Source organism: Pseudomonas sp. PDM16 (genome assembly GCF_014851865.1).
Taxonomy (GTDB): Bacteria; Pseudomonadota; Gammaproteobacteria; order Pseudomonadales; family Pseudomonadaceae; genus Aquipseudomonas.
The window spans coordinates 57,672-966,608 of the sequence record NZ_JACVAM010000001.1; the positions used below are offsets into that span (position 1 = coordinate 57,672).

849 protein-coding genes, 1 tRNA gene, 1 other RNA gene, 10 pseudogenes, 1 CRISPR repeat array and 3 riboswitches (2 of these 865 running past the window's edge) are annotated in these 908,937 nt (G+C 64.1%); of the genes and pseudogenes, 443 read left to right on the forward strand and 418 right to left on the reverse strand.

Annotated features, from left to right (window positions below):
* From IB234_RS00260 to IB234_RS00305, 10 genes and pseudogenes are all read left to right on the forward strand, one after another.
* Nucleotides 1-636, forward strand: the final stretch of a protein-coding gene (locus tag IB234_RS00260) for a DUF4041 domain-containing protein (RefSeq protein ID WP_192312236.1). The gene continues 1,050 nt to the left of window position 1, outside the view; the window shows 636 of its 1,686 coding nt (coding positions 1,051-1,686); the start codon falls outside the window, past its left edge; its stop codon occupies nt 634-636.
* Between the two features lie 66 nt (nt 637-702).
* Nucleotides 703-1,474: pseudogene (locus tag IB234_RS00265) on the forward strand (NERD domain-containing protein).
* 91 nt (nt 1,475-1,565) lie between these two features.
* Nucleotides 1,566-3,605 (forward strand): translation initiation factor IF-2 N-terminal domain-containing protein, encoded by a 2,040-nt coding sequence (locus IB234_RS00270; protein WP_318651962.1) that lies wholly within the window; start codon nt 1,566-1,568, stop codon nt 3,603-3,605.
* Between the two features lie 643 nt (nt 3,606-4,248).
* Nucleotides 4,249-4,629: a MerR family transcriptional regulator gene (locus IB234_RS00275; protein WP_192312241.1), complete on the forward strand. Its 381-nt coding sequence runs from the start codon at nt 4,249-4,251 to the stop codon at nt 4,627-4,629.
* A 59-nt stretch (nt 4,630-4,688) separates the two neighbouring features.
* Complete coding sequence (locus IB234_RS00280; protein ID WP_192312243.1) at nt 4,689-5,852, forward strand: isovaleryl-CoA dehydrogenase; 1,164 nt, start codon at nt 4,689-4,691, stop codon at nt 5,850-5,852.
* 138 nt (nt 5,853-5,990) lie between these two features.
* Entirely contained in the window at nt 5,991-7,598 is a 1,608-nt protein-coding gene (locus IB234_RS00285) for a carboxyl transferase domain-containing protein (RefSeq protein WP_192312245.1), read from the forward strand.
* 3 nt (nt 7,599-7,601) lie between these two features.
* Nucleotides 7,602-8,402: a gamma-carboxygeranoyl-CoA hydratase gene (locus IB234_RS00290; protein WP_192312247.1), complete on the forward strand. Its 801-nt coding sequence runs from the start codon at nt 7,602-7,604 to the stop codon at nt 8,400-8,402.
* Nucleotides 8,399-10,348, forward strand: a complete 1,950-nt coding sequence (locus IB234_RS00295; protein ID WP_192312249.1) for an acetyl/propionyl/methylcrotonyl-CoA carboxylase subunit alpha — start codon at nt 8,399-8,401, stop codon at nt 10,346-10,348. Before IB234_RS00290 ends, IB234_RS00295 begins: the two co-directional genes overlap by 4 nt.
* 62 nt (nt 10,349-10,410) lie before the next feature.
* A complete protein-coding gene (locus tag IB234_RS00300) occupies nt 10,411-11,316 on the forward strand; it encodes a hydroxymethylglutaryl-CoA lyase (RefSeq protein ID WP_192312251.1) in 906 nt (301 codons plus the stop codon).
* Between the two features lie 238 nt (nt 11,317-11,554).
* Nucleotides 11,555-12,832: a bifunctional O-acetylhomoserine aminocarboxypropyltransferase/cysteine synthase gene (locus IB234_RS00305; protein WP_192312253.1), complete on the forward strand. Its 1,278-nt coding sequence runs from the start codon at nt 11,555-11,557 to the stop codon at nt 12,830-12,832.
* Here the strand turns inward: IB234_RS00305 and IB234_RS00310 are convergent, their stop codons facing one another.
* Nucleotides 12,833-13,705, reverse strand: a complete 873-nt coding sequence (locus tag IB234_RS00310) for a serine aminopeptidase domain-containing protein (RefSeq protein ID WP_192312256.1) — start codon at nt 13,703-13,705, stop codon at nt 12,833-12,835.
* A gap of 62 nt (nt 13,706-13,767) precedes the next feature.
* Nucleotides 13,768-14,664, reverse strand: a complete 897-nt coding sequence (locus IB234_RS00315; RefSeq protein WP_192312258.1) for a LysR family transcriptional regulator — start codon at nt 14,662-14,664, stop codon at nt 13,768-13,770.
* 79 nt (nt 14,665-14,743) lie between these two features.
* Here IB234_RS00315 and trxC point away from each other — a divergent pair, with 79 nt between their 5' ends.
* The 3 genes from trxC to IB234_RS00330 all read left to right on the forward strand — a co-directional run bounded on the left by trxC (nt 14,744) and on the right by IB234_RS00330 (nt 16,643).
* Nucleotides 14,744-15,181, forward strand: coding sequence for a thioredoxin TrxC (trxC, locus tag IB234_RS00320; protein WP_192312260.1), 438 nt, complete (start codon nt 14,744-14,746; stop codon nt 15,179-15,181).
* 114 nt (nt 15,182-15,295) lie between these two features.
* Complete coding sequence (locus IB234_RS00325; RefSeq protein ID WP_192312262.1) at nt 15,296-15,739, forward strand: YiiD C-terminal domain-containing protein; 444 nt, start codon at nt 15,296-15,298, stop codon at nt 15,737-15,739.
* A gap of 112 nt (nt 15,740-15,851) precedes the next feature.
* Nucleotides 15,852-16,643, forward strand: coding sequence for a universal stress protein (locus IB234_RS00330; protein WP_192312264.1), 792 nt, complete (start codon nt 15,852-15,854; stop codon nt 16,641-16,643).
* A gap of 59 nt (nt 16,644-16,702) precedes the next feature.
* Here the strand turns inward: IB234_RS00330 and IB234_RS00335 are convergent, their stop codons facing one another.
* Nucleotides 16,703-17,467 carry a ParA family protein gene (locus tag IB234_RS00335; RefSeq protein ID WP_192312266.1) on the reverse strand — a complete coding sequence of 255 codons (765 nt, stop codon included), beginning with the start codon at nt 17,465-17,467 and terminating at the stop codon, nt 16,703-16,705.
* A 234-nt stretch (nt 17,468-17,701) separates the two neighbouring features.
* Between IB234_RS00335 and IB234_RS00340 the strand changes: the two genes are divergently transcribed.
* From IB234_RS00340 to IB234_RS00450, 23 genes are all read left to right on the forward strand, one after another.
* Entirely contained in the window at nt 17,702-18,418 is a 717-nt protein-coding gene (locus IB234_RS00340) for a beta-ketoacyl synthase chain length factor (protein WP_318651963.1), read from the forward strand.
* Nucleotides 18,391-19,200: a lysophospholipid acyltransferase family protein gene (locus IB234_RS00345; protein ID WP_192312270.1), complete on the forward strand. Its 810-nt coding sequence runs from the start codon at nt 18,391-18,393 to the stop codon at nt 19,198-19,200. The genes IB234_RS00340 and IB234_RS00345 overlap by 28 nt, the downstream gene beginning before the upstream one ends.
* Nucleotides 19,181-19,441 carry a phosphopantetheine-binding protein gene (locus IB234_RS00350; RefSeq protein WP_192312272.1) on the forward strand — a complete coding sequence of 87 codons (261 nt, stop codon included), beginning with the start codon at nt 19,181-19,183 and terminating at the stop codon, nt 19,439-19,441. The genes IB234_RS00345 and IB234_RS00350 overlap by 20 nt, the downstream gene beginning before the upstream one ends.
* Before the next feature lie 11 nt (nt 19,442-19,452).
* Nucleotides 19,453-19,716: an acyl carrier protein gene (locus IB234_RS00355; protein WP_192312274.1), complete on the forward strand. Its 264-nt coding sequence runs from the start codon at nt 19,453-19,455 to the stop codon at nt 19,714-19,716.
* 3 nt (nt 19,717-19,719) lie between these two features.
* Nucleotides 19,720-20,265, forward strand: coding sequence for a hypothetical protein (locus tag IB234_RS00360; protein WP_192312276.1), 546 nt, complete (start codon nt 19,720-19,722; stop codon nt 20,263-20,265).
* A complete protein-coding gene (locus IB234_RS00365; protein WP_192312277.1) occupies nt 20,262-21,923 on the forward strand; it encodes an AMP-binding protein in 1,662 nt (553 codons plus the stop codon). Before IB234_RS00360 ends, IB234_RS00365 begins: the two co-directional genes overlap by 4 nt.
* Nucleotides 21,924-22,049: 126 nt before the next feature.
* Nucleotides 22,050-22,784: a glycosyltransferase family 2 protein gene (locus IB234_RS00370; RefSeq protein WP_192312279.1), complete on the forward strand. Its 735-nt coding sequence runs from the start codon at nt 22,050-22,052 to the stop codon at nt 22,782-22,784.
* Nucleotides 22,781-23,725 (forward strand): glycosyl transferase, encoded by a 945-nt coding sequence (locus IB234_RS00375; protein ID WP_192312281.1) that lies wholly within the window; start codon nt 22,781-22,783, stop codon nt 23,723-23,725. The genes IB234_RS00370 and IB234_RS00375 overlap by 4 nt, the downstream gene beginning before the upstream one ends.
* Before the next feature lie 111 nt (nt 23,726-23,836).
* The gene (locus IB234_RS00380) at nt 23,837-25,390 is read left to right on the forward strand and encodes an HAL/PAL/TAL family ammonia-lyase (RefSeq protein WP_192312283.1); all 1,554 of its coding nucleotides are present in this window, start codon (nt 23,837-23,839) and stop codon (nt 25,388-25,390) included.
* Nucleotides 25,383-25,808, forward strand: coding sequence for an acyl-CoA thioesterase (locus IB234_RS00385; protein WP_043310255.1), 426 nt, complete (start codon nt 25,383-25,385; stop codon nt 25,806-25,808). The genes IB234_RS00380 and IB234_RS00385 overlap by 8 nt, the downstream gene beginning before the upstream one ends.
* A 38-nt stretch (nt 25,809-25,846) precedes the next feature.
* Nucleotides 25,847-26,401 carry an outer membrane lipoprotein carrier protein LolA gene (locus IB234_RS00390; RefSeq protein ID WP_192315503.1) on the forward strand — a complete coding sequence of 185 codons (555 nt, stop codon included), beginning with the start codon at nt 25,847-25,849 and terminating at the stop codon, nt 26,399-26,401.
* A gap of 43 nt (nt 26,402-26,444) precedes the next feature.
* Nucleotides 26,445-28,718: an MMPL family transporter gene (locus tag IB234_RS00395; RefSeq protein WP_192315505.1), complete on the forward strand. Its 2,274-nt coding sequence runs from the start codon at nt 26,445-26,447 to the stop codon at nt 28,716-28,718.
* Nucleotides 28,715-29,863: a sodium:proton antiporter gene (locus IB234_RS00400; protein ID WP_192312285.1), complete on the forward strand. Its 1,149-nt coding sequence runs from the start codon at nt 28,715-28,717 to the stop codon at nt 29,861-29,863. Before IB234_RS00395 ends, IB234_RS00400 begins: the two co-directional genes overlap by 4 nt.
* Nucleotides 29,850-31,097: an NAD(P)/FAD-dependent oxidoreductase gene (locus tag IB234_RS00405; RefSeq protein ID WP_192312287.1), complete on the forward strand. Its 1,248-nt coding sequence runs from the start codon at nt 29,850-29,852 to the stop codon at nt 31,095-31,097. The genes IB234_RS00400 and IB234_RS00405 overlap by 14 nt, the downstream gene beginning before the upstream one ends.
* Before the next feature lie 13 nt (nt 31,098-31,110).
* Complete coding sequence (locus IB234_RS00410) at nt 31,111-31,821, forward strand: class I SAM-dependent methyltransferase (protein ID WP_192312289.1); 711 nt, start codon at nt 31,111-31,113, stop codon at nt 31,819-31,821.
* Nucleotides 31,821-32,315, forward strand: a complete 495-nt coding sequence (locus IB234_RS00415) for a hypothetical protein (RefSeq protein ID WP_192312290.1) — start codon at nt 31,821-31,823, stop codon at nt 32,313-32,315. The genes IB234_RS00410 and IB234_RS00415 overlap by 1 nt, the downstream gene beginning before the upstream one ends.
* Complete coding sequence (locus IB234_RS00420) at nt 32,315-33,517, forward strand: beta-ketoacyl-[acyl-carrier-protein] synthase family protein (protein WP_192312292.1); 1,203 nt, start codon at nt 32,315-32,317, stop codon at nt 33,515-33,517. Before IB234_RS00415 ends, IB234_RS00420 begins: the two co-directional genes overlap by 1 nt.
* Nucleotides 33,514-33,966, forward strand: coding sequence for a hotdog family protein (locus IB234_RS00425; protein ID WP_043310247.1), 453 nt, complete (start codon nt 33,514-33,516; stop codon nt 33,964-33,966). Before IB234_RS00420 ends, IB234_RS00425 begins: the two co-directional genes overlap by 4 nt.
* A complete protein-coding gene (gene fabG / locus IB234_RS00430) occupies nt 33,963-34,691 on the forward strand; it encodes a 3-oxoacyl-ACP reductase FabG (RefSeq protein WP_192312294.1) in 729 nt (242 codons plus the stop codon). The genes IB234_RS00425 and fabG overlap by 4 nt, the downstream gene beginning before the upstream one ends.
* On the forward strand, nt 34,691-35,917 hold the full coding sequence (locus tag IB234_RS00435) for a beta-ketoacyl-ACP synthase (RefSeq protein WP_192312296.1): 1,227 nt from the start codon (nt 34,691-34,693) through the stop codon (nt 35,915-35,917). The genes fabG and IB234_RS00435 overlap by 1 nt, the downstream gene beginning before the upstream one ends.
* A 205-nt stretch (nt 35,918-36,122) precedes the next feature.
* On the forward strand, nt 36,123-36,326 hold the full coding sequence (locus IB234_RS00440; protein WP_192312298.1) for a hypothetical protein: 204 nt from the start codon (nt 36,123-36,125) through the stop codon (nt 36,324-36,326).
* A 25-nt stretch (nt 36,327-36,351) separates the two neighbouring features.
* Entirely contained in the window at nt 36,352-36,795 is a 444-nt protein-coding gene (locus tag IB234_RS00445; RefSeq protein WP_192312300.1) for an excinuclease, read from the forward strand.
* Nucleotides 36,796-36,884: 89 nt separating this feature from the next.
* Nucleotides 36,885-37,316 carry an Sbal_3080 family lipoprotein gene (locus IB234_RS00450; RefSeq protein WP_192312302.1) on the forward strand — a complete coding sequence of 144 codons (432 nt, stop codon included), beginning with the start codon at nt 36,885-36,887 and terminating at the stop codon, nt 37,314-37,316.
* Nucleotides 37,317-37,394: 78 nt separating this feature from the next.
* Here the strand turns inward: IB234_RS00450 and IB234_RS00455 are convergent, their stop codons facing one another.
* The 12 genes from IB234_RS00455 to IB234_RS00510 all read right to left on the reverse strand — a co-directional run bounded on the left by IB234_RS00455 (nt 37,395) and on the right by IB234_RS00510 (nt 53,740).
* A complete protein-coding gene (locus IB234_RS00455) occupies nt 37,395-37,739 on the reverse strand; it encodes a YgiW/YdeI family stress tolerance OB fold protein (protein ID WP_192312304.1) in 345 nt (114 codons plus the stop codon).
* 122 nt (nt 37,740-37,861) lie between these two features.
* Complete coding sequence (gene hemE, locus IB234_RS00460) at nt 37,862-38,929, reverse strand: uroporphyrinogen decarboxylase (RefSeq protein WP_192312306.1); 1,068 nt, start codon at nt 38,927-38,929, stop codon at nt 37,862-37,864.
* Nucleotides 38,930-39,289: 360 nt separating this feature from the next.
* Complete coding sequence (locus tag IB234_RS00465) at nt 39,290-40,708, reverse strand: FAD-dependent oxidoreductase (RefSeq protein WP_192312308.1); 1,419 nt, start codon at nt 40,706-40,708, stop codon at nt 39,290-39,292.
* A gap of 33 nt (nt 40,709-40,741) precedes the next feature.
* Nucleotides 40,742-45,190, reverse strand: coding sequence for a glutamate synthase large subunit (gene gltB, locus IB234_RS00470; RefSeq protein WP_192312310.1), 4,449 nt, complete (start codon nt 45,188-45,190; stop codon nt 40,742-40,744).
* A 247-nt stretch (nt 45,191-45,437) separates the two neighbouring features.
* Nucleotides 45,438-47,090 (reverse strand): AAA family ATPase, encoded by a 1,653-nt coding sequence (locus IB234_RS00475; protein WP_192312312.1) that lies wholly within the window; start codon nt 47,088-47,090, stop codon nt 45,438-45,440.
* Between the two features lie 9 nt (nt 47,091-47,099).
* Entirely contained in the window at nt 47,100-48,203 is a 1,104-nt protein-coding gene (gene aroB, locus IB234_RS00480) for a 3-dehydroquinate synthase (RefSeq protein WP_192312314.1), read from the reverse strand.
* A gap of 50 nt (nt 48,204-48,253) precedes the next feature.
* Nucleotides 48,254-48,772, reverse strand: a complete 519-nt coding sequence (gene aroK / locus IB234_RS00485) for a shikimate kinase AroK (RefSeq protein WP_192312316.1) — start codon at nt 48,770-48,772, stop codon at nt 48,254-48,256.
* 2 nt (nt 48,773-48,774) lie between these two features.
* Nucleotides 48,775-50,868 (reverse strand): type IV pilus secretin PilQ, encoded by a 2,094-nt coding sequence (gene pilQ, locus IB234_RS00490; protein WP_192312318.1) that lies wholly within the window; start codon nt 50,866-50,868, stop codon nt 48,775-48,777.
* 52 nt (nt 50,869-50,920) lie between these two features.
* Complete coding sequence (gene pilP / locus IB234_RS00495) at nt 50,921-51,445, reverse strand: type 4a pilus biogenesis lipoprotein PilP (protein ID WP_192312320.1); 525 nt, start codon at nt 51,443-51,445, stop codon at nt 50,921-50,923.
* Nucleotides 51,442-52,074 carry a type 4a pilus biogenesis protein PilO gene (gene pilO / locus IB234_RS00500; RefSeq protein ID WP_192312322.1) on the reverse strand — a complete coding sequence of 211 codons (633 nt, stop codon included), beginning with the start codon at nt 52,072-52,074 and terminating at the stop codon, nt 51,442-51,444. The genes pilP and pilO overlap by 4 nt, the downstream gene beginning before the upstream one ends.
* Entirely contained in the window at nt 52,071-52,676 is a 606-nt protein-coding gene (locus tag IB234_RS00505; RefSeq protein WP_192312324.1) for a PilN domain-containing protein, read from the reverse strand. Before IB234_RS00505 ends, pilO begins: the two co-directional genes overlap by 4 nt.
* Entirely contained in the window at nt 52,676-53,740 is a 1,065-nt protein-coding gene (locus IB234_RS00510) for a pilus assembly protein PilM (RefSeq protein ID WP_192312326.1), read from the reverse strand. Before IB234_RS00510 ends, IB234_RS00505 begins: the two co-directional genes overlap by 1 nt.
* A 181-nt stretch (nt 53,741-53,921) precedes the next feature.
* On the opposite strand from IB234_RS00510, the gene IB234_RS00515 reads away from it, so the two are divergent.
* Entirely contained in the window at nt 53,922-56,339 is a 2,418-nt protein-coding gene (locus IB234_RS00515) for a penicillin-binding protein 1A (protein ID WP_192312328.1), read from the forward strand.
* Between the two features lie 59 nt (nt 56,340-56,398).
* On the opposite strand, the gene IB234_RS00520 is transcribed toward IB234_RS00515, so the two are convergent.
* The 4 genes from IB234_RS00520 to rpmE all read right to left on the reverse strand — a co-directional run bounded on the left by IB234_RS00520 (nt 56,399) and on the right by rpmE (nt 60,212).
* Nucleotides 56,399-57,667, reverse strand: coding sequence for a malic enzyme-like NAD(P)-binding protein (locus IB234_RS00520; protein WP_192312330.1), 1,269 nt, complete (start codon nt 57,665-57,667; stop codon nt 56,399-56,401).
* A gap of 87 nt (nt 57,668-57,754) precedes the next feature.
* Nucleotides 57,755-59,194 (reverse strand): M48 family metalloprotease, encoded by a 1,440-nt coding sequence (locus IB234_RS00525; protein ID WP_192312332.1) that lies wholly within the window; start codon nt 59,192-59,194, stop codon nt 57,755-57,757.
* Complete coding sequence (locus IB234_RS00530; protein ID WP_192312334.1) at nt 59,191-59,991, reverse strand: thermonuclease family protein; 801 nt, start codon at nt 59,989-59,991, stop codon at nt 59,191-59,193. The genes IB234_RS00525 and IB234_RS00530 overlap by 4 nt, the downstream gene beginning before the upstream one ends.
* Nucleotides 59,992-59,993: 2 nt before the next feature.
* Nucleotides 59,994-60,212, reverse strand: a complete 219-nt coding sequence (gene rpmE, locus IB234_RS00535) for a 50S ribosomal protein L31 (RefSeq protein ID WP_192312336.1) — start codon at nt 60,210-60,212, stop codon at nt 59,994-59,996.
* Between the two features lie 232 nt (nt 60,213-60,444).
* On the opposite strand from rpmE, the gene IB234_RS00540 reads away from it, so the two are divergent.
* The 10 genes from IB234_RS00540 (at nt 60,445) to IB234_RS00585 (ending at nt 73,128) form a co-directional block, all read left to right on the forward strand.
* Nucleotides 60,445-62,664 (forward strand): primosomal protein N', encoded by a 2,220-nt coding sequence (locus IB234_RS00540; RefSeq protein WP_192312338.1) that lies wholly within the window; start codon nt 60,445-60,447, stop codon nt 62,662-62,664.
* A gap of 79 nt (nt 62,665-62,743) precedes the next feature.
* On the forward strand, nt 62,744-64,483 hold the full coding sequence (gene argS, locus IB234_RS00545; protein WP_192312340.1) for an arginine--tRNA ligase: 1,740 nt from the start codon (nt 62,744-62,746) through the stop codon (nt 64,481-64,483).
* Complete coding sequence (locus IB234_RS00550) at nt 64,484-65,170, forward strand: SPOR domain-containing protein (RefSeq protein ID WP_192312342.1); 687 nt, start codon at nt 64,484-64,486, stop codon at nt 65,168-65,170.
* 96 nt (nt 65,171-65,266) lie between these two features.
* The gene (gene hslV, locus IB234_RS00555) at nt 65,267-65,797 is read left to right on the forward strand and encodes an ATP-dependent protease subunit HslV (protein ID WP_192312344.1); all 531 of its coding nucleotides are present in this window, start codon (nt 65,267-65,269) and stop codon (nt 65,795-65,797) included.
* A gap of 27 nt (nt 65,798-65,824) precedes the next feature.
* Nucleotides 65,825-67,165, forward strand: a complete 1,341-nt coding sequence (gene hslU, locus IB234_RS00560; protein ID WP_192312346.1) for an ATP-dependent protease ATPase subunit HslU — start codon at nt 65,825-65,827, stop codon at nt 67,163-67,165.
* A 50-nt stretch (nt 67,166-67,215) separates the two neighbouring features.
* Nucleotides 67,216-67,587, forward strand: coding sequence for a gamma-butyrobetaine hydroxylase-like domain-containing protein (locus IB234_RS00565; protein ID WP_192312348.1), 372 nt, complete (start codon nt 67,216-67,218; stop codon nt 67,585-67,587).
* A 312-nt stretch (nt 67,588-67,899) separates the two neighbouring features.
* On the forward strand, nt 67,900-69,579 hold the full coding sequence (gene phaC, locus IB234_RS00570) for a class II poly(R)-hydroxyalkanoic acid synthase (protein WP_192312350.1): 1,680 nt from the start codon (nt 67,900-67,902) through the stop codon (nt 69,577-69,579).
* A 157-nt stretch (nt 69,580-69,736) separates the two neighbouring features.
* On the forward strand, nt 69,737-70,594 hold the full coding sequence (gene phaZ / locus IB234_RS00575) for a poly(3-hydroxyalkanoate) depolymerase (RefSeq protein WP_192312353.1): 858 nt from the start codon (nt 69,737-69,739) through the stop codon (nt 70,592-70,594).
* Nucleotides 70,595-70,752: 158 nt separating this feature from the next.
* Entirely contained in the window at nt 70,753-72,435 is a 1,683-nt protein-coding gene (phaC, locus tag IB234_RS00580; RefSeq protein ID WP_192312355.1) for a class II poly(R)-hydroxyalkanoic acid synthase, read from the forward strand.
* A gap of 78 nt (nt 72,436-72,513) precedes the next feature.
* The gene (locus IB234_RS00585; protein ID WP_192312357.1) at nt 72,514-73,128 is read left to right on the forward strand and encodes a TetR/AcrR family transcriptional regulator; all 615 of its coding nucleotides are present in this window, start codon (nt 72,514-72,516) and stop codon (nt 73,126-73,128) included.
* Nucleotides 73,129-73,213: 85 nt separating this feature from the next.
* Here IB234_RS00585 and IB234_RS00590 read toward each other — a convergent pair whose 3' ends face one another.
* From IB234_RS00590 to IB234_RS00600, 3 genes are all read right to left on the reverse strand, one after another.
* Complete coding sequence (locus tag IB234_RS00590; protein ID WP_192312359.1) at nt 73,214-74,038, reverse strand: phasin family protein; 825 nt, start codon at nt 74,036-74,038, stop codon at nt 73,214-73,216.
* Nucleotides 74,039-74,052: 14 nt separating this feature from the next.
* The gene (locus tag IB234_RS00595; RefSeq protein WP_192312361.1) at nt 74,053-74,502 is read right to left on the reverse strand and encodes a phasin family protein; all 450 of its coding nucleotides are present in this window, start codon (nt 74,500-74,502) and stop codon (nt 74,053-74,055) included.
* Between the two features lie 117 nt (nt 74,503-74,619).
* On the reverse strand, nt 74,620-74,898 hold the full coding sequence (locus IB234_RS00600; RefSeq protein WP_192312363.1) for a polyhydroxyalkanoic acid system family protein: 279 nt from the start codon (nt 74,896-74,898) through the stop codon (nt 74,620-74,622).
* Nucleotides 74,899-75,013: 115 nt separating this feature from the next.
* Here IB234_RS00600 and ubiE point away from each other — a divergent pair, with 115 nt between their 5' ends.
* The 12 genes from ubiE (at nt 75,014) to IB234_RS00660 (ending at nt 83,786) form a co-directional block, all read left to right on the forward strand.
* Complete coding sequence (ubiE, locus tag IB234_RS00605; RefSeq protein WP_192312365.1) at nt 75,014-75,784, forward strand: bifunctional demethylmenaquinone methyltransferase/2-methoxy-6-polyprenyl-1,4-benzoquinol methylase UbiE; 771 nt, start codon at nt 75,014-75,016, stop codon at nt 75,782-75,784.
* Nucleotides 75,784-76,398: an SCP2 domain-containing protein gene (locus tag IB234_RS00610; RefSeq protein ID WP_192312367.1), complete on the forward strand. Its 615-nt coding sequence runs from the start codon at nt 75,784-75,786 to the stop codon at nt 76,396-76,398. Before ubiE ends, IB234_RS00610 begins: the two co-directional genes overlap by 1 nt.
* Nucleotides 76,395-77,984 carry a ubiquinone biosynthesis regulatory protein kinase UbiB gene (gene ubiB, locus IB234_RS00615; RefSeq protein ID WP_192312369.1) on the forward strand — a complete coding sequence of 530 codons (1,590 nt, stop codon included), beginning with the start codon at nt 76,395-76,397 and terminating at the stop codon, nt 77,982-77,984. The genes IB234_RS00610 and ubiB overlap by 4 nt, the downstream gene beginning before the upstream one ends.
* A gap of 81 nt (nt 77,985-78,065) precedes the next feature.
* The gene (gene hisI, locus IB234_RS00620) at nt 78,066-78,464 is read left to right on the forward strand and encodes a phosphoribosyl-AMP cyclohydrolase (RefSeq protein ID WP_192312371.1); all 399 of its coding nucleotides are present in this window, start codon (nt 78,066-78,068) and stop codon (nt 78,462-78,464) included.
* Nucleotides 78,457-78,789 (forward strand): phosphoribosyl-ATP diphosphatase, encoded by a 333-nt coding sequence (locus tag IB234_RS00625; protein WP_043311115.1) that lies wholly within the window; start codon nt 78,457-78,459, stop codon nt 78,787-78,789. The genes hisI and IB234_RS00625 overlap by 8 nt, the downstream gene beginning before the upstream one ends.
* Nucleotides 78,790-78,811: 22 nt before the next feature.
* Nucleotides 78,812-79,078 (forward strand): twin-arginine translocase TatA/TatE family subunit, encoded by a 267-nt coding sequence (locus IB234_RS00630; protein WP_043311114.1) that lies wholly within the window; start codon nt 78,812-78,814, stop codon nt 79,076-79,078.
* A gap of 3 nt (nt 79,079-79,081) precedes the next feature.
* Nucleotides 79,082-79,462: a Sec-independent protein translocase protein TatB gene (gene tatB / locus IB234_RS00635; RefSeq protein ID WP_192312373.1), complete on the forward strand. Its 381-nt coding sequence runs from the start codon at nt 79,082-79,084 to the stop codon at nt 79,460-79,462.
* Nucleotides 79,459-80,235, forward strand: coding sequence for a twin-arginine translocase subunit TatC (tatC, locus tag IB234_RS00640; protein ID WP_192312374.1), 777 nt, complete (start codon nt 79,459-79,461; stop codon nt 80,233-80,235). Before tatB ends, tatC begins: the two co-directional genes overlap by 4 nt.
* The gene (locus tag IB234_RS00645) at nt 80,232-80,939 is read left to right on the forward strand and encodes a 16S rRNA (uracil(1498)-N(3))-methyltransferase (RefSeq protein WP_192312375.1); all 708 of its coding nucleotides are present in this window, start codon (nt 80,232-80,234) and stop codon (nt 80,937-80,939) included. The genes tatC and IB234_RS00645 overlap by 4 nt, the downstream gene beginning before the upstream one ends.
* A gap of 254 nt (nt 80,940-81,193) precedes the next feature.
* The gene (locus tag IB234_RS00650) at nt 81,194-82,054 is read left to right on the forward strand and encodes a hypothetical protein (RefSeq protein ID WP_192312376.1); all 861 of its coding nucleotides are present in this window, start codon (nt 81,194-81,196) and stop codon (nt 82,052-82,054) included.
* Nucleotides 82,055-82,074: 20 nt separating this feature from the next.
* The gene (locus tag IB234_RS00655; RefSeq protein WP_192312377.1) at nt 82,075-83,220 is read left to right on the forward strand and encodes a hypothetical protein; all 1,146 of its coding nucleotides are present in this window, start codon (nt 82,075-82,077) and stop codon (nt 83,218-83,220) included.
* A 5-nt stretch (nt 83,221-83,225) separates the two neighbouring features.
* Complete coding sequence (locus IB234_RS00660) at nt 83,226-83,786, forward strand: hypothetical protein (RefSeq protein WP_192312378.1); 561 nt, start codon at nt 83,226-83,228, stop codon at nt 83,784-83,786.
* A gap of 21 nt (nt 83,787-83,807) precedes the next feature.
* Here IB234_RS00660 and IB234_RS00665 read toward each other — a convergent pair whose 3' ends face one another.
* The 5 genes from IB234_RS00665 to pip all read right to left on the reverse strand — a co-directional run bounded on the left by IB234_RS00665 (nt 83,808) and on the right by pip (nt 87,936).
* Nucleotides 83,808-84,542 carry an amino acid ABC transporter ATP-binding protein gene (locus tag IB234_RS00665; protein ID WP_043311109.1) on the reverse strand — a complete coding sequence of 245 codons (735 nt, stop codon included), beginning with the start codon at nt 84,540-84,542 and terminating at the stop codon, nt 83,808-83,810.
* Nucleotides 84,535-85,497, reverse strand: coding sequence for an amino acid ABC transporter permease (locus IB234_RS00670; protein WP_192312379.1), 963 nt, complete (start codon nt 85,495-85,497; stop codon nt 84,535-84,537). Before IB234_RS00670 ends, IB234_RS00665 begins: the two co-directional genes overlap by 8 nt.
* A gap of 93 nt (nt 85,498-85,590) precedes the next feature.
* Complete coding sequence (locus tag IB234_RS00675; RefSeq protein WP_192312380.1) at nt 85,591-86,382, reverse strand: transporter substrate-binding domain-containing protein; 792 nt, start codon at nt 86,380-86,382, stop codon at nt 85,591-85,593.
* 148 nt (nt 86,383-86,530) lie between these two features.
* Nucleotides 86,531-86,968: a D-aminoacyl-tRNA deacylase gene (gene dtd, locus IB234_RS00680; RefSeq protein WP_192312381.1), complete on the reverse strand. Its 438-nt coding sequence runs from the start codon at nt 86,966-86,968 to the stop codon at nt 86,531-86,533.
* On the reverse strand, nt 86,965-87,936 hold the full coding sequence (pip, locus tag IB234_RS00685) for a prolyl aminopeptidase (protein WP_192312383.1): 972 nt from the start codon (nt 87,934-87,936) through the stop codon (nt 86,965-86,967). Before pip ends, dtd begins: the two co-directional genes overlap by 4 nt.
* 91 nt (nt 87,937-88,027) lie before the next feature.
* Here pip and IB234_RS00690 point away from each other — a divergent pair, with 91 nt between their 5' ends.
* On the forward strand, nt 88,028-88,459 hold the full coding sequence (locus tag IB234_RS00690; RefSeq protein WP_192312385.1) for a hypothetical protein: 432 nt from the start codon (nt 88,028-88,030) through the stop codon (nt 88,457-88,459).
* Between the two features lie 20 nt (nt 88,460-88,479).
* Here IB234_RS00690 and IB234_RS00695 read toward each other — a convergent pair whose 3' ends face one another.
* Nucleotides 88,480-89,034 carry a methyltransferase family protein gene (locus IB234_RS00695; RefSeq protein WP_192312387.1) on the reverse strand — a complete coding sequence of 185 codons (555 nt, stop codon included), beginning with the start codon at nt 89,032-89,034 and terminating at the stop codon, nt 88,480-88,482.
* Nucleotides 89,035-89,116: 82 nt separating this feature from the next.
* On the opposite strand from IB234_RS00695, the gene IB234_RS00700 reads away from it, so the two are divergent.
* Genes IB234_RS00700 through IB234_RS00725 form a run of 6 tightly spaced genes read left to right on the forward strand, consistent with a single transcriptional unit; the run spans nt 89,117 to nt 93,502 of the window.
* On the forward strand, nt 89,117-89,524 hold the full coding sequence (locus tag IB234_RS00700) for a beta-hydroxyacyl-ACP dehydratase (protein ID WP_192312389.1): 408 nt from the start codon (nt 89,117-89,119) through the stop codon (nt 89,522-89,524).
* Entirely contained in the window at nt 89,517-90,401 is an 885-nt protein-coding gene (locus IB234_RS00705) for an ABC transporter ATP-binding protein (RefSeq protein ID WP_192312391.1), read from the forward strand. Before IB234_RS00700 ends, IB234_RS00705 begins: the two co-directional genes overlap by 8 nt.
* Nucleotides 90,398-91,582 carry an ABC transporter permease gene (locus tag IB234_RS00710; RefSeq protein ID WP_192312393.1) on the forward strand — a complete coding sequence of 395 codons (1,185 nt, stop codon included), beginning with the start codon at nt 90,398-90,400 and terminating at the stop codon, nt 91,580-91,582. Before IB234_RS00705 ends, IB234_RS00710 begins: the two co-directional genes overlap by 4 nt.
* Nucleotides 91,567-91,830, forward strand: a complete 264-nt coding sequence (locus tag IB234_RS00715; protein WP_192312395.1) for an acyl carrier protein — start codon at nt 91,567-91,569, stop codon at nt 91,828-91,830. Before IB234_RS00710 ends, IB234_RS00715 begins: the two co-directional genes overlap by 16 nt.
* Entirely contained in the window at nt 91,827-92,936 is a 1,110-nt protein-coding gene (locus IB234_RS00720) for a beta-ketoacyl synthase N-terminal-like domain-containing protein (protein WP_192312397.1), read from the forward strand. The genes IB234_RS00715 and IB234_RS00720 overlap by 4 nt, the downstream gene beginning before the upstream one ends.
* Complete coding sequence (locus IB234_RS00725) at nt 92,933-93,502, forward strand: hypothetical protein (protein ID WP_192312399.1); 570 nt, start codon at nt 92,933-92,935, stop codon at nt 93,500-93,502. The genes IB234_RS00720 and IB234_RS00725 overlap by 4 nt, the downstream gene beginning before the upstream one ends.
* A gap of 22 nt (nt 93,503-93,524) precedes the next feature.
* On the opposite strand, the gene IB234_RS00730 is transcribed toward IB234_RS00725, so the two are convergent.
* Nucleotides 93,525-94,886: a sigma-54-dependent transcriptional regulator gene (locus IB234_RS00730; protein ID WP_192312401.1), complete on the reverse strand. Its 1,362-nt coding sequence runs from the start codon at nt 94,884-94,886 to the stop codon at nt 93,525-93,527.
* Nucleotides 94,883-96,685 carry a sensor histidine kinase gene (locus tag IB234_RS00735; protein WP_192312403.1) on the reverse strand — a complete coding sequence of 601 codons (1,803 nt, stop codon included), beginning with the start codon at nt 96,683-96,685 and terminating at the stop codon, nt 94,883-94,885. The genes IB234_RS00730 and IB234_RS00735 overlap by 4 nt, the downstream gene beginning before the upstream one ends.
* A gap of 480 nt (nt 96,686-97,165) precedes the next feature.
* Here IB234_RS00735 and IB234_RS00740 point away from each other — a divergent pair, with 480 nt between their 5' ends.
* From IB234_RS00740 to IB234_RS23865, 5 genes are read left to right on the forward strand one after another with little or no spacing between them, the layout of a single operon-like run.
* A complete protein-coding gene (locus IB234_RS00740; protein WP_192312405.1) occupies nt 97,166-99,262 on the forward strand; it encodes a hypothetical protein in 2,097 nt (698 codons plus the stop codon).
* Complete coding sequence (locus IB234_RS00745) at nt 99,259-100,200, forward strand: NAD-dependent epimerase/dehydratase family protein (RefSeq protein ID WP_192312407.1); 942 nt, start codon at nt 99,259-99,261, stop codon at nt 100,198-100,200. The genes IB234_RS00740 and IB234_RS00745 overlap by 4 nt, the downstream gene beginning before the upstream one ends.
* A 2-nt stretch (nt 100,201-100,202) precedes the next feature.
* Nucleotides 100,203-101,492 (forward strand): NAD(P)/FAD-dependent oxidoreductase, encoded by a 1,290-nt coding sequence (locus IB234_RS00750; protein WP_192312409.1) that lies wholly within the window; start codon nt 100,203-100,205, stop codon nt 101,490-101,492.
* Entirely contained in the window at nt 101,489-101,893 is a 405-nt protein-coding gene (locus tag IB234_RS23860; RefSeq protein ID WP_225580191.1) for a GtrA family protein, read from the forward strand. Before IB234_RS00750 ends, IB234_RS23860 begins: the two co-directional genes overlap by 4 nt.
* On the forward strand, nt 101,890-102,555 hold the full coding sequence (locus tag IB234_RS23865; protein ID WP_318651964.1) for a class I SAM-dependent methyltransferase: 666 nt from the start codon (nt 101,890-101,892) through the stop codon (nt 102,553-102,555). The genes IB234_RS23860 and IB234_RS23865 overlap by 4 nt, the downstream gene beginning before the upstream one ends.
* Before the next feature lie 6 nt (nt 102,556-102,561).
* Here the strand turns inward: IB234_RS23865 and rfbD are convergent, their stop codons facing one another.
* The 6 genes from rfbD to nirK (IB234_RS00785) form a co-directional block, all read right to left on the reverse strand.
* Entirely contained in the window at nt 102,562-103,431 is an 870-nt protein-coding gene (gene rfbD, locus IB234_RS00760) for a dTDP-4-dehydrorhamnose reductase (RefSeq protein ID WP_192312413.1), read from the reverse strand.
* A complete protein-coding gene (gene rfbC, locus IB234_RS00765) occupies nt 103,428-103,973 on the reverse strand; it encodes a dTDP-4-dehydrorhamnose 3,5-epimerase (protein WP_192312415.1) in 546 nt (181 codons plus the stop codon). The genes rfbD and rfbC overlap by 4 nt, the downstream gene beginning before the upstream one ends.
* Nucleotides 103,970-104,842 (reverse strand): glucose-1-phosphate thymidylyltransferase RfbA, encoded by an 873-nt coding sequence (gene rfbA, locus IB234_RS00770; protein ID WP_192312417.1) that lies wholly within the window; start codon nt 104,840-104,842, stop codon nt 103,970-103,972. Before rfbA ends, rfbC begins: the two co-directional genes overlap by 4 nt.
* Entirely contained in the window at nt 104,839-105,903 is a 1,065-nt protein-coding gene (rfbB, locus tag IB234_RS00775; RefSeq protein ID WP_192312419.1) for a dTDP-glucose 4,6-dehydratase, read from the reverse strand. Before rfbB ends, rfbA begins: the two co-directional genes overlap by 4 nt.
* 145 nt (nt 105,904-106,048) lie before the next feature.
* Nucleotides 106,049-106,795: a formylglycine-generating enzyme family protein gene (locus tag IB234_RS00780; RefSeq protein WP_192312428.1), complete on the reverse strand. Its 747-nt coding sequence runs from the start codon at nt 106,793-106,795 to the stop codon at nt 106,049-106,051.
* A 10-nt stretch (nt 106,796-106,805) separates the two neighbouring features.
* Nucleotides 106,806-107,882: a copper-containing nitrite reductase gene (gene nirK, locus IB234_RS00785; protein WP_192312430.1), complete on the reverse strand. Its 1,077-nt coding sequence runs from the start codon at nt 107,880-107,882 to the stop codon at nt 106,806-106,808.
* Nucleotides 107,883-108,092: 210 nt separating this feature from the next.
* Between nirK (IB234_RS00785) and rarD the strand changes: the two genes are divergently transcribed.
* Nucleotides 108,093-108,989: an EamA family transporter RarD gene (gene rarD / locus IB234_RS00790; protein ID WP_192312432.1), complete on the forward strand. Its 897-nt coding sequence runs from the start codon at nt 108,093-108,095 to the stop codon at nt 108,987-108,989.
* Between the two features lie 699 nt (nt 108,990-109,688).
* On the opposite strand, the gene IB234_RS00795 is transcribed toward rarD, so the two are convergent.
* Nucleotides 109,689-110,210, reverse strand: a complete 522-nt coding sequence (locus IB234_RS00795; protein WP_192312434.1) for a glycine cleavage system protein R — start codon at nt 110,208-110,210, stop codon at nt 109,689-109,691.
* Nucleotides 110,211-110,231: 21 nt separating this feature from the next.
* Complete coding sequence (locus IB234_RS00800) at nt 110,232-110,687, reverse strand: GNAT family N-acetyltransferase (RefSeq protein WP_192312436.1); 456 nt, start codon at nt 110,685-110,687, stop codon at nt 110,232-110,234.
* A gap of 170 nt (nt 110,688-110,857) precedes the next feature.
* Here IB234_RS00800 and IB234_RS00805 point away from each other — a divergent pair, with 170 nt between their 5' ends.
* The 4 genes from IB234_RS00805 (at nt 110,858) to IB234_RS00820 (ending at nt 117,613) form a co-directional block, all read left to right on the forward strand.
* Complete coding sequence (locus tag IB234_RS00805) at nt 110,858-113,035, forward strand: malate synthase G (RefSeq protein ID WP_192312438.1); 2,178 nt, start codon at nt 110,858-110,860, stop codon at nt 113,033-113,035.
* Nucleotides 113,036-113,398: 363 nt separating this feature from the next.
* Nucleotides 113,399-115,183 carry a DUF1302 domain-containing protein gene (locus IB234_RS00810; protein ID WP_225580192.1) on the forward strand — a complete coding sequence of 595 codons (1,785 nt, stop codon included), beginning with the start codon at nt 113,399-113,401 and terminating at the stop codon, nt 115,181-115,183.
* A gap of 5 nt (nt 115,184-115,188) precedes the next feature.
* Nucleotides 115,189-116,571: a DUF1329 domain-containing protein gene (locus IB234_RS00815; protein WP_225580194.1), complete on the forward strand. Its 1,383-nt coding sequence runs from the start codon at nt 115,189-115,191 to the stop codon at nt 116,569-116,571.
* A gap of 130 nt (nt 116,572-116,701) precedes the next feature.
* The gene (locus IB234_RS00820) at nt 116,702-117,613 is read left to right on the forward strand and encodes a LysR family transcriptional regulator (RefSeq protein ID WP_192312444.1); all 912 of its coding nucleotides are present in this window, start codon (nt 116,702-116,704) and stop codon (nt 117,611-117,613) included.
* Nucleotides 117,614-117,620: 7 nt separating this feature from the next.
* On the opposite strand, the gene IB234_RS00825 is transcribed toward IB234_RS00820, so the two are convergent.
* Complete coding sequence (locus IB234_RS00825; RefSeq protein WP_192312446.1) at nt 117,621-118,085, reverse strand: OsmC family protein; 465 nt, start codon at nt 118,083-118,085, stop codon at nt 117,621-117,623.
* Nucleotides 118,086-118,217: 132 nt separating this feature from the next.
* Here IB234_RS00825 and IB234_RS00830 point away from each other — a divergent pair, with 132 nt between their 5' ends.
* The 4 genes from IB234_RS00830 to IB234_RS00845 all read left to right on the forward strand — a co-directional run bounded on the left by IB234_RS00830 (nt 118,218) and on the right by IB234_RS00845 (nt 123,436).
* A complete protein-coding gene (locus tag IB234_RS00830) occupies nt 118,218-119,393 on the forward strand; it encodes a M20 aminoacylase family protein (RefSeq protein ID WP_192312448.1) in 1,176 nt (391 codons plus the stop codon).
* Between the two features lie 3 nt (nt 119,394-119,396).
* The gene (locus tag IB234_RS00835) at nt 119,397-120,698 is read left to right on the forward strand and encodes an MFS transporter (RefSeq protein WP_192312450.1); all 1,302 of its coding nucleotides are present in this window, start codon (nt 119,397-119,399) and stop codon (nt 120,696-120,698) included.
* Nucleotides 120,699-120,715: 17 nt separating this feature from the next.
* The gene (locus IB234_RS00840; RefSeq protein WP_192312452.1) at nt 120,716-122,182 is read left to right on the forward strand and encodes a CapA family protein; all 1,467 of its coding nucleotides are present in this window, start codon (nt 120,716-120,718) and stop codon (nt 122,180-122,182) included.
* A gap of 159 nt (nt 122,183-122,341) precedes the next feature.
* Complete coding sequence (locus IB234_RS00845; RefSeq protein ID WP_192312454.1) at nt 122,342-123,436, forward strand: M14 family metallopeptidase; 1,095 nt, start codon at nt 122,342-122,344, stop codon at nt 123,434-123,436.
* Here the strand turns inward: IB234_RS00845 and IB234_RS00850 are convergent.
* Genes IB234_RS00850 through IB234_RS00860 form a run of 3 tightly spaced genes read right to left on the reverse strand, consistent with a single transcriptional unit; the run spans nt 123,433 to nt 126,572 of the window.
* Complete coding sequence (locus IB234_RS00850) at nt 123,433-124,185, reverse strand: glutathione S-transferase family protein (protein ID WP_192312456.1); 753 nt, start codon at nt 124,183-124,185, stop codon at nt 123,433-123,435. The two genes, IB234_RS00845 and IB234_RS00850, sit on opposite strands and share 4 nt — an antisense overlap.
* A 10-nt stretch (nt 124,186-124,195) precedes the next feature.
* Complete coding sequence (locus IB234_RS00855; RefSeq protein ID WP_192312458.1) at nt 124,196-124,906, reverse strand: substrate-binding periplasmic protein; 711 nt, start codon at nt 124,904-124,906, stop codon at nt 124,196-124,198.
* Nucleotides 124,893-126,572, reverse strand: a complete 1,680-nt coding sequence (locus IB234_RS00860; RefSeq protein ID WP_192312460.1) for an ABC transporter substrate-binding protein — start codon at nt 126,570-126,572, stop codon at nt 124,893-124,895. The genes IB234_RS00855 and IB234_RS00860 overlap by 14 nt, the downstream gene beginning before the upstream one ends.
* Before the next feature lie 236 nt (nt 126,573-126,808).
* Between IB234_RS00860 and IB234_RS00865 the strand changes: the two genes are divergently transcribed.
* Genes IB234_RS00865 through IB234_RS00875 form a run of 3 tightly spaced genes read left to right on the forward strand, consistent with a single transcriptional unit; the run spans nt 126,809 to nt 130,042 of the window.
* On the forward strand, nt 126,809-128,431 hold the full coding sequence (locus tag IB234_RS00865; protein WP_192312462.1) for a methyl-accepting chemotaxis protein: 1,623 nt from the start codon (nt 126,809-126,811) through the stop codon (nt 128,429-128,431).
* A 22-nt stretch (nt 128,432-128,453) separates the two neighbouring features.
* Nucleotides 128,454-129,611, forward strand: coding sequence for a hypothetical protein (locus IB234_RS00870; protein ID WP_192312464.1), 1,158 nt, complete (start codon nt 128,454-128,456; stop codon nt 129,609-129,611).
* Nucleotides 129,612-129,622: 11 nt separating this feature from the next.
* Complete coding sequence (locus IB234_RS00875; RefSeq protein ID WP_192312466.1) at nt 129,623-130,042, forward strand: phosphate ABC transporter substrate-binding protein; 420 nt, start codon at nt 129,623-129,625, stop codon at nt 130,040-130,042.
* A 51-nt stretch (nt 130,043-130,093) separates the two neighbouring features.
* Here IB234_RS00875 and IB234_RS00880 read toward each other — a convergent pair whose 3' ends face one another.
* Nucleotides 130,094-131,137 carry an NAD(P)H-dependent flavin oxidoreductase gene (locus IB234_RS00880; RefSeq protein ID WP_192312476.1) on the reverse strand — a complete coding sequence of 348 codons (1,044 nt, stop codon included), beginning with the start codon at nt 131,135-131,137 and terminating at the stop codon, nt 130,094-130,096.
* 86 nt (nt 131,138-131,223) lie between these two features.
* On the opposite strand from IB234_RS00880, the gene IB234_RS00885 reads away from it, so the two are divergent.
* The 7 genes from IB234_RS00885 to IB234_RS00915 all read left to right on the forward strand — a co-directional run bounded on the left by IB234_RS00885 (nt 131,224) and on the right by IB234_RS00915 (nt 138,427).
* Complete coding sequence (locus tag IB234_RS00885) at nt 131,224-132,102, forward strand: LysR substrate-binding domain-containing protein (RefSeq protein WP_192312478.1); 879 nt, start codon at nt 131,224-131,226, stop codon at nt 132,100-132,102.
* Nucleotides 132,099-133,226, forward strand: a complete 1,128-nt coding sequence (locus tag IB234_RS00890; protein WP_192312480.1) for a YbfB/YjiJ family MFS transporter — start codon at nt 132,099-132,101, stop codon at nt 133,224-133,226. Before IB234_RS00885 ends, IB234_RS00890 begins: the two co-directional genes overlap by 4 nt.
* Before the next feature lie 62 nt (nt 133,227-133,288).
* Nucleotides 133,289-135,208 carry a putative nucleotidyltransferase substrate binding domain-containing protein gene (locus IB234_RS00895; protein ID WP_192312482.1) on the forward strand — a complete coding sequence of 640 codons (1,920 nt, stop codon included), beginning with the start codon at nt 133,289-133,291 and terminating at the stop codon, nt 135,206-135,208.
* A complete protein-coding gene (locus IB234_RS00900; RefSeq protein WP_192312484.1) occupies nt 135,205-135,900 on the forward strand; it encodes a 3'-5' exonuclease in 696 nt (231 codons plus the stop codon). Before IB234_RS00895 ends, IB234_RS00900 begins: the two co-directional genes overlap by 4 nt.
* A gap of 102 nt (nt 135,901-136,002) precedes the next feature.
* Complete coding sequence (locus IB234_RS00905) at nt 136,003-137,130, forward strand: PepSY-associated TM helix domain-containing protein (RefSeq protein WP_192312486.1); 1,128 nt, start codon at nt 136,003-136,005, stop codon at nt 137,128-137,130.
* Nucleotides 137,127-137,294 (forward strand): hypothetical protein, encoded by a 168-nt coding sequence (locus tag IB234_RS00910; protein WP_192312488.1) that lies wholly within the window; start codon nt 137,127-137,129, stop codon nt 137,292-137,294. Before IB234_RS00905 ends, IB234_RS00910 begins: the two co-directional genes overlap by 4 nt.
* A 152-nt stretch (nt 137,295-137,446) precedes the next feature.
* A complete protein-coding gene (locus IB234_RS00915) occupies nt 137,447-138,427 on the forward strand; it encodes an alpha/beta hydrolase (RefSeq protein WP_192312490.1) in 981 nt (326 codons plus the stop codon).
* 57 nt (nt 138,428-138,484) lie between these two features.
* On the opposite strand, the gene IB234_RS00920 is transcribed toward IB234_RS00915, so the two are convergent.
* Genes IB234_RS00920 through IB234_RS00935 form a run of 4 tightly spaced genes read right to left on the reverse strand, consistent with a single transcriptional unit; the run spans nt 138,485 to nt 141,312 of the window.
* Nucleotides 138,485-139,192 (reverse strand): type 1 glutamine amidotransferase, encoded by a 708-nt coding sequence (locus IB234_RS00920; RefSeq protein WP_192312492.1) that lies wholly within the window; start codon nt 139,190-139,192, stop codon nt 138,485-138,487.
* Complete coding sequence (locus tag IB234_RS00925) at nt 139,192-140,388, reverse strand: aminotransferase class III-fold pyridoxal phosphate-dependent enzyme (RefSeq protein ID WP_192312493.1); 1,197 nt, start codon at nt 140,386-140,388, stop codon at nt 139,192-139,194. Before IB234_RS00925 ends, IB234_RS00920 begins: the two co-directional genes overlap by 1 nt.
* A complete protein-coding gene (locus IB234_RS00930; RefSeq protein ID WP_192312494.1) occupies nt 140,381-140,617 on the reverse strand; it encodes a hypothetical protein in 237 nt (78 codons plus the stop codon). Before IB234_RS00930 ends, IB234_RS00925 begins: the two co-directional genes overlap by 8 nt.
* On the reverse strand, nt 140,614-141,312 hold the full coding sequence (locus IB234_RS00935; RefSeq protein WP_192312495.1) for an MOSC domain-containing protein: 699 nt from the start codon (nt 141,310-141,312) through the stop codon (nt 140,614-140,616). Before IB234_RS00935 ends, IB234_RS00930 begins: the two co-directional genes overlap by 4 nt.
* 123 nt (nt 141,313-141,435) lie before the next feature.
* On the opposite strand from IB234_RS00935, the gene IB234_RS00940 reads away from it, so the two are divergent.
* Nucleotides 141,436-142,329, forward strand: a complete 894-nt coding sequence (locus IB234_RS00940; RefSeq protein ID WP_192312496.1) for a LysR family transcriptional regulator — start codon at nt 141,436-141,438, stop codon at nt 142,327-142,329.
* 297 nt (nt 142,330-142,626) lie between these two features.
* On the forward strand, nt 142,627-143,025 hold the full coding sequence (locus tag IB234_RS00945) for a YkgJ family cysteine cluster protein (protein WP_192312497.1): 399 nt from the start codon (nt 142,627-142,629) through the stop codon (nt 143,023-143,025).
* Nucleotides 143,026-143,067: 42 nt separating this feature from the next.
* Here the strand turns inward: IB234_RS00945 and IB234_RS24285 are convergent, their stop codons facing one another.
* From IB234_RS24285 to cptA, 11 genes and pseudogenes are all read right to left on the reverse strand, one after another.
* Complete coding sequence (locus tag IB234_RS24285; protein ID WP_412547895.1) at nt 143,068-143,922, reverse strand: methyl-accepting chemotaxis protein; 855 nt, start codon at nt 143,920-143,922, stop codon at nt 143,068-143,070.
* Between the two features lie 6 nt (nt 143,923-143,928).
* A pseudogene (locus IB234_RS24290) lies at nt 143,929-145,128 on the reverse strand (HAMP domain-containing protein); the annotation flags it as partial.
* A gap of 194 nt (nt 145,129-145,322) precedes the next feature.
* The gene (locus IB234_RS00955; protein WP_192312500.1) at nt 145,323-146,972 is read right to left on the reverse strand and encodes an alpha/beta hydrolase family protein; all 1,650 of its coding nucleotides are present in this window, start codon (nt 146,970-146,972) and stop codon (nt 145,323-145,325) included.
* Entirely contained in the window at nt 146,969-148,186 is a 1,218-nt protein-coding gene (locus IB234_RS00960; protein WP_225580197.1) for an MFS transporter, read from the reverse strand. Before IB234_RS00960 ends, IB234_RS00955 begins: the two co-directional genes overlap by 4 nt.
* A 1-nt stretch (nt 148,187) precedes the next feature.
* Nucleotides 148,188-148,376 carry a hypothetical protein gene (locus IB234_RS00965; protein ID WP_192312502.1) on the reverse strand — a complete coding sequence of 63 codons (189 nt, stop codon included), beginning with the start codon at nt 148,374-148,376 and terminating at the stop codon, nt 148,188-148,190.
* On the reverse strand, nt 148,373-149,524 hold the full coding sequence (locus IB234_RS00970) for a PepSY-associated TM helix domain-containing protein (protein WP_192312504.1): 1,152 nt from the start codon (nt 149,522-149,524) through the stop codon (nt 148,373-148,375). The genes IB234_RS00965 and IB234_RS00970 overlap by 4 nt, the downstream gene beginning before the upstream one ends.
* Nucleotides 149,525-149,539: 15 nt before the next feature.
* Entirely contained in the window at nt 149,540-151,966 is a 2,427-nt protein-coding gene (locus tag IB234_RS00975; RefSeq protein ID WP_192312506.1) for a TonB-dependent receptor, read from the reverse strand.
* Nucleotides 151,967-152,064: 98 nt separating this feature from the next.
* Nucleotides 152,065-153,015: a FecR domain-containing protein gene (locus IB234_RS00980; protein ID WP_192312508.1), complete on the reverse strand. Its 951-nt coding sequence runs from the start codon at nt 153,013-153,015 to the stop codon at nt 152,065-152,067.
* Entirely contained in the window at nt 153,012-153,518 is a 507-nt protein-coding gene (locus IB234_RS00985) for a sigma-70 family RNA polymerase sigma factor (protein WP_192312509.1), read from the reverse strand. Before IB234_RS00985 ends, IB234_RS00980 begins: the two co-directional genes overlap by 4 nt.
* 133 nt (nt 153,519-153,651) lie before the next feature.
* Nucleotides 153,652-155,589, reverse strand: a complete 1,938-nt coding sequence (locus tag IB234_RS00990) for an autotransporter domain-containing SGNH/GDSL hydrolase family protein (protein ID WP_225580199.1) — start codon at nt 155,587-155,589, stop codon at nt 153,652-153,654.
* A gap of 169 nt (nt 155,590-155,758) precedes the next feature.
* The gene (gene cptA, locus IB234_RS00995) at nt 155,759-157,531 is read right to left on the reverse strand and encodes a phosphoethanolamine transferase CptA (RefSeq protein WP_192312511.1); all 1,773 of its coding nucleotides are present in this window, start codon (nt 157,529-157,531) and stop codon (nt 155,759-155,761) included.
* A 194-nt stretch (nt 157,532-157,725) separates the two neighbouring features.
* Here cptA and IB234_RS01000 point away from each other — a divergent pair, with 194 nt between their 5' ends.
* Nucleotides 157,726-158,721, forward strand: a complete 996-nt coding sequence (locus IB234_RS01000; RefSeq protein ID WP_192312513.1) for an ArsR/SmtB family transcription factor — start codon at nt 157,726-157,728, stop codon at nt 158,719-158,721.
* A gap of 13 nt (nt 158,722-158,734) precedes the next feature.
* Complete coding sequence (gene metK, locus IB234_RS01005; RefSeq protein WP_192312515.1) at nt 158,735-159,925, forward strand: methionine adenosyltransferase; 1,191 nt, start codon at nt 158,735-158,737, stop codon at nt 159,923-159,925.
* A gap of 53 nt (nt 159,926-159,978) precedes the next feature.
* On the opposite strand, the gene IB234_RS01010 is transcribed toward metK, so the two are convergent.
* Nucleotides 159,979-160,227: a hypothetical protein gene (locus tag IB234_RS01010; RefSeq protein WP_192312516.1), complete on the reverse strand. Its 249-nt coding sequence runs from the start codon at nt 160,225-160,227 to the stop codon at nt 159,979-159,981.
* A gap of 125 nt (nt 160,228-160,352) precedes the next feature.
* On the opposite strand from IB234_RS01010, the gene IB234_RS01015 reads away from it, so the two are divergent.
* A complete protein-coding gene (locus IB234_RS01015) occupies nt 160,353-160,742 on the forward strand; it encodes a DUF1090 domain-containing protein (RefSeq protein ID WP_192312517.1) in 390 nt (129 codons plus the stop codon).
* A gap of 107 nt (nt 160,743-160,849) precedes the next feature.
* On the opposite strand, the gene IB234_RS01020 is transcribed toward IB234_RS01015, so the two are convergent.
* Nucleotides 160,850-161,413 (reverse strand): ankyrin repeat domain-containing protein, encoded by a 564-nt coding sequence (locus IB234_RS01020; protein ID WP_412547890.1) that lies wholly within the window; start codon nt 161,411-161,413, stop codon nt 160,850-160,852.
* 174 nt (nt 161,414-161,587) lie between these two features.
* Here IB234_RS01020 and ligB point away from each other — a divergent pair, with 174 nt between their 5' ends.
* The gene (gene ligB / locus IB234_RS01025) at nt 161,588-163,249 is read left to right on the forward strand and encodes an NAD-dependent DNA ligase LigB (RefSeq protein ID WP_192312519.1); all 1,662 of its coding nucleotides are present in this window, start codon (nt 161,588-161,590) and stop codon (nt 163,247-163,249) included.
* 51 nt (nt 163,250-163,300) lie between these two features.
* Here ligB and IB234_RS01030 read toward each other — a convergent pair whose 3' ends face one another.
* The 4 genes and pseudogenes from IB234_RS01030 to IB234_RS24300 all read right to left on the reverse strand — a co-directional run.
* Nucleotides 163,301-163,750 carry a c-type cytochrome gene (locus tag IB234_RS01030; RefSeq protein WP_192312520.1) on the reverse strand — a complete coding sequence of 150 codons (450 nt, stop codon included), beginning with the start codon at nt 163,748-163,750 and terminating at the stop codon, nt 163,301-163,303.
* A gap of 65 nt (nt 163,751-163,815) precedes the next feature.
* Nucleotides 163,816-164,220: an acyl-CoA thioesterase gene (locus IB234_RS01035; protein ID WP_043311002.1), complete on the reverse strand. Its 405-nt coding sequence runs from the start codon at nt 164,218-164,220 to the stop codon at nt 163,816-163,818.
* A 239-nt stretch (nt 164,221-164,459) separates the two neighbouring features.
* Complete coding sequence (locus IB234_RS24295; protein ID WP_412547896.1) at nt 164,460-165,323, reverse strand: methyl-accepting chemotaxis protein; 864 nt, start codon at nt 165,321-165,323, stop codon at nt 164,460-164,462.
* Nucleotides 165,318-166,193: pseudogene (locus IB234_RS24300) on the reverse strand (type IV pili methyl-accepting chemotaxis transducer N-terminal domain-containing protein); the annotation flags it as partial. The gene IB234_RS24295 and the pseudogene IB234_RS24300, both read right to left, overlap by 6 nt.
* Nucleotides 166,194-166,285: 92 nt before the next feature.
* A riboswitch (S-adenosyl-L-homocysteine riboswitch) is annotated at nt 166,286-166,437 on the forward strand.
* A 23-nt stretch (nt 166,438-166,460) separates the two neighbouring features.
* Here IB234_RS24300 and ahcY point away from each other — a divergent pair.
* The 4 genes from ahcY to IB234_RS01060 all read left to right on the forward strand — a co-directional run bounded on the left by ahcY (nt 166,461) and on the right by IB234_RS01060 (nt 172,566).
* On the forward strand, nt 166,461-167,849 hold the full coding sequence (ahcY, locus tag IB234_RS01045) for an adenosylhomocysteinase (protein WP_225580200.1): 1,389 nt from the start codon (nt 166,461-166,463) through the stop codon (nt 167,847-167,849).
* Between the two features lie 60 nt (nt 167,850-167,909).
* Nucleotides 167,910-168,755 carry a methylenetetrahydrofolate reductase [NAD(P)H] gene (gene metF / locus IB234_RS01050; RefSeq protein ID WP_192312523.1) on the forward strand — a complete coding sequence of 282 codons (846 nt, stop codon included), beginning with the start codon at nt 167,910-167,912 and terminating at the stop codon, nt 168,753-168,755.
* A gap of 108 nt (nt 168,756-168,863) precedes the next feature.
* Nucleotides 168,864-170,240: a nucleotide 5'-monophosphate nucleosidase PpnN gene (gene ppnN, locus IB234_RS01055; RefSeq protein WP_192312525.1), complete on the forward strand. Its 1,377-nt coding sequence runs from the start codon at nt 168,864-168,866 to the stop codon at nt 170,238-170,240.
* 442 nt (nt 170,241-170,682) lie between these two features.
* Nucleotides 170,683-172,566 (forward strand): DEAD/DEAH box helicase, encoded by a 1,884-nt coding sequence (locus IB234_RS01060; protein ID WP_192312527.1) that lies wholly within the window; start codon nt 170,683-170,685, stop codon nt 172,564-172,566.
* Between the two features lie 143 nt (nt 172,567-172,709).
* Here IB234_RS01060 and IB234_RS01065 read toward each other — a convergent pair whose 3' ends face one another.
* On the reverse strand, nt 172,710-173,285 hold the full coding sequence (locus IB234_RS01065; protein WP_192312529.1) for a YceI family protein: 576 nt from the start codon (nt 173,283-173,285) through the stop codon (nt 172,710-172,712).
* Nucleotides 173,286-173,303: 18 nt separating this feature from the next.
* Nucleotides 173,304-173,858, reverse strand: coding sequence for a cytochrome b (locus IB234_RS01070; protein ID WP_192312531.1), 555 nt, complete (start codon nt 173,856-173,858; stop codon nt 173,304-173,306).
* A 239-nt stretch (nt 173,859-174,097) separates the two neighbouring features.
* On the opposite strand from IB234_RS01070, the gene IB234_RS01075 reads away from it, so the two are divergent.
* From IB234_RS01075 to IB234_RS01085, 3 genes are all read left to right on the forward strand, one after another.
* Complete coding sequence (locus tag IB234_RS01075; protein WP_192312533.1) at nt 174,098-175,504, forward strand: adenosylmethionine--8-amino-7-oxononanoate transaminase; 1,407 nt, start codon at nt 174,098-174,100, stop codon at nt 175,502-175,504.
* A 44-nt stretch (nt 175,505-175,548) separates the two neighbouring features.
* Nucleotides 175,549-176,268: a 16S rRNA (uracil(1498)-N(3))-methyltransferase gene (locus IB234_RS01080; protein WP_192312535.1), complete on the forward strand. Its 720-nt coding sequence runs from the start codon at nt 175,549-175,551 to the stop codon at nt 176,266-176,268.
* Nucleotides 176,269-176,514: 246 nt separating this feature from the next.
* Nucleotides 176,515-178,008: an alanine/glycine:cation symporter family protein gene (locus IB234_RS01085; RefSeq protein WP_192312537.1), complete on the forward strand. Its 1,494-nt coding sequence runs from the start codon at nt 176,515-176,517 to the stop codon at nt 178,006-178,008.
* 60 nt (nt 178,009-178,068) lie between these two features.
* On the opposite strand, the gene IB234_RS01090 is transcribed toward IB234_RS01085, so the two are convergent.
* The 10 genes from IB234_RS01090 to pilG form a co-directional block, all read right to left on the reverse strand.
* On the reverse strand, nt 178,069-178,677 hold the full coding sequence (locus IB234_RS01090; RefSeq protein WP_192312539.1) for a LysE family translocator: 609 nt from the start codon (nt 178,675-178,677) through the stop codon (nt 178,069-178,071).
* Between the two features lie 75 nt (nt 178,678-178,752).
* Nucleotides 178,753-179,544: an AraC family transcriptional regulator gene (locus IB234_RS01095; RefSeq protein WP_192312541.1), complete on the reverse strand. Its 792-nt coding sequence runs from the start codon at nt 179,542-179,544 to the stop codon at nt 178,753-178,755.
* Between the two features lies 1 nt (nt 179,545).
* Nucleotides 179,546-180,016, reverse strand: a complete 471-nt coding sequence (locus IB234_RS01100) for a chemotaxis protein CheW (protein ID WP_192312543.1) — start codon at nt 180,014-180,016, stop codon at nt 179,546-179,548.
* A 29-nt stretch (nt 180,017-180,045) separates the two neighbouring features.
* The gene (locus IB234_RS01105; protein WP_192312545.1) at nt 180,046-181,065 is read right to left on the reverse strand and encodes a chemotaxis protein CheB; all 1,020 of its coding nucleotides are present in this window, start codon (nt 181,063-181,065) and stop codon (nt 180,046-180,048) included.
* Complete coding sequence (locus tag IB234_RS01110; protein ID WP_192312548.1) at nt 181,058-188,767, reverse strand: Hpt domain-containing protein; 7,710 nt, start codon at nt 188,765-188,767, stop codon at nt 181,058-181,060. The genes IB234_RS01105 and IB234_RS01110 overlap by 8 nt, the downstream gene beginning before the upstream one ends.
* Before the next feature lie 24 nt (nt 188,768-188,791).
* Complete coding sequence (locus IB234_RS01115; protein ID WP_192315512.1) at nt 188,792-189,655, reverse strand: CheR family methyltransferase; 864 nt, start codon at nt 189,653-189,655, stop codon at nt 188,792-188,794.
* Nucleotides 189,656-189,723: 68 nt separating this feature from the next.
* Nucleotides 189,724-191,766: a methyl-accepting chemotaxis protein gene (locus tag IB234_RS01120; protein ID WP_192312550.1), complete on the reverse strand. Its 2,043-nt coding sequence runs from the start codon at nt 191,764-191,766 to the stop codon at nt 189,724-189,726.
* A gap of 84 nt (nt 191,767-191,850) precedes the next feature.
* On the reverse strand, nt 191,851-192,387 hold the full coding sequence (locus IB234_RS01125; protein ID WP_192312552.1) for a chemotaxis protein CheW: 537 nt from the start codon (nt 192,385-192,387) through the stop codon (nt 191,851-191,853).
* Between the two features lie 47 nt (nt 192,388-192,434).
* Entirely contained in the window at nt 192,435-192,800 is a 366-nt protein-coding gene (gene pilH, locus IB234_RS01130) for a twitching motility response regulator PilH (protein ID WP_043310983.1), read from the reverse strand.
* Between the two features lie 45 nt (nt 192,801-192,845).
* On the reverse strand, nt 192,846-193,253 hold the full coding sequence (gene pilG, locus IB234_RS01135; RefSeq protein ID WP_043310982.1) for a twitching motility response regulator PilG: 408 nt from the start codon (nt 193,251-193,253) through the stop codon (nt 192,846-192,848).
* A 225-nt stretch (nt 193,254-193,478) separates the two neighbouring features.
* Between pilG and gshB the strand changes: the two genes are divergently transcribed.
* The 7 genes from gshB to IB234_RS01170 all read left to right on the forward strand — a co-directional run bounded on the left by gshB (nt 193,479) and on the right by IB234_RS01170 (nt 199,302).
* The gene (gene gshB, locus IB234_RS01140) at nt 193,479-194,438 is read left to right on the forward strand and encodes a glutathione synthase (RefSeq protein WP_192312554.1); all 960 of its coding nucleotides are present in this window, start codon (nt 193,479-193,481) and stop codon (nt 194,436-194,438) included.
* 87 nt (nt 194,439-194,525) lie between these two features.
* Complete coding sequence (locus tag IB234_RS01145; RefSeq protein ID WP_192312556.1) at nt 194,526-195,428, forward strand: energy transducer TonB; 903 nt, start codon at nt 194,526-194,528, stop codon at nt 195,426-195,428.
* A 76-nt stretch (nt 195,429-195,504) separates the two neighbouring features.
* On the forward strand, nt 195,505-196,071 hold the full coding sequence (locus IB234_RS01150; RefSeq protein WP_192312558.1) for a YqgE/AlgH family protein: 567 nt from the start codon (nt 195,505-195,507) through the stop codon (nt 196,069-196,071).
* Entirely contained in the window at nt 196,068-196,499 is a 432-nt protein-coding gene (ruvX, locus tag IB234_RS01155) for a Holliday junction resolvase RuvX (RefSeq protein ID WP_192312560.1), read from the forward strand. Before IB234_RS01150 ends, ruvX begins: the two co-directional genes overlap by 4 nt.
* 14 nt (nt 196,500-196,513) lie before the next feature.
* Nucleotides 196,514-197,020 (forward strand): bifunctional pyr operon transcriptional regulator/uracil phosphoribosyltransferase PyrR, encoded by a 507-nt coding sequence (gene pyrR / locus IB234_RS01160; RefSeq protein ID WP_192312562.1) that lies wholly within the window; start codon nt 196,514-196,516, stop codon nt 197,018-197,020.
* Nucleotides 197,021-197,029: 9 nt separating this feature from the next.
* A complete protein-coding gene (locus tag IB234_RS01165) occupies nt 197,030-198,031 on the forward strand; it encodes an aspartate carbamoyltransferase catalytic subunit (RefSeq protein WP_192312564.1) in 1,002 nt (333 codons plus the stop codon).
* Nucleotides 198,031-199,302 carry a dihydroorotase gene (locus IB234_RS01170; RefSeq protein WP_192312566.1) on the forward strand — a complete coding sequence of 424 codons (1,272 nt, stop codon included), beginning with the start codon at nt 198,031-198,033 and terminating at the stop codon, nt 199,300-199,302. Before IB234_RS01165 ends, IB234_RS01170 begins: the two co-directional genes overlap by 1 nt.
* 61 nt (nt 199,303-199,363) lie before the next feature.
* Here IB234_RS01170 and IB234_RS01175 read toward each other — a convergent pair whose 3' ends face one another.
* The 3 genes from IB234_RS01175 to IB234_RS01185 all read right to left on the reverse strand — a co-directional run bounded on the left by IB234_RS01175 (nt 199,364) and on the right by IB234_RS01185 (nt 202,487).
* Nucleotides 199,364-200,905, reverse strand: coding sequence for a phosphoenolpyruvate carboxykinase (locus IB234_RS01175; protein WP_192312568.1), 1,542 nt, complete (start codon nt 200,903-200,905; stop codon nt 199,364-199,366).
* Nucleotides 200,906-201,064: 159 nt separating this feature from the next.
* Entirely contained in the window at nt 201,065-201,958 is an 894-nt protein-coding gene (gene hslO, locus IB234_RS01180; RefSeq protein WP_192312570.1) for an Hsp33 family molecular chaperone HslO, read from the reverse strand.
* Nucleotides 201,959-202,100: 142 nt separating this feature from the next.
* Entirely contained in the window at nt 202,101-202,487 is a 387-nt protein-coding gene (locus tag IB234_RS01185) for an RNA-binding S4 domain-containing protein (protein WP_192312572.1), read from the reverse strand.
* A gap of 130 nt (nt 202,488-202,617) precedes the next feature.
* Here IB234_RS01185 and IB234_RS01190 point away from each other — a divergent pair, with 130 nt between their 5' ends.
* A complete protein-coding gene (locus IB234_RS01190) occupies nt 202,618-203,052 on the forward strand; it encodes an ATP-dependent zinc protease (RefSeq protein ID WP_263864182.1) in 435 nt (144 codons plus the stop codon).
* Entirely contained in the window at nt 203,049-203,954 is a 906-nt protein-coding gene (rimK, locus tag IB234_RS01195; protein ID WP_192312576.1) for a 30S ribosomal protein S6--L-glutamate ligase, read from the forward strand. The genes IB234_RS01190 and rimK overlap by 4 nt, the downstream gene beginning before the upstream one ends.
* Nucleotides 203,955-204,058: 104 nt before the next feature.
* On the opposite strand, the gene IB234_RS01200 is transcribed toward rimK, so the two are convergent.
* The 3 genes from IB234_RS01200 to ompR form a co-directional block, all read right to left on the reverse strand.
* Nucleotides 204,059-207,817 carry an EAL domain-containing protein gene (locus IB234_RS01200; RefSeq protein ID WP_192312578.1) on the reverse strand — a complete coding sequence of 1,253 codons (3,759 nt, stop codon included), beginning with the start codon at nt 207,815-207,817 and terminating at the stop codon, nt 204,059-204,061.
* Nucleotides 207,818-207,919: 102 nt separating this feature from the next.
* On the reverse strand, nt 207,920-209,233 hold the full coding sequence (locus IB234_RS01205) for an ATP-binding protein (protein ID WP_192312580.1): 1,314 nt from the start codon (nt 209,231-209,233) through the stop codon (nt 207,920-207,922).
* 12 nt (nt 209,234-209,245) lie between these two features.
* Complete coding sequence (gene ompR / locus IB234_RS01210; protein ID WP_192312587.1) at nt 209,246-209,977, reverse strand: two-component system response regulator OmpR; 732 nt, start codon at nt 209,975-209,977, stop codon at nt 209,246-209,248.
* 170 nt (nt 209,978-210,147) lie between these two features.
* Here ompR and IB234_RS01215 point away from each other — a divergent pair, with 170 nt between their 5' ends.
* The 4 genes from IB234_RS01215 (at nt 210,148) to rmf (ending at nt 215,161) form a co-directional block, all read left to right on the forward strand.
* Nucleotides 210,148-212,481 carry a Tex family protein gene (locus IB234_RS01215; RefSeq protein WP_192312588.1) on the forward strand — a complete coding sequence of 778 codons (2,334 nt, stop codon included), beginning with the start codon at nt 210,148-210,150 and terminating at the stop codon, nt 212,479-212,481.
* A 3-nt stretch (nt 212,482-212,484) separates the two neighbouring features.
* Nucleotides 212,485-212,868: a PaaI family thioesterase gene (locus IB234_RS01220; protein WP_192312589.1), complete on the forward strand. Its 384-nt coding sequence runs from the start codon at nt 212,485-212,487 to the stop codon at nt 212,866-212,868.
* A 324-nt stretch (nt 212,869-213,192) separates the two neighbouring features.
* Nucleotides 213,193-214,779, forward strand: a complete 1,587-nt coding sequence (gene gshA / locus IB234_RS01225) for a glutamate--cysteine ligase (RefSeq protein ID WP_192312590.1) — start codon at nt 213,193-213,195, stop codon at nt 214,777-214,779.
* Nucleotides 214,780-214,963: 184 nt separating this feature from the next.
* The gene (rmf, locus tag IB234_RS01230) at nt 214,964-215,161 is read left to right on the forward strand and encodes a ribosome modulation factor (protein WP_192312591.1); all 198 of its coding nucleotides are present in this window, start codon (nt 214,964-214,966) and stop codon (nt 215,159-215,161) included.
* Nucleotides 215,162-215,257: 96 nt separating this feature from the next.
* Here rmf and argA read toward each other — a convergent pair whose 3' ends face one another.
* Together argA and argE are read right to left on the reverse strand one after the other, a co-directional pair.
* Nucleotides 215,258-216,556, reverse strand: a complete 1,299-nt coding sequence (gene argA / locus IB234_RS01235) for an amino-acid N-acetyltransferase (RefSeq protein ID WP_192312592.1) — start codon at nt 216,554-216,556, stop codon at nt 215,258-215,260.
* 113 nt (nt 216,557-216,669) lie between these two features.
* Entirely contained in the window at nt 216,670-217,809 is a 1,140-nt protein-coding gene (gene argE / locus IB234_RS01240; protein WP_192312594.1) for an acetylornithine deacetylase, read from the reverse strand.
* 167 nt (nt 217,810-217,976) lie between these two features.
* On the opposite strand from argE, the gene IB234_RS01245 reads away from it, so the two are divergent.
* The 8 genes from IB234_RS01245 (at nt 217,977) to IB234_RS01280 (ending at nt 226,968) form a co-directional block, all read left to right on the forward strand.
* Nucleotides 217,977-219,449 (forward strand): inorganic phosphate transporter, encoded by a 1,473-nt coding sequence (locus IB234_RS01245; RefSeq protein WP_192312596.1) that lies wholly within the window; start codon nt 217,977-217,979, stop codon nt 219,447-219,449.
* A gap of 73 nt (nt 219,450-219,522) precedes the next feature.
* Entirely contained in the window at nt 219,523-220,887 is a 1,365-nt protein-coding gene (locus IB234_RS01250) for an inorganic triphosphatase (protein WP_192312598.1), read from the forward strand.
* 36 nt (nt 220,888-220,923) lie between these two features.
* Nucleotides 220,924-222,708 (forward strand): GspE/PulE family protein, encoded by a 1,785-nt coding sequence (locus IB234_RS01255; RefSeq protein ID WP_192312600.1) that lies wholly within the window; start codon nt 220,924-220,926, stop codon nt 222,706-222,708.
* Nucleotides 222,709-222,765: 57 nt separating this feature from the next.
* The gene (locus tag IB234_RS01260; RefSeq protein WP_192312602.1) at nt 222,766-223,689 is read left to right on the forward strand and encodes an SPFH domain-containing protein; all 924 of its coding nucleotides are present in this window, start codon (nt 222,766-222,768) and stop codon (nt 223,687-223,689) included.
* Entirely contained in the window at nt 223,686-224,132 is a 447-nt protein-coding gene (locus IB234_RS01265) for an NfeD family protein (protein WP_192312604.1), read from the forward strand. The genes IB234_RS01260 and IB234_RS01265 overlap by 4 nt, the downstream gene beginning before the upstream one ends.
* A 57-nt stretch (nt 224,133-224,189) precedes the next feature.
* Nucleotides 224,190-225,251 (forward strand): GGDEF domain-containing protein, encoded by a 1,062-nt coding sequence (locus IB234_RS01270; RefSeq protein WP_192312605.1) that lies wholly within the window; start codon nt 224,190-224,192, stop codon nt 225,249-225,251.
* Nucleotides 225,252-225,327: 76 nt separating this feature from the next.
* On the forward strand, nt 225,328-225,654 hold the full coding sequence (locus IB234_RS01275) for a DUF2388 domain-containing protein (protein ID WP_192312606.1): 327 nt from the start codon (nt 225,328-225,330) through the stop codon (nt 225,652-225,654).
* 48 nt (nt 225,655-225,702) lie between these two features.
* A complete protein-coding gene (locus IB234_RS01280; protein WP_192312607.1) occupies nt 225,703-226,968 on the forward strand; it encodes an esterase/lipase family protein in 1,266 nt (421 codons plus the stop codon).
* 62 nt (nt 226,969-227,030) lie between these two features.
* Here the strand turns inward: IB234_RS01280 and gcvP are convergent, their stop codons facing one another.
* The 13 genes from gcvP to IB234_RS01340 form a co-directional block, all read right to left on the reverse strand.
* On the reverse strand, nt 227,031-229,904 hold the full coding sequence (gene gcvP, locus IB234_RS01285) for an aminomethyl-transferring glycine dehydrogenase (RefSeq protein ID WP_192312609.1): 2,874 nt from the start codon (nt 229,902-229,904) through the stop codon (nt 227,031-227,033).
* Nucleotides 229,905-230,149: 245 nt separating this feature from the next.
* Entirely contained in the window at nt 230,150-230,539 is a 390-nt protein-coding gene (gene gcvH / locus IB234_RS01290) for a glycine cleavage system protein GcvH (protein ID WP_192312611.1), read from the reverse strand.
* Nucleotides 230,540-230,623: 84 nt separating this feature from the next.
* Nucleotides 230,624-231,706, reverse strand: a complete 1,083-nt coding sequence (gene gcvT, locus IB234_RS01295) for a glycine cleavage system aminomethyltransferase GcvT (RefSeq protein ID WP_192312613.1) — start codon at nt 231,704-231,706, stop codon at nt 230,624-230,626.
* Between the two features lie 109 nt (nt 231,707-231,815).
* The gene (locus tag IB234_RS01300) at nt 231,816-233,435 is read right to left on the reverse strand and encodes an ABC transporter permease (protein ID WP_192312617.1); all 1,620 of its coding nucleotides are present in this window, start codon (nt 233,433-233,435) and stop codon (nt 231,816-231,818) included.
* A 571-nt stretch (nt 233,436-234,006) separates the two neighbouring features.
* Nucleotides 234,007-235,668 carry a hypothetical protein gene (locus IB234_RS01305; RefSeq protein WP_192312619.1) on the reverse strand — a complete coding sequence of 554 codons (1,662 nt, stop codon included), beginning with the start codon at nt 235,666-235,668 and terminating at the stop codon, nt 234,007-234,009.
* Nucleotides 235,665-235,949, reverse strand: a complete 285-nt coding sequence (locus tag IB234_RS23870; protein ID WP_225580202.1) for a hypothetical protein — start codon at nt 235,947-235,949, stop codon at nt 235,665-235,667. Before IB234_RS23870 ends, IB234_RS01305 begins: the two co-directional genes overlap by 4 nt.
* Nucleotides 235,950-236,152: 203 nt before the next feature.
* Nucleotides 236,153-236,338, reverse strand: coding sequence for a hypothetical protein (locus IB234_RS23875; RefSeq protein WP_225580204.1), 186 nt, complete (start codon nt 236,336-236,338; stop codon nt 236,153-236,155).
* A gap of 641 nt (nt 236,339-236,979) precedes the next feature.
* Nucleotides 236,980-237,981: an extracellular solute-binding protein gene (locus IB234_RS01315; RefSeq protein WP_192312622.1), complete on the reverse strand. Its 1,002-nt coding sequence runs from the start codon at nt 237,979-237,981 to the stop codon at nt 236,980-236,982.
* A 118-nt stretch (nt 237,982-238,099) separates the two neighbouring features.
* On the reverse strand, nt 238,100-239,317 hold the full coding sequence (locus tag IB234_RS01320; protein WP_192312625.1) for a 2-octaprenyl-3-methyl-6-methoxy-1,4-benzoquinol hydroxylase: 1,218 nt from the start codon (nt 239,315-239,317) through the stop codon (nt 238,100-238,102).
* A 9-nt stretch (nt 239,318-239,326) separates the two neighbouring features.
* Entirely contained in the window at nt 239,327-239,809 is a 483-nt protein-coding gene (locus IB234_RS01325; protein ID WP_192312628.1) for a DUF4442 domain-containing protein, read from the reverse strand.
* 165 nt (nt 239,810-239,974) lie between these two features.
* Nucleotides 239,975-241,159: a 2-octaprenyl-6-methoxyphenyl hydroxylase gene (ubiH, locus tag IB234_RS01330; protein WP_192312631.1), complete on the reverse strand. Its 1,185-nt coding sequence runs from the start codon at nt 241,157-241,159 to the stop codon at nt 239,975-239,977.
* Nucleotides 241,159-242,490 carry a Xaa-Pro aminopeptidase gene (pepP, locus tag IB234_RS01335; protein ID WP_192312634.1) on the reverse strand — a complete coding sequence of 444 codons (1,332 nt, stop codon included), beginning with the start codon at nt 242,488-242,490 and terminating at the stop codon, nt 241,159-241,161. The genes ubiH and pepP overlap by 1 nt, the downstream gene beginning before the upstream one ends.
* 9 nt (nt 242,491-242,499) lie before the next feature.
* Nucleotides 242,500-243,054, reverse strand: coding sequence for a YecA family protein (locus IB234_RS01340; RefSeq protein ID WP_192312637.1), 555 nt, complete (start codon nt 243,052-243,054; stop codon nt 242,500-242,502).
* Between the two features lie 157 nt (nt 243,055-243,211).
* On the opposite strand from IB234_RS01340, the gene IB234_RS01345 reads away from it, so the two are divergent.
* The 4 genes from IB234_RS01345 (at nt 243,212) to IB234_RS01360 (ending at nt 244,554) form a co-directional block, all read left to right on the forward strand.
* Nucleotides 243,212-243,421, forward strand: a complete 210-nt coding sequence (locus IB234_RS01345; protein ID WP_192312640.1) for a TIGR02449 family protein — start codon at nt 243,212-243,214, stop codon at nt 243,419-243,421.
* Nucleotides 243,418-243,732, forward strand: a complete 315-nt coding sequence (locus tag IB234_RS01350) for a cell division protein ZapA (RefSeq protein ID WP_192312643.1) — start codon at nt 243,418-243,420, stop codon at nt 243,730-243,732. Before IB234_RS01345 ends, IB234_RS01350 begins: the two co-directional genes overlap by 4 nt.
* A 35-nt stretch (nt 243,733-243,767) precedes the next feature.
* Nucleotides 243,768-243,946: non-coding RNA, 6S RNA (gene ssrS / locus IB234_RS01355), on the forward strand.
* Between the two features lie 8 nt (nt 243,947-243,954).
* A complete protein-coding gene (locus tag IB234_RS01360) occupies nt 243,955-244,554 on the forward strand; it encodes a 5-formyltetrahydrofolate cyclo-ligase (RefSeq protein ID WP_192312646.1) in 600 nt (199 codons plus the stop codon).
* A 42-nt stretch (nt 244,555-244,596) separates the two neighbouring features.
* Here IB234_RS01360 and IB234_RS24100 read toward each other — a convergent pair whose 3' ends face one another.
* Nucleotides 244,597-244,725: a hypothetical protein gene (locus IB234_RS24100; RefSeq protein ID WP_263864178.1), complete on the reverse strand. Its 129-nt coding sequence runs from the start codon at nt 244,723-244,725 to the stop codon at nt 244,597-244,599.
* A 201-nt stretch (nt 244,726-244,926) separates the two neighbouring features.
* On the opposite strand from IB234_RS24100, the gene IB234_RS01365 reads away from it, so the two are divergent.
* The 5 genes from IB234_RS01365 (at nt 244,927) to IB234_RS01385 (ending at nt 252,258) form a co-directional block, all read left to right on the forward strand.
* A complete protein-coding gene (locus IB234_RS01365) occupies nt 244,927-245,376 on the forward strand; it encodes an EVE domain-containing protein (protein WP_192312666.1) in 450 nt (149 codons plus the stop codon).
* A gap of 50 nt (nt 245,377-245,426) precedes the next feature.
* Nucleotides 245,427-247,289 carry a diguanylate cyclase gene (locus IB234_RS01370; RefSeq protein ID WP_192312679.1) on the forward strand — a complete coding sequence of 621 codons (1,863 nt, stop codon included), beginning with the start codon at nt 245,427-245,429 and terminating at the stop codon, nt 247,287-247,289.
* Between the two features lie 78 nt (nt 247,290-247,367).
* Nucleotides 247,368-248,432: an HlyD family secretion protein gene (locus tag IB234_RS01375; protein ID WP_192312682.1), complete on the forward strand. Its 1,065-nt coding sequence runs from the start codon at nt 247,368-247,370 to the stop codon at nt 248,430-248,432.
* The gene (rbbA, locus tag IB234_RS01380; RefSeq protein ID WP_192312685.1) at nt 248,429-251,134 is read left to right on the forward strand and encodes a ribosome-associated ATPase/putative transporter RbbA; all 2,706 of its coding nucleotides are present in this window, start codon (nt 248,429-248,431) and stop codon (nt 251,132-251,134) included. Before IB234_RS01375 ends, rbbA begins: the two co-directional genes overlap by 4 nt.
* Entirely contained in the window at nt 251,134-252,258 is a 1,125-nt protein-coding gene (locus tag IB234_RS01385) for an ABC transporter permease (protein ID WP_192312688.1), read from the forward strand. Before rbbA ends, IB234_RS01385 begins: the two co-directional genes overlap by 1 nt.
* Nucleotides 252,259-252,425: 167 nt before the next feature.
* Here the strand turns inward: IB234_RS01385 and IB234_RS01390 are convergent, their stop codons facing one another.
* Nucleotides 252,426-252,836: a flagellar basal body-associated protein FliL gene (locus IB234_RS01390; RefSeq protein ID WP_192312692.1), complete on the reverse strand. Its 411-nt coding sequence runs from the start codon at nt 252,834-252,836 to the stop codon at nt 252,426-252,428.
* Nucleotides 252,837-252,994: 158 nt separating this feature from the next.
* On the opposite strand from IB234_RS01390, the gene IB234_RS01395 reads away from it, so the two are divergent.
* Together IB234_RS01395 and IB234_RS01400 are read left to right on the forward strand one after the other, a co-directional pair.
* The gene (locus IB234_RS01395) at nt 252,995-253,975 is read left to right on the forward strand and encodes an NADPH:quinone oxidoreductase family protein (RefSeq protein WP_192312695.1); all 981 of its coding nucleotides are present in this window, start codon (nt 252,995-252,997) and stop codon (nt 253,973-253,975) included.
* Nucleotides 253,976-254,252: 277 nt separating this feature from the next.
* Nucleotides 254,253-255,026 (forward strand): type IV pili methyl-accepting chemotaxis transducer N-terminal domain-containing protein, encoded by a 774-nt coding sequence (locus tag IB234_RS01400; protein WP_192312698.1) that lies wholly within the window; start codon nt 254,253-254,255, stop codon nt 255,024-255,026.
* Between the two features lie 21 nt (nt 255,027-255,047).
* Here IB234_RS01400 and IB234_RS01405 read toward each other — a convergent pair whose 3' ends face one another.
* The 4 genes from IB234_RS01405 to trxA all read right to left on the reverse strand — a co-directional run bounded on the left by IB234_RS01405 (nt 255,048) and on the right by trxA (nt 259,565).
* Entirely contained in the window at nt 255,048-256,016 is a 969-nt protein-coding gene (locus IB234_RS01405; protein WP_192312701.1) for a CDP-6-deoxy-delta-3,4-glucoseen reductase, read from the reverse strand.
* 145 nt (nt 256,017-256,161) lie between these two features.
* On the reverse strand, nt 256,162-257,628 hold the full coding sequence (ubiD, locus tag IB234_RS01410) for a 4-hydroxy-3-polyprenylbenzoate decarboxylase (RefSeq protein ID WP_192312704.1): 1,467 nt from the start codon (nt 257,626-257,628) through the stop codon (nt 256,162-256,164).
* Nucleotides 257,629-257,739: 111 nt separating this feature from the next.
* The gene (gene rho / locus IB234_RS01415) at nt 257,740-258,999 is read right to left on the reverse strand and encodes a transcription termination factor Rho (protein ID WP_192312707.1); all 1,260 of its coding nucleotides are present in this window, start codon (nt 258,997-258,999) and stop codon (nt 257,740-257,742) included.
* A 239-nt stretch (nt 259,000-259,238) separates the two neighbouring features.
* Nucleotides 259,239-259,565, reverse strand: coding sequence for a thioredoxin TrxA (gene trxA, locus IB234_RS01420; protein WP_043310887.1), 327 nt, complete (start codon nt 259,563-259,565; stop codon nt 259,239-259,241).
* A gap of 214 nt (nt 259,566-259,779) precedes the next feature.
* Between trxA and ppx the strand changes: the two genes are divergently transcribed.
* Nucleotides 259,780-261,279, forward strand: coding sequence for an exopolyphosphatase (ppx, locus tag IB234_RS01425; RefSeq protein ID WP_192312710.1), 1,500 nt, complete (start codon nt 259,780-259,782; stop codon nt 261,277-261,279).
* Between the two features lie 122 nt (nt 261,280-261,401).
* Here the strand turns inward: ppx and serA are convergent, their stop codons facing one another.
* The gene (serA, locus tag IB234_RS01430; protein ID WP_192312713.1) at nt 261,402-262,631 is read right to left on the reverse strand and encodes a phosphoglycerate dehydrogenase; all 1,230 of its coding nucleotides are present in this window, start codon (nt 262,629-262,631) and stop codon (nt 261,402-261,404) included.
* 176 nt (nt 262,632-262,807) lie between these two features.
* Between serA and IB234_RS01435 the strand changes: the two genes are divergently transcribed.
* From IB234_RS01435 to IB234_RS01445, 3 genes are all read left to right on the forward strand, one after another.
* Nucleotides 262,808-264,202, forward strand: a complete 1,395-nt coding sequence (locus tag IB234_RS01435) for an FAD-binding oxidoreductase (RefSeq protein WP_192312716.1) — start codon at nt 262,808-262,810, stop codon at nt 264,200-264,202.
* A gap of 127 nt (nt 264,203-264,329) precedes the next feature.
* Entirely contained in the window at nt 264,330-264,995 is a 666-nt protein-coding gene (locus IB234_RS01440) for a fumarylacetoacetate hydrolase family protein (protein WP_192312720.1), read from the forward strand.
* A 93-nt stretch (nt 264,996-265,088) separates the two neighbouring features.
* The gene (locus IB234_RS01445) at nt 265,089-266,018 is read left to right on the forward strand and encodes an SdiA-regulated domain-containing protein (RefSeq protein WP_192312723.1); all 930 of its coding nucleotides are present in this window, start codon (nt 265,089-265,091) and stop codon (nt 266,016-266,018) included.
* A 179-nt stretch (nt 266,019-266,197) separates the two neighbouring features.
* Here IB234_RS01445 and IB234_RS01450 read toward each other — a convergent pair whose 3' ends face one another.
* The 5 genes from IB234_RS01450 to IB234_RS01470 all read right to left on the reverse strand — a co-directional run bounded on the left by IB234_RS01450 (nt 266,198) and on the right by IB234_RS01470 (nt 271,168).
* Nucleotides 266,198-267,232, reverse strand: a complete 1,035-nt coding sequence (locus IB234_RS01450) for a histone deacetylase family protein (protein WP_192312727.1) — start codon at nt 267,230-267,232, stop codon at nt 266,198-266,200.
* A 142-nt stretch (nt 267,233-267,374) separates the two neighbouring features.
* Nucleotides 267,375-268,418 (reverse strand): extracellular solute-binding protein, encoded by a 1,044-nt coding sequence (locus tag IB234_RS01455; RefSeq protein ID WP_192312730.1) that lies wholly within the window; start codon nt 268,416-268,418, stop codon nt 267,375-267,377.
* Between the two features lie 10 nt (nt 268,419-268,428).
* Nucleotides 268,429-269,217, reverse strand: coding sequence for an ABC transporter permease (locus IB234_RS01460; protein WP_192312734.1), 789 nt, complete (start codon nt 269,215-269,217; stop codon nt 268,429-268,431).
* Nucleotides 269,214-270,122 carry an ABC transporter permease gene (locus IB234_RS01465; RefSeq protein WP_192312737.1) on the reverse strand — a complete coding sequence of 303 codons (909 nt, stop codon included), beginning with the start codon at nt 270,120-270,122 and terminating at the stop codon, nt 269,214-269,216. The genes IB234_RS01460 and IB234_RS01465 overlap by 4 nt, the downstream gene beginning before the upstream one ends.
* A complete protein-coding gene (locus IB234_RS01470; protein ID WP_192312740.1) occupies nt 270,119-271,168 on the reverse strand; it encodes an ABC transporter ATP-binding protein in 1,050 nt (349 codons plus the stop codon). Before IB234_RS01470 ends, IB234_RS01465 begins: the two co-directional genes overlap by 4 nt.
* Nucleotides 271,169-271,456: 288 nt before the next feature.
* Between IB234_RS01470 and IB234_RS01475 the strand changes: the two genes are divergently transcribed.
* Nucleotides 271,457-271,930, forward strand: coding sequence for a hypothetical protein (locus IB234_RS01475; RefSeq protein ID WP_192312743.1), 474 nt, complete (start codon nt 271,457-271,459; stop codon nt 271,928-271,930).
* Between the two features lie 14 nt (nt 271,931-271,944).
* Here the strand turns inward: IB234_RS01475 and ubiM are convergent, their stop codons facing one another.
* On the reverse strand, nt 271,945-273,117 hold the full coding sequence (gene ubiM / locus IB234_RS01480) for a 5-demethoxyubiquinol-8 5-hydroxylase UbiM (RefSeq protein ID WP_192312746.1): 1,173 nt from the start codon (nt 273,115-273,117) through the stop codon (nt 271,945-271,947).
* 83 nt (nt 273,118-273,200) lie between these two features.
* Nucleotides 273,201-274,211, reverse strand: a complete 1,011-nt coding sequence (locus IB234_RS01485; protein ID WP_192312749.1) for an AraC family transcriptional regulator — start codon at nt 274,209-274,211, stop codon at nt 273,201-273,203.
* A gap of 121 nt (nt 274,212-274,332) precedes the next feature.
* Between IB234_RS01485 and IB234_RS01490 the strand changes: the two genes are divergently transcribed.
* Nucleotides 274,333-275,256 carry an SdiA-regulated domain-containing protein gene (locus IB234_RS01490; RefSeq protein ID WP_192312752.1) on the forward strand — a complete coding sequence of 308 codons (924 nt, stop codon included), beginning with the start codon at nt 274,333-274,335 and terminating at the stop codon, nt 275,254-275,256.
* 21 nt (nt 275,257-275,277) lie between these two features.
* On the opposite strand, the gene IB234_RS01495 is transcribed toward IB234_RS01490, so the two are convergent.
* The 4 genes from IB234_RS01495 to IB234_RS01510 all read right to left on the reverse strand — a co-directional run bounded on the left by IB234_RS01495 (nt 275,278) and on the right by IB234_RS01510 (nt 279,849).
* Complete coding sequence (locus IB234_RS01495) at nt 275,278-275,610, reverse strand: YegP family protein (RefSeq protein WP_192312755.1); 333 nt, start codon at nt 275,608-275,610, stop codon at nt 275,278-275,280.
* A 220-nt stretch (nt 275,611-275,830) separates the two neighbouring features.
* Nucleotides 275,831-277,777: an autotransporter outer membrane beta-barrel domain-containing protein gene (locus IB234_RS01500; protein ID WP_192312773.1), complete on the reverse strand. Its 1,947-nt coding sequence runs from the start codon at nt 277,775-277,777 to the stop codon at nt 275,831-275,833.
* 208 nt (nt 277,778-277,985) lie between these two features.
* The gene (rpiA, locus tag IB234_RS01505) at nt 277,986-278,657 is read right to left on the reverse strand and encodes a ribose-5-phosphate isomerase RpiA (RefSeq protein ID WP_192312776.1); all 672 of its coding nucleotides are present in this window, start codon (nt 278,655-278,657) and stop codon (nt 277,986-277,988) included.
* A gap of 64 nt (nt 278,658-278,721) precedes the next feature.
* Entirely contained in the window at nt 278,722-279,849 is a 1,128-nt protein-coding gene (locus tag IB234_RS01510; RefSeq protein WP_192312778.1) for a calcium-binding protein, read from the reverse strand.
* Between the two features lie 194 nt (nt 279,850-280,043).
* Here IB234_RS01510 and ilvA point away from each other — a divergent pair, with 194 nt between their 5' ends.
* The 4 genes from ilvA (at nt 280,044) to IB234_RS01530 (ending at nt 283,900) form a co-directional block, all read left to right on the forward strand.
* Entirely contained in the window at nt 280,044-281,558 is a 1,515-nt protein-coding gene (gene ilvA, locus IB234_RS01515) for a threonine ammonia-lyase, biosynthetic (protein WP_192312781.1), read from the forward strand.
* A 166-nt stretch (nt 281,559-281,724) separates the two neighbouring features.
* Complete coding sequence (locus tag IB234_RS01520; protein ID WP_192312784.1) at nt 281,725-282,168, forward strand: DUF2269 family protein; 444 nt, start codon at nt 281,725-281,727, stop codon at nt 282,166-282,168.
* Nucleotides 282,168-283,436, forward strand: coding sequence for an SDR family oxidoreductase (locus IB234_RS01525; RefSeq protein ID WP_192312787.1), 1,269 nt, complete (start codon nt 282,168-282,170; stop codon nt 283,434-283,436). The genes IB234_RS01520 and IB234_RS01525 overlap by 1 nt, the downstream gene beginning before the upstream one ends.
* Nucleotides 283,433-283,900 carry a DUF2269 family protein gene (locus IB234_RS01530; RefSeq protein WP_192312790.1) on the forward strand — a complete coding sequence of 156 codons (468 nt, stop codon included), beginning with the start codon at nt 283,433-283,435 and terminating at the stop codon, nt 283,898-283,900. The genes IB234_RS01525 and IB234_RS01530 overlap by 4 nt, the downstream gene beginning before the upstream one ends.
* A 152-nt stretch (nt 283,901-284,052) precedes the next feature.
* Here the strand turns inward: IB234_RS01530 and IB234_RS01535 are convergent, their stop codons facing one another.
* Nucleotides 284,053-284,706, reverse strand: coding sequence for an HAD family hydrolase (locus IB234_RS01535; RefSeq protein WP_192312793.1), 654 nt, complete (start codon nt 284,704-284,706; stop codon nt 284,053-284,055).
* A gap of 145 nt (nt 284,707-284,851) precedes the next feature.
* Between IB234_RS01535 and IB234_RS01540 the strand changes: the two genes are divergently transcribed.
* Both IB234_RS01540 and ptsP read left to right on the forward strand, forming a co-directional pair.
* Nucleotides 284,852-285,331, forward strand: coding sequence for an RNA pyrophosphohydrolase (locus IB234_RS01540; protein ID WP_137973730.1), 480 nt, complete (start codon nt 284,852-284,854; stop codon nt 285,329-285,331).
* Between the two features lie 22 nt (nt 285,332-285,353).
* Nucleotides 285,354-287,633, forward strand: a complete 2,280-nt coding sequence (ptsP, locus tag IB234_RS01545) for a phosphoenolpyruvate--protein phosphotransferase (protein ID WP_192312796.1) — start codon at nt 285,354-285,356, stop codon at nt 287,631-287,633.
* Between the two features lie 16 nt (nt 287,634-287,649).
* Here ptsP and IB234_RS01550 read toward each other — a convergent pair whose 3' ends face one another.
* Nucleotides 287,650-288,687 (reverse strand): AraC family transcriptional regulator, encoded by a 1,038-nt coding sequence (locus IB234_RS01550; RefSeq protein WP_192312799.1) that lies wholly within the window; start codon nt 288,685-288,687, stop codon nt 287,650-287,652.
* A 104-nt stretch (nt 288,688-288,791) separates the two neighbouring features.
* On the opposite strand from IB234_RS01550, the gene IB234_RS01555 reads away from it, so the two are divergent.
* On the forward strand, nt 288,792-291,179 hold the full coding sequence (locus IB234_RS01555) for a penicillin acylase family protein (protein ID WP_192312802.1): 2,388 nt from the start codon (nt 288,792-288,794) through the stop codon (nt 291,177-291,179).
* Nucleotides 291,180-291,283: 104 nt separating this feature from the next.
* On the opposite strand, the gene IB234_RS01560 is transcribed toward IB234_RS01555, so the two are convergent.
* The 8 genes from IB234_RS01560 to IB234_RS01595 all read right to left on the reverse strand — a co-directional run bounded on the left by IB234_RS01560 (nt 291,284) and on the right by IB234_RS01595 (nt 300,521).
* Nucleotides 291,284-292,162, reverse strand: a complete 879-nt coding sequence (locus IB234_RS01560; RefSeq protein ID WP_192312806.1) for an ABC transporter permease subunit — start codon at nt 292,160-292,162, stop codon at nt 291,284-291,286.
* A gap of 82 nt (nt 292,163-292,244) precedes the next feature.
* On the reverse strand, nt 292,245-293,126 hold the full coding sequence (locus tag IB234_RS01565) for an ABC transporter permease subunit (protein WP_192315515.1): 882 nt from the start codon (nt 293,124-293,126) through the stop codon (nt 292,245-292,247).
* A gap of 23 nt (nt 293,127-293,149) precedes the next feature.
* Entirely contained in the window at nt 293,150-294,304 is a 1,155-nt protein-coding gene (potA, locus tag IB234_RS01570; protein WP_192312809.1) for a polyamine ABC transporter ATP-binding protein, read from the reverse strand.
* A 54-nt stretch (nt 294,305-294,358) separates the two neighbouring features.
* A complete protein-coding gene (locus IB234_RS01575; protein ID WP_192312811.1) occupies nt 294,359-295,453 on the reverse strand; it encodes a polyamine ABC transporter substrate-binding protein in 1,095 nt (364 codons plus the stop codon).
* 214 nt (nt 295,454-295,667) lie between these two features.
* A complete protein-coding gene (locus IB234_RS01580) occupies nt 295,668-296,768 on the reverse strand; it encodes a polyamine ABC transporter substrate-binding protein (RefSeq protein ID WP_192312814.1) in 1,101 nt (366 codons plus the stop codon).
* A gap of 120 nt (nt 296,769-296,888) precedes the next feature.
* Nucleotides 296,889-298,262, reverse strand: coding sequence for an aspartate aminotransferase family protein (locus tag IB234_RS01585; RefSeq protein WP_192312819.1), 1,374 nt, complete (start codon nt 298,260-298,262; stop codon nt 296,889-296,891).
* Between the two features lie 60 nt (nt 298,263-298,322).
* On the reverse strand, nt 298,323-299,681 hold the full coding sequence (locus IB234_RS01590) for a glutamine synthetase family protein (protein WP_192312822.1): 1,359 nt from the start codon (nt 299,679-299,681) through the stop codon (nt 298,323-298,325).
* A gap of 87 nt (nt 299,682-299,768) precedes the next feature.
* A complete protein-coding gene (locus IB234_RS01595; protein WP_192312826.1) occupies nt 299,769-300,521 on the reverse strand; it encodes a gamma-glutamyl-gamma-aminobutyrate hydrolase family protein in 753 nt (250 codons plus the stop codon).
* 276 nt (nt 300,522-300,797) lie between these two features.
* Between IB234_RS01595 and IB234_RS01600 the strand changes: the two genes are divergently transcribed.
* The 5 genes from IB234_RS01600 (at nt 300,798) to aguA (ending at nt 306,420) form a co-directional block, all read left to right on the forward strand.
* Entirely contained in the window at nt 300,798-302,177 is a 1,380-nt protein-coding gene (locus IB234_RS01600) for a glutamine synthetase family protein (RefSeq protein ID WP_137973747.1), read from the forward strand.
* 122 nt (nt 302,178-302,299) lie between these two features.
* Nucleotides 302,300-303,355, forward strand: a complete 1,056-nt coding sequence (locus IB234_RS01605) for an extracellular solute-binding protein (protein WP_192312829.1) — start codon at nt 302,300-302,302, stop codon at nt 303,353-303,355.
* Nucleotides 303,356-303,420: 65 nt separating this feature from the next.
* Nucleotides 303,421-304,062, forward strand: coding sequence for a TetR/AcrR family transcriptional regulator (locus tag IB234_RS01610; RefSeq protein WP_192312832.1), 642 nt, complete (start codon nt 303,421-303,423; stop codon nt 304,060-304,062).
* Between the two features lie 280 nt (nt 304,063-304,342).
* Nucleotides 304,343-305,224, forward strand: coding sequence for an N-carbamoylputrescine amidase (gene aguB / locus IB234_RS01615; protein ID WP_192312835.1), 882 nt, complete (start codon nt 304,343-304,345; stop codon nt 305,222-305,224).
* Nucleotides 305,225-305,313: 89 nt separating this feature from the next.
* Nucleotides 305,314-306,420, forward strand: coding sequence for an agmatine deiminase (gene aguA / locus IB234_RS01620; protein WP_192312838.1), 1,107 nt, complete (start codon nt 305,314-305,316; stop codon nt 306,418-306,420).
* A 48-nt stretch (nt 306,421-306,468) separates the two neighbouring features.
* Here aguA and IB234_RS01625 read toward each other — a convergent pair whose 3' ends face one another.
* Nucleotides 306,469-307,455, reverse strand: a complete 987-nt coding sequence (locus IB234_RS01625; protein ID WP_192312841.1) for a cytochrome-c peroxidase — start codon at nt 307,453-307,455, stop codon at nt 306,469-306,471.
* A 156-nt stretch (nt 307,456-307,611) separates the two neighbouring features.
* Nucleotides 307,612-308,796 (reverse strand): delta-9 fatty acid desaturase DesA, encoded by a 1,185-nt coding sequence (desA, locus tag IB234_RS01630; RefSeq protein ID WP_192312843.1) that lies wholly within the window; start codon nt 308,794-308,796, stop codon nt 307,612-307,614.
* Nucleotides 308,797-308,959: 163 nt separating this feature from the next.
* Here desA and dibA point away from each other — a divergent pair, with 163 nt between their 5' ends.
* Nucleotides 308,960-311,230: a phosphodiesterase DibA gene (gene dibA / locus IB234_RS01635; protein WP_192312845.1), complete on the forward strand. Its 2,271-nt coding sequence runs from the start codon at nt 308,960-308,962 to the stop codon at nt 311,228-311,230.
* A 53-nt stretch (nt 311,231-311,283) separates the two neighbouring features.
* On the opposite strand, the gene IB234_RS01640 is transcribed toward dibA, so the two are convergent.
* The 7 genes from IB234_RS01640 to IB234_RS01670 form a co-directional block, all read right to left on the reverse strand.
* The gene (locus tag IB234_RS01640) at nt 311,284-311,499 is read right to left on the reverse strand and encodes a TOBE domain-containing protein (protein ID WP_043312198.1); all 216 of its coding nucleotides are present in this window, start codon (nt 311,497-311,499) and stop codon (nt 311,284-311,286) included.
* Between the two features lie 56 nt (nt 311,500-311,555).
* Nucleotides 311,556-312,356, reverse strand: a complete 801-nt coding sequence (ssuB, locus tag IB234_RS01645; RefSeq protein ID WP_043312199.1) for an aliphatic sulfonates ABC transporter ATP-binding protein — start codon at nt 312,354-312,356, stop codon at nt 311,556-311,558.
* Nucleotides 312,353-313,147 carry an aliphatic sulfonate ABC transporter permease SsuC gene (gene ssuC, locus IB234_RS01650; protein ID WP_192312847.1) on the reverse strand — a complete coding sequence of 265 codons (795 nt, stop codon included), beginning with the start codon at nt 313,145-313,147 and terminating at the stop codon, nt 312,353-312,355. The genes ssuB and ssuC overlap by 4 nt, the downstream gene beginning before the upstream one ends.
* A gap of 59 nt (nt 313,148-313,206) precedes the next feature.
* Entirely contained in the window at nt 313,207-314,355 is a 1,149-nt protein-coding gene (ssuD, locus tag IB234_RS01655) for an FMNH2-dependent alkanesulfonate monooxygenase (RefSeq protein WP_192312849.1), read from the reverse strand.
* A gap of 59 nt (nt 314,356-314,414) precedes the next feature.
* Nucleotides 314,415-315,377, reverse strand: coding sequence for a sulfonate ABC transporter substrate-binding protein (locus tag IB234_RS01660; RefSeq protein ID WP_192312851.1), 963 nt, complete (start codon nt 315,375-315,377; stop codon nt 314,415-314,417).
* A gap of 103 nt (nt 315,378-315,480) precedes the next feature.
* A complete protein-coding gene (ssuE, locus tag IB234_RS01665) occupies nt 315,481-316,074 on the reverse strand; it encodes an NADPH-dependent FMN reductase (protein WP_192312853.1) in 594 nt (197 codons plus the stop codon).
* 9 nt (nt 316,075-316,083) lie between these two features.
* A complete protein-coding gene (locus IB234_RS01670) occupies nt 316,084-316,722 on the reverse strand; it encodes a peroxiredoxin (protein WP_192312855.1) in 639 nt (212 codons plus the stop codon).
* 202 nt (nt 316,723-316,924) lie between these two features.
* Between IB234_RS01670 and IB234_RS01675 the strand changes: the two genes are divergently transcribed.
* Nucleotides 316,925-317,920 carry a sulfate ABC transporter substrate-binding protein gene (locus IB234_RS01675; protein WP_192312857.1) on the forward strand — a complete coding sequence of 332 codons (996 nt, stop codon included), beginning with the start codon at nt 316,925-316,927 and terminating at the stop codon, nt 317,918-317,920.
* A gap of 60 nt (nt 317,921-317,980) precedes the next feature.
* On the opposite strand, the gene IB234_RS01680 is transcribed toward IB234_RS01675, so the two are convergent.
* Nucleotides 317,981-318,382: a hypothetical protein gene (locus IB234_RS01680; RefSeq protein ID WP_192312860.1), complete on the reverse strand. Its 402-nt coding sequence runs from the start codon at nt 318,380-318,382 to the stop codon at nt 317,981-317,983.
* 125 nt (nt 318,383-318,507) lie between these two features.
* Between IB234_RS01680 and IB234_RS01685 the strand changes: the two genes are divergently transcribed.
* Nucleotides 318,508-319,293, forward strand: a complete 786-nt coding sequence (locus IB234_RS01685; protein WP_192312864.1) for a helix-turn-helix domain-containing protein — start codon at nt 318,508-318,510, stop codon at nt 319,291-319,293.
* A 66-nt stretch (nt 319,294-319,359) separates the two neighbouring features.
* Nucleotides 319,360-319,980, forward strand: a complete 621-nt coding sequence (locus IB234_RS01690; protein ID WP_192312867.1) for a LysE family transporter — start codon at nt 319,360-319,362, stop codon at nt 319,978-319,980.
* 51 nt (nt 319,981-320,031) lie between these two features.
* Here the strand turns inward: IB234_RS01690 and IB234_RS01695 are convergent, their stop codons facing one another.
* The 4 genes from IB234_RS01695 to IB234_RS01710 all read right to left on the reverse strand — a co-directional run bounded on the left by IB234_RS01695 (nt 320,032) and on the right by IB234_RS01710 (nt 324,010).
* Complete coding sequence (locus tag IB234_RS01695; RefSeq protein WP_192312870.1) at nt 320,032-320,760, reverse strand: ABC transporter ATP-binding protein; 729 nt, start codon at nt 320,758-320,760, stop codon at nt 320,032-320,034.
* A gap of 1 nt (nt 320,761) precedes the next feature.
* A complete protein-coding gene (locus IB234_RS01700; RefSeq protein ID WP_192312873.1) occupies nt 320,762-321,601 on the reverse strand; it encodes an ABC transporter permease in 840 nt (279 codons plus the stop codon).
* A gap of 1 nt (nt 321,602) precedes the next feature.
* Nucleotides 321,603-322,574: an aliphatic sulfonate ABC transporter substrate-binding protein gene (locus IB234_RS01705; protein ID WP_192312876.1), complete on the reverse strand. Its 972-nt coding sequence runs from the start codon at nt 322,572-322,574 to the stop codon at nt 321,603-321,605.
* A gap of 98 nt (nt 322,575-322,672) precedes the next feature.
* The gene (locus IB234_RS01710; protein WP_192312879.1) at nt 322,673-324,010 is read right to left on the reverse strand and encodes an OprD family porin; all 1,338 of its coding nucleotides are present in this window, start codon (nt 324,008-324,010) and stop codon (nt 322,673-322,675) included.
* 347 nt (nt 324,011-324,357) lie between these two features.
* Here IB234_RS01710 and IB234_RS01715 point away from each other — a divergent pair, with 347 nt between their 5' ends.
* Both IB234_RS01715 and IB234_RS01720 read left to right on the forward strand, forming a co-directional pair.
* A complete protein-coding gene (locus IB234_RS01715) occupies nt 324,358-325,338 on the forward strand; it encodes an aliphatic sulfonate ABC transporter substrate-binding protein (protein WP_192312882.1) in 981 nt (326 codons plus the stop codon).
* On the forward strand, nt 325,328-326,554 hold the full coding sequence (locus IB234_RS01720; RefSeq protein WP_192312885.1) for an acyl-CoA dehydrogenase family protein: 1,227 nt from the start codon (nt 325,328-325,330) through the stop codon (nt 326,552-326,554). The genes IB234_RS01715 and IB234_RS01720 overlap by 11 nt, the downstream gene beginning before the upstream one ends.
* A 133-nt stretch (nt 326,555-326,687) precedes the next feature.
* On the opposite strand, the gene IB234_RS01725 is transcribed toward IB234_RS01720, so the two are convergent.
* The 3 genes from IB234_RS01725 to IB234_RS01735 all read right to left on the reverse strand — a co-directional run bounded on the left by IB234_RS01725 (nt 326,688) and on the right by IB234_RS01735 (nt 329,341).
* A complete protein-coding gene (locus IB234_RS01725) occupies nt 326,688-327,593 on the reverse strand; it encodes a sigma 54-interacting transcriptional regulator (RefSeq protein WP_192312888.1) in 906 nt (301 codons plus the stop codon).
* Nucleotides 327,594-327,694: 101 nt separating this feature from the next.
* The gene (locus IB234_RS01730) at nt 327,695-328,276 is read right to left on the reverse strand and encodes an RBBP9/YdeN family alpha/beta hydrolase (RefSeq protein ID WP_192312892.1); all 582 of its coding nucleotides are present in this window, start codon (nt 328,274-328,276) and stop codon (nt 327,695-327,697) included.
* Between the two features lie 96 nt (nt 328,277-328,372).
* Entirely contained in the window at nt 328,373-329,341 is a 969-nt protein-coding gene (locus tag IB234_RS01735) for a sensor domain-containing diguanylate cyclase (protein ID WP_192312895.1), read from the reverse strand.
* Nucleotides 329,342-329,609: 268 nt separating this feature from the next.
* On the opposite strand from IB234_RS01735, the gene oscA reads away from it, so the two are divergent.
* The 6 genes from oscA (at nt 329,610) to IB234_RS01765 (ending at nt 334,882) form a co-directional block, all read left to right on the forward strand.
* Entirely contained in the window at nt 329,610-329,792 is a 183-nt protein-coding gene (gene oscA / locus IB234_RS01740; protein WP_192312898.1) for a sulfur starvation response protein OscA, read from the forward strand.
* Between the two features lie 183 nt (nt 329,793-329,975).
* Nucleotides 329,976-330,974 (forward strand): sulfate ABC transporter substrate-binding protein, encoded by a 999-nt coding sequence (locus IB234_RS01745; RefSeq protein WP_192312901.1) that lies wholly within the window; start codon nt 329,976-329,978, stop codon nt 330,972-330,974.
* A gap of 194 nt (nt 330,975-331,168) precedes the next feature.
* Entirely contained in the window at nt 331,169-331,987 is an 819-nt protein-coding gene (gene cysT, locus IB234_RS01750; protein WP_192312904.1) for a sulfate ABC transporter permease subunit CysT, read from the forward strand.
* A gap of 10 nt (nt 331,988-331,997) precedes the next feature.
* Nucleotides 331,998-332,870: a sulfate ABC transporter permease subunit CysW gene (gene cysW, locus IB234_RS01755; protein WP_192312907.1), complete on the forward strand. Its 873-nt coding sequence runs from the start codon at nt 331,998-332,000 to the stop codon at nt 332,868-332,870.
* A gap of 3 nt (nt 332,871-332,873) precedes the next feature.
* Nucleotides 332,874-333,863 (forward strand): sulfate/molybdate ABC transporter ATP-binding protein, encoded by a 990-nt coding sequence (locus tag IB234_RS01760; RefSeq protein WP_192312910.1) that lies wholly within the window; start codon nt 332,874-332,876, stop codon nt 333,861-333,863.
* A gap of 254 nt (nt 333,864-334,117) precedes the next feature.
* Nucleotides 334,118-334,882, forward strand: a complete 765-nt coding sequence (locus IB234_RS01765; RefSeq protein ID WP_192312913.1) for a hypothetical protein — start codon at nt 334,118-334,120, stop codon at nt 334,880-334,882.
* 45 nt (nt 334,883-334,927) lie between these two features.
* Here the strand turns inward: IB234_RS01765 and IB234_RS01770 are convergent, their stop codons facing one another.
* Nucleotides 334,928-335,836, reverse strand: a complete 909-nt coding sequence (locus IB234_RS01770) for a LysR substrate-binding domain-containing protein (RefSeq protein WP_192312916.1) — start codon at nt 335,834-335,836, stop codon at nt 334,928-334,930.
* A gap of 178 nt (nt 335,837-336,014) precedes the next feature.
* Here IB234_RS01770 and IB234_RS01775 point away from each other — a divergent pair, with 178 nt between their 5' ends.
* From IB234_RS01775 to IB234_RS01800, 6 genes are all read left to right on the forward strand, one after another.
* Nucleotides 336,015-337,196, forward strand: coding sequence for an acyl-CoA dehydrogenase (locus IB234_RS01775; RefSeq protein WP_192312919.1), 1,182 nt, complete (start codon nt 336,015-336,017; stop codon nt 337,194-337,196).
* Nucleotides 337,197-337,352: 156 nt separating this feature from the next.
* Nucleotides 337,353-338,576, forward strand: coding sequence for a CaiB/BaiF CoA transferase family protein (locus tag IB234_RS01780; RefSeq protein ID WP_192312922.1), 1,224 nt, complete (start codon nt 337,353-337,355; stop codon nt 338,574-338,576).
* Nucleotides 338,577-338,851: 275 nt separating this feature from the next.
* Nucleotides 338,852-340,183 carry a spinster family MFS transporter gene (locus IB234_RS01785; RefSeq protein ID WP_192312925.1) on the forward strand — a complete coding sequence of 444 codons (1,332 nt, stop codon included), beginning with the start codon at nt 338,852-338,854 and terminating at the stop codon, nt 340,181-340,183.
* Between the two features lie 230 nt (nt 340,184-340,413).
* Nucleotides 340,414-342,222 carry a DUF1302 domain-containing protein gene (locus IB234_RS01790; RefSeq protein WP_192312928.1) on the forward strand — a complete coding sequence of 603 codons (1,809 nt, stop codon included), beginning with the start codon at nt 340,414-340,416 and terminating at the stop codon, nt 342,220-342,222.
* 26 nt (nt 342,223-342,248) lie between these two features.
* The gene (locus IB234_RS01795) at nt 342,249-343,616 is read left to right on the forward strand and encodes a DUF1329 domain-containing protein (RefSeq protein ID WP_192312930.1); all 1,368 of its coding nucleotides are present in this window, start codon (nt 342,249-342,251) and stop codon (nt 343,614-343,616) included.
* Between the two features lie 133 nt (nt 343,617-343,749).
* Entirely contained in the window at nt 343,750-346,347 is a 2,598-nt protein-coding gene (locus IB234_RS01800; protein ID WP_192312932.1) for a LuxR C-terminal-related transcriptional regulator, read from the forward strand.
* On the opposite strand, the gene IB234_RS01805 is transcribed toward IB234_RS01800, so the two are convergent.
* The 6 genes from IB234_RS01805 to IB234_RS01830 all read right to left on the reverse strand — a co-directional run bounded on the left by IB234_RS01805 (nt 346,348) and on the right by IB234_RS01830 (nt 349,830).
* Nucleotides 346,348-347,109, reverse strand: coding sequence for a hypothetical protein (locus IB234_RS01805; RefSeq protein WP_192312934.1), 762 nt, complete (start codon nt 347,107-347,109; stop codon nt 346,348-346,350).
* A gap of 219 nt (nt 347,110-347,328) precedes the next feature.
* Nucleotides 347,329-347,520 carry a hypothetical protein gene (locus tag IB234_RS01810; protein WP_192312935.1) on the reverse strand — a complete coding sequence of 64 codons (192 nt, stop codon included), beginning with the start codon at nt 347,518-347,520 and terminating at the stop codon, nt 347,329-347,331.
* A 190-nt stretch (nt 347,521-347,710) separates the two neighbouring features.
* Nucleotides 347,711-347,787 (reverse strand) — tRNA-Arg (locus IB234_RS01815).
* Nucleotides 347,788-347,842: 55 nt separating this feature from the next.
* Entirely contained in the window at nt 347,843-348,007 is a 165-nt protein-coding gene (locus IB234_RS01820) for a rubredoxin (RefSeq protein WP_192312937.1), read from the reverse strand.
* On the reverse strand, nt 348,004-348,723 hold the full coding sequence (locus IB234_RS01825) for an NAD(P)H-dependent oxidoreductase (protein WP_192312939.1): 720 nt from the start codon (nt 348,721-348,723) through the stop codon (nt 348,004-348,006). The genes IB234_RS01820 and IB234_RS01825 overlap by 4 nt, the downstream gene beginning before the upstream one ends.
* A 51-nt stretch (nt 348,724-348,774) precedes the next feature.
* Complete coding sequence (locus IB234_RS01830; RefSeq protein WP_192312941.1) at nt 348,775-349,830, reverse strand: fatty acid desaturase; 1,056 nt, start codon at nt 349,828-349,830, stop codon at nt 348,775-348,777.
* Between the two features lie 207 nt (nt 349,831-350,037).
* Here IB234_RS01830 and IB234_RS01835 point away from each other — a divergent pair, with 207 nt between their 5' ends.
* Nucleotides 350,038-350,901 carry a LysR family transcriptional regulator gene (locus IB234_RS01835; RefSeq protein WP_192312943.1) on the forward strand — a complete coding sequence of 288 codons (864 nt, stop codon included), beginning with the start codon at nt 350,038-350,040 and terminating at the stop codon, nt 350,899-350,901.
* Nucleotides 350,902-350,953: 52 nt separating this feature from the next.
* Here the strand turns inward: IB234_RS01835 and IB234_RS01840 are convergent, their stop codons facing one another.
* Nucleotides 350,954-352,078 (reverse strand): HPP family protein, encoded by a 1,125-nt coding sequence (locus tag IB234_RS01840; RefSeq protein ID WP_192312946.1) that lies wholly within the window; start codon nt 352,076-352,078, stop codon nt 350,954-350,956.
* Between the two features lie 458 nt (nt 352,079-352,536).
* On the opposite strand from IB234_RS01840, the gene IB234_RS01845 reads away from it, so the two are divergent.
* From IB234_RS01845 to IB234_RS01860, 4 genes are all read left to right on the forward strand, one after another.
* Nucleotides 352,537-353,565: an AraC family transcriptional regulator gene (locus tag IB234_RS01845; protein WP_192312949.1), complete on the forward strand. Its 1,029-nt coding sequence runs from the start codon at nt 352,537-352,539 to the stop codon at nt 353,563-353,565.
* 325 nt (nt 353,566-353,890) lie between these two features.
* A complete protein-coding gene (gene gabD, locus IB234_RS01850; RefSeq protein ID WP_192312952.1) occupies nt 353,891-355,342 on the forward strand; it encodes an NADP-dependent succinate-semialdehyde dehydrogenase in 1,452 nt (483 codons plus the stop codon).
* A gap of 247 nt (nt 355,343-355,589) precedes the next feature.
* Nucleotides 355,590-356,867, forward strand: coding sequence for a 4-aminobutyrate--2-oxoglutarate transaminase (gabT, locus tag IB234_RS01855; RefSeq protein ID WP_192312953.1), 1,278 nt, complete (start codon nt 355,590-355,592; stop codon nt 356,865-356,867).
* A gap of 174 nt (nt 356,868-357,041) precedes the next feature.
* Complete coding sequence (locus IB234_RS01860) at nt 357,042-358,259, forward strand: HDOD domain-containing protein (protein WP_192312954.1); 1,218 nt, start codon at nt 357,042-357,044, stop codon at nt 358,257-358,259.
* A gap of 1 nt (nt 358,260) precedes the next feature.
* Here IB234_RS01860 and IB234_RS01865 read toward each other — a convergent pair whose 3' ends face one another.
* Together IB234_RS01865 and IB234_RS01870 are read right to left on the reverse strand one after the other, a co-directional pair.
* A complete protein-coding gene (locus IB234_RS01865; protein WP_192312956.1) occupies nt 358,261-358,854 on the reverse strand; it encodes a 2-hydroxychromene-2-carboxylate isomerase in 594 nt (197 codons plus the stop codon).
* A gap of 79 nt (nt 358,855-358,933) precedes the next feature.
* The gene (locus tag IB234_RS01870; protein WP_192312958.1) at nt 358,934-359,671 is read right to left on the reverse strand and encodes an SDR family oxidoreductase; all 738 of its coding nucleotides are present in this window, start codon (nt 359,669-359,671) and stop codon (nt 358,934-358,936) included.
* Nucleotides 359,672-359,753: 82 nt separating this feature from the next.
* Here IB234_RS01870 and IB234_RS01875 point away from each other — a divergent pair, with 82 nt between their 5' ends.
* Nucleotides 359,754-360,341, forward strand: a complete 588-nt coding sequence (locus IB234_RS01875; RefSeq protein WP_192312960.1) for a TetR/AcrR family transcriptional regulator — start codon at nt 359,754-359,756, stop codon at nt 360,339-360,341.
* 160 nt (nt 360,342-360,501) lie between these two features.
* The gene (locus IB234_RS01880) at nt 360,502-361,719 is read left to right on the forward strand and encodes an HDOD domain-containing protein (protein WP_192312962.1); all 1,218 of its coding nucleotides are present in this window, start codon (nt 360,502-360,504) and stop codon (nt 361,717-361,719) included.
* A 55-nt stretch (nt 361,720-361,774) separates the two neighbouring features.
* Here IB234_RS01880 and IB234_RS01885 read toward each other — a convergent pair whose 3' ends face one another.
* Nucleotides 361,775-364,630 carry an EAL domain-containing protein gene (locus IB234_RS01885; RefSeq protein ID WP_192312965.1) on the reverse strand — a complete coding sequence of 952 codons (2,856 nt, stop codon included), beginning with the start codon at nt 364,628-364,630 and terminating at the stop codon, nt 361,775-361,777.
* Nucleotides 364,631-364,693: 63 nt separating this feature from the next.
* Nucleotides 364,694-365,386, reverse strand: a complete 693-nt coding sequence (locus IB234_RS01890; protein WP_192312970.1) for a Crp/Fnr family transcriptional regulator — start codon at nt 365,384-365,386, stop codon at nt 364,694-364,696.
* 81 nt (nt 365,387-365,467) lie between these two features.
* Here IB234_RS01890 and IB234_RS01895 point away from each other — a divergent pair, with 81 nt between their 5' ends.
* The 6 genes from IB234_RS01895 (at nt 365,468) to IB234_RS01920 (ending at nt 371,632) form a co-directional block, all read left to right on the forward strand.
* The gene (locus IB234_RS01895; protein ID WP_192312973.1) at nt 365,468-365,995 is read left to right on the forward strand and encodes a DUF962 domain-containing protein; all 528 of its coding nucleotides are present in this window, start codon (nt 365,468-365,470) and stop codon (nt 365,993-365,995) included.
* Between the two features lie 421 nt (nt 365,996-366,416).
* A complete protein-coding gene (locus tag IB234_RS01900; protein ID WP_192312977.1) occupies nt 366,417-367,538 on the forward strand; it encodes a Re/Si-specific NAD(P)(+) transhydrogenase subunit alpha in 1,122 nt (373 codons plus the stop codon).
* Between the two features lie 11 nt (nt 367,539-367,549).
* Complete coding sequence (locus IB234_RS01905) at nt 367,550-367,864, forward strand: NAD(P) transhydrogenase subunit alpha (protein ID WP_192312981.1); 315 nt, start codon at nt 367,550-367,552, stop codon at nt 367,862-367,864.
* A 1-nt stretch (nt 367,865) separates the two neighbouring features.
* Nucleotides 367,866-369,314 carry an NAD(P)(+) transhydrogenase (Re/Si-specific) subunit beta gene (locus IB234_RS01910; RefSeq protein WP_192312984.1) on the forward strand — a complete coding sequence of 483 codons (1,449 nt, stop codon included), beginning with the start codon at nt 367,866-367,868 and terminating at the stop codon, nt 369,312-369,314.
* Between the two features lie 162 nt (nt 369,315-369,476).
* A complete protein-coding gene (gene yegQ, locus IB234_RS01915; protein WP_192312987.1) occupies nt 369,477-370,781 on the forward strand; it encodes a tRNA 5-hydroxyuridine modification protein YegQ in 1,305 nt (434 codons plus the stop codon).
* Nucleotides 370,782-370,802: 21 nt separating this feature from the next.
* Nucleotides 370,803-370,893: riboswitch (glycine riboswitch) on the forward strand.
* Nucleotides 370,894-370,991, forward strand: a riboswitch (glycine riboswitch).
* 20 nt (nt 370,992-371,011) lie between these two features.
* Complete coding sequence (locus IB234_RS01920; RefSeq protein ID WP_192312990.1) at nt 371,012-371,632, forward strand: trimeric intracellular cation channel family protein; 621 nt, start codon at nt 371,012-371,014, stop codon at nt 371,630-371,632.
* Here the strand turns inward: IB234_RS01920 and IB234_RS01925 are convergent, their stop codons facing one another.
* A complete protein-coding gene (locus IB234_RS01925; protein ID WP_192312995.1) occupies nt 371,633-374,512 on the reverse strand; it encodes a putative bifunctional diguanylate cyclase/phosphodiesterase in 2,880 nt (959 codons plus the stop codon). It lies immediately after the preceding gene.
* A 274-nt stretch (nt 374,513-374,786) separates the two neighbouring features.
* Here IB234_RS01925 and uvrD point away from each other — a divergent pair, with 274 nt between their 5' ends.
* The 6 genes from uvrD to IB234_RS01955 all read left to right on the forward strand — a co-directional run bounded on the left by uvrD (nt 374,787) and on the right by IB234_RS01955 (nt 381,939).
* The gene (uvrD, locus tag IB234_RS01930) at nt 374,787-376,985 is read left to right on the forward strand and encodes a DNA helicase II (RefSeq protein ID WP_192312998.1); all 2,199 of its coding nucleotides are present in this window, start codon (nt 374,787-374,789) and stop codon (nt 376,983-376,985) included.
* Between the two features lie 67 nt (nt 376,986-377,052).
* On the forward strand, nt 377,053-377,631 hold the full coding sequence (locus tag IB234_RS01935; RefSeq protein ID WP_192313002.1) for a TetR/AcrR family transcriptional regulator: 579 nt from the start codon (nt 377,053-377,055) through the stop codon (nt 377,629-377,631).
* A 165-nt stretch (nt 377,632-377,796) separates the two neighbouring features.
* Complete coding sequence (locus IB234_RS01940; RefSeq protein WP_192313006.1) at nt 377,797-378,642, forward strand: Tim44 domain-containing protein; 846 nt, start codon at nt 377,797-377,799, stop codon at nt 378,640-378,642.
* Between the two features lie 93 nt (nt 378,643-378,735).
* Nucleotides 378,736-379,179 carry a hypothetical protein gene (locus IB234_RS01945; RefSeq protein WP_192313009.1) on the forward strand — a complete coding sequence of 148 codons (444 nt, stop codon included), beginning with the start codon at nt 378,736-378,738 and terminating at the stop codon, nt 379,177-379,179.
* Between the two features lie 103 nt (nt 379,180-379,282).
* Nucleotides 379,283-381,271 carry a PhoX family protein gene (locus IB234_RS01950; RefSeq protein WP_192313012.1) on the forward strand — a complete coding sequence of 663 codons (1,989 nt, stop codon included), beginning with the start codon at nt 379,283-379,285 and terminating at the stop codon, nt 381,269-381,271.
* Between the two features lie 260 nt (nt 381,272-381,531).
* Nucleotides 381,532-381,939 carry an SMI1/KNR4 family protein gene (locus tag IB234_RS01955; RefSeq protein WP_192313015.1) on the forward strand — a complete coding sequence of 136 codons (408 nt, stop codon included), beginning with the start codon at nt 381,532-381,534 and terminating at the stop codon, nt 381,937-381,939.
* 88 nt (nt 381,940-382,027) lie between these two features.
* Here the strand turns inward: IB234_RS01955 and IB234_RS01960 are convergent, their stop codons facing one another.
* Complete coding sequence (locus IB234_RS01960) at nt 382,028-382,681, reverse strand: GntR family transcriptional regulator (RefSeq protein ID WP_192313018.1); 654 nt, start codon at nt 382,679-382,681, stop codon at nt 382,028-382,030.
* 190 nt (nt 382,682-382,871) lie between these two features.
* On the opposite strand from IB234_RS01960, the gene IB234_RS01965 reads away from it, so the two are divergent.
* A complete protein-coding gene (locus IB234_RS01965; RefSeq protein ID WP_192313021.1) occupies nt 382,872-384,263 on the forward strand; it encodes an aspartate aminotransferase family protein in 1,392 nt (463 codons plus the stop codon).
* Nucleotides 384,264-384,276: 13 nt separating this feature from the next.
* Complete coding sequence (locus IB234_RS01970; RefSeq protein WP_192313024.1) at nt 384,277-385,644, forward strand: glutamine synthetase family protein; 1,368 nt, start codon at nt 384,277-384,279, stop codon at nt 385,642-385,644.
* A gap of 196 nt (nt 385,645-385,840) precedes the next feature.
* Here IB234_RS01970 and IB234_RS01975 read toward each other — a convergent pair whose 3' ends face one another.
* Entirely contained in the window at nt 385,841-386,545 is a 705-nt protein-coding gene (locus tag IB234_RS01975) for a tetratricopeptide repeat protein (RefSeq protein ID WP_192313027.1), read from the reverse strand.
* Nucleotides 386,546-386,728: 183 nt separating this feature from the next.
* Here IB234_RS01975 and IB234_RS01980 point away from each other — a divergent pair, with 183 nt between their 5' ends.
* Nucleotides 386,729-387,211 (forward strand): acyl-CoA thioesterase, encoded by a 483-nt coding sequence (locus IB234_RS01980; RefSeq protein ID WP_192313031.1) that lies wholly within the window; start codon nt 386,729-386,731, stop codon nt 387,209-387,211.
* Between the two features lie 240 nt (nt 387,212-387,451).
* Here IB234_RS01980 and IB234_RS01985 read toward each other — a convergent pair whose 3' ends face one another.
* A complete protein-coding gene (locus IB234_RS01985; protein WP_192313034.1) occupies nt 387,452-388,696 on the reverse strand; it encodes a hypothetical protein in 1,245 nt (414 codons plus the stop codon).
* 8 nt (nt 388,697-388,704) lie between these two features.
* The gene (locus IB234_RS01990) at nt 388,705-389,238 is read right to left on the reverse strand and encodes a zf-TFIIB domain-containing protein (protein ID WP_192313037.1); all 534 of its coding nucleotides are present in this window, start codon (nt 389,236-389,238) and stop codon (nt 388,705-388,707) included.
* A 126-nt stretch (nt 389,239-389,364) separates the two neighbouring features.
* On the opposite strand from IB234_RS01990, the gene IB234_RS01995 reads away from it, so the two are divergent.
* Complete coding sequence (locus IB234_RS01995; RefSeq protein WP_192313039.1) at nt 389,365-389,766, forward strand: DUF3301 domain-containing protein; 402 nt, start codon at nt 389,365-389,367, stop codon at nt 389,764-389,766.
* A 4-nt stretch (nt 389,767-389,770) separates the two neighbouring features.
* On the opposite strand, the gene IB234_RS02000 is transcribed toward IB234_RS01995, so the two are convergent.
* From IB234_RS02000 to IB234_RS02010, 3 genes are read right to left on the reverse strand one after another with little or no spacing between them, the layout of a single operon-like run.
* Nucleotides 389,771-390,136, reverse strand: a complete 366-nt coding sequence (locus tag IB234_RS02000; RefSeq protein WP_192313042.1) for a hypothetical protein — start codon at nt 390,134-390,136, stop codon at nt 389,771-389,773.
* A 1-nt stretch (nt 390,137) separates the two neighbouring features.
* Nucleotides 390,138-391,019: an alpha/beta fold hydrolase gene (locus IB234_RS02005; RefSeq protein WP_192313045.1), complete on the reverse strand. Its 882-nt coding sequence runs from the start codon at nt 391,017-391,019 to the stop codon at nt 390,138-390,140.
* Nucleotides 391,020-391,076: 57 nt separating this feature from the next.
* Nucleotides 391,077-391,877, reverse strand: a complete 801-nt coding sequence (locus IB234_RS02010; RefSeq protein WP_192313048.1) for an alpha/beta fold hydrolase — start codon at nt 391,875-391,877, stop codon at nt 391,077-391,079.
* Between the two features lie 179 nt (nt 391,878-392,056).
* Here IB234_RS02010 and IB234_RS02015 point away from each other — a divergent pair, with 179 nt between their 5' ends.
* Nucleotides 392,057-392,677 carry a TetR/AcrR family transcriptional regulator gene (locus IB234_RS02015; protein WP_192313052.1) on the forward strand — a complete coding sequence of 207 codons (621 nt, stop codon included), beginning with the start codon at nt 392,057-392,059 and terminating at the stop codon, nt 392,675-392,677.
* A gap of 23 nt (nt 392,678-392,700) precedes the next feature.
* Here the strand turns inward: IB234_RS02015 and IB234_RS02020 are convergent, their stop codons facing one another.
* Nucleotides 392,701-394,053 (reverse strand): DUF1329 domain-containing protein, encoded by a 1,353-nt coding sequence (locus IB234_RS02020; protein ID WP_192313055.1) that lies wholly within the window; start codon nt 394,051-394,053, stop codon nt 392,701-392,703.
* Between the two features lie 11 nt (nt 394,054-394,064).
* Nucleotides 394,065-395,822 carry a DUF1302 domain-containing protein gene (locus tag IB234_RS02025; protein WP_192313058.1) on the reverse strand — a complete coding sequence of 586 codons (1,758 nt, stop codon included), beginning with the start codon at nt 395,820-395,822 and terminating at the stop codon, nt 394,065-394,067.
* A 230-nt stretch (nt 395,823-396,052) separates the two neighbouring features.
* Here IB234_RS02025 and IB234_RS02030 point away from each other — a divergent pair, with 230 nt between their 5' ends.
* Nucleotides 396,053-396,901, forward strand: a complete 849-nt coding sequence (locus IB234_RS02030) for a plasmid partitioning protein (protein ID WP_225580208.1) — start codon at nt 396,053-396,055, stop codon at nt 396,899-396,901.
* Nucleotides 396,902-397,061: 160 nt separating this feature from the next.
* On the forward strand, nt 397,062-397,895 hold the full coding sequence (locus IB234_RS02035; RefSeq protein ID WP_192313061.1) for an alpha/beta hydrolase-fold protein: 834 nt from the start codon (nt 397,062-397,064) through the stop codon (nt 397,893-397,895).
* A gap of 8 nt (nt 397,896-397,903) precedes the next feature.
* Here the strand turns inward: IB234_RS02035 and IB234_RS02040 are convergent, their stop codons facing one another.
* Nucleotides 397,904-398,875: a CobW family GTP-binding protein gene (locus tag IB234_RS02040; RefSeq protein ID WP_192313064.1), complete on the reverse strand. Its 972-nt coding sequence runs from the start codon at nt 398,873-398,875 to the stop codon at nt 397,904-397,906.
* 70 nt (nt 398,876-398,945) lie between these two features.
* On the opposite strand from IB234_RS02040, the gene IB234_RS02045 reads away from it, so the two are divergent.
* Complete coding sequence (locus IB234_RS02045; protein WP_192313067.1) at nt 398,946-399,299, forward strand: NADH:ubiquinone oxidoreductase; 354 nt, start codon at nt 398,946-398,948, stop codon at nt 399,297-399,299.
* A gap of 3 nt (nt 399,300-399,302) precedes the next feature.
* On the opposite strand, the gene zigA is transcribed toward IB234_RS02045, so the two are convergent.
* Complete coding sequence (zigA, locus tag IB234_RS02050) at nt 399,303-400,496, reverse strand: zinc metallochaperone GTPase ZigA (protein WP_192313069.1); 1,194 nt, start codon at nt 400,494-400,496, stop codon at nt 399,303-399,305.
* 353 nt (nt 400,497-400,849) lie between these two features.
* On the opposite strand from zigA, the gene IB234_RS02055 reads away from it, so the two are divergent.
* The gene (locus IB234_RS02055; protein ID WP_192313072.1) at nt 400,850-401,170 is read left to right on the forward strand and encodes a DUF2388 domain-containing protein; all 321 of its coding nucleotides are present in this window, start codon (nt 400,850-400,852) and stop codon (nt 401,168-401,170) included.
* Complete coding sequence (locus IB234_RS02060; protein ID WP_318651982.1) at nt 401,170-403,131, forward strand: DUF4105 domain-containing protein; 1,962 nt, start codon at nt 401,170-401,172, stop codon at nt 403,129-403,131. Before IB234_RS02055 ends, IB234_RS02060 begins: the two co-directional genes overlap by 1 nt.
* 89 nt (nt 403,132-403,220) lie before the next feature.
* Here the strand turns inward: IB234_RS02060 and IB234_RS02065 are convergent, their stop codons facing one another.
* Nucleotides 403,221-403,622 (reverse strand): GFA family protein, encoded by a 402-nt coding sequence (locus tag IB234_RS02065; protein ID WP_192313075.1) that lies wholly within the window; start codon nt 403,620-403,622, stop codon nt 403,221-403,223.
* 57 nt (nt 403,623-403,679) lie between these two features.
* On the opposite strand from IB234_RS02065, the gene IB234_RS02070 reads away from it, so the two are divergent.
* Together IB234_RS02070 and IB234_RS02075 are read left to right on the forward strand one after the other, a co-directional pair.
* A complete protein-coding gene (locus IB234_RS02070) occupies nt 403,680-404,615 on the forward strand; it encodes an AEC family transporter (protein ID WP_192315521.1) in 936 nt (311 codons plus the stop codon).
* 164 nt (nt 404,616-404,779) lie between these two features.
* Nucleotides 404,780-405,538, forward strand: a complete 759-nt coding sequence (locus IB234_RS02075; protein WP_192313078.1) for a TerC family protein — start codon at nt 404,780-404,782, stop codon at nt 405,536-405,538.
* Between the two features lie 49 nt (nt 405,539-405,587).
* On the opposite strand, the gene prfH is transcribed toward IB234_RS02075, so the two are convergent.
* The gene (gene prfH / locus IB234_RS02080; RefSeq protein WP_192313081.1) at nt 405,588-406,199 is read right to left on the reverse strand and encodes a peptide chain release factor H; all 612 of its coding nucleotides are present in this window, start codon (nt 406,197-406,199) and stop codon (nt 405,588-405,590) included.
* Nucleotides 406,199-407,335 carry an RNA ligase RtcB family protein gene (locus tag IB234_RS02085; RefSeq protein ID WP_192313083.1) on the reverse strand — a complete coding sequence of 379 codons (1,137 nt, stop codon included), beginning with the start codon at nt 407,333-407,335 and terminating at the stop codon, nt 406,199-406,201. Before IB234_RS02085 ends, prfH begins: the two co-directional genes overlap by 1 nt.
* A 232-nt stretch (nt 407,336-407,567) precedes the next feature.
* Here IB234_RS02085 and IB234_RS02090 point away from each other — a divergent pair, with 232 nt between their 5' ends.
* Nucleotides 407,568-408,464, forward strand: a complete 897-nt coding sequence (locus tag IB234_RS02090; RefSeq protein WP_192313085.1) for a tetratricopeptide repeat protein — start codon at nt 407,568-407,570, stop codon at nt 408,462-408,464.
* Nucleotides 408,465-408,466: 2 nt separating this feature from the next.
* On the opposite strand, the gene recD is transcribed toward IB234_RS02090, so the two are convergent.
* Genes recD through recC form a run of 3 tightly spaced genes read right to left on the reverse strand, consistent with a single transcriptional unit; the run spans nt 408,467 to nt 417,233 of the window.
* Complete coding sequence (gene recD / locus IB234_RS02095) at nt 408,467-410,296, reverse strand: exodeoxyribonuclease V subunit alpha (protein ID WP_192313087.1); 1,830 nt, start codon at nt 410,294-410,296, stop codon at nt 408,467-408,469.
* Nucleotides 410,293-413,976: a UvrD-helicase domain-containing protein gene (locus IB234_RS02100; protein WP_192313089.1), complete on the reverse strand. Its 3,684-nt coding sequence runs from the start codon at nt 413,974-413,976 to the stop codon at nt 410,293-410,295. The genes recD and IB234_RS02100 overlap by 4 nt, the downstream gene beginning before the upstream one ends.
* Nucleotides 413,973-417,233, reverse strand: a complete 3,261-nt coding sequence (gene recC, locus IB234_RS02105) for an exodeoxyribonuclease V subunit gamma (protein ID WP_192313091.1) — start codon at nt 417,231-417,233, stop codon at nt 413,973-413,975. Before recC ends, IB234_RS02100 begins: the two co-directional genes overlap by 4 nt.
* Before the next feature lie 110 nt (nt 417,234-417,343).
* Between recC and IB234_RS02110 the strand changes: the two genes are divergently transcribed.
* The 12 genes and pseudogenes from IB234_RS02110 (at nt 417,344) to IB234_RS02160 (ending at nt 431,017) form a co-directional block, all read left to right on the forward strand.
* Nucleotides 417,344-418,081 (forward strand): Bax inhibitor-1/YccA family membrane protein, encoded by a 738-nt coding sequence (locus IB234_RS02110; protein ID WP_192313093.1) that lies wholly within the window; start codon nt 417,344-417,346, stop codon nt 418,079-418,081.
* 103 nt (nt 418,082-418,184) lie between these two features.
* Nucleotides 418,185-419,315 (forward strand): PilT/PilU family type 4a pilus ATPase, encoded by a 1,131-nt coding sequence (locus IB234_RS02115; RefSeq protein ID WP_192313096.1) that lies wholly within the window; start codon nt 418,185-418,187, stop codon nt 419,313-419,315.
* Nucleotides 419,316-419,418: 103 nt separating this feature from the next.
* Complete coding sequence (locus tag IB234_RS02120) at nt 419,419-419,712, forward strand: hypothetical protein (RefSeq protein WP_192313099.1); 294 nt, start codon at nt 419,419-419,421, stop codon at nt 419,710-419,712.
* A 163-nt stretch (nt 419,713-419,875) separates the two neighbouring features.
* Nucleotides 419,876-422,131, forward strand: coding sequence for a putative bifunctional diguanylate cyclase/phosphodiesterase (locus tag IB234_RS02125; protein WP_192313102.1), 2,256 nt, complete (start codon nt 419,876-419,878; stop codon nt 422,129-422,131).
* A pseudogene (locus IB234_RS24305) lies at nt 422,128-422,457 on the forward strand (PAS domain-containing protein); the annotation flags it as partial. The gene IB234_RS02125 and the pseudogene IB234_RS24305, both read left to right, overlap by 4 nt.
* 81 nt (nt 422,458-422,538) lie before the next feature.
* On the forward strand, nt 422,539-423,717 hold the full coding sequence (locus IB234_RS02130; RefSeq protein WP_412547897.1) for a methyl-accepting chemotaxis protein: 1,179 nt from the start codon (nt 422,539-422,541) through the stop codon (nt 423,715-423,717).
* A 176-nt stretch (nt 423,718-423,893) separates the two neighbouring features.
* Nucleotides 423,894-425,558 carry a Na/Pi cotransporter family protein gene (locus IB234_RS02135; protein WP_192313105.1) on the forward strand — a complete coding sequence of 555 codons (1,665 nt, stop codon included), beginning with the start codon at nt 423,894-423,896 and terminating at the stop codon, nt 425,556-425,558.
* Nucleotides 425,559-425,912: 354 nt separating this feature from the next.
* A complete protein-coding gene (locus IB234_RS02140; RefSeq protein ID WP_192313108.1) occupies nt 425,913-426,794 on the forward strand; it encodes an SMI1/KNR4 family protein in 882 nt (293 codons plus the stop codon).
* 107 nt (nt 426,795-426,901) lie between these two features.
* A complete protein-coding gene (locus tag IB234_RS02145) occupies nt 426,902-427,126 on the forward strand; it encodes a hypothetical protein (protein ID WP_192313110.1) in 225 nt (74 codons plus the stop codon).
* 37 nt (nt 427,127-427,163) lie between these two features.
* Nucleotides 427,164-429,179 carry a hypothetical protein gene (locus IB234_RS02150; RefSeq protein ID WP_192313111.1) on the forward strand — a complete coding sequence of 672 codons (2,016 nt, stop codon included), beginning with the start codon at nt 427,164-427,166 and terminating at the stop codon, nt 429,177-429,179.
* Nucleotides 429,180-429,351: 172 nt separating this feature from the next.
* Complete coding sequence (locus IB234_RS02155) at nt 429,352-430,359, forward strand: DUF5924 family protein (protein WP_192313114.1); 1,008 nt, start codon at nt 429,352-429,354, stop codon at nt 430,357-430,359.
* A gap of 55 nt (nt 430,360-430,414) precedes the next feature.
* Nucleotides 430,415-431,017, forward strand: a complete 603-nt coding sequence (locus IB234_RS02160; RefSeq protein WP_192313117.1) for a hypothetical protein — start codon at nt 430,415-430,417, stop codon at nt 431,015-431,017.
* 4 nt (nt 431,018-431,021) lie between these two features.
* Here IB234_RS02160 and IB234_RS02165 read toward each other — a convergent pair whose 3' ends face one another.
* Entirely contained in the window at nt 431,022-432,632 is a 1,611-nt protein-coding gene (locus IB234_RS02165) for a methyl-accepting chemotaxis protein (protein WP_192313120.1), read from the reverse strand.
* A gap of 133 nt (nt 432,633-432,765) precedes the next feature.
* Entirely contained in the window at nt 432,766-433,947 is a 1,182-nt protein-coding gene (hmpA, locus tag IB234_RS02170) for an NO-inducible flavohemoprotein (protein ID WP_192313123.1), read from the reverse strand.
* Between the two features lie 150 nt (nt 433,948-434,097).
* On the opposite strand from hmpA, the gene norR reads away from it, so the two are divergent.
* Entirely contained in the window at nt 434,098-435,657 is a 1,560-nt protein-coding gene (gene norR, locus IB234_RS02175; protein WP_192313126.1) for a nitric oxide reductase transcriptional regulator NorR, read from the forward strand.
* A 17-nt stretch (nt 435,658-435,674) separates the two neighbouring features.
* Here norR and IB234_RS02180 read toward each other — a convergent pair whose 3' ends face one another.
* Nucleotides 435,675-436,592 (reverse strand): LysR substrate-binding domain-containing protein, encoded by a 918-nt coding sequence (locus IB234_RS02180; RefSeq protein WP_192313129.1) that lies wholly within the window; start codon nt 436,590-436,592, stop codon nt 435,675-435,677.
* Nucleotides 436,593-436,773: 181 nt separating this feature from the next.
* Here IB234_RS02180 and aspA point away from each other — a divergent pair, with 181 nt between their 5' ends.
* Nucleotides 436,774-438,198: an aspartate ammonia-lyase gene (gene aspA / locus IB234_RS02185; protein ID WP_192313131.1), complete on the forward strand. Its 1,425-nt coding sequence runs from the start codon at nt 436,774-436,776 to the stop codon at nt 438,196-438,198.
* 263 nt (nt 438,199-438,461) lie between these two features.
* On the opposite strand, the gene IB234_RS02190 is transcribed toward aspA, so the two are convergent.
* On the reverse strand, nt 438,462-439,928 hold the full coding sequence (locus IB234_RS02190) for a PLP-dependent aminotransferase family protein (protein ID WP_192313134.1): 1,467 nt from the start codon (nt 439,926-439,928) through the stop codon (nt 438,462-438,464).
* A 90-nt stretch (nt 439,929-440,018) separates the two neighbouring features.
* Here IB234_RS02190 and IB234_RS02195 point away from each other — a divergent pair, with 90 nt between their 5' ends.
* Genes IB234_RS02195 through IB234_RS02205 form a run of 3 tightly spaced genes read left to right on the forward strand, consistent with a single transcriptional unit; the run spans nt 440,019 to nt 441,800 of the window.
* On the forward strand, nt 440,019-440,651 hold the full coding sequence (locus tag IB234_RS02195; protein WP_192313137.1) for an FMN-binding negative transcriptional regulator: 633 nt from the start codon (nt 440,019-440,021) through the stop codon (nt 440,649-440,651).
* 19 nt (nt 440,652-440,670) lie between these two features.
* Nucleotides 440,671-441,126, forward strand: coding sequence for a GNAT family N-acetyltransferase (locus IB234_RS02200; RefSeq protein ID WP_192313140.1), 456 nt, complete (start codon nt 440,671-440,673; stop codon nt 441,124-441,126).
* The gene (locus IB234_RS02205; RefSeq protein ID WP_192313144.1) at nt 441,123-441,800 is read left to right on the forward strand and encodes a GNAT family N-acetyltransferase; all 678 of its coding nucleotides are present in this window, start codon (nt 441,123-441,125) and stop codon (nt 441,798-441,800) included. Before IB234_RS02200 ends, IB234_RS02205 begins: the two co-directional genes overlap by 4 nt.
* Before the next feature lie 38 nt (nt 441,801-441,838).
* Here IB234_RS02205 and IB234_RS02210 read toward each other — a convergent pair whose 3' ends face one another.
* The 6 genes from IB234_RS02210 to IB234_RS02235 all read right to left on the reverse strand — a co-directional run bounded on the left by IB234_RS02210 (nt 441,839) and on the right by IB234_RS02235 (nt 447,296).
* The gene (locus IB234_RS02210) at nt 441,839-443,680 is read right to left on the reverse strand and encodes a nitric oxide reductase activation protein NorD (RefSeq protein ID WP_192313147.1); all 1,842 of its coding nucleotides are present in this window, start codon (nt 443,678-443,680) and stop codon (nt 441,839-441,841) included.
* A 92-nt stretch (nt 443,681-443,772) separates the two neighbouring features.
* Nucleotides 443,773-445,182 carry a cbb3-type cytochrome c oxidase subunit I gene (locus IB234_RS02215; protein WP_192313150.1) on the reverse strand — a complete coding sequence of 470 codons (1,410 nt, stop codon included), beginning with the start codon at nt 445,180-445,182 and terminating at the stop codon, nt 443,773-443,775.
* Nucleotides 445,183-445,185: 3 nt separating this feature from the next.
* Nucleotides 445,186-445,626, reverse strand: coding sequence for a c-type cytochrome (locus IB234_RS02220; protein ID WP_192313153.1), 441 nt, complete (start codon nt 445,624-445,626; stop codon nt 445,186-445,188).
* Nucleotides 445,627-445,694: 68 nt separating this feature from the next.
* A complete protein-coding gene (locus IB234_RS02225) occupies nt 445,695-445,946 on the reverse strand; it encodes a cytochrome C oxidase subunit IV family protein (RefSeq protein ID WP_318651965.1) in 252 nt (83 codons plus the stop codon).
* A 5-nt stretch (nt 445,947-445,951) separates the two neighbouring features.
* Nucleotides 445,952-446,533, reverse strand: a complete 582-nt coding sequence (locus IB234_RS02230) for a cytochrome c oxidase subunit 3 (RefSeq protein WP_192313159.1) — start codon at nt 446,531-446,533, stop codon at nt 445,952-445,954.
* Nucleotides 446,517-447,296, reverse strand: coding sequence for a CbbQ/NirQ/NorQ/GpvN family protein (locus IB234_RS02235; protein ID WP_412547891.1), 780 nt, complete (start codon nt 447,294-447,296; stop codon nt 446,517-446,519). The genes IB234_RS02230 and IB234_RS02235 overlap by 17 nt, the downstream gene beginning before the upstream one ends.
* 189 nt (nt 447,297-447,485) lie before the next feature.
* Here IB234_RS02235 and IB234_RS02240 point away from each other — a divergent pair, with 189 nt between their 5' ends.
* The 8 genes from IB234_RS02240 (at nt 447,486) to tatA (ending at nt 456,120) form a co-directional block, all read left to right on the forward strand.
* The gene (locus tag IB234_RS02240) at nt 447,486-447,800 is read left to right on the forward strand and encodes a c-type cytochrome (RefSeq protein ID WP_192313165.1); all 315 of its coding nucleotides are present in this window, start codon (nt 447,486-447,488) and stop codon (nt 447,798-447,800) included.
* 209 nt (nt 447,801-448,009) lie between these two features.
* Nucleotides 448,010-450,181 carry a transcriptional regulator NosR gene (nosR, locus tag IB234_RS02245; protein WP_192313168.1) on the forward strand — a complete coding sequence of 724 codons (2,172 nt, stop codon included), beginning with the start codon at nt 448,010-448,012 and terminating at the stop codon, nt 450,179-450,181.
* A 58-nt stretch (nt 450,182-450,239) separates the two neighbouring features.
* Nucleotides 450,240-452,144, forward strand: coding sequence for a TAT-dependent nitrous-oxide reductase (gene nosZ / locus IB234_RS02250; protein WP_192313171.1), 1,905 nt, complete (start codon nt 450,240-450,242; stop codon nt 452,142-452,144).
* A 126-nt stretch (nt 452,145-452,270) separates the two neighbouring features.
* Nucleotides 452,271-453,563 carry a nitrous oxide reductase family maturation protein NosD gene (locus IB234_RS02255; protein ID WP_412547898.1) on the forward strand — a complete coding sequence of 431 codons (1,293 nt, stop codon included), beginning with the start codon at nt 452,271-452,273 and terminating at the stop codon, nt 453,561-453,563.
* Nucleotides 453,560-454,486, forward strand: coding sequence for an ABC transporter ATP-binding protein (locus IB234_RS02260; protein ID WP_192313177.1), 927 nt, complete (start codon nt 453,560-453,562; stop codon nt 454,484-454,486). Before IB234_RS02255 ends, IB234_RS02260 begins: the two co-directional genes overlap by 4 nt.
* A complete protein-coding gene (locus tag IB234_RS02265) occupies nt 454,483-455,307 on the forward strand; it encodes an ABC transporter permease (RefSeq protein ID WP_192313180.1) in 825 nt (274 codons plus the stop codon). The genes IB234_RS02260 and IB234_RS02265 overlap by 4 nt, the downstream gene beginning before the upstream one ends.
* Nucleotides 455,308-455,334: 27 nt before the next feature.
* Complete coding sequence (locus IB234_RS02270; protein WP_192313183.1) at nt 455,335-455,907, forward strand: nitrous oxide reductase accessory protein NosL; 573 nt, start codon at nt 455,335-455,337, stop codon at nt 455,905-455,907.
* A gap of 30 nt (nt 455,908-455,937) precedes the next feature.
* Nucleotides 455,938-456,120 carry a twin-arginine translocase TatA/TatE family subunit gene (gene tatA, locus IB234_RS02275; RefSeq protein WP_192313186.1) on the forward strand — a complete coding sequence of 61 codons (183 nt, stop codon included), beginning with the start codon at nt 455,938-455,940 and terminating at the stop codon, nt 456,118-456,120.
* 126 nt (nt 456,121-456,246) lie between these two features.
* On the opposite strand, the gene IB234_RS02280 is transcribed toward tatA, so the two are convergent.
* Both IB234_RS02280 and nirK (IB234_RS02285) read right to left on the reverse strand, forming a co-directional pair.
* Nucleotides 456,247-456,969: a formylglycine-generating enzyme family protein gene (locus tag IB234_RS02280; RefSeq protein ID WP_192313204.1), complete on the reverse strand. Its 723-nt coding sequence runs from the start codon at nt 456,967-456,969 to the stop codon at nt 456,247-456,249.
* A 10-nt stretch (nt 456,970-456,979) separates the two neighbouring features.
* Nucleotides 456,980-458,065 (reverse strand): copper-containing nitrite reductase, encoded by a 1,086-nt coding sequence (nirK, locus tag IB234_RS02285; RefSeq protein ID WP_192313207.1) that lies wholly within the window; start codon nt 458,063-458,065, stop codon nt 456,980-456,982.
* A gap of 167 nt (nt 458,066-458,232) precedes the next feature.
* Between nirK (IB234_RS02285) and IB234_RS02290 the strand changes: the two genes are divergently transcribed.
* Genes IB234_RS02290 through IB234_RS02300 form a run of 3 tightly spaced genes read left to right on the forward strand, consistent with a single transcriptional unit; the run spans nt 458,233 to nt 459,860 of the window.
* Nucleotides 458,233-458,940 (forward strand): Crp/Fnr family transcriptional regulator, encoded by a 708-nt coding sequence (locus IB234_RS02290; RefSeq protein WP_192313210.1) that lies wholly within the window; start codon nt 458,233-458,235, stop codon nt 458,938-458,940.
* 49 nt (nt 458,941-458,989) lie between these two features.
* Complete coding sequence (locus IB234_RS02295; protein WP_192315523.1) at nt 458,990-459,667, forward strand: Crp/Fnr family transcriptional regulator; 678 nt, start codon at nt 458,990-458,992, stop codon at nt 459,665-459,667.
* Nucleotides 459,668-459,671: 4 nt separating this feature from the next.
* Complete coding sequence (locus IB234_RS02300; RefSeq protein ID WP_192313213.1) at nt 459,672-459,860, forward strand: protein DnrP; 189 nt, start codon at nt 459,672-459,674, stop codon at nt 459,858-459,860.
* A 45-nt stretch (nt 459,861-459,905) separates the two neighbouring features.
* On the opposite strand, the gene IB234_RS02305 is transcribed toward IB234_RS02300, so the two are convergent.
* Together IB234_RS02305 and IB234_RS02310 are read right to left on the reverse strand one after the other, a co-directional pair.
* Nucleotides 459,906-460,607 (reverse strand): hypothetical protein, encoded by a 702-nt coding sequence (locus tag IB234_RS02305; RefSeq protein WP_192313216.1) that lies wholly within the window; start codon nt 460,605-460,607, stop codon nt 459,906-459,908.
* 75 nt (nt 460,608-460,682) lie between these two features.
* A complete protein-coding gene (locus tag IB234_RS02310; protein ID WP_192313219.1) occupies nt 460,683-461,498 on the reverse strand; it encodes a helix-turn-helix domain-containing protein in 816 nt (271 codons plus the stop codon).
* Between the two features lie 166 nt (nt 461,499-461,664).
* Between IB234_RS02310 and IB234_RS02315 the strand changes: the two genes are divergently transcribed.
* Together IB234_RS02315 and IB234_RS02320 are read left to right on the forward strand one after the other, a co-directional pair.
* Entirely contained in the window at nt 461,665-463,113 is a 1,449-nt protein-coding gene (locus IB234_RS02315; RefSeq protein ID WP_192313222.1) for an alanine/glycine:cation symporter family protein, read from the forward strand.
* Nucleotides 463,114-463,233: 120 nt separating this feature from the next.
* A complete protein-coding gene (locus IB234_RS02320; protein ID WP_192313225.1) occupies nt 463,234-464,226 on the forward strand; it encodes an asparaginase in 993 nt (330 codons plus the stop codon).
* Here IB234_RS02320 and IB234_RS02325 read toward each other — a convergent pair.
* From IB234_RS02325 to IB234_RS02360, 8 genes are all read right to left on the reverse strand, one after another.
* Nucleotides 464,196-465,338, reverse strand: a complete 1,143-nt coding sequence (locus IB234_RS02325) for an acyltransferase family protein (protein WP_192313228.1) — start codon at nt 465,336-465,338, stop codon at nt 464,196-464,198. The genes IB234_RS02320 and IB234_RS02325 overlap by 31 nt on opposite strands.
* A gap of 88 nt (nt 465,339-465,426) precedes the next feature.
* The gene (locus IB234_RS02330) at nt 465,427-466,854 is read right to left on the reverse strand and encodes a hypothetical protein (protein WP_192313231.1); all 1,428 of its coding nucleotides are present in this window, start codon (nt 466,852-466,854) and stop codon (nt 465,427-465,429) included.
* Nucleotides 466,855-466,862: 8 nt separating this feature from the next.
* Nucleotides 466,863-467,711 carry a class I SAM-dependent methyltransferase gene (locus IB234_RS02335; protein ID WP_192313234.1) on the reverse strand — a complete coding sequence of 283 codons (849 nt, stop codon included), beginning with the start codon at nt 467,709-467,711 and terminating at the stop codon, nt 466,863-466,865.
* Between the two features lie 37 nt (nt 467,712-467,748).
* Complete coding sequence (locus tag IB234_RS02340) at nt 467,749-468,918, reverse strand: acyltransferase family protein (RefSeq protein WP_192313237.1); 1,170 nt, start codon at nt 468,916-468,918, stop codon at nt 467,749-467,751.
* 11 nt (nt 468,919-468,929) lie between these two features.
* Nucleotides 468,930-469,787, reverse strand: coding sequence for a class I SAM-dependent methyltransferase (locus IB234_RS02345; protein ID WP_225580209.1), 858 nt, complete (start codon nt 469,785-469,787; stop codon nt 468,930-468,932).
* Nucleotides 469,784-471,232 (reverse strand): glycosyltransferase, encoded by a 1,449-nt coding sequence (locus tag IB234_RS02350; protein ID WP_192313240.1) that lies wholly within the window; start codon nt 471,230-471,232, stop codon nt 469,784-469,786. Before IB234_RS02350 ends, IB234_RS02345 begins: the two co-directional genes overlap by 4 nt.
* Nucleotides 471,229-472,677, reverse strand: a complete 1,449-nt coding sequence (locus tag IB234_RS02355) for a glycosyltransferase (RefSeq protein ID WP_192313243.1) — start codon at nt 472,675-472,677, stop codon at nt 471,229-471,231. Before IB234_RS02355 ends, IB234_RS02350 begins: the two co-directional genes overlap by 4 nt.
* A 210-nt stretch (nt 472,678-472,887) precedes the next feature.
* Complete coding sequence (locus tag IB234_RS02360) at nt 472,888-473,430, reverse strand: gamma carbonic anhydrase family protein (RefSeq protein ID WP_192313245.1); 543 nt, start codon at nt 473,428-473,430, stop codon at nt 472,888-472,890.
* A gap of 124 nt (nt 473,431-473,554) precedes the next feature.
* Here IB234_RS02360 and prlC point away from each other — a divergent pair, with 124 nt between their 5' ends.
* The 3 genes from prlC to IB234_RS02375 are packed head-to-tail and all read left to right on the forward strand — an operon-like array spanning nt 473,555 to nt 477,114.
* Nucleotides 473,555-475,603 carry an oligopeptidase A gene (gene prlC / locus IB234_RS02365; RefSeq protein ID WP_192313248.1) on the forward strand — a complete coding sequence of 683 codons (2,049 nt, stop codon included), beginning with the start codon at nt 473,555-473,557 and terminating at the stop codon, nt 475,601-475,603.
* Nucleotides 475,603-475,863: a YheV family putative zinc ribbon protein gene (locus IB234_RS02370; protein WP_192313250.1), complete on the forward strand. Its 261-nt coding sequence runs from the start codon at nt 475,603-475,605 to the stop codon at nt 475,861-475,863. Before prlC ends, IB234_RS02370 begins: the two co-directional genes overlap by 1 nt.
* A 48-nt stretch (nt 475,864-475,911) precedes the next feature.
* The gene (locus IB234_RS02375) at nt 475,912-477,114 is read left to right on the forward strand and encodes an acyltransferase family protein (protein WP_192313253.1); all 1,203 of its coding nucleotides are present in this window, start codon (nt 475,912-475,914) and stop codon (nt 477,112-477,114) included.
* 13 nt (nt 477,115-477,127) lie between these two features.
* Here the strand turns inward: IB234_RS02375 and IB234_RS02380 are convergent, their stop codons facing one another.
* Nucleotides 477,128-477,919: an AraC family transcriptional regulator gene (locus tag IB234_RS02380; protein WP_192313256.1), complete on the reverse strand. Its 792-nt coding sequence runs from the start codon at nt 477,917-477,919 to the stop codon at nt 477,128-477,130.
* An 80-nt stretch (nt 477,920-477,999) separates the two neighbouring features.
* Here IB234_RS02380 and IB234_RS02385 point away from each other — a divergent pair, with 80 nt between their 5' ends.
* The 4 genes from IB234_RS02385 to IB234_RS02400 all read left to right on the forward strand — a co-directional run bounded on the left by IB234_RS02385 (nt 478,000) and on the right by IB234_RS02400 (nt 481,507).
* Nucleotides 478,000-478,995 (forward strand): bile acid:sodium symporter family protein, encoded by a 996-nt coding sequence (locus IB234_RS02385; protein ID WP_192313259.1) that lies wholly within the window; start codon nt 478,000-478,002, stop codon nt 478,993-478,995.
* Nucleotides 478,996-479,082: 87 nt separating this feature from the next.
* Nucleotides 479,083-479,556, forward strand: a complete 474-nt coding sequence (locus IB234_RS02390; RefSeq protein ID WP_192313262.1) for a hypothetical protein — start codon at nt 479,083-479,085, stop codon at nt 479,554-479,556.
* Between the two features lie 66 nt (nt 479,557-479,622).
* The gene (locus IB234_RS02395) at nt 479,623-480,684 is read left to right on the forward strand and encodes a PA0069 family radical SAM protein (RefSeq protein ID WP_192313265.1); all 1,062 of its coding nucleotides are present in this window, start codon (nt 479,623-479,625) and stop codon (nt 480,682-480,684) included.
* Nucleotides 480,685-480,781: 97 nt separating this feature from the next.
* Nucleotides 480,782-481,507: a carbonic anhydrase gene (locus IB234_RS02400; protein WP_192313268.1), complete on the forward strand. Its 726-nt coding sequence runs from the start codon at nt 480,782-480,784 to the stop codon at nt 481,505-481,507.
* Between the two features lie 46 nt (nt 481,508-481,553).
* Here IB234_RS02400 and IB234_RS02405 read toward each other — a convergent pair whose 3' ends face one another.
* Nucleotides 481,554-482,195 carry a hypothetical protein gene (locus tag IB234_RS02405; RefSeq protein ID WP_192313271.1) on the reverse strand — a complete coding sequence of 214 codons (642 nt, stop codon included), beginning with the start codon at nt 482,193-482,195 and terminating at the stop codon, nt 481,554-481,556.
* A 373-nt stretch (nt 482,196-482,568) separates the two neighbouring features.
* On the opposite strand from IB234_RS02405, the gene coxB reads away from it, so the two are divergent.
* Genes coxB through IB234_RS02425 form a run of 4 tightly spaced genes read left to right on the forward strand, consistent with a single transcriptional unit; the run spans nt 482,569 to nt 486,790 of the window.
* Nucleotides 482,569-483,696, forward strand: a complete 1,128-nt coding sequence (gene coxB, locus IB234_RS02410; RefSeq protein WP_192313274.1) for a cytochrome c oxidase subunit II — start codon at nt 482,569-482,571, stop codon at nt 483,694-483,696.
* A gap of 1 nt (nt 483,697) precedes the next feature.
* On the forward strand, nt 483,698-485,299 hold the full coding sequence (gene ctaD / locus IB234_RS02415) for a cytochrome c oxidase subunit I (protein ID WP_192313277.1): 1,602 nt from the start codon (nt 483,698-483,700) through the stop codon (nt 485,297-485,299).
* A gap of 10 nt (nt 485,300-485,309) precedes the next feature.
* Complete coding sequence (locus IB234_RS02420; protein WP_192313280.1) at nt 485,310-485,888, forward strand: cytochrome c oxidase assembly protein; 579 nt, start codon at nt 485,310-485,312, stop codon at nt 485,886-485,888.
* 14 nt (nt 485,889-485,902) lie between these two features.
* Nucleotides 485,903-486,790: a cytochrome c oxidase subunit 3 gene (locus tag IB234_RS02425; RefSeq protein WP_192313283.1), complete on the forward strand. Its 888-nt coding sequence runs from the start codon at nt 485,903-485,905 to the stop codon at nt 486,788-486,790.
* A 6-nt stretch (nt 486,791-486,796) separates the two neighbouring features.
* Here IB234_RS02425 and IB234_RS02430 read toward each other — a convergent pair whose 3' ends face one another.
* The gene (locus IB234_RS02430) at nt 486,797-487,000 is read right to left on the reverse strand and encodes a twin transmembrane helix small protein (RefSeq protein ID WP_192313286.1); all 204 of its coding nucleotides are present in this window, start codon (nt 486,998-487,000) and stop codon (nt 486,797-486,799) included.
* A gap of 77 nt (nt 487,001-487,077) precedes the next feature.
* Between IB234_RS02430 and IB234_RS02435 the strand changes: the two genes are divergently transcribed.
* Genes IB234_RS02435 through IB234_RS02455 form a run of 5 tightly spaced genes read left to right on the forward strand, consistent with a single transcriptional unit; the run spans nt 487,078 to nt 491,098 of the window.
* Nucleotides 487,078-487,833 (forward strand): SURF1 family protein, encoded by a 756-nt coding sequence (locus IB234_RS02435; protein WP_192313289.1) that lies wholly within the window; start codon nt 487,078-487,080, stop codon nt 487,831-487,833.
* Nucleotides 487,808-488,389, forward strand: a complete 582-nt coding sequence (locus IB234_RS02440; protein WP_192315528.1) for a hypothetical protein — start codon at nt 487,808-487,810, stop codon at nt 488,387-488,389. The genes IB234_RS02435 and IB234_RS02440 overlap by 26 nt, the downstream gene beginning before the upstream one ends.
* A gap of 42 nt (nt 488,390-488,431) precedes the next feature.
* On the forward strand, nt 488,432-489,490 hold the full coding sequence (locus IB234_RS02445) for a COX15/CtaA family protein (protein WP_192313292.1): 1,059 nt from the start codon (nt 488,432-488,434) through the stop codon (nt 489,488-489,490).
* A gap of 15 nt (nt 489,491-489,505) precedes the next feature.
* Nucleotides 489,506-490,405: a heme o synthase gene (gene cyoE / locus IB234_RS02450; protein ID WP_192313295.1), complete on the forward strand. Its 900-nt coding sequence runs from the start codon at nt 489,506-489,508 to the stop codon at nt 490,403-490,405.
* Nucleotides 490,406-490,462: 57 nt separating this feature from the next.
* Nucleotides 490,463-491,098, forward strand: coding sequence for an SCO family protein (locus IB234_RS02455; protein ID WP_192313299.1), 636 nt, complete (start codon nt 490,463-490,465; stop codon nt 491,096-491,098).
* Between the two features lie 6 nt (nt 491,099-491,104).
* Here the strand turns inward: IB234_RS02455 and IB234_RS02460 are convergent, their stop codons facing one another.
* On the reverse strand, nt 491,105-491,530 hold the full coding sequence (locus tag IB234_RS02460) for a VOC family protein (protein WP_192313302.1): 426 nt from the start codon (nt 491,528-491,530) through the stop codon (nt 491,105-491,107).
* A 108-nt stretch (nt 491,531-491,638) separates the two neighbouring features.
* Here IB234_RS02460 and IB234_RS02465 point away from each other — a divergent pair, with 108 nt between their 5' ends.
* Complete coding sequence (locus IB234_RS02465; RefSeq protein ID WP_192313306.1) at nt 491,639-492,499, forward strand: LysR family transcriptional regulator; 861 nt, start codon at nt 491,639-491,641, stop codon at nt 492,497-492,499.
* Between the two features lie 48 nt (nt 492,500-492,547).
* Here IB234_RS02465 and IB234_RS02470 read toward each other — a convergent pair whose 3' ends face one another.
* The 7 genes from IB234_RS02470 to IB234_RS02500 all read right to left on the reverse strand — a co-directional run bounded on the left by IB234_RS02470 (nt 492,548) and on the right by IB234_RS02500 (nt 498,424).
* Nucleotides 492,548-493,327, reverse strand: coding sequence for a MetQ/NlpA family ABC transporter substrate-binding protein (locus IB234_RS02470; RefSeq protein ID WP_192313309.1), 780 nt, complete (start codon nt 493,325-493,327; stop codon nt 492,548-492,550).
* Nucleotides 493,328-493,403: 76 nt separating this feature from the next.
* Nucleotides 493,404-494,072, reverse strand: coding sequence for a methionine ABC transporter permease (locus IB234_RS02475; protein WP_192313311.1), 669 nt, complete (start codon nt 494,070-494,072; stop codon nt 493,404-493,406).
* Nucleotides 494,072-495,079 carry a methionine ABC transporter ATP-binding protein gene (locus IB234_RS02480; protein ID WP_192313314.1) on the reverse strand — a complete coding sequence of 336 codons (1,008 nt, stop codon included), beginning with the start codon at nt 495,077-495,079 and terminating at the stop codon, nt 494,072-494,074. The genes IB234_RS02475 and IB234_RS02480 overlap by 1 nt, the downstream gene beginning before the upstream one ends.
* Before the next feature lie 210 nt (nt 495,080-495,289).
* A complete protein-coding gene (locus IB234_RS02485; RefSeq protein WP_192313317.1) occupies nt 495,290-496,294 on the reverse strand; it encodes a hypothetical protein in 1,005 nt (334 codons plus the stop codon).
* A 53-nt stretch (nt 496,295-496,347) separates the two neighbouring features.
* Nucleotides 496,348-497,136 (reverse strand): zinc ABC transporter permease subunit ZnuB, encoded by a 789-nt coding sequence (gene znuB, locus IB234_RS02490; protein ID WP_192313320.1) that lies wholly within the window; start codon nt 497,134-497,136, stop codon nt 496,348-496,350.
* Complete coding sequence (gene znuC, locus IB234_RS02495) at nt 497,136-497,927, reverse strand: zinc ABC transporter ATP-binding protein ZnuC (RefSeq protein ID WP_192313322.1); 792 nt, start codon at nt 497,925-497,927, stop codon at nt 497,136-497,138. Before znuC ends, znuB begins: the two co-directional genes overlap by 1 nt.
* A complete protein-coding gene (locus IB234_RS02500; RefSeq protein ID WP_192313325.1) occupies nt 497,927-498,424 on the reverse strand; it encodes a Fur family transcriptional regulator in 498 nt (165 codons plus the stop codon). Before IB234_RS02500 ends, znuC begins: the two co-directional genes overlap by 1 nt.
* A gap of 63 nt (nt 498,425-498,487) precedes the next feature.
* On the opposite strand from IB234_RS02500, the gene IB234_RS02505 reads away from it, so the two are divergent.
* A complete protein-coding gene (locus tag IB234_RS02505; protein ID WP_192313328.1) occupies nt 498,488-499,399 on the forward strand; it encodes a zinc ABC transporter substrate-binding protein in 912 nt (303 codons plus the stop codon).
* Between the two features lie 9 nt (nt 499,400-499,408).
* Nucleotides 499,409-499,747: a hypothetical protein gene (locus tag IB234_RS02510; protein ID WP_192313331.1), complete on the forward strand. Its 339-nt coding sequence runs from the start codon at nt 499,409-499,411 to the stop codon at nt 499,745-499,747.
* Here the strand turns inward: IB234_RS02510 and IB234_RS02515 are convergent.
* A complete protein-coding gene (locus IB234_RS02515; protein ID WP_192313333.1) occupies nt 499,730-500,680 on the reverse strand; it encodes a homoserine kinase in 951 nt (316 codons plus the stop codon). The two genes, IB234_RS02510 and IB234_RS02515, sit on opposite strands and share 18 nt — an antisense overlap.
* 6 nt (nt 500,681-500,686) lie before the next feature.
* The gene (locus tag IB234_RS02520) at nt 500,687-500,971 is read right to left on the reverse strand and encodes a DUF2782 domain-containing protein (RefSeq protein WP_192313336.1); all 285 of its coding nucleotides are present in this window, start codon (nt 500,969-500,971) and stop codon (nt 500,687-500,689) included.
* 74 nt (nt 500,972-501,045) lie between these two features.
* Between IB234_RS02520 and polA the strand changes: the two genes are divergently transcribed.
* Nucleotides 501,046-503,847: a DNA polymerase I gene (gene polA / locus IB234_RS02525; protein ID WP_192313338.1), complete on the forward strand. Its 2,802-nt coding sequence runs from the start codon at nt 501,046-501,048 to the stop codon at nt 503,845-503,847.
* A gap of 256 nt (nt 503,848-504,103) precedes the next feature.
* On the opposite strand, the gene yihA is transcribed toward polA, so the two are convergent.
* Nucleotides 504,104-504,754 carry a ribosome biogenesis GTP-binding protein YihA/YsxC gene (yihA, locus tag IB234_RS02530; protein ID WP_192313340.1) on the reverse strand — a complete coding sequence of 217 codons (651 nt, stop codon included), beginning with the start codon at nt 504,752-504,754 and terminating at the stop codon, nt 504,104-504,106.
* 199 nt (nt 504,755-504,953) lie between these two features.
* Between yihA and IB234_RS02535 the strand changes: the two genes are divergently transcribed.
* The 5 genes from IB234_RS02535 to IB234_RS02555 all read left to right on the forward strand — a co-directional run bounded on the left by IB234_RS02535 (nt 504,954) and on the right by IB234_RS02555 (nt 509,478).
* Nucleotides 504,954-505,247, forward strand: a complete 294-nt coding sequence (locus IB234_RS02535; protein ID WP_192313342.1) for a c-type cytochrome — start codon at nt 504,954-504,956, stop codon at nt 505,245-505,247.
* A 46-nt stretch (nt 505,248-505,293) separates the two neighbouring features.
* Complete coding sequence (locus tag IB234_RS02540; protein ID WP_192313344.1) at nt 505,294-505,917, forward strand: c-type cytochrome; 624 nt, start codon at nt 505,294-505,296, stop codon at nt 505,915-505,917.
* A gap of 146 nt (nt 505,918-506,063) precedes the next feature.
* On the forward strand, nt 506,064-506,693 hold the full coding sequence (locus IB234_RS02545) for a thiol:disulfide interchange protein DsbA/DsbL (RefSeq protein ID WP_192313347.1): 630 nt from the start codon (nt 506,064-506,066) through the stop codon (nt 506,691-506,693).
* A gap of 10 nt (nt 506,694-506,703) precedes the next feature.
* Nucleotides 506,704-507,549: an endonuclease/exonuclease/phosphatase family protein gene (locus IB234_RS02550; protein WP_192313351.1), complete on the forward strand. Its 846-nt coding sequence runs from the start codon at nt 506,704-506,706 to the stop codon at nt 507,547-507,549.
* Nucleotides 507,550-507,573: 24 nt separating this feature from the next.
* Nucleotides 507,574-509,478: a GGDEF domain-containing protein gene (locus tag IB234_RS02555; protein WP_192313369.1), complete on the forward strand. Its 1,905-nt coding sequence runs from the start codon at nt 507,574-507,576 to the stop codon at nt 509,476-509,478.
* A gap of 163 nt (nt 509,479-509,641) precedes the next feature.
* Here the strand turns inward: IB234_RS02555 and glmS are convergent, their stop codons facing one another.
* The 21 genes from glmS to rpmH form a co-directional block, all read right to left on the reverse strand.
* Nucleotides 509,642-511,489 carry a glutamine--fructose-6-phosphate transaminase (isomerizing) gene (gene glmS, locus IB234_RS02560; protein WP_192313372.1) on the reverse strand — a complete coding sequence of 616 codons (1,848 nt, stop codon included), beginning with the start codon at nt 511,487-511,489 and terminating at the stop codon, nt 509,642-509,644.
* Nucleotides 511,490-511,500: 11 nt separating this feature from the next.
* On the reverse strand, nt 511,501-512,268 hold the full coding sequence (locus IB234_RS02565; protein WP_192313375.1) for a DeoR/GlpR family DNA-binding transcription regulator: 768 nt from the start codon (nt 512,266-512,268) through the stop codon (nt 511,501-511,503).
* A 113-nt stretch (nt 512,269-512,381) separates the two neighbouring features.
* Entirely contained in the window at nt 512,382-513,746 is a 1,365-nt protein-coding gene (gene glmU / locus IB234_RS02570) for a bifunctional UDP-N-acetylglucosamine diphosphorylase/glucosamine-1-phosphate N-acetyltransferase GlmU (RefSeq protein ID WP_192313379.1), read from the reverse strand.
* 117 nt (nt 513,747-513,863) lie between these two features.
* A complete protein-coding gene (locus IB234_RS02575) occupies nt 513,864-514,283 on the reverse strand; it encodes a F0F1 ATP synthase subunit epsilon (protein WP_043311985.1) in 420 nt (139 codons plus the stop codon).
* Between the two features lie 41 nt (nt 514,284-514,324).
* Nucleotides 514,325-515,701 carry a F0F1 ATP synthase subunit beta gene (gene atpD, locus IB234_RS02580; RefSeq protein WP_192313382.1) on the reverse strand — a complete coding sequence of 459 codons (1,377 nt, stop codon included), beginning with the start codon at nt 515,699-515,701 and terminating at the stop codon, nt 514,325-514,327.
* Nucleotides 515,702-515,731: 30 nt separating this feature from the next.
* Nucleotides 515,732-516,592, reverse strand: a complete 861-nt coding sequence (gene atpG / locus IB234_RS02585; RefSeq protein ID WP_192313385.1) for a F0F1 ATP synthase subunit gamma — start codon at nt 516,590-516,592, stop codon at nt 515,732-515,734.
* A gap of 50 nt (nt 516,593-516,642) precedes the next feature.
* Nucleotides 516,643-518,187, reverse strand: a complete 1,545-nt coding sequence (gene atpA / locus IB234_RS02590) for a F0F1 ATP synthase subunit alpha (RefSeq protein ID WP_192313388.1) — start codon at nt 518,185-518,187, stop codon at nt 516,643-516,645.
* A 21-nt stretch (nt 518,188-518,208) separates the two neighbouring features.
* Nucleotides 518,209-518,745 carry a F0F1 ATP synthase subunit delta gene (locus tag IB234_RS02595; RefSeq protein ID WP_192313391.1) on the reverse strand — a complete coding sequence of 179 codons (537 nt, stop codon included), beginning with the start codon at nt 518,743-518,745 and terminating at the stop codon, nt 518,209-518,211.
* Nucleotides 518,746-518,757: 12 nt separating this feature from the next.
* Nucleotides 518,758-519,228: a F0F1 ATP synthase subunit B gene (locus IB234_RS02600; RefSeq protein ID WP_137973935.1), complete on the reverse strand. Its 471-nt coding sequence runs from the start codon at nt 519,226-519,228 to the stop codon at nt 518,758-518,760.
* 53 nt (nt 519,229-519,281) lie between these two features.
* Nucleotides 519,282-519,539 (reverse strand): F0F1 ATP synthase subunit C, encoded by a 258-nt coding sequence (atpE, locus tag IB234_RS02605; RefSeq protein ID WP_173210797.1) that lies wholly within the window; start codon nt 519,537-519,539, stop codon nt 519,282-519,284.
* A gap of 88 nt (nt 519,540-519,627) precedes the next feature.
* Nucleotides 519,628-520,497 carry a F0F1 ATP synthase subunit A gene (gene atpB, locus IB234_RS02610; protein WP_192313393.1) on the reverse strand — a complete coding sequence of 290 codons (870 nt, stop codon included), beginning with the start codon at nt 520,495-520,497 and terminating at the stop codon, nt 519,628-519,630.
* Between the two features lie 16 nt (nt 520,498-520,513).
* Nucleotides 520,514-520,921: a F0F1 ATP synthase subunit I gene (locus tag IB234_RS02615; protein WP_192313395.1), complete on the reverse strand. Its 408-nt coding sequence runs from the start codon at nt 520,919-520,921 to the stop codon at nt 520,514-520,516.
* 155 nt (nt 520,922-521,076) lie between these two features.
* Entirely contained in the window at nt 521,077-521,949 is an 873-nt protein-coding gene (locus IB234_RS02620) for a ParB/RepB/Spo0J family partition protein (RefSeq protein WP_192313397.1), read from the reverse strand.
* Nucleotides 521,950-521,957: 8 nt separating this feature from the next.
* Nucleotides 521,958-522,746, reverse strand: coding sequence for a ParA family protein (locus IB234_RS02625; protein WP_192313401.1), 789 nt, complete (start codon nt 522,744-522,746; stop codon nt 521,958-521,960).
* A gap of 11 nt (nt 522,747-522,757) precedes the next feature.
* A complete protein-coding gene (rsmG, locus tag IB234_RS02630; protein ID WP_192313404.1) occupies nt 522,758-523,405 on the reverse strand; it encodes a 16S rRNA (guanine(527)-N(7))-methyltransferase RsmG in 648 nt (215 codons plus the stop codon).
* Nucleotides 523,405-525,297, reverse strand: a complete 1,893-nt coding sequence (gene mnmG / locus IB234_RS02635) for a tRNA uridine-5-carboxymethylaminomethyl(34) synthesis enzyme MnmG (protein WP_192313407.1) — start codon at nt 525,295-525,297, stop codon at nt 523,405-523,407. The genes rsmG and mnmG overlap by 1 nt, the downstream gene beginning before the upstream one ends.
* A gap of 389 nt (nt 525,298-525,686) precedes the next feature.
* On the reverse strand, nt 525,687-527,054 hold the full coding sequence (gene mnmE, locus IB234_RS02640) for a tRNA uridine-5-carboxymethylaminomethyl(34) synthesis GTPase MnmE (RefSeq protein ID WP_192313410.1): 1,368 nt from the start codon (nt 527,052-527,054) through the stop codon (nt 525,687-525,689).
* Nucleotides 527,055-527,132: 78 nt separating this feature from the next.
* On the reverse strand, nt 527,133-528,803 hold the full coding sequence (yidC, locus tag IB234_RS02645) for a membrane protein insertase YidC (protein ID WP_192313413.1): 1,671 nt from the start codon (nt 528,801-528,803) through the stop codon (nt 527,133-527,135).
* A 3-nt stretch (nt 528,804-528,806) separates the two neighbouring features.
* Nucleotides 528,807-529,043 (reverse strand): membrane protein insertion efficiency factor YidD, encoded by a 237-nt coding sequence (gene yidD / locus IB234_RS02650; RefSeq protein ID WP_192313417.1) that lies wholly within the window; start codon nt 529,041-529,043, stop codon nt 528,807-528,809.
* Nucleotides 529,036-529,431, reverse strand: coding sequence for a ribonuclease P protein component (gene rnpA / locus IB234_RS02655; RefSeq protein ID WP_192313420.1), 396 nt, complete (start codon nt 529,429-529,431; stop codon nt 529,036-529,038). The genes yidD and rnpA overlap by 8 nt, the downstream gene beginning before the upstream one ends.
* A 14-nt stretch (nt 529,432-529,445) precedes the next feature.
* The gene (gene rpmH, locus IB234_RS02660) at nt 529,446-529,580 is read right to left on the reverse strand and encodes a 50S ribosomal protein L34 (RefSeq protein WP_021702523.1); all 135 of its coding nucleotides are present in this window, start codon (nt 529,578-529,580) and stop codon (nt 529,446-529,448) included.
* Between the two features lie 525 nt (nt 529,581-530,105).
* Between rpmH and dnaA the strand changes: the two genes are divergently transcribed.
* From dnaA to IB234_RS02685, 5 genes and pseudogenes are all read left to right on the forward strand, one after another.
* Nucleotides 530,106-531,557, forward strand: coding sequence for a chromosomal replication initiator protein DnaA (dnaA, locus tag IB234_RS02665; protein WP_192313423.1), 1,452 nt, complete (start codon nt 530,106-530,108; stop codon nt 531,555-531,557).
* A gap of 31 nt (nt 531,558-531,588) precedes the next feature.
* A complete protein-coding gene (gene dnaN / locus IB234_RS02670; protein ID WP_192313426.1) occupies nt 531,589-532,692 on the forward strand; it encodes a DNA polymerase III subunit beta in 1,104 nt (367 codons plus the stop codon).
* Nucleotides 532,693-532,701: 9 nt separating this feature from the next.
* Nucleotides 532,702-533,803: pseudogene (gene recF / locus IB234_RS02675) on the forward strand (DNA replication/repair protein RecF).
* Between the two features lie 4 nt (nt 533,804-533,807).
* The gene (gene gyrB, locus IB234_RS02680) at nt 533,808-536,228 is read left to right on the forward strand and encodes a DNA topoisomerase (ATP-hydrolyzing) subunit B (protein WP_192313433.1); all 2,421 of its coding nucleotides are present in this window, start codon (nt 533,808-533,810) and stop codon (nt 536,226-536,228) included.
* A 179-nt stretch (nt 536,229-536,407) separates the two neighbouring features.
* Entirely contained in the window at nt 536,408-537,604 is a 1,197-nt protein-coding gene (locus IB234_RS02685) for a GGDEF domain-containing protein (RefSeq protein WP_192313436.1), read from the forward strand.
* A 9-nt stretch (nt 537,605-537,613) separates the two neighbouring features.
* Here the strand turns inward: IB234_RS02685 and IB234_RS02690 are convergent, their stop codons facing one another.
* From IB234_RS02690 to glyQ, 10 genes are all read right to left on the reverse strand, one after another.
* Nucleotides 537,614-538,546: a phosphatidate cytidylyltransferase gene (locus tag IB234_RS02690; RefSeq protein WP_192313439.1), complete on the reverse strand. Its 933-nt coding sequence runs from the start codon at nt 538,544-538,546 to the stop codon at nt 537,614-537,616.
* Nucleotide 538,547: 1 nt separating this feature from the next.
* Nucleotides 538,548-539,171, reverse strand: a complete 624-nt coding sequence (locus IB234_RS02695) for a lysophospholipid acyltransferase family protein (RefSeq protein WP_192313442.1) — start codon at nt 539,169-539,171, stop codon at nt 538,548-538,550.
* Between the two features lie 13 nt (nt 539,172-539,184).
* The gene (locus IB234_RS02700) at nt 539,185-539,640 is read right to left on the reverse strand and encodes a hypothetical protein (RefSeq protein ID WP_192313446.1); all 456 of its coding nucleotides are present in this window, start codon (nt 539,638-539,640) and stop codon (nt 539,185-539,187) included.
* Nucleotides 539,630-540,967, reverse strand: a complete 1,338-nt coding sequence (locus tag IB234_RS02705) for a phosphatase PAP2/dual specificity phosphatase family protein (RefSeq protein ID WP_192313449.1) — start codon at nt 540,965-540,967, stop codon at nt 539,630-539,632. Before IB234_RS02705 ends, IB234_RS02700 begins: the two co-directional genes overlap by 11 nt.
* The gene (locus IB234_RS02710; RefSeq protein ID WP_192313452.1) at nt 540,967-542,721 is read right to left on the reverse strand and encodes a bifunctional alpha/beta hydrolase/class I SAM-dependent methyltransferase; all 1,755 of its coding nucleotides are present in this window, start codon (nt 542,719-542,721) and stop codon (nt 540,967-540,969) included. Before IB234_RS02710 ends, IB234_RS02705 begins: the two co-directional genes overlap by 1 nt.
* Nucleotides 542,722-542,731: 10 nt before the next feature.
* A complete protein-coding gene (locus IB234_RS02715; RefSeq protein ID WP_192313455.1) occupies nt 542,732-543,355 on the reverse strand; it encodes a CDP-alcohol phosphatidyltransferase family protein in 624 nt (207 codons plus the stop codon).
* A gap of 209 nt (nt 543,356-543,564) precedes the next feature.
* Nucleotides 543,565-544,338, reverse strand: a complete 774-nt coding sequence (locus IB234_RS02720) for a lysophospholipid acyltransferase family protein (RefSeq protein WP_192313458.1) — start codon at nt 544,336-544,338, stop codon at nt 543,565-543,567.
* Between the two features lie 15 nt (nt 544,339-544,353).
* Nucleotides 544,354-544,884 (reverse strand): D-glycero-beta-D-manno-heptose 1,7-bisphosphate 7-phosphatase, encoded by a 531-nt coding sequence (gmhB, locus tag IB234_RS02725; protein WP_192313460.1) that lies wholly within the window; start codon nt 544,882-544,884, stop codon nt 544,354-544,356.
* Between the two features lie 46 nt (nt 544,885-544,930).
* A complete protein-coding gene (gene glyS, locus IB234_RS02730) occupies nt 544,931-546,985 on the reverse strand; it encodes a glycine--tRNA ligase subunit beta (RefSeq protein WP_192313462.1) in 2,055 nt (684 codons plus the stop codon).
* The gene (gene glyQ, locus IB234_RS02735) at nt 546,985-547,932 is read right to left on the reverse strand and encodes a glycine--tRNA ligase subunit alpha (protein WP_192313464.1); all 948 of its coding nucleotides are present in this window, start codon (nt 547,930-547,932) and stop codon (nt 546,985-546,987) included. Before glyQ ends, glyS begins: the two co-directional genes overlap by 1 nt.
* 172 nt (nt 547,933-548,104) lie before the next feature.
* Between glyQ and IB234_RS02740 the strand changes: the two genes are divergently transcribed.
* The 4 genes from IB234_RS02740 to IB234_RS02755 all read left to right on the forward strand — a co-directional run bounded on the left by IB234_RS02740 (nt 548,105) and on the right by IB234_RS02755 (nt 551,231).
* Nucleotides 548,105-549,322, forward strand: a complete 1,218-nt coding sequence (locus IB234_RS02740) for a class I SAM-dependent methyltransferase (protein WP_192313466.1) — start codon at nt 548,105-548,107, stop codon at nt 549,320-549,322.
* A 57-nt stretch (nt 549,323-549,379) separates the two neighbouring features.
* A complete protein-coding gene (locus tag IB234_RS02745; RefSeq protein WP_192313469.1) occupies nt 549,380-549,937 on the forward strand; it encodes a DNA-3-methyladenine glycosylase I in 558 nt (185 codons plus the stop codon).
* A 78-nt stretch (nt 549,938-550,015) separates the two neighbouring features.
* Entirely contained in the window at nt 550,016-550,903 is an 888-nt protein-coding gene (locus IB234_RS02750; protein WP_192313471.1) for a lysophospholipid acyltransferase, read from the forward strand.
* 58 nt (nt 550,904-550,961) lie between these two features.
* Nucleotides 550,962-551,231, forward strand: coding sequence for a PilZ domain-containing protein (locus tag IB234_RS02755; RefSeq protein WP_192313473.1), 270 nt, complete (start codon nt 550,962-550,964; stop codon nt 551,229-551,231).
* On the opposite strand, the gene IB234_RS02760 is transcribed toward IB234_RS02755, so the two are convergent.
* The 5 genes from IB234_RS02760 to def form a co-directional block, all read right to left on the reverse strand.
* Entirely contained in the window at nt 551,228-551,560 is a 333-nt protein-coding gene (locus tag IB234_RS02760) for a tetratricopeptide repeat protein (protein ID WP_192313476.1), read from the reverse strand. The two genes, IB234_RS02755 and IB234_RS02760, sit on opposite strands and share 4 nt — an antisense overlap.
* Before the next feature lie 27 nt (nt 551,561-551,587).
* The gene (gene trkA, locus IB234_RS02765; RefSeq protein ID WP_192313478.1) at nt 551,588-552,961 is read right to left on the reverse strand and encodes a Trk system potassium transporter TrkA; all 1,374 of its coding nucleotides are present in this window, start codon (nt 552,959-552,961) and stop codon (nt 551,588-551,590) included.
* Between the two features lie 154 nt (nt 552,962-553,115).
* Nucleotides 553,116-554,429 carry a 16S rRNA (cytosine(967)-C(5))-methyltransferase RsmB gene (gene rsmB / locus IB234_RS02770; RefSeq protein WP_192313482.1) on the reverse strand — a complete coding sequence of 438 codons (1,314 nt, stop codon included), beginning with the start codon at nt 554,427-554,429 and terminating at the stop codon, nt 553,116-553,118.
* The gene (gene fmt, locus IB234_RS02775; protein WP_192313486.1) at nt 554,426-555,358 is read right to left on the reverse strand and encodes a methionyl-tRNA formyltransferase; all 933 of its coding nucleotides are present in this window, start codon (nt 555,356-555,358) and stop codon (nt 554,426-554,428) included. The genes rsmB and fmt overlap by 4 nt, the downstream gene beginning before the upstream one ends.
* 56 nt (nt 555,359-555,414) lie before the next feature.
* Complete coding sequence (gene def, locus IB234_RS02780) at nt 555,415-555,921, reverse strand: peptide deformylase (protein ID WP_192313489.1); 507 nt, start codon at nt 555,919-555,921, stop codon at nt 555,415-555,417.
* A 133-nt stretch (nt 555,922-556,054) separates the two neighbouring features.
* Here def and IB234_RS02785 point away from each other — a divergent pair, with 133 nt between their 5' ends.
* The 11 genes from IB234_RS02785 to cas6f all read left to right on the forward strand — a co-directional run bounded on the left by IB234_RS02785 (nt 556,055) and on the right by cas6f (nt 568,823).
* The gene (locus IB234_RS02785; protein ID WP_192313491.1) at nt 556,055-557,095 is read left to right on the forward strand and encodes a LysM peptidoglycan-binding domain-containing protein; all 1,041 of its coding nucleotides are present in this window, start codon (nt 556,055-556,057) and stop codon (nt 557,093-557,095) included.
* A gap of 58 nt (nt 557,096-557,153) precedes the next feature.
* Nucleotides 557,154-558,245: a DNA-processing protein DprA gene (gene dprA / locus IB234_RS02790; RefSeq protein WP_192313504.1), complete on the forward strand. Its 1,092-nt coding sequence runs from the start codon at nt 557,154-557,156 to the stop codon at nt 558,243-558,245.
* A 41-nt stretch (nt 558,246-558,286) separates the two neighbouring features.
* Nucleotides 558,287-558,844 (forward strand): L-threonylcarbamoyladenylate synthase, encoded by a 558-nt coding sequence (locus tag IB234_RS02795; protein WP_192313525.1) that lies wholly within the window; start codon nt 558,287-558,289, stop codon nt 558,842-558,844.
* Between the two features lie 86 nt (nt 558,845-558,930).
* Nucleotides 558,931-559,884 carry a type I-F CRISPR-associated endonuclease Cas1f gene (gene cas1f / locus IB234_RS02800; protein WP_192313530.1) on the forward strand — a complete coding sequence of 318 codons (954 nt, stop codon included), beginning with the start codon at nt 558,931-558,933 and terminating at the stop codon, nt 559,882-559,884.
* On the forward strand, nt 559,881-563,123 hold the full coding sequence (gene cas3f / locus IB234_RS02805) for a type I-F CRISPR-associated helicase Cas3f (protein ID WP_192313533.1): 3,243 nt from the start codon (nt 559,881-559,883) through the stop codon (nt 563,121-563,123). The genes cas1f and cas3f overlap by 4 nt, the downstream gene beginning before the upstream one ends.
* A 125-nt stretch (nt 563,124-563,248) precedes the next feature.
* The gene (locus tag IB234_RS02810) at nt 563,249-563,500 is read left to right on the forward strand and encodes a helix-turn-helix domain-containing protein (protein WP_192313537.1); all 252 of its coding nucleotides are present in this window, start codon (nt 563,249-563,251) and stop codon (nt 563,498-563,500) included.
* Complete coding sequence (locus tag IB234_RS02815) at nt 563,497-564,786, forward strand: HipA domain-containing protein (RefSeq protein ID WP_192313540.1); 1,290 nt, start codon at nt 563,497-563,499, stop codon at nt 564,784-564,786. Before IB234_RS02810 ends, IB234_RS02815 begins: the two co-directional genes overlap by 4 nt.
* A 162-nt stretch (nt 564,787-564,948) precedes the next feature.
* On the forward strand, nt 564,949-566,265 hold the full coding sequence (gene csy1, locus IB234_RS02820; RefSeq protein ID WP_225580217.1) for a type I-F CRISPR-associated protein Csy1: 1,317 nt from the start codon (nt 564,949-564,951) through the stop codon (nt 566,263-566,265).
* Entirely contained in the window at nt 566,252-567,220 is a 969-nt protein-coding gene (gene csy2 / locus IB234_RS02825) for a type I-F CRISPR-associated protein Csy2 (protein WP_192313546.1), read from the forward strand. Before csy1 ends, csy2 begins: the two co-directional genes overlap by 14 nt.
* Nucleotides 567,221-567,232: 12 nt before the next feature.
* The gene (csy3, locus tag IB234_RS02830; protein ID WP_192313549.1) at nt 567,233-568,258 is read left to right on the forward strand and encodes a type I-F CRISPR-associated protein Csy3; all 1,026 of its coding nucleotides are present in this window, start codon (nt 567,233-567,235) and stop codon (nt 568,256-568,258) included.
* Nucleotide 568,259: 1 nt separating this feature from the next.
* Nucleotides 568,260-568,823: a type I-F CRISPR-associated endoribonuclease Cas6/Csy4 gene (gene cas6f, locus IB234_RS02835; protein ID WP_192313552.1), complete on the forward strand. Its 564-nt coding sequence runs from the start codon at nt 568,260-568,262 to the stop codon at nt 568,821-568,823.
* A 130-nt stretch (nt 568,824-568,953) separates the two neighbouring features.
* Nucleotides 568,954-569,942: direct repeats of the CRISPR family, unit length 28 nt; unit sequence CTGCACTGCCGTATAGGCAGCTCAGAAA.
* 2 nt (nt 569,943-569,944) lie between these two features.
* On the opposite strand, the gene IB234_RS02840 is transcribed toward cas6f, so the two are convergent.
* The 8 genes from IB234_RS02840 to IB234_RS02875 form a co-directional block, all read right to left on the reverse strand.
* Entirely contained in the window at nt 569,945-571,315 is a 1,371-nt protein-coding gene (locus IB234_RS02840; protein WP_192313555.1) for an efflux transporter outer membrane subunit, read from the reverse strand.
* Nucleotides 571,316-571,325: 10 nt separating this feature from the next.
* Complete coding sequence (locus IB234_RS02845; RefSeq protein WP_192313558.1) at nt 571,326-573,290, reverse strand: ABC transporter permease; 1,965 nt, start codon at nt 573,288-573,290, stop codon at nt 571,326-571,328.
* The gene (locus IB234_RS02850) at nt 573,284-574,450 is read right to left on the reverse strand and encodes an efflux RND transporter periplasmic adaptor subunit (RefSeq protein WP_192313561.1); all 1,167 of its coding nucleotides are present in this window, start codon (nt 574,448-574,450) and stop codon (nt 573,284-573,286) included. Before IB234_RS02850 ends, IB234_RS02845 begins: the two co-directional genes overlap by 7 nt.
* A gap of 24 nt (nt 574,451-574,474) precedes the next feature.
* Nucleotides 574,475-574,801 carry a DUF3325 domain-containing protein gene (locus tag IB234_RS02855; RefSeq protein ID WP_192315530.1) on the reverse strand — a complete coding sequence of 109 codons (327 nt, stop codon included), beginning with the start codon at nt 574,799-574,801 and terminating at the stop codon, nt 574,475-574,477.
* Between the two features lie 14 nt (nt 574,802-574,815).
* Entirely contained in the window at nt 574,816-576,459 is a 1,644-nt protein-coding gene (locus IB234_RS02860) for a PepSY-associated TM helix domain-containing protein (RefSeq protein WP_192313565.1), read from the reverse strand.
* The gene (locus tag IB234_RS02865; RefSeq protein WP_192313568.1) at nt 576,456-576,749 is read right to left on the reverse strand and encodes a hypothetical protein; all 294 of its coding nucleotides are present in this window, start codon (nt 576,747-576,749) and stop codon (nt 576,456-576,458) included. Before IB234_RS02865 ends, IB234_RS02860 begins: the two co-directional genes overlap by 4 nt.
* A gap of 249 nt (nt 576,750-576,998) precedes the next feature.
* Entirely contained in the window at nt 576,999-577,229 is a 231-nt protein-coding gene (locus IB234_RS02870) for a DUF1161 domain-containing protein (RefSeq protein WP_192313571.1), read from the reverse strand.
* On the reverse strand, nt 577,226-578,317 hold the full coding sequence (locus IB234_RS02875; RefSeq protein ID WP_192313574.1) for an aminopeptidase: 1,092 nt from the start codon (nt 578,315-578,317) through the stop codon (nt 577,226-577,228). The genes IB234_RS02870 and IB234_RS02875 overlap by 4 nt, the downstream gene beginning before the upstream one ends.
* A 44-nt stretch (nt 578,318-578,361) precedes the next feature.
* Here IB234_RS02875 and IB234_RS02880 point away from each other — a divergent pair, with 44 nt between their 5' ends.
* Together IB234_RS02880 and IB234_RS02885 are read left to right on the forward strand one after the other, a co-directional pair.
* Nucleotides 578,362-578,775, forward strand: coding sequence for a hypothetical protein (locus IB234_RS02880; RefSeq protein WP_192313577.1), 414 nt, complete (start codon nt 578,362-578,364; stop codon nt 578,773-578,775).
* 41 nt (nt 578,776-578,816) lie between these two features.
* Nucleotides 578,817-579,233, forward strand: a complete 417-nt coding sequence (locus IB234_RS02885; protein ID WP_192313579.1) for a hypothetical protein — start codon at nt 578,817-578,819, stop codon at nt 579,231-579,233.
* 36 nt (nt 579,234-579,269) lie between these two features.
* Here the strand turns inward: IB234_RS02885 and IB234_RS02890 are convergent, their stop codons facing one another.
* The 4 genes from IB234_RS02890 to IB234_RS02905 all read right to left on the reverse strand — a co-directional run bounded on the left by IB234_RS02890 (nt 579,270) and on the right by IB234_RS02905 (nt 582,378).
* Complete coding sequence (locus IB234_RS02890; protein WP_318651984.1) at nt 579,270-579,695, reverse strand: OsmC family protein; 426 nt, start codon at nt 579,693-579,695, stop codon at nt 579,270-579,272.
* A gap of 77 nt (nt 579,696-579,772) precedes the next feature.
* Nucleotides 579,773-580,771 (reverse strand): LLM class flavin-dependent oxidoreductase, encoded by a 999-nt coding sequence (locus tag IB234_RS02895; protein ID WP_192313585.1) that lies wholly within the window; start codon nt 580,769-580,771, stop codon nt 579,773-579,775.
* A 60-nt stretch (nt 580,772-580,831) separates the two neighbouring features.
* A complete protein-coding gene (locus IB234_RS02900) occupies nt 580,832-581,524 on the reverse strand; it encodes a DsbA family protein (RefSeq protein WP_192313588.1) in 693 nt (230 codons plus the stop codon).
* Nucleotides 581,521-582,378 carry an MBL fold metallo-hydrolase gene (locus IB234_RS02905; protein WP_192313591.1) on the reverse strand — a complete coding sequence of 286 codons (858 nt, stop codon included), beginning with the start codon at nt 582,376-582,378 and terminating at the stop codon, nt 581,521-581,523. Before IB234_RS02905 ends, IB234_RS02900 begins: the two co-directional genes overlap by 4 nt.
* A gap of 105 nt (nt 582,379-582,483) precedes the next feature.
* Here IB234_RS02905 and IB234_RS02910 point away from each other — a divergent pair, with 105 nt between their 5' ends.
* Nucleotides 582,484-583,398, forward strand: coding sequence for a LysR family transcriptional regulator (locus IB234_RS02910; RefSeq protein ID WP_192313593.1), 915 nt, complete (start codon nt 582,484-582,486; stop codon nt 583,396-583,398).
* Nucleotides 583,399-583,446: 48 nt separating this feature from the next.
* Here the strand turns inward: IB234_RS02910 and IB234_RS02915 are convergent, their stop codons facing one another.
* Nucleotides 583,447-583,671 carry a DUF1161 domain-containing protein gene (locus tag IB234_RS02915; RefSeq protein WP_192313596.1) on the reverse strand — a complete coding sequence of 75 codons (225 nt, stop codon included), beginning with the start codon at nt 583,669-583,671 and terminating at the stop codon, nt 583,447-583,449.
* A 77-nt stretch (nt 583,672-583,748) separates the two neighbouring features.
* Nucleotides 583,749-583,964: a dodecin gene (locus tag IB234_RS02920; RefSeq protein WP_192313599.1), complete on the reverse strand. Its 216-nt coding sequence runs from the start codon at nt 583,962-583,964 to the stop codon at nt 583,749-583,751.
* A gap of 217 nt (nt 583,965-584,181) precedes the next feature.
* Here IB234_RS02920 and IB234_RS02925 point away from each other — a divergent pair, with 217 nt between their 5' ends.
* The 15 genes from IB234_RS02925 to IB234_RS02995 all read left to right on the forward strand — a co-directional run bounded on the left by IB234_RS02925 (nt 584,182) and on the right by IB234_RS02995 (nt 605,088).
* Entirely contained in the window at nt 584,182-584,682 is a 501-nt protein-coding gene (locus tag IB234_RS02925; RefSeq protein WP_318651967.1) for a sigma-70 family RNA polymerase sigma factor, read from the forward strand.
* Entirely contained in the window at nt 584,679-585,626 is a 948-nt protein-coding gene (locus IB234_RS02930) for a FecR domain-containing protein (protein WP_192313605.1), read from the forward strand. Before IB234_RS02925 ends, IB234_RS02930 begins: the two co-directional genes overlap by 4 nt.
* Nucleotides 585,627-585,721: 95 nt before the next feature.
* Complete coding sequence (locus IB234_RS02935) at nt 585,722-588,124, forward strand: TonB-dependent siderophore receptor (protein ID WP_318651968.1); 2,403 nt, start codon at nt 585,722-585,724, stop codon at nt 588,122-588,124.
* A gap of 159 nt (nt 588,125-588,283) precedes the next feature.
* A complete protein-coding gene (locus tag IB234_RS02940) occupies nt 588,284-588,808 on the forward strand; it encodes a sigma-70 family RNA polymerase sigma factor (RefSeq protein ID WP_192313611.1) in 525 nt (174 codons plus the stop codon).
* A complete protein-coding gene (locus IB234_RS02945; protein ID WP_192313614.1) occupies nt 588,805-589,740 on the forward strand; it encodes a FecR domain-containing protein in 936 nt (311 codons plus the stop codon). The genes IB234_RS02940 and IB234_RS02945 overlap by 4 nt, the downstream gene beginning before the upstream one ends.
* A gap of 88 nt (nt 589,741-589,828) precedes the next feature.
* Complete coding sequence (locus tag IB234_RS02950) at nt 589,829-592,294, forward strand: TonB-dependent siderophore receptor (protein WP_192313618.1); 2,466 nt, start codon at nt 589,829-589,831, stop codon at nt 592,292-592,294.
* A gap of 221 nt (nt 592,295-592,515) precedes the next feature.
* Nucleotides 592,516-593,034, forward strand: a complete 519-nt coding sequence (locus tag IB234_RS02955; protein WP_192313622.1) for a sigma-70 family RNA polymerase sigma factor — start codon at nt 592,516-592,518, stop codon at nt 593,032-593,034.
* Nucleotides 593,031-593,987, forward strand: coding sequence for a FecR domain-containing protein (locus IB234_RS02960; RefSeq protein WP_192313625.1), 957 nt, complete (start codon nt 593,031-593,033; stop codon nt 593,985-593,987). The genes IB234_RS02955 and IB234_RS02960 overlap by 4 nt, the downstream gene beginning before the upstream one ends.
* A 285-nt stretch (nt 593,988-594,272) precedes the next feature.
* A complete protein-coding gene (locus IB234_RS02965; RefSeq protein ID WP_412547899.1) occupies nt 594,273-596,684 on the forward strand; it encodes a TonB-dependent siderophore receptor in 2,412 nt (803 codons plus the stop codon).
* Nucleotides 596,685-596,858: 174 nt separating this feature from the next.
* Entirely contained in the window at nt 596,859-597,356 is a 498-nt protein-coding gene (locus IB234_RS02970) for a sigma-70 family RNA polymerase sigma factor (protein ID WP_192313628.1), read from the forward strand.
* Nucleotides 597,353-598,315 carry a FecR domain-containing protein gene (locus IB234_RS02975; RefSeq protein WP_192313631.1) on the forward strand — a complete coding sequence of 321 codons (963 nt, stop codon included), beginning with the start codon at nt 597,353-597,355 and terminating at the stop codon, nt 598,313-598,315. Before IB234_RS02970 ends, IB234_RS02975 begins: the two co-directional genes overlap by 4 nt.
* 142 nt (nt 598,316-598,457) lie before the next feature.
* Nucleotides 598,458-600,899, forward strand: coding sequence for a ferric-rhodotorulic acid/ferric-coprogen receptor FhuE (gene fhuE / locus IB234_RS02980; protein WP_225580223.1), 2,442 nt, complete (start codon nt 598,458-598,460; stop codon nt 600,897-600,899).
* A 156-nt stretch (nt 600,900-601,055) separates the two neighbouring features.
* Entirely contained in the window at nt 601,056-601,562 is a 507-nt protein-coding gene (locus IB234_RS02985; protein WP_192313635.1) for a sigma-70 family RNA polymerase sigma factor, read from the forward strand.
* Entirely contained in the window at nt 601,559-602,479 is a 921-nt protein-coding gene (locus IB234_RS02990) for a FecR domain-containing protein (RefSeq protein WP_192313638.1), read from the forward strand. Before IB234_RS02985 ends, IB234_RS02990 begins: the two co-directional genes overlap by 4 nt.
* Nucleotides 602,480-602,679: 200 nt before the next feature.
* Nucleotides 602,680-605,088, forward strand: a complete 2,409-nt coding sequence (locus IB234_RS02995) for a TonB-dependent siderophore receptor (RefSeq protein WP_192313642.1) — start codon at nt 602,680-602,682, stop codon at nt 605,086-605,088.
* Nucleotides 605,089-605,163: 75 nt separating this feature from the next.
* On the opposite strand, the gene IB234_RS03000 is transcribed toward IB234_RS02995, so the two are convergent.
* Nucleotides 605,164-606,060 carry a LysR family transcriptional regulator gene (locus IB234_RS03000; RefSeq protein ID WP_192313646.1) on the reverse strand — a complete coding sequence of 299 codons (897 nt, stop codon included), beginning with the start codon at nt 606,058-606,060 and terminating at the stop codon, nt 605,164-605,166.
* 74 nt (nt 606,061-606,134) lie between these two features.
* A complete protein-coding gene (locus IB234_RS03005) occupies nt 606,135-606,632 on the reverse strand; it encodes a DUF3060 domain-containing protein (protein ID WP_192313649.1) in 498 nt (165 codons plus the stop codon).
* A 262-nt stretch (nt 606,633-606,894) separates the two neighbouring features.
* On the opposite strand from IB234_RS03005, the gene trpB reads away from it, so the two are divergent.
* Nucleotides 606,895-608,109, forward strand: coding sequence for a tryptophan synthase subunit beta (gene trpB / locus IB234_RS03010; protein ID WP_192313652.1), 1,215 nt, complete (start codon nt 606,895-606,897; stop codon nt 608,107-608,109).
* Nucleotides 608,109-608,918 carry a tryptophan synthase subunit alpha gene (trpA, locus tag IB234_RS03015; RefSeq protein WP_192313656.1) on the forward strand — a complete coding sequence of 270 codons (810 nt, stop codon included), beginning with the start codon at nt 608,109-608,111 and terminating at the stop codon, nt 608,916-608,918. Before trpB ends, trpA begins: the two co-directional genes overlap by 1 nt.
* A 58-nt stretch (nt 608,919-608,976) precedes the next feature.
* On the opposite strand, the gene IB234_RS03020 is transcribed toward trpA, so the two are convergent.
* The 5 genes and pseudogenes from IB234_RS03020 to dkgB form a co-directional block, all read right to left on the reverse strand.
* Nucleotides 608,977-610,101: a M14-type cytosolic carboxypeptidase gene (locus IB234_RS03020; RefSeq protein WP_192313658.1), complete on the reverse strand. Its 1,125-nt coding sequence runs from the start codon at nt 610,099-610,101 to the stop codon at nt 608,977-608,979.
* A 77-nt stretch (nt 610,102-610,178) separates the two neighbouring features.
* Entirely contained in the window at nt 610,179-611,042 is an 864-nt protein-coding gene (locus IB234_RS24310) for a methyl-accepting chemotaxis protein (protein ID WP_412547900.1), read from the reverse strand.
* Nucleotides 611,034-612,206: pseudogene (locus tag IB234_RS24315) on the reverse strand (methyl-accepting chemotaxis protein); the annotation flags it as partial. The pseudogene IB234_RS24315 and the gene IB234_RS24310, both read right to left, overlap by 9 nt.
* Nucleotides 612,207-612,265: 59 nt before the next feature.
* Complete coding sequence (locus tag IB234_RS03030) at nt 612,266-612,601, reverse strand: putative quinol monooxygenase (RefSeq protein ID WP_192313679.1); 336 nt, start codon at nt 612,599-612,601, stop codon at nt 612,266-612,268.
* A 95-nt stretch (nt 612,602-612,696) separates the two neighbouring features.
* Nucleotides 612,697-612,789: pseudogene (gene dkgB / locus IB234_RS23880) on the reverse strand (2,5-didehydrogluconate reductase DkgB); the annotation flags it as partial.
* Nucleotides 612,790-612,898: 109 nt separating this feature from the next.
* Between dkgB and IB234_RS03035 the strand changes: the two are divergent.
* Nucleotides 612,899-613,819, forward strand: a complete 921-nt coding sequence (locus IB234_RS03035) for a LysR family transcriptional regulator (protein ID WP_192313683.1) — start codon at nt 612,899-612,901, stop codon at nt 613,817-613,819.
* Between the two features lie 4 nt (nt 613,820-613,823).
* On the opposite strand, the gene IB234_RS03040 is transcribed toward IB234_RS03035, so the two are convergent.
* The 5 genes from IB234_RS03040 to IB234_RS03060 form a co-directional block, all read right to left on the reverse strand.
* On the reverse strand, nt 613,824-614,195 hold the full coding sequence (locus IB234_RS03040) for a hypothetical protein (RefSeq protein WP_192313686.1): 372 nt from the start codon (nt 614,193-614,195) through the stop codon (nt 613,824-613,826).
* Nucleotides 614,195-614,638 (reverse strand): lysozyme inhibitor LprI family protein, encoded by a 444-nt coding sequence (locus tag IB234_RS03045; protein WP_192313689.1) that lies wholly within the window; start codon nt 614,636-614,638, stop codon nt 614,195-614,197. Before IB234_RS03045 ends, IB234_RS03040 begins: the two co-directional genes overlap by 1 nt.
* A gap of 24 nt (nt 614,639-614,662) precedes the next feature.
* Entirely contained in the window at nt 614,663-615,010 is a 348-nt protein-coding gene (locus IB234_RS03050) for a hypothetical protein (protein ID WP_192313692.1), read from the reverse strand.
* Nucleotides 615,007-616,662: a TPM domain-containing protein gene (locus IB234_RS03055; protein WP_192313695.1), complete on the reverse strand. Its 1,656-nt coding sequence runs from the start codon at nt 616,660-616,662 to the stop codon at nt 615,007-615,009. Before IB234_RS03055 ends, IB234_RS03050 begins: the two co-directional genes overlap by 4 nt.
* 139 nt (nt 616,663-616,801) lie before the next feature.
* Nucleotides 616,802-617,581: a DUF3667 domain-containing protein gene (locus IB234_RS03060; RefSeq protein ID WP_192313698.1), complete on the reverse strand. Its 780-nt coding sequence runs from the start codon at nt 617,579-617,581 to the stop codon at nt 616,802-616,804.
* A gap of 201 nt (nt 617,582-617,782) precedes the next feature.
* Between IB234_RS03060 and IB234_RS03065 the strand changes: the two genes are divergently transcribed.
* From IB234_RS03065 to IB234_RS03095, 7 genes are all read left to right on the forward strand, one after another.
* Nucleotides 617,783-618,994 (forward strand): helix-turn-helix transcriptional regulator, encoded by a 1,212-nt coding sequence (locus IB234_RS03065; RefSeq protein ID WP_225580225.1) that lies wholly within the window; start codon nt 617,783-617,785, stop codon nt 618,992-618,994.
* Between the two features lie 97 nt (nt 618,995-619,091).
* Entirely contained in the window at nt 619,092-620,378 is a 1,287-nt protein-coding gene (locus IB234_RS03070) for an NAD(P)/FAD-dependent oxidoreductase (RefSeq protein ID WP_192315538.1), read from the forward strand.
* A 23-nt stretch (nt 620,379-620,401) separates the two neighbouring features.
* Nucleotides 620,402-620,959 carry a helix-turn-helix domain-containing protein gene (locus tag IB234_RS03075; protein WP_192313701.1) on the forward strand — a complete coding sequence of 186 codons (558 nt, stop codon included), beginning with the start codon at nt 620,402-620,404 and terminating at the stop codon, nt 620,957-620,959.
* An 18-nt stretch (nt 620,960-620,977) separates the two neighbouring features.
* Nucleotides 620,978-622,327: a glutamine synthetase family protein gene (locus tag IB234_RS03080; RefSeq protein WP_192313704.1), complete on the forward strand. Its 1,350-nt coding sequence runs from the start codon at nt 620,978-620,980 to the stop codon at nt 622,325-622,327.
* Between the two features lie 47 nt (nt 622,328-622,374).
* On the forward strand, nt 622,375-622,752 hold the full coding sequence (locus IB234_RS03085; RefSeq protein WP_192313707.1) for a MerR family transcriptional regulator: 378 nt from the start codon (nt 622,375-622,377) through the stop codon (nt 622,750-622,752).
* A 60-nt stretch (nt 622,753-622,812) separates the two neighbouring features.
* Complete coding sequence (locus tag IB234_RS03090) at nt 622,813-623,466, forward strand: NAD(P)H-dependent oxidoreductase (RefSeq protein WP_192313709.1); 654 nt, start codon at nt 622,813-622,815, stop codon at nt 623,464-623,466.
* A 575-nt stretch (nt 623,467-624,041) separates the two neighbouring features.
* Nucleotides 624,042-626,060, forward strand: a complete 2,019-nt coding sequence (locus IB234_RS03095) for an acyltransferase family protein (RefSeq protein ID WP_192313712.1) — start codon at nt 624,042-624,044, stop codon at nt 626,058-626,060.
* Nucleotides 626,061-626,188: 128 nt separating this feature from the next.
* Here the strand turns inward: IB234_RS03095 and pbpG are convergent, their stop codons facing one another.
* Together pbpG and zwf are read right to left on the reverse strand one after the other, a co-directional pair.
* Nucleotides 626,189-627,109 (reverse strand): D-alanyl-D-alanine endopeptidase, encoded by a 921-nt coding sequence (pbpG, locus tag IB234_RS03100; protein ID WP_412547892.1) that lies wholly within the window; start codon nt 627,107-627,109, stop codon nt 626,189-626,191.
* Between the two features lie 173 nt (nt 627,110-627,282).
* Complete coding sequence (gene zwf / locus IB234_RS03105; protein WP_192313714.1) at nt 627,283-628,773, reverse strand: glucose-6-phosphate dehydrogenase; 1,491 nt, start codon at nt 628,771-628,773, stop codon at nt 627,283-627,285.
* Nucleotides 628,774-628,888: 115 nt separating this feature from the next.
* Between zwf and hexR the strand changes: the two genes are divergently transcribed.
* The 3 genes from hexR to IB234_RS03120 all read left to right on the forward strand — a co-directional run bounded on the left by hexR (nt 628,889) and on the right by IB234_RS03120 (nt 631,198).
* Nucleotides 628,889-629,755 (forward strand): transcriptional regulator HexR, encoded by an 867-nt coding sequence (hexR, locus tag IB234_RS03110; RefSeq protein WP_192313716.1) that lies wholly within the window; start codon nt 628,889-628,891, stop codon nt 629,753-629,755.
* Nucleotides 629,756-629,884: 129 nt separating this feature from the next.
* Complete coding sequence (locus IB234_RS03115) at nt 629,885-630,085, forward strand: PA3496 family putative envelope integrity protein (RefSeq protein ID WP_192313718.1); 201 nt, start codon at nt 629,885-629,887, stop codon at nt 630,083-630,085.
* Nucleotides 630,086-630,190: 105 nt separating this feature from the next.
* The gene (locus tag IB234_RS03120) at nt 630,191-631,198 is read left to right on the forward strand and encodes an Ldh family oxidoreductase (protein WP_192313720.1); all 1,008 of its coding nucleotides are present in this window, start codon (nt 630,191-630,193) and stop codon (nt 631,196-631,198) included.
* An 82-nt stretch (nt 631,199-631,280) separates the two neighbouring features.
* Here IB234_RS03120 and IB234_RS03125 read toward each other — a convergent pair whose 3' ends face one another.
* The 23 genes from IB234_RS03125 to IB234_RS03235 form a co-directional block, all read right to left on the reverse strand.
* Complete coding sequence (locus IB234_RS03125) at nt 631,281-632,864, reverse strand: aldehyde dehydrogenase (NADP(+)) (RefSeq protein WP_192313722.1); 1,584 nt, start codon at nt 632,862-632,864, stop codon at nt 631,281-631,283.
* Nucleotides 632,865-632,995: 131 nt separating this feature from the next.
* Nucleotides 632,996-633,943 (reverse strand): dihydrodipicolinate synthase family protein, encoded by a 948-nt coding sequence (locus IB234_RS03130; RefSeq protein ID WP_192313724.1) that lies wholly within the window; start codon nt 633,941-633,943, stop codon nt 632,996-632,998.
* Nucleotides 633,944-634,086: 143 nt separating this feature from the next.
* Nucleotides 634,087-635,124, reverse strand: coding sequence for a trans-3-hydroxy-L-proline dehydratase (locus IB234_RS03135; RefSeq protein WP_192313726.1), 1,038 nt, complete (start codon nt 635,122-635,124; stop codon nt 634,087-634,089).
* A 12-nt stretch (nt 635,125-635,136) separates the two neighbouring features.
* Nucleotides 635,137-635,859, reverse strand: coding sequence for an amino acid ABC transporter ATP-binding protein (locus IB234_RS03140; protein ID WP_192313728.1), 723 nt, complete (start codon nt 635,857-635,859; stop codon nt 635,137-635,139).
* Nucleotides 635,852-636,502: an amino acid ABC transporter permease gene (locus IB234_RS03145; RefSeq protein WP_192313732.1), complete on the reverse strand. Its 651-nt coding sequence runs from the start codon at nt 636,500-636,502 to the stop codon at nt 635,852-635,854. The genes IB234_RS03140 and IB234_RS03145 overlap by 8 nt, the downstream gene beginning before the upstream one ends.
* Before the next feature lie 13 nt (nt 636,503-636,515).
* The gene (locus IB234_RS03150; RefSeq protein WP_192313735.1) at nt 636,516-637,181 is read right to left on the reverse strand and encodes an amino acid ABC transporter permease; all 666 of its coding nucleotides are present in this window, start codon (nt 637,179-637,181) and stop codon (nt 636,516-636,518) included.
* 3 nt (nt 637,182-637,184) lie between these two features.
* Entirely contained in the window at nt 637,185-638,960 is a 1,776-nt protein-coding gene (locus IB234_RS03155) for an aconitase X (protein WP_412547893.1), read from the reverse strand.
* 19 nt (nt 638,961-638,979) lie between these two features.
* A complete protein-coding gene (locus IB234_RS03160) occupies nt 638,980-639,798 on the reverse strand; it encodes a transporter substrate-binding domain-containing protein (RefSeq protein WP_192313741.1) in 819 nt (272 codons plus the stop codon).
* A 272-nt stretch (nt 639,799-640,070) separates the two neighbouring features.
* A complete protein-coding gene (locus tag IB234_RS03165) occupies nt 640,071-640,823 on the reverse strand; it encodes an AraC family transcriptional regulator (protein WP_192315542.1) in 753 nt (250 codons plus the stop codon).
* A 90-nt stretch (nt 640,824-640,913) separates the two neighbouring features.
* Nucleotides 640,914-642,155 (reverse strand): FAD/NAD(P)-binding oxidoreductase, encoded by a 1,242-nt coding sequence (locus IB234_RS03170; RefSeq protein ID WP_192313744.1) that lies wholly within the window; start codon nt 642,153-642,155, stop codon nt 640,914-640,916.
* The gene (locus IB234_RS03175; protein ID WP_192313747.1) at nt 642,152-642,388 is read right to left on the reverse strand and encodes a (2Fe-2S)-binding protein; all 237 of its coding nucleotides are present in this window, start codon (nt 642,386-642,388) and stop codon (nt 642,152-642,154) included. The genes IB234_RS03170 and IB234_RS03175 overlap by 4 nt, the downstream gene beginning before the upstream one ends.
* Nucleotides 642,381-643,490: an NAD(P)/FAD-dependent oxidoreductase gene (locus tag IB234_RS03180; protein WP_192313750.1), complete on the reverse strand. Its 1,110-nt coding sequence runs from the start codon at nt 643,488-643,490 to the stop codon at nt 642,381-642,383. The genes IB234_RS03175 and IB234_RS03180 overlap by 8 nt, the downstream gene beginning before the upstream one ends.
* Nucleotides 643,487-644,422 (reverse strand): 4-hydroxyproline epimerase, encoded by a 936-nt coding sequence (locus tag IB234_RS03185; protein WP_192313753.1) that lies wholly within the window; start codon nt 644,420-644,422, stop codon nt 643,487-643,489. Before IB234_RS03185 ends, IB234_RS03180 begins: the two co-directional genes overlap by 4 nt.
* 106 nt (nt 644,423-644,528) lie before the next feature.
* The gene (locus IB234_RS03190) at nt 644,529-645,644 is read right to left on the reverse strand and encodes a glycosyltransferase family 4 protein (RefSeq protein ID WP_192313756.1); all 1,116 of its coding nucleotides are present in this window, start codon (nt 645,642-645,644) and stop codon (nt 644,529-644,531) included.
* A complete protein-coding gene (locus IB234_RS03195) occupies nt 645,644-646,774 on the reverse strand; it encodes a glycosyltransferase family 4 protein (protein ID WP_192313759.1) in 1,131 nt (376 codons plus the stop codon). Before IB234_RS03195 ends, IB234_RS03190 begins: the two co-directional genes overlap by 1 nt.
* The gene (locus IB234_RS03200; RefSeq protein ID WP_192313762.1) at nt 646,755-648,152 is read right to left on the reverse strand and encodes a glycosyltransferase family 4 protein; all 1,398 of its coding nucleotides are present in this window, start codon (nt 648,150-648,152) and stop codon (nt 646,755-646,757) included. The genes IB234_RS03195 and IB234_RS03200 overlap by 20 nt, the downstream gene beginning before the upstream one ends.
* Nucleotides 648,153-648,170: 18 nt before the next feature.
* Entirely contained in the window at nt 648,171-649,409 is a 1,239-nt protein-coding gene (locus IB234_RS03205; protein WP_192313765.1) for an ABC transporter ATP-binding protein, read from the reverse strand.
* Complete coding sequence (locus tag IB234_RS03210; protein WP_225580227.1) at nt 649,409-650,206, reverse strand: ABC transporter permease; 798 nt, start codon at nt 650,204-650,206, stop codon at nt 649,409-649,411. The genes IB234_RS03205 and IB234_RS03210 overlap by 1 nt, the downstream gene beginning before the upstream one ends.
* Nucleotides 650,206-651,636 carry a mannose-1-phosphate guanylyltransferase/mannose-6-phosphate isomerase gene (locus tag IB234_RS03215; protein ID WP_192313771.1) on the reverse strand — a complete coding sequence of 477 codons (1,431 nt, stop codon included), beginning with the start codon at nt 651,634-651,636 and terminating at the stop codon, nt 650,206-650,208. The genes IB234_RS03210 and IB234_RS03215 overlap by 1 nt, the downstream gene beginning before the upstream one ends.
* 4 nt (nt 651,637-651,640) lie before the next feature.
* Nucleotides 651,641-652,615, reverse strand: coding sequence for a GDP-mannose 4,6-dehydratase (gmd, locus tag IB234_RS03220; RefSeq protein WP_192313774.1), 975 nt, complete (start codon nt 652,613-652,615; stop codon nt 651,641-651,643).
* A complete protein-coding gene (locus IB234_RS03225; protein ID WP_192315544.1) occupies nt 652,612-653,526 on the reverse strand; it encodes a GDP-mannose 4,6-dehydratase in 915 nt (304 codons plus the stop codon). Before IB234_RS03225 ends, gmd begins: the two co-directional genes overlap by 4 nt.
* A 243-nt stretch (nt 653,527-653,769) precedes the next feature.
* On the reverse strand, nt 653,770-654,186 hold the full coding sequence (locus IB234_RS03230; RefSeq protein ID WP_192313777.1) for a divergent PAP2 family protein: 417 nt from the start codon (nt 654,184-654,186) through the stop codon (nt 653,770-653,772).
* Nucleotides 654,187-654,198: 12 nt separating this feature from the next.
* Nucleotides 654,199-655,005 (reverse strand): decaprenyl-phosphate phosphoribosyltransferase, encoded by an 807-nt coding sequence (locus IB234_RS03235; RefSeq protein ID WP_192313780.1) that lies wholly within the window; start codon nt 655,003-655,005, stop codon nt 654,199-654,201.
* 92 nt (nt 655,006-655,097) lie between these two features.
* Between IB234_RS03235 and IB234_RS03240 the strand changes: the two genes are divergently transcribed.
* From IB234_RS03240 to IB234_RS03280, 9 genes are all read left to right on the forward strand, one after another.
* Entirely contained in the window at nt 655,098-655,505 is a 408-nt protein-coding gene (locus IB234_RS03240) for a GtrA family protein (protein WP_192313783.1), read from the forward strand.
* The gene (locus tag IB234_RS03245; protein ID WP_192313785.1) at nt 655,499-656,797 is read left to right on the forward strand and encodes an FAD-binding protein; all 1,299 of its coding nucleotides are present in this window, start codon (nt 655,499-655,501) and stop codon (nt 656,795-656,797) included. The genes IB234_RS03240 and IB234_RS03245 overlap by 7 nt, the downstream gene beginning before the upstream one ends.
* A 5-nt stretch (nt 656,798-656,802) precedes the next feature.
* A complete protein-coding gene (locus IB234_RS03250) occupies nt 656,803-657,540 on the forward strand; it encodes an SDR family oxidoreductase (RefSeq protein WP_192313787.1) in 738 nt (245 codons plus the stop codon).
* A gap of 29 nt (nt 657,541-657,569) precedes the next feature.
* Nucleotides 657,570-658,982 carry a hypothetical protein gene (locus IB234_RS03255; protein WP_192313789.1) on the forward strand — a complete coding sequence of 471 codons (1,413 nt, stop codon included), beginning with the start codon at nt 657,570-657,572 and terminating at the stop codon, nt 658,980-658,982.
* A 76-nt stretch (nt 658,983-659,058) separates the two neighbouring features.
* Nucleotides 659,059-659,979, forward strand: a complete 921-nt coding sequence (gene hemF, locus IB234_RS03260; protein WP_192313792.1) for an oxygen-dependent coproporphyrinogen oxidase — start codon at nt 659,059-659,061, stop codon at nt 659,977-659,979.
* On the forward strand, nt 659,976-660,800 hold the full coding sequence (aroE, locus tag IB234_RS03265) for a shikimate dehydrogenase (RefSeq protein ID WP_192313794.1): 825 nt from the start codon (nt 659,976-659,978) through the stop codon (nt 660,798-660,800). Before hemF ends, aroE begins: the two co-directional genes overlap by 4 nt.
* A 202-nt stretch (nt 660,801-661,002) precedes the next feature.
* Nucleotides 661,003-661,521: a sigma-70 family RNA polymerase sigma factor gene (locus tag IB234_RS03270; protein WP_192313796.1), complete on the forward strand. Its 519-nt coding sequence runs from the start codon at nt 661,003-661,005 to the stop codon at nt 661,519-661,521.
* A 43-nt stretch (nt 661,522-661,564) separates the two neighbouring features.
* Nucleotides 661,565-662,521: a FecR family protein gene (locus IB234_RS03275; RefSeq protein WP_192313799.1), complete on the forward strand. Its 957-nt coding sequence runs from the start codon at nt 661,565-661,567 to the stop codon at nt 662,519-662,521.
* Between the two features lie 151 nt (nt 662,522-662,672).
* Complete coding sequence (locus tag IB234_RS03280; RefSeq protein WP_192313802.1) at nt 662,673-665,111, forward strand: TonB-dependent siderophore receptor; 2,439 nt, start codon at nt 662,673-662,675, stop codon at nt 665,109-665,111.
* A gap of 129 nt (nt 665,112-665,240) precedes the next feature.
* Here the strand turns inward: IB234_RS03280 and IB234_RS03285 are convergent, their stop codons facing one another.
* From IB234_RS03285 to IB234_RS03295, 4 genes are all read right to left on the reverse strand, one after another.
* Nucleotides 665,241-666,467 carry a nucleoside recognition domain-containing protein gene (locus IB234_RS03285; RefSeq protein ID WP_192313805.1) on the reverse strand — a complete coding sequence of 409 codons (1,227 nt, stop codon included), beginning with the start codon at nt 666,465-666,467 and terminating at the stop codon, nt 665,241-665,243.
* A 264-nt stretch (nt 666,468-666,731) separates the two neighbouring features.
* Nucleotides 666,732-666,893, reverse strand: coding sequence for a DUF1328 domain-containing protein (locus IB234_RS03290; protein ID WP_192313808.1), 162 nt, complete (start codon nt 666,891-666,893; stop codon nt 666,732-666,734).
* Between the two features lie 30 nt (nt 666,894-666,923).
* Nucleotides 666,924-667,058, reverse strand: coding sequence for a hypothetical protein (locus IB234_RS24105; protein WP_263864179.1), 135 nt, complete (start codon nt 667,056-667,058; stop codon nt 666,924-666,926).
* A 41-nt stretch (nt 667,059-667,099) separates the two neighbouring features.
* On the reverse strand, nt 667,100-667,534 hold the full coding sequence (locus IB234_RS03295; RefSeq protein WP_192313811.1) for a PA2169 family four-helix-bundle protein: 435 nt from the start codon (nt 667,532-667,534) through the stop codon (nt 667,100-667,102).
* A 225-nt stretch (nt 667,535-667,759) separates the two neighbouring features.
* On the opposite strand from IB234_RS03295, the gene algB reads away from it, so the two are divergent.
* Together algB and IB234_RS03305 are read left to right on the forward strand one after the other, a co-directional pair.
* Nucleotides 667,760-669,115, forward strand: a complete 1,356-nt coding sequence (gene algB / locus IB234_RS03300; protein ID WP_192313815.1) for a sigma-54-dependent response regulator transcription factor AlgB — start codon at nt 667,760-667,762, stop codon at nt 669,113-669,115.
* A gap of 13 nt (nt 669,116-669,128) precedes the next feature.
* Nucleotides 669,129-670,925 carry an ATP-binding protein gene (locus tag IB234_RS03305; protein ID WP_192313818.1) on the forward strand — a complete coding sequence of 599 codons (1,797 nt, stop codon included), beginning with the start codon at nt 669,129-669,131 and terminating at the stop codon, nt 670,923-670,925.
* 48 nt (nt 670,926-670,973) lie between these two features.
* Here the strand turns inward: IB234_RS03305 and IB234_RS03310 are convergent, their stop codons facing one another.
* The 6 genes from IB234_RS03310 to IB234_RS03335 form a co-directional block, all read right to left on the reverse strand.
* Nucleotides 670,974-671,159: a PA3371 family protein gene (locus tag IB234_RS03310; protein ID WP_192313822.1), complete on the reverse strand. Its 186-nt coding sequence runs from the start codon at nt 671,157-671,159 to the stop codon at nt 670,974-670,976.
* Nucleotides 671,160-671,181: 22 nt separating this feature from the next.
* A complete protein-coding gene (locus IB234_RS03315; protein ID WP_192313825.1) occupies nt 671,182-671,490 on the reverse strand; it encodes a hypothetical protein in 309 nt (102 codons plus the stop codon).
* A 172-nt stretch (nt 671,491-671,662) separates the two neighbouring features.
* Nucleotides 671,663-672,850, reverse strand: coding sequence for a hybrid sensor histidine kinase/response regulator (locus IB234_RS03320; protein ID WP_192313828.1), 1,188 nt, complete (start codon nt 672,848-672,850; stop codon nt 671,663-671,665).
* Complete coding sequence (locus IB234_RS03325; RefSeq protein WP_192313831.1) at nt 672,844-673,458, reverse strand: chemotaxis protein CheB; 615 nt, start codon at nt 673,456-673,458, stop codon at nt 672,844-672,846. The genes IB234_RS03320 and IB234_RS03325 overlap by 7 nt, the downstream gene beginning before the upstream one ends.
* Nucleotides 673,455-674,264: a CheR family methyltransferase gene (locus IB234_RS03330; RefSeq protein WP_192313834.1), complete on the reverse strand. Its 810-nt coding sequence runs from the start codon at nt 674,262-674,264 to the stop codon at nt 673,455-673,457. The genes IB234_RS03325 and IB234_RS03330 overlap by 4 nt, the downstream gene beginning before the upstream one ends.
* Nucleotides 674,264-677,746, reverse strand: a complete 3,483-nt coding sequence (locus tag IB234_RS03335; RefSeq protein ID WP_192313837.1) for a response regulator — start codon at nt 677,744-677,746, stop codon at nt 674,264-674,266. The genes IB234_RS03330 and IB234_RS03335 overlap by 1 nt, the downstream gene beginning before the upstream one ends.
* 131 nt (nt 677,747-677,877) lie before the next feature.
* On the opposite strand from IB234_RS03335, the gene IB234_RS03340 reads away from it, so the two are divergent.
* Both IB234_RS03340 and IB234_RS03345 read left to right on the forward strand, forming a co-directional pair.
* Nucleotides 677,878-678,267 (forward strand): response regulator, encoded by a 390-nt coding sequence (locus IB234_RS03340; protein ID WP_192313842.1) that lies wholly within the window; start codon nt 677,878-677,880, stop codon nt 678,265-678,267.
* Between the two features lie 70 nt (nt 678,268-678,337).
* Nucleotides 678,338-678,994, forward strand: coding sequence for a DUF3313 domain-containing protein (locus IB234_RS03345; RefSeq protein ID WP_192313845.1), 657 nt, complete (start codon nt 678,338-678,340; stop codon nt 678,992-678,994).
* 75 nt (nt 678,995-679,069) lie between these two features.
* Here IB234_RS03345 and IB234_RS03350 read toward each other — a convergent pair whose 3' ends face one another.
* The 4 genes from IB234_RS03350 to IB234_RS03365 form a co-directional block, all read right to left on the reverse strand.
* Nucleotides 679,070-679,843 carry an N-acetylmuramoyl-L-alanine amidase gene (locus IB234_RS03350; protein ID WP_192313848.1) on the reverse strand — a complete coding sequence of 258 codons (774 nt, stop codon included), beginning with the start codon at nt 679,841-679,843 and terminating at the stop codon, nt 679,070-679,072.
* Nucleotides 679,844-679,881: 38 nt separating this feature from the next.
* Nucleotides 679,882-680,475 carry a MarC family protein gene (locus IB234_RS03355; protein ID WP_192313851.1) on the reverse strand — a complete coding sequence of 198 codons (594 nt, stop codon included), beginning with the start codon at nt 680,473-680,475 and terminating at the stop codon, nt 679,882-679,884.
* Between the two features lie 125 nt (nt 680,476-680,600).
* Entirely contained in the window at nt 680,601-681,272 is a 672-nt protein-coding gene (locus tag IB234_RS03360) for a GntR family transcriptional regulator (RefSeq protein WP_192313854.1), read from the reverse strand.
* 62 nt (nt 681,273-681,334) lie between these two features.
* On the reverse strand, nt 681,335-682,276 hold the full coding sequence (locus IB234_RS03365) for a LysR family transcriptional regulator (protein WP_192313858.1): 942 nt from the start codon (nt 682,274-682,276) through the stop codon (nt 681,335-681,337).
* 187 nt (nt 682,277-682,463) lie between these two features.
* Between IB234_RS03365 and IB234_RS03370 the strand changes: the two genes are divergently transcribed.
* Together IB234_RS03370 and oadA are read left to right on the forward strand one after the other, a co-directional pair.
* Nucleotides 682,464-683,879, forward strand: a complete 1,416-nt coding sequence (locus tag IB234_RS03370) for an acetyl-CoA carboxylase biotin carboxylase subunit (protein ID WP_192313861.1) — start codon at nt 682,464-682,466, stop codon at nt 683,877-683,879.
* A 10-nt stretch (nt 683,880-683,889) separates the two neighbouring features.
* Entirely contained in the window at nt 683,890-685,698 is a 1,809-nt protein-coding gene (gene oadA, locus IB234_RS03375; RefSeq protein ID WP_192313864.1) for a sodium-extruding oxaloacetate decarboxylase subunit alpha, read from the forward strand.
* 176 nt (nt 685,699-685,874) lie between these two features.
* Here oadA and IB234_RS03380 read toward each other — a convergent pair whose 3' ends face one another.
* Complete coding sequence (locus IB234_RS03380; protein ID WP_192313867.1) at nt 685,875-686,090, reverse strand: DUF1127 domain-containing protein; 216 nt, start codon at nt 686,088-686,090, stop codon at nt 685,875-685,877.
* Nucleotides 686,091-686,458: 368 nt separating this feature from the next.
* On the opposite strand from IB234_RS03380, the gene IB234_RS03385 reads away from it, so the two are divergent.
* From IB234_RS03385 to IB234_RS03395, 3 genes are all read left to right on the forward strand, one after another.
* Nucleotides 686,459-687,496 (forward strand): low specificity L-threonine aldolase, encoded by a 1,038-nt coding sequence (locus IB234_RS03385; protein WP_192313870.1) that lies wholly within the window; start codon nt 686,459-686,461, stop codon nt 687,494-687,496.
* Between the two features lie 93 nt (nt 687,497-687,589).
* On the forward strand, nt 687,590-688,414 hold the full coding sequence (locus tag IB234_RS03390) for an HDOD domain-containing protein (RefSeq protein WP_192313873.1): 825 nt from the start codon (nt 687,590-687,592) through the stop codon (nt 688,412-688,414).
* 120 nt (nt 688,415-688,534) lie between these two features.
* Nucleotides 688,535-688,969 carry a CBS domain-containing protein gene (locus tag IB234_RS03395; RefSeq protein WP_192313876.1) on the forward strand — a complete coding sequence of 145 codons (435 nt, stop codon included), beginning with the start codon at nt 688,535-688,537 and terminating at the stop codon, nt 688,967-688,969.
* 17 nt (nt 688,970-688,986) lie between these two features.
* Here IB234_RS03395 and IB234_RS03400 read toward each other — a convergent pair.
* Both IB234_RS03400 and IB234_RS24320 read right to left on the reverse strand, forming a co-directional pair.
* Nucleotides 688,987-689,223 (reverse strand): annotated as a pseudogene (locus IB234_RS03400) (response regulator transcription factor); the annotation flags it as partial.
* A complete protein-coding gene (locus tag IB234_RS24320; protein WP_192313882.1) occupies nt 689,187-689,459 on the reverse strand; it encodes a LuxR C-terminal-related transcriptional regulator in 273 nt (90 codons plus the stop codon). The gene IB234_RS24320 and the pseudogene IB234_RS03400, both read right to left, overlap by 37 nt.
* Before the next feature lie 270 nt (nt 689,460-689,729).
* On the opposite strand from IB234_RS24320, the gene IB234_RS03410 reads away from it, so the two are divergent.
* The gene (locus IB234_RS03410; protein WP_192313884.1) at nt 689,730-690,791 is read left to right on the forward strand and encodes a hypothetical protein; all 1,062 of its coding nucleotides are present in this window, start codon (nt 689,730-689,732) and stop codon (nt 690,789-690,791) included.
* A 34-nt stretch (nt 690,792-690,825) separates the two neighbouring features.
* Nucleotides 690,826-691,086, forward strand: a complete 261-nt coding sequence (locus IB234_RS03415; RefSeq protein WP_192313886.1) for a hypothetical protein — start codon at nt 690,826-690,828, stop codon at nt 691,084-691,086.
* Between the two features lie 111 nt (nt 691,087-691,197).
* Here IB234_RS03415 and IB234_RS03420 read toward each other — a convergent pair whose 3' ends face one another.
* From IB234_RS03420 to IB234_RS03430, 3 genes are all read right to left on the reverse strand, one after another.
* On the reverse strand, nt 691,198-691,542 hold the full coding sequence (locus IB234_RS03420) for a hypothetical protein (RefSeq protein WP_192313888.1): 345 nt from the start codon (nt 691,540-691,542) through the stop codon (nt 691,198-691,200).
* A 182-nt stretch (nt 691,543-691,724) separates the two neighbouring features.
* Entirely contained in the window at nt 691,725-692,813 is a 1,089-nt protein-coding gene (locus tag IB234_RS03425; RefSeq protein WP_192313890.1) for a polyamine ABC transporter substrate-binding protein, read from the reverse strand.
* A 23-nt stretch (nt 692,814-692,836) separates the two neighbouring features.
* Nucleotides 692,837-693,862 carry a histone deacetylase family protein gene (locus IB234_RS03430; RefSeq protein ID WP_192313892.1) on the reverse strand — a complete coding sequence of 342 codons (1,026 nt, stop codon included), beginning with the start codon at nt 693,860-693,862 and terminating at the stop codon, nt 692,837-692,839.
* Between the two features lie 204 nt (nt 693,863-694,066).
* On the opposite strand from IB234_RS03430, the gene glsB reads away from it, so the two are divergent.
* Nucleotides 694,067-694,987, forward strand: a complete 921-nt coding sequence (glsB, locus tag IB234_RS03435; protein ID WP_192313894.1) for a glutaminase B — start codon at nt 694,067-694,069, stop codon at nt 694,985-694,987.
* Between the two features lie 124 nt (nt 694,988-695,111).
* On the opposite strand, the gene IB234_RS03440 is transcribed toward glsB, so the two are convergent.
* The 10 genes from IB234_RS03440 to IB234_RS03485 form a co-directional block, all read right to left on the reverse strand.
* The gene (locus IB234_RS03440; RefSeq protein ID WP_192313896.1) at nt 695,112-696,437 is read right to left on the reverse strand and encodes a sigma-54-dependent transcriptional regulator; all 1,326 of its coding nucleotides are present in this window, start codon (nt 696,435-696,437) and stop codon (nt 695,112-695,114) included.
* Nucleotides 696,430-698,298 carry a sensor histidine kinase gene (locus IB234_RS03445; protein WP_192313899.1) on the reverse strand — a complete coding sequence of 623 codons (1,869 nt, stop codon included), beginning with the start codon at nt 698,296-698,298 and terminating at the stop codon, nt 696,430-696,432. The genes IB234_RS03440 and IB234_RS03445 overlap by 8 nt, the downstream gene beginning before the upstream one ends.
* Before the next feature lie 88 nt (nt 698,299-698,386).
* A complete protein-coding gene (locus IB234_RS03450; RefSeq protein WP_192313902.1) occupies nt 698,387-699,121 on the reverse strand; it encodes an amino acid ABC transporter ATP-binding protein in 735 nt (244 codons plus the stop codon).
* A complete protein-coding gene (locus tag IB234_RS03455) occupies nt 699,118-699,786 on the reverse strand; it encodes an amino acid ABC transporter permease (RefSeq protein ID WP_192313905.1) in 669 nt (222 codons plus the stop codon). The genes IB234_RS03450 and IB234_RS03455 overlap by 4 nt, the downstream gene beginning before the upstream one ends.
* Entirely contained in the window at nt 699,783-700,529 is a 747-nt protein-coding gene (locus IB234_RS03460; protein ID WP_192313908.1) for an amino acid ABC transporter permease, read from the reverse strand. Before IB234_RS03460 ends, IB234_RS03455 begins: the two co-directional genes overlap by 4 nt.
* Nucleotides 700,530-700,719: 190 nt before the next feature.
* On the reverse strand, nt 700,720-701,631 hold the full coding sequence (locus IB234_RS03465) for a glutamate/aspartate ABC transporter substrate-binding protein (protein WP_192313911.1): 912 nt from the start codon (nt 701,629-701,631) through the stop codon (nt 700,720-700,722).
* A gap of 258 nt (nt 701,632-701,889) precedes the next feature.
* Nucleotides 701,890-702,684 carry a hypothetical protein gene (locus tag IB234_RS03470; protein ID WP_192313914.1) on the reverse strand — a complete coding sequence of 265 codons (795 nt, stop codon included), beginning with the start codon at nt 702,682-702,684 and terminating at the stop codon, nt 701,890-701,892.
* A gap of 74 nt (nt 702,685-702,758) precedes the next feature.
* Complete coding sequence (gene adhP, locus IB234_RS03475; protein WP_192313917.1) at nt 702,759-703,781, reverse strand: alcohol dehydrogenase AdhP; 1,023 nt, start codon at nt 703,779-703,781, stop codon at nt 702,759-702,761.
* 260 nt (nt 703,782-704,041) lie between these two features.
* A complete protein-coding gene (locus tag IB234_RS03480) occupies nt 704,042-704,434 on the reverse strand; it encodes an MAPEG family protein (RefSeq protein ID WP_192313920.1) in 393 nt (130 codons plus the stop codon).
* 22 nt (nt 704,435-704,456) lie between these two features.
* Complete coding sequence (locus IB234_RS03485; RefSeq protein ID WP_192313923.1) at nt 704,457-704,798, reverse strand: VOC family protein; 342 nt, start codon at nt 704,796-704,798, stop codon at nt 704,457-704,459.
* 290 nt (nt 704,799-705,088) lie between these two features.
* Between IB234_RS03485 and purE the strand changes: the two genes are divergently transcribed.
* The 4 genes from purE to IB234_RS03505 all read left to right on the forward strand — a co-directional run bounded on the left by purE (nt 705,089) and on the right by IB234_RS03505 (nt 707,589).
* Complete coding sequence (gene purE, locus IB234_RS03490; RefSeq protein WP_192313926.1) at nt 705,089-705,577, forward strand: 5-(carboxyamino)imidazole ribonucleotide mutase; 489 nt, start codon at nt 705,089-705,091, stop codon at nt 705,575-705,577.
* A gap of 14 nt (nt 705,578-705,591) precedes the next feature.
* Entirely contained in the window at nt 705,592-706,674 is a 1,083-nt protein-coding gene (locus IB234_RS03495) for a 5-(carboxyamino)imidazole ribonucleotide synthase (protein ID WP_192313929.1), read from the forward strand.
* Nucleotides 706,675-706,757: 83 nt separating this feature from the next.
* Nucleotides 706,758-707,003: a GlsB/YeaQ/YmgE family stress response membrane protein gene (locus IB234_RS03500; RefSeq protein WP_192313932.1), complete on the forward strand. Its 246-nt coding sequence runs from the start codon at nt 706,758-706,760 to the stop codon at nt 707,001-707,003.
* A gap of 55 nt (nt 707,004-707,058) precedes the next feature.
* Nucleotides 707,059-707,589: a DUF3299 domain-containing protein gene (locus IB234_RS03505; protein WP_192313935.1), complete on the forward strand. Its 531-nt coding sequence runs from the start codon at nt 707,059-707,061 to the stop codon at nt 707,587-707,589.
* Nucleotides 707,590-707,623: 34 nt separating this feature from the next.
* Here IB234_RS03505 and IB234_RS03510 read toward each other — a convergent pair whose 3' ends face one another.
* The gene (locus tag IB234_RS03510) at nt 707,624-708,523 is read right to left on the reverse strand and encodes a D-hexose-6-phosphate mutarotase (protein WP_192313938.1); all 900 of its coding nucleotides are present in this window, start codon (nt 708,521-708,523) and stop codon (nt 707,624-707,626) included.
* Nucleotides 708,524-708,624: 101 nt separating this feature from the next.
* The gene (locus IB234_RS03515) at nt 708,625-709,029 is read right to left on the reverse strand and encodes an acyl-CoA thioesterase (RefSeq protein ID WP_137974555.1); all 405 of its coding nucleotides are present in this window, start codon (nt 709,027-709,029) and stop codon (nt 708,625-708,627) included.
* Between the two features lie 199 nt (nt 709,030-709,228).
* On the opposite strand from IB234_RS03515, the gene IB234_RS03520 reads away from it, so the two are divergent.
* A complete protein-coding gene (locus tag IB234_RS03520; RefSeq protein ID WP_192313941.1) occupies nt 709,229-710,521 on the forward strand; it encodes an MFS transporter in 1,293 nt (430 codons plus the stop codon).
* A gap of 43 nt (nt 710,522-710,564) precedes the next feature.
* Here the strand turns inward: IB234_RS03520 and IB234_RS03525 are convergent, their stop codons facing one another.
* On the reverse strand, nt 710,565-711,869 hold the full coding sequence (locus IB234_RS03525) for a PQQ-dependent sugar dehydrogenase (protein ID WP_192313944.1): 1,305 nt from the start codon (nt 711,867-711,869) through the stop codon (nt 710,565-710,567).
* 151 nt (nt 711,870-712,020) lie between these two features.
* Here IB234_RS03525 and IB234_RS03530 point away from each other — a divergent pair, with 151 nt between their 5' ends.
* From IB234_RS03530 to IB234_RS03555, 6 genes are all read left to right on the forward strand, one after another.
* Nucleotides 712,021-712,989: a PstS family phosphate ABC transporter substrate-binding protein gene (locus IB234_RS03530; RefSeq protein ID WP_192313947.1), complete on the forward strand. Its 969-nt coding sequence runs from the start codon at nt 712,021-712,023 to the stop codon at nt 712,987-712,989.
* Nucleotides 712,990-713,166: 177 nt separating this feature from the next.
* A complete protein-coding gene (locus tag IB234_RS03535) occupies nt 713,167-715,449 on the forward strand; it encodes an ABC transporter permease subunit (RefSeq protein ID WP_192313950.1) in 2,283 nt (760 codons plus the stop codon).
* Between the two features lie 82 nt (nt 715,450-715,531).
* On the forward strand, nt 715,532-717,148 hold the full coding sequence (gene pstA, locus IB234_RS03540) for a phosphate ABC transporter permease PstA (RefSeq protein WP_225580396.1): 1,617 nt from the start codon (nt 715,532-715,534) through the stop codon (nt 717,146-717,148).
* Between the two features lie 65 nt (nt 717,149-717,213).
* The gene (pstB, locus tag IB234_RS03545; RefSeq protein WP_192313956.1) at nt 717,214-718,047 is read left to right on the forward strand and encodes a phosphate ABC transporter ATP-binding protein PstB; all 834 of its coding nucleotides are present in this window, start codon (nt 717,214-717,216) and stop codon (nt 718,045-718,047) included.
* A gap of 151 nt (nt 718,048-718,198) precedes the next feature.
* The gene (gene phoU, locus IB234_RS03550; RefSeq protein ID WP_192313959.1) at nt 718,199-718,927 is read left to right on the forward strand and encodes a phosphate signaling complex protein PhoU; all 729 of its coding nucleotides are present in this window, start codon (nt 718,199-718,201) and stop codon (nt 718,925-718,927) included.
* Nucleotides 718,928-719,049: 122 nt separating this feature from the next.
* Complete coding sequence (locus IB234_RS03555; RefSeq protein ID WP_192313963.1) at nt 719,050-719,952, forward strand: response regulator; 903 nt, start codon at nt 719,050-719,052, stop codon at nt 719,950-719,952.
* A 27-nt stretch (nt 719,953-719,979) separates the two neighbouring features.
* Here the strand turns inward: IB234_RS03555 and IB234_RS03560 are convergent, their stop codons facing one another.
* From IB234_RS03560 to IB234_RS03575, 4 genes are all read right to left on the reverse strand, one after another.
* Nucleotides 719,980-722,391 (reverse strand): TonB-dependent siderophore receptor, encoded by a 2,412-nt coding sequence (locus IB234_RS03560; RefSeq protein WP_192313966.1) that lies wholly within the window; start codon nt 722,389-722,391, stop codon nt 719,980-719,982.
* A 123-nt stretch (nt 722,392-722,514) separates the two neighbouring features.
* Complete coding sequence (locus tag IB234_RS03565; protein WP_192313969.1) at nt 722,515-723,483, reverse strand: FecR domain-containing protein; 969 nt, start codon at nt 723,481-723,483, stop codon at nt 722,515-722,517.
* Entirely contained in the window at nt 723,480-723,992 is a 513-nt protein-coding gene (locus IB234_RS03570) for a sigma-70 family RNA polymerase sigma factor (RefSeq protein WP_192313973.1), read from the reverse strand. The genes IB234_RS03565 and IB234_RS03570 overlap by 4 nt, the downstream gene beginning before the upstream one ends.
* A gap of 273 nt (nt 723,993-724,265) precedes the next feature.
* Nucleotides 724,266-725,759 carry an acetyl-CoA hydrolase/transferase family protein gene (locus tag IB234_RS03575; RefSeq protein ID WP_192313976.1) on the reverse strand — a complete coding sequence of 498 codons (1,494 nt, stop codon included), beginning with the start codon at nt 725,757-725,759 and terminating at the stop codon, nt 724,266-724,268.
* A 200-nt stretch (nt 725,760-725,959) separates the two neighbouring features.
* Between IB234_RS03575 and IB234_RS03580 the strand changes: the two genes are divergently transcribed.
* Complete coding sequence (locus IB234_RS03580; protein ID WP_192313979.1) at nt 725,960-726,856, forward strand: peptidoglycan DD-metalloendopeptidase family protein; 897 nt, start codon at nt 725,960-725,962, stop codon at nt 726,854-726,856.
* 98 nt (nt 726,857-726,954) lie between these two features.
* Complete coding sequence (locus IB234_RS03585) at nt 726,955-727,227, forward strand: hypothetical protein (protein WP_192313982.1); 273 nt, start codon at nt 726,955-726,957, stop codon at nt 727,225-727,227.
* 54 nt (nt 727,228-727,281) lie between these two features.
* Here the strand turns inward: IB234_RS03585 and IB234_RS03590 are convergent, their stop codons facing one another.
* The 3 genes from IB234_RS03590 to phoB all read right to left on the reverse strand — a co-directional run bounded on the left by IB234_RS03590 (nt 727,282) and on the right by phoB (nt 730,710).
* Nucleotides 727,282-728,622, reverse strand: a complete 1,341-nt coding sequence (locus tag IB234_RS03590) for a hemolysin family protein (protein ID WP_192313985.1) — start codon at nt 728,620-728,622, stop codon at nt 727,282-727,284.
* A gap of 72 nt (nt 728,623-728,694) precedes the next feature.
* Entirely contained in the window at nt 728,695-729,999 is a 1,305-nt protein-coding gene (phoR, locus tag IB234_RS03595; protein ID WP_192313988.1) for a phosphate regulon sensor histidine kinase PhoR, read from the reverse strand.
* Nucleotides 730,000-730,020: 21 nt separating this feature from the next.
* The gene (gene phoB / locus IB234_RS03600) at nt 730,021-730,710 is read right to left on the reverse strand and encodes a phosphate regulon transcriptional regulator PhoB (RefSeq protein ID WP_061902709.1); all 690 of its coding nucleotides are present in this window, start codon (nt 730,708-730,710) and stop codon (nt 730,021-730,023) included.
* A 233-nt stretch (nt 730,711-730,943) separates the two neighbouring features.
* On the opposite strand from phoB, the gene IB234_RS03605 reads away from it, so the two are divergent.
* Nucleotides 730,944-731,567: a tlde1 domain-containing protein gene (locus IB234_RS03605; protein ID WP_192313991.1), complete on the forward strand. Its 624-nt coding sequence runs from the start codon at nt 730,944-730,946 to the stop codon at nt 731,565-731,567.
* Nucleotides 731,564-731,923 (forward strand): hypothetical protein, encoded by a 360-nt coding sequence (locus IB234_RS03610; protein ID WP_192313994.1) that lies wholly within the window; start codon nt 731,564-731,566, stop codon nt 731,921-731,923. The genes IB234_RS03605 and IB234_RS03610 overlap by 4 nt, the downstream gene beginning before the upstream one ends.
* On the opposite strand, the gene ubiA is transcribed toward IB234_RS03610, so the two are convergent.
* Both ubiA and IB234_RS03620 read right to left on the reverse strand, forming a co-directional pair.
* A complete protein-coding gene (ubiA, locus tag IB234_RS03615) occupies nt 731,920-732,813 on the reverse strand; it encodes a 4-hydroxybenzoate octaprenyltransferase (RefSeq protein ID WP_192313997.1) in 894 nt (297 codons plus the stop codon). The genes IB234_RS03610 and ubiA overlap by 4 nt on opposite strands.
* Before the next feature lie 67 nt (nt 732,814-732,880).
* Nucleotides 732,881-733,429: a chorismate--pyruvate lyase family protein gene (locus tag IB234_RS03620; protein ID WP_192314000.1), complete on the reverse strand. Its 549-nt coding sequence runs from the start codon at nt 733,427-733,429 to the stop codon at nt 732,881-732,883.
* A 152-nt stretch (nt 733,430-733,581) separates the two neighbouring features.
* On the opposite strand from IB234_RS03620, the gene IB234_RS03625 reads away from it, so the two are divergent.
* The 4 genes from IB234_RS03625 to IB234_RS03640 all read left to right on the forward strand — a co-directional run bounded on the left by IB234_RS03625 (nt 733,582) and on the right by IB234_RS03640 (nt 735,635).
* The gene (locus IB234_RS03625; protein ID WP_192314003.1) at nt 733,582-733,749 is read left to right on the forward strand and encodes a rubredoxin; all 168 of its coding nucleotides are present in this window, start codon (nt 733,582-733,584) and stop codon (nt 733,747-733,749) included.
* A gap of 280 nt (nt 733,750-734,029) precedes the next feature.
* Nucleotides 734,030-734,302: an HU family DNA-binding protein gene (locus IB234_RS03630; protein ID WP_043307679.1), complete on the forward strand. Its 273-nt coding sequence runs from the start codon at nt 734,030-734,032 to the stop codon at nt 734,300-734,302.
* Nucleotides 734,303-734,438: 136 nt separating this feature from the next.
* Nucleotides 734,439-734,837 carry a helicase gene (locus IB234_RS03635; RefSeq protein WP_192314006.1) on the forward strand — a complete coding sequence of 133 codons (399 nt, stop codon included), beginning with the start codon at nt 734,439-734,441 and terminating at the stop codon, nt 734,835-734,837.
* Between the two features lie 69 nt (nt 734,838-734,906).
* Nucleotides 734,907-735,635 (forward strand): hypothetical protein, encoded by a 729-nt coding sequence (locus IB234_RS03640; RefSeq protein WP_192314009.1) that lies wholly within the window; start codon nt 734,907-734,909, stop codon nt 735,633-735,635.
* Nucleotides 735,636-735,686: 51 nt separating this feature from the next.
* Here the strand turns inward: IB234_RS03640 and IB234_RS03645 are convergent, their stop codons facing one another.
* The 6 genes from IB234_RS03645 to exbB all read right to left on the reverse strand — a co-directional run bounded on the left by IB234_RS03645 (nt 735,687) and on the right by exbB (nt 742,518).
* On the reverse strand, nt 735,687-737,096 hold the full coding sequence (locus IB234_RS03645) for an aminoacyl-tRNA deacylase and HDOD domain-containing protein (RefSeq protein WP_192314011.1): 1,410 nt from the start codon (nt 737,094-737,096) through the stop codon (nt 735,687-735,689).
* 102 nt (nt 737,097-737,198) lie between these two features.
* Nucleotides 737,199-739,274 (reverse strand): ATP-dependent DNA helicase RecG, encoded by a 2,076-nt coding sequence (gene recG, locus IB234_RS03650; RefSeq protein ID WP_192314013.1) that lies wholly within the window; start codon nt 739,272-739,274, stop codon nt 737,199-737,201.
* Complete coding sequence (locus IB234_RS03655) at nt 739,271-740,203, reverse strand: hydrogen peroxide-inducible genes activator (protein ID WP_192314015.1); 933 nt, start codon at nt 740,201-740,203, stop codon at nt 739,271-739,273. The genes recG and IB234_RS03655 overlap by 4 nt, the downstream gene beginning before the upstream one ends.
* 90 nt (nt 740,204-740,293) lie before the next feature.
* Nucleotides 740,294-740,998, reverse strand: a complete 705-nt coding sequence (locus tag IB234_RS03660) for an energy transducer TonB (protein ID WP_192314017.1) — start codon at nt 740,996-740,998, stop codon at nt 740,294-740,296.
* Complete coding sequence (gene exbD, locus IB234_RS03665) at nt 740,995-741,420, reverse strand: TonB system transport protein ExbD (protein ID WP_192314019.1); 426 nt, start codon at nt 741,418-741,420, stop codon at nt 740,995-740,997. The genes IB234_RS03660 and exbD overlap by 4 nt, the downstream gene beginning before the upstream one ends.
* A gap of 3 nt (nt 741,421-741,423) precedes the next feature.
* Nucleotides 741,424-742,518: a tonB-system energizer ExbB gene (gene exbB / locus IB234_RS03670; RefSeq protein ID WP_192314022.1), complete on the reverse strand. Its 1,095-nt coding sequence runs from the start codon at nt 742,516-742,518 to the stop codon at nt 741,424-741,426.
* Nucleotides 742,519-742,707: 189 nt separating this feature from the next.
* Between exbB and IB234_RS03675 the strand changes: the two genes are divergently transcribed.
* The 3 genes from IB234_RS03675 (at nt 742,708) to IB234_RS03685 (ending at nt 745,055) form a co-directional block, all read left to right on the forward strand.
* Nucleotides 742,708-743,562 (forward strand): NAD-dependent epimerase/dehydratase family protein, encoded by an 855-nt coding sequence (locus IB234_RS03675; protein WP_192314024.1) that lies wholly within the window; start codon nt 742,708-742,710, stop codon nt 743,560-743,562.
* On the forward strand, nt 743,563-744,363 hold the full coding sequence (locus IB234_RS03680; RefSeq protein ID WP_192314026.1) for a helix-turn-helix transcriptional regulator: 801 nt from the start codon (nt 743,563-743,565) through the stop codon (nt 744,361-744,363).
* A gap of 68 nt (nt 744,364-744,431) precedes the next feature.
* Nucleotides 744,432-745,055, forward strand: a complete 624-nt coding sequence (locus tag IB234_RS03685) for a LysE family translocator (protein WP_192314029.1) — start codon at nt 744,432-744,434, stop codon at nt 745,053-745,055.
* Nucleotides 745,056-745,072: 17 nt separating this feature from the next.
* On the opposite strand, the gene IB234_RS03690 is transcribed toward IB234_RS03685, so the two are convergent.
* The 6 genes from IB234_RS03690 to IB234_RS03715 all read right to left on the reverse strand — a co-directional run bounded on the left by IB234_RS03690 (nt 745,073) and on the right by IB234_RS03715 (nt 750,298).
* Nucleotides 745,073-745,807 carry a hypothetical protein gene (locus IB234_RS03690; RefSeq protein ID WP_192314032.1) on the reverse strand — a complete coding sequence of 245 codons (735 nt, stop codon included), beginning with the start codon at nt 745,805-745,807 and terminating at the stop codon, nt 745,073-745,075.
* 4 nt (nt 745,808-745,811) lie between these two features.
* Nucleotides 745,812-746,192 carry a RidA family protein gene (locus IB234_RS03695; protein WP_192314035.1) on the reverse strand — a complete coding sequence of 127 codons (381 nt, stop codon included), beginning with the start codon at nt 746,190-746,192 and terminating at the stop codon, nt 745,812-745,814.
* A 48-nt stretch (nt 746,193-746,240) separates the two neighbouring features.
* Nucleotides 746,241-748,349, reverse strand: a complete 2,109-nt coding sequence (gene spoT / locus IB234_RS03700; protein ID WP_192314038.1) for a bifunctional GTP diphosphokinase/guanosine-3',5'-bis pyrophosphate 3'-pyrophosphohydrolase — start codon at nt 748,347-748,349, stop codon at nt 746,241-746,243.
* Between the two features lie 63 nt (nt 748,350-748,412).
* On the reverse strand, nt 748,413-748,679 hold the full coding sequence (gene rpoZ / locus IB234_RS03705) for a DNA-directed RNA polymerase subunit omega (RefSeq protein WP_192314041.1): 267 nt from the start codon (nt 748,677-748,679) through the stop codon (nt 748,413-748,415).
* Nucleotides 748,680-748,774: 95 nt separating this feature from the next.
* On the reverse strand, nt 748,775-749,395 hold the full coding sequence (gene gmk, locus IB234_RS03710) for a guanylate kinase (protein WP_192314043.1): 621 nt from the start codon (nt 749,393-749,395) through the stop codon (nt 748,775-748,777).
* Nucleotides 749,396-749,434: 39 nt separating this feature from the next.
* Nucleotides 749,435-750,298, reverse strand: coding sequence for a YicC/YloC family endoribonuclease (locus IB234_RS03715; RefSeq protein ID WP_192314046.1), 864 nt, complete (start codon nt 750,296-750,298; stop codon nt 749,435-749,437).
* A gap of 157 nt (nt 750,299-750,455) precedes the next feature.
* On the opposite strand from IB234_RS03715, the gene rph reads away from it, so the two are divergent.
* The 3 genes from rph (at nt 750,456) to IB234_RS03730 (ending at nt 752,592) form a co-directional block, all read left to right on the forward strand.
* Entirely contained in the window at nt 750,456-751,175 is a 720-nt protein-coding gene (gene rph, locus IB234_RS03720; protein ID WP_192314049.1) for a ribonuclease PH, read from the forward strand.
* 23 nt (nt 751,176-751,198) lie between these two features.
* Entirely contained in the window at nt 751,199-751,564 is a 366-nt protein-coding gene (locus IB234_RS03725; RefSeq protein ID WP_192314052.1) for a DUF4870 domain-containing protein, read from the forward strand.
* Between the two features lie 92 nt (nt 751,565-751,656).
* Nucleotides 751,657-752,592, forward strand: a complete 936-nt coding sequence (locus IB234_RS03730; protein WP_192314055.1) for a DUF808 domain-containing protein — start codon at nt 751,657-751,659, stop codon at nt 752,590-752,592.
* A gap of 22 nt (nt 752,593-752,614) precedes the next feature.
* Here the strand turns inward: IB234_RS03730 and IB234_RS03735 are convergent, their stop codons facing one another.
* On the reverse strand, nt 752,615-753,394 hold the full coding sequence (locus tag IB234_RS03735) for an exodeoxyribonuclease III (RefSeq protein WP_192314058.1): 780 nt from the start codon (nt 753,392-753,394) through the stop codon (nt 752,615-752,617).
* A 93-nt stretch (nt 753,395-753,487) separates the two neighbouring features.
* Here IB234_RS03735 and pyrE point away from each other — a divergent pair, with 93 nt between their 5' ends.
* On the forward strand, nt 753,488-754,129 hold the full coding sequence (gene pyrE / locus IB234_RS03740) for an orotate phosphoribosyltransferase (protein WP_192314061.1): 642 nt from the start codon (nt 753,488-753,490) through the stop codon (nt 754,127-754,129).
* 25 nt (nt 754,130-754,154) lie between these two features.
* On the forward strand, nt 754,155-754,742 hold the full coding sequence (locus IB234_RS03745; RefSeq protein ID WP_192314064.1) for a DUF4124 domain-containing protein: 588 nt from the start codon (nt 754,155-754,157) through the stop codon (nt 754,740-754,742).
* 20 nt (nt 754,743-754,762) lie between these two features.
* Here the strand turns inward: IB234_RS03745 and argB are convergent, their stop codons facing one another.
* From argB to coaBC, 4 genes are all read right to left on the reverse strand, one after another.
* Nucleotides 754,763-755,671, reverse strand: a complete 909-nt coding sequence (gene argB, locus IB234_RS03750) for an acetylglutamate kinase (protein ID WP_192314067.1) — start codon at nt 755,669-755,671, stop codon at nt 754,763-754,765.
* A gap of 23 nt (nt 755,672-755,694) precedes the next feature.
* The gene (algC, locus tag IB234_RS23885) at nt 755,695-757,101 is read right to left on the reverse strand and encodes a phosphomannomutase/phosphoglucomutase (RefSeq protein WP_225580402.1); all 1,407 of its coding nucleotides are present in this window, start codon (nt 757,099-757,101) and stop codon (nt 755,695-755,697) included.
* Nucleotides 757,102-758,320: 1,219 nt separating this feature from the next.
* Complete coding sequence (gene dut, locus IB234_RS03760; RefSeq protein WP_192314072.1) at nt 758,321-758,776, reverse strand: dUTP diphosphatase; 456 nt, start codon at nt 758,774-758,776, stop codon at nt 758,321-758,323.
* A gap of 24 nt (nt 758,777-758,800) precedes the next feature.
* On the reverse strand, nt 758,801-760,009 hold the full coding sequence (coaBC, locus tag IB234_RS03765) for a bifunctional phosphopantothenoylcysteine decarboxylase/phosphopantothenate--cysteine ligase CoaBC (protein ID WP_192314075.1): 1,209 nt from the start codon (nt 760,007-760,009) through the stop codon (nt 758,801-758,803).
* A gap of 137 nt (nt 760,010-760,146) precedes the next feature.
* Between coaBC and radC the strand changes: the two genes are divergently transcribed.
* Nucleotides 760,147-760,821, forward strand: a complete 675-nt coding sequence (radC, locus tag IB234_RS03770) for a RadC family protein (RefSeq protein WP_192314076.1) — start codon at nt 760,147-760,149, stop codon at nt 760,819-760,821.
* Here the strand turns inward: radC and IB234_RS03775 are convergent.
* Complete coding sequence (locus IB234_RS03775; RefSeq protein WP_192314078.1) at nt 760,818-762,392, reverse strand: ABC transporter substrate-binding protein; 1,575 nt, start codon at nt 762,390-762,392, stop codon at nt 760,818-760,820. The two genes, radC and IB234_RS03775, sit on opposite strands and share 4 nt — an antisense overlap.
* A gap of 321 nt (nt 762,393-762,713) precedes the next feature.
* On the opposite strand from IB234_RS03775, the gene rpmB reads away from it, so the two are divergent.
* Together rpmB and rpmG are read left to right on the forward strand one after the other, a co-directional pair.
* Nucleotides 762,714-762,950: a 50S ribosomal protein L28 gene (rpmB, locus tag IB234_RS03780; RefSeq protein WP_021702024.1), complete on the forward strand. Its 237-nt coding sequence runs from the start codon at nt 762,714-762,716 to the stop codon at nt 762,948-762,950.
* A gap of 10 nt (nt 762,951-762,960) precedes the next feature.
* Nucleotides 762,961-763,116: a 50S ribosomal protein L33 gene (gene rpmG, locus IB234_RS03785; RefSeq protein WP_021702025.1), complete on the forward strand. Its 156-nt coding sequence runs from the start codon at nt 762,961-762,963 to the stop codon at nt 763,114-763,116.
* Nucleotides 763,117-763,269: 153 nt separating this feature from the next.
* Here rpmG and IB234_RS03790 read toward each other — a convergent pair whose 3' ends face one another.
* Nucleotides 763,270-763,632 carry a cupin domain-containing protein gene (locus tag IB234_RS03790; RefSeq protein ID WP_192314081.1) on the reverse strand — a complete coding sequence of 121 codons (363 nt, stop codon included), beginning with the start codon at nt 763,630-763,632 and terminating at the stop codon, nt 763,270-763,272.
* Nucleotides 763,633-763,845: 213 nt separating this feature from the next.
* Here IB234_RS03790 and IB234_RS03795 point away from each other — a divergent pair, with 213 nt between their 5' ends.
* Both IB234_RS03795 and IB234_RS03800 read left to right on the forward strand, forming a co-directional pair.
* Nucleotides 763,846-765,339 (forward strand): aldehyde dehydrogenase, encoded by a 1,494-nt coding sequence (locus IB234_RS03795; RefSeq protein WP_192314084.1) that lies wholly within the window; start codon nt 763,846-763,848, stop codon nt 765,337-765,339.
* Between the two features lie 275 nt (nt 765,340-765,614).
* Complete coding sequence (locus IB234_RS03800) at nt 765,615-766,757, forward strand: MFS transporter (protein ID WP_192314087.1); 1,143 nt, start codon at nt 765,615-765,617, stop codon at nt 766,755-766,757.
* Between the two features lie 42 nt (nt 766,758-766,799).
* Here the strand turns inward: IB234_RS03800 and IB234_RS03805 are convergent, their stop codons facing one another.
* The gene (locus tag IB234_RS03805; RefSeq protein ID WP_192314090.1) at nt 766,800-768,347 is read right to left on the reverse strand and encodes a phospholipase D family protein; all 1,548 of its coding nucleotides are present in this window, start codon (nt 768,345-768,347) and stop codon (nt 766,800-766,802) included.
* 76 nt (nt 768,348-768,423) lie between these two features.
* Nucleotides 768,424-769,845: a PLP-dependent aminotransferase family protein gene (locus IB234_RS03810; RefSeq protein WP_192314093.1), complete on the reverse strand. Its 1,422-nt coding sequence runs from the start codon at nt 769,843-769,845 to the stop codon at nt 768,424-768,426.
* A gap of 175 nt (nt 769,846-770,020) precedes the next feature.
* On the opposite strand from IB234_RS03810, the gene IB234_RS03815 reads away from it, so the two are divergent.
* The gene (locus IB234_RS03815; protein WP_192314096.1) at nt 770,021-770,245 is read left to right on the forward strand and encodes a DUF1127 domain-containing protein; all 225 of its coding nucleotides are present in this window, start codon (nt 770,021-770,023) and stop codon (nt 770,243-770,245) included.
* 36 nt (nt 770,246-770,281) lie between these two features.
* Here the strand turns inward: IB234_RS03815 and IB234_RS03820 are convergent, their stop codons facing one another.
* Nucleotides 770,282-771,604, reverse strand: a complete 1,323-nt coding sequence (locus IB234_RS03820; protein WP_192314099.1) for an NAD(P)/FAD-dependent oxidoreductase — start codon at nt 771,602-771,604, stop codon at nt 770,282-770,284.
* Between the two features lie 163 nt (nt 771,605-771,767).
* On the opposite strand from IB234_RS03820, the gene IB234_RS03825 reads away from it, so the two are divergent.
* The 7 genes from IB234_RS03825 (at nt 771,768) to IB234_RS03855 (ending at nt 780,383) form a co-directional block, all read left to right on the forward strand.
* Nucleotides 771,768-772,121 (forward strand): YkgJ family cysteine cluster protein, encoded by a 354-nt coding sequence (locus tag IB234_RS03825; RefSeq protein ID WP_192314102.1) that lies wholly within the window; start codon nt 771,768-771,770, stop codon nt 772,119-772,121.
* 63 nt (nt 772,122-772,184) lie between these two features.
* Nucleotides 772,185-772,721 carry an RNA polymerase sigma factor gene (locus IB234_RS03830; protein ID WP_192314105.1) on the forward strand — a complete coding sequence of 179 codons (537 nt, stop codon included), beginning with the start codon at nt 772,185-772,187 and terminating at the stop codon, nt 772,719-772,721.
* Between the two features lie 4 nt (nt 772,722-772,725).
* Complete coding sequence (locus tag IB234_RS03835) at nt 772,726-773,568, forward strand: FecR family protein (RefSeq protein ID WP_192314108.1); 843 nt, start codon at nt 772,726-772,728, stop codon at nt 773,566-773,568.
* 113 nt (nt 773,569-773,681) lie between these two features.
* Complete coding sequence (locus tag IB234_RS03840; protein ID WP_192314111.1) at nt 773,682-776,195, forward strand: TonB-dependent siderophore receptor; 2,514 nt, start codon at nt 773,682-773,684, stop codon at nt 776,193-776,195.
* Nucleotides 776,196-776,348: 153 nt separating this feature from the next.
* A complete protein-coding gene (locus IB234_RS03845) occupies nt 776,349-776,861 on the forward strand; it encodes an RNA polymerase sigma factor (RefSeq protein WP_192314114.1) in 513 nt (170 codons plus the stop codon).
* Nucleotides 776,862-777,812 (forward strand): FecR family protein, encoded by a 951-nt coding sequence (locus IB234_RS03850; protein WP_192314117.1) that lies wholly within the window; start codon nt 776,862-776,864, stop codon nt 777,810-777,812.
* 99 nt (nt 777,813-777,911) lie between these two features.
* The gene (locus IB234_RS03855) at nt 777,912-780,383 is read left to right on the forward strand and encodes a TonB-dependent siderophore receptor (RefSeq protein WP_192314120.1); all 2,472 of its coding nucleotides are present in this window, start codon (nt 777,912-777,914) and stop codon (nt 780,381-780,383) included.
* A 233-nt stretch (nt 780,384-780,616) separates the two neighbouring features.
* On the opposite strand, the gene IB234_RS03860 is transcribed toward IB234_RS03855, so the two are convergent.
* A complete protein-coding gene (locus tag IB234_RS03860; RefSeq protein ID WP_192314123.1) occupies nt 780,617-781,105 on the reverse strand; it encodes an Lrp/AsnC ligand binding domain-containing protein in 489 nt (162 codons plus the stop codon).
* 153 nt (nt 781,106-781,258) lie between these two features.
* Between IB234_RS03860 and IB234_RS03865 the strand changes: the two genes are divergently transcribed.
* The 9 genes from IB234_RS03865 to IB234_RS03905 all read left to right on the forward strand — a co-directional run bounded on the left by IB234_RS03865 (nt 781,259) and on the right by IB234_RS03905 (nt 790,499).
* Nucleotides 781,259-783,463, forward strand: a complete 2,205-nt coding sequence (locus IB234_RS03865) for a YdbH domain-containing protein (protein ID WP_192314125.1) — start codon at nt 781,259-781,261, stop codon at nt 783,461-783,463.
* 14 nt (nt 783,464-783,477) lie between these two features.
* The gene (locus tag IB234_RS03870) at nt 783,478-783,669 is read left to right on the forward strand and encodes a YnbE family lipoprotein (protein WP_192314127.1); all 192 of its coding nucleotides are present in this window, start codon (nt 783,478-783,480) and stop codon (nt 783,667-783,669) included.
* A 17-nt stretch (nt 783,670-783,686) separates the two neighbouring features.
* Complete coding sequence (locus IB234_RS03875; RefSeq protein WP_192314129.1) at nt 783,687-784,031, forward strand: YdbL family protein; 345 nt, start codon at nt 783,687-783,689, stop codon at nt 784,029-784,031.
* A gap of 236 nt (nt 784,032-784,267) precedes the next feature.
* Nucleotides 784,268-785,566, forward strand: coding sequence for a D-amino acid dehydrogenase (gene dadA / locus IB234_RS03880; RefSeq protein WP_192314131.1), 1,299 nt, complete (start codon nt 784,268-784,270; stop codon nt 785,564-785,566).
* Complete coding sequence (locus IB234_RS03885) at nt 785,541-785,894, forward strand: RidA family protein (protein WP_192314133.1); 354 nt, start codon at nt 785,541-785,543, stop codon at nt 785,892-785,894. The genes dadA and IB234_RS03885 overlap by 26 nt, the downstream gene beginning before the upstream one ends.
* A 62-nt stretch (nt 785,895-785,956) precedes the next feature.
* Nucleotides 785,957-787,045 (forward strand): alanine racemase, encoded by a 1,089-nt coding sequence (alr, locus tag IB234_RS03890; protein WP_192314135.1) that lies wholly within the window; start codon nt 785,957-785,959, stop codon nt 787,043-787,045.
* Nucleotides 787,046-787,148: 103 nt separating this feature from the next.
* The gene (locus tag IB234_RS03895) at nt 787,149-787,697 is read left to right on the forward strand and encodes a cupin domain-containing protein (RefSeq protein WP_192314137.1); all 549 of its coding nucleotides are present in this window, start codon (nt 787,149-787,151) and stop codon (nt 787,695-787,697) included.
* Nucleotides 787,698-787,825: 128 nt separating this feature from the next.
* A complete protein-coding gene (locus tag IB234_RS03900; RefSeq protein ID WP_192314140.1) occupies nt 787,826-788,248 on the forward strand; it encodes a c-type cytochrome in 423 nt (140 codons plus the stop codon).
* Between the two features lie 115 nt (nt 788,249-788,363).
* Nucleotides 788,364-790,499, forward strand: coding sequence for an acetyl-CoA hydrolase/transferase C-terminal domain-containing protein (locus IB234_RS03905; protein WP_318651969.1), 2,136 nt, complete (start codon nt 788,364-788,366; stop codon nt 790,497-790,499).
* Between the two features lie 39 nt (nt 790,500-790,538).
* Here IB234_RS03905 and rep read toward each other — a convergent pair whose 3' ends face one another.
* Nucleotides 790,539-792,548, reverse strand: coding sequence for a DNA helicase Rep (rep, locus tag IB234_RS03910; RefSeq protein ID WP_192314143.1), 2,010 nt, complete (start codon nt 792,546-792,548; stop codon nt 790,539-790,541).
* Nucleotides 792,549-792,842: 294 nt separating this feature from the next.
* On the opposite strand from rep, the gene IB234_RS03915 reads away from it, so the two are divergent.
* Nucleotides 792,843-794,516 carry a putative bifunctional diguanylate cyclase/phosphodiesterase gene (locus IB234_RS03915; RefSeq protein ID WP_192314146.1) on the forward strand — a complete coding sequence of 558 codons (1,674 nt, stop codon included), beginning with the start codon at nt 792,843-792,845 and terminating at the stop codon, nt 794,514-794,516.
* A 1-nt stretch (nt 794,517) separates the two neighbouring features.
* On the opposite strand, the gene IB234_RS03920 is transcribed toward IB234_RS03915, so the two are convergent.
* Nucleotides 794,518-795,906, reverse strand: a complete 1,389-nt coding sequence (locus tag IB234_RS03920; protein WP_192314148.1) for a NorM family multidrug efflux MATE transporter — start codon at nt 795,904-795,906, stop codon at nt 794,518-794,520.
* Between the two features lie 136 nt (nt 795,907-796,042).
* Here IB234_RS03920 and IB234_RS03925 point away from each other — a divergent pair, with 136 nt between their 5' ends.
* From IB234_RS03925 to IB234_RS24330, 4 genes and pseudogenes are all read left to right on the forward strand, one after another.
* Entirely contained in the window at nt 796,043-796,969 is a 927-nt protein-coding gene (locus IB234_RS03925) for a LysR substrate-binding domain-containing protein (protein ID WP_192314151.1), read from the forward strand.
* A gap of 343 nt (nt 796,970-797,312) precedes the next feature.
* Nucleotides 797,313-798,116 (forward strand): gamma-glutamyl-gamma-aminobutyrate hydrolase family protein, encoded by an 804-nt coding sequence (locus IB234_RS03930; RefSeq protein ID WP_192314154.1) that lies wholly within the window; start codon nt 797,313-797,315, stop codon nt 798,114-798,116.
* Nucleotides 798,117-798,322: 206 nt separating this feature from the next.
* Nucleotides 798,323-799,441, forward strand: a pseudogene (locus IB234_RS24325) (Cache 3/Cache 2 fusion domain-containing protein); the annotation flags it as partial.
* 135 nt (nt 799,442-799,576) lie between these two features.
* Nucleotides 799,577-800,299: a methyl-accepting chemotaxis protein gene (locus IB234_RS24330; protein ID WP_412547901.1), complete on the forward strand. Its 723-nt coding sequence runs from the start codon at nt 799,577-799,579 to the stop codon at nt 800,297-800,299.
* A gap of 52 nt (nt 800,300-800,351) precedes the next feature.
* Here the strand turns inward: IB234_RS24330 and IB234_RS03940 are convergent, their stop codons facing one another.
* From IB234_RS03940 to IB234_RS03950, 3 genes are all read right to left on the reverse strand, one after another.
* Nucleotides 800,352-802,328, reverse strand: coding sequence for a BCCT family transporter (locus IB234_RS03940; RefSeq protein ID WP_192314160.1), 1,977 nt, complete (start codon nt 802,326-802,328; stop codon nt 800,352-800,354).
* A gap of 114 nt (nt 802,329-802,442) precedes the next feature.
* Nucleotides 802,443-803,939 carry a YifB family Mg chelatase-like AAA ATPase gene (locus IB234_RS03945; protein WP_192314163.1) on the reverse strand — a complete coding sequence of 499 codons (1,497 nt, stop codon included), beginning with the start codon at nt 803,937-803,939 and terminating at the stop codon, nt 802,443-802,445.
* 34 nt (nt 803,940-803,973) lie between these two features.
* Nucleotides 803,974-804,234: an accessory factor UbiK family protein gene (locus tag IB234_RS03950; protein WP_192314166.1), complete on the reverse strand. Its 261-nt coding sequence runs from the start codon at nt 804,232-804,234 to the stop codon at nt 803,974-803,976.
* A gap of 415 nt (nt 804,235-804,649) precedes the next feature.
* On the opposite strand from IB234_RS03950, the gene glnK reads away from it, so the two are divergent.
* The 5 genes from glnK to sutA all read left to right on the forward strand — a co-directional run bounded on the left by glnK (nt 804,650) and on the right by sutA (nt 808,681).
* Nucleotides 804,650-804,988 carry a P-II family nitrogen regulator gene (glnK, locus tag IB234_RS03955; protein WP_021700071.1) on the forward strand — a complete coding sequence of 113 codons (339 nt, stop codon included), beginning with the start codon at nt 804,650-804,652 and terminating at the stop codon, nt 804,986-804,988.
* A 35-nt stretch (nt 804,989-805,023) separates the two neighbouring features.
* On the forward strand, nt 805,024-806,340 hold the full coding sequence (locus IB234_RS03960; RefSeq protein ID WP_192314169.1) for an ammonium transporter: 1,317 nt from the start codon (nt 805,024-805,026) through the stop codon (nt 806,338-806,340).
* A gap of 93 nt (nt 806,341-806,433) precedes the next feature.
* Nucleotides 806,434-807,684 carry an ammonium transporter gene (locus tag IB234_RS03965; protein ID WP_192314173.1) on the forward strand — a complete coding sequence of 417 codons (1,251 nt, stop codon included), beginning with the start codon at nt 806,434-806,436 and terminating at the stop codon, nt 807,682-807,684.
* 142 nt (nt 807,685-807,826) lie between these two features.
* Complete coding sequence (locus IB234_RS03970; RefSeq protein ID WP_192315549.1) at nt 807,827-808,252, forward strand: secondary thiamine-phosphate synthase enzyme YjbQ; 426 nt, start codon at nt 807,827-807,829, stop codon at nt 808,250-808,252.
* Between the two features lie 96 nt (nt 808,253-808,348).
* Nucleotides 808,349-808,681 carry a transcriptional regulator SutA gene (gene sutA, locus IB234_RS03975; protein WP_192314176.1) on the forward strand — a complete coding sequence of 111 codons (333 nt, stop codon included), beginning with the start codon at nt 808,349-808,351 and terminating at the stop codon, nt 808,679-808,681.
* Nucleotides 808,682-808,739: 58 nt separating this feature from the next.
* Here sutA and IB234_RS03980 read toward each other — a convergent pair whose 3' ends face one another.
* Genes IB234_RS03980 through lptM form a run of 6 tightly spaced genes read right to left on the reverse strand, consistent with a single transcriptional unit; the run spans nt 808,740 to nt 813,297 of the window.
* Nucleotides 808,740-809,435: an HAD family hydrolase gene (locus IB234_RS03980; RefSeq protein ID WP_192314179.1), complete on the reverse strand. Its 696-nt coding sequence runs from the start codon at nt 809,433-809,435 to the stop codon at nt 808,740-808,742.
* Nucleotides 809,432-810,328 carry a tyrosine recombinase XerC gene (xerC, locus tag IB234_RS03985; RefSeq protein WP_192314182.1) on the reverse strand — a complete coding sequence of 299 codons (897 nt, stop codon included), beginning with the start codon at nt 810,326-810,328 and terminating at the stop codon, nt 809,432-809,434. Before xerC ends, IB234_RS03980 begins: the two co-directional genes overlap by 4 nt.
* Nucleotides 810,329-810,372: 44 nt before the next feature.
* On the reverse strand, nt 810,373-811,065 hold the full coding sequence (locus tag IB234_RS03990; RefSeq protein WP_192314185.1) for a DUF484 family protein: 693 nt from the start codon (nt 811,063-811,065) through the stop codon (nt 810,373-810,375).
* The gene (dapF, locus tag IB234_RS03995; RefSeq protein ID WP_192314188.1) at nt 811,062-811,892 is read right to left on the reverse strand and encodes a diaminopimelate epimerase; all 831 of its coding nucleotides are present in this window, start codon (nt 811,890-811,892) and stop codon (nt 811,062-811,064) included. The genes IB234_RS03990 and dapF overlap by 4 nt, the downstream gene beginning before the upstream one ends.
* 10 nt (nt 811,893-811,902) lie before the next feature.
* Nucleotides 811,903-813,150 carry a diaminopimelate decarboxylase gene (gene lysA, locus IB234_RS04000; RefSeq protein WP_192314191.1) on the reverse strand — a complete coding sequence of 416 codons (1,248 nt, stop codon included), beginning with the start codon at nt 813,148-813,150 and terminating at the stop codon, nt 811,903-811,905.
* A gap of 9 nt (nt 813,151-813,159) precedes the next feature.
* Complete coding sequence (gene lptM / locus IB234_RS04005; protein WP_192314194.1) at nt 813,160-813,297, reverse strand: LPS translocon maturation chaperone LptM; 138 nt, start codon at nt 813,295-813,297, stop codon at nt 813,160-813,162.
* Nucleotides 813,298-813,448: 151 nt separating this feature from the next.
* Between lptM and IB234_RS04010 the strand changes: the two genes are divergently transcribed.
* The 4 genes from IB234_RS04010 (at nt 813,449) to rnk (ending at nt 815,546) form a co-directional block, all read left to right on the forward strand.
* Nucleotides 813,449-814,501, forward strand: a complete 1,053-nt coding sequence (locus IB234_RS04010; RefSeq protein ID WP_192314197.1) for an AraC family transcriptional regulator — start codon at nt 813,449-813,451, stop codon at nt 814,499-814,501.
* Nucleotides 814,502-814,511: 10 nt separating this feature from the next.
* Nucleotides 814,512-814,844, forward strand: coding sequence for an iron donor protein CyaY (cyaY, locus tag IB234_RS04015; protein WP_192314200.1), 333 nt, complete (start codon nt 814,512-814,514; stop codon nt 814,842-814,844).
* Nucleotides 814,816-815,019, forward strand: a complete 204-nt coding sequence (locus tag IB234_RS04020; RefSeq protein WP_192314204.1) for a DUF1289 domain-containing protein — start codon at nt 814,816-814,818, stop codon at nt 815,017-815,019. Before cyaY ends, IB234_RS04020 begins: the two co-directional genes overlap by 29 nt.
* Nucleotides 815,020-815,138: 119 nt before the next feature.
* Entirely contained in the window at nt 815,139-815,546 is a 408-nt protein-coding gene (rnk, locus tag IB234_RS04025; protein WP_192314207.1) for a nucleoside diphosphate kinase regulator, read from the forward strand.
* On the opposite strand, the gene IB234_RS04030 is transcribed toward rnk, so the two are convergent.
* The 6 genes from IB234_RS04030 to IB234_RS04055 all read right to left on the reverse strand — a co-directional run bounded on the left by IB234_RS04030 (nt 815,543) and on the right by IB234_RS04055 (nt 819,707).
* Nucleotides 815,543-815,773, reverse strand: a complete 231-nt coding sequence (locus IB234_RS04030) for a hypothetical protein (protein WP_192314210.1) — start codon at nt 815,771-815,773, stop codon at nt 815,543-815,545. The two genes, rnk and IB234_RS04030, sit on opposite strands and share 4 nt — an antisense overlap.
* Before the next feature lie 2 nt (nt 815,774-815,775).
* Nucleotides 815,776-815,964 carry a hypothetical protein gene (locus tag IB234_RS04035; RefSeq protein ID WP_192314213.1) on the reverse strand — a complete coding sequence of 63 codons (189 nt, stop codon included), beginning with the start codon at nt 815,962-815,964 and terminating at the stop codon, nt 815,776-815,778.
* Nucleotides 815,965-816,096: 132 nt separating this feature from the next.
* Nucleotides 816,097-816,546 (reverse strand): YaiI/YqxD family protein, encoded by a 450-nt coding sequence (locus IB234_RS04040; protein ID WP_192314217.1) that lies wholly within the window; start codon nt 816,544-816,546, stop codon nt 816,097-816,099.
* Between the two features lies 1 nt (nt 816,547).
* The gene (gene rhtB, locus IB234_RS04045; protein ID WP_192314220.1) at nt 816,548-817,180 is read right to left on the reverse strand and encodes a homoserine/homoserine lactone efflux protein; all 633 of its coding nucleotides are present in this window, start codon (nt 817,178-817,180) and stop codon (nt 816,548-816,550) included.
* Between the two features lie 74 nt (nt 817,181-817,254).
* Nucleotides 817,255-817,794 (reverse strand): mechanosensitive ion channel family protein, encoded by a 540-nt coding sequence (locus IB234_RS04050; RefSeq protein WP_192314223.1) that lies wholly within the window; start codon nt 817,792-817,794, stop codon nt 817,255-817,257.
* Nucleotides 817,794-819,707, reverse strand: coding sequence for an ATP-binding cassette domain-containing protein (locus IB234_RS04055; protein ID WP_192314226.1), 1,914 nt, complete (start codon nt 819,705-819,707; stop codon nt 817,794-817,796). The genes IB234_RS04050 and IB234_RS04055 overlap by 1 nt, the downstream gene beginning before the upstream one ends.
* Before the next feature lie 50 nt (nt 819,708-819,757).
* Here IB234_RS04055 and IB234_RS04060 point away from each other — a divergent pair, with 50 nt between their 5' ends.
* Nucleotides 819,758-820,201, forward strand: coding sequence for a TIGR02444 family protein (locus tag IB234_RS04060; protein WP_192314229.1), 444 nt, complete (start codon nt 819,758-819,760; stop codon nt 820,199-820,201).
* Here the strand turns inward: IB234_RS04060 and IB234_RS04065 are convergent.
* Nucleotides 820,198-821,217 (reverse strand): AlgP family protein, encoded by a 1,020-nt coding sequence (locus tag IB234_RS04065; RefSeq protein WP_192314232.1) that lies wholly within the window; start codon nt 821,215-821,217, stop codon nt 820,198-820,200. The two genes, IB234_RS04060 and IB234_RS04065, sit on opposite strands and share 4 nt — an antisense overlap.
* Before the next feature lie 116 nt (nt 821,218-821,333).
* Here IB234_RS04065 and IB234_RS04070 point away from each other — a divergent pair, with 116 nt between their 5' ends.
* Nucleotides 821,334-821,972 carry an FKBP-type peptidyl-prolyl cis-trans isomerase gene (locus IB234_RS04070; protein WP_192314235.1) on the forward strand — a complete coding sequence of 213 codons (639 nt, stop codon included), beginning with the start codon at nt 821,334-821,336 and terminating at the stop codon, nt 821,970-821,972.
* A 64-nt stretch (nt 821,973-822,036) separates the two neighbouring features.
* Here the strand turns inward: IB234_RS04070 and rsd are convergent, their stop codons facing one another.
* The 8 genes from rsd to IB234_RS04110 form a co-directional block, all read right to left on the reverse strand.
* Nucleotides 822,037-822,513 carry a sigma D regulator gene (gene rsd / locus IB234_RS04075; RefSeq protein ID WP_192314239.1) on the reverse strand — a complete coding sequence of 159 codons (477 nt, stop codon included), beginning with the start codon at nt 822,511-822,513 and terminating at the stop codon, nt 822,037-822,039.
* Between the two features lie 179 nt (nt 822,514-822,692).
* Nucleotides 822,693-823,184 (reverse strand): disulfide bond formation protein B, encoded by a 492-nt coding sequence (locus IB234_RS04080; RefSeq protein WP_192314242.1) that lies wholly within the window; start codon nt 823,182-823,184, stop codon nt 822,693-822,695.
* A 121-nt stretch (nt 823,185-823,305) separates the two neighbouring features.
* On the reverse strand, nt 823,306-824,538 hold the full coding sequence (locus IB234_RS04085) for a heme biosynthesis HemY N-terminal domain-containing protein (RefSeq protein WP_192314245.1): 1,233 nt from the start codon (nt 824,536-824,538) through the stop codon (nt 823,306-823,308).
* Nucleotides 824,535-825,671 carry a uroporphyrinogen-III C-methyltransferase gene (locus tag IB234_RS04090; protein WP_192314248.1) on the reverse strand — a complete coding sequence of 379 codons (1,137 nt, stop codon included), beginning with the start codon at nt 825,669-825,671 and terminating at the stop codon, nt 824,535-824,537. Before IB234_RS04090 ends, IB234_RS04085 begins: the two co-directional genes overlap by 4 nt.
* Before the next feature lie 14 nt (nt 825,672-825,685).
* On the reverse strand, nt 825,686-826,468 hold the full coding sequence (locus tag IB234_RS04095) for a uroporphyrinogen-III synthase (protein WP_192314251.1): 783 nt from the start codon (nt 826,466-826,468) through the stop codon (nt 825,686-825,688).
* Entirely contained in the window at nt 826,465-827,397 is a 933-nt protein-coding gene (gene hemC / locus IB234_RS04100) for a hydroxymethylbilane synthase (RefSeq protein ID WP_192314254.1), read from the reverse strand. The genes IB234_RS04095 and hemC overlap by 4 nt, the downstream gene beginning before the upstream one ends.
* Before the next feature lie 95 nt (nt 827,398-827,492).
* Nucleotides 827,493-828,242: a LytR/AlgR family response regulator transcription factor gene (locus IB234_RS04105; protein ID WP_192314256.1), complete on the reverse strand. Its 750-nt coding sequence runs from the start codon at nt 828,240-828,242 to the stop codon at nt 827,493-827,495.
* Complete coding sequence (locus IB234_RS04110; RefSeq protein ID WP_192314258.1) at nt 828,239-829,321, reverse strand: sensor histidine kinase; 1,083 nt, start codon at nt 829,319-829,321, stop codon at nt 828,239-828,241. The genes IB234_RS04105 and IB234_RS04110 overlap by 4 nt, the downstream gene beginning before the upstream one ends.
* A gap of 207 nt (nt 829,322-829,528) precedes the next feature.
* Here IB234_RS04110 and argH point away from each other — a divergent pair, with 207 nt between their 5' ends.
* The 4 genes from argH to IB234_RS04130 all read left to right on the forward strand — a co-directional run bounded on the left by argH (nt 829,529) and on the right by IB234_RS04130 (nt 832,829).
* Complete coding sequence (gene argH, locus IB234_RS04115) at nt 829,529-830,923, forward strand: argininosuccinate lyase (RefSeq protein WP_192314260.1); 1,395 nt, start codon at nt 829,529-829,531, stop codon at nt 830,921-830,923.
* 1 nt (nt 830,924) lies between these two features.
* Nucleotides 830,925-831,479 carry an AAA family ATPase gene (locus IB234_RS04120; protein ID WP_225580230.1) on the forward strand — a complete coding sequence of 185 codons (555 nt, stop codon included), beginning with the start codon at nt 830,925-830,927 and terminating at the stop codon, nt 831,477-831,479.
* A gap of 32 nt (nt 831,480-831,511) precedes the next feature.
* Nucleotides 831,512-831,991: a GNAT family N-acetyltransferase gene (locus IB234_RS04125; RefSeq protein ID WP_192314262.1), complete on the forward strand. Its 480-nt coding sequence runs from the start codon at nt 831,512-831,514 to the stop codon at nt 831,989-831,991.
* Nucleotides 831,992-832,076: 85 nt separating this feature from the next.
* On the forward strand, nt 832,077-832,829 hold the full coding sequence (locus IB234_RS04130) for an endo alpha-1,4 polygalactosaminidase (protein WP_318651970.1): 753 nt from the start codon (nt 832,077-832,079) through the stop codon (nt 832,827-832,829).
* A 3-nt stretch (nt 832,830-832,832) separates the two neighbouring features.
* Here the strand turns inward: IB234_RS04130 and IB234_RS04135 are convergent, their stop codons facing one another.
* Entirely contained in the window at nt 832,833-833,492 is a 660-nt protein-coding gene (locus tag IB234_RS04135; RefSeq protein WP_192314264.1) for a glutathione S-transferase family protein, read from the reverse strand.
* A 130-nt stretch (nt 833,493-833,622) separates the two neighbouring features.
* Here IB234_RS04135 and IB234_RS04140 point away from each other — a divergent pair, with 130 nt between their 5' ends.
* From IB234_RS04140 to IB234_RS04155, 4 genes are all read left to right on the forward strand, one after another.
* Nucleotides 833,623-833,898 carry a hypothetical protein gene (locus IB234_RS04140; RefSeq protein WP_192314267.1) on the forward strand — a complete coding sequence of 92 codons (276 nt, stop codon included), beginning with the start codon at nt 833,623-833,625 and terminating at the stop codon, nt 833,896-833,898.
* 78 nt (nt 833,899-833,976) lie between these two features.
* Nucleotides 833,977-834,750, forward strand: a complete 774-nt coding sequence (locus IB234_RS04145) for a substrate-binding periplasmic protein (protein WP_412547894.1) — start codon at nt 833,977-833,979, stop codon at nt 834,748-834,750.
* 53 nt (nt 834,751-834,803) lie between these two features.
* Nucleotides 834,804-835,046: a TIGR02647 family protein gene (locus tag IB234_RS04150; protein WP_192314270.1), complete on the forward strand. Its 243-nt coding sequence runs from the start codon at nt 834,804-834,806 to the stop codon at nt 835,044-835,046.
* Between the two features lie 135 nt (nt 835,047-835,181).
* Nucleotides 835,182-838,043 carry a class I adenylate cyclase gene (locus IB234_RS04155; protein ID WP_192314273.1) on the forward strand — a complete coding sequence of 954 codons (2,862 nt, stop codon included), beginning with the start codon at nt 835,182-835,184 and terminating at the stop codon, nt 838,041-838,043.
* Between the two features lie 42 nt (nt 838,044-838,085).
* On the opposite strand, the gene elbB is transcribed toward IB234_RS04155, so the two are convergent.
* Nucleotides 838,086-838,757, reverse strand: coding sequence for an isoprenoid biosynthesis glyoxalase ElbB (gene elbB, locus IB234_RS04160; protein WP_192314276.1), 672 nt, complete (start codon nt 838,755-838,757; stop codon nt 838,086-838,088).
* Between the two features lie 172 nt (nt 838,758-838,929).
* Here elbB and IB234_RS04165 point away from each other — a divergent pair, with 172 nt between their 5' ends.
* The 3 genes from IB234_RS04165 to ppk1 all read left to right on the forward strand — a co-directional run bounded on the left by IB234_RS04165 (nt 838,930) and on the right by ppk1 (nt 843,528).
* On the forward strand, nt 838,930-840,159 hold the full coding sequence (locus IB234_RS04165) for a sterol desaturase family protein (protein ID WP_192314279.1): 1,230 nt from the start codon (nt 838,930-838,932) through the stop codon (nt 840,157-840,159).
* Between the two features lie 126 nt (nt 840,160-840,285).
* Entirely contained in the window at nt 840,286-841,299 is a 1,014-nt protein-coding gene (hemB, locus tag IB234_RS04170) for a porphobilinogen synthase (protein ID WP_192314282.1), read from the forward strand.
* A gap of 21 nt (nt 841,300-841,320) precedes the next feature.
* Nucleotides 841,321-843,528, forward strand: a complete 2,208-nt coding sequence (ppk1, locus tag IB234_RS04175; protein ID WP_192314284.1) for a polyphosphate kinase 1 — start codon at nt 841,321-841,323, stop codon at nt 843,526-843,528.
* 132 nt (nt 843,529-843,660) lie between these two features.
* Here the strand turns inward: ppk1 and IB234_RS04180 are convergent, their stop codons facing one another.
* Entirely contained in the window at nt 843,661-844,152 is a 492-nt protein-coding gene (locus IB234_RS04180; RefSeq protein ID WP_192314287.1) for a DUF523 domain-containing protein, read from the reverse strand.
* A 21-nt stretch (nt 844,153-844,173) separates the two neighbouring features.
* On the reverse strand, nt 844,174-844,782 hold the full coding sequence (locus IB234_RS04185; protein WP_192314290.1) for a 2OG-Fe(II) oxygenase: 609 nt from the start codon (nt 844,780-844,782) through the stop codon (nt 844,174-844,176).
* 64 nt (nt 844,783-844,846) lie between these two features.
* Here IB234_RS04185 and IB234_RS04190 point away from each other — a divergent pair, with 64 nt between their 5' ends.
* The gene (locus IB234_RS04190; protein ID WP_192314294.1) at nt 844,847-845,614 is read left to right on the forward strand and encodes a DUF2059 domain-containing protein; all 768 of its coding nucleotides are present in this window, start codon (nt 844,847-844,849) and stop codon (nt 845,612-845,614) included.
* Nucleotides 845,615-845,624: 10 nt separating this feature from the next.
* Here the strand turns inward: IB234_RS04190 and IB234_RS04195 are convergent, their stop codons facing one another.
* Nucleotides 845,625-846,566 (reverse strand): alpha/beta hydrolase, encoded by a 942-nt coding sequence (locus IB234_RS04195; protein ID WP_192315558.1) that lies wholly within the window; start codon nt 846,564-846,566, stop codon nt 845,625-845,627.
* A 110-nt stretch (nt 846,567-846,676) separates the two neighbouring features.
* Here IB234_RS04195 and IB234_RS04200 point away from each other — a divergent pair, with 110 nt between their 5' ends.
* Complete coding sequence (locus IB234_RS04200) at nt 846,677-847,243, forward strand: DUF6436 domain-containing protein (protein ID WP_192314297.1); 567 nt, start codon at nt 846,677-846,679, stop codon at nt 847,241-847,243.
* A 154-nt stretch (nt 847,244-847,397) separates the two neighbouring features.
* Here IB234_RS04200 and IB234_RS04205 read toward each other — a convergent pair whose 3' ends face one another.
* Entirely contained in the window at nt 847,398-848,156 is a 759-nt protein-coding gene (locus IB234_RS04205; RefSeq protein WP_192314300.1) for an NRDE family protein, read from the reverse strand.
* Nucleotides 848,157-848,278: 122 nt separating this feature from the next.
* Between IB234_RS04205 and IB234_RS04210 the strand changes: the two genes are divergently transcribed.
* The 10 genes from IB234_RS04210 (at nt 848,279) to IB234_RS04255 (ending at nt 858,270) form a co-directional block, all read left to right on the forward strand.
* Entirely contained in the window at nt 848,279-849,061 is a 783-nt protein-coding gene (locus IB234_RS04210; protein ID WP_192314303.1) for a sulfite exporter TauE/SafE family protein, read from the forward strand.
* Nucleotides 849,062-849,070: 9 nt separating this feature from the next.
* Nucleotides 849,071-849,871, forward strand: a complete 801-nt coding sequence (lgt, locus tag IB234_RS04215; RefSeq protein ID WP_192314306.1) for a prolipoprotein diacylglyceryl transferase — start codon at nt 849,071-849,073, stop codon at nt 849,869-849,871.
* Complete coding sequence (locus tag IB234_RS04220) at nt 849,868-850,662, forward strand: thymidylate synthase (RefSeq protein WP_192314309.1); 795 nt, start codon at nt 849,868-849,870, stop codon at nt 850,660-850,662. The genes lgt and IB234_RS04220 overlap by 4 nt, the downstream gene beginning before the upstream one ends.
* A gap of 3 nt (nt 850,663-850,665) precedes the next feature.
* The gene (locus IB234_RS04225) at nt 850,666-851,526 is read left to right on the forward strand and encodes a LysR family transcriptional regulator (protein ID WP_192314313.1); all 861 of its coding nucleotides are present in this window, start codon (nt 850,666-850,668) and stop codon (nt 851,524-851,526) included.
* Between the two features lie 113 nt (nt 851,527-851,639).
* Complete coding sequence (locus IB234_RS04230; protein ID WP_192314316.1) at nt 851,640-852,680, forward strand: putative 2-aminoethylphosphonate ABC transporter ATP-binding protein; 1,041 nt, start codon at nt 851,640-851,642, stop codon at nt 852,678-852,680.
* Nucleotides 852,680-854,389 carry a putative 2-aminoethylphosphonate ABC transporter permease subunit gene (locus IB234_RS04235; RefSeq protein ID WP_192314319.1) on the forward strand — a complete coding sequence of 570 codons (1,710 nt, stop codon included), beginning with the start codon at nt 852,680-852,682 and terminating at the stop codon, nt 854,387-854,389. The genes IB234_RS04230 and IB234_RS04235 overlap by 1 nt, the downstream gene beginning before the upstream one ends.
* Before the next feature lie 17 nt (nt 854,390-854,406).
* Complete coding sequence (phnX, locus tag IB234_RS04240; protein ID WP_192314322.1) at nt 854,407-855,234, forward strand: phosphonoacetaldehyde hydrolase; 828 nt, start codon at nt 854,407-854,409, stop codon at nt 855,232-855,234.
* Between the two features lie 177 nt (nt 855,235-855,411).
* Nucleotides 855,412-856,431 carry a putative 2-aminoethylphosphonate ABC transporter substrate-binding protein gene (locus IB234_RS04245; RefSeq protein ID WP_192314325.1) on the forward strand — a complete coding sequence of 340 codons (1,020 nt, stop codon included), beginning with the start codon at nt 855,412-855,414 and terminating at the stop codon, nt 856,429-856,431.
* A 121-nt stretch (nt 856,432-856,552) separates the two neighbouring features.
* Complete coding sequence (locus IB234_RS04250) at nt 856,553-857,710, forward strand: TIGR03364 family FAD-dependent oxidoreductase (RefSeq protein WP_192314328.1); 1,158 nt, start codon at nt 856,553-856,555, stop codon at nt 857,708-857,710.
* Nucleotides 857,707-858,270: an HD domain-containing protein gene (locus IB234_RS04255; RefSeq protein WP_192314331.1), complete on the forward strand. Its 564-nt coding sequence runs from the start codon at nt 857,707-857,709 to the stop codon at nt 858,268-858,270. Before IB234_RS04250 ends, IB234_RS04255 begins: the two co-directional genes overlap by 4 nt.
* Here the strand turns inward: IB234_RS04255 and IB234_RS04260 are convergent.
* Complete coding sequence (locus IB234_RS04260) at nt 858,267-859,169, reverse strand: LysR family transcriptional regulator (protein WP_192314334.1); 903 nt, start codon at nt 859,167-859,169, stop codon at nt 858,267-858,269. The two genes, IB234_RS04255 and IB234_RS04260, sit on opposite strands and share 4 nt — an antisense overlap.
* A gap of 87 nt (nt 859,170-859,256) precedes the next feature.
* Between IB234_RS04260 and IB234_RS04265 the strand changes: the two genes are divergently transcribed.
* Nucleotides 859,257-860,138 carry a DMT family transporter gene (locus tag IB234_RS04265; protein ID WP_192314337.1) on the forward strand — a complete coding sequence of 294 codons (882 nt, stop codon included), beginning with the start codon at nt 859,257-859,259 and terminating at the stop codon, nt 860,136-860,138.
* Between the two features lie 16 nt (nt 860,139-860,154).
* Here the strand turns inward: IB234_RS04265 and IB234_RS04270 are convergent, their stop codons facing one another.
* The 4 genes from IB234_RS04270 to IB234_RS04285 form a co-directional block, all read right to left on the reverse strand.
* Entirely contained in the window at nt 860,155-860,694 is a 540-nt protein-coding gene (locus IB234_RS04270; protein WP_192314340.1) for a hypothetical protein, read from the reverse strand.
* A 159-nt stretch (nt 860,695-860,853) separates the two neighbouring features.
* Nucleotides 860,854-862,227 carry a DUF3482 domain-containing protein gene (locus IB234_RS04275; protein ID WP_192314343.1) on the reverse strand — a complete coding sequence of 458 codons (1,374 nt, stop codon included), beginning with the start codon at nt 862,225-862,227 and terminating at the stop codon, nt 860,854-860,856.
* The gene (locus IB234_RS04280) at nt 862,220-863,605 is read right to left on the reverse strand and encodes a DUF2868 domain-containing protein (protein WP_192314346.1); all 1,386 of its coding nucleotides are present in this window, start codon (nt 863,603-863,605) and stop codon (nt 862,220-862,222) included. Before IB234_RS04280 ends, IB234_RS04275 begins: the two co-directional genes overlap by 8 nt.
* Before the next feature lie 80 nt (nt 863,606-863,685).
* Nucleotides 863,686-864,777 carry a glycerophosphodiester phosphodiesterase gene (locus tag IB234_RS04285; protein WP_192314350.1) on the reverse strand — a complete coding sequence of 364 codons (1,092 nt, stop codon included), beginning with the start codon at nt 864,775-864,777 and terminating at the stop codon, nt 863,686-863,688.
* A gap of 139 nt (nt 864,778-864,916) precedes the next feature.
* Here IB234_RS04285 and IB234_RS04290 point away from each other — a divergent pair, with 139 nt between their 5' ends.
* The 6 genes from IB234_RS04290 (at nt 864,917) to IB234_RS04315 (ending at nt 871,164) form a co-directional block, all read left to right on the forward strand.
* Complete coding sequence (locus IB234_RS04290) at nt 864,917-865,447, forward strand: dihydrofolate reductase (protein ID WP_192315560.1); 531 nt, start codon at nt 864,917-864,919, stop codon at nt 865,445-865,447.
* 13 nt (nt 865,448-865,460) lie between these two features.
* On the forward strand, nt 865,461-866,180 hold the full coding sequence (locus IB234_RS04295) for a TylF/MycF/NovP-related O-methyltransferase (protein ID WP_192314353.1): 720 nt from the start codon (nt 865,461-865,463) through the stop codon (nt 866,178-866,180).
* 23 nt (nt 866,181-866,203) lie between these two features.
* The gene (locus tag IB234_RS04300) at nt 866,204-866,851 is read left to right on the forward strand and encodes a YitT family protein (protein ID WP_192314356.1); all 648 of its coding nucleotides are present in this window, start codon (nt 866,204-866,206) and stop codon (nt 866,849-866,851) included.
* Between the two features lie 223 nt (nt 866,852-867,074).
* Nucleotides 867,075-867,656 carry an RNA polymerase sigma factor gene (locus IB234_RS04305; RefSeq protein WP_318651971.1) on the forward strand — a complete coding sequence of 194 codons (582 nt, stop codon included), beginning with the start codon at nt 867,075-867,077 and terminating at the stop codon, nt 867,654-867,656.
* Nucleotides 867,646-868,572 carry a FecR family protein gene (locus IB234_RS04310; protein WP_192314362.1) on the forward strand — a complete coding sequence of 309 codons (927 nt, stop codon included), beginning with the start codon at nt 867,646-867,648 and terminating at the stop codon, nt 868,570-868,572. Before IB234_RS04305 ends, IB234_RS04310 begins: the two co-directional genes overlap by 11 nt.
* A 150-nt stretch (nt 868,573-868,722) precedes the next feature.
* A complete protein-coding gene (locus IB234_RS04315; RefSeq protein ID WP_192314365.1) occupies nt 868,723-871,164 on the forward strand; it encodes a TonB-dependent siderophore receptor in 2,442 nt (813 codons plus the stop codon).
* A gap of 93 nt (nt 871,165-871,257) precedes the next feature.
* Here IB234_RS04315 and gloA read toward each other — a convergent pair whose 3' ends face one another.
* The 5 genes from gloA to ilvD form a co-directional block, all read right to left on the reverse strand.
* On the reverse strand, nt 871,258-871,785 hold the full coding sequence (gloA, locus tag IB234_RS04320) for a lactoylglutathione lyase (RefSeq protein WP_192314368.1): 528 nt from the start codon (nt 871,783-871,785) through the stop codon (nt 871,258-871,260).
* Nucleotides 871,786-871,915: 130 nt separating this feature from the next.
* Entirely contained in the window at nt 871,916-872,374 is a 459-nt protein-coding gene (locus tag IB234_RS04325) for a metallophosphoesterase family protein (protein WP_192314371.1), read from the reverse strand.
* A gap of 25 nt (nt 872,375-872,399) precedes the next feature.
* A complete protein-coding gene (locus IB234_RS04330; RefSeq protein ID WP_192314374.1) occupies nt 872,400-875,198 on the reverse strand; it encodes a hypothetical protein in 2,799 nt (932 codons plus the stop codon).
* Nucleotides 875,158-876,420, reverse strand: a complete 1,263-nt coding sequence (locus IB234_RS04335) for an NACHT domain-containing protein (protein ID WP_192314377.1) — start codon at nt 876,418-876,420, stop codon at nt 875,158-875,160. Before IB234_RS04335 ends, IB234_RS04330 begins: the two co-directional genes overlap by 41 nt.
* 109 nt (nt 876,421-876,529) lie before the next feature.
* On the reverse strand, nt 876,530-878,368 hold the full coding sequence (ilvD, locus tag IB234_RS04340) for a dihydroxy-acid dehydratase (RefSeq protein ID WP_192314381.1): 1,839 nt from the start codon (nt 878,366-878,368) through the stop codon (nt 876,530-876,532).
* A gap of 283 nt (nt 878,369-878,651) precedes the next feature.
* On the opposite strand from ilvD, the gene IB234_RS04345 reads away from it, so the two are divergent.
* Nucleotides 878,652-878,966, forward strand: a complete 315-nt coding sequence (locus tag IB234_RS04345; RefSeq protein ID WP_192314383.1) for a hypothetical protein — start codon at nt 878,652-878,654, stop codon at nt 878,964-878,966.
* A gap of 19 nt (nt 878,967-878,985) precedes the next feature.
* Here the strand turns inward: IB234_RS04345 and IB234_RS04350 are convergent, their stop codons facing one another.
* Both IB234_RS04350 and IB234_RS04355 read right to left on the reverse strand, forming a co-directional pair.
* Nucleotides 878,986-880,182, reverse strand: a complete 1,197-nt coding sequence (locus tag IB234_RS04350) for a class I SAM-dependent rRNA methyltransferase (protein WP_192314385.1) — start codon at nt 880,180-880,182, stop codon at nt 878,986-878,988.
* A gap of 272 nt (nt 880,183-880,454) precedes the next feature.
* Nucleotides 880,455-880,994: a type 1 glutamine amidotransferase domain-containing protein gene (locus IB234_RS04355; RefSeq protein WP_192314387.1), complete on the reverse strand. Its 540-nt coding sequence runs from the start codon at nt 880,992-880,994 to the stop codon at nt 880,455-880,457.
* 192 nt (nt 880,995-881,186) lie between these two features.
* Here IB234_RS04355 and IB234_RS04360 point away from each other — a divergent pair, with 192 nt between their 5' ends.
* The 5 genes from IB234_RS04360 (at nt 881,187) to IB234_RS04380 (ending at nt 885,846) form a co-directional block, all read left to right on the forward strand.
* Nucleotides 881,187-881,999 (forward strand): HDOD domain-containing protein, encoded by an 813-nt coding sequence (locus IB234_RS04360; protein ID WP_192315562.1) that lies wholly within the window; start codon nt 881,187-881,189, stop codon nt 881,997-881,999.
* A gap of 66 nt (nt 882,000-882,065) precedes the next feature.
* Nucleotides 882,066-882,878 carry a bifunctional DNA-formamidopyrimidine glycosylase/DNA-(apurinic or apyrimidinic site) lyase gene (gene mutM, locus IB234_RS04365; protein ID WP_192314389.1) on the forward strand — a complete coding sequence of 271 codons (813 nt, stop codon included), beginning with the start codon at nt 882,066-882,068 and terminating at the stop codon, nt 882,876-882,878.
* 44 nt (nt 882,879-882,922) lie between these two features.
* On the forward strand, nt 882,923-883,483 hold the full coding sequence (locus IB234_RS04370) for a lysophospholipid acyltransferase family protein (RefSeq protein WP_192314391.1): 561 nt from the start codon (nt 882,923-882,925) through the stop codon (nt 883,481-883,483).
* Between the two features lie 84 nt (nt 883,484-883,567).
* Nucleotides 883,568-883,906, forward strand: a complete 339-nt coding sequence (locus IB234_RS04375; RefSeq protein ID WP_192314393.1) for a multidrug transporter — start codon at nt 883,568-883,570, stop codon at nt 883,904-883,906.
* A gap of 101 nt (nt 883,907-884,007) precedes the next feature.
* Nucleotides 884,008-885,846, forward strand: a complete 1,839-nt coding sequence (locus IB234_RS04380; protein WP_192314395.1) for a Na/Pi cotransporter family protein — start codon at nt 884,008-884,010, stop codon at nt 885,844-885,846.
* Here IB234_RS04380 and ggt read toward each other — a convergent pair whose 3' ends face one another.
* From ggt to IB234_RS04415, 7 genes are all read right to left on the reverse strand, one after another.
* A complete protein-coding gene (ggt, locus tag IB234_RS04385; RefSeq protein WP_192314398.1) occupies nt 885,847-887,529 on the reverse strand; it encodes a gamma-glutamyltransferase in 1,683 nt (560 codons plus the stop codon).
* An 83-nt stretch (nt 887,530-887,612) separates the two neighbouring features.
* Complete coding sequence (locus tag IB234_RS04390; RefSeq protein ID WP_192314401.1) at nt 887,613-887,864, reverse strand: YfhL family 4Fe-4S dicluster ferredoxin; 252 nt, start codon at nt 887,862-887,864, stop codon at nt 887,613-887,615.
* Nucleotides 887,865-888,212: 348 nt separating this feature from the next.
* Nucleotides 888,213-888,692 (reverse strand): pantetheine-phosphate adenylyltransferase, encoded by a 480-nt coding sequence (gene coaD / locus IB234_RS04395; RefSeq protein WP_192314404.1) that lies wholly within the window; start codon nt 888,690-888,692, stop codon nt 888,213-888,215.
* Between the two features lie 67 nt (nt 888,693-888,759).
* Entirely contained in the window at nt 888,760-889,131 is a 372-nt protein-coding gene (locus IB234_RS04400) for a phosphopantetheine adenylyltransferase (protein WP_192314407.1), read from the reverse strand.
* Complete coding sequence (locus IB234_RS04405; RefSeq protein ID WP_192314409.1) at nt 889,128-890,720, reverse strand: GMC family oxidoreductase; 1,593 nt, start codon at nt 890,718-890,720, stop codon at nt 889,128-889,130. The genes IB234_RS04400 and IB234_RS04405 overlap by 4 nt, the downstream gene beginning before the upstream one ends.
* Before the next feature lie 102 nt (nt 890,721-890,822).
* Complete coding sequence (locus tag IB234_RS04410) at nt 890,823-891,368, reverse strand: twin-arginine translocation pathway signal protein (RefSeq protein WP_192314412.1); 546 nt, start codon at nt 891,366-891,368, stop codon at nt 890,823-890,825.
* 9 nt (nt 891,369-891,377) lie between these two features.
* On the reverse strand, nt 891,378-892,808 hold the full coding sequence (locus IB234_RS04415; protein WP_192314415.1) for a coniferyl aldehyde dehydrogenase: 1,431 nt from the start codon (nt 892,806-892,808) through the stop codon (nt 891,378-891,380).
* 143 nt (nt 892,809-892,951) lie between these two features.
* Here IB234_RS04415 and IB234_RS04420 point away from each other — a divergent pair, with 143 nt between their 5' ends.
* Nucleotides 892,952-893,614: a TetR/AcrR family transcriptional regulator gene (locus tag IB234_RS04420; RefSeq protein ID WP_192314418.1), complete on the forward strand. Its 663-nt coding sequence runs from the start codon at nt 892,952-892,954 to the stop codon at nt 893,612-893,614.
* Here IB234_RS04420 and IB234_RS04425 read toward each other — a convergent pair.
* Both IB234_RS04425 and IB234_RS04430 read right to left on the reverse strand, forming a co-directional pair.
* Complete coding sequence (locus IB234_RS04425; protein WP_192314421.1) at nt 893,611-894,594, reverse strand: hydrolase; 984 nt, start codon at nt 894,592-894,594, stop codon at nt 893,611-893,613. The genes IB234_RS04420 and IB234_RS04425 overlap by 4 nt on opposite strands.
* A gap of 60 nt (nt 894,595-894,654) precedes the next feature.
* A complete protein-coding gene (locus IB234_RS04430) occupies nt 894,655-895,821 on the reverse strand; it encodes a nucleotide sugar dehydrogenase (RefSeq protein ID WP_192314438.1) in 1,167 nt (388 codons plus the stop codon).
* Nucleotides 895,822-896,190: 369 nt separating this feature from the next.
* Between IB234_RS04430 and IB234_RS04435 the strand changes: the two genes are divergently transcribed.
* Entirely contained in the window at nt 896,191-897,123 is a 933-nt protein-coding gene (locus IB234_RS04435; RefSeq protein ID WP_192314441.1) for a UDP-glucuronic acid decarboxylase family protein, read from the forward strand.
* Here the strand turns inward: IB234_RS04435 and IB234_RS04440 are convergent.
* The 4 genes and pseudogenes from IB234_RS04440 to IB234_RS04455 all read right to left on the reverse strand — a co-directional run.
* Nucleotides 897,099-897,359, reverse strand: coding sequence for a hypothetical protein (locus IB234_RS04440; RefSeq protein ID WP_192314444.1), 261 nt, complete (start codon nt 897,357-897,359; stop codon nt 897,099-897,101). The genes IB234_RS04435 and IB234_RS04440 overlap by 25 nt on opposite strands.
* A gap of 5 nt (nt 897,360-897,364) precedes the next feature.
* Nucleotides 897,365-897,958: a 16S rRNA (guanine(966)-N(2))-methyltransferase RsmD gene (gene rsmD / locus IB234_RS04445; RefSeq protein ID WP_192314447.1), complete on the reverse strand. Its 594-nt coding sequence runs from the start codon at nt 897,956-897,958 to the stop codon at nt 897,365-897,367.
* The gene (locus IB234_RS04450) at nt 897,958-899,436 is read right to left on the reverse strand and encodes a M16 family metallopeptidase (RefSeq protein WP_192314450.1); all 1,479 of its coding nucleotides are present in this window, start codon (nt 899,434-899,436) and stop codon (nt 897,958-897,960) included. Before IB234_RS04450 ends, rsmD begins: the two co-directional genes overlap by 1 nt.
* Nucleotides 899,432-900,797, reverse strand: a pseudogene (locus IB234_RS04455) (M16 family metallopeptidase); the annotation flags it as partial. The pseudogene IB234_RS04455 and the gene IB234_RS04450, both read right to left, overlap by 5 nt.
* Nucleotides 900,798-900,924: 127 nt before the next feature.
* On the opposite strand from IB234_RS04455, the gene ftsY reads away from it, so the two are divergent.
* From ftsY to IB234_RS04485, 6 genes are all read left to right on the forward strand, one after another.
* Nucleotides 900,925-902,352 carry a signal recognition particle-docking protein FtsY gene (gene ftsY, locus IB234_RS04460; RefSeq protein ID WP_192314456.1) on the forward strand — a complete coding sequence of 476 codons (1,428 nt, stop codon included), beginning with the start codon at nt 900,925-900,927 and terminating at the stop codon, nt 902,350-902,352.
* Nucleotides 902,349-903,017: a cell division ATP-binding protein FtsE gene (ftsE, locus tag IB234_RS04465; protein WP_192314472.1), complete on the forward strand. Its 669-nt coding sequence runs from the start codon at nt 902,349-902,351 to the stop codon at nt 903,015-903,017. The genes ftsY and ftsE overlap by 4 nt, the downstream gene beginning before the upstream one ends.
* Nucleotides 903,017-904,027 carry a permease-like cell division protein FtsX gene (gene ftsX, locus IB234_RS04470; protein ID WP_192314475.1) on the forward strand — a complete coding sequence of 337 codons (1,011 nt, stop codon included), beginning with the start codon at nt 903,017-903,019 and terminating at the stop codon, nt 904,025-904,027. The genes ftsE and ftsX overlap by 1 nt, the downstream gene beginning before the upstream one ends.
* Nucleotides 904,028-904,142: 115 nt before the next feature.
* Complete coding sequence (rpoH, locus tag IB234_RS04475) at nt 904,143-904,997, forward strand: RNA polymerase sigma factor RpoH (protein WP_192314478.1); 855 nt, start codon at nt 904,143-904,145, stop codon at nt 904,995-904,997.
* Nucleotides 904,998-905,056: 59 nt separating this feature from the next.
* Entirely contained in the window at nt 905,057-905,659 is a 603-nt protein-coding gene (locus IB234_RS04480; protein WP_192314481.1) for a hypothetical protein, read from the forward strand.
* Between the two features lie 92 nt (nt 905,660-905,751).
* On the forward strand, nt 905,752-906,444 hold the full coding sequence (locus IB234_RS04485) for a lysoplasmalogenase (protein WP_192314484.1): 693 nt from the start codon (nt 905,752-905,754) through the stop codon (nt 906,442-906,444).
* Here IB234_RS04485 and mtgA read toward each other — a convergent pair.
* The gene (gene mtgA / locus IB234_RS04490; protein ID WP_192314487.1) at nt 906,380-907,123 is read right to left on the reverse strand and encodes a monofunctional biosynthetic peptidoglycan transglycosylase; all 744 of its coding nucleotides are present in this window, start codon (nt 907,121-907,123) and stop codon (nt 906,380-906,382) included. The genes IB234_RS04485 and mtgA overlap by 65 nt on opposite strands.
* A 65-nt stretch (nt 907,124-907,188) precedes the next feature.
* Between mtgA and IB234_RS04495 the strand changes: the two genes are divergently transcribed.
* From IB234_RS04495 to trmB, 4 genes are all read left to right on the forward strand, one after another.
* Nucleotides 907,189-907,566, forward strand: a complete 378-nt coding sequence (locus IB234_RS04495; protein ID WP_192314490.1) for a DUF423 domain-containing protein — start codon at nt 907,189-907,191, stop codon at nt 907,564-907,566.
* Nucleotides 907,567-907,645: 79 nt separating this feature from the next.
* Nucleotides 907,646-907,846, forward strand: a complete 201-nt coding sequence (gene thiS / locus IB234_RS04500; RefSeq protein WP_192314494.1) for a sulfur carrier protein ThiS — start codon at nt 907,646-907,648, stop codon at nt 907,844-907,846.
* 17 nt (nt 907,847-907,863) lie between these two features.
* The gene (locus tag IB234_RS04505; RefSeq protein WP_192314497.1) at nt 907,864-908,655 is read left to right on the forward strand and encodes a thiazole synthase; all 792 of its coding nucleotides are present in this window, start codon (nt 907,864-907,866) and stop codon (nt 908,653-908,655) included.
* 215 nt (nt 908,656-908,870) lie between these two features.
* On the forward strand, nt 908,871-908,937 hold the 5' end (the start) of the coding sequence (trmB, locus tag IB234_RS04510) for a tRNA (guanosine(46)-N7)-methyltransferase TrmB (RefSeq protein WP_225580416.1). The gene runs 605 nt beyond the window's last position; only the first 67 of its 672 coding nucleotides appear in the window; its start codon is at nt 908,871-908,873; its stop codon lies beyond the right edge, outside the window.

The window sequence follows — 908,937 nt, forward strand, 5'->3', positions numbered from 1 at the left end:
AAGGATGCAGCCAAGGAAGAAGACACTCTGCGCAAAGCGATGGACAAGGTGCAGAAGCAAGTAGCCGCTGCCAGCGAAGCACAACGGGCCGAGTTCGAAGCTCGACTGGCAGAGCTCCAATCGAAGCTCCACGCTGCGGAAGAAAAAAATCAACGTGCGCTATCCATGGCACAGCAAACCCGCTCAGGGCACGTCTACGTAATTTCCAACATCGGCTCGTTCGGCGAGGAAGTCTTCAAGATCGGCATGACTAGGAGGCTTGAGCCACAAGACCGAATCCGAGAGCTCGGCGATGCCAGCGTTCCATTCGAATTCGATGTCCACGCGATGATCTTCAGCGACGATGCACCAGGCCTGGAAAAGAGCCTGCATCGCCACTTCCTGCGCCAGCAAATCAACAAGGTTAATCCTCGCAAAGAGTTCTTCCGCCTGGGCCTGGAGGATATTCGCCAGGAGCTTGAAATACTTGGCGTGGAAACGCACTGGACGATGACCGCTCGCGCACACGAGTACCGCGAAAGCATGCGTATTGAGCAACAGATTATCGAGAACCCCGAGATCGAGCGGGAATGGACAAGGCACCAACTGGAAGTCGAAGCGCAAATAGAGGAAGAGGCTGAGGTGGCTCTCAGCTAAAGCAATCCGGCAAGCGCTCTTCTACGCATCGAAGCAAAGTAACCGTAAGTACCGGAGGATCGGAAAATGGATTACCGCCTCATCCTCGCCCCGCTGTTCGACACCATGACCTGGCTGATCCCGGCCATGCTGCTGATCGGCCTGCTCAAGTCGCGTTGGGCCAAGGGGCATATCGGCGAACTTCTGGTGCGGATGTTTGCCCATTGGCAACTGGATAAGCAGACCTACCGCCGCCTGCACAATGTCACGCTGAACACACCAGACGGCACCACGCAGATCGACCACGTATTCCTCGCGCCCTACGGCATCTTCGTGCTGGAAACAAAGAACATGAGCGGCTGGATCTTCGGCAGCGAGACGCAGCCACAGTGGACGCAGAAGCTCTACAAGCGCACATTCAAATTCCAGAACCCGCTACGCCAGAACTACAAGCACCTCAAAGCCCTGGAAGCCACCCTTGGTGTTAACCCCGAGCACCTGCACTCGGTGATCACCTTCGTCGGCGGCAGCACCTTCAAAACCGAAGTGCCGGCCAACGTGACCCAGGGCATTGGTTTTGTCCGCTATATCAAGTCATTCCAGCAACCGGTATTCAGCGAGGCTGAAGTCGACGCCATGCTGCACTCCCTGCAAACCGACCGTCGCGCGCCAACCTTCGCCACCCACCGCGAGCACGTGCAAAACCTTAAACGCCGTAGCGATCCGACAGCCGAACGGCAATGCCCAAAATGCGGCAGTGCGCTGCTGATTCGCACCGCGAAATCAGGGGCAAAAGCAGGGCAGCCGTTTTGGGGATGTTCGGAGTTTCCTAAAATGTAAAACGACACAAAAAATATAAGCCAAACCCAAACTATGCGAAGCCTATCTGCTCATATGCAAAAAACCAAAAGCACTGAGCAGTGCTAAAAACAATTTAGAAGGAACAAAAAGTGTCAGGAATAACAATTTCTCAACTTGCATTAGTTGTCGACACTCCCGTCAAGCGACTACTTGATCAGCTAAAACAGACTGGAATCGACAAAAAATCAGAATCAGATATTATTTCCGACGCAGAAAAGCTCACCATTCTAAAATACCTGAAAGAAACATACTCCAAACCAGAAAAAAGAATCATAACAACAAACGCCGGTGGAAAATCCATCAAGGTAGAGGTTCGAAAAAAGAAAACCTACATCAAAGCTTCCACCACCCCCGAAGCCATACCGGAACTTTCTCCACCACCCACAACCCTTGAAACAGACCCCATAGAAAAACAAATAAAATGGTCGAAAATAAAATCTATCAAAGTCAATAACTTCAAGGCCATTGAAGAAATCAGCCTTGACCTAGCAGATGTAACAATATTGGTAGGCCCCAACGGATCTGGAAAGTCATCTGTTTTGCAGGCCCTCCACTGGGCTGCGCGGGCAGCAAGCTACATTGAGCCTAAAAAACAGTCTGAAGTTATCGCATTCGACAGACTCGACTACTCACCATCAAGTGAACCATTGCGAACCGCGCACAAAGCTGAATTATCTTCAGATCGGGGTAGCGAACCAACGTCGATTGTATTTAATCACGCCAGCAGCAGTAGCGATACTTCGGCATCCGCAACAATAAAAATATGGGCCGCACGCAACAAAAGCGGAATCTCAGTAAATATAGAAGGCGGGCCAGCTGTAACTCCATTTAAACAGAGATCAGAACTTATAACAGCCTATATACCAGGACTGGCTGGCTTATCCGAGAGAGAAACAATATTAGTCAAGCCACTACTTCGAAGGCAAGCAGCGAGCGGCGACGCTGGAAGCGTCCTAAGAAACATCTTATTCAACATTGCTAGCAGACAGCCTTCGGAGACTGACTTTGAGCCCGCGCTTCAAAGGCTATCCCAACTAAATAAGCTCGTCCAGATGGTTCACCCCGGCGTATGGGTAGAAGTTTTTTTTGACGAAAGAGAAGATTTCCACATACAAGCAACTTTCAAAGATAGCAAACTCAACGTAGAAGGCAGACCACTTGAGAGCGCAGCAACCGGCATACTTCAGGTTATCCAAATATTCGCATACCTAATTCTATTCAGACCAAAACTAATACTTATCGACGAGCCAGACGCACATCTTCACCCGGACAAACAAGAACGTCTAATTGAAGCCTTGGAATTTGCCGTTTCAGAATTTGGTGTTCAATCAATACTAACAACCCACAGCCCACATATAGCCAGAGCAGCCTCGCACAACGCTAAAATTGCTTGGGTTAAAGACGGTCGAATCATTGACCAAGATGATGAAACAGTAAAATCTCTACTGGGATGGGGAGGACTAGACAAAAAAATCCTCTTCTTTGTAGAGGATGAGGACTCAATAGCTATTAAAGCAATACTCCGACAGTGGCCAAACCTTTACAGACAGATTGCCATCTGCCGTTGCTTTGGCGTAGAAAATCTCCCAAGAAACAAGATGCTCAAAGGGCTCATTGGAGACAACAACTTCGGCATTGGTATTTTACTTCATCGTGACGGTGATTTCATGACGCCCGAAGACGCTGAAAAATGGAGCGCACGCTATCAAACACCAGGCGTATACACCTGGGTAACCGACCATGTAGATGTGGAAGCCTTTTTCTGCCAACCAGACTATCTGCAAACTCTTTATGAAATCGACAAAAAGGATGCAGAAGAGCTTATATCAATAGCAGTAAAATCCTGCACAAACACAAGAAAGACATTTTTTGAAAAAAGAAAAGTCATCATAAGAACCCTATATGAAAATGGCGGCGGCGCCAGCTCAGAAGAGCTTTGGAAAAGCCTAGAAGAAACACCATCTGCGGTGCTCGGAAAAACACTTCATGCGGCACTAAAAACAGCGGTTAAAGAAAAGGGCCATGATGACAAGCTACTAAATAAATTCCACATACCAAGCAGCATAGAAGTTGCCAAAAGCCTTAGGCTAAAGATAGAAAGCATGCTTGAGGAAACGATACAACGATAAATCGACTCATAACTAACTCGCCTGGTACGTGGCTGCGATAACATACTACATACTTAAATTCCAGCATGGCATCATCGCAGCCCCAAGGGAGCTCTCCGTATCGCGGTCTAGAAAACCCCAGGCAGAAGTCGACTTCTCCGGCCCACTCACATACGAGTTCATAGGCCTCTCTGAGTTTCGGAATAGCCGCGCTGCTGATTGCCGATTTCACAGTACAAAAAACGGTACGCTGACGGTACAGTGCCCAGCTTTTAAAGACTTCGCTCAATTACGCTAAAACCCATCTACGACGCTACTTTCAGCTCACTGTACCTGCGCTAGGCTACGCCCGATTTCACTGGGTTTGCAGCGTTTCTAGGCAACTCATAATCCTTTGGTCCATGGTTCGAGTCCGTGTGGGCCCACCATTCAATCAGCGTCTCAGGTCAGCCCCAGCTGACCTTCCCCGAGGATCCTAGGATCCTCTTCTACAGAGCCTCTCACTTGCTGCTGTCCTCATACTCATCAACGATAGCCATGAGTGCTGATCGGCAAGGCACATCTGGCCTGCCGCCACACATATCCCCGCCCCTAAGCATGTGTGCCGATATTGACCTGAACTCCACACAAGTTTACGTTTACGTAAAGGGCAAAGGAGTCCATCGTGTCTGTCACCTATTCCATTTCCGACCTCGCCCGCGAGCTGGACATTACTACGCGCGCCATTCGCTTCTACGAGGAGCAAGGCATGCTTGCCCCAGAGCGCCGCGGCCAGGAGCGCATCTACCGGCCCAAGGACCTAGTTACCCTCAAGCTGATCCTGCGCGGCAAGCGCATCGGCTTCTCCCTCGCGGAGTGCAAGGAGCTAATCGACCTCTACGACCCCAGCAGCGGCAACCGCAAACAACTCGAGACCTTCATGACCAAGATCGCCGCACGCCGCGCCCAACTCGAGCAGCAGTTGCTGGACATCGAGCAGATGCAGCTGGAGTTGGATACCGCCGAAGAGCGCTGTCTGGCGGCACTGGCAGATACAACCGCATAAATCAGCGTCGCAAACCTATCTGGCGTACAGCGCCCCACAACAACAAGACTAGGTGTCCCATGAGCTACCCGACCCTCAACTTCGGTCTCGGCGAGACCATCGACATGCTGCGTGACTCGGTGCACCAGTTCGCTCAGGCCGAACTGGCCCCGCGTGCGGCGCTGATCGACCGCGACAACGAGTTCCCCATGGACATGTGGCGCAAGTTCGGCGACATGGGCCTGCTCGGCATGACCGTGGAAGAGGAATACGGAGGCACCAACATGGGCTACCTGGCCCACGTGGTGGCGATGGAAGAGATCAGCCGCGCCAGCGCCTCGGTTGGCCTGTCCTACGGCGCCCATTCCAACCTGTGCCTGAACCAGATCCGCAAGAACGGCACCCACGAGCAGAAGGCCAAGTACCTGCCCAAGCTGTGCTCCGGCGAGCACATCGGCGCCCTGGCCATGAGCGAGCCCAATGCCGGTTCCGACGTGGTGTCGATGAAGCTGCGCGCCGAGAAGCGCGGCGACCGCTACGTGCTCAACGGCAACAAGATGTGGATCACCAACGGCCCCGACGCCAACACCTACGTGATCTACGCCAAGACCGACATCAACGCTGGTTCGCGCGGCATGACCGCGTTCATCGTCGAGCGCGACCTCAAGGGCTTCTCCCGCCACCAGAAGCTGGACAAGCTGGGCATGCGCGGCTCGAACACCTGCGAACTGGTGTTCGAGGACGTGGAAGTGCCGGAAGAAAACATCCTCGGCGGCGAAGGACGCGGCGTGGCCGTGCTGATGAGCGGCCTGGACTACGAGCGCACCGTGCTCTCCGGCGGCCCGACCGGGATCATGAGCGCCTGCATGGACGTGGTGCTGCCCTACGTGCACGAGCGCCAGCAGTTCAAGCAGTCGATCGGCGAGTTCCAGCTGGTGCAGGGCAAGCTGGCCGACATGTACGCCGGCATGAACGCCTCCAAGTCCTACCTGTACACCGTGGCCAAGGCCTGCGACCGCGGCGAGGAATCGCGCAAGGACGCCGCCGCGGTGATCCTCTACACCGCCGAAATGGCCACCAAGATGGCCCTCGACACCATCCAGCTGCTCGGCGGCAACGGCTACACCAACGAGTACCCAGCCGGCCGCCTGCTGCGTGACGCCAAGCTGTACGAGATCGGCGCCGGAACCAGCGAGATCCGCCGCATGCTGATCGGCCGCGAGCTGTACAACGAGACCAAGTGATGCACGACCAGTCCCCTCTCCCACTTGTGGGAGAGGGTTAGGGAGAGGGGCTCTGCGTCGCCTGCACAGCCCTCTCCCCCGGCCCCTCTCCCGTGAACGGGAGAGGGGAGCTAAAGCCTGCAACTCGGAGTGCGCCCCATGGCCATCCTGCATACCCAGATCAACACCCGCTCGCCGGAGTTCGCCGCCAACAGCGCGGCCATGCTCGCCCAGGTCAGCGACCTGCGCGCCCTGCTCGCCCGCGTCCACGAGGGCGGCGGTGCCAAGGCCCAGGAACGCCACACCTCGCGCGGCAAGCTGCTGCCGCGCGAACGCATCAACCGCCTGCTGGACCTCGGCTCGCCCTTCCTCGAAGTCGGCCAGCTGGCCGCCCATGAGGTGTACGGCGAAGACGTGCCAGCCGCCGGCGTGGTCGCCGGCATCGGCCGCGTCGAAGGCGTCGAGTGCATGATCATCGCCAACGACGCCACGGTGAAAGGCGGCAGCTACTACCCGCTGACCGTAAAGAAACACCTGCGCGCCCAGACTATCGCCCAGCAGAACCGCCTGCCATGCATCTACCTGGTGGACTCTGGCGGCGCCAACTTGCCGCGCCAGGAAGAAGTGTTCCCGGATCGCGAGCACTTCGGCCGCATCTTCTTCAACCAGGCCAACATGAGCGCCCAGGGCATCCCGCAGATCGCCGTGGTCATGGGTTCCTGCACCGCCGGCGGCGCCTACGTGCCGGCGATGAGCGACGAGACCATCATGGTGCGCAACCAGGCCACCATCTTCCTGGCCGGCCCGCCCCTGGTGAAGGCCGCCACCGGCGAGGTGGTGACTGCCGAGGAACTGGGCGGCGCCGACGTGCACTGCAAAACCAGCGGCGTTGCCGACCACTACGCCGAGAACGACGAGCACGCCCTGGCCCTGGCCCGGCGCTGCATCGCCAACCTCAACTGGCGCAAGCTCGGCCAGCTGCAGGCCCGCACGCCCATCGCCCCGCTGCATGGCAGCGAGGAGCTGTACGGGGTGATCCCGGCGGACGCCAAGCAGCCCTTCGATGTACGCGAAGTGATCGCGCGCATTGTCGACGGCAGCGAACTGGACGAATTCAAGGCGCTATTCGGCACCACCCTGGTCTGTGGCTTCGCCCATATCCACGGCTACCCGGTGGCGATCCTGGCGAACAACGGCATCCTGTTCGCCGAAGCGGCGCAGAAAGGCGCGCACTTCATCGAGCTGGCCTGCCAGCGCGGCATCCCGTTGCTGTTCCTGCAGAACATCACCGGCTTCATGGTCGGCAAGAAGTACGAGGAAGGCGGCATCGCCAAGCACGGCGCCAAACTGGTTACCGCCGTGGCCTGCGCCCGGGTGCCGAAGTTCACCGTGATCATCGGCGGCAGCTTCGGCGCCGGTAACTACGGCATGTGCGGCCGTGCCTACGACCCGCGCTTCCTGTGGATGTGGCCCAACGCGCGCATCGGCGTGATGGGCGCCGAACAGGCCGCCGGCGTCTTGGTGCAGGTCAAGCGCGAGCAGGCCGCTCGCGCCGGCCAGCCGTTCAGTGACGAGGAAGAAACGCGCATCAAGCAGCCCATCGTCGCCCAGTACGAGCAGCAGGCCCACGCCTACTACTCCAGCGCCCGCCTGTGGGACGACGGCGTGATCGACCCGGCGCAGACCCGCGACGTACTTAGCCTGGCCCTGTCCGCCAGCCTCAACGCGCCCATCGAGCCGACCCAGTTCGGCGTGTTCCGGATGTAAGCCATGACCGACTTCACTACCGTACAGCTGGAAAAAGACCCGCGCGGCTTCGCCACCCTGTGGCTGAGCCGCCCGGACAAGAACAACGCCTTCAACGCCGAGATGATCCGCGAGCTGATCCTCGCCATCGACGCCATCGCTGCCGACAAGAGCCTGCGCTTCCTACTGCTGCGCGGCCGTGGCAAGCACTTCTCCGCCGGCGCCGACCTGGCCTGGATGCAGGCCAGCGCCAAGCTCGACTACAACGCAAACCTCAACGATGCCCGCGAGCTGGCCGAGCTGATGTACAACCTCAACGCCCTGAAGATCCCGACCCTGGCCGTGGTCCAGGGCGCAGCCTTCGGCGGCGCGGTGGGCCTGGTCAGTTGCTGCGATATGGCCATCGGCGCGGACGACGCGCTGTTCAGCCTGTCCGAAGTGCGCATCGGCCTGGCCCCGGCGGTGATCAGCCCCTTCGTGGTCCAGGCCCTGGGCGAGCGCGCCGCGCGCCGCTATGCGCTGACCGCCGAACGCTTCTCCGGCAGCCGCGCCCGTGAGCTGGGCCTGCTGGCCGAGGCCTACCCGGCCGTCGAACTGGAGGCCCAGGTCGAGAGCTGGGTCAGCAACCTGCTGCTCAACAGCCCGCAGGCCATGCAGGTGAGCAAGGACCTGTTGCGTGAAGTGGCCAGCGGCGTGCTCAACCCGCCGCTGCGCCGCTACACCGAGAACGCCATCGCCCGCATCCGTGTCAGCCCAGAAGGCCAGGAGGGGCTCAACGCCTTCCTGGAAAAACGCACGCCCGCCTGGCAGGAGCCGCAAGCATGAGCCGCACGCACATCGACACCCTGCTGGTGGCCAACCGCGGCGAGATCGCCTGCCGGGTGATGCGCACCGCCAAGGCCCAGGGCCTGAAGACCGTTGCCGTGCACAGCGCCATCGACGCCAATGCGCGGCATGTGCGCGAGGCCGACCTGGCGGTGAACCTCGGCGGCGCCAAGCCGGCCGAAAGCTACCTGCTGGTCGACAAGATCATCGCCGCGGCCAAAGCCAGCGGCGCCCAGGCCATCCACCCGGGCTACGGCTTCCTCTCCGAGAACGCCGGCTTCGCCCGCGCCATCGAGGCCGCCGGCCTGGTGTTCCTCGGCCCGCCCGCCACCGCCATCGACGCCATGGGCAGCAAGTCCGCAGCCAAGGCACTGATGGAAGACGCCGGCGTGCCGCTGGTGCCCGGCTACCACGGCGAGGCCCAGGACGTGGAGACCTTCCGCGTCGCTGCCGAGCGCATCGGCTACCCGGTGCTGCTCAAGGCCGCCGCGGGTGGCGGTGGCAAGGGCATGAAGGTGGTCGAGCGCGAGGCCGAGCTGGCCGAGACCCTGGAATCCGCCCAGCGTGAAGCCCAGTCGGCTTTCGGCGACTCGCGCATGCTGGTGGAGAAATACGTGCTGCAACCGCGCCACGTGGAGATCCAGGTATTCGCCGACAGCCACGGCAACTGTCTGTACCTAAACGAGCGCGACTGCTCGATCCAGCGCCGCCACCAGAAGGTGGTCGAGGAAGCCCCGGCACCGGGCCTCTCGCCCGAGCTGCGCCGCGCCATGGGCGAGGCGGCGGTCAAGGCCGCCCAGGCCATCGGCTATGTCGGCGCCGGCACCGTGGAATTCCTGCTGGATGCCCGTGGCCAGTTCTTCTTTATGGAGATGAACACGAGGCTCCAAGTTGAGCACCCTGTCACCGAAGCCATCACCGGCCTCGACCTGGTGGCCTGGCAGATCCGCGTCGCCCGTGGCGAGGCGCTGCCGATCACCCAGGAACAGGTGCCGCTCAATGGCCACGCCATCGAAGTTCGCCTGTACGCCGAGGACACCGATAACGATTTCCTGCCCGCCTCCGGCGAGCTGAAGCTGTATCGCGAACCGGCCGCCGGTGAAGGCCGTCGCGTCGACAGTGGCGTAGCCGAAGGTGACACCGTGTCACCCTTCTACGACCCCATGCTCGGCAAGCTGATCGCCTGGGGCGAGGATCGCGAACAGGCCCGCCAACGCCTGCTGGCCATGCTCGAAGAAACGATGGTCGGCGGCTTCGCCAGCAACCTGCCCTTCCTGCGTCGCGTGCTGGCCCATCCGGCCTTCGCCGCTGCCGAGCTGGATACCGGCTTTATCCCCCGCCACCAGGCGCAACTGCTGCCCGCCGTGACCGAACTGCCGAGCGAATTCTGGCAACTGGCCGGCGAAGCCTGGCTGCAGAGCGAGGCGCCGCGCCGCAGCCACGAGGACTATCACTCACCGTGGAGCGGCCACGCCGGTTGGCGCGCCGGCCTGGCCAACGAGACCGATCTGCAGCTGAGCTGTGGCGAGCAACGCCAGACCGTGCACCTGCGCGGCGCGCTGCAGTCGCAGCTGCTGGGCGAGCAACTGTGGCTCGAGCGCGATGGCCTGCGCCGCGCCCACCGCGCCATCCGCCAGGGCAATGCGCTGTATCTGGAGTGGCAGGGCCGCCTGCATGAGGTGCGCAAGGTCGACCCGATCGCCGAGGTCGAGGCCAGCCACGCCCAGCACGGCGGGCTGACGGCGCCCATGAACGGCAGTATCGTGCGCGTGCTGGTCGCACCCGGCGAGCTCGTTGCAGCCGGCACCGCCCTGGTGGTGCTGGAGGCCATGAAGATGGAGCACAGCATCCGCGCGCCCCACGCCGGCACGGTCAAGGCGCTGTACTGCGCCGAGGGCGAGCTGGTGGCCGAAGGCACCGCGCTGGTGGAGCTGACTGAGACCTGAGCAACGCCACTATTCCCTCTCCCTCCGGGAGAGGGAGAACCGCACCAATTACGAGGACATCCATGAACCTGCCGCAACACGTCCGCCTGGTCGAAGTCGGCCCGCGCGACGGCCTGCAGAACGAGAAACAGCCGATCAGCGTGGCCGACAAGGTGCGCCTGACCGATGACCTGAGCGCCGCCGGCCTGAGCTACATCGAGGTGGGTAGCTTCGTCTCGCCCAAGTGGGTGCCGCAGATGGCCGGCAGCGCCGAGGTGTTCGCCGGCATCCAGTACAAACCCGGCGTGGTCTACGGCGCCCTCACCCCCAACCTCAAGGGCTTCGAGGCCGCGGTCGAGGCCGGGGTTGAGGAAGTGGCGGTATTCGCCGCCGCCAGCGAGGCCTTCTCGCAGAAGAACATCAACTGCTCCATCGCCGAGAGCCTGGAGCGCTTCGTGCCGGTGATGGAAGCGGCCAAGGCCCACGGCATCACGGTGCGCGGCTATGTCTCCTGCGTGCTCGGTTGCCCCTACGAGGGCGAAGTGGCGCCCGAGCAGGTCGCCGCCGTGGCCCGCGAGCTGTTCGCCATGGGCTGCTACGAGGTGTCGCTGGGCGACACCATCGGCACCGGCACCGCCGGCAAGACCCGCACGATGTTCGACGTGGTCGGCCGCGACATCCCGCGCGATAAGCTGGCCGGGCACTTCCACGACACCTACGGCCAGGCCCTGGCCAATATCTACGCAAGCCTCTTGGAAGGCATCGCCGTGTTCGACAGCTCGGTCGCAGGCTTAGGCGGCTGCCCCTACGCCAAGGGCGCCACCGGCAACGTCGCCACCGAGGACGTGCTCTACCTGCTGCAGGGCCTGGGCATCCACACCGGCATCGACCTGGACAAGCTGATCGACGCCGGCGCACGCATCTGCCAGGTGCTCGGCAAGGACAACGGCTCGCGCGTCGCCCGCGCACGGAGAGCGCAGGACCGGTAATCAGCTCGGTACTCAACAGCTGCCGAAAGGTTCTACAGACCTACCGTGACCTGACCAGCCGAGCCCATGGAATCCGGCAGAAACGGCTACAAGCCTGGCTACCGGGCGGGCTCCCCGGTTCTATGCATCGATCAAAACGATCTAGCCTGGGCAGTCGTTCATTGACTCAGCGCATTGACCGGCCCTCCACGTTTTTCACATGCTGCGTGCCTTCCAAACCGCCGAAGGACCGCCTTGCATGAAACTGGAAACCCTCGCCATCCACGCCGGCTACAGCCCCGATCCGACCACCAAGGCTGTAGCCGTACCGATCTACCAGACCAGCTCCTACGCTTTCGACGACACCCAGCACGGTGCAGACCTGTTCGATCTCAAGGTCGCTGGCAACATCTACACCCGTATCATGAACCCCACCAACGACGTACTGGAGCAGCGCATCGCCGCGCTCGAGGGCGGTGTCGGCGCCCTGGCCGTGGCCTCCGGCATGGCGGCCATCACCTACGCCATCCAGACCGTGGCCGAGGCTGGCGACAACATCGTCTCGGTGGCCAAGCTGTATGGCGGCACCTACAACCTGCTGGCCCATACCCTGCCCCGCTTCGGCATCCAGACCCGCTTCGCCGCCCACGACGACATCGCCGCCCTGGAAGCGCTGATCGACGACAAGACCAAGGCGGTCTTCTGCGAATCCATCGGCAACCCGGCCGGCAATATTGTCGACCTGCAGGCCCTGGCCGAGGCCGCACACCGTCACGGCGTGCCACTGATCGTCGACAACACCGTGGCCACACCGATTCTCTGCCGCCCGTTCGAGCATGGCGCCGACATCGTCGTGCACTCGCTCACCAAATACATCGGCGGCCACGGCACCAGCATCGGCGGCATCGTGGTCGACTCCGGCAAGTTCCCTTGGGCGGACAACAAAGCGCGCTTCCCGCTGCTCAACACACCAGACCCGTCCTACCACGGCGTGACCTACACCGAAGCCTTTGGCCCCGCCGCCTTCATCGGCCGCTGCCGCGTGGTACCGCTGCGCAACACCGGAGCGGCACTGTCACCGTTCAACGCCTTCCTTATTCTGCAAGGCCTGGAGACCCTAGCGCTGCGCATGGAGCGCCATACCGAGAACGCGCTCAAGGTGGCGCAGTACCTGAGCCAGCACCCGCAAGTGGCCTGGGTGAAATATGCCGGTCTGGACGACCACCCGGAGTATCCGCTGGCCCAACGCTACATGGACGGCAAGCCGGCGGCCATCCTGTCCTTCGGTATCCAGGGTGGGCAGGAGGCTGGGGCGCGCTTCATCGATGCACTGCAACTGGTGGTACGCCTGGTCAACATCGGCGACGCCAAGTCACTGGCCTGTCACCCAGCCTCCACCACCCACCGCCAGCTCAACGACGAAGAGCTGGAGAAGGCCGGCGTGCCGCGCGACATGGTGCGCCTGTCGATCGGCATCGAGCACAGCGACGACATCCTCGCCGACCTGGAGCAGGCCCTGGCCGCCGCTCGCGGCTGATCAGGCCACCGCGCGCGCTGGCTGCAAGCCGAGCGCGCTTTCCAGCCAAGCCAGCTGTTGGTCCCACAGCGCGGCCGGGGTATCGCGGCGAAAGAAGCCGAAATGCCCCAGGCCACGCAGCCCCCAGTCGAGCGGATCGATCACCATCAGCTCGCGCTGCGCCCCGTCATAGAACGTCATCAACGCCTCCACCGCCCGTTGCGGGCCGAAGTCATGGTCATCACTGATCGCCAGGAAGCGTGCCGGCGCGCGCACATCGGCGAAGTGTGGGCGCCACGGCGCCCCTTCCGGCGTACTGATGAAGGCTGGTGTACGGCACCAGCGCGCCCACTCCAGCGCCACCTCGCGCGGCAGCGGCTCACCGCCCATGGCCCAGCTCGGTAGCTGGCCGAACAGGCGAGCGAGCAGCGGGAACAGTACGTACCAGTTGAACGCCAGCCGTGGCTGTCGCGCACCAGGCCACAAACGCCAGTAGCCGGATTGCGCCGCCACGCCAAGCAGTGCCTGGATGCGCCCGGCATTGTCGGCCAACCCAGGTAACTGGCCACCCACTGAATGGCCAAGCACGCCCAAAGGCAAATCCTCGGGCATCTGGTCGATCAGGCTTGCCAGATCCAATCGCCCCCAATCGGACATACGCGGCCGGGCACCTTGCCAGTCCGGCGCCTGACTGGCGCCCATGCCGCGATAGTCATGGGTGAACACCCAGGCGCCACGTTTGGCAGCATGTTCGGCGAAGTGTTTGTAGTAGCGCTGCGGCACCCCGGTGGCGGCATTGACCAGCAACAGATAACGCGGTTGCTCGGGCCGAAAACCGGTGACGGCCAGTGGATAGCCGTCGCGAGCGAATAGACGGTAGTGCTCGGTCTGCATGAAGGATTCCCCTGTGAACTGCGCCAGTCTGGGCAGCGACGCAGCAGGGGAAAAGCGAGATTTCAGCTCTCCAGAGCTGAGAAAAACTCAGCGCAACGTCGCTCCATCTGATCCAGTCTGCGCTCCAGCCAATCCACCACCCGTAGTAGCGCCGGGCTCTCCGCCTCGGCAGGCCACACTGCCCAGAGCGCACCGTTGTCGACCCGTCGCGATGGCCACAGTGGACGCAGGCGCCCGCTCTCCAGTGCATCGATACACAGCGGTAGAAAACCCATGGCCACGCCCAGGCCCTGCTCGGTAGCCGTCAGCACGGCCGCATAGCTGTCCAGCACCAGCCCCTCGGCATCCGGCTGCCAGCCATGTTGCATCGCCCATTGGCGCCAGCTCTGCTGCTCCTTGCTCAAGCGAATCGGCAACAGACTCGACTGCGGCGGCCAGGGCTGTTCGGGAAAATCGCGCGCCACCAGCGGCGACAACACGAAACCGCTGAGGCGCCGCGAACGCAATGCCCCCCAGTCCGTCGTGTCGGCGGCGAGGCGTAGCCCCACGTCGATGCTGTGGCTGGCCAGATCGATGAACTCGCGCCGGGTGTCCAGCGTCAGCAAGCGCTCACCGAGCAGCGCCTGCACTTCACCCAGGGCAGGAAGCATCACAGACTGAGCCAGGTAGGGAAAACTGGACATGCGAAACGGCCGCTGCGCCTGACGCGCGCGGGTAGCACTCTCCAATTGTCGGATCGCCGGGGCGACCTCTGCCCAGTAGCCCTGTCCCGCATCGGTCAGCGCCAGACCACGTGGCAGGCGCTGGAACAGCTTGCAGTCGAGCGCCGTCTCCAGCTCGCGCAACTGGTGGCTCACCGCCGTCGGCGTGACATGCAGGCGCTCGGCAGCGCGCCTGACGTTCAGCGTGTCACCGAGCACGGCGAAGGTACGCAGCAGATTCAGCGATGGCAGCGACATGAGCTCTCCTCGAATGGCGCCACTCTACCCTTGTTTTAACGGCTGTCAGCCACCACCTTGCTTCGAGGAGGAACCCCCTATGAGCCAACCCCTGCTGATTCCCTGCCCGAGCTGTGCCGGCCTCAACCGCATTCCGGCCGAACGCCTGGGCGATGCGCCGCGCTGCGGCCGCTGCAAGAGCGAGGTGCTGCCCGCTGCGCCTTTCGAACTGACCCAGGCAGGTTTCGCCGCGCAGCTCAAAGGCGACCTGCCGCTGCTGGTCGATGTCTGGGCCGACTGGTGCGGGCCATGCAAGGCCTTCGCGCCGGCCTTCCAGCAGGCCGCCAGCCAGCTGCAGGGCCGCTGCCGCCTAGGCAAGCTCGACAGCGAAGCCAACCAGCAGCTCGCCGGCCAGCTCGGTATCCGCTCCATCCCCAGCCTGATCCTGTTCCGCGGCGGCGTCGAAGTTGCCCGCCAGGCCGGCGCCCTGCCGCTGCCGCAACTGCTTGGCTGGCTGCGCAGCCAAGGCATCGCCTAGCAGCCTTTCCATAAACAGGCGCTGAGCGGATCGGTCAGCGGCGGCGAGCACAGCGGTCATTGCCCCGCCGGTGCCAGCGGCTAGTCTCGGAGCTCCCGCATCAGGAGCCTCCCCATGCCGTTACCCGCCGAGATGGCCCGCGTCTTCACCGAAGAGAAGATCGACTTCGTCAAACGCAGCGGCCTCAAAGCCGAGGAGCTGCAGCCCGGCTTTGTCCGCCTGCGCATGCCGCTGGCCGGCAACCAGAACCATATCGGCACCCTCTACGCCGGCGCGCTGTTCACCCTGGCCGAGATGCCCGGTGGCGCCCTGTTCCTGACCAGCTTCGATGTGCAGCGCTTCTATCCGCTGATCAAGGAGATGAACCTGCGCTTCCGTCGTACGGCGACCACCGATATCTCGGTCGAGGCGCGACTGGATGCCGCAGAGATCGAACGCATCCAGGGCGAAGCCGAACGCGAGGGCAAGGCCGACTACCGCCTGGATCTGCAGCTGCGCGACGGTAGCGGCGAAGTGGTGGCCGAAACGAGCGCCCTGTATCAATTGCGCAAACACTGACGTACGGGACTTGTCCCCGGACCAAAGCAGGTCTATTTAGAACTCTTATTCTAAAAACCCGCAGAGGTTTTCACTGGCGCCGCGCATGGACGAGGCGCCCAAGGGGAACGAAATGACAGGACACGTCCTAATCGCGCATGACCTGCGCAGCACCGCAGATCTCGCCCTCCGTCGCGCCGCCCAGCTGGCTCGCCAGCACAATGCCCGGCTAACGCTGTTGCACGTGTTCGACCCGAAGCTGGATCAGGCAGAGCGTGAGCGTATCGAACAGACCCTCGACCGCAGCCTGACCGAGTTCGCCCCGCCGGGCAGCCAGCTGCGCCTGTGCCAGGGCAAGCCCGCCGACGGCGTGCTGGAACAGGTGCAGCAGACCGGAGCGGACCTGCTGGTACTCGGCGCCCATCACCAGCGCCACGAATTCTTCTCCGGCACCACGCTGGACCGCATCGCCCGCCGCTGCCCGGTGCCACTCTTGCTCGCCGCCCAGGACGATGCCACGCCCTATAGCAGTGCGGTGGCGGCCATCGACTTCTCCCTGTGCGCCTGCACCGCCCTGCACCACGCCGGGCTGCTGCTGCCGAGCGAGGCGAATATCCACGCACTGCACGTGTTCGAGCCACAGAAGGGCAATGCCCAGGAAGCAGAACTGCTGACCCAGCGTGCGCTGATCGACCAGTTGATCCACGACGAGGCCCAGCGTCTGCCGGCCAATGCTCCGAAACTTAGCCATGAGGTGCGCACTGGCGGCATCCTGCGCACCCTGCAGGAGCACATTTCCAGCCAGCAGCCGCAACTGCTGGTGCTCGGCAGCCACGGTCGCAGCGCGCTGTCCCAAGCCCTGCTTGGCAGCCTGGCCCAGCATTACCTGCACAAGGCTCCCTGCGATGTGCTGGTAGTTCGCTGATAGCCCTTGCTCGCACATGAAAAAGGCGCCCGAGGGCGCCTTTTCTGTTTCTGCCGTGCTCAGCTTTCCAACAGGTTGTGCAGTTCGACGAACTGCTGGGTCAGCTTGTGGCTGCGATCCAGGTGGATCAGCGGGGTGCAGACCTGATGCGACTCGCGCATCTTCACCGAACTCATCAGGTTCACCGGCAGCACCGGCAGCCCCTCCGCGACCAGTTCGTCGAGCAGCTGCTGCGGCAGGGTGGCACGCGGCTGGAATTGGTTGACCACGATGCCCTCCACCTCCAGCGCTTCGTTATGGTCTTCCTTCAGTTCCTCGATCTCCTGTAGCAGGCCATACAGGGCATTGCGCGAGAAGCTGTCGCAATCGAAGGGGATCAGCACGCGATCGGCGGCGATCAGTGCGGAAACCGTGTAGAAATTCAGTGCCGGGGGCGTATCCAGGTAGATCCGGTCGTAGTCCTCGGCCAAGTCGTCCAGCAGTTTGCGCAGCTTGTTGATCTTGTGCTTCTGCTCCAGCTTGGGCTGCAGCTCGGCCAGCTCGGCCGTGGCGGTGATCACGTGGAGGTTGTCGAACGGCGTCTCGTAGATATCGACCTTGCCCTTCTTGAAGGCGGTGGCCGAGAGCGTCTGCTTGAAGAATTCGGCAATCCCCATGGGAATATCGTCACCGGTCAGACCGGTCAGGTAGTGGGTCGAGTTGGCCTGAGCGTCCAGGTCGATGAGCAGGGTACGAAAGCCCTCGGTAGCGCTGACAGCCGCCAGATTGCAGGCAATGCTGGACTTGCCCACGCCACCCTTCTGATTGAACACCACGCGCCGCATGTGACACCTCCCTGATCGCAGATGGTTGGGGATTCTATGCAAAGCCCGTGTCAAGGGCGAGGAGTTAAGCGCGGTGGCAGCCAACCTCCGGTCAGGGCGTTCGCTCAAAATTTGCACGGGCCGCGTACCGTCTGGATAATGTCGGCACCTCGCCATAATCCCGGCCACCCCTCCTGCGGGCGGGATCGCAGTAGACAAGGACGCCCTCGGAAGGGCCGAGATAGAGCTCTCAGCGTGACAAACTTCAGGATCGAACACTGGCGCGCCTGGGCTCCCGGCCTGGACAGCGCAGCCGACTGGCACGCCTGGCAACAGGCCCCATTCGCCCCGCAGGACGGCGGCGAACAGCCCGATGTCGGCTTTCTCCCGGCCCTGCAGCGCCGCCGCCTGAGCCGCCTCGCACGCATGGCCTTTCACGTCGCCTGGCCGCTGGCCGAAGAGCATGGCCCCATGCCCCTGGTGTTCGCCTCGCGCCACGGCGAGACCCCGCGCACCCTGGCCATCCTCAGCGACCTGGCCCACGACGAGCCGCTCTCGCCCACCCAGTTCAGCCTGTCGGTACACAACGCGATCATCGGCCTGTGGTCGATCCAGCGCGGCGATACCAGCGAGATGACCGCCCTGGCTGCCGAAGGCGACGGTCTGGAGCAGGCCCTGCTGGAGGCTGCCACCCTGCTGGGCGAGGGCTCGCCCAGCGTGCTGCTGATCGTCGCCGAGGAAACACCGCCCGAACTCTATCGCCCCTATATCGACGACGTGCCCTTCCCCTACGCCGTGGCCCTGCTGCTGCGCCCGGGCGCGGAATGGCAGCTGCAACTCGTCGAAGGCTCTGGCCCGCGCGCTGCATGGCCACATGCCCTGGAACTGGTCCGCGCCCTGAGTGGCAATGTGGACTCACTGCAACATCACTGGAAACGCCGGCAATGGAACTGGTCACGCAACAGGGGTTGAGCCCCTACAGCGCCCCGTACTGGTGGCGCCTGATCGCCACCGCGCTGAGCTTCTCGCTGTTCGGCGTCGGCGGCGTATTGCTGCGCATCGTCGTGTTCCCGCTGCTATCCCTGCTGCCGGGCGACGCCCTGGCCCGTCGCACCCGCGCCCGCGCCGTGGTCAGCCGCTCTTTCTACTGGTTCGTCCAGTTCATGTTCCGCACTGGCGTACTGACCTACGAGGTCGAGGGCGCCGAGCGCCTCGGCCGTCCGGGACAGATGGTGATCGCCAACCATCCCTCGCTGATCGACGTAGTGGTACTGATCGCCTTCATCCGCGACGCCAACTGCGTGGTCAAGCAGAGCCTGTGGGACAACCCGTGCATGCGTGGGCCGATCCGCGCTTCCGGCTACATCAGCAACAGCGGCAGCATGGACATGCTCGAAGAGGCCGCCGGCGCCCTGCAGGATGGCCAGACCCTGATCGTGTTCCCCGAAGGCACGCGCACCACGCCAGGGCAAGTACCGGAATTCCACCGCGGCGCCGCCGCCATCGCCGTGCGCGGCGCCAGCATCGTCACCCCGGTGGTGATCAGCGTGACGCCCACCACCCTGACCAAGGCCGAGCCCTGGTACAGCATTCCGTCGCGTCGTTTCCATTTTCGCCTGCGGGTCGGGGAGGATATCGACCCGCGGCAATTCACCGAGCAGGCTCCGCTGCCGATTGCCTCGCGCAAGCTCAATGACCATCTGCATCAACACTTCATGAAGGAGCTCGCAACAGATGAGCGATCTGCAAACTGAGATCAAGCACCTGATCATCGAGGCCCTAGGCCTGGAAGACATGGCCGCCGAAGACATCGCCGCCGACCTGACCCTGTTCGGCGAAGGCCTCGGCCTGGACTCGGTGGACGCCCTGGAGCTGGGCCTGGCCATCCAGAAGCGTTTCGGCATCAAGATCGACGCCGAGGCCAAGGACACCCGTCAGCACTTCGCCAACGTGGCCAGCCTGGCGGCTTTTGTCGCCTCGAAACAGGCCGCCTGAGGACGTTCGCGATGAAAAGCCGTGAAGAGATTTTCGCTACCCTGCGCGATGCCCTGGTGGAGCTGTTCGAGCTGGACGCCGAGCGCGTCACCCTCGAGGCCAACCTCTATCAGGACCTGGAGATCGATAGCATCGACGCCGTCGACCTGATCGACCACATCAAGCGCCAGACCGGCAAGAAGATCGCCGCCGAGGAGTTCAAGGCCGTACGCACCGTTGGTGACGTGGTCGAAGCTGTCTACCAGGTGGTCAACGCCGAAGCGGCCGCCGGCTAAGCCATGGGGCGCTTGTTCGGCCTGCTGCTGGTGGTGGCCGGCCTGCTCTACCCCTTTGCCGTGTACTACGGCATGGAGCACCTGTCGCCACGCCTGTTCGCTGCCCTGCTCGGCGGCCTGTGGCTGGCGCGCGTCCTGACCCAGCGCAACAAGCCTGGTGGCCTATGGATGGCCGGTGCCGCCCTGGCCTTTTGCGTCCTGCTCGGCCTGGCCGGCGAGCCGGCGCTGCTGCGCTGGTACCCGGTGCTGCTCAACCTGATGCTGCTGGCGCTGTTCGGCCTGTCGCTGAAGTTCGGACCGCCCGTGATCGAGCGCCTGGCGCGCCTGCGCGAGCCGGAGCTGCCCGAACACGCGGTGCGCTACACGCGCAAGGTCACGCTGGTCTGGGCCGGCTTCTTCCTGGCCAACGCCCTGCTGATCAGCGCCCTGACCCTGTGGGCGCCGCTGAGCTGGTGGATGCTGTACACCGGGCTGATCGCCTACGCCCTGATGGGCCTGTTGTTCGCCGCTGAGTGGTTGATCCGCCAGCAAGTAAGGAGACATGGATGAGCTGGCTGCCGCTTGCCGATCATCTGCTGCAACCCCTGGCCGGCCGTGCCGTGGCGCTGGAGCCGGCGCTCGACCACGCCCAGCTGCAACAGCGCGCCCTGCGCCTGGCCGGCGCCCTGCAGGCGCGCGGCGCGCAGCGCGTGGCGCTGTATCTGGAGGATGCCGGCGAGCTGACCATTGCCCTGCTCGGTGCCTGGCGCGCCGGCGCTGCCGTGCTGCTGCCGGCCGACGCCCAGGCGCAGAGCCGCCAGCGTCTCGCCGAGCAGGCCGATCTATGGCTGGACTCACTCGACAGCCTGGACGGCGAAGCCCTGGCACCCGTCGCCCTCGATCTCGACGCCTGCCGCCTGACCCTGTGCACCTCCGGCTCCAGCGGCGAGCCCAAGCTGATCGACAAGTCCCTACGTCAGCTGGCCAACGAGGTCGATGCCCTGGAGCAGCTGTGGGGCAGTGACCTGGCCGGCGCGACCATCTTCGGTAGCGTCGCCGCCCAGCATATTTACGGCCTGCTGTTCCGTGTGCTCTGGCCGCTGTGCGCCGGCCGCCCGTTCTGGCGCCGCGCCCTGCCCTTCCCCGAAGACCTGCAGCGCGAGAGCCTGAGCCAACCGGCCTTCGCCTGGGTGGCCAGCCCGGCGCTACTCAAACGCATGGGCGACAATCTCGACTGGAACGCCCTGGGCGCCGGGCGCCGTGTGTTCTCCTCCGGCGGCGCGTTGCCAGCGGAAGTCTCCGTCGAGCTGGGCAGCCAGCTCGGCCAACAGCCGACCGAGATCTACGGCAGCTCCGAGACCGGTGGCATCGCCTGGCGCCAGGGCGGCGAACTGTGGCAGCCGTTCCCCGGCGTGGAGCTGTCCCTGAACGACGAAGGCGCCCTGCGCATCGCCTCGCCCTACCTGCCGGCCGGGCATGTCGAGCAGAGTGCGGACGCCGCCGAACTGCAGGCCGATGGCCGCTTCGCCCTGCGCGGGCGCCTGGACCGCATCGTCAAGCTGGAAGAAAAACGCATCTCCCTGCCCATGCTGGAGCAGGCGCTGAGCCAGCACGAATGGGTCGCTGACGCCCGCCTCGGGGTGATCCAGGAAGGCCGCGCCTTCCTCGGCGCCCTGCTGGCGCTGAGCCCGGCCGGCCTGCACGCCCTGCGCAACCAGGGCCGCAAGACCGTCACCGAGACCCTGCGCAAACATCTGGCCGGCCACTGCGAGGCCATCGCATTGCCGCGCCGCTGGCGCCTGCTGCTGGAGCTGCCCTACAGCAGCCAGGGCAAGCTGGCGCAGAGCACCGTCGACGAGCTGGTCGCCGCGCCACGCGCGACCCGCGTCGAGCCGCGCAAGGCCGAGCTGGTCGACGGCGAATGGCAGCTGGAACTGGACGTACCGCCGGACCTGGCCCATTTCACCGGCCACTTCCCGCAGACCCCGGTACTGCCCGGCGTGGTGCAGATCGACTGGGCCCAACAATTGGCGCGCGGCCTGATCGAAGAGCTGCCGCCGCGCTTCTGCGGCATGGAAGTGCTCAAGTTCCAGCAACTGGTACGCCCCGGCGACCGCATCCAGCTAACCCTGCGTTTCGACACCGAGCGCGGCAAGCTGTACTTCGCCTACCGCAATGGCGAGGCGCCGTGCTCGTCCGGGCGCATCCTGCTGGGGGCGGTGCAGTGAGCCTGTTCGTGCCTGGCAGACCCTCACCCCTAGCCCCTCTCCCAATGGGAGAGGGGAACCCCATGGGTATACCCCGCACGGTCTGCTCCCTCTCCCTCCGGGAGAGGGCTGGGATGAGGGAAAACCATGCATAACCCCTGCGCCGTCATCCCAGTCTACAACCACGAGCACGCACTACCCGTGGTGGTCGCCGCATTGCACGAGGCCGGCCTGCCCTGCGTGCTGGTCGACGACGCTTCCAGCCCGAGCTGCGCGGCGGTGATGGACCAGCTGGCCACCCAGGACAACACCTATCTGGTGCGCCTGCCGCTCAACCAGGGCAAGGGCGGCGCGGTGATGGCCGGTCTGCGCGAGGCGCAGCGCCTGGGCTTCACCCACGCCCTGCAGGTGGACGCCGATGGCCAGCACGACCTGGCCGATATCGCCACCTTCCTCGGTACCTCCCGCGAGCATCCGCAGGCGCTGGTCTGCGGCTACCCGCAGTACGACGCCAGCGTGCCGAAGAGCCGCCTCTATGCGCGCTACCTGACCCACGTGTGGGTGTGGATCAACAGCCTGTCGCTGTCGATTCGCGATGCCATGTGCGGTTTCCGCGTCTACCCGCTGCCGGCCACCGTGGCGCTGCTCGACGCCAGCAACCTGGGCAAGCGCATGGACTTCGACCCGGAGATCCTCGTACGTCTGGCCTGGCGCAACCAGCCGATGCAGTGGCTACCGACCAAGGTGCACTACCCGCTGGATGGCCTGTCGCATTTCCGCCTGTTCCACGACAACGCGCTGATCTCGAAGATGCACGCCAAGCTGTTCTTCGGCATGTTGCTGCGCGCGCCGCTGATCCTCTGGCGCAGGTGGCGCGGATGAACGGGCAGAAGGCTGAACACTGGGCAGGCCAGCGCGAGCGCGGCCACTTCCTGCTGATGAAGTTCACCGCCGGCGCCGTGCGCCTGCTCGGCCGCCGCGCGCTGACGCCCGTGCTGTACGCCATCGTCCTGTACTTCTTCGCCTTCGGCCGCCAGGCGCGGCGCAGCATCCGCCAGTACCAGCACAACCTGGCCAGCTGGAGCGGGCGCAGCGAGCTAGCGCCGCGCTTCGGCTCGGTGTTTGCCCAGTTCATGGCCTTCGCCGATGCCCTACTGGACAAGCTCGACGTGTGGAACGGCCGCCTCGGCCTGGAGCAGATCACCCTGGTCGACCCCGACGGCATCCGCCAGCGCCTGCACAGTGAGCCGCGCGGGCAGATGCTGGTCGGCGCGCACCTGGGCAACCTCGAGGTGTGCCGCGCCCTGGCCGAGCTGGGCGAGAAGGTGCAGATGAACGTGCTGGTGCACACCAAGCACGCCGAACAGTTCAACCGCCTGCTCGGCGAGGCCGGCGCCAGTCACCTGCGCCTGATCCAGGTCAGCGAACTGGACGCAGCGATCATGCTGCAATTGTCCGAGCGCCTGGAGCGCGGCGAGTGGCTGGCGATCGCCGGCGACCGCGTGCCACTGCATGGCGGGCGCAACGTCAGCGTGAATTTCCTCGGCCACTCGGCCGCTTTCCCGCAAGGGCCCTGGCTGCTGGCAGGACTCCTGCAATGCCCGGTCAACCTGATGAGCTGCCTGAAGATCGACGGCCGCTACCAGGTGATCCTCGAACGCTTCGCCGAGCGCGTGCAGTGGACGCGCAAGGAACGCGACGAGGTGATTCGCGGCTGGGTACAACGCTATGCCGAGCGCCTGGGCCAACACTGCCTGAACGCTCCGCGGCAATGGTTCAACTTCTACCCGTTCTGGAACGCCAATGACGACCTTCCCGCTTGACCAGCCGCGACACAAGCGTCGCGAGCGCAGTCAGATTGCCCTGCGCCGGAGCGCAGAAACCGCAGTTTGCATGTCGGCAAATGAGGATTTCGAGCACCGCCGGAGGGCGATATGACTAGCGCAGTAGCTTGTGCCGTGGCTGACCACGTGACCTTCGGCGAACAGCAGCTCACCATCGAGCAGGTGGTCGCCCTGTCCCAACGCAGCGCCCGTGCCCAGTTGCAGAACGATGCCGCCTACCGCGAGAAGATCGCCAAGGGCGCGCGCTTCCTCGACACCCTGCTGGACAAGGAAGGCGTGATCTACGGCGTGACCACCGGCTACGGCGACTCCTGCGTGGTGGCCGTGCCGCTGCACCAGGTCGAGGCGCTGCCCAAGCACCTGTTCACCTTCCACGGCTGCGGCCTGGGCAAGCTGCTCGACGAGGCCAGCACCCGCGCCGTACTGGCTGCGCGCTTGCAGTCGCTGTGCCATGGCGTGTCCGGGGTGCGCGTGGAGCTGCTGGAGCGCCTGCAGGCCTTCCTCGAACATGACGTGCTGCCGCTGATTCCGGAAGAAGGCTCGGTCGGCGCCAGTGGCGATCTGACTCCGCTGTCCTACGTCGCCGCCACCCTTAGCGGCGAGCGCGAGGTGATGTACAAGGGCGAGCGCCGCAGCGCGGCGGACGTGCATAAAGAACTCGGCTGGACGCCACTGACCCTGCGCCCGAAAGAAGCGCTGGCGCTGATGAACGGCACCGCGGTGATGACCGCCCTGGCCTGCCTGGCGTTCTCCAGAGCCGACTACCTGCTGCAGCTGGCCACGCGCATTACCGCGCTCAACGTGGTGGCGCTGGAAGGCAACCCGGAACACTTCGACGAGCGCCTGTTCGCCGCCAAACCGCACCCGGGCCAGACCCAGGTCGCCGCCTGGCTGCGCGAGGACCTGGCCGTGGCCGAACCGCTGCCGCCGCTGCACCGTCTGCAGGACCGCTACTCGCTGCGCTGCGCGCCGCACGTGCTTGGCGTGCTGGCCGACAGCCTGGGTCTGCTGCGCCAGTTCATCGAAATCGAGCTGAACAGCGCCAATGACAACCCGCTGTTCGACGCCGAGACCGAGCGCACCCTGCACGGCGGCCACTTCTACGGCGGACACATCGCCTTCGCCATGGACAGTCTGAAGAACCTGGTCGGCAACGTCGCCGACCTGCTCGACCGCCAGCTCGCCCTGCTGGTCGACACCCGCTACAACCACGGCCTGCCGAGCAACCTGTCCGGCGCCCCGGCGGAAACCGCGATGATCAACCACGGCTTCAAGGCCGTGCAGATCGGCACCAGCGCCTGGACCGCCGAAGCGCTGAAAAACACCATGCCGGCCAGCGTGTTCTCGCGCTCCACCGAGTGCCACAACCAGGACAAGGTGAGCATGGGCACCATCGCCGCGCGCGACGCCCTGCGCAGCCTGGAGCTGACCGAGCAGGTCGCTGCCGCCACCCTGCTGGCCGCCAACCAGGGCGTGTGGCTGCGCGAGCGCGCAGGTAAAACAGACATTCCCGCACCGCTGGCTGCCATGCGCGAGCAGCTGGCCACGGACTTCCCGCCGGTGATCGAGGATCGTGCCCTGGAAGGCGAGCTGCGCCTGTGCCTGGTACGCATCCGCACGCGCCACTGGGGGCTGTATGCGTAAGGAAGGCGTGCTGCAGGCGGACGTTGAAATCCTCGTGCCGTTCTTCGACGTCGACATGATGGAAGTGGTCTGGCACGGCCACTACGTCAAATACTTCGAGGAGGCGCGCTGCGCCCTGCTCGACAAGCTCGGCCACAACTACCGGCAAATGCGCGACGCCGGCTACGCCTGGCCGGTGATCGACCTGCAGCTGCGCTATATCCGCGGCGCCCAGTTCGGCCAACGCATCAAGGTGCGCGCCGACCTGGTCGAGTGGGAGAACCGCCTGAAGATCAACTACCTGATCACCGACGTGGCGACGGGAGAACGCATGACCCGTGGCAGCAGCGTGCAGGTGGCGGTGGAGATCGCCACCCGCGAGATGCTGCTGGCTTCGCCCAAGGTGTTCACCGACGCCGTCGCCAAGGTCGTCGGGTGAAACTGCGCTTCGGTATAGGTCTGTTGCTGCTGGCGCTGATGCCGGCGGCGCAGGCCTTCGACCTGGCCGAGCTCAGCGCTCAGCTGGCCAAGCCGGCGGTGGTGCGTGGGCCGTTCGTGCAGGAGAAACACCTGCGCGCCCTGCCCACGCCGCTGACCAGCCAGGGCCAGTTCACTCTGTCCCGCGAGCATGGTCTGCTCTGGCTGCTGCAGAAGCCGCTGAAGCAGGACTACCGCATCGACGACGCCGGCATCGCCCGCCGTACCGCCGAAGGCTGGCAACAGCAACCGGGCCAGGACGTCGCCGCCCAGCAGAGCCGCCTGTTCCTCGCCGTGCTCAAGGGGGATCGTTCGGGCCTGGAGCGCGACTTCGAGCTCAAGCTCAGCGGCGAACACAACGCCTGGCAGCTCGAACTCACCCCGCACTCGCTGCTGCTCAAACAGATATTCAGCGCCATCCGCATCGACGGCGGCGCGCTGGTCGAGCGCATCGAACTGATCGAGACCCAGGGCGACCGCACCGTCCTGAAACTGCCGCAGAGCCAGGCTGGCGACGCGTTGACTGCGCAGGAGCGCACCGACCTTGTCCATTAGCGTCCAGCGCCTGCTGCCGCGCCTGTTTGGCGCCCTGCTGCTGATGCTGCTGGCGCTGGCCGCCTGGCAATGGCGCGACGGCCCGCCGGTGCAGGCCAGCATGCTCGCCCTGCTGCCCAAGGGCGCCGGCGACGAACTGGTACAGCAGGCCGAGCAACGCATGCAGGAGCCGCTGTCGCGCGAGCTGCTGATCCTTATCGGCCACCCGCAGCGCGAGCGCGCCATCGAACTGGTGCGTCAGGCCGGCGAGCAGTGGCAGGCCAGCGGCCGCTTCGACAAGGTGCAGTGGAGCCTGCAGGCCGACCTCGACGCCATCCGCCAGCAGCTGCGCGGCGAGCGCCTGGCCCTACTGGCGCCGGCCGACCGCCAGCTGCTGATCGAGCAGCCGGACAGTTTTATCGAGCAGCGCACGCAACAACTGTTCGACACCTTCGCCGGCTTCGGCCTGCTGCCCACCGAGCAGGACTGGTTCGGCCTCGGCCTGCGTGCCCAGCAGACGCTGAATCCCGGCAGCCGCATCCAGGCCGACCTTGGCAGCGGTGCCCTACTGCTGCAGGACGACGGCACCACCTGGGCCCTGCTGCGCCTGCGCACCCGTGGCGATGCCTTCGACATGCAGGCGCCGCCGCAGATCGCCGCCGCCGTGGCCGAGCTGCGCCAGCAGGTCGAGAACGCAGGCGGCCAGCTGCTCGCCGCCGGTGGCGCGCTGCACGCCGCGGCCGGCCAGGCCAAGGCCACCCAGGAGATCGCCCTGATCGGTGGCGGCGCCACCCTCGGCACCCTGCTCCTGCTGCTGCTCGCCTTCCGCCGTCCGCGCATCCTGGTCAGCCTGTTGCCGATGGGCGTGGCGCTGCTGGCCGGCTGCACCGCCTGCGTGCTGGTGTTCGGCCAGATCAACGCGCTGACCCTGGTGCTCGGCGCCAGCCTGGTCGGCGTCGCCGCCGACTACCCGCAGCACTACCTGAGCAAGAGCTGGGGCGACGGCCCCTGGTCGAGCTGGGCCGCCCTGCGCGAGACCCTGCCGGGCCTGAGTCTGAGCCTGGGCACCAACCTCGCCGGCTATGTGGCGCTGGCCTTCACCCCTTTCCCGGCGCTGACCCAGATCGCCCTGTTCTCCGCTGCCGGGCTGATCGGCGCCTACCTGTGCTCGGTGTGCCTGCTGCCGGCCTGGCTGAACAACCTGCGCCTGGCACCACCGGCCAGCCTGCGCCGCGCCGCCGAAAATCTGGTCGAGCGGCGTGCACGCCTGCTCGCACGCACCGGCAGCTGGCCATTGTTGCTCGCGCTGCTGGCCTTCTGCGCCGGCGGCCTGTGGCAGCTGACGCCGCAGAACGACCTGCGCCAGTGGCTGGGCCAGGAGCCGCAGCTGATGGCCGAAGCCAAACGCATCGCCGAGCTCACCGGGCAGCAGCCCACCAGCCAGTTCTTCCTGGTACGCGGTGCCGACGAACAACAATTGCTGCAACGCCAGGCCGAGCTGAGCCAACGCCTGGACGCCGCCATCGCCGCCGGCCACCTGCGCGGCTATCGCGCCCTTAGCCAACTGGTCGCCCCCGAAAGCGAGTTGGCGCCGCTGCACACCGCGCTGAACAATCTGCCACAACACTGGCAGCCGCTGCTCGACCTCGGCCTGCCGGAAGCCGCGCTGCGCGCCGAGCTGGACGAGTTGCAGCACGCGCCGCAACCGAGCCTGGAGCAGGCCCTGGCCGGCCCGCTGGGCGAGGCCTGGCGTTCGCTGTGGCTGGGCCGCAGTGAGAGTGGAGTAGCCGGCATTGTCAGCCTGCAGGGCCTGAATGACAGCGCCCTGCTGCAGCAAACGGCCGAGGGTCTGCAGGGCGTACAGCTGATCGACCGCCTGGGCGAGCTGAACCAGCTGTTCGCCGCCACCCAGCTCAGCGCCGCCGAACTCAAGCTGATCTCCAGCGCCGCCATTTTCCTGCTGCTGTGCCTGCCCTTCGGCCTCGGTGGCGCGCTGCGGGTGATCTGCCTGCCGCTACTGTCGGCCTTGGCGGCGCTGGCCTGCCTCGGCTGGCTGGGCCAGCCGCTGACCCTGTTCAGCCTGTTCGGTCTGCTGCTGATCACCGCCATCGGCGTCGACTACGCCATCCTCATGCGCGAGAACATCGGCGGCCCGGCAGTCAGTCTGCTCGGCACCCTGCTCTCGGCGCTTACTGCGTGGATGTCGTTCGGCCTGCTGCTGATCAGCCAGACCCCAGCCATCGCCAACTTCGGCCTGGCCATCAGCCTCGGCCTGCTGTTCTGTTTCCTGCTTTCACCCTGGGCCGCCACACGGCCACACAAGGAGGTTGTCGCGTGACCGTGCTCGGATTCTGGCTGCTGGCCCTGGTGATCTACGCCCTGGTGGCGATCGTCGGCGGGCGCCGGCTGATCCCCATCGTCGGCCAGTTGCTGGTGGCGGCCATCGCCATTCCCGCCCTGCTGCTGTTGTGGGTCGAGCCGCACTGGCAGCTGAGCGCCCAGGACCTGCTGGCGCCGACCTGGCTGAGCATGGCCTACGGCCTGTGCTTCGCCCTGCTGCTCGGCTACATCCTCAGCGACGTGATCGACCTAGACCTGAGCCCGGCCTGCGTGAAGATCGCCCTGCCCAGCTTCCTGGTGCCAATGCTGGCCGGCCTGGCCTGCTCGCTCTGGCTGCTGCCCGGCGACCGTAGCTGGCTGAGTTCGGTGGGCATCGGCCTGCTGTTCTCGATCACCGCCATCCCGGTGCTCTACCTGTTCCTGCAAAGCATCGGCTACCCGGCGGCGGACACCAAGCGCCTGCTGCACGCGGCGATCCTCATGGACTTCCTGTGCTGGAGCCTGTTCGGCCTGGCCCAGGGCAGCAGCCATCCCGCCGCGCTGCTCTGGCCGCTGCTGGCCGCCGCGCTGCCGTTGGCGCTGCGCCTGCTCAAACTGCGCCACCCGCTGTTCTACAGCCTGCCGTTCTTCGCCCTGATGTTGCTGTTCCAGCAACTCAAGCTCAACGCCCTGGTGTTCGGCATTGCCTACATGCTGTGCCTGGCCTGGATCAAGCAGCCGTTCGTACTGCCGCTGCCGGAGCGCGCCTGGAAGCTGCTGATGAATGGCCTGGCCGTGCCGCTGATCCTGACTTTCGGCGTGCTGCGCGTGGACTTCCATGGCATAGGTCAAGACTACTCATGGCTGGCCATCGGTATGCTCATCCTGCTGCCGGTCGTCAGCAAGGTGCTCGGCAGCTGGCTCGGCCTGCACTGGGCGGCCCCAACCGCAGCCGCACGGATCAAGTGGCGGGAAAGCCTGCTGCTGAACATCCGTGGCCTCACCGAAATCGTATTCCTCAACCTGCTCCTGCAGCTGCAGCTGATCGATTCGATGATCTATTTCGGCCTGTTGCTGATGAGCCTGTTCTCTACTCTGCTGCCCGCCCTGCTCGGCCGGCATGCCAACAACCATGAAGCGAGAGGTCGTTATGAAGTCTCCTGAAGTCGAACAACGTCAGATCGTCGTCATCGGCGCCGGCCCTTCGGGGGCCATCGCCGCCGCCATTCTCAAACGCCAGGGCCACGACGTGCTGGTGCTGGAGCGCCAGCGCTTCCCGCGCTTCTCCATTGGCGAGAGCCTGCTGTCGCACTGCCTCGACTTCGTCGAGGAGGCCGGCATGCTCGAAGCAGTCCAGGCCGCCGGCTACCAGACCAAGCATGGCGCCGCATTTGCCTGGGGCGAGCGCTACACCGAGTTCGACTTCCGCGACAAATTCACCGAGGGCAAGGGTTCGACCTACCAGGTGATTCGCGCCGATTTCGACAAGCTGCTGGCCGACCAGGCCGAGCTGCAGGGCGTGGAAATCCGCTACGAGGAAGAGATCTTCGCCGCCGACTTCACCGGCGACTGCCCGCGCCTGTCGGTACGCCGCCTGGCCGATGGCCACGAATACCAGGTCGAATGTGCCTTCGTCCTCGACGGCAGCGGCTATGGCCGCGTGTTGCCGCGCCTGCTCGACCTCGACACGCCGTCATCCTTCCCACTGCGTCGCGCCGTGTTCACCCATATCGAAGACCGTATCGATCCGGCGTCCGGCTTCGACCGCGAGAAGATCCTGATCACCACACACCCGACGCTCAGGGACGTATGGTTCTGGACCATTCCGTTCAGCAACGGCCGCTGCTCGCTGGGCGTGGTTTCTATCGCTGATCACTACGCTAACTACCCGACGGACCTGGACGCCTGTCTCAAGCAGTTCGTCGAAGAAACACCGTCGCTGAGCAAGGTCCTGAAGAACGCCGTGTGGGACACCCCGGCGCGCGAGATCAATGGCTACTCGGCCAACGTCAAGACGCTGCATGGCCCTGGCTTCGCCCTGCTGGGCAACGCCGCCGAGTTCCTCGACCCGGTATTCAGCTCCGGCGTGACCATCGCCATGCGCTCGGCAAGCATGGCCGCCGGCCTGCTGCATCGCCAACTCAGCGGTGAGGCGGTGGATTGGGAGAACGAGTTCGCCATCCCGCTGAAGCGCGGCGTGGATACGTTCCGCGTGTACGTGCAGGGTTGGTACGATGGCAGCTTCCAGGACGTGATCTTCTACGAGAAGGCCACGCCGGAGATCCGCCGCATGATCTGCTCGATCCTTGCCGGCTACGCCTGGGACGAGAAGAACCCCTATGTCGCCGAGCCCAAGCGCCGCCTGGGCGTACTGGCAGAGATCTGCGCCAGTAATTGAGGAACACCTGTCGATGGAACGCGCCGCCCCTACCTATGTCGAGGAAACCCGCTTCGGCTTCTGGTTCCTGCAGAGCCACGTCTGGCAGCACCATGTGCTGCGCGTGGCGATCAACGACCTCAAGCGCCTGGTCGATGCACCGCTACCGCAGGCGCCGGTGCTGCTCGACGCCGGCTGTGGCCAGGGCCGCTCGTTCGGCCTGCTGCAGGAGGCCTTCGCCCCGGCACGGATGATCGGCCTGGATGCCGACCCGCACAGCCTCGACTGCTCGCGCGCCGAGGCCGAGCGCCTGGGCCTCGACGTACAGCTGATCGCCAGCGACTGCGCAGCCATCGACCTGCCGGACGCCTCTGTCGACATCCTGTTCTGCCACCAGACCTTCCACCACCTGGTCGAGCAGGAGCAGGCCCTGGCCGAGTTCTGGCGCGTACTCAAGCCGGGCGGCCTGCTGCTGTTCGCCGAGTCGACCAAGTTCTACATCGACACCTGGGTGATCCGCTGGCTGTTCCGCCACCCGATGCACGTGCAGAAGAGTGCCGAGGAGTACCTGGGCATGCTGCGCCAGCAGGGCTTCCAGTTCGAGGAACGCAACGTCTCCTACCCCTACCTGTGGTGGAGCCGCTCCAAGGACTTCGGCCTGCTCGAACGCTGGGGCATCATGAAGGCAAAGCCGTTCGGCCAGCGCGACGAGACCCTGGTCAACGCGGTGGCGCGCAAGCCGTGATGCTGCGGGTTGTTCTGCTCGCCATGACCTTGCTGCTCGGCGCCTGCGCCGGGCACACGCCCGTGCCGGCGAGCAGCCCTGCATTGACCGCCGCACTGCCGATCAGCCTGCAGATCGAGCGCACACAGAGCGCCGAACAGCGCGACTGGCTGCTGGTGATCCAGGCCGAAGGTGAGGCCCTGCGCTGGTCGCTGTTCGACCCGCTCGGTGTGCCCCTGGCGCGTCAGCTGCTGGAGCACGGCGAGTGGCGCAACGAGGGCCTGCTGCCACCCAATGCCGAGGCCCGCGAGCTGTTCGCCGCCCTGCTGTTCGCCCTCACCACCGATGACGCGCTGGCCGCCTACCCCGCGGGCAGCTGGCAGCGCGGCGCCGATGGTCAGCGCCGGCTTAACCCGGACTGGCGAATCCGCTACCGTTCCGCACTGGACTTCACCCTCGCCGCACCGCAGCTCAGCTATCGGGTGCGCGCGCTGAACCAAGAAGAAGGCAACTGATGCCCAGCTATTTAAATGCCCTTGGCCTGCTGTGCGCCCTGGGCGAAGGCAAGCAGGCGGTGGCCGACGCGCTGCTGGCCGGCGATGCCTCCGGCATGCGCGCCGAGGACGGCTGGGTCACTGACCGCCGCCTCACCGTCGGCGCCGTGCGCGCTGCCCTGCCGGCCATGCCGGCGGGCCTTGAAGCCGCCCATAGCCGCAACAACCAGCTGCTGCTGGCCACCGCGCAACAGATCGAGCCCGAACTGCGCGCCGCCATCGCCCGCTACGGCGCTGCCCGCGTCGGCCTGGTGCTGGGCACCAGCACCTCGGGCATCCGCGAGGCCAGCGACGGCATCGCCCGCTTCCTCCACGAGGGCGAGCTGCCCGCCGCATACGACTACGCCCAGCAGGAGATGGCCGCACCGGCCACCTTCCTCGCCGACTGGCTGCAACTGGCTGGCCCGGTGTACTGCCAGTCCACCGCCTGCACCTCCAGCGCGCGCGCCCTGCTCAGCGCCCATCGCCTGCTGCAACAAGGGCTGTGCGATGCGGTGATCTGTGGCGGCGTGGACAGCCTGTGTCGCCTGACTCTCAACGGCTTCTCGGCCCTCGAAGCGGTATCCGCCGAGCCCTGCAATCCCTTCTCGGTGAATCGCCACGGCATCAATATCGGCGAGGGCGCCGCGTTGTTCCTCATGACTCGCGAGAGTAGCCCGATCGCCTTCCTCGGCGGCGCCGCCACCTCCGATGCCCACCATATTTCCGCACCGCACCCCGAGGGCCTCGGCGCCCGTGCGGCGATGCAGCAGGCCCTGGCCAACGCCGGCCTGGCTGCCACGGATATCGACTACCTCAACCTGCACGGCACCGCCACAGCGCACAACGACGCGATGGAGAGCAAGGCCGTGCGCGGCCTGTTCCCCGCTGGCGTGGCCTGCTCGTCGAGCAAGCCGCTGACCGGCCATACCCTGGGCGCCGCCGGCGCACTGGAAGCGGCCTTCTGCTGGCTGACCCTGAGTGAGTACAACCGCGACGGCCTGCTGCCACCGCACCTGTGGGACGGCCAGGCCGACCCGGCGCTGGAACCGCTGCAACTGGTCGGTGCCGGCGATCAACTTTCACGCAGCAGTGGCCGCCGGCTGATGAGCAACTCCTTCGCCTTCGGCGGCAACAACGTCGCGCTGATCCTGGGTGATGCGCCACAGGGAGACGCATCATGAGCCTGTGGCCCATCGCCGAGCTGGTGCCACACGCCGGCGACATGATCCTGATCGACGAAGTCGTCAGCTTCGGTGACGAAGACATCGAGACCCGTCTCACCGTGCGTCCCGGTGGTCTGTTCAACCAGGCCGACGGCAGCCTGCCGGCCTGGGTCGGCATCGAGCTGATGGCGCAGAGCGTGGCCGCCTACGCCGGCTGCCAGGCGCGCCAGGCCGGCCTGCCGGTGGAGCTGGGCTTCCTCCTCGGCACACGCAAGTTCGAGTGCAACGTCGAGCGCTTCCCGGCCGGTGCCGAGTTGCGCATCAAGGCCCTGCGCTCGCTGCAGGACGACAATGGCATGGGCGTGTTCGAGTGCCATCTCGACGGCCCCGATATCCATGCCGAGGCGCGCCTCAACGTGTTCCGCCCGCCGGAAGTGGCAAGCTATCTACAAGAGCAATCGCAATGACTGAAACCATTCTGGTCACCGGCTCCAGCCGTGGCATCGGCCGCGCCATCGCTCTGCGCCTGGCCCGCTCCGGTTACGACCTCGTCCTGCACTGCCGCTCGCGCCGCGACGAGGCCGAGGCCGTGCAGGCGCAGATCGCCGAGCTCGGCCAGCAGGCGCGCATCCTGCAGTTCGACGTCTCCGACCGCGCCGCCTGCCGCGAGGCGCTGGAAGCCGATGTCGAGCAATACGGTGCCTACTACGGCGTGGTGTGCAACGCCGGCCTGACCCGCGACGGCGCTTTCCCGGCGCTGACCGACGAGGACTGGGACCAGGTGCTGCGCACCAACCTCGATGGTTTCTACAACGTGCTGCACCCGCTGACCATGCCGATGATCCGCCGCCGCAAGGCCGGGCGCATCGTCTGCATCACCTCGGTCTCCGGGCTGATCGGCAACCGTGGCCAGGTCAACTACAGCGCCTCCAAGGCTGGCGTGATCGGCGCGGCCAAGGCCCTGGCCATCGAGCTGGGCAAGCGCAAGATCACGGTCAACTGCGTGGCGCCGGGGTTGATCGACACCGAGATCCTCGACGATCTGGTGCCGGTGGACGAGATACTCAAGATGATTCCGGCCGCGCGCATGGGCACGCCTGAGGAAGTGGCCGGGGCAGTGAATTTCCTGATGTCCGAGGAGGCGGCGTACATTACCCGCCAGGTCCTCGCGGTGAACGGTGGTTTGTGTTGATGAAACGTGTAGTCGTCACCGGCATGGCCGGTATCACCTCGCTGGGCAGTGACTGGCCGACCATCTCGGCCGCCTTCAAGGAAGGCCGCAGCGGTATCCGTCGCATGGACGAATGGGATCGTTTCACCGAGCTGAACACTCGCCTGGGCGGCCCGGTGGACGACTTCGTGCAGCCCAAGCACTGGTCGCGCAAGCAGACCCGCAGCATGGGCCGGGTGTCCAAGCTGGCGGTGTACGCCGCCGAGCGCGCCCTGGAGCATGCCGGCCTGCTCGGCGATGAGCGCATCCAGGACGGGCGCATGGGCGTGGCCTGCGGCTCGTCCACCGGCAGTACCGACGAGATCAAGGCGTTCGGCAATATGCTGCTCAATTCGGTAGCAGACGGCCTTAACGCCAACTCCTATATCCGCATGATGCCGCACACCACCGCGGCCAATATCAGCATCTTCTTCGGCCTCAAGGGTCGCCTGATCCCGACGTCCAGCGCCTGTACCAGCGGCAGCCAGGGCATCGGCTACGCCTACGAGGCGATCAAGTTCGGCCGCCTGAAGATGATGCTGGCCGGCGGCGCCGAAGAGCTGTGCCCGACCGAGGCCATGGTGTTCGACGCGCTCTACGCCACCAGCCTGAAGAACGACACCCCGCACCTGTCGCCGCGCCCCTACGACGCCGGCCGCGACGGCCTGGTGATCGGCGAAGGCGCCGGCATCCTGGTGCTGGAGGAGCTGGAGCACGCGCTGGCGCGCGGCGCGACCATCCATGCCGAGATCGTTGGCTTCGGCTGCAACTCCGACGGCATCCACGCCACCAAGCCGGAGCAGGCGACCATGCGTGGCGCCATGGAGCTGGCCCTGGAAGATGCCGGCCTGGCGCCCGACGCCATCGGCTACGTCAACGGCCACGGCACCGCCACTGCCCAGGGCGATGTGGCCGAGAGCCTGGCCACCAGCAGCCTGTTCGGCCCACGCATGCCGATCAGCTCGCAGAAGAGCTTCTTCGGCCACACCCTGGGCGCCTGTGGCGCGCTGGAGTCCTGGTTCAGCATCGAGATGATGAACAGCGACAGCTATGTCTACACGCTGAACCTGGACAATGTCGACCCGGAATGCGGCGAGCTGGACTACCTGCGCGGCGAGTTCCGCCAGATGAGCCACCAGTACGTGATGAACAACAACTTCGCCTTTGGCGGGGTGAATACCTCGCTGATCTTCAAGCGCTGGCAGTGAGGTAAGTGCCATAAACACTCACCTGAAAGCGATCCTGCTGGCCCTCTCGCTGATCGTCCTGACCGCTTGTTCCACCTCCAAACCCCTGGACAATCCCGCTCTGGGCCTGCCGCCGGAGCGAGAGTTCAGCCAGGTCGAGCTGCAGCAGGCAATCGTCAGTTCGTTGGAGGCTCGCCGATGGCGGGTCGGCCGAGTGGAGCCGGGAATGGTCTACGCCTCCATAAACGTGCGCCAACGCCACCACGCATCAATCGTCGTGGAGTACAGTCCTTTTGACATTCAGATCCGTTACCGCAGCAGCCAGGGGCTGGAGTACAAGAACGGAAAAATCCATCGCAACTACAATCGCTGGGTCAATAGCTTGCGCGCGGACATCCAGCATCGGCTGAATCTCCCGAAAACCCAATGAGTCACTTATCGTCAAGGAGACGACCATGAAATTGAAAACCTGGACCCTGGCAGCACTCTTCCTCGCCACCGTTCCCGGCATCAGCCAGGCGCGTGATACTGCACACTTCCTGCCCTTCGATCAGGCTCTGCAGGAAGCTCTGAACGCTGGCCGCCTGGATGGCAGCGTAAAGTTCCACCTGGCAGGTACCAAGCCGGCTGGTGCGGTCAGCGTGGTGCGCTCGGGCGTGACAACCAGCCAGAAGACCAATGCCTTCAACAAGAGCGATGAAGCTGCCTGCTCCTGGGCCCTGCAATCCGCGCTGATCCGTATGCAGAACGCCGCCAAGCAGGCCGGCGCCAATGCCGTGGTCAACATCGTCAGCAACTACAAGAACGTGGTCTACTCCGACGCGCAGAAGTACGAGTGCCATGCAGGCGCCGTGATGGCGGGCGTCGCCCTGAAAGCCGACCTGGCCAACGTCAAGTAACGGCAATACCCCTGCCGGCCGCGGCTACGCGGCCGGCTTACCCATCCGGGCGCATCCGCTGTTCCCATGCGGCCCATCGAGGACTCCGCATGTCGCTACCGCGCCTGTGCCTACTGTTGCCGCTGATCGCCCTGAGCAGCGCCTGTACCACGATCCGAGTCGATCCTCTGGAGGCTCCCGCCACGGTGGTCTGCATCGAGGAGAACCCCGAGGTCCGGGTGGATGACTTCATCGGTACGCTGCAGCGTGGCTTTAAGCGCCATGGCATAGAAACCCGTCTGCACAAGCAGATACCTAGCGGGAGTTGCCCGCAGATACTGAGCTACACCGCCCGGCGTTCATGGTCGGTCGTCACCTATCTCTCCATGGCCGAGCTGAGAATTCGCGATCCCGAGGGACGCCTGCTGGCTAGCGCCTACTATCGTTTCCGCGGACGCGGTCTTCTCGCCGTCAGGAAATGGCAGAGCACCGAAACCAAGATGACTCCGGTGATCGATCAACTACTGGCCGCGAAGCCCTAGGCATTATTTCTCTTTCGCTCTATGTCGCCTGGCACAATCGGGCAAAAACAGAAACGCCGGCTATCGCCGGCGTTTTGGTTACTGCGCGATCTCGACCAGATCGACGTCTATTTCCCGACTCATCAGCCCCTTGTCAACTTCGCCGCTCAGCTTGACCTGGGTCTTGTCGTCGAAGGCCACTGGCGGCAGGTCTTCATCGTCGATTTCCACGGTGATGGTGCCAGTACTGTCCTTGAACTCGTACTTCTCGTCGCCGAGCTTGCGGGTGATGTGGCCCTGCAGCACCACATGCGCATCGTCACCAGCCTCCTGGGCCGCCGCGACGCTGTTGATGGCCTGGGCACCAGGGCCGGTGTAGCCGGCGGCCAGTACCGCGGTGCTGAACAGGGGAGCGACGAGCAGGGTGAGATAGCGAGCTTTCATGATTCCGATCCTTACCGGGTGGGTGTGGGATCAGACTATCCAGCCCAGCTGAAGCGAAGCTGAATCGGCGACAAAGCAAAACGCCCGGCACAGGCCGGGCGTTGCGGATACCGCGAGAGCGATCAGACGTGGTACTGCGCCGACAGCTCGTGCACTGCCTCGAAGAAGGCCTTGGCGTGCTCCGGCGGCACTTCCGGGGTAATGCCGTGGCCGAGGTTGAACACCTGGCCATTACCCTGGCCGTAAGCGGCGAGGATGCGCGCCACCTCGGCGCGGATGGCTTCCGGCTTGGCATGCAGCACGGCCGGGTCCATGTTGCCCTGCAGAGCCACCTTGCCGCCGACGCGAACACGCGCGCTGCCGATATCACAGGTCCAGTCCAGGCCCAGGGCCTCGGCGCCGGTGTCAGCCATCGACTCCAGCCACAGACCGCCACCCTTGGTGAACAGGATCACCGGGACGCGGCGACCGTCGTGCTCGCGGATCAGACCATCGATGATCTGCTTCATGTAGCGCAGGGAGAACTCCTGGTAGGCCGCCGAGGACAGCGCGCCGCCCCAGGAATCGAAGATCTGCACGGCCTGGGCACCGGCCTTGATCTGGCCGTTGAGGTAGGCGGTGATCGAGCGGGCCAGCTTGTCGAGCAGCGCGTGCATGGCCTGCGGGTTGTCGTAGAGCATCGCCTTGGACTTGCGGAAGTCGCGGCTGGAGCCGCCCTCGACCATGTAGGTGGCCAGGGTCCAGGGGCTGCCGGTGAAGCCGATCAGCGGCACGCGGCCGTTCAGCTCGCGGCGGATGGTGCGCACGGCGTCCATCACGTAGCCCAGGTCCTGCTCGGCATCGGGAATCGGCAGCGCCTCGATATCAGCCATCGAGCTGATGACCTTCTTGAAGCGCGGGCCTTCGCCGGTCTCGAAGTACAGGCCCTGGCCCATGGCGTCGGGGATGGTGAGGATGTCGGAGAAGAGAATCGCGGCGTCGATCTGCGGGTAACGGTCCAGCGGCTGGATGGTGACCTCGCAGGCCAGCTCGGGGTTCTTCATCAGACTGACGAAGTCACCGGCCTTGGCGCGGGTGGCGCGGTACTCCGGCAGGTAACGGCCGGCCTGGCGCATCATCCACACCGGGGTGACGTCGACGGGCTGCTTGAGCAGGGCGCGCAGGAAACGGTCGTTCTTCAGGGCGGACATCGGCAGGGTTCCTGGAAATCGGGGAGCGTTGCGGCGGGAGTATGCGGTGGCCGCTCGGCGGCGGCCCCCTTCCTCCGGGCGGGTTCCCGGATCGCAGGAGCCCGCGCGCCTTGGCGCAGAAAAAGTGCGGGCATTTTCGCAGACCCAAAAACAAAAGGCACGGCGAGTGCCGTGCCTTTTGTCTATCGCGACGATATGCCGCGTGGAGCGTCGACCACTAAGCGTCGCGAGCGATGGTCAAGCTAGGCGCTACGTTAGTAACAGCCTCCGGCTGGTCAAACAGGTGACGAAGCGCAGTTTACGAGTTGTAAATGAGCATTCCGAACCTGTTTTCAACAACGCCTGACCGAGCGCAGCAGCTTAGACCTGCAAGTAGTCGAGGATGCCTTCGGCGGCGTTACGACCTTCGAAGATCGCCGTCACCACCAGGTCGGAACCACGGACCATGTCGCCACCGGCGAAGATCTTCGGGTTGCTGGTCTGGTGCTTGAACTGGTTCTTCTCCGGCGCCACCACACGGCCCTGGCTGTCGGTGTCGATCTTGAAGTCGCTGAACCAGGCAGCCGGGCTCGGACGGAAACCGAAGGCGATCAGCACGGCTTCGGCCGGGATGATTTCCTCGGAGCCCGGGATCGGCTCGGGGCTGCGACGGCCACGGGCGTCCGGCTCGCCGAGACGGGTCTCGACCACCTTCACACCTTCCACCTTGTCCTCGCCGACGATGGCGATGGGCTGGCGGTTGAAGAGGAACTTCACGCCCTCTTCCTTGGCGTTCTTCACTTCCTTGCGCGAGCCCGGCATGTTCTCTTCGTCACGACGGTAGGCGCAGGTCACGGCCTTGGCGCCCTGGCGGATGGAGGTGCGGTTACAGTCCATCGCGGTGTCGCCACCGCCGAGCACGACCACGCGCTTGCCCTTCATGTCGATGAAGTCCTCGGGGGACTTCTCGAAGCCGAGGTTGCGGTTGACGTTGGCGATCAGGAAGTCCAGCGCGTCGGTCACGCCCGGCAGGTCTTCGCCCGGGAAACCGCCCTTCATGTAGGTGTAGGTACCCATGCCCATGAACACGGCGTCGTACTCATCCAGCAGTTGCTGCATGGTGATGTCGACACCGATCTCGGTGTTCAGACGGAACTCGATGCCCATGCCGGTGAAGACTTCGCGACGACGGCTGAGCACGCTCTTCTCGAGCTTGAACTCGGGGATACCGAAGGTCAGCAGGCCACCGATTTCCGGGTTCTTGTCGAACACCACCGGGGTCACGCCGTTGCGCACCAGCACGTCGGCGCAGCCCAGGCCAGCCGGGCCGGCACCGATCACGGCAACACGCTTGCCGGTCGGCTTGACCTTGGACATGTCCGGACGCCAGCCCATGGCGAAGGCGGTGTCGGTGATGTACTTCTCCACCGAACCGATGGTCACCGCGCCGAAACCGTCGTTGAGGGTGCAGGCACCCTCGCACAGACGGTCCTGCGGGCACACGCGGCCGCACACTTCCGGCAGGGTGTTGGTCTGGTGGCTCAGCTCGGCGGCGGCCAGGATGTTGCCTTCCGAGACCAGCTTGAGCCAGTTCGGAATGAAGTTGTGCACAGGGCACTTCCATTCGCAGTACGGGTTACCGCAACCCAGGCAACGGTGTGCCTGGTCGGCCGCCTGGGCCGGCTTGAACGGTTCGTAGATTTCCACGAACTCGCGCTTGCGTTGGCGCAGGAGCTTCTTCTTCGGATCCTTGCGCCCGACCTCGATGAACTGGAAGTCGTTGTTCAGACGTTCAGTCATTTCAAAACCTCATCAAACCACTTCAGGCGCTTGTTATTGCGGATTGGCACGGGTGCTGGAGAGCAGCGAACCGAGGCTTGCGGCCTTCGGTTTGACCAGCCAGAACTTGCGCAGGTAATCGTCCAGGTTCTCCAGCAGGTGAGCACCCCACGGGCTGGCGGTTTCCGCCACGTACTCGGCGAGCACGCCGTGCAGGTGGCTGCGGTACGCCTCCATGGACTCATTGCTGATGCGCTGGATTTCCACCAGCTCGTGGTTGACGCGGTCGACGAAGCCGTTGTCCAGGTCCAGCACGTAGGCGAAGCCGCCGGTCATGCCGGAACCGAAGTTGTAGCCGGTCTTGCCGAGCACGCAGACGAAGCCACCGGTCATGTATTCGCAGCAGTGGTCACCGGTACCTTCAACCACGGCATGCGAGCCGGAGTTACGTACGGCGAAACGCTCACCCGCGGTGCCAGCGGCGAACAGCTTGCCGCCAGTGGCGCCGTACAGGCAGGTGTTGCCGACGATGGCCGATTCCTGGGTCTTGAACGGGCTGCCGGCCGGCGGGGTGATCACCAGCTTGCCGCCGGTCATGCCCTTGCCGACGTAGTCGTTGGCATCGCCTTCCAGGCGCAGGTGCAGGCCGCCGGCGTTCCACACGCCGAAGCTCTGCCCGGCAGTGCCCTTGAAGCGGAAGGTGATCGGCGCGTCCTTCATGCCCTGGTTGCCGTGCTGCTTGGCGATTTCGCCGGAGACACGGGCACCGATGGAGCGGTCGCAGTTGCAGATATCCAGCTCGTACTCGCCACCGGTCTTGCCGGTGATGGCGGCCAGGGACAGCTCGACCATCTTCTCGGCCAGCAGGCCCTGGTCGAACGGCGGGTTCTTCTCGACTTCGCAGAACTGCGGCTTGTCGGCCGGGATATGGTCGCTGCCGAGTAGCGGGGTCAGATCCAGGTTGCCCTGCTTGTCGGTATCGCCCGGCAGCACGTTGAGCAGATCGGTACGACCGATCAGCTCGCCGAGGCTGCGCACGCCCAGCTTGGCCAGCCACTGGCGGGTGTCTTCGGCGACGTAGGTGAAGTAGTTCATCACCATTTCGACAGTGCCGATGAAGTGGTCCTTGCGCAGCTTGTCGTTCTGGGTGGCTACGCCGGTGGCACAGTTGTTCAGATGGCAGATGCGCAGGTATTTGCAGCCCAGGGCGACCATCGGGCCGGTGCCGAAGCCGAAGCTCTCGGCGCCGAGGATGGCGGCCTTGATCACGTCGAGGCCGGTCTTCAGACCACCATCGGTCTGCACACGGACCTTGCCGCGCAGGTCGTTACCGCGCAGGGTCTGGTGGGTTTCGGCCAGGCCGAGCTCCCACGGGCTGCCGGCGTACTTGATCGAGGTCAGCGGCGAGGCGCCGGTGCCACCGTCGTAGCCGGAGATGGTGATCAGGTCAGCGTAGGCCTTGGCCACACCGGCGGCGATGGTGCCGACACCGGCTTCCGCCACCAGCTTGACCGAGACCAGCGCGGCCGGGTTGACCTGCTTGAGGTCGAAGATCAGCTGCGACAGGTCCTCGATCGAGTAGATGTCGTGGTGCGGCGGCGGCGAGATCAGGGTCACGCCAGGCACGGCATAGCGCAGCTTGGCGATCAGGCCGTTGACCTTGCCGCCCGGCAGCTGGCCGCCCTCACCGGGCTTGGCGCCCTGGGCCACCTTGATCTGCAGCACTTCGGCGTTGACCAGGTACTCCGGAGTCACACCGAAGCGGCCGGTCGCAACCTGCTTGATCTTCGAGCTGCGCACGGTGCCGTAGCGGGACGGGTCTTCACCGCCCTCACCGGAGTTAGAGCGCGCGCCCAGGCGGTTCATCGCCTCGGCGATGGCCTCGTGGGCTTCCGGCGACAGGGCGCCGAGGGAGATGCCGGCGGAGTCGAAGCGCTTGAGCACGTCGTTCAGCGGCTCGACCTCGTCCAGGCTCAGCGGCTGCTCGGCCAGCTTGAGCTGGAACAGGTCGCGCAGCATGGACACCGGACGCTGGTCGACCAGCGCGGCGTACTCCTGGTACTTCTCGTAGCTGCCCTGCTGCACGGCGGCCTGCAGGGTGTTGACCACGTCCGGGTTGTAGGCGTGGTACTCGCCGCCGTAGACGAACTTGAGCAGACCGCCCTGCTGGATGGCCTTGCGGTTGTTCCAGGCCTCGAAGGCCAGCAGCTTCTGCTCGCCTTCGATATCGATGAAGCGCGCGCCCTGGATGCGGCTGGCAACGCCACGGAAGCACACCTCGGTGACTTCGTCGGCCAGGCCGACGGCCTCGAACAACTGGGCACCACGGTAGGAGGCGATAGTGGAGATGCCCATCTTCGACAGGATCTTCAGCAGACCCTTGGAGATGCCTTTACGGTAGTACTTGAACACCTCGTAGAGGTCGCCCAGCACTTCGCCAGTGCGGATCAGGTCGCCCAGCACCTCGTAGGCGAGGAACGGGTACACGGCGGAAGCACCGAAACCGAGCAGCACGGCGAAGTGGTGCGGGTCACGGGCAGTCGCGGTCTCGACCAGGATGTTGCAGTCGCAACGCAGGCCCTTCTCGGTCAGGCGGTGGTGCACGGCGCCGGTCACCAGCGCGGCATGCGCCGGCAGCTTGCCCGGAGCGATGTGACGGTCGGAGAGCACCAGCAGCACCTTGCCGGCGCGCACGGCTTCCTCGGCCTGATCGGCCATGTTGCGTACCGCAGCCTCGAGGCCAACGGACTCGTCGTAGTTCATGTCGATGACATGACGCTCGAAGCCCGGAGTGCTCAGGTTCAGCAGCGCGCGCCACTTGGCCGGGGAGATCACCGGACTGCTCAGCATGACGCGGCTGGCGTGGGCCGGGGATTCCTCGAAGATGTTGCGCTCGGCGCCCAGGCAGACTTCCAGGGACATCACGATCGACTCGCGCAGCGGGTCGATCGGCGGGTTGGTCACCTGGGCGAACTGCTGGCGGAAGTAGTCGAACGGCGAGCGGATGCGCTGGCTCAGCACCGCCATCGGCGTGTCGTCGCCCATCGAACCGACCGCTTCCTGGCCCTGCTCACCGAGCGGGCGCAGCACCTGGTCACGCTCCTCGAAGGTGACCTGGAACATCTTCATGTATTGCTTGAGACGGTCGCTGTCGTAGAACGGCGAGCCGTGGTCGCGGTCTTCCAGGCTAGCCTGGATGCGCACCGCGCCCTGACGCAGCCACTGCTTGTAGGGGTGGCGCGACTTCAGGCGGTTGTCGATGGCATCGGTGTCCAGCACCTGGCCGGTCTCGGTGTCCACCGCGAGGATCTGGCCCGGGCCGACACGGCCCTTGGCGATCACGTCTTCCGGCTTGTAGTCCCACACGCCGATTTCCGACGCCAGGGTGATGTAGCCGTTCTTGGTGGTGACCCAGCGCGCCGGGCGCAGGCCGTTACGGTCGAGCAGGCAGACGGCATGGCGACCGTCGGTCAGCACCACGCCGGCAGGGCCGTCCCACGGCTCCATGTGCATGGAGTTGTACTCGTAGAACGCGCGCAGGTCGGCGTCCATGGTCTCGACGTTCTGCCAGGCCGGCGGAATGATCATGCGCACGCCGCGGAACAGGTCGATGCCACCGGTGACCATCAGCTCGAGCATGTTGTCCATGCTCGAGGAGTCGGAGCCGACACGGTTGACCAGCGGGCCCAGCTCTTCCAGATCGGGGATCTGGTCATTGGCGAACTTCAAGCGACGGGCCAGGGCCCAGTTGCGGTTGCCGGTGATGGTGTTGATCTCGCCGTTGTGGGCGAGGAAGCGGAATGGCTGCGCCAGCGGCCACTTCGGCAGGGTGTTGGTCGAGAAGCGCTGGTGGAACACGCAGATCGCGGTCTGCAGGCGCTCGTCGCCGAGGTCCGGATAGAACTGCTGCAGGTCCGCCGGCATCATCAGGCCTTTATAGATGATGGTCTTCGGCGAGAAGCTGCAGATGTAGTGGTCGGTGTCGGCGGCATTGGCTACCGAGGAGCGACGACGGGCGCTGAACAGCTTGATGGCGAACTGCTGGTCATCCAGGCCTTCACCACCGATGAACACCTGCTCGATCTGCGGCAGGCGCTCCAGGGCCAGGCGGCCGAGCACGCTGGTGTCGATCGGCACCTTGCGCCAGCCGATCAGCTGCAGGCCGGCGGCCTCGATTTCGCGATTCATGTTGGCGCGGGCGGCCTCGGCCTTGGCCGAGTCCTGATTGAAGAAGACCATGCCCACCGCATATTGCTGCGGCAGGTCACTGCCGAACTGCTCCTTGGCGACTGCGCGCAGGAACAGATCGGGCTTCTGGATCAGCAGACCACAACCGTCACCGGTCTTACCGTCGGCGTTGATACCACCGCGGTGGGTCATACAGGTCAGGGCTTCAATCGCAGTATTCAGCAAATGATGGCTCGCCTCGCCCTGCATATGGGCGATCAAACCGAAGCCGCAGTTATCCTTGAACTGATCAGGATGGTATAGACCTGCTTTCATAGACACTCTCACCAGGCTGCCTCTAATGGGCAAATTGCTTTCTAATTCATCGACCTAGCTGCCGACCGCGCAGGGAAACACCCCAGCTTGGCGCAGGCAAAGGGGGGTCATTGTACATAGCCACCTAGGTCGTCACAAATCTTCGATGACGACCTGATGAAACCTTCTGTCGCTTGCGCGAAAGGCGATGACCGAAAGGCCGTGCTAGCACCAATCGGTCATCAAATGAAAGGCAATTCACGGGCCATCAGCGAGCCCGCACTGCCTCCTGCTGGATGCTGGCGAAGCTGCGCGGCCAGGGCTTGCCGGCCTGCACGCTGGCCGGCAGCGATTTGATCGCGGCCTGCGCCGCCGCACGACTGGAGAACTGCCCGTAGGTCACCACGTAGAGTGCCTGCCCTTGGTGCAGTTTCTTGAAATAGCGGTACTCGCCGCCATTCTTGCCGACGAACGCCTTGGCACTGCTCTCCGAGCGGGTGCCCAGGATTTGCAGGGCATAGTTGCCGGCCGGACGGCTGGCATACCACTCCGCACCCGGCACAGGCGCGGCACTAGCAACGGTCGGCGCCGCACTAGCCGTCGGCGCAGCTGGCTTGGCAGGAGCCGGCTTCGGCGCCTGAGCAACAGGTGCCTGGACCGGCTTGGCGCTAGCGACAGGTGCAGGCTTCGCCGGAGTCGGAGTCGGAGTCGGAGTCGGAGTCGGCACGATTGGCTGGGCGACCGGACCGCTGGCAACGGTCGGCACCACCGGCACCGCGACAGGTACCGGAGTAACCACCGGCGCTGGCGGCGTGGCAGCCGATGCCGGCGCTTGCGCGCCAGCGGAACCAGCCTCGTCACCCTCATCCATGCCAGAGGCCTGGGCCAGCGGCTCACGAATCACCGGCTGAGCCTCGCCCACCAGCGGCAACGGCAACGGCTGGCTGGCACCATTGAACTCGACAGAGGCCCCCGGGGACGGCGCAGGAGCGGCCGGATTATCCGCAACCGGAGGCGCTGTTTGTGGCACCAACTCGACAGGAGATTCAGTCACCATTGGCGGGGTACTCTCCGTACGCCCCTGCATCAGCCAGGCCGCACCCAGCGCGACAGCCACCACAGCCGCTGCCAGAACGTGCTTTTTGGGCAGGCCCACACCAGACGTCCTTCCACCCGAAGCACGACTCGCCAACATCGCCTCGACCAACACCTCACGTGCCGCCAAATTGATCGTCCCCGGCCAGCCGCCAGAGCTCAGATGAATGTCGGTGATCTGGTCGTCGCTCAACAGATCTATACCCTGTCCTGCACCATCGAGGCGCTGGGCCAGGTATTCGCGAGTCTCATCTTCGCTGTAGGGCAGCAGCTCGACGGCGTGGAAGCGCTCCTCGCCATCAGCCATCAATTCGAGCCGAGACAAAATATCGTTCTCGGCGAACAGGAAGACATGAGGGCGACCATCGGCATTGCCGGCCGCTAACGTGAACAACGCCTCCAATGCTGCATCAGCCAACTGTTCAGCATCATCGATCAGCAGGTAGACCTCTTGCCCGGTCAAGGCCAGCTGCGCAACCTGAGCCAGGATGCTGCGCACATCCATCTGCTGCATACCCAAGCCCTGAGCAACCTGGCGCAGCACACCAGCAACATCTCCCGCGCCGCGGGCGGAGACCACCACGGATTGCACAGCCTGCTTGTTGGTACTGGCCACCAGCGCCTGACGCAACAGCGTCTTGCCACTACCTTGCGGCCCGGTCACGACCAGAAGCAGCTGGCTGTATCGAGCCAGATGGTGAAGCTGCCCCAGCACAGGCTTACGCTGCGCCGGAAAGAAACGGAATCCCGGAACCCGCGCAGCAAAGGGGTCATGACTGAACTGGTAGTGCGCGAGGAAGGCCTCGTCGGCATGCAAACTGGTCATGTAACTCTCTTAATCTCCAAGCTGAGCCAGCAGCACGCGATAATCGGCGCGCAGGGTGGCATCAAGAACTTCCCGCGGGAAGTCGTCGGTAATAACTGCCTCGCCGAGCTGGCGCAGCAACACCAGGCGCAGGCGGCCATCCAGGACCTTCTTGTCAACAGCCATGTGCTCGAGAAAATCCTCAGGCGTCATCTCGTCCGGCGGCATTACAGGCAAGCCGGCTCGCAGGAGCAGACGAATGCCCCGATCGCGATCCGCCCCCGAAATCCAGCCCAGCCGCGAAGACATCTCCAGCGCCATGACGGTACCGGCGGATACCGCCTCACCGTGCAGCCATTCGCCATATCCCATATGGGTCTCGACTGCATGGCCGAAGGTATGACCGAGGTTGAGGATCGCACGCAATCCGGACTCGCGCTCGTCTGCGCCGACCACGCGAGCCTTTGCAGCACAGGAGCGCTCGATAGCCTGAATCAAGACATCCGGCTTCAAATCGCGCAGCTCGTCGATATGCTCCTCCAGCCAACCTAGAAACTCGAGATCACAGATAAGTCCGTACTTGATCACCTCGGCTAACCCAGCCGACAGCTCTCGCGGCGGCAGGGTATTGAGCACCGACGTATCAATGACAACCGCATTGGGCTGGTAGAAAGCTCCTACCATGTTCTTCCCAAGCGGATGGTTGATGCCTGTCTTGCCGCCCACGGACGAGTCCACCTGAGACAACAGAGTGGTCGGCACCTGAATGAAATCGACACCACGCTGGTAACAGGCTGCCGCGAAGCCGGCCATATCTCCAACTACACCACCGCCCAAGGCGATGACCGTAGTCTTGCGATCATGGCGAGCACGCAGCAATCCATCAAAGATCAGTTGCAGGGTTTCCCAGTTCTTGAAGCTCTCGCCATCTGGCAACACCACAATTGCAATATCCTGCCCTGCAAGGCTCTCTCGCAGCGCATCGAGATACAGGGGAGCGACCGTCTCATTGGTGACGATAGCCACCTGGCGCCCGGCAAGATGGGGCTTGAATAGATCCGCGCGAGAAAGTAGCCCACCACCGATATAGATGGGATAGCTGCGGTCACCGAGATCGACAGTAAGAGTCTGCATGAAGCCCCCGAACGGAAAGGGCACTAGGATAACGCAGATGAGTGCGCTCTTTAACGGGGAGGTAAAACACTGAGGTGATCGATGATCTCCTGCACCACCAGGCGCGGAGGGCGCTCATCCGTCTCGATGATCACATCAGCAATTTCCCGATAGAGCGGGTCGCGAATCTCCATCAGATTGCGCAAGACCTTGCCCGGCTCAGCATTGCGCAAGAGAGGCCGGTTTCTGTCGCGAGAGGTGCGCTCCAGCTGCTGCTCCACCGAGGCATGCAGGTAGACAACTCGCCCACCTGCTCGCAGCGCCTGCCGGTTTTCAGGCTTAAGAACAACACCCCCACCGGTGGCGATCACCACTCCACCAAGCTCACAGAGCTCCGCAATCATCGACTGTTCGCGCTCGCGAAAGCCCTGCTCACCCTCCACATCAAAGATCCATGGGATATCGGCACCTGTACGCTGCTCGATTTCCTTGTCCGAATCCTTGAAGTGCAACTTCAGCTCTTTCGCTAACAGACGCCCGATGGTGCTCTTACCAGCGCCCATCGGGCCTACCAGAATTACGCTCTGCACTATTAGTTGCTTACCGCAATGGCCTGGTTGTTCATGATACGCGGAGTGATGAACACCAGTAGCTCATTTTTGGTGTCGGTCACAATATCTCGACGGAAGAGGCGCCCCAGATACGGAACGTCACCCAAGAAAGGCACTTTTTCCACCGATTTATTCTGAGTATTCGAGAACACACCACCAATAACAATCGTCTCTCCATCATTAACCAGAACCTTAGCATTCACCTCATTCTTGTTAATAGGCGGAACACCTCCTACTTGCCGACCAAAGTCAGCCTCATCCTTATTAACCTTTACCTCCATGATAATCCTGTTATCAGGCGTTATCTGAGGGGTCACCTCAAGAGACAAGGCAGCCTCTTTGAATGAAACCGTAGTGGCACCACTGGAACTGGCTTCCTGATAGGGAACTTCTGTGCCCTTCAGAATCTTTGCAGTCTCTTTGTCTGCGGTGACAACCTTGGGCTGGGAGATAACCTCGCCATTCCCGGTACGCTCCATTGCCGAGAGCTGCAAGTCCAATATCGCGTTATTTGTGACGAGGCCGATACCTATACCCGATGTCGCATCGGGAACGCCCATATCTACAAATGGCACAGGGTAGTTATCCCTAGTAGGCAGGGTACATTTCGCCGCGAATGGACCGCAGCTGGAGCCCTCCTCATCCTCCACACCGGTAGCACCATCTTTACCATACGCATGCCATTTGCCGCCGATAGCCCCCCCCCAACGAACACCAAGCTTCTTGTCGTAATTTACGCCAGCCTCGACAATTCTCGCCTCAATCATGACCTGACGAACGGGAATATCCAGCTGAGCAACTATGCGACGGAGCTCATCCAACTTGTCCTGAGTCTGATAAGCAATGATGCTGTTAGTACGATCATCTACCGTAACGGTACCACGATCACTGCTACCCCCCTCGGTTGCAGCTACAGATTGAAACAGCTTCGCAATATCGGATGCCTTTGCATAATTGACCTGAATCAACTCTCGCCGCAACGGGGCTAGCTCAGCAATTTGCTTGCTCGCCTCGAGCTCCTGCCGCTCACGAGCTGCAATCTCATCTGCCGGAGCAATCAATAGAACGTTACCTACTTTTCGCTTATCAAGGCCTCGAGTTTTCAAAACAAGATCTAACGCTTGATCCCAAGGCACATTCTGAAGTCGAAGGGTGATATTACCCTCGACTGTATCGCTAGCCACCAAATTCAAATCAGTAAAGTCTGCAATCAACTGCAGGACAGACCTAACGTCAATATCTTGGAAATTTAGAGACAACTTCTCGCCAGTGTAAGCAAAACGCTCAGCCTTTCGCTTCTCCAAGTCATCCTGGGTTAGCGGTTTAACGCTAACAGTTAGCTTTCCATCAGCCTGGAAAGCCAAATAATCATAAAAACCAGTAGGCTCAATCGAAATATTAACAACACCACTGGATTCGGATGCACTGACAAACTGAACCGGCGTGGCGAAATCCTTAACATCTAGTTTGACGCGTAGATTTTCCGGCAGTTGAGCCTTGGCAAACTTAAGATTAATCTTGCCGCCCTGCTCCTGGATATCCGCATTAAGCGACGGATCGGACAGGTCGATAACGATATTACCCTCCCCTTGCTCCCCGCGCTGGAAATCCAAACCTGTAATAGCCCGCCCCGCAGCAGCAACGCTCTTCACAGGAGCACCAGTAGCAACGGGCACTGCCGAAGCAGAGCGAAGCGCCGAATCACCAACAACCAGATACAGATTATTCCCTTCAGCACGAGTGCTATAGGGCACAAGCGTCGTGAGATTGACAATAAGTCGAGTACGATCTTTCGCCTCAACAACAGTGACACTGCGAGCATTGCCAACACCCAGCTCACGACTCTTCTGCCCGAGCTTGCTGGAAACACCAGGCAAATCCAGCGCTATACGCGCAGGCTGTTCTATTGTATATCCTCGAGGATTAGATACAGGCTGATCGAAGGACAACTTCAGTTCAACCTTGTCTCCCGGCAGAGCTGCGACGTCGATCTTCTGAAGATCCGCAGCCATAAGCACAGGCGCAAAAGTTGCAAGAATAAGCGCCCCGGCAAGGCGAGATAGATAGCTGGTCATTGGCATGTTCCGTTCGACAGATCCAATATTATTCTTCATACAAACCCCGCGACTAAGTGCGCTCTTTAAGAGTTATACTTCGAGGACGCTCTAACCAGCCACCTTCGCCATCGGGGACAATCTCCAAAACGCTGATCACAGCTTCGTCAATCGCAGTCACTCGCCCGTGATTACGCCCGAGGTAATCTCCAACCTTTACTCGATGCACCCCACCAGCTCCACGAACCAAAGCATAAACCCCCCCATCTTTGGCAAGCGTTCCGACCATCTCAAAGACTTCAATATTGAAGCCTTCCAAGAACTGCCGAACTCGAGTCTCATCCGGCTTTACATCTCGAGAACCTTTAGAGGATGCAGTGACGTCAACTTTAATCGGCGGTTGAAACGGGCTACGAAGCCCAGCTGCCGAATATGTAAACGCCTCGTACGGAACGAACTTTGGCAAAGGCTCAATCGCCCCCTTAGGGCGCGCCCTAACCTCATCCATAAAGGCTTGCAGATCCGAAAAATCCCCACCACCACAACCACCAAGCACAAAAGCCACAAAAACCACATATGAAAAGCGGGAAGCTTTCATTTACCGACCCCCTCTTCATTATAACGATACGTTTTTGCCAACACGCTCATTCGCAACTTGCTGCTGCCACCAGCATCTTCTTTCTTAGGTAACTCAACATGGAAATCATGCAGAGTCACAATCCTCGGCAAGCTAGCAACACCGCTGACAAAGGTGGCTAGATCATGGTAGCCACCAACAACAACTATCTGGATCGGCAGCTCTATATAAAACTGCTGAGCAACCTCAGGCTGCAGTTTTATTTCTTCGAACTCCAAGCCACTACCCAAGCCGGTCCTGGTAATATCTTCCAACAACCCCGGGACCTCAGTATCACCTGGCAACTGACGCAACAAAGCCCCGAACGACTCTTCCATCTCCTTCATTTGAGATTTATAAACGTCCAGATTGGCAGCTTGAAATGCTTTTGCAGAAAACTGCTCTTTCAGCGTCTGCTCAGTTGCCCGATTTTGGTCAAGAGTTGACTGGAGGTCTTTAAGATAGAAATTGTACCCCAGCGCTAGCGCTGCAATCAGAGCAAGCACACAAGCTATGACTTTTACAACAGGAGGCCACGAACCAAGGTTATTAAGGTCTAGCTCGGATATATCTACCCGCTTAAGGGAATTCAGAGATTCTGCAACACTCATGGCTTCTGACCACCGTTAATAGATGCTACAGGGCTTCCAGGCTCCCCAGCTGCGACTCCCGGCTGAGTTTGTTGCACCGTCAACTGGAAGGTGTTCGCCTGATCAACTGCACCGGCAGTTGTTGCCTTGACCTCGGTAAGATTGGGAGCCGTAAACCAATCAGAAGCATCCAGATTTCGCATAAGACTCGAAACCCTGTTATTGGACTCCGCAGCCCCGACAATCAAAATACTACTTCCAGTTCTTTTCAGATCTGTAAAATAAACACCATCCGGCAAGGTACGAACCAACTGATCGAAAATCCGACCTATAATTGGACGATTGCCTTGAAGATCCTGGATAATTTTCATTCGTTCAAGAAGCAATTGGCGACGCTGCTTGAGCTCACTAATTTCCTGAATACGCGCATCCAGAACTGCAATCTCTTTTTTAATGAACTCATTGCGGGCGTTTTGCTGATCAATCGCCTGGTGAAGATATTGCCCCCCCAGAAACACCAAACCGCCAGCAACAATTAATGTCCCAAGGATTGTGGCAACGAACCGCTGCTTGCGCTCCTCTCGCAGCTGCTCACGCCATGGGAGTAGGTTAATTTGCGCCATCAGTCAAAACTCCTCATCGCCAGACCACAGGCAATCATCAGGGACGGCGCATCGCTAGCCAGAGCACCAGCGTTGACCTTGCCACCCAGTGCCATATCGGCAAACGGATTGGCTACCAAGGTAGGAGTTCCGATCTTCTGCTGAATCAGCCGATCGAGATCGGGAATCGACGCAGTGCCACCAGCAAGGAGGATGTAATCGACATCATTGAACTGGCCCGCAGCGAAGAAGAACTGAAGCGAACGAGAGACCTGCTGCACAACAGCCTCTTTGAAAGGTTGCAGCACCTCGCTTTCGTAATCATCAGGGAGACCTCCCTGCTTCTTCGCCAGCCCTGCCTCTTCTACGGACAAGCCGTAACGTCGCTGAATTTCCTCAGTCAGCTGGCGACCACCAAAGAGCTGTTCGCGCGTGTAGATTGTGCGCCGATCATGCAAAACGCTCAGCGTCGTCATGGTCGCACCGATATCGACGACCGCAACCGTCAGCTCGTCGGCGTTACCACCCAGCTGCGACTCGAGCAATCCGAAGGCGCGCTCCAGCGCGTACGCCTCGACGTCAACTACCTTGGCGGTCAAACCCGCAAGCCCGAGAGCCGCCTCGCGAACCTCGACATTCTCCTTCCGACAAGCTGCCAGCAGAACCTCAACACGCTCGGAGTTGCGCGCAGAACCCCCCTGTACCTCGAAGTCGATGGCGACCTCTTCGAGCGGATAGGGAATGTATTGATCGGCCTCGATCTTCAGCTGATTTTCCAGCTCGTCGTCATTGAGGCCGGCTTCCATTTCGATGGTCTTGGTGATCACCGCGGAACCGGCCACAGCAACGGCAGCGGTCCGTACACCGGTCTTAGACTTGCTGAGAACGCGCGAGAGGGCCTGACCGACCCCCTCGAGCTCAGCGATGTTTTTCTCGACCACAGCATTTGGGGGGAGCGGCTCGACGGCGTAGGCCTCTACCTTGTAGCGGCTTCCGGAGCGACTCAATTCAAGGAGCTTGACTGAGGTCGAACTGATGTCGATCCCCAGAAGCGTATTCGCTTTCTTATTGAAGAGCCCTAGCACGACCGATTTCCTATCTGCATCCGAGACTTACGGACTATTTATGTTTTTCCACATTAAATAACAGTCTTGACAGAAGCGCAAATGGCTCCCCCGCAAAAAAACCGCTTATAATGTGAACAGTTTTCCCCTTTTCGCACCGCACAACACTTAACCCTTTCTTTTATCTGGAATTCCAAGAACCTTGATGCGTTTGCTGAAGTTTTTCTGGTGGTCCTGCGTCGCCGCTTTTTGCGGGTTAGTGCTCAGTTTCAGCGGAGCCTTTCTCTATCTTAGTCCCGGCTTACCTTCCGTCGAATCGCTGCGCAGCATCCAGCTGCAGATCCCTCTGCGGGTCTATAGCACAGACGGCAAGCTGATCGCTGAATTCGGCGAGATGCGTCGCTCGCCGATCCGCTTCGAGGACATCCCTCCCGACTTCATCCGCGCCCTGCTGGCGGCCGAGGATGACAATTTTGCGAACCATTATGGCGTCGACTTCACCAGCCTGATGCGCGCTGCTACGCAGTTATTGGCAAGCGGCCACATCCAGTCGGGCGGAAGCACGATTACCATGCAGGTCGCGAAGAATTTCTTCCTCACTAGCGAACGCAGCTTCTCACGCAAGATCAATGAAATCCTGCTCGCGTTACAGATAGAGCGTGAGCTCAGCAAGAACGAGATCCTTGAGCTCTACGTCAACAAGATCTATCTAGGCAATCGCGCCTACGGCATCGAAGCCGCCGCACAGGTGTACTACGGCAAGTCCATTCGCGATCTGAGTCTCGGCCAGCTCGCAATGATCGCCGGCCTCCCCAAGGCTCCGTCACGCTACAACCCCCTGGTCAACCCCCAGCGCAGCATGGAACGTCGAGACTGGATTCTCGGGCGCATGCACAAGCTGGGCGCCATCGATCAAGCCAGGTACGAAGCTGCACTGGCGGAGCCGGTTGGGGCTCGTCATCACGTTCAACCAGTAGAGCTCCACGCTCCCTATATTGCCGAGATGGCTCGCGCCGAGATGGTTGGCCGCTACGGCAGCGACGCCTACACCGAAGGTTTTCGTGTCACTACCACGGTACCGTCGACATTGCAGGAGTCTGCCAACGCCGCCCTTCACGATGGCCTCATCGCTTATGATCAGCGCCACGGTTTCCGCGGCCCCGAAACACGCCTGCCGGGCCTGACCCGCGAGGCCTGGCTGCAGGAGCTGGCCAAGTACAAGAGTATCGGGGGCCTGCAGCCTGCCATCGTCACACAAGTGGAGAAGAGCGGCGTCATGGTCCTTCTGCGCAGCGGCGAAGAGCAGCCAGTGGCCTGGGGCAGCATGAAATGGGCTCGCCCCTTCCTCAACACCAACAGCCTGGGGCCGCGCCCTCAGAAGCCGGCTGATGTAGCTCAGATCGGTGACCTCGTCCGTGTTGAGCACGATGCGAAGAATGATTCACTGCTGTTCCGCCAGATACCCTTAGCCCAGAGCGCGCTGGTCTCGCTGGACCCACAGAACGGCGCGATACGCGCCCTGGTCGGGGGCTTCTCCTTCGAGCAGAGCAATTACAACCGTGCTGCCCAGGCCAAGCGCCAACCCGGCTCCAGCTTCAAGCCATTCATTTACAGTGCTGCCCTGGATGCTGGCTTCACAGCCTCCAGCCTGGTCAACGACTCGCCCATCGTCTTCCAGGAAGCCGGCATGGAAGAGGCCTGGCGACCGAAGAATGACAACAATACCTTCCTCGGCCCCATTCGCCTGCGCGAAGCCCTGTACAAGTCACGCAACCTGGTGTCGATTCGCCTATTGCAGACCATCGGCATCGACTACACCCTCGACTACATCAGCACCTTCGGCTTCAACCGCCAGGAGCTGCCGCGCAACCTGTCTCTCGCGCTCGGCACGGCCGGGCTGACCCCCCTGGAAATCGCCAGCGGCTGGAGCGCCTTCGCAAACGGGGGGCGCAAGATCCAGCCCTACCTCATTGAGCGCATCGATAGCCGCGACGGCAAGCCGTTGTTCACCGCCAACCCACCCCGCACACCGGAGAGCGCTCAGTTGGTCGAGGAACAGAATGCTGCCCTGCTGATCGAGGAGCCGAATGCTGAGCTGCAGGAACCGGTACTCGCCGAGCAGATCATTGACGAACGCACCGCCTACATCATGACCAGCATGCTGCAGGACGTGATCAAGCGCGGCACCGGCCGTCGCGCGCTAGCTCTGGGCCGTGGCGACCTGGCAGGCAAGACCGGCACCACCAACGAGTCCAAGGACAGCTGGTTTTCTGGCTACAACGCCGACTACATGACGACAGTCTGGGTCGGTTTCGATCAACCGGAAAGTCTTGGTCGCAATGAATACGGCGGCACCGTGGCCCTGCCGATCTGGATGAGCTACATGGGAGCCGCGCTCAAGGATAAACCCGACCACCTGCCACCCGAGCCAGCCGGCCTGCTCAGCCTGCGAGTCGACCCGGTTAGCGGCCGCGCCGCCTCACCGGGCGCTCCGGACGCTTACTTTGAGCTGTTCAAGAGTGAAGATTCGCCACCGCCAATGAGCGAGCTAGATCCCGGCATGGGCATCCCAGGCAGCCCATTGCCAGCCGACGAATCTGCACCGCTCGATCTGTTCTGACCCGTTAATGTCGACCAATAAAAAGCCCCGCTTTGCGGGGCTTTTTATTGGTCTGGCAATCAGCCGTTGAACACGTCGTCTACCGACTTCAGCGGATAGTGCTTCGGATACGGCAAGGTCGCCACGCCGGTCTCGATCGCGGCCTTGGCCACTGCATCAGCCACCACGGTAATCAGGCGCGCATCCATCGGCTTCGGAATGATGTATTCGCGACCGAAGGACAGCTCGATACCACCGTATGCGTCGCAGACTTCCTTCGGCACCGGCAGTTTGGCCAGATCGCGCAGGGCGTTGGCGGCAGCAATCTTCATCTCCTCGTTGATGCGGGTGGCGCGAACGTCCAGGGCTCCGCGGAAAATGAAGGGGAAGCCAAGCACGTTGTTGACCTGGTTCGGATAGTCCGAACGGCCGGTGGCCATGATCACATCTGGACGCGCCTCGCGAGCCAGCTCCGGCTTGATCTCCGGGTCCGGGTTGGAGCACGCGAACACGATCGGGTTCGGCGCCATGCGCTTGAGGTCGTCCGGGCTCAGCAGGTTGGCACCGGATAGACCGACGAATACATCGGCACCGTCGAGGGCATCGGACAGACTGCGCTTCTCGGTAGAGTGGGCGAAGACCGCCTTGTACTGGTTGAGGTCGTCGCGATCAGCATGGATCACGCCCTTGCGATCAAGCATGAAGATGTTCTCAACCTTGGCGCCCATGCTCACCAGCAGCTTCATGCAGGAGATAGCCGCGGCGCCAGCGCCGAGGCAGACGATCTTCGCTTCCGGCAGGGTCTTACCGGCGATTTCCAGGGCATTGAGCATGCCGGCCGCAGTGACGATAGCGGTGCCATGCTGGTCATCGTGGAACACTGGAATGTCACACTGCTCGATCAGCGCGCGCTCGATCTCGAAACACTCAGGCGCCTTGATGTCTTCCAGATTGATGCCGCCGAAAGTAATGGAGATGCGCTTGACGGTATCGATGAAGGCCTGCGGGCTTTCGGAATCGACCTCGATATCGAACACATCGATACCGGCAAAACGCTTGAACAACACGCCCTTGCCTTCCATCACCGGCTTGGAGGCCAGCGGCCCCAGGTTACCCAGGCCAAGGATCGCGGTGCCATCGGAAATCACTGCCACCAGGTTGCCCTTGCCGGTGTAGCGATAGGCCAGTTCGGCATCGCGGGCAATCTCGCGCACCGGCTCGGCCACGCCCGGGCTGTAGGCCAGGGACAGGTCGCGGGCGGTGGCGGTAGGCTTGGTCAGTTCGACGCTCAATTTGCCCGGACGGGGCTGCGCGTGATACTCGAGAGCGGCAGTTTTCAGATCAGACATTTCGGCTATTTCCGCTTTGCTGTGAAAGGCAGGCGAGCGAGCATACGCAAGATGGCCAAGGCCCACAAGATCGGGCCTCCGAGCGGATCAGCGAACTACCTTGAGCCAATCGCCAGGATGTGGCTGACCGGTCGGATAGAGACCATTCAACAGGCGCAGACGCTTCAACCTGTCACCCTCGCCACCCATCTCCTGGCTCAACGCCTCCAGGCTTTGCCCAGCCTTGAACTGCACCAATCTCAGGCGCCAGGGCTCACCCTGCTGGCGCTCGTTCGCCTGCAGCGGTCGGAAACCATGCACCACCTCCATGAACTGTTCGTCGGCACTCTCCAGCGAGCCGCGACCTTTCACCGCACCGATAAAGAGGAAAGCCTCACTCTCGCGAGCGACCACCGCCACTCGCTTGGCGCCATCGCCGGTCAGCACGCCAGTGGTGACGTCCAGGCCATTCTGCTTGAAGCTCTGTTCGTTGGTCAGGCCACGGCCACCTGTGCGCTCGCGAACGAAGGTGCGCGAGTCCATGCCAGCCTTGAGCGGCTGCATGCTCATGACCATGAAGGCCTGCTGATCGCCGCTGTGGACGATCACCGCATCCGGGCGGTTAATCAGCTCCCAGCCCTGCGGAATGGTCAGGGTGAAATCCAGGCCGACGTGATAGAAGCGCTGGCCACGACGCACGCCCGCTTCCGCCGAATCACCGAAGGGCATGCCCTCGATGCGCTTCAGGTAGCTGTCGCGCCCCACCTCGCCCTGCGCGGTCGCCAGTGGAGTTGCCGAAGCCACCACCTGGCGCAGGCGGGTGTCGTTGTCCGGGTGGGTATCGAACAGGCCGTGATAGCCGGCCGGCGGTACTTCCTGGCCCTTGGCCTGGGCCTCGTCGCGAGCAAAGTCCTCCTGGCTCTTCAGCACCTTGACCACTTCGATCATCGCCTGCGGGTCATAGCCGCTACGCGCCAGGTACTGGGCACCGAAGCCGTCGGCCTCCAGCTCCATGTCGCGGCCGTAACCACTCACGAGGGCGCCGCCCAGCACATTGGTGATATCGCCGGCAGCACCAACGCCGGTGCCGATCGCCACGGCCTGACCGAGGATGTTCCAGGCCGTCGACTGGCTCTGCTGGCGCACGCTATGGCGGGCGGTGACGTGCCCGACTTCATGCCCGAGCACGGCGGCCAACTCCGCTTCGGAGCCGAGATAGGCCATTAGCCCGCGGTGGATATAGATGTGCCCACCCGGAATGGCGAAGGCATTGATGTCCGGCGAGTCGATGACAGTAAAGGTGTAAGCAAGGTTGCTGCGATGACTGGTGCGCGCCACCCGCTCGCCCACCTGCTGTACGTAGGCCTGCAGCTTTTCATCGGCGTAGCGCGGGTACTGTTTGGCGATCTCCTGGGCGTAGTTGCGCCCCAGGTCGATCTCCTGTTGCTCGCTCATCATCACGAAATCGGTGCGCCCGGTAGCCGGATTGACCGCGCAACCGGCGAGTTGGACAAGCAGGGATAGCAGCAGGAACAGACGCAACTTCATGGCAACACCTCTAGCATGGCCGCGTGGCTCAGCGGCAGCATCCAGCGGGCTTGATCCGGTTGTACGCCGCCGCGCCGGGAACGGTCAATCACCCAGCCGCGCACCTCGATCTGCCGCCCCGCCAGGCGCTGCAGCGCCGCCTCGTCGAAGTGGCGCAGCAGCTTGGGCTCGACGCGCAGCACCAGCGGCCCATCCATCTCGAGCCACAGGCCACCACGATTGCGCTGTACCCGCGCAACCTTGCCGCGCACCAGGGCGAAGCCGCCGCTGCGCAGATCGAAAGGAGTGACGATCCGCGTCTGCTGCCAGAGCCCGACGCGCCGCTCGCGTGCCTCATCCTCGGCGCTGCCCTGGCAGTCTTCCAGGCCGCTGGCCGGCTCGAATGCCACGCGGTAGCCCAGACCCTCGGCCAGCAGCTGTGCCTCTAGATTGCGTCCACCACCATCGTAAGCGTGTGCCAGAGTGCGACCGTAATGGTCACGAGCCTTGCTGCCGACACGCAGGCCGATGCGCCCGTCATTAGCCGCCACCAGAGCCTGCAGGCGCTTGGTCGCCGCTTCGGCGAAGGGCTCGGCCGGGCGGCCGTCACGCGCACGCTCCGGCGCGTTGATGCCAATCAACCGCACGCTGCGACCATCGGCCAGGCGCAGCGTATCGCCATCCACCACCTTGACCACGCGCAGCGGCGCCAGGTCGTCGACCAGCGGGCAGAAGGCCTGAGCCGGCAGAACTAGGCAGACAGAAACGAAAAAGGCGCCCACCAGGGACGCCTTTTTCAGCAAAGTGGTTTGAGCCACTATTATTCGGTCTTGGCGCCGAACATGCCGAAACGCTGCTTGAAGCGGTCAACACGACCACCGGTATCCAGCATCTTCTGCTTGCCGGTGTAGAACGGGTGGCATTCGGAGCACACGTCCAGGCTCATCGGCTTGCACAGGGTCGAACGGGTCTTGATCACGTTGCCGCAGCTGCAGGTGGCGACCATTTCTTCGTATTGCGGATGGATATCGGCTTTCATCGTACTTTCCTCGGTTTAAGTGTGCCGCCACTCGGCTCGTTGCCAAGTACCGCACGGAAATAGGCCGCGCACTATACCAGACCATCACCACTGCGCAAGCCGCCGCCGGACCGTGGCGACGTGCGGCCGTGCGAGGGGCTGCTGACGCTTTGGCGCCATTTGACGCTGCAACGCGGCTTGCACCAAAACGTCAGCAGCCCCTAGAGTCGCCGCTTCGATTCCGGAGCCCGCCGTGCCTGACACCATCCTGCGCCTCGCCCTGCCCTCGCCGCTGCGCCGCCTGTTCGACTATCGCGCGCCCGAGGGTGTGTCCCGTTCGATGCTGCAGCCTGGCGTACGCCTGCGCGTATCGTTCGGTCGGCGCGAGGTGATTGGCGTGCTGGTGGAACTGGCGGACAGCACTGACGTGCCGCAGGACAAGCTCAAGCCCGCCCTGCAACTGCTCGACCGCACCCCGCCGCTGCCGGCGCAGCTGTTCAAGCTGTGCCTGTGGACCGCGCAGTACTACCAGCACAGCCTCGGCGACACCCTGAGCTGGGCGCTGCCGGTATTGCTGCGCCAGGGCGAGCCGGCCGAAGTACGCCAGGAACGCTACTGGCACGCGACCGAGGGTGCCAGCGCGGATGACCCGCGCCTGGCCCGTGCGCCGCGCCAGCGCGAGGCGCTGCGCGCCCTGGCCCAGCACCATCACGGCGTACCGCACGGTCTGCTGAGCAAACTGCAGCTGAACAAGGACAGCCTCGACCTGCTGCTGGAAAAGGGGCTGGTCCGTGTCGAGGTGCGCCGCAGCGCACCGCTGCAGCGCCACGGCGGCTGGCTGGCGCAACCGGAGCTACCACTCAACGCGGAGCAGCGCGCCGCCTTCAACGCGATGCAGGCCGGCATGGGCGGCTTCGGCGCCTACCTCTTGTATGGCGTTACCGGCAGCGGCAAGACCGAGGTCTACCTGCAGCTGATCCGCCACTGCCTGGAAGCCGGCAAGCAGGCCCTGGTGCTGATCCCCGAGATCAACCTGGGACCGCAGACCGTCGAGCGCTTCTCCCGGCGCTTCAACGCACGCATCGCCCTGCTGCACTCCGGGGTCAACGACCGCGAGCGCCTGGACGCCTGGCTGGCCGCCCGCGACGGCGAGGCCGACATCATCATCGGCACCCGTTCGGCACTGTTCACCCCGATGAAGAACCCGGGGCTGATCATCATCGATGAAGAACACGACGCCTCCTATAAACAGCAGGAAGGCCTGCGCTACCACGCCCGCGACCTGGCCTTGGTGCGCGCACGCCAGGAAAACCTGCCGATCGTGCTCGGCTCGGCCACGCCGTCACTGGAAAGCCTGCACAACGCCCACGCCGGCCGCTACGCCCTGCTCAAGCTTGGCCAGCGCGCCGGCAACGCCCAGCCGCCGCGCTTCCTGCGCCTGGACGTAAAGAGCCTGCCGCTCGACTCCGGCATCTCCGGCCCGCTGCAACTGGCCATCCGCCAGACGCTCGAAGCCGGCCAGCAGGTACTGGTGTTCCTCAACCGCCGCGGCTTCGCGCCCACCCTGCTGTGCCACGACTGCGGCTGGATCAGCCAGTGCCCGCGCTGCGATGCACGCATGACCCTGCACCAGCGCCACAACGAGCTGCGCTGCCACCACTGCGGCCACGTCGAGCGCACGCCGCGCAACTGCCCGGACTGCCAGAAGGTCGACCTGCGCCCGGTGGGCGCCGGCACCGAGCGCGCCGAGGAGCGCTTGGCCATCCTCTTTCCGCAGTTCCCGGTACTGCGCATCGACCGCGACACCACCTCGCGCAAGGGCGCGATGGACAAGCTGTTCGCCACCATCAACAAGGGCGAGCCATGCATCTTGGTCGGCACGCAGATGCTCGCCAAGGGCCACCACTTCCCGCGCGTCACCCTGGTGGCCATCCTCGATGCCGACGGCGGCCTGTTCTCCGCCGACTTCCGCGCCAGCGAGCGCATGGCCCAGCTGATCGTCCAGGTCGCCGGGCGTGCCGGCCGCGCCGAGGAGCCGGGCAAGGTAATCATCCAGAGCCACCTGGCCGACCATCCCTTGCTGGTCCAGCTCACCGAGCAGGGTTACCCGGCCTTCGCCGAACAGGCTCTGAGCGAACGCCGCGGCGCCGGCCTGCCGCCTTTCGCCCACCTCGCCCTGCTGCGTGGCGAGGCACACAAGCCAGGCCAGGCCGAAGGCTTCCTTGACGAAGCCTGCACCTATGCCGAGCAGTTGCGCGACGAGCTGAAGCTGGCCGGCATCGAGCTGCTCGGCCCGGTGCCGGCACCGATGGAACGCCGCGCCGGGCGCTTCCGCGCGCAACTGCTGCTGATGGCCAGCGCCCGCGCGCCACTGCACAAGCTGCTGGCCCACTGGCTGCCGATACTGGAGGCGATGCCCAGCGGGCGAGCGGTACGCTGGTCGCTGGATGTCGACCCGATCGACCTGTTCTGACCGTCAAAGCTTGAAGCCGCGCCCCTCGGGCGCCGATAATGCACAGTTTTCGACCAGCCGCGGCCGACCCGAGCAGACCATGAAAGACACGATTCGCCACCTGATCCAGCAAGCCCTGACCCGCCTCACCGCCGAGGGCATGCTGCCCGAGGGCCTGAGCCCGGCCATTCAGGTGGAGAACACCAAGGACCGCAGCAACGGCGACTTCGCCAGCAACATCGCCATGATGCTGGCCAAGCCCACCGGCATGAAGCCGCGCGACCTGGCCGAGAAGCTGGTCGCCGCCCTGCCGGCCGACGACGGTATCGCCAAGGTGGAGATCGCCGGCCCCGGCTTCCTCAACTTCTTCCAGAACAGCGACGCCCTGGCCCAACGTCTGGAAGCCGCCCTGGCCGACGACAAGCTCGGCGTGCGCAAGGCCGGTAACCCGCAGCGCGTGGTGGTCGACCTGTCCGCGCCGAACCTGGCCAAGGAGATGCACGTCGGCCACCTGCGCTCGACCATCATCGGTGACGGCGTGGCCCGCGTACTGGAGTTCCTCGGCGACAGCGTGATCCGCCAGAACCACGTGGGCGACTGGGGCACCCAGTTCGGCATGCTGCTGGCCTACATGCAGGAAAACCCGATCTCCGCGGAAAGCGAGCTGTCCGACCTGGAAGGTTTCTACCGCGCCGCCAAGAAGCGCTTCGACGACTCCGCCGAGTTCGCCGATCGTGCTCGTGAGCTGGTGGTCCAGCTGCAGGCCGGCGACGCCGAGTGCCTGCGCCTGTGGAACCGCTTCAACGACAAGTCCCTGTCGCACTGCCAGGCCATCTACGACCGCCTGGGCGTGAAACTCTCCATGGCCGACGTCAAAGGCGAGAGCGCCTACAACGACGACCTGGCCAACGTTATTGCAGACCTGCAGGCCAAGGGTCTGCTGACCGAGGACAACGGCGCCCAGTGCGTCTTCATGGACGAGTTCAAGAACTCGGAAGGCAATCCACTGCCACTGATCGTACAGAAGGCCGGCGGTGGCTATCTGTACGCCACCACCGACCTGGCCGCCACCCGCTACCGCGCCAGCGTGCTCAAGGCCGACCGCGCCCTTTACTTCGTCGACCAGCGCCAGGCCCTGCACTTCCAGATGGTCTTCGCCGCCGCGCGCCTGGCCGGCTTCGTACCGGCCAGCATGGAGCTGGAACACATGGGCTTCGGCACCATGAACGGTCCGGACGGCAAGCCGTTCAAGACCCGCGACGGGGGCACCGTGAAGCTGGTCGAGCTGCTCGACGAAGCCGAGCAGCGCGCCTATGCCCTGGTCAAGGACAAGAACCCGGAACTGGCCGAGGACGAGCTGCGCCAGATCGCCCGCGTGGTCGGCATCGCCTCGGTGAAGTACGCCGACCTGTCCAAGCACCGCACCAGCGATTACCGCTTCAACTTCGAGCTGATGCTCAGCTTCGAGGGCAACACCGCGCCCTACCTGCTGTACGCCTACACCCGCGTCGCCAGCATTTTCCGCAAGCTGGGCAAGGTAGTGGCCGAGATCGGCGGGCAGATCCGCATCGAGGCGCCGCAGGAGCAGGCCCTGGCCGGCAAGCTGGCGCAATTCGCCGACACCCTCAACAACGTTGCCATCAAGGGCGAGCCGCATCTGCTGTGTGCTTACCTCTACGACCTGGCTGGGCTGTTCTCCAGCTTCTACGAGAACTGCCCGATCCTCGCCGCCGAAGACCAGGCCACCCAGCAGAGCCGTCTGCGCCTGGCCGCCCTCACCGGGCGCACCCTCAAGCAGGGCCTGGAACTACTGGGCCTGGAAACCCTGGAGCGCATGTAAGTGGCGGCGAAGAAGAAGCCTGCACCCAAGCGCGGTGCCAGCCGCTACCAAGCGCCGGCGAAGAAACCGGTGCCGGGCTGGGTATGGATGGTCTGCGGCCTGGTGATCGGCGGCTTCTTCATGTTCTTGTTCAGTCTGGAGCCGGGCCGTGATGACGTGAAACGGGCCAAGCCCGAGGAGCAGAAACGCGTCACCGAGCAACAGAAGAAACCGCAGGTGGCGCCGGAGCCGGCCAAGCCGAAGTACGACTTCTACACCCTGCTGCCGGAATCCGAGGTCATCGTGCCGCCGGATGCCCTGCCGCCTGCCGATGCCGTAAAACCACCGGAAAGCAAACCGGTGAGCCCGGAAGAGGCGGCCAAGATTGACGCTGCCCGTGCCGAAGCCGCGCTCAATGGCGAGACCCCACCTCCGCCACCGGTTGTGGTGGCCAAGGCGCCGGTCACTACCCAGTTCTTCCTGCAGGCTGGTTCGTTCCGCAAGCGTGAGGACGCCGACAAGGTACGCGCGCAGATCCTCCTGCTCGGCCAGAACGTACAAGTAGAGTCCGGCAAGGTGCGTGACGAGAACTGGTTCCGCGTGCTGGTCGGCCCCTACGCCAGCCGCGAACAACTGGCCAGTGCGCAGAAACAGCTAGCCGGCAGCGGCTTCAGCAATCTCTTGCTACAACAGCGGCAGAGCCGCTGAGCCATCAAAGTACCCGCTCCGGTTGAAAAACCGGACGGGCCACCCCATCTGATCTCCATTCGGGCACATCTGCCCCGCTGCGTGGAGATCCACCCCTTGACCACCATCGTTTCAGTCCGCCGCAACGGCAAAGTCGTCATGGGCGGCGACGGCCAGGTTTCCCTCGGCAACACCGTGATGAAGGGCAACGCCAAGAAGGTCCGGCGCCTCTACCACGGCCAGGTATTGGCCGGCTTCGCCGGTGCCACCGCCGACGCCTTCACCCTGTTCGAACGCTTCGAGGGTCAGCTGGAAAAACACCAGGGCCACCTGGTGCGCGCCGCCGTCGAGCTGGCCAAGGACTGGCGCACCGACCGCTCGTTGAGCCGCCTGGAAGCCATGCTGGCGGTAGCCAACAAGGACGCCTCGCTGATCATCACCGGCAACGGCGACGTGGTCGAGCCCGAACACGGCCTGATCGCCATGGGCTCCGGCGGCGGTTTCGCCCAGGCTGCGGCCATGGCCCTGCTGCAGAAAACCGAGCTGTCCGCCCGTGAAATCACCGAGGCGGCATTGAACATTGCCGGCTCCATCTGTGTCTTCACTAACCAGAACCTGACTATCGAAGAGGAAGACTGCGCTGAGTAAGCGCGGTTTCTGCTGGAGCCAACCTGCATGTCCATGACGCCCCGCGAAATAGTTTCCGAGCTCAACCGCCACATCATCGGCCAGGACGACGCCAAGCGTGCCGTGGCCATCGCCCTGCGCAACCGCTGGCGGCGCATGCAGCTGCCGGCCGAGCTGCGCCAGGAAGTGACGCCGAAGAACATCCTGATGATCGGCCCTACCGGCGTCGGCAAGACCGAGATCGCCCGCCGTCTGGCCAAGCTGGCCAACGCGCCCTTCATCAAGGTGGAAGCGACCAAGTTCACCGAGGTCGGCTATGTCGGCCGTGACGTCGAATCGATCATCCGCGACCTGGCAGACGCGGCGCTCAAGCTGCTGCGCGAGCAGGAAGTGCAGAAGATGAGCCACCGCGCCGAGGACGCCGCCGAGGAGCGCATTCTCGACGCCCTGCTGCCCCCAGCCCGCGCTGGTTTCAACGAAGACCCGGCGCCGAGCCAGGACTCCAACACTCGCCAGCTGTTCCGCAAGCGCCTGCGCGAAGGCCAGCTGGACGACAAGGAGATCGACATCGAGGTGGCCGAGCAGCCAGCCGGCGTCGAGATCATGACCCCGCCGGGCATGGAAGAGATGACCAGCCAGCTGCAGAACCTGTTCTCGGGCCTGACCAAAGGCAAGAAGAAGTCCCGCAAGCTCAAGGTCAAGGAAGCCTTCAAACTGGTGCGCGACGAGGAAGCCGCGCGCCTGGTCAACGAAGAGGACCTCAAGGCCCGCGCCCTGGAAGCGGTCGAGCAGCACGGTATCGTGTTCATCGACGAGATCGACAAGGTCGCCAAGCGCGCCAACGTCGGCGGTGCCGATGTATCCCGCGAGGGCGTGCAGCGTGACTTGCTGCCGCTGATCGAGGGCTGCACGGTCAACACCAAGCTGGGCATGGTCAAGACCGACCACATCCTGTTCATCGCCTCCGGCGCCTTCCACCTGGCCAAGCCCAGCGACCTGGTGCCCGAACTGCAGGGCCGCCTGCCGATCCGCGTCGAGCTGAAGGCCCTGTCGCCTGAGGACTTCGAGCGCATCCTCACCGAGCCGCACGCGGCACTGACCGAGCAGTACACCGAGCTGCTGAAGACCGAGGGGCTGAACATCGAGTTCGCCGCCGACGGCATCAAGCGCATCGCCGAGATCGCCTGGCAGGTCAACGAGAAGACCGAGAACATCGGCGCCCGCCGCCTGCATACCCTGCTCGAACGCCTGCTGGAGGAGGTCTCCTTCAGCGCCGGCGACCTGGCCAGCCAGCACAACGGCGAGCCGATTCGTATCGATGCCGACTACGTCAACGGTCACCTCGGCGAACTGGCAAAAGACGAAGACCTGTCGCGCTACATTCTCTGATGCGCGCGCGGGGTGGATAATACGTTATCCACCCCGCCAGGACTCCTCCCATGCGCATGCCCACCGCCATCAAACTGCACAAGGCCTCACGCACTCTGGAACTGGTCTACGACGACGAGCGCTATAGCCTCGGTGCCGAGTTCCTGCGCGTGCACTCGCCCTCAGCCGAAGTGCAGGGCCACGGAAATCCCATCCTCCAGCACGGCAAGCAGAACGTGGGGCTGAGCCGCGTCGAGCCGGCCGGTAACTATGCCCTGAAACTGTGCTTCGACGACGGCCATGACAGCGGCCTGTATACCTGGGACTACCTCTACCAGCTCGCCACCCGTCAGGATGAGCTATGGTCCGACTACCTGCAGGAACTGGCGCAAGCCGGCAAATCTCGCGACCCCAGCGAATCAATCGTCCGCCTGATGCTCTAGGCCATTCCAAAGGTGCCCATCGCACCGCTCTACCTCGCACCTTCCGCCACACCAGTGTCATACCTAGGGCGCATTTTCTAATCGCCGTCGGCATACTCCCGCGCGCTGCGCACCACACATTCGTGAACTTGCGCAAAAGTGGAAACTCGGGTAACCAAGGAACTGGCAGGTTCCATGCATTTGCCGACGGTAAATGCGAAGAAAGCGCGGAGTTCACTCCGCACCCGGTAACCCGAGCAGTACCAGCCCTTCGCCCTGTGCCCGCAACACAGCTGCAGTTGGTATTCGTCTCAGGACAATGGAGCGTCGTAGATGACCCAAAAGAATAATGAAGACCTGCATCGCCAAGCCTCGGAAAACACCTTGGGTTTGAACCCGGTGATCGGCTTGCGCAGCAAGGATCTACTCACCTCTGCCCGCATGGTGCTGGCCCAAGCCATCAAGCAGCCCTTGCACAGTGCCAAGCACGTTACCCATTTCGCCTTCGAACTGAAGAACGTGCTGCTCGGCCAGTCCGAACTGGCCCCCGACTCCGATGATCGTCGCTTCGCCGACCCCGCCTGGAGCCAGAACCCGCTCTACCGCCGCTACCTGCAGACCTACCTGGCCTGGCGCAAGGAACTGCACGAATGGATCGAGGACAGCAACCTCTCCGAACAGGACACCAGCCGCGGCCACTTCGTCATCAACCTGATGACCGAAGCCATGGCCCCGACCAACAGCATGGCCCACCCTGCGGCCGTGAAGCGCTTCTTTGAAACCGGCGGCAAGAGCCTGCTAGACGGTCTTTCCCACCTGGCCAAGGACATTGTCAACAACGGCGGCATGCCCAGCCAGGTGAAGATGGATGCCTTCGAGGTCGGCAAGAACCTGGCCACCAGCGAAGGCGCCGTGATCTTCCGCAACGATCTGCTGGAGCTCATCCAGTACAAGCCGACCACCGAGCAGGTACACGAGCGGCCGCTGCTGGTAGTGCCGCCGCAGATCAACAAGTTCTATGTGTTCGACCTGTCGCCCGAGAAGAGCGTCGCCCGCTTCCTGTTGCGCAACGGCGTGCAGACCTTCGTGGTGAGCTGGCGCAATCCGACCAAGGCCCAGCGCGAATGGGGCCTGTCGACCTATATCGAAGCGCTCAAGGAAGCCGTCGACGTCGTCACCGCCATCACCGGCAGCAAGGACATCAACATGCTCGGTGCCTGCTCTGGCGGCATCACCATCTCTTCACTGCTCGGCCACTACGCCGCCCTCGGCGAGAAGAAGGTCAACTCGATGACCCTGCTGGTCAGCGTGCTCGACACCAAACTCGACACCCAGGTCGCCCTGTTCGCCGACGAGAAGACTCTCGAGGCCGCCAAGCGCCGTTCCTACCAATCCGGCGTGCTGGAAGGCAAGGACATGGCCAAGGTGTTCGCCTGGATGCGCCCCAACGACCTGATCTGGAACTACTGGGTCAACAACTACCTGCTGGGCAACGAACCGCCGGTGTTCGACATCCTCTACTGGAACAACGACACCACCCGCCTGCCCGCCGCCCTGCATGGCGACCTGATCGAGCTGTTCAAGACCAACCCGCTGACCCGCGCCGGCGCCCTGGAAGTCTGCGGCACACCGATCGACCTCAAGCAGGTCACCAGCGATATCTACTGCGTGGCGGGCACCACCGACCACATCACCCCGTGGGAGGCCTGCTACAAGTCTTCGTTGCTGTTCGGCGGCAAGGTCGAGTTTGTGCTCTCCAACAGCGGTCACATCCAGAGCATTCTGAACCCACCGGGTAACCCCAAAGCACGCTTCTCCACCAACAGCGAGCAAACCGCCACCTCCAGACAGTGGCTGGAAAACGCGACCAAGCACGCCGACTCCTGGTGGCTGCACTGGCAACAGTGGCTTGGTGAGCGCTCGGGCAAGCTGAAGAAGGCGCCGACCACCCTGGGCAACAAGGTCTACACGCCAGGCGAAGCCTCGCCGGGAACATACGTACACGAACGCTGAGGCAAGCACGCTGCACCTTGCGCAGTACTGCCCGCGGCACCTGGAAGTGCCGCACGCCGCTCGGACCGAAGGTCGGGGCGGTGCCCGCCAGCCGGCGGAGACTGGCGAGCGGCCCCGGAAGGTCGCTCTCCGCTGATCCATGTATAGGGCCTAGCGCATGCCGCAACCTTTTGTATTTCGCACCATCGAGCTGGACGGCCAGACCATCCGCACCGCGGTCCGCCCGGGCAGCAGCAGCCTCACGCCGCTGCTGATCTTCAACGGCATCGGCGCCAACCTGGAGCTGGTGATGCCGTTCGTGCGCGCCCTCGACCCGGACCTGGAAGTGATCGCCTTCGACGTTCCCGGCGTCGGCGGTTCATCTACACCGAGTACCCCCTACCGCTTCCCCGGCCTGGCCAAGCTGGCGGCACGCATGCTCGACTATCTGGACTACGGCCAGGTCAATGCAATCGGTGTGTCCTGGGGCGGGGCGCTGGCACAACAGTTCGCCCACGACTACCCCGAGCGCTGCAAGAAGCTGGTGCTGGCCGCCACCTCGGCGGGCGCGGTGATGGTGCCGGGCAAGCCCAAGGTGCTCTGGCGCATGGCCAGTCCCAAGCGCTACATCCAGCCGTCCTACGGCGTGCATATCGCCCCGGACATCTATGGCGGCGCCTTCCGTCGCGACCCCAAGCTGGCCCTGGCACACGCCAGCAAGGTACGTTCGGGCGGCAAGATGGGCTATTACTGGCAGCTGTTTGCCGGCTTAGGCTGGACCAGCATCCACTGGCTACATCGCATCCGCCAACCTACTCTGGTATTGGCCGGCGACGACGATCCACTCATCCCGCTGGTCAATATGCGCCTGCTTGCCTGGCGCATCCCCAACTCGGAACTTCATGTCATCGACGACGGTCACCTGTTCCTCGTGACACGTGCCGAAGCGGTGGCACCTATCATCATGAAGTTCCTCCAGGAGGAGCGGCAGCGTGCGGTGATGCACCCGCAACCGCAGCCGGCCCGCAGTCACTGACCGCACAACTGTAGTGCTGTTTCTGGCAGGATCGCCCTAAGGCGAACCTGCCAGACAAGGGAGATTTTTTCGCGCGGCAGTCTGGAATGCCCTCCGGCGCGCTTTGGTACAAGCCTTGCTGTCACTGGACGTGACAGTACGATGACGGAGCCAGCCCCATGCGAGACAAGACTGCACCGGGATCCATGCCGGTACCCGCACACTTCATGAACGCGCAGAGCGCGATGGTCGGTCTGCGCGGCCGCGACCTGTTCTCCACATTACGGACGCTAGCCTTCCAGGGCCTACGTCAGCCGATGCACAGCACGCGCCACCTGCTGTCGTTCGGCAAGCAGCTGGGCCGGGTAATGCTCGGCGACACCCCTCACCAACCTCATCCACAGGACAGTCGCTTCGCCGACCCGACCTGGCATCTCAATCCGTTCTACCGCCGTAGCCTGCAGGCCTACCTGGCCTGGCAGAAACAGCTCAAGGCATGGATCGACGAGAGCGATCTGTCGCCAGACGACCGCACCCGTGCGCACTTCCTGTTCTCCCTGCTCAACGACGCCCTGGCCCCCTCCAACACTCTGCTCAACCCGCTGGCAGTCAAGGAGCTGTTCAACAGCGGCGGCAGCAGCGCGTTGCGCGGTGCACGCCAGCTACTCGACGACGTGCTGCACAACAACGGCATGCCGCAGCAGGTCAACAAGCAGGCCTTCGAGGTCGGCCGCAACCTGGCCACCACGCCCGGCTCGGTAGTATTCCGCAGCGAGATGTTCGAGCTGATCCACTACAAGCCGATGAGCGAGAAGCAGTACGAGCGACCTTTGCTGGTAGTGCCGCCGCAGATCAACAAGTTCTACATCTTCGACCTCAGCCCGGAGAAAAGCTTTGTCCAGTACTGCCTGAAGAACGGCCTGCAGGTGTTCATGATCAGCTGGCGCAACCCCGACGCGCGCTATCGCGAGTGGGGTCTGTCCAGCTATGTGCAGGCGGTGGACGACGCCACCGAGGTGTGCAGGCTCATCACTGGCAGCAAGGAAGTGAACCTGATGGGCGCCTGCGCCGGTGGCCTGACCGTCGCCGCCCTGCAAGGCCACCTGCAGGCCAAGCGCCAGCTGCGCAAGATCGGCTGCGCTACCTACATGGTCAGCCTGCTGGACAGTCAGGTGGAGAGCCCGGCGATGCTGTTCGCCGACGAGCAGACCCTTGAGTCGGCCAAGCGCCGCTCCTACCAGAGCGGCGTGCTCGATGGCCGTGATATGTCGCGAGTGTTCGCCTGGATGCGCCCCAACGACTTGATCTGGAATTACTGGGTCAACAACTACCTGATGGGCAAGGAGCCCCCGGCATTCGACATCCTCTACTGGAACAACGACAACACCCGCCTGCCCGCCGCCCTACACGGCGACCTGCTCGACCTGTTCAAGCACAATCCGCTGACACGCAGCGGCGGCCTCGAGGTGTGCGGCACCCCAATCGACCTGTCCAAGGTCGGGGTGGACAGCTTCAGTGTCGCCGGCATCAACGACCATATCACTCCGTGGGATACGGTCTACCGCTCGGCGCTGCTGCTTGGCGGCAACCGTCGATTCATCCTGTCCAACAGTGGGCATATCCAGAGCATCCTCAACCCACCGGGAAACCCCAAGGCCACTTACGTCGAAAACACCAAGCTGACCAGCGACCCACGCGCCTGGTACTACGATGCGGAGAAGAAGGACGGCAGCTGGTGGCCGCAGTGGCTGGAGTGGATCCAACAGCGCTCCGGCGAACAGCGTGAGACAGCGTTCAGCGTCGGCAGCAACAAGTACCCGGCGATGGAGGCCTCACCCGGCACCTACGTTCACGTGCGCTGAGATACGGCGAAAAGCACTGGCCGGGTCCCGCCCCGGCCGGTTATCGTCGACACTCCGGCGGCCAGACAAGATCATGGAATGAAGACCCGCGACCGCATCCTCGAAACCGCCCTGCAGCTGTTCAACGACCAGGGCGAGCCCAACGTCTCCACTCTCGAAATCGCCACCGAGATGGGCATCAGCCCAGGCAATCTTTACTACCACTTCCACGGCAAGGAGCCGCTGGTGATGGAGCTGTTCGAGCGTTTTCAGAACGAGCTGGCGCCCTTACTTGATCCACCCGCAGAAGCTGAACTGGGCGCCGAGGACTACTGGCTGTTCCTGCATCTGATCGTCGAACGCCTGGCCTCGTACCGCTTTCTGTTCCAGGACCTGTCCAACCTCTCCGGCCGCCTGCCCAAACTGAGCCGTGGTATCCGTCAGTGGCTCAATCAGCTCAAGCGCACCCTGGCCAGTCTGCTGGCCCGCCTCAAGGCGTTAGGGCAGTTGCGCAGCGACACCGAGGCACTCGGCCAGTTGGTCGAACAGATCACTCTGACCCTGCTGTTCTCCCTCGACTACCAGCGCATCCTCGGCGCCAGCGGCGAAGTACGCCTGGTGGTATTCCAGGTAATGATGCTGGTCGCCCCACATCTGACCGACGACTCACGCCATGCCGCCGAACGCATCGCCCATCGCTATCTCGAAGCCTGAAGACGCCGCCCGCCCTCACCGAACGCCCTTCTGAAATGCAAAACGCCCGGCACTAGGCCGGGCGTTTTGTCATCCTGCGGAACAATCAGGACGGAGTAGCGGGCGTTGCCGGTGCAGCGGCCGGAGCCGGGGTAGCAGCAGGAGCCGGCGCCGGAGCGGCAGGCTTGGCGGCAACCGGTTTAACGGCCGGCTTCGGCGCTGCGGTCTTCTTCACCACCGGCTTCTTAGCGGCAGCCGGCTTGGCGGCCGGTTTTGCAGCGGGTTTAGCGGCGGGCTTGGCAGCAGCAGGTTTAGCTGCGGGCTTAGCGGCCGGTTTGGCGGCGGGTTTGAGCGCAGGCTTGGCAGCCGGTTTAGCGGCAGCTTTGGCGGCCGGCTTGGCTGCAGGTTTCGCAGCGGCCTTGGCAACCGGTTTGGCGGCAGGCTTGGCAACCGGCTTGACCGACTGACCGGTGAGCTTCTCGATCTGCTTGGTCAGGCTGTCGACCTTGGTCTGCAGCGACTTCACTTCGTTGCGACTAGGTACGCCCAGGCGAGAGATGGCGCTGTTAAGGCGCTTGTCGAAAGCCTCTTCCAGTTCGCTCCACTTGCCGATGGCCTTGCCTTTGACTTCGTCGACTTTCGACTTGGCCGAACCGACAGTGGTGCCGACGCTGGACTTGACCACATCCAGCTGCTTATCGACTTCGGTCTTGGCCTTCTTCTCAGCTTTCTCACCATCCTTGACCAGACCGTCGAACAGCTTGTTGCCGTCCTTGCTGATCTTCGAATAGGCGCCGAGGCCGGCCAGCCAGATCTGGCGCGAGTATTTCTCGATCTCGCCGACCCAGGAACTGCTTTCCTTCTTGGCAACCGGCTTTTTCGGTGCCGGTTTTGCAGCGGGTTTTGCTGCGGTAGTTTTCTTAACAGCCATCCTGCTCTCCTTAATTAGGTACGCGCCACTCGCTCAAGCAAAGCATTCAACTCATCCAGCTTAGCAGAGAGTGCCTCAACATCCTGCTTGGAGGGAATACCCAGACGGTTCAGAGCGCTGGCCACACGATTGTCGAAGGCCTTCTCGATTTTGTCGAACTGCACTTCGACCTTGCCTTTGACATCGGAAACGCCATTTTTGACGCTTTTGATTTGGGTCTCGATCTGGCTGTTGGCGGCCTCGACCTGCTCGTTTACCAGTTTCTTGCCCTGTTTCTCGACGCCTTCGCCAGCCTTGACCAGCTCCTTGAAGTAGTCGACGCCCTCGGCGCCAGCCTTGGCATAGGCGCCCAGGCCAGCCAGCCAGACCTTGCGGGCGTAGGCTTTGACGTCGGTGAGGACAGTGACTTTGTCTTCGACTTTATCGACTACAGCTTTCTTCTTGACGGCGACTTTAGTGGCCATGATGCACCTCGCGTTCAAAGTAATGGACTGGTCGTCCTTTGCCAGGACTTGAGCGCAAGGTAGTGGGAAAAATTAGAAATCACATACTAGGGCCTTGGACGTTTTGCCGCAGCTGACTCAGGCCTGCAGATGCTTATCGAGAGTCTCCTCGATCTCGCGCTTGATGGTGCCGCCCAGGGCGGATAACAGCAGACCCAATTTGAGCTCGACGCGCACACTATCACCGCCAACCGCGATGTTCCCATCGACGCCACTGCGCTTGAATTCCAGGGTGTCGCCGCTCCAGCGATACTTCACGTCATACTCGCTGGCCAGCCGTTGAGCCAGCGCCTCGGCCTTCTCGCGAGCGGCAGGGAGGCCTAGGGAATGGGAGCGTTCGACGGTGATGCGGGACATGGGCGACTCCTACTGCGACCTTGTGTCACGCGACTATATCAGCTCTGCCCGGCGCCAAGACAAAGGCCGGCCACGGGTTTAGAATGGCCGCCACTTCGATTCAGGTGACGGCGACATGAATGACCCGCGCAAGGCCGCAGAGCAGGACAAGACCACCCACTTCGGCTTCCAGGACGTGCCTGAGAGCCAGAAGGCGGAGAAGGTCGCCGAAGTCTTCCACTCGGTGGCGGCCAAGTACGACCTGATGAACGACGTGCTCTCCGGCGGCCTGCACCGCCTGTGGAAGCGCTTCACCATCGAGCTGTCCGGCGTGCGCCCGGGCAACCGCGTACTGGACATCGCCGGCGGCACCGGTGACCTCACCCGCAAGTTCTCCAGCCTGGTCGGTCCGACCGGCGAGGTGGTGCTGGCCGACATCAACGACTCCATGCTCAAGGTCGGTCGCGACCGTCTGCTGGACAAGGGCGTGGCCGGCAATGTGCAGTTCGTCCAGGCCGACGCCGAGGCGCTGCCGTTCCCGGACAACCACTTCGACGTGGTCACCATCGCCTTCGGCCTGCGCAACGTGACGCGCAAGGAGAACGCCCTGCACTCCATGCTGCGCGTGCTCAAACCGGGCGGCCGCCTGCTGGTGCTGGAGTTCTCCAAGCCGGGTAACCCGCTGCTGGCCAAGGCCTACGACACCTACTCGTTCAGCTTCATGCCGCTGGCCGGCAAACTGATCACCAACGACGCCGACAGCTACCGCTACCTGGCCGAGTCGATCCGCATGCACCCGGATCAGGAGACCCTCAAGGCTATGATGGTCGAGGCCGGCTTCGAGCGCGTCACCTACCACAACATGACCGGCGGCATCGTCGCCCTGCACCGCGGTATCAAGCCCTGATGCTGCTCACCGGTCTGCTGGCCGGCGTCGAGCTCGGCCTCAACCGCGTGCTGCAGATGGACAGCACCGCGCTGCCGCGCCTGGCCCGACTGGAAGACAAGGTGATCGAAGTCGACTGCCTGAGCCCGGCGCTCAAGCTGTTCGTCCTGCCCAGCGACGAAGGTCTGCAGCTGGCCAGCCAGTGGAGCGAGGCCGACTGCACCCTCAGCGCGCCGGCCAGCAGCCTGCTGCGCCTGGCCCTGGCCAAGGACAAGACCGCCATCCTGCACCGCCCGGAAGTCACCCTCAACGGTGACAGCGCCGTGCTGCTGGAGCTGGCCGGCATCCTCCAAGACCTGGAGCTGGACTGGGAATACGAAATCTCGCGCTGGCTCGGCCCGGTCGGCAGCCAGCTGCTCGCCGGCCACCTGCGCAGCCGCGTGAGCTGGGCCGGCGACAGCCTGGACAGCCTGCGCCAGACCCTGGCCGACTACCTGGCCGAAGAATCGCGCAGCCTGGTCGGCGAACGCGAAGCCCAGGCCCGCTTCGACGAACTGGACGACCTCAAGCTGGCCCTCGATCGCCTCGACGCACGCATCGACCGCCTTGCCCGGAACCTGAACAAGACCCCATGAGCCTGCTCGCCACCCGCCGCCTGCTGCGCATCCTGCGCGTGGTCATCCGTTACCGCCTGGACGACCTGCTGCTGACCCTGCCGCTGCCCACCTGGATGCGCGCCCTGCGCTTCGCCCTGCCCTGGCGCTGGCTGCCGCGCCGGCCACTCGAACTGAGCCGCGGCGAAGCCATGCGCCTGGCCCTGGAAGACCTCGGCCCGATCTTCATCAAGTTCGGCCAGCTGCTCTCCACCCGCCGCGACCTGCTGCCGCCGGACGTCGCCGACGAGCTCGCCAAGCTGCAGGACCAGGTGCCGCCGTTCGATCCGGAACATGCTGTGGAGCGCATCGAGGAGCAGCTCGGCGCCAAGGTCGGCGAAGTGTTCGCCCGCTTCGACGTGGCCCCGCTGGCCTCCGCCTCCATCGCCCAGGTCCACGCCGCGCAGCTGAAGAGCGGCGAGGAAGTGGTGGTCAAGGTGATCCGCCCCAACCTGCGCCCGATCATCCGCTCGGACCTCGCCTGGCTGTTCCTCGCTGCGCGTATCGCCGAGAAGACCTCGGTCGACGCCCGCCGCCTGCGCCCGGTGGAAGTGGTCTCGGACTACGAGAAGACCATCTACGACGAGCTCGACCTGCTGCGCGAGGCAGCCAACGCCAGCCAGCTACGGCGCAACTTCGAAGGCTCCGACCTGCTCTACGTGCCACAGGTGTACTGGGACTGGTGCCGTCACAAGGTGCTGGTCATGGAACGCATCTACGGCGTGCCGGTGACCGACCTGGCCACCCTGGCCGACCAGCGCACCAACATGAAACTGCTGGCCGAACGCGGCGTGGAGATCTTCTTCACCCAGGTGTTCCGCGACAGCTTCTTCCACGCCGACATGCACCCCGGCAACATCTTCGTCGCCACCCGCACGCCGTGGAGCCCGCAGTACATTGCCATCGACTGCGGCATTGTCGGCAGCCTCACGCCCGAGGACCAGGACTACCTGGCGCGCAACCTGATCGCCTTCTTCAAGCGCGACTACCGCCGCGTAGCCCAGCTGCACATCGACTCCGGCTGGGTGCCGGCAGAGACCAAGGTCAACGAGTTCGAGGCGGCCATCCGTACCGTGTGCGAGCCGATCTTCGAGAAGCCGCTGAAAGACATCTCCTTCGGCCAGCTGCTGCTGCGCCTGTTCCAGACCGCGCGGCGCTTCAATATGGAAGTGCAGCCACAACTGGTGCTGCTGCAGAAGACTCTACTCAACATCGAGGGCCTCGGTCGCCAGCTGTACCCGGACCTGGACCTGTGGAGCACCGCTCAGCCGTTCCTCGAGCGCTGGATGCGCGAACGCATCAGCCCGCTGCACCTGCTGCGCAACCTGCAGCAGCAGGCCGAGCAGGTGCCGCACCTGTCGCAGATGGCCCGCGACACCCTGGAGAAGCTCAACCAGCAACGTCCGGTGCCCAGCGTGGAGGCGCCCGCCCAGCGCGGCTGGCCGCTGCGCCTGCTCGGTGCGGCGCTGGTGGCTGGCGGCGTCAGCCAGGGCCTGGTGCTGGCACCGGCGGCCTGGGCCGCCTGGCTCAGCCTGGGCGCCGGCCTCGCGTTGATCCTGCGCCGATAGCCAGTGCCGGCCATGGCTGGCACACTAACCGGATAGTTAACCGACTCACCACAAGGCCGCCCACCGCGGGCGGAGCCCCGAATGACTGATTGGCTCGACGAAATTCGCTGGAACGAGGATGGCCTGGTCCCGGCCATCGCCCAGGATCACAAGACCGGGCGCGTACTGATGATGGCCTGGATGAACCGCGAGTCCCTGGCCCTCACCGCCGCCGAGCAGCGCGCCATCTACTGGTCACGTTCGCGTGGCAAGCTGTGGCGCAAGGGCGAGGAATCCGGCCACGTGCAGAAGCTCCACGAACTGCGCCTGGACTGCGACGCCGACGTGGTCATCCTGCTGGTCGAACAGCTCGGCGGCATCGCCTGCCACACCGGTCGCGAAAGCTGCTTCTACCGGGTCTTCGAGAACGGTGCCTGGCAGACCGTCGACCCGATCCTGAAAGACCCGCACGCCATCTACCAGGGGCACAAGCATGAGTGACACCCTCACCCGTCTGGCCGAGGTGTTGGAGGCGCGCAAGGGTGCGGCGCCGGACAGCTCCTACGTGGCCAGCCTGTATCACAAGGGCCTGAACAAGATTCTGGAGAAGGTCGGCGAAGAGTCGGTCGAGACCATTCTTGCGGCCAAGGACGCAGCCGCCAGCGGCGACTGCAGCGACCTGATCTACGAAACCGCGGACCTCTGGTTCCATAGCCTGGTCATGCTCGCCGCCCTCGGCCAGCATCCGCAGGCCGTGCTGGACGAGCTGGACCGCCGCTTCGGACTTTCCGGGCACGACGAGAAAGCGGCGCGCCCCACTTCCTGAATTCATAACGAGGACTACTGGCATGGGTATCTTTGACTGGAAACACTGGGTCGTCATCCTGATCGTCGTGGTACTGGTGTTCGGCACCAAACGCCTGAAGAACCTCGGTTCCGACCTAGGCGAGACCATCAAGGGCTTCCGCAAGGCGATGAACACCGACGAGGACAAACCGGCCGAAGCGCAGCCGCAGGCACCGGTACAGCCCGCTGCCAGCGCCGACGTGCAGCACAAGCCGCAGACCATCGACGCCCAGGCTCAGCGAGTCGAAGAGCCGGCGCGCAAGGACTAACCCGTGTTCGATATCGGCTTTTCCGAGCTGCTGCTGGTCGGGCTGGTAGCGCTCATCGTCTTCGGCCCCGAGCGCCTGCCCGGCGCGGCACGCACCGCTGGCCTGTGGATCGGCCGCCTGAAGCGCAGCTTCAGCGCGATCAAGGCTGAGGTCGAGCGCGAGATGGGCGCCGACGAAATTCGTCGCCAGCTGCACAACGAGCAGATCCTGCAGCTGGAGCGCGAACTCAAACAGTCCATCCAGCCGCCTACGCCGCCGGCTGCCGAAGCCCCGGCGATCACGCCACAGAGCGAGGCACCCGCTGTCCCGCCAGCGGCGGCAGCCCCCGCTGCCACTCCCCCGGCCCAATCCTCAGCCAATCCGGAGCCGCCGCGCCAGCCATGACCGACCCGAATACCGAGATGCCTCTGGTAGCGCACCTCACCGAGCTGCGCTCGCGCCTGCTGCGCTGCGTGATCGCCATCTTCATCGTGTTCGCCGGGCTGTTCTACTTCGCCCAGGACATCTACACCATCGTCTCGGCGCCGCTGCGCGCCTACCTGCCGGAAGGCGCGACGATGATCGCCACCGGTGTCGCCTCGCCCTTCCTCACCCCGTTCAAGCTGACCGCGTGGTGCTCGCTGTTCCTCGCCATCCCGATCATCCTGCACCAGGTGTGGGGCTTCATCGCCCCGGGGCTGTACAAGCACGAGAAGCGCATCGCCATGCCCCTGCTGGTCTCCAGCATCTTCCTGTTCTACGGCGGCATGGCCTTCGCCTACTTCCTGGTGTTCCCGCTGATGTTCCACTTCTTCGCCAGCGTGACCCCGGAAGGAGTGGCGATGATGACCGACATCAACGAGTACCTGGACTTCGTCCTCACCCTGTTCTTCGCCTTCGGTGTGGCCTTCGAGATTCCGGTCGCCACCTTCCTGGTGCTGTGGGTCGGCATCGTCGACATCGACACTCTGAAGAAGAGCCGCCCCTACGTGATCGTCGGCTGCTTCGTGGTCGGCATGATCCTCACCCCGCCGGACATCTTCTCGCAAACCCTGCTGGCCGTGCCCATGTGGCTGCTGTTCGAGGTCGGCCTGTTCTTCGGCGGCCTGGTACGCAAACGCAGCGAGCACGAGCCCGAAGAGTCGAGCGACGACCAGCCGCCTGCTCCGCTGCAATGAACCTGCTGCTGCTGGAAGAGGCCGACTTCGTCGCGCCGGATCGCGCCGTGCTGCAAGGCCGGCGCCTCAAGCACCTGCACGAGGTGCACCGCGCCGAGGCCGGCGACCAGCTGCGCGTCGGCCGCCTCGACGGTCTGATGGGTCGCGGCACCCTGCTGGCACTCGATGAGCAACACGCCGAGCTACAGGTGACGCTGGATCAGCCGCCACCAGCCAAGCTGCCACTGACCCTGCTGCTCGCCCTGCCACGACCGAAGATGCTCAAGCGCGTGCTGCAGACCGTAGCCGCCATGGGCGTGCCGCGCCTGGTGCTGCTCAACAGCTACCGGGTGGAAAAGAGCTTCTGGCAAACGCCCTTCCTCGATCCGGGCGCTATCCGCGAGCAGCTGATTCTCGGCCTGGAACAGGCCCGCGACACCGTGCTGCCCGAGGTGATCATCGAGAAGCGCTTCAAGCCCTTCGTCGAGGACCGCCTGCCGGCCATCGCCGCCGGCACCCTGGGCCTGGTCGGCCACCCAGGCGACTACCCCGCCTGCCCACGCGCCCTCAGCGAACCGGTGACCCTGGCCATCGGCCCGGAAGGCGGCTGGATTCCCTACGAAGTGGAAAAGCTGGGCGAGGCAGGCCTTGCGCCGGTGCAACTGGGCGAGCGCATCCTGCGAGTAGAAACCGCGGTGACGGCGCTACTGGCGCGGTTGTTCTGAGGCTCAGGCCAGTACACGACTAGCCAGGGCAACGCCCAAGGGCAATGCAAACTCCAGGCGCCAAAGCGTGACGAGTCCCATGGAAAGTCTGGATGGGCCATGCAGAATGTCAGTGCTCAGAAATCAGCGGAAATGAATCTCGCCCCCGATACCCAGCATGGAAGCTGGGACCACCCGACGCCGGATTGATCGTGTCCTCGCCCTGATTGCACCTGCAGGGGAAACGGCCCTCCACCTACGCAAAGGATTGCGATATGTCGATAAAACTCTCTGTTGAAGAATTCTTGAATGCGCCAGGCGTGGGGTATCCAAACCTCGCCTTTGTCTGCGCAAGAAATAGTATTGGTCTGGTAGATGCCATCAATGAGCGCGCTGAAAATCCACACCGTATTGCTCAAGGTCTTACGCCACTCTGTGGTCCGGCTGCTTTCATGTACTGCTTGGCCAAGCACCACAAGGAAGTATACAAGCACTACGTAGTAGAACTGCTGCTCCATGGAGAGGCGAAACTGGGAAAGCTACACGTCAAACCCAGTCAGGCCTGCCGCAATGGCTCTGCCTCGGAGACACATCCTGTGGACTGGGTAGCACTGGCCAGCCTGCGTGACTCATCCAACGGACTGCTGAGCCTGAGCAGCGGAGATTCGAACATGGCAGGTATCACAGCAGCTGGTCAGATGGTCGAATGGTTCAAGTCCTGCGGACTGTTCAGTGGTGCCGATAGCAAGGTCAACTATGTCTTCGGCAGCTCAGCCAAGACGCTGATGGAGGCCAACCAGCACTACGGCTCAAACAGTCTGGTCTGCCTACTTGTACGCGCGGCGATTCTCGGATCTTCAGCGGGAACAGTACCGCTCGACAAGCTGAAAAAGGGTACTCCCAAAACCCTTCTGGGCACACCAGATCACTGGATCGTGCTTGGTTCTCCCATCCGCGTAGGCAGAGACAGCTGGACTCCTGCCACCTATGGGTCGGAGAAATTCCTCGATGCCCCTCTCAAGTTTGAATGTTACACCTGGGGAAATGGAAATCGCCGCTCAAACAGCAGGGTCACGAACTTAACCGTCAGACAATTCCTGCCGTATTTCTATGGCTACGTGCACGTGTCCCTGTAGCCGCATGAGAGAACGTCACTATGCAGAGACTCCACCTTCTGTTTCTTCTGGCTCTCGGTCTGGAAACCAGCATTGCCCATGCCAGCCGCGATGTCGAAAGCCAGCGCGCCAGCGCCAGACCGCTGATCCCGATCAATAGTGGTATCGCCAGTCAGAACATCTATGCCCTCGCCTACTTTCCGGACGGAAAGCACTACTTAATAGGTGATCTATACGCCGGCGTGAGCATCTTCCAGGTCAAAGCCGCAGCCTTAATCACGAAAGAACCTATTGAGTCGCTCTTCGCAGGAAGTCAAACAGGGGATCCTAAAAGCTCTACGACTCCTCACCTTTGGTATGCCGGCGTCATTGACGACAATACCTATTACTATGCTGCTGGGGATATGCGTAATAAACCCCATGATTTCCGGGTGAACATCCAGCAGATAAACCCGCCCAAGCGCCTGCATGTCCACCGCCCTCCCGATTTACGCGACACTCGCCCAGTTCGAGTGAACCGCACCTACATCAACTATCCCGATAAGCTGATCAACTGGCATACCGGCCAGGAATATCCCGTCAGAACCTTCAGCCCGGCAGGCTTCGACCATGCTCTGACAGACAGCGGCAAGGTCTTCTCGAGCAGCTACCCCGGCAATTGGGCAATGCTCTACGACCCATTCAGCGACAGCAGCACCCAGTGGAAGTTGGGTATCGCCCCCGGAGATGCCGCACTCACAGGCGACAGCCGCCATGTCGTGGTACAGGCCCCAGATGGCGCTTGCCGGGTATGGCCAATGCCCGAGCTGAAGCCAGTACGCGATTGCGGCCGCGCTCCATGGTTCGCCAGCTCGGGCTCCACTGCCCTGGTTACGGACCCTTCCGGCGATAACTTTGCAACAGCCTGGCGCAAGCGCGTCCACGTCTATCAGGTCGAGCCCTACCAGCGCACGTTCGAACTGGAGATGAACAACGACGTGCTGGCCATGGCGCTCTCGGCCAACGGCCGCCTGGCCATCTCCAGCCAGCAGGACGCGGTCGAGGTGTGGGACATCCCCAGCAAAAAGCTGCTGGGGCGGATTACCACTGACACCTTTCCTCGCCTGCTGGCGATTTCCCCCGCTGGCGACGAAATACTGCTCGTCGGCAAGACCCTGCAACGCCTACGCGTGCCCGAGCCGGAATGACAGGAATGACGACAGTTACCAATAGGCTCGCAACACTGGCGCTGGTGGGCCCACTGCTAGCACCTGTGGTGACTCAGGCCAGCGAAGCCTCGCCTCGCGATCAGGTGATCGCCGCCCAGCAGCGGGAAGTAATGCTGCGAATGGCCGACTTCGGCACTCGCATCGAGGAATGCCAGGCGCTGGCGCGTCGTATGCCACCTCGACTGGACGCCGCAGCGTTGAGCCTGCCCCGGGAGGCGCTGGTCAACGCCATTGGCCATCTGAGCTTCCGCAACAAGGAGCTTTGCGACCAGAAGGAACGGCTGGCCCTCGCCTATGCACTGGGCTCGCAGGCCTTTGTGCGCGAGCAATACGGACTGGGCGATGTTCCTCTCACCCAGGACCTCCTGATGGAAGCCATCTATTCCAGCCCACGGCGCCATGAAATGGCGCTCGCCTATACGGGCCTGCCGGAACAGGCGAAAGAGTATCTGGAGCAGACGCTGGGACAGACACCTTTCAACCTATCCGCCGCACTGGACCAGATACGAGCCGCCACCGAGCCCGCCACCGACGGCTCGCAGTAAGGCCACTGCACGGACGAAACGCTACAGCACCTGACGCAGGAAACTCTGCGCCCGTGCATCTTGCGGTTGGGCGAAGAACTGCGCGGGCGGCGCGTCTTCCAGCAGCTTGCCGTGGTCGAAGAACAGCACCCGGTCGGCCACTTCACGGGCGAAGCCCATCTCGTGGGTGACACAGACCATGGTCATGCCTTCCTGGGCCAGCTGCTTCATCACGTCCAGCACCTCGCCGACCATTTCCGGGTCGAGCGCCGAGGTCGGCTCGTCGAATAACATGACCTTGGGCTCCATGCACAGGGCGCGGGCGATCGCCACGCGCTGCTGCTGGCCACCGGACAGGCGCGAGGGATACTCGTGGGCCTTCTGCGCGATGCCGACCTTGGCCAGCAGGGCCTGGGCCTTGGCTTCACGCTCGGCCTTGCCGCGCTTGCGCACGATCTTCTGCGCCAGGCACAGGTTCTCCAGCACGGTCATGTGCGGGAACAGGTTGAAGTGCTGGAACACCATGCCCACCTCGCGACGGTAAGCGTTCACATCGGTCTTGGGATTGGCCAGGTCGACACCGTCGATGCTTACCGAACCCTCATCGAGTTCTTCCAGGCCGTTGAGGCAGCGCAGGAAGGTGGATTTGCCGGAGCCGGACGGGCCGATCACCACCACCACTTCGCCACGCTGCACCTGCGTGGTGACGTTATCCACCGCACGCACTTCATGGCCGCGGGCGTCGAAGACTTTTACCAGGTTGCGGACTTCAATCACTTTTGCCGAGCCTCCGCTCCAGTCGGTTGGCGATCTGCGACAGCGGCAGGTTGATCACCAGGTACAGGCCGGCCACGCAGAACCAGATCTCGAAGGTGGAGAACGAGGTGGTGATGGCTTCACGGCCACTCTTGGTCAGCTCGGTGATGGCGATCACCGAGACCAGCGAGGTGTCCTTGACCAGGCTGATGAACTGCCCGGCCAGCGGCGGCAGCACGCGTTTGAAGGCCTGCGGCAGGATCACGTGACGCATGCTCTGCGCTGCGTTCAGGCCCAGCGAACGGGCCGCCTCGCCCTGTCCCTTGGCCACCGACTGCACGCCGGCACGGACGATCTCGCCGACATAGGCGCCGGTGAACAACGCCAGCGCAGCCACTCCGGCGAACTCGCGGGACAGGTTGAGCACGGTGCCGATGAAGAAGTAGAAGATGAAGATCTGCACCAGCAGCGGCGTGCCGCGTACCAGCTCGACGTACACAGTGGACAGGTCGCGCAGGGTCGGGTTGCTCGACAGCCGGCACAGGCCGGTGACCAGGCCGATCACCAGGGCCATCGCACCGGACGCCACGGAGATCCACAGCGTGGTCCACAGCCCCCAGAGCAGCGGGCCGGCGGCCCAGTGGCGGGTGACGCCGATCTCGTCGCCTTCGCTGACATCGTCGCCCTCGGCCACCCGCAGGCTGTCGCTGGCGATCTCCAGCACCTGCTCCTCGCCACCCTCGGCGGTGAGGGTCACGCGGGTCTGCTCGCCACTCGCGGTGATGGCGCTGACGCTGCCGTAGTCGGCGGCGCGCTGCGCCTCTTCAGCCTGGTAGGCGAAGTACTGCGGCACGCGGTTCCAGTGCCACTCGTAGGCAATCAGCGAGGTAGAGTACCAGAGGCTCCAGGCCACCAGGGCCAGGATCAGTCCGGTGAGGACATGCCAGGGCCAGGTACGACGATGTTTTCTAATCACGGGAAATCTCGCTCATGGCGGGGAACAGAAACAGGCCCGACCTTGTGGGCCGGGCCTGTCGTCACCAGCGAGGACCGAAGTCCGACGCGGGGTTTATTCCATCTCTTTCAGCCAGTCGTTCTTCTTGAACCACTTGGTGTGAATGCGCTCGTAGGTGCCGTCGTGCTTGATCTGGTTCAGCCAATTGTTGATCCAGTTCAGGCTGTCGTGGTCGCCCTTCTTCAGGCCGAAGGCCAGCGGCTCGAAGGTGAACGGCTGGTCGAGGAACACCAGCTTGCCGGCGCCGGCCTTGTTCACCGCCACCACGTTGTACGGGGCATCGTAGATGAAGGCGTCGGCCTTGCCGTTGACCACGTCCATCACCGCTTCCTGCTCGTTGTCGAAGCCGTGGTACTGGGCCTTGGCGATCAGCTTCTTGGCGACCATTTCGCCGGTGGTACCGATCTTCGAGGTGATGCGGTACTTGCCATCGTTGAGGTCCTTGTAGGACTTGATCTCGCCTTGCAGCTCCTTGCGGATCAGCAGGGTCTGGCCGACCACGATGAAGGGCTCGGGGAAGTTGACCCGCAGGTTGCGCTCCTGGGTCACAGTCATGCCGGAGCCGATCATGTCGAACTTGTCGGTCAGCAGGGCCGGGATGATGCCGTCGTAGCTGGTGGAAACCAGCTCCAGCTTGACGCCCATGGCCTTGGCCATGGCTTTCAGCAGGTCGACTTCGAAGCCGATGATCTCACCGCGCTTGTTGGTCATCTCGAAGGGCATGTAGGTCGGGTCCATGCCGACGCGCAGGGTGCCGCGCTTGACCGCGTCGTCGACCATGCCGGCGTGGGCCAGGCCGCTCACCGCGCAGGCGGAAAGCAGCAGAGATGCGAGAAACTTCTTCATTCCTATCTCCTAAGGGACAGCTCGTAATACGGATGCGCCCCCACGGACACCGGGGCAAGGCGGGCAATCCTAACCGCCCGAACTGTGGATGGCGAGTCGCAAAACAGGCAGGAATCGAGCCAGATCGCCGCACCGACGACCGGTCGCTTCAGATGTCGAGGAGAAAAGTCACCGGACCGTCGTTGACCAGGTGCACCTGCATGTCGGCGCCGAAGCGCCCGGTGGCCACCTGCGGATGCTGCTCGCGGGCCAGCGCCACCAGTTGCTCGAACAGCGCCAGGCCCTGAGCCGGCGGCGCGGCGGTGGAGAAGCTCGGGCGCAGGCCGCTCTTGGTATCGGCGGCCAGGGTGAACTGCGAGACCAGCAGCAACCCGCCGTTCACGTCCGTCAGCGACAGATTCATCTTGCCTTCGGCATCGCTGAAAACGCGGTAGGCAAGCATCCGTTTCAAGCCCTTGGCCAGCGTCGTCGCATCGTCCTGCGGCTCGATACCGACCAGCGCCAGCAGGCCCTGGTCGATGGCGCCGACGATCTCGCCCTCGACTTCGACGCGGGCGCCACGCACCCGCTGGATCAATAGCTTCACGCGTCCTCCAGGGGCAGATCGAGCAGGCGCCGGGCCATCTGGTCGGCGGCGCGCACCAGGGCGTCGGTGATGCCCGGCTCGGCAGCCGCATGGCCGGCATCGCGGATGATCTGCAGCTCGCTGTTGGGCCAGGCCTGGTGCAACGCCCAGGCGTTATCCAACGGGCAGATCACGTCGTAGCGGCCATGCACGATCACGCCCGGCAAATGGGCGATCTTTGGCATGTCGCGCAGCAGCTGGTCTTCCTCGAGGAAGGCCTTGTTGACGAAGTAGTGGCACTCGATACGCGCGATCGACAGGGCGCGGTGCGGCTCAGTGAAACGGTCGACCACCTGCGGGTTGGGGCGCAGGGTGGCGGTACGCCCTTCCCAGCACGACCAGGCCTTGGCCGCGTGCATCTGGGCGATCTGGTCCGGGCCGGTGAGGCGCTTGTAGAAGGCCTGCATCAGGTCGCTGCGCTCCTCGGCCGGGATCGGTGCCAGGTAGTCTTCCCAGTAGTCGGGGAACAGGCGGCTGGCGCCCTCCTGGTAGAACCAGTCGAACTCCTGCGGACGGCACAGGAAGATGCCGCGCAGGATCAGCGCATGCACCCGGTCCGGATGGCTCTGGGCGTAGGCCAGTGACAGGGTCGAACCCCAGGAGCCGCCGAACAGCACCCACTTGTCGATCCCCAGGTGCTCGCGGATCAGTTCCATGTCCGCCACCAGGCTCCAGGTGTCGTTGCCCTCCAGGCTGGCGTGCGGCGTGGAACGGCCACAGCCACGCTGATCGAAAGTAATGATGCGGTACAGGTTGGGGTCGAAGTAGCGGCGGCTGGCGGCGTCACAGCCGGCGCCCGGGCCACCGTGGACGAACACCACCGGCAGGCCATCCGGAGAGCCGCTCTCGTCCACATAGAGGACGTGCGGTTCCTCCACCGCCAGCTCATGGCGGGCGTAGGGTTTGATCTCCGGATACAAAGTCTGCATGGCGCACTCCCGCGTCTGTGCGTAAGGTCCTTGGACCGTCTGCCGACGGTCAGCCGTGCCGGGCATCATAACCATGAATCGGGAGTTGAACATGCCTACCCAGCGATTTGCCCTGGCTTTTCTACTGATCTGCACGCTGCTCACCGGCTGCACGCCAAGCGATCCGCAGGCCGCGCTGGAAGCTGCCGTCCAGCAGTTGCAGGACAATATCGAGGCCAAGCGCAACGACGAGGTGCTGGACCAGTTGCACCCGCAGTTCAGTGCCCAGCAGCAATACGACCGCGAATGGGCACGACGCACCATGGCCCTGCTGTTCCTGCGCCACAAACAGGTGCGGGTATTGGCCATCGGCACCAGCAGCGAAGTCGACCCGACCTATAGCGACAAGGGCCACACCCGCGCCGAAGTGGCCATGACTGGCGCCGAAGGCCTGATTCCGGACAGCGCCCGGCACTACAGCGTCACGCTGGAATGGTGGCAGGAAAAGGGTGAGTGGAAGCTGGCGCGGCTGAACTGGGAGTAGTCGCTTAGTACGTCTACAGCTCAGAACAGATAGGGGATGAACATCCGACTGCGGCCCATGTACGCGCGGTAGCCCTCGCCAAAGTAGGCCAGGCACTCCGCCTCGTCGCGGCGCGCCGCCAGGTACAGCAACACGCTGGCCACCACAGCCAAAACCAGCGTCAGGGCATGTAGGTCTTTCCAGGCGATGCCCCAGGTCAGCAGTAGCAGCGAGCAGAACAGCGGGTGGCGGATGAAGCGATAGATGCCGCCAGTGACCAGCTGCGAGGTGCGCTCGAAGGCGTACAGCTCGTCATCCTGGCGCTGTTCGCTGGGCCGGCCGTCGCGGCGCAGCTGGTAGAGGCCGCAGAACAGCACGCTCAGCGAGGCGAACAGCAGCACCCAGGACACCTTCTGGTGCAGCGCGTAGCGGTCCTCGAACCAGACCGGCGCGTTGAGCACCAGCAGCCCCAGCATCGCCTCCCAAGCGAGGAAGCGGTAGAAGCCGTGGGACTGCGGATTCTTCAGCGCTCGCCAGGAAATCCCCAGCAGCACCAGTGAACCCAGCACAAACCCCGCCACCTGCAGCCACACCATCCGTCTTTCCTCCTTTTGCCGCCTCGCCAGCCCTGTCCAGGCCTCTGATACACTGCCGGCCTCTTCAGTTCCGGCGTACGCAATGGACCGCACCCAACTGCACAGCCTGCTGCCACACCAGGGCCAAGCCCTGTGGCTGGATGCCCTGCTCGGCCACGACGCCGGCCGCATCGAGGGGCTGTCCGCCTGGCATCACCTGAACGCCTTGGGCCACGACGCCTCGCCCTGCCTGCTGTTCGAGGCCGCCGCCCAGCTGTGCGCCGCGCATGGTGCCCTATATGGCGAGGATAACGCCATCGACATGGCCCTGGTGGGCAAGCTGTCCCAGTTACAGCTGCACCATGAGCCGCAACACCGCGAGGGCGCCCTGCACGTCGCCGCTACCCAGGAGGCGCTGAGCCCGTCCGGCGCGCTCTACGCCTTCAGCATCCACGCCGAGCAGCGCCTGCTGCTGGACGGCAAGCTTCTGCTGGTACTGGTCCGTGCTTGAACTGAGCCACCTCAGCCACCGCTACCCCGGCGCCGACACCCCGGCCCTGCAGGGCATCGACCTGCAGCTGCAGGCCGGCCAATGCCTGGGCCTGCTCGGCAGCAACGGCGCCGGCAAGACTACCCTGCTCTCCCTGCTGGCCGGCGTGCTGCCGCTGCAACAGGGCGAAATCCGCTGGGACGGCGAGCGCAGCCTCGGCCTGGTGCCGCAACAGCTGGCCTTCTATGCCGAACTCAAGGTGCGCGAGAACCTCGAGCTGTTCGCCGACCTCTACCGCCTGCGCGGCGCCGAACGCGCCCGCCGCCTGGAGCTGTGCATCGCCAGCACCGCCCTGGAGAGCAAACTGCAGCGCCGTGCCGCACGCCTGTCCGGTGGCGAACAACGCCGCCTGAACTTCGCCATTGGCCTGCTGCAACCCGCGCGCCTGTACCTGTTCGACGAGGCCACGGTCGGCGTCGACGCCGCCAGCCGCCAGCTGCTGCTGGGCGCCGTCGAACGCCTGACCGGCGAAGGCCACGGTGTGATCTACACCAGCCACTACCTCGACGAGATCGAGCGCGTGGCCCAGCGCATCGTCCTGCTCCACGAAGGCCGCGTGCGCCTGGACCTGGACAGCCGCCAACTGCTCGGCGACAGCCACGGCCTGCTGCTGGAATGGCAGGGCGAGGAACCCGCCGGACTGCGTGAGCTGCTGAGCAAGCTGCACCTGAGCGCCGAGACGCTGCCGGGCGGCCTGCGCATCGCCGCGCTGGATGGCCCGCAGCTGCTGGAGATCACCCGCTTCCTCGCCGAGCGCCCTGAGCTACCGCACCTGCTGCGCTTTGGCCGGCCCTCGCTGGAGCAGCTCTACCTGCGCCTCAACGGAGGCCGGCTATGAGACTGCGGGCCTTGGTGCGCAAGGAATTCCTGCTGATGCTGCGCGACCCGCATGCGCTGGCCGTGCTGTTCATCATGCCGACCCTGTTCCTGGTGCTGATGGCCGGCGCAATGTCCAACTACCTGCAGGACAAGCCGCCGGCGCTGCGCCTGGTATTGCAGGCCGAGCCCAACGGCAGCTACGAACAGGTGTTCCGTGCCGCCCTACAGGCCCAGCTGCCGGGCAGCGAACTGCTGGCGCAGGGCGATGCGCGCAGCGCCAGGATCAGCCTGCCCGCCGACTTCAGCGAGAGCCTGCTGGACGATGAGCGCCAGGGCCTGGCCCTGAGCTTCCCGCCGCAGCTGGACAAGCTGTCGCGCCAGCACCTGCGCGGCGCCGTGCGCATCGCCCTGGCGCAGACCCGCCTGCTCGCCTTCCTCGAAGATAGTGGCGACGTGGATGCCAGCCTGCCATTGGCCGAGCGCCTGGCCCTGGTGCAGCAGCGCACCCAGAGCCAGATCGAGGAGCACGAACTGCTGGCCAGCGGCGACCTCAGCGGCCGCGCCAACGCCAGCCAGCTGAGCGTGCCGGCCTGGCTGATCTTCGGCATGTTCTTCGTCGCCCTGCCGATGGCCGGCGGCTTCCAGCGCGAGCAGCAGAGCGGCGCGCTACTGCGCTTCCGCGCCCTCGACCTCAGCCTGGCCACCCTGGCGCTGAGCAAGCTGCTGCCCTACTTCGCCATCAACCTGGTGCAATTCGCCCTGCTGCTGAGCATCGGCGTGCACGGCCTGCCGCTGCTCGGCCTGCAAGGCCTGAACCTGCCCGGCAGCCCGGCGGCCTACGCCCTGCTCGCCATCAGCCTGAGCCTGGCCACCTGCGGCCTCGGCCTGCTGCTGGCGGCATTGGCGCGCAGCGCCGAGCAGGCGTTGTTGCTCGGCGGCGGGATCAATATCATCCTCGCCGCACTGGGCGGCATCATGGTGCCGAAGAGCGTGATGCCGGCGGCCATGGGCCAGCTGGCGGAAGTCTCGCCGATGAGCTGGGCGCTGGACGCCTTCCTCACCCTGCTGGTGGGCCAGGGCTCGCTCGCCGACATCGCCCCCTACTGTTTCCGCCTGCTGCTGATGGCTGCCCTGCTGGGCGGCGGTGGCTGGCTTCTGTTCCGCAGACGAGTGCAGCAAACGCAATGGACGAACGACTAGAACAACAACTCAAGCAATTGCTGATCCGCGAGTGCGACAAGGAAGACGACATCGACTGGCAGAGCATCGCCGACGACGAGCCGCTGTTCGGCGCCAAGAGCCGTGTGCAGATGGACAGCCTGGACGCCCTGCAGGTGTCGCTGGCCCTGCAGCAGCACTATGGCGTGCGCATCGAAGGCGCCAAGGATGGCCGCAAGATCCTCGCCAGCATCGCCGATATCGCCGCCTTTATCCGGCAATCGAAGTGACCCCGGTCTACCTGCAGCACGGCGCCCTGCACAGCGCCCTGGGCGCCAACCTGAGCGACGCGGCGAGCAACCTGCAGGCCGACCTTCGGCCGCAGCCGACGCCCTTCCAGCTGCACGAACTGCAGCAGCCGCGCCCCTACTTCACCGTCGCCACTGACGAGACGCTGGATGCGCGCCTGGATCGCCTGCTGGGCGAAACCCTGGGCAACACGCCGGCCGGCGACTGCCTGCTGATCGTCGCCAGCACCGCGCTGGACATCACCGAGCTGGAAGCCCAAGTGGCGGCCGACGGCGGCTTCCGTTTCGAACACTCCACGCCGCTGGACCTGATGGCCGAGCGGCTGCGCCAGCGCCACGGCTTTGTCGATGCCTTCACCCTCAACACCGCCTGCACCAGCGCCGCCAACGGTCTGCTGTACGGTGCGCGCCTGCTCGCCAGCGGCGCATACAAGCAGGTACTGGTGCTGGCCTTCGAGACTCCCAGCGCCATCGCCCAGCAGGGTTTCGGCGCCCTCGACCTGACCAGCCCCAGCGGCGCCTACCGGCCCTTCCATCCCGAGCGTGACGGCTTGGTGCTCGGTGAGTGCTACTGCGCCACCCTGCTCGGCCTTGAGCCCGGCCCCGCGCCGCTGGCCAAACTGCTCGGCGGCTTCAGCGCCTGCGACACCAGCAGCCTGACCACCACCCGCGAGGACGGCAGCCATATCGACTGGGTGATGCAACGCGCGCTGAACACCGCCGGCGTCACCGCCGAACAGATCGGCCTGGCCAAACTGCACGGCACCGCCACCGGCGCCAACGACCTGGCCGAGAGTGCCGGCATGCGCTTGCTCTACCCCGAGGCGATGCCGCCGCTGGTCGTGCTCAAGCCCTGGCTCGGCCACACCCTCGGCGCCTGCGGCCTGAGCGAAACCCTGTTGCTGCTCGCCGCCCTGCGCCAGGGCACTTTGCCGGCGCTGGACTATGCCGACGCGGCGCTGCTGCCATTGCCTAGCGAGCCGACGGCGATCGCCCCCAACGCCCTGCTGCTGGCCAACTTCTTCGGCTTCGGCGGCAACAACGCCAGCCTGGTGCTGCAGGGCTGCGTTGCGGGAGAACAGCCATGAAGGTTATTGCCGCCAGCGAAATCCACGGCAGCGCCGAGCTCGACGACAAGGCGCTGAAGGCCGCGCTGAGCCAGTACCTGGCCAGCCCGCCACGACGCATCGACCGCCTGATCTTCCAGGCCCTGCTCGGCGCCGCCCTGCTCAAGGAGCAGGTGCGCAGCGACTGCGGCCTGTACCTGGCCTCGCGCCACCCGGCGCGGCCGACCATGGGCGCGCTGCTCGACGCCGTGTGCGTGCAGCAGCGCCAGCCCAAGCCCTTCGAGTTCGTCAACAGCGTGAGCAACGCGGCCGGCTTCCATGTCGCCCAGCAACTGGGGCTGGAAGGGCCGAACCTGTTCGTCGGCGCCGGCCCGCGAGTGTGGCCGCAACTGCAGCGGCTGGCCGCGCTGGACCTGGCCGACGGCCTGGTCAGCCAGGCGCTGCTGGTGGCGGTGGAAGACTTGGGCGATTTCCGGGTGCAGGCGGTGCTGATGGAGCCTTCAAGCTGTCACGTGCTGGCACATGGGTTCGACGAGCTGACCATAGGGAGCGATGTCTGCCACCTGAGACTGGACGTACCCACCTGAGCAGGTATTCCCCTCCCCGGCGTCAGTCCTCGTCACCGCCCGAGTCCAACCCATGCTTGCGCAACTTGTCGTGCAGCGTCTTGCGTGGCAACCCTAGTGCCTCGGCCAGGCTACGCACCGAGCCATGCCCCTTGGCCATCTCCGACGCGATCAGCCCCTTCTCGTAGGCCTCCACCCGCTCTCCCAGACTGAGTTCCGAACTGCCGATCGGCGGCATCCCTCCTGGCAGGTCAAGCCCCAGGTCCAGGCCCATGGCAAAGCGCTCGGCAGCATTCTGCAGCTCACGCACATTGCCCGGCCACGCATGACTGAGCAACTGAGCCCGCTGTCCTGGCTGAAGCTCCCGCGACGGCAACCGGTGGCGCTGAGCTGCTACATCGGCATGGTGCTGGAACAGCAGCAGGATATCTCCGCCACGTTCCCGAAGCGGCGGGATTCGCAACGGTGCGACGTTGAGCCGGTAGTAGAGATCCGCTCGGAAGCGACCCTGATCGGCGGCGATACGCAGGTCCTCCTTGGTTGCCGCGACTACTCGGATATCCAGCGGAATCAGCTGATTGCCACCAAGCCGCTCAACCACGCGTTCCTGCAACAGGCGTAGAAGCTTCACCTGTACATCCGGACTCATGCTCTCGATTTCATCCAGAAACAGGGTGCCGCCATTGGCGAACTCGAACTTGCCGATTCGTCTCTTCTGAGCACCGGTGAAGGCTCCCGGCTCATGACCGAACAGCTCGCTCTCGACGACCGACTCGGCCAAGGCACCAGCGTTGATGGCCACGAAGGGGCCTTTCCGGCGTGCCGACAAGTCATGCAGTGCTCGCGCGACCACCTCTTTGCCGGCGCCCGTCTCCCCCAGGATCAGCACGTCGGTATGAATGGCCGCCAATGCGCCGACCTGCTCGCGCAAGCGCAACATCGGAGCGGACTGACCAACTAAGCGTCCCCCCAAGGCGTCACGGTCAGCCAGTGCGAGGCGCAGGCTACGGTTCTCCAGCACCAGGCGACGCAGCTCCAGCGCGCGGCGCACACTGTCCAGCAGGGCGTCGCTGGCGAAGGGCTTCTCCAGGAAGTCGTAGGCGCCAGCCCGCATCGCCTGCACGGCCAGCGGCACATCGCCATGGCCGGTGATCAGCAGCACCGGCAGCTCGGGGTCATGCGCATGCAGCTGCTCCAGCAGCTGCATGCCGTCCACCCCCGGCATGCGGATATCACTGACGACCACTCCGGGCCAGTCATTTGCAATACGCTCGACCACACTGCGCGCATCTGCCAAGGTCTCGACTCGCAGCCCTGCCAGATCGAGGGTTTGCGCCAGAGCCAGGCGCAGGTGCTCATCATCATCGATCAGAAGGACCTGTACGCGATCGTCGATGAAACTCATGAAAACTCCTCGGGGGGGTGCAGGTTGGCGCCTGGAGCCGCGCTACGCAGCTGCAGGGTAATCAGAGCGCCACCATCCGGATGGTTTGCCAGCAGGAGCTCCCCGCCAAGCGCTCTCATCAGCGTCTCACAGATGGCAAGGCCGAGGCCGAGGCCCTGGGTGCTGGTCTTGGTGGTGAAGAATGGCTCTCGAGCATGGGCGAGGGCCTGCTCGCTGAAACCGGGACCATTATCGCGCAAGGTCAGATTGACACCTTGCTCCGTCACCTCGGTATTCAGCCAGATACGTCGCGGCGGAGCCTTCTCAGCGAGGGCATCCAGCGCATTGGCCAGGAGATTGCCGAGCACCTGGCGCAATCTGGTCTCACCCGCCTGCACCCAGAGCGTGGCGTCAGGCAGATCGCGGATCAGTTCAACATCGAGCGCGCGCCGACGCTTTGCAACCAGGGCAAGTGCATCCTCCAGCGCGGGCTGGAGAGCAACACTTTCCGGCGCGTGGCGATCGCGACGGGCGAAGGCCCGCAGATGGGCAATGATCGAGGCCATCCTGCCGGTCAGTTCGCTGATCTGCCGCAGGTTCCCCCGAGCGTCATCGATACGCTGATGATCCAGCAGCACACCCGCGTTGTCGGCGTAGCTGCGAATGGCCGCCAGCGGCTGATTGAGCTCGTGGCTGATGCTTGCACTCATCGTTCCGAGCGCTGTCAGCTTGCCGGCCTGAACCAAGTCGTCCTGAGTACGCAGCAGCTCCTGTTGCGTCTGCTCCCGCTCGAGCACCTCGTCCTTGAGACGATGGTTCAGGGTCTCCAGATCGCGGGTACGCTCCAACACGCGCATCTCCAGTTCGCGCCGAGCCCCGGCATCCATCGCGATGCGGTCGATGTAGTGACGGCGGCGCTGTAGCAGCAAACCGAGTAGCAGCAGACCGACCAGCAGAGCCGCCCCTCCTACCGCCAGCGCAGTGCTCACCTGTCGATCCACCAACTGGCGAGGCGCGAGGATACTGACCGCGAGACCGCTCTCTGCCAGCCCCCGACTCTGAATCAGCCACGCCCGATCATTCAGTTGGAGCGGCGCGGGAGCCTGGGTCGGATACGGCTGGTTGGCGACGATGGCGGCACGTTCGACATTGTCCAGATCGCGGGTGGCACGGAAGCGCCAATCGGGACGCGAGGAAACGATGACCACACCATTGCTGTCGGTCACCATGAGCTGCTCGGGGGTATTCCCCCAGAGCCGCTCCGAATCATCCAGATCGACTTTGACCACCAGAATGCCCACCACTTCGGCGCCATCCCAGACCGGGCTCGAGAAGAAATAGCCACGCTTGCGCGAGGTCGTCCCGAGCCCGAAGAAGCGGCCGTGCTTGCCTGCCAGCGCCTCACGGAAATACGGGCGATAACTGAAGTCACGACCGATGAAGCTATCCACCTGATCCCAATTGGACGAGGTCAGCGTCAACCCCTGAGGGCTCATCAGGTAGATCACATCGGCGCCGGTCTCGTTGCGCACCCGCTCCAGCAGATGATTGGCCCGCTCCTGCAGCGGGCCCTCGTCCGGCTCGGCGAGCAGCGCCCGCAGAGGTGGCAAGTCGGCCAAGATGTAGGGCAGCATCTCATAGCGCCGCAACGTACCGGACAGGTTGGCGACATACAGGTCCAGAGTCTGTCTGTTCTGTTCGAGCAACTCGCCGCGGTAGTAACGCTCTGCAAAATAGTGCAGCGGCCACATGAGCGGCGCCAGCACGAGTGCGAGCAAAGCCAGGCTGCGCCAGCGGGGGCGATAGGGTGCGTTAGGCATACGGAGCGGTCCGATGGGCCTCCGAAGCCTGGCTATCAGGTGCTATCAATGAAATGGCCTCAGCTCAAACTTATCGTTCATTTTTTCACATGGCGCTGCCAAGATCGAACCAACGACCTCGCAGTATCCCAACCATCCAGCGCATGCAAGAGACTCAAATGTTACCTTGACGAGCAGTAGCCGCAGTATGCCAACTGCGACGGATGGAATGGCTCCATGCTGGTTATCCTGTCACGGGCAGGCTAGCCCGGAACCTGCACGAAAAACCCGCGCAACCTATATAAGGAGGGATCCAGTGAAAATCTGTTGTCGACATGCTGATAGCGCCACAGCTTTAGTAAAGAGCGAAGGTTGAAAGCTCTGCCGAAACTCGCACTCACTCTAAATGCCGAAGAGCATCAAAGTGACTCTGAGCCAATCTGTTGACCGCACGCAGCTGCCTCCGAGAGCACATTAACGGCGCCCCAAAAGCAGACAATAATGCCAGACAGAAAAATCGCCCCTAAAAAAGCAATGGTCTTACAACGAACCACCTACGCGAGCCTGATCTTACTGATCTGGGCTTTCGCCGCCATGGCACTGATCAGCGGATATTACGAATACTCAGTTATTCCTTATGCCGACGCCTGGCATGGCTATCTGGGATTCTACAACGAGCTATCCAAAGAAAATCTTAGCCTCTGGTGGGCGCAGCACAACGAACATCGCATTATTGTTGCACGGATACTTTTCTGGCTAGATTTGCATTTTTTAAAAGGAACGACACCAACCCTGGTCGTCTTGAATTATTTCTTCTCGATCAGTATAGGACTAATATTCTGGAAAATATGCGAGAAGACATCTATAGGCTTCTCCAATCTCACCATCATCTCGTTTCTTCTAATCCCAAGCCTGTCATTAGTGCAGATACAAAATCTATACCTGCCATTTCAAGGACAATTTATCCTTGCGTATCTGCTTCCTCTTGCATCGTTCTACATGCTGACCATCTCAGCCATTCGACCAGAACAGCAACGCTGGTTTTATGGAGCCTGTCTGACAGGTGTAGTCAGCGCAGGAACCATGGCCAACGGGCTGCTGGCTCTGCCTGTTCTCGCACTACTCAGTGTGACACTTAAACTTCAGAAGCAGAAAACCCTAATAATTGCAACGCTAGCAACCCTTATATTTTTTCTGTATTTCTCTTCATATCAGCACTCTGTTAAAAACACCTCAATTCCTTATCAGTCCCTTTCAAACTCTGTCGACTTCATCCATTTTCTTCTTCTTTATCTAGGATCTCCCTTCCACTACATTTTCCAAGCAAGCAACCGTCCAGCCGCACTAGCTGGAGCCGTAGTTATCTTCCTATCCATCACCTATTTCATCAGAGCACTGCGGAGTAAGGAGCCCCTTTATTTTGAATGGATACTCATAGCCTTCATCGCCTTTGTAGGAGGCGGCGCACTTGCAAGCACTCTAGGGAGGCTAGGCCTCGGACTGGAGCAGGCAGTAACATCCCGCTACTGCACACCAGTCATCTGGGCATGGACCGCCCTGGCCATCCTATCCTTCTCGCCCAAGATTGGGTTCCCGAGACACAAGAAGTTACTAGCCATACTTTCAGTATTCATATTCCTTCTTTTCCTAGCCTATCAGGGCTCGGTAATCGCAAAAGGAAAACCAGAGCAGCGCCTCTTCTCCATGAAAGCAGCAACGCTAGCTCTTCAATTTCAAATCAAGGATACGGAGATATTTAGAACAATCTCTCTAGACAAGCCAGAGCGACTCCTGAGAAGTGCACAGGGAGCCAAATCACTTTCGGCATTCACACTTGATGAATTCACCAAAGCCAAAAACTACCTTGGTCGCAAAGTATATGTAAGTGGCGTGATTCCCGAATGCAGCGCTAACATCAACGTCTTCTACACGCTGGACACCGACAAGTCATACAATCGAATAGAGGGCTGGGCATTCGATGTAACCAGCGGCGCTCCACCCAGCAGGATAATTGCCGTGAGCCAGACCAACGAGGTCATCGGCTATGCCATTGTCGGACACATCAGAAAAGATATAGTCCATCTAACGGGAGAGGCTGGACTGCGCTCGGGTTTCTTTGGATACATTAAGTCAGGAACGCCACCCGAAAATATAAGACTAATTGGCCTAAATCCGAATTGCATTATATCACCCACTTGGCCCGACACCTTTACCCAAGACTCTCCCCCAATCCATACGGCACCAGAAACCGATTGCCCAGCCGGCATTGACTCGCTCGCACTATCCGGAAAAAACCTTGAAGTAAAAGGATGGGTGGCAGGCAATATCTATACGGGAGGAGCACCCCAGAAATTAATACTCAATATAAAATCAAAAAACACGGATACCAACATACCAGTCACACTTGCTCTCAGGACGGATGTCAACAAACACTTTGAAAAGCCAGATATGGGACCTGTTGGCTTTTCTATTTCAGTCGACCTGCCTGTCACGAATGCCCCCTATAAACTAAGTTTCATTAGAAAATATCGCAACAAATGGGAACAATGCAGCAACATCAATCGAACATTGCTGCAGGATAGGACATCAGGCCCGTGAACAAGACTGCAAAGATCCTTCTGCCCGGCGGTGCCGGACTGGTTGGCCAGAACCTGATTGCTGAACTCAAGACCCGTGGCTACGACAATCTCGTCGTCCTGGACAAGCATCGCCCGAACCTGGAAATACTGCGCCAGCTCCACCCGGACATCACCGCCGAGTACGCGGACCTGGCCGAACCAGGCGACTGGCAGAAGCATTTTGCCGATGCCGAGACCGTGGTGATGCTGCAGGCCCAGATCGGCGATCCGAATCCGGAGCCCTTCGTTCGTAACAACCTGACGTCGACGGAACTGATTCTTCAACTGATCAAGCGACACGATATCCCCTACACCGTGCATATCAGCTCATCAGTGGTGGAATCGGTTGGTGACGATCACTACACCACGAGTAAACGCGCTCAGGAGCAGATGGTCATCGCGAGTGGCATTCGCTGCGTGGTCCTGAGACCAACACTGATGTTCGGCTGGTTCGACCGCAAACACCTGGGATGGCTGTCGCGCTTCATGAAGAGAGTTCCGGTATTCCCCATTCCCGGCCACGGTCGTTATATGCGCCAACCCCTGTTCGTCGGCGACTTTTGCCGGATCATCATCAGCTGCATCGAATCCAGGCGCAGTGGAGAAGTTTTCAACATTACCGGCCAAGAGCGCATCGACTATATCGACATCATTCGCTGCATTAGAGAAGCGGTCCGCGCGCGCTGTCTGATACTCAGGATTCCCTACGGACTGTTTTCGGCGCTACTGCGGCTCTGGGCTCTGTTTGATCGGAATCCGCCCTTTACGGCAGATCAGCTGAAGGCCTTGACCGCGGGCGACGAGTTCGAGGTAATCGACTGGCCGGCGATATTCGGCGTGCCCGCTACTCCATTCAGCGAAGCAATTGGGCAAACCTTCGGCCACCCTGTCTACAGCAAGGTCACCCTGGAGTTCTGAGCATGCAGAAACAGCGTATTGCCGTGCTCGGCGCTGGTCCGATGGGGCTGGCCGTGGCCTACCAGCTGGCCTGCGACGGCCACCAGCCCGTGTTGTTCGAAGCAGATGACCGCGTTGGAGGTATGACAGCGACCTTCGATTTCGATGGTCTGGAGATAGAGCGCTACTACCACTTCCATTGCACCTCGGATCATGCGTTCCTGCAGGCTCTCGAGGAGTTGGGCATCGCCCACCTGATGCACTGGAAAGAGACCCGCATGGGCTTCTACTTCAACGGAAAGCTGCACGCCTGGGGTAATCCGCTAGCACTCCTGCGCTTCCCCGGCCTTGGCCTGGTTGCCAAGTTCCGCTACGGCTTGCACGCCTGGCTCTCTACTCTGCGCCGTGACTGGCATCCGCTGGATACTCTGGAGGCCACCGGCTGGCTGAAGCGCTGGGTGGGAGATGAAGCCTACAGCGTGCTCTGGGATAAGTTGTTCGCCTACAAGTTCTACGAGTACGGGAATCAGCTCTCCGCCGCCTGGATCTGGAGCCGGATTAGACGCGTCGGGCGCTCTCGATACGACCTGATGAGAGAGAAGCTCGGCTACCTCGAAGGCGGATCGAGGACACTCCTGCACGCCCTGCAGGCAGCCATTGAGCAACGTGGTGGCGAGGTTCGGCTGAAGACCCCGGTTTCACGCGTGGTGCTGGAGTCCGGCCGGGTCGTTGGTGTCGAAGAGGGCGGCAAACTGCATCACTTCGACAAGGTGATCAGCACCATTCCCCTGCCGTTCGTACCCAGACTGATTCCGCAATTGCCGCCTGACCTACTGAAGCAGTACGAAGGCCTGCGCAATATCGCCGTCGTGTGCATCATCGTTAAACTGCGCAAATCCCTCAGCCACAACTTCTGGCTCAACGTGAACGACCCGCAGATGGACATCCCTGGTCTGGTCGAATACAGCAATCTACGACCACTGGATCAGCACATCGTGTACCTGCCCTACTACATGCCTGGCGAACACCCCAAGTTCCAGGAGCCTGATCAGGCGTTCATGGACAAGGCCCGCCGCTACCTTCGACGCATCAATACCGACTTGGAGGACGAAGACTTCCTGAACATGCGAGTCAGCCGCTACCGCCACGCACAACCCATCTGCGGCCCCAGCTTTCTTGACCAGCTGCCGCCTGTACAGTTGCCGGTTACCGGGTTGTGGGTAGCCGATACGTCCTATTACTACCCGGAAGATCGAGGGATTTCCGAAAGCATTGCATTCGGCAGGCAGATGGCCAGGATGGCCACTGCATGATTCGACACTTCCTGAGTTGGCAGTTCATTGGCTTCCTGGCGGTCGGCGGGACCGCCGCCCTGTTGCACTGGCTGGCGCGGATTCTGCTGAGTCAATGGCTACCCTTCGACATCGCGGTAGCCGGCGCCTACGGAGTTGGCATGGCAACCGCTTTCACGCTGAACAGCCTGTTCGTATTTTCCAACTCAAACAGGGCGCGCCGCCTGCAGATTCGCGATTTCACGCTGATAAACCTGGCCTTCTTCCCTTTGGTCTGGCTGACCTCGATGCAGCTCGACAAGCTGCTGATCGATACCGTCCGATATCACCAAGCACTGGCACACGCGATAGCGATCATCATGCCGATGCTGGCCACCTTTCTCTTCTACAAGTTCTTCGTGTTCAGGGGGCATCGCACGTGAATAGCGACGAACTGTCCGAGCTATACCAGATTCGCTTCGCCCAGGAAGAATTGCCGCGCAAGAACGCCATCTGGCGAGAAATATGCGGAGGCTTCCTGAATCACTTTGTGCAGCCGAATGACACCGTGGTGGACGTCGCCTGCGGATACGGTGAATTCATCAACAACATCCAGGCCGGGAAAAAAGTAGCTGTCGATCTGAACCCGGATGCACGCAAGTTCCTGCACGATGATGTGGCCTTCCATCAATGCGCAGCCACGGAGCTAGGCAGCGTGGTACACGGCAGCGCCGATATCGTATTCACCTCCAACTTCCTAGAGCACCTGCCGGACAAGCCGACCCTAGAGCGATTTCTCGATCAGGTCATGCTGGCACTCAGGCCCGGAGGGCGCTATCTGATCCTGGGTCCCAACCTACGCTATCTTCCTGGCGAATACTGGGACTTCTATGATCATCATCTGGGCCTGACCCATCTGTCCCTAGGCGAGGCCCTGAGGCTCCGGGGCTTCCAGATCGAGCGCAACATCGACCGCTTCCTGCCCTACACCACCCAGGGCGCTCTACCGACGCACCCACTGCTGGTACGTGCCTACCTGAAGGTTCCCCTGGCCTGGAGGCTGCTGGGTAAACAGTTCTTCATCGTAGCCCGCAAGCCCGACTGATAGACCTCAACGCGGGCTGCTCAGACACTCCGACAGCGCCTCACGCCAGTCGGGCAGTTCGATGCGCCATTCGTGTTGAAGGCGCGAACAATCCAGGCGGGAGTTGGCCGGTCGTTGCGCCGGTGTCGGGTATTCGCTGGAGGCGATAGGCGTCAGGCGCGCACAGGTGCGACCCTGGGCCTGGAGATGAGCGGCGATGGCTTCGGCAAAGCCGAACCAGGAGGTTTCGCCCAGCCCTGTCAGGTGATAGGTCCCCCACGCCCCCGGTTGCCCATCACGCCAGCGACGGATCAGCTCGACGGTGGTGCGCGCAATGGTGCCGGCCCAGGTAGGCGCCCCGACCTGATCGGCCACCACGCGCAGCTCCTCCCGCTCCTGCAGCAGACGCTGCATGGTCAGCAGAAAGTTGCGCCCATGCAGCGAATACACCCAACTGGTACGCAGGATGAGGTGCTGCCCGCCACACACCCGAATGGCCTGCTCCCCCGCCAGCTTGCTGGAGCCGTAGACACCCAGCGGCCCGGTGGCATCATCCTCGCAGTATGGGGTTGCCTTGTGACCGTCGAACACGTAATCGGTGGAGTAGTGGATCAGCGGCACGCGCAGTGCCGATGCCTCTTCCGCAAGAATCCCAGGCGCGGTCGCGTTGATTGCATAGGCCAGCTCTGGCTCGCTTTCAGCCTGATCCACTGCTGTGTGAGCAGCGGCGTTGATCAGCAGATCCGGACGCAGCTCGCGCACCTGGCGGCGAACGGCCTCGCCATCTGCCAGATCGAGCTGTTCGTGACCCAGCACCAGCAATTCTGCCTCGCTGCCCAGAGCCCGCTGCAACTCGCGGGAAACCTGTCCATGACGCCCAGTGATCAACACCCTCATGAAAACAACTCGGCATCGCGCAGGAACGGCGCGGCCTGATCTTTACCCGAAAGTTGCGGAGCCCCATCGAACTGCCAATCGATGGCCAGTTCAGGATCGTCCCAGCGAATGCAACGCTCGTGAGCCGGAGCGTAGTAGTCGGTCGTCTTGTAGAGAAACTCAGCGTATTCGCTGAGCACTACAAAACCATGTGCAAAGCCCTCGGGAACCCAGAGCTGACGCTTGTTCTCCGCTGACAGATGCACGCCCACCCATTGGCCGAATGACGACGAGCTGCGGCGAATGTCCACAGCGACGTCCAGCACTTCGCCGGAAACAACGCGGACCAGTTTCCCCTGGGGCTGCTCGATCTGGTAGTGCAGACCACGCAGCACGCCGCGTGCAGAACGGGAGTGATTGTCCTGCACGAACTTCCGTGTAACCCCGGTAGCCTCCTCGAACGCACGAGCGTTGAAGCTCTCGTAGAAGAAACCGCGTTCGTCACCGAACACACGCGGCTCGAGAATCAGTACCTCCGGAATCCGCGTCGGAACAACCTTCACCGGGACTCTCCCGCCAGTTGGTAGAGATACTGACCATAGCCTGTCTTACCGAATGCCTTGGCCTGCAACAGCAGGCACTCGCGGTCGATCCAACCCTGCTGGAAGGCGATTTCCTCCAGGCAGGCGACCTTCAGCCCCTGGCGGTGCTCGATGGTCTGCACGTACTGCGAAGCCTCCAGCAGGCTGTCGTGGGTGCCGGTGTCGAGCCAGGCGAAGCCGCGGCCAAGCTTCTCGACACGGAGGTCGCCACGCGTCAGGTAGGCGTTGTTGACGTCGGTGATCTCCAGCTCCCCCCTCGGCGAGGGCTTCACCGCCTTGGCGATGTCGATCACATCGTTGTCGTAGAAGTACAGCCCGGTGACGGCGTAGCTGGACTTGGGCTTGGCGGGTTTCTCTTCGATGGAGATGGCCCGACCCTGCTCGTCGTATTCGACGACGCCGAAGCGTTCCGGGTCCTTGACCCAGTAACCGAACACCGTGGCGCCATTAGGGTTGCTGGCGGCTCGTTGCAGTTGCTCGCTGAAATGCTGGCCGTGGAAGATATTGTCACCGAGGATCAGGCAGACGGAGTCGTCACCGATGAAGGACTCGCCAATAAGGAATGCCTGTGCCAACCCATCCGGCGAAGGCTGCTGGGCATAGCTGAAGCACACACCGAACTGGCTGCCGTCGCCGAGCATCTTCTCGAACTGGGGCAGGTCGTGGGGGGTGGAGATGATCAGAATGTCGCGGATACCGGCAAGCATCAGTACCGAGATCGGGTAGTAGATCATCGGCTTGTCGTAGATCGGCAGCAGCTGCTTGGAGACACCCAAGGTGATGGGGTGTAGACGGGTGCCGGAACCTCCGGCGAGGATGATGCCTTTCATGCTGAAGCTCCTAGACGCTCGCGTTGATAACTGCCGTCCTGCACGTGTCGGCACCATTCCAGGTTGTCCAGATACCACTGCACTGTCTTGCGCAGGCCACTGGCAAACGTTTCTTCCGGCACCCAGCCCAGTTCATGCTGGATCTTTCCGGCATCAATGGCGTAGCGCTGGTCGTGGCCGGGGCGATCCTTCACGAAAGTGATCAGGTCCTCGTAGCGTGCAACGCCGGCAGGCCTTGCCGGCGCCAGCTCCTCCAGCAGCGAACAGATGCCACGCACCACGTCGATGTTCCGCTGCTCGTTATGGCCACCGATATTGTAGGTTTCTCCAACCTGCCCCTCGGTCACGACCCGCAACAGCGCACGCGCATGGTCCTCCACGAACAGCCAGTCACGCACCTGCAGGCCGTCACCATAGACCGGCAGCGGCTTGCCCTCCAGCGCGTTGAGGATGACCAGAGGGATCAACTTTTCCGGGAAATGGAAAGGGCCATAGTTGTTGGAACAGTTGGTGATCAACACCGGCAGGCCATATGTGCGATGCCAGGCACGCACCAGATGATCGGAAGCGGCCTTGCTAGCCGAGTAGGGCGAGCTAGGGGCGTACGGCGTGGTCTCGGTGAACAGGTCGTCGACACCGTGCAGGTCGCCGTAGACTTCGTCGGTGGAGATGTGGTGGAAGCGGAAGGCCGCCTTGCGCGACTCCGGCAGTGCCATCCAGTAGGCGCGCGTCGCTTCCAGCAGGGCATAGGTACCGACGATGTTGGTCTGGATGAAGGCAGCTGGACCATCGATGGAGCGGTCCACGTGCGATTCCGCGGCCAAGTGCATGATGGCGTCTGGCTGAAAGTCGGCCAGGGCAGCACTCACCGCGTCGCTGTCGGCGATGTCAGCTTGCAGGAAACGGTAGCGCGAGCTGTCCGCAACCCCTCTCAGGGACTCCAAGTTGCCGGCGTAGGTCAGTTTGTCGAGATTGAACACCTGATGCTCGGTATCTTGAATCAGGTGGCGGATCAGAGCCGAGCCGATAAAACCGGCCCCGCCGGTAATCAGGATGCGCATTGAGGTCGCCCTTGCAAGGAGTGGGTCTGCATAACGCCGAATGATAAGGCATCCGGACCATGACCGGGTGTCTCTCGTGATGCGCCAGCAGCAAAGCACCACCGCCTGAATCCCGCGCGAGCGCGGGCTGGCCATCAGAGCCTCCTCAGGGCTCCCGCACCAACCGCAGCCCCAGGTGGGAAGGCGGAACGCCCGTCGAGCACGCACCGCCAACCGGATCGCGGACGAAGTCCGACAACCCGCTCGGGTGTCGGCCTGCCGCCACGCGAATGCCACAGAAGCCGTCGCCCGGCAGCGCACCGGCGGGCTGGCCGAAGCAGCTGTCGGTCCACTCCCAGACGTTGCCGGCTACATCGAGCAAGCCACTGGAGCTTTGCCCGTGAGCCCCGAAGCGCATCAGTTCGACCGAAGGCACACCGCGACGGGCCTCGCGCTCGTACTCGGCCAGCCAGCGGCGCGACGGGTCGCGCGGATCGTCGATGATCGGCTCATCCTCTTCATACGCCGACCCTGCCGCCAACACCCACTCGCCATAGCGCGGCAGGCGGTAGCGCTCACCGCTACGCTGCGACAACCAGGTGGAGTAGGCGCTGGCATCGATCCAGCTGAGGCCGACCGCCGGCAGATCGCTGGCCGCCGCCTCGCTTGCCCTGCCGTCCAGAACCTGGCAAGCCTCGGCGACAACACAGGCCTTGTACTCGGCCTGGCTGACCTGACGGCGCATGATGGTGAAGCCATCCACATGCTCCTCCACCGGCGCCGCTGCGCCCGGCAGCTGGTAGCGCACCACACCAGCCGGGATATCCACCAGCCCCACCTCGAGAGGCGGGGCCGTCGGCCCACAGCCCGGCAACAGCAATGTGCCGAGCAGGGCCAGGCTCCGCGCTTTCACGATGAGTTCCTCACTCGTTGGTGATCGGACCAGGTGCCTTGACCTGCTTCATCAGGTCGTCGTTCCACTCGCCCTCGACCTTGACGTGGCCGGCAGCGCCCAGCTCCATCGCCTCGATCAGGTTGTGGTTGACGTAGGCGTACACCCCGGGTTGTTTGAAGGTGTACAGCGCCGCGCCCGCCGAGCCGCCCCGGATGAACCAGGTTTCCAGGTTCTTCTCCGGCGCGTTGGCGAACTTGCCGGTTTCCCAGACCCAGTCGCCGTGGCCGCCAATCAGGTGCGGGCGGGTGTCGCGGTTGGCCTGGGAATGGATGAACAGCACGGTCTCGCCGACCTTGGCCTTCATGGCGTTCTCGCCGGTCAGGGAACCGACCTTGCCGTTGAACACCACATGCGTCGGTGTCAGGGTGCGCATCGCATCGCGGGTATCCGGGTAGCTGGCCATCAGGCTGGGGTAGTCCTTGTATTTGCCGTCCGGGCCTTTGGGGATGTAGAGGTCGAACTCGCCGATGGTGTAGGCACGGTCATAGTGCAGCGAGTTGCCGTCCGGGTCCTTCAGGCCTTCACGCGGCAACACCATCAGGGTACCGCTCATGCCGGCCAGCACGTGCCAGGCGACCATGCCCTCGGGCGCGCAGTGATAGACGAAGGTGCCACTGCGGTCAGCCTTGAAGCGCAGCACCGCCTCCTGGCCCGGAGCCACGAAGGTCAGCTTGGCGCCACCCAGTGCGCCGGTGGCGGCATGGAAGTCGATGTTGTGCGGCATGCTGTTGGTGGCCGGGTTGACCAGGGTCAGCTCGACGTAGTCACCCTCGTGCACGACCATGGTCGGGCCGGGCATGGAACCATCGAAGGTCATCGCCTGCAGGGTGGTGCCCTGGTTGTCGATCACCACCTTCTTCTCCTGGATGACCATGCGGAACTGCACCACCTTGGGCGCAGTGGTCACCGCCTGTTCGTGAGCATGCACCTGCGGAGGGGCGACCAGATCGACCTTGACCCGCTGCAAGCCATCGGCGCCATCGGCCAGTGCCTGCCCCACGAAAGCCAGTGCCACGGCCATTGCCAGAGGTTGGAAGACGTTCATCGCGATGCTCCTTATTCGTTGACTTGCCCCCATTTCAGGGCAAAGCCATTAGCGCCTTCTTGTCATGGAGCAATGAAAGCGACGGGAATGGCGGAGCGAGTCCATTTGCCGCAGGCACGGCTATTGACCAAAGCGATGCTGACCGAACGGACAGCCGCGAGCAGCGGGTTTAGAATCAGCGCTTTCCGCCCCACCACAGCAAGGAATCCCATGGCCACCGCCAACCCGCAGCGCGGGTACATCCTCGGCATTGCCGCCTATCTCATCTGGGGCCTGTTCCCGCTCTATTTCAAAGCCATCCAGGCCGTACCGGCACTGGAGATCATCGCCCACCGGGCAATCTGGTCCGCGCTGTTCGGCGCGCTGCTGCTAGCCCTGTGGAAGCACCCCGGCTGGTGGCGCGAGCTACGTGACAACCCCAAGCGCCTGGCGGTACTGACCGGCAGCGGCCTGCTGATCGCCAGCAACTGGCTGGTGTATGTCTGGGCGGTGAACAACGGACGCATGCTTGAAGCCAGCCTGGGCTACTACATCAACCCGCTGGTCAACGTGCTGCTCGGCATGCTGCTGCTCGGCGAGCGCTTGCGCCGCCTGCAATGGGTCGCGGTTGGCCTGGCGGCCCTCGGCGTGCTGCAGCAGCTATGGCAGGCGGGCAGCATTCCCTGGGTATCGCTGGTGCTAGCACTCACCTTCGGCTTCTACGGGCTGATCCGCAAACAGGCGCCGGTAGCCGCCCTGCCCGGCCTGGTAGTGGAAACCTGGCTCCTGCTGCCGCTGGCTCTTGGCTGGCTGTTGCTGCACCCGGCAGCGATGAGTACCCAGCCGGCGTTCTGGAGCAGCAGCGAGGCGCTCTGGCTGATCGCCGCCGGCCCCATCACTCTGGTACCGCTGCTGTGCTTCAACGCCGCCGCGCGCCACCTGCCCTACACCACCCTGGGCTTCCTGCAGTACCTGGCACCGACTCTGGTGCTGCTGCAGGCGGTACTGCTGTTCGGCGAAACGCTGGAGTCGAGCAAGCTGCTGTCGTTCGTGTGCATCTGGGCGGCGCTGTTCATCTACAGCCTGGACATCTGGTTGGGCCTGCGTCGTCGCGGCCAAGCTGGCTAGAAAACAGCCAACCGGCGGAGAAGCGCAGCGAGACTGGGCTGAGACGGTTATTCCCAACCTTTTCCACAGCTCCATCCCCAGGCTGTGTGCACAATCCAACGGGGCTGCTCAGTTCCTGATCGATACGCTGCAGGCCCCGCCATATCTGGCCTGCAGCCCTAGCTCCCCAGGCTGTCCACAGGACTATCCCCGGTGAACGGGGATAGTCTGGCGCAGCGGCGCGGGGAGCGTTATCCACTGCGGCCAGAAGACCAGGCACTGCACAAATATCAGCCAGCGCGCTGCAGGCCGCGCCAGCGTTGAAGCGCAGCGCTACATCCCCGCCTTATCCACAGAACAATCCCCGGCCTTTGTGCACAAACCATTGATACTGCTGGTTTTCTGAGCGAAGCGCGGGAAGCCACGGCGTGCCTGGCCTGCAGCGGCCATCCCCCAGGCTGCCCACACCTTCATCCACAGCTTTCGGGGATATCCACCTGTCACGCCGGCCTGGACGAAATTCGCTCAGCGGCTTGCAGGCCGCGCCGGCCGTATGCTGCACGAGATGATCCCGCACTATCCACAGCTCCATCCCCGACCTTTGTGCACAAGCCGCTGAATATGAAGGTTTTTTGATCAGGCAAAGAAAAGCCCCGGGGCACTAGGCAGTGCGCCGGGGCTCCCCAGACTATCCACAGCTTCACCCACGCAAACTGGGGATCACTCCTCGGTGGTGCGCAGGTTCAGCTCCACCATCATGTCATCGGCCAGGCTTTCCAGCTTGTCGCGCAGCAGGTCCAGCGACAGGGTCAGCGGCACGGCCAGCACCGCGTCGGCGTGGAACAGCGGCTCGCTGCTCATCGGTGCCGGCGCCACCTCGGTGGTCAGGCTTTCCAGGTTGATGCCGTTCTCGGCCAGCAGGCGAGTAATGTCACGGACGATGCCGGGGCGGTCGTTGCCGACCAGGTCCAGATGGATCGGCTTCCAGGTGCAGACCGGCTCGATGCCGCTCTCCGCCACCAGCACGCGGATGCCATGGGCATTGAGGCCTTGCAGGCCGTCCACCAGCTCGTCGTAGCCTTCGGCCGGTACGGCCACGCGCAGGATGCCGGCGAACTGCCCGGCCATGCGCGACATGCGACTCTCCAGCCAGTTGCCGCCGTGGGCGGCGATGCACTGGGCGATGCGTTCGACCAGGCCCGGTTGGTCCGGGGCGATGACGGTGAGTACCAGATGATCCACGTGCGACTCCTCGTTCAGGTTTCAGGCCGGGTCGTTCAGGCCGAGCCAGTAGGTATAGAACACCTCATCGCGCACATAGCCAAGTTTTTCGTAGAGCGCCTGGCCGGCGAAATTGTCCTTCGCCGTCTCCAGCTGCAGGCCGCAGGCGCCATTGGCCTCGGCATGGGCGCGAGCCGCGTTCATCAGCGCCTCGGCAAGGCCCTGGCGACGTGCAGCCGGGCTGACGTACAGATCGCTGAGCAGGAAAGCCGGCTTCAGCTGTAGCGAGGCGAAGAACGGATACAGTTGAACGAATCCCAGCGCCGTACCGGTGCCGTCGCGAGCCAGCAACAGCACCGAGTCATTGCCGGCCAGGCGCGCAGCGAGGAAAGCCTCGATCTCGGCAACCGGACGCGGCACCTGGTAGAAGCTCAGATAGCCGGCAAACAGCTCGGTCAGTTCGGGGAGATCGGCGGGTACGACACGACTGACCGGCATGGCAGCTCCACAGGGAGAAAAATGATGCGCGCAGTATAGGACGAGCAGGCCCGCAGCCACCCGGCAGGCGAGCACAGCTTGTGACTGATTTTTCCGAATGAGTCATGTAGTATCCGCCGACTCTTACTACATGGCCTTCCGGCCCTGTTCTGCATCAAGTGAGGCAAGCAATGACTGAGCGCGTTCAAGTAGGTGGTCTGCAGGTCGCCAAGGCCCTTTACGACTTCATCAATAACGAGGCCATCCCGGGCACCGGCATCGCTGCCGACAAGTTCTGGGCCGGCGCCGAAGCCGTGATCAACGATCTGGCTCCGAAGAACCGCGCTCTGCTGGCCAAACGTGACGACTTCCAGGCCAAGATCGACGCTTGGCACCAGGGCCGTGCCGGCCACGCGCACGACGCCGCCGCGTACAAAGCCTTCCTCCAGGAAATCGGCTACCTGCTGCCGGAACCGGCCGACTTCCAGGCCACCACCCAGAACGTCGACGAAGAAATCGCCCGCCTGGCCGGCCCGCAACTGGTCGTCCCGGTGATGAACGCGCGCTTCGCCCTGAACGCCTCCAACGCCCGCTGGGGTTCGCTGTACGATGCCCTGTACGGCACCGACGCGATCAGCGAAGAAGGTGGCGCCGAGAAAGGCAAGGGCTATAACAAGGTCCGTGGTGACAAGGTCATCGCCTTCGCCCGCGCTTTCCTCGACGAAGCCGCCCCGCTGGAGGGCGCGTCTCACGTCGACGCTACCGCTTACACCGTCGCCGCTGGCGAACTGGCAGTAGCCCTGAAGAACGGCGGTACCGCCAGCCTGAAGAATGGTGCTCAGTTCATCGCCTTCCAGGGCGACGCTACTGCGCCGATCGCCGTGCTGCTCAAGCACAACGGCCTGCACTTCGAGATCCAGATCGACGCCTCCAGCAACATCGGCCAGACCGATGCCGCCGGCGTGAAGGACGTGCTGATGGAGGCCGCCCTGACCACCATCATGGACTGCGAAGACTCCGTCGCCGCCGTCGATGCCGATGACAAGGTCATCGTCTACCGCAACTGGCTCGGCCTGATGAAGGGCGACCTGGCTGAAGAAGTCAGCAAGGGCGGCAGCACCTTCACCCGCACCATGAATCCGGATCGCGTCTACACCAAGGCCGACGGCTCCGAGCTGACCCTGCATGGCCGCAGCCTGCTGTTCGTGCGCAACGTCGGCCACCTGATGACCAACCCGGCCATCCTCGACGCAGCCGGCAACGAAATTCCGGAAGGTATCCAGGACGGCCTGTTCACCAGCCTGATCGCCATCCACAACCTCAACGGCAACACCAGCCGCAAGAACACCCGCACCGGCAGCGTGTACATCGTGAAGCCGAAGATGCACGGCCCGGAAGAAGTCGCTTTCACCAGCGAAATCTTCAGCCGCGTCGAAGACGTGCTCGGCCTGCCGCGCAACACCCTGAAAGTCGGCATCATGGACGAAGAGCGCCGCACCACCGTCAACCTGAAAGCCTGCATCAAGGCTGCTAGCGAGCGCGTGGTGTTCATCAATACCGGCTTCCTCGACCGCACCGGTGACGAGATCCACACCTCCATGGAAGCCGGCGCCGTGGTGCGCAAAGCCGCCATGAAAGCCGAGAAATGGATCAGCGCCTACGAGAACTGGAACGTCGACATCGGCCTGGAAACCGGCCTGCAAGGTCGCGCTCAGATCGGCAAAGGCATGTGGGCCATGCCCGACCTGATGGCCAGCATGCTCGAGCAGAAGATCGCCCACCCGCTGGCCGGCGCCAACACCGCCTGGGTACCGTCGCCGACCGCCGCCGCGCTGCACGCGCTGCACTACCACAAGGTCGACGTGTTCGCCCGCCAGGCCGAACTGGCCAAGCGCGAGCGCGCGTCCATCGACGACATCCTGAGCATCCCGCTGGCGCCGAACACCAACTGGTCGGCCGAGGAAATCCAGAACGAACTGGACAACAACTCGCAGGGCATCCTCGGTTACGTGGTGCGCTGGATCGACCAGGGCGTGGGCTGCTCCAAGGTGCCGGACATCAACGATGTCGGCCTGATGGAAGACCGCGCTACCCTGCGCATCTCCAGCCAGCTGCTGGCCAACTGGCTGCGCCATGGCATCGTCACCGAAGAGCAGGTGGTTGCCAGCCTCAAGCGCATGGCACCGGTGGTTGACCGTCAGAACGCCGGTGACTCCCTGTACCGTCCGCTGGCACCGAACTTCGACAGCAATATCGCCTTCCAGGCTGCCCTGGAACTGGTGGTCGAAGGCACCAAGCAGCCGAACGGCTACACCGAGCCGGTCCTGCACCGCCGCCGCCGCGAATTCAAGGCCGCCAACGGTCTGTAATTCGCCGCTGCTGTAAAAGAACCGCCCTCCGGGGCGGTTTTTTTATGCCTGAAAAAGGCGCATCGCCCGCCGGCTGCTTATCGGGATAACCCCAGGTTATGCACGCCGAAGCCACGCCAAGCCCACAACCATGCGGTTCGCGGGCCTTTGCCAACGCCCCCGTCGATCGAGCGACCGAGCCGACCTCACCTTTGGCTATGGGCATAAGGATTTTTCAGAAGTCAGGGCGCCGGGGCTTACCTAGGATGCCCCGGCACCTGTCATCAGGCTGCAAAGAAGCGAGGCGCTGCGCGGCGTGTGCCGCGAGCCTTCTTTGATCAGCAGGAGAGCACCATGAAAAGAACAAGAACAGGCGCGGGGGCAATGCATCCCCACGCCCTGGCACTGGCCGTGGCATTGGCAAGCGTGTCTTCGGTTCAGGCCGCCAGTTTCAACATCGGGGAGATCGAGGGTCGTCTGGACTCCTCGCTATCGGTTGGCGCCAGCTGGTCCATGGCCGATGCCGACGACAAGTTCATCGGCAAGGCCAACGGCGGAAGCGCCTCCACCCGCACCAGCGACGACGGCCGCCTGAACTTCAAGAAGGGCGAGACCTTCTCGAAAATCTTCAAGGGTGTGCACGACCTGCAGCTGAGCTACGGCGAGACCGGCATATTCCTGCGCGGCAAGTACTGGTACGACTTCGAGCTCAAAGACGAACATCGCCTGCTCTACGACATCGATGACAGTGGCCGCGACAGCGCTGCCCAGTCCTCCGGCTTCGAGCTGCTGGACGCCTTCGTCTACCACAACTACCTGATCGGCGACCTGCCAGGCAGCGTGCGCGCCGGCAAGCAGGTGGTGAGCTGGGGCGAGAGCACCTTCATCCAGAACAGCATCAACGCCATCAACCCGGCCGACGCCGCGTCCCTGCGCCGTCCAGGCTCGGAGATCAAGGAAGGCCTGATCCCGGTGAACATGCTCTATGTCACCCAGGGCTTGACCGACAACCTCTCCGCCGAGGCCTTCTACCAGATCGAGTGGGAGAAGACCGTCCTCGACAACTGCGGCACCTTCTTCGGTGGCGACCCGTCGCCCAAGGGCTGCAACTACGGCATGACCACCTACGGCAGCGACTACGACCGCGATCCGTCGGTATACGGCTGGGTGCCACGCGGCAAGGACCACGAGGCCCGCGACAGCGGCCAGTTCGGCGTGGCCCTGCGCTGGCTGGTGCCGGAGCTGAACGACACCGAGTTCGGCTTCTACGCCATGAACTACCACAGCCGTACTCCGGAAAGCGTGTGGACCGGCGGCTCCGCCGACTTCAGCGCCGTCACCGGTGCGCCCGGCCCGGCCAGCGCCAGCTACTACCTGGACTACCCGGAAGACATCCGCCTGTACGGCATCAGCTTCGCCACCACCCTGCCCAACGGCACCGCGCTGTCCGGCGAGGTCAGCCACCGTCCGAACATGCCACTGGCACTCAACAGCACCGACGTCTCCACCTCGGCCAGCGTCGGCGGCCTGGTCAACCTGCTCGGCATCGAAGGTCTGGCGATCTACGACAACGACTGGGCCAGCGCCGGTTACGGTAACCCGGTTCAGGGTTACAAGCGCATGCCCTTCAGCCAGGCCCAGGTCAGCGCCGTGCACACCTTCGACAACGTGCTCGGTGGCGACCGCCTGACCGTCATCGGCGAAGTCGCCTATAGCCACATTAGCGACCTCGGCGCCAGCGACGGCAGCGACCTGCGCTTCGGCCGCAGCAGCGTCTACGGCATGGGCCAACTGCCGGACTACGCCTCGGCACTCGGCCTGACCGGCAACCAGCTGTGCACCGCCCTGCTCAACACCGCCAACCCCGACCAGTGCACCGACAAGGGCTTCTACACCCAGAACTCCTGGGGCTACCGCCTGCGTACCCAGCTCGACTTCAGCAACGCCATCGCCGGGGTCAACCTCAAGCCGAACCTGGCCTTCGCCCACGACGTCGAGGGCTACGGCCCGACCTTCACCGAAGGCAACAAGTCGGTGAGCATCGGCCTGGATGCCGACTACATGTCCACCTACAACGCCAGCCTGAGTTACACCAACTACTTCGGCGGCGACTTCAACACCAACACCGACCGCGACTTCCTCGCCTTCAGCGTCGGCATGAGCTTCTGAGGTTTATGCACATGAAGTTTTCCCAGATCCATCTGCAACTGGTGCGCGCAGGCGCACTCGGCCTCGGCCTGCTCGCCGCAGGCCAGGCCCTGGCCGCAGTACCGGCCGAGCAGGTCGCCCGCCTCGGCAAGGACCTGACCCCGGTCGGCGCGGAAACCGCCGGCAATGCCGACGGCAGCATCCCGGCCTGGACCGGCGGCCTGGCCAAGGACGCCGGCAGCCGTGACGCCGACGGATTCCTCAGCGACCCCTTCGCCGCCGACCAGCCGCTGTTCACCATCACCGCGCAGACTGCCGAGCAGTACAAGGACAAGCTGACTCCCGGCCAGCTCGCCCTGTTCAAACGCTACCCGGAGAGCTACCGCATCCCGGTCTACCCGACCCGTCGCTCGGTGACCATGCCAAAGCAGTACCTGGACACCAGCCGCATGAACGCCGCTGACACCCAGCTCGCCGAAGGCGGCAACGGCCTGCAGAACTACCGCAGCGGCGGCCTGCCGTTCGCCGTGCCGCAAAACGGCCTGGAAGTGGTGTGGAACCACATCGGTCGCTACCGCGGCCTGTCGTTCCAGCGCATGGTGGTGCAGGCCTCGCCGCAGACCAACGGTGCCTTCACCCCGAGTCTGATCAAGCAGCAACTGGCCTACCCGGTCGGTCTGTCCGACCACGCGCCGGCGGAGATGGCCAACCTGCTGTACATGTACCGCGAGGAGTTCCTCGCTCCGGCGCGCCTGGCCGGTGGCGTGCTGCTGGTCCACGAGACCATCAACCAGGTCAAGGAACCGCGTATGGCCTGGCAGTACAACGCCGGTCAGCGTCGTGTGCGTCGCGCTCCGCAGATCGCCTACGACAGCCCCGGTGCCGAAGGCATGCGCACCATGGATGACTTCGACATGTTCAACGGCTCGCCGGATCGCTTCGACTGGCAGCTGGTGGGCAAGAAGGAGATCTACATCCCCTACAACAGCTACAAGCTGAGCTCGCCCAAGCTGAAGTACACCGACATCATCAAGCCGGGCCACCTCAACCCCGAGCACACCCGCTACGAACTGCACCGCGTGTGGCACCTGACCGCCACCCTGAAGCCGGGCCAACGCCACATCTACTCGCGTCGTGACCTGTTCATCGACGAGGACAGCTGGCAAACCGCCGAGGCCGACGCCTACGACGGTCGCGGCCAGCTGTGGCGCGTCTCCGAGGGCCATGCCACGTTCTTCTATGACCAGCAGACCCCGCAGTTCAGTGCCGAGACCCACTACGACGTGCTCTCCGGTCGCTACGCCGTCGGCGCGCTGTTCAACGAGCAGAAGAACGCCTACGACTTCGGCGTGCAATACAGCCGCAAACAGTTCACCCCTAACGCGCTGCGCGCCTCGGGCATTCGCTGAATCTCCACGCAACACTCCACCTTGGCGGCCTTCGGGCCGCCGTTTTTTATCTGTGGTTACATCGCCGCGGCACGCGCCTGGCGCTTTTGTTTTACAGTCGCCTTCCGTTCAACGATCACCGGCGTTGCCCATGAAGTTGCACCAGCTCCGCGCCATGCTCGCCATCAGCGAAAGTGGCAGCATTCAGGAGGCCTCGCGCCTGCTGCACATCTCCCAGCCGGCCCTGTCCAAGGGCATCAAGGAGCTGGAAGCCGAACTCGGCGTGCCCCTGCTGGTGCGCTCCAACCGCGGCATCACGGTGACCGAATTCGGGGAACGCCTGGTGCGTCGCGCGCGCCTGATCCTCGAGGAAGTACGCCGCGCCCGCGAGGAGATCGACACGCTCAAGGGTGTGATGGACGGCAGGCTGTCGATCGGCGTCTCGCCGGTCACCCCAGGCGCGCAGTTCATCAGCAGCCTCAACCGCTACCGCAAGCGCTACCCCAAGGTGCAGGTGCAGATCCACGAGCTGCGCCCGTCCAAGCTGATGGAGGGCCTGCGCGAAGGCCAGCTGGATCTGGTGCTGACTTCGCTGCCGGAGTCACGCAGCGCCGATGGCTTCCACTGGACCGAGCTGTACGAGCAACCCGCCGTGCTGGCCGTGCGCAAGGGCCACCCGCTGCGCGGCGCGCGCTCGCTGCGCGAACTGCTCGGCGAGGAGTGGCTGCTGCAGGACTCCCTGGAGCAGTCCAAGGTCGGCATGATGTTCGTCGACAACCACATCGAATACCCGCAGAACGTCACCGAGTGCGCCTCGGTGGTGCTGTTCTCCGAGCTGGCGATCAATTCCGATGCCGTCAGCTACTGGTCGCGCCGCCTGCTCGAGCACCTGCAGCGCCTCGGTCAGGAGCTCGACGTGCTCGACCTGATCGAACAGGTGCCGCCGATGAATATATCCCTGGTCTGCCGCGACCAGGAGCTGATGACCCGCGAAGCCAAGGCCCTGGCCGACGAACTGGTGTACGCCTACAAGAGCCCGCACGCGCCCAAGCTGGGCGAGTGAGTCAGGCTCAGCTGTAGCGCGGCTCGCAGCGTACCTCGCTCTTCACCGAACTGGCGATGAAGCATTCCTCGTGTGCCTCGTGGTGCAACGCATCGAGTTGTTCGCGGCTGGGCGCCGCGCCGGCGAAGCTCACCTCAGGACGCAGGATCACGCGCGTCATGGCCAGGCGGCCCTCGGCGTTCTTTCCCATCTTGCCCTCGGCCAGGTCGTGGTAGCCGTCCACGCGCCAGCCGTCGCGCGCCGCCAGCGAGAGGAACCAGAGCATGTGGCAGCTGGACAGCGAGGCGACGAAGGCCTCCTCCGGGTCCACCGCGTCTTCGCGCGAGCCGGGCAGCGGCACCACATGCGGCGAGGACGAAGCCGGCACTTCCACGCCACCGTCGAAGCGCCACAGATGGCCGCGGCTGTAGCGGTTGTCGAGGAAGTCCTGCTCGCCACGGGACCAGAGGATTTCTGCGGTGTAGAGCGCCATCACGCACCTCGTGCATCAACTCGGACCGGGAGCATAACCAAAGCCGATATACATGCGCAGAGGTGATTATCCAGCCCCAGCGTCCTGCGGCATGCTGCGCCCCATCCTATGCAGCGCTACAAGGACAACAAGATGCAGCTGATCCCGCAGATCCTCGCCTGGCAGGATGAATTCGCGTCGATTCGCCGCGACATCCACCAGCACCCCGAGCTGGCCTTCGAAGAGCAGCGCACCAGCCTGCTGGTCGCCAGCCTGCTGCGCCAGTGGGGCTACGCGGTGCACGAAGGCATCGGTGGTACCGGCGTGGTCGGCGTGCTAAAGAGCGGCAGTGGCAGCAAGGCCATCGGCATCCGTGCCGACATGGACGCCCTGCCGATCCATGAGGAAAGCGGCGTGCCGCACTGCAGCCGCCACGCCGGCAAGATGCACGCCTGCGGCCACGACGGCCACACCGCCATCCTGCTCTGTGCGGCGCGCTACCTGGCCGAGACCCGCGCCTTCGACGGCACCCTCAACCTGATCTTCCAGCCCGCCGAGGAAGGCCTGCGTGGCGCCAAGCGGATGATCGAGGACGGCCTGTTCGAGCGCTTCCCCTGCGACGCGGTGTACGCCCTGCACAACATGCCCGGTCTGCCGGTCGGCATGTTCGTCACCCAACCGGGCGCGATGAGCGCATCCTCCGATGTGGTGACCATCAAGCTGCTCGGCGTCGGCGGCCATGGCGCCATGCCGCACAAGGCCAAGGACCCGGTGATCGCCGCTGCCGAACTGGTGCTGGCACTGCAGAGCATCGTCGCGCGCAACGTGCCGGCCGGTGAAGTAGGCGTGGTCACCGTCGGCGCCGTGCATGCCGGCGAGGCGGCCAACGTGATTCCGGATGTGGCCACGCTCAAGCTCAGCGTGCGCTCGACCAACCCGGAGATCCGCAAGCTGCTGCGCAAGCGCATCACCGAGATCGCCAAGGGTGTGGCGATGACCCACGACCTGGAGCTGGACCTGGACTACGACGAGCGCATCGGCGTGCTGATGAACACCCCGGCCGAGACCGCCTTGCTGCAACAGGTGGCGCGCCAGGTCAGCGGCGACAAGGGCGTGCTGACCAGCGTACCGAGCGGCTATCTGGGCAGCGAGGACTTCGCCTCGATGCTCGAGGTGCGCCCCGGCTGCTACATCGTCACCGGCAACGGCAACAGCGGGCCCAGCGGTTGCATGGTCCACAACCCCGGATACGACTTCAACGACCTGGCCATCCCCTTCGGCGCGAGCCTGTGGGTACGCCTGGTGGAAACCTACCTGAGCGAGACCTGATTCATGCAGTCCCTCCCTAATAACAAGCGGCCCCTGGTGGTCCTGATGCTGCTGGCCGTGATGGTCATCAGCGTGCTGGACAAGACCATCTTCGCCTTCGCCGGTCCGCAGATCATCGACGAGCTCAAGCTCACCCCCGAGCAGTTCGGCTTCATCGGCAGCGCCTTCTTCTTCCTCTACTCGGTGTCCGGCGTGCTGGTCGGTTTCCTCGCCAACCGCGTGGCCAGCCGTTGGATTCTCTCCGGCATGTCGGTGGTGTGGATGGGCGCGCAGATCCTCACCGCCATCTCCACCAGCTTCTACGCCCTGGTCGCCAGCCGCATGCTGCTCGGCGCCGGTTGCGGCCCGGGCACCGCGGTGACCCAGCACGCCGCCTTCAAGTGGTACGCCCCGCGTGACCGCGTGCTGCCGGGCGCCTGGATTCATATCGCGATCATGGTCGGCGCCATTCTCGGCGCGCTGTCGCTGCCTCTGCTGATCCAGCACCTGGGCTGGCGTGTCGGCTACCTGATCCTTGCCGGCATCGGCCTGCTGTGGCTGGTGGTCTGGCTGTTCGTCGGCCGCGAGGGTCAGCATGACGATGCGCCTGGCGAGATCGGCGGCGGCACCGCCAGCTATCGTCACCTGCTGCTCAATCGCACCTTCATCTTCATCACCCTGCTCGGCTTCTGCAGCTACCTGCCCAACGCGCTGATCTACAGCTGGGTACCGACCTACCTGCAGAAAGGCCTGGGCATGAGCCCGATGCAGTCCGGCTACGTGGTGATGGCCGCCACCCTCGGCGTGATCGCGCTCAACCTGCTGGTCTCCAGCCTGTCCCAGCGCGCCCTCAAGCGCGGCGCCAGCGTGCGCCTGGCCATGGTCTTCCCGCCAGCCATCGCCTGCGTGGTCGGCGGCATCGCCATGGCCCTGATGGGCTTCGTCGAGCAGGGCGTGGCCATGACCATCACCCTGTACCTGATCGGCGGCATCGTGGTGAACCTGGTGACCACCTTCTCCAACACCACCGTCGCCTACATCGCCCCGGCCAAGCAGCGCGGCAGCATGCTGGCCCTGCACATCGGCCTGATGACCAGCGCCGGCATGCTCGCCCCGCACGTGGTCGGCCAGGCCATCGGCTGGGAAGGCGGCGACCTGGTCAAGGGCTTCGAGCTGGCCGTAGGCCTGTTCGGCATCGCCCTGATCGCCGGCGGCGCGCTGGCCCTGCGCCTGGTCGACCCCGATCGCGATCTGCGCAGCATCGGCGAACTCACTCGCCAACCCACTTCCGCATCCAACAACGAGCCGGCCGCGAGCCAGGCCTGAGTCAGGAAATCTGCCCCATGCACAAACGAGTCCCCTCGCCCCAGCAACGTCCCGAACGCATCACCCTGCCGGACAGCTGGCGCGACGCCGACGTGGAAGACGGCTTCTGCGTGGTCGCCGTCGGCGACATCATCATCACCCATGCGATTGCCGACAAACTGGCGCGCAAGTCGCCCGAGCTGCTCGACATCCTCAAGCGCGGCGATGTGGTGGTCGGCAACTACGAATGCACTGCGATCGACTTCAACCGCTACGACGGCTACCCCGAGGCGCTGTCCGGTTTCTCCTGGCTGCTCAGCGATGCCGACGCCCCGGCGGACCTGGCCAGCATCGGCTTCAACATGATGTCGCGGGCCAACAACCACGCGCTGGACTGGGGCGCGGCCGGCCTGAAGATGACCGACGAGCTGCTGGATGACGCCGGCATTGCCCACGCCGGTACCGGCGGCAGCCTGGCCGCCGCGCGCGCGCCGGCCTTCGTCAACACCGACAAGGCCCGCGTCTCGCTGATCTCCTACGCCACCACCTTCGAGGCCAACGCGCCGGCCGCCGACGGTCTGGGCATGGTACCGCCGCGCCCGGGCCTGAGCCCGCTGCGCACCACGCCGCACCGTCTGGTCAGCCCGCAGGACTTCGCCGTGCTCAAGCGCCTCAACGAACAGGAGGCCTTCCAGGACCACTACCTGCTGCGCACCCTGCACGGCGAGCACAGCGTGCACCTGGGCATGGCCCTGCACTACCGCGTCGACCCGAATGCCGCGCCGGGCACCGTGCGCATCCACTACGAGTGCGACAAGCTCGACCAGGCCGCCATCGTGCGTGACCTGCGCCAGGCCAAGCAGAGCAGCGACTTCACCATCGTCGCCCAGCACACCCACGAGCCGGACAACCAGTGCATCGAGGTGCCCAACTACCTGCCGACCCTGGCCCGCAGCCTGGTCGACAACGGCGCCGACATGCTCTGCGGCCACGGCCCGCACCAGATCCGCGGCATCGACATCTACAAGGGCAAGCCGCTGCTGTATTCGCTGGGCAACTTCTGCTTCATGGACAACAGCATGAAGCTGATGCCGGCGGACAAGTGGGAGAGCCGCGAGTGGCTGGCCGCCGAAGCCTTCATCGGGCCCAAGGGCATCACCAACCCGCGCCTGACCACCGCCGCCGAGTTCCTCGAGTGGAAGCGCGTGGTCGGCATCTTCAGCGAGCCGGTGTGGTTCGAGAGCGTGGTCGCCGAGTGCCACTTCAAGGCCGACGGCACCCTGCGCGAAATGCTCCTGCACCCGATTGAGCTGGGCTTCAACGGCCGCGATGCCGAACGCGGCATCCCGCGCCTGGCCTTCGACACCGCGGAGAACGATGCCCAGGCGCAGAGCATCATCGAGCGCCTGCGCGACCTGTCTGCCGAGTTCGGCACCGTCATCGAGATCGAGACCGTGCAGGTCGGCGAACGCCAGAGCAGCATCGGCCGCATCGTGATCGACTGATGCCTGACCAGGGCTAGCGCCCCACAAGGTCGCCAGCCCGGGGCTACGCCCCAACCCAACGACTGATCCGTCGCCCGGCACAGGCCACAAGCCTGCGCCGCAGGCCCGGCCATGCCCGCGAAACCCCGCGGGCCGCTTTCACCACAAGGAATTCCACACATGGATCTCTCCAGCTTCTCGCAGAGCTACGCCGAAGCCCGGCAGAAATTTCTCGCTGCCAGTGCCGCCGCCGGCCTGAGCGTCGAATCCCATGTCCACCCGCTGCGCGGCCGAGATGGCGAGGAGCTGGCGATGGACGTCGCCCGCCTCGGCGCCCCTGACGCCGCCAACCTGCTGATCCTCAGCAGTGCCTGCCACGGCGCCGAGGGCTTCTGCGGCTCCGGCATCCAGGTCGACCTGCTGCGCGACAAGGCCTGGATCGAGCGCTGCAAACGCGATGACCTGGCCGTGCTGTTCATCCATGCACTCAACCCGCACGGCTTCTCCTGGCTGCGCCGGGTGACCGAGGACAACGTCGACCTCAACCGCAACTTCATCGACTTCGACCAGCCGTTGCCGGACAACCCCGACTACCGCGCCATCGCCCACCTGCTGCTGCCCAAGCGCCAGCCGCCGACCCTGCTCAGCCTCCTCGGCCTGATCGGCTACTCCCTGCGCCACGGCCGTATGGCCCTGCAGGGCGCCATCTCGCGCGGCCAACACAACGACCCCAAAGGCATGTTCTTCGCCGGCACCGCGCCGACCTGGAGCAACCTCACTCTGAAGCAGGTGCTGCGCCAGCACGCCCGGCAGTGCCGCCGCCTCGGCTGGATCGACATTCACACCGGCCTCGGCCCGCGCGGCATCGGCGAGCGCATCTACAAGGGCAAGCAGACGCCGGAAGACATCGCCCGCTGCCGCCGCTGGTGGGGCGAGCAGGTGACCAACAGCGCCGAGGGCAACTCGGTGTCAGCCAAGCTCAACGGCACCATCGACAACGTGGTCCTGGAGATCTGCCCGCAAGCCGAATACAACGGTCTGACCCTGGAGTACGGCACCCTGCCGGGCCTGCAGGTACTCAACGGCATGCGCGGCGACCACTGGCTGTACCGCAATCCGCAAGCCCCGGCGGCCCAGCAGCAGCGCATCAAGCAGCGCCTGCGCGACGCCTTCTATGTCGATGCCGACGACTGGAAACAGCAGATCATCGAGCAGGCTCGCGAAGTAATGGACCAGACCCTGGCCGGTCTCGCCTCGCCGCTGCCGGCCACTTAGCAGCGGCTCATCGGCCCGCGTACAGGCTCGTCGCGAAACAGGCTGCGCTCGCTGAGCGGCGCACCGGCGGCCAGCAGTGCGGCGCGCTGCTCGGCGATCGGTGTGCGCGCGGCCACCATCTCGAAGGCGGCCAGGCGCACGAAGGCCGGCTCGGCCAGCACAGTGTCGATCCAGGCGGCCAGGCGCGGCCAGCGCTGGGCGTCGCCCCGGTAGCGAGCGAACTGGGCGTTGCGGAAGAAGCAGGCGACGGAGATGTCGGCGATGGACAGTTCGCCAAACGGCAGCCCCTGCTCCGGTAACTGGCCCTCCAGGTAGCTGCAGATCTCCGGCAGATCCTCGTCGTAGGTCCGGCGCAGCACTTCCTGGTCCGGCTCGCGGCCCCACACCGAGCGGCCGATCACCAGTTGGTTGAACAATTGCCAGATGATCACCTGGCCCAGGCGGCTGTCGGCGTATTCCTCCAGCCAGCGCGCCTGGGCGCGCCGGGCGATGTCCTGTGGATAGAGGCGCGGTTCGGGATAGCGCTCCTCCAGGTACTGGCAGATCACCGAGGAGTCGTTGAGTGCCAAATCGCCGTCAACCAGCACCGGCACCTGGCGCAACGGGCTGAGGCGGCCGAAGTCCTCGTCACCGAAGAACGGCACGATGGGGGCGACCCGGTAGGGCACGCCCTTCAGCTCCAGCAGCACCAGCACCTTGCGCACGTAGGGCGACAGATAGGAGCCGACAATCAGCAGCGGTTGCGTCATCTCTAGGTCCTCATTGCAGGCTCAGGCCATGTTTGCGATACAGCGCCTGAACCCGGCCCTCGCGGTACATCTGCCGCAATTCATCCTGCAGGCGCTGCAGCTCGATGGGGTCGATGCGCGGATGACAGGCGATGTCCTCCATCAAGGTCAGAAACGGCAGCACCTCACGCGGCCTAGGCTTGGCCGAGAGAGAGTCGACCACCGCCGAACTGGTGGCCCACAACCGCGCGCGGCTGCGCTGCAGCATGCTCAGGTTGAGCGATTCCTTGTTCGAGTAGATCACCTCGACACCGATACTCTGCAGGTATTCACCGGCTCCCGATCCCTGGTGGCTGAGTACCCGCAGGCCACGTACCTGCTCCAGGCTGCTCAGCTGCACATCGTCATCAGCCTTGGCGTACAGGCTAAGCCGCGACACCAGCAGTGGCCCGACCCAGGCGAACAATGGCTCGCGCTCCTGCTGACGCTCTACCAACAAGACGCAGCTGTTCGGTTGTTGCTGGACCAGGTGCAGGGCACGCTGCAAGGGCAGGAAGCTCAGGTGATAGGCAATACCGGCGCGCCGGAACAGCTCATCGGCCAGCTCTGGCACCAGCCCGGCGGCTCCGCCATCCGAGCGCTGTTGTACCAGCGGTGCCCGCTCCCAGGCGTACAGTTGCAGCTCCGCAGCCGCCAGGGGCCAAGCGAGCAGGCTCAGCAACAGCAGACTAATCCCACGCACGCAGGGCCTCCTCGTAGGGCAGGGTGCGCCCAGGCGGGCGTTCGTCTTCCAGTCTCGGCCAGGGCGCTCCTGGGCGCGCTAGCCACTCAGCCGCATCACGCGGAGCGTTGAGCCGGGGAGCACAGGGATGTTGCTGACGCTGGGCAACGATCTGCAGGTGCTGATCGAAGCGTCGAGCGAGATTACCCAAGGCCTGGGCCGCGCTGAGCTCGCCGGACACCGCGGGATGCAGCTGGCGCCACCACAGACTGGCCATGCCGCTGTAGTCCGGCACATTGGCGCCGGTGGGCGTCCAGCGGCGCGCCGCCGGGCTGCGGTAGAACTCAACCAATCCACCGAGACGTGGTGCCTCGGTCTGCAGCGCGGGCGACTCCATATCGGAACGGCGGATGGGAGTCAGGCCCACCAGGGTCTTGCGCAGCGAGACGCTCTTGGCGGTGACGAACTGGGCATACAGCCAGGCCGCCTGGCGCTGACGCAGCGGTGTGGCCTTGAGCAGCGTCCAGGCACCGACGTCCTGATACCCGAACTTCATCCCTTCCCGCCAGTACGCACCGCGGGGAGAGGGGGCGACCCGCCACTTCGGCCGCCCCGTAGCATCCACCACTGCGCTGCCCGGCCTGGTGTAGTCGGCGGTAAAGGCGGTGTACCAGAATATCTGCTGGGCCACGTGCCCCTGGGCAGCGACACTACCGGCCTGGTTGAAGCTCATCCGCTGCGCCTCCGGCGGCGCATAGTGTTGCAGCCAATCGACATAGCGCTGAATCGCGTAGACCGCCGCCGGGCTGTCCAGCGCACCACCCCGAACCACACTCGCACCAGCCGGGCGACAACCCTCGACGCGTACGCCCCAGTCGTCCACCGGCAGACCATTGGGCAGGCCTGGGTCGCCCACCCCGGCCATGCCCAGCCAGGCATCGGACAGGCGCCAGCCGATGGAGGGATCGAAGCCGCCGTAGTCCATATGGCCGTACACGCGCTGGCCATCGATCTCGCCGACCTGCTCGGTGAAGAAAGCGGCGATGTCCTCGTAGGCCGACCAGTTCTGCGGCACGTCCAGCTCATAGCCGTAGCGCTGGCGAAAGGCCTTGCGCAGCTCCGGGCGCTCGAACCAGTCGCGCCGGTACCAGTAGAGGTTGGCGAACTGCTGGTCGGGTAGCTGGTACAGCCCCCCATCGGGAGCGGTGGCGAAGGGCAAGCCCAGGAAATCGTCAAGATCGAGGGTTGGCAGAGTGACTCCAGCACCTTCGCCCTTCATGAATTCGGAAAGCACCAGCACCTGTCCGTCACGGAAGTGCTGGCCGAGCAGGTCGCTGTCGCTGACATAGGCGTGGTACAGCGGCAGGCCGGTTTCCTGCTGGGTACGCAGCTTGTTGACCACGTCGTCCTCGCCGCTGATCTCGTGGATCACGCGGATGCCGGTGAGCCGAGTGAACAGCGGTGCCAGCACGTTGGCTTCGTACCAGTGGGTGGGAATGCGCTCTGCGATCACCCGCACCTGTACATCCCGGAACGGCTTGCCCGCCTCGACGAACCAGGCCAGCTCGGCGCGCTGTTGCGCGGCAGAGAGAGAGCTGGGCTGCAGTTCGGCCATGGCCTCCTGCAACGGGTCGGCAGCATGCGTGGCCGCGCTCAGCACCAGGCCGAGCAAAATCGCAGCGCGCATCGAAGACTCCTTATTGTTATGTGTCGAGTCTAGGCGACTGTCCGGCTTCCCCGCCAGAGCACAACGGCGTCAGAAAATAGGCATTTCCGACGATATGCAGCTATAGAAGTAAAAAGGACAGCCGACATACCCATAACACACAAGCATTACATTTGGTCACGGGATGACCGACAAATGGCTTTCAGCCACTAATCGGCTTTCTGTACACTTCTGCGCCCCCGATTTGGGTACCTGCCATGTTGAAGAATCTGTCGCTGACTCTGAAGTTGTCGCTGCTGCCTGCCGTCGCCCTGTTCGGCCTGCTGCTGTTCGTGGGCTACACCTCGGTGCAGCTGTCGGCCAACGACGACCGCCTGGATACACTCGAGACCCACAGCTTCCCAACCCTGGAGAAGGCCGACGCGGTGAACTTCCAGTTCTCCCGCCTGCCCGGCCTGCTCAACAGCGCGGTCGCAGCCGGTGAGCTGGAGACCCTGGGCGAGGCTCGCAAGGTGCTCGACGAGATCGCCAACCTGCAGCAGGCCCTGCAGCCGCTGACCCGCGCCAACGGCGACCGCGCCGGCGAGCTGGACGCCTGGCGCCAGGCCATCGGCCGTTACGCCGACAACGCCCTCGCAGCGTCGGAGCAGCTGATCAAGGGCAGCGCCAGCTTCGATGACCTGCGCCCGAACCTGGATCGCATGGCCACCGACCTGGCTGCCGCGCAAAAGCTTGGCGAAACCTTCCGCGCCCACGCCTATGAGGACTTCCAGAGCACCCTGGGCCAGGCCCGTACCGACAACGCCGAAACCACCCGCGCCGGATTCATCCTCAGCGCCCTGCTGGTCGGTCTGGTCGGCCTCGGCGCCTGGGTGATCATCCGCGGCATCATGGCCAACGTGCATGGCGTGATCGAATCACTGCAAGCCATCGCCCAGGGCGATGGCGACCTGACCCGCCGCGTCAATGTCGACTCGCGCGACGAGATCGGCGAAATGATCCAGCTGTTCAACCGCTTCCTCGACAAGCTGCAGGGCACCATTCGTCAGACCATCGACGCCGCCAGCCCACTGGGGCAGATGTCCAAGGACCTCTACCGCCTGACCCAGGACGCCACGCAGAACGCCCGCTCGCAGCAGGGTCACACCGACTCGATCGGCCGTGATATCCAGACCATGACCAGCAGCATCCAGGAAGTGGCGCAACGCTCCCAGCAGGCCTCCGAAGGTGCCGGCGCCGCCTCGCGCCAGGCCGGCACTGCGCGCGCCAGCATCGGCAGCCTGTCCAGCAGCATCAGCGACCTGGGCAGCAGCGTGATGGGCGCCGTGCAGGCAATGGAGCAGTTGGAGGAAGAAACCCAGCAGGTCGGCTCGGTACTCACCGTGATCCGCAGCATCGCCGAACAAACCAACCTGCTCGCGCTCAACGCCGCCATCGAGGCCGCCCGAGCCGGCGAACAGGGTCGCGGCTTCGCCGTGGTCGCCGACGAGGTGCGCAACCTGGCGCAGAAGACTGCCGCCTCCACCGCCGAGATCCAGCAGATCATCCAGCGTCTGCAGAACAGCGCCAACGGCGTGCTCAACGTCATGACCGCCAATGGCGAGAAGGCGCAGAACAGCATCGAGCGCTCGGTGGAAGCCACCCGCATGCTCGAGTCCATCGCCGTGGCGGTGGGCCAGATCGACCAACTGAATGCCGGTATCGCTCAGCTCACGCAGGAGCAGATCGGCCTGTCCAGTTCGATTCAACAAGAGACCCAAGTGTTGCAGCAGGACGCCCAAGCAACCGCACATGGGGCCGACGCCACCGCGCGCCTCGGCGAGCAGTTGGTCAGCACAGGGGACCACCTGCGCGCGGCAACGGCCCAATTCCGCGTTTAACCTTTCAACGGAGCATCACTGCATGACTACTGCCCGCGTTCTCGGTCTGGCCATCTGCCTGGCCAGCACCTCGGCATTCGCGCTGGAACAAGGCGAAGCCCTCATCAACGGTTTCGGCACCGTCGGCGTCACCCACCTGGGCGGCGAAGACGATGGTCGCGGCTACGGCATTTCCGGCCAGACCAACGATTCCTGGCGCGGCGACCAACTGAGCAAGTTCGGCGCCCAGCTCACCTACGGTGTCACCGATACCGTAGGTCTGACCCTGCAGACCACCGCCAAGGCGTACGGCGACGAGTGGAAGGCCAACCTGGAATGGGCCTACCTGTCGTGGCAGAGCACCGACAACCTGATGGTTCGCTTCGGCCGCCTGCGCACCCCGGTGTACATGTATTCCGAGAGCATCGACGTGGGCTTCGCCTACCCCTGGCTGCGCCTGCCGGACGAGGTCTATAGCCAGGTCCAGCTGTCCAACTACGAAGGCGCGGACTTGGTCTACAACCTGCCACTGTCCTTCGCCACCGCCTCCTTCCAGCTGGCCGGCGGCCAGGCACGCAACCGCGACTACTACCTGTACGACGACGAGTTCGATATCGACTACTCCAAGGTCTTCGGTGCCAGCGTCAGCCTGGCTACCAATGACTTCGGCACCATCCGCCTCGGTTACGCAGAAGCCGACATCGAGACCGAGATCTCCGGCAGCTTCACCGACATCTTCGGCAACCCGGGCTCGGCCACCCTGCTGGCACTGGACAAGGACAAAGGCAAGTTCACCTCCATCGGCTATCAGTACGACAACGGTACCTGGCTGACCGCCAACGAGTGGACCCGCCGTGTAATCGAGAACGACGGTAGCGCCAGCACCGACTCGTTCTACCTGATGGGCGGCCACCGTTTCGGCGACTTCCTCGCGCACGTCACCTATGCCCAGCTGGACGAAGACGAAGGCCGCCAGAACTCCTGGACCCTCGGCCTGAACTACAACGTGCTGCCGACCGTGGTTCTGAAAGGCGAGTACAAGCGCGTCAACACCACTGGCGGCTATGACGGCGTGTTCGTCCGTGGCGCCCAGGAGCTCTACGACAACACCGTGCATGACCGCACCGGCGGCCTGGCCGGCGTACCGGCTCGTAACTACGACGGCGATATCATCAGCGCCGGCGTCGACTTCGTATTCTGAGGAGCATGCACATGAAGCAGTCCATCCGCATTCTCCTTGCCGCTGCCAGCCTAGGCGTCGCCGCCCTGGCCCAGACCGGCATGGCCCAGGCCGAAGTCGCCGTGATCGTCAACGCTGGAGCCTCCGCCGCACCGTCGCAGGCCGACGTGGCCAACATCTTCCTGGGCAAGAACAAGTCGCTGAAAGGCGTCGACCAGAAAGACTGGAACCCGACCAAGGAGAAGTTCTACACCGCGGTCACCAACAAGAACGAAGCCCAGCTGAAGTCTTACTGGTCCGGCCTGGTGTTCACCGGCAAGGGCCAGCCACTGCCGAGCGTGGCCGGTGATGCCGACGTGGTGGCCAAGGTCGCCGCCGAGGCCGACGCCATCGGCTACGTGGACAAGGCCGCCGTGACCGACCAGGTCAAGGTGCTGTTCACCCTGCCCTGATGTCGGGGTAGCGCAATGAAAAAGGCCGGCGGGGTAACCCACCGGCCTTTTTCATGCCTGCTGCATTTCCTCCACCAGCACCGCCACCAGCTCCGCCGCAGGCAGTTCGCGGGCCAGTGGTGCGCCCTGCCCAGCCCATTGGGCGGCAAAGTCCTGGTTGCCCTGGGCACTGGCCGCCGCGTGCAAAGCCTTGGCCGCGTCGTAGCAGATTGGGTAATCCGGCAGGGCAGCGCCCAGGTCGCCGAATAGGCGATTGGGCAAGCCGCGGGCCGGGCGGCCGGAGATGTTCGCGGTGATCTCGGTGCGGTAGGCCTTCTCGCCCTTCAGCGCCGCACGATAAGCAGCATTGGCGGCGGACTCCGGGCAGAGCACGAAGGCCGTGCCCAGCTGCGCACCGGCTGCCCCCAAGGCGAGCGCGGCCTTGATACCGGCACCATCCATGATGCCGCCGGCCGCGATGATCGGCAGGCGCGACCGTTGTGCCAGCAGCCGGACCAACGCCAGCGTGCCGAGGCCGACATCACCCTGCTCAGGCACGAACACGCCGCGATGACCGCCGGCCTCGATGCCCTGCGCGACCAGTGCATCCACACCGGAGACTTCGGCCAGCCGCGCCTCTTCGAGAGTGGTCACGCAGGCCAGCAGGCGGACACCGGCGGCCTTCAGGCTTTCGATCCATGCCTGCGGCGGCAGGCCGAAGTGGAAGCTGACCACCGCCGGACGCTGTTCCAGCAACAGCTCCAGCATGGCAGGGTCGGCCAGGAAGCTCTGGTATATCTCGCGCAACTGCATCGGCGGTTCGGCGCCGAACTCGGCGAACAGCGGCCGCAGACGCTCCAGCCAAGCCTGCTCACGCGCAGTGTCGGCGGTCGCCGGCACATGGCAGAACAGATTGAGGTTGAACGGCTTGTCGGTCAGCGCCCTGGTCTGGACGATCAGCTCACGGGCCTGCGCCGGGGTGCTGGCACCCAGTCCCAGCGAGCCCAGGCCGCCGGCCTCGGACACCGCCGCCGCCAGTTTCGGCGTGGAGACGCCGACCATCGGGGCCTGGATGATGGGGTGCTGGATACCAAGCAGCGCGCACAACGACGACATGGGAAACCTCCGCGGGATTGACCAATCAATCTCAAATAAAGATTATTGTAAAAATATTATTCTTATTTTGAGATTTATAGAAGCCCATGGATCTCACCAACCTCGCCATCTTCCGTGCCGTTGCCCTCGAACAGAGCGTGACCCGCGCCGCGCAAAACCTGCAGCGCGCGCAGTCCAACGTCACCACGCGCATCCAGCAGCTGGAAGAAGAACTGGGAGCCAGTCTGTTCCTGCGTGAGGGCAAGCGCATGCTCCTCACCGAGCAAGGCCGCGCCTTCCTCGCCTATGCCGAGCAACTGCTGGCACTGGCTGACGAAGCGCGCCAGGCCCTGCATCCGCAGCACCCCGCCGGCACCCTACGCTTGGGCAGCATGGAGAGCACCGCCGCCGCCCGCCTGCCGCAGCCCCTGGCGCGCTTCCACCGTGAGTATCCGCAGGTCAGTCTGGAAGTCAGCACTGGTCCCAGCCTGGCACTGCTCGACGCGGTGCTGGCACGACGCCTGGACTGCGCGCTGATCGCCCAGCCTTACAGCTGGCAGCAGGGCAGCTGGCAGGCCGAGGAACTGCCGAGCGGCGTCGACGCGCAGGCGGTGTTCCGCGAGGAACTTTTGCTGGTGCTGCCGGCCGACCACCCGCCGGTCGAGCACCCTGAGCAGGTGCAAGTCCGTACTCTGGCGGGTTTCGCCCAGGGCTGCAGCTATCGCCATATCGCCCTGAGCTGGTTGGGCGCCGGTGGCCCGCCCATGCGCGTGCAGGAAGTGGGCTCTTACCACAGCATTCTCGCCTGTGTGGCGGCCGGCGCCTGCGTCAGTGTGGTGCCGCGCTCGCTGCTCGAATTGCCCCGCCAGGCTCCAGCCGTGCAATCTGTGCCGCTGCTGCAACTGGACACATTGCTGGTGCGCCGCAGCGGCAACAGCAGCGTGGCCGTCGAGCGGTTGCACGAGTTCCTGCAGCGCCCCGCATGAACAACCGAGCGCTGACCGATGCACTGGCCGGCGCCCTGATGCTGGCAGTCGGCATGGGCTTCGGCCGCTTCGCCTTCACCGGGCTCTATCCGCAGATGATGGCTGATGGCGTGCTCGACCTGCGCGGCGGCGCCCTGACCGCCTCGGCGAACTATGCCGGCTACCTGCTCGGCGCCCTGCTACTGGCGTGGAAGCATCCTTGGCAGCCGGCGACGCTATGTCGCGTCGGTCTGCTCGGCAACCTGGCCTGCCTGCTGGCGATGGCCGCCGCACCGAGTGTCGCCAGCGTCCTGCCGCTGCGTTTCCTGGCCGGGGTGGCCAGCGCCCTGACCCTGGTCGGCGCCTCGCTGTGGCTGCTGCGCGCCGGCCACCATCCACGGGCAGCACCGGTGCTGTATGCCGGCGTCGGGCTGGGCATTCTGCTGTCCGCCGAGCTGATTGCCGTTGGCCAGACGGCAGGTTGGCACAGTCACACGCAGTGGCTGTTGCTGGCACTGGCCGCACTCGCCCTGCTCCTGCCCGCCACTCGGGCGCTGCGCCATGTAGCCGCTCCAGCCTCCACAGCCGCGCCTACTATGGAGCGGTCGCTACCGGCCGGCCGCCTGGTCGCGCTCTACGGGCTGGCCGGCTTCGGCTACATCGTCACCGCCACCTATCTGCCGCTGTTGCTGCGCAACGGCCTGGGCAGCGTCGACCCGTTGCAAATCTGGGCCGCCTTCGGCCTGGGCGCCGTACCTTCGTGCTTCCTCTGGCACAACCTGCGTGAGCGCCTGGGCACCCGCGTGGCGCTGGCACTCAACCTGGGACTGCAAGCTGTCGGCGTGGCCCTGCCAGCCTTCGACAGCGGCGTCGCGGCCTGCCTGCTCAGCGCGCTGCTGGTCGGCGGCACTTTCATGGGCACGGTGACCATCGCCATGGCCGCAGCCAGGGGCGAAGCGCTACATAAACCGCAACTGGCGGCCTGGATGACTGCCAGCTACGGCGTCGGGCAGATCGCCGGCCCGTTGCTCGCCGAGGCCCTGCACAGCCGCTATCAGCACTTCGCGCCCGCCCTGCTGTGCGCCGCCGCAGGCCTGGCCCTGGCGGCACTGATGAGCCTGCCGCGCCCCGCGCCTGCGACCTAGGTCCAATAGCTCGCGCGCGGCGCACGCGCGAGGATGGGACGATTCGAGCACCGGAGCGTCGCATGTCCTCCACCTCTGCGGGCAAGACAGCCGTACTGCAGAACATCCACGGCACCATGGAGTTTCTGCGCAAGTACCCGCCGTTCAATCAGATGGACAGCGCCCAGCTGGCCTATCTGGTGGAGCACTGCCAGCTGCGTTTCTATGCCGCCGGCGAGAGCATCATCAAGCCCACTGACGGGCCGGTGCAGCACTTCTACATCGTCAAGCAGGGCCAGGTGGTCGGCGAACGCCCGCACTCGGCCCGGCGCGGCACCGAGACCACCTTCGAGATCGCCAGCGGCGAGTGCTTCCCGCTGGCCGCCCTGCTCGGCGAGCGCGCTACCCGCACCGAGCACCTGGCCGGCGAGGATACCTTCTGCCTGCTGCTGGCCAAGGAGGCCTTCGTCCGCCTGTTCTCCCAGTCCGCGCCCTTCCGCGACTTCGCCCTGCGCGGGGTCAGCAGCCTGCTCGACCAGGTCAACCAGCAGGTGCAGATGCGTGCCGCCGAGAACCTTGGCGCGCAGTACTCGCTGGATACCTCGTTACGCGAGTTGGCGCCGCAGCAGCCGGTGGCCTGCAGCGCCGACACGCCGTTGCGCGATGCGGTGCGACGCATGCATGAGCAGCATGTCGGCAGCATCGTCATCGTCGACGACCACGCCCAGCCCAACGGCATCTTCACCCTGCGCGACCTACGCCGGGTGGTGGCCGACGGTGAATCGCTGGAGCAGCCGATCAGCGCGCTGATGACCCAGCGCCCGTTCCACCTCTCGCCCAACGCCAGCGCCTTCGACGCCGCCCTGGCGATGACCGAGCGGCACATCGCCCACGTCTGCCTGGTGGAAGGCGGTCGTCTGGTCGGCGTGGTGTCCGAGCGCGATCTGTTCTCCCTGCAGCGCGTCGACCTGGTCCACCTGGCCCGCACAATCCGCCATGCCGGGCGCATCGAGACGCTGGTGGCGCTGCGCGGCGACATCCGTCTGCTGGTCGAGCGCATGCTGGCCCACGGCGCCAGCTCCACCCAGATCACCCAACTGGTGACCCTGCTCAACGATCACACCGTATGCCGGGTGATCGAGTTGGTGCTGGAGGAAATGGGCGACCCCGGCGTGCCGTTCAGCTGGCTGTGCTTCGGCAGCGAAGGCCGCCGCGAACAGACCCTGCACACCGACCAGGACAACGGCATCCTCTTCGAGGCCCGGGACACCGCCGATGCCGAACGCATCCGCCAGCTCCTGCTGCCACGCGCCCGGCGCATCAACCAGTTGCTCGCCGACTGCGGTTTCACTCTGTGCCGCGGCAACATCATGGCCGGCAACCCGGAGCTGTGCCTGTCGCGCCAGGAATGGACGCGGCGCTTCTCCACCTTCGTCCGAGAAGCCACCCCGGAGAGCCTGCTGGGTTCGAGCATCTACTTCGACCTGCGGGTGGTCTGGGGCCCCGAGCTGGGCTGCCGGCAGTTGAGCCAGCACCTGCTGGCCGAGATCGCCGACAACAGCCTGTTCCAGCGTCAGCTGGCAGCCAACGCCCTGCGCCATCGCCCGCCGCTGGGGCGTTTCCGCGACTTTGTGGTGGCGCGCAAGGGTGCCGAGAAGGACACCCTCGACCTCAAGGAGGAAGGCCTGACGCCTTTCGTCGATGGCGCCCGCCTGCTCGCCCTGGCCCATGGCATCGGCGAGAGCAGCACCCTGCGCCGCTTCGCTGAACTGGTACGGCAGCGGGTGATCGACGCGCAGGACGGCGCGGCCTACGAGGAGGCCTACCACCTGATCCAGCAGATGCGCCTGCAACTGCACCAGCAGCAGGCGGCCCAGGGCCTGGACTTTTCCAACCGCCTCGACCCGGACAGCCTCAACCACCTGGACCGGCGCATCCTGCGCGAGTCCTTCCGCCAGGCCCAGCGTCTGCAGGCCAGCCTCGCGCTGCGCTACCAGCTATGAGGAAGATGCTCGAATGGCTGCGCCAGAGCAGCCCCGTCGTCGACCCGCGCGGCCTGCGCCTGCCAGCCCCGGCCTCGCTGGACGAACGACCATTGGCTAGGCAGCGCCTGGTTGTAGTGGACCTGGAGACCAGCGGCCTCAACCTGCAGCGCGACCACCTGCTGGCGATCGGCGCAGTGGTGATCGAAGACGGCGCCATCGATCTGTCCCAGCAATTCGAGTGCACCCTGCGCCAGGCCGATCACCGTGCCGGACCCAGCACCCTGATCCACGGCATCGCGCCCAGTGCAGTCGCCGCCGGCCGCGAGCCGGACGAGGCACTGCTGGACTTCATGCACTTCGTCGATGACAGCCCGTTGCTGGCCTTCCACGCCCCCTTCGACCAGCACATGCTCGAACGCGCCCTGCGCGAACAGCTTGGTTATCGCCTGCACCACCCCTTCCTCGATGCCGCCGTGCTGGCCCCGCTGCTCTGCCCGGAGGCGCCGCCCTACCGGGGCCTGGACGAGTGGCTCGGCCACTTCGGCCTGCTCGCCAGCGAGCGCCACAACGCCAGCGCCGATGCACTGGCCACCGCCGAACTGGCGCTGATTCTGTTCAGCAAGGCCCGCCGTCAGGGCCTGGACAACCTGGCCGAACTGCAGCACAAGACCCAGGCCTGGAAGCGTCGGCGGCAGGTTCCCTCACTCTGAATCGATAGAGCAAGGCAATATCAGTTGTAAAACATTCTCGATTCAAAACAGCACCCCACCTCCACTAGAATGCGAGCCCGTTCCTCGCTTCGAACCGCCACCATGCGCTCCACCACCATCCGCCGCTGGTCCGCCGTCCACACCTGGACCAGCCTGGTGTGCACGCTGTTCCTGTTCCTGCTGGCGCTCACCGGCCTGCCGCTGATCTTCCATCACGAGATCGAACACCTGCTGGGCGAAGCGCCGGAGCTGCGCGAGATGGCGCCTGACGCACCGCGTCTGGACCTGCAGCAACTGGTCGAGGCCGGCGAGCGCCATCGCCCCGGCGAGGTGGTGCAGTACCTCGGCTGGGAAGACGACGAGCCCAACGGCGTGGTGACCATCATGGCCGCCACCGCCGGCACCGAGCCCAACTCCTCTCACACCTTCATGCTCGATGCGCGCACTGGCGAGGCGGTAGAGATGCCGGCGGCCAATGGCGGCTTCATGATGCTGATGCTGCGCCTGCACGTGGACATGTTCGCCGGCCTGCCCGGCAAGCTGCTGCTGGCCTTTATGGGCATTCTCTTCGTCGTCGCGATCATCTCCGGCGTGGTGCTCTATTCGCCGTTCATGCGCCGGCTGGATTTCGGCACCGTGCGCCAGCACAAGTCCACGCGCCTGCGCTGGCTCGACCTGCACAACCTGATTGGCATCGTCACCCTGGTCTGGGCGCTGACCGTGGGCATCACCGGGGTGATCAGCGCCTGCGCCGACCTGCTGATCAGCGCCTGGCGCAACGACACCCTGACGGCCATGGTTGCGCCCTACCGCGACGCCCCGCCGCTCACCGAACGTGCCCCGGCCACGCGCCTGCTGGACATCGCCCAGCAAGCCGCGCCCGGCATGCAGCCGGACTTCATCGCCTTCCCCGGCACACGCTTCTCCAGCGAGCACCACTACTCGGTGTTCATGAAGGGCAGCACGCACTTGACCTCGCACCTGTGGACGCCGGTGCTGATCGACGCCAAGACCCTGCAGGTCACTGCCGTGGCCAGCCGTCCCTGGTACATGGATGCCCTGGCCATGTCGCAGCCGCTGCACTTCGGCGACTACGGCGGCCGGCCGATGCAGATCCTCTGGGCAGTGCTCGACGTGCTGACGATCATCGTCCTCGGTAGCGGCCTGTACCTCTGGTGGGTACGCCGTCGTGCACCGCGCGCTGCTCTGCGTGACGAGGTAGCGGCATGAAGCGCTGGCGCGAATCGACCTTCGCCATTCCCACGCTGATTGGCGTGCTCAGCGCCGTTGGCCTGTTCGCCGCGCTGCTCGGCGACGGCCCCTGGGATGCCCTGGCCTGGCTCGGCCTGGGCCTGCCGGCCGTGCTCGGCGTCTGGCCACTGCTGCGCCGCTGAAAAGAACTGGCGAAAGCGCAACGCCAGCCTAACGTGAGAGAAGGCAGAGATCGGAAGCACAGGAGTGCACCGCTGTCAGTCCCTTCTCCCTCGCTGTTCTGCCGCCACCGCCGTATTCGCGGCATCGACGCCAACAGCCAGGGAGCATCGCCATGCTGTTCATCACCAATCGTTTTCCCAAAGGCTCGATCAAGAGTGAGATCGACCGCCCCTTCGCCTTCGACCTGGACAACAACGCGCCAAGCAACTCGGTGTTCTTCTGCGAACGGCAGAGCAAGAAGAAGCTCGTTGAGCTAGGCAGCCAGGCCTTTCTGGGCCGCCTGCAGGAGGCCAAGCAGCGGCAGATCCTGCTGTACATCCACGGCTACTCCAACCTGCCCGACGACGTGTTCGCCGCCGTCGACGAATTCCAGGACCTGTGCAACCAGCGCAGTAAGGATGAGGTGCTGGTGGTGCCGGTGATCTGGCCCTGCGACAACGATAAAGGCATCGTCCAGGACTACTGGGACGATCAGAAATCCGCCGACTACAGCGCCGTGTCCCTGGCTCGCGCCCTGTGCTTCTTCCTCGCCTGGCGCAAGGAGCGCGAGGAAGCCGGCCAGGCCAGCTGCCTAAAGCGCATCAATGTGCTGGCCCACTCCATGGGCAACCGCGTGTTGCGCGAGACCCTCTGCGAATGGGATCGCTACGACCTGGCCAACGGCGTGCCGATGCTGTTCCGCAACACCTTCCTGGTGGCAGCCGACATCGAGAACGAGTCGATCCACCGTGGCCAGCGCGGCGAGCTGATCTCCCACGCCTCGCGCAACGTGGTGGTGTACTACGCCTCCGACGACATGGCCCTGCGCAGCAGCAAGGCAGCCAACCTGAAGAACCGCATCGCCTCGCGCCGCCTCGGCCACAGCGGGCCGGAGAACCTGGAGCTGACACCGCAGAACGTCTACGCGGTGGACTGCGACGACATCAACACCCTGTATGACTTCCCCAAGGGCCACTCGTACTTCCGCAGCGGCCGTATCAAGGGCATTCCCGGCGTGGTGTTCGACCACCTGTTCGAGTGCCTGGTCAGCGGCCGGGTGTTCCCGCAGGACGAGTTCCGCCGCACCACCATCCTGCACGACAGCGCCGCCTGAACCACGGACAAAAAAGGGCCCCGGGAGTGGGGCCAAGCGCAGGGTGACAAGCGCGAATCAGGTCAGATGGGCGTGGGGCCCGCTGAGGTAGTCGAGCAGACGGAACAGGCTGGACTTGAGCGAGGCGCAGTGGGCGCTACCGGCCTGGATGGTGGCGGCGTCCTGCACCGCACCAGGGCGTTGCAGATCTTGTGGGCAGGCGGCTAGCAGTTGCTCGATGCTCTCCGGGCTGCTTTCCAGATGACATTGCAGCGCCACGGCGCGCTCGTTCCAGACAAAGCCCTGCATCGCGCAGGCCGCCGAGTGATAGAGCGGGATGGCACCGGCCGGCAGGCTGAAGGTCTCGCCATGCCAGTGCATGGCCATCAGCCGCTGCGGCAGCATGCGCCCGAGCGGCGACTGGCAGGCCTCGGCATGTTGTTCGATCAGGTGCCAGCCGATCTCCGCCGTGTCGGCCAGCCGCACCTCGCCGCCCAGCGCCTCGGCCAGCAACTGGCCGCCGAGGCAGATGCCCAGCACCCGCTTGCCAGCTTCGAGCGACGCGCGCAGCAGGTATTTCTCGGCCACCAGCCAGGGATGCTCGGCCTCGTCGTGCACGCTCATCGGCCCGCCCATGACCACCAGCAGGTCGAAGTCGTCGAGCGCCGGCAGCGCATCACCGGCATACAGGTGATGTACCCGTGCCAGCAGATTGCGCTGATCCAGCCACTGGCCGATCTGCGCCGGCCCCTCGAACGCCACGTGCTGCAAGATGGATACGCGCATCACACCACCTCCTGCGCCGGCCGGCGCGCTCTCTCCAGCGCCCGGTGCAGGCGCCGCAGCATTTCCTCGATATTGCCCGGGCTGACCGTCAGCGCCGGGGAAAAGCGCAGCACGCCGGGTTGCGGGGCGTTGATCAACAGGCCTTCGCCCAGCGCCGCGCGGGCCACCTGGGCGGCGTTGTGCTCAGCCAGCGGCAATCCGAGCAACAGTCCATGACCGCGTGGCACACCAGCGCCGAAGCGGCGACCAACCCTTGCCAAGCCATCACGCAATTGCTGGCCGGTGGCACGCACCTGCTCCAACAGGCCTGGCTCCAGCACGGTATCCAGCACCGCCAGGCCGGCGGCGGTCATCAATGCGTTGCCATGGTAGGTGCCGCCCTGCTCGCCCGGCTCGAAGCAACAGGCATTGCCGCGCGCCAGCAGGGCTGCCAACGGCACGCCACCGCCCAACCCCTTGCCCAGGGTGATCACGTCGGCACGCACGCCATACAGCTCCTCGGCCAGCAGGCTGCCGCAGCGGCCGATGCCGGTCTGTACCTCATCGAGGATCAGCAGGATGCCGCGCTCGCGGCACAGCCGCTCGGCGCCCTGCAGGTAGTCCAGTTCGGCGGGCAACACGCCAGCTTCGCCCTGCACCGGCTCGAGCATCAGCGCCACCACGTCGTCGTCCAGCGCCGCGTCGAGGGCCGCCAGGTCGTTGTAGGGCACCTTGGTGAAACCCGGCACCTTGGGCTCGTACAGCGCCTGGAAGGCCGGCTTGCCGGAGGCGGACATGGCGCCGAAGGTGCGCCCGTGGAAGCTGTTGGCGGCAGTAACCATGCGGTAGGCACCGCCCTTGTGCAGCTGGCCCCACTTGCGCGCCAGCTTGATCGCGCCCTCGTTGGCCTCGGCCCCGCTGTTGAGGAAGTAGGCCTGGTCGCTGCCGGTGGCCTGGCATAGGCGTGCGGCCAGTTCGAGCATGCCGCTGTTGTAGTAGGCCGGGCCGGGATTGATCAGTTGGCTGGCCTGGCGCTGCAGCGCCCGCACCAGCGCCACCGGACTGTGGCCCAGGCTGTTGACCGCCCAGCCCTGGGTGAAATCCAGGTAGGAGCGGCCGTCGGCGTCCCACAGCCAGGAGCCCTGGCCGCGCACGAACAGCTGCTCCGGGCGCTGCACGGTGTTCATCAGGCGGTCGCGAGACCAGTCATCACGCATCTTCGTACTCCAGATACTGGTACTGCACACCAAGCAGGCGAATGCCGTCGGGACCGCATTCGACGATGCGGCGTTGCTCCTTGCGCTGCTGCACGCGCAGGCTGAAGCCTTCGGCAGTTGGGAAACGGCTCCACAGCTCGCTGCGCACCTCATTCAAGCGGGCACCAGCGACCGTCAGCTCGGCCCACAGACAGCCATCGCGATGCAGCTGGATCAGGTAGTCGTTCATGCAATCAGCGCCGGCCTGGCCGGGCCCTCCAGACGGTTGCGCCAGTCTTCCAGCTGGCCGCTGGACAGGCGTCGCGCGGCGCTATGGCGCCAGCGCTCGGACAAGGATTCGCAGGCCAGCAGTTGCTGCAAGCCACCACGCTCCAGCGGGAACTGGAAATAGCTGCGAATGGCCTGGGCCACGCTCAGACCAGGGTGGCTACGCTGCACCAGCTCCAACGGCTGCGCGGCGCTGACCCAGCCTGGGCGCAGCACGCGGAAGAACCAGCCGCACAGACCGTTGTTCTGCATCTCCAGCGCCAGTCCTGGCAGCTCCCAGCGCTCGGCCAGGCGGTAGCAGGGCGAGCGTGGCTGACTGACCTGCAACAAGGCGTCCCCCCAGCGGAAGATGTCGCCGATGCACACCTGGCTCTCCAGCAGGCCACGGCTGGACAAATTCTCGCCGAAGGCCGGCTGTTGCCAGTCGCGTTGCGGGTAACGCTGGCGCCACTGCGCGTAGTGTTCGGATGGATAGAGGTGCAGGGCGCGCTCGGGGCCGCCGTGGTGGCGACTGTCGCCCTGCTGGTCGCCCTCAAGCCCCAGCGGGCCGAGCCATACCTCGGTGCTCACCGGCAGCTTGTCCAGCGCACTGACATAGCCACGACCTTCATCCATGGCTTTTCCTATGAATAACCCCGCCACCTCTGCCTTGATCATTTTCTCCGCCACCCTTGTCGCGGCTGTCGATGCAGCAATGATAGGGATGGCGTGGACGAGACGACATTTCGATTTCCCAGCATCATTGATAAGCTGAAGTTATTGATAATTGAGGTAGGTCCCGTGGACTTTCGCCAGTTGCGCTACTTCGTCGCCCTCTACGAAGAAGGTCATGTCGGTCGCGCCGCCGAGCGCCTGAGCCTGTCGCAGCCGGCGCTGTCGCAGCAGATCCGCCAGCTGGAACAGAACCTCGAAGTGGCGCTGTTCCAGCGCAGCGGCAAACGCCTGCTGCCGACCCTCGCCGCCCATACCCTGTACAGCCACGCCCTGCCGTTGCTCGATGGCCTGGAACGAGCCCGCGATGCCCTGCGCGGCTTCCGCGGCCGCGCCCCACGCAGCCTGGCCATCGGCGTGCTGCAGACGGTCAACGCCAGCCTGGTGCCGCATCTGCTGGAAAAGCTCCGCGCCGCCCAGCCGCAGCTGGTAGTACAGATCTATGAATTGTCCGGCCTGGACATCGAAAGACGCCTGCTCAGCGGCAGCCTGGACATCGGTATCGGCTTCCTGCCGCCGCGCCAGCCCGGCCTGCATAGCCTGGAGCTGTACGAAGACGAGCTACAGCTGGTGGTGCCGCCAGAGCATGCGCTGCGCGAATTCAGGAAGGTGTCGCTGGCCCAGGCGGCGGAGCAGCCCATGCTGCTGCTCGGCGAGGAGTTCCGCGTGCGGCAGATCTGGCAGGAGCAACTGGCCCTGCTCGGCCGCCGTCCGCATGTGCAGGCCGAACTCAACCATATGAGTGGCATCCTCGACAGCCTGCCGCACTCGGCCGGCCTGGCCACCGTGCTGCCGGGCCGCGCGCGCCAACTGCATGCGAATCAGGGATTGCTGTGGAAGCCGATCAGCGAACCGCGCGTGCCGCTCAAGGTCGGCCTGGTATTCCGCGATGCACAGCGCCAGCAGCCGACACTGGACCTGCTGAGCAAGCTGCTGAGCGAGGTGGTAAAGGGAAATGGATGATGCAGAAAAGAAAAAACCCCGCTTGCGCGGGGTTCTGCAGACTGGTTCCTGACATCCGTGGTCGGTGCGCCCTCCTGGCGAACACTCCCTCATGTCCCTGTTCTTTTCGTGCGCTTCCTGCGCTAAGTCCTTGAAAGCAAGATTAATCTGACTGATGGCATGCTGATAGCAGCCTTCGCCAGCACGCTGTGTAAGCCAAAGATTACAAGGCCGCCGAGCGGGAAGGGGTTCACAAAGTCGGCACGGCCGTTATCATCGCGCGCCTGATTGCCTGCGCCCCGCGCCATCGAGCCTGAAATGAGACCGCAACTGATCGCCGCCGCGGAAATCGACCGCGTCGAAACCTGGACCAAATACAACAAGGACATGTGCACCAGTTGCATGTCCACCTGTTGCACCATGCCGGTAGAAGTCCGCATCGTCGACCTGATCCGTATCGGCGTGGTCGACGAGTTCGAACGTGGCGAGCCGCCGAAGAACATTGCCAAGCGGCTGCAGAAGGATGGCCTGGTCGAGCGCTTCAACCAGAAGTCCGGCATCTTCACTCTGACGCGCATGAGCAATGGCGACTGCATGTACCTGGACCGCAAGACCCGTCTCTGCACTGTCTATGACAAGCGGCCGGACACCTGCCGCAACCATCCCCGCATCGGTCCGCGCCCGGGCTATTGCGCCTGGCGCCCGAAACAGGGCTGATCCTGAGTCACCTGCTAGCGGCGGTATGCAGCCGCCCAATGCTCAGCTCAGATGAAAGTGCGCGGTGTTCTGCACCAGGGCCCGGCTGCCTTCGCTGAGACGATCGGCAACACCATGCACGGCCTGGGCACCGTGCAGCAGATCGGAGGCAGCCTGGTCGACCTGCTGGATGTTGCCGCTGACCTCCTCGGCCGTGGCGGCCTGCTGTTCAACGGCAGTGGCGATCTGCGCGATCATGTCGCTGACCCGCTGCACGGCGCCGGCGATTTCGCCCAGGTGATCGCCCAGTTCGGTGACCGAGCCAGCGTCGACCTCGGCCTGGCTGCAGGCGGTCTGCATCAGCCCCACCGATTGCAGCACCACGCGCTGCAGGGTCTCGACCGTGGCGCTGATCTCGCGGGTCGACTCCTGGGTGCGCTGCGACAGCGAACGCACTTCGTCGGCGACCACGGCGAAGCCCCTTCCCTGCTCACCCGCCCGCGCCGCCTCGATGGCGGCGTTGAGCGCCAGCAGGTTGGTCTGCTCGGCGATGCCCTTGATCACTACCACCACTCGGTCGATCTGCTGGGCCTGCTCGCGCAACTCGCTGAGAGCGGCAGCGGTGTCCCCCAGGCGCGTGGTGAGTTGGCGCATGCTGGCAGTGGTCTGCTGGCTGCGCTGATTGCTCTGCTCGGCAATGTGGCGGGTCTGGGTCGCATCCTGGGCGGCCATTTCGCAGTTTTCCGCCACGCTCTGCGCGGTGGCGGCCATCTGCGTGGCGGCGGCGGCGATCTGGCTGACCTGCTGCTGTTGCTGTTCCACGGCACGCAGGGCTGACTGGGCCTGCTCGCTGAGAGTGACCACGGTGTCGCTCAGCTCCGCACTTTCGCGGTTCACGCCCTGCAGCGAACCGCGCATCTGCGCCACGGCGTCGTTCAGTGCGGCACCGATCAGCGCCAGCTCGTCGTTACCGTGCACGGTGACATGCCGACGCAGGTCGCCGTCGCGCAGGGACTGCGCCAGCGAGGTGATACGCCAGCTGCTGCCGCGGATCGAGGCCTGCAGGCAGACCAGGGCATACAGCGCCAGCGCCACCAGCACGCCGAAGGCGCCGAGGGTGATGACCAGTGCGCGCAGGGCCTTGGCCCGGTACTGGCCGAGCCGGGTGTCCAGTGCGTCCAGGGTGGCGCGCTGCAGCGCCTCGATATGGCCCTGGGCCGCATCCATACCCTGCTCGAACGCCGCCACGTCGAGCTGGATACCTGCATCACCGTACATCTTCTGATCCAGCTGCTTGAGCCAGTCGTCCAGGCCGGCCAGGCTCTGGGCATAGGTCTGTCTCCATGCCGAGAGCGACTTGGGCAACTCGCTTTCCAGACGCTCGCCGAGCTTGGTCAGTTGCTGGCGCGACTCACCGGCTGCGGTGCGGATCTCACGCAACTGCAGGCGGCTCTGCAGGCTGAACTGGCCGGCCGCCACCGCCCCCTGGCCGACGCTGGCGAGCACGCCCAGACGCTGCTGCAAACGCGGCGAATCCTCGGTGGCCAGCTGCATCAGCAGGTAGGTTTCCAGCCAGGGGTCAAGGATCAGCCCGCTCTCGGTGGCGATCTGCTCGCGCAGGGCGCCGAGCTGCTGCAGGCTCAGCGTGAAACGATCATAGGCATCAGGCCACCAGCCAACGCTGCCCAGAGTCTGGGCACGCAGGCCATCGCGCTGGCCCTGCAGGGTACGCAGGCTGGCTTGTGCGGGCTCGCTGGCGCCTTCGGCGACCAGCATCTTCTGCAGGTCATCCAGGGTCTGGTCCAGTTCGGCTTCGCTCTGCTGCAGACGGGACATCGCGGCCTGGGTCTCGGCCGATGCTTCACGATTGCGCTCGGTGGATTTCCAACGGGCAGTCAGGTTGCGCTGACGCACCAGCACCTGCTCGACGCGATCCAAGGCCTGCAGCTGCAGTACCCCGGAGTGCTCGTCGTCGACGACCCTGAGCTTGCCCAGATAATTGTCGCCGATGGACCACGCCGCATAGGCCAGCGGCAGGATGAACAGCAGCGCCAGTAACTGGAACTTGCGGGCGAAGCTGAATTTCTCGAGTGCGTTGACTCCGGGCAGCAACAGCGCATTCATCGTCGAACTCCTGAATCGGACGAAACTGCGAAGCGCTTGGACTAGCAAATGCCGCGCCACGCCTTCGCTACTTCGAAGCCATCCATCAGCGTCGCGGGCGCGACGACTCGGCAGAGACCTTAGATATCCGAAGCCTCGCCGACTTCATGAGTTAAACGATAGAAGGCATTGCGCCATCAAGGTGCAAAAAGACGTCATCTCGCCGGGCGGTGCTCGACCCGTGGCAGCACCTGCAGGCGCTGCCCGATCACCTCCCGCTCGGACTGAGGCTTGGCCAGCCACCAGCGACGCACGGCCGAAGTATCATGCGGCGCAATCCAGTCGGCGTACTGCCGGTACTGTGCCTGCGGAAAACCGTTGTCGCGGCCGCGCAGGTGACGGTCGAGGAAGCCGAGAACGAAGGCGTTGGCCGCCCCGATCAGCACCTCATTCGGCGCCGTGCCAGCCAACGCGTCCCGCAGCGGTCCGCGCAGCAGCAGGCCATTGTCGGTGAAACCCGCGTGCACCGAGCCCTTCATCACCGGGCGGTAGATGTCGCTCCGTGCCCCCGCCTGCTCGAAGCGCTCGTAGGAAAAATCGTTGAAGCCGTACAACGGCCCCTGCGGTTCCACACCCAGCATCCGATAGAAGCCGTCGAGATCCGCATGAAACATCAGCAGCGGCACCGGCAACTCGTCCCCAAAGGCGAGGAAGTGAAAGTCGCCGCCATCCAGGTTGATCGCCGCCGCACAACGGCTGTCAACCATACAGACCGCACCTGCGGTCGAACCACCGAAGGACATGCCCATCTCGCCGGTGCGAGTGAAATCGCTGGCAGCCACCAGGTCGGCGACACTGGCCGGCACCGTACCGACCTGCAGCCTGTCGTGTACGAACAGGCGATCGGCCAGCCATACCGGTGCGCTGAGGGCGATGCCACGACTGCCCGGCGGCGGAATCTCCAGCGCGGTGCGTAACTGACCATCGAGGCGTTCATCCAGATCGGCGGACGAGTAACCTCGCACCATCACCTCCGGCAGACCTGCGCCGAACACATGGTGCATGTGCTCGACCAAACCGGGGTCCATCGGCACGACCTCGCCGTCGGGCAACAGGGTCGGCGAAGCGTCGCCGCTGTGCTGCACGGAATAAACCGCATAGCCGTGACTGGCCAGATCCTCCATCAGCGCCGAGTTGGCAGCCGTATAGCTGGCGTAGCCATGACTGAAAAAAACCACCGGCAGCTTGCCGTCCGAGGTGGCTACAGGGGCGTCCTCGTAGGCATTGCTGGTGATGTGGCGCAGATGGCTGAGCAACGGCGGGAAGCCGAGCAGCGTGCCGAAACCACGCGCAGTGCTGCCGGCCTCCGCTGCCGTGAAGTAAGGCCTGGGCTCTGCGCCAGTAGTCGGCTTGGCCGGATACCAGACGCGCACCAGCAGGCGCCTCGGTGCATCAGCAGGCGCGCCCAGCACGCCACGGCGCTGAGCATCGACCAGTTCGAAGTCGCGCACGCCGACTGCGTGTAATCCGCTGGGCGGCGGCAGACGATCCACCGGAAACAGATAGATCGGCGCTACGGCGACGGCGGCCAGCATCACGAACACCAGCGCGGAAAGATAAGGCACTCCGCTTCTTCGCCCCCCCTGCCGCCGTCCGCTGAAGAACAGCACTACCAGCCACAGCAGGCCAAGCAGCAAACCACCGCCCGCCTGCCAGCGGTCCACGAAGACCCCATAACCGCCGCTGGTGACCACCACATTCGCACTCAACCACAGCAACGCGCTGCGTCGCGGCAGCCCGGGCCAGCACCAGGCGAGCAGGAACAGCGCCAGTGCGCCAAGCAGGAAAATGTCGCTGGCGATCACAGGGCGTGCTCTTGCGCGGCAGGTGTACGCTCCGGCCAGAGCACGCACAGCACCAGCAAGGCCGCGATGAGCACGAAGGGCGCGCCGGGGTGGAGTTCGTAGACCAGGGTGCCGGCCAGCGGCCCGACGATCATGCCCACGCCGTGGGAAGCCGCCAGGGTGCCGGCGGTCGCGCCCTGCTCATGGGCTTCCACCGCGTTCGCCGCCAGGGCCGAAACCGAGGGGAACACCCAGCCCATGCCGGCGGCCGCAACGAAGTACGCCGCCCATAGCAGCGGTGCGCTGGTGGCGAAGATCACCGCGGCGAACCCCAGGGCCGAAATCAGACCACCGACGCGGATCAGCCGCTGAGGCGGCCAGTTCAGCTGGCGCAACAGCAACTGCGCGAGGATCAGCGCCACGCCGACGGAAGTCAGGGCGATGCCGGCCGCGCGCGCCGCCTCGGTAGCCTCCAGCCGTAGCTGGTCGAGCGCGAAGAACCCCACCGCGACCTGAGCAATGGTGACGCTGAACATGGCCGCGAAGCCCAGCACCAGCGGGCGGCGCAGCCGGGCGTCACGCAAGCGCAGGGGAGGTGCATCCTGCACCTGCGGGCGCTCATCGCGCGGCAGCCAGCGCCACATCACCAGCAGCGCCACCAACGGCAGCACGGCCGTCACGATCAGCGGCAACTCCAGACCATGGACGGCGAGCAGGCCGGCAAGCCCCGGCCCGACCACCATGCCAACCGCGCTGGAAGCACCGAGCCCGGCAAGCGCCCGTGCACGCTGCTGCGGCTCGACGTGGTCGGCGACCAGTGCGGCGCCCGTGGTCGGCACCGCCGCGTAGAAGCCGCCGGCGATACCGCGCAGCACCACCACGCCGGCAAAGGCCAGCCAGGCCGGCGGCAACCAGCGCAGCGCGAGTACCACGAACAGGCACAACGCCAGGTAGGACAGTACGAAGCCTCCCAGCCCGCGCAGCAGGATGACGCGGCGACCGTGGCGGTCGCTCGCCGCCCCCCAGACACGGGCCAGCAGCACCCAGGCGATGCCGCCTACCGTGACAGTGACGCCGGCCTGCCAGGGTGCCAGGTCCAGCACCCTGGAAATAGGCCCGATCAGGGCGACGAAGGACATCATCGCCAGCGTGCAGGCGAAGGTCTCGAAAACCAGCGGCAGCATGTTGAAACGTGGCGGCGCAGGTGTACCCGGCATGGCCGCCACGTCGCTCATCTCAGCGTTCCCGCGTGCGGCGCGGCATGCGCCACCAGACCCAGCCGAGCAGCACCAGCGGTATGCCCAGGGAAAGCCAGGACAGCAGGTCGTAGACCTCGTCGCCGACCAGCGCCGAGATCAGGCCGAACAGGCTCAGCACCGCCAGCAGCAACGGCCAGCGGAAGATCATCCAGAGTCCGCGTCTCATGCCTTGCCCTCCACGACGAGACCACCTGCATCCAGCTCCTCCAGACGCTTCTCCAGTGGCGCTTTGCGTCTCCCGAGCCACAGGTACAGGCCACTGCCCAGGACAATGATGGCGATGATGTCGAGCAACGCCCAGATGATCTTCAGCGGCAGGCCGCCGTAATCACCAAAGTGCAGCGGCTGCGAAATCAGCAGCGTCTGGACATACATCGGCATCTCACGCATGTCGGTCAGCTCGCCGGTCGTGGCATCGACCAGCGCCGGCTTGAGCAGGCGCGCGGTGAGCGGCGTGTTACCACGCATGAACACCGCGTAGTGGTGCTGGCTGCTGAAATCGGTGCCGGGGTAGGCGACGAAGCTCGGCTTCATGTCCGGTGCAGCCGCCTGCGCAGTCTCCAGCGCCTTGTGTAGCGAGCCGAGCTCGGTCAGCGGCGGCAAGTCCTTGTACGGCGCGGTCATCTCGGCCAACTGGCCGTTCTGCCACAGGCCGAGAATCGGCAGCGCCAGGGTGTTGATCACCCCGGTGACGCCGACCACCAGCACCCAGGCCAAGGTGACGATGCCGAGCACGTTGTGCAGGTCCAGCCACTTCAGGCGACTGCTGCGCGCGGTACGCACGGTGGCGAAATCCAACTTGCGCATGAACGGCGTATAGACCACCACGCCCGACACCAACGAGGCCACCAGCAACAGGCCCATGAAGCCGAGGAACAGGTAGCCGGGCAGGCCGAGGAACATGTCGGTATGCAGGCGCAGCATCAGGTTCATGAAGCCATCGTCCGGCGGCTCCGGCGGGAACAGCTTGCCGGTGCGCGTATCGAACGGCTGGGCATAGGCATCCAGCGGCGGCGGCACCAGGGTCGGCGCAGTGAACACCGCACCGAGCGGCTCCTCCGGATCGAAGCCGACGAAGCGCACCACCTCGCCGGGGCGCGCTGCCAGTGCGCCGGCGATGACCTTGTCGTAGTCGATACGCGGCGCATCAGCGCTGAGCTCACCCAGCTCCGGGTGCGGTTCGAAGTAATGCTCGATCTCCTCGTGGAAGATCAGCGGCAACCCCGTCAGGCACAACATCAGCAGGAAGATGGTGGAGATCAGGCTGGTCCACTTGTGGACCAGGTACCAGTTACGCAAGGCTCGGGCGGTCATGTTCAGCTCGTTTTATTAGAAGTCCACGCTCGCCGAGAGCTGCAGGGTACGGCCGGCACCCAGGTACAGGTAGCCGGCAGTCGAGGTACCCCAGTAGTCCTCGTCGAACAGGTTGTCCAGATTGGCGCGCACGACGACAGGCGTGCCCAGCGACTCGAAGCTGTAGCGAGCGCCGACATCGACGCGCACCCAGTCCGGAATGGTCAGTTGGTTGGCCTGATCGACGTATTGCTCGCCGGTGTAGATTGTACGCGCGGTGAGGGTCAGGCCGGGAACGGCACCGAGATCCCATTCGCCACCCAGATTGAACTGCTTGCGGGGCACGCCGATGGCATCGTTGCCGTCGTTGATGCCGCCCTGCGTGCTGGTCAGCTTGGCCTGGGTATAGGTAGCACCGCCAAGCACGCGCAGGCCCTGAGCCACTTCGCCGAACAGGCTCAGCTCCAGTCCGCGGTTGCGCTGCTCGCCGCCGTCACTGAACCGGCCACCCTCCACCACACTGCTCGGGCGTTCGATCTGGAAGGCAGCCAGGGCTGCACCGAAGCCAGCCCACTCACCCTTGACCCCGATCTCCTTCTGCTTGGAGACGTAGGGCGCCAGCATCTCGCCAGGGTTGCTGACGCTGGTGTCGGTCGGTGCAGTTTCCCCCTGGCTCAGGCCCTCGATGTAGTTGGCATACAGCGAGATGTTCTCCCAGGGTTTGAAGACCACGCCGACCAGAGGCGTCAGCTCCTGCTCGTCGTAACCTTCGCCTGCCGGCGTGCCGATGTTCATCACATAGTTCTGCGCCTCGACCCGTTGCTGACGCGCGCCGAGAGTCAGCTCGTAGCGACCGTTGTCGAACGACAGCGTGTCGGCCAGGGCGTAGCTGGTCAGAGTCGCGCCATTGTATTTCTCAGCGTGCTTGGCGATGCCATCGGTACTCGGCGTACCGGTGTAGACAGGATCGTAGAGATTGGAGAGACGCGCGCCGCCGAAGGAAGAGAAATCGAAGAAGATGTCGGAGTGCTGCACCACACGGGTAGCGCCGAAGCTGAGGCTGTGCTGCACGGCACCGGTGTTGAACACGCTGCGCAACCCGGCCTCGGCGGAGTGCGAGGAAACGTCGAAGACCTGCCAGGCGGGGCTCGAGGCGAAGTCGCCCGCATCGTTCAACAGCGAGACGTTCCCGGCCAGGGCATCCATTTCGCTACGGCGATCACCATAACCGGCATAGGCGGTCAGCCAATCGTTCAGATCGTATTCGCCACGCAGGATGACGATGCGGTCCTGCATCTGCGAATAGCCGTAGCCCGGGTAGTTGAGATCGTTGTCCGGCGCATCGGGAATGTCCGTGACACCAGCCCCCACCGAGAACTGCCGAACCACATTGTCGATGTCCTCGCGCTGGTAGATGTAGTCGGCGGACAGCCGCAGGCGCTCGCCGGCGTAGTCGAGGCCGAAGGAGCCGAGACGGCCCTCCTGAGACTGCCTGTCAATCGCAGTATCTCCATCACGGTAGGCACCGTTGAAGCGCACGCCGAACTCACTGTTCTCGCCGAAGCGGCGACCGAGATCGACCTCGGTACCAAGTACCGAGTCGGACAGGTAGCTGACGCCGACCCGCGTCAGCGGCTCGGCGCCGGCGCGCTTGGTCACCAGGTTGACCGCGCCACCGATGGCCCCACTCGGAGCCATGCCGTTGAGCATCGCACTCGGCCCCTTGACCACCTCGACCCGCTCGGCCATCTCCACCGGCACCCGGAAATGCGGAGCCAGGCCATACATGCCGTTGATGGCCACGTCGGCGCTGGCCACCGGGAAGCCGCGCAGGGAGAAGTCTTCGTTGAGATTGGTGCGGGCACTGCCGATCTGCGCCGACGGCTCATTGGCCAGCACGTCGGCAACACTGCGCGCCTGCTGGTTGCGAATGGTCTGCGCGGTATAGCTGGTAATACTGAACGGCGCATCCATCAGGTCGGTGTTGCCGAGAACACCGAGCCGGCCGCCACGGGCGACCTGGCCGCCGGCGTATTCATCAGGCAGGTCGCCCACGGCCATCTGGCGCCCCGTCACCTGCGATGTCGGCAATTCCACGGCGCCCGCATCATCGGCCAGGCGGACCAGGGTGTAGCTGCCGTCATCGCGGCGTTGCAGCTGTAGGCGATTGCCGCCAAGCAGGCGATTGAGCCCCTCGACCGAGGAGTAGCTGCCGGTGAGACCCGGACTCTGCAGGCCATCGGTCAATGCCGGATCGAACGACAGCGATACGCCCGCCTCGCTGGCGAAGGTGGCCAGCGCACGTCCCAGCGGTCCGGACGGGATCTCGTAGCTACGCGCTTCGTCGGCCGCCAGCAGCGGCTGGGCCGCGCCAGCCAGGGCCAGCGAAAGAGCGGCGTGGCGTACAGCGAGACGAAGCGAACGAGCGGTGACACGAGGCAGGAGCGCGCGCGAAACGGACATGCGGAGTGTTCCTCTGGCCCTGAGGCCTTGGCAATGGACGGATTTGCTGTCCTTGCCAGGCGAGATCGAAAAAGGTCTCACCCCTGGTGTGATTTCTTTCACCCGTACATCGGCTCCAGGCTGATCCAGTAACTGGTCAGGCGGCGTACACGCAGGCTGTAGGTCGCCTCCAGCATCGCCAGCGAACGATCCCGGTCACGCACCGGAAAAGCACCGGAGACCGCCAGCTCAGCCAGTTCGGGCGCGACTCGGAGCACGCCGCGGCGGTAGCGCCCCAGCTCGGTCACGAACTCGGCCAGCGGCATGCGATCAGCCATCAGCATGCCGCGCGACCAGGACACCGCGGTACCGTCGGCAACGCTCAGAGGACCGACGGCACGGCTATCGAAGACCCCCTGATTTCCTGCCTCGACACGCACCGCACCACCCTCGCGCGGCACCACGCGCACCGAGCCCTCGAGCACCACCAGGTGCGCCTGGTCGCCGCGCTCACGCAGGCTGAAGCGCGCTTCACGGGTCAGCAGGGTGCCGGCAGCGACCGCCACACCGAAGGGCCGTGCATCATCGCGCACACTCAGCAGCAGCTCACCACGCAGCAGGTGCAGGCGACGGCGCTCGGCATCGAAGCGCAGATCGATGGCGCTGTCGGTGTTCAGCATCAGCTGGCTACCATCCGGCAGTTCGCTCTCGTGCAGTTCGCCGACTGCCGTGCTGCGGTCGGCCAACCAAGGCTGCCAGGGTTGCTGTCTCCAGGCGACCCATGCGAACGGCGTGGCACCGGCCAGCATCGCCAGTTGCTTGAGTGCGCGCCGCCGCCCCTGGCCACGGTCACGCCCCAGAGCCGACATGGCCAGTTCCGGCGGCAAACCACCGAGACGCGCCAGTAGCCGCTCGGCTCGCTCCCACGCCTGAGCATGTTCGCTGCTGAGCTGACGCCAGCGCGCGCAGGCCTGGCGGTCGGCCTCGGTCTGCTCGCCGCAGTGCAGCTGCATCAGCCAGGCGGCTGCCTCGTCGAGAATCGCCGGGGCGATAGGTGCCTGCCCACTCATGCCATCAGCTCCAGACACTGGCGGAACGCCTGCTGCATGTAGCGTTTGACCGAACCCAGCGAGACGCCGAGTTCGACGGCGATGGCTTCGTACTTCATGCCTTCGAGTTGCGACAGCAGGAAGGTGCGGCGCACCCGCTCGGGCAGGCTGTCGAGCATGGCATCGATCTCATGCAGGGTCTCCAGCACCAGCAGGCGTTGCTCGGGCGGCGGCGCCAGCTCATCCGGCAGCACCGCCAGGGCATCCAGGTAGGCACGCTCCAGGGACTGCCGCTGGTACCAGTTGATCAGCAGCCCCTTGGCCACAGTGCTCAGATAGGCGCGTGGCTCTCGCGCTTCGAGCACCCGACGTGATGCCAGCAGACGGGCGAAGGTGTCCTGGGTCAGGTCGGCGGCATTTTCGGCACAGCCCAGCCGGCTGCGCAGCCAGCCGAACAGCCAGCTGTGATGGTTGCGATAGAGATGACTCACCGCGTCTTGAACGGAAGTATCGGCCGCGGACATGGGGCGCTCGCCTTGCCGGTGGCGCCCGGCTTTATTTGAGAATGCTTCTCATATTATCCAGGCAAAACGCTACCCACAAGAGTCTTCCCTCAGTCGAGCACGAAGCGACAGCCGCCCCGTGCCCGAATCAGGTCTACCAATCCAACGACAGATTCAAGCCAATGCCATGCTGATCGTCGTCCCCGGCTCTGCGGTAGTCATAGCCGATCTGCAGGGCCATATCCGCAGCCAGGCGCTGGCGCACTCCCACGGTCAGACGGGTCAGATCCTTCTCACGCTCCGCCCCTTCGAGACTGAAGCCGACACCGGTCACGCTGTTCAAGCGCATGTCGACCTCGCCCTGTTCATCCTCGAACTCCCGTTCCTGAGCGAGCTCGCCGAACAGTTCGGCATCCTCGGCCAGCCGGAAGCGCCCTTGCAGTCCTAGCCCCAGACGCCGTGAGTCGCGGGTCTGGTCGTCGTAGGTCAACGCGGTGGAGCTGGAACCATCCTCGCGGTAGCCATCGACCTCGATGCGCGCCACATCGGCACTGAAGAAGGGGCGCAGGCTCATGCGCGGGGTGCCCAGGTCCAACTCAACACCCAGGCGCCCGCCCAATGCCAACAGGCGGCCGTCGGTATCGCCACGCTCGGTTCGGGTGGTCTGGCCCAAGGCAAAGCGCCGCTCAAGGTCCCGGTAGTCCAGATAGCCCACGCTCAGGCTCGCGTCCCCCCAGAACAGGCCGTCGTCATACTGGACGAAAGCGTTGGCTAGATAGCTACGCAGGCCATAGTCGGAGTCGCGCGGGCCCAGCTGCAGGTCCTGCTCTTGCACACTCAGCACTGCACCGAGGCGCCAAAGCTCGCTCAGGCGATAGCTACCACCGAAGTTCAAGGCCTTGCCGCTGGCGTCGCCGGCAGCACTGGTGTCGCTGCCGTCCAGGTCGGCGCGGCGCACGCTGCCATCGGCAAAGCCACGCCAGCGACCTGCAGCCTGCCAGGCGCCTGCATCACCCAGCCATTGCTGGCGCTGGCGATCCTGACTGTCACGCAATGCCGACTCCGCGGCCTGGGGCAGCAGGCTCAGCTCCCACGGCGCAGCCAGGATCGAATAGCCCTGGTCGGCGAGGATCTGCTGCATGGCCGTGGTCGGGTGCACGTAGTCGGCATAGATCAGCCGGTCCGGATCAGGTGTGGCGCTGCCCAGGCCATGGATCGGGTTGACCCCTCCACCACAACCGGAGAAGCAGGTGCCAAGCAGGTTTTGCGTCGGGTCGAAACCGAAGGCCGCGGGATTGGCCAGCACCTCGCGATAGAGCAGCGGTACGTTGAGCGGGATGACCTCGGCATGGACCGCGCCCAGCTGCGCCGCCAGTTCGGCGTTGAACGCCTGAGCCAGCGGCACCTGGGCGGTGTTGACCACACCACCGGTGACCGGGCTGGCCACGTCCACCAGCAGCGGCACCATGAAATAGCGTCCTCCCGCAGCCTGCAGGGCGCGTACGCCAGCGGCCAGCCGGCCTGCGGCGGCGCGCGCACTGGGATCGTCGACGATCAGCCCCTGGAGGAAGTCGTTGCCGCCACCGTTGAGGTAGAAAAGGGTGTTCGGGTCCACACCCAGACCGCTGTTGCGCAGGTGCACCAGGTAGCCATCACGCTGGCGAATCAGCGGATCGCTGTAGTTCAGCCCGGCACGCACCTGGGAGCCACCGATACCGGTGAGCGGATCGAACACGCTGGTGATGGAGTCGTAGACCTGTTCGGTCCGATAGCCGCCGACCGCCCAGTTGTTCCCGTCGGCCTGGCCATCGAGCGCACGCATGGCGTTGGTCGAGGCGACCTGCGGAGCCAGGCCCAACTGCTGATTGATCAGCATTGGCGAGGTGTAGCCGTAGGCCTCGCCCAGTCCGAAGCCGGGCCCCACACGATTGGTGTGGCGCACCGGATTGCTCGGCGCGCCGGCCTCTGGGCGCTGGCCGGCGTCGCTCAGGCTATCGCCGAACACTACCATGCCACTGTAGGCGCCCGCCTGGGCCGGCCCGATGCTGGCCAGCAGGCAGGCGAAGGCCAGCGGATTCAGTACTCGCTTCATGATCCATGTCCCTTGTTCTTGTTGTGATGGGCAAGCGGCGAGGGACTTTAGGGGACGAGGGCACGGAAACGCACGATCGCTCCGCGCAATTTCCCTCCTAAGACTGAAACGCCGCGCGACGGATTACTCCATCGTGCGGCGCTCGTACCAACGAGGGATGACGCTGAAGCTAGAGCGGCTGAGCGCGGCTCTTGCGCGGCTCCTGCTGGGCCAGCTCGCTGTCGACCGCCTTGGGCTTGATCAGGCTGAAATCGATCAGGTTCTGCGGCTGTTGCGGGTTGCCGATCAACAGTGGGCGCGGCTTGAAGTCTGCGCTCACCAGGCTGCGGCTGCGGTCGCGCTCGGCGAAGTCGAGCCCGGCCAGGTCCGCCCAGGTGTGTATCAGGCTGGAGCTGCTGAACGGCCGCCCCAGCGCCAGACTGAAATCGCGCGGCTGCCGGGCCTGCCACTTCGGCGAATTCCACAGGATGAAGGGAATGGTGTACATCGGTCCGGTCGGCGCCGCCTCGTTGCGCCCCAGCACCTCGGCCTTGGGCGCGTCGAACACCGCCTCGCCGTGATCGGAAAGATAGAGCAGGAAGCCGTTGGGGTCGGTGGCGGAGAAGCGCTTGATCAGGCTGGAGACGACGAAGTCGTTGTACAGCACCGCATTGTCGTAGGCGTTGTAGGTCGGCAGTTGGTCATCGCTGACATGCTCCGGGACGCCCTGTCGATCGGTGAAGCGCTCGTACTCAGAAGGGTATCGGTACTGGTAGCTCATGTGGGTGCCGAGCAGGTGGACCACGATGAACTTGCGCGGCGCATCCTCGGCCAGCACCTTGGCGAACGGATCGAGCACATCGCCGTCGTACTGGCGGGCATTCTGCTCACGGTTGTTGTTCAGGTAGAACTGCTCGTCCGCCTGCTTGGAGAAGGTGGTGAGCATGGTGTTGCGTTTGGTGATGGTCTGCTGGTTGGTGATCCAGTAGGTCTTGTAGCCGGCCTGTTTCATCACGCTGACCAGCGAGGGCGTATCCAGGTAGGCATCGGGATTGTTCTGATCGGCGAAGGTCAGTACCTGCTGCAGCGCCTCGATGGTGTACGGCCGCGGCGTGACAGCACCGGTGAATACCTGCAGCTGGTCGCGCAGCTTGTCCAGCTCCGGCGTGGTCGGGCGATCATAGCCATACAGACTCATGCGCTGGCGGTTGGTCGACTCGCCGATGACCAGCACCAAGGTCGACGGCTGATCGGCATGGGCGTCGGTCAGGTCGGTCAGCGGCGCGATGCGCTGGCGACCTTCCAGCAACGCCTGCATGTTGGCCAGTTGCGCACTGTACTGGCGATAACCGACCACCAGCTGCCAAGGCGTAGCCGGCTCGATGCGCTCCTCGAAGTTCTCCAGAGCCACTTGTGGGTCGTCATGCTTGCTGAACTGGCGCAGCGCCGGATAACCGATCGACGAGAACAGCAGGAAAAACGAGGCGAGCAGCGCCACCGGCTTGGGCAGGTACACCGGGCGCACTTTGCGCCATAACAGCCACGCGCCCATTCCGTAGGCCAAGAACGCCGGCACCATCCACCAGGCGAAGTATTGCGCCAGGTACTCGGTGCCCTCGCTGACGTTGGATTCGAAGAGAATGAAGATGACGCTCTGCGAGAATTCCTGGCCGTAGATCAGGAAATAGCCGAAGCCTGCCAGCGAGCAGAGCCACAGAGGTACACCGATCAATGCTGCCAGCAGGCGCGCTCGCGCCGGGAGCAGCAGCAGAGGAACCAGCCATAGCAGGCTGAGCACCAGCGACTGGCGCAGCCCGGAGAATCCGGCACTGTCGCTGGCGTAGATCAGCGCCTGGGTCACACCCGAGAAGTACCAAAAGAACAGGAAAGCCCAGCCGAGGCCGGCCCAGTCGATCCTGCCGATCCCGAAGCGAGAAGCACCGGCGCTTTGCGCGTTTGTCATTGCGGCCTCGAGGCGAAGCGGGAAGTTTGGTCCGCCACGCTGCCGACTTGGGCGTGAAAACTTCGTCAAAACGCATCAGAGAAGGCCATGCCCGCCCTTTTCGTGTCACAGCACAGCATCCAGCAACAGCTATATCAAAACTTTTTGATATAGCTGTTGCTGGATGAAAAGTGACCGACTAGACTGCCGCCTCTATGAACATGCGCGCCTCTCAGCTCCATTTCGAGCCAGCCGACGAGCTCGCCGCCCTGTGCAAGGCCGGCGGCGATCCGCTGCGCCTGAACGTGCTGCGCGCACTGGCCAACGATTCGTTCGGCGTGCTGGAACTGGCGCAGATCTTCGCCATCGGCCAATCAGGCATGAGCCACCACCTCAAGGTGCTGGCCCAGGCCGGCCTGGTGGCCACCCGCCGAGAAGGCAATGCGATCTTCTACCGCCGCGCCCTGCCGCACAGCGAGCTGCTCGGCGGCACCCTGCACGGGGCGCTGCTGGCGGAGGTCGACGAACTGCAGCTGCCGGCCGACGTCGAGGCGCGCATTGCCGCTGTGCATGGGCAGCGCGCCGCGGCCAGCCGCGACTTTTTCGCCAAGACGGCGGACAAGTTCCAGGCCCAGCAAGACCTGATCGCCGGCCTGCCGCAGTACCGCGACAGCGTGCTGGCCCTGCTCGATGCGCTGGGCTTCGCCGCGGGCAGCACCGCGCTGGAAGTCGGCCCCGGTGACGGCGGTTTTCTGCCGGAGCTGGCGCGGCGCTTCGCCCATGTGGTGGCGCTGGACAACAGCGAGGCGATGCTGGAACTGGCCCGCCAACGCTGTAATCAAGAACAACTGGGCAATGTCGAGCTACTGCTTGCCGATGCCCTGAACGACGAGCTCGGCGCCGCCGACTGCGTGGTGGTGAACATGGTCCTGCACCATTTCGCCGCCCCGGCCGAAGCGCTGAAACAGCTGGCCCGCCTGGTAAACCCACGCGGCAGCTTGCTGATAACCGAGTTGTGCAGCCATGACCAGAGTTGGGCCAGGACGGCCTGCGGCGATCTCTGGCTCGGCTTCGAACAGGAAGATCTGGCCCGTTGGGCCGATGCCGCGGGGCTCACGCCCGGCGAGAGCCTCTATGTGGGCCTCAAGAACGGCTTTCAGATTCAGGTACGGCACTTCGCCAAGCCGGATGCGAAGCAAACCCAGGTATGAATAGGATTTTGAAATGAGCGAATACTCCCTGTTTACCTCCGAATCCGTGTCCGAAGGCCACCCGGACAAGATCGCCGACCAGATTTCCGATGCCGTCCTCGACGCCATCATCACCCAGGACAAACACGCCCGCGTGGCCGTGGAAACCCTGGTCAAGACCGGCGTCGCCATCGTCGCCGGCGAAGTCACCACCAGCGCCTGGGTCGACCTGGAACAGATCGTCCGCGACGTGATCTGCGATATCGGCTACACCAGCTCTGACGTCGGCTTCGACGGCGCCACCTGCGGCGTGATGAACATCATTGGCAAGCAGTCCCCGGACATCAACCAGGGTGTCGACCGCGCCAAGCCGGAAGACCAGGGTGCCGGCGACCAGGGCCTGATGTTCGGCTACGCCAGCAACGAAACCGACGTGCTGATGCCGGCACCGATCCGCTTCTCCCACGCTCTGGTCGAGCGCCAGGCCGAAGCGCGCAAGTCCGGTCTGCTGACCTGGCTGCGCCCGGACGCCAAGTCCCAGGTCACCTGCCAGTACGAAAACGGCAAGGTAGTCGGTATCGACGCCGTGGTGCTGTCCACCCAGCACAACCCGGAAGTGTCGCTGGCTGACCTGCGTGAAGGCGTGATGGAGCTGATCATCAAGCACGCCCTGCCGGCCGAACTGCTGCACAAGGACACCCAGTTCCACATCAACCCGACCGGCAACTTCGTGATCGGCGGCCCGGTGGGCGACTGCGGCCTGACCGGCCGCAAGATCATCGTCGACTCCTACGGCGGCATGGCTCGCCACGGTGGCGGCGCCTTCTCCGGCAAGGACCCATCCAAGGTCGACCGTTCGGCTGCCTACGCCGGCCGTTATGTAGCGAAGAACATCGTTGCCGCCGGCCTGGCCGACCGCTGCGAGATCCAGGTGTCCTACGCCATCGGTGTGGCCCTGCCGACCTCCATCTCGATCAACACCTTCGGCACCCACAAGATTGCCGAAGACAAGATCATCAAGCTGGTGCGTGAGGTGTTCGACCTGCGTCCGTACGCCATCACCAAGATGCTCGACCTGCTCCATCCGATGTACCGCGAAACAGCGGCATATGGCCACTTCGGCCGTGCCCCGCAGCAGAAGACCGTCGGCAACGACACCTTCAGTACCTTCACCTGGGAGAAGACCGACAAGGTCGCCGATCTGCGCGCCGCTGCAGGTCTGTAAGGTTTCCCCGGAATGCAAAAAGCCCCGCCTAGTGCGGGGCTTTTTGTTGGCGCTCAGAAATTGAAGGAGAAACCGAGACCACTGTCCGCAAAGCTCAGAGCGCCAGCGAGGTACATCAGCACAAACCCCGCGACCATGGTCAGCAGAGGCGCCCGAATCGGCGGCTCGTAGAGCGAGAAGATGCCCTGGGCTAGCGGCGGGAAGATGAAATTCAACACAACACAGAGCAACGAAATCTGGATACCCCTGGCCACAGACCAGATCCAGCCACCCAGCAGCAAAAAGAAACCAATCGCAGCCATACCACTCTCCTTGTGAAGCCGATGTGCAAAAGCGAAGCGATGCTAAGGCAGACCGCCCAAAGACGGCTAGCTTGCATGGAGCTTATAGATTGCCCGCAGTCGCCCAATCACTAGAGGAACAGGACATGTCACAGCTCTCTTCACTATTCGCCCTACTACTGGCCAGCGCTACCCTGCTTAGCGTGCAGGCCAACGCTGCCGATACGACTGGTTGCGCCGCCAAACGTGAGCACCTGCAACAGCAGATCGAGGCCGCCAAGACGCAAGGCAACCGTGATCGCCAGGCCGGCCTGGAAGAAGCACTAAGTCAGGTAAGGGCGAACTGCGACGACGCCAGCTTGAGCAAGTCGCGCGAGGAAAAGGTGCTGGAGGCGGAACACGAAGTACGTACTCGCGAAGCCGAGCTGAAGAAGGCGCTGAGCAAGGACGATCCGGAGAAAGTCGAGAAGCGCAAGGCCAAGCTGGCCGAGGCCCATGATGAGCTGCGCGAGGCCCAGGAGGCACTGGAACGCTGATACACGGAGGGCAACCGGTGATCCGATACAGCGCCTGGCCGTTTGCATAAACCGGGAGTTCGGCCCTGTCGCGGATCATTCCGCCGGGCCGAAGCTCCTCGAGATGATCAGATTCCGGCGTTTTTCCTGAAGGCCGCCTCGACTTCCGGACCGGCCTTCTCCGCCAGCTGGGCCGCCGGCACCTTGGCACCGTCAAAACCCTCGAAAACCTGCTGACTGTTGGCCCCTGCCTTGAGCAGGGCCTCGACAATGGCCGGTGCATCCGGCTGTTTTCCGATCAGAGCCCAGAGCAAAGGCGTGCGTCCGTTCGCGTCAGCGTCCACATCCGGTGCTGCTCCCGCCGCCAACAACGCGTTGACCACCCCCAGGTGCCCCTTGTAGGCGGCCTCTCGTAGCGGTGACGCTCCCGTCCCGTCACCCTGCTGCTTCACATCGGCCCCCTCTGACAGGAGGAACTCCACGACAGAGGTGTGCCCCATGCGTGCGGCCTGCATCAATGCAGTGCGCTCCCACACATCCTCTGGATCAACGGCGTTCACCTTAGCCCCTGCGGCCACAAGCTGCCTGACCTCGTCCAGGCTGCCATTCTTCGCCGCGATCGCGAGCGGCGTGTCCGCAAACACCACGCTTGAGACCAGTAGCAGGGCCATACCACAGAGATTTCGCACCATCGTTTTTCTTCCTTGGCTGCAGTTGCAAAAAGCCGCCCCGAGCGATCCGTGACACTCTGGCGGTTATCTCCAGTAGACCAGATATTCCTGATCAACGGCGACAACAGGGACTTTGTGTCATCGCAAATGACTGACTAACCTGCCTGAGCCACAAGCAGAGCAAGGATGCTCGCCATGTACCGCTCGATCGTCGCAGCTGTCGTTCTGTTCACCTGCACCGCCCACGCCACAACCTGTCCCGACTGGCCCGCCAGTCGCGCCACCGACGAGATCTCCGCGCTAGACCAGCGTATTCGCGAATGGGATCGGGCCTACCATGTCGATGGACAGGCACTGGTCGCCGATGACTTGTACGACCAGAGCCGTGCGCTTCTCTCGCGATGGCAGGCATGCTTCCCTGGACACACAGCTGGCTCAGCCAACGCCTTGCGCGATGCCGGCGGGCCGGTCAGCTCTCCCATCGCGCAGACCGGGCTCACCAAGCTGCACGACGAGGCGGAGTTGCGTACCTGGATGGATGGCCGGGAAGACCTGTGGATTCAACCCAAGGTCGACGGTGTGGCCGTTACCCTGATCTATCGCGACGGCCAACTGCGCCAGGCGATCAGCCGCGGCGACGGCAGCAGCGGCCAGGACTGGACCACCCAAGCCCGCCAGATACCGGCCATTCCTCAGCAGCTGGCAGCAACGGATGAACTGATCCTGCAGGGCGAGATTTACTGGCGCACGCCCGGTCATGTGCAGGCGCGCGATGGCGGCAATGGTCTGCGAGGCAAAGCCGCCGGCGCCATGGCCCGAAGCACGCTGGACGCCGAGCGCGCCACCATGATCGGCCTTTTCGTATGGGATTGGCCCAACGGGCCGGACGACATGCGCACGCGCCTGCAAGGGCTACGCGCACTGGGCTTCGGTGACAGCGCCGACATGACGCAGCCGCTGCGCTCACCTGAGGAGGCCAGGCAGTGGCGCGAGCGCTGGTACCGCACATCACTGCCTTTCGCCAGCGACGGAGTGGTACTGCGCCAAGGGCAGCGACCGCACGGTGGTCTCTGGATAGCCCAGCCTCCGAGCTGGGCTGTCGCCTGGAAGTACCCGCCGCGCCAGGCACTGGCGGAGGTACGCAAGGTGCATTTCCAGATCGGTCGTACCGGTCGCATCACGCCGCTGCTGCAGCTGCATCCCGTCGAACTGGACGGGCGCATGGTTAGCCGCGTCGGACTCGGCTCTCTGCAACGCTGGCAGGATCTGGACATCCGCCCCGGCGATCAGGTGGCAGTCGTCCTGGCAGGCCTCACCATTCCGCAACTAGACGGTGTGGTCTGGCGTACGCAGCAGCGCAGCCTGCTAGCCATACCCGATCCGGCCGAGCACCATCCACTCAGCTGCTGGCGACCTACGCCTGGCTGCGAGGGGCAATTCGCCGCCCGCCAGCAGTGGCTGAGTGGCAAGCGGGGGCTGGCTATGCCCGGTGTCGGCGCCGGTACCTGGGAGAAGCTGCGCCTGCAGGGGCTGCTGGACTGGCTGCCATTGCAGGAGAACGAGCTCGCTCAGCGTCCAGGGTTCGGTCAACGCAGTGCCGCCAACCTGTACGGCAGCTTCGCCAGCGCGCGGCAGAGACCGTTCAGGCAATGGCTCCGCGCATTGGGTCTGCCGCCCAGCGGCTCGGCACCGCTGGAGGGAGATTGGGAACGCCTGGCCGCACGCACAACCATGGACTGGGACGCCTACGGCGGCATCGGACCGACCCGCGCAGCCCAACTGGTCGCATTCTTCCACCATCCGGAAGTGCTGCATCTGCGCGAGCAGCTGCGCAGCGCCGGGGTCAACGGTTTCTGACGGGATATCCAGCGTTAGAACCGCGTCGCCTCATGGCACGGGGCGTACGCCTCAGTAGATGCGGAACTCTTCGTGGCAGGCCTTGCAGGCGATCTCGACCTTGTCCACTGGGGCGATCAGCGCGTCAGCCTTCAGCGGCTTGATCTGGGCAGCGGCACGCAATTCGGCGGTGCTCGCCTCCAGATCGCGGGCCAACTGCTGGAAGCGTTCCTGGCGCTGCCAGACTTCATCACGCGCCTGGCTGCTATCGCCCGAATCCTGCACCTGCGGGAAGTGCTGCCAGGGTTGGCGCGACAGGTCGTCGAGCTTGACCGCACCTTCCGCGAAGCGCTTCTCGTTGAAGCTCAAACGCCCGCGCAGCATGCCGCCCAGATCTTCGCTGGTGCGAAGCATCTCCTTGAACAGCGTCTGGCGCTTGCCCAGCGGCGAATTGGGATCGACCCGGTCGCAGCCGGCGATCAGGGTGCAGGCCAGCAGGGCCAGGAGCAGTTTGGACTTCATCATCTACAGCCGGTGAGGGGCGGAAGGGGCGACAGTATTGCCACTCTCCGCCCTCCCGCCAAGCGCTAGGCTGTCGCAGGCTCTTCCTTGAAGCGGTCGCGGATGTAGCTGATCTCGGTCTTGCCGTGCGGCGCCGGCAGGCCATCCTCGCCGAGGTTGACGAACACCAGACGGTCGATGGTCAGGATGCTCTTGCGGGTGATCTTGTTGCGCACCTCGCAACGCAAGGTCAGCGACGAACGACCGAACTCGGTGGCGGTGATGCCCAGCTCGATGATGTCGCCCTGGCGCGCCGAGCTGACGAAGTTGATCTCGGAGATCAGCTTGGTCACCACCTTCTGGCTGTCGAGCTGGATGATGGCGTAGATCGCCGCCTCCTCGTCGATCCACTTCAGCAGGCTGCCGCCGAACAAGGTGCCGTTGGGGTTGAGGTCTTCAGGCTTGACCCATTTGCGCGTGTGGAATTTCATCGCCACTTCTCCTGTCTAGTCGGTCAGTTTCGAGCGACAGGATGAACCGCAACGGCGCCGTTGTCCCGGCAAGGTTTTCAATCGCCCCGATAGCCCCAGAACCTGCTTATGATCTTCTGGATTAGAGCCAGACGGTGGCAAAAACGGCAGAGGAAGCGGAGTTTACGAGTGGTAAATGAGCATTCCGATGCCGTTTTTAACGCCGCATGGCCGCGAGCCAGGAGATCGTAAGCGGGTTCTCAGGTGCGAAAGCGGCCGAGCTGCTCATTGAGCCGGCGCACCTCGGCCTGGATCTCCGAACTGGCCTCCACCACCCGGTCGGCATCGCCGTGGCTGCGCTCGGCCAGACCGGAGATGTGCACGATGCGCTGGTCGATCTCCGCCGCCACCTGGCTCTGCTGCTCGGCGGCGGTGGCGATCTGCGCATTCATCGCGTTGATGCTGTCCACCGCACCAACGATATGCCCGAGCACCGCCGTGGCCTCGCCGATGTGTTCCAAGTTCTGCCGCGCCATGCCCTCGCTCTGCTGCATCGCCAGCACGGCCTGGCGCGCACCGTCCTGCAGGCGCTGGATCATCGCCTGAATCTCGCCGGTGCTCTGTTGGGTGCGGCTGGCCAGCGTGCGCACCTCATCGGCGACCACGGCGAAACCGCGCCCGGCCTCGCCGGCACGCGCCGCCTCGATGGCCGCGTTGAGCGCCAGCAGGTTGGTCTGCTGGGCGATGCCGGTGATTACCTCCAGCACCTGGCCAACCCCGGCGGTTTCCGCCTCCAGCTGCTCGACCTGGCGCCCACTGTGCTGCAGCTGCCCGGTCAGCGCCTCGATCAGCTCGGCGCTGCGGCGTACCGCCTGCTGGCCGGAGCGAGCGTGGCCGTCGGCACCCCGCGCCGAGTCGGCGGCGCCCACCGCATGCCGGGCTACCTCGGCCACGGTGGCGCTCATCTCGTTCATCGCCGTGGCCACCTGATCCAGGTCCTCGTGCTGCTGGCGCACGTCTTCGCCCGCCGCACCGGCGGCGCTGGCCGCCTGGTCGACGTGGCGGCGAGTGCGCTCGCCGCTGTCCTTGACCTGTGCCAGCAGCGCGCGCACCTGCTCCTGCATGCGGTTGTAGCCGGCGAAGATGCGGCCGATCTCGTTGTCCGCCTGGCCGCCCTGCAGGGCGCTGGTGAAATCGCCGGCGCCGACCTTGGTCAGCGCCCCCTCCACCGCGCGCAGATCACGCATCAGCGGGCTGAGGCCGAACTGCCGACCGAGCACCACCAGGGCCAGGATGCCCAGCACGCAGGCGAAGGCCAACCAGATCTGCCGGCGCTGCGAACTCTCGGCATGCGCAGCCATCAGCCCCACCGCCTGGTTCATCTCCTTGAGCAGAGTCAGCGAGGCTGCCTCCAGCGCGCCCAGGTCGGCCTCACCACCACCGGCCACCTGCTCCAGGCGTGGGCGGAAGGCGCTCCACAGCTGGCCGACCTTGGCCATCTGCGCCTGGATCTGCGGCGAGCGGATCACGCTGATGTTGCGCACCGGATTGCCGGCCAGCAGGTCACGATGGGCCTGGTCGAACTGGGCGATGGTCGCCTCCAGCGTCTTGCGCTCGCTGGCGCCCTGGCGCAGCAGCAGCGCCTCCTTGGTCATCTTCTGGCTGAGCATGCGCTGGGCGCCGGCCACGTTGATGGTCTCCGGCGACACCGACATGCTCAGGTACAGCGCCACCGAGGCGGTGACCGCCAGCACGAACATCAGCGCGTAGGAGAACAGGAACTGCTGGTTGAGGGTGCGCATGCCGAGCAGGCGCAGCAGGTTGTCGAAGAAACGGGTGGGCGACATGGCGGTGACTCCGGGGCAGAACGGTCGCCAAACCGGCGGCCAATACCTGCGGCAAGCAAGATCATGGCCAGCGCCAGCGGCCCTGGCGGGCGGTCCTTCGCCGGATTTCGCACCAACCGAGTGCGCCGCGCCGCCACTGCGCCCCATCACGTGACGACGGAAGACCTTGGGCTGAGCCGTCTGGCTGGCTATAATCGCCGGGCTTCACGCGATCGGCTCCGCCCGGTCGTGCCCGCCACCTGTCCGAGGGGCGCTGCAGCAGCCTGAAATATCTGTTTCGAATCCCCAGCCCCGCATTCCAGCAATGCTCGGCGGCGGACTCGAACCGGACACTCAGTCTGTCAGGCTCGGATGGGGCGTTAACCATACGCATCAACGGCGCCCATTCGCAGACAACGAATGGAGTGCTATTGCATGGCTTTCAATGATTTCAAAGTCGCCGACATTTCCCTGGCCGAGTGGGGCCGCAAAGAGCTGATCATCGCCGAGTCGGAAATGCCGGCACTGATGGGCCTGCGCCGCAAGTACGCCGGCGAGCAGCCGCTGAAAGGCGCCAAGATCATCGGCTGCATCCACATGACCATCCAGACCGGCGTGCTGATCGAGACCCTCACCGCGCTGGGCGCCGAAGTGCGCTGGTCGTCCTGCAACATCTTCTCCACCCAGGATCAGGCCGCTGCCGCCATCGCCGCCGCCGGCATCCCGGTATTCGCCTGGAAGGGCGAAACCGAGCAGGAGTACGAGTGGTGCATCGAGCAGACCATCCTCAAGGATGGCCAGCCGTGGGACGCCAACATGGTGCTGGACGACGGCGGTGACCTGACCGAGATCCTGCACAAGAAATACCCGCAGATGCTCGAGCGCATCCACGGCGTGACCGAAGAGACCACCACCGGTGTGCACCGCCTGCTCGACATGCTCAAGGCCGGCACCCTGAAAGTCCCGGCGATCAACGTCAACGACGCCGTGACCAAGAGCAAGAACGACAACAAGTACGGCTGCCGTCACAGCCTGAACGACGCCATCAAGCGCGGCACCGACCACCTGCTGTCGGGCAAGCAGGCCCTGGTGATCGGCTACGGCGACGTGGGTAAGGGCTCCGCTCAGTCCCTGCGCCAGGAAGGCATGATCGTTAAGGTTTCCGAGATCGACCCGATCTGCGCCATGCAGGCCTGCATGGACGGCTTCGAGCTGGTTTCCCCCTACAAGAACGGCCTCAACGATGGCAGCGAAGCCAGCGTCGACGCCGCTCTGCTGGGCAAGATCGACCTGATCGTCACCACCACCGGTAACGTCAACGTCTGCGACGCCGGCATGCTCAAGGCCCTGAAGAAGCGCGCCGTGGTGTGCAACATCGGCCACTTCGACAACGAGATCGACACCGCCTTCATGCGCAAGAACTGGGCGTGGGAAGAGGTCAAGCCGCAGGTGCACAAGATCCACCGCACCGGCGCTGGCAGCTTCGATCCGGCCAACGACGACTACCTGATCCTGCTGGCCGAAGGCCGCCTGGTGAACCTGGGCAACGCCACCGGCCACCCGAGCCGCATCATGGACGGCTCCTTCGCCAACCAGGTGCTGGCGCAGATCTTCCTGTTCGAACAGAAGTTCGCCGACCTCTCCGCCGAGAAGAAAGCCGAGCGCCTGACCGTGGAAGTGCTGCCGAAGAAGCTGGACGAGGAAGTGGCGCTGGAGATGGTCAAGGGCTTCGGCGGCGTCGTCACCCAGCTGACCAAGCAGCAGGCCGACTACATCGGCGTTACCGTTGCCGGCCCGTTCAAGCCGGACACCTACCGCTACTGATGCACCGGGAAGGCGGGGCGGCAACGCCCCGCCTTCTGCGCGTCTGCAAGGACCAGATTTATGTCGCAAGAACGTCGTTACAGTTTCGAGTTCTTCCCCACCAAGACCGAGGCCGGTCACGAGAAGCTGATGGGCGTGGCCCGCCAACTGGCCGGTTACAACCCGGACTTCTTCTCCTGCACCTACGGTGCTGGTGGCTCTACTCGCGACCGCACCCTCAACACCGTACTGCAGCTGGATGGCGATGTCGGCGTGCCGACCGCGCCGCACCTGTCCTGCGTTGGTGACAGCAAGGACGAGCTGCGCAGCCTGCTCAGCCAGTACAAGAACTCCGGCATCAAGCGCATCGTCGCCCTGCGCGGCGACCTGCCGTCCGGCATGGGCATGGCCAGCGGCGAGCTGCGCTACGCCAACGAGCTGGTGGAGTTCATCCGCAGCGAGACCGGCGACCACTTCCACATCGAAGTGGCGGCCTACCCGGAAGTACACCCGCAAGCCCGTAGCTACGAAGACGACCTGCAGAACTTCGTGCGCAAGTGCCAGGCTGGCGCCAACAGCGCCATCACCCAGTACTTCTTCAGCGCCGACTGCTACTTCTACTTCGTCGAGCGCGTGCGCAAGCTGGGCGTGGACCTGCCGATCGTGCCGGGCATCATGCCGATCACCAACTACAGCAAGCTGGCGCGCTTCTCCGACGCCTGCGGCGCGGAAATCCCGCGCTGGGTGCGCAAGCAGCTGGAAGCCTACGGCGACGACCTGGAGAGCATCCAGGCCTTCGGCGAACACGTGGTGAGCGAGATGTGCGAGCGCCTGCTGCAAGGCGGCGCCCCGGGCCTGCACTTCTATACTCTCAATCAGGCCGATGCCAGCCTGGCGATCTGGAACAACCTCAAGCTCCCCCGCTGAGGCGAGCGCGCCGCCGGAGCAACTTCGCGACGGCGGCGCGATCTCATACCAGACACACCCTGCGCGCCGCCATTCCGACGCGGGCGCGCGTCCGACACGGAAGCCTCGATGACTCTGGTACGCAACAAGATCAATGCCTCGGTAAGCCCCAAGGGCAGCCTGGAAACCCTTTCCCAGCGTGAAGTGCAGCAGCTGCGCGAGACCGGCTCCGGCAGCATCTATGCGCTGTTCCGCCAGTGCGCACTGGCGATCCTCAACACCGGCTCGCACAGCGACAACGCCAAGACCATTCTCGAGGCCTACCCGGACTTCGAGGTGCTGATTCACCAGCAGGACCGCGGCATCCGCCTGGAACTGCGCAATGCCCCGGCCGACGCCTTCGTCGATGGCGAGATGATCGCCAGCACCCGCGAGATGCTGTTCAGCGCCCTGCGCGACATCGTCTACACCCAAAGCGAGCTGGAGAACCAGCGCATCGATTTCGACAGCTCGCAGGGCATCACCGACTACGTCTTCCACCTGCTGCGCAACGCCCGCACCCTGCGCGCCGGCGTCGAGCCACGGATGGTGGTGTGCTGGGGCGGCCACTCGATCAGCACCGAGGAATACAAGTACACCAAGAAGGTCGGCCACGAGCTCGGCCTGCGTCGCCTGGACGTCTGCACCGGCTGCGGCCCGGGCGTGATGAAGGGACCGATGAAGGGCGCCACCATCGCCCACGCCAAGCAGCGCATCGTCGGCGCGCGTTACCTGGGCCTGACCGAACCGGGCATCATCGCCGCCGAGGCGCCCAACCCGATCGTCAACGAGCTGGTGATCCTGCCGGACATCGAGAAACGCCTGGAGGCCTTCGTCCGCGTCGGACACGGCATCATCATCTTCCCCGGCGGCGTCGGCACGGCGGAGGAATTCCTCTACCTGCTCGGCATTCTCACTCACCCGGAAAACGCCGAGCTGCCCTTCCCCGTGATCCTCACCGGCCCGCGCAGCGCCGAGCCCTATCTGCAGCAACTGCACGACTTCATCGGCGCAACCCTGGGCAGGACCGCTCAGCAGCGCTACCAGATGATCGTCAACGATCCGGCCGAAGTGGCCCGGCGCATGGCTGCCGGCATCAAGGAAGTGGAGCAGTTCCGCCGCGAGCGCAACGACGCCTTCCACTTCAACTGGCTGCTTAAGATCGACGAAGGCTTCCAGCACCCGTTCGAGCCGACCCACACCAGCATGGCCGCGCTCAACCTGACCCGCGAGCAGCCGCTGCACGAGCTGGCCGCCAACCTGCGGCGCGCCTTCTCCGGCATCGTCGCCGGCAACGTCAAGGCACACGGCATCCGCATGATCGAGGAACACGGCCCGTACGAGATCAAGGGCGAGCCGAGCATCATGCGTCCGCTGGACCGGCTGCTGCAGGCCTTCGTCGAACAGCACCGCATGAAGCTGCCAGGCGGCAGTGCTTATGTACCCTGCTACAAGGTGGTCAGTTAGCCCCGCATTCGACCAATTGATCACTTCTGCGCCAGCGGAGGACGCATCTACCCTGGCACAATGGCATTATCCGAGCGCCATTTTTTTCCCTCGCGCTGCTCGGCAGCCTTACCTTCGAGGCACAGTAGGCCGCTACGCACGGCCGCCGAGCTATGCCGCTGCAGACGCGATGCTGCCCACATTCGCCTGCGAATCCACCACACCGAACCCAACCGGGCACCAATCGCCGCAAAAGGATTGATCCAGGGCACGAAATTCAGGCGACGGGCAGCTAGCAGCATCACCGTATTGCTCTGTTATACTCCGGGCTCCCGCCAGGCTTGCGCCCGGATGCTCGGCAACCCATCGCCCAGCAGTACCGGACGGGATCGTTCAGCAAGAGCGATTCAAGCCAGGCAACTTCCCCATCGGGGCTTTCGCCCCCACTTTGACAGGATGACTCATGTCCTTTGTTTCCCTCGGTCTCTCCGAGGCATTGGCCGGTGCCGTAGAAGCGGCCGGCTACGCCCAGCCCACTCCGGTGCAACAGCGGGCCATTCCCGCCGTGTTGCAAGGTCGCGACCTGATGGTCGCCGCCCAGACGGGTACTGGTAAAACTGCAGGCTTCGCCCTGCCGATCCTGGAGCGACTGTTCCCGGGCGGCCATCCAGACCGCGAACACCGCCACGGCCCGAAACAACCACGGGTACTGGTACTGACGCCGACCCGCGAACTGGCTGCCCAGGTGCATGACAGCTTCAAGATCTATGCCCGCGACCTGAAGTTCGTCAGCGCCTGCATCTTCGGCGGCGTCGGCATGAATCCCCAGGTACAGGCCCTTGCCAAGGGCGTCGACGTCCTGGTCGCCTGCCCCGGCCGCCTGCTCGACCTGGTCAACCAGAAGGCCATCGACCTCTCCCACGTGGAGATCCTGGTCCTCGACGAAGCCGACCGCATGCTCGACATGGGCTTCATCCATGACGTGAAGAAGGTGCTGGCCAAGCTGCCGGCCCAACGCCAGAACCTGCTGTTCTCGGCGACCTTCTCCAAGGACATCACCGACCTCGCCGGCAAGCTGCTGCACAACCCTGAGCGCATCGAGGTCACACCACCGAACACCACGGTCGAGCGCATCGAGCAGCGCGTGTTCCGCCTGCCGGCCAGCCACAAGCGGGCCCTCCTCGCCCATCTGGTCACCCAGGGCGCGTGGGAACAGGTACTGGTGTTCACCCGCACCAAGCACGGCGCCAACCGCCTGGCCGAGTACCTGGACAAGCACGGCCTGCCGGCCGCCGCGATCCACGGCAACAAGAGCCAGAACGCCCGCACCAAGGCCCTGGCCGACTTCAAGGCCAACCAGGTACGTATCCTGGTCGCCACCGACATCGCCGCGCGCGGCCTGGACATCGACCAACTGCCTCACGTGGTCAACTTCGAGCTGCCCAACGTCGAGGAAGACTACGTCCACCGCATTGGCCGTACGGGTCGTGCCGGTCGTAGTGGCGAGGCCATCTCGCTGGTGGCGCCGGATGAGGAGAAGCTGCTCAAGGCCATCGAGCGCCTAACCAAACAGCGCATCCCCGATGGCGACACCCAGGGCTTCGACCCGGCCACCGTCGAGGCGGAAAAACCGGAAGTACGCGGCCCGCGTCCCGAGCGCCAGCCGCGTGCCGACAAGCCTAAGCACGAAGCCAAGCACGAGCCCAAGGCCAACGGTGAAGCAGGCGAAGGCCAGGGCAAGAAGCGCAAGCGCCGTCGCGGCAAAGGCAAGGGCGCCGGTGAAGGCGAGCAACAGCCGACCCAGGGCCAGCAGCAGGCCCGCCAGCCGCGTCAGCCCAAGCCGCAACAATCCCAGGCCCCGGTGGCACAGCCCAACCGTGATCCGGAAGAGTTCCTCGACGACGATTTCGACAACTTCGGCAACCGCGCCGACTACGTCCCGACCCAGCCGAAGCCTCAGGGTCGCAACCCGAGACGCGGTGGCCAAGGCGGCGGACAGGGTCAGGGCCAGCGCAGCCAGGGCGGCGGCCAGCAGGGCCAACGTCAGGGCGGTGGTGGTCAGGGCGGTCAGCGTCAGGGCAAGCCTGCAGGTCAGCGCCAGGGCCAGGGTCAGAACCGCGGCCAACGCCAGGGCGGTCAGCGCGCCCAGGGCGGCGGTCGTCGCGACGAGGCGCGCTACGAACGCCAGGAGCCAGCCGTCCAGGACAGCCGCGCCACCAAGCAGCCGCTGATCATCCGCAAGGGTGAGCGCCTGCCGACCATGGAGCAACTGGAAAGCCTGCAGGACAGCCGTCCGCGCAGCGAGAAGCCGGCACTGCTGACCCGCAAGAGCGAGTCCGCGGAGTAATCTCCGCGCAATGAAAAAGCCGGCCCAGGGCCGGCTTTTTTATGCCACCTTTAAAGTGGCGAGGGTTTAGCGCGCTAGAGCCAAACTAGGCCTGCCTAGGCGGCCCTTTTCCAACGACGCATGGCCGGCGCGGCAAACCCGAATTACTGGCGAACGCCCTCGACGGAGAGGGTCAGCTCCACTTCCTGGGAAGCCGGGCCGAGGTCTTTCTGGATGTCGAAGTCCTTCAGCTTCAGTTTAGTGCTGCCCTCGAAGCCGGCACGGTAGCCACCCCACGGGTCGTTGCCTTCGCCGATGAACTTGGCAGCAATCACCACTGGCTTGGTCACGCCGTTCAGAGTCAAGTTGCCGGTGATATCGGCAGTGCCTTCTCCGGTGCTCTTGACCGAGGTGGACTCGAAGGTCGCAGTCGGGTTCTTGTCGACGTTGAGGAAGTCGCCGCTGCGCAGGTGCTTGTCACGCTCGGCGTGGTTGGAGTCGACGCTGGCGGTATTGATCTTGACGCTGACCTTGCTGGCTTCCGGCGCCTTGGCGTCGAAGCTGAAGCTGCCGTCGAAGTCCTTGAAGGTGCCGTACAGCCAGCTGTAGCCCAGGTGGCTGATCTTGAAGTTGATGAAGGCGTGCTGGCCTTCCTTGTCGATGGCGTAGTCGGCGGCCATGGCCTGGCCAGCGAACAGGGCAGCGCCCAGGGTCAGGGCGGCGAGGGATTTCTTGAGCATTAACAATCTCCTTGTGGGTTACTTGCCGGTGCGACCGAACATGCGCACCAGGGTGGCGTCACGGTCAATGAAATGGTGTTTGAGGGCCGCCAGGGCATGCAGACCGGCGAAGATCACCAGAGCCCAGGCAAGGTATTCATGGACCACACCAGCGATGTCGGCCTGGTCCGGAATGCTGGTCAAGGTAGCTGGCACTTCGAACAGGCCGAATACAGGAATACCGCGGCCATCGGCGGTGGAAATCAGGTAGCCGCTGAGCATCAGCACGAACAGCGCCAGATAGAGGAAGGCATGACCGGCCTTGGACGCCAGGCGGGTCACAGCACCATGGTTGGCTGGCGCCGATGGTGGGGGGCTGAGAAAGCGCCAGGCCACTCGACCAAGCATCACCACGAACAAGGTGATGCCGATGCTCTTGTGCAGGTCGGGCGCGGTGCGATACCACGTGCTGTAGTAGTCCAGGCCGACCATCCACAGGCCGAGACCGAACAAGCCGAAGACTGCGAGCGCCACCAGCCAATGCAGCGCGATGCTGATCAGGCCATAGGTGGAATTCGAATTGCGCCACTGCATGAGAACACTTCCGAATAGATGATGAAGACAGCCTAGCGGCAAACGCATCGAATAAAAGCGGAAAATTTCGCTGCGAAATATCGGGTAACCAGATGATTACCGATCCAGCGATTAGTCCACCCGCACCGGCTCGGGTTCGCGCGATGGCTCTGAATGGCGCTTTTCCCGGCACCAACGGTGATCACGTGCCGCGGCAGGCCATCTGGTAGTCTCAGCCACTGTCGTAGCGGAGATGAACCATGAGCCAGAACACCCAATGGATGCAGCGCGACCTCGCCGTGCTGTGGCACCCCTGCACCCAGATGAAGGACCACGAACGCCTGCCGCTGATTCCGATCAGGCGCGGTGACGGCGTCTGGCTCGAGGACTTCGACGGCAAGCGCTACCTCGATGCCGTCAGCTCCTGGTGGGTCAACGTGTTCGGCCACGGCAACCCGCGTATCAACCAGCGCATCAAGGATCAGCTGGAAAGCCTGGAACACGTGATGCTGGCCGGCTTCACCCACACGCCGGTGGTCGAGTTGTCCGAGCGCCTGGTGCAGATCACCCCAGCCGGGCTGAACAAGGTGTTCTACGCCGACAACGGCTCCTCGGGCATCGAGGTGGCACTGAAGATGAGCCACCACTACTGGATCAACACCGGTGCGCCTGCGAAGAAGCGCTTCGTCACCCTGAGCAACAGCTACCACGGCGAGACGGTGGCGGCGATGTCGGTGGGCGACGTGGCGCTGTTCACCGACACCTACAAGGCGCTGCTACTCGACACCATCAAGGTGCCGAGCCCGGACTGCTACTTGCGTCCCGAGGGCATGGGCTGGGAAGAACACTCACGCACTATGTTCGTCGCCATGGAGCAGACCTTGGCCGAGCATGCCCATGAGGTGGCGGCGGTGATAGTCGAGCCACTGATCCAGGGCGCCGGCGGCATGCGCATGTACCACCCGATCTACCTCAAGCTGCTGCGCGAGGCCTGCGACCGCCATGGCGTGCACCTGATCCACGACGAGATCGCCGTCGGCTTCGGCCGCACCGGAACGATGTTCGCCTGCGAGCAGGCCGGCATCACCCCGGACTTCCTTGTGCTGTCCAAGGCACTGACCGGCGGCTACCTGCCGATGGCCGCAGTGCTCACTACGGACGAGGTGTATGGCGCCTTCTACGACGACTACGCGACCCTGCGCGCCTTCCTCCACTCGCACACCTACACCGGCAACCCGCTTGCCTGCGCCGCGGCCCTGGCGACCCTGGACATCTTCCGTGACGACAACGTCATCGAGAACAACAAGGCCCTGGCTGCACGCATGGCCAGCGCCAGCGAACACCTGAAAGACCACCCGCACGTGGCCGAGGTGCGCCAGACCGGCATGGCTCTGGCCATCGAGATGGTCAAGGACAAACCGAGCAAGACCGCCTACCCCTGGCAGGAACGCCGCGGCCTGGCGGTGTACCAGCACGCCCTGACGCGTGGCGCCCTGCTGCGCCCGCTGGGCAGCGTGGTGTACTTCCTGCCGCCCTACGTGATCGCGCCCGAGCAGATCGACTTCCTCGCCGAGGTGGCCAGCGAAGGCATCGATATCGCCACCCGCGAATCGGTCAGTGTGGCCGTGCAGGCCGATCTGTATCCCAACCATCGCGACCCCGGCTAGTCAGCGGGTAAACTGCGCGCCTGTCACCCAGCACGAAAATCGCCATGCGCCTGTCCCGCTTCTTTATCGACGCCCCGCTCTCCCTCGGCCAGCACGAGCTGCCCGAGGCCCAGGCCCATTACATCGGTCGCGTGCTCAGGCACAGCGCTGGCGACGCCATTCAGCTGTTCGACGGCAGCGGCCAGGAGTACCTGGGTGAGCTGATCGAGGTAGGCAAGAAGGCCGTGCGGGTCGAGTTGCGCGAGCAGTTCGACGGCCAGGCCGAATCGCCACTGCGTGTCCATCTGGGCCAGGGCCTGTCGCGCGGCGAACGCATGGATTGGGCGATCCAGAAGGCCACCGAACTGGGCGCCAGCGAGATCACCCCGATCGTCTCAGAGCGCTGCGAAGTGCGCCTCAAGGACGAGCGCGCCGACAAGCGCCTGGCCCACTGGCGCCAGGTGGCGATCAGCGCCTGCGAGCAGTGCGGCCGCTCGGTGCTACCGGTTATCCACGCCCCGCAGACCCTGGCCGAATGGCAGGCCAGCGTGCAGGCTGAGCTCAAGTTGGTCCTGCACCCGGTGGCGGCGCCATTGGAGAGCCACGCCAAGCCGCAGACCCTGGCCTTCCTGATCGGCCCGGAAGGAGGCCTGACCGACGCCGAGGTGGAGCAGGCCAAGACTGCAGGTTTCCATGCCGCCCGCCTCGGCCCGCGGGTATTGCGTACCGAGACCGCGCCGGTGGTGGCGCTAGCCGTGGCTCAGCAGCTGTGGGGCGACTTCTAGCCCCACTGACCCCAAGCAGCGACGTCTGTCACCTGTGCGTAACAACATGCGACTTCAAGGGATGGCAAGCGGCCACGCCTCTGGCATCCTCTGCCCACCATAAACGCGGCGGCGGCTTACCGCCCTGCCTCGTCGTTGTCGAAATCGGCGTGCATCGCGCCGTTTCCCCTCCAATAACAACTCGTCCAGCTCAGCGCTCTCCCACAAGGGAGCGTCACGGTGCCGAGGCAAAGGAGTCTCTACGCAATGAACGAACTGGTCTCGACCCTCAACGGGCTGGTCTGGAGCCCGGCGCTGATCTACCTGTGCCTCGGCGTCGGTCTGTACTTCTCGCTGCGCGGCCGCTTCCTGCAGGTCCGTCACTTCAAGGAAATGATCCGCCTGATGTTCAACGGCCGCACCGATGAACACGGCATCACCTCGTTCCAGGCCCTGACCATGACCCTCGCCGGCCGAGTCGGCACCGGCAACATCGCCGGCGTCGCCACAGCCATCACCTTCGGCGGCCCGGGCGCGGTGTTCTGGATGTGGATGGTGGCCTTCCTCGGTGCCAGCTCGGCCTTCGTCGAATCCACACTTGGCCAGGTGTACAAGGAGAAGATCGACGGCCAGTACCGTGGCGGTCCGGCCTTCTACATCGAGAAGGGCCTGGGCATGAAGTGGTACGCCTGGATCTTCGCCGTGGTCACCGTGTTCGCCTGCGGCCTGCTACTGCCGGGCGTACAGGCCAACTCCATTGCCTCCAGCGTGGAGACCGCCCTCGGCGTGCACCCGAACACCACCGCCGCCATACTGGCGATCATGCTCGGCCTGATCATCTTTGGCGGGGTCAAGCGCATCGCCCGCTTCGCCGAGTTCGTGGTGCCGTTCATGGCCCTGGGCTACATCCTGGTGGCCTGCGTTATCGTCATGCTGAACATCGAGAAACTGCCGGAAGTGATGTCGCTTATCTTCCGCAGCGCCTTCGGCCTCGACGCCGGCTTCGGCGCCATCCTCGGCCTGGCCATCATGTGGGGGGTGAAGCGCGGCGTGTACTCCAACGAGGCCGGCCAGGGCACCGGCCCGCATGCCTCCTCCGCCGCCGCAGTCAGCCATCCGGTCAAACAGGGTCTGGTACAGGGCTTCTCGGTGTACATCGACACCCTGTTCGTCTGCTCTGCCACCGCCTTCATGCTGCTGATCACTGGCCAATACAACGTGCAGGCACCGGACGGCAGCGCGCTGTTCACTGGTATCGCCGGCGTCGCCGCAGGCCCAGGCTACGTGCAGACGGCGATGGAGAACATCATGCCCGGCTTCGGCAACATCTTCGTCGCCGTGGCGCTGTTCTTCTTCGCCTTCACCACCATCGTGGCCTACTACTACATCGCCGAGACCAACATCGCCTACATCAACCGCAAGGTGCACCGCCCGGTGCTGACCCTGCTGCTGAAGGCCGGCATCATCGCCGCTACCGTCTACGGCACGGTGAAGACCGCCGACCTGGCCTGGGGCCTCGGTGATCTGGGCGTTGGCCTGATGGCCTGGCTGAACATCATCGCCATCCTGCTGATGCACAAGGTCGCCTACAAGTGCTTGAAGGACTACGAGGCGCAGCGCAAGGAAGGCAAGGAGCCGGTGTTCCACCCGGAGAAGCTCGGCATCAAGAATGCCGACTACTGGAGCGGCGAGCGAGCCGAAGCCAACCTGGCCGAGGAGCAGGCTGCCCAGTCCGGCAACCCCGTGGAGTCGCACCGCTGATCGCAGCGGCGTGAAGCAGAGCCCCGGCACCGCAAGGTCCGGAGCTTTTTGTTGGGGGTCTCAGAGCCCACGCAGGGTCAGAGCAGCCAGCGCCAGCAACAGCAGGCCGCAGCCGGCATAGCTGATGCGATGCCAGAGCTGCGAGGTATGGCGCCGCAGCCAGTCCACCAGCGCCGCGCAGATGAAGCACCAGAGCACTGAAGCGAGCATGAAGCCGGCGAAAAACACCGCCATCTCCATGCGGCTCGGCGTGCCCTCGACGATGCCCGCCAGCGCACTGCCCAGCGCGCCCCAGAACACGATGTTCTTCGGATTCGACAGTGACAGCAGCGCGCCGGCGCCGAAGGCATTGCGCCCTTGCTGGCTGCCCTCCTCCTGTGCCGGCGGCTGCCAAGCATCGCGCAGGCCCTGGATACCGAGCCAGACCAGGTAGGCCGCGCAGGCGATGGTCAGCGGCACACGCACGCTGTCTTGGGCAAGCAGCAAAATCAGGCTGGTCAGGCCTATCACCGCCCACACCGCATCACCGATCAGCGAGCCCAGCTGCACCAGTAGCGCCGGGCGGAAACCGCCGGTCAGACCCCGACGCAGGGTCTCACTGAATACGGCGCCCGGGGACGCACAGAAGGCCAGGCCGAACAGCATGGCGGCGAGGAAGATGGTCAACATGAGGCAGGCTCTCGATCACGAATGCGCGGATTATCGCCGAACGACCGGGGCCCGACTTGAACCGGATTGCTCTGCTCAGCCGCGCACGCAGGCCTGGTAGCGCCCCGGGCTGATGCCATAGGCGGCGCGGAAGTGGCGATTGAGGTGGCTCTGATCGGCGAAGCCCAGGCTATACGCCACTTCGCCAGCCGGCAGACCGAGGCGCAGCAGGCCCTGGGCGCGGCGAGTGCGCAGCTGCATGGCCCACTGCCGCGGACTCAGCCCGGTGTGTTTCTGGAAGCTGCGCAACAGGTGGAATTTGGACAGGCCGAGCTCGGCCGCCATCTGCTCCAGGCTGGGCGTGCTCTCGAGGTTCTGCGCCAGCAGCTCCTGCAGCCGCGTCACCGCGGCATGGCCCATGTGGCGCTCTGCGGAAAGGCGCACTCCGGCACCACTGGCGATGCTGCCGAGCAGCAGGGTCACGCCCTCCTCGCCACGCTCGCGCAGTAAGGGGTCTTCGCTCAAGCAGGCCTCGACCGCGCGGGCCAGCTCATGAGCCAGGGCCGGCGCCTGCTGCAGCGGCCGCTCGAACTGCAACTCGCTGCGCCCCAGGCTGGCGGCAAGCTGCGCGGCCGGGACATAGAGGCTGACATAGCGCCAGGGTTGGCCCTCAGCCGCGCCACCGCCCTGGATATCGCCGGGATTGTAGGTGGTGATGGCGCCGACACCGGCGCTGAACTGACGCCCGTCGAGCCAGATGTGCTCGTCGCCAAGCAGGTTGGCGCCGATGACGAATTCGTCGTGGCTGTGCTTCTCGAACTGCTGGCCAGCGACACAGCTGCTAGCGACTTCCAGGTCGCCGAGGCGTGCCAGCCGAACCTTGTCCATGTCAGATCAGGCCAGCGTCCGCCAGCTTCTGCTCCAGACCAATAAGATCGGGGATCTTCACGACCGCCTCGCCGAGCTGCACGGCGTCCAACTCCAGCGGCGCCAGCTCGGCGCTGGCACGTTGCAGGTTGCCATCGACTTTCATCGAGCGCGGGATACCCTGTACCAGCAGGGCGATGAACTTGATCTTGTCACGGCCGCCCATGGCATTGAGCACGGCCACACGCACACCGGGGCCGATTTGCGGTTGGCCGTCGGAGGCTGCCTCGAACGACAGCAGAGGCAACTGCAGGTCGCGCCAGGCCACCTGACCGAGGAACCAGGACGGTAGCCCTGGCGTGACATGTGGTGGGCGGTAGGGAATCAATTCCGCCACCGCCACGTTAGGCAGCAGCAGGGTACGATCAGCCAGCGGAACCAGCAGTGCGGTAAGGCTGCTGACGCTACTCTGGCTGGCGATGGCTTGGCTCATGGCGGCTCCTTGAAAGACAGCTGAGGCCGTTACTGGCACTGCGCGGCCAGGTGGTTGACCAGGGCGGCGGCCAGCTCACGCGGGTCACCACTGAGGCTGCTGTAGCCGCCCTCACGCAGGCTGTCGGGCATGCTCGGGCTGGCGCAGCTGTCGGCCCTCTGGGTCCAGATCACGCCCCCCTGACGGCGCACGTAGGCAGCGGCGGCGCTGCCGTCACTGCCCATGCCGCTGAAGGCGATCACGCCGCAGTTGGCGCCGAACTGTTGGGCCAGGTTGAGCATCATCTGATCGATGGAGGGGCTGTAGGGCTCCGGCCAGCCGCGGTCGGCCAGCTGCATGGAGCCATCCTCGGTGAAGCCGAGTTCGTTGCCGATCGGCGCCACCACCACTTCACCACAGCGCACGGCATCGCCCTGGCGAGCCGGGTTGACATGCCACTGGCTGTGGCGGCCTACGGCCTGCGGCAATGCAGATTCGAAGGCAGCGTCGATGTGCTGGGCATAGATGAAGCCGATTGGCAGACCGCCTGGCAGCGCGTCGAGGAACTCCTTGACCGCCGCCGGACCGCCGAGCGAGGCGGCCAACAGCCAAATCTGCCTGGCCGGCTCACCGGCCACCAGCGGCGTTTCGGCCAACGATGCCGGCAGTTCCAGGCGGCTGGGACGTTGCGCCTCGGCCAGCAGGGCCTCCAGGCTCGGGCCTACGGCCTGTGCCGGATCACCGACCAGGCGCTTGAGCTTGCCGAACAGGCGACGCTCCCAGCGCGGGTAGTTCTCCGAGTGACGCTCGGGGGCATGCCCCTCGCCGAACAGCACCGGGGCGCTGGCTTTCTCCAGCAGGTTGTCGACCAGTGGCGAGTCTTCCGACTGGGCTAGGTCCACCAGCCACAGGTCGGTCTCACAATCGGCCAGAGCCGCCTCGTCGAGGCGCGCCGGGTCGCTATTGAGCACGACTTGGTAGCCGCTGCCGGACAGAGCCTGCTGCAGCACGTGGCGCTGCAGCGAGGTGTCGGCGATGACCGCAATACGAGCAGCAGTTCTGTCAGCCATTGGCCTTGTCCTTGACCAGTTTCAGGATATTTTCCAGCAGATCCGATTCCTGGTACGGCTTGCCCAGGTATTCGTTGACGCCGATGGCCATGGCCCGATCACGGTGCTTCTCGCCGGTCCGCGAGGTGATCATGATGATCGGCAGATCCTTCAGGCGCTCGTCGTGACGCACCAGGGTGGCCACTTCGAAGCCATCCATACGCGGCATCTCGATGTCGAGCAGCATGATGTCCGGCTTGTGCTCCTGCAGCTGGGCGATGGCATCGACCCCGTCCTTGGCAGTCAGCACGTTCATCCCGTTGCGTTCCAGCAGGCGGCTGGTGACCTTGCGTACGGTGACCGAGTCGTCAACCACCATGACCAGCGTCGGCCGCGTAGCATCGCTCTCGGTCGATAGCGCTTCCTGGTTGACCAGGCGCGGGGCCTGGACCTGGCCCAGCAGGTGGGCGTGGCGCACACGGATGTTGGCCAGCAGGTCGAGGATCACCACCACGCGACCATCACCGAGGATGGTTGCACCAGAAATGCCGTGCACCCCGGCGAACTGCGGCCCGAGGCTCTTCACCACGATCTCGCGGGAGCCCGCCAAGCCGTCCACCTGAACCGCTACGGCGTGCTCGCTGGAGCGCACCAGGATCACCGGCAGCGGCAGGCTCTGCCCCACCAGCTTGGGTTGCTGGCCATTGTTCAGCAGGTCGCCCAGGTACTTCAGTTCGTAGGCCTGGCCGGCGTACTCGAAGCGCGGGGCATCCGGCCCGTAGTAGGCCTCCAGCTCATACGGCGAGACCCGCACGATACCCTCGATGGTGTTCAGCGGGATGGCGTAGAAGTCTTCCCCGGAGGTCACCATCAGCGCCCGGTTCACCGACACGGTGAACGGCAGGCGGATCAGGAAGCGAGTACCTTCTCCAACGGTCGACTCGATGCTCATGGAGCCACCGAGTTGCTTCACCTCGGAATGCACCACGTCCATGCCAACACCACGGCCGGAGATCTGCGTGACCTTCTCGGCCGTGGAGAAACCGGCTTCGAGAATGAACTGCAGGATCTCGTGATCGCTGAGATCGCTGTCATCGGTCATCAGGCCACGCTCAAGAGCCTTGCGCTTGACCGCGTCGAGGCGGATACCGCCACCGTCGTCGGCCAGGGTCAGAAGGATGTCACCACCCTCTCGACCCAGGGTCAGACGTATGTTGCCGACCTCCGACTTACCGGCCGCGCGACGCTTGTCGCCCGGCTCGATACCGTGGTCAACGGCGTTGCGCAGCATGTGCTCCAGCGGCGCGACGATACGCTCCAGCACGGTGCGGTCCATCTCGCCTTCGGCGTTGCCGACATGGAACTCGACCTGCTTGCCCAGCTCGCCGGCCACCTGGCGGACGATACGGCGCAGGCGCGGTACCAGGCGGTCGAAAGGCACCATGCGGGTGCGCATCAGACCTTCCTGCAACTCGGTGTTTACCCGTGCCTGCTGCAATAGCAGGGTCTCGGCATCGCGGTTACGAGTGGCCAGGGTTTCCTTCAGGTCGAGCAAGTCGGAGGCCGACTCGAACAGCGCACGGGACAGCTGCTGCAATTGCGAGTGACGGTCCATTTCCAACGGGTCGAAATCTTCGTAGCCGGCACGCTCGGCCTCGGCCTGGTAACGGCTGAGAATCTGCGCCTGGGTCTCGATATCGAGGCGGCGCAGCTGATCGCGTACCCGCTCGATGGTGGCTTCCATCTCGCCGAGGGTGAATCCGAAATCGCTGACCTGTTGCTCGACACGGCCTCGGAAGATCGAGGTCTCACCCGCCAGGTTGACCAGACCCTCGAGCAGCTCGGCCGGGACCTTGACCAATTCCTGCGGCGCACGCTGAGCGGCTGCGCGGGCGGCAGCCTCGGCAGCACGTTCGACGAAGGGGAGAACCTTGAGCTGATGATCCTGTTGCGGCTGGGCACTGGCCGCCACTATCGGAGTGCTCAGCGTCACCTGCGCAGGCGCCGCTTCTACCGAAGGAGACTCGATCTCAGGCTCGGTCTGGACGTCGGACACTTGGCTGTCATCCAGACGCTTGCGTAGCTGGTCGAGCTCCTGCTGCAAGCCCTCGAAGCCGGACTGCACATCGAGGAACAGGCTCTCGGGCCACGGCGAGCCCTGTTGCTGGGCCTCGGTCAGATGTTGTTCGAGATCATGACTGAGGTCACCCAGACGCTTCTGTCCAGCCAACCGGGCACCGCCCTTGAGGGTGTGCAGGATGCGCAACAGTTCGTCAATGGCAGCGCCGTTCTCACGGTCGGCCTCCCAACGGCCGATCGCTGCTTCCATGGCCTCCAGCAGGTCGTCACCTTCCTCGAGGAAGATATCGAGAATGTCGGCCTCTGCACCTGCGTCTTCCTCCACCACCGGCTGCAGGTGCACGCTGGTAGGTACGCTTAGCTGGGCCTCGGGATCGGCACGAAAACGCTTGATGGTTTCGATCAGCGCCAACCCATCGGGAATGGTGCTGTTGCTGCGCACCGCTTCGAGCATCTCGGAGAGCCGGTCGTGGCAGGCCTGCAGCACACCGAACAGGTCTCCGTTGGCCTTCAGGCGGCCATCGCCAACGCCTTCGTAGAGAAACTCCAGCTCATGCGCCAGATCACCGATCTCGCGGATCTCGGCCATGCGCGCGCCGCCCTTCAGGGTATGCAGATCACGCTGCAGGGACTCGACTTCGAGGGTATTGGCGACATCGGTCATCCACCGCTGCAATGCAGCAGAGGCGCTGTCCATGATGTCGAAGCCTTCCTCGAGGAAGATCTCAACCAGTTCGGGGTCACGATCCACCACCGGTATCGACTGGGCAGAAACGACAGGGGCAACTGGCTCTGGCTCTGGAGCGTCGAGCGGTGCTGGAGTTGCATTAACCGGCTCGAGTGCCTCGGCGCCCAGTGCCGGCAGGGATTCATCCAGATGCCACTCATCCGAACTCAGCGCCGGCAGTTCTTCCGGCAGAGTCTCTTCCGGCTGCTCACCGGACGTCTCTATGGTCAGCTCGGGCAGGTCGTCCATCTGCGGCGCGACGAAGTCCACCTCTGTCAGCTCACCCAGATCGATTTCCGCTGACGCCCCCTGATCCTGCTGGACAGGCTCGGTCGGGTGCAGATCAACTGTCGGCTGCTCTTCCAGCGCCTCGGCGCCGAGTGCAGGCAGTGATTCGTCCAGGTGCCACTCATCCGCGCTCAGCGATGGCAGCTCTTCGGGAAGAGACTCTTCCGGCTGTTCAGCGGCGGCTTCGATATTCAGCTCAGGCAGTTCGTCCAGCTGGGGCGCGACGAAATCCACCTCGGCCAGTTCGCCCAGATCGATTTCCGCCGAAGGCTGCTCATCCTCGGCTGCCGGCTCGAATGGAGCCAACAGCTCGGGCTCGCTATCGATACTGATCTGCTGGCTTTCGCTGCTGGCCGAGACACTCGGCGCGGCTATCGTGCCGCCTTGGCGAAAGGAGCGGATCGCGTCGATCAACGCTGTGGAGTCCAGCAGGGGCTGCCCCCGCTGCAATTGCTCGAGCACGACGGCCAGGCGGTCATGGCTCTGCTGCAGCAAGCCAGCCAGAGCCGGGGAATAGCTGAAGCGGCGATCGACCAGGCCTTCATACAGGGATTCCAGCTCATGAGCCAGATCACCGATGGCACGGATCTCCGCCATGCGCGCGCCACCCTTGAGGGTATGCAGGTCGCGCTGCAGGGAGGACAGCGCCAGCGTGTTATCTGGATCGCCTAGCCAACGGTCGAGCGCCTGACCGGCACTGTCCAGGATGTCGACGGCCTCCTCCAGGAAGATCTCCACCATCTCGGCGTCAAGGTTCTCCGGCATGCTTGCCGGCACAGCCGGCTCTGGCGCGGCAAACGCGATAGGCTCGGGCTCAGGTGCCAGTATTGGTTCGGGCTCCAACTCCGACTGCGGCTCGAACTGGGGCTCGGCTGACAGCTCGTCCAGTTCGATCACTTCCAGGCCGGCATCGCTATTGGCGTCCAATAGTGCGAGGGTGGCCGGATCCAGCGCCTGGTCGAGCAGATTGCGCAAGGCGGCAACACGCTCAGGCTGCGGACTGACCTCCAGAGCGGCAGCCACCTGATCCATCATGCCGATCAGCGCCTCATGGGCTGCCTCAGCTTCGGCGAAGAAGTGCTCGCTGACCGCCAGGCGGCCGTCGAGAGCAGCCTGGTAGAGCGCCAGCAGGGCTTGGCACAACTCGTCGATCTGCGGCAGCTCCGCCATTTCGGCACCGCGGCCAAGGGTGGTGAGCTCATCCAGTAGCGCAGACAGCTCCTGCTGCTCACTGGGATGTTCACGCCATTTGCGTAGCAGATCCTCCGCGTCCAGCAGGATATCCATGCCCTCGGCGAGGAAGATGGAGATCAGCTGCGGATCGCGCTGATCCGACTCATCCAGACGAGCGCTTTCGGCACTCTCGAGGCGAGACTGATGCAGCTTCTGCACGCGTTCGAGGAATTCGGCGGCTCCTGGAATCGGCGCCAGCGGCTGACTCTCCAGCTGCTCCAGGCCGGCACGGAACAGATGCTCGGCATCGCGCAACAGCTCAGCCTCGCCCAGATCCATATCGATCAGATTGGTCTTGAACTCCTTGACCAGTTTTTCCAGCGGAGTGGCAATCTCGGCGATCGGCAGAATACCGGCCATGTGCGCACTGCCCTTGAGGGTATGCAGGGCGCGTTGCAGGTTGTCGGTGACCGGCTGCGGCAATACCTGGGCGCAATCCGCTAGGAAGCCAACCAGGGTATCCAGGTGGGTCTCGGCCTCATTGCGGAAAATTTCCAGCAACAGCGGATCGAGAGCCTCTTCATTGTTCGACACAACGGAGGCGGCGACCTCCGGTACGGCTTCCTCTGTCTCTACCTCGATCGGCAGTTCGGCGACAGGTTCTTCCAGCGGCTCACCCGCGGCTTCGATCGCGACCGGCGTACTGACAAAGCCAGGCACTTGGCCTCGGGCCAATGCGTGGGCGGTAGCGGCCAAGCGGTCGACATCATCCCGCTGACGCTGCGCCTTGGCGGCGAACTCGTCGACCAGTGACGGCATCAGCTCCACTACGTCGACGATCACCTGCTGCACCGGCTCGTCGGGCTGAATGCTGCGATCCAGTACACGGTTGAGCATGTTCTCGATGGACCAGCCCAGCTCGCCGATGATCAGCGCGCGGACCATGCGACCACTACCCTTGAGGGTGTGGAAAGCGCGCCGCACTTCGGTCAGCGCCTCCTTGTTGTCAGTGTCGGCACGCCACTGCGGGAGGTACTCGTTGATGGTCTCGAGAACCTCGCCGACCTCTTCGATGAAGACTTCCAGCAGCTCTTCGTCCACCGGTTCTTCGTCGGCGGGCGGGGGCAACAGGCTAGGCGGCACGTCCTGGGCCGGCGGGTTGATCGCCTGCACCGGAGCGGCCATCACTTCGGCCATGGTCATCGGCTTTTCGGCTGCCGGCTGAGGCAGCTCGGGCGCCACTGGCGCGCTCGGCAGCTCGACCTCCGGTAGCTCCAGATCGGCGATCTCCAGCTCGTCCCACTGTGTCGGCGTGCTGTCGAGACTCAACTCCTCACCATCGAGCGACAGTTCCGGCAGGCTCTCACCTAGCGCCGGTAGTTCATCGGCAGCCGGCAACGCACCAGTTTCCGCAGTGAAACTACTCTCGAACGTGAACACTTCCGGCTCGGCGGACATCTCGAGCGGAGCATCCAGGCTCAGATCGATACCTGAGGACTCGTCTGCTGCTGCCTCGCCCAGGCTCCAATTGTCGTCGGATACCAGCAGCTCGCCGGCATCTTCGGCCAGAAGCTCGAAATCGGCGCTCAGTTCCTCACTTGGCTCGTCGAGAGACAACGCCGGCAGTTCTTCCAACTCCAGCGCCTCTTCCATCAGGGGCTCCTGGAAGGAGATCTCTTCAGCGGCCAGAACCTCGATCTCCTGCAGCGGGTCGGCTAGCGGGGCAGGCATCTCCTCGCGCGGCTCGATGCGGTCGAGGATCGACGGTCGCTCCTTGAGCGGGTAACCCAGGCTCTCCAGGCTCTCTTCGGCAACATCGAGAATCAGGTCGCCCTGGCTGGCATGATCCTCGGCCAGTCGCTCCAGGTAGTACTCGACACTGGTGATGGCATCGGCCAGCGTGTCCAGGTTCTGCCAGTTGGGTACGGCCTTGCGTACCAACAGCTGCTCCTGGATGTAGCGTGTGCAGGCCTGCAGCAGGCTGGCGGCACGAGTCAGAGGGATCATGGCCAGGCCACCACGGACCTGCGTCAGCAACTCCGGCACGCGGGCCAGATGTTCGTGGTTCCACTGCGAGGCGATGAACTCGATGATCGCGTCCTTGGCCTGCTCCAGACCGGTACGCGCCTCTTTAATGACAAGCTGATGAATCTGCGCCACGTCGGTGGTAGGCAGGTGACTCTGCTCGTTCTGTGCATCGTCGCCAGGGCCGACCATACCGGCCAGCGTGGCCTCGACATAGAGCAGCGCCCCGGCTACATCCATCAGCACCGCATCATTCGGCTCACGCTGGCCGAGGGACAAGGCGTGAACCACGTCTAGCTGATCGAGGATGACCTTGCGCGGCTGACCGAAACCGAGCACGGCCAGGGTATCCGCGATCTGTTTAAGCGGAGCCAGTAGGCCGTCGAGCTCGGTGATCTGCTTGCGATCACTGCGCACGAACAGGTCGAGGCTGTCCTTGACCCTGACCAGCTCCTCGCACAGAGCTCCGACCACCGAACGCATGGCGTCGCGGTCCGGACCAGCCAGGCGGGCGCGTTCCTCATCAACCACGCCGCTATCGGGTAGCGCCTCGTCCAGACGATACTGGTCCTTCAGGGCGCGCAAGCGCGGCGACTGGGCCGAGGCCTTGGCGACATAGAAGAGCAGGTTCTTGGTTAGCTCATCCGGAGCGCCCTGATTGATACCATCCGCACCCTGGTCGACCAGGCGTTTGAGCTCCTTGTCCACCTGACGCAGCAGGGTACGTACGGAGGTGCTGTTCGCCACGCTGCCATTGGCCAGCCCCTCGACCATGCCAGAAGCGATCTGCCACAGCGGGCCGAGCGGCGCCTCCTTGCACAGGGTCTCCAGGCGTGCGAACACGCGGGCCATGTAGCCCAGGTTGGTCGCCAGGTCCTGGTTGCGGATCACCCCGACCAGAGCCATCTGCAGCATCTGCCGTAGCTTGCGCAGGAGCACTGGCAGCTCGGCGGTCCGCAGTTTTTCAAGGGAGTCGAGGGACAGGGCAGGTAGGCGGCCAGACAGATCGGGAGAGAACAGGCTGGTTTCCGACAGCAGGTTCTCGCCGCGCGCGGCGCGCAGATCGTTGAGCAGCGGCAGCACGACCATCGGCAGGTCGCGGCGAGCGCTCTGGATACGATCGAGGTAGGCCGGCAGCTGCAGAATGGCCTGCATCAACACTTCCAGAGCTTCGTTCTGGTTGCCTACGCGACCATCCAGGAGCGCCTGAGCCAGCTGCTCCATCTCCTCGGCCAGCAGGGCAGCGCCATAGAACTCCACCATCTGCAGAGTGCCATGGACCTGGTGTACGTAGGTCTGGCAGAAACGCATTCGCGTGGCGTCCTGCGGGTTCTCGACGAACGCCTCCAGGGCCTGACGCGCCTGCTTCAGGGTTTCCGCGATCTCGCCCTTGACCCACTCCAGGGCGACATAGTCGTGCCGATCACCCATACCGACTCCACTCATATTCTTGTCTTAGCCCTTGCGGGTGAACGCCAGAACCCGCTCGTCAGCCACCGGTTCCAGATCCGGGTGCTGCCAGCCGATCACCTCTCCCACCCCGACCACCAGCAGGCCCCCAGGAGCCAGGCGTTCGGCCAGGCGATTGAGGATTTCCCGGCGGCGCCAGCGGCGGAAGTAGATCAGCAGGTTCTGGCAAAAAATGACATCCATGCCGGATTGAGGCGCCTTGGCCAGCTCCAGCACATTTAATCTGGCAGCGCAGACACGCGCTGCCAGATCCGGCACTACCTTGTAACGACCATCCGCCTGGGCGAGGAAGTAACGCTCGCACAGGTCGCTGTCCATCTGTTCCAGCTTGCGGGCACCGTAGACAGCCTCGCGAGCCTTACCCAACGCGCTCAGGCTGATATCGGTGCCCGTCACTCCGAACTGCCGTTCGCTCCCCAACTCGCGCAGCAGACTATCGACGCAGATTGCCATCGAGTAAGGCTCCTCACCGCTGGAGCAACCTACGCTCCAGAGTGCCAGAGGCTGCGATGTCTCATCCGTGACTAGGTGCGCGCGCAGGTAACTTTCGAGCACATCAAAGGACGGCCGATGCCGAAAGAAGCGGGTTTCCTGCACGGTGAGGCGGTCCAGCAGGGTCGACCACTCGACGGCACCTCGCGGCCCGTCGGTAACCTGGCGGTAATAGCTGGCGTAATCGTCGACACCCAGTTCCCGCATGCGCGCAGTCAGGTTGGTCTGCAGAAAAGCCCGGCGCTGTTCGTTTATCACCACGCCAGTGCGCTCTTCCAGCAGTGCCTGCCAGTCGCGGAACTCTCCCTGTGTCATGTCGGCCATGGGTTTCAGAGCCCAGACGCCGCTTGGCTGCATGCCTTGCCCCTCGCTCATGGCCGAATACGCCGGGCGGCGACCCTCTCAGGCCGCCGCCCTGCCCCTGATCAGGCCTGGCCTTCCGGCAGGGTAAAGCCGGATACCGAACGTCGCATCTCACTGGCCATCTTGGCCAGGTTACCAATGCTCTTGGCGGTAGCGGTGGTACCTGCGGAGGTCTGCGAGGTGATCTCCTGAATCACGTTCATGGTGTTGGAGATGTGGCCAGCAGACGAAGCCTGCTGACGGGCGGCGTTGGAGATGTTCTGGATCAAGGCCGCGAGGGTCTTGGATACCTTCTCGATCTCTTCCAGGGCCACACCGGCGTCCTGCGCCAGGCGGGCACCGCGTACCACTTCGGAAGTGGTCTGCTCCATGGAGATAACCGCTTCGTTTGTGTCGGTCTGAATCGTCTTAACCAGCGCCTCGATCTGCTTGGTTGCCGCGGAGGAACGTTCTGCGAGGCGTTGTACCTCGTCCGCTACCACGGCGAAGCCTCGACCGGCGTCACCGGCCATGGAGGCCTGGATCGCGGCGTTCAGTGCGAGGATGTTGGTCTGGTCGGCAATGTCGTTAATCAGGCTAACGATGTCACCGATCTCCTGGGACGACTCACCGAGGCGTTTGATCCGCTTCGAGGTGTCCTGGATCTGCTCACGGATGTTATCCATGCCGGTGATGGTGTTGTGCACCACCTCGTTACCCTTGTTGGCAATGGCTACGGAACGTTCCGCTACCGCGGACGATTCCGCGGCGTTCGCCGATACCTGGTCAATCGACACGGCCATTTCGTTGATCGCCGCGGATGCGCCGGCGATCTCCTGGGCCTGGTGTTCGGACGCTTCGGCCAGATGCATTGCCGTGGCCTGGGTTTCCTGGGCAGCGGCGGCCACCTGCACGGCGGTCAGGTTGATCGTCGCTACCAAGTCACGCAGCTGGTCAATGGAGTAGTTGATGGAGTCAGCGATCGCACCGGTGAAGTCCTCGGTTACGGTTGCGGCCACCGTCAGGTCACCGTCTGCAAGGTCGGCGATTTCGTCGAGCAGTCGCAGAATCGCAGTCTGGTTACGCTCGTTCTTCTCGGCAGTCTCGCCCAGACGGCGGTTGGTCTCGCGCACCATCACCAGACCGATGAGGATGATCGCGGCCAGCGCGATGGCACCCAGCACATAGCCGGCGATGGTATTGAAGTAACGGCCGTCTGCCAGATCCTCAAACTCGCCAGCCAGGCCGGAGGTCTTGTCCAGCAGGGTCTGCGAGCCGGTGAAGATAGTGTTGGCGGACTCACGGACCTGGAACAGTTCCGGGGAAGTCTCGAGAATCTCGTCCACCGAACCGGAAACGAACTGGAACAGTTCGGAAATCTCGGCCAGACGCTCCAGGGCGTCTTCGTCGGTCACCGCGGAGATCTCCATGGCACTGTTGCCTTCGATCATCGCCTTGAGCACGCGACCGAACAGGCTGGCGTCACGACCGAACATGTCGGCGGCCTGGACGGAGTCGTCGTCACCGGCCAGCACCTTGTTCACCGAACCAAGGATACGTTCGGCAAGCAGGGATTGACGCTGGGCAACCGACACCTGGGCGGCGGGTGCGCCGCTCTGCAGCAGGATATCGACCACCTCTTCGTACTCGACCTGCAGCTGCGGAATGGTTTCGGCGAGGGTCGCCGCTACCTGATGCAGGGACAGTACGGTCTGCTCACTCTGCAGGATTGCGTCGGCGTTCTGCCGCAGCACATCCCAGTCTTTCTGCACCTCGTCCATCTGCGGCTTCACCGACTCCGGCGCGCCCGGCAGGCCGCTGGCTTCGTTACCAGAGGTCAGGAATCCCCAGCGCTCTTCGAAGTCACGGCGTGCTTCCTTCAGCAACGGGAAGGCCTCTGCCTTACCGGTCGCCGCTTCCGTGGCGTTCTTCGCGATACGCTGGGACAGCACGCGCAGTTCACCCGCGTGGCTGATGTATTCCTTGTCGTAGTTCGACTGGGTGTTGAGGTAGGCGAAGTTGGCGAACAGCAGCACGATGGAAATGATCAGGACTATGAAGAGTCCGGCGATCAGCGTGTTACTACGCACACCTGCCAAGAGATTGCCTGCATCGAGTTTCTTCATTATTTGGCCCCCGCCTGGACCGACCGCACAACGATTTCCATGTAACGCCAAAGGGCCGGCAACTACCGACCCAACCGAAATTTCTTATACCGCTACGTCGAGAAAACCCTGGTGCTGCGCCAACGCATGCGGGCTGAACACCAGCCAAGGTCGCTCACGCTGGAAAACCCCATGAATGAAAGGCGAAATCGTCGCCTCCAACGGTGGCAGCTGCTCGGAGAAGGTATCCACCGGAAAATGCTGCATACCGAACACTTCATCGACCGTAAGGCCGGCGAAGACTTCATTATGATCTACCACTAGCACGCGTCGCTGCTTGCGCAGAGGCGACAGCTCACTGCCGAAGAAGCCGCAAAGATCCATGACCGGCAAGAGCCTGCCACGCACGTTGGCCACTCCCTTGACCCAGCTTTTGACGCCGGGAAGAAGGGTATGCCGAGGCTCATGCAGGACTTCGCCAACCTCTCCCATGGGCGCCACGAAATAGCGCTCACCCATGCGAAACCCGATGCCACTCCAGGTCTGTACCGCTTGCTGCTGGGATGGCAGACCTGCGGCCAGCACACGACAGTGACGGTCGAGTTCGACGAGAAGCTGGAAGGGGGTTTGGGCGTCCGACATGCCGACCTTGGCCTTTTCTTCTTATGTGACTACAGGCTGGCGCGGCGTTAGCCGGCCAGCACCGAGTTGAGGGTCTTCATCAGCGTGTCTTCGTCGACAGGCTTGGTCAGGTAGTCACGCGCGCCTTGGCGCTTGCCCCAGACCTTGTCGGTCTCCTGATCCTTGGTGGTGACGATGATCACCGGGATGTGACTGGTTTCGGCGTCCTTGGTCAGTTGACGGGTCGCCTGGAAGCCGTTCAGGCCGGGCATGACGATATCCATCAGCACGGCATCGGGCTTTTCCTGGCGAGCCAGGGCAACACCGTCGGCACCATTCTCCGCCTTGAGTACCTGGTGACCGTGCTTCTCGAGCATGGCGGTCAGCTTGTACATCTCGGTCGGTGAGTCATCAACAATCAGAATACGAGCCATGAAGTTCCCCATTCGGAATAGGCATCACCGGCTTGTGGCCGGACATCAGGAGGCTTGCTCCACCGGGACGAACTCGGGCACATGCGTCTTGATGGCTCCGAGAAGCTCCTCCTTGCTGAAGGGCTTGGTCAGGTACTGGTCGGAACCAACGATACGCCCCTTGGCCTTGTCGAACAGGCCGTCCTTGGAGGACAGCATGATCACCGGGGTGGATTTGAAAGCACTATTGTTCTTGATCAGGGCGCAGGTCTGATAGCCATCGAGGCGCGGCATCATGATGTCGACGAAGATGATGCTCGGATGCGTATCGGCGATTTTGGCCAATGCATCGAAACCATCTACTGCGGTTATGACCTCGCAACCCACCTTCTTCAGCAGAGTCTCGGCGGTGCGACGAATCGTTTTCGAATCGTCGATCACCATGACCTTCAAACCCTCGGAATGCTGTTCCATGTCTGCCCTACCATCGCCTCGGTGAGTCATTTGTTTTATCGATACAGCACAGTGTGGCTGAGGCCGTAACACTGACGGGCTGCGACCCGATCGTCCGGACTTTTTAGCACACTCTCCTGATGCAATCTATAAGCCCCTAATACTGGGGGTTTTTCTTGACCGGCAGCGCCCTGCGGCGCCACCCTTGTGCATCCCTTCCGCCACCTTGAAGCAGGTTTCACCCCGATGAGCATTCGCCTGGGGATCGTCATGGATCCCATCGCCCAGATCAACTTCAAGAAGGATAGCTCGCTGGCCATGCTCTTGGCTGCGCAAGCACGTGGCTGGTCTCTCTACTATATGGAACAGCGCGATCTCTACAGCAACGCCGGTCAGGCCCGGGCCCGCATGCAGCCGCTTCAGGTATTCAACGACCCGCAGCGCTGGTTCGAACTGAGCGAGGAGAAAGATGCCCCTCTGGCCGACCTGGACGTGATCCTGATGCGCAAGGATCCGCCCTTCGATAACGAGTTCGTCTACTCCACTTACTTGCTGGAGCAGGCCGAACGTGAAGGCGTATTGGTGGTCAACCGCCCGCAGAGCCTACGCGACTGCAACGAGAAGCTGTTCGCCACCCAGTTCCCCCACTGCATGCCACCTACCCTGGTCAGCCGCAGGGCCGACATTCTGCGCGAGTTCGCCGAAACGCAGCGTGACATCATTCTCAAACCCCTGGACGGCATGGGCGGTTCGTCGATCTTCCGCCATCGTGTCGGCGACCCCAACCTCTCGGTGATCCTCGAGACGCTGACCGCTCACGGCACCCAGCAGTGTATGGCGCAGGGCTACCTGCCCGCGATCAAGGATGGCGACAAACGCATCCTAATGATCGACGGCGAACCGATCCCCTACTGCCTGGCGCGCATTCCGGCCCAGGGCGAAACCCGCGGCAACCTGGCCGCCGGCGGCCGCGGTGAGGCCAGACCACTGACAGAGCGCGACCGCTGGATCGCTGCCGAAGTCGGCCCGGCGTTGCGCGAGAAGGGCCTACTGTTCGTCGGTCTGGACGTGATCGGCGAGCATCTCACCGAGATCAACGTGACCAGCCCGACCTGCATCCGCGAGATCGACAAGGCCTTCGACACCCGCATCGGCGAGCGCCTGATGGACGCCATCGAGAGCAAGCTTGCAGCGCGCAAAGCTTGATCCAGGTGGCAGCTTGGCGCATGCGGCTTGCAGGTCGCCGGCCCTAGCCGGCAGACTGCGCGGCAATTCGATTCCCGCCGTCGCCAGATGAACGCAGCACTGAAACCTCCAGCCGAACTGACCAGCTCAGGCATCCGACCCGCGGATCGCCTGGGCTTCACCCTGTTCGTCGCCACCCTGCTGCACCTGGCGCTGATCCTCGGCGTCAGCTTTACCCTGGCCGAACCTGGACAGATCAGCAAGACCCTGGAAATCACCCTATCCACCTTCAAGAGCGAGAAAGCCCCAGAAAAAGCCGACTACCTGGCGCAGAACAACCAAGAAGGCAGCGGCACCCTGGAGCACAAGGCCGCGCCGAAGACCACCGAGCAGGCCCCCTTCCAGGACAGCAAGGTCAACAAGGTGACCCCGGCCACGGCTCCACAGCCGACTCAGCGTAAGGAAGCCGCCCCTGCCAAGACCTCGCTGACCACCACCAAGCAGCAGCAACAGAAGGCCGCCACCAAGCAGAAGGAAGAAGAGCCGCAGCCCGACGCACAGCCGGCTCCGGTGTTCGACACTGCCCAACTTTCCGCCGACATCGCCAGCCTGGAAGCCGAACTGGCCCAGGAGCAACAGCTCTACGCCAAGCGCCCGAAGATCCACCGACTGAACGCCGCCTCGACCATGCGCGACAAGGGAGCCTGGTACAAGGACGAATGGCGCAAGAAGGTCGAACGGGTCGGCAACCTCAATTACCCGGAAGAAGCGCGCCGCCAGCGCGTGTACGGCAGCCTGCGCCTGCTGGTATCGATCAACCGCGACGGTACCCTGTATGAAGTCCAGGTGCTGGAGCCGTCCGGCCAGCCGGTACTGGACCAGGCAGCCCTGCGCATCGTGCGCCTGGCCGCGCCCTTCGCCCCGTTCACCGGCGACCTGGCCGACATCGACCGCCTGGAAATCATCCGCACCTGGCGCTTCGAGCGCGGTGACCGCCTTTCCAGCAATTGAACCAGCCCACCTGGCATGCTGCGGCATTTCCGCCCGGCGCTTGAAGCCGGCGCCGTCAGGGTCGAAACTAGCGCCCATGAAGACCGCCGCCAGTTACCTCAAGCACCACTTCCTGATCGCCATGCCACACATGGCCGATCCCAACTTTGCGCAGACCGTCACCTACCTGGTGGAACACAACGAGCAGGGCGCCATGGGCCTGGTGATCAACCGCCCCAACGGCCTCAACCTGGCCGACGTGCTGGAGCAGCTGCGCCCCGACGAGACGCCCCCCGCCCTCTGCCAGAGCCTGCCGATCTTCGCCGGCGGCCCGGTACAGACCGATCGTGGCTTTGTCCTGCACCGGTCGGGACAGAGCTTCCAGGCCACCTTGGAGCTGGGCGAGCTGGCCCTGTCCACCTCCCAGGACGCGCTGTTCGCCATCGCCGACGGCAGCGGACCCGCCAAATATCTGATCACACTCGGCTACGCCGGCTGGGAAGCCGGCCAGCTGGAGACAGAACTGGCCGACAACGCCTGGCTGACCTGCCCGGCCGACGCCGCCATCCTCTTCGACACCCCCGCCGAGCAGCGCCTGAGCGCCGCCGCCGCACGCCTGGGCATCAACCTCAGCCTGCTCACCGCCCAGGCCGGCCACGCATGAGTGCCGCCCTGCGCCTGCTGCTGGGCTTCGACTACGGCACCAAACAGATCGGCGTCGCCGTCGGCCAGGCCATCACCGGCCAGGCCCGCGAACTCTGCGTGCTCAAGGCGCAGAACGGCGTGCCGGACTGGCAGAAGGTCGAGGCGCTGATCAAGGAATGGCAGCCGGACGCCATCGTCGTCGGCCTGCCGCTGAACATGGATGGAACGAAGAGCGAGATGAGCGAGCGCGCGGAGAAGTTCGCCCGCCGCCTCAACGGCCGCTTCAACCTGCCGGTGCACACCCACGACGAACGCCTGACCACCTTCGAGGCCAAAGGCCAGCGCCTGGCCCAGGGCCAGCGCGGCGGCTACCGCGAGCGCCCGGTGGACGCCCTGGCCGCCGCCCTGTTGCTGGAAGGCTGGCTGGAACAGAATCTTTCGAACTGATTGCGAGGAACGCCATGACCCTGCCCGATCCCCAACAGCTGCTGCCGCGCATGGCCGGCGACCTGCAGGCCCTGCTCAAGCGCCGTGGCGTCGAACAGGTGCACTTCATCGGCATCCGCACCGGTGGCGTATGGGTCGCCGAGGCGCTGCTGCGCGAGCTGGGCTTGGAGCAGCCGCTCGGCACACTCGACGTATCGTTCTACCGTGACGACTTCACCCGCAGCGGCCTACACCCGCAGGTGCGCCCCTCGGAGCTGCCGTTCGAGATCGAGGACCAGCACCTAGTATTGGTCGACGACGTACTGATGAGCGGCCGCACCATCCGCGCCGCCCTCAACGAACTCTTCGACTACGGCCGTCCGGCCAGCGTGACCCTGGTCAGCCTGCTCGACCTGGACGCCCGCGAGCTGCCAATCCACGCCGACGTGCTCGGCGCCACCCTCGCCCTGCTCCCTGCTCAACGGGTAAAATTGTCCGGCCCCTCGCCGCTCACCCTCGAGCTACAAAGCCTTTCCGCCTAGGAATACCCCATGCCCACCGACGCCAAGCGCTCGCTGCAACTCAACGACCAGGGCCAGCTGCGCCACTTCCTCTCGCTCGACGGCCTGCCCCGCGAGTTGCTGACGGAAATCCTCGACACCGCCGACTCCTTCCTCGAAGTCGGCGCCCGCGCGGTGAAGAAGGTCCCGCTGCTGCGCGGCAAGACTGTGTGCAACGTGTTCTTCGAGAACTCCACGCGCACCCGCACCACCTTCGAGCTGGCGGCCCAGCGCCTGTCGGCCGACGTGATCAGCCTCAACGTGTCGACCAGCTCGACCAGCAAGGGCGAGACCCTGTTCGACACCCTGCGCAACCTGGAAGCCATGGCCGCCGACATCTTCGTCGTGCGCCATGCCGACTCCGGCGCCGCGCACTTCATCGCCGAACACGTGTGCCCGAACCTGGCGATCATCAACGGCGGCGACGGCCGTCACGCGCACCCGACCCAAGGCATGCTCGACATGCTGACCATCCGCCGACACAAGGGCAGCTTCGAGAATCTATCGGTGGCGATCGTCGGCGATATCCTGCACTCGCGGGTGGCGCGCTCGAACATGCTGGCACTGAAGACTCTGGGCTGCCCGGACATCCGCGTGATCGGCCCGAAAACCCTGCTGCCGGTGGGTATCGAGCAGTACGGGGTGAAGGTCTACAGCGATCTCGCCGAGGGCCTCAAGAACGTCGACGTGGTGATCATGCTGCGCCTGCAGCGCGAGCGTATGCAGGGCGGCCTGCTGCCCAGCGAAGGCGAGTTCTACAAGCTCTATGGCCTGACCGAGCAACGCCTCAAGCTGGCCAAGCCGGACGCCCTGGTGATGCACCCGGGGCCGATCAACCGCGGCGTGGAAATCGAGTCGGCGGTGGCCGACGGCCCGCAGTCGGTCATCCTCAACCAGGTCACCTACGGCATCGCCATCCGCATGGCCGTGCTGTCGATGGCCATGAGCGGCCAGGCCGCCCAGCGTCAACTGAATGCCGAGGAACACAACTGATGCGCACGCGAATCCTCGGAGCCCGGGTGATCGACCCGGCCAGCGGCCTGGACCAGGTCCGCGACCTCTACCTGGACGGCGGCAAGCTCGCCGCATTCGACCAGGCGCCGGCCGGCTTCGTCGCCGATCAGGAACTGGACGCCCGCGGCCTGATTGCCAGCCCCGGCCTGGTCGACCTGTCCGTGGCCCTGCGCGAGCCGGGTTACAGCCGCAAGGGCAATATCGCCAGCGAGACCCTGGCCGCCGCCGCCGGCGGTGTCACCAGCCTGTGCTGCCCGCCGCTGACCAAGCCGGTGCTGGACACCCCGGCCGTGGCCGAGCTGATCCTCGACCGCGCCCAGGAAGCCGGGCACACCAAGGTGTTCCCGATCGGCGCCCTGACCAAGAATCTCGCCGGCGAGCAGCTGGCCGAGCTGGTCGCCCTGCGCGACGCCGGCTGCGTGGCCTTCGCCAACGGCCTGGCGCCGATGGCCAACAACCGCACCCTGCGCCGCGCCCTGGAATACGCCGCCACCTTCGATCTGACCGTGGTGTTCCACGCCCAGGACTTCGAGCTGGCCGAAGGCGGTCTGGCCCACGAGGGCGCCACTGCCAGCTTCCTCGGCCTGGCCGGCATTCCGGAAACCGCCGAGACCGTGGCCCTGGCCCGTGACCTGCTGCTGGTCGAGCAGAGCGGCGTGCGCGCCCACTTCAGCCAGATCACCAGCGCCCGCGGCGCCGAGATGATCGCCGCCGCCCAGGCTCGCGGCCTGCCGGTGACCGCTGACGTGGCGATGTACCAGCTGATCCTCACCGACGAGGCCCTGCTGGGCTTCTCCAGCCTGTACCACGTGCAACCGCCGCTGCGCACCGCCTTCGACCGCGACGGCCTGCGCGAAGCGGTGAAGAACGGCGTGATCGGCAGCATCGCCAGCCACCACCAATCGCACGAGGCCGACGCCAAGCTGGCACCGTTCGGCGCCACCGAGCCGGGCATCAGCAGCGTCGAACTGCTGCTGCCGTTGGCTCTGACTCTGGAACAAGACGGTCTGCTCGATCTGCCGACCCTGCTCGCCCGCCTCACCAGCGGACCGGCCAAGGCCCTGCGCCTGCCCGCCGGCCGCCTGGCCGTGGGCGCCCCAGCTGACCTGCTGCTGTTCGACGCGGAAGGCCAGACCCTGGCCGGCGAGACCTGGCGCTCGAAGGGCAGCAACTGCCCATTCATCGGCCACTGTTTACCTGGCCAGGTGCGCTACACCCTCGTAGATGGTCGCATTAGCTACCAGCGCTGATAACCATCCCGGAAACGAAAAAGCCGCCCGAAGGCGGCTTTTTCGTTGGCCTACTGCTGACTTATAGCTGTGGGCCAGCGTTGCGGATGGCGTCGGAGACGTCGAACTTCTTGAAGTTCTCGACGAACTGCTGGGCCAGGCCCTTGGCGGCTTCGTCGTAGGCATTGCCGTCAGTCCAGGTGTTGCGCGGGTTGAGCAGACCGGTTTCGACACCCGGAACGGCCTTCGGCACGCTCAGGTTGATGATCGGCAGTTGCTCGGTCTCGGCACCGACCAGAGCGCCGCTCTGGATGGCAGCGATCACGCCACGGGTGGTCGGGATGTTGAAGCGCTTGCCTACGCCGTAGCCACCGCCGGTCCAGCCGGTGTTGACCAGGTACACCTTGGAGTTGAAGCCACGGATACGCTTGATCAGCAGTTCGGCGTACTCGCCAGCCGGGCGCGGGAAGAACGGCGCGCCGAAGCAGGTGGAGAAGGTCGACTTGATACCGCCGCCCGAACCCATTTCGGTGGAGCCGACCAGTGCGGTGTAGCCGGACAGGAAGTGGTAGGCAGCCTGTTCTTCGCTGAGGATCGACACCGGCGGCAGCACGCCAGTCAGGTCGCAGGTCAGGAAGATCACGGCATTCGGCTCGCCACCGAGGTTCTTCTCGGAGCGCTTCTCGACCAGTTCCAGCGGGTAGGCCGCACGGCTGTTCTGGGTCAGGCTGTCGTCGGCGTAGTCAGGTACGCGGTTCTCGTCGAGGACCACATTTTCCAGTACGGCGCCGAACTGGATGGCTTTCCAGATTACCGGCTCGTTCTTCTCGGACAGGTCGATGCACTTGGCGTAGCAACCACCCTCGATGTTGAATACCACGCCCTCACCCCAACCGTGCTCGTCGTCACCGATCAGGTAACGGCTCGGGTCGGCGGACAGGGTGGTCTTACCGGTGCCGGACAAACCGAAGAACAGGGTCACGTCGCCTTCTTCGCCAATGTTGGCGGCGCAGTGCATCGGAAGCACATCGACTTCCGGCAGCAGGAAGTTCTGCACGGAGAACATGGCCTTCTTCATCTCGCCGGCGTAGCGCATACCGGCCAGCAGAACCTTCTTCTGGGCGAAGTTGATGATCACGCAGCCGTCGGAGTTGGTGCCGTCTCGCTCGGGAACGCACTCGAAGTTGGCGACGTTGAGAATCTGCCACTCGGCCTTGGCGCCCGGGTTGTAGGTTTCCGGGTTGATGAACAGGCAACGGCCGAACAGGTTCTGCCAGGCGGTCTGGGTGGTCATCTTGACCGGCAGGTAGTGAGCATCGGCGGAACCGACATGCACGTGGGAGACGAAGTGCTCCTGGGCATTGTTGAAAGCCTCAACGCGGTCCCACAGGGCATCGAATTTGTCGGCGGGGAACGGGCGGTTGATGTTGCCCCAGGCGATCTTGGAATCGGTGCTAGGCTCCTGGACGATGAAGCGGTCGGCAGGCGAGCGGCCGGTGCGATGACCAGTACGGACAACCAGAGAGCCGTTAGCGGCCAGCTCACCCTCGCCACGACTGATGGCCTCTTCGACCAGTTGTGCAGCGCTGATGTCGGTGTAAACGGCGGTGTTGGCTTGCGTCATTTGGGTCCCCGTCGGCCGGCGGCCGAGTCTTCCGAACATTGTGTAGTGGCGAAAAATCTTCACTACAGCGATAAAAAAGTCGCGGGAGTATGCCAGAAAAGCGAAGCCCTTGGCAGCCTCTTGTCCACGAATGCTATCAATAGAACCAGGCTATTACCCTCAGTGCCGGGTCGCCGATGGTGCCTGGCTGTCACCGGTGGCGAACAGTTGGGCCACATCGCTGGCATCGAAGAAATAGCGCTCGTTGCAGAACTGACAGTCGATTTCCACCTGGCCACCGCTCTCCTCCAGCAACGCCTCGGCATCGGCTTGGCCGATGCTGACAAGCGCCCGCGCCGAACGCTCGCGCGAGCAGCTGCAGCGAAACCGCAGCGGGCTCGGGTCGAACAGGCGCACAGTCTCCTGGTGATAGAGGCGATGCAGTACGGTTTCGTTGTCCAGGCCCAGCAGCTCTTCGGCAGTCAGGGTATCGGCCAGCGTCAGCAGGTGGTTCCAGCTCTCCTGGCGCTCTTCAGGCTCGGTCTGATGATGCGGCGGCAGCTGCTGCAACAGCAGGCCGCGGGCGCGCTGGCCATCGGCGCGCAGCCAGAAGCGGGTCGGCAGTTGCTCGGACGTGGCGAAATAGGCGCTCAGGCTATCGGCCAGACTGTCGCCTTCCAGCTCAACGATACCTTGGTAGCGCTGGCCCTTGGCCGGGTCGATGGTCAGTGCAAGAACGCCGTCCGGCATCATCTCGCGCAGGCCAGCACCAGCGTCTATGGCCTCGGCATCGTAGCGGGCAATACCACGCACTTCACGCTCGCTGGAGCACTCGATCATCACCAGCGGCACGGGGCCGGACGAGCGCACCTGCAGCACCAGCAGCCCCTCGAACTTCAGGGTGCCGACCAGCAGGGCCGAGGCCGCGAGCATCTCGCCCAGCAACTGGGCCACCGGCTGCGGATAGGGATGCTTGGCCAACACATGCTGATAGCTCTCGGCCAGGCTGACCATCTCACCACGGACGTCGTTATCGTCGAAAATGAAGCGCTGGGAGTGATCGAATTCGTGCATCGGGGACCGCCTGACAAAAAAGGATGACGGGCCACCGACGCCTTCAACGAAGCGCCGCGCGATATGACCCGGGAATGAGCAAGATTCTAGGGATAAACGCCGACGCATCCAAGCCATACGACGATGGCCGGCCGCCAGCCGGTCAGTCGCCCCGCAGACCGAGCAGTTGGCGGCGCTGCTTCTTGTTCGGTCGCCCGTCGGTCTGCACGCCGAGTGCTCCAGCTTTGCGCAGCGCCGCCGCCCCTTCGCGTCGAGCAATACTATCGGCCGTCTCCTCGTACAACAGCTGCGCCTCCGGCGCACCGCGTCGCACCATGGACAGGGCGCGCACTACCACGGTCCGCTCGTCGAAGCCCGCGCGTATCACATATTCATCGCCGACCTTCGGCTCCTTGCCCGGCTTGCAGCGCTCGCCACGGCAGTGCACCTTGCCGCCCTCGATGGCCTCCTTGGCCAGGGAGCGGGTCTTGTAGAAGCGCGCCGCCCATAGCCACTTGTCCAGGCGGGACTTGTCATTTTTGTCGCTCATTCATCACCTGTAGAACTCGTCACGCGGTGTGAATCTTGCCTGATGCAGTTGTCACATGGCACATCTAGAATGCCTTCATCGCTGATGGAAGCCTGTATTGAAGACTTTCGACCAACTCTCCGTGATCGGCCTGCGCGAATGGATCAACCTACCCGAGCTGGGCATGATCGGCCTGCGCGCGAAGATCGATACCGGCGCCAGTACCTCGACCCTGCATGCCAGCGACATCGTGCCTTTCGAACGCGACGGGGTACGTTGGGTACGCTTCACTGCCCACTTCGGCACCCTGGTGCAGCGACGCCACCCGTGCGAGGCCAAGGTGGTCACGGTGAAGACCATCAAGAGTTCCAACGGCCAGGCCCAGACCCGCTATGTGATCAGCACCCTGCTGACTCTCGGTGACCACAGCTGGCCAGTGGATTTCACCCTGGCCTGCCGCAAGACCATGCGCTACCGCGTGCTGCTCGGCGCCCATGCGCTGGTCGACGGCCAACTGGTCGTCAATCCAGCGCTCACCTATGTACAAGACAAACCGCAGCTTCCTATTCCTTCCGGTGCCCAATGAAGATCGCCATCCTGTCACGCAACCCGCGCCTGTATTCGACCCGTAGGCTGATCGAGGCCGGTGAGCAGCGCGGCCACGAGATGGTAGTGATCGACACGCTGCGCGCGTACATGAACATCGCCAGCCACAAGCCGCAGATCCACTATCGCGGGAGGCCGCTGGAGGGCTTCGATGCGGTGATCCCGCGCATCGGCGCTTCAGTGACTTTCTATGGTTGCGCCGTGCTGCGCCAGTTCGAGATGCAGGGTGTGTTCCCACTCAACGAGTCAGTGGCGATCAGTCGCTCGCGGGACAAGCTGCGCTCCCTGCAGTTGCTGTCACGCAAGGGCATAGGCCTGCCTGTGACCGGCTTTGCCCACTCGCCGGACGATATTCCCGACCTGATCCAGATGGTCAACGGCGCGCCGCTGGTCATCAAGGTGCTGGAAGGTACCCAGGGCATCGGCGTGGTGCTGTGCGAAACGGAGAAGGCCGCCGAGTCGGTGATCGAGGCGTTCATGGGCCTGAAACAGAACATCATGGTCCAGGAGTACATCAAGGAAGCCGGTGGCGCCGACATCCGCTGCTTCGTGGTCGGCGACAAGGTGATCGCGGCGATGAAGCGCCAGGCCAAGCCCGGTGAGTTCCGCTCCAACCTGCACCGTGGCGGCGAAGCCAGTCTGATCAAGATCACCCCGGAAGAACGCATGACCGCCATCCGTGCCGCCAAGGTCATGGGCCTCTCCGTGGCCGGGGTCGATATCCTGCGCTCCAACCACGGCCCGCTGGTGATGGAGGTGAACTCCTCCCCCGGCCTGGAAGGCATCGAGACCACCACCGGCAACGACGTGGCCGGCATCATCATCCAATACCTGGAAAAGAACGCTATTCCCGGCCAGACCCGGACCAAGGGACGGGGGTAAGTCTCTCTACAACGCTCCGCAGGCGAAGGTGAACGGAGCCATAAGCCACACGCCACATCGAAAGGGAGGCCCCAGTACAGCCGCCCCTACCGCCGCACCAGCAGTTATCCGGCGTTATGCTGCATCCACTCGAGAAATGCCTGCTCCTCCAGCGGCTTGCCCAGCAGAAACCCCTGTCCGAGCGCACACCCTTGCCGGCGTAGCCAGTCGAGCTGAACCTCGTTCTCCACTCCCTCGGCCACGCATTCCAACCCGAGATTGCGGGCGATCATCAGGATGGTCTCCACCAGCATGCCGCCACTGGCGTCGCCTTCCAGGTCGTGGATAAAGCTGCGGTCGATTTTCAGGCGGTCCAGCGGCAGACGCTTGAGATAGGTGAGCGATGAATAGCCGGTGCCGAAATCGTCGATGGCGAAGCGCACCCCCTTGGCCTTGAGCGCCAGCATGGTGGCGATGCAGTGCTCGACATCCTCCAGCAACACGCCCTCGGTGATCTCCAGCTCCAGCGCGCCATTGAGCAGACCGTAGCGCTGCAGGCAGGCGCCGACCCGCGCGGCGCAATCGGCCTGACGTAGCTCGCGCGGGCTGAGATTGACCGCCAGCACCAGCTGCGGCCAGTCCCACTGCCAGCGGGCCAGGCAGGCACAGGCATGTTCCAGCACCCAGCGCCCTAGCTCGTGGATCAGCCCGGTTTCCTCGGCCAGCGGAATGAATTTCTCCGGCGCGATATCCCCTCGCTCCGGATGGTGCCAGCGCAGCAACACCTCGGCACCGACGACACGCCCAGTGGCCAGCGCCAGCTGCGGCTGGAACACCAGATACAGCTGGTTGCGCGTCATGGCCTGGCGCAGTTCGCTCTGTAGCTGCAGCCGCTGGTCGATGACCGCCTGCATCTCTGGCGCGAAGAAGTGCAAGGCGTTGCGCCCGGATTGCTTGGCTCGGTACATGGCCGTGTCCGACTGTTTGAGCACATCGGCCGCGTCCTGCCCCGGCAGCGGATGCAGGGTGATGCCGATGCTGGCGCTTACCGCCAGATCATGCCCCTGCACATGGAAGCTGCCGCGCAGGCTTCCCAGCAGCTTGTCACCTACCTCGGCGGACAGCTCGGCCGCCAGCTCCGGGCTATCGCCCAACGTCTCCAGCAGCACCACGAATTCGTCGCCACCTAGCCTGGCAAGGGTGTCCTCGGCCCGCAGGCCGTGCGCCAGACGCGCAGTGACCTCACGCAGCAATGCATCGCCAACGTGGTGGCCGAGGCTATCGTTGACTGTCTTGAAATGATCCAGATCGATGAACAGGAGCGCGCCAAAACTCCGCTCACGTCGCTCTCGCGCCATGGCGTGTTGCAGGCGGTCCTGCAGCAGGCGGCGATTGGGCAGGCCAGTCAGCTCATCGCTGAAGGCCAGGCGCTCAATCTCGCGCTGGTAGCGCTGGCGCTCGGAGATATCGGTGATGCTCGCGCGGATCAGCAGCGGCTCACCCGGCATCCGTACCAGGCGGATCTCGCAGGGCAGCTGGCGGCCTGCCAGATCACGGTGCAGCCACTCGAACACCGGTGTCTCGCCGGCGATGGCAGCCTCCACGTGCCGCCGGCCGATCGGCTCGGACGCACTACCATCAGCCTGACGCAGAGGGCTCAGTTCGCTCGGCTTGCGCCCGATCAGTTCGCTGCGGCTGCAATGGAACAGGCGCAAGGCATTGGCGTTGGCGTCAATGATGCCGCCATCCGGGCTGAACAGCAGGATCGCCTCGGGTGCATGCTCGACCAGGGTGCGGTACCGCGCCTCTGCCTCATGACGTGCGGTGATATCCTCGACCAGGGTCAGGCAGGCCTCCAACAGGCCCTCCGGCCCACGAACCGCGCGCAGGCTGAGGCGGGTGTAGACGACGCTGCCATCCTTGCGCAGGAAGCGCTTCTCCAGCTCGTAGTCATCGCGCTCGCTGCTGCAAATGGCGGCGAACAGGGCCTCCTCGCGCTCGACATCATCCGGGTGGCTGATTTCCAGCCAGCGGCTGGCGCGCAATTCCTCACGGTTGCGACCGAGTATCTGGCACAGCTTGTAGTTCACCTCCAGCCACTGGCGCTGCGGACTGACCATGGCCATGCCGATCAGCGGCGCCTCGAAGAACAGGCGCAGCCACTCGTCGCGCTCGCGCAACTGACGCTCCCTGCGCCGCCGCTCAGTAACGTCCTGAATCGCGCCATAGAGACGCAACACCTGCTCGCCATCGCGCTCGGCGAAGCCCTTCAGGCGCACCCAGCGTACCGTGCCGCGGGCACCGAGCAGGCGCACCTCCAGATCAAACGGTTCGCCGGTCTGCAGCACCCGCTCCAGCGACTCGTTCATCAGTTTCTGGCTGGGTTCGTCGTAGCGATCCAGCGAGCCCTGCATATCCGGCGCGCCGCCGGCCGGGTCCAGCTCATTTAGGCGGAAGCAACCCTCGGTCCAATACATACGCTGGGTCGCCAGGTCCAGCACCCAGCCGCCGATGTCGGCCACTTCCTCGGTCTGGGTCAGCAAGTGCGTCTGGCGCAGCAGCTCCTCGCGACGCTGGGCCAACTCGGCGCCGAGGCGCTCGCGCTCACTGACATCATTGTTCAGCGCTACCAGGTGGCTGACCTCACCATGCTCGTCGAGCAGCGGCGCCACCGTTACTTCGTTCCAAAACTGCTGACCGTCCTTGCGGTAGTTGCGCAGCACCTCCTGGTGCGCCAAGCCATGACGCATGGCATGGCGGATGCGCAACAAACCGTTCTGCGACTCGTCCTTGTCGATCAGCAGGCGACTGGGTGCGCCGAGAATCTCTTCGCGGGAGTAGCCGCTGATGCGCTCCAGCGCCGGGTTGCAATAGATGAAGGGCACACCGGGTTGGCGCAGGTCGGAAATCGACACGCCAAGCGGGCAGGACTGCAGCGCCAGGTTGGCCAGGGCCAGCTCCCGTTGCATCGTCGCGCCCCGCCGCAAGGTGTTGCGTAGATCGCCGAGGGCGCGCCCCACCAGCAGCGCCGCGACCATCAGCAACAGCACGCTGAAGTGCATCTCCAGACGCTGCGCCTCGCTCAGCACCAGCTCGCCGCCGAAGCGACCGGTGAGCGGCAGGATCAACACCGCCAACGCCGTCAGCACAGCGCCCAGCAGCGCACCGGCAAAGCCCCAGAGCAAGGCCAGCGCCAACAGCATGGCGCCGATCAACGGCAGAATCAGCAGCAAAGGCAGGTAGCAGAGGGAGAATGGCAGCACGATCAGGAGCAACGGCAACAGCCACCAGGGCAACAGACGTACACTGTTCTCCTCTTCAGCCGACGCTGGGCTCCCACCCAGCGCCCAGCCACGCTGGCGTAGGCGACCGGTCAGCAGACACAGCAACGGCAAGGCCACACCCAATCCGGTCAGACCATCCAGTAGCCAGAAGCCAAGCACCGCCTCACGCCATGCCCCCACCGGCTGGCTGCTCAGCCACAAACCAGCTTGTACCAGTAACGCGTTGAGCAAGGCCGGAGCGAGCACGCCCAGGAGAACGAAACGCAGCAGGCTGGCGACATCCACCGGTACCGCGTCACGCCGCCGCCCCAGGATCAGCCAGGCGAAGCCGACAGCGAGTGTTTCTGGCAGCGCATGTAGCGGCGCCCATTGCCAATCGAGCCCCCACAGCGGTGCGCTGATCATGGCATTGAGGTACAGCGCCAGCAGCACCCGCGGCCCCCACCAGAGCACGGCGCACAGCCCCAGTGCGAACGGCAGATAGCAGAGCGCTGCGCCCGTGGCGAACTGGGTCGAAAGCGACAGCCAGGTGGCCAGATGGAGCAGGGGTAACGGCAACCACCAGGTCCATCTGGGCAAGCGGGCGGAATCTACGACCATGCTGACCTCGCGCTGAACACCAGAGCAGCATAGATCAGGCCGGCTAGAGAGGCTGTCGCTCCCGGGGCCAGCAGCTCCAGCGCAACGCGGCGATAGCGTGTGTCAGCTGGCGTCGCGCGGCAGCAGCAGGCCCAGCGGCAGACAGATCCGGGCTTCCAGGCCGCCGCCGGAGCGGTTGCGCAGCTCCACACTGCCACCGTGCAGCGCAGCGATGCGCTTGACGATGGCCAGACCGAGGCCGGTGCCCTTGCCGCCACGGGCGCGGTCACCACGAATGAAGGGATTGAAGATCTCACCCATTTCTTCCGGGGCGATACCCGGACCACGGTCGAGCACGCTGAGCACCACATAGGGAGCGCTTTCGTCACCGGCCAGGTTGGTCACCACTTCGACACTCTGCCCTCCGTAGCGCAGGGCATTGTCCAGCAGGTTGACCAGCAGCCGCTTGATCGACACCCGGCGCAACGGGAAAGCCGGCAGATGCTCCAGATACAAGCGCACCTGTTCACTCTGCTGGTTGTAGGGCGCCACCACCTCACGCACCAGCTCGCCCAGGTCGCAGGGCTCCGAACGCTCGTCGCGGCCGTCGCGGATGAAGGCGAGGAACTGGTCAAGGATGGTATCCATATGTTCGATGTCGCGGACCATGTCCTCGGTCATCTCGGCGTCGCCGCCGAGCATCTCCAGCGACAGGCGCAGGCGCGTGAGCGGCGTGCGCAGATCATGCGACACCCCGGCCAGCATCAGCTCACGCTCGCGGGCGCCCTGCTCGATGTTCTCCGCCATCTGGTTGAAGGCGCGATACACCTCGGTCATCTCGCTCGGCGTGTCGCTCACTGGCAGACGTACGCTGCGGCCCTGGCCGAACTGCCTGGCGGCAAACACCAGGCGCTTGAGGGGTGCGTTAAGCTGGCGCACGAAGATCCAGGCGGCGGCGGTAGACAGAAGGCCGATACCAAGGAACCAGCCGAGCACGCTCCAGATCTTCTGCCCACGCAGCGGGTGCGGGTAGAGCGGCACCTTGAGCCAGTCGACACCCAAGCTAGGCGCGCGCACCCAGAGGGCCGGCGGGCTCTGCACCCGCACCCGTACCTCGGTGTCCGGGCCCAGCTCGGTCTGCATCTGGCGCAGGAATATTTCCGAGTAGGGCCAGTGCTGCTCGGTGGCCGGCACTTTGTCCTGCGGCACGCGCGTCAACGTCGCCGCCTCGGCGATGTGTGCACGGTCCTCCGGTTCCGCCGCCCAGTAGGCACGCAGGGTCAGCGCCGCGCCGTGGCTGTACTGGCGGTCGACCAGCATGTCCTCGTTCATCATCAGGTAGACCAGGGTCAGCGCCTTGGAAAACAGCACGACGATGAGCACCAACCACAAGGTGCGGGCGAAGAAGCTCTGCGGGAACCAGACAGGGGTTTTCATCAGGGATTGGGCTTACTTGTTACCGTCCGGCACAAAGACGTAGCCCACACCCCAGACGGTCTGGATATAGCGCGGCTTGGACGGGTCCGGCTCGATCAGCCGGCGCAGACGGGAAATCTGCACGTCGATGGAGCGTTCCAGGGCGTCCCACTCGCGGCCACGGGCCAGGTTCATCAGCTTGTCGCGGGTCAGCGGCTCGCGGGCGTGCTGGACCAGAGCCTTGAGCACGGCGAACTCGCCGGTGGTGAGCATGTGTACTTCGTCGCCCTTCTTCAGCTCGCGGGTGGCCAGGGACAGCTCGTAGTCGCCGAAGGTGACGGTCTCGTCCTCGCTGGCCGGCGCTCCGGGCACTACCGGCGCCTGGCGGCGCAGCACGGCCTTGATCCGCGCCAGCAGCTCGCGCGGGTTGAACGGCTTGGCCAGGTAATCGTCGGCGCCGCCTTCCAGACCCTGGATGCGGCTGGCCTCATCGCCCTTGGCGGTGAGCATGATGATCGGCATCTGGTTGTTCGCCTCGCGCAGGCGGCGACAGGCGGAAAGGCCATCCTCGCCCGGCAGCATCAGGTCGAGCACCAGCAGCTGGAACAGTTCGCGGGCCAGCAGGCGGTCCATCTGTTCGACGTTCTCCACCGCGCGCACGCGGTAGCCCTGCTCGCTGAGGAAGCGCTCCAGCAGGCGGCGCAGGCCGGGATCGTCGTCGACGATAAGGATCTTTTCGCCTTCGGCGGCGGGTGTGCTGCTCATGTTCTCTCCTGTCCAGGTGGCGGCGCATTATCGCCCAGCAGCGAGGCGTGGCGGCTCGACCATTGTTAGCAGATTTTTCCCCGAACGGTTCCCAATGCTTTCCGACCCGGTGTTTATAATGCGGCGCTTTCGCGTCGGCATCGGCGTGGTTTTTCTGTCAGGTAGGGTTCATGGATAGCATCAACAAGCGTATCGCCGCCGAGCTCGGCGTCCTCCCGCAACAGGTCGCCGCCGCGGTGGCCCTGCTCGACGAAGGCTCTACCGTGCCCTTCATCGCCCGCTACCGGAAGGAAGTGACCGGCAGCCTGGACGACACCCAGCTGCGCCACTTGGAAGAGCGCCTGCGCTACCTGCGCGAGATGGACGAGCGCCGTGCCGCGATCCTCGCCAGCATCGAGGAACAGGGCAAGCTGACGCCCGAACTGACCCGCGAGATCAACGAAGCCGACACCAAGACCCGCCTCGAAGACTTGTATCTACCGTACAAGCAGAAGCGCCGCACCAAGGGCCAGATCGCCCTGGAAGCCGGCCTCGGCGAACTGGCCGACGGCCTGTTCAACGACCCGAGCCTGAACCCGGAAGCCGAGGCCACGCGCTTCATCGATGCCGAGAAGGGCTTCGCCGACATCAAGGCCGTGCTCGAAGGCGCCAAGTACATCCTCATGGAGCGCTTCGCCGAGGACGCCAGCCTCCTCGACAAGCTGCGCTCCTTCCTGAAGAACGAAGCCACCCTCAGCGCCCGCGTGGTCGCAGGCAAAGAGGCCGAAGGCGCCAAGTTCAGCGACTACTTCGAGCACGACGAAGCCCTCAAGGGCGTGCCGTCGCACCGTGCGCTGGCGATCTTCCGCGGCCGCAACGAGGGCATTCTCGGCGCCAGCCTCAAGGTCGGCGACGAAGCGCCGGGCACCATGCACCCGTGCGAGCTGATGATCGCCGAGCGCTTCGGCGTCGAGCAGCGCGGTCGCGCCGCCGACAAATGGCTGGGCGAAGTGGTGCGCTGGACCTGGAAGGTCAAGCTCTACACTCACCTGGAAACCGACCTGCTCGGCGAGCTGCGCGAGAAGGCCGAGGACGAGGCGATCACCGTGTTCGCCCGCAACCTGCACGACCTGCTGCTGGCCGCCCCGGCCGGTCCGCGCGCCACCCTGGCGCTGGACCCGGGCCTGCGTACCGGCTGCAAGGTGGCCGTAGTCGACGCCACCGGCAAGGTGCTGGAAACCTCCACCGTCTACCCTCATGCGCCGCGTAACGACTGGAACGGCACCCTGGCCATCCTCGCCAAACTGTGCGCCAAGCACGCGGTGGACCTGATCTCGATCGGCAACGGCACCGCCAGCCGCGAGACCGACAAGCTGGCCATCGACCTGATCAAGCTGTGCCCTCAATTGAAGATGACCAAGGTGATGGTCTCCGAGGCCGGCGCCTCGGTGTACTCCGCCTCCGAGCTGGCCGCCCGCGAATTCCCGGATATGGACGTGTCGCTGCGCGGCGCCGTCTCCATCGCCCGCCGCCTGCAGGACCCGCTGGCCGAACTGGTGAAGATCGATCCGAAATCCATCGGTGTCGGCCAGTACCAGCACGACGTGTCCCAGCTCAAGCTGGCCCGTTCGCTGGACGCGGTGGTCGAGGACTGCGTGAACGCCGTCGGCGTGGATGTGAATACCGCCTCCGCTGCCCTGCTGGCACGCATCTCCGGCCTCAACAGCACCCTGGCCAGCAATATCGTGGCGTTCCGCGATGCCAACGGCGCCTTCGCCTCGCGCGCCGACTTGAAGAAGGTGCCGCGCCTGGGCGAGAAGACCTTCGAGCAGGCCGCCGGCTTCCTCCGCGTGATGAACGGCGACAACCCGCTGGACGCCTCCGCCGTGCACCCGGAGACCTATCCGCTGGTGCAGCGCATCGCCGCCGATACCGGCCGCGATGTGCGCTCGCTGCTGGGCGACTCCAGCTTCCTGCGCAGCCTCGATCCCAAGCGCTTCACCGACGAGAGCTTCGGCCTGCCGACCGTCACCGACATCCTCAAGGAACTGGACAAGCCCGGCCGTGACCCGCGTCCGGAGTTCAAGACCGCCGAGTTCCAAGAAGGCGTCGAGAGCCTCAAGGACCTGCAGCCGGGCATGATCCTCGAAGGCGTGGTGACCAACGTCACCAACTTCGGCGCCTTCGTCGACATCGGTGTGCACCAGGACGGCCTGGTACACATCTCGGCGCTGTCGGAGAAGTTCGTCAAAGACCCCTACGAGGTCGTGAAGGCCGGCGATATCGTCAAAGTGAAAGTCATGGAAGTGGACATCCCGCGCAACCGCGTCGGCCTGACCATGCGCATGAGCGACACCCCTGGCGAGAAGGTCGACGGCCCACGCGGCGGTGCTCGCGGCAACAGTGGGCAGAACCGCGGCGGCAACCAGCCGCGCAGCGAGCGCCACTCCAGCCAGGACAAGCCGGCCCCGGCCAACGCGGCCATGGCCTCGCTGTTCGCCAACGCCAAGCAGCTGAGGAAGTAAGCCATGAGTGACGCGCCCATCGGCAAGCAAAGCAACTTCAGCCGCCTGCTCGGCATCCGCATCCTGCGTGCCGAGAACGGCGAGTCCGAGCTGCGCATGGACATGCAGGAACAGATGCTCAACCTGCACGGACGCATGCACGGCGGTGCGCTTTATTCGCTGATCGATACCGCCCTCGGCCAGGCCAGCCACAGCCTGTTTGGCGGCGAGGCCGGCAGCATGACCCTGGAGTGCAAGGTCAACTACATCCGCGGCGTCGAGTCCGGCGAGGTGGTCTGCCACGCCCGTGTGCTCAACGGCGGGCGCAAGGTGCATGTACTGGAAGCCAAGGTAGAACAGGGTGACAAGCTGATCGCCACCGCCCAGGCCACTTTTATCTGCAAATAAGCGCGTGCTTCACCCGTACGCACAAGAAGCAGGGTGGATCTCGTTTCACCGATCCACCGAGTGGCGACCCACCGGATGGCGATTCATCTAGTGGCAGCCCTCCGAGCAGGGCCATTGGTGGATGAACAGAGCGTCATCCACCCTACGTAGAAGCTAGAAAGCCGCGAGGCGCTATCCCAGCGCCTTTCTCAGGATTGCACCTACCGCCTCGTCGGCGCATCCTCCCCTTCCGGTCAGGCGACAGCGTCCGTCCGTGTATCCGACTTGCAGTGTGGCGGCTCCACCCCCATATAGGGGCGACCGTCGAGTGAAGGAACAAGAATCTTGAGCGATCTCCTCTCCCGCCGCCTGGCTCTGCTCGGCGACGCTGCCCACCTGCCGCTGCTCACCCAGTGCCTGCATGGCATCGAGCGCGAGACCCTGCGCGTCGACGAGCAGGGCGAGCTTGCGCAGACCGGCCACCCGACCGCCCTCGGCTCAGCGCTGACCCATGCACAGATCACCACCGACTATTCCGAGGCCCTGCTGGAGTTCATCACCCCGGCCGAGCCCGACCCGGCCGACACCCTGGCCAATCTGGAACGCATCCACCGCTTTGCTGCCAGCCAGTTGGACGGCGAATACCTGTGGAGCCCGTCGATGCCCGGCCTGTTGCCGGACGAGGCGGATATCCCGATCGCCCGCTATGGCAGCTCCAATATCGGCCGCCTGAAGTACGTGTACCGCCAGGGCCTGGCCCTGCGCTACGGCAAGACCATGCAGTGCATCGCCGGCATCCACTACAACTTCAGCCTGGCCGAGGGTCTGTGGCCGCTGCTACAGCAGCTGGATGCCGACCGCCAGGAGCCGCGCGACTACCAGTCCGCCGCCTACATCGCGCTGATCCGCAATTTCCGCCGTTACAGCTGGTTGCTGATGTACCTGTTCGGCGCCTCGCCAGCACTGGACGCCAGCTTCATGCGCGGTCGCCCGCACCAGTTACAGACGCTCGACGACGACACGCTGTACCTGCCCTACGCCACCAGTCTGCGCATGAGTGATCTGGGCTACCAGAGCAGCGCCCAGTCGGGCCTGACGCCCTGCTATAACGACCTGGCCAGCTACACCGAGAGTCTGCGCGCGGCGGTAGCCACGCCCTACCCGGCCTATGCCGAGATCGGTACCAAAGACGCCAATGGCGAGTGGCTGCAACTCAACACCAACATCATCCAGATCGAGAACGAGTACTACTCGAGCATCCGCCCGAAGCGCGTCACCTACTCCGGCGAGCGACCGATCCAGGCGCTGATGAGCCGCGGAGTGCAGTACGTGGAAGTGCGCTGCCTGGACATCAACCCCTACCTGCCACTGGGGATCGACCTGGACCAGGCACGCTTCCTCGACACCTTCGTGCTGTTCTGCGCCTTGCAGGAGAGCCCGCTACTGGCCAATGGCGAGTGCTGCTCCTGCACCGACAACTTCCTCAAGACGGTCAAGGAAGGCCGCCGCCCCCGCCTGCACCTGCAACGTGACGGCGAACAGATCGAACTGCAGACCTGGGCCGGCGAACTGCTGGATGCCTTCGCGCCAATCGCTACGCTGCTCGACCGCGCCTATGGCGGTGACGCCTACCAGACCGCCCTGCACCTGCAGCGGCGCAAGGTCGAAGACGCCAGCCTGACGCCATCAGCGCAAGTGCTGACCGAGCTGAAGGCTACCGGCGAAAGTTTCCGCGAATTCGCCCTGCGCCAGAGCAAGGCCCACGCCGCTGCTTTCCGAGCCCAACCATTGAGCGCGGCTGAGCAGGCACAGTTCGTCGAGGCTGCCCGCGCCTCTCTGGTGGAGCAGGAGGAACTGGAGCAGGCACCAGCCGGTGATTTCGACACTTTCGTTGCGGCCTACCAGGCGAGCATTCTCGGCATCAGCATTTAAGGGCGGCACTAGCCGCTTCACCGCCGAAAAAGTGCTTTTGCAATCAATAGCCTGGGAAATGGAGGGGCTTCTTTAGGGGAGTCCGTCACAAATCCGCCACTCCGACCGTTCGGCTCTGACCAGCGGCGCACCAACCACTCTGGCACGGGCTAGCCTGTGGGGAAATCCGCATTGGCGAATAGCCATGACGCCCGCAGCAGACGATCACGACTGGAGCCTGGAAAGCCTGAACAAGGCCTACCAGCAAGGCTATATGGCCGGGCTCACTGGCCAGCCCCAGCATGCGCAACCCTATCCCGTGGAAGTGCTGGCCGCTGCCTGGGAGGCGGGCTGGGACGACGGTAACGAACAGTTCAAGCAGCATCAGCGCCGCAGCGCCTGATCCTGAAACCCAGAAAAAGGCCGCAATCGCGGCCTTTTTTCTTGCAGGGTTTCTTGAAGTATTGCGAACTCGTGACGACCTACGCGGAACAGGCTGTCAGAGCGACTTTTCAAAGATCTTCGAGTTGCGCTGATAGTTGTACAGCGACGCCCGTGCCACCGGCATGCGCTCGACACCGCTGGACTCGAAGCCGCGCTCCTGGAACCAGTGCGCAGTACGGGTAGTGAGCACGAACAGCGTCTTCAGGCCCATCGCCTTGGCTCGCTCCTCGATGCGCTCCAGCAGCTCGTCACCACGACCGCCATGGCGGTATTCGGGATTGACCGCCAAGCAGGCCAGTTCGCCGGCTTCGGAATCGGCGATCGGGTAGAGCGCAGCGCAGGCGATGATCAGGCCGTCGCGCTCGACGATGCTGAACTGGCCGATCTCGCGCTCCAGCACTTCGCGCGAACGACGCACCAGGATGCCTTGATCCTCCAGCGGGGTGATCAGCTCGATCAGGCCGCCCACATCCTCGATGGTCGCTTCACGCAGCGACTCGAACTGCTCCTGGTCGACCAGGGTGCCGCCACCGTCGCGGGTGAACAGCTCGGTAAGCAACGAACCGTCTTCCATGTAGCTGACGATATGGCTGCGCTTGACCCCGGCGCGGCAGGCCTGGGCCGCCGCATCGAGCAACTCGGCCTGATAGCAGCTACCGAGCCGTGCCAGATGTGCCGGCACCTGCTGCGGGCGTAGCTCGCGCACCAACTTGCCACTGGCGTCGAGCAGGCCACGCTCGGCGCTGAACAACAGCAACTTGTCGGCCTGCAGATCAATGGCGGCACGGGTGGCGACGTCCTCACAGGCCAGGTTGAAAATTTCCCCGGTGGGCGAGTAGCCGAGCGATGACAGCAGCACGATGCTGCGCTCGTCGAGCAGGCGGCCGATGCCCTTGCGGTCGACCCGGCGCACTTCGCCGGTGTGGTGATAGTCGATGCCATCGACCACGCCAATCGGCCGCGCGGTGACGAAGTTGCCGCCGGACACACGCAAACGCGAGCCCTGCATCGGCGAGGCGGCCATATCCATCGACAGGCGCGCCTCGATAGCAATGCGCAGGCGCCCAACAGCATCGATCACGCAATCCAGAGTCGGTCCATCGGTGATGCGCAGGTCACGGTGATAGCGCGGCGTCAGGCCACGCTCGGCCAGGCGCGCTTCGATCTGCGGGCGCGAGCCATGCACCAGCACCAGGCGCACACCGAGACTGTGCAGCAGCACCAGGTCATGGACGATATTGCCGAAATTCGGATGTTCCACGCCTTCGCCGGGCAGCATGACCACGAAGGTGCAGTCCCGGTGAGCGTTGATGTAAGGCGAAGCGTGGCGAAGCCAGTTGACGTAGTCGTGCATTGAGAAGCCTGTGAGCAAGGACGGACGAGCGATGTTTTGCCTCTCCACACTCGGAGAAGGAAGGTCGGTCTAGCGTCGTCGCAACATCGGTGCTCCCCTCTGGGCTGGGCGAATTACAGGCAGTAGTGCTGGATCAACTGGCGCAGCAGCACCACGGTCGGCTCGATGCGCGCCAGCTCGAGAAACTCCCCCGGCTGGTGAGCACAGGCGATATCGCCGGGGCCGAGGACAATGGTCTCGCAACCAAGCTGCTGAAGATACGGGGCTTCGGTACCGAATGCCACCGACTGCGCCGCATGCCCGGTGAGCTTCTCGGCCAGGCGCACCAGCTCACTATCGGCGCTCTGCTCAAAGGGCGGCACATTGGCGAACAGTGGCGCGTAGTCGATCTTCACCTGGTGCCGTTCGGCCAGCGGCCGCAGCTTGCTGCGAATGGCCGCGCGCAACTGCTCCGGCTCCATGCCCGGCAGCGGGCGCAGATCGAACTCCAGCGAACACTGGCCGCAGATGCGGTTGGGGTTGTCGCCACCGTGGATGCAACCGAGGTTGAGCGTCGGCTGCGGCACGCCGAACTGCGGGTTGTTGAACTCGCGCTGCCACTGACTGCGCAGCTCCCGCAGTGCGCCAATGGCATCGTGCATGGCCTCCAGGGCGCTATGACCGAGGCTCGGGTCGGAGCTATGGCCGCTCTGCCCGAGGATGTCGATGCGCTCCATCATCACGCCCTTGTGCAGGCGTACCGGCTTGAGCCCGGTCGGCTCGCCGATCACCGCAGCACGCCCCAAGGGGCGCCCAGCCTCAGCCAACGCACGGGCGCCATCCATGGAGCTTTCTTCATCGCAGGTGGCGAGGATCAACAGCGGCTGCCTGAATGGCCAGTCGAGCATGCCGCGAACAGCCTCGATCACCAGAGGGAAGAAGCCTTTCATGTCGCACACACCCAGGCCGACCCAACGATCACCCTGGGCGGTCAGCCTGAGTGGGTCACTTTGCCACAGGGCCCCGTCGAACGGCACGGTGTCGCTATGACCGGCCAGCACCAGCCCACCGGGACCACTGCCGAAGGTGGCCAACAGGTTGGCTTTTCCCGGCGCCACTTCCTGGATCTCACAGGCGAAACCAAGATCGCTCAGCCAACCCGCCAGCAGCTCGATCACCAGGCGATTGGACTGATCCCAGTGCGGTTGGGTGCAGCTGACCGACGGGGTGGCAATCAGCGCAGCGAACTGGTCTTGCAGAGAGGGAAGCGACATAACGGATCTCCGTGGCCTGAACCCATCATAGAGAGGCCGCCGCCCACTGCCTATGCTGAACAGGCACGACCTTTCGTCCGGGCTGACATGCCTGGAAACGACCGTTCGAGCAGAAACCGTTGTCATCTGGCATACTTCGCGCCCCTTTTTCCGGTCACAAAAACGTCATGTTCGAACTATTCAGCGGGCTCGATGCCTGGGTCGCCATCAGCCTGGTGCTGGCTCTGACCTTTGTCCTGACCTTCGAATTCATCAACGGTTTCCATGACACCGCCAACGCGGTGGCCACGGTGATCTACACCAAGGCGATGCCGCCGCACCTGGCAGTGATCTTCTCGGGCATCTTCAATTTCCTCGGCGTGGTCCTCGGCGGCGTCGGTGTGGCCTATGCCATCGTCCACCTGCTACCGGTGGAGCTGCTGATCAACGTCAACACTGCCCACGGCCTGGTGATGGTGTTCTCCCTGCTGACCGCCGCCATTGCCTGGAACCTGGGCACCTGGTACTTCGGCATTCCGGCATCCAGCTCGCACACCCTGATCGGCTCCATCCTCGGTGTCGGCCTGGCCAACGCCCTGCTCTCGCATATTTCCCTGGCCGACGGCGTCAACTGGCAGAAGGCGATAGACATCGGCCTCAGCCTGCTGCTATCGCCGCTGGCCGGCTTCGCCGTCGCCGGTCTGATTCTGATCGGGCTGCGCCGCGCCTTCGCAGACTCGAAGATGCACGAAACCCCGGAGAGCCGTAAGGAGATCAAGGGCAAGAAGAAGCCACCGTTCTGGAACCGCATGGTGCTGATCATGTCGGCCATGGGCGTGAGCTTCGTACACGGCTCCAACGACGGCCAGAAGGGCATCGGCCTGATCATGCTGGTACTGATCGGTATCGTTCCAGCCAAGTTCGTGCTGGACCTCAACAGCACCACCTATCAGATCGAGCGCACCCGCGACGCCGCCGTGCACCTGCAGCAGTTCTACCAGCGCAACCACGACGAGCTGAGCGAATACCTAGCACTGGGCAAGGCTGGCAACGTAGAACTGCCGAAGCAGTTCCGCTGCGACGCCAAGCTGACCGAGGCAACCATCTCCACCCTGCTGAAAGACCTGCAAGGTGTGACCGATTACAACCAGATGGACCAGGAGAAGCGTACCCAGGTACGTCGTTACCTGCTGTGCCTGGACGATACCGCCAAGAAGGTCAGCAAGCTGGACACGCTGCCCAAGCGCGAGAAGGCGGATCTGGATAAGCTGCGCAAAGACCTTACCGCCACCACCGAATATGCGCCCACCTGGGTGATCTTCGCCGTGGCCCTGGCGCTGGGTATCGGCACCATGGTCGGCTGGAAACGCGTGGTGCTGACCGTCGGCGAGAAGATCGGCAAGCAGGGCATGACCTATGCCCAGGGCATGAGCGCGCAGATCACCGCATCCATCGCCATCGGCCTGGCCAACGTCTACAGTCTGCCGGTGTCGACCACCCACGTGCTGTCATCCGGCGTCGCCGGCACCATGGTCGCCAACAAGAGCGGCCTGCAATTCGCTACAGTGCGCAATATCCTGATGGCCTGGGTGCTAACGCTGCCGGCCACCATCCTGCTGTCCGCAGGTCTGTTCTGGCTGGGCGTGAAACTGTTCGTCTGAACGCCACCCGCCGCATGACAAGGCCGCCCACGGGCGGCCTTGTCGTTTTCCGAATCGCTCAGAGAGTCCCGAAATGGCCAAAGAAACCGAGATCAAGCTGCGCGCCAGCCGCGAAACCCTCGCCGCCCTGCGCGACCACCCGCTGCTGAAGAAGCGCAACAAGTCCGGCTGGCAGACCCATGAGCTATTCAACCAGTACTACGACACCGCCGAGCGCGACCTGGCCGGAGCCAAGGTCGCCCTGCGCCTGCGTCGTGATGGCGAGCAGTTCATCCAGACCCTGAAGAGCCGAGGCCAGAGCGTGGCCGGACTGTCCGAGCGCAACGAGTGGGACTGGCACCTGAAGAAGGCCAAGCTCGACCTCAAGCTGCTCAACGACGACTGCTGGCCGGCCAGCCTGGCCGGGCTGGACAAGAAGAGCCTGCAACCGATTTTCACCACCGACTTCGTCCGCCAGAAGGCCGAGATCGCCTGGGGTCGCGGCAAGGCCAAGACGGTGATCGAGGCGGCCCTGGATCTGGGCAAGGTGGTGGCCGGCGAGGGCGAGGAAGAAATCTGCGAGCTGGAACTCGAACTGCGCGAAGGCGAACCGGCTGCCTTGCTGGAGCTGGCCTGCGAACTGGCCGCCGACCTGCCCCTGATGCCTTGCGACATCAGCAAGGCCGAGCGCGGCTATCGCCTGTTCGACTCCGGCAGCTACAGCCTGAGCCTACCGCTGCCTGAACTGAACGCCGAGATGACGCTGGACGACGCCTTCGCCGCCCTCGCCTGGCACCTGCTCGGCAGCAGCCAGCGCTTGGCGGAACAGTACCGCTGGAACGGTCACTGGAAGCTGCTGGAGCAGTGGCTGCAACAGCTGATCGATCTGCGTGCGCTGCTCGGCAGCCTCGGCCAGGCCGCGCCACGCGCCTCCAGTCGCGAGCTTCGTGAGGGCCTCGATGCACTGCTGGGAGATTGGCGTCCGCGTCTGGCCACCGGTCGCGACGACGAAGTGTTGCGCCACAACGCCCCAGCCATGTTCGCCGGCGAGCTCCTGGGCAATCGCTGGGGCCTGCTGTCCCTGCAGCTGTCGCGCTGGCTGCTGCAGCGGAGCTGGACGGTCGGCCGCAATTCCCGGGGCGAGCGCCAGGGCACGGCGCCGCTGGGTAACTGGCTGCCGACCCTGCTGGCCGAGGAGGCCGAAGGGCTGCGACTGAAGCACTACCAGCAGTTCCCCGAGGCACTGGCCGAGCAGCTGCCGCGCATCGAGCGCCTGCAGGCCTGGCTACGCCTTGCCCGCCAGGTATCGGAGCTGCCGGAGCTGGATCGTCTGTACGGCGAACTGAGCAAGCTGGAGACGCTTGCAACTCTGGGCAACGATGCCGAAGTGCTAGTCGCACGCCAGGCACAAGCCCATACTGTGGCGACGCTCAAACCCTGGAAGCTGCTGCTGAAATAAGCTGCTCACCCCGTTATCCAGAACCAAGGGAGCTCCATGTCCTCCTTCGCCTCGCCCGCACAGGATCGCTGGCTCGACCTCAACGACATCCTTCGTGAGCTGGTCGCCCAAGGCAAAGTGTCCCAGGAAATCGCCGAGCAATGCATGGTGCTGCGCCGCGCCTCGTCCAACGCGCAGCTGCATCCCTTGGAATTCCTTGCCGCCCAGCAGATCGATGATCTGCAGCGGCCCGGCAAGAAGCATGATCTGGAGGGCCTCACCGTATGGCTGGCCAACTTCGCGGGCCAGCCATACCTGCGCATAGACCCGCTGAAGATCGACGTGGCCGCCGTCACCCCGTTGATGTCCTACGCGTTCGCCCAGCGCCACAAGATTCTCGCGGTGGCGGTGGACAGCGAGTCGGTAACCATCGCCAGCGCCCAACCTTTCGTGCATGGCTGGGAAAGCAACCTGACCCACGTGCTCAAACGCCCGATCAAGCGGGTCGTGGCCAACCCGGCAGACATCCAGCGCTTCACCACCGAATTCTATCGCCTGGCCCGCTCCGTCACCGGTGCCACCGCCGTGGATCAAAAGATCAGCGGCGTTGGCAACTTCGAGCAGTTGCTCAACCTGGGAGCCCAGGACCAGGAACCTGATGCCAACGATGCGCACATCGTCAACATCGTCGATTGGCTGTTCCAATACGCCTACCAGCAGCGCGCCAGCGACATTCACATCGAGCCTCGTCGCGAGGCCGGCACGGTGCGCTTCCGCATCGACGGCGTGCTGCACAACGTCTACCAGTTCCCGCCACAGGTGACCATGGCCGCAGTCAGCCGCCTGAAGAGTCTGGGGCGGATGAACGTGGCCGAGAAACGCAAACCCCAGGACGGTCGCATCAAGACCCGCACCCCCGACGGCGGCGAGGTGGAGCTACGTCTGTCGACTCTGCCCACCGCCTTCGGCGAGAAGATGGTGATGCGGATCTTCGATCCCGAGGTCCTGTTGAAGAGCTTCGACCAGCTCGGCTTCTCGCCCGAGGACCTGCGTCGCTGGGAAAGCATGACCTGCCAGCCCAACGGCATCATCCTGGTCACTGGCCCCACCGGCTCGGGAAAGACCACTACCCTGTACACCACGCTCAAGCAGTTGGCGACCGAAGAGGTGAACGTCTGCACCATCGAGGACCCGATCGAGATGATCGAGGGTGCCTTCAATCAGATGCAGGTGCAACACAACATCGATCTGACCTTCGCCAGCGGCGTGCGCGCCCTGATGCGCCAGGACCCGGACATCATCATGGTCGGCGAGATCCGCGATCTGGAGACCGCCGAGATGGCCATCCAGGCTGCCCTGACCGGGCACCTGGTGCTCTCAACCCTCCACACCAATGATGCCCCCAGCGCCATCAGCCGCCTGCTGGAGCTGGGCGTCCCGCACTACCTGCTCAAGGCTACGCTGCTCGGGGTCATGGCCCAGCGCCTCGTCCGCACCCTGTGCCCACACTGCAAGGCCCCGGCAGAGTTGAACGAGGAGGACTGGCAGAGCCTGACCAAGCCCTGGAGCGCACCGCTGCCGAACCAGGCGCAACGTGCCGTTGGCTGTCTGGAATGTCGCGAAACCGGCTACCGTGGCCGCGCAGGCGTCTACGAGATCATGCTGCTTAACGACAACATCAAGCCGCTGATCACTGCCGACACGGACCTGATCGCGTTGCGCAGGGCCGCGTTCAAGGATGGCATGCGCAGCCTGCGGCTCTCCGGGGCGCAGAAGATCGCCGCCGGGCAGACCACCATCGAGGAAGTACTGCGGGTCACCCCGCAGAGCGAACAGAAGTGAATCCACGGGCGGACAGCAGAGTCCTTCCCGAGCAGACCAGCAGAAAAAGGAGTTCCTATGGAAGTCGGCAGTGTGATCTTTCTCTTCGTCGGTCTGGCAGTGGCCGTCGTGTTCATGGGCTTCAAGGTGGTACCACAGGGCTATGAATGGACAGTGGAGCGATTCGGTCGCTATACCAATACCCTCAAGCCGGGCCTGAATATCATCGTACCGGTGATGGATCGTATCGGCCGCAAGCTCAACGTCATGGAGAGCGTACTCGACATCCCTCCCCAGGAAGCCATCAGCGCCGACAACGCCATCGTCACCATCGATGCAGTGTGCTTTTTCCAGGTGATCAACGCGGCCCAGGCGGCCTACGAGGTCAACGATCTGGAACACGCCATCCGCAACCTGGTGATGACCAACATCCGCACGGTCCTGGGCTCGATGGAGCTGGACGCCATGCTCAGCCAGCGTGACGCGATCAACGAGCGCCTGCTGCGCACCGTCGACGAGGCGACAGCGCCCTGGGGCATCAAGGTCACCCGCATCGAGATCAAGGACATCAGTCCGCCCGCCGACCTGGTCGAGGCCATGGCCAGCCAGATGAAAGCCGAGCGCCTCAAACGCGCACAGATCCTCGAAGCCGAAGGCTCACGCTCCGCCGCCATCCTCACTGCCGAGGGCCACAAGCAGGCAGAAATTCTCAAGGCCGAGGGCCAGCGCCAGGCCGCCTTCCTCGAGGCCGAGGCCCGCGAGCGCGCCGCCCAGGCTGAAGCAGAAGCGACCCGCGTGGTATCCGACGCCATCGCCGGCGGTAACGTGCAGGCGGTCAACTACTTCGTCGCGCAGAAGTATGTCGAGACCCTGGGCCAGCTGGCATCGGCCAACAACAGCAAGGTCATCCTCATGCCGCTGGAAGCCAGTCAGGTAATCGGCGCGGTCGGCGGCATCGGCGAGATCGTCCGCGCCACCTTCGACAAGGACGGCAAGAAGTGATCGAGTACCTGCAGCACCTGTCGTTCTGGGACTGGCTGGCCTTCGGTACTGTCCTGCTGATCCTCGAGGTATTCGGTGCCGGTGGCTATCTACTGTGGATCGGCGTCGCAGCTGCCGCAGTAGGCATACTCACCTACCTGTTTCCGGAGCTGCCCTGGGCCTGGCAGTTCCTGGTGTTCGCTGTACTCTCAGTACTCACCGCCGTGCTCTGGTGGCAGCGCCAGCGTAGTGCTGCCAAGCCCTCGGATGCCCCCGGCCTGAACCGTCGCGGCAGCGAGTTCGTCGGTCGTACCTTCGTGCTACACGAGGCCATCGTAGGCGGGCGCGGCAAGATCAAGGCAGGCGATACCCTGTGGCTGGTTATCGGCACCGATCTACCGGCAGGAAGCTCGGTGCGGGTCGTAGGCCAGGAAGGTGTCCTGCTGAAGGTCGAAGCGCTCTGAGTTTTTGCATGCGCCGTGCGAACGACTAAGGTGCACACAGGGCGAGGGGCGCGAAGCATGCAAGAAAGGCATACACGACCACGGGGTGGCGGCAGCCAGACCGGGCTGGAGGACGGTGATCGGCGTTCGCTGATGAGCCTGATCTTCAACGCCACCGGGCTGACCATCGGCGCCTTCTCGCTACTGCAGTTCAGTTCGGGGAACACCCTGTTCGCCAGCCTAGAGGTGCTCGCCTGCATCGCCCTGCTTGCGGCGGGACGGAGCGTCCATCGCTCACGGCATCTGGAACTGTGGATCTATCTGTACCTGCTACCGACCTTCGCCTTCATCCTCTATATCGGCCTGATGCCAAAGGCTTCCGCGGCAGCCTTCGTCTGGGTCTACCTGATTCCGGTCCTGTCCTACCTGATGCTCGGCAAGCGTCGTGGTGTACGCCTGGCGCTGCCGTTCATGCTGCTGGCATTGACACTCCACTACCTCAGGCACCCCCTTCCTTCCACCGCCCTGGAGTGGATCGACGCCGGCAACGCCATCCTCTGCGGTGCGCTGATCGTGGTTTTCGTCCATCTCTACGAAACCCGCCGGGCAGCCGCCTTCGCCGAACTCCAGCGCCAGGCGCAAACCGACCCACTGACCGGCACCGACAGCCGCGGCCATTTCAAGCAGGAACTGAGGCGCGCGCTGAAAGAGGCGGGCCGTAGCCAGAGCCCGGTCGTGATAGCGCTGATGGATATCGACCATTTCAAGAGCGTCAACGACCGCCACGGCCACGATGCCGGTGACCACGCCCTGCGCCACGTCTGCGATCTGCTGTACCAACGCCTGCGCACCACCGACAACCTCGGCCGGCTAGGTGGCGAGGAATTCGGCCTACTATTGCGCAACACCGATGCAGCCAGCGCCATGCCGCTGCTGGAGTCGCTACGCGAGCTGATCTGCATCCAACCGCTGGACTACGCCGGACAGACCATCGAGCTGTCTGCAACTTTCGGTCTCGCCGAATGGCCCCGCGATGGCCAGACTCCGGACGAGCTGTATCGCTGCGCCGATCGACGTCTGTACCAGGGCAAGCAGGACGGCCGTAATCGCGTGATTGGCGAGTCCCTGGCAGAAGCCTGACGTACGAAGGGTGGAACTCCCCAGTCACCGGTAGGCTCAGAACTCTCAGATACAGTCGCCAATGGAGTCACCCGCCATGCGTATTCGCCCGTATGTCGCCACCCTCGCGTTGATCGCCATGCCTATCGCCCCCGCCATGGCGGACGCAGGTTTCTGGCGTGACGTTCTCTCCTCCGGTGCCACCACCGCCTCGACCTACCTGACATTCAAGGACAACAAGCAGGTCATGGCGGCCCGTGACGATGCCAGCGCGTTCATCGCCAGTGGCGGGCAGATTCGTGGCGCCCATCTCGAAGCCGCTATGCAGCGGGTTCGGGCCGACCATCCCCAGCTGCAAGCCAGCGATGAAGAGCTGGCCCAGGCCCTGCTGATCCAGCCGACGAGTTTGCAGACCCCGCGCTGATGCATAGCGCGGCTAGACTCCAGCCAATGCACCGGCTGGAGAACAGGGATGGTGAAATCATTGCTGCTGGTACTGCTGACAGGGCTGCTCGGCGGCTGCCAGCTATTGGAGCTGGACCGCCAGATGGATCTGGCGCGGCAGACTCAGGTGCTGATTCCCGGCAACCTGCAGGTCGATGCCAAGCAGCCTGCGCTGGTCGCCCTGCTGGCCGACGACCATGTTCGTGCCTACCGCAGCGTTCAACCCGGCGGACTGTTCTATTTCAGCATGGCCGCCGGCGACTACCAGCTCCTGGCCTTCGAGGACCTCAACGGCAACCTGCGCCTCGACCCCGGCGAGCCCTACCAGCAGCTGGCTGATCCCCGCACCGCGCCGTTCCAGGTTCAACCGAGCCCAGAACAACGCCTCGCCCTGGGCCAGCTCAACACCTTGCGCCCCTCGACCATGACCAGCACGACGCCACCCGATCTGGACCTGAGCCTCGAACGCCTTTATCGCGACCTGCCGCGCGCGCGCCACAACTACCTGCGGGTGACCGATTTCGACGACCCCCGCTTCTCCGCCGCCCGCGTCGCCCAAGGCGCCTGGCAGCCTTTGGATTTTCTCAGTGAGGTGGGCTACGGCTTGTACCTGCTGGAACCCTGGGACGAGGACAAGGAGCCCATCGTACTGGTCCACGGCATCAACAGCTCGCCGACTGTATGGCGTGAGCTGACCGCCGGCATCGACCACGAACGCTTCCAGTTGCTGCTGTTCCACTACCCCAGCGGGCTGCCGCTGAACAACAGCGCCTACCTGCTCAGCGAGGCACTGCGCGATGTGCAGCTGCGCCTCAAGCCCGAGCGCCTGCACCTGTTCGCCCATAGCATGGGCGGCCTGGTCGCCAGGCGTACCGTGCAGCTACTGGCGCCAGGCGGTGCTGATGAGCGCCTATGCCTGTTCCTGACCCTGGCCACGCCCTGGGACGGCCACCCCTCGGCCGCCACCGGCGTGTCGCGGGTGCCGGTGGATGTGCCGGTATGGCGCGACATGTCGCCCGGCAGCAACTACCTGCAGGCGCTGTTCGCCGCGCCCCTGTCGGCGCATATCCGCCAGTGGCAACTGGTCAGCTACGCCGGCAACAGCCGCATGCTCGCCGAACCCAACGACGGCACCGTGCCGCTAGCCAGCGAACTGCTGCCGGCCGCCCAGGACGAGGCCGAGCGCCTGTACCTGCTGGAGGAGAACCACACCAGCATCCTCGCCAGCACGCGCAGCCAACTGCTGCTGCGGCGGGCACTGGATTCACTGCCGAAGCAAGGTTGCCGGCCCTGAGGTAGCCCGCCCCAGAAACAACAAGGCCGCCCGAGGGCGGCCTTGTCACGACAACGCGCGGATCACTCGCGATAGTCGTCCATCGGCACACAGGCGCAGAACAGATTGCGGTCGCCGTAGACGTTGTCCACGCGGTTCACCGCCGGCCAGTACTTGTGCGCGCGAGTGTGGGCGGACGGGGTCACCGCTTCCTCGATGCTGTACGGTCGCTCCCACACGCCGATCACGTCGGCCAGGGTGTGCGGGGCACGCTTGAGCGGGTTGTCCTCGGCCGGCCACTCGCCGGCGGCAACCTTGGCGATCTCGGCGCGGATGCTCAGCATGGCTTCGATGAAGCGGTCCAGCTCTTCCTTAGACTCGCTCTCGGTCGGCTCGATCATCAGCGTGCCCGGTACCGGGAAGCTCATGGTCGGGGCGTGGAAGCCGTAGTCCATCAGGCGCTTGGCCACGTCTTCCTCGCTGATGCCGGTCTCGGCCTTGAGCGGGCGCAGATCCAGGATGCACTCGTGGGCGACGCGGTCGTTGCGGCCGCTGTACAGCACCGGGAAGGCACCGCCCAGCTGACGAGCCAGGTAGTTGGCGTTGAGGATCGCCACCTCGGTAGCGGTGGCCAGCTGCGGACCCATCATGGCGATGTACATCCAGCTTATCGGCAGAATGCTGGCGCTGCCCCAGGGCGCGGCGCTGACCGCCGTGTTCTGCGGGTTCGGGCCTTGCAGCTCGACCACCGGGTGGTTGGCAACGAAGGGCGCCAGGTGTGCGCGCACACCGATCGGGCCCATGCCCGGGCCGCCACCGCCGTGCGGGATGCAGAAGGTCTTGTGCAGGTTCATGTGCGACACGTCGGCGCCGATATCGGCAGGACGTGCCAGACCAACCTGGGCGTTGAGGTTGGCCCCGTCCATGTACACCTGGCCGCCATGGGAATGCACCACTTCGCAAATCTCGCGGATGCCTTCCTCGTACACGCCGTGAGTCGACGGGTAAGTGATCATCAGGCAGGAGAGCTTGTCGCCGGCCTCAGCGGCTTTGGCCTTGAGGTCGTCCATGTCGACGTTGCCGGCGGCGTCGCACTCCACCACCACCACCCGCATGTTGAGCATCTGCGCCGAGGCCGGGTTGGTGCCGTGGGCCGAAGCCGGGATCAGGCAGATGTCACGGTGGCCGTCGTTGCGGCTCTCGTGGTACTTGCGGATGGCCAGCAGGCCGGCGTACTCGCCCTGGGCACCGGAGTTGGGCTGCATACAGATGGCGTCGAAACCGGTGATAGCGCGCAGCCAGGCTTCCAGCTCGTCAATCATCAGCTTGTAGCCGGCAGCCTGCTCGCGCGGGGCGAAGGGGTGCAGCGCGCCGAATTCCGGCCAGGTCACCGGGATCATCTCGCTGGTGGCGTTCAGCTTCATGGTGCAGGAACCGAGCGGGATCATGGCCTGGTTCAGGGCCAGGTCCTTGTTCTCCAGGCGCTTGAGGTAGCGCAGCATGTCGGTTTCGCTGTGGTGGCTGTTGAACACCGGGTGGGTCAGGTAGGCCGAGGTGCGGCGCAGATCAGCCGGGATGCCTTCCGGCACGTTGCCGGCGTCCAGCTCAGCCACGCTCAGGCCGTGGTCGGCACCGAGGAAGATCGACAGCAGCTGCTCGACGGTCTGTGCGCTGCTGGTCTCGTCCAGGCTGATGCCCAGCTTGCCGCGACCGAGGATCCGCAGGTTGATGCGCGCAGCCTTGGCCGACTCGAGGATGGCGGTCTGCATGCCGCCGACTTCCAGGGTCAGGGTGTCGAAGAAGAACTGGTTGTCGCGCTTCAGGCCTTTCTGCTCCAGGCCGGAGGCCAGTACGGAAGTCAGGCGATGCACGCGCTGGGCAATGCGCTTGAGGCCTTCCGGACCGTGGTACACGGCGTAGCAGCTGGCCATGTTGGCCAGCAGCACCTGCGAGGTGCAGATGTTGGAGTTGGCCTTCTCGCGGCGGATGTGCTGCTCGCGGGTCTGCAGGGCCATGCGCAGCGCGGTGTTGCCGCGGGCGTCCTTGGACACGCCGATGATGCGGCCGGGCATGGCGCGCTTGAAGGCGTCACGGGTGGCGAAGAAGGCCGCGTGCGGGCCGCCGTAGCCCATCGGTACGCCGAAGCGCTGGGCGGAGCCGAGTACCACGTCCGCGCCGAGCTCGCCGGGCGGGGTCATCAGCAGCAGGCTGAGCAGGTCGGTGGCGACGCAGGCCAGGGCGTTCTTGGCGTGCAGCTGTTCGATCAGCGGCTTGATGTCACGGATCTCGCCGTGGGTATCCGGGTACTGCAGCAGCGCGCCGAACACGTCGAGGCCGGCCAGCTGGTCCAGCGCGCCGACCTGGACTTCGATGCCGAAGCCTTCGGCACGGGTCTGCACCACCGAGATGGTCTGCGGGTGGCAGTTCTCGTCGACGAAGAACATATTGCTCTTCGACTTGGCCACGCGCTTGGCCAGGCCCATGGCCTCGCCAGCAGCGGTAGCCTCGTCGAGCAGCGAGGCGCTGGCCAGGTCCAGGCCAGTCAGGTCGATGGTCAGCTGCTGGAAGTTCAGCAGCGACTCCAGGCGACCCTGGGCGATTTCCGGCTGATAGGGGGTGTAGGCGGTGTACCAGCCCGGGTTCTCCAGCAGGTTACGCAGGATCACGGTCGGGGTGATGGTGCCGTGGTAGCCCATGCCAATCAGGTTGGTCCACAGCTGGTTCTGCTCGGCGTAGCCCTTGAGCTTGGCCAGGGCACCCTGCTCGTCCAGCGCCGCCGGCAGGTCCAGCGGGCGGTTGAGGCGGATGGCCGGCGGCACGGTCTGCACGATCAGCTCTTCGCGGCTGGCGACACCGAGGGCGTCGAGCATGGCCTGTTCTTCACGGGCATCCGGGCCGAGATGACGGCGGAGGAAGGCATCGGGCTGTTGCAGTTGGTCGAGACGGGGCGTGGACATGACGGGGCTCTCGAAAAATGACAGAGCCTCGACGGATCGAGGCTCGACAGCGGAAATCGTGATTCTGGACGGCAGGCCGCGTGCTAGACGCGCCCACTCATCTTAGAACCTGTTTACGATCTTGCGAGCTAGAGAAAAACAAAGCGAAAGTGGCTGAGGAAGCGGAGTTTACACAACGTAAATGAGCATTCCGAAGCCGCTTTCAACGCAGTTTTTCCGACGCGCAGCAGATCGTAAATAGGTTCTCAGGCATCGGCGGAGCAGACGGCTTCGTAGCCGGCAGCGTCGAGCAGCTCTTCCAGCTCGGCCGGATTGCTCGGCTGCAGCTTGAAGAACCAGGCCTCGTAGGGCTCGCCGTTGACCTGCTCGGGAGCGTCGGCCAGGGCCTCGTTGACGGCGAGGACTTCACCGGCGATCGGCGCGTAGATGTCGGAGGCGGCCTTCACCGACTCGACTACACCGGCTTCCTGGCCGTTGGCCAGCTGCTTGCCGACTTCCGGCAGCTCGACATAGACCACATCACCCAGCGCTTCCTGAGCATGATCGGTGATGCCGACGGTGACCGAGCCATCGGCCTCCAGGCGGATCCACTCATGGCTGGCGACGTAACGCAGATCGGCGGGGATATTGCTCATTGTTGTAATCCTCGGAATCGGTAGGCGGAACGTCCGCCCGGAAAATTTAGCAGCTGGCGCGGGGCCTGCCCCGCACTGTTCGAATCAGATCACGGCCTTGCCATTGCGAACGAAGTTCGCTTGCACGACCCGTACCGGATACCACTTGCCACGAATCTCCACCTCGGCACGGTCGCCGGTAGCGGCCGGTACCCGGGCCAGGGCGATGGACTTGTTCAGCGTCGGCGAGAAGCTGCCGCTGGTGATCTCCCCCTCGCCAACGCCTTCCACCCGCACCACCTGGTGAGCACGCAGCACACCGCGCTCCTCCAGTACCAGGCCGACCAGCTTGAGCTGGTCGCCGGCGGCGCGCTGGCTTTCCAGGGCGCTGCGGCCAATGAACTGGCGCTCGGTCGGTTCCCAGGCGATGGTCCAGGCCATGTTCGCGGCCAGTGGGGAAACCTCTTCGTCCATGTCCTGGCCGTACAGGTTCATGCCGGCCTCCAGGCGCAGGGTGTCACGGGCGCCCAGGCCGATCGGAGCGATGCCGGCACCGACCAGCTCGCTGAGAAAGCCCGGAGCCTCGGCCGCAGGCAGCATGATTTCCAGGCCGTCCTCACCCGTGTAACCGGTACGGGCGATGAACCAGTCGCCTTCCGGCAGGCCCTGGAACACCTTGAGCTCCTGAATCAGAGCAGCGCGGGCCGTGCTCACCAGTTCGGCAGTCTTGGCACGGGCATGAGGCCCCTGGATGGCCAGCATGGCCAACTCGGCACGCTCGGTAAGAGTGACATCGAAACCAGCGGTACGAGAACGCATCCAGGCCAGGTCCTTGTCGCGGGTGGCGGCGTTGACCACCATGCGATACCCCCAATCGGTGAGATAGACGATCAGATCGTCGATCACCCCGCCACGCTCGTTGAGCATGCCACTGTAGAGGGCCTTGCCCGGGGTCTTCAGGCGCTCGACATCGTTGGCCAGCAGATGCTGCAGCCAGGCCTTGGCCTGGGCGCCGGTGATGTCGACCACGGTCATGTGGGAGACGTCGAACACGCCGCAGTCGCGGCGCACCTGATGGTGCTCCTCGACCTGGGAACCGTAGTGCAGCGGCATGTCCCAGCCACCGAAATCGACCATCTTGGCGCCGAGCGCCAGATGCTGTTCATACAGGGGTGTACGCTGTCCCATGGATAACTCCTTGATGCGGGCCCTGCCCTGGTGGGTACGGGCTCATGGACGGCTGCGTCAGCAGGCGCGCATTGTAGCCCCGTGCAAAGAAACTGGACACTCCGTGTGGTCAATGCCCCGGCTGGCGGGCGGAGCGGCGGATCAGGCCGATTACCGGCAGCAGGCCGACCAATACCAGGGTCAATGCCGGCAGCGCGGCACGGGCCCACTCGCCCTCGCTGGTCATCTCGAAGATACGCACCGACAGAGTGTCCCAGCCAAAGGGTCGCATCAGCAGGGTCGCCGGCATTTCCTTGAGTACATCGACGAATACCAGCAACGCGGCGGACAGCGCTCCCGGCGCAAGCAACGGCAGGTAGACGCGCAGGAACAGTGACGGCCCACTCACCCCCAGGCTGCGCGCGGCCTGCGGCAGCGAAGGACGGATACGCGCCAGGCTATTCTCCAGGGGACCATAGGCCACTGCCATGAAGCGCACCAGATAAGCCAAGAGCAGAGCGAACAGGCTGCCCAGCAGCAACGGCTTACCGGCGCCACCGAGCCAGGAGGATAGCGGGATCACCAGTTCGCGATCGAGGAAGCTGAAGGCCAGCATGATCGACACCGCCAGCACCGAGCCGGGCAATGCATAGCCAAGGTTGGCCAGGCTCACCGCGCTACGGATCGGCCGGGTCGGGGCCTGGCGCCGGGCGAATGCCAGCAGCAGCGCCACTGCGACCGTGATCAAAGCCGCCAGAGCACCGAGGGAAAGGGTATGCAGGATCAGGCCGGCGTATCGCTCGTCCAGATCAAAGCGGCCGCGCTGCCAGAACCACACCAGCAGCTGCAGCAACGGCACCACGAAGGCGCAGGCAAATATCAGGCCGCACCATGCACTGGCAGCGAAGGCCTTCCAGCCGTGCAAGCGGTACAACGCCCTGCCCCGCGGCCGCTCGCTGGCCGGGCGACTAGCGCCACGGGCACGGCGCTCACCGTAGAGCACCAGCATCACCGCCAGCAACAACAGACTGGCCAGCTGAGTGGCACCTGAGAGGCTGTAGAAGCCGTACCAGGTCTTGTAGATGGCGGTGGTGAAGGTATCGAAGTTGAACACCGCCACCGCGCCGAAGTCGGCCAGGGTTTCCATGATTGCCAAGGCCAGTCCGGCACCGATGGCCGGCCAGGCCATCGGCAGCGCCACGCGCCAGAACGCCTGCCAGGGTGATTGGCCGAGCACTCGCGCAGCCTCAAGCAGTCCTCGGCCCTGGGCCAGGAAGGCGCTGCGCGCGAGCAGGTAAACGTAGGGATAGAACACCAGCACCAGCACGGCGATCACGCCGCCGGTAGAACGGACACGTGGAAAACGTATGCCCGTACCGAACCACTCGCGCAAAGCGCTCTGCACCGGCCCGGAAAAATCGAACAGACCGATGAAGACGAAGGCCAGCACGTAGGCGGGAATGGCGAAAGGCAGCATCAGCGCCCAGTCCAGCCAACGCCGACCGGGAAACTCGCAGAGGCTGGTGAGCCAGGCAAGACTGACACCGAGCACCGTCACCCCAATACCGACACCCAAGACGAGCACCAGGGTATTGCCGAGCAGACGCGGCATCTGGGTATCCCACAAATGGCTCCAGATCTCGCCATCGATCTCGTGCCAGGACAGCGCCAATACCGACAGCGGCAACAGCACCAGCGCAGCGATGGCAAAGGCTATGGGATACCAGCGACGTTGAGCAGGGTGGGCCACGCAGACTCCTTGGCGGTGGAAACGAAACGCCCCGGACAGGCCGGGGCGTCGAGTATATAAGGCTCAGCCTATCCCACGAGCAGGCGCATCAACCGGAGGATGGAAACCGCACAGCGTTTTACACCGATTGGCACCGCAGGCGTTAAACGGTGGGATGGAAAAACGCCATCCACCTGACGCAAGCCCCGCTCTACTTCAGTTCCAGCCACCGTGAGCCGGAGCGTTCTCGGTGTAGTGCGACAGGGCGACACCCGTGATCAACTCATACTCGCGACCAAACAGGGTAAACAGCCCCCGGAAAGATAGGCATCGCGGTTGTTCTACCGTGGCGCTCCCGACCAGCGATTGGGGGTACATGCAAGCGCGGAACCATCTACCACACGGGAAGAACCGTTCATGTAGTTGATCAGTTGATCGAAGCCCATGACGCTGTGACTGAGTTCGGCCTTGCCACTCCAGCAATTGCCTCAATTCAGACCCTTAGCGACTGCGCCATGGAAATTTAGTTGCGAACATACACTGCCACTTACACCCTCAGATATTGGGGCAGGACGTCATTACGCTTGTGCCATCAAGGGTTTTCGATACACATCTGCACGCTGCCAACGGCGAACAAAGTCTGGCGGCAACCGTCTACCGGCCCTACACGCGGGGATATGCTGAGTTGGATCAGGCGCTGCTGCCAGGTCGTCGGTGTGCCGTCGAATTCCGGCGCGTTACCCGGCACGATGCGCACCGCGCTGCCCTGCACTGCGACGTCCGACAGTATCTGCGTGATGGCACCATTGGTGGCGATCACATTTTTCAAGGTGAAGGTAAGCGCCGCCCCATTCACCAGCACACCCGCGATGGCGATGGTCCACCCCAGTCGCAGCACCCAGGCCCAGCGGGAATCAGCCTGCGTCGTCGCACGGCGCCGCCAGACCAGGGGCAACACCGCCACCAGCCAGAACGGCGATACCAACCGCGCCCACCAGGAAACCGGGAATAGCAGGGTTGCAGTGAACACAGCCAGCGTCCAGAACGGTCCCAGCCACGCCTGATCCTGACGTATCGACCGGCGCATCTGCCAAAGCGCGACGCCTCCGACCAGCAATACACCCAACACCTGCACCCCGAACCAGGACCCGAACCCGCCGATGCGAATGTCGAAAATCGAGACGAATTCGTCAGCCGACCATTGCCCTGGCCACTTGAGCTGGGCCAGCTCCGGCGCAACCGGGTTGCTGCTTTTGCCGAACACCAGGAAGGTCATGCGCTGCCAAGCGCCGGCATCTCGCAGATTCAGCGGGCCCGTAACGACCTCGGTCGTGGTGCCGAAGACCTGACCGGTCTCCAGCGGTATCGCCAGATATGGGCGCCATCCCACGATCACCAGCGACACGGCGAGGACCGCAAGCAACAGCCCGCCCAGCCTCACTGGCACGCGCCGCTGGTCAAGCGCCGCCTGGAGCACGACAACCAGACCGATCACCCCGGCCCAGTACAGGCCGGTGATCTTGCTGTTGATCAACAGCAGAATGGCGCCGCACAACACCACCAGGCCAGCCCGATGATGACGGGTGGGCAGCAGAATGGCCCCGGCAATCGCGATGACGACCAACGAATAGACCACGCCATCGAGTTCGAAGCTCGTCAGTTGAAGCAGCATGACGGGGTTCGCCTGCACCAGCACCGCAGCCAACGCGACCGCCGGCGTCCAGGCACCACGCAACTGGCGCATCGCCACGGCGATCAGGGGCATGCTCGCAAAAGCAAGCAGCCATGCGGGCGCCTTGCCCGCTTCGAGCCCCGACTCAAGCCAGGGAGCCAAGGAGATGAAAAGACCCTGCAACGTCCACAGGCCGTTCGGATATACCGTCGAGAAAAACCACTGTGATCGGGTGGTGAGCGGATTGAGTCCGTTGGCGATCTCGAGTGCGCTCGGAAGATGAATCGCCTGTCCGTCGTAGGAAATATCGCGAACACTCGCCCCCAGAAGCACCGCGATCAGGCCAAGCAGCCCGACCGTCAGCAAGGAGACCAGGAAAACACCACGCGAGGGCCGCATGCTCCACCAGACCACCAACCCGGCCACCGACAAGGCCAGCGCGGCACTGATGAGCGGTGACACCGCCCCCAGCCCGCGCAATATGCCCGTCACAACCAGGAACAAGGCAAACGACGCCACCACCCATACGCCAAGACTCAGGCCATGGTTCTCAAGACAAGCAGTGCGGGAAACTGTGCTCATTTCACGGGCCATAAAAACCAAATACCTTTGCCGACCCACAGTGCAATCACCGCCAGCAACTGCACGTCCGAGGTCAGCGCATCGGTCGGTGACTCGCCCGCGGCAAGCTGGTCGGCCAGGAACCTGTAGCGAAACACGCCGAACAGCACCAGCGGAATAGTTACCACCAGTTCCGACCGGGTCGACATCACGAACATGCTCATGCTATAGAAAAGTAAGGCCTCGACGGCCGACATCTCGGCATACCGACTCACCAAGGCCACAGAATACTGCTTGAGCACTTCTCAGCCACCTGCTGCTGCAATTTCTGACTCCACTTGATCGCCGCCAGAAACAGGGCCAGGCAGAGTAGGTGACGAACATCCAGCTACTGACCGGAACGGCCTCGGCGACCACCTCCACGTACTGGCGGAGCACAAAACACATGGCGATCGTGAAGTTGCGAGCACCAGCATGTATTTGAGAATTGCGCTGTAGGCCAGATTCAGGACGAGAAGGTGGCAATGACCGCGACGACCTTGGGAAGCACGATGAGCGCGGCCGATACCAGGAGTGCACCCAACTCCAGCGGCTGGGGCCGCGCCTTGGCGAGATGCTGTCGGTCGAGCTCGACGTCGAAAAGGTCGTTGACGATATAAGTGGCCGATGCGGCGACGCAGAGCAAGGCCATTGCCAGCACGGCATGCCGGATGGCCCTGGGTCAGAAAAAATGGCCGGAAAAGATCAGCAGTACCAGGACGAAGCCGTTCTTGATCCACTGCTTTAGGCTCAGCAGCCTCAGCGCACCGCGTAGGCGGGCCCGGAAAGACTGGATGGCTGGGCCTATCATCCATCGTGCTGCACTCGGGCGGGTTTCATTCACTCGGATTGACCGAGATGCCGGCAATTCAGCCGCACAGGATATCCCGATTCGTGCGCAACGCAGCACTGTCAAATTCTCGGAAACCCAGGCGGGCTGACAGCAAGAGATCGCGGACTTGCCCTCGAATGGCCATGGCGCCGGAGTAGAGGTAGTCACACCGTCGATAGCGAAGTTGTCGATGGAGAAGCCACGCGACCAGAACGAACTGTCTGTCCATCCATTCACCCTCGCCGATCATCTCGGAAATGCGTAAGGCCGAACGGACGCATCAGCAGGGTCGCGGGCATTAGCACCGCAGCATGGGCCACGCAGGCTCCTTGGCGGCAAAGACGAAACGCCCCGGACAAGCCGGGGCATCGAGTATATAAGGCTCAACCTATCCTACGAGCTCGGTCCATCAGCTGGAGAATGGAAATACTCCATTCACCCTACACACGCTCCGCTCTACTTCAGTTCCAGCCGACGCGGTCCATCAGCTTGATGGCTTCGGCCTGGCGCTTGCCAGCCACTTCGACCGGGATACTGTCGGCCTTGAACTCGCCCCAGGCCGCGACCTCCGCCGACGGCTTGACCGCCGGATTGGCCGGGAACTCCTGGTTGATCTCGGCGAACAGGCCCTGGGCCTCCGGCGTGGTCATCCACTCGACCAGCTTCTTCGCCGCCTCCGGATGCGGAGCGTGCTTGGTGAGGCCGACGCCGGACAGGTTCACATGCACGCCGCGATCAGTCTGGTTGGGCCAGAACAGCTTGGCGCGCAGTTCGGGATTGGCCTTGTGCAGGCGGCCATAGTAGTAGGTGTTGACGATGCCAACGTCGCACTGACCTGCATCCACCGCCTGGACGACGGAGTTGTCGTCGGCAAATACGTCAGTAGCCAGGTTGTTTACCCAGCCCCGGACGATCTGCTCGGCCTTCTCCGCACCGTGGGCCTCGATGAGGGTACCGGTGAGGGACTGGTTGTAGACCTTCTTGCTGGTGCGCAGGCACAGACGGCCTTCCCACTCGGGGCCGGCCAGCGCCTCATAGGTGGTCAGTTCGCCAGGCTTCACACGCTCGGTGGAGTAGACGATGGTCCTGGCGCGCAGCGACAGGCCCGTCCATGCATGGTTACTGGAGCGGTATTGGGCCGGGATATTGGCGTCGATGATCGGCGAGGTGAAGGGCTGCAGAATGCCCATCTGCTCGGCCTGCCAGAGATTACCGGCATCCACCGTGATCAGCAGATCGGCCACGCCATTCTCACCCTCTGCCTTGATGCGCTGCATCAAGGGCGCCTCCTTGTCGGTGATGAACTTGATGTTCACCCCGGTCTTGGCGGTATACGCATCGAAGACCGGTTTGATCAGCTCATCGATACGCGAGGAATAGACCACCACTTCATCGGCGGCCGCGGCGGAACCGGCGGCAACGCTCAGGGCCAGGAAGGCGAGCAGGCTTTTGGACGGCGACATGGCAAAGGCTCTCGTGACAGCGAAAGGATCACAAATGGTAGTGACTCTCAGCTACGAGCTATAGTGCTTTTATGTCGCAGTGTTTGTCCGGGCCGATTCCTCTCCGGCGCCGAAGCACTCAGGCGCTGGCCAGCTCGGGTAGGTCACCGACCAGGCCGAGGGCACGGCGGACGAACATAGCCTTGGCATCCGGCAACTCGTCGATCCAGTTGAGGCCACTGTTACGCAGCAGGCGAATCGGCAGCGGATCAGCCTGGAACAGACGCTCGAAACCTTCCATGGCCGCCATCATCGCGAGATTGTGCGGCATGCGACGGCGCTCGTAGCGACTGAGCACACGTACGTCATTCGGCTGTTCACCACGCTGCAGCGCATGCACCAGCACCTCGGCCAGCACCGCGGCATCGAGGAAGCCGAGATTGACTCCCTGCCCCGCCAGCGGATGGATGCTGTGTGCGGCGTCGCCGATCAGCGCCAGACCACTCTCGACGTAGCGCTTGGCATGGCGCTGACGCAGCGGAATGCACACACGTGGATCGGTCGCGGTCACAGGGCCCAGGCGCCACTCGAATGCCTTGCCCAGCTCATGGCGGAAGGCCTCGTCGCTCAATGCCATCAGGCGTTCGGCCTCGGCAGGCACGGTGGACCAGACGATCGAACACCAGTGTTCGTCGCCCTGGCGATTCAGCGGTAGGAAGGCCAGCGGGCCGTCGTCGGTGAAGCGCTGCCAAGCGGTAAGCTGGTGGGAGCGCTCGCAGCGCACGCTAGTGACGATGGCGTGATGCAGGTAATCCCACTCGCGGGTGGCGAAACCGGCCAGGCGACGTACCGCCGAGTTGGCGCCATCGGCAGCGACCAGCAGGGGAGCACGCAGCTGGCGGCCATCGGCCAGGGTCAGCAGCCAGCCATCGCCACTGCGGCGTAATTGCTCAAGGCGTGCGTTGCCGAGCAGGCCGATCTGACTGTCATGCAGACGCTCGAGCAGGGCGTCCTGCACCACGCGGTTCTCGACGATATGCCCGAGCACCTCGGCGTGCACACTAGCCGCGGAGAAGTGCACGCTGCCGGTACCGGAACCGTCCCACACCCGCATGTCGCGGTAGGGCGACGTCCGCCGGGCAGCGATGCCTTCCCAGACGCCGAGACGCTCGAGAATGCGCTGGCTCGCCGCGGACAGGGCGCTGACCCGCGGCTCGAAGGCCCCACTGGCATCGAAGGGTTTGACGCTGAGCGGGCCACCGTCGACCACCAGGATCTCCAGGCCGCTGTGCTCCAAGGCCAGCGCCAGGGCACTGCCGACCATGCCGGCGCCAACGATGATCAGGTCCGCTTGCATGCTGCTTCCTTAAGCCACTTGCCGCGCACGCGGCTTGAGACGTACGTAGAGGGTCTTGTGCACGCTGGCCACCAGAGTGCCTGCGCCGTCGCGAATATCCACCTGCAGCTGGGGCAGGTACTTGTCGCCCCCTGCCGTCTGCTCGCGAATCTGCGCCAGCAGGGCATCATCAATGCGGAACTCGGCGAACACCGGCCCCTTGCCGGGGCTGACGAAGTCAATGCTGGCGGCCTTGTCCCAGACGATGTAGTCATCACCCAGCAGCGGCATCAGCAACAGCATGTAGAACGGGTCGATCATGCTGTAGAGCGAGCCACCGAACTGGGTGCCGACGAAGTTGCGGTTGTACCAACGCAACGCCATCTTCACCCGCGCCTCACGGCAGTCGGGGGAAATATGCTGTACCCGGATACCCGCGCCGATGTACGGCGGATAGAGGTTAAGGCCCAGACGCAGAAGGCGCGCACGGCGCGACAGTTTCGAATCACTCATACAGTTTTCTCAGAACCTGTTTACGACCTTCTGGATTAGAGCCAGACAAGGCCTTGGCGGCCCCACAAAAACGGCCGAGGAAGCGGAGTGTACAAGCAGTACTGAGCATTCCGAGGTCGCTTTTAATCCCGTATGGCCGACAGCCAGGAGATCGTAGACAGGTTCTCACAGACTACGAGTTCCCAGGCCCATGGCCTGGCGGGCGAACCAGCGCTTGGCTGGCGGCAACAGATCGAGGCCAAGCAGGCCTAGTGTGCGCCCGGCCACCAGCAGCGATTCGTCGCGGCCGAACAGACGGGTGACGCGGTCGGAGAAGCCGACGGTCAGCGCCTGATCCTGGCTCTGCCGCTCCAGGTAGCGCTGCAGGCCGGCGAAATCGCCGGGTTGTTCGCCACCTGCCAGGAGGGTTTCGGCCAGGGCCTGTGCATCGCGCAGAGACAGGTTGAAGCCCTGCCCCGCCACTGGATGCAGGCTGTGCGCGGCGTTGCCGAGGATCACCAGGTGCGGGCGCACCTGCTCGGTAGCCTCCACCAGCGCCAGCGGGTATACATGCCGTGCGCCGACCTGGCGCAAGGCGCCGAGACGATAGCCGAAGGCCTGTTGCAGCTCGCCGAGGAACTCACGCTCGGGTATCCGCTGCAGGCGCTCGGCATCCACCGGCGGACGGGTCCAGACCAGTGCGCAGCGCTTGTCCGGCATTGGCAGCAGAGCCAGTGGGCCCTGTTCGGTGAAACGCTCGAAGGCCTGGCCAGCATGCCCTTCGGCCGGGGTGATATTGGCAATCAGTGCACTCTGGTCGTAGGGCGAGTGGCGTACGGCGATGCCGAGCTGCTCGCGCAACCCGGAGCGACCGCCGTCGGCCAGCACGGCCAGGTCACAATCGAGGCGGGAGTCATCACCGAGGAACAGGCGGTAGCCATCGTCCAGCGCCTCCATGCGGGTCACTTCCGCCGGGCAACGCCACTCGACCACTTCGGGGTCCAGGGCGCGCCACAGACAATGACCCATCCAGGCATTTTCCAGCACGTACCCCAGGGCTGGCACGCCTTCATCGGCGGCGGATAGGCGGGTAGCACCAAAGCGGCCCTGATCGGAAACCTGGATCTGGGTGATGGCCTCGGCCCGCTCGGCCAGTGCTGGCCAGAGGCCGAGGCGCTCGAATATCTGCCGGCTGCCGTAGGAAAGAGCACTGGAACGCGCGTCATAGCTGGGCTGCCAGGCATTGCCCGGAGCGAAGGGCTCGACCAATACGATACGCCAGCCGCGCGCGCGCGCCCCGGCCTGCAGTGCCAGAGCCAGGCTGGCGCCGACGAGACCACCACCGACAATGGCGAGCTGAACGCGACTCATCAGGCCGCCTGATGCGCAGCGGCCATCAGCGCCTCGATCTCGGCGACTGTCTTGGGCACGCCGTTGGTAATGACCTCGCAACCAGTCTTGGTCACCAGCACATCATCTTCGATGCGCACGCCGATGCCACGCCACTTCTTCGCCACCTTGTCATTGTCGGTGGCGATATAGATGCCCGGCTCTACGGTCATGCTCATGCCTGGCTCGAGCACACGCCACTCGCCGCCGACCTTGTAGTCGCCGACGTCGTGCACATCCATCCCCAGCCAGTGGCCAGCGCGGTGCATGTAGAAGGGCTTGTAGGCCTCCGCCGCGATCAGTTCCTCGACGTCACCATCGAGCAGCCCCAGCTCCACCAGGCCTGCAGTGATCACCTGCACGGTTGCCTCGTGCGCCTCGTTCCAGTGCTTGCCTGGAGCGATGTGCTTGAACGCTTCCTCGTTGGCCTGGAGCACCAGCTCGTAGATGGCCTTCTGCTCGGGCGAGAACTTGCCGTTGACCGGGAAGGTACGGGTGATGTCGCTGGCGTAGCAGTCGATCTCGCAACCGGCGTCGATCAGCACCAGATCACCATCCTTCAACGGGGCGTCGTTCTCGCGATAGTGCAGGATGCAGGCGTTCCTGCCCGCGGCGACGATGGAGCCGTAGGCCGGCATCTTCGCGCCGCCCTTGCGGAACTCGTAGTCCAGTTCGGCTTCCAGGTGGTATTCGAATAGTCCGGCGCGGCTGGCCTGCATGGCCCGGACATGAGCCCGCGCGCTGATCTCAGCGGCCTCTTTCATCACCTTGGCCTCCGCCGCGCTCTTGTACAGACGCATATCGTGCAGCAGGTGGTCGAGGGCGACGAACTCGTTAGGTGGAATCGCTCCCTGGCGCGCTTTCGAACGGATCACGTTGACCCACTCCATCAGCCGATGATCGAACTCCTGATGCGTCCCGATCGCATAGTAGACGCGCTCGCGCCCCTCGATCAGGCCGGGCAGGATGTCGTCGATATCACTGATAGGGAAGGCATCGTCAGCTCCGTACTGCGCGATCGCGCCATCCTGGCCGGCACGCAGGCCGTCCCACAGCTCGCGTTCGGGATCCCGCTCGCGGCAGAACAATACGTACTCGCCATGCTCACGCCCTGGAATCAGGGCTAGCACCGCTTCCGGCTCGGGGAAGCCGGTGAGGTACTGGAAATCACTGTCCTGGCGGTAGACATGCTCGACATCACGGTTACGGATATACACCGGAGCGGCCGGTAGGATGGCGATACTGTTGGGCTCCATCTGCTCCATCAGCGCCTTGCGCCGACGGGCATATTCCGCCTTGGGGATACTGACCATGACTCGACCTTAATGCAGGGAAGGTTTCGGCTCAGGCACGGCAGCCTTGCCACACTCGGCGAACAGCAGCAGCGGAGCCACGCGTAGGTATTCCATCACTTCCATATAGTCGCTCTCGCCATCCTCGGACTCCTCCAAGGCACTTTGCACCTGGGCGATCGCAGAAAGATCCTGCAGCACTTCCATCGCCTCGGCGCTCAGGGCAGCGTTGCCGAGAATCATGCCGAAACCGTCCAGGAAGCCCTGGCACCACTGGCCTAGCGCCTTGGCCCGCTCGGCCAATGGCTCATCGTCGCCGGGCAGCAGCAGAACGACCGTGATGTCGTTGCCGGACAGCTCGCCCTTGACCATCTCCTGCAGGCCTACCAGGGCCTGGCGCACGTTGTCGGACGGCTCGGCACCGAGCAGCTCGACCGCATCGGCAATCCAGGCATCGGCGTCGAAGCCGGCACCAGCGCAGCTACGGCCAAGCAGCAGGCCGTGCAGTTCGGCCGGGGAAACGGGTTTGCCGGTGCTCGCCAGCAAGGCAGCGAAGGCGGTGTAAGGGGAATTCGACATGGACATGGCAGCTAGGCGCTGAAACGCGCAATCTCTAGAATGGAAGCCTCGTATCCTAGGGCCTGCAGCCCGTGGTTTCCACCGCATCGTTGCCGCACGCTGCTTGCAGCCACCTCCCTGCGATCCTTTATAGTGCCCAGATCACTGCCCAGGTATGGAGTCGATGGATAACCCCGAACTGCAAGCCCTAACAGGCAAACTGGAACTACTGATCCAGCGCGTCGAGCAGCTCAAGACGCAGAATCGCTCTTTGCTCGCGGCCGAGAAGACGTGGCGGGAAGAACGCGCCCATCTGATCGAAAAGAACGAAATGGCCCGGCAGAAGGTCGAAGCGATGATTTCGCGCCTGAAAGCCCTGGAGCAGGACTCATGACCCAGTCGAACACCGTAACCGTGCATATCCTCGACAAGGAATATTGCATCACCTGCCCGGCGGACGAGCGCGCCAATCTGGAAAGCGCCGCGCGCTACCTGGATGGCAAGATGCGCGAGATCCGCTCCGGTGGCAAAGTCATCGGCGCGGATCGCGTAGCGGTGATGGCTGCTCTGAACATCACCCACGATCTGCTGCACAAGCAGCAGCGTCTGGATCAGGAAGCCAGCGCCACCCGCGAACAGGTACGTGACCTGCTCGGTCGGGTCGACTCTGCCCTGTCCGCCGATCTGGATGGCCACTCGCACTGATTGCAGAGCGGTCGAATGGGGTATACTCGGTCCCGAGCTCCCTGGTGTGTTGGCCAGTCGGTGATGTCCCTGAGCCGATACGCACAACCACGGGGGTTGCCAGCGGGGCCGGTGTGCATGTCCGCCTGACGGAAAGCCTTAACGCCTCCTGCAATCTCCACCTTGAACTTTCGGGTTCAAGGGCTAACCCGACAGCGGCACGACCGGGGAGTCCCGAATTCAATGATCCTGGCTGGTGATCTATCCCGTGCGGCCCTACGCCGCCAGCTCCGCCAGGCTCGCCGCAATCTCTCCCCCCTGCAACAGCGGCATGCCGCCCGCTGCCTCTACCGGCAGCTGGTGCAACACCCACTGTTTCGGCGCTCCCGCCACATCGCTCTGTACCTGCCCAATGATGGCGAGATCGACCCACGCCTACTGCTGAGTGAAGCCCAGCGCCGGGGCAAGGCCACCTATCTGCCGGTACTCAACGCTTGGCCTCGCACCCAAATGAGGTTCCAGCGAGTGCGCGCAAACGAGTCGATGGTGCGCAACCGTTTTCAGATCAATGAGCCGCGAGCGAATCCAGCACGCCAACGCAAGGTCTGGGCGCTGGACCTGGTGCTGATGCCGCTGGTGGGCTTCGATCTATACGGAGGGCGTCTGGGTATGGGCGGGGGATTCTATGATCGGAGCCTGGCCTACCAGCGCGTGCGCAAAAATTGGCACAAACCGACGCTTATTGGCGTAGCTCATGAGTGCCAGCAGGTGGACAGACTAACCCTGGCGAGCTGGGACATACGACTCGGCGCAGTGGTGACGAATCGGCGTTGGTACGCCTGAGGAAGCGAAGCCGCCGCACTCCCTGCGGCGACATCAGCGGCGTTACTCCTGGCTCTGGCTGACCGGCGGGTTGCCCTGCCGGTCCCATAGCCCCTGCGTGTAACCTGTGGTAACCATCCCCAGGCTGAACAGAATGACCAGGACCCACAATAGATCTGGCTTGCGTTTCATCGAGTTGCCTCCCCCTTTCGGCACACTGCTTCTATTTACCGGTGGCGGTGTTTTTATTGGCCGTTACGGCGGCGCCTGGCTTGGGGCTTCGAGCCATCATGAGATGGCAGAGACCCCAATATTTTATGACGTCATCCGGCAGTCAGTTGCGGGAACGATTTTCAGTACCCGCGAAAGGACCGGCAAACAGGAGCAAAGTTCATGCCTTATTGGCTGATGAAATCCGAACCCGATGAACTGTCCATCCACCATCTGCAGAAACTGGGACGAGCGCGATGGGATGGGGTGCGAAACTACCAGGCACGCAACTTCCTGCGTAGCATGCAGGAGAGCGATCTGTTCTTTTTCTACCACTCCAGCTGCCCGGAGCCAGGCATAGCCGGGATCGCCCGCATCGCTGGCCCGACCTACCCGGACCCCACTGCCCTGGACCCACAAAGCCCCTACCACGACCCCAAGGCCAACGCCGAGAAGAATCCCTGGAGTGCGCTGGATGTGGAGTTCGTCGAGGCGTTCGAGCAGGTGCTGCCACTGGCCCGCCTGCGCGACAACCCGGCACTCGTCGGGCTGTCGCTGGTGCAACGCGGCAGCCGTCTCTCCGTGATGCCGGTCAGCGAGGCGCAATGGCAGGCGATTCTCGCCATGCGTTGAGCCGCCATCGGCACTGTGCTATCACCATGACATAGCCTGCGGAGCCGATCATGCGCGTACGATCCGTCTGGCCCGCGCGGGTGGCGCTGGCCCTTGTTTTCCTGGCGCTCAATCTGGCCAGCCTGATGCTCTGGCACCAGCTGAAGCAAGATCAGCAGGAGCGGGTAGATGAGCGAGTCAGCTACGAAGCTCACAGCCTGGCACGCCAGCTGGAGTCGACGCTGCACACGGAAGTGGAGAGCCTGGGGCGCATCGCCCGCCTGTGGAACAGCCTCGGGCGATTGCCCCGCGACAGTTGGGAACACGAGGCGGAGCTGGCCCTCGCGGACTTCCCCGCCTATCAGTCGGTGCAATGGGTCGGAGCGGACCTGCAGATGCGCTGGCTGCTGCCCCTGCTCGGCAACGAGGCCGCGGTCAACTTCCGTCTGACCCCTGACCATCCCAACTACCCGCTGGCCATGCAGGCCAGGGTGAGTGGTGAACAACGCTTCTCCAACAGCTTTCCACTGGTCCAGGGTGGCCGGGGATTCATTCTCTACACCCCCCTCTACCTGCAGGATGTCCAGGGCAGGAAGCAGTTCGATGGATTCCTGCAAGGCGTGTTCCGTGTCGAGCCACTGATGGATGAGCTGCTATCCCAGCTCGACCGCGGAAGCTTCGGCGTGCGGTTGCTGGAGAACGACCAGAGCCTGTACAGCTATGAGCATCCCGACACCCAGCCGCAGATGTCCCGCGAGGTAGAGCTACACTTGCTCAACAATGACACCTTCAGTCTCCAACTGAGCCCTACAGCCACTCTGTTGCGCAACCTTGATACCCCGCTGCCGGAAGTGGTTTTGGGAAGCGGTCTGGCCATCAGCCTCCTGCTGGTGGCGGCTCTGGCGCTTGCCCTGGAAAACGCACGACGCGCCGGTGCCATGCAGCAGGCCAACATCCTCCTGCAGGAAGAAGCCGACCTGCGTGAAGAAACCGAGCGACGCCTGCGTGACAGCAGTGAGCGCTTGCAACTGGTACTGGACCTCACCGACTCCAGCCACGACAGCCTGTTCATCTTCGATACCAGCAGTCGCGAAGTACTGCACATGAACCAGGCAACCTACGCTGGCCTGGGCTACCGTGCCGAGCACTTCGCCCGGTTGCTGCGCGACAATCCCGAACAGCTACTGCCGGGCTTCCACACATGGCTGGAGGAAGCGCGCACGGCGCAGGGTGATAACCAGTCGCGGATATTCCAGCGCGAGCTGTGTCGGCGCGATGGCAGCCGCCAGCCGGCAGAGATCAACACTCAACTGGTCCAGCTGGGCGAGCGGGAATACCTGATCGCCGTATCCCGTGACAACAGCGAACGCCTCGCGTTGGAAGCCCGCCTGCAGCGCCTGTCGCAACTGGATGGCCTGACCGGGCTGTACAACCGGCGCTTCTTCGACCAGCAACTGCAGAGCGAATGGCGACGCCTGCGCCGCATCGGCGCACCACTGACATTGCTGATGCTGGATATCGATCACTTCAAGGCGTTCAACGACAGCCTTGGCCACCTCGCCGGCGATGATGCACTGCGTCAGGTTGGCGAGATTCTGCAGAGCAGTCTGCAACGCGAAGGCGACGTGGCCTGTCGCTACGGCGGCGAGGAGTTCGCGATGATCCTGGCCAATACCGCACAGGATGGCGGCGAGCATGTGGCGAGAAGAGTCCACGACCTGGTCGCGGAGCTGGCCATCGCCCATCCCGCCAGCCCCGTCGGGCGCCTGACGCTTAGCATAGGCCTGGCGGTGGCCGAGCCAGTCGGCGAAGAGCAGCCGTGGGACCTGGTGGCGCGCAGTGACCGCGCGCTGTACGAAGCCAAGCATCAGGGTCGGAATCGTACGCACGTCTGGAATCCTGACCAGACGGGCAACGGCAAGCCACGCGTTTGACCTGAGTCACTCCGCCACAGGGGCAAGCGGAAGAGAATGGAAGCCTGCTAATCATCCGCCCACAGAAGGGAAGCCAAGATGAAAGTGCAACGCACCCTACCCTATCTGATCGCAACCGGCGTCGTCCTGATTGGCACCATTGCCTGGTGGCAGCTCCGCCCGGCAGGACTGGGTGAAGGCTTCGCCAGCGGTAACGGCCGTATCGAAGCGACGGAGGTGGACGTCGCCACCAAGCTGGCCGGGCGCATCGCCAGCGTCGAGGTCGACGAAGGCGATTTCGTCGAGCCCGGGCAAGTCCTCGCACTCATGGACACCCAGGTATTGGAAGCCCAGCTGGCCCAGGCCCGAGCGCAATTGAAACAGACAGAGAACGGCCGCATCACCGCCACCAGCCAGATCAGCCTGCGCGAGAGCGAAAAACTCAGCGCCGAGGCCGTGGTGCGCCAGCGCCAGGCCGAACTGGACGCGGCGCGCAAGCGTCATACGCGCAGTGCCACCCTGGTCAAGCGCAATGCCATGGCCCAGCAGCAACTGGATGACGACCTGGCACGCCTGCAAAGCGCCGAAGCGGCGCTGGCCGCGGCCCGCGCACAGGTCAGCTCGGCCGCCGCCGGTATCGCCGCCGCCCAGTCCCAGGCGACCGAGGCGGAGTCCGCCATCGAGGCCGCTCGCGCCAGCGTCGATCGCCTGTTAGCCGACATCGACGACAGCCGGCTCAAGGCGCCACGTGCCGGCCGCGTGCAGTATCGCGTCGCGCAGCCCGGCGAGGTGCTCGGCGCAGGAGGCAAGGTCCTCAACCTGGTCGATCTCACCGACGTCTACATGACCTTCTTCCTGCCCGAGCGTCAGGCCGGACGGGTGGCGCTCGACAGCGAAGTACGCCTGGTGATCGATGCTGCGCCCCAGTACGTGATTCCGGCCAGGGTCAGCTACGTCGCTAGCGTCGCCCAGTTCACGCCGAAGACGGTGGAGACCGCCAGTGAGCGTGAGAAACTGATGTTCCGGGTCAAGGCGCGTATCGATCCCGGGCTGTTGCAGAAGCATCTGCAGCAGGTGAAGACTGGAGTGCCCGGCATGGCCTACCTGCGGCTTGACCCTGCCCTCGAGTGGCCCGAGTTCCTGACGATCAAGGTACCGCAATGAACGAGGCGGTCGCCCGGCTTGCCGGCGTCGGCCTCGACTACGGCCAGACCAAGGCGCTTGAACGAATCGACTTGGAACTACCGGCACGGCAGATGGTTGGGCTGATAGGCCCGGATGGCGTCGGCAAGTCCAGTCTCCTGGCGCTGATAGCCGGCGCCCGCCGGATTCAACAGGGCAGTGTGCAGGCGCTGGGCGGCGACATGGCCGACCCTCGGCATCGGCGCAACGTTTGCCCCCATATCGCCTACATGCCTCAAGGGCTGGGCCGGAACCTCTACCCGACGCTATCGGTGTTCGAGAACCTCGATTTCTTCGGACGCCTGTTCGGCCAGAATGCCACCGAGCGCGAGCGGCGCATCGATGATCTGTTGCGCAGCACAGGAATGGCAGCATTCCGCGAGCGACCGGCGGGCAAACTCTCCGGCGGCATGAAGCAGAAGCTCGGCTTATGCTGCGCCCTGATCCACGATCCGGATCTGCTGATCCTGGACGAGCCCACTACGGGTGTCGATCCGCTGTCACGCAACCAGTTCTGGGACCTGATCGATCGTATCCGCAGCCAGCGGCCGCAAATGAGCGTACTGGTGGCCACCGCCTACATGGAGGAAGCAGAGCGCTTCGACCATCTTGTGGCAATGGACGCCGGCCACGTGCTGGCAACCGGCACCCCCGGCGAGTTGCGCCAACGTACGGGCTGCGACAGCCTGGAGCAGGCCTTTATCGCCCTGCTACCGGAGCAGCGTCGGCGTGGCCACCGGAAGGTGGAAATCCCCCCCCTGAAGGACAGCAGCGAGATCGCCATCGAAGCACGCGATCTGACCATGCGCTTCGGTGATTTTGTGGCGGTGGACCGTGTGTCGTTCCGTATCCGTCGTGGCGAGATATTCGGCTTCCTAGGCTCCAACGGCTGCGGCAAGAGCACCACGATGAAGATGCTCACCGGCCTGCTGCCGGCCAGCGATGGCGAGGCTCTGCTGTTCGGCCAGGCGGTGGACCCGAGGGACATGGCCACCCGCAAACGGGTCGGCTACATGTCCCAGGCATTCTCGCTCTACAGCGAGCTGACCGTGCGCCAGAACCTGATACTGCACGCTCGCCTGTTCCATGTTTCGGGAGAACTCATCCCTGCACGCGTGGATGAGATGGCCGAGCGTTTCAACCTGCGAGAAGTCATGGACGCTCTGCCCGAGCGCCTGCCACTGGGCATACGTCAGCGCCTGTCGCTGGCCGTGGCAGTGATTCACCAGCCGGAAATCCTGATCCTCGACGAGCCCACCTCGGGGGTCGACCCGGTGGCACGAGACGGCTTCTGGCAGTTGATGCTCGACCTGTCGCGCAATGATGGGGTGACCATCTTCATCTCCACCCATTTCATGAACGAAGCCCAGCGCTGTGACCGTATCTCGCTGATGCATGCCGGCAAAGTGCTGGACAGTGACACCCCGCAGGGGCTGATGGAAAAGCGCGGGCTGGACAGCCTGGAGGCCACTTTCATTGCCTACCTGCAGGAAGCGGTCGGCGAGCAACCGGTCAGCGAAGCTCCGCCGCTGGAACAGGCCCGACCTCGGCAGCCCCAGCGCTTCAGCCTGAGGCGGCTGCTCAGTTACGCCCGGCGAGAGTCGCTGGAGTTGCGCCGCGACCCCATTCGCGGCGGCATGGCCTTGCTCGGCACCGTGCTGCTGCTCTTCATCATCGGCTACGGCATCAGCCTGGATGTGGAGGATCTGACCTTCGCGGTGCTCGACCGAGACCGCACCACCACCAGCCAGGAGTACCACCTGAACCTGTCCGGTTCGCGCTACTTCCTGGAAAAGCCGCCGCTTACCGATTACTCCGATCTTGAGCGCCGGCTACGTAATGGCTATATCAGCCTGGCGGTGGAGATACCTCCGCACTTCGGCCGCGACCTCAAGCGCGGCGCGAACCCACAGATCGGCATGTGGATCGATGGCGCCATGCCCACCCGCGCCGAAACCATCAAAGGCTATGTGAGCGGCCTGCACCAGCATTACCTGGCCGAGCTGGCACGGCGATCATCGCAACCCCAGGCGGCCAGCGCCGCGGAGCTGGAAGTGCGCTACCGATACAACCCGGACGTGGAAAGCCTTAAAGCCATGGTGCCGGCGGTCATCCCGCTGCTCTTGATGCTGATTCCCGCCATGCTCACGGCCCTTGGCGTAGTGCGCGAAAAGGAGTTGGGCTCGATCACCAACCTCTACGTCACCCCGGTAACGAGGCTGGAGTTCCTCCTCGGCAAGCAACTCCCCTACATCGCCCTCGGCCTGTTCAACTGTGCGTTGCTGGTGCTGCTGGCAATCGTCGTATTCGATGTGCCGCTCAAGGGTAGCTGGCTGACACTGGGGTTCGGTGCCCTGCTCTACGTCGCCTGTGCCACGGGCCTGGGCCTGCTCATGTCGACCTTCACCAAGAGCCAGATTGCCGCCGTGTTCGGCACCGCCATCGCCACCCTGCTGCCGGCCGTGCAGTTTTCCGGGCTGATCTATCCGGTGGCCTCGCTGGAAGGCTTCGGCGCGCTGATCGGCCAGCTCTACCCGACCTCGCAGTTCCTGGTGATCAGCCGCGGTATCTTCTCCAAGGCGCTCGAATTGCAGGATCTCGCCGGCTATTTCATCGCCCTTGGGCTGACCGTGCCGTTACTGACACTGCTCAGCGCCAGCCTGCTGCGCAAACAGGAGGTGTGATGGAGCGCCTGGCCAACATCTTTCACCTCGGCATCAAGGAGCTGCGCAGCCTGCAGCATGACCTGGCGCTGGTTATCCTGATCGTCTGGGCGTTCAGCCTGGGCGTGTACTCCTCCGCAACCAGCATGCCGGAAAGCCTGCACAATGCCGCCATCGCGGTGGTCGACGAGGACCAGTCGCAGCTGTCAGAGCGCCTGATCCAGGCCTTCCAGGCACCCTACTTCCGTACACCGGAACGCATCGATCTGAGCCAGATGGATCGCGGCATGGACTCCGGACGCTACACCTTCACCCTGAACATTCCTCCGAACTTCCAGCGCGACGTGCTCGCCGGTCGCAGCCCGGCGATCCAGCTCAATGTCGATGCCACCCAGGTGAGCATGGCGTTCACCGGAGCGGGGTACATCCAGAACATCGGTGCCAGCGAGGTTGCCGAGTTCGCTCGCCGCTACCGCGGCGAACTGCAACAACCTGCGGAGCTGGCGGTGCGGGTCGCCTTCAACCCCAACTTGATACGTGCCTGGTTCGGCTCGGTGATGGAGGTGATCAATCAGATCACCATGCTATCGATCATCCTCACCGGCGCGGCACTGATCCGCGAGCGCGAGCATGGCACGGTCGAGCACCTGCTGGTGATGCCGGTGACACCGCTGGAAATCATGCTGGCCAAGGTATGGTCGATGGGGCTGGTGGTCCTTTGCGCCGCCACACTGTCATTGCTGCTGGTGGTCCAGGGTTGGCTGAAGGTGCCGATCGAGGGTTCGCTATTGCTGTTCTTGGTGGGTGCTGCGCTGCACCTATTCGCGACCACCTCGATGGGCATCTTCTTCGGTACGGTAGCGCGTTCGATGCCTCAGCTGGGGCTGCTGATCATTCTGGTGCTGCTGCCGCTGCAGATTCTTTCCGGCGGCACCACACCCCGCGAGAGCATGCCGGAACTGGTACAGCAGATCATGCTGGCGGCGCCGACAACCCATTTTGTCGCACTGGCTCAAGCGATTCTGTATCGCGGAGCCGGGTTGTCCATCGTCTGGCCACAGTTGCTGGCCATCGCCGGGATCGGTGCTCTGTTCTTTGCTGCGGCGCTGCTGCGCTTCCGCAAGACCTTGGCGCAGATGGCCTGAGCAAGCAACACCAGAACCTGTTTAGGAGCGTTTGAACCAGGGCCAGGCAAGGCGAAATGGGGCGAGGGCCGGTCATAGCCGCGGACGACTTTACGAGCTGTAAATGAGCAGCCCGAGTCCCGTTTCAACGCAGCCTGGCCGACGATCAAGAGATCCTGAACAGATTCTCACTGGATGATCAAGTTGTTGAACAACAGGTCCTCGACGATGGGCTTGCCTTCCTCCTGGGTCAGCACCTCCTGCACCTGCTTGAGCGCTTCCTGACGCAACGTCTCCTTGGCCGCCTCGTCCGCCATGCTGGCGTCGGTCTGCTGGGAGAACAGCATCACCAACTGATTGCGGATCAGCGGCTCGTGATGCTCGACCTTCTCCTCGGCTTCGCTGCCGGTCACGCGCAGAGCGATATCAGCCTTGAAGAACTTCAGCTTTGGCCCGGCGCCGAAGTTGCCCACCAGGGCAGGCACCAGGCTGACATAGGCGACCTTGGGCGCAGCGTTCTCTTCCTCACCACCGCCGCTGTTGGCCAGGGCGGCGCAGGGCAGGATCAGGGCCAGCAGCAAAGCGATGCACTTTTTCACGAATGAGTCCTCGAAGGCAGATGCCGCCTAGCATAGCCATAGAGCCTCTCGTGCCCAAGCCCGACGCTTATGGTGTGCCATCAGGTGTGGGCATGCTCGTTGACCCAATGGGCGTGCCTCCTACACTGCCGGTCAGTCACGAACCCGAGGAAAGTGCGATGAAAGCCCTGCTCTGCAAAGCCTTCGGCCCGGCGTCCAGCCTGGTCCTGGAAGACCTGCCCAGCCCCGAGCCGAAGAAGAACGAGGTGCTGATCGAGGTGCACGCCGCCGGGGTCAACTTCCCCGACACCCTGATCATCGAGGGCAAGTACCAGTTCAAGCCGCCCTTCCCGTTCGCCCCGGGTGGCGAGGCCGCTGGTGTAGTCAAGGCGGTCGGCGAGAAGATCACTCACCTCAAACCTGGCGACCGCGTGATGGCACTGACCGGTTGGGGTGGCTTCGCCGAAGAGGTGGCAGTGCCGTCCTACAACGTGCTGCCGGTGCCGAAGAGCATGGAGCTCACCACGGCAGCCGCGTTCGGCATGACCTATGGCACCTCGATGCATGCCCTCAAGCAGCGCGCCAACCTGCAGCCAGGCGAGACCCTGCTGGTGCTCGGTGCCTCCGGTGGCGTGGGCCTCGCCGCTGTGGAAATCGGCAAGGCCATGGGTGCCAAAGTGATTGCCGCAGCAAGCACCGCCGAGAAGCTGGAAGTGGCGCGCAACGCCGGCGCCGACCACCTGATCAATTACAGCGAGCAGAGCCTGAAGGACGAGGTGAAGAAACTCACCGGCGGTCAGGGCGTCGACGTGATCTACGATCCGGTGGGCGGCGAGCTGTTCGAGGAAGCCTTCCGCTCCATCGGCTGGAATGGCCGCTTCCTGGTCGTCGGCTTCGCCGCCGGCGGTGGCATTCCGGCCTTGCCAGCCAATCTGCCGTTGCTCAAGGGCGCGGCATTGGTCGGCGTGTTCTGGGGCTCCTTCGCCCAACGCCAGCCACAGGACAACGCCGCCAATTTCGAGCAACTGTTCGCCTGGCACGCCGAGGGCAGGCTCAAGCCACTGGTGTCCCAGACCTTCCCGCTGGCACGTGGGGGCGAAGCCATCGACGCCCTGGGCCAGCGCAAGGCCGTGGGCAAAGTCGTGGTGACTGTTCGCTGATCACCCTTCGAAGGGCGTGCTTGAGCGCGCCCTTCGCACCACTCGTGACTCGCCTCTCAAATCCGACTGTTTTACTCGTAGTATCAAAAAGCCTTCACCGCGCCGCGCATTTAGCCGTTAGAATCGCCGACCTCGCAGTGACCGACTAGTCCGATTTAGCCCTGTCGTTACTGCAGCCCCCGCCGCTTATCCAATAACAATTCATGCACTCCGGGGCACGCTGCGCCACTTCCGGCGCCGGCGTCATCGTCTATTTGTCCGAAAATGGAGGTTTGAAGTGTTCAAGAACTGTATGTCCGCCTTGCTGATGATCACCGCCCTCGCCCTGAGTGGCCCTGCCGCGGCACAGCTGTCGCCCGGTGAAGCGATGAACATGACCGGTCTGCAGCGCTCGCTGGTGCAGCGAATGACCAAGAACTATCTGATGATCGGCGCCGATGTGCGCGTCGACACCGCCAGCCGCCAGCTGGAGGAATCGGTGACCCAGTTCGACAACGCCTACCAGGCGCTCAACGAGTACGCTCCTACTCCCGAGAGCAAGGCCAAGCTGGCCGAAATCGGCCAGACCTGGACGACCTTCCGCCAGCAGGTTACCGCCCAGCCGGACCAGGCGCAGGCCGCAGCCATGCTGGCCAACAGCGAGCGATTGCTGAAGGAGTCGCAGGAGCTGACCGATATGATGGCCAATCACGTCGGCGCCATGGGTGGGGTGGTCAACCGCAGCGGCTGGGCACGCGTGCAGAGTCAGCGCATCGCCATGCTCTACATGGCCAAGGCGTGGCAGGTGCAGGCGCCCGATCTGGACGCCAAGCTGGACACCGCGGTGGCGGACTTCGACAGCATCCTCAAGGAGCTGGAGGCCAACCCCGCGCCGAACGAGCAGGTCGCTACCTCGCTACGGCGCGTGCGGGCCAACTGGGCGTTCACCCTCAAAGGCATCGACCTGCATGCCACCAGCGCCTTTGTGCCGACCTCGATCACCGTCAGCACCGACTCACTGTTCCGCCACATGAACGAGCTGACTCGCCTCTACGCCGGCTTGCAGGGCTGACGCACAGCTACGCGCCGCGCCTCACTCGCGCGGCGCGTAGGCGAATACGTCGGCGCGCATCTGGTGCGGGTCCATGCCGGCGTCCACCAACGCGTCGAGCGTCCCGTAAACCATCCCCGGCGAGCCGCTGGCATAGACATGCAGCGCCTTGAGGTCAGGAAAGTCCTGACATACCGCCTCATGCAGCATGCCGCAACGCCCCTCCCAACCACAGGCGTCGCTAACCACCTTGTGCAGATGCAGGCCGGGCTGGCTTTCCCAGGCTTGCCAGCTGTCCAGCTGATAGAAATCGTCTGACAGGCGCACGCCCCAGTACAGGTGCAGCGGGTGCGTGAAGCCGGTGGCGCGGCAGTGCTCGATCAGGCTGTGCATCTGCGCCATGCCGGTACCGGCGGCAAGCAGCACCAGCGGCCCTTCCGGCAGCTCGGCCAGGTGGGTATCGCCAAACGGCATCTGCACCCGCGCCAGGCGCGTGCGGCGCAACTGCGCCACCAGTTGGCGGGCACTGTCCTCACGGGTAAGGATGTGCAGCTCCAGATCGCGCCCCTTGTGGGGTGCCGAGGCTAGGGAGAAAGCCGACCACTCGCCATCGTCACGCTGCAACAGCAGGTACTGGCCAGCGTGGTAGCGTGGCGCCTTGCCGGCCGGCGCGCGCAAGCTCACGCGACAGACATCGCCCCCCAGGTCGGTAAGGTCGAGCACCTGGCAACCGAAGGTGCGCACCGGCAACTCGCCCGGGGCCAACACGCCGTCCCAATGCAGCACGCAGTCTTCCAGCGGCTCGGCCAGGCAGGTGAACAGTTCGCCATGATCCAGCTCAGCGCCGGCCTGGCGCACCCTGCCCTCGACCAGCAGCGCCGCACATATATGGCAGTTGCCGTTGCGGCAGCTCTGCGGGCACTCGTAGCCCAGGCGCCGTGCGCCATCGAGGATGCGCTCGCCGGGCTGGATCTCGAGCACCGCGCCCGAAGGTTGCAGAGTGACCTTCATGACATGAATGCCTTCAGCTGCGTCGCGAGCGAAGGGTGGGCAAGGCGAAAGGGCGCGAGGGCGCGGAGTTTACATCGAGTAAATGAGCAGCCCGAGCGGCCTTTCAACACAGCCCAATCAAGCGCAGCAGCAGATGATGCATTCATCAGTCGATGCCCAGCTCTTTCCACATGTCGTCGATACGTGCGACCACGGCCGGGTCCTTCTCGATCACCCGACCCCACTCGCGCGTGGTCTCGCCCGGCCACTTGTGAGTGGCATCCAGACCCATCTTCGAGCCCAGGCCGGACACAGGCGAGGCGAAGTCCAGGTAGTCGATCGGCGTGTTGTCGATCATCACCGTGTCGCGCTTGGGGTCCATGCGCGTGGTGATGGCCCAGATCACGTCGTTCCAGTCACGGGCGTTCACATCGTCGTCAGTAACGATGACGAACTTGGTGTACATGAACTGGCGCAGGAAGCTCCAGACACCGAGCATCACGCGCTTGGCGTGGCCCGGGTACTGCTTCTTCATGGTCACCACCGCCATGCGGTACGAGCAGCCTTCCGGCGGCAGGTAGAAGTCGGTGATCTCCGGGAACTGCTTCTGCAGGATCGGCACGAACACTTCGTTGAGCGCCACGCCGAGGATCGCCGGCTCATCTGGCGGTCGGCCGGTATAGGTGCTGTGATAGATCGGCTGCTTTCTGCGAGTAATGCGCTCGACGGTAAACACCGGGAAGGTATCGACCTCGTTGTAGTAGCCGGTGTGGTCGCCGTACGGGCCTTCCGGCGCGGTCTCGCCCGGATAGATATGACCTTCCAGGACGATCTCGGCGCTGGCCGGCACCTGCAGGTCGGAGCCGATGGCTTTGACCAGCTCGGTGCGGTGGCCGCGCAAGAGCCCTGCGAAGGCGTACTCGGAGAGGGTGTCCGGCACCGGAGTCACGGCGCCGAGGATAGTCGCCGGGTCCGCGCCGAGGGCCACGGCCACCGGGTAGGGGCGATCCGGGTACTTCTGGCACCACTCGCGGTAGTCCAGCGCACCGCCACGGTGGCTGAGCCAGCGCATGATCACCTTGTTGCGGCCGATCACCTGCTGGCGGTAGATGCCGAGGTTCTGTCGTTCCTTGTTCGGCCCCTTGGTGATGGTCAGGCCCCAGGTGATCAGCGGTGCCACGTCGCCCGGCCAGCAGTGCTGGATCGGTAGCTTGCCGAGGTCGACGGCGTCGCCCTCCTCGATCACCTCATGGCACGGCGCATCCTTGAGCACCTTGGGCGCCATGCTGATGACTTTCTTGTATATCGGCAGCTTGCTCCAGGCGTCCTTCAGCCCCTTGGGCGGCTCGGGCTCCTTGAGGAAGGCCAGCAGCTTGCCGATCTCGCGCAATTCGCCGACATCCTCGGCGCCCATGCCCAGCGCCACGCGCTTGGGCGTACCGAACAGGTTGCCGAGCACCGGTACGTCGAAGCCGGTGGGCTTTTCGAACAGCAGCGCCGGGCCGCCCTTGCGCAGGGTACGGTCGCAGATTTCGGTCATCTCCAGCACGGGAGAGACCGGGGTCTGGATGCGCTTGAGCTCGCCGCGGCTTTCCAGCTCGCGGATGAAGTCGCGCAGGTCGCGGTACTGCATGCTTGGGCCTCACAGGTCGGGGCGCAAAGTTTAGCGCCGAACTGGGTTATTCAGAAGGCTGCGCAAATGCAAAGGCCGGGTTTCCCCGGCCTCGCGTGCAACGATTGGTGCTTACTTGCGCTTCATCGACAAGAAGAATTCGTCGTTGGTCTTGGTGTCCTTCAGCTTGTCGGTGAGGAACTCGATGGCGGCGATCTCGTCCATCGGGTGCAGCAGCTTGCGCAGAATCCACATGCGCGCCAGCTCTTCCTCGCCGGTCAACAACTCCTCGCGGCGGGTGCCGGACTTGTTGATATTGATGGCCGGGAACACACGCTTCTCGGCGATGCGGCGGTCCAGCGGCAGCTCCATGTTGCCGGTACCTTTGAATTCCTCGTAGATCACCTCGTCCATCTTCGAGCCGGTCTCGACCAGCGCGGTGGCGATGATGGTCAGCGAGCCGCCTTCCTCGATGTTACGGGCAGCACCGAAGAAGCGCTTGGGCTTCTCCAGGGCATGGGCGTCGACACCACCGGTGAGCACCTTGCCGGAGCTCGGGATCACGGTGTTGTAGGCACGCGCCAGGCGGGTGATGGAGTCCAGCAGGATGACCACGTCCTTCTTGTGCTCGACCAGGCGCTTGGCCTTCTCGATCACCATCTCGGCAACCTGCACGTGGCGGGTCGGCGGCTCGTCGAAGGTCGAGGCGACCACTTCGCCGCGCACGGTACGCTGCATCTCGGTCACTTCTTCCGGGCGCTCGTCAATCAGCAGGACGATCAGGTAGCACTCGGGGTTGTTACGGGTGATGTTGGCCGCGATGTTCTGCAGCATGATGGTCTTGCCCGCTTTCGGCGGGGCGACGATCAGGCCGCGCTGGCCCTTGCCGATCGGCGCGCAGAGGTCGATCACGCGGCCGGTGAGATCTTCCTTGGAGCCGTTGCCGGCCTCCATGGTCAGGCGCTTGGTCGGGAACAGCGGCGTCAGGTTCTCGAACAGGATCTTGTTCTTGGCGTTTTCCGGACGGTCGAAGTTGATGGTGTCGACTTTGAGCAGGGCGAAGTAGCGCTCACCTTCTTTCGGCGGGCGGATCTTGCCGACGATGGTGTCGCCGGTACGCAGGTTGAAGCGGCGGATCTGGCTGGGCGAGACGTAGATGTCGTCCGGGCCGGCCAGGTAGGAGGAGTCCGCGGAGCGCAGGAAGCCGAAGCCGTCCTGGAGAATCTCCAGCACGCCGTCGCCGGAGATCTCTTCGCCGCTTTTCGCGTGCTTTTTCAGCAGGGCGAAGATGATGTCCTGCTTGCGCGAACGGGCCATGTTTTCCAGACCAGCCTGGTCGGCCATGTCCAGCAGTTCGGCAATCGGCTTTTGCTTGAGTTCGGTCAGATTCATAGGAATGACGTAGATATATGAGGAAGGAAAGGAAAGCCCTGGGCTTTGCTGGCCGCGCCGTGGGAAGGCGACTGGATCGCTCGATATTATCGGGAGGAGTGCATCGGCGGCGGCTTGGGGGGCAGCGGGGAACCCGTTGCAGGCCCGAATGTAACACCGCATTTATCGTGACGTCCAGCCTGCGCCCAAAGAAAAAGCCCCGCAATGTGCGGGGCTTTCTGCTTACAGCGGCGAACGTCTCAGATGTTGGCGTCGAGGAAGGCAGCCAGCTGCGACTTGGACAGGGCACCCACCTTGGTGGCCTCGACGTTGCCGTTCTTGAACAGCATCAGGGTCGGAATACCGCGCACGCCGTACTTCGGCGGGGTTTCCTGGTTTTCGTCGATGTTCAGCTTGCAGACCTTCAGCTTGCCTGCGTAGGTCTGGGCGATTTCGTCCAGCACCGGAGCAATCATCTTGCACGGACCGCACCATTCGGCCCAGTAGTCGACCAGAACCGGACCTTCGGCCTTGATCACATCGTCTTCGAAGCTGGTATCGCTGACGTTGGTGATGAATTCGCTCATGTACAGTCTCCGTGATCGGAAGCAAAAAAGTGGCGGCAATGATAGCCCGGCTGAACCACCGCTGAAAGCCGCAAGCCATTGAGCTTGGCTATCGGTCATCCGGGAAAAGCTGATGAAAGAATACGGCATAGAGCTCGCGGGCGGTTAACATGCCACTCATTGGAGCTCCTGTCCGGTTGCGACAGGATGCCGTGTTTCCTCAAGGGACCCGTTCATGCCCAACACCTCCAAGCAATTTCCCCTGATTGCCGCCATCGATCTCGGTTCCAACAGCTTCCATATGGTTCTGGCCAAGGCCGACCACGGTGAAATCCGCATCCTTGAGCGGCTCGGCGAGAAAGTACAGCTGGCCGCCGGCCTGGATGAAAACCGCATGCTTAGCGAGGAAGCCATGCAGCGCGGCCTGGACTGCCTGCGCCGCTTCGGCCAGCTGATCCAGGGGCTGCCCCAGGGCGCCGTGCGCATTGTCGGCACCAACGCCCTGCGCGAGGCGCGCAACCGCGCCGAGTTCATCCGCCGCGCCGACGAGTTGCTCGGTCACCAGGTGGAAGTCATCTCCGGCCGTGAAGAGGCCCGCCTGATCTACCTCGGCGTGTCCCACACCATCGCCGACACCCCCGGCAAGCGCCTAGTGGTGGACATCGGCGGCGGCAGTACCGAATTCATCGTTGGCCAGCGCTTCGAGCCGCTGCTGCGCGAGAGCCTGCAGATGGGTTGCGTCAGCTACACCCAGCGCTATTTCAAGGACGGCAAGATCACCCCGGCGCGCTACGCCCAGGCCTACACCGCGGCACGCCTGGAGCTGATGAGCATCGAGCAGGGGCTGCAGCGCCTGGGCTGGCAGGAGTCGGTGGGCGCCTCCGGCACCATTCGCGCCATCGGCTTGGCGATCAAGGCCGGCGAGCTGGGCAATGGCGAAATCAATCCCGAGGGCCTGGCCTGGCTGAAACGCAAGGTGTTCAAGCTGGGCGAGGCGGACAAGCTGGAGATCGACGGCATCAAGCCCGACCGCCGACAGATCTTCCCGGCTGGCCTGGCCATCGCCGAGGCAATCTTCGACGCCCTTGACCTGCAGCGTATTGATCATTCCGAGGGTGCGCTGCGCGAAGGCGTGCTCTACGACCTGCTCGGCCGCCACCACCATGAGGACGTCCGCGAGCGTACCCTGGGCGCGCTCATGGAGCGCTACCACGTCGATCTGCAGCAGGCCGCACGGGTCGAGGCCAAAGCCCTGCAGGCCCTGGGCAAGGTTGCCGACACCTGGCGCCTGGACGAGGACTGGCACAGCGACCTGCTGCAATGGGGCGCCCGAGTGCACGAGCTCGGCCTGGACATCGCCCACTACCAGTACCACAAGCACGGCGCCTACCTGATCGAGCACTCCGACCTGGCCGGCTTCTCTCGTCGCGACCAGTTGATGCTGGCCCTGCTGGTACGCGGCCACCGTCGCAACATCCCCAAGGACCGTTTCGCCGAATTCGGCGAGGATGGCGTGCAACTGCTGCGCCTGTGCGTGCTGCTGCGCTTCGCCATCCTCTTCCACCACATCCGTGGCACCCAGGAAATGCCCAAGGTCCAGCTCAAGGCCGGCCCGCAAAGCCTGGATCTGACCTTCCCCTCCGGCTGGCTGGAAGCCAACCCGCTGACCCAGGCCGACTTCGAGCAGGAAGCCGAGTGGCTGACCCGTATCGGCTTCGTGCTGACCGTGCGCTGAGCAAACGGCGAGCATGAAAAAGGGAGGCCGAGGCCTCCCTTTTTGCTTTGTAGGGTGGATGGCCGAAGCCATCCACCACGGTGGGTAAGCCTACGGCGTTATCCACCGTACACTCAGCACCCTCAGAACAGAACGCGGCTGCGGATGGTACCGGTAACGTGCTGCAGCTTTTCCAGCGCCAGGTCGGAGTACTCGGCGTCGACGTCGATCACCACGTAGCCGACCTTGTCGTTGGTCTGCAGGAACTGACCGGAGATGTTGATGCCGTTGTCGGCGAACACCTTGTTGATCTCGCTCATCACGCCCGGCACGTTCTCGTGGATGTGCAGCAGACGGTGCTTGCCCGGGTGGGCCGGCAGGGCGACTTCCGGGAAGTTCACGGAGGACACCGAGGTACCGTTGTCGCTGTACTTGACCAGCTTCTCGGCCACTTCCAGACCGATGTTGGCCTGCGCTTCGGCGGTGGAACCACCGATGTGCGGGGTCAGGATCACGCGATCCAGGCCACGCAGCGGGCTCTCGAACTCTTCGTCGTTGGACTTCGGCTCGACCGGGAACACGTCGATGGCGGCGCCGATCAGGTGCTCGTCCTTGATCGCGGCAGCCAGGTGCTCCAGCTCGACCACGGTGCCGCGCGCGGCGTTGATCAGGATGCCGCCCTTCTTCATGGCGCGGATTTCCTTCTCGCCGATCATCCACTGGGTGGACGGCAGCTCAGGCACGTGCAGGGAGACGATGTCGGCCATGCCCAGCAGGTCGTGCAGCTTGGCCACCTGGGTAGCGTTGCCCAGCGGCAGCTTGGTCACGGTGTCGTAGAAGAACACCTGCATGCCCAGGGCTTCGGCCAGGACCGAGAGCTGGGTACCGATGGAGCCGTAGCCGACGATGCCGAGCTTCTTGCCGCGGATCTCGAAGGAGTTGGCCGCCGACTTGATCCAGCCACCACGGTGGCAGGAAGCGTTCTTTTCCGGAATGCCGCGTAGCAGCAGGATGGCCTGAGCCAGAACCAGCTCGGCGACCGAGCGGGTGTTGGAATAGGGGGCGTTGAACACGGCGATGCCGCGCTCGCGGGCGGCGTCCAGGTTGACCTGGTTGGTACCGATGCAGAAGCAGCCAACGGCGACCAGCTTCTTGGCGCAGTCGAAAACTTCCTCGGTCAGCTGGGTGCGCGAGCGGATGCCGATGAAATGGGCGTCGGCGATCTTGCTCTTCAGCTCGTCGTCGGACAGCGCGCCCTTGAGGTACTCGATGTTGGTGTAGCCAGCGGCCTTCAGGGTGTCGACGGCGTTCTGGTGCACGCCTTCCAGCAGAAGGAACTTGATCTTGCTCTTGTCGAGAGAGGTCTTGCTCATCGGAGTACCTGTTGTCCCACAAAAAGTGTCAGGAAATCGGCCAAGGCCGACCCCGCGGATCGGCGCAGGGGCACGATTGGCGGGGTGCGTATGCTAGCATACGCACCCCGCGAAACGCTCACCCCTGACCGATGAAGCGTTCTCAGGGTGACCATGAATCGTTTGAGAGTTCCCAGATGACCAATCCTGCCCTGATCGATGAGCTGAAGACCCTGGTGGAACCCGGCAAGGTGCTGACCGACGCCGACTCCCTCAACGCCTACGGCAAGGATTGGACCAAGCATTTCGCGCCCGCCCCGTCCGCCATCGTCTTCCCCAAGACCACCGAGCAGGTGCAGGCCATCGTGCGCTGGGCCAACCAGCACAAGGTCGCCCTGGTGCCTTCTGGCGGCCGCACCGGCCTGTCCGCCGCCGCCGTCGCCGCCAATGGCGAAGTGGTCGTGGCCTTCGACTACATGAACCAGATCGTCGAGTTCAACGAATTCGACCGCACCGTGGTGTGCCAGCCGGGCGTGGTGACCAAGCAGCTGCAGCAGTACGCCGAAGACAAGGGTCTGTACTACCCGGTGGACTTCGCCTCCAGCGGTTCCAGCCAGTTGGGCGGTAACATCGGCACCAACGCCGGCGGGATCAAGGTGATTCGCTACGGCATGACCCGCAACTGGGTAGCCGGCATGAAGGTGGTCACCGGCGCCGGCGACGTGCTGGAGCTGAACCGCGACCTGATCAAGAACGCCACCGGCTACGACATGCGCCAGCTGTTCATCGGCGCCGAAGGCACCCTGGGCTTCGTCGTCGAAGCCACCATGCGCCTGGAGCGCGCGCCGAAGAACCTCACCGCGATGGTCCTCGGCACCCCGGACTTCGACTCGATCATGCCGGTGCTGCACGCCTTCCAGAACAAGCTGGACCTGACCGCCTTCGAGTTCTTCTCGGATAAAGCCCTGGCCAAGATCATGGCCCGTGGCGACGTGCCGCCGGCCTTCGACACCGACTGCCCGTTCTACGCCCTGCTGGAGTTCGAGGCCACCACCGAGGAAGTCGCCAACCAGGCACTGGAGACCTTCGAGCACTGTGTCGAGCAGGGCTGGGTGGTCGACGGCGTGATGAGCCAGAGCCAGCAGCAGCTGGAAAACCTGTGGAAGCTGCGCGAATACATCTCCGAAACCATCAGCCACTGGACGCCGTACAAGAACGACATCTCGGTGACCGTCGGCCAGGTGCCAGCCTTCCTGCACGACATCGACCGCATCGTCGAAGCCAACTACCCGGACTTCGAGGTGGTGTGGTTCGGCCATATCGGCGACGGCAATCTGCACCTGAACATCTTGAAGCCGGAGAACCTGTCCAAGGACGAGTTCTTCGCCAAGTGCGCCATCGTCAACAAGTGGGTGTTCGAGACCGTGCAGAAGTACAACGGCTCGATCAGCGCCGAGCACGGCGTGGGCATGACCAAACGCGACTACCTGCACTACAGCCGCTCGGAGGCCGAGATCGGCTATATGAAGGCGATCAAGTCGGTGTTCGACCCGAACGGGATCATGAACCCAGGGAAAATTTTCCCGCTCTGAGCCTTACCACCCCTCTCCCCACGGGAGAGGGGCCGAGGGTGAGGAATGCCGGGCACAGCTCGGTGTCTCCCCCCTAACCCTCTCCCGGAGGGAGAGGGAATCAACGCCCTATCCGAGGAGTGGCCCCATGAGCTACCAGCACCAGTACATCGACGGCACCCCGATCCACTTCCCGCTGGGCAAGGTGGTCTGCGTCGGCCGCAACTACGCCGAGCACGCTGCCGAGCTGAACAACCCGATTCCGACCGAGCCGCTGCTGTTCATCAAGCCGGGCAGCTGCACCGTGCCGATGGATGACGGTTTCGCCATTCCGCAGGACCGGGGTGGCGTGCACTTCGAGGCGGAGATCGCCGTGCTGATCGGCAAGCCGCTGTCGAAGAAGCCCAGCGAAGAGGAAGTACGCGACGCCATCTCCGGCTTCGCCCCGGCCCTGGATCTGACCCTGCGCGACGTACAGGCCAAGCTCAAGGAGAAGGGCCTGCCCTGGGAGCTGTCGAAGAGCTTCGACGGCGCCTTCGTGCTAGCGCCCTTCGTCGCCGCCGACGCGGTCGAGGATGTGCGCGACATCGGCATCCGCCTGAGCATCGACGGCCAGGTGCGCCAGGACGGCAACGCCAGTTCCATGCTCAACCCGATCATCCCACTGATCCAGCACATCGCCGCTCATTTCAGCCTGCAACCGGGCGACGTGATCTCTACCGGCACCCCTGCCGGTGTCGGCCCACTGACCAGCGGAGAAAGCCTGCAGATTGAACTCGTCGGCCTGTCGAGCTTCACCACCCGCGTACTCTGAGAAAGGTCGCGGCGGGGCCGCTCCGCCGCTCTTCACAGAACTTTCACCCGCGCCGAGTACTCTGAGAGGCTCGATATCCCCGAGCAGTCCCCGATGTCCTTCGCGCTCTCCCTCTCCAGCCGCCGCGGCCTCACCCTCGTGCTGGTTGTCGCCCTCGCCTGTACCGTCGCCGTGATTCGTTATCTGCACTGGGATGACCAGGCGCTGCTCTGGTTCAAGGAGCAGAGCGTATCCATGGCTGACCGCGACGCCAGCATCTGGCTGCCGGGTTACAAGGTCAGCGTCGAGGGCAAGCCACTGGCTGGCCTGGACGAGGATGAGACATCCGATTTGGCCTACAGCCCGCTGACCGGTACCCTGTTCACCGTTACCGGCAAGCTGCCGATGCTGGTGGAGCTGAGCCGCACTGGCGAGGTACTGCGACGCATCGCCCTGAAGGGCTTTTCCAATCCGGAAGGCGTAGCGGTGTTGGAGAACGGCAACATCGCCGTGACCGACGAGCGCAAACGCAACCTGTCGATCTTCGAGCTGACCGCGGATACCGAAGAACTGGACATCGCCGATGCCCAGCCCTTCGACCTAGGCTTCGCCGATGCCGGCAACAAGGGTTTCGAAGGCATCGCCTGGGACCCGGCGCAACAACGCCTGCTGCTGGGCAAGGAGCGCGCGCCCACCGCCATGTTCAGTTTGGGCAGCGACGGTCAGCACCTGCTCGACCAGGAGCTGCAGCCACTGCCCAGTTACGGCCTGGGCATGCGCAACCTGTCGGCGCTCAGCGTCGACCCACGTACCGGCCACATCCTCGCCCTCTCCGCCCAGTCACGCCTGCTGCTGGAGCTGGACGAGAAGGGCGACCCGGTCAGCTTCATCAGCCTGATTGGCGGACGCAGCGGCCTGGAAGAGCGCATTCCGCGCGCCGAAGGCGTGGCCATGGACGAGGACGGCACCATCTACATGGTCAGCGAGCCGAACCTGTTCTACGTGTTCCGCAAGGACGAGCCCTTCACCGCACCACAAGGCTGAGAACCTACTTATGCTTTGCTGCGCATCGGCCAGGCTGTGTTGAAAGCCAACTGGATCGCCAGCCCGGTCGAAATGCTCATTTACCATTCGTAAACTCGCGTGCGAGCCCAGTCCGCTTCCTCACCGGCTTTCGCCTTGCCTGGCTCTAGCTCGCAAGAGCCTAAGCAGGTTCTAGGCGTTTAACGGGTAACGCTGTCGAAGCCCTGCAGCACGTTGATGGCGTTGATGCCGATCTCCTCCACCGCATAGCCACCCTCCATGACAAATAGGGTCTGCAGGCCCAGCGCGCCGATGACCTCGCCCATGCGCAGGTAGTCCGGGCTGTCCAGCTTGAACTGCGAAATCGGGTCTTCCTTGAAGGTGTCTACCCCCAACGACACCACCAGCGCGTCCGGTGCGTAGGCGGCGATCTGTCGGCAGGCGGCGGCCAGCGCCAGGCTCCAGGCCGACCAGTCACTGCCGGCGGCCAGCGGGTAGTTGAAGTTGAAGCCGCGACCTACGCCCTCGCCCTTCTCGTCGGCATAGCCGAGGAAGAACGGATACTCGAAGCGCGGGTCGCCGTGGATCGAGGTGAACAGCACGTCGGCGCGGTCGTAGAAGATGTCCTGGGTACCGTTGCCGTGGTGGTAATCCACGTCGAGAACGGCTACCCGGCTGGCACCCTGGTCGAGCATGGCCTGGACAGCGATGGCGGCATTGTTGAAATAGCAGTAGCCGCCCATGTAGTCGGCGGCGGCGTGGTGGCCTGGTGGACGGCACAGGGAGAACACCCCGCGCGCCCCCTTGGCCAACTCGGCCTGGCCGGTCAGCGCCACGTTCACCGAGCTGCTCACCGCCTGCCAGGTGCCTGCAGTGATGGGTACGCCAGCATCGAAGCTGTAGTAGCCGAAGCGCCCATCGACACTGTCGGGAATGGTCTGCCGCAGGCGCCGGTTGGGCCAGGTGAACGGCAGCATGTCGTAGTCGCGACCCATCGCCTGCCATTCGGCCCAGGCGCCCTTGAGGAAGTGCACGAAGCCTTCGTCGTGCACCCGCAGGATCGGCTCCAAACCGAACTCGCGCGGCGCCGCCACCTCGCCCAGCTTCACCTTCTGCGCACGCGCCAAAACCATGTCGGCGCGGCTGGGCTTCTCGAAGCAGGGCGTGAGCTGGCCGTCGATCAGTTCGAACTTGCCGTGGTGCAGGTGATGGTCGTCGCTGTAAATCGTCAGCATGAGGGGCTCCCCGGACTCGCAAGGGTCCGTGAAATGAGGGAATGAATCTTCCTGTCGGGATGGTTCAGGCGAGGATCGAAGCACCCTCACCCCTACACGGGCCGCCCAGCCCCTCTCCCGATGAGAGAGGGGAGCCAAGCGCTTATTTCTTCAATTTGGTCCAGACCTTGGTACGCAACGACAGGGCCTTGGGCGAGCAGAGCTTGAAGGGGCGCAGGCGTTCGAGCTTGTCCTGCGGGGTGTTGATCGCCGGATCGTCGAACAGGGCCTTCTCCATGAACTGCTCGGAGCCGGCCACGGCGTTGTGGTACTTGGCGAAGTTGGAGGCGGCGGCGATGTTCTCCGGCTGCAGCATCCAGTTGATGAACACATGCGCCTCCTCGACGTTGGTCGCGCCCTTGGGGATCACGAAGTTGTCGATGAAGGTCGAAATGCCTTCCTTCGGATAGACGTAGACCAGCGAACCGCGCTGCTCCTTGGCACGGTGGAAGGCGCCATTCCACTGCTGGTGCATGGCCACTTCGCCGGCCGCCATGCGTTCGATGGTGCCGTCGCTGTTGTACATGGCGAGCATGTCCTTCTGCTGGCTCAGCAGCTCCATAATCTTCTTCACCTCCTGCGGGTCCTCGGTGCAGCGGTCGATGCCGAGGTAGAAGGCGGCCGGCGGAAACAGGTCGTCCATCGAGTTGAGCGCTACCACCTTGCCCTTCAGCTCGGCTGGCGGGGCGAAGAACGGCCCCCAGCTCTCGTCGAGCTTGCCGCCCGGTACCTGGGCGCTGTCGTAGCTGTAGCCGGTGGTGCCCCACAGGTAGGGCACGCTGTAGTCATGCGCCGGGTCGAAGTCGAGCTTCTGGAAGGTCGGCGTCAGGTTGGCCAGGTTCGGCAGCTTGTTCTTGTCGAACTTCTGCAGCAGGTCCTCCTGGACCATGATCTGGATGAAGCTGTCCGACGGCACCACCACGTCGTAGTTGCCGCCGCCGGCCTTGAGCTTGGCCAGCAGCGTCTCGTTGGAGTCGTAGGCATCCAGGGTGGCCTTGATGCCGGTGTCGGCCTCGAACTTCTTCAGCAGTTCCGGCGGGTAGTAGTCCGACCAGTTGGCGAAGTTCAGGCTGCCGGCAGCCTGAGCGGCGCCGGAGAGGCCGAGGGCGAGAACAACGGATAGCGCGAGCGGGGTACGACGGATCATGGTCTGGCTCCTAGCGTTTGCGTTGGCCTAAGTAGTACGACAGGGTTACAAAAAGAATGGAAAGCACGAGCATGATCGAGGAAATCGCATTGATCTTCGGCGATATGCCCATGCGGATCGAACTGAAGATGTACACCGGCAGGGTGGTCGAGCCGGCGCCAGCGACGAAGTAGGTGATGACGAAGTCGTCCATCGAGATGATGAACGCCAGCATCGCCCCGGAGAGGATGCCGGGCAGCAGCAGTGGGAAGCTGACCCGCCAGAAGGCGCGCCAGGGCGAGGCGTACAGATCGGCGGCAGCTTCCAGCAGGCGCGGATCCATGCCCTGCAGGCGGGCGCGGATCGGCAGATAGGCAAACGGCGTGCAGAACACCACGTGGGCGATAAGGATGGTCAAAAGGGAAAGTTTCAAGCCGATAAAGGCGAAGAACATCAGGATGGCCACCGCGCAGACGATGTCCGGCACCAGCAGCGGCAGGCCAAGCACGCCCTGCAGCGCGCCCTGGCCACGGAAGCGCCGGCCATGCATGCCCAGCGCTGCCAGGGTCGCCAGGCAGGTGGAGATCAGCGTGGCGCTCACGGCGATGATCAGTGAGTTCTTCGCCGCGCGGAGAATCTCCGGGTCATTGGCCACCACCCCATACCACTTGAAGCTGAAGCCCTGCCACAGGGTGGCCGACTGGCCGGCGTTGAAACTCAGCGCCACCAGCACGATGATCGGGATGTAGAGGAAGGCGAAGAATCCCCAGGCCATAGGGCGCACGCCGGTGAAGCGCCACAGTGGGCCCTGCAGGTTCATGCGCGCACCTCCTGGCCACGCTGGCGCAGGCCGTTGAACAACAAGGCCAGCAACACCAGGCTGAACAGCGAGAAGGCCAGCGCCGAACCCAGCGGCCAGTTATGCCCGGAGCCGAACTGCAGCTGCACCAAATTGCCGATCATTAGCGCCTTACCACCCCCGAGCAGCTCGGGGATGATGTAGTTACCCAGCGCCGGGATGAACACCAGGGTCGCCCCGGCCAGCATGCCGGGCAGCGCCAGCGGCAGGATCACCCTTTTCAGCGCCTGCCAGCGGTTGGCGCCGAGGTCGAACGCCGCCTCCACCAGGCGCCAGTCGAGCTTCTCCAGGCTGGTGTAGATCGGCAGCACCATGAACGGCAGGAAGCTGTAGAGCAGGCCGATCATCACCGCACCGTTGCTGTACAGCAGGCCGATACTGCCCTCCGGCACACCGAACACGCCCAGCGCGCCATCCACCAGCCCACCATTGCGCAGCAGCAGCATCCAGGCATAGACCCGCACCAGCAGGTTGGTCCAGAACGGCACCGTGACTAGAAACAGCAGCAGGTTGCGCTTCTTCTCGCTCTGCAACGCCAGGTACAGCGCCGTAGGAAAGCCGATCAGCAGGCAGCCAACGGTGGTCGCCACGGCCAGCCAGAAGGAGCGCTGGAAGATGCCCAGATAGTCGGTGTTGAACACCAGGCTGTCATCGAAATCGCGCTCGTAGAGAAAGCTGACGTATGCCTCCGTCGAGTACTCGCCCCACTTCACTCCGCCGTAGTCGCCGGGCTGCAGGAAGGACACCAGCAGCATGATCACCAGTGGCGCGACCAGGAACACCGCCAGCACCGCCATGCCCGGCGCGATCAGGCCGAGACGGCTCAGCAGTTGGCGACGCTCGGCCAGTTGCTTGGGGCTCTTCATTCGCTCAGCACCCGGATAGCGGCCGCCGGGACATCCAGACGCACCTGGGCACCCCGCTGCAAGGGCGGGCGCACCCCGCCGCGGTTCTGTTGGCGCACGCGGAAGCCCGATTGGCCGGCAACTCTGAGCAGGTAGAGGGTATCGGTGCCGATGTAGACCACCTCCTCCACCTCGCCCGTCAGGTTGCCAGACTCACTCAGCGCCACCCGCTCAGGGCGAATGGCCACGGTCACCGCGCCCTGAGCGACGGCGTATCCGGGCAGGGTCTGGCCGTCGGCCAACTGCAACTGCTCGCCGACCGCGCAGGCTTCGAGGAAATTGGTCTCGCCGATGAAATCGGCCACCGTGCGATTGACCGGGCTTTCGTAGATCTCGCTCGGCGTGCCGATCTGCAGGATGCGCCCCTTGCTCATCACCGCGATGCGGTCGGACATGGTCAGCGCTTCTTCCTGGTCGTGGGTGACGAAGATGAAGGTAATGCCGGTCTCGGCCTGCAGGCGCTTGAGCTCGATCTGCATTTCCTTGCGCAACTTCATGTCCAGCGCCGAAAGCGACTCGTCGAGCAGCAGCACCTTGGGCCGACTGGCCAGCGCGCGGGCTAGGGCAATGCGCTGTTGCTGGCCGCCGGAGAGCTGGTCGGCGCGGCGGTTGCCAACGTCCGGCAACTTCACTAGCGCCAGCATGCGCTCCACCGTGGCGGCGATCTCGGCCTTGGGCTTGCCCTGCATCTCCAGGCCGAAGCCGATGTTCTGCGCCACCGTCATGTGCGGGAACAGTGCGTAACTCTGGAACACGGTGTTGACCGGGCGGCGGAAGGGCGGGAGGTCCTGCATCGGCTCGCCGTACAGGCGGATCACCCCGGCGGAGGGCTGCTCAAAACCGGCGATCAGCCGCAACAACGTGGTCTTGCCGCAACCCGAAGGGCCGAGCAGGGTGAAGAATTCGTTGTCGCGGATTTCCAGGGAGACTTCGTCCAGGGCCTTATGGCCACTGCCAACGGCGCCGTACTCCATGCTCAGGGTTTCGATCGAGATCGCACTGCTCATCCGCGAATAGCTCCTAACCAATTGTTTTTATTGGCGATTAAGAGGCAGAAAGCGGCCAAGTGGCCTTGCGATCGATTCTAGGCAGCACCGCGCTTGCGGCAGAACGATAGATGCGGACAAAAGGGGATAGATGTGGCCAAGTTGTATGCATCCACTATGAACGGATATAGCGCTCTTTTAGGAGAGGAAGCGACTGGCAGCCTATCTGGAATCACGCTAAAACTTTGAGCAGGTCTAGGCCGCCCTGATGGGTCGCTGACAAAACGGACAAAGCAACAAGGAGGTCGCGTGGAGAACATCCAACCACCAAAAATCCGGCCAGCATCAGCTCTCTACTGGCAAGAGCCCCGTCGGAAAATTTTCTGGATACTCGTTAGCGCTTTTCTTTGTGCAACCTACGTAATCAGCATCGCCTCTGCAGCAGCATTCAATTTCTCCCTTTCCTCCCTACCTCCATGGCTGCGAGGCGGTGCTGTTGTTGGCGCGTTATTGCTAGCACTACTGCCGATTCTTTTCTGGTGGCGTCAGACTTGGCACTTCGAGACATGGATTCAACAGAACCCGCTCAACCTGACTGAAGCCGCTCTGGAGTTTGAGAAAACTCGCTTCAAGACAAACAGCGAGTTTGCCCGCGCTTTATGGTCAGCCATCGTCGTGATCTTTACGGCACTACTTATCACCACGGCTCTCAAGTCGGAGCCACATACAAAGCCAAAGAGCTGCTCCCAGCAGCCGGAGCTCGTAAACCAGGTTGGACAATAGGTGTCCTGGCCGCCTTATGCGCCCGACGTGAGATGCCGCGCAATCCCCTTCTTCAACGGCAACAACCCCTGTGCCACCCGCAGCCCGGCTCCGCGTAGCAGCTTCGCCGGTAGGCGGTCATTGGTGTAGACATCCACCAGCAGATTGGTGGCCTGGTACAACGGCCAGGTCGCCAGACGGTGCTGGCGCTCGTAACGGGATAGCACCGCAGGCGCGGCGATATCTTCGCCGCGAGCCTTGGCGGCCAGTACGGCCTCGCTGAGCCGCTGTACGCTGCTCAGACCGAAGTTGAAGCCGTGAGCGGTGACCGGATGCATGCCGACAGCTGCGTCACCGAGTAGCGCGCAACGCGCGCCAACCAGGCGTTCGGCATAAGCCCCCACCAACGGATAGGCGCGACGAGTGCTGACCAGTTGCATGGCGCCGAGCCGGCGGTCGAAGCGCTGCTCCATCTCACGAGAGAAGGCGTCTTCATCCAGCTCGCGCAAACGCTCGATTTCGCGCGGCGGCAGGGTCAGCACCACGGAGGACTGGTTGCCATTGAGCGGCAGCAGCGCCAGGGTCTGGCCATAGCCGAACCATTCCCAGGCCACCTGCTGGTGAGGCTTCTCGTGGTGCATGCGGCATACCAGCATGGTCTTTCCGAAGTCCTTGAGGCGGGCACCGATACCAAGCTGGCGGCGCGTCTCGGAGAAGCGGCTGTCGGCGGCCACCAGCAGGCGCGTACGCAGCGACTCACCATTGGCCAACTCCAACTCGACCTCCCGCGCGTGATGGCGAATGGCACGCACGCTCACCTCGCAGCGCAGCTGCACGTCGGCACACTCGGCCACCGCCTCGAAGGCCGCCCGGCGGATCGCCTGGTTGGCGACCAGATGACCGAGACGCTCGGCGCCCGCCTGTTCGGCGCGGATCTTCAGGGCGAACAAAGAAGGCCCGTTGAGCACCTGGGCATCGCGCAGCACGGCGACCTCTTCAGCCGGGAAGCGCTGCCACATGCCGAACTTTTCCAGCAACGCCTGGGAAGCATGGGTGAGGGCAATTTCGCGGCCGTCGAAGGCCGGCTCGGCCAGCTCCTTCTCGGCCTGGCGCTCCAGCAGGATGACGGACAGGCCATGCCCGGACAGGGCACGCGCCAGGCACAGGCCAGCCGGCCCGGCACCGATGATGGCGACATCGTGGATCATGAGCGGCTCTCCCAGCACTGGCGATGCACGCGAGTCTAGGCGCTGGAGGATAAGCCGATCTTGTCCTGGATCATGTCGCTGCCTCAGCGGCGCAGCTCGCTCGGCGCCAGGCCACTCCAGCGCTGGAAGGCATGGCGGAAGCTGGCGGTTTCGCTGTAGCCGAGTTCCTCGGCGATCAGATAGATCGGCTTGTCGGTATTCAGCAGCAGTTGCCGCGCCTTGTCGTAGCGCACTTCGTCGAGCAGGTTCTGGAAACTGGTGTTGAGCTGCTGCAGGTGACGACGCACGGTGCGCTCGGAACGGTGCAGGCGGGTTGCGACACGCTCCAGGCTGGAGCACTCGATCAGGTCGCCGGACAATTGCTGACGGATCAGGTCGCGCAGGTCGTGGCGGTTGTGCAACTGCGCCTCCAGCTGCATGCATTGCTGCAGGCCGTGCTGGTGGCTGACCGGGTCGGCCAGCGGCAACGGCCGTTCCAGCAGTGCCGGGTTGAAGCACAGGGCGTTGCAGCCGGCATCGAACTCGACCGGGCAACCGAGCCTCTCGCCGTAGCTGGCGGCATGAGCCGGCGTGCGATAGGCCAGCAACAGGCGCCGCGGCCGCACCGATTCGCCAAGCAGGTCCTGCACCACGGTGAGCAGTGAGGTCAGGCACAGCTCGGTGTTGAACAGGCTCAGCGCCGGGTCGTAACGGTAGCCGCTGGCACTCAGCCGCACCTCGTCGCCGACCGCCTGCAGATCCAGCTGGAAGTAGGTACCCAGCAACGCAGGATGGGCGATGGCCAGACGCAACGCCTCACCCAGATTACGGCTAGCCAGCAGGGTGTAGCCGAGCATGCCGTAGGCGGAGACATGCATGCGCTTGCCCAGCAGAAGCCCCAGCGCGGGGTCGGTACTGAGTGCCAGGGCATTGGCCAGCACCCGCAGTTCCTGCGCATGGCTGACCAGGCGAGTCGGGCTGGCCAGATCTCCGGCCTGGATGCCACTACCCTCCAGCACCCGCTCGATATCGATACCCATGCGCTGCAGACCTTGCACGGCCAGGGCGACCGTGTGCAGGGTGGTCAATACTCGCTCTTCCGGTAACACTGACATGACTGCCGTTTCCGCTGCGGTGGTATTCGGTAACTTCGGCCGGCGACCGTTTTCAGCGCCCTTAAGGTTGAATTCAGCTGCAGCTGTTTTGATTCAGCCCCCTGACTCGGAACCTCGATCCATGCGCCGCCTGACCCAAGCTCGCGTGCTGCTGCCCACCCTGGCAGCGCTTGTCCTCGTGGCCCTGCTGGTAATCGCCCAGCAATGGCGCTTGTTCGAACGCGGCTGGTTCGTGGTGCAAGAATGGCGCCATGCCGCCGAATGGCGGAACAAGTCGATCTGGCTGCCGGACTATCGTGTGACCGTGCAGGCCATGCCGATCGAAGGACTGAGCGCCGATGTTTCAGCGCTGACCTTCGATCCGGACCGGCGCACGCTCTTCACCGTGACCAACAAGAATCCTGAGATCATCGAGCTGTCGCTGGACGGCAAGGTGTTGCGCCGCCTGCCCCTGGTCGGCTTCGGCGACCCTGAGGCCATCGAGTACATCAGCCGTGACCTCTACGTGATCACCGACGAACGCCAACAACGCCTGTTTCGCGTGCATCTGGACGAGAACACCGACTTCGTCGACGCCGCCGATTCCGAGCAGCTATCGCTGGGCATCGGACTCAACGGCAACAAGGGTTTCGAAGGCCTGGCCTACGATGCCGCCAACCACCGCCTGTTCGCCGCCAAGGAGCGCGACCCGGTGAGCATCTACGAGATCCACGGCTTCCCTCACACCCAGCCGAACAAGCCCTTCGCCGTGCACGTGGTGGAGGACCCAGAGCGCGACGCCCGGCTTTTCGTGCGCGATCTCTCCAGCCTGCACTACGACGCTCAGACCAATCACCTGCTGGCGCTATCGGATGAATCGCACCTGATCCTCGAGATCAACTCGAACGGACGCCCGATCAGCTCGCTGTCACTGCTCGGCGGCCAACACGGGCTGGAGCGCCGAGTACCGCAGGCGGAAGGCGTGGCTACCGACGACCAGGGCCGTATCTATGTGGTCAGCGAGCCGAACCTTTTCTACGTGTTCGAACGCCAGGACAGGCAATAGCGGGGAAGCAAGGACGCCTTATCAGGTGTCATCTTGCAGGCTCGCACCGGGCGCGTTGTTCTTCACCGACTCGGTACCGGCCTTGGCACCCGCCTCGCTGGCGTACAACTGGCTGCTGCCGATCACCTGGCCATTGGTGGCCTTGAGTACGAAGTGAAACTTGCCCCCGGAGGCAGCCTTGACCTCGAAGGCCCCTTCACGCTGCGAGTTCTTGCGCACCGATTCGATACCATCCAGGGCCGACTGCTTGGCCTTGTACTGCTCGCTGCTGAGGATGATCTCGCCGTTGCCGGCATGCAGGTTGAAGTGGAACTGACCGTTGCTGGCACTCTTCAGTTGAAACTTGCTGGCCATCGTCAAATCTCCGTGGATGAATGGTCAGCTAAGCGTAGCCGCAAGTAACCAACCGGGCAGGCCGACGGCCAAGAGAAGGCCGATCGATGCCATGGCAGCGCGCCCCTCGGAATCGATACCCCATGATCCAAAGCTCCAGCGATGCATTTGATATCCGTAGGCTGTTCCGGGCGTAACCGAGCTCCTACCGGGAGCCCGGCTACGCTGGCGTGGCGAGCGGTCAGAACATCCACTGTGCGCCGAGCGAATAGGCGGTCTGACTACCTTCGTCATGCCCCATGCGCCCATTGACCTCGACGAACACGCCCAGGCTGTCGCCAATCCGCAACTGGCTGCCGATACGCGCACGACCGAAACTGGTGTCTACCTGGCCCAGGTCGGCTACACGTACCTGACCGTCGGCCTGGCTAGTGAGAGCGATGTCCTCCAGACGACCGTCACCCAGCTCCTTGACCCAGGCCACGCTGGCATACGGCAGCAGATACAGCGAGCCGCCGAGCGCCAGGTTGCCCTGCAGGCGCCAACCGACACTTGCTTCCAGACTATCGAAGTCCTGCTCCTCGTAGCCAAGGGCGGTACGCTCGGAACCATCCTCGGAGAAGTCATCGATGCGGCTGTGACTGTAGTCCAGTCCTGCGAATGGGCCGGTGCGCAGTTCGCCGACGCTGAAGTCGTAGCCGCCTAGCACGCGTGCGCCCCAGGTCAGTGCGTCCGTATCGCCGGAGAAGCGCCGCTCCAACAGGACCGGGCCGCCATCAGCCTGGATGCGCAGCGCCCGCTCACTGTCGAAGCGCGTGTGCGCCACGCTCAGGTCAGCCCCCAGCCATGCCGGGCCGCCGTCGCTGAGCAGCGCAAACGCGCCGAGTCGCCAGGCGTCGCTGTCGAGCTCGCCGCCATGTTCCAGATCGTCGTTACCGTTCTGATAGCTCAGGCTTCCACCCACCGACAACAGCTCGGTCAGGCGTACATCACCCAGTGCATGAATCCCATAGCGACGCGCCTCGGGGTGGGGAGCCTCGTCGAAACCGCTGTCAGGCGCATACTCGCCGTCCACACCGATCTCGCCGTCGAAACTGCCGACCTCGCGCTGCATGGCCTGCAGCAAATGCCAACGCCGCTCGTGCAGCAGGTTCTGCGCCTGATACTGGCGCTGCAGCTGATCCTGCATGTTGCGCGCAGTGGCGCCGCCAGAGGCGGTGGATGCCAACAGATCGGCATTGGTCAGTTCAAGCAACAGGCGGCTTAGCAGTCGGGAGTAGTCACGCAGACGCTGATTGACCCGCTCTTCACCGAATGCGCCAACGAGCACCTCCTCGTTATCCTCGACCGGGTCATGCCAGGTCGAGCCCCCGGGGATGGCCGGGTTGGTGGTCTGATCGTAGCCATCCAGATCACCGATATCCCAGTTGGTCGATTCGACGTAGAGAATCGGTACGTTAAGGTCTTCGAAGGCCTCGCCATCGCTGCAGCATCCGGTACCGGCCGGGTACTCTGGATTGAGTCCGGGATTGGACTGGACCTCGATGCCCAGCTCCTGGGCTATGCGCACGGTGTGCTCGCGGAGGCTGGCCAGCTCTGGGTTGCCCTCGCTGTTCTGCCCGGCATGGGCATACATCTTGTCGCCGGTGATCAGGCTGTCGATATTCACCATCGCCAGCAGGTTGGTACGCTGAGTGGGATCGAGCGATTCGACGTAGGCGCGCGATCCGCGCAGCCCCTCCTCCTCCGCGCCGAAGCCGACGATCTCTAGGCCATTTTCCAACTGCAACCCAGACAGATTCCGGGCCACCTCAGTCAGCACACCCGCACCCGAGGCGTTGTCATCCAGCCCCTGCAGCGTCGGCCGGCCGAAGTAGGTATCGAAGTGGGCGCCGATGACGACGAACTGATCATTCAGCCCCGCTGAAGAGGCAATGACGTTCTGCGAGGTCCGAGACCCGGCATTCCAGCTGAAGTCCTGCCTGCTCAGTGTGTAGCCGCTACCCATCTGAGCTTCCATCCAGTTTGCAGCACCGGCGAAGCTGACGGTGTCCCGGTAACGGCCGGGGTAATCGTGAATCAGCTTGTCGACAGTAACCGCTGCATGTTCACCGAACTGATAAGCGCCGGCCAGGGGCGCACAAACCAGGCTGCCGATACCGACAGCACGAGCGAGAGATTTGATCACTTCACTTTCCTTGTTGGTTGGGAGGTAACAACGAGGAAAGCAATAGCAGGATGCGGACCCAAAACCTGTCAACACGGACAGATTGGCGCATCAACAGAAATGCGGGTCGCCTGGCTGTAACTTGCACATACTCGACGGCACAACCAGGCGGCTTGGGCGCCCCGAAGCGATGCAAAAAGGGGCGAACGGGGCCGAGCCGGCCCCAAAATCAGGCCTTGAGCGTCTTCACGCCTTCGCTGGTGCCGAGCAGCAGCAGGTCGGCCGGGCGCGCGGCGAACAGGCCGTTGGTGACCACGCCGACGATGGCGTTGATGTCCGCCTCCAGCTTCACCGGGTCGGTGACGCTCATGTTGTGCACGTCGAGAATGATGTTGCCGTTATCGGTGACCACACCCTCGCGGTACACCGGGTCGCCGCCCAGCTTCACCAACTGGCGAGCCACATGGCTGCGCGCCATGGGAATCACCTCGACCGGCAGCGGGAAGGCGCCGAGCACCGGCACCAGCTTGCTGCCGTCGGCGATGCAGACGAAGGTCTTGGCCACCGCTGCGACGATCTTCTCGCGGGTCAGGGCCGCGCCGCCGCCCTTGATCAGGTTGAGGTGCTCGTCGCTCTCATCGGCGCCGTCGATGTAGAACTCCAGGCCGTCCACCGCATTCAGGTCGTAGACCGGGATGCCGTGACCCTTGAGGCGCGCAGCGGTGGCTTCGGAGCTGGCCACAGCGCCATCGAAGGCCATCTTGTGCTGGGCCAGGGCGTCGATGAAGAAGTTGGCGGTGGAGCCGGTGCCGACGCCGATCACGCTCTTGCTGTCGAGGTGGGGAAGAATATGGTCGACGGCGGCCTGGGCCACCGCCTGCTTGAGCTGATCCTGGGTCATGACGCTTCTGCCGGGCTGGAAAACCGCGATTATAGCCGCCCCGACAGGCTCGCCGCAGCGCCGATCAGCCGCCACCCAGCGCCGCACCGGCGAGCAGCGCCAGATTCAGCCAGGCATCGCCGCCGTCCTGCGCCGTGCAACAAGACGGCGGCACGCTCAGGCTGGCCTGGGGCGCCAGCGCCGCCGGCAGGCCCACGCGCTGGCGCACCGCGGCCTCGTCGAGCACGCTGCCGTCGTCGAAGACGATCTTCTCGACCACGAAGGCCCGGTCGAGAAAGTAGTTGCCGATGACGATGCGCTGCTCGGTGTACAGCTCGATGATCAGGTCGCCACCCGCCACGCCGTTCAGGCGGATACCGGCCGCACCACCGACATCGCCACGGATCTGCAGGGTATCGAGGTTGCCCGGTGTGGGGTCGTAGTCGTAGACCTGATGGTCACCGAAGTCGACCACCGACTCGACCTGGTAGTAGTCGTTGCCCGGCCCGCCGTAGAGGCGATTCCAGTGATTGTCGCCGAGGAACATCGGCTTACTGCTGCCGCCGTTGAGCACGTCGCCATGGCGGCTGCCGATCAGCAGGTCGTTGCCGCCACGGCCCAGCAGATAGGTCGGACGATCCGCCGCCGAGAGGCGATTGGCCTGCTCGTTGCCGGTCAGGCGGATCAAGTCGCCGGTATAGGTCGGCGGATTGTCGGCGCTACGACCGATGGGCATGGTCGGGTCGATGTGGAAGTTGCGCAGGATCTGCTCGTCGGTGATCACCGTGTTGCCGAAGCGGAATATCTCGATGCGGAACGCCGGGTCGAGGAAGAAGTATTTGACCGTCACCACGCCCGGCTCGCCGCTCAGGCCGATCAGCAGATCGTCGCCACGGCGCTCGAAGGGCCCGAACTCCTCCAGGCTCTCGCTGATGATCAGGGTGTCGAGGTTGACGTTGACCCAGGACGGGCTGGGATCGAAGTCGAGGATCTCGTCGCGCCCGGCGGCGACCAGGTCGTAGGTGTAGTAGTCGCTGCCGAGCCCGCCGTACAGGCGGTTATGCCCGGCGCCGCCGACCAGGGCATCGGAGCCGGCGCTGTCGATCAGGATGTCGTCGCCGGCACCGCCGACCAGGCGGCTGGGTTCGGCGGGCGCGACCAGCAGGTCATTGCCGGAAGTACCGGGCACAGTGACGCGAGAGGGAACGGCCATGGCGAGTCCTCATGAAGTGGGTGTGGGAGCGGCACGCCACTGCACAAGGGGCCTGAGCTGACTGACTGACTGACACGCGCGGCAAAAGATTCCCGCCGCCGGTCGGCTCGCCAGCGCAGCCGCGCGGGTGGCCGCGCGCGGTGCGGGCGGAGTAGACTCCCCTCTCCCTCCTTCTCTGCGCCGTGATACCCGTGATGCTCGAACAGTACATGAAGAAGATCCTCACCTCGCGCGTCTACGACGTCGCGGTGGAAACCCCGCTGCAACCCGCCCGCCAGCTCACCGAGCGGCTGGGCAACCAGATTCTGCTCAAGCGCGAGGATCTGCAGCCGGTGTACTCGTTCAAGATTCGCGGCGCCTACAACAAGCTGGCCCAGCTGACCGCCGAGGAACTGGAGCGCGGTGTGGTCACCGCCTCCGCCGGCAACCATGCCCAGGGCCTGGCCCTGGCCGCCAAGCATCTGGGCGTGAAGGCGACCATCGTCATGCCGCGCACCACCCCGGAGCTGAAGGTGCAGGGCGTACGCTCGCGCGGCGGCAAGGTGGTGCTGCACGGCGACGCCTTCCCCGAAGCGCTGGCGCATTCGCTCAAGCTGGTGGAAGAGAAGGGCTACACCTACATCCACCCCTACGACGATCCGCTGGTGATCGCCGGGCAAGGCACCGTGGCCATGGAAATCCTGCGCCAGCAGCCGGGCCAGCTGGACGCCATCTTCGTGCCGGTCGGCGGCGGCGGCCTGATCTCCGGCATCGCGGCCTATGTGAAGTACCTGCGCCCGGACATCCGCGTGATCGGCGTCGAGCCGGACGACTCCAACTGCCTGCAGGCCGCCATGGCCGCCGGTGAGCGCGTGGTGCTGCCGCAGGTCGGGCTGTTCGCCGACGGCGTGGCCGTGGCGCAGATCGGCCAGCACTGCTTCGACGTGTGCAAGGATCACGTCGACGAGGTGATCACCGTCAGCACCGACGAGATCTGCGCGGCGATCAAGGACATCTACGACGACACCCGCTCGATCACCGAGCCGGCCGGCGCGCTGGCCGTGGCCGGGATCAAGAAGTACGTGGAGCGCGAGGGCCTGCAAGGCAAGGTGCTGGTGGGCATCGATTCGGGCGCCAACATCAACTTCGATCGCCTGCGCCACGTGGCCGAGCGTGCCGAGCTGGGCGAGAAACGCGAGGCGATCATCGCCGTGACCATCCCCGAGCGCCCGGGCAGCTTCAAGGCCTTCTGCGAGGCGATCGGCAAGCGCCAGATCACCGAGTTCAACTACCGCTACCACACCGACCGTGAAGCGCACATCTTCGTCGGCGTGCAGACCCACCCGGAGAACGACCCGCGCCAGGCGCTGGTAGAAAACCTGCGCGAGCAGGGCTTCCCGGTGCTCGATCTGACCGACAACGAGCTGGCCAAGCTGCACATCCGCCACACCGTCGGCGGCCATGCGGCAGCGGTGGCGGACGAGATGGTGTTCCGCTTCGAGTTCCCCGAGCGGCCGGGCGCGCTGTTCAACTTCCTCAACCGCCTGGGCGGGCGCTGGAACATCACCATGTTCCACTACCGCAACCACGGCGCCGCCGACGGTCGCGTGCTGGCCGCGCTGCAGGTGCCGGCAGACGAGCGCAACCAGATTCCGGCCGCGTTCGACGCCATCGGCTATCCCTACTGGGACGAGAGCGACAATCCGGCCTACAAGCTTTTCCTCGGTTAGCAGGCTGTTGAAAGCGTTGCCGAAGCAGTTTGGCCTAGGCAAAAACATCCGAAAAAGCGCAGTTTACGCGCTGTAAATGAGCATTTTGAGACGCCGTGTCTCGGGCTGTTTTTAACAACGGCCAGACAACGCAGGTAGCTTTAAACAACCTGCTAAGGGAACACTGATGGAACATTACCAACTGCTGAAGTACGCCCACCTGATTCCCGCCGTGCTAATCCTGGCGGGCTTCATCGCCCATACCTTCATGCTGTGGAAGGCCAACCGCAGTGGCGACGCCGCCGTACTGACCCGCAAGCTGCGTGTCACCCGCCTGTACAGCATGCCGGCCATCGGCCTGGTCACCCTGAGTCTGCCAGTCAGCGGCTGGTGGCTGGTGCACACGGTCGGCCTGTCGCTGGGCGCCACCTGGCTGCTGTTCAGCGCCAAGCTGTTCGGCGTGCTGGTGCTGTTCGGCCTGCTCCTGCACAACCGCCTCGGCGCCTGGCAGAAGGCCGTCGCCGCCGGCAACGTGCCGGTCAAGCTGCTGCGCTTCGTGATCGCCTATGCGGCGGTGATGCTGGTCCTGCTGCTGGCGATCTTCGCCCTGATGGGGGCCAAGCCGGCCTGATGCGCATCCTGCTGGTCGGGGCCGGCGGCTTCATCGGCCGGCACCTGCTCGATGCCCTGAGTCTGGCCGGGCATTCGCTTATCGCCACCCACCGTCAGGCCACAGCCCCCTCGTTGCCCGGCGTGGAGTGGCGCACGCTCGACCTGCTGCAGCTGGCGGAGCAGCCCCACAACTTCGCCTGGCCGGACGATATCGAACTGCTGATCAACGCCAGCGGCGAGCTTTCCACCGACAGCGATCACATGCAGCGCCTGCAACGCGACGGGGCCTGTGCGCTGTTGGGGCTGGCCAAACAGCATGGCGCCGCCGTGCTGCAGATTTCTGCCCTGGGCGCCGGCGAGCATCCCGACATTCCGTTCCTGGCCAGCAAGGCGGAGGCCGACCGGTATCTGCTGAACCTCGGTATCCCGGCAGTGGTACTGCGACCTTCGCTGGTGGTGGGGCCGGGGGGCACCAGCAGTGAGTGGCTGCAGCGCCTGTCGCCCTGGCCACTGATCCCGCTGCTGGGCAACCAGGCACGCCTGCAGCCGCTGCATATCGCCGACCTCTGTGCCGCCGTTCTGGCATTGCTGCGCCACTGGCCGGCACAGCCAACCATGCTGCCACTGGTAGGCCCGCAGGCATTTACTCAGGGCGAACTGATCAATGTCCTGCGCCAGGCCCAGGGCTGGCGCCCGGCTCGCTACTTCACCGTACCGACGCCACTCGCGCGGCTCGGCGCGGCACTGGGCGAGCGACTGGGCTGGCAGGCGCTGAACCGCCAGACCCTGCGGCTGAGCGACCACGACAACCTTGCCGACCCCGCCTTACTGGAGCAGGCGTGCAGCTATCGCGCGGCGCCACTGGCGAGCCGCCTGTACTACTGGCCACAACCGGCACAGAGCCTGGCCCTGGTGCTGCAACCCCTGGTTCTGCTGGTGCTCGCGTTGATCTGGCTGGGGACCGCGGTGGTCTGCCTGGGGCCGGGTTTCGACTGGGGCCTGCGCATCATGGCGGAAGCCGGTATCGACGGCCTACCGGCCAGGCTGGCGGTGATCGGCGGTGCCCTGCTGGACGGCGTGCTCGGCCTGGCACTGCTATCCCAGCGCTGGCGCAGCCGTGCCCTGCAGGCACAGATCGTTCTGATGCTGGTCTATAGCCTGGTGATCAGCCTACTGCTGCCCCACTACTGGTTCGACCCCTATATGGCAGTGGGCAAGAATTTCGCGGTTCTGCTGCTGAGCGCCTGGCTGCTGGGACTTTCCGCCTCCACGACGAGACACCGATGAGCCTGTACCTGCTGCTCAAGACCCTGCACATCCTCTCCTCCACCCTGCTGTTCGGCACCGGTCTTGGCTCGGCGTACTACGCCCTGCGCGCCTGGCGCAGCGGGCGGGTGGAAGTGATCGCCACCACCTTCCGCCACCTGGTCACGGCCGACTGGCTGTTTATCGCGACGACGGCTGTCTTTCAGCCACTCTCCGGCTTGGCCTTGGCCAAGCTTGCGGGCTGGCCGCTGAGCCAGTCCTGGCTACTGTGGAGCACTGGGCTGTTTGTCCTGGCGGGGCTGTGCTGGCTGCCGGTTCTGTGGCTGCAGATCCGCGTACGCGATATGGCCGTCGAGGCATTGCACAATGGCGGCGCGCTGCCGGAACGGGCCAACCGCTATATGCGCATCTGGTTCGTGCTGGGCTGGCCGGCCTTCATGGCCTTTATCGCCATATTCTGGCTGATGGTGGCCAAGCCGTTGTAATGCCAAGACGCAGAGCCTGTTTGCGATCCTCTGGATTAGCGTCAGACAAGGCAAAAGCGGCCGAGGAAGCGGAACTTACGAGCTGTAAATGAGCATTCCGAGACCGCTTTTAACGAAGTCTGGCCGACAGCCAGGAGATCGTGGACAGGCTCTCAACGCAGGCTGAGCACCGGCCAGCCACGCTCGGTGGCGATGGCGCGCAGGGTGTCGTCCGGGTCGACCACCACCGGGTTGGCCACAGCCTCCAGCAGCGGCAGGTCATTGCGCGAGTCGCTGTAGAAGTAGGCGCCATCCAGGCTCAGGCCGCTCTCGGCCAGCCATTCGTTCAGACGCACCACCTTGCCGGCCTGGTAGCACGGCACACCGGCGACCTGGCCGAGGTAGCGACCATCTTCCATCGCGCACTCGGTGGCGATCAGAGTCTCAACGCCCAGGCGTGCGGCGATCGGCGCGGTGATGAAGCGGTTGGTGGCGGTGATGATCACCAGCTTGTCGCCAGCCTCACGGTGCTCCTGCAGCAATGCCTCGCCCTTGGCCAGGATGATCGGCTCGATCACTTCGGCCATGAACTCGGCCTGCCAGCGCGCCAGTTCTTCGGCCTCGGTGCGACTGAGAATGGCCTGGGTGAAGCTCTGGTAGGCCACCACGTCGAGCTTGCCGGCGCAGTAGTCGGCATAGAAGGCATCGTTGCGCGCGCGGTACTCGACGGCGTCGACCCGGCCGGTCTCGCAGAGGAATTCGCCCCAGCTGTGGTCGCTGTCGCCGGCCAGCAGGGTGTTGTCGAGGTCGAAGAGAGCAAGGCGCACGTCGGATTACCTGGTTCGGAGGATCATGAGGGGGCGTCAGAATAGCCGCTTTCACCGCCACTGCCCATTAGCCGAGCCGCGCGTTTGCTGCGCCCGCGGGCTTTGTGGAACAATGCCGAAACATGCGTTTTCGAGGTGTTGTGCCGTGATTGATTCCGATGGTTTTCGCCCTAATGTCGGCATCATCCTGACCAATGATGTTGGCCAGGTGCTGTGGGCACGGCGAATCAACCAGGATGCCTGGCAGTTCCCCCAGGGCGGTATCAACCCCAACGAGTCAGCGGAGCAGGCGCTCTACCGCGAGCTGAACGAAGAAGTGGGGCTCGAGCAACAGGATGTGAAGATTCTCGCCTGCACCCGGGGCTGGTTGCGTTATCGTCTGCCCCAGCGTCTGGTGCGCACTCACAGCCAACCGCTGTGCATCGGGCAGAAGCAGAAATGGTTCCTCCTGCGCCTGACCGGCGACGAGAGCCGGGTACGCATGGACCTGACCGGCAAGCCCGAATTCGACGGCTGGCGCTGGGTCAGCTACTGGTACCCGCTGAACCAGGTAGTGACATTCAAGCGCGAGGTCTACCGTCGCGCCCTGAAGGAATTAGCCCCGCGCCTGCTGGCGCGCGACTGACAAAGGAGTTCGATAGCGAGCCATGCTCAACACCCTGCGCAAGATCGTCCAGGAAGTAAACGCCGCCAAGGATCTCAAGGCGGCGCTGACGATCATCGTGCAACGGGTAAAAGAGGCCATGGGTAGCCAGGTCTGCTCCGTCTACCTGCTCGACTCCGAGACCAAGCGTTTCGTGCTGATGGCCACCGACGGCCTGAACAAGCGCTCCATCGGCAAAGTCAGCATGGCGCCCAACGAAGGCCTGGTCGGCCTGGTCGGCACCCGCGAGGAGCCACTCAACCTCGAGTTCGCCTCCGAGCACCCGCGCTACATGTATTTCCCCGAGACTGGCGAGGAGCGCTACGCCTCCTTCCTCGGCGCACCGATCATCCACCACCGCCGGGTGATGGGGGTACTGGTGGTGCAGCAGAAGGAACGCCGCCAGTTCGACGAGGGCGAGGAAGCCTTTTTGGTCACCATGAGCGCCCAGCTCGCCGGGGTCATCGCCCACGCCGAGGCCACCGGTTCGATCCGCGGCCTCGGCAAGCAGGGCAAGGGCATCCAGGAAGCACGCTTCGTCGGCGTGCCCGGCTCCCCCGGCGCCGCCGTGGGTTCCGCCGTAGTAGTCCTGCCACCGGCCGACCTCAACGTAGTGCCGGACAAGTCGATCGACGATATCGAAGCCGAGCTGGCGTTGTTCGGCAAAGCCCTGGAATGGGTCCGTGAGGACATGCAGGAGCTGTCCGCCAAGCTCGCCAGCCAGCTGCGCAAGGAAGAGCTGGCGCTGTTCGACGTCTACCTGATGATGCTCGACGACAATGCCCTCGGGAACGAAGTGCGCAAGGTCATCAAGACTGGCCAGTGGGCCCAGGGCGCGTTGCGCCAGGTAGTCAACGAGCATGTCTCGCGCTTCGAGCTGATGGACGACGCCTACCTGCGCGAACGCGCCTCCGACGTACGCGACCTTGGCCGCCGCCTGCTCGCCTACCTGCAGGAAGAGCGCAAGCAGAGCCTGGTCTACCCGGACAACACCATCCTGGTCAGCGAGGAACTGTCCCCGGCCATGCTCGGCCAGGTACCGGAGGGCAAGCTGGTCGGCCTGATCTCGGTCCAGGGCTCGGGCAACTCGCATGTGGCGATCCTCGCCCGCGCCATGGGCATTCCCACGGTCATGGGCGTGGTCGACCTGCCCTATTCCAAGGTCGACGGCATCCAGCTGATCGTCGACGGCTACCACGGCGAAGTCTTCACCAACCCCAGCGAACTGCTGCGCAAGCAATACGCCGAAGTGGTCGAGGAAGAGCGCCAGCTGGCCCAAGGCCTCGATGCCCTGCGCGAGCTGCCCTGCGAGACGCTGGACGGCCAACGCATGCCGCTGTGGGTCAACACCGGCCTGCTGGCCGATGTAAAACGTGCCCAGGAGCGCGGCGCCGAAGGTGTCGGCCTGTACCGCACCGAAGTGCCGTTCATGAACGGCGAGCGCTTCCCCAGCGAAAAGGAACAGCTGGCCACCTACCGCGAGCAACTGGCGGCCTTCCACCCGCAGCCAGTGACCATGCGTACCCTGGATATCGGCGGCGACAAGGCCCTGTCCTACTTCCCGATCAAGGAAGAGAACCCCTTCCTCGGCTGGCGCGGCATCCGCATCACCCTCGACCATCCGGAGATCTTCCTGGTCCAGGTACGCGCCATGCTCAAGGCCAGCGAGGGCCTGAACAACCTGCGCATCCTGCTGCCGATGATCTCCGGCATCCAAGAGATGGAAGAAGCGCTGCACCTGATACACCGCGCCTGGGGCGAGGTGCGCGACGAGGGCGTGGACATTCCCATGCCGCCGGTGGGCGTGATGATCGAGATTCCCGCTGCCGTCTACCAGATCCGCGAACTGGCCCGCCAGGTCGACTTCATCTCGGTCGGCTCCAACGACCTGACCCAATACCTGCTGGCAGTGGACCGCAACAACCCGCGCGTCGCCGACCTCTATGACTTCCTCCACCCAGCCGTGCTGCACGCACTGAAGCTGGTGGTCGACGGGGCGCATGCCGAAGGCAAGCCGGTGAGCATCTGTGGCGAAATGGCTGGCGACCCTGCTGCTGCCGTTCTGCTACTGGCCATGGGCTTCGACAGCCTGTCGATGAACGCCACCAACCTGCCCAAGGTAAAGTGGCTGCTGCGCCAGATCAGCTCGACCCGCGCCAGGGAACTGCTCAGCCACCTGATGGCCATCGACAACCCGCAGGTGATCCACAGCAGCCTGCACCTGGCGCTGCGCAACCTCGGCCTGGGCCGGGTGATCAACCCGGCGGCGACCATCCAGAGCTGATCCTCCAGGCCCCCGCCTATCCTTCCGACTCCCTCATCAGCTTGGCCCGATAGGCATCCGGAGCGATGCCGTACCAGCGGCGGAACGCCCGGTAGAACGGCGATAGCTCGGCGAAGCCGCAGGCACGCGCCACCTCACGGATCGCCAGTCCGCCCTGTAGCAACTCATGGGCTCGCGCCTGCTGGATCGCTTCGCGCACCTGGCGCAGGTGACTGCCCTGAGCGGCCAGGCCTCGCTGCAGGGCGCCGGGCGATATGCCCAATTCGGCGGCACAGGCCTGCAGGGAGCAGTCCGCCTGGCCCAGACGCACACCGATCAGGTAACTCAGACGGTTGAGCAGATCGTTCTCCACCAGTGCTGCCAATTCCACCTCGGCGTGCTGCCAAAGCAGACGGTGCAGCGCAGGGTTGGCGTTGCGCGACGGGCGCTTGAGCAGCGCAGCGGGGAACCACAGGGCGTCATGCTCGCGGGCAAAGTTCGGCTGCAGGCCGAACAGACGGCGGTGCTCTCCGAGCCGCGCCGGCTGCGGATGGCGGAAGTCGAGACCGTCAACATGAAACTCATCATCAGTGACCAGCCGCAGCAGCTTGATGAACAGCAGGGCCAGGCACTCCATCTGCTGGCGCAACGGGGCGAAGCCGCGATAGTTGAGGTCCAGCACCAGGCAGGCCCGTCCGTCTTCGAGGTGCAGCTGGGCGACGAATCCACCGGCGAGGATGTGCTGGAAGTTCAGGAAACTGTCCAAGGCCTGCTGCAGATCGCGGCTGGCCAGCAGCAGATAGCCGACCACATCGAGCAGGCGCGGCTTCATCACCTCACCCAGGTGCAGGCCGATATCGGCATCGCCGGTCAACGCATCGGCCGCCAACCAGAACAACGGTGCCTCATCATGACTCAGACGGCCCTCGATCGGCGGCGGTACAAGACGACGGTGCTGGTTGGTGCGCCGGTAGATCGCCGCCGGATCGTGACCAAGCTCGGCCAGGGCCTCGTAGAGCAGGCGACGCAGAGTGGCGGAATGGGTCAGCGGCGCGGCGCCGGCGAGCGGGTTCATGATGGCTCCTTGTTTGACCGGAGAATTCCAGCCACAGGCTCGACGGTCAATGCCGTTGGCCGAAGCGCTGCGCAGAATGGCCGCACAACAACAAGGAGCGCGTCATGAAACGCAGTCTGACCTTCCTCGCCGTGGCCATTGCTGCGGCTGCTGTCGGCGTCACCTGGTACACCCAGGACAAACTTCCCGTGCGCGACGGCACCCTGCCCCTCGCCGGCCTGCAGGCCCCGGTAGAGGTACGCTACGACGAACGCGGCGTGCCACATATCCAGGCACAGAACGAAGCCGATATGTACCGCGCCCTGGGTTTCGTGCATGCCCAGGATCGCCTGTTCCAGATGGAGATGCTGCGCCGCCTGGCGCGCGGCGAACTGGCGGAGGTACTCGGGCCGAAGCTGGTCGATACCGACCGCCTGTTCCGCACCCTAGGTATCCGCCAGCATGCCGACCGCTATGCCCAGACCCTCGACCGCAACAGCCCGGCCGTGAAAGCGCTGCAGGCCTACCTGGAGGGGATCAACCAGTTCCAGGACAGCCGCCCGGCACCGGTGGAGTTCGACCTGCTGGGCATCGACAAGCGCCCCTTCACTCTCGAAGACACGGTGTCCGTGGCCGGCTACATGGCCTACAGCTTCGCCGCCGCGTTCCGCACCGAACCGGTGCTGACCTATGTACGTGACCAGTTGGGCAGCGATTACCTCAAGATCTTCGATCTCGAATGGCATCCCGGCGGCGCCGTCGCGCAGAACCTCAGCGGCTCCGACTGGCAGACACTCAACGGCCTCGCCCACCTCAGCCAGCAGGCGCTGGTCGAGGCGGGCCTGCCGCAGTTCGAAGGCAGCAACGCCTGGGCCATCTCCGGCAGCCGTACGGCCAGCGGCAAGCCATTGCTGGCCGGCGACCCGCACATCCGCTTTGCGGTGCCGGCGGTGTGGTACGAGGCTCAGCTGAGCTACCCGGGTTTCGAGCTGTATGGCCACCACCAGGCACTCAACCCCTACGCCTCGCTGGGTCACAACCGGCAGTTCGCCTGGAGCCTGACCATGTTCCAGAACGACGATCTCGACCTGATCGCCGAGAAGGTCAATCCGGACAACCCCCAGCAGGTATCGATCAATGGCCAGTGGCTAGACCTGGAAAGCCGCACGGAGACCATCCGAGTCAAAGGTGCCGAGGATGTGACCGTCACCCTGCGCCGCTCACCCCACGGCCCCATCGTCAACGATGCCCTCGGCGCCAACGCGGGCCAGACGCCGATTGCCATGTGGTGGGCCTTCCTGGAAACCGAGAACCCGATCCTTGAGGCCTTCTACCAGCTCAATCGCGCCGACAGCCTGGACAAGGCCCGCGCTGCCACCGCAAAGATTCATTCGCCAGGTCTCAACGTGGTGTACGCCAACGCTGGCGGCGACATCGGCTGGTGGGCCGCGGCCAAGCTGCCACAGCGCCCGGCAGGAGTGAACCCGAGCTTTATCCTCGATGGCGCCAGCGGCGAGGCGGACAAGCCCGGTTACCTGCCATTCAGCGCCAATCCGCAGGAGGAAAATCCCCCGCGCGGCTATATTGTCTCCGCCAACTACCAGCCGGCATCGCCGACCGGAGTGAGCATCCCCGGTTACTACAACCTCGCCGACCGCGGCGAGCGCCTGAACCAGCGCCTGGCCCAGCCGGACATGAAGTGGGACACGCAGAACAGCCAGGCCCTGCAGTTGGACGACGGCACCGGCTACGGCCAGCGCCTGCTGGCGCCGATCCTCGACGACCTACGCGCTGCCACAGCGGACGAGGCGGAGCGCGCCCTGGTCGAGCAACTGGCCGCCTGGGACGGTAGCCACCCGCTGCAGTCGACCGCAGCCACCCTGTTCAACCAGCTGACCTTCGAGCTGGCCAACCAGGCCATGCACGACGAGCTGGGCGACGCCTTCTTCGACAGCCTGCTGCAGACCCGCGTGCTCGATGTGGCACTACCGCGCCTGACCGCCGATGCTGATTCCGCCTGGTGGGACAAGCGTGGCACTGAGGCCGTGGAGAACCGCGCTGATACGGTCAAGGCAGCCTGGCAGGCCAGCCTCGCTCATCTGCGCCAGAGCTTCGGTACGGACAGCAGCCAGTGGGCCTGGGGCAAGGGCCACACGCTGACCCATGAACATCCACTGGGCGCACAGAAGCCGCTGAACCTGCTGTTCAACGTCGGCCCCTTCGCCGCACCGGGCGGCCACGAAGTACCGAACAACCTGTCGCACCGCGTCGGCCCGGCACCCTGGTCGGTGGTCTACGGCCCCTCGACCCGTCGCCTGATCGATATGGCCGATGCCAGCAAGGGCCTGGGCATCAACCCGGTTGGCCAGAGCGGCGTACCGTTCGACCAACACTACGCCGACCAGGCCGAAGCCTATATCAGCGGCCAGTATGTGCCGATGCACTTCACCGACGACGAGGTACAGGCCAATACCCGCAGCACGCTGAAGCTGCAGCCGACCGAAGCGCCGTAGGATGCACCGTGTACAACCTACGCGGCAGGCAGAAAGATTTGATCTGCCCTGTGCAGCATGAAAAAGGCCACCCGAAGGTGGCCTTTTTCTTGGGTAGGAAACGGTCAGGCAGCCTGAGCCGGTTTCCAGTTGGAGCTGGTGGCCTCCTCGGCCATGGACTCCATCGCTTGCTGGATGGCGCGCTTGCGGCGCTCCTCGGCACGGCGGGCGAAGAACCAGGCGAAGAAGGTGAAGATCGACACGGTCAGCAGGATCAGGCTGGCGATCGCGTTGATCTCCGGCTTCACGCCCAGGCGCACGGCGGAGAACACTTCCATCGGCAGGGTTGTGGAGCCAGGACCGGACACGAAGCTGGCCAACACCAGGTCGTCCAGCGACAGGGCGAAGGACATCATGCCGCCGGCCGCCAGGGACGGCGCGATCATCGGGATGGTGATCAGGAAGAACACCTTCCACGGCTTGGCGCCCAGGTCCATGGCTGCCTCTTCGATCGACAGGTCCAGCTCCCTCAGGCGCGCCGACACCACCACCGCCACGTAGGCCGAGCAGAAAGTGGTGTGGGCGATCCAGATGGTCAGGATGCCGCGCTCGGCAGGCCAGCCGATCAACTGGGCCATCGCCACGAACAGCAGCAGCAGCGACAGACCGGTGATCACTTCCGGCATGACCAGTGGCGCGGTAACCAGGCCGCCGAACAAGGTGCGCCCCTTGAAGCGAGTGACCCGAGTCAGCACGAAGGCCGCCAGAGTACCCAGCGCCACCGCAGCGACCGCGGTATAGAGGGCGATCTCCAGGGAGCGCAGCACCGAGCCCATCAGCTGGCTGTTGTCGAGCAGGCCGGCGTACCACTTCACCGACCAGCCCCCCCAGACGGTGACCAGCTTGGAGGCATTGAAGGAGTAGATGACCATGATCAGCATGGGCAGGTAGATGAACAGCAGACCTACCCAGAGCATGATGTAGGAGAAGCTCAGCTTTTTCATGCGCGGCTCTCCATTTCAGTGGCCCGTTTCAGCGTTTGAAAGCCGGTCGAACAGATGGCCCGGCACGACAGTGTCATGTTGCTCATGCTCGACCCTCCATTTCCTTGGCCTGGTTACGGTTGAACAGGATGATGGGCACGATCAGGATCGCCAGCATCACCACCGCCAGGGCGGATGCCACCGGCCAGTCGCGGTTGTTGAAGAACTCCTGCCACAGCACCTTGCCGATCATCAGGGTCTCCGGGCCGCCGAGCAGTTCGGGGATGACGAACTCACCCACCACCGGAATGAACACCAGCATGCTGCCGGCGATGATGCCGTTCTTGGACAGCGGTACGGTGATCTTCCAGAAGCTGTTGAAGTTGCTCGAGCCCAGGTCGGAAGCTGCTTCCAGCAGACTCATGTCGTGCTTGACCAGGTTGGCGTAGAGCGGCAGCACCATGAACGGCAGGTACGAGTAGACGATGCCGATGTACACCGCGAGGTTGGTGTTGAGGATCTGCAGCGGCTCGTTGATCACCCCGATCATCTGCAGGAAGCCATTGAGCAGGCCGTTGTTGCTGAGGATGCCCATCCAGGCATAGACGCGAATCAGGATCGCGGTCCAGGTCGGCATCATGATCAGCAGCAGCAGAACGGTCTGTGCTTCCTTGCTGGAACGGGCGATGGAGTAGGCCATCGGGTAGCCGATCAGCAGGCAGAGGATGGTGCTGAAGAACGCCATCTTCAGCGAGCCCAGATAGGCCGCCAGATACAGCTCGTCCTCGGTGAGGAAGATGTAGTTGCCGATGTTCAGCACGATCGACAGCTGATTGTCGGCCCAGCTGTAGATATCGGTGTACGGCGGGATGGCCACGTCGGCTTCGGCGAAGCTGATCTTCAGGACGATGAAGAATGGCAGCAGGAAGAACAGGAACAACCAGAAGAACGGCACACCGATCACGGCATGCCGCCCGCTGGGCAGATAGCGCTTCAGTTTGCCGATTCTCATGATTGCAGTACCACGCCGCTGTCGTCTTCCCAGTACACCACCACGTTGTCGTCCCAGGTCGGACGCTTGCCGCGGCGTTCGGCGTTGGCGATGAAGCACTGCACGATCTGCCCCGAGGCCAGTTTGACGTGGTACACCGAGTGGCCGCCCAGGTAGGCGATGTCGTGCACGGTACCGTTGCACCAGTTGTAGTTCGGGTGCTCGTGGTCTTCCGGCAGGGTGGTGGCCATCAGCAGCTTTTCCGGACGCAATGCGTAGGTCACCGACTTGCTCTCGGCACGGGTGGTGACGCCGTGGCCGATGTAGATCGGCTTGTCCAGCTGCGGGCAGTCGATGATCGCGTGGTCGGCCTCGTCGGTGGTGATCACGCCATCGAACAGGTTGACGTTGCCGATGAACTCGCAGACCAGGCGGCTGGCCGGGGTCTCGTAGATATCGATCGGGCTACCGGTCTGGGCGATCCAGCCGAGGTGCATGATGGAGATGCGCTGGGCCATGGTCATGGCCTCTTCCTGGTCATGGGTCACCATCACGCAGGTCACGCCCACGCGCTCGATGATTTCCACCAGCTCCAACTGCATCTGCGAACGCAGCTTCTTGTCCAGGGCCCCCATCGGCTCGTCGAGCAGCAGCAGCTTCGGACGCTTGGCCAGCGAACGAGCCAAGGCCACGCGCTGGCGCTGACCACCGGACAGCTGGTGCGGTTTGCGCTTGGCGTACTGGGTCATGTGCACCAGCTTGAGCATCTCGGCGACACGCTCGTCGATCTCGGCCTGGGGCAGCTTGTCCTGCTTGAGGCCGAAGGCGATGTTCTGCGCCACGGTCATGTGCGGGAACAGCGCGTAGGACTGGAACATCATGTTGATCGGCCGCTCGTAGGGCGGCATGTCGGTGATATCGACACCATCGAGCAGGATACGACCCTCGGTGGGGCGTTCGAAGCCGGCAAGCATGCGCAGCAGGGTCGATTTACCCGAGCCGGAGCCGCCGAGCAGGGCGAAGATCTCGCCCTTGTTGATGGTCAGCGAGACATCGTCAACGGCGATGGTCTCATCGAATTTCTTGGTCACGCGGTCGATCTTGACCAGCACCTCTTTGGGTTGCTGGTTGCCCTCGAGGGCTTTCTTGTAGGCGCTGGAGGCAACAGCCATTTCCAAAACTCCCGGAAAAAGAAATCGCGCCCGGCCAACGGCCGGGCCATGAACTCACTTACCCGATTTGACCTTGGTCCAACTGCGGGTCATCAGGCGCTGCACCTTTGGCGGCAGTTCGGCGGAGATGTACAGATTATCCAGTACCGCCTGCGGGGGGTAAACGGACTCGTCGCTGCGCACTTCCTGGTCCATCAACTCCCCGGCCTTGAGGTTCGGATTGGCGTAGCCGACGTAATCGCTGACCTTGGCGATGGCGGCCGGATCGAGCAGATAGTTGATGAAGGCGTGGGCTTCCTTGACGTTCTTCGCGTCGGCCGGAATCGCCATCATGTCGAACCACAGATTGGCGCCTTCCTTGGGAATGGCGTAGCTGATCTCCACGCCCTTGCCGGCCTCGTCGGCGCGATCCGCCGCCTGCAGAATGTCGCCGGAGAAACCGACGGCCACGCAGATGTCGCCGTTGGCCAGGTCGCCGATGTACTTGGAGCTGTGGAAGTAGGTCACGTACTGGCGTACGGCCATCAGCTTCTCTTCCGCCACCTTGTAGTCATCGGCGTTGGTGCTGTTCGGGTCCTTGCCCAGGTACTTGAGCATGGCCGGAATCATCTCGTCGGCCGAGTCGAGGAAGGCCACGCCGCAGGCGCTGAGCTTCTTCATGCTCTCCGGCTCGAAGACGGCGGCCCAGGAGTCGATCGTGTCGACGCCGAGCACGGCCTTGATCTTCTCGGCGTTGTAGCCGATGCCGTTGGTGCCCCACAGGTAGGGGACCGCGTACTGGTTGCCAGGGTCGTTGGTTTCCAGTTGCTTGAGCAGAACCGGGTCGAGGTTCTGCCAGTTGGGCAGCAGGGAGCGGTCGAGTTTCTGGAACGCGCCGGCCTTGATCTGCTTGCCGAGGAAATGGTTGGACGGCACCACCAGGTCGTAGCCGGAACGGCCCGCCAGCAGTTTGCCTTCCAGAGTCTCGTTGGAGTCGAACACGTCGTAGACCGGCTTGATGCCGCTGGCCTTCTCGAAGTCCTCCAGCGTGGTCTCGCCGATGTAGTCGCTCCAGTTGTAGATGTGCACGGTGGGTGCAGCCTGTACGGCGCCCGCCACGCCCAGAGTCACCGCAACTGCGGTCAGGGTTTTGCGGAAGGAAATTCGCACACGTCAGTCCTCTTTTTTGTTGATCTAGCGAAGTGCCAACGCACTCCGGGGGTGGTGGAAATGCTGTGTTCTATCCCTGGCGCCCATGCCGATCGCCCAGCCGCCCTCGCACGGAGCTGTGTGGGGCTCGTGTGTAACGGTAGTCGTGGTGGGTCATGGGACCTCCTGGCGGTTGCTCCGGCGGGAGCACCCGCCGGAGGGTGTCTCGTGTGGCTTACTTGCCGGACTTGATGGTGGTCCAGCTGCGGTTCATGGTGCGCTGAACTTTCGCCGGCAGATCCGGGAAGGTGTAGATCTTGGCCATGGTCGCTTCGTTCGGGTAGATGCCCGGGTCGTTGCGGATCGCATCGTCAACCAGCGGGGTAGCCGCGGCGTTGCCGTTGGGGAACTGCACGAAGTTGGTGATCTCGGCCATGATTTCCGGCTTCAGCAGGAAGTTCAGGAAGGCATGGGCACCCTCCACGTTCTTCGCGTCGGCCGGTACGGCCAGCATGTCGAAGAAGCTGCCGGCACCTTCTTTCGGGATGCTGTACAGGATGTTCACGCCGTTCTTGGCTTCTTCGGCGCGGGACTTGGACTGGTACAGGTCGCCCGAGTAGCCGATGGCCACGCAGATGTTGCCGTTGGCCAGGTCGCCAATGTACTTCGAGCTGTGGAAGTACGAGGTGCTCTTGCGGATGGAGAGGAACAGTTCCTCGGCCTTCTTCAGCTCATCCGGCTTCTCGCTGGTGGGGCTGAAGCCCAGGTAGTTGAGGGCGGCTGGCAGGATCTCGGTCGGCGAGTCGAGGAAGGAAACGCCGCACTCCTTCAGCTTGGCGATGTTCTCCGGCTTGAACACCAGGTCCCAGGAGTCGACCGGAGCGTTGTCGCCCAGTACGGCCTTGACCTTGTCGACGTTGTAGCCGATGCCGATGGTGCCCCACATGTAGGGGAAGGAGTACTGGTTGCCCGGATCGCTCGGCTCCAGCGCCTTGAGCAGGGTGGTGTCGAGGTTCTTCCAGTTCGGCAGCTTGGACTTGTCCAGCTTCTGGAACACGCCGGCCTTGATCTGCTTGGCCAGGAAGGGGTTGGACGGTACGACGATGTCGTAACCGGAGCTGCCCGCGAGCAGTTTGGCTTCCAGGACTTCATTGCTATCGAAGACGTCGTAGACGACCTTGATGCCGGTTTCCTTGGTGAACTTCTCCAGGGTTTCCGGGGCGATGTAGTCGGACCAGTTGTAGACGTGCAGTACCTTGTCATCGGCCTGGGCCATGCCGGCCACGGCGCCTGCCAGGGTCATGGCAAGCAGAGTCTTGCCGAAGGTCTTGATCATGCGGGTTAGCTCCATTGTCGTTTGAAGTATCCGGGGCTGCGTCGCCTGAGCGACGCACCCTCCGGTGAGCCTGGCCAACGCACCCTGCAGTCTGGCAAGGTCTGGCCTGTCACTCAAGCCTTACGCCAGCACTGCCCGGGCCGTCAGATCCAGGCATTTGCGCGCCTTTTCGACCAGCTCGTCGATCTCGCTTTTGCTGATCACCAGCGGCGGCGCGATGATCATGGTGTCGCCCACGGCACGCATGATCAGTCCGTTCTCGAAGCAGTGGCCGCGACAGATCATGCCGACGCCCATTTCGCTCGGGAAACGCTCGCGGGTCTGCTTGTTCTTCGCCAGTTCGATGGCGCCGAGCATGCCCACACCGCGGACTTCGCCCACCAGCGGATGATCCGCCAGCTCACGCAAACGCTTTTGCAAATAAGGTGCCGTTTCGCTCTGCACCCGCTCGATAATTTTTTCTTCTTTCAAGATGCGCAGGTTGGCCAGGCCGACGGCGGCGGCCACTGGGTGACCGGAGTAGGTGAAGCCGTGGTTGAAGTCACCGGCGGTGTTGATCACCTGGTACACCTTGTCGCTGACGATCAGGCCACCCATCGGCACGTAGCCGCTGGTCATGCCCTTGGCGATGGTCATCAGGTCGGGCTTGTTGCCGTAGAACTCACTGGCGAACCACTCGCCGGTACGCCCGAAGCCGCAGATCACTTCGTCGGCGACAAACAGGATGTCGTACTTGGCGAGGATCTCGCGGATGCGCGGCCAGTAGCTGTCCGGCGGAATGATCACGCCACCCGCGCCCTGGATCGGCTCGGCGATGAAGGCCGCGACGTTGTCTTCGCCAACTTCGAGAATCTTCTTTTCCAGCTGGTCGGCGGCCCACACGCCGAACTCTTCCGGGCTCATGTCGCCACCCTCGCCGAACCAGTACGGCTGCGGGATGTGCACGATGCCGGGGATCGGCAGGTCGCCCTGCTCGTGCATGTACTTCATGCCGCCCAGGCTGGCGCCGGCCACGGTGGAGCCGTGATAACCGTTATGACGGCTGATGATCACCTTCTTGCTCGGCTGGCCCTTGCTCGCCCAGTAGTGGCGGACCATGCGCAGCATGGTGTCGTTGCCTTCCGAGCCAGAGCCGGTGAAGAACACATGGTTCATACCTTCCGGCGCAACGTCGGCGATGGCCTTGGCCAGTTCCAGGGCAGGCGGGTGGGCGGTCTGGAAGAAGGTGTTATAGAAAGGCAGCTCGCGCATCTGCGCGGCAGCAGCCTCGACCAGTTCTTCGCGGCCATAACCGACGGCAACGCACCAGAGGCCGGCCATGCCATCGAGAATCTTGTTGCCTTCGCTGTCCCAGAGGTACACGCCGTCGGCCTTAGTAATGATGCGCGGGCCCTTCTCGTGCAGCTGCTGGTAGTCGCTGAACGGCGCAAGATGGTGCTCACGGCTCATGGCCTGCCACTCGCGGGTTTTCGGGTTGTTCGCTTGGTTAGTCATTCTTCACCTCAGATTACGCATCCGGTCGGGGTGCCGGCTCATGCCCGGCACCCGCTCCCATCAGACGGAGAGCAGCAGGAACTCGCGCTCCCAGGAGCTGATCACCCGCTTAAAGTTTTCATGCTCGGCGCGCTTCACCGCGACATAGCCGCGGACGAACTTCTCGCCCAGGTACTTCTCGGCGACCTTGCAGGCCTCCATGCGCTCCAGCGCGCTTTCGATGGTCACCGGCAGACGCAGGTTGCGACGCTCATAGCCACGCCCCTTGACCGGCGCGCTGGGCTTGAGGCCCTCGACCATGCCGATGTAGCCGCACAGCAGCGAGGCAGCCAGCACCAAATAGGGGTTGGCGTCGGCACCGGCCAGGCGGTTTTCCACGCGGCGGTTCTGTGGACCGGCTTCCGGCACGCGCAAGCCCACGGTGCGGTTCTCCTCGCCCCATTCCACGTTCACCGGCGCCGAGGTATCGGGCAGGAAGCGGCGGAACGAGTTGACGTTCGGCGCGAACAGCGGCAACACCTCGGGGATGTACTTCTGCAGGCCGCCAATGTGATGGAGGAACAGCTCGCTCATGGTGCCGTCAGCGTTGGAGAACAGGTTTTTGCCGGTCTTGATGTCCACCACGCTCTGGTGGATGTGCATGGCGCTGCCCGGCTGGTCGGTGATCGGCTTGGCCATGAAGGTGGCCGCCACGTCATGCTTGAGCGCGGCCTCACGCATGGTGCGCTTGAACACGGTGATCTGGTCAGCCAGGTGCAGGGCATCGCCATGACGGAAGTTGATCTCCATCTGCGCCGGACCGTCTTCGTGAATCAGGGTATCGAGGTCCAGATCCTGCAGCTCGCACCAGTCGTAGACGTCTTCGAACAGCGGGTCGAACTCGTTCGCCGCGTCGATGGAGAACGACTGACGACCGACTTCCGGGCGACCGGAGCGGCCCATCGGCGCCTCCAGGGGGAAGTCCGGGTCGCTGTTGCGCTTGGTCAGATAGAACTCCATCTCCGGCGCGACGATCGGCTTCCAGCCCTTGTCCGCATAGAGTTTGAGGATGTTCTTGAGGATGTTGCGCGGGGACAGCTCGATCGGGTTGCCCTGCTTGTCGAAGGTGTCGTGGATCACCATCGCAGTGGGCTCGATGGCCCAGGGTACGAGGAACACGGCGTTCTCGTCCGGGCGGCAGAACATGTCGATGTCCGCCTCGTCGAGCAGCTCGTAATAGATGTCGTCCTCGACGTAGTCGCCGGTCACGGTCTGCAGCAGCACACTCTCGGGAAGGCGCATGCCCTTCTCGTCGAGGAACTTGTTGGTCGGCGAGATCTTGCCGCGCGCAATGCCGGTAAGATCGCTGATCAAGCATTCAACTTCGGTGATTTTGCGTTCTTTCAGCCAGCTGGTGAGCTGGTCTAACTTGGTACTCATAGAGACCTCAGGGTTGTAGAGCGGCTACTGCGGACCGGCTAAAGCCTAGCGAAACCTCCGAGTTTCACCGACCGGTTGCTCACCTACTCAGCGTTGTCCCGCCCTCTTCCTGCATGCCTCACCAAAGGCCTGGAAGATGGCGAGATAATTCGGGTTGGATCCTACCTGCCACTCCGGATGCCACTGCACCCCTAGAGCGAAGCTCGGCGCACCTTCGACGGAGAAAGCTTCGATCAACCCGTCAGGCGCCAGTGCTTCTACGCGAAGGCCCGGCGCCAGACGCTGAACGCCCTGGCCATGAATGGAATTGACTCTGATCTCGTCCGGCAAGCCGAGGCCGGCGAGCACCCCGCCCGTCTGCACACGCACGGTGTGACGGGGGGCATATTGCACTTCGACCGGCTCGTCAGCCGGTTCGCGGTGGTCCATCAGGCCGGCCACTTCCTGCACACGCTGGTGCAGACTGCCACCGAAGGCCACGTTCATTTCCTGGAAGCCGCGACAGATGCCCAGCACCGGAATCCCGGCCGCGATGGCCTTGCGGATCAGCGGCAGGGTGGTGGCGTCGCGGGAAGTATCGTGGTGCGTGCCGGGCGCGCTGGCCGGGCCACTATAATGATGGGGCTCGACATTGGACGGCGAGCCGGTGAACAGCAGACCATCGACGCTGGCCAGCAAGGTGTCCTGATCGATCAGATCGCCCAGCGCCGGAATCACCAGGGGCAGCCCTTCGGCTCCTACCGCCACCGCGCGAACGTATTTGTCGCCGACGATGTGATTGGAATGAAGGCCGACCTGCTTGGTGCAGGCGGTGACGCCGATGATCGGCAGGCGCAACATGGGACACCCGTTCTTATGCTGTTGTCAGGTGAGGCCGAGATTAGCCTTGTTCAATTTATTACACAATAGGGCTGTAAAAAATTGAACACGCCCCGCTGAGCACCGCTAGAGACGGGGCTATGGAGCCGGTCAAAGGGGCCTGAAATGCCCCAAAACTGGCCATCGAGCCCCGTTTCGGGGCAGAATGGGTCACTATTGACAGCCTTGGGTGATTGAGATTGACTCACAGCTGATCGAATGAATGATTGAAATTTTTAACAATAAAGGTGTTGCATCATGTCGGTACCCCCGCGTGCCGTTCAGCTCAACGAGGCGAACGCGTTCCTCAAGGAACATCCCGAGGTCCAGTTCGTTGACCTTCTGATCGCAGATATGAATGGGGTGGTGCGCGGCAAGCGCATCGAAAGAAACAGCCTGCACAAGGTGTACGAAAAGGGCATCAACCTGCCCGCTTCGCTGTTTGCCCTCGATATCAACGGCTCCACCGTCGAAAGCACCGGCCTCGGCCTGGACATCGGCGACGCCGACCGCATCTGCTTCCCCATCGCCAATACCCTGTGCAACGAACCCTGGCAGAAGCGCCCCACCGCGCAGCTGCTGATGACCATGCATGAGATGGACGGCAAGCCGTTCTTCGCCGACCCGCGCGAAGTGCTGCGCCAGGTCGTGGCCAAGTTCGACGAGATGAACCTGCGCATCTGCGCGGCCTTCGAACTGGAGTTCTACCTGATCGACCAGGAGAACGTGAACGGCCGTCCGCAGCCGCCGCGCTCGCCGATGTCGGGCAAGCGTCCGATCTCCACCCAGGTGTACCTGATCGACGACCTCGACGAGTACGTCGACTGTCTGCAGGACATGCTAGAAGCCGCCAAGGAACAGGGCATCCCGGCCGATGCCATCGTCAAGGAAAGCGCCCCGGCGCAGTTCGAGGTGAACCTGCACCACGTGGAAGACGCCATCAAGGCCTGCGACCACGCACTGCTGCTCAAGCGCTTGATCAAGAACATCGCCTATGACCATGAGATGGACACCACCTTTATGGCCAAGCCCTACCCGGGCCAGGCGGGCAACGGCCTGCACGTGCACATCTCGCTGCTCGACAAGACCACCGGCAAGAACATCTTCACCAGCGATGATCCCCAGGAGAACGCCGCACTGCGCCATGCGATCGGCGGTGTCCTGGAGACCATGCCGGCGTCCATGGCCTTCCTCTGCCCCAACGTCAACTCGTACCGCCGCTTCGGCGCGCAGTTCTATGTGCCCAACGCGCCGAGCTGGGGCCTGGACAACCGCACCGTAGCCGTTCGCGTGCCGACCGGCAGCGCCGATGCCGTGCGCATCGAGCACCGCGTGGCCGGCGCCGATGCCAACCCGTACCTGATGATGTCGGCGATCCTCGCCGGCATTCATCATGGCCTGACCAACCAGGTCGAGCCGGGTGAGCCGATCGAGGGCAACTCGTACGAGCAGCTGGAACAAAGCCTGCCGAACAACCTGCGCGATGCCCTGCGCGAGCTGGACGACAGCGAAGTACTGAACAAGTACATCAGCCCGGACTACATCGACATCTTCGTCGCCTGCAAGGAAGCCGAGCTGCAAGAGTTCGAGACCACCATCTCCGACCTCGAATACAACTGGTACCTGCATACCGTTTGATGCAACACCCGACGCCGGCCTCAGTGCCGGCGTTGTTTTTTCTACTGCCCGGGTTCCGCCATCCGCCAGCTCCATTGGCTGGAATGGCGAAGCCTTGCCCATTCACTGCCAAGGAGGTCGTCATGTTTCGCATTCTTGCTCCGCTGCTGCTGACTCTGGCTCCCGGTCTGGCCTTCGCGGCCGATAGCATCCGGGTCTACAACTGGAACGACTACATCGCCCCACAGGTGCTGGAGGACTTCACCAAGGTCACCGGCATCACCGTTGAGTACCACACCTATGCCTCGGCCGAGGAGCTAAACAAGATCCTCGCCAGCGGTGAGAGCATCGACATCGCCGTGCCCTCGCAGAACGACTTGCCGCCGCTGATCAAGGGCAATCTGATCCAGCCGCTCGATCCGAAGCTGCTGCCGAACCGCAAGCACCTGGACAAGCAGCTGTTGAGCAAGCTGGCCGCCGTGGATCCGCAGAACCGCTACGCAGTGCCTTATCTCTGGGGCGCCGTCGGCCTGGCAATCAACACGCCGCAAGCGGAGGCCGCCTACGGGGGCCCGCTGCCACATAGCTGGAGCCTGCTGTTCGATCCGCAGGAAAGCGCCAAGCTGGCCGGCTGCGGTATCAGCGTGCTGGATGCCCCGGACGAGTTGCTCTACAACCTGCTCAGCTATCAGGGCCGCAGCTTCGGCAACAGCTCTCCGGGTCGCATCCGCAAGGCCAGCGAGCCGCTGCAGAACCTGCGTCCGAACCTGCGCTACGTGGACAGCGAGCGTTATATCGAGGACCTCAATCAGGGCAAGCTGTGCATGGCCGTTGCCTGGGTCGGCGATGCGCTGAGCGCCAGCGATGCCGGCCAGCCGGTGCAGTTCGTGGTGCCGGAAGAGGGCTCCACGCTGTTCATCGACAATCTGGTGATCCCGACAAGCGCTCGCCGCGCCGACCTGGCGCACAAGCTCATCGACTACCTGATGCAGCCGCAGGTAGCCGCAAAGATCAGCGCCGATACGCTCTACCCCAGCGCCAACACCGGCGCCGAGCAGTACCTCGAACCCAAGCTGCGAGAACAGCTGGGGCGCGATCTGAACGATGCCAAGAGCCGCCTGTTTGCCCTGATGCCGCTATCGGACAAGCTCAAGGCCGCGCGCGACGAGGTCTGGAGCCGCTTCCGCGACGGCAGCTGAGCCGCGGCTTGCCTCCCCTGCCCCGCCTGGCGTCCAATAGCGCCTCTTCAGGACAGGATTCCGGCATGCCCCGCACCGTCATCGCCCGCAAGCCCCGCGCCAGCAGCCAGGCACGCATCGAGCTGATCCTCCAGGCGGCCCGCGAACTGCTCGGCAGCGAGGGCTTCACGGGGCTGACCATCTATGCGGTGGCCGAGCGTGCAGGCATTCCTCCGTCTTCCGTGTACCACTTCTTCGCCAGCGTACCGGCGCTGCTCGAAGCCCTCACCGCCGATATCCATGCCGCCTTCCGCGACTGCCTGCTGCAACCGGTCGAGCATGCTGCGCTGCGTGACTGGCGCGACCTGTCCCGAGTGATCGAGGAGCGCATGTTGGCGATCTATGCCCGCGACAGCGCCGCTCGCCAACTGATCCTGGCCCAGCACGGTCTGTCCGAGGTGACTCAGGCCGATCGCCAGCACGACCTCGAGCTGGGCCGGCGCATGCAGAGCCTGTTCGATCGCCACTTTCCGCTGCCGCAGCTGCCCGAGGACGTCGACGTGTTCACCCTGGCCATGGAGCTGGGTGACCGCGTCTACGCACGTTCGGTACAACTGCACGGCGAGATCACCCCGCGCATGGCAGAGGAAGGCATGCGCGTGTTCAACGCCTACCTGGCCCTGTACCTGCCTCCCGCCCTGCCCAAGCGCGACCACCCCCTGCCCTAAAGCCGATATCTATCGGCAAGCCCCCTAAATCCCCCACCTACTCTTCCCAGGCCGGCGGCCGCCCTGGCTTCCAAGCCTCCTCTGCCACCCTTTCAATCCGATACTTATCTGCCCTTGAGCGAAAAACCTCAACAATCTCTATTTAATTTTCTTTAAAAGTCGATTTTTATCGGATATAAATCGAACATCAACTTGCCCCGGCTGATGCAGCAACGGGGCGCAGCCATGGGTCTCTGCTAGTGTCAGACGACCTCCTTTACGTGCTCCTGTGAGGTGTTCCATGTCGCGTATCGTTACCGTCGCCGCCACCCAGATGGCCTGTTCCTGGGATAGCGCAGCCAATATCGCCACGGCCGAGAAGCTGGTGCGCGAGGCCGCCGGCAAGGGCGCGCAGATCATCCTGATCCAGGAGCTGTTCGAGACGCCCTACTTCTGCCAGAAGCCCAACGCCGAGTACCTGCAGCTGGCCACTCCGACCGAGGAAAATTCGGCCATCCTGCATTTCCAGAAGGTCGCCCGCGAGCTGCAGGTGGTGTTGCCGATCAGCTATTTCGAACGCGCCGGCCGCGCACGCTTCAACAGCATCGCCATCATCGACGCCGACGGCAGCAACCTTGGCGTGTACCGCAAGAGCCATATCCCGGACGGCCCCGGCTACCACGAGAAGTACTACTTCAACCCCGGCGACAGCGGCTTCAAGGTATGGGATACCCGCTACGCGAAGATCGGCGTGGGCATCTGCTGGGACCAGTGGTTCCCCGAGGCCGCGCGCAGCATGGCGCTGCTCGGCGCCGAGCTGCTGTTCTACCCAACCGCCATCGGCAGCGAGCCGCATGACCCGAGCATCACCTCGCGCGAACACTGGCAGCGCGTGCAGCAGGGCCACGCCGGCGCCAACCTGATGCCGCTGATCGCCGCCAACCGCATCGGCCGCGAGGAACAGGACGGCTACGACATCACCTTCTACGGCTCCTCGTTCATCGCCGACCCGTTCGGCAAGAAGGTCGAGGAACTGGGCGAAACCGAGGAAGGCGTGCTGGTGCACAGCTTCGACCTCGACCAGCTCGAACACGTACGCAGCGCCTGGGGCGTATTCCGCGATCGCCGCCCGAACCTATACTGGCCGCTCTCGACCCTCGACGGCGAAAGCCTGTCCGAGTAACCGCACACCACGGGGTAGGGTGCGCCGCGCGCACCTCGCCACCCAGATACCTTCGCCGGTGCCCATGGCGCACCCTACGGAGCCAAGCAATGCCCACTTTGACCAACACCCCACGCGCCGACGGCTTCCGCATGCCTGCCGAGTGGGAACCCCACAGCCAGACCTGGATGGCCTGGCCTGAGCGCCCGGACAACTGGCGCCTCGGCGGCAAGCCGGCACAGGCCGCCTTCACCACCGTGGCGAAGGCCATCGCCCAGTTTGAACCGGTGACCGTGTGCGTCTCGGCCGGCCAGTACGAGAACGCCCGCGCGCGTCTCGACGACAGCAACATCCGCCTGGTGGAAATCACCACCGACGACGCCTGGGTGCGCGACACCGGCCCGACCTTCGTCACCAACGCCAGCGGCGAAGTCCGTGGCGTGGACTGGACCTTCAACGCCTGGGGTGGTTTCGACGGCGGCCTGTACTGGCCGTGGCAGCGCGACGACCAGGTGGCCAGCAAGATTCTCGAGATCGAGCGCCGTGACCGTTACCGCACCGAAGGGTTCGTGCTGGAGGGCGGCTCCATTCACGTCGACGGCGAAGGCACCCTGATCACCACCGAAGAGTGCCTGCTCAACCGCAACCGCAACCCCCATCTGTCCCGCGAGCAGATCGAGGCGGTGCTGCACGATCACCTGGCCATCGACACGGTGATCTGGCTGCCCGACGGCCTGTTCAACGATGAGACCGACGGCCACGTCGACAACTTCTGCTGCTACGTGCGCCCAGGTGAGGTTCTGCTGGCCTGGACCGACGATCCGCAAAACCCGAACTACCCTCGCTGCCAGGCGGCGATGCAGGTGCTGGAGTCGGCTCGCGATGCCAAGGGCCGCCAACTGGTCGTGCACAAGATGCCGATCCCCGGCCCGCTGCATGCCACCGAGGAAGAATGCGCCGGTGTCGACGCCGCCGAAGGCAGCCAGGAACGCAGCCCCGAAGTGCGCCTGGCCGGCTCCTACGTCAACTTCCTGATCGTCAACGGCGGCATCGTCGCGCCGAGCTTCGACGACCCGAAGGACGAGGAAGCCCGTGCCATCCTCCAGCAGGTGTTCCCCGAGCACCGCGTGGTGATGGTGCCCGGCCGCGAGATCCTGCTTGGCGGTGGCAACATCCACTGCATCACCCAGCAGCAGCCGGCCCCGCAAGGCCGCTGAACAGGCCGAAAGAAAACGCCCGGCTCATGCCGGGCGTTTTCGTTGAGCTCAACGGAAGGGTTGCGGGGGCGGCGTAGCGCCAGTGGAAGGCGGCAGGATCGGCATGGCAAAGCTCGGCTGCTCGCCGGTCAGGGTCTTGAGGAAGGCAGTGATCTTGCCCACCTCGTCAGTGTTGAGCTGGCGGCCCAGCTGCAGCCGCGCCATCACGTCCACCGCCTCTTCCAGCTTCCAGTAGGCACCGTCATGGAAGTAGGGGTAGGTCAGCTCCACGTTGCGCAGGGTCGGCACCTTGAACTTGAAGCGGTCGGCGTCCTTGCCGGTCAGGCCGGCCACACCCTCGGCGGGGTTCTTGGTCTGGTAGGGCTCGACCAGGCCCATCTTCTGGAACGAGTTGCCACCCAGCGCCGGGCCGTTGTGGCAGGCCACGCAGCCGATCGACTTGAACAGCTCATAGCCCTCCAGCTCGGCTGCGCTGATGGCCTGGGCATCGCCCTTGAGCCATTTGTCGAAGCGCGAGCCGGGGGTGACCAAGGTCTTCTCGAACTCGGCAATGGCGTCGGTCACTTCATCCAGAGTGATGTCGTCGGTCTTGTACACCGCCTTGAACGACTCACGGTACTGCGGGATGGAACGCAGCACGTCGAGCGCCAGGATGTGGGTGAAGGCCATCTCCTTAGGGTTGGCGATGGGACCGGCGGCCTGCTCCTTGAGGTCTGCAGCGCGGCCATCCCAGAACTGGGCGAGATTGAGGCTGGAGTTGAGTACGGTGGGCGAGTTGATCGGCCCCTCCTGCCAGTTGTGACCGATGGAGGTGGGCAGGTTATCGCTACCGCCCATGGACAGGTTGTGGCAGGAGTTGCAGGAAATGAAACCGGAACGCGACAGACGCGGATCGAAGAACAGCTGCTTGCCCAGCTCGACCTTGGCGGCATCGGTAACTTCGGCGGGGGCAATGGGCTCCACCGGCTCCTTGTTGGCCTGGGCCATGGTGGAGCCGAGACAAAGCCCGGCGAACATCAGGGTAGCGACGCGCATGATGGATCTCCTCATTATGGTGTTGGCACGGTCTGCCTCGACCATGCGCGCGCCACCCCGGCGAAGCGCTGACCCAGGTCAACGCCTGCCGCCTCGCTTACATCCGGACACAAAAAACCCCACCAACGGTGGGGTTTTTATCAAGAAAACCGCGAATCAGGCAGCGGTCGGGCGTAGCGAGTATGTCTTCAGCTGTTCGGCGAATTCACGCAGCGACTGGATACCGCTGGCCTCGGCCTCGTGTACCCACTGCTTGATCGCCTCGAGCATGTCGTGACCGTTGCTGCTGGTCTTGACCCAGATCTGCTGCAGGGCGATGCGCTTCTCGTAGATCACCTTGAGCGCCTGGCTCTGCGCCAGCAGCTCGCTGATACGCGCATGGTGCTGCTCGTCGAGCAGGCTGGTCTCGCGCGACAGCAGGCGCTTGGCGCGACGGAACAGGTGGCGCACCGACTCGTCTGCCTTGGCCAGTTCCTGCTGCACCAGCGGCTTGATCACCAGCTTGCGGTACTGGGCCATGATCTGGAAACGGTTGTTGAGGATGGCCATGGCGGTGTCCATGTCCAGGTTGTGCTTGCCCTCGACGCGGTGGGCGATGGGCGCCACGCGCTGCACCTTGGCCATACCCAGCCAGCTGAACAGCTTGATCCAGGCCCAGCCCATGTCGAACTCCCACTTCTTCACCGACAGCTTGGCGCTGTTCGGGTAGGTGTGGTGATTGTTGTGCAGCTCCTCGCCGCCGATCAGGATGCCCCAGGGCACCAGGTTGGTGGCGGCGTCGCGGCACTCGAAGTTGCGGTAGCCGACGGCATGGCCCAGGCCGTTGATCACGCCTGCGGCCCACACCGGAATCCACATCATCTGGATCGCCCATACGGTCATGCCGAGCACACCGAACAGGGCCAGGTCGATGATCGCCATCAGAATGATGCCGCCCATCGGGAAGCGTGAGTAGACGTTACGCTCGATCCAGTCTTCCGGGCAGTTCTTGCCGTAGATGCGCAGGGTCTCTTCGTTCTTCGCCTCTTCCTGATACAACTCGGCACCCTTGCGCAGCACAGTGCCCAGGCCCTTGATCACCGGGCTGTGCGGGTCATCGGCGGTTTCGCACTTGGCATGGTGCTTGCGGTGGATGGCAGTCCACTCGCGGGTGTTCTGGCCAGTGGTCATCCACAGCCAGAAACGGAAGAAGTGCTTGAGCGCCGGGTGCAGCTCCAACGCGCGGTGCGCCGAGTAGCGGTGCAGGTAGACGGTGACGCTGACGATGGTGATGTGGGTCAGCACGAGGGTGACCGCCACCAGTTGCCACGGCGACAGATCGAGAAAACCGTTGTACCACATGAAGGGTGTTGCCTCGCGGGGAGAGATAGCGGCCGGGGCCCTGGCCTTGCGGGCATTATCACCAAGACGTCGGAGAAAGCCAGCCCACCCTTAGACGAGAATGCACTCGATGGCGAGTTCTCTATAATGTGCGGCCGTGCACAATTTCCAAGCCAAGCCGCCCATGAAACTCCAGCGTTCCCCGTTACAGCTGACGCTGTTCTATCTCCTCTTCGCCGCGCTGTGGATTCTCCTGAGCGACAGCCTGCTGATATGGCTCGGGCTGGACGGCCCGCTGCAGGTTGCCCTGGAGATACTGAAGGGGCTGGTATTCGTGACGATCACCGCTGCGCTGCTGTACTTCTCGCTGAACCAGTACCAGCACGAGCAGCGACGGGTACAGCTGCACCTGCAACGCAATGAGGAACGCCTGGCCCAAGCCATGGATGCGGCGCAGGAGGGCATGTGGGACTGGGACCTGAAGAGCGCCCGGGTGTTCTTCTCGCACCGCTACTGCGACATGCTTGGTTACACACCCGAGGAGTTCGGCGACAGTCAGCAGGTCTGGCGCGACCACCTGCATCCGGATGACCGCGACCTGGCCATCCAGCGCCTGGAAGCCCTGCTCGGCGAGCGCCAGCCCTATTACGAGAACATCTTCCGTCTGCGCCACCGCGACGGCAGCTACCGCTGGCTACATTCACGCGGTCAGCTGTTGCTCGACGAAGAGGGGCGGCCGAGCCGCTTCATCGGCACCTCCAGCGATATCACCCAGCGCCGCGCCGACGAGGATAGCCTGCGCCAGGCGGCCGCCGTGTTCGACAGCACCCAGGAGGGCGTGCTGGTCACCGACAACACACGCAGGATCGTCCACGTCAATCCGGCCTTCTCGCGCATCACCGGCTTCAGTGCTGAGGAAGTACTGGGCAAGGAGCCCAACCTGTTCAAGTCCGGACGCCATGACACGGCCTTCTACCAGACCCTCTGGCATGCGCTGGATCAGCGCGGTTCCTGGAGCGGCGAGATATGGAACCGGCGCAAGAGCGGCGAAGTGTTCCCCATGTGGCAGTGCATCCGCAGCATCCACGATGAACGAGGCAAACTCAGCCACTATGTGGCGGTGTTCTCCGACATCAGCGCGCTGAAGCGCTCGCAACGTGAACTTGACTTCCTCGCTCACCACGACCCGCTGACCACCCTGCCCAACCGCCTGCTGTTCAGCGAGCGTATCGAACAGGCACTGCAGAGAGCCGGGCGCGACAAACTCCGCGGCGCGCTGCTGCTGTTCGATCTGGACCACTTCAAGATCGTCAACGAGAGCCTCGGCCACAACATCGGCGACCAGTTGCTCAAGATGATCGGCGAGCGCCTGGCCCAATGCCTGGCTCCACAGCTGACCCTGGCCCGCCTCGGGGGCGACGAGTTCGGCCTGCTCAGCGACGATTGCGCCAGTGCCGAACAAGCATCGCTGCTGGCCCAGCTTCTGCTGGATGAGCTGGCCCTGCCGTTCATGATCGATGGTCAGCCACTGTTCATCAGCGCCAGCATCGGTATCAGCCTGTTCCCCGAGGACGGCGACAGCGTCGAGCAACTGATGCGCAATGCCGACTCGGCGCTGTTCCGGGCCAAGAGCAGCGGCCGCCAGACCTTTGCCTTCTATAGCCAGGACATGACCGCCATCGCCCAGCAGCGCGTGCGCCTCGAATCCGAGCTACGCCAGGCGCTGGAAATGGATCAGCTACGTGTGCACTACCAGCCGATCCACAGGCTGGACGACCGCCGCATGATCGGCGTAGAGGCGCTGATACGCTGGCAGCACCCGCAGAGGGGGCTGGTGGCACCCGGCGAGTTCATCCCGATTGCCGAGGACAGTGGCCTGATCGGTGCGATCGATGCCTGGATTCTGGAACACGCCTGTTCGCAGATGCAGGCATGGCGAGCGGAAGGAAGTGACCTGGAGTTTATCGCGGTGAATGTCTCCAGCCGCCTGTTCGGCCGGGGAGATCTGGGCCTGAGGGTCGAGCAGGTCCTACGTGAAACCGGGCTGGACCCTGCCTGCCTGGAGCTGGAAGTGACCGAGAGCGCCGTGATGGATGACCCTGAACATGCTCAGGTGATACTCACTCAGCTGCGTGAGCTGGGCGTGCGACTGGCCATCGACGACTTCGGTACTGGGTATTCATCGCTCGCGCGACTCAAGCGACTGCCGGTACACAAGCTGAAGCTCGATCAGAGCTTCGTGCAGGGCTTGCCAGACGATCACGAGGATGCGGCCATCGCGCGCGCGGTGATCACCCTGGGGCAGAGCCTGGGGCTGCGTGTGTTGGCGGAGGGAATCGAGGAGGAATCCCAGGCGATTTTCCTACGTGGCCTGGGCTGCAATCTGGGGCAAGGTTACTGGTTCGGTCGACCGCAACCGGCCGAGCAACTGATGAGCTCCCGCAGCACCGTCTGAACACTCGCATCGGCGGCGCGGAGTGCGGCCGGCCGCCCAGCGAGCGATCATCCTTACAGCTTGGCGATCGAGACTTCAGTGGATTTGACGAAGGCGATCACTTCGCTGCCGACCTGCAGGTCCAGCTCGCGCACGGAGCGGGTGGTGATCACCGAGGTGACGATACCGGCAGCGGTCTGCACGTCGATTTCCGACAGCACGTCGCCGATGACGATTTCCTTGATGTTGCCTTTGAACTGGTTGCGGACGTTGATGGCTTTGATGGTCATGGTCTAGCTCCTTTACGGTTTGGGTAGCCCGGAACGGTCCGGGCCTGAGGGCCTGCTTAGAGCGCCCAGCGCAGTTGCGTGGGCAATGGGGAAACGGGTTCGGGTTGTGGCGGCGTGGCCGGCAGCGCCAGCACGCGGTCGAGCACTTCGGCCTCCAGCGCGGCCAGGCGCGCCGAGCCACGATGACGCGGACGCTGCAGGTCGACAGCCAGGTCGAGGCCGATCTCGCCGTCCTCGATCAGGATCACCCGGTCGGCGATGGCCACGGCCTCGCTGACGTCGTGGGTCACCAGCAGCACGGTGAAGCCGTGTTGCTGCCACAGGCCTTCGATCAGCTGCTGCATCTCGATGCGGGTCAGCGCATCCAGCGCGCCCAGCGGCTCGTCGAGCAGCAGCAGGCGCGGCTGGTGGATCAGGGCACGGGCCAAGGCCACGCGCTGCTTCTGCCCGCCGGACAGGGCGGCCGGCCACTCATTGGCCCGGTCGGCCAGGCCGACGGCGGCCAGCGCCTCGCGGGCCCGCGGTTTCCAGTCACCGGACAGGCCCAGGCCGACGTTGTCGATCACCCGCTTCCATGGCAGCAGGCGCGAATCCTGGAACATCAGCCGGGTGTCTTCGCGGGCTGCGGCCAGCGGGCCGTTGCCGGCCAGCAGCTGGCCGCCGGTGGGCGCATCGAGCCCGGCCAGCAGACGCAGCAGGGTGCTCTTGCCGCAGCCACTGCGACCGACCACGGCGACGAACTGCCCGGCCGGGATGTGCAGGTCGATGCCCTTGAGCACCTCGCGCTCACCGAAGGCCTTGCGGATGCCTTCGATGGCCAGCGGGATGCCCTGGCGAATACTGTGCAGAGCAGTCATTGCGCACCTGCCTTGGTCTGATAGGCCGGATGCCAGCGCAGCCAGGTGCGCTCGAGCAGGCGGGCGGCAACGTCGGCCAGCTTGCCGAGTACCGCATAGAGCAGGATGGCCAGCACCACCACGTCGGTCTGTAGGAACTCGCGGGCGTTCATCGCTAGATAACCGATGCCGCTGCTGGCGGAGATGGTCTCCGCGACGATCAAGGTCAGCCACATGAAGCCGAGGGCGAAGCGCACGCCGACCAGGATCGACGGCAGCGCGCCGGGCAGGATCACCTGCCAGAACAGGGCGAAGCCCTTCAGGCCGTAGCTGCGCGCCATTTCCACCAGCGCCGGGTCGACGTTGCGGATGCCGTGGTAGGTGTTCAGATAGATGGGGAATAGGGTGCCGAGGGCGACCAGGAAAATCTTCGCCGCCTCGTCGATGCCGAACCACAGGATCACCAGCGGGATCAGCGCCAGGTGCGGCACGTTACGAATCATCTGCACCGAGCTGTCGAGGAAGCGTTCGCCCCAGTTGGACAGGCCGGTGATGAAGCCGAGCAGCAGGCCGATGCCGCCGCCGATGGCGAAACCGATGGCCGCACGCTGGCCGCTGATGGCCAGGTGAGTCCAGATCTCGCCGCTGGAAAGCAGCGCCCAACCGGCCTCGATCACCGCGCTGGGCGCCGGCAGGATGCGCGTGGACAGCAGGCCGAAGACCACTGCGCCCTGCCACAGGGCCAGCAGTGCGACCGGCAGCGCCCAGGGCGCCAGACGGTGGCCAATGTTGTGTAGCTTGTGCGTCGACATGGCAACGCTCCTTCTCTGGTAGTGCGGGAACCGGGGCGGTGGGCCGCCCCGTTGTCGTTTCAGCTCGCCGAGGCGGCCTTGGGCAGAATGTCGCTGGAGATCATCTCGCCGAACGGGCTGACGTAGCCGCGGCTGGCCGGGCGCTCAGGCTGGGCGACGTCGAGGTGCGGGAACAGCAGCTCGGCGACTCGGTACGACTCTTCCAGGTGCGGGTAGCCGGAGAAGATGAAGGTGTCGATGCCGAGGTCGGCATACTCCTGCACCCGCGCGGCCACGGTCGGGCCATCGCCGACCAGTGCGGTGCCCGCACCGCCGCGCACCAGGCCGACGCCGGCCCAGAGGTTCGGCGACACTTCCAGCTTGTCCTTCTTGCCACCGTGCAGGGCGGCCATGCGCTGCTGGCCGACCGAGTCGAAGCGCGCCAGGGAGGCCTGGGCACGGTCGATGGTGTCCTGGTCCAGGTGGCTGATCAGGCGATCGGCGGCGGCCCAGGCTTCCTCGTTGGTCTCCCGCACGATCACGTGCAGGCGGATGCCGAAGCGCACTTCGCGGCCCTGGGCAGCGGCTTTCTCGCGCACGGCGGCGATTTTCTCGGCCACCGCGGCTGGTGGCTCGCCCCAGGTCAGGTACAGCTCGACCTGCTCGGCGGCCAGGTCCTGGGCGGCTTCGGAGGAACCACCGAAGTATAGCGGCGGACGCGGTTGCTGGATCGGCGGGTAGAGCAGCTTGGCGCCCTTCACCTGCAGGTGCTTGCCGTCGTAGTCGACAGTCTCGCCCTCCAGTACGCGGCGCCAGATGCGGGTGAATTCGACGGAGGCCTCGTAACGCTCCTCGTGCGACAGGTGCAGGCCGTCACCGGCCAGCTCGTCCGGATCACCACCGGTGACCAGGTTGAACAGTGCGCGGCCGTTGGACAGGCGGTCCAGGGTCGCCGCCTGGCGCGCGGCCACGGTGGGCGAGATGATCCCCGGGCGCAGCGCGACCAGGAACTTCAGGTTCTGTGTCGCCGGAATCAGCGAGGCGGCCACCAGCCAGGAGTCCTCGCAGGAACGCCCGGTGGGGATCAGCACGCCGCCGAAGCCGAGGCGGTCGGCGGCCTGGGCCACCTGGGTCAGGTAGCCGTGGTCGACGGCGCGCGCGCCTTCGCTGGTGCCGAGGTACTTGCCGTCGCCGTGGGTGGGCAGGAACCAGAAGATGTTGAGGCTCATGGAGTGGTCTCCTTAGATGAAATCGGTGTCGCCGCGGCCGTCTGGCCGCGGCGTAGGGCTTACTGCTGCGCGACCTTGGCCGGCGGAGTCCAGATCACGTCCTTGATGCTGAGCTTCTTGGGGATCAGCTTGAGGTCGGTGAAGGTGTCGGCGATCTTCTGCTGCGCGGTGATCACCTCCGGGGTGATGAACTGCGCGCCGTAGCCCTGGCGCTCGACGGCCTGACGGGTGATTTCCGGCGACAGGCCGATCAGCGGGGCGACCTGGCTGGTGGCCTCATCAAGGTTGCCCTTGACCCACTCGCCGACGCCGCGGATTTCCTCGACCAGCACGCCGATCACCTGCGGGTTCTTCTCGGCGTAGGGGCGGGTGGCCAGGTAGAACTGGTGGTTGTCGACCAGGCCACTGCCATCACGCAGGCTGCGTGCCTGCAGCTGGTGCTCGGCGGCGGACTGGAAGGGGTCCCAGATCACCCAGGCGTCGACGCTGCCACGCTCGAAAGCGGCGCGGGCATCGGCCGGCGGCAGGTACACGGGCTGGATGTCGCTGTATTTCAGGCCGGCATCTTCCAGGGCGCGCACCAGCAGGTAGTGCACGTTGGAACCCTTGTTCAGGGCGACCTTCTTGCCCTTGAGTTCGCTCACCGACTTGATCGCGGAATCCTTCGGTACCAGGATCGCCTCGCCGGTCGGTGCTGGCGGCTCGTGAGCCACGTAGAGCAGGTCGGCACCGGCAGCCTGGGCGAACACCGGCGGGGTCTCGCCGGTCACGCCGAAGTCCACCGAGCCGACGTTGAGCCCTTCGAGCAGCTGCGGGCCGCCCGGGAACTCGGTCCATTTCACCTCGACGCCCTGCTCGGCCAGCCGCTTCTCCAGCGTGCCCTTGGCCTTGAGCAGCACCAGGGTGCCGTATTTCTGATAGCCGATACGCAGTGTCTCAGCCTGAGCTTGGGTGATGGCGCCAAAGCTGATGGCCGCTGCAAGCAGGGCGACCAGGCTCCGACGCAAAGTGATGGTGCGCATGGCGCTCTCCTTTGCAGTGGGTGTCTTGGTTGGCTACCTGCTTGCCCGTTGGCGGGCGAGTAAGGTGGGGTATTACGGGACTTACAGGCGGGCAAAGCCCGGATCAGATACTCCAGCGGGCGTTTACCAGCCGGTCGTTCAACAGGTTCGGGTCGATCGGCTTCGGCCGGCGCGCCAGGGCGGCAACCAGCTGTTCCACCGACTCGTCGAGACGCTCGCGCAATTCATCGTCGATGCGGGCGGGATGGTCCCCTTCCGGATAGGCGATCTGCTTGTCCACGGCGAACACGCCGGGGAGCATCTCCTGGGCTTTCAGCGCCGCCAGTACCGGCTTCAGCGCATAGTCCACGGCCAGCAAATGGGCGGGGCTGCCGCCACTGGCGATGGGCAGTACCGCCTTGTGCGCCAGGGCGCGCTCCGGCAGCAGGTCGAGCAATACTTTCAGCGCGCCGGTGAAGGACGCCTTGTACACCGGAGTGGCGACCACCAGGCCATCGGCACTGGCCACCGCCGCCTGTAGCTGCTGCACGGCAGGGCTGGCGAAGTCGGCATGCAGCAGGGCCTCGGCCGGGAAGTCACGGACCCGTAGCAGGCTGACCTCCAGACCATGGGCCTGCAGGCGCTGGCTGACGTATTCCAGCAGCAGTTCGGTGCGTGAGCGCGCCGATGGGCTGCCGGACAACAGAACAACGTGCATGGGCGCCCCTTAGCGGTTCGGCTGCGGCGTCAGACGCAGGTACGGCTTGACCGCGCGATAGCCTTTCGGGAAGCGGCGGGCGATTTCTTCCTCATCCTTCAGCGACGGCACGATCACCACCTCGTCGCCGTCCTGCCAGTTGGCCGGGGTAGCGACTTTGTGATTGTCGGTGAGCTGCAGCGAGTCGATGACGCGCAGGATCTCGTGGAAGTTGCGCCCGGTGCTGGCCGGGTAGGTGATGATCAGGCGCACCTTCTTGTTCGGGTCGATGATGAACAGCGAACGCACGGTCAAGGTGTCGTTGGCGTTCGGGTGGATCAGGTCGTACAGGCCGGAAACCTTGCGGTCGGCGTCAGCCAGGATCGGGAAGTTGACCCGGGTGTTCTGGGTCTCGTTGATGTCGTCGATCCACTTGATGTGCGAGTCCACCGGGTCCACCGAGAGGGCAATGGCCTTCACCCCGCGTTGGGCAAATTCATCCTTCAGCTTGGCGGTGAAGCCCAGCTCGGTGGTGCACACCGGGGTAAAGTCGGCGGGGTGGGAAAACAGCACGCCCCAGCTGTCGCCCAGCCAGTCGTGGAAACGGATGCGACCCTCGCTGGAGTCCTGCTCGAAGTCGGGGGCGATGTCGCCCAGGCGAATGCTCATGGTGCTCTCCTTCAGGTTCGTTGCGTGGGGCCTACTATGCTCAGGAACTTAAAGGATGAAAAAGAATAAATAATGATTTATTTATTCCTTTTTAAGATATAAAAATCCACAACAAATGCATAAGCATCTAATCAATTATTCTTTCAATGAATAAGCAACAACTCATATAGTCTGCACCGCTCTCCCATTCCAAGGACGCCAGATGAAACGCCTACTACCCTTCTCCCTGCTCGCCGCCAGCTTCGTCTTCGCCACTTCCGCCCAGGCCGCGAGCCTGCTCAACGTCTCCTATGACGTGATGCGCGACTTCTACAAGGGCTACAACACCGCCTTCCAGAAGCACTGGCAGGCCGAAGGCAACAAGCCGGTGACCATCCAGATGTCCCACGGCGGCTCCAGCAAGCAGGCCCGCGCCGTGATCGACGGCCTGCCGGCTGACGTCATCACCATGAACATGGCCACTGACATCAACGCCCTCGCCGAGCACGGCAAACTGATCCCCGAAGACTGGGCCACGCGCCTGCCGAACCACAGCGCCCCCTTCACCTCCGCCACCGTGTTCATCGTGCGCAAGGGCAACCCCAAGGCCTTGAAGGACTGGCCAGACCTGCTCAAGGATGGCGTACAGGTCGTGGTGCCAAACCCGAAGACCTCGGGCAACGGCCGCTACACCTACCTCTCCGCCTGGGGCTACGTGCTGCAGAACGGCGGCGACGAGACCAAGGCCAAGGACTTCGTCGGCAAGCTGTTCAAGCAGGCACCGGTGCTGGACACCGGTGGCCGCGCCGCCACCACCACTTTCATCCAGAACCAGATCGGCGATGTGCTGGTGACCTTCGAGAACGAGGCTGAGATGATCGCCCGCGAGTTCGGTCGCGGCGGTTTCGAAGTGGTCTACCCGAGCGTGTCCGCCGAGGCCGAGCCGCCGGTGGCGGTGGTCGACAAAGTGGTCGACAAGAAAGGCACCCGCGCCGAGGCCGAGGCCTACCTGAAGTACCTGTGGTCCGAGGAAGGCCAGCGCATCGCCGCCAACAACTACCTGCGCCCACGTGACGAGAAGATCCTTGCCGAATTCTCCGACCGCTTCCCCAAGGTCACCTTCCTCAACGTGAACAAGACCTTCGGCGACTGGCCGAGCATCCAGAAGACCCACTTCAATGACGGTGGCGTGTTCGACCAGATCTATGGCGCCCAGTAAGCACCGCGTGAAACAAGCCCGGCCTGATGCCGGGCTTTTTCATGAGCGTTCTTTATTGATTCAAGCCAACACCGGCTCCGAGCGTTTCATGCCGAGCAGCTCCAGCTCCAGGAACAGCAGCACCAGCGCTGCCTGTGTAACGACGAACACCTGGCCGAGCAGGTTGGGCGAGATCCAGCCGGAGAACAGCAGTACCAGGCTGTCGATCGCCCACATGGCGTTGATCGCGATGACTACCCACACGAGTCGGCGACTGATCGTCTCCTGGCTGCCCATCCACACAAGGAACAGGCCGAGTGGCAGCAGGATCAACCCCGCAGCCAGCAACAGATCGCCGGGCAGGGCCAGCAGGTTGGCATACCAGCTGTTGAGCAGGATAAGCAGCGAACCGCAAGCGAGCCCCATCAGGCCATCGGCAAGCAGGGCACGGCGCAACAGCGGAGAAGCGTTCAGGGTAGTCATGGCGAAACCTCCAGAGAGCGGCGCCGGATTGGCGCCTGGCCATAGCGTTCTCCCAATGCGCGATGCCAGTCGATTACGCGCCAGGTAATGGCCGCGATAACGCCCCTGGTCTATCGTCCGCAACCATGAACACAGCCAATCATCCCGTCGGCGCCCTGTTGCGCCAGTGGCGCCAGCGCCGCCGCCTGAGCCAACTCGACCTCGCCTGCGAGGCGGACATCTCCACCCGCCACCTGAGCTTCGTCGAGACGGGCCGCGCCCTGCCCAGCCGCGAAATGCTGCTGCACCTGGCCGAGCAGCTGGAGATTCCGCTGCGCGAACGCAACCGACTGCTTACCGCGGCTGGTTATGCGCCGCTGTACAGCCAGCATGGCCTGGACGACCCCGCGCTGGCCGCCGCCCGTGCCGCCATCGACCAGTTGCTCAAGGCCCACGAGCCCTATCCGGCACTGACCATCGATCGCCAGTGGAACCTGCTGGCGGCCAACCGCTCGGTGGCCCCCTTCCTCGCCGGCCTGCCGGCTGAACTGCTCGGCCCGCCTCTCAATGTGCTGCGCATCTCGCTGCACCCGGAAGGGCTGGCACCGCGCATCGTCAACCTGGCGCAATGGCGCGCCTACCTGCTGATGCGCTTGCAGCACGACATCGACATCAGCGGCGATCCGCAATTGATGGCCCTTCAGCAGGAACTGCTGAGCTACCCCGCGCCCCTGGAGCCAGCCGAGGCGCTGCCGGAGAGCGTGCTGATGCCGCTGCAGTTCCAGACCGACCAGGGCGTGCTGAGCATGATCAGTACCACCACGGTATTCGGTACACCCAACGACGTGACCCTGGCCGAGCTGGCACTGGAAACCTTCTTCCCGGCCGACGAGGCAAGCGCGGCGTACCTGCGGCAACTGACTCAGAGCTAGTCCGCGCTTGCAGGTCGGCACGCTTGCCCCCATCTTGAACACCCCATCAGGAAAGCGGACAGCGCCATGCTCGAACTCGTCTCGGTCGTCACCATCACCCTGCTCGCCGTGATCAGCCCCGGTGCCGACTTCGCCATGGTCAGCCGCAACAGCATGTTCCTCTCGCGCCGCGCCGGCCTGCTCACGGCGCTGGGTATCAGCCTCGGCGTACTGGTCCACGTGACCTATTCGATGCTCGGCATCGGCCTGCTGATTTCCCAGTCGATTGTGCTGTTCAACCTGGTCAAATTCGCCGGCGCCGCCTACCTGATCTGGCTCGGTATCGGCATGCTGCGCAGCCGCAAGGTCGACCCGCAGCAGGTGGTCACCGCGTCGCAGCTGAGCGACTGGCAGGCGCTGCGCATAGGCTTCCTGACCAACGCGCTGAACCCCAAAACCACGCTGTTCGTGGTCGCCCTGTTCACCCAGGTGATCAGCCCGGACACGGCCACCCTGACCCAGCTCGGCTACGGCCTGTTCATGGCTGCCGCCCACCTGTTCTGGTTTGCCCTCGTGGCTTATGGATTATCGTCGGAGGCTGCACGCGGCTTCGTCGCCCGCAGCCGACACCTGATCGAGCGCGCCATCGGCGGTGTGCTGGTCGCACTGGGTCTTGGCCTGGCCGCTTCTTCGCTGCAGCGCAGCTGATAAAAAAACCGGGCCATAAGGCCCGGAAACAGCTTCCACCTTGAGGTTCGTTTACAGCGTCAGCTCGGTCAGCTCGGTCAGCGCCTCGCCACGCAGGTAGGCCAGCTCGGCCGAGCGACGATCGCGCGGATGCGGCAGCGGCACGGCCAGCTCGCGCTGGATACGACTAGGGCTGCCGCCGAGGATCAACACCCGGTCGCTGAGGTAGAACGCCTCGTCCAGGTCGTGGGTGACCAGCAGCAGGGCGATGCCATAGGCGTCAGCCAGATGTACCACCAGGTCCTGCAGTTTCATCCGGGTAAAGGCATCCACCGCGCTGAACGGCTCGTCCAACAGCAACACCTGCGGACGCTGGTACAGTCCACGGGCGATCGCCACGCGCTGCGCCATACCGCCGGAGAGTTGCTTGGGCAGCTTGTCGCCCTGGCCGCCCAGGCCTACGTCTGCCAGCAGCTGTTCGATCCAGGCGCCGTCGGCCGCGCGACCCTCAGCGAAACCGATGTTCTGCGCCACGTTCAGCCAGGGCAGCAGACGCGGCTCCTGGAACACCACGCCGATGCCGCTGCCACCACCGAAATCCAGCAGCGGGTTATGCGCCAACCCGCCGGTGAAATCCTGATCGAGACCGGCGGCAATGCGCAGCAGGGTGCTCTTGCCGCAGCCACTGGGACCGAGCAGGCTGATGATCTCGCCGGGCGCCAGGGCCAGGCTGACGTCATCGAGCACCCGCACGCCGGCGTAAGACTTGCGGATGTCTCGCAGCTCCAGCAATGCGCTCATCTCAGCTCTCCCCGCCCGTGAAATTGTCGCGCCAGCGCAGCGTGCGTTGTTCCAGACGCTTGAGCAGGCTGTCGCTGAGCTTGCCCATTACCGCCAGGGTGATGATGGCCACCAGCACCAGGTCCGGGCGCGAGGTTTCGCGGCCATCGGTGAGCAGGTAGCCGATGCCCTCGGTGGCCGCCAGCAGCTCGGCAGCAACCACACACAGCCAGGCCATCGACAGGCCGTTGCGCAACCCGGTGAACAGGTAAGGCTGGGCGGCCGGCACGAAGATCCGCCGGATCTGCTGGCTGCGCGGCAGGCGATACAGTTCACCGAGCTCCACCAGCTTGCGGTCGACGTTGCGGATGCCGGCCACCAGGTTCATGTACACCGGGAAGAACGAGCCGATGGCGATCAGGGTGACCTTGGAGGTCTCGTCGATGCCCAGCCAGATCAGCAGCAGCGGTACCCAGGCCAGGCCGGGCACTGCGCGCAGGGCTTGGAAGGTCGGATCGAGATAAGCCTCCAGACGCTGGCTGATACCTACCGCAGAACCCAGCAGCAGCGCCAGCGAGGCGCCGATGGCGAAGCCGGACAGAACCCGCAGGGTACTCGCCAGGATGTGTTCCCACAGCGGACCTTCGGCCAGCTCCAGCACGCTCTGCGCCAGTTCGCTGGGCGCCGGCATCAGGTAGCTGGGAATCCAGCCCAGGCGCACCACGGTTTCCAGCAGTACCAGCAGCACCACCGGCACTGCCCAGCCACGCAGCGCGCTCAGGCGGGCAGCGAGCGCGGTCGGCCGCGCCGAGGCACGTGGCTTCGCCTCCGTCCCGGCCGCCACGCTGGTTGCGCGTGTCATCTCAATTGGCCTCGATCACGGGCTGCGCCAGGCGCGCATCGATCAGGCTGCTCAGCGTGCCCTGCACATCGGCATTGCGACGCAGCACGCCATCGGCCTGCAGCAAGGGAACCACGGGTTCGATGGCGGCCAGGTGCTGCTGGCCCGGCAACGGGCGGCTGAGGTCGTAGCGACCCAACTGCAGCTTGATCACCTCGACCGGCAACTGGGTCTCACCGGAGATCAGCGTGGCGGCTTCGTCCGGGTTGGCGATGATCCAGCGGCGCGCCCGCTCGTAGGCCTGCAGCACGGTGCCGACGGCATCCGGATGGTCGTCGAGGAAGCTGTCGCGGGTGTTGAGGAAGGCGCCGAGGCCGAAGCTGTCGTTGCGGTAGAGGAAACGCGCACCGGCCAGTTCGGCGGCGGCCATGTGCGGGTCGAGACCGGCCCAGGCATCGACACGTCCCTGCTCCAGAGCAGTGCGGCCGTCCGGGTGTTGCAGGTGGACAATCTTGATGTCATCCGGCGTCAGGCCATTGGCCTGCAGCGAACGCAGCAGGAAGAAGTAGGGATCGGTGCCCTTGGTAGCGGCGACCTGCTTGCCCTTGAGTTGATCGATCGAGCCGAGCGCCGAATCTTTCTGTACCAGCAACGCGCTGGGCACATACCAGAGGTAGCTGTAGATGGCCTTCACCGGCTGGCCGTTGGCCCGGCTGACGAACGCGGAGATGCTCGAGGTCAGGGCGAAATCGGAGGCGCCGCTGTTGAGGAATTCCAGGGAGTTGTTGCTGCCGCGCGACAGCACCCAGCGCACCTGTGTGCCCTGTTTGCCGAAGGCGTCCTCCAGCCAGCCGTTGTGTTTCACCACCAGGCTTTCCGGGGAGTAGAAGGCGTAGTCGAGACGGATTTCGTCGAGTTTTTCGGCGTGGGCGCCGAAGGACAGGAGCGCTGCCAGAACGGCAGTCAGCCCCCGACGCAAGGTATGCAGACCCATGGGTCTTCTCCTCATGCTTGGGGTTGATGCCTTCCGGCCCGAATGTCGGACTGGTCAGGAAGGTACCGGGAGGGGACTTTTCCCCTCCCGGGAATGGGTTACAGCAGCGGCAGGGTGTAGCTGACGATCAGGCGGTTCTCGTCCTGGTCATTGGCGGTGGTATTGCCCCGCAGGGAGGCGTTGCGCCAGGAGAAGCCAAGGCCTTTCAGGGCACCGTTCTGCAGGGTGTAGTCCAGACGGAAGTCACGCTCCCATTCCTTGCGGTCGCCACCAACGGCGTCGATGTTGTCACCCGACAGGTAGGTGATGATCGCCTTCAGGCCCGGTGCGCCGACGGAGGTGAAGTCGTAGGCGTACTCGGCCAGCCAGGTGCGCTCTCCGGCCGACAGGAACTTGCCGATCTGGCGGTCGGTAATCAGGTAGGCGGTGGAGCCATCGCCCTGGTTGAGGAACGGGAAGGCGCTGTCGCCCGAGACCTGCTGGTAACCGCCGCTCAGCGCATGGGCACCCAGGGTGTAGGTGAACAGGGCGCTCCAGGTCTGGTTGTCGACCTCGGTGGCGGTGATGGTGTTGGCAGCGCTGATTTCGCCCTGGGCGCGGTAGCCCTCGGCACGGCCGGCGACGCTGCCGTTCTTGCCATCGGAGTCGCTGTGGAAGTAACGCAGATCGGACTTCAGCACGCCCGGGCCGATGGACCAGTTATGAGTCAGACCGAGGAAGTGCTGTTTGTAGAAGTCTTCCAGGTTGCCGTAGTAGTACTGCGCCAGCAGATCCTTGGTGATCTTGTAGTCGGCGCCGCCGTAATAGAACTTGTTGCTGTCAGCCTGCTGGCCGTTGACCACGCTGGCGCCAGCGATGCGCAGGCCGATGCTGTCGGAGGAGGCGCGAGTCGTGGTGTGCTCCAGCTGGCCGGCGGTGAGCAGCAGGTTGTCGATCTCGGCGGAGGTGATCTGGCCACCCTCGAACAGCTGCGGCAGCAGGCGGCCGTCGTTGAAGTTCACCACCGGCAGTTTCGGTTGCAGGGTGCCCAGGCGGGCCTCGGTCTTGGACAGGCGCACCTTGGCGGTCAGGCCGCCCTTGCTGAACTCGTCCTCGGCGCTGCCATCGGTGTCGAGCGGGAACAGCTGACCCGGCGTGCGATCACGACCGGTCTTGGTGTTGGAGCCGCCGGAATCCAGCTTGACGCCGAGCAGGCCGACCGCGTCGAGACCGAAACCGACAGTGCCCTCGGTGAAGCCAGAGGTGTAGTTGAAGATGAAGCCCTGGCCCCACTCGCTGGCCTCGCCATTGTTATTGGCGGTGTTCTTGGTGTTCAGGTCGTAATAGAAGTTGCGCAGGCCCAGGGTGGCCTTACTGTCTTCGATAAAACCGGCGGCAGTGGCCTGCTGGGCGATCACGCCGAGCGCAACGGCGAGAGCCAGGGTGGACTTGTTCATGCTGATGCTCCAGATGCTTTTCTATTTTGATCCGGGGCGTCGACGAGGAAGCCCCTTCGGGGTGCGGAAACTGGCTCGCAGCGGAGGCCCGCTAACGGCTTGGCGGCCAATCTAGGGGATTTTTGTAATCCCCAAAAAGAATTATTTTTCACTTTTATGAAACTAAAAAGAATAAATGAACCATCGGTCAAAATCCATAAGCTAATTCCCGAAAAGTATTTGCCGGTCATTTTTAAGATCGAATAGCTTTTCGCGTACCGGACCACCGGACTTCTCACGCTTCCCTCCCTAGAAGTTTCCGTGTTCCGCCGCCTCATATGGCCGGGACGCCATACAAGAGGCCTTTCATGTCCCGCCATTCATTTTCCCGCCGCACCCTGCTCGGTGCCGGCCTGAGTCTCGGTCTGTTCGCCGCCCTGAGCGCCCCCGTTCATGCAGAGACCGCCTTGCGCATCGGGTACCAGAAATCGTCCACCCTGATCAGCCTGCTGAAGAGCCAGGGCACCCTGGAAAAAGCCTTCGCCGGCCAGGACATCAAGGTCAGCTGGCACGAATTCGCCAGTGGCCAGCCCCTGTTGGAGGCACTCAATGTCGGCAATGTCGATCTTTCCGCCGATGTCGCCGACACCGTGCCGGTGTTCGCTCAGGCCGCCGGTGCGCAGCTCGCCTACTTCGCCCAGGAGGCACCCTCACCGGCCGCCCAGGCGATCATCGTGCACGAGGGCTCTCCGCTGCAGAGCCTTGGCGAGCTGAAGGGCAAGAAGGTCGCCGTGACCAAGGCAGCCGGCTCGCACTACCTGCTGATCGCCGCACTGGCCAAGGCCGGGCTGAAGTTCAGCGACATCCAGCCCGCCTACCTGACCCCGGCCGACGGCCGCGCAGCCTTCGAGAATGGCAAGGTCGACGCCTGGGTGACCTGGGAGCCCTTCCTCAGCGCCGCCCAGCGCCAGTTGCCGACCCGCACCCTGGCAGACAGCAAAGGCCTGGCCAGCTACCAGCGCTATTACCTGACCAGCGCCACCTACGCCAAGGCCCATCCGCAGGTGCTCGAGACCGTCTACGCCGAACTGGTCAAGGCTGGCGACTGGCTGCGCGCCCATCCGGCCGATGCGGCGAAGATCCTCGGCCCGCTGTGGGGTAACCTCGACCCGACCATCGTCCAGCAAGCCAACGGTCGCCGTAGCTATCAGGTAGGCCCGGTGCGCAAGGACGGCCTGGGCGAGCAGCAGAAGATCGCCGATGCCTTCTTCGCCGAGGGCCTGCTGCCCAAGCGAGTCGACGCCACCGACGTGGCGGTGTGGCAGCCGGAGTCGCACCATGCCCAATGAAGCCCGCCATCTGCCACTACAGGCCGAGCCGCTGCTCGACCCGCGCCTGTTCCCCACCGACTTCGGCAACCTCACTGCCAAGGTCGAGCGCCTGGCGCGCAAGCTGGCCGAGAACGCCATCGAGCGAGACCGGCGTGGGGGCCATGCACGGGCCGAGCGCGAACTGATCCGCGAAAGCGGCCTGCTGACCCTGTCCATCCCGCAGCGGTTCGATGGCCAGGAACGCCCCTGGCCGGAGATCTACCGCATCATTCGCCACCTGGCCGCCGCCGACAGTTCGCTGGCTCACCTGTTTGCCTTCAACCACCTGCAGGTCGCCACTCTGCTGTTACACGGCAGCGTCGATCAGCAGCGCCACTGGTTGACCCGTGCAGTGCGCGAGCGCTGGTTCTGGGGCAACGCCACCAATGGTCGCGACCTAGGACTGACACTGGCCCCACGGGAAGAGCACTTCGAGCTGAACGGGCGAAAATCCTTCTGCTCCGGCGCACTGGGCGCAGACGCTCTGGTAGTCAGCGCCCCTCGCGGCGGTAATGCGGGTGAGCGGGTGTTCCTGGTAGTCCCGGCGCAGCGCGAAGGCCTGGCGGTCAACGACGACTGGGACGCCTTCGGCCAGCGCCAGACCGACAGCGGCACCGTGCAGTTCGAAGGAGTCTTCGTCGACCGCGACGAGCTGCTTGTGTCGGGCGGCCAGAGCCCCCGTAGCAGCCTGCGGGTATGTGTGTCGCAGCTGATCCTCACCCAGCTCTACCTGGGCAATGCCCAGGCGGCACTGGACGGAGCGTTGCGCTATGTGCGCGAGCAGGCACGCCCATGGATCGGCGCTGGCGTCGAGGCGGCAATCGAGGATCCATTCATCCAGAAGCGCTACGGCGAGCTCTGGCTGCTCTACCGCGGCGCACTGCTGCAGGCGGAGCTGGCCGCCGAGCGTCTACAGCAGGCCTGGGAAAAGCCAGCCGTGGGCGCCGCAGAGCGCGCTGACCTCGCCCTGCTGATCGCCGAGGCTCGGGTAGCCTCGGCTCGCGCCTCGCTGGAGATCACCAGCCAGGTGTTCGAGACCATGGGCGCTCGCTCCACCGCCTCGCACTTTGGCTTCGACCGCTTCTGGCGCAATGTGCGGGTACACAGCCTGCACGATCCGCTGGATTACAAGGTGCGCGACATCGGCCAATGGCTGACCAGCGGTGTGCCACCGACACCGTCTCTTTATTCCTGACGGATGCCACTCGCCGGGAGCAGCCCTCAGGCGCCGCTCCCGTTCTGCCATCGCCAGCCCCGCCGTGCAGCCAATCGCCACGCGCCTCGGCCCGGTAACGGAAACCGAAGCGAGACTGCCGGAGCAATCGCGCTCAGCCCGCCAGGCGCCTCAGCAGCAGTTGACGCTCCTCGCTGCCAAGCCGTTCCAACTGCCGCTCTAGGCTCTGCAGCGACACGGCGGATGGCAGATTGAGATGCTGCGGCAGGATTTCCTCGCCGACACTGACCAGCAGAGCGAAGTGGATGACGTTTTCCAGCTCGCGCGTATTGCCGTGCCAGGGATGCCCTTCCAGCGCGGCCTGAGCCGCAGGGCCAATCTGCGGAATATCCAGGCCTAGGCGCTGGGCATAGATACCCAGGAAATATTCGGCCAGCGGCAGGATATCCCCTGGCCGCTCGCGCAACGCCGGCAGGACGAGGCGACCTTCGTCCAGATAATGGAAGAGCCGCTCACTGAATTTGCCTGCGGCCACGGCCTGGGCCAGATCGATACTGGTGGCGGTCACCAGGCGCACATCCACCGGCGTCGCCTGATGCCCGCCGACGCGGTGCACCTCGCGGGTCTCCAGCGCAGCCAGCAGCTTGTCCTGCAACGCCAGCGGCAGGTCACCGATCTCGTCCAGATAGAGGGTGCCGCCATTGGCCGAGCCGAACCACCCGGCGCGGCTGCTGGCGGCACCGGAGTAGGCGCCGGCGGCATGACCGAACAGTTCCGCATCGCCCCACTGCGGGCTGATAGCACCGCAGCTGACGGCAACGAAGAGGCCTCCGCGCTCGCTCTCACGGTGAACATGGCGGGCCAACAACTCCTTGCCGGTACCGGTCTCGCCAACGATCAGGACCGGTAGATTGGCAACAGCCAAGGTGTTGGCCTGCTCACGCAGCTGGCGCGAGCGGGGGTCAACGAATACCAGCGCCTTGGCGCGGATGCTCAGAGGGCTCTTCTCGGTGTCGGCGAAGGTCAGCAGGGCCTGCTGGGGAAAGGCGGGGCGGCTCATTGGGCAATCTCGTGTCGGTGCGAGCCGCCAGCCGACGGCTCAGGTAGGAATGGGGTGAAAGCGGCGCCGACGCGCGCGCATTCGCGTCACGTCGGTCGGGTTCATGCGCGAAGGCGCTCCTGTTGCTCGATCTGCCGCTGCAGGCGATAGAGATAGGCGAACCCCTGCTCCCAGCGCTGGTGCCCGGACTTGACGTTTATATGACCGGCGCCCGGCAGAATGGCCGGTTGTGCACCCCAATCACGCGCCATCTGCAACGCCCGAGGAGCGCTGGCGGCGTGATCGTTGTCCGAGCCAACCAGCAGGCTTGGGAAAGGCAGTAGCTCGCGGGAGATGGGGGCAAAGCCCTGCAGGGCCTCGGGACAATTGGGACGCTCGACGTCCGCCGGAGCCACCAGCAGTGCACCGCGCACCTTGCGCAGCGAGGCCAGCGAAGCCTGGGCGGCCCAACGCGCCACGGTGATGCAACCGAGACTGTGGGCTACCAGAATCAATGGCCCGCGCGCGGCAGCTACTTCGCGCTCCACGGCTGCGACCCAGGCACGCGGGTCAGGGTTGTTCCAGTCCGCCTGCTCCACTCGGCGAGCGTTCGGCAGGCTGCGCTGCCAATGGCTCTGCCAGTGTTCGTCCGGCGAACCCTGCCATCCCGGCAGGATCAGGTAACTGGTGGTCTGGCTGGCCATGTCGGGCCTCCTCGATACGTTCCGAGGGCCAGTCTAGGCAGGGATCAAACACATGTTAAGGAATAAGAATTCATTTACTTATTCCATAAATTACAATCAGCCGAGAACGATGCAATCCTTGCCCTGGCGTTTGGCCTGGTACATCGCGGCGTCGGCACGATTGTAGAGATCGTCCAGTTCGTCCCCCCCGCCCAGCACGGTAATGCCCTGGCTGATGGTCACGCCGAAGTTCTCGCCCTCATCGCTGAACTGCAGGCGCTGCACCTCTCGCTGCAGGCGTTCGGCTACCTGGCGCGCCTGCTCGGCGTCGCAGTTGGGGAAGATCGCGGCGAACTCCTCACCACCGATCCGGCCGAACAGGTCGTCGCGGCGCAGCACATAGGCAGCACAATGGGCCACCCGTTGCAGCACGCGATCGCCCATCTGGTGGCCATGACCGTCGTTGATCTTCTTGAAGTCGTCGATGTCCAGCAGCAGGAAGGACAACGGCCGTCCATGGGTTCGAGCCTCGGCGAACAGGTCGTCGGCACACTCGAAGAAGTGTCGGCGGTTGCTCGCGCCGGTCAGCACATCGCTGGTAGCCAGGCGGTGCAGCTCATTCTGCAGGGCCTTCTTCTCGGTGATGTCCTCGGCGATGCCGACGATCAGTTGCTGACCGCCGAACAGGTTGGGCGGACTGATGAAACACTTGTCGCTGAGCCAGCGCACCTCGCCGTCGCCCCGGATGATGCGGTACTCGCGGTGCTCGACCGAGCCGACCTCCAGCACCGACTGCAGGCTTTGCGCGGCGTACTCCATGTCGTCCGGGTAGATGCTGTTCAACCATTCGCCGTAGTCGGCCAGCACCAGCGCGGCACTGCGGCCGAAGATCTGTTCATACGCCGGACTGACGTAGACCACCCGCTGCTGCTCCCAGTCGAAGGCCCAGAGCACGGCGTTGAGGCCGGCCAGCAGACTGCTGACCAGTTGCTCGCGCTCGCGCAAGCGCTCGACCTCGCCGCGGCTGTGCAACAGCGCCAGGGTTAGGGTTTCCAGCTCGCTGGGAGCCTGGTCATTTTCGTCCATGGGACGCTGCCTGATCACGTTCATGAATCAAGACTATGCGCCCTGCGGAAGCGCTGGCGATGCCTCGAACAGCGCGTTGTGACGAGCGGCAGGATTTTCGACGCTGCGGTCAGGAAGCGGGAACCCGTGCAAGATTTTGCGGTATTACACTGCCGCTTAGACCTGTAATGAATAAATAAATCGTTAAATATTCTTTTTAAGACTAAATCTCCTGCCCCTAATATCCGCTCCACGCCCAACCCCGGGCACCCATCCAAGGAGCAGAGTCATGAGCGCAACCCTCAGAAGCATCGAAGGCCAAGACGAAGCCGGCATCCTGCGTGAAATTCAATCCGCCCTGCAGGGTCTGCGTTTTGGCTCGGTAGAAATCACCGTACATAACGGCCAGGTCGTACAAATCGAGCGCAAGGAAAAATTCCGCCTGCAGGCACAGAACACCAAGCAGGCCTGAGTTCCCGCCAACCCGACTGGACAACCGGAGGGCGTCACCCATGAGCACGAATACACCCGCCATGAGCATGTCCCAGCAGCGCTCGCTTCGCTGCCGGGAGCGAATGCGCCGCTGAGCGCAACCGCACCTCCGCAAGACCCTGTAGCCAACACAGAACAACTTCCAAGATCCAGGAGCTTCAACATGTCCATTCGTCGTTTCGCCCTGGCCGCCCTGACCTCCGCCCTGTTCGCCGGCCAAGCTGCCGCCGCCAACGAACTGCTCAACGTGTCCTACGACCCGACTCGTGAGCTGTACCAGGAATTCAACGCTGCCTTTAACAAGCACTGGCAGGCCGAAGGCCACGAAGCCGTGACCATCCAGCAATCCCACGGTGGTTCGGGCAAACAGGCCCGTGCCGTGATCGACGGCCTGCGTGCCGACGTGGTGACCCTGGCCCTGGCCGGTGACATCGACGAGCTGAACAAGCTCGGCAAGCTGATCCCCGAGGACTGGCAGAGCCGCCTGCCGCAATCCAGCACCCCGTACACCTCGACCATCGTGTTCCTAGTGCGCAAGGGCAACCCGGAAGGCATCAAGGACTGGGACGACCTGGTAAAACCGGGCGTCGAAGTCATCACCCCGAACCCGAAAACCTCCGGCGGCGCCCGCTGGAACTTCCTCGCCGCCTGGGCCTACGCCCAGCAGAAATACGGCAGCGAAGAGAAGGCCCAGGAATTCGTCGAGAAGCTCTACAAGAACGTGCCGGTACTCGACACCGGTGCCCGTGGCTCGACCATCACCTTCGTCAACAACCAGATCGGCGACGTGCTGCTGGCCTGGGAAAACGAAGCCTTCCTGGCCCTCAAGGAACAAGGTGGCGACCAGTTCGAGATCGTCGCACCGAGCCTGTCCATCCTCGCCGAGCCGCCGGTGGCCGTGGTCGACAAGAACGTCGACAAGAAAGGCACCCGTGAACTGGCCAATGCCTACCTGAACTACCTGTACAGCGAAGAAGGCCAGCGCATCGCCGCGAAGAACTTCTACCGCCCACGCAACGAGAAGGTCGCAGCCGAATTCACCAAACAGTTCCCCGAGCTGAAACTGGTGACCATCGACAAGGACTTCAACGGCTGGAAGACTGCGCAGCCCAAGTTCTTCAACGACGGTGGCATCTTCGACAAGATCTACCAGGCACAGTGATTTCGTAGCGCGGCACGGGTGGGTAATACCCATCCCCTGCTTCGCTAGCGCTCACAGTGGTTAGAATCGCCGCCCCGCGCAACACGCCAAAGGGAAGCCCACCGCTTCCCTTTGGCACAAGCGAAACCAGGCGAGTCAGGACAGGCGGCCCTGCCGCCTCTCCGAGCGTTCCAACGCAGCTATAAGGACAGACCATGTCACGCCGTATCTCCCCCGTCATACCCGGCTTCGGGCTGACGCTGGGCTACACCCTGGTGTACCTCAGCCTGTTGGTGCTGATTCCCCTGGGTGCCATGTTCGTGCATGCCGCCCAACTCACCTGGGATCAGTTCTGGGCCATCATTTCCGCACCGCGCGTGCTCGCTGCACTGAAGCTGAGCTTCTCCACCGCGCTGTTCGCCGCCATCCTCAATGGCATCATCGGCACCCTGCTGGCCTGGGTGCTGGTGCGTTACACCTTCCCCGGCCGCAAGATCATCGACGCGATGATCGACCTGCCGTTCGCCCTGCCTACCGCCGTCGCCGGTATCGCCCTGACCGCGCTCTACGCACCGGCCGGGCTGGTCGGCCAGTTCGCCACGGCGCTGGGTTTCAAGATCGCCTACACGCCGCTGGGCATCACCCTGGCGCTGACTTTCGTCACCCTGCCCTTCGTCGTGCGTACGTTGCAGCCGGTGCTGGCGGACATCCCGCGTGAGGTCGAAGAAGCCGCCGCGTGCCTGGGCGCCAAGCCGTTCCAGGTGTTCCGCCACATCCTCATGCCGGCCCTGCTGCCAGCCTGGCTGACCGGCTTCGCCCTGGCCTTCGCCCGTGGCGTCGGCGAGTATGGCTCGGTGATCTTCATCGCCGGCAACATGCCGATGAAGACCGAGATCCTGCCGCTGCTGATCATGGTCAAGCTCGACCAGTACGATTACCACGGGGCCACCGCCATCGGTGTGCTGATGCTGGTCGTGTCCTTCATCCTGCTGCTGCTGATCAACCTGCTGCAGCGCCGCATCGAACGCCCGTAAGGAGGCCGCCATGTCATCTGCAACCATCGGCGCCGCCGCTACCGCCAACGCCGCCCGCCGCGGCAATGCCGCCGGGCGTATCGCGCTGATCATCGGCGCCTGGCTGGCGTTCGCGCTGTTTCTTCTGCTGCCGCTCTACGTGGTGCTGAGCGAGGCGCTGAAGCTCGGCCTCGGCACCTTCTTCACCGCGCTGATCGAGCCGGACGCGGTCTCCGCCCTGAAGCTGACCCTGCTCGCCGTGGGCATCTCGGTGCCGCTCAACCTGGTGTTCGGCGTGGCCGCCGCCTGGTGCGTGAGCAAATACGAGTTCACCGGCAAGAGCATCCTGGTCACCCTGATCGACCTGCCGTTCTCGGTCTCGCCGGTGATCGCCGGTCTGATCTACGTGCTGCTGTTCGGCGCCCAGGGCTTTTTCGGCGAATGGCTGCAAGAGCACGACATCCAGATCATCTTCGCCCTACCGGGCATCGTTCTGGCCACCGTGTTCGTCACAGTGCCCTTCGTCGCCCGCGAGCTGATCCCGCTGATGCAGGAACAGGGCACTCAGGAAGAAGAGGCCGCGCGCCTGCTCGGCGCCAACGGCTGGCAGATGTTCTGGCACATCACCCTGCCGAACATCAAATGGGGCCTGATCTACGGCGTGGTGCTGTGTACCGCGCGCGCCATGGGCGAGTTCGGCGCGGTGTCGGTGGTGTCCGGGCACATCCGCGGCTTCACCAACACCCTGCCGCTGCACGTCGAGATCCTCTACAACGAGTACAACCACGTCGCCGCGTTCAGCGTCGCCAGCCTGTTGCTGGCCCTGGCCCTGATCATCCTGCTGCTCAAGCAGTGGAGCGAATCCCGCCTGTCCCGTCTGAAATCCGCAGACGACGAGGAATAAGTCATGAGCATTGAAATCCGCAACGTCACCAAGAATTTCGGCGCCTTCCGCGCACTCAACGACATCAACCTGGACATCCAGAGCGGTGAACTGGTCGCGCTGCTCGGCCCGTCCGGCTGCGGCAAGACCAGCCTGCTGCGCATCATCGCCGGCCTGGAAACCCCGGACACCGGCAACATCGTGTTCCACGGCGAAGACGTGTCGCAGCACGACGTGCGTGATCGCAACGTCGGCTTCGTGTTCCAGCACTACGCGCTGTTCCGCCACATGAGCGTGTTCGACAACGTCGCTTTCGGCCTGCGCATGAAACCCAAGGGCGAGCGCCCGAGCGACGCGGAAATCGCCAAGCAGGTGCATGAGCTGCTTGGCATGGTCCAGCTCGACTGGCTCGCCGATCGCTACCCGGAGCAGCTGTCCGGCGGCCAGCGCCAGCGTATCGCCCTGGCTCGCGCCCTGGCGGTGAAGCCCAAGGTGCTGCTGCTCGATGAGCCCTTCGGCGCCCTCGACGCCAAGGTGCGCAAGGAGCTGCGCCGCTGGCTCGCCCGCCTGCACGAGGAAGTGCATCTGACCAGCGTGTTCGTTACCCACGACCAGGAAGAAGCCATGGAAGTGGCCGACCGCATCGTGGTGATGAACAAGGGCGTGATCGAGCAGATCGGTTCGCCGGGCGAGGTCTACGAGAACCCGGCCAGCGACTTCGTCTACCACTTCCTCGGCGACTCCAACCGCCTGCACATCGGCGAGGATCAGCACGTGCTGTTCCGCCCGCACGAAGTCTCGCTGTCGCGCCAGGCGGTGGAAGAGCATCGCAGCGCCGAAGTGCGTGATATTCGCCCGCTGGGCGCGATCACCCGGGTGACCCTCAAGGTCGACGGCCAGGACGAGCTGATCGAAGCCGAAGTGGTCAAGGACCACGACAGCCTGGCTGGTCTTGCCCGTGGCGAAACACTCTACTTCAAGCCGAAGGTCTGGCAGCAACATCCCGCGATCTGACCCTTCTCTCGCCGCCGCACGGCTCTCCCACCCAGCCTGCGGCGGTGTTCTTCCCCCTTCCGCTCTCGACCCGCTCGTACGTGCGATAGCACAGACCCGGGAACGCCGACTCCACGACGCCAAAATTGCGATGTAAATCACTCTTTTGGCTCATCCCTTGCTATTGCAAGCGCAGTAGGCTGTTGCGACTGCGCGGACGGCCACTGCCCAACCGAACGACACGCGCCGACAAGAATAATAAGGAGCGACCGGGGATGAATCGTAATCCTATGATTCGATTGATTTTTTCCACCATGCTAGGGATTTTGGCAACTTTCTCGGCCATCGCCCAGGCGGCGGCCATGACCGCTGCCGAACAGGTACAGGTGTACGCTAGCCGAGCCACCAGCAGCCTACTGCTGGTTCGTGGCGAGGGCTTTCAGGAGGAGTATCTGACTCGCCTGGAGAAGGACATCGCCGATCTCGAGACCGCCTCCCAGGCGGCCATGAGCGCCAGTTCGGAAATACCCGGATTGACCACCAAGCTTGTTACCCAGTTACGCCTGGGTGTTTCCTTTGGCCCCAAAGAAGACGACATGCCTTGGGACTATCCCCAGGACCTGGCCCAGTCACTGCGCGCGCTGCTCACCGTGGCCCGTGCCGTACCCAAGGCCGACCCGGCCGGCGAGCTACCGGCTCAGGTCGAGTATCTGGGTGTCCAGTACCTCAGCCGCGCCTACATCGGCAGCTTTGAAATCGCCCGCGAGCAGACCGATAACTACGTCGGCCAGGACGAGCGAGTACTGGTACCGAAGATTGACCAGGAGCTGGGCGCCCTCGACGGCAAGACCAACCCCGCCGTAGCCAAGCTCAAGACCCGCTGGAAATTCCTGCGCGCCGCTCTGCTGGACATGAACAGCGGCAGCAACACCCTGGCCAGTACTTCCGGCCGCGCCTTCGCCCCCACCACCGTGGATCGCCACACCCGCTCGATGACCGGCCAGTGGATGTCCCTGGGCCAGGTCGCCGGATCGCCATGAATCGCTAGAGCATGTATCGAAGAGCCGGGCCCCAAGCCCGGCTTTTTATGGCCGGCTCTCGCCCTGATAGGCCCGTGCGACCTGCAGCAGCCAGTCACGAAACGCACGCAGGGCCGCAGACTCGGCCTTGCGCTCGGGAATCATCAGGTAATAGGCCTTGTCGCTGCTGTGCAGCGCCGCCGGGTGAGCCGGCACCAGCCTCCCCTCCGCCAGCTCGCGCTGGATGAGGAACGGCGGGATCAGCGCTACGCCCATGCCATGGCTGGCGGCCTGGGCCAGCATGGAGAACAGTTCGTAGCGCGGCCCGCCGAGGTCGTGCGGCACGCTCAGGCCCTGGGCGGCAAACCACTGACGCCAGGCGTAGGGTCGGGTGGTCTGCTGCAGCAGCGGCATCGCTGACAGCTCGGCCGCCTCAAACTGTCCACGGCCGGCCAGCAGTTCAGGGCTGCAGACCGGTTGCGGCTCCTCGGGCATCAGGAAGTGCGCCTCGGTACCCGACCATTCGGCATCGCCGAAATAAATCGCCGCATCGAACGCGGTATCGGCGAACAGGAACGGCCGGGTGCGGTTGGTCAAGTGCACCGTCACCTCAGGGTGCAGGCGCTGGAAGTCCTTGAGCCGCGGCACCAGCCACTGGGTGGCGAAGGTCGGCACCACCGCCAGTTCGATGGCTACTGCGCCCTGCTGGCCCATGGCGGCGAGCGTATCGCGCTCCACCGCGTCGAGCTGCGCCGCCACCTTGCGGCTGTAGGCCAGTCCCGCCTCGGTCAGCTTGACCCCGCGCCGCGAGCGACGGAACAGCTCGATACCGAGGAACTGCTCCAGCCCGGCGATCTGCCGACAGATCGCGCTCTGTGTCAGCACCAGCTCGTCGGCGGCCTTGGTGAAGCTCTGGTGGCGAGCCGCAGACTCGAAGGCCACCAGGGCGGCAGTACTGGGTATTCGGCGGCGCATCTATGCCATGACCTCACTTGCAAACGAATAAATTGCCTGATCAGGCTATCTCGGAGTGAGTTATTCGCACAACAGCGTGCGAAATCCTCGTTTGCCCGCAGCCATCGTCGGGCCTAGTCTCTCTCCATCGCCCGGCCAAGCGCCGGTTCATGACTGCCACTGCTTCGAGGATTCGCCCATGGCCGCCAAGGCAAGCTTCAACTGGATCGACCCGCTCCTGCTGGACCAGCAGCTGACCGAGGAAGAGCGCATGGTGCGCGACAGCGCCCAGCAGTTCGCCGCCGACAAGTTGGCTCCGCGCGTGCTGGAAGCCTTCCGCCACGAGAAAACCGACGCGGCGATCTTCCGCGAGATGGGCGACACCGGTCTGCTCGGCGCCACCATCCCCGAGGCGTACGGCGGTAGTGGTCTGAACTACGTGTGCTACGGCCTGATCGCCCGCGAGGTGGAGCGTGTGGACTCCGGCTACCGCTCGATGATGAGCGTGCAGTCATCGCTAGTGATGGTGCCGATCTTCGAATTCGGCAACGAAGCGACCAAGCAGAAGTACCTGCCCAAGCTGGCCAGTGGTGAGTACATCGGCTGCTTCGGCCTGACCGAGCCGAACCATGGCTCGGACCCGGGCTCGATGATCACCCGCGCCAAGAAGGTCGATGGCGGCTACCGCATCACCGGTAGCAAGATGTGGATCACCAACAGTCCGATCGCCGACGTGTTCGTGGTCTGGGCCAAGGACGACGCCGGCGAGATCCGCGGCTTCGTTCTGGAGAAAGGCTGGGAAGGCCTGAGCGCCCCGGCCATCCACGGCAAGGTCGGCCTGCGCGCTTCGATCACCGGTGAGATCGTCATGGACAACGTGTTCTGCCCGGAAGAAAACGCCTTCCCCGACGTGCGCGGCCTCAAGGGCCCGTTCACCTGCCTCAACTCCGCCCGCTACGGCATCAGCTGGGGGGCTCTGGGCGCCGCCGAGTTCTGCTGGCACACCGCGCGCCAGTACACCCTGGACCGCACCCAGTTCGGCCGCCCGCTGGCCCAGACCCAGCTGATCCAGAAGAAGCTGGCCGACATGCAGACCGAGATCACCCTGGCACTGCAAGGCTGCCTGCGCCTTGGCCGGATGAAGGACGAAGGCACCGCCGCGGTGGAAATCACCTCGATCATGAAGCGCAATAGCTGTGGCAAGGCGCTGGACATCGCGCGCATGGCCCGCGACATGATGGGCGGCAACGGCATCAGCGACGAGTTCGGGGTGGCCCGCCACCTGGTCAACCTCGAGGTGGTCAATACCTACGAGGGTACCCACGACGTGCACGCGCTGATCCTCGGCCGTGCGCAGACCGGTCTGCAGGCGTTCTTCTGATCTGCTCCCCCTCTCCCTCCGGGAGAGGGGCCGGGGGTGAGGGATTTCCGGGCCGCTCCGAGTTGCCTATAGCCCCCTCAGCCTCCGCGGCCCGCCCCAACCCTCTCCCAAAGGGAGAGGGAGTTCTTACCCATTCGCCAGCCTGTGAGGTTTCCCATGCCCGGCGCCCTGTCCCATATCCGTGTCCTCGACCTGTCCCGCGTGCTGGCCGGCCCTTGGGCCGGGCAGATACTCGCCGACCTCGGCGCCGAGGTGATCAAGGTCGAGCGACCGGACACGGGGGACGACACCCGCCACTGGGGCCCGCCCTACATCAAGGATGCCGACGGCAACGACAGCCGCGAGGCGGCCTACTTCCAGTGCGCCAACCGCAACAAGCAGTCACTGACCCTGGACTTCACCCAGCCCGAGGGCCAGCGCCTGGTGCGCGAACTGGCGGCGCAATGCGACGTGGTGCTGGAGAACTTCAAGGTCGGCGGCCTGGCCGCCTACGGCCTCGACTACGAGTCGCTGAAGGCAGTGAATCCGCGATTGATCTACTGCTCGATCACCGGCTTCGGGCAGGACGGCCCGTATGCCAAGCGTGCCGGCTACGACTTCATGATCCAGGGTCTGGGCGGGCTGATGAGCCTGACCGGCAAACCCGATGGCGAAGACGGCGCCGGCCCGATGAAGGTCGGCGTCGCGCTGACCGACATTCTCACCGGTCTCTACGCTACCGTTGCCGTACTGGCCGCGCTGAACGCCCGTGAGCAGAGCGGCCAGGGCCAGTACATCGACGTGGCCCTGCTCGACGTGCAGGTGGCCTGCCTGGCCAACCAGGCGATGAACTACCTGGCCACCGGCAGCGCGCCCAAGCGCCTGGGCAACGCCCACCCGAACATCGTGCCGTATCAGGACTTCCCCACCGCCGACGGCGACTTCATCCTCGCCGTGGGCAACGACGGGCAGTTTCGCAAGTTCTGCGAGGTCGCCGGGCTTCCGGCTTTGCCCGACGACCCGCGCTTTTCCACCAACAAGGCACGCGTCGCCAATCGTGCCGAACTGATCCCGCTGCTGCGCCAGGCCACGGTATTCAAGAGCACCGCGGAATGGATCGCCCTGCTGGAGGCCGCCGGCGTGCCGTGCGGGCCGATCAACGACCTGGCCCAGGTATTTGCCGATCCGCAGGTACTGGCCCGTGGCTTGCGGGTGGACATGGCCAACGGCATGGGCAGCACTACGCCGCAGGTAGCCAGCCCGCTGCGCCTGTCCGCCACCCCGGTGGACTACCGCCTGGCGCCACCGCTGCTGGGCGAGCACACCGAAGAATTACTGCAGAGCCTGCTCGGCCTGGACGCCGAGCAGATCGCCAACCTGCGCCGAACCGCCGTGATTTAACCCACCGCCCTCCAAGGTCCGCCTGGAGCGCCAGGCGTATACTTGAGCTTCAACCAGACTCAAGAAGTCGACAATTTATCGACCATATCGCCGTTGATCGCCGAAATTTTCGCTCTTGAACGTAATTGGTAACAGACATCAGCGAGCGGACATCAATCTGATTCAACTCGCTGATAGTACCTTCGAGCGATACTAAGCCGCGCTTATACGGACCTAAGCTGGGGTCACCCGTAACCCCCCATCGCGTGCCAGGATGGCGCCGCGGAGCCTTGCCCATGACCAATAACAACAACGGCTATCCCTCCAGTCTTTCCGCCTGGGTCACCGTGACCATCCTGATGGTCGCCTACGTCCTGTCGTTCATCGATCGACAGATCCTCAACCTGCTGGTGGGCCCGATCCGCCGAGATCTGGACATCACCGACACGCAGATGAGTCTGCTGATGGGGCTGTCGTTCGCCCTGTTCTACACCGTGTGCGGCATCCCCCTCGGACGCCTGGCCGACACCAAGAGCCGGCGCGGCCTGATCGCCGTCGGCGTGCTGTTCTGGAGCGCAGCCACCGCCGCCTGCGGCATGGCGAAGCAATACTGGCAGTTCCTCCTGTGCCGGGTCGGCGTCGGCGTCGGCGAGGCGGCCCTGTCGCCCGCCGCCTATTCGCTGATCGCCGACAGCTTCCCGCCGGAGCGTCGCGCCACCGCCATCAGCGTGTACTCCATGGGGGTCTACCTGGGTTCGGGCATCGCCTTCCTGCTCGGCGGCCTGGTGATCAAGTTCGCTTCGGCCCAAGGCGATGTCGTACTACCGCTGCTCGGCGAGGTGCGCCCGTGGCAGCTGATCTTCCTCATTCTCGGCGCCGCCGGCGTGCTCTTCACCCTGCTGATGCTGGCCGTGCGCGAGCCGGCGCGACGTGGAGTCGGTGCCGGCGTGGCAGTGCCGCTGGCCGAGGTCGGCCGCTACATCCGCAGCAACCGCCGCACCGTGCTGTGCCATAACTTCGGCTTCGCCGGCCTGGCGTTCGCCGGCTACGGCAGCGCGGCCTGGATACCCACGTTCTACATCCGCACCTATGGCTGGGACGCCGGCCAGGTGGGCATCGTCTATGGCTCCATCGTCGCCGTGTTCGGCTGCCTCGGCATCGTCTTCGGCGGGCGCCTGGCGGACTGGCTGGCCAAGCACGGGCGCAGCGACGCCAACATGCGAGTCGGCCTCTACGCAGCGGTCGGCGCACTGCCTTTCGTCATCGCTTTCCCGCTGATGGGCAATGCCTTCTGGGCCAGCGTGCTGATGGCGCCCACGGTGTTCTGCCTGAGCATGCCATTCGGCGTGGCGCCCGCGGCAATCCAGGAAATCATGCCCAACTCGATGCGTGGCCAGGCCTCGGCGCTGTATCTGTTCGTCATTACCCTGATCGGCCTGGGCCTGGGCCCAACTGCCGTGGCGCTGGTGACCGACTTCGTGTTCATGGACGACAACGCCCTGCGCTACTCGCTGCTAATCGTTACCACGCTCGCCGTAGTGTCGTCCGTCATCCTGCTCTGGAGAGGACTGCATCCCTACCGCGAGAGCCTGCAGCGACTCCAGCAGTGGTCGCTCGGCGCCGCCTGAGCACTGCTCTTGCGTGCCCTGACAAGCCCCGCCTCGGCGGGGCTTTTTCGTTATCCATCGCCTTTGGCTGATGACGTCCCATTCAGCATATTGCTGGCCCCTCCAGGGCCCGCCACACAGAGCCTTTAATACTTTCGAGCGACAAACCAAATACATCCTTGGTGCGCTTATGCGTCTGTCATCCGCTGGGTAGGGTGCTGCCAGTTGCACCCCCATTCACGGAGAGCCTCATGACAAAAACAACAAGGCCCGGAATCTTCCAGCCGCACACCCTCGCCCTGGCCATTGCCCTCGGAACAGTTGCTCCGGCGCAGGCCGTCACTTTCAACATCGGGGAAATCGAAGGCCAGCTCGATTCGTCCATGTCGGTAGGCGCCAGTTGGGCCATGCGCAGCGCCGACCGCGACCTGGTCGGCCAGGCCAACGGCGGTACCGGCTTCACCCAGACCGGTGACGACGGCCGCCTCAACTTCAAGAAGGGCGAGACCTTCTCGAAAATCTTCAAGGGTATCCACGACCTCGAACTCAAGTACGGCGACACCGGCGTATTCGTGCGCGGCAAGTACTGGTATGACTTCGAACTGAAGGATGAGCACCGCCAGTGGAAGGACATCGACGACTCCAACCGCAAGCAGGCCGCACAGTCCTCCGGCGCCGAGATCCTCGATGCCTTCGCCTACCACAACTACAGCATCGGCGAACTGCCAGGCTCCGTCCGTCTGGGCAAGCAGGTAGTCAGCTGGGGTGAGAGCACCTTCATCGGCAACAGCATCAACGCCATCAACCCGATCGATGCCGCCGCCTTCCGTCGCCCCGGCGCGGAAATCAAGGAAGGCCTGATCCCGGTGAACATGTTCTACATGTCGCAGAGCATCACCGATCAGCTGTCCGCCGAGGCCTTCTACCAGCTCGAGTGGGACCAGACGGTGGCCGACAACTGCGGCACCTTCTTCGCCAGCGCCGACGTGGTCGCCGACGGTTGCGACAATAACTACAACATCCTCGATGCCAGCACCGTACGCACCCTCATGGGCATGCAGTCCACCCTGGCCGCCCTCGGCGTCCGGGTCGAGCCCGAAGGCCTGCTGGTCAATCGCGGCGGCGACCGCGACGCTCGGGACGATGGCCAGTTCGGCGCAGCCTTGCGCTGGATGGGCGACGACGCCGAATACGCCGCCTACTTCATGAACTACCACAGCCGCACGCCCAACCTGAGCATGCAGAACGCCAGCGCGGCGGACATCACCAACGCGCTGACCCTCGCCGGCGGCGCCCTGGCACAACCGATCCTGCTCGGCCGCGGCAGCTACTTCCTCGAATACCCCGAGGACATCCGCCTGTACGGCCTGAGCTTCTCCTCCTCGCTGCCTACCGGCACCGCCTGGTCCGGCGAGATCAGCTACCGGCCGAACATGCCGCTGCAGATCAACACCACCGACATGACCGGCAAGCTGGCCACCTCGGTAGCCGGCGCGCTCGGCACCGGTGGCTTCCCGGCAGCCCTGGCCCAGGCCGGCGCCATCAGCCGCGGTTACAACCGCAAGGAAGTGACCCAGGCGCAAACCACCCTGACGCACTTCTTCGATCAGGTGATGGGCGCCGACCGCCTGACCCTGGTGGGCGAGCTGGGCGTGACCTACATCGGCGGCCTGGAGGACAAGGACGAGCTTCGCTACGGCCGCGACTCCATCTACGGCTCCCCCTACGGCACCGCCGCCTCAAACGTCGCCGCCGCCAGGGAATACGGCTACCACGGCTTCTACACCAATAGCTCCTGGGGCTACCGCGCCCGTGCCATCTGGGACTACAGCAACGTGATCGCCGGCATCAACCTGAAGCCGAACATCTCCTGGTCGCACGACGTCGATGGCTACGGCCCGGTATTCAACGAAGGCTCCAAGGCCATCAGCGTCGGTCTCGATGCCGAGTACCGCAACACCTACACCGCCAGCCTGTCGTACACCGACTTCTTCGGCGGCGACTACAACCCGACTACCGACCGCGACTTCCTCGCGTTCAGCGTCGGTGTGAACTTCTAATCGGGCTCTACAGAGAATCAGTCAGCATGAAAACAACAAGACAACTGATCAGCGCCATCACCCTCTCCCTGCTGGCCGGCAGCGTACTCGCCGCCGTGTCCCAGGAAGACGCCGCCAAACTCGGCTCCAACCTCACGCCGCTGGGAGCAGAGAAGGCGGGCAATGCCGACGGCAGCATCCCTGAATGGACCGGCGGCCTGGCCAAGAATGCGGCCACGGTCCTGCCAGGCGGCTTCCTCGGCGACCCGTTCGCCAACGAACAACCGTTGTTCACCATCACCGCCCAGAACCTCGACCAGTACAAGGACAAGCTGTCCGAAGGGCAGGTCGCCATGTTCAAGCGCTACCCCGAAACCTACAAGATGGCGGTCTACCCCAGCCATCGCAGCGTGGCGGTTCCGGACAGCATCTACGAGGCAGCCAGGAAGAGTGCGACCAATACCAGCCTTATCGAGGGTGGCAACGGCCTGAAGGGCTTCTCCGACAGCCGCTACTACGCCTTCCCGATCCCGCAGAACGGCCTGGAGGTGGTGTGGAACCACATCACCCGCTACCGCGGTGGCAACCTGCGCCGCAGCATCGTGCAGGCAGCTCCGCAGGCGAATGGCTCCTACACCCTGGTGCACTTCGAGGACGAAGTGGCATTCCCCAGCCAGACCAAGGGACTGGATGCGAAGAAGGCCGAGAACGCCCTGCTGTTCTTCAAGCAGCGTGTCACCGCGCCGTCGCGCCTGGCAGGTAACGTGCTGCTGGTACACGATTCGCTGGACCAGATCGCCGAGCCGCGCATGGCCTGGCTGTACAACGCCGGTCAGCGCCGCGTACGCCGCGCCCCGCAGGTCGCCTATGACGGCCCGGGCACTGCCGCCGACGGCCTGCGCACCTCGGACAACTTCGACATGTATAACGGTGCTCCCAACCGTTACGACTGGAAGCTGGTCGGCAAGCGCGAGCTGTACATCCCCTACAACAACTACAAGCTGCAGTCGCCGGACGTGAAGTACAGCGACATCATCAAGGCCGGCCACACCAACCAGGACCTGGCGCGCTACGAGCTGCACCGCGTCTGGGAAGTCGAAGCCACCCTGAAATCCGGCGAGCGCAACATCTACGCCAAGCGCCGCTTCTTCGTCGACGAGGACAGCTGGCAGATCGCCGTGTCCGAGCACTACGACGGCCGCGGCCAGCTGTGGCGCGTGGGCCAGGCCATGCTGGTGCAGCAGTTCGACCAGCAGGTACCGGTCTACGCCTTCGAGGCCCTGCACGACATCATCGCCGGCCGCTACCTGGCCATCGGCATGGCCAACGAGGAGAAAAGCTCCATCCAGTACGGCATCCAGGCCTCGGCCGTGGACTTCACTCCGGCCGCCCTGCGCAACGCCGGCGTACGCTGAGCTCCAACGCAACGCTGCTCCTTTCGAGGCGACCCCAGTGGTCGCCTTTTTTGTCCGCGGGCAACCGTCGGGCAACGAATTGGATAAGATCGACCTCTCGCTTACAACAACTACAAGAGCCGAGGCCACGACCATGCACGAGAAGGTTCGCGCCCTGCATCCGGCCGCTACTCCGCGCCAGCTGGATCCATCATTGCCCCGCCTGCCGGCGGCGCACATCGCTCGCCCGCGCCTGACCCAAGCCCTGCTGGCCGGCGACTGCCGCCTGACGCTGGTCTGCGCCCCCGCCGGCTTCGGCAAGAGCGTGCTGCTCAACGACTGCGCGCGCCAGGCGCCTCATGGTACCCGCGTGGTCTGGCTCGACCTGCTCGGCCATCCGCACAGCCCCGCCGAACTGCTCACCCGCCTGTCCGCCGCCCTGCAGCTGGCGCATGGCGACGGTGAACCGTGCGCCGAACTGGGCCTGCTGCTCGGTCGCATCGAACAACCCTTGTGGATCATCCTCGACGATTACCCACGCCAGCCCTGCGCCGAACTGGACGCCTGCCTGGACCGTTTGCTGGAGCGCGCCCCGCATACTCTGCGCTGGTGGATCGGCGGCCGCCGTCGCCCGGCCTGGAACCTGCCACGCCTGCTGCTGCAGGGCGACCTGCAGGAGCTCGACGCCCATGTGCTGGCCCTCGACAGCACCGAGCTGAACCATCTATTGCAACAGCGCCAGCAGGCCCTGCCGGACGATCTCGCCGGGCAATTGCTGCACCATAGCGAAGGTTGGCTGGCCGGCATCTGCCTGCTGCTGATCGGCGGCAATGCCGACAACCTCAACCAGCGCCTCGCCGCCGGCACCCCGCTGCTGCTGGAGTACCTGGAACGCGAAGTGCTGGCTACATTGCCGCCGTCACTGCTGCACGCATTGTTCGTGCTGGCTCATATGCCGCGCTTCTCCGCCGCCCTGTGCGAACACCTGCTGGAGGAGCACGGCGGTGCCGGCGTGCTGGAACAGCTGCGCCAGCGCCAGCTGTTCCTCCATGGTCTGGACAGCTGCGGCGAGTGGTTCCGCCTGTGGCGCCCGCTGGCCGCCATGCTCAAGCGCCTGCCGGGAGGGCATGTACCGCTGCAGGCCCACGTGCGCGCCTGCCAGTGGTTCGCCTCACGCGACCAGGTTCGCGAAGCGGTAGAGCACGCCCTATGGGCCGAGCAGCCGGATGTGGCCGCCAACTATCTGCAGCGCTACGGACAGGATCAGCTACTGATCGGTCACACCGTTGCCCAGTTCCTGCACTGGCGCGACGAGCTGCCCGCTAGCCTGTTCAACAGCATGCCGCGACTGATCATGCTGCAGGCCTGGGCGCTGATCATCTGCGCCCGCCTCGACGAGGTGGATGCCTGCCTCGCCGATCTGCCCCGCTTCATGCCACAACCCGACGCCCGCCGCCAACAGCAGCTGATCGCCCAGTACCAGGCGGTTCAGGGCGTGCTGCAGCGCCAGCGCGGCCAGGCCAGCGCCCGCCAGCACTGCCTGGAGGCCCTGGCCGTGCTGCACGAGTCAGCCTGGTCGCAGCACATTCTCTGTCACCAAGCCCTGGCCCAGCAGGCCATGGCCGAGCTAGACCTAGCCAGCGCCCAGCAACACAGCCATGAAGGCCTGCGCCTGGCCCGCTTGCGCGGCAGCGTGCTGTTCGAGGCCTTGCTCAGCGTCGACCACATCCACCTGCAGGCCATGCTCGGGGAGCGAGAACGCGCTCTGGAGCAGACCGACCAGTGCCTGCATCTGCTGCAGGGCGCCGCCCAACGCGGCCCGGTGCTGGCACGGCTGCTGCTGCTGCGAGGCACGCTACTGGCCAGCCGTGGCGAGGTCGAAGCGGCCAAGGCCATGCTGATGCAAGGCGTGCAGGAGGCAGAAAGCTGCGAAGACGCCTACCTGCTGTTCGGCTATCTCGGCCTGGCCGAGTTGGCCTGCACCCAGAGCGATGCGGAGTGCGTCCAGAACCTATTGCGCCGCGCCGAACGACAGATGCAGTTGCTGCACGTGCCGGAGGTGCGCTATCGAGAAATGCTCCAGCTGGCCCACGGCAGCCTGTGGCTGCAACAGGGCGAGGTCGAGCAGGCACGCAACGCCTTCCTGCGCGTGCGCCAGCGCCTGGAAAACGAACGCCTGCTCGCCCCCTCGGGCTTCTATGATCTGCTACCCAGGGCCCGACTGTATCTGGCCCAGGCCGAGCTGGCCCGAGGCGAAACCGACGCCGCACTAGCCGCCCTGCAGGAGCTGCACGATGACTGCCGCCACAGCGGCCACCACAGCCTGGCTACCCAGGCCCGCCTTAGCCAGGCCGAAGCGCTACACCTTAGCGGCCGCCACGCAGAGTCGGACGCCATCCTGCGCATCGCCGTGGGAGAGGCCCAGCGCCAGCATCAGCTGCTCCCGCTCATGGCGCTGCAGAACCGCCAACCGGCCTGGCTGAACGGCAACCCGGCCTGGCCCCATGGCCTGCTGCAATCCATGTCCGGCCCGGGTGAAGCGCAAGCGGCCAGCGAATCGCTGCTGAGCAAGCGCGAACTTGCCGTGCTCGGGCTGATCGCCCAGGGCCACTCCAACCAGCAGATCGCGGAGCAGCTGTACATCTCCCTGCACACGGTGAAAACCCATGCCCGGCGAATCAACGTCAAGCTCGGTGTACAGCGCCGTACCCAGGCCGTAGCACGGGCCAAGACCGAGGGCTGGCTCGGCTGACTAGAGCGCCGCGCCGGCCAGCTGCACCAGCCGCTCGCTCATGCCACGCGTATGGCGACCGACCATCAATGGTGCCAGCGGCCGGCCGGAGCGGCCCAGCCGGGCACGACCGGCGCGATCGAAGTCGCCAAGCGCCATGTGCAGGTAGCGCCAGTCCGCACGCGCCCGACGCCCCGCGTCGGGCGCACTCTGCGCCAGTTGAGGCAACACCTGCTCCATGACCGCATCCAGTTCGGCCAATAGTTGCAGCTCGCCCTTGCTGACGTAGGAATCGTCCGCGCCCGGCGTTGCCTCGAAGTAGCCGAGGTAAGCCTGTGCGGCGTACTGGGCATTAAGCAACTCCAGCTTCACCGCGCTCATCCGCACGCCTTCCTGCCCTCCACCGTCCAACGCCTCGGCGGCCTTCAGCAGATCGACCAGGGCACGGCTGAGCTGCTCGGGATAGTGCCAGGGCAGATCGTCCTCGGAAGGCCCGTAGGTCAACCCTTCGTCCAGGCGAGCGAGCAAGTGCGAATAGGGTGCCTGCAGCGAAGAGCGCAAGCTGGCATCGAGAGCCTCGAAGCTGGCACGCAAACTCTCCGTATCTCGCTCGAACACCTGTAAGTGCATGGGCTGAAGCCCCTCGCCGCGCAGGCTGAGAAAGCTGCCGATGCTGCGGCAGGCCTGCAGCTGCAACAACTCCAGCGGAACATGCCCCTCGGCCCGAGCAGGCAGGCTCAGGAGCAGGGCGCAACCTATCAACAATAAGCGAAATGCCCGCATGGGGGGTTCTCTTCAATGAGGGGGAAATGACGCCATCGCGGCACAGGGTGGCAGGGCGATTCTAGAGCCAAGCCAGCAGGCCACTGGCTTCCGATCTCTCATGCCCATGCACTTCGGTAATCGCCAGGCAAAAGAAAAGGCCCGCGGCGTCCACCGGGGCCTTCTTGTGACGATGATGGAGGGGCGCGCTGATCGCCCATCCGCTGACAGTCGTCGGCGCTATTTCTTGCCCGGAATCGGGAAAGACTTGAATGCCTCGCGCAGAATCTTCTTGGCGACATCCTCAGGCGACGAAGGGGCCAGGTCAGACAGCGACTCCACCGGCTCATCAGCGACTGCCGGCTCAACCACCTCCGATTCGCGCTCCAGCCCTTCCTCAGCCTCTCGCAGATCCTCGTCCGAATTGACCATGTCGTGCCCCGTCGCTGTGCGGCTATTGTCTTTTACCGAACCCTATAGCAAATGGCGCCACACGGATACGGATCGCGACAGACGCCAGACAGACCACACGGAGCCGCGCTTGCAGCCTCAGGCCCGGAAACGACGAAGCCCGCACAAGGCGGGCTTCTCTGGCGGCTTCTGTATCGAGGAAGCCAGTATCTGGCGCATCCGGCGGGATTCGAACCCACGACCCCTGCCTTCGGAGGGCAGTACTCTATCCAGCTGAGCTACGGATGCGTTGCGGGGCGCAATCATACGCATCCGCCTCGCGGGCGTCCATGCGGGCTGTCGGTCAGAGCTCCTGCATATCGAAGTCGGCCTTGCTCACACCGCAGTCGGGGCACAGCCAGTCGTCCGGCACTTCGGCCCAGGGAGTGCCGGCGGGGATGCCATCGTCCGGCCAGCCCCTGGCCTCGTCATAGATCAGGCCGCAGATCACGCAGATCCAGGTCCTCATGCCGGCACCTCCTGCTGCAAGGGATTCAAGGCACGATCAAAACCGGCCAGCGAAGGGAAATGCATTGGCTCGACGAGCTCCAGCTGCCGCAGGTAGTCGGCATAGCGCTGCAGAACCTCCTCGCGCGCCTCCTGGCTGATGTAGGGCACGTGGTAGGCGGCGAAAGGCGGCAGCACACTCATGCCGACGTAGGCCAGAGTGCCGCGCTGCAGCGGGCGCAGCATGGGCTCCCAGTCGCCGTGCACCGCCTGCTCGTCGGCAAACATGTGCTGCTGCCCGCCGAGGGTGAAGCTGAGCAGCGCACGCTTGCCGGCCAGGCCTCCACGGTCGTAGAAACGCAGCCCGCCGTAGCAGGTGCCGGAGACCAGCACGCGGTCAATCCAGCCCTTGAGCATGGCCGGTACCGAGCACCAGAACAGCGGGAAGCTGAGGATCAGCAGATCGGCCCACAGCAGTTTGTCCAGCTCGGCGGCGATATCCGCGGCAATGACGCCGGCCTTGACTGCCTCACGCTGCTCCAGTGCATATACCAGATAGTCGGGATTGCTCCGCACACCGAAGTCGGCGGCCGAGGCCACGGGGTTCCAGCCCATGGCGTAGAGGTCGGAGACTCGCACCTGGTGGCCGGCCCCCTCCAGGGTGGTGACGGCCAGGTCCTTCATGGCCGTGCAGAAGGATTGCGGCTCGGGATGAGCATGAACGATCAGGATATTCATCGGGGTTCCAGCGCAAACGGCGGGGGCCTAAAGACCCCCGACAGGATTGGATCAGACGGCCTGGCGCAGCGGGGCGGCCGCCGGCTGGTTCAGCGGGTGCCAGCGGTTGGCGCGGGAGAAGGTACCGAAGTCGTTGAAGCGCACGCCCATCTCGCGCATCACCTTGTGCGCCACCTTCGCGGTCATTTGGCGGACGTAGAAGGGCTCCTTGACCACGAAATGGTGGATCGCATGGGTGCTGCCGAAGTTGAAGCAGAATGCCTGCAGCGGCCACAACCACCAGGGGTTGAGCACCTGGGTCTGCTGCACCACGTTGCCCAGCTCGACATCGCCGTAGTAGTGCATGTTGGAGCTGACGAAGTGCAGACAGAAGGTGCGCAGGACATTCGGACCGACCAGTACCACCACGGCGAAGGTGATACCGTCCATCACCGCCAGAGTGGTAGCCGACCAGGCGACCGGGGTACCCGCCGCCGAGGCGACGAAGTCGATCAGGTGGAAGCCCAGGAACACATACCAGGCGCCCCAGTTGAGCAGCCCCAGCGGCGCGTAGCCCTTGAGCGTACGGCTGACGATCATCTTGCGACGTTCCCAGGTCGGCGCACGGAGGAAGCGGATGAACGAAGACATCACGTTGTCGCCGACCATCAGCAGACGCGCGAAGCCCCAGGGCTCACCGTTGGTGATGGCGCGTTCCTCGAGGTCGGTCTCGGTGCCGGAGACCTTGTGGTGATTCAGGTGCAGGTGACGACGGATCCACGGGTTAATGGTGCTCGGCCGCGCCATCCACACCAGCCCCATCATCAGGTTGTGCGGCACGCGCTGCTTGCGAAAGTACATCGAGTGGATCAGGTCGTGCTCCAGCTCATGAGTCAGCGAGGCGAAGAAGGCGTTGGCCAGCAGGCAAGCCCACCAGGCGATGGCACCCTCGGCATAGAGCCAGGCAGAACCGATCATGCCGGCCAGGGCGAAGGTCAGGATGCCAGCGCCGATAGCATCCTGATGTTTCAGAATCGGGTAGCGCCGGCGCAGCTCATCGCCGTACGCCATCACCACGGCGCGGACGTGCGCCGAGCGTTCTTGATGGGTTGCAGGAGTCGGGGTCATGCACGCATCCTCTTGTTCTCTTGCGACGGCCCCACGCGGGCCGCGGATTGTGGTTGTGATCAGGCCACCCTAGAGTGCATCCGCCTTCGCGGCACCGCCCGACCGACGACGCCAACCTGTTGACCGAGAATGCCAACCTGCCACCTCAAGTTGAGTTGCCCGGCAGGGGCTGGAACCATAGCGCCCTAGCCCAATACCGGAGCCGACATGGCCATTGACCTGGCACGCACCTTTCTGGAGATCGTTCGCTGCGGCAGTTTCATCGGAGCTGCAGAGCAACTTCATCTGACCCAGGCGGCGATCACCGCTCGCGTGCAGAGCCTGGAAAGCCAGCTCAACTGCAGCCTGTTCGTCCGCAATCGTTCGGGTGCCCGACTGACCCCCGATGGCGAGGCGTTCGTCGACTTCGCCACCCGCATGGTAATGGCCTGGGAAGCCGCACAGCAGGAGTTGCCGCTCCCCCAGAGCTGCGCGCAGATACTGCACATCGGCGGCGAGCCGAGTCTGTGCAATCCACTGATGCTGAAATGGGTGGGCGCCATGCGCCAATCCGCACCCCAGCTCGCCGTGCACACTCACATCGGCGACGGCGTCAACCTGCTGCGCAGGCTCGAACAGGGCGCACTCGATGCCGCTCTGGTCTACCACCCCTTGTACTGGCAGGGCGTTCAGGTCGAGCTACTGATGGAGGAGAAGCTCGTTCAGGTACGCAATCCACATCAGTCCGGCCCTTATGTATTCGTCGACTGGGGCGAGGACTTCAGGCATCGGCACAATGCGGCGCTGCCGCAGAACACACGTGCCGAAGTCAGTTTCAACCTCGGCCCCCTGGCGCTCCAATACATTCTCGAGTACGGCGGCGCGGGCTACTTCCGCACGCGGGTCGTACAGAGCTACTTGGATTGCGGCATGCTCGAACTGGTACCGCAGGCGCCGGAGTTCACCTACCCGGTCTACCTGCTGTATTCCCGTGATCGGCACCCCGCCTCGCTGCGTCAGGCCATCGAATGCCTGCACGACCTGGTGGCCCACGTCAGCGACTGGTCCCAGCGCTGGGACCCGATGATCTAGCGCCGCTCTTGTACCCAAGATGAGAGCAGATACCACGCATCTGCAATCGCGATCAGCCCAGGTGCTCGAGCAGGTTGCGCTGCAGCGCGGCGATCAGATCCGTCTGGGTAACGATGCCAACCAGTTCCTCCTGCTCCAGCACCGGCAGACAGTGCAGCCCCTGGGTGGAAAGCAGGGGAATCAGCTCCACGACATGAGCCTGACTCTGCACATGGCGAACAGGGCTGGTCATCAGCTGGCCGACGAGAACGCGCTTGCCCAGCTTCCAGGGCAGGAACGGGCTGACACCGCGGGGCCGGCTGATGAGGTCGACCAGGCTGACGATTCCCACCAGCCGCCTGTCGTCGTCCAGCACCGGCAGGCTGCGCAGGCGGTGACGGCGCAGCATGGCCAGCGCCTGCTCGCGGCGAGTACTCGGGCTGACGCAGCGTAGATCGCGCGACATGATCTGTTCGGCCACCATTCGTCCCATGCCACGCCGAAGCGCATGGCGCTCGGTCGCACGGACCAGGCGCGCGAGGTCGTCCCGGGTGATGTCGACGAACTCGCCGAAGTCTTCCAGTGCGTGCTCGAGGTCATCGTCGGATATGCCGACTCGAAGCTCCGACGAGGGATCGCGTGTCCGATGCAGATCGGGGCTTTCCAGACGCTTGGGATACCGCGCCCCAGTCAGGTTGTTGTAGATCAGGGCACAGACGAGCAGGCAGGTGGCCGCACTGATGATCGGCACGACCAGCCCGAAGCCATGCTGCTGCACCGCCGCGCCACTGAGATGAACGCATAGCGCCACCGCGCCGGCGGGAGGGTGCAGGCAACGAAGCAGGCTCATGAGCAGTACGCTGAGCCCAACCGCGATGCAGGCATGCGTCAGCGAGTAACCCAGCCAGTGACCGAGGCTTACGGCTACCAGACTGGACACCAGGTAGCCGACCAGGAAAGACCAGGGCTGAGCCAACGCACCCGACGACACGGCAAACAGGAGCACGGATGACGCGGCCAAAGGACCGAACAGGTACATCAACAACTGTTCGGGAAAGAGTTGCAGGCAGAGCAGCAGACTGATCAGCATGCCCAGGAAGCAGCCGCAGGCTACCCGCAGCCATTCTCCCGGCCGCGTGGCAGGCACCGCCGGAAGGAATCCGGAGAGCCAGGTTTTCAACGATGTAAGAACTGTCATTTGGCGGTACAGGGCAAGAAAAAAGGCCCGCCAGCGAACGCGGGGGGCCTGAAGACGCTGGGTCGCGTCAGGAGCGTCCTTCCATGGACTAAGAAATAATCAAACCGCCCTGAACAGGCAGCTTAAAAACATCGACGGTGGCTATGGGGCTCTGGTGGCCTGCCAAAATTCTGGTGGCGCGTAGTGTGCCGATCCGAATAAGTCACAACAAACTAATAATATCTAACAGACAGTTCATTTATTTTTACTTAAAGGATGCACGGCTCACCCAGCCTCACTCCGAGAGTCGGTCATGCACGGACTCGGGCCTGCCTGCGGAAATCGATCAGAAGGTTCCTTTGGCAGCGGATATCGATTAAGAATCGACGCCTTGAACCCGACAACGACAGACCGGGGAGCCGCTTTGACGGTCGCGGACAGCTACCATCCGGTTACCCAGGCGAGCAGAACCAAAGCCGATGCCCAGCCCGACCACACCCCTGCCATCCACACTTGCCAGCTGGACACGAGCCCTGCGGCTCCAACTGGATGCCCTCGGCCTGGATAGCGCAGCGTTGTGCAGGGAGGCCGGCCTCGACCCGGCGCTGACGGATGACGCCAACGCGCGCTTCCCTCTCGATGCCACCACTCGTCTCTGGCACCTGGCGGTCGCCGCCAGCGGCGACCCCGCACTGGGCCTCAGCACCTCGCGGCATGTCGCGCCGACCACCTTTCACGCCCTTGGCATGGCCGTCATGGCCAGCAGCAGCCTGCGCGAGGTGTTCGAACGCATCGTGCGTTACCACCAGGTTGTCAGTGACGCCCTGGCCTTGAGCCTGCACGACGCTGGCGACACCTGCGAGCTGCACTTCGGCCTGGCACCGGACACCCCTGCCCCGGCACCCGAGGCCATCGACGCTTTCGCCGCCATCTACGTGCGCACCTGTCGCAACCGTCTGGGCCGTGATTACGCACCACAAGCCGTGCACCTGCGCCGCCCTGCCCCGGAAAATCCACAGCCCTGGTTGCAGGTATTTCGCGCGCCGGTGCACTTCGCCGCCAACGAAGACATGCTGTGCTTCGCCAGTGCCGACCTGGACCGCCCCTTGGGCGACGGCAATCCGGAGCTGGCCGCACATAACGAGGCGGTGCTGCAGCGGCGCCTGGAAGCGTTGCAACCCGACACCGTGGCCCGCCGCCTGCGTCGCTCGCTGGAACAATGCCTGCCGAACGGCGAACCCTCCGCCGAGAGCCTGGCCCACGGCCTGCACCTGAGCCTGCGCAGCCTGCAGCGCCACCTCAGCGACGAGGGCAGCAGCTACGAACAGGTGCTGGCCGATACCCGCCGTGACCTGGCGTTGAACCACCTGCGCGAGGCCGACTGCTCAATCAGCGAGGTGGCCTACCTGCTCGGTTTCTCCGACAGCAGCAGTTTCAGCCGCGCCTTCAAGCGCTGGACCGGGCAGAGTCCCAGTCAGTACCGCGATAGCGTGCGACCAGCGCTGTAGCGCTTGGCGAACGGGGCTACAACGCGTGGCCAGCACAAACGTTCTTTATATCGAACACTCAGAGCGAATTCCTCCGAGGCACCCGAGGCCGGCGAAATGCACGCGCCGCCTCGCCTGACACATGATTGAGCACGAAATAATCAGCCGCAGGTCAGTCGTCATTCTTTTTGATTATTTTGTTGGTTTTATCGAACATAGCTATTGCCCTTTGTCGACGTCGGCCCTAGCATTCGTTTGACATTTCAAACGCCCAGCCCGCTCCGGTCGGCTACCTTTTACCTTCCTACTGCCTGCCTCCGTGGCGCCGCGTGTACAGGAGAACGCCATGCAACTGAAAGACGCCCAGCTCTTCCGCCAGCAAGCCTATATCGACGGCACCTGGCTGGACGCCGACAGCGGCCAGACCATCAAGGTCAACAACCCGGCCACCGGCGAGATCCTCGGCAGCGTGCCGAAGATGGGCGCGGCCGAGACCCGTCGCGCCATCGAGGCAGCCGAGAAGGCACTGCCGGCCTGGCGTGCACTGACCGCCAAGGAGCGCGCACAGAAGCTGCGCAAGTGGTTCGAGCTGATCATGGCCAACCAGGACGATCTGGGCCGTCTGATGACCCTGGAACAGGGCAAGCCGCTGGCCGAAGCCAAGGGCGAGATCGCCTACGCCGCCTCCTTCATCGAGTGGTTCGCCGAAGAAGCCAAGCGCGTCTACGGCGACGTGATTCCGGGCCATCAGCCGGACAAGCGTCTGATCGTGATCAAACAGCCTATCGGCGTGACCGCAGCCATCACCCCGTGGAACTTCCCGGCGGCGATGATCACCCGCAAAGCCGGCCCGGCCCTGGCCGCTGGCTGCACCATGGTGCTCAAGCCTGCCTCGCAGACCCCTTATTCCGCCCTGGCCCTGGCCGAACTGGCCGAGCGCGCCGGCATCCCGAAAGGCGTGTTCAGTGTGGTCACCGGTAGCGCAGGTGACATCGGTAGCGAACTGACCAGCAACCCGATCGTACGCAAGCTGACCTTCACCGGCTCCACCGAAATCGGTCGCCAGCTGATGGCCGAATGCGCCCACGACATCAAGAAAGTGTCCCTGGAGCTGGGCGGCAACGCGCCGTTCATCGTCTTCGACGACGCCGACCTGGATGCCGCCGTCGAAGGCGCGCTGATCTCCAAGTACCGCAACAATGGCCAGACCTGCGTCTGCGCCAACCGCCTGTACATCCAGGATTCCGTGTACGACGCCTTCGTCGAGAAGCTGAAAGCGGCAGTGGCCAAGCTGAAGATCGGCAACGGTCTGGAAGACGGCACCACCACCGGTCCGCTGATCGACAACAAGGCCGTGGCCAAGGTCCAGGAGCACATCGAGGACGCCCTCAGCAAGGGCGCCAAGCTGGTCGCCGGCGGCAAGGCGCACGCCCTGGGCGGTAGCTTCTTCGAGCCGACCATCCTCATCGACGTGCCGAGCAACGCTGCCGTGGCCAAGGAAGAGACCTTCGGTCCGCTGGCGCCGCTGTTCCGCTTCAAGGACGAGGCCGAAGTGATCGCCAAGGCCAACGACACCGAGTTCGGCCTGGCCTCCTACTTCTATGCTCGTGATCTGGGCCGTGTATTCCGCGTGGCCGAGGCCCTGGAGTACGGCATGGTCGGCATCAACACCGGCCTGATCTCCAACGAAGTGGCGCCGTTCGGCGGCGTGAAGGCCTCTGGCCTTGGCCGTGAAGGCTCCAAGTACGGCATCGAGGACTACCTCGAGATTAAATATATGTGCCTGGGCGGCGTCTGAAGCCGGTCCATGGCCTGCTGCGCGTCGGCCATGAATCAGTTTCAAGCTTTCCAGATATGAATCCGTGGGTGTCGGGTGACAGGCAGGAGTCGTGGTCACCCGGCGTCGGCGTTTCCGGTGGTGGCACCGGCTAACCCAGCCGACGGCCAGCGGGTAGGCGACAGTTCGATCATCGTTAGCTGTCACGCCCACCCAGCCCCGTCATCATCCTTGGACCGAGCCGCCATAAGCGGCTTATGAGGACAACATGAGCAAGAACGAATCCCTCCTGCAACGTCGCCAGGCTGCCGTGGCCCGTGGCGTTAGCCAGATCCACCCGATCGTCGCCGAGCGCGCCGAGAACGCCACCGTGTGGGACGTCGACGGCCGCGAGTACATCGACTTCGCCGGCGGTATCGCCGTGCTGAACACCGGCCACCTGCACCCGAAGGTGATCGCCGCCGTGCAGGAACAGCTGACCAAGCTGACCCACACCTGCTTCCAGGTGCTGGCCTATGAGCCCTACATCGCCCTGTGCGAAGAGATTGCCAAGCGCGTACCGGGCGACTTCGCCAAGAAGACCCTGCTGGTCACCTCCGGCTCCGAAGCCGTCGAGAACGCCGTGAAGATCGCCCGTGCCGCCACCGGCCGCGCCGGCGTGATCGCCTTCACCGGCGCCTATCACGGCCGCACCATGATGACCCTGAGCCTGACCGGCAAAGTGGTTCCGTATTCCGCCGGCATGGGCCTGATGCCGGGTGGCGTGTTCCGCGCCCTGGCACCGTGCCCGCTGCACGGCATCAGCGAAGACGAGTCGATCGCCAGCATCGAGCGCATCTTCAAGAACGACGCCCAGCCCCAGGACATCGCCGCGATCATCATCGAGCCGGTGCAGGGCGAGGGTGGCTTCTACGTCAACTCCAAGCCGTTCATGCAGCGCCTGCGCGCCCTGTGCGACCAGCACGGCATCCTGCTGATCGCCGACGAAGTACAGACCGGCGCTGGCCGTACCGGCACCTTCTTCGCCACTGAGCAACTGGGCATCGTGCCGGACCTGACCACCTTCGCCAAATCGGTCGGCGGCGGCTTCCCGATCTCCGGCGTATGCGGCAAGGCCGAGATCATGGACAGCATCGCCCCGGGCGGCCTGGGCGGCACCTATGCCGGCAGCCCGATCGCCTGCGCCGCGGCCCTGGCCGTGATGGAAGTGTTCGAGGAAGAGAAACTACTGGAGCGGTCGCAAGCCGTGGGCGAGAAGCTCAAGGCCGGCCTCAACGCCATCGCCGCCAAACACAAGGTCATCGGTGACGTGCGCGGCCTGGGCTCGATGGTCGCCATCGAGCTATTCGAAGGCGGCGACCACAGCAAGCCGGCCGCCGAACTGGTCGGCAAGATCGTTGCCCGCGCTCGCGAGAAGGGTCTGATCCTGCTGTCCTGCGGCACCTACTACAACGTGCTGCGCTTCCTGATGCCGGTCACCATCCCCGATGCCCAGCTGGAAAAAGGCATCGCCATCGTCGCCGAGTGCTTCGACGAACTGGCGTAAGACCTGCGCGCCGCCCGCACGCGGGTGGCAGCGGATTCGTCCGGGCCTCGACACTCCGGACGTCTACCCCCCGTGACCCGCCTCCTCGGCGGGTCTTTTTTTGCCCATGACATGGCAGGCGACTAGTCTGCTTGGGACTGGCCGCCACGCGGCTGTCCCCAGAGAAGTACTGTCATGGCCCAGTCGCTGCGGGCTCCCCGCGTCATCATCGGCGAAGCGGACCGCTGGACCGCCGACCTCATCTGCCAACTGGTACGCAGCGCCCGTTGCGACGCCGACATCGTCGCGCTGGGCGACGGCGACAGCGTGCTCCAGCAATGCCGCCAGGCCACCCCGCAATTGATGATCGTCGACTTCGGCCTACCCGGCATCGGTGGCCTCGACCTGCTGCGCGAGGTGCGGCGGCAAAAGGCCCAGCCGCCGTTGCCGTTCTTCCTGATCACGGAGAAGATCGACGCCAACAGCGTGCGCGCCGCCGTGCCGCTGGCGCCCACCGCCTATCTGGCCAAGCCGTTCGATGCCGAAGACCTGCTGCGCCGCTTGCGCCAGGTCCTGCTGCAGCCAGGCGAGGACATCAGTTGTCCACTGCCGGAGCTGGTGCCACAGGAAACGCTCGATCAGTACCTGGAGAAGGCCCGCGAAACGGCGGCTGGCGCACCGCTGCTGAACCAGATCCACGCAGGTTTGGAGCTGCTCCAGGCGCCTACGGCTCCGGATCTGGAGGAATTGGAAAAACGCTTCTACAACGACCCGCAGCTCACCGCCCAGCTGATCGCCGCAGCCAACAGCGCCGCGGCGCATCGCGGCGGCAGCTGCCAAACGCTGGCCCAGGCGCTGCATCGCCTGGGCACCAAGCACAGCCTCAATCTCGCACTGGGCCTGGCCATGCAGCGCGGAGCGGCTCTCGATGACCCACTACTGTCGGCCATAGGCGTGAAGTGCTGGTCCAGATCACAACGTGTGGCAGAACTGGCCCACTGGCTCGCCAGCAGGCTGGATGCCAACGCCGAACGTTGCTTCACCGCCGGCCTGCTGCACCAGCTGGGCGACCTGGCATTGCTGCGGTCTCTGCAGGACTGGCACACCCGTGGAGGGGCTCTGGACGACAAGCTCATCGAGGACGCACTTGCAACGCACGCCGCCCCCTTCGGCTCGTCGCTACGCATACGCTGGCGCCTGCCGCTGGAGCTGCGTCAGCTGGTGGCTGCGGTCTATCAGCTCGACAGCGGCGTCTATTCGCGCGAGGCGCTGGTGCTCAACCTGGCGGCCCAGGCGGCCGACGTGGCACCGGATCAGTCATTCGCGGCACTGGCCAACCACAAGAGCGCGCGCATGTTGCGCCTGGACGCCACCCTCCTGGAGGCGATGCCGCGACTGGCCGACGTACGTTGACTCAGGCCTTCAGGGCTTCGCGCACGAAGTCCAGGCGGTCCTGGCCGAAGAACAGCTCATCGCCGACGAACATCGCCGGCGCACCGAAAACGCCACGTTTGATCGCCTCCTCGGTAATGGCCTTGAGCGCATCCTTCACTTCCTGCTCGGCGATCAGCGCCAGCATTTGCTGCGGATCGAAGCCGTCGGATGCCAGTACCTCGCCCAATACGGCCGGGTCACCCAGGTTGCGCGCTTGCACCCACATGGCTTCGAAGATCAGCTTGAGAAACGCTTCGAAGCGCTCCGGCATGCGTTGCTGAACGGCCACTGCGGCGCGCATCAGCGGCAGGGTATTGATCGGGAAATGTGGGTTGAACTGCATCGGCACCTGGTAGCGCCGCGCGTAGCGCGCCAGATCCTGAATCATGAAGCGGCCCTTGGCCGGGATGGTCACCGGCGAGGCGTTGCCGGTGGCCTGGAACACTCCGCCCAGCAATATGGGCTTGTACACCAGAGCCGCTCCGGTCTCGGCACACAGCGCCGGCAGCTGGGTCCAGGCCAGATAGGTAGTGGGGCTACCGAAATCGAAATAGAACTCGACCGTCTTGCTCATGTTTTTTGCTCTTCTGCTTTGTTATTGGAGCACGCAACCACGACTCGCCAACGACGCCTCACCGTCGCGCAGCCAGTCGTTACCATTTTTCCATCCAGGGGCGGAGATCGAGCTCGAAGGTCCAGGCATCGCGCGGCTGGCTGTGCAGGAACCAGTAGTTGTCGGCGATATGCTCGGGGTTGAGGATGCCGTCCTGGTCCTTGCGCGCGTACATATCGGGGAAAGTGTCGCGGATAAAGGCGGTGTCGATGGCGCCGTCCACCACCACGTGGGCCACGTGAATGTTCCGCGGCCCCAGCTCGCGCGCCATGCTCTGCGCCAGGGCGCGTACACCGTGCTTGGCGCCGGCGAAGGCAGCGAAGTGCGAGGCCCCGCGCAGACCGGCGGTGGCGCCGGTGAAGAGGATGGTGCCGCGGCCGCGGGTGACCATGCGTCGGGCCACAGCCTGGGCGGATAGGAAGGCGGCGAAGCAGGCCATTTCCCAGATCTTGAAGTACTTGCGCGCGGTCTCGTCGAGGATGCTGCACGGCACGTTGGCGCCGATGTTGAAGACGAATGCCTCGATCGGACCAATGTCGCGCTCGATCTGCTCGACCAGTTCGGCAACCTCCTCCTCCTTGCGCGCGTCGGAGGCGAAGCCATGGGCCTCACCTCCCTCTGCGCGAATGCTGTCCACCAGCGGCTGCAACTTTTCTGCACTGCGTCGGGTCACGCAAGCGACGTAGCCCTCGCGGGCAAAGCGTTTGGCGATTGCACCTCCAGTGGCATCGCCAGCGCCAATCACCAGCACCACTTTCTTGTCGTTGTTATCACTCATGTCGCTCACCTCTTTGATAAACGATCGTTTAGTAAACGAACGTTATGCTAAGCTTTCGACACCCGTCAAGCAGGAGTTCGTCATGCGCTATTCCGCCGAGCACAAGGCCCAGACCCGGGAGAAGCTGCTGCAGGCCAGCGGTGTTCTGGCCAAGCGGGGTGGTTTCGCCGGCACCGGTGTCGACGGCCTGATGAAGGCCATCGGTCTGACCGGCGGCGCCTTCTATGGGCACTTCTCGTCCAAGGACGAACTGTTCGCCGCCATCGTCGAGCGCGAGCTGAGCCACAGCCTGGAGCTGCTCGGCAGCGGCGAGGCCAGCCGCGACAAGCTTAGGCGCTGCCTGGCCATGTACTTGAGCATGAAGCATGTCGAGCAGCCCGACAGCGGCTGCGCCATACCCACCCTGGGTGCCGAAATAGCCCGCGCCGATATCGGCGTGCGCGAGAACGCCGAAAATTGGTTGGTGCGTCTGCAACAGGCCTGGGCCGCAGAGCTCGGCGACCCGCAACTGGCCTGGGCCATCCTCGCCCAGTGCGTCGGCGCCCTGGTGGTCGCTCGGATGATGGCCACCCCCGAGCGCCAGGGGGAAGTACTCGAAGCGAGCAAGGCACTGATCGCCGTGAGCGTGCCCGCGCACGACGAAAATTACTCCCAAAGTAGTAAGAAATAAGAGCCGAGTATTGATCCAGAGCGCTCGTAGCAGCTATTCAGTGGCGTTATCCTGACGTCATGTTCAGCTTTGGCGGCCAACCAGCCCCAAGGCCTGATGGCCGGCGAAAACGCCAGCCTCACCTGCTGACGGAATCGTCTTGAAATCACTCGAGGTCTCCATGCCTGCCGCGGCCGCAGCCCCGGAAGTTCTGATCGCCGAAGCCGACCCCTGGACAGCCGACCTGTTGACTCAGTTGGTGCTCGATATCCGTAGCGACGCCCAGGTACAGCGCTTCACGGACGGCCAGTCGGCCCTGCTGAGGTGCCGTCGTCGCCTACCGGATCTGCTCATCGCCGATGGCGAACTGCCTGGCCTGGATGGCATCGAACTGCTGCGCCAGTTGCGGAGACATTCGCGCTCGCCCGCCCTGCCATGCATCCTCATCAGTAATCGTGTCGATGCCAGCAGCGTGCGCGCGGTGCTGCCGCTGGCACCCGCCGCGTACCTGGCCAAGCCCTTCAATGCAGAGCACCTGCGCCAGCGCCTGGCCAGCCTGCTGCCGACTGCCAGCAACGAAAGCGGCTCGACGCCGGCGCCGCCGCTCGTCAATGATCTCGCCCAGTATCTCGACAACATGCGCGAAGACAGCGAAGGGGCACCCCTCCTGGCAGACGTGCGCGTGGCCGTCAGCCGGAGCCTTCAGGCCAGTGAAACCGACCTTGGCTCGCTCTCCCGCGAGTTCGTGCGCGACCCGCAGATAACCGCCCGCCTGATCGCGGCTGCCAACAGCGCCGCCGAGCGGCGCGGGGCCACCTGCCAGACGCTTCCCCAGGCGCTGCAACGTCTGGGCGTACCTCGGGCACTCAATCTGGTGCTGGGCATGGCCGTACAGCGCAACGCTCGCCTGCAAGACTCACGACTGGCTGAAATTGCCGTACGGGCGGGAAAGAACGCCCAGCGCTGTGCCGAGCTTGCGCATTGGCAGGCAGCTCAGCTGCGCCTGGACCATGAGCTTTGCTACACGGCCGGGCTCCTGCACAACATTGGCGAACTGGCCCTGTTGCGCTGCCTGCAGGACTGGCAGAAGTGCGGCGGCAGTCTGTCGGACGACGATATAGCGCAGGCGCTGCAGCAGCGAGCTGCCGGCTTCGGCTCCGCACTGCGCATTCGCTGGCGCCTGCCGCTGGGCCTGCGCGAGCTGATCTCGGCCTACTACACGGTAAGCGGCGGCGTGTTCTCGCGAGAAGCACTGGTGCTCAACTTCAGCGCTCTTCTGCTCGACCTGCCCGAAGGTCAGCCCGCCGAGTCGCTGCTCGAAAGCCGACCTGCACGAATGCTCGGCTTGCGCCGCGAGTTTCTCGCACGTATTCCCTCACATCTACTGGCGGAAGGTTGAGCGCGGGCCTCACCCGCCAGAAAGGCCGCCGGGGCCACCCCATCCGGATCAGTTGCTACTGTGAGAGATCATCAGCCAACTCGGCCAGGGGACGTGGGCGATCGATGAAATAGCCCTGTGCGTAGTCGATTCCCAGCTCGCGAAGGCAATCCTGCGCCGCATCGCTCTCGACGAACTCGGCCACCGTGTGCAGATCCAGCTGGCGGGCAATCTGTACCATGGAACCGACCATGGCACGGTTGATCGGATCGCGCTCGATACCGCGCACGAAGGTGCCATCGATCTTCAGCAGGTCCAGGGGCAGATGGCGCAGGTAGGCGTAAGACGCGAAGCCGCTGCCGAAGTCGTCCAGCGCCACTTTGAGGCCGCGCCGACGCAGGCGCTCGATCCAGCCGGCAGAGCTCCCCAGCTCGGCCAGCGCGACCATCTCGGTAATCTCCAGGCACAGCTTGCCGGCAGGAAGCCGGTGGGTGTCGAGCAGCTCGTCGAGCAGTGCATGGAACTCCGGATCGAGCAATGAAGGAGCGCTGAGGTTGATGTTGACCTGGCTCAGCGCCATCTGGTGCTGCGGATTCTCCGCCAACCATTCGCAGTAGCGACGGAGCACCCAGCGGTCGATCTGAGCGAGGAAACCGTAGCGCTCGGCAGCGGCAAAGAACTGCCCCGGCGCCACCCACTCGGCAGACTGCGGATCGCGGTAACGCAGCAGCACCTCGTAGTGCAGCCCCTCCTCCTCGCGCTGCAACGCTCGTACCGGCTGATAGAACAGCTCGAAGTGCTGCTGTTCGATGGCCTCGCGCAGGCGGGTAATCCATTGCAGCTGGCGCTGGTGCTCGACCAGCGCGCCATCGGCCGGGTTGAACAGGTGCACGCGGTTGCGCCCCTGCGACTTGGCCAAGCTGCTGGCGTTATCCGCCCAATTCAGCGCCTCCTCCCAGTCACGCACACCGGACTCCAACTCCAGCACACCGATGCTCACGCAAAGCCGGAACGGCCGACCACCATAGCTGAACACGAACTGCTCTACTGCCAGACGCAGGCGCTCTGCCTGTTCCAGCGCCTGGGCCCGGTCGCAGTCAGCCAGCAGCACGGCGAATTCGTCGCCGCCGATACGCGCCAACTCGGCCTGGCTCGGCACACAGCCGAGCAGATGGTTAGCCAACTGGCGCAACAGTTGGTCACCAGCGGAGTGACCGCAGAGATCGTTGACCTGCTTGAATTGGTCCAGGTCGAGGAACAACAGGTGGCTGAAGCGCCGGCCACCACCCTCCAGGCTCCCCTGCAGCAGGCGCTCCAGTTCACGCCGATTGACCAGCCCGGTCAGCGAGTCGTGGGCGGCCAGGCGTGCCAGGCGCTGCTCCAGCGCCCGTCGTTCGCTGAGGTCGACGACGATACCCTCGATACAATGCTGGCCACGCTGCTCGTGCAACGACAGATGCACCCAGCGACTGAGGCCATCGGCGGTCTGCAACTGCACCTCACCACTGGCGATGCTCTGTGTCTCGCTCAGTTGCGCACACAGCCGCTGCCAATCACCGGGCGCCAGCAGGCCTTGGATCGGCTGCGCCTGCAGCAGTTCGGCATCGGCATCGGTACGCCCGAGCAGGCGCAGGAAGCTGGGGTTGGTCTCCAGCAGCAGCCCCTGGCGATTGCAGCGGAAGATACCTTCGCCGGCGTTACGGAATAGCCCGCGATACTGCTCCAGGTTGACGATGGCCTGTTCGCGGGAGGCCAGCAGGGCCTGGCGCACGTCCTCCAACTGGCGGCCATTGAGGATGCCGAATAGGAATACGCAGACCACCGGCAGCCAGGCGTGCAACACATCAACCCACGCGTTGCGCGGCACCAGACCGGCACGGCTCAACGAGAGCATCAGCATGAGCAGGATCGCCGCGCTCCAGAACAGCGCGAACCAGCCGGCATAGGGGCGACGCAGGTAAAGGGCGAGCAGGGTCAGGCCGAGCTGGAACAAACCGGTCGTCAGCATCATCAGGTTCATCGTCTGGGCTGCCAGACTGTGACCCTGGCTCAGCAACACCCATACAAGCGCACCCGCCAGGCCAGCTACCAGCACGTTGCGCAGCAAACGTGGCAGTCCCTCGTCCAGGCGTAGCGACGCGCTGATGAACAGGGTGCTGAAGATCAGCGTGAGCACACCGAACAGGTTGGTCTCGAACTGCATGGCAGGCGGCCAGTTGCGCCAGAGCAGCAGGTTGGTCAGGTCGTTGATTGCGGCCGCGTACCAGGCAACGCTGAGGATCGTCGCGCAGTAGTAACCCAGACGGCGGTCCGGGGCGATGACGAACTTGAGCAGATGAAACAGCGCCATCACCAGCAATGCGCCGACAATCAGGCCGTTGTTCAGCCAGGTGGTGGCCAGCAGGCGGTCCTTGTTCGCCGCTGGCAGGATCTTGACCGGCAGGCTGATCGACGAGGTGCTGCGCACCCGCATGATCACCTCCTGCTCGCCGACACCCAGGGTCGGCAGTGGCACCATGAAGGCGCGCAGCGGTTCGTCACGGCGGGCGAACGGCAGATGGTCACCGACCTGGCGATAGAGCTGCAGGCGCTCGTCGACGAACACCCAGATCTGCACATCATCAAGGTAGGTATGGTCGAGCCAGAGGTAGTAGCGCTCGCCCGAGCGACCAGCCAGACGCAGACCGAACCACCAGGCACTATCGCTCCAGCCCAGCGAAGGAATGCTCTGCAGAACACGCCCCTCACTCAGCAAATGGGCTCTCGCCTGGTGCAGCGACAGCTGCTCTGACACATCCTCCAACAGCCGCACGGCGGGTACCGTGTCGACATCCGCGCCGCGCAGGTCAAGCAGTGGTAGCTCGGCCCGGGCAGCACCGCAGAACAGCGCCAGACACAGCATTGGCACGAGCCAACGGAAAGCAGACGACATCGGGACGACCTGAAAGCGGAGGGGGATACTGGCGAAACGCCTTCTACCAGATTAGCTCAAGCCTCAGCCGATGCCTGCAGCCTGACGCAAGATCCCGAGATCGGTGATCTCGATTTCGCCATAGGTCAGGCGCAGAGCACCGCGCGCCTCCAGGTCCTTGAGGATCTGATTGGTCGTCTGCCGCGACAGACCGAGCATCAATGCCAGCTGCTCCTGAGCCAGGTGCAGCACCCGACGGGGCCCCGTTTCACCGTAGCCCTCCGCGATCATCAGCACGCGCCGAGCCAGACGTGGTGCGGCCGGTAACAGGCTCATCTCCTCCAGCGCGATGAAGGCCAGACGCAGCTTCTGGCTCATCAGCAGGGCGAAGTCGCGCCAGTGGCCGGGCTCGCGAGCTAGCAGCGCCAGCAACGCAGCCTGAGGCACCTGCAGCAGGCGGGTCGGACCCTCGGCGTAGGCATCGTGGGTGCGCGGCTGGCCGTCGAACAGCGAGATTTCTCCAAACCAGTACGGCGGCTCGACCAACGTCAGCAATGCCTCCTTGCCGTCACGACTGACCGCGCCGACCCGCATCATCCCTTCCAGCACTGCGTACAGGCCGCAGGGAGGGTCGCCCCGACGAAACAGAAGCTGCCCTGGCTCCAGCTGCAGGACGCGCGCCTCGCCCAGCAGCTCGTCGCGCAGGACGGTCGGCAGATGGCTGAACCACTGACCGCTGTCCAGCAGGGAACGGTAGGTAGCAGGAGTTTCGGACATGGCTTTGTCGCCTAACTGACAGTCGTGATGCAGGAGCTGGCGTGATCATGCCATCAACCCTGCCTTGCTGAGGACATAACAATGAAAACCCTCGTCGATCATCTCGGCCAGTACGCGGAATACCACCGCGACCGGCGCAACATTCTCAGCCACTTCATCGGCATTCCGATGATCGTGGTCGCCGTAGCCGTTCTGCTGTCGCGCCCCGGGTGGGAGGTAGCCGGCCTGTGGGCCTCGCCGGCTCTGCTCACCGCGCTTGCCGCAGGCTTCTTCTATCTGCGCCTGGACCTGCGCTTTGGCCTGCTGATGAGCGCATTGCTCGCCCTGTGCCTGTGGGCCGGCGCCGTCTTGGCCCAGCAGAGCACGATGGTATGGCTGAGCGGCGGCCTTGGCCTGTTCGTGGTCGGCTGGATCATCCAGTTCATCGGTCACTACTATGAGGGCCGCAAGCCGGCCTTCGTCGACGATCTGATGGGTCTGGTGGTCGGTCCGTTGTTCGTGGTGGCCGAGCTGGGCTTCCTGCTCGGTCTGCGCCCCGAGGTGCAGGAAGCCGTGGAGCGCTGCGCCGGTCCGACGTGCATCCACCCTCGCAAGGCCTTGGCCTCCTGATCCAGTTCGCGGTCGCCCCTGAGCGGCCGCGTCCTTCGCCAGAACGTAGTCCCCCATAGCGCCCACTACAAGGCGTCGCCTTCACGACATTTCCTGCCGCCTTCTCGTACGACTACTCCCTATCCAGCCAAATCGACGAACGGCCATTCACGACCCGAATGCCGCTCTGCGCCGCGATCTACCGCAAATCTGTCAGCATCCCAGCAACAACGGCACTTTGCGATGCCGATCAATAACTACAAGTCACGCTGTGACTTGTAGTTATTAAACAGTACCGCTTCAGAATTTCTTGAAGGCCTTCGCATTCGCCTGCAAAATGCCGCGCCCGCCCTCTTCCGGTGCGGCTTTGTGCTGATCCCACACCCCGCGTGCCACACGTAGTGCGCTGGTTCATCAAAACGATCACGCAGGAGATTTCTAAGTGCACATCGGTGTTCCTCTCGAGACCCACGCCGGCGAGACGCGGGTTGCCGCGACGCCCGAAACCGTCAAGAAGCTGGTTGGCCAGGGCCATCAGGTGACCGTCCAGGCCGGTGCAGGCGTCAGCGCCAGCATCCCGGATAGCGCCTATGAAGCCGTTGGCGCCAGCATCGGCAACGACGCCGCCGCCTTCGGTGCCGACCTGGTGCTGAAAGTGGTCGCCCCGACCGAAGCCGAACTGGCTCACATGAAGTCCGGCGCCGTGCTGGTCGGCATGCTCAACCCGTTCTGCAACGACACCATCGCGCGCATGAACGCCCGTGGCGTCACCGCCTTCGCCCTGGAGGCCGCCCCGCGTACCTCCCGCGCGCAGAGCCTGGACGTACTGAGTTCGCAGGCCAACATCGCCGGCTACAAGGCCGTGATGCTCGCCGCCAACCATTACCCGCGCTTCATGCCCATGCTGATGACCGCCGCCGGTACCGTGAAGGCCGCCCGCGTGCTGATCCTCGGCGCCGGCGTGGCTGGCCTGCAGGCCATCGCCACCGCCAAGCGTCTGGGTGCTGTGATCGAGGCCTCGGACGTGCGTCCGGCCGTGAAGGAGCAGATCGAGTCGCTCGGCGCCAAGTTCGTCGACGTACCGTTCGAGACCGATGAAGAGCGCGAGTGCGCCCAGGGTGTCGGCGGTTACGCCCGCCCGATGCCCGCTTCGTGGATGGAGCGTCAGGCCAAGGCCGTGCACGAGAAGGCCAAGCAGGCCGACATCGTCATCACCACCGCGCTGATCCCGGGCCGCAAGGCGCCGACTCTGCTGCATGAAGCGACTGTCGCCGAGATGAAGCCGGGTTCCGTGGTCATCGACCTGGCGGCTGCCCAGGGTGGCAACTGCCCGCTGACCGAGGCCGATCAGGTCGTGGTCAAGCACGGCGTGACCCTCGTCGGCCACACCAACCTGGCCGCGCTGGTGCCGGCGGATGCCTCCGCCCTGTACGCCCGCAACCTGCTGGACTTCCTCAAGCTCGTGATCGACAAGGAAGCCCAGTTCCAGCTCAACCTCGAAGACGACATCGTCGCTGCCTGCCTCATGTGCAAGGGCGGTGAAGTCGTGCGCAAGAACGGTTAAGGAGTCGCGAGATGGAACTGATCTCCCCCAGCATCTACAACCTGATCATCTTCGTACTGGCCATCTACGTGGGCTACCACGTGGTATGGAACGTCACCCCGGCCCTGCACACCCCGCTGATGGCCGTGACCAACGCGATCTCCGCCATCGTCATCGTCGGCGCCATGCTGGCCGCCGCCCTGACCGTGACCCCGCTGGGCAAGTCCATGGGCACCCTGGCCGTGGCCCTGGCCGCGGTCAACGTGTTCGGTGGCTTCCTGGTTACCCGCCGCATGCTGGAAATGTTCAAGAAGAAGGCGCCCAAAGCCAAGGCAGAGGGCAAATAAGATGAGCATGAACCTGATCACCCTGCTGTATCTCGTCGCCTCGGTGTGCTTCATCCAGGCGCTGAAAGGCCTGTCCCACCCGACCTCGTCCCGCCAGGGCAACGCCTTCGGCATGGTCGGCATGGCCATCGCCGTGGTCACCACCGTGTTCCTGGTGTTCAAGCTGGGCGCGGAAATGGCCGAAGGCGGCGCCGCCAAGGGCCTGGGCTACGTGCTGGTCGGCCTGCTGGTCGGCGGCACCGCCGGCTCCATCATGGCCAAGCGCGTCGAGATGACCAAGATGCCGGAACTGGTCGCCTTCATGCACAGCATGATCGGCCTGGCCGCAGTCTTTATCGCCATTGCGGCGGTAGTGGAGCCGCAGTCGCTGGGCATCGTCCACGCCCTGGGCGACGCCATCCCGGCCGGTAACCGCCTGGAGCTGTTCCTCGGCGCGGCCATCGGCGCCATCACCTTCTCCGGTTCGGTGATCGCCTTCGGCAAGCTGTCCGGCAAGTACAAGTTCCGCCTGTTCCAGGGCGCCCCTGTGGTGTTCAAGGGCCAGCACATGGTCAACCTGGTGGTTGGCCTGGCCATCGCCGGCCTGGGCCTGTACTTCACCTTCACCGGTGACATCCGTGCCTTCGCCGTACTGGTGGCCCTGGCCTTCATCATCGGCGTGCTGATCATCATCCCGATCGGCGGCGCCGACATGCCGGTCGTGGTGTCGATGCTCAACAGCTACTCGGGCTGGGCGGCGGCCGGTATCGGCTTCTCGCTGAACAACTCGATGCTGATCATCGCCGGTTCGCTGGTAGGTTCTTCGGGCGCCATCCTCTCGTACATCATGTGCAAGGCGATGAACCGTTCGTTCTTCAACGTGATCCTCGGCGGCTTCGGCGGCGCGGCAGAAGCGTCCGGCCCGGCTGGCGCCCAGGAAGCCCGTCCGGTGAAATCCGGTTCGAGCGACGACGCCGCCTTCCTGCTGACCAACGCCGACACCGTGATCATCGTTCCGGGCTACGGCCTGGCGGTAGCTCGTGCCCAGCACGCGCTGATGGAACTGGCCGAGAAGCTGACCCACCGCGGTGTCACCGTGAAGTACGCGATCCACCCGGTTGCCGGTCGTATGCCTGGCCACATGAACGTCCTGCTGGCCGAGGCCGAAGTGCCCTACGAGCAGGTGTTCGAGATGGAAGACATCAACTCCGAGTTCGGCCAGGCCGACGTGGTGCTGGTGCTGGGCGCCAACGACGTGGTCAACCCGGCTGCGAAGAACGATCCGAAGTCGCCGATCGCCGGCATGCCGATCCTCGAGGCCTACAAAGCCAAGACCGTGATCGTCAACAAGCGCTCGATGGCCAGCGGCTACGCCGGCCTGGACAACGAACTGTTCTACCTGGACAAAACCATGATGGTCTTCGGCGACGCCAAGAAAGTCATCGAGGACATGGTCAAGGCCGTCGACTGAGACGACCCGTGCCATTGAAGAACCCGGCCTTGCGCCGGGTTTTTTATTGGGCAGCAGCCGCCCGTCAGCCAGGGCCAGAAGGCGGCACGCATCTGCGCCAGATCAATAGGCAGCGGTGCACTCGCCTCTAGAATCGCCTCCCCGTCATGACAGGGCGATCCGATGATTCCCGAGCTTCTCTCCCCCGCAGGCACCCTCAAGTCCATGCGCCATGCGTTCGCCTACGGCGCTGACGCCGTATACGCCGGGCAACCACGCTACAGCCTGAGGGTCCGCAACAACGAATTCGATCACGCCAACCTGGCCATCGGAATCGACGAGGCGCATGCCCAGGGCAAGCGCCTGTACGTGGTCGTCAACATCGCCCCGCACAACGCCAAGCTGAAGACCTTCCTCAAGGATCTGGAGCCGGTCGTGGCCATGGCCCCTGACGCGCTGATCATGTCGGACCCAGGGCTCATCATGCTGGTGCGCGAGCGCTTTCCACAGATGCCCATCCACCTGTCGGTCCAGGCTAATGCAGTGAACTGGGCCAGCGTCGAATTCTGGCGCCGCCAGGGGCTGACACGGGTAATCCTGTCCCGCGAGCTGGCACTGGAGGAGATCGAAGAGATCCGCCAGCAGGTACCCCAGATGGAGCTGGAGGTGTTCGTTCACGGTGCCCTCTGCATGGCCTATTCCGGGCGCTGCCTGCTGTCCGGCTACATCAACAAACGCGATCCCAACCAGGGCGCCTGCACCAACGCCTGCCGCTGGAAATATCAGGTTCACGAGGGGCACGAGAACGAACTGGGCGGCATCGTGCAGGGCTGCCAGCCTACGCTCGGGGCCGGCGCACCGACCGATCGTACCTTTCTGCTAGAGGACCAGACCCGTCCGGGCGAGATGATGGAGGCCTTCGAGGACGAGCACGGCACCTACATCATGAACTCCAAGGACCTGCGCGCCGTCCAGCACGTCCAGCGCCTGCTGCAGATGGGCGTGCACTCGCTGAAAATCGAGGGTCGCACCAAGAGCCATTTCTACGTGGCGCGCACGGCCCAGGTGTACCGCCGGGCCATCGACGATGCATTGGCCGGCCGGCCGTTCGACCCGCGCCTGATGGGCGACCTGGAGTCGCTGGCCAACCGCGGATACACCGAGGGCTTTCTGCGCCGTCACGTGCACGATGAGTATCAGAACTACGAGCGCGGCAGCTCGCTCGCCGAACACCAGCAGTTCGTCGGCGAGTTCACTGGTGAGCGGCGTGGCGCACTGGTCGAGGTGAGGGTGAAGAATCGCTTCGCCGTCGGCGACCGGCTGGAACTGATGACGCCACGTGGCAACCTGAACTTCCTGCTCGGGACCCTGGAAAAGTCCAATGGCGAAGCCACCGAAGTGGCACCAGGCGACGGCCACGTCGTCTATCTGCCGCTGCCGGAGGACATCGACCTGCGCCACGCCCTGCTGCTGCGTCAGTTGGCTTGAGCCGGGCATCCCCCTATACTGCGCGCCCTCGCAGGAGAGCGAGGGGCCGCGAGCCCCTCCGCCGAAGGCGCAAACTCCCATGATCGCTCAGGCCCAGCACTGCGAGATTCCGATATAGCCGACTGGAGAGCGGTCGCCACGGGCGACCCACCGAAGGGGCAAGCGGCAACGCCGCACAAACTCTCAGGTACAGAGGACAGGGGGAGAGGCACCGAACACAGGAGTTCTGTGTGCTGCTCTACGTCTATCTGATAGCCATCACCGCCGAAGCCATGTCCGGAGCGCTCGCCGCCGGCAAGCGCGACATGGACCTGTTCGGCGTCGCCCTCATCGCTTTCGTCACCGCGCTCGGCGGCGGTACCGTGCGCGACATCCTGCTGGGCAACTTCCCGGTGGGCTGGACCCAGCACCCCAGCTACATCTACCTGACCATCTGCGCCGGCCTGTTCACCATGCTCATCGCACGGGTCATGCATCACCTGCGTCGGCTGTTCCTGCTGCTCGACGCGATGGGCTTGATCGCCTTTACGGTGATCGGTTGCAACGTCGCCCTCGGCCTCGGCTATCCGCTGGCAGTAGTGGTGATGGCCGGGGTGATCACCGGCATCTGCGGCGGCATCCTGCGCGACATCCTCTGCCACCGCCTGCCACAGGTGCTGCGCCACGAGCTGTACGCCAGCGTCTCTCTGCTGGTCGCTTTGCTCTATCTGGGATTGCGTCACCTGGGAATCGACGAGGACCTCAACCTGCTGGCGTCCTTCGCCAGCGGCCTCGCTCTGCGCCTGGCAGCGATCCGCTGGCGCTGGTCGCTGCCTGTCTTCTCCTACGCACCAGGTCGCTGGGACGGCTGATCAGAACGCCTCCACCCGACCGCGCAATATCTCGGCGAAGCGCTCGGCCGGCACTGGTGGACTGATCAGGAAGCCCTGAATCTCGTCACAACGCTGTGCCCTGAGGAAATCCAGTTGTGCCTGGGTTTCCACGCCCTCGGCGACCACCTTCAGCTCCAGTCCGTGGGCCATGGCGATGATCGCTCGGGTGATCGCCGCATCCTCGCCGCCAGCGGAGAGATCGCGGACGAAGGTCTGGTCGATCTTCACGTAGTCCACCGGGAAGCGCTTGAGGTAGCTGAGCGAGGAATAACCGGTACCGAAATCGTCGATCGCCAGCTTCACGCCCATATCGCGCAGCTGCTGGAAGGTGGAGATGACATTCTCGACGTTGTCCAGCAGATGGCTCTCGGTGAGTTCCAGCTCAAGCAGGTGCGAGGGCAAGCCGGTTTCGTCGAGCACCTGGCGGACCAGGGCGATCAGGTTGCCCTGACGCAGCTGATGCACCGACAGGTTGACCGATACGCGGAGGTCCGCCAGACCCTGGCGCTGCCACTCGCGAGCCTGCTTACAGGCCTGGCGCAGCACGAACTCGCCGATGGGGGCGATCAGGCCGGTCTCCTCGGCCAGGGGAATGAACTCCCCTGGCGGCACCAGCCCCATGCTTGGATGGCGCCAGCGTACCAGCGCCTCGGCAGCATTGAGACTGTCATCGGCCAGGCACAGCTTGGGTTGGTAGAACACCTCCAGCTGCCCATCCTCAATACCCTTGCGCAGTTGGGTTTCCAGCTGCAGACGCTCCAGGGTGCAGGCCTGCAGGTTGTCGGTGTAGAACTGGAAGGTGTTGCCGCCCAGGTGCTTGGCATGCTGCATGGCCATGCCGGCCTGGCTGATCAGTACCGAGATTTCACGAGCGTTGTCCGGCAGCAGGCTGATCCCTACCGAGGCGCTGACCACCAACTCATGCCCGCCGACCGACATCGGCGTGCGCAGCTTGCTCAGCAGCCGGCTTGCCGTCCGCGCCAGCGAGGAAAGGCTGCCGTAGTCATCGAGCACGATAGCGAACTCGTCACCGGCCAGGCGCGCCACCGTATAGGCCTCGGGAACCGTTTGTATCAGGCGTCGCGCCATCTGCCGCAGCAGTTGATCCGCCACTTCGAGACCCAGGCTGTCGTTGAGCAGCTTGAAGCGATCCAAGTCCACGTGCAGCAGGGCCAGTTGCAGCTCATCCTGCCGGGCCCGCTCGCCGGCTTCATGCAGGCGTTCACGGAACAGGCTGCGATTGGCCAGGCCGGTCAGCTCGTCGTAGTGCGACAGGTAACGAAGACGCTCCTCGGTCTGCCGACGCTGCGACAGGTCGGAGAAGAAGCCGACGATGTGGCTGACCCGACCACGGCTGTCACGCACCACGTTTAGCTGCAGCCACTGCGGGTACAGCTCGCCGTTCTTGCGCGTCTCGGTCAGCTCGCCGCGCCAGCTGCCGTGGCGCTCCAGCTCCTGGCGAATCAGTTGGTACTGGCGACGGGCATCGCGGCTGCTGATCAGCGTCGCGACGCTGCGGCCAAGAACCTCTTCCTTGCGATAACCCGTAACCTCGCTGAAGGCCTGGTTCACCGAGAGCAGCAGGTAGTCGGCATCGAGGATGACGATGCCCTCGCTGGTGGCCTCGAACACCGTGGCGGCGAGGCGCTGCTCCTCATCCCGGCGCTTGCGCTCGGTGATGTTGCGGCGCGTGCCGAGCATGCGCAGCACCCGCCCTTGCGAATCACGCTCGACGGCGCGGCCCCGGTCCTCGACCCACAACCAGCGGCCATCTGCATGCCGCACCCGGTACTCCACGCAGTAGTCGTCCGTGCGCCCCTTGAGGTGCTCGACCAGCGCCCGGCGCAGGAACTGCAGATCGTCCGGATGCAGGCGCGGCTTGAGGTGGCTGAGCACCCCTTTCACTTCGTTCTGGCTGACTCCGAAAATGCTCTCCAGGTGGCTGTGGTGCACTTCGTCGGTGGTCAGGTCCCAGTCCCACAGCCCCAGCTCGCTGGCCTCCAGAGCCAGGGCCAGACGTGCCTCGCTCTTGCCGAGTGCATGGCTGGCGTCGTCCAGCTCCAGGGTGCGCTGGGCCACGCGTATCTCCAGTTCATCGTGCGCCTTGCGCAGCTCCCGCTCGGCCCGGCGGCGCTGTTCCACCTCACGGGCCAGCTCCTGATTGAGCCCCTCGGCGCTTTCCCGCGCGTGCTGAAGATGCTGTATCAGTGCCTGGTTCTGGAAACGCCGCAGCAGGTTGCGTTCGACCAGCCGATTGACCTGCCAAGCCACCACACCAAGGCTCAACAGCAGCAATAGACCTAGGAGGCCGCCCACCCGGTGGGCGGCACCATCGCTGAGCAGCAGATAGAGAATGGTCGGCAGCAGGCACGGCAGGGCGAACGCCAGGAAGGCGGGGAGACTGACGGCATATGCCACGCTGGCGGAAAGAATGGCAGCAACGATCAGGCCGTAGACCATCGCCTGCACGATGAACTCGTCGCTCGGCACCAGAAAGATCGCGACGAACGCCAGGGTCAAACCACTGGCTCCGGCGCCAACCAGGAACATGCGCCCCCATTGAGGATGCGCCTGGCGCGACGGCAAGGCGGCCTTGAATGCGGTCATCTGGATCAGCCGCATCACGGCGAGCAGCACCACCCAGACCAGCCACCCGGCCAGGAGCAGGCTCTGATGGGGCTGCCAGAGGAGAGCGGCGCATGCCAGGGCATTGAGTAGCATGAACAGGGTGGGGACCTGGGAACCCTGATACAGCAGCCGAGTCCTTTCCACCGCAATTTCAGTGGCGAACTGCTGGTGGATGACCCGCGACTCCTCCGCCGCCACGCTGGCGGAGCCTCCCCCGAATGGTTGTGTCATAGGCGATGTTCTTGTAATGGAATGCCTGACTTTTCCCGAGCATACCCGAGCTAGAGAGGCCGCCCAAGCCCGAATGATGGCTTTTTACCAGCTGACGGGGACAAATTGCGAACATTTGTTCACTGAAGCTCGGCAACGTCACCATCGAGAGGTTTTCAGGCCGCAATAAGCGCCTCCAGCAGTAGATTAAAGCGGGCTTCGCGCTGCGCTGCTCAGCATCGCACCCGTCCGCCTGTGGTTTGCCGCTCCCCTGGTGGGCCCGTAGAATGCCGCGATGCAGAACACTCCCGCCTTCGACCCAGAACTCCTCCTCGCCTCCCTCAACGATGCGCAATGCCAGGCCGTGGCCGCCCCGCTCGGCCGCCAGCTGGTGCTGGCCGGCGCCGGCTCGGGCAAGACCCGTGTGCTGGTGCACCGCATCGCCTACCTGATCCAGTTCCTCGGCGCCTCGCCGTACAGCATCCTGTCGGTAACCTTCACCAACAAGGCCGCCGCCGAGATGCGCCAGCGCATTGAGCAGATGCTTGGCATGAGCCCCGCCGGCATGTGGGTCGGCACCTTCCACGGCCTGGCCCACCGCCTGCTGCGCGCGCACTGGCAGGAAGCCGGCCTGGCCGAGAATTTCCAGATCCTCGACTCCGACGACCAGCAGCGCCTGGTCAAACGGGTGATCCGTGAACTGGGCCTGGATGAACAGCGCTGGCCGGCCAAGCAGGCCCAGTGGTTCATCAACGGGCAGAAAGACGAGGGAATGCGCCCGCAGAACATCCAGCCCGGCGGCGACCTGTTCCTCGCTACCATGCTGAAGATCTACGCCGCCTACGAGGCCGCCTGCGCCCGCGCCGGGGTCATCGACTTCGCCGAGCTACTGCTGCGCGCCCTGGACCTGTGGCGCGACAAGCCGGACCTGCTGGCGCATTACCAGAAGCGCTTCCGCCACATCCTGGTCGACGAGTTCCAGGACACCAACGCCGTGCAGTACGCCTGGCTGCGCCTGCTCGCCAAGGGCGGCGAGAGCCTGATGGTGGTCGGCGACGACGACCAGTCGATCTACGGCTGGCGCGGCGCGCGAATCGAGAACATCCAGCAGTTCTCCAGCGACTTCCCGGATAGCCAACTGATCCGCCTGGAACAGAACTACCGCTCCACTGCCGGTATCCTCAAGGCCGCCAACGCCCTGATCGCCAACAACAACGGGCGCCTGGGTAAGGAACTGTGGACCGACGGTAGCGACGGCGAGCCGATCAACCTGTACGCCGCCTTCAACGAACACGACGAGGCCCGCTACGTGGTCGAGTCGATCGAGTCGGCACTGCGCAAGGACGGCCTGAAGCGCAGCGAGATCGCCATCCTCTACCGCTCCAACGCCCAGTCGCGGGTGCTGGAAGAGGCCCTGCTGCGCGAACGCATCCCCTACCGCATCTACGGCGGCCAGCGCTTCTTCGAACGCGCCGAGATCAAGAACGCGGTGGCCTACCTGCGCCTGCTCGACGGCCGCCACAATGACGCCGCCCTGGAACGGGTGATCAACGTGCCGACCCGCGGCGTCGGCGAGAAGACCGTCGAGGCCATTCGCGAGCACGCGCGCCACGCCGACCTGTCGATGTGGGCAGCGATGCAGCAGCTGATCGCCAACAAGGGCCTCACCGGCCGCGCCGCCACCGCCCTGAGCGGCTTCGTCGAGCTGGTCGAGAATCTCTCGGCAAAAGTGCTGGATATGCCGCTGCACCTGATGACCCAGACCGTCATCGAGCAGAGCGGGCTGATCGCCTGGCATCAGGCCGAGAAAGGCGAGAAGGCCCAGGCCCGGGTGGAAAACCTCGAGGAACTGGTCAGCGCTGCGCGCAACTTCGAGAACGAAGAAGACGAGCTGTCGCCTCTCGCCGCCTTCCTCACCCATGCCTCGCTGGAGGCCGGCGATAGCCAGGCTGAGGAACACGAGGACTGCGTGCAGCTGATGACCCTGCATAGCGCCAAGGGCCTGGAGTTCCCGCTGGTGTTCCTGGTCGGCATGGAGGAAGGCCTGTTCCCGCACAAGATGAGCCTGGAAGAGCCCGGCCGTCTCGAGGAAGAGCGCCGCCTGGCCTACGTCGGCGTGACGCGTGCCATGCAGCAGCTGGTGCTGACCTACGCCGAGACCCGCCGTCTGTATGGCAGCGAGACCTACAACAAGGTCTCGCGCTTCGTCCGCGAGATTCCGCCAGCGCTGATCCAGGAAGTACGCCTGAGCAACAGCGTCAGCCGCCCTTATGCGGCGCCGAGCCGCAGCATGAGCGGCAGCTCGATGTTCGCCGGCGCAGCCGTTCCCGAGACTCCCTTCAGCCTTGGCCAGGCCGTGCGCCACGCGCTGTTCGGCGAGGGCGTGATCCTCAATTTCGAAGGCAGCGGCGCCCAGGCCCGGGTGCAGGTCAACTTCGCCAGCGAAGGCAGCAAGTGGCTGATGCTGGCGTACGCCAAGCTGGAAGCGCTCTAGCCCCGCCCGTCAGGCCACGGTGACCGGTCGCGCAGGCTGGTCATACTGTCGAGCGGAGGTACTCCGCATGCCCCGCTCGACGCCGACCGCCAACAAGATTCTCGATACCGCTCTGGACCTGGCAGAAACCTGCGGCTGGGAGCGCCTTTATCTGCATGACGTGGCCGAAGCGCTGAACTGCGACCTGGCCGCCATCGCCCGCCACTACCGGCAGAAGGACGACCTGGTCGAAGCCTGGCTGGACCGCGCCGACCAGGCGCTGTTCGAGCGCGCCAAGAGCGTCGATCTCGCCGCCTTGAACGCCAGCAAGCGCCTGGAAGAACTGCTGATGGCCTGGCTGGCCGGCATGGCCGCGCACCGCGCGCTGACCGGACAGATGCTGCTGTACAAGCTGGAGCTCGGCCATATACATCTGCAGGCCGGCGCGCTGCTACGGATCAGCCGTACCGTGCAGTGGTGGCGCGAGGCGGCGCGGCGGCAGAACCTGCACTTGTCGCGCGTGGCCGAGGAGAGCCTGCTCAGCGTTGTGTTCCTGCGCACTTTCACGCATTGGCTGCGCCACTCCGGGGAAAGCGATGCCGATCTGCGCGCACTATTACGTCGTCAGCTGCGTGGCGGACCGTTGAACTGGTTGCTACGCCGATAAGGATTCCGTAGCGCCCAGTGCGCCATGAACAAGAGCCTGATCCGGCCCACCTGATGCGCCCTGCAAGCCGGCACACATAAATCCGGAAACATTCTGCGGCTGGCCAGGGTCCCAACACTGCGGCAGCATGACGCGCGAATCACAACCTCAGCGGGATTACCCCACATGCAGCGTTTTCTCAGCATCACCCTGGCCCTGTGCCTGGGTCTGACCCTCAGCCTCGACGCCAGCGCCGCCAAGCGCATGGGCGGTGGAAAATCCTTCGGCTCCGCGCCGACCCACCAGACCCGCCAGGCGGATGCTCCCAAGGCCAACCAGCCCGCGGCAGCCAACAATGCAGCCGGCGCTCAACGCCCGGCCGCCAGCGGTGCTTCGCGCTGGCTCGGCCCGCTGGCCGGCATCGCCGCCGGTGGTCTGCTCGCCTCCATGTTCATGGGTGACGGCTTCGAAGGCTTCCAGATCTTCGACTTCCTGATCCTCGGCCTGATCGCCTTCGTCATCTTCAAGCTGTTCGCCGCCCGTCGGCAGCAGCAGGGGCGCCCGGCCGTCGCCGGCGGCATGCAGCGCGAGATGCCGCAACAACAGTCGCCGATCTTCGGTAGCTCCGCACCAGCCGCTGCTGCGACTACCATCAGCGCCCCGGCCTGGTTCGACGAGCAGCGCTTCATCGAAGCCGGCCGCACCCACTTCCTGGCCCTACAGCAGCACTGGGACGCCGCGGAAATGGACAAGATCGCCGAGTTCGTCACGCCGCAGATGCTCAGCTTCCTCAAGGAAGAGCGCGCCAGCATGGGCGAGGGCTACCAGTCCACCTACGTCGATGACCTCAGCGTGCAGCTGGACGGCATCGACGAGTTGGCCGACAAGACAGTCGCCACCCTGACCTTCCGAGGCGTTGCCAAGACCTCGCGCTTCGACCAGGGCGAGGCGTTCAGCGAAAGCTGGCGCATGGAGCGCGCCAATGGCGACAACCAGCCGTGGCTGGTCGCCGGTATCCGCCAGAACGGCTGATCCATATGCGTCACGAAGAACCCGGGCCTGGCCCGGGTTTTTTATGGCTGCCCGACTGCTAGAGTGCCGCCAGTCCCTGGCAAGAGAGCGGCGATGCACACCCTGTTCCTCGATACCGAGTTCACCAGTCTCACGGCCGATTACCGGCTTATCAGCCTGGCACTGGTCGACCCGACCGGTGCCGAGCTCTACATCGAGCTCTACGATGGCTGGAGCCGGATAGAGTGTTCCACGTTCGTCCACGAAGTGGTTCTTCCTCAGCTGGACCTTGCACGCCATGGACACAGCCGAGCCGCCGCCGGCGAGTTGCTCCGTGGCTTCCTTGCCCGCTACGACGACGTAGAGATCGTCAGCGATGCGCTGACCTGGGACTGGCCGCTGCTGCTGGGGCTGCTAGGTCACCAGGGTCTCCCATCACATGTGCACTGTCGTGAAGACAAGGGACTGCTGGCAGACCTGCCCGCGGCAGACATTCCCCACCATGCCCTGCTGGACGCCCGGCTCATGTGCGAGTCCGCGCGGCGTCGAGAGCGTTAACCCTCTCTCACCGCATCGAATCGCCACACAATCGTCATCGTTCCGTCTCCATCACTCGCTAGCGTCGTGGCTCCGTCGCATCCTCAGCAGAAGGAACCGAACCGTGAGCCTTGATGAACAGAACGCCGTGCTCTTTGGCAACGGCGACGAACTCCCCAGCAACCATTCCGCCAACCCGCACATGAACGAGCTGATCGACCAGCGCCGCCGGCAGATACTCGCCGGTGGCGCTGCCGTCGGCGCGCTCGGCTTCCTCGGCGTGCTGCCCACCATCGCCGAAGCGGCGGAGCAGAGCCCGGAACTACCGTTCACCAGACGTAACCGCCTGCCCTTCGACGCCATTCCGGTAAGCCGTGCCGATACCATCACCGTACCGGCCGGCTATCGTGCCAGCGTGCTGGTGCCCTGGGGCACCCCGATCAGCGGTAACCTGCCGCCGTTCCTGGAGGATGCCAGCAACAGCGCCCAGGACCAGGCCGAGCAGGTCGGCATGCACCACGACGGCATGCACTTCTTCCCTATCGACGGGCGCCATGGCGGCGGCAACAAATCCAACCATGGCCTGCTCGTATTCAACAATGAATACATCGACGCGCCGCTGCTGCACCCGAACGGCCCTACCACGGTGGACGGCAAGCGCACCGTGGCGGAGGAAGTGCGCAAGGAAATCAACGCCCACGGCGTGACCATCGTCGAGATTCGCCGCAACCAGCTGGGCGACTGGGAAGTGGTGCCGGGGCGCTACAACCGCCGCATCACCGCCGCCACACCGATGCAGATGCAGGGACCCGCACGCGGACACGCACTGCTGCGCACCCTGTACAGCCCCGGCGGCACCGCCACCCGCGGCACCCAGAACAACTGCGCCAATGGCTTCACGCCGTGGGGCACCTACCTCACCTGTGAAGAAAACTGGGCTGGCTACTTCGCCACCCGCGACGCCGATCTGCCCCGCGAGCTGAAGCGCTACGGGCTGCGCGACTCCAGTCGCTTCGGCTGGGAAACACTGCCGGGCGACGAATTCCAACGCTTCGACGCCACCCGCAAGGCCGCCGATGGGCGGGGCGACTATCGCAACGAGCCGAACCATTTCGGCTGGATCGTCGAAATCGATCCGTTCGATCCCGAGTCCACGCCGATCAAGCACAGCGCACTGGGCCGCTTCGCCCATGAAGGCCTGATCTTCGCCCCCATGAAGCTAGGCAGCCCGTTGGTGTGCTACTCCGGGGACGACTCGCAGAACGAGTACATCTACAAGTACGTCAGCAACGGCCGCTACATGCCCGTGGTCGGCAAACCGGATCGTCTGCTGGACGATGGCACGCTCTATGTAGGTCGCTTCAATGCCGACGGCGGCGGCGACTGGTTGCCACTGGACATCAAGGACAAGGCCTTCCAGGCAGCCTGCAGCAAGGCCGGAGTCAGCTTCGCCAATCAGGGTGAAGTGCTGATCAATACTCGCCTGGCGGCGGACATCGTCGGTGCCACCAAGATGGACCGCCCCGAGTGGGGCGCGGTCAGCCCCGACAACGGCGAGGTGTACTTCACCCTCACCAACAACAGCTCGCGCACCAAGGCCGATGCGCCCAATCCGCGCGCGGCCAACCCCTATGGCCATATCATTCGCTGGCGCGAGGACAGCAGCGATCATTCCGGCAAACGATTCCGCTGGGACATCTTCCTGCTGGCCGGTCCGAACGAAGACAGCCGTGGCCCGAACGGCAAGCCACTGGACGAACGGAACATCCTGGCCAGCCCGGATGGCCTGTGGTTCGACCCCGATGGGCGTCTGTGGATCCAGACTGACATGAGCGGCAGCCAGCTCTCCAGTGGCCCATTCGGCCACAACCAGATGCTGGTGGCCGACCCGCGCAGCGGCGAAATCAAGCGATTCCTGACCGGCCCGCTGGGCGCAGAAGTCACCGGCATCAGCGCCACGCCGGACTTCCGCACACTGTTCGTCAACATCCAGCACCCCGGCGAGGGCTCCACCGCCACCAACCTGCTGAGTGCCTGGCCAGATGGCCCGGGTCGGCGGCCACGCTCGGCCACCGTGGTCGTCACACGCGAGGACGGCAAGCGGTTGATGTAGGAAGGGCCGCGACGCAAAGAAACCCGGGCCTGCCCGGGTTTCTTTTTGTCCCCACTTCCCCTCTCCCGCCGCACAGGGTAAAACGCGCCTCCGATCGGCTACCCTTGTGCGCTGTCACGACAACAATCGCTCAATTCGGCTGTCGTCTTTTCCCCCATCGCTGTGCTTTGGCTCATCGCGAGCAGAAAGGTCCGTTCACCCGCCTGAACGTATTACCGAGACAGCCACCAGCCAAATTCCGCCTTGCCAGGAGACACCCCGTGGAAGAAGTCATCGAACAGCTGCGTGAACTCAACGAGCCGGTGCCGGTGCCGCTGGAGCTGCCGGAAGAGGAAACCCTGGTGGAGATCCAGGAGCAGATCCTCATCCACCTGCCATTCGAGTTGCGCGAGTACCTCCTCAAGGCCAGCGACGTGGTCTATGGCCGCCTGGAGCCGGTCACCGCCAGCGACCCCAACTCACATACCTACCTGCCGGAAGTCGCCTCCGTGGCCTGGGACCGAGGCCTGCCGCGCGATCTGGTACCTCTCTGCCAGGATGGCCGCGACTACTATGCGGTGGACGTCGAGGGCACCGTCTGGCTATGGGACGGTAGCGAGGAAGAACTGACCGACGAGAGCTGGGACTCGGTGTGGCACTGGTGTCGTGACGTCTGGCTGGAAAGCTGAGTCCTCGCCCCTCGAGAAGAGCCCATGCTGCTAGCAGCTCCATGGGAGAGGCCATGCCGCGTCGCGAGCTCGGCGGAATGCCAGGCCGTCATTGCTTACCCCGGTCCAGTTCGAGCAGGTTGAGCAGGAAGCGGGCGAAGTAGATCAGGTCCTGCTCCATGGCCTTACGCGCGGCCTTGGCGTCGCCGGCCTCGATGGCGGCGAAGGCTTCCTCGTGGAAGTCGTTGAGCCGCAGCGACAGGTCGGCGCCGGTGAACAGGCGGTTGAAGAACGGGCCGATCTGCAGCCACAGCGACTCGATCGAGCGCAGCAGTATCGGGTTGCCGCAGGCGCCGTAGAGGTGCAGGTGAAAGCGGCTGTTGGCCTCCAGGTAGTCCTGGATCTGGCGCTGCTCGATGGCCACGTCCATGCGCGCCACGCAGTCGCGCAATTCGGCCATGTCGGCGGCAGTCAGGTTGGGCGTGGCCAGCTCCACGGCCAGACCTTCGAGGCCCAGGCGCACCTGGAAAATATTCTGGTAGCGCTCGCGAGTCATCGCCGGCACGCGCACCGAGCGCTGCTGCTCGCCTTCCAGCGCGCCCTCGGCAACCAGGCGTTGCAGGGCGGCGCGCACCGGCATCGGGCTGGTGCCCCACTGCGCGGCGAGGTCACGGATCTTCAGGCGCTCGCCGGGCTGGAAGCGCCCCTCGAGCAGGCTTTCGCGAATACGTTGGTAGAGGGTTTCCTGCAGATTATCGGCCATGGTGTTCAGTGTCCCCGTGGTGGCGCGGGGAGCTGGCTGAGGGTCAGAGAGCAGTCACGCATAAAATGCACCTTGTCTTTTGTGATCACACAATTGATTTAAAAGACTCTAATAAAGGCTATTAAACCACTCATTGCTATTTCTGTGATCACAAAATAGCATGTGCAGAAATTCGAACGAGGTGTGCAACATGACTGCCAGCGGTATCAGTCCATCCGCCGTGGAGACCTTCACCGCCCGCGAGCGCGAGCGCTTCATCGCCCGCAACCCGAAGTCGGTAGCCCTGGCCGAGCGCGCACGCAACTCCCTGTACGGTGGCGTGCCGATGCACTGGATGGCCGACTGGTCGACTCCGGTACCGCTGTTCGTCGAGCGGGCCAAGGGCGCGCGCTTCTATGACGTCGACGGCCACGAGTACATCGACTTCTGCCTGGGCGACACCGGCACCATGTTCGGCCACTCGCCGGACCCGATCGCCAAGGCCATCGCCGAGCAAGGCAACAACGGCCTGACCACCATGCTGCCGGGTGAAGACGCGGTGGTCTGCGGCGAGTTGCTGGCCGCGCGCTTCGGTCTGCCGTTCTGGCAGGTCACCGCCACCGCCACCGACTCCAACCGCTACGTGCTGCGCTGGGCCCGCGCGATCACCCAGCGCAAGACCCTGCTGGTGTTCGACGGCTGCTACCACGGCACCGTCGACGACGTGATGGTGCGCTACCGCGACGGCGAAACCGTGCCGCGCAGCGGCCTGGTCGGCCAGGCCTACGACCTGACCCAGTACAGCCGCTCGATCCCATTCAACGATGTCGCCGCGCTGGAAGCCGCGCTGGCCAAGGGCGACGTGTGCGCCCTGCTCTGCGAGCCGGCGATGACCAATATCGGCATGGTCCTGCCCGAGCCGGGCTTTATGCAGAAATGCCGCGAGCTGACCCGCAAGTACGGCGCGCTGCTGATCATCGACGAGACCCACACCATCTCCACCGATATCGGTGGCTGCACCCAGCTGTGGGATCTCGACCCGGACTTCTTCGTGGTCGGCAAGCCAATCGCCGGCGGCGTGCCATGCGGCATCTTCGGCTGCAGCGCGGCGATGGCCGAGGCCATGACCGAGTCGCGCAAGCGCGCCAGCGAAGGCAGCCACGGCCACGGTCACAGCGGCATGGGCACCACCCTGTCGGCCAACGCCCTGGCCATGCACTGCATGCGCGCCAACCTGGAACAGGTGATGACCCCGGCCGCCTACGCGCACATGCTGCCGCTGGCCAAGCGCCTGGCCGATGGCTTCCGCACGCTGATCGGCAAGTACGACCTGCAGTGGTCGGTGACCGAGCTGGGCGCGCGCAGCGAGTTCCAGTTCTGCCCGGTGTCGCCGAAGACCGGCGCCGAGGCCGAGGCGGCCTTCCACGACGAGCTGCAGATGGCCCTGCACCTGTACCTGATCAACCGCGGCATCCTGATCACCCCGTTCCACAACATGACCCTGTGCTGTCCGAGCACCACGGCGGAGGATGTGGACAAGCTGATTGGCATGCTCGACCAGGCCCTCAACGAGCTGCTGGCCATCCCCGGCGCCCGCGAATAACCGAGACGATTCCATGAACTTCGCCGATATCCAGGAAGCCCGCGACTTCCTCGCCGCCCATCCCGAAGTACGCAGCATCGAGCTGATGCTGATCGACGCCAATGGCATTCCGCGCGGCAAGCTGCTGCACCGCGACGAGCTGCTGGCCATCTACGAGAACGGCCGGCCGCTGCCCAGCTCGATCCTCTCGCTGACCATCCAGGGCGAAGACGTGGAGGCCAGCGGCCTGGTCTGGGAAGTGGCCGATGCAGACTGCTGGACCTACCCGATTCCCGGCAGCCTGACCCTGCAACCCTGGCGCACGGTACCGACCGGCCAGCTGCAAGTGAGCATGCACCCGACCCAGGGCCTGCCGGCCACCCCCGGCGATCCCCGCCATGTGCTGGCCCGCGCCATCGACGCGCTCAAGGCCGATGGCTACCACCCGGTGATGGCGGTGGAGCTGGAGTTCTACCTGCTGGATAAACAGCGCGACGCCAATGGCCGTCCGCAACCGGCGCTGCAAGCCAACGGCGTGCGCCCGCAGGCGCCGCAGGTGTATGGCGTGTACGAGCTGGAGCAGTTGCAGCCGTTCCTCGACGACCTCTACGCCGCCTGCGAAGTGCAGGGCCTGCCGGTGCGCACGGCGATTTCCGAATACGCCCCGGGCCAGGTCGAGCTGACCCTGGAGCATCGTTTCGACGCGCTACAGGCGGTCGATGAAGGCGTGCGCTACAAGCGCCTGGTCAAGGGCGTGGCCAACAAGCACGGCCTGCAGGCCTGCTTCATGGCCAAACCGTTCGGCGACCTGGCCGGCAGCGGCCTGCATATGCACGTCAGCCTGGCCGACGCCGACGGCAACAACCTGATGGCCTCGGAAGACCCGCATGGCACGCCGCTGCTCAAGCACGCCATCGGCGGCATGATGGCCACGCTCAATGACGCCCTGGCGATCTTCTGCCCCAACGCCAACTCCTACCGGCGCTTCCAGGCCAACAGCTACGCGCCGCTGGCCAAGAGCTGGGGTGTGAACAACCGCACCGTGTCGTTCCGCGTACCGGGCGGCCCGGCCAAGAGCCGCCACGTCGAGCACCGCATCTGCGGCGCCGACGCCAACCCCTACCTGGCGGCGGCGGCGATCCTCGCCGGCATCCACCACGGCATCAAGAATCAGATCGACCCGGGCGAGGCGATTGTCGGCAACGGCTACGAGCAGGCCCGCGAGACGCTACCGACCGACTGGCTGACCGCGCTGCGCAACCTGGAGCAGTCGAGCTGGGCCAAGGAAGCGCTGGGTGAGGATTTCCTGAAAATCTTCCTGGCGATCAAGTGGGAGGAGTTCCGCCAGTTTGTCGGCGAAGTGGGCGAGCAGGATTGGCGCTGGTACCTGACCCACGCCTGAGCCGCTACTGCGCTATGCCTGGCGTTATTGGCGGCACACTCGACAATGCTCATTGGCTATCTGCCAATTGCGCTTTTCGAGCACGCCCCCGCCTAGCCAGGCCTTCGCTCGCTACGCTGCTCCGCCGCTAGATCTCACATGCCATTGCCGAACTGCGGCTCGCTCCAATCGATGCGCTGGGGCAGGCCGGCGCCAGCTAGCGCGGTTCGACCTTGAAGTACTCGCCGGCCACGCTGATGCCGGCACCGCCGTACTCCTGGCAGGCGTCGGCGAACACCTCCAGCACGCGCAAGCGCATGCCGTCGCGCAACAGCTGTACCTTGCACTCGGTCGCCAGGCCGGCGTCCTGCAGCTCGAAGTAATCACCCGCGCCGCTCAGGCGACCGTCCAGCTCACCGATGGCCGCCGGCCCCCACTCCTCGATATCCCTGCCGGCACGTATCGGCCCGAAGGAAGCACGGTAGGCCGCGCCTTCGCGGCGGATCTGCAGGGTGCTCCAGGCCGCCTGGCCGGCGTAGCGCCGATACTCGCCCTCCACCACGGCGGACAGCGCGGACACATCGCGCTCGCCGACCTTGGCCAGGTTATGGCGGGTCGCCGCGCCGTCGAAATCATTGCGCAGCGCCACCTGCAGCCAGGCGCGGGCCATACCGGCATGACCCGCCTTGAGGTTGGCCAGCATCAGGTTGTTCAGGGCCAGCTCCTGAGCGGCACGGTCCTCGGCCTGTTCCGCCTGTCTGAGCTGACGCTCGAACGCCGCGATGGCTTCTGCATGGCGGCCCGCCTGGTAGGCGACGGTGCCAGCCTGGTTACAGGCGGCCGGGCTGTCGCAGCCTGGCTGCGCGGCGGTGCAGAACGCGCCGAAAGGGAGCAGCAACAAGGGCAGATAGTGAGCACGCATGATCGGTCTCCTGGCGCAAAAGCCCCAGCTTAACGCCTCGGCCATGCTCTGTCGGCTGGCGGCCACAAAGTTGCATGCCTGGCGGCGCTGGCGCAGCGAAGTAAACAGGCAGCACCTATAACAATCAGCAGACCCCGCAGGAACTGCACAGCCAGCCCCCTCAAACTGCCTATGAGACACACGATGGAACTCGCAACCAGCAAACTCTCCATGACCGTACTGATGACCCCGGACATGGCCAACTTCTCCGGCAACGTACACGGCGGCACCCTGCTCAAGTACCTCGATGAAGTGGCCTACGCCTGTGCCGCGCGCTACGCCGGCTGCTACGTGGTGACCCTGTCGGTGGACCAGGTGATCTTCCGCGAGCCAATTCACGTCGGCGAGCTGGTCACCTTCCTCGCCTCGGTCAACTACACCGGACGCACCTCGATGGAGATCGGCATCAAGGTCATCACCGAGAACATTCGCGAAAAATCCGTGCGCCACACCAACAGCTGTTTCTTCAGCATGGTGGCGGTGGACGACCAGGGCCAGCCGACCCCGGTGCCCGCCCTGCAACCGGAGAACGCAGACGAGAAACGCCGCTACGCCCTGGCGCAGAAACGCCGCGCCATCCGCCAGGAACTGGAGCGGCGCTACCAGTCGCTGGATAGCGAAGGCTGAACCATTCTTCCGGGGATAAGCCTTTGGGCCTGGTCGTCCGAGCCGCATCAGTGCACGCAGCTGGGCGGTCCAACCAACCTCTCTGTGGCTCGTCTCGCTTAATCGTAGGAGCGCCCAAGCTTCAGCCAAGCGAGGGCGGCAGCGCCGCCAATAGCAAGAGAGTGCAGGCAAGGTGCACTGCAGGGCTACGGTCACCCGTGTCGGCAACGCAAGGGCGCCAACGTGCTCCCACCCTAGCCGCTACTGCGCGGCGGGTGCGGTCCAGGGCAGGCAGCGAAGATGGTGCTTGTCCACTAGCGGGCCGCTGAAACAGTATGCCTGGAGCGTCTCGTCCCACTCCGCGCGCTCGCCTGGTCGATAGGGATTGTCCGCCTCAGGTACCCCCTGCCCGAGAGCATTGAACAGGGTCAGCTTCGCCTCCAGATCATGCAGGCGTGCGAGGTAGTTGTTGAAGTCGGGCACTGCGACACTGCCGAGTATCGTTCCTACTGGATTCCGAGTACGGCGCCAGAAACTCGGCTGGCTGCGTGCTGGAGTTCCCAGGGTACGTACGAAGGCAGAGGTATCCAGAAGAGAATTGGTAGCCATCCGCTGATAGCCCGGCAGGATGTCGTTCACCGTCATATGCGGCTTGTACATCAAGCGCAGCCGCCATTGGGCTACGCCGGCGCTCTGCGGATTGTCCACCAGAGTCAGCATCCCGGAGCCCACCAAAACGAACTCGCGACGCATCGCCGCCCCCAGCGAACGCTCCGCCTCGCTCAGTGGCGACTCGGCGGCCGGCAGCGGCACCAGGCCAGCACGATACAGCGCTGCGACGGCATTCAGATCGCGACCCAGCAGATTCACCAGCATCATTTTAAGGATCAGATTGTCCGCACGTGCCAGCCATCCCCGCAGATGACGCACATCCTGCTGCAGGAGCGCCAGGGCTTCACCACCACGGCCATCCTCCGCCAAGGCCATGGCCTGTGCGGCACGCAGCAGGTTGGCCCTGCCCAGGCTGCTGTAGTTGGCCAGCGGCTCATCCACGCTCGGCTGAGCAAGGGTACGGTAGTCGTCCAGTGCCAGCAGGCTGTCGTAGCGCCGTAGCAACTCGCCGTGACGGGCCAGCAGTGCGGCCAGCCCTGCACTATCCTGGCGCAACCGCTCAAGACAGCCTGCATCACCGAGGGCGCAGAGGTTCTTTCCGGGCAGCTCCAGACGTTCGCCATCCGTGGCCGAGACCATCAGATCGTAGGGGCCATGTTGCGCCCGCCATTGCAAGTGCGCCTCAACCATCTGACGGCCAGCCTCCTGCGGATGCTGCCCGGCGGGGGCATCCAGGCCCAGCAACTGGTAGTAGGCCTTGCTGTCGGCAGTTGCTACCGATTCTTCGAGCCAGGCTCTGGCTACCGGCCCCAGAGGCTCATCCTGCCACCACGCCCATGCACCCGCTCCCAGCACCATCACGGTACCGAGCAAGACCTTCTTCCAGTTCTTCATCGCCGACTTCACTCGTGGCCGATGTAATGCAGCAGCTCCCTGCGCTGCGGGTGGTCCTTGAGCCAGGCTCGGACCTCATCGGCGCGGGCAATGGAGTCGGCGCCGGCCAGGCGGGTGAAGCGCTCGCGGCGAGACTGCTCGGCACTCTCCTGGCGTACCCGGCGCTGCCAGGCCTCGCTGAAGATCGCCGGCATGCTGCGGCTCAGCTCCAGAGCCTTGAGCAGCTGCCACTCGCCGCCATCCAGCCAGGCCTCGTCGCACGAGGTACAGAGGTCCAGGCGATTGCTGCGGGTACCGCTGATCTGGAACTTGCTCATCAGCTTGGCGCATTTGGGGCAAGTCAGCGCCTGAGGCGTTTCCTTGGCCGGTTCGGCCTGTAGCCCGGTATCCATCGCCTCGGGTTGCGGCGCACGCTCGGCCCAGTCACGGTAGTAAAGCAGCGCCACCAGTGCGCCGGCACACTGCTCGCAGCCGTGAGCCAACAGGCCGTCTTCGAGCTTGGTGGGTTTCAATTGGGAGTCACGGCAGGCAGGGCAATGCATGGGAAGATCCTTTTCGTGGGTTGAGCGCAGGCCGCGACCCTATCCAAGAAGCCCTGTCGGCTCAAGCGGTAGCTGAGCACGGCGTCACGGATCGGTTAAGCTTGGCCTGTAAACACCGGAGTCCACATGATCGATCTGCTGGATGTAATGCTTCTGATGCTGTTCGCCGCTGGCGGCGCCTGGTTATGGCGCGGGCATGGCATTCGCGAGCGCGCGCTAGCTCTTGCCAAGCAACACTGCGCCAAGCTGGATGTGGAGCTGCTGGACGGCAACGTCGCCTTTCGCCGCCTGGCGATCGTTCGTGACATCCGGGGACAGCGGCGTGTGGCGCGGATCTACGGTTTCGAGTTCACCGTCACCGGCGAGCAGCGTCTGACCGGCACCGTCAGCATGTATGGACGTCACCTGGGCAACATCGAGCTGGAGGCTCACCCCTTCCAGGCACCCCCGCTGGACGATAAGGTCATTCAGCTCGACGATTGGCGCCGCAGCCACCCGCGGGCGGACGACCAGCGCCGCGTCGACTGACACCCTATCCGCCCAGTTCCTCGAGTCGCAGCAGCACCTGTTGCCATTCCGGCTCGGCCGCATAGGTCATCGGCTTGCGCAAAAGACGGCAGCGCCAGCGATGCCAGCGGCGTCCTCGCAATGCCTGGAAGCGGCGACAACCAGCGCTCAGCCAGTTCGGGTCGAAGCCGCTCCAGGCTCCCGCCGCCACCCAATGGTTGCCCCACAGCAGAGGGGCGACCTCCTCCAGATAGATGGCCTGCAGCTCCTCCAGGGGCAAGCCGCTGGCGTGTAATACCCTCGCGATATGGCGGTGGTCATGGTCGTCCAGCTGGTTATCCAGCCACAACTCGGACAGCACCAGCCACACATCCTCGCGGCTGGTGCTCATGTCAGCGCTCGGGTTGCAGGAAGGCGATGACCCGAGCGGCTGTGTCCTCGGGGTGTTCCTGCATGAAGCAATGACCGCCCGCGACCTCGGCAATGCTTACGGCCCCGTTCAGGTCGCGCAGACGCCTGGCGGACTGGCCAACGAAGGGATAGGTCTTCGCCCCGTATAGCAGCAGGGTCGGTGTGTTCATTCTGGCAAGCGAGGGCCATAGTCGCCGGGGGAAGGAGCTGAAGATATCCACCTCGCGACTCGGCCGGCACTTCAACTCCACACCGCCGTCTTCGGCATCCTTCAGCGCGTGATCGACATAGGCGTGCAATGCGGAGTCGGCCCAGCCACGGAAGATGCCACGTCCCTGCAGGAGGGAGAATGCGTTGGCTCGATCCGGCCAGTGGCGGCGGCGCGCCGCCGACTTTTGCGCCATGACGTTGCGTCGATGCAGACCGACCAGCTCGGACAAGGCCATCACACCCACCATGGCCTTGCTGAACAGCACCGGGTCGAGTAGCGCCGCGCGCTGGAACAGCTGCGGATGGCGCGCCAGGATAAGGCTGGTCAGTACGCCGCCGAAGCTGTGGCCGAGAGCGAAGCATGCCACGTCGCCGAAGCGCTCGCGGCCAGCCTCGAATGCCTCCACCGCTAGCTCGGCACTGCGATTCCAGCCATGGAAGCGGCCGCCGTGCTCGGTGTCGCCATGTCCTTGCACATCGCACAGCCAGAGGTCGAAATGCTCTGCCAGTGGCTTCAGCATGGGCTCATAGGCACGTCCGCAGAAACCGTTGCCATGCAGAAAGTGCAGCAGCGGCTTGCCACTGGGTGGGGTGTGCCAGCCCGTCAGAGTAAAACCGGCTGAGGAGGGGTGAGACCAAGGGAGCAGGTGCATGTAAAAAAGGCGCCGCAGCGGAAACTGCGGCCAGTGTAACGGTGCATCGCGACCGAGTCAGGCCGGCATAGGCGCCGAATGCTCGGCGATAAAGGCCTGTAATAGCTGATTCAATCGCTGCGGCTGGTCCAGCGGTGTGGCATGCCCCGAATCTTCGATTACCTCTAGGCGGGCATTGCGTAGTTGGCCCAGGTAGGCACGCTTGTATTCCAGTGGGGTGTAGTCGCGATCACCGCTGATCACCAGCAACGGCACATTTGCCTGACCCGCCGCCGGCATGGCAGACCAACCGGGAATGGCTCGCATGGCGTGCAGATAGGATGTGGGATCATTGCTGGCGATACGCTCGGCCACCCTCTCGCGCAGCGCCTCCTGCTCTGGCTTGGGAAACAGCTTGCCCGCCAACATCCCGGCCAGCGCCGGCAGGCCGATCAGGCGCACCAGGCCTAGACGCAACCAGACCTGACCACGGACCTTCCAGGTGTCGACGGGAAAGCTCGGCGCGCTATTGACCACCACAGCCGCGCGCACCAGGTCAGGATGTTCGGCCAGTAGTTGGAAAGTCAGCATGCCCCCCATGGAAATGCCCACCAGGATGCATGGTGCAACATCCATGGCGCGGATAAAGTCGGCAACGTCGCCAGCCAACTCGGCGATGCTTACCGGCGCCCGCAACGGCTCGCTCTGGCCATGGCCACGCACGTCCATGGCGATCACCTCGCAAAACTGCGCAAGGTGATCGATTTGGGGCTGCCAGTCGAGCAGCGAAGACCCTAGCCCGTGCAACAGCAATACCGGGTATCCCTCGCCTTGCCGGATATAGGCGAAACGGCCATTGGCCAAATCCAGATATTCCATGAAAGTTCTTTCCTTCAATAATAGATGGCAATAGATCGCCGTCCCCAAAGCAACTTGCACGACTAGACAAGTTGTTCGATCGGATAACTTTCCAGCGGAACTTTGTTGTTATCTTTCCGTTATTTGCCTTGCCCTGGCAAACCCCCTAGAATCGACCAGCGCCGTTTCGAGAATTGATCATGTACAGTATTGCCAGTCCCACCCAGGCACGTAGCAAGAAGGCTCTGGAGCGCTTCTTGAATGCCGCTGCCGACTTGCTGGCCAGCAACCAGTTCGAAGAAACCGGTATTTCCCAGATCGCCCAGTTGGCCGAATCCTCGGTCGGTACCTTCTACCGCCTGCTCGGCGACAAGGATGTCCTGCTGTATGCCGTGCACGAGCGCTTTGTCGAACAGAGCCGCGCCGCCGTAAACGCCCTGCTGGACGATCTGGCGCGCGAGGCGTTGCCACTGGACGCCCAGGTCGAAGCCTTCATTCGCGGGGTGGTTGGCCTGTTCGAGGGCAGTGAAGGCCTGCTTCGCGCCCTGATCCGCCGCAGCTCGATGGACCCTCAGTTCCGTCAGCGCTTCCATCAGCTCAATGCCTATATCGGCCAGGCCTTCGGCCGCATCGTGCTCCACCATCGCGACCATCTGCGCCATCCCTCCCCGGAGCAGGCGGCCGATCTCAGCGCCCACATGCTGCTCTCCGGCCTGAACTACTTCACCATGGTCGGTAGCCTCGGGGCGACCCCTCGGGAAGTTCTGCCCGCAGAACTTTCCCGAATGATCTGCAACTACCTTCAAGTTACGCAAAGTTAAGCGAGCTTATATATCCGCCCAACTTAGCGCCGACTATCACGGCGTAATTGCGCCGGCGTGAAGTCGGTCGGTTTCAGAGCAATATCGAACTGATCCGCCGGCTCTTCGTTGGACAATATGCCGATCACGTAGCGACCACCGATCAAGTCATATACCGCATCTCCCTTGGTCCAGATCAGCGGCTGGTCATACATGTTGAGCGTATAGGACTCGCCGAGGCGCCAGAGGTTGTCGCGGTTGTCGTAGTGGTCCACCACCAGGATCTGGTAGCTGTCTTCATCGAAATAGAAGTCACGCTGCTTGTACTGGTGGCGCTGGCCGGCCTTGAGGGTGGCCCGTACGTGCCACACACGGTGCAGCTCGTAGCGCAGCAGGTCCGGATTCACATGGCCTGGTTTGACGATGTCGCTGTACTTGTTGGTCTTCGATGCGAAGCGGTAGCTGTTGTAGGGCACGTACAGCTCCTGCTTGCCCACCAGCTGCCAGTCATACCGATCCGGCGCGCCGGAAAACATGTCGAAGTTGTCGGTGGTACGCATGCCCTCGGATGCAGTGCCGGGCGAGTCGTAGGCCACATTCGGCGTGCGCCGCACACGGCGCTGTCCCGATGCGTAGAGCCAGGCCAGACGCGGCTCTTTCACCTGATCGACGGTCTCGTGGACCAGCAGCTCGGTACCCGCCAGGCGCGCCGGCGCCAGAACCGACTGGCGGAAGTAGAACAGCACGTTGCCGTTGTCTTTGCTCGCGTCGCCGGCGTCCTGATTGAACAGGAACAGGTCCTCGATCTGGGTCATGAAGTAACTGCCGCTCGCATGCGGCACGGCCTGGGCGTAATAGCGCTTCACGCTGTCGCCGCGGTAGCGCACCAGGTGATTCCACATTACCTCTAGGGCCGACTGCGGGATCGGGAAGGGTGTGGCCACCTTGAAGTCGGCGATACCGTTGCCGTTCTCGATCAGCTTGGCAGTGGAGGCATTGCCCTTGATCGCCGCATATACCTTGTCCGGATAGGAGGCCGAGCGGCGAGTCGGGTAGATATTGAGCTTCCAGCTGTTCGAGTAGCGCTTGAGCATGGCCATCTGGCCAGGGCTCAGATGCTCCCGATACTGCTCGGCGTTGGCGCTGGTGATGCTGAACAGTGGCTTGTCAGAGGCGAACGGGTCCTTGTAGCCAACCTTCGCATCGAAAGCGGCGGTATCCCTGGGCAGGCCACCATCCCAGGCAGGAATGGTACCGGCGGCATTGCCAGCCTTCTCGGCGCCCAGCGGGGTAAGGTCCTGGCCCAGACGAGCCGCCTGGTCGGCGCCTACCTGGGCCATGGCCAGAGGGGCGGCCATGAGGGCGGCCGCCAGCAGGGTGATTCTCAGACGATGCATGGCGTTCCCTCTCAGAAGCTGTATTTGACGTTGACGGTCAGGTAGTCGCGGTCGGTGCGCTTGTTCGACAGCCCACCACCGCTGTAACCGACGTACTTGGCACCTACCGTCAGCGACTCCTGGTAGATCGCGTCCAGACCCACCGACCAGCTCTGCGCCTCCTCATCCAGACCGTTGGTGAGCTGGGGAGCCACGCCGTTGATGCTGTACTGGTAGCTGACACTGGGTACCAGGTTCACCAGGTTGAGCACGTTGCTGTAGGTAAGGCTCATGCTGGCCTGGGCGCCGTAGGCGCTGCTGGTGGCCTCGTAGTAGTCGACGTCCGACTCCAGGCCCTGCACACGGCTGGCAACCACCTCGGAGAACAGGGTCGCCGAGTCCGCACCGAGCACGCCGGTGAAGTTGTAGATGGCTGCCAGGGAAGCCTGGAACATGTCCTTCTCGCGATAGCCATCCAGGTGAGTGCCTGCCGGCAGGCCACCCGGATTGAGCAGCGCGGTCGGCAGGTACTCGTTGAGACCTAGTGCAATCGGCGTGTCCGGCCGGTAGCTGAGCTCACCGGCCAGGGACAGGCCGTTGAAGATGCTGTCTCCACCGATGGAAGTGTTGAAGCTGATACCGAACAGGTCGCGCTTCTCCAGGTACTCCGCGTAGTAGCGCGAGCTGCTGGCGTTGGGCAGCGCGCCAACCACCGGCAGCACCAGCGGCTGGCCGACCGTCAGGCCGATCATCGGCACCTGCATGTTGTAGCGCAGGTAATAGAAGCCCAGTTCGGTATCGTTCAGCTGCGGTACATACCAGCGCAGGGCCAGACCGTACTGGGCCGAGTCGTCTCCATCGATGTCCTTGGAGCGCGGAATAAAGGTGGTCGGGATATAGCTGCGCAGCAGATCGTTGACCAGTCCGGGCGGCAGGCTGCTGGCCCAAGCCTGCGCTGCGGCTGGGTTGTCGAAGGCCATGGCCTGACCGGCGAGCCCGGTGACCTGCTCCTGCAGCGGCGCGGCCGACAGGTACTCGCAATCTTCGCCGAGCGGATCGAGCGTCGAGAAGTAGGTGCCACAGGGGTCGATCTTCGAGGCCTCCCAGGCCTTGCCCGGCTGCCAGTAGCCCTCGACGGTGAGGTTGTCGCGCAGCTCGTACGAACCGTAGATCATGAAGGTCGGCAGGTAGGCCTCCTTGATCTCCGAGCCGGGAGCCCGCAGGGCATTGATGTCCACCGGGTTGGTCGCACCGATGCCGTTCTGATAGAACAGCCCCTCACCCCAGTTGATCACCTGACGACCGAGTCGGGCGTTGAGGTCGCGCTCATTGACCGTCCAGCTGCCGTAGACGAAGGCGTCCAGCAGATCGACGCTGGAGCCGGCCTCGTCCAGCCCGCCGTCGCTGATTTCGCGATGACGGCGCGAATCGTCTTTCAGCTCGAAGTCATAGAACGCGCGACCACGGATGAATACCCCATGGCGCTCCTGATAACGCAGATCCATTTCCGACACGACCTTGACCATCTCGGAGAAGAGATCGCCCTTGCGGAAATTCAGGTTGCCATCGTCGGAATTGATCAATCCCGAGTTGCTGCCACTACCGCCGTTGGCACGGGCGATCAGCTTGTCGTCCTGGCCCTCCATGCGATAACTGACACCATAGGAAACCGTGGTATCGAGAGAGGTGGTCCAGTCTCCCGAACGCACCTGAAATGCTTGTGCCACCCCGATGGGTAGCGCGCCGAGCAATGCCAGTCCGGCGACTGCCAGGCCCCTTCCTTGATGCATCACGATGACCTCCAGCTGTTGTTTTTATCGGAATCGGAACATCGGTTCCGTTAGAATCTAAACCTCAAGCGAACCGCTGGCAAGCGGGAGTGGCGATATTTTTTTGCCACCGACTCGCAAAGTTAGGCGCGCCACCTATCGCAAGTCGTTAATTTGGCGCCAAAAACCGGTGAAATCTCGTCACAGAGTGCGTCTAATCCTCCGAGCTTCTCGCTAGCCGGAGTCACCACATGCCTACTCGTCATCTGCCCATGATCATCAGCGTCGTCCTGCTGGCGGCATTCAGTCTTACATCCGCGCAAGCGGCATCGCGATGCGTCGCGAAGGCAGCCAGCGGTACCCAACCAGCCAGCATCAGCTGCAGCACTCAGACGACCTCCATCAACTCTGGTGGAGAGGCTCCTCGGAAGGTCGTTTTCCAAGTGCCGATGGGCACTCCTCCAGCTAACGGGTGGCCGGTGGCCCTGCTGTTCCACGGCTCGCTGGTCAAGGTCACCGGCTTCAGCTACAACACCGGAGCCCCGTTCGGCGGTTACTACCAGGGCGAACTGATACGGGCCCTGCTCGACAGCGGCTACGCCGTGATTGCTCCGAACGCCCTGACGGCGGCAGAAGCCTGGCAAACCAATGAGCCGGCGTGGGCGAACAATTACGCCCAGAGCAACGATCAGCTGTTTTTCAACAATCTCTTCGCGGCCATGAACAGCGGCGTATTCGGCAAACTGGATGCCCGCCGCTGGTATGCAGTGGGCATTTCCAGCGGCGGCTACAACACCAGCCGAATGGCGGTTTCCTTCCCTGGGCGCTTCAAGGCGCTGGCCATTCAGTCGGCATCTTTCGCCACTTGTGTCGGCGCTCGCTGCCCTCTGCCCCAGGAGCTGCCAGCCGGCCACCCAGCTACCCTCTTCCTGCATGGGATGGCCGACCGGGTCGTGCCGTGGTCAAGCATGCAGCCGTACCACGATCGCCTTCTCCTCCAGGGAGTCGATACGGCGCTGTATACGGAGGCAGCAGGAACCCATCAATGGTTTGCCGCCTCGCCGAGCAGGATTCTGGACTGGTTCCAGCGCCATCCTTAATTAGCGTTCGGCACTCAGGCCAGAGCGGTGCAGCCTTCCCCTGACCCGGAAAATCACCTTTGCAGCGATTGATCAAATGGAATCGATCGCTTGACGGAATCGGAATTCCTGTTTCTATTTGAGAGGTAATCAAACAACAAGAACAACGGGAGATACTTCCATGATTGCCTTTCGCTCCGTGCTTTTCTGCCTGCTCGTCCTCGCCGGACAACAGGCGCTGGCCGAATCCCGCTGCAATGAGCGCCCTCGCACACTATTGCTGCCCGCCAAAGTGAGCTGCACTCACCAGACGACCTGGATCGACTCCGGCGTCATCGGTGCCCGCCAGGTCATCTACCAGCTTCCGCTGGGAACGCCTCCGACCAGAGGATGGCCCGTGGTGTTGATCTATCAGGGGTCGTTCTTCCCGCTCGATGACTTCAGTTACACCAGTAACCTGCCGTTCGGTGGCTACTACGAAGGCAAGCTGGTGCAGAGGCTGCTGGACAGTGGCTACGCGGTCGTCGCTCCCAGTGCGCCAGCTGACCTGTTCTGGCAGACCAATATCCCCGGCCTGGCTCAGGCCTATGAGCTGAGCACGGACTATGACTTCCTCGGCAACGTACTGGACGCCATCTCCGCCGGCCACTTCGGCCGTCTCGATACGCAACGTCAGTACGCCACCGGCATCTCCAGCGGCGGCTATAACAGCAGCCGAATGGCGGTTTCCTTCCCCGGTCGTTTCAAGGCACTGGCCATCCAGTCAGGCTCATACGCCACCTGCAGCGGCCCACTGTGTGTGGTCCCCGACCAGCTTCCCGTCGACCACCCTCCGACCCTATTCCTGCATGGGTTCGTCGACACCGTCGTACCTTGGTGGAGCATGGACCTCTACTACGACCGCCTGCTCCAGCGGGGCTTAGAGGTGACACGGTATACCGAGCCCCTGGGTGGGCATGAGTGGTTCGCCGCCTCGCCGGGCAAGGTGCTGGACTGGTTCAACACCCACCCCTAGATGGACCGCTATACTTGGTTCGCCTGACAGGCGGCCAGCGACGCAGTGAGCGCATCCGCGACTTGCGGCGTGGAGAAAATCAGCTCCAGCCGCGAGTCCCTGCGCCACTCGCTGACGCGCCACAGCGGCACGCCATCTTCTAGGAGATTGGCCGAATACCATCCGGCATCGCTGTGCAGAACCATCTTCGCACGCCGCCACGGCAGTCGGGCCAGCCAACCCTGGATACGAGCCAGATCGAATACCTGGCCCGGGTGAAAACGCCAACCGATACTCCATCCGTCTGCCTGAGCCTGTACCTGGCAGATGGGCCGCCGAGGCTCACTCCATACCTGGGCGAGCGGTTCCCGGCCCTCAGGCAGGATCTGACCAGTGCCCGCAGCACGTGCGACCGACGCCCCTCCGGGCAAGTCGGCGAAATCCAGCTCACTCTCGTGAGCCCAGTGCAGTGTCGACTTAGGTAGCTGCGCCTGCAGGCGCTTGCGGGCCTCTGAGCCCAGGAGCTCGCCTCTGTTCAGCACCAGGAGATCCGCCAGGGCCAATACAGCCTGCTGGCTCTCGGCAAGAGGTAGGCCCGATGCCATGGCTGACGCGTCCAGCACCAGCACCAATGGCTGCAGCGCCAGAACCTCCGACCAGGGTGCCGCTTGCAGCTGGCGAACCAGCTCCGTCGGATGCCCTAGGCCTGAAGGCTCGATCAGCAAGCGATCCGGCCTGGCCCTGCGCAAGAGTCGAGACAGGCCCACCTGAAACGGGACACCATTGACGCAGCACAGGCAGCCACCGGGAATCTCGGCGAGGGCGACGCCATCCTGGCCAGTTGTCAGCAGCGCCTGGTCCAGCCCGATCTGTCCGAACTCATTGATCAGCACGGCCCAGCGCTCATCTGTCGGCTTTTGCGCCAACAGGTGGCGAATCAGGCTGGTCTTGCCGGCGCCCAGCGGCCCGGCGATCACATGAGTGGGGATGTTCGTATGCATCGCGCTATGGTGCGGTTTTCCAGAGCGGTGGGAAAGGCTAAAGTCGCCGCACCATTCGAGGAGAGACGCCATGCGCGCGATTGTCACCCTGTTGCTGCTGGGCTGTGCCGGCCACGTCTGGGCAGAGGCCTGCGTAGTACACAGCGAAGGCCAGCAGATGGAGGTGAAGCTCTGCCAGCAGAACCGCACCATCCCCACCAACCTCTTTCGCTCCGGCTTCTGTGCTCCGCAGTTGAAGGGGCAGAAGGTCGAGGTGAGCTTTGTGGAGCAATGCCCTACCGGGGCCTTCGGCGAATGCAGAAACGCCCGGGTGCAAGGCACCCCATACCAGCAGGACATCCACTACTACGGAGTGGCCACCGACGCACGCTATCTCAAACCAGCCTGCGAGCAGCAGAACAAGGGCGTCTGGATGGACCGCTGAGGCTCATGCAACCAGGGCGAACGGATCCGGTAGCCGCTCCCAGGCCAACGGTCCGGCAGCCATCTCGGCGTCGTCCAACAGGCATGCATCCAGCTCGGCCCGCAGACGGTCGAAATCGATGTCCTGGCCGATGAATACCAGCTCCTGGCGGCAGTCTCCGACCTCCACATCCCATTTGCCCATCACGCTTCGCAGGCCTTCCTCGTCCTGCGGCCATTGCTCGCGCGGCACGAAACGCCACCAACGCCCGGCCTGCCCGTAGCGCATCAGCCCCCCGGCCTGTGACCAGCTGCCGGCCTCGCGATGCTGGCTAGCCAGCCAGAAATATCCCTTCGAACGCAGTAGCTTGCCGTTGACCCACTCACGATCGAGAAACGCGAAGAAGCGCTCCGGATGGAATGGCCGGCGCGCCTGGTAGGCGATCGAGGCAATCCCGTACTCCTCGCTCTCCGGCACATGTTCACCGCGCATCTCCTTGAGCCAACCCGGTGCCTGGGCGGCGCGCTCGAAATCGAAACGCCCGGTATCGAGCAACCGCTCCAGCGGCACCTCGCCCATGCGCATCGGAAATATCTCGGCGTGGGTATTGAGGCGACGCAGAATCGCCTGCAGCTCGTCACATTCCTCGGCGCTGATGAGGTCAGTCTTGCTGATGAGCAGCACGTCGGCGAATTCAACCTGCTCTATCAGCAAGTCAGTGATCGCCCGGTGATCCTCTTCCCCCAGCGTTTCACCGCGGCTGGCAAGGCTTTCGGCCGCGTGGAAATCCCGCAGGAAATTCACGCCGTCAACGACAGTGACCATGGTGTCCAACCGAGCCAGATCGGACAGGCTCTGCCCCTGCTCGTCACGGAAGGTGAAAGTCTCGGCCACCTGCAAAGGCTCACTGATGCCCGTCGACTCGATCAGCAGGTAATCGAAGCGGTCCTCCCTGGCCAGCCGGCCCACCTCTTCCAGCAAGTCCTCGCGCAGGGTGCAACAGATGCAGCCATTGCTCATCTCCACCAGCTTCTCCTCAGCACGGTTGAGACTCACATCGCGCTGCACCGCGTCACCATCCAGATTGATCTCACTCATATCGTTGACGATCACCGCCACGCGCAAACCGGCACGGTTCCTCAGCACCTGATTGAGTAGGGTGCTCTTGCCGGCCCCGAGAAATCCGGAAAGCACGGTGACGGGTAGACGCTTGTTCATCCAATTTTCCTCGCAGGTCACGATTCTTCTCTGAGCGCATCGATGAGTTCATCGGCAGGCTTTATTTGATAGTTATAACATAACATTTTCACAGAGAAATCTATCTTCTCAACTCCGGCGTACCGGTTCCTCCGAGCCGTCAAACCAATTGCTCCGCAGAGGGCAAACAGAATCGCGACTTGAGCCACAGCAGGGCGATGGGGCTCGCTGCGCACTGGATGATGGCTACCTCTGTCGCTACCCTGAGCACACTCCCATTGCCGTCCATCAAGGACACCGAGCCGGCAGGCTTGAACCGTCGACACCGGTTCCCGTCCAATAGGCATCTGTTCAAACCGAAGTCAGGATCCAACATGCGCCATCTGCCTCACCTCATGCTCGCCGCCACTCTATTCCTGGGCACTAGCGCCCAGGCACAAACCCTGGTGGCCACCAGCAATATCATCGTTCGCGCACTGGACCGCAGTCTGGACTTCACCTCGGACACCACCACGTCGGTGCGTGACATGAAGGTGGTACTGGCCGCTCGCGACGATGCCGCCAGCTTCGTCGCCAGCCAGGGCGACATCCGTGGGGCAAGTCTTGAAGCCGCATTCGCCACCCTGCGCGAGCAACTGCCGGAGGCCCGCGACGCCTCGGACCAGCAACTGGCCGAAGCCATACTCGCCCTGTGATACCCCATGCTCTGCGCTGGCTGGTGGCGCTGCTGCTGGCCTCGGCCAGCGCCTGCGCACAGGCTGGATTGCGCCTGAGCCTGGATACAGACGGCCTCTCCCGTAGCGAATACCAGGCCAGCCAGGCGCTGCTCGAAGAGGCCGAGGCCGCCCTGCCCCCCAGCTTTATCGAACGCCTGGACCGCGAGGTGGAGGTACGCTGGTCGGACGACCTGCCAGCGGACGTCTATGGCCGCATCACTCGCCCCGACTCGCTCAGTCTGAATGCTCGCCTGCTGCCCCGCCTGCTTGATCCCCAGCTGGCCGATGCTGACAGCGGCCGTTCGCATGGCAGCCTGCGGCGCGAGCTACTGGCCACACTACTGCACGAACTGACTCACCTCTACGACCGAGCACGCCTGTGGCCGGCAAGCGAGCGTCTGCAACAATGGCGCTGCAGCACGGAGTTCGGTAGCAGCGGCCCCATCGGTCAGCGCGACCTCTGCCGCGGTCAGACCCAACGCCGCTTCAGCCTCAGTGACGATCCCCGGCTCCTCGACCTGGCCGGCTGGCAGCAACTGGTCGGTCGACGGGGCTCCCGCGAGCAGGACAACGGCCAGGTCGCCCGCAGCCCTGACCCCTACGAGCTGAGCAACCCGCGCGAGTTCGTCGCGGTGAACATGGAATACTTTCTGCTCGACCCGACCTACGCCTGCCGTCGCCCCACGCTACAGCGCTACCTGCAACAGCACTTCGCCTGGCAGCCGGCACGGCAGGCGGAGTGTCCCGCCGACTACGCCTACCTCAACGCTGGCCGCGACTTCGGTCGCCAGCCGCTGGGCAGGCTCGACCCGGAGCGGGTCTATGAGGTCGACTATCTGCTCGCCGAACCCAACCAGCAATGGGCCAGCCGCTGGGGCCACAGTATGCTGCGCCTGGTGGTCTGCGCACCGGGCAGGCCACGCGGCCCGGCCTGTCGGCTGGACCTGGACCAGCACCTGGTGCTGTCCTATCGCGCGTTCGTCGGTGACGTGCAGCTGTCCAGCTGGGATGGCCTGACCGGCGCCTACCCCTCGCGCCTGTTCATCCTGCCGCTGGCGCAGGTGATAGAGGAGTACACGAAGGTCGAGCTACGCGGCCTGTCCTCGATCCCACTGCGCCTGTCACGTGAAGAAACCGAGCAGCTGGTGGCACGTGCCGCCGAGCAGCACTGGAGTTACGACGGCGACTACTGGTTCCTCTCCAACAACTGCGCGGTGGAGACCCTCAAGCTGCTGCGTGGCGGCACCGGGCGCCGCGAGCTGCAGGATCTGGACAGCATCATGCCCAACGGGTTGCTGGACATCCTCGAGTCCCGCGGACTCGCTGATCGCAGCGTGCTGGACGACCCACGAGAGGCATTGCGCCTGGGCTATCGCTTCGACTCGTTCCGCGACCGCTACCAGGCCATGTTCGTCGTACTGCGTGACCGCCTGGCGGTGCCGCAGCAAGAGGTGGAGGAATGGCTGGCCCTGCCACCCGAACAGCGCCGCACCTGGTTTGCCCAGGCCGACCTGCGCGCCAGCGCCGCGCTCCTGTTGCTGGAGCAGGCCGCTTTGCGCCGACAACTGCTGCTGGCCCAGGAGCACCTCAAGCAGCGCTATCTTGGCGCGCGCAAAGAGCCAGGTGACGGGCGTTTCGCCGAGGCCGATGCCACTCTGCGACAGATCCTCGATAACAGTGGCTTCCTCAGTCGCCCGGCGGAGCTACTGGACGCCGGCTATGGCCTGCCACAGCCCGGCGAGTGGCAACAGCTGGAGGCCGCCACCAACGAGCGCCAACACCGCCTGCGCCAGCTCACCGACAACCTCGACCGCGAAGTGCGTCGCCTGCTCGAGCCGGAACTGGTGGCTGAGATCGAGGCCGGCGAAGCCAATCTGGAACAGCTTGGTCAGCACCTGCGCACCCTGCACAAAGCCAGCGGCGGGCTGACATTACCGTAGGTGCCGAGTAGCGCACGCGACCGGCCTCTATCATCCGGGATCGCCCTGCTATGCACAGCCTGTGGGCTCCTCATAGAAAAACCTGGGCGCTACAACCGCTCCTCGCGCTCTTCCGGCAAGCCCTCGTCGAGATGCAGCCAGGGCAGACGGCTGTCGGTCCAGATATGCCGGTCCGCCACCGCCCGCTCCGGGTGATCGAGGCTGGCCACGGTGATGTCCAGAGAGTTCGGGCTGTGGGTAGTGAAGAGGGTCAGGTGGCAGCCGCAGTGAGCACAGAAATAACGGGTGCAACTGGCCGAGGAAGCGTAGGCTGCGGCGCTGCCATGGGTCCAGCGGAAGCTGGTCATTGGCAAGGTGAGCCAGGTGGTGACGATGCCACCGGTAGTCCGCCGGCAGATCGAACAATGACAGTGGGCGATGTCCTGCAGCGGGGCCTCGAAGGCGTAGCGCAGGCGGCCACAATGGCAACCGCCGGTCTGGGTCTCGGTCATGACCAGCTCCTTTTTTGCGAGCCCCCACCCTAGCGCCCATCCGCGTTTTTGCCCATGATGGCCGGCGTTTTTTCTCCGGATGTTGTCGTGATCGCTCTCCTGCAATCGCTCTGGCCCCTGTTCGCTCTGATCGTCGGCGGTTACCTCTTGCGCCGCCGCGACTTCCCCGGCGAAGCCTTCTGGCCGGCCGCCGAGCGGCTCAACTATTTCATCCTGTTCCCTGCCCTGCTGTTCAGCAGCCTGGCCACCGCGCCTCTGGACAACCCTGCACTACCACGCCTGGCCCTGGCCGTACTACTAGGGCTCGGTGTCAGTTGGCTGGCACTGTTGTTGATGCGCCGTCTACGCGGCTGGTCGGCGGCACGCTTCGGTGCCATCGCCCAGGGCATCCTGCGCTTCAACACCTATCTCGGCCTGGCGGCCATCGGCAGCCTGCATGGCCAACCTGGGCTGGTCCTTGCGGCGTTGCTGCTGGCACTGATGGTGCCGGCGGTGAACGTGCTCTCAGTCTGGTCGCTCAGTGCCGACCGCGAGGTCCCTCTCGCAGGCCTTCTGCTGCCGATCCTGAAGAATCCGCTGATCCTCGCCTGCCTGGCCGGGATGGCGGTCAACCTGCTCGGCACCGGCCTGCCGGGTGGCAGCGACCGCCTGCTCGCACTACTGGCAGCCGCCAGCCTGCCCTTGGGGCTGCTCTGCGTCGGCGCTGCGCTGCGCCCGCAGGAGCTGACCGGGGAGAAGGCCGCCCTGGCCTGGAACTGCGCCCTGCGCCTGCTGGCGATGCCGGCTCTGGCGTTGCTGGTAGCGCACGTGCTGCGCCTGCCGCCCCTGGAAAGCTCGGTGCTGGTGCTGTTCTTCGCCCTGCCCACCGCACCGACCGCGTATGTGCTGACCCGCCAGCTCGGCGGCGACGGCCACCTGATGGCCGGCATCATCACGCTGCAGACGCTGCTGGCTGCTATCAGCCTGCCGCTGGTGCTGACCCTGCTGTCATAGCCACGCATCAGCCAGTACCAACCAAAAAGCATGCAGCCGGTCCTAGACTCTTTAGCGGACGCGACGAAACGTCAGCTATTCACCGACGGAATTTTCACGACAAGCCAGATAGAATCGCGCGCGCCCCGCGTGACCTCCGCACACTTCGTATAAAGGAACTCATAATGGAATGGCTGACCAACCCGGAAATCTGGGTTGCCTTTCTCACCCTGACAGCCCTGGAAATCGTCCTCGGCATCGACAACATCATCATGATCGCCATCCTCGTCGGCCGCATGCCACCGCACCTGCAGGCCCGCACCCGGTTCTTCGGCCTGGCGCTGGCGATGGTCACCCGTATCGCCCTGCTGCTGTCGATCACCTGGATCATGCAGCTCACCAACGACCTGTTCCACATGTTCGGCCAGGGCATCTCCGGGCGTGACCTGATCCTGTTCTTCGGCGGCCTGTTCCTGCTGTGGAAGAGCACCACCGAGATGTACCACGGCCTGGAAGGCGAAGACGAAACCGAGCAGCCGTCCAACGGCGCCGCGCGCAACTTCATCGGCACCATCATCCAGATCGCCATCATCGACATCGTGTTCAGCCTGGACTCGGTGATCACTGCCGTCGGCATGGTCTCCCACGTGCCGGTCATGGTCGCCGCGATCATCGTCGCTGTACTGGTGATGATGCTAGCCGCCGGCACCATCAGCGACTTCATCGACAAGCACCCGTCGCTGAAGATGCTGGCCCTGGCCTTCCTGGTCGTGGTCGGTACCGTGCTGATCGCCGAAGCCTTCGAAGTCCACGTGCCGAAGGGCTACGTCTACTTCGCCATGGCCTTCTCGCTGGGCGTCGAAGCACTGAACATCCGCATGCGCGTGCTCAAGGGCCGCAAGGAAGACCCGGTCAAGCTGCGCAAGGATATTCCGGGCGAGTAAGCCGGAACGCGTAGATAAGAGAACGGGGCCGAAAGGCCCCGTTTTTATTTCACTCGACGAAGCGCTCGCCGCGGAAGGTGCGCCGCGGATTGCCGCGCTCCAGCCGGTGGTGCCGCAGACGCCGCTCGGCACGTAGCTGGTCGTCGGCCTCTTCGGCGCGCTCGGCCAGGCGCCGGGCGATCAGCAGCAGCGCCAGACGCTTGTTGGCATGCTGGCTGCGCTCGCTCTGCACCTTGACGCTGATGCCGCTGGCCAGGTGAGTGGCACGCACCGCCGAATCGGTGGTGTTGACATGCTGGCCACCGGGGCCGGACGAACGCAGCGTCTCGAAGCGGATCTCGCTCTCCAGGCTGGTCGACGGCGCAGCAAAACACGCACCGCCGAAGAACCAGTTCTTGCGCCCGTGGCTCGGCCGGTAACTGCTGGCACAGACCCACAGCAGCGAACCGCTCCAGGCCTCGGCCAGCACCTCGGCGCCCTCACCCTGCAGCGCCACCAGTACGGAGCGCAGGGTATCGCGCGACACCCCGGCTTCCTCTTCCAGCACACGCACCTCGACCCGCGCCGCCTCGGCTTCCGCCAGCAGCCGGCGCAATGCCTTGGCCACCGCCAGCGCACACTCCTCGGGGCCTTGCCCCGCCGACAATTGCAGGAGGATCATCAGCAGCACCCTCCCCGCGTCTTGTAGGTGAGCACCGGCTTCAGCCGCGCCAATACCCGCACCAGTCCGGCTTCACGCAGGGCACCTACCACCGAATCGATAGCCTTGTAGGCCTCCGGCGCCTCCTCGTAGATCAACGCCCGGTCGGCGCAGATCACCCGGCTGCCCAGCGCCGTGCGAACCAGCTGCTCGACGCTGTAGCGCGACGCCAGGCGATCCTTGCACTCGCTGCGCATCCATTTGCGCCCGGCCCCGTGGGCCAGGGACAGCAGGCTGCGCTCGTCGGCAAGCGGCTCGACCAGGTAGCTGAAGTCGCCGCGCGAGCCAGGGATCACCATCACCCCCTGGTCCGCGGGCGTGGCGCCCTTGCGGTGCAGCCAGCCGTCGCGACCGTCGATGCATGCCGGCAACACCAGGTTGTGGTTGACGTCCAGCAGCGGCTCGCCGTCGGCGCGCAAGCGCTCCAACATGCGCCGGGCGATCAGCTGGCGGTTGGCCTCGGCAAAACGCAGGGCGCCGTCATGCCGCGCAAGATAATGCGTGCAGGCCTCGCTGCCGGCCTCTAGCCCGGCATGGCCGAACAGGTCGACCTGCTCACGCAGGATCGCCTCGCCCAGCCCCCGCGAGCCGCTGTGCACCAGCAGAAGCAGGCGGTTGCGGGCGATGCCGAGCCGCTCCAGCGCGGCATCGTCATAGCTCAGGTCGAGCTGCTGCAGCTCGGCGAAGTGGTTGCCACCGCCGATGGTGCCCAGCGAGCGCTCGTGGCCGCAGGGTGGCAGGCCGAAGGCGGCAATCGCCTCGGCCCAGTCCTCGTCGAGCGGTGCATCGAGGCTGCCCAGGCGCTTCTCCAGCTTGTCCAGGTGCAGCTTGGCCGTCGCTATATCGGTACGCCACAGCGCCATGCCGCAGCCGATGTCGTTGCCGACCAGCGCCGGGTACAGACGGCCGATGGAAAAGAACGCCGCGCCGACCGGATAGCCGCGCCCCGGGTGCAAGTCCGGCATGCCGGCCACCCGTTGCATGCCCGGCAGGCGAGCGGTGGTTTCGAGTTGTTGGATCGCTTTTCCTTCGATCCAGGTGTCGTCCGCGGCGATCAATACGACGCCGTCGGACAGATTGCGGATGCAATTGCCCATGGTCCAATCCCTATGGGTTGAAACGAAAAGGTTGGGAGTGGCAGGACCGGGCCGGGTGACGCGCGCCGCAGCGAAGGCGGCGGAGAGAATCAGACCAGACGCGACCTGCAAAGGGTGATCAGCTGTTGCATGATGTGCCTCCTTTACTGTCGGTTGAGGGAAGAAGGCGCGCATCCTAGGCCGATTGAACGTAGCTCGCAAGAGCGCCCCACATTTTCATGGAGAGACCCGCATGGCCGACCAGGACCTTGCCGAAGCACTGCACCAGCAAGCCATGGCCCTGCACGACCAGGGCGAAGACGAGCAGGCACTGCAGGTCTACCACCGCGCCCTTGAACTGGACTGGGCCCGGCCGGAAACCCACTACAACATCGGTCTGATCCACAAGTACCGCGGCGAATGGGAAGAATCGCTGAAGCACAACCAGTACGCCGTGCAATTCAATCCCGAGGACGAAGCCAGCAACTGGAACCTGGCCATCGCCGCCACCGCGCTGCAGGACTGGCGCACCGCGCGCGACGTGTGGCAACGCCTGGGGTTATCGATCGAGGCAGGCGATACGCCGATCGAGGCCGACTTCGGCATGACGCCCATTCGCCTCAACCCGGACGACAGCGCCGAAGTGGTCTGGGCCCGACGCATCGACCCGGTACGCGCCCGCCTGCTCAACATCCCCTATGCCGAATCGGGCTCATGCTATGGCGATGTCGTCCTGCACGACGGCGCCTCCGTCGGCCATCGCGAATACAATGGCCATCAGTATCCGGTTTTCAACGCGCTGGAACTGTTTCAGCCGTCACCCAACAGCACCTACGAGGCCAGACTACAGATAGGCAGCCAAGCCGATATCGATGAATTGCTGAGCCTGTTGGAGCAACGGCAGATCGCCGCCGAAGACTGGTCTCGCTCGGTACGCGTGCTCTGCAAGCAGTGCTCCGAGGGCACGCCACATGAACATCACGATGCCCCCGATGAGAGGCCTACCGAGCTGGGCAACGAGCGGCTGCTGGCCATCGCCAGCCCCGACGAGGCAGCCATTCGCGAGGTGCTGGAGGGATGGAGCACTGCATCACGCAATCTCATCGACCTGCAATGCACTCTCGCGGCCGATCAGTTCGAGGAGGACTGATCCTAGAACAGATCCAACTGGCCCGGCGGCGGCGCCGACAGTTCTGCTGGCGACGGTTCGACCAAGGTAACGCCTAGGCGCTGCGCCAACCCCGCCGCCCGCTCGGCTTTGGTATTCACCGCCTCGCTCAGGCGCGCCGGCAGGCCCCAGATTTCCACCTTGTGCTTGGCGCGAGTGATGCCGGTGTAGAACAGTGCTCGGGTCAACAGCGGGCTGGGGCTTTCCGGCAGGGCCAGCAGCACTTCGCTGAACTCCGAGCCCTGGCTCTTGTGCACGGTCATGGCGAAGGCGCTGTCGTGGCTGGGCAGGCGTGCCGGGGCGAAGGCGCGGAAGCCTTCCTCGCCTTCGAAATAGACGCGCAGGCCGTACTCGCTGGCCAGGCAGATACCGATATCGCCGTTGAACAGGCCCAGCGCGTAGTCGTTCTGCCGCACCATCACCGCGCGGCCGGGGTACCAGCGTTCGCGCTCGGCCAGCGAGTAGCGGCGGCGGATGCGCGTCTCCAGCGCCTCATTGAGCCCGCTGACGCCCCAGGGACCTTCGCGCTGGGCGGTCAGCGCGCGGAAGGCGGTGAAGGCGGTGAAGGCCACCGCCGGTTCGCCTTTGCGCGCGGCCTGCAGGTAGGGCAGGTAGCCGCGCTCCAGGCGCTCCAGCAGCGCGGACTGGCTCGGCTCGGCCTGCCAGGCCAGGTCCGCGCGGTTCTCTCTGAGCAGATTGAGTGTGCCGGCGGCATCCCCACCGTTGATGCGCCGCGCCAGCTCTCCGATGCCGCTGTCACCGGCGAAACGGTGGCTGTGGGTGAGCAGCACCACGGCGTCGCCCAGCGCCGAACGTGGCGCCTCGACCGGCACCGTCTGCCGGGTGATGCGCTGCAGCTCGGCGGCCGCTGCAGCGTCGAAGCCACGGCCTTCGCACAGCTCGGCGAATACCGCACCGGCTTCCACGGCGGCCAGCTGGTCCTTGTCGCCGAGCAGGATCAGCCGCGCCTGCGGTGGCAGGGCGTCGACCAGCTTGGCCATCAGCGCCAGGTCGACCATCGACGCCTCGTCCACCACCAGCACGTCCAGCGCCAGCGGCCGCGCTGCATCGTGGCGCACCGCCGGGCTGTCGCCGCGGCTGCCGAGCAGGCGGTGCAGAGTACGCGCCTCTTCCGGCAGCAACGCCTTGAGTTCGTCGGCCAGCGGCAGCTCGGCCTTGGCGTTGCGAATGGCTTCAGCCATACGCGCGGCGGCCTTGCCGGTCGGCGCGGCCAGGCCGATGGCCAGCCGGTCGCCACCCGGTTGCTCCAGCAGCGCGGCGAGCAGGCGCACCACGGTGGTGGTCTTGCCGGTACCGGGGCCGCCGGAGATCACCGCCAGCCGGCGGCGTACCGCCTGGGCGGCAGCCAGGCGCTGCCAGTCCGGTTGTTGCTGGTTGAAGGCGAACAGGCGCGCCAAGCTTTCAGCTAGACGGGTCTCATCTACTTCGGGGCGCTCGGCGGACATGACCAGCAGGCGCTCGGCCAGGCGCTGTTCGTAGGCCTGATAGCGCGCCAGGTACAGCCGTTCGCCTTCGAGGATCAGCGGCGCAAAGGCGCCGGGGGTGCCGACCAGCGCGGAAGATGCCAGCACGGCACGCAGCTCGGCCAGCGCCGGCAGGGCGAAGTCGAATTCCGCCCAGGGCCGGCGACCCGCCACCCGCGCCAGCGGCAGGCACACATCGCCGCTGGCCAGGGTCTCGCTGCACAGGGCGGCGCAGGCCAGCACAGCCTCCGGCGCTTGCGGTTGCAGGCGCTGCAGGCTGGCCAACAGAGCGCGCTCCAGCGGGCCGAGAGGCAGTTCTTGCAGCCTCATGCCGCACCTCCGAACAGCGCGTCCAGCGCATCCAGCAGCCCATCACTGGGCCGGGCGAAATACACCCCGGCCGCCGGCATGCCGCGCAGGAACAGGTACCAGGCGCCGCCCAGCTGCTCGTCTCTGAAGCCGGCCAGACGCGTGCGCAGGAAGCGGCGCAGCGCCACCAGGTAGATCAGGTACTGCAGGTGGTAGTGCTCGGCGGCGATGGCCTGCTCCAGGCGCTCGGCACCGTAGTGCGCGGCGGTCGGGCCGAGCCAGTTGGACTTGTAGTCGAGGATGTACCAGCGCCCGGCGTGCTCGAAGGTCAGGTCGATAAAGCCCTTGAGAAAGCCCTTGAGCTCGTCGAACTGCAGACGCTCGGCGGCCTGGCGCATGGCCGGTGGCAAACCGTGGGCCGGGTCGGCCAGCAGCTCACGCAGGCGCTCCACGTCCAGCCGTTCGACCGGGAAGGTGAAGCCCAGCTCGGGCAGGCGGCGACTGGGTTGCAGGGCCGACAGGCGCAGGCCCTGGCCATCCAGATCGGTATCCAGCACCGCCTGCAGCTTACTGGTGGCGATCTCGCCCCACAGCTCGGCGTCGATACCGTGGGCCTGCAACGCGGCCGGCACCAGCTGCTCCAGGCTGCCCTTGTCGCGCATCCAGTCTTCGAGGATGGCGTGCAGGCAGGTACCGGCGCGGGCGCCGCGGGGAAAAGCGAAGAAGCCGGCACCCGGCTCGCTGGCATCGACCAGGGCCAGGGTGTCGCGGTCCGGTGCCTCCATATGCATGCCGGCGGAGAGGCCGGAGAAGCTGCCGATGCGCCAGGCGCTGCCGAGGCTGCGGATGAAGGGCTGCAGCGCCTGCGGCGCTTCGGCGCGGCTCTCGCCGGCGGCCTGGGACTCTTCGCCGAGCGGGGCCAGGCGGGCGATCAGCCCGGCGCTGGCCTCGGCCAGGCGATCCAGTTCGGCGGCCAGGGCCGGGCCTTCGCGACTCGACAGATACTGCGCCAGTTCGCCCAGAGCATCGGCGCCGGGCAGCTCGCGGCCGTGCAGCAGCCAGGCCAGGGCGCTGCTGTGCAGGCCCTCGTCGGGCAGCGAGCCGTCCTTCTTGGCCTTGGGCAGGGCGGCCGGACCCCAGTGCAGCCACAGGCGATCGCGGGCACGAGTCAGGGCCACGTAGGTCAGGCGCAGCTTCTCGGCGAAGCTCTCGCGGCGCGCCGACTGCAGGCGCTCGTCCAGGCGCTCGCTGCCGAGGTCGAGCAGCGGCTGGCCGTGTTCGTCGTGGCAGCGCGCGCTGTCGGTGTGCTGGCCGAGCAAGCGGCCGTCCCACAGGAAGGGGCAGAACACCAGCGGATATTCCAGGCCCTTGGAGGTGTGGATGGTGACGATCTGCACGCGCTCGGCATCGCTTTCTAGGCGCAGCAGGGCATCCTCGCCGGCGCCCTCGCTGCCGCGCTGGCCCTGGAACCAGGCGAGCAGCGGCTCCAGCCCAGGACGCTGCAGGCTCTCAGCCTGCAACAGCTCGCCTAGGTGCAGCAGGTTGGTCAACCGCCGCTCGCCATCGATACCGGCCAGCAGACGCTCAGCCACTCGCTCCTGGTCCAGCCAGGCCCTGAACACCCGCATGAAACCCTGTTGCTGCCACAGCTGGTGGTACTGCTCAGCAGCAGCGCGCTCGGCGTCCCAGGCGCGTTCATCATCCTGGCAACGGGCGATCTGCGCAGCATCACGACCGAGCAGGCGGGTGGCCAGGGCATAGCGCAGCACGCCCTCACGACCGGGCTCGGCGTAGGCGGCCAGCACCGCGGCCAGCTCGCCGGCCTCCTCGCTGTGCCAGACGCTGTCACGGCCACGGCGCACACTGGGCACGCCGCGCGCGGCCAGCTCGGCGGCGACCGACGCGGCCTCGCGGTGGTTGCTGACCAACACCGCAATATCGCCGCCTTTAAGCGGAGTCCGCTTAAAGCTGCTGCGCCCCGCGATAGCTGCGCCAGGTCCTCGCTCCGAACTCGCCGTACTATTCGTACTGTCTCGTTCGTCGCTCCGGGCCTGACTTGCTCTCACGGGGCTCGCGACGCTTTGCACGGACTCCGACGGCTCTATTTCTTCCTCGAAATAGGCGACACCTTGCGCACTGGCGGCAAGCAGCGAGGCGATCCGTCGCGCCGTGTCCAGCGCCGCCAGTTCGCCGGCCCAGGCCTTGTTCATACCCTCGTCGCCGAGCCATACGAGGCCCAGCGGCGCACTGCCGTCCTGCTCAGGCAGCACCAGCGCCGCCCGCGACTTCTTGCCGGCGCTGACCGGCGGATAGACCAGTCCCTCTTCGGCAAAAGGCTGCGGACGGTCGAACAGCTGGTTCAGCGCGGCGATCAGCTCGGGCGTGGAACGGTAGTTGAAGGGCAGATCGTACTGCCGCTCGGCAGCGTCGCGCGCCTGTAGGTAGGTGGCCAGGTCCGCACCGCGAAACGCATAGATGGCCTGCTTGGGATCACCCACAAAACACAGGTCGCCGCCATACCGATAGATGCGGTCGAAGATCGCGTACTGGATCGGGTCGGTGTCTTGGAATTCGTCGATCAGCGCTAGCGGGTACTGCTCGCGTAGGCGCGTGGCCAGATCATCACCGGCGGCGCTTTGCAGCGCCTGGTTCAGATTGTTGAGCAGGTCGTCGAAGGCCAGCAGGCGCTGCGTCGCCTTGCGCTTGGGCAGCTCGACATTGAGGCGGTCGAGCAGCTCGACCTGCAGGGCGATCAGCTTCTGCTGGCCGGCCGGCACGGCGGCGGCCAGCGCCTCGCCCAGTGCATCCAGGGCCTCGGCCACGCCACTCTGCGGCGCGTCGAAGCCCTTCTTGGTGGCCTTGAGTAGCGCGGCCGCGCCCAGCTTGGCCAGGCCGTCCGGCGCCTCGAACAGCGCCGCCGGGTCGGCGAAGTAGGCATCCAGCTCGGCCGACCACAGCGGCAGCTTGGCCAGCTTGTGCGTGCTCTGGCTGAGGCCGCCGTGCTCGCGCAGCACCTCGACCCAGGCGTAACCCTCAGCCCGCCACAGCTCGGCGGCGCGCTGCCAGGCGGCGCTGGCGGCATTCAGCTCGCTCTCACCCACGCTCTCGCGCGGCTCGATGCGCAGGTAGGGCTTGCCCAGATGACTGCGCAGGGCCTGGCGCAGGGTCGTCGGGGTGATGCGCTGCTTGGCCAGGAAGCGCGCCCAGGCCGGGTCGGCCTCGGCCAGCACATGGCGCCAGGCGTCACTGAGCAGGGCGTCGAGCACTTCGCGGTCGTCCTGGGTTAGCTCGGCGTCGAAGTCGCCGCCGGCCTCGAAGGCCGAGTCCTGCAGGGCGCGCTGGCAGAAACCGTGGATGGTGAAGATCGCCGCCTCGTCGAAGCCGTGCACGGCCAGCAGCAGACGGCGGCGTGCCGCCTCGCCGGGATGGCGGCGATGCAGCTCATTGAGGAAGTCATCGCCGCTCGTACCACCCTCGTACAACGTCAGCAACTCGGCCAGGCGTGCACGGATACGCTCGCGCAGCTCGGCGGTAGCGGCGGTGGTGTAGGTGACCACCAGAATCTGCCCGACGCTCAGCTGCTGCTCCAGCAGCAGGCGGGCGTACAGCGCGGTGAGGGTCCAGGTCTTTCCGGTACCGGCGCTGGCCTCGATCAGCGAGCGGCCGGCGAAGGACGAGTCGTGCAGGTTCAGGCCGCTCATTCGGCGTCCTCCTCGGCGCTGGCCAGCGCCTTGAGCCCGGGGCCGAGCAGGCGTTCGGCGAGGGCCTCAAAGCGCGCATCGAGCGGCTCGCGCTGGCGGAAGGCGAGGGCGTACCAGGGGTCGTCGATCTCGCCCGGAATCGGGCTGAATTCGGCACCGTGCCAGGCGGCCTCGGCCTTGTCGCGGGCGGCGTCGAGCGGTTCCTTGCGGCTCTTGGCGCTGGGCGTGACCAGCGCCTTGGCGAATTCGTAGCTGCTGCGGGTGATAAAGGGCGACGGCTCGCACAGCGCCTCGCGGTAGGCGGCCAGCCAGGGCTCCAGCAGCGCCTGGGCATCGCTCAGCGGACCGAGTTGCCAGTCACCGGCCGGTGACACCAGCAGGCTCTCGCGGGCGATATCCGGCGTGGCGGCCACATTCAGCAGCAGATGGCGCAGCCAGAAGCCGGGCAGGTCCCAGGCGCCGGGAGCGGCCAGGCGCCAGTCGAACAGGCCGCTGGAAGTCACGCCGTCCAGCCAGCCATGCAGGCGCACGCCGGCCAGTTCGATATCCACCAGCAACGGTTGCGGCGCCTCCTCCGGGCGCGCTTCGAACAGGCGCGGGGCGAAAGCACGCACCGGGCCACGCTGCTTGCCCCACAGGGCATGGCCCAACTCGCCGGGCGGCAGCCAGCCGGCGGCGCGGGCGATGCGCCGCTCCTGCTCCTCGGACCAGCCACGTTCCACCGCCTGCAGGGCCAGCTGGCGCAGGCCACGCCGCGCCGGACCTTCGAGGGCGAAGGGTTCATCGGCGGCGATGGCCTCGTCGGCATCGGCCAGGCGCAGGCCCAGGCGCTGCTCCAGCAGGAAGCGCGCCGGGTGCTTGAAGCAGTAGAGCAACTGGCTCGGCTCGATCACCAGCCAGTCGGCATTGGGTTCCGGCAGACGCTGGATAAAGGCCGGCGCGCTGGCCGCCGGCGCCTCGGCCAGGCGCTGGGCGGCGCGGAACCAGGGCGAGGCGAAGCCACGCCGCGCGCCCGTCTGCTCGAAGTTGCCGGGGGAGAAGGGCTGTAGCGGATGTTCGATGATGATCTGCGCGCTGGCCTTACCGCCTGCGGAAATGCTCGTGAGATCGACCGCCTCCAGCAGCTCGCTGACCAGCACCGAGGGCGGCAGCTCGGCGTTGTCGCGCGGGTCTCGGCCGACATAGCTCAGGTACAGACCATCGCGGGCACTGAGCAGGGTCTCGAGGAACAGGTAGCGGTCGTCCAGGCGCCGAGCGCGGTCGCCACGGCGTGGGCGTTTGGCGATCAGGTCGAAGCCGGCGGCCGGGGTGCGCCGGGGCAGGGCGCCGTCGTCCAGGCCAAGCAGGCAGACCTGGCGGAACGGCAGGCTGCGCATCGGCACCATGGTGCAGAAGGTCACCGCGCCGGTGAGGAAGCCCGAGGCGCCGCTGCCGCTCTCCAGCGCCGCGCCGAGCTGCTGGCGCACCAGCGCCAGTTCCACTGGCCGGGTGATGGCGGAGTCCTCGGCCTGGCGTGCCAGGGCCGCGCAGGCCTGGCTGAGCAGGAGCAGGGTGTCGCCGGACTCGCGCTCATCGAACAGCGCGTCGATCAAGCCTTGCAGGTCCAGCGCCCAGTCGGCCAGCGGACGGGCGCGCTGCAGGCGTTCGGCGAGACCGGCAAGCTGTTCGACGAAGGCGCACAGGCGCCCGAGCAGCTGCGCGCGGGCGCCTTCCAGGGCATCCAGCGGCAGGCTGTCGCCGAGCAATGGCACGCCATCGCCGGCCAGTTGCGGCGGCGCAAGGAAGCCCAGCAGTAGGCGATCCAGGCCCTGGCGCCAGGTGAAGGCATCGTCAGCCGGCAGGTCGAGGGCGGCACGATGGCCGCCGTCACGGCCCCAGCGCACGCCGGCCTGGCGCAGCCAGTCGCGCAGCAGTGGCAGGTCCTCGGCCTCGATGCCGGCGCGACGGGCAATGGCCGGCTGCTCCAGCCAGGCGAGGATTTCCTCGGCGGCGAAGCGGCTCTCCGGCAGGCTGAGCAGGCCGAGGAAGGCCTCAATCAGCGGCGTCTCGGCGCGCAGGCTGCGGTCGGCCAGGCTGTAGGGCACATAGGGCGCACCCTCGCGGCGGGCAAACACGGCTTCGATATAGGGCGCGTAGCGCTCGATATCCGGGGTCAGCACCACCACCTGATCCGGGCTCAGCTGCGGGTCGGCAGCGAAGCGGGCGAGCAGCTGGTCATGGAGGATTTCCACCTCGCGCAGCGGCGAGTGGGCGATATGCAGCTCCAGCGAACGGTCGTCCGCGCGCAGACTCAGGCGCTCCTCGGGCGTACGGGTGCGCAGGCGCAGGATGTCCTGCTGCAGGGCGTGCAGCAGGCTGTCGTCGGAAAGCTCGTTGTCCTGCGGGTAGATGCCGTGCTCCTCGGCGATCTGCCCGAGCAGGCTGTCGAAGAAGTCGCGGCCCTGCTTGCCCAGGCTGGCCAGCAGCGGATGGCCGACATCGAGGTACCAGTCGTCCGGGCTGACCTCGGACTGCGCCAGCTCGCGCACATCGCGAATCTCGCCCCAGGCCTCGCGGCAGGGATTGAGGGCGAACACGATAACGTCGGTGTGCCGCGCCAGCCCTTCCAGCACGCGCAGGTGATGCGGCGGCAGCGAGCTGATGCCGAACACCAGCAGGCGCTCGGGCATCTCGGCAATGGGCTGATCGGCATGCAGCCGCGCCAGCAGCTCGCCGAGCAGGCGCGCGCGGTGCGGGTGGCCGTCCTTGGTCAGCTCGGCCCAGAGCAGCGCCTGCCAGGCTTCGTCCGGTCCCAGCTCGCACAGTTCGCCACGCTCCCAGGCCGCCAGCCAGTCGTCGCGATAGAGCAGGTACTGGTCGAACACGTCGGCGATCTTCGCCGCCAGGGCCAGGCGGCGGCGTTCGTCGCCGCCGTGCAGATAACGTTCGAGGCGCTCGGCGCGGGCCAGGTTGGCCGGCTCGCACAGCCAGTCGTACAGGCGCCAGGTCATCGCCTGGGGATTGAACGCCGACTGCTCGGGCAGGGCGCCGAGCACCTGGCGCGCCAGGGCCCAGACGAAGCTCGACGGCAGCTGCACTTCAAGGTGCATGGCGATGCCCTGCTCGCGTGCCAGCTGCAGGGTCAGCCAGCGGCCGATGCCCTGGCTCGGCACCACCACCCGCGCCGGCGCCAGCACATCCGCCTGCGGCTGGGCGAGCAGCTTGCAGGCCAGCAGGCCGAGGGTTTCCAGGTCGGGGGCGTGGTACAGACTGAGCATCGAAGAGTGTCGGTGAATGGACTGCCGGCAAGGTTAACAAGAAGCACTGGGAATGCGGCTTTTTTGCTACCGTGCCAGCGCCAACATAACAACGACGCAAGGAGCGCAACATGGCATCTGGCAATCCCTCGCTATCCGAAAAAGCCTTCAGCAATCTGGACGTATCCGCGGACCCGATGACTCTCGGCGGCACCGTCAACAAGACCGCGATGCTGCTGGCCCTGACGCTGATCTCGGCGGTCTGGGTGTGGAACAGCTACTTCAGCAACCCCGAGGCCGCCGCCGGCCTGATGCCCTGGGTGCTGGGCAGCGCCATCGGCGGCTTCGTGCTGTCGCTGATCATCATCTTCGCCAAGCGCACCGCGCCCTACCTGGCGCCACTGCACGCGCTGGTCGAGGGTGTATTCGTCGGCGCCATCTCGGCGTTCTACGAGGCCAAGTTCCCGGGCAGCGTCGTGCAGGCGGTGGCGCTGACCTTCGGCACCCTGTTCTGCCTGCTGGCCGCCTACCGCAGCGGGCTGATTCGAGCCACCGAGAACTTCAAGCTCGGCGTGGTCGCCGCCACCGGCGCCATCGCCCTGCTGTACCTGGTCAACCTGGGCCTGCGCCTGTTCACCGACCTGTCGATTCCCTTCATCCACGAGAGTGGCGTGCTCGGTATCTGCTTCAGCCTGTTCGTGGTAGTGATCGCCGCGCTCAACCTGGTGCTGGATTTCGACTTCATCGAACAGGGTGTCGAGCAGCAGTGCCCGAAATACATGGAGTGGTACGCCGCCTTCGGCCTGATGCTGACCCTGGTCTGGCTGTACCTGGAAATCCTCCGTCTGCTGGCCAAGCTGCGACGCTAAGCCGCCTTCGGCGGCTCGCCCCGCCGGGCACTTGTCCCGGATCAACAAGGGGCGCACCGCACTGGCTATTCTTCTGCCATGACCTTTAGTGGTGAGTCAGCCGATGCACGAAACCAACGCCCCCGACACCCTGGACATCTACGACTACCTGCAACGCATGCAGAAGCGCAACGCCTCGGACCTGTTCCTCAGCGTCGGCGCACCAGCCCACGCCAAGGTGGAAGGCCGCAGTCAGCCCATGGACGAGCGAGTGCTGGTCGCCGGTGACGTGCAGCGCATGGCCTACCAGCTGATGAGCCAGAAGCAGTCGATGGAGTTCGAGCGCGACCTGGAACTCAACCTGGCGGTGAGCCTGCCGGGCAGCGGGCGTTTCCGGGTCAACATCTACTACCAGCGCGGCGAGGTAGCCATGGTGGTACGCCTGATCCGCAGCCAGATCCCCGGCTTCGACGCCCTGGGCCTGCCCAAGCTGCTGGGCAAACTGGTGATGCAGGATCGCGGCCTGATCCTGGTGGTGGGCGCCGCCGGCTCCGGCAAGTCCACCACCCTCGCGGCCATGCTCGACTTCCGCAACCACCACCGCGACGGCCATATCGTCTGCATCGAGGACCCCATCGAGTTCCTCCACCAGCATGACAAGTCGATCATCGACCAGCGTGAGGTCGGTCTCGACACCCATAGCTTCGCCGATGCCCTGCACAACGTGCTGCGCGAATCACCTGACGTGATCATGCTCGGCGAGATTCGCGACGCCGCCACCATGCAGCACGCCCTGCACTATGCCGAGACCGGCCACCTGTGCCTGGCTACCCTGCACGCCACCACCAGCAGCCACGCCATGGAGCGCATCGTGCGCTTCTTCCCGGACGAGGCGCGCAAGCAGGTACTGGCCGATATCGCCCACAACCTGCTGGCGGTGGTCGGCCAGCGCCTGGTGCCGGGGCTTAAGCAGAAACGTGTGGCCGCAGTGGAAATGATGCTCGGCACGCCCTATATCCGCGACCTGATCCAGCGTGACGAACTGGACCAGCTGCGCGAGGCCATCGCCCGCGCAGCCGAACACGGCCTGCAGACCTTCGACCAGCACCTTTTTCTGCTGCTTGAGGAGGACCGCATCAGCCTCGCCGATGCACTCAAGTTCGCCGACTCGCGCACCGATCTGAGCCTGCGCTTCAAACTCGAACGAGGCTTCTCCGCCGATGACGCTGAACGCAAGGTACTGCGCGACGGCTGAGTCGATAAACGGGCAGCCGCGCATCACGGGCGCTTGACACGGATCAATGGCGAATGGCCATCATCGTTTAAGGTGACGCATCAGCCTCTCCCCCGGGATCACCATGCCCAGCCCTACTCCACTCCTCGTGTGCAGCGATGCCAACCAGGCCGCTCAGCTGCGCCGCCTGCACCCCGACTGCGAAGTGATCGCCGACCCGCTCGACTGCAGCCACGCCCCACTCTGCCGCTGGCTGGAAGGTTCGCGCCTGGGGACCGACGCGCGCGTCCATTCCGCGCTGTGCGATGCCGTGTCCATCCTGGATCGCACCCGCCACGCCTTCCGCTCACGCGAGCTCGGCCAGTTGCGACGGCGCCTGGAATTACTCTTGGTCGAATTGTCGGCACCTCCGGAATGAGGTAGAACCCCCTTACACCCCAGGTTCCGCCAGGTGGCGGAGACCGGCTTTGCCGGGCAGGACATACGGGCCTGCAAGACGAAGCGCCGCGACGCCCGTTCTCACGAACGCGCCGTCCGGCGCTTTTTTTGTGCCCGCAAAAAGGTAGTGGAAGGGAAACACCATGACATCCGAGGAAACCCTGATCGAGCTGATGCGCCGCATCGGCCTGGACCGCGAGGAGGTCGATGAGCGCCACCGCCTGCTCGACTGGCAGCGCGATGACGCCCTGCGCCTGTCCCGCGCCGCCAACGACATGACCGAGCCACACCAGCGCTTCGTCGAGCGCCTCTACGAACACCTGGGCGCCTTCCCCGGACCCGCGGGACTGATCAACGAAGAGAGCACCTTGGCACGCCTCAAGCACAGTCAGCTGGAGTATTACGAGCGCTTGTGGCGCGGCCCCTTCGACCGGGAGTATCTGAACGGCCGTCTGCGCATCGGCCTGATTCACCAGGTAGTAGGCGTGGAACCGAAGTGGTATCTGGCCGCCTATCGCCTGTACCTGGACGAGATGAACGACGCGCTGTTCGGCGATCATCCCCAGGCCGCGACCGCTGCCAGTCTGCTCAAGGCCGTGTTCTTCGACATGACCCTAGCCATCGATACCTATGGCGCTGCTCAACGTCGCGCCCTGGAAGACAGCGAAGCACGCTTCGCACGTGCACTGCGCGGCGCCAACGATGGCCTCTGGGACTGGCATCTCGAGCATGATCGCCTGTACGTCTCCGAGCGCTGGGCGCAGATGCTCGACCTGAGCCGGGACGCCCTCGGCGAGGGCTGTGCTGCCTGGTTCTCCCGCGTCCATCCGGATGACCTGCCGGGCCTGCGCCAGGCCATCGACGGTCATCTGGGCGGCCGCACTGCGCTACTGCACCACGAATACCGCATCCGCCGCAGGAGCGGCGACTACCTGTGGGTGCTGGCTCGCGGTGTGGTCGAGCACGACCAGGATGGCCAGCGCCGCATGGCCGGTTCGCAGACCGATGTCAGCGCCCGCAAGGCGGTGGAAGAGCAGCTGCGCCACGCTGCCCGCCACGATCCGCTGACCGGCCTGGCCAACCGTCTGCGCCTCGACGAACTGCTCAAACAGACCCTGCAGCAGCTGCGCAAGCCAGGCGCCCGCGACGCCGCGCTGCTGTTCGTCGACCTCGACCGTTTCAAGCTGATCAACGATAGCCTCGGTCACCACACCGGCGACCAGGTTCTGGTAGAGGTTGGCCGCAGGCTGTCTCAGTGCCTGCGGCCCGGCGACCATCTGGCCCGCTTCGGCGGTGACGAGTTCGTCGTGCTGCTCACTGACCTGGCCTGCATCGCTGACGCCGAACAGGTGGCCCAGCGCATGCTCGACGGCCTCTATCACCCGATGCACATCGGCGAACACACGCTGGTGGTCAGCGCCAGTATCGGTGTCGCTCCGTTACGCGCCAGCGCCGACGCCTCCGAGGCGCTGCAAGCCGCCGACCTGGCCCTGTATCGCGCCAAGCAGGCCGGCAAGGCGCAGTTCGCCCGCTACAGCCAGGAACTCCAGGCGGCCGCGCGACGCCAGCTGGAGCTGGAAAGCGCCCTGGGCCAGGCCCTGGAACAGGACGAGTTCATCCTGCACTACCAACCGATCTGCCGTATCGAACAGGACGGTCCCTATCTGGTCGGCGTAGAGGCCCTGCTGCGCTGGCGCCACGGCGGCCAGCTGATTCCGCCGCAGGAATTCATCTCTTCGCTGGAGGAATCCGGGCAGATACTGCGGGTCGGCGACTGGGTGCTGCGCCAGGCCTGTCAGCAGGTTCGGGCCTGGCAACAGGCGGGCCACGACCAGTTGCGCTGCTCGGTGAACCTGTCCAGCCGCCAGCTGCAGCAGGACGACTTCGTTGCCCGACTCACCGACATCCTCATGGATACCGGCCTGGCACCTGACAGCCTGGTGCTGGAAATCACCGAGAGCCAGCTGATGCGCGACTGCACCGCCACCCTGATCGCCCTGCGCGAGCTGGGCAGCCTCGGGGTACGCCTGGCACTGGATGACTTCGGTACCGGGTACTCCTCGCTGGGCTACCTCAAACGCTTTCCGCTGCACATCCTCAAGGTCGACAAGAGCTTCATCGACGGAGCGGACCCGGAGTCGCTGGCCATCAGCCGGGCCATCATCGGCCTGGGGCGCAGTCTTGGCCTGGAGGTAGTGGCCGAAGGTGTGGAGCGTGCCGAGCAGCTCGACTTCCTGCTGGGGGAGAACTGCCGTCTGGCCCAGGGCTACTGGTTCAGTCGACCGCGACCGGCGGCAGAGCTGGTTCAGCTCTTTGGCGAAGAGAGAGGCGCCGATGGGTTCCGGCGTCTGATGCCCGAGCCTCGCTCATTCACTTCTCGACGGGAAAGACAAATATGAAGATCAACTTGCCGATCACCCGCCACGAGGTGGCGGTCGACCCGCGGGCCAACATTCTCTCCACCACCGACCTGAAAGGCGTCATCACTTACGTCAATCCCGACTTCGTCACCATCAGCGGCTACAGCGAGACCGAACTGCTCGGCCACAGCCACAATCGGGTTCGCCACCCGGACATGCCACCTGCGGCGTTCGCCGAGCTCTGGCAGACCCTGAAGCAGGGACGGTCCTGGATGGGTGTGGTGAAGAATCGCTGCAAAAATGGCGACCACTACTGGGTCAGCGCCTTCGCCACCCCCGTGGTGCGCAACGGCGTGGTAGTGGAGTATCAGTCGGTTCGCAATCAGGCAGCTCCGGAGATGGTCGCACGGGCCGAGCCGCTGTACGCCGAGCTCGCCGCCGGGCGCATGCCGCGCTCGCTGCGCCCGCGACGCCTGAGCGCCGTGGCCAGCCTGGCGCTACTGGTCGGCCTCGCTCCGCCGCTGAGCGCCGGGCTGCTCGGGCTGATCGGGGCTTTGCCGCTGCTGCCTGCCGCGGCCGCAGGTATCGGGCTTGGTGTCGGGCTGGCGGGCCTGGTGCACTGGCGCCTGCGGCCGCTCGACGAACTGGCGCGCAGCGCCCGGAGTATCGCCGACAATCCACTGGGCCAGTTGGTGTACTGCGGCCGCAACGACAGTTTCGGCCAGATCGCCTTCGCCCTACGCAGTCTCGAAGCCGAGTCTGGAGCCATGGTCGGTCGCATCGCCGACTCGGCGCGCCAGCTGAATGACAATGCCGGCGAACTGGCGGCGGCCATGGACTGCAGCCGCGGCGCCAGCGTGCTACAGCAGCACGAGACCGAGCAGGTGGCCGGCGCGGTGGATCAACTGGCAGCCAGCGTGCTGGAAGTGGCTCGCCACGCCCAGCTCAGCGCCAGCGCTGCTGCCGAGGCCAACCAGGCCACCGATAGCGGGCTGCGCCAGGTGGAGCAGACCCGCCAGTTGATTGCCGAACTGGCTACCGAGGTTCAGCAGGGCAATCAGGTCATCCAGCAGCTGCAGACCCACAGTCTGGAGATCGACCATGTGATCGAGGTCATTCAAGGCATCGCCGAGCAGACCAATCTGCTGGCGCTCAACGCCGCCATCGAGGCCGCACGAGCCGGTGAGGCCGGGCGTGGCTTCGCTGTGGTCGCCGACGAGGTACGCGGCCTGGCCACCCGAACCCAACAGTCCACCGCGCAAATCCAGACCCTCATCGAGCGCCTGCAGTACGGTACAGCCGCCGCCGTCGAAGCCATGCAGCGCAGCCAGCAACAGGCCGAGAGCAGCGTGGAGAACGCCTTGCGCACTGCCGAGGCCCTGGCCGGAATCAATCGCCAAGTGGAGGCCATCAGCGGCATGAGCCTGCAGATCGCCACGGCGGTGGAAGAGCAGAGTGCGGTCGGCGAGGACATTCAACGCAATCTGGAAGGCATCCGCGAGGCCGGCCACAGCAATGTCGCCGCCAGCGGTCGCAGTCGCAACAGTGCCGATCATGTGGCCGCGCTGGCAGAGCGCCTGCAATTGCTGGCGGAGCAGTTTCGCCGGCACCAGCAACTGAGCTGAACGCCTCGCGCGCAGGTCGATCTACACTTCAATCCGAGGGTCCTGTGCGATCTGCCCAGCACGGCTGACCGCTACGGCGCGCCCGACAGGAGCGCCAAGACCTTCGGACAGGAGGGCTGCCGGGAGATTCGGCCCCATCGAAGAAGAGCGAGCCCCAGGACATGGGAGGCTGCGCCATGCTCACCCTGCTCAACCTGCTCTCGGCCATTGCCTTGCTGGTCTGGGGCACCCACATCGTACGGACCGGTATCCTGCGGGTGTACGGCTCACAGCTGCGGCGCGTGCTCAGCCACAGCGTGGCACACCGCCCACGGGCGTTCGCTGCCGGCATCGGCGTCACTGCCCTGGTGCAGAGCAGCAACGCCACGGCACTGCTGGTCACCTCCTTCGTCGCTCAGGACCTGATGGCGCTGGCCCCGGCCCTGGCCATCATGCTCGGTGCCGACGTCGGTACCGCCCTGATGGCACGGGTGCTGACCCTAGACCTGTCCTGGCTGTCGCCGCTGCTGATCTTCGTCGGCGTGGTGCTGTTCCTGTCACGCAAGCAGAGCCGATTGGGCCAGATCGGTCGAGTCAGCATCGGCCTGGGCCTGTTGATCCTCGCCCTGCAGCTGATCGTCCAGGCCGCCAAGCCGATCGCCGAGTCGCACAGCATCGAGGCTCTGTTCGCCTCACTGACCGGCGACCTGCTGCTGGATGCACTGGTTGGCGCGCTGTTCGCCCTCATCACGTACTCCAGTCTGGCCGCCGTGCTGCTCACTGCAACCCTGGCCGGCAGCGGGATGATCGGCCTGCCGGTGGCCATCGGCCTGGTGATCGGTGCCAACATCGGCAGCGGCGTGCTGGCTCTGCTCAACAGCAGCTTGCAGTCGGCCGCCGGGCGACGGGTGGCCCTGGGAAGTTTGCTGTACAAGCTGCTCGGCCTGCTGTTGATCCTGCCCTTCGTCCACCCGCTGGTGGACTGGATGAAGGAGCTGGACTGGTCCGCCGCCACCCTGGTGATCGGCTTCCACCTGGCCTACAACAGCCTGCGTTGCCTGCTGATGCTGCCCAGCGTCGACCTGATGGCGCGGCTATGCAACCTGCTGCTGCCGGAGCGGCCGCGCGACGATGGCGTTGCCCGGCCTCGCCACCTCGACCAGGCAACACTGGAAACACCGAGTCTGGCCCTGGCAAACGCGGCACGCGAAACACTGCGCATCGGCGACCTGATCGAACAGATGCTGGCGCACTTGCTGGAAGTGCTGCAAGGCGGCTCCAACGGCGCCAGCCAGCAGGTGCGCCGGCTGGACGATGACGTCGATGCGTTGTACGGCGCGGTCAAGCTGTACCTGGCACAGATGCCGCGCGACGACCTGCCGAACCACGACAGCCGACGCTGGGCCGAGATCATCGAGATGGCCGTGAATCTGGAGCATGCCGGCGACCTGATCGAGCAGATGGTCGGCAAGCTCGACAACCATAAGCGCGCCCGCCACTACAGTTTCTCCGACAGTGGCCTGGAAGAGCTCAGGAACCTGCACGGCCTGCTGGGCAACAATCTGCGCCTGGGGCTCACCGTGTTCCTCAATGGCAATCGTGAGAATGCCCAACACCTGCTGCAGGAGAAACGCCGCTTCCGCCGCGAGGTGCGTCGGCTGGCCCACGCTCACGTCGACCGGCTCAGCCGGCAGGTGGTGCAGAGCATCGAGACCAGCGCGCTGCACCTGGAGCTGATCGCCGATATGAAGCGCCTCAACTCGCTGTTCTGCGGCAGCGCCCATGTGGTGCTGGAAGACGAGGGCAGAACAGAGAACGCAGACAGTCCACCCCTGAATCCGATACGGTCGCTGGGCGATTAAGCGAAATCACGATCCCGACACGCACAGGGATGACCTGGTCGGCGCTTCGCAGCGCCAACGCTGGACTGGCCTGGGGCCTGAAAGTAGCCTCCCATGAGCCGTCCCTAGGCCCTGTCGATTTCGCTTGGGCAGGTAACCGGCGCGAGACAAGGAACGCAGTCGGCACCCTGCAATATCGCCACTGCAAAGGCAGTCATAAGCCGCAGGAAAGCGCCATGGCGGATAACACCCAAAGCACCCAAGCCAGTCGTTCCGACATTGGCCCCAATCCTCGTCTCGCTGGCGTGTACATGCTGCATAGCGGCCCGACCGATCGCTCTGCCAGCGCCCACCACCGCTAGCTTCGGATGTGATATGCCCGCAGAAACGCTCACCGAATTCGACGCGCTGGCCTCCGAGATCGGCCTCGCTCTACCCGATCTGTTGCGAGACCTTCTGGCGACGGGCAACACCGTCTACGGCCCCGAGTGGGCTGCGACATGGCAAGAGAGGTCTCTTCAGGGGACATCTCCCTTCATCAGTTGGTATGACTTCGAGTGGATCGAAGCATCCGATGCTCGCCGCGAAATTGAAGAATGGCTCAACCCGGAAGAGCAGGCAGGCAAGATCTTTCTGCCCTTCGCCCAATCGGGTGCAGGCGATCTCTACTGCCTGATGCCCTTCGACGAACACACCATCGGTGTGGCACTGATATGGCACGATCTCGAGACCAGCCAGATCGGCTATCGGTCTTTCGATGATTTCGTCGCCGTTCGATTCCTGGAAACCTTCGCCGACCTCAACCACCTGACAGATGATTTTTCCGAGGAAGAGGCCATCCAGAGCCTTCGAAGCGACGTATCGTCCGTGACCGAGCTGATGGAAGCAGAAATGCGGCATCACCTGAGATCGCTTGCGACGCTCCCAGTCATGTTCCGCGAGTTTCACCATGGTCCTGAATGCCGCTCCGAGACAGTGCTCTCGCTGATATCCCAGGAACAGCTGGAGCTTGAGTGCCGCAGATTCCCAGCGCCGGATATCGCGCCCTTCTCTATTACCGCCCGCTGGAAAATCGACCCGCCGACCTTGGGGGCCACTACGATTGCCGCACCACCCGCCCCTGACTGGCGCACCCAGGCGTTGGAAGCGGACCAGAAGTTCGCCGCCATTCAGTCCTACCGGCAGGAATTCAAGGTCAGCCTTGCCGAGGCCAAAAGTGCGATAGATCAATATATCGCCAACAACCGCCAGGTTTAATTAGGCTCTGGCGAGCAGCTCTTGCAGTAGCGGGAGCATGCATTTGCCAAGGCCCTTGCGCCCACCTACCCCGCCAAGGTCTCTGCATCTGAAGTGACGGAAACATCATGAAGCCAGCTATTTGCGGCGTTTGCGGAAGATTCCAGATCGCGGGCGACTGGGTCGAATTCCAGGACTATGACGAGAGCCAATTGACGAGTTTGACGCACCCGGCGGGGCTCGAATTCTTCTGTAATGAGCATCTCGGAGAGGCGCTCAAGCTTGCCAGCCAGGATGCGTCCAGCGCGCTGAACGCACTGAAGATGACATACCTCAGCGACTCCTCTGTTTAGCGCCAGTAACGCCACGGATGGAGAAACAGCTGACCCAATGCAATCCGTCGGCTATCAGCTCCCAAAGAACCGCAATATCCTGATAGATTGCCCCGCGCGCCTGGGAACAAGAAAGGCACGACCGAAGTACCGACCTGGAGAAATCGCCTTTATGGATAAGAAGTTGTACGCCCTTGGCCTTTCATTGCTGATAGGCACGGCACAGGCGCAAAGCCTCGATGAGTTGGCCCCTGTCGAGGGTTCGCAGGGAACCGACATCACCTACCAGCCGTCACGGCAGATCGAGCAACCAGCGTTGATTCAGCTGGGGCCGCTGGACCAGACCAAGACTAGCAAGCTGAATCGACAGCCGGAGGCAGGTCAACCCATGCAGGTCGGCGTCCGCCGCGATGTGGCAGCCTTGAAGAGCGTCAGCCTGACCCAGGCACAACTGAACTGGCAACCGACCGCTAGCGGCGGACATATCGCCGCCATCGAAATCGCCTCGGACGATGCAATTGCGGTGCGCCTGGCGATAACCGTCGGTCACCTCCCCTCCTCCGCTACGCTGTCTTTCTATGGGGCGAATGCTGATGAAGCAATCGTGGTCCATGCCAGCGAAATCCTCGCCCTGCTACAAGCCAACCGTGAGGCGGGGGATTTGAGCGCCGAGGCGAGCGAATACTGGTCGCCGATGATGAGCGGGGAAACCATCGGCATAGAGATCGAACTGCCTGCTGGAATCGAGCCGACCAATGTGGCAATCGGCCTCCCGAAGATCTCCCACTTCTACCGCAGCCTTCAGACCGCCAAGGCGATCGGTGACTCCAGCTATTGCCAGATCGATGTGGCCTGTTCACTGGACGCCGATCGCGACCTGGACAACAAGAGTCGCGCCACCGCCAAGATGACCTTTATCGAGGACGGTGACAGCTACGAATGCAGTGGCACGTTGCTGAACAACCGGAAAGCCGATCGCACACCCTATCTGCTCAGCGCCAACCACTGCATTTCCTCGCAGACGGTCGCCTCGACCCTGATCACTCACTGGTTCTTCCGGGCAGATAAGTGTCTGTATGGGGTCCCGAAGGATACAAGCACGCTCTCGGGCGGCGCTAAGCTGCTCTACAACAGCAGCAAAACCGATACCACCCTGCTGCAACTGAATAAGCCGGCTCCCCAAGGGGTGGTATTCGCAGGCTGGAGCACTGACCTGGCCACGCAAGCCTGGATGCGGCCGGTTGTCGGCGTCCACCACCCGGAGGGTGACCTGCAGAAGGTCAGCTATGGCTACATCGACGACTTCCTTTCCTGCAGCGAGCTCAACTCGTGGGGAAGGTTCTCCTGCAGCCCCGGCAACCTCGCCAGCTCCAACTATATAAGCATCAGATGGCAGCAAGGCTTCACCGAGGTCGGTAGCAGTGGCTCCGGCCTGTTCAGTGATACCCGGGTTATCGGCCAACTGCTCGGCGGTAACTCCACCTGTACGGGCGGCACTGACACCTACGGGCTGCTGCGTCCCGCCTACGAGGATGGATTGAACAAGTGGCTCAACCCCGCCGGGAAGCCAATTACTGTCAACGGTACGGTGGTCGAGTTCTATAACCCTGATCAGAACCGCTACTTCATCACCGGCGACGCCGCGGAGCAGCAATTCGTCGATGGCGGCAGTGTCGGGCGCTGGATACGCACCGGCCAGTCTTTCAAGCACGGCGGAGATAGTTCGGTCTGCCGTTTCTATGGCAACACCAATGTCAACCCGGCCACCGGCAACATCTACGGCCCACCCTCACACTTCTACTCGGTACTGCAGCATGAGTGTGACTCTCTGATCGAGATTTACGATCCGACGACCCTGAGCTGGAAGTTCGAGAGTTACGACTTCAAGAGCAACAAGCCAGACGCGGAGGGCACCTGCCCGGCGCAAACCAAGGCTGTACACCGCCTCTATAACAACGGCTTTGCCAAGGGAATACCCTCCAATCACCGCTATGCCACCAGTCCCGCCATCATCGACCAGATGATCGACGAAGGCTGGGACTACGAGGGTGTGAAGATGTGCGCGCCGCTCTAAGCCGGATAGCCGTCGCTACAAAGAAAAAATGTCGATTCAAGCCGGCCCCTCGCGGGCCGGCTGCCGGACAAAGCCGGTAGTCCGATTTGCGTGAATGGGCTACCGCACCGCGCTCCCGGCGTGTGGCGCTGCTGGTATTCTGCCGAACCCGCCGCCGCCCACTGCATGCTCGATGCCGAACTGGAAACCTCACCTGCTCCACCTCCTCGCTCTGCTACAGCGCTACCCCGGCCTGATCGCCGCTTTCGGGTTCTGCTCCGGCGTTGCCAGTTTCATTCTGGTCGATCGCCAGGAGGGAGTGGGCAAGGTGATCGCCGTGCTGATGTTGCTGAGCTGGCTGGCTCTGCTGCTGGAAGGCGTGCTGACCCGCAGTGCGGCGCGCTGGCTGGGATTGGAGATGCCACCGGTGGTGCTGCGCTACCTGACGCAGCTGATCCACCAGGAAAGCCTCTTCTTCGCCCTGCCCTTCTTCCTGATCACCACAGCCTGGAACAGCGGTCAGGCGCTCTTCACCGGCCTGCTCGGCGCCTGTGCCCTGCTCGCCATCATCGACCCGCTCTACTATAAGTGGCTGGCCGCTCGGCGCTGGCTCTACCTGGCCTACCACACCCTCACCCTGTTCGCCGTGCTGCTCGCGGCGCTTCCCCTGATCGTCCACCTGACCAGCTACGACAGCTACCGGCTGGCCCTCGGTATCGCGTTGCTGCTCTCGGTGCCCAGCCTGGCCAGCACGCTGCGTATTCAGCAGGCCTGGCGCTGGCTGGCCTTGGGCGGCATGGTCTTGGCAATTGGAGCGGGCGGCTGGCTGGCACAACGCTGGATTCCACCCGCGACCCTCTGGCTCACCGAGGTGGCAGTGACCGAACGCATGGCCAATCGCGCGCCCGGCGCCAGTCTGCGCTCGATCAGCTCCAACCGCCTACGCCACGAGGGGCTCTATGCCTATACCGCCATCAGCGCGCCGCGCGGCCTGAACGAACGTATCTACCATGTGTGGCAGCAGAACGGCGTGGAGATGGACCGCATCGCCCTGGACATCCATGGTGGACGCAAGGCCGGCTACCGGGCCTGGACCCACAAGAGCCACTTCCCGAGCGCCCCGGCCGGCGAGTGGAAAGTGCTGGTATTGACCGAAGGTGGCCAGCAGATCGGCGTGCTGCGCTTCACGGTCACCGACTAGCCAGCGGATGCCCTCTCGGGCAAGCTGCCGGCTCGCCCGCTGCAAGGATTGCATCATGCTCAGACCCCTGGCCTGCCTGCTGGCCGCGTTGCTGCTCGGCGGCTGCATCGACCAGTCGCAACCCACCGAGGCGGAGCGCCAGCTGCTGCTGACCGATATCGACTTCGGCTACGGAGAAGAAGGCCACTACAGCAAGACCACCACCTACTGGACCCGCACCACCGATATCACTTACGACTCGCCGCCGCTGAGCGGCTTCTACCTGCACAGCACCGTATCGCTCACCCCGAACGCCAGCGAGGCAGTCCTTGCCAGCTATGGCTCCCTGAAAGGAGCAGGTGTTGCCTTGGGATTGATGAGCGAAGGCCTGACCGAAGAAGAAATCGAGCTGACACGCGAGTTCGGCAGCCATGCCAAGCTCATCCTCCTGCGCAAGGATGGGAAACCGGTCGGCAACATGTTCTCCGTCAGCATCGGCAAGAAGGTGATGTATACCTTCTTCACCGGAAAGCACTACTTCGACTCGGCAGACTCGTTCGAATCCTTCATCGCCCCCAAGATCAGCGCACTCGAAGCACACGAATACGACGACCCGCTGCTGGAGTGGGGCAAGGGGCTGTTCGCCGACGAGGAAGGCGACGAACAGGAAGCCCTCTGACCCACTACAGACGGAAGCGCTGCACCATGCCGTTGAGCTCCGTGGCCAGGCGCGCCAGCTGATCACTGGCCACCGAGGTTTCCTGGGCGCCGGTGGAGTTCTGCTCGGCTATGTCACGAATCGCCACCAGGTTGCGGTCCACCTCACGCGCTACCTGAGCCTGCTCCTCGGCGGCGCTGGCGATCACCAGATTCATCTCGTTGATCTGCCCGACCCGCTCGGCTATCAGCGCCAATGCGCTGTCCGCCTGGGTGGCCATCTCACTACTGCGTACAGCGTACTCGCTGCTCTGGCCCATGGCATCGACCGACTCCTGACTGGCGCTCTGGATCGCGCTGATCATCCGTTCGATCTCCTGGGTGGAACTCTGCGTACGCTGGGCCAGCGCGCGCACCTCGTCAGCCACCACGGCGAAGCCTCGCCCCTGGTCGCCGGCCCGAGCTGCCTCGATGGCGGCGTTCAGCGCCAGCAGGTTGGTCTGCTCGGCGATGGTGCGGATGACCTCCAGCACCCTGCCTATGGCGATGGCCTCATCCGCCAGACGGGCGATGGTAGTGGAGGTCAGCTGCAGACGGTCACTGAGCTGCTCGATGGTACTGCGTGTGGTGCTGACCTGTCGGCGCCCAGCCTCGGCCGTCTGCTCCGCCTCACGTGAGGAGTCCGAGGTGTGATTGGCATTGCGCGCCACCTCGTCGACCGCTGCAGACATCTCGGTAACGGCGGTGGCGGCCATCTGGATCTCGTCATTCTGCCGGGTGATGCCCTTGGCCGACTCTTCCGTCACCGCATGCAGCTGTTCTGCCGCAGATGCCAGCTGGGTAGCCGAGCTCTGAATGTTCTGCAATGTGTCGCGAAGGGTGTTCTGCATGTTGCCCAGCGAACGCTGCACCTGCGTCACCTCGTCATTGCCTTCGGCACTGACCTTCTGCGTCAGGTCGCCTCCGGCGATGCGCTGCGCCGATACCGAAAGCTGCGCCAGCGGTACGGTAATACTGCGGCTGAGCAGCCAGGCAGCCATGATGGTGAAGATCACTGCGGCGGCGAGAATCACGCTGAAGGTCGCGGTTGCCGAATTGGCGCTCTTCTCCGCACGTTCACCGGCACCCTCTGCACCTTTGTTGTTCAGACCGATCAGCTGATCGAGGGCGGCGATCAGCGCATCGAAGCTCTGCTCCGATTTGGCCAGCAGAGCAGGCTCCACCGGCCCTGCTGCCAGGCTCGTCAGCACCTGCTCGAGGTTCTCTTCGTAGGCCCCACTCTTGGCCTGATAGGCATCGAACAACCGCCGGTCCTCATCGAGGATGATGGTCTTCTCGTAAGCATCGTCGTTACCGCGCACCCGCTGCTCCAGCGTACGAATCTCCGCGCGTAGCGCTTCCATCTCCTGGGGCTGGGCCATCGCCTCGTTCTCGGCGAGACGCATCTGCTGCCGGTCGGACTTGATCTTGGCCATCAGATCGAGACCCTGCATCCACACATCCTTCACTTCGAGGAGCTCCCCCCGCAAGCTGGACAGCTGCGCGAGGGCCACGCCACCCGTGCTGAGCAGAATCAGGACGAGTATCCCGAAGCCAACGGTATTACGAAGACCGACACTGTATGAACGCAGGAACATGGCGAACTCCCAAAGCGAGAGGGGGTTCGCTGAGTCTAGTCAGTGGCTGGATGCCTGCACGCACGACGCCGAGCCGGTAAACCAGGCATCGCGGTGCAGACACAGGGCCCGTCATCAGAACGGGAAAACTCCATCAGGCGTCGAGCGACGAGGCCGGTCCGAAGAACTCGTAGCGGGCCTGGGCATCCGGCACACCGAGTTCGCGCAGGTTGCGCCTGACTGCACTCATGAACGGCTTGGGCCCTAGGAAGTAGGCATCAACGTCGCGCTCCGCCGGCAGCCAGGCCTTCAGGCGTTCCAGGGACAGGCGACCGTGGGCATGGGCGCCATCGTTCGGGCGCTGCTCTTCCAGGCAGTAGAAGCGCTGCACCTGCGGGTTGGCCGCCACCAGTTCCTCCACCCGGTCGGTGAAGGCCTGGACGCCGGCGTGGCGAGCACAATGGATGAAGCGAATCGGCCGGCCGCTGTGCACCGCCGCCTCCAGCATGGTCATCAACGGCGTGATACCGACCCCCGCGCTGATCAATACCAGCGGTTTCTTCGACTGATTGAGGGTGAATTCGCCCGCCGGAATGAACAGCTCGACCTCGTCGCCATCGGCAACCCGGTCATGCAGGTAGTTGGACACCCGGCCACCCGGTTCGCGCTTGACGCTGATGCGGTACTCCCGGCCATTCGGGCCAGCGGACAGCGAGTAGTTGCGGCGCACTTCCTCGCCGTCGATGAACAGGCGAATGCCGATGTACTGGCCGGGAATGAAATCGAGGATGCTGCCGCCATCGGCCGGCTGCAGGTAGAAGGAAGTGATCTCCTCGCTCTCGTTCACCTTGCTCGCCACGCGGAAAGCGCGGCCACCGCGCCAGCCACCGTCGGTACGCTCGGTAGCGGCGTAGATTTCTTCCTCGGCACCAATCAGCAGGTCGGCCAGTTGACCGTAGGCCAGGCGCCAGGCCTCGATCACCTCATCGGTTGCGATCTCGGCGCCCAGCACTTCGCGGATGGCACGCAGCAGGCAGCTGCCGACAATCGGGTAGTGCTCGGGCAGAATCTGCAGCGACACATGCTTCTGCACCACCTGCGACACCAGCGGGCCGAGAGCCTGCAAGCGGTCGATGTGCCTGGCGTACATCAGCACGCCGTTGGCCAGCGCTCGCGGTTGGTCGCCGCTGGCCTGGTGCGCCTGGTTGAACAGCGGGCGCACCTGCGGGTACTCCGAGAGCATCATGCGGTAGAAATGGGTGGTCAGTGCCTCGCCGCCGCTTTCCAGCAGCGGTACGGTGGCCTTGACGAGAGCAATGTGTTCGTTGGACAACATAGGTATTTCCTCTTGCACGCAGGGTTGTTATGCCTGAGGAATATCAGTATCCATGCCAATATTTTTATTGTTTAAAATCATGTAGTTATATTATTTGCAGTCACTTAGACAGCTTATAAATACGAGTCTAATAGACATCACGGAGTCATGATGACCACCCACCCGCTGCTTCAGGCCCTGCTTCCGCTGGTCGACGATCTCAGCCGTGAACTGGACGAAGACGAGCGTTATCGCCGCCTGCTCAGTGCCCTGCGCGCACTGATCCCGTGCGATGCCACTGCGCTGCTGCGCCTGGAAGGCGACCTGCTCATCCCACTGGCGGTGGATGGCCTCAGCCCCGACACACTGGGGCGCCGCTTCACCCTGGCCGAACACCCGCGTTTCGAGGTGCTGCTGGGCGACCGGCGGCCGACCCGCTTCGCCGCCGACAGCGACCTGCCCGATCCGTACGACGGCCTGGTGGAAGAGCACGTCGGCCATCTGGAAGTGCATGATTGCCTGGGCTGCCCGCTGTTCATCGACGACCGTCCATGGGGCCTGATTACCCTCGACAGCATGGAGCCAGGCAGCTTCGCCCAGAGCGACCTGGACAATCTCGAAGCCTTCGCCCGCCTGGCCGCCGCCTCGGTGAAGGCCAATGATCGCCTGCTCAGCCTGACCCAACGCGCCGAGGCCGAACGTCAGCTGGCCGCACGTTTCCGCGAGGTGGCCGGCCAGGCCGCGACAGCCGAACTGATCGGCCAGAGCCCCGCACACAAGCGTCTGCAGGCGGAGATCGATACCGTGGCAGGCAGCGACCTGACCGTGCTGATCGAGGGCGAGACCGGAGTTGGCAAGGAACTGGTCGCGCAGTCCATTCACCGCCGCTCACCGCGCGCCGGCAAGCCGCTGATCAGCATCAACTGCGCGGCATTGCCGGAACAATTGGTGGAGAGCGAGCTGTTCGGCCACGTACGCGGCGCCTTCACCGGCGCCAGCGGCGAGCGCAGCGGCAAGTTCGAACTGGCGGACGGTGGCACGCTGTTCCTCGACGAGGTCGGCGAGCTGCCCCTGCCCGTCCAGGCCAAGCTGCTGCGTGTGCTGCAGAGCGGCCAGTTGCAGCGCCTGGGCTCGGACCGCGAGCATCGGGTGGACGTACGCATCCTCGCCGCTACCAATCGCGACCTGGCCGAAGAGGTACGCGCCGGGCGCTTCCGCGCCGATCTCTACCACCGCCTCAGCGTCTACCCGCTACAGGTGCCGCCGCTGCGCGAGCGTGGCCGCGACGTGCTGCTACTGGCCGGCCACTTCCTCGAACAGAACCGCGCACGCTTTCACCTGCGCGGCCTGCGACTGGCCGCCGAGGCCCAGGCCGCGCTGCTGGGCCATGCATGGCCGGGCAACGTGCGCGAACTGGAACACCTGCTCGGCCGTGCCGCGCTCAAGGCCATGGCACGTCAGCCAGAACGACCGCGCATCCTCAGCCTGGAGACTTGCGATCTGGATCTGGGACCAGCACCTGCCGTGCCGCAGCTCATCACTTCGGAAGCCCCAGGAGAACCAGCCGCCGAGGCCGTCGGCGATCTGCGCCTGGCGGTGGATGCCTACCAGCGTCAGCTGATCCAGGCTGCCCTGCGCCGACAGCAGGACAACTGGGCCGCCGCCGCCCGAGAACTGGGCGTGGACCGCGCCAACCTGCACCGTCTGGCGACTCGCCTCGGCCTCAAGTGAGCAGCTCCCGGCAATCGTTAAACCTCTACCGAGGCGGTTCCGACGCCCGCCTCCAGCTTGCGCCACAACAGGCGCACCGCCGCCTTGCGCGATAGCACACAGCGGTACAGGCGAATCTCCAGCGGCACCTGCCATTTCTCCCCGCCGCACACCACCAGCTCACCACGGGCCAACTCGGCGGACACCGACAGGCGCGGCACCCAGGCCACGCCCAGGCCTTGCAAGGCCATGGTCTTGAGGCTGTCGGCCATGGCCGTCTCGTACACCGTGGTCGAACGCAGCGCGCGCTGACGCAGCAGCTGGTTCACCGAACGACCGAGAAAGGCGCCGGCGCTGTAGGCCAGCAGCGGCACGCTCTGCCCGGTGTCCAGGTCGAACAGCGGCGCCCCATCCTCGCCGACCGTGCACACCGGCAACATGGCCGTGGCACCCAGATCCAGCGAGGGAAAGATGTCCGGCGCCAGCTGCACGGCCGCATCCGGGTCGTAATAGGCGAGGATCAGGTCGCAGCTACCCTCGCGCAGCGAGTGCACCGCCTCACCAACGTTGGTCGCCACCAGCCGGGTCGACAGCGGCAGACCCTCGCGCCTCAGGCGGCCGATCCATTCGGGGAAGAAGCCGAGGGTCAGCGAATGCGCGGCGGCAATCTGCAGCACCTCGCCCTGCTGCCCCTCAAGATTGTGCAGGTGACGCACCACCTCGCCCAACTGCTCGACCATGCTCCTCGCGGTGACCAGGAACAGCTGACCAGATTCGGTCAGCTCCACCGGCGTGCGGGTGCGGTTGACCAGGGTCAACCCTAGTGCCGCTTCAAGGCTGCGGATGCGCCGGCTGAAAGCCGGCTGGGTGACGAAGCGCTTCTCGGCGGCCTGGGAAAAGCTGCGGGTACCAGCCAGGGCGACGAAGTCTTCCAGCCATTTGGTTTCGAGATTCATCGGAACTACCCAGCCCGTTACGTTTGAAATTATGCACGCGCGACATTCAACCTAAGTCACGGCGACATTATGCCGATTCTGCATACCATAGCGTTTAACAGCATTGGCCGACAAACGGCAGGAAGCCTAGATTATTGGGCATCGCGGCACCAAGCCGTATTTCCCAGAGAAAAGACATATCATGTCCGCTGCTGCATCCGCCCGCATCGAAAAAGATCTGCTCGGCACCCTCGAAGTCCCCGCTGAAGCCTACTACGGCATCCAGACCCTGCGAGCCGTGCAGAATTTTCGACTGTCCGGCGTACCGCTGTCGCACTACCCGAAACTGGTGATCGCCCTGGCCATGGTCAAACAGGCCGCCGCCGACGCCAACCGCGAGCTGGGCCACCTGTCCGCCGCCAAGCACACCGCCATCAGCACCGCCTGCGCCCGCATCATCCAGGGCGAGTTCCACGACCAGTTCGTGGTCGACATGATCCAGGGCGGCGCCGGTACCTCGACCAACATGAACGCCAACGAGGTGATCGCCAACATCGCCCTGGAAGCCATGGGCCATGAGAAGGGCGAGTACCAGTACCTGCACCCGAACAACGACGTGAACATGGCGCAGTCGACCAACGACGCCTACCCGACCGCCATCCGCATCGGCCTGCTGCTCGGCCACGACAGCCTGCTCAACGCCCTCGACAAGCTGATCCAATCGCTGGCCGCCAAGGGCCTGGAGTTCGGCCATGTACTGAAGATGGGCCGCACCCAGCTGCAAGACGCCGTGCCGATGACCCTCGGCCAGGAATTTCATGCCTTCGCCACCACCCTGGGCGAAGACCTGCAGCACCTCAAGCGCCTGGCGCCGACCCTGCTCACCGAGGTGAACCTGGGCGGCACCGCCATCGGCACCGGCATCAACGCCGACCCGAAATACCAGAAGCTCGCCGTGCAGCGCCTGGCCATCGTCAGCGGCCACCCGGTGGTACCGGCGGCCGACCTGATCGAGGCCACCTCGGACATGGGCGCCTTCGTGCTGTTCTCCGGCATGCTCAAGCGCACAGCGGTGAAGATGTCGAAGATCTGCAATGACCTGCGCCTGCTCTCCAGCGGCCCGCGTACCGGCATCAACGAGATCAACCTGCCGGCGCGCCAGCCGGGCAGCTCGATCATGCCGGGCAAGGTCAACCCGGTGATTCCGGAGGCGGTGAACATGGTCGCCTTCGAGGTGATCGGCAACGATCTGGCGCTGACCATCGCTGCCGAAGGCGGCCAGCTGCAGCTGAACGTGATGGAGCCGTTGATCGCCTACAAGATCCTCGACTCGATCCGCCTGCTGACCCGCGCCATGGACATGCTGCGCGAGCTCTGCATCGACGGCATCACCGCCAACGAACAACGCTGCCGCGAGCTGATGGAGAACTCCATCGGCCTGGTCACCGCGCTCAATCCCTACATCGGCTACGAGAACGCCACCCGCATCGCCAAGGTGGCGCTGGAGACCGGTCGCGGTGTGCTGGAACTGGTGCGCGAGGAGAAGCTGCTGGACGACGCCACGCTAGCCGACATCCTACGCCCGGAAAACATGATCGCTCCACGCCTGGTACCACTGCAGCACTGATTGGAGAACGCCCCGTGCAAACGTCCAAGCCCCCTGTCACCAAGGCCCTGTTCCTCGCCCTGCATCCGCCGCGTCGGTGCTGGCCAGGCCTCGCCGGCGTCTATACCTCGCCGAGCCAGGCGAAAACACCCGCCCGAAAAGCGGAAACCGCTTCATAGACGAGGCCCTCACCAGCCTCACCACTCTGGGATGGCCTCGGCCATCCCTTTTTTTGCGCGCCGCTCTGCCAGCTAGCGCTGTTCCCCTTAGCCGTACCAGTCAGATCAGAGCAGCCAGGCACGACGCAGCATACGAATCGCCTCGGCGATCTGCGCCTCGGGCACGGCAGCGAAACCCAGTACCAGCCCAGACCGCTCATCCACCGGCTCGGCGCTGTGCTCCAGCCAGTAGTCGCTCAAACCGTTCATCTCCACGCCAGCGGCACGGGCCGCCGCCAGCAACTCTCGCTCGCGGGCCAGATTGTCGACCCTGATGCAGAGGTGCAGGCCAGCCTCCACTCGCGGCAACGGCGAGCAACCGGGAATCGCCTCGGGCCAATCACGCACCAGCGCCTCCAGCCGCGTCCGCGCCGCCAGGCGCATGCGCCGCACATGGCGCTGGAAATGCCCGGTGGCGATGAACTCGGCCATCACCGCCTGGGTGCCCACCTCCGAGTGGCGCATGTCCACCGCGCGGCGGCGGGCGAAGGCCTCGGCCAGCGGCGGCGGCAGCACCAGGTAGCCAAGGCGCAAAGCCGGGAAGGCAATCTTGCAGAAGGTGCCGACGTACAACACCCGCCCCTGCCGATCCAGCGCCGCCAGGGGCGTCAGCGGCGTACCGCTGTAACGGTACTCGCCGTCGTAGTCGTCCTCGATGATCCAGCCGTCACGCTGCTCGGCCCATTCCAGCAGCTCCAGGCGCCGCGCCAGCGACAGGGTGACGCCAGTCGGGTACTGGTGCGAGGGCGTGACGTAAACCAGCCGGCAGTCCTCGACGGCGGCCAGCGCACCGGTATCCAGGCCGTCGCCATCCACCGGCACACCACACAACTCGGCGCCCGCCACGGCAAAGGCATGACCAGCGGCACGGTAGCCAGGGTTCTCGACGGCCACCCGCTCGCCCGGCTGCACCAGCAGTTGCGCGCACAGGCTGATGGCCTGCTGGGCACCGCAGGTAATCACGATCTGCGCCGGGTCGCAGCTCAACCCGCGGCTGCTGCGCAGGTAGGCGGCCACCAACTCACGCAGGGCCGGGTCCCCCGCCGGGTCGCCATACCCCAGGCGCGCGGCCGAGGGCTTGCGCCAGAAGCGCGCCTGCAGCCGCGCCCAGGTCTCGAAGGGGAACAGGTCGAAGGCCGGTACGCCGATGCGAAAGGCCCGCGGCGCACCCGTCACCGGTGGCGGTAGATGATGATGTTGCAGGCGCTGCAGCGCCACACCAGGCGCCGGTCCGCTGGCCTGCGGCTGCGGGGCCGGACGCTCGCTGGCCAGGTCGGCCACATAGGTGCCGTCACCCACGCGCCCCTCCACATAGCCTTCGGCATACAGCTGGTCGAAGGCACGAGTCACGGTATTGCGCGACACCCCGAGCAACTCCGCCAGATCACGACTGGCCGGCAGCCGGGTGCGCCCCGCCAGGCGGCCATCGAGGATACGCTCGCGCAGGGCCTGGTACAGCTGGCGCGCCAGGCCCTGGTCGGGGTCGAGGCGAATGCCGGAGAGGTCGACCGGTAGCGGCGGAGTGACGGACATGGATTGGCTCCATCGAACTGGCGGTAAATGGATCTTACAACAGGCCAATATCCTGCCTAGCATGGAACCATTCCGCCAGGAGCCGTCACCATGTACATGCCTGCATCCTTCCGCCAGAACGACCTCACCGAACTGCACGCGCAGATGCAGGCCAACCCCTTCGCCCTGCTCGCCAGCAGTGGAACTGACGGTATGCAGGCCAGCCATCTGCCGTTGCTGCTGGAGCCCGGCGAAGGCGAGTTCGGCACCCTCTACGGTCACTTCGCCCGGGCCAATCCGCACTGGCGCGACCTGCAGGGCGGTGCCGAGGCGCTGGCCGTGTTCTCCGGCCCGGATGCCTACATCAGCCCCAGCTGGTATGCGGCCAAGGCCGAGCACGGCAAGGTGGTGCCGACCTGGAACTACATCGCCGTGCACGCCCGCGGCCCAGTCGAGCTGATCGAGGAGCCGGAGCGCCTGCTGCAGATCGTCAGCCGCCTCAGCGACCAGCACGAGAGCGGCCGCGCACAGCCCTGGGCGGTCAGCGATGCCCCGCGCGAGTACATCGACACCATGCTGCGCGCCATCGTCGGCTTCGCCCTGCCGATCCGTCGCCTGGACGGCAAATGGAAGCTCGGCCAGAACCGCTCGGCCGTCGACCAGGCTGGCGTGCAAGCCGGCCTGAACGACTCCACCGCCCCGCGCGACCGCGAGATGGCGGCGCGCATGACGCTCAACCACTGACCCGACAGAAGGGAATCCCATGTCCAGCTCGCCACTCACCATCCGCCCGCTCAGCGCCGCCGACCATGCCGTCTGGCTGCCGCTGTGGCAGGGCTACCAGCGCTTCTACAACGCCACGATTGCCGACGAGACCAGCGCCCTGACCTGGCAGCGCTTCCTCGACCCCGCCGAGCCGATGCATGCCGCCCTGGCCTGGCGCGACGGCGAGGCCGTCGGCCTGGTGCACTACATCTATCACCGCAGCTGCTGGACCACGGGCGACTATTGCTACCTGCAGGACCTCTACGTGGCCGAGGGCATCCGCGGCGGCGGCATCGGCCGCGCGCTGATCGAGCATGTCTACGCCGAGGCGGCGGCCGCCGGCGCCAGTCGCGTGCACTGGCTGACCCAGGACACCAACTACCAGGGCCGCATGCTCTACGACCGTATCGCCGACCGCTCCGGCTTTATCCAGTACCGGAAGCTGCTGGGATGAGCGCCGACCTGAGCCAGTGGCAGACACGCCCCTTCCCACCTCACGAAGTGCAGCAGGGCCGTTTTATCCGCCTGGAGCGGCTGGATGTCGTTCGCCATGGCGACGATCTCTGGCAGGAGCTACAAGGCCCGGACCCGGCGCTGTGGGACTACCTGCCCTACGGCCCCTTCACCGAGCGCACCGCCTTCGATGCCTGGCTGGCCGGTAATGCCGACAGCCACGACCCGCAGTTCCATGCCGTGGTCGAGCAGACCAGCGGACGCGCCCTGGGCCTGATCGCCTACCTGCGCATCACCCCCAAGGACGGCTGCATCGAGATCGGCCATGTCGCCTTCGGCGGCACCATGCAGCGCACGCCAGGCACCACCGAGGCGGTCTTCCTGCTGGCCCGACACGCCTTCGACGATCTCGGCTATCGCCGCTTCGAGTGGAAGTGCAACGCCAGGAACGCCCGATCCAAACGTGCGGCCGAACGCTTTGGCTTCGTCTACGAGGGTCTGTTTCGCCAGCACATGGTGGTCAAGGGCGAGAGTCGCGACACCGCCTGGTACGCGATGATCGACAGCGAGTGGCCAGCGTGTCGCACAGCCTTCCAGCGCTGGCTGGCGGTCGACAACTTCGATGCCGAGGGTCAGCAGAGACACCGACTGGAGGCACTGCGCAACGAGGGCTGATCCTCCCGCTCTCAGCACTTGCCCGCAGGTGCCAAAGCCTAGCGTCGGGTCAGTTGCCGGTAGAGCTGCGGCAGGTACAGCGGCAGGTGCTGGGGCTTGTCGATCAGGGTGTAGCCGCCAGCGCCGAACATGTAGGGCAGGTAGTCGCCGGCTTCCTGGTCGATGGTGATGCAGAACGGCAGCACGCCGGCACGACGCGCCTCCAGCACCGCCTCACGGGTGTCTTCCACGCCGTAGCGGCCCTCGTACAGGTCCAGGTCATTGGGTTTGCCGTCGGTGACCAGTAACAGCAGGCGCTGGCTCTGCGGGCGTTCGCCGAGCAGGCGGGTGGCCTGGCGGATCGCCGCACCCATGCGTGTGTAGTAACCCGGACGCAGGGCCAGGATGCGCCCGCGCGACTGATCGTCGTAGCGCTGGCCGAAACGCTTGAGCTCCTGCATGCGCACCTGCTGGCGGCGCAGCGAGGAGAAGCCGTACAGGGCGAAGTCGTCACCAGCCGCCGACAGCGCTTCCGCGAACAGCAGCAGGCTGTCGACGATGACATCGATGACCCGCTGCTGGTCGTTGAGGTGCGACTCGGTGGACATCGACAGGTCGGCCAGCAGCAGGCACGCCAGTTCGCGACGGGTGCTGCGCTGTTCGAGGAACAACCCCTTCTCGCTGGCCTTGCCCTGTCGGCGCTGCACCTGGAAATCGAGCCAGGCGCTGAGGTCCGGCTCGCTGCCCTGCGGCTGCTGGCGCAGCCACTGGCGGTCGTTGCGCAACACCTCGAACTGGCGGCGCAATTGCCTGGCGGGCGGCGCCAGGCGCGCGGGCAGGGTTTGTGCCTCGGCGGCACGCGGGTGGTACATCTGCAGGGATACGTGGCGCTCGTGCAGCGCCGCCTGGCGATAGTCCCACTCCGGCAGGAGTAAGCCCTCGCCCAACGGCAGGTCGTCCTGTTCCGCCGACGGCAGGTCGAGGTCGAGGCGCAGGCCGCCGCCCTTGCGCGTGCGCTGGCGCGACAGGGTCAGCTCGTCGAGGTCCTCGGCCACGCGGGCGGCGTCGAGGTCTTCGCTGTCGTCGTTGCAACGGTCCAACTGGACGTGCTCGGACCAGCTGAACAGATTCTCCAGGCGGAACAGCAGCAGGCCGCCCTTGCCGCTGCTGTCGTCGATGCGCGAGGCGCGCTTGCGCAGCGAGCGTTGTGTCGGATTGGGATTGGCGGCGCTGCCCTCGCCTTCCTCGGGCAGTTCGCTGGAGGCGCCAGGACCTTGGCCCTGCGCCGGATAGAGCCATAGCGACAGCGGCCATGGCGCGTGCTCGTCATGAGCGAAATGAGTGACGCTGCCAGGCTCGCGGAGCGCCTGGCGCAGGTCGCGCTCCAGCGCCGCGCTGGCAGGCGGCAGGCTGTCGGGGGCCGGGCGCAGGCGCAGATGAGCCTCCACCAGGCGTTGATAACGGGGCCGCATGGCCGGATAGCGTTGCAGCAACTCACAGACCCAGCGCTGATTGTCGCGCCCCCAATGGCGCATGCCATCCGAGACGGCGGCCAGCATGGCCAGCCAGCGATACAACTCACGGTTGAGTTCGGCGTGAGGAAATACCGCGAGGCTGGGTGGAAGACGCATGTTCTGCGCATCGCACCAAGCCACGGGCATCTGTTGGCAGGTGCCGGCGATCTGCTGCAGCAGGCTGCGCCGCAGCAGCAGTTCGCGCGGCTGTGCCGCCTGGATCTGCACCGCACTGGAACCACCCAGGGCGTGATAGAGCAGCGCCAGGGAGCGTTGCAGGTCGCTCAACTGCACCTGTGCGTGCGTGAAGTCCGGGGCGGCGTGGCGTGTGATGAAGCGATGCCAGACGCTACCGGCCCACTCCTCGACTTCGATGCTGAAAGCCATGCAGGACTCCCCGGGAGAATGGGCGGTGGGAGGGGCCGCAGCGGCGATGGCCGCAGCTGAAGCACCTCCCACGGGTTAACACCGGTCGCCGGTCAGGCAGTGGCGATGATGTTGTTCTTGCGCTGGATGAAGCTCAGCAGGTAGCAGACCAGGCCGGCCGCGAAGCCAAGACCCGCCACCAGGCGTGCCCAGAAGTACGGCGCCAACTGATCCATCGTGGCCATGAAGGCCAGGGCTTCGTTCTCCGCAGGCCAGCGTTGCAGCCAGATCTGCGCCACACCGGCGGCGGTCAGCAGCAGGGTGATCAGCACCATGGAGATGGTCATCAGCCAGAAGCCGAGGATTTCAACACGCTGGGCGCGCTCCTCCGGGGCCTCACCAATGCCGCGCAGGCGTGGCATGGCGTACGAGATCATGGTCATCACGATCATCGCGTAGGCGCCGTAGAACGCCAGGTGGCCGTGGGCGGCAGTCAGCTGGGAGCCGTGGGTGTAGTAGTTCACTGGAGCCAGGGTGTGCAGGAAGCCCCACACGCCGGCACCGAAGAACGCAGTCACGGTAGTGCCCAGTGCCCACAGACCGGCGGCGCGGTTGGGATGCTGACGGCGGCGACGACGCACCATGTTGAAGGCGAACAGCACCATGGCGAAGAACGGCAGCGGCTCCATCGCGGAGAAGATCGAACCTAGCCAGAGCCAGACACCCGGTGCACCGATCCAGAAGTAGTGGTGACCGGTACCGATGATGCCGGTGATCAGGGCCATGGCGATGATCACGTACAACCACTTCTCGATGACCTCGCGGTCGACGCCGGTGACCTTGATCAGCACGAAGGCCAGCATCGAACCCATGATCAGTTCCCACACGCCTTCCACCCACAGGTGCACGACCCACCACCAGTAGTACTTGTCGCGGGCGAGGTTTTCCGGGTTGAAGAAGGAGAACAGGAACATCACCGCCAGACCGATCAGGCCGGTCATCATCACCACGCTCACCGTGGTCTTGCGACCTTTCAGCATGGTCATGCCGATGTTGTAGAGGAAGCCCAGGGCAACCACCACGATGCCTGCCTTGGTAATGGTCGGCTGCTCGAGGAACTCGCGCCCCATCGTGGGCAGCAGGTCGTTACCGGTGAGCTTGGCCAGGGTGGCGTAGGGCACCATCAGGTAGCCGAGGATGGTCAGCACGCCAGCGGCGGCGAACACCCAGAACAGGATGATGGCCAGCTTCGGGCTGTGCAGCTCGCGGTCGGCTTCCTCGGGGATGAGGTAGTAGGCCGCGCCCATGAAGCCGAACAGCAGCCAGACGATCAGCAGGTTGGTGTGCACCATGCGCGCCACGTTGAAGGGGATCAACGGGAACAGGAAGTCACCGACCACGTACTGCAGGCCCATGATCAGGCCGAACAGAATCTGCCCGACGAACAGCATGAGCGCGAAGACGAAGTAGGGCTTGGCCACGGCTTGCGAGGCGAACTTGAGATGCGGATTGGCAGTAGTCATTGCTCAGCCCTCCCTGTTTGGCGGCCAGTCGTTGGTATCGATCTTCGAGGTCCACTTGAGGAACTCGGCCAGATCGTCCACTTCCTTGTCGCTCAAGTTGAACTGAGGCATCGCACGACGCCCGGGGATGCGCAGCGGCTGGGCCGCCATCCAGGCATGCAGGAAGCTGCTGAACTGCTCCTCGCCACCACGGCGCACGAACACGTTGCCCAGCTCCGGCGCGAAGTAGGCACCTTCACCGAGCAGGGTGTGGCAGCCGATGCAGTTGTTTTCTTCCCAGATCAGCTTTCCGCGCACCACCGACTCGGTCATCAGGTGCTCGTTGGTTCGCTCCGGGAATTCTTTTTCGGTGTGGTAGGTCAAGGCCAGGAATATCAGGATGAAGAACACGCTCCCCCCGAAATAGATATTTCTGGCCATCCCTTTAGTGAAGGTTTCTGACATGGTCATGTCCTCAAAGGCTTGGCGATGTCATTCTCGGGTGACACCTGGCGAAAACCGCTTGATGGCAATCAAGAAGCTGAAAACGGACCCGACGCCAGAAACAGCACAAGGGCCATGCACAGCGACCAGCCCAGCAGCAGAAAACGCCACAGGCGCGGCCCGTTGTGCAGCTCCATGAAGCCGTCGACGATCAGCCAGGCCTTGCCCAGCGCCGCCAGCGCCAGGGCCAGGGTCGCCCAGGACGGCACCGGCTCGGCCACCAGCCACAGGCTCAGCAGCGACAGCAACAACAGGCCCGACCAGCAGGCAAATGCGATCACCTCGTTCACCTCTGCAGATAGAGCAAGGGCAGCAGCAGTACCCAGATCAGATCGATCATGTGCCAGTACAGAACGCACGACTCCAGCTCGCCGTGCTTGTCCGGCCGGTCGTACACGCCTCGCCAGCAGCGCCGCGCCAGCCCGCCGAACAGCAGCAGGCCCGGCAGCACATGGAGGAAGTGGAAGCCGCCGAGAATCCAGTACAGGGCGAAGAAGCGGTCGTGCTCCATGTCCAGCCCGGCTTCGATCAGGTGCGCGTACTCGTTGCCCTTGACCACCACGTAGATGCAGCCGCTGGCCAGCGCGGCGAGCAGCCAGAGCGCGGCCTCACGGCTGCGGCCGGCGCGCACACGGTGCACGGCGAACGCGGCGAAGAACCCTGCGGTGAGCAGACTGATGGTCAGCACCAGGCCGATGGAACCGTCGAGCAGGGCCCGGCTGGCGGCGAACTGCTCACCCGACACCACCTGGGTAATGGCGAAGGTGAGGATCAGCAAGGCGAACACCGTCAGCTCGGCGAGGATCAGGAACCACATGGCCAGGTCGCCCGGCAGTCGGGCGACCTGGCGCTCAGCCGAGGTGGACATCGACCAGGTCCATCAGCGCCGCGACGGTCTGCGCGTCATCCGACAGCGGCTCGGCCAGGCAGGCACGGCAAGCCGTGCGCACATCCATACCAGCGTGGATCAGGCGCGCCGTGTAGATCAGCAGGCGGGTCGACGCCACCTCTTCCAGATCGTGCTGCTCCAGGCGCCGGATGTCCTGGCCGAGGGCGACCAGGCGGCGTGCCAGCGACTCGCTGACCTGCGCCTCGCGGGCGACGATCTGGCACTCCTGCTCCTGGCCGGGATAGTCGAAGCGCAACGCCACGAAGCGTTGCCGGGTGCTGGGCTTCATGCCCTTGAGCAGGTTCTGGTAACCGGGGTTGTAGGACACCACCAGCATGAAGCCCGGCGGCGCCTGCAAGGTTTCGCCGGTACGCTCCAGGTACAGCTCGCGACGATCGTCCGCCAGCGGGTGCAGCACCACCACGGTGTCCTGGCGGGCCTCGACCACTTCGTCCAGGTAGCAGATGCCGCCTTCGCGTACGGCGCGGGTCAGCGGGCCGTCCTGCCACCAGGTGCCTTCGCTGCCGATCAGGTGGCGGCCGACCAGGTCGGCGGCGCTCAGGTCGTCGTGACAGGCCACGGTGTACAACGGCAGTTGCAGGCGCTGCGCCATGTGCTGGACGAAGCGCGTCTTGCCGCAGCCGGTCGGCCCCTTGATCAACACCGGCATGCGCTGCTGCCAGGCCTGTTCGAACAGCAGCTGTTCGTCACCCTGTACCTGATAGAACGGCGTGCTTTGCATGACTCCTCCAAGATCCATTACGGCTTCGAGTGCACGCTAACGGCCCACAAGGAGTGCTCTCAAGCGCTACGCGCGCGCTACTTGATTGCGGTCAAGCGGTTGAGGAATCACCTCTGTATATGATCGGTCCCAAACAACGCGCCAGCCGCCATGCATCTCCGGCGGGCCACATACGATGAGGAAATGATCATGAAAAAAGCACTGATTCCGCTGGTCGCCGTGATAGCGATGGCGAGCCTGTCCAGTGTTCACGCTGCGTCTGGCGAGGAACTGTTCAAAAGCAAACCCTGCGGCGCCTGCCACAGCGTGCAGGCCAAGCTGGTCGGCCCGGCCCTGAAGGACGTGGCTGCGAAGAACGCCGGCGTCGAGGGTGCGGCTGCCGTTCTGGCTGGCCACATCAAGAACGGCAGCACCGGCGTCTGGGGCGCCATGCCGATGCCGGCAAACCCGGTGACCGACGAGGAAGCCAAGATCCTCGCCGAGTGGGTGCTGACCCTGAAGTAAGAGCCGCAATGCGGGTCGGCAGTGAGCCGACCCGAATGTGAACGAGCCAGCAGGCAACCCACCCTGGGCGGGTTGCCTGCTGGCTCTGGAAACGAACGCGAAAACCAAGAGTCAGGCTCATCGCCCGCCAACTTGATTCTGGTCAAGGAGACTGGCGCGGCAGCATACCTACCATGCACTCAAATAGAGCAGTGGATGTAGGTTGCCTGATGAAGCCCCTCTCTTCTGTCGCCAGTGCGTTGCGCACCTGGGGACAAAGTCTCGTCGTTCTGCTGGCCCTGATGGCGGCCATGTTGCCCGCTCAGGCCAAGGACTACGACGTCGAACGGCAGCGCATCGAGCAGGTGTTCCCCACCGTCGAGCACATCTCCGAGCCCGAAGGTCAGTACCAGGTCCGTACCCTGCGCCAGGGTGACGAGATCCTCGGCTACGCGTTCCAGAGCATCAACGTCACCGAAATCCCTGCCTACTCCGGCAAGCCGATCAACATGCTGGTGCTGCTCGATCCGCAAGGCGTGATTCGCGACGCCTACATGCTCGAACACCACGAGCCGATCGTGCTGATCGGTATTCCCGAACAGAAGATCCACGACTTCAACGCCCACTACAGTGGCATCAAGGCCAGCCAGCGCGTGGTCGTCGGGCGTTCGAACGACCCCAACGCGGTCACCGTGGACGCGGTCACCGGCGCCACCGTGACGGTCATGGTGATCAACGAGATCATCATGCGCGTGGCGCACACGGTGGCGGTCGACCTGGGCCTGATCGACGCAGGTGCCAACATGCGTCCGCGCCCGTCACGGGTGCGCGAGGAGGTGTTCCACCCAGCGGACTGGAACGAGCTGACCGGCAACGGCGCGATCCGCCGCCTGCACCTGACCCGTGGCCAGGTCGACGATGCCTTCAAGGGCACCGCGGCAGAAGGCGTCGATATCGCCCCAGCGGAGCAGCGTGATGAAACCTTCATCGATCTGTACGTCGCACCGCTGAACCCACCGACCATCGGCCGCAACCTGCTCGGCGAGCATCAGTACGCGGACTTCATGGCCAGCCTCAAGCCGGGCGAGCAAGCCTTTGCCGTCCTGGGCAACGGCCTGTACTCGTTCAAGGGTTCAGGCTACGTGCGTGGCGGCATCTTCGATCGGGTGCAACTGCGCCAGTTCGGTGATGTGATCAGCTTCCGCGACCTCGACTTCATTCGCCTCTCGGATGTCTACGCCGAGGGCATGCCCACCTTCTTCGAGATGGCTATCTTCATCGCCCGCAAGCAGCACGCCTTCGACGCCGGCTCGCCGTGGCACCTCGAGTTGCTGGTGCGCCGCCAGACGGGCCCGGTCGAGGGCATCTTCACCAGCTTCGAGCTGCCGTACCAGATTCCCGAGGACTACATCGAGCGACCGCAGCCGACTGCAGCAGAGCTGGCCGCCATCGAGGAGGCCAACCGGCCGCTGTGGGTCAATATCTGGTACCAGAAGAGCTTCCAGATCGGCGTGCTGCTGGCGGCACTCGGCCTGCTCACGGTGATCCTGTTCCTGCAGGACAGCTTCGCCCGCAAGCCGCAGTTCCTGCATTGGCTACGCCGTGGCTACCTGCTGTTCACCGTGTTCTTCATCGGCTGGTACGCGCTGGGCCAGTTGTCGGTGGTCAACGTGCTGACCTTCGTCCACGCGGTGTTCCAGGACTTCCGCTGGGAGCTGTTCCTCACCGACCCGATCATCTTCGTGCTCTGGGTATTCACCGCCGCCAGCATCCTGCTCTGGGGCCGCGGTGTGTTCTGCGGCTGGCTGTGCCCGTTCGGTGCGCTGCAGGAGCTGCTCAACGAGCTGGCACGCAAGATCAAGATTCCCCAGTACGAACTGCCCTTCGCCGTGCACGAGCGGCTGTGGGCGATCAAGTACATCATCCTGCTGGCCCTGTTCGGCCTCTCGCTCGAATCGATGATGCTCGCCGAGAAGGCCGCCGAGGTGGAGCCGTTCAAGACCGCCATCACCCTGAAGTTCGACCGCCAGTGGTGGTTCGTCCTCTACGTGGTGGTGCTGCTGGTGGTCAACCTGTTCACCCGCAAGGTCTATTGCCGCTACATCTGCCCGCTCGGCGCCGCCCTGGCGATCCCCAGCAAGTTCCGCCTGTTCGACTGGCTCAAGCGCCGCAAGGAATGCGGCAACCCCTGCCAGCTCTGCGCGGTGGAGTGCGAGATCCAGGCGATCCACCCGGACGGGCGAATCAACGGCAACGAGTGCCACTACTGCCTCGACTGCCAGATGACCTACCACAACGACGCCAAGTGCCCGCCGCTGATCAACAAGCGCAAGAAGCGCAACAAGCAGGCGCCTGCGCCCGAGCCGCAGCTGATCCCCGCCGTCGAGGTGAACGAGACCTGAGCCGAGAGCCGAACGCGGCATCGGAAAGGCGTGTTTTTCCCCAATAGGAGCAATCCCCATGAACGACAACAAATCGGATAAGGATGACAAGGCCGGCCTGAGCAGGCGCGGTTTCCTCGGCGCCAGTGCGGTTACCGGCGCAGCCGTGGCGGCAACCGCCCTGGCCGGCAGCGTGATGACCCGCGAAAGCTGGGCCGCGGCAGCCAAGGACTCGCAGCTGAAGGTTCATGTCGCACCAGGTGAGCTGGACGAGTACTACGGCTTCTGGAGCGGTGGTCACCAGGGCGAAGTGCGCGTGCTGGGCGTGCCGTCGATGCGTGAGCTGATGCGCATCCCGGTGTTCAACGTCGACTCGGCCACCGGCTGGGGCCTGACCAACGAGAGCAAGCACATCCTCGGCGAGAGCGCGAAGTTCCTCAACGGCGACTGCCACCACCCGCATATCTCGATGACCGACGGCAAGTACGACGGCAAGTACCTGTTCATCAACGACAAGGCCAACAGCCGTGTCGCGCGCATCCGCCTGGACATCATGAAGTGCGACAAGATCACCACCATTCCCAACGTCCAGGCCATCCACGGCCTGCGCCTGCAGAAGGTGCCGCACACCAAGTATGTGTTCTGCAATGCCGAGTTCATCATCCCGCATCCCAATGACGGCAAGGTCTTCGACCTCGAGGACGAGAACAGCTTCACCATGTACAACGCGGTGGATGCCGAGACCATGGAGGTGGCCTTCCAGGTCATCGTCGATGGCAACCTCGACAACACCGACATGGACTACACCGGCCGCTTCACGGCCGCCACCTGCTACAACTCGGAGAAGGCCTTCGACCTCGGCGGCATGATGCGCAACGAGCGCGACTGGGTCGTGGTCTTCGACATTCCGGCGGTGGAGAAGGAGATCAAGGCCGGGCGCTTCATCACCCTCGGCGACTCCAAAGTGCCAGTGGTCGACGGGCGCAAGAAGGACGGCAAGGACAGCGCGGTCACCCGCTACATCCCGGTGCCGAAGAACCCGCACGGCCTCAACACCTCCCACGACGGCAAGTACTTCATCGCCAACGGCAAACTGTCGCCGACCTGCTCGATGATCGCCATCGACATGCTGCCCGACCTGTTCGCCGGCAAGCTGCAAGACCCGCGTGACGTGGTGGTTGGCGAACCGGAGCTGGGCCTCGGCCCGCTGCACACCACCTTCGACGGCCGCGGCAACGCCTACACCACGCTGTTCATCGACAGCCAGGTGGTCAAGTGGAACATCGAGGAAGCCCGTCGCGCCTACAAGGGCGAGAAGGTCAACTACATCAAGCAGAAGCTCGACGTGCACTACCAGCCAGGCCACCTGCACGCCTCGCTGTGTGAAACCAGCGAAGCCGACGGCAAGTGGCTGGTGGCGCTGTCCAAGTTCTCCAAGGACCGCTTCCTACCGACCGGCCCGCTGCACCCGGAAAACGACCAGCTGATCGACATCTCCGGCGATGTGATGAAGCTGGTGCACGACGGCCCGACCTTCGCCGAGCCGCACGACTGCATCATGGCCCGCCGCGACCAGATCAAGACCCGCAAGATCTGGGATCGCAACGACCCGTTCTTCGCCCCGACCGTGGCCATGGCCAAGAAAGACGGCATCAAGCTGGAGGAAGACAACAAGGTCATCCGTGAAGGCAACAAGGTCCGCGTGTACATGACCTCCATGGCACCGGCCTACGGCCTGACCGAGTTCAAGGTGAAACAGGGCGATGAAGTCACCGTGGTGATCACCAACATGGACCAGATCGAAGACGTTTCCCACGGCTTCGTCATGGTCAACCACGGGGTGAGCATGGAAATCAGCCCGCAGCAGACCTCGTCGATCACCTTCGTGGCCGACAAGCCGGGGCTGCATTGGTACTACTGCAGCTGGTTCTGCCACGCGCTGCACATGGAAATGGTCGGCCGCATGATGGTCGAGCCGGCATAAAGCCAAGCGCCCGGCACATTGCCGGGCGCGCACTGCACCTGGCGGCGGGCGGTTGGAAACGTCCCGCCGCCAACCCACCCAATCTGGACGCTGAAGAAGGTAACTGCCGTGCCCGGATCTCAGGGTATTCAAGGATTTCCAGCCTGGGTGCTGTGTGCACTCACGCTGTGCAGCTGGAGCGCCCAGGCGGCGCTGCAGCCCATCTCGGCCCTGCCGCTACAGGCGCAGGGCGAGAACCTCTGGTTGCTGCCGGCCGGCGAATACCGCGGGCAGTTCCACATCGACCAACCCATGCATCTGCGTTGCGCCGCCGGAGCGGTGCTGCAGGCCGAGGGACAAGGCAGCGCACTGACCATCGAGGCCAGCGACGTCACTGTCGAGGGCTGCACCCTTCTCGATTGGGGCCGCGACCTCACCGCCATGGACGCCGGCATCCATATCGGCCGTGCCGCCAGCAACGCGGTGGTGCGTGATAACCATCTGCGGGGCCCGGGTTTCGGTCTCTGGGCCGATCGCAGCCAAGACGTCAGCCTGATCGGCAACCACATTGAGGGCGACCCGAGCATTCGCTCCCAGGATCGCGGTAACGGCATTCACCTGTTCGCCGTGCGTGGTGCACGGGTGATCGGCAACCAGGTGCGCAACACCCGCGACGGGATCTACATCGACACCTCCCACGGCAACCACCTGGAAGGCAATGTCCTCGAAGACCTGCGCTACGGCGTGCACTACATGTTCGCCAACGACAACCGCGTGATCGGCAACGTCACCCGGCGCACCCGCACCGGCTTCGCCCTGATGCAGAGCCGCAAGCTGACCGTGATCGGCAACCGCTCCGAGCAGGATCGCAACTACGGCATGCTGATGAACTACATCACCTACTCGACCATTCGCGACAACTTCGTCAGCGATGTGCAGCCCGGCGACACCGGTGGCGACAGCATGATCACCGGCGACGAGGGCAAGGCGCTGTTCATCTACAACTCGTTGTTCAACACCATTGAGCACAACCACTTCGAGCGCAGCTCACTGGGCATCCACCTGACCGCTGGCTCGGAGGACAACCGCATCTCCGGCAACGCCTTCATCGGCAACCAGCAACAGGTCAAGTACGTCGCCACCCGCACCCAGGAATGGTCGGTCGATGGCCGCGGCAACTACTGGAGCGACTACCTGGGCTGGGACCGCAATGACGACGGCCTCGGTGATGTCGCCTACGAGCCCAACGACAACGTCGACCGCCTGTTGTGGATGTACCCGCAGGTGCGCCTGCTGATGAACAGCCCGAGCATCGAAGTACTGCGCTGGGTGCAGCGCGCCTTCCCGGTGGTCAAGTCACCCGGCGTGCAGGACAGCCACCCGCTGATGCGCCTGCCAACCGAACATCTGTTGACCATCGGCCAGGAGCCAAGCCAATGAACGCCGTCGAAATCCAGGGCGTCAGCCAGCGTTACGGCAGCATGACCGTGCTGCACGACCTGCATCTGAACCTCGGTGCGGGCGAGGTGCTGGGGCTGTTCGGCCACAACGGCGCCGGCAAGACCACCAGCATGAAGCTGATCCTCGGCCTGCTCGCCCCCAGCGAAGGTCAGGTGCGGGTGCTCGGCCACGCCCCGAACGATCCCCAGGTGCGCCGCCAGCTCGGTTACCTGCCTGAGAACGTCATCTTTTATCCGCAATTGAGCGGCCGCGAGACGCTACGCCACTTCGCCCGCCTCAAGGGCGCAGCCGCGAGCCAGGTGGACGAACTGCTGGAGCAGGTCGGCCTGGCCCATGCTGCCGAGCGGCGGTTGAAGACCTACTCCAAGGGCATGCGCCAGCGCCTCGGCCTGGCCCAGGCACTGCTCGGCGAGCCGCGCCTGTTGCTGCTCGACGAGCCCACGGTGGGCCTCGACCCCATCGCCACCCAGGACCTCTATCAGCTGATCGACCGCCTGCGCCAGGGCGGCACCAGCATCATCCTCTGCTCGCACGTACTGCCCGGTGTCGAAGCCCATATCAACCGCGCGGCGATCCTCGCCAAGGGGCGCCTGCAGGCCACCGGCACGCTCGCCGAGCTGCGTAGCGAAGCCGGCCTGCCGGTGCGCATTCGCGCCAGCGGTATCAGTACCCGAGAGCAGTGGCTGCAGCGCTGGAGCGCGGCCGGGCACAACACCCGCAGCTGCGGCGAACGCAGCATCGAAGTGGAAGCGGTCAATGGCCACAAGCTGCCGTTGCTGCGTCAGCTGCTCGGTGAGGATTCGCCGGAAGACATCGAGATCCACCAGCCTTCGCTGGAGGATCTCTACCGCTACTACATGGAACGCGCCAGCGATGTGCCGGCGCAGGAGAGGCGAGCATGAGCCAGGTGTGGAACATCGCCCGCAAGGAGCTCAGTGACGGTCTGCGCAACCGCTGGTTGCTGGCCATCAGTCTGCTGTTCGCCATCCTCGCGGTCGGCATCGCCTGGCTGGGCGCCGCCGCATCCGGCCAGCTGGGATTCACCTCGATCCCGGCCACCATCGCCAGCCTGGCCAGCCTGGCCACCTTCCTCATGCCGCTGATCGCGCTGCTGCTCGCCTATGACGCCATCGTCGGTGAGGACGAAAGCGGCACGCTGATGCTGTTGCTGACCTACCCACTGGGGCGCGGGCAGATCCTCCTGGGCAAGTTCGTCGGCCACGGGCTGATCCTCGCCCTGGCGGTGCTGCTCGGCTTCGGTTGCGCTGCGCTGGCCATCGCCCTGCTGGTCGACGATATCGAGCTGGGCATGCTGGCCTGGGCCTTCGGCCGCTTCATGCTGTCTTCCACGCTGCTCGGCTGGGTGTTCCTGGCGCTGGCCTATGTGCTCAGCGGCAAGGTCAGCGAGAAAACCAGCGCCGCCGGCCTGGCGTTGGGCGTGTGGTTCCTCTTCGTACTGGTCTTCGACCTGGTGCTGCTGGCGCTGCTGGTGTTCAGCGAAGGCCAGTTCAACCCCGAGCTGCTGCCCTGGTTGCTGCTGCTCAACCCCACCGACATCTACCGGCTGATCAACCTGGCGGGCTTCGAAGGCAGCGCCATGGGCGTCCTGGCGCTGGGCAGCGATCTGCCCGTGCCCGGCGCGGTGCTGTGGCTGTGCCTGCTGGGCTGGGCCGCAGCGCTGCTGCTGCTGGCCTATGCGGTGTTCCGCCGGCGCCCCACCTGATTTTCAACGACTCGAGGAATCGACCCCATGAATAACCTGTATCGCAGCGGCGCCAAGGCGCTGTTCGCCACTGTCCTCGCCTTCGGCCTGGCCGGCTGCGGAGACGACAAGGAGGCCGTCCAGCAGACGCTGGAACCGGTGGCCTTCCACGCCAGCGACGAATGTCACGTCTGCGGCATGGTCATCGCCAGTTTCCCCGGCCCCAAGGGCCAGGCCGTGGCAAAGGAAGGCGTGAAGAAATTCTGCTCCACCGCCGAGCTGCTCGGCTGGTGGCTGCAGCCGGAAAACCGCCTGCTCGACGCCAAGCTGTATGTGCACGACATGGGGCGCAGCGTCTGGGAACACCCGGACGATGAGCACCTGATCGATGCCACCACGGCCTACTATGTCGTCGGCACTTCGCTCAAGGGCGCCATGGGTGCCTCACTGGCCAGCTTCTCCAGCGAACAGCAGGCACAGGACCTGGCTGCCAAGCACGGCGGTCGTGTGCTGCGCTTCACGGATATCGACCAGGTACTGCTGCAGGAGGCCGCGAGCATGCAACACGGTGGCATGTCCGCACACCAGCCGGCGCATGACAGCGCCCACACCGCTCACTGACCCGTTGCTCGACACATTGAGGTACACGAAATGATGGGACTCAGTGCCTGGAAAATCCTGATCATCGTCCTGCTCGTCGTCATGCTGTTCGGCACCAAGCGCCTGCGCCATCTGGGCTCGGACCTGGGCGGTGCGATCAACGGCTTCCGCAAGTCGATGCGCGAGGAAGAAGACACCGCTCAGGGAGATGCCCCCAAGCGTGAACTGAAGTAGCGGCATCATGCTCATCGAGGTCGGGCAGGTTCTGGATGAGCACGCCCTACTTCGCTGAGCCATCGACATGAACCGCATAAAAACGCCCCACCCGCCTTGCCGCGGGTGGGGCATTTCTTTCATCACTCAGTCGCGTACCAGACGGAACCCCAGGTTGCTCGGCGGAACCCCGACCGAGCAGGCACCGCTGATAGGGTCACGCACGAAGTCGGACAGCCCGCTCGGGTGCTGCCCGGCCGCCACGCGGATGCCACAGAAGTCACCCTGGCCGAAACAGCTGTCGGTCCATTCCCAGACATTGCCCGCCACGTCCAGCAGGCCATTGCCGTTGCGGCCCTGACTGCCGAATGCGAGTGGACGCGGATCTCGCGGCTTGCGCCCGGACTCGCGCTCGTACTCCGCCAGCCAACGCTGCGCCGGGTTGCGCGCATCGTCGAAGACCTGGGGTTGCTCGTCTTCGAAGGCTTCGCCAGCGGCCAGCACCCATTCGCCATAGCTGGGCAGACGATGCGTCACGCCCGTGCGCTGCGTCATCCACTGGGCATAGGCGCTGGCATCCATCCAGCTGATGCCCACGGCCGGCAGATCCGAAGCCGCCGCCTGGCGCAAGGCACCGTCCAGCGGCAGGCAGGCCTGCTCCGCGACGCATGCCGCGTACTCCGCCTGGCTGACCTGGCGGCGCATGATCGCAAAGCCGGCGCTGTGTTCCTCGATGGCCGCACCGCTGGCGTCGGTGGACTGGAAATGGGCGGTACCAGCGGCAATCCGCACCCATTCGCCCTCGTCGATGTCGATGGCCGGAGTACAGCCACCAAGCAACAACAGCCCACCTACCAGCAGTGCTCTCATCCCCGTGCCCTTACTTGGAAGTGATCGGACCGGGGGCCTTGACCTGCTTCATCAGGTCGTCGTTCCACTCGCCCTCGACCTTGACGTGGCCGGCAGCGCCCAGCTCCATCGCCTCGATCAGGTTGTGGTTGACGTAGGCATACACCCCAGGTTGCTTGAAGGTGTACAGCGCCGCCCCCGCCGAGCCGCCACGAATGAACCAGGTTTCCAGGTTCTTCTCAGGCGCGTTGTCGAACTTGCCGGTTTCCCAGACCCAGTCGCCGTGGCCGCCGATCAGGTGTGGGCGGGTGTCGCGGTTGGCCTGGGAATGGATGAACAGCACGGTCTCACCGACCTTGGCCTTCATGGCGTTCTCGCCGGTCAGTGCACCGACCTTGCCGTTGAACACCACATGGGTCGGGATCAGGGTGCGCATCGCATCGCGCGTGTCCTGGAAGCTGGAGCCGAGGTCCTTGTAGTCCTTGTACTTGCCGTCCGGACCTTTGGGGATGTACAGGTCGAACTCGCCGATGGTGTAGGCGCGGTCATAGTGCAGCGGCTTGCCTTCCGGGTCCTTCAGGCCTTCGCGCGGCAGCACCATCAGGGTGCCGCTCATGCCGGCCAGTACGTGCCAGGCGACCATGCCCTCTGGCGCGCAGTGGTAGACGAAGGTCCCGCTGCGGTCGGCCTTGAAGCGCAGTACCGCCTCCTCACCAGGCGCCACCTGGGTCAGCTTGGCGCCGCCCAGCGCACCAGTGGCAGCGTGGAAGTCGATGTTGTGCGGCATGGTGTTGGTGGCCGGGTTGACCAGGGTCAGCTCGACGTAGTCACCCTCGTGCACGACCATGGTCGGGCCGGGCATGGAGCCGTCGAAGGTCATCGCCTGCAGGGTGGTGCCCTGGTTGTCGATGACCATCTTCTTCTCTTCGATGACCATGCGGAACTGCACGACCTTGGGCTTGGCGCTGGTGGCCTGCTCGTGGGCATGCACCTGCGGCGGGGCGAGCAGGTCGACTTTGACACGCTGCAGGCCGTCGGTAGTGTCCGCCAGCAACGAGGTGCTGGCGCAGCTGAGGGCAATGGCACTGGCGATCAACAGCGGTTTGAAAGCATTCATAGCGTCTTCCCTTGTATGGTTGGCTGGCACCATTGCAAGGCATCGCGACGCCGGCTTCTTTGTTCTGGAACAAACAAGGGGTGGGCAGCGACAACATACCGCACCAGTACAAGCGACCGGCGCGTTACGATCAGCTCATCTTCTGCGCTGCCCCGATTTGGTGCCTTATGCCACCCGAGCTCGAGCTGATAGGACGCCTGCCTCTGTTCTCGCCACTGAGCGATAGCGAGCTTGATGACGCGTTGGCGCATGCCCAGGAGTGCCACTTCCTCAAGGGCGAGTTCGTTTTCCAGCAGGGCGAAGCCGCCCGCCACTTCTTCTTCCTGCTCAGCGGCCACCTGCAGATTTCGCAGCTGACGCCCGCGGGCGAGCGCGTGGTCGTACGTTATGTGTGCAGCGGCGAACTGTTCGGCATCGCCCAGGTGTTGGCGATGAGCCACTTCCCGGCATCCGCCGTCGCCGTGGAGAACAGCTGCGCACTGCGCTGGCCGTCCGCACAGTGGGAGCCGCTGAGCCGGATCTGTACGCACCTGACCGAACACGTGGTGCAGGCCGTCGGAAAGCGCCTGCAGGACGCGCACCAGCGCATCCGCGAACTGTCCACCGAACGGGTCGAGCAGCGCCTGGCCCATGCACTGCTACGCTTGGCACAGCAGGTCGGGCGCAGCACCGCCAATGGCGTCAGCATCGATTTTCCGCTGTCGCGCCAGAACCTCGCGGAGATGACCGGCACCACCCTGCACACGGTAAGCCGCGTGCTCAGCGCCTGGAAGGAGCGCGGGCTGCTTGAACTGGGGCGCGAGCACGTGGCGCTGCTCGACCTGGAAGGCATCGCCCGCTACGCCGAACCACCGGAGACCGACCATGCTCAATAACACCATCCCGACCCGGATGATCGCCACTTCGGGCCATCAGGACCCGGCCATGGTGCTGCACCGCGTGCACCACCAGATCCTGCGCAGCCACCACCTGTTCGAGCCAATGTCCGATGAGCAGCTGGACGAACTGCTCGCCGACAGCCAACTGCTCAACCTGGACAAGGGCGACATCCTCTTCCTCCAGGGCGAACCGGCGCACTCTTTCTTCTTCGTGATTTCCGGCGCGGTGAAGGTCTATCGACTGACCCCGGACGGCCAGGAGAAGGTGTTCGAGGTCATCGGCGAGCGGCAGACCTTCGCCGAAGCCATGATGCTGATGGACACCCCCAACTATGTCGCCTCAGCCCAGGCGCTCGGCCCGGTACAGCTGTATCGCTTCTCCAACACCACGTACATGCGCCTGCTGCAGAGCAACTCACGGCTGACCTTCGCCCTCCTCGGCAAACTGTGCATCCGCCTGCACCAGCGCATCAACGAGATCGAGACACTGTCGCTGAAGAACGCCACCCACCGCGTGGTGCGCTACCTGCTCACCCAACTGGCACGCAGCGATAGCGACGAGCTGGAACTGCCAATGGCCAGGCAGTTGATCGCCGGACACCTGTCGATCCAGCCGGAAACCTTCTCGCGAATCATCCGCCGCCTGATCGACGAAGAGATCATCACCCAGCACGCCCGGGTCATCTGCATCCTCGATCGCCAGCGCCTAGAGCAATTCGAGTAGTACCATGTCGACACCCACCTGCCTGTACTGCCAGCGCCCGCAACCCGAACAGGCCGTTGCCTGCACCGATTGCGGCATGCCCCTGCCCACGGACCGGCCCCAGCAACGTCGCCTGCAACGCTTCTTCTGGTTCTGCATTGCACTGGCGGTGTTCTGTGCGGTGATGATGGTGTGGCTGCCGCGCAGCGTGTAACTCGCTTCGGCTCCAGCACCTGCCGTGACAACACGCGACTGAAGCTCAGTAGGCCTGGCACGCGCCCGCGCTGATCGTATCCACCAGTCGCTGGCGATAGTGGCTCTCGCCGTCGAATTCGGCCACCGGTGATCGGTCGGAGAAGGGCTCGCGAAACTCCAGGCCTAGCTGCAACTTGTAGACCTGATAGCGATTACGCACCAGACGATGGCCGGGGCAATCGGGGAAATTGCCCTGTTCATTCACCGAGCGCTCCTCGCAGTTGTCGTCATCCTCGTGCTTCTCGTAGCGCTTGCCGCCCTCGCGATAGCTCTTCTTGCCACACTCCAAATACTGCACCGGTTTGCTGCAGTAACCGGGAGCGGTACAGCTCTCGGACACCTCACCCTCGAGAGTCTCCCCATGTACCTCCCGCCAGCGCGCCTGGATGTCGTAGTTCAGTCCGCTGTCCTGGCTGTCGATGAAGAAGGAATTGCCGGCATAGTCACCGGAAGAGACCCAGGTGCTGAAATCGGACTGCGCATGGTGCAGACGCAGACGCCCTATCAGCCAGGGATCGGGGTTGAACTCCAAACGCATGTGCCCCTGTTCCAGGGTCACATCGTCCGCCAGTTGCAGTGGCTTGCTGTCCTGGGTGAACAGATAGCCCTGGCCCGACAGGCTACTGCTGCAGCCCCCCATCAGCAGACATAACGACAGCACCGCAAGACGACGCAGCGGCGCCCCCAACCAGCAGATTGCGAACACGCTTGATCACTCCTTGATGGGCAGATACCGCCCTGGCATCCGTTCGACCTTGCCGCTGCGCTTTGATTCGCCGCCCTACTCGATCTCGAACAACCCGTTCTTCAGCGGCGCTACGTCCAGGCGCTGACGCACATCCTCGTCGATACGCGGATCGTCCGGGCGGTACAGGCGCACCTGGCGGTAGGCGCTGATGCGGTTGATCTCGCTGCCCAGGTATTCCCACACCACGCGGGTGCAGGCCGGGTTGCGTCGGTCGCCGCTGGAGACACCGGTCTTCAGGCCGTTGAGGCGGGTGATGCGGCTCTTGTAGCTGGGGATGAGGATGGTCTGGCTCATCTCGTTGAGGGTCAGCGACTCGTAGTCCATCAGGAACAGGCGGTCCTGCAGCTGGAAGGCCGCGCCCAGGTAGCGGCAGCGCACCCAGTCCTCGGCCTGCACGTCGGCGCTGGCCGAGCGCTCCTGGCGCTCCTGGCGCTCGAACAGGAAGGCGCCGTCCTCTTCCCACAGGTGCACCAGCGACAGCAGCACGTAGCCGGGTACCGACATGCAGTTGGAGTACTCGAAGTAATAACCGCAATAGCGCCGCAGGTCGCCACCCTGCTCACGCAGCGGCTTGAGCAGCTCGATCAGGGCGTCCGTGCGCTTGGCGGCAAGCCCGGGAGAGCGCGCGCCGAGCAGACGGGCGAACTGCTCCGGCGGCAGCAACAGCTCGTAGTCCTCGACGCCGAAGAAGTCGCAGATACGTTTGAGGTTGTAGGCCGTCGGCCGGCTCTGGCCACTGAGGTACTTGTTGAACTGGGCGCGATTGATCGCGAGCTTCCGACAAACCTCGGCGATCGAGCGGTAGTGGCTGCAGAGCAGCTTGAGGTTGTCGCCGAAGGCTTCCGACATGAGGTCTTTCCAGATGGTGCGAGCGACGCAATTCTAGCATCAACTCGCATCACATAGCCGCCACCCGCGAAATTGCCGCCACCGTGCAGCAGGTCGACCATGCGCCCCCACGGCCCCATGCCGTCTCGTACCTACCACTCGAAGAACAAGAATCGAGGTCCTCGCCATGCTGGAAATGCTTAATGATTTCCTGTCCGGAAAACTGCTGATCGTGCTGATCGTGGGTCTGGGCAGCTACTTCACCATCCGCTCCCGTTTCGTCCAGTTCCGCCATTTCGGCCACATGTTCAGTGTGTTCAAGGAATCCATTCGCGGCAGCGCCGGCCAGCTGAGTTCCTTCCAGGCCCTGATGCTGAGCCTCGCCGGCCGCGTCGGTGCCGGTAACATCGCCGGCGTCGGCGTCGCCGTGACCCTCGGTGGCCCGGGCGCGGTGTTCTGGATGTGGGTGACCGCCCTGGTCGGCATGTCCAGCAGCTTCTTCGAGTGCACCCTGGCCCAGGCCTACAAGCGCGCCGATGGTGACGGCCTGTACCGCGGCGGCCCGGCCTATTACATCCAGCACGGTCTGAAGCTGCGCTGGATGGCGCTGACCTTCGCCGTCCTGCTGCTGGTCACCTACGGCTTCGCCTTCAACGGCCTGCAGTCCTTCACCGTGACCCACTCGCTGGAGAACGCCTTCGGCTTCCCGGTGCACTACACCGGTCTGGCCCTGGCCGTGCTGCTGGGCCTGGTGTTCCTCGGCGGGATCAAGCGCATCGCCGCCGTCTCCGACCTGCTGGTACCGGTCAAGACCCTGGCCTACATCGCTGTGACCCTGTATGTGATCGCCAGCCAGATCGAGCTGGTGCCGGACATGCTGGTCACCATCGTGAAGAGCGCCTTCGGCCTGGAGCCTGCGTTCGCCGGCCTGCTCGGCAGCGCCATCGTGATGGGCGTGAAGCGCGGCGTGTTCGCCAACGAAGCCGGCCTGGGCAGCGCGCCGAACGTGGCCGCCGTGGCCGCGGTGAAACACCCGGTAGCCCAGGGCGTGGTCCAGGCGTTCAGCGTGTTCCTCGACACCTTTGTCATCTGCACCTGCACCGCCCTGCTGATCCTGCTGTCCGGCTTCTACACCCCGGGCTTCGAGGGCGACGGCATCATCCTCACGCAGAACTCGCTGGCCGCCGTGGTCGGTGACTGGGGCCGGATCTTCGTCAGCGTCGCCCTGTCGCTCTTCGTCTTCACCTGCATCCTCTACAACTACTACCTCGGCGAGAACGCCCTGCAGTTCCTCGTCGGCCGTGGCCGCGGCCCGCTGATGATCTACCGCGGCCTGGTGCTGGCGCTGATCTTCTGGGGCTCGATGCAGAACCTCGGCACCGTGTTCGCCTTCGCCGACATCACCATGACCCTGCTGGCGCTGGTCAACCTGGTCGCTCTGGCCATGCTGATCAAGGTCGGCCTGCGCCTGATGCGCGACTACGACGCCCAGCGCAAGGCCGGTGTCGCTACCCCGGTGTTCGATCCGAAGGACTTCGCCGACCTGGACCTCGACCCCGTCGCCTGGCCAGCCAACCCGCAGCCGGCTGCTGCCGACGAGCGCATCGAGATCGCTCACGGCCTGCACCAACGCTGAGTCATCCGATGTAATAAAAAGGGGGCACGTAGCCCCCTTTTTCTTTGTCCTACCTCGGCAACCAGGCCGTTACACTCGGGTGACACACCCACCCGTACCGCTACCTGTTGGGATACGCGCATGACCCCTTCTCAGAACCTGCTGGTGCTCTACACCGGCGGCACCATCGGCATGGAAATGAGCGAGTCGGGCCTTGCCCCGGCGTCCGGTTTCGAGGATCGCCTCATGGCCGAACAGGCCCTGCACCCGGAGCGCCCTGCCCCGGCCTGGCAGTTCCGCGAGCTGAGTCCGCCGATCGACAGTGCCAACATGCGCCAGGCCAACTGGCTGGCCATGCGTGAAGCCATCATCCAGGCCGTCGACGAGGACGGCTTCGATGCCGTGCTGCTGCTGCATGGCACCGACACCCTGGCCTACAGCGCCGCGGCACTGAGCTTCCTGCTGCTGGGCATTCCGGTGCCCGTGGTGCTGACCGGCTCCATGCTGCCGGCCGGTGCAGCGGGCAGCGACGCCTGGCCCAACCTGTTCGGCGCCCTGGCCGCGCTGAGCCATGGCTGCTTGCCAGGTGTGCACCTGTATTTCAATGGCCAACTGCTGCATGGCGCTCGCACCAGCAAGATGAAGAGCGAGGCCTTCGACGCCTTCATCAACATGGCCCGCGTACGCCACGGCCAGCATGAGGAGCATCTGCCAACAGCTCTGCACTACCGCCAGCCACGTCGCGAAGTGGTGCTGGCCGTGCAGCCGCTGTTCCCCGGACTGACCACGGGGCAGCTGCGTGCCGTGTTGGACAGCGGCGTCGAGGCTCTGCTGCTGGAGTGCTACGGCAGTGGCACCGGCCCCTCCGACGACCCCGAGTTCCTCGCCGTATTGCGCGAAGCGCGTGAGCGCGGCGTGGTGCTGGCCGCCATCAGCCAGTGCCCACTCGGCCATGTCGACTTCGAGGTCTATGCCGCCGGTAGCGCTCTGGCCGAGATCGGCCTGATCAGCGGCGGCGGCATGACCCGCGAGGCGGCCCTGGGCAAGCTGTTCAGCCTGGTCGGCAGTGGCCTGTCCCCATCAGAGATCGAGCGGCTGTTCGCTCATGATCTCTGCGGGGAAATGGCGGACTGAGATTCGACGGCATCGGCGACTGGCTCCTCCGACGGCGCGGCGATGGTGATTGTCTCCATCGGTACAAAGCGACGGGACATGAATGGAAGCTCGACCCAGGCGTAGGTCAGGCTGGATAGCAAAAGAACGAGTGGCAGCACGACCATCAGAAGGCTGCCATCTCTGAAATCGGTATTCACCACCAGCAGCCAGATGATTGGCCAGTGCCACAGGTAGATGCTGTAGCAACGCTGGCCCAGGAAAATGCTCAGCTTCGAGCTGAATACTCGCTGAACGAAACCGATTCGCGGAGACACCAGCAGGATCACCATGACGGCCGACAGCACCACCGACGCACTCTGCTGCCAGTAGAAGTACTCGACTTCCCGGGGGGTCCCGACATAGAGCAGTACCCCCAGAGTCAGCACACCGAGAGTCAACAATACGTGGGCGACCGCACCGCGGCTCCAATCACGCAGGTAGGGGTAAATCATCGCCAGTATCCCGCCTATGGCGAACGCATCCATGCGGGTATCCAGGGCATAGTAGAGGCGTGACCAGGATGCTCCCCCGGCGATCAGGTAATAGCGCCAGGCCATGCATGTCAGCGCCAGCGCAACCAGAAGGGTCACCGTCTGAGGGACGCTCAGACGCAGCTTGAGCGCAGCAAGGAATATCAGCGGCCACAACAGATAGAACTGCTCCTCGATCCCCAGCGACCATGTCTGGCCGAACAGCGTCGGATAGATGCTGCCTTCCAACTTGGTCCAGTTCGAGTAGTACAGTAGCGTCGCCAGAGCGTCCTGCAATGACGGAACAGGGTCCTCAACCAGCGCACAAGCCATTAGCGTACAGCTGACGACCACCAGCAGCAGTGCCGGGTAGAGGCGCATCAGGCGGCGCCTCCAGAAGCGAGCCAGGCTGACGCGCTTCCGCTTTCTGACACTTCGCCACAGAATGGAAGTGATCAGAAACCCCGAGATGACGAAGAACAGATCCATCAGGATCATGGCACCGGGGAACCAGGCCATATTCACGTGCGCAACCAGAACTCCGATGGCCGACCATCCACGCGCACCATCCAACGCCGGAAAATAGGCGGCCCTTCCCCTGTTCAGGACATGCTGGCTCATTGGTTCTTATCCTTATCGCCATTTCATGTACCGGCCATCCAGCCGGGTGACGTCAGAAAATATCTGCAGCAGAGAAAAACCGCCGAGATTAATTCGTCAGTTTTATGATGCGACACCCCGTATCGCCCCCTTCCCGGGGAGGGGTAATGTCCCAATCGAAGATAAAGAGGTAAGCCGGGTAGAGAGAACTGTCGCAAACTACCCGGAAATCATCCCGCCGCATCGGCAATACCTGGGTCACGCTATGGCGGGTACCACTCCATGTCGCGCCGGCGCGATGCAACTCGTCGAAAAAGAATGCTTCGACCCCGCTGTAGCCGAAAGAAACGCGTGTCCCCTTGGGTAAATCACTTATCCAGTCACGAACGCGCTCGACTTCGGACGGAGACAGAAAAGATTGGGTCAGCAGCTCGGCACGGGGCCAGAGCGCAGCAAAGTGCTCACGCTTGCCATAGCCGTGGCCCAACAGAGCTACTGATAGACCAGCAGCCAACATCAGACCAACTAGTCGCCGCCAGCGCCTCTCCGCTCTCGCAAGAGTTGCCAGAATGCTCAGCAGTAGCAGCCAGTCCGCCAGAACGAAAGCGAAGTCGTACCACATGCTCTGACCATGCAGCGCCAAAGCCATGAAGGCCGTGCCGTAGAGAGATAGCACCACATCCGAGCCAAAGCGCCGAGAGTAAAGAAGCTGCCCCCCAGCAATCGACAACGCCAACCCCAGTTTCAGCCAGCCTGAGCTTCCTCCCATTGGCTCGCCCAGACTCTTGAACGCGAACTGGAACTTCATATCCTCGATGAAGCCGCCTGGGTTGCCGGCCACCATCAGGCCGTAACCGGTCAGAGCCAAGAGCGCCAGCACCAGCGCCAGCAAGTCCGTGGCATTCAGGGTCAGTGTATGTCGGCGCATGATGGTCCAGAGCACCAGCGCGGCGTAGGGCAGCAGCATGTACACCGCATTGAAGTGCACAACGGCACCGATCAACACCAGTGCCAAACCGAGGCCGGGGCGGCCCTTGAGCAGAGCTAGCAGCGACGCCAGGAACAGTGCGGTGTACAGCGCCTCCATCCGGGCGATATTGCTGGCCGCCAGCATATAGGGCGACAGCAAGGCCAGCAGAGTGGCTGCCAGCGCCAGCCACAAGTAGCGTCCGGGCAGCACTAGCTGCCGTACCAGCACCAGCGCCAGCACGGCAATGGACAGGTAGCAGAGAGTCGATACCCAGCGTGCAGTATCGAAGCTGTAGCCGAACACTTCGAACACGCCTGCCAGCAACAACATGTAGCCCGGTGGCATCCACATCACCACCCGTTCGGCATTGAGAGCATCGACGAAGAAGGTGCCATCGGTACTCAGCGCATATGCCTGAGCGATAAAAGCCGTCTCGTCACTCCAAGGAACGGGAAACTCGAAGGCCATGCCCAGCCGCACAATAAATGCAGCCAGCAACAACACGGCGAAAACCCCCAGGAACAGCCTTTCACGGCGCATAGCGGCAGAGAAAGCCGATAGCGCCATCTGCCCGCTCACTCCGGTTTGCGGGCGATGATGGCCTGGCTTTTCGGCATGGCCTGGTCCAGAGCCTTCTTGATGCGAGGGCCATCAGGAGTGGACAACAGCATGTTCCAGGTCTGTGTCCAGCTTTGCAGCAGCGGATGCCATGGCGGGCTGAGGTCCTGCTTGCAAGCCCAGAAGAAGAACCACCAGATTGACCAATAGAAGCCGTAGCTAGTGCGGCGCTCAATGACCAAGCCGGACTCGACCACCAGACGCTCGAACTCGTCCCGGCCGAAAACCCGAATGTGATTAGGCGCCTCGAAGTAGCTGGGTGGCGCCAGATCGCGCTGGACTCCCTCGCCCACAGGATCAGGAACGGTCAGCAGGAACTGGCTACCCGGCTTGGCCACACGTACGATTTCACGCATGAACGCCGCTGGGTCCTCGACATGCTCAAGGACCTCCATCGCAATGACCTTGTTGACCCGGCCATCCTCCAGCGGGATCGGCTTGGCATCGGTCACTAGGGGCATCACCGCACGCGCATTGGAATCCTTGAGCATGGCGCTGACGGCGTCCACCTTGCTCGCATCGATATCGGCAAATATAACCTCGGCCCCGCGAGTCGCGCAGAAGTGGGCGAAGGGACCATCGCCGCAACCGATATCGAGAATCGAGTCTTCGGGATCGATGCGGAAGCCCTCGAACAACTCCCCGGTCTCATGCCGAAACCAGCCACTCAGATAGGTATCCGTCAGAGTGGAATCGTCCCGCTCCACTATCTCTGCCGCCGCGGACTGGGCGGTAGAGGGCGGTTCCTGCATAGGCACAGGCACGCCATCGCTCCCCCGAAAAAGCCGCTTCAAGCCAGCCAGCATGTCATTCTCCTTGCATATTGGTGACGCCTTTTAAGCCTCAAGCGGACAGCTCACGCTGACGTCCACTCGCATCGGTATCGTTGCCTGTTTGCTCTTGTCGAGCGAACCGGGCCGCGATTCGACCTCCCCGGCGACGCAAGGGCGTTTCCACCAAGCGATAGTTCAGCTCGCTGAGAAGCAGGATCAGCAATCCGGCAGTCAAGACATAGCGATAGAAGAACGCATCGTCAGCCGGCTGTCCCGGAGCCAGTCTGGCCCAGACCTCCCTAGTCAGGAAGAAAGCGGGGATGTGGATCAGATAGATCGCGTAAGAACGTGAGCCCAACCAGGCGAAAATCTCTCGTAGCGGTGAAAACAGGAACACGTCATCGTTGTAGGAGGCAAGCCAGACCATCAGCACGCTGAGCAAGGCCAGCAGACTCATGCGATGCGACGTGATCTTCAGAACATCCGAGCCCAGCATACCCATGAAGAGCATGACGAGCAGCAGAACTAGAGTCCCTTTTGCCGGAATTCGCAGCAGGAAAGTGGGGCGTGCCAGTGCATATGTCGGGTGGCGACTCCAGATAGCCAGCAATACCCCCAGCAGAAGGCCATCGCATCTGAACAACATCATCGTCAGGCTGCGCTCGGTCACCAGTTGCCAGGCCACGATTAGCAGCAGAACGGGCACCAGCCATCGGCGCAGCAAAAGTACCGCTAACGGCAGTAGCAGATAGAACTGCTCCTCCAGCGACAGGGTCCAGTAAACGAAGCTAGCACCATACTCACCCCGTCCGAATGTTTCGAGGAAGCGTAGGTTAGCGACCTGCAGTACTCCCGCTATTGTGGCCTCCAGATTGGCGCGGACATCACCGAAAACATCAGACTCCCGAAACACGATTGAAGCCACGAGAATCAGCGCCAGCCACAACCAGGCGGAAGGCAGAAGTCGCCATGCACGACGAATCCAGAAGGCCAGAGTCACTCGGAACGCGCCAACACTGTCACTGCTGGCCTGCAACTGAGGCAGGAGACTGCGCCCGATTACGAACCCCGAAATAGCAAAAAACAGATCCACACCCACCCAGCCACCGAAATAAACCTCCAGTCTTTCCAGGCCGGGAGAAGTCCAAGTCAGTAGGTTACCCCTGGCGTGATGCACCACGACGGCCAGAACCGCCACCGCGCGCAGTACTTCGATGTCGAGGATGCGTTCCTTGCTCATGAGCTCTTACTTCAGACCAGGGGTTTGCGCGCAATGATGATCTGGCTTCTGGGCAGCGCCTCATCCAATGCCTTGCGCATGGGTGCTGCCTCGGGGAGGCTGATAAGCCGACCCCATACCGATGTCCAAGCATCCAGTAGCGGGAAATAAGGCGGTTGAGCAGCGTCATGGGACACCTGCTCAGGCGTTCCATCGACGGCTTTCTTGCAAATCCAGTACATGCATAACCAGAGGTTCCAGAAAAAGCCATAGCTGGAGCGCTCTACAACTTCCAGGCCGGCATCCGTGACCAGCTGCGCAAGTTCGTCGCGCTCGAAGATGTGGATGTGATTCGGCTTCTGAAAATACTCTGGCGGAGCGAAGGGAATCTGCATCTTTTCGGTCACGGCATCAGGCACCGAGATCAAGTACAGCGCACCCGGCCGGCCGATGCGCGCCAGCTCGCTGAGCACAGCGGCAGGATCATCGACATGCTCGAGCATCTCCATCGAAATCACGCGCGAAGCGCAGTTGCTCTCCAGGGGAAGCGGTGTGCAGTCAGTGACGATGCCCTGGCTGGCGCGCGCAGGAGTTTCACCAATGCGCTCCGAGAGCTGCTCGATGTTTTTCTCGCTGACATCGCAATAGATCACATGGGCACCGCGTCTGGCGCAGAACAGTGTGGCGCCACCGGCGCCGCAACCCACATCCACGACGATGTCGTCGGCAGTGATCGGAAAGCCGCGGAACAGCTCGTCGCTATCGTTTTGGTACCAGCCAGCATTGACCGCGTCGATCAATCCGACGTTGCGGGAGTCCAGGAAGTCGGGCTCCAGCTTCTTCTGCTCCCATTGCTCCAGCGTGGGCATGCGCAGCCATTCGGGAATCATGCTGGCTCCTTGGTCATCATCTGTTCTAGTAGAGTGGTCAGCCGCGGGCGCGCCGTCGCCAGCGAGCAATGCTCGTGCATCCTCTCGATAGCGTTCCTGGCCATCTGCCGATACCGCTCGGGATCATCCCGATAGCAACGATACGCGGCCCCGAAGGCTTCGCAGAGCGACGACCAGTCCACCTGCTGGCGCAAGGTCCGGTAGGCCACCCGGGGATCGTGCGGCCAGGCGGTCGCATCAGCCCAGCTGTCGACGAGGAAGCCCACGCTTTCATCCATATAATCGGTTAGTGCCGAATGGCGAGGGGCCACCGCCGGTTTGCCGCAGGACAGGTACTCCATCAACGGCAGACACTGGCCCTCGCCGTAGGACGCGTTGACCACGAAGTGGGTGGCGCGCAGCAGGTCTGTATAGGCCTCATCGCTCAGGTAGCCGTGCATGACCACGACCCGGCAGCGAAACGTTTCCAGGCGCGGCAGCACCATCAGAATGCCCTGAATGGCGTCTTCGTAGCGATGATGGCCCAGCTTGAACACGAGGGTCGCGCTCGGCTCATCCTTGAACACGGTGCAGAACGCGGTGAGCATGTCGACCCAGTTCTTGCGCCCGTCATGAGGGTTGAACAGGCTGGTGAACACCACTCCGCCCAGCTTGACGCTCCGCTTGCCAGCGTGCCAGGGATCACCAATTAGCACGTCGACGAGCGGCCGCAGCGGCAACGGCAGACTCGGGGTGAGCACCTGCCTACACCAGGCCACCAGATGCCTGTAGGTAATCGCCCTCACGCCCTGGCTCATGCGGCGATAGCCCTGTTCCTCGTCGATGGGGATCAGTCCTCGGGACTCCGCCACTGCGCGGATCATGTGCTCCTCGCTCGGCAGCCAGCGGGACAGCTTGGGATCGTGGGTATCGAACACCACTCCCCGTTCGATACAGACAGGCGCCAGGGCTTCGACAGGCGCAGTCAAGAGTTGCGCACGCATCGCATCCAGGCGGTCCCACAACGGCGCGGGAATCGACACCACGGGGAAGTCCTCTCCCATCAGTTCGCGCACCACCCGCGCGCTCTGCTGCGAATGGACGATGGCAGCGCCGCAATGCTGCAGGCTCAAGCGCCAGTCGTTTTCAGGACAATCTTCCCACCAGGTCTCGCCGGGCATGCTGCTGAACTCCCAGGCAAAGACCGGGATAGTCGGGCAGGCGAGATCGCGGCGGGTCAGATGTGGCGGAGAGAAGCTGAGGAAGACGCAGTTCTCGCCCTGCTCGACGGCCTCTTGATAGATCGCGTCGACCTCCCTCTCTGGATCGGCGATCACCACCACCTCGCCCAGGCTGTGCAGCAGCGGCATGAACTCGCGCAGCACAAAGTAGTAGCTGTACTCCGGCTCGCCGAAGTTGTGCACCACCGTCTCGGCGTTCATTGCCGAATACACCAGAAACTTCATGCACTCGCCCCCAGACGCTTTTCGGCTGCCGAGCTTGCTGCCAGCGGAGCCAGGAACGATTCGAGCTGGTCCGCCACCAGCGGGACGTCGGAAAAGTCGCGCAGGCGCTGCCAGGCCCGCAGCGACATGTGCCGGTAGCCTTCAGCATCCTCGCGGGCAAGGCGATAGCAGGCACGGTAACCTTCCATCAGCGACTGCCAGTTCAGCCGGTGGCGCCGGGTGCGCATGATTCCGCAGGGATCGTGCGCCCAGCATGCCAATTCGACGGAGGTCTGAACCACACAAGCCACGTCTTCATCCACGTAATCGAGCATCGCAGTGTGCCGCGGCGCCAGGGCCGGCTTGCCGCTGGACATGAACTCCATCAACGGCAGACACAAGCCTTCACCGGTAGAGGCATTGACGTAAAAATCGCTCACGGAAACCAACTCACGGTACTGCTCGTCATCGAGGAATCCGTGTAGCACCAGCACCCGACACTGAAACGGAGCCAACCGGGAGAGCAATGTCAGAAGGACAATCCGGTAGTACTCCAGATCGTGATGGGTCATCTTCAGGATCAGTGTGGCATCGGGCGTACTACGAAAGGCCCAGCAGAACGCCGTGACAATGTCGATCCAGTTCTTACGTCCGTCACGGGGGTTGAGGACGCTGGTAAACACGACGCCAGACAGTTCGAAGCGACATGCCTGTACCGGATGAGCCCCTGCCTCGCTCGGAGGCGGTTGCTTGCCCGCAGGCATGGCGGCCTGACGTGCGAGGTGGCGGTTACGCATTGCCTCGCGCCACGACCGAAAAAGAATCCGGCTACGCTCCTTGCGCCCTATAAGTCTTTTGGCATCTACCGAGGGCTGAAAGGCTTCGGGGCGCGCCATGTGCTGTACCAGTCCGTCAGCGGACAGCCCCAGGATGGGGCTGTCGATGGCGTAGCCGGTGAACTCGAACACACGTCCTTCCCGACAGGATTGCCAGCCTTGTTCAGGCATCAGGTCCTGAAAGCGTGTCCATACCGGCGCCGGAATGGATACCACAGGGTAATCCGCCCCCATGAGCTTACGCACGGCATCTGCCGACTCACGGCTGCAAGCTATCGCCCCAGCGATACGCTGCAGAACATATCGCCAATCATTGCGGGGCTCACCTTCCCAGGGCTGATCAGGCACATTGTCGAACTCCCAGGCGAACAGACAAACCGTGGGGCAAGACAGGTCAACTGGCGTCTGCTGCGGTGGACTCACACTAAGGAAAACCACCTTTTCGCCGACAGCAGTGTGCTGGCGATACAGCTCATCGACTTCCTGGACAGAATCGACCGGGATGACCCGGGCAATGCGCTCCAACGCTGGCAGAAACTCCTTGAGCAGGAAGAAATAGCTGTATTCCGGCTTGCCCAGGGATGCCTGAATGTTCGATTGAGTGATTTTTGAACTGACAAGAATGATCATGGGTTTTGCTTATTTAGGCCGCGGGATCGATACCTCAATGTTGCCGCTGTATGGCTGAGGTTCCCGCGGGATGGAGGGCACTGGCCCTCATGGATTGAAGATCCGCCTAAGATGTCGGCGTGCATAGCAGCAGCATTTATCGATCGTTGCAAGCTGCATGAGACGCTGACCGCATAGTCATGAATTGCTTGGCATTCCATTTCCCCCAAGTTACCCATCCGCCCCCTCGCTCAGATGCAAGTCCTTGAGCTTCACGTAGTTGGCCGCGCTGTAGGCGAAGAAGGCGCGCTCCTTGTCGCTCAGCGCGCGGGCCTGCTTCACCGGGCTGCCGACGTACAGGTAGCCGCTTTCGAGCACCTTGCCCGGCGGCACCAGGGAGCCGGCGCCGATCACCACCTCGTCCTCGACCACCGCGCCGTCCATCACGATGCTGCCCATGCCGACCAGGATGCGGTTGCCCAGGGTGCAGCCGTGCAGGGTGACGTTGTGGCCGATGGTCACCTCGTCGCCGATCAGCAGTGGGTAGCCGTCCGGGTTGAACGGCCCGGCGTGGGTGATGTGCAGCACGCTGCCGTCCTGCACGCTGGTGCGCTTGCCAATCCTGATGCGGTGCATGTCGCCGCGCACCACGGCCATCGGCCACACCGAGGCATCCTCGCCCAGCTCCACGTCACCGATGACCACCGCCGAGGCGTCGACAAAGGCGCGCGGGCCCAGCTGCGGAGCGGTGCCCTGGTAAGTTCGAATCGCCACGATAGTCTCCTTCAGGCTGCGGATGGCGCCGATTGTAATTAACATTCGGCGCATTCCGGTTGTTAAAGGTCGCTCGCGACCCCATAACCTGTATCTGCATTCGCACAATCAAAGGTGCCTCGCCGTGACCGCTGCCAATCCCCTGCTGCAAGACTTCGACCTGCCGCCCTATTCCCTGATCAAGCCCGAGCACGTCGAGCCGGCCGTGGACCAGATCCTCGCCGACAGCCGCGCGGCCATCGCCGAGCTGCTCAAGACCCAGCAGGCCAATCCGAGCTGGGACGGTCTGGTGCTGGCGCTGGATGAGCTCAACGCCCGCCTGGGCCGCGCCTGGAGCCCGGTCAGCCACCTCAACGCGGTGTGCAACAACGCCGAGCTGCGCGGCGCCTACGAGGCCTGCCTGCCCAAGCTCTCCGAGTTCTGGACCGAGATGGGCCAGAACAAACCGCTGTTCGAGGCCTACGACGCCCTGGCCAAGAGCTCGGCCGCAGAAGGCTTCGACGTGGCGCAGAAGACCATCCTCGAACACGCCCTGCGCGACTTCCGCCTGAGCGGTATCGACCTGCCGGCCGAGCAGCAGAAGCGCTACGGCGAGATCCAGATGAAGCTGTCCGAGCTGGGCAGCCGCTTCTCCAACCAGCTGCTCGATGCCACCCAGGCCTGGACCAAGCACATTACTGACGAGGCGGCCCTGGCCGGCCTCACCGACTCGGCCAAGGCACAGATGGCCCAGGCCGCACAGGCCAAGGAGCTGGACGGCTGGCTGATCAGCCTGGAATTCCCCAGCTACTACGCGGTGATGACCTACGCCGACGACCGCGCCCTGCGTGAAGAGCTGTACACCGCCTACTGCACCCGCGCCTCCGACCAGGGCCCGAATGCCGGACAGAACGACAACGGCCCGGTGATGGCCGAGCTGCTCGACCTGCGCCAGGAGCTGGCCCGCCTGCTCGGCTTCGCCCACTACAGCGAACTGAGCCTGGCCAGCAAGATGGCCGACAATACCGACCAGGTTCTGCATTTTCTCCGCGACCTGGCCGTGCGCAGCAAACCCTTCGCCGCCCAGGACCTGGAAGAACTCAAGGCCTTCGCCGCCGAGCAAGGCGTCAGCGACCTGCAGAGCTGGGACGTCGGCTACTTCAGCGAGAAGCTGCGCCAGCAGCGCTACAGCATCTCCCAGGAGGAAGTGCGCGCCTGGTTCCCGATCGACAAGGTGCTCTCCGGCCTGTTCGCCATCGTGCAGAAGCTCTACGGCATCGAGATCAACGAGCTCAAGGACTTCGATACCTGGCACCCGGACGTGCGCCTGTTCGAGATCCGCGAGAACGGCCAGCACGTCGGCCGTTTCTTCTTCGACCTCTACGCCCGCGCCAACAAGCGCGGCGGCGCCTGGATGGATGGCGCCCGCGACAAGCGCCGCGCCGCTTCGGGCAGCCTGATCAGCCCGGTGGCCAACCTGGTGTGCAACTTCACCCCTGCCGTTGGCGGCAAGCCGGCGCTGCTGACTCACGATGAAGTCACCACCCTGTTCCACGAGTTCGGCCACGGCCTGCACCACCTGCTGACCCGCGTCGAACATGCCGGTGCCTCCGGCATCAACGGCGTGGCCTGGGATGCGGTGGAGCTGCCGAGCCAGTTCATGGAGAACTGGTGCTGGGAGCCCGAGGGCCTGGCGCTGATCTCCGGCCACTACGAGTCCGGCGAGGCGCTGCCCCAGGCACTGCTGGACAAGATGCTGGCGGCGAAGAACTTCCAGTCCGGCCTGATGATGGTGCGCCAGCTGGAATTCTCACTGTTCGACTTCGAGCTGCACGCCAGCCACGGTGATGGCCGCAGCGTGCTGCAGGTGCTTGAAGGCATCCGCGATGAGGTCTCGGTGGTGCGTCCGCCGGCCTTCAACCGCTTCGCCAACAGCTTCGCGCATATCTTTGCCGGTGGTTACGCGGCCGGTTACTACAGCTACAAGTGGGCCGAAGTGCTGTCCGCCGACGCCTTCTCCAAGTTCGAGGAAGAAGGTGTGCTCAACCCGGCCACCGGCCGCGCCTTCCGCGAGGCGATCCTGGCCCGTGGCGGCTCGCAGGCGCCGATGGTGCTGTTCGTCGACTTCCGTGGCCGCGAGCCGAGCATCGACGCCCTGCTGCGCCACCTCGGCCTGAGTCAGGAGGCGGCGTGATGAGCGAGCCGAAGAAGCGTTTCATCGCCGGCGCCGTGTGCCCGGCGTGCAGCGCTATGGACACCATCAAGATGTGGGACGAAGATGGCACGCCGCATCGAGAATGCGTGGCTTGTGGCTATGCCGACACGCTCAACGCCCAGGGCCAGTCGGTACCCAAGGAGCTAGGCACGAGGGTCAGCAAGGCGGCGGCCAAACCAACGGCGAGCACGGGTCAGACGGTGCAGTTCTTTCCCAATCCCAAGTTGAAGAAAAGCTGACGGGCACTGCCGGTCGGGCCAAAAGCACAGTGTCACAAGGAAGTGAACATGAGCAGAGACGGGAACAGTCGGATATTGCCGATCTCTCAAGCGAGGGAAGGCGATCGCTTTCCACACCTGGATACGCTCAGAGCTGTCGCGATCATCTTCGTGCTGCTGGTCCATCTCCCGATCGATGAAAACTCCTGGCCAACCACCCTTCCCCGGTTCTTCGACCTGTGGAGCGGGGTAGACCTGTTCTTCGCCATCTCAGGTTTCCTGATCACCCGCTCCTTGGCGGGATTCATGCAGGCTCGAGCCCTTGGTCGCGACTGGTGGCCAGCGCTGCGAGCCTTCTGGATCAGACGAGCCTTTCGCTTGCTGCCCGCCGCTTGGCTCTGGCTGCTCCTTCCACTTCTGCTCTCCCTGCTCATAGGCCCTGCTCTGCTGTATCCGTCGATATCCGGCATGGCTGCCGATGCGCTGGCCGCTTTTCTTCAGATAGCCAACGTGCATTCGGCCGGCTGCTGGTCCAGCGAGGCATGGCGCTCGCATTGCGGGAGAGGCCTTGGGGTCAGTCACTATTGGAGCCTGTCCCTCGAAGAGCAGTTTTACCTGCTGCTACCGATTCTCCTGTTGCTGCTGCCCCGACGGCTGCTGATACCCGCCATCCTGCTGGTGATCGTCACCTTGGTTCCATGGCATCGGCCCCTGTTCAGCCCTGCCTGGTTCTTCCGTGTGGATGGACTCCTATGGGGCGTCGTGCTCGGGCTGTTCAGCCTGTACTCGCAGAGTACCTTCCGCATCGCCGGCAAGCTGGCCCGATACCATGCGGGACGCATGATGACTGTCGCCCTCATCCTGCTACTCGGCTGGCTGCCCACCTTCGGCGCCGAGATAGTCCCAGGCGTCTCAACAGCGGCGGGTTTGGCACTCACCAGTGCCGCCCTCGTGTGGCTAGCCGCCTGCAATGTCGGTATCGGCTCTGGATCCGTGCTGAACTGGGTGAGCTCGCGCTCCTACGCTCTCTACCTGGTCCACTTCCCCCTCTATGGTGCCGCACGAGCGCTAGCTTTCCCCGAACCTCTGCTGCTGCAGGCCTGGCCGGATATAGTTCTGTTCATGTTGTCCACCGGGCTTGCCATCGGCCTGGCTGCGGAGATGACCTATCGCCTGGTGGAAATGCCTTGTCGTCAATACGGTAGGCAACTGGCTCGCATGCCCACTCAGGAGTCCGCAGAGTCGATCGAACAAATGGAGCCGGCGAGATAGAGCGCAGCGGGACCTATCTGCGAAAGAACTCGCCGGGCGTAGTACCGTATTGCTGGCGGAAAGCCGCGATGAAGGCCGACAGCGAGTCATAGCCACAAGCCAGAGCGACATCCGTCACCCGCTCGCCACGCTCCAACGGAACCAAGGCCTCGAGCAGGCGATAGCGCTGGCGCCACTGGCGAAAGCTCAGCCCGGTGTCGCGAAGGAACAGGCGGCTCAGGGTTCTTTCGGACACCCGCAGGCGCAAGCCCCACTCCGCCAGCCCCAGGTGCTGCAGTGATGGCTCGGCCAGGCCAGCACATATGGCCTGCAGACGCTCGTCACTCGGCAACGGCAATGACAGCTCGACCGATGGAGCGATGCATAGCTGATCGAGCAACACGGCCGCCAAACGCCCAGGTGCGCCTGCCTCGTCGTACTCGACCGGTACCGCACTGAAGCTGTCGATCAGCTCCCGCAGCAGTGGGCTGACCGCCAGCACCTGACAGCTTTCCGCCCCCCAAGGCACCGCGTCACTGGCAATGTACAGGCTGCGCATTTCCGTACCGGCGGAACTGAACACCCGATGCTCGACCCCCGCAGGAACCCACACAGCTCGTTGCGGCGGCGCGAGGAAACGGGCGCCTGCCGTTTGTACCTCCAGCACACCGGAGATAGCGTAGGAAAGCTGCACCCAGGGATGGCTATGGATGAAGGTCAATGCCTGGTTGGGCAGCGATTCGACGCGCCCGTACAATGGCCTGGGCAGTCCCACCAGACCTGGTACCTGGCGTTGCACTACATCGCTCTGTCTGTTTGGCGACACTGATTGGCTCTTTGGCGTTAGTCGGCAACGATGGATCAAGATAAGTTGAGCTCCATCGTCCCGCAAGCCGAGCCTATGCCATGCTCCGTCGCCTTCTTCCCGACCCGTTCACCCAGGCCCTTGTCGCCGTAGTGCTGGCTGCCAGCCTGTTGCCAGCCGAAGGCCAGGCAGTGGTAGCAGTCGACTGGATCACCAACCTGGCCATCGCCCTGCTGTTCTTTCTGCACGGCGCGAAGCTGTCGCGCTCGGCCATCATCGCCGGTGCCGGACACTGGCGCTTGCACCTGCTGGTGTTCGCCTGCACCTTCATCGCCTTTCCTCTGCTCGGCCTGGCGCTTCGCCCGATCCTGGCACCTCTGGTAGGCCCCGAGTTGTACCTCGGCATGCTCTACCTATGCGCCCTGCCTGCCACGGTGCAATCAGCCATTGCGTTCACTTCACTGGCGCGGGGCAACGTGCCGGCGGCGATCTGCAGCGCAGCAGCGTCCAGCCTGTTCGGCATCTTCCTCACGCCGCTGCTGGTGACGCTGCTGCTGGACGTGCACGGCGACGGCGCCTCGACCCTGGACGCCATCGGCAAGATCACCGTACAGCTGCTACTGCCGTTCATTGCCGGGCAGATCGCGCGGCGCTGGATCGGCGACTGGGTCGGGCGCAACAAGCACTGGCTGCGCTTCGTCGACCAGGGCTCGATCCTGCTGGTGGTCTACGGCGCCTTCAGCGCGGCGGTGGTCGAGGGCTTGTGGCATCAGGTACCGCTGCCGGCGATGGCCGGCCTGGTGCTGGCCTGCTGCGTACTATTGGCGCTGGCGCTACTGGTGACGCACGGCGCCGCGCGGCTGTGCGGCTTCGAGCTGGAGGATCGCATCACCATCCTCTTCTGCGGCTCGAAGAAGAGCCTTGCCACCGGCGTGCCCATGGCCCAGGTGCTGTTCGCCGGCAGCAGCATCGGCCTGCTGATCCTGCCACTGATGCTGTTCCACCAGATCCAGCTGATGGTTTGCGCGGTGCTGGCGCAGCGCTATGCGCGGCGCCCGGAGTCGATCCGCGAACTGATGGGGCAGGTCGACCCCTAGCCGGGTAGTCGGCGCGGCGCTAGAGTGCCGCAGCACCCTGGAGGGTCATGAACGATGAGCAAATACTCATGGAAGAGGTTGATGGGAATGTCATTGCTCGTTGCCTCGCTGGACCTGGTCGCTGCTGAAGGTTTCGGCCCATCGATCTACTCCGGAATGAACGCACGCTTCGACCCAGTCGCCGAGGCCCGCTACCGCCAACCCGAGGCCGAACTGCGTCTGCTACTGGCCTATCAGAAGGCGAATACCGCCACCAACCATTTCTGCCTACTGGGCTATCGCTGGGACTACGGCCTGGAGTTCGTCTCGGTGCATTGGCGCGAGGCGCAGATGATCCTGCGCTGGCATGGCGAGGGGGACTGGGTCGAAGATTTCCTCTCGGCGGTAGTGAGCGATGGCGTCGACCTGCAGACCGGCGTGATCGACGCCGAGGATTCGCGTGGCAGCACCTTCCTGGTGACCCGGCGTAACGCTGAAGGCACTCTCGAGGATTGCCGCCGGCATGGCCGCGAGTATGTGATCGAGCCCTTCACGCCGCCTCCGCCGGTCAAAGAGGAGTAGTCGCCGCTGGCGTGTGGGTGCGAATCATAATACTGTTCATGCATACAGTATTATGGAGCAATATCCATGTCCGTCATCTTGCCGCCCCGTGGCCGCGGCACCGCCAGCAATCCACACAATCGCTTCGCCCCGACTCGCAACGAGGTCGAGGACGACGGCTGGTTCCAGAGCGAAACACCGCCCTGCCGCGCTAGCGAGGTACGTGCCGAGCGAGCCAAGACGGTGATCACCCGCAACCAGTCGCCCGACGTCGGCTTCGACCGCTCGGTGAACCCTTATCGCGGCTGCGAGCATGGCTGCATCTACTGTTTCGCCCGACCCAGTCACGCCTATTGGGACATGTCGCCGGGCATCGACTTCGAGACCCGGCTGATCGCCAAGACCAACCTGGCCGAACGTCTGGAGGAGGAACTGAGCAAGCCCGGCTATACGCCACAGCCAATTGCCCTGGGCATCAACACCGACGCCTACCAGCCGATCGAGCGCGAGCAACGCCTGACCCGCCAAGCCCTGGAGATTCTGCTGCGCTTTCGCCATCCGCTGCACATAGTCACCAAGAGCTCACTGATCCTGCGTGACCTCGACCTGCTGCAGGAGCTGGCCAGCCGCAACCTGGTCAGCGTGGCGTTCAGCCTGACCACGCTGGACGACGAACTGAAGCGCATCATGGAGCCGCGCACCGCCTCGCCCGGCGCGCGCCTGCGGGCCATGCGCAGCCTGCGTCAGGCCGGGGTACCGGTGACGGCGCTGGTGGCGCCGATCATCCCGATGATCAACGACATGGAGCTGGAGCGTATTCTCGAGGCTGCCCGCGATGCCGGCGCCAATTCGGCCGGTTACGTGCTGCTGCGCCTGCCGTTGGAGATTGCCGAGCTGTTCGAGGAATGGCTGCAGAGCCATTTCCCCGAGCGCGCCGAGCACGTGATGAGCCTGATCCGCCAGTCCCGCGGCGGCAAGAACTATGACAGCCGCTTCGGCAGCCGCATGCGCGGCGAAGGTGCCTTTGCCGACCTGCTGTCGCAGCGCTTCCGCCTGGCGCGCAAGCGCTTTGGGCTGACCCACCGTGACGGCTTCAATCTCGATTGCAGCCAGTTCGCCCCGCCTGGACAGCAACTGGCGCTGCTGTAAACGAAATGTGACTCACCGATGCTGGCAACTGTCCGCATGCCAGGTCGATAATCCACACCGCGCTCAAGCGCGACGGTCCAGCACGAGGTGAGACGCCATGCCCTACAAGCACAACGCCATTCCCCTGCAGGCGCGTACAGCGCCGGAAAGCGCCGACGAGGCCCTGAGCGCCATCGTTGGCGGCTTCAAGCGCTTTCGCAACGAGGTCTTCCCGCAGCAGGAAGAACTGTTCAAGGCGCTGGCCAGCGCGCAGAACCCGCGCGCCATGTTCATCACCTGCGCCGACTCGCGCATCGTCCCCGAGCTAATCACCCAGAGCGCGCCGGGCGACCTGTTCGTGACCCGCAATGTCGGTAACGTGGTGCCGGCCTACGGGCAGATGATGGGGGGGGTTTCCACCGCCATTGAGTACGCGGTGCTGGCCCTGGGCGTGCAGCACATCATCGTCTGCGGTCACTCCGACTGTGGCGCGATGAAGGCGGTACTGGCTCCCGAGACTCTGGAGAGCATGCCGACGGTAAAAGCCTGGCTGCGCCACAGTGAGGTAGCGCTCAAGGTGGTCGAGGCCAACTGCGGCTGCGACGGCCACGACACCCTGGGCATCCTCACCGAGGAAAACGTGGTGGCCCAGCTCAACCACCTGTGCACCCACCCTTCGGTGGCGGCGCGCGTGGCCAGCGGTCAGCTGTTCATCCACGGCTGGGTATACGACATCGAGACCAGCGCGATCCGTGCCTACGACGCCGAGAGTGGGAACTTCCTGCCGCTGGACGGCGAGGTGGTGCCGATGGCCACGCCCAAGGCGCGCTATCCGGCGCGCTGAAACGACAAGGCCCGCATAAGCGGGCCTTGTTGCATCTGGAACGAGCTCAGGCTGGCAGGCCCAGCTCCACACCCAGCTGGCGCGACAGGCATGGCCAGTTCTGCCAGGCCGCCACCGTCTGCGGGTTGCTCAGGCGAGTGCGATATTCCTGCACCGAGTCCTGCTGGAACACCTGCTCGCCCAGCATCTCTTCCACCGCATGGTGCACGGCTTCGTCGAGCTGGTTGGCGAACGGTTCACCGATCAGCTGGTGGGCGATCACGTTAGCCACTGTGGTATCCAGCGGGATCAATGGCTGGCCCAGATGAGCGATATAACGGTCGTTCACTTCCTCGACCATGCGGTGGGCCAGATAGGCCTCGTCCAGCAGCGCATCCAGGCCCTGATGCCCCTCCATGATGCTCGGCGGGCTGAGGAAAAACTGCTCAGCCAGCTTCAGCACTGGCTTCACCTGCGGTTCGATGCCAGCCTCTCGCGCCACGGCATTGGCCGCATCCAGCACATCCGGCACCTGCTCCACATAGGCGGCGACGAAGCGTTCGAGCACGCCACGAGCATCACTGGCGGGCAGCCGGATGGTCGGGTGCAGACGATCGAGCTGGCTGTCGAGCTGGCGGGCGAGAGCGCCGCTGGTGGATTCATGAGAGAGGGCGAGCTGGATCTGTTCGCGCAGGGCGGCGGTGTTCATGACGACTCCGGATGGACATGAAGTGGAAGCAAAAAACTCACATTAGCTGGCATCGGGCAATGACTAAGATCGGATTGTCATAATTATTTCATGGTTATGCGGACGGGCTATAAAAAGCGCCACCGCTCTGCCATGCAGCTTGCGCCGCCCTAGCGCGACGGGGGCTGGCAGAAATCGGGCGTTATTTTTCTGGCTGCGTTGTGATGTCGCAGTCGCTGTCTATACTCGAACTCGCAAGGCGTGAACCTGATGGAACCGGACGGGCTTCGGCACGGAGAGGTTTCGACAAGTTGTAGGCCAGCAGTATCGGCAGTCGATCCCTTAGCCGCAGGCTTAGCCGGCGGGATAACAAGAACAACGAGGGGAACCCGCAATGATGCGACATCCACGAGTCTGGATGGGCCTCCTGCTGTGGTTGGCATTTGGCTCGGCGCACGCCGAGTGGGCAGTGAACATGCTGCCGGGTGTCACCGAGGTCAGCCGTTCAGTCTTCGATCTGCACATGATCATTTTCTGGATCTGCGTCGTGATCGGCGTGGTGGTATTCGGCGTGATGTTCTGGTCGATGCTGGTCCACCGCCGCTCCACCGGGCAGAAGCCCGCGCACTTCCACGAGAGCACCACGGTCGAGATCCTCTGGACCGTAGTGCCCTTCGTCATCCTGGTGGTGATGGCCGTACCGGCCACCAAGACCCTGATCGACATCTATGACACGTCCGAGTCCGAGCTGGACATCCAGGTCACCGGCTACCAGTGGAAATGGCACTACAAGTACCTGGGCCAGGATGTGGAATTCTTCAGCAACCTGGCCACTCCATCCGCCCAGATCTACAACAAGGCTGAGAAGGACGAGCACTACCTGCTGGAGGTCGACGAGCCGCTGGTGGTGCCGGTGGGGACCAAGGTGCGCTTCCTGATCACTGCTGCTGATGTGATCCACTCCTGGTGGGTGCCAGCTCTCGCTGTGAAGAAGGACGCCATTCCCGGCTTCGTCAACGAATCCTGGACGCGTATCGAGGAGCCCGGCATCTACCGTGGCCAGTGCACCGAGCTGTGCGGCAAGGACCACGGATTCATGCCCGTGGTAGTCGAGGCCAAGAGCAAGGAAGACTTCGCCAAGTGGCTGGCCGAGCGCAAGGAACAGGCTGCCAAGATCAAGGAGCTGACCAGCAAGGAGTGGACGCTGGAAGAGCTGGTCGAGCGCGGTGACAAGGTCTACCACACCGCCTGCGCCTCCTGTCACCAGGCCGAAGGCCAGGGTCTGCCGCCAATGTTCCCGGCACTCAAAGGCTCGAAGATCGCCCTCGGACCGAAGAAGGATCACCTCGACATCGTCTACCACGGTAAGCAGGGCACGGCCATGGCCGCGTTCGGCAAGCAACTGTCGGAAGTGGATATCGCCGCCGTCATCACCTACGAGCGCAACGCCTGGGGCAACAACGTCGGAGACATGGTGACCCCGAAAGAAGTGCTTGAGCTCAAGCAGGCCGAGGAGAAGTGACATGAGTGCTGTGATCGACTCTCACAAAGAGCATGGTCATGCCGGGCATGACCACCACCACGGCCCCGCCAAGGGCCTGATGCGCTGGGTGCTGACCACCAACCACAAGGACATCGGCAGCATGTACCTGTGGTTCAGCTTCGCCATGTTCCTGCTCGGCGGGTCCATGGCCATGGTGATCCGCGCCGAGCTGTTCCAGCCGGGCCTGCAGATCGTCGAGCCGGCGTTCTTCAACCAGATGACCACCATGCACGGCCTGATCATGGTGTTCGGCGCCGTGATGCCGGCCTTCGTCGGCCTGGCCAACTGGATGATCCCGCTGATGGTCGGCGCGCCGGACATGGCCCTGCCGCGGATGAACAACTTCAGCTTCTGGCTGCTGCCGGCGGCCTTCGGCCTGCTGGTCAGTACCTTGTTCACGGAAGGTGGCGGGCCGAACTTCGGTTGGACTTTCTATGCGCCACTGTCGACGACGTACGCACCGGAATCGGTGACCTTCTTCATCTTCGCCGTGCACCTGATGGGCATCAGCTCGATCATGGGTGCGATCAACGTGATCGCCACCATCCTCAATCTGCGTGCCCCCGGCATGACCCTGATGAAGATGCCGCTGTTCGTCTGGACCTGGCTGATCACCGCCTTCCTGCTGATCGCGGTGATGCCGGTGCTAGCCGGGGTGGTGACCATGATGCTGATGGACATCCACTTCGGCACCAGCTTCTTCAGTGCGGCCGGTGGCGGCGATCCGGTGCTGTTCCAGCACGTGTTCTGGTTCTTCGGCCACCCCGAGGTATACATCATGATCCTGCCGGCCTTCGGTGCCGTCAGCTCGATCATCCCGGCCTTCGCGCGCAAGCCGCTGTTCGGTTATACCTCGATGGTCTACGCAACTGCAGCTATCGCCTTCCTGTCGTTCATCGTCTGGGCGCACCACATGTTCACCGTCGGCATCCCGCTGACCGGCGAGCTGTTCTTCATGTACGCCACCATGCTGATTGCCGTGCCCACTGGAGTGAAGGTATTCAACTGGGTAAGCACCATGTGGCAGGGCTCGATGACCTTCGAGGCTCCCATGCTGTTCGCCGTGGCCTTCGTCATCCTGTTCACCATCGGCGGCTTCTCCGGGCTGATGCTGGCCATCGCCCCGGCGGACTTCCAGTATCACGACACCTACTTCGTGGTGGCACACTTCCACTACGTGCTGGTGCCTGGGGCGATCTTCGGCATCTTCGCCTCCGCCTACTACTGGCTGCCCAAGTGGACCGGCCACATGTACGACGAGACTCTGGCCAAGCTGCACTTCTGGATGAGCTTCATCGGCATGAACATGGCCTTCTTCCCGATGCACTTCGTCGGCCTGGCCGGCATGCCACGGCGAATTCCGGACTACAACCTGCAGTTCGCCGACTTCAACATGATTTCGTCGATCGGCGCGTTTACCTTCGGTGCCACCCAGCTCCTCTTCCTGTTCATCGTCATCAAGTGCATCCGTGGCGGCAAGCCGGCACCGGCCAAGCCTTGGGACGGTGCCGAGGGGCTGGAATGGACGGTGCCGTCGCCAGCGCCCTACCACACCTTCACCACGCCACCGGAAGTGAAGTAGGAGAACGGCCATGAGCGAAGCCCTGGACAACCGCCGTCTGGTCCTCCGCCTACTGGCGGTAGTGGTCGGCATGTTCGCCTTCGGCTTCGCCCTGGTGCCGATCTACGACGTGATGTGCCAGGCCTTCGGTATCAACGGCAAGACCGCCGGCGCCTTCCAGGGCGAGCAGGTGGTGGACGAGCAGCGCCAGGTGCGCGTGCAGTTTCTCGCCACCAATGCTGCGGACATGGTCTGGGAGTTCCGCCCCACGGCGGACGAGCTGACGGTGTCGGCCGGAGCGAGCAACGAGATGCTGTTCATCGCGTACAACCCCACCGACAAGCCGATGACCGCCCAGGCTATTCCCAGCGTGGCGCCGTCCAAGGCCGCCGCCTTCTTTCACAAAACCGAGTGCTTCTGCTTCACCCAACAGGTGCTGCAGCCGGGCGAGCGCATCGAGATGCCGGTGCGCTTCATCGTCGACCGTGACCTGCCCAAGGATGTAAAGCACCTGACCCTGGCCTACACCCTGTTCGATATCACTGCGCGCAAACCACCCGTCGCGCAGGCGACTCTTGCCCAGACAGCCCCTACCCGGGCGGCTCCATAAGGAGAACAAGAAAAATGTCGAGTCACGAGAACTACTACGTTCCCGCCCAGAGCAAGTGGCCGATCATCGCCACCATTGGCATGCTCACCACCGTCTACGGTGTCGGCACCTGGTTCAACGACCTCAAGGCGGATCGCGCGGAATCCAATGGCCCGCTGATCTTCTTTATCGGTGGCCTGATCCTCGCCTGGATGCTGTTCGGCTGGTTCGGCAACGTGATCAAGGAAAGTCGCGAGGGGCTGTATAGCCCGCAGATGGACCGCTCGTTCCGTTGGGGCATGAGCTGGTTCATCTTCTCCGAGGTGATGTTCTTCGCTGCCTTCTTCGGCGCCCTGTTCTATATCCGCATGTGGGCCGGCCCGTGGCTCGGAGGTGAAGGCGACAAGGGCGTCTCCAACATGTTGTGGCCGAACTTCGAGTACACCTGGCCGCTGCTGAATACGCCGGACCCGAAACTCTTCCCGGCGCCCAGCGGGGTGATTTCGGCCTGGGGGTTGCCGCTGATCAACACCCTCCTGCTGGTGACTTCCAGTTTCACCGTGACCTTCGCCCACCACGCGCTGAAAAAGAACAACCGCAAGCAGCTGAAAATCTGGCTGGCCTTGACCGTGCTGCTCGGCATTGCCTTCCTGATCCTGCAGGTCGAGGAGTACGTGCATGCCTATAACGAACTGGGTCTGACCCTGGGCTCGGGCATCTACGGCGCCACCTTCTTCATGCTCACCGGTTTCCACGGTGCTCACGTGACGCTCGGCGCGCTGATCCTGACGATCATGTTCGTCCGCGTGATGCGGGGGCATTTCGATGCCGACAAGCACTTTGGCTTCGAGGCGGCCAGTTGGTACTGGCACTTCGTCGATGTGGTGTGGATCGGGCTGTTCGTCTTCGTCTACGTGCTGTGACGAGGGCTACCAGGTGACATGAGAGACCAGTTGGCCGCTGTAGAAACCCCAGGCGACCAGTGCCAGGGTAGCGGCGGCCAGAATCACGCGGACGGTCAGGGCGTTGACCACCCGCGAGCCGTGGCCCTCGTCCTTGACCAGGAAGAACAGGCCGCTGAACAGGCTGACCAGGGTGGCCAGCAGCAGGAGGATGATCGCGGCCTTGAGCATGCGTGACTCCGGGGGATGAGGTAGATGGGGTGCAGTTCCAGTATAGCCAGCCGCATTCGGGCGTTCGGGGGAAGGCCTTGAACAGTTTTCGCCCGGGTGTGCTACCCAGCATCGTGGTGGCTCTGTTGCTGCCGCTGCTGATCGGCCTGGGCTTCTGGCAGCTGTCGCGTGCCGAGGAGAAGCGAGCCTTGCTCGCCGGTTTCGAGGCCCGCGAGCATGAGGCGCCCCTGGCTATGGACGATCTTGAACGACGTGCCGACCTTGCTCACCTGCGGGTTCGCCTGCAGGGCCAGTTCGACGAGCGTCACAGCCTGCTGTTGGACAATCGCCAGCGCGGTGGTCAGGTCGGTGTCGAGCTGCTGCAGCCTTTCTACGATCAGTCCAGCGGCCTGTGGATTCTGGTCAACCGTGGCTGGCTGCCTTGGCCGGATCGACGCACACCGCCCGCCTTCAGCACACCGGAACAACCGGTGGAGCTGGTGGCGAGGGTGTATGTGCCAGTCGGCAGCACTTTTCAATTGCAGGCGGACCCGGCTGGCGGCGACTGGCCTCGGCTGATCACTGCCGTCGATCCCGAGCGCCTGTGGCGTCAGCTTGGCCGTGGCGGCATGGCCTATGAAGTTCGCCTCGAACCCGGCCCCGCCGCCTACCAGGCCGAGTGGCCGCTGGTGGCCATGGGGCCGGAGAAACACATGGGGTACGCCGTGCAGTGGTTTGCCTTGGCCGCCGCTCTGGTCGGCCTCTACCTCTATCTCGGTGTGCACAACTCTAGACAGACCGCGCGGGAGAATCAGCATGAGCCCAGCCATGAATCCGGCACTTTCCACCTCTGAGGCGCCATCGGCCCGTGGCCGCGGGCGCTGGCAACTGATCCTGCTGCTGTTGGTGGCAATCGGCCCGATGATCCTTGCCACCGCCATGTACCAGTGGCGCTTCTGGGTGCCGGACGGACGCAACTACCACGGCACGCTGATCGGCGACGGCAGTCAGCTGGCCGATATCGGCGTGCAAGGCGCCGCTCGGGAGAGCTGGCAGATGCTGGTCACCGCACCCGGCGACTGCGCCGAAGATTGCCGCCAGTTGGTCTACACCGCCCGGCAGATCCATGTTGGCCTCAATCGTGATGCGACGCGCGCGGCTCATGGTCTGGCAGTGTCCCGCCCGCTAGCCACCGACTACGACGAGACACTGAAACGCGAATACCCGCAGCTGGGTCGCTACAGCCTGGACGCGTCGCGCTACGACAAGGCAGTACCGGCGAATCAAGGTGCCCAGCTGTGGATAGTCGATCCGCAGGGCAATCTGGTACTGCGCTACGACGTCAAGGCCAAGGGCAAGGACATCCTCAATGATCTGCGGCTGCTGCTGAAGCTCTCCCAGATCGGCTGATCGGCTCGCACTGCCGGCCCATAACATTAAGAGAGGCCCCGGATGAGTGAACGCAAGACCCTGCCCGGCTACCGCCTGGCCCTGTTTGCCACGCTGCTGACGGTGCTGGTGGTATTGCTCGGCGCCTATACCCGGCTGACCCACGCCGGGCTCGGTTGCCCGGACTGGCCTGGCTGCTATGGCTTCATCGGCGTGCCGATGAGCGAACACAAGCAGACGCTGGCCGAGGCGCGCTTCCCCCACGCGCCGGTGGAGGTGGAGAAGGGCTGGAACGAGATGGTCCATCGCTACTTCGCCGGCACCCTGGGCCTGGTCATCCTCGGTCTGGCCGTGCAGGCCCTGCGGCGTCGAGGCAGCGACGGCCAGCCACTGAAACTGCCACTGCTGCTGCTCGGCGTCGTGGTCGCCCAGGCGGCTTTCGGCATGTGGACGGTGACGCTGCAGCTGTGGCCTCAGGTGGTGACCGCGCACCTGCTCGGTGGCTTTACCACCCTGGCGCTGCTGTTCCTGCTGACCTTGCGCCTATCCGGCCGGCTGCCGGTGCTGGCGGGATTATCGGCGCGTCTGCGACTGCTCGCCGCCGTAGCACTCTGTCTGGCTGTGGGGCAGATCGCCCTGGGAGGATGGGTCAGCTCCAACTACGCGGCGGTGGCCTGTGTCGATCTGCCCACCTGCCACGGCGAATGGTGGCCGGCGATGGACTTCGCCAATGGCTTCCACCTGACCCAGCACATCGGCCCCAACTACCTCGGAGGCCAGCTCGATAGCGATGCCCGCACTGCCATCCATATGACCCACCGCCTCGGCGCCGTGGCTCTCAGCCTGGTCCTGCTGCTGCTGGCCTGGCGCCTGCGCGCTGCTGGCCTCGGTCACCTGGCCGGCTTGTTACTGCTGGCCCTGGCCGTGCAGGTCAGCCTGGGCGTGAGCAACGTGTTACTGCACCTGCCGCTGGTGGTGGCGGTGGCGCACAACGCCGGTGGCGCTGCGCTGCTGCTGGTACTGGTCCTGATCAACTATCGCCTGCGGGCGGTTTCCCTGGCGGCGCCCGGCCGAGCGGAGGCCGATCTGGCCAACGCCCGCCTCGTCCCGCTTGGAAAATAAGTAAGGAGACACGCCATGGCTACTGCGCTGCGAGCTCACTCCGAATCCGCCAGCTGGCGCGACTACCTGGAGCTGACCAAGCCCCGGGTGGTGTTGCTGATGCTGATCACCTCGCTGGTCGGCATGTTCCTCGCCACCCGCGCCGGCGTGCCCTGGACCGTACTGGTGTTCGGCAACCTCGGCATCGGCCTGTGTGCCGGGGCGGCGGCGGCGGTCAACCACGTGGTCGACCGGCGTATCGACTCGATCATGGCGCGCACCCACAAACGTCCGGTCACCACCGGGCGGCTATCGGTAGCGGCGGCACTGGGCTTCGCCCTGTTCCTGGCGGTGGCCGGTCAGGCGCTGCTGCTGGCCTTCACCAACGAGCTGGCCGCCTGGCTGACCTTGGCGTCCTTGCTCGGATATGCGGTGCTCTATACCGGCTTCCTCAAGCGCGCCACGCCGCAGAACATCGTGATTGGCGGCCTGGCCGGCGCAGCCCCGCCGCTGCTCGGCTGGGTCGCGGTAACTGGGCATATCAGCGCCGAGCCGCTGCTGCTGGTGCTGATCATCTTCGCCTGGACGCCGCCGCACTTCTGGGCCCTGGCCATCCACCGCAAGGAGGAGTACGCCAAGGCCGATATCCCCATGCTGCCGGTGACCCACGGCGAGCACTACACCAAGGTGCACATCCTGCTGTACACCGCGGTGATGCTCGCCGTGACCCTGATGCCCTACGCCATCCACATGAGCGGACCGCTCTATCTCGCCGCTGCGCTGGTGCTCGGCGGGCGCTTCATGTTCTGGGCCTGGGTGCTGTACCGTGACAGCCGACCGCACGCGGCGATCAACACCTTCAAGTACAGTATCTGGTACCTGTTCCTGCTGTTCATCGCCCTGCTGGCCGACCATTACCTGCTGCTCAACCTGTGAGCCCTGGGTGTTCGGTCGCCCTGCATGCGACCGAACCTCGACCCGAAGAGAGACTTCATGAGCCGTACCCAGAAGACCGTCATCGTTCTCGCCGCCTTCGTCGCCCTGGTGCTGGGCCTTACCGTCAACAAGGTGCTCAACAGCAAGGGCGATGGCACGGACAAGGTGGCGCTGCTCGACGCCGGCATCGTCCTGTTGCCGCAAAGCCGCAGCCTGCCGGCGCTATCCCTGATCGATCAGAACGGCCAGACGCTGAAGGCCGATGAGATGAAGGACAAGTGGAGCCTGCTGTTCTTCGGCTACACCTTCTGCCCGGATATCTGCCCGGCCACCCTGGCGCAGATGCGCCAACTACAGGGCATGCTGCCCGCCGAAGCCAAGGACAAGTTGCGCATAGTCCTGGTGACGGTGGACCCGCACCGTGACACCCCGGAGCAGTTGAAGAAATACCTGGCCTACTTCGATCCCGGCTTCCAAGGCCTGACCGGCAAGCAGGAAGACATCCAGAAACTGGCCAGCGCGGTGAGCATTCCCTTCATTCCGGCCGATACCAGCAAGGAAAACTACACCGTCGATCACAGCGGCAACCTGGTGATCATCGGGCCAGATGGCACCCAGCGTGGTTTTATCCGCGCGCCAGTGAACAACGACAAGCTGGCCACCCAGCTGCCGGGCCTGCTCAAGTCGAGCTGATCCCCCTCACTTGGCGAACAGCTGGCCGATGTCCTTGAACGCCTTGAACTCCAGGGCGTTGCCGCACGGGTCGAGCAGGAACAGGGTGGCCTGCTCGCCAACCTGGCCCTTGAAGCGCACATAGGGTTCGATCACGAACGCCGTGCCATGTGCACGCAGGCGCGCGGCCAGCATCTCCCAGTCCTGCCAACCCAGCACCACGCCGAAATGCGGCACTGGCACGTCGTGGCCATCCACCGGGTTGCTGTGGGCGGCTTCCTGATACGCCATCTTCGGCGCCTCGTGGATCACCAGTTGGTGGCCGAAGAAATCGAAGTCCACCCAGTGCTCGCTGCTGCGGCCCTCGGCGCAGCCAAACACCTCGCCGTAGAAATGCCGGGCGGCGCCCAGGTCATGGACTGGAATGGCCAGGTGGAAGGGGGCGATGCTCATGGGGCGGTCCTCATCATGATTTTTCGTCCACCTTAGCCTCAATAAAATCCATTAAAAGCGAATATTCTTGCTCGCGAGCGCGAAGAATTTCGATCAATGGAGGGCGAGATGCTGCGTGAGCTGAAGACCTTCGTCGCGGTGGCCCGGCATGGCACTTTCGCCGCCGCCGGCCAGCGTGTCGGCCTGACCCAATCGGCGGTCAGCGCGCAGATGCGCAATCTGGAGCAGGCCCTCGGCCAGCGCCTGTTCGACCGTAGTGGGCGTAGCGCCGAGCTGAATGCCGCCGGCCGCCATGCCTTGCCGTTGGCCGAGCAGATGCTCGCGCTGTTCGCCGAGATGGGCCGCCCCGAGGCGGCCGGCGAGTGGCGTGGCGAGCTGCGCCTGGGCGCCATCACCAGTGTGCAGACCGGCCTGCTGCCGCAGGCGCTGCCGCGTTTTCGCCAGTTGGCGCCACATGTCGAGCTGAAGCTTGTGCCGGGCGTGTCTCTCGACCTGCTCAGCCGGCTGGATGCCGGCGAGCTGGACCTGGCGCTGCTGATCAGGCCGCCGTTCGAGCTACCCAAGGACCTGCAGCAGTTGCCGTTGGCCCGCGAGCCCTTCGTGCTGATCGTGCCCGAGGCACTGCCGGGTGACGATCCGCTGCAGCTGCTCGCCAGCCAGCCGTTCGTGCGTTACGACCGCAGCTCCTTCGGTGGCCGCCAGGTCAGCCGCTTCCTGCACGAGCAGCAACTGCAGGTGAACGAGGCTATGGAGCTGGACGAACTGGACGCCATCGTACGCATGGTCGAGGCCGGGCTGGGGGTGTCGCTGATCCCGCTGGCCGGACTGTGGCGCGAGCACGGCGCGCGGGTGCGGGTGATCGAGCTGGGTGAGTTGACCTTCCACCGCGAGCTAGTCGCGCTGCTGCGCCGCGCTCAGCGCCAGCCGGCCCTGGATTGCCTGCTGCAGTACCTCGGCGCGCAGGCATGAAAAAGCCCGCACGCGGCGGGCTTCTTCGAGAGCGTCAGGCGGCGGTGATCAGAACGCCGGCACCACGGCACCTTTGTACTTGTCGGCGATGAATTGCTTCACTTCCGGGGTGTGCAGGGCCTTGGCCAGCTTCTGCAGGTCGGCGTTGTCCTTCTTCTCGCTGGTGGTCACCAGGATGTTGACGTACGGCGAGTCGGAACCTTCGATCACCAGAGCGTCCTTGGTCGGATTGAGGCCGGCTTCCAGGGCGTAGTTGGTGTTGATCAGGGCCAGGTCGACCTGGGCCAGCACGCGCGGCAGGGTGGCCGCTTCCAGTTCACGCACCTTGATCGCCTTCGGGTTCTCGGCGATGTCCTTGACGGTGGCGGTGATGCCGGCGCCGTCCTTCAGCTTGATCACGCCAGCCTTCTGCAGCAGCAGCAGGGCACGGCCGCCGTTGGTGGCGTCGTTGGGGATCACGACCTGGGCGCCTTGCGGCAGGTCGGCGAGGTTCTTGATCTTGCTGGAGTAGGCGCCGAAGGGCTCGACGTGTACGCCGGCGATGCTCACCAGTTGGGTGCCACGGGTGGAGTTGAACTCGTCCAGGTACGGCTGGTGCTGGAAGAAGTTGGCGTCCAGGCGACCTTCGGCAACCTGTACGTTCGGCTGCACGTAGTCGGTGAAGACCTTGATCTTCAGCTCAACGCCCTCTTTGGCCAGGGCCGGTTTGACGAATTCGAGGAGCTCCGCGTGCGGCACGGCGGTGGCCGCGACGCTGATCTCGCCAGCGTGGGCGGCGGCGGAGGTGAGGGCCGCAGCGGCGGCCAGGGCAGTCAGCAGTTTTTTCATGTTCAGCTCCTTGTGGGATATGGCGCGGGGTCCGACGGGTGGCCGGTCGCCCGCTGTTCTAGGTGTTGCGAATTCGTTACTTGCGCGAGAAGTGAATGACCAGCTTGTCGCCGACCATCTGCAGGACCTGCACCAGGATCAGCAGGAGGATGACGGTCACCGCCATCACGTCCGGCTGGTAGCGCTGGTAGCCATAACGCACGGCCAGGTCGCCGAGACCGCCACCGCCAATCAGGCCGCTCATCGCGGTGTAGGAGACCAAGGTAATGGCGGTCACGGTGGTGGCCGCGATCAGCCCCGGCAGTGCTTCCGGCAGCAGGGCGCGGAAGATGATCTGCAGGGTGCTGGCGCCCATCGCCTGGGTCGCCTCGATGATGCCGCGGTCGACTTCGCGCAGCGCGGTTTCCACCAGGCGGGCGAAGAACGGCGTGGCGCCCACCACCAGCGGCGGGATGGCGCCGGCGACGCCCAGCGAAGTGCCGGTGATCAGCACGGTCAGCGGGATCATCAGGATCAGCAGGATCACGAACGGCACTGAGCGCAGCACGTTGACCACCAGCGACAGCACGGCGTACAGCGCGCGCTGCTCGAACATCTGCCGCGGGCCGGTGAGGAACAGCAGCACGCCGAGCGGCAGGCCGAGCAGCACGGTGAACAGGGTGGCACCGCCGAGCATGTTGAGGGTGTCGAGGCTGGCGTAGCCGATTTCCTGCCAGTCGACGTTGGGTAGCAGTTGCTCGAACATCAGCGCAGTACCTCCAGGTGCACGTCGGCGGCCTGGAAGCGCACCAGCGCGGCGTCGATGTCGCCGCCGGTCAGGGCCAGGGTCAGCTGGCCGTAGGGGGTGTCCTTGATGCGGTCGATGCGCCCGGCGAGGATGCTGTAGTCGACCCCGGTCTCGCGGGCCACGGTGCCGAGCAGCGGCGCATAGGTGGCCTCGCCCTGGAAGGTCAGGCGCAGGATGCGGCCGTCGACATGGGCGAAGTCGTCGCGCTGTTCGCTCTCGTCGACCTGCTCGTCTTCCAGCACGAAGCGGCGCGTGGTCTCGTGCTGCGGGTGGAGGAACACCTGAGCCACCGGGCCCTGTTCGACGATGCGCCCGCCGTCCATCACCGCCACCTGGTCGCAGACTCGGCGGATCACGTCCATCTCGTGGGTGATGAGGACGATGGTCAGGCCCAGCTCGCGGTTGATCTCGGCCAGCAGTTGCAGGACCTGGGCGGTGGTCTGCGGGTCGAGAGCGCTGGTGGCTTCGTCGCAGAGCAGGATCTTCGGCCGGGTGGCCAGGGCGCGGGCGATACCGACGCGCTGCTTCTGGCCGCCGGACAGCTGGGCCGGGTACTTGTCGGCATGCTCGGTGAGGCCGACGCGGGCCAGCAACTCGGTGACGCGCTGATTGATCTCGCTACGGCCCAGCTCGCCAGCCAGCTCCAGCGGCATGGCCACGTTGGCCGCCACGGTCTTGGAGGAGAGCAGGTTGAAGTGCTGGAAGATCATCCCGACCTTGCGGCGGAAGCGGCGCAGGCCGTCGGCACCGAGAGCGGTGACGTCGACGCCATCGATGACGATGCGTCCGGCGCTGGGCTCTTCCAGGCGGTTGATCAGGCGCAGCAGGGTGCTCTTGCCGGCGCCGGAATGGCCGATCAGGCCGAAGACCTGGCCCTGCTCGATGCGCAGGTCGGTGGACTGCAGGGCGGGAACATCCCGCCCGGAGACCCGATAGGTCTTGTTGACGTGGTGAAACTCGATCACGGAGCGAACCTTGTGGGTACGTGGGAGCAATGGTCGCATCCGGTGGGGGCGACGATTCCCTCTAGCCTAGGCGGTTAGCCGAAAGGCGCGCATTTTAGCCGTTTTGTTTATACGCTCTTATTCTTATTTGGCCTGAATTGCATCCGGAATGACATAACAAAGCAGTCAGAGTGCAGCCTATCGCTACAAGAGCCCGCGCTCTGTAGAGCGCTAGCTGCGATCGGCCTTCACCTGGGGGCTGAGCACCAGGCGCGGCTCCTGATCCGGTTTCAGCACTTGCGAATACTGCGGCGTGAAACCCGGGGCAAGCTTCTTGATCCGCGCCGAAAGCAGGGCCGCCACGAAGGGATAGTCCTTGGCCTCGCGCAACTCCAGGCGCACCGCACAATCGAAGGCCACCACATCGGCAGCAACCTGATCCAGAAGATCACGCAGGCTGTCACGGTCATTGGCATCGAGCATCGGCATGGCCACGCTGCTGCTGGCGGCCATCGGGTCGATCAACAGGGCCCGCGGAGCGGCTGCGATGACCGGCGCAGGCACCTCGACTTTGACTGCCGGAGCGACTGTCGGCTTGGCCTGTGAGGCGGCTGCCTTCTCGGCAGCTTCGCGTTCGGCCACGGCCTTTTCTTCAGCCAGCTGCTGTTGGCGAATACGCTCGGCTTCCTTTTTGGCGATGGTTGCCTCAGCCTCGCGCAGACGCCGTTCTACGTCGTCGCGGCGAGTCTCGGTGCTTGCAGCGGCGGGAGCGGCAGGGGCAACCGGAGTCGCCGGCTTAGCTGCAACAGACGGTTGCACCGGCGGGGTCGCGACCTGAATCTGCTTGGTGGCTGGCGCAGTGCCGCTGGCAGCCAGGGTTTTCTCGTATTGCTGCTTGAGTGCCGGAGAGGCCGCTCCCAAATGACGCTCACCCTGGGCCAGACTGGCGTTGGCCGCGACAGTATTGCCGGCCTGCAATTGCTGGCGGCTCTGCTGCAGGTAGGCACTGGCCAGCTCCCGCTGGTATTGACCAATGCGCACATCATTGCTGGCGGTGCGCTGGCGCAGGGCATCCAGCCCGGTTTCGGCAGCTTGCAGCTCGCCGCGAGCAATCTGGGTTGATACCTGGTTGAAGCCCTTCACCAGTTCATCGACGGTCCAGTACTCCGCATGGGCATTACCCAGCAGCAGGCCGAGAGCGAGCGCGACGAGATAGCGACAGCTTCCCTTGTTCATCATATGACCCGTTGGTTTCGAAGCGTTTTGGATTGGGCAAAAAACGCCCAATGCTAACGAGCCCGACGAGGCAGAGCAAAGCCTATGAGGAAAATTGCTGCCGCTGATACCACGATAGAAGGCCCGGCTGGCGTGTCTTGGAACCAGGAAAGGCTCAAGCCTGCGGCTACCGCGAGCATGCCGAGCAGACTGGCGCCGATCGCCATCTGTTCCGGGGTGCGTGCATGCCGCTGGGCGGCGGCGGCCGGAATGATCAGCAGCGAGGTGATCAGCAGTACCCCGACTATCTTCATGGCCACCGCGATGACCACCGCGATCAGCAGCATCAGCGCCAGGCGCAGGGCTCCCACAGGCAGGCCTTCGACCCGCGCCAGCTCCTCGTGCACGGTGATCGCCAGCAGGCGCCGCCACAACGGCAGCAGCAGCGCCAGGACCAGGGCACAGCCGCCGAGAATCCAGGCCAGGTCGGTGGTACCGACGGCCAGCAGGTCGCCGAACAGGTAGCCCATCAGGTCGATGCGCACCTCGTCCATGAAGCTCAGTACCACCAGCCCCAGCGACAGGGTGGTCGGCGCCAGGATGCCCAGCAAAGTGTCCGATGCCAGGGCCTGGCGTTGCTGCAGCGTCACCAGCAGCACGGCCAACAGCAGGCAACCGGCGGTCACCGCCAGGGTCGGGCTGAGGTCGAGCAGGAAGCCCAGTGCTACGCCGAGCAGGGCGGCATGCGACAGGGTATCGCCGAAATAGGCCATGCGCCGCCAGACCACGAAGGAACCGAGCGGGCCAGCCACCAGCGCCAGAGCCAGGCCGGCGAGCAGAGCATTGAAGAGGAAATCGGGCATCAGTGACGGCAACCTGGACCATGGACGTGTGCCGGACCATGAATGGTCAGGCCGGGCGCCTCGACCACGGCGCCGTGCAGGTCGTGGCTGTGGTCGTGGTGGTGGTGGTAGATGGCCAGGCTCTTGGCATCCTGGCCGAACATCTCGACGAAGGCCGGATCGTTGCTGACCTGCTCCGGGTGGCCAGAGCAGCACACATGACGATTGAGGCAGACGACCTGGTCGGTAGTGCTCATCACCAGGTGCAAGTCGTGCGACACCATCAGCACGCCGCAACCATGACGATCACGCAGACGTGTTATCAGGCGATACAGCTCGGCCTGGCCGGCCACGTCGACGCCCTGCACGGGCTCGTCGAGCACCAGCAGTTCCGGCTCGCGCAGCAGGGCGCGAGCCAGCAGTACGCGCTGCAGCTCGCCGCCGGAGATGCTCTGCAGGGGGCTGTCGAGCACTTGCTCGGCGCCCACTTCGGCCAGCGCAGCCATGGCGGCGGCACGGTCCACGCCCGGCACCAGACGCAGGAAGCGCAGCACCGACAGCGGCAGGGTCGGCTCCACGTGCAGCTTCTGCGGCATGTAGCCGACGCGCAGGCGCGGCTTGCGCTGCACGCTTCCGCGGTCGGGATTGAGCAGGCCGAGCACGGTGCGCACCAGGGTGGTCTTGCCGGCACCGTTGGGGCCGATCAGGGTGACGATTTCGCCGGAGTGTACGGTCAGCTGCACATCCTGCAGTACCGCCTGGCCGGCGAAGCCGACTCCAACGCCGTCTAGGCAGATCAGCGCATCACTCATCACGAGGCCTGGCAGCCGGAGCAGAGGCCGACCACTTCGACGGTCTGGCTCTCCACGGCAAAGCCCACTTGGGCGGCACCGTCGACGATGGCCTGGCTGATCGAATCCTGTTCAAGCTCGATGGCGGTATGACAGGTGCGACAGATGAGGAACTGACCCTGGTGCAACTCGCCCGGGTGTATGCAGCCGATGAAGGCATTGAGCGAGGCGATCCGGTGCACCAGCCCGTTCTCCAGGAGGAAATCCAGGGCGCGATACACGGTGGGCGGCGCGGCGCGGCGGCCATCTTCGTCGCTGAGCACGCCGAGAATATCGTAGGCGCCCAGTGGCTTGTGGCTGGCCCAGACCAGCTCCAGCACGCGCTTGCGCAGCGCGGTCAGGCGCGTGCCCTGCCTGGCGCACAGCACCTCGGCCTCGGCCAGAGCTTCGGCCACGCAGCGCGAATGGTCGTGTGGCAGGCAGGCCAGCGGAGTGTTGCCGATGACGGGCTTGAACATGGCGAGACGTCCGGATGAAGAGACGTTATTCTATTACTCTTTTATCCCGCGAGTCTTGCCGTCGTGTTCCGTTTCGCTGCTTTTATCGCCCTTTTCCTCTCCAGTTTCGCCGTGCAGGCCGCCGAAGTGCGCGTGCTGACCAGCATCAAGCCGCTGCAATTGATCGCCTCCGCGGTGCAGGGCGATCTCGGCCAGCCCGAGGTGCTGCTGCCGCCCGGCGCCTCGCCGCACCACTTCGCCCTGCGTCCTTCCGATGTGCGACGGGTGCAGAGCGCCGACCTGCTGTACTGGATCGGGCCGGACATGGAAACCTTCCTGCCGCGGGTGCTGAGTGGCCGCGAGCAGCCGAGTGTGGCCGTGCAGTCTCTGCCCGGCCTGACCCTGCGCCATTTCGGCGAGGGCACAGACGAGCATCAGCATCACGCCGAACATGGCGCGGACGAGCATGACCACGAGCACCGTCCCGGCAGTCTGGATGCCCATCTCTGGTTGCTGCCGGACAACGCCCGGGTGATCGCGGCGAAGATGGCGGCCGACCTGTCTGCCGCCGATCCGGCCAACGCCGCGCGCTACCAGGCCAATCTGCAGGCCTTCGAGCAGCGTCTGTCCGCGGCCGATGCGGCGACCAAGGCCCGCCTGGCGCCACTGGCCAGCAAGCCCTTCTTCGTCTTCCACCAGGCCTTCGACTACTTCGAGGCTGCCTACGGTCTGCAACATACCGGCGTATTCACCACCGCCAGCGAGGTGCAGCCGGGTGCGCGCCATGTGGCGGCAATGCGCGAACGACTTAAGGCGGCCGGGCCATCCTGCGTGTTCAGCGAGCCGCCACTGCGCCCGCGCTTGGCGGATACCCTGTCCGCCGGCCTGCCGGTGAAGCTGGCCGAGCTGGATGCGCTGGGCGCCAAGGCCGCAAGTTACGAACAGCTACTGACGGATCTGGGCAGCGGCCTGGCCGGCTGCCTGGAAAACCTCTGAGGAATGAGCATGCGCAAAGGATGGCGCTGGCCGGCGGCGATGCTGGTGATGATGGGCGTCAGTGCTCTGGTGGGTTATCAGGCCGCGCGCTGGCAGGCCGGGTTGCAGGACATCCTGTGCCCCGGTGATTTCCGCGACTACCGCACCGATGTGGCTTTGCACGATGGCGGTGGTCTGCAATTGCCGGCTGGCACTCGTCTGCGTCTGCGCTTCTGCGAGTACAACGCCCAGGCGCAGCTGGAACTGCTGATCGACAAGAGCGAGTTCGCGCGGCTGCAGCCGGTGGATAATGGTCGGAACGAGCGCTGGCTCTACAACCTGCAGCCGGTCTCAGAGGGCGAAAGGTAGCGGCAGCGCGACTTGCTGGCGCCTGGCCAGGCGGCGCTGGAACTCGGCCGGGTCCTTGACCAGCACATCGCGTCCCTGGAAGCGGCGGGCGGCGATCAGCCGTGACAGCCAGAAACGCAGGCAGGCGATGCGCAGCATGGCCGGCCACAGCTCGGCCTCGGCACGGGTGAACGGGCGCAGTGCGGCATAGGCGCCGAGCAGCGCGCGGCCGCGGGCCAGGTCCAGAGCGTCGTCGGCCTGCGAGCACCAGTCGTTGAGGGTGATCGCCAGGTCGTAGAGCATCGGCCCCGAGCAGGCGTTGTAGAAGTCGATCACTCCGGCCAGCTGGTTGCCGTCGAACAGCGCGTTGTCGCGGAACAGGTCGGCATGCAGGTTAGCCCGTGGCAGAGCGAGGATGCGTGCCTTCAGTTCGCCTACTTCGTGCAGGCTGTCGCGCAGCAGCGGCAGCTGCTCGTCGTGCAGCTCCAGGGCCAGTACCGGGCCTTCTTCCAGCATCCAGTCGAGGCCGCGGTCGCTGCGCCGTTCCAGGATGTTGTCGCGGGTCGCCAGGTGCAGACGTGCCAGCCAGGTGCCGACCTCCGCGCAGTGGTGCGCGTTGGGCTGGCTGACATGCTTGCCGGCCAGGCGCGGCTGCAGGATGGCCGGCTTCTCGGCCAGTTCACGCAGGGCCTCGCCGCTCTGTGTCAGTACCGCGTAGGGCACTGGCAGGCCGGCCTGGTGCAGGCGTTCAAGCAGGCCGATGAAGAACGGCATGTCGGCCCGCGGGCCGCGCTCCACCAGGGTCAGCACGAACTCGCCGCCTTCCAGGCTGACGAAGAAGTTGCTGTTCTCGGTGCCGGCGGCAATGCCCTGGAAATCCTTCAAGCGGCCGAGGCCGTAGGGGGCGAGGAAGGCTTCCAGTTCATGGCGTTCGAGGGGCGTGAAGACCGACATGGGGCGTTACCAGCTGAAGATTTCCCAGGCGGGAATCAGCATGTCCGGTTGGTCGGAGCGCACGAAGTTGCCTTCGCTGCCGTCGGCACGTACCAGGAAGTACGGCTTGCCATTCTTCGGCGTGACCTTGATGGCGTAGAGGAAGCCGTTCTGCCGGTATTCGGTGATGGTCTTGTCGCCATCCTGGCGGATGGTCACGTCTGGGTCACCGGTGACCGCTTCCTCGGCCATGGCAAGCATCGGGCTGGCGGTCAGCAAGACGGCCAGAGTCAGGCGGGTAAGCATGCGCATGATAACCTTGTCCCTTTCTTCAGGTTGGTGAGGCCATTCTAGCGCTCGCCCCCGGCAAAAGGTTGATCTTGCGAATGTCCAATGCCCCTCTCGTCCTGGTCGACGGCTCCTCCTACCTGTACCGCGCCTTCCACGCTCTGCCGCCGCTGGCCACCTCCAAGGGCCTGCAGACCGGCGCGGTGAAGGGCGTGCTGAACATGCTCAAGAGCCTGCGCAAGCAGTACCCGGACAGCCCGTTCGCGGTGGTATTCGACGCCAAGGGCGGCACCTTTCGCGACGAGATCTTCGCCGAGTACAAGGCCAACCGCCCGCCGATGCCCGATGAGCTGCGCGGCCAGGTCGAGCCGCTGCACGCCAGCGTGCGCGCCCTCGGTTATCCGCTGCTGTGCGTGGAAGGCGTGGAGGCCGACGATGTGATCGGCACTTTGGCCCGCCAGTGCGCGGCCGAGGGGCGCGACGTGGTGATCTCCACCGGTGACAAGGACATGGCCCAGCTGGTCTGCCCGCACGTCACCCTGGTCAACACCATGACCGGCAGCGTCTACGACATCGAGGGGGTGAAGGCCAAGTTCGGCGTTGGCCCCGAGCTGATCATCGACTACCTGGCCCTGATGGGCGACAAGGTCGACAACATTCCCGGTGTGCCGGGGGTGGGCGAGAAGACCGCACTGGGCCTGCTGGTCGGTGTCGGCGGCGGCCTCGATGTGCTCTACGCCAACCTCGACAAGGTGCCGGAACTGCCGATCCGCGGTGCCAAGACCCTGCCGGCCAAGCTCGTCGAGCACAAGGAGATGGCCTACCTGTCGTACCAGCTGGCGACCATCAAGCTCGATGTGCCGCTGGATATCGCGATCGAGTCCCTGCATCCGGGCGAACCGGATCGCGAGGCGCTGGTGACACTCTATACCGAGCTGGAATTCAGAGGCTGGCTGGATGAGCTGCAACGCAGCCAGCCGAAGAGCAAACCGGCGGCCAAACCAGCACCGGCTGCGCACACGGGCGGTCTGTTCGACGAGCCGGCCGCGTCGGTCGAGGTAGAACAGCAGGCTGCCAGCAGCGATTCACGCTACGAAACCGTGCTGGAGCAGGCGCAGTTCGAGGCTTGGCTGAAGAAGCTGGAGCAGGCCGAACTGATTGCCTTCGACACAGAGACCACCAGCCTCGACCCGCAGCAGGCCCAGGTGGTTGGCGTGTCGTTCGCCGTCACCGCCGGCGAGGCGGCTTATGTACCGCTGGCCCACTCCTACATGGGCGTGCCCCAGCAGCTCGACCGCGACGCGGTGCTGCGTGCGCTCAAGCCGATTCTCGAAGACCCGGCCAAGGCCAAGGTCGGCCAGCACGGCAAGTACGATATGAACGTGCTGGCCAATGCCACCACGCCCATTGCCGTGCAGGGCCTGGCCTTCGACACCATGCTCGAGTCCTACGTTCTGGATTCCACCGCCACGCGCCACGACATGGATAGCCTGGCCATGAAGTACCTCGACCACAGCACCATCCGTTTCGAGGACATCGCCGGCAAGGGTGCCAAGCAGCTGACCTTCGACCAGATCGCCATCGAACAGGCCGGCCCCTACGCCGCCGAAGACGCCGACGTGACCCTGCGTCTGCACCAGACCTTGTGGGCCAAACTCTCGGCCACGCCGGCGCTGGTCAAGGTACTCAAGGAAATCGAAATGCCGCTGGTACCGGTGCTGGCGCGCATCGAGCGCCAGGGGGCGCTGGTCGACGCCAAATTGCTTGGCCAGCAGAGCCTGGAACTGGGCGAGAAGATGGTCGGCCTGGAGCGCGAGGCTTATGCCATCGCCGAGCAGGAGTTCAACCTCGGTTCGCCCAAGCAGCTCGGTGCCATCCTCTACGAAAAACTCGGCCTGCCGGTACTGAGCAAGACCTCTACCGGCCAGCCCTCCACCGCCGAGGCGGTGCTCGCCGAGTTGGCCGAGCAGGACTACGCGCTGCCCAAGGTGATCATGCAGTACCGCTCGCTGAGCAAGCTGAAGAGCACCTATACCGACCGCCTGCCAGAGCAGATCAACCCGCGCACCGGGCGCATCCACACCAGCTATCACCAGGCGGTGGCGGCTACCGGACGGCTGTCGTCGACAGACCCGAACCTGCAGAACATCCCGATCCGTACCGCCGAGGGCCGGCGCATTCGTCAGGCCTTTATCGCGCCCAAGGGCTACAAGCTGATGTCAGCGGACTACTCACAGATCGAGCTGCGCATCATGGCCCACTTGGCCAAGGACGAAGGGCTGCTGGACGCCTTCCGCCACGACCGCGACGTGCACCGCGCTACTGCCGCGGAAGTGTTCGGCGTGGCGCTGGAAGAAGTGAGCAACGATCAGCGCCGCAGCGCCAAAGCGATCAACTTCGGCCTGATCTACGGCATGAGTGCCTTCGGACTGGCCAAGCAGATCGGCGTCGACCGCAAGCAGTCCCAGGCCTACATCGACCGTTACTTCGCCCGCTATCCCGGCGTACTTGCCTACATGGAGCGCACCCGCGAGCAGGCCACCCAGCAGGGCTACGTCGAGACCCTGTTCGGCCGCCGCCTGTACCTGCCGGATATCCACGCGAAGAATCCGTCCCTGCGCAAGGGCGCCGAGCGCACGGCGATCAACGCGCCGATGCAGGGCACGGCGGCGGACATCATGAAGCGCGCGATGGTCGCCGTGGACCAGTGGCTGCCGCAGTCCGGGCTGGATGCGAAAGTCATCCTGCAGGTACACGACGAACTGGTGCTGGAGGTACGCGAGGATCAGGTCGACGCGCTCAGGGCTGGTCTGCTGCCATTGATGAGTGGCGCCGCCGAACTGGACGTACCGCTGGTGGTGGAAGCCGGGGTGGGTGACAACTGGGATGAGGCGCACTGATAACCCGCGGCATAAGGTCGCATGGCTTATGCCGTTTTTAGCTGTCCAGTTATTCGCTTATGGCAATGCGATTTAAAAAAAACTGAACTAACAGCCAAATCGGCCGGTCAGAGAACACGAATGGCATGTAAGCCCTTCGATGCTCCTAGCTGTGTTTTAGTGTTGGCAGATCTCTGAACCCCGCCCTAGCGGTTCAGAATTGAACCCCGGACTTCTCCCTCCCCATACGAAGCCCGGGGTTTTTTTTGCCCGCGATTCAGGCCTCTTCGCCCGCCGCCTCTTCGTCTTCGATCAGTCCCAGCCACTGGGCCAGTACCAGCTGCGCTTCTTCCACACCCTGACGCTTGGGTGCCGAGAACAGCTGGATGCTAGCGACCCCGTCGCCCCAGCTCTTGCGGATCTCCTGGCGTACCTTGAGCAGCGTGTTCTTTGCCGCCCCGAAGGTCAGCTTGTCAGCCTTGGTCAGCAGGATGTGCAGCGGCATACCGCTGGCTTTCGACCAGTCCAGCATCATGCAGTCGAACTCGGTCAGCGGATGACGGATATCCATCATCAGAATCAGCCCTGACAGGCTCTCGCGGCTGCCCAGATAGGCTTCCAGGTGCTTCTGCCAATGCTGCTTGAGTGGAATCGGCACCTTGGCGTAGCCGTACCCCGGCAGGTCGACCAGCCGACGTTCGTCGTCCAGGCGGAAGAAGTTGAGCAACTGGGTGCGACCCGGCGTCTTCGAGGTGCGCGCCAAGTTCGCATGGGTGATGGTATTCAGCGCGCTAGACTTACCAGCGTTGGAACGACCGGCGAAAGCCACTTCCAGACCCTGGTCCTCCGGGCATTGGTCGACCTTGGCGGCGCTGATCAGGAAAGTTGCCTGCTGACACAGGCCGATAATGGGATTTTTAGATGACATGGAAAGTCCGTATGGGCGGGGAGCCGGAGGCGCCTGCCAGCGGCCGGGAAGCCCCGAGGCGCGGCATGGTGTCGCTTCCGTTTCAGCGACGCCAGTATATAATGCCGCAGATTTTGTGTGCGCTTTGTCCTTCCGCCGGGAACGAGACGAAACCGCTGCGCGACCAGACGCAGGCCGTTCCCTCCCTGATGAGGTGGCTATGAAGAGAGTGCTGATCGCCGGCGTGGCGTTGTTGTGGTTGTCGGGCGTCGCGAATGCGTCGCAGGATCCCGAAGCTGTTTATGCCAAGGCCTGTGCGGCCTGCCACAATGGTCAACTGCCTATGGCACCCAAGCGGGGCGATAAGGCAGCTTGGGAACCCAGAATGGCAAAGGGCATGGACGCGATGGTACTGAGCGTCACCAACGGTTTGAATGCCATGCCACCCGGTGGCCTGTGCATGGATTGCAGTGCCGAGGACTACCAGGCCGTCATCAAGGTGATGAGCGAGTAGCCCCGTAAGAAAACCTTATTACCTCTAGCCGTTATTGGATTAGCTGATGAACAAAGTACTCGTGAGTCTCCTGTTGAGCCTGGGTGTCTCCGTGGCAGCGCAAGCCGCCGACGCTGGCAAGATCGTCGGCGATGCCGAGGCTGGCAAGGCCAAGACCGCCGTCTGTGGTGCCTGCCACGGTGCCGATGGCAATAGCCCTGCTCCGAACTTCCCCAAGCTGGCCGGCCAGGGCGAGCGTTACCTGCTGAAGCAGCTGCATGACATCAAGGGCGGCAAGCGTACCGTACTGGAGATGACTGGCCTGCTGACCAACCTCAGCGACCAGGACATGGCTGATATCTCCGCCTACTACGCCAGCCAGAAGATAAGCGTCGGTGCTGCCGATCCCGCATTGGTCGCGCGTGGCGAGGAACTGTTCCGCGGCGGCAAGCTGGAAGAAGGCATGCCGGCCTGTACCGGTTGCCACTCTCCGGATGGTGCCGGTCTGGCAGCAGCAGGCTTCCCGCACCTCGGTGGTCAACACGCACAATACATCGGCAAGCAGTTGACCGACTTCCGTGAAGGTGTCCGTACCAACGACGGCGACGCCATGATCATGCGTGCTATCGCTGCCAAGCTGAGCAACAAGGATATCCAGGCCGTGTCCAGCTACATCCAGGGCCTGCACTAAGCTGCACTGACACGCGGAAACAAAAGGGTGGCCATGGCCACCCTTTTTCATTTGAGCAGCCGCTACAATGCGGGAACCCGCCGCGGCATTGCTGGTCGAACCGAGCCGCCGCGCTTGCGCGGTCCCCATTCTCAAGGAGTTCCTGCATGCGTAACCTGCTTCTCAGCGCCGCCCTCATCAGCCTCAGCATGTTCGGTCTGAGTGCTCAAGCCGAAGGTATCGAAGCCGGCCGCCAGTACACCGAACTGAATAGCCCTGTTCCGGTTTCGCAGCCGGGCAAGATCGAAGTAGTTGAGCTTTTCTGGTATGGCTGCCCGCACTGCTACCAGTTCGAGCCGACCCTGAATCCGTGGGTGGAGAAGCTTCCTGCCGATGTCAATTTCGTAAGGGTCCCTGCCATGTTCGGTGGTATCTGGGACGTGCACGGCCAGCTGTTCATTACTCTCGAATCGATGGGCGTCGAGAAGCAGGTTCATGATGCCGTGTTCGAGGCCATCCACAAGGAAAAGCGCAAGCTCGCCACTCCCGAGGAAATGGCCGAGTTCCTTGCCGCTCACGGCGTCGACAAGAGTCGATTCCTCAGCACCTTCAACTCTTTCGCCGTGAAAGGTCAGATGGCCAAGGCCAAAAAACTGGCCATGTCCTACCAGATCACTGGAGTTCCGGTTCTGATCGTCAATGGCAAATATCGTTTCGATATTTCCTCCTCTGGTGGCGAACCTCAGACACTGGAAGTCGCCAACTTCCTGATCCAGAAAGAGCGTTCCTCCAACTGAGTACCTAGCCATGTTGCGCCGCTGGAGTTCCGGGCGTTCCGCGGGCCTGCGCCAGACGCAGGTCAACGACCTTTATGCGGACTCCAACGGCCACTGTGGCGACGGCCGCTTGAGGCTACTCAGCTTCAACATTCAGGTCGGCATCAGCACTGGACGCTACCACCACTACCTGACCCGTGGCTGGCAGCACTTGCTGCCAGCTCCTGGCAGGGCCGGTAACCTGCAGCGCATCGGCGCACTACTTGGCGACTACGACCTCGTCGCTCTGCAGGAGGTCGACGGCGGTAGCCTGCGCTCGGGCTACATCAACCAGGTCGAGCGCCTGGCCGAACTCGGCGCCTTTCCCTACTGGTACCAACAGCTCAATCGCAATCTCGGCCGCCTGGCCCAGCACAGCAACGGCGTGCTCAGTCGACTGCGTCCAGACCAGCTGGAAGACCATCCCCTGCCCGGCCCTCCCGGCCGTGGGGCCATCCTCCTACGCTTCGGTGAGGGTTCGGATGCCCTCGCCGTGGTAATGATGCATCTCTCCCTCGGCGCGCGCACCCGCACCCGCCAACTGGCCTATGTACGCGAGCTTATCCAAGGCTATCGCCACGTGGTGCTGATGGGTGACATGAACACCCATGCCATCGACCTGCTACAACATTCCCCTCTGCGTGATCTTGGATTGATGGCACCGCAGATCGAGGCGACCTTCCCAAGCTGGCGTCCACAGCGCTGTCTGGATCATATTCTGTTGAGTCCGGAACTGGTCCTGGAACGGGTAGAAGTGCTCAGTCAGCCGATTTCCGATCATTTGCCGGTGGCCGTGGATATACGTCTGCCAACCGGCTCCAATCTGCCTATGCTGTAGTGGCTTTGCCACTGGATCGCCACCATGACCGATGATGCCCAGCGCTGGAAAGCCAAGTACCTGGAAAGCCTCGAACAGCAGGAACTAGAGGAGAAGCGCTGGAACGAGCGCCTCGACCTTCTACGCCGTGGACTGGTACGCAGCTCCCTGGCCGCCGAGGGCAGCGACAAGGCGGTGGACCAGTGCATGCAGGAACTGCGTGACCTGATCCGGGGCGAGCAGATGGATGCAGGCCTGTCGGCTCTCATCCCACGCCTGGAGAAGGCGGTGCTGGATTCCGAGCAGCGTCGCCAGCAGCGCATCGAACAGAATATTGCCGGCATCACCGGCCTGACTCAGCAATTGCTGGCCATGGACCCACCACGAGAGGTCCGCAAGGCGCTCAAGCAATTCTCCAAACGCATCGAGGAGCGAGCCAGCCAATCCCGCGAACTACCGGCTCTGCTGGCGGAGCTGAGCAGCCTTCAAGGCAAGACGCTGAGCGTGCTGGGTAGTGAACAGGAGGCTCGCCCCGGTCTGCTACAGCGGCTATTTGGCGGCCGCGACGAAACCCAGGCGGAAACATCGGTAGATACTGCGCCACCCCCATCTCAACCGGCAGTTGTCGAGATGGCTGATGTCGACGATCAGCCTCCTCCTGCTCATGTAGCACCACCAGAGAAGACCCAGGATCAGGGTAGTCTGACGCCCGTGGTTAGTGCCGCCGAGCCTCAAGAGCCTGCTTCGTCATTCGCTCCAGCGGCGGTCACGGCTCGATCCACATTCACTCAAGCTGCGCCAGAGAAGCCGTTTTCCTCGGCTCTGGACAGCCTGCCTCTGGATGCCCGCATCATCACCGGTGATGGTGACCCTGCCTTTGCCCTGCCCGAACGCCCCGAGCCTGGTTACAGCGCCGTGGCACCACATATCGCCGAGAGCCTACTGGGACTACTCGACGAGCTGGACCTTCCCGAACATCACAAGCCGCAGGGTGAGGCGCTTCGCGAACGGTTGCTAGCTGGGCTGAACTGGTACGAACTGGTCCCACTGTTGGACGATTTGGCTGTGCTGGTTCTGGCGGTGACCGACAGCGGCCATCGTGAGTTCGCCGGTTACCTCAAGCAGCTCAACGAGCGCCTAGCCGCATTTCTCGGCACCCTTACCGAGGCCCATGAGGGCTACAGCGAATCGGTGGAGAGCGCGCGTAACTTCAATCAGGAGCTACGTGAGCAGGTCAGCGGCCTCCAGGCAAGCGTGCAGGAGGCGGCTGATCTACCCAGCCTCAAGCGCGCCTTGGAACAACGCCTGGACGGCCTGCTCAGCACGGTGAGCGATCATCAGCGTCAGCGCGAAGGCCGTGAGGAAGAAGTGGCTACGCGTCTGCAGGCCCTGGCGCAGAAAGTTACCGAGATGGAAAAGGAGGCCCAGGGCTTCCGTGACCATATCGAGGAGCAGCGGCAGAAGGCACTGACCGATCCGCTCACCGGCCTGGCCAATCGAGCCGGCTGGGCGGAGCGCCTGGACCTGGAGCTCGCACGCTGGCGGCGCTACGGCGGCGAGCTGCTGCTGGCGGTGCTCGACATCGATCACTTCAAGCGAATCAACGATGGCTATGGTCATCTGGCTGGCGACAAGGTGCTGAAAATCATCGCTGGCGAGCTGGCCAAGCGCCTGCGCAAAACCGATTTTCTCGCCCGTTTCGGCGGTGAGGAGTTCGTCCTGCTGATCCCGAGCACGCCCCTCGAAGGGGGGCAGCAGCTGCTTGAGACCCTGAGAGCGGCTATCGAGGCATGCCCTTTCCACTTCCGAGGTGAGCCAGTCACCATTACCGTCTCATCGGGGCTGACCGCCTTCGTCGACGGAGACAATAGCGAAACGGCCTTCAGTCGCGCCGACCAGGCGTTGTACAAAGCCAAGCACGAAGGGCGGAATCGAGTGGTACTGGGCTAGCGGCAGATCAAGCACTGCCGCTCCAAACTCGATCAGGCGGTCACGCCATCCTCATCGGATTGATCGCGTCGACTGAAGGCCTTCCAGATACGTACCTAAAGCAACCAGGCGCTGCTGGGGGTTTATCTGGCGAACCATTTCCAGCGGCCCTGACTGACTTTACCTACTCCACAGTCACGCTCTTCGCCAGGTTCCGCGGCTGGTCCACATCAGTGCCCTTGAGCACGGCCACGTAGTAGGACAGCAGCTGCAGTGGCACGGTGTAGAGAATCGGGGCCAGCACGTCGTGGATGTGCGGCATGTTGATTACCTGGGTGCCTTCACCGTTGCTCATGCCAGCGGCGCCATCGGCGAAGACGATCAGCTCGCCGCCACGGGCGCGGACTTCCTGCAGGTTGGATTTGAGCTTTTCCAGCAGCTCGTTGTTCGGCGCCACGGTGACTACCGGCATGTCGGCGTCGACCAGGGCCAGCGGGCCGTGCTTGAGCTCGCCGGCCGGGTAGGCTTCGGCGTGGATGTAGGAGATTTCCTTGAGCTTGAGCGCGCCCTCCATGGCCACCGGGTACTGGGCGCCACGACCGAGGAACAGGGTGTGGTGCTTCTCGGCGAACAGCTCGGCGACCTTCTCCACAGTCTTGTCCATGGCCAATGCCTCACCCAGACGGGTCGGCAGGCGACGCAGTTCTTCCACCAATTCGGCGCCGACGGCAGCATCCAGGGTCCCACGTACCTGGCCAAGGGCCAGGGTCAGCAGCAGCAGGGAGACCAGCTGGGTGGTGAAGGCCTTGGTCGAGGCCACGCCGATTTCCGGGCCGGCCTGGGTCAGCAGGCACAGGTCGGATTCGCGCACCAGGGAGCTGGTGCCGACGTTGCAGATGGTCAGGCTGGCCAGATATCCGGCTTGCTTGGCGTTGCGCAGGGCGGCCAGGGTGTCGGCGGTCTCGCCGGACTGGGAGATGGTGATGAACAGGCTGTCCGGCTGCACGGCCACCTGGCGGTAGCGGAACTCGCTGGCCACTTCGATCTGGCAGGGGATGCCGGTCAGTGCCTCCAGCCAGTAACGGGCGACCATGCCGGCGTGGTAGCTGGTACCGCAGGCGACGATCTGTACGTTGCGTACCTTGGCGAACAGCTCGGCGGCCTGCGGGCCGAAGGCCTGCACCAGGACGTGGTCGCCGCCCAGGCGGCCTTCCAGGGTGCGCTGCACGACCTTGGGCTGCTCGTGGATTTCCTTGAGCATGAAGTGGCGGTATTCGCCCTTGTCGGCGGCCTCGGCACCCTCGTGGTACTGCACCGATTCACGCTGTACGGATTGGCCGGCGACGTCCCAGATCTGCACGCTGTCGCGGCGGATTTCGGCGATATCGCCCTCCTCCAGGTACATGAAGCGGTCGGTGACCTGGCGCAGGGCGAGCTGGTCAGAGGCAAGGAAGTTCTCGCCCAGGCCCAGGCCGATCACCAGCGGGCTGCCGCTGCGGGCGGCGAGGATACGGTCCGGCTGGGCGGCGCTGATCACGGCCAGGCCGTAGGCGCCATGCAGCTCGGGAATGGCGGCCTTGAGCGCGGCGGTGAGGTCGCCGAGCTGCTGCAGTTTGTGGTGCAGCAGGTGGACGATGGTCTCGGTGTCGGTATCGGAAGTGAAGACGTAGCCGAGGCCCTTGAGGCGCTCGCGCAGGGCTTCGTGGTTCTCGATGATGCCGTTGTGTACCACGGCCAGTTGCTCGCCGGGCTCTTTACCAGAGAAATGCGGGTGGGCGTTGCGCTCGCTCGGTGCGCCGTGGGTGGCCCAGCGGGTGTGGGCGATGCCCAGGTGGCCGGTCAGCGGCTCGCCGGCCAGGGCCTGCTCCAGCTCGGCGACCTTACCGACGCGGCGACGACGCTGCAGTTCGCCGGCCTGGGTGAAGACCGCCACACCGGCGCTGTCATAACCACGGTACTCCAGACGCTTGAGGCCTTCGACCAGGATCGGGGTGATGTTGCGTTCGGCGACGGCGCCAACGATGCCACACATAGCGGTTCTCCTCAGGAAGCAGCGGCGAGGATCAGCTGGACCCCACGCGCGCGTATCTGTTCGGCCACCTGGCTATCCAGGCGGTCGTCGGTGATCAGGGTATGGAGGCTGCTCCAGGGCAGCTCCAGGTTGGGAATGCGGCGGCCGACCTTGTCGCTCTCGACCATGACGATGACCTCGCGGGCCACCTCGGCCATCACGCGCGACAGACCAAGCAACTCATTGAAGGTGGTGGTACCGCGTGCCAGGTCGATGCCATCGGCGCCGATGAACAGCTGGTCGAAGTCGTAGGAACGCAGCACCTGCTCGGCGACCTGGCCCTGGAAGGATTCCGAGTGCGGGTCCCAGGTACCGCCGGTCATCAGCAGTACCGGCTCGTGCTCGATCTCGCGCAGGGCATTGGCCACGTTCAGCGAATTGGTCATCACCACCAGGCCGGGCTTGTGGCCGAGCTGGCGGATCATCGCCGCCGTGGTGCTGCCGCTGTCGATGATGATGCGCGCGTGCTCGCGGATCAGGCCGACGGCGGCGCGGGCGATGGCCTGCTTATGGCGGGAGATGGGCTGCGCCGGCTCGCCGATCAGTTCCTGCGGCATGGGCACCGCGCCACCGTAGCGACGCAGCAGCAGGCCGTTTTTCTCCAGCTCGGCCAGGTCCTTTCGAATCGTAACTTCGGAGGTGGCGAAATGCTGCGCCAGGGCGTCCACGACCACCTCGCCCTGTTCGTTGAGCAAGGCCAGAATCGCGTGGCGGCGCTGGGGAGTGTTGCGTTTCGACATTTAAGTTTCGATTCGAAAGATAAGTGCTCGAATCAAAACCTAACGAAAGCTTTCGGTCAAGCTCAGAATGCACAAAAGGCGGCCAGGGCCGCCTTTTGTTTGCTCGAAGTCGACTACTTCGGCGTCTTCTGCGGGCGCTTCCAGCCTTCGATGTTGCGCTGCTTGGCGCGGCCCACAGCTAATGCGGCAGCCGGTACGTCCTGGGTCACGGTGGAGCCGGCACCGGTGGTGGCGCCGTTGCCCAGGATCACTGGAGCGACGATGGAGCTGTTGGAGCCGATGAACACGTCCTCGCCCATCACCGTCTTGTGCTTGTTGGCACCGTCGTAGTTGCAGGTGATGGTACCGGCACCGATGTTGGTGCGCGCACCGATCTCGGCGTCCCCCAGGTAGCTCAGATGGCCGGCCTTGGCGCCCTCGCCCAGCACGGCGTTCTTCAGCTCGACGAAGTTGCCGACATGGGCCTTGGCACCGAGCTTGGCGCCAGGACGCAGACGGGCGAACGGGCCGCAGTCCGCGCCCTCGCCCACTTCGGCACCTTCCAGGTGGCTGTTGGCTTTGACGATGGCGCCGCGGCGCAGGATGGAATCCTTGATCACGCAGTTGGGGCCGATCTGCACATCGTCCTCGATGATCACGCGGCCTTCGAGGATCACGTTGATGTCGATGGTGATATCGCGGCCTACGCTGACCTCGCCGCGCACATCGAAACGATGTGGGTCGAGCAGGGTCACGCCCTGGGCCATCAGCTGACGGGCCATGCGCTGCTGGTAGTGGCATTCGAGCTGCGACAGCTGGATGCGGTCATTGGCGCCCAGCACTTCCATCTCGTCCTGGGCGGTCTCGGTGGCCACCACCAGGCCGTCGGCCACGGCCATGGCGATAACGTCGGTGAGGTAGTACTCGCCCTGGGCATTGCTGTTGGACAGGCGGCCCAGCCAGTCGCCGAGGCGCTTGCCTGGTACGGCGAGGATGCCGGTGTTCCCTTCGCGGATGGCGCGCTGCGCCTCGCTGGCGTCCTTGTGCTCGACGATGGCCTGCACCACGCCGTTGGCATCGCGAACGATGCGCCCATAGCCGGTGGGGTCGGCCAGGTTGACCGTCAGCAGTCCCAGCTGGGAGTCATTGGCCTGCTCGAGCAGACGGGTCAGGGTCTCCACCTGGGTCAGCGGCACATCGCCATAGAGGATCAGTACTTTCTCCGCTTCCAGCGCCGGCAGCGCCTGGGCCACGGCATGGCCGGTACCCAGTTGCTCGGCCTGCAGCACGAAGTGGATATCGTCGGCCGCCAGGCGCTCGCGGACCAGTTCGGCGCCATGGCCAATGACCACGTGGATCTTGCGCGGCGCCAGCTTGCGGGCGGTGTCGATGACATGGCCGAGCATGGGTTTGCCGGCGACCGGATGCAGCACCTTGGGCAGGGCCGAGCGCATGCGGGTGCCCTGGCCGGCGGCTAGGATGACGATATCGAGGGACATAGCGGAATCCTGAACGGGCACAGGCGGAACACCACCTGTGGATAAAAACGGCAGAAAAGAAAAAGGGTAGCCAAGGCTACCCTTTTACTCGCTAACGCTGAAGTCGGAGTGCGGGACTCAGTACTTCTTGCGCAGCTGCTGGACGGTACGCAGCTGGGCTGCGACTTCGGCCAGGTGAGCGGCGGCGGAACCGTAATCGAATTCCGAGCCTTTCTCGTTGAGTGCCTTCTCGGCGGCCTTGAGGGCCTCCTGGGCAGCAGCTTCGTCGATGTCGCCAGCGCGGGTCACGGTGTCGGCCAAGACCTTCACCATGTTCGGCTGAACTTCGAGGAAACCACCCGAGATGTAGAACACCTCATGCTCGCCACCCTGCTTGACCAGGCGGATTGGGCCCGGTTTCAGGTCGGTGATCAGCGGGGCGTGGCCCGGAGCGATACCGAGATCGCCCAGGTTGCCGTGCGCAATCACCATCTCGACCAGACCGGAGAAGATCTCCGCTTCGGCACTGACGATGTCGCAATGGACAGTAATGGCCATACGCTTGCCTCACGAGCGCCCGTTGCCGGGCGCACAGGGGATTACAGTTTCTTGGCTTTCTCGATGGCTTCGTCGATGCTGCCAACCATGTAGAACGCCTGCTCCGGCAGGTGATCGTAGTCACCTTTCAGGATGCCGCTGAAACCAGCGATGGTGTCCTTCAGGGAAACGTACTTGCCTGGCGAACCGGTGAAGACTTCGGCCACGAAGAACGGCTGGGACAGGAAGCGCTGGATCTTACGAGCACGGGATACCAGCTGCTTGTCGGCTTCCGACAGTTCGTCCATACCGAGGATCGCGATGATGTCCTTCAGTTCCTTGTAGCGCTGCAGAACGTACTGCACGCCACGCGCGGTCTCGTAGTGGTCCACACCTACAACCAGCGGATCGAGCTGGCGGGAGGTGGAGTCCAGCGGGTCCACGGCCGGGTAGATACCCAGGGAGGCGATGTCACGCGACAGTACGACGGTGGCGTCCAAGTGGGCGAAGGTGGTCGCCGGGCTCGGGTCGGTCAGGTCGTCCGCAGGTACGTAGACGGCCTGTACCGAGGTGATCGAGCCGTTCTTGGTGGAGGTAATACGCTCCTGCAGAACGCCCATCTCTTCGGCCAGAGTCGGCTGGTAACCTACTGCGGAAGGCATACGGCCCAGCAGTGCGGATACTTCGGTACCGGCGAGGGTGTAACGGTAGATGTTGTCGACGAACAGCAGAACGTCACGACCTTCGTCACGGAACTTCTCGGCCATGGTCAGGCCGGTCAGCGCCACGCGCAGACGGTTGCCTGGCGGCTCGTTCATCTGACCGTAGACCAGGGCCACTTTGTCGAGAACGTTGGAGTCCTTCATCTCGTGGTAGAAGTCGTTACCCTCACGAGTACGCTCACCCACACCAGCGAACACGGAATAACCGCTGTGTTCCATGGCGATGTTACGGATCAGTTCCATCATGTTTACGGTCTTGCCGACACCGGCACCACCGAACAGACCGACTTTACCGCCCTTGGCGAACGGGCAGACCAGGTCGATTACCTTGATGCCGGTTTCCAGCAGCTCGTTTCCGCCAGCTTGCTCGGCGTACGACGGAGCAGCGCGGTGGATTTCCCACTGCTCTTCTTCGCCGATCGGGCCAGCTTCGTCGATCGGGTTGCCCAGCACGTCCATGATCCTGCCCAGGGTCGCTTTACCGACCGGTACGGAGATGGCCTTGTTGGTGCGGGAAACGTCCAGGCCACGCTTGAGGCCTTCGGTCGAACCCATGGCGATGGAACGAACCACGCCGTCGCCCAGCTGCTGCTGGACTTCCAGGGTGGTTTCGGCGCCGACTACTTTCAGCGCTTCATAAACACTCGGCACTTGATCACGCGGGAATTCCACGTCGATAACGGCGCCGATGATTTGAACGATACGTCCGCTACTCATCTTTGGTTCCTCTGAATATTTGAACCGTTCTTAAACCGCGGCAGCGCCGCCGACGATTTCCGAAATTTCCTGGGTGATCGCTGCCTGACGCGCCTTGTTGTAAATCAGCTGCAGGTCTTTGATCAGATCGCCAGCGTTGTCGGTGGCGTTCTTCATTGCAATCATCCGCGCCGCTTGTTCAGCAGCAGCGTTCTCGACCACCGCCTGGTACACCTGCGACTCCACATAACGCACCATCAAGCCGTCGAGCAGCTGTTTGGCATCGGGTTCGTACAGGTAGTCCCAGTGGTGCTTGAGACCTTCATCCGGAGTCGCCACCAGGGGAACGAGCTGCTCCACTGTCGGCTTTTGCGTCATGGTATTGACGAACTTGTTCGAGACCACGGACAGACGATCGATGCGACCTTCGAGGTAAGCATCGAGCATGACCTTGACCGAACCAATCAGATCGTTGATCGACGGTTCTTCGCCCAGGTGGCTGATCGCAGCAACGACATTGCCACCGAAGCTGCGGAAGAACGCCGCACCTTTGGTACCAATCACGCAGAGATCAACCTCTACGTTTTGCTCGCGATTGCTCGCCATGTCCTTGACCAGAGCCTTGAACAGGTTGGTATTCAGACCACCGCACAGACCACGGTCCGAACTCACCACCACGTAACCGACGCGCTTGACCTCACGCTCGATCATGAACGGGTGACGATATTCCGGGTTGGCGTTGGCCAGATGACCAATCACTTGACGGATACGCTCCGCGTAGGGACGACTAGCAGCCATGCGCTGTTGAGCTCTGCGCATTTTGCTGGTCGCCACCTTTTCCATGGCGCTGGTGATCTTCTGCGTGCTTTTGATGCTCGCAATCTTGCTGCGAATCTCTTTTGCGCCTGCCATGTAACACCTATCAGGTTAGCAAGCGGGGGCCTCGCGACCCCCACTGCGGCTTACCAGGTTTGGGTGGCCTTGAACTTCTCGATACCGGCTTTCAGCTGGCCATCGATGTCGTCATTGAAGTCGCCCTTCTCGTTGATCTTCGCCATCAGAGCGGCGTTCTCACGGTTGAAGAAGGCGATCAGGGCCTGCTCGAAGCTGATGATCTTGGCGACTTCGACGTCGGTCAGGAAACCACGCTCGGCGGCATACAGGCTCACCGACATGTCGGCGATCGACATCGGCGCGTACTGCTTCTGCTTCATCAGCTCGGTAACGCGTTGACCATGATCCAGCTGCTTGCGGGTAGCCTCGTCCAGGTCAGAAGCGAACTGGGCGAAAGCCGCCAGTTCACGGTACTGAGCCAGAGCGGTACGGATACCACCGGACAACTTCTTGATGATCTTGGTCTGAGCGGCACCACCCACGCGGGAAACCGAGATACCGGCGTTGACGGCCGGACGGATACCCGAGTTGAACATGGCCGATTCCAGGAAGATCTGACCGTCGGTGATCGAGATCACGTTGGTCGGAACGAACGCGGAAACGTCACCAGCCTGGGTTTCGATGATCGGCAGAGCGGTCAGCGAACCGGTCTTGCCAGTCACGGCGCCATTGGTGAACTTCTCGACGTACTCTTCGGAAACGCGGGAAGCGCGCTCCAGCAGACGGCTGTGGAGATAGAACACGTCGCCCGGGTAAGCTTCGCGGCCCGGCGGACGGCGCAGCAGCAGGGAGATCTGGCGGTAGGCAACGGCCTGCTTGGACAGGTCGTCGTACACGATCAGAGCGTCTTCACCGCGGTCGCGGAAGTACTCGCCCATGGTGCAACCGGCGTACGGAGCCAGGAACTGCAGGGCAGCCGATTCCGAAGCCGAGGCGGCAACCACGATGGTGTTGGCCAGAGCGCCAGCCTCTTCCAGCTTGCGAACCACGTTGGCGATGGTCGATTGCTTCTGACCGATAGCCACGTAGACGCAGCGGATACCGCTGTTCTTCTGGTTGATGATGGCGTCGACGGCCAGAGCGGTCTTACCGATCTGACGGTCACCGATGATCAGCTCGCGCTGGCCACGGCCTACCGGGATCATGGCATCGACCGACTTGTAACCGGTTTGCACCGGCTGGTCGACCGACTTACGCCAGATCACGCCCGGAGCGACTTTCTCGACGGCGTCGGTGGCTTGAGCATTGATCGGGCCTTTGCCATCGATCGGGTTGCCCAGTGCGTCGACTACGCGACCCAGCAGTTCCGGACCAACCGGTACTTCCAGGATGCGGCCGGTGCACTTGGCACTCATGCCTTCGGCGAGGCTGGTGTATGCACCCAGCACTACGGCACCGACGGAGTCTTGCTCCAGGTTCAGCGCCATACCGTAGACGCCGCCCGGGAACTCGATCATTTCGCCGTACATGACGTCGGCCAGACCGTAGATACGCACGATACCGTCGGAGACGGATACCACGGTACCTTCGTTGCGGGCTTGGGAAGAGACGTCGAGTTTCTCGATACGTCCCTTGATGATTTCACTAATTTCGGAAGGATTGAGTTGCTGCATTGCTCTGCTGCCCCTTCAAACTCAAGATTTCAACGCTTCGGCCAGCTTCGCGATTTTGCCGCGAACCGAGCCATCGATAACCAGGTCGCCCGCGCGGATCACAACACCACCGATAAGGGAGGCGTCTTCCGTCACGTGCAGACGCACTTCTCGGCTGAGCCGTGCGTTGAGAACCTTGGCGAGTTTGTCTTGCTGTTCGGTGCTCAATGCGAAGGCACTGGTCACTTCCACGTCTACCGACTTCTCCTGCTCGGCTTTGTACAGCTCGAACTGGGCGGCGATTTCCGGCAACAGATCGAGACGATCGTTTTCGGAGACGACGGAAATGAAGTTGCGTGCCTGGGCATCAAACTTGTCACCACACACTTCGTTGAAAGTGGTGGCCTTTTCTGTACTCGTCAGACGCGGGGCCTTGAGCACGCGTTGCATAGTGTCGTCTTGCGACACCGCTGCAGCCAGGCCGAGCATGGCTGACCAGGAGGCCAGTTGCTGGTTGGCCTGAGCGTGCTCGAAAGCAGCCTTGGCGTAAGGTCGGGCCAGCGTGGTCAGTTCTGCCATGATCGCCCTCGCTTAGATTTCGGCGGCCAGTTTGTTAACCAGCTCCGCATGCGCGTTTTGATCGATGGATGCACCCAGGATCTTCTCGGCACCGCCAACGGCCAGGGCACCCACTTGGGCACGCAGGGCGTCTTTGACGCTGTTCAGTTCCTGTTCGATCTCGGCCTGAGCCTGAGCCTTCACACGGTCAGCTTCGACACGAGCCTGATCACGGGCTTCGTCGACGATCTGAGTACCGCGTTTCTTGGCTTGCTCGATGATTTCAGCAGCCTGGGTTTTGGCTTCGCGCAGTTGCTGGGCCACTTTCTCGTGGGCCAGTTCCAGATCGCGAGCCGCACGGTTGGCGGCGTCCAGACCATCAGCGATCTTCTTCTGGCGTTCGCGCAGAGCCGTGATGACCGGAGGCCATACGAACTTCATGCAGAACAGCACGAAAATGAAGAACGCAACGGCCTGGCCAATCAGGGTTGCATTAATGTTCACGCCAATACCTCGCTCGTTCGTTGTCTATCCAGCTAATCAACTCGAAGAGTTGATTAGGCCGGGATCTGAGCGATGAACGGGTTAGCGAAGGTGAAGAACAGGGCGATACCAACACCGATCATGGTCACGGCGTCCAGCAGACCGGCGACGATGAACATTTTCACCTGCAGCATCGGAACCATTTCCGGCTGACGAGCAGCACCTTCCAGGAATTTGCCGCCCAGCAGGCCGAAGCCAATGGCAGTACCCAGAGCGCCCAGACCGATCAGCAGGGCAACAGCAATCGCGGTGAGACCAACTACAGTTTCCATTTTTCCTCCCGACTTTTACGTCGTATTTGTTTAAAGGTTTAAGTGAAGCGGTAAAGCGGTTTTGGTTACCTAAAGAGGCCGAAGCCTCTTAGTGGTTGTCTTCGTGTGCCATCGACAGGTAGACGATGGTCAGCATCATGAAGATGAACGCCTGCAGGGTGATGATCAGGATGTGGAACACAGCCCACGCCCAGTTCAGCGCAACACCCAGGGTGCTGAGCAGGAACAGACCACTGCCGAACATCACGGCAATCAGGATGAAGATCAGTTCGCCGGCATACATGTTGCCGAACAGACGCAGAGCCAGAGAAATCGGCTTGGCGATCAGGGTGACGAACTCGAGCAGGAAGTTCACCGGGATCAGCAGGATCTGCACAACGATGTTGCTGCTGCTGAACGGGTGCAGGGTCAGCTCGCCGAGGAAGCCGCCGATGCCCTTGACCTTGATGCTGTAGAAGATGATCAGCGCGAACACCGACAGGGCCATGCCCAGGGTGGCATTCGGGTCGGTGGTCGGTACGACTCGGAAGAACAGATGGTCGTTGCCGGCGATCTTCGCAGCCAGGACCGGCAGGAAGTCCACCGGCACCAGGTCCATCAGGTTCATCAGGAAGATCCAGACGAAGATGGTCAGGGCCAGCGGGGCGATCAGGGCGTTACGGCCGTGGAAGGTGTCCTTCACGCTGCCGTCGACGAACTCAATCAGCACTTCGACGAAGTTCTGCAGACCACCCGGTTGACCGCTGGTGGCGCGCTTGGCGGCCATGCGGAACAGCAGGATGAACACCAGGCCGAGAACTACCGACCAGCCCAGGGTGTCTACGTGGAAGGTCCAGAAGCCCATTTCCTTTGCTTCTTGCGCGGTGTGGGCGAAGCCCCAGTCACCATTCGGCAGCTGCCCGAAGGTCAGGTTCTGCAGGTGGTGCTGGATATAGCCCGAAGCGGTTTGTTCTGCCATGTTTGCCTCAAACGCTCTAAGGTCTCGAAAGTCTTGTTCTCATCAGCAGCGGAGCGAACCAGCCGACGCTGAGCGCCAGCACAAAGACGCCAAAAAGAGCAGGCGCCTCCAGTGGTTTCACCACTACGAACGCCAGCGCAAACAGCACTGCCGTCAGAATCAGCTTGCCCGCTTCGCCGGCATAAAAAGACCGGACGATGTTCTGGGCGGCCCTGGCGCCGCTGAAGCGGAATGCCTTGTGGGCGAAGTACAGGTTGGGAAGCCAGGCAATCAGCCCCCCACAGAGTCCCGAGTAGCCACTTACCGGTCCGCGCCAGCCGTACAGAACGGCGGCAGCCAACAGGATCACGACCAACTGGGCCAGCAGCACCGGAAAGACCGGTAAACGATGGAAGGGCAGGCGCTTTTGCATGCGGACATCCATCTCTTGCTGTTCCTCTAGGTCGGCACGTCAAATCAACAACTTGGCATACTTTGTGCCGACAAAATGCGCGCAGAGTATAGGGGCGGTTCCCACCCCGTTCAACTGGCCGGTAGTGAATTCCGACCGCTCGCTACATGTGCAATTGTGTCCGGATTTCAGCGGATATGAGCGAGGACACCCTGAAGCTCATCCAGCGAGTTGTAGCGGATCACCAGCTGACCCTTACCCTTCTGACCATGTTTGATCTGCACCGGAGCCCCTAGCTTCTCGGCCAGGCGCTGTTCCAGACGGTTGATGTCCGGGTCGGCCTTGACCTTCTCAACAGGCTTTTCCTTGCTGTTCAGCCACTGACGGACCAGTGCCTCGGTCTGGCGCACAGTCAGGCCGCGTGCGACAACATGTCGCGCGCCTTCGACCTGCTGTTCCAGCGGCAGGCCGAGCAGGGCACGGGCGTGGCCCATCTCCAGATCTCCGTGGGCGAGCAGGGTCTTGATCTCTTCCGGCAGGGCGATCAGGCGCAGCAGGTTGGTGATGGTGACGCGCGACTTGCCCACTGCATCGGCGACCTGTTGCTGGGTCAGTTCGAACTCCTGCTGCAGGCGCTGCAGGGCCACGGCTTCCTCGATCGGATTGAGGTCTTCGCGCTGGATGTTCTCGATCAACGCCATAGCGATGGCGGCTTCGTCCGGCACTTCGCGGACCATGGCCGGAATCTTGTCCAGGCCGGCCTGCTGGCTGGCACGCCAGCGACGCTCACCTGCGATGATCTCGAAACGGCCACCACCGATGGGGCGCACCACGATCGGCTGCATCACGCCCTGGGCCTTGATCGAGTTGGCCAGCTCTTCCAGAGCAGACGGGTCCATGTCTCGGCGCGGCTGGTACTTACCACGCTGTATCAGGTCCAGTGGCAGGTGCTGCAGCTCGCGGCTGTCGGCTTTGACCGCCTGTTCTTCCAAGGTAGCGGCGGTGCTGCCACCGAGCAGGGCGTCCAGTCCGCGGCCGAGCCCGCGCTTCTTGATGGCCATGGGATTCCTTATACGGTTGCGGTTTTCGCGGCGGAGCGTTGACGACGCACCAGCTCGCCGGCCAGTGCCAGGTAGGCAATGGCGCCACGGGATTGCTTGTCGTAGGCCAGCGCCGGCATGCCGAAGCTGGGCGCCTCGGCCAGGCGCACATTGCGCGGGATGACCACGTCATACAGCTGCTCGCCGAAATGGCTCTTGAGCTGGGCGCTGACATCGTTGGTCAGGCTGATGCGCGGGTCGTACATGGTGCGTAGCAGGCCTTCGATCTTCAGAGTCGGGTTGAGCAGCTCGCCAATGCGCTGGATGCTGTTCATCAGGTCGGTCAGGCCTTCCAATGCGTAGTACTCGCACTGCATGGGGATGATCACGCCATCGGCGGCGACCAGGGCGTTGACCGTGAGCATGGACAGCGCCGGTGGGCAGTCGATGAGGATGTAGTCGTAGTTCTCGCGGATCGGCGCCAACGCATAACGCAGGCGGCTTTCCTTCATCTTCATTTCGAGCAGGACGACTTCAGCGGCGGTCAGGTCGCGGTTGGCCGGCAGCAACTGGTAGCCGCCGTGCTCGGAGAACTGCATGGCCTCGCCGACGGTGCTCTCGCCGGTCAGTACGTCGTAGATCGAGTGCTCCAAGGTCTGCTTATCCACACCACTACCCATGGTGGCGTTGCCCTGGGGATCGAGGTCGATCAGCAGCACGCGACGCTTGGTGGCCACCAGCGAGGCGGCCAGGTTGATGCAGGTGGTGGTCTTGCCGACCCCGCCTTTCTGATTGGCGATCGCGAATACCTTGGCCATCTTGCTTCCCCCTAGACCGAGCGACGCAGTATCAACAGATGGCGCTGGCCTTGGCAACCGGGAACCCGCAGTACCTCGCAGCTTTGCAGGCGGAAGTCCGCCGGCAGGGCTTGCAGCTCGTCGTCCGGCTGTACGCCCTTCATCGCCAGCCACTGGGTGTCAGCGTCACCGAGGTGGCGGGTCCAGTTGCTGAAGTCCTCCAGCGAACTGAAGGCGCGCGAGCAGATGCCGGCGAACGGCACCTCCGGGCGGAATTCCTCGACGCGGCTGTGGACAACTTCCAGGTTGGCCAGCTTGAGTTCCAGTTTCACCTGGGTGAGAAAACGGGTCTTCTTGCCGTTGGAGTCGAGCAAAGTGAAGCGCCGCTCGGGGAACAGGATGGCCAGGGGGATACCGGGCATGCCGCCACCGCTGCCGACATCCAGCCAGCTAGCGCCGCGCTCAGCGACAAAGGGCACCACGGACAGGCTGTCGAGCAGATGGCGCGAGACCATCTCGTCCGGGTTACGCACCGCGGTTAGGTTGTAGGCCTTGTTCCACTTGATCAGCAGGGCCAGGTAGCCGAGCAGTTGTTCCTGCTGCGTCGCAGTAAGTGCGACGCCAAGCGTCTGCGCGCCTTGCGCGAGTTCCTCGGCATGGCATTGGGTGACCTGGGACATCAGGCGCTCTGCTCCAACTGACGGCCAGCGCCGCGTTTCTTCAAATGGATCAACAGCAGCGAGATCGCCGCCGGCGTCACGCCCGGGATACGACCGGCCTGACCGAGGGTCTCGGGGCGGGCATTGCCGAGCTTGTGCTGAATCTCCTTGGACAGGCCGGAAATGCTTGCGTAGTCGATATCGGCCGGCAGCTTGGTGTCTTCACTGGCGCGCAGACGCTCGATCTCTTCCTGCTGACGGTCGATGTAGCCGGCGTACTTGGTCTTGATCTCGACCTGCTCGGCGACCTGGGCATCGACCTGCGGCGCTTGTGTCACTTCGGCCAGGGCCGCGTAGTCGATTTCCGGGCGGGCCAGCAGGTTGAGCAGGTTGTACTCATGGGCCAACGGCGTGCCGAAGCGCGCGACTATGGCATCGCCCTGCGGCGTGCCGGGGCGTACCCAGGTGCTCTTCAGGCGCTGCTCTTCCTGGACGATGCCCTCGCGCTTGGCCTCGAAGGCAGCCCAGCGGGTGTCGTCGACCAGGCCCAGCTCGCGGCCTTTCTCGGTCAGGCGCAGGTCGGCGTTGTCCTCGCGCAGGATCAGCCGGTATTCGGCGCGTGACGTGAACATGCGATACGGCTCCTGGGTACCCAGGGTGATCAGGTCGTCGACCAGCACGCCGATGTAGGCCTCGTCGCGACGGGGGCACCAGGCATCCTTGCCCTGGGCACGCAGCGCGGCGTTGGCGCCGGCCAGTAGGCCCTGGGCACCGGCTTCTTCGTAACCGGTGGTGCCATTGATCTGGCCGGCGAAGAACAGGCCGCCGATGACCTTGGTCTCCAGGCTGTACTTGAGGTCGCGCGGATCGAAGTAGTCGTATTCGATGGCGTAGCCGGGACGCACGATGTGGGCGTTCTCCATGCCGCGGATGGAACGCACGATGTCCAGCTGCACGTCGAACGGCAGCGAGGTGGAGATGCCGTTGGGATACAACTCGTGGGTGGTCAGACCTTCCGGCTCGATGAACACCTGATGGCTGTCCTTGTCGGCGAAGCGATGGATCTTGTCCTCGATCGACGGGCAGTAACGCGGGCCGATGCCCTCGATCACCCCGGAATACATCGGCGAGCGATCCAGGTTGCTGGCGATGATCTCGTGGGTGCGCGCATTGGTATGGGTCATCCAGCAGCTGATCTGGCGTGGATGCATGTCCTTGTTACCAAGGAAGGACATCACCGGGATCGGCGTATCACCGGGCTGCTCAGTCATTACTGAGAAATCCACGGAACGGCCGTCGATACGCGGCGGGGTGCCAGTCTTCAGGCGACCAACACGCAGCGGCAGCTCGCGCAGGCGCTTGGCCAGGGCAATCGAGGGCGGATCACCGGCACGGCCGCCTGAGTAGTTCTGCAGACCAATGTGGATAAGTCCGCCGAGGAAGGTACCGGTGGTGAGTACCACGTTGTCAGCCATGAAACGCAGACCCATCTGGGTCACTACGCCCTTGACCTGACCCTGCTCGACGATCAGGTCGTCCGCCGCCTGCTGGAATATCCACAGGTTCGCCTGGTTTTCCAGGATCTCGCGGATTGCCGCCTTGTACAGCACACGGTCAGCCTGGGCACGAGTGGCGCGCACGGCAGGGCCCTTGCGGCTGTTGAGCACACGGAACTGGATGCCGCCTTTATCGGTAGCCAGCGCCATGGCGCCGCCGAGGGCATCGATTTCCTTGACCAGGTGGCTCTTGCCAATACCGCCGATGGCTGGGTTGCAGCTCATCTGGCCGAGGGTTTCCACATTGTGGGTCAGCAGCAGGGTCTTCACGCCCATGCGTGCGGCTGCCAGCGCAGCCTCGGTACCGGCATGACCGCCGCCGATCACGATCACGTCAAAACGGGAAGGGAAGTCCACCACGCACCTCGTGCCTGTTGAGAAAGGGGGATTGGAAAAGGGGTGGCAAGTATAGGGAGTTGGCCTGTCCGAATGAAGTCTTCTGCACAAAAAATAGCCAGGCTGATGTCTTTCAGGAAAATAGAGAATAAAAGAGAGAAATCTTATAAAGCTTAGTTTTTATGTTTATGTATGGTGTAGCGGATTTCTGTGGATAGATTGCTACAACCTCCATATGCCATGATCTGCAGCGATGTATAAGACTGTGCCATTCCTGGCGTTATCCGCTGGGAAAGCTGGAGAGCACCTGTGGATGAAAACGTAATTTATGCACAGGCAGTTTTTCCAACCCCTTATCACCAGGCTTATCGACTGGGCTCAGGCGTGGTTTTCCACAGGGTTCAGAAAGCTTATTTGCCGATGCAGAAGCTGGAGAAGATGCGCCCGAGCAGGTCATCCGAGCTGAAGGCACCGGTGATTTCACCCAAGGCCTGCTGGGCCTGACGCAGATCCTCGGCCAACAGCTCACCGGCGCCCATCAAAGTCAGTTGATTGCGGCCGTGCTCGAGGCTGGTCTGGGCCTGGCGCAATGCTTCGAGGTGGCGACGGCGGGCGCTGAAGCCGCTTTCGGCTGTCTGCTCGAAGCCCATGCAGGCCTTCAGGTGTTCTCGCAGTAGATCCAGGCCTTCGGCTGATTTGGCAGACAGCGCGATGGTCACATGGCCATCCTCACAGGTATCCAGCAGCACCGCTTCGCCGGACAGGTCTGCCTTGTTGCGGATCAGGGTGACCCGTGCCGGATCAGGCTTGGCGTCGAGAAACTCCGGCCACAGGGCAAAGGGATCGGTTGCCTCCGGGGCGGTGGAGTCGACGACCAACAGCACCCGATCCGCCTCGCCGATAGCCTTGAGTGCACGTTCCACGCCGATACGCTCGACCTGGTCATCGGTATCACGCAGGCCGGCGGTATCGACCACGTGCAACGGCATGCCGTCTATGTGGATATGTTCGCGCAGCACGTCGCGGGTGGTGCCGGCGATATCGGTGACGATGGCCGCCTCGCGCCCGGCCAGGGCGTTGAGCAGACTGGACTTGCCAGCATTGGGCCGGCCAGCGATCACCACGTTCATGCCGTCGCGCAGCAGGGCGCCCTGGCCGGCTTCGCGAATAACTGTGGATAAGTAGTCGCGCACTCCATCCAGCTGGCTCAACACATGGCCATCGGCGAGGAAGTCGATCTCCTCCTCGGGGAAGTCGATGGCTGCCTCCACATAGATGCGCAGCTGGATCAGGCGCTCGGTCAGTTCATGCACCCGCCGCGAGAACTCGCCCTGTAGCGAGCGCAGGGCATTGCGCGCAGCCTGGGTCGAGCTGGCTTCGATCAGGTCGGCGATAGCCTCAGCCTGGGCCAGATCGAGCTTGTCGTTGAGGAAGGCACGTTCGCTGAACTCCCCAGGTCGCGCCTGGCGGGCGCCGAGCTGCAGGCAGCGCTGTAGCAGCATATCCAACACCACCGGGCCGCCGTGGCCCTGCAGTTCCAGCACGTCTTCGCCGGTGAAGGAATGCGGGCCGGGGAAGAACAGCAGTAGGCCCTGGTCGATCACCTGGCCATCGCCGTCGTGCCAGGCACCATAGTGGGCGTGGCGCGGCTTGGGCTGCAGGTCGCCGAGGCTGATGCCGATGGCCCGCGCCTGCGGCCCAGAGACCCGAACTATGCCCACACCTCCGCGACCCTGGGCGGTGGCGACGGCGGCGATGGTTTCGCGGGCTGTGGTCATGGTTCGGTTCTCGGCTGTGGATAAATTGCGGATAGCAAAACGCCCCACGAGGGGGCGTCTTGTGCAGCTTCAGCGGACTCAGGCTTTCGCCGTCGCGGCCTCGATCTGCCGGGTAATGTACCACTGCTGGGCGATGGACAAGCAGTTGTTGACCACCCAGTACAGCACCAGACCGGCAGGGAACCAAAGGAAGAAGAAGGTGAAGATGATCGGCATCAGCTTCATCACCTTGGCCTGCATGGGGTCCGGCGGAGTCGGATTCAGGCGCTGTTGGATGAACATGGTGGCGCCCATGATGATCGGCAGCAGGAAGAACGGATCCTTGATCGACAGGTCGGTGATCCAGCCCAGCCACGGGGCCTGACGCATCTCGACGCTTTCCAGCAGCACCCAGTAGAGGGCCAGGAATACCGGCATCTGCACCAGGATCGGCAGGCAGCCACCGAGCGGGTTGATCTTCTCCTTCTTGTACAGCTCCATCATCGCCTGGGACATCTTCTGGCGATCGTCGCCATGCTGTTCCTTCAGCGCAGCCAGCTTCGGCGACACGGCGCGCATGCGGGCCATGGAACGGTAGCTGGCGGCGGACAGCGGGAAGAACGCCAGTTTGATGATGATGGTCAGGACGATGATCGACCAGCCCCAGTTGCCGAGCAGGTTGTGGATATGTTCCAGCAACCAGAAGATCGGCTGAGCGATGAACCACAGGATGCCGTAGTCGACGGTCAGCTCGAGGCCTGGGGACAGCTGCTTCAGGTGTTCCTGGATCTTCGGACCGGCGTACAGGACGGCACCGGTTTCGGCGCTGGCGCCGGCGGCGACACTCAGCTGCGGGCCGGTGAAGCCGATGATGTAGTTGCCCTGGCTGTCCTTGCGGGTCTGCACGCTGTTGCTGTCGTCCTTGTTGGCGACCCAGGCGGTGACGAAGTAGTGCTGTAGCCAGGCGACCCAACCACCCTGCACGGTTTCGCGCAGGTTCTTGTCGTCCATGTCGCCCATCTTCACCTTTTTGTAAGGCTCTTCGGCGGTCCACAGGGCTGCGCCCAGATAGGTCGCAGTGCCGGTAGCGGTTGTGGACGATGGATCGGCGCTGTTGTCGCGCTTGAGCTGGGCGTAGAAGTTGCCGCTCCAGGCTTGGCCGCTCTGGTTGTCGACCTTGTAGGTGACGCCCAGGTCGTACTGGCCGCGCTCGAAGCTGAAGCGCTTGACGTAGTTGACGCCGGCTTCTGCGTAAGTGAGCTCCACCACCAGCTTGTCCTGGCCTTCTGCCAGTTCATAATTGCGCTTGTCACTGCTCCACAAAGCACGTCCGCTGGACTTGTCCGGTGCGTTGGAGCCAATCAGGCCGCTCTGTGCCAGGTAGGTACGCTCGCCGCCGTTGTCGAACAGCTGGAATGGTACGTCCGGGCGGTCCTGGCGACGTGGGTAGAGTGGCAAGGTTAGTTGGACGATATCACCGCCTTTTGGATCGATAGCCAGTTCCAGCACATCGGTCTTCACACGGATCAGTTCGTCACTGACAGCCGCAGGGGCAGCCAGCTGCGGGTTAGCCTCGCCATTGGCAGTCGGCACATCGTCAGCGGCATTGCTGCTCGGAACGTCCGGCAGGTTCGCGGCGGGTTTACCACCCACGGTGGCACTGGCGCTGGCTGGGATAGCAGCCTGGCCGTAATCCTCGTTCCACTGCAGAACCATCAGGTAGGACACGATGGCCAGTGCGACGAGCAGGATCGAGCGTTGGATGTCCATGGATTACTCGGTCATCGAAGAGGGGGGAGAGGGTGGAACCGGATCGTAGCCACCGGGATTCCAAGGATGGCAGCGGCCGAGGCGACGTATGCCAAGCCAGCCACCATGCAACACACCATGGGTCTCTATGGCCTGTTGCATGTAGCAGGAACAGCTGGGATAGAAGCGACAGTGGCTGGCCATCAAGGGGCTGATAGCATAGCGGTAGAACTGGATCGGGAGGATCGCCAGTTTACGCATGGGGTCTGTCGCTTACCCCGGGAGGTGCGGCTTCGGAACGCTGCTTGGCCAGGCGCTTCCAGAGTTTGCCGAACTGCTGGTGCAGTTCCGGGTTATCCAGATCGCCAAGACCCTTGCGTGCCACCACGACAATGTCCATACCTGCCAGAAACTCTTGATTGAGCCGGAAGGAGTCCCGGATCAGACGTTTCAGGCGGTTTCGCTCGACGGAGAGCTTGACGCTTTTCTTGCCGATCACCAGTCCCAGTCGGGGATGCTCGAGATCGTTGGCGCGTGCGAGGAGCAGGACATTCTTGCCAGGAGCCTTGCCGCTCGGTGAGTCAAAGACTGCTTTGAAGTGCCGGGGGGTCAGCAGACGCTTTTCCCGGCCGAAGCCTCGACTCACCACCCGTTCCGGCTTATTCAGACGGTCAGACGCTTGCGACCTTTGGCGCGACGGCGGGACAGGACTGCACGGCCGTTCTTGGTGGCCATGCGGGCACGGAAGCCGTGAACGCGAGCGCGCTTGAGGGTGCTGGGTTGGAAAGTACGTTTCATGGCGATCTACCTGGGTGGTCCATACGGGCCTGGATGGCCCCCGTTTAAAGAGACCGGCGATTCTAGTGAAACCGAGGCCTCAGGTCAATTTCCAACCAGCTCGAATGTACAAAGAAAGATAAAAGGAAAGAAATTCTCTAAAGAGCTTGTTCTTGTAAAACCTAATAGGGGGTAGCGGCGCTGTGGAAAAGTACCCCTAGCGCACGGTAGGGCTACCTTGTATGGAAGGATAAGGTTGTCGGAAAACGGTGCGCGAGGTGTTTGCAGCAGGTGCAAGACCTGTGCAGGAATCGTCGATTTACCCACAGATGGTTTTTCCAGAGGGTTACTCCCAGGCTTTTACCCAGCCCTCAGTTACCTTTATCCACAGCGTTTCTGAATTTCCCTGGGAATCCTGGAAACATAAATAAATCATTGATTTTGCTCGGTTGAAATCGCTTATTCGTGTGGATAACTCTAGCCCCCAGGACTACAATGCAGGCTGATTTTTTGCTTCGCCAATCGTAGCGATCCCAGGGGATATCAGTGTCCGTAGAACTTTGGCAGCAGTGTGTGGAGCTGCTTCGCGACGAGTTGCCTGCTCAACAATTCAATACTTGGATCCGCCCCTTGCAGGTGGAATCCGCTGGCGACGAGCTGCGCGTCTACGCGCCCAACCGTTTCGTGCTCGACTGGGTCAATGAGAAATACATGGTACGCCTGCTGGAGCTGCTGGCTGAGCGTGCCAACGGCCTGGCTCCCGCCCTTTCCTTGTTGATCGGTAGTAAGCGCAGTGCCGCTCCACGCATGGCCACGCCGACGCCCTCTTCTTCTATTAATAGTGCACCGGTAGCTGCTGCTCCTGTTGCCGTGGCCGACGAGCCTCTCGCCAGCGATCCGCTGGTGAGCACTGCTCCGGCTCCAGCGGCCAGTCGCCCGACCGAACGCACCGTTCAGGTTGAAGGCGCGCTCAAGCACACCAGCTACCTGAACCGCACCTTCACCTTCGAGAATTTCGTCGAGGGCAAGTCCAACCAGATGGCTCGCGCTGCGGCCTGGCAGGTAGCGGACAACCTCAAGCACGGTTACAACCCGCTTTTCCTCTATGGTGGCGTCGGCCTGGGCAAAACCCACCTGATGCACGCGGTGGGCAACCACCTGCTGAAGAAGAACCCCAACGCCAAGGTGGTGTACCTGCATTCCGAGCGCTTCGTCGCAGACATGGTCAAGGCGCTGCAGCTCAACGCGATCAACGAGTTCAAGCGTTTCTATCGTTCGGTCGATGCGCTGCTGATCGACGATATCCAGTTCTTCGCCAAGAAGGAGCGCTCCCAGGAGGAGTTTTTCCATACCTTCAACGCACTGCTTGAAGGCGGCCAGCAGGTGATCCTCACCAGCGACCGCTACCCGAAGGAAATCGAGGGCCTGGAAGAGCGACTGAAATCGCGCTTTGGCTGGGGCCTGACCGTCGCGGTCGAGCCGCCGGAGCTGGAAACCCGCGTCGCCATCCTGATGAAGAAGGCCGAGCAGACCAAGGTCGATCTGCCGCACGACGCTGCCTTCTTCATTGCCCAGCGCATCCGCTCCAACGTGCGTGAACTGGAAGGCGCGCTGAAACGGGTGATCGCCCACTCGCACTTCACCAACCAGCCGATCAGCATCGAGCTGATCCGCGAGTCGCTGAAGGACCTGCTGGCCCTGCAGGACAAGCTGGTGAGCGTGGACAATATCCAGCGCACCGTGGCCGAGTACTACAAAATCAAGATTGCCGATCTGCTCTCCAAGCGGCGTTCCCGTTCGGTGGCGCGACCACGTCAGGTCGCCATGGCGCTGTCCAAGGAATTGACCAACCACAGCCTGCCGGAAATCGGTGATGCTTTTGGCGGAAGAGACCACACCACAGTACTGCACGCCTGTCGTAAGATTGCTGAATTGCGCGAAGCCGACGCGGATATCCGCGAGGACTACAAGAACCTGCTGCGCACACTGACCACCTGAATACGCAGCCCATAAGGCAAGGGACGAGACCATGCATTTCACCATTCAACGCGAAGCCCTGTTGAAACCCCTGCAACTGGTCGCCGGCGTCGTCGAACGCCGTCAGACCTTGCCGGTCCTGTCGAACGTGTTGCTGGTCGTCGAAGGCCAGCAGCTGTCGCTGACCGGTACCGACCTGGAAGTCGAGCTGGTCGGTCGGGTGGCACTGGAGGACAGCGCCGAGCCGGGCGAGATCACCGTGCCGGCACGGAAGCTGATGGATATCTGCAAGAGCCTGCCCAGCGACGTAATGATCGATATCCGTGTCGACGAGCAGAAATTGGTGGTCAAGGCGGGTCGCAGCCGCTTCACCCTGTCGACCCTCCCGGCGAACGATTTCCCAACCGTGGAAGAAGGTCCTGGCTCGCTGACCTTCAGTCTGGTGCAGAGCAAGCTGCGGCGCCTGATTGATCGCACCAGTTTCGCCATGGCCCAGCAGGACGTTCGCTACTACCTCAACGGCATGCTGATTGAAGTACAGACTGGTGTTCTGCGCGCTGTCGCCACCGATGGTCATCGCCTGGCTATGTGCGCCATGGAAGCGACTATCGAGAACACCGAGAAGCACCAAGTCATCGTGCCACGTAAAGGCATTCTCGAGCTGGCTCGCCTCCTCACCGAGCAAGACGGCGAAGTGGCCATCGTGCTGGGTGCCAACCATATCCGCGCTACCACCGGCGAGTTCACTTTCACCTCCAAGCTGGTCGATGGCAAGTTCCCTGATTACGAGCGCGTGCTGCCGCGCGGTGGCGACAAGCTGGTGGTTGGTGATCGACAAGCCCTGCGTGAGGCCTTTAGCCGTACCGCGATCCTGTCCAACGAGAAGTACCGTGGCATTCGCCTGCAGCTGGCTAGCGGCCTGCTGAAAATCCAGGCCAACAACCCGGAGCAGGAAGAAGCCGAAGAGGAAGTGGTAGTCGACTACAACGGCGGCTCCCTGGAGATCGGTTTCAACGTCAGCTACCTGCTCGACGTGCTGGGTGTGATGACCACCGAACAGGTGCGCCTGATCCTCTCCGATGCCAACAGCAGCGCCCTGGTGCAGGAAGCCGGTAACGACGATTCGTCCTATGTCGTCATGCCGATGCGTCTGTAATCTCGCTGAATGTCCCTCTCCCGCGTCACCGTCACCGCGGTGCGAAACCTGCACCCGGTGACGCTCTCCCCCTCCCCTCGCATCAACATCCTTCACGGCGCTAACGGCAGTGGCAAGACTAGTCTACTGGAAGCCATTCACCTGCTCGGCCTTGCCCGCTCCTTCCGAAGCAACAAGCTGTTGCCGATGATCCAGTACGAGCAACCCGCTTGTACCGTATTTGGTCAGGTGCAGCAGCTGGATGGTTTGCAGAGCAATCTCGGTATTTCGCGCGACCGCCAGGGCGAGCTGCAGATCCGTATCGACGGACAGAGCGCTCGCAGCACGGCGCAGCTTGCCGAATTGCTGCCGCTGCAGGTAATCAATCCGGACAGTTTCCGCTTACTGGAAGGTGCGCCCAAGGTGCGACGACAGTTCCTCGACTGGGGAGTGTTCCACGTGGAACAACGCTTCCTGCCAGCCTGGCAGCGCCTGCAGAAGGCCCTGCGGCAGCGGAACTCATGGCTGCGGCATGGTACACTCGACGCCGCGTCGCAAGCGGCTTGGGACCGTGAACTGTGCCTGGCGAGCGACGAGTTGGACGGTTATCGGCGTGCCTATATTCAGGCCCTGAAGCCGGTGTTCGAGCAGGTGCTGCACGAGCTGGTGGAGCTGGAAGGGTTGTCCCTCAGCTATTACCGGGGATGGGACAAAGATAAGCCACTGACCGATGTCCTGGCTTCTACCCTGCCCCGTGATCAGCAGCTCGGTCACACTCAGGCCGGTCCGCAACGTGCTGATTTGCGCCTGCGTTTGGGGGCTCACAATGCCGCGGAGATTCTGTCCCGCGGTCAGCAGAAGCTGGTGGTATGTGCTTTACGCATCGCCCAGGGGCATCTGCTGAACCAGGCCAAGCATGGCCAATGCATCTATCTGGTGGACGACCTGCCGTCGGAGCTGGATGAGCAACATCGACAGGCCTTGTGCCGACTGCTGGACGATTTGCAGTGTCAGGTGTTTATCACCTGTGTCGATCACGAATTACTGAATGATGGCTGGCGCACGGACACGCCGGTCGCCATGTTCCACGTGGAACATGGCTGTATCACCCAGACACGACCATCGGGAGTGAAGGCATGAGCGAAAACCAAACGTACGACTCCAACAGTATCAAGGTCCTCAAGGGCCTGGATGCCGTACGCAAGCGGCCAGGCATGTACATCGGCGACACCGATGACGGCAGTGGTCTGCACCATATGGTCTTCGAAGTGGTCGACAACTCGATCGACGAAGCGCTGGCCGGCTACTGCAGCGACATCAGCATCACCATCCATCCCGATGAGTCCATCACGGTGCGCGACAATGGTCGTGGCATCCCGGTGGATATGCACAAAGAAGAAGGCGTCTCTGCAGCCGAGGTCATCATGACCGTGCTGCACGCCGGCGGTAAGTTCGACGACAACAGCTACAAGGTATCCGGCGGCCTTCACGGCGTGGGCGTCTCGGTGGTCAACGCTCTGTCGAAGGAACTGGTTCTGACCATTCGCCGTAGCGGCAAGATCTGGGAGCAGACATACGTACATGGTGTGCCTCAGGCCCCCCTGGCTTCGGTTGGTGACAGCGATGGAACCGGTACGCAGATCCATTTCAAGCCATCGGAAGAAACCTTCCACAACATTCACTTCAGCTGGGACATTCTGGCCAAGCGCCTGCGCGAACTGTCCTTCCTCAACTCCGGTGTCGGCATCCTGCTTAAGGATGAACGCAGCGGTAAGGAAGAGCTGTTCAAGTACGAGGGAGGTCTCAAGGCATTCGTCGAGTACCTGAACACCAACAAGACCATCGTCAATCAGGTGTTCCACTTCAACATCCAGCGCGAGGAAGATGGCGTGGGTGTGGAAGTCGCTCTGCAGTGGAATGACAGCTTCAACGAGAACCTGCTGTGCTTCACCAACAACATTCCGCAGCGTGACGGTGGTACCCACCTGGCGGGCTTCCGCTCCGCCCTCACCCGTCACCTGAACAACTACATCGAAAGCGAAGGTCTGGCGAAGAAGTTCAAGGTTGCTACCACCGGTGACGACGCCCGCGAAGGTCTGACTGCGATCATCTCGGTCAAGGTGCCGGATCCGAAGTTCAGCTCGCAGACCAAAGACAAGCTGGTCTCTTCCGAGGTGAAAACCGCGGTGGAACAGGAGATGGGCAAGTACTTCTCCGACTTCCTGCTGGAGAACCCCAACGAAGCCAAGGCCGTGGTCGGCAAGATGATCGACGCCGCCCGTGCTCGTGAAGCCGCCCGTAAGGCGCGTGAGATGACCCGCCGCAAGGGCGCGCTGGATATCGCCGGCCTGCCCGGCAAGCTGGCTGACTGCCAGGAAAAAGACCCGGCGCTGTCCGAACTCTACATTGTGGAAGGGGACTCCGCGGGCGGCTCTGCGAAGCAGGGCCGTAACCGCAAGACCCAGGCGATCCTGCCGCTCAAGGGCAAGATTCTCAACGTCGAACGTGCTCGCTTCGATCGCATGATTTCTTCCCAGGAGGTCGGCACGCTGATCACCGCCCTCGGCTGCGGTATCGGTCGCGACGAGTACAACATCGACAAGCTGCGTTACCACAACATCATCATCATGACCGACGCCGACGTCGACGGCTCGCACATCCGCACCCTGCTGCTGACCTTCTTCTTCCGTCAGCTGCCGGAGCTGGTCGAGCGTGGCTACATCTATATCGCCCAGCCGCCGCTGTACAAGGTGAAGAAGGGCAAGCAGGAGCAGTACATCAAGGACGACGAGGCCATGGACGAGTACATGACCCAGTCGGCCCTCGAAGATGCCAGCCTGCACGTCAACGAGAATGCCCCGGGCGTTTCCGGTGCCGCACTGGAGCAGCTGGTCAACGAATACCGCGCGGTGATCAAGACCCTCGGCCGCCTGTCTCGTGTCTACCCGCAGGACATCACCGAGCACATGGTCTACCTGCCGCGCGTGTCGGTGGAACAGTTGGCCGACCAGGCTGCCATGCAGAGCTGGCTGGAGGCTTTCCAGGCGCGCCTGAAGGCTGCCGAGAAGTCTGGCCAGACCTACACCGCCAGCCTGCGTGAAGATCGCGAGCGTCACCTGTGGCTGCCGGAAGTGGAAATCCTGGCTCACGGCCTGTCCACTTACATCACCTTCAACCGCGACTTCTTCGCCAGCAACGACTACAAGTCGGTTACCGCTTTGGGCGACCAGCTCAACAGCCTGCTGGATGACGGCGCCTATGTGCAGCGTGGCGAGCGCAAGAAGGCGGTCTCCACCTTCAAGGAGGCCTTCGATTGGTTGAAGACCGAGAGCACCAAGCGTCACAGCATCCAACGCTATAAGGGGCTGGGTGAGATGAACCCGGAGCAGCTGTGGGAAACCACTATGGACCCGACCGTTCGCCGCATGCTCAAGGTGACCATCGAGGATGCCATCGCTGCAGACCAGATCTTCAACACCCTGATGGGTGATGCCGTGGAGCCGCGTCGCGACTTCATCGAGTCAAATGCTTTGGCAGTCTCGAATCTGGACTTCTGACAGTTCCCTCTCCCAGGCAAAAAAACCCGGTCATTAAGCCGGGTTTTTTTCTTTCTGAATCATGGAGTTGTGTTAGTAGCCGAATCGCTAAAGCGGAGCGGTTGGTGCAGGTCTGTCGAATGCCGCTAGACTCGCAGAAAAACCCCCGGCCAATCATGGCTGCTGGCGGGATAGAGCTCATGATCGCCCATACGCCGACCATCTTTGCTTCGGTTGCTCTGGTCGCCATTACCATGGTGGCCTGCCTCGTCATTGTGGGACGCTTCCGGCGCGAGGACGGTCTGTTCACGATCGGCTGCGGCCTGTTGGCCCATGCCTGCGCCTACGTCTGCTATACGCTTTACGGCCATGCCAGCTTGTGGATCAGCTACGCGCTGGCCAACACCTTGTTGTCCACCGCGCTGGCGTTCTATACGGCGAGCATCTTTCGTATTCGCACCCTGCCCGTTCCCTGGCTCGCGATATTCAGCCTTCCGGCAATCATGGCTCTATGTATGGCGTTACTGGTAGAGACAAGAGAGCCGCGCATGCTGGTGTCATCGGTAGTACTGATGGCGCAGTGCGGGCTGATTGTCCTCTGGGCTCATCGCACCGCGGCGCCGGAAGGACGGGCCCATCACTTGCTGATGATTGGCGGAGCCGTGAGCCTGGTGGGATTGCTGATTCGGGTACTGGCGATCCTTGGTGGCTCGGTCACCGACATGCGTTATGACGTGAGTAACCTCAAGCAGAGCATCTCCGTGAGCATCGGTACTGTGACGGTGATGACGCTCTCGCTTGGTCTGATATTGATGGCCAAGGAGCGCAGCGAGTCGGCGCTGCGCCAACTGGCTCTGCGTGATGGTCTGACCGGCCTGCTCAACCGAAGGGCGATACTGGATCGAATGATCGAGGAGATGGAGCGAGCCAAGCGCTCTTCCACGCCTCTGGCGGTGGCGATGCTCGATATCGACCACTTCAAGCAGATCAACGATCGCTTCGGCCATCTGGCAGGTGACCAGGTGCTGGGTCACTGTGCCAGACACATGGGATTGCGCCTACGCAAGATCGATGGCCTAGGACGCTATGGTGGTGAAGAGTTCCTGTTGCTGCTTCCGGATACAGACCCGCATGGTGCCATGGCGGTGGTAGAGGAACTGCGCGAGTCCATTGCCGAGAGCGTAGTGATGTTCGAAGGGGAACCCATCAGCGTAAGCTTCAGTGCGGGTGTCTGGTGTGACGTACCGGCCCTCGATGACAATGCGGACAAGCTTATCGGTAAGGCCGATGCCGCCTTATACCAGGCCAAGCATCAGGGCCGTAATCGTTCGCGCATGCTGCCCTGTGAGCGTGTACTGCCGGACAACCTCAGCCTGCCCGGCTATCCCTGGGAATGAGGTGGGCCGTCAGGTCCACCAATAGCGCACGAAGTGGAAGAAGATCGGCGCGGCGAAGCACACCGAGTCCATGCGGTCGAGCATGCCGCCGTGGCCCTCGATCATGTGGCCCCAGTCTTTCACTCCACGGTCGCGCTTGATCGCCGACATCACCAGGCCGCCGGCGAAACCCAGCAGGTTGACGGTCAGCGCCATCAGCGCGGCCTGCCAGAAGCTGAACGGGGTGATCCAGAACAGCGAGGCGCCGACCAGGCTAGCCAGGGCCACACCGCCGACAAAGCCTTCCACCGTCTTCGATGGCGACAGCTTGGGCGCGATCTTGCGCTTGCCGGCCAGCTTGCCGCAGACGTACTGCAGCACGTCCGACAGCTGCACGACGATGATCAGCCAGGCGATCAGCAGCAGGTTGCGCCCTTCGTAGCCGGGGATATCCAGAGTCAGCAGCGCCGGCACCGCGGATACGCAGTACACCGCGATCATCAGCCCCCATTGCACTTCCGAGGCGCGTTCGAGGAAGCGCGTGGTATCGCCGGCCAGCGAGGCGAGGATCGGCAGCAGCAGGAACAGGTAGACCGGGATGAAGATGGCGAACAGGCCGTACCAGTCCAGCGCGATCAGCAGGTACTGCATCGGCAAGGCGAAGTAGAAGGCTGCCACCAGCGCCGGGTAGTCGCTGCGCCGGGTCGGCGTCAGGGTGAGGAATTCGCGCAGGGCGTAGAAGGACACGAAGTAGAACAGCAGGACCACGCCGTTGTTGCCGAACAGGAAGGCGATGCCGATGACCAGCACCATCACCCACCAGGCATCGATGCGCGCATTGAGGTTCTCGATTACCGCATTGGGTACTTCACCGGCACGATGGCGCAGGACGCGCGCGATCAGGGTGGCGATCAGCAGTACGGCGCCGATGCCGGCGAACAGCAGGATTGTGTTGCGATCCATCTCAGACTACCTCCGGGGCCAGTTCCAGCAGGGCGTTGCGGGCGCGTTCGAGGAAGGCGGCCTTGTCCTCACCCGCCACGCGCTGCAGCGGCGCACCGAAGCTCAGGGTGCACAGCAGCGGCAGCGGTAGCGCCCTGCCCTTGGGCATCACCCGGTTGAGGTTGGCGATCCACACCGGAACCAGCTCCACCTCGTGCTTGGCCTGGGCCAGGTGGAACAGACCGCTCTTGAACGGCAGCAGCGGCTCCTCGGTGAGGTTGCGGGTGCCTTCGGGGAAGATGATCAGCGAGTCGCCCTGGTCCAGCGCCTCGAGCATCGACTGCAGCGGGTTGGTCTGTGGCGAACGCTGTTCGCGATCGACCAGCACGCCGTTGAACACGTCGCGGATCAGGAAGCGGCGCAGGTCGCCACTCATCCAGTAGTCGGAGCCTGCTACCGGGCGGGTGCGCCGGCGCAGTTCCGGCGGCAGCGAGGCCCACAGCAGGACGAAGTCACCGTGGCTGCTGTGGTTGGCGTAGTACAGGCGCTGTACCGGTTGGGCGGTGCAGCCCAGCCAGAGGGCGCGGGCGCCGGTCAGCAGGCGGGCCGCCGAGGTGATGGCGAAGGCGGTAAGCGAGGCGAGCATGGATCTGACTCCTTTATCCAGCCAGGGAAAGCCAGGGGGTGGCGAGAATGATGCTGAGGGCCAGCAGCAACTGGGCGACCAGCCAGGCGGCCTGCAGGCGCAGCAGGCGCACGGCGCCGCTGCTGCGCTGCTGCCAGTCGCGTGGTTGAGTGCTGGCGGGCTGCAGGCCGAGGCTGTGCAGCGCCTGGTCCAGGTCGCTGGTATGAGCGGCCAGGCGTGAGGCATCGGCGGCCAGGCGAGTGAACAGCTCGGCATCCAGCGCTACGCGGATGGCCCAGTACTTCTGCGCCAGGCCGAGCATCACCAGCAGGCCGCAGAGCAGGCTGCTGGCGGCGCTGTGTGGCGCGCCGAGCAGCGGCGCCAGGCCGTAGGCGAGAGCGAGCAGGGTCAGGGCGTTGGATAGCAGGTCCAGGCCACGGCCGCGACGCAGCAGGCTGGCGACCAGGGCCAGTTGCATCTCAGAGGCCATGCGCCACCTCCAGGCTTGCGACCGGTTGCAGCAGACCCTGCAGCGCCAGGCGCTGCGCATCGCCGAGCACGATCTGCGGACGCTCGGTGCGGATCAGTTCGATGGCCTGCTCGACGCTACTGGCGCGGCCGCTATGCAGCAGCCAGGCGGCTAGCAGGGTGGCGCTGCGCGAGTAGCCGAGGGCGCAGCAGACCAGCAATGGCCCCTGTTGGCGCAGTTGCTCGATCAGCTCGGCGCCCTGGCGGCAGGCCTCGGTATTCGGTGCGACCAGGTCGAGCAGCGGCAGGTTGCGATAGGTCTTGCCGGGCAGGCTGACCGGCAGCTCGGCGCTTAGATCCAGCACCGCGGCGAAAGGCGCCGCTTCATCTGCGCTTGGCACACGACCGAGCCAGATGCCCTCCACCACCTGATCCGGCTGCGGATGCTTGCGCGTCCACAGCCGCGAGTTGATCCAGGCGCCGAGCAGGTAGGGCGCGAGCAGCCAGGTGCTGGCGGAGCCGAGCGAGCCGTTCGCTTGTTTCTGGAACCCGGCGGCGCCGAACAGCGCATAGTTCAGTGCGACCAGCAGTAGCGAAGCGCAGGGCCACAGCAGCCAAAGCCAGGCGCCACCGAGATTGACCGCCAGGGCGGCGCAGACGGCGCTGCCCAGCCCATAGCGCAGGGCCAGGCGCCAACGCTGTGGTTCGCGGGCCAGACGCAGGTTGTGCAGCGGGCTACGGCCTTCGATTGGCCAGAGCCAGACGCACAGCCAGCCGGCCAGGGCACCGGTCGGCACGTCGATGAAGTGGTGCTGCCAGGTAGTCAGCACCGACAGGCCGATCAACGCCATCCAGCCATGCAGCAGTCCGCGCAGCAGCACGCCGCGGGTATGCCGGGCAAACATCGTCCAGATCACCACCAGCAGGGCGATATGTAGCGAGGGCGCCTGGTTGAACGGTTTGTCGAAGCCCATCAGCACATCGAACATCCAGCCGAAGAAGCCGCTCAGCTCCGGGCGCTCGAAGGTGAAGCGCAACGGCCAGAGCAGAAAGCAGGCGACGCAAATTATCTGCGTGCTGAGCAGACGCAGGGCATGCCGGTCCATCTCCCGGCGCGTGGCCGGGAGCAGGAAGGACAGGCCGTAGAGCAGGTCGATCGACCAGTAGGGCACGATGGTCCAGGCCCACAGCGGCGTTGCATGTTCCCAGGCAAAGACCAGACTGCCGACATCGTCGTGTTGAGCCGTCAGCCAGTTGGCGAAGCCGTAGCTGGCGAAGAACAGCGGGGCGAGCAGCAACAGCCAGAGGACCCCGCGCTTCCACAATCCGGTCTCGCGGGCAGCCTGCATCAGGACACCCGCTGAGCCAGGGACACGCTGAAGATGCCCCACTCGTCGATGCGCTGTTCCAGCTTGCGGAAGCCGGCGGCCTCGACCAGCTGGTCCATCTCCGCCTGGCTACGGCGGCGCATGACCCAGGCCTGGCCTTGGCGATGGCTGGTCAGGGCGCGGGCGATCAGCTCCAGCTGCGGGTGCCAGGGCTGGCCGGTGTAGACCAGGTAGCCGCCCTCCTCGACCGCCGCAGCCAGGCCGGCCAACGAGTCGCCGATCATCTGGTTGCTGCCGAACAGCTCGTACAGGCCGGAGACCACCGCCAGGGTTGGTTTGGGATCGAGGGCGGCTAGGTCGGCCTTGTCGAAGGCATCGCCTTTGACGAAGCGGGCGATGTCAGCCAGGCCCTTTTGCTCGATCAGCGCACTGCCGTCGCGCACGTTGATGTCGCTGTAATCGCGCAGCAGGATCGAGTCCGGCTTGTGCTCTAGCCCTTCGAGCGATTCGAGGATGTAGCGGCCATGGCCGGCAGCGATATCGACGATACGTACGCCTTTGCCCGACTCGCGCAGCTTGTCCATGGCCAGGCGCAGCAGCTCCTCGGCATGCACCTTACGCTGGCGGATGCCACGCCAGCCGATGGAGTTGAGGTAGTTCTGATCGATCAGGCGGCCCAGCGCAGACTTGCCGGATGGTTGGTTGCGGTAGACGTAGTCGAGGGTGCTGCCGGAGTCGAAGCCAGTCTCGAAGCCCAGCTTCACGCCGTCGGACAGCCCGCTGCCGAGCTTGAGGCCGGCACGGGTGGCTCGCCAATACAGGTCGCCGAGGGAGTTTTTCGGCAGCGGCGCGGCTAGGCTCTCTGCCTCGGCGCAGCTCCAGCCGCAACGGTCGGCATCCAGCAGTGAGGGACGCGTGGCCGGCTGCTCGAAGCTTTCCAGGATAAAGCGCCGCGCACGGCCCAGGGCATGGGCGCGGTCGCGCTCGCCGAGGGTGTCGTGGAAGAAGCCGGGAAGGATGTGTTGCTCCTTACGCAGGCTGCCCAGGCGCTGGAAGAACTGCTCCTGCGGCTTACGGTGCACCACGAAGTCGGCACCGGAGATCAGCAATTGGGTCGGCACCTGGATCGCCTGGGCATCGGCCACCACACGGTCCGCCGCTTCATACAGGCCGAGCAGCATATTGACCGAGATCGGCCGGGTGATCAGCGGATCGTTCTCGAACGAGGCGATGCGCTCGGGATCGTGGCTGAGGAAGCGCGCCTTGACGTAGCTGTTGACGAAGAAATTACCGCGCCACTGGCGCAGCAGCTTCAGGCCCGGGCGGGCGAAGGGTACATAGAGCTTGACCTTGAACGCCGGCGAGGCGAGCACCAGGCAGCGCACTTTCGGCGCGTAGTCATGGGCCCAGGTGCTGATGATCACCGCGCCGACGCTCTGCGCCAGCACCGCCATATCGGTCTGCTGGATATCGTGCGTTGCGCTGATATGGTCGAGGAAGGTCTGCACGTCGCGCACGCTGGTGGCGAAGCTCGGGCTGTCGCCGCGGGCTCCGGGTGACAGGCCATGACCGCGGGCATCCCAGGCGAAGAAGTCGTAGTCGGGCAGGTCCAGTTCGGCCGGCAGGTGGGCCATGCGCCCGCCATGCTCGTGGCCGCGGTGGAACATCACCACGGCCTTGCGCGGGCCGTCGCCAGGTTGGCTGGCGGGCCAGTGGCGATAGAGCAGTTCCACGCCGTCGTGGGTGAGGAAGACCGCCGTCTTGCAGTCGCGCATCGAAATGTCCCTATTCCGATTGAGAGGGTTGTGCCACCTCGGCCAGGCCTTGGCGCACACGGTTGACCAGGGTCGCCATCAGCAACAGCAGGATCACGGCCAGCAGCCCGTTTATCCAAGACGCCGGTAGCAGGCCGCACGCCACACCGGCGCCCAGCACGCCGAAGCAGAAGGCGCGGTCGCTCTTGCCCATGGGGCCGTCGTAGCGCCGCGAGGCACCGACCATCGGGCCGAGCACGCCGGCGTATTCACTGATCACCGCCAGCACTACCACCAGCACCACCAGGGTCGGCGAGACGCCGGCAAGCAGGGCGAAGGGCAGGTACAGGGCGCTGTCGGCGACCACGTCGCTCAGTTCGTTGAGGTAGGCGCCGAGCTTGGACTGCTGGCCGAACTCGCGGGCGAGCATGCCGTCCACGGCGTTCAGTGCCATGCGCAGCAGCATCCACAGCGGGATCAGGGCGAACAGCCAGGTGATGTCGGGGAAGATCGCCAGCAGCGCGCCGAGCAGTACGGAGACCACAGCTGCGGCCAGGGTCACCTGGTTGGCGGTGACGCCACGATCATAGAGACGCTGCACGCCGGGGCGCAGCAGGTTCTGGAAGCGTGGCTTGAGCTGGTAGATCGACGGCATGGAGCGAAAATCCCTTTCACGATGCGAAGTGCGCTTAGCTTAACCGCTTTGCCGGGGCGGCGTTCCGCGCAGAACGTGCGCTGCCGCGCGAAAAACTTATACCCCGTCGAGCCTATCCCTGGTCTTTCGAGTAATCGCATTAAAATCAGCTAGTTACGCTCTGTAATGGCACTCTGCTGGTATTTCTTGCACAGCTTATCCACAGATGCTCAGGCGGCGCTGGAGGCGCTCTCCTGGGCCACTTCCGGCGTGATGCCGCTGATTTCCTGCTGCGTCTTGGCGACCCAGGCGTAGGCGCGCTCGTTGAGCTCGGCGATGGCGCGCGGGCCTTCGCCCTGGGCGTGCATGACCGGGCCGATCACCACCTGGATGGTGCCCGGGTACTTGGCCCAGCCCTGCTTGGGCCAGAACTCGCCGGCGTTGTGGGCGATCGGCAGCACCGGCAGGCCGGCGTTCACCGCCAGGGCCACGCCGCCGCGGGAGAACTTGCCGATCTGGCCCGGCGGAATACGCGTGCCCTCGGGGAACACCAGCACCCAGGCGCCCTGCTTGATGCGCTCGTCGCCCTGTTTGGCCAGCTGCTTGAGTGCGGCCTTAGGATTGCTGCGGTCGATGGCGATCGGGCGCAGCATGGCCATCGCCCAGCCGAAGAACGGCACGTACAGCAGCTCGCGCTTGACCACCTGCGACAGCGGCTCGAAGAAGGCGGAGAGGAAGAAGGTTTCCCAGGTGCTCTGGTGCTTGGCGAGGATCACGCAGGGCTGCTGCGGGATGTTCTCCAGGCCGTGCACCTCGTAGCGGATGCCGACCACCACCTTGGCCAGCCAGGTGGCGCAGCTGCACCAGGCCTGCACCACCAGGCGGTAGCGGGCACGGAACGGCAGGAAGGGTGCAATGAACACGCAGAGGATGCACCAGAAGAACGAGCTGGACGACAGCAGCAGGTAGAAGAAGAAGGTTCTGATGGCCTGCACTGTCGTCATGGGACTCGGGCTCTCCTAGAGCAGAAGCTGGTCGGCTATCGCCGCCAGATCATCGAATATCAGGGTTCCCGCTGGCAACGGCTTGGCCAGCGTGCGCTCGCCCTTGCCGGTCTTCACCAGAACGGGTTGGCAATGGACGGCCAGGGCGGCTTCCAGGTCACCCTTGCTGTCGCCTACGAACCACACACCTGCCAGTTCCGTGCCGTAGTGCGCAGCGATCTGCAGCAGCATGCCCGGCTTGGGCTTGCGGCAGTCGCAGCCATCGTCCGGGCCGTGCGGGCAATGCACGATCAGGCCGACTTCACCGCCCTGCTCTGCCACCAGTTGGCGCAGGCGTGCGTGCATGGACTCCAGTGTGGCCAGGTCGTAATAGCCGCGCGCCAGGCCCGACTGGTTAGTGGCTACGGCCACGGTCCAGCCGGCGCGGCTCAGGCGCGCGATGGCGTCGATGGAGCCGGGAACCGGGATCCATTCGTCGAGAGATTTGATATAGGCGTCGGAGTCTTCATTGATGACGCCGTCGCGGTCGAGAATCAGCAGTTTCATACGCGTACCAGGGTGACCGGGCGGCCTTGCGCCGCCCGGTTGGCCGTCAGCCCAGCAGGGAGATATCGGCGACGCCGAGGAACAGGCCACGCAGCTGGTTGAGCAGCGCATAGCGGTTGGCGCGCACCGAGGCATCCTCGGCATTCACCAGCACGGCCTCGAAGAACGCATCCACCGGCTCACGCAGGGCGGCCAGGCGCTCCAGCGACTCGCGGTAGCAGCGCGCGGCGGCCATCGGTTGCACGGCCTGGGCGGCCTGCTGGATCGCCGAGTACAGGCTGAACTCGGCCGGGTTGTCGAAGTAGTGGGCTTCGGCGCTGGCGGCGACCTGGCCTTCGTACTTGCTCAGCAGGTTGGACACGCGCTTGTTGGCGGCAGCCAAGGCGGCGGCTTCCGGCAGCTTGCGGAAGGCCTGCACGGCCTGCACGCGCTGGTCGAAGTCCAGCGGCGCGGCGGGCTTGAGCGCACGCACGGCCTGGTACACGGCAACGTCCACGCCTTCGTCTTCGTAGCGTGCACGCAGGCGGTCGAAGATGAAGTCCAGCACCAGGCTGGCCAGGCCTTCGGCCTTGACCTTGTCGCCGTACAGGCCGATGGAGAAGGCCACGGCCTCGACCAGGTCGAGGTCCAGCTGCTTCTCGATCAGGATGCGCAGCACGCCCAGCGCCGCGCGACGCAGGGCGTAGGGGTCCTTGGAGCCGGTCGGCAGCATGCCGATGCCGAAGATGCCGACCAGGGTGTCGAGCTTGTCGGCTACGGCCACGGCAGCGCCGGTGAGGGTCTGCGGCAGCTCGGCGCCAGCGCCACGCGGCATGTACTGCTCGTTCAGCGCCTGGGCCACGTCGTCGGCTTCACCGTCGTGCTTGGCGTAGTAGTAGCCGGCGATGCCCTGCATCTCCGGGAACTCGCCGACCATCTCGGTGGCCAGGTCGCACTTGGAGAGGATGCCGGCACGCGCCGCGCGGGTGGCGTCGCCGCCAGTGCGCTCGGCGATGAAGGCGGCGAGCTTGGAGACGCGCTCGGCCTTGTTGAACACGCTGCCGAGCTGGGCCTGGAACACCACGTTGGCCAGGCGCTCGTTGCGCTTCTCCAGCGGCTGGCGCTTGTCCTGCTTGAAGAAGAACTCGGCGTCGGTCAGGCGCGGGCGTACGACTTTCTCGTTACCGGAAACGATCTGCGCCGGGTCTTTCGACTCGATGTTGGCCACGGTGATGAAGCGCGGCAGCAGCTTGCCGTTGCCGTCGACCAGGCAGAAGTACTTCTGGTTGTCCTGCATGGTGGTGATCAGGGCTTCCTGCGGCACGGCGAGGAAACGCTCCTCGAAGGAGCAGACCAGCGGCACCGGCCACTCGACCAGGGCGCTGACTTCATCGAGCAGGGCCGGTGGGACGATGGCGGTGCCGTTCTCGGCGCGGGCCAGTTCCTCGACACGAGCGGCGATCTGCTGGCGGCGCTCGGCGAAGTCGGCGACCACGTAGGCGGCGCGCAGGTCTTCGGCGTAGCTGGCCGGGCTGCTGATCTGTACGTCACGGTTGGCGTGGAAGCGATGGCCACGCGAGATGCGGCCGGACTTCTGGGCGAGGATTTCGCAGTCGACCACGGCGTCGCCGAACAGCATCACCAGCCACTGGGTCGGACGTACGAACTCGTCCTTGCGCGCGGCCCAGCGCATGCGCTTGGGAATCGGAAGCTCGCCGAGGGAAGCCTCGACGATGCCCGGCAGCAGGCCGGCGGCCGGCTGGCCGGCGATCGACTGGCTGAATTTCAGTTTCGGACCGCTGGTGTCGATCTGGCTCAGCTCGACGCCGCACTTCTTGGCGAAGCCAAGGGCGGCCTGGGTCGGGTTGCCATCCTTGTCGAAGGCGGCTTGCACGGGCGGGCCGTCGAGGTTGACGGTGCGGTCCGGCTGCTGCGCGGCGAGCTGTTCGACCAGCACGGCCAGGCGACGTGGCGCGGCGTAGTAGCGGGCCTTGGCATAGCTCAGGCCGGCGCCCTTGAGGCCTTTTTCCACGCCGGCGAGGAAGGCTTCGCCGAGGCTTTTCAGAGCCTTGGGTGGCAGCTCTTCGGTGCCCAGTTCAACCAGAAAATCCTGAGCACTCATTATTCGGCCTCCTTCAGCTTGGCCAGTACTTCGTCACGCAGTTCGGGGGTGGCCATCGGGAAGCCGAGCTTGGCGCGGGCCAGCAGGTAGCTCTGGGCGATGTTCCGCGCCAGGGTACGCACGCGCAGAATGTACTGCTGGCGCGCGGTCACCGAGATAGCGCGGCGGGCGTCGAGCAGGTTGAAGCTGTGCGAGGCCTTGATCACCATTTCGTAGGCCGGCAGCGGCAGCTGCAGTTCCATCAGGCGGTTGGCTTCGGACTCGTAGAAGTCGAACAGGTCGAACAGTTTGTCGACGTTGGCGTGTTCGAAGTTGAAGGTGGACTGCTCCACTTCGTTCTGGTGGAACACGTCGCCGTAGGTGACCTTGCCGAACGGGCCGTCGGAGTAGACCAGGTCATACACCGAGTCGACGCCCTGCAGGTACATGGCCAGGCGCTCGAGACCGTAGGTGATCTCGCCGGTGACCGGGTAGCACTCGACGCCGCCGACCTGCTGGAAGTAGGTGAACTGGGTGACTTCCATGCCGTTCAGCCACACTTCCCAGCCCAGGCCCCAGGCGCCGAGGGTCGGCGATTCCCAGTTGTCCTCGACGAAGCGGATGTCGTGCACCAGGGTGTCGACGCCGATGCGGCGCAGCGACTCCAGGTACAGGTCCTGGATGTTCTCCGGGTTCGGCTTGAGCACCACCTGGAACTGGTAGTAGTGCTGCAGACGGTTGGGGTTCTCGCCGTAGCGACCGTCAGCCGGGCGGCGCGAGGGCTGCACGTAGGCGGCGTTCCAGGTCTCCGGACCGATGGCGCGCAGGAAGGTGGCGGTGTGGAAGGTACCGGCACCCATCTCCATGTCGTAGGGTTGCAGGATCACGCAGCCTTGCTCGGCCCAATAGCTTTGCAGGGCGAGGATCAGGCCTTGGAAGGTGCTCACGTCGGGCGTTGTTTGGCTCACGAATTCCACCGGTGTCGAGGCGTTTGCAATAAAGCCGGGCAGTATACCCGATCAACCCCGCGCGGGAGGTGGCGGCAGGCATACTCCGTCAGCCCTGCGCGCACGCATGCTGAGTACCCTGTAGCATTACCGCCCCTTGCCGGTCTCGGCAGCGTTTATTCAGGCCCTTGTCATGTCAGTCGAACCCCAGCCCTCCGCCGCCACAGCCGCCCGCGACGAGTTTCTCGCCCTGCTGGAAACCAGCGTGGTGCAGAACACCCTGGTCAAGCTGCTGCTGAGCAAGTACCAGGGCGAGGAAGCCGAGCTGCAGCGCCTGACCATTCGTCCGGTCACGGTCAAAGGCCAGGCCTGCCTGTCGTTCGTCTCGACCTACAAGACCCGCGATATCACCAAGAACCTGCCCGTGGCCGAAGCCCTGGCGCATATCGCCAGCCTGCTGCCGACGGCGTTCAAGAACGCCCACCTGCTGTCGCTGACCGACGATGTGCAACTGACCTTCGGCAAGAAGGACAAGGCGCGCCTGTTCGTCGGCAAGACGGTCGAGCGCGAAGCGCCGGCCGCCGGCCATGATCGGGAGAAGAAGCGCTTTCTCGAACTGAGCCGGCCGTTCCTCACCGATCTGGGCGTGACCACCGCCAAGCACGAACTGGTGCCGGCGATGGCGCGCAAGTGGAAGCAGATCAACAAGTTCATCGAGGTGTTTTCCCACGCCCTGAGCCATTCGCCGCTGCAGCAGCGTGATCCGCAGTTGCCGATCCATGCCGTCGACTTCGGTTCGGGCAAGGGTTACCTGACCTTCGCCATGCACGACTACCTGCGTAACAGCCTGGGCCTGCAGGGCCAGGTCACCGGCGTGGAACTGCGCGAAGACATGGTGCTCCTGGGCAACACGGCGGCGGCCCGCCTGGAGCAGCCAGGCCTGAGCTTCGAGCATGGCGATGTACGCACCTACACCCCGGCCGCCATCGACATCATGATCGCCCTGCACGCCTGCGATGTGGCCACCGACTACGCCCTGCACCTGGGCATTCGCAGCGGCGCGGCGATCATCATGTGCTCGCCCTGCTGCCACAAGCAGATCCGCCCGCAGATGCAGATGCCGAGCCTGCTCAAGCCCATGCTGCAGTACGGTGTGCACCTGGGCCAGGAAGCCGAGATGGTCACCGACAGCCTGCGCGCCCTGCTGCTGGAAGCCAGCGGCTATGAGACCAAGGTGTTCGAGTTCGTCTCGCTGGAGCACACCAACAAGAACAAGATGATTCTGGCGGTGAAGCGCCCCGAGCCGGTGGAGCCGAGTGCGCTGCTGGAGAAGATCCAGGGCATCAAGCAGTTCTACGGGATTCAGGAGCACTGCCTGGAAACCCTGCTGCAGGCGGACGGGCGTTTTTAACGGTCACCGCGCGCGCTGCGCTACAGTGCGGCACGACTCCCTCTGGATATAAACGCCATGCCCCGCTGCTTCTGGTGCAACGACGACCCGCTGTACATCGCCTACCACGACGAGGAATGGGGTGTGCCACAGCGCGACCCGCAGTGGCTGTTCGAGATGCTGCTGCTGGAAGGCTTCCAGGCCGGGCTGTCGTGGATCACCGTGCTGAAGAAGCGCGAGCGCTATCGCCAGGTGCTGTTCGGTTTCGATGCCGAGCGCCTGGCGGTGATGACCGACGAGGAGATCGAGGAGCGCATGCAGGACCCCGGCATCATCCGCAATCGCCTGAAGCTGCAGGCCGCACGCAAGAACGCGCGAGCCTGGCTAAAGCTGGAGGACCCGGCCGGCTTGCTCTGGTCCTTCGTCGGCGGCGCGCCGAAGATCAACCAGTTCAGCGGTCGCGGCGACGTGCCGGCGGTAACGCCGGAGGCCGAGGTGATGAGCAAGGCGCTGAAGAAGCTGGGCTTCACCTTCGTCGGCCCGACCATCTGCTACGCCTACATGCAGGCGGCGGGCATGGTCATGGACCACACCCGCGACTGCGATCGCTACCGCGCCCTCGGCGGCGCCGACTGAGGCCGCCGGCGCGGCTAGGCTGATCCCGACGGTCACAGCCGTTACAATGCCGGCCCAGCCAATTTTCAGGAGTCTTCCGTGGAGAAGCTCAAAGGTGCCCTGGTCGTCGGTTTCCTGCGACTGTTCGCTCTACTGCCCTGGAGGGCCGTGCAGGCGACAGGCTCTGCCATTGGCTGGCTTATGTGGAAGATACCGAACAGGACGCGCGAGGTGGTGCGCATCAACCTCGCCAAGTGCTTTCCCGAGCTCGACGAGGCGGCTCGCGAGCGCCTCGTCGGCGCGACTCTGCGTGATATCGGCAAGATATTCACCGAGAGCGCCTGCGCCTGGATCTGGCCGGTGGAGCGTACCCTCAAGCTGGTGAAGGAGGTGGAAGGGCTGGATGTGCTGCAGGATGCGCTGGCGTCAGGCAAGGGGGTGGTCGGTGTCGCCAGCCACTTGGGTAACTGGGAGGTGCTCAACCATTACTTCTGCTCCCTGTGCAAACCGGTGATCTTTTATCGCCCTCCCAAGCTCAAGGCTGTCGACGAGCTGCTGCAGAAGCAGAGAGCGCAGATGGGCAATCGGGTCGCCCCTTCGACCAAGGAGGGAATTCTCAGCGTGATCAAGGAAGTACGCCGTGGTGGTGTGGTGGGCATTCCCGCTGATCCGGAGCCCAGTCTTTCTGCCGGCGTCTTCGTCCCCTTTTGTGCCATCCAGGCCCTCACCAGCAAATTCGTACCCGGGATGCTTGCCGGCGGCAAGGCACGCGGAGTGATCCTCAACGCCGTTCGTCTGCCGGACAATAGCGGCTTCAGGGTGATCTTCGAGGCTGTACCCGAGGACATGTACAGTGAAAATCCTGAAATAGCGGCTGCTGCGATGAGCCGGGAGCTGGAGCGCTATGTTCGCGCTTACCCGAGCCAGTACCTGTGGAGCATGAAACGCTTCAAGAAGCGCCCCGAGGGTGAGAAGAAGTGGTATTGATGCGGGGCGCGATAGCTATTACCGTCAGAACAACTTCTTCGCTCGGAACAGGACAGGCATGGACAACAAGCGCGAGCACAAGAGATCCCCGCTGAAAGTCCAGTTACGCATCGACCATCCTATCCATGGGCGGATGATGGTAACGACCCGTGATATCTCGGAAAGTGGGGTGTTCGTGGTCATCGACGATGCCCAGCGCCTGCTGCAGATCGGCGAGGTGGTCAGCGGTCAGGTTCAGGGCCTGCCGATCCCGGCCCCAGTGGTTCAGATGCAGGTGGTGCGTTTCGAGCCCAGCGGCGTGGCGCTGATCTTCCAGCGCGAGGACTAACCGCTCGCGCTACCTGCCGTCTTCTCCAGACGGCGCAAGAACACCGTCATTTCTTTTTCCGTCTGCTTGTCACCGCGCTTGCGAGCCACTTCCAGGCCGTTGTGCCAGGCCTGGCGCGCCTCTTCCAGCATGCCCTGGCGCTGGCACGCCTGGCCGAGCAGTTTCCACGCCGCTGAATAGTTGGGGTCGAAGCCTAGGCACTTCTGCAGGTGCTCGGCAGCAACCTCGGGCTGGTTACCGTCGAGGTAGGACTTACCCAGGCCGAAGCGCAACAAGGCGTTGTCCACCCCGCGGGCCAACAGTTTTTCCAGGGAGTCCGGCGCTGTCATGCCATGGGCCTCGGTGAGAACTCGTTATCAGAAGAAGGTCAGTCCGACCTGGAACAGACGCTCCACGTCGCGGATGTACTTCTTGTCGACGAGGAACAGTATCACGTGGTCGCCGGATTCGATCACGGTGTCGTCGTGGGCGATCAGCACTTCCTCGTCGCGGATCACCGCGCCGATGGTGGTGCCCGGCGGCAGGGCGATCTCCTCGATCATCTTGCCGACCACCTTGCTTGAACGCGTGTCACCATGGGCAATGGCCTCGATGGCTTCTGCCGCACCGCGGCGCAGGCTGTGCACGCTCTCGATGTCGCCGCGGCGCACGTGGGTCAGCAAAGTGCCGATGGTGGCCAGCTGCGGGCTGATGGCGATATCGATATCGCCGCCCTGGACCAGGTCGACGTAGGCCGGGTTGTTGATGATGGTCATCACCTTGCGCGCGCCCAGGCGCTTGGCCAGCAGCGAGGACATGATGTTGGCCTCGTCGTCGTTGGTCAGGGCCAGGAAGATGTCGGCCTCGTTGATGTTCTCTTCCACCAGCAGGTCGCGGTCGGAGGCGCTGCCCTGCAGGACGATGGTGCTTTCCAGGTTGTCCGAGAGGTAGCGGCAGCGAGCCGGGTTCATCTCGATGATCTTCACCTGATAGCGGCTCTCGATGGCTTCGGCCAGGCGCTCGCCGATATGCCCGCCACCGGCGATGACGATGCGCTTGTAACTGTCTTCCATGCGCCGCAGTTCGCTCATCACCGCGCGGATGTGGGCCTTGGCGGCGATGAAGAACACCTCGTCATCCGCTTCGATCACCGTGTCGCCCTGCGGCATGATCGGCCGGTTGCGCCTGAAGATAGCGGCCACCCGGGTGTCGACGTTGGGCATGTGCTCGCGCAGCTGGCGTAGCTGCTGGCCAACCAGCGGGCCGCCGTAGTAGGCCTTGACCGCCACCAGCTGGGCCTTGCCCTCGGCGAAGTCGATCACCTGCAGAGCGCCGGGGTATTCGATCAGGCGCTTGATGTAGTTGGTCACCACCTGCTCGGGGCTGATCAGCACGTCGACCGGGATGGCCTCGTTATCGAACAGCGCCTCGCGGGTCAGGTAGGCCGACTCGCGCACCCGGGCGATCTTGGTCGGGGTGTGGAACAGGGTGTAGGCGACCTGGCAGGCGACCATGTTGGTCTCGTCGCTGTTGGTCACCGCCACCAGCATATCGGCGTCATCGGCACCGGCCTGGCGCAGCACGGTGGGGAAGGAGCCGCGGCCGACCACGGTGCGGATGTCCAGGCGGTCGCCGAGGTCGCGCAGGCGGTCGGCATCGGTGTCGACCACGGTGATGTCGTTGGCCTCGCTGGCCAGGTGCTCCGCCAGGGTACCGCCGACCTGCCCTGCGCCGAGAATGATGATTTTCATCGAGTAGCTCCGTTAGACCCTGTCTACGATATCGCGAGCTAGAGCCAGGCAAGGCGAAAGCGGGCGAGGAAGCGCAGTTTACAGACGGTAAATGAGCATTCCGAGTCCGCTTTCAATGCAGCTTGGCCGACGCGCAGCAGATCGTAGACAGGGTCTAGCCGCGTGGTACCGCGGAGATCTTTATCAGCTTGGCATAGTAGAAGCCGTCGTGGCCGTCGGTCTGCGGCAGCAGCTGGCGACCGTGGGCCTGCTTGAGGCCGAAGGCGCCGGGGATGTCCAGCTCACGCGCACCGGGGGTGCGGGCGAGGAAGGCGGCGATGTTGTCGCGGTTCTCTTCCGGCAGCACCGAGCAGGTGGCGTAGAGCAGCACGCCGCCGACCCCCAGGGTCGGCCATAGGGCATCGAGCAACTCACCCTGCAGTTTGGCCAGCGCGGTGATGTCGTCGGCCTGGCGGGTCAGCTTGATGTCCGGGTGACGGCGGATCACCCCGGTGGCCGAGCAGGGCGCGTCGAGCAGGATGCGCTGGAACGGCTTGCCATCCCACCAGGTGCTCACGTCGCGGCCGTCGGCGGCGATCAGGGTGGCTTCGAGCTTGAGGCGGTCGAGGTTCTCTTGTACCCGGGCCAGGCGCGCTGGCTCCAGGTCCAGGGCGATGGCTTCCTTGAGGCCTGGCTCGGCTTCGAGCAGATGGCAGGTCTTACCACCGGGCGCGGCGCAGGCGTCCAGCACGCGCTGGCCAGGCGCCAGGTCGAGCAGGTCGGCGGCCAGTTGGGCGGCCTCGTCCTGCACGCTGACACGGCCTTCGGCGAAGCCCAGCAGGGTCTTCACGTCACAGGGTTGCAGCAGGCGGATGCCGTCGCGGCTGAAGCTGCAGGGCTCGGCTTCGATGCCGGCGGCGCGCAGCTCGGTGAGGTAGGCATCGCGGCTGCTGTGGCGGCGATTGACCCGCAGAATTAGCGGCGGGTGCAAGTTGTTGGCGGCGCAGATGGCCTGCCAGTGCTCCGGCCAGTCGGCCTTCAGGCGCTTCTGCAGCCAGCGCGGGTGCGCGGTGTGTAGCACCGGATCGCGATCCAGTTCGGCGAACAGCGCCTCGTGATCGCGCTGGGCATTGCGCAGCACGCCGTTGAGCAGGCCCTTGAGCGAGGACTTCTTCAGCTTGTCGACGCAGGCCACCGTCTCGCCGATGGCGGCGTGGGCCGGGATGCGGGTATGCAGCAGCTGGTACAGGCCGACCAGCAGCAGGGCCTCGACGTCGCGGTCGGCGGCCTTGAACGGCTTTTGCAGCAGTTTGTCGGCGAGCAGCTGCAGGCGCGGCTGCCAGCGTGCGGTGCCGAAGGCCAGGTCCTGGGCCAGGCCGCGGTCACGTGCCTCGACCTTTTCCAGCAGCGGTGGCAGGCTGCTGCCCAGCGAGGCCTTGCCGTTGAGTACGGCGGCGAGGGCGCGAGCGGCAGCCAGGCGTGGATTCATTGGCCGAGTACCAGGCCGGGGGCGAACTGCTCGCGGCGGCTGTTGTACAGATCACTGAAGGCCAGCGGTTTGCCGCCAGGCAGCTGCAGGCGGGTCAGGCGCAGAGCGCCTTCGCTGCAGGCTATTGTCAGACCGTTCTTGTCGGCGGTGAGCACGGTGCCGGGCGCGCCGTTGCCCTCGCCCAGTTGCGCGGCCAGCACCTTGAGCGGTTCGCCGTTCAGCGTGCTGTGGCAGATCGGCCAGGGGTTGAAGGCGCGTACCAGGCGCTCCAGCTCATCGGCCGGACGGCTCCAGTCGAGGCGCGCCTCGTCCTTGTTCAGCTTGTGTGCGTAGGTGGCCAGGCAGTCGTCCTGCACTTCGCCCTTGAGCCCGCCAGCGGCCAGCTTGGTCACGGCCTCGACCACTGCCGCCGAGCCCAGCTCGGCCAGGCGGTCGTGCAGGCTGCCGCCGGTATCTTCGGCGGTGATGGTGGTGGTGACCTTGAGCAGCATGGGACCGGTGTCCAGGCCCGCTTCCATCTGCATCACGGTGACACCGCTGCTGGCATCGCCGGCCTGCACAGCACGCTGGATCGGCGCGGCCCCACGCCAGCGCGGCAGCAGCGAGGCGTGGCTGTTGATGCAGCCCAGGCGCGGGGTGTCCAGCACCACCTGCGGCAGGATTAGGCCGTAGGCGACCACCACCATCAGGTCCGGTTTGAGCGCGGTGAGCTCAGCCTGGGCGGCCGGGTCGCGCAGGGTCTGCGGCTGGTACACGGCGATATTGTGTTGCAGGGCCAGCTGCTTGACCGGGCTGGGCGCGAGCTTCTGCCCACGGCCGGCGGGGCGATCCGGCTGGGTGTAGACGGCGACGATGTCACGTCCTGCATCGAGCAGGGCCTGCAGATGGCTGGCGGCGAATTCCGGGGTGCCGGCAAAGACGATGCGCATGATTCACTCACATGAAAAGAAAAAGGCTTGCCGGAGCAAGCCTTTGGGATTCGGGTTCAAGCCTGCTGGCGGTGCTGTTTTTCCAGCTTCTTCTTGATCCGGTCGCGCTTGAGGTTGGACAGGTAGTCGACGAACAGCTTGCCGTTGAGGTGATCGCACTCGTGCTGGATGCACACGGCGAGCAAGCCTTCGGCGATCAGTTCGTAGTGGTTGCCATCGCGATCCTGGGCCTTGATCTTGACCTTCTGCGGGCGGTCGACGTTCTCGTAGAAACCGGGCACCGACAGGCAGCCTTCCTGATACTGGTCCATTTCCTCGGTCAGCGACTCGAACTCGGGGTTGATGAACACTCTTGGTTCGGACTTGTCCTCGGACAGATCCATCACCACCACACGCTTGTGCACGTTGATCTGCGTGGCCGCCAGCCCAATGCCGGGGGCGGCATACATGGTCTCGAACATGTCGTCGATCAGCTGCGATAGAGCAGCATCGAAGACGGTCACCGGCTTGGCGATGGTGCGCAGGCGCGGATCGGGGAATTCGAGGATGTTGAGAATGGCCATGGCTGTTTGTGATGCACTTGTGGAATAAAGTAAAAAACCGCTGCTAAGATGATGAGCAGCTTTGAAAAACGGCTCAAAAGCCGCGGATTTTGCGGCTTGTAGGCGCCAGCCACATAATAAAGGGATTCACCGCATGAGGAAATCACTACTCGCCCTGCTGCTGGTCGCTGCAGGCGGTCTGGCACAGAGTGGCCTGGCCCTGGCCGAGGTCAAGCTCAAGGAAGGTCATCCGGACCGTTACACCGTGGTCAAGGGTGACACCCTGTGGGACATCTCCGGCAAGTTCCTCAGCCAGCCGTGGAAGTGGCCCGAGTTGTGGCATGCCAACCCGCAGATCGAGAATCCTCACCTGATCTATCCGGGCGACACGTTGAGCCTGGTTTATGTGGATGGTCAACCTCGCCTCGTGCTCAACCGTGGCGATTCCCGTGGCACCATCAAGCTCTCACCCAAGGTGCGCAGCACCCCGATGGCTGATGCCATCCCGACCATCCCGCTGGACAAGATCAATAGCTTCCTGCTGACCAACCGGATCGTCGATTCGTCCGAAGAGTTTGCCGGGAAGCCCTATGTGGTTGCCGGTGAGCGCGAGAGTGTGATCAGCGGTGCGGGCAATCGCATATACGCCCGTGGTGGGTTCGAGGAGGGCCAGAGCGTCTTCGGCATCTTCCGCCAAGGCAAGACCTATACCGATCCGGAAACCAAGGAGTTCCTTGGTATCAATGCGGACGATATCGGTACCGGCGAGATCGTTGCCGAGGAAGGCGACATCGCCACCTTGAATCTGACGCGCTCCACCCAGGAAGTCCGTCTGGGCGACCGCCTGTTCCCTACCGAAGAGCGTGCGATCACCTCAACCTTCGTGCCGAGTGAGCCTCCGACCGATGTCAACGGCGTGATCATCGATGTACCTCGTGGTGTCGCGCGGGTTGGCCAGTACGATGTTGTCACCATCAACAAGGGCAAGGTTGATGGCTTGAATGAAGGTAACGTACTGGCTATCTACAAGACAGGCGAGACCGTACGTGATCGGGTCAGCGGTGATTCGGTGAAGATTCCGGATGAGCGCTCCGGCCTGCTGATGGTATTCCGCTCCTACGAGAAGCTCAGCTACGGCTTGGTTCTCTATGCCACCCGCGACCTGGCGGTGATGGACAAGGTGAAGAACCCGTAAGACAAACCCCCGCCTCGGCGGGGGTTCTGTTTTCTGTACGACGATCAAGGATGATCGCATGCCACAGCTCTCTCCCTCCGAACTGGAGGCGCGACTGCGTCTCCACAGCCTTCCTGAACTGGGACCGAGGCGATTTCGCCGGCTACTGGACGCCTTCGGCAGTGCCTCTGCGGCCTTGAGTGCTCCTGCCGCGGCTTGGCGATCCCTGGGATTGCCTGCCGTCTGTGCCGAGCCCAGACGCAGCTCGGAGATTCGCGAACAGGCGGCCAGCACCCTGCGCTGGCTGGAGCAACCCTTCCACTCGTTGCTCATGTTCGATGATCCGGCTTATCCCGCCCTTCTTGCCGAACTCGTCGATGCGCCGCCGGTCCTGTTCGTGGCGGGAGCCCCCGCCCTGCTCGAGCGCCCACAACTGGCGGTGGTTGGCAGCAGACGGGCATCGCGCCCTGGCCTCGATAGCGCCTATGCCTTCTCTCGCATCCTCGCTGGCGGTGGTTTCGTCATCACCAGCGGGCTGGCTTTGGGCATAGACGGAGCGGCACACCAGGCTGCCTTGGATGTGAATGGGTCGACCGTTGCCGTGCTGGGCACCGGGCTACGGCATGTCTATCCACGTCGGCACGAAGGGCTTGCCGTCCGTATCATTGATCAGGGCGGTGCGCTGGTTTCGGAGCTGCCGCTGGACAGCCCTCCTCAGGCAAGTAACTTTCCCCGGCGTAACCGGATCATCAGCGGCCTGTCGCTGGGTGTCCTGGTGGTCGAGGCCAGTCCTTCGAGTGGTTCGCTGATCACTGCGCGTCTGGCAGCCGAACAGGGGCGTGAGGTATTTGCCATTCCCGGTTCGATTCATCATCCCGGGGCCCGTGGCTGTCATCAGCTGCTCCGCGAGGGGGCAACGCTAGTGGAAGATGTCGAGGACATCCTCCAGGCCCTGCGGGGATGGCAACGTATTTCGCCACAAGAGACCAATTGCGCCGGCGAATCCGATCACCCCCTGCTAGAACAATTGCGCGCCGCACCGCAGACCAGTGAAGGGTTGGCGCTGGCCTGCGGGCTCGAGCTGGGTGAAACGCTGGCCGCGTTGACCGAGCTTGAGCTGGAGGGCCTAGTTGCCTGCGAGTCGGGGCGCTGGGTACACCGCTTGCCTTGAGCTGGGTAAACTCGTCGCCAGACAAACGATCGAGGTCGAGCATGCGAAGCAGTTGGCGAGTTCAGCAGGTGGCAAGGGTGGTCCGGGAAGGCGGTGTCATCGCCTACCCTACCGAGGCTGTCTGGGGGCTGGGCTGCGATCCATGGAACGAGATGGCGGTGGATCGCCTGCTGGCACTCAAGGACCGACCTGTGCACAAGGGGCTGATCGTGGTGGCGGACAACATCCGCCAATTCGATTTCCTGCTCGATGATCTGCCCGAACGCTGGATAGACCGTCTGTCCAGCACCTGGCCCGGGCCGAATACCTGGCTGGTTCCGCACCGTGAACGCTTGCCGCTCTGGGTTACCGGGCAACATGACAGCGTTGCCCTGCGAGTCAGCGATCATCCTTTGGTAAGAGAGCTATGTGCCTTGGTGGGGCCATTGATCTCCACCTCGGCGAATCCTGCCGGCCGTCCGGCCGCCCGTAGTCGCCTGCGTGTCGAGCAGTACTTTCCGCGCCAGCTGGATGCGGTGCTGGGCGGGGCGCTGGGCGGCCGCAAGAACCCAAGCCTCATTCGTGACCTGCGGACAGGAGACGTGATACGCCCTTCCTGAGCCCATAGTGGAATAGCAGATGATGGTTGTTCAGCGCCGTAGCCGGGTGCCAGAATCCTGAAGTTGCGGCTCAGCACAGGGTTCTCATGGACGACATCAGCCCCTCCGATCTCAAGTCGATCCTGCATTCCAAGCGCGCCAACCTTTACTACCTGCAGCACTGCCGAGTGCTGGTCAATGGCGGCCGGGTCGAGTACGTCACCGATGCCGGCAAGCAGTCGTTGTACTGGAACATTCCCATTGCCAACACCACCACGATCCTGCTCGGCACCGGTACGTCGATCACCCAGGCGGCGATGCGTGAGTTGGCCAAGGCTGGTGTGCTGGTCGGCTTCTGCGGAGGAGGTGGCACGCCGTTGTTCTCGGCCAACGAGATGGACGTGGAGGTCGCCTGGTTTTCGCCGCAGAGCGAATACCTGCAGAAATGGGTCGGCTTTTGGTTCGATGACGGCAAACGGCTGGATGCGGCCAAGGCCTTTCAGCTCGCCCGCCTGCAACGCATCCGCAGCAGCTGGCTGGGCAGCAGGCCGTTGAAGGATGCCGGTTTCCTGGCCGATACCACGGCGCTCGAGCGTGCTCTCGAAGCCTCGCAGATCGCCATTCAGGGCGCACCGGACAACACCTACCTGCTCACAGAAGAAGCACGCCTGAGCAAGCAGTTGTTCGCGCTGGCAGCACGCGCGGTGAGTTATGGCGATTTCACACGCGCCAAGAAAGGCAGCGGCAGTGATCCGGCCAATCGCTTTCTCGATCATGGTAATTACCTGGCCTACGGCCTGGCCGCCAGCGCTACCTGGGTACTGGGCATACCCCACGGCTTGGCTGTGCTGCACGGCAAGACACGGCGTGGTGGCCTGGTGTTCGACGTGGCCGATCTGGTCAAGGATGCCACCATCCTGCCGCAGGCGTTCGTCAGTGCAGTGCGCGGCGATGAGGAGCAGGAGTTTCGCCAGGCCTGCATTGAAAGCCTGACGCGAAACGAGTCACTGGATTTTATGATCGACGCGCTCAAGGCTGTGGCCGAGCAGGTCGGCGCATGAACATCCTGCTGATCGCCCAGTGCGATAAACGCGCGCTGGTGGAAAGCCGCCGCATCCTGGACCAGTACGCCGAACGCCGTGGCGAACGCACCTGGCAAACGCCCATCACCCAGGCCGGGCTCGACACGCTGCGCAAGCTGCTGAAGAAGACCGCCCGACGTAATACGGCGGTGGCCTGCCATTGGATACGCGGCAAGGATCACAGCGAGCTGCTGTGGATCGTCGGCGATGCCAGCCGCTTCAACGAGCAAGGCGCGGTACCCACCAATACCACCCGGCGCGATGTGTTGCGCAAGGGCGACGAAAACGACTGGCACAGCGCCGAGGACATCAAGCTGCTGGCGCAAATGGCCGCGCTGTTCCATGACATCGGCAAGGCCAATGTGGCGTTCCAGGCCAAGCTGCGTGGCAAGGGGCCGCTGGCCGATGCCTATCGGCACGAATGGGTGTCACTGCGCCTGTTCGAAGCCTTCGTCGGCAGCGGCAACAGCGATGCCGACTGGCTGCAACGCCTGATCAGCGATGACGATGACAGCTGGTTCGCACGATTGCGTGCAGACCATCCGCAGGCGCAACCCGGCCCGTTCACCAGGAATCATCTGCCGCCACTGGCCCAGGCCATCGGCTGGCTGATCGTCAGCCATCATCGCCTTCCGACCGGCGACCTGGCAGCGCCGGGATTGAAGCTGCTGCCCTTATCCATCCGGGCCGACTGGTGCGGCGCCCGCAACGAGGCGACCGCGGCAGAGAAAGCTGCCTGCTGGCAGTTTCCTGCCGGGCATCTGCCGTTCTCCAGCAAGGCCTGGACAAGCCGCACCGCCGCTTGCGCGCAGGCCCTGCTCGACCGACCGGGGCTACTGCAACGCGCCAGCGAGCTGCTTACAGATCCCTACCTCATGCACCTGTCGCGCCTGGTGCTGATGCTCGCCGACCATCACTATTCGAGTCAGCCAGCCAATCCACGCTTGGGCGATCAGGGCTTCCCCGCCCACGCCAACACCGAAAAGGGTGGTGCACTGAAGCAACGTCTCGACGAGAATTTGCTCGGTGTTGCACTGGGCGCGCGACGCATTACCGGCATGCTGCCGCGTCTGGAACGCAGCCTGCCACGTATCGCCCGGCACAAAGGCTTCAAGCGTCGTGCCGCGGATGAGCACTTTCGCTGGCAAGACAAGGCCTTCGATCTCGCCTGCGGGCTGCGCGAGGCATCTGCCCGCCACGGCTTTTTCGGCGTCAATCTGGCCTCCACCGGTTGCGGCAAGACCCTGGCCAACGGCCGTATCCTCTACGCCCTGGCCGACCCGCAGCGCGGCGCGCGCTTTAGCATTGCTCTCGGCTTGCGTACGCTCACCCTGCAGACCGGCGAGGCTTATCGGGAAAAACTCGGCCTCGGCGAAGACGACCTCGCCGTGCAGGTTGGCGGCCTGGCCGTGCGCGAGCTGTTCGAACTCGGCGCCCGCCAGCGCCAGGCCGAAGCGCGGGGCAGCGAGTCCATCGAAGCGCTGGTCGATAATGGCCACGTACATTACGAAGCCAACCTCGAAGATGACCCGCTAAAGGACTGGCTGCAGCACGATCCGTTGGCGCACAAGCTGGTCAGCGCTCCCGTTCTGGCCTGCACCGTCGACCATTTGATCCCGGCCTGCGAGAGCACGCGTGGCGGTCGGCAGATCGCACCGATGCTACGCCTGCTCACCTCTGATCTGGTACTTGATGAGCCGGATGATTTCGACCTTGCCGACCTGCCCGCGCTGACCCGCCTGGTGCACTGGGCCGGTCTGCTTGGCAGCCGTGTGCTGCTGTCTTCCGCCACCCTGCCACCGGCGCTGGTGCGCGGATTGTTCGAGGCCTACAGCGCTGGCCGCGCCGCCTATCGCAAGCACCGCGGTGAACCGGGTACGACTGCGGATATCTGTTGCGCCTGGTTCGACGAGTTTGGCTGCCGAACATCGAATCACATGGATGGCAACGCCTTCGTGGAGCAACACAACGCCTTTATCCACACGCGTCTGGCTGCGCTGAGCAAACAGCCGGTGCGCCGTCGTGCACGCATCGTGCCCATCACCAGCAGTAGCCGGGAGCGCAGCGTCATCTGCAGTGAACTGGCCAGGCAACTTCCAGCCTGGATGAACGAGCTGCACCAGCAGCATCACAGCACCGCAGCCGACGGCCAGCGCGTCAGCTTCGGTTTGGTGCGCCTGGCCAATATCGACCCGCTGATCGAACTGGCCCAGGCGCTCTATGCCCAGGGCGCTGCCGAAGGCATGCGTGTACACCTGTGTGTCTATCATTCGCGCTTTCCGCTGCTGCTGCGCTCGGCCATCGAACGGCAACTGGACGGTTTGCTGCGCCGTCATGAGCCGCAGGCAATCTTCAGCCAGCCAAGCATGCGTGATGCCCTGGAGCGCTATCCCGAGCGCGATCACTTGTTTGTCGTGCTCGCCTCACCCGTTGCCGAGGTAGGCCGCGACCATGACTACGACTGGGCCATCGTCGAGCCGTCCTCGATGCGTTCGATCATCCAGTTGGCCGGGCGCATTCGCCGCCATCGCCCCGGCGCTTGTGAGCAGGAAAACATCTACCTGCTGTCTCACAATCTCCAGGCCTTGCAGGGCGCTCCGGTCGTCTTCACTCGACCAGGATTCGAGAGCGAGCGATTCCGCTTGGGCAGCCATGATCTGCACGAACTGCTACCTGACGGCACGCTTGCCATCGACGCCGCACCGCGAATTGTTGAACCGGTAACGCTGCAGCCGAAAACCCGCCTGGTGGATCTGGAGCACGCACGCCTGCGCGCCGAGCTGCTTGCCGAAGGTGCCAGCAACACGGCCTTCACCGCGCCACTCTGGTGGCAGAGCCCTGCCGCACTCAGCGGCGTGTTGCAGCTAGCGAAACCTTTCAGACGCAGCCAACCGCGACTCGACTACGCCCTGCTGCCAGATGACGATGATCAGCTGCCGTTCATCTTTCACCGCGCTGAAAACGACGGCTGTTGGCGAACACTGGGCAACCTGCTCGACGATTTGCCACTGGAACATGGCCCCCGTGTTCACAGTTGGGGGCATGCCGGCTATGAGGAAGAACTGATTTCACTGGCCGACCAGAAAGGCCTGACGTTGAGCGCCTGCGCCATGCGCTACGGGCGCGTAAGCCTCTCCTGTGACCGCAATGACAGCGGTACGCTGACGGATCGCGCCTGGCGCTGGCATCCTCGCCTCGGTTTCGTCAGCAAAAAATAATCCTCATGATCGTGAGGATTTTAATTCGATACACCATGGAATTCCTTCAATCCTCACGATCATGAGGATTGGCTTGCCTAAAGACCCTTTGCATGCCAAATTCCTCACGACCATGAGGATTAGCCATGCAGACCACGCTCAAGAACGCTACTGAACTCGGCAGCCTGATCCGCCTTGCGCGCAAGGCGCAGAACATCCGCCAAGACGATGCTGCCGGCAGCATCGGTGTCAGTGAGAATTTCCTCGGCAAGGTCGAGCGCGGCAGCGAGAACGTGCAGTGGGGCAAGCTGTTCCAGGTAATGGATGGTCTGGGCATTCGATTGATCGTCGATCTGCCGGATGAAGTCACGGCACTCCCCTCCGAGCCCGATGCATGAAGCGAGAACTGCTGGCCTGGATCGGCAACCGTCTGGTCGGGCATCTGCGCGACGACAACGGCATCTGGAGCTTCAGCTATGCAGATGGCTGGGCCGATTTCGATCTTTGCCCGAATCTGCCAGCGAAAAACCGAACCATCGTCGATGGCAGCAGCCATCGTCCGGTGCAGTGGTACTTCGACAACCTGCTTCCCGAGGAAGGCCAGCGTCAGCTGCTGGCCGGCGATGCCCGTCTGGACGCCAGCGATGCCTTTGCCCTGTTGACGCATTACGGTGCGGAGTCGGCCGGCTCGCTGACCCTGCTTCCGCCGGGGCAAGAGTTGCCGGAGGGTGCATTGCGCCCCCTCCCCGACGCCGATCTGTCGCGCCGTATTGAAGCCATGCCACGCCTGCCGCTGACCCATGAGGCGAACAAACGCATGTCACTGGCCGGCGCCCAGCACAAGCTGGCCGTGGTCTTCGATCAGGCCGAGCTGTACGAGCCGGTTGGTGCCTTGCCCTCCACCCACATCCTCAAACCCGATCACCCCGAGCAGGCCTTCGCCCATTCGGTGATCAACGAATGGTTCAGCATGCGCCTGGCCGCTTGCGTCGGCCTTTCGGTGCCACAGGCCAGCCGTCTGTATGTGCCGCAGCCGGTTTACCTGATCAAGCGTTTCGACCGCGAGCAACGTGGAGGAAACTGGCAGCGCCTGCACAGCATCGATGCCTGCCAGATGCTCGGACTGGATCGTCACTTCAAGTACCAGGCTGGAAGCATCGAGCGTTTGGCAGAGCTGTCGAGCCTGACTACGGCGCCAGCCATCGCTCGCACACGGCTGTTCGGCTGGCTGGTTTTCAACGTACTGCTGGGCAATACCGATGCACACTTGAAGAACATCAGCTTCCTGGTTACTGCACGGGGCGAGCAGTTGGCACCGTTCTATGACCTGCTCTGCACTGCGGTATACGAGACACGCGCCTTCGACCAGGACCGCTGGCCCCAGGCAACGACCCTGGCCTGGCCAATCCTCGGCGAAGCCAACCTGGCACGTATCGCCCGTAGTCATCTGCTCGACGCTGCCGAAGCGCTCGGCATAAAGCGCTCGCCCGCCAACGCACAATTGCAGCGCATGCAGGAACGTATCGTTGCTGAGGCGGATGCATTACTGGTGGAAGTGGAGCAGGAGAATGCGCAGATATCGGCAGGGCGCCCAGAGCTGCGTGCCACTTTTGCTGGTGAAATGCGCTGCCTAAGGGCAATTCGGGCGCTGATTGCGGAGCAGGCCCAGCGCTTGGCGGACTGAGTGGCAAAGAAATTGATCAATGCCTCTGAAGAGCATGATACGTAGCGTGCTTTGGTCGCAGGCCTACGGCCTTGTATAGCTATTGGCCATTAGCTATGTTCGGGGCTCGGACAGCCCAGGATGTCCACCTGGCTAGGTCCATGGCCAACAAGGAGGTGCCTTTTGCGCGATTCTGCTCCTGTCACCACTGCTGCACTCCGCGACCTGATCCACACCTTCATTCACACCCGCCTGCAGGCCAAGCTCGACAAACTGGCCGACGACGATCCCAAGCACCAACAGTTGCTCGAAGACCACCGCCCAGAAATCTGGCTAACCGACGCAGCAAGGCGCGTGGCGCAGATCCAACTCGCCACCCACACTCTGAAACCTATCCACCCGGATGCCCGTGGCAGCAACCTGCATGCTTCCCCAACCGAAAGAGAATTGCCGGGTCTGGTTTCCAGCCATTGCCTTGCGGGGCAATGGGACGATGATGTGGTGGGCAACGCGGCAGCACTTGATGTATTCAAGTTCCTCAAGCTGGAACATGACGGCCGCACCTTGCTGCAGCGCGTTCTGGAACATGACAGCGATCTGCTCGCTGCGCTTAGCGACGATGCCGAACAAGCCGAGGCATGGCGCAGCAGCTTCGCAGCCATCACCGAAAGCCGTGGCCCGGCGACCTCCCATACCCTGGCCAAGCAGGTTTACTTCCCCCTACCGGACGGCAGCTACCATCTGCTGGCACCGCTGTTCCCCACCAGCCTGGTGCATCGAGTGCAACAGCGCATGCGCGCCGATCGCTTCGGCGATGCAGCGAAAGCAGCACGTGATGCGCGAAGAGCCAAACAGCCTTCCGAGCATGGCTACTGCGAATACCTCGATCTGGCGATTCAGAAGTTCGGCGGCACCAAACCGCAAAACATCAGCCAGCTGAACAGCGAACGCTACGGCGAAAACTGGCTGCTCGCCTCATTGCCGCCGCAATGGCGCAGCCTCGATCTGCAGTCACCGCTGCGCCGCGACTCTGCCTTCGAGTTCATCTACCGCAACAGCAAAGTTCTGCGCGCCCGGGTTGCCGAACTGCAGCACTTCCTGCGGGTGACGGCGCACAACAACTGGCAGATCCGCAACAAGCGCGCCCGCCTGCTCGGCGAGATCACCGATGCGTTTCACCAGTACGCCGCCGAGCTGCTGGAGGCCAATCGTAGCGAGACGCTGGCGTCCGGCTGGAGCGCGCATCCCGATTGCCGCCTGGACGACAGCGAGCGCCACTGGCTCGACCCGCTGCGCGTTCATCAGGACGCAGAATTTCAGAGCACCCATCTCTGGCGTGACTGGCCGGAGCAGGCCAGCAAGCGCTTCGGCAACTGGCTGAACGGCAAGCTCGACCACGATGAGCTGCGCCTGGCGCAACCCGAGGTTGAGCACTGGAGTGGCGTGCTGCACGACGAACTACGGATGTTCAAGGAGATCCTCGACGATGGACGCGCCTGAAGCCCTGCTCCTGCTGCCGCGCTTGCGCGTGCAGAACGCCAACGCCATTTCCGGCCCGCTGACCTGGGGCTTTCCGGCGGTCACTGCCTTCACCGGCTTCGTCCACGCTCTGCAACGCGCGCTGCGTGAAGAGATGGAGATCAGCCTGGATGGCGTGGCCATCGTCTGCCACCAGCACCAGGCGCAGACCTCCCAGCCGGCAGGCAAACGCACCCAGGTGTTCCACCTGTCGCGCAACCCGGTCGGCAAGGATGGTTCGACCTCCGCCATCGTCGAAGAAGGCCGCATCCATCTGGAAATCAGCCTGCTGATCGGTGTGACGGGTGACGCCCTGTACGACGGCATGCTCGATCATCAGAGCATCGCTCAGCGCGCCTGGGACGTTGCCCTTGGCATGCGCCTGGCCGGTGGCAGCCTGCTACCGCCGACCGGGAAGCTGGGCTCGCGCAGCCAACCCGTTCTCGCACCCTGGCCCGGCACAGTAGATGAAGAAGCACGACTGAGCCGTCACCTGGGACAACGCCTGCTGCCCGGTTTCGCGCTGATTCCACGCGACGACCTGCTGGCCCGTCATACCGCCGCCTCGCAGGAGAAAGATCCCAGCCTGACCACGCTCGACGCCCTGCTCGATCTCTCGCGCCTGAACATCGAGCCGCCCGGCTCGCTGGATGAAAGCGGCGAGCCACGGGAACACTGGCAAGTGCGCCAGCGCAGCGGCTGGCTGGTGCCCATCCCCGTTGGCTACCGCTCGCTGTCGGCGCATGAGCCCGGCAGCGTGCGCAATGCCCGCGACCGCAGCGTGCCGTTCCATTTCGTCGAAAGCCTCTATGGCCTGGGTGAATGGCGCAGCGCGCATCGTTTCAGCGATATCCGCCAACTGCTCTGGTATCACCAGACCGAAGCCGACCTGTACCGCTGCACCGCCCCCTTTCTCGATCTCGAAGCCCTCGCATAAGGACGTCCGACCATGGCCAAGAACACCGAACTGACCACCGCCTCCGTACTCGCCTTCGAGCGCAAGCTCGACCCCTCCGACGCCCTGCTCTACGCCGGGCGCTGGAGCGAACGCGATGCAGGCACCTGGCAACCCGTGCCGATCCGCGAGAAGTCCGTGCGAGGCACCATCTCCAACCGCCTCAAGACCAAGGACCGTGACCCGGCCAAGCTGGACGCTTCGATCCAGTCGCCCAACCTACAGACCGTCGACGTCGCCGCCCTGCCTGCCGATGCAGACACGCTGAAAGTACGCTTCACCCTGCGCGTACTGGGCGGTGCCGGCATACCTTCGGCCTGCAATGACGCGGACTACCAGAACAAACTGCTAAGTACCGTGCGTGCCTATGTTGACACCCAGGGCTTCGCCGAACTGGGTCGCCGCTACGCCGCCAACCTGGCTAACGGCCGCTTCCTCTGGCGCAATCGCATCGGCGCCGAAGCCGTCGACGTGCGTATCTCCCGGCTGCAGAACGGCGAAGCAGCACAGCGCTGGGCATTCGATGGCCTGGCCTTGTCACTGCGTGATTTTGCCAGCCACAAGGACGTCGACAGCCTGGGCGCGGTGATCGCCGACGGCCTGGCCGGCAAGGGCCACCTGCTGCTGGAAATCGTTGCCTTCGTGCGCATCGGCGATGGCCAGGAAGTATTCCCGTCCCAAGAGCTGATCCTCGACCGTGGCGACAAAGGCGGCAAGAGCAAGACGCTTTACCGCGTACGCGATGTGGCCGCGATCCACTCACAGAAGATCGGCAACGCCCTGCGCACCATCGACACCTGGTACCCGGAGGCCGGTGAACTCGGCCCCATCGCCGTCGAGCCCTATGGCTCGGTGACGTCCCAGGGCAAAGCCTATCGTCAGCCCAAGGACAAGGCCGACTTCTACAGCCTGTTCGACGCGTGGGTGCTCAAGGACGCCGTGCCGGCAACCGAGCAGCAGCACTATGTGATCGCCAACCTGATCCGTGGCGGCGTGTTCGGGGCGGCCGAGGAGAAGTGATATGGACCACTACATCGACCTGACGCTGCTGCCAGACCCGGAATTTCCGGCCACGCAGTTGATGAGCGCATTGATCGCCAAGCTGCACCGTGGCTTGCACGACCTACGCCGTAGCGACGTGGGCATCAGCTTTCCCGATGTGGCAGGCGCTACTCATGGTCTTGGCCAGCGGCTACGCCTGCATGGTTCGGTCGAGGCCTTGGACAACCTGCTGGCGCTGAACTGGCTGAGCGGCATGCGCGATCACATACGCCTGAGCGAACTGGCGCCAATCCCTGCGCAGGTGCAATGGCGCTGCGTCAGCCGCGTGCAGGTGGACAGTAGCCCGGAGCGAGCCCGCCGGCGCCTGGTGAGGCGCCACGGCATCAGCGATGCCGAAGCCCGGCAGCGCATTCCCGACAGTGCAGGTAAACGCTGCGAGCTTCCCTATGCAACCCTGCGCAGCAACGGCAATGGCCACAGCTTTCGCCTGTTCATCCGGCATGGACCGCTGCTCCACGCACCTACTGCAGGTTCTTTCAACGCCTATGGCCTCAGCAGTACCGCGAGCATTCCCTGGTTCTGACCCTCTTTTGGGATGTAATACGCAGGCCCTTTGAAATCAGTTACTTGCATGGGACTTCGGATAAAGGGCTATTTGCTGGTACGGGCTGTTTGATCTTTAACAATCAACGAGTTAGCTGATTATCAACCTACTGCACTGCCGTATAGGCAGCTCAGAAACTGACCGCCCGCAAGGCGGACAACAGCAACGGCTGCACTGCCGTATAGGCAGCTCAGAAATGAAGCGCGGCACGCAGCAGGGCATGGGGCGCGCTGCACTGCCGTATAGGCAGCTCAGAAACGGAAGTCCTCAAGCGATCCGAACGTATCAGCCTGCACTGCCGTATAGGCAGCTCAGAAATGCGCGTAATCGTGACGGAGTGAACATGGCAGCTGCACTGCCGTATAGGCAGCTCAGAAAGGTTGAGTGCCGTGTCCAACGCCGCATCGCCCCTGCACTGCCGTATAGGCAGCTCAGAAAAGTACCCAGGAATCAGCGCGAGGATCTGCTCACTGCACTGCCGTATAGGCAGCTCAGAAATATGCCCGCAAATCCTACTCACCACATCTGCCCTGCACTGCCGTATAGGCAGCTCAGAAAGATGCTCAGTGTGTTCTCGACCGCGTTGTTGACTGCACTGCCGTATAGGCAGCTCAGAAACGAGCCGCCGTGCATCATCAGCCGCGTACGCACTGCACTGCCGTATAGGCAGCTCAGAAATTCGACGTCGAGTTTTCGGACGGATCTGTCATCTGCACTGCCGTATAGGCAGCTCAGAAATCTACCACGCCGTTGGCACCGTCAAAGGCACCCTGCACTGCCGTATAGGCAGCTCAGAAAACTCCGAGCAGAACGCGGCATGCTCAACCTGCCTGCACTGCCGTATAGGCAGCTCAGAAAAGCACGCCAGCGCCTGGCAGAGTGCCGTCAGACTGCACTGCCGTATAGGCAGCTCAGAAATATGCCCGCAAATCCTACTCACCACATCTGCCCTGCACTGCCGTATAGGCAGCTCAGAAAGGAGTCACCACCCAGCCGCGCACGGCCCGTCCCTGCACTGCCGTATAGGCAGCTCAGAAAGGCCAGCGCATACGCGCATTCGTTGACGACTGCTGCACTGCCCTATAGGCAGCTCAGATCGCCTACCGGTCGCTGTCGGCGCTCCAGCCTCCGCCCAGCGCCCGGGCGAGGGCAACGTCGGCCTGCAGTCGTGACAGGCGCAACTGGGCGCTCTGGTCTTCGGCGGCGTAGAGGGTGCGCTGGGTGTCGAGCAGATTGAGCAGGTCGTCGGCGCCGGCGCGATAGCGCTGCTCGGCCAGCCGCAGAGCTCGTTCGGCCTGGGCCTGAACTTCCTGCTGGGCCTGCCACTGGGCATCGATACCGGCGCGCGCGTTGAGCGCCACCTGCACATCGGCAAAGGCGGCGACGATGCTCTGCCGATAGTCGGCCAGCAGCTCCTCGCGCCTCGCCTCGTTGCGGTCACGCTCGGCGGCCAGTGCGCCGCCGTCGAAGATCGGTGCGGTCAGGGCGGCGGCCAGCGAGTAGACCGGATCGGCGAACACCCGGCTCAGGCCGCCGGCGGAGCCGCTCGCGCCGGCCGAAAGATTCAGACGTGGCAGCAGCGCGGCGCGGGCCGCGCGCAGGTCGGCGTCGGCGGCAGTCAGGCGCGCCTCGGCCCGGGCCAGGTCCGGACGGCGTACCAGCAGTTCGCTGGGCAAGGCGCCGTCCGGCGCGGGAGCCTGAAGCTCGGTGAGCGAGCTGCGCGACTGGGTGACCGGCTCGCTCTGGCCGAGCAGTATGGCCAGGCTGCTGCGCACATCGTCCGCCTGCTGGCGCAGTTCTTCACGGCTACGCCGTTGCTCGGCCACCAGACCGCGCTGTTGCGCGAGCTCTAGTGGCGTGGCGGCGCCTGCCGCCTCACGGGCCTGAACGGTGGCCAGCACGCGCTCGGCGTTGTCGAGGTTGAGGCCGGCCAGGCGCAGGCGTTCGGCCAGTGCAACCTGGCGCAGCCAGGTATCTGTCAGGGTGGCCGTCAGGCTCAGTGTCAGTGCATCACGGTCGAAGCGGCTGGCGGCGAGTTCGGCTAGCGCGGCGTCATGGTTGGCGGCCAACCTTCCCCAGAGATCCACCTCATAGCTGGCGGCCAGCCCTCCCCGGTACTGGTTGCCGGCTGTCTCGGCATCGCCACCCAGGCGCCCTTCCCGGCTGGCACCGAGGTTGCCGTCGAGCGCGGGCAGCAAGGGCGCGCCAGCGGCACGGGCCGATGCCTGGGCCTGGCGCAGGCGTGCCGCCGCCGCCGCCAGATCATGATTGCCGGCCAGGGCCTGTTCGACCAGACCATCCAGCTCGGGGCTGGCGAAGCCGCGCCACCAATCCGCAGGTACCGGCTCGTCGGCGGGTATGGCGTGCTGCCACTCGTTCGGCGGAGTGGGCAGGACATCCACGGGACTGGCGGTGTGGGAGCAGCCGGCGAGTAGCAACAGGGCGAGGGGTGACAGCAGGTATCTGGGCATCGGCAACTCGTTATTCGCTGGCCAGGGCGGCGACCGGGTCGAGGGCGGCGGCAGTCTTCGCCGGCAGGTAGCCGAACAGCAGGCCGGTACCCACCGCGCAGGCGAAGGCCAGCAGCATCGCCGAGAGCGAGAAGATCAGGGGCACGCCGGCCAGCAACAGGCCGGTACCGGTGACGAGACCGATCAGCACGCCGGCGCTGCCGCCGACGATGGTGACCAGTACCGCCTCGCCGAGGAACTGGCGGAGGATGTCGCGCTGCCTGGCGCCGGTGGCCATGCGCACGCCAATCTCGCGGGTGCGTTCGCGCACGGTCATCAGCATCACGTTCATCACGCCGATGCCGCCAACCAGCAGCGATACCGCGGCGATCAAGCCGAGCATGCGGGTCATGCTGTCCTGGGTTTCGGCCTCGGCCTGGACCTTGGCCGCGGCGTTGTCCACCTGGAAGTCCTCGCGGCCATGGCGTGCCAGTAGCAACTCAGTCACCGCATCCTCGGCGGCCTGCACCTGGGCGGTGGTGCGCGCAGTGAAGGTGGCGTATTCCGGCTCCAGGATGTCCTGATAGACCCGGGCGCGCCCGGCATCGTAGGGAATGAACACCATCTCGTCGTAATAGTCGGCACCGGACTCCTTGCCCTTCTCGGCCATCACGCCGATCACCTCGAAGGGAGCGTCGCCGATCAGCAACTGCTTGCCCAGCGGGTTGGCCTCGTCGCGGAAGAAGAACTGCCGTGCCTTGTGGCCGAGGACCACTACCGGCGCCAGCTCCCGGTCCTCGCCGGCGGTGAAGAAGCGACCGCTGGCGAGCGGCCAGTGGTGGATGCCAGGCAGTTGCTCGTTGCTGGAGTAGACGTAGATTTCCCGTGCCGCGTTGCCGTACTGCACCATCAGCGGATTGCCGATCACCGGGGTCAGCAGGTCGACTTCCGGCAGGCGCTCGATGGCCTCCATGTCACCGAGGCTGAGTTCGCCCCAGGGGCCACCTTCCGGAGGCTGCGCGGCATAGAGGTAGAGGGTGGTGGCGCCCATCGAGGCCATCTGCGCCATCACCCGTTGCTTGGTACCCAGGCCGATGGCCAGCATGACGATCACCGAAGCCACGCCGATGACGATGCCGAGCAGGGTCAGCGCGGTGCGGAACCGATTCAGCAGCATGACCCGCCAGGCCGAGCGCAGTACCTCGCCAGCGGCACTCCAGCCGCCGGCGTGCTCGCTCATGTCCTCGAAGCGCGGTGCCGGCAGGGCGGCGGGGTTGGATTTTCTGGCGTCGAACGGCGCGCCGCTGTCGCCGATGATCGAGCCGTCGCGGATCTCGATGACCCGCTGGGCCTGGGCCGCCACCTCGCGGTCGTGGGTGATGAGGATCACCGTGTGGCCGGCGGCGGCCAGCTCGCGCAGCAGGGCCATGACCTCTTGGCCGCTGCTGGAGTCGAGGGCGCCGGTAGGTTCGTCGGCGAGGATGATGCGGCCGCCGTTCATCAATGCGCGGGCAATGGAAACGCGTTGCTGCTGGCCACCGGACAGCTGGCCTGGGCGATGGTCGAGCCTTTCGCCCAGGCCGAGGCGGGCCAGCAGCGCGTCGGCCCGTTCCCGACGCAGGTGGGCCGGCATGCCGGCGTAGAGCGCAGGCACCTCGACATTCTCGCGGGCCGACTCGGTGGCGATCAGGTGATAACCCTGGAACACGAAGCCGAAGGCCTCACGGCGCAGCCATGCCAACTGATCGGCGTCCAGGCCGGCCACGTCGCGCCCGGCGAAGTGATAGCTGCCGGCGCTGGGCCGGTCGAGGCAGCCGAGCAGGTTCATCAGAGTCGACTTGCCGGAACCGGAGCTGCCGACAATGGCAACGAATTCGCCAGCGTCGATGCTCAGGTCGATGCCGCGCAGCACCTCGACTTCCGGCGCTCCTCCCTCGCCGCCATAGCGGCGGCGAATGCCGCGTAGCTCGATAAGCGGAGCGATGTCGCCTACCACTGGAACCTCGAGGGCTTCTGCGGCAGTTCGCCGGTGACCAGGAGATCGCCTTCGCCGAGGCCGTCCAGCACTTCCACCAGCTGGCGGCTGCGCGCTCCCACTCTCACCTCGCGCGGGATGGCGCGGCCCGAGGCTTCCAGTACCCTGGCGCGGAACATTCCAGCCTGGCCCTCCACCGGTTGCAGGGCGGCCAGCGGCGCGGTCAGTACATCCTGGGCGGCGGCGGTGATGAAGTTGACCTGGGCAGTCATCTGCGGCATCAGCTCGCCGTCGTCGTTGGCCACGTCGAACAGCACGGTGTATTGCACCGCCTTCACCGTCTGCGGCGCTGCGCTCGACTCGCCAGAGGCGGTCGGGGCCACCGGTGGTGCTGGCAGCACCTGACGCACCTTGCCATGCCAGCGCCGGCCGTCGCCGCCGAGGGTGGTGAAATACAACGGCATGTCGACCCGCACACGGCGGATATCGGCCTCGGAGACCTTGGTCCAGGCGGTCATCGAGCCCAGGTCTGCCAGGCGCAGCACGGTGGGTGTCTGGTAGGTGGCGTTGAGGGTCTGCCCCTGCTTGACGTCGATGCCGATCACGGTGCCGGCGATGGGCGCATAGATGCGCGTGTAGCTCAGTTGCGCCTCGTTGCCGCGCAGGCGCGCGCTGGCTTCGGCGATTTGCGCGCGCAGCTGGCGCAGGCGCGCCTCGGCCGAGCGCAGGGTGGCGACGGCGATCTGCACGTCTTCCTCGCGGGTTGCCTCGGCGGTGGCCAGGCGCTGCTGGCGCTGGTGCTGCTGGCGTGCCAGGTCGAGTTGCGCCTGTTGCTCGGCGAGCTGCGCGCGTAAGCCATCGAGTGCGGCCCGGTCGGCTTCTACCGTGGCCTGGTGCAGGCTGGCGTCGATCTCGGCGAGCAGCTGGCCCCGTTCTACCTGATCACCCGCCTGCACATGCAGCCGGGTGATCTGCCCGGACACCTGGGCGCCGACATCCACGGACTCTCTCGGCTGCAGGGTGGCGATGGCGGTGACGCTGGCCTCGATGTCGCCGCGGCCGATGGCGACTGTCTCGTAGGCGGCGGAGTCTTCCCACCACAACCAGGCTGTCGCAGGCACGCCGAGAATCAATGCGGCCGCCAGACCGCGCCGCAGGATCGAGGGGAAACGCGAGCTCATCAGTACATCCTTGAGGGTGCCGGCTCAGCCGGCGGTCAGCAGCAACACCGGCAGGCCAGCGCCGGCCGCGATGGCGGCCAGCAGGACGGCAGTACGAGGGCGATAGGGCAGCAGCAGGACCAGGGTGAAGGCGCCTACGCTGAGCATGCCGCACCAAACGACAGGGCCGACGGCGCTTCCCCAGATCAGCACGCATGGCCATGCGGCCAGTGCCAGCAGCAGCCAGCCGGCAATCCGCAGCAGGCGCTGGCGGTTGGGCGCCTTGGTCTTCCACACTTGCGAGTGGTGGCGATCCATGGCCAGGCACAGGCCGGCCATGCCCGCGTAGCAGAGCGCGGCGGCGAGAATCACGGCGAGCGTCAGGCTCATGATTGCGCCTCCGCCACGGCCGCCCGCTGGCGGCTGCGCGCCGGCGCCACCTTCGGTCGGGTCAGGCGCCACGCGCCCCACAACGACAGGACTCCACAGCCCAGAGCAACCAGCTCGACACCGGCGCGCTCGCCATCGCCGCGTTGCAGGTAGGCGAACAGCTGGTCACCCACGGTCAGCCAGTTGAGCAGCGGCAACAGCAGGCACAGCGCCGCCAGCGCCAGCAGTTGCTCGACCCAGGCGCGCGATGTCGGGCGCAGGGCGGCGTGGACGAAGGTCAGCAGCCAGACGACGAAGAATACGGCGATCTCCCACTCCGGCCGGTCGGCGATGCTCAGCGGCACCAGGCGGTTGCCCCAGAAGAAGGCCACGCAGGCGATGGACAACCCGGTGAGAGTGCCGATGTTGAGCACCTCGATCACCCGATACACACGCTGGGTGGAGGCGCCGAACTCGTTGAGCGAGCGCTGGCGCCGCTTGACCATGAACAGCAGGGCGCCGGTGGCCAGCATGGCCGCGCCGGCGAGGCCGCTGAAGAAATACAGCCAGCGCACCAGGTGACCACCGAATGCGGCGAAGTGCAGGTTGGCCATCACCGACTGCACATCCTGCGCCGAGCCACCGCGTAGTTCGCCGGGCATCTGGATATCGGTCTGCCCGCCGGTCACGCCGTTGAAGAACACCTGACCGCCACCGTCGCCGAGCAGGCGATACTCGCCCGGCCTCTCGATGAAGCGGCCAAACAGGCGCACGCTGGAACTGCTGTCGTTGGGATGTTCGATGCTGACGAAGCTCACCGGCCGCTGCAGCTGCTGCTCGCCGCTGAGCAGCATGTCGTCCAGCTTGGCCAGCGGTGCGGCGATGCCGGTCATCTCCTGCGGCACCGGGCGGGCCAGCAGGTCGGCGAAGTAGGCGTCCTCGTTGTCGTAGTGCGCGGCGACGCCGGCGGGCATGTATAGCGCGTAGAAGGTCGCCAGGCCGGTGTAGGCGATCATCAGCTGGAACGGCAGGCTCAGCACCGACAGCGCGTTGTGCGCGTCCAGCCAACTGCGCTGGCCCTTGCTCGGGCGGAAGGTGAAGAAGTCCTTGAAGATGCGCTTGTGGATGACGATGCCGCTGACCAGCGCCACCAGCATGGCCATGGTGAAGGCGCCGACGAACCAGATGCCGGCGGTGCCACCATGGAACTCGAAGTGCATGTGCACGAAGTGGTGGCCGCCCTCGCTGTCACGCTCGTGCGCGCTGTCCACCGGCTTGCCGGTGGTGGCGTCGATACTGGTGTTGTGGAAGTTCTCCTGCGGGTCCATCCAGAACAGGCGAATGGACGGGTCTTCGTCCGAGGGCAGGCCGATGCCCCAGAAGTGCGCGCCGGGCTGGTTCTCCTCGAACCAGGCGCGGCCCATGCGTACCGCCTGTGGCCGGTCGAAGCCGTCATCCAGACCGGTATCGCCGGTGGCTTCGCTGGCTTGCGGCAGGTGTGGCTTCATCCAGCGGGTGATGGGCTCGTCGAACACCCCCAGGCTGCCGGTGAGGAAGATCACGAAGAGTACCCAGCAGGCCCACAGCCCACCCCAGGTGTGCAACCAGGCCATGCTCTGGCGCAGACCGCCCTGGGCCGCTCCGCTATCGACCTTGCTCATGCATCACCTCCGATCAGCATGCCGGCACCGGTCAGCACCAGCGAGGCCACGCCCAGAACCAGCCAGATGCGGCGCAGGTTGGGGGTGGCGAACGCCCAGACGATGACCGCGGTGTACACCGCGAAGCTCGCCAGCGACGAAGCGAGGATGGCCTGGCTCTTGGGCAGCGGCAGGATGGCGCCCAGGAAGATGACGCTGGCACAGGTCAATGCGTAGCCGCCTAGGATCGCGGCGGCGACGCGCGATAGGAGGACGAGCGCCGTCCCTGGAGGTGAAGCGAGAGGTTTCATGGGGTAATCACTGGCTGGCGGGAACATCGGTCGGCAAGCGAGGTACGGGTGGGATGTACCGAAAGCTGCCACTCACTGTTCATGACGGATGAGCGCGGCAAAACCTGCATACCGGTTGTCGGTGAACTGCAACAGATTGTGTCAGCGCCGCTCGGTGGGTCCGCACTGCCCATGCAGCCGCAGGGTTTGCATGCTGCCGCTCGCAGCCATCCGGCGGCGTCGAGCTAGGCCATGCGAGCAGGCGGAACCTCAGTCGTTTCTCTGGTAAATGATTTTGCGGCTGCCGCTTTCGCAGCTGCCGACCACCATGCTCGGGTCCTGCACTTCGGCCGCCGGCACTATCTCCAGCGTGTAGCTGGTGACCTTGGCGGCCTGGATCTTCACCTCGATCTCCCGCTTCAGCTCTTCGCAGGGCTTGGGCGCGGCAAGAGCATTGCCACACATGACGAGGGCCGTGACGGTCACATACCAGCGCTTCATTGCATCGCTCTCCTTGGGGTGTCCTTTCGTTGTTCGACCAGTGCCGCCAGGGCCTGCTCCCGTTCATCCGTCGCCAGCTCGCCGAGGGCGGCGGCCCGGCGGTAGAAGGTAGGCCAGTCGCCGCCCGCTGCGTGGAACAGCGTGGCAAAGGCGTCCACCCAGCGATCATAGAGGCCGAACGGCAACAGGCGCGCGTTGTTCAGCGGCTGCGCCATCCAGGCGTCATATCGGCGGTCGCCGTTCCAGTGAGTCTCGCGCAGTTTCCGGTACTCTGCCCGCAACCGCTCGAACTCCGCTGCCTTGCCGGCGCGCTTGGTGTCCTCCGTGGCCGGGCTCTCGTAGAGCGCCTGCAGGCGCGCGCGGCTGGCGAGGATCATCTCGGTGAATTGGCGACGCTGCAGCTCATCGGCCGGATGCGCGGGTGCCAGGTGGCGAGTGGCACGCCATTGGCGCAGGCCCTCCTGCTCGACGAAGCTGGCGAAGGACTCGTTGAACGCGGTATCACCGGCCACGTACAGCTGCTGGTGCGCCAGTTCGTGGAAGATGACTGCGGCCAGGCGCTCGTCGTCCCAGTGCAGCATGGTGTTGAGGATCGGATCATCGAACCAGCCCAGCGTCGAATAGGCCTCGATTCCGGCCACGTAGGTGTCCATTCCCTCCCCCTTCAGCAGCGCCGCGGCACCGAGCGCGCGACCCTGCTGGTAGAAGCCCCGATAAGCCACGCAGCCTGCGATGGGGAAACAGTGGGTCACCGGTTCCAGTGACAGCTCGGGCGTGGCGAAGACGTTCCAGACCACGTAGGGTCGACCGAGGTCGGCATAGACGCGATAGCTGCGGTTGTTCGGCAGGGCCAGGCTGGCGCTGGCGAAGTCCCGGGCCTGCTGGGCCAGTGCCAGTCGGTGCTTGAGGTCGTCGCTGGTGCTGGCATCGGCGAGCAGATCGTCCACCGGGCGGCGCGCTGCGAGCAGGTCGAGTTGGCCCCGGCCGATCTGGCTGTAGTAGTCGAGGCTGGAGCAACCGCTGAGCAGAGCGCCGAGCAGTAGCGGAACCAGGCACCGGCTGGGGCGGTCGAGTAGGGCGATAGGCATGTTCGTGAGCCTATTGCATTGCCCCTCTGCCAAGGAAGCCTGTCATGCGTATCGCCCTTATCATTGCCCTCCCCGTCCTGCTTTCCGGCTGCTCACTGCTGATGCCCCGGCACGACCCCGAAAAGGCCTGGGTCGAGCTTCCAAAACACGAGGAGGGTCGACTGGAGGCCGTGCAGGTTGATGGCCAGGACTTGGAGGACGATCGCTACTTCCAGATTGCCCCGGGCCGCCACGAGCTGCAGGTGCGCATGAGCTTCGAGGTAGAGGCGGCCAATGTCGGCGCCGAACAGACGCTGCCTCGCACCTGTTTGCTGACGCTGGACTACGGTGACTTCGCGGCCGGTCAACGCTATCGGCTTGAGGCCGGCAGCCGCGGGTTCAGACCCTGGGTACAGCTGCAGGACGCGCGGGGCGAGAGTCTGGCGAGAGCTCGTGAGGGTCGCTGCGGCGCGGTCTGATCGGCGTTATGCTGGGCCAGTCATCCTCCGAGGACACGCCCATGCGTCTGCCACTGCTGCTGCTCACCCTGCTCGCGCTTGGCGCCTGTGCGAGCCCTCTCCCCGAACCGTCGAAGGATCAGGCCTGGGTCGACTTCTGGGCTTCCGGCAGCGAACTGCTGATGGCACACAAACTGGATGGCCGACACCTCGACGACGGGCGCTTTTTCCAGGTTCCACCAGGTGCTCACGAACTCGAGGTGCGCTATCAGTTCGAGGTCAGCCACGGAGCGGTTGGCAGTCTCAGCGAGCCACGCCAGGTGACCTGCTACCTGCAGGTTCGCTACGACCACTTTGGCCCCGGCGAACGCTATCGCCTGGAGGCCAGACCGCAGCTGCTCAAGGCCCAGGGCTGGCTCTACGATGAGCAGCGCAACCTGGTGGCCCGTGCCAAGGTACTGCGTTGCGGGACGTTCTAAGCCAGCCTGCGAAGGGAGATAGCGCGCGCGCAGGGTCTAGTTTTCCAGCGTCGCCTGCAGGGTAATCTCGGCGTTCATCAGCCTGGAGACCGGACAGCCGGTCTTGGCGGCTTCCACGGCCTGCTCGAACGCCTCGCGGTCCGCGCCTTTCACCTTGGCCTTGAGTGTCAGGTGGCTGGCGCTGATGCGAAATCCGCTACCGTCCTTTTCCAGCGAGACCTCCGCCTGGGTATCGATGCTGTCGGCGGTCATCCCGCGCTCGCCCAGCTCCTTGGACAGGGCCATGGAGAAGCAACCGGCGTGAGCTGCACCGATCAGCTCCTCGGGGTTGGTGCCGGGCTGGTCCTCGAAGCGGGTATTGAAACCGTAGGGGTTGTCCTTCAGCGCGCCGCTCTGGGTTGAGATACGGCCCTTGCCGTCCTTGATGCCGCCCTGCCAATGGGCCGAGGCTGTTTTCTTGATGGTCATGTCGTGCTCCTCTCAAGCGGATGGGGTACCCAGTTGAGAGGAACGCGAAGGCGGCAAAGTTCGCCCGGTTTTCAGCGCAGGCCAGCCACGATGTCGAAGCTGCGCAAGCGGTGCTCGGGCTGATACAGGTCGCAGGTGAAGATCAGCTCGTCAGCCCCGGTCTGCTCCAGCAGAACGTCCAGGCGCGCGCGTACCTTCTCCGGCCCGCCGATCACCGCCAGGCCGAGGAAGTCGCCCACGGCCTGTTGCTCGTGGGGCTGCCAGCGGCCGGCCATGCTCTCCACTGGCGGACGCAGCAGCAGGCTCTGGCCACGCATCAGCGCCAGCACCCGCTGGTAGGCGGTGGTGGCAAGGAATTCGGCTTCCTCGTCCATGGGCGCGGCGATCAGTGGCACGCCGATCATAGCGTAGGGCTTGTCGAGCACGGCCGAGGGCTGGAAGTTCTCACGGTAGATGCGCAGTGCCTGGTGCAGGTAGCGCGGCGCGAAGTGCGAGGCGAAGGCATAGGGCAGGCCCTTCTGCGCGGCCAGCTGCGCGCTGAACAGGCTGGAGCCGAGCAGCCAGATTGGCACGTTGCTGTCGACGCCCGGTACGGCCACAACCGTCTGGCCGGGCTGGCGTGGGCCGAGCAGGGTTTCCAGCTCCTCGATGTCCTGCGGGAAGTCCTCGGCGCTGCCCAGGCGGTCACGGCGCAGAGCCCGCGCGGTGGCCTGGTCGGCACCAGGGGCGCGACCCAGGCCCAGTTCGATGCGATTCGGGTAAAGCGCGGCGAGGGTGCCGAACTGTTCAGCCACCACCAGCGGGGCATGGTTGGGCAGCATGATGCCGCCGGAACCCAGGCGCAGGGTGGCGGTATTGGCCGCCAGGTAGCCGAGCAGCACGGCGGTGGCGGAACTGGCGATGCCCTCCATGTTGTGGTGCTCGGCCACCCACATGCGTGAGAAGCCCAGCTTTTCCACGTGCCTGGCCAGGTCGAGGGATCGTTGCAGGGCGGGGGCGGGGCCGATGTCGTCGTCGCGCATCGGCGCCAGGTCGAGTACGGAGAATGGCGTGTTGGACAGCTTGCTCATGGGGCCTCCTCAGGTCGTCCCTGCTTTATGGGGTCGCCCTGGCGAAAGGCAAGCGACCGTTCAGCAATTGCCCGGTGCGGAAGGATCGCAGAACACCTCGCCCACAGAATGAACCGCGTCCGGATCACGCTCGCCGAGCCAGCGACGGAAAGCCTCCGGCCGTCCCAGGAAACGACCGATCTCGACCCGCTCGAAACGCCCATCACGCTCCAGCGCCAGCGTGGGGTAGCCGTTGCCGCCGAGTCGGGCCAGCAACTGACGGCTGTCGGCCATGTGCGCCTCCAGGCGAGTGGTCAGCTGATGCTGCAGCTCGGCTGCGAAGCCGGCCGGCGGTAGCCCCAGGTCTTCCGCCAGTCCTTGCAGCACCTCATGCCGGGCGATGTGCCGTCCTTGCTGATAATGCGCGACCTGCAACGTGTGCAGCATATCGAGGCCGCGTCCGGCGAGGGCATCGGCGGCGAGTACGGCGGCGAGCGGCGGAGCGGAGTCGAGCACCGCGGTGGCGTCGTTCAACAGCTTCTCGCGATAGTCCTCGCCAAACGGCTGTCCGGTGAGGGCGGCGATGCGTTGGTCATGCTCGAGGATATGCCGTCGTAGCGACTCGCCGAGCTGCTGACGGCTGGCACCGACGAACAACCCGCCGCCATGCAGGACGATGCGCAGGTCCGCCACATCGCGCGCCGCCTCCAGCAAGGGCGCAGCGCCATAGCACCAGCCGCAGAGTGGGTCATGAAGGTAGTGCAGGTCTGTCATGGCCACTGCATTTCCCCCTTCAGCACCTTGGCGCTCAGCTCCAGGCTGGACTCGCCTGGCAGGCCCGGATAGCGGCGCTGCATGGCATCGACCAGCGCTGCCGCGCTGTCGGCTTTGGGCAACTCGGTTTCCAGGGCGATCAGGTAATCACGGGTAAAGCGCAGGGCGCTGAGATCATGCGCCACCTCGCCGAGGTAATGACCTGGCACCAGCACATCGGGGTGCAGCGATTCGATCTGTGCCAGCGTTGCCAGCCAGGTACGCCGTGCCTCGGCGCTCTGGGTATCGGCCGTCCACACATGCTCGCCGGCCTCCACCAGAACGCCGCCGACCACGGCCTTGATAGAAGGAACCCACAGGGCAGTGCGCTCAGGGTCCAGGCCGACCACCTGCAGCTCATGCCCTTCCAGACTCAGACGATCTCCGTCCAGCGGCTCGGGAATGATCACCTCGCTCGGGGCGTCTTCCTTCAGGATCGGCCCCCAGTAGGCCAGCTTGGCCACCTGGGTGGCGCGGATATGCTCGACGGTGGCGGCGGTGGCAACCACGCGGGCCTCGGGGAAGGCGCGCTTGATCGTCTGCAGGCCGAAGTAGAAATCCGGGTCACCATGGCTGATGTAGATGGTGGTCAGGCGTTTGCCGCTCGCCTCGACCCGTTTCACCAGCTCGGCGGCTTCCTTGCTGGAGAACTGGGCATCGACCAGCAGGGCATCATGCTCACCGCTGATCAGGGTGGAGCTGACCGAGAACACGGCTGCTTCGCCAGGGTTGTAGACCTGCAGTTGCAGCCCGGCGGCGTGGACCAGGCCACCGGCGAAGAGAAGTGCGGCGCCGATCAGGGAACGAAGAGACATGCTGACCTCACGGAGGAAGAGGGGAATGGCAAGCATGTTAGTTGCTCGAAAGCATGCAAAAATCCGGTTAATCTGCCCATCTCTGTTGCATGAATCGAGCGAATCATGGATCGAATCACTGCGGCCCGGGTCTTCGTTACCGTGGTCGATAGCGGGAGCCAGACCGCTGCGGCCGAGCGCCTGGAGATGTCGCGGGCCATGGTCTCGCGCTACCTGGGTGAGCTGGAGGCCTGGGTGGGCGCGCGGCTGCTGCATCGCACCACGCGCCGGCTGAGTCTGACCGGCATGGGGGCCGAGTTGCTGCCGCGCTGCCGGGAGATGCTGTTCCTGGCCGACGATCTGCAGGACAGCGGCCGGCGTGCCGAGTCCGGCCCCAGCGGCAACCTGCGTATCGCCAGCAGTCAGTCCTTCGCCAGTGCGTGGCTGGCGCCGGCGCTGGCCGAGTTCGTCGCTCGCCATCCGGGGGTGACGGTGGATCTGCAGGCCAGCAGCCAGGCGGTGAACCTGGTGGAGGAGCGTATCGACCTGGCGCTGCGCATCACCAATCAGCTGGACCCCAATTTGATTGCACGCCGCCTGGCCACTTGCCATTCGGTGATCTGCGCCACGCCTGCCTACCTGGAAAAACACGGGGCACCGCTCGCGCCTGCCGAGCTAAGCCGCCACAACTGCCTGACCTACGCCTACTTCGGCCGCAGCCTGTGGCTGTTCGAGCATGAGGGCGAGCCAGTGGAGGTTCCGGTGAGTGGCAATTTCAGCGCCAACGAGTCCAGCGTGCTGCTGGAGGCCTGCCTGGCTGGCGCGGGTATCGGTCGCCAACCGCTGTATGCCGTCGCGCCACTGTTGCGTGACGGGCGCCTGGTGTCGCTGCTGCCGGAGTATCGGGTCGAGGCGCTGGGTATCCATGCCGTGTACGGGTCTCGCAGACAGATGCTGCCTGCGCTGCGCGCCCTGCTCGACTTCCTCGTCGCACGGCTGCAGGCAGATCCCCACTGGGACCAGGCATCCAGCGCACCATGAAAAAGGCCGGAGCCCCTTGCGGTGGCTCCGGCCTGATGGCGGCGACGATCAGCCGCGCTGGTAGGCGATCTCCTTGGTGCCGGCCTCGCAGGTGCCTACGACCTGCTTGTCGCCGGCGCCTCCCTTGTCGACCACCTCCAGGGTGTAGGCGGCAACGCCCTTGTCCTTGAGCTTGGCATCGATCTCCGCCTTCAGCTCTTCGCAAGGTTTGCCGGCGGCCATGACCGAGCCGGCGAGGGAGAACAGGGCCAGGCCCAGCATCATTCGCTTCATGGGTAACGCTCCTTCGTTGGTGGACTCTCTACAGGTCGTCCGGATCTTTGACGATGTGCCGGACGCCAGGATGCAGGTTAGCTGTCGCTGATGCGGAAGCCGACCCGGATGCTGACCTGAAAATGTGCGACCTGGCCGTTTTCTATATGGCCGCGGGTCTCGGTGACTTCGAACCAGTCCATGTTGCGCACGGACTTGGCGCACTCGGCCAGCGCGTTGTTGATGGCATCCTCGATGCTGGTCTTGGATGAGCCGACCAGATCGATCAGCTTGTAGGTGTGGTGATCGGACATGACGGTTTCCTCGATATGACGAAAGTTGCCTTGGACGCTGTTGTGGCCAGCCATTGGCGGAATAAGTTCAGATTAGCTGCACTCGCGGAGAATGCCGGTCCGGAGTTCCGCAGCCTGCCAATCGCGATGCCGCATAGCACGTGTGCGAGCTGGGCGATTGCGGAGCGGGTGGTAAGCTCTATAAAATGCGAAAAATTCTCATTTGCCATGTGCGCCCGTGTCCACTACCCACAAGCTCGGATACTTCTTCAGTGACCATCACCGCTGGTTGCTCCTGCATGTGCAGCGCCTGCTGCGCAACCGTGCGGACGCGGAGGACACTGCGGCCGAGACCTTCTGCCAGCTGCTTGCCGCGCAAGTGGACCCCACCACCATCGACCAGCCGCGGGCATATCTATCGACCATCGCCCGTCGGCTGATCTTCGACCGTCACCGCCGCCGTCGTCTGGAGCAGGCCTATCTGGAGCGCCTCGCCTTGCTGCCGGAGGAACTGGCGCCCTCGCCTGAGGAGCGCCTGCTGTTGCTGGAGGCTCTGACCGCCATCGACCGGGCGCTGGCCGGGTTGCCCCTGGCGGTGAAGAAGGCGTTTCTGCTCAGCCAGCTCGATGGGCTCAGCTACGCCGAGATCGGCCGTCGACTGGGGGTTTCCGAGCGGACCGTGGGACGCTACATGAGCCAGGCGCTGCGCCAGTGCTTTCTGAGTGGCGCGCAGCCATGAGCCGGAGCGGGCTAGGCGACGCTGCCGAACAGGCCATCGCCTGGATGGTGCGCTTGCGCTCAGGGCGGGCAGATGCGTGCCAGCAGACCCTGTTCGAGCAGTGGCTGGGTCAGGATCCGGCCAACGCCGATGCCTGGGCGCAACTGCAGCGTGGTTTGGGCGGGCACTACGACGTGGTGCGCCGCGCCCCAGGTACGCTGCGGGATACACTGCTGCAACCGGAGCTGGGGCGTCGGGATCTGCTGCGTGGGTTGGCCGGGCTCGGCCTGTTTGGCGGTGGTGTCTGGTTGGCCGCACGTAGCGATAGCGGCCAGGCGCTGATGGCCGATCTGCGTACCGGCACCGGCGAGCGCCGCAGCCTTTCGCTGGACGATGGCAGCCGGCTGAGCCTGAACGCCGACAGCGCCGTGGATGTCGATTTCTCCGCCGGCCGCCGCCTGTTGCATCTGCGACGTGGTGCGCTGGTGGTGCAGGTAGCGCCAGACCCTGCGCGGCCTTTCGTGGTGCGTAGCGGACAAGGCGACATACGCGCCCTCGGCACGCGCTTCCTAGTCGAGCAGCAGGCCGACTCCACCCGAGTGGTGGTGCTGGAGCACGCCGTGCGTGCCACCCTTCCCGGTGGCGCCACGCTGGATATAGTGCAAGGCCAGGCCGCACTGCTGCACGCGCAGCATATCGAGCCGTTGCCGACCGGCCAGGCCTACCGGGCCGACTGGGTCGAGGGCCGTCTCAGCGTGCTGGACGAGCCCCTGGCGACGGTGGTCGACGCCCTGCGTCCCTACCGCTCGGGGTTCATCCGTATCAGCCCGCAGGTACGTGGGCTGCGCGTGCAGGGCGTGTTTCCTCTGGACGACAGCGAGAGCACCCTCGCCGCATTGGCGGAGACGTTGCCGATACGTGTCGAGCGCTACGGGCCGTGGCTGACCCTTATCGAAGCGCGCTGATCTGGTGAGAGTGAAAATTTTTCTCATTCATGTCCGGTTTTTTCAGCTCGTTGCACCTCTCTCCTGACAACGCCAACACATTCAGGAGAATCCACGTGCTCAAACCCTGGCCCCTTGCCTTAGCCATCGCGCTGGCCTCCGGCCTGCCGGCTGCCCTGGTCCATGCCGAATCGACCGTTCAGCAGATGCAGCTGTTCGACCTGCCGACTGGCAACCTGGGCGAGACCCTCAATGCCATTGCCCGCCAGAGCGGCCGGATCGTGTCGCTCGACCCGCAACTGGTCAGCGGCAAGCAGGCCCCGGCAGTACACGGGACGATGACTGCCCAGCAGGCCATGCAGCAGGCATTGGCCGGCAGCGGGTTGCAGCTGGTGCTGACCGATAGCGGCAACTTCAGCGTGCTACCGGCGGGGGAGAATCATGGGGCGCTGGAGCTGGGCGCCAGTCATATCACCGGGGCGGCCCAGCAAGACCCGCTGGGGCCGGTTGGTGGCTATCTGGCCTCACGCGCCACGACCGCGACCAAGACCGACACGCCGCTGATGGAAACCACCCAGTCGGTATCGGTCATCACCCGTGACCGCATGAAGGCCCAAGGCGTGCAGACGGTCGGCGACAGCCTGGCCTATACCGGTGGCGTGCGCTCGGACGTATCGGGCAACAACCCGACCGACAACACGATCATGGTGCGTGGGTTTCAGCAGATAAACACCAACGCCTATACCGACGGGCTGCGCAACAACAACGTCGGTTACTACGCGCCCGAGCCCTATGGCATGGAGCGTATCGAGGTGCTCAAGGGCCCTTCGTCCGTGCTTTACGGGCAGGGCTCGCCGGGCGGAACGGTCAACTTCGTCTCCAAGCGCCCCACCTTCATGGCGCATCGCGAAGTCGGCTATTCCACCGGCAGCAATGACCGCCAGCAGCTCAGTCTCGACATCGGCGACGTGCTGGATGAGCAGGGCGCCCTCAGCTACCGCCTGGTCGCACTGGGCCGCGATGCCGACAACTCCGTCGACTACATCAAGGACGACCGCGTCTACATTGCGCCCAGCCTGACCTGGAACCTGAGCGATGCCACCTCGCTCACCCTGCTGGCCTCCTATCAGCGCAACAAGAACCTGTTCACCAGCAACCTGCCTTACTCGGTCTACGACGGCTCCAACCCCAATGGTCGGCTGTCCCGCAGCCGTTCGCTGAACGAGCCGGGGTTCGATGGCGAGAAGGCCGAGCAGACCACTGCCGGCTACGAGCTGACCCATGAGCTGAGCGACAGCTGGACCTTCAAACAGAACTTCCGCTACAGCCATTTCACCGGCTACTCGCACCAGCTCTATCGCAACAGCGGCGTGATCGGTGGCAATACCATCAACCGCTACTACCAGCTGCGCGATTACGACAACGACAACTACGCGCTGGATAACCAGCTGGTGGGCAAATTCGACACCGGCGCGCTCAGCCACACTCTGCTCATGGGCACGGACTACCAGCGCAGCGAACGCAGTTCTTTTAACCAGACCGGTAATGCGCCGGCGATCAATGTCTATGCGCCGGTGCGTGGAGTGGTCATCGATACGTCGCAGTACACCGGCCTGCTGAGCACGGCGGAGAAGAGCCGCCAGCTCGGGGTCTACCTGCAGGACCAGATCAAGCTGGACAACTGGGTCGCCTCGCTGGGCGGGCGCTATGACTGGGCCAGCATCGACACGCACAACCGCCGCCTCGATACCCTGCAGAGCACCGACGCCGAAGACTTCACCGGTCGGGTCGGCCTCGGATACCTGTTCGACTTCGGCCTTTTCCCGTATGTCAGCTATGCCGAATCCTTCACCCCGACCAGTGGCAATGACCACGCTGGCACGCAGTTCGAGCCGGAAACCGCCAAGCAATACGAAGCAGGCGTGAAGTACCAACCAACCGGCTCGGACAACTACGTCACCCTGGCCGCGTTCGATCTACGCCGGCAGAACGTCCTGACCACCGACACCGCGCACCCCGGATTCAGTGTGCAGGAGGGTGAGGTCACCTCGCGCGGGATCGAGCTCGAAGGTGTGCTCAAGCCGCTGGAGGGGCTCAATGTGATCGCCTCCTACACGGTCAACGACGTGGAGGTGACCAAGGACAACCCGAATGCGGCCGGCGTCAGTAACAAGGGCAAGGTACCGGTTCGGGTACCGGAACACCTGGCAGCCCTGTGGGCGGACTATACCCTGCAGTCGGGCCCGCTGGCCGGACTCGGTCTCGGGATGGGCGCCCGATACACCGGCGATACCTTCGGCGATGCGCAGAACACCTTTAAGGTACCGAGCTACACCATCTTCGATGCGATGATTCGCTACGATTTCGGTCATGCCGATCCCTCGCTGGAAGGCCTCTCCGCGGCGCTCAACGTGAAGAACCTCACCGACAAGTACTACGTCGCCGGCTGTTTCCTGGCCGCGGCCTGCCGGGTCGGTGCGGAGCGCACCCTGACGGCGGATGTCTCCTACAACTGGTAGCCGGGAGATCCCCGCGGCACCCGCCGCGGGGATCTCCGTTGCTCGGCTGGCACTTGTCGCCATCAATCTGCTATTTCCTGCGCAAGCCATTCCCAATCGCCTGTTCGCCGAATAGAATTGCGATGAATTCTTATTCGCAACATATTCGATGGAGACGGGATGGCCGCTGTGCTGCCCGAAACACCCCCCGACGCGAACCTGGACAGCCTCTACCGTGAGCACAACGGTTGGCTGCAGGGCTGGCTGCGCAGGCGCCTGGGCGATCGTGAGCGTGCCGCGGATATCGCCCAGGACACCTTCCTGCGACTGATCGTCGGAACGGTCGCACAGCCGCTGCGCGAGCCGCGTAGCTTCCTCGCGACCGTCGCCAAGCGCGTGATGGTGGATCATCTGCGTCGGCGCAGCGTCGAGGATGCCTACCTCGAGGCCTTGGCACTGCAGCCCGAGCTGCAGGAGTGCTCCCCCGAAGAACGCCTGCTCATGCTGGAAACGCTATTGCAGCTCGACGCCATGCTCGACGGTCTCGGCTACCGGGTGCGCCAGACATTCCTCCTCGCCCAGCTCGATGGACTGAGTTACGCCGAGATCGCCCAGCGGCTGGGTGTATCGATTAGCTCGGTGACCAAGTACATGGCCAGGGCCACGGAACAGTGCCTGTTGTTTGCGCTGGATGCCGAGGCATGAGCCTGGCCGACCAGCGCCTGGCCCTGCGCGACGCCGCGCAATGGCATGCGCACCTGGGCGCTGCGCCCGAGTGCCAGACCACGCGGCAGCAATGGCAGAGTTGGCACCAGGGCAGCGATCTGAATCGATGGGCCTGGCAGCGCCTGGAACATCTGCAGGCCGAGCTGCAGGGTCTTCCCGGTCCGCTCGCCCGACGAGCCGTTGGCGAGGCGGGCCTGCCGCGCAGGACGTTGCTCAAGGGTCTGGTACTGGGCGTCGGGGCTTCCGGGCTGGCCTGGAGCGGCTACCGCCACTCGCCGGCCTGGTTGGCGGATGTACGCACGGGCGTCGGCGAGCGGCGCAGCCTGAACCTTGAGGATGGCACGCTCCTGACCCTGAATACCGCCAGTGCGGTGGACATCCGCTATACCGAGTCACAGCGCCTCATCGTGCTTCGCGCGGGGGAAATACTGGTGGAAACCGCCAAGGACCCGCGACCGCTCAGCGTGCGCAGTGACTTCGGCGAGATGCGGGCGCTGGGGACGCGCTTCAGCGTCCGTCAGTACGACGGACATACCGAGCTCAATGTGCTGGAGCACGCCGTGGCGGTGCGCGCTGAACCCATGCCGAACGCCGTGCGGGTGGACGCCGGCATGCGCCTGAACTTCGGCAGCGGCCGGCCGTTCGCCCCGGAGCGGGCCGATCCCAACCAGGCCGAGTGGCGCAACGGCCGCCTGGTGATCGATGACTGGCGACTGGACCGGGTGCTTGCCGAGCTGCAGCGCTATCGCCCGGGCTTTATACGGTGTGCGGAGGACATCGCTCATCTGAGGGTGTCCGGTGCTTACCCGCTGGACGATACCGACCGAGCGCTGGCGGCGATTGCCAGGGCGCTACCGGTGCGCATCGACACCCGGACGCGCTTCTGGGTCAGCGTCGGACGACGTGCCTGAAAATATTTTTCATTCTCGATTGTCGATTTGCCGGTGTTCGCTCGACCCCTCCTGCAAACCGCCTCATGGCATTTGAAGGAGCCCCCCCATGCCGCGCACCGCAACTCGCCAACCCTTCGCCCGGAAACCACTGGCCGCCGCCATCCTCGGCGCAACCCTGACCTTGTACGGAGGATTGGTCCAGCCGTTGCTATCGGAGGCGGGACAGGCCAGGGCCGAAGCGTCGGTCAGGAGCTATGCCATCCCCGCCGGCCCGCTGGGCGCGGTGCTCGGCCGCTTCGCCAGCGAGTCGGGCGTGGTGTTGTCGTTCGACGCGGCGCTGACGGCCGGTAAGCAGAGCCAGGGCCTGCAGGGCCGCTACAGCGTCGAACAGGGTTTCGCCCGCCTCCTGGCCGGCAGTGGTTTGCAGATCGTCCTTAGCGGCTCGGGGGACTACACGCTCATCCCACAATCGGACGGCGAGGATGCGGTGGTGCTGGGTGCCACCAGCGTCAACGCCGTCGGCCTCGGCACCACCACCGAGGGCTCCGGGTCCTATACCACCGGCGCCGTGACCATTGGCAAGACCGCGCAATCCATTCGCGAGACGCCGCAATCGGTCACCGTGATGACCCGCCAGGTGATGGACGACAAGAACCTGACCAGCCTGGAGCAGGTAATGGCCCAGACTCCGGGCATCACCTTCAGCCAGCGCAACTACGGCGCCCACGTATTCCAGTCGCGCGGTTTTGTGCTCGGCGAGGAAAGCTACCTGATGGATGGCGTGCCCGGTCAGGCCTATACGGTCACGGGCTGGCTACCGCCGGATATGGCCATCTACGACCGCGTTGAAGTGCTGCGTGGTGCCGCGGGCCTGTTGGTCGGCGCCGGCGATCCGGGTGGCGCCGTCAACCTAGTGCGCAAACGCCCCACTGCCGAGCCGAAGTTCTCGGTCAGCACCCGTGCCGGCTCCTGGGACAACTACCGGCTTGATCTCGACGGCAGCAGCAGGCTCAACGATGCCGGCACCCTGCGTGGTCGCTTCGTCGCCGCTTATGAGGACAAGGGCTCCTACCTCGACGAGAAGCAGTCGAAGACGCCGCTGCTCTACGGCATTGTCGAAGGTGACCTCGGTGAAGACACCACCATGACCCTGAGCCTGCGCCGCCAGACCGGCCGGATCGACGGCTATTCGATCTTCGGCCTGCCGCGCTACAGCAATGGCCAGTCCCTCGACATCTCCCGCTCCACCGCCCTGGTGCAGGACTGGAACCGTCATGAAACACAGATGAACGAAGCCTTTGTCGAGCTCGACCACCGCTTCAACGACAACTGGACCAGCACCACCTCCTTCACCTATTCCGACGGTGGCTTCGAACAGGACCTGGCCTACGCCCGTGGCGCGATCGACCCCGTGACCCAGACCGGCTCTACCTTCCGTGGCGTGCAGTTCCGCGAGCTCGACGTGACCAGCAAGAGCGTGGACAGTCACCTCGACGGCACCTTCGAGGCCTTCGGCTTGAATCACCAGGTCACCGTGGGTGCCAACTGGTCGCAGCAGAACGTGAAGGACAAGATGGCGGACATCTTCTTCGCGGGGGCTGACCGGATTCCGGTCAATGTGTTCGATGTCGACCACCACGCCTTCCCCAGGCCGGCAAAGCCGGCCTGGACCTCGATCACCGATCTGGTGGACGAGCGCTATGGCTTCTATGCCAACAGCCGCCTGCACCTGTCCGAGCCGCTGAGCCTGATCCTGGGCGCGCGGGTCAGCTGGTTCGACTATGACTTCGACTACCAGATGGAGGGCATGGACTACGTCACCAAGGAAAGTGGCCAGGTGACGCCGTTCGCCGGACTGGTCTACGACATCGACCAGAACTGGTCCTGGTACGCCAGCTACGCCGACATCTTCCAGCCGCAGAGCCGATATCGCGACGTCAGCGGCGCGGGGCTCGAGCCGGCGGTCGGCGTCAACTACGAAACCGGCATCAAGGGCGAGCTGTTCGACAAGCGCCTGAACCTGTCCGCCGCGCTGTTCTACGTGAAGCAGGAAGACGTGATGGTGGAGGACACCGCCAACGGTGGCCAGTGCATGAGCAACGACGAATGGGGAACCTGCTACATCAACGGCACCATCCAACGCAGCAAGGGCATTGATCTGGAAGCCAGCGGCGAAGTGCTGCCGGGCCTGCAGGTGTTGGCCGGCTACACCTATAACATGACCCGCAGCAGCAACGGCGGCCCGGTGGCCAGTGAAACGCCCAAGCACCTGGCGCGGGTATCGACCAGCTACACGCTGCCGGGCGACTGGAACCGCCTGACGGTCGGTGCCGGGGTGTCCGCGCAGTCGCGTTATGAGAACGAAACCTGGGACGGCTACAAATACGGCGCGGCAGGCCGTGCCATCTGGGATGCCCGCGTGGCATGGAAGCTCGATCAGCACTGGCTGGTCAGCGTGACCGGGGAAAACCTGCTCGACCGCAAGTACTACGTGGCTGCCGATGGCACGGATCGGGTCAACCTGTTCGGCGCCCCACGCAGCTACATGCTGACCCTGCGCGGCGACTTCTGATCGCCCTGCCCCAGGCGCATTTCTCTTGGAATGCGCCTGGCCTCCCCTCCTGGCACGGCTCTGCTGGCGCCCCGCGCACTGACCAATATCCAGATCAGCCGCTTGGCCGTGGGCATGGGCGCGTGCGCTTTCATCGTGGCTGCTGCTGTTCCCAAAGCGCTCTCGCCTGCTTACAATTGCGATCAATTCTTATCCGCAACTTGTGAGTCTGGGAGAACCGGGTGTCCACTGCTCCGCCCTCCGCATCGCTGCATGACGAACTGCACGGTCTCTATCGCGACCACCATGGCTGGCTGAGTGGCTGGTTGCGCCGGCGGCTGGGTGATCGCGAGCGGGCCGCGGATGTTGCCCAGGACACCTTCCTGCGCCTGATGGTGACCCGCCGGATGCCAGAGCTCGGCGAGGGACGCCGCTACCTGGCGCAGATCGCGCGCAACCTGATCGTCGATCAATGGCGCCGCCAGCGGATCGAACAGGCCTACCTGGAGAGTCTATCCGCCCTGCCGGAGCCGGAAACCCCGTCGCTGGAGACGCGAGCCATGGTCATTGAAACCCTGATGCAGATCGACGCCATGCTCGATGACATGCCGACCAAGGTGCGTGAAGCCTTCCTGCTGTCGCAGTTCGAAGGGCTGACCTATCCGCAGATCGCCGAACGCCTGCAGGTCAGCGTCAGCTCGGTACAGAAGTACATGCTGCGTGCGATCGCTGCCTGCTATCAGGTTCTCTACGCCGAATGAAAGCCGCCAGCGACGCCCCCATCGCCCCTGCCATTGTCGAACAGGCCAGCCACTGGCTGATGCTGCAGTGGGGGGGCGAGCTGGATGACGAACAGCAGCGTCGTTTTCGCGAGTGGCGCATGGCCGATCCCGAACATGGTCGGGCCTGGCAGCGTCTCGAACGCCTGCAGGGCACCCTCACCGGTGTGCCGGCCGATACCGCACGGGCGGTCCTGCGCGAGATGCCTGATGCGCGTCGGCGCCAGGCGCTCAAGCTGCTCGGCGTGTTGATGGTGGCTGGCGGCAGCAGTTTCGTCGCCCATTCGCAGTTGCCCTGGCGTGAGGCTATGGCCGATCTGCGCAGCGGGACCGGCGAGCGTCTGCAACGCACTCTGGACGACGGCAGCCAGTTGAGCCTGAACAGTGGCAGCGCAGTGGATATCCGCTTCAGCGCCAGCGAGCGGCGCATTCGCCTGTTCGAGGGAGAGCTGCTGCTCGACAGCGGCCATGACCCGGCGCAGCGCCCCCTGATCGTGGAAACCCCTGCGGGAGAGATCCAGGCGCTGGGCACGCGCTTCTCCGTGTATCAGCGTAATGGTGGCAGCCATGTGGAGCTGTTCGAGGGCGAGCTGGAGCTGCGCCCGCATCATGCGGCGATGGTACGGCTGGCGAGCGGGCAGAGCCGCTGGTTCTCCGCTGGCGCCTTGGGTGAGGTCGCCCCGGCCGACATCAATACCATCGCCTGGAACGAGGGCCGCCTGATTGCCGAGCGCATGCCGCTGGGCCTGTTCATCGCCGAGCTGTCGCGCCATCGCCCGGGCATGCTCCGCTGCGATCCCGCCGTCGCGGGGGTGCCCTTGACCGGTGTATTCCCTCTGGCCGATACCGACCGGGTGCTGCTGGCGCTGCAACAGTCGCTGCCAATCAAGGTCAGCCGTCTGACGCGCTACTGGGTCACCGTCGGTCCGGTGTAGGGAATACGGCGCAGCCTTTCCACCACTGCCCCATGATCGACCGGTGGAAGATCGCGGCGCGAGTTTTCCTCCTACGTCTGTGGGAGTGGCTTCAGTCACCAATCGCCGCTCAAGAAGCGCCCACATTGCGGCCTCGGCTGCCCTGATCAGGATTCGGAAAAAATAATTCGACCGTCTCTTGTCGGTTTTACAGCCTCGTTCGGGATACCTCTTGAACTCAACAAAGAAGCATTCTCAAGAGGATCACCCAGAATGCCGCATCTGCCCGCTCCGACCCGCTCCCGAATGAGCCTCGCGGTTCGCCATGCCCTGTTCGCCGGCCTGCTGGCCGGTGGCCCATTGCTGCTCGCCGTGCCCATGGCACAGGCTGAGAGCAGTGCCAGCCAACAGACTCGCAGCTACGCCATCCCTGCCGGCAATCTCGACCAGGTGCTGAACCGCTTCGCCAGCGAGGCCGGCATTCTCTTCTCGACCGATGCACAGCTCACCGCTGGCAAGCGCAGTCCAGGGCTAAGCGGCAACTATTCCGTGGATGAAGGCCTGGCTCGCCTGCTGGCCGGCACCGGACTGCGGGCGATAAACGCCGGTGGCAACTACGCGCTGCAACCCGTGGGGGATGGCAGCGCGGTGGAGCTCGGCGCCACGGCCATCAACGCTAGCCAGTTGGGCACCACTACCGAGGGAACCGGCTCCTATACAACGGGTGCCGTCACTATCGGCAAGCGTGCGCAGTCGCTGCGGGAAACTCCGCAGTCGGTCACCGTAGTCACCCGCAAGCTGATGGACGACAAAAACCTTGTCTCCCTGGACCAGGTGATGGCCCAGACACCTGGCATCACGCGCGCCAACCGCGGCTATGGCAACCACCACTTCAGTTCCCGCGGCTTCGACCTGACCGACGACAGCTACATGGTCGATGGTGTGGCCGGGCAGGCCTACGCCTACACCGGCTGGATGATTCCGGACATGGCGGTGTTCGACCGCGTCGAGGTACTACGCGGTGCCAGCGGGCTGCTGGTGGGTGCGGGCGGCCCAGGCGGGGCGGTGAATCTGGTGCGCAAGCGGCCGACATTCGACCCTCGCCTGTCCATCACCACCCGTGCAGGTTCCTGGGACAACTATCGTCTGGACCTGGATGCCAGTGGCCGGCTCAATGCCGAAGGCACGCTGCGCGGTCGCATGGTCGCCTCCTACGAGGACCGCGGCTCCTTCATTGATGTCACCGAGTCCAAGCGACCCCTGCTGTACGGTATCGTCGAGGGCGACCTGAGTGACGACACTACGGTCGCCGTGGGTCTGCGCAGGCAGACCTCGCGCGTTGATGGCTACAGTGTGCTGGGCCTGCCCAACAACCCCGATGGCAGCAACCCGCATCTCCAGCGCTCGACCTTCCTGGGCCAGGACTGGGCCAAGTTGCAGACCCGCACCGACGAGGTGTTCGCCGATCTGAACCACCGCTTCAATGACAACTGGAGCGGCAAGGTGGCGCTGTCCCATTCCGAAAGCAGCTTCAACCGCAGTGCCATCGAGTGGACTGCGGAGGACACGCTGGAGTACGGCAGCCCGACCGGTCCGGTGATCACCGGAACCAGTTTTCACAAGTTCGATGTCACCTCCAACGCTGTCGACGGCCATCTGGATGGCGATTTCGAGGCGTTCGGCCTGACCCACCAGGTAACGCTGGGGGCCAGCTGGTCCAGGCGTGACATGAACGACAAGGATGCCACGGTCAGGCTGGACAGCCCTCTGCCACTCAATGTGTTCGACCCGAACCATCATCTGTTCCCCGAGCCCGTTCGGCCGAGCTGGGACTACAAGGAAGACACCCGCGACACCCGGTACGGTACCTACCTCAACACCCGCCTGCACATGAGCGAAGACCTGAGCCTGGTCCTCGGTGGGCGCCTGAGCTGGTACAAGACCGAGGCCTGGAGTGGTTCGCAAGTCACCATCAATGAGCAGAAGCACGAGTTCACGCCCTTCGTCGGCGCCATCTACGATCTCGACGATGCCTGGTCCCTGTACGCCAGCTATGCCGACATCTTCATGCCCCAGGCCAACTACCGCAGCGTCGGCGGCGGCACGCTGGATCCGGCCATCGGCTCGAACTACGAAACCGGTATCAAGGGCGAGCTGTTCGACAAGCGCCTGAACGTATCTTTCGCAGTGTTCTACATCGAGCAGGAAGACGTGGCCGCCCGTGACTACGCCAATGACGGAAAATGCCCGCAGGACGTGGCGGCCCTGTGCTTCGTCAACAGCAATGGCATCAACCGCAGCAAGGGCTTCGAGGCGGAGGCCAGCGGCGAAGTGCTGCCGGGCCTGCAGGTCGCGGCCGGTTACACCTTCAACACCACACGTGCGGAGAGTGGCGAGCCTATTTCCGCGCAAACACCTAAGCACATGCTGCGCCTCAACACCAACTACACCCTGCCGGGTGAATGGAACCGTGTCAGCATCGGTGGCGGCGTGTCGGCACAGTCCCATTACGATGATGCCTACAACGGCGTGAGCAACAGCGGCCGCGCGCTCTTCGACGCCCGCGCCGCCTACAAGGTCGACCAGAACTGGACCGTGGCTGTGGATATCGAGAACCTGCTGGATCGCAAGTACTTCGACTCCACCGGCTACTGGACCCGAGGCACTACCTATGGCGCTCCACGCAGCTACATGCTGACGCTGCGCGGCGACTTCTAACCGCTCTCGATCATGCAGGCTTACAGGCCTGCTTCTCGGCAGTGGCCAGGCGTTTTCCGATGGTTGCGTCTGGCCACCGCAGCCATGCGGCACAAGACATTCCCCAATCCCTCGTCTATCTCGTAGAATTGCGACAAATTCTTATTTGCACTCGATTCAGAGGTAGATGCGAGCATGTCCTCCGACGCTCTCGATGCGTTGTATCGCGCGCACCATGGCTGGTTGCGTGACTGGCTGCGCCAGCGCCTGAGCAACTCCGCCGATGCCGCCGACCTGGCGCAGGACACCTTCGTTCGCGTGCTGCTGGCCCGCAGCGCGGCCAACCTCCGCGAGCCGCGCCACTACCTGACGACCATTGCCCGCGGGTTGGTCATCGACCTCTACCGGCGCCGTTCGCTGGAGAAGGCCTACCTCGACGTGCTGGCCAGCCTGCCCGAGGCGGTCCAGCCCTCGCTGGAAGAACAGGCGCTGATGCTCGAGGCGTTGCTGCAGATCGAGCGCATGCTCGACGGCCTGGGCGCGAGGGTGAAGCAGACATTCATCCTGTCTCAGCTCGAAGGGCTGAGCTACGCGCAGATCGCCCAGCGGCTCGGCATTTCCCTGCGCACGGTGAACAACCATATGGCCAAGGCGATGGAGCACTGCTGCCTGATGCTGGCCGAAATGCCATGAGCCAGGAACAGCAGATCAGTACGGCCGAGCGCGAGGCGATCCGCTGCGCGGCACAGTGGTACGCACGGCTGACAGCAGAAAGCGCTGGTGAAGGCGAGCGCTTGGCCTGGCAGCGCTGGCTGGAGGCCGACCCCACGCATCACGCGGCCTGGCAGCGTATCGAGTCGGTTCGCCGACAGATGGGGTTGGTGCCGGGGCAACTGGCGGCCAGTACGCTGGCCGCCGCCGGCCAGTCGCGTCGGCGTGTATTGCTGGGCATCGCATTGCTGGCCTCTGCCAGTGGCATCGCGGGTCTGGGGTGGCGCAGCGAGGCGGGTAGACGCCTGTCGGCCGATTTCCGTACGCCGGTTGGAGAGCGGCGCAATTTCACCCTGGCGGATGGCAGCCGGCTGCTGCTCAACACCGACAGCGCCGTGGATGCTGTCTTCGATGGACACCAGCGCCTGCTGGTCCTGCGTGGCGGCGAGGTACTGGTCGAGACGGCGCCGGACCCACTCGGCCGCCCTTTCAGCGTGATCACCGAGCATGGCAGCGTGCGTGCTTTGGGCACGCGCTTTACCGTGCGTCTCGATGCGGATGGCAGCACGGTGGCGGTGCTGGAGAAGGCCGTCGAGGTCACGACTCCCGGCATGCTCGCAGCGTTGCGCCTGGAGGCCGGCCAGCAGGCCCGCTTTACCCGCGCGGGTGTGCAGCCTCCCCAGGCCAGCGATGCCGGCGTGGCTGCCTGGCAGCACGGCAGCCTGATCGCCATCGATCGCCCGCTGGGCGAACTAGTAGAGGAGCTGGCGCGCTACCGCGGCGGCTGGCTGCGCTGCGACCCGAGCATCGCCGGAGTGAAGGTCTCCGGCGCGTTCCCGCTGGACGACACCGACCGTGCGCTGAACGCTCTGGAAAGAGGCTTCCCGGTCCGAGTGGTGCGCCGCACGCGCTACTGGGTGAGCCTGGTGCCGCGCGCCTGAATCATCCGCCGCCGCTACCTTGTCCGCCCGCTCAGCGGCCCATGCGGAAGAAAATTTTCCGATGCTTTGCACTTTTCCCACCCCTGGTTCGGCTTTCGCTGCATCAGTGGCCCGCTTGGCCACCCACATCGGGGGAACCACCATGTCGCATCCATTCATTCGCCACCGCCTGGCGCGCCACCTGCAAATCGCGCTGTTCGGGATGGGCGCCGCCGGCGCTCCGCTGCTGCAGGCCGCCGAACCCGCACCGACCAAGGTCGCGGTCGAACAGGTCCGCCAGTACGACATCGCTCCAGGCCCGCTCGCCGAAGTGCTCAGCCGCTTCGCCGCCGCTGCCGGCGTTGCGCTGTCATTCGATGCGGCGCAGCTCGGCAATCGACAGTCCGCAGGCCTGCGTGGAAACTATTCGACCGATGCCGGCTTCGCCCTGCTGCTGCAGGGCAGCGGCCTGCGCGTGCTGAATGCCGATGGTAGCTATGTGCTGGAGAAGGCGGTCGATAGCGCTGCCATGGAACTCGGCGCCACCAGCATCAACGCCAACAGCCTTAGCGCAACGACCGAGGGTACTGGCAGCTACACAACTGGAGCGACCGCGGCTGCCACCGGCCTGCCGCTGTCGATACGCGAAACGCCCCAGTCGGTCAGCGTCATCACGCGGCAACGAATGGACGACCAGAACATGGTGACCATCGGTGACGTGCTGGCCAACGCCCCAGGCATTGCCACGCCGCAACTGGATAGCGAGCGCACAACCTTTACCGCGCGCGGATTCTCCATCAGCGACATCCAATACGACGGTATCTCCAACTACTACAAAAGCAACTACGCCGCCGGTGAGTCGGAGCTGGATACGGTGCTCTACGATCGCATCGAAGTGGTACGCGGCTCCACCGGCCTTCTCACGGGTGCGGGAGAGCCCTCTGCGTCAGTCAACCTGGTGCGCAAGCGTGCCGACAGCAAGGCGTTTCGTGGCGAAGCGCAGGCGCATGCCGGCTCCTGGGACAACTACCGCAGCACCCTGGATATAGCTGGACCGTTGACCGAGGACGGCGCCATACGCGGTCGTCTGGTCGGGGCCTATCAGGACAAGAAAGCCTTCTTCGACCGTTATTCTCGCGAGAACCAAACGCTCTATGGCGTGGTGGACATAGACCTGAGCGATGCAACGACCCTGAGCCTGGGTGCCAGTTACCATAAGTTCGACGCTGATGGGCTGACCTATGGTGGCGTGCCACTTTGGTACAGCGATGGCTCGAAAACCGACTATGGCCGCTCGTTCAGCATTGCCCCTGATTGGAATACCGAGGAAGTCGAGGTCGAGAATCTTTTCATCAATCTCGACCACCGTTTCGATAACGAATGGCTGGCGCAATTTCGCGTGATGCACAATCGCAACGAGGTGGACAACGCACGTATCTTCAATTGGGGCTTCCCTGACCGCGATACCGGCATGATCGCCGCCGAGCCCTCTCAATCCCGTTTCCCTGGCGAGCGCGAACAACGAAGTGGCGATCTGCGGCTGTCCGGCCCCTTCGCACTTCTGGGGCGCGCACACGAAGCCGTCTTTGGCGCCAGTTACTTCGACCACGAGTCTTCCTTCGACTGGATCGGCAACAGCACCCCTTGGCAATCACCCGTCAGCGTCCATGACTTCGGCCATGTGGCAGAACCAGAGTGGGACTATGCGAACCGGGAGCTTTCCGAGCGCAATCACACCAAGCAACGCGCCGGCTATGGCGCATTGCGCCTTTCCCTGGCGGATCCGCTGAAACTGATCCTGGGTGGCCGCTTCACCCACTATGACCGCGAAGGGGCGGGCTGGGCCTCATCAGGCGAATACGACTACAGCGATCAGAAATTCATCCCCTATGCGGGTCTGGTCTACGACCTCAGCCAGAACTACTCGGTGTACGCGAGCTATACCAGCATCTTCAATTTCCAGGATCTGCGCGACCGGAATGGTAGCTGGCTTGACCCTATCGAGGGCGATGCCTATGAGGTCGGCATCAAGGGCGAGTTCTTCGATGGTGGGCTGAATGCGTCCTTGGCCGCCTTCAAGATCATCCAGGACAATCTGGGCCAGCAGGACACTGGCTATAGCATCCCCGGTGATCCCTCCAGCCCAGCGTATTACGCCACCGACGGCGCCACATCCAAGGGTGTTGAGTTCGAACTCTCCGGCGCCCTTACTGAGAACTGGAACGCCTTCTTCTTTGCCACTCACTACAGCGCCAAGGATGCTGACGACAACAACGTCAACACCCAGTTGCCACGCACCATGGCACGCCTGTTCACCACCTATCGCTTACCGGGTGAGTGGAACCAACTGACCGTTGGCGGCGGCGCCAACTGGCAGAGCCACATCTACTACGACAACGTCGGCCCCCAGGGCCAGCGTCAGGAGCAGTCCGACTACCTGCTCGCCAATCTGATGGCTCGCTACGACATCACTCCTCAGGTCTCCGCCCAACTGAACGTCAACAACCTGTTCGACAAGAAGTACCAGACTGCAGTGAACTGGTACGGCCAGGGCATGTGGGGCACCCCTAGGAACCTGCTGGCAAGCTTGAGCTACAAGTTCTAAGCGGTCCAGGCGACGGGGGGATCTCCCGTCGCCATGGCTATTTAGTGCTTCATGTCCTCCTGCGTACTAACGCCGCAGTCATTTCCAAACCGCTTACCGCGCCTGTATGATTGAGACAAATTCTTATTTGCACTCGATTCAGGGGTAGAGACGGGCATGTCCACCGAGGCTCTCGACGGCGCACATCTGGATGCGCTCTATCGCGCGCACCACGGTTGGCTGCGCGGCTGGCTGCGTCAGCGTCTGAGCAACTCCGCCGATGCTGCCGACCTGGCCCAGGACACTTTCATACGCGTGTTGCTGGCCCGTACCGCCGGCACTCTCCACGAGCCACGCCACTATCTGGCGACCATTGCCCGCGGGTTGGTCATCGACCTCTACCGCCGCCGCTCGCTGGAGCAGGCCTACCTCGAAGCGCTGGCCCTGCGCCCCGAGCAGTACGCGCCGTCCGCCGAAGAGCGCGCCGAGATACTCGACAGTCTGATCGCCATCGACCGCATGCTCGACGGTCTCGGCCCTCGCACCCGTGCCATCTTCCTCGCCGTGCAACTCAATGGCCTGACCTACGAGAAGGCCGCCGAGCGGGTTGGCGTATCAGTCAGTACCGTTCGCAAGCACCTGGCCATCGGCCTGTTGCACTGCCTGCAGCTGGGTGCTGCGTGAAGGCCGTCCTCGGCGAGGCGGTGGACTGGTATGTACGCCTGCACGACAGTTCGGCGAACGACAATACCCGCGCCAACTGGCGAGCCTGGCTGGCGGCCGACCACCGCCACGCCGAAGCCTGGGCACGCATTGAGGTACTGCAGCGCCAGCTCGGCCAGGCTCCTGCCGGTTCCGGCCGCACGCTGGAGCGCGCCCGCCACAATCGCCGCGATGCGTTGAAGACCCTGGCTCTGCTGCTGGGCGTCGGTGTGGTGGGTTGGCAGGGCTACCGGGTCTCGCCCTGGAGCGCGGATTACGTCACCCGGGTCGGCCAGCGCCTGCAGCTGACCCTGGCCGACGGCAGCCGCCTCGATCTCAATACCGATACCCGCGTGGATATCCGGTTCGATGCCGGGCAGCGCCTGATCCTTCTGCATCACGGGGAAATCCTCGTGGAAACCGCCAAGGACTCGCGGCCGCTGAGCGTACAGACGTCCGCCGGACGCGTGCTTGCCCTAGGCACCCGTTTTGGCGTGCGTGAGGTCGACGGGGCGACACGGGTCACGGTCGAAGAGCATGCCGTGGAAATCCACCCGCTCCTGGCCGAGGGGGCCGTGGTGCGAGTCGAGGCCGGCCAGTCCCGTGATTTCAGCGCTGGCTCGGTCGGCGAATTGCGTGCGCTGGAGACCAGTGGTTCTGCGTGGACGCGGGGCATGCTGGTGGCTGTCGATTGGCGTCTGGACGATCTGCTTGGCGAGCTGTCGCGCTATCGCCACGGCTACCTGGGTTGCGCACCCGAGGTGGCGGCCATGCGCCTGTCCGGTGCCTTCAACCTCAACGATGGCGAAGCCGCGCTGGCCAGCCTGCAGGATGCCCTGCCAATTCGTGTACGTCGCATGAGCCGATATTGGGTGCGGATCGAGCCGCGAGGCGCGTGACGTTCGGAGCATCGATCTTTGCCGCTTGCGTGTGGAGGCGAACACGACTGGGACGTGCCGCCACAGGCTCCGGCGAAAGCAGTTTGTGGAATGGCGCGAATTTTTTTACACGAGGGGTAACAGATTTTCATTCCCGCTTCGGCTCCATGTTCACGCGCGCAGCAGACGCCCGCATACGCCATCCGAACAGGAGCCCCTTGATGTCCGCATGTCCCTCTCCCCTCGCCCGCAGCATTCGCCACGCCGCACTGGCGCTGAGTCTTTCCGGCCCGCTGCTGGCGGCCTCCGCCTGGGCCGAGCCCATTGCCTACAGCATTCCCGCCGGCAGCCTGGCCTCGGCGCTCAGCCAGTTTGCGGCCGCCAGTGGTGTGACCATCAGCTTCAGCACCCAGGAAACCGCCGGTCTGAGCAGCAATGGCCTGCAGGGCGAATACGAGGTGGAACAGGGTTTCGCCCTGCTGCTGCAAGGCAGTGGCCTGCAGGTTCAGCAGGCGAGCGAGAAACGCTACGTGCTGCTTCGCCCCACCGAGGGCTCCGCCCTGGAGCTGGGTGCAACCAACGTGTCGGACGTCCAGCTCGGGGCCACCACCGAGGGCACCGGCAGTTACACGACCGGTTCGGTCAGTACCGCGACCGGGCTCAACCTGTCGATGCGCGAAACGCCGCAGTCGGTCAGCGTGGTGACGCGCCAGCAGATCGAAGACCAGAACCTCACCGACGTCGCTCAGGTGCTCGAGCAGACGCCGGGGGTTGTCGTCAACAGCATGGGGCCGGCCGGCAGCGACGCCAACCAGATCTACGTGCGCGGCATGGAGATCGACAACATCCAGGTCGACGGCGTCAATCGCACCGACAGCTACGGCTTCAGCGACGATCTCGCCGACATGGTGACCTATGACCGCGTCGAAGTGGTGCGTGGCGCTACCGGGCTGATGTCGGGTACCGGGGACCCCAGCGCCACCGTCAACCTGATTCGCAAGAAGCCGACCCTGGAGACGCAGCGCAAGCTGACCGTACAGGCGGGCTCGTGGGACAACTACCGCACCGAGCTGGACGTGTCCGGCAAGCTCTCGGAAGGCGGCCATGTACGCGGTCGTTTCGTTGCCTCGAAGACCGACAGCAAGAGCCACGTCGACCGCCAGGAACTGGAGAGGCAGGTCGCCTACGGCGTACTGGAGTGGGACATCAGCGATGCCACCATGCTGACCGTGGGCGCCGAGTACCAGGACATGGACAACGACGGCGCGGGCAACCACGGCTTCCCGATGTACTACGCCAACGGCGCCCATTTCAAGCCGTCGCGCTCGTTCAACTCCGGCTCCGAATGGAGCTACCACAAGCGTAAGACCAAGACGCTGTTCACCACCCTGGAACATGCACTGGGTAACGGCTGGCAGGTTAAATTCAACGCCGAACACAATCGTCGCAGCTATGACGACGCCTTCGCGACAGCGGCCAGCGGCAGGGTCAACCCCGATGGCAGTGGTATCGAAACCTGGACCGGCCGCTGGGCAGGCGATCCGCGCCAAACCTCATTCGACTTGTCCGCCACCGGTCCCTTCGAGCTGTTCTCCCGTGAGCACGAACTGCACCTGGGCGCCAACCACACCAAGGCTTACTACCGCGACAACGGTTACGACCTGTGGACGTACCAGACCATCGATGACATCCATAACTGGGATGGCTCGTTGGCGGTGCCGGATGCGATCCATAACAAGACCACCGAGAGCGTGCTGGACGAGACCCAGCTGGGCCTGGTCGCCGCCGCACGCTGGAGCCTGGCCGACAGCCTTTCGCTGATCACCGGGGCACGAGTGATCGACTGGAAGCGCGACAAGTCATCGCGCACTCTGGGCACAGACGCCGTCAGCGCTACCAGGGAGAAGGAGAACGGCATCGTCACCCCGTATGTCGGCCTGATCTACGACCTCAACGAAAACTGGTCGACCTATGCCAGCTACACCACCATCTTCAAACCGCAGGACAGGCAGGACGTCAACGGAACGTACATCGAGCCGAAGGAAGGCGAGAGCTACGAGCTGGGCATCAAGAGCGAGTTCTGGGACAAGCGCCTGACCGCCGGCCTCAGCGTCTTCGAGGTGCGCCAGGACAATCTTGCCGTCGCGGACGGCAGCAACATCGCTCCGAACGGAGACCAGGCATATCGCGCCGAATCCGGCACGAAAACACGTGGCTTCGAGGTCGAAATGGCGGGTGAAATCCTGCCGGACTGGCAGGTTTCCGCCAGCTACGCCTACGCCGTGATCAAGGACTCGGACGATGAGCGTCTGAACACCGAAACCCCGCGCGACACCCTCAAGCTGTTCACCACCTATCGCCTGCCATCCGTTCCGCAGCTGAAAGTCGGTGGTGGCGTGCGTTGGCAGGGTGCGGAGTACTACGAGAACTCCGGCCCCAACAAAGAGACCTTCCATCAGGATGACTACAGCGTGGTGGACCTGATGGCGCAATACGCCTTCACACCGGAAACCAGTGTGTCGTTGAACCTCAACAACGTGCTCGACGAGCACTATTACACCGCGATCGGTTCACGCGGCTGGTACGGCACGCCGCGCAGCGTCACGGCCACACTGGCGCACGCGTTCTAGCCCTGTTCCCATGCGCACCGACCCTGATGGCCGGTGCGCATGGCGCTCGGTGATCGGCATCGGGCCGATGCTCTTCTACGCCAACACCGCCTGCAGTTGTTCGCGCAACCACTGTGCCAATTGCTCGGCGCGCCTGTCGGCACGCCGTTGTCGTACCCACAGCGCCAGGCGCGCCGAGGTCTCGACGAAGCCCCAGGGTGCGACCAGCCTGCCGGCTGCGAGGTCATCGGCGACCAGTTGCTGTGGTGCGATTGCCACTCCGAGCCCGGCGCTGGCTGCCTCCAGCAGGTAGTAGAGGTGTTCGAAGCCCTGGCCCTGTTGCAGGCGGGCGCCGTCGAGGCCTGCGGCCAGTGCCCACTGCGGCCAGGCCTGGGGGCGGGAGGCGGTGTGCAACAGCGGCTCGCCAAGCAGCACGGCGGCCGGCTTGTCGGCCAGCTCTCCACTACGGGCATAGCGTGGGCTGAGCACCGGTCCGATGCGCTCTACACCCAGCTCGAACACCTGCATGTCCGCTGGCCACGGCGGCTCGGCGAACAACAGGGTGGCGTCGACCTCGGGGCTGCGTGGGTCCAGTTCGCCCTGGCTGGTGGACAGCTGCAGGCGCAGTTCCGGCAGATCCCTCTGCAGACGGTCCAGTCGCGGAATGAACCAGCGCGCCAATAGGCTGCCGGGGCAACCGAGGACGAAGGGGCGCTCATTGTCCTGCTGGCGCAGCTCGGAGCAGACCTCGCGCAAGCGCTCGAAGGCATCGCTGCTGACTTCGCGCAGGCGCCGGCCGGCATCGGTGAGCTTTACGCCGCGCCCATCCTTGTCGAACAGGGGCACGCCTAGCTGCTCTTCCAGCAGTCTGATCTGCCGGCTCACCGCTCCGTGGGTCACATGAAGTTCTTCTGCCGCCTGGCTGACACTCTGCAGTCGGGCGGCGGCCTCGAAGGCGCGCAAGGCATTCAGCGGGGGCAGTTCTCGGCTCATGGATCAGTGATTTTTCCTGACGGGTCAGGGCAATCTAATCCGTTTGTACCGACCCTGCCACTGCGTGCGCCGGTTCATTTGCGCTCGATGCGATGGTCCGTGCCACTGGTGGCGATGTCCGGCTCGTCACCCTCCCAGGAGAGCTGCTGGCCGATGCCGTTGACCTCCACGCTTGCCGGACCTTCCAGAACCAGCTGCAGGATGTTCTCCGCGCCATAGACGGCTACCGTTGCGGCCTGTCCTTCGCCCCGGATCTCGGCGTTGATGCGATGGCCGCTGCCATTGACCGCGAGTCCACCGATACGCTCGGCGTCGACACGGTTATCGGCTCCGGTCACCTCCAGACTAGTGGCGCTGTCCAGCCCCAGCACATGCTGTGAGCCCTGCACCTCGACCTGGCCGCAGCCGCCCTCCAGGCGGAATTCATTGGCGTTGCCGGTGATGATCACGTCCCGCCCTTTGCACGGTACGTCGCGCGAGACGCCGATGCCTCCAAGCTCCATTGCCTCCTGAGCCTGAGCGCCGCCAGCCAGCGCCAGTAACAGCACCCCCGTTCCCAATACCTTGTGCATCGCCATGTCTCCAGTCGATAGCGGCCCCCTTGGCCGTCTGCTGCTGGGACAGGGCTGCGTGTGCCGAGTTCTACGTCTTCTGCCGGCGGAGCGAGGAATGCGCAGGGGATCACTTCTACGCGTTGAGTAACATGTGAGTATTTCTCACATATTAACGCAATCTAATCGCTTTTCCTGTCTGCTCGGATGGATAGAATGGCGCCATCACCCACTCTCCCTCGCACCGATCCTGTTAGCGAGGGCAGCAGAGCAGGAGCACGCCATGACCTCTTTACGCAACGGCCCGGATAGCACCGGCCTGTTCGGCCACTTCGGCGGCCAGTACGTCGCCGAGACCCTGATGCCGCTGATCCATGACCTCGCCGCCGAATACGAGAAGGCCAAGGCCGATCCGGAATTCGCCAAGGAACTGGCCTACTTCCAGCGCGACTACGTCGGCCGCCCGAGCCCGTTGTACTTCGCCGAGCGCCTGACCGAGCACTGCGGCGGCGCCAAGATTTATCTGAAGCGCGAAGAGCTGAATCACACCGGCGCGCACAAGATCAACAACTGCATCGGCCAGATCCTCCTGGCCAAGCGCATGGGCAAGAAACGCATCATCGCCGAGACCGGCGCCGGCATGCACGGCGTGGCCACCGCCACCGTGGCCGCGCGCTTCGGCATGGAATGCGTGATCTTCATGGGCACCACGGACATCGATCGCCAGCAGGCCAACGTGTTCCGCATGAAGCTGCTCGGCGCCACCGTGATCCCGGTCACCGCCGGCACCGGCACCCTGAAGGATGCGATGAACGAGGCGCTGCGCGACTGGGTGACCAACGTGCACAACACCTTCTACCTGATCGGCACCGTTGCCGGCCCGCACCCGTACCCAGCCATGGTCCGCGACTTCCAGGCCGTGATCGGCAAGGAAACCCGTGAGCAGCTGGCCGAGAAGGAAGGCCGACTGCCCGATTCCCTGGTCGCCTGCATCGGCGGCGGCTCCAACGCCATGGGCCTGTTCCACCCGTTCCTTGACGATAAAGATGTGCAGATAGTCGGCGTAGAAGCCGCCGGCCACGGCATCGAGACCGGCAAGCACGCCGCCAGCCTCAACGGCGGCGTACCGGGCGTGCTGCATGGCAACCGCACCTTCCTGCTGCAAGACGACGACGGCCAGATCATCGACGCCCACTCGATCTCCGCCGGCCTCGACTACCCCGGCATCGGCCCCGAGCACGCCTGGCTGCACGATATCGGCCGCGTCGAGTACACCTCGATCACCGATGACGAAGCCCTGGCCGCCTTCCACCAGTGCTGCCGTCTGGAAGGCATCATCCCGGCCCTGGAAAGCTCGCACGCCCTGGCCGAAGTCTTCAAGCGCGCGCCGAATCTGCCCAAGGACCACATCATGGTGGTCAACCTGTCCGGCCGCGGCGACAAGGACATGCAGACCGTGATGCACCACCTCGACCTGTCCAAATCGGAGAACAACTGATGAGCCGTCTGCAGAGCCGATTTGCCGAGCTGAAACAGCAGAACCGCGCCGCCCTGGTCACCTTCGTCACCGGCGGCGACCCGGACTACGACACCTCGCTGGCCATCCTCAAGGGCCTGCCGGCAGCCGGTGCCGACGTGATCGAGCTGGGCATGCCCTTCACCGATCCGATGGCCGACGGCCCGTCGATCCAGCTGGCCAACATCCGCGCCCTGGGTGCCAAGCAGACCCTGGCCAAGACCCTGCAGATGGTTCGCGAATTCCGCCAGGGCGAGCAGAACACCCCGCTGGTGCTGATGGGCTACTTCAACCCCATCCACTACTACGGCGTGGACAAGTTCATCGCCGACGCCAAGGAAGCCGGCGTGGACGGCCTGATCGTGGTCGACCTGCCGCCGGAACATAACGCCGACCTGTGCTTCCCGGCCCAGGCCGCGGGCATCGACTTTATCCGCCTGACCACCCCGACCACCGACGACAAGCGCCTGCCGACCGTACTCAACGGCAGCTCCGGCTTCGTCTACTACGTCTCCGTGGCCGGCGTGACCGGCGCTGGTTCCGCGACCCTGAACCAGGTGGAAGAAGCCCACGCCCGCCTGCGCCGCCACACCGACCTGCCGGTGTGCATCGGCTTCGGCATCCGCACCCCGGAGCACGCCGCCGACGTGGCGCGCCGCGCCGAAGGCGTGGTGGTGGGTTCGGCGCTGGTTGACCAGATCGCCAAGGCGTCCACCTCGCAGCAGGCCGTCGAGGGCGTGCTGAACCTGTGCGCCCAGCTGGCCGAGGGTGTGCGCGGCGCTCGTCGCTGAGTTCGTCTGCTGCACAAAAAAGCCGCCCCGAGGGGCGGCTTTTTCATTCCGGCACCATTCAGCGCAGCTTGCCGGCCATCACCGCAAGCACGCTCAGCACATCCCGCGCCAGGCGCTTGGAGCGCGCCCCGTTCCAGCCGGTACGCGGGTCTGGTGAGAGATCGTGGTCCTTGAATGGCATCTCCACCGTGTAGGCCAGGCAGTCGTAGGTCTGCCCGACCCAGTTGCAGGCCAGTGCCAGATTGGCCTGGCCGGGCTCGTCGCGCGGATAGCCATGCTCCACCTGGAATTCGCCAACAGCCATCAGGCGCTGGCGGAACTCCTGCTCCAGCGCGTCCAGGCGCGGGGTAAAGCCAGGATTGCCCTCGCAGCCCGCGGTGAACACGTAGGGAATTTCCTCGTCGCCGTGGATATCCAGGAAGCAATCGACGCCATGAGTGGCCATTTGCTGCTGGACGAACAGCACCTCCGGGCTCTCGCTCGCCGAGGGCGCCTGCCAGGCACGGTTGAGGTCCCGGCCGGCGGCGTTGGTGCGCAGGTTGCCGAGGAAGGCACCGTCCGGATTCATGTGTGGTATCAGGTACAGATCCGCCTGGGCCAGCAGACAGCGCAGCTCCTCGTCGTCCTTTGCCAGGCGCTCGATGAGGCCCTCCATGTACCACTCGGCCATGTGTTCGCCCGGGTGCTGCTGGGCGATCAGCCAGATCTTGCGCGGCGCACTGGCCGTGCCGCGCACATGCAGCAGCGGCAGCTCGCGACCCTGCAGGCTGCTGCCGCAGGCCAGCAGCTCGACGCTGGGCAGCGCCAGCGCCTTGACCAGCAGCTGGGCGTGGCGGGCACGGCTGTAGGGCTCGAAGTAGGCGAAGCGGGCTTGAGCCTGCTCGGCCAACAGCTCGACGTGCAGGCCACCGTCGTCGAAGGTGGTCGGTACGCGGAACCAGTCCTCGCCGTCATAGCTGGCCACGGCCTGGTAGCCGCTCCAGGCGAGCGGGTAGCTGGACTGGCGAGCATTCTCCAGGCTGAAGCAGTGCGTCTGCCCCGGTGTCAGGCCGTCGGCAAGAAAGTGGAACCACTGGAAATGATCGCTGGCGAAATCCTTGCGGATGGCCAGGCGCACGCGGCTCGGATCGCTGGCATCCAGCACCTGGATATTGCCGCTATCGAAATCGCTGCGAATCTGCATGGGGAACTCCTGCCGAACAATGCCGGCAGGATACCCCCCACGACGCGTGGGAGCACGCGCCGCAGGGTGGGCGGCGGTCAGATACGGAAGCGGCTGACCATGTTCTGCAGCTCGCCACCGAGACGGGCCAGCTCGACGCTGGAGGCGGCAGTTTCGTCGCTGGCCGCGGCGCTCTGCTCGGAGACGTCGCGGACGTTGATCACGCTGCGGCTGATCTCCTCTGCCACCGCACTCTGCTCCTCGGCGGCAGCAGCGATCTGCAGGTTCATCGACTGGATGCTGGAGACCCGGCGGGTGATGCCCTCCAGTGACTCGCCGGCCTTGCGTGTCAGCGCCACGCTGCTGTCGGTCAGGGTACGGCTGTTGTTCATCACCTCGGCCACCTGCTGGGTGCCGTTCTGCAGGCCGGTAACCAGCTCGGCGATTTCCTCGGTGGACTTCTGGGTACGCTGGGCCAGGCTGCGTACCTCGTCGGCGACGACCGCAAAGCCACGCCCGGCCTCACCGGCACGGGCAGCCTCGATGGCGGCGTTGAGCGCCAGCAGGTTGGTCTGATCGGCGACCGCGCGGATCACGTCCATCACGCCGCTGATCTTGTCGCTTTCCTGCTGCAACACCTGAAGGGCGTCTGTGGAGCGGCCAACCTCGTCGGCCAGGCGCTCGATCTGCGCCACCACCTCGGCTACCACGCGGTCACCCTCACGGGCTTCGCCGTCGGCCTCGTTGGCTGCCTGGGAAGCGCTCTCGGCGTTGCGCGCAACTTCCTGCACGGTTGCCGCCATCTCGTGCATGGCGGTGGCAACCTGGTCGGTCTCGACTTTCTGGATGTTCACCCCCGCGCTGGTCTGCTCGGTCACGGCGGACAGCTGCTCGGCGGCGCTGGCGATCTGGGTGACGCTGTCGCGGATGCCGCCGATCAGCTCGCGCAGGCTCACGCCCATGCGGTGCACGCCCTGTTGCAACAGGCCCAGCTCGTCGCGGCGGTCGGTGTTCAGGTCGGCGGTGAGGTCGCCGTCGGCGATGCGCTCGACCACGCTCAGGGTTTCGCGCAGCGGGCGGGTGATCTGGCGGGTGATGATCACCGCGGCCAGGCCGCCAAGGACCAGCGCCAGCAGGGCGCTGATGGCCTGCAACGACAGCGCGCGGGCGCTCTCCTCGTCGCGACGCTCGAACTGGATCTTCATCAGCTCTTCGTCGAGTCGGACAATGATCTGGCCCTGCTCGGTCATTTCCGCACGAGCCTTGGTAATCTGCTCGACGGTGTTCTTGTACTGTTTCACCGCCGCCTCGTAGCGAACCAGGGCCTGGTTTGCCGGGCCGGTGAGCGATGCACCGAAGCTGTCGTCAAGGCCGCCGAGCGCGGTCTTGGCCTTCTCCAGTTGCTGGATGGCCAGCTGCTCGGATTTGGCATCCGAGTTGAAGATGAAGCCGCGTACTTCATAGCGCGCCATCAGCAGCTCTTCGCGGGCACTGGCTACCGCCTGGAAGTCGATGAAGCGGTCGGCGTCATCCGGGCGCTGCTGCACCGAGGCAGCCAGGGCGTCGAAGGCGGTCAGAGCCGCCTGGGCGCTGCCGACCATTTCCTGGCGGGCGGCCGCGCGTGCCTGGTAGCCGGCGCGCATGGCGTTGAGAGAGGCGCGGTACTGGTCGATGACATTGCCCTGCTGCTTCAGACGCTCGAGGTTCTCCGGGCTCTTGAAGTGGCTGGTGACCTCTTCCTGCAGGCGCTCGTACTTGTCGAGCGAGTCGACCACCGTCTGCGCCACGGCCTCGTCGCCATTGGCGAGCATGTACTGAAGACGGGTGATGCGCAGCTTGGTCAGCTCGGAGTCGAGGCTGGCGATGTCGCCCATCCAGTTGCTGCGGTCGATCAGGCCGTTGATGCTGCTCCAGCTGGTGAGCGCCAGCAGCAGAGTAAGAGTCAGCACCAGGCCGAAGCCCAGGCCGAGTTTGCGGGTGACGCTGAGGTTGCCAAGCAAGGTATTCATTATTGGATCCCAAGAAGTCGGAGTTCGTTGAGTGACTGGACTCTTGTTCTTCTTGGGCCAGCCTCCGCGCGCGCGGAGGCGAACTTGATCATAAATGGCCATCATTTGCCAAGCCATTGGCGCCAGGGAATCATCGGTCAAGATGTGTCGAGCCAGGCGTCAGGCGCGCCGAGAGATCAGGACGATTCGAGCACCCGCAGGCTCACCTGGCGCACCCACTCGGCGGTTTCCCGCTGAAAATCCAGCAGGTGCGGTGCCGTGAGATGGGCCTGCAGATGCTTGAGGCTCTGCCACTGCTCGATGATTACCAACCCGTCGACATCCTGGTGCTGCTCGGGCAACCCTGCGGTCAGATCGGTCGCCACGCGATAGGCCAGACAACCAACCTCGGCCTGTACCCGCGGCTGGTTGGCTCGCACGGCGTCCAGCAGCGGCTGACGCTGACCCGGCACACAGCTGATCTCTATGATCACCTCGATCATCGGACACTCCTCGCCGCCGCAGGCGGCCATGGTGGCACTCCCTTGTTGGGACACCCCGCCATGCATTTCGTCCGACTTGCCGTCAGTCCCAGGACGGAGCGAAGTCCGGGTTGGCGATGCGCTCACCGCCAGTTGAGCTGGAGGTCGGTGAGCAGCGAGTCGATGACTACCTGGCCCTTGAGGCGGAAGGTGCCGAGGCCGAGTGAGGGAATCTGCATGGAGCGTCTCCCGTTTCATGTGCAGAGCGATTGCCGAGCCGCAGTGTCCACGCCACACTCGTGTGGAAAACCTAGCATCGTGGCAAAGATAATTGCCCCGGAGTCACGAATGAAGACGACCCTGGACGAGCTACAGGCCTACACCCAGGTGGTGGACTGCGGCTCCATTACCGCTGCCGCCGAGCAGTTGGGGCAGACCGCCTCTGGCATCAGCCGCGCTCTCGGCCGCCTGGAGGAGAAGCTCGAGGTCACTCTGCTGCGTCGTACCACGCGCCGCCTGGAACTGACCGAGGAGGGCGCCGCCTTTCTCGCCCAAGCTCGACGCATTCTCGCTGCCGTGGAAGAGGCCGAGGAACAGATGGCGCTGCGCCGGCAGGTACCGGCCGGACGCCTGCGGATCGATGCCGCCACGCCCTTCGTGCTGCACGTGCTGGTACCGCTGGTGGCCGGCTTCCGCCAGCGCTACCCGCAGATCGAGCTGGAGCTGACCAGCAACGAGCAGAACATCGACCTGCTGGAACAGCGCACCGACCTGGCCATCCGCATCGGAGCCCTGCGCGATTCCAGCCTGCACGCACGCCCGCTCGGCTGCAGCCGCATCCGCGTGCTGGCCAGCCCGGCCTACCTGGCCGCCCATGGCACCCCGGCGAGCCCGATGGAACTGAGCGGCCATGCGTTGCTCGGTTTCACCCAGCCGGAGAGCCTCAATGCCTGGCCGCTGCGTCATCTGCATGGCGACGGACTGGTCGTTGTGCCTACGCTCAAGGCCTCCAGTGGGGAGACCCTGCGCCAGCTCGCCCTGGCCGGTGCCGGGCTGGCCTGCCTGTCGGACTTCATGACCGACCGGGACCGTGCGGAGGGCACGCTGGTGGAGGTGCTGGCCGAGCACAACGTCGATACCCGCCAGCCGATCAACGCCGTCTACTATCGCAATACCGCGCTGTCGGCGCGAATCGCCTGCTTTCTCGATTACCTGAGCGAATGCCTGGCTGGGCAAGGCTGGACGCGGTGCGATGGCGCCAGACGCTAGCCGTCTATTCAGGCTTCCGACAGCCGCTTTCCCGCAGCGCCACCACCTGCAGCGCTCCGTCTTCCAGCGTGCAGACGAAGGTGTAGCAACCCGGCGCCAGTGGAGCGTCGGGCAGCACGCCGGTGAGGTGGCGCGAGGCCAGTTGCACGCGGGTCTTGCGATAGTGCGCCTGGGTGCCTGGCAGGCGATGCCAGCGGCTGGTCTGGCCGGGGGCCAGCGGGCCCAGGTCGACGTCGGTGCCGAGCTGGGGTTTGCCCTGCCAGACATGCTCGAAGGATTCGCCGCTGTCGTTGCGAATGCGTAGCTGGATCTCATCGGCGGCCTGCGCATGCAGGGCCAGCAGCAGACCGTACAGGGCCGGCAGACTGCGCCACATCACGGCGAATCCTCCAGGCTTGCCAGGTCGAGCAGCAGGTCGCACACCCGTGCCCTGCGCCGATCCAGAGAGGCGCCGCCCAGGTTGAGGGCGGTGGAGCTGCCCTGGTCCGCATAGACGGCCGCGTTCCATTGTTCCTGAGCCTGGTCGAAGGTCAGCCAGGCCCGCTGTGCCGCACGCAGGGCCTCGCGTCGCTCGGGGCCAGCCACGGCGATCAGTTCGCGGTAGACGCGATTGAGCTCCTTGTCCCAGGCACTCCAGGCGTCGGACTGTGCATCGAGCAGGTCGGCCGTGACGCCGGCGCTGCGCGCTGTGGCCAGCGCCAGTGCCTGGTCGATGGGGTGAGCCGTTTCGCGCCCGCAGAATGGCTCGCCGGCGCGGGCCGCGGGTGCCAGGGACACGAGCAGCGCCAGCGCGGTGTACAGGTAAAGACGGTTAACCATGCGGATCTCCTTTCGGGCGGGTATTCAGCGCCAGCGCACCGGTACATCGGCATCGCAGGTGGTCACCCCCGACACGCTGTCGCGCGCTACCTGCAGGCGCACGTCCTGTGTGGCGACCGGTACGATAGCTCGCCCCTGGCGTCGGGCATATGCCTCGGCTACGCGGAAGGCAGCCTGCGTGCAGGCGAAGGCCACGGCCGCGTCTTCCGCCACGAACCAGTACCGCGCGTAGCGCACCGCCAGGCCGAAACCCTCTGTGCCGGGCCGGACGGTGAACCAGGTGTTGCGGTCATGCCGATGCATGTACCCCGGTGCGGCGCTGCAGGCGGCGATCACCAGCGCCGCACCCAGCAGGGCGGCGCCAGGCTTCATTCGGCCACCGTGTAGCTCAGCAGGTCGAGCGACTGCGTATCCCTGAAGTTCCATGACAGGGCGTCCGAGCGCGCCACGATGCTGTAGGTCTTGCCCTGTTCGAGCTTGCCACCGGGCATCAGGTGCTCGCTGCGCGGGTCGAGGTAGAGCATGGTGGTCATGCCCTCGGCGCTGCGCATCAGCACGGCCTTCTTGCCGTTGCTCACCTTGGCTTCGTTGACCCAGGCACTCTTGTCGTTCAGCGGCGGGTCGAGGTTTTCCACGGTGCCCGACAGGCGCACGATCTTGCGCCAGGTCTGGCTCTGCTGCGGGGCGGTGGCCTCGCTGCTTGCCGCTGCCTCCGCCCGTTGCAGGTCGCCCAGCGAGTTGTAGGCGATGGTCCAGTCCGAAAGACGGGTGTCGCGGCGGATATGATCGGCCGCCAGCATCAGGTTTTCCGTCCAGCCACCACAGGCGCCCTTCTTCTGACACAGCGGCCAGGCCAGGCTGATCCAGTCCTGCAACTGGGCAGCCTTGTCGTGCCCGGCCATGTCCAGCTGGATACCCGCACCGAGTGCCACACCAGCCTGGTTCTGCCGCGGAGCCACCACCAGCACGGCGCCGTTGCCCACGTCGAGCTTGCCCACGCGCAGCTGGCGCATCATGGCCCAGGCATATTCTTCCGCGGTTTTGCCGTCCAGATCGTCGACCAGCAGGGTGACGATCTCCACGCCCGTCTGCTGTGCGTGGTCGTACATCTTCTGCTCGAACTGCGCGCGGATGGCGGGGTCGAGGAAGCCGAATTCGTCGTAGATGAACTGGGCGCCCTTGGTCGGCAGCGCATTGGCGTCGGCCTTGGGCAGGTGCTGCGCCACGGTCATGGCAGGTGCTTGTGGCTCGGCGACCGGCGCAGGGCCGGTCGGTGCCGTTTCCGCGGCGGGCGGTTGCGCCGCACTCATGGCCTGACCGCCCCGGCACTGCGCCCCGCCTTGCAGCTCACAGGCCTCGGTCCAGCCGTTGGCGATGGCTTCGAGGCGCTTGCGGCGGCCGGGGTGGGTCTGCCCATCGGCCTCGGGGATCAGCGTGGCAATCGCATTCTGCGCGTCGCTCAAGGGGGCCCCCATCTTGTAGAGCACAAAGCCGCTGAACTTGTCCGATTCCAGCTCGATGGGCGGCTGGCTGCCGCCGGGCACGATGGTATGGCCCGAGAGGTGGTGGCCGATCTCATGCGCCATGATGCTCACGGGCGCCCAGTTGTTGGCCTGGGTGGCACGGATCACCTCGCCCATGAACTCGGGGTTGTAGGCGATCACCCGGCGCGGAATCCGGTCCGCTCCTGCCATGATCACCGCCGCCGCGTTGGGCACCTGCCCTTCGACGACCACGAAATTGGCCGGCAGGCCGGTGTAGCGCATGATTTCCGCGACCACGTGCGTGCCACTGTTGCCGCCCTTGGACAGATCGGGCGGCGAGAAGGCCAGGGGGCTGCCGTCGTAGGAGCAGGCTTGCAGCGTGGCCGCCAGTTCGGCCGCCAGCTGCGCGCGGCTGGATTCGGCGTTCGTGGCTGTTTCTTGTGCCCATGTCGGACTCGCGCCGGCCAGGCCAGCGAACAGGGCGCAGGCGAGGGTGGCGGGACGGAAGCTGAACGGCAGATGAGCGGGTTGCTTGGGCATGATCGGGCTCCTCGGAGATCGTCGGCCAGCGATGCCGCCCACGCGGGTTCGTGTCGGCAGCGCTGTCTTCCTTGTGGCGGCGGCTATGGTATGCAGGCATCCGGACGGCGCCCATCATTCAGGTGAATGAGCCTCTTCTTCATCCCGCGTCCCTCTGCCACAGCACCCACGCCACCACGGCGTGGGCATAGAGTTGCGTGGCCTGCCACTTGAGCAGGGCGAACAGCGCACCGGCCAGCACCAGCCGCCAGCCATCGCGGCGCAGCTCGGCGAGGAAGAACTGTCGCAGCGCGCCGATGAACACCAGCGCCTGCAGTGTCGTCATGTACCAGGGCGACCACTGCCTGTGCCAGTGCAGCAGTGCCGGGGAGGGCGCCAGCACCAGAGGCAACTGGTTGATCATCTGCCAGGCGATGAACACCGCCTGGCAATACAGCGCCAAGGCCAGCAGCTCGGTGGCGTTGTAGCCCAGGCGACGGCGGAACAGACACCACGCGCTCAGGTAGGCGGCTACCACGCCCAGTGAGAACGACCACTTGGAATAGCTCGTGACCAGCGCGTACACGCGTTGCGCTGCCTCGCTCGGCAGCACGGGCCTGAGGTATTCGGTATGGCTCAGCACCAGTAGGAGCAGGCCGATGGCCAGGCAGAGCAAGGTCAGCGGATGCGGTAGGTCCTTGCGGCGGCCGAGTACGTACTCGCGCGCCATGCCACCTGGCGCGCGCAGGACACGCAGGGCATTGAGCAGGACGCGCCATTCGAACCAGCGAAAGCGCGCCCAGGCTTCCTTGCGCACGGTGGCCACGCCCATGCGCCCCGCCTTCTTCTGTCCGCACTGCGCGCAGTAGGGGCCGCCGAGCGGTGCCGCGCAGTTCAGGCAGGAGGTGGTATCAAACAGGGTGTCGGTGATCGTATTCACCAGGAGACGTTCCATGACGATCGAAGTGGACGACAGCTTGAGCATCGATCGGCGGCGGCGAGGCCGTGCTCATCGAGGCAACAACACTGTGACGGGGATCTTAGAAAGCCCACCGAACACCGCCTATCCGTCACCTAGAGGATGGGCGTGCGGTGCGGAGCCTCTATCATCAGACGTCTCACAGCTTGAAAAGGAATTGCCTTGCATCCGGCATTGGGCGATCTGATGGGCGCGGTGGCCGACGAGACGCGCTTCAGCGACGCGCTGTCGCGCTATGCGACCAGCTTTCGTGCCGACCTGCTGGGGGGAGCCTTTTTGGCCAGCGGGCTGGAGCAGCTGGCCCAATGGGGCGCCGAGTTCGCCATGCATCCGGACGTGGATTACTGGCTGCGTTCACCGTCGAGCGAGGGCACGCCAGCACTGCTGGCGATGGGGGTGACGCCCGAGGCCGCGCAGCGCTACGCCAGCCACTATCGACTCCATGACCCGCTGTGGGACGCCGCCATGGCCGAGCGTGAGCGCCTGGCGGTGCGGGGTACGCCGGGCGTATGGGTGGCCACGGACGCCCCGGTGCAACATACGCGTGGCTTTCGCCATAGCGAGATCTACAACGACTTCCTGCGTACCTATGGCATCGGTACGCGCATGTTCGGCGGCGGTCAGGGCGCGAAGCATCCGGTGGGCAACCTGTTCATGTCCATCTATCGCCAGGGCGATGACCAGGGCTTCAGCCATGATGAGGTACGACGCTTCCAGACCGAATTCGTCGCCGTGCAGCACGCCGCCTTCCTGCATCGCGAAATGGTGGCGCTGCGTTCCCGTGCGCGCGGTCTCGAAACCTTGATGGAGCGGCTTCCCCTGGGGGTACTGTTCTTCGACAGTGGCGGTCGCCTCCTGCATGCAAATGCCCGTGCGCGCGTGCTGTGCGAGCGCCCGGAGGGCGGTGTGTTGCGTGCACTGCAACGTGGCAGCGTGCTTGCCAGCACGGCGCCGGCCGTGCTGCGGGCGCTGTTCCAGCAATCGCTGCAAGGCCGCAGTGGCTGCGTGGAGCTGCCGGGTGGCGTGTTGCTGGTCACCCTGGCCATTGCCGAACTGGCGGAGCTGGGCCTGGACCATGGCGCGCCGGGGGTGGCCTGGGTGGCAATGGAACGCAGCCTGGATAGCGCCGCCGCGGTTGCTCTAGCACGCCAGGCATATCGCTTGAGCCCGGCGGAGTCCGAGCTGCTGCTGGCACTGATGCGGGGGCAGACCCCACAGGGTTTCGCCGCGGCGCGTGGCGTGCGCATCTCCACCGTACGTACCCAGATGAGCACGCTGCTCGACAAGACGCAGACACAGCGCCAGCAGGAGTTGCTCGCGCTGGTGGCGCGCCTCATGTTGCTCGCCCCCGCTCAAGCCGCAGCGCTGTCATAACGGTATCCGGTGCCGGTTCTGGCAAGTCGCTCTTGCCATGTGAAATTATTCATGAGATTTTTCATGAAAAATAAATGAATAATTTCACATGGCTGCCATGTTCAAGCAATCCGCCCAGCACATCGGAACCTACTACGCCGGCACCTATGGCCAGATTCCCCTGCGCCCGCGCCTGCAGGAGCGGACCGACTGCGACGTGCTGATCGTCGGCGGCGGCTTCAGCGGCCTGCACACCGGGCTGCGCCTGGCGCTCGCCGGCAAAAAGGTGGTGATCCTCGACGCCAGCCGCATCGCCTGGGCCGCTTCCGGGCGCAACGGCGGCCAGGCCCTGCCGGGCTGGTCCTGCGACATGCCGCCGCTGGAAAAGGCCTTGGGCCTTGAACGTGCCCGCCGGCTGTGGGACAGCATGGTCTGGGCCGCCGAGGAAATGCGCGAGCTGCCCGAGCGTCACCGTTTCGACATCGACTACCGCACCGGTGCCCTCTACACCGCCGTGCTGCCGCGCCGGGTCCGGCAACTGCAGGAAAGCCTGGACGAAGCCGAGCGTCAGTACGGCTACCAGCGGCTCAGTTTCATCCCCAGGGAGGAACTGCCGGCATGGATCGCCAGCCCGCGCTACCTGGCCGCGCTGCACGATTCCGGCGCCGCCCATCTCAACCCGCTGAAGCTGGCCCAAGGGCTGGCCGGCGCCATCGAGGCGGCCGGCGGCCGGATCTTCGAGCAGACCCGGGCACTCGACTATCGCGAGACCGATGCCGGCTTCGTCGCCCGCACCGAGCAGGGGGAGGTTCGCAGTGATGTGCTGGTGCTGGCCTGCAACGCCTACCTCGACCGCCTCGACCCGGAGCTGTCCCGGCGCCTGCTGCCGGTCGGCTCCTACCAGGTCGCCACCGCGCCGCTGGAGCCGGAACTGGCGCGCTCGCTGTTCCCGCGCGGCACCTGCGCCATCGACAACCAGTTCGTGCCGGACTACTTCCGCGTCACCCCGGACAACCGCCTGCTGTTCGGCGGCGGCTGCACCTACCTGGGCGGCATCCCGGCGGACGTGCCGGCGGCCACCCGGCCCTACCTCGAGCGGGTCTTCCCGCAGCTGCGCGGGGTGCAGATCGACTACGGCTGGGGCGGTCACATCGACTGCACCCTGCACCGCACGCCGGACGTCGGCCGTCAGGGCCACAAGTTCTGGCTGCAGGGTTTCTCCGGCCACGGCATCCTGCCGACCCTGGCTGCCGCGCGCGCCGTGAGCGACGCAATCCTCGGCGACGAGGAGCTGCTCGGCCTGTATCAGGGGCTGAGCAACCCGCGCTTCCCCGGCGGCGACCTGCTGGCCGCGCCCATCGAGGCCGTGGGCAAGGCCTGGTACCGTCTGCGCGATGTGATCTGAACTCAACCGGATACGGAATCGGCATGGACAAGCAGGAACAAATCGAAGGCCTCGCGATCCTGGTGCGCGACCTGCGCAAGCACAAGAACCTGACCCTCAACGAACTGGCCGAGCGCATTGGCCGCTCGGTGGGCTTCCTGTCCCAGGTCGAGCGCGGCCTGTCGCGCCCGACGGTGGCCGACCTCACCGCCATCAGCGAAGCGCTGGGCGTGCCCACCACCTATTTCTACAACCCGGGCCACCCGCGCGCGGTGCGCTGGGTGACCCGCCCGGACGAGCGCCGCACGCTGTACTACGCCGGAGGCATCACCGATGTGCTGGCCTCGCCGGGCATGGCCGGAGGCTTCGCCATGCTCGAGAGCTTCCTCGAACCCGGCGCCACCAGCGGTGAAGGGCACCTGAATGACAGCTCCGAGCAGGGCGGCTTCGTCCTCGAAGGCGAGCTGACCGTCTGGTACGGCGACGACGCCGAGCCCGTCACCCTCGGCCCGCGCGACAGCTTCCAACTGCCGCCGCACGCCAGCTTCCGCTACGCCAACCTTACCGACCAACCCACCCGAGTGCTCTGGGTCTTCACCTGACCCGCCGCAGATATCGCCATGACAACAACAAGATTCCCCGACCTGCTCAGCGAAGTCCGCGCCTTCCGCGCCGCCCATCCCGAGGTACGTTACGTCGACCTGATCTGCCTGGACATTCCCGGGCATTTCTATGGCAAGCGCTACCCACTCGACATGCTGGAGAAGGTTGCCGCCGGCAGCCCGCTCAAGCTGCCGCAGAACTGCGTGCTGCTCGGCGCCCAGGGCGGCCTGCACCCCATCGGCGACTACTGCTTCAACGACGGCGACCCGGATGCCCCGCGCCGCCTGATTCCCGGCAGCCTCAAGCCGGTGCGCTGGGAAAACCAGCCGCTGGGGCAAATGCTGATCAGCTCCGACGGCACCGAGGCGCCCATCGAGTTCGAGCCGCGCGAAGTGTTGGCGCGCGTGATGAAGCGCCTGGAGGCCCGAGGCATCCGCCCGGTGGTGGCCTTCGAGCTGGAGTTCTACCTGTTCGACCGCAAGCTGGATGCCGGCCTGCCGCAGTACCCGCGCGATCCACTGACCGACGACGAAGACGACCAGCCGAACATGCACATCGAGCGCCTGTCGCGCTTCTCCGACGTGCTCCACGAAATGGTCGAGGCGGCACAGGAACAGGGCGTGGACGCCAACGTGATCACCGCCGAGATCGGTCCCGGCCAGTTCGAGATCAACTTCGCCCACTGCGATGACGGTCTCCACGCCGCCGACCAGGCCGCCCTGTTCTGCCGCAGCACCCGAGGTGTGGCGATGAAGAATGGCTACCGCGCCAGCTTCATGAGCAAGCCCTACCTGGATGCACCGGGCAGCGGTATGCATGTACATGTCAGCCTCTACGACGAGGCCGGCAACAACCTGCTCGACGGCGATGGCCAGCGCCCATTGCGCCACGCCGTGGCCGGCTGCCTGGAGCTGCTGCCGCACTGCATGCCGATCTTCGCCGCCAACCACAACGCCTATCGCCGCTACGGCTCGCGGGTCAACGCAGCCAGCCAGGCCAGCTGGGGCTTCGAGGACCGCGACGCGTGTATCCGCATTCCCGAGTCGGACGGCAAGAACCTGCGCATCGAACACCGCCTGGCCGGTGCCGACGCCAACCCCTACCTGGTGCTGGCGGCCATCCTCAGCGGCATGGAGTACGGCCTCGACCAGGCACGTGAACCGATTCCTTCGCTGAACGACGACCGCAGCAGCGGCGTAGCCTTCCCCACGGACATGCTCACCGCGGTGGCGGAGATGGAGTCGCACGACGTGGTGAAGGAGAAGCTGGGCGCCGAGTTCGTCTTCGTCTACTGCGAGAACAAGCGTCACGACCACCTGGACTTCATGAACGAAGTCAGCGCGCGGGAGTACCGCTGGTTCCTCTAGACTCGCCCAAGCGATGCAGGGCCGACCTGCCTGATCAGGAGGAGTGGATGTACATCGGAGAACTGGCACGCCTGACCGGTGCCTCGCCCAAGGCCATTCGCCTCTATGAGAGCCAGGGGCTGCTCGGGGCGGTGCCGCGTGCCGGCAGCTATCGCCACTACGGTGACGACCAGCTGCAGCAGGTGCAGCTGATTCGCCAGGCCCAGCGTCTGGGCTTCAGCCTGAGTGAACTGCGTCAGGCCTTGGGCGAGGATCCTGCTCAGCCCGACTGGCAGGCCCTGCAGATCCGCATCGAAGACAAGCGGCGCGACGTGCAGGCTGAAATCGTCCGTCTGCGGCGACTGGACCGGGCCCTGGCAGAGGTAGCCGAGGAAATCGCCAGTTGCACCATCGGCACCGAGGATTGCGCCTTCGACACGCCTTGACTCTGCCCCTAGGGGCAAGCGTCAGGATGGCCGACGTGAATTTCAGGGAGACCTCACGCCATGGGCCAACGCGTCCTCGTTCTGCTCGGCCATACCGACCCACAGAGTTTCTGTGCCGCCATGGCGGCGCGCTATGCTGAGGCCGCCCACGCTGCCGGCCATGAAATACGCCGGCTGGATCTTGCAGCGCTGAATTTCGATCCGGTACTGCACCTGGGTTATCGCCAGCGCCAGACCCTGGAGCCGGCGCTCGAGACGGTCCGCGCCGATTTGCTGTGGGCCGACCATCTGGTGATCGTTTTCCCCATCTGGTGGGGTGCCGCCCCGGCGCGCTTGAAAGGCCTGTTCGACCGTCTGTTGCTGCCGGGCTTTGCCTTCCGCTATCGCCCGGGCAAGGCGATGCCAGAGCCGCTGCTCGCCGGGCGTACGGCCGAGTTGCTGGTGAGTATGGATACCCCGCCCTGGTACTACCGCTGGGTCTATCGCGATGCGGGCATTCGCCAGATCCGGGCTAACGTCCTGGAGTTCTGCGGCATCCGTCCGGTGCGGGTATGGCGGGTAGGCCCGCTGATCTCCAGTAGCGTGCCACAGCGTGAGCGCTGGCTGGATCAGGTCGCCGCACGAGCCGGGCAACTGCGAACCACACCTGGGAGGAGGCACCCGACACGGCTGAACACACCTGCGCCCAGTGAAGCCCGACGTACTCTCGAATGAAAAAGCTCGGCATCGAGCCGGGCTTTGCTTGCCGATGTCGCTACTGCGCCGCCTGCATGGTCTGGGCGTGCTCGGCCTGCATCTCGATGATCCAGCCTAGAGGCCAAGCCTGCGCAGCCACGGATGTCATACATCACGCGCACTGAGGGGTAAGAGGTGAGCACAATTCGACAATCGCAGGAAGAACTGCTGGCTCTGAGCGGTGCCATGGTGCCGGCTCTGGTGGGTGCCAGCAGCCGCATGCTGATGGGGCTGGCGGCGGGTAATACCGAGTCGTACGCGCCAAGCTTAAGACCATGAAGTTCCTGAGCCTGAACGAGGTGACATAGGACATGCGGATAACTCGGGGCAAGTACTACATTATTCTCTCAATAGCGGCACACGAGGATTTTTTCCTCTACCGCCTGCTGGACATAGACACGGGCAGGCCAATCTAGCCCTAGCCTCGCACGAGTTGCAGACATGGAAGGAAAGCTGGCGGTCGCGTTGGTTTTAACTTTTATATATGATGCTATTGATAGGAATAGCCAAGAGAGTCTTGGGTCTCATTGCTACTAATTTAGTTTAGAAGAATAATGAAAGTTACTTCAGTGAACTCCTCTCCTTTCCACCCTAAGTATAGAGCCGACATTGATGGCCTTCGTGCTATAGCGGTTTTAGCTGTTGTGATGTTTCACGCGTTTCCAAAAAAGCTTGTAGGTGGCTTTGTTGGTGTGGATGTATTTTTTGTTATATCCGGTTTTTTGATATCCACGATCATTATGAAAGGTCTGGCCGTAGACGGGTTCAGTTTTTTTGATTTTTACGGGCGACGAATAAAGAGAATTTTCCCGGCGTTGTTAATTGTTCTAGTCTTCTCAGTCAGCTTTGGTTGGTTTGCTTTATTGGCGGATGAGTATGCGCAGCTTGGAAAGCATGTTGTCGCAGGGGTTGGATTTGCTTCAAATATTGTGCTGTTCCGGGAGTCTGACTATTTTGATTACTCGGGCGAAACCAAACCGCTGCTCCATCTTTGGAGTTTAGGGGTTGAGGAGCAGTTCTATATCATATGGCCGCTGGTGTTATGGGGGGTGTGGCGTTGGCATAGAATTACCTTGCCTTGTCTGATTGTTCTTCTGCTTGCATCGTTTTTTTGCGGGCTGAAGTCTCTCTCAGAAGACAGTTCAGCTGCTTTTTACCTTTTTCATAATCGTGCTTGGGAGTTGATTGCCGGGGCAATATTGGCTTGGTACGTTGTGCGTGGTAGGCAAGAAATGGTTTGCTCTCGCTTAAAGGCCAAGCTGAATGACTTGCTATCTGTTGTAGGTGCTGGGGTCATATTAGCTTCTATAGTTTTTATAGGGAAAGATAATTTTCCTGGCTGGTGGGCTTGCCTGCCGGTACTAGGTGCCTGCTTGATTATATATGCAGGGAAAGATGCCGCTTTTAATCGAATTGTATTGTCTAATCGGATAGCTGTTTGGTTTGGGCTAATCAGCTTTCCTTTGTACTTGTGGCACTGGCCACTGCTGTCATTTGCAAGAATTCTGGAAAGCGATACTCCCTCTGCGGAGATACGCCTTGCGGCTGTGGCCCTGTCGATTTTTTTGGCCTGGCTAACATACTGCTTTATCGAAATTCCCTTAAGAAATAAATTTTCCAGCAAGGCTAAAATAATTTCTCTTTCAGTCCTTATGGCATGCGTCGGAAGCGTAGGGTATGCCATCTTCAAACTGGATGGAGTTCCACAGAGAGGAAGCCTGGAAAGCATTCGAGATGTACAAGCAGAGCTTGAATTTAAAATGAAAAGAGGCGAGGCATGGATATGCAAGGACTATCCTGCCTCTGATTGCATCTATTCCGATATCCCCGATGGCATAGTACTTGGTGATAGTCATGGGCCCAGAATCTACGCAGGGTTGAAAGACGTCTATGCAGAGAAGGGTATGAAGCTGGCCAGCTTCGGGGGCAGAGGAGGATGTCTGCCTTTCTACAATGTTGCTTCAAAACCGGGGCCAGGCGTCGATAAGGTAAGGTGCCATGAGAGTGTCTCTAAGGCTATAGACAAGATAGTGGTTATGCCAGAGATCAAGCGAGTGATAATTGTGAACAGAGGTCCGCTGTATACATCGGGCAAGGGCTTTGGTGGATTTGCCGGAGATTATTTCACGGATTGGAGTATTGCGCTGGGTGGAAACTTTGATTCGGGGATGACGAATACTGAAGTCTTCCGGGAAGGATTAAAAAATACTCTAGATATTCTGGTCAAGGCTAATAAAGAAGTTATATATGTGCACAATGTGCCAGAGTTGGGTTTTGATATAAAGTCATGTATCGAGGCGCGACCTATTAGATTGACCAGCGTGTTTAGATCGCCATGTGCTGTCAGCAAAGAAGCGTTCCTGAAGAGGAACAGCGAACATCGGCGTCTTGTTGAAGAGATACTTGCTCAATTTCCACAAGTCGGGCAATTAGATCCATCTAAAGTTTTGTGCGATGAAAAGTATTGCTATGGAAGGAAGGATGGCAGGTTCTTGTACTCTGATGATGATCATCTGAGCGGTTACGGATCAACTGTTCTAGCGGAGGGGTTGCGCGAGCAGCTGCTTTGGTGAACCTGCGTATAGGCTTATTTCGCCCCCTTGGTACATTCAATCGTACTTCACGAGCTTTTCTATACCCCGCGCTCGTTGCGCCAGAAAAAAGCCCGGCATAGTGCCGGGCTTGGTCTCACCGATGTCGCTTACTGCGCTGCCTGCATGGTCTGCGCACGCTCAGCCTGCTTTTGCTTCTTGTAGGCCAGCGCCGCCGGCGCCACCTTGCTCACCTGGCCGGTCTCCAGCCATTTCTTAAGGCGATTGGCGTCGGCCATGTGGGTGTACTTTCCGAAGGCATCCAGCACCACGAAGGCCACCGGCTTGCCAGCCATCTGCGTACGCATCACCAGGCAGTGGCCGGCGGCGTTGGTGAAGCCGGTCTTGGTCAGCTGGATGCTCCAGTTGTCCTTGTGCACCAGGCTGTTGGTATTGCGGAAGCCCAGGCTGTAGCGCGGCTTGGCGAACTGCTGGACATGCTCGCGGGTGCTGCTGAACTGGCCGATCAGCGGGTACTGGCCAGCTGCCTTGACCAGCTTGACCAAGTCGTTGGCGGTAGAGACGTTCTTTTCCGACAGGCCGGTCGGCTCGCGGTAGCGGGTGTTGCTCATGCCCAGGGCTGTGGCCTTGGCGTTCATCGCCGCGACGAAAGCTGGCACGCCGCCCGGGTAGTGGTGGGCCAGGCTGGCAGCAGCGCGATTCTCCGAACTCATCAGGGTCAACAGCAACATGTCGCGACGGCTCAGCTGGCTGCCGATACGTACACGGGAGTACACGCCCCGCATCTCCGCCACGTCCTTGATCACGATGTTCAACTGCTCATCGAGCGAAGGCTTGGCGTCCAGCACCACCATGGCGGTCATCAGCTTGGTCACCGAGGCGATCGGTACCTGCAGGTCGGGGTTACTGGAGTAGAGGATCTGGTTGGTCTTGAGGTCGACCAGCAAGGCACTGCCGGAGGCGAGTTCCTGGGTCTTTGGCGCCGCCTGGGCGACAGGGTTGACCAGGGCCAGGCCTGTCAGCAGCAGGCCGGCGAGAAAGGAGATTTTTTTCACGAGTAGAGTCCGCACCTATGAAGTGATGCCTGGGCGGTCCGTGCCGGCGAATGGGCGGAGTATAAGTGTGCTGCAGGTCTCACGCGAGTGCGCGGGGCAGGCGGTTGTGCTGGTGTACACGACCGCCTTGAACGGTGGCGATGTGATATCTGGATGTCTCGCGGGTGCGTCGCACTGCGCGCAGCCACCTAGTCTTCCCACTCACGACCTGCCAGCTCCAGCAATGTGCTGGCCTGGTCCGGACCGTTGCTACCGGCGGTGTAGGGGCGAGGGTCCTGGTAGTTGTCCTGCCAGCCCTTGAGGATCGGGTCGATCCAGGACCAGGCCGCCTCCACCTCGTCGCGACGCATGAACAGCGTCGAGTCGCCCTCGATCACGTCCAGTAGCAGACGCTCGTAGGCGTCCCAGCGGCGCTTCTGCGGGAATACCTGGGCCAGGTTCAGGTCCAGCTCCATCGGTGTCAGGCGCATGCCCTTGCCTGGGCTCTTTCCCATCAGTTGCAGGGTGATGCGCTCTTCCGGCTGCAGGCTGATGACCAGGCGGTTGGCCTGGCTGCCGTCGAACAGGCGGTGTGGCACCGGCTTGAACTGGATGACGATCTCCGAGCGCTTCTTCGCCATCCGTTTGCCGGTGCGCAGGTAAAAGGGCACTCCGGCCCAGCGCCAGTTGTCTATCTCTGCCTGCAGGGCGACGAAGGTCTCGGTGTCGCTGTCATTGTCGACGTGCTTCTCGAAGTAATAGGCCGGCACTTCCTGGCCGCCGATCTTGCCGGCCACGTACTGGCCGCGCACGGTCTTGTCGTGTACGTCGAGGCCGGCGATAGGTTTCAGCGCTTCGAGGATCTTCACCTTCTCGTTGCGCACCGACTCGGCGTCGAAGCGCACTGGCGCTTCCATGGCGACCAGGCACAGCAGCTGCAGCAGGTGGTTCTGCACCATGTCGCGCATGGCGCCGGCGTGGTCGTAGTAGGCGCCGCGGTTCTCCACGCCGAGCGTCTCGTTCACGCTGATCTGCACGTGGTCGATGTGCCCGGCGCGCCAGATCGGCTCGAACAGGGCGTTGGCGAAGCGCAGCGCCATCAGGTTCTGCACCGTCTCCTTGCCCAGGTAGTGGTCGATACGGAACACCTGCGCCTCGCTGAACGCCGCGCCGATGGCGGCGTTGATCTCGCGGGCCGACTCCAGCGAGCGGCCGATCGGCTTTTCCAGCACGATGCGCGTATCGCTGCCAGCCAGGCCGACAAGGGCCAGGTTCTCGGCGATGGCTTCGAACAGGTCGGGGGCGGTGGCCAGGTAGTAGATGCGTCCGCGGTTGCAGGCGCTGGTACCGAGGAACTTGCCGAGGCGGCCGAATTCGGCGGTGTGCGACAGGTCCATGGCGAAGTAGTCGAGGCGCGCGGCGAAGCTGGCCCAGGTATCGTTGTCGAAGTCGCTGCGGGCGACCTGGGCGCGCACCCGGCGCTCAGCCAGCGACTGGTACTCGGCCCGATTCAGTACGTTGCGCGCTACCGCCAGGATGCGCATGTCCATGCTCAGGCGGCCGTCGCGGTGCAGGTGGTAGAGCGCCGGCAGCAGCTTGTGCAGGGCTAGGTCGCCGGTACCGCCAAACACCAGCATGTCACAAGGACTGTTCAACGAGGGGCCTCCGGGCTGGTTTGCCTGTGCGGGTTTGGCATTCATGTAGTATAACTACAAGATCACTACAGCCCGATCATAACAGCCTGGGTGAAACCGCAGCGAGCCGGTTGGCCATCGCACCTGCGGTTTCCATCGAACCGACAACAGAGTCCCGCCTGTGAATCTTCTGCAGCATATCGCCCAGTCCCGTCACCTGCTCCGCAAGTCCGAACTGAAGGTCGCCGATCACGTCCTGCAGGACCCTTCGGCGGTGATGCACAGCTCCATGGCCGACCTGGCCCACGAGGTCGGCATCAGCGAGCCGACCATCGTGCGCTTCTGTCGTGCAATCGGTTGCAGCGGTTTCCAGGACCTCAAGCTGAAGCTGGCGCAGAGCCTTGCGGCGGGGGCCAGCTTCGGTCAGTTCTCGATCAGCGAGAACGACTCGGTGGCGGACTTCAGCCTGAAGATCTTCGACACCACCCTGCACACCCTGATGGAGGTGCGCGAGCGCCTCGACCCGCGCGAGCTGGAGCGGGCCGTCAACGCCATTGCCAATGCCCAGCGTATCGAGTTCTACGGTTTCGGTGCCTCCGGTGCGGTGGCGGCCGATGCCCAGCACAAGTTCTTCCGCCTGCTGCTGACGGCTGCAGCGTACTCGGACCCGCATATGCAGGCGATGAGCGCGGTGACGCTGAAGCCCCACGATGTGGCCATCTGCATTTCCCAGTCCGGCCGCTCCAAGGACCTGCTGATCACCGCCAACCTGGTGCGCGAGTCCGGCGCCACGCTGATCACCCTGTGTCCCAGCCAGACCCCGCTGGCCGATCTGGCTACGGTCAACCTGGCCATTGATGTGCAGGAAGACACCGAGATCTACACCCCGCTGACCTCGCGTATCGCCCATCTGGTGGTGATCGACGTGCTGGCCATGGGTGTGGCCATGGCCCGTGGCCCGGACCTGGTCAATCACCTCAAGAGCGTCAAGCGCAGCCTGCGCAGCCTGCGCCTGTCGCCCAAGTCGGTGCGCAGCGCGGAAGATTAGGTACTGCTCCGGCTTCGTTCGCGAACCGGGAGCAGACCCTTGGTCACGCAAGATTCATCGACGCGCCCTCAAAGCGTCACGCTCAGGCGCGCATGCTGAGCTCCCGGTAAACGGACCAGGAGCGCCGCGATGAACCTGCATTTCGAAGAACCCATCCTCGACAGCAAGACCCGCCGCAAGCTGGAAGACCAGCGTCGCATGGCGTTCCGCCGCGCCATCGAGGAATACGCCGAGCAGCGCCGGATGCAGCAGGAGCTCGGCGGCTACCCCGATCTGATCCTCACTGATTTTCTCTCCATCACGCGCAGCCCGCAGCGCCACGCGGCCTGAACCCTGCGCACGGTATGCCGAATTCGGCATGCCGCACGTGCAAAGCGATCAAGCCTCGGCAGCGGCAAGAGGCCACTGTAACGGGCAGACTGCCAGGAGCCCGTTATGACCCGACTGACCCTCACCGAGGCCCATGAGCTGGCCGCCGACATTCTGCGCCACGCCGGTTTCAGCGAAGCCTTTGCACAGGCCATCGCCGCCACCGTGACCGCCGGCGAACGCGATGGCTGTACCTCCCACGGCCTGTGGCGCCTGCTCGGCATCGTGCGCACGCTCAAGTCCGGCAAGGCGGTGGCCGATGCCGAACCCGAGGTGATCGACCAGGCACCGGCGCTGGTGCGGGTGGACGCACATGGTGGCTTCTCCCAGCTGGCATTCGCTGCCGGCCTGCCGCTGCTGGCCGACAAGGCAAGGCGCAGTGGCATCGCCGCCATGGCGATCAACCGTTGCGTGCACTTCTCCGCGTTGTGGGCGGAGATGGAGGCGCTCACCGAGCTGGGTCTGGTGGCGCTGGCCTGCAACCCCACTCAGGCCTATGTGGCGCCGACCGGCGGCAGCCGTCCGCTGTTCGGCACTAATCCCATTGCCTTCGGCTGGCCGCGAGTTGGTGGTCATCCCTTCGTCTTCGACTTCGCCACTAGCGCCGTAGCGCGTGGCGAGATCGAGCTGCACCGTCGCTCCGGCGCGCCCCTGCCGGCCGGCTGGGGTGTCGATCGCGATGGTCAACCGAGCAGCGAGGCCGCCGAGGTGCTTGACCACGGCGCCATGCTGACCTTCGGCGGGCACAAGGGCTCGGCCCTGTCGGCGATGATCGAGCTGATCGCCGGGCCGCTGATCGGCGACCTCACCAGCCTCGAATCCGGTGAATTTGACGGGGGCGTGAATGCCCTGCCGTACCACGGCGAACTGATCATCGCCCTCGACCCGCAACGCTTCCTCGGTGAACAGGCCGACCAGCACCTGGCTCGCGCCGAAGGGCTGTTCGAGGCTATCCAGGGTCAGGGCGCGCGGTTGCCGTCGCAGCGCCGCTACGAGGCGCGGGCGAAGAGTCTGGTGGAGGGCGTGGAGATCAACGATGGCCTTTACCACGATCTGCAGGCGCTATTGAAATAGCGTTCTCGCAGGCAAAAAAAGCCCCGGCGAACCGGGGCTGAGGGAGAGAATCGCTGGTGTCTGAGCCGACACAAGTTGTGTTTCAGGCCAGAGATTCTCGCGTGGTAATGCCGTCGACCAGCCGAGCCAGGCCCAGCGGGTTGGCGTTTTTCAGGGCGTCCGGTAGCAGGGCGTCCGGGCAGTTCTGGTAGCACACCGGGCGCAGGAAGCGGTCGATGGCCAGGCTGCCGACCGAGGTGCCGCGTGCATCCGAAGTGGCCGGGTAGGGGCCGCCATGGACCATCGCGTCGCACACTTCCACGCCAGTCGGATAGCCGTTGAACAGCACCCGACCAACCTTCTGCTCCAGCAGCGGCAACAGGTCGCCGTGGACTTCCAGATCGGCTGGGTCGGCGGTCAGGGTGGCGGTCAGCTGGCCGCGAAGACCCTGCAGCGCGCGGATCAGCTCGGCCTTGTCGGCCACTTCCACGATCACGGTCACGGGGCCGAACACTTCTTCCTGCAGCAGCTCGTCGCCGTTCAGCAGCAGGGAGACATCGGCCTGGAACAGCTGTGGGCGGGCCTGGCGGCCTTCCTGTGGCTGACCGGCCAGATGCTTCACGCCCGAATGGGCGCGCAGTGCGGCCAGGCCGTGCTCGTAGCTGCTCAGGGTGCCGGCGTTGAGCATGGTCTGCGCCGGGCGCTGGCCGATCTCGGCAATCAGGCTGGCGGTGAACACGCTGAAGGCTGGCGAGGCGATGCCGATGACCAGGCCGGGGTTGGTGCAGAACTGGCCGCAGCCCTGCACGACCGAGTCGGCCAGTTCACGGGCGATTTTCTCGCCACGCGTCTGCAGGGCGGCGGGTAGCACCAGCACCGGATTGATCGAGCTCATCTCGGCGAATACCGGGATCGGCTGTGGGCGCGCAGCGGCCATGTCGTACAGGGCGCGGCCACCCTTCAGCGAGCCGGTGAAGCCGACCGCCTGGATTGCCGGGTGCTTGACCAGCCACTCGCCGACTCCGCCACCGTAGACCATATTGAACACGCCGGCCGGCATGCCGGCTTTCTCTGCCGCGCGGACGATGGCTGTGGCCACGTAATCGGCAGTGGCCATGTGGCCGCTATGGGCCTTGAACACTACCGGGCAGCCGGCGGCCAGTGCGGCCGCGGTGTCGCCACCGGCGGTGGAGAAGGCCAGCGGGAAGTTGCTGGCGCCGAACACCGCTACCGGGCCGACGCCGGTGCGGTACTGGCGCAGGTCCGGGCGCGGCAGCGGCTGGCGTTCGGGCAGGGCCCGGTCGATGCGCGCGCCGTGGAAATCGCCGCGGCGCAGTACTTTGGCGAACAGGCGCATCTGGCCGCTGGTACGGCCGCGCTCGCCCTGGATGCGTGCGGCCGGCAGGGCTGTCTCTCGGCACACCAGCTGGACGAAGTCGTCGCCGAGGGCGTCGATCTCGTCGGCAATGGCATCGAGGAAGGCGGCGCGGCGCTCCGGGCTCAGCTGGCGGTAGATCGGATAGGAGGCTTCGGCGGCACGGACGGCGGCATCCACCTCGGCCTCGGTGGCCTGGTGGAAGCTGTAGGGCAGCGCCTCGCCGGTGGTGGCGTCGAGGCTCTGCAGGGTGATCTGGCCGGCGGCGCTACGGCTGCCGGCGATGAAGTTGTGGCCGATGGTGGCGGACATTGTTAGCTCCTGTTGGGACGGGTAGGGAAAGGCCTTACCTGCCCGGTTGATAGCGGCAGTAGCCGATCAACCTGGTTATTGCATGCCGGATCGGCCGGATGCGCTGGAAGCACCCGGCCGAAGTATGGCGGTCAGGCGAGGTTGTGTTCGGCCGACCAGTTGGCGTACCACTGGCGGAACAGCTTGTACTGGGTCTCGGCGTAGTTGCGCTGGGCATCGCTCAGTACATCGGTCTCATTGAAGTGCAGGGCATATTCCTGGTCGCCGTTCAGCACCATCAGGTACTTGTAGTAGAGGACCAGGTCGCAGCCCTCGTCGAAGGACGACAGCACGTTCAACGCGTCGGACAGCTCCAGCGCACGGCGGCGGGCCACGGCGTCGCCCTTGGCAGCCTGCTTGCTCAGCTCGACCAGCTGTAGCACTTCGCGCGGCAGGGCGTTACCGATACCGGTAATGGCACCGGTGGCACCGCAATTGACGAAGCCATGCACCACCTGGGTATCGACACCGGCCATGAGGATCACCTGGTCATCCTTCGAGGTGATGTGCTCGGCGGCGTAGCGCATGTCGGCGGCGCCGCCGAACTCCTTGAAGCCGATCAGGTTGGGGTACTGGCGACGCAGCTTGAAGAACAGGTCGGCGCGGGTGGCGAAGCCGTAGTACGGGCTGTTGTAGATCACGGCCGGCAGCTTCGGCGCCGCCTCGAGAATGGCGGCGAAGTGGGCTTCCTGGGCGGCTGGCGACGCGCCACGGGACAGCACGCGCGGGATGACCATCAGGCCATGGGCGCCGACCTTGGCGGCGTGGGCGGCGTGGGACACCGCTTCGCGGCTGTTCACCGCACCGGTGCCGACGATGGTCGGGATGCCGGCGGCGACCAGGCGTGCCACCCCTTCCTGGCGCTCGGCCTCGGTGAGCAGCGGCCAGTCGCCCATGGAGCCGCAATAGACCACGGCGCTCATGCCGGCTTTGATCAGCTCTTGGCCCTTGCGCACCAAGGCATCGAAGTCCGGCTTGCGATCGGCGGTGCAAGGGGTCATCAGGGCGGGGATGGTGCCAGTGAAGATGTTGCTGCTCATGCTAGTGCCTCCTGGGCAGAGTCAGAGTATTTCGTATACGAAAACAAGTGGTCGTTATGAACCCTTGTTTCCATGGGTTGGGCCGGGGCCCGGTTCATAGCGCCGGCGAGCCGGCGGTTTTCAGATTTTTAACAAAACAGGTACTACAGCTTCAGCTCGACCGGCCAGGTGTCCGACAGGCGATAGCCGGTCGGCCACGGATCGCTCGGATCGAGCAGGTGCTGGTGCGTGCCGGTGATCCAGGCGCGCCCGGACAGGCAGGGGTAAATCGCAGTACGACCGGCGACTTCGGTCAGCGAGTCGATGCGGCAATGGAACTCCGAACCGATGATCGAGCGGCCGATGAAGCGCTCGCCCACCGCCAGTTGACCCTTGGCGTGCAGCACCGCCATGCGCGCCGAGCAACCGGTGCCGCACGGCGAACGGTCGATCTTGCCGGGGCGGATCACCACCGCATTGGCGCCGGTGGCGATGCCGTTCTCGCGCACCACCGGGGCGGCGATCTGGCAGAAGGAGATATGGCTCCAGTCCGGATTCAGCGGATGGCTGAAGCCGAGCTGCTGGTTGGCCGCCCGGGTGATCTTCAGCCCGGTGGCGACCAGATCCGCCGCCTCGTCCGGGGCGATGGAAAAGCCCAGCTTGTGTGCGTCGACGATGACGAAGCTGTCACCGCCATAGGCGGTGTCCACCTGCAGCGAGCCGATGCCTTCGACCTCGATCCAGGCGTCGAGCTTGTCGGCGAAGGACGGTACGTTCTTCACCTCGACACGTTCGGCCTTGCCGTCCTTGCAGTCGGCGACCACTTCCACCAGACCGCCAGGGGCTTCCAGGGTCAGCCGGGTCTGCGGTTCGGTCATCGGCAGGATGCCGCTGTCGAGTAGCACCGTGGCCACGCACAGCGAGTTGGAGCCGGACATCGGCGGTACGTCGGCCGGCTCCATGATGATCCAGCCCATCTGCGCTTTCGGATTCTTCGCCGGGACCAGCAGGTTGACGTGGCGGAACACGCCGCCGCGCGGCTCGTTGAGCACGAAGTTGCGCAGGAAGTCGTCCTGTTCGATCCAGCGCGACTGCTGCCACAGGGTATCGCCCGGCGGGGGGGTGACGCCGCCGACGATGACATCACCCACCTCGCCCTCGGCGTGGCAGCTGACTACATGAATGACCTTACTGGAGCGCACGGCGTTGGCCTCTTAGTTGACGGATTTGAGGAAATCGGCGGTTTCCGGCCGCTGTGGGTTGCCGATGACCTGCTCGGGCGAGCCGATCTCATGCACCAGGCCATTGCGGAAGAACGCCACGCGGTCGGACACGTCACGAGCGAAGCGGATCTCGTGGGTGACCAGGATCATGGTCATGCCTTCCTCGGCGAGCAGGCGCATGGTGTCCAGCACCTCGCCCACCAACTGCGGATCAAGGGCGCTGGTGGCTTCGTCGAACAGCATGTAGTCAGGACTCATGGCCAGCGCGCGGGCGATGGCCATGCGTTGCTGCTGGCCACCGGAGAGCTTGTTGGGGAACACCTTGAACTTGTCGCCCAGGCCCACGTGGGTAAGCTGCTTGACGGCCATGGCTTCGGCTTCTTCCTTGCTCAGGCCGAGCACCTTGCGCGGCGCCAGCATGACGTTCTCCAACACGGTCAGGTGCGGGAAGGCATTCCACTGCTGGAACACGATGCCGATCTTCTGCCGCAGCTTGTTCAGATCGGTGCCCGGTGCATGCACCTCGGTGCCGTCGACGCGGATACTGCCCTTCTGGATCGGCTCCAGGCCGTTGATGCACATCAGCAGAGTCGACTTGCCGGAGCCGGAGCCGCCGATGATCGACACCACCTCGCCTTTTTCCACTGTCAGGCTGACGCCCTTGATGACTTCGAGGTCGCCGAAGGATTTATGGACGTTGTCGATCTCAATCATTTTCCTGCCACCTTTTTTCCAGCCGGGCGCCCAGGCGGGCCACCACCAGGCTCATGACGTAATAGATGAGGCCGGCGATGCACAGCACCAGCAGCGGCTCTTGAATGCGGGTAACGATGGTCTGCGAGGCTCGCAACAGCTCGACGATGCCGATCCACATGACCAGCGCGGTGTCCTTCATCACCGACAGCACCAGATTGAGCCAGCCGGGGAACGCCACGCGGGTGGCGATCGGCAGCACGATGTGGCGCATGTCCTGCCAGTAGCTCATGCCCAGCGAGCGTGAAGCGCGACGCAGGTTTGGTGGCACGGCGAGCACGCCACTGCGGACGATCTCGGTGCAGAACGACGCGGCATACACGCCGAGCACGACGCAGCCGACAGCGAAGGCACTTATGTCGACCCCTGCGATGCTCTTCAGGGAGTTGAACAGGACGAACTGGATCAGCAGCGGCACGCTGCGGAACACGTCCAGCACCCAGGCCAGCGGCAAGGTGGCGCGGGGCAGGACGGAGCGCAGCAGGCCGAACAGCACGCCGGCAATGGTGCCGATCAGCATGGCGCCGACGGTCAGCTCCAGGGTGACCCAGGCGCCCTTGAGCAGGAACAGCAGGTCATTCGAGGTGAGACTGGTTTCGAACATGCTCAGTCCTTCCTCAGTAACGGAACAGGCGCCAGGCCATCAGGCGTGCGACGAGCACGATGGTCTTGGCGATCAGGTAATAGAGCACCGCCGCGATGGCGAAGTACTCGAAGGTGCGGAAGGTCTTCACGTTGAAGTCCTGGGTGACGCCGGTCAGGTCGTTGTTCAACCCGACGATCACGCCCAGCGACGTCATCAGCACCGCCCAGACCATCTGGTTGGACAGTGGGTAGAAGACGATGCGCAGCAGCTGCGGAATGATGATCATCCGGTAGGCCTGGAAGGCACTCATGCCCAGCGAGCGCGCCGCGCGCATCTGGGTATCGGGCACCGCCTTGAGGCCTCCGCGGAAGTTCTCCGCCAGGTAGCCGGCATTGTTGAAGGTGATACCGGCGAGCAGAGCGACCCACGAACTGACGTGTAGGCCGAAGCTGCCGAGACCAAAGTAGAGGATGTAGATCTGGAACAGCGACGGGGTGTTGCGGGCGATGGAGACCCAGGTGTTGGCGAAGTGCCGGGGCACCGGGTGCTGCATCTGCCGCATCACCGTCAGCAGCAGGGCGATCAGGGTACCGAAGAGCATCGACAGGGCTGCCGTCTCCAGGGTGACCCAGGCGCCCGACAGCATGTCGGGTAGCGCCTTGAGCGCTGTGCGCCAGTGGAAGGTGTAATCGAACATCGATCAGCGATTTCCTTGGGGTTGGTTGTGGCCCAGCCAGGCCGGGAGTTGTCCTTGGTTGTACCCGGTGCAGGCGGCCTCGACGCAGGCGGCGAGGCTGCCGAAGTGCACGCGCCGGCCGACGAGGCCGGGGGCGTAGTGGGCGTACTTGCCCGAATTGGTCATCAGGGTGGTGCTACTCGGAGGTACCACGGGTTCGCCGAGCATGCACCAGCAGGTGTCGGTCACCAGTCGCGCCCCGAATCCTTCCAGCGTAGCCACATGCCCGGCTCGCGCCGCCCGTTCATACACGGCGCGCCCGCAGGTCACTACCAGAGCCGTGTCCGGATGCTTGTTGCGTCCCTCGCACAATTTGGCCAGGGCGGCCAGTTCGTGGCTGGAGAAGTGCGGGTTGCCCAGGGCCACCAGCTCGACGCGAGGTGATTCGGCGCTGTTGAGTTCCCACCAGCTGTCCAGCAGGTCGGCGATGGTTACGCGCAGGTGCTTGGCCGGCGCCTTGCCACCGAGGGCACTGGCTATATCCGGCGCCTCCGGGGTGATGCCGGCGATATGGAACATGGGCGCCGCCGAGGTGGTAGCGAAGGCGGCACCGAAGGCCTTGAGCGCATCGCTGTCGGCGGCGCTGCGCTCCAGACCGCAGAGCAGGGGAATATCGCTGCCGGCCAGCAGGCCGACGTGGTAGCCGAGCAGCGGCCAGAAGCTGTCGTCCGGCTCCTGCGGCGCTTCCACTTCGATCAGCAGGCTGGCGTGGCGGCCCTCGTCCAGATGGCTGCCGCTGCGCGGCGCACGGCCGGTGAGGGCGATGCAGATATCCAGGTAGTCCGGGTACTTGAGGGTACGGGCGCCGAGCACGCTGTTGGCGTACACCACGGCGTTGGACTCGGCCCAGACGATCTGCTCGCCGACCTTGGGCGCGCTGTCCAGCAGGTAGGGTGCACAGGTGTAGCTGAGCGCCGCACCCATGGCCATGTACACGTCGCCGAGGGCGCTGGCCGGCTCGCCGAACGCTGGGTCGATGCCGAGTGCACGCCACTGGCGCTGGTCCACCGAGATCGAATTGAGGGTAGTGGGTACGCAGACCCGGCCGCCCCAGTCCAGCAACTGCTGGGCGAAACGCAGGCAGGCAGGGCCGGTGTAGATGCAGCCGTCGATATGCGCCTGGGTCACGTCGAGCAGCTCGCTAGCGCCTTGCAGCTCGGCCATGCGCAGCACCAGCTGCATGGCCACCTGGGCCGCCTTGCCATGCTCGCCAGCGAGAATGGCGAGGTCGTGTTCGCTAAGGGAGATACCGCTTGGCTGGGTATCGTCATGGGCAATAGGTTCGGCGCGCCAGTCGTCATCGGGTAGGCTGCTGAAGAGTTGCAGGCGCTCGCCGTCGATGCGGGCGATGGTGCCGGCATGACGCTCCAGCTGGGCGAAGGCCGCATGGCCGATGCACAGCACCGGTAGCTGGACGCCGAATACGTGCTCGGCGACCAGGGCGCCGAGGCTGAGAATCTCGTCGGGCTCGGCCAGCACCAGTGCCGCCGGTGCCGGACCGTTGAGGATCAGCTCCAGCAAGACGCTGCTGCCAGTGCAGGAGCCGCGTCCGCTGGGAATGGCCAGTACGCGCCCGGCCAGGGATTGCCCGCTCAGCGGATGGTGTCGGTCGATCACCTCGCCGCTGAACGGGTCGACGCCGCCCCAGAAGCTCAGGCCAAGGTCGGCATACAGCAGAGGCCCTTGGCCTCTACCGCTCACCAGGCTACGGCCGTCGATTCGTATTGCGGACATCGTCATCTCTCCGGGGCGCGCGTGATCAGTAGTACACGCCAGGCACTGTCAGGTTGGCCGGCTTGATCTCTTCGCCGACCCACTTCTTCCACAGCTCGTCGTAACGGCCGCTGCGGACCTGCTGGTTGACGAACAGGTTGAGGTAGTGGATCAGGCCGTACTCGTTGCGCTTGGCCGCCAGGGATACATAGTCGACGACGTATGGCGCGTCGCCAGCGACCTTCAGGCCCTTGTACTTGCCGGACTTGAGGGTGGCGGCAGCGACGGTGTTGGTCACCACGGTGGCGTCGATGTGGCCCTGGGCCACGGCGAGGATGGTGTCGTTCTGCGACTGGTAGGCGCGGAAGCTGCCCTCGTTCCAGGCCTTCTGGTCTTTCTCCAGGGCGATGGCCTCGTAGGTGCCGCTGGTGTTGCCCAGCTTCTTGCCCTTGAGATCGGCGTAGCTGTTCACGCCGGCGTCCTCACGGGTCAGTACGACCATCTGGAAGGCGAAGTAGGGCACGGTCATGCCCACGGTCTTGGCGCGCTCCAGGGTGTCGGAAGTGGAGGCGACAATCACGTCGGCACGGCCGGAGACCAGCGCCGGGATACGATCCGGGAACGGGGTTTCGACCACTTCGGCATCGACGCCGAGGACCTTGGCCAGGTCGTTGCAGTAGTCCACGTCGAAACCGGCCGGATTGTTGTCGCCGTCACGGAAGCCCATGGGTGGGAAGTCCAGGGTCACGGCGCAGCGCAGCTTGCCGGACTCGATGATGTCATCGAGCTTGTCGGCCTGGGCGTTGGCGGCGAGGGAGGCGCTGAGGGCAGCGCCGAGGGCGATGGCGAGGGTCTTTCTATTCATGTGCAGCCTCATGTCTGTCTGATGGTTGGCAGATGAAACAGATGTATCTTGAATTTCGTATACGATATTTACTTTGCAAGCCCTATGCCGGATCGCCCGTTCCAGACGGCACGAACGCGCCAGCCCCCGTCGCGTATGGCCGCAATGGCCAGATCAGCGAGACGGAGGGGTGGCTATCAGACTAGTCGGGCGATTTCGTGACTGCAGGGTGTTACATAAGGAAGCACGGTCGCCTCACCGTGCCCCCAAACGGAACACGGCTGGCAGAAGCCTCAGCGAGTGCGGTGGGAATCGCGGTACTGGCTGGGGGATAGGCCAGTGAGAGCCTTGAACTGGCGACTGAAGGCGCTGTGGTCGGTGTAACCGCAGCGCAGGGCGATCTCGGTGATCGGCAGCTCACCAAGTAGTAGTTGTGAGGCCGCGCCCAGGCGAGCCTTGTGGATCATCTGCCGTGGGGTGAGCTGGAAGATGCGCTTGCAGTGGCGCTCCAGCTGCGCCACCGAGAGTCCGGCGATGGCGGTCAGCTCGGCCAGGCTGATCGGCTGGGCATAGTGCCGGCGGATATGTTCGTCCACCGCCGCCAGCTTCTGGTAGGCAGGGTGGGCGGCCTGGGCCGCCGGCAGGTCGCAGGAGATGCCGGCCATGCCGATGATGCGGCCTGCAGTGTCACGCAGGGCCAGCTTGTGGGTCAGGCACCAGCCGGGCTGGCGGCCGGGATAGAGGTGCAGTTCCAGCTGATCCTCAAGACCGTTGCCGGCATCCAGCACCTGCAGGTCCTGGGCGGTGTAGAGCGGGCCGAAGCGCGAGGGGAAGACCTCCTCGGCGGTGCGTCCGAGCAACTCGGATTTTTCCTTCACCCCGCAGCGGGTGGCCAGGGTCTGGTTGACCAGCACGTAGCGTGCCTGCGGGTCCTTGATGAAGAACACCACCCCGGGCATCACGTCGAGCAGCGGTGCGACGGCGCCGAGGCTGGCGAGCAGGGTGGGCAGGTCGGCGGGAGCGGATTGCGGCAGCAGGTCGAGCATGGAAGGGGTAGGGCATTGGCCGATGGAGCACCCATTCTGCGCAGCGGCGGGTGGCGGGGACAAGCGGCCGCCACCACCCGGGCTATGGGGTCAGTCCTTTGCCAACCGCAGCAGCGTATCTATGCGTGCCGGGCTGAACGGCGGGCGCGGCGCCGGCGGTTGCCAGCCGAACAGCGCCTGGGCGGCACCGCCGCAGACACGGCCCTGGCAGGCGCCCATGCCACAGCGGCTGGCCATCTTGGCTTGGCTCCAGCCGTGGTGATCGACCACGGCCGATAGCGGCACGTCTTCGCAGCGGCAGATCAGGGTGTCCGACCTGGCCAGGTGCTTGACCTCGTCGCGCAGGGCGAAGGCGGCATTCAATGCAGTGGCGAAACCGTGCCAGCGCTGGCGCTGCGGCCACAGGCGCTGCGCCGCGTCGCGCTCGCCCGCCGCGGCATGGCCAGCGATGGCGCCTTCCACCAAGGCCTTTTCGCTGCCGCCGAAGCCGGTACTCTCGCCGGCCGCATAGTGATCGGCCAGGCTGGTGGCCTGCCAGGCATCGACGGCGATGGCGCTGTTATCGACACGGCAGCCCAGGGCTTGGCCGAGCTGCAGATTGGGGATCAGGCCGAAGCCGCAGGCCAGGCGATCACAGGAGACTTCCCGGATCTGTCCGCCGATGTTCAGGCGCACCGCTTCCAGCCGGCCATCGCCCAGGGCTTCGAGCACATGGCTGCCCGCCCGATAGCCGGGATGGAACAGACCGAACGACTGCAGCAGTTTGTGTGGCCAGCGCGGCAGTTGCGCGGCGAAGCCGGCCACGGCCGACCAGCTCGCCTGTTCGGCGATGTTCAGCACCTGGGCGCCGTTTTCCTTCGCCGTGGCCGCACTGGCCAGCAGCAGCGGGCCGCTGCCAGCGATGACGATGCGTTCGCCAGCCACCGGCATGCCGCCCTTGATCAGTGCCTGCAGGCCGCCGGCACCGGTAACACCGGGCAAGGTCCAGCCGGGGAAGGGCAGCAGCAGCTCGCGGGCGCCGGTGCAGATGATCAGTTTGTCGTATTCGATCACCCGGCCCTGCTCGGGGTCTTCCACCAGCAGCGCCTTGGGTCCGGCCAGGGCGACCACGCGGGTGGCCGGCAGCAGTTCGATATTGGCCTGGGCCTCCAGGCGCTGGCGATGCTCGCGGGCCAGTGGCGGCAGGTGTGCCTGCGGACCGTCGCGCCAGATCTGTCCGCCGGCGGCGGGGTTGTCATCGAGCACGGCGATACGCGCGCCACTCGGCGCGGCGGCCAGGGCTGCGGCCATGCCGGCAGGGCCGGCGCCGATGATCAGGATGTCCACCTTCATGCTCGGCTCTCCACCTGCATGCCATCACGGCACAGGGTTTGGCAGGCCAGGCGGCGCTGACCGTCGATGGTCACTCGGCATTCCTGGCAGATGCCCATGCCGCACACCGGCGCGCGGCGCTGGCCGCTGACCGAGGTACGGCTGGTGCCGTCGCCGCCGAGCATCAGCGCGGCGGCCACCGTGGTACCGGGCGCCACCTGCAGTGGGCGGCCGTCGAGGATCAGTTCAGGCATGCGCGCGGACTCCGGCGAAACGCTGCGGCAGATAGGGTTCCAGCGCCAGAGGCGCGGTTTCGCCCAGCAGTTGGGCGATCAGCAGGTCGGCGCTGCCTGGCGCGGTGGTCACGCCGAGGCCTTCGTGGCCGACCGCCAGCCACAGGCCGGGGCGTTGCGGGTGTTCGCCGAGCAGCGGCAGGCCGTCCGGGCTGGCGGCGCGGAAGCCGGTCCAGGCGCGGATGCCGTTGAGTTGGGCCAGGCTTGGCACGTAGTCGACGGCGCGCTGCAGCAGCTTCGCCAGCATCCATGGCTCGACTGCAGGATCGGTGGTGTTGAACTGCCGCGAGGCGCCGATGAACAGCTGGCCGGTCGGGCGCGGCTGGATATTGGCGGCGGTCGATGGGCCCGTGGCGTTGTGCGCGCTGGTGACGTAGCCGAGCTCCACCAGGGTATGGCTGATGCGCCCGGGATAGCGGTCGGTGATCAGCAGATGGCCCTTCTTCGGCTCGATAGGCAGTTCCGGGCACAGCTCCGTGACATGGGTGCCGCCAGCCAGGACCACCGCCTGGGCGCTGAGCCAGCTGCCGTTTTCCAGACGCACGCGGTTGCCGTCGATCTCCACGACCAGGGCCTGGCGTTGTTCGATCAGCGGTTGGTCGAGCAACCAGCGGGCAGCGTTGGGCGCGTAGAGAATGCCGTCGCCGATGACCCGCAATCCGCCATGCAGGCCGTCGCGCAGTTCCGGTTCGGCATGGCGAAGAGCGTCGGCGCCGAGCAGCTCGCAATCCATGCCGTGGTCGCGCAGCACCTGGTACTTGGCCTCGGCTACCGCCATCTCCTCGGCATTGGCGGCCAGCCACAGGGTGCCGTTCTGCCGGTAGGCGCAGTCGTCCGGCATATCGAGGGCCCAGTCGCGCCAGCGCTGCACCGAGTATTGGCTGATGGCCAGTTCGGCCGGGTTGTCGTCGAGCACGATCAGGTGGCCCATGCCGGCAGCGGTGGCGGCGCGCAGACCGGCATCCAGCACCAGCACGCGATGGCCACGTCGGGCCAGCTCATGGGCGCAGGCGGCGCCGACGATACCGGCGCCGATGACGATGAAGTCGGCGCCGTCACTCACGGCACGATGCCCCAGGCGAACGGGTCGTCCTCTTCGATCAGCAGGGTGGCCTCGGCGCTGATATTGGCTCGGCCACGAATGGTCGGGATGATGCGGCCGCCTTCGGCGCTCTCGTAACTGCCCTCGAACTGGCTGCCGATGACGCTGGCCTGGCGCCAGATCGCCCCGGGCTGCAGCTTGCCGTCGGCGGCCAGGCAGGCCAGCTTGGCGCTGGTGCCGGTGCCGCAGGGCGAGCGGTCGTAGGCCTTGCCGGGGCAGAGCACGAAGTTGCGGCTGTCGGCCTCGGCGTCATCGGCGAACAGTTCGATATGGTCGATCAGGCCGCCGTCTTCACCGCGAATGCCCTGATCTTCCAGCGCTTGCTGCACGGCCACGGTGTAGGCGGTCAGCGCGTCGAGGTTGTCGCCGGCCACGCGCAGGCCGTGATCCGAGATCAGGAAGAACCAGTTGCCGCCCCAGGCGATGTCTCCGGTCGCCTTGCCGTAGCCCGGCACGTCGACCTCGACTGCCTTGCGATAGCGGTAGGAAGGCACGTTGCGCACGCTGACCGAGCGATCGTCGTGCAGGGTGGCTTCGACGGTCCCGACCGGGGTTTCGATCTTGTGCACACCCGGACCGATGCGCCCCAGGTGCGCCAGGGAAACCACCAGGCCGATAGTGCCGTGGCCGCACATACCGAGGTAGCCGGTGTTGTTGAAGAAGATCACACCGGCACAGGCGCTTGGGTCTACCGGTTCGCACAGCAGGGCGCCGACCAGCACGTCGCTGCCGCGTGGTTCCAGCACGCTGGCGGCGCGCCACTGGTCGTGCTGGCTGGCCAGCAACTGGCGGCGGTCGGCCATGCTGCCGGTGCCCAGGTCGGGGAAGCCTTCGAGAACCAGGCGGGTAGGTTCACCGCCGGTGTGCGAGTCGAGTACACGGATGCGTTGCATGAAGACCCCTGCCAATCAATGGTTTTGGCAAGGGTGCCGCCGGAACGAGGTCGGCGGCTTGAGTCATTTCAGCTGACGCTATGACGATTTCTGCATAGCGGAGCGTTCACTCGTGCCGCAGCAGGTCTCGATAGAGTTCCGCCATCTGCCTGCCCATGCGCTCTGCGGTGAAGAGTGTCCGATACCGTTCTGCAGCGTTCCTGCCCATCTCTGCGGCTCGTTCGGGGTTTTCCCAGAGAGTACGCATGGCTTCGCGAAGCGCTGCCGCATCGCTGGGAGGCACGACCAAACCGGTCTGGCCGTGCAGATTGATGTAGCTGGTGCCGCTCCCTATCTCGCAGGAGATGAGCGGCTTGCCATGGATTGCTGCTTCTAGCAGGGATATCCCGAAAGACTCGGCGCGCAAGTGGGAAGGGAAGACGAAGGCGGTACAGAGTTGCAATAGTGCGCTCTTGTCTTCTTCGTCGATGCGCCCGGCGAAATGGATGTTCTTCAGACCGAGATGGCGAGCCTGGCGCCGCAGTGCTCGCTCCATCGGGCCGGCTCCGGCAATGACGAGGGGATAGTCCGTCTCGGCAATTGCCTCCAGCAGAACATGGAGTCCCTTGTAGTAGCGCATGACGCCGACGAAGAGGAAGAAGTTGGAGCCGCAGCGCTCCGACCAATGCTGAAGGCGCTGCTGACCAGGGTCGGGAAACTCGGCCTGGTCCAAGCCATAGGGGATGACTTCCACCCTGTCGCGGTAATGCTGCAGCACCGTGCTGGTTTCCAGATAGTTCGGCGAGGCTGCGACTATCCTGCCGGCCTGACCGAGGAAGCGGCTCATCAGCGGGCGATACAGCCGCAACAGGTGCTTCTGGCGCACGATGTCCGAGTGGTAGGAAACCACGTAGGGCTTGTCGATGCCCGCTATCAGATGCAGCAGGTCCATGAATGGCCAGGGGAAATGGTAGTGCACGATGTCCGCTTGAGCGGCCAGGCACTTGAGCCGCCCCGGGGCCTTGAAGGAAAAACCGGTCGACGCCAGCTGCAGGTCGAGCTTTACCCTGTGCACCTGGTGGTTGCCGACTGTGACCGTGGCAGGGCGCGGGTCGGGGCTGAGCGTCAGTACTGTGTTCTCGACACCATGCGCCGAGGTGCTCTGGCAGAGCTGGTAGATGACCTGTTCGATTCCTCCGACGGTTTCTGGCAGGTAGGTCTTGAAGACATGCAATATACGCATCAGGACTTTGCTGCCTCGCGATAGACTCCCGCCGTGATGTGAGCGCATTGCTGCCAGGTGAACGTCTTGGCGCGCAGCAGGCCTGCTGTGCGCAGTGCTCCCCACTTGTCCTGATCTTCGATCAACATTTCGATGGCGGCAGCGCAGGCCACGTCGTCCATCGGGTCTATCAGTACCCCGGCTTCTCCCAGAACCTCGGGTATCGAGGCACGGTTGCTCGCGATCACAGGAGTGCCGCTGGCCATGGCCTCCAGAACCGGTAGCCCGAACCCTTCGTAGAGGGAAGGGAACAGCAACAGGCGTGCGCCGGCGAACAGTTCGGCCAGTCCGAGATCATCCTGATAACCGAGCAGACGAACCTGCCCACCAGCCAATGCCCGCTGCAAGGGCTTCTCCAACTGCTCCGCCCGCCAGCCGGGCATTCCTGCCAAGACTAATGGATATTGCCTGCGCAGTGTACCCGGCAAGCGTTCATGGGCTCGCAACGCCAGTTGCAGGTTCTTGCGCGGCTCGAGAGTACCGACGCACAACAGATAGCCTCCGGGCTGCAGCCCCAGCCTGGTCAGTCCGACAGCCAGATCACCGGCCTCCCGGGGGCGAAAACGCGCCGAATGACCCAAGGGGGCGACCACGATACGCTCGGCTGCAAGGCCGTAGTGCTGGCGAACTTCCTCGGCGATGAAGTGTGAGTCGACCAGAATACGATGGGCTTGCGCCACGCCGCGCTCGGAATAGCGGTGGATGGCGGCGAGCCGATCTGCGGGCTGAGTCTGGGGGTAGTGGACGTGCGTCAGGTCATGCAGAGTCATGACCATCGGGCCATCAAACTCGAACGGCCACAGGCTTGGTTCATGGTACAGCCCTATGCTCGAGGCATTGCGGTCAAAGCGCCTTTGCTCGGCGACACGTCTCAGCGCATAGGCTCCGGGAATGCGTTTCAGGGCGCTGCTTAGCCGGGAATAGCCGGGCATAGCTGCGGCGGGCAGCTCGGACTGCCAATTCCAGCCATTGAAGAGCTTCAGTTCGAATTCGGGGTGCGCGGCTAGCGCGCCTACCAGCTCGACCAGATATTGGCCGATGCCGGTACGGGGCGCGCGTAGTATCGAGGCGTTAACGGCAACCGAGTACATCGGTATCGGAGGTAGGGCCTGCAAGAAGCCGCTGTGTCCCAGTGTGGTAGTGCACCCGCCCGATCAGTTGGACAGCCGAATCCTTCCACGAGAGCCACGTCCATTTGCTGACTGCTGTTTGCGCAGGGAACTCACCGCTGCCTTCGAAGCGCCTTACCAGACGACAAAGCGACTCCGGCTCGGACAAGCCGAAATATGCCATCGAGGTTCCGCCGATTTCGCGGAAGACGGGAATGTCGCTCGCCATTACCGGCAGTCCACGTTGCATGGCTTCCACCAGGGGGAGGCCAAATCCTTCCACATAGGAGGGGAACACCAGCGAGCGTGAATGGCTGTAGCAGTACTCCAGCTCTCGATCACTGAGGTCGTTGAACATGAAGAGGCGCTTGTTCATCTGCGGATGCTGCTTGATTCGCTCGATCAGCTTTTCGGTTTTCCAGCCGATCTTGCCGACGAAGCAGAGCGCCACTTCGCTCCCTTCATCCCAGAGGCGCTCGAATGCATTGAGCAGGTAGACGTGATTCTTGCGTGGTTCGATGGTACTCACCATGAGGTACACCGAGCGCGCCTTGCACATGCGCTTCACCTCATGGCGAACGGTCTCCCCCGGACGAGACTGATCCAGCTCGCTGCCCAGGTAGAAGTGATCGAACCAGCGGAGCTCTGCTTCCTCCCGGCCGAGGCGCCACTGGACTTCACTACGCACCTGGTCACCGATGGTCTTGGAGATGGCCATGAAGCCGTCGGCCGTACGGACGATCCAGTCGAACCACTGCTCGAAGACCCGTACCAGCCCTTCGTCGCAGAACTGCGGATGAGTCAGGGGGATCAGGTCATAGATGACCGATACGATACCTACACCCTCGCGCTTCAGGCGCTCAGCAACGGGGAAGAAATCGGCGTGCCAGGACGAGTCCAGCAGCACGAGAACGTCGCCTGGCAGGCAGTTCATTTCTTCGGCACGGGACTTATCCACGTAATTCAGCGAAACCTTCGCCAGCAGTTTCTGAGGAACCGCCAATGAGGCACTGGTGGCTTTGCACAGAGCGCGCAGCAGGAAGCGCAAGACTGGAGAATTCTGGAAGGGCCATTTGCGTTCGCGCTGTGCATAGGAAAGCCAGATTCTGTTGCGCAACCGGCCCAGGCGGTCATGGGTCAGCGACAGCAGGGTCTGATAGTTGCGGGACCAACTGCCGGAGCGTGCCGGGTAGAGTTGGGTCACGCTGTAGACCTTGCCGTTCTTCAGGATAACGGGGATGCATACAGTATCGCGGCCCACTTCACCGAGATTCTTGATGATGTTGCGCACTACTCGTTGGATACCCGAGTTGTCCTGAGGGTGCTCGTAGACATAAGTGCATTCAATGAGATAACGCATGGTGGTTCTCGTGAAGGCTCAGACCTGGGCCGCTTCCATACGCTGTATGCTGATTTCGGCATCCAGAGAGGCGCAACCGACGAAGTCGGGTTTGTTGATGTTGATGACGTGGAATACCAGGGCGAAGTCGCGCCATTCGTAGTTGGTGTCGAGGTGCGAGTCGAAGCGCGACAAGGACAGCGCGATGGAGTAATTACCCTTGCCCAGATTTGCCGGGAAGGCGAACCGGTAGACGATGCGCTCGCCGGCCGAGAGGTGTTCGAGCTCCCTGTGTATCCGATGCGTATTGATGCCGTAGATCGCCTGTCCCATGCGGTCCTTGATCATGAAACCGAGTATCAATCGCGGGATCGGCTTGTGAACATCGACGGTCACCTCGAGCGTCGTCTGGCTGCCGACCTCCAGCACATCCACTCGTTTGCCCTGGGCGTTGAGCAGCGCGATATCGGCGAAGCCCGCTTCGCCGGTACCTGAGATGGTGCGGATCTTGCCGTTTTCGAGCCGCTCCTGACGGACCGTCTGCTGTTCCCTTTCTGCCAGCATGGCACCATAGAAATCCATGACCTCCTCAGGAGCGCCTTCCAGGGCCAGGCGCCCCTGTGCCAGCAGGATGGCCCGGTCGCAGAGGTTCTGGATGGCCTGTCGATCATGCGAGACGATCAGCAACGTGGTACCCAGGCTTCGAAATTCGCGGATACGCCCGAAACTCTTGTGCTGGAAGTAGGCGTCGCCCACCGACAGTGCTTCGTCGATGATCAGAACGTCCGGCCGTCTGGCGGTAGCCACGCTGAATGCGAGGCGCATTTGCATGCCGCTGGAATAGGTGCGTACGGGTTGGTCTATGTAGGCACCGATTTCGGCGAATGCCTCGATCTCTGGCATCAGTGCCTGGAGCTCTTCCACGCTCAAACCCAGCAGTTGCCCCGCCATGAAGACGTTCTGGCGACCGGTGAAGTCTGGGTGGAAGCCCATTCCTAACTCGAGCAGACCTGCCACGCGGCCCTGGAGATGAATCTGGCCGACCGTAGGCTGGGTGGTGCCGGTGATCATCTTCAGCAGCGTACTCTTGCCCGCACCGTTGATGCCGACGATGCCTAGAGCCTGCCCTGGTTCGACGGTAAACGATACGTCCTGAAGGACCCATTTCTGCCGGTGGCGTGGGCCAGAAAAAGGAACCATCCACTCGGCGAGCCGAGCCCAGCGCGTGGGGTATTCCTTATAGGCCTTGCCTAGCTGGACAACCTGAATACTACCCATCAGAGCTCATCCACCATTTCGCCGGAGCGCTTGCGGAACAGGCGCAGACCCAGGGCACAGAGCACGACAGCGAGCAAGGCGGATGGCCAGAGCGCCGACCACTCCGGCCATTGGTCGTACACGAATATCCCTTGGTAAGCGGAGATCAGCGGATACATGGGGTTGGCCTCGATCACCGGGCGAATACCTTCCGGCAGGATAGAGGCTGGATAGACGATAGGCGTCAGCCAGAACCAGAACTGCAAGGCGATGCCTACAAACTGCCCCACATCGCGGAAGAAGACGTTGAGTACACCGAGAATGATGCCGAGGCCAATCGCGAAGGCAGTCTGGATCAGCAGTACCGGAATCACCCCCAGAATGGCCCAGCCAGGGAAGTTGCTGGTTACCAGCAGGAAGCCGAGGAACAGGGCAAAAATGATAGCGAAGTTCACGCTGGCATTGAGCACCACGATCAGCGGCAGGCAGATGCGCGGAAAACTCAGCTTCTTGATGAGATTGGCGTGCTCGAGAAACACCGATTGGCTACGACCGATGATCTCAGCGAAGAATCCCCAGGCGAGAATGCCTGCGCACAGGTAGATACCATAGGCCAGGCCATTCTCTACGCCGGGCAGTCGGGCCTGCATCAGCTGGGAGAAGATGACCGTGTACACGATGATCATCGACAGTGGATTGAGGATGGTCCATGTCGCGCCGAACAGGGAGTTGCGGTAGCGGGTCTGGAACTCTCGCTTGACGCTGCCCACGACGAAGCCGCGGTAGCTCCAAACGGAGCGAGCCATGCCGACGGCCATTATTTGGCCCTGCCGTACTGATCCTCGAAGCGGACGATGTCGTCCTCTCCGAGGTATTCGCCGCTCTGGACTTCGATCATTACCAGATCGATCACCCCCGGATTTTCCAGCCGATGCTTGTGTCCTGCGGGAATGAAGGTCGATTCGTTGCAGCTGATCAGCAGCGGATTATCTCCGTTGACGACCCTGGCCATGCCCTGGACGACTATCCAGTGCTCGCTGCGGTGGTGGTGCATCTGCAGGGAAAGTGCTGCACCAGGCTTGACGACGATTCGCTTGATCTTGAAGCGAGAACCCTCCTCGAGCACCGTATAGGTTCCCCAGGGGCGCGATACGGTGCGGTGAAGGCGGTATGCTTCGTGGTTCTCCTGCTTCAGGCGCTTGGCCACCTGGCGTACTTCCTGGGCGCGGTCTGCGCGCGAGACCAGGATGGCATCAGGCGTCTCGACCACCACCAGGTCGTCGACCCCCACGGTGGCGACCAGGCGTCCTTGCGTCTGCACGTAGGTATTTCGGCTGTCGACAAAGATGCATGAGCCCTGTGCACGGTTGCCCTCATCGTCAGGCTCTACCAGCTGGGCTAGTGCATTCCAGGAGCCGATATCGCTCCAGTCGAAAGATGCAGGTACCACGGCGACCCGAGAGGATTTCTCCATGACGGCATAGTCGATGGAGATGTCCGGCAGCGCGACGAAGCTGTCGCGATGCATCTCCTGCCAGGCTTCACTCGTTCCACCGCTATGGGCAACGCAGTCACGTGCTTGTGCCAGCAGTTCGGGAGCGTGTTCCTGCAGTTCCCTGATCAGGTTACCGGCCGTAAAGCAGAACATGCCGGAGTTCCACAGAAAGCGACCGCTATCCAGGTAAGCCTGTGCCGTTGCGACGTCGGGCTTTTCGACGAAGCGCTTTACCTGGCAACCACCAAAGTCGTCCAGCGTATCGCCTGCTTCGATGTAGCCGAAGCCTGTCTCGGGGGCGGTGGGGCGTATGCCATAGGTGACTAGGTATCCCTGCTTGGCCAGTTGCACGGCGTGATTGGTCGCCTTTTTGAAGCCTGCCAGATCCTGGATGAGGTGATCTGCGGCCATGACCACCATCACCACATCCTCGCCATGCTCTGCTGCCAGCACGAGAGCGGCCACCGCTAGAGCGGGGGCTGTGTTGCGCCCCTGAGGCTCCAGCAGGAAGCGCGATCGGCAACCCGGGATGCCGGCTTCGGCGAAATGATCCTTGCTCTCGAAGTAGTGCTCGCGGTTGGTGACGGTGACGATTTCTCCCCCGACACCCGTGAGGTCCGCTGCCCGGAGATAGGTCTTGAGCAGCAGGGACTGCCCATCGGGCAGGCGCATGAAGGGCTTGGGATGATCCTCGCGCGACACCGGCCACAGGCGAGTGCCTGCACCTCCCGAGAGAATGACGGGGACGATCATTTACTCAGTGCTCCCGATCGACGCGGCGCAGGTCGGCTTCGACCATCATCCCGATCAGGGTGGATAGGCTGGTCTTTGGTTTCCAGCCCAGTTGACGCTCCGCCTTGGCGGGGTTGCCTAGCAGAATGTCCACCTCGGCAGGGCGGAAGAATTGCGGGTCGATGACCACATGGTCCTCATAGTTCAGGCCCACATGGGCGAACGCAAGCTGGCACATGTCGCGGACCGTGGTGGTCACGCCGGTGGCCACTACATAATCATCCGGCTTGTCCTGCTGCAGCATCAGCCACATGGCCTCGACATAGTCGCCAGCGAATCCCCAGTCGCGCTTTGCATCGATGTTGCCCAGGCGCAGCTCTTGCTGCTTGCCGAGCTTGATACGCGCCACTGCATCCGTCACTTTGCGAGTAACGAACTCGATGCCGCGCAGGGGCGACTCGTGGTTGAACAGAATGCCGCTCGAGGCATGAAGGTCGAAGCTCTCGCGATAGTTCACGGTAATCCAGTGGCCATAGAGCTTGGCGACACCGTAGGGGCTGCGCGGATAGAAGGGCGTGTTTTCATCCTGGCGCTCAGCCTGAATCAACCCGAACATTTCGCTGGTGGACGCCTGATAGAAGCGGGTTTCCGGGTTGAACTGGCGGATTGCTTCCAGCAGATGAGTCACGCCGAGGCCGTCGACGATGCCAGTAGTCACCGGCTGATCCCAGGAGCTGCCAACGAAACTCTGGGCGCCGAGGTTGTAGAGCTCATCGGGGCGGGACTTGATGACTGCTCGCTGCAGCGAGGTAGCGTCAGCCAGATCACCTTCATGGTAGGCGATCTCGGACTCGATACCCAGCTCACGCAGGCGCCAGCGCGTATCGCTGCTGCGTCGTGCCACCAGGCCATGAACCTGGTAGCCCTTTTCAAGCAGGAGCTTGGCCAGGTAGGCGCCATCCTGGCCGGTAACGCCGGTAATCAATGCTGATTTTGTCATTCTTCTAGTACCCGTTCTGCCCAGTCCGACAGGATCGTCTTCAGGGTCTCTTCCATCGAGATTGCTGGCGCCCAGCCGGTGGCTCGTGCCAACCGTGCATGGCTGCCTTTTACCTGGCGCTGTTCAGAGCGCCGCATGCGCGAGCTGTCCTGCGCCAGCTCAAGCGTGATGCCAGATAGTGTGCCCATCTGGCTGATCAGGTCTCGGACCGAGCGCTCAAGCCCGGAACACACGTTGTAGATCTCGCCACTCTTTCCTGAGGAAAGCAGGGCGAAGTAAGCCGCGATGACATCCCGTACATCGAGAAAGTCTCGTGTGACATCGACATCGCCAACTTCAATACGGGGAGCCTGCAAGCCGCGCTGGATGCGAGCGATCTGCCTCGCCACGCTTGGGAGCACGAAGTCCGGCTTCTGCCCCGACCCTACATGATTGAATGGGCGCGCGACCATGACGCGCCAGCCCTCGCTGATTCCCCATTGCAGAGACAGATACTCGGCGGCCAGCTTGCTCACGGCATAGGGGTTGCGTGGGGCTGGTAGCTGGGTTTCGAGGATTGGCAGGTCCTCCGGCTCTACCTGGCCATAAATGTCGCCGGAGCTGACATATAAGAAGCTGCCAGTGAAGCCGCCGGCCTTGAGAGCCTGAAGCAGATTCAGGGTGCCGAGCAGATTGATTTCCAACGTTCGCGCCGGATCTCGAAAAGCCTCGGGCACGAAAGTTTGACCGGCGAGGTGGATGACCGCGTCGGGGCGCTGGCCACACCAAGCTGCCAGAGTTTCCGGGCGTGTCAAATCCATGCCTTCGGGCGGCAGTAGCAGATGCCATTCCGGGGCGGCGGAACGAAGGTGAGCTTGCAAATGCCCTCCCACGAATCCGGTAAGCCCGGTAACCAGCAATTTTTTATGCACAACGACCTCTTCGCTCCGCTCATCCTGAGACGGAAATGGATCATTCATCAGCGGGTTGCCCGGCACGGGTGACTCTCCCTCGGTGGGGCCGCTCTTATAATTTGCGCAACAATCTGAAAGAAAATATGCGGCGATACAACAGAAAAAAGCGTGACCGGCAGGTTTTGCTGTCTGGCTACGTTTTGTCGGTCGATCGCCACCAGATCGCCGCGCTCTAACGCGCGTTTTTCAAGCGGCCGATGTTTAGGTCAGCAAATATTGCGCCGCGAGTGCGACCACGGCGCCCACGGCCAATCCGGCGACGATCTCGACCTTGCTATGACCCATTCGTTCACGCAGCAGCTTCTTTTCTGGTTCGCTTTTGCCAAGCCGATTGATCGCTTCCGCATGGAGGCCGACCTGGCGGCGAAGGCTGTTGGCATCGAGCAGAACGATAAAGGTCAGCGTGAGGGCTGCTCCGAAAGCCGGGTGATCGATACCCTCCTGTAGCGCGATGAGCGTGGTCATGCTGCTGACGATCGCGCTGTGGTTGCTTGGGAGCCCGCCGTAGCCGATCAAGCCAAATGCAGGCCGTCCTGCTTTGAGGCTATTGATTGCGAACTTCATCGAGCCGGCGGTCAGCCAGGCGGCAAAGGGGGTTATCAGATAGGACAGATCCATGGCCAGGCCCTCTTAAAGTGCCCAGGCACATGTGCCTGCCCATAGCAGAGCTACCAGCATCAGCTGCCAATCGGTGAGCAACGCATCGGTGGGAGATTCGCCGCCGCCCTTTTCCACCACGAACCAGTAGCGGAACAGCCCATAGAGCACCAGGGGGATGCTGATGATCATCTCCGGGCGGCTGGTGATGACAAACAGGCTGTAGAACAGCAGAGCTCCGATGGCGGAGATTTCGGCATAGCGATCGACAAGCGCGATGGAATAGTGGCGTAGCACTTCTCGACTCTCGCTGCCATTGCTGCTCAGCTCCTGGCGACGCTTGATCGAGGCCAGATACAGCGCCAGGCACAGCGTGGTGACGAACATCCATCCTGATACCGGTACCGACAGTGCCATGGCGCCCGCATACACACGCAGAACGAAGCCCAGCGCGATGGTGAAGATATCCAGTACCGGTTGATGCTTGAGTACGAAGGTGTAGGCGAGGTTGAGCAGCAGGTAGCCAATGATCACGTAGATCACTTCGGGAAAGCGGAACCAAGCTGCGATCAAAGCTCCGTAGAGGAGGGCCAGCAGAACGAGAGCTGCACGGGGAGACACCAACCCCGATGCCAGGGGGCGGGTGAGCGACTTGCGTGGGTGGCGACGATCATGCTCGATGTCGTGCAAATCGTTGACGATGTAGGTGGCTGACGAGGCGATACAGAACAAGCCTGCGGCGATCAGAGCCGAAATGACCGAGTCCAAATCATGAAATTCGCCTGAGAAAAGCAGTGGTGCGAGGACGAACGCATTCTTGACCCATTGGCGAGGGCGCATCAGCGCCAGGAGTCCTTTCAACTGGGCTAGAGGGGAGTGGGTCCGTAAGGTAGCATGCATGCCATTTTACTCCGCATGGCTTCTAGTTCTTGATGAGAATTGCGCTGATCTACTCGTTACTGGCTGCGATCGCTACCGCTACCAATATCTTTTCTCAGGACATGGTCACCAGGGTTTATCACGGCCCTTATGCCATTCTGCTATCAGTGCTGGTGGGGACGGGGGTGGGACTCATTGTCAAATACGTGCTGGATAAACGCTACATCTTTAGCTTCACAGCGCGAAATATGGCGCACGATGGGCGCATCTTTCTTCTTTATACCTTGATGGGGCTCGTCACTACGGCGATCTTCTGGAGCTTCGAGTTCGGTTTTCATCATCTGTTCGAGAGCAAGGAAATGCGTTACCTCGGCGGTGTCATCGGCCTGGCCATCGGCTACTACGCCAAGTATCTATTGGATCGTCGTTTCGTATTTCCCCAGGAGTCGGGGCAATGCTGATCAGTGGATGGGGACGATACCCGACTATCGATGCGGAACTGCAAACGCTGAATACACCTAGCCAGGCTATTGAGAGTCTGGCGACTACACCGGCGATAGCTCGTGGCATGGGGCGCAGCTACGGTGACAGCGCGCTGGCTGCCCATATCCTTTCCACTCGCCCGCTCGACCGCCTGCATGCATTCGATGCAGATGAAGGCGTGGTCGACTGCGATGCGGGGGTCACCCTGGCCGAGCTGATCGATGTCTTCATGCCTCGAGGCTGGTTCCTGCCAGTCACGCCCGGAACACGATTCGTCAGCGTAGGTGGTGCAGTTGCCAGCGACGTGCATGGCAAGAATCATCATCTCGATGGTTGTTTCAGCGAGTTTGTGGACTCTCTCGATCTGTTGACAGCCAGCGGAGAAGTGTTGACCTGCTCCTCCAGCAGCCATGCCGAGCTGTTCCGTGCCACCTGTGGTGGCATGGGGCTGACCGGCGTGATCCTGCGCGCCAGGCTGCGTTTGCGGAGAGTAAAAAGCGCGTTTATCGAACAGGTCACGCTCAAGGCTGCGAATCTGGACGAGGCACTCGATCTTTTCGAGGCTCATGGAGCCAGCACCTATTCGGTGGCTTGGATCGATTGCCTGGCGAGCGGGGGAGCATTGGGGCGCTCGCTGCTCATGCTGGGAGAGCATGCTAGTTCGGGCGGCCTGGATCTTGCGCCGTCGCGGACGCTGAGTGTGCCAGTCGATATGCCTGGCATGCTGCTCAACCGCTATTCGATCAGAGCATTCAATACTCTGTACTTCCACCGCATTCGCCAGCCCCGTACGGAGCAGCGTATCGACTATCGCCCGTTCTTTTATCCATTGGATGGCATCGCCCAATGGAATCGCCTCTATGGCCGTGACGGATTCCTCCAGTATCAGTTCGTGCTCCCCCGAGAAACTGGGCGTGAGGGTATGCGGGCGATTCTCCAGCGCATCGCGGCTTCGGGGCGCGGCTCATTCCTGGCCGTGCTCAAGGCATTCGGCGCGGCCAACGACAACCCGCTGTCTTTCCCGATCGAGGGCTACACGCTGGCGCTGGACTTCAAGAACGAGCGCGGCCTGGCCTCGCTGCTCGATGAGCTGGACCGCATGGTCCTGGCCCATGGTGGCCGCCTCTATCTCACCAAGGATGCGCGGATGAGCGCGGAAGCCTTTCGCCAGAGCTACCCACGCTGGGAAGAATTTCAGGCGTTGCGCGAGCGCTACGGCGCCTTGGGAAAATTCGTATCGCTGCAAGCACAACGACTTGGACTGGAATGACCACTATGCAGAAACTGCTGATCATCGGCGCTACCTCCGCCATCGCCGAGGCCACCGCTCGCCGCTTCGCGCTGCGCGGTTATCGCCTTCACCTGCTGGGCCGCAATGGCGAGCGCCTGGCCAGCCTGGCTGACGACCTCCGAGTGCGCGGCGCCAGTGCCGCAAACCATGCCTTCTTCGACGCGAATGACCTGGATAGCCATCCTGCCGTACTCGACGCCGCCATCGCTGAGTTGGGTGGGCTGGACATGGTTTTGATCGCTCACGGCACCCTGGGCGACCAGAAGGCGTGCGAGCAGAGCGTCGAGCTGACGATGCAGGAGCTCAAGACCAACGTGCTGAGTGTGATCGGCCTGCTGACCACGCTGGCGAACCATTTCGAGGCTCAGGGCCACGGTAGTATCGCCGTGATCGGTTCGGTGGCCGGTGACCGCGGCCGCCAGTCCAATTATGTGTATGGCACGGCCAAGGGCGCGTTGGCGTTGTTCCTTCAGGGAATGCGCAACCGACTGAGCAAACGTGGTGTACAGGTACTGACGATCAAGCCCGGCTTCGTCGACACACCGATGACTGCATCCTTTCCCAAGGGCCCGTTGTGGGCGACGCCGGACAAGGTTGCCGAAGACATCGAGAAGGCCATCGACAAACGCCGCGACGTGCTCTACACCCCAGGTTTCTGGCGGTTGATCATGCTGATCATCAAGAGCGTTCCGGAAGCGATTTTCAAGCGACTGTCGCTTTGATAACGCTGCGAAGGGTCGCGTTTGGCCTGGTGCTGCTCGCCTGGTTGCTGGTACTGGTCAAGGTTGCCGCGCCGCAGTTGAGCCAGGCCTTTCAGCCGGATGGTGATCTGGCTGCCGACATGCTGCTGGTCAACCAGCTGCACGACGATGGTTACCTGTTAACCGGGCACTACTCGCGTTTTGGCTTCAACCACCCCGGTCCGTCCTTTCTCTACGTGAATGCGCTGTTCGAGCAGATCGGGGCTGTTGCCGGCATGCCCCGGGCGAATGCCTGGTTCCTGTCCAGCCTGGTATTCAACTTCGTATTTCTGTGGTTGATCGCCTGGGCAACGGCCCGACTATTTGGGCGCCGCCTGTCGCTTGCGGCACTGGCGGCCGTGTTACCTCTTTCCATCCTTCTGGGAAGCACGCTGTCCAACTTCTGGATGCCCTACCGGCTGGTTCTTCCCTTCGCCGCATTCTTCCTGACAGCGGTACTGGTTGCCTCCAGGGGAATGCGTTTCCTGCCGCTGTCGATGGCTCTGGCCTGCCTGCTGATCCACGGCTACGTCACCATGCCGGTCTTCACATTACCGCTGTTGTTGCTGGTGACTCTGTTCAGGCTATGGCAGGCGGATTGGCGTTTGGCTGGAGATGGTCGCTGGCTGCTGATCTCTCTGGGTATCGGTGTACTGTTCCTGCTGCCGCTCCTAGTGGATTTCCTGGTCAACCCTCAGCCGAACCTGCTGCGCATACTTCGTGCGCAATCCCATCTTGCGGGGGCAGACCATCCAACCTTGGCAGAGTCACTGACCTACGCCTTTTCCTATTGGCGCAGTACATTGCTCTTTCTTGTGCCTGCCGCTCTGGTTTTTCTGCTTCGGAGCCGTAGTCTCGGAAGTGTTAATCGTAGGCCGTTACTTTATGCGGCTGCTCTGGCGGCTTTTATCAGTGTGGTGTTCGTTCTGTATCACGCGACCGTGCCCAAGCCGCTTCATCCCTTCATGGGGAGCTATTACCAGGGCATACCCCTCGCAATGACTGCGTTGCTGCTCTATGCGTCGCTATGCAGCCTACCGCGGCCGGGAGCGAGCGTGCTGCTTGCGGGGGTGATGTTGGTCTGGCTATCGACCCTGCAGGTCCAGCTCATGGCGCCGCGAGAAGACATCCGCGAGCTCGGGGACTTCCTGATAGCGAACTCGGATCAGCGCGTCGTGATCGACTATCCCGACGACAGTGAGCCGTTCTGGATAACGGCGGGAGGCCTGTTGTTATATCTGAAGGACAGAGGAATAGACGCGTGCATCGCGAGGCCCGAGATGGATTTCCTCTATACCCCGAACGGGGTATGCCGCGAGCAAGTAGATTTCCGTCTTGAGCGGGCCGAGCGATGTGGTCCTGGTTGTCTTGCCACGAGCGGTGGAATTGCGTTGGCGCCACCCTCTGCTCGCCGGGACGGTTGACGCTTGGGCGGGGTGGTCGGAAAAGGTAGCGCCAATGATATGCTGCCAGCTCTTCTGAGCCGCCCGGACCCATGCCGTGAGTGAACGTACCCAGGCCGTGAAGGCCTATCTGCTCGACCTGCAAGACCGTATCTGCGCCACACTCGAGACTGAAGATGGCGGTACCCGCTTCTTCGAGGATGCCTGGGAGCGCCCTGCCGGCGGCGGCGGTCGCACCCGGGTCATCGAGAATGGTGCGCTGATCGAGAAGGGCGGCGTGAATTTCTCTCACGTGTTCGGTGACAGCCTGCCGCCTTCGGCCAGCGCCCACCGTCCGGAGTTGGCCGGGCGAGGCTTCGAAGCCATGGGCGTATCCCTGGTGATCCACCCGGAGAACCCGCATGTGCCGACTTCCCACGCCAACGTACGCTTCTTCAGCGCCGATAAGGCGGGTGAAGAGTCGGTGTGGTGGTTCGGTGGTGGCTTCGACCTGACACCTTACTACGCCAATGAAGAAGACTGCGTGCACTGGCACCAGATCGCCCGCGAAGCCTGTGCGCCGTTCGGTGCCGAGGTCTATCCGAAGTTCAAGGAATGGTGCGACCGCTACTTCCACCTCAAGCATCGTGGCGAGCCGCGTGGCATTGGTGGGCTGTTCTTCGACGACCTCAACGAATGGGACTTCGATACCAGCTTCGCCTTCCTGCGCTCGGTCGGTGATGCTTATATCCAGGCCTACCTGCCTATCATTCAGCGTCGTCGGCACACTCCCTTCACCGAGTCTCAGCGTGAATTCCAGGCCTTCCGCCGGGGCCGCTACGTCGAGTTCAACCTGGTGTTCGATCGTGGCACCCTGTTCGGCCTGCAGTCCGGCGGCCGTACCGAATCCATCCTCATGTCGTTGCCACCGCACGTGCGCTGGGGCTATGACTGGAAGCCGGAGCCGGGCAGCGATGAAGCGCGTTTGACTGAGTATTTCCTGACTGATCGAGATTGGCTCGGCGAGGCTGCGAAGTGACTGACCGTTACGGCGTGTTCGGCAATCCAATCGGCCACAGCAAGTCGCCGCTGATCCACGGTATGTTTGCCGCGCAGACCGGCCAGGACCTGTCCTACGAAGCGCTGCTGGCGCCTCTGGACGACTTCAACGGATATGCCCGCGCCTTCTTCGAAATCGGCAAGGGTGGCAATGTCACCGTGCCGTTCAAGGAGGAGGCCTACCGCCTGGCCGAAGAGTTGAGCGAGCGCGCCCGCCGCGCCGGAGCGGTGAACACCCTGAAGCGGCTCGACGACGGCCGCCTGCTCGGCGACAACACCGATGGCGCCGGCCTGGTCCGTGACCTGACGGTGAACGCGAGACTCGACCTGGCGGGTAAGGACATTCTCCTGCTCGGCGCCGGCGGTGCCGTGCGCGGTGTATTGGCCCCCCTCCTTGCGCAGGCGCCGCAGACTCTGGTGATCGCCAATCGGACGGTGGAGAGGGCGGAACAGCTGGCCCACGAGTTCGCGGAGCTGGGGCCGGTAGCTGCCAGTGGCTTCGATTGGCTGAGCGCGCCGGTGGACCTGATCATCAACGGCACTTCGGCCAGCCTGGCCGGCGAGCTGCCGCCGCTTGAGCCAGGCCTGATCAAGCCCGGCCACACCGTCTGCTACGACATGATGTACGGCAAGGAGCCGACGGCCTTCAATCGCTGGGCCGCCGAGCATGGCGCGGCGCGCTGCATCGATGGCCTGGGGATGCTGGTGGAGCAGGCCGCCGAGGCCTTCTTCCTGTGGCGCGGTGTGCGCCCGGATACCGCGCCGGTACTGGCCGAGCTGCGTTCGCAGCTGGTGGGCTGAAGCGGTTAGAGCTGGTGCGATTAAGACCCCTGCCGAGGGGCCTGGGGCAGGTTCCGGATTGTTCTGGTGGCTGGGCCACTTGCTCTCTGTCTCTGTCCTGACGAAGTGACGCCGAATCGCCCTGATGCGGGTGATAACACTTCTCAATTGCTGTAGCATGCGCCGCTTTCGGCGATTCTGCCGTTATGCATCAGGGCAGGATATGTCTCGCGGCGGCTCATCCGACTTGCTGGCCAGCTTCCAGGAACACTATGCGGATCTGCTTCGCTTCCTCGCGAGGCGGCTCGGCGATGTCGAGCATGCTGCCGATGTCGCCCAGGACACCTACCTGCGTCTTGCGGCTCTGCCCGCCGGCGAGCCGATCAAGGAGCCCCGAGCCTTTCTGTTTCGGGTTGCAGGTAACCTCGCCATCGACCGTCTGCGAGTTGAAAACCGCCTGGCTGCTCTGCACGCCGAAGAGGGGGCGGCAATGGACCTCCATGATCCGACGTCTTGCCCGCAGAGTTCGTTGCTGGCGGGGGAGGCATTGACTCAGCTGGACAAGGCCCTCGGTCAGTTGCCCGACAAGGCTCGCCTGGCTTTGCTGCTCAATCGCATCGAGGGTTTGACCCATGCGCAGATTGCAGAGCGCCTGGGTGTATCCGAGAGTATGGTCGGTAAGTACATCGTCCAGGCCATGCGCCATTGCCGCGCATGGATGCGGCGGGTGGACACAGCATGACTCACTCCGACAGACTGCCGCGCAATCACGGCTTGTGAAGTGCATGAACGAACCTCTTCCCCCTGATCGCGACCTCGAAGACGAGGCTATCGAGCGCCTAGTGCATCTGCACTCCGGGCGTGCGAGTGCGAGTGACCGTCTGGCATTCCAGAGCTGGCGCCAGCTCAGCCCGGCTCATCGCGCCGCCGCGCAGGCTGCCGAAGAACTGTGGGGGGCGCTGCCGTACACCGAGACCGCACGGCTCCATCAGTTCAGTCCATCGGTAAATGTGGTACCGAGGAAGCGCCTGCGACGTGGCATGTCAGTTGCGGCTAGCCTGGTCGCAGTGGTGTTGGCGCTCGGCCTTTATATCGAAGGCCCCGCACTGTACGCAGATCACCGCACCGGCACTGGTGAACGCCGTGAGATACAGCTAGCCGACGGCAGCCAGGTCTGGCTTAACAGTGGTACGGCTCTGTCGGTGGATTTCACCGAGACGCGGCGGGATATCCGCCTGCACGCTGGGGAGGCACTGTTCGTCGTGTCCAAAGACAGCGAGCGGCCATTCGTCGTGCATGCCGCAGATGGCGAAGTGCGAGCCGTCGGCACTCGTTTCGATGTCGACCTGCGCGGCTCGGCTGTCGAAGTACGGGTAAGCGAGGGGATTGTCCAGGTCGACTCCGCCGGTGCCCAGCCGGCTCGGCTGACCGCTGGTCTGGGTCTGCGATACCTGCAGGGACGAGCCCCCGGTGAGCCCCACGAGGTAGATTTGCGCTCTGCCGACGCATGGCAACGAGGCAAGCTGATCTTCAATCGCCAGCCCTTGGGCGAGGTGCTCGGGGAGCTGGAGCGTTACCTGCCCGGGCAGCTCTATCTGACCGACGACGCCCTGCGCGGTTTGCTGGTCAGTGGCGTGTTCGAGCTGGATGATCCTCAGGGCATGCTCAACACCCTGGCTCAGACCCAGCCGGTGCACATTACCCGGTTGCCGCTGTTCACCCTGGTGCGGCCGAAGAGTTAGGAAGCCCTCGGAAAATCGTATTCTCGATTTCCGGCCGTTAAATAATTTCATTTCTCATGGCAAGGTCGGCAAGGCTGATTCGTCGTAGGCATGAAGCGCGAATTATTCGCATTGATAACGCGCAGCCAACCCTACATCGAAGGCGCTTTCCATGCAGATCCATTTCCGTCCATCCCGCTCTGGTGCGTTGCGCCGGGCGATCTTCCTTGCAACCGCTTTCGGCTGTTCAAGCGTGCCCCTCGCTTCGCCGGCACTGGCGTCCGAGCAGTCGGCCAGCGTCGCGTTTTCTATTCCCGGACAATCGTTGGACAGTGCGCTGACCCAGTTCGCCGATCAGGCCGGTCTGCGCATCCTGTTCACCTCGGATGATGTGGCGGGCCTGCGCAGCAATGGTCTGGACGGCCAGTATCCGGTGTCCGAGGCGCTGTCACGGTTGCTGGAGGGTAGCGGTTACAGCTTTCAGTTCGTCGACGAGCGGACACTGACCCTGCGTAAGGCTGCAATCGATGATGGGGCCGTGGAACTGGGGGCGACGACGGTCAGCGGTGCGGTTTTGGGTAGCGTCACCGAGGGCTCTCGCAGCTACACCACAGGCTCCACCAATACCGCCACCAAGCTGCCGCTGAGCCTGCGTGAGACGCCACAGTCGGTAACCGTGGTGACCCGGCAGAAGATGGACGACGAAAACATGCAGTCGCTCGATGACGTGGCGCAGAGTGCCACCGGTATCAGCTACAGCAAGAACGGCCCGGAGCGTTCGTACTACTACTCGCGCGGTTTCGAGGTCTCGGAAATCCAGTTCGACGGCATGCCGGCCAACATCGCCAATGCCTATTCGATGGATGCGCTGTCGATCAACAACATGGCTCTATATGACCGTGTGGAGTTTGTCCGTGGCGCTAATGGCCTGCAGCAAGGCGCCGGCAACCCGTCAGCGGCGATCAACCTGGTGCGCAAACGTCCGACCCGCGAGTTTCAGCTGGGTGGTGAACTGGGTGCTGGCTCCTGGGACAACTACCGCACCCAGGTAGACGTTTCCGGGCCGCTGACGGAGGCCGGCAACGTGCGTGGCCGTACCGTGGTGTTCTACAACAACAGCAAGAGCTTTCGCGACGAAGCGGCCAAGGACAATCAGCTGGTCTACCTGATCGGCGAAGTCGACCTGACCGAGCGCACCGTGCTGACCGTTGGCGCCACCGCGCAGAAGGACAATAACAACGGCTACAGCTTCATGGGGCTGCCGACCAAGGTCAATGGCGAGTTCTACGATTTCTCTCGCTCCACCTCACTGGCGGCTGACTGGGGCTTTCTCGACAAGACCAACTACAACCTGTTCGGCGACATCACCCACAGCTTCGACAACGACTGGAAGCTGACCGCCGCCTTCAACCAGATCAAGGCCGACGCCGAGCTGCGTTCGCTGTTCTGGTTCCTGCGCAGCACGACCGACGACAACGTGTTCCCCATGCGCATCAACCGCACCAGCTATACGGATCGGCAAAGCAACGTCGATCTCTACGCCAACGGTCCCTTCCAGCTGCTGGGGCGTGAGCACCAGTTGATGCTCGGTGCCAGCTCGCGCAAGGACACCTTCAAGTGGAACGTGCGCAACCAGGCTAGCAACTACCCACAACAGATCGACGTCACCAACCCTGGCGCGTTTCCCTACCCGGACATCAATCCCACTCCTCTGTTTGCTTCCGACGTCACCGACGTGACCCGCGAAAAAGGCATGGTGCTGGCCACGCGCCTGAGCCTGACCGACCAGTTGAGCCTGATCCTCGGCAGCCGCCTGAGCTGGTATGAATACGAGGGCAGCCGCGGTGGCATTGACAGCCACTACAAGGAAGATAAGCGGCTGGTGCCCTATGCCGGCCTGGTCTATGACCTCAACGCCAATCACTCGCTGTATGCCAGCTTCACCGAGATCTATAAGACACAGAGCGCCTATGGCGAGAACAACGCCTTGCTCGATCCGATCGTCGGCGAGAACTATGAAGTCGGCCTGAAGAGCGAATACTTCGATGGCCGCCTGAACACGTCGCTGGCGTTGTTCCAGGTCGACCAGAGCCATCTGCCCGTGGCCATCGACGGGGTTGATACCTGTGGGCCGATGGCCGATGACACCTGCTTCCGGGCTGGTGAGAAGGTGCGCAACCGGGGTGTCGAAGTTGAACTGTCCGGCGCCATCACCCCCAACTGGAACGCCACCCTGGGCTACACCTACAACCACCCGGAATTCGTCGCCGGGCCGGACAAGGGTGATGACTACAACGGCCGGCCGAAAGAGCTGCTGAAAGTCTCCACGGACTACCGTCTGCCCGGTGCTCTGGAAGCCCTGCGCGTCGGTGGCAGTGTCTATCACCAGAGCCGGATGACTAGCGAGGATCGTGGTCAGGTGATTTCCCAGAGCGCCTACACGCTGCTTAACCTGCACGCCAACTATCAGGTCAACCGCAATGTGGACGTGCAGTTGAACCTCAACAACGCCTTGGACAAGAAGTACTACCAGTCCATCTCCAACCTCAACTTCACCAACTCCTACGGTGATCCCCGCAACGTCGGCGTTACCCTGCGCTATCAGTACTGAAGCTACGAATCTCTGATGCCAGAGGTGGTAGAAAAGGGAGTAGCCGGATTTCCAGACTGGTGCCTGCGAGCGGGGTAGTCGGGCAATCCGGGTAGCTCCATATGCCGGGCCGATATCCTTCGGCCCGGCTCAGCCGAAGAACCAGTAGCACACCAGGATCGAAGCGATCACCCCAACCAGGTCGGCGAACAAGGCGCAGCCCACCGCATGGCGCGCGCGCTGGATACCGACCGCACCGAAATACACGGCCAGCACATAGAAGGTGGTTTCCGTACTGCCCTGCATGGTCGCTGCCACCAGTGCGGGGAAACTGTCCACGCCCTGGCTCTGCATGGTCTCGATCAGCATGGCCCGTGCCGCGCTGCCGGAGAACGGCTTGACCAGGCCGGTGGGCAGCGCCTCGACGAAGCGGGTATCCCAACCCAGGCCCTCCACGCACCAGCGCACACCGTCGAGCAGCACATCCAGCGCCCCAGAGGCGCGCAACACACCGACCGCGCAGAGCATGGCCACCAGGTAGGGCAGCAGGTTCTTGGCCACCTCGAAGCCTTCCTTGGCGCCTTCGACGAAGCTCTCGTACACCGGCACCTTCTTCAGCGCGCCGAGCAGCAGGAAGCTGAGGATCAGACCGAACAGGGTCAGGTTGCCGAGCAGCGAGGACAGTGCAGTCAGCGCCGTGGCACTGAGGCCCGCCAGCACCGCCATGAAGGTGCCGATGGCCAGCGCCGCACCGCCCAGCCAGGCCAGCAGCACCGGGTCCCACAAGCGCAGGCGCTGCATCACCGCCACCGACAGCAGGGCACTGGCGCTGGACACGGCGTTGGCCAGGAGAATCGGCAGGAATACCAGGGCCGGGTCCTCTGCACCCTGCTGGGCGCGGTACATGAAGATCGATACCGGCAGCAGGACAAACGACGAGGCGTTCATCACCATGAACAGCACCTGGGCATTGCTCGCCGAGGTGGGGTTGGGGTTGAGCTCCTGCAGCGCCTTCATCGCACGCAGACCGATAGGCGTGGCGGCGTTGTCCAGGCCCAGGCCATTGGCGGTGAAGCTGAGGGTGACGAGACCGAGGGAATGATGGCCGCGCGGCACTTCCGGCATCAGCCGGGCGAAGAGGGGTGAGAGCAGGCGCGCCAACATGTCGACCAGACCGGCCTTCTCGGCGATGCGCAGGAAGCCCAGCCAGAGGGTGAGGGTGCCGAACAGCAGGATCATCACGTCGACGGACGTCTTGGCCATGGTGAACAGCGCTTCCACCATGGAGGCCCAGACGGTGGCGTCGCCGCCTATCCAGCGCACCACGGCAGCCAGTGCGGCCACCACGAAGAATCCCAGCCACAAGCCATTGAGCATCGTCAGTTCCCCCGGTCGGAGGCCGATGATAACGGCCGAACCGACACGGGGCGAGCGATGCCCGCGAGCGTCGACGATCAAATGGACGGTACAAATGAACGCGGCGGAAGTGCCGTCACCCTCGTGAGGTGACGGCACTTCCGCCATCGTTGCTGCCTGACCCGGCCCTTGCGGAGGTACTCCCTGTACCCCTAGGTCGCTCCGTCAACAGAGCATCCCGACCCCATGGTCACGCGCCTGTCCCCGCGCGGTTCTTCCAGGTCGTCAGGGAGCTCGACGACCGAAAACCATGGATACGATGAACATCACCAGGAAGACCACGAAGAGGATCTTCGCGATACCCGTGGCAGTGCCGGCGATACCACCGAAGCCCAGAACCGCAGCGATGATGGCGATGATCAGGAATGTAATAGCCCAACTCAGCATGATGCTTCTCCTTCTTTTCAACGTCAGAGGTCAGGCCAGGCGGTCGCCCCCCGGCTCGTCCTCGGATTCGGTATCCAGACTGAAGAACATGGCGCGCCCCAGACTCAGTGCACTGCCCATGACACCCAACACGGCAATCAGCAACGCAAAGATCAGGGTGAGCATTTCCATTTCTCCTCTGAATAGTGGGGGGAGCTTTCCGCTCCTTAGTTCAAGGTTCTTTTCAGTTCGCTCATGCGGTCATGGCTGGCGCGAACGTTCGGCAACTCCGCCGACAGCACCGTGCGCAACTCCGGATCGGCCTCCTCCAGCGCCTCCTCGAAGGCATGCAGCAGGCGGTCTTCGGCGGACTCCAGCTGAGCCACGTAGGTGGCATCGCCATCACTGGCCAGGCGCGCCCAGATATCGGCATACAGCTGGCGCAGCGCGCCACTGACCGTACCGCCCTCGGCAGGATGTTCCTGGTTCTCGGCAACCTTCAGCGCCAAGGCCTGAATGATCTGGGTCTTGGCCAGGGCCATGTCATGGAAGATCGCCTTGAGGCGCGGGTCGTGTACCGCCGTTTCGGCGTGCTGATAGAAGTGCTCACCATCTCGGGTGATCTCTATCAGTTCGTTGAGCACACTGGCCTGGCTGGTCATCTCGGTCTCCGGTTGGCGGAAGCGTTCCGCCCTGAGCTTTCCTTTCTTTTCTCAATTCGCATGCCAGTTTTTTTCGAGTAAATTTTCCTTTAATTTCAAATAGATAGAATATCAACCGAGACATCTGAGCGTGCAGCATGCAGGATCGTGAAAAAATATCCGTGCAACTTGCACGAAACTTCCGACACTAACCCTCCAGGCTGAAGCACCAAGAGATAGGAAACGATGCAAGAAGAAGCTGCCGCCAAGGGACGCATCCTGCTGGTGGATGACGAATCCGCCATCCTCCGCACCTTCCGTTATTGCCTGGAAGACGATGGCTATACCGTCGCCACTGCCGGCAGCGCTGCGCAGGCGGACAACCTGCTGCTGCGCCAGGTGTTCGACCTGTGCTTCCTCGACCTGCGTCTGGGTGAGGACAACGGCCTGGACCTGCTGGCGCAAATGCGCATCCAGGCGCCATGGATGCGTGTGGTGATCGTCACTGCGCACTCGGCAGTGGACACCGCGGTCGACGCCATTCAGGCCGGTGCCGCCGATTACCTGGTCAAACCCTGTTCCCCCGACCAGCTGCGCCTGGCCGCTGCCAAGCAGTTGGAAGTACGCGCCCTGGCCGCACGCCTCGAAGCCCTGGAAGGCGAGGTACGCAAGGCCAAGGACGGTCTCGACTCGCACAGCCCGGCGATGATGGCGATTCTCGAAACGGCCCGTCAGGTCGCCACCACCGACGCCAACATTCTGATCCTCGGCGAGTCTGGCACCGGCAAGGGCGAACTGGCCCGCGCCATCCACGGCTGGAGCCGCCGCGCCAAGCGCACCTGCGTGACCATCAACTGCCCGTCACTGACCGCTGAGCTGATGGAGAGCGAACTGTTCGGCCACGCCCGCGGCTCCTTCACCGGCGCCAGCGAGAGCACGCAAGGCCGGGTCAGCCAGGCCGACGGAGGCACGCTGTTCCTCGACGAGATCGGCGACTTCCCGTTGACGCTCCAGCCCAAGCTGCTGCGCTTCATCCAGGACAAGGAATACGAGCGGGTCGGCGACCCAGTGACCCGCCGCGCCGATGTGCGCATCGTCGCTGCCACCAACCTGGACCTCGACGAGATGGTCCGTGAGGGACGCTTCCGCGAAGACCTGCTGTACCGCCTCAATGTCATCACCCTCAAGCTGCCGCCCCTTCGTGAGCGACATGAAGACGTGTTGTCCCTGGCCGAACGTTTCCTGGCTCGCTTCGTCAGTGATTACGGTCGCCCGGCCTGTGGCTTCAGTCCCGAGGCCATCGCCGCCCTGCAGGCTTATCAATGGCCGGGAAACATCCGCGAACTGCGTAACGTAATCGAGCGCGCCAGCATCATCTGCCAGCAGGAAACGGTGGAAATTGTCCATCTCGGCCTGGGCGGTGGCACTGGCGAAGTGCCGAGCGGTGCCGCACGGGTAGGGGCGCCGATGAGCCTGGAAGAGCTGGAAAAGGCCCACATCGCCGCCGTGCTTGCCAGCAGCAATACCCTGGACATGGCGGCCAAGACATTAGGCATCGACTCGTCGACCCTCTACCGTAAACGCAAGCAGTACAACCTCTGACCATGGGGTCCCCATGAAGCTGCCGATGAAGCTTCGTACCCGCCTGTTTCTCAGCATTTCGGCGCTGATTACCGTGGCATTGCTCGGGTTGCTGCTTGGGCTGTTCAGCGTCACTCAAATGGCGCGCAGTCAGAGCGACCTGATCCAGCGTGGCTTCACCGCCGTGCAGATCAGCCAGAAGCTACGCCAGCACCTGGGTGATGAGCTGATGATACTTATCGACGCTCAGCCCAACCCGGTGGGCCTGGAGAACATCCGCCGGGCGTTCCGCGCCACCTTGGACAAGGGACTGGGGGCTGGTCTCGGCGAGCACTACGAGCGCGGACTGCGAGATGCCGAGTTGCTCTATGAGGAGATGGAGCAGGCCGTCCGCCGTGGTACCCCGGACGGCGAAACCCCTCATGACCTGGCCCGCTACGAGCCCTTCACTGGTTCCTTCGAGCGCCTGCGTGACCACCTGCGTAACGAGCAGGATCAGGTTGTGGCCCGGGTCATCGAGGCCGAACAGCGTGCGGGTGAGCGCTCGCAGCTGATCGCCGTGCTGCTCGGTCTGATGGGGCTGTCGGTACTGGGGATCGGCGTATTGACCGCCAATGGCATCGCCCGGCGCTTCGGTGCACCCATCGACCTGCTGGCCCGTGCTGCCGATCAGGTCGGCCGTGGCCAGTACGACGTGGTGTTACCGGTGTCGCCGGTGGTCGAACTGGCTGTGCTGAGTCGCCGCTTCGGGCTGATGACCGAGGCTCTGCGCCAGTATCACTCGAGCAACCTCAATCAACTGATGAACAGCGAAGGGCGTCTTAAGGCCGTGCTCGACAGCATCGACGACGGTCTGGTGATTCTCGACGACCAGGGCCGGGTCGAGCATGCCAACCCGGTGGCGCTGCGTCAGCTGTCGTGGAGCAGTGACGTGCAGAATCAGCTGATCGGCCCCCTCCTTCCCGGCCATGCGGTGGATGAGGCGTTGCGCCAGGTGCTTGCCGGCGAGCTGATGCGCGAGCTACCCGCGGACCTGCAAATCGACAGAGACGGTGAGTTCCGTCTGCTGGCCTGGGCGTTGACCCCGGTGCAGCTGCGTGAGGGCGGCAGTGTCGGCGCGGTGATGGTGTTGCGCGACGTGACCGAGCAGCGCACCTTCGAGCGCGTGCGCAACGAGTTCGTCCTGCGCGCCTCCCATGAGTTGCGCACACCGATCACCGGCATGCACATGGCTTTCAGCCTGCTGCGCGAGCGCCTGACTCTGGAGCCAGGCGGCCGCGAGCAGGACCTGATGCGCACGGTGGATGAAGAGATGCGCCGCCTGGTGCAGCTGATCGATGACCTGCTGGAGTTCTCGCGTTACCAGAACGGTCTGCAAACCCTGCAGCGCAAACCGTGCGACCTGGCCATGCTGCTCGAGCAGGCACGCCAGCGCTTCGCCGACGAGGCCGCGGAGCGCGGTATCACCCTGACCAGCGATTCCCAGGAGCCGTTGCCGCACCTCAACCTCGACATCCAGCAACTGGACCGGGTGCTGAACAACCTGATCAGCAACGCCCTGCGTCACAGCAATCCGGGGGGCGAGGTGCAACTGCAGGTCCGCCGACATGGCGAGCAGGTGATTCTCAGCGTGCAGGATCAGGGCGAAGGCATCGCCTTCGGCCAGCAGGCGCGCATCTTCGAACCGTTTGTCCAGGTCGGGCGGCGCAAGGGCGGGGTTGGGCTGGGCCTGGCGCTGGCCCGGGAGATCGTCCAGCTGCACGGCGGGCGTCTCGGGGTCTATTCGCGACCAGGCCAGGGCGCCAACTTTTATCTCAGCCTGCCGACCTGAGGGCCAATAAAAAAGCCGCCTCACTGGCGGCCTTGTCTCCCGTTCTACTCAGCGCAGGATCGGATCGAATTTGAAGCGGCGCCCCGCCATCAGCGCCACGACGAATGCCAGGCCGAAGAATCCGGACGTGCACTTCAGAGCCAACGCAGGCGTTTCTTCCAAGCCGGGGGTCAGCCAGAGAGTGGCCAGGCTCATCAGGGTCATGATCATGAGGAAGACGGCACTTCGGGACATGCTGAGACTCCTTTCGGTCAGATCAGAAAACCCAGCGTGGGGTGCTGTCGGCGGGGCGTGGCTGCCGAATGGCAGTGTCTGTTTCACCCTGATCGGAGATGCGCAGCCACTGGCCATCTTCGCGGGCAGCGCGGGAAGCCTGGCGACGCAGCTCGCCGAAGCCCTGCAGCATTGCTGCATCGCGGCTTTCGATGGTCATCGAGGTGGAAGTGGCGACAGTGAGGTCGGCGGTCTTGGCGCTGGCGCCGGCCGAACCGGAGAATTCGGTGGCGTAAGCTCCGTTGACCAGCAGTGCAGCTGCGCAGAACAGGCTCAGGTGGACAGTGTGCATGGCGCTTCTCCATTAGCGGTCAGTCGGGGCTTACGTGACTGATTCTGCAGCGCTCATGCCATTCCGATATCCGATATAAATTCCTTTTAAATCAATGAGTTATTTTTAAATGCACCAGCGTGTTCCATGCGCTTTGCAAGGTGCACGATCTTGGCGATTGCAATTTGCACGATCAAGCGCGGCGGGGCAGGACCACGCTGAAGCAGGAACCCTCACCGAGACGGCTGCTCAGCTCGATGCGCCCGCCATGTGCCTGGACGATCTGCTCGCTGATGAACAGGCCCAAGCCAAGGCCCTGGGCGACGCTGGTGTCACAAACCCTTTCGAACTGCTCGAACACCCGCCGCTGGTCCGCCTCGGAAATACCCAAACCGTGGTCGCGCACTTCCGCCCGCACCATGTCCGCCTCGCAATGCACGCTGACCTCCACCGGCTTGCCACCGCCATAACGCAGGGCGTTGGTCAGCAGATTGGCCAGCACCTGCTCGATGCGGAATTCGTCCATCAGCACTGGCGCAGGGCCATCCACCGTCAGCTCCACACGGCTGCCGGCACTGGTGAACTGGGGCGCCAGGTTTTCCACCACGCTGCCGGCCAGCATGCCGAGGTCGCCCGGTTGTGGGCGGATCGACAGCTTGCCGGTGCGGATGCGCGACACGTCCAGCATGTCGTCGATCAGGCGGGTCAGGCTGCGGATCTGCCGCTCATCACGGCTGGTCATGTCGCGCAGCTTGTCGAGCGTGAAGGCGTCGCTGCGCCCCTGCTGCAGGCGCAGCTTGCGCAGCTGCACGTCGAGGATCAGCCCATTGAGCGGCGTGCGCAGTTCATGGGAAACGATGGACATGAACACGTCGCGCATCTGTACCGACTTCTGCAGTTCGGCCTGGGTCTCGCGCAGCTCGGCGAGCAGCGCCTCCTGCTCGCGGCGGCCCGCCTCCAGCGCTTCGAGCTGGCGGCTCAGTGCCTTGCGATGGCGGTACAGGTCGACGAACATCGCCACCTTGCTGCGCACCTCGTAGGGCGACAGCGGTTTGTACAGGAAGTCCACCGCGCCACTCTCGTAGCCCTTGAAGGCGTAATCCATCTCGCGGCCCACGGCGCTGACGAAGATGATCGGGATGTGCTTGGTCTTCTCCGTGCCGCGCATCAGCTCGGCCAGTTCGAAGCCATTCATGCCGGGCATCTTCACATCGAGGATGGCCAGGGCGAACTCGTGTTCGAGCAGCAGCGACAGCGCCTCGTCGGCGCTGCTGGCCTGGAACACCGTGCGCTCCTCACCCTGGATCAGCGACTGCAAGGCCAGCAGGTTCTCCGGCAGGTCATCCACGATCAACAGCTTGGCTTCGATCATCCTCAGCATGGCGGGGCATCCAGTTCGGCCAGCAGCGTACGCATGGCATCGAGGGTCAGAATAAAGTCCGGTTGCAGCAAGGCCAGCGCGGCCTCCGGCATGGTCGGTACCAGGGCGTCGGAGGGTGCCTGAACCAGGGTCAGACCGCCAGCACCTTGGATCGCCAGCAGGCCGGCGGCACCGTCTTCGTTGGCACCTGTGAGCAGGGCGCCTGCCAGCCGCTCGCCATAGGCGTCGGCAGCGGACTCGAAGAGGATATCGATCGACGGCCGCGAGAAGTGCCGCGGCTCCTCGCGGCTGAGTGAGAAGCTGCGGTCGTTTTCGATCGACAGGTGGTAACCGGCCGGCGCCACGTAAACGACGCCTGCGCGCAGGCGCTCCTTGTCCTCGGCTTCCTTGGCCGGCAGCGCCAGCCGCCGGGCAAGCAGGTCGGCCAGCAACGAGTCGTTGCGGTCCGGTACGTGCAGCAGACAGACCACCGGCAGGCGATAGTCCGGCTGCAGCTCGCTGAGCAGTTGCAGCAGCGCCTCCACGCCGCCGGCCGAGGCGCCGATCACCAGCGCCTCCAACGGGGCACGCGAGTGACCGCGCAGGACGATCCGCTGCTCGCCACTCATCGCTTGCGGAAGATCCGTTCGGGCCGCACCAGCGCCTCGAACTGCTGGGCGTAGCCAGAGAAGTCGAGGCTCTCCTTGCTGCCCAGGCCGAGGAAGCCGCGGTGGCAGAGCGACTCGTGGAACAACCCCAGGGCGCGGTCCTGCAGGTCGCGGTTGAAGTAGATCAGCACGTTGCGGCAGGACACCAGGTGGGTCTCGGCGAACACGCTGTCGGTGGCAAGGCTGTGGTCGGCGAAGGTCACGTTGGTCCGCAGCGACTTGTCGAACAGCACGCGGTCATAAGCCGCCGAGTAGTAGTCGGAAAACGCGCGGGTGCCGCCGGACTGCTGGTAGTTCTCGGTGTAGGTACGCAGGTTGTCGAGGGCGAAGATGCCTTGCTCGGCTTTCTCCAGGGAGTGCGGGTTGATGTCGGTGGCGTAGATCATGGTGCGCTCCAGCAGCCCTTCCTCGCGCAACAGGATGGCCAGCGAGTAGACCTCCTCGCCGGTGCTGCAGCCAGCCACCCAGACCTTCAGCGACGGGTAGGTATGCAGCAGCGGCACCACTTGCTGGCGCAGCGCCAGGAAGTAGCTCGGGTCGCGGAACATCTCGCTGACCGGGATGGTGAGGTACTGCAGCAGCTGCATGAACGCCTGCGGGTCGTGCAGGATGCGCTCCTGCAGCGCCGAGATGGTCGTGCAGCCCAGCTGGCTCTGCGCCTGGCGCACCCGGCGCTTCAGCGAGGCCCCCGAATAGTCGCGGAAGTCGTAGCTGTAGCGCAGGTAGATCGCCTCGATCAGCAGGCGCAGTTCGATCTCGTCGGGCATCAGAGGCGTTCCAGCTTGGGCATCCACACGCGGATCAGCGAGAACAGGCGATCCAGGTCGATGGGCTTGGCCAGGTAGTCGTTGGCGCCGGCCTCGCGGCAACGCTCCTGGTCGTCCTTCATTGCCTTGGCCGTCACCGCGATGATCGGCAGGTTCTTCCAGCGTGCCTCCAGACGAATCTGCCGGGTGGCCTCGTAGCCATCCATCTCCGGCATCATCACATCCATCAGCACCAGGTCGATATCGTCATGCTCGCGCAGCTTGGCCAGGGCCTCGTAGCCGTTGCGGGCGACTTCCACCACGGCGCCCTTCTGTTCCAGCGCGCTGGACAGGGCAAAGATGTTGCGCACGTCGTCGTCCACCAGCAGCAGGCGCCGGCCCTCGAACAACTTGTCGCGGCTGCGCGCGGTCTTGAGCATGCGCTGGCGCTCGCTGGACAGCTCGGCCTCCACCTTGTGCAGGAACAGGGTGACCTCGTCGAGCAGCCGCTCCGGCGAGCGCGCGCCCTTGATGATGATCGAGCGCGAGTACTTCATCAGCTCGGCTTCTTCGTCACGGGTCAGGTTGCGCCCGGTGTAGACGATCACTGGCGGGAACGAGCAGATGTCTTCTTCGGCCATGCGCCGCAGCAGCTCGTTGCCGAGCATATCGGGCAGCTTGAGGTCGATGATCATGCAGTCGAACACCGTCTCGCGCAGTTGTTCCAGCGCCTCGCCGGCCAGCGCCACGGCAGTGATCTCGATGTCCTCGTCGCCGATCAGGCGGGCGATGCTGTCGCGCTGCAGCGGGTCGTCCTCCACCAGCAGCACACGCTTCACCTGCTGGTTGAGCTTGGCCTCCAGCTTGCCGAACACCTCCTTGAGCTGATCGCGACTGGTCGGCTTGAGTGCATAGCCGACAGCGCCCAGGTGCAGGGCGGCTTCGCTGTGATCCTCCACCGACACCACATGGACCGGGATATGGCGGGTCTGTGCATCGTCCTTCAGGCGCTGCAGCACGCCGAGGCCGGAGCCATCGGGCAGGTGCATGTCGAGCAGGATGGCACTCGGGCGGTACTGGCGGGCCAGCTCCAGGCCCTCGTCCGCGCTCGGCGCTACCAGGCAGGCGTAGCCCAGCTCGTGGGCCAGGTCGAAGAGGATGCGGGCAAAGCGGGACTCGTCCTCCACCACCAGCACGCAACGCTCGCTCTGCTCGTCGAGTCGCTCGCGATCGTCGGCGAAGGCCGCTGCCGGGCGTGGCACGGCCGCAGTGGCAACAGGCGCTTCGGCGGCACGCACGACCGCGGGCGGAAGGCTGGGTGCCGGCCGGATCTGTTCGACCTGCGGCGCCTGTTCGGGCAGCAACAGTGTGAAGGTGCTGCCCGCACCAGGGACACTGCTGACGCCAATGGAGCCGCCGAGCAGTTGCGCCAGGTCGCGGGAAATGGAGAGGCCGAGGCCAGTGCCGCCATAGCGGCGGTTGGTGGTGCCATCGGCCTGGCGGAAGGCCTCGAAGATCACTTCCTGCTGATCCGGGGCGATGCCGATGCCGCTGTCACGCACGGCAAAGGCCAGGGTGCCCTCGCTGTGGCGCGACACGGTCAGGATGACGCCACCACGTTCGGTGAACTTGAAGGCGTTGGACAGCAGGTTGCGCAGGATCTGCTCCGCGCGCTGGCGGTCGGTGAACAGCCGCTCCGGCAGGTCGGGCTGCAGTTCCACCTCGAAGGTCAGGCCACGCTCGCGGGCCAGGGGCCCGAAGACGTCGCGCAGGCCGTCGAGCAGACTCGCCAGCGGCATGCGCTCCGGACGTACCTCGAGCTTGCCGGCCTCGACCTTGGCAATGTCGAGGATGTCGTTGATCAGATTGAGCAGGTCGTTGCCAGCCCCGTAGATGGAGTCGGCGAACTTCACCTGCTCGGCATCCAGATTGCCCTTGGGGTTCTCAGCCAGCAACTTGGCCAGGATCAGCGAGCTGTTCAGCGGCGTGCGCAGCTCGTGACTCATGTTGGCGAGGAACTCGGACTTGTAGCGGCTGGCGCGCTGCAGGTCCTCGGCACGCTCTTCGAGCTGGACCTGGATGCGGCCGAGGGCCGTGTTGCGCTGATCGAGCTCGTCGCGCTGGTCGGCCAGCACCTGGGTCTGTTCGGCCAACTTCTCGTTGGTCTGTTCCAGCTCGGCTTGCTGGGTTTCCAGATGCGCCTGGGACTCCTTGAGCACGCGGGCCTGCTGCTCCAGCTCTTCATTGGCTGCGCGCAGTTCTTCCTGCTGGGTCTGCAGCTCCTCGTTGAGCTGCTGGGTCTCGCTCAGCACTTCCTGCAGACGCTGGCGGTAGCGCGAGGCTTCCAGCGAGGTGCCGATGCTGCCGGCGATGGACTCGAGAAACTCGCGCTCACGCTCGTTCAGGACGCGCATGAAGGCTAGCTCGACCACGCCGTTAACGCGGTCCTCGGATTGCAGCGGCAGCAGCGCGACACTGCTCGGCTGGCCATTGCCCAGGCCGGAAGCAACCTTGATGTAATCCTCTGGTAGGTTGTCCAGGCAGACCAGGCGTCGACCTTGCGCAACCTGCCCGACCAGCCCTTCGCCCCGGTAGAACTGCTGGTTGTCGGCTCCGCCGCTGAAGCCATAGCCGGCAATGCGCTGCAGATCCCCGGTCTGGCTGTCGCGCAGGTACAGCGCGGCCACCACGCAGCCCAGGTATTCGGCTAGGAACTCCAGCGAGCGGTCGGCCAGGCCTTGGACCTGCTGTTGACCGAGCAGACGCTCCGACAGTTGCGTCTGACCACCGCGCAACCAGGCGCGCTGGCGCTGTTCCTCGGCATAGTCGGCCTGCTTGGCCATGGCCACCGAGTAGGTCTGCGAGAGATTCATCAGCTCGCGGCGACCGAACAGGGCCAGCAGGCCACTGAACAGGATGCTGACGAACAGGTAGGCACCAGTGCCCCAGGTGGTGGTGACATTGACGTCTGCATTGCGCTTCTGGCGCAGGTCGCGTTCGCTGCCGATGAAGGCGTCCAGCTCGCGGCGCATGCCGTCGATGAGGTTCTTGCCGCGACCACGGCCGACCTCTTCCAGGTAATTGCCGCCGTCGCGGCGGATACCGATCACTTCCTGGGCGTACTGGTCCCACTGCTGCTGTAGCGCCAGTGCGCGCTGGGTGCGCTGGACCTGTGCAGGGTTGTCCTCGACGCGTTCGGCAAGATCCTCGACCAGGGGCCGGAATTTGCTGCGCGCCAGCTCGTAGGGCTCGAGATAATCCTCGTTGCCGCTGAGCAGGAAGCCGCGCATGCCAGTCTCCATGTCCAACGTCAGCTTGTAGACCTCGCTGGCCCGGTTGAGCACCTGGTCGGTGTGCTCTACCCACTTGATCACCGTGAGCAGATAGGTGATCACCGCCGCGAAGAACAGCGCACCGACCAGGCCCAGGCCTAATGGCAAGCTGACGTTGCGACTGAGAATTCGGCGGAAACTTTCCTCGTCCAGTGCGGACTCATTCGACATGGGAACATCCATTCAGTGTTGGTCTCGCTGCTTCTTATCCGGGCGCGTGTGGCACACTGACCGCGTGCATTCCCCGAAGTTTGCCAAACATTTGCGCACTCTGCCCGCCGTATGCCACCACGAGAGACCCGATGACAGGAACCACCGCCCCCAAGACCGTCCTGCTGGTCGAAGACGATGACGTCGTCCGCCAACTCACCGTGGAAGTGCTCGAAGAGTTCGGTTACCAGGTTCACGCCATGGGCGATGGCCCCAGTGCGCTGGACGCATTGCGTGACGGCACAGTGTTCGACCTGCTGATGAGCGATATCGGTCTGCCCGGCATGGATGGCCGCGAACTGGTCGAGGCTGCGCGCCAGTTGCGGCCGACGCTGCCAGTATTGTTCGCCAGTGGTTACAACGAGCGCGAGCTGCTTGAAGAAGTGCGCGCCCGCGACACCGAGGCACCCACCGACAGCATCGTCAAACCTTACGATCTGAACCTGCTGGCGACCCGCCTGAACGAACTGGCAGGCGGCTAGCCCGCGGCCTGGCGAGTTAGCGAAGCGACATCTAGGCTGCACGCATCCCCTCGGAACAGGAGTATCCGAAATGCGTCGAGCCAACTCGCTTTTCCTCGGTCTCATCGGCGTTTTGCTGCTGGCTGGCTGCGCCAGCCAGACCACTCAACCCTCCCAGTACTCGGGCTTCCTGGCCGATTACTCGCAGCTGCAGCCGACCACCTCCGCCAGCGGCGCCCCAGTGATGCGCTGGGTCTCGCCGGACTTCAAGGACAGCAACTACCGGTCCATCTACGTCGAAAAACCAGTGTTCTACCCGGCGCCCAAGCCCAGCGACCAGGTCAGCCAGGGTACCCTCGACCAGATCGCGGACTATCTGCAGCAAGCCATCGAGCGTGAGGTTTCCCAGCGTATGCCAGTGGTCAATGCTCCCAATCGGGACAGCCTGGTCCTGCGCAGCGCCATAACCGGAGTCGATGTGTCGGCTGAGGGCCTGCACGCCTACGAGGTTATCCCTATCGCTCTGGTGCTGGCTGCAGCCAATACCGCCGCCGGCACGCGTGATCGGGACACGGCGATCTACGTGGAGCTGGAAGCGGTCGATGGGGGGAATAGCAAGCCGATGGTTCGGGTGGTGCGCAAGGGCCATGGGCTGCAGCTGGAGAACAGCAGCACACATCTGACCCTGAACGACCTAAAGCCGGCGCTGGACATCTGGGCCAAGGATGCCCGCGGCTTCAAGCCCTGAGTCGACGCTCCATGGCTGGCCGAGGCATCTGCCGGAACCGAGGGCTGGTGCCTCTGGTCGGATGCGCCGGCGTGCTCAGGGTAGTGTGAGCACCTGGAGCATCGCGGCGCTCTCGGCATCCGGTTCGCCGTCATAGCGCGCCGGCCGGTACTTCATCTGGAAGGCGACCAGCACGTTGCGGGTCGCCTGGTCGAGTACCCCGGTGCGGGGCACGGGGTAACCCAGTTTGTGCAGCTGTTCCTGATACCAGATGACTTCGGCAGGCCTGGCCGTGAAGCGAGCTTGCTCGCGCGTGACGGCGGCTGGGTCCGGCCAGCGGATGAGACCCGCGTCCGCCAGGCGTTTCCAGGGGAATAGCGGGCCCGGGTCGACCTTGCGCTGCGGTGCTATGTCGTTGTGGCCGATGATGCTGTCGATCGGCAGGTCGTGACGCTTGACCAGATCCTTGAGCAGTACGATCAACGCCTGTATCTGGGCTTCACCATAGGGCTGCCAGTAACGTCCCGCAGGGCCTTCGTAATAGCCCTGATTGACCAGCTCGATGCCTATGGTACTGGCGTTCAGCCAGGTCCGGCCCTGCCACTCACTATCGCCGGCATGCCAAGCGCGGCGGTCTTCGTCCACCAGCCGATAGACTTTCGCCGACCCATCGTCGATCAGGTAATGAGCGCTGACCTCCCCTTGTGTCAGCAGCGCCAGTGAACGCAGCAGGTCGGTGGAGGTGTAGTGCAGGACGATGTACTGCACCCTGCTGCTTTGGCCTTGCGAGCGCATGCTGTCGTCGATCTGCGGGCCGCTGGCGCAGCCGGCCAGGAGCAGAACGGTGAGGGCGAAGGCAGCGAGTCTCATCGGTAGTGGATCGGTCGTCGGTTCGGAGCAGCAGTGTATCAGGGGGTGATGTGCAGGATGCTCTGCAGATTGTCGAGCAACATGTCGACGCTGAGCATGATCAGTAGCATGCCGGTCAGGCGCTCCACTGCGGTGAGGCCGCGTGGTCCGAGGAATTTCTGCAGCCAAGTGGCTTGCAGCAGAATGCTGGCGGTGGCGAGCCAGGCAAGACCCACCGCCAGGTACAGCTCCCAGATAGGCCCTTCATAGGTGCCGCGAAGGGTCATCAGGATCGCCAGGGCTGATGGACCGGCCACCGCCGGCGTGGCCAGTGGAACCAGCAGTGGCTCGCCATCCGGCAGATCGCCCAGTACACCCTCTGGCCTTGGGAAGATCAGGCGCATGGCGATGACGAACAGAATGATTCCGCCGGCGATGGCGGTCGCTTCGCGGGATAGGCCCAGGCCGCTGAGGATCTTTTCGCCGAAGGTCAGGAAAACCATCAGCAGAACCAGCGCGAGCAGCAGCTCCCGCAAGGCGACGCGCATGCGCCGCTCTGGGGCCACATTTTTCAATGCGGCAAGGTAAATGGCGATGTTGCCGAATGGGTCGGTGACCAGAAAAACCAGTACGGCAATGCCGAATAAATCCATGAGCGGTTCTCGGATGAGAGGGCAGGAGTCGGCCCGGCGACGGTCGGCCGGGCGGCTTGAGGCTCAGTTTACCGCTTGCAGGGGCGCACAGGGCTTCCGCGGGCCGAGAAAGCCTGTGGACATCATCAGACCCTGTTGGGCAGATGTTCGTAGAGCGTCTGGCACACGCCGTTGATGTGCTCTTCGATCAACCGGGCGGCGGTATCGGCATCGCCAGCTCGGCAGGCGTCGATGATGTCGCGGTGCTCGTGGTCGGCGCGGTCCTTGCCTTCGGACAGGCTCATCTGCATGCGCAGGTAGCGTTCCAGCTTGTCGTGGATCGAGCGGATCAGGTTGACCAGGAACGGGCGCTGCGCCGGTTCGTAGAGACAGGCGTGCAACTGCCAGTTGAGTTCGGCCCAGCGACCGACGTCCTCCTCGCCGAGGAAGGCCTCGCAGATGCGCTCGGCGGCGGCGAAGGTGTCTTCGGTCATGTTCGGTACCGCCAGGCGGATGGCGCGCATTTCCAGCAGCACGCGCACCTCGAACATCTGCGCCATCTCCGGCTCGGAGATGCGCGTGACCACCGCGCCCTTGTTGCGCTGGAACAGCACCAGGCCTTCGGCTTCCAGGCGCTTGAGCGCCTCGCGCACGGGAATCTTGCTGACGTTGAACAGCTGGGCGATGTCGTCCTGGCGGATCGGCTCGTCCTCGGCGAAATGCCCGGAGATGATCGCGTCGCGCAGGTGCTTGGCGATGACCTCGGATGCGGCAGGCGCTATTCCCAGGTTGGGGGCATTGAAGCGAGGTAGAGGCACGGCAGGTCACCGATTCGGCGGGCTGATGCGAATATCATATACGAAATCCTCGGAATACCAGCTCAACCTGCTCGGCTGAAGCGCTGTTCCAGCGCCGCGATCTGCGCGCGCTCGTTGCGGATGAAGTCGCGGAAGGCTTGAGCCACGGGTGACAGACGCTTGCCGCGGGCATGCACCACGCACCAGCTGCGCTGCAGCGGAAGCTCTTCCACTGGCAACTCGCGCAGCAAACCCTGGGCCAGTTCCAGGCGCACGGAATGACGAGGCAACAGCGCAACGCCAAGCCCGGCAATGGTTGCTTCGACCTGCGACTCGGTGGAGCCCACCTCGATGGTCTGGGCGAAGTGAGCGCGCTTCTGGTGGCAATACTCTTCGCAGGCGCGGCGGGTGCCGGAGCCAGTCTCGCGGATCAGCAACGGAAATGGCGTCAGATCGCCCAGGCGCAGTTTTTCCAGTGAGCACAGTGGGTGCTGCGGTGGTGCGACGGCGACGATCGGGTTGTTGATGAAGGGGAAGAAGTCCAGCGCCTGGTCTCCGGGTGGCTGGGACATGATCAGCAGGTCGTCGCGGCTCGCCGACAAGCGTCTAACTGCCTGGCCATGGTTGACCACCACCAACTGCAGGCCGACTTCCGGGTGCTGTTCGCGGAACGCGGCGAACAGGTGTGGTACCAGGTACTTGGCGCTGGACTCCACCGCCAGAGTCAGCTGGCCCTGCAGCGAGCCCTGCAGGTCGGAAAGCTGCATGTCCAGCGCTTCCAGGCGCCCAAATACATCCTCGCTGGCGCGCAGCAGTGCTTCGGCGGCGGGAGTCAGATAGAGCTTCTTGGCCACATAGTCGAAGAGCGGCTGGCCGACCAGCTCCTCGAGTTGGCGAATCTGCAGGCTTACCGCGGGCTGGGTCAGCGACATTTCCTCGGCCGCGCGGCTGTAGGAGCGGCTTTCGCACACCGCACGGAAAACCCGCAGTTGGCGAAAGGTCATTCTCATCAATGACTTGCGCATTCATCTAGGCACTCAGAGGCTCTGGTGGAGATAAATATAAGTCTTTACTAATGGTCACCCCAACAATTATTGATTTTGGTTAATTCATCGGCGGCGCTAGCTTAGAAGCAAGACCGCCGCGGGCTGTGCGGTCATCCGTCGACCGCTCTCTGGCGGTCCTTTGCTCACGTGATCGAGGACCAGGCTCGTGATCAAGAAGATTCTCATCGCCAACCGCGGCGAGATTGCGGTGCGCATCGTGCGTGCCTGCGCCGAGATGGGCATTCGCTCGGTGGCCGTCTACTCCGAGGCGGACCGTCACGCACTGCACGTCAAGCGCGCCGACGAGGCCCACAGCATCGGCGACGACCCGCTGGCCGGCTACCTGAATCCACGCAAGCTGGTGAACCTGGCGGTGGAAAGCGGCTGTGATGCCCTCCACCCAGGCTACGGTTTTCTCTCGGAGAACGCCGAGCTGGCCGATATCTGTGCCGAGCGCGGCATCAAGTTCATCGGCCCGTCGGCAGAAGTCATTCGCCGGATGGGTGACAAGACCGAGGCGCGGCGCAGCATGATCGCTGCCGGCGTGCCTTGCACCCCGGGCACCGAGGGCAACGTGGCGGATATCGCCGAGGCCCTGCGCGAGGGTGACCGCATCGGTTACCCGGTGATGCTCAAGGCCACCAACGGCGGCGGCGGTCGCGGCATCCGTCGCTGCAACAGCCGCGAGGAACTGGAGCAGGCCTATCCGCGGGTGATTTCCGAAGCGACCAAGGCCTTCGGTCGCGCCGAAGTGTTCCTGGAAAAATGCATCGTCAATCCGAAGCATATCGAGGCGCAGATCCTCGCTGACAGCCATGGCAACACCGTGCACCTGTTCGAGCGCGATTGCTCGATCCAGCGCCGCAACCAGAAGCTGATCGAGATCGCCCCCAGCCCGCAGCTCACCCCCGAACAGCGTGCCTATATCGGCGACCTGGCCGTGCGCGCCGCTCAAGCGGTGGGCTACGAGAACGCCGGCACCGTGGAGTTCCTGCTCGCCGAGGGCGAGGTGTACTTCATGGAGATGAATACCCGCGTGCAGGTGGAGCACACCATCACCGAGGAAATCACCGGGATCGACGTGGTGCGCGAGCAGATCCGCATCGCTTCCGGCCTGGAGCTGTCGGTGAAGCAGGAGGACATCATCCACCGCGGCTTTGCCCTGCAGTTCCGCATCAACGCTGAGGATCCGAAGAACAACTTCCTGCCGTCCTTCGGCAAGATCACCCGCTACTACGCACCCGGCGGCCCCGGCGTGCGTACCGACACGGCGATCTACACCGGTTACACCATCCCGCCCTACTACGACTCGATGTGCCTAAAGCTGATCGTCTGGGCGTTGACCTGGGAAGAGGCGCTGGACCGTGGCCTGCGTGCGCTGGACGACATGCGCGTGCAAGGCGTGCGCACTACCGCGCCGTACTACCAGGAAATCCTGCGCAACCCGGAGTTCCGCAGCGGCCAGTTCAACACCAGCTTCGTCGAGAGCCATCCGGAGCTGACCCAGTATTCGATCAAGCGCGAGCCGTCGCACCTGGCCATCGCCATCGCCACCGCCATCGCCGCGCATGCCGGCCTGTGAGGAACGAACAATGAGCAAGAAGATCACGGTTACCGACACCATCCTGCGTGATGCCCATCAGTCGCTGATCGCCACCCGCATGCGCACCGCAGACATGCTGCCGATCTGCGACAAGCTGGACAAGGTCGGCTACTGGTCGCTGGAAGTCTGGGGCGGCGCCACCTTCGACGCCTGCGTGCGCTTCCTCAAGGAAGATCCGTGGGAGCGCCTGCGCCAGTTTAAGGCCGCGCTGCCCAACACCCGCCTGCAGATGCTCCTGCGTGGGCAGAACCTGCTCGGCTACCGCCACTACAGCGACGACGTGGTGCGTGCCTTCGTGGCCAAGGCGGCGGTCAACGGTATCGATGTGTTCCGCATCTTCGACGCGATGAACGACGTGCGTAACCTGCGCGTGTCCATCGAGGCGGTGAAGGCTGCCGGCAAGCACGCTCAGGGCACCCTGAGCTACACCACCAGCCCGGTACACACGGTCGAGGCCTACGTCACCCAGGCCAAGGCCATGCAGGCCATGGGTATCGACTCCATCGCCATCAAGGACATGGCCGGCCTGCTCACCCCCTATGCCACCGCCGAGCTGGTCAAGGCGCTGAAGGCCGAAGTCGACCTGCCGGTGTTCATCCACAGCCATGACACCGCCGGCATGGGCTCGATGTGCCAGCTCAAGGCTATCGAGGCCGGCGCCGACCACATCGATACCGCCATCTCCAGTTTCGCCTGGGGCACCAGCCACCCGGGCACCGAGTCGATGGTCGCGGCCCTGCGCGGCAGCGAGTTCGATACTGGCCTGGACCTGGCGCTGATCCAGGAGATCGGCATGTACTTCCACGCCGTGCGCAAGAAGTACCACCAGTTCGAGAGCGAATTCACTGCCGTCGACACCCGCGTGCAGGTCAACCAGGTGCCGGGCGGCATGATGTCCAACCTGGCCAACCAGTTGAAGGAGCAGGGCGCGCTCAACCGCATCAACGAGGTTTTCGCCGAGATTCCGCGCGTGCGTGAAGACCTTGGTTTCCCGCCCCTGGTGACGCCGACCTCGCAGATCGTCGGCACCCAGGCGGTGTTCAACGTGCTGGCCGGCGAGCGCTACAAGACCATCACCAACGAGGTGAAGCTGTACCTGCAGGGCCGCTATGGCAAAGCGCCGGGCAAGGTCAACGAGGCGCTGCGCAAGCAGGCCATCGGTAGCGAGGAAGTGATCGACGTGCGCCCGGCCGACCTGCTCAAGCCGGAGATGGCCAAGCTGCGCGAGGACATCGGCAGCCTGGCCAAGTCCGAAGAGGACGTGCTGACCTTCGCCATGTTCCCTGACATCGGCCGCAAGTTCCTCGAGGAGCGCGCCGCCGGCACCCTGACTCCGGAAGTGCTGCTGCCGATTCCCGAGGCTGGCGGCGTGGCCCCGGCTGGTGCTGGCGGCGTACCGACCGAATTCGTGGTCGACGTGCATGGCGAGAGCTACCGCGTGGACATCACCGGCGTGGGTGTGAAGGGCGACGGCAAGCGCCACTTCTACCTGTCCATCGACGGCATGCCGGAAGAGGTGGTGTTCGAGCCGCTCAACGACTTCGTCGCCGGCGGGGCAGGTGGCAAGCGCAAGAGCGCCAGCGCGCCGGGCGATGTCAGCACCACCATGCCGGGCAACATCGTCGATGTGCTGGTCAAGGAGGGCGACACGGTCAAGGCCGGCCAGGCGGTGCTGATCACCGAGGCGATGAAGATGGAAACCGAAGTGCAGGCGCCGATCGCCGGGACCGTCAAGGCCATCCACGTGGCCAAGGGGGACCGGGTCAACCCGGGCGAAGTGCTGGTGGAAATCGCCTGACCGCGTAACGAGTAAGTCCCATTGGGGGGAGCGCAAGCTCCCCCTTTTTTATGGTGGATGCTCGGCGCTGCAGGCCGATGCGGCCCAGGCTGGCTTGGGGCTGGATCGTGGTGGTGGAATGGCGGGCAGAAAAAAGGGAAGCGTTCTGCTTCCCTTTTGGACGGCGGTGCTACGACTCAGCGCCAGAACGGCTTGCTGATCTCGACGGAGCGGTCGTAGGTGCTGATGCCGGCATCGGCCAGCAGGCGTTCGTCCAGGCGAGCCAGCTCGCGGCGGCTGCTGATACGACGCTGCCACAGCAGCAGGGTGCCCAGAACACGCAGGGGCATCATGCCGCCGCTGGCCGGGTTTTCTTGTTGGAACATCAGGTCGGAACTGAGTGCGCGTTCCATGGTGGTGCTTCCTTCCGCTGTCTAGCGGGGTTAGAGGGTGTCCTACTGGAAGCACATTTTCCTGACTGTACAGTCGATTTTGTAGGCACAGCTGGGATAAATTGCAGGGCTATTAGTTAGCCGGCTTTGTAACTGTTCTGTTTCTATGCGCACAACTGTACTGGTCATAAGTTAAAGCTCTCGTCTTGTTTTATATAGCCAGATTTTCAGCTGCAAACTTAGGAAGAAGCAGCAAATAGATATCGATACAGTTTTTTCTGAAGCCGGAATTATCGCCAATCTGTTATTGCCCCATTCGCCCCGTAGTCGACGTCCTCCGGAGCGCTATGCTGGCGTAAAGTAGATGGCGGCCCAGCAAGGAAATCTCCATGACCGACCAGACCCAGCAATTCGCCAGTGACAACTATTCCGGCATCTGCCCGGAGGCTTGGGCCGCCATGGCCGAGGCCAACCTCGGCCACCAGCGAGCCTATGGCGACGACCAGTGGACGGCCCGTGCGGCTGACCATTTCCGCCAGCTGTTCGAGACCGACTGCGAAGTGTTCTTTGCCTTCAATGGTACCGCCGCCAACTCGCTGGCCCTGGCCTCGATGTGCCAGAGCTACCACAGCGTGATCTGTTCGGAGACCGCCCACGTCGAGACCGATGAGTGCGGTGCGCCGGAGTTCTTCTCCAACGGCTCCAAGCTGCTCACCGCGCGTACCGAGCTGGGCAAGCTGACGCAGGACTCGATCCGCGAGGTGGCGCTCAAGCGCCAGGATATCCACTACCCCAAACCCCGCGTGGTGACCCTGACTCAGGCCACCGAGGTCGGCACGGTGTATCGCCCCGAGGAAGTGCGGGCCATCAGCGAGGTGTGCAATGAGCTCAATCTCAACCTGCACATGGACGGCGCGCGCTTCTCCAACGCCTGCGCTTCGCTCGGCTGCAGCCCGGCCGAGCTGACCTGGAAGGCCGGCGTCGACGTGCTGTGCTTCGGCGGCACCAAGAACGGCATGGCGGTGGGCGAGGCCATTTTGTTCTTCAACAAGGCTTTGGCCGAGGACTTCGACTACCGCTGCAAGCAGGCCGGTCAGTTGGCTTCGAAGATGCGTTACCTGTCGGCTCCCTGGGTCGGCCTGCTGCAGGACGATGCCTGGTTGCGCTACGCCAACCACGCCAACCGCTGCGCGCGTCTGCTGGCTGAGCTGGTGGCCGATGTGCCGGGCGTGAGCCTGATGTTCCCGGTCGAGGCCAACGGCGTATTCCTGCAGCTGTCGGAAGCCGCCCTGGAGCGTCTGCGCGAATGGGGCTGGCGTTTCTACACCTTCATCGGTGCTGGTGGCGCCCGCTTCATGTGCTCCTGGGATACCGAAGAGGCGCGGGTGCGCGAGCTGGCGGCCGATATTCGTCGAGCCATGGCCTGAGTGCCGACGAAAGGCAGGGTGCGGTGCAGTGGGGCTGACTAATGTTTTTAGTCCCACTGACCTTCTTTTCCGCTTCGCCGGAGAATCACCCTCATGGAAATCAACCGTCTCTTCGACCAGTTGCACAGCCTTCCCAGCATCCCCAAGGTCGCCCAGGACCTGATCCAGCAGTTCGACAACCCCAACACCAACCTCGACGCAGTCGCGCGCAACATCAACCTCGACCCGGTGATCGCCGCCAAGGTGCTGCGCCTGGCCAACTCTGCACGCTTTCGCGGCGCCCGCGAGGCAACTAGCGTCGAAGACGCGGCCTCGCGACTGGGCTTCAACACCCTGCGTACGCTGGTGCTGGCCTCGGCGGTGACGGGTGCCTTCAAGACCGATTCCGGCTTCGACCTCAAGGCTTTCTGGCTGCACAGCTTCCAGGTGGCGAGCATCTGCCGGTTGCTGGCCAAGACCCGTGGTGTGGCGATGGAGACGGCCTTTACCTGCGGCATGATGCACAACATCGGTGAGCTGCTGATCCAGACCGGCGCCCCCGAGCTGGCGGCACGCCTCAACCGCAGCGGCAAGACCGACGCTGCCGGCCGCGTGGCGCTGGAGACCCTGCAACTGGGCTTTGGCTTCCCCGAGGTAGGCGCCGAGCTGGCCCGGCGCTGGCAACTGCCGGAGGTCATCCAGCAGGCCATCGCACTGCAGGCTCGTCCGCATCAGGCACCAGTGGATATGCCGCTGCCGCGGCTGGTTGCCCAGGCGGTCCTCATTGCCGAGGCGCTGCGCCAGCACAACGGTGACCTCGGCAAGACCCGCGAGGAGCTGGACAGCCCGTTGTGCGAGGGTATCGACTTGGATGCACTGTTCGACAAGCTGCCCGAGGTGCTGGAAGCCGACAAGGGTTTCAGCCAGTTGCTCGATTGAGAACCGCTGCCCTGTCAGTGAATTTCTCAATAGTCGCCATGCAAATCTCCGGTTGGCCTGTGGCGGTCGCTTTGGTCGATGCTTCGCCCCATCGCGAACACAGGACAAAGGGAGATTCGCATGAAGACCGTAGCGCAGATGCTCAGCAGCAAATCGCAACCAGATGTGCACACCGTGGCGCCCGATGCCAGCATGCTCGAGGCGCTGCGGCTGATGGCCAAGCACAATGTCGGCGCGCTGCCAGTGGCCGATGGCGGCCGCTTGCTGGGCATCGTCAGTGAGCGTGACTACGCCCGCAAAGGTGTGCTCGAGGGGCGTTCCTCCATCGGCACCGCCGTGCGCGAAGTGATGAGCGTACCGGTGGTGACGGTGCAGCCGAGGCAGAGCATCCGCGAATGCATGAGCCTGATGACCGATGGCCATCTGCGTCACCTGCCGGTGGTAGAGGGTGAGAGGCTGCTCGGCCTGCTGTCCATCGGTGACCTGGTCAAGGAAACCCTGGCGGAGCAGGACGGCCTGATCCAGCACCTGGAGCAGTACATCCGCGGTGAGTAAGTGGACGCTATTGGAGGCTAGGGTGTTTTACCTTCCAGGGGCATCGACGTGCTCGGGCTCTGGCTGTCCGCCAGCGGCAAAACCAGCCAGCCGCATACCACGGCCTCGAACAGCAGCGCGCAACCATTTGATACGCCCAGCCTGCCTTGCATGTTGGTGCGGTGCTTGCGCACCGTCAGCTCGCTGATACCGAGCTGCCGGGCCACCTGCTTATCGCTCAGGCCGTGGGCAAACAGCCGCATGATCTGATCCTCCCGCGCACTGAAAAGTGTGCCCTGTGGTGTCGATTGTTTTTTTTACATGATTCGGCGAAGTGCTCCAGATAGTAGATCGTCAGCTGGCTGGCTTTGCGCAGGCCAAGTTTTCTTTGCACGTTCTCGCGGTGCTTCCTGGCGGTACTGAACGACACGTCAAGCAGCACGGAAATATCGCGATCGCTGAAACCGCGCGCTATCAGTGATAGCGCCTGCATCTCCCGGGCGCTGAGCACATCCGTGTCCTGTCCAGAGAAGCTTCCTTGCCTGTCAGCCTGAACTGCCCGGGCTGACAGCTATTGGCGGCAATCCATCGGGACAGGGCTCCCCCCCTGCAATACCGAATTTGCCCAATTTCCATGCCTCAGCCTAACCGACAGCATCGGCTTGTCGACTCACTCAACGAGGCTCTCATTCAGGGCTGAAGCGAGCGGACGTATTCGACGTACGCGCACCGACGGTTTGTCAGTGCGCCATCCATTTAGATAACTGCAAGGACTACAGTCATGAATTGGAATCGTACGTTTACCGATCTTATCCGCGCCGGGCGCGCCGCCTACTGGGGCAACTGGACCCTCGATCCGAAGATCAAGGTCGGTGCTGTCGGCATCGTCTCGCCAGACAACGGAGACTTCACCCTGGTACAGGAGGCTACCCCCGGCCTGTCCATCAGCAACCGTGGTATCCCCAACCAGTGGAAGCTGTCCTCCAGCAACGTCCGGCGCAGCCAGGCCAATGTCAATCTGGACGGCAACGCCACCGACCCGGAGACCGGCACCAAGATTACTGCTGGCACCGAGATCACCTGGGACTTCGCCAATGTTGGCTCCATGGCTTCCGAGTTCGGCATTGCCAACGAGGAGTTTCTCGGTGATCTCACTGCCCTGACCAAACCGGCGACTCTGAGCTGGCTGGCCCAGCAGGCCGGCTCGGTGAGCATGGGCAGCGGTGGCAACATCGCCCAGGGCTTTGGTGTGGTCACCAGCGTGATCTACGCCAACAGCGGACTGAACATCGGCTCCCAGGACAACAGCGCATCCTTCTCCATCAGCGGTTCGGTCGGTGCGGTGCAGGACATGCTGGCCGGCGCCAATGCCAAGGGTTCTTACACCTCGACCCGCGAGACCAAACAGGTCGACCAGCACCTGTGGCCGACTGGGGCGAACCAGGTCGCCAGTGGCGTGGTGCCGGTCGCCTACACCTTCGCTTCGTTCGACGGCAATCTGCTGATCCCCAACTGGATCACCCGCCTGGGTTCGCTGCAGATCCTGTTCAACAACAAGCCGGGCTGTACCTACATCACCAGCATCAACCTCAGCTACGACACCCCGCAGGGCAAGAAGAACGAGTCCTTCTCGCTGAGCGGCGGCTTGTCCAAGACCGTTGCCAACATCCCGCTGAGCGCCACCAACATCGTCGCCGATGTCAGCTTCAAAGGGATGATCAACAGCGATCACTACAGCTTCAAGTGGCCGAACCCGCTGGGCCAGTGGCTGACCGGCCAGCGCGAGATCGAGATGACCGGCGTCTGGCCGGGGCAGACCCACGCGCGTGACATCGCGCTGTAATCCCTGTCATCAAACTTAACAAGGAGCAACTGACATGCCGACTTCATGGTGCAAAGTAACCATCACCTACGGTCCGACCGGCTACACGCAGAACTACAAGCGGGATATCAGGGTTCACAGTGATCCTCTATCCCAGCAGTTCACTCGTGATGCGATGGCTGACGCGTTGGCCAGAATCAATGCTCATTTGCCGGTGGGCCACCTGCCCAATCCGGTCACCTCGAATTTGCTAGGCATTCTCAATCAAGGCGACCAGATTGATACCGATCCGGGGAGCAATTTCCGAGCGATCTGAAGCGGAGGTAATCCACCGCGGATGACATGGAAAGACCGGCCAATGGCCGGTCTTTTTGTATGAAGAGTGTTCGGCCTAGAGCAGGCGCGTTTGCACGGCGAGTGTTGCGGTTTACTCCTGCGGTTTTACCTCGTTGGCCGGAGCGGCCTCCGTCGTTTCGACTTCCTTGGTCACCTCGCAGATGCCGTTGGCGCCCTTTTTCCCGGTGTAGGACACCGTGGGCACGCCTTTGCCATCCAGGCTCACGGAAATAGTCACGCCTTCGCCCTTGGCCTCGAAGTACTGTTCGCTGAACTTGTGCAGGGTGGCTTGCTTGTCGTTGATCGTCACCGTGCCACCGGCCTTGGCTTGCACGCGGATATCGTTGGGGCAGGTGAAGTCGATAGCGGGCAGGTTCTGCGCGCTGGCGCCGCTGGCGACAACGAGCAGGGGCAGTGCAATCAGCAATCTATCCATGGCGGAGGCTCCTGGCAGTGGCGGCGGGCATCTTGCCCGACCACTGGTTAGGCACTCACCCTGATTGCTCACCTAAGCAGTTGCCCTCGGGCTTGTCCAACCTGCGCGGCGCGGGCCGGTGAGCTGCAGGCAGCAAAACGAAACCGGCCCGCAGGCCGGTTTTGTCACACGTGCCGGGCGGCTCAGTTGCCGGTCTTGATCTTGCTCCAGGCGCGGGTGCGCGCGCGCTCGGCGGCACGCGGCAGCGGCTCGAGGGTGTAGAGCTTCTGCATGGCCTCGGCGGTCGGGTACAGGTTGGGGTTGTTGCGGATCGACTCGGCGACCAGCGCGGTGGCGTCCTTGTTCGGGTTGGGGTAACCGACGAAGTCGGAGATCGGCGCGATCACCTGCGGCTGTAGCAGGTAGTTGATGAAGGCATGGGCCTCGTCGATGTTCTTCGCATCCTTCGGAATCGCCATCATGTCGAACCAGATCGGCGCGCCTTCTTTCGGCAGGCGCATGTCCACGGTCACGCCGTTCTTCGCCTGCTTGGCGTTGTTGGCGGCCTGCGAGAAGCTGCCCGAGTAGCCCACGGCCACGCAGATCTCGCCGTTGGCGATATCGCTCATGTACTTGGAGCTGTGGAAGTAGCGCACGTGCGGGCGGATCTTGCTCAGCAGCTGCTCGGCCTTGGCGTAGTCGGCCGGTTCCTTGCTGTTCGGCGGCAGGCCCAGGTAGTGCAGGGCCAGCGGCAGGATTTCCGATGGCGAGTCGAGCAGGGCCACGCCGCACTGCTGCAGCTTGGCGATGTTCTCTTCCTTGAAGATCAGGTCCCAGCTGTCCACCGGCGCATTGTCGCCGAGGGCGGCCTTGACCTTGTCCGGGTTGAAGCCGATCAGCACGGTGCCGTACATGTAGGGCACGGCGTACTGGTTGCCCGGATCGTTGGCCTCGATCAGCTTCATCAGCTGCGGGTCGAGGTGCTGCCAGTTGGGCAGCTTGCTGCGGTCGAGCTTCTGGAACACGCCGGCCTCGACCTGCTTGGCCAGGAACACGTTGGACGGCACCACCAGGTCATAGCCGGAGTTGCCGGTGAGCAGCTTGGCTTCCAGCGCCTCGTTGGTGTCGAAGATGTCGTAGGTCAGCTTGATGCCGCTGTCCTGCTTGAACTTGGTCAGGGTCTCCGGGGTGATGTAGTCGAACCAGTTGTAGACCTTGAGTTCGCGGTCGGCGGCCTGGGCGGTGCCGGCCAGGGTCAGGCCGCAGAGTGCGGCAGCGAGCAGTTTCTTCATCTTGTTGTTCTCCTGTGTAGGGCTCAGCCCTGGAAACCTTCGAGCACGTTGACGGCATTGATGCCGATTTCGGCGACCGCATAGCCGCCTTCCATGACGAACAGCGTCGGCTTGCCCAGCGCGGCGATGCGTTCGCCCATGCGCAGGTAGTCCGGGCTGTCCAGCTTGAAACTGGAGATCGGGTCGTTCTGATAGGTGTCGACGCCAAGCGACACCAGCACCACGTCCGGGCCGTAGGCGGCGATGCGCTGGCAGGCGGTTTCCAAGGCCGCGCCCCAGAGGTCCCAGGCGCTGCCGGCAGCTAGCGGCAGGTTGAGGTTGAAGCCCTCGCCACGGCCGGCGCCGGTCTCGTCGGCATAGCCGAGGAAGTGCGGATACTCGAAGCTCGGGCAGCCGTGGATGTTGGCCACCAGCACGTCGTCGCGGTCGTAGAAGATCGACTGGGTGCCGTTGCCGTGGTGGTAGTCGACGTCGAGGATGGCCACCCGTGCGGCGCCCTGGTCGAGGCAGGCCTGGGCGACGATGGCAACGTTGTTCAGATAGCAGTAGCCGCCCATCACGTCGGCGCTGGCGTGGTGGCCCGGCGGGCGGCACAGGGCGAAGGCGCTGTGGGCGCCGGCGGCGATCTCGGCCTGGCCGCTCAAGGCGATCTGCGCCGAGGTGTACGCGGCCTGCCAGGTGCCGGCGGTGATCGGCGCGAAGCAATCGAAACTGTGGAAGCCGTACTGGCCGTAGAGATCGTTGGGCCGCTTGGCGCGCATATGCCGGGCGGGGAACACGCCAGGCAGGAAGTCGGCCGTGTTGCCCTGGGCGGCCCAGCCGGCCCAGGCCTTCTGCAGAAAGTCCAGGTAGTCGCCGGTGTGGATGCGGGCGATCGGTGCCAGGCCGAAATCGCTTGGCGCCAGCACCTCGCCGAGGTTGCGCTCACGCACCCGTGCCAGCACATGGTCGGCACGCGCCGGCATCTCGAAGCAGGGTTTGAATTCGCCGCCAACCATCTCGCCCTGGGCGTGGTGCAGGCGGTGGTCGTCGCTGTAGTAGGTCAGCATCTTGTTGTTCTCCTCTAAGGGCTGGGCGAATTGTTGGCCGGCCCGGTGAGTCGGGTGAACGATAACGGCGGCCAACAAAGGGATAATTGCGGCCAAAATGCCCAGCGCATGCCTCCATAAGAGCTAGAACCGGCCAGCCGGAGCTGTGATTGCCCGGCGCGATCAGGCGTCTACTTCGGCACCCGCACAGGCAAGAGGTGGAACATGCAGGCGCTGTTGAACGAGATACTGGACCAGGTGCGCCCGCTGCTGGGGCGCGGCAAGCTGGCCGACTACATCCCGGCGCTGGCCGAGGTGCCGGCCGACCGTCTAGGTATAGCGGTGCTGGGCGTGGATGGCAGCCTGTACACCGCCGGCGACGCTGCCGAGCCGTTCTCGATCCAGAGCATTTCCAAGGTATTCAGCCTGGTGCAGGCGATCCAGCATTCCGGCGAGGACATCTGGCAGCGCCTTGGCCACGAGCCGTCCGGCCAGCCGTTCAACTCGCTGGTGCAGCTGGAGTTCGAGCGTGGCCGCCCGCGCAACCCGTTCATCAATGCCGGCGCCCTGGTGATCTGCGACATCAACCAGTCGCGCTTCGCTGCCCCGGCGCTGTCCATGCGCGACCTGGCCCGGCGCCTGGCCGGCAACCCGTTGCTGGTGGCCGATGCCAAGGTCGCCGAGTCGGAATACCAGCACCGCGCGCGCAATGCTGCCGCGGCCTACCTGATGCAGGCCTTCGGCAACTTCCACAACGAAGTCGAGGCGGTGCTGCGCAGCTACTTCCACCACTGCGCGCTGGCCATGAGCTGCGTCGACCTGGCCCGCGCCTGCGGCTTCCTGGCCAACCAGGGCGTGTGCCCGCGCAGCGGCGAGCAGATCCTCACGCCACGCCAGACCCAGCAGGTCAACGCGATCATGGCCACCAGCGGGCTGTACGACGAGGCCGGCAACTTCGCCTACCGCGTCGGCCTGCCGGGCAAGAGCGGCGTCGGTGGCGGTATCGTCGCGGTGGTGCCAGGACGCTTCAGCATCTGCGTGTGGTCGCCGGAGCTGAACGCCGCCGGCAACTCCCTGGCCGGCATGGCGGCCCTGGAGTCGCTCAGCGAGCGCATTGGCTGGTCGGTGTTTTCCCCGCTGTGCTAGCGGAGGGATTTATCCGGGCGCGCCATAAGAGGTCCTGGGGTGCTCTTCTCTTGAGAGCAGCGGCCGGGACGGTCAAAGGTCGGCGTGTCGAAACTCTGCAGCAGTTCTGTTGCTCGACATACCGTTATTGCAGACCGTACTTCTTCACCTTGTCGAACAGAGTGGTCTTGGCCATGCCAAGCTCCACGGCGGCCTGGCTGAGGTTTCCGGCGTGACGCTCCAGTGCGGCGCCAAGCAGGTTGCGCTCGAAGGCTTCCACTGCTTCGGAGAAGTTGCTGGGGTTGCCGTCCGGGGGGGCGCCGCTCTTCTTGAACACCGGAAGGCCGAGGGCAAAGCGCTCGGCCACGTTGCGCAGCTCGCGCACGTTGCCCGGCCAGTCATGTGCCAGCAGGGCCGCTGCGGTAGCGCGGTCGAGCTCTGGCATGGCGCGGTCGAAGCGCAGGGCGGAGAGCTGCAGGAAGTGCTCGAACAGCAGCAGGATGTCCTCGCGCCGGTCACGCAGGGGTGGCAACTCCAGGGTCACTACGTTGAGCCGGTAATACAGGTCGCTGCGGAACTCGCCGCGTTGACCCAGCTCGGCCAGGTCGGCCTTGGTCGCGGCGATCACCCGGCAGTCCACGGCGATCGGCTGGTTCGAGCCGAGGCGTTCCAGGCTGTGCTCCTGCAGTACGCGCAGCAGCTTGATCTGCAGGGCCAGCGGCATGCTCTCGATCTCGTCGAGGAACAGCGAGCCGCCGTCCGCGTGCTCGATCTTGCCGATGCGCCGCTTGCCGGCGCCGGTGAAGGCGTTGGCTTCGTGGCCGAATATCTCGCTCTCGAACAGGCTTTCCGGCAGGCCGCCGCAGTTCAGCGCGACGAACTCCTTGCCCTGGCGCCGGCTGAAGTCGTGCAGGCAACGGGCGACCAGTTCCTTGCCGGTGCCGGTCTCGCCCTCGATCAGCACGTTGGCGCCGGTGTCGGCGACGTTGGCGATCAGCTCGCGCAGCTGCTGCATGGCCGGTGAGCGGCCGATGATGCGGTGCTCCAGGGCCTGGCGCCCGGCCAGTTGGCGGCGCAATGCGCTGACCTCGCGGGCCAGGCTGCGTTGCTCCAGGGCGCGGCGCACCACTTCGACCAGCCGCTCGGGGGAGAAGGGTTTCTCGATGAAGTCATAGGCACCGTCGCGCATGGCGCCCACGGCCATGCCGATGTCGCCGTGGCCGGTGATCAGCACCACCGGCAGGCTCGGGTCGCGGCGCTTGAGCTCGGCCAGCAGCTGCAGGCCGTCGATACCCGGCAGGCGGATATCGCTGACCACGATGCCGGCGAAGTCGCCGTCGACCCTGGCCAGTGCCTCCTCGGCGCTGCCGACGCCGGTGCTGTCGATGTCCTCCAGCTGCAGCGCCTGCTGGCAGCCGAGCAGCACATGCGGGTCGTCCTCGACGATCAGTACGGTCAGCGCTTCAGTCATCGCGAGGTCGCTCCAGCGGCAGGGTGAGGGTGAAGGCGCTGCCGCCTTCATCCGGGTGACGCACGGCCAGGTTGCCGCCAGCGGCTGCGGCCAGGCTGGCGGACAGGGTCAGGCCGAGGCCCAGGCCCTTCTCGCCCGGTTTGGTGGTGAAGAAGGGCTCGAACAGGTGTGCGCGCAGGTCGGGCGGGATGCCGGCACCGCTGTCGCGGATCTCCAGGCGATAGCTGTCGCGTTGTGCCACGCCGCTCAGCCATAGTTCGCGACGAGGCTGCTCGCGCAGTGCATCGAGGGCATTGCTGAGCAGATTGACCAGGATCTGCTCCAGGCGAGTCTGGTCGATGGCCAGGCGTGCGTCGGCGAATTCACGGTGCAGGGTCGGATGTTCCTGCTCGATGCGGCTGTGCAGAAGGAACAGTGCCGCTTCCACCGCCTGCTCCAGGCTGGCCTGGCCGTGGTCGCCGCCGCGCCGGGCGAAGGCGCGCAGGCTGCCGGTGATGCGGCCCATGCGGTCGACCAGTTCGCCGATGGCCTGCAGGTTGCTGCCGGCGGTATCCAGCGCGCCGCGTTCGAGGAAGCGCGCAGCATTGGCGGACAGGGTGCGCAGCGCCGCCAGCGGTTGGTTCAGTTCGTGGGCGATGCTGGTGGACATCTGACCGATCACCGCCAGCTTGCCGGCCTGTACCAGGCCGTCCTGGGCCTGGCGCAGGTTGGCTTCGGTCTGCTGACGTTCGCTGACTTCGGCCAGCAGGCGGCGGTTGCTGGCGGAGAGGTCGATGGTGCGCTCGGTGATCTTGCGCTCCAGCTCGCTGTTGGCGCGCTGCAGTGCCTCGCGGGCGGCCAGGCGGGTGGCGATCACCTTGCGCCGCTGGTTCAGTGCCAGGCCGCCGAAGATCAGCAGGGCGCAGGCCACGCTGGCCAGCAGGCCGTGGCTGGCGGCAGTGCGGCGCTGCTCGGCCAGCGGGGTGAGCAGGGTCAGGTGCCAGGCGGTGTTCTCCAGCGCCCGGGTTTGTTGCAGGTAGTCCAGCGGCGTCCCGTCGGGCCCGTCCAGGCGAACTTCCTGCAGGCCGTTGCCAAGGTCATGGCGGGCCAGCGGTTGAAGCTCCTCCAGCGTCGCCCAGTGGTACTGCAGGCTGCGCGCCAGGCGTTCGCGGTCGGCGTCGTTGAGCGGGCGCACGGCCTTGAGTCGGCGCTCGGGGCGGCTGGCGAGGATGACGATGCCGTTCTCATCGCTGACATAGGCCTCGACACGCGCATCGGCCCAGCGCTTTTCCAGGGCGTCCAGGCGTACCTTGACCACGGCCACGCCGATCACCCGGCCGTTGGCGCGCAGGCCGTGGGCCAGGTAGTAGCCGGGCTCCCCGCTGGTGCTGCCAATGCCGTAGAAGCGTCCTGGTTCGCCGTGGACGGCCTGCTTGTAGTAGTCGCGGAACGACAGGTCTTCGCCCAGGTAGCTGTCCGGCTGATTCCAGTTGCTGGTGGCGACCACCCGGCCATCGAGGTCGAGCACGTACACGGCGAGGCTGCCGGCGCGCTGATTGAGGCCTTCGAGGTGATCGTTGAGGCGCTGCCGGCGGTAGCGGCCCGGCGTGAGCAGCAGACGACTGACGCCGCTCTCCAGTTCCAGCAGGCTGGGCAGGTAGGTGTACTTGCCAACCTCGCTCTCCACCGCGCGGGCGTTGAGTTCGAGCTGGCGCTCACCGACATCGGCCAGGTCACGGATGCCGACCGCCTCGCTCAGGCGGTAGCCGGCGTAGCCGCAGCCGAGTACCAGGGCGATACCCAGCAGGGTCAGCAGTATCTGGCGGAGCAGTTGTGGCTTCACGGTGAGGGCGGGAGGGACGCTGGGGGAGGGGCATTGCATCACAGTAGGCCCGGGCTGGGTAGGAGGGCGAAGGTGCCTGTGGCGCCCTCACCCCCGCCCCTCTCCCGGAGGGAGAGGGGAGTCTCCATCAGTGCTGGAGGATCTTGTTGAGGAACTGCTGGGCCCGCTCGGAACGGGCGTTGATGTCGCCGAAGAATTCTTCCTTGGGACAGTCTTCGACGATCTTGCCGGCGTCCATGAAGATCACCCGGTCGGCGACCTTGCGCGCGAAGCCCATTTCGTGGGTCACGCACATCATGGTCATGCCTTCGTTGGCCAGCTGCACCATGACGTCCAGCACCTCGTTGACCATTTCCGGGTCGAGCGCCGAAGTCGGCTCGTCGAACAGCATCACCACCGGGTCCATGGCCAGGGCGCGGGCGATGGCCACGCGCTGTTGCTGACCGCCGGACAACTGGCCAGGATGCTTGTGGGCATGTTCGGACAGGCCAACCCGGTCGAGCAGCTTGAGGCCCTTTTCGGTGGCCTCGGCCTTGCTGCGGCCGAGCACCTTGATCTGGGCGATGGTCAGGTTCTCGGTGATGGTCAGGTGCGGGAACAGCTCGAAGTGCTGGAACACCATGCCGACCCGCGAGCGCAGTTGCGGCAGGTTGGTCTGCTTGTCGGCGATGGAGGTGCCGTCGACCACGATGTCGCCCTTCTGGAAGGGTTCCAGGGCGTTGACGCACTTGATCAGGGTCGACTTGCCGGAGCCGGACGGACCGCAGACCACGACCACTTCGCCCTTCTTCACCTCGGTGCTGCAATCGGTCAGCACCTGGAAGTCCCCGTACCACTTGTTGACGTTCTGGATGGAAATCATACGGCTAACCTTTTCTGCAGGAGCTTGACCAGCTGCGAGGCGGCGAAGCTGATGGTGAAGTACACGAGGCCGGCGAAGATCAGGAACTCATGGGGCTGGCCGAGGATGTCACCGCGCGAGCGGGCGGCGTTGAGGAAGTCCATCAGGCCCACGGTGTAGACCAGCGAGGTGTCCTGGAACAGGATGATGCTCTGCTGCAACAGCAGCGGGGTCATCTTGCGGAAGGCCTGCGGCAGGATGATCAGGCGCATGGTCTGGCCGTAGGTCATGCCGAGGGCCTGGGCGGCACCCATCTGGCCTTTCGGGATGGCCTGGATACCGGCGCGGACGATCTCGCTGAAGTAGGCCGCCTCGAACATCACAAAGGCCACCAGGCACGAAGTGAAGGCGCCCACGGGGGTGTCTTCGCCGGTGATCCAGCGCAGCAGGAACGGCACTGCGAAGTAAAACCAGGTGATCACCAGCAGCAGCGGGATGGAGCGGAAATAGTTGACGTAGGTAGCCGCGAAGCCCGACAACAGACGGTTGTGCGACAGGCGCATGATGGCCAGCAGGGTGCCGAGCACCACGCCGCCGATCACGCCCAGCACCATCAGCTGCAGGGTCATCAGCATGCCGTTCCACAGGCCCGGCAGGGCCGGGACGATAGCGCTGAAATCCATCATTTACCTCCTGCGGAGATCAGGCCCGGCACCGCGACCTTCTTCTCGATCAGGCGCATCAGCAGCATCAGACCCATGTTCAGGGTGAAGTAGATCAGCGTGGCCAGGGTGAAGGCTTCGAACAGGTTGGCGCTGAACTCGGCGGTCTGCTTGGTCTGCGCCAGCAGCTCCATGAGGCCGATGAGGGAGGCCACCGAGGAGTTCTTGAAGATGTTGAGGAACTCGCTGGTCAGCGGCGGAATGATGATGCGGAATGCCTGCGGCAACAGGACGTTGGCATACACCTGCGGCAGGCGGAAACCCAGTGCGTAGCCGGCAGCCAGCTGGCCCTTGGGCAATGCCTGGATGCCGGTGCGCACCTGCTCACAGACGCGGGCGGCGGTGAACAGGCCAAGGCACACGACCACGCTGAGGAAGGCCGAGGTGGCCGGCGACAGGTCCTGCTTGAACCACATCTCCAGCGGCTCGGGCAGCAGGTCGGGTACCAGGAAGTACCAGAGGAACAGCTGTACCAGCAGCGGTACGTTGCGGAAGATTTCCACGTAGCAGGTGGCGAAGCCGCTGATCCAGCGATTCGGCACGGTACGCATGACGCCGAGCAGCGAGCCCAGCGCCAGGGCGATCAGCCAGCCGGACAGGGCAATGCCGATGGTCCAGCCCAGGCCGGTGATGAACCAGTCCAGGTAGATCTCGCTGCCGATGCCGGTGGACTTGAAGAATACGCCCCAGTCCCAGTTGTAATTCATGACGGGTTTCCCCTCGATTCTGGCCCGAACGGGCAGGGCGGATGGGAGCCGGGCGCCAGCGCGCCCACGCCGCTGTTGGCGGCGATGCTCCTGTCCTGATGGTGCGAGATGACGGAAGGCGAGCGCCTTCCGGCTTCCCGGGCCGCGCGCCCTCGTGAGGCGCGCGAACGGGGACCGACGTGGTGGGCCGTCAGAGTTGCTCGGCGGCCTTGTCGGTCGGATTGGCGATCAGCTTCTTCAGCTCGTCGCTCATCGGGAAGTTCAGGTTGAGGCCCTTCGGCGGGACCGGGTTGAGGAACCACTTGTCGTAGATGGCGGTGACTTCGCCGGACTGGAAAGTGGCGGTAATCGCGTCGTCGACCACTTTTTTGAACGCCGGGTCACCCTTGCGCACCATGCAGCCGTAGATCTCGAAGGATTGCGGGGTGCCGACCACGGTCCAGTCGTCCGGCTTCTTGGCCTTGGCCATTTCGCCGGCGAGCAGGGCGTCGTCCATCATGAAGGCCACGGCACGGCCGGACTCCAGCATCAGGAAGGATTCGCCATGGTCCTTGGCGGAGATGATGTTCATGCCCATCTGCTTCTCGGCGTTCATTGCCTTGAGCAGACGTTCGGAGGTGGTACCGGCGGTGGTCACCACGTTCTTGCCTTTCAGGTCGGGGAAGTCGACCACGCCGGAGGTCTTCTTGGTCAGCAGGCGGGTGCCCACTTCGAAGATACCGACGGAGAAGTCCACCTGCTGCTGGCGTTCGACGTTGTTGGTGGTGGAACCGCATTCGATGTCCACGGTGCCGTTCTGTACCAGCGGGATGCGGGTCTGCGAGGTCACCAGGTTGTAGCGCACCTTCAGGTCCGGCATTTCCAGCTTCTGCTTGAGCGCCTCGACCACTTTCAGCTGCAGGTCGTGGGAATAGCCTTCCGGCTGTTGCGGGTCGCTGCCGTAGTAGGAGAAAGGAATGGAGGAGTCGCGGTGGCCGAGGGTGATGCTGCCGTTTTCCTTGATCTTCTTCAGGGTGCCGGTCAGTTCTTCGGCCAGTGCCGGGGCGCTGCACAGGGTGGCGGCCAGGGCGATACCGATGGCGCGGGAGAGAGTGCTGTTCATGCTGATCCTCGCTGTTGTTGTTATCCGGGTCGATCGCGGTGTAGCGATGCGGAGTCCCGTGCGGGTTGGGCGGCAGAGCCGTCCTTGCGAGGTACCAGAGCAGGGAGTGTGCCAAAGCGATCTATATTCGCTAACTGGCTGATATTTAATGGATTAATTGATCTTTGCGACGGCTATGGAAACGGCCGGCGTTCGTCAGAGCGAACAGACCGGCCGTCTGTGTTCGGAAAACCGAATGCGGGGATGATCGAGGATCGATCAGCGGTTACGCAGGAAGGCGTTGATGAAGTCCCCCTGATTGGGCGCGTCCTCGGCGGTGTTGAACAGCAGCTTGCCGTTTTGCTCACGCAGCTTCATGGTCTTGTCGAAACGGCATTCCACGGACGTGATGCTGGCGGCCTCGCTCTTGAAGGATGGCTGGTTGCGGCAAAGATTGGCGATCTGGTTGACCACCTCGCCGCAGTAGCCGGAGATGCTCAATTGCTTCATCTGCTGGTCATCGATGGCACTCCAGTCCACGATGGTCTGCAGGGGCGTGCCGCAGTCATCGGACGCTGACTTGTCCATTTGCTGGAGACTGGTCTGGTTGGACTGCTCGCGCTTCTTGCGGTCGAACCTGGCCAGCTTGTCCTGCACGCCGTCCTTCTTCTGCTGTTCGTACAGTGCCAGTAGCTCGGCGGGTTTGATTGCCTTGCTGGCTTTTTCGTCGAAGCCCAGCTGGAAGCCTTCCGTACCGGGCAGGTACAACTGGTAGCTCTCGCCGCCCCAGCCTTGCCGTTTGAGCAACAGGTTGTACGGGCCGCCATCAAGGGTAGTGCCGTAGTCGCGTTCGTCATTGCCGCGCTCGTTCACGTCGGCGAGGAACACCACCTCGTCCAGCGGGTGGTTGACCCCGCTGACTTGCACCAGAGCCTGCTTGCCATCGGCGCTCGGCGCCAGCTTGACGCTTATGCCTTGCCCGGCGTCGAAACCCTGAGGGTACTTGGCCAGGTCGAGGGCATTGGCCTGGCCGGCGAGCAGCAGGGAGAGGGCGAGGAAGGATAGCTTGCGCATGACGGGTCCTTGTCGAGGAAAAGGGGGCCGAGTCTAGCAGCCCCCTCCGCTTCGAACTGTGAGCGTGCGCCCGCTCAGAACGCCAGGACGATGCGTCCCTCGATCTGTCCGGCGCGCATCTGGTCAAGCACCAGGTTGATGTTCTCCAGCTTGTCGCTATGGATGGTGGCCTTGACCAGCCCCTCCCCGGCGAAGTCCAGCGCTTCCTGCAGGTCGGCGCGGGTGCCGACGATGGAGCCGGTGATGTGCAGACCCTTGAGTACCACGTCGAAGATCGGCGTGGGGAAGTCACCCGGTGGCAGGCCGACCAGCGAGATGGTGCCGCCGCGCCTTGCCATGCCGATGGCCTGGCCGAAGGCGCTGTTGGATACGGCTGTGACCACCACGCCGTGGGCACCACCGATGTCGCGCTGGATCACCGCGGCAGGGTCTTCCTGGCGGGCGTTGATGCACAGGCTGGCACCCAGCTTGCGGGCCAGCTCCAGCTTGGCGTCATCAATGTCCACCGCCGCCACGTGCAGGCCCATGGCGCGGGCATATTGCACCGCCACATGACCGAGGCCGCCGATGCCGGAGATGGCGACCCACTGTCCGGGGCGGGCCTTGGTTTCCTTCAGGGCCTTGTAGACGGTGACGCCGGCGCAGAGGATCGGTGCGATCTCGATGAAGGGCACGCTGTCCGGCAGCAGGCCGACGTAGTTGGGGTCTGCCAGCACGTACTCGGCATAGCCGCCGTTGATCGAGTAGCCGGTGTTCTGCTGGCTCTCGCATAGGGTCTCCCAGCCGGTCAGGCAGTGTTCGCAACAGCCGCAGGCGGTATACAGCCAAGGCACGCCAACGCGGTCGCCTTCTTTGACCCGGGTGACACCGGTACCTACCGCAGCGATGTAGCCGACCCCTTCATGGCCGGGAATGAACGGCAAGCTGGGCTTCACCGGCCAGTCGCCCTCGGCGGCGTGGAGGTCGGTGTGGCAGACGCCGGAGGCCTCGATCTTGACCAGCACTTGGCCTGGGCCGGGCAGCGGGACCTTCACTTCCTCGATTCGCAGCGGTTCGCCGAAGGTATGTACCACGGCGGCTTTCATCGTTCTGTCCATGTTCGGGCTCCTTGCGCAGAGACGGGGAGCCGTCAGCCTAGGCCAGGCGAAGCCGGGCGACATTGCCCTGGAGCAAGGGATCAGTCGCGCTGAATAGCGGGTAGACGATCAAGGCGGATACCGATCCGTTCACCGTGATAGCGCAATGGCGCGCTCGGCGGGAGGTGACGAAGCGTACACCGGAGTGCTAACCAATCGGCGAGGGAAGCACATTCAAAACGCCCAGGGTAGCGGGCTCTTGCCTGTAGCTTGGCATCGGCTCAACCGGTAATCAGCAGGCCCCACAGGCCGAGCACGGCGAGGAAGTTGATGGTGAACACCAGGCCGCGCAGGCGTACGTTGCCGGTTAGTATCTGCACCGCACTGTGCACCAGCCGGCCGAGCAGGAACAACCAGGCCAGCGCTAGCGCGACGCTGCTTTCCACCTGAGCCTGGATCAGCAGCAGACAAGCCACGTGGAAGAACAGCGGAAACTCGAACTGGTTGCTCAGGTTGGCGCCGATGCGCGGCTCTATCAGGGCCCAGGGATTGGAGCCATCCGCCCTCTGACCGATGTGCCAGACCTTGGGCGCGCGGGCAACGGTCAGCAGTGCATAGAGAAAGGCGGTGAAGGCCACGTGCAGCGCCATCGGCAGAATCAGCGAGTGGGTCATGGGGAGCCTGTTCCGAGGAGTCTCAGGAGCGGTTGGAAATCTGCAGCAGGTTGCCCTCGGGGTCCTTGCCGTCACAGAAACACAGCGCGTCGGGCGTACCGACGACCTTGCCCATGTTCGCGCCCAGTGTGATCAGGTGCTGGCGGTCGGCAGCGATGTCGGTCGAATGGAAACAGGGTTTGAGCGCGCCGCCCTTGTCCTTCCTGCCCTTATGAAAGCCGATGCGCGTGCTCGCCGAGCCCGGGTGCCCGGCATCGACAAAGGAGCCATCGCGGGACAGGACCTCCATCGCGAAAGCGCGCACATAGAAGGCCGCGAGTGCTTCGGGATCGCTGCAGAAGATGATCAGGCGGTGCAGATGCATGTGGGCTCCCTGCTGGCTAGACTCGCGTCCGGGCGGTGCATGCTGATGTCGGCTGGCAGTCTGGCCCACCGCCGTAGCAGCCTCAAGCCTGCGGGACATATCTGTAAACATCCCTGTCGTGACTATTCGCTGACGGACGGTCACGCCATAGGCGCGATGGTCGTGGCTTTGCGATATACTGCGCCGCCTCCGGGCCACCCTGGCCCGAACCTCACATGACAAGCCACGCCGAATGCGTGGCTTGTTGGTTTTTGTCGCGCCACAAAGGCGCCCGAGCTAGAGGCAAAACGATGAGCGCACTGGTTGGCGTGATCATGGGCTCCAAGTCCGATTGGAGCACCCTCAGTCACACCGCAGAGATGCTGGAGAAGCTGGGTATCCCCTACGAAGTGCAGGTGGTTTCCGCCCACCGCACCCCGGACCTGCTGTTCCAGTACGCCGAACAGGCCGAGAACCGTGGCATCCAGGTGATCATCGCCGGCGCCGGCGGTGCTGCCCATCTGCCGGGCATGTGCGCGGCCAAGACCCACCTGCCGGTGCTCGGCGTGCCGGTGCAGTCCGCCGTGCTGTCGGGCGTCGACTCGCTGCTGTCCATCGTGCAGATGCCGGCTGGCATCCCGGTCGCAACCTTGGCCATTGGCAAGGCCGGTGCGATCAACGCCGCCCTGCTGGCCGCCAGCATCCTCGGCCACCAGCACCCGCAGTTCCATGACAAGCTCAAGGCGTTCCGCGACGAACAGACCCAGACTGTGCTGGACAACCCGGACCCGCGTTCCTGATCGAGGCCCTATAGATGAAGATCGGCGTAATCGGTGGCGGCCAGCTGGGCCGCATGATGGCCCTGGCGGGCACCCCGCTGGGCATGCACTTCTCCTTCCTCGATCCGGCCGTGGATGCCTGTGCCCAGGCGCTCGGCGAGCATATCCTCGGTGACTACGACGACCAGGAGCAGCTGCGCCGCCTGGCCGACCAGGTTGACCTGGTGACTTTCGAGTTCGAGAGCGTGCCGGCCGAGACCGTCGCCTTCCTCTCGCAGTTCGTGCCGGTCTATCCGAGCGCCGAGTCTCTGCGCATCGCCCGCGACCGCTGGTTCGAGAAGTCGATGTTCAAGGACCTCGGCATCCCGACGCCGGCCTTCGCCGACATCCAGTCGCAGGCCGATCTCGACGCCGCCGTGGCCAGCATCGGCCTGCCGGCGGTGATGAAGACCCGCACCCTGGGCTACGACGGCAAGGGTCAGAAGGTCCTGCGCAAGGCGGAAGACGTGGTCGGCGCCTTCGCCGAACTGGGCAGCGTGCCGTGCATCCTCGAAGGCTTCGTGCCGTTTACCGGCGAAGTGTCGCTGGTGGCCGTGCGCGCTCGTGACGGCGAGACACGCTTCTACCCGCTGGTGCACAACCGCCACGACAGCGGCGTGCTGGCCCTGTCCATCGCCAGCACCGCGCATCCACTGCAGGCGCTGGCCGAGGACTACGTCGGCCGCGTGCTCAAGCAGCTTGATTACGTCGGTGTGCTGGCCTTCGAGTTCTTCGAGGTCGACGGTGGTCTCAAGGCCAACGAGATCGCCCCGCGCGTGCACAACTCCGGGCACTGGACCATCGAAGGCGCCGAGTGCAGCCAGTTCGAGAACCACCTGCGCGCCGTCGCCGGCCTGCCGCTGGGTTCCACCGCCAAGGTGGGCGAGAGCGCCATGCTCAACTTCCTCGGCAGCGTGCCGCAGGTGAGCAAGGTGGTGGCTATCGAGGATTGCCACCTGCACCACTATGGCAAGGCCTTCAAGGCCGGTCGAAAAGTCGGTCACGCTACCCTGCGCTGCGCCGACATGGCGACCCTCAAGGCGCGTATCGCCCAGGTCGAGGCGCTGATCGAAGGTTGAACCCCGCCGTTGCGCTCCGGTCACAACAAGGCGTGCCTTTCGGCGCGCCTTGTTGGTTTCTGGCCCCTGAAAAGGAGTACGGCATGAGCATCATCGGCACCATCATCATCGGTCTGATCGTGGGTCTGGTCGCGCGCTTCCTCAAGCCTGGCGACGACAGCATGGGCTGGATCATGACCATCCTGCTTGGCATCGGCGGTTCGCTGGCGGCCACCTATGGCGGCCAGGCCCTCGGCATATACGCGGCCGGCGAGACGGCCGGCTTCATTGGCGCGGTGATCGGTGCCATTGTCCTGCTGCTGATCGTCGGATTGATCAGGCGCAACTGACGCGCGCTCGCCAAGCCGTTAGGCTTGGCGACTCCTCTTCGCTGCGAGATCGCCCATGCGTCGCCTGTTGTTGTCCCTGCTGCTGCTGCCCCTGTTGAGCCATGCCGAGCCTCCCGAGCTGGATTGGCTGGAGTTGATGCCGAAGGAGGACCAGCGTGCCCTCGAGGCGATGCCTGAAATCAGCCACGACAGCCCCGAGGCAGCCGGTGCCTTCGGCCAGCAGGGCGGTCTCAAGCAGGAGCTGGGCCTGCCGGCGGTGATGTACTCGAAGAAGACAGTGGCGCGCCTGGATGGCAAGGCCATCCGCCTGGGTGGCTACCCGGTGCCGCTGGAGAGCGATGCTTCTGGCAAGACCACGCTGCTTTTTCTGGTGCCCTATCCGGGCGCCTGCATCCATGTGCCGCCGCCCCCGCCGAACCAGATCGTGCTGGTGCGCTACCCCAAGGGCATCACCCTGGACGATATCTACGAGCCGCTGTGGGTCGACGGCACGCTGCACATCGAGGCCGTGGACAACGATCTGGCCGACGCCGCCTATGCGCTGGATGCCAGCTCGGTGCGCTTGGTGGAGGAAGACGATCTCTGACCCCTCACTCGAGAGGCGAGAGCTTCTTCGTGCTCTATGCGGGCTCGCTCCACAGACTCAAGCCAAGACGGTGATGCTCACCGGGCGCCAGCTCCACACAATCGTCCCAGACGTTGGCCGTCTCGATGCACAACATGCGCTGCCAGGCATCGTCGGCGAAGCTGGACAGACGGCCGGCCTTGTCGATCCACGGATTCCACAGCACTGCCGAGCGGGAGCTACGAGTCTGCAAGTGCAGGTCGCGCTGCCAGCCAGCATCGTGAAGGCGCAGCTGCGGCGGCAGGTCTAGGTAGATACGATCGGTTTCGCCGCTGAACCGCAGCTCGCCCTGCTGGGTGCGCTCCTGCCAGTCTTCCAGAGTCTCGATGTAGCGACTGCCTTCCAGTCCATGCACGGCCACCTGGCGGATGTCGCTGACGGCAAAGTAGCTGTGCAGCGCCTGGCTCAGGGCCAGCGGTGCAGTGCCGAGGTTGTGGCTGGCCAGGTCTAGGTGCAGACGTTCGTCCAGGCGGATATCCAGACGCAGCTCGGCCGCATGCGGCCAATTGGGCAGCGGATGCTGTCGAGTGTCGAAGGCGAACTGCAGATGCACTGCCTCGCCCTCGCTGTCGATGCCCAGCAACTGCCAGTCCAGCGCCCGCACGCCACCATGGAAGGGAGCGGTGGCCAGATTGTCGTGCTGCGCCTGTACCTGTAGCGGATTACGGCCGAGATCGCCGAACCATGGCCAGCAGATCGGAACGCCTCCGCGTACCGGCTGGTGACGCTGGTAGCTGGCATGCTCGCTGAGCCAGATCAGCGGTGGTTGCTCTCCTTGCTGGAAGCTCAATACCTGGGCGCCCTGCTGCGCGACCAGCAGCTCGGTATTGCCCCGGCGTACTCGCCAGCAGGTCAGCTCGTCCAGCTCGATGCGTTCGATATGGGCCTGGGTCATGGTCCGTCTCCCTGAAGATTCGGATATTTGACCGCAGCCCGGCGGAAAAGACCAAGCTCCATGAAAAACGCCGCCTCATGGGGCGGCGCTTGGTGCTGGGGTCAGCCGCGGCGGGGCGGTACTGGGCGGGTGCGGCCGCTGCCGTCGATGGCCACGAAGACGAACACCGCCTCAGTGACTTTGCGCCATTCGCTAGACAGCGGATCGTCGCTCCATACTTCGACGAGCATCTGGATCGAGCTGCGGCCGACCTCCAGTGCCTGGGTATAGAAGGACAGCTGCGCGCCCACGGCCACCGGTACCAGGAAGGCCATGCGGTCGATGGCGACGGTAGCGACGCGGCCCCCGGCCACCTTGCTGGCCATGGCGGTTCCCGCCAGGTCCATTTGCGAGACCAGCCAACCGCCGTAGATGTCGCCGAAGCCATTGGTCTCGCGCGGCAGGGCGGTGATCTGCAGGGCCAGATCGCCCTGGGGGATGGGGTCTTCCTGTTCGAGTTCGATCATGCTGTGGGCCCCGCTGGTGGATTCTTGTCTTTGGCTGCTCGCTGGCAGGCTACAGCCCGCTCTAGACGGGCCGTGCGCAGTATATCGAGGCTAACGTCAAACGACGACCGTGTGGTTCCGCTTTTCGCTAGCCGACTGCGCGGCAGCCTCGCAATTTGCTATGGTGCGCCAGCCTTGCCCATCCTAATAACGAAATCCTATGTCTGCCGAGCATGCCAGCCCAGCGTCCGTCGTGGCGCGCCCCCTGAATCGCAGCGATTACAAGACCCTCTCGCTTTCCGCCCTCGGTGGAGCGCTGGAGTTCTACGATTTCATCATCTTCGTGTTCTTCGCCGCTGTGGTCGGCAAGCTGTTCTTCCCGGCCGAGATGCCGGAATGGCTGCGCCAGCTGCAGACTTTCGGCATCTTTGCCGCCGGTTACCTGGCTCGCCCGCTGGGCGGCATCATCATGGCTCACTTCGGCGACCTGCTCGGGCGCAAGCGCATGTTCACCCTGAGCATTTTCATGATGGCGGTGCCTACGCTGATCATGGGCCTGCTGCCGACCTACGCGCAGATCGGCATCTGGGCACCGCTGGCGCTGTTGGCCCTGCGCGTGGTGCAAGGTGCGGCAATCGGTGGCGAGGTGCCGGGGGCCTGGGTGTTCGTTGCCGAGCACGTACCGCCCAAACACATTGGCTATGCCTGTGGCACGCTGACCTCCGGGCTGACCTTCGGCATCCTACTCGGCTCGCTGATGGCGACACTGATCAACACGCTCTACACCCCTGCAGAGGTGCTCGACTGGGCCTGGCGAGTGCCGTTCCTGATCGGCGGTGTGTTTGGCCTGTTCTCCGTGTACCTGCGCCAGTGGCTGCATGAGACGCCGGTGTTCGCCGAACTGCAGCAGCGCAAGGCGCTGGCGGAGGAAGTGCCGCTGAAGACGGTGCTGCGCGAGCATCGCTCGGCCATCGTCCTGTCCATGCTGCTGACCTGGGTGCTGTCGGCCGGCATCGTGGTGGTCATCCTGATGACGCCGACACTGCTGCAGACCGTGTACGGTTTCGAAGCCGCCACGGCGCTCAAGGCCAACAGCCTGGCCATCATTTGTCTGACGCTGGGCTGTATCGCTTCCGGCGCGCTGGCCGACCGCTTCGGTGCAGGGCGTACTTTCCTGATTGGCGGTGCCCTGCTGGCGCTCAGCTCATGGACCTTCTACATCAGCCTCAAGGCACATCCGGACTGGCTGTTCCCGCTCTACGCGATCACCGGCCTGCTGGTCGGCACTATCGGCGCGGTGCCCTATGTGATGGTCAAGGCCTTCCCGCCGGTGGTGCGCTTCTCCGGGCTATCGTTCTCCTACAACCTGGCGTACGCCATTTTCGGTGGGCTGACGCCGATGGTCGTAGCCCTGCTGATGAAGTGGGACCCGCTCGGACCGGCCTACTACGTGGCGGCGCTGTGTGGAGTGGCCATGCTGATCGGCCTGTATCTGCTCAAGCAGAAGCGCTGATCGACCGCAGGAGGCGCACCATTCCCGGGGGCGCCTTCTTTATTTATTGCGCTGGCGTTACCCGCCAGATCTTGTTGCCGACATCATCGGTCACCAGCAGTGCGCCCTGCTTGTCGAGCCTCACGTCGACCGGTCGGCCTTGGGCTTCGCCCTCTGCGTTGAGGAAGCCGGTGAGCACGTCGAGCGGAGGCCCACTCGGCTTGCCCTCGGCGAAGGGCACGAAAATCACTTTGTAGCCGCTGTGCGGCTTACGGTTCCACGAGCCGTGCTGGCCGACGAACAGGCCGTTCTGCCAGGCCGGTAGCGCGCTGCCCTGGCCGAAGGCGATGCCCAGCGAGGCGGTGTGTGGCCCCAGCGCGTAGTCAGGCGGTAGCGCCTTGGCCACCAGCTCGGGGCGTTGTGGCTGGACGCGCTCGTCGACGTGCTGGCCGAAGTAGCTGTAGGGCCAGCCGTAGAAACCGCCGTCGCGCACCGAGGTGATGTAGTCCGGCACCAGGTCGCTGCCGATCTCGTCGCGCTCGTTGACCGCCGTCCACAGTGCGCCGGTTTGTGGCTCCCAAGCCAGGCCGTTGGGGTTGCGCAGGCCGGTGGCGAACAGGCGTTTGCTGCCGCTGGCGCGGTCGACTTCCCAGATCGCCGCACGGCCATCCTCGATGTCCAGGCCGTTTTCGCCGACATTGCTGTTGGAGCCGACGGTGACGTACAGCTTGCTGCCGTCCTTGCTGGCGATGACGTTCTTGGTCCAGTGGTGGTTGATGCCGGCCGGCAGGTCGGTGACCTTCTCCGGCGTCGCGCTGATCCTGGTTTCGCCAGCGTTATAGGGGACGCGCACCAGGGCGTCGGCGTTGGCGATATAGAAGTCGCTGCCTACCAGGGCCATGCCGAAGGGCGAGTGTAGGTTTTCCAGGAACACTTCACGCAGGTCGGCAACGCCGTCGTTGTCGCTGTCGCGCAGCAGGGTGATGCGGTCGGCGCTGGGCACCCCGGCGCCAGCCCGCGACATCACCTTGCCGGCGATCCAGCCCTTGAGGCTGAAGGGCTTGTCGCTCTTCGGGGCATTACTCTCGGCTACCAGCACATCGCCATTGGGCAGCACATAGAGCCAGCGCGGGTGGTCCAGGCCTTCGGCGAAGGCATTCACCTGGGTGCCGCTGGCGGCGGTAGGTTCTTCGCCCTCTGCCCAGCCCTTGGCCGGGGCGATGTTCACGGTCGGCAGCAGGGTCTTGTTCGGTGCCGGCAGTTGCGGCTTGGCGTCGGTGCCGTCGCTGACATTCAGTGCAGCCTGTTCACCGCAGGCGCTGCAGGCGAGGGCCAGGGCCGTGATGGACAGCAGGTGCAGTCGATTCATGGGCAGTCTCCGAGGGGCAGTGGCGGTGCAAATTTTTTCGACAGCCATGCTGGCCATTCATCCAATTGTCATATTCCGTTCATAGAGTGTTCATCAGGCCTGCAGATACTTGGCCCCGTTCCATCCAACCCCTTCCTGCTAGGAGCAAGGCATGAAACTCAAGCGTTTGATGGCGGCCCTGACCTTCGCCGCCGCCGGCGTAGGCGCTGCAACTGCGTTCGCCGCTGTCGACCCGGCCATCCCCGGCTACGAAAAGACTACCGGTGTATCGGGCAACCTCTCCAGCGTCGGTTCCGACTCCCTGGCCAACCTGATGACCCTGTGGGCCGAGGAATACAAGAAGCTGTACCCGAACGTGAACATCCAGATCCAGGCCGCCGGTTCTTCCACCGCGCCGCCCGCTCTGACCGAAGGTACCGCTAACCTGGGCCCGATGTCCCGTGCCATGAAGGACAACGAGCTGCAGGCCTTCGAAGAGAAGTTCGGCTACAAGCCGACCGCCGTTCCGGTGGCCATCGACGCCCTGGCTGTGTTCGTGCACAAGGACAACCCGATCAAGTCCCTGGACATCGCTCAGGTTGACTCGATCTTCTCCAGCACCCGCCTGTGCGGTGGCGCTCAAGACATCAAAACCTGGGGCGATCTGGGTCTGACCGGTGAGTGGGCTGCCAAGCCGATCCAGCTGTTCGGTCGTAACTCGGTATCCGGCACCTATGGCTACTTCAAAGAAGAAGCGCTGTGCAAAGGCGACTTCAAGGCCAACGTCAACGAGCAGCCGGGTTCGGCTTCCGTGGTCCAGTCGATCTCCAGCACCGTGAATGCCATCGGCTACTCGGGCATCGGCTACAAGACAGCCAGCGTCCGTGCCGTTCCGCTGTCGAAGAAAGGCGGTGAGGCTTTCGAGGCTTCCGAAGAAAACGCCCTGGCTGGCAAGTTCCCGCTGGCTCGCTTCTTCTACGTCTACGTGAACAAGGCGCCGAACAAGCCGCTGAGCCCGCTGGACGCCGAGTTCCTGAAGCTGGTTCTGTCCAAGCAAGGCCAGGAAGTGGTGGTGAAGGATGGTTACATCCCGCTGCCGTCCAAGGTCATCGACAAGGCCAAGCAAGAACTGGGTCTGTAATAGCCCTGCCAGCGCACCGGGATCCCATCCCCGGGGCGCTGTCCGACACGCCCGCTACTCTTCTGGAGTCGCGGGCGTCGTCGCGTCACCGAGCTGTAATCTTTCTGTCACACAAGCCGGATAGATTGAAGTACCTCAAATTAAGCGGGCTGTGTCCGCCGCGCCCGAGAACTCCTCATGAATGACTTGGCCAACAACAGCATGAGCGCCTCCGCGAATAATCAACGGGTGGATTTCAATACTCCCGCCCTGCTGCGCAAACGTCGCATCCGTGCCCTCAAGGACCGCATGGCACGCTGGTACGTGTCCATCGGCGGCTTGGCCGTGCTGGCGTGTATCACCCTGATCTTCTTCTACCTCGCCTATGTAGTGGCGCCGATCTTCGGCGGTGCCGAGATGGAGGCGCGCGATGCTCAGCAGCCGGCCTGGCTGGCTGGCCAGAGTGAAGCGTTGCTGCTGTCCGTCGAGGAGCAGAACAAGGTAGCCATGCGCCTCGGTCGTAGCGGTCAGGTGCAGTTTTTCGGCCTGCGCGACGGCGTGGCCATGAATGCCTACCAGCTGGCGCTGCCGGCCGGCGCCAGCATCATCTCGGTCAGCCAGGATCAGCCCGGCAGTCACCGCGTAGTGCTCGGCCTGTCCAACGGCCAGGCGCTGGTGTTCGCACATGCCTACAAGGTCACCTACCCGGACAACGTCAAGACCATCACGCCTCAGTTGGAGTACCCGCTTGGCGAAGCGGCCATCACTCTCGACGCCCAGGGGCGTCCGCTGGAGCACGTGGCCATCAGCCAGAACGGCGATACGCTGATGCTCAGCTCTTCTACCGGTGCCGAGCTGCAGCTGCTGGCGATCGGTCGTGAAGAGAACATGATGACCGGCGAGGTGACCCTCAGCGAGGAGCGCATCGCGTTGCCGCAGATCGCCGAGCCAATCAAGTCGATGATCATCGATCCGCGCCAGCAGTGGCTGTTCGTGATAAACGGCAAGGCCACCGCCGACGTCTTCGACCTGCGCAACAAGAGCCTGAACGGTCGCTACAAGCTGCTCCAGGGCGACGCCGAGGTGACCACGGTCAACCCGCTGCTCGGTGGCATCTCGCTGATGGTAGGCGACAGCAAGGGCGGCATTGGCCAGTGGTTCATGGTTCGTGATGCCGATGGCAAGGCCGCACTGACCCATATCCGTGGCTTCCAGCTGAACAACGCAGCCATCACCCAGATTCTTCCGGAAGAGCGCCGCAAGGGCTTCCTGGCGCTGGACGCCGAAGGCCACCTGGGCATCTTCCACAGCACCGCACACCGCACCCTGCTGACCGAAAAGGTTGCCGAGGGCAGCGGTATCGCCGGCCTGTCGCCGCGCGCCAACCGCGTGCTGGTGGAGTCCAACGGCCAGCTGCAGCGCTTCGTCATCGACAACCCGCACCCGGAAATTTCCTGGAGCTCGCTGTGGGGCAAGGTCTGGTACGAGAGCTACGACGAGCCCAAGTACGTCTGGCAGTCGACCTCGGCCAACACCGACTTCGAACCGAAGATGAGCCTGGCGCCGCTGACCTTCGGCACCCTGAAGGCCGCCTTCTACGCCATGCTGCTGGCCGCTCCGCTGGCCATCTGCGCCGCCATCTACACCGCCTACTTCATGGCCCCGAGCATGCGCCGCAAGGTCAAGCCGGTGATCGAACTGATGGAAGCGCTGCCGACGGTGATCCTCGGCTTCTTCGCCGGCCTGTTCCTGGCACCGTATGTGGAAGGCCACCTGCCAGGCATCTTCAGTCTGCTACTGCTGACGCCGATCGGCGTGCTGCTGGCCGCCTACGCGTGGAGCCGCCTGCCGGAGAAGATCCGCCTGGTGATCCCGGACGGTTGGGAAGCGGCGCTGCTGATTCCGGTGATCCTGCTGATCGGTACTTTCGCGCTGGGCATGAGCGGCCACCTGGAGAACCTGTTCTTCGGCGGCGACATGCGCCTGTGGATCAGCAATGACCTGGGCATTGCTTTCGACCAGCGCAATGCCCTGGTGGTCGGCCTGGCCATGGGCTTCGCGGTGATCCCGAACATCTACTCCATCGCCGAGGACGCCGTGTTCAGCGTGCCGAAGAGCCTGACCTTCGGCTCCCTGGCCCTGGGTGCCACGCCCTGGCAGACCCTGACTCGCGTGGTGATCCTCACCGCCAGCCCGGGCATCTTCTCGGCCCTGATGATCGGCATGGGCCGTGCGGTGGGCGAGACCATGATCGTGCTGATGGCCACCGGCAACACGCCGATCATGGACATGAATATCTTCGAGGGTCTACGCACCCTGGCCGCCAACGTGGCGGTGGAGATGCCGGAATCCGAAGTGGGCAGTACCCATTACCGCGTGCTGTTCCTCTCGGCACTGGTGCTGCTGGCCTTCACCTTCGTGATGAACACCCTGGCGGAGCTGATTCGTACCCGCCTGCGCAAGAAATATGCGTCGCTCTGAGAACTGGGAAAGGTAGACGTCAGTGAAAACCAAAGAGCAAAACCTCAAGTCCTGGTTCAAGAGCGGCTCGCCCTGGGTATGGATGACCGCCAGTGGCGTGTCCATTGCCGTGATCATGACCATCGGACTGCTGTCGGTGATTGCCGTGCGCGGCCTGGGCCACTTCTGGCCAGCGGACGTGATCGAGGCCAAGTACCAGGTGCCGGGCGAAGCTGCCCGCATCATGGCCGGCGAGCTGGTGCAGGAAGAAGAAGTGCCGCGTGCCCGTCTGGCCGCTGCCGGCTTGCCGGTGGACGTGAAGGGCGGCGAGTTCATGACCCGCGAGCTGTTCAAGGTTGGCAACCGCGAGGTCTACGGTGCCGACTTCAGCTGGGTGGTCGCCGAATGGATGAGCGAACCGAACACGCCGGAAAACCTGGTGGTCATGGAGCGCCGCGAGTGGGGCAACTTCTACGGCTACCTGGTCAACGTCAAGGAGAACGGCCAGGTGATCGCCGAGGGCGATGCCGCCTGGGGCGATCTGCAGAGCCGCATCTCCCGCGTCGACGAGCTGCACTCGCAGCTGGTGAGCCTGGAGAAGAGCGACATCGGCCACATCAACCATGGTCTCGAGCAGCTGCGCCTGGATGGCCGCCGTCTGGAGTTGAAGGATCGCCTGGACGCCGCCGCCCAGGCCGACCTCGATGCCCAGCGTGCCGAGCTGAACGCCCAGTACAAGGTGCTCGAAGGTCAGCTGGTGGAGCTCAACCAGCAGCTCGCCCGTGACAGCGTAACGGTGAAGACCGTCGACGGCCGCGAGCAGGAGATTGCCCTGAGCAAGGTGGTGCGGGCCTTCCAGCCGAACGCCATGGGCGTCGGCGCCAAGCTGGGCTTCTACTTCGCCAAGCTGTGGGAATTCGTCAGCGACGAACCGCGTGAGGCCAACACCGAGGGCGGTATCTTCCCGGCCATCTTCGGCACCGTGATGATGACCCTGATCATGGCCGTGATCGTCACCCCGTTCGGCGTGCTGGCAGCCATCTACCTGCGCGAGTACGCCAAGCAGGGACCGCTGACCCGCATCATCCGCATTGCCGTGAACAACCTGGCCGGCGTCCCGGCCATCGTCTACGGCGTGTTCGGCCTGGGTTTCTTCGTCTACGTACTGGGTGGCTCCATTGACCGCCTGTTCTTCGCCGAAGCGGCGCCGGCGCCGACCTTCGGTACGCCGGGCCTGATGTGGGCCTCGCTGACCCTGGCAATCCTCGCCGTTCCGGTGGTGATCGTTGCCACCGAGGAAGGCCTGGCGCGTATCCCGCGGGCCCTGCGCGAAGGTTCCCTGGCGCTCGGTGCGACCAAGGCCGAGACCCTGTGGAAGGTGGTGCTGCCGATGGCCAGCCCGGCCATGATGACCGGCATGATCCTCGCCGTGGCTCGCGCCGCCGGCGAAGTGGCACCGCTGATGCTGGTCGGCGTGGTCAAACTGGCGCCGAGCCTGCCAGTGGACGGCAACTACCCGTACCTGCACCTGGACCAGAAGATCATGCACCTGGGCTTCCACATCTACGACGTCGGCTTCCAGAGCCCCAACGTCGAGGCCGCCCGGCCGCTGGTGTACGCCACCGCGCTGCTGCTGGTGCTGGTGATCGCCCTGCTCAACCTGAGCGCCGTGTTCATCCGTAACCACCTGCGCGAGAAGTACAAGGCGCTGGATCACTGATTAATTGCGTCGCTGCGGCACCCGCCGCAGCGGCATGAACGAATTGTTAGCGTAGGGAGCCTCCCATGCAGCACGAAGTACACACCCACGGTATCGACATGGCCGCCCTTGGCCGCCAGAAGCAGGGCCTCAACCTGGCAGACGAAACCGTCGCCCTGGAAGTGCCCGGTCTCAACCTGTTCTACGGCGACAAGCAGGCGCTGTTCGACGTGTCGATGAATATTCCGAAGCAGCGCGTGACGGCCTTCATCGGCCCGTCCGGTTGCGGCAAGTCGACCCTGCTGCGCACCTTCAACCGGATGAACGATCTGGTCGACGGCTGCCGTGTGGACGGCGAGATCCGCCTCGACGGCCACGACATCTACAAGAAGGGCGTGGACGTCGCCGAGCTGCGTCGTCGTGTCGGCATGGTGTTCCAGAAGCCGAACCCGTTCCCCAAGAGCATCTACGAAAACGTGGTGTACGGCCTGCGCATCCAGGGTGTGAACCAGAAGCGCGTGCTCGACGAGACCGTGGAGTGGGCCCTGAAGAGCGCCGCCCTGTGGGACGAGGTCAAGGACCGCCTACATGACTCCGCTCTTGGCCTGTCCGGCGGCCAGCAACAGCGTCTGGTCATCGCCCGTACCGTGGCGGTGCAGCCGGAAGTGCTGCTGCTCGACGAGCCTTGCTCGGCGCTGGACCCGATCTCGACCCTCAAGGTCGAAGAGCTGATCTACGAGCTGAAGAGCAAGTACACCATCGTCATCGTCACCCATAACATGCAGCAGGCGGCGCGCGTCTCCGACTACACCGCGTTCATGTACATGGGCAAGCTGATCGAATTCGGCGACACCGACACGCTGTTCACCAACCCGGCGAAGAAGCAGACCGAAGACTACATCACCGGCCGCTACGGCTAACCGCCGGCTATGGCAAATCGCGCTGCGCGTTGTCGGCGGCGCTTGCCGTACGTGTTTGTACTGTCTGCGCGCCGCCTCCTAGCTCAGCACGATTTGCCAAAGGCCGGCACGCTCCGATAAGAACTCCATCAAGATTCGCAAGGGCTCGACCATGATCAACAAAGACAGCCTCACCCATCACATCTCTCAGCAGTTCAACGCCGAACTGGAGGAAGTGCGCAGTCACCTCCTGGCGATGGGCGGCCTGGTCGAGAAGCAGGTCAACGACGCGGTCACCGCGCTGATCGAGGCCGACTCCGGCCTGGCCCAGCAGGTGCGCGAGATCGATGACCAGATCAACCAGATGGAGACCAACATCGACGAGGAGTGCCTGCGCATCCTCGCCCGCCGCCAGCCGGCCGCGTCCGATCTGCGTCTGATCATCAGCGTATCCAAGTCGGTGATCGACCTCGAACGTATCGGTGACGAGGCGTCGAAAATCGCCAAGCGCGCCATCGAGCTGTGCGAGAGCGGCGAGGCCCCGCGCGGTTATGTCGAAGTACGCCACATCGGCGATCAGGTTCGCCGCATGGTGCAGGAGGCGCTGGACGCCTTCGCCCGCTTCGACGCCGATCTGGCCCTGTCCGTGGCGCAGTACGACAAGACCGTTGACCGCGAGTACAAGACCGCCCTGCGCGAACTGGTCACCTACATGATGGAAGACCCGCGAGCCATCAGTCGCGTGCTGTCGATCATCTGGGTGCTGCGTTCGCTGGAGCGCATCGGCGACCACGCGCGCAACATCGCCGAGCTGGTGATCTACCTGGTTCGCGGTACCGACGTGCGGCACATGGGCCTGGCCCGCATGCAGGAAGAAGTGCAGGGCGGCAAGAGCGAGTAACTTCGCGTCGGGCGGCTCGTGAAGCAATCTCCGAGCCGTCAGCCCGATCACCGGGTGCGACACGTTGGCCTTGGGCCACTATCCACAGCTATGCTTGTCGACATCGTTGTCGGGAGTGGTCGATGAGCAAAGTCAGTGTGCTGGTGGTGGACGACGCCACCTTTATTCGAGATCTGGTGAAGAAGGGACTGCGCGACCACTTCCCCGGCGTCCATATCGAGGAAGCGATCAACGGCCGCAAGGCCCAGCAGCTGCTCGGCCGTCATCCCGTCGACCTGATTCTCTGCGACTGGGAAATGCCGGAGCTTTCTGGCCTCGAATTGCTCGCCTGGTGTCGCGAACAGGACAATCTGAAGACCACGCCCTTCATCATGGTCACTAGCCGCGGTGACAAGGAAAACGTGGTTCAGGCCATCCAGGCCGGCGTCTCTGACTTCATCGGCAAACCCTTCTCCAACGAACAGCTGGTGACCAAGGTCAAGAAGGCCCTGCACCGTGCCGGCAAGTTGCAGGCCCTGGCCGCCTCGGCGCCGCCGAAGATGCTCAGCACGGGAGCATTCGCCAATGACTCTCTGGCGGCCCTGACCGGTGGCAAGGCCGAGGTGGTGCAACCTGCCAAGCCGGCTGCCGCCCCCAAGGCCGCGCCCACTCCGGCGGCTGGCGCGAGCAAGCCCTCGGTCAACAGTGGTGGTCGTGGCCAGGGCCAACTGCGCCTGCCCGGTGGCAGCATGGCCTGCGTGATCAAGGCGCTGAGCCTCAAGGAGGCGCTGTTGGTGGTCAAACGCGCCGAGCTGCTGCCGCAGGTGCTGGAAAGCGCGGTGCTCGATCTGGAGCAGGGCGAGGCGGCCGAGACCGCACGTCTCAACGGCTACCTGCATTCGGTGGCGGCGCTGGAGCCGAAGCCGGACAGCGAGTGGCTGCAGCTCACCTTCAGGTTCGTCGACCGCGACCCGCAGAAGCTCGACTACCTGTCGCGCCTGATCGCTCGTGGTTCTGCACAGAAGCACTTCGTGCCGGGCGCCTGAGGCCAGGCTGCCCGCTATCGACGTGGCTCAGATGGATTGGCGCCAGGTCACCATGAAGTTGCGCGGCTCGCCGTAGAGCGTGCCCCACCAGGGTCCGCCTACCGACTGGAAGTACTTCCTGTCGAACAGATTGCGCAGTGTGAAACCCACATCCGAATGCTCGCTCAGTCGATAGTTGGCCATCAGTCCGACGATGGCGAGTCCGCCCTGGGATACCCGGTAGCCGTTGCCATCGATATGGATGTCGCTCTGCGCCCGCACATCGCCGCCGATGGTCCAATTGCTCTCGGGAAGCCGGTAGCTGCTGGAGGCGCGCAGGACGTGGTCCGGCAACTCGGTCATGTACGGGTCCCCGGTCTGCTCGCCCTTGCCGTACCGGCTCTTCACATAGGTATAGCCGGCTGCCAGTTGCCAGCCGGGTAGTACCTCGCCGTTCAGGCTCAGATCCAGCCCCTGGCTGATCACCAGGCCGGAAGCGGTGTAGCACCAGCCGGCGCAGGCATTGTTGGCGTTGTAGGGGACGCTGTCATCGCGCTTGGCGAGGTTTTCCTGCTCCAGACGGAAGATGGCCGCAGCCGCATTCAGACGCCCGTCGTAGAACTCGCCCTTGATACCCAGCTCGTAGTTGCTCCCCACTACGGGGTCGACCGTCGAGCCACTGGTCTGCCGCTGGCTCTGCGGTTTGAAAATATCGGAATAGCTCGCGTAGGCGGAGGACCAATCATTGAGCTCGTAGACCAGGCCGGCATACGGGGATACCACACCGCTCTCCTGCTGCTCCGTGGCTCCCTCGGCAGTTTCATAGTTGAAGTCGCTGACCCGGGTGCCGAGGATGAGCTTGAGTGGGTCGGCCAGGCTCAGGCGCACGGCAGAATACAGGCCGTGCTGGCTTGTCTCGTTGAAGCCCGGCCAGGCTGGCATGGGGTCTCCGGGTTTGGCGATGGACGAGGGCCGGTAGTCGTACAGGTTGATCGGCTCGCCACCGTATACGGCGCGATTCCTGTCCTTTTGCTCGATGCCGCTGGCCCCCAGAACCAGCTCGTGGTCACGCCCGGCAAATTCGAACGGCCCGGTGGCATGTACATCGAGCGAGTCGGAGGCGAAATGCCGTTCCAGGAGGTTCCAGTTGAGGCTGAGGCCATCGCCCGTGACGCGGTTCAGTTTGCCATAGAGATAACTGCCCCGATCGTCGGTATCCGTCTCGCTGTGATCGTAGGCGGCGCGCAGTGCCCAGCCGGCGGCCAACTGATGCTCCAGGCGCAGGCTGTAAAGCAGGCTCTCTCGCTTGATTCGCCCCCAGTCCGCGCCAAAGAAGCTGGAGCGACTGAGCCCGAGATCGCTACCGTCTGCTGCGGTCGGTATCCCCAGCGCCTCGACGGTCCGATTCTTCTGGTACTGGACGCTGCCAGTCAGCGTGGTGGCTTCGCCCAAGTCGGCCGCCAGCACACCATAGAACGCCTGACGCTGGTCCTCGCCATGGTCGATGAAGGAGTTGCCGTCTTGCCAGACGGCCACCGCACGTCCGCGCAGCACGGCGGAATCCACCAGCGGGCCGGACACATCACCTACCAGTCGCATCCTGTCCCATGAGCCGCCGCCGATTTCGACCGAGCCCTGCGCTTCGGTCGTCGGCAGCTTGCGTACCATGTTCACCGTCCCGCCGGGCTCACCGGCGCCACTGAGCAGGCCGGAGGCCCCCTGGAGAATCTCGACACGATCAAGAAAGGCGCTGTCCGGCGAGGGGCCACGGTTGGATTCGCCGATCCCCCAGGGGTTGGGAACGCCTTCGAACTGGGTCTGCATGGCGAAGCCGCGGCTGTAGGCGGTGTTGCCATTGCCGCCTGACTTCTGGACATACACCCCGCTGGTGCTCTCCAACACATCCACCATGCTGGTCAGGCCAAAGTCATCCATCTGCTGCCGAGTCACCACGGTGACCGTCTGAGGTGTTTCCCTCGGCGAGAGATTCAGCCGCGTGGCGGTCGACATCGATCCGCTGGTGTAGGAGCCGGTGCCTTCGGTGGCTTGCCCCAGAGAGCTGCCGCTGATGCTGGTTGCGCCCAGTTGCAGGGCCCCGGAAGCGTCGACGGAGGGGGACAGCCGATAGCCGCCATTGTGCAGCGGCAGAGCCTGAAGCCCGGTGCCGATCAGCAAACGAAGCAGAGCCTCTTCCGCGGTGAAGTCACCCTGTACGGCTGGATTGCGTTTGCCGGCCAGGTCGGAGTGCTCGAAGGCGACGTTCAGGCCCGTTTCCTGGCTCAGGCGGGTCAATGAACCATCCAGCGGGCCGGCCGGGATGTCGAAGTGTCGAGCTACGCTGGCATTGGCCTGTTCGCTGGCCTGGGTGACGGCAATCGGTGACAGGCCGAGGCCCAGGCAGAGGATGGCATGGCGGACGGCGACGCGAAGCGGCGTGCGCTGGGAGGGGCGGATGGTCACAGAGAGAGTTCCGTTGGCAGGTTTCTGGAGTGTTCTGGCCTGTATGCCGGGCCAGCGTGCCAATCCCCTCAACGAGAACGGTAATTTCTTTCCCTCCCTGAGGAGCCGATGCTGCAGGGGCGCTCAGGTAGAGAGTCGAACCCAGTAGCGCGTCAGATGATGCAATCTCAGCCCATGGGCTTCGGCGAGGAAGACCAGGGTGGTATCCGTGTCCGCCAGGCTGAAGTTGCCGCTGATGGGGCGGTTGGCAATCTGCGGGTCGCAGCCGAGATGGCCGTGCCTGTGGCGTCCCAGTTCATCCAGCACGCGAGACAGCGGCATGTCGCGAGCGACCAGCAGGCCCTCGCGCCAGGCGGCGATATCCTGTGACCCTCCTGCGCTCTGTGTTGCGCCTCCGGCGGAAAGGAGCCACACCTCTCCTGGTCGGGCCATTTCGCCAGGGCCTGTCTGAGGCTGCACGCGAACTGCCCCCTCCGTGACATCGAGGCGGCAGACATGCTCCTTCAGGCGGACACTGAATCGAGCGTCCAGCGCTTCGAGCAGAGCGAAGGGGGTTTCCACGCGCAGTGGCCGGGGTACCTGGCTACCGGCATCGGCTCCACTGATCAGATGCAACTCTCCGCGCAGGAGCTGCACCAGGCGTTGGGTATCGTCGAAGCGCAGGGAGACGGCGCTGTCGGTATTCAGGTCGAGCACGCTGCCGTCGGCCAGCGTCCACCTGCGTCGCTCTCCAGTGCGGGTACTCCGGTCGGCAACGAGACGTTGCCACGGCGTAACCTCGGCGGTACCCCAGGTACAGGTTCCGACTGCGCCGAAGAGAGCCAGGAGCTTGATGATCTGCCGGCGCTTCAGTCGTGCGTCTGGGAGCCTCTCCAAGGTCTGCATGGCGAGCTTCGATGGCAGGCCGGCGAAGCGGCCGCCAAGGCTCTGGATTCGCTCCCAGGCCACGCGATGCTCATCGGCATCCGCGAGCCAGGAAGAGAACGCCTTGTATGCTTCTTCCCCTGGCTGGTTGTAACCGAGCCTTATCGACCAGTCGATGGCCTGGTCGATCACGGCGTCCCGCAGCGGCGGTGGGGGCGTTTCGCTCATGTCGGGGTCTCGTAGACCAGGCGGTAGCAATGACGCAGGGCGCTGGCGATGTAGCGCTCGACGGTAGACAGCGAAACGCCCAGGCGCTCTGCGATCCTGGGGCAGGTCATGCCGTCCAGCTGAGCCAGCAGAAAGGCCTGCCGAACCTTGGGCTTCAGCTCGTCGAGCATGCGGTCGATGGCGATAAGAGATTCCACGACCAGCAGGCTGGTTTCTGGAGAGGGCGCCTCGTGCTCCGGAATATGGGCCACCGTTTCCAGCCAGGCCCGCTCGACGTCCCGGCGTCGCCATAGATCGATAACCAGGCCTCGGGCCACCGTGCGCAAGTAGGCGCGCGGCTCGCTGGGAGCTACATCGCCACGCCGTTGCAGCAGGCGGACGAAAGTATCCTGCGCCAGGTCCGCCGCATCGGCGGAGTTGTTCAACCTTGAGCGCAGCCAGCTCTGCAGCCAGCCGTGGTGGTCGGTATACAGCTGCGTGATAACGGATGCGGAGGGTGAGCCGGACATGCTTGATCCTTGCAGGAACGGTTGCGCGCAAATGATAAGTTTTCGCATTATCAACCGAAGCCGGTGCCGACGGCAAAGGGCTTGCAAGGGCGTGATCGAGAGCGGGCATCAGAAACGACCAGCGAGGGCCGCATCGGAGTGAGGTGTCCGCAAGAAGAGCACAGGGGGAAGAGCGCCACCCTGATAGGCAGTCGGAGAGATTCGACATGACGAGAAAAGCCGCCTCCGATCGTGGCAGAGGCGGCTTCGGGTATCCGAGCCTCAGGCCCGAATTCAGCTGGCCAGCATGCGGCCCGTTTCTTCCAGGTTGATGTGCCACTCCAGAGCTTCGCGCAGCAGGTGCGGGGTGTGCCCGCCCTTGGCGCAGGCACGCTCGAAATAGTCCTTGAGCGGGCCACGGAAGTCCGGGTGTACGCAGTTTTCGATGATCGCCCGAGCGCGTTCACGTGGCGCCAGGCCACGCAGGTCGGCCAGGCCGATCTCGGTGACCAGGATGTCGACGTCATGCTCGCTATGGTCGACGTGGCTGACCATCGGCACCACGCTGGAGATGGCGCCGCCCTTGGCGATCGATTTGGTGACGAAGATCGCCAGGTGCGCGTTGCGGGCGAAATCGCCCGAGCCGCCGATACCGTTCATCATCTTCGTGCCGCCGACGTGGGTGGAGTTGACGTTGCCGTACAAGTCGAACTCCAGTGCGGTGTTGATGCCGATGATACCCAGGCGGCGGACGATCTCCGGGTGGTTGGAGATTTCCTGCGGACGCAGCACCAGCTTGTCCTTGTAGCGCTCCAGATTGCCGAATACGCGCTCGTTGCAGCGCGCCGAAAGAGTGATCGAGCAGCCGGAGGCGAAGCGCATCTTGCCGGCGTCGATCAGCTCGAAAGTGGAGTCCTGCAGTACCTCGGAGTACATCTCCAGGTCTTCGAATGGCGATTCCAGCAGGCCGCACATCACCGCATTGGCGATGCTACCGATGCCGGCCTGCAACGGACCCAGGTTCTGCGGCAGGCGACCGGCATCAACCTCATTCTCGAAGAAGGCGATCAGGTGGTCGGCGATGGCCTGGGTGTCGGCGTCCGGCGCGGTGACCGTGGAGTACGAGTCGGCCTGATCGGTGATGACGATGGCGACGATCTTCTCCGGCGGAATCGGGATGGCGCCGCTGCCGATGCGTTGGTCGGCTCGTACCAGCGGGATCGGCGTGCGGGTCGGCCGGTAGGTCGGGATATAGATGTCGTGCAGGCCTTCCAGATTCGGGTTGTGCGCCAGGTTGATCTCGACGATCACCCGCTCGGCGAAGATCGCGAAGCTGGCCGAGTTGCCCACGGAGGTGGTCGGCACGATGTGGCCTTCCTCGGTAATGGCCACCGCCTCGATCACCGCGATATCTGGCTTCTTCAGCTGCAGGTTGCGGATCTGCTCGACGGTGTCGGACAGATGCTGATCGATGAACATCACGCTGCCGTCGTTGATCGCCTTGCGCAGGGTCGAGTCGACCTGGAACGGCATGCGCCGGGCCAGCACGCCTGCTTCGGTGAGCTGCTTGTCGAGGTCGTTGCCCAGGCTGGCGCCGGTCATCAGGCTGATCTGCAGTGGCTGGGCCTTGGCCCGCTCGGCCAGCGCGCGCGGTACGGCTTTCGCTTCGCCGGCGCGGGTGAAGCCGCTCATGCCAACGGTCATGCCGTCCTCGATCAGGGCGGCGGCTTCGGTGGCGCTCATCAGCTTGTCCAGCAGGGCAGGCAGGCGCACGCGATCAGAATACATGGGGTTTACTCGATGGCGGAAAAGAACAGCGGCGGAGTCTAGGGGCTGGGTCTGGCCATGCCAGTTCGACCAAGGTCGGATTGAGCGCCTTTCGTCGGAGGGTGTCGATTTTCTCGCAAGGCGGGATTTGGGTGCTCGCATGGCCCCCGGCACGCTGCTAGTCTTGCGGCTCTCGGGAATTCAACGACAAATTCGAAGATATGCTAGGGCGTTCATTCGTTTTCGGCGCATTGCTGTTGCTCGCCGGTCAGGCCAATGCGCTGACCATCTACAAGTATGTCGACAAGCACGGCACCGTGACCTACAGCGACAAGGCCATACCCGGCGCTCAGGTGCTGGTGTTCCGTGATCGCATGGTCGAGAAGCTGGACAGCCAGGTGAAGCTGGAGACCAAGAAGCACGACGGCGGCGAGACCCTGCAGGTGCGCAACGACCTGTATGCGCCGGTCGAGGTCGAGTTGCGCCTGGATAAGGTGGTCAACGCCGTCGGTGCGCCAGATGAGCCGATTCGCTGGGTGCTGCCGCCGCGCAGCCAGATACGCCTGGCCACCCTGGCGCCGCGCGAAGCGGACAAGCCAATGAGCTACAGGCCGAAATTGCGCTATGCCATGGGTGACCCGCGGCAGCTTCCGTTGCTGTACAACTATCCGCTGCCCTGGCGTGGTGGCCCATTCCGTCTGACCCAGGGAGCCAACGGCAAGTACAGCCACTTCACGCCCAAGGGCCGCTACGCCATGGATATTGCGATGCCAGAGGGCACGCCGATCGTCGCGGCACGCAGCGGCACCGTGGTGAAGACCGAGAACCAGCAGAGCGGGCGGGGCAACAATCCTTCCGGCAATTACGTGCGCATCCTGCATGATGACGGGACGATGGGCGTCTACCTGCACCTGATGCGCGGGTCCGTGGGCGTCAGCGAGGGCCAGTGGGTCGAGGCAGGCAGCCTGATTGCCCGCTCCGGCAACACAGGCAACAGCACCGGCCCGCACCTGCACTTCGTGGTGCAGCGCAATATCGGTTTGGCGCTGGAGTCCATCCCGTTCGATTTTGCCCAGCCGGTGAACAGCCTGCCCAACTTCGCGGTGGGCGGCGAATAGCCGTTGCGCATGTGCGCCGGCCGTCGGTCCGGCGGCAACACGTGCTGATCTGGTCTTATGGTGATGGAGCAGCCTTTCCGTCATGCGAGGCCAGAACCATGAAAAATCTTCACTGCACCTATCGCGACCACGCCATCAGCGCCGCCGTCATGGAGCACCCGGGCATCCCCACGCCCTGGGCGGCGGGCTGTCAGATCACCCTGCCGGACGGCCAGGCCAGCAAGCGCATACCTCTGCCGATGCAGTACGCCTTCCTCGCCGATTTGGAGAGCGCCCAGCGTGCTTCCCTTGCCCACGGCAAATGGCTGGTGGACCAGCATCTGGATCACGGTTTGAGTCTTGCCGGTACTCACCAGCCCCAGGCAGCCTAGCGCCAGAAAGCACGACGCCGTAGATAGCTGCGGCGTCGTTTACAGGCGGATGTGTCAGTCCAGCTTGAGAACCTTGGCCAGGACGATCTTCGGGCCTTTCATCTTTTTGATGATCACGTGCAGGCCCTCGGTCTCCAGCACCTCGTTCTCGGTGGGGACGCGGTTGAGGCTTTCGTAAACCAGGCCGGCCAGGGTCTCCGCCTCGATGTGATCGAGGTCGACGCCGAGCAGTCGCTCGATCTTGAACAGAGGGGTGTCACCGCGCACCAGCAGCTTGCCTGGCTGGTAGGCGAGGATGCCGCGCTCGGCCTTGTGGTGCTCGTCCTGAATATCACCGACCAGCACCTCCAGCACGTCCTCCATCGTCAGGAAGCCGACCACCTTGCCGTCCGCCTCTTCGACCAGGGCGAAGTGCGCGCCACCCTGGCGGAACTGTTCCAGTAGCGAGGACAGTGGCATGTGTTTGCTGACCCGCTCGATCGGGCGCATCAGCTCGGCCACGTTGAACTTGGACGGTAGCATTTCCAGCAGGGACAGCTGCAGTAGCAGGTCCTTGATGTGCAGCACGCCGACGAAGCCGTTGGTGGCTTCCTCGTAGACCGGGTAGCGGCTGAATTTGTGCCGGCGGAACAGGTTGAACATCTCGTCGAGCTTGGCATTGGCGTCGATGTACACCAGGTCCTCGCGCGAGTTGGCCCAGTCCACCACTTCCAGCTCGCCCATTTCCACGGCCGAGGCCAGCACGCGCATGTCCTGGTCACTGGGGTCGCGGGCGCGGCTGGAGTGGAGGATCAGCTTCAGCTCATCGCGGCTGTAGTGGTGCTCGTGATGCGGCCCCGGCTCGCCCTGGCCGGCAATGCGTAGGATGGCGTTGGCGCTGGCGTTGAGCAGGTAGATGGCCGGGTACATCAGCCAGTAGAAGGTGTACAGCGGTGCAGCCGTCCACAGCGACAGCAGCTCGGGTTTGCGGATGGCCCAGGACTTGGGCGCCAGCTCGCCAACCACGATGTGCAGGTAGGAAATGATGAAGAAGGCGAAGAAGAAGGCGATACCGTGGATCAGCTTCTCCGACTCGATGCCGATCATGGCCAGCAGCGGAGTGAGCAGTTCGGCGAAGGCCGGTTCGCCTACCCAGCCGAGGCCGAGGGAGGCCAGGGTGATGCCCAGCTGGCAGGCGGAGAGGTAGGCGTCCAGCTGGTTGTGCACGGTGCGCAGGATGTGCCCGCGCCAGCCGTGTTGCTCGGCGATGGCTTCGACCTTGGTCGCACGGAGCTTGACCATGGCGAACTCGGCGGCCACGAAAAAGCCGTTGAGCAGAACGAGGAAGAGGGCGAACAGAACGAGGCCGATATCGGCGAAAAGCGCGGAGGTGGAGAGACTAGAGGAAGGGTCCATGGTGGTCGGGGCTGGCGAAAGATCGCTACAGGTTGGCGGCAGAGGCCGGCGAATGCAAGCCGTCGCGCAGCGTCAGCCGCGCCGGCTGACTTGCTGGGCTGGGAAGTGACAGGTGAAGGTGCTGCCCTTGCCGATCAGGCTGGTGATATCCAGGCGCGCGCGGTGGCGCAACAGCACATGCTTGACGATAGCCAGGCCGAGGCCCGTACCGCCCGTGTTGGAGGCTCGGCTGGAGTCGACCCGATAGAAGCGTTCTGTCAGGCGCGGCAGGTGCTTGGCCTCGATGCCGATGCCGCTGTCGGCCACGCTGAAGTGCGCGCCTTGCTCGTCGCCCCACCAGCGGATGCGGATATCGCTCTCTTCGGGGCTGTATTTCACCGCGTTGAACACCAGGTTGGAGAAGGCGCTGCGCAGCTCTGCCTCGCTGCCCTTGAGACGAATCTGGTTGTCCGCCTCCAGGCTGATGCGATGGTTACGTGGGCCGGACAGGGCCTGTGCATCGTTGCGGATGCTCAGCAGCAGGAGGTCGACGGCTACTGGATTGTTGTCCGAGGGATAGTCTGTGGCTTCCAGCTTGGCCAACAGGAGCAGGTCGTTGAGCAGGTTCTGCATGCGTGACCCCTGCTGCTGCATCTGCTGCAGAGCCCGCAGCCAGCGTGGGTTCACGTCCTCGACGTTGTCCAACAGGGTTTCCAGGTAGCCGGCGATCACCGTCAACGGGGTGCGCAGCTCATGGGAGACGTTGGCCACGAAGTCCTTGCGCATCTGCTCCAGTTGGTGGAGGCGGGTGACGTCACGCACTAGCATCAGGTGTTCACGGTTTCCGTACTGGGTGATCTGCAGTTGCAGGCGCTGACGATCATTGACCGGCGAGGGCAGCTCCAGGGCTTCCTGGTACTGGCCGGCGTCGAAGTACTCCTTGAACTGCGGATGGCGCACCAGGTTGGTGATCGACTGGCCGCTGTCCTGCGGAGTCTTCAGGCCCAATAGCTGCTCGGCGGCACGGTTCCACCACTCCAGGTTGCCTTCGGCGTCGAGCATGATCACCGCGTCGCGCAGGGCTGCGGTGGATTCCTGCACACGATCTATCACCGCCTGCAGACGGCCACGCACGCGCTGGTCGCGACGTTGCAGGTGGTAGATGTTGTCGAAAACCTCCCCCCACAGACCGTAGCCCTCGGGCGGTGCCTCGTCGGGTTTGCGCTCGCGCAACCACTTGTGCAGCCGCAGCAGCTGTTTCAGGTGCCACAGCAGATAGCCGCCGAGACCGATAGCCAGGGCCCAGGCGTATTCACCAGTGATCAGGCCGAGCAGGCCACAGGCGATCAGTAGCAACAGCAGGTGGCGACTGATGGCGCCGTGCCAGTTCTGGTTCAACGGAACGCGTCCTTGATCGGATCAGCTCTTGGTGGAGAAACGATACCCGGTGCCGCGCACCGTCTGCACCAGGTTCTCGTAGGCCTCGCCGAGCGCCTTGCGCAGGCGGCGTATATGCACGTCCACGGTACGCTCCTCGACATACACGTTGCCGCCCCACACCTGATCGAGCAGTTGGCCACGGGTGTAGGCGCGCTCCTGGTGGGTCATGAAGAACTGCAGCAGACGGTATTCGGTGGGACCCATCTCGGCCGGTTTGCCATCGATGGTGACGCGGTGGCTGATCGGGTCGAGCAGCAGGCCGCCGACTTCGATCGGAGCTTCTCCATCGCTCGGCGCAGTGCGGCGCAGCACGGCCTTGAGGCGGGCCACCAGCTCTCGCGGCGAGAAGGGCTTGGTGATGTAGTCGTCGGCGCCGACTTCCAGGCCCTGGATCTTGTTGTCCTCTTCACCCTTGGCGGTGAGCATGATGATCGGGATGTCGTCGGTCAGTTCGTCGCGCTTGAGCCGGCGCGCCAGCTCGATACCGCTGGTGCCGGGGAGCATCCAGTCGAGGAGGATCAGGTCCGGCTTGCGGTCGACGATCAGCGCATGCGCCTGCTGGGTGTTCTCCGCCTCCAGACAATCGTAGCCGGCCATTTCCAGGGCCACGGCGATCATCTCGCGGATGGGTGCTTCGTCGTCAACGATCAGGATGTTCTTGCCAACCATGGGTCGAGCCTCGGGTCGTCTGTCTTGCGCCGCATTAGATAACAGAAATATTGCAGAGATGTGACAAGTGTGAGGGCTCTCATGATGTCCCTCTTGCACATGCAAGGCGTAACTCCTTGCGAAGTAATCTCCCAAAACAGGCGTTGCTCAGCATTTTTGTCAGAGGGTGATGGGTAATCTGGGTGCAATGTATCTCGGGGTGCATTAAGAACGGATTTGAACAAGGACGTTATATGACAGGGTATAGAGTGCCGGGGCCGGCGGGGATCGAGGATTTTGGCGACCGGAAGAACTACAGGGAGTTTGGGTTGAATCGGCCAGGCCCGCTTGGCATAGAAGACATGGGTGTTGCGTTCAATCCATTGGATCAAGAAGCCGTTGCGCCTTTTGTTTCTGCCCCGAAGTCATTGACTTCGTTCTCTTTTGAAATATCAAAGGGCATTTTCATTATTGACTCTCCTGAGTTTAAAGGAGCCATGTCCGCTACCAGCGGGCGCCCAGAGTCATGCATGAATAAAGCAGAGCTTTTATGTCAGATGATGGAAAGTACAGGGCCTATACCTGTTGGGATCTATTTTATTTATTCCGAAGAGCTGAGTGCTCCCGGGTTGCTGGGGAGTACCTATAGGTTGTTGCGTCGGCGTGCTGATTGGGGGTCTTTTCGAGTCCCTCTTCATCCAGCACCACAGACAATCACTTATGGGCGGACAGGCTTCTTCCTGCATGGAGGCAGCTGGCCTGGGTCGGCGGGCTGTATTGATGTAGGAGGGGGCTTGTCTGGGGATGAGGCTGTTCAGAGGCTTATAGAGTTAATTCGGAACAGTAAGGAACGCATCGTGATGGAGGTGCGTGTATGAAACCGTTCATCTATTCGCTCGCCTATACGTTCACTTCAGTTTTGGTTTATTCGCTTGTGCGTTTTCTCGGGCCGGCTAATAACCTTGCCTATGCTGATCTATCTGCCTTCTGGTTCGGCTTCGTCTTCGCCGCCTACTGGGCGCCGAACCTGGGTGCGATTCTGCTGAGCGCGGTGATATTCAGCGTGCTGTTCGTCGTCGACACCCATGGCGGCTTCTTCTGGCTGAGTGGCCCCAAGTCCGCCGAGTCCTACTGGCTGATTCCCCTGGCGGGCATTGGCTGGGTGATCCCGTTGGGCACCACCTGGCTGGGACGGCTGCTCTGGCAGAGGGTAGCGAGTGTCAGAGGTACCTAGCGCAACGCATAGTCGATGACGATGCCGAGCAGGATCGCCAGGCCGGCCCAGTGGTTGTGCAGGAACGCGGCGAAGCACTTCTGCGGGTCGCGATCACGGGTACTCCAGAACTCCCAGGCGAAACAGGCGGCAGCACCGAACAGACCGAAGAGGAACCAGATTCCCAGGCTGAAGCGTGCGCCGGCCATGGCCAGGCACAGCAGAGTCAGGCCCTGCAGGGTCAGGATGATGATGCGGTCGGCGTCGCCGAACAGGATGGCGGTGGATTTCACGCCGATCTTCAGGTCGTCCTCGCGATCGGTCATGGCGTAGTAGGTGTCGTAGGCCACCGTCCACAGTAGGTTGGCGATGTACAGCAGCCAGGCTTCGGGCGGCGGCAACTCGCCGGTCACGGCGGTGAAGGCCATTGGCATGCCCCAGGAGAAGGCCGCGCCCAGCACTACCTGTGGGTAATAGGTGTAGCGCTTCATGAAGGGATAACAGGCTGCGAGGGCCAGGCCGCCGAACGACAGCAGGATGGTGGTCAGGTTGGTGAACAGCACCAGGATGAAGCTCAGGCCCACCAGCACGGCGAACAACGTCAACGCTTCTCGCTCGGTCACGCGGCCATCAGCCAATGGCCTGGCTCGGGTGCGCGCCACGTGACCGTCGATGTTGCGGTCGGCGTAGTCGTTGATCACACAACCGGCGGCGCGCATGAAGAATGTGCCAAGCACGAAGATCAGCAAAAGTCCGAGGCTGGGTACGCCCTGGCTCGCCACCCACAGTGCCCACAAAGTGGGCCATAGCAGCAGATAAATGCCGATCGGCTTGTCCAGGCGCATCAGCTGGACGAAGTCCCAGGTGCGCGGATGAACACGATTCAGGGCGAGCAGGAAGGATTGGTACATCGACGGTTCTCCGGGCCAGGTCCGCCGATTATACGAGCAGTGGCTTGACCCAAAGCGAGGGCGATGTCTAGTTCCGGGTCGCGTGATCCCAGAACGCTGGCAGGAACACCTCCGCCACCAGCACGCCGAGGCCGTCCCGTCGGAAGCACGAGCGGCGCCCCCAGAGCTGCTCGACACGTACTTCGGCCGGCAGCCAGGCGCCAGGATAGCGGCAAGCCTGCAGCTCTCCACGGATGAAGGCGCGGTCGCTGAACAGCAGCTCGCCGAGAGAGCGGCTGCCAAGCTTGCCCAGATCAAAGCCACTACCCTCCAGAGCGGCGCGCGGCGCCACGCTGCGGGCGAACACCCAGGGCTGGTCAGCCCCGAGCAGATATACCTCGCGTACCCACCCCATGCTGCCCGTCGGTATCTGCAGCGCGGAGCATTCGTCCACACGCAGTACCTGCCAACCCTGCTGCAGCGGTCGTACGGAGAAGCGCGCGGCACTCAGGGTGGTGAGACGACGGGTCAGCGAGCCCTGGTCGAATAACCAGTCGCGCAGTAGTGGCGCAGGCGCGGGATGCAACTGGCCGGCGTTGAGCCAGCGCGGCGGGTGAGCGAGGGCGGAGGAGGGCACGACAACGGCTTCGGCTACCTGTGAAGGCGGCGAGCTTAACACGATGAGCGTTTTCCCCTGGCACTTGCGCCGAAGCTCTCATATCAGTACAAAGCCTGCTTGTTTTTTAACCAGGGCAATGTCCGCAGAGACGACCCGCGATGAGGTAGAGCATGAAGAAGTGGCAGTGTGTGGTCTGTGGCCTGATCTATGACGAGAGCCTGGGTTGGCCCGACGATGGCATCGCCGCCGGTACCCGCTGGGAAGACGTGCCAGCCGACTGGCTGTGCCCGGACTGCGGTGTGGGCAAGGCGGATTTCGAGATGATCGAGATCGGCTGATCGCGGCGTTTGGCGATGATGTGACGGCGGCCTTTGGGCCGCCGTTTGCATTTCTACGAACCAATTCGGAGCAACGATCAGATTCTGGCTGAAATAGCGGATGTTCTGTCTGGTTCGTCCTGTTCTAGGCCGGGCAAACTGCCCGGCAGCACTGGCGCAGTCCCGGATGGCGTGCCATTCTCCACCGGTCTGCCGCAGCGCAGAGCCGTTGCGGCGCCTTTGGCGCTGTTCTGGACGGACAGCACGGACACAACAACAACAAACCGTCAAAGAGGCATCTATGCGCAAACCTGAACTCGCCGCGGCTATCGCCGAAAAGGCTGATCTGACCAAAGACCAGGCCAACCGCGTACTCAACGCCGTGCTCGAAGAGATCACCAGCGCGCTGAACCGCAAGGACAGTGTCACCCTGGTGGGCTTCGGTACTTTCCTGCAGCGTCACCGTGGTGCCCGTACCGGCAAGAACCCGCAGACCGGCGCACCGGTCAAGATCAAAGCCAGCAACACCGTGGCCTTCAAGCCGGGCAAGTCCCTGAAAGACGCCGTCAACTGAGTAAGTCCCGGCCCGGAGCCTTCGGGGCTCCGGGTCATCCCGCCGCTCTCGCCGAACCACCCGCCAGACGGGATGTAGTGTTCCGCGCCATCCGCTACAATGCGCCGCCGATTTCATCACCCTCGAGGCCGCGCGCATGAAATTCCGCTTTCTCCTCTGGATGCTGGGCCGCCTGATGGCCAAGGCCAGCCGCACCAATGCCGAGTTCCAGCAGCAGCTGGAGGGCAAGGAGCTGGTGTTCCAGCTGCATACCCTCGACGGCAAGGTCGCCCGTCACTACCGCATCAAGGACAAACGCGTCACCAGCCATGCTGGTGCGGCAAGCGAGCCTGCCTTTGCCATCGGCTTCAAGGACGCCGTCTACGGTTTTGCCACCATGAATGCCAAGAACAAGCAGCTGGCCTTCATGCAGGGCATCCAGAACAAGGACATCCAGATCCAGGGCAACCCGGCGCTGGTGATCTGGTTCCAGGGTTTGCTCAAGCACGTAGTGCCGAAGAAGAAAAAGAAGACCGAGGTCAAGAAAGCGGCCTGAGCCGCTTTCCCTCGCTGGCCCGGTGGCCGCCACTTGGCTAGGCTGGGCCTTTTCCACGGAAGTCCGTTCATGCGTCTGTCGCTCTTTCTCGCCTCGCTCCTGTCACTGGCCCTTCCGGCTCAGGCGGCACCCGATGCCACCCTCAAGCGTGTGCTTGAGCTGGCCGGCGTACAGCTCCTGTGTGAGCAGACCGCTCCGCTGCTGCAGCGCGGTATGAGCGCCGATCAACAGAAAGTCCTCGGCAAGACATTCGCAGCCGTCGCGCTATGCGATGACCTTGGCAGGCGTGTGGCCGCCGAGGTCAAGAGCGAGCAGCTCGATGCCGCGCTCAAACTGCTCGAAAGTCCACTGGCCCAGCAATTCACCGAGGCTGAGCGTGCCGTGGGCGAAGACGGTGGCCTGACTGCCTACCGTCAACAGTTACAGGAGCGCCCGCCGCTGGGCAGGCGAATCGACCTGGTGCGTCGGCTGGACAAGGCCGCCCATACCACCGAGCTGGCCACTCTGCTGCGCTACGAAGTGGGTAAGACCCAGGCCCTGCTGAGCCTGCATGCCCAGGGCGGCGATCTCGACGAGAAAGCCCTGTCCGAGCAGACCGCTGCCCAGTTACCGCCTCTGCGCGCGTCCAGCGCCAGCGGGGTGGAAGCCTTCATGCTCTATGCCTACCGCCAGACTCCTAGCGACAAGCTTGGCGAGTACGCCGCGCTCTACGAGCAGGCGCCATTGCATGCGGTGCTGGAGGCCAGTGCCAAGGCGCTGCCGGAAGTGTTCGCTGCACGTCGGGCCAAGCTGAAGTAATCGCTGGAGTAACAAAAAGGGGCCTTTGGCCCCTTTCTCATTTCGATGTGATCAATGCGTATGGTTGAACTGCGAAGCCAGTTCCCGCAATGCCACTTCCGCCTGCAACACCTTGTTCAGGGCGTCTTCGGCCTTGTCACGACTGATCCCCAGTCGTTCGAACAGCGCATCCGGCAAGTCGTGTTGCGGGCCGCTGCCGATGCCACGGCTGCGCAGCAGATTGACCGCCAGGCACACCAGGTTGGGGTAGGCCGCGTGAGCGCCGTCGTAGTCCGGGTCGTGCTGGAAGCGCAGTGCGGTGGCCAGCTCTTCCGGCATGTCCCAGAAGCGCATCAGCCAGGCGCCGATCTGCTCGCGGGTGATGCCCAGCAGGTGCTGCTCGATGTAGCCGGTGCTGAGGTGCGGGTTGACCTCCAAATGCCGGCAGATCAGTGAGAAGTGTGGTGGGAACACGTGCGCCAGCACCAGGTAGCCAAAGTTGTGCAGGAGGCCGGCGAGATAGGTCAGGCCGGCTTCCGGACGCTGCGCACGTGGCATGGCTCGGGTCAGGCCCTCGATGATGGCTGCGGTGTAGATCGCCTGTTGCCAATAGGGTGTGGCCTGCTGCGGCTGGTCCTTGGGCAGGCTGAGGGTCTTGCCCAGCGCCAGGCCTAGGGCCAGGTTGATGACCAGGTCGAAGCCCAGTACGCGAACGATGGCGTCCTCCACCGAGCGGATCTTGCCAGGGGCGGCGTAGTAGGGCGAGGCCGCCCAGCTGACGACTTGGGCGGCCAGGGCCGGGTCGGTTTCGACCACGCCGGTGATGTCGTCGACGGTGGCATCTGGGTCGACACGTAGCTTGATGATCTTCTGTGCGGTTTCCGGCAGCGGTGGAATCTCGATGGTTTCTTCGAGCCGCTGCTGAATGCGCCGTGCGGTGAAGGCTTGCACGGCTTGGGTGATCTCCGCGCGGTCATCGTCTGGTCGGTTCAGGTTCGGACGAATGCTGCTCAGTGGTTCGCCGAAGCGGGCGGCGCTGGCCTTGGCCAGCAGGATGGACTTGTAGTGCTCACTATCGATTTCCAGCAGCACGCCGGCCTGACCGGATTCCACCAGCAGACTCGGCTCCTGCAACATGCGTTCGTCGTACAGGCAGGGAGAGCTGGTGAGCGGCGGCAGACCGGGAAGTAGGCCGAGGCTGTGCTTGGCCAGCATGCGCTCCATGCGCTCGGGTTTGACTGCCGTGAGCTTGCGCCCGGTCAACTCGGCCAGACGATTGAGGTCCAGTAGCTGGCTCTGCGGGAACAGCACCAGCAGTGCGCCGACCGGGTCTTCCAGCAGAGCGGCCTGCACGCGGCTGGCTGCCGGCAGGGCCTGGTGGTCCGGGCGGATATGACAAGGAACGCCGAGTTTCTCGAGGAGCTGCAGGATCACCGTCGGTGGGCGAGGAGTGGCATCGGGGGCGAGGGCAACTTCAGTCATGGACGGCATCCGGCAGAAGAACTACTGAACGGAGTATAACCAGCGCTTCGCCGGGTTCGCTCGGTTGCCGGACAAGTGACCAGTGGTAGTCTGTGCGCTGGCTCACACTTGGCCGTACTGTTGGCCGTGGCGCAGCCAGCGTTCGAGCAGCGGGCTGACATGCTGCGGCCAGCGCGCCAGCAGCTCCTGCGCGGCCTCGCGCACGGCCGGCAGCAGATCGGCGTCGCGCATCAGGTCGGCGACCTTGAACTGCAGAAGGCCGGTCTGGCGGGTGCCGAGCATCTCGCCGGGGCCGCGCAGTTCCAGGTCCTTCTCGGCGATAACGAAGCCGTCGCAGGTCTCGCGCATGATGCCCAGGCGTTCGCGGCCGAGCTGCGACAGCGGCGCGTGGTAGAGCAGCACGCAGTGGCTGGCGGCGCTGCCGCGGCCGACCCGGCCACGTAGCTGGTGCAGCTGGGCCAGGCCCAGGCGCTCGGGGTTCTCGATGATCATCAGGCTGGCGTTGGGCACGTCGACACCGACCTCGATGACGGTGGTGGCGACCAGCAGTTGCAACTCGCCGCGTTTGAACTCGTCCATCACCGCGGCTTTCTCGGCCGGCTTCATGCGCCCGTGGATCAGGCCGACGCGTAGTTCGCCCAGGGCGCTGGAAAGCTCCTCGAAGCTGGTCTCGGCCGCTTGGCAGGTGAGCTCCTCGGACTCCTCGATCAGCGTGCATACCCAGTAGGCCTGGCGCCCTTCACGGCAGGCCAGGCGCACACGCTCCACTACTTCGAGACGGCGGCTGTCGGCGATCACCAGCGTATTCACTGGGGTGCGTCCGGGCGGCAGCTCGTCGAGGATCGAGGTGTCCAGGTCGGCGTAGGCGCTCATCGCCAGGGTTCGCGGAATCGGCGTGGCGGTCATGATCAGTTGGTGCGGGCAGAGGCGGCCGTCGATGCCTTTCTGCCGTAGCGCCAGGCGCTGCTGCACGCCGAAGCGGTGCTGCTCGTCGATGATCACCAGCGCGAGCTTCTGGAAGCGCACCTCATCCTGGAACAGTGCGTGGGTGCCGACCACCATCGGTGCTCCGCCCGCGATCTGCTCCAGTGCGGCGGCACGGGCCTTGCCCTTGAGCTTGCCAGCCAGCCAGGCAACCTCGATGCCCAAAGGCTGCAGCCAGCGGGTGAAGTTGAGGAAGTGCTGCTCTGCAAGGATCTCGGTCGGCGCCATCAGCGCCACCTGGTAGCCGGCCTCCAGCGCCTGCAGCGCGGCGAGTGCCGCCACTACGGTTTTCCCCGCCCCTACATCGCCCTGCACCAGACGCAGCATCGGCTCGGACTGCGCCAAGTCATAGGCAATCTCAGCGCCTACGCGCTGCTGCGCACCTGTGGGGTTGAAGCCTAGGTTGGCGAGGAACTGCTGCGGCAGGCGCTTGGCCGGTGGCAGCATGGGGGCAGCCTGGGCGCGGACCTGCTCGCGCAGGCGCTGCAGTGACAGCTGGTGGGTCAACAGTTCCTCGAAGGCCAGGCGGTGCTGGGCCCAGTGGCGGCCCTCGGCCAGCTCCTCCTGGTCGGCGTCTGGCGGCGGTCGGTGCAGGTAGCGGATGGCGTCGGCCAATGGACCCAACTGGTAGTCGCGGCCTAGCTCGGCGGGCAGCCAGTCGGGCAGGCTCTGCGGGCCGAGTCGGGCCAGGGCCTGTTGGCTGAGCTGGCGCAGCCGCTGCTGGGTCAGGCCCTCGGTGGTTGGGTAGATCGGAGTCAGGGTCTGCTCTACCGGCGCCGGCTCGTCACTGTTCTGCGCGCGGTATTCCGGATGGTAGATCTCCAGGCCGGTGGCGCCGGGGCGCACTTCGCCGTAGCAGCGCAGGGTGGTACCACGCTTGAGGCCGTCTTTCTGCGCCTGGCTGAAGTGGAAGAAGCGCAGGGAGAGGGTGCCGGTGCCATCCTGGAGGCGCACCAACAGGCTGCGGCGGCGGCCCATGGCGACGTCTGCGCCGGCCACCACGCCTTCGACTACTGCGTCCTGGCCTGGGCGCAGGGCGCCGATCGGGGTGATGCGGGTGCGGTCCTGATAGCGCAGCGGCAGATGGAACAGCACGTCCTGCAGGCTTTCCAGGCCGACCTTGGTGAGCTTCTCTGCCAGCGCGTCACCGACGCCCTTCAGCACCGTGACGGGGACCTGTGCCAGCTCGGTCATGCCGAAGCGGCTTCACCCTGGGGGCGGGCGACCGAGCACAGGCGGATCGAGTCGGCCAGAACCTCGATGGCCTTGGGCCGCGGGAAGCTGGCACGCCAGGCGATGGCCACGGTGCGGAAAGGCGCTGGCGCGGTCAGCGGGCGTACCTCGATCACGCCGGGGGCGTAGTGGTGACTGTCCACGGCGGAGAACGGCAGGATCGAGATACCCAGGCCGGAGGCGACCATGTGGCGGATGGTCTCCAGCGAGCTGGACTCCACCGTGGTGTGCTTGGCCGAATCCTCACCGCCCTTGCGCAGCGACGGGCAGGCCTCCAGCACTTGGTCGCGGAAGCAATGCCCCTCGCCTAGCAGCAGCAGGCTCTTGTCGTTGAGCAGTTCCTTGTCGATGCTCTCGCGCTCGGCCCAGGGATGGCCGGCCGGCAGCAGGGCGAAGAACGGCTCGTCGTAGAGGGGCTTGGTGAGCACATCGGCTTCCTGGAACGGCAGGGCGATGATGATCGCGTCCAGCTCGCCGGTGCGCAGTTTGTCGCGCAGGATGTGGGTGAAGTTCTCTTCGATGTACAGCGGCATCTGCGGCGCGACCCGGTGCAGCTGTGGAATCAGGTGCGGGAAGAGATAGGGGCCGACGGTGTAGATGGCGCCGATCTTCAGCGGCGCGGCCAGCTGATTCTTGCCGGCCTGGGCCAGCTCGCGGATTCCCTGGGCCTGTTCCAGAACCTTCTGCGCCTGGGTGACGATGCCCTCCCCGACCGGGGTCAGGCGTACCGCACTCTTGCTGCGCTCGAAGATCAGCACGCCGAGCTCGTCTTCCAGCTTCTTCACGCCAACCGACAGGGTCGGCTGGCTGACGTGGCAACGTTCGGCGGCGCGCCCGAAATGCTGTTCCTGGGCGAGGGTGACGATATAACGCAGCTCGGTGAGGGTCATAGTCAAATTCCATTGAGATGCGGCCAAGCATAGCGGCTGCATTCGCGGGAACCAAGGCCGAACGGCAGGCAATCCGCCTTGTTCATCGAATCAGCGTCGATCCAGGGAGTAGACGAAGGGTGCCACGATCTCCAGCTGGCCGTTCTGCAGCATATCTGCGGGCGGCGGCGGCAGCGGCTGGGCACGACGGATCATCTCCAGGGTGGCGCGATCAAGGGAAGCGCTTCCGGATTTGCCCACCAGCGAGTAGGACAGCACCTTGCCGTTGGCATCGAGCACGAAACGCAGTCGGTTGACACCCTCGAAGCCACGACGACGCGCATCTTCGGGGTAGCGTTTGTACTTCGCCAGATGGCCGAGCAGCATGCTCTGCCAGCTCACCTGGGCCTGCGTCGGCGCGCTGACCGGGGCCTTCTGCGGCGCTGCTGCCTTCTCATCGCGTGCAACTACCGGTGCCTCCTCCTGGGGTGGCTTGACCTCAGGCTCCGGCGGCTTCGGCTGAGGCGGCTTCGGCTTGGGTTTCGGCTTTGGCTTGACGATCGCGATCTTGGGCTTCGGTGCCTCTACCACCTTGGGCAGCTCCGGCTCGTCAGGTTCGACGACCGGCTGCGGGGGCGGTGGGGGCGGCTCGACGGGCGCGACCAGTGGTTCGAGCTCGATCATCATCGCCGCCGGAGGCATCTGCATGGGCTCGACCTTGGGGTTCAACCGAGCGACCAGATAGAGGCCGACATGCAGTCCGGCCGCAATCAGTAGCGCTGTAGCCCATAGCGGTATGCGTCGCGATTGAGTCATTTCGCGCCGACCGTTTCCAGGCCCACCAAGCCGATTTTCAGGTAGCCGGCGCCCCGCAGGTTATCCATGACGCGCATCAGTTCTTCGTACTGCACGCCCTTGTCGCCGCGGACGAAGATGGTCTTGTCCTTGTCGCCGCTGGTGCGCAGGTCCAGTGCGGCACCGAGCTTGGCCGGTTCGACCTGCTCGTTGTCGAGGAACAGTGCGCTGTCTTCCTTGATGCTCAGATAGATCGGCTTGTCTGGCCGGGGAGCCGGCTTGGCGGTTGATGCCGGCAGGTCTATTTTCACATCCACGGTGGCCAGCGGTGCGGCGACCATGAAGATGATCAGCAGCACCAGCATCACGTCGATGAACGGCGTGACGTTGATCTCGTGGTTTTCCTGGAGGTCGTCACCGCCTTCGTGCAGATGCAGGCTCATGGCTCAGCCCACCTTGGCGATGGGCGCCTGGGTGCGCTCGCCGGCCGGATGATCCAGGTCACGGCTGACCAGAAGCAGGATCTGCGCCGAGGCGTCGGCCACCTGGGCCTTGTAACCGGCGATGGAGCGGGCGAAGACGTTGTAGATGACCACGGCGGGGATCGCGGCGACCAGGCCCAGTGCGGTGGCCAGCAGGGCCTCGGCGATACCCGGGGCGACCACGGCCAGGTTGGTGGTCTGCGACTTGGCGATGCCGATGAAGCTGTTCATGATGCCCCAGACGGTCCCGAAGAGGCCCACGAACGGTGCGGTGGAGCCGATGGTGGCCAGCACGCCGGTGCCCTGGCTCATCTTGCGGCCACTGGCTGCGACCAGGCGCTCAAGGCGGAAACTCACGCGCTCCTTGATGCCTTCCTTCTCGCGGCAGCCAGCGGACAGGCGCAGTTCTTCGCGGGCGTCTTCGATCAGGGTGGCGCTGAAGCTGTGTTTGGCGTTGGCCTGGTCAGCCGCTTGGTTCAGGTTGCGAGCACCCTTGAGGTCAAGCAGTTCGCGCTGCAGGCGGCGACGACCAATCAGCAGCTCGAGGCCTTTGGCGAGCCATACGGTCCAGGTCAGGATCGAGGCCAGTACCAGGCCGATCATCACGCTCTTCACGACCTTGTCGGCATTGTTGTACATGCCCATCGGCGAGAGGTCATGAAGAACCGCGTTCTCGTCTTCCTCGCTCAGCGCGAGATCGTCGCCCGGCTGCTCATCGACGGTCCGCAGCAGTTGGTCGGCTTCGGTTCCGGTGATGCCGTTCTGCTGCAGAAATTCCTGCTTGGCCGCCTCGACCTGCTCGAGGCTGGCTTCTGCGCCCAGGGCAGCCAGCTTGGCCTTGAGGGCTTCGACCTGTGGATTCTGGGCCGGCGTAACAGGAACAGATCCGTCGACACCTGGTGCGGCCGCTGCCGGCGCTGCCGTCTGCTCCTGTGCGGAGAGCGGGGCCTGGGTTGCGGTCGTTTCTTCGGCATGGCCGCCGATCGGCAACAACAGCCCGAACAATAGGGCTGCCAGGGACAGACGAGAGGATTGTGTGCGGAGAGCGTTACGGTTCATGCTGGCCGGACCTAAGTGGGATGTACGCTGAGCGGGCCCATTGGAATGGGCTCCCGCTAAAAAAGGCCAACATTATTGCAAGTAATTCTTGTTTATGAAAGTAACGATGTAACCTTTCTGCACGACTGCGGCCCCTCTCTTCCCTGTCGGACCGATCGGTCTGCTCGTTGCTTTTCGAGGTAATTTTTCATGTCAAAGCGCCTGGTTATTGCTGGCTGCGGTGATGTTGGCGGGCGCCTGGCGGTGCTTTTGGCTGCACGTGGCTGGACGGTATTTGGCCTGCGGCGAGATGTCGCGCAGTTGCCCAAGGGAGTCCTGCCGGTACCTGGCGATCTACAGCAGCCGATCGTCCCGGCGGCTTGGCCGCAGGGCGATCTGGAATATCTGGTGTATTGCGTGGCAGCAACCCAGCACGATGAGGCCGGCTACCATCGTGCTTATGTCGAGGGGCTGCGCAATGCGCTGGCCTGGCTGGCCGAGCGCGGCCAGCGGCCCCGACGTCTGCTGTTTGTCTCCAGTAGCGGGGTCTATGACCAGCAGGGGGGTGAATGGATCGACGAGGATTCGCCTGCCGAGGCCGCAGGGTACTCCGGACGAGTGATGCTGGAGGCGGAACAACTGGCGCTCGCCAGCGGCCTTCCCGCCACCCTGGTGCGCCTCACCGGTATCTACGGGCCTGGCCGCCAGTGGCTGCTCAACCAGGTGCGACAGGGTTACCGGGTAGCCAGCGAGCCGCCCCTGTACGCCAATCGTATCCATGCTGACGATGCGGCCGGCCTGCTGGCCTTCCTTCTGCAAGCCGATGCTAGCGGTGTCGAGTTGGCCAACTGTTACCTGGGCGTCGACGATGAGCCGGCGCCGCTGCATGAGGTAGTCGGCTGGCTGCGTGAGCAGTTGGCGGTGACCCAGTGGGCGGAGCAGAACAGCGTGCGTCGTGCCGGCAGCAAGCGTTGCAGCAATGCTCGGGCCCGAGCCCTGGGTTGGACGCCGCAGTACCCGAGCTATCGCGAGGGGTACGCAGCGGTCCTCAATGGGCGCGGCTAGGTGGAGGCGAACCGCCTGCTGGCGCGTGTGTGGCTACCGGGCGTGGAGCTGTTTCATGCGGACTTTTCCGGGCAGCAGTTCGGCCGGCACAGTCACGACGCTTTTGCCATCGGCGCGATTCTGCAAGGCGTGGGTGGCTATGTCTGCAGGGGTGCCAGGCACGCGCTACCTGCCGGCACCCTGTCGCTAATGAATCCCGAGGAGCCGCATACCGGCCACGCCGAATCCGAGCGGCTGATGTACCGCATGCTCTATGTGGAGGAGGCGCGTTTGCCTGCCCTGCTCGGGCGCAAGCGCCTGCCGGGTGGATTTCGTGAGCTCAACCCGGCCGATGACGGCCAGGTGGCTGCCGGCCTGGCGCGCCTGGCGCAGGAGTTCGAGCGCAGTGATGCCTTGGCGCTGGAGGTCGAGCTGCTGGAAGTGCTGGAGCGGGTCTTCGTGCGCCATGGCGGATTGGCCGAAGCTGCGCCGACGCTACGTGACGGTGGTATGACGGTTCGTCTGCGGGAGTATCTGGAGGCTCACTTCGCCGAGGCTGTCAGCATGGAACAGCTGGCCGGACTCGTGCAGCGGCATCCACGTCATCTGATCGAGGCCTTTCGTCGTGCCTATGGTGTTCCGCCGCATACCTATCTCCTGCAGCGCAGGGTGCGCGAGGCCAAGCGTATGTTGCTCGACGGTCAGCCACCGCTGGAAGTTGCCCTCGAGCTGGGGTTCTACGATCAGGCGCACTTCAGTGGCACCTTCAAGCGGTTCACGGGTGTTAGCCCGGGGCGTTTTCGCCTCGCCGCCACGACCTGACTTTTTTCCAATACGGCTCGTGCCTCTCTATCGACACTGATGCTCCCGTTCCGAGGAGATTCGTGGTCGTGTTCGCATTGTTCCTATTGGTTGCTGGTACCCACCTCGCGGCGCTGCTGTCGCCGGGGCCCGATTTCTTCCTGCTGGTGCGAGCGTCGTTGCTGCGTGGGCAGCGGCATGCAGATGGCTGCGCGGCGGGTATCGCACTGGCTAATCTGCTGAGCATGCTACTGGTGCTGCTCCTGCTAGGCCTGGTAGCGACGGCGGACAATGCCTGGTGGCTGGTGTTGCAGGGGGTGGGCGGGGGGTACTTTCTATGGCTCGGCGGCCAGGCGTTGTTGGCGCGGCGCCGTCTGGAATTACCTGAGCAGACTTTGGAGCGCCGAGGCCAATGGCGCCATGGTCTCATCGAGGGGGCGATCGCCAGCAGCCTCAACCCCAAGCTGCCGATTTTCTACGCCGGACTGTTCGGCGCGCTCCGCGAGGCCGCGATGCCTGTTTGGGGGGTGGTGGCAAGCGTGGTATGGATGACGTTGGTGGTGCTGGTCTGGGACATGATGCTGGTGCGTCTTCTCGGCCATGCGCGTTGGCGCGGATGGCTACAGCTTCGAATCTCGTTGCTTGATCGCCTGTGCGGCGCGCTGCTGGCGGCGCTGGGCCTCTGGCTGCTGGCTGGGCTGGGTAGCTGGTAGATCCTGCCAGCCGCCAGTCAGTCGCGCTCGAGCAGCCAGACCTGGCGACCCGGGCGGAGGTCGGGAACCTCGTCGGGCGCTGCCCGGTTGATGGCTTCGAGAATGCGCAGGTCATCGCCATTGCGCTCGAACAGCCAGGGTGCGCCCTGGTTGCCGAGCTGGAGCCATAGGCTGTCATGTTCGCCGGCCATGGCGGCACAGTCGCCAGCCAGGCACAGCGCGTATCGTTCCGTGCCGGGCAGGCCCTCCAGGCGACCGTCCGGATGGAACAGCACCAGGCCACCCTCGCCGGTACCTTCGCGAATCTTCCATTCGCCACCCAGGTAGGCATCGTACAAGGCCCATTCGAAGCTGCTGCCGAGCGGGGTGCCATCTTCCGCCACGTGCGTCGGGCGGCTGAAGTGCTGCTCGGGACCGTTGGCGCTGGCCTGCTGCACCAACTCCTCGCTCTCCTGGGTGAGGTCTTCCTGATAGTCACCCTGGTAGCTCACCTGCCAATGACCAGCCTTCTCGCCTGCAGTCATCTCGCCCTGTGGGGCTTCGAAGCCGTTGCTGTAGGTGGCCAGCCCGCGTTGGCTATCCAGTCGCCACTCCAGGACGGGGCCGTGGGCGAGCAGGGCTTCGCGCAGCGGAATGCCTTCGCGGGCGGCATCGATGATGGGCTGGTTGATCCAGGTTCCGTCGGGCGAGCCAGGGCCCGCGCAGCCAGCCAGCAGGCCGGCGCCTAGGATGAGCAGGGGAGCGAGGCGCATGGATTTATTCGAGAACCAGGATGCCGTCCATTTCCACCTGTGCGCCGCGCGGCAGGGAGGCTACGCCGATGGCGGCGCGGGCCGGGTAGGGCTGTTCGAAGTAGCGGCCCATGACCTCGTTGACCTTGGCGAAGTGGCTGAGGTCGGTGAGGAAGATGTTCAGCTTGACCACGTCCTTGAACGAGCCGCCTGCTGCCTCGATCACTGCCTTGAGGTTCTCGAACACCTGCACGGTCTGCTCTTCGAAGCCCTGCACCAGTTCCATGGTCTTCGGGTCCAGCGGGATCTGCCCGGACAGGTAGACGGTGTTGCCGGCCTTGATGGCCTGGGAATAGGTGCCGATGGCGGCCGGGGCGTTGGGCGAGGAAATGACGGTCTTGCTCATAACGAACTCCGATTCGATGAATTGTTGTTGTACTGCGGCACGGCGCCGTCAGGCGCGCATGCGGGTGATGCGGATGACACCCTTGAGGGCGCGCAGTTTCTTGATGACGCGCGCCAGGTGCACGCGGTCATGCACGCTGACGACCAGCTGGACCACGCTGATGCGGCCGTCGCGCTCGTCCATGCTGATCTTCTCGATGTTGCCGTCGGCGGCGTTGACACTGCTGGCGAGCAGGGCGATCAGGCCGCGCTGGTGCTCCAGCTCGACACGCAGTTCGACATTGAACTCGCCGGTGACATCCTTGGCCCAGTTGAGCTGAATGCACTTCTCTGGATTATGACGGATCTCGGCGATGTTCTTGCAGCTGTCCAGGTGCACGACCATACCTTTGCCAGCGGACAAATGGCCGACGATGGGGTCGCCGGGAATCGGTGTGCAGCACTTGGCGTAGCTGAGCACCAGGCCCTCGGTACCGCGGATGGCCAGCGGCCCATCCGGGCTGGGCGCGGCATCGCCGGTCTCGGCCAGCAGTCGGCGGGCGACTACATAGGCCATGCGGTTGCCCAGGCCGATGTCTTCCAGCAGGTCCTCGAGCACTTCCAGGCGGTATTCGCCGAGCACGGCCTGGATGCGCTCCGGGGTGATCTTCTCCAGATGGCTGTCGAAGCCGGTGAGCGTCTTGTTCAGCAGGCGTTCGCCGAGGTTGATCGACTCCGAGCGGCGTTGCAGCTTGAGCGCGTGGCGGATGTGCGTGCGCGCCTTGCCGGTGACCACGAAGTTGAGCCAGGCCGGATTCGGCCGCGCGCCGGGGGCGGTGACGATTTCCACCGTCGAGCCGCTCTCCAGGGCCTGCGACAGCGGCGCCAGGCGGCGGTTGATGCGGCAGGCGATGCAGCTGTTGCCGACGTCGGTGTGCACCGCGTAGGCGAAGTCGACGGCGGTGGAGCCCTTCGGCAGCTCCATGATGCGGCCCTTGGGCGTGAACACGTAGACCTCGTCCGGGAACAGGTCGATCTTCACGCTCTCGATGAACTCCAGCGAGTTGCCGGCGCGTTGCTGCATTTCCAGCACGCCTTTCACCCACTGGCGGGCTCGGGCATGGTTGCCCTTCGGCGTATCGTCGCCGTCCGACTTGTACAGCCAGTGGGCGGCGATGCCGTTGTTGGCCATCTCTTCCATCTCGCGGGTGCGGATCTGGATCTCGATGGGCACCCCGTGCATGCCGAACAAGGTGGTGTGCAGCGACTGGTAGCCGTTGGCCTTGGGGATCGCGATGTAGTCCTTGAAGCGGCCCGGCAGGGGTTTGTACAGATTGTGCACCACGCCAAGGGCGCGGTAGCAGGTGTCGACCTTGTCGACGATGATGCGGAAGGCGTAGACGTCCATGATTTCGTTGAACGCCCGGCGCTTGCCGCGCATCTTCTGGTAGATGCTGTAGAGGTGCTTCTCGCGGCCAATCACCTCGCCTTCCATGCCCTCGCGCTGCAGGCAGGCAGTGATCGATTCCTCGATCTTGGCGACGATCTCCTTGCGGTTGCCGCGGGCGCGCTTGACCGCGGTGCGGATGCGCTCGGAACGCATCGGGTGCATGGCCTTGAAGCCGAGGTCCTCGAACTCCACGCGCATGCTGTGCATGCCCAGCCGGTTGGCGATGGGCGCGTAGATTTCTAGGGTTTCCTTGGCGATGCGCCGACGTTTCTCGCCGGACAGCACTTCCAGGGTGCGCATGTTGTGCAGGCGGTCGGCCAGCTTGACCAGGATCACGCGGATGTCGCGCGCCATGGCCATGGCCATCTTCTGGAAGTTCTCGGCCTGCGCTTCGGCCTTGGTCTGGAAGTCCATCTGGGTCAGCTTGCTGACGCCATCCACCAGCTCCGAGACGGTTTCTCCGAACTGAGCGGTGAGTGCTTCCTTGGCGATGCCGGTGTCCTCGATCACGTCATGCAGCATCGCGGCCATCAGGCTCTGATGGTCCATGTGCATGTCGGCGAGGATGTTGGCGACGGCGAGCGGGTGGGTAACGTAGGCCTCGCCGCTGCGGCGGCGCTGCCCGTCGTGGGCTTGCTCGGCGTAAAAATAGGCGCGGCGGACCAGGTTGACCTGGTCCGGGGCCAGATAGGACGAAAGTCTGTCGGCGAGGGTATCTATGCTCGGCAAGGGATTGCCCCCTGCCGTGCTGGCGCTTGACCCGGTGCCGCGAGACTTCGACCAGGCATAGGCTTACAGAGGCTCGTTGGCCTCTTCCTCAAAGGCGGCGGCGAACAGCGGCTCGTCTTCGACCAGGTCTTCCTGGGCAACGAACTCGGCGTTTACCAGGCCGGCGGCGATTTCACGCAAGGCGACCACGGTCGGCTTGTCGTTTTCCCAGCCTACGCGCGGTTCTTTGCCGCCGGTGGCCAGTTGACGGGAACGCTTGGTGGCCAGCATGACCAGTTCGAAGCGGTTGTCTACGTTCTCCAGGCAGTCTTCAACGGTAACGCGGGCCATGGTGTTCCTCGTGGCAAATAGCAAATAAGGCTGGGCCCGGATGGGCGAGCGGACTGAATAGTCTAAAAAATCACCAGCAATTAGGGAAGCCCCGATCAGACCAGCAGTTCGCCGAGCAAGCCGGCATGGCGCTGCTGCTGGCTACCCTGAAGCAGCTGGTTGGCGCGGAAGATGGCTTTCAGGTCATCCAGAGCATGGGCGAAATCGTCGTTGATCACCAGATAGTCGTACTCGACGTAGTGCGTCATCTCGCTGACTGCGTCGCGCATGCGTCGCTCGATGATCTCGGCGCTGTCCTGTCCGCGGTTGGTCAGGCGATGGCGCAGGGCCTCCTGGGTCGGCGGCAGAATGAAGATCGATTTGGCTTGTGGCATCAGCCGGCGCACCTGTTGCGCGCCCTGCCAGTCGATCTCAAGAATCAGATCGGAGCCGGCGGCGAGGGTCTGCTCGACCCAGGTTTGCGAGGTGCCATAAAAGTTGTCGAACACCTGGGCATGCTCGAGGAATTCGCTGCGCTCGATCATCGCAGTGAACTGTTCGTGGTCGACGAAGTGATAGTTGACCCCGTTTTCCTCGCCTGGCCGCATGGCGCGGGTGGTGTGCGAGACGGATACGCGGATACGTACGTCGCTGTCGAGCAAGGCCTTGACCAGGCTGGTCTTGCCGGCGCCGGAGGGGGCGGAAACGATATAGAGAGTGCCGGTGGTGACGGTCATCTGTCTGTCCTGGAGTAACTGTGGCTCAAGCCTAGCGGCTTATTCGATGTTCTGGACCTGCTCGCGCATCTGCTCGATCAGGACCTTGAGGTTGACTGCGGCCTGAGTGCTGCGTGGGTCGAAAGCCTTGGAGCCGAGAGTGTTGGCCTCACGGTTGAGTTCCTGCATGAGGAAATCCAGACGGCGGCCCGCAGCGCCGCCGGCCTTGAGCACTCGGCGTACCTCGGTGACGTGGGTGCTCAAGCGATCCAGCTCTTCGGCGACGTCGCTCTTCTGTGCCAGCAGCACCAGTTCCTGCTCAAGGCGCTGCGGATCAAGCTCGGCCTTCATCTCAGCGAAGCGGGCCTCGATCTTCTGCCGCTGGTTGGCCAGCATTTCCGGGATCAGTACGCGCAGGGTCCCGACTTCTTGGAGGATGTTGTCCAGGCGCTCGTTGAGCAGCTTGGCCAGTTCGGCGCCTTCGCGGGCGCGGCCGTTCTTCAGCTCGCCCAGGGCCTGCTCGAACAGCTTGAGTGCAGCGGCATTCAGCGCCTGCGGGTCGCTGGCGTCGGCCACCAGCACACCGGGCCAGGCCAGCACTTCCAAGGGGTTGAGCGGAGCCGGCTGCTGGATCAGCGCGGCAACCTGTTCGGCGGCGGCGACCAACTGGCGCGCACGGCTTTCGTCCACCTGCAGGCTCTTGCCGGCATTCTCCTCGGAGAAGCGCAGGGTGCATTCCACCTTGCCACGTGACAGGCCCTGGCGCAGCGCTTCGCGCACGGCACCTTCAAGGTCGCGGAAAGCATCGGGCAGGCGCAGGTGCGGCTCCAGATAGCGGTGGTTGACCGAACGCAGCTCCCAACTCAGTGTGCCGTGGGCCTCGGCGCCTTCGACGCGGGCGAAGGCGGTCATGCTGTGCACCATGGTGAGAGCCTCATGAAATGACGAGTGGGCGCGGATTGTAGCGCAGAGCGACCGCTGGCCCAATCTGGCGTGTCGCGCCGTTCATGGTCGCCCTATAATGCCCGCAGGTTTGGGCGAAGGTGCCCGAAGATTTCCGCTTTTCTACAGGTACCAGCAGATGAAACGTCCCAGCGGCCGTGCTTCCACCCAGTTGCGTTCCGTGCGCATCACTCGCAACTACACCAAGCACGCCGAAGGTTCGGTGCTGGTCGAATTCGGCGACACCAAAGTGATCTGCACCGCCAGCGTCGAGTCCGGTGTGCCGCGCTTCCTCAAAGGCCAGGGCCAAGGCTGGCTGACCGCCGAGTACGGCATGCTGCCGCGCGCCACGGGCGACCGGAACCAGCGTGAGGCCAGTCGTGGCAAGCAGGGTGGTCGTACCCTGGAAATCCAGCGCCTGATCGGTCGTTCGCTGCGCGCCGCGCTGGACATGAGCAAGCTGGGCGAGAACACCATCTACATCGACTGCGACGTCATCCAGGCTGACGGTGGTACTCGCACTGCCTCTATCACCGGCGCCATGGTGGCTCTGGCCGATGCGCTGAAAGTGCTGAAGAAGCGCGGCGCGCTGAAGGGCGAGCCGCTCAAGCAGATGGTTGCTGCCGTTTCTGTGGGTATCTACCAGGGCGAGCCGGTGCTGGATCTGGACTATCTGGAAGACTCGGCTGCCGAGACTGACCTCAATGTGGTGATGACCGACACCGGTGGCTTCATCGAGGTCCAGGGCACTGCCGAAGGTGCCCCTTTCCAGCCGGAAGAACTGAATGCCATGCTGGCGCTGGCTCAGCAGGGTATGCGCGAGCTGTTCGAGTTGCAGCGCGCCAGCCTGGCCGACTGACATACTAATCCGCGGAGAACCCCATGGAAGAGCAGAATATCAACCCCACTCCGAGCCAGGAGGTGCGCCAATGGGCGATGTTCTGCCACTTCGCCGCCTTTGCCGGATTGCTGATTCCATTCGGCAACCTGCTCGGTCCGTTGATTGTCTGGCAGCTCAAGCGCGATCTCGACCCTTTTGTCGACGATCAAGGGAAAGAAGCGCTGAACTTTCATATCACCGTTTCCCTTGCTGCGCTGGTGTGCATGCTGCTGGCGGTGGTGGTAATCGGTTTCCTGTTGCTGCCTTTGCTGTGCCTGGGTGCGCTGGTGCTGACCATCATCGCCGGGATCAAGGCCAATGAGGGCAGGACCTATCGTTATCCGCTGTGTTGGCGGTTGATCAAGTAATAACGACCAGGCCCCGCATGCGGGGCCTTTTGCTGTGGCTGCTCTCCGTGGCGGCCGCCTTTGTGCAACCACTCATATTAAGGAAGTCAGAAGTGGCCGGAGCCAGTCTGTTAACTCTGCTCGACGATATCGCCAGTGTGCTGGATGACGTGTCGGTGATGACCAAGGTCGCGGCGAAGAAGACCGCAGGGGTGCTGGGCGATGATCTTGCGTTGAACGCCCAGCAGGTCAGCGGGGTCAAGGCCGAGCGCGAACTGCCGGTGGTCTGGGCCGTGGCCAAGGGTTCGTTGATCAACAAGCTGATCCTGGTGCCGGCGGCACTGTTGATCAGCGCTTTTGCCCCCTGGCTGGTGACGCCCCTGTTGATGCTAGGCGGTGCATTCCTGTGCTTCGAGGGCTTCGAGAAGCTGGCGCACAAGTTCCTGCACAGCAAGGAGGAGGATCAGCGGCATCATGCTGACCATGTTCAGGCCCTTGCGGACCCGGCAGTCGACATGCAGGCCTTCGAGAAGGACAAGATCAAGGGGGCGGTGCGTACCGACTTCATCCTCTCCGCCGAGATCATTGCCATTACGTTGGGCGTGGTGGCCGAACAGGCCTTCATGCAACAGGTCATCGTGCTGTCCGGCATCGCGTTGCTGATGACGGTTGGGGTCTATGGTCTGGTTGCAGGCATCGTCAAGCTGGACGATGCCGGTCTCTACCTCAGTCAGCGTGCCAATGCGGCTCTGCAGTCGTTCGGTCGCGGTATTCTGTGGCTCGCCCCCTGGCTGATGAAGCTGCTTTCGGTCGTGGGGACGGCGGCCATGTTCATGGTCGGCGGCGGTATCCTCACCCACGGTATTCCTGGTGCCCACGACCTGATCCATCACTGGGTCGAGGCGATCCATGCTGTTCCGGCCGTGGGTGGCGTGCTGGCCGTGCTGGCGCCGACGCTGATCGACGCACTGTTCGGCGTGTTGGTGGGTGCGCTGGTGCTGGTCGCGGTGAGTGCGGCGAGCAAGGCCTGGGGCGCATTGCGCGCTTGAGGTGGGTTGGCGAACTGGCTGCCTATATGCTGAGCAGCCAGTCGTAGTCGACGATCAGCGGTGCGTGCTGGGAGAAGCGTGGCTGGCGTGGCAACTTGGCGTTGCGCACGATCCGGCGCATGCCGGGTGTCAGCAACTGATAGTCGAAGCGCCAGCCGAGGTTTAGCAGGTCTGCCTGTTCGCTGTCAGGCCACCAGCTGTATTGGTCGCCTTCACGGCTGACTTCGCGCAGCGCATCGACATAGCCCATGGTGCCGATCACTTCGTCCATCCAGGCGCGTTCCGGCGCCAGGAAGCCCGGTAGCTGCTGGCTGTCGCGCCAGTTTTTTACGTCCAGTTTCTGGTGGGCGACATAGAGCGAGCTGCAGTAGATGTACTCGCGGCGCTTGCGGCGCTGTTTGTCCAGATAGCCAGTGAAGTCGTCGATGAACTTGAACTTGTGGTTCAGGCTCTCGTCGCCGTCCTGGCCGGACGGCAGCAACAGGGTGGCGATGCTCACCTTGTCGAAGTCCGCCTGCAGGTAACGACCGTAACGGTCGGCCATCTCGAAGCCGAGGCCGTGGATCACTGCCTTGGGTTGCAGGCGCGAGTACAGCGCCACGCCACCCTGGGCAGGCACCTCGGCGTCGGCCGCATAGAGAAAGTAGCCATCCAGCTGATAGGCCGGATCGTCCAGTTCGAAGGAGGAGACTCTTGTATCCTGCAGGCAGATCACGTCGGCATTCTGGGCCTGCAGCCAGCTGAGCAAACCTCGCTCGACTGCGGCCTGAATACCATTCACGTTCACACTGATGATCCGCATAAATGGCCCCCAAAAACACCTGCGTGTATGATACCCGAGCTCATTCCCATTAGCTAAATTCATAGCTAAATCCGTGCCGTACGGAGCTTTTTCATGCAGGCGTATCAACGCGAATTCATTCGTTTTGCCATCGAGCGCGGCGTGCTGCGTTTCGGTGAGTTCACCCTCAAGTCCGGGCGTACCAGCCCTTACTTCTTCAATGCGGGTCTGTTCAGTAGTGGGTTGGCGCTGGCCAAGCTCGGGCGTTTCTATGCCTCGGCATTGGTGGATGCCGGCATCGATTTCGACGTTCTGTTCGGTCCGGCCTACAAGGGCATCCCCTTGGCAGCTACCACCGCCGTGGCGCTGGCCGAGCAACATGAGCGCGACCTGCCCTGGTGCTTCAACCGCAAGGAGGCCAAGGACCACGGCGAAGGGGGCACGCTGGTTGGCGCGCCTCTGGCGGGCCGGGTGATGATCGTTGATGACGTCATTACTGCCGGTACTGCGATACGCGAGGTCATGCAGATCATTCAGGCCCAGGGCGCTCAGGCGGCCGGCGTGCTGATCGCGTTGAATCGTCAGGAACGTGGAAAGGGAGAGTTGTCGGCGATTCAGGAAGTGGAACGTGACTACGGCATGCCGGTAATCAGTATTGTTTCTCTGGAGCAGGTGCTGGATTATCTGGCGGAAGATGCTGAGCTGAAGAAATATCTGCCGGCGGTGGAGGCATACCGCGCTCAGTACGGCATCTAAAATCAACAATAAAACAGGACGTGTCATGCTCAAACCGGTCGCGCTCAGCTTGTCCCTGGCCATGGGGTTCGGCCATGCATCGCTTGCGGCAGCAGATGAGTACTACCGCTACCGGAACGATAAGGGCGTGACGGTGCTGGACCGCCTGGGTGTACCTCCGGAATATATCGAGAAGGGGTATCAGGTGGTGGATGAGCAGGGGCGGGTGATTCGCGAAGTACCGCCCGCGCCAACCATGGAGGAACGCCAGCGGATGATCGAGGAGAAGGCGAGGGCCCGATCTGACGTCCAACTGCTGCGTATCTACTCCGAACCTGCAGATGTGGATCGCGCTCGCACTCGAAAGCTCGCCGAGCTGGATGGGGTTATCGGGGTGGCTCACAGCAATCTGAGTTCGCTTCGTACCCAGCAGGCCAACCTTCAGTCTCAGGCGGCCGAGTTCGAGCGTGCTGGCCGCGATGTGCCGGAGCATCTGCTGGTCCAGATCGATAACATCAAGGCTGAACAGGTCGGCGTCGAGAAGGATATCCAGCGATACCAGAAGAGCCGTGCCGAGGCCGAGGCTGCTTTTGCCGCGGATCGCGAGCGTCTGGTCGAACTGCGGGGCGAGTGATCCCTCCCCGCAGTCAGCGTTCAGAGATGGCGTTTGCGATTACTGATCAGCGTGCCGACACCGCTATCGGTGAAGATTTCCAGTAGTACCGCATTGGGTACACGCCCATCGATGATGTGCGCGCTGGTGACCCCTCCTTGTACTGCCTCCAGGGCACAACGGATCTTCGGCAGCATGCCGCCGTAGATGGTGCCGTCGGCGATCAGATCGTCTACCTGCTCGGTGGTCAAGCCGGTAAGCACTTCGCCCTGCTTGTCCATCAGGCCCGCGATGTTGGTCAGCAACATCAACTTCTCGGCTTTCAGGGCTTCGGCGACCTTGCCGGCCACCAGATCGGCATTGATGTTGTACGACTCGCCATTGGCACCTACTCCGATCGGTGCGATCACGGGGATGAAATCGCCCTTCACCAGCATGCTCAGCAGGTCGGTATTCACGCCGACTACTTCGCCGACGTGGCCGATGTCGATAATTTCCGGTTGGGTCATCTCCGGGGTCTGGCGGGTCACGGTGAGCTTCTTCGCGCGGATCAGCTCCGCGTCCTTGCCGGTCAGGCCGATGGCGCTGCCGCCGTGACGGTTGATCAGGTTGACGATGTCCTTGTTGACCTGGCCGCCGAGGACCATCTCCACCACATCCATGGTCTGCGCGTCGGTGACGCGCATGCCGTCGATGAAATGGCTCTCGATCGACAGGCGCTTGAGCAGATCGCCGATCTGCGGGCCGCCGCCATGTACCACCACCGGGTTGATGCCGACTGCCTTCATCAGCACGATGTCGCGGGCGAAGCCTTCCTTGAGCTCGTCGCTCTCCATGGCGTTGCCGCCGTATTTGATCACCAGGGTCTTGCCGACGAAGCGGCGGATGTACGGCAGCGCCTCGGACAGGACCTTGGCGACATTGGTGGCGGCATCACGGTTGAGGGTCATGGTGAAACGGACTCCGAAGCAGATCAGAACGGCAGGTTGAGGTCAGGGGCGACGTTATACAGCTGGGCGCGGAACACTTCCTTGATCCGCTTGAGCTCTTCCTCGGTCTCCGCCTCGAAGCGCAGTACCAGCACTGGCGTGGTGTTGGAAGCGCGGACCAGGCCCCAGCCCTTCGGATAGTCGACGCGTACGCCGTCGAGGGTGGTCAGGTTGGCCTCGCCCCACACGCCGTCGCGTTGCAGACGGTCGACCAGGCGGAACTTGTTCTCGTCGGTGACGGTGATGTTGAGCTCCGGCGTAGAGATGTCCAGCGGGAAGGCGGAGAACACGTGCTCGGCGTCGCGGCGGTCCTGGCTGAGGATTTCCAGCAGGCGCGCAGCACTGTAGATGCCGTCGTCGAAGCCGAACCAACGCTCCTTGAAGAACACGTGGCCGCTCATCTCGCCGGCCAGCAGGGCACCGGTTTCTTTCATCTTTTTCTTGATCAGCGAGTGGCCGGTCTTCCACATCACCGGTCGGCCACCGTAGCCGCTGATCAGGGCGCCAAGACGGCGCGTGCACTTGACGTCGTAAATGATGTCCGCGCCTGGATTGCGGGAGACCACATCCTTGGCGAACAACATCATCAGGCGGTCCGGATAGACGATGGTGCCGGTGTTGGTTACTACACCGACGCGGTCGCCATCGCCGTCGAAGGCCAGGCCGAGATCGGCCCCTTCGCTCTTCACGCGAGCGATCAGATCTTTCAGGTTCTCCGGCTTGCCCGGGTCTGGGTGGTGGTTGGGGAAGTTGCCGTCCACCTCGCAGTACAGCGGGATCACACTGCAGCCCAATGCCTCGATCAGTCGAGGGGCGATGACGCCGGCCACGCCGTTGCCGCAGTCGACGACGACCTTGATCGGTTTGGCCATGGCGATGTCGTCGCGAATCTGTTTGAAGTAGCGATCAAGGATGTCGATCTGCTCGACGCTACCGACGCCAGTGGCCAGGTCGTTGTTGTCGATGCGAGTTTTCAGTGCCTGGATCTGCTCGTTGGCCTGGGTATCGCCGGCGATGACGATCTTGAAGCCGTTGTAATCCGGCGGATTGTGGCTACCTGTCAGCATCACCCCGGATTTACCTTCCAGCACATGGGTGGCGAAGTACAGGACGGGAGTCGGCACCATGCCGATATCGGTAACCTGGCAGCCACAGTCCAGCAGGCCTTGGATGAGTTGTTGCACCAGCTGCGGGCCTGACAGGCGGCCGTCGCGGCCAACGGCTACGTTAGGCTCGCCCTGCGCCAGGCTTTCCGAGCCGATGGCGCGACCGATCCAATAGGCGGCTTCTGGGGTCAGGGTGTCGCCGACCACGCCACGGATGTCGTAAGCGCGGAAGATGGTGGCGGGAAGTTTCGGCGGGGTCTGGTTGTTTAGCACGGCGCTATCCATGAAAGGTTGCTCCAATCCCAGGAGATCCTGGTCTTCGTCGAGAATATCGATATCGAGAATATCGGTGGCCTGAAACATCGGGTCGGCCAGTTGCGTCGGTTTGCTGCCTGTTGGCGCGATGCTCCCGGTGGGGCTGCCAGGTTCTGGCCTTGATGCTTCTTTCTTTGGTCGCGGAAGGCGAGCCAGGCTCTGCGCCAGCCCATCCAGGGCAGTGAAATGCAGGCTGAAGGCTTTGACCGACTTTCCGCTGGAAAGCTCCTGCAGCATCGCGGCGAGCTGTTGGACATCGCCACGCAGGCGGCCGAGCAAGTGATTTCGGGTCAGCATCAGGCCGATCAGAGCGCCGGCAAGTGCCAACAGGCCCGCAATGCCGAGGATGATCGGTGACATGGGCATGCCGCTGAGGGCTTGGCCTGGAGTGAAATCGAGTTGCCAGTTCGGGTTGCCGGTTTCGAAGCTTTGTGCTGTTCCAGCTCCCGTGCCGCGTGTCATCAGGGTCTGGGCTGGGGTCGTGGAGAACTTCTGATTCAGCTGCACCTGGCCAATGCCCTCGGGTAATGCAGGTAGAGCGGCTAGCAGGCGCTGCAGGTCGACCACCAGCAGCAGAGTGCCCTGTATCTGCTCGCTGCCAGGGCTGAATATTGGGGCTGCGCTATAAGCCAGCCAGCGCTCGCCTGCTTTGTAGGCTTCTACCGCCGGCTTCTGACCATTTTCCAAGCGCTGAAGCATGTCTAGAGCAGCGAAGTTCATTGGACCGGTGCGGCCGATGTCTAGAGCGGCGCGTCGCGGAAGGTTCAAGTGGGCATCGACCACGCCCTCCCAGTGCTGCAGGCTGCGCTCGGCCGCGGTGACCAGATTGCGATCACCGCTTTGCAGGGCCGCGAGCAGCGCAGGATTTTTGGCCGCGGCCTGGGTGTCGGCCTGCAACTGCAGTTGGGCTTGGTTGAGTGCGCTGGCTTGGCTGCTTCCCCAGGCATCGATCAGCTGCTTCTGGTGCTGCTTGCTGCTGTCGTTGAAGTTGAAGGCGATCAGCGCGCCCGCCAGCGTGAGGCCGACCATGGCGGCAATGACGCCCGGTACCAGCGCCTTCTGGTCGTTTCCGGTCTGGCGAGCAGGTTTCGCAGCGGGGGCGGTAAGGCTTTGATCGTTGTCCTTGGCGGTACGCTTGAGCAGTTTCACGCAACGTCTCCCTGGAGATTGATCCTGATGGGCCGCAGGTTCAGTGGCTGCCGGAGTGGCCGAAGCCGCCGGCACCACGCTGGCTGGCGTCGAATTCCTCGACCAGCTCGAAGTGGGCCTGTACCACCGGCACCAGCACCAGCTGGGCAATGCGCTCGCCGATGGCGATGGTGAACGGCGTCTGGCCGCGATTCCAGCACGACACCATCAGTTCTCCCTGGTAGTCGGAGTCGATCAGACCGACCAGATTGCCGAGCACGATGCCGTGCTTGTGGCCCAGGCCAGAGCGTGGCAGGACCAGTGCAGCTAGGTTCGGGTCGGCAATGTAGATGGACAGGCCGGTGGGAATCAGCACTGTCTGGCCTGGTTCGAGGACGCAGTCCTCCTTGAGCATGGCGCGCAGGTCGAGGCCGGCGGAGCCGGGCGTGGCGTACTGGGGCAGGGGGAAGTCGCTACCCAGGCGCGGGTCGAGGATCTTGGCTTGCAGAGCGTGCATGGCGGGTTCCGTAAACGAATAGGGTCAGGCGCGGTTCAGGCGCTCGGCGATGAAGGCCACCAACTGGCGTGCGATCTTGCTCTTGCTGGTCTGGGCGAAGGCGCTCGCCTGCAGATCGCGGTCGATCACGGTGATAGCGTTCTCTTCGCTATTGAAGCCGATGGTGGGGTTGGCCACATCGTTGGCGACGATCAGGTCGAGATTCTTGTCTTTCAGCTTGCGTGCAGCATAGCCGAGCAGATTCTCGGTTTCTGCGGCGAAGCCCACGCTGAATGGGCGGTCTTCACGCCCGGCGATGGTGGCGAGGATGTCCGGATTGCGCACCAGCTGCAGCAGCAGGCCTTCGCCGGTCGTGGGATCCTTTTTCATCTTGTGCGGCGCCACCACTTCCGGGCGGTAGTCGGCCACGGCGGCAGAAGCGATCAGCAGGTCGCAAGGCATGGCAGCTTCGCAGGCGGCCAGCATGTCGCGGGCGCTGACCACGTCGATGCGGTTGACCCTGTCGGGTGTCGGCAGGTGTACCGGACCGGTCACCAGGGTGACTCGGGCGCCGGCTTCCACAGCGGCCTCGGCCAGGGCGAAGCCCATCTTGCCGGAGCTGTGGTTGGTGATATAGCGCACCGGGTCGATGTTTTCCTGGGTCGGGCCGGCGGTGATCAGCACATGCTTGCCGGTCAGCGCTTGCCACTGGAAGCAGTCGGCGGTGCGTTGGGCCAGCTCATCGGCCTCAAGCATGCGGCCGAGGCCGACGTCGCCACAGGCCTGGCTGCCGGACGCTGGTCCGAACAGGTGAATGCCGCGCTTTTCCAGCGCCTGGGCGTTGGCCTGGGTGGCATCGTCGCGCCACATGGCCTGGTTCATCGCCGGGGCCAGGGCGACTTGGGCATCGGTGGCCAGCACCAGGGTGGTCAGCAGGTCGTCGGCCACGCCTTGGGTCAGGCGCGCCATGATGTCGGCAGTGGCAGGGGCGATCAGCACCAGGTCGGCCCACTTGGCCAGCTCGATATGGCCCATGGCGGCTTCGGCGGCCGGGTCGAGCAGATCGAGGTGAACCGGATGGCCGGAGAGGGCTTGCAGGGTCAATGGTGTGATGAACTCGCGACCACCGCGGGTCATCACCACCCGTACTTCTGCGCCCTGGTCGCGGAGGCGGCGAACCAGCTCGGCGCTCTTGTAGGCGGCGATGCCGCCGCCGACGCCCAGGACGATGCGTTTCCGATACAGCCGCTGCATAGGCCTGCCTTAATAATGAGGTGTGGATAGCAACGCGATGGAGGCGCCTCCCCAGGCCGACCTACGCGCCAAAAAAGCCGGGCTAAGATAGCACAGGGCCTGCGCCGGAACAGCGGGCCGACTGACAGGGAGATGTCATGAGCATACGCGATTGGCCCGCGGCGGAGCGCCCGCGGGAGAAGCTGCTGGAATTGGGCGCGGCGGCTTTGAGCGACGCCGAGTTGCTGGCGATTTTCCTGCGTACCGGCGTGGCTGGGCAGAGCGCTGTGGATCTGGCCCGCCACCTGCTGGCCGACTTCGGCAGCCTGCGCGCTCTGCTGGAGGCCGATCTGGAGTCATTCAGCCAGCGCCTAGGGCTAGGGCCGGCCAAGTTCTCCCAGTTGCAGGCGGTGCTTGAGATGGGCCGGCGCCATCTGGCCGAACGTCTGCGTCGCGACTCGGCGCTGGAGAGTCCGCAGGCGGTGCGCGACTACCTCAAGGCGCGCCTGCGCCACGAGCCGCACGAGGTGTTCGGCTGCCTGTTCCTCGATGCCAAGCACCGAGTGATCTGCTTCGAGGCGTTGTTCTTCGGCTCCATCGACGGAGCCAGTGTCTATCCGCGGCAGGTGGTCAAGCGTGCCCTGGCGCATAACGCCGCCGCGGCCATCCTTGTACACAACCACCCTTCAGGGGTGGCGGAGCCCAGTCAGGCCGACCGCCTGCTGACCGAGCGCCTGAAGGAGGCGCTCGGGCTGATCGAGGTGCGGGTGCTCGACCACTTTATCGTCGGTGATGGCGAACCGCTGTCGATGGCCGAGTTTGGCTGGGTCTAGTTCAGACGTACCTTGGCGAAGTCCTGGCGACCGAACGGGCTGACCTGGTAGCCGCTGACCTTGCCGCTGTGCAGGGCGAAGGCTGTGGGGTGGGCTAGTGGTAACCACAACGCTTGCTGCTGGATCAGCGTTTGTGCCTTCTGGTACAGGGCGCTGCGCTGTTCCTGAGTGTTGGCGGCCTTGCCGTCGGAGATCAGCTTGTCCAGTTGCGGGTCGCAGTAGCGGGCGAAGTTCAGCCCGGACTGCACCGAGGCGCAGGCGAATTGCGGAGTTAGGAAGTTATCCGGGTCGCCATTGTCGCCAGCCCAGCCCATGAACAACAGGTCGTGCTCACCGGCCTTGGCCCGGCGAATCAGTTCGCCCCATTCGATCACGCGGATTTCCGCCTGGATGCCGACCTTGGCCAGGTCAGCCTGCAGCAGCTGGGCGCCGAGGGTGGGATTGGGGTTGAGCAGGCTGCCCGAAGGCCTGGTCCAGATGGTGGTCTTGAAACCGTCTGCCAATCCGGCTTCGGCCAGCAATGCTTTGGCCTTGGCTGGATCGTGGGCGTAGCCTGGTAGCTCCTTGGCGTAACTCCAAGTGTTGGGCGGGTAGGGCCCGCTGGCCGAGGTGGCGCTGCCTTCGAACACAGCCTTCAGGTAGCTGGCCTTGTCGAAGGCCAGGTTGATGGCCTGGCGCACCTGCGGTTTGTCCAGGGGCGGGTGCTGACTGTTTAGGGCGACGAAGGCGGTCATAAAGGCAGGTGTTTCACTAACCGCCAGGCGACCATCCGCGCGCGCTGCCTGCACATCCAGTGGCTTGGGCGACAGGGTGATGTGGCATTCGCCGCGCTTGACCTTCTGTAGGCGCACGTTGGCGTCCGGGGTGATGGCGAACACCAGGCCGTCGACCCCAGGCTTGCCAGCAAAATGTTCAGGATTGGCGGTGTAGCGGATTACTGCATCCTTCTGGAAGCGCTTGAGGATGAAGGGGCCGGTGCCCACCGGTTGGCTATTGAGCTTCTCCGGCGCGCCGGCGGCCAGCAGCTTGTCGGCGTACTCGGCGGAATAGATGGAGGCGAAGCCCATGCTCAGGGTGGAGAGGAAGGTGGCGTCCGGGTGTTTGAGGACGAAACGCACGCTCATCGGCGTTGGCGCCTCGATGCGCTCGATCAGCTCCGGCCACTGCATGGACTGGGCGTGGGGATAACCGCTTGTGGAAACGTTGTGCCAGGGGTGGGCCGGATCGAGCATGCGCTGAAAGCTGAACAGCACATCGTCGGCATTCAGTTCGCGGCTTGGGGCGAACCATTCGGTGCGTTGAAACTTTACCCTGGGGCGTAGCTGGAAGGTCCAGCTCAGGCCGTCGGTCGCTACCTCCCAGTTCGTGGCCAGGCTGGGCAACAGCGTGCCGGTTGTGACGTCATAGTCCACCAGGCGGTTCATCAGTACGTCGGCCGAGGCATTGGTGGTGGTCAGCGAGTTGTACTGGACCACGTCGAAGCCATCCGGGCTGGCTTCGGTGCACACGCTGAGAGTGGCCGCCTGGCTCAGTAGCGGGGCAAGCAGCAGGGGCAGGGCGGCAACGCGCATCGTGGTTCCTCCGAGTGGCGAGAGGCCAACCCTAGAGCAAAGGGGGAGTGCAGACAATCGGATTGGGCGACGAGTGGTCATGCCTGGCCGACGCGAGAGGGCGCCGCTCCTGGCCTGGGCGGCTGTTCGCGGTGTATGCCGATCCTTGCGACGGGAAGGGTGTTCTGGTATAAAGCAGCGCTCTTTTCTAGGGGCCCGGTCCAGCGGAAACGCCAAGCGCCGGTAAGACCCCCGAGAAACGCGGCGCTGAGCGCCAAATGACTATTAAGTTCAAGCGGCCAACCCATGCCGGGTTGGGCATGTGGTTTAGAGGGCTGAGGCATGTCGAGAGTCTGTCAAGTTACCGGTAAGGGTCCGGTAACCGGGAACAACGTTTCCCACGCTAACAACAAAACCCGTCGTCGTTTCCTGCCGAACCTGCAGCATCACCGCTTCTGGGTCGAGTCCGAGAAGCGCTTCGTGCGTCTGCGCGTTTCCGCCAAGGGCATGCGCATCATCGACAAGCGCGGCATCGACGTAGTTCTGTCCGAGCTGCGCGCTCGCGGCGAAAAGGTTTAAGGAGCAAATCATGCGTGAACTGATCCGTTTGGTGTCCAGCGCCGGTACCGGCCACTTCTACACCACCGACAAGAACAAGCGCACCACTCCGGACAAGATCGAGATCAAGAAGTACGATCCGGTCGTCCGTAAGCACGTGACCTACAAGGAAGCCAAGATCAAGTAATTGATCCGGCCCTTGTACGAAGAAACCCGCCTCGGCGGGTTTTTTCTTGTCTGCGAAAAAGTGCTGCCCAAAAAGAAGCCCGCGTAGCGCGGGCCAAGGGGGTATCGCAGGATCAATCGGTAGGCGGCTCGAGTTCCGCCGAAACAACTGGCCTCAGGCCTTGGCCTCGAAGATCACGTAGACCTTGCGGCAATGCTCAAGCACCTCCCAGGTGCCCTTGAGTCCGGCCGGGATGACGAAGCGGTCGCCGGCGCGCACGGTCTTGGCGTTGCCATCCTGATCGCGGATAACTGAGACGCCCTGAAGAATCTCGCAGTACTCGTGCTCGGTGTAATGGATCGTCCACTGGCCGGGTGCGCCTTCCCAGATGCCGGCATTGAACTGGCCGCAGGGGCTGCCGTAGTGGTTGCGTACACTCTGCTCGGGCTCGCCCTTGATGATCTTTTCCTGGGCGGGGCGGTAGTGCTCGGGCGCGCTGGTGGCCGAGGCGAAGTCGACGATCTGTTCGATGTTCATGGCATTTCCTATTGTTGTGAGGCGCGAGTGGACGGAGTCTATGTTTGATAAAACGAACATTGCAAGGCGATGAGTGCCTGTCTGTCAAAAATATTGAAAAGGTCGCGCGCTCTGGTTTAGTGTTGCCTGCACAAGGGCCGGCCATCGGCCTGGCAGAATAATTGACAGTGCGTGTTGTCGATTTGCGACACGCTCCCACCGAGGATCCTTGCAATGACCACCCTGACCCGTGCCGACTGGGAACAGCGCGCCAAGAACCTGAAAATCGAAGGCCGCGCCTTCGTCCAGGGCGAATACACCGATGCGGTGGCCGGCGCTACCTTCGAATGCATCAGTCCGGTCGACGGGCGACTGCTCGGCCTGGTGGCCAGTTGCGACAGCGCCGATGCCGACGCGGCAGTCAAGAGCGCTCGCGCCACCTTCGAGTCCGGTGTTTGGTCACGCCTGGCGCCGGTCCAGCGCAAGGCTGTCATGCTCCGTTTCGCCGATCTCATTGACGCTCATGCCGAAGAGCTGGCCCTGCTGGAAACGCTCGACATGGGCAAGCCGATCGGCGACTCGTTGAGCGTCGACGTGCCGGCCGCCTCGCGCGCCATCCGTTGGAGTGGTGAGGCCATCGACAAGATCTACGACGAGGTCGCTGCCACTCCGCACAACGAGCTGGGGCTGGTCACCCGTGAGCCGGTTGGCGTGGTCGCCGCCATTGTTCCGTGGAACTTCCCTCTTCTGATGACCTGCTGGAAGCTCGGCCCTGCCCTGTCCACCGGCAACTCGGTGGTGCTCAAGCCTTCCGAAAAGTCGCCGCTGACCGGCATCCGTATCGCTCAGCTGGCCATCGAGGCCGGTATTCCAGAGGGCGTCTTCAACGTGCTGCCGGGCTTCGGCCATACCGTGGGCAAGGCTCTGGCCTTGCACATGGACGTCGACACCCTGGTGTTCACCGGTTCGACCAAGATTGCCAAGCAGCTGATGATCTATGCCGGCGAGTCGAACATGAAGCGCGTCTGGTTGGAGGCTGGCGGCAAGAGCCCGAACATCGTCTTCGCCGATGCGCCGGATCTCAAGGCTGCTGCCGAGGGTGCGGCCAGTGCCATCGCCTTCAACCAGGGCGAAGTCTGCACCGCTGGCTCGCGCCTGTTGGTCGAAAATTCGATCAAGGACAAGTTCGTGCCCATGGTGGTCGAGGCGATCAAGGCCTGGAAGCCGGGCAACCCCCTGGACCCGGCGACCAACGTCGGCGCGCTGGTCGATACCACCCAGATGAACAACGTGCTGGGTTACATCCAGGCCGGCCATGACGACGGCGCCAAGCTGGTCGCTGGCGGCAAGCGCGTACTGGAAGAGACCGGTGGTACCTACGTCGAGCCGACCGTGTTCGATGGTGTGACCAATGCCATGCGCATCGCCAAGGAAGAGATCTTCGGCCCGGTTCTGTCGGTGATCGGCTTCGACAGCACCGAGGAAGCCGTGGCCATCGCCAACGACACCATCTATGGCCTGGCTGCCGGTGTATGGACCAGCAACCTGTCCAAAGCGCATCTGGTGTCCAAGGCGCTGCGCGCTGGCAGCGTGTGGGTCAACCAGTACGATGGCGGCGACATGACCGCGCCGTTCGGTGGCTTCAAGCAGTCCGGCAACGGCCGCGACAAGTCGCTGCATGCCTTCGACAAGTACACCGAGATCAAGGCGACCTGGATCAAGTTGTAATGCTCCTGGGCGACCTCCGGGCCGTCGGCCATGCTGCGTTGCGCCTTCGCTTTAATGCTCACGTACTGCACTACGCTGCGGGACGCCTGGCCTGACTTTAGTCCCGAAACTCTGCTCGGGTGGTGGATTCGGTCGAGGTAAGACCAGAAGCGTTGTAGAAGGTCCGTTCTTCGTGAGAAGAGCCGGCTCCCTGTGAGCCACACCTGCGGCCGGGTTTCCTTGGAAACCCGGCCGTTTTGCTTTTTCGTCCGGCCGTACAGTGAAAGGACATGGCAATGCGTTGGGGAACCTACTTCGCGGTGTGTACCGCGGTGATCAGTATCGGCCTGGCCCTTGGGGTGACCATGCCACTGGTCTCGCTGCGACTGGAGGGCTGGGGGTACGGCAACTTCGCCATCGGTGTGATGGCGGCGACTCCCGCGGTGGGGGTGCTGCTCGGCTCGCTGATTGCCGGGCGGTTGGCCGCGCGCCTGGGCACCACCCTGGTGATGCAGTTGTGTCTGCTGCTCGGCGCGGTGTCGGTGTGTCTGCTGGCACTGGTCCAGCACTACCTGGTGTGGCTGGGATTAAGGCTGTTCCTCGGCGTGGCGCTGACCGTGGTGTTCATCCTGGGCGAAAGCTGGATCAACCAGTTGGCGGTGGAGCAGTGGCGTGGTCGCCTGGTGGCGTTGTATGGCACCGGCTATGCGCTCAGCCAACTGGCCGGCCCGCTGCTGCTGACCCTGTTGGGCACCACGTCCGATCTGGGGTTCTGGACCGGCACGGGGCTGCTGATTTTCGGTTCGATGGTGCTGTTCGGCCGTAGCGGGGCGCCGCGGGTCGATGCGCACAGTGCCTCGGGCCGTGGGTTGTTCGACTTCTGCCGGCGCATGCCGACCATCGCTTGGGCGGTCGGCCTGTTCGCCGCCTTCGAGGCGATGATGCTCACTCTGCTGCCGGTCTACGGCCTGCATCAGGGCTTCACTCAAGACGTGGCGCTGCTCATGGCCAGCGTGGTGGTGGTGGGCGATGCCGCGCTGCAGCTGCCGATCGGCTGGCTCGCTGACCGGGTGCCACGCCATGCACTGTTCCGCGTCTGCGGCGTGGTCCTGCTGCTGTCCAGCCTGGGGGTGCCATTGCTGCTGCATACGCCACTGATCTGGCCGCTCTGGGTGCTGTTCGGCGCCAGCGCCGGCGGGCTGTTTACCCTGTCGCTGATCCTGATCGGCGAGCGCTTCCGCGATGACGAGCTGGTGCGGGCCAACGCCCATGTCGCCCAGCTCTGGGGCCTGGGTTGCCTGCTCGGCCCGCTGCTGACTGGTGCTGCCAGCCAGTGGCTCAGCGGCCATGCGTTGCCGATGATGATGGCGCTTGGTGCCGCCGGTTTCGTCTGGCTGGCCTGGCGTGACAAGGGTGAGACGCTGGCGGTCGAGCGTTAGGTCGGATTGACCCCAGCTCCGTATCGGTAGGGAGCGGCTCTTCTAGAGCATGCTTTCCAGGCCGATCAGCTCGGCGAACCAGGCGTTGAAGCGGCGCCAGGTGTTGCCGGGCTCGCGGGTCAGCTCGCGTTTCTGCCCCTTGTCTTCGGTCAGCCACACCGGGCGCCCCTCGCGTAGCCGCACTTCGTAGCTGAGTGAAGGTTGCATGCCCTCCAGTGCCAGTTGGCGCACGTGTTCGCTGAGCTGCGGGCTGTCCACCAGCACGCCGACCTCTGTGTTCCACAGCAGCGAGCGTGGGTCGAAATTCAGCGAGCCAACGAAGCTGTAGCGGCCGTCCATGACGATGGCCTTGCTGTGCAGGCTGGAGGCGGAAGCACCACTGAAGCTGTAGGGGCCACTACCGCCGGAGCCGCTGCCGTCTGGCTGACGACGCAGCTCGAACAGGCGCACACCATGCTCCAGCAGCTCGCGCCGGTAGGGCGCATAGCCACCGTGTACGGCCGGCACGTCGGTAGCTTCCAGCGAGTTGGTCAGCAGGCGGATATTCACACCTGCGTCGGCGTGGCCGGTGAGGTAGCGCATGCCCTCCTCGGCCGGCACGAAGTAGGCGGAGACCAGGATCAGTTCATGCTTGATGCCCGCCAGCTTCGGCTCCAGCTGGCTGGCCAGCAACAGCTGCGGATCGGGCTCGCCGCGGGTCAGCACTTTGGCCGGGGCATCCCACATGGCCCAGCCCGGCGCCCAGATCAGCTCGCCGAGCCAGCGCTGCAGCCGCGGGTTGTCGCGGTATGCCTGCAGGCGTTGATACAGGTCCTTCTGCTGCACCCGTGCCTGGGCCAGATAACCGCGCAGGCGTTGACGTGCTTCGTCCAGGTCGTGCTCGCTCGGTGCCGTGCGCAAAAACTGCTGGATCGGCTTGCTCAGCGCGCTGTTCCAGTACTGGTCGAAACTGTGTGCCAGTTGGTCAGCCACCGGACCGACGGCCAGCAGGTCGATGTCGGTGAAGTTGCGGCTGGGCTCGGCGTCGAAGTACTCGTCGCCCAGGTTGCGCCCTCCCACGATGGCGGCACTGCCGTCAGCCAGCCACAGCTTGTTGTGCATGCGCCGGTGCTGCTGGCCGAGGTCGAGCGCGCGGCCGAGCACGCGGGTGACGCCGGTGGCGCGACCGAGATGAAGCGGGTTGAACACCCGCACCTGGATATTGCGATGGGCGGCGAGCAGGGCGATCTCATAGTCGCGGCCGTCGCTGGTGGTGTCGTCCAGCAGCAGGCGCACGCGCACGCCACGGTCGGCGGCGGTGAGTACCTCGTCGACCAGGGTACGGGTGCTGAGGCCGTCGTGGACGATGTAGTACTGCAGGTCGAGGCTGCTGCGGGCGGCGCGGATCAGCTCGGCACGGGCGGCGAATGCCTCGTCGCTGGCGGGCAGCAGGCGAAAGCCGGACTGGCCCCGATGAGGTGCCGCCAGGTCTTGTAGATGGCGGCCGAAGGCGGACTCTTCGGCCGGCAGGGTCTGGCTCGGTTGGGGGGCGGGCGGGCTGGCGCAGGCGGCGAGCAGCACCAGTAGACAAAGCACGAGGGGGCGATGCACGGTGACCTCCGGTCACGCTACGTCCTGTTCAGTAGGACGGTACCGCCGCGCTAAAGATTCCGGCAATCGCTCCGGTTCATTCCCTCTCGGCGAGCAGCCGCGTCACGGTCTCGCCGACCAGGCGCACGGCGGATTCCACATCCGTGCCGGGTTTGGCCGCATAGTTCATGCGCAGGCAGTTGCGGTACTTGCCGGCCGCGGAAAAGATACTGCCGGGAGCGATCTGCACGCCCTGTGGCATCAGTGTGCGGTTGAGGCGCTGGCTGTCGAAGTCCTCCGGCATTTCCACCCAGATCATGAAGCTGCCCTGAGGCTGGCTGACCTTGGTGCCGGCCGGGAAGTAGCGGTGAATCCACTCCTGCATCTGGTCGCGGCTGCGCTGGTACTGAGCGCGCATGCGCCGCAGGTGCGGCTCGTAGTGGCCGGCCTGGATAAATTCGGCGATGGCCAGCTGCGGCAGTTGGGCTGTCGAGCCGGTACCCATGTATTTCATGTGCAGAACGCGGTCGAGGTAGCGGCCGGGGGCGATCCAGCCGATGCGCAGGCCGGGTGCCAGAGTCTTGGAGAACGAGCTGCACAGCAGTACACGGCCGTCTTCGTCGAAGGACTTGATGGTGCGTGGCCGTGGGTAGCGGTAGGCCAGATCGCCGTACACATCGTCTTCGATGATCGCTACATCGTAGCGCTGGGCCAGGGTCAACAGCGCGCGCTTGCTGGCCTCCGGCATGATGTAGCCAAGCGGGTTGTTGCAGGTCGGGGTGAGCTGGATGGCCTTGATCGGCCACTGTTCCAGCGCCAGCTCCAGGGCCTTCAGGTTGATGCCGGTGAGCGGATCACTGGGCAGTTCCAAGGCCTTCATGCCGAAGCCCTTGAGTGCCTGCATCACACCGTGGAAGCTCGGCGAGTCCACAGCGACGATGTCGCCGGGCTGGCAGATAGCGCGCAGGGCGGCTGACAGCGCCTCGTGGCAGCCCGTGGTGATGACGATGTCATCGGCGGGAACATGGCAGCCGGAATCGAGCATCAGCCGTGCAACCTGTTCACGCAGACCGATATCGCCGTAGATGTTGCCATACGTCAGGCTGCTGAGATCCTGCCGCCGGCTCAGGCGCGACAGCGAGCGCAGTAGCGGCTTGAGAGTTGGGCTGCTGATGTCCGGGCGTCCGCGCCCGAGCTGAATGATGGATTCGGTCGGTGAGCTGGCTACCTGTTCGAGCACCTGGTCCCATTGAGAAACCTCGACTGGGCGCTGGGCGGTGCGGCTGACCTCCGGCAACGCCGGCGCCGAGCGAGTGCTGGGCACGTAGTAACCGGACTTCGGTTGCGGGCGCGCCAGGCCACGGTCTTCCAGCTCCCGATAAGCCTGCTGCACGGTACTCAGGCTCACGCCGTGCTCCTGGCTGAGTGCGCGAACGGAGGGCAGGCGGTCGCCGGGACGGTACAGGCCCTGTTCGATGCGAGTGCCGAGCAACTCGGCCAGGTTGAGATAGAGCGTCATGACAGATGCCTTCGCCAGATGCTGGATAGCAATACAGATGGCCAAATAATAAGCCATTCAGCTGTAGGTTCGAGCGATCTGTATGGATTTAATAGATTATCTTTGAATCTGTATCGTTGTAGTGGTCGTCGTCATCATGGTCTCCCAAGGGAGGAGCCTGGATGGAGGGCTGACCATGCGAGAGTTCGGTGATCTGTGTGTAGCGCTGCAGGAGCAGCGCGAACGTGGCGAAAGTCTTTCGCTGCAGGGTTTGGCATTGCGCTGGCAGCTTGCGCGTCGTCGCCTCGACACCCGGCGTTCGCTGCTGGAGCTGGATGCCCGGCAGTTGGCCGATGTTGGCCTGACTGCCGAGCAGGCGCGCAGCGAAGCCACCCAACCCCTCTGGCGTCTGTTCCGCTAGACGCTCGAAGTGAGCGAGCCCGTCTTGCTCGCGGGCTCAGACCAGGCCGACGGCTTCCTTCAGCCGATACCAGGCCATGCCCAGTGCCAGTAGCGGCGAACGTAGATGCTTGCCGCCGGGGAAGGTCATGTGGGGCACCTTGTCGAACAGTTCGAAGCCGCTGCCTTGCTGACCGGAGATGGCTTCGGCCAGCAGCTTGCCCGCCAGGTGGGTGGCGTTGACCCCGTGACCGGCATAGGCCTGAGCGTAATAGACGTTGCTGTGGTCTCTGAGTCGGCCGATCTGCGGCAGGCGGTTGGCTCCGATGCCGATCATGCCGCCCCATTGATAGTCGATCTTCACGCCCTTCAAGTCAGGGAAGACCTCCAGCATCTTCGGCTGCATATAGGCAGCGATATCTGCAGGGTCGCGACCGGAGTAGTGGCAGGCGCCGCCGAACAGCAGGCGGTTGTCGGCCGAGAGGCGGTAGTAGTCCAGCGCCACGCGCTGGTCGCACAGGGCCATGTTCTGGGGAATCAGCGCTTGAGCGCGCTCTGCGCCCAGCGGCTCGGTGGCAATAACATAGCTGCCGGCGGGGAGCACCTTGCCGCCGAGGGTAGGGTCGAGGCCGTTCAAATAGGCGTTGCAGGTCAGCACCAGGGTCTTGGCGCGCACACTGCCCTGGGCGGTGTGTACCTTCACTTCGGCGCCGTGATCAATGCGAATTACCGGTGAGTGTTCGAACAGCTTCACACCGAGTGAAGCGGCGGCGGCGGCTTCGCCCAGCGCCAGGTTCAGCGGGTGCAGGTGACCAGAGCCCATGTCGATCATGCCGCCCACGTAGCGGTCGGAACCGACCACCTCGCGCATCTGCTCCGGCTGCAGCAGGCGCAGTTCGTGGCGGTAGCCGAGGCTCTCCAGCTCGGCCTTGTCCTCGGCGAAGCCTTCCAGGTGCGCCGGTTTGTTGGCCAGGTCGCAGTATCCCCAGGTCAGGTCGCAGTCGATGGCGAACTCGTCGACCCGCTGGCGCACGATCTCCACTGCCTCCAGGCCCATCAGCTTGATGGCGTGTACGCCCTCCTTGCCGATCACCGGTTCGAACTGTTCGACGCCATGGCCGACGCCGCGAATCAGCTGGCCCCCATTACGCCCGCTGGCGCCCCAACCCATCTGGTGGGCCTCCAGCAGCGCCACCGAGAAACCCTTGCGGGCCAGTTCGATGGCGGTATTCAGCCCGGAGAAGCCACCACCGACGATGCACACGTCCGCCACCTGCTCGCCGCCCAGGGGAGGGTAGGCCAGCTGGCGATTGGCCGTGGCCGCGTAGTAGGACGCGGCGTGCTGGTCACTGTGGACGGGCGTATTGAGCCGGGCGTTCATGTGCGAAATCCTGATTTTTGTGTTTGGAAAATTTGACGCAGGATAAGCGTGGTCATTGCCATCCGCCAAGAGGGGGGTGGAAAAAGCTTCCGGTCGTCGCGCCGCTGCCTTGTACCGGGTGCTGACGCTAAGATGCGCAGCCTCGTTGCCCAGGCATTTATCAATGAGCTGTACCGACCGCAAGATCGACCATCTGCGCCGACAGATTCCCGGCTTCTCCTGCGTGCCGGACTGCCATGATTGCTGCGGTCCGGTCACCGCCTCGTCCGAGGAGTTGGCTCGCCTGCCGGTGAAAAGCGATGCCGAACACGACGCCGCGTTGGCCGAGTACAACTGCGTGCACCTCGGCCCGCAGGGCTGCACGGTGTATGACCAGCGCCCGCTGATCTGCCGCCTGTTCGGTACCACGCCTGGCCTGCCGTGTCCGCGTGGACGGGGGCCGGAAATACCGACCGAGCCGTCCGTCGAGCGCCAGGTTCACCAGTTGATTGCGAGTACGCGGCAGCGGCTGGTGTAGCGAGAATTCATCCGGCTATGGATATAATGCGATTCATTTTCAATTAGCCGCCGATCAACCCCGATGACCAAGTCCTCTCCCAGCGTCGAGCTGATCGGCGCCCTGGCGCTGCATTATGACGACCTGGTGGAGTACATCCGCCGGCGTTTCCAGGGCAGCCAGTTCGCGCATGACGTGGTACACGACGTCTGTGTACAGCTGCTGGAGAAGCCTCCGCAGCAGCCAGTGACCCTGCCCTTCGCCTTCCTGCGGCGCGTCACCTTCAATAGAGCTATCGACCGGCGCCGAGCCGACAACACACGCAATGCCTATTTCGAGATGTCGGGCGAGGTGCCGGACTGGCATGTGCACGAGCTCGATGGCGCCGCCGCCCTGGATTTCGAACAGCAGCTCGATGCCCTGGTAGCGATCATCGATGGTCTGCCGGCGCGTGCGCGCCAGGTGTTTCTCCTGCACCGTATCCATGGCATGCCTCAGCGCGAGATCGCCGACGAGCTGGGCATTTCCGCCAACATGGTGACCCAGCATTTCTCCCGCGCCATGCGCACCATCGCCCACGAGTGGGAGCCCGCGCGTCAGGCGCTGGCTCGAGAGTACTGACGCCATGGATCGCCCGGATCACGCTGAGCGCAACACCGGTACCGACCCGCTTTCGGCCTTCGAGGGTGCCCTGCGTGATCGTGTGCCGTCTCGTGAGATGTTGCTGGCGGAAGCCAAGGCGCAGACAGCGCGTCAACGCAGGCGTAAGCAGGCACTGGGTTGCGGGCTCTCCGTTCTGGTGCTCGGAGTGGCGCTGTGGGTGGGTGATCCGGCATGGCGCAGCGAGTATCTGCGGACCGTCGCTGGCCAGCGTGATGACGTGAAGCTGGCCGATGGCAGCCAGGTGGTGCTCAACGGCGCCACACACCTGCGCGTCGAGCACCGGCTGCGTAGCCGGCAAATCGAACTGGTGGAAGGCGAGGCGACTTTCACCGTGGCGCATGGGAGCAAGCCCTTCATCGTGCGTAGCCAGCAGGCTGTGGTGCTCGACATCGGCACGGTGTTCAACGTGCGCAGTGACAGTCGAGGTGTGGCGGTGACGGTGGTCGAGGGCGAGGTCGAAGTTTCCGCGCCCTCCGCTGTCCCGCAGCGCCTGGTGGACGGCCAGCGGGTGCTGGTGCGGGCGGACGAGGTTGGTGCGCCCGATCGTGTCGACCCCGCACGGGTCACTGCCTGGCAGCAGGGCAAGCTGCGTTTCGACGGCACGCCGCTGAGCGAGGTGATCGTCGATATTCAGCGCTACCGTCGGGCACCGCTCCGTCTGGCCGATCAGCGCCTAGGTGCGCTGAGGGTTTCCGGGGAGTACGACAGCGTTGCCATCGAGTCGCTGATCGACCTGCTGCCGGTGATCCTGCCAGTCCGCGTGGTGCGAACCGCCGACGGTGATGTGATAGTCAGCGGCCGCTAGAGGCTTGCGCTGAAAAAATAACGAGAATTTTTCTCAGGTGACCTCAACATTCCCCCGGACTCATCCGCCAGTCCCTGTGATCGCCAACTTCTGATCGTTCATGGGGGAGTTCCATGCAAACCAAATCGATACACGCGCCCGGGCGGCGTAGCCGCCTTTCCCTGTTGATAGCCGGCATGACACTGGCTGCCACGTTGCATGCGCAGGACGGCACCTACGCCGTGAATCTGCCCACCCAGCCGCTGGACCAGGCGATCAACGCCCTGGCCGGGCAGACCGGCAGCCGCATACTGTTCGCCACCGAGGTTGCCGAGGGCCTGAGTGCGCCAGCGGTCAATGGCGAGCTGACCGTGGAGCAGGCGCTGCAGCGACTGCTACAGGGCTCGCAGCTGCATGTGCAGAAGACAGCCGATGGTGGCTTTCTGGTCGCCGCACCCGTTTCGGAAGGCGCGGCGATCGAGCTGGGGATGACCACCATTCAGGGCCAGGGCATGGGCGAGGCCACGGAGAACTCGGGCTCCTACACCACCGGCCTGGTCAGCATCGGCTCGAAGACCCCGGTCAGCCTCAAGGACACCCCGCAGACAGTGTCGGTCATCAGCCAGCAGATGATCGAGGACCGGCGCATCACTACCCTGCCCGAGGCGATGAAACGCACGCCGGGCATTACCGTGCGCAACAACAACTACCACGTCGAAGAGTTCTTCTCGCGTGGCTTCAGCATCGACAACGTGCAGATCGATGGCGCAGCGCCGATGGATATCGGCAACGGCCTGGGCACCTTCTACAGCGACCGCCTGTACGACATGGCGTCGTACGACCATGTCGAGGTGCTGCGCGGTTCGAGCGGCCTGCTGGGCGGTACGGGCGACCCGGGCGGCATTCTCAACCTGGTGCGCAAGCGCCCGCTGGATAGCTACCAGCTGAAGTTCAATACATCCGCCGGCTCTTGGGACAACTACCGTACCGAGGTCGACCTGACCGGTCCGCTCGCGTTCGATGGCAAGCTGCGTGGGCGCATGGTGGCGGCCTATACCGACCGCCAGTACTTCATGGATAACCGCAGCACCGAGAAGCCGTTTCTCTACGGCATCCTTGAGGCGGACCTGACCGACAGCACCATGCTGACCTTCGGCGGCAGCTACGACAAGGTCAAGGAGAACGGCACCGGCGATGGCCTGCCGCGCTACAGCACCGGTGGCGACGTGCATCTGCCGCGCAGCACCTGGTACACCACCGACCAGGCCTGGTCCGATAGCTATACCCGCGAGTGGTTCGCCAAGCTCGACCACGAGCTCAATCAGGACTGGAAGCTCAACACGTCCTACACCTACTCCTACAACGGCTCCACCACCGAAGGCGTGATCCCCTACGGTTCGGTGGACGAAAATACCGACACCGGCCCGTATTGGTGGGGCAGCTATGTCTCCAGCTGGAGCAAGCAGTCGGTATTTGACGTCAACCTGTCGGGCTACTTCGATGCGTTCGGCCGCCAGCACGAGTTGCTGGTCGGTGGGGACTATCAGAAGGTTACCAGCCGCTGGCGTGGGGCCCCGGGCATGCGCGACAAGGGCGGCATGATCGATATCTGGAATCCCGGCGCCACGCCGCTGCCAAGCGGCGTGTCCAGCCATGAGTTCTGGCGTGACTACTCCCCCAATACCCGCGAGCAGTACGGCCTGTACTCGACCCTGCGCCTGCAGCTGACCGACCCTCTGAAACTGGTGGTGGGTGCCCGTGCCCAGCGCTACAAGTTCGAGCAGGCCTACAGCATGCGCAAGAGCGACGGCACCGGGCCCTGGGTGGAGCAGGACGACGTGTTCGACCGCGAGCCGACCACCGTGGTGCCGTTTGGCGGGCTGATCTATGCGCTGAACGATGATTGGTCGACCTACGTCAGCTATTCCGAAGTGTTCAAACCCCAGGCGCAGAAGCTCCAGGGCCCGGAAGACGCCGCCACCTCCATCGAGCCGATGACTGGCAAGACCTACGAGACCGGCATCAAGGGCGAGCTGTTCAGTGGCGCGTTGAACGTCAGCGCCGCACTGTTCTACACCACCCGCGAGCACCAGGCGGCGACCGACCCGGCGTATCCCAATCCACCGTTCAGCTACAGCAGCTCGTGCTGCTTCCTGGCTCAGGACAAGATCACCAGCAAGGGCATCGATCTGGAGGCCACCGGCGAGATTGCGCCGGGCTGGGACATCATGGCCGGCTACACCTACAACCAGGTACACAACGACACTCAGGAGACGCTCTACAGCACCGTCACGCCCAAGCACCTGTTCAAGCTCTGGAGCAGCTACACGCTGCCGGGCACGTTGTCCGACTGGCGCGTCGGTGCTGGCGTGACCGCGACGAGCGCGACCTATGTGGAGGGCGAAGCCTATCGCTTCGACAGCAACTGGAATGTCATCGACGCCCAGCCCTACAAGTTCAGCCAGTCGGGTTACGCGGTGTACGACGCGATGATCGAGTACGACGTGGACGAGCACTGGACCGTCGCCCTGAAAGGCAACAACCTGTTCGACCGACGCTACTACAGCAGCGTCGGCACCTCCGAGTACGGCAACTACTACGGTGAACCGCGCAACTACATGCTGACCCTGCGCGGTACCTTCTGGTAATTCGCTCGATGTGCAATGAAAACGCCCACCGCTGAGTGGGCGTTTTCATTCTGGTTGCCTGCCATGCTGGCCTGGGTTCATTGCGAACGATTCTCATATGCTGTAGTCTGATACCCGTTTCAGTTCCCCCGAATTCACTCTCTGGAGCGTGCCTTGGCTGACGATCTCGATCGGCTGTTTCGCCTCTATCATCGCGAGCTGCAGCAGATTGCCTACCGCCGCCTCGGAGATCGGGAAATGGCGGCCGACCTGACCCAGGATGCCTTCGTGCGTTATGTCGGCCTCGACCGTGAGCAGCGCACGGCCGATATCGAGAACCCGCGCTTCTTCCTGATCCGCATGCTGCGCAACCTGATCATCGATCTCGGTCGCAGCAGTTCGCGGCGGGGTACCACGGCGGTGCTGGAGGATGTCGAGGATGAACTGCTCGATCCCAACCCATGCCCGGCACGCTTGCTGGAGCTGCGCCAGCAGGTGCAACTGCTGCACGAGGCGCTGAGTGAGCTTCCGGAGAGCTGCCGCCGTGCCCTGCTGCTCAATCGCCTGGATGGCCTCGGCCATGCGGCGATTGCCGAACGTCTCGGCGTTTCGCCCAGCATGGTCAGCAAGTACATCATGCGCGCCCTGCGCCACTGCGTTTGCCGCCTTGGTCTGCTGGACGACTGAGTGAAACCGGCCCTTTCCGAACGGGCTCTCGACGAGCCGCTAGCCGATGAGCTGACCGAGCAGGCCCTGCAATGGCTGGTCGATCTGCATGCGGGTGAAGGCCAGAGTGCCAACTGGGACGACTACCTGCGCTGGTGCGAAGCCTCGGAGGAGCATCGGCGCGCGGCGCGTGCCGCGGAGCGACTCTGGGAGCGCCTGGGTAGTACGGTCGATCGCCCGAAAGCCAGACGCATGCCTCTGTTGGGCCTGCTGCTGGCCATCGGCCTGGCGGGCGGCGCGTACTGGCAGGCGCAAAGCCACGGCTGGATGGCGGATGAGCGCACGGCTGTGGGCGAGCGCCGCTCCCTGCTGCTGGCGGATGGCTCCCAACTGGAGTTGGCGCCGCGTACCCGGGTGGATATCGAAATCACCGATACGCAGCGTCTGGTGCGTCTCTATGCGGGCGAAGTCTTCGTGCAGGTGGCCGCCGATCCGCAGCGTCCTTTCGAGATCGAAGCCGGCAATGGCCGTATGCGTGCCCTGGGCACGGCCTTCGATGTTCGCAGTAGCGGCGATACCGTGAAGCTGGTGGTTACCGAGCATACGGTGCGAGTCACCCATGGCGATGCTTCGCAGGTTGCCGAGGTCGAGGAGGGGCAGGGACTGCAGTACGGCGCGCAATGGCTGTCCCGCCCGCAGGCTATGGATGTCAGTGCGGCCATCGCCTGGCGTCGTGACCGGCTGGTGTTCAACGAGCGGCCGCTGGGTGAGGTGGTCGATGAGTTGCGCCGCTACCACACGGGAGCGATCTGGTTGCGGGGCGATGAACTGAACAGCCTGCCGGTGACGGGCATCGTCGGTACCGGCGATGTGGCAGCCCAGTTGCAGCTACTGCAGCAGTCCCTGCCGCTGCGCGTTCGCCAATTGCCCTGGCTGACTGTGATCGAGCGCGATCCCGTCCGGACGAAATAATCGCGAAAAATATTCTCCATGCTGCTGTCAGGTTTTCGGACGCTGACGTCTTTCCTGTCGAGATCGATTTTTATTTCGCTAATTTGGCGGGGGAGACGCATGCGTTACATCATCAGACAGACAGCCCTGAGCCTGGCCATTGCAGCCAGTGCACTGAGCACGGGCGCATATGCGCAGACGGACAGCCATCAGCACGCCAGTGTGGTTTTCGACATCGCCCCCGGCCCTCTCGGCCAGGTGCTGACCCGTTTCGCCGAACAATCCGGTCTGCGCCTGATGGTGACCAGCGACCTGTTGGCGGGCCAGCGTTCGGCCGGCCTGCAGGGCAGTCATGAGGTTCGCGCGGCATTGCAGCGATTGCTGGAGGGCAGCGATCTGCGGGCTCATCTCGAAGGAGATGTCATCCTGATTGAAAAGGTCCCGGCTACCGGCACGGCGCTGGAGCTGGGTACGACCACCATTCAGGGCCAGGGCATGGGGGAGGCGACCGAGAACAGCGGCTCCTATACGACAGGCCTGACCAGTGTCGGCTCGAAGACCCCGACCTCATTGCGTGAAACCCCGCAGTCGGTGTCGGTGGTCACCGCCCAGGCCATCCAGGACCGGCAGATCACCAGTCTGGGTGATGCCATGCGCGCCACTCCTGGCATCACCGTGAAGAATGCCAACTACCGCAGCCCGCGCTACCTGTCACGCGGCTTCGAGATCAAGAACATCCAGGTCGACGGTGCCGCCAGCCTGGACTCCAACGGTGGTTACTCCAATCACCTGTACAACCTTGCCGAGTACGACCACGTCGAAGTGCTGCGCGGTTCTGCCGGGCTGTTCGGCGGTGTGGGTGACCCGGGCGGCATCATCAACCTGGTGCGCAAGCGCCCGATGGACCGCTACCAGCTCAAGTTCGAAGCATCCGCCGGCTCCTGGGACAACTACCGTTCCATGGTCGACGTCACGGGGCCGCTGGCCTTCGACGGCGCGCTGCGAGGCCGACTGGTCACCAGCTACAGCGACCGCCAGTACTTCATGGACAACCGTGGCACCGAGAACCCGATGATCTACGGCGTGCTCGAAGCGGACCTGTCGCCCGACACCATGATCACCTTCGGTGGGCGGTACGAGAAAACCAAGGAGTCCGGCACCGGCGACGGTCTGCCGTTCTATGCCGATGGCAAGAGCCCGCACTACAGCCGCAGCGACTGGTTTACCACTAATTGGTCGTATTCCGATCATGCGGCCAGCGAGCTGTTCTTCAAGCTCGACCACTATTTCACCGAGGACTGGAAGTTCAACACCTCGCTGACCTACGTGCACGACACCGTGGAAAGCCAGGGCGCGTTTGCCATCGGCAACATCGACAGAGCCGAGCAATCCGGCCCTTACTGGGCGGGCAGTTATCAACGCGGCTGGGCCGAGCAGACCGTTCTGGACATGAACCTTTCCGGCAAATTCGAGTTGCTGGGCCGCCAGCACGAACTGCTGATCGGTGGCGACGTGCAGAACATCCGCGCCCGCTGGCGCGCTGCACGGGGTATGACCGGCGGTTTTGGCTCGGCCTTCGAGCCGTGGCCAGAGGGCACCATCGACAAGGAGTTCCTGCGGGACTACTACCCGAGCAAGCAGCGCCAGTACGGCCTGTACTCGACCCTGCGCCTGCAACTGGCTGACCCGCTCAAGCTGATCGTCGGGGCGCGTGCTGCCCGCTACAAGTACGACCAGACCTACAAGGTCAAAGACATCGCAACTGGCGTCTGGGCGCCCGAGAACATCATCGACCATCGTGAGCCGACCAAGCTGGTGCCATACGGCGGCCTGATCTACGAGCTGGATGACGAATGGTCCACCTACGTCAGCTACTCGGAGATATTCAACCCGCAGGCAAGCTCGGTGTCTGGCCCGCCGGAGGCAAGCACTTCGCTGGAGCCGATGGAAGGAAAAACCTACGAGACGGGTATCAAGGGAGAGCTGTTCGATGGTGCGCTGAACGTCTCGGCGGCGCTGTTCTACTCCGAACGCGAGAACCAGGCGACCCGTGACCCTCGCTACGCCTTGGAGTCGTTCGTTTACGGTGGCGCCTGCTGCTTCTTGCCGCGTGGCAAGGTCACCAGCAAGGGTATCGACCTGGAGGTCAGTGGTGAGCTGCTGCCGAACTGGCAGGTCATGGCTGGGTACACCTTCAACCGCAACGAAGATCGCACCAACAGCGGCATCTTCAGCAGTGTGACGCCCAAGCATCAGGCCAAGTTCTGGAGCACCTACGTGCTGCCGGAAGAGCTGTCGGACTGGAAAGTCGGCGGCGGCGTGACAGTCCAGAGCGCCAACTTCGTCACTGGCGAGATCGAATACAGTGGCGTGAACTACGTCGGTCCAACCCCGGTGAAAATGTCCCAGGGCGGCTATGCGGTGTGGGATGCGATGCTCGAGTACAGGGTCGATTCGCACTGGACGGTGGCGTTCAACGCCAACAACCTGTTCGACCGCAAGTACTACGACACCCTGAACCACCCGGACTACGGCAACTACTACGGCACGCCGAGAAACTACATGCTGACCCTGCGAGGCGTCTGGGACTGACCCGGCAGCAGGTAACGAGCAGGGTGGATGACGCTTTATCGAGCCACCATTTCGGCGGATGTGAAAAGCGGCATCCACCATGCACGACTCAAAGGTTTGTCAGGGGGCCACCGCTCGGTGGAAAACGCTTCGCAGTTTTCCACCCTACGGCCAGGTGCCGTCTCTCGGTTTGGCAGGATGGACTGCAAGGTCACCATCCTGCTTACCGCTCAAAACGTGCGGCATACCGGTGTTTACTCCGGCACGGGCAGCGTCAGGCTCTCCTTCACCTCTTCCATCACGATATAGCTCTTCGACTCGCGCACATGCGGCAGCTTGAGCAGGATATCGCCGAGCAGCTTGCGGTAGCTGGCCATCTCGTTGATGCGCGCTTTCACCAGGTAGTCGAAGTCGCCGCTGACCAGATGGCACTCCAGCACGTGCGGCAGCTTGAGCACGGCGCGGCGGAAGTCATCGAAGGTGTCGCCGGACTTGTAGTCCAGGCTGATCTCGACGAACACCAGCAGGCTGGCCTTTAGCTGCTGTGGATTGAGGCGGGCGTGGTAGCCCATGATGATGCCTTCGCGCTCCAGGCGACGGACGCGCTCGGTGCAAGGGGTCGTCGACAGGCCGACGCGTTCACCCAGTTCGGTGAAGGAGATACGCCCATCTTCCTGCAGGATGCGCAGGATGTTGCGGTCGATCTTGTCCAGTTCTCGGCGGACCTGGTGCTGGGTTCTCATGGAGGATGCCTCGGAGGGGAGCCTGCTTTCGCAAGAAATCTTCGGCGAATATAGCCAGATGACCAGTGGAAATCACTGCATGTGGAAAACACCTTGATCTTGCTCCGGCGTGCCGCCACCCTGAAACCCGAATCGCCGGACGAGAACCGAGGGATGTCGTTTCCCCGCCTGATGCGGATTCTGCTGTTGCTGCTGATCCTGACTGCCGCGCTCGGCTGGCTGGCCTGGGGGCGCCTGCTGGCTTCCCAGGGCATCAGCGAACTGAGCTGGCAGGGCCTGGACCTGTCGCGAGCCGGTCTGGCATTGGACTCCCTGCAGATGCGGCGAGAGGGGGCCGATGGCAGTCGCCTGGCTTTGCAGGCGCAGCAACTGTTCCTCAGCTGGCCAGGCACCTACGACGGCCAGCGGCAGTTCGATGAGTTCCGTGCGCGGATGCTGCAGGTGAGCTGGCAGCCCGGTACTCAGATCGACCCTCAGCCAACCGATCCCCAGGCCTGGCTCGACAGCCTGCACTGGATACCACGGCGGGTGGACGTTGCCGAACTGTTCATGGATCTGCCCTGCGCCGCCGGCCGCTGCGCGCTGCGGGGCGGCCTGCAGCTGGACAGGACAGGGCCGCTCGCAACGCTGAATGCCGATCTCAGCCAGGGCGAGCGGCAGATGGTGATCAACGCCAGCGCCAGGCAGAACGATGGCGAGTGGCAGCTGACTGGTGAGGCCAGCTTCGACGGTAAGCCTTGGCTGACCCTGGACAGCCGGTTGCAGGCGAACACGGTCACTCCGCGCTGGAGTGGAAGCCTACAGGTGGCCCGGATGGCCGATACGCGCTTGTTGTTCCTCTGGCTCAATCAGTGGCTACCCGCCGATGAGCGTCTGCTGCATGCGGAGGCTGCGCTGCGCTTTGCTACCGACTGGCAACTGGTGCTCGCCGCCGCCGATGACCCGCTGGACTTGCGCAGGCTGCAGCATGGCAGTGGCACCTTCAATCTGCAGGTGCGACTGCAGAGCCCGCGGATCAGCCAGCAGTCGCTGCAGATGAAGGACATCGATGTCGATTTGCGCCTCCACGGGCAGCTCGCCGACGAACGTTTGCGGCTGGCCCTGCAGGCACCCTCCAGTGTCGCCCTGAGCAACCTGGGTGTGGCGGAAGTGTTCACTGCCAAGGCGTTGCGTGCCGAACTGGCCGGGCTAGTGCTCCACGTTGGCGACCCGCAGCGCCCGTTATTGCTGGAGGGTCCGCTACGGCTTGGCGTGGGAAGCCTGCTGCAGGCTCAGGTGCATCCGCTGGGTTGGCAGTTCAAGGGCGATGTGAAGGTGGCGCTCGATCGGCAGACGCTAGGCGGCACCTTGAGCAACGATGCTGGGATGAGCGTCGTTTTGCAGGGTAACCATGAGCGGAGCGGCGAGCTGGCGCTGGCCGCCGATCTCGGGGAAATTTTCTTCCGTGCCGGCAATCCGTTGAGCAAGACCCTGGTTGCCTGGCCGCCGCTGCTGGAGTTCGCCAATGGTCGCCTGGTGGGTGCGGCCAGCCTGCGCAGCACTCCGTCCAAGGCGCTGAATGTGGACCTCGGCCTGCAGCTAAAGGGGCTGGACGGGATCTACGACCGCAGCGAGCTGAGCGGTCTGGCGGGTCGGCTCGACATGCGCCTGCGAGGCCAGCAGCTGACCCTCGAAACCAGCGACCTGAGCCTGCAGCAGGCCAACCCCGGTCTGCCGGTCGGCCCTCTGCAGTTCCGTGGCCGTTACGCTGCAACGCTCGACCAGCCAGTTGCCGGACAGTTGAGCTGGAGTCGGGCGCATACCGGCCTGTTCAAGGGCGAGGCGTGGCTGGAGCCGGGCCAGATCGACCTGGGCCAGCCGAGTCAGCGCCTTTTGCTGAATCTCAAGGGCCTGCAACTGGATGAGATCTTCCGGGTCTATCCCGCAGAGGGGCTGGCCGGACGCGGCTCACTGACCGGGGAGCTGCCCATGTCGATCGACGCCCGAGGTGTGCGCATCGAGCGCGGTGTTCTCGGCGCTACTGCGCCGGGCTACCTGCAGTTCCGCTCGGAAAAGATCCGCGCCTTGGGGCGCAGTAATCCGAGCATGCAGCTGGTGGCGGATGCGCTGGATGATTTCCACTACGACCTGCTCGACAGCAGCGTTGGCTATGATGAGCGCGGCAAGCTGACCCTGGCGCTGCGGCTGCAGGGGCGTAACCCGGACCTGGAGAAGGGCAGGCCGATCAATCTCAACGTCAACCTGGAGGAGGATGTGCCCGCCTTGCTTACCAGCCTGCAGCTCACTGACAAGGTCAGTGAGACCATTCGCCAGCGGGTGCAGGAGCGTCTGCGCCAGCGCAACGTACCTGCCCCATGATCAGGGAGATTTCCATGCGCCTTCGTGGCCTGCTCTGCATCGTTCTGCTCGGTATTCTGGGCGCCGCCTGTACACCCACGGTGCAGCTGGCGGTGCCTAACGAACCGATCAACATCAACCTCAACGTGAAGATCGAACACGAGATCTACATCAAGGTCGATAAGGCCCTGGACTCGATCATCAATGAATCCAGCGGGCTGTTCTGAACCGCAAGGAGCCAAGCATGAAACTGCGTAGCAAACTGGGACACGGCCTGCTGGTGCTCTGCCTGAGCCTGCCGGCCTGGGCGATGAACCTCAACGAGGCGATGTCGGCACTGAGCTCGGCCAAGGCAAGTGGCCAGCTTGGCGAACAGCCAGATGGCTATCTGGGTGTGGTTGGTGCAGGCGGCCAGGCGGTGGAGATCGCCGAACAGATCAATCAAGCGCGGCGGGCCGAGTATCAGCGCCTGGCCAAGGAAAACGGCCTGCAGTTGGGGGATGTCGAGGCGATGGCCGGGCAGAAGGCACTGGAGAAAACTCCTTCAGGGCAGTACATCCAGGTCAACGGCAAGTGGGTACGCAAGTAATGGGGAGCCGGGCACGTCGCGACGTGCCCGATCAGGCGATACGCGAGATTATCCTGCCTGATGTTGATGGAAGCCCATTTTGACGTTGATTCTCTCTCTGAAAAATCTCATATAGCCGAGTTTTCCCCTCGAATATTGCCTTTTAAATAGTGAAAAGGCCTGTAGGGGAATTCCTATACTGCGCCCATTACAAGTCATTTTTCCGTGGCGGAGTTTTCCGCGGCGAGGAGACAGCGATGCGCGTTCTGGTTCTCGGCAGTGGTGTGATCGGTACCGCCAGCGCCTACTATCTGGCCCGTGCCGGTTTCGAGGTGGTGGTGGTCGACCGCCAGAATGGCCCGGCCCTGGAAACCAGCTTCGCCAATGCCGGCCAGGTGTCGCCGGGTTATGCCTCGCCCTGGGCCGCGCCGGGCGTGCCGCTCAAGGCGATCAAATGGCTGCTGCAGCAGCACGCACCGCTGGCGATCAAAGCCACCGGCGATATCGATCAATACCTGTGGATGGCGCAGATGCTGCGCAACTGCACGGCTGCCCGCTATGCGGTGAACAAGGAGCGCATGGTGCGTCTGTCCGAGTACAGCCGCGACTGCCTCGACGAGCTGCGCGCCGAGACCGGCATCGGCTACGAAGGCCGTCAACTCGGCACCACCCAGCTGTTCCGCACCCAGGCCCAGCTCGACAACGCTGCCAAGGACATTGCCGTGCTGGAAGCCTCCGGCGTGCCCTATGAGGTGCTCGACCGCGCCGGCATCGCCCGCGTCGAACCGGCCTTGGCTGGCGTCACCGACAAGCTGGCCGGCGCCTTGCGTCTGCCCAACGACCAAACCGGCGACTGCCAGATGTTCACTACCAAGCTGGCGGACATGGCCAAGGCCCTGGGCGTCGAATTCCGCTTCGGCCAGAATATCCAGCGCCTGGACGCCGCCGGCGACCGCATCAACGGCGTGTGGATCGACGGTAAGCTGGAAACCGCCGACCGCTACGTGCTGGCGCTTGGCAGCTACAGCCCGCAACTGCTCAAGCCGCTGGGCATCAAGGCACCGGTCTACCCGCTCAAGGGCTACTCGCTGACCGTGCCGATCAGCAACCCCGACATGGCGCCGAACTCGACCATCCTCGACGAGACCTACAAGGTCGCTATCACCCGCTTCGACAACCGTATCCGCGTCGGCGGCATGGCCGAGATCGCCGGCTTCGACCTGAGCCTCAACCCCAAGCGCCGCGCCACCCTGGAGATGATCACCAACGATCTCTACCCACAGGGCGGCGATGTCCGCCAGGCCGAGTTCTGGACCGGTCTGCGGCCGGCCACCCCGGACGGCACCCCAATTGTGGGCGCCACATCATATCGCAACCTGTTCCTCAACACCGGACACGGTACCCTTGGCTGGACCATGGCCTGCGGCTCCGGTCGTTTCCTCGCCGACCTGATGGCCAAGAAGCGTCCGCAGATCAGCGCCGAAGGCCTGGACATTTCCCGCTACGGCAATACCAAGGAGACCCACAAGCATGTCCATCCAGCGCCTGCACATTGAGAAACGCTACAGCAATATCGTCATTCACAACGGCACCGTCTACCTGGCGGGCCAGTTGGCCGACGACTACAGCGGCGACATCGGTGAGCAGACTCGCCAGACCCTGGCCAACATCGATAGCGCTCTGGCCGAGGCTGGCAGCGACAAGTCGAAGATCCTCTCGGTGACCATCTACCTGAAGGACATCGCCGCCGACTACGCCGGCCTCAACCAGGTATGGGATGCCTGGGTCGCCGAAGGCGCCACCCCTGCCCGCGCTTGTGTCGAGGGCAAGTTGTACGACCCGCGCGTACTGGTGGAGATGGTCGTCGTCGCCGCCCAGCGCTAAGAAACCCTGTTTGCCCGGCACCCCCGCCGGGCTTTTTTTTTAACTGAAACGAAGTAGCCGAAATGCGTCCCGCCCGTGCCCTGATCGACCTCGAAGCCCTGCGCCACAACTACCGCCTCGCCCGCGAGATCAGCGGTGCGAAAGCGCTGGCGGTGGTCAAGGCAGACGCCTACGGTCACGGTGCCACACGTTGCGCTCATGCGCTGGAGGCCGACGCCGATGGCTTCGCTGTGGCCTGCATCGAGGAGGCGTTGGAGCTGCGCTATGCCGGTATTCGCAAGCCGATTCTGCTGCTCGAAGGCTTCTTCGAAGAGAGTGAGCTGAGCCTGATCGATCAGCACCAGCTGTGGTGCGTGGTGCATGCCACGTGGCAGATCGAAGCCATCGAACGGGCGCGCCTCGGCAGGCCCTTGCGAGTGTGGCTGAAGGTGGACTCGGGCATGCACCGGGTTGGTCTGCATCCGGCCGAGTACCGCGACGCTCATGCGCGCCTGCTGGCCAGTGGCAAGGTCGACAAGGTCGTACTGATGAGCCACTTCTCCCGCGCCGACGAGCTGGAAAACCCGCGCAGCGCCGAACAGCTGGCGCTGTTCCAGGAAGCGCGGGGCAATCTGCAGGCCGAAGTCAGCCTGCGTAACTCGCCGGCCATCCTCGGCTTGTCCGGCCTCTTCAAGGATCAGCAGCCGGGTGACTGGGTACGCCCGGGCATCATGCTCTACGGCGCCACGCCTTTCGAGCAGGGCCAGGAGCAGGCTGCACGCCTGCGCCCGGTGATGACCCTGGAGTCGAAGATCATCAGCGTGCGCGAGCTGCCGGCCGGCGAGCCGGTGGGCTATGGCGCGCGCTTCGTCTCCGAGCGGCCGACCCGCGTCGGCGTGGTCGCCATGGGCTATGCCGACGGCTACCCGCGCCACGCAGCAACCGGTACGCCGGTGATGGTCGACGGCCAGGCCAGCCGGTTGATCGGCCGTGTGTCCATGGACATGCTCACCGTCGATCTCACCGATCTGCCTGGCGTCGGCCTCGGCAGCCGGGTCGAACTGTGGGGGCGCAACGTCTCCGCCAGCGCCGTGGCCTACGGCTGCGGCAGCATCCCGTACCAGCTGTTCTGTAACCTCAAACGAGTGCCAAGGCTCTATTCCGGGGGCTAGCCGCCGCCCTGTGGAGCAATCGCACTTGCCGTGTTGTAAATACTGAACACTGGCCGCATGATACCGCCACCCAAATGCCTTGCTCCCAAGGAGGACCCCCGCATTGGACGTCGGTGTTCGACTGCAATCTATTCGCAAACTTAAAGGCCTTTCCCAGCGTGAACTCGCCAAACGTGCGGGCGTCACCAACAGCACCATTTCGATGATCGAGAAGAACAGCGTGAGCCCCTCGATCAGCTCGTTGAAGAAGGTGCTAGGCGGGATTCCCATGTCGCTGGTGGAGTTTTTCTCCCTCGACCTGGAGCAGGACAACCAGACCCAGGTGGTCTACCGGGCCGACGAACTGACCGACCTTTCCAGTGGCGCCGTGACGATGAAACTGATCGGCAAGGCGCATCCGAACCGGACCATTACCTTCCTCGACGAGACGTACCCGCCGGGTACCGACACCGGTGAGGAGATGCTCAATCACGACGGCGAAGAGGCGGGCATGCTGATGGATGGCCGCCTGGAGCTGACCGTAGGCAGCGAGGTGTTTGTCCTCGAGCCGGGTGACAGCTATTACTTCGATAGCACCAAGCCGCACCGCTTCCGTAATCCGTTCGACAAGCCGGCACGGCTGATCAGCGCAACGACACCGGCCAACTTCTAAGAGCCGTGTCGCGCGGGCAATGCCCCTGCGACAAGTTGGGTTGTTCCGGCCGGGCGGTCTAACCGTTATACTGCGCGCGCTCGCGAAACCGTGGCCGCGAGCGTGACTAGCCACAATGAGGGTGTACCGTGAACCTGATCAAGAAGATGCTGGTGGCTCAAGCTGCCGTGTTGGCCCTGTGGGCTGTGAGCGCTCAGGCTGCGACCAACGATGAGATCGCCGAGCGTATCAAGCCGGTTGGCGAGGTCTGCATCCAGGGTGAAGAATGCAAGGGCGTCGGCGCTGTAGCCGTTGCCGCTGGTGGCGGCGCTAAGTCGCCTGATGACGTGATCGCTGCACACTGCGGCGCCTGCCACAATGCTGGCGTACTGGGCGCGCCGAAAGCCGGCGACACCGCTGACTGGAAGAAGCGTGCCGATGAGCAAGGTGGCCTTGACGGCCTGCTGGCCAAGGCCATCTCCGGCATCAATGCCATGCCGCCGAAAGGTACCTGCGCCACCTGCTCGGACGACGAGCTGATGGGCGCCATCAAGAAGATGTCCGGCCTCTGATCGCCGCCGTCTCTTGATAACCGCAAAGCCGCCTCCGGGCGGCTTTGTCGTTTTTGCCTGAGCAAAACCGCAGCGGGGCGGTCCAACTTTCGACGCTAATCGTGGAGGACGTTGGGTGCAGAGCTGCACACTGGAACAGGCCGTGGATGAAGTGTTGGCACAGATCGACGGGCCGATACGCCTCGGTTTGCCGCTCGGCCTGGGCAAGCCGAATCGATTCGTCAACGCGCTCTACCAGCGGATCAAGGTACTGCCGCAGCGCGAGTTGACCATCTATACCGCCCTCTCGCTGGCCAGGCCGCAGCCACGTAGCGAGTTGGAGCAGCGCTTCAGTGGCCCCTTCCTGCGGCGGGTGTATGGCGACCACGTCGAGCTCGATTACCTGACTGACCTGCGCTGCGGCGACCTGCCGGGCAACGTGCGGATCGAAGAGTTCTACCTGCAACCCGGCAGCCAGCTGGGCAATCCGCTGGCCCAGCAGAGCTACATCAGTCTCAACTACAGCCACGTGGCGCGCGACCTGCAGCGCAAGGGTGTCAACGTGATCGCCCAGCTGGTCGCGCTGGATGAGCAGCGCCACGGCTATCTCAGTCTGAGCTGCAACCCTGATATCACCCTCGATCTGCTGCCTGGCCTGCATGAACGCCGCCGAGCTGGCGAGCCGATCCTGTGCATCGCCCAGCCACATGTCGACCTGCCGTACATGGGCGGCGACGCCGAGTTGGAGGTGCAGGCGTTCGATCTGCTGCTGGAGCCGGTAGAGTGCAGTGCCCTGTTTTCCACGCCAAACCTGCCGGTGAATCCCCAGGACCATGCTATCGGCCTGCATGTCAGCAGCCTGGTGCGCGACGGTGGCAGCCTGCAGCTCGGTATCGGTGCGATGGCCGATGCGGTGGCCGCGGCGCTGCTGGCGCGGCAGGCGGATAACACACGCTATCGCAACCTGCTGGAGGCCATGGGCACCTTGCGCTGTCATGCCGAGCTGATCGAGCGCGAGGGCGGGCTGGAGTCGTTTGCCCAAGGGCTCTACGGCTGCAGCGAGATGTTCATGCACGGCCTGCTGGCCTTGCTGGAGGCCGGAGTGATCCGGCGCATGGTGTATCCCGATGAGCACCTGCAACGCCTGGCCGAGCAGGGCGGGCTGGACGCGGAAGGGCGCCTGGTCGGAGCCGAGCCGTTGCGTCAGGCTGGTATTCCCCTCCTGTTAGACGGCACCACCCTGGCTTGGCTGCAACGCCATGGCTTGCTCGATGCAGAGCTGAAGGTGGAGGGCGAGCAACTGTTGCTGCCCGATGGCCGCCGGCTTTCCCGTGACCTGGGCGACCCGACCACCTTTGCCGCGCTGGTGCCCCATCTGGGCGAGGTGGTTGGTGGTGTGCTGGTGCACGGCGGCTTCTTCCTAGGTCCGAAGGCGTTCTACCAGCGCTTGTGCGAACTGGACGAGGGGCGACGCAGACGCATCGGCATGACCGCCATCAGCCGCATCAACCGCCTGTATGGCGACGAATCGCTCAAGCGCCTGCAGCGGCGTGACGCGCGCTTCATCAACAGCTGCTTCGTGGTCACGCTGCTGGGCGCCAGTGCGGCGGATCAGCTGGAAGACGGTCGCGTACTCAGCGGGGTTGGCGGGCAGTACGACTTTGTCGCTCAGGCCCATGAGCTGGACGGTGCACGCTCGATCCTGATGCTGCGCAGCTGGCGCGAGGCGGATGGCGATGTCAGCTCGAACATCCGCTGGGACTATCGGCATGCCACTATCCCGCGCCACCTGCGCGACATCGTGGTGACCGAGTACGGCATCGCCGACCTGCGCGGCAAGAGCGATGGTGAGGTGATCGTGGCGCTGCTGCAGATCGCTGACTCGCGCTTTCAGGATGAACTGATCGCCGCGGCGCAGAAGGCCGGCAAGCTGGCCGAGGACTTCCAGCTGGGCCCCGCGTACCGACAGAACACCCCGGCTCGCCTATTGGCGCTGCAGGCTGAGTACCCGCAGTTGTTCCTCGAATACCCGCTGGGCAGTGACTTCACCACCGAGGAGCAGGACCTGCTGCGGGCGCTGCAGTGGCTCAAGAGCAAGCTCCGGCTCAGCGAGATTTTCGAGCTGGGCGCGGCCGCCCTATTCGATCTGCCGGACGCCGCCGACTATGCCGAGCACCTGCAGCGCATGGGCCTGGAGCAGCCGAGCGGACTGCGCGAGCAGCTCTACCAGAAGCTGTTGCTAGCCGGCCTCAAGGCTACCGCGAAGGTATAGCGACTCCGGCCGGCAGCTCGGCTTGGCCAAGTTACCGGGTTAGCGCTTCAATATCGCCCGCATATTGGCCAGTGCATCGTTGCCGCGGGCACTCTTTTCCTCGGGCGGCGCATCTTCCTGGCCTTCCCACACCAGGTCTTCCTGGGGCAGTTCGTCGAGAAAACGACTGGGCGAGCAGTCGATGATCTCGCCGTACTGCTTGCGCTTGGAGGCATAGGTCAGCGCCAGGTTGCGTTTGGCGCGCGTGATGCCGACGTAGGCCAGGCGGCGTTCTTCCTCGATGGTGTCGGCCTCGATGCTGGAGCGGTGCGGGAGAATCTCCTCCTCGAAGCCGATGATGTACACCGAGGGGAACTCCAGGCCCTTGGAGGCGTGCATGGTCATCATCTGCACGCCCTCGGCGCCGTCTTCCTCCTCCTGCTGGCGCTCCAGCATGTCGCGCAGCACCAGCTTGCCGATGGCGTCCTCGATGGTCATGTCGCCGTCCTCGTCCTTGTCGAGGGTGTTCTTCAGCGCCTCGACGAGGAACCAGACATTGCCCATGCGCGCCTCGGCGACCTTGTCGCTGGAGGCGTTCTGGCGCAACCAGTTCTCATAGTCGATATCCATGATCATGCTGCGAATGGCGCCGATCGGGTCGTTACCTGCGCAGAGTTCGCGAATCTTGTCCATGTAGCGCTTGAAGCGGCTGAGGCGCTCGGTATAGCGGCTGTCGAGCTGCTCGCCGAGGCCCAGTTCGTCGCTGGCGGCGTACATCGACACGCCGCGCTCGCTGGCGTAGTTGCCGAGTTTCTCCAGGGTGGTGGAGCCGATCTCGCGGCGCGGCACGTTGATCACCCGCAGGTAGGCGTTGTCGTCGTCCGGATTGACCAGCAGGCGGAAGTAGCTCATCAGGTCCTTCACCTCCTGGCGGGCGAAGAAGCTGGTGCCGCCTGACAGGCGATAGGGAATCTGGTGGTGCTGCAGCTTCAGCTCCATCAGCTTGGCCTGGTAGTTGCCGCGGTAGAGGATCGCGAAGTCGCTGTACGGGCGCTCGGTGCGCAGGTGCTCGGTGAGGATTTCCAGGGCCACACGCTCGCACTCGGCATCCTCGTTGCGCGTGCGGATCACGCGAATCTGATCGCCCATGCCCATCTCCGACCACAGCTGCTTCTCGAAGGCGTGCGGGTTGTTGGCGATGAGGATGTTGGCGCATTTGAGGATGCGGCTGGTGGAGCGGTAGTTCTGCTCCAGCATCACCACCTTCAGCGACGGGTAGTCTTCCTTGAGCAGGTTGAGATTCTCCGGCCGCGCACCTCGCCAGGCATAGATCGACTGGTCGTCGTCGCCGACCACGGTGATCTGGTTGCGCAGGCCCACCAGCTGCTTCACCAGCAGGTACTGGCTGGAGTTGGTGTCCTGATATTCGTCCACCAGCAGGTAGCGGATGCGGTTCTGCCACTTTTCCAGGATGTCCTTGTGCTCCTGGAACAGCTTCACCGGCAGCAGGATCAGGTCGTTGAAGTCCACCGCGTTGTACGCCTTGAGCGTGCGCTGGTAGTGCAGGTAGACGACCGCAGCGGTCTGTTCCTTGGGATTGCGGGCATTGGCCAGCGCCTCGTCGGGCAGGATCAGGTCGTTCTTCCAGCTGTCGATGTAGTTCTTGACCTCGTCGGCGCCGTCATCGCCGGCGTATTCCTTCTGCATGATGTCGGTCAGCAGTGCCTTGATGTCGCCGTCGTCGAAGATCGAGAAGCCCGGCTTGTAGCCCAGCGCGGCGTATTCCTTGCGGATGATGTTCATGCCCAGGTTGTGGAAGGTCGACACGGTCAGGCCGCGCGCCTCGGCGCCCTTGAGCAGCGTGCCGACACGCTCCTTCATCTCGCGTGCGGCCTTGTTGGTGAAGGTCATGGCGACGATGTGGCGGGCTTGGATGCCGCAGTTCTGCACCAGGTGGGCGATCTTGCGAGTGATCACGCTGGTCTTGCCGGAGCCGGCGCCGGCGAGCACCAGCAGCGGGCCGCCGACATAGTTCACGGCTTCCTGCTGCCGAGGATTGAGTCGGGACATGGAGGGCGATTCGGTCTGCAAAAAAGAGGCGGCATTCTAGCAGTCGCCAGCCAGGGGCGGGATGGGATGCAGACTGTTGTCCGACGGGGTGAGTTCCCTACAAAAAGCCTCAGGATTGTGTGATAAGTCACTATTTTTAAAGATGATGTACGATAGTTCCACCTACCCCCTGTTGTCGCTGCTATGTCTTTCCGGGAGGATGCGCAGAAATCTGCACAGGGACAGGCAGAAAGAGACGCCGAAAACGGCGCACACAGACGGGGTATGTCTGTTTCTTGACCTTGGGGAAGTCATTTGTCCGCGCACGTCGAAACCATGCGCTTGGTCCTGCTGGCCGAAAGGCCGGAGTGGGCGGCTTTGTTGCGTGCGCGGCTCGAGGCCATGGGTGGCGCATTTCCGCTGATCACCGCGCCCTCCTGGGAAGCTGCCAGCAGCCTGTTCGACGATGGTGGTTGCGGCCTGCTGCTGACCACCCCCGCCTGCCAGCCGGCCCCAGGCCGCTGCTCGTTGCCGACGGTGCTGCTGCTCGAAGACGAGCCTGCGGAGGCGCCGGCCGATGTCTACGACTGGCTGGTGCGCGACCACCTCAGCGTCGACCTGCTGCGCCGTTGCCTGCGCTATGCCGGCGAGCGTGCCCGCCTGCAGAACACCCTGCAGCGTCTGGCCGAGCAGGACCCGCTCACGGGCATCGCCAACCGCCAGGGCTTTCAGACCCTGCTGGCCGCGCGTCTGGCGGAGTACCAGGGGCGTGGCCTGGCCCTCGGTCATCTCGACCTGGATAACTTCAAGCACGTCAATGATGCCCTCGGCTACCAGGCTGGCGACCGTCTGATCCTACAGGTAGTGACGCGACTCAAGGCCCAGCTGGAGGCCGGTGACGACCTGGCGCGCCTGGGCAGCGATGAGTTCGCCCTGCTGGTCGATACCCGTCGCGATCCGCTGCGTGCCGAGCGCCTGGCCGAGCGCATCACAGAGGCCCTGTCCGAGCCTTACTGGCTGGACGGCGAGAGTCTGTTGCTTGGCTGCAGCCTGGGCCTGGCCCACTCCCGCGCCGGTGAGGGTGCCGATCCGTTGCTGTGGCATGCGCACATTGCCATGCAGCAGGCCAAGGCTGCCCAGGGCTGCACCTATCACCTATACGACGAGCGCATCCATCGTGGCGCGCGCAGCATGGCCGACCTGGAGGCGGAGCTGCGTCGAGCCCTGCGCCGTGATGAGCTGGAGCTGCATTACCAGCCGCGCCTGTGCCTGCAGAGCGGGCGCATCGTCGGCCTGGAGGCGCTGGTGCGCTGGCGCCACGCCGAGCGTGGTCTGCTCGGACCGGACGAATTCGTGCCGCTGGCCGAGGAGAGCGGGCTGATCGTGCCGCTTGGCTACTGGGTCATCGCCCGCGCGCTGCGCGATATGCAGTGGCTACGTGGGCGTGGTCTGCCGGCGCTGCACATGGCAGTCAACCTGTCGTTCCGCCAGTTCCAGGACAGCCAACTGCTGACCACCCTCGGCCGCCTGATCGAGGAACGCGGTGTGGATGCGCAATGGCTGGAGTTCGAGCTGACCGAGACCGCCGTGATGCGCCGCAGCGAGCAGGTGCGCCAGACCATGCAGGCCCTCGGCCGGCTTGGCGTGCGCTTCTCGCTGGATGACTTCGGTACCGGCTTCTCGTCCTTCGTGCACCTCAACAACCTTCCAATCGCCTTGCTGAAGATCGACAAGAGTTTCGTCGCCGGCATGGGTGAGCGTGCCGAGAACCGCCAACTGGTGCGGGCGATGATCAACCTGGCGCACAACCTGCACCTGGAAGTGGTCGCCGAAGGTGTGGAGAACGCCGAGCAACTGGCTCTACTGCGTCAGTTCGGCTGCGATCAGGTGCAGGGCTACCTGATCAGCAAGCCGCTGCCTCTGGCCGACCTGGCCCGTTTCCTGGTCTTCGGCATGCGCCAGCCGCTTCTGTCCGGCATGCCTTCCTGAGTCAGGGTAGGCATACCTCGCCGGTCGGAGTCGCCCGCGGCCGCAGCATGCATGTGGTCTTCCACTCGAAACCAAGGGTCAGGCCAAGAGCCGCGCAGGCCAGCCCGCCTGCCAGCCCCCACCACACGCCATGGGCGCCCCAGCCGAACGGAAAGGCTAGGGTCCAGGCCAGCGGAATACCTATCAGCCAGTAACAGCCGAGGCCGACCAGCAGGGTGGTCTTGCCGTCACCCAGGCCACGGATGGTGCCCATGGCGATGCTCTGGGTGCCGTCGAACAGCTCGAACACGGCGGCGACCGCCAGCAGGCTCACGGCGAGCGTGACCACCTCGGCGAAGGCCGGGTCGGAGCGGTCGACGAACAGCCCTACCACGGGCTCCGGCGCCAGCCAGAACAGCAGCGCGAAGAGCAGCATGCAGCAGGCGCCGCTGGCGATGCCCAGGTGCCCGGCGCGACGCACATCGGCAGGCCGACCGGCACCGTAGTGCTGGCCGACACGGAAGGTCACGGCATACGACAGACCCTGAGGCAGGATGAACGCCAGCGTCACTGCCTGGATGGCGATCTGGTGTGCGGCCAGCTGCACGCTACCGAGCGCGCCCATGCACAGGGCTGCGAAGGTGAACATGCCCTGTTCGGCAGCGTAGGTGCCGCCGATCGGCAGACCCAGGCGCAGTAGTGCACCCATCTCGGTCCGCTGCGGGCGCAGCAGCCCCCGCAGCAGCGCATAGTCACGGTAGGCCGGCGCATACAGGATGTGCAGCGCGAGGGCCAGGGCCATACCGCTGCTGACCAGGGCGGTGGTCATGCCAATGCCGCCCAGGCCCAGGCTGGGTAGGCCGAACCAGCCCTTGATCAACGCATAGTTGATGACGAAGTTGGCGATCGCGCCGACGATACCGATGGTCATCACCGGGCCGGGATGGCCGATGGCGCTGGTGAAGCCGCGCAGAGCCATGAAGACCAGGTAGCCGGGCAATGCCAGCGCCAGCGATCCGAGGAACTCCATCGCCCGCGCGGCAGCATCGGGCTGCTGGCCCAGATGCGGTAGCAACGGGCCCAGGGAGCGCAGGCAGAGGGCGCCGCCGATGCCCAATAGCAGGGCCAGCCACAAGCCGTTCTGCAGCAGCCGTGTGGCACCTTGAGAGTCGCCTGCGCCGTGGCGGATGGCGACCAGGCTACCCACCGCCGCCACCATGCCGACGCAGAACAGCGACAGCATGTAGTAGCAGGTGGCGCCGAGGGCGCCCCCGGCCAGCTGCTCGGGGCCGAGCATGCCCATCATGATGGTGTCGGTGAACACCATGAGCACATGGGCCAGTTGAGCGGCGATCAGCGGACCAGCGAGGCGATAGAGGGCGACCAGCTCGTGGCGAATGGCTTGCGGCATGATGAGTAAAGCTCAGTGAAGACTTGTCCGGGTGGCCAGAAGAGGCCGAGAATTGCGCAATTCTCAAGACTCATGAGGCATCGCACAAAAGGAAAATAGCGATGGCATTCATGACTAATACTCATAGGTGATTCGCATGGCCCGCCGTTTGCCGCCGCTCTACGCCCTGCGCGCTTTCGAGGCCGCCGCCCGGCATGCCTCCTTTACTCGTGCCGCCGAGGAGCTGGCCATTACCCAGAGCGCAGTGAGCCGGCATATCCGCACCCTGGAGGAGCACTTCGGCTGCCGCCTGTTCGAGCGGTCCGGCCGCCACCTGCGCCTGAGCGAGAACGCGCACCTGCTGCTGCCCGGCGTGACCGAAGGCTTCGATGCTCTGGAGCGTGCCTGCAATGTGCTCAGCACCGACGACGCCACCCTGCGCCTGAAGGCGCCGTCGACCCTGACCATGCGTTGGCTGCTGGCACGCCTGTCGCGCTTCCGCCTGCTCAATGCCGACATCGAGGTACAACTGACCAGCGCCTGGATGGATGTGGACAAGGTTGATTTCCACCAGGAACCCTTCGACTGTGCGGTGCTGCTCAGCAGTGGCGGCGTCTTCCCCGCCGAGTGGGAGAGCGTCGAACTGTTCGCCGAGTGGCTGATCCCGGTCTGCGCGCCGGAGGCGACGGTCGACGGCCCTTGGGACCTGGCCCGGTTGCAGGCGGCCGAACTGTTGCACCCGACTCCGGACCGTCGCGACTGGCGGCGCTGGCTGCAAGCCATGAGCCTGGACGAACAGGTGCTGCTGCGCGGCGGCCAGGTGTTCGACACCCTGGAACTGGGCATCGTCGCGGCCGCGCGGGGCTATGGCGTGTCGATCGGTGATCTGGTGATGGTCGCCGAGGATGTTGCCCAGGGTCGCCTGGGCTTGCCCTGGCCCAGTGCCGTGGCCAGTGGCGACAGTTATCACCTGGTCTGGCCAAAGGGCCGGCGTGGCGAGGAGCGACTGTGCCGGTTGCGCGATTATCTTCTGGCCGAGGTCGAGCAGATGCGTATGCCGGCGGTGGAGCGGATCGCCCGCTGAGGGATACAACAAGCGTAAAAAATAATGGACCTTGTTCCTGTGGCAGAGCGTGGCCTGGCAAGGGTTGGCGTCCTGTTATTGCCGTCTGTAGGCCGGTGGCCTTGTCTGTTTCTTGATGGGGCTGCGTTGAAATGTTTGACATATTTTACGCGCCTGAGGAGACTGTGCCGGCGGTTCGACTGTTATGCGGCCGTCGCGGGAGGTCCGTTACCTCCCACTCCCATGCCTCCAGGCGAGGCCCTGCTACGCCGCCGACAGACGGAACCGTGCCAAACAGGTAGTGCGTCGATCTCCCGACCACCCTGCACAGCAACGGCAGACCCGATCTGCCCCAAGGTGACGTATGTCCAATAACAACAGTGCCAAGTCCTCTTCTGCCAAACGCAAACCCGTCGTGCTGATGTCCATGGGCGCCCAGGAGCGCAAGGGCCACGACTATCAGGTGATGACCCATAAATACATCGTGCCGCTGGTGGAGATCGCCGGCTGCGTACCCGTATTGGTGCCTACCTGCTGCGGTACCGATGACCTCGAGCAGTACCTCGACATGGCGGACGGCGTGTACCTGACCGGTGCCGGCTCGAACATCGATCCGGCCTTGTACGGCCAGGAAAACCTCACGCCTGAGAAGGCTCAGGACCGCGACCGCGACCTGTTCGACCTGCCGCTGATCAAGGCGGCTATCGCTCGCGGCCTGCCGATCTTCGCCATCTGTCGCGGCATGCAGGAGATCAACGTGGCGCTGGGTGGCGACATCTACCAGAAGCTCTACGCCGAGCCCGGCTTCAACGACCACCGTGAGAACACCGATGACCCGGTAGACGTGCAGTACGCCGAGGCACACAAGGTGCGCATCCATCCGGGTAGCTGGCTGGCCAAGGTGCTGGGCAGTGAAGAGGTTGGCGTCAACTCCCTGCACGGTCAGGGCGTGAAGACCCTGGCCAAGGGGCTGGAGCCGCTGGCCTATGCCGAGGACGGCCTGGTCGAGGCCTACCATGCGCCGAGCCTGTCGCCCTTCCTGTTCGCTGTGCAGTGGCACCCGGAATGGCGGGCTGCGCAGAACCCGGTGTCAGTGAAGATCTTCGAGGCCTTCGGTGAGGCCTGCCGCCAGCGCCAGGCAGGCGTGAGCTTCGACCTGGTCAGCTGAACGATGCGGCCGAGGCGTGATGGCGTCTCGGCCGGGATCTGACTGAAAAGTTCTATTTTGCTCAACCGTTGATCAGATCTGATGGCATTTTGCCGTCTTTATGTAATTTCCTAGCTGTTTGATCAGGTATTCTCTCCGCCCTTCGAGGGCTGACGGCGATCCCGCTCCCTTGCGTGCATCCCAAAATATGTCCGGAGAGACTGATCATGTCCCAGCCCAGGTCCCGTATCGCCTGGCAGCTTGCCGTTGCCCTGGCGATACTCCTGATCCTGCTTATCAGCGGCAGTACCCTGTTCGCCCTGCGTTCCCTGGATCAGGCCAGCCTGACCACCCGCGAAGAGCACCTGGCCAGCGAGGCCCGTCTGCTCGCCGACCAGCTCACCACCTTCCACGGCACCCTGCGCGAGAGCACCAGCCGCCTCGCCGGCTTGTTCGAGCAGCGCTTCGCTAGCGGCTTGTCCGTTCATAGCGACGAGCGCGTGCCGGTTGCCGGCCTCAACCCGCCAGCGCTGTACCTCAACGGCCAGGCGCTGAACAACGATTTCACCCTGGTCGATGAGTTCCGCCACCTCACCGCCGGTGTGGCCACGGTGTTCGTCCGCGACGGCGCCGACTTCGTGCGCATCACCACCTCGCTGACCAAGCAGGACGGCAACCGCGCCATTGGTACCGTGCTCGATCACGCCCACCCGGCCTATCAGCGCCTGCTGGCCGGCCAGAGTTACGTCGGCCGGGCACTGCTGTTCGAGCGCTTCTACATGACCCAGTACACGCCGGTGCGTGACAGCAGCGGTCAGGTGAATGCCGTGCTGTTCGTCGGCTTCGATTACACCGATGCGCAGAACGCCCAGTTCGCCGACCTCGGCCGCTTCCGTATCGGCCGCAGCGGTTCGCTGGCGTTGCTCGACGAACAAGGCAAGTGGCTGGTGCCGCCGGCGGGCGTGCAACGCCCCGATGCCGTGGGTGATCGTCTGCAGGGGCTGCTGAACCAGCCAGGCGAGGGACACTTCTGGAGCGACGGCCAGCAGGACTTCTTCAGCGTTGCCGCGCCGTTTGCCGACGGCCCCTGGCAGGTGCTGGCGAACATGCCCAAGGAAGAGATTCGCGAGGTGACCTGGAGTGTCGGCGGCCAGCTGGCGCTCGGTAGCCTGACAGCCATGGTGCTGGCGGTGGCTGCGGTGATCGTACTGCTGCGCCGTCGCCTGCGCCCGCTGGATGAGCTGGTGGACCAGGCTCAGGCCCTCGGTGCGGGCAATCTGCGCGCCCGTTCGCAGGTGACCAGCAATGACGAGATTGGCGAGCTGGCGCGTGGCTTCAACCAGATGGGCGAGGCGCTGGCGACCATGGTTGCGCACATCCGCAGCGCGGCGCAGCAGGTCGGTAGTCGCTCGCAGATCCTCAGTGGGCTGTCCAGTGGTGCCTACGAAGGTATGGAGCAGCAGTCTGGCGAGATCAGCAGCATGGCCGGGGCGGTGGAAGAGTTCAGCGCCACCGCGCAGAACATCGCCGACAACATGCGCAATACCGAGCGACTGGCCAACGACAACGCCCAGCAGACTCGCATCGGCCGCGCGTCGATGGACGAGGCGTCGGCGGCGTTGCAGCAGATATCTGTCTCCCTCGACGGCACCGCTACCGTGGTCAACACCCTCGGCCAGCGTTCCCAGGAAATCGGCGGCATCGTCGGTGTGATCACCGCCATCGCCGACCAGACCAACCTGCTGGCGCTCAACGCGGCCATCGAGGCGGCCCGCGCAGGCGAGCAGGGCCGTGGTTTCGCCGTGGTGGCGGATGAGGTGCGCAACCTGGCAGCGCGTACCCGCGAGGCGACCACCGAGATCTCGACCATGATCGGCAGCATCCAGGAAGAAACCGCCAGCGCCATTCGCACCATGGAGCAGGGTCAGGAGCTGATGCAGGAAGGCCTGGCGCGCAACGCCAAGGTGGCGGCTGCGCTGGCGCAGATCGCCGAGCAGACCAATGAGGCCGGTGAGCAGTTTGCCGCCATCACCACGGCGACTCAGGAGCAGAGCAGCACTGCCACCCTGCTCAGCAGCAACCTGCAGAGCATTGCCCTGGCCAACAGCGAGCAGCGCGAAGTGGTGGCCAACCTGGCCGAAACCGCCCGTGAGATGGATCGCCTGGCCGAGGAGCTGCAGCGCGAGGTCAGCCGCTTCCAATAAGGGCGTGTGTTCCGAGGAAAGAAAAAGCCCGGCAATGCCGGGCTTTTTCGTCTCAGCGCACCAGGTGCAGGTAGTGCATGTGCTTCTCGTACTGGTCGAGGATGTCGCCGATCAGGTCGTCGCGGCTCCAGCCCATCACATCGTAGTCCTGGCCACCCTCCTTGAGATGCACCTCGGCGCGGAAGTATTTGCGCTCCTCGCGGCTGTCCTCCTGGCTGCCAACCAGGGCGAAGCCGGGCATGACGTAAGCGCGGGGGCGGATCTGGTAGATGAACTCCGCCGCTTCCGGTGTGCCGAGTAACAGGCGCACGCGGCCGTCGGCGCCATCATCCACCTGCACCGGGCAACCCTGCTTGCGCAGTTCCTCCGCCACCGATTCCAGCGCCGGCCTGGCGACCTCGGCCAGGAAACGCACCACATGGGCGCGCCGAGGGAACATCATCAGGTTGCGCAATCGGCGTTGCCAGCCACCTGCGTGGCGTGGCGGCGGGCGTGAGGTGTTCAGCGCCTGGTAGCGGATGCCGCGCTTGGTGGCGTCCAGCCGCAGTGCCTTGAACAGTCCCCAGATGGCGCACATCAGCGCCAGGGTGAAGGGCAGGGCGCTGACGATGGTGGCGGTTTGCAGGGCCTTGAGGCCGTCGGCCAGCAGCAGGGCGATGGCCACCAGGCCCATCGAGCTGGACCAGAAGATGCGTTGCCACGCGGGCGTGCGGTCCGCCCCGCCGGAGGCGAGCATGTCCACCACCATGGCACCGGAGTCGGCCGAGGTGACGAAGAACACCACCACCATGACGATGGCCATCAGCGACAGGGCCGAGGCAAAGGGGAAGTGTTCGAGGAAGGCGAACAGCGCCAGTGAGGAGTTGGCGTTCACCGCCTCGGCCAGGCCGTCGACCCGCTCGATCAGGATCATGTGGATGGCGGTGTCGCCGAACACGGTCATCCACAGCAAGGTGAAGGCGGTCGGCACCAGCATCACCCCGGTGACGAACTCGCGCACCGTGCGCCCGCGCGAGATGCGCGCGATGAACAGGCCGACGAAGGGCGACCAGGCCAGCCACCAGCCCCAGTAGAACAGGGTCCAGCCGCCGATCCAGTCGTTCGGCTCGTAGGCGTACAGGTTGAAGGTGGTGTTCACCAGGTTGGAGAGATAGCCGCCGGTGTTCTGCACGAAGGTCTGCAGGATGAACACAGTGGGGCCTAGCACCATCACCAGCAGCAGGAGCAACACGGCCAGGCCCAGATTGAGCTCGGACAGGCGGCGGATACCGACATCCAGGCCGCTGACGACCGAGGCGGTGGCCAGGGCGGTGGTGCCGATGATCAGGACGATCTGCACCGGCACGCTGATCGGCACGCCGAACAGGTGATTGAGACCGGAGTTGATCTGGGTGACGCCGATGCCCAGCGAGGTGGCGACGCCAAGCACGGTACCGAGGATGGCGAAGATGTCCACGGCGTGGCCGATGGGGCCGTGGATGCGTTCGCCGATCAATGGGTAGAGCGCCGAGCGCAGGGTCAGCGGCAGGCCGTGACGGAAGCAGAAGTAGGCGAGGATCAGCGCGACGATGGCGTAGATCGCCCAGGCGTGCAGGCCCCAGTGGAAGAAGGTGATCTTCATCGCTTCGCGAGCAGCGGCCACGGTGCCGCCTTCGCCTACCGGCGGGGTGACGAAGTGCATCACCGGTTCGGCGACGCCGAAGAACATCAGGCCGATGCCCATGCCGGCGCAGAACAGCATGGCGAACCAGGTGGTGCGGCTGTAGTCGGGCTCGCTGTGGTCGGGGCCGAGTTTGATATCGCCATAGCGGCTGACGGCGAGGAACACTACGGCGATGAGGATCAGGGCGACGGAGAGGACGTAGACCCAGCTGAGGTGGCCGATGATCCAGCTCTGCAGGTGATTGAACAGCGCCTGGGTGGGTTCCTGGAACAGCACGCTGAACAGGACCAGAGCGAGGATGAGGACGGAGGAGCCGAAGAAGACCGGCGGGTTGAGGGTGGATCGGGAAGACGCAATTGCCTCCATTGAGCTAGCTCTCCTTGTTATCGGATGGGCCGCCAAGGGCGGAAGGCCGCGCATTCTAGCATGAATCGATAGCGCAAATCTCTGATTGATTGAGGATCGATAGATTTGTGTGTGTCATGTGCCGCTGGCCGGGCGGTACTGCAGGGCTTCGGCCAGGTGCGGGCGAGCGATGCAGGCGGCGCCCTCCAGGTCAGCCAGGGTGCGTGCGACCTTGAGTAAGCGATGGGTGGCGCGCAAGGACAGCCGCAGTCGTTCTGCGGCCTGTTCCAGCCAGCGCTCGTCCTCCGTGAGCAGTGCGCAGTGCTGGCGCAGGCCAGTGAGATCAAGAAAGGCGTTGGCGCAGCCTTGGCGCGCATTCTGCTGCTGGCGAGCCATGGCCACGCGGGCAGCGATCTGAGAGCTACTGTGGTTGGTGTCGGGTGGCGCACCGAGCGCAGTGTGCTCGCGGGCCACGGTCAGGTGCAGGTCAATGCGGTCGAGCAAAGGGCCGGAGAGCTTGTTGCGGTAGCGTTGTACCTGGTCCGGCGTGCAGCGACAGTGGCCGCTGGGGTCGCCGAGGTAGCCGCACGGGCAAGGGTTCATCGCGGCCACGAGCTGGAAGCGCGCGGGGAAGCGCACCCTGTCGCGAGCACGGGCGATCACGATGCTGCCCGACTCCAGTGGCTCACGCAGGACCTCCAGGACTTTGCGGTCGAACTCAGGCAGCTCGTCTAGGAAGAGAACCCCTTGGTGGGCCAGGGTGATCTCTCCGGGTTGCGGTTGTCCGCCGCCACCAACCAGTGCCGGGCCGGAGGCACTGTGGTGAGGCGTGCGAAAGGGTCTCTGTGGCCAGTGTTCCAGCGGTACCAGACTGGCCACCGAATGAATGGCAGCGACTTCCAGCGCCTCATCTTCGCTCAGCGGCGGCAGCAGCCCCGGCAGGCGGCTGGCCAGCAGGGTCTTGCCGGTGCCAGGTGGGCCGCTCAGCAGCAGGTTGTGGCCGCCGCTGGCAGCGATCAGCAGGGCTCGCTTGGCGGCCAGTTGGCCCTGTACCTCGGCCAGGTCCGGGTAATCCGGCGTGGTGCGCAGCAGGCCGTCGGCCTGGTACGGCGCTAGCGGTGTCTGTCCATTGAGGTGCGCGGCGATTTCCAGCAGGTGATTGATCGCCAGTACCTGCAGGCCGGAGGCCAGGCAGGCCTCTTCGGCGTTGGCTTTTGGTACTACCAGAATGCGCCCTGCCGCGCGCGCGGCCAGGGCGGCTGGCAGCACACCACGTATCGGGCGCAGTTCACCGGAGAGGGCGAGTTCGCCGAGGCATTCCAGCGCTTGCAGAGAATCGACGGGAATCTGTGCGCTTGCCGCGAGGATGCCGAGGGCAATGGCCAGGTCGAAGCGGCCGCCATCTTTCGGCAGGTCGGCGGGTGCCAGGTTGAGCGTGATCCTGCGGGCCGGGAATTCAAAGCCGGAATTCTGGATCGCGCTGCGCACGCGGTCCTTGCTTTCCTTGACGGCGGTTTCCGGCAGGCCTACCAGGGCCATGCTCGGCAGGCCGTTGGCCAGGTGGGCCTCGACGGTGACGGCAGGCGCTTCTACGCCGACCTGTGCGCGGCTGTGGACGATGGCCAGGGACATGGATCACTCCTTGATCACATGCCCGCCGAGGGGCTTATTCGGCGGGTGGTTTCTGTTGGGCTTCCAGCTCTGCCAGCTTGGCCTCCATGGCCTCCAGGCGGGCACGGGTGCGGGCGAGTACGGTCATCTGGCTGTCGAATTCCTCGCGACTGACCAGATCCAGCTTGCTGAAGGCACTCTGCAGCAAAGCCTTGAGCTGCGCCTCAAGCTCGCTGCGCGGCAGCGGGTTTTCGCCGCTGAACAGGCGCGAGGCGTGGCTGGCGAGCGTATCGAGGATGGCTTTGGGCGGCAGCATGAGGGGATTTTTTCCTATGTTGAGCGGCGGCCAGTGTAGCACGGGGGGTGTTTTGGCCATGACATGCGCCAAGCGCACGATTTTTGATCATTTCCAGTTCGCTGAGTGCACCATTTTTGTGCAATGACTTGTTGGTCAACTCTCTGCTCCACCGGCTGCAATGGCCTAAGCGCATGAAAAAGTGGCCTTTTGGCATAGCTGGCAAGCTTTCTGCTTAACACCTCATGACGCGTGCACCGATGCAGTACCGGTGGACAGGATGAGGCGGGGGAGTGCCTCACCGGATGCGGTTGGTGAGCATCGGATCGACTGGATATCAGGTCGGGCGATGCGTTTCAAAAGCCAGACACTGCGCTTAGACTTGAGCCGGGTTCGTTTTCCTGGGGCGAGTCCATCAAAACGGGAGAGAGTTTTCATGAAGCTAGTCACTGCCATCATCAAGCCGTTCAAGCTCGACGACGTGCGCGAGTCGCTGTCCGAGATCGGCGTGCAGGGCATCACCGTCACCGAGGTCAAAGGCTTCGGTCGTCAGAAGGGCCACACCGAGCTGTACCGCGGTGCGGAATACGTAGTCGATTTCCTGCCCAAGGTGAAGATCGACGTCGCCATCGCCGACGACCAGCTGGACCGTGTCATCGAGGCGATCACCAAGGCGGCCAACACCGGCAAGATCGGTGACGGCAAGATCTTCGTCGTCAATCTGGAACAGGCCATCCGCATCCGTACCGGCGAAACCGGCACCGACGCAGTTTAAGCCTCAGAACCCAACACGCCCCAGGAGAAAAACACATGACTCTGCGTAAGATCGCAGGGCTAGGAGCCCTTTTGTCCCTCGTAACCCCTGGCCTGGCCATGGCTGACGAGGTTGTCCTCAACTCCGGTGACACTGCGTGGATGCTGACGGCGACCGCGCTGGTGCTATTCATGACCATCCCAGGCCTGGCGCTGTTCTACGGTGGCATGGTGCGTTCCAAGAATATTCTCTCGGTGATGATGCAGTGCTTCGCCATCACCGGCCTGATGAGCATCCTCTGGTTCGTCTACGGCTACAGTCTGGCCTTCGACACCACCGGCATGGAGAAGGGTGTCACCAACCTGAATTCCTTCGTCGGCACCCTGAACAACGCATTCCTGAGCAATCTGACCAAGGAAAGCCTGATCGCCGCGTTCCCGGAAAGCGTGTTCATCACCTTCCAGATGACCTTCGCGATCATCACTCCCGCTCTCATCGTCGGTGCCTTCGCCGAGCGCATGAAGTTCTCCGCCATGCTGATCTTCATGGCTGTCTGGTTCACCGTGGTCTACGCCCCGATGTGCCACATGGTCTGGTCCGGCGACGGTGCCTTCCTGTGGGATGAAGGCGTGATCGACTTCGCTGGTGGCACCGTGGTGCACATCAACGCCGGTATCGCCGGTCTGGTGGCCTGCCTGGTGCTGGGCAAGCGCAAAGGCTACCCGACCACCCCGATGGCCCCGCACAACCTGGGCTACACCCTGATCGGCGCCGCCATGCTGTGGATCGGCTGGTTCGGCTTCAACGCCGGCTCCGCTGCCGCCGCCAACGACACCGCCGGTATGGCCATGCTGGTTACCCAGATCGCCACCGCCGCCGCGGCCCTGTCCTGGATGTTCGCCGAGTGGATCACCCACGGTAAGCCGAGTGCCCTGGGCATCGCTTCCGGTGTGGTTGCCGGTCTGGTCGCCATCACCCCGGCCGCTGGTGCCGTGGGCCCTGTCGGCGCCCTGGTCATCGGTCTGGCTGCAGGTGTGATCTGCTTCTTCTGCGCCACCAGCCTGAAACGCAAGCTGGGCTACGACGACTCCCTCGACGTGTTCGGCGTGCACTGCGTCGGCGGCATCGTCGGTGCGATCCTGGTCGGCGCCTTCGGCTCCCCGTCCCTGGGTGGTTTCGGCTCCTTCGAGAGCATCGCCAGTCAACTGTGGATCCAGACCGAGAGCGTGCTGTTCACCATCGTCTACACCACCGTACTGACCTACATCATTCTCAAGGTCATCGACCTGGTGATGGGCCTGCGTGTGACCGAAGAGTCCGAGACCGTTGGCCTCGACCTCTCCGAGCACAACGAGCGCGGCTACAACCTGTAAGCCCTGAAGCTGTACCAGACGCCCGGTTCGCCGGGCGTTTTTTTGTCCGCGCCAACGGCGGCGCGCCTGTGCAACGGTACAACGGAGTACTTCATGGAAAGCACGGCTCTGATTCCTCTCCAGTATGCGCTGGATACTTTCTACATCCTGATCTGCGGCGCTTTGGTAATGCTCATGGCCTCCGGCTTCGCCATGCTCGAAGCCGGCCTGGTAAGGGCCAAGAACACCACCGAGATCCTGGCCAAGAACGTCGTGCTGTACGCCCTGGCTAGCGTGATGTATCTGATGATTGGCTACTACCTGATGTATAGCGGTGCCGCTGGTGGTGTGTTGCCCCACTTCGGCTTCCTGATCGGCGACGAGCACGCGAGGGATCTGGTAGCGGCCGGTGGTGGTGATGCGCCGGGATATTCGAAGCGCGCCGACTTCTTCTTCCAGGTGGTGTTCGCGGCGACCTGCATGTCGATCATTTCCGGCGCCGTGGCCGAACGGATGCGACTGTGGGCCTTCCTCGCCTTCGCCGTGGTGATGTGTGGGGTTATCTACCCGATAGAGGGCTACTGGACCTGGGGTGGTGGCTTCCTCAAGCATTTGGGCTTCAAGGATTTTGCCGGTTCCGGTGTCGTTCACCTGGCCGGCGCGTCCGCCGCCCTGGCCGGGGTTATCCTGCTCGGTGCGCGCAAGGGTAAGTATGGCAACCAGGGGCAGATCAATGCGATTCCCGGCGCCAACCTGCCGCTGGCAGCGCTGGGGACACTGATTCTCTGGGTCGGCTGGTTTGGCTTCAACGGTGGTTCCCAGCTGAAAGTCAGCAGCATTGAGGATGCGAACACGGTGGCTACCGTGTTCGCCAACACCAATCTGGCTGCCTCGGGTGGTCTGCTGGCGGCGTTGGTAGTGGCACGCATCCTGTTCGGCAAGGCCGACCTGACCATGATTCTCAACGGCGCCTTGGCCGGCTTGGTGTCTATCACTGCGGAGCCGGCTACTCCGAGCGCCCTGCAGGCCACGCTGATCGGCGCGGTGGGAGGTGTGCTGGTGGTGTTCAGCATCCTCATGCTCGAGCGTTTGCGCATCGATGACCCAGTCGGTGCCATCTCGGTCCATGGGGCCGGCGGTATCTGGGGTCTGCTGGCGGTACCGTTGACCAACAGCAGTGCCAGCCTCAGCGTGCAGATGCTCGGCGCGGCCTGCATCTTCGCCTGGGTATTCGTCGCCAGCCTGCTGGGCTGGGGGCTGATCCAGCTGGTCATGGGTCTGCGTGTCAGCGAGGAGGACGAGTACGAGGGGGTCGACATCGCCGAGTGCGGCATGGAGGCTTACCCGGAGTTCACCCGCAAGTGAACAATACAAGGGCGCTTCGGCGCCCTTTTTCATGCCTGTCCGAGGAACCGTCGACAACACGGAAAAATCCCGCTCGGGCTAGGTGAAATGGCTGGCGACTGGCTCTAAAATGCGCCGCCAACGGATTCGGCGGGTGTCTGAGATGTGGCAACAGCGTCTGATCAATCTGTGTGCGCGTTCGCGCGGCTTTCATCTGGTGACCGATGAACTGCTGGCGGCGCTGCCGGAGCTGGCCGATTACCGTGTGGGGCTGTTGCATCTGTGGCTGCAGCACACCTCGGCCTCTTTGACCATCAACGAGAACGCCGATGCAGCCGTGCGACGTGACTTCGAGCGCTTCTTCAACCGTCTTGTGCCCCAGGGTGCAGAAGGTTACGAGCACGACTATGAGGGGCCGGACGATCTGCCGGCGCATTTCAAGTCGAGCTTGCTTGGTTGTCAGCTGAGTCTGCCGATCAGTGAAGGTCGGTTGAACCTCGGCACCTGGCAGGGTATCTATCTCGGCGAGCACCGCGACCATGGCGGCGCGCGCCGGGTGCTGGCGACCCTGCATGGCGAGCTGCGCTGAAGGCGCGACCTGCCGATAATTTTTTCCAGCGGCATTTTTGCAATGCGTGTCGCTGGGCTATAAGTAACCTGCTCTGCGCAAGTCATGAGGTAGAACATGAGCGACGAAGAACTGGAACAGGACGACCTGGAAGGTGCTGACGAGGACGATGGCGAGGAGCTGGAAGCAGCCGACGCCGGCGACGACAGCGAGGACGATGGTGGCGGCGACGCACCGGCGTCCGGTGGTGGTAAATCGAAGAAGGCCAAAGCGGCCGAAGAAGTCGAGGAGCTGCCCAGCGTAGAAGCCAAGCAGAAGGAACGCGACGCCCTGGCCAAGGCCATGGAAGAGTTCCTCTCGCGGGGTGGTGCGGTGCAGGAGATCGAGCCCAACGTGGTCGCTGATCCGCCCAAGAAGCCGGACAGCAAGTACGGCAGCCGTCCTATCTGAGGACTGCTGTCGCCATGAAAAAGCCCGCCAATCGGCGGGCTTTTTCATGAGCGTCTGTTCAGCCCCAGCGCTCCAGCAGCCCCGGCAGCTCGGCCAGGCTCTGGATCTGCGCGTCCGGCGTATGCTCACCCTCCCAGGCCTTGCCCTGGGGGTTGAACCAGATGGCACGCAGGCCGGAAGCGCGAGCGCCGGCGATATCGTCACCGGGGTGGTCGCCGATATGCACAGCCTGCCCGGCTTCGACATTGGCGCGCTGCAGGGCGATCTGGAATGGATGCGGGTCGGGTTTGCCGATGCCCAGTTCCTCGGCGCACAGGGCGAAGCGGAAATAGTCGGCCAGGCCCAGGCGGCGCACGTCGGCGTTGCCGTTGGTGATCACCCCTAGGGTGTAGCGCATGGCCAGGCGCTCCAGGGTCGGATGCACCTCGGGGAACAGCTGCACCTGGTGGCGTGCAGCGAGGAATACCTGGAAGCCGAGCTCGGCCAGGTCATCGGCTTCGCCCTGGGGGTAGCCGGCATCCAGCAGGGCATGCAGCAGGATGCGCCGGCGCAGCTCGCTGAGGCGGTGCTTGAGGCCGAGGTCGGCGCTCATCAGGCGGGTGCGGATCGCCCACAGGTGCTCGATCGGTACCGGGCCCAGGCGCGGCGCCTCGGTGGCCAGCCAATCACGCAGCGTCGCCTCGGCGCTGTGCATTACTGGGGCCACGTCCCATAGGGTGTCGTCGAGGTCGAAGGTGACCAGGCGGATGTTCATGAGGATTCACTCTTGCGCTTGGCGCGCGGGTGGGCGCCGTCGTAGACCTTGGCCAGGTGCTGGAAGTCCAGGTGGGTGTAGATCTGCGTGGTGGCGATATCGGCGTGGCCGAGCAGCTCTTGCACGGCGCGCAGGTCCTGCGACGACTCCAGCATATGGCTGGCGAAGCTGTGCCTGAGCATGTGCGGGTGCAGGTGCTGGCCCAGCTCACGCACGCCGGCCTGGCGCACACGCAACTGGATGGCGCGCGGGGTCAGGCGCTTGCCCTGGCGGCCGACGAACACGGCGCCGTCCTGCGGGCTGGCCAGCGCACGCAGCGGCAGCCAGGCCTCCATGGCCTCGCGCGCCTTGCGCCCGACCGGCAGCTCGCGCGCCTTGTTGCCCTTGCCGCGCACCCTCACCAGTCCGGCGGGCAGGTCGAGGCCATCGAGATCCAGGCCTACCAGTTCGGACAGGCGCAGGCCGGAGGAATAGAAGAGTTCGAGCATGGCCTGGTCGCGGCGGGCGATGAAGTCGTCCTCCACGCCACCATCCAGCAGCTGCGCCGTGCGGTCGGCATCCAGCGCACGCGGCAGCCGGCGCTCGCCCTTGGGCGCGGACAGGCCGCCAGCCGGGTCATGCCGGCAGAGGCCTTCGCGGCCGAGGTATTGATAGAAGCCGCGCACCGCCGAGAGCAGGCGGGCCAAGGAGCGGCTGGACTGGCCCTGGCCATGCAGGCGGGCGACCATGGCGCGCAGGGTGCGGGTATCGAGGGCGTCCCAGTTGGTGACGGCGTGCTTCTCGCACAGGGCGAGCACTTTCAGCAGGTCGCGGCGGTAGCCGTCGAGGGTGTGCACGGAGACCTGGCGCTCGCGGCGCAGGTGATCGAGAAAGGCGTCGAGGCTGCTCTGCATGGCGACTCCGGCAGACGACGGGTGGGCCGCAGGCGGCCCCGGGATCAACGCACCGAACGCAGCGGGGCGGCGAAGCGTGGCAGCACGCGGGCCAGTACTTCGGCCACGTAGCCGAGGAACAGGGTGCCAAGGCTGCTTTTGTAGTGTTGCGGGTCCGGGCTGCCGATAGACAGCACGCCATGCAGGCCTTGGTGGCTGAGGCTGACCACGGCGGCCGAGCCGACTTGGCCATGCTCCTCGCCAAAGAGGAACTCCAGCTCGTTGGGGCGCAGCACGCCGCAGGTGGTCTTGCCACCGCCGAGCAGGCCGCCGATGGCCTGGTGAGCCTCGGCTGAGCTGACCGAGCGGCCGACGCCGAGCGGCGTCTCGCTGAACAGGATCAGGCTAACGAAGGGCACCTGGAACTCGTGGCGCAGGCTGTCTTCCACCGCGCCGATGACCTCTTCCAGGCTGGTGGCGTCGAGCAGATCGAGTACCAGGCGGCGGGTCTTGTCGAACAGGCGGTCGTTGTCACGGGCCACGTCCATCAGCTGCGACAGGCGATGGCGCATCTCGATGTTGCGTTCGCGCAGCAGTTTGACCTGGCGCTCCACCAGCGACACGGCCTCGCCGGGCTGGTGCGGGATGCGCAACTCGGGGATCAGCTCTTCGTAGTCGACGAAGAATTCCGGGTGCTGTCGCAGGTACGCGGCGACGCTCTCGGAGTCGAGTTGCACGAGCTGATCCTGATCACTCATAGACGAACCTGTCCTTCGTACACGCGAACGGCGGGTCCGGTCATCATAACCGGCTGGTCGGGCCCTGCCCACTCGATGGACAACTTGCCGCCCGGCAGCTCCAGCTGCACGGGCGAGTCCATCCAGCCCTGGCGGATGGCGGCCACGGCGGCGGCGCAGGCCCCGGTGCCGCAGGCCTGCGTCTCGCCGGCACCGCGTTCCCACACGCGCAGGCGTGCCTGCTTACGATCGACGATCTGCAGGAAACCGACATTGACCCGCTGCGGGAAGCGCGGATGGTGTTCCAGTTTGGGGCCGAGCGTGTGTACCGGCGCGCTGTCGACGCTGTCGACGCGCAGCACCGCATGCGGGTTGCCCATGGACACAGCCGCCAACTGATGGCTCTGGCCATCCACCTCAACCGGATAGCTGATCTCCTCGGCATCGGCCTGGAACGGAATCTGCTGTGGGACCAGGCGCGGTGCACCCATGTCCACGGTGACCTGGCCGTCCGGGCGCAGGTCCAGCTCGATCACGCCGCTCTTGGTCTCCACACGAATCTGCTTCTTCACGGTCAGGCGTTTGTCCACCACGAAGCGGGCGAAGCAGCGCGCGCCGTTGCCGCACTGTTCTACTTCCGAGCCGTCGGAGTTGAAGATGCGGTAGCGGAAGTCCACGTCCGGGCTGGTCGGTGCTTCGACCAGCAGCAGCTGGTCGAAGCCGACGCCGGTGTGGCGGTCGCCCCACGCCTTGGCGTGCTTGGGCTGGATATGCGCGTGTTGGCTGATCAGGTCGAGGACCATGAAGTCGTTGCCGAGTCCGTGCATCTTGGTGAAGCGCAATAGCATGATCGCGCCCTCACTGCGGCAGCAGGCTTTCGCCGGCGTAGAGTTCGGCCAGGGTTTCGCGGCGACGCACTTCATGGGCCTGCTCGCCATCCACCAGCACCTCGGCGGCCCGGCCGCGGGTGTTGTAGTTGGAGCTCATGACGAAGCCGTAGGCACCGGCCGAGCGCACGGCCAGCAGGTCGCCCTCGGCCAGCACCAGCTCGCGGCCTTTGGCCAGGAAGTCGCCGGTCTCGCAGATCGGCCCGACCAGGTCGTAGTTGCGGGCCTCGCCGTTGCGCGGCTGCACCGGAGTCACGTCCATCCAGGCTTGGTACAGGGCCGGGCGGATCAGGTCGTTCATCGCCGCATCGATGATGGCGAAGTCCTTGTGCGTGGTGTGCTTGAGGTATTCCACGCGGGTCAGCAGCACGCCGGCGTTGGCCACGATGTAGCGGCCCGGCTCGAATACCAGGGCCAGGTCGCGACCGGCAATGCGCTCGCGCACGGCCTTGATGTAGTCGCCGGCCAGCGGTGGCTGCTCGTCGCGGTACTGCACGCCGAGGCCGCCGCCGAGGTCGAGATGCTTGATCTGGATGCCTTGGGTGGCCAGTTGGTCGATCAGCGCCAGCAGACGATCAAGGGCGTCGAGGAAGGGCGGCAGGGTGGTCAGCTGCGAACCGATGTGGCAGTCGACGCCGACCACCTGCAGGTTTGGCAGCGCGGCGGCGCGGGCGTACACGGCCGGCGCCTGCTCGATATCGATGCCGAACTTGTTTTCTTTTAGGCCGGTGGAGATGTACGGGTGGGTACCGGCGTCCACGTCCGGGTTGACCCGCAGCGAGATGGCCGCGGTCTTGCCCAGCTCGGCAGCGACCACCTGCAGGCGCTCCAGCTCGTCCACCGATTCGACGTTGAAGCAGTGCACGCCTACTTCCAGGGCGCGACGCATATCGTCACGGGTTTTGCCGACGCCGGAGAATACGATCTTGGCGGGCTCGCCACCGGCGGCCAGCACGCGCTCCAGCTCACCGCGGGAGACGATGTCGAAGCCGGCGCCGAGGCGCGCCAGGACGTTCAGCACGCCCAGGTTGGAGTTGGCCTTGACGGCGAAACACACCAGGTGCGACATGCCGGCGAGGGCGTCGGCATAGGCACGGTACTGGGCCTCGATATGGGCGCGGGAGTACACGTATGTGGGCGTGCCGAAGCGCTCGGCAATGGCGGACAGGGCCACGCCTTCCGCGAACAGTTGCCCGTCGCGGGTGGTAAAGGCTTGCATGGAACCCCCTTAGAGGAAGACGTCTTTGTCGCGTTTTTCGGACGTTTTCTGATCGTCGGGTAGGTACAGCGGGCCTTTCTGGCCACAACCGGCGAGAGCGGTAGTGAGCACGGCGAGCGCGATGAAGGGCAGCAGCAGGCGCTTCATGGTGGAATCCTTTGCGAAATCGAGAATGGTTCGGAGTATACCCACCCCCCGCCGCCTTGCCTATGTACGCCCGGCGGGCCCGCCAGGTGGCGCCCCGGGCTTGCCTGGAACGGGTCGTTTGCGGCTAGCATGAGCTAAAAACGGAGTCTCGATGGAAGCCCCCGACACACTCGCCAGCTCGGTCTCGGTCGCCTACCTGCAAGGCCTGCTGGATTACCTCGCCCGCCAGGGCTTCGCCAGCGAAGCCTTGCTGGCCAAGGTGCACCTGAGCCCGGCGATTCTCGCCCAGCGCGACCAGCGCATCGCCGTCAGCACCTACCTCGAACTGCTGGGCGAGGGTGTGCGCCTGACCGGCGATGCCAACCTCGGCCTGCATCTGGGTGAGGCCATGCGCCCCGGCTACTACGGCGTGCTCGGTTACCTGATCATGAGTTGCGCGACGCTGGCCGACGCCCTGCATCGCCAGGCTCGCTACGCCGCTCTGGTGGGTAACCTGGGGCGCGTCGATCTGGACGAGGAGCCGGCGCGCGAGGGTCTGGAGCCGCAGGTGGCGCACAGCTGGGAGCCACTGGTGCGCGAGCAGCAGCGCCAGCACAGCGAGGAGACGCTGGCTGGCTGGCTGACGTTCGGCCGCTGGATCACCGGCCTGCAGATCCCGCCAACCGAGGTGCGCTTCCAGCATGCGGCGCCGGCCGATACCTCCGAACACGAGCGGATTTTCGGCTGCCCGGTGCTGTTCGGCCAGGCGGACAATGCATTGGTGTTCCCCAAGCGCCTGCTGGCCACGCCGCTGGGCCAGGCCGACGCGCAGCTGCGGCAACTGCTCGACGCCCACGCGGATCGTCTGCTCGGCCAGCTCAACCAGGGTCATAGCGTGCTGGATCGCGCTCGCCGCGAGCTGGCGCGCCAGCTACCGGAGCAGGGTGCCGATCTGGAGCGCCTGGCGCAGACGCTCGAGCTCAGTGCCCGTACCCTGCAGCGGCGTCTGCGCGAGGCGGGTCTATCGTTCAGTGGCCTGCTCGACGAGACGCGCCACCAACTGGTGCTGCACTACCTGCGCGATCCTGCGTTGGAACTGGCGGAGATCGCCTTCCTGGTCGGCTTCAGCGAGGCCGGCTCGCTGGCACGGGCGTTCCGCCGCTGGACCGGTCAGAGTCCGGGCGTCTACCGGCAAAGTCTGCTAGATTCCGCCGCTCATTCATGAGGATCCCGCGATGAGTTTGAGCGAAGCCCGTTTCCACGATCTGGTCGATGCTGCCCAGCAAGCCGTGGAGGACATTTTCGATGACAGCGACCTGGACCTCGATCTGGAAAACTCCGCTGGCGTGCTCACCGTACGCTTCGAGAACGGCAGCCAGCTGATCCTCAGCCGCCAGGAACCACTGCGTCAGCTATGGGTAGCAGCTCGTTCCGGTGGTTTTCACTTCGACTACGACGAAGCCCAGGCGCTGTGGATCTGCGACACCAGCGAGGAGCCGCTGGGCGAGCTGCTGAACCGGGTGACCCGTGAGCAAGCCGGTGAAGACCTCGAGTTCGACGAGCTCTGAGGTTGTCGATTCGCCCTGCCGTCGCCAGTGCTGCCTGGACGATCACGACCAGTGTCTGGGCTGCGGCCGCAGCCTTGCCGAGATACTCGAGTGGGGCAAGGCGGATGGCGTTCGCCGACGTGAGATCTGCCAGGCCGCGCAGCGGCGTCTGAATCCACCGCCTGGCGATGCATGACCTGCGGCCTTGCTTCTTGCCCTGCTTGTGGTAGCTTCATTCGAAGCTGACTAACCGTTCAAAACCCCGCCTTCGGGCGGGGTTTTGCTTTATCTGGCCCAAGGAGGAAGACCCACGCCATGAGCAGCACCCCCGCGATCATCATCACTCGCCTCGATCTGCAGCGCCTCGAGCGCCTGCTCGACAGCCTAGAGGACTTCGGCCCCACAGCCGAAGCTCTGGAAACGGAGCTGGCACGCGCCCAGGTGGTAAGCCATGACGAGGTGCCGGCCGGGGTGGTGACCATGAATTCGCGGGTGCACTGCCGTGAAGAGGGCAGCGGCAAGGATTACCACCTGACGCTGGTGTTCCCCGAAGACGCCGGCGGCGAAGGCCGGGTTTCGATCCTGGCGCCTGTGGGCTGTGCGCTGCTTGGCCTATCCGTTGGCCAGCAGATCGATTGGCCAGGTCCGGGCGGCAAAGCGCTCAAGCTGACCCTGCTGGCCGTCGAGTACCAGCCTGAGGCCGCTGGCGAGTACCAGCGCTAGGCGAGAATGAAGCGCCCCGCCATCGGCCGGGGCTCACGGCAAGGTGGCGTGTCGCTGCCGCGCCGCAGTTGCTCCTCCAGCTGTACGTTGCGCGCCATGCTCTGATTGCTCTCGATGGTGCGGGCGACACCACCACCGGACACTTTGCCGTTACCTGCGATGGCTGGGCCGTTGATCAATGCCAGTAACATTGCCAGGAGCATGGCCTTGGATGGGGACATCTGCATGTCTAGCTCCCTACCCGAACGGCAGAGAGAAGGTTCTGCAGCACTTCCGGCAGACTGGCCGTGTGGCTCTGCGCACGCAGGTCACCGCCCAGGCCCAGAACCAGACTCAGCAGCACGCTGGCGGCGATCGCGCACAGGCCGAAGCCGGCCAGAGCGCCGCTGTCTGCGTGTTTGCGAATGAGCCTGGCCATGTCGTTCTCCCGATGGGGATGCTGGAATGGCGTCAGGTTCGCCTAGGGCGATTCGATTGAAAAATGAGTGATCGGACTACCAACTATCAGCAGGATCGATGGGTGCCCTGCGTGTTGCCGGCCGGCAATGCCTTATCTGGCGAGACGGGTAAGGATGCGATCGAGGGCGTTGGCGAAGGACTGGCGATCCTTGTCCGAATAGGCCGACTGCCCGCCACCCATCTGTCCCTGGTCGCGCAGGTCGGTGAAGAGGTTGCGTACGGCTAGGCGCTCCCCCATGTTGCGCTCGTCGAACTCGCGACCTCGAGGATCGAGTGCGGCGATGCCCTTCTTCACCAGCCGATCGGCCAGTGGGACGTCGCTGCAGATGACCAGATCGCCGGGCTGGGCTTGCTCCACGAGGTGATCATCAGCGGCGTCCGGGCCGCTGGGGACCACCACCAGCTTCACGCAAGCGAAGTTTGGCCTGGCCACCGGCTGACCGGCCACCAGCACCACGTCGAAGCCACGCTTGAGGGCGAATTTCACCACCTGATCGCGGGCCAGGCGCGGACAGGCGTCCGCGTCTATCCATACGCGCATTTCAGGCGGCGGCGCGGCGCACGGTGGCGAGCAGCGCAGCAGCACCGACGAACAATCCGGCGAAGGTGCGGTTCATCAGGCGCTGCTGGCGAGGCGTGTGCAGGGCGCGCAGCACACGGGAAGCCAGCCCCGTGTAACCTGCCATGACGATCATGTCGACGATGATCATGGTTGTGCCCATGATCAGGTACTGCGCCAGCAGGGGCTGGTGCGGGTTGATGAATTGCGGCAGCACCGCAAGCATGAAAACGATCGCCTTGGGGTTACTGGCGTTCACCAGAAAACCGCGTAGTACCAAGGTTAAGGGGCGGCCGATAGGGCGCTCGGCGGAGTCGCTAGCCATGTTGCTGGGCAGGGCTTGCCACTGCTTGATCGCGAGCCAGACCAGGTAGGCCACGCCGAACCACTTGATGGCGGCGAAGGCAGTGGCCGATGCGGAGAGGATGGCGCCGACACCGGCGGCGACGACCGCGATCTGCAGTGCCAGGCCGACTTGCAGGCCTAGTGCGTTCCAGTATCCACGGGCGAAGCCATACTGCAGTCCACTGGACATGGAGGCGATGGCGCCCGCTCCCGGTGAAAGACTGATCACCCAGCAGGCGACGAAGAAAGCGAGCCAGGTTTCCAGAGCCATGGCGAATACCTCGGAGAGAGCGGATGAGACGGGCCGTACAGCCTACTCCGCCACCCTGCCCGCCACCAGCCCCGCTAGCGCCAGCGGCGCATGCTCTTCTGGAAGAACAGGCTGTTGGGGACCTGCAACAGTGCGCCACGAGCGTCCTCGCTCAAGTCTTCCAGCGTGGTGTAGAAGAGGTTGATGGCCAGAACGCGTCCCTTTACTCCCGGCTTGTCGGCGCTTTCGACCAGCTCCACCGTGTCGCCAAGGCGGAACGGCCCCATGCTGAAGATCAGCAGGGCGCAGAACATGTTGGAAAGCACGCTCCAGAGCGCGAAGAAGGCAACTGCAGCCACGGCGGCGAAGCCGGTAAGCGCGGTCCAGAGCACCTCGGCGGATACGCCCAGGCGCTCCAGCACCAGCATCAGTGCGCTGCCCATGATCAGCCAGCGCAGCAGTCCGCGCAGCGGCAGCAGCACTTCCTGGGGCAACATCGAGTAGCGTGTGCCGAGACGGGTGATGCCGCGGGTGACGATGCGTTGAGCGACCCACGACAGCATCAGGATCAGCAGTACCTGCGCCGCCACGATCAATGGCTCGCGCCAGGTAGTGAGCAGCTCCAGCTCTTCCATCAGTCGGCTTCCTCGAGCTGGCGCTGCAGCTCTTCGAGAGTTTCCAGGGCCAACAGCCAGGCCTCCTCCAGCTCACTCTCTGATGATTTCAGGTGCGCCTGCTCGGCCAGCAGCTCTCGCAGCTCGTCCTTGCGGGCTGCATCGTAGAGGCCGCTGTCACCGAGTTTTTCCTCGATGGCGGCAAGCTTCTCCTGAACCTTGCCGAGATCTTTCTCCAGTTTCTCTGCTTCGCGCTTGTGCGGTGCGAGTTGTTGGCGCAGGGCCGCGGCCGCCTGGCGTTGGGCACGCTTATCGGTCTTGTCGCCAGTTGGCGCGGAGGCGGAGGATGGCGGTAGCTGACGGGCGCGATAGTCCACGAGCCAGCGGGCGTAATCCTCCAGGTCGCCCTCGAACGGCTGCATGCGGCCATCGGCGACCAGCATGAACTCGTCGGTGGTGCTCTTCAGCAGGTGACGATCGTGCGAGACCACCAGCACGGCGCCGGCGAAATCCTGCAGGGCCATGGTCAGTGCCAGGCGCATTTCGAGATCCAGGTGGTTGGTAGGCTCGTCAAGCAGCAGCAGGTTGGGCTTCTGCCAGGCAATCAGTGCCAGGGCCAGGCGCGCCTTCTCGCCGCCGGAGAAATTCAGCACCGCCTCGTCGCAGCGTGCGCCGCGGAAGTCGAAGCCACCGAGGAAATCGCGCAGGGTCTGCTCGCGCTCGCCGGGGGCGATGCGCTGCAGGTGTAGCAGCGGGCTGGCCTTGGCGTCGAGTGAGTCGAGCTGATGCTGGGCGAAGTAGCCGATGGCCAGGTTCTCGCCACGAATGAGGCTGCCGCCGAGGATCTGCAGATCACCGGCCAGCGTCTTTATCAGGGTCGATTTACCAGCCCCGTTGGGGCCAAGCAGGCCGATGCGCGCACCGGGTGCGAGGCTCAGCTTGATCTTTTCCAGTACCGCCTTGTCGCCATAGCCGAGGCTCGCTTCGGAAAGGCTGAGCAATGGGCTGGAGACCTTGTCTGCCTCGCGGAAGACAAAGTCGAAAGGTGAATCGACATGCGCTGGTGCAAGCTCCTCCAGGCGTTCGAGAGCCTTGATCCGGCTCTGTGCCTGACGGGCCTTGGTGGCTTGGGCCTTGAAGCGGGCGATGTATTTTTCCATGTGCGCGCGCTGGGCCTGCTGTTTCTCGTAGGCCTGTTGCTGCTGCGCCAGGCGCTCGGCCCGGGTGCGTTCGAAGGCCGAGTATCCGCCGCGGTAGAGCGTCAGCTTCTGCTGCTCCAGATGTGCCACGTGGTCGACCACCGAATCGAGGAAGTCGCGGTCGTGGGAAATCAGCAGCAGTGTGCCTGGGTAGCCCTTCAGCCACTCCTCAAGCCAGAGGATGGCGTCGAGGTCGAGGTGGTTGGTCGGCTCGTCGAGCAGCAGTAGTTCGGATGGGCACATCAGCGCTTGGGCCAGGTTGAGGCGCATGCGCCAGCCGCCGGAGAAATCGCCGACCCGCTTGTCCATCTGCTCGGCCGTGAAGCCCAGGCCGGCTAGCAGCTTGCGTGCGCGGGCATCGGCGGTATAGCCCTGGGCATTGTCCAGTTCAGTGTGCAGGCGGGCGATGGCGCTGCCGTCGTGCGAGGCTTCGGCTTTCGCCAGCTCGGCCTGGATCATACGCAGATGCGCATCGCCATCCAGCACGTAGTCCACCGCCAGGCGCTCTAGATTGTCCACCTCTTGGCGCATGTGAGCGATGCGCCAGTCGGCCGGTAGCAGGCAGTCACCGGCATCTGGGCCGAGCTCACCGCGCAGCAGGGCGAACAGACTGGATTTGCCGGCACCGTTGGCACCGATGAGGCCGACCTTCTGGCCGGCGTGCAGGGTCAGCTCGGCGCCTTCGAGCAGGCGTTGCGGACCACGTTGCAGAGTAAGATTGAGCAGTCGAATCATGATGGCGGCGGAGTCTACCAGCTTCGCCCCGCCATATCCCGGAGAGCAACATGTCGTCGGACCTATGGAGTTTTGCCATCCGCTGCTACGGACGCCCCGGTGTGGAACAGACCTGTCTGCGTTTGCAGGATGGCGGCAGCGATATCTGCTTGGTGCTTTGCGCGCTGTGGCTGGAGCAAAGGCGAGTTGCCTGTGACGAGCAACGCTTTGGGCAACTGCTGAGCATTGCCGAACCTTGGCAACTTCAGGTGGTGCAGCCGCTGCGCGAACTCAGGCGTGGCTGGCGGGAGAGAGGTGCACAGGATCCGGATCTGGCGCAGCTGCGCGAGCAGCTCAAGGTGATGGAGCTGAAGGCCGAGCGAGCTTTGCTCGAGCGGCTGGAGACTGTCGTGCAGAAATGGCAAGCCACGGACGATGCCGTGGCTTGGCTGGAGCGGTTGTCGATTCCCCGCGACGCCCAGGGGCTTCTGCGTGCCGCGGCGAGATCGGTTTAGACGCCAGGCGGTGTGGTGCCGTTGCCGGCGGGTGCTGCTGGAGTCGGCGTCGCTGTATTGGCCGGGGCAGCTGGTTTGGCTGCTGCTGGCTTGGCGGCAGCCTTCGCCACTGGTTTCGCCGCCGGCTTTGCAACAGCGGGTTTAGCCGCTGCCGGCTTCTTCACTGCAGGCTTGGTTGTCGGCGTGGCCGCAGGCTTCGCGGCGGCTTTCGCAGCTGCCGGCTTGGCCGCTGGTTTTGCGGCGGGCTTGGCGGTGGGTTTCACTGCTGCTTTGGCACCCGGTTTTGCGGCCGGCTTGCTCGCCGGCTTGACCGCGGCAGTCTTGACCGGCGCTTTGGCTGTAGCGGGTTTGGCCGCTGGTTTTGCAACTGCCTTGGCCGCCGGTTTTGCGGCAGGTTTGGCCGCGCTTTTCGCAGCTGGCTTAGCAGCGGGCTTGGCTGCAGCCTTGGCGACTGGTTTTGCGGCGGCCTTGCTGGCCGGTTTGGCAGCAGGCTTGGTTGCCGGTTTCGCAGCAGGTTTTGCCGCAGGCTTGGCGACGGCTTTGGCAGCAGGTTTCACTGCGGCTTTCTTGGCTGCTGGCTTGGCTGCTGCTTTGGCATCAGGCTTGGCAGGAGTGCGGCTATCCAGTGCCTTGGCCGCAGCCTCGCTCACCTTGCCGACGCCTTGGGCCAGTTTCAGGCTTTCCTGGGCATCGCGCTTGAGCTGCACGATGTAGCTGCGCGTTTCGGCCTGGCGAGTCTTCAGGCCGGAGAGCAGGTCTTCCAGCTCGGCCACCGCGGCCTTGGCTTTTTCCTGGGCCTTGGCTTTGCCGGCCTTGGCTGCGCCTTGCAGCTTGGCGCGGCTGTCATGCAGCTTTTCCTGCGCCTTGACGCGTTGTTTCTCCAGCTTGGTCAGCATGCCTTCGGCGTCGACCAGAGCTTGCGCGCAGGCCTTTTCCAAATGTTCGAGCAGGCTATGGGAGAGTTGCTGGAGCAGATGCAAAGGGGTGCTTACGGACTTCTTATTGTTGGTCGGCATGGCGTGCCTCCTAACGGACGTTGGTGCTCCCCATACTAGACGGCTGACTCGCCGGTCGCTAGCACCCATGCGGGCAACAGGCATAATCACCGGCAAATTCCGCGGAGAGTTTCATCATGCTGCGTCATGTGTTGTTGCTGTTGTGCCTGCTTCCCGTCTTGTCGCCCGCCGCGCCCCAGGACGAGGACCTTGCATACAGCCTGGGTGCGCGACTCGGTGAAAGACTGCGCAGCGAGGTACCCGACCTGCCACTCGATGCCTTGCTCCAGGGCCTGCGCCAGGCATACCACGGTGATGAATTGAGGCTTCCTCCGGAGCGTATCGATGCGCTGCTCGATGCCCATGAACAGCACATGGCCAACAGTCGTGAAGAGCAGGCGCGCATGGCCGAAGGGCGCTTTCTCTCCAGGGAAAAATCCCGGTACGGTGTCCGCGAACTGGAGAGTGGTGTGCTGGTAAGCGAGCTGCGAGCGGGCAGTGGGCGCAAGCCGCATGCAGGTAGCCGGGTGAAGGTGCTCTACCGCGGAGAACTGGCCGATGGCACTCTCTTCGATCAGAGTGAGGGACCTCAGTGGTTTCGTCTTGGCGCCCTGATTCCAGGCTGGCAGGCGGCCTTGCGGCAGATGCCGGTCGGCGCCCGTTGGCGCATAGTGATCCCTGCGGCTCAGGGGTATGGCGAGGAGGGTGCTGGTGACCTGATTCCGCCGAACGCAACGCTCGTTTTCGAGGTCGAGCTGGTGGATGTGGCCGATTGAATCGCCAGTGATCGGCCATGAAAAAGCCGCCTGACGAGGCGGCTTTTTCTATATCGCGAGATACTCAGAGTGGGGCGGCAGTGGCCTGGTGTTGGTGCGCATTGTGCAATACCTCGATCAGGCAGTCTTCCAGCTCGAAGCGCTCATGCAGCAGCTGGCCTAGACGTTTCAATTCGCTATTGAGGGAGGCTGCATCGCGGCAGTCGCCGTTGTCGCAGCGATCATTGAATGCCAGCGCCACCTCGGTGATGGCTTCGATGCGCGGGTAGATTTGCTTGGCCAATTCGAGTCCGCGCTGGTCGCCGAATGCCTTGGCCTCGACGGTGAGCTGTTCGTATACCTCGAAGTGCCCGGCAGACACATAGTCGACCAGAATCTCGCAGAAGCGCTGCACGTCCTGGGTGTTGGCGACGATACCTTGTGGCTTGTCGCAGAGCGCACCGAAGGCGCTGACCAGCTCATGACGTTCCTGCAGCCAGCGGTCGATCAGCTGGTGTACACCGCCCCAGCGTTCCTGGGCGTTCTGGCAGCTCTCGAGCATGATGTCCTCACTTCCCTACTGGTGAATGCTGAATACGCCAGCCCCGAGACATTTTATTGTCAGCTCGCGGGTGCTCGGGGAGCGTCTCGCCGGAAACGGCGGATTAATGGCGAGACTTGGGGCCAGAGTATGCCCACTCGGCGCAGGCATCAAGTCGTGGCTATCGGAAAGGCCACGCCTCAGCGACGGCGCAGCAACTGGAACAGTGCGAACACGACCATGCCGATGAATGCCAACAGGCTCCATTCCGGTACGCTGAGGCCGAACAGCGTCCAGGTCACTTCCGCACAGTCGGCAGTACCGTGGAATACCAGGCGCACGATCTCCTGCAGCGGCAGGGCTTCCATCATGAACTCGAGACTGGGCAGACAGGCCTCCAGCTGGTCGGCCGGCACGCTCTGGAGCCATACCTGGCGTGCTGCAGTACCGGCGCCACCGGCAGCGAACAGCAGGGCGAGCACGGCATAGACCCGCTGGCCGGTGCGTGCCGGCCCATGGATGGCGGCGATCAGGCAGACCAGCGCGAAGAGGATGACGAAGACGCGCTGGACTATGCACATCGGGCAAGGGTTGAGGCCGACCGCATGCTCCAGATAGAGGGCTCCGCCCATCAGGGCCAGGCAGCCAAGGAAGGCGAGCAGGAACAGGGTACGCGGGGTGGCCAGCGCCATGGTAACTCCGATGCGGGGCAAGAAAGGCGCCTACGGTAGAGGAAAGCGGGGCGGGCTTTCAAGGCGCGGGTAGGCGCCCTGTCAGTGGCAGGGCGCCGCACGTCCGGCCGGCGGCTGTCCGCTAGTGCGATGGTTGAGGCAGTTGAGGCAGGCGCTGGCCCTGCAGCACCTGCATCTCCTGCATCAGGCGGTTACTACCCTCGATATCCCCCTGGCTGGCCAGCAGGCGGGCGAGCTCGGCGCAGGTTTCGGCGCTACGAGAAAACTCCAGGCTTACTTCGAAATACTCTCGAGCCTTGCCCCAGAGTTCATTCTGCAGGCAGAGCCGCCCAAGGCTGAGTAGCAAGATTGGGTCTTGCGGGTGCTGTTTGAGCAGGCCTTCGGCCGTCTGTAGCTGGCGAACCGGGTCACGTCCCCGCAGTTGCCCATACAAGCGAATCAGGCGTGCGTCGTAACCCTGCTTGAGTGCCTTGCGCAGTACCTCCTCGGCCTCCTCCTGAGCGCCGAGTGCACGCAGTTGTGCGGTATAGGCCAGCAGCAGGTCGACGTCTTGACGCTGCGAAGAGGAGAGCGATTGCCAGGCAGCGGTAAGTGGCTGCAGGGAAAGCTCGCCCTGATCCATTCCGCTTTCTCCTGCATGCTGCAGGCGGGCGGTCCACACCTTGCGCTCCAGTTCGACCAGCGCCTCGCCATCCAATACCTTGGACTTTCTCAGCTCCGGTAGCAGATCGAGCAGGGCCGCCCAGTCACCGTGCTCGGCCAGCGTACGCTGCAGTTGCTCCAGCACTAGGTGGTGGCGGGGGTGGCGCTCGCGCATGGCCTGCAGGGTATCCAGCGCGCCATTCAAGTCGCCCCACTCACGCTGTAGCTCGGCGTGGGTCAGCGCGACGGCCAGTTCGGCCTGAGGCTGGCGCCGCAGGGCGCGCTCCAGCAATTCCTCGCTTTCCTCCCGACGCCCCAGCCTGCTGGCGGCTCGGGCGGCCCCGAGATAGAACATCAATGGTTGGCGCTCGCCTTCGGCAGCCAGACGCAGGTGGCGCACCGCACGCTCCCAACGTCCCTCGATCAGGTCCATGAGCCCCTTGTCCGCAGCTAGCTGCAGGCGTCTTCCTCGTTGCCGGCGCGACCATGGGTTGAGCAATCCACCGGATGCCAGTAGCAGTCTTACAAGCCAGCGCAATGTCCAGATCGCCAGCAGGACGAAGGCGATCAGGAACAGGAACACCCACAGACTGGACTCGTAACGCAGGCCCTTCCAGGCGATCAGCACGTAGCCGCTGTGCTCTGCGATGGCCAGGCCCAGCGCGGTGGCAGCGGCCACCACCAGAACCAGAAGCAGGACGGCACGAATCATTGCCCATCCTCCTCGATTGCCTCGATACCTGGCTCGTGTTCCGCCTCGGCATCAGGCAGCAGCTCGGCAGCCTCGCGGCGTTTTAGGTAGGCCTGCAGGCCGCTCAGGGCGTCGTCCAGCTTGGGCATGCTGGCGACGACCTTCTGCTCGCTCAGCTCGCCGATGCGCTTCTGCATGGCCTGCACAGCCTGATTGTCGCGATCGAAATAGCTGTCCAGCACTTCGCTGGCCGAGGTCAGGGCCTGACGATAGACCGCCTGATCGCCGTTCAGCGCCCCCCACTGGGCCTGTTCCAGCGCCAGTGCCAGGGTCAGGCGCACCTGCGCCAGACTCTGTCCTGCCAGTTGTGGGCGCACATCCTGGTCGGCGTGGAGATCGATGCGCACGTAGCGTGACAGCTCCTGCCAGAGCTCATCCCAGCGACTGCTGTCGCTGGCGTTGGCGCTGCTCGGCACCTCGGCCGGCAGGATATATTCGGGGGCCAGCATCTGCAGTTGAGCAACCTGGCCACGCAGGGCGGCCAGTTGCAGGAACAGGCCGCTGCGATCCACCTGTGGCAGGCTGCGCAACGCCTCCAGCACCTTGATCAGCTCGCCGCGGGCTGCGAAGGCCTGTGGATCATTCTGAGCCCGAAGGATATCTTCGGCGCCCTGCACCAGTGCCACGGCACTGTCCACGTCCTGCAGGGCAGACAGGCGCAGCATGGCCAGGCGCAGCAAGTGCTCGGCCTCGGCCAGGCGCCAGTCCTGGCGACTCTTGCCGAGTACGCCGGACAGGTCCTGTGCCAGCCGCTGCTGCTCGCCCTGCACGCTCACCAGCAGATCGCGCTGGGTCGCCAGCTCGCTCGCGGTGGGCAAGCCAGCCAGGCGTTTGGCGACATGTTCTTCGCTGGCCTTTATACGTGCCTGCGCCGCCTCACCGGCCTGCTGGAACTGCGCCAGCTGCTGAGTCGCCTGTTCCTGTTGCTGGTGCAATTGCCAGGCGCTCCAGCCGCCCGCCCCCAGTGCAGCCAGGCCGATCAGCAGTGCCAGCCAGGCCGGGCCATTACTCCGGGCCTTGGGGGCGGCGACCTGCGGCTGGTCGATCTGAGTTTGCGGGCTTTGTTCGCCGATCTGCGGGGCTGTTTCGCTCACGTGTCCTTCCTTTGCTAGTGGGCCGGCGCCGGGTGGGCGCGCAGGGCCTCCAGAACAGCCGCAGCACTGGCGCCGCGACAATCGATGACCTGCCGTGCACCCGCCGCACGGGCCATGTCGGCCACTCGCGGGCTGGGTACCAGCAAGGGTAGCCGAGACAGCTCTTCCCAGGCGCTGGCAGCCAGTTGGCGGAGGTTGTCCAGGCCTTGTGCGCTGCTGACCAGCAATGCATTGAGGTGCGACTCTTCAACTACCCGTGCCAGCGTACCGGCAGGGTATTGAGGCCGTACACGGCGATAGAGTTCCAGATAGTCTACTGCTACGCCACGTTGGCGCAGGGTATCAGCGATCAGCTCGCGACCACCCTCGCCACGCATGATCAGCACTCGAGGGTTCGGGACCAGCAATGCGCTGGTCAACTGTGGCAACGCCAGCAGCGCCTCGCTGTCATCACCCTCGCTCGGGCAACAGGCGCGCAGACCGTGTGGTTGCAGGAACTGGTCGAGTACCCGGGCGGTGGCAGTGCCGACGCTGAACCAGGCCAGATTGGCTGGTGGCTGCTGGCGGTGGCGCATGAGCAGTTCGAGGCCCAGGCGTGCCGCAGTCTTGCTCACCACGACCAAGGCGCTGTAGTGCTCGAGGTCGAGGATAGCGGCGCGTTGCTCAGGTATTTCTGCCAGCGCCTCGGTCGCCAGCAAAGGGAGGCTGCGGCTGAACACTCCTGCCTCGGCCAGCGTGGCGGCCAGAACCTCGCACTCGGCAGCGGGGCGGGTCAGCAGCAGGCGCCAACCCGTCACTCGGCAGCGGCCTCGCCGTAGACCGCCTTGAGGATGGTTTCCGCACCCTGGGCCAACAGTTGCTCGGCCACCTGCACGCCGAGCACTTCGGCATCGCCGCCACGACCTTCAGCGCGCAGCAGCAGCTCGCCATCGGGCTGTCCGACCAGGCCGCGCAGCCACAACTGGTCGCCTTCGAGCAGCGCATAGCATGCAATCGGTACTTGGCAGCCGCCATTGAGGCGCTTGTTCAGCGCGCGTTCGGCAGTGACGCGGATGGCTGTCTCGGCATGGTGCAGTGGCGCCAGCAGGGCGTGAATCTCGCTATCCGCACTTCGGCACTCGATACCGACGGCGCCCTGGCCGCCTGCCGGCAGACTGTCGTCGACGCTGATGGAGGAGCGGATGCGTTCCGAGAAGCCCAGGCGGATCAGGCCGGCGGCGGCGAGGATGATGGCGTCGTACTCGCCGGCGTCCAGCTTGGCCAGGCGGGTGTTCACGTTGCCACGCAGGAACTGGATCTTCAGGTCCGGGCGGCGCGCCAGCAGCTGAGCCTGGCGGCGCAGACTTGAAGTGCCGACCACGCTGCCGGCCGGCAGGGCATCTAGGCTGTCGTAGGTATTGGAGACGAAGGCGTCGCGCGGGTCTTCGCGCTCGCAGATGCAGAACAGGCCGAGGCCTTCGGGGAAGTCCATCGGCACGTCCTTCATGGAATGCACGGCGATGTCGGCCTCGTTCTCCAACAGAGCGGTTTCCAGCTCCTTGACGAACAGTCCCTTGCCACCGATTTTCGCCAGGGGTGCATCGAGCAGCTTGTCACCGCGACTGACCATGGGAACCAGGCTGACTTTCAGCCCGGGATGGGACTCTTCCAAGCGGGCTTTGACATATTCGGCCTGCCACAGGGCCAGGGCGCTCTTACGGGTGGCGATGCGAATTTCGCGGGGCATGGGCAATTCCAGAAAAACGGACTGCCAGGGATGATAACAGGATGGCCAGCACACGCCCGCAGGCACAATCGCCGCAGGGAGTGCCGGCCTCCACGTTACAGGCTATGCATCAGCTTGCGCACGCCGGCGACATGGCGCCGGCTGACGGTCAGGGCGTCCGGGCCGAGGCCCTTGAGATAGAGCTGGAAATGCCCCAGTGGTGTGCGCTGCAGGCGCTCGATGCGCTCGCGAGCCACCAGGGCATTGCGGTGGATGCGCACGAAGCGATCACCGAACTCGTCCTCCAGCGCCTTCAGCGGCTCGTCCAGCAGCACCTCGCCACCTTCGTGGCGCAGGGTCACGTACTTGTGATCGGCGATGAAGAAGATCACCTGCTCCAGCGGAATCAGCTCGATGCCCTTGCGGGTGCGCGCGCTGATATGGCTGCGCGGGCCGGCGCCATTATCACCGCCGGAGGGGCGCGTAAGAGCGGCGAGCTGCACCCGGTTGGGCCGCTCGGCCTTCTTCAGCGCGGCAGCCAGAGCCTCCGGCCGAACCGGCTTGACCAGATAACCGACGGCGCTGACGTCGAAGGCCTCCAAGGCGAATTCATCATGCGCGGTGCAGAAGATCACCGCCGGCGGCGCCTCGCGCTCGCACAGCTTGGCCGCTACCTGCAGGCCATCGAGGCCGGGCATGCGGATATCCAGCAGGACCACGTCCGGCCGCAAGCTGTCGATCAGCGTCAGAGCCTCTTCACCATTGCTGGCCGAGGGCTCGAGGATACGGTAGCCATCGAGTTCACCGACCATGCGGGCCAGTCGCTCGCGGGCAAGGGGTTCGTCATCGACGATCAGCACATTCATATTGCTCGGGCTTCCTGCATGAGTCTCGAACAAGGATAGCGTAGACAGGTGAAGTGGCGCCCGTCACGGCGGTCCACGCTGAGACTCGCGCCGGGGCCGAAAAGTGCCGCCAGTCGCGCGTCGATATTCACCAGGGCCTGTTGGGTCCCGCGTGACGGTTGCTTTTCGTGGCCTTCCTGAAAGGGGTTGCTCACACAGAGCTGGAACACCCCGTCGCGGTAGTCCGCCTCGATCCGTACCAGCCCGCCCTCGATGCGCGGCTGGATGCCATAAATGAGGGCGTTCTCCAGCAGCGGCTGCAGGGTCAGCTGGGGGATCGGCAAGTCCGTCGGCACGTTTTCCACCTGCCAATCCAACTGTAGCCGTTCGCCGAGCCGATAGTGTTCGATCGACAGATATCGTTTGGCCAACTCCAGCTCATCGCCCCAGCTCACCAGGGTGCCAGGCTTGGCGAGGCTGGCGCGAAACAGGTCGGACAGGTCGAGCACCGCCTGCTCGGCCTTGTGCGGATCGATTGCTACCAGACTGGCGATGCTGTTCAGGCTGTTGAACAGGAAGTGCGGCCTGATGCGCGCCTGCAGTGATTCGATGCGTGCCTTGAGCTCGGCCTGTTGCTGGCGACGCCACTGACTCTGCAGATAGAAGTAGCGCAGTAGCAGCGCTGACATGATCAGTGCGATCAGTGCGTGGCGCAGATACAGATTGACCTCGCCGTCGCGCGGGAGTGGGCCGCCTAGCTCGAACTGGTCGGCCACCGCCGTACAGCCGAGCGTCAATGCAACCACCAGCACGCAGCACAGCCCGCCAGCCACTGCAGCCCGCAGCCGTGCCAGTAGTGGACGCAGGCTGCACAGCAGGGCGGCTGAGAGCAGCACGATCCACTGCACGAACAGCGAGGTCAGCGCCAGGCGCACCCAGTTGAAGCCTGGCTGCATGGGCTCGGACAACACCAATACCATGACCAGCAGCTCGGCCAGCAGCACCAGGCTGAGCAATGCCTCGGGCTCGCACAGCTCTGGCAGGAAGAAATCGTCATTCGGGGCGAGTCGACGCCCCTTGGTGAGCCTGGTGATTTTCATCCGCGCAGTTTCCTTGTGTGCGCCCTCGGGCGGCAAGCCAGAGCTCTCCAGCCGGGCCAAAACGGGGGCCCAAATGCCACCTTCCGCTGAAAACTGTGACGGGCGCGACAGATCGGCTCAGCGTCGGTTTTCCCGGCAAGGCTGTTATTATCGGCGCACTTCGTCCGTTTCGCAGGCGCCGTGCCTGCCTTGTCCGCGAGTTCTGCCATGAGCCTTGAGAAGACCAACCAGTCCTGGGGCGGCCGCTTCAGCGAGCCAGTCGACGCCTTCGTCGCCCGCTTCACCGCCTCCGTCGACTTCGACAAGCGCCTCTACCGTCATGACATCATGGGCTCCATTGCCCACGCCACCATGTTGTCCAAGGTCGGCGTGCTGACTGCGGACGAGCGGGACGCCATTGAGGCAGGCCTGAAGCAGATTCAGGCAGAGATCGAGGCCGGCAGCTTCGACTGGCGCGTCGATCTGGAAGACGTGCACATGAACATTGAGGCACGTCTGACCGACCGCATTGGCGTCACCGGCAAGAAGCTGCACACCGGCCGTAGCCGCAACGACCAGGTGGCCACCGACATCCGCCTGTGGCTGCGCGACGAGATCGACCTGATCATCAAAGAAATCACCCGCCTGCAGCAGGGCCTGCTCGGTCTGGCCGAGGCCGAAGCCGACACCATCATGCCCGGCTTCACCCACCTGCAGACCGCCCAGCCGGTGACCTTCGGCCATCACCTCCTGGCCTGGTTCGAAATGCTGTCGCGCGACTACGAACGTTTGATCGACTGCCGCAAGCGGGTCAACCGCATGCCGCTGGGCTCGGCCGCGCTGGCCGGCACCACCTACCCAATTGCCCGCGAGATCACTGCCGAGTTGCTCGGTTTCGACGCCGTTGGCGGCAACTCGCTGGACGGTGTGTCGGATCGCGATTTCGCCATCGAATTCTGCGCCACCGCCTCACTGGCGATGATGCACCTGTCGCGCTTCTCTGAAGAACTGGTGCTGTGGACCTCCGCGCAGTTCCAGTTCATCGACCTGCCCGACCGCTTCTGCACTGGCTCCTCGATCATGCCGCAGAAGAAGAATCCGGACGTGCCGGAGCTGGTGCGCGGCAAATCCGGCCGTGTGTTCGGCGCGCTGATGGGCCTGCTGACCCTGATGAAGGGCCAGCCGCTGGCCTACAACAAGGACAACCAGGAAGACAAAGAGCCGCTGTTCGACGCCGCCGACACCCTGCGCGACAGCCTGCGCGCCTTCGCCGACATGGTTCCGGCGATCAAGCCCAAGCGCGAGATCATGCGCGAGGCGGCCCGTCGTGGCTTCTCCACCGCCACTGACCTGGCCGACTACCTGGTGCGCAAGGGCCTGCCCTTCCGCGATTGCCACGAGATCGTCGGTCACGCGGTGAAGTACGGTGTGGACAGCGGCAAGGATCTGGCCGAGATGAGCCTCGACGAACTGCGCCAGTTCAGCTATCAGATCGGCGACGACGTATTCGCCGTGCTGACCCTGGAAGGCTCGGTCAACGCCCGCGACCATATCGGCGGCACCGCGCCGAATCAGGTGCGCGCCGCCGTGGTTCGCGGCAAGGAACTGCTGGCGACGCGCTGAGATGAGCGAGGTGGTGGCGCCGGGTCGGTGCATCTCGGTGGTTGGCTGCTCGGGCTCGGGCAAGACCACCCTGTCGCGCCAGTTGGCCCGGCTCCTGGGCTACCGCCATGTAGAGCTGGACGCCCTATACCACCAGCCCGACTGGCAGCCGCTGCCCACCGAGCAGTTCAAGCAGGCGGTCGGTGAGGCCCTAGAGGGCGAAGGCTGGGTAGTGGAAGGCAGCTATTCCGCGGTGCGCCCGCAGGTGTTGGAGAAAGCGGACATGGTGATCTGGCTGGATCTGCCGCGAGCGGCGGTGATGCGCCAGCTGATACCGCGCACGCTCAAGCGCCTGGTGCTGCGCCAGACCTTATGGAACGGCAACCGCGAGCGCTGGGCCAACCTGTTCAGCCTCACCCCCGAACAGTCCATCCTGGCCTGGGCCTGGACCCGCCACCCGATCTATCGGCAGCGCTACGACGAGGAAATGCGCACGTCACCGCAGTCCCGGCGCTACGTACGGCTGGATTCTCGCCGGGCCGTCGAGCGCTTCCTGGCGAGCCTGCCGAGCCGTTAGCGCCACCTACATCCATCTTCGGGAGACCCCGCATGCCCCTGCACATCCGTCCTGCCACCGCCGATGATTCCGCACTGATCCTGCGCCTCATCACTGACCTGGCCATCTACGAGAAGGCCGAGCACGAGGTGAAGACCGATGTCGCCGGCCTGCGCGATAGCCTGTTTGGTGCCGACAGCAGCAGCCACGCGCTGATCTGCGAGCAGGACGGCGTGCCTATCGGCTACGCCGTGTACTTCTTCAACTACTCCACCTGGCTGGGTAAGCACGGCCTGTACCTGGAAGACCTCTACGTCAGCCCTGAGGCCCGTGGCTGTGGTGCAGGCAAGGCGCTGCTGCAACACCTGGCGCGTATCGCCGTGCAGCGCGGCTGCGGCCGTTTCGAGTGGTCGGTACTGGACTGGAATACGCCTGCCATCGACTTCTACCAGTCCTTCGGCGCCCGCCCGCAGGACGAGTGGACTACCTATCGTCTGGCCGGTCAGGCGCTTATCGACTTCGCAGCAGACTAAAGCCATCCGGCGCCAGGCGCTTGGGTGGGGGAGTGGGGCTCACGTATGTTGGCTACGACACTCGGTTGTAGTCAGGTTGCCCGCCGTGCGCTCGCTATTCACTTCCCTCGTCCTGCTTTACCCGGGCCTCGCCTCGGCTGCCCCTCTGGCCATTCCCGCAGACGCCAGCTGGCATCTGCAACTCAATGGCGCGCTGCAGACGCCTGATCGCCAGGTCTACGACATCGACTTGTACGATACATCGACGCAGACCATCTCCAATCTCAAGACGCAAGGTCGCATCGTCATCTGTTATTTCAGCGCCGGAACCTGGGAAGACTGGCGCAGCGACGCCAAGCTCTATCCCAAGGCGGCCATCGGCAGGCCTCTGCCGGATTGGCCTGGCGAGCGCTGGCTGGACTACCGTCGCAGCGAGGTGCGCATGCTGCTGGCCAAGCGCCTGGACCTGGCGCGTAGCAAAGGCTGCAGCGGTGTCGACCCAGATAACGTGGATGGCTATGCCAACGATAACGGCCTCGGGCTGACCAAGGCGCAGCAGATCAACTTCAACCGCTGGCTGGCTGACGAGGCGCATAAGCGCAACCTCAGCGTCGGCCTGAAGAATGCCGTCGAGCTGCTGCCACAGCTGGTCGGACATGTCGACTTCGCGGTCAACGAGAGCTGCTATCGGTACGAGGAGTGCAGCGGGTACGCGGCCATGCGCCAGGAGGGCACGCCGATCTTCATCGCCGAGTATCGAGCCTACAACGCCAAGCTGTGCACCAGCGCCAAGGCTTCAGGATTTCGCCTGCAGTTCTTCAACCTGGACCTGACGGGAACCGGCAAGCCCTGTCCCTGAGCCTCAGGCCTTGCTCTTGAGGAAGGTCATGAAACCGGCCATGCCAGCCTCCTTCTGTGTGGCGATCATCTGCACGTGCGGGTTCTGTCGCAGCCGTTCGAGCAGTTCACGGGCGGCGGGGAAGTCTTCCAGCAGGTCGAGACCGAACACCTTCTGCGCTACCACTTCGGCCAAGTCGATGCTGTAGAGGAAATAAAGGTCGGCCAGGCTGAACTGCTCGCCTGCCACGTAGGGTGTGAAGCGACCGTGGCGCTTGAGTGTGGCGACACCGGCCAGCAGTTCACTGCGCGCCTTGTCCTTGATCGCGACGTCCACCGGATTGCGGAAGAATGCTTCCGGGTAGCAGCTACGCGCGGGCAGCTCGATGTACAGCTCGATTTCCTTGACCAGCGCGCGTACTTGCGCGCGGGCGAACGGCTCGGCAGGCAGCAGCGGCCGCCCCTCGCCGAGGTCCTCCAGATAGTCGAGGATGGCGCTGGTCTCGCTGATGTAGCCATGCTCGGTCTGCAGTACCGGCACCTTGCCGCGAGGGCTGATGGCGAGGAAGGCTTCGTCCTGGCAGCCGTAGACTGTAGCGGTGTCGAAGGCCAGTCCCTTCTCCAGCAGGGCCAGATGCACCATGTTGTAGTAGTTGCTGACGGCAAAGCCATGAAGTCTGAGCATGAGTTCGTACCAGGCTGGGAAATATCCCTTATAGCCCTCCCGGCTGTGGGGTGGTGCTCCATCAGACGGCTGAATGGCACGACCACCGCATGGCCGTGGCACACTGCAGGCCTTTAATCGAGGAGTTGCCATGAGCGAGCACGACGACAACGATGAAGAGGCCTTCGCTGAAGAGACTCTGGTCCGGGCCATCGAGAATCAGCTGGAGGCGGATAGCCCGCCAGCTGCCAAGGCCGTCTACAACAAACTGACTCTGGTGGGCTACGAGCGCGAGGAAATACTCGAGCTGATGGCTCTGGTGCTGGCCTATGAGATCGACGCCATGCTACGCGATGATCGGCCTTTCGACGGTGCCTGGTACGAGCAGGCGCTGCGTGCGTTACCGACCCTGCCGGGAGAAGAATGACCTGCCTTTGACCAAGGTCTATTCCGCTGCTGCCGGGTGGGCTGTTAAGTTGGCCGCACTCGCTCCGACGGAGGCACCTTGGACGTACGCGCACGCAGTCTGTCGCTGACCATCTGCCTGTTGGCCACTTGCTGGTTGCTGGCTCCGCTGGTCCAGGCCGACACCGTCTATGGCATCGGCGCCGAGAACGACTGGTACCCATTCACCGCCTATAGGGATGGCAAGGTGGAGGGGCTGTCGGTCGACATCGTCCGAGCTGCCTTCGCAGCCAGCGATACCCGCATCGAGCTGCTGCCCTATCCCTATTCACGTTGCATGGAGCTGACCCGCACGGGCCAGCTCGCCGGCTGTTTCAATACCTCGCCCGATGCCCGCATTGCCGCCGCGTTCAAACTGCCCAAGGAGGCTCTGTTCAGTGACGACATTCTGCTATGGGCCCGTAGCGACCAGGCAAAGACCGTTGACTCTCTCGATGCTCTGGCCGGCCGTCGGGTGGCGGTGACCATCGGCTACGAATACGGCAGCCGCTTCGACGGCGATCCGCGCCCCGTGCGTGTGCCGGTACGGCGTGATCTCAACGGTTTCCTCATGCTCCAGCGCGGCCGGGTCGACTACACCGTGGCTTTTCGTGCCACCGCCCAGGCGTTGTTCCATGAGCGCCCCGAGCTGCAAGGCCATTTCACCCCCGTGGCCACCATTCACCAGCCGCAGCTGTACCTGAGCTTCTCCCGCTACCACCCGCAGTCCGACCTGCTGTTGCAACGCTTCGATGAGGGTATGCGCAAGATCAGGGCGGATGGCAGCTACCAGCGTATTCTCGATCACTGGCGGCACGTGGAGGTAACGAATTGAGCTCCGACCGCTACACTCGACAGCATCCATCCCAACAAGAAGACGGAATAGACATGGCCTACACACCGGAACTGATTGCCGAGCTGGAAATCCTCGCCCTGTACAACCTGGACAACCATCAGGAGGGCCTCAAGGTGCACAACAACGCTTCCAGTCGTGCCCAGCATGCCATCACCCGCCTGCACGAGAAGGGCCTGGTGACCCAGGCCGACGGCGGCTACCTGACCAGCCTGGGACTGGACGCCGCCGAGCATGCCCAGGCGCTATTGACCATCCTCTGCCCGCAACCCGCTTGACCCCACCTCGGGCGCGACCGGTCCTGACCGCGCCCTACAGCCATGGCTGGAAGCCGCCGATACAGTGAGCAGGAATGACTGCCAGCCGCCCCTCGGCGCTGGTAGTCTTGCTGCCACCATCGCTGCGAGCAGTAAATGACGCGCACCCACGAAATCCGCCCGGATATCAACGACGGCATTGATCGCAAGGTCATGGCGCAGTTGCGCGCGCGCTTCCTGAAAATCAACGGCGGTCGTCTTGGGCGAGCCATGCAGGCGCTGTCGACGCGCCAGCAACTGGTACTCAAGCTGTTGCCGCTGTTGTTCCACGTGAACCACCCGCTGCTGCCGGGCTATGTCTCGACCAGTACACCGGCGGGGCTCTCCGGCTTCGAGCCGGACGATGACCTTCTCGCCGAGGCTCAGCGTCTGACCCGCTCGTTCACCTATAAGACCCGTCGGGGTGTGGCGGGCGGCAAGGCGCCCACGCCGATTCACGGCCTGTTCCTGATGGGCAGCCTTGGCACCGTGGCCCAGGCCGAGCAGAGCGATATGGACCTGTGGGTGTGCCACGACCCGGCGCTGGATGCGCGCACCCTGGCCGAGCTGCGCCGCAAGTGCGATCAACTGGAAGGCTGGGCCGCTACCCAGGGCGCCGAGGTGCACTGTTTCCTGATCGACCCGGCGCGCTTCACCGAGGGGGATCGCGAGGCGCAGCTGACCTCCGACGATTGCGGCACCACCCAGCATTACCTGCTGCTTGACGAGTTCTACCGCACCGCCATCTGGCTAGGCGGGCGCACACCGTTGTGGTGGCTGGTGCCTGTGTACGAAGAGGCCAACTACCGTGCTTATACCCACGCGCTCTTGAGCAAGCGTTTCATTCGTGCCGAGGAGGTTCTCGACCTAGGCCACCTGGCTCGTATTCCGCCAGGTGAGTTCATCGGTGCCGGCATGTGGCAGCTGTTCAAGGGTATCGACTCGCCCTACAAGTCCGTACTCAAGCTGCTGCTCACCGAGGTCTATGCGAGCGAGCATCCACGGGTGGAGTGCCTGAGCCTGCGCTTCAAGCAGGCGGTGTATGCCAACCGGCTGGACCTGGATGAGCTCGACCCATATATCGTGGTGTACCGCCGCCTGGAGGAATACCTCACCGCCCGTGGCGAACTGGAGCGTCTGGAGCTGATCCGGCGTTGCCTCTACCTCAAGGTCGGCAAGAAGCTTAGCGTTCCGCCACGGCAGCGTGCCAAGAGCTGGCAGCGGCTGCTGTTCGAACGCCTCACTGGTGAATGGCATTGGAGTCAGCGAGAGCTGGCCATGCTCGATAGCCGCAGCCAGTGGAAAGTGCGCCAGGTCAGCGCGGAGAGGCGCGCGCTGGTCAACGAGCTGACCTACAGCTACCGCTTCCTGTCGCAGTTCGCCCGCAACGAGCAGGCCGCCAGTCCGCTCAACAATCGTGACCTTGGCGTACTTGGTCGCCGCCTGTACGCCGCGTTCGAGCGCAAGGCCGGCAAGATCGAGTTCATCAACCCGGGCATCGCCCCGGACCTGGCCGAGGATACCCTTACCCTGGTGCAGACACCTGCGCCGGAGGCGCAAGGGGAAAGCCTCTGGGCCCTCTATCATGGCAGCCTGAACAATCAGGAGTGGCCGGATTTCGCACCGCTCAAGCGGAGTCGCCATCTCATCGACCTGCTTGCCTGGTGCCACCGCAACGGAGTGATCGACCCCAGCACCCGTCTGTCACTGCATCCGGGAACCAGCGACCTGACCGAGTTCGAGCTGTCCAGCCTGCTCACCAGTCTGCAGCAGAGCATTCCGTTGCCATTGCCTCCGGTAGGTGAGGAGTCGCTCCTGCAAGCCTCTGAGCCGGCCCAGGTGCTGTTGCTGGTGAATGTGGGAATGGATCCGCTGAAAGCCCACAGCCAGCTCAATGTGCATCTGACTACAGGCCGTACCGACTCGCTGGGATACGCCGGTGTACGCGAGAACCTGGTATTGACCCTGGACCAGGTTAGCCTGAACAGCTGGAACGAGCTGATGGTCAGCCGTTACGACGGTCCTCATGCGCTGCTCGAATGCCTGCGGGATTACCTCAATGCATTGCCCTCGGGCGAGCGTCGGCCGGAGTTCAAGGTGCGCTGCTTCTGCCGCAACCGAGCCCAGGCCATCGCTCAGAGGGTGGAGGAATTGTTCCGCGATGCCCAGGCCAGCCTTGGCGAAGAAGGTAGTAGTCGCTACCTGCTGCAGGTTCAGCAGCAGTATCACGTGCTGGAGCTGCTGCCCGGTCAGGTCAGCCATGCTGCTTTGAGCGATCTGCCCGGTTTGGTCGAGCATCTGGGGGAGGAGCAGTCCGCCTATAGCCCTCTGCATCTGGATCGCCATGCTCTGGAAGGGGAGGATCTGGCTCTTATCCTGCCCATGGGGCGCCCGCAGTGCATTCAGGTGTTCTACAGGGTCGATGGCGCCCTGGCCGAACTCTCGGTGCTGGACGAATACAACGCATTGTGGCGCCAGCGCCTGCCATTTCGTGACGAGCAGAGCCTGCTGACCCCGTTGCAACGTTTCCTGCAGTCGGTGCTGTATCGGCGCAATGCCTTGTTGCCTCTGGACAGCCCCCTGCCGCCGGCTGCGCTGGAGGTGCTGTATTACGAGGTGCTGCCGGCGCCGCCTCATCGTGCTCGCAATCTGGAGCGCCGAGCGCCGCCCCAGGCACCGGTGAGCCACTCCTTTTACGATGTACAGGCCATCGTCGAGCCGGCCGAACACGGGCAGGTTCATGTCACCCTGTACTGCAATCACCGCGAATTCTCGGAGCTGGAGTTCGGGGCCGACCTGTTTGGTGCGGTTGCCCGACATATCCTGGCTCAGCGCCGGGGGGCGGAGCGCTATCCGTGCTACATCACCGATCTCGACCTGTCTCGCATCGTCGGTGACGGCCATGCGCAGACCATCCATTACCTGCGCTACAAGGCTGAGCTGGAAGGGGCTTTGAACAGAGCTTTGCAGAGCGCCTGAGCATGAAGCCATGCCCTCTCAGGGAGAACATGGCTGCGGCGGTTACTGCGGCTGTGGCTGGGCCAGCTCCAGCACGCGGTCGACCAGCTTGTTGATGCCGGCGGCGGCCTGGGCGATGGACTCGGCCAGCATGTAGGCGGGGGTGCTGACCAGCTTGCGCTCGGGGTCTTCGACTATATCTTCCACCACGCACTCGGCGTGGCGCCCGCCCATGGCGGTCAGGCCCTCCACGGCCGGATCGTCTTCCGCGCCAAGGGTGCAGACTACGCCTTCACCATAGATCTTCGCGGCGAGGGCCGGGGCAATGCAGATCAGGCCGACCGGTTTGCCGGCCTGAGCAAAGGCCTGGGCCGCAGCAAGTACGTCCGGCTGCACGCTGCAACTGGCACCCTCCACGGCGAAGTTGGAGAGGTTCTTGGCCACGCCAAAGCCACCCGGCAGGATCAGGGCATCGAATTGCTCGGCCTTCAGCTCGCGGACATCCATCACATCGCCACGGGCGATGCGTGCCGCCTCGGTGAGCACGTTGCGGGTCTCCGGCATTTCCTCGCCAGTAAGGTGGTTGATCACATGCATCTGCGCAACGTTGGGGGCGAAGCACTGGACCTGGGCGCCACGCTGATCCAGGCGCAGCAGGGTGATCACGCTTTCGTGGATTTCCGCGCCGTCATAGACGCCACAGCCGGAAAGGATGACCGCGACTCGTTTATGCATGCTGTTCTCCAAAGGACAACCAAATAAGACGATGCTTCAGTTTCGCCGATACCTCGTACGAGCGTCGAGTGACGGCATGTCGTCAAATGCCACATTCGCTGGCATTTGCCGTCGCGAGTGCCAGGGCGCGTGGGTCTAGGATCAGCTTAGGTCAACTGTGCCGTGCCCAACCATGAACCTGATCCTGCTCGCCGTACCCTTCTTCTTCCTGCTCATCGCCGCTGAGCTGATCGCCGATCGTCTGCGCGGTATCAGCACCTATCGCCTGGCCGACTCGCTGAATAGTCTCAGCGCCGGCGTTCTGTCCCAGGCCAGCGGCCTGTTGAGCAAGGCTATCGCCGTGCTCGGTTATGCCTTCGCCTATGAACACCTGCACCTGACAGAGCTGCCCAACGAGCCCTGGGTCTGGGTGCTGGCGTTCGTGTTCTATGACTTCTGTTACTACTGGAACCACCGCTTCGGCCATGAACGCAACGTATTCTGGGCATCCCACGTGGTGCATCACCAGAGCGAGGACTACAACCTCTCCACCGCGTTGCGACAGACTAGTACGGGCTTCCTGCTGAGCTGGATCTTCTTCCTGCCGATGGCAGTGGCCGGTGTGCCACCGCTGGTGTTCGTCACCGTCGGCGCACTCAACCTGCTTTATCAGTTCTGGGTGCATACCCGCCACGTGCCCAAGCTGGGCTGGTTCGAGTGGTTCTTCATCACCCCCTCCAACCACCGCGTCCATCATGCGCAGAACGCTATCTACATGGACCGTAACTACGGTGGCGTGTTCATCCTTTGGGATCGCCTGTTCGGCACCTTTCAGGAGGAGCTGGACGAACATCCGGTAGTGTTCGGCGTGACCGTGCCGCTGCGCAGCTGGAACCCGCTGTGGGCCAACCTGCAGTTCTACGTGCAGCTGTGGCGCGACGCCGCTCGTGCCGGATCTTGGTGGGACAAGCTGCGCATCTGGTTTATGCCTACTGGCTGGCGCCCGGCCGACGTGGCGGCACGCTATCCGATGGAGAAACCGGACCTGGCCGAGTTTCGCAAGTTCGAGGTGCCGCTGGCGCGTGGGCAGAAGCTGTATGCCGGACTGCAGTTCGCCACCTATGTGCTGGGCACCAGTGGCCTGCTGGCTATAGCGGCGCAGCAGAGCATCGGTGTGCTGGCTGGTGCCTGGCTGTGGGTGGCTTTCGGGCTGTACTGCGTCGGCGTCTGGCTGGAGAACCGGCCATTCGCTCGTTCGCTGGAGGCGCTGCGTCTGGGGCTCAACTTGCCGGCTCTGGTCTGGGCCCAGCAAGTGGGCCTGATCGACGCTGGCAGCCTGCCCTGGGTGATACTGACGGTTTGGAGTCTGTTCAGCCTTGTCTGGCTGTTCTGGCCACGGAGGATGCACGTGCAGCCGGCCTGATCGCTCCGGCCCACGGCGACGGAACTGCGGCCCCCCGTCGCAGTCTGGGTGTGGCAGTCATTATTTGGTCATAATGGCCGGGTACAACTGTCACACTCGCCCGCTGTGCGGGTTCTGGAGTCCGTCGTGAGCTTTACCCCCGCCAATCGCCTGTTTCCCGCTACCCGCCTGCGTCGCAACCGTCGTGATGAGTTTTCCCGTCGCCTGGTGCGCGAGAACGTATTGACCACCAATGATCTGATCCTGCCGGTGTTCGTCCTCGACGGTGAGAACCGCCGTGAGGCGATTCCGTCGATGCCGGGTGTCGAGCGTCTGTCCATCGACCTGCTGCTGCAGGAGGCGGAGCGTTGGGTGGCGCTGGGTATTCCCGCCCTGGCGCTGTTCCCGGTGACACCGCTGGAGAAGAAGTCGCTCGACGGCAGCGAAGCCTGGAACCCGGACGGCATTGCCCAGCGTGCCATTCGTGCCCTGCGCGCCAAGTTCCCCGAGCTGGGGGTGATCAGCGACGTGGCCCTGGACCCGTTCACCACCCATGGCCAGGACGGCATCCTCGACGACTCCGGCTATGTGATGAACGACGTGACCGTGGACGCCCTGGTCAAACAGGCCCTGTCCCACGCTGAGGCCGGTGCCCAGGTGGTGGCGCCGTCGGACATGATGGACGGTCGCGTGCAGGCCATCCGCGAGGCGCTGGAGCTGGCTGACCATGTCAATGTGCGCATCATGGCCTACTCGGCCAAGTACGCCAGCGCCTACTACGGCCCGTTCCGCGATGCGGTCGGCTCGGCGGCCAACCTGGGCAAGGCCAACAAGGCCAGCTACCAGATGGACCCGGCCAATGGCGACGAGGCCCTGCACGAAGTGGCGGCGGACCTGGCCGAAGGCGCCGACATGGTCATGGTCAAGCCAGGCATGCCCTATCTGGACATCCTGCAGCGAGTGAAAAGCGAATTCCGCGTGCCCACCTTCGTCTACCAGGTCAGTGGCGAATACGCCATGCACATGGCGGCGATCCAGAATGGCTGGCTCAGCGAGGCGGTGATCCTCGAATCGCTGACGGCTTTCAAACGGGCAGGCGCCGATGGCATCCTCACCTACTTCGCCGTGCGTGCGGCAGAACTCTTGAACGAGGGGCGCTGAGCCGCCCCAGGGAAGCAAGGCATGAATACCGAGGGACTCAGCAAGATCCAGATCGCCGATGCGCAGCTCGAGGTCGAGCCGCAGGAGGCGCCGGCCGAGGTCATCGCCGAGGTCGCGCCGGAACCGGAGCCGGCCCCCGCGCCGGCGCCGCCGATCCCCGGCGTGGATGACAGCAGCCTGTACATCCATCGCGAGCTGTCGCAGCTGCAGTTCAACATCCGCGTGCTGGAGCAGGCGCTGGACGAGTCCTACCCGCTGCTCGAGCGGCTCAAATTCCTGCTGATCTTCTCCAGCAACCTCGACGAGTTCTTCGAGATCCGCGTCGCCGGCCTGAAGAAGCAGATCAACTTCGCCCGCGAACAGGCCGGTGCCGACGGCCTGCTGCCGAGCCAGGTGCTGGCCCGCATCTCGGAAATCGCCCACGAGCAGGTCGACCGCCAGTACGCGCTGCTCAACGACGTGCTGCTGCCGGAGCTGGCCAAGCACCAGGTCAACTTCATCCGCCGCCGTCACTGGACGACCAAGATCAAGACCTGGGTGCGTCGCTACTTCCGCGACGAGATCGCGCCGATCATCACGCCGATCGGCCTCGACCCGACGCACCCGTTCCCGCTGCTGGTGAACAAAAGCCTCAACTTCATCGTCGAGCTGGAGGGCATCGATGCCTTCGGCCGCGACTCCGGTCTGGCCATCATCCCGGCGCCGCGCCTGCTGCCGCGGATCATCCGCGTGCCGGAGGAAGTGGGCGGGGCAGGGGACAACTATGTGTTCCTCTCATCGATGATCCACGCCCACGCCGACGACCTGTTCCCCGGCATGAAAGTGAAGGGCTGCTACCAGTTCCGCCTGACCCGTAACGCCGACCTCTCGGTGGACACCGAGGACGTAGAAGATCTGGCGCGTGCTCTGCGTGGCGAACTGTTCAGCCGCCGCTATGGTGATGCCGTGCGCCTGGAGGTGGCCGAGACCTGCCCGGCGCAGCTGTCCGACTACCTGCTCAAGCAGTTCAACTTGGCCGAGAGCGAGCTGTACCGCGTCAACGGCCCGGTCAACCTGACCCGCCTGTTCAGCATCACCGGTCTCGACAGCCACCCCGAGTTGCAGCACCCGAGCTTCACCCCGGTGATTCCCAAGCTGCTGCAGAACGCCGAGAACATCTTCAGCGTGGTGGGCAAGCAGGACATCCTGCTGATGCACCCGTTCGAGTCCTTCACCCCGGTGATCGACCTGCTGCGTCAGGCCGCCAAGGACCCCAACGTCCTGGCGATCAAGCAGACCCTGTACCGCTCCGGCGCCAACTCGGAGATCGTCGACGCGCTGGTGGAAGCGGCGCGCAGCGGCAAGGAGGTCACGGCGGTGATCGAGTTGCGCGCGCGCTTCGACGAGGAGTCCAACCTGCAGTTGGCCAGCCGCCTGCAGGCTGCCGGTGCGGTGGTGATCTACGGTGTGGTCGGCTTCAAGACCCACGCCAAGATGATGCTGATTCTGCGCCGCGAAAACGGCGAGCTGCGCCGCTACGCTCACCTCGGCACCGGTAACTACCACGCCGGCAATGCCCGGCTGTATACCGACTACAGCTTGTTGACCGCCGACGAGGCGCTGGGCGAGGACGTGTCCAAGCTGTTCAACCAGCTGATCGGCATGGGCAAGACCCTGCGCATGAAGAAGCTGCTGCACGCGCCCTTCACTCTGAAGAAGACCCTGCTCGACATGATCGCCCGCGAGGCGCAGTTCGCCAGCGAGGGCAAGCCGGCGCACGTCATGGCCAAGGTCAACTCGCTGACTGATCCGAAGATCATCCGCGCGCTGTACAAAGCCAGCCAGATGGGCGTGCGTGTCGACCTGGTGGTGCGTGGCATGTGCTGCCTGCGGCCGGGTGTGCATGGCGTGTCACACAATATCCATGTGCGTTCGATCGTCGGTCGCTTCCTCGAACACAGCCGGATCTACTACTTCCTCAACGGCGGCGACGAGCAGTTGTTCCTCTCCAGTGCCGACTGGATGGAGCGCAACCTCGACAAGCGGGTGGAGACCTGCTTCCCGGTGGAGGGCAAGAAGCTGATTACCCGGGTCAAGAAGGAGCTGGAGAGCTATCTGTCCGACAACACCCAGGCCTGGGTGCTGCAGCCGGACGGGCGCTACCTGCGCACCAGCCCGAGCGGCAACGCCAACCCACGCAATGCCCAGGCGGCACTGCTGGAGAAGCTGACGGCGCCACAGGTGCGCTGAGTTCGGTGGATAAAAAGGGGAGGCAGATGCCTCCCTTTTCATTGGGCCGAAAGACTGCAACGGACGGGCGTCGGATGCCAGCACATGATCGTTGTCTGGAGGGCGGTGCAGCCAGTGACTGCCGAGCAGGGGCTACTCGGCCTCCAGCCTGGCCAGCTCGGCGGCGGCCTCGCTCAACTGGGTCTCGTTGAACACCCTTACGCCATGGCGCTTGAGCAGGGCGGCGGTGACTCCCTCGCCTTCGACCAGCTGACCGCCGAAGCTGCCGTCGTAGGTGTGGGTATTGCCGCAGGACGGGCTGCGCGCCTTGAGCACGGCCACGCGCAGACCATGCTGGCTGACCAGGCGCAGGGCGATCTTGGCTCCGGCAACGAAGGCGGCGGTAACGTCAGCACCATCGTCGGTGAGCACCGGCAGGCGGCCATCCAGCACGCCGCCACCCTGGCCACCGGGAATCTCCGCCGGTGGTCGTGGAGTGGGCAGGCCGCCAGCTACTTCCGGGCACAGGGCAACGATGCGGCCTTCGTCCTGCCAGTGTTGCAGCAAGTCGTAGGGGCCATGGGCGCCGCCGTCATAGCGCACCCTGTGGCCGAGCAGGCAGCGGCTGACCAGCAACTTCTCCATCCTTCCTCTCCCGCCTACTGCTCAGCGCCGGCGGAACCAGCCGGTGAGCGACAGGCGTTCGCGTGTGGCCGGCAGCACTTCGTGCGGCAGCTCGGCAGACATGAACAGGATCAGGGTGCCGGCGGCCGGCAGCACATCCAGCTCGGTTTCGTCCGGTAGATACATGCGCAGGGCGCCGCCTTCGTCGGCCTGCCAGTCGTCGTTGAGGTAGTACACGGCGGTGACGGTACGGCGGTCGTCATCGCGGAAACGGTCGAGGTGCTTCTGGTAGAAGGCGCCGGGCGGGTAACTGGCGAAGTGGCATTCGAAGTCTTCCAGGCCGAGGAAGAAGGCCTGGTTGAGTGCCTGGCGCACTTCGTCCATGGCCTGCAGGTAGCCATCGCTGGGCGGGCTCTGGCCGCTCTCCAGCCACTGGATGCTGTCGCCGCGGATGCCTTCGCGCACCGCCAGGCCCTGGCCGCGGCCGACGCCGGCAGGGCTCAGCGCGCCGTCGCGAGCGCGCTTGCGGCACTCGATGGCCAATTCGCGGGTCAGAGTTTCCGGCAGGATGTGAGTCTGCCGCGACCAGCCTTGTCCGGCGAGGTCGTCGATGATTTGCGGCAGGAGCCGCTGCAGGTGCTGATCGGTCATGCGCCGATTCTACCAGCGCAGCCTGCGGGCCCCTACAATAGCCGCCGCCAGACAGGAGTTATTCATGCGCGCCGTTTTTGCTCTGTTCATGCTGCTGTGCAGCTTCACCGTTGCCGCCGACGACCACGCCAGGCTCTACCAGAGCGCGGGCTGGCCGGAGCAGCGCGACCATTTCGGTGAGGCCCTCAAGGCCGCCCAGCAGCGTTACCAGTCGACCCTGCCGCCGGCGGTGTTCCAGGCCCTGGTGCAGAACAGCAATCGCCGCTTCGAACCCGCAGCGATGGATCAGCGCGCCCAGTCGGCATTCCGTACGGAATTGGCTGACCCGCAGCCGGCGTTGCAGTTCTTCGAGTCCCCGCTGGGGCGGCGCATCGTCGCCGCCGAGACTCGCGCCACCACCCGTGACCAGTTGGCGGCCCACGCCGATGGCCTGCCGCCGATCGAGGCTGACATCAGTCGGCGCCTGCTGATTCGCCACCTGGCCCAGGCCTTGCCGGTCACTGAAGCCGGTGCCGAGGTCAGCCTGGCCCTGGCGGGCGTTGCCGCCGACAGCCTGAGCTCGATGGTGCCAGGCCTGTTTGGCGGTGATCAGACGCAGATGCTGGTGCAGAGCCAGCGTGAGCGGCTGATGCAGCAGATCGAGGCGGATATCGACAACACTCTGATGCACGTCTACCGGGATCTGTCCGATCCGGAGCTGGACGAGTTCGCCACTTTCGCCGAGTCCCCGGGTGGCAAGGCCTACTACCAGGCTGCCGTGGCGGCGCTACGGGCGGCACTGGCGGCGCAGCAGAGCGGGCAGAGCATTCAGCCCGCCCAGCAGGGCATCTGACGCAGGTTCGCTAGCGCAGGTGCTCGCTGAGGAAGTCGAAGTACTCGCGGCGAATGCCTTCGCTCTCGTTGACCAGATGGTGGCGGGCGCCGGGTATGCGCAGGATCTCCGGCTGGTCGAACTTGGCCTGCAGCACCGGCAGGTTGTGCCGCCAGTCCACGGTCATGTCCGCTTCGCCCTGGATCACAAGCGGCCGCAACGGTTTGCGCGGCGCCTTCTCGATGCGCGGAATCCACCTGGCCAGGGCACCGACCCAGGCGGTCGGCAGGTTGCGCGGTTGCAGCGGGTCGCGGTTCTGCAGGAAGTCGAGGAACTCGGCATCGCTGGAGTTCTCCGAGAAACGCCGTGGGATCTCGCGGCGGAACGGGCCGATCAGGTGATAGCTGAGCCGGGACAGGCCCCACGCCCGTGGCCGTATCAGGGGGGCCAGGAGGATGGTGGCGCCAGGCTCCGAGCGCGGTTCGCCGAGTAGCAGGAAGTCCAGCAGGATGGCGCCTCCGGTGCTCTGCCCGCACAGATGCCAGGGTTGTGGCAGGTCGAGGCTGGTGGCTTCGGCGAACAGGCACTGCAGGGTGCGCTGGTAGGCGGAGAAGTCGTCGATGCTGGCCCGGGCGCCCTCGGACAGGCCATGGCCGGGCAGGTCGCAGGCCAGCACGGCGAGGTTCTGCCCCAATGCCCAATCCACCACATGGCGGTACAGGCCCATGTGGTCGTAGTAGCCGTGCAGCAGAATCAGCGTTGCCTTGGGCTCCGGCGGCAACCATAGCTGCGCCACCAGGCCAAGCCCGTCGCACTCGAAGCGGCCCAGGCGGCTGTGCACCCCGGCGTGCTGTGGCAGGTCCAGGCCGTAGTAGCGCTGGTAGGTCAGGATTTCGGCATCCGCCGGGGTGGTGGCCGCGACCAAGGGTCGCAGGGCGGCGCGCAGGCGCTCGGGCTGGAAAGGCTCTGGCAGGGGCTGAGGCATCGCGGTCATGGCATTCCAGCCGGCGGTGAGGGACAGCCGATATTCTGCTGTCGGGCGTGGCGTGGCAAGCTAGGCGTCTTTCCCCTGTGCCGTCGATCATGTCAGCCCGTCGCAAAACCATTCTCGTCAGCTTGCTCGTCGTTCTCTGGCTAGGCGCCATGGCTGCTGCCCTGTGGTGGTTCCAGACGCGCTATATCCGTCCGTTTGAATCGCGTACCGAACTGTTCGTTGGCGCCGAGCTGCGCCTGCCGGATGAGTTGGCCGGGCCGGGGCCGATTCGCCTGGTGCATTTCTGGGACCCGGGCTGCCCTTGCAACGTGGGCAACCAGCAGCACCTTGGTGAGCTGGTGCAGACCTATGTGCCGCGCGGTGTGCAGTTCTATGCGCTGCAGAAGGTCGGCAGCCACGGTCGCCTGCCGGACAACCTGCAGGCGTTGCAGCCACTGGAGAGTGTTCCCGGCAGCGAGCATCTGCCGGCCAGCCCGGCAGTGGCGATCTGGGACCAGGAGGGGCGCCTGGCCTACTTCGGGCCTTACAGCGAGGGGGCGCTGTGTACCTCCAGCAACAGCTTCATCGAGCCGATCATCGAGGCGTTGGTTGCCGGTCGGCCGGTGCGGGCCGACAGCAACTTGGCGGTGGGCTGTTTCTGCGACTGGCAGGATTAAGGGGCTGCTCACGCCCTGTTGATCGCTGGCCCTGTGACGCTGAAATGAGGTCGGGACTGCGCATCTGGCGCTTGTAGAACGTGTTCTGTTTGTTGGTCGGGCAAGCTCATGGCTGGGCCCTCCCCAGCTCAAAAGATCGTCAGCAGGGTCGAGCTTACTGCTGTGGTCCCAGCCGCAGATCCACCTCACCGATCACCTCGCCGCCGCCGCCGAAGCTGCGCTCCGTCAGGCGTATGCCGCCATTGCCCTGTAGCACCAGCGCGGTGCTGGCACGGGTACCGTAGCCGGGGCCGACGATGAACACGGTGGCCAGCAGCATTTCCCAGTCGATACCGACGCCAGTGTCCGGCAGCAGCACCCGTGGTGGTTGCTGACAATCGCCGAGCAATTCCAGCAAGTTATCCGGCTGCGGATCGTTCAGGGTTTTGGCGAGTGCCGCGGTGGCGCGCAGTACTTTGGGCCAGGGTGTGTCCAGGTCTGCGTTGGACAGGCCATAGAGTCCGGGCATCAGGCGGCGGATCTCGCCCTGCTCGGAGTTGAAGAAGTACAGGGCACGGCGGTCGCCAAGCAGCAGGTTGAAGCCGCTGTAGTCATCGACCCGTGGTGCCAGTTCGGCGAGGAAGGCCTCGGCATCCAGGTTGCCCTGCAGGAAGGCGGTCGTCAGCTCTCCGCGCGAGTTTCCGCCGCGCGGCTGGCGCGGATCGCGAATATTGGTCAGGGCGGCGAAACGGCCCTCGTCCGTCACCCCCAGCCAGGTACCACCGGCCAGCAGATCGCGGCCGGCGTAGAGCCCCGGCGACTCTTGCCATTCGCCCAGCGGTAGGGTGGCACGCTCATAGAACTCGTCGCGGTTGGCTGCCAGTACCAGCGGTTGCGGGTGTCCGGGGCGCCAGGCGAAGACGATCAGGCACATACCACCTCCAAGGGGCCTGTGGTCAGGTGCCTGGAGTCTAACAAAGCCATGGGCATCCATCGCCTCGGCTGGAGGGCAGGATGGCCATCCGTTACCATGCCGCTTCGTTTTCGGGGGACTGCATGGAATTCCTGCTCTATCTGCTGCTGGGTGCGGCGGCCGGTGTGCTGGCCGGGCTGTTCGGCGTGGGCGGCGGCATCATCATCGTGCCGGTGCTGGTGTTCAGCTTCACCGCCCAGGGCTTCGATCAGGCGATCCTGACCCACCTGGCGGTGGGCACCTCGCTGGCCACCATCATCTTCACCTCGATCAACTCGGTGCTTGAACACCAGCGCAAGGGCGCCGTGCTGTGGCCGGTGTTCGCCTGGATGGCGCTGGGCATCCTGCTCGGCGCGGCGGTTGGCGCGACGACCGCGGCGGCCATCCAGGGGCCGATGCTGCAGAAGATCATCGGCGTGTTCGCCATCGTCATCGCCATCCAGATGGGTATGGGTTTGAAACCCAAGGCCAGTCGCACTGTCCCAGGCAAGCCCGGGCTGACCCTGGCCGGCGTGGTGATTGGCTGGGCCTCGGCGATCTTCGGTATCGGCGGCGGCTCGCTGACCGTGCCGTTCCTGACCTGGCGCAGCGTGCCCATGCAGCAGGCGGTGGCGACCTCCTCGGCGTGCGGTTTGCCGATCGCTGTGGCCAGCGCCCTGAGCTTCATGCTGCTGGGCTGGAACGAGGCGCACCTGCCGGCGTGGAGCCTGGGCTACGTGTACCTGCCGGCGCTGGCCGGTATCGCCATCACCAGCATGTTTTTCGCCCGCATCGGCGCGCGCCTGGCGCACCGTTTGCCGGCAACCGTACTGAAACGACTGTTCGCCCTGCTGCTGTTGTGCGTGGGCGTGAGCTTCCTGATCTAAGGAGTCGCAATGCTGACTTATCCGCAGATAAACCCGGTGGCACTGGACCTCGGTGTCATCAAGATCCACTGGTACGGCCTGATGTACTTGGTCGGCATCGGCGGCGCCTGGTTCCTCGCCAGCCGCCGGCTGAAGGGCTTCGACCCCAGTTGGAGCAAGGAGAAACTCTCCGACCTGGTGTTCTGGGTGGCCATGGGCGTGATCCTCGGCGGTCGCCTGGGCTATGCGCTGTTCTATGACCTGTCCGCCTACGTGGCCGACCCGCTGAAGATCGTCCGCGTCTGGGAAGGCGGCATGTCCTTCCACGGCGGCCTGATCGGCGTGATGCTGGCCACCTGGCTGTTCGGCCGGCGCAACGGCAAGAGCTTCTTCGAGCTGATGGACTTCATCGCGCCGCTGGTGCCGATCGGCCTGGGCGCCGGGCGCATCGGCAACTTCATCAACTCCGAGCTGTGGGGCAAGGCCACCGACGTGCCCTGGGCCATGGTCTTCCCCAACGGTGGGCCGGACCCACGCCACCCGTCGCAGCTGTACCAGTTCGCCCTCGAAGGGGTGGCCCTGTTCCTGATCCTCTGGGCATATTCGCGCAAGCCGCGCCCGACCATGGCGGTGTCCGGCCTGTTCGCCATCTGCTATGGCGTGTTCCGCTTTATCGTCGAGTTCGTCCGCGTGCCGGATGCCCAGCTCGGCTATCTGGCTGGCGGCTGGCTGACCATGGGCCAGGTGCTGTGCCTGCCGATGATTCTCGGCGGCCTCGGCCTGATGATCTGGGCCTACCGCCGCCAGGCCGTTCAAGGAGCCGCGCAATGAAACAGTACCTCGACCTGATGCGCCTGGTGCGCGAGACCGGCACCTTCAAGAGCGACCGCACCGGCACCGGCACCTACTCGGTATTCGGCCACCAGATGCGCTTCAACCTGGCCGACGGCTTCCCGCTGGTGACCACCAAGAAGTGCCACCTGAAATCCATCATTCACGAGCTGCTGTGGTTCCTCCAGGGCGACACCAACATCAAGTACCTGAAGGACAACGGCGTGCGCATCTGGGACGAGTGGGCCGACGAGAACGGCGACCTCGGCCCGGTGTACGGCTACCAGTGGCGCAGCTGGCCGGCACCGAACGGCGAGTCGATCGACCAGATCAGCAAGCTGATCGCGATGATCAAGAAGAATCCGGACTCGCGCCGCCTGATCGTCTCCGCCTGGAACCCGGCGCTGGTCGACGAGATGGCCCTGCCGCCGTGCCACACCATGTTCCAGTTCTACGTCGCCGAAGGCCGCCTGAGCTGCCAGCTGTACCAGCGCTCGGCCGACATCTTCCTCGGCGTGCCCTTCAACATTGCCAGCTATGCATTGCTCACGCTGATGATCGCCCAGGTCTGCGACCTGCAGCCGGGTGATTTCGTCTGGACCGGCGGCGACTGCCACCTGTACGCCAACCACATCGAGCAGACCGACCTGCAGCTGACCCGCGAGCCGCTGCCGCTGCCGACCATGAAGCTGAATCCCGAAGTGAAGGACCTGTTCGCCTTCAAGTTCGAGGACTTCGAGCTGCAGAACTACCAGGCCCACCCGCACATCGCCGCGCCGGTCGCGGTGTAAGCCATGCTGGCGGCCGAGCTCAAGGCCTTTCACATGGTCGCCCGCCTGGGCAGCATCACCCAGGCGGCGAAGAAGCTCGGCCTCAGCCAGCCCACGGTCACCACGCAGATCCGCAGCCTGGAGGCGCAGTACGGCGTCGAACTGTTCTACCGTGGCGGCCGCCGCCTGACCCTGAGCGAGGAGGGCGCACGGCTGCTGCCGATGGTGCAGCAGTTGCTGCAGCAGGAGGCCGATATCGAGTTCTTCCTGCGCAACTGCGGCCAGTTGCAGGGCAGCCTGCGTATCGCCGCCACCGCGCCCTACTACGTGCTCGACCTGGTCAAACGCTTCCGCGAACGACTGCCGCAGATCCAGGTGACCCTGGAGATCGGCAACTCGCAGCAGGTGATCGAGGCGCTGGAGGAATACCGCGTCGACCTTGCCGCCTCCTCGCAGCTGGAACAGGACGCCCGCTTCACCCGACTCGTGCTGGGCCAGGACCCGCTGGTGCTGGCCGTGCACAGCAGCCACCCGCTGGCCGCGCACAAGCGCCTGCACGCCTCGGCGCTGGCCGGCCACTGCCTGCTGATGCGCGAAGCCGGCTCGACCACGCGCCTGCTCACCGAACAGATGCTGCGCGATGCCGGCGTCGCCCCCGGCCCGTTGCTGGAGATCGGCAGCCGCGAGTCGATCCGCGAGGCGGTGCTGCGCAATATCGGCGTCAGCGTGATCGCCCGCCACGAGGTGCCGGACAATCCCGAGCTGCGGGTGATCGAGTTGGACGATGCGCCGCTGATCCCGGAATACCTCTACTGCCTCAAGGAGCGCCGCGGCGCGCGCCTGCCGGCGGCCTTCCTGGCCCTGGCCCGCGAGCAGGCTGAGTAATTTCATACCCAAATCCGCCGATGCCACTATCGGCGGCTTTTGCCCAACTGCCATAAAGCTTTAGCACTGCGCGCGCAGCATGAGCCTCGTTCGATTCACAACGAGGTTCTGTCATGGCCACCGTCGACCTGCAGCTGCGCGATATCCACAAGGGCTTCGGCGCCTTCAAGGCGCTGGATGGCGTGTCGCTGGACATCGCCGCCGGCGAGCTGGTCTGCCTGCTCGGCCCGTCCGGCTGCGGCAAGACCACCCTGCTGCGCTGCATCGCCGGTCTGGAACGCCAAGACGGCGGCGCCATCCGCTTCGCCGGGCGCGACGTCTCCGAGCTGCCGCCGCAGGCGCGCGACTACGGCATCCTGTTCCAGTCCTACGCGCTGTTCCCCAACCTGACGGTGGCGCAGAACGTCGCCTATGGCCTGGCCGGCCAGGGCGGCGAGGCGATCCGCGCACGGGTCAACGAAATGCTCGAACTGGTCGGCCTGGCCGGCAGCGAGCAGAAGTACCCGGCGCAGCTCTCCGGCGGCCAGCAGCAGCGCGTGGCGCTGGCCCGCGCCCTGGCGCCGAGCCCGTCGCTGCTACTGCTCGACGAGCCGATGTCGGCCCTCGACGCCCGCGTGCGTGAGCATCTGTGTGGCGAGCTGCGCGCCCTGCAGCGCCAGCTCGGCATCACCACCCTGATGGTCACACACAACCAGGACGAGGCCATGCTGATGGCCGACCGCATCGCCGTGATGAACCACGGCCGCGTCGAGCAGTACGCCTCGCCCCAGGACATCTACCGCGCGCCGGCCACGCCCTTCGTCGCCGAGTTCGTCGGCCAGGGCAACTGGCTGCCGTTCGAGCGCGACGGCGAGCATGCCCGCGTCGGCGACCTCAGCCTGCGCCTGCAGAACGCCCAACCGGCCGAGCGCGGTCGCCTGTTCTGCCGTCCCGAGGCGGTGGTGATCAACCCGCCGGTACACGAGGACAACCTGTTCCCGGCGCAGATGCGCGAGATCACCTTCCTCGGCAACCGCTGCCGCCTGAGCTTCGAGCTGGACGCGCTGCCGGGCCACGCCCTGCTCGCCGAGCTGGCGCCCGAGTCCATGCCGCGCCTGAGCGGCGCCGAGATCTGGGTGGCACTGCCGCCGCGCAGCCTGCAGGTGTTCGCCTGATGCAGCAGGTCGCCATCCTCAAAGCGCTGCCCACGGCCAGGCGCTGGCCGGCCGACCTGGCCGACCGCCTGTTCGTGCGCGGCGGCCAGTGGCTGCTGCTGGTTCTGCTGCTGCTCGCCGTGCTGCTGCCGCTGGCGGCCATGCTCTGGCGCGGCCTGGCCGGCGATCCGGGGCAGGGCGGCGGGCTGGCTGCTGCGCGTGAGCTGGTGGCCAGCGCCAACTTCCGCTGGCTGCTCGGCAACAGCCTGAAGAGCGCCCTGGCCGTGGTGCTGATCGTGGTGCCGCTGGCCTACGCCTTCGCCTATGCGCTGCAGCGCACCTGCGTGCCGGGCAAGGGCCTGTGGCGCGGCATCTCGCTGCTGCCGTTGCTGGCGCCGTCGATGCTGCCGGGCATCGCGCTGATCTATCTGTTCGGCAACCAGGGCGTGCTGCGCCACCTGCTGACGGACAACGTCTACGGCTTCTGGGGAATTGTCCTCGGCCAGGTCATCTACACCTTCCCGCACGCGCTGATGGTGCTGCTCAGCGCCCTGGCCCTGGCCGATGCGCGGCTGTTCGACGCCGCCTCGAGCATGGGCGCATCCAGGTGGCGCGCGTTCCGCAGCATCACCTGGCCGGGCAGCCGCCAGGGCGTGTTCGCCGCGGCCTGCCTGGTGTTCACCCTGTGCGTCACCGACTTCGGCGTGCCGGTGGTGGTGGGTGGCGACTACCAGGTGCTGGCGCTGGAGGCCTACAAGGCGGTGGTCGGCCAGCAGCAGTTCGGCCGTGGTGCGCTGATCGGCCTGTTCCTCCTGCTGCCGGCACTGTTCAGCTTCACCGTCGACCTCTGGCTGCGCCGCCGCCAGCGCGACGCCATGGGCGGCCGTGCCCAGGTCTACCACCCGCAGCCCAGCCGCGGCCGCGATGGCACCTTCCTGCTGCTGGTGCTGCTGGTCAGCGCCTGCCTGCTCGGCGTGTTCGGCATGGCGGTGTACTCGTCGCTGGTCAAGTTCTGGCCGTATGACCTGTCGCTGTCGCTGCACAACTACGCCTTCTCCGAGCTGCCCGGCGGCTGGCTGGCCTACCGCAACAGCCTGCTGCTGGCGACCTGCTGCGCGCTGTTCGGCGGTGTGCTGATCTTCCTCGGCAGCTACCTGCTGGAGAAGACCCGGCAGAGCCCGTTGACCCAGCTGCTGCGCCTGCTCTGCTTCATTCCGATGGCGGTGCCCGGCCTGGTGCTCGGCCTCGGCTACGTCTTCTTCTTCAACCTGCCGGCCAACCCGCTGCACGGCCTGTACGGCAGCCTGGCCCTGCTGGTGATCTGCACCGTGGCGCACTTCCTGACCACCGCGCAGATGACCGCCAGCGCCGCCCTGCGCCAGCTCGATGGCGAATTCGAGGCCGCCGCGCTGTCGCTGAAGGTGCCGCTGCTGCGCCACTTCTTCCGCGTGACCCTGCCGATCTGCCTGCCGGCGCTGCTCGACATCGTCCGCTACCTGTTCGTCTCGGCGATGACCACGGTGTCGGCGGTGATCTTCCTCTACAGCCCGGACAGCCTGCTGGCCGCCATCGCCGTGCTGAACATGGACGACGCCGGCAACGTCGGCGGAGCCGCCGCCATGTCCACCTTGATCCTGCTCACTTCCGCCGGCGTCTCGCTGCTGCTGGCCGGGGCCTCGCGCGGCTTGCTGCGCCGGTCCCAGGCCTGGCGCGCGGCGCCCGGTCATTGATCCCTTCGGAGACTGCCATGCACTACCAAGCCCCCACCCGCCTCAGCGCCGCCATCCTCGACTGGGCCGGCACCGTGGTCGACTTCGGCTCCTTCGCGCCGACGCGCATCTTCGTCGAGGCCTTCGCCCAGTTCGACATCGAGCTGAGCCTGGACGAGGCGCGCGGGCCGATGGGCATGGGCAAGTGGGACCACATCCGCACCCTGTGCGATCAGCCGGCTGTGGCCGAGCGCTACCAGCGCCGCTTCGGTCGCCTGCCGAGCGACGCCGACGTCACCGCCATCTACGAACGCTTCATGCCGCTGCAGATCGCCAAGGTCGGCGAGCACTCGGCGCTGATCCCCGGCGCGCTTGAGGCCATCGCCGCCCTGCGCGAGCGCGGCCTGCGCATCGGCAGCTGCTCCGGCTACCCGCTGGCGGTGATGGGCACGGTGGTCGAGCTGGCCGCCGCCAAGGGCTACAGCCCCGATCACGTGGTCGCCACCGACGAGGTGCCCAAGGGCCGGCCGAGCCCGGCGCAGGCGCTGGCCAACGTCATCGCCCTGGGCCTCGACGACGTCGCCGCCTGCGTCAAGGTCGACGATACCGAGCCGGGCATCCTCGAAGGCCGCGCCGCCGGCATGTGGACCGTGGCCCTGCGCTTCTCCGGCAACTTCTTGGGCCTTTCCTGGGACGAGTACCAGGCGCTACCGGCCGAGCGCCGCGCCGCCGAGCGCACGCGCATCGACGACCTGTTCGCCGGCAGTCGCCCGCACTACCTGATCGACACCATCGCCGAACTGCCCGCCGTGATCGATCACATCAACGCGCGCCTGGCCCGTGGCGAGAGCCCGCAGGCCGCATAAACAAATGAGCGATTGAGCGAGCTAGAGCCAGGCAAGGAGGAGCTGGCCGAGGGAGCGCAGTTTACGAACGGTAAATGAGCATCCCGAGGCCTGTTCCGACACAGCCTGGCCGACGCGCAGCCAATCGCGACCGGACAACCAACGCCAACCGCTAGCCACACCACTAGGAGCTCCACCATGTTCAAACGCACCGCCCTGGCCGCCGGCCTGCTCGCCGCCTGCGCCCTGCAGGCCCAGGCCAACACCGAGCTGACCGTCTACACCGCGCTGGAAGTCGAGCAGCTCAAGCCCTACCAGGAAGCGTTCGAGAAGCAGAACCCGGACATCAGCATCAAGTGGGTGCGCGACTCCACCGGCATCGTCACCGCCAAGCTGCTGGCCGAGAAAGATCGCCCGCAGGCCGACGTGGTCTGGGGCCTGGCCGGTTCCAGCCTGGCGATCCTGAAACAGCAGGACATGCTGGTGCCCTACGCCCCGGCCAACCTGGACAAGATCGGCGCCAACTACCGCGACGCCGCCAACCCGCCGGCCTGGGTCGGCATGGACGTGTGGGCCGCGACCATCTGCTTCAACACCATCGAGGCCGAGAAGCAGGGCCTGCCCAAGCCGACCAAGTGGGAAGACCTGACCAACCCGGTGTACAAGGACAAGATCGTCATGCCCAACCCGGCGTCCTCCGGCACCGGCTACCTGGACGTCAGCGCCTGGCTGCAGACCTTCGGCGAGGACGGCGGCTGGGCCTACATGGACAAGCTGCACGCCAACATCGGCCAGTACACCCACTCCGGCTCCAAGCCGTGCAAGCTGGCCGCCGCCGGCGAATTCCCGATCGGTATCTCCTTCGAATACCCGGCCGTGCAGCTCAAGCGCAAGGGCGCGCCGCTGGACATCGTGCTGCCCAAGGAAGGCCTGGGCTGGGAGATCGAGGCCACCGGCATCGTCAAGGGCACCGACCAGCTGGAAGCGGCGCAGAAGCTCGCCGACTTTGCCGCCAGCCGCGAGGCCATGGACCTGTACAAGGCCAACTTCGCCGTACTGGCCCAGCCGGGCATCGCCGAGCCGTTCCAGGAGCTGCCGGCTGACTACGAGCAGCGCCTGATCAAGAACGACTTCGCCTGGGCCTCGGAGAACCGCGACAAGATCCTCGCCGAGTGGCGCAAGCGCTACGACGGCAAGTCCGAGCCGGTGGCTCAGTAAGTCTGCGCAGGCCCCTTCGCCCACATGGGCGGAGGGCGCCTGAGCTTTACCCGGCCATGACCGGGACAGTTTTTCGTTCGGCCGCGCTGGCGGCCGACCTTCTCGTTTCAGGAGTTTCCCCATGAGTCAGCACGACTGCGACCTGCTGGTCGTCGGCGCCGGCATGCTCGGCCTCGCCCATGCCTGGGCCGGCGCCAAGCGCGGCCTCAAGGTCAAGGTCTTCGAGCGCACTGCCACGCCGCTCGGCGCCTCCATCCGCAACTTCGGCCAGGCCCTGGTCACCGGCCAGGCGCCGGGGCCGATGCTCGACCTGGCGCGCCAGGCCCATGGCCTGTGGGCCGAGCTGGGCAAGGCCGCCGGTCTGGCGCTGAAGCAGCAGGGCTCGCTGGTATTCGCCCGCACCGAGGCCGAGGAGGCCATGCTCGAAGCCTTCTGCGCCGGCCGTGCGCGTGAGCTCGGCTACCGCGTCGAACTACTGCGCGGCGCGGCTCTGGACGGCCTCTACGCCGGCCGCTTCGCTCACCACCGCGCTGCCCTGCATGGGCTGGACGACCAGCAGCTGTACTCGCGCGAGGCGCTGCCGCAAATCGTCGACTACCTGCGTGGCCTCGGCGTCGAGTTTCACTTCTCCACCCTGGTCCGTGATGTCGAGTCCGGCAGCGCGCTGACCACCGCCGGACGCTTCACCGCGCGGCACATCCTGGTCTGCTCCGGCCATGACTACCAGACCCTGCTGGCCGAACCCATGGCCGCGCTGAAGCCTTCGGTGTGCCGCCTGCAGATGCTGCGCGCGCGCCTGGAACGCCCGCTGGACCTGCAGCACGCGGTGCTCACCGGCCTCAGCTGCGTGCACTACGGCGCTTTCGCCGACCTGCCCGAAGCCGAAGCGATCCAGGCCGAGATCCGCCGTGATTACCCGCTGCTGGAGCAGTACGGCATCCACCTGCTGGTCAGCCCGACGCCCTATGGCGAGCTGATCATCGGCGACTCCCACGACTACGGCAGCGACGCCGCGCCGTTCAACGCCGAGGACGTCGACCAGCTGCTGATCGAGCTGGCCGAGCACACCCTGGGTGGCCGCCTGCAGGTGGTTGAGCGCTGGCAGGGCGTGTACGGCTCCCGTGGCCCCGGCCCGTTCAGCGTGCTGCGCGCCGCCGAAGGCGTGACCGCGGTGCTGATGCACACCGGCCTGGGCATGAGCGTCGGCCTCGGTCTGGGCGAGCGCACCATCGCCGCGCTGCTCGGCGAGGGCGACTGGCCCGTGGCGCTGCCGACGTGAGTGCCGTGCTGGCGGTGGCCGAGCTGTTCGCCCTGTGCCGCCAGCAGGCCCAGGCCGACTACATCGGCGAAGCGGTCAGCCAGCTCGAACACATGGTCCAGGCCGCTGAGCTGGCGCGCGACGAGGGCGCCGACGAGGAGCTGATCCTCGCCGCCTTCTGTCACGACGTCGGTCACTTCTGTGTGCCACCGGCAGCGCACAACAGCATGGCCGGCCTCGGCCGTCAGGGCCACGAGCGGGTCGGTGCGCGCTGGCTGCGCGGCCTGGGTTTCTCCGCGCGGCTCAGCGGCCTGGTGGCCCGGCATGTCGAGGCCAAGCGCTATCTGTGCCGGCGCGAGCCGGGTTATCTGGCGGCGCTCAGCCCGGCCAGCCTGCAGACACTGAGCTGGCAGGGCGGGCCGATGAGCGAGGCGCAGGCCGATGCCTTCGAGCGCGATCCGCTGTTCGCCGACAGCCTGCGCCTACGCCACTGGGACGAGGCGGCCAAGGTGCCCGGCCGGCCAGCGGCCGAACTGGCCTGGCTGGAGGCGCTGGCCCTGCGCGTGCTGCACAGCGCCTAGCCGGCCAGCCCGGCCGCCAGGTGGTCGATCAGCGCGCGCAGCTTGGGTGGCAGGTGGCGGTTGGACGGGTATAGCGCCCAGGCGGTGCCGTGGTAGTAGCCGGTGTAGCGCCAGTCGCCGAGCACCTGCACCAGCCTGCCATCTGTCAGCGCCTCGGCGGCGGTGAAGCTCGGCAGGCAGGCGATGCCCAGGTGATTGAGCGCGCCGTTGAGGCGCACTTCGCTGTGGTTGCTGGCGAAGCGTCCGCGCACGGCCACCGTGCATTGCTCGCCGTCCTTGGCGAAGTGCCAGCGGTGGTCGTCGGCGCGCTCGTCCAGGTACAGGCAGCGATGGCGTACCAGGTCCTGCGGATGTTGCGGCGTGCCCTGGTCGGCCAGGTACTGCGGTGTGGCGCACAGCAGGTGTTCGACCTGGCACAAGGGCCGGCCGGCCATCTGCTCCGGCGGCTGCTCGGTGATGCGGATGATCAGGTCGAAGCCCTCGGCGATCGGGTCGGGGCTGCGGTCGCTGAGGTTGAGGCTGACGTCGACCTCCGGGTGCCTGGCCAGAAAATCCGCCATCAGCGGCGCCACCAGGTACTTGCCGAAGGCCTTGGGTACCGACAGGCGCACCTGGCCACGGGCATCGCTCATCAGCCGCTCGCCCACCGCCACGGCGGCTTCGGCGGCGCCGAGCATCTCCCGGCACCGCTCGAACACCTCACTGCCGGCCTCGGTCAGGCGCAGGCGTCTGGTGGTGCGTTCCAGCAGGCGCAGGCCCAGGGCCGCCTCCAGCTGGGCCAATTGGCGGCTTAGCGCCGAGCCGCTGGTATGCAGCTGGCGTGCGGCGGCGGAGAAGCTGCCGCACTCCACCACGCGGACGAAGCTGGCCATCAGCGGTAGCAGGTTATTCATGCTCATGGGGAACGAGTCTCGTGCGGAATGACCTGATTATCGCGATGAGGTTGGCAATGGACAATCGCCCCATTGCCACTGCGAGCCACCGTCATGACCAGCCTGACCGCCACCCATCGTTCCCGACTGCTGCACGGCAGTGACCTGCTCCTGCTGCTGGTGGCGCTGGTGTGGGGCACCAGCTACGGCGTGGCCAAGCAGGCGCTGGTGTTCTATCCGGTGCTGGGCTTCCTCGCCGTGCGCTTCTGCATCACCTTCCTGCTGCTGGCGCCGCAGCTGCGCGGCGCAGGCCGGCGTGCCTGGGCACCCGGCCTGCCGCTGGGCCTGGCCCTGCTGGCGATCTTCCTCTGCGAGACCTACGGCGTGCAGCTGACCACGGCGAGCAACGCCGCCTTCCTGATCAGCCTGTGCGTAGTGCTGACGCCCTTCGTCGAGTGGCTGATGCTCGGCCAGCGCCCGGACGCGCGCCTGCTGCCGGCAGTGGTGTTGTCGCTGCTCGGCACCTGGCTGCTCAGCGGTGGCGTCGACCTCGACTTCGGCCTGGGCGATGGCCTGATGCTGGCCGCCGCGCTGCTGCGTGCCTTCCAGGTGTGCCTGACACGGCGCCTTACCGCCGACCGCGAAGTGCCACCGCTGGCGCTGACCGCCGTGCAGTCCGGGGTGATCGGCTTCGGCTGCCTGCTGCTCGGCGCGCTGCTGTTGCCCGGCGGCTTGCCGCCGCTGCCAAGCGCGCCGGCGTTCTGGGTCGGCAGCCTGTATCTGGTGCTGTTTGCCACCCTGTTCGCCTTCTACGTGCAGAACTGGGCGCTGAGCCGCAGCAGCCCGACCCGGGTCAGCCTGCTGATGGGCAGCGAGCCGCTGTTCGGCGCGCTGTTCGCCGTGCTCTGGCTGAGCGAGGAGCTGAGCCTGCAGGCCTGGATCGGCGGCCTGCTGATCGTCGCCGCCACCTTGTGGACCAGCCTCAGCCGGCGCTGATCAGGCCATCGCGTACTCAGGAGAAGAGCGTCGTCTGCTCTTCGCTGGCAGCTTCAGTGGCTGGGATGCCATTAGTCTTCTCCTCCTGCTCCTTGGCCGCCTGCAGTTCGGCGCGTTGCTGCATGCGCTCGGCGATCTGCTTCTCGATTGCCTCCTGCTTCTCCGGTGGTAGCGCGTCGATCTCCTCTTCGGTCAGGCCCATTTCCTTGAGGATGGCGTCGCGCATCTTCTCGGCCGGGGTCATGGCCATGTATTCGCGGAAGGCTTTGACGGCCGGGTCTTCGTCGCCAAGGGGCTCGCTGAGCTGGCCCTGGTTGACGCTAGTGGCCACGCCATCGGCCTCGGCGCGGTTCTGCAGGTTGACGCGCAGCTTGGCGAAGGACTCCTCGTAGGCCTGCTCCGCCTGGTGGTTGTAGCCCGCGTCGGCCTTGAAGGCGGCGGGAGGTGCGACCGGCGGAGTCAGCGCCAGTTGTTCCTCCTCGCGAAAGGCCTCTTTGCTGCGCAGGCCGCTGATGGGCAGCGAATACTGCCCAGCGATGCCGCTGATGCTGTTCATGGCTCCTCCTGGATCCGCATGAGCGCGGACTGTGCCAGGAGCAAGGTCGATGCCAGGCCGGCTATTTTTTGCTCAAGGCCTCTCGAATCAGCGACTTGCCGGCGGGGCGAGGAGAACCGCCGGGGGATGCGGCGGCAAGCGGCTGCCGCCGGCGACGCCTCAGTTGCCGCTCAATTCCTCGCTCAGGCGCTCGACCTGTTCGCGCCGTTCGGCCTGTTCCAGGCGCGCATTGGCGTTGAGCGACGACCATTCGGGGTGAGCGCGGGCGCGGCGCAGTGCCTCGGGTAATTTGCCCTCGCGCCAGCTGTCGTCACGCGGGGCATCGAGCTGGATGGTGCCGGTCGCCGCATGGCCACGGGCGAGCAGGGCGGCCAGCAGCTGGCGTTGGCGCAGGGCGAGCAGGCGCAGCACGTTGTCGTCCACGCTCAGCTCGCGCTGGCCCTTGAGCTTGCCGAGCAGGCGCCCGCCATAGTTGCGCGCGGTCTGCAGGCCGCCGCCGGCCAATGCGCCGAGTAGCGCGGCGGCGCCCAGGGTGAGGCCACCGACCAGCAGGTCGACACCGGCGCCGGCAGCTGCGCCGGCGGCCATGCCGCCACCGACCTTCACACCGAGCTGGCGCAAGGTTTCGGGGTTGAACAGATCGTCACCCCAGCGCCCGTCGGCCAGCGGCAGGTCGCCGGCCTGGGCGTCGCCGGTACGGAAGGCGTACAGGCGCAGCAGGGCCTCGACGCACTGCTGCTCGCGCTGGCGCACGGCCTGGTGCAGCGCGGCGATCTCGCCCTGTTCGATCTGCGGCTGAGCGGCGACGCTACGGCGGCAGGCGGCGCAGTCCACCAGCAGCTCGGCGATCAGCCGTACGCCAGCCTGGCGCCGTGTCTCGGCCTGGGCCTCGTGGTCGGCGATCAGCCGGTCCAGCTGCGGCCGGGCCGACTCGATCAGCAGGGCCAGGCTCTCGTACAGGCGGCGTTCGCCATCCAGCGGCGGCGCCACGGTGTCGAAGCGCACCAGCGCATGCAGGCCGAGGCGGGCTAGGGCCTCGCGCCATTCGTTCTCGCGCTGGCGTTCGCTGGCGCTGAAATTGAGGATCGGCAGCAGCGGCTTGCCGCAACCGGCGAGCACCGCCAGCTCGTCCTTGTACTTGGCCAGCACCGGCTCGCGGGCGTCGATCACGTACAGGCCGGCGTCGCTGGCCATGAGCTGGCGCAGCACCTTGGCCTCCTGCTCGAAGCGCTGGCGCGCCTCGGCGCCGTCGAGGAAGCGCAGTGTGCGCGCCGGACCGTCCAGGCGTTCGCCCGGGCGGTCGAGACGTTCCAGGTAGTCGAGCAGGGCGATGGCGTCTTCCAGGCCAGGGGTGTCGTACAGCTCCAGCAGAGCCTCGCCGTTTATCGACAGGCGCGCGCCCTCGACATGGCGGGTGGTGCTGGGCCGGTGCGAGACCTCGCCGAAGCCGGCGTCGCGCAGCAGGGTGCGCAGTAGCGAAGTTTTGCCGACGTTGGTGTGGCCGACCACGGCCAGGCGCAATGCCTTAGTCATGGCCGCTCTCCAGCCAGCCCAGGGGGGAGGTATCGGCGCAGGCCAGGCCGAGGTGCTGCAGGGCCTCGTGCCAGTCGCCCAGGCGCTGGCTGTCGAGGGCCTCGCCCGGTGGTGGCGTGAGCAGCCAGATGCGCGTGGCGGCGGCCGTGCGCGACAGCTCACCGAGCAGCGCCAGGGTGCCACGGTCCGGCGAGCGGCGCGGGTCGACGGCCACCGCCAGGCGCGCCGGCGGGAAACGGGTCAGCTGCTCTAGCAGGTGGCGACGTTGTTCACGACTGTCGAGTACGCCGGCATCGGCCACGCCCTTGCCCAGTGGCGGCGGCCAGGGGCGGCTGTCGTCCAGCTCCACCGCCACCAGCAAGGCGCCGGCACTGGCCTGCACGGCGGCACCGGCCTGGGCTTCGGGCAGTGCGGCCGGGGCCGGGTCGATCACGCCCAGGCGTTCGGCCGGCGGTTGCAGGTGTTCGGCCAGCAAGCGGTAGGCGGGCAGGTTGAGGTCGAGGCTCAGGCGCCTGTGGCCGTGCTGCCAGCGCCACAGGCACAGCAGCAGGCACAGCGCGCGTGGCAGCAGGCCGAACACCAGCAGCACGCCGAGCAGCCAGCCGGCCCAGGCGTGGCGGGCGGCTTCCGCGGTCAGCGCGGCATCGCCGCTGGCGCGGATGGTGTCGACGTCTGGCAGGGGGAAGCCGAGCAGGGCGGGCAGGCCGCCGAGCAGGTGGGTGAGGGCGACGAAGGCGTCGCTGGAGAGCAGCGTGGTCTCCCAGACGAAGCCGTAGCGCCGGGTGCTGAGCAGGAGCAGTAGCATCACCGCCGCACAGCCCAGTGCCAGCAGCCACAGGCCGTGGACCAGGGCGCCGAGCAGCCAGCGGTTGAGGCGCCGGCGTTGCAGCAACAGGACCAGCGCCGGGCCGAGCTGGGCGGCTGCGGCGTCGCGCGCCAGCTTCTCGCTGAGCCACAGCCACAGGCGGCCGAGGGCGGCCTGGTGCTCGCCGGCCAGGAGCAGGCCGAGCAGCCAGCCGAACAAGGTCAGCAGGTGCAGGCCGAGCAGGCTGCCCAGGGCCCAGAACACATTGACCGGGCGCGAACCGTCGCCCAGGGCGGAGAAGGCCAGGCCGGCGCCGCTGAGCAGGGCCAGCAGGCTCAGCACCAGCAGGGCCAGGCGGGCGCCCTGCAGCCAGTGGCGCAGAGCGCGGGCCTGGCCGTCGCGGCCGGCGAGGAACAGGGCGCGGGTCTGGATGCGGGTAGCCAGGTCGCTACCGGCCTGGCGTGCCAGGCGGTTGGCTTCGGCGTCCTCCAGCGGGCCGGCGTGCTCCTCGCGCAGGCGGATGGCTTCGCACAGCCAGAGGCATTGCAGGTGGTTCGATCGGGCTTCGCTCACGCGGCGTCTCTTTCACCGGAATGAGGCCGCAGCATAACCGCACAACCGCCGTCGTGGCACGGCGGCGGCCATTTGCCCGCTCAGCGCTGCTGGCGCAGGCGCACGGCGATGTCCGGCTGGTCGGTGAACAGCCCGTCGATGCCGGCATCGAGGTAGGCGCGCATTTCCGCCGCGCTGTCGCCGCGTTGCTCGGGGCGCTCGCTGCTGCGCAGGCTGGTCGGCAGGAAGGCGTTCTCGGCGCGGAAGGTGTAGGGATGCACTTTGAGCCCGGCGGCGTGGGCGTCGGCGACGAAGCGGGTCGGCTGGCCGAGGTTGCCGGCGGCGTCGCGTGGGATCACGTAGCTCTTCTCCGGGCCGACGCCGGCGGCGTAGCGGGCGATGCGCCGCAGGCCTTCGGCCGTGGCCATCTGCGCGTAGCTCAGGGTCGAGCCCTGCGCCTGTTGATCGTAGGGCTGGCCGCTGCCGAACAGCTGGACCAGGCGCAGGCGGCTGCGCTGCGCCATCTGCCGCAGGTTGTCGACCTCGAACGACTGTATATACACAGGGTCGCGCTTGTCCTGGTAGCCGTTGCGCGCCAGGGTACGCAGCAGTGGACCTTCCATGGCCAGGCCGAGCTGCTGGAAGTGGGTGGGGTGCTTGGTCTCGATATACAGGCCGATGCGCCGCCGCTCGCTGCGCTCCAGGGTTTTCACCAGGTCGATGATCTCCTGCAGGGTTGGCACCGCGAAGGCACCGTCCAGGCGGGCGTTGCCGGGGCGGATGGTGGGGATGCGCTCGATGGCGTGCAGGCTCTTCAGTTCGGCCAGGGTGAAGTCCTCGCTGAACCAACCGGTGAGGCTGATGCCGTCGACCGTCTGGGTGCGCTTGCGCTCGGCGAACTCGGCGCGCGCGGCGACGTCGGTGGTCAGCCCCAGTTCGTTGTCGTGACGCGCCACCAGCTGGCCGTCACGGGTCATCACCAGGTCCGGCTCGATGTAGTCGGCGCCCTGCAGCACGGCCAGGGCGTAGGCGGCCAGGGTGTGTTCCGGCACATAGCCGCTGGCGCCGCGATGGCCGATGACCAGGGGCGTCGGTTCGGCGCGGGCAGTGGGCGCGGCATCGCCGGCGTGGGCGAACAGGGGCAACGTCAGGCTGGCGGCGACCAGCCAATGCCGCAGGGATTGGATCTGCATGGCAACGCTCCTTGCGGGGTGGGGAGAGGGTAACAGCGCATCCACCCTGACCGCCCGCGATGACCGTTTACCGAACATGTCATGGCAGGACGATGACCGCGCCGCGTGCTGCGCACTGCTTCACGCCGGGGCCTCTGGTATCCTCGCCGGCATGAACCAGACCCTGCCCCTCTGCCTGATCGCCGCCCTCGCGGAAAACCGCGTGATCGGCCGCGACAACCAACTGCCCTGGCACCTGCCGGCGGACCTCAAGCACTTCAAGGCCAAGACGCTCGGCAAGCCGATCATCATGGGCCGCAAGACCTGGGATTCGCTCGGCCGGCCGCTGCCGGGCCGCCTCAATCTGGTGGTCAGCCGCCAGGCCGGGCTGCAGCTGGAAGGGGCCGAGGTGTTTGCCTCGCTGGAGCAGGCCATCGTGCGTGCCGACCAGTGGGCGCATGAGCAGGGCGTGGACGAGCTGATGCTGATCGGCGGCGCCCAGCTCTACGAGCAGGGTCTGGCCCAGGCCGCGCGCCTGTACCTGACCCGCGTGGCCCTGCAGCCCAAGGGCGATGCCTGGTTCCCGGCCTTCGACGAGGCCGCCTGGCATTGTGGCGAGAGTGAGGCGCATGGAGCGACGGAAAACACACCGGCCTATCGTTTCGAAACATGGTGTCGAGCACTAACCTGACGGGAGATCGCGTGTGTTGAGTACCCTGGAAAAAGTCCGGCTCGCCTACTGGAAGCTGCGGGTGCGCTGGCACCTGCAGCGGAATGATGCTCACGGGGCGTTGGCGCGGGCCTGGCAATACGCTTCCGCCACGCAGTTGAGTGGTGACTACTACGAGTTTGGCGTTTATCGCGGCGATAGCCTGGCCAGCGCATGGCTGGCCTATCGGCATTCCCGGCGTTTCTTCGCGCGAACCGATCTGCCCTTCGAGCAGATTGGCGGGGTTACCGAGTTCGTGCTCAACTCCCCGACCTTCTATGGCTTCGACACCTTTGCCGGTATGCCTGACAACCATGAGGGGCAGGACAGTCTCGCCTCAGGCACCTTTTTTGCCCCTATGGAAGTGACCGAGGCACGTTGCAGTGCCGTAGGCCTCAAGGCGCCAGACCTGCGTCTGGTGAAGGGACTGTTCGCCGATAATGCCGACGCCATCGGCGATCGTCCGGCTGCCATCGTACATTTGGATTGCGATCTCTACGCCTCGTCGCGGGATGCACTCAACCTGATTCATCCTCATCTGGTGCAGGGCACGGTAGTGCTGTGCGATGACTACGACCTGTTCCTGGCCGACAACGCGAAAGGCCAGCGTCGGGCCTTGCGCGAGTTCAGTGAGGCCACTGGCATCACGTTTGAAACCTGGTTCGCCTATGGTGCGGCATCGCGGGCGTTTCTCTGCCATGTACCTAGCGTATAGCCGGTACTCTGAGTGCGATTGGCATGAGTGAGTCGGAAGCGCCTCTGGAGGCCTCGGACAGCATGTCGGCCCTCTTCGTCCGCCACCCGCTGTGGGAGGATGCCCTGGCCCTGCTGTTCGGCACCGCCCTGGTGGCATTGGGTATCGCCTTCTATACCCACGCCGGGTTGCTCACCGGCGGCACGGTGGGCGTGGCTTTCCTGGCCAAGTACCTGGCCGGCTGGCCATTCGGCCTGGTGTTCTGCCTGGTCAACCTGCCGTTCTACCTGCTCGGCATCTGGCGCTTGGGCTGGGGCTTCACCCTGCGTACCGGCTGCGCGGTGCTGCTGGTGTCGCTGCTGGCCGAGCTGACACCGGGCTGGGTCGCCTTCACCCACCTCAACGTGCTGTACGCCGCGTTGTTCGGCGGCGCGGCCATGGGCTTGGGGCTGCTGATGCTGTTCCGCCACCGTGCCAGCCTGGGTGGGGTGAATATCCTCGCGCTGTTTCTCCAGGAGCGCTTCGGCCTGCGCGCCGGCGCGGTGCAGATGGGTATCGACGCCGTCATCGTGCTGGGGGCGATCTTCGTGGTGACGCCGGACAAGGTCGCGCTGTCGGTGCTCGGCGCGGTGATGCTCAACCTGGTGCTGGCGCTCAATCACCGCTCCGACCGCTATGTCGGGGTGAGCTGATGGTGTTCCGAGACGTGCAAGTGCTCGAAGGCTCCCGTGCTTTAGGACGCTGAGTTCGAGTGCCGGCGAGGTAGGCGTGGTCGGCCACATACGTTTATCCCGTTGGATGATCGTGAGGCTGTGTGGCTACGCCAACAATAGTTGGCGAGGCTCTAGCGAGTGGCCATAGCCGCTACTCGTGCGGCTCATGTTCTATTGCGATTGCTTCTCATCTTCTGCTAGCGTGCGCGCTCTCTTTGTCACGCCTCAGGGTGCTGTCTTGTCGTCCTGGAATGCACAGCTCGCTCGCCTGTTTCTCGAACAGAGAAAGGCTCTGGAGGCTTTCGTGGCCCGGCGTACAGGGAATCGACAGGTCGCAGCGGACCTGACTCAGGAAGCATTCCTGCGTCTGGCGCGCCTGCCGGGCGATGAGCGCATCGACAATCTGCGCGCCTTCCTTTTCACGGTGGCCGGCAATCTGGTGCTCGATCATCAGCGTCAGGCCGCACGTCGTGGTTTGGTGGAGGGTGAGTTGCCGGATGACGAGCCGGCATGCGCCACTCCCGGGCTGCCAGAGCGACTGGCGGCCGAGCAGGAGCAAAACCTGCTGCGTGAGGCCATCGCTGCGCTGCCCGAGCCGCGGCGACGGATCTTCCTGCTCTATCACGTCGAAGGGCTGGCATATCGCGAGATCGCCGAGCGCGAGGCGACGACCGCGCGCAGCGTGGAATATCATCTGCGCCAGGCTTTGATCGATTGCCGCAGCTTCGTCAAGGCACGTATGCACCCGACACTCTCCCAAGGACTCCTCAGCAATGACCGATGACGAGCTGTTTGCTCAGGCCAGTGCCTGGCACTTTCGTCTGCGTGCCGAGGATGCTAGCGAGCAGGATCGCCTCGGTTTCGAAGCCTGGCTGGCGCAGGGTGATGCTCAGGTGCGTGCCTGGGAAGAGGCGCAGCTGTTGCTCGCGGCTATGCGGCCTGCTGCGCTCAGCATGCAGCCGGTGGTGCCGGTGCGTCGCCGCCGTAAGTTGCCCTGGGCTGCCGCTGCGCTGCTGGTGCTGGCCTTGGGCGCGGCCTGGCAAACGCCCTGGCCGGATCGCCTGCGTGCCGATCACTACACTGCTGTCGGTGAGCGCGAAGCCATAGAGCTGGCCGATGGCTCGCGTATCGAACTCAACACCGACGCTGCGGTGAGGCTTGAACTCACGGCGAACGAGCGGCGGGTGCAACTGTTGCGTGGCGAGGCCTGGTTCGACGTTGCACACGATGCGAGCAGACCATTCGTGGTGGAGGGCGGACGCGCCCGCGTGCAGGTACTGGGTACGCGCTTTGGTGTGTCACGTCAGGGTGAGCGCACGCGTGTGCAGCTGGCCGAAGGCCGCGTTGAAGCGTCGGTGGAGGGTGCCGGCAAGGTGATCCTGGCGCCGGGGGAGACTGTCGAGGCAGGACCGGGCTACTTGAGCAAGGTGCAACGCTTTGATCCGGCTGCCGCGTTCGCCTGGCGCCAGCGGCAACTGGTCTTCCGCCAGCAGCCGCTGGGCGAGGTGGTTGCCGAGCTCAATCGCTACTGGCCGGGGCACGTACTGATCTCCGACTCGGCACTCGAGCGCAAGGCGGTTTCCGGGGTGTTCGAGATCGACAAGCCGCAAGCGGTGATGCGGGCGTTGCAACTGACGCTTGGCCTGCGCGTGGATCACTATTCGCCCTATCTGACAGTGCTGCGCAAGGGCGAGCCTTGAGTCGCGGCTCATCTTCGCGAGGCCGGCAAAAAATTATTTTCAGGGTTTTCTACTGGATTGGCGTCCTTGGTTACTGAGGCGAAATAAAAAGCACTCGCAACAAGACGGGTGCGGCGCCGAATTCTAAGTTCGATCATTGGGGAACCCACCATGCATCACGCCACCGCCGTCTGCAGTCGCGGTCTGCCGACTCTGCTGTCTCTTGCCATCGCCATGGCCTTTTCTGCGCCTCTGATTGTCCAGGCTGCCGAACCGGCACAGACGCAGAGCAGCATTTACCGTTTCGACATTCCTGCGCAGGCGCTCGATGGTGCCCTGGCGGGGTTCTCGGCGGTAACGCGCATCCAGGTGCTGGTGCCGGCCGAGCTGACCCAGGGCATGAGTTCACCAGGCCTGGCAGGTGACCATGCGGCGAGCGAGGCATTGGCGCGTCTGCTGGCGGGGACTGGTCTGGTGGCCCGTTTCGTCGATGGCGATACGGTGACCTTGGAGCGCTCCACAGCCACCGACGGGACGTTGGAGTTGGGAGAAACCACCATCATCACCAACCAGTTGGGGGCGATCACCGAGGGTTCGCAGAGCTATACGCCAGGCTCCATCGCCACGGCCACGCGACTGGTGCTGACGCCTCGGGAAACCCCGCAGTCGATCAGCGTCGTCACCCGGCAGAAAATGGATGACTTCGGTCTCAACAACATCGATGACGTCATGCGTCAAACGCCCGGCATCACGGTTTCTGCCTACGATACCGACCGCAACAATTACTTTGCCCGCGGCTTCTCGATCAACAACTTCCAATATGACGGGATTCCCTCGACGGCCCGCAACGTCGGCTATTCCGCCGGCAATACGCTCAGCGACATGGCCATCTACGACCGTGTGGAAGTGCTCAAGGGCGCTACCGGCCTGCTCACCGGGGCCGGCTCGCTCGGCGCCACGATCAACCTGATCCGCAAGAAGCCCACCCGTGAATTCAAGGGCCATGTCGAACTGGGAGCCGGCAGCTGGGATAACTACCGCTCCGAGCTGGACCTCAGCGGGCCGCTGACCGAAGCGGGCAATGTCCGTGGTCGGGCGGTCGCCGCCTACCAGGACCGGCACTCGTTCATGGATCACTACGAGCGCAAGACCAACGTCTACTACGGCATTCTCGAAATCGACCTGAGCCCCGACACCCTGCTCAGCGTCGGCGCCGACTACCAGGACAACGACCCCAAGGGCTCGGGCTGGTCGGGTAGCTTCCCGCTGTTCGACAGTCAGGGTAATCGCAACGACGTCTCCCGCTCCTTCAACAACGGCACAACGTGGAGCAGCTGGGAGCAATACACCCGCACCGTCTTCGCCAACCTCGAGCACGACTTCGCCAACGGCTGGGTCGGCAAGGTGCAGCTCGACCACAAGATCAACGGTTACCATGCTCCCCTCGGCGCGATCATGGGCGACTGGCCCGCTGCGGATAACAGCGCCATGGTCGTTGCACAGAAATACACCGGCGAAACCAAGAGCAATTCGCTGGACATGTACCTGAGCGGCCCTTTCCAGCTTCTTGGCCGCGAGCATGAGCTGGTGCTCGGTACCTCGGCGTCCTTCTCCCGCTGGCAGGGCAAGAGCTACTGGAACCTGATCGGCTACGACAACACCACCGACGATTTCGCCAACTGGGATGGCGAGATCGGCATCCCGGACTGGGGTGCGCCTTCTCAGTACATCGACGACAAGACGCGCCAGTTGGGCAGCTACATGACGGCCCGTTTCAACGTGACTGACGACCTGGACCTGTTTCTGGGTGGGCGTGTGGCCGATTACCGTGTGACCGGGTTGAACCCGACCATTCGCGAGTCAGGACGCTTCATCCCCTATGTCGGCGCCGTCTACGACCTGGACGACACCTACTCGGTGTATGCCAGCTACACCGATATCTTCATGACGCAGGACAGCTGGTACCGCGACAGTGACGACCAACTGCTCGAACCCAACGAAGGCCAGAACTACGAGTTGGGCCTCAAGGCCGAGTACTTCGAGGGCCGTCTGAACGCCAGCCTCGCCTACTTCGAGATCCACGAAGACAACCGTGCCGAGGAAGACGCCTTCTACAACAGCAACCCGACCAACCCCGGGGTGTTCTTCGCGTACAAGGCCACCAGCAGCAAGACCAAGGGCTACGAGGCGGAAATTTCGGGTGAGCTGGCGCCGGGCTGGCAAGTCCAGGCGGGTTATACCCACAAGATCATCCGTGACGACGGCGGCAACAAGGTGTCCACCTGGGAGCCGCAGGACCAGTTGAGCCTCTACACCAGCTACCGGTTCCAAGGCGCCTTGGACAGGCTTACCGTTGGCGGCGGTGCCCGCTGGCAGGGCAATAGCTGGCAAAGGGTCTACAACAACCCCCGCAGTGAGTGGGAGAAGTTCTCTCAGGAGGACTACTGGCTGGTGGACCTGATGGCGCGCTACCAGATCACCGATGACCTGTCGGCCAGCGTCAACGTCAACAACCTGTTCGACAAGACCTACTACACCAACATCGGTTTCTACACATCGGCGTCCTATGGCGATCCGCGGAATCTGATGTTCAGTACCCGCTGGAACTTCTGAATCCGGCCAGCAAAGAAAACGCCCCGCATTGTGCGGGGCGTTCTGCGTTTACACCGTGGCGCATAGTCGCGTGGCGGGTGCTTGCGGCAAATCTCAATCCACTTCGGTGAACTGGATGATCTCGACCCAATAGCCGTCCGGGTCCTTGATGAAGGCGATGTCGCGCATGCGGCCGTCGGTCAGGCGCTTCTGGAAGTCCACGCCCAGCTCTTCGAAGCGCTGGCAGGCGGCCTTGATATCCGGTACCGAGACGCACAGGTGGCCGAAGCCGCGTGGGTCGCTGTTGCCGCTGTGGTAGGAGAACTCCGGGTCTTTCTCGGTCCCGTAGTTGTAGGTCAGCTCCAGCACACCGGGGATGGATTTGCGCCACTGGTGGCGAGCGGCCGGGTCGGCCGGGATCTGCGACTTGTCAGTGATCAGGGCGAGGAAGTACAGGCTGAACTCGGCCTCGGGGAATTCCTTTTTCTCCAGCAGGGTGAAGCCCAGTACGCGGGTGTAGAAATCCAGCGACTTCTGCAGATCCTTCACGCGGATCATGGTGTGGTTGTAGACGAAGTCGGCGGTGGCGACGTCGGGCTTGGCGGTCACGCCGGGGATGGCGTTGAGCTCGTCGAGGGTCATGGAGTTCTCCATCAGGCGTTAAAAAGGCTGTGCCTGCTTAGATGGCCTCTGCGCAGGCGTTTTCAAGGGTGGGGCACGTTTCAGTCGCGACTGGACGGGCGCTGGATTGCTCCTGACAACGCCGCGGGGGCTACACCGCCAGCATGACCAGTTCGGCGTGAGCGCTGCTTTCCTCTATATGCAGCCTGGCCACGCTGATCGGCAGCTTGAAGCGCCGCGGTCCGGCACTGCCGGGGTTGATCCACAGGTGACCGTCGCGCTCCTCGATCAGCGGTTTGTGCGAATGGCCGGTGACCACCACGCGTATGCCTTCCGGCAGTTGCGCCGGCACATGGGCCAGCTCGTGCACCACGTAAAGGCCGACACTGCCCAGCTGCAGCGTGGCTTGGTGTGGCAGCTCGGTGGCCCAGTCCAGGCCTTCGTCATTGTTGCCGCGCACGACGGTCAGCGGCGCCAGCGAGCGCAACGCATCGAGAATCTCTGGCTTGCCAATATCGCCGGCATGCACGATATGTTCGCAACCCTGCAGCGCCGCCAGGGCCTCGGGGCGTAGCAGCCCGTGGGTGTCGCTGATCAGGCCGATTTTCATGGGGCAGGTTTGGAAGGCAACGTTTCTAGGGCCAACTGACATTTAATACTCTTACGAACACTCTTTGACGCTCCTCCTCCGTTAACTGAGCTTCCAGCATTGTCTTCAGCTCATCAGGTGTCGCTGGCTTGGGCTTCCGGCTTGGTGGGCTTTTCAATCTCTTGTTATCGCCAAACCAGAGCACAAGGTAGACCCCGTGCCCCATAGACTTCGGCGCATGCACATATTGGGCAATCATCTGATTGCGCAATGCTGTCCATAACTTGTCGTGATCATCACGCTTGATCTCAATCGGCAGGGCCAACTGGTTGCGGTAGTCAAGTTGAAGATCGGCGCGCTTGTCTCCTGCATGGTCATATTCCGGGGCAACGCCAATGCCGTGAGCATCCAGGCGAGAGCGCAAGCGGGCCAATAGAACATCGCGGCATAGGTTTTCTCCGCGCCGGCTGGGGGGCTGCCCATTGGGAATATTCCAGAACATCCGATAACCGTCGTCATTGGCATGGCGTAGTTCATGGGCGATGTCGTCTAGGTGACTCAAGGTAAGGTGCATTAGATCAGCGATATTCGCTGGCGCCTTGTTGGCCAGCACATCGGCGACTGCTTCCAAGCCCAGGAAACGAAATTCAGCTTCCCTTCTGCGCGCTAGCTGCTGCTCCAATGTGCTCCGAATCCTGTAGTGCTGAGACGCCATGGCCGGGATATCAAGTAGGCGTTGAAGTTCATTGTGGGTCTCTACCGTAGTTTGCGTACCCAGCCAGTCGATCATTCCGCGAAGTTCGTCGCCAAGATCCATCGCTGCAGTGACAAAGCCGCCTTGTCCCCGCTCTAGGTCGGCATGAGGGATAAGTACCTCGATCAAGCGGCCCAGAATAAGTTCTGGTTGGGAGGGGCACAGGGCCTGCAGTTGAATGCCTTGCATCAGGGTTTCAACCGCTAGCTGCATGGCTACATCGGCTTCTTCTGCTTCGCTGATGCGCTGCCAGAACTCTTCACTGTCGTCAGAGCTACCAGTCAGTACCTGTAGCGCTAGCCACAGAAGGCGCTGTTCAGCATTGAGCTGTGGCGACTTCAACTTTTGTAGAGCCAGCGTAGCAAGACACTCCGGAGCGAACGCTAGAGCTGCCTTCAGCAACTGTCGCAGGTCATGGAGTTGCTGCGCAGTGGCCGCTTCGGGAAATTGCTGCAGCAATTCTGGAATTGCTAGCTGGGCGACCTTTGCATAGGAGCTATCCCCGCTCAGCAAGTACCCCATGCCGGCCGAGGAGTTGCCTGTAGCAAAAGCACTGGCAGCGTGGAGCAACAGTACGCGACTAAAAAGTTCGGGGCGCTGCTGTGCGATTTGTGCGCACCAAGCGTTCAGCTCATCCAGTCCAAAGTGTGGTGTACAGAGATAAATAGCTACCAGTATTTCGACCCTGTCATCTGGTAACTCATCTACTTGTTCGGGAGTATCGATCCAGTTCAGTTGCAGGCCAAGCAGGCAAGGCAGGCTGATGTAAAAGCGCTGCCCAGCCTGGTTCAGGTCAATGATCTCGGCAGCAGAGGGAAGGTCAGAGCGCTGCAGGCTTTTACGGAAACCAGATTCGGCAGCGCGCATAAGTTCATCGCCTAGATCGCTGTAGTTGGCGAAACGCTCGCTTGCTGTTTCCCCATGGATATCCAAAAATCCGAACAGCCAAACTGTTGCCAGCTCATCAAGACGGCCAGTTGCGGCTTTAGCAGTAGTAATTGCGGGAAGTTCGGGGCGAATGCTCTGGGTTCTTTGGTACCTTTCCTCGGCTTTTTGCTTCTTGTAGGTGAGGGTTTGTGCTGCAGTTTCTAAGCGCCAGCTATTTTGTGCCAGATCGCAAGTCAGCCATTCATTCAGCCAGTCAGCCCTATCTGGGAACCTTTGCCCCCATTCATTCAGTACCTCCAGCGATAGCCCACTGGCTCCTCGATCTTGCAAAAGTGCGTAAGCAGCTTGTTGTAGATGAGCCTTTGCTTCCGCCTCATCTGTGGTACCAGCCAGATGCAGATGCCAAAGCCCTATATCTTCTGGTGGCTTGGCGCCATGTAGCCGAAGGGCTTCATAAGGGAATGCTTCAGTTTTGATGCATTGCTCAAGCACGGCTCTGTACTGCTGTGGATGGTGTTCAAACCAACTTTGAATCTTCAGCTGTGAGTCGTGATCCCGGTTGAAGTAGCCATGCTGATTTGCACCGACGCCCAGCCAGTTAAAAAGCTGCTCGCCCGTGGCCGACTCACCTAGTTCTTCGAGGGTACGAGCCAGCAAGCGACCAATCGAACGAGAAAGCATCCATTCGGATCCGTGCTCGTCGAAAACTTCCTGTTTGGCGCCAAGTCCGTCCAGCAGAGCTGGCAGATGTGCCAGCGGCGCTCGCTCCGGCAGCCAGTGCTCCCAGAACATTTGGTAGCCGCCGATCAGGTGGGAGTCTTTAGGAGAGTGGAAACACTGAAGTAATTCAGTGGGCGACAGATGCTCGGGGTATAGCAAATCCAGCAATTTGCCCAACAGCTGGTCATCGTTGTCGTCAACCTGACCACTGCATATTTGCGACAGCACATCCTTGCCCTCATTAGGGGAGGCCATTTTCAGCCAGATACTGAGTGCGCTATTACGGAGTCGTGGCCAGAGCGAAATGTCTTTGATCATCGCGAGCAGCGGTGCTGCCAAGGTGGTATCAGCATGCCCGTATTTGAGAATATCCAGCACACAGTCCATATGTGACTGGGTTGCTTCATCGCGCTCGGAAGCCTGTAGAATGCGTTGAAAGTCCTCAAGCAGCGACTCGTCTGCCAAAGCCTTGAACCCAGTCATGTCTTGCCAAAGGTGCCAGCGGTATCCCGGAAACCTCTCCGACTGCTGGTGCAGGGCCTGCAGCAGATAGCGCTTGTCTGCGGTGCTGAACGGACCTACATCGCCATACAGCACAATACCGAGCGGATCTGCTTCTATCAGGCACCGACGTACTGAAGTGCTCTGTTGAGCCAGCCATGCGAGTAGCCCCCGCAAGTCGGCGACTACCCCCCCCATCGAAGCCGAGTAACAGATTAAGTAGCCGGCCATGGGGAAGGCTTTCCCGATCTAACTTGTCCGCCAGCCACCTTGCCGCCAGATATTCGGCGATGCTGCGGTGGTGAGGGATTAGGTGATCGGCGTTGCCAGGGGCCGGGGTGAATAAAGCGGATTGCAGTGCTCTTCTGGCTGCCGCAGGAATCTCGGGCTTGAACTGGTTGAGTTCTGGGTAGTTGTTGTCGCTGGAGTCTGAGTCGCTGGCAATGCCTGCTTTGCTCGAAAGCAGCTGTACGGCGAACAGCTGGCCTGCCGCTTTCAGCAGGGTTTCGTTATCGATCGCTTTGGCCTCACTGGTTTGCCGGTGGCGAGCATTGTTTTCTTCCGCCAGCTTTTCGCAGGCGAGTCGATAGACCTCGCTGCGGCTTTCTGGCCATTTTTCACCGCTGACGGCCCTGGCCATCAGACCGAGCATCTGTGGATTACTCAGCAGCGGGGCAATACCGTGGCGTTCGGCTTGCTCGATAAAAGCTTTGGGGTCGGCGACGTTGTAATTGCTGTGCAGGATTTGCTGGATGTCCTCGCCACTCAGCGGACATAGCTGCAATACCATCAACTGGCCATCAGGGCTGGCGCCCTGTAGATCAGAAATGTCTGTCGAGCCGTACCAGTCAGCTGCGCGGCAGGAGAGTCGGAAGGCTGGCTTGCCAAGCTGAAGCAGTTGTTGGCGGATGCGCAGAGGCAGGCTGTCTGCACCAGCAGAGCGGGCCTCATCTAACGCGTCGATGAATAGGGTTTTCCCGCGCCACCCCAGCGGCGGAGTCGTTATTAGAAGCTCGTTCACAGTGACGTATGCGCCACCGACCTCTATAGAGGCCTGTCTCAGGGCTTCACTCTTGCCAGCCCCAGGTTCGCCCAACAGAACCCATGCTGGCGTCATGTGAAAGCTGTCGAGTGGTAGCTCTTCTAGCCCGTGTTCTTCATCCTGCTTTTCAGCAACTATCTGCACTCGCCTGGCTACCAGCATCGTCCTTATCCCTCGAAACCTGCATGCCCGGCAGGATACAGGGCTGATCTGTGGTGCAGAAAGCAAAGCGCCCCGCTAGTGCGGGGCGCTTTTTAACTACTGAACGGGCTTAGCCGTCGAGCAGCGACTTGTCGCGCACAGCACCCTTGTCGGCGCTGGTGGCGAGCAGGGCGTAGGCCTTGAGTGCAGTGGTCACCTTGCGCGCGCGCGGGGCGACCGGCTTCCAGCCCTTCTGGTCCTGCACGATGCGGCGGGCGGCCAGTTCTTCATCGCTCACCAGCAGGTTGATGCTGCGGTTGGGGATGTCGATCAGCACCTTGTCGCCGTCACGCACCAGGCCGATGGCGCCGCCGGCGGCGGCTTCCGGCGAGGCGTGGCCGATGGACAGGCCCGAGGTGCCGCCGGAGAAGCGGCCGTCGGTGAGCAGGGCACAGGCCTTGCCCAGTCCTTTGGACTTCAGGTAGCTGGTGGGGTAGAGCATTTCTTGCATGCCCGGGCCGCCTTTCGGGCCTTCGTAGCGGATGATCACGATGTCGCCGGCCTTCACCTCGTCAGCGAGGATGCCCTTCACGGCGCTGTCCTGGCTCTCGAAGATCTTGGCGTTGCCTTCGAACACGTGGATCGACTCGTCGACGCCGGCGGTTTTCACCACGCAGCCGTCGAGGGCGATGTTGCCGTACAGCACTGCCAGGCCGCCCTCTTGCGAGTAAGCGTGCTCGACGCTGCGGATGCAGCCTTCGGCGCGGTCGTCGTCGAGGGTTTCCCAGCGGGTCGACTGGCTGAACGCAGTCTGGGTCGGGATACCGGCCGGACCGGCCTTGAAGAAGGTATGCACCGCTTCGTCTTTGGTCTGGGTGATGTCCCACTGGGCGATGGCATCGAGCATCGACGGGCTGTGGATGGTCGGCACGTCGGTGTGCAGCAGGCCGCCGCGGGCCAGCTCGCCGAGGATGGAGAAGATGCCGCCGGCGCGGTGCACGTCTTCCATGTGGTACTTCTGGATGTTCGGCGCCACCTTGCACAGCTGCGGCACCTTGCGCGACAGGCGATCGATGTCGCGCAGGTCGAAGGCCACCTCGGCCTCCTGGGCAGCGGCCAGCAGGTGCAGGATGGTGTTGGTCGAGCCGCCCATGGCGATGTCCAGGGTCATGGCGTTCTCGAACGCCTTGAAGCTGGCGACATTGCGCGGCAGCACCGACTCGTCGCCTTCGCCGTAGTAGCGCTGGCACAGTTCGACGGCCAGGCGCCCGGCGCGCAGGAACAGCTGCTCGCGGTCGCTGTGGGTGGCCAGGGTCGAGCCGTTGCCCGGCAGGCCGAGGCCGAGGGCTTCGACCAGGCAATTCATCGAGTTGGCGGTGAACATGCCGGAGCAGGAACCGCAGGTCGGGCAGGCGCTGCGCTCGTACTCGGCGACCTTCTCGTCGGAGCAGGAGTCGTCGGCGGCGACGACCATGGCGTCAACCAGGTCCAGGCCGTGGTTGGCCAGCTTGGTCTTGCCGGCTTCCATCGGGCCGCCGGAGACGAACACCACCGGGATGTTCAGGCGCAGGGCGGCCATCAGCATGCCGGGGGTGATCTTGTCGCAGTTACTGATGCAGACGATGGCGTCGGCGCAGTGGGCGTTGACCATGTATTCCACGGAGTCGGCGATGATCTCGCGCGACGGCAGCGAATAGAGCATGCCGTCATGGCCCATGGCGATGCCGTCGTCCACGGCGATGGTGTTGAATTCCTTGGCCACGCCGCCGTGTTTCTCGATCTCGCGGGCAACCAGTTGGCCCAGGTCCTTCAGGTGCACGTGGCCAGGCACGAACTGGGTGAAGGAGTTAGAGATGGCGATGATCGGCTTCTTGAAGTCTTCGTCCTTCATCCCGGTGGCGCGCCACAGGGCACGGGCGCCGGCCATGTTGCGGCCGTGGGTGGAGGTTTTCGAGCGGTAATCAGGCATGACACGGTTCCTGCGGCTAATCAGGTAAGCATTGGTTGTGGTGAGCGGGTCGGCGGTAGATGACCGCGTCGGAAGGGGGCGTGGAACGAGACGGGATCACCGTCCGCCCGGCCCGGGCTCACAAGCCCGCCGGAGGATGCCTGGCGAGGAATGCCTTGATTCTACGCCGCGCGCGGCTGCCGGGGAAAGGCTCGCGGTCTGCTGGTGGCAGGCTGGCGGTCGGACGGGGCACTGTACCGGCCCGTGGCGGTCTAAGCGGTTTGTCCAGAAGAGAGGTACGGCTATGCAGAAACTGACCATTTCCCTGTTCCTGCTGATCGTCGCAGGCCAGGCCCAGGCATCGTCCGAGCAGGCCTGGCAGGCGCAGGAGCGTGATATGCGCGAACGCTGCCTGGCGGCGAGCCAGTTGCAGCAAGCCAGGATCGCCGGCGAGCCGGTGCTGTTCGATGACCAGTTGGGCATCTCGGCCTTGGTCATCAGTGGTCGTTATCCACAGCCGCACATGCAGGGCCAGCGCGGCCGCGAGCTGTGTCTGTACCAGCGAAGCAGCGGTACCGCGCATATCGCCGAGGCCGACCGGCTTATCAAGGGTAGATAGGCCGGTCCGCTATGCGCACTCAGCTATTGGGCAGCAGGCGTACGGTCAGGCTCTTGATGTAGCGGGTCTCGGCGATGGCCGGGTGCACCGGATGATCCGGGCCCTGGGCGCCGCGCTCAAGCAGCTGGATGTTGCGGTCCAGGTGGCGGGCACTGGTCAGCAGGATGTTCTGCAGGTTGTCTTCTTCCAGGTGCATGGAGCACGAGGCGCTGACCAGGATGCCGTCCTTGTTGAGCATGCGCATGGCGGTTTCGTTGAGTCGGCGGTAGGCGGCCTCGCCGTTCTTGATGTCCTTCTTGCGCTTGATGAAGGCGGGCGGGTCGGCAACGATCACGTCGAAGCGTTCCTCGGCGGACTTCAGTTCCTTGAGGGCGGCGAACACGTCGCCTTCCACACAGGTGACCTTCTCGGCGACGCCGTTCAGCGTGGCGTTGCGCTCCACACCGTCCAGAGCGAAGCCGGAGGCGTCGACGCAGAACACTTCACTGGCGCCGAACGCCGCCGCCTGTACGCCCCAACCGCCGATGTAGCTGAACAGGTCGAGCACGCGCTTGCCCTTCACATAGGGAGCCAGACGCGCGCGGTTCATGCGGTGGTCGTAGAACCAGCCAGTCTTCTGGCCTTCCAGCACCGGTGCCTGGAACTTCACGCCGTTCTCTTCCAGGTCGACCCACTCCGGCACCACGCCGAAGGCGGTGTCGACGTAGCGCTCCAAGCCCTCGGCATCGCGGGCGGCGGAGTCGTTCTTGAACAGGATGCCGCGTGGCTTGAGCACCTGGACCAGGGCCTCGATCAGCGCGTCCTTGTTGCGCTCCATGGTGGCGGAGGCCAGTTGTACCACCAGGTGATCACCGAAGCGGTCGACCACCAAGCCCGGCAGCAGGTCGGAGTCGCCATACACCAGGCGGTAGAACGGCTGGTCGAACAGGCGCTCACGCAGGCTCAGAGCCACATTCAGGCGGTGCACCAGCAGTGACTTATCCAGTACGTGCTTGACGTCGCGCGACAGCAGGCGGGCGCAGATCAGGTTGTTCGGGCTCATCGCCACGATGCCCAGCGGCTTGCCACCGGCGGCTTCGAGGATGGCCTGGTCGCCGGCATGGAAGCCGTTCAGCGGGGTGGCCGCCACGTCGATCTCGTTGCTGTAAACCCACAGGTGGCCGGCGCGCAGGCGACGATCGGCGTTGGGCTTGAGGCGCAGGCTGGGCAGGGTCATGGCGGGCTCCGGAAAAAAGAGCGCGATTATACCCTGCCCATCCCCGCCGGAACCTGTTTACGAACTTTTGAACCAGGGCCAGGCCTGCCGCCGCGACCAATGGGCGTAACAGCCCTAGGCTGGCCTGAAGGGTGAGCGCCAGCGAATAGATGGGCGAGGGCGCGGAGTTACAGGTCGTAAAAGCAGCCCGAGGCTGCGCGCCCCGGCCAGATTTCAACGCAGCATGGCCGATGATCAAAACATCGTAGACAGGCTCTCAGGCTCTCAGGCTCTCAGGCTGCCAGCAGCTTCAGCAGGGTCTGGTTGAATGCCGGCAGGTCATCGGGCTTGCGGCTGCTGATCAGGTTGCCGTCGCGGATCACCTCCTTGTTCTGCCAGTCGCCGCCAGCGTTGCGGATGTCGTCCTTGAGCGACGGCCAGCTGGTCATGGTCTTGCCCTTGACCAGTCCGGCCGAGACCAGCAGCCAGGCGCCGTGGCAGATCACCGCGATCGGCTTGCCGGACTTCTCCGCGGCCTGCACCAAGGTCAGCGCGGCGGTGTCGGTGCGGATGGTGTCGGCGTTCATCACGCCGCCCGGCAGGATCAGGGCGTCGTACTCCTCGACCTGGGCCGTGTCGAAGGTGCCGTCGACCGTGAAGCTGTCACCCGGTTTGTCATGGTGCCAGCCACGTACCTGGCCTTTCTTGGCCGACAGAACGTCGGCCTGGGCGCCAGCCTGCTCCAGGGCCTGTTTCGGCTCGGTCATCTCGACCTGTTCGAAGCCGTCGGTGACCAGCAGGGCGATGCGCTTGCCTTTCAGGGAATAGGACATTTCGGTCTCCTCGCGTTGTGGGTGCCGTTCAAGGTCGGACCGGGCGTCGGCAAAAAAGATCAGGCAAAAACCGCGGCTGTGCCCGGTGGGTCAAATGGGTAAACTGGCACCTCCGTCCGATGTACAGCCGCCCCGACCATGAGCAACGAACTCACCGCCGAACAGATCCAGCAGGTGCTGCAGGGCATCAGCGTGCCGCCGCAGCCGCAGATCATGGTTGATCTGCAGATGGAGCAGGTCATGCCGAACCCGGACCTGCGCAGCATCGCCAAGCTGATCAGCCAGGATCCGGGGCTGTCCGGTGCGCTGCTGAAGATCGTCAATTCACCGTACTTCGGCCTGGCCAACAAGGTCAGCTCGATCCAGCGTGCGGTGAACCTGCTGGGCAGCCGCTCGGTGATCAACATGATCAACGCGCTGTCGATCAAGGGTGAGATGACCGATGAGACCATCGTCATCCTCAACCGTTTCTGGGACACGGCCCAGGATGTGGCCATGACCTGCCTGACCCTGGCCAAGCGGATCGGTTGCGAGGCGCCAGACGAGGCCTACACCCTGGGGCTGTTCCACAACTGCGGCATTCCGCTGATGCTCAAGCGCTTCCCGCAGTACATGACCGTGATGGAGGAGGCCTACTTCGGCGCTAGCCAGGAGCGGCGCATCGTCGATACCGAGAACCGCCTGCTCAACACCAACCATGCCGTGGTTGGCTACTTCACGGCCAAGTCGTGGAACCTGCCGTTGCACCTGTGCGAGGCCATCGCCAACCACCACAACGCCCTGGCGATCTTCAGCGATGAGTCCAGCCGCGATGTACAGCTGAAGAACCTGCTGGCCATCCTGAAGATGGCCGAGCACATTTGCGGCTGCTACCGCGTGCTGGGCAACCAGGAGCAGGACCATGAGTGGGAAAGCATTCGCCGCCTGGTACTGGACTATGTCGGTCTGTCCGAATACGACTTCGATACGCTCAAGGACACCATCCACGATCTGGGGGCCGGCTAAGCGGCGCTTAACCGCCGAGGGCCCGCCTGCTAAGGTAGGCGTCCCTTCCGTCGCAGTCTGACGTTCATGCCCGAACTACCCGAAGTCGAAACCACCCGCCGCGGTATTGCGCCTCACCTTGAAGGCCAGCGCGTCAGTCGTGTGCTGGTGCGCGAGCGCCGCCTGCGCTGGCCGATCCCGGAAGACCTCGATGTGCGCCTGTCCGGACAGCGCATCGAATGTGTCGAACGACGTGCCAAGTACCTGCTCATCCAGGCCCAGAGCGGCACCCTGATCAGCCACCTGGGGATGTCCGGGAACCTGCGCCTGGTGCCGGTTGGCGCGCCGGTGGCCAAGCATGAGCACGTCGATATCGAATTGGAGTCGGGGCTGGCACTGCGTTACACCGACCCGCGCCGCTTCGGGGCAATGCTCTGGAGCCAGGATCCGCTTAGCCATGAGCTGCTGGTGCGTCTGGGGCCGGAGCCGCTGACCGATGCCTTCGATGGCGAGCGTTTGTATCAGCTCGCGCGCGGGCGCTCCATGGCGGTCAAGCCGTTCATCATGGACAACGCCGTGGTGGTGGGTGTGGGCAACATCTACGCCACCGAAGCGCTGTTCGCTGCGGGCATCGACCCGCGTCGCGAAGCGGGTGGTATCTCCCGCGCCCGGTATATAGCTCTGGCGGTGGAGATCAAACGCATCCTCGCCCACGCCATCGAGCGCGGCGGCACTACCCTGCGCGATTTCATCGGTGGCGACGGCCAGCCGGGCTACTTCCAGCAGGAGCTGTTCGCCTACGGGCGTGGAGGTGAGTTCTGCAAGGTCTGTGGCAGTACCCTGCGTGAGGTCAAGTTGGGCCAGCGCGCTAGCGTCTACTGCCCCAAGTGCCAGCGCTGAGCGCGCCGATCCCCACTGCCGAGAACAATAACAAGAGGTCAAAGATGTCCGGCAATTACCTGCTGCCCAACCCGTTCGCCGAATGGGTCGGGCGCACCGCCCTGCGCCTGATGGGCTGGCGCATCGAGGGTGAACTGCCGCGGCTCGACAAGTTCGTCGCCATCGGCGCCCACCACACCTCCAACTGGGACTTCGTGATCTTCATCGCGCTGAAGTTCGTCCTGCGCTTGAATGCCCGCTGGTTCGGCAAGCACGGCATCTTCCGCTGGCCGTTCGGTTCTGTGCTGCGCAGCTGGGGCGGTATTCCGATTCAGCGCCATCTCAGCCTGAATATGGTGGAACAGGCGATCCAGGGTTTCCGCGACAATCGCGAGTTCATCCTGGTGCTCTCGCCAGAAGGCACGCGCAAAAAGGTGGAGCGCTGGAGAATGGGCTTCTACCATATCGCTGTCGGAGCAGGCGTGCCCATCGTTCCAGGGGCCTTGGACTATGCCAACCGGCGAGTCGTCATAGGTGCGCCCCTCTTGCCAACGGGCGATGCACAAGCGGACTTGACCACCCTGCTGGCGTTTAAGAAGCCGGAATATGCATTCCTCGGCGATTGACGGTGTTCACGCTGACATTTGCGCGAGCGCTGTTATAGTTAACGGCACTGCTCTGTCAAAACTAAACAAATGAAGGACCGCGCCATGAACCTGTTTCGCTCTACCGCCGCTGTCTTGGCTCTGACCACTGGCCTGCTGGCATTGCCGGCTCAGGCGGAAGTGGCTCAGCAGAATACCAGTGGCGACCCGCTCTACACCGTCGAAGCACCCAAGGGTTACGCCATGATCGGAGACCTGGTCATCGCGCGTCCGTTGCTGATTGCGGGCACTGTGATCGGTGCAGGTCTGTTCGTGATCAGCTCACCCTTCACCCTAGCCGGTGGCAATTTCAAGGAGTCCGCCAAGTCTCTGGTGGGTGAGCCGGCGATGGCTGCATTCGTACGTTGCCTGGGTTGCACCGAGAGCGGTTACAAGAGGGACTGATTTACTCGCCCTGAGCGAAAGGCCCCCGGCATGTGAATGCCGGGGGCCTTTTCATTTTCAGCCTGGTTAGTATTGGCGCCTGGGGCGGGATGGAGATTGATATGAAGAGCTACGGACGTGCGAGCTTGCTGGCCCTGCTGGTCGTCGGCCTGGGGTGGTCCTTCTGGAGCAGCGCCGGCTGGCTGCAGCTCTGCGCTGGTCTGGCCATGTTCCTGTTCGGCATGCAGTGCCTGGAGGAGGGGTTGCGCCAGCTGGCGGGCGGCAAGCTTGAGCAATTGCTTGCACGCAGCACGGCCACATCGGGCAAGGCCATGCTGTTCGGCGTTGGCGGCACCATGCTGCTGCAGTCGAGCACCCTGGTGTCGTTGCTGACCATCGCGTTCATCAGTACCGGGTTGATCCAGTTGGCCGGTGGCATCGCGATTCTGTTCGGTGCCAACCTTGGTGCTACCAGTGGCATTTGGCTGCTGGCGATGGCCGGGCAGAACCTTAGCCTCAGCCCGTTGGCGCTGCCGCTGCTGGTGTTCGGAGTGCTTGCTGGGTTCAACGGTCCACAGAGCAAGGCTGCTGGGCGCATTGTGCTGGGCATCGCCTTCATCTTCTTCGGCATCGATCAGATCAAGGATGGCTTTTCCAGCCTGGGCGGCGACCTGGACATGAGCGGCCAACAGGTCGATGGATTGACCGGGCAATTGCTGTTCACCCTGATCGGCCTTGTTGGCACGGTGGTACTGCAGTCCAGCCATGCAACGCTGATGCTGACCCTGGCGGCGCTGGCCGGAGGGCAGCTGGAGCTGGGGCAGAGTCTGGCCATCGCCATTGGCTCGAATGTCGGTAGCAGCGTGAGTACGGCGGTGGTCGGCTCACTGGGCGGTAATCGCAGCGGGCAGCGGCTGGCGCTGGCGCATGTGCTGTTCAACGTGGTTACGGCAATCCTGGCCTTCGTGTTGCTCACGCCACTCACCTGGCTGGTGCAATGGCTCACCGGCCTGGTCGGTCTCGGCAACAACAGTCTGATCCAGCTGGCGCTGTTTCACAGCCTGTTCAATGCCGGCGGCGTTCTGCTGTTCTGGCCCCTGCAGGCACATCTGGCTGCAGGGTTGCTGCGCTGGCTGCCGGAGGCGGCGGAGCCACATGTGCTGATCACTGAGCTGGCCATGCCAGGGCCCCAGGAGTTGCCGCGCACGCGTGCGCGCTATCTCAGCGAGCAGGCACTGGACTCGGTGGATGCCGCCGCCAGTGCGGTGATGCGCGAGCTACGGCATCTTGGCAGGCTGAGCCTGGAGGTGATTTGTCACGCGCTCTACCTACCTGTGGATCAGTTGTCACGTGTGCAGGGTGACGAGGTTCTGCTGCAGGCGGCCCCGGATGCTCATGCGCTGGATGCCGAAGCGCTCTATCAGCGCCACATCAAGGGTGTTTACGGTGATCTGCTGAGCTTCATGGGGCGTCTAGAGCTGCCGCTGGACGAAGCGCATCGGCAGTTCTGGCTGGCTGGCCAGCTCGCAGCGCTCCAGCTGGTAGATGCGGTGAAGGACGCCAAACACTTGCAGAAGAACCTTGGCCACCAGCTGCGCCAGCCGCCTTCTACCGTGCGCAATGCCTATGTCGAACTACGTCGGCATCTGCTGATGCTGATTCATGAGCTGTACGAGCTGGCGCGCATGGATGTCAGCGATACAGCCTGGAGCGAGCGGTTGCGCATGCTCGACGACGAAGGCGCAGAGTTTGATCGAGCTTATCGGGAGCGGTTGTTCGCCATGGTCCGCGAGGGCCAGCTCGATGGCCTGCAGACCAGCTCGCTGATGAATGATCTGGGCTATGTCGGGCGTATCTTCCAGAGCCTGCGTAACGTACTGCTGCTCGCCGAGGAGCAGGCCCCGCTGCATGGTATGCGTCAGGTCGAGACCGAGCGTGGTCCGCTGATCGTCATCGATTGATCAGCGCGGACGCTCCAATAGACTGGCGCGGCCTACGCCCCGTGGATCACTAGCCGCTTCCACCTGGCCGTTGTCCTTGCGCCAGAGCAGTACCTGCTGGTTGCCGTAGCTGCGTTCGACCCGTTTGAGTCGGTGTCCGCGCATTTCCAGACTGCTCAGTTGGCTGGCGCTGAAGGCATCGGCCTCATGTTCGATCACATCAGGCAGGAACTGGTGGTGGTAGCGCGGTGTGGCGGGCCATTGCTGCACCGGCTTGCCGTCCAGGTAATCGAGTACGGCCAGCAGCACCATGCTGGGGATGCGGCTGCCGCCTGGCGTGCCGAAGCTGGCCAGCTCTTTGTCGCTTTCGATGAAGGTCGGACTCATCGACGACAGCGGCCGCTTGCCTGGGGCGATGGTGTTGGCCTGGCTGCCGGACAGGCCATAGGCGTTGCTGCCTCGCGGGTCGGCGGCGAAGTCGTCCATCTCGTTGTTGAGCAGCACACCGGTACCGGGCACGGTGAAGGCGGCGCCGAACGGCAGGTTGATCGACAGGGTGGCGGCTACTGCGTTGCCTTCTGTATCCAATACGGTGAAGTGGGTGGTGTGATCGCCCTCGCGCCAGGCCGGCGAGGGTGGCAGGCTGGTGCTGGGGGTGGCGTTCTGCAGGGCGATGCTCTTGGCCAACCCTTTCAGGTAATCGGGTGCGAGCAGCTGCGGCAGCGGATTGCGCATATGGTCTGGATCGCCCAGTAGGCCTCGGTCGCGGTAGGCGCGGCGCAGGGTTTCCACCACGTAGTGGCTGCGCTGGACAGCGCCGGCCTTTTGCCACGGTAGCTGTTGCAGCATCAGCAGGCTCTGCGCTAGGGCCACGCCGCCGGCCGAGGGGGGCGGTGCCCCGATCAATTCGCGGCCGTCAGCCAGGGCCACACGCAGAGGCTGGCGCTCCACCACGCGATAGTCGCGCAGATCGTGGGCGCTCCAGATACCGCCACCGGCTTTCACCCCCTCCAACAGCAGGCGTGCGGTTTCGCCACTGTAGAAACCGGCGTGGCCATCGCGAGCCAGGCGCTCCAAGGTGCGGGCCAGTGCTGGTTGGCGCAACAGGCCGTGTAGCGGTGGAATACGGCCCTGGTCGAGGAAGATGGTTGTGCTGGTAGGGTCCTGTTTAAGGGCTTCCAGGCGCCATTCGGCACGCTCACGATAGATCCGGTCGATACCGACACCGTCGCGCGCCAGGCGGATGGCCGGAGTCAGCGAGTCGGTCAGCGGCAGCTTGCCGTAGCGTTCTGCCAGATGGGCCAGCGCTGCCGGCAGGCCGGGGATGGCGGCGGCCAGTGGGCCGTTCAGCGACAGGTCGCGCTGGACCGTACCGTTGCGCCGATAGAGGTCTGGGCCGGCGCCCAGTGGTGCGCGCTCGCGAGCGTCGATGAAGCGATAAGTCGGGGTTTCGCCGGCCTGGCGCAGCAGGAAGAAACCGCCACCCCCCAGGCCTGAGCCGTAGGGTTCGGCTACGGCCAGTGCGGCGGCGATGGCGACGGCGGCATCGAAGGCATTGCCGCCCTGGGCCAGGGTTTCCAGGCCGGCTACGGTGGCGGCGGGGTGGGCCGTGGCCACGGCAGCCTGTTCCGGCTTGGTTGATGCGGCCTGGGCGCTCAGCGTGCAGGTCAGCAGCAGGCCGGCGAGAAGAGTCTTGGGCGACATGGGTTCGATTCGGACAGGGCAGGGGTTACAGCCTAGCGGAGATCGATAGCCGGCGCGGTGAACGATGGTTCAGATCCGGGAAGTCAGGCTTTGCCGGTGATGATCCGATACTTGTCCATCAACTGCTCCTTGGTCTCGACGCGAGCCTCGTCGAGGGGGATGCAGTCTACCGGGCAGACTTGCTGGCACTGCGGCTCGTCGTAATGGCCGACGCATTCGGTGCACAGGTTGGGGTCGATCACGTAGATCTCTTCGCCCTGGGAGATGGCGCCGTTCGGGCATTCGGGCTCGCAGACGTCGCAGTTGATGCAGTCGTCGGTGATTTTCAGGGACATCGGGCAACTCCTGCCAGGCCCGACGGGCATGGCACTTTCAGGCATTCAATGGGCGAATTGTGCCGGATCGGAGAGCCTGGCGCCATGCGCAGGCGACTGGGGGAGTCTGTTCACGATCCCGCGAGCTAGAGATAAACGGTGGCGCAACGACCGGCGGGAGTAACAGCCGTAGGCTGGCCCGTAGGGCAAGCGCTAGCGAGTAAAGCGGCTGAGGAAGCGGAGTTTACAAGTCGTAAATGAGCATGACTCGCTCCGCTCACCCTTCGGGCCGCGCTGAAGCGCGTTAGCCGCAAGCTGCTTTCCGAAGCCGCTTTCAACGCCGTTTAGCCGACGCGCAGCAGATCGTGATCAGCGCTTGAAGCGCTCGGCCAGGGCGTCGGCCACCGCCGGGTGGACGAACTTGCTGATGTCGCCGCCCAGTGCCGCTATCTCGCGTACCAGAGTTGAGGAGATGAAGGAGTACTTCTCCGACGGAGTAAGGAACATGCTCTCCACGTCCGGCGCCAGTTGGCGGTTCATGTTGGCCAGCTGGAATTCGTACTCGAAGTCCGACACTGCGCGCAGGCCGCGCAGGAACACATTGGCGTTCTGTTCCTTGACGAAGTGCGCGAGCAGCGTAGAGAACCCCACCACTTCGATGTTGGGCAGATGCGCAGTGACTTCGCGGGCGAGCTCGACGCGTTGCTCCAGGGGGAACAGCGGGTTCTTCTTCGGGCTGGCGGCCACCGCGATGATCACGGTGTCGAACAGGCGCGAAGCGCGCTCGATCAGGTCGCCATGACCCTTGGTGATGGGGTCGAAGGTACCCGGGTACAACACTCGATTCATCGTCTCGTCCTGCTCGGAGCGGTAAGAGTCGCGGATGGTAGCGCAGCGCTTCCCCGCGGGAAAAGCCTCAGGCCGTGCGCAGGTGCAACGGCAACGCCAGCAGCAGGCAGGCCAGGGCCGCCCAGTCGGCCACCACCACGCGGCGCAAAGCCTCGTTGTAGAGCGGTGCGCTCCAGGCCAGCAGGAGGAAGCTGACGACGCTGATCAGCCCGCCAAGCAGGGCCAGAGTACGCAGCCCCGGGATGAACGCAGCAGCTACCAGCAGGGCGCCGAGCAGGCCAAACAGCACCGCGCGGTGGCGCATCAGTATCTGCAGGTTGGGCTCGTCCAGCGCCAGGCCGTACAGGGCATTGAGCCGTTCGCCGCCGAGCACGCCGGCCAGCGGCAGCAGGTGGATGATGCCGGCCACCAGCAGTAGCGCGGCAATCAGCTTGCTCATGCCTTGAGGCGCTCGGCCAGCAGGGTCGAGAGCTTGGCGGTGAGGCCGTAGATCGACAGCTGCGGGTTGGCGCCGATGCTGGTGGGGAATAGCGAGCCGTCGTGGATCGACAGGTTCTCCAGCTGGTGGTGGCGACCCAAGCTGTCGGTGACTGCCGTATTCTCGTCTTCGCCCATGGCGCAGCCCCCCATCACGTGCGCGCTACCCAAGCGGGTCTGGTACAGGCGCAGATCGAGGCGGTCGATCAGCGCCTTGGCTTCGGACGGCGTCTTGGCGAAATCGGCGGCGGCGTGTACCGGCAGCACAGCCTTGGCGCCGGCCGCGAACTGGATTTCGGCCATGTTGTGGAAGGCCCGACGAATGCCGTCCCAGGTGTAGTCGGTCATCTGGTAGTCGAGCACCGGCGTGCCGTCGCCGCGCAGCTCCACCGTGCCTTCGGCGCTGTCCGGGTGGAAGCCGTCGCGCATCAGCGCCAACATCATATTGGTATGTGGCAACTGATCCATGCGCAGAGCGTTTTCGGTGCCGAAGCGTCCAAGCAGGGTGGCGGCCAGGGCCGGCTGCAGCGGCGGCACCTCGAGCTTGTAGGACATCTGCCCGGTGGCGCCATCGTTCCACTGGAAGTGGTCGGAGTACACCGACTGCGGCGCGCCGTAGAAGGGGTTGATGACTTGCTCGAACTGCGCTGCGGAGAAGTTCACCACGTGCAGGAAGGTGCGTTTGCCGGCCCGCAGGTGTGGGTCCGGGGCTTTCGAGCGTAGCAGCAGAGCCGGTGAGTTGATGCCGCCGCCGGCCAGCACATAGTGGCGGGCCTTGACCATGATGCGCCGACCGTTCGGAGCCACTGCGCGCTCATCCATGCCCAGGCATTCCAGGCCGCTGATGTGATTGCCATCGTGTAACAGGCGCTCGGCTCGAGCCAGGTAGAGGAGGGCGCCGCCTTTGTCGAGCGCGGCCGGAATGGTGGTGACCAGCATCGATTGCTTGGCATTGACCGGGCAGCCCATGCCGCAATAGCCGAGGTTCCAGCAGCCGCGTACGTTGCGCGGGATGATGTGCCAGGCGTAGCCGAGCTTCTCGCAGCCGTCCTTGATCACTTGGTTGTTGGGGTTCGGCGGAATGGCCCAGGGCATCACGCCCAGGCGCTGTTCCATCTGCTCGAACCAGGGCGCCATCTCGGCGGCGCCGTGGCCCTGTACGCCGTGTGCATCGGCCCAGTGCTGCAGGGTTGGTTCCGGGGTGCGGAAGCTGGAGGTCCAGTTGACCAGGGTGGTACCGCCCACGGCACGACCCTGCATGATGGTGATGGCGCCGTCCTTGCTCAGGCGGCCGATGCCTTCCTGATACAGCTGTGGGTAGGCGTCGGCTTCCTGCATCTTGAAGTCGCTGCTGGTTTTCAGCGGGCCTTCCTCGATCAGCAGCACCTTGAACCCAGCAGCGCTGAGGATCTCGGCGGTGGTACCGCCGCCGGCGCCGCTGCCGATGATGGCGACATCGGCCTCCAGCAGCAGGTCCTTCTCCAGGCGTGAGCCGTCGTAGGTGGTCCAGCCGCGGGCCAGACCATCGCGGAAAATATCGGGTACAGGCATGTTCAGGTTCTCTTGTAATTATTCAGGGCTCTATCCCTGTTCGCGCATCGCAGGCTTGAGCGTCGATATGCGCGGTACATCTACCGTCGAAGTGCATGGTTGTCAGAACTGGGGTGGACCGGGGTAACCGCAGTGGGCCCACGACTGCGGCCGGCCATACCAGGCCATCTGTACCAGCTGCAGCAGCGAGGCATGGCCCATGCGCAGCAGGTCCAGCGAGCTGTGCTCCCAGCGTGCCAGGAACTGGCGGATATCATCGGCACTGGCATTCTCCCAGCTGCCCCAGATACCGGTCAGCGGGCCGCGGGTAACGGTCATGCCCAGCACGTCGAACAGCTGCTGGGTGAGTTTGAGCAGCTCGGGTGACAAGTAGCTCAGACTGCGGTCGATGCCTTGCAGGGTCGCATCCACGGCCGCCTGCAGGGCGTCTGGTTTCACCGCGCCCTCCAGTACTACCGGGATGAGCGCGCGCAAGCTCGGCAGGTCGCTGCTGCGCAGGGTGACGTAGCCAGCGGCCGGGCCACTGGACGAGCAGCCGCTGAGGCTGGCGGTGACACCTGCGGTGGCCAGGAACGCCCCACCGAGCAGGCCGACCTTGAGCAGGCCGCGACGCGAGAGCTGCGGCGCGGCTGGAGACATGTCGGTCATGGTGGCCCCTTAGCGGATGAACAGCTTCTGGATCAGCTTCTGGATCGCGGTGCCATAGGGCGGGTAGATGAAGCGTGCGGCGTTGAAGCGCTGCTTGATGAACACACCTTTGGCCTTGCTGAAGGTCAGGAAGCCTTCATGACCATGGTAATGGCCCATGCCGGACGGGCCGACGCCACCGAACGGCATGTCGTCCTGGGCCACATGTAGCAGAGTGTCGTTGAGGCAGGCACCGCCGGAGTGGGTCTCCGTCATTACGCGCTGTTGTTCGGCCTTGTCATAGCCGAAGTAGTACAGCGCCAGCGGGCGCGGACGGTCGGAAATGTAGGCGAAGGCGTCGTCCAGGCGCTGGTACGGCACCACCGGCAGTAGCGGGCCGAAGATTTCCTCCTGCATCAGCTTCATCTCGTCCGAGACGTTCAGCACCAGGCTGTGGGCCATGCGCCGGCCCTGGTCGGCCGGGAACAGGGGGACGATCTGCGCGCCCTTGCTTTCGGCGTCGCTGATGTAGCCCTTGAGGCGGTTCAGCTGACGCTCGTTGATGATCGCGGTGTAGTCGGCGTTGTCTTCCAGCTTGGGATAGAAGCGCTGCACGGCGGCGCGGTAGGCGGCGACGAAGCCCTCGACGCGGTCTTGCGGCACCAGTACATAGTCCGGCGCCACGCAGGTCTGCCCGGCGTTCATGGTCTTGCCGAAGGCGATGCGCTCAGCAGCATCTTCCAGCGGCACATCGGCGGAGACGATGGCCGGCGACTTGCCGCCCAGCTCCAGGGTCACCGGCACCAGGTTCTCGGCGGCGGCGCGCATCACGTGCTTGCCGATGCTGGTGGCACCGGTGAACAGCAGGTGGTCGAAAGGCTGACGCGAGAAAGCCTGGCCGACTTCGGCCTCACCCAGCACCACGGCGACCAGATCCTCGGGGAAGACCTTGGCCAGCAGGTCTTTGACCAGCTGCGAGGTGGCCGGGGTCGACTCACTCATCTTGATCATCACCCGGTTGCCGGCCGCCAGGGCGCCGATCAGCGGGCCAAAGGCCAGGTACAACGGGTAGTTCCACGGCACGATCACGCCGATCACGCCCAGCGGCTGGTACACCACGCGCGCCGAGGCGGGCTGGAAGGCCACGCCGACATGGCGGCGCGATGGTTTCATCCACTTGCCCAGGCGTTTGCTGGCGTAGTCGATGCCGTGCAGACTGGGCATGATCTCGGCCAGCAGGGTCTCGCTGGCAGCCCGGTTGCTGAAGTCACTGGAAACGGCGTCGACCAGGGCCTGTTTTTCACTCAGGATCAGCTCGCGCAGGGCCTTGAGCCAGGCGCGGCGCTGATCGGCGGAAGGCATCGGATTGGCGCGGTAGGCGGCGCGCTGGGCGGCCACCAGCGGTTCCAGGGCGTCTATCTGTTGTTGGTTTTGTTGGAGATAGGCAACGTCGGCGACCATGGCGGAGCGTCCTCTGTAGGAGCGGCGGATTGGATAGGAGTGATTTTTAGAGTAAATGCTCTAAACTGTCAATCGAAGGTCGAGCCGGTCGTCAGATCGGGCGTGTGCCTGTATTTTTGTCCCTTTCCCGCGTGAGCCGAACCATGGCCCCGAAGAACAAGACCCGTGAACGCATCGTCGAAGCCAGCCTGGAGCTGTTCAATGCCCAGGGCGAGCGCAGCGTCACCACCAACCATATCGCCGCCCACTTGGGCATGTCGCCGGGCAACCTGTACTACCACTTCCGCAACAAGCAGGCGATCATCGCCGAGCTGTTCGCCGAGTACGAAGGCCGGGTCGACGTGTTCCTGCGCCTGCCCGAGGGCCGTGCCCTGACGGTGGCGGACAAGACCTTCTATCTGGAGGCGCTGCTGGCGGCCATGTGGCACTACCGCTTCCTGCACCGCGACCTGGAGCACCTGCTGGAAAGCGACCTTGAGCTGGCCGAGCGTTACCGCGCCTTCGCCCATCGCTGCCTGCAGGCAGCCACCGATATCTACCAGGGCTTCGTCGCCGCCGACGTGCTGGCGATGGACGATCAGCAGATCGAGGCTCTGACCCTCAACAGCTGGATCATTCTCACCTCCTGGGTGCGCTTCCTCTGCACCATCCGCAACAACCCAGGCGACCTCAACGAGCAACTGATGCGCCGTGGCGTGTACCAGATCCTTGCGCTGGAGAGCGGCTACGTCACCGAGTCGGCGCGCGAGGCGGTGCAGGCGCTGTTGGGACGCCTGCATGTGCCGATGGCGGATGTGATCGGCTAGAGCCCTGTGCCCAGCCAGGCCGGGATGCGCCGCTCGAGGTAGAAATCCGGTTGGCGCAGTGAGCCGCCGATGAAGCCGACGTGGCCGCCGCGCTCGTGCAGCTCCAGGCGGGTGCTGGCCGACAGCTCGTGAGCCTGGGGCACGCTGTGGGGGAAGACGAAGGGATCGTCGCTGGACTGGATGATCAGCGTGCGCGTACGGATCTGTTCCAGGTAGTAGCGGCTGGAGGCGCGCCGGTAGTAGTCGTCGGCATCGGTGTAGCCGTGCAAGGGCGCGGTGAAGCGGCCGTCGAAGTCCCAGAAGGTGCGCATGCCTTCCAGCGAGCCGAGTTGCTGCAGCGCTGCCAATCGCTCGTGATGGCCTTCGTCGGTGAAGCGCTGCTGCTTGTCGCGCACATAGGCCACCAGGGCGCGCATGAAATGTGCCTGGTAGACCTTGGAGAAGCCCTGGTCGATGCGCTCGGCACAGTGGTCTAGACGAAACGGCACCGACACCGCTACCGCGCCCTGCAAACCGGAGTCTGCGCCGCTCTCGCCGAGATATTTGAGCAGCACGTTGCCGCCCAGCGAGTAACCCACGGCATGCAGCGGCGCCAGTGGCCGCTTGGCCTGCAGGTGGCGCACCACGCTGACCACATCCTCGCTGACCCCGGAGTGGTAGCCACGCGGCAGCAGGTTGGGCTCGCCGGAGCAGCCGCGCCAGTTCAGCGCCACGCTGGCCCAGCCCTGGGCCGCCAGTTGCCGTTGCAGGCCGAGCACATAGTGCGAACTGGAAGAGCCGGTCAGCCCGTGCAGCACCAGTACCAGCGGCGCCGTGGCTTCATGCGGGCCATGCCAGTCGAGGTCGAGGAAGTCGCCATCCTCCAGCCACAGTCGCTCGCGCTGTCGTTCCAGTCTTGGCGGCGTGCGGCACAGCGAGCCCCAGAGGGTCTGCAGGTGTGGGCTGGGCAGCCACCAGGCGGGATTGAAGAGAGTGGACATCGATCAGGGCTCGGTGCGGCAGGAGCCCAGACTAAGGCCAGCTGCTGGGTGAGAGAAGCTTTAGTCGCGCCCGAACAGATCGCGGGTATAGACCTTGTTCGCTACATCGCCGAGCGTGTCGCTCATGCGATTGCTGAGGATCACGTCGGCTTCGCGCTTGAAGCTTTCCAGATCGTCGATGATTCGGGCGCCAGCGTGTTCGGCTTGATCGAGCCCCGGTTCGTGCACTATCACCTCGACGCCCGCAGCCATGATCCGCTGCATGATGTCCAGGATACTGGAGGTGCGGAAATTGTCCGAATCGCTCTTCATGATAAGACGGTGGATTCCGACCACCCGGGGCTGTCGCTTGAGTATCTCCTCGGCGATGAAGTCCTTGCGAGTGTCGTTGGATGCCACGATGGCGTGGATCAGGTTCTGCGGCACATCGCGGTAGTTGGCCAGCAGTTGCCGAGTGTCCTTCGGCAGGCAGTAGCCGCCATAGCCGAAGGATGGATTGTTGTAGTGATTGCCTATCCGTGGATCGAGGCCAACGCCTTCTATGATCTGCCGGGTGTCCAGGCTGTGGCTGGAGGCATAGGTATCGAGTTCGTTGAAGAAGGACACGCGCATGGCCAGGTAGGCATTGGCGAACAGCTTGATCGCTTCTGCTTCCGTCGAGCCGGTGAGCAGTATCTCTACGTCCTGATTGAGCGCGCATTGCTTCAGCAGCTCGGCGAATATCTGGGCTCGTTTCGAGCGTTCTCCGACCACGATGCGTGTGGGGTGCAAGGTGTCGTAAAGGGCGCTCCCCTCGCGCAGGAATTCGGGCGAGAATATGAGCTTGTCGCAGGAGAAGCGCTGGCGTGCCTTCAGGGTGAAACCGACAGGCACCGTGGATTTGATGATCAGTACCGCATCCGGATTGATCGCCACGGCTTCGCCGATCACGCTCTCTATCGCTTGGGTATTGAAATGAACGGTGTGAGGGTCGTAGTCGGAGGGCGTGGCGATCAATATGTACTCTGCGCCCTCGTAAGCATCCTGCTTGTCCAGGGTGGCACGCAGGCTGAGCGGCTTGTTCTGCAGGTAATCCTCCAGCTCGGGATCGGCAATGGCGGTCTGACGGCGATTGAGCAGATCCACCTTGTCGGCGTCGATGTCCAGCGCGACCACTTCATGTTGTTGGGATAGCAGGACTGCATTAGACAACCCCACATAGCCCATGCCGACAACGGTAATCTTCATCTATAGCGCCTTCATCGATAGTTGATCCGTTCGAGCAGTAGTCGGGTGCTGGTCTCGCCTGTCGAACGGCGCATGATGCTCAGCGTTGGAACTATCATCCCATCGCCGTCTGTCATAAAGACGTAGTTAGAGGCTGTAGCGAGACTGCCTCAATGTTGCGTGATGGGCGGATGTTAGTCATCGATCAGGTGCCAGTCGCTGGCGTAGCGTGCGCTAGCCATTGAGGCCTCACCAGGCGTAGCGGTTGTGCTCGCTCGCCATAGCATCTTTCAGCAGTGGAGATTTGCCTTTCTCTGAGATTGAAATACTGACTGCTTTACAGCGTGCATGCTGCCTCAGGGCGGCAAAAAATAATAAATGGAATTCACTATGCGAGTGCTGGTAACGGGTGGGGCCGGGTTCATCGGTTCACATATTTGTCGACGCCTGCTGAAAGATGGGCACGAAGTTCTATCGGTAGACAACTACTTCACGGGTAGCAGACGTAACATTCAGGACCTCTTGAACGCCCCCCGCTTCGAGGCGATGCGTCACGATGTAACTTTTCCGCTGCATGTAGAAGTTGATCGTATATTCAACTTTGCCTGCCCTGCGTCGCCCATCCACTATCAGCGTGACCCGGTGCAAACGACCAAGACCAGTGTAATCGGCGCCATCAATATGCTGGGGCTGGCCAAGCGCACAGGAGCCCGCATTCTTCAGGCGTCGACCTCGGAGGTTTATGGAGACCCTGAGTGCCATCCGCAGACTGAAAGCTATTGGGGGCGGGTCAACCCAATTGGTATCAGGAGTTGCTATGACGAAGGCAAGCGCTGTGCGGAAACCTTGTTCTTCGACTATTACCGGCAGCATGCCCTCGATATAAAAGTGGTGCGTATTTTCAATACGTACGGGACAGGCATGCAGCTGCACGATGGTCGGGTCATCAGCAACTTCATCGTTCAGGCGCTACGTGGTGAAGACATCACCATATACGGTGATGGAACACAGACTCGCTCTTTCTGCTTCGTCTCGGATCTTATCGACGGCTTGGTCGCCATGATGGACGGTCCGGCCGATCTCGTTGGGCCGGTGAATCTGGGCAATCCGGTCGAGCACAGTATCGCCGAGATCGCCGAGGCCATCATCGCCTTGTGTGGCTCGGCATCCCGGCTGACCTACTTGCCGTTGCCCGAGGATGACCCGCGCCAGCGGCAACCGGACATCTCGCTCGCTCGCAAGCGGCTGGGCTGGCAGCCGAAGGTCGCGCTGGAAGATGGCCTGCGCGAGACGATAGGTTACTTCCGTGGCTTGCTCGGCTGAGCCGAGGCAGGTCGCGGCAAGCGCCGGGGCCGCACGAGGATTTTCCAGGTGGTAAACAGCAGAGCCAGCAGGGCCAGTGTTCGCTGTTCGGCCAGGCCGATCACGATACCGCCGCTCTCGCGCACGTTGATGCGGCTGCCCAGGTCAAAGGCGATCTCCTGATCCTTGAAGAGGAGTCCCAATGCGATGGCTGCCAGCAGCAGGTAAGGCAAGTTGTCATAGAGGAAGTCCTTCAACGGCCTCAGCACCTCTCCCACAACGAGTAGTAAACCTGCCCGGCCTTCTGTTCGCGATGCAAGCGCCAGTTGCCGGGCATGGCCAGGGTCGAGGGAGCGGTCTCGCTTTCGGTATAGATCCAGGCGTCCTTGGCCAGCCAGCCTTTTTCTTCCAGCGCCACACAGGCCGGTGCCAGCAGGTCCTGGCCGAAGGGGGGGTCGAGGAACACCAGGTCGTAGGGCGTGGCCGGCTGGTTGTCGAGGTGGCGCAGGGCATCGGTCTGCAGCAGCTGGCCGTTGCTGCATTTCAGCGTGGTGAGGATCTGCCGCAGGCTGGCGATGGCGTTGCTGTTGCTGTCCAGTGCCAGCGCGCTGCTGGCGCCACGCGACAGGGCCTCGAGGAACAGCGCGCCGCTACCGGTGAAACAGTCCAGCACATGGGCGCCCTCGATGTAGGGAGCTAGCCAGTTGAACAGCGTCTCGCGCACACGGTTGGGCGTTGGTCGCAGGCCGTGAGCCATGGGGAAGCTGAACTGGCGACTGCGCCACTCGCCGCCGATGATACGCAGCTGGCCGCTGCCATTGTGCTCGACAGTTTTTTTTCCAGGAGATTTGCGCATCAGTGCTCCGGCGGGCCGGCCGGCCGTTCGGCGGGCTTGTCGGTGGGTGGTGGCAGTGGCTTCTGCTCGACCGTCGGTCCGGCCGTGACGATGACCAGCTTGTTCACATCCAGGTGCTTGGCCATGGCGGCTTTCACCTGTTCCACGCTCAGCCCCTGCACTTCGCTCATGAAGTCGTCGAGGTAGGTCAGCGGCAGGTCATAGAAGCCCATGCTGCCGAGCTGGCCGACGATATCGGCGTTGCTCGCGGTGGTCAGCGGGAAGCTGCCGACCATCTCGCGCTTGGCGTCGTCCATTTCCTTCTGGGTCGGGCCATTGGCCAGATAGCTACCGAGGATATCCTGCACCAGCTTGAGGGTGCCTTCGCTCAGCTCGGCGCGGGTCTGCAAGTTGATCATGAACGGCCCACGTGCCTGCATGGCGCTGAAGCCGGAGTAAATGCCGTAGGTCAGGCCGCGCTTCTCACGCACCTCTTCCATCAGGCGGGTGCCGAAGCCGCCGCCACCGAGAATCTGGTTGCCCAGCATCAGCGCCGCATAGTCCGGCTCGCGGCGGTCGACGCCGAGCTGAGCCAGCATCAGGTGCGTCTGGTTGGACGGGAACTCGATATGGCTGGGGCCGGCCTTGGGTTCTTCGGGCTGGGCAATGCGCTGTAGCGCCGGGCCCTTGGGCAGGGAGGCGGAGACCTTGGTCGCGATGGCCTCGGCCTCGGCACGGGACAGATCGCCGACCAGGGCGATCACCACATTGCCGGCGGCGTAGGCTTTCTGGTGGAAGGCCTGCAGCTGCGCCACCGAGATGCCGGGGATCGACTGTTCGGTACCCTCGCTCGGGTGGGCATAGGGGTGGCTACCATACAGGCGCTCGAACAGCTGCAGGCCGGCCAGCTTGCCGGGGTTCTGCTTCTGGTACTCGAAACCGGCCAGCAACTGGTTCTTGATCCGCGCCAGTGCATCTTGTGGGAAGGTAGGCTGGCCGATGACCTGGTCGAACAGTGCCAGGGCCGGCTCGCGCTGCTCGGCGGCGCTGAGACTGCGCAGGCTGGCGATGGCCATGTCGCGGTAGGCGCCGTTGCCGAACTCGGCGCCCAGGCTCTCGAAGCCTTCGGCAATGGCGGTGACGTCCTTGCCGGTCACGCCTTCGTTGAGCATGGCGTTGGTCAGGGCGGCCAGGCCGGGCACTCCGTCGTCATGGCTGCTGCCGGCGGCGAAGGTTAGGCGCAGGTCGAACATTGGTAACTGGCGTGCCTCGACAAACAGTACTTTGGCGCCTTCGGCGGTCTGCCAGCGCTGGATGTCCAGGGTTCGCTTGCTCGGTGCCTTGCTTTCGAGGGTGGCCAGCGACTCCAGTTGTGTCGACGGCGCGGGGGTATCGGTCGGCGCCTGCGCGGTGCGCGTGGCGATGAATGTCAGCAGGCCGACCAACAGGATCAGGCCGAGGCCGAGCAGGCCGTAACGTATGCCGTTGCGCTCGCTCATGGCTGGGCTCCTTCTGCAGCTTTCTCGGGCAGGATGTGGGCGACTGACAGGCGTGACGGGGTGAAGTAGGTACGGGCTACCTTCTGGATGTCGGCCGGGGTAACGGCCTCCAGGGCGGCGAGATCCTGGTCCATCAGCTGCCAGGACAAGCCGACGGTTTCCAGCGAGCCAATAGTGGTGGCCTGGCTGGTGATCGAGTCGCGTTCGTAGACCAGGCCCGCTATCACCTGGGCGCGTACCCGGGCCAGCTCATCCGGGCTCGGTGGGGTTTGCTTGAGATCGTCGAGCTGCGCCCACAGTCCCGCTTCGGTCTGCTCCAGTGATACGCCTTTCTGCACGTTGGGCGTGGCGGAGAGCATGAACAGGCTGTCACCGCGGCCGAAGGCGTTGTACCAGGCGGAGGCGCCGGAAACCAGTTCCTGTCCGCGCTCCAGGCGTGACGGCAGGCGGGCACTATAGCCGCCGTCGAGTAGGGCGGAGAGCAGGCGTAGCGCGTGGATTTCGCGGGCATCGGCGCTGGTGGCTATGCCGGGCACGTTGAAGCCCATCAGCAGGCTCGGCAGCTGGGTTTTCACGTGCAGCGTGATGCGCCGCTCGCCTGGCTCGGCCAGTTCGCGCGGGGCCTTGGCTGGCGGCACGTCACGCCGCGGGATGGCGCCGAAGTAGTGCTGGGCCAGGCCCTGTACCTCATCCTTGGTGACGTCGCCGACCACCACCAGAGTGGCGTTGTTCGGCGCGTACCATGCCTGGTACCAGTGGCGCAGCTCCTCGACGGTCATGCGGTCGAGGTCGGCCATCCAGCCGATGGTGGGGGTGTGGTAGCCGCTGGCCGGGTAGGCCATGGCCTTGAAGCGTTCATAGGCCAGTGAGGTCGGTTTGTCGTCGGTGCGCAGACGGCGCTCCTCCTTGATCACTTCGATCTCACGGGCGAATTCGTCGGCCGGCAGCTTGAGACTGGCCAGGCGGTCGGCCTCCAGCTCGAAAGCGACGGCCAGGCGGTCGCGCGACAGCACTTGGTAGTAGGCGGTGTAATCGTCGCTGGTGAAGGCGTTCTCCTCGGCGCCGAGGTCGCGCAGGATGCGCGAAGCCTCGCCGGGGCCTAGCTTGCGGCTCCCCTTGAACATCATGTGTTCGAGGGCGTGGGACAGGCCGGTCTGCCCCGGCGTCTCGTAGCTGGAGCCGACCTTGTACCAGAGCTGGGAGACCACTACGGGAGCACGGTGATCCTCGCGGACGATGACCTTGAGGCCATTGTCCAACTGAAATTCGTGGGTCGGTTGAGGTTCGGCGGCGACTGCTGCCAGGGGCATGCAGAACGCGGTGAGGAGCAGGCCGGCGCAGCGGCGGGCAAGTTGTGTCATAAGGGCTCTTGACCTGTCGGGCGGCCCGGGCGGTCGTACCGCCGGCGGGCGAAGAGGTGCTAGGATACCGCATCCTTTTCCGGGGCGGCGCGGCGATCCGTGCGGCTCCCCTGAGATCAAGCGACCCATGTTTGGTTCCCAAGACGACAAGCCATCGCCGGAGCAACCCGGCGAGAAGAAATCTCTGTTTGGCTGGCTGCGTAAGAAGCCGGAAGCCCCGGTCACTCCCGGCCAGCCTCTCCCTGAGCCGGCGGCCGAGCTGGTCAGCGCTCCTGCTGAGCACGAGAACGATGCAAACACGGTTCCGCCTGCTGAGGCGAGCGTCGAATCCGTCGTGGTTCCCGCTGAGGCTCCAGCTGCCGAGCCAGTGGCCGAATCGCGCCCCGAGCCTGCAGCTGTTGCCGAATCTGTAGTGGTACAGCCGCCGATCGAGCGCCTGACCGTGGCGGAGTCTGCGCAGCTGGCCGACGAACCCAAGCCGGCCTTCTCACGCTTCCGCATCAATGCCGGTAGTGAGGTCACCCATCCGGTCCACGAAGCGCCTGCCGAGGCCGAGCCGCAACTACCGCCTGAACTGGTTGCCGCACCCGTGCCGGTCGAGCAAAGCAAGCCCGGCGACAACCAGGGTGGCTGGTTCGCCCGCCTCAAGCAGAGTCTGTCGAAGACCAGCGCCAGCCTCGGTGAGGGCATGGCCAGCCTGTTCCTTGGCAAGAAGGCCATCGATGACGATCTGCTAGACGAGCTGGAAACTCGCCTGCTGATGGCCGACGTCGGCGTCGAGGCTACCAGTGCCATCATCGGCAGCCTGACCAAGCGCGTGGCGCGCAAGGAATTGGCCGACAGTGGTGCACTGTACAAGGCGTTGCAGGAAGAGCTGGCTGGTCTGCTCAAGCCGGTCGAGCAGCCGCTGGTGATCGCCGCCGAGAAGCAGCCCTACGTGATCCTGGTGGTCGGCGTGAACGGCGTCGGCAAGACCACCACCATCGGCAAGCTGGCCAAGAAACTGCAGGGCGAGGGCAAGAAAGTCATGCTCGCCGCTGGCGACACCTTCCGCGCCGCTGCTGTCGAGCAGCTGCAGGTGTGGGGCGAGCGTAACAACATCGCGGTGATCGCCCAGCACACCGGTGCCGACTCCGCCTCGGTGATCTTCGATGCGGTGCAGGCCGCTAAGGCCCGTGGCGTCGATGTGCTGATCGCCGACACGGCCGGCCGCTTGCACACCAAGGACAACCTGATGGAGGAGCTGAAGAAGGTCCGTCGGGTCATTGGCAAACTGGATGAGACTGCGCCCCACGAGGTGCTACTGGTGCTGGACGCCGGCACCGGGCAGAACGCTATCAACCAGACCAAACAGTTCAACCAGGCCGTGACCCTCACCGGGCTGGCGCTGACCAAGCTGGACGGCACCGCCAAGGGCGGGGTGATCTTCGCCCTGGCCAAACAGTTCGGCCTGCCGATCCGTTACATCGGCGTCGGCGAGGGTATCGACGATCTGCGCACCTTCGTCGCCGAGGACTTCGTTCAGGCACTCTTTGCGGAGAAGGAACAGGGATGATTCGATTCGAGCAGGTCGGCAAGCGGTATCCCAATGGCCATGTCGGGTTGCACGAACTGAGTTTTGGCGTGCGCCGTGGAGAGTTTCTCTTCGTCACTGGTCACTCCGGTGCTGGCAAGTCGACCCTGCTGCGCCTGCTGTTGGCGATGGAGCGGCCAACCAGTGGCAAGTTGCTGCTGGCCGGTCAGGACCTGTCGCAGATCACCACAGCGCAGATTCCCTTCCTGCGTCGGCAGATCGGCGTGGTATTCCAGAACCATCAGCTACTGTTTGACCGCACGGTGTTCGATAACGTCGCCCTGCCGCTGCAGATCCTCGGCCTGTCCAAGCCGGACATCGCCAAGCGGGTCGGCGCGGCGCTGGAGCGCGTGTCGCTGTCCGACAAGGCCGAGCAATCGCCAGCGGACCTGTCCACCGGTCAGCAGCAGCGTGTCGGCATCGCCCGTGCCGTGGTGCATCGCCCGGCACTGCTGCTGGCGGACGAGCCCACCGGTAACCTGGACCCGCGCCTGGCTGCCGAGATCATGGGCGTGTTCGAGGACATCAATCGCCTCGGCACCACCGTGCTGATCGCCAGCCACGACCTGGCCCTGATCGCGCGCATGCGCCACCGCATGCTCACCCTGCAACGCGGCCGACTGATCGGCGACGGGGAGGCCAGCTGATGAGCGACAACCAGCGCAATATCAAGGCCGCCGAACGCGTCGGTGCTGTGCAGAGCAAGGCCGACAAGCCGATCAAAGAGGGCCCGGACTTCTCCACCCTGTTCGCCGCCTGGGTCGAGAGCCACCGCGCCAGCCTGGTCGACAGCCTCGGGCGCCTGGTCGGTCAGCCCATCGGCAGCTTCTTCACCTGCCTGGTGATGGCCGTGGCGCTGTCGCTGCCCATGGGCCTGGCCCTGCTGCTGGACAACGTCGAGCGCCTTGGTGGCTCCTGGCAGAAAGCCGCGCAGATTTCCTTGTATCTGAAGGTTGAGGCCGGTGATGATTCCGGTCTGCAGCTGCGCGATGAGATTGCCGCCATGCCCGACGTGGCAGAGGCCGAATTCATCGGCCGTGAGGCCGGTCTGGCCGCCTTCGAGGAACAGTCCGGCCTAGGTCAGGCGTTGCGCGAGCTACCGGACAACCCGTTGCCCGCCGTGGTGGTGGTGACACCGGACGAGATCGACAAGGTCGCGTTGGAAGCATTGCGCCAGCGCCTGTCGGAGCTGCCCGGCGTCGACCAGGCCCAGCTTGACCTGCAGTGGGTGGAGCGCCTCACTGCCATCCTTGGCCTGGGCGACCGTTTCGTCTTCGGTTTGACCCTGCTGCTGGTGATGGCGCTGTTGCTGGTAATCGGTAATACCATTCGTCTGCATATCGAGAACCGCCGCAGCGAGATCGAGGTGATCAAGCTGGTCGGCGGTACTGATGGCTATGTGCGCCGTCCCTTCCTCTATATGGGCGCTCTCTATGGTCTGGGGGCTGGTCTGCTGGCCTGGGGCCTGCTGGCGTTCGGCCTGGACTGGCTGAACGATGCAGTGGTGCGCCTGGCAGGTCTTTACGGCAGCGACTTCGCATTGGCCGGGGTGCCGACCGCCGACGGCCTGTCGCTGTTGTTGGGGGCTGTTTTCCTCGGTTACATTGGCGCCTGGCTTGCGGTGGCACGCCATCTGAGTGAGCTCGCGCCACGATAACAGTTTTGTTTTTGTACTGATCCTCGGCTTTCTGTATGGGAACTTTCGTCCAGGTTGCCCGTCTGAGGATCGACGGTGCTAGACTGCGCCGACCCTGTAATACCGGAGGTTTTTGATGACCACTTCCCTGCAACCTGTTCATGCCCTAGTCCCAGGCGCCAATCTGGAGGCCTATGTGCATGCGGTGAACAGCATTCCGCTGTTGACGCCCGAGCAGGAGCGCGAGCTGGCCGAGAGTCTCTACTACGAGCAAGACCTGGAGGCCGCGCGCCAGATGGTTCTGGCCCACCTGCGTTTCGTCGTGCACATCGCCCGTAGCTACGCCGGTTATGGCCTGTCACAGGCCGACCTGATCCAGGAAGGTAACGTCGGTCTGATGAAGGCGGTCAAACGCTTCAACCCGGAAATGGGTGTGCGTCTGGTGTCCTTCGCCGTGCACTGGGTCAAGGCCGAGATCCATGAGTTCATCCTGCGCAACTGGCGTATCGTCAAGGTCGCCACCACCAAGGCGCAGCGCAAGCTGTTCTTCAACCTGCGCAGTCAGAAGAAGCGTCTGGCCTGGCTGAGCAACGACGAAGTGCATGCCGTGGCCGAGAGCCTGGGCGTGGAGCCGCGCGAAGTCCGCGAGATGGAGAGCCGCCTATCCGGGCATGACATGGCTTTCGATCCGGCCGCGGAAGACGACGACGAGAGTGCATTCAAGTCGCCGGCCAACTACCTCGAAGACCATCGCTACGATCCGGCCCTGCAGCTCGAGGATGCCGACTGGAGCGACAGCTCTAGCGCCAGCCTGCACGAAGCGCTGGAAGGCCTGGACGAGCGTAGCCGCGACATCCTCTACCAGCGTTGGCTGGCCGAGGAGAAGGCGACCCTGCATGACCTGGCCGCCAAGTACAACGTCTCCGCCGAGCGCATCCGCCAGTTGGAGAAGAACGCCATGAACAAGCTGAAAGGTTCGATCCAGGCGTAAGCAGCACCACCTCGAAAAGCCGCACCCAGGTGCGGCTTTTTTCTGTCCGGAGCATTGCCGTGAAGCGTCGTCCACCTGCCCTGCTGTTTACCGTCGTGGCCCTGGCCAGCTGCCTGCTCGGCTACTGGTGGTTGGTGCCGCGCGCGGAGAAGGCGGAGCCGATGCCCTGGCTCGGCGAGTGGCAGGCCGAGGTGTTGCAGCCGCTGGCCGAGGATAGCCTGACCCTGGGCCAGCTCGATGCTCGCCTGTCCAAGGCCGAGCTGTGGCTGCAGCCGCGTCTGGATGGCCCGCGTCTGTTGCTGCGCGACGCGCAAGCCCTAGAGTCAGGCGCCTGGGCGCTGGAGGCGGAGCTGGCGCTCACTGCTGCCCAGCGCGACAGCCTGGCTGCCGCCAGCGGCGTGAAACCCAATGATGCGGAACAACCGCAGTCGGTGCAGATGCTGCAGCAACTGGCCGGGCAGCGCATCGAGGCGCTCAACCTGCACCCGCAGCAGGCCATTTCCGCTGCCACGCTCAGTGCCAGCCTGGGGGCGCCACGCCTGCGCCTGCAACTGCCGGAGGGCGAGGCCTGGATCTATCCGCAGCTGGGCCTGACTGCCCACCTCAAAGATGAGCGCCTGCAACTGCTGCGCGTGGTGCCGCGCCGCCTGCTCAGCCACTGACGTCTGCGGCCGGCGCTTCTGGCGCTTGAGGTTTTGGCGGGGGGCGGGGTTTGCCGGCAGGATCGGGGTTCGTCTCGAACAGGGAGTCTCGTATGACCGCCTTCCAGCGCCGCTGCTTTGTCGCCGCCCTCGGTCTGGGCTTGCTCTATCTGCTGCTATTGCCCCTGAAACCCTATCCGTTGGGCTGGCTGCTCAAGCCGCTGCCCATGCTGCTGTTCGCTGTGCTGACCTGGCGGGCGTTCCCTGGGGCGGTCGGACGCTGGCTGGCGCTGGGCTACGGCGCGGCGGCGGCGGGGGATTTCTTCCTCGATTTCGGTGATCGCGACGGCCTGTTCATCCAGGCGCTACTGGCCTTCCTGGTCAACCAGCTGGCCTTCATCGTCGCGTTCGGCCTGCTCGGGCGTAGCCATCCATGGCGCTGGCGGCGCTCGGTGCCGGTCGTGCTCTATGCGGCAGCGATGTCGGCCTGGATGCTGCCGGCGGCCGGGACGCTGCAGGTTCCGGTGGTGGTCTACCTGAGCTGTCTGTTGGCCATGGCGATTCTGGCCGGGCGCGTGGAGGCCAGGCCGGGCCCTCTGTGGCTGGGGGCGATGCTGTTCGTGGTAGCGGATTCGCTGATCGGGGTGAACAAGTTCGTGCAGCCCTTTCCGCACGCTGTACTGGTGATCGTCAGCTGTTACTTTAGTGGCCAGGCTCTGATCGCCTGGGGCTTGCTACGGCTCAGGGTTTCGGTAGCCACTCGGGCCACCACTGAACCAGCGGCTGCGGCGCGGACAGTTGCTTGAGGTAATGATTGCCGCCGAGCTGGTAGCTTTGCCTTCGAATCCAGTTGGCCCGGCGCTGCACATGAGGCCCCGGATGGCTGGCGCTCCAGGCTCGAGGGTTGGGCAGTACGGCGGCGAGCAGGCAGGATTGCTGGCGCGACAGATAGGTTGCGCCCACGTTGAAGTGGTGGCGCGCGGCAGCTTCGGCGCCAAACACGCCGTCGCTCCATTCCACGCTGTTGAGATACACCTCGAGGATGCGCTGCTTCGGCCAGAATAGCTCGATCAGTCCGGTGAACCACGCTTCCAGCACCTTGCGCGGCCAGCTGCGCCCGGACCAGAGGAACAGGTTCTTGGCTACCTGCTGGCTGATGGTGCTAGCACCACGCAGGTTGCCTCCGTCGGCGTTGTGCTGCAGGGCTAGACGAATGGCGGCGATATCGAAGCCCCAGTGATCGGCGAATTTCTGATCTTCGGCGGCGATCACCGCGATCTTCAGGTCGTCTGGCAGATCTCGCCAGGGGCGCCAGCTGCGCTGTAGGTCGATCGGTTTGCCATCGACCCAGGACTGGATCTTGCGTTCGGCCATCAGTGCGGTACTGGGCGGATCGATCCAGCGTAGCGCCAGCACCAGCAACGCCGATCCGACGACGAACCACAGCAGCAGTTTGGTCAGGCGGCGAAACAGGTTGCGCAGCATGGCTTGGCTCGATCTTGGGGAGCGGCCATTATAGCGGCCGCATCGCATCTGTCCGGGAACCCATCATGTTACGAGTCTTTCTTCTACTGGCGGCTGTAGCCGGTTTTACCGGTGTGGCGCTGGGCGCCTTCGCCGCCCATGGTCTCAAGGGGCAGCTGAGTGCGGAGTACCTGGCGGTGTTCCAGACCGGCGTCCACTACCAGTTGGTTCATGCGTTGGCGCTGTTCGGCGTGGCGCTACTCGCCGAGCGCTTGCCGAGGCGTTTGGTGACGGCCGCCGGCAGCCTGTTCGTCGTCGGTATCCTGCTGTTCTCCGGCAGTCTGTATGCCCTGACGCTGAGCAGCCTGGGCAAGCTTGGCATGATCACCCCGCTGGGCGGCGTGTGCTTCCTTGCCGGCTGGTTGTGCCTGGGCTTGGCGGCCTCGCGTTCCGGGCAGGCCTGACAGATGGCACGCACGTACCTTGGTCGCGGTCGCTGATCGGGCTAGAATGCCGACCCTTTCATGTTCTGACCGCCTAGCCATGCACATCCAGTTGAACGGCCAACCCTTCGAGCTGCCCGACGATGCCACCGTCGCCGACCTGCTCGTGCGCCTGGATGCAGCTGGCAAGCGGGTGGCGGTCGAGCTCAACCTGGACATCGTGCCGCGCAGCCAGCACGGCACCACCGTCCTGCACGACGGCGACCAGCTGGAAGTCGTCCACGCCATCGGCGGCGGCTAGTCGCCCGAGGAACTGCCATGAGCGCCATCATCGACAAGCCCTTCACCCTGGCCGGCCGCGCCTATGAGTCGCGCCTGCTGGTGGGCACCGGCAAGTACAAGGACCTCGAAGAAACCCGCCTGGCCATAGAGGCCAGCGGCGCCGAGATCGTTACCGTGGCCGTGCGCCGGACCAATATCGGGCAGAATCCGGGCGAGCCGAACCTGCTCGATGTGATCTCGCCGGACAAGTACACCATCCTCCCCAACACCGCCGGCTGCTTCAACGCCGAGGAAGCGGTGCGCACCTGCCGTCTGGCCCGCGAGCTGCTCGACGGCCACAAGCTGGTCAAGCTGGAAGTGCTGGCCGACCAGAAGACCCTGTTCCCCAACGTGATCGAGACCATCAAGGCCGCCGAAGTGCTGGTCAAGGAAGGCTTCGACGTGATGGTGTACACCAGCGACGATCCGATCATCGCCCGTCAGCTGGCCGAGATGGGCTGCATCGCGGTGATGCCGCTGGCTGGCCTGATTGGCACCGGCCTGGGCATCTGCAACCCCTACAACCTGCGCATCATTCTCGAAGAGGCCACCGTGCCGGTGCTGGTCGATGCCGGCGTGGGCACTGCGTCGGATGCCACCATCGCCATGGAGCTGGGGTGCGAGGCGGTGCTGATGAACAGCGCCATCGCCCACGCCCAGGACCCGATCCTGATGGGTGCGGCGATGAAGCACGCCATCATTGCCGGGCGCATGGCCTACCTCGCCGGGCGCATGCCGAAGAAGCTGTACGCCAGTGCTTCGTCACCCCTGGATGGGCTGATCAAGTGAGCATTCGCTAGGCGATCCGTGCCATAGAAACGGGCAGGAGCGCCGATCAGTCCGAATGCTCATCTACCCTTTGTAAGCTCGCCTGCGAGTCAACCCCCTTTTGCTCGCCCGCCGCTGCCCAGTCAGGCTCTGGCCGGTGAACCCTAAACAGGCTCTAAGAGAATCCGATGAGCGAAGTAATAGATCCGGCAGACGAAGGCGCTGTCGAGCGGCCGCTGCGCGGCATCAAGAGTTTCGTCATGCGCTCCGGGCGCATGACCGAAGGTCAGCAGCGAGGCCTGG

Excerpts from the sequence above, each read along its gene's own strand:
- IB234_RS00280 (WP_192312243.1), top strand. The coding sequence starts at position 4,689 with ATGAGCTACCCGACCCTCAACTTCGGTCTCGGCGAGACCATCGACATG.
- IB234_RS00285 (WP_192312245.1), top strand. The coding sequence starts at position 5,991 with ATGGCCATCCTGCATACCCAGATCAACACCCGCTCGCCGGAGTTCGCC.
- IB234_RS00290 (WP_192312247.1), top strand. The coding sequence starts at position 7,602 with ATGACCGACTTCACTACCGTACAGCTGGAAAAAGACCCGCGCGGCTTC.
- IB234_RS00295 (WP_192312249.1), top strand. The coding sequence starts at position 8,399 with ATGAGCCGCACGCACATCGACACCCTGCTGGTGGCCAACCGCGGCGAG.
- IB234_RS00300 (WP_192312251.1), top strand. The coding sequence starts at position 10,411 with ATGAACCTGCCGCAACACGTCCGCCTGGTCGAAGTCGGCCCGCGCGAC.
- IB234_RS00305 (WP_192312253.1), top strand. The coding sequence starts at position 11,555 with ATGAAACTGGAAACCCTCGCCATCCACGCCGGCTACAGCCCCGATCCG.
- IB234_RS00310 (WP_192312256.1), bottom strand. The coding sequence starts at position 13,705 with ATGCAGACCGAGCACTACCGTCTATTCGCTCGCGACGGCTATCCACTG.
- IB234_RS00315 (WP_192312258.1), bottom strand. The coding sequence starts at position 14,664 with ATGTCGCTGCCATCGCTGAATCTGCTGCGTACCTTCGCCGTGCTCGGT.
- trxC (WP_192312260.1), top strand. The coding sequence starts at position 14,744 with ATGAGCCAACCCCTGCTGATTCCCTGCCCGAGCTGTGCCGGCCTCAAC.
- IB234_RS00325 (WP_192312262.1), top strand. The coding sequence starts at position 15,296 with ATGCCGTTACCCGCCGAGATGGCCCGCGTCTTCACCGAAGAGAAGATC.
- IB234_RS00330 (WP_192312264.1), top strand. The coding sequence starts at position 15,852 with ATGACAGGACACGTCCTAATCGCGCATGACCTGCGCAGCACCGCAGAT.
- IB234_RS00335 (WP_192312266.1), bottom strand. The coding sequence starts at position 17,467 with ATGCGGCGCGTGGTGTTCAATCAGAAGGGTGGCGTGGGCAAGTCCAGC.
- IB234_RS00345 (WP_192312270.1), top strand. The coding sequence starts at position 18,391 with ATGGAACTGGTCACGCAACAGGGGTTGAGCCCCTACAGCGCCCCGTAC.
- IB234_RS00350 (WP_192312272.1), top strand. The coding sequence starts at position 19,181 with ATGAGCGATCTGCAAACTGAGATCAAGCACCTGATCATCGAGGCCCTA.
- IB234_RS00355 (WP_192312274.1), top strand. The coding sequence starts at position 19,453 with ATGAAAAGCCGTGAAGAGATTTTCGCTACCCTGCGCGATGCCCTGGTG.
- IB234_RS00360 (WP_192312276.1), top strand. The coding sequence starts at position 19,720 with ATGGGGCGCTTGTTCGGCCTGCTGCTGGTGGTGGCCGGCCTGCTCTAC.
- IB234_RS00365 (WP_192312277.1), top strand. The coding sequence starts at position 20,262 with ATGAGCTGGCTGCCGCTTGCCGATCATCTGCTGCAACCCCTGGCCGGC.
- IB234_RS00370 (WP_192312279.1), top strand. The coding sequence starts at position 22,050 with ATGCATAACCCCTGCGCCGTCATCCCAGTCTACAACCACGAGCACGCA.
- IB234_RS00375 (WP_192312281.1), top strand. The coding sequence starts at position 22,781 with ATGAACGGGCAGAAGGCTGAACACTGGGCAGGCCAGCGCGAGCGCGGC.
- IB234_RS00380 (WP_192312283.1), top strand. The coding sequence starts at position 23,837 with ATGACTAGCGCAGTAGCTTGTGCCGTGGCTGACCACGTGACCTTCGGC.
- IB234_RS00385 (WP_043310255.1), top strand. The coding sequence starts at position 25,383 with ATGCGTAAGGAAGGCGTGCTGCAGGCGGACGTTGAAATCCTCGTGCCG.
- IB234_RS00390 (WP_192315503.1), top strand. The coding sequence starts at position 25,847 with ATGCCGGCGGCGCAGGCCTTCGACCTGGCCGAGCTCAGCGCTCAGCTG.
- IB234_RS00395 (WP_192315505.1), top strand. The coding sequence starts at position 26,445 with ATGCTGCTGGCGCTGGCCGCCTGGCAATGGCGCGACGGCCCGCCGGTG.
- IB234_RS00405 (WP_192312287.1), top strand. The coding sequence starts at position 29,850 with ATGAAGTCTCCTGAAGTCGAACAACGTCAGATCGTCGTCATCGGCGCC.
- IB234_RS00410 (WP_192312289.1), top strand. The coding sequence starts at position 31,111 with ATGGAACGCGCCGCCCCTACCTATGTCGAGGAAACCCGCTTCGGCTTC.
- IB234_RS00415 (WP_192312290.1), top strand. The coding sequence starts at position 31,821 with ATGCTGCGGGTTGTTCTGCTCGCCATGACCTTGCTGCTCGGCGCCTGC.
- IB234_RS00420 (WP_192312292.1), top strand. The coding sequence starts at position 32,315 with ATGCCCAGCTATTTAAATGCCCTTGGCCTGCTGTGCGCCCTGGGCGAA.
- IB234_RS00425 (WP_043310247.1), top strand. The coding sequence starts at position 33,514 with ATGAGCCTGTGGCCCATCGCCGAGCTGGTGCCACACGCCGGCGACATG.
- fabG (WP_192312294.1), top strand. The coding sequence starts at position 33,963 with ATGACTGAAACCATTCTGGTCACCGGCTCCAGCCGTGGCATCGGCCGC.
- IB234_RS00435 (WP_192312296.1), top strand. The coding sequence starts at position 34,691 with ATGAAACGTGTAGTCGTCACCGGCATGGCCGGTATCACCTCGCTGGGC.
- IB234_RS00440 (WP_192312298.1), top strand. The coding sequence starts at position 36,123 with ATGGTCTACGCCTCCATAAACGTGCGCCAACGCCACCACGCATCAATC.
- IB234_RS00445 (WP_192312300.1), top strand. The coding sequence starts at position 36,352 with ATGAAATTGAAAACCTGGACCCTGGCAGCACTCTTCCTCGCCACCGTT.
- IB234_RS00450 (WP_192312302.1), top strand. The coding sequence starts at position 36,885 with ATGTCGCTACCGCGCCTGTGCCTACTGTTGCCGCTGATCGCCCTGAGC.
- IB234_RS00455 (WP_192312304.1), bottom strand. The coding sequence starts at position 37,739 with ATGAAAGCTCGCTATCTCACCCTGCTCGTCGCTCCCCTGTTCAGCACC.
- hemE (WP_192312306.1), bottom strand. The coding sequence starts at position 38,929 with ATGTCCGCCCTGAAGAACGACCGTTTCCTGCGCGCCCTGCTCAAGCAG.
- IB234_RS00465 (WP_192312308.1), bottom strand. The coding sequence starts at position 40,708 with ATGACTGAACGTCTGAACAACGACTTCCAGTTCATCGAGGTCGGGCGC.
- gltB (WP_192312310.1), bottom strand. The coding sequence starts at position 45,190 with ATGAAAGCAGGTCTATACCATCCTGATCAGTTCAAGGATAACTGCGGC.
- IB234_RS00475 (WP_192312312.1), bottom strand. The coding sequence starts at position 47,090 with ATGACCAGTTTGCATGCCGACGAGGCCTTCCTCGCGCACTACCAGTTC.
- aroB (WP_192312314.1), bottom strand. The coding sequence starts at position 48,203 with ATGCAGACTCTTACTGTCGATCTCGGTGACCGCAGCTATCCCATCTAT.
- pilQ (WP_192312318.1), bottom strand. The coding sequence starts at position 50,868 with ATGACCAGCTATCTATCTCGCCTTGCCGGGGCGCTTATTCTTGCAACT.
- pilP (WP_192312320.1), bottom strand. The coding sequence starts at position 51,445 with ATGAAAGCTTCCCGCTTTTCATATGTGGTTTTTGTGGCTTTTGTGCTT.
- pilO (WP_192312322.1), bottom strand. The coding sequence starts at position 52,074 with ATGAGTGTTGCAGAATCTCTGAATTCCCTTAAGCGGGTAGATATATCC.
- IB234_RS00505 (WP_192312324.1), bottom strand. The coding sequence starts at position 52,676 with ATGGCGCAAATTAACCTACTCCCATGGCGTGAGCAGCTGCGAGAGGAG.
- IB234_RS00520 (WP_192312330.1), bottom strand. The coding sequence starts at position 57,667 with ATGTCTGATCTGAAAACTGCCGCTCTCGAGTATCACGCGCAGCCCCGT.
- IB234_RS00525 (WP_192312332.1), bottom strand. The coding sequence starts at position 59,194 with ATGAAGTTGCGTCTGTTCCTGCTGCTATCCCTGCTTGTCCAACTCGCC.
- rpmE (WP_192312336.1), bottom strand. The coding sequence starts at position 60,212 with ATGAAAGCCGATATCCATCCGCAATACGAAGAAATGGTCGCCACCTGC.
- argS (WP_192312340.1), top strand. The coding sequence starts at position 62,744 with ATGAAAGACACGATTCGCCACCTGATCCAGCAAGCCCTGACCCGCCTC.
- hslU (WP_192312346.1), top strand. The coding sequence starts at position 65,825 with ATGTCCATGACGCCCCGCGAAATAGTTTCCGAGCTCAACCGCCACATC.
- IB234_RS00565 (WP_192312348.1), top strand. The coding sequence starts at position 67,216 with ATGCGCATGCCCACCGCCATCAAACTGCACAAGGCCTCACGCACTCTG.
- phaC (WP_192312350.1), top strand. The coding sequence starts at position 67,900 with ATGACCCAAAAGAATAATGAAGACCTGCATCGCCAAGCCTCGGAAAAC.
- phaZ (WP_192312353.1), top strand. The coding sequence starts at position 69,737 with ATGCCGCAACCTTTTGTATTTCGCACCATCGAGCTGGACGGCCAGACC.
- phaC (WP_192312355.1), top strand. The coding sequence starts at position 70,753 with ATGCGAGACAAGACTGCACCGGGATCCATGCCGGTACCCGCACACTTC.
- IB234_RS00585 (WP_192312357.1), top strand. The coding sequence starts at position 72,514 with ATGAAGACCCGCGACCGCATCCTCGAAACCGCCCTGCAGCTGTTCAAC.
- IB234_RS00590 (WP_192312359.1), bottom strand. The coding sequence starts at position 74,038 with ATGGCTGTTAAGAAAACTACCGCAGCAAAACCCGCTGCAAAACCGGCA.
- IB234_RS00595 (WP_192312361.1), bottom strand. The coding sequence starts at position 74,502 with ATGGCCACTAAAGTCGCCGTCAAGAAGAAAGCTGTAGTCGATAAAGTC.
- IB234_RS00600 (WP_192312363.1), bottom strand. The coding sequence starts at position 74,898 with ATGTCCCGCATCACCGTCGAACGCTCCCATTCCCTAGGCCTCCCTGCC.
- ubiE (WP_192312365.1), top strand. The coding sequence starts at position 75,014 with ATGAATGACCCGCGCAAGGCCGCAGAGCAGGACAAGACCACCCACTTC.
- IB234_RS00610 (WP_192312367.1), top strand. The coding sequence starts at position 75,784 with ATGCTGCTCACCGGTCTGCTGGCCGGCGTCGAGCTCGGCCTCAACCGC.
- ubiB (WP_192312369.1), top strand. The coding sequence starts at position 76,395 with ATGAGCCTGCTCGCCACCCGCCGCCTGCTGCGCATCCTGCGCGTGGTC.
- hisI (WP_192312371.1), top strand. The coding sequence starts at position 78,066 with ATGACTGATTGGCTCGACGAAATTCGCTGGAACGAGGATGGCCTGGTC.
- IB234_RS00625 (WP_043311115.1), top strand. The coding sequence starts at position 78,457 with ATGAGTGACACCCTCACCCGTCTGGCCGAGGTGTTGGAGGCGCGCAAG.
- IB234_RS00630 (WP_043311114.1), top strand. The coding sequence starts at position 78,812 with ATGGGTATCTTTGACTGGAAACACTGGGTCGTCATCCTGATCGTCGTG.
- tatC (WP_192312374.1), top strand. The coding sequence starts at position 79,459 with ATGACCGACCCGAATACCGAGATGCCTCTGGTAGCGCACCTCACCGAG.
- IB234_RS00645 (WP_192312375.1), top strand. The coding sequence starts at position 80,232 with ATGAACCTGCTGCTGCTGGAAGAGGCCGACTTCGTCGCGCCGGATCGC.
- IB234_RS00650 (WP_192312376.1), top strand. The coding sequence starts at position 81,194 with ATGTCGATAAAACTCTCTGTTGAAGAATTCTTGAATGCGCCAGGCGTG.
- IB234_RS00655 (WP_192312377.1), top strand. The coding sequence starts at position 82,075 with ATGCAGAGACTCCACCTTCTGTTTCTTCTGGCTCTCGGTCTGGAAACC.
- IB234_RS00660 (WP_192312378.1), top strand. The coding sequence starts at position 83,226 with ATGACGACAGTTACCAATAGGCTCGCAACACTGGCGCTGGTGGGCCCA.
- IB234_RS00675 (WP_192312380.1), bottom strand. The coding sequence starts at position 86,382 with ATGAAGAAGTTTCTCGCATCTCTGCTGCTTTCCGCCTGCGCGGTGAGC.
- pip (WP_192312383.1), bottom strand. The coding sequence starts at position 87,936 with ATGCAGACTTTGTATCCGGAGATCAAACCCTACGCCCGCCATGAGCTG.
- IB234_RS00690 (WP_192312385.1), top strand. The coding sequence starts at position 88,028 with ATGCCTACCCAGCGATTTGCCCTGGCTTTTCTACTGATCTGCACGCTG.
- IB234_RS00695 (WP_192312387.1), bottom strand. The coding sequence starts at position 89,034 with ATGGTGTGGCTGCAGGTGGCGGGGTTTGTGCTGGGTTCACTGGTGCTG.
- IB234_RS00700 (WP_192312389.1), top strand. The coding sequence starts at position 89,117 with ATGGACCGCACCCAACTGCACAGCCTGCTGCCACACCAGGGCCAAGCC.
- IB234_RS00710 (WP_192312393.1), top strand. The coding sequence starts at position 90,398 with ATGAGACTGCGGGCCTTGGTGCGCAAGGAATTCCTGCTGATGCTGCGC.
- IB234_RS00715 (WP_192312395.1), top strand. The coding sequence starts at position 91,567 with ATGGACGAACGACTAGAACAACAACTCAAGCAATTGCTGATCCGCGAG.
- IB234_RS00725 (WP_192312399.1), top strand. The coding sequence starts at position 92,933 with ATGAAGGTTATTGCCGCCAGCGAAATCCACGGCAGCGCCGAGCTCGAC.
- IB234_RS00730 (WP_192312401.1), bottom strand. The coding sequence starts at position 94,886 with ATGAGTTTCATCGACGATCGCGTACAGGTCCTTCTGATCGATGATGAT.
- IB234_RS00735 (WP_192312403.1), bottom strand. The coding sequence starts at position 96,685 with ATGCCTAACGCACCCTATCGCCCCCGCTGGCGCAGCCTGGCTTTGCTC.
- IB234_RS00740 (WP_192312405.1), top strand. The coding sequence starts at position 97,166 with ATGCCAGACAGAAAAATCGCCCCTAAAAAAGCAATGGTCTTACAACGA.
- IB234_RS00750 (WP_192312409.1), top strand. The coding sequence starts at position 100,203 with ATGCAGAAACAGCGTATTGCCGTGCTCGGCGCTGGTCCGATGGGGCTG.
- IB234_RS23860 (WP_225580191.1), top strand. The coding sequence starts at position 101,489 with ATGATTCGACACTTCCTGAGTTGGCAGTTCATTGGCTTCCTGGCGGTC.
- rfbD (WP_192312413.1), bottom strand. The coding sequence starts at position 103,431 with ATGAGGGTGTTGATCACTGGGCGTCATGGACAGGTTTCCCGCGAGTTG.
- rfbA (WP_192312417.1), bottom strand. The coding sequence starts at position 104,842 with ATGAAAGGCATCATCCTCGCCGGAGGTTCCGGCACCCGTCTACACCCC.
- rfbB (WP_192312419.1), bottom strand. The coding sequence starts at position 105,903 with ATGCGCATCCTGATTACCGGCGGGGCCGGTTTTATCGGCTCGGCTCTG.
- nirK (WP_192312430.1), bottom strand. The coding sequence starts at position 107,882 with ATGAACGTCTTCCAACCTCTGGCAATGGCCGTGGCACTGGCTTTCGTG.
- rarD (WP_192312432.1), top strand. The coding sequence starts at position 108,093 with ATGGCCACCGCCAACCCGCAGCGCGGGTACATCCTCGGCATTGCCGCC.
- IB234_RS00800 (WP_192312436.1), bottom strand. The coding sequence starts at position 110,687 with ATGCCGGTCAGTCGTGTCGTACCCGCCGATCTCCCCGAACTGACCGAG.
- IB234_RS00805 (WP_192312438.1), top strand. The coding sequence starts at position 110,858 with ATGACTGAGCGCGTTCAAGTAGGTGGTCTGCAGGTCGCCAAGGCCCTT.
- IB234_RS00810 (WP_225580192.1), top strand. The coding sequence starts at position 113,399 with ATGCATCCCCACGCCCTGGCACTGGCCGTGGCATTGGCAAGCGTGTCT.
- IB234_RS00815 (WP_225580194.1), top strand. The coding sequence starts at position 115,189 with ATGCACATGAAGTTTTCCCAGATCCATCTGCAACTGGTGCGCGCAGGC.
- IB234_RS00820 (WP_192312444.1), top strand. The coding sequence starts at position 116,702 with ATGAAGTTGCACCAGCTCCGCGCCATGCTCGCCATCAGCGAAAGTGGC.
- IB234_RS00825 (WP_192312446.1), bottom strand. The coding sequence starts at position 118,085 with ATGGCGCTCTACACCGCAGAAATCCTCTGGTCCCGTGGCGAGCAGGAC.
- IB234_RS00830 (WP_192312448.1), top strand. The coding sequence starts at position 118,218 with ATGCAGCTGATCCCGCAGATCCTCGCCTGGCAGGATGAATTCGCGTCG.
- IB234_RS00835 (WP_192312450.1), top strand. The coding sequence starts at position 119,397 with ATGCAGTCCCTCCCTAATAACAAGCGGCCCCTGGTGGTCCTGATGCTG.
- IB234_RS00840 (WP_192312452.1), top strand. The coding sequence starts at position 120,716 with ATGCACAAACGAGTCCCCTCGCCCCAGCAACGTCCCGAACGCATCACC.
- IB234_RS00845 (WP_192312454.1), top strand. The coding sequence starts at position 122,342 with ATGGATCTCTCCAGCTTCTCGCAGAGCTACGCCGAAGCCCGGCAGAAA.
- IB234_RS00850 (WP_192312456.1), bottom strand. The coding sequence starts at position 124,185 with ATGACGCAACCGCTGCTGATTGTCGGCTCCTATCTGTCGCCCTACGTG.
- IB234_RS00860 (WP_192312460.1), bottom strand. The coding sequence starts at position 126,572 with ATGCGCGCTGCGATTTTGCTCGGCCTGGTGCTGAGCGCGGCCACGCAT.
- IB234_RS00865 (WP_192312462.1), top strand. The coding sequence starts at position 126,809 with ATGTTGAAGAATCTGTCGCTGACTCTGAAGTTGTCGCTGCTGCCTGCC.
- IB234_RS00870 (WP_192312464.1), top strand. The coding sequence starts at position 128,454 with ATGACTACTGCCCGCGTTCTCGGTCTGGCCATCTGCCTGGCCAGCACC.
- IB234_RS00875 (WP_192312466.1), top strand. The coding sequence starts at position 129,623 with ATGAAGCAGTCCATCCGCATTCTCCTTGCCGCTGCCAGCCTAGGCGTC.
- IB234_RS00880 (WP_192312476.1), bottom strand. The coding sequence starts at position 131,137 with ATGTCGTCGTTGTGCGCGCTGCTTGGTATCCAGCACCCCATCATCCAG.
- IB234_RS00885 (WP_192312478.1), top strand. The coding sequence starts at position 131,224 with ATGGATCTCACCAACCTCGCCATCTTCCGTGCCGTTGCCCTCGAACAG.
- IB234_RS00890 (WP_192312480.1), top strand. The coding sequence starts at position 132,099 with ATGAACAACCGAGCGCTGACCGATGCACTGGCCGGCGCCCTGATGCTG.
- IB234_RS00895 (WP_192312482.1), top strand. The coding sequence starts at position 133,289 with ATGTCCTCCACCTCTGCGGGCAAGACAGCCGTACTGCAGAACATCCAC.
- IB234_RS00900 (WP_192312484.1), top strand. The coding sequence starts at position 135,205 with ATGAGGAAGATGCTCGAATGGCTGCGCCAGAGCAGCCCCGTCGTCGAC.
- IB234_RS00905 (WP_192312486.1), top strand. The coding sequence starts at position 136,003 with ATGCGCTCCACCACCATCCGCCGCTGGTCCGCCGTCCACACCTGGACC.
- IB234_RS00910 (WP_192312488.1), top strand. The coding sequence starts at position 137,127 with ATGAAGCGCTGGCGCGAATCGACCTTCGCCATTCCCACGCTGATTGGC.
- IB234_RS00915 (WP_192312490.1), top strand. The coding sequence starts at position 137,447 with ATGCTGTTCATCACCAATCGTTTTCCCAAAGGCTCGATCAAGAGTGAG.
- IB234_RS00920 (WP_192312492.1), bottom strand. The coding sequence starts at position 139,192 with ATGCGCGTATCCATCTTGCAGCACGTGGCGTTCGAGGGGCCGGCGCAG.
- IB234_RS00925 (WP_192312493.1), bottom strand. The coding sequence starts at position 140,388 with ATGCGTGATGACTGGTCTCGCGACCGCCTGATGAACACCGTGCAGCGC.
- IB234_RS00930 (WP_192312494.1), bottom strand. The coding sequence starts at position 140,617 with ATGAACGACTACCTGATCCAGCTGCATCGCGATGGCTGTCTGTGGGCC.
- IB234_RS00935 (WP_192312495.1), bottom strand. The coding sequence starts at position 141,312 with ATGATCAAGGCAGAGGTGGCGGGGTTATTCATAGGAAAAGCCATGGAT.
- IB234_RS00945 (WP_192312497.1), top strand. The coding sequence starts at position 142,627 with ATGAGACCGCAACTGATCGCCGCCGCGGAAATCGACCGCGTCGAAACC.
- IB234_RS24285 (WP_412547895.1), bottom strand. The coding sequence starts at position 143,922 with ATGCGCGGTTCGCTGCAGGGCGTGAACCGCGAAAGTGCGGAGCTGAGC.
- IB234_RS00960 (WP_225580197.1), bottom strand. The coding sequence starts at position 148,186 with ATGAGCGACGTGGCGGCCATGCCGGGTACACCTGCGCCGCCACGTTTC.
- IB234_RS00965 (WP_192312502.1), bottom strand. The coding sequence starts at position 148,376 with ATGAGACGCGGACTCTGGATGATCTTCCGCTGGCCGTTGCTGCTGGCG.
- IB234_RS00970 (WP_192312504.1), bottom strand. The coding sequence starts at position 149,524 with ATGACCGCCCGAGCCTTGCGTAACTGGTACCTGGTCCACAAGTGGACC.
- IB234_RS00975 (WP_192312506.1), bottom strand. The coding sequence starts at position 151,966 with ATGTCCGTTTCGCGCGCGCTCCTGCCTCGTGTCACCGCTCGTTCGCTT.
- IB234_RS00980 (WP_192312508.1), bottom strand. The coding sequence starts at position 153,015 with ATGAGTGGGCAGGCACCTATCGCCCCGGCGATTCTCGACGAGGCAGCC.
- IB234_RS00985 (WP_192312509.1), bottom strand. The coding sequence starts at position 153,518 with ATGTCCGCGGCCGATACTTCCGTTCAAGACGCGGTGAGTCATCTCTAT.
- IB234_RS00990 (WP_225580199.1), bottom strand. The coding sequence starts at position 155,589 with ATGAAGCGAGTACTGAATCCGCTGGCCTTCGCCTGCCTGCTGGCCAGC.
- cptA (WP_192312511.1), bottom strand. The coding sequence starts at position 157,531 with ATGACAAACGCGCAAAGCGCCGGTGCTTCTCGCTTCGGGATCGGCAGG.
- IB234_RS01000 (WP_192312513.1), top strand. The coding sequence starts at position 157,726 with ATGAACATGCGCGCCTCTCAGCTCCATTTCGAGCCAGCCGACGAGCTC.
- metK (WP_192312515.1), top strand. The coding sequence starts at position 158,735 with ATGAGCGAATACTCCCTGTTTACCTCCGAATCCGTGTCCGAAGGCCAC.
- IB234_RS01010 (WP_192312516.1), bottom strand. The coding sequence starts at position 160,227 with ATGGCTGCGATTGGTTTCTTTTTGCTGCTGGGTGGCTGGATCTGGTCT.
- IB234_RS01015 (WP_192312517.1), top strand. The coding sequence starts at position 160,353 with ATGTCACAGCTCTCTTCACTATTCGCCCTACTACTGGCCAGCGCTACC.
- IB234_RS01020 (WP_412547890.1), bottom strand. The coding sequence starts at position 161,413 with ATGGTGCGAAATCTCTGTGGTATGGCCCTGCTACTGGTCTCAAGCGTG.
- ligB (WP_192312519.1), top strand. The coding sequence starts at position 161,588 with ATGTACCGCTCGATCGTCGCAGCTGTCGTTCTGTTCACCTGCACCGCC.
- IB234_RS01030 (WP_192312520.1), bottom strand. The coding sequence starts at position 163,750 with ATGAAGTCCAAACTGCTCCTGGCCCTGCTGGCCTGCACCCTGATCGCC.
- IB234_RS01035 (WP_043311002.1), bottom strand. The coding sequence starts at position 164,220 with ATGAAATTCCACACGCGCAAATGGGTCAAGCCTGAAGACCTCAACCCC.
- IB234_RS24295 (WP_412547896.1), bottom strand. The coding sequence starts at position 165,323 with ATGCAGGAGCAGGTGCGCGCGCTGCTGGCACAGGTCAAGGACAGCGGC.
- ahcY (WP_225580200.1), top strand. The coding sequence starts at position 166,461 with ATGGCTTTCAATGATTTCAAAGTCGCCGACATTTCCCTGGCCGAGTGG.
- metF (WP_192312523.1), top strand. The coding sequence starts at position 167,910 with ATGTCGCAAGAACGTCGTTACAGTTTCGAGTTCTTCCCCACCAAGACC.
- ppnN (WP_192312525.1), top strand. The coding sequence starts at position 168,864 with ATGACTCTGGTACGCAACAAGATCAATGCCTCGGTAAGCCCCAAGGGC.
- IB234_RS01060 (WP_192312527.1), top strand. The coding sequence starts at position 170,683 with ATGTCCTTTGTTTCCCTCGGTCTCTCCGAGGCATTGGCCGGTGCCGTA.
- IB234_RS01065 (WP_192312529.1), bottom strand. The coding sequence starts at position 173,285 with ATGCTCAAGAAATCCCTCGCCGCCCTGACCCTGGGCGCTGCCCTGTTC.
- IB234_RS01070 (WP_192312531.1), bottom strand. The coding sequence starts at position 173,858 with ATGCAGTGGCGCAATTCGAATTCCACCTATGGCCTGATCAGCATCGCG.
- IB234_RS01075 (WP_192312533.1), top strand. The coding sequence starts at position 174,098 with ATGAGCCAGAACACCCAATGGATGCAGCGCGACCTCGCCGTGCTGTGG.
- IB234_RS01080 (WP_192312535.1), top strand. The coding sequence starts at position 175,549 with ATGCGCCTGTCCCGCTTCTTTATCGACGCCCCGCTCTCCCTCGGCCAG.
- IB234_RS01085 (WP_192312537.1), top strand. The coding sequence starts at position 176,515 with ATGAACGAACTGGTCTCGACCCTCAACGGGCTGGTCTGGAGCCCGGCG.
- IB234_RS01090 (WP_192312539.1), bottom strand. The coding sequence starts at position 178,677 with ATGTTGACCATCTTCCTCGCCGCCATGCTGTTCGGCCTGGCCTTCTGT.
- IB234_RS01095 (WP_192312541.1), bottom strand. The coding sequence starts at position 179,544 with ATGGACAAGGTTCGGCTGGCACGCCTCGGCGACCTGGAAGTCGCTAGC.
- IB234_RS01100 (WP_192312543.1), bottom strand. The coding sequence starts at position 180,016 with ATGAGCCAAGCCATCGCCAGCCAGAGTAGCGTCAGCAGCCTTACCGCA.
- IB234_RS01105 (WP_192312545.1), bottom strand. The coding sequence starts at position 181,065 with ATGGCTGACAGAACTGCTGCTCGTATTGCGGTCATCGCCGACACCTCG.
- IB234_RS01110 (WP_192312548.1), bottom strand. The coding sequence starts at position 188,767 with ATGGGTGATCGGCACGACTATGTCGCCCTGGAGTGGGTCAAGGGCGAG.
- IB234_RS01115 (WP_192315512.1), bottom strand. The coding sequence starts at position 189,655 with ATGCAGCCAAGCGGCGTCTGGGCTCTGAAACCCATGGCCGACATGACA.
- IB234_RS01120 (WP_192312550.1), bottom strand. The coding sequence starts at position 191,766 with ATGAAGAAACTCGATGCAGGCAATCTCTTGGCAGGTGTGCGTAGTAAC.
- IB234_RS01125 (WP_192312552.1), bottom strand. The coding sequence starts at position 192,387 with ATGTCGGACGCCCAAACCCCCTTCCAGCTTCTCGTCGAACTCGACCGT.
- pilH (WP_043310983.1), bottom strand. The coding sequence starts at position 192,800 with ATGGCTCGTATTCTGATTGTTGATGACTCACCGACCGAGATGTACAAG.
- pilG (WP_043310982.1), bottom strand. The coding sequence starts at position 193,253 with ATGGAACAGCATTCCGAGGGTTTGAAGGTCATGGTGATCGACGATTCG.
- gshB (WP_192312554.1), top strand. The coding sequence starts at position 193,479 with ATGAGCATTCGCCTGGGGATCGTCATGGATCCCATCGCCCAGATCAAC.
- IB234_RS01145 (WP_192312556.1), top strand. The coding sequence starts at position 194,526 with ATGAACGCAGCACTGAAACCTCCAGCCGAACTGACCAGCTCAGGCATC.
- IB234_RS01150 (WP_192312558.1), top strand. The coding sequence starts at position 195,505 with ATGAAGACCGCCGCCAGTTACCTCAAGCACCACTTCCTGATCGCCATG.
- ruvX (WP_192312560.1), top strand. The coding sequence starts at position 196,068 with ATGAGTGCCGCCCTGCGCCTGCTGCTGGGCTTCGACTACGGCACCAAA.
- pyrR (WP_192312562.1), top strand. The coding sequence starts at position 196,514 with ATGACCCTGCCCGATCCCCAACAGCTGCTGCCGCGCATGGCCGGCGAC.
- IB234_RS01165 (WP_192312564.1), top strand. The coding sequence starts at position 197,030 with ATGCCCACCGACGCCAAGCGCTCGCTGCAACTCAACGACCAGGGCCAG.
- IB234_RS01170 (WP_192312566.1), top strand. The coding sequence starts at position 198,031 with ATGCGCACGCGAATCCTCGGAGCCCGGGTGATCGACCCGGCCAGCGGC.
- IB234_RS01175 (WP_192312568.1), bottom strand. The coding sequence starts at position 200,905 with ATGACGCAAGCCAACACCGCCGTTTACACCGACATCAGCGCTGCACAA.
- hslO (WP_192312570.1), bottom strand. The coding sequence starts at position 201,958 with ATGCACGAATTCGATCACTCCCAGCGCTTCATTTTCGACGATAACGAC.
- IB234_RS01185 (WP_192312572.1), bottom strand. The coding sequence starts at position 202,487 with ATGAGCGACAAAAATGACAAGTCCCGCCTGGACAAGTGGCTATGGGCG.
- rimK (WP_192312576.1), top strand. The coding sequence starts at position 203,049 with ATGAAGATCGCCATCCTGTCACGCAACCCGCGCCTGTATTCGACCCGT.
- IB234_RS01200 (WP_192312578.1), bottom strand. The coding sequence starts at position 207,817 with ATGGTCGTAGATTCCGCCCGCTTGCCCAGATGGACCTGGTGGTTGCCG.
- IB234_RS01205 (WP_192312580.1), bottom strand. The coding sequence starts at position 209,233 with ATGAAAACCCCTGTCTGGTTCCCGCAGAGCTTCTTCGCCCGCACCTTG.
- ompR (WP_192312587.1), bottom strand. The coding sequence starts at position 209,977 with ATGAGCAGCACACCCGCCGCCGAAGGCGAAAAGATCCTTATCGTCGAC.
- IB234_RS01215 (WP_192312588.1), top strand. The coding sequence starts at position 210,148 with ATGGATAGCATCAACAAGCGTATCGCCGCCGAGCTCGGCGTCCTCCCG.
- IB234_RS01220 (WP_192312589.1), top strand. The coding sequence starts at position 212,485 with ATGAGTGACGCGCCCATCGGCAAGCAAAGCAACTTCAGCCGCCTGCTC.
- rmf (WP_192312591.1), top strand. The coding sequence starts at position 214,964 with ATGACGCCCGCAGCAGACGATCACGACTGGAGCCTGGAAAGCCTGAAC.
- argA (WP_192312592.1), bottom strand. The coding sequence starts at position 216,556 with ATGCACGACTACGTCAACTGGCTTCGCCACGCTTCGCCTTACATCAAC.
- argE (WP_192312594.1), bottom strand. The coding sequence starts at position 217,809 with ATGTCGCTTCCCTCTCTGCAAGACCAGTTCGCTGCGCTGATTGCCACC.
- IB234_RS01245 (WP_192312596.1), top strand. The coding sequence starts at position 217,977 with ATGTTCGAACTATTCAGCGGGCTCGATGCCTGGGTCGCCATCAGCCTG.
- IB234_RS01250 (WP_192312598.1), top strand. The coding sequence starts at position 219,523 with ATGGCCAAAGAAACCGAGATCAAGCTGCGCGCCAGCCGCGAAACCCTC.
- IB234_RS01255 (WP_192312600.1), top strand. The coding sequence starts at position 220,924 with ATGTCCTCCTTCGCCTCGCCCGCACAGGATCGCTGGCTCGACCTCAAC.
- IB234_RS01260 (WP_192312602.1), top strand. The coding sequence starts at position 222,766 with ATGGAAGTCGGCAGTGTGATCTTTCTCTTCGTCGGTCTGGCAGTGGCC.
- IB234_RS01270 (WP_192312605.1), top strand. The coding sequence starts at position 224,190 with ATGCAAGAAAGGCATACACGACCACGGGGTGGCGGCAGCCAGACCGGG.
- IB234_RS01275 (WP_192312606.1), top strand. The coding sequence starts at position 225,328 with ATGCGTATTCGCCCGTATGTCGCCACCCTCGCGTTGATCGCCATGCCT.
- IB234_RS01280 (WP_192312607.1), top strand. The coding sequence starts at position 225,703 with ATGGTGAAATCATTGCTGCTGGTACTGCTGACAGGGCTGCTCGGCGGC.
- gcvP (WP_192312609.1), bottom strand. The coding sequence starts at position 229,904 with ATGTCCACGCCCCGTCTCGACCAACTGCAACAGCCCGATGCCTTCCTC.
- gcvH (WP_192312611.1), bottom strand. The coding sequence starts at position 230,539 with ATGAGCAATATCCCCGCCGATCTGCGTTACGTCGCCAGCCATGAGTGG.
- gcvT (WP_192312613.1), bottom strand. The coding sequence starts at position 231,706 with ATGGGACAGCGTACACCCCTGTATGAACAGCATCTGGCGCTCGGCGCC.
- IB234_RS01305 (WP_192312619.1), bottom strand. The coding sequence starts at position 235,668 with ATGAGCACAGTTTCCCGCACTGCTTGTCTTGAGAACCATGGCCTGAGT.
- IB234_RS23875 (WP_225580204.1), bottom strand. The coding sequence starts at position 236,338 with ATGGCCTTGCTCTGCGTCGCCGCATCGGCCACTTATATCGTCAACGAC.
- IB234_RS01315 (WP_192312622.1), bottom strand. The coding sequence starts at position 237,981 with ATGTCGCCGTCCAAAAGCCTGCTCGCCTTCCTGGCCCTGAGCGTTGCC.
- IB234_RS01320 (WP_192312625.1), bottom strand. The coding sequence starts at position 239,317 with ATGCAAGCGGACCTGATCATCGTTGGCGCCGGCATGGTCGGCAGTGCC.
- IB234_RS01325 (WP_192312628.1), bottom strand. The coding sequence starts at position 239,809 with ATGAGTGATTCGAAACTGTCGCGCCGTGCGCGCCTTCTGCGTCTGGGC.
- ubiH (WP_192312631.1), bottom strand. The coding sequence starts at position 241,159 with ATGAGTCGCGTTCAGCTCGCCATTGTCGGTGGTGGTCTCGTCGGCGCC.
- pepP (WP_192312634.1), bottom strand. The coding sequence starts at position 242,490 with ATGGTCAGTATCCCCAAGGCGGAATATGCCCGTCGGCGCAAGGCGCTG.
- IB234_RS01340 (WP_192312637.1), bottom strand. The coding sequence starts at position 243,054 with ATGTCCATGTCGAATTCCCCTTACACCGCCTTCGCTGCCTTGCTGGCG.
- IB234_RS01345 (WP_192312640.1), top strand. The coding sequence starts at position 243,212 with ATGGATAACCCCGAACTGCAAGCCCTAACAGGCAAACTGGAACTACTG.
- IB234_RS01350 (WP_192312643.1), top strand. The coding sequence starts at position 243,418 with ATGACCCAGTCGAACACCGTAACCGTGCATATCCTCGACAAGGAATAT.
- IB234_RS01360 (WP_192312646.1), top strand. The coding sequence starts at position 243,955 with ATGATCCTGGCTGGTGATCTATCCCGTGCGGCCCTACGCCGCCAGCTC.
- IB234_RS24100 (WP_263864178.1), bottom strand. The coding sequence starts at position 244,725 with ATGAAACGCAAGCCAGATCTATTGTGGGTCCTGGTCATTCTGTTCAGC.
- IB234_RS01365 (WP_192312666.1), top strand. The coding sequence starts at position 244,927 with ATGCCTTATTGGCTGATGAAATCCGAACCCGATGAACTGTCCATCCAC.
- IB234_RS01370 (WP_192312679.1), top strand. The coding sequence starts at position 245,427 with ATGCGCGTACGATCCGTCTGGCCCGCGCGGGTGGCGCTGGCCCTTGTT.
- IB234_RS01375 (WP_192312682.1), top strand. The coding sequence starts at position 247,368 with ATGAAAGTGCAACGCACCCTACCCTATCTGATCGCAACCGGCGTCGTC.
- rbbA (WP_192312685.1), top strand. The coding sequence starts at position 248,429 with ATGAACGAGGCGGTCGCCCGGCTTGCCGGCGTCGGCCTCGACTACGGC.
- IB234_RS01385 (WP_192312688.1), top strand. The coding sequence starts at position 251,134 with ATGGAGCGCCTGGCCAACATCTTTCACCTCGGCATCAAGGAGCTGCGC.
- IB234_RS01395 (WP_192312695.1), top strand. The coding sequence starts at position 252,995 with ATGAAAGCCCTGCTCTGCAAAGCCTTCGGCCCGGCGTCCAGCCTGGTC.
- IB234_RS01405 (WP_192312701.1), bottom strand. The coding sequence starts at position 256,016 with ATGAAGGTCACTCTGCAACCTTCGGGCGCGGTGCTCGAGATCCAGCCC.
- ubiD (WP_192312704.1), bottom strand. The coding sequence starts at position 257,628 with ATGCAGTACCGCGACCTGCGCGACTTCATCCGCGAGCTGGAAAGCCGC.
- rho (WP_192312707.1), bottom strand. The coding sequence starts at position 258,999 with ATGAATCTGACCGAACTCAAGCAAAAGCCGATTGCCGAACTGCTGGAC.
- trxA (WP_043310887.1), bottom strand. The coding sequence starts at position 259,565 with ATGAGCGAATTCATCACCAACGTCAGCGATACCAGCTTCGAAGACGAT.
- ppx (WP_192312710.1), top strand. The coding sequence starts at position 259,780 with ATGCCCAACACCTCCAAGCAATTTCCCCTGATTGCCGCCATCGATCTC.
- serA (WP_192312713.1), bottom strand. The coding sequence starts at position 262,631 with ATGAGCAAGACCTCTCTCGACAAGAGCAAGATCAAGTTCCTTCTGCTG.
- IB234_RS01435 (WP_192312716.1), top strand. The coding sequence starts at position 262,808 with ATGACCAATCCTGCCCTGATCGATGAGCTGAAGACCCTGGTGGAACCC.
- IB234_RS01440 (WP_192312720.1), top strand. The coding sequence starts at position 264,330 with ATGAGCTACCAGCACCAGTACATCGACGGCACCCCGATCCACTTCCCG.
- IB234_RS01445 (WP_192312723.1), top strand. The coding sequence starts at position 265,089 with ATGTCCTTCGCGCTCTCCCTCTCCAGCCGCCGCGGCCTCACCCTCGTG.
- IB234_RS01450 (WP_192312727.1), bottom strand. The coding sequence starts at position 267,232 with ATGCTGACGATTTACAGCGACGACCATCACCTGCACCACGGCAAGTTC.
- IB234_RS01455 (WP_192312730.1), bottom strand. The coding sequence starts at position 268,418 with ATGATCCGTCGTACCCCGCTCGCGCTATCCGTTGTTCTCGCCCTCGGC.
- IB234_RS01460 (WP_192312734.1), bottom strand. The coding sequence starts at position 269,217 with ATGAACCTGCAGGGCCCACTGTGGCGCTTCACCGGCGTGCGCCCTATG.
- IB234_RS01465 (WP_192312737.1), bottom strand. The coding sequence starts at position 270,122 with ATGAAGAGCCCCAAGCAACTGGCCGAGCGTCGCCAACTGCTGAGCCGT.
- IB234_RS01470 (WP_192312740.1), bottom strand. The coding sequence starts at position 271,168 with ATGAGCAGTGCGATCTCGATCGAAACCCTGAGCATGGAGTACGGCGCC.
- ubiM (WP_192312746.1), bottom strand. The coding sequence starts at position 273,117 with ATGATCCACGATGTCGCCATCATCGGTGCCGGGCCGGCTGGCCTGTGC.
- IB234_RS01485 (WP_192312749.1), bottom strand. The coding sequence starts at position 274,211 with ATGTCAGTGTTACCGGAAGAGCGAGTATTGACCACCCTGCACACGGTC.
- IB234_RS01490 (WP_192312752.1), top strand. The coding sequence starts at position 274,333 with ATGCGCCGCCTGACCCAAGCTCGCGTGCTGCTGCCCACCCTGGCAGCG.
- IB234_RS01495 (WP_192312755.1), bottom strand. The coding sequence starts at position 275,610 with ATGGCCAGCAAGTTTCAACTGAAGAGTGCCAGCAACGGTCAGTTCCAC.
- rpiA (WP_192312776.1), bottom strand. The coding sequence starts at position 278,657 with ATGACCCAGGATCAGCTCAAGCAGGCGGTGGCCCAGGCCGCCGTCGAC.
- IB234_RS01510 (WP_192312778.1), bottom strand. The coding sequence starts at position 279,849 with ATGGCCGTTCCCTCTCGCGTCACTGTGCCCGGTACTTCCGGCAATGAC.
- ilvA (WP_192312781.1), top strand. The coding sequence starts at position 280,044 with ATGCTCGAACAGTACATGAAGAAGATCCTCACCTCGCGCGTCTACGAC.
- IB234_RS01520 (WP_192312784.1), top strand. The coding sequence starts at position 281,725 with ATGGAACATTACCAACTGCTGAAGTACGCCCACCTGATTCCCGCCGTG.
- IB234_RS01525 (WP_192312787.1), top strand. The coding sequence starts at position 282,168 with ATGCGCATCCTGCTGGTCGGGGCCGGCGGCTTCATCGGCCGGCACCTG.
- IB234_RS01530 (WP_192312790.1), top strand. The coding sequence starts at position 283,433 with ATGAGCCTGTACCTGCTGCTCAAGACCCTGCACATCCTCTCCTCCACC.
- ptsP (WP_192312796.1), top strand. The coding sequence starts at position 285,354 with ATGCTCAACACCCTGCGCAAGATCGTCCAGGAAGTAAACGCCGCCAAG.
- IB234_RS01550 (WP_192312799.1), bottom strand. The coding sequence starts at position 288,687 with ATGAACCCGCTCGCCGGCGCCGCGCCGCTGACCCATTCCGCCACTCTG.
- IB234_RS01555 (WP_192312802.1), top strand. The coding sequence starts at position 288,792 with ATGAAACGCAGTCTGACCTTCCTCGCCGTGGCCATTGCTGCGGCTGCT.
- IB234_RS01560 (WP_192312806.1), bottom strand. The coding sequence starts at position 292,162 with ATGAAAAAGCTGAGCTTCTCCTACATCATGCTCTGGGTAGGTCTGCTG.
- potA (WP_192312809.1), bottom strand. The coding sequence starts at position 294,304 with ATGGCTGTTGCCTCCAGCGCCTACAAGAAAGCCCTCGAGGGCAACCAG.
- IB234_RS01580 (WP_192312814.1), bottom strand. The coding sequence starts at position 296,768 with ATGATCAAGACCTTCGGCAAGACTCTGCTTGCCATGACCCTGGCAGGC.
- IB234_RS01585 (WP_192312819.1), bottom strand. The coding sequence starts at position 298,262 with ATGACTAACCAAGCGAACAACCCGAAAACCCGCGAGTGGCAGGCCATG.
- IB234_RS01590 (WP_192312822.1), bottom strand. The coding sequence starts at position 299,681 with ATGAGTACCAAGTTAGACCAGCTCACCAGCTGGCTGAAAGAACGCAAA.
- IB234_RS01595 (WP_192312826.1), bottom strand. The coding sequence starts at position 300,521 with ATGTTGCGCCTGCCGATCATCGGCGTCACCGCCTGCACCAAGCAGGTC.
- IB234_RS01600 (WP_137973747.1), top strand. The coding sequence starts at position 300,798 with ATGTCGGTACCCCCGCGTGCCGTTCAGCTCAACGAGGCGAACGCGTTC.
- IB234_RS01605 (WP_192312829.1), top strand. The coding sequence starts at position 302,300 with ATGTTTCGCATTCTTGCTCCGCTGCTGCTGACTCTGGCTCCCGGTCTG.
- IB234_RS01610 (WP_192312832.1), top strand. The coding sequence starts at position 303,421 with ATGCCCCGCACCGTCATCGCCCGCAAGCCCCGCGCCAGCAGCCAGGCA.
- aguB (WP_192312835.1), top strand. The coding sequence starts at position 304,343 with ATGTCGCGTATCGTTACCGTCGCCGCCACCCAGATGGCCTGTTCCTGG.
- aguA (WP_192312838.1), top strand. The coding sequence starts at position 305,314 with ATGCCCACTTTGACCAACACCCCACGCGCCGACGGCTTCCGCATGCCT.
- IB234_RS01625 (WP_192312841.1), bottom strand. The coding sequence starts at position 307,455 with ATGCGCGTCGCTACCCTGATGTTCGCCGGGCTTTGTCTCGGCTCCACC.
- desA (WP_192312843.1), bottom strand. The coding sequence starts at position 308,796 with ATGTGGTACAACGGTTTTCTCGATCTGTCGCCGTGGCAACTGGTGGCG.
- dibA (WP_192312845.1), top strand. The coding sequence starts at position 308,960 with ATGAAACTCCAGCGTTCCCCGTTACAGCTGACGCTGTTCTATCTCCTC.
- IB234_RS01640 (WP_043312198.1), bottom strand. The coding sequence starts at position 311,499 with ATGACCATCAAAGCCATCAACGTCCGCAACCAGTTCAAAGGCAACATC.
- ssuB (WP_043312199.1), bottom strand. The coding sequence starts at position 312,356 with ATGACTGCTCTGCACAGTATTCGCCAGGGCATCCCGCTGGCCATCGAA.
- ssuC (WP_192312847.1), bottom strand. The coding sequence starts at position 313,147 with ATGTCGACGCACAAGCTACACAACATTGGCCACCGTCTGGCGCCCTGG.
- ssuD (WP_192312849.1), bottom strand. The coding sequence starts at position 314,355 with ATGAGCCTCAACATCTTCTGGTTCCTGCCCACCCACGGCGACGGCAAG.
- IB234_RS01660 (WP_192312851.1), bottom strand. The coding sequence starts at position 315,377 with ATGCGCACCATCACTTTGCGTCGGAGCCTGGTCGCCCTGCTTGCAGCG.
- ssuE (WP_192312853.1), bottom strand. The coding sequence starts at position 316,074 with ATGCACGTTGTTCTGTTGTCCGGCAGCCCATCGGCGCGCTCACGCACC.
- IB234_RS01670 (WP_192312855.1), bottom strand. The coding sequence starts at position 316,722 with ATGAGCATTCGCCTGGGCGACATCGCCCCCGACTTCGAGCAGGACTCC.
- IB234_RS01675 (WP_192312857.1), top strand. The coding sequence starts at position 316,925 with ATGAAACGCCTACTACCCTTCTCCCTGCTCGCCGCCAGCTTCGTCTTC.
- IB234_RS01680 (WP_192312860.1), bottom strand. The coding sequence starts at position 318,382 with ATGACTACCCTGAACGCTTCTCCGCTGTTGCGCCGTGCCCTGCTTGCC.
- IB234_RS01685 (WP_192312864.1), top strand. The coding sequence starts at position 318,508 with ATGAACACAGCCAATCATCCCGTCGGCGCCCTGTTGCGCCAGTGGCGC.
- IB234_RS01690 (WP_192312867.1), top strand. The coding sequence starts at position 319,360 with ATGCTCGAACTCGTCTCGGTCGTCACCATCACCCTGCTCGCCGTGATC.
- IB234_RS01695 (WP_192312870.1), bottom strand. The coding sequence starts at position 320,760 with ATGAGCGCATTGCTGGAGCTGCGAGACATCCGCAAGTCTTACGCCGGC.
- IB234_RS01700 (WP_192312873.1), bottom strand. The coding sequence starts at position 321,601 with ATGACACGCGCAACCAGCGTGGCGGCCGGGACGGAGGCGAAGCCACGT.
- IB234_RS01705 (WP_192312876.1), bottom strand. The coding sequence starts at position 322,574 with ATGGGTCTGCATACCTTGCGTCGGGGGCTGACTGCCGTTCTGGCAGCG.
- IB234_RS01710 (WP_192312879.1), bottom strand. The coding sequence starts at position 324,010 with ATGAACAAGTCCACCCTGGCTCTCGCCGTTGCGCTCGGCGTGATCGCC.
- IB234_RS01715 (WP_192312882.1), top strand. The coding sequence starts at position 324,358 with ATGTCCCGCCATTCATTTTCCCGCCGCACCCTGCTCGGTGCCGGCCTG.
- IB234_RS01720 (WP_192312885.1), top strand. The coding sequence starts at position 325,328 with ATGCCCAATGAAGCCCGCCATCTGCCACTACAGGCCGAGCCGCTGCTC.
- IB234_RS01725 (WP_192312888.1), bottom strand. The coding sequence starts at position 327,593 with ATGAGCCGCCCCGCCTTTCCCCAGCAGGCCCTGCTGACCTTCGCCGAC.
- IB234_RS01730 (WP_192312892.1), bottom strand. The coding sequence starts at position 328,276 with ATGGCCAGCCAGACCACCAGTTACCTGATCCTGCCGGGATGGCAGGGT.
- IB234_RS01735 (WP_192312895.1), bottom strand. The coding sequence starts at position 329,341 with ATGGACGAAAATGACCAGGCTCCCAGCGAGCTGGAAACCCTAACCCTG.
- oscA (WP_192312898.1), top strand. The coding sequence starts at position 329,610 with ATGAGCGCAACCCTCAGAAGCATCGAAGGCCAAGACGAAGCCGGCATC.
- IB234_RS01745 (WP_192312901.1), top strand. The coding sequence starts at position 329,976 with ATGTCCATTCGTCGTTTCGCCCTGGCCGCCCTGACCTCCGCCCTGTTC.
- cysT (WP_192312904.1), top strand. The coding sequence starts at position 331,169 with ATGTCACGCCGTATCTCCCCCGTCATACCCGGCTTCGGGCTGACGCTG.
- cysW (WP_192312907.1), top strand. The coding sequence starts at position 331,998 with ATGTCATCTGCAACCATCGGCGCCGCCGCTACCGCCAACGCCGCCCGC.
- IB234_RS01760 (WP_192312910.1), top strand. The coding sequence starts at position 332,874 with ATGAGCATTGAAATCCGCAACGTCACCAAGAATTTCGGCGCCTTCCGC.
- IB234_RS01765 (WP_192312913.1), top strand. The coding sequence starts at position 334,118 with ATGAATCGTAATCCTATGATTCGATTGATTTTTTCCACCATGCTAGGG.
- IB234_RS01770 (WP_192312916.1), bottom strand. The coding sequence starts at position 335,836 with ATGCGCCGCCGAATACCCAGTACTGCCGCCCTGGTGGCCTTCGAGTCT.
- IB234_RS01775 (WP_192312919.1), top strand. The coding sequence starts at position 336,015 with ATGGCCGCCAAGGCAAGCTTCAACTGGATCGACCCGCTCCTGCTGGAC.
- IB234_RS01780 (WP_192312922.1), top strand. The coding sequence starts at position 337,353 with ATGCCCGGCGCCCTGTCCCATATCCGTGTCCTCGACCTGTCCCGCGTG.
- IB234_RS01785 (WP_192312925.1), top strand. The coding sequence starts at position 338,852 with ATGACCAATAACAACAACGGCTATCCCTCCAGTCTTTCCGCCTGGGTC.
- IB234_RS01790 (WP_192312928.1), top strand. The coding sequence starts at position 340,414 with ATGACAAAAACAACAAGGCCCGGAATCTTCCAGCCGCACACCCTCGCC.
- IB234_RS01795 (WP_192312930.1), top strand. The coding sequence starts at position 342,249 with ATGAAAACAACAAGACAACTGATCAGCGCCATCACCCTCTCCCTGCTG.
- IB234_RS01800 (WP_192312932.1), top strand. The coding sequence starts at position 343,750 with ATGCACGAGAAGGTTCGCGCCCTGCATCCGGCCGCTACTCCGCGCCAG.
- IB234_RS01805 (WP_192312934.1), bottom strand. The coding sequence starts at position 347,109 with ATGCGGGCATTTCGCTTATTGTTGATAGGTTGCGCCCTGCTCCTGAGC.
- IB234_RS01810 (WP_192312935.1), bottom strand. The coding sequence starts at position 347,520 with ATGGTCAATTCGGACGAGGATCTGCGAGAGGCTGAGGAAGGGCTGGAG.
- IB234_RS01820 (WP_192312937.1), bottom strand. The coding sequence starts at position 348,007 with ATGAGGACCTGGATCTGCGTGATCTGCGGCCTGATCTATGACGAGGCC.
- IB234_RS01825 (WP_192312939.1), bottom strand. The coding sequence starts at position 348,723 with ATGAATATCCTGATCGTTCATGCTCATCCCGAGCCGCAATCCTTCTGC.
- IB234_RS01830 (WP_192312941.1), bottom strand. The coding sequence starts at position 349,830 with ATGACCCCGACTCCTGCAACCCATCAAGAACGCTCGGCGCACGTCCGC.
- IB234_RS01835 (WP_192312943.1), top strand. The coding sequence starts at position 350,038 with ATGGCCATTGACCTGGCACGCACCTTTCTGGAGATCGTTCGCTGCGGC.
- IB234_RS01840 (WP_192312946.1), bottom strand. The coding sequence starts at position 352,078 with ATGACAGTTCTTACATCGTTGAAAACCTGGCTCTCCGGATTCCTTCCG.
- IB234_RS01845 (WP_192312949.1), top strand. The coding sequence starts at position 352,537 with ATGCCCAGCCCGACCACACCCCTGCCATCCACACTTGCCAGCTGGACA.
- gabD (WP_192312952.1), top strand. The coding sequence starts at position 353,891 with ATGCAACTGAAAGACGCCCAGCTCTTCCGCCAGCAAGCCTATATCGAC.
- gabT (WP_192312953.1), top strand. The coding sequence starts at position 355,590 with ATGAGCAAGAACGAATCCCTCCTGCAACGTCGCCAGGCTGCCGTGGCC.
- IB234_RS01860 (WP_192312954.1), top strand. The coding sequence starts at position 357,042 with ATGGCCCAGTCGCTGCGGGCTCCCCGCGTCATCATCGGCGAAGCGGAC.
- IB234_RS01865 (WP_192312956.1), bottom strand. The coding sequence starts at position 358,854 with ATGAGCAAGACGGTCGAGTTCTATTTCGATTTCGGTAGCCCCACTACC.
- IB234_RS01870 (WP_192312958.1), bottom strand. The coding sequence starts at position 359,671 with ATGAGTGATAACAACGACAAGAAAGTGGTGCTGGTGATTGGCGCTGGC.
- IB234_RS01875 (WP_192312960.1), top strand. The coding sequence starts at position 359,754 with ATGCGCTATTCCGCCGAGCACAAGGCCCAGACCCGGGAGAAGCTGCTG.
- IB234_RS01880 (WP_192312962.1), top strand. The coding sequence starts at position 360,502 with ATGCCTGCCGCGGCCGCAGCCCCGGAAGTTCTGATCGCCGAAGCCGAC.
- IB234_RS01885 (WP_192312965.1), bottom strand. The coding sequence starts at position 364,630 with ATGTCGTCTGCTTTCCGTTGGCTCGTGCCAATGCTGTGTCTGGCGCTG.
- IB234_RS01890 (WP_192312970.1), bottom strand. The coding sequence starts at position 365,386 with ATGTCCGAAACTCCTGCTACCTACCGTTCCCTGCTGGACAGCGGTCAG.
- IB234_RS01895 (WP_192312973.1), top strand. The coding sequence starts at position 365,468 with ATGAAAACCCTCGTCGATCATCTCGGCCAGTACGCGGAATACCACCGC.
- IB234_RS01905 (WP_192312981.1), top strand. The coding sequence starts at position 367,550 with ATGGAACTGATCTCCCCCAGCATCTACAACCTGATCATCTTCGTACTG.
- IB234_RS01910 (WP_192312984.1), top strand. The coding sequence starts at position 367,866 with ATGAGCATGAACCTGATCACCCTGCTGTATCTCGTCGCCTCGGTGTGC.
- yegQ (WP_192312987.1), top strand. The coding sequence starts at position 369,477 with ATGATTCCCGAGCTTCTCTCCCCCGCAGGCACCCTCAAGTCCATGCGC.
- IB234_RS01925 (WP_192312995.1), bottom strand. The coding sequence starts at position 374,512 with ATGACACAACCATTCGGGGGAGGCTCCGCCAGCGTGGCGGCGGAGGAG.
- uvrD (WP_192312998.1), top strand. The coding sequence starts at position 374,787 with ATGCAGAACACTCCCGCCTTCGACCCAGAACTCCTCCTCGCCTCCCTC.
- IB234_RS01935 (WP_192313002.1), top strand. The coding sequence starts at position 377,053 with ATGCCCCGCTCGACGCCGACCGCCAACAAGATTCTCGATACCGCTCTG.
- IB234_RS01940 (WP_192313006.1), top strand. The coding sequence starts at position 377,797 with ATGCAGCGTTTTCTCAGCATCACCCTGGCCCTGTGCCTGGGTCTGACC.
- IB234_RS01945 (WP_192313009.1), top strand. The coding sequence starts at position 378,736 with ATGCACACCCTGTTCCTCGATACCGAGTTCACCAGTCTCACGGCCGAT.
- IB234_RS01960 (WP_192313018.1), bottom strand. The coding sequence starts at position 382,681 with ATGGCCGATAATCTGCAGGAAACCCTCTACCAACGTATTCGCGAAAGC.
- IB234_RS01965 (WP_192313021.1), top strand. The coding sequence starts at position 382,872 with ATGACTGCCAGCGGTATCAGTCCATCCGCCGTGGAGACCTTCACCGCC.
- IB234_RS01970 (WP_192313024.1), top strand. The coding sequence starts at position 384,277 with ATGAACTTCGCCGATATCCAGGAAGCCCGCGACTTCCTCGCCGCCCAT.
- IB234_RS01975 (WP_192313027.1), bottom strand. The coding sequence starts at position 386,545 with ATGCGTGCTCACTATCTGCCCTTGTTGCTGCTCCCTTTCGGCGCGTTC.
- IB234_RS01980 (WP_192313031.1), top strand. The coding sequence starts at position 386,729 with ATGGAACTCGCAACCAGCAAACTCTCCATGACCGTACTGATGACCCCG.
- IB234_RS01985 (WP_192313034.1), bottom strand. The coding sequence starts at position 388,696 with ATGAAGAACTGGAAGAAGGTCTTGCTCGGTACCGTGATGGTGCTGGGA.
- IB234_RS01990 (WP_192313037.1), bottom strand. The coding sequence starts at position 389,238 with ATGCATTGCCCTGCCTGCCGTGACTCCCAATTGAAACCCACCAAGCTC.
- IB234_RS01995 (WP_192313039.1), top strand. The coding sequence starts at position 389,365 with ATGATCGATCTGCTGGATGTAATGCTTCTGATGCTGTTCGCCGCTGGC.
- IB234_RS02000 (WP_192313042.1), bottom strand. The coding sequence starts at position 390,136 with ATGAGCACCAGCCGCGAGGATGTGTGGCTGGTGCTGTCCGAGTTGTGG.
- IB234_RS02005 (WP_192313045.1), bottom strand. The coding sequence starts at position 391,019 with ATGCACCTGCTCCCTTGGTCTCACCCCTCCTCAGCCGGTTTTACTCTG.
- IB234_RS02010 (WP_192313048.1), bottom strand. The coding sequence starts at position 391,877 with ATGGAATATCTGGATTTGGCCAATGGCCGTTTCGCCTATATCCGGCAA.
- IB234_RS02015 (WP_192313052.1), top strand. The coding sequence starts at position 392,057 with ATGTACAGTATTGCCAGTCCCACCCAGGCACGTAGCAAGAAGGCTCTG.
- IB234_RS02020 (WP_192313055.1), bottom strand. The coding sequence starts at position 394,053 with ATGCATCGTCTGAGAATCACCCTGCTGGCGGCCGCCCTCATGGCCGCC.
- IB234_RS02025 (WP_192313058.1), bottom strand. The coding sequence starts at position 395,822 with ATGCATCAAGGAAGGGGCCTGGCAGTCGCCGGACTGGCATTGCTCGGC.
- IB234_RS02030 (WP_225580208.1), top strand. The coding sequence starts at position 396,053 with ATGCCTACTCGTCATCTGCCCATGATCATCAGCGTCGTCCTGCTGGCG.
- IB234_RS02035 (WP_192313061.1), top strand. The coding sequence starts at position 397,062 with ATGATTGCCTTTCGCTCCGTGCTTTTCTGCCTGCTCGTCCTCGCCGGA.
- IB234_RS02040 (WP_192313064.1), bottom strand. The coding sequence starts at position 398,875 with ATGCATACGAACATCCCCACTCATGTGATCGCCGGGCCGCTGGGCGCC.
- IB234_RS02045 (WP_192313067.1), top strand. The coding sequence starts at position 398,946 with ATGCGCGCGATTGTCACCCTGTTGCTGCTGGGCTGTGCCGGCCACGTC.
- zigA (WP_192313069.1), bottom strand. The coding sequence starts at position 400,496 with ATGAACAAGCGTCTACCCGTCACCGTGCTTTCCGGATTTCTCGGGGCC.
- IB234_RS02055 (WP_192313072.1), top strand. The coding sequence starts at position 400,850 with ATGCGCCATCTGCCTCACCTCATGCTCGCCGCCACTCTATTCCTGGGC.
- IB234_RS02065 (WP_192313075.1), bottom strand. The coding sequence starts at position 403,622 with ATGACCGAGACCCAGACCGGCGGTTGCCATTGTGGCCGCCTGCGCTAC.
- IB234_RS02070 (WP_192315521.1), top strand. The coding sequence starts at position 403,680 with ATGGCCGGCGTTTTTTCTCCGGATGTTGTCGTGATCGCTCTCCTGCAA.
- IB234_RS02075 (WP_192313078.1), top strand. The coding sequence starts at position 404,780 with ATGGAATGGCTGACCAACCCGGAAATCTGGGTTGCCTTTCTCACCCTG.
- prfH (WP_192313081.1), bottom strand. The coding sequence starts at position 406,199 with ATGATCCTCCTGCAATTGTCGGCGGGGCAAGGCCCCGAGGAGTGTGCG.
- IB234_RS02085 (WP_192313083.1), bottom strand. The coding sequence starts at position 407,335 with ATGGGCAATTGCATCCGCAATCTGTCCGACGGCGTCGTATTGATCGCC.
- IB234_RS02090 (WP_192313085.1), top strand. The coding sequence starts at position 407,568 with ATGGCCGACCAGGACCTTGCCGAAGCACTGCACCAGCAAGCCATGGCC.
- recD (WP_192313087.1), bottom strand. The coding sequence starts at position 410,296 with ATGAGGCTGCAAGAACTGCCTCTCGGCCCGCTGGAGCGCGCTCTGTTG.
- IB234_RS02100 (WP_192313089.1), bottom strand. The coding sequence starts at position 413,976 with ATGAGCGGCCTGAACCTGCACGACTCGTCCTTCGCCGGCCGCTCGCTG.
- recC (WP_192313091.1), bottom strand. The coding sequence starts at position 417,233 with ATGCTCAGTCTGTACCACGCCCCCGACCTGGAAACCCTCGGCCTGCTG.
- IB234_RS02110 (WP_192313093.1), top strand. The coding sequence starts at position 417,344 with ATGGCATCTGGCAATCCCTCGCTATCCGAAAAAGCCTTCAGCAATCTG.
- IB234_RS02115 (WP_192313096.1), top strand. The coding sequence starts at position 418,185 with ATGCACGAAACCAACGCCCCCGACACCCTGGACATCTACGACTACCTG.
- IB234_RS02120 (WP_192313099.1), top strand. The coding sequence starts at position 419,419 with ATGCCCAGCCCTACTCCACTCCTCGTGTGCAGCGATGCCAACCAGGCC.
- IB234_RS02125 (WP_192313102.1), top strand. The coding sequence starts at position 419,876 with ATGACATCCGAGGAAACCCTGATCGAGCTGATGCGCCGCATCGGCCTG.
- IB234_RS02130 (WP_412547897.1), top strand. The coding sequence starts at position 422,539 with ATGCCGCGCTCGCTGCGCCCGCGACGCCTGAGCGCCGTGGCCAGCCTG.
- IB234_RS02135 (WP_192313105.1), top strand. The coding sequence starts at position 423,894 with ATGCTCACCCTGCTCAACCTGCTCTCGGCCATTGCCTTGCTGGTCTGG.
- IB234_RS02140 (WP_192313108.1), top strand. The coding sequence starts at position 425,913 with ATGCCCGCAGAAACGCTCACCGAATTCGACGCGCTGGCCTCCGAGATC.
- IB234_RS02145 (WP_192313110.1), top strand. The coding sequence starts at position 426,902 with ATGAAGCCAGCTATTTGCGGCGTTTGCGGAAGATTCCAGATCGCGGGC.
- IB234_RS02150 (WP_192313111.1), top strand. The coding sequence starts at position 427,164 with ATGCAATCCGTCGGCTATCAGCTCCCAAAGAACCGCAATATCCTGATA.
- IB234_RS02155 (WP_192313114.1), top strand. The coding sequence starts at position 429,352 with ATGCCGAACTGGAAACCTCACCTGCTCCACCTCCTCGCTCTGCTACAG.
- IB234_RS02160 (WP_192313117.1), top strand. The coding sequence starts at position 430,415 with ATGCTCAGACCCCTGGCCTGCCTGCTGGCCGCGTTGCTGCTCGGCGGC.
- IB234_RS02165 (WP_192313120.1), bottom strand. The coding sequence starts at position 432,632 with ATGTTCCTGCGTTCATACAGTGTCGGTCTTCGTAATACCGTTGGCTTC.
- hmpA (WP_192313123.1), bottom strand. The coding sequence starts at position 433,947 with ATGTTGTCCAACGAACACATTGCTCTCGTCAAGGCCACCGTACCGCTG.
- norR (WP_192313126.1), top strand. The coding sequence starts at position 434,098 with ATGACCACCCACCCGCTGCTTCAGGCCCTGCTTCCGCTGGTCGACGAT.
- IB234_RS02180 (WP_192313129.1), bottom strand. The coding sequence starts at position 436,592 with ATGAATCTCGAAACCAAATGGCTGGAAGACTTCGTCGCCCTGGCTGGT.
- aspA (WP_192313131.1), top strand. The coding sequence starts at position 436,774 with ATGTCCGCTGCTGCATCCGCCCGCATCGAAAAAGATCTGCTCGGCACC.
- IB234_RS02190 (WP_192313134.1), bottom strand. The coding sequence starts at position 439,928 with ATGTCCGTCACTCCGCCGCTACCGGTCGACCTCTCCGGCATTCGCCTC.
- IB234_RS02195 (WP_192313137.1), top strand. The coding sequence starts at position 440,019 with ATGTACATGCCTGCATCCTTCCGCCAGAACGACCTCACCGAACTGCAC.
- IB234_RS02200 (WP_192313140.1), top strand. The coding sequence starts at position 440,671 with ATGTCCAGCTCGCCACTCACCATCCGCCCGCTCAGCGCCGCCGACCAT.
- IB234_RS02205 (WP_192313144.1), top strand. The coding sequence starts at position 441,123 with ATGAGCGCCGACCTGAGCCAGTGGCAGACACGCCCCTTCCCACCTCAC.
- IB234_RS02210 (WP_192313147.1), bottom strand. The coding sequence starts at position 443,680 with ATGGCTTTCAGCATCGAAGTCGAGGAGTGGGCCGGTAGCGTCTGGCAT.
- IB234_RS02215 (WP_192313150.1), bottom strand. The coding sequence starts at position 445,182 with ATGACTACTGCCAATCCGCATCTCAAGTTCGCCTCGCAAGCCGTGGCC.
- IB234_RS02220 (WP_192313153.1), bottom strand. The coding sequence starts at position 445,626 with ATGTCAGAAACCTTCACTAAAGGGATGGCCAGAAATATCTATTTCGGG.
- IB234_RS02230 (WP_192313159.1), bottom strand. The coding sequence starts at position 446,533 with ATGTCCACCTCGGCTGAGCGCCAGGTCGCCCGACTGCCGGGCGACCTG.
- IB234_RS02235 (WP_412547891.1), bottom strand. The coding sequence starts at position 447,296 with ATGCAAAGCACGCCGTTCTATCAGGTACAGGGTGACGAACAGCTGCTG.
- IB234_RS02240 (WP_192313165.1), top strand. The coding sequence starts at position 447,486 with ATGAAAAAAGCACTGATTCCGCTGGTCGCCGTGATAGCGATGGCGAGC.
- nosR (WP_192313168.1), top strand. The coding sequence starts at position 448,010 with ATGAAGCCCCTCTCTTCTGTCGCCAGTGCGTTGCGCACCTGGGGACAA.
- nosZ (WP_192313171.1), top strand. The coding sequence starts at position 450,240 with ATGAACGACAACAAATCGGATAAGGATGACAAGGCCGGCCTGAGCAGG.
- IB234_RS02260 (WP_192313177.1), top strand. The coding sequence starts at position 453,560 with ATGAACGCCGTCGAAATCCAGGGCGTCAGCCAGCGTTACGGCAGCATG.
- IB234_RS02265 (WP_192313180.1), top strand. The coding sequence starts at position 454,483 with ATGAGCCAGGTGTGGAACATCGCCCGCAAGGAGCTCAGTGACGGTCTG.
- IB234_RS02270 (WP_192313183.1), top strand. The coding sequence starts at position 455,335 with ATGAATAACCTGTATCGCAGCGGCGCCAAGGCGCTGTTCGCCACTGTC.
- tatA (WP_192313186.1), top strand. The coding sequence starts at position 455,938 with ATGATGGGACTCAGTGCCTGGAAAATCCTGATCATCGTCCTGCTCGTC.
- IB234_RS02280 (WP_192313204.1), bottom strand. The coding sequence starts at position 456,969 with ATGAGAGCACTGCTGGTAGGTGGGCTGTTGTTGCTTGGTGGCTGTACT.
- nirK (WP_192313207.1), bottom strand. The coding sequence starts at position 458,065 with ATGAATGCTTTCAAACCGCTGTTGATCGCCAGTGCCATTGCCCTCAGC.
- IB234_RS02290 (WP_192313210.1), top strand. The coding sequence starts at position 458,233 with ATGCCACCCGAGCTCGAGCTGATAGGACGCCTGCCTCTGTTCTCGCCA.
- IB234_RS02295 (WP_192315523.1), top strand. The coding sequence starts at position 458,990 with ATGGTGCTGCACCGCGTGCACCACCAGATCCTGCGCAGCCACCACCTG.
- IB234_RS02300 (WP_192313213.1), top strand. The coding sequence starts at position 459,672 with ATGTCGACACCCACCTGCCTGTACTGCCAGCGCCCGCAACCCGAACAG.
- IB234_RS02310 (WP_192313219.1), bottom strand. The coding sequence starts at position 461,498 with ATGTCGGAAGCCTTCGGCGACAACCTCAAGCTGCTCTGCAGCCACTAC.
- IB234_RS02315 (WP_192313222.1), top strand. The coding sequence starts at position 461,665 with ATGCTGGAAATGCTTAATGATTTCCTGTCCGGAAAACTGCTGATCGTG.
- IB234_RS02320 (WP_192313225.1), top strand. The coding sequence starts at position 463,234 with ATGACCCCTTCTCAGAACCTGCTGGTGCTCTACACCGGCGGCACCATC.
- IB234_RS02325 (WP_192313228.1), bottom strand. The coding sequence starts at position 465,338 with ATGAGCCAGCATGTCCTGAACAGGGGAAGGGCCGCCTATTTTCCGGCG.
- IB234_RS02330 (WP_192313231.1), bottom strand. The coding sequence starts at position 466,854 with ATGGCGCTATCGGCTTTCTCTGCCGCTATGCGCCGTGAAAGGCTGTTC.
- IB234_RS02335 (WP_192313234.1), bottom strand. The coding sequence starts at position 467,711 with ATGCTGGCTGGCTTGAAGCGGCTTTTTCGGGGGAGCGATGGCGTGCCT.
- IB234_RS02340 (WP_192313237.1), bottom strand. The coding sequence starts at position 468,918 with ATGAGCAAGGAACGCATCCTCGACATCGAAGTACTGCGCGCGGTGGCG.
- IB234_RS02345 (WP_225580209.1), bottom strand. The coding sequence starts at position 469,787 with ATGATTCCCGAATGGCTGCGCATGCCCACGCTGGAGCAATGGGAGCAG.
- IB234_RS02350 (WP_192313240.1), bottom strand. The coding sequence starts at position 471,232 with ATGAAGTTTCTGGTGTATTCGGCAATGAACGCCGAGACGGTGGTGCAC.
- IB234_RS02355 (WP_192313243.1), bottom strand. The coding sequence starts at position 472,677 with ATGATCATTCTTGTCAGTTCAAAAATCACTCAATCGAACATTCAGGCA.
- IB234_RS02370 (WP_192313250.1), top strand. The coding sequence starts at position 475,603 with ATGAGCGAGCCGAAGAAGCGTTTCATCGCCGGCGCCGTGTGCCCGGCG.
- IB234_RS02375 (WP_192313253.1), top strand. The coding sequence starts at position 475,912 with ATGAGCAGAGACGGGAACAGTCGGATATTGCCGATCTCTCAAGCGAGG.
- IB234_RS02385 (WP_192313259.1), top strand. The coding sequence starts at position 478,000 with ATGCTCCGTCGCCTTCTTCCCGACCCGTTCACCCAGGCCCTTGTCGCC.
- IB234_RS02390 (WP_192313262.1), top strand. The coding sequence starts at position 479,083 with ATGTCATTGCTCGTTGCCTCGCTGGACCTGGTCGCTGCTGAAGGTTTC.
- IB234_RS02395 (WP_192313265.1), top strand. The coding sequence starts at position 479,623 with ATGTCCGTCATCTTGCCGCCCCGTGGCCGCGGCACCGCCAGCAATCCA.
- IB234_RS02400 (WP_192313268.1), top strand. The coding sequence starts at position 480,782 with ATGCCCTACAAGCACAACGCCATTCCCCTGCAGGCGCGTACAGCGCCG.
- IB234_RS02405 (WP_192313271.1), bottom strand. The coding sequence starts at position 482,195 with ATGAACACCGCCGCCCTGCGCGAACAGATCCAGCTCGCCCTCTCTCAT.
- coxB (WP_192313274.1), top strand. The coding sequence starts at position 482,569 with ATGATGCGACATCCACGAGTCTGGATGGGCCTCCTGCTGTGGTTGGCA.
- ctaD (WP_192313277.1), top strand. The coding sequence starts at position 483,698 with ATGAGTGCTGTGATCGACTCTCACAAAGAGCATGGTCATGCCGGGCAT.
- IB234_RS02420 (WP_192313280.1), top strand. The coding sequence starts at position 485,310 with ATGAGCGAAGCCCTGGACAACCGCCGTCTGGTCCTCCGCCTACTGGCG.
- IB234_RS02425 (WP_192313283.1), top strand. The coding sequence starts at position 485,903 with ATGTCGAGTCACGAGAACTACTACGTTCCCGCCCAGAGCAAGTGGCCG.
- IB234_RS02430 (WP_192313286.1), bottom strand. The coding sequence starts at position 487,000 with ATGCTCAAGGCCGCGATCATCCTCCTGCTGCTGGCCACCCTGGTCAGC.
- IB234_RS02440 (WP_192315528.1), top strand. The coding sequence starts at position 487,808 with ATGAATCCGGCACTTTCCACCTCTGAGGCGCCATCGGCCCGTGGCCGC.
- IB234_RS02445 (WP_192313292.1), top strand. The coding sequence starts at position 488,432 with ATGAGTGAACGCAAGACCCTGCCCGGCTACCGCCTGGCCCTGTTTGCC.
- cyoE (WP_192313295.1), top strand. The coding sequence starts at position 489,506 with ATGGCTACTGCGCTGCGAGCTCACTCCGAATCCGCCAGCTGGCGCGAC.
- IB234_RS02455 (WP_192313299.1), top strand. The coding sequence starts at position 490,463 with ATGAGCCGTACCCAGAAGACCGTCATCGTTCTCGCCGCCTTCGTCGCC.
- IB234_RS02460 (WP_192313302.1), bottom strand. The coding sequence starts at position 491,530 with ATGAGCATCGCCCCCTTCCACCTGGCCATTCCAGTCCATGACCTGGGC.
- IB234_RS02465 (WP_192313306.1), top strand. The coding sequence starts at position 491,639 with ATGCTGCGTGAGCTGAAGACCTTCGTCGCGGTGGCCCGGCATGGCACT.
- IB234_RS02470 (WP_192313309.1), bottom strand. The coding sequence starts at position 493,327 with ATGAAAAAACTGCTGACTGCCCTGGCCGCCGCTGCGGCCCTCACCTCC.
- IB234_RS02475 (WP_192313311.1), bottom strand. The coding sequence starts at position 494,072 with ATGTTCGAGCAACTGCTACCCAACGTCGACTGGCAGGAAATCGGCTAC.
- IB234_RS02485 (WP_192313317.1), bottom strand. The coding sequence starts at position 496,294 with ATGAACAAGGGAAGCTGTCGCTATCTCGTCGCGCTCGCTCTCGGCCTG.
- znuB (WP_192313320.1), bottom strand. The coding sequence starts at position 497,136 with ATGCCCGATTTCCTCTTCAATGCTCTGCTCGCCGGCCTGGCTCTGGCG.
- znuC (WP_192313322.1), bottom strand. The coding sequence starts at position 497,927 with ATGAGTGATGCGCTGATCTGCCTAGACGGCGTTGGAGTCGGCTTCGCC.
- IB234_RS02500 (WP_192313325.1), bottom strand. The coding sequence starts at position 498,424 with ATGTTCAAGCCCGTCATCGGCAACACTCCGCTGGCCTGCCTGCCACAC.
- IB234_RS02510 (WP_192313331.1), top strand. The coding sequence starts at position 499,409 with ATGCGCAAAGGATGGCGCTGGCCGGCGGCGATGCTGGTGATGATGGGC.
- IB234_RS02515 (WP_192313333.1), bottom strand. The coding sequence starts at position 500,680 with ATGTCGGTCTTCACGCCCCTCGAACGCCATGAACTGGAAGCCTTCCTC.
- IB234_RS02520 (WP_192313336.1), bottom strand. The coding sequence starts at position 500,971 with ATGCGCATGCTTACCCGCCTGACTCTGGCCGTCTTGCTGACCGCCAGC.
- polA (WP_192313338.1), top strand. The coding sequence starts at position 501,046 with ATGTCCAATGCCCCTCTCGTCCTGGTCGACGGCTCCTCCTACCTGTAC.
- yihA (WP_192313340.1), bottom strand. The coding sequence starts at position 504,754 with ATGTCATCTAAAAATCCCATTATCGGCCTGTGTCAGCAGGCAACTTTC.
- IB234_RS02535 (WP_192313342.1), top strand. The coding sequence starts at position 504,954 with ATGAAGAGAGTGCTGATCGCCGGCGTGGCGTTGTTGTGGTTGTCGGGC.
- IB234_RS02540 (WP_192313344.1), top strand. The coding sequence starts at position 505,294 with ATGAACAAAGTACTCGTGAGTCTCCTGTTGAGCCTGGGTGTCTCCGTG.
- IB234_RS02545 (WP_192313347.1), top strand. The coding sequence starts at position 506,064 with ATGCGTAACCTGCTTCTCAGCGCCGCCCTCATCAGCCTCAGCATGTTC.
- IB234_RS02550 (WP_192313351.1), top strand. The coding sequence starts at position 506,704 with ATGTTGCGCCGCTGGAGTTCCGGGCGTTCCGCGGGCCTGCGCCAGACG.
- IB234_RS02555 (WP_192313369.1), top strand. The coding sequence starts at position 507,574 with ATGACCGATGATGCCCAGCGCTGGAAAGCCAAGTACCTGGAAAGCCTC.
- glmS (WP_192313372.1), bottom strand. The coding sequence starts at position 511,489 with ATGTGTGGCATCGTTGGCGCCGTCGCCGAACGCAACATCACCCCGATC.
- IB234_RS02565 (WP_192313375.1), bottom strand. The coding sequence starts at position 512,268 with ATGTCGAAACGCAACACTCCCCAGCGCCGCCACGCGATTCTGGCCTTG.
- glmU (WP_192313379.1), bottom strand. The coding sequence starts at position 513,746 with ATGTCCCTCGATATCGTCATCCTAGCCGCCGGCCAGGGCACCCGCATG.
- IB234_RS02575 (WP_043311985.1), bottom strand. The coding sequence starts at position 514,283 with ATGGCCATTACTGTCCATTGCGACATCGTCAGTGCCGAAGCGGAGATC.
- atpD (WP_192313382.1), bottom strand. The coding sequence starts at position 515,701 with ATGAGTAGCGGACGTATCGTTCAAATCATCGGCGCCGTTATCGACGTG.
- atpG (WP_192313385.1), bottom strand. The coding sequence starts at position 516,592 with ATGGCAGGCGCAAAAGAGATTCGCAGCAAGATTGCGAGCATCAAAAGC.
- atpA (WP_192313388.1), bottom strand. The coding sequence starts at position 518,187 with ATGCAGCAACTCAATCCTTCCGAAATTAGTGAAATCATCAAGGGACGT.
- IB234_RS02595 (WP_192313391.1), bottom strand. The coding sequence starts at position 518,745 with ATGGCAGAACTGACCACGCTGGCCCGACCTTACGCCAAGGCTGCTTTC.
- atpE (WP_173210797.1), bottom strand. The coding sequence starts at position 519,539 with ATGGAAACTGTAGTTGGTCTCACCGCGATTGCTGTTGCCCTGCTGATC.
- atpB (WP_192313393.1), bottom strand. The coding sequence starts at position 520,497 with ATGGCAGAACAAACCGCTTCGGGCTATATCCAGCACCACCTGCAGAAC.
- IB234_RS02615 (WP_192313395.1), bottom strand. The coding sequence starts at position 520,921 with ATGGATGTCCGCATGCAAAAGCGCCTGCCCTTCCATCGTTTACCGGTC.
- IB234_RS02620 (WP_192313397.1), bottom strand. The coding sequence starts at position 521,949 with ATGGCCATCAAGAAGCGCGGGCTCGGCCGCGGACTGGACGCCCTGCTC.
- IB234_RS02625 (WP_192313401.1), bottom strand. The coding sequence starts at position 522,746 with ATGGCCAAGGTATTCGCGATCGCCAATCAGAAAGGCGGGGTCGGCAAG.
- rsmG (WP_192313404.1), bottom strand. The coding sequence starts at position 523,405 with ATGTCCCAGGTCACCCAATGCCATGCCGAGGAACTCGCGCAAGGCGCG.
- mnmE (WP_192313410.1), bottom strand. The coding sequence starts at position 527,054 with ATGACCACAGCCCGCGAAACCATCGCCGCCGTCGCCACCGCCCAGGGT.
- yidC (WP_192313413.1), bottom strand. The coding sequence starts at position 528,803 with ATGGACATCCAACGCTCGATCCTGCTCGTCGCACTGGCCATCGTGTCC.
- yidD (WP_192313417.1), bottom strand. The coding sequence starts at position 529,043 with ATGCGTAAACTGGCGATCCTCCCGATCCAGTTCTACCGCTATGCTATC.
- rpmH (WP_021702523.1), bottom strand. The coding sequence starts at position 529,580 with ATGAAACGTACTTTCCAACCCAGCACCCTCAAGCGCGCTCGCGTTCAC.
- dnaN (WP_192313426.1), top strand. The coding sequence starts at position 531,589 with ATGCATTTCACCATTCAACGCGAAGCCCTGTTGAAACCCCTGCAACTG.
- gyrB (WP_192313433.1), top strand. The coding sequence starts at position 533,808 with ATGAGCGAAAACCAAACGTACGACTCCAACAGTATCAAGGTCCTCAAG.
- IB234_RS02685 (WP_192313436.1), top strand. The coding sequence starts at position 536,408 with ATGATCGCCCATACGCCGACCATCTTTGCTTCGGTTGCTCTGGTCGCC.
- IB234_RS02690 (WP_192313439.1), bottom strand. The coding sequence starts at position 538,546 with ATGGATCGCAACACAATCCTGCTGTTCGCCGGCATCGGCGCCGTACTG.
- IB234_RS02695 (WP_192313442.1), bottom strand. The coding sequence starts at position 539,171 with ATGCTCGCCTCGCTTACCGCCTTCGCCATCACCTCGGCGGCCCGCCTG.
- IB234_RS02700 (WP_192313446.1), bottom strand. The coding sequence starts at position 539,640 with ATGGCCTCTGAGATGCAACTGGCCCTGGTCGCCAGCCTGCTGCGTCGC.
- IB234_RS02705 (WP_192313449.1), bottom strand. The coding sequence starts at position 540,967 with ATGCAGGCTGCCCGCGAGACCGGATTGTGGAAGCGCGGGGTCCTCTGG.
- IB234_RS02710 (WP_192313452.1), bottom strand. The coding sequence starts at position 542,721 with ATGCGCGACTGCAAGACGGCGGTCTTCCTCACCCACGACGGCGTGGAA.
- IB234_RS02715 (WP_192313455.1), bottom strand. The coding sequence starts at position 543,355 with ATGCCGTCGATCTACCAGCTCAAGCCACGCTTCCAGAACCTGCTGCGC.
- IB234_RS02720 (WP_192313458.1), bottom strand. The coding sequence starts at position 544,338 with ATGACGACAGTGCAGGCCATCAGAACCTTCTTCTTCTACCTGCTGCTG.
- gmhB (WP_192313460.1), bottom strand. The coding sequence starts at position 544,884 with ATGAAACTGCTGATTCTCGACCGCGACGGCGTCATCAATGAAGACTCC.
- glyS (WP_192313462.1), bottom strand. The coding sequence starts at position 546,985 with ATGAGTGCTCAGGATTTTCTGGTTGAACTGGGCACCGAAGAGCTGCCA.
- IB234_RS02740 (WP_192313466.1), top strand. The coding sequence starts at position 548,105 with ATGTCAGTCGAACCCCAGCCCTCCGCCGCCACAGCCGCCCGCGACGAG.
- IB234_RS02745 (WP_192313469.1), top strand. The coding sequence starts at position 549,380 with ATGCCCCGCTGCTTCTGGTGCAACGACGACCCGCTGTACATCGCCTAC.
- IB234_RS02755 (WP_192313473.1), top strand. The coding sequence starts at position 550,962 with ATGGACAACAAGCGCGAGCACAAGAGATCCCCGCTGAAAGTCCAGTTA.
- IB234_RS02760 (WP_192313476.1), bottom strand. The coding sequence starts at position 551,560 with ATGACAGCGCCGGACTCCCTGGAAAAACTGTTGGCCCGCGGGGTGGAC.
- trkA (WP_192313478.1), bottom strand. The coding sequence starts at position 552,961 with ATGAAAATCATCATTCTCGGCGCAGGGCAGGTCGGCGGTACCCTGGCG.
- rsmB (WP_192313482.1), bottom strand. The coding sequence starts at position 554,429 with ATGAATCCACGCCTGGCTGCCGCTCGCGCCCTCGCCGCCGTACTCAAC.
- fmt (WP_192313486.1), bottom strand. The coding sequence starts at position 555,358 with ATGCGCATCGTCTTTGCCGGCACCCCGGAATTCGCCGCCAGCCATCTG.
- def (WP_192313489.1), bottom strand. The coding sequence starts at position 555,921 with ATGGCCATTCTCAACATCCTCGAATTCCCCGATCCGCGCCTGCGCACC.
- IB234_RS02785 (WP_192313491.1), top strand. The coding sequence starts at position 556,055 with ATGAGGAAATCACTACTCGCCCTGCTGCTGGTCGCTGCAGGCGGTCTG.
- dprA (WP_192313504.1), top strand. The coding sequence starts at position 557,154 with ATGCCACAGCTCTCTCCCTCCGAACTGGAGGCGCGACTGCGTCTCCAC.
- IB234_RS02795 (WP_192313525.1), top strand. The coding sequence starts at position 558,287 with ATGCGAAGCAGTTGGCGAGTTCAGCAGGTGGCAAGGGTGGTCCGGGAA.
- cas1f (WP_192313530.1), top strand. The coding sequence starts at position 558,931 with ATGGACGACATCAGCCCCTCCGATCTCAAGTCGATCCTGCATTCCAAG.
- cas3f (WP_192313533.1), top strand. The coding sequence starts at position 559,881 with ATGAACATCCTGCTGATCGCCCAGTGCGATAAACGCGCGCTGGTGGAA.
- IB234_RS02810 (WP_192313537.1), top strand. The coding sequence starts at position 563,249 with ATGCAGACCACGCTCAAGAACGCTACTGAACTCGGCAGCCTGATCCGC.
- IB234_RS02815 (WP_192313540.1), top strand. The coding sequence starts at position 563,497 with ATGAAGCGAGAACTGCTGGCCTGGATCGGCAACCGTCTGGTCGGGCAT.
- csy2 (WP_192313546.1), top strand. The coding sequence starts at position 566,252 with ATGGACGCGCCTGAAGCCCTGCTCCTGCTGCCGCGCTTGCGCGTGCAG.
- csy3 (WP_192313549.1), top strand. The coding sequence starts at position 567,233 with ATGGCCAAGAACACCGAACTGACCACCGCCTCCGTACTCGCCTTCGAG.
- cas6f (WP_192313552.1), top strand. The coding sequence starts at position 568,260 with ATGGACCACTACATCGACCTGACGCTGCTGCCAGACCCGGAATTTCCG.
- IB234_RS02840 (WP_192313555.1), bottom strand. The coding sequence starts at position 571,315 with ATGCCCAGATACCTGCTGTCACCCCTCGCCCTGTTGCTACTCGCCGGC.
- IB234_RS02850 (WP_192313561.1), bottom strand. The coding sequence starts at position 574,450 with ATGAGCTCGCGTTTCCCCTCGATCCTGCGGCGCGGTCTGGCGGCCGCA.
- IB234_RS02860 (WP_192313565.1), bottom strand. The coding sequence starts at position 576,459 with ATGAGCAAGGTCGATAGCGGAGCGGCCCAGGGCGGTCTGCGCCAGAGC.
- IB234_RS02865 (WP_192313568.1), bottom strand. The coding sequence starts at position 576,749 with ATGAAACCTCTCGCTTCACCTCCAGGGACGGCGCTCGTCCTCCTATCG.
- IB234_RS02870 (WP_192313571.1), bottom strand. The coding sequence starts at position 577,229 with ATGAAGCGCTGGTATGTGACCGTCACGGCCCTCGTCATGTGTGGCAAT.
- IB234_RS02875 (WP_192313574.1), bottom strand. The coding sequence starts at position 578,317 with ATGCCTATCGCCCTACTCGACCGCCCCAGCCGGTGCCTGGTTCCGCTA.
- IB234_RS02880 (WP_192313577.1), top strand. The coding sequence starts at position 578,362 with ATGCGTATCGCCCTTATCATTGCCCTCCCCGTCCTGCTTTCCGGCTGC.
- IB234_RS02885 (WP_192313579.1), top strand. The coding sequence starts at position 578,817 with ATGCGTCTGCCACTGCTGCTGCTCACCCTGCTCGCGCTTGGCGCCTGT.
- IB234_RS02895 (WP_192313585.1), bottom strand. The coding sequence starts at position 580,771 with ATGAGCAAGCTGTCCAACACGCCATTCTCCGTACTCGACCTGGCGCCG.
- IB234_RS02900 (WP_192313588.1), bottom strand. The coding sequence starts at position 581,524 with ATGACAGACCTGCACTACCTTCATGACCCACTCTGCGGCTGGTGCTAT.
- IB234_RS02905 (WP_192313591.1), bottom strand. The coding sequence starts at position 582,378 with ATGTCTCTTCGTTCCCTGATCGGCGCCGCACTTCTCTTCGCCGGTGGC.
- IB234_RS02910 (WP_192313593.1), top strand. The coding sequence starts at position 582,484 with ATGGATCGAATCACTGCGGCCCGGGTCTTCGTTACCGTGGTCGATAGC.
- IB234_RS02915 (WP_192313596.1), bottom strand. The coding sequence starts at position 583,671 with ATGAAGCGAATGATGCTGGGCCTGGCCCTGTTCTCCCTCGCCGGCTCG.
- IB234_RS02920 (WP_192313599.1), bottom strand. The coding sequence starts at position 583,964 with ATGTCCGATCACCACACCTACAAGCTGATCGATCTGGTCGGCTCATCC.
- IB234_RS02930 (WP_192313605.1), top strand. The coding sequence starts at position 584,679 with ATGAGCCGGAGCGGGCTAGGCGACGCTGCCGAACAGGCCATCGCCTGG.
- IB234_RS02940 (WP_192313611.1), top strand. The coding sequence starts at position 588,284 with ATGGCCGCTGTGCTGCCCGAAACACCCCCCGACGCGAACCTGGACAGC.
- IB234_RS02945 (WP_192313614.1), top strand. The coding sequence starts at position 588,805 with ATGAGCCTGGCCGACCAGCGCCTGGCCCTGCGCGACGCCGCGCAATGG.
- IB234_RS02950 (WP_192313618.1), top strand. The coding sequence starts at position 589,829 with ATGCCGCGCACCGCAACTCGCCAACCCTTCGCCCGGAAACCACTGGCC.
- IB234_RS02960 (WP_192313625.1), top strand. The coding sequence starts at position 593,031 with ATGAAAGCCGCCAGCGACGCCCCCATCGCCCCTGCCATTGTCGAACAG.
- IB234_RS02965 (WP_412547899.1), top strand. The coding sequence starts at position 594,273 with ATGAGCCTCGCGGTTCGCCATGCCCTGTTCGCCGGCCTGCTGGCCGGT.
- IB234_RS02970 (WP_192313628.1), top strand. The coding sequence starts at position 596,859 with ATGTCCTCCGACGCTCTCGATGCGTTGTATCGCGCGCACCATGGCTGG.
- IB234_RS02975 (WP_192313631.1), top strand. The coding sequence starts at position 597,353 with ATGAGCCAGGAACAGCAGATCAGTACGGCCGAGCGCGAGGCGATCCGC.
- fhuE (WP_225580223.1), top strand. The coding sequence starts at position 598,458 with ATGTCGCATCCATTCATTCGCCACCGCCTGGCGCGCCACCTGCAAATC.
- IB234_RS02985 (WP_192313635.1), top strand. The coding sequence starts at position 601,056 with ATGTCCACCGAGGCTCTCGACGGCGCACATCTGGATGCGCTCTATCGC.
- IB234_RS02995 (WP_192313642.1), top strand. The coding sequence starts at position 602,680 with ATGTCCGCATGTCCCTCTCCCCTCGCCCGCAGCATTCGCCACGCCGCA.
- IB234_RS03000 (WP_192313646.1), bottom strand. The coding sequence starts at position 606,060 with ATGAGCCGAGAACTGCCCCCGCTGAATGCCTTGCGCGCCTTCGAGGCC.
- IB234_RS03005 (WP_192313649.1), bottom strand. The coding sequence starts at position 606,632 with ATGCACAAGGTATTGGGAACGGGGGTGCTGTTACTGGCGCTGGCTGGC.
- trpB (WP_192313652.1), top strand. The coding sequence starts at position 606,895 with ATGACCTCTTTACGCAACGGCCCGGATAGCACCGGCCTGTTCGGCCAC.
- trpA (WP_192313656.1), top strand. The coding sequence starts at position 608,109 with ATGAGCCGTCTGCAGAGCCGATTTGCCGAGCTGAAACAGCAGAACCGC.
- IB234_RS03020 (WP_192313658.1), bottom strand. The coding sequence starts at position 610,101 with ATGCAGATTCGCAGCGATTTCGATAGCGGCAATATCCAGGTGCTGGAT.
- IB234_RS24310 (WP_412547900.1), bottom strand. The coding sequence starts at position 611,042 with ATGGGCGTGAGCCTGCGCGAGCTGATCGGCGGCATCCGCGACAGCGTC.
- IB234_RS03030 (WP_192313679.1), bottom strand. The coding sequence starts at position 612,601 with ATGGCCGCCTGCGGCGGCGAGGAGTGTCCGATGATCGAGGTGATCATA.
- IB234_RS03035 (WP_192313683.1), top strand. The coding sequence starts at position 612,899 with ATGAAGACGACCCTGGACGAGCTACAGGCCTACACCCAGGTGGTGGAC.
- IB234_RS03040 (WP_192313686.1), bottom strand. The coding sequence starts at position 614,195 with ATGTGGCGCAGTCTGCCGGCCCTGTACGGTCTGCTGCTGGCCCTGCAT.
- IB234_RS03045 (WP_192313689.1), bottom strand. The coding sequence starts at position 614,638 with ATGGTTAACCGTCTTTACCTGTACACCGCGCTGGCGCTGCTCGTGTCC.
- IB234_RS03050 (WP_192313692.1), bottom strand. The coding sequence starts at position 615,010 with ATGAAGCCTGGCGCCGCCCTGCTGGGTGCGGCGCTGGTGATCGCCGCC.
- IB234_RS03055 (WP_192313695.1), bottom strand. The coding sequence starts at position 616,662 with ATGCCCAAGCAACCCGCTCATCTGCCGTTCAGCTTCCGTCCCGCCACC.
- IB234_RS03070 (WP_192315538.1), top strand. The coding sequence starts at position 619,092 with ATGTTCAAGCAATCCGCCCAGCACATCGGAACCTACTACGCCGGCACC.
- IB234_RS03075 (WP_192313701.1), top strand. The coding sequence starts at position 620,402 with ATGGACAAGCAGGAACAAATCGAAGGCCTCGCGATCCTGGTGCGCGAC.
- IB234_RS03080 (WP_192313704.1), top strand. The coding sequence starts at position 620,978 with ATGACAACAACAAGATTCCCCGACCTGCTCAGCGAAGTCCGCGCCTTC.
- IB234_RS03085 (WP_192313707.1), top strand. The coding sequence starts at position 622,375 with ATGTACATCGGAGAACTGGCACGCCTGACCGGTGCCTCGCCCAAGGCC.
- IB234_RS03090 (WP_192313709.1), top strand. The coding sequence starts at position 622,813 with ATGGGCCAACGCGTCCTCGTTCTGCTCGGCCATACCGACCCACAGAGT.
- IB234_RS03095 (WP_192313712.1), top strand. The coding sequence starts at position 624,042 with ATGAAAGTTACTTCAGTGAACTCCTCTCCTTTCCACCCTAAGTATAGA.
- zwf (WP_192313714.1), bottom strand. The coding sequence starts at position 628,773 with ATGAATGCCAAACCCGCACAGGCAAACCAGCCCGGAGGCCCCTCGTTG.
- IB234_RS03115 (WP_192313718.1), top strand. The coding sequence starts at position 629,885 with ATGAACCTGCATTTCGAAGAACCCATCCTCGACAGCAAGACCCGCCGC.
- IB234_RS03120 (WP_192313720.1), top strand. The coding sequence starts at position 630,191 with ATGACCCGACTGACCCTCACCGAGGCCCATGAGCTGGCCGCCGACATT.
- IB234_RS03125 (WP_192313722.1), bottom strand. The coding sequence starts at position 632,864 with ATGTCCGCCACCATCGGCCACAACTTCATCGCCGGCAGCCGTAGCGCC.
- IB234_RS03130 (WP_192313724.1), bottom strand. The coding sequence starts at position 633,943 with ATGAGCAGCAACATCTTCACTGGCACCATCCCCGCCCTGATGACCCCT.
- IB234_RS03140 (WP_192313728.1), bottom strand. The coding sequence starts at position 635,859 with ATGATTGAGATCGACAACGTCCATAAATCCTTCGGCGACCTCGAAGTC.
- IB234_RS03145 (WP_192313732.1), bottom strand. The coding sequence starts at position 636,502 with ATGTTCGAAACCAGTCTCACCTCGAATGACCTGCTGTTCCTGCTCAAG.
- IB234_RS03150 (WP_192313735.1), bottom strand. The coding sequence starts at position 637,181 with ATGTTCGATTACACCTTCCACTGGCGCACAGCGCTCAAGGCGCTACCC.
- IB234_RS03155 (WP_412547893.1), bottom strand. The coding sequence starts at position 638,960 with ATGACGATGTCCGCAATACGAATCGACGGCCGTAGCCTGGTGAGCGGT.
- IB234_RS03160 (WP_192313741.1), bottom strand. The coding sequence starts at position 639,798 with ATGAATAGAAAGACCCTCGCCATCGCCCTCGGCGCTGCCCTCAGCGCC.
- IB234_RS03165 (WP_192315542.1), bottom strand. The coding sequence starts at position 640,823 with ATGCTCGACCTGCTGCCGCAATCCGCTCCCGCCGACCTGCCCACCCTG.
- IB234_RS03170 (WP_192313744.1), bottom strand. The coding sequence starts at position 642,155 with ATGAAGGTGGACATCCTGATCATCGGCGCCGGCCCTGCCGGCATGGCC.
- IB234_RS03175 (WP_192313747.1), bottom strand. The coding sequence starts at position 642,388 with ATGCCTGAACTGATCCTCGACGGCCGCCCACTGCAGGTGGCGCCCGGT.
- IB234_RS03185 (WP_192313753.1), bottom strand. The coding sequence starts at position 644,422 with ATGCAACGCATCCGTGTACTCGACTCGCACACCGGCGGTGAACCTACC.
- IB234_RS03190 (WP_192313756.1), bottom strand. The coding sequence starts at position 645,644 with ATGCGTATATTGCATGTCTTCAAGACCTACCTGCCAGAAACCGTCGGA.
- IB234_RS03195 (WP_192313759.1), bottom strand. The coding sequence starts at position 646,774 with ATGTACTCGGTTGCCGTTAACGCCTCGATACTACGCGCGCCCCGTACC.
- IB234_RS03200 (WP_192313762.1), bottom strand. The coding sequence starts at position 648,152 with ATGCGTTATCTCATTGAATGCACTTATGTCTACGAGCACCCTCAGGAC.
- IB234_RS03205 (WP_192313765.1), bottom strand. The coding sequence starts at position 649,409 with ATGGGTAGTATTCAGGTTGTCCAGCTAGGCAAGGCCTATAAGGAATAC.
- IB234_RS03210 (WP_225580227.1), bottom strand. The coding sequence starts at position 650,206 with ATGGCCGTCGGCATGGCTCGCTCCGTTTGGAGCTACCGCGGCTTCGTC.
- IB234_RS03215 (WP_192313771.1), bottom strand. The coding sequence starts at position 651,636 with ATGATCGTCCCCGTCATTCTCTCGGGAGGTGCAGGCACTCGCCTGTGG.
- gmd (WP_192313774.1), bottom strand. The coding sequence starts at position 652,615 with ATGACAAAATCAGCATTGATTACCGGCGTTACCGGCCAGGATGGCGCC.
- IB234_RS03230 (WP_192313777.1), bottom strand. The coding sequence starts at position 654,186 with ATGGATCTGTCCTATCTGATAACCCCCTTTGCCGCCTGGCTGACCGCC.
- IB234_RS03235 (WP_192313780.1), bottom strand. The coding sequence starts at position 655,005 with ATGCGCCCTCGCCAATGGGTCAAGAATGCGTTCGTCCTCGCACCACTG.
- IB234_RS03240 (WP_192313783.1), top strand. The coding sequence starts at position 655,098 with ATGAGAATTGCGCTGATCTACTCGTTACTGGCTGCGATCGCTACCGCT.
- IB234_RS03245 (WP_192313785.1), top strand. The coding sequence starts at position 655,499 with ATGCTGATCAGTGGATGGGGACGATACCCGACTATCGATGCGGAACTG.
- IB234_RS03250 (WP_192313787.1), top strand. The coding sequence starts at position 656,803 with ATGCAGAAACTGCTGATCATCGGCGCTACCTCCGCCATCGCCGAGGCC.
- IB234_RS03270 (WP_192313796.1), top strand. The coding sequence starts at position 661,003 with ATGTCTCGCGGCGGCTCATCCGACTTGCTGGCCAGCTTCCAGGAACAC.
- IB234_RS03275 (WP_192313799.1), top strand. The coding sequence starts at position 661,565 with ATGAACGAACCTCTTCCCCCTGATCGCGACCTCGAAGACGAGGCTATC.
- IB234_RS03280 (WP_192313802.1), top strand. The coding sequence starts at position 662,673 with ATGCAGATCCATTTCCGTCCATCCCGCTCTGGTGCGTTGCGCCGGGCG.
- IB234_RS03285 (WP_192313805.1), bottom strand. The coding sequence starts at position 666,467 with ATGCTCAATGGCTTGTGGCTGGGATTCTTCGTGGTGGCCGCACTGGCT.
- IB234_RS03290 (WP_192313808.1), bottom strand. The coding sequence starts at position 666,893 with ATGCTGAGTTGGGCTATTACATTCCTGATCATCGCCATCATCGCTGCG.
- IB234_RS24105 (WP_263864179.1), bottom strand. The coding sequence starts at position 667,058 with ATGCTCACCCTGATCTTTGCGTTGCTGATTGCCGTGTTGGGTGTCATG.
- IB234_RS03295 (WP_192313811.1), bottom strand. The coding sequence starts at position 667,534 with ATGACCAGCCAGGCCAGTGTGCTCAACGAACTGATAGAGATCACCCGA.
- algB (WP_192313815.1), top strand. The coding sequence starts at position 667,760 with ATGCAAGAAGAAGCTGCCGCCAAGGGACGCATCCTGCTGGTGGATGAC.
- IB234_RS03305 (WP_192313818.1), top strand. The coding sequence starts at position 669,129 with ATGAAGCTGCCGATGAAGCTTCGTACCCGCCTGTTTCTCAGCATTTCG.
- IB234_RS03310 (WP_192313822.1), bottom strand. The coding sequence starts at position 671,159 with ATGTCCCGAAGTGCCGTCTTCCTCATGATCATGACCCTGATGAGCCTG.
- IB234_RS03315 (WP_192313825.1), bottom strand. The coding sequence starts at position 671,490 with ATGCACACTGTCCACCTGAGCCTGTTCTGCGCAGCTGCACTGCTGGTC.
- IB234_RS03320 (WP_192313828.1), bottom strand. The coding sequence starts at position 672,850 with ATGCTGAGGATGATCGAAGCCAAGCTGTTGATCGTGGATGACCTGCCG.
- IB234_RS03325 (WP_192313831.1), bottom strand. The coding sequence starts at position 673,458 with ATGAGTGGCGAGCAGCGGATCGTCCTGCGCGGTCACTCGCGTGCCCCG.
- IB234_RS03330 (WP_192313834.1), bottom strand. The coding sequence starts at position 674,264 with ATGCCCGACGAGATCGAACTGCGCCTGCTGATCGAGGCGATCTACCTG.
- IB234_RS03335 (WP_192313837.1), bottom strand. The coding sequence starts at position 677,746 with ATGTCGAATGAGTCCGCACTGGACGAGGAAAGTTTCCGCCGAATTCTC.
- IB234_RS03340 (WP_192313842.1), top strand. The coding sequence starts at position 677,878 with ATGACAGGAACCACCGCCCCCAAGACCGTCCTGCTGGTCGAAGACGAT.
- IB234_RS03345 (WP_192313845.1), top strand. The coding sequence starts at position 678,338 with ATGCGTCGAGCCAACTCGCTTTTCCTCGGTCTCATCGGCGTTTTGCTG.
- IB234_RS03350 (WP_192313848.1), bottom strand. The coding sequence starts at position 679,843 with ATGAGACTCGCTGCCTTCGCCCTCACCGTTCTGCTCCTGGCCGGCTGC.
- IB234_RS03355 (WP_192313851.1), bottom strand. The coding sequence starts at position 680,475 with ATGGATTTATTCGGCATTGCCGTACTGGTTTTTCTGGTCACCGACCCA.
- IB234_RS03365 (WP_192313858.1), bottom strand. The coding sequence starts at position 682,276 with ATGCGCAAGTCATTGATGAGAATGACCTTTCGCCAACTGCGGGTTTTC.
- oadA (WP_192313864.1), top strand. The coding sequence starts at position 683,890 with ATGAGCAAGAAGATCACGGTTACCGACACCATCCTGCGTGATGCCCAT.
- IB234_RS03380 (WP_192313867.1), bottom strand. The coding sequence starts at position 686,090 with ATGGAACGCGCACTCAGTTCCGACCTGATGTTCCAACAAGAAAACCCG.
- IB234_RS03385 (WP_192313870.1), top strand. The coding sequence starts at position 686,459 with ATGACCGACCAGACCCAGCAATTCGCCAGTGACAACTATTCCGGCATC.
- IB234_RS03390 (WP_192313873.1), top strand. The coding sequence starts at position 687,590 with ATGGAAATCAACCGTCTCTTCGACCAGTTGCACAGCCTTCCCAGCATC.
- IB234_RS03395 (WP_192313876.1), top strand. The coding sequence starts at position 688,535 with ATGAAGACCGTAGCGCAGATGCTCAGCAGCAAATCGCAACCAGATGTG.
- IB234_RS03410 (WP_192313884.1), top strand. The coding sequence starts at position 689,730 with ATGAATTGGAATCGTACGTTTACCGATCTTATCCGCGCCGGGCGCGCC.
- IB234_RS03415 (WP_192313886.1), top strand. The coding sequence starts at position 690,826 with ATGCCGACTTCATGGTGCAAAGTAACCATCACCTACGGTCCGACCGGC.
- IB234_RS03420 (WP_192313888.1), bottom strand. The coding sequence starts at position 691,542 with ATGGATAGATTGCTGATTGCACTGCCCCTGCTCGTTGTCGCCAGCGGC.
- IB234_RS03425 (WP_192313890.1), bottom strand. The coding sequence starts at position 692,813 with ATGAAGAAACTGCTCGCTGCCGCACTCTGCGGCCTGACCCTGGCCGGC.
- IB234_RS03430 (WP_192313892.1), bottom strand. The coding sequence starts at position 693,862 with ATGCTGACCTACTACAGCGACGACCACCGCCTGCACCACGCCCAGGGC.
- glsB (WP_192313894.1), top strand. The coding sequence starts at position 694,067 with ATGCAGGCGCTGTTGAACGAGATACTGGACCAGGTGCGCCCGCTGCTG.
- IB234_RS03440 (WP_192313896.1), bottom strand. The coding sequence starts at position 696,437 with ATGACTGAAGCGCTGACCGTACTGATCGTCGAGGACGACCCGCATGTG.
- IB234_RS03445 (WP_192313899.1), bottom strand. The coding sequence starts at position 698,298 with ATGCAATGCCCCTCCCCCAGCGTCCCTCCCGCCCTCACCGTGAAGCCA.
- IB234_RS03450 (WP_192313902.1), bottom strand. The coding sequence starts at position 699,121 with ATGATTTCCATCCAGAACGTCAACAAGTGGTACGGGGACTTCCAGGTG.
- IB234_RS03455 (WP_192313905.1), bottom strand. The coding sequence starts at position 699,786 with ATGATGGATTTCAGCGCTATCGTCCCGGCCCTGCCGGGCCTGTGGAAC.
- IB234_RS03460 (WP_192313908.1), bottom strand. The coding sequence starts at position 700,529 with ATGAATTACAACTGGGACTGGGGCGTATTCTTCAAGTCCACCGGCATC.
- IB234_RS03465 (WP_192313911.1), bottom strand. The coding sequence starts at position 701,631 with ATGAACAGCACTCTCTCCCGCGCCATCGGTATCGCCCTGGCCGCCACC.
- IB234_RS03470 (WP_192313914.1), bottom strand. The coding sequence starts at position 702,684 with ATGCGCAAGCTATCCTTCCTCGCCCTCTCCCTGCTGCTCGCCGGCCAG.
- adhP (WP_192313917.1), bottom strand. The coding sequence starts at position 703,781 with ATGGACAGAACGATGAAAGCCGCCGTGGTACATACCTTCGGCGAACCG.
- IB234_RS03480 (WP_192313920.1), bottom strand. The coding sequence starts at position 704,434 with ATGACCCACTCGCTGATTCTGCCGATGGCGCTGCACGTGGCCTTCACC.
- IB234_RS03485 (WP_192313923.1), bottom strand. The coding sequence starts at position 704,798 with ATGCATCTGCACCGCCTGATCATCTTCTGCAGCGATCCCGAAGCACTC.
- purE (WP_192313926.1), top strand. The coding sequence starts at position 705,089 with ATGAGCGCACTGGTTGGCGTGATCATGGGCTCCAAGTCCGATTGGAGC.
- IB234_RS03495 (WP_192313929.1), top strand. The coding sequence starts at position 705,592 with ATGAAGATCGGCGTAATCGGTGGCGGCCAGCTGGGCCGCATGATGGCC.
- IB234_RS03500 (WP_192313932.1), top strand. The coding sequence starts at position 706,758 with ATGAGCATCATCGGCACCATCATCATCGGTCTGATCGTGGGTCTGGTC.
- IB234_RS03505 (WP_192313935.1), top strand. The coding sequence starts at position 707,059 with ATGCGTCGCCTGTTGTTGTCCCTGCTGCTGCTGCCCCTGTTGAGCCAT.
- IB234_RS03510 (WP_192313938.1), bottom strand. The coding sequence starts at position 708,523 with ATGACCCAGGCCCATATCGAACGCATCGAGCTGGACGAGCTGACCTGC.
- IB234_RS03515 (WP_137974555.1), bottom strand. The coding sequence starts at position 709,029 with ATGATCGAACTCGAACAGGAAGACCCCATCCCCCAGGGCGATCTGGCC.
- IB234_RS03520 (WP_192313941.1), top strand. The coding sequence starts at position 709,229 with ATGTCTGCCGAGCATGCCAGCCCAGCGTCCGTCGTGGCGCGCCCCCTG.
- IB234_RS03525 (WP_192313944.1), bottom strand. The coding sequence starts at position 711,869 with ATGAATCGACTGCACCTGCTGTCCATCACGGCCCTGGCCCTCGCCTGC.
- IB234_RS03530 (WP_192313947.1), top strand. The coding sequence starts at position 712,021 with ATGAAACTCAAGCGTTTGATGGCGGCCCTGACCTTCGCCGCCGCCGGC.
- IB234_RS03535 (WP_192313950.1), top strand. The coding sequence starts at position 713,167 with ATGAATGACTTGGCCAACAACAGCATGAGCGCCTCCGCGAATAATCAA.
- pstA (WP_225580396.1), top strand. The coding sequence starts at position 715,532 with ATGACCGCCAGTGGCGTGTCCATTGCCGTGATCATGACCATCGGACTG.
- pstB (WP_192313956.1), top strand. The coding sequence starts at position 717,214 with ATGCAGCACGAAGTACACACCCACGGTATCGACATGGCCGCCCTTGGC.
- phoU (WP_192313959.1), top strand. The coding sequence starts at position 718,199 with ATGATCAACAAAGACAGCCTCACCCATCACATCTCTCAGCAGTTCAAC.
- IB234_RS03555 (WP_192313963.1), top strand. The coding sequence starts at position 719,050 with ATGAGCAAAGTCAGTGTGCTGGTGGTGGACGACGCCACCTTTATTCGA.
- IB234_RS03565 (WP_192313969.1), bottom strand. The coding sequence starts at position 723,483 with ATGAGCGAAACGCCCCCACCGCCGCTGCGGGACGCCGTGATCGACCAG.
- IB234_RS03570 (WP_192313973.1), bottom strand. The coding sequence starts at position 723,992 with ATGTCCGGCTCACCCTCCGCATCCGTTATCACGCAGCTGTATACCGAC.
- IB234_RS03575 (WP_192313976.1), bottom strand. The coding sequence starts at position 725,759 with ATGTATTCTGATCGCGTGCGCCTGCCTGCCCTGCTGGACAAGCTGATG.
- IB234_RS03580 (WP_192313979.1), top strand. The coding sequence starts at position 725,960 with ATGCTAGGGCGTTCATTCGTTTTCGGCGCATTGCTGTTGCTCGCCGGT.
- IB234_RS03585 (WP_192313982.1), top strand. The coding sequence starts at position 726,955 with ATGAAAAATCTTCACTGCACCTATCGCGACCACGCCATCAGCGCCGCC.
- IB234_RS03590 (WP_192313985.1), bottom strand. The coding sequence starts at position 728,622 with ATGGACCCTTCCTCTAGTCTCTCCACCTCCGCGCTTTTCGCCGATATC.
- phoB (WP_061902709.1), bottom strand. The coding sequence starts at position 730,710 with ATGGTTGGCAAGAACATCCTGATCGTTGACGACGAAGCACCCATCCGC.
- IB234_RS03605 (WP_192313991.1), top strand. The coding sequence starts at position 730,944 with ATGACAGGGTATAGAGTGCCGGGGCCGGCGGGGATCGAGGATTTTGGC.
- IB234_RS03610 (WP_192313994.1), top strand. The coding sequence starts at position 731,564 with ATGAAACCGTTCATCTATTCGCTCGCCTATACGTTCACTTCAGTTTTG.
- ubiA (WP_192313997.1), bottom strand. The coding sequence starts at position 732,813 with ATGTACCAATCCTTCCTGCTCGCCCTGAATCGTGTTCATCCGCGCACC.
- IB234_RS03625 (WP_192314003.1), top strand. The coding sequence starts at position 733,582 with ATGAAGAAGTGGCAGTGTGTGGTCTGTGGCCTGATCTATGACGAGAGC.
- IB234_RS03630 (WP_043307679.1), top strand. The coding sequence starts at position 734,030 with ATGCGCAAACCTGAACTCGCCGCGGCTATCGCCGAAAAGGCTGATCTG.
- IB234_RS03635 (WP_192314006.1), top strand. The coding sequence starts at position 734,439 with ATGAAATTCCGCTTTCTCCTCTGGATGCTGGGCCGCCTGATGGCCAAG.
- IB234_RS03640 (WP_192314009.1), top strand. The coding sequence starts at position 734,907 with ATGCGTCTGTCGCTCTTTCTCGCCTCGCTCCTGTCACTGGCCCTTCCG.
- IB234_RS03645 (WP_192314011.1), bottom strand. The coding sequence starts at position 737,096 with ATGACTGAAGTTGCCCTCGCCCCCGATGCCACTCCTCGCCCACCGACG.
- recG (WP_192314013.1), bottom strand. The coding sequence starts at position 739,274 with ATGACCGAGCTGGCACAGGTCCCCGTCACGGTGCTGAAGGGCGTCGGT.
- IB234_RS03655 (WP_192314015.1), bottom strand. The coding sequence starts at position 740,203 with ATGACCCTCACCGAGCTGCGTTATATCGTCACCCTCGCCCAGGAACAG.
- IB234_RS03660 (WP_192314017.1), bottom strand. The coding sequence starts at position 740,998 with ATGACTCAATCGCGACGCATACCGCTATGGGCTACAGCGCTACTGATT.
- exbD (WP_192314019.1), bottom strand. The coding sequence starts at position 741,420 with ATGAGCCTGCATCTGCACGAAGGCGGTGACGACCTCCAGGAAAACCAC.
- exbB (WP_192314022.1), bottom strand. The coding sequence starts at position 742,518 with ATGAACCGTAACGCTCTCCGCACACAATCCTCTCGTCTGTCCCTGGCA.
- IB234_RS03675 (WP_192314024.1), top strand. The coding sequence starts at position 742,708 with ATGTCAAAGCGCCTGGTTATTGCTGGCTGCGGTGATGTTGGCGGGCGC.
- IB234_RS03690 (WP_192314032.1), bottom strand. The coding sequence starts at position 745,807 with ATGCGCCTCGCTCCCCTGCTCATCCTAGGCGCCGGCCTGCTGGCTGGC.
- IB234_RS03695 (WP_192314035.1), bottom strand. The coding sequence starts at position 746,192 with ATGAGCAAGACCGTCATTTCCTCGCCCAACGCCCCGGCCGCCATCGGC.
- rpoZ (WP_192314041.1), bottom strand. The coding sequence starts at position 748,679 with ATGGCCCGCGTTACCGTTGAAGACTGCCTGGAGAACGTAGACAACCGC.
- gmk (WP_192314043.1), bottom strand. The coding sequence starts at position 749,395 with ATGACCGTCACCACCGGCACTCTCTATATCGTTTCCGCCCCCTCCGGC.
- IB234_RS03715 (WP_192314046.1), bottom strand. The coding sequence starts at position 750,298 with ATGGTGCACAGCATGACCGCCTTCGCCCGCGTCGAAGGCGCCGAGGCC.
- rph (WP_192314049.1), top strand. The coding sequence starts at position 750,456 with ATGAAACGTCCCAGCGGCCGTGCTTCCACCCAGTTGCGTTCCGTGCGC.
- IB234_RS03725 (WP_192314052.1), top strand. The coding sequence starts at position 751,199 with ATGGAAGAGCAGAATATCAACCCCACTCCGAGCCAGGAGGTGCGCCAA.
- IB234_RS03735 (WP_192314058.1), bottom strand. The coding sequence starts at position 753,394 with ATGCGGATCATCAGTGTGAACGTGAATGGTATTCAGGCCGCAGTCGAG.
- pyrE (WP_192314061.1), top strand. The coding sequence starts at position 753,488 with ATGCAGGCGTATCAACGCGAATTCATTCGTTTTGCCATCGAGCGCGGC.
- IB234_RS03745 (WP_192314064.1), top strand. The coding sequence starts at position 754,155 with ATGCTCAAACCGGTCGCGCTCAGCTTGTCCCTGGCCATGGGGTTCGGC.
- argB (WP_192314067.1), bottom strand. The coding sequence starts at position 755,671 with ATGACCCTCAACCGTGATGCCGCCACCAATGTCGCCAAGGTCCTGTCC.
- algC (WP_225580402.1), bottom strand. The coding sequence starts at position 757,101 with ATGGATAGCGCCGTGCTAAACAACCAGACCCCGCCGAAACTTCCCGCC.
- dut (WP_192314072.1), bottom strand. The coding sequence starts at position 758,776 with ATGCACGCTCTGCAAGCCAAGATCCTCGACCCGCGCCTGGGTAGCGAC.
- coaBC (WP_192314075.1), bottom strand. The coding sequence starts at position 760,009 with ATGCAGCGGCTGTATCGGAAACGCATCGTCCTGGGCGTCGGCGGCGGC.
- radC (WP_192314076.1), top strand. The coding sequence starts at position 760,147 with ATGAGCATACGCGATTGGCCCGCGGCGGAGCGCCCGCGGGAGAAGCTG.
- IB234_RS03775 (WP_192314078.1), bottom strand. The coding sequence starts at position 762,392 with ATGCGCGTTGCCGCCCTGCCCCTGCTGCTTGCCCCGCTACTGAGCCAG.
- rpmB (WP_021702024.1), top strand. The coding sequence starts at position 762,714 with ATGTCGAGAGTCTGTCAAGTTACCGGTAAGGGTCCGGTAACCGGGAAC.
- rpmG (WP_021702025.1), top strand. The coding sequence starts at position 762,961 with ATGCGTGAACTGATCCGTTTGGTGTCCAGCGCCGGTACCGGCCACTTC.
- IB234_RS03790 (WP_192314081.1), bottom strand. The coding sequence starts at position 763,632 with ATGAACATCGAACAGATCGTCGACTTCGCCTCGGCCACCAGCGCGCCC.
- IB234_RS03795 (WP_192314084.1), top strand. The coding sequence starts at position 763,846 with ATGACCACCCTGACCCGTGCCGACTGGGAACAGCGCGCCAAGAACCTG.
- IB234_RS03800 (WP_192314087.1), top strand. The coding sequence starts at position 765,615 with ATGCGTTGGGGAACCTACTTCGCGGTGTGTACCGCGGTGATCAGTATC.
- IB234_RS03810 (WP_192314093.1), bottom strand. The coding sequence starts at position 769,845 with ATGACGCTCTATCTCAACCTGGCCGAGTTGCTCGGCACTCGCATCGAA.
- IB234_RS03815 (WP_192314096.1), top strand. The coding sequence starts at position 770,021 with ATGCGAGAGTTCGGTGATCTGTGTGTAGCGCTGCAGGAGCAGCGCGAA.
- IB234_RS03820 (WP_192314099.1), bottom strand. The coding sequence starts at position 771,604 with ATGAACGCCCGGCTCAATACGCCCGTCCACAGTGACCAGCACGCCGCG.
- IB234_RS03825 (WP_192314102.1), top strand. The coding sequence starts at position 771,768 with ATGAGCTGTACCGACCGCAAGATCGACCATCTGCGCCGACAGATTCCC.
- IB234_RS03830 (WP_192314105.1), top strand. The coding sequence starts at position 772,185 with ATGACCAAGTCCTCTCCCAGCGTCGAGCTGATCGGCGCCCTGGCGCTG.
- IB234_RS03835 (WP_192314108.1), top strand. The coding sequence starts at position 772,726 with ATGGATCGCCCGGATCACGCTGAGCGCAACACCGGTACCGACCCGCTT.
- IB234_RS03840 (WP_192314111.1), top strand. The coding sequence starts at position 773,682 with ATGCAAACCAAATCGATACACGCGCCCGGGCGGCGTAGCCGCCTTTCC.
- IB234_RS03855 (WP_192314120.1), top strand. The coding sequence starts at position 777,912 with ATGCGTTACATCATCAGACAGACAGCCCTGAGCCTGGCCATTGCAGCC.
- IB234_RS03860 (WP_192314123.1), bottom strand. The coding sequence starts at position 781,105 with ATGAGAACCCAGCACCAGGTCCGCCGAGAACTGGACAAGATCGACCGC.
- IB234_RS03865 (WP_192314125.1), top strand. The coding sequence starts at position 781,259 with ATGTCGTTTCCCCGCCTGATGCGGATTCTGCTGTTGCTGCTGATCCTG.
- IB234_RS03870 (WP_192314127.1), top strand. The coding sequence starts at position 783,478 with ATGCGCCTTCGTGGCCTGCTCTGCATCGTTCTGCTCGGTATTCTGGGC.
- IB234_RS03875 (WP_192314129.1), top strand. The coding sequence starts at position 783,687 with ATGAAACTGCGTAGCAAACTGGGACACGGCCTGCTGGTGCTCTGCCTG.
- dadA (WP_192314131.1), top strand. The coding sequence starts at position 784,268 with ATGCGCGTTCTGGTTCTCGGCAGTGGTGTGATCGGTACCGCCAGCGCC.
- IB234_RS03885 (WP_192314133.1), top strand. The coding sequence starts at position 785,541 with ATGTCCATCCAGCGCCTGCACATTGAGAAACGCTACAGCAATATCGTC.
- alr (WP_192314135.1), top strand. The coding sequence starts at position 785,957 with ATGCGTCCCGCCCGTGCCCTGATCGACCTCGAAGCCCTGCGCCACAAC.
- rep (WP_192314143.1), bottom strand. The coding sequence starts at position 792,548 with ATGTCCCGACTCAATCCTCGGCAGCAGGAAGCCGTGAACTATGTCGGC.
- IB234_RS03920 (WP_192314148.1), bottom strand. The coding sequence starts at position 795,906 with ATGCCGCAAGCCATTCGCCACGAGCTGGTCGCCCTCTATCGCCTCGCT.
- IB234_RS03925 (WP_192314151.1), top strand. The coding sequence starts at position 796,043 with ATGGCCCGCCGTTTGCCGCCGCTCTACGCCCTGCGCGCTTTCGAGGCC.
- IB234_RS03930 (WP_192314154.1), top strand. The coding sequence starts at position 797,313 with ATGTCCAATAACAACAGTGCCAAGTCCTCTTCTGCCAAACGCAAACCC.
- IB234_RS24330 (WP_412547901.1), top strand. The coding sequence starts at position 799,577 with ATGGCCGGGGCGGTGGAAGAGTTCAGCGCCACCGCGCAGAACATCGCC.
- IB234_RS03940 (WP_192314160.1), bottom strand. The coding sequence starts at position 802,328 with ATGGAGGCAATTGCGTCTTCCCGATCCACCCTCAACCCGCCGGTCTTC.
- IB234_RS03945 (WP_192314163.1), bottom strand. The coding sequence starts at position 803,939 with ATGTCCCTGGCCATCGTCCACAGCCGCGCACAGGTCGGCGTAGAAGCG.
- IB234_RS03950 (WP_192314166.1), bottom strand. The coding sequence starts at position 804,234 with ATGCTGCCGCCCAAAGCCATCCTCGATACGCTCGCCAGCCACGCCTCG.
- glnK (WP_021700071.1), top strand. The coding sequence starts at position 804,650 with ATGAAGCTAGTCACTGCCATCATCAAGCCGTTCAAGCTCGACGACGTG.
- IB234_RS03960 (WP_192314169.1), top strand. The coding sequence starts at position 805,024 with ATGACTCTGCGTAAGATCGCAGGGCTAGGAGCCCTTTTGTCCCTCGTA.
- IB234_RS03965 (WP_192314173.1), top strand. The coding sequence starts at position 806,434 with ATGGAAAGCACGGCTCTGATTCCTCTCCAGTATGCGCTGGATACTTTC.
- IB234_RS03970 (WP_192315549.1), top strand. The coding sequence starts at position 807,827 with ATGTGGCAACAGCGTCTGATCAATCTGTGTGCGCGTTCGCGCGGCTTT.
- sutA (WP_192314176.1), top strand. The coding sequence starts at position 808,349 with ATGAGCGACGAAGAACTGGAACAGGACGACCTGGAAGGTGCTGACGAG.
- IB234_RS03980 (WP_192314179.1), bottom strand. The coding sequence starts at position 809,435 with ATGAACATCCGCCTGGTCACCTTCGACCTCGACGACACCCTATGGGAC.
- xerC (WP_192314182.1), bottom strand. The coding sequence starts at position 810,328 with ATGCAGAGCAGCCTCGACGCCTTTCTCGATCACCTGCGCCGCGAGCGC.
- IB234_RS03990 (WP_192314185.1), bottom strand. The coding sequence starts at position 811,065 with ATGAGTGATCAGGATCAGCTCGTGCAACTCGACTCCGAGAGCGTCGCC.
- dapF (WP_192314188.1), bottom strand. The coding sequence starts at position 811,892 with ATGCTATTGCGCTTCACCAAGATGCACGGACTCGGCAACGACTTCATG.
- lysA (WP_192314191.1), bottom strand. The coding sequence starts at position 813,150 with ATGCAAGCCTTTACCACCCGCGACGGGCAACTGTTCGCGGAAGGCGTG.
- lptM (WP_192314194.1), bottom strand. The coding sequence starts at position 813,297 with ATGAAGCGCCTGCTGCTGCCCTTCATCGCGCTCGCCGTGCTCACTACC.
- IB234_RS04010 (WP_192314197.1), top strand. The coding sequence starts at position 813,449 with ATGGAAGCCCCCGACACACTCGCCAGCTCGGTCTCGGTCGCCTACCTG.
- cyaY (WP_192314200.1), top strand. The coding sequence starts at position 814,512 with ATGAGTTTGAGCGAAGCCCGTTTCCACGATCTGGTCGATGCTGCCCAG.
- rnk (WP_192314207.1), top strand. The coding sequence starts at position 815,139 with ATGAGCAGCACCCCCGCGATCATCATCACTCGCCTCGATCTGCAGCGC.
- IB234_RS04030 (WP_192314210.1), bottom strand. The coding sequence starts at position 815,773 with ATGCAGATGTCCCCATCCAAGGCCATGCTCCTGGCAATGTTACTGGCA.
- IB234_RS04035 (WP_192314213.1), bottom strand. The coding sequence starts at position 815,964 with ATGGCCAGGCTCATTCGCAAACACGCAGACAGCGGCGCTCTGGCCGGC.
- IB234_RS04040 (WP_192314217.1), bottom strand. The coding sequence starts at position 816,546 with ATGCGCGTATGGATAGACGCGGACGCCTGTCCGCGCCTGGCCCGCGAT.
- rhtB (WP_192314220.1), bottom strand. The coding sequence starts at position 817,180 with ATGGCTCTGGAAACCTGGCTCGCTTTCTTCGTCGCCTGCTGGGTGATC.
- IB234_RS04050 (WP_192314223.1), bottom strand. The coding sequence starts at position 817,794 with ATGGAAGAGCTGGAGCTGCTCACTACCTGGCGCGAGCCATTGATCGTG.
- IB234_RS04055 (WP_192314226.1), bottom strand. The coding sequence starts at position 819,707 with ATGATTCGACTGCTCAATCTTACTCTGCAACGTGGTCCGCAACGCCTG.
- IB234_RS04060 (WP_192314229.1), top strand. The coding sequence starts at position 819,758 with ATGTCGTCGGACCTATGGAGTTTTGCCATCCGCTGCTACGGACGCCCC.
- IB234_RS04065 (WP_192314232.1), bottom strand. The coding sequence starts at position 821,217 with ATGCCGACCAACAATAAGAAGTCCGTAAGCACCCCTTTGCATCTGCTC.
- IB234_RS04070 (WP_192314235.1), top strand. The coding sequence starts at position 821,334 with ATGCTGCGTCATGTGTTGTTGCTGTTGTGCCTGCTTCCCGTCTTGTCG.
- rsd (WP_192314239.1), bottom strand. The coding sequence starts at position 822,513 with ATGCTCGAGAGCTGCCAGAACGCCCAGGAACGCTGGGGCGGTGTACAC.
- IB234_RS04080 (WP_192314242.1), bottom strand. The coding sequence starts at position 823,184 with ATGGCGCTGGCCACCCCGCGTACCCTGTTCCTGCTCGCCTTCCTTGGC.
- IB234_RS04085 (WP_192314245.1), bottom strand. The coding sequence starts at position 824,538 with ATGATTCGTGCCGTCCTGCTTCTGGTTCTGGTGGTGGCCGCTGCCACC.
- hemC (WP_192314254.1), bottom strand. The coding sequence starts at position 827,397 with ATGCCCCGCGAAATTCGCATCGCCACCCGTAAGAGCGCCCTGGCCCTG.
- IB234_RS04105 (WP_192314256.1), bottom strand. The coding sequence starts at position 828,242 with ATGAATGTGCTGATCGTCGATGACGAACCCCTTGCCCGCGAGCGACTG.
- IB234_RS04110 (WP_192314258.1), bottom strand. The coding sequence starts at position 829,321 with ATGAAAATCACCAGGCTCACCAAGGGGCGTCGACTCGCCCCGAATGAC.
- argH (WP_192314260.1), top strand. The coding sequence starts at position 829,529 with ATGAGCCTTGAGAAGACCAACCAGTCCTGGGGCGGCCGCTTCAGCGAG.
- IB234_RS04120 (WP_225580230.1), top strand. The coding sequence starts at position 830,925 with ATGAGCGAGGTGGTGGCGCCGGGTCGGTGCATCTCGGTGGTTGGCTGC.
- IB234_RS04125 (WP_192314262.1), top strand. The coding sequence starts at position 831,512 with ATGCCCCTGCACATCCGTCCTGCCACCGCCGATGATTCCGCACTGATC.
- IB234_RS04135 (WP_192314264.1), bottom strand. The coding sequence starts at position 833,492 with ATGCTCAGACTTCATGGCTTTGCCGTCAGCAACTACTACAACATGGTG.
- IB234_RS04140 (WP_192314267.1), top strand. The coding sequence starts at position 833,623 with ATGAGCGAGCACGACGACAACGATGAAGAGGCCTTCGCTGAAGAGACT.
- IB234_RS04150 (WP_192314270.1), top strand. The coding sequence starts at position 834,804 with ATGGCCTACACACCGGAACTGATTGCCGAGCTGGAAATCCTCGCCCTG.
- IB234_RS04155 (WP_192314273.1), top strand. The coding sequence starts at position 835,182 with ATGACGCGCACCCACGAAATCCGCCCGGATATCAACGACGGCATTGAT.
- elbB (WP_192314276.1), bottom strand. The coding sequence starts at position 838,757 with ATGCATAAACGAGTCGCGGTCATCCTTTCCGGCTGTGGCGTCTATGAC.
- IB234_RS04165 (WP_192314279.1), top strand. The coding sequence starts at position 838,930 with ATGAACCTGATCCTGCTCGCCGTACCCTTCTTCTTCCTGCTCATCGCC.
- ppk1 (WP_192314284.1), top strand. The coding sequence starts at position 841,321 with ATGAATACCGAGGGACTCAGCAAGATCCAGATCGCCGATGCGCAGCTC.
- IB234_RS04180 (WP_192314287.1), bottom strand. The coding sequence starts at position 844,152 with ATGGAGAAGTTGCTGGTCAGCCGCTGCCTGCTCGGCCACAGGGTGCGC.
- IB234_RS04185 (WP_192314290.1), bottom strand. The coding sequence starts at position 844,782 with ATGACCGATCAGCACCTGCAGCGGCTCCTGCCGCAAATCATCGACGAC.
- IB234_RS04190 (WP_192314294.1), top strand. The coding sequence starts at position 844,847 with ATGCGCGCCGTTTTTGCTCTGTTCATGCTGCTGTGCAGCTTCACCGTT.
- IB234_RS04200 (WP_192314297.1), top strand. The coding sequence starts at position 846,677 with ATGTCAGCCCGTCGCAAAACCATTCTCGTCAGCTTGCTCGTCGTTCTC.
- IB234_RS04205 (WP_192314300.1), bottom strand. The coding sequence starts at position 848,156 with ATGTGCCTGATCGTCTTCGCCTGGCGCCCCGGACACCCGCAACCGCTG.
- IB234_RS04210 (WP_192314303.1), top strand. The coding sequence starts at position 848,279 with ATGGAATTCCTGCTCTATCTGCTGCTGGGTGCGGCGGCCGGTGTGCTG.
- lgt (WP_192314306.1), top strand. The coding sequence starts at position 849,071 with ATGCTGACTTATCCGCAGATAAACCCGGTGGCACTGGACCTCGGTGTC.
- IB234_RS04220 (WP_192314309.1), top strand. The coding sequence starts at position 849,868 with ATGAAACAGTACCTCGACCTGATGCGCCTGGTGCGCGAGACCGGCACC.
- IB234_RS04225 (WP_192314313.1), top strand. The coding sequence starts at position 850,666 with ATGCTGGCGGCCGAGCTCAAGGCCTTTCACATGGTCGCCCGCCTGGGC.
- IB234_RS04230 (WP_192314316.1), top strand. The coding sequence starts at position 851,640 with ATGGCCACCGTCGACCTGCAGCTGCGCGATATCCACAAGGGCTTCGGC.
- IB234_RS04235 (WP_192314319.1), top strand. The coding sequence starts at position 852,680 with ATGCAGCAGGTCGCCATCCTCAAAGCGCTGCCCACGGCCAGGCGCTGG.
- phnX (WP_192314322.1), top strand. The coding sequence starts at position 854,407 with ATGCACTACCAAGCCCCCACCCGCCTCAGCGCCGCCATCCTCGACTGG.
- IB234_RS04245 (WP_192314325.1), top strand. The coding sequence starts at position 855,412 with ATGTTCAAACGCACCGCCCTGGCCGCCGGCCTGCTCGCCGCCTGCGCC.
- IB234_RS04250 (WP_192314328.1), top strand. The coding sequence starts at position 856,553 with ATGAGTCAGCACGACTGCGACCTGCTGGTCGTCGGCGCCGGCATGCTC.
- IB234_RS04260 (WP_192314334.1), bottom strand. The coding sequence starts at position 859,169 with ATGAGCATGAATAACCTGCTACCGCTGATGGCCAGCTTCGTCCGCGTG.
- IB234_RS04265 (WP_192314337.1), top strand. The coding sequence starts at position 859,257 with ATGACCAGCCTGACCGCCACCCATCGTTCCCGACTGCTGCACGGCAGT.
- IB234_RS04270 (WP_192314340.1), bottom strand. The coding sequence starts at position 860,694 with ATGAACAGCATCAGCGGCATCGCTGGGCAGTATTCGCTGCCCATCAGC.
- IB234_RS04275 (WP_192314343.1), bottom strand. The coding sequence starts at position 862,227 with ATGACTAAGGCATTGCGCCTGGCCGTGGTCGGCCACACCAACGTCGGC.
- IB234_RS04285 (WP_192314350.1), bottom strand. The coding sequence starts at position 864,777 with ATGCAGATCCAATCCCTGCGGCATTGGCTGGTCGCCGCCAGCCTGACG.
- IB234_RS04300 (WP_192314356.1), top strand. The coding sequence starts at position 866,204 with ATGAGTGAGTCGGAAGCGCCTCTGGAGGCCTCGGACAGCATGTCGGCC.
- IB234_RS04310 (WP_192314362.1), top strand. The coding sequence starts at position 867,646 with ATGACCGATGACGAGCTGTTTGCTCAGGCCAGTGCCTGGCACTTTCGT.
- IB234_RS04315 (WP_192314365.1), top strand. The coding sequence starts at position 868,723 with ATGCATCACGCCACCGCCGTCTGCAGTCGCGGTCTGCCGACTCTGCTG.
- gloA (WP_192314368.1), bottom strand. The coding sequence starts at position 871,785 with ATGACCCTCGACGAGCTCAACGCCATCCCCGGCGTGACCGCCAAGCCC.
- IB234_RS04325 (WP_192314371.1), bottom strand. The coding sequence starts at position 872,374 with ATGAAAATCGGCCTGATCAGCGACACCCACGGGCTGCTACGCCCCGAG.
- IB234_RS04330 (WP_192314374.1), bottom strand. The coding sequence starts at position 875,198 with ATGACTGGGTTCAAGGCTTTGGCAGACGAGTCGCTGCTTGAGGACTTT.
- IB234_RS04335 (WP_192314377.1), bottom strand. The coding sequence starts at position 876,420 with ATGCTGGTAGCCAGGCGAGTGCAGATAGTTGCTGAAAAGCAGGATGAA.
- ilvD (WP_192314381.1), bottom strand. The coding sequence starts at position 878,368 with ATGCCTGATTACCGCTCGAAAACCTCCACCCACGGCCGCAACATGGCC.
- IB234_RS04345 (WP_192314383.1), top strand. The coding sequence starts at position 878,652 with ATGCAGAAACTGACCATTTCCCTGTTCCTGCTGATCGTCGCAGGCCAG.
- IB234_RS04350 (WP_192314385.1), bottom strand. The coding sequence starts at position 880,182 with ATGACCCTGCCCAGCCTGCGCCTCAAGCCCAACGCCGATCGTCGCCTG.
- IB234_RS04355 (WP_192314387.1), bottom strand. The coding sequence starts at position 880,994 with ATGTCCTATTCCCTGAAAGGCAAGCGCATCGCCCTGCTGGTCACCGAC.
- mutM (WP_192314389.1), top strand. The coding sequence starts at position 882,066 with ATGCCCGAACTACCCGAAGTCGAAACCACCCGCCGCGGTATTGCGCCT.
- IB234_RS04370 (WP_192314391.1), top strand. The coding sequence starts at position 882,923 with ATGTCCGGCAATTACCTGCTGCCCAACCCGTTCGCCGAATGGGTCGGG.
- IB234_RS04375 (WP_192314393.1), top strand. The coding sequence starts at position 883,568 with ATGAACCTGTTTCGCTCTACCGCCGCTGTCTTGGCTCTGACCACTGGC.
- IB234_RS04380 (WP_192314395.1), top strand. The coding sequence starts at position 884,008 with ATGAAGAGCTACGGACGTGCGAGCTTGCTGGCCCTGCTGGTCGTCGGC.
- ggt (WP_192314398.1), bottom strand. The coding sequence starts at position 887,529 with ATGTCGCCCAAGACTCTTCTCGCCGGCCTGCTGCTGACCTGCACGCTG.
- IB234_RS04390 (WP_192314401.1), bottom strand. The coding sequence starts at position 887,864 with ATGTCCCTGAAAATCACCGACGACTGCATCAACTGCGACGTCTGCGAG.
- coaD (WP_192314404.1), bottom strand. The coding sequence starts at position 888,692 with ATGAATCGAGTGTTGTACCCGGGTACCTTCGACCCCATCACCAAGGGT.
- IB234_RS04400 (WP_192314407.1), bottom strand. The coding sequence starts at position 889,131 with ATGAGCAAGCTGATTGCCGCGCTACTGCTGGTGGCCGGCATCATCCAC.
- IB234_RS04405 (WP_192314409.1), bottom strand. The coding sequence starts at position 890,720 with ATGCCTGTACCCGATATTTTCCGCGATGGTCTGGCCCGCGGCTGGACC.
- IB234_RS04410 (WP_192314412.1), bottom strand. The coding sequence starts at position 891,368 with ATGACCGACATGTCTCCAGCCGCGCCGCAGCTCTCGCGTCGCGGCCTG.
- IB234_RS04415 (WP_192314415.1), bottom strand. The coding sequence starts at position 892,808 with ATGGTCGCCGACGTTGCCTATCTCCAACAAAACCAACAACAGATAGAC.
- IB234_RS04420 (WP_192314418.1), top strand. The coding sequence starts at position 892,952 with ATGGCCCCGAAGAACAAGACCCGTGAACGCATCGTCGAAGCCAGCCTG.
- IB234_RS04425 (WP_192314421.1), bottom strand. The coding sequence starts at position 894,594 with ATGTCCACTCTCTTCAATCCCGCCTGGTGGCTGCCCAGCCCACACCTG.
- IB234_RS04430 (WP_192314438.1), bottom strand. The coding sequence starts at position 895,821 with ATGAAGATTACCGTTGTCGGCATGGGCTATGTGGGGTTGTCTAATGCA.
- IB234_RS04435 (WP_192314441.1), top strand. The coding sequence starts at position 896,191 with ATGCGAGTGCTGGTAACGGGTGGGGCCGGGTTCATCGGTTCACATATT.
- rsmD (WP_192314447.1), bottom strand. The coding sequence starts at position 897,958 with ATGCGCAAATCTCCTGGAAAAAAAACTGTCGAGCACAATGGCAGCGGC.
- IB234_RS04450 (WP_192314450.1), bottom strand. The coding sequence starts at position 899,436 with ATGAGCGAGCGCAACGGCATACGTTACGGCCTGCTCGGCCTCGGCCTG.
- ftsY (WP_192314456.1), top strand. The coding sequence starts at position 900,925 with ATGTTTGGTTCCCAAGACGACAAGCCATCGCCGGAGCAACCCGGCGAG.
- ftsE (WP_192314472.1), top strand. The coding sequence starts at position 902,349 with ATGATTCGATTCGAGCAGGTCGGCAAGCGGTATCCCAATGGCCATGTC.
- ftsX (WP_192314475.1), top strand. The coding sequence starts at position 903,017 with ATGAGCGACAACCAGCGCAATATCAAGGCCGCCGAACGCGTCGGTGCT.
- rpoH (WP_192314478.1), top strand. The coding sequence starts at position 904,143 with ATGACCACTTCCCTGCAACCTGTTCATGCCCTAGTCCCAGGCGCCAAT.
- IB234_RS04485 (WP_192314484.1), top strand. The coding sequence starts at position 905,752 with ATGACCGCCTTCCAGCGCCGCTGCTTTGTCGCCGCCCTCGGTCTGGGC.
- mtgA (WP_192314487.1), bottom strand. The coding sequence starts at position 907,123 with ATGCTGCGCAACCTGTTTCGCCGCCTGACCAAACTGCTGCTGTGGTTC.
- IB234_RS04495 (WP_192314490.1), top strand. The coding sequence starts at position 907,189 with ATGTTACGAGTCTTTCTTCTACTGGCGGCTGTAGCCGGTTTTACCGGT.
- thiS (WP_192314494.1), top strand. The coding sequence starts at position 907,646 with ATGCACATCCAGTTGAACGGCCAACCCTTCGAGCTGCCCGACGATGCC.
- IB234_RS04505 (WP_192314497.1), top strand. The coding sequence starts at position 907,864 with ATGAGCGCCATCATCGACAAGCCCTTCACCCTGGCCGGCCGCGCCTAT.